Genomic DNA, 922,746 nt, shown 5'->3' on the forward strand with positions numbered 1-922,746 from the left:
GCTCGCCCGGCCCGCGCGTCGGGCCGGCGGGGGGCGGCGGTAGCTCGTACCATGGCGGCGTGCGTCGCGCCTCTCCGCCGCGCCTGTCCGCAGCACCGCGGCCCCGTCGCCCCGTCATCTCCGCCACCCTCGTCGCCGCCACCGTCCTGTTCGGCCTCTCCGCGGCCTCCTGTGAGTCCGACGAGCAGGTCGGGCTGGCCAGTGTGGAGCGGGCCGACGTCGCCGAACTGGTCGACGCGCCGGCCAGCGTCACCGCGCGGGCGGCGGCGACCCTGAGCGCCCCCGCCGACGGCACCCTGGCCGAGTTGCGGGTCAGACCCGGTGCCCAGGTCAGGGCCGGCCGGGTGCTCGCGGTCATCCACTCGCCCTCGGCCCGGGACCGGCTCGCCAAGGCCCGCCGGGCCCTCGACGCGGCCCGGAGCGCCGGGCGGGGCGTCGGCGGCGGGGCCGATTTGGCCCGGTTGCGTCGCGGCACCGACCGGGCGGCGGATCAGGCGTTCCGGGCGGCCCGGGACGCCGCCGACAAGCTCACCGACCCGGGCGCGCGGGCCGCGCTGCTCGCCCAGGTCCGGGTCGCGGAGCGGCAGTACGAGGCGGCGGCCGAGACGGCCAGCACGGCGGTACGCGCCGTCCAGCGCGGCGTCGCCGGGCTGAACTCGGCGGTACGGGCCCTCTCGGCCGCCCAGCGTCTCCAGGCCGAGCAGGCGTACGACCTGGCGAAGGCGACCGTCGACGCGCTGGTGCTGCGGGCGCCGATCGGCGGGGTGGTGCAGCTCGGCGGTGCGGCGTCGCCGGCTGCCCCGGGTTCGGCCGAGGCGCTCGCCGGGCTGCTGGGCGTGACCGGTGGGCTCGGTGCGCCCGCCGGGGTCGACCCGGCCGGTGCGCTCGGCGGTGGCGCCCCGGCCGCGCCGGTGGCCGGAGTCGACGGCACGGTGCCGGTCGGCGGCCGGGTGAGCGCGGGTACCCCGATCCTGACCGTGGTGGACCTGACCGACCTCGGCCTGGTCGCCGAGGTCGACGAGACCGACGTGCTGCTGGTCGGCCAGGGGGTGCCGGCGAGCGTGGAGCTGGACGCCGCGACCGGGGCGGAATATCCGGCCCGGGTCCGCTCGGTCGACGTACTGCCGACCGCGTCGGCCCGGGGTGGCGTCACGTACCGGGTACGGCTCTCGCTCGGCTCCGGGCGCTTCGCCGACGGGCGGGCCGCGCCGGCACCGCGCCCCGGTATGAGCGCCGTGGTCCGGCTCCGGGTCCGCGAGGCGGCCGGCGCGGTGACCGTACCGGCGGCGGCGCTCCACTCGGACCAGGGACGGGACGCGGTCTGGGTGGTCGAGGACGGGATCGCCGAGCAGGTACCGGTGACGGTCGGGGTGCAGGGCCAGGATCTGGTGCAGATCGTCAGCGGGGTGCAGCCGGGCCAGCAGGTGGTGGTCAGCGGCGGCGACCAGGTGCGCCCCGGCGAGCGGGTACGTTGACCGGCTCGCCGACGGGTGGCTCCGGCGCTCCGAGAGCCGGCGCTATGCCAGCCGGCGCCCCGTCAGCCGGTGATGCGCCAGCCGGCGGGGCGGCCCGGCGGTCCGGGGTGGCGGTCGAGGCGGTGGACCTGGTCCGGACGTACGAGCTGGGCGGGGTCTCGGTGGCCGCGCTGCGCGGCGTCTCGCTGACCATCGCGGCCGGTGACTACCTGGCGGTCGTCGGGCCGTCCGGGTCGGGCAAGTCGACCCTGATGCACCTGCTCGGCGGCCTGGACCGGCCCACCGCCGGCCGGCTGGTGATCGGCGGCCGGGACGTCGCCACGCTGGACGCCGGGGAACTCGCCACACTGCGCAACGAGACCATCGGCTTCGTCTTCCAGTCGTTCCACCTGCTGCCCCGGACCTCCGCGCTCGACAACGTGGCGCTGCCGCTGGTCTACCGGGGCATCGGCGGCCGGCGGCGGCGGGAGCTGGCGGCGGCGATGCTGGGCCGGGTCGGCCTCGGGCACCGGCTGGAGCACCGGCCCAACCAGCTCTCCGGCGGCGAGCAGCAGCGGGTGGCGATCGCCCGTGCCCTGGTCACCGACCCGGTACTGCTGCTCGCCGACGAGCCGACCGGCAACCTGGACAGCGCCACCGGCGAGTCCGTGCTGACCCTGCTGGAGGAGCTGAACGCCTCCGACGGGGTGGCGCTGGTGCTGGTCACCCACGACCGGGAGGTCGCCGAGCGGGCGCACCGGCAGATCACGATGCGCGACGGCCGGGTGCTGACGTCGGCGGGGGAGCCGGAACCGGCGACGCCCGTACCACCGGCGGCGGAGGCGGATACCCCGACGGCCGTGCCGGCGGCGCGGCGCGGGCCTGAGATAGTAGATCCCGCTCCCAGCGCGGAGCCCCGACGAGCGTCCGGAAGCGACTCGGGGCACCCGTTCGGTGGCTTCGGTGGCGCCACCGAAGCCACCGGACGCCGCGGTGCGGCGGACGCCCCGGCCGGGACCGGTGGGGCCACCGCCCCCGGATCGGGGAGCGGCTCGTGAGGATCGCCGAGGCGTGGCGGGTCGCGCTGGACGCCCTGCGGGCGAACCGGCTGCGCAGCATGCTCACCATGCTCGGGGTGGTGATCGGGGTGGCCGCCGTGGTGGTGCTGGTCGCCATCGGCACCGGCGCCAAGCGGGAGGTGGAGCAGCAGGTCGAGGGGCTCGGCTCCAACCTGCTGGTCGTGGTGCCCGGCCGGCTCGACTTCGGGGCGGCACCGGCGGTCTCCCGGCTCTCCCTCGCCGACGTCGAGGCGGTCAACCGGGTGGTCGGCGACCCGCGCCGGGTGGCGGTCACGGTCACCTCCGGCGAGACGGTACGCGCCGGCACCCGCTCGGCGTTCACCACCGTGCAGGGGGTACTCGAAACCACGCCGGAGGTCTTCGTCCGGGAACTCGACCGGGGCGGCTACCTCACGGCGTCCGATGTGGACACCAGTCGCCGGGTCGCGGTGCTCGGGTCCACGGTCGCCGGTACCCTCTTCGGCGACCGGGAGCCGGTCGGGCAGCAGGTCGCGATCGCCGGCGTACGGTTCCGGGTGATCGGGGTCTTCGCCCCGCTCGGCCAGAGCCTCGGGGTGGACCGGGACGACGAGGTGCACATCCCGGTCACCGCCGCGCACCGGCTCTACGGCACCCAGCGGATCGACGGGATCGCGATCAAGGCGCCGGACCGGGAGGAGATCGACGACCTCGGTGCCCGGGTGGTCGCCGAACTGACCCGACGGCATCCCGACACCGAGTTCAGCGCGGTGACCCAGGAGCAGATCCTCGGCGTACTCGGCGACATCCTCGGCGTGCTGACCGGGGTGCTGGCCGCGATCGCCGGCATCTCGCTGCTGGTCGGCGGCGTGGGGGTCTCCAACATCATGCTGGTCTCGGTACGCGAGCGGACCCGGGAGATCGGCCTGCGCAAGGCGGTCGGCGCCCGGCCCCGGGACATCGGGGTCCAGTTCCTGCTGGAGGCGGTACTGCTGACCGCGCTCGGCGGGGTGCTCGGGATGGCGCTCGGGGTGGGCGCCGCGCTGCTGGTGGCCGCCCTCTCCCCGGTACCGGCGGTGGTCACCTGGTGGTCGCTGGCGCTCTCGTTCGGCGTCTCGGCGGCGGTCGGGATCATCTTCGGGGTGGTACCGGCGCAGCGGGCCGGGCGGTTGGACCCGGTGATCGCCCTTCGCGCCGAATGAGCACGGATGACTCGTTCCCAGGCGTCGACCGGCGAGCCAGTGATGATCAATTGCCCGAAGGGATCGCGCCGGTCACAGCCGCCCCGTTACCGTACTGGTAACACGCGCGTAGCTGCCGCGCGGAAGCATCCCGTCGGGCGGCACGCGCCGGGGATTGGGATGGGTTGGTGAGCCATGGCAGGATCACCACAGCCGGACAGCCGAATGCCGGAGGTCAGGTTTCTGACCGTCGCCGAGGTGGCGACGCTGATGCGGGTCTCGAAGATGACGGTCTACCGGCTGGTGCACTCCGGCGAGCTGACCGCCGTGCGGGTCGGGCGGTCGTTCCGGGTGCCGGAGCACGCCGTGCACGACTACCTGCGCGGTGCCTTCCAGGAGACCGCCTGACGGCGCAGCCGTGATGTCGCGACGGTTCCGGAGCGTTCCGGGCGGTTCCGCACGGGGGTCGGGCGGTTCCCCGTGGGGGCGCTTTGGCCCGGCTGACGGCCGAGGGCTAGTCTGGACCGCGACCGTGGCCACGTGCCGATATGGGTGCGAGCCCGTAGTGCCGGCCCGGTCCGTTGTCCAGCTCGGTAACCGGCCGCACCTCCGGGTGGGGCCGGTCCGATCAGCACGTCGCATCAGAAGGGCTGTCGTATGGGCTCGGTGGTCAAGAAGCGCCGCAAGCGCATGGCCAAGAAGAAGCACCGCAAGCTGCTGCGCAAGACCCGCGTCCAGCGTCGCCGTCTCGGCAAGTGACCCCGGCCGGGCGCCTGCCCGGCCGGCGGTGAGCCGTCCAGACTGTCGACCTTCGGAGGCCCACGTGACGACGTCGCGGCGGTCCGGGTCCGGCCCGGGTCGTCCCGCGCGGAGCGCGAGGTGACCCCCGGTAGCACCCCCGGTGCGCCGGGGGTCGTCGTGGTGACCGGGGTCAGCAGGTTCCTCGGCGCCCACGTGGCGGCGCGGCTGGTCGCCGACGACCGGATCGCCCGGGTCGTCGGTCTCGACGTGCACGAGCCTGCGCCCGAGATCGCCGGGCTGCTCGACGGCGTCGAGCGGGTCCGCGCCGACGCCGGCGCGGTGAGCAGCATCGTCGAGGAGCTGGACGCCGACGCCGTCGTGCACCTGGCGCTGGTCACGGCCGCCGACCCACAGCAGGGCGGCCGGGCGGCGATGAAGGAGCAGAACGTCATCGGCACGATGCAGCTGCTCGCCGCCGCCCAGCGGGCGCCCCGGCTGCGCAAGCTGGTCGTCCGGTCGTCGACCGCCGCCTACGGGGCGTCGTTCCGGGACCCGGCGGTCTTCACCGAGGACACCGAGCCCCGGGCCGTGCCGCGCGGCGGCTTCGCCCGGGACATCCTCGACATCGAGGGGTACGTCCGCGGCTTCCGGCGGCGCCGCCCCGACGTGACCGCCACCGTGCTGCGCTTCGCGCCGTTCATCGGCTCGATGGCGAACACCACGCTGACCCGGTACTTCGCCCAGCCCGTGGTGCCGACCGTGCTCGGGCGGGACCCGAGGCTCCAGTTCGTGCACTTCGACGACGTACTGGAGGTGCTGCACCGGTCGGTGGTGGAGGAGCACCCGGGGACCTACAACGTCGCCGGGCCGGGAGTGCTGGCGCTCTCCCAGGCGATCCGCCGGGCCGGCCGGGTCGCCCTGCCGGTGGTGGAGCCGGGGCTCTCCGGCGCGGCCGGGCTCGCCCGGGTGCTCGGCTTCGCCCGCTACGGCCTGGACCAGGTCGACCTGTTCGTGCACGGCCGGGTGGTCGACACCACCAGGCTCAGCACGGAGTTCGGCTTCACCCCGAGGTCGACCGCCGCCGCCTTCGAGGAGTTCATCGCGAGCCACCGGGAGGGGACGGTGCTCGGGCCGGAGCAGCTCCGTCGGGCCGAGCAGGCGATCATTGACGGCATCCGGCAGACCCGGGCCACGGTCCGGGACCGGATCGCCCAGCTCGACGCGGCCGACGGTGCCGGACCGGCCGAGCGGGGCGGACGATGACCGGCGACGGCAGCGCGGACGACCGGCGTAACGGCACCGGAAACGGGGAGGCCGCAGGGGTGCAGCACGATCCGGAGAGCACGGCCGGCCGGCGGTACGGCGTACCCCCGGAGGCGGACGGCACGGAGCTGGACCGGCCGGCGCGGCGCAACGGGCACCGGCCCGGGCCGCCCGTACCGGACGAGTCCGGCGACGTCTGGGACCGGCGGGTCGCCGCCGGGCTGGCCTTCCTGCGCCGACGCCTCTCCGGGCAGTACGAGGTCGACGAGTTCGGCTTCGACCCCGAGCTGACCGACCAGGTCTTCTATCCGGTGCTGCGCCGGCTCTACCGCGACTGGTTCCGCACCGAGGTCTCCGGCGTGCACCACCTGCCGGTCGACGGCGCCGGACTGGTGGTCGGCAACCACTCCGGCACGGTCGCGATGGACGCGCTGGTGCTGGCCGCCGTGCTGCACGACCGGCACCCGAAGCACCGCTACCTGCGGCTGCTCGGCGCCGACCTGGTCTTCCGGATGCCGGTCGTCTCCGAGCTGGTCCGCAAGACCGGCGGCACCGTCGCCTGCAACTCGGACGCGGAGCGGCTGCTCGGCCGGGGTGAACTCGTCGGCGTCTTCCCCGAGGGCTTCAAGGGCGTCGGCAAGCTCTACGCGGACCGCTACAAGCTGCAACGGTTCGGCCGGGGCGGCTTCGTCTCCGCCGCCCTCCGCACCGGTACCCCGATCGTGCCGGTGGCGATCGTCGGGGCCGAGGAGACGTACCCGATGCTCGCCGACATCAAGCCGCTGGCCCGGCTGCTCAAGCTGCCGTACTTTCCGGTGACGCCGACCTTCCCGTGGCTCGGCCCGCTCGGCGCGGTGCCGCTGCCCAGCAAGTGGCTGATCCAGTTCTGCCCGCCGATCCCCACCGAGCACCTGGTCGACTCCGCCGACGATCCGCTGGTGGTCTTCAACCTCGCCGACCAGGTCCGCGAGACCATCCAGCAGACCCTGCACGAGTTGCTGGAGAAGCGTCCCGACCCGTTCGGACCCTGAGCCGCGCCCCGGACGCCGGGCCGGTCACCGGGCCAGCCGGCGACGCATCGCCAGCCCCGCCGTCACGGCGCCGGCCACCAGCCCGGCGGCGACGGTCGAGGGTACGGCGATCCGGGCCGCCTTCCGCCCGGTCCGGAAGTCGTGCACCGACCAACCGTGCTCGCGGGCGTGCCGCAGCAGCGTGCCGTCCGGGTTGATCGCCACCGCCCGACCGACGGCGGAGAGCATCGGCAGGTCGTTGGCGGAGTCGCTGTACGCGGCGCAGCGCGCCAGGTCCAGCCCCTCCACGGTGGCGAGCTGCACCACCGCGTCCGCCTTGGCCGGCCCGTGCATCAGGTCGCCGACCAGCCGCCCGGTGTAGGCGCCGTCGCGGATCTCGGCGACGGTGCCGATCGCGCCGGTCAGGCCGAGCCGGGCCGCGATGATCCGGCCGATCTCCACCGGTGCGGCGGTGACCAGCCAGACCCGCTGGCCGGCGTCGAGGTGCTGCTGGGCCAGGGCCCGGGTGCCGGCCCAGATCCGGGGCGCCATCAACTCGTCGAAGATCTCCGCGGTGAGCCGCTCGACGTCCTCGACCCGCCAGCCGGCCACGAAGGCCAGCGCCGCCTCCTTGACCCGGGACATGCTGCCGGCGTGCTCGACGGCGAGTACCCGGAACCGGAGCTGTTGCCAGGCGAACCGGGCCAGGTCGCCGGTGGTGAGGTAGTTCCGGGCCGCCAGGCCACGGGCGAACCAGTAGATGGAGGCGCCCTGCATCACCGTGTTGTCCACGTCGAAGAAGGCGGCGGCGTCGGGATCGGTCCGGGCCGGCTCCGCCGGTGGGGCGTCCGGTCCCGCCTCGGCCCAGCCGGCGGTGTGACCGTGGTCGTCGGTGCTGACCGTCACCTTGCGCGCCCGGGCCACGCGGGAACCTCCTCGCTACGCGTACACAGCGAGGGTAGCCGGATCGGCGGGGGCGCACCCGGAGTCCGGGGCAGCGGCCGACGTACGGGCCGGTGCGGGAGGGTCAGCCGCCGACTCGGTGTACGGGTTCGGTGGTGCTGCGGTCCCGTACCGCCGGTGGCTGCTCGGGGCTGGGCGTCGCGGCGGGTGGCCGGGGTGCCGTACTCCGGTCCGGGGCACGCGGCGCCTCCTCCTCCGGGGTACGGCTGCCGCCGTCGCCCTCGGCCGCCGAGGGGGGCGGCTCCACCGGGGTACCGATCGGGCCACGGCCGGACGGGCAGGTCCGGGGCAGTGGACCGATCGAGTCGGCCCGGCCGATCGCACCGACCCGGCAGATCAGCGCGGCCCGGAGGCTCTCGGAGCGGGTCTGTACGTCGTCGAGGAGTTTCAGCGAGTCGTTGGCCCGGCTGCGGGTGGCCCGGGTGGTGTCCTCGAAGAGGCGGGCGACCTGCGGTCGCTGCTCGCGCACGAAGGTGTCCACGGCGTCCAGCGCCGACGGGTCCTGGCGCTGCACCGCCGCGCTGGTCAGCAGCTTGACACCCTGTCGGGTGTCGGCGTCCATGTCCTCCAGGACGGCGGAGAAGCCGAAGTTCTGGCCGCCGACCGCGACCGCCTCGGCGAGCCGGGTACGCGCGAAGTCGAGGAAGAGCTGCCCGCGACTCAGGTCGGAGCTGGCCAGGGCGAGCTGGGCGCGTTCGGTGTGCCGCTTCATGCCGTAGAGCGCGTCACCGGGTACGGCGTTCTCGCTGGCGGCGGACATTCCGGAGACGGCGATCGCGCCGACGGCGACCCCGATGACGACGGCTCCCCGGGCCCGGGCCCGGGTGCGTGGGCCCCGGAACGCGGGCTGACCGGTCCGGCGGGTGGCGGGTTGACCACCGCCGTCGACGATGGCGTCGTCGGTGGCGGTCGCGCCGATTCCCTCCCGCTCGGCGGTGGCGACGAGCATGGCGCGCAGGCCGGCCCGGAAGTCGGGGTCGACCTCGACGGTGGACTGGACGTCGCGGAGTCGTTCGCCGATGGCCAGGGGCTGCGCCAGGTCGTCGTCGAGGCGGGACCGGACGTGGTGGCGACGGCCTCCGTTGGCCTCGTCGAGCAGCTGCGCGAAGCGCTCGGCGCGTTGGCGGTAGAAGGTCTTCCAACTCACCGCCGACACCTCCCTTCGCTGGTCGCGATGCTGCGGTCGGCGTCGTCTCGCCGTCCGGGTACGACGGTGGCTGACCTCAGGATCGGGCCACGGTGCCCGGGGTCCGATCCGTTCTCCGACCGACCGGTCGGCGGGATCTGAGGCCAACCACCGGTCGCACCCGGACAAACGGTCGGCGGGGGCGACCGGTTACGGCCCGGCGGCGGGAAATACTACGAAGAGTGAGCGGAGTCACGGAGCGTCGGCGCTGGCTCTGGGAGCGCTTCACGGACGGAATCCGTCCGGCAGCAACCGGGCCAGCGCCCGCACCGCGCGGTATTGAAGGGCCTTGATCGCGCCCTCGTTCTTCCCCATCGCCTGGGCGGTCTCCGCCACGGAGAAACCCTGTAGGAATCGCAGAACGATGCATTCCTGCTGCTCGGGGTTGAGTTGCTTGACGGCGGTCAGCAGGGCGACGTTGGTGATGTGCTCGACGACGGCCGCCTCCGGGCTCCCCTCCGGACCCCGATCCTCGCGGTCCGCATCCAGAACGTCACCCGTAGTAACTTCCAGGCGGTAGCGGCCGGACTTGAAATGGTCCGCGACCAGGTTCCGGGCGATCGTCACCAGCCAGGCACCCAGGTCACGGCCCTGCCAGGTGAAGCTGCCAATCCGTTTCAGCGCCCGTAGGAAGGTGTCCGAGGTGAGGTCCTCGGCGAGCTGCCGGTTGCCGACCCGGAAGTAGACGAACCGGAAGACCGTGTCGACGTACCGGTCGTAGATCAGGCCGAACGCCTCCGGCTCACCGGCCTGGGCCCGTTCCACCAGCGCCCAGACCTCCCGGGCCGGGTCCGACGGGTCCGGGCGGTCCGGATAACCGGTCGGCGTACCGCCGCCCGAACCGGTCGAGGTCTCGGTCGCCGGCACCACCGGCAGGATCGCCGTCTCGGTCTCCGGCGCCTCGGGGCGGGCGGGCGGTGCCGCCGTACCCGGCTGGGCGGGCATCGCCGGCCGGGCCGGACTGGCCACCCGGCCGCCGACCGGCCGCGCGTTGCCGCCCGGGTTGTTGTGCCGGGTCGGCGTCTCGTTCGGATGTGGACGGTTCCGGATCCGCTTCGAGCCCCCGTCGCCGCGTACCGCCAGGCTCAGCATGTCGTCCATGGACGCGCGGAGCCGGTCGAGGCCCTGGGTGAGGGCGAGGCGGGTGTTCCGTGGCCCGCCGCCGGATGCTCCGTCGACGTATCCGTATGTGCTCACTGGACCTCCCCGGCCGGCCGAGGCCGCGGGACCGGTCGCCGGAACCGGGCCGCGATGGGGGCCGTACCCGCGCCGGGGTCGGCGCGATCCGGCACGGCAGTTCCGGGGTGCGCCGTACGACGGCACACGCCCCACAGCTGCTGGTGCAGTGCTCTCACAGGCACGGCGGCCTCCTCGGGCTGAGGGGTGTCGACTCACGGCAAAAGGGGTGAGCCGACCCGAGTGATGATAGGGCCAACGTCACCCATGTGCGGCAAGTCCGTTACACAGAGCCAAAGTATTTCCGCCAAGCCACCCGAACGGGGCGCACAGCTTGTGCGTTGTCAGATGCCTGACAGTGCGGTATCAAGGGCCCTGAGCAGGGGAAACGTGCAGACACGCCAGTGCGCGACGGGCCTTGGGCGCGCCGTCGCGAACGTGTTAGAAGCTGTTCACCGCACGGGGGCGTCGATATCCGAAACCCGTTACGGCCTGCTGGAACTTACCTCGGGACCCGGGGCGAAGTCGAGAGAAGTTCCACGTCGAGGGAAAGTTCCACCGATCCGTGTCCACCGGGCGTACCGATCCGGGCGTACCGGTCCGGGATGGCCGGTTGTGCGACCGCTGGACGAGCCGGCGGTCGGAGCGCGCGTCGCGCCCGGCGCTGTGCCAGACTCAGCGACCGTGCAGGATGGACCGGACACCCCCGCCGAGCCAGCCGCGGCCACCCTGGCCGACCGGGTACGCCTGGCCGCCGCGAGCCGCCCCGACGAGCCCGCGCTGCTCTGGACCGACGCCGCGCTGAGCTGGGCCGAACTGGACAGTGCCGTCGACCGGGTCGCCGCTGCGCTCCGCCGCCGGGCCGGCGCGCCGACCGACGGGCACCCGGCCCGGGTCGCCATCGCCCTGGCCAACTCGCCCGACTTCGCGGTGGCGTTCTTCGGCACCCAGCGGGCCGGGCTGGTCGCGGTACCGGTGAACCCGGCGCTGACCGGCCCGGAGCTGCGACACATCCTGGCCGACTCGGCGGCGAGCATCCTGATCTGCACCGAGCAGGTCGGCGCGGCCGTCGACGGGGTCCGGGCCGAGTTGCCGGCACTGACCGAACTGCACACCGCACTGTCGAGCCTGACCGGGCCGGCGCCCGAGGAAAAGGTGGTGTCGGCGTCCGAAGGCGACCCGGCCGACCGGCCGATCCGGACGGACCCGGAGGCGGTGGCCGTACTCCTCTACACCTCCGGCACCACCGGCGAGCCGAAGGGCGCGATGCTGTCGCACCGGGCGCTGCTCGCCAACCACGAGCAGGTCGGCCGGATCTCCCCGCCGGTGGTCGGGCCGGACGACCGGGTGCTGCTGGCCCTGCCGCTCTTCCACGCGTACGGGCTGAACGCGGGGCTGGGCGCGGTGGCGTACCACGGGGCGTGCGGGGTGCTGGTCGATCGGTTCGACGCGGCCGCCGTACTGGAGGTGGTCGCCCGGCACCGGGTGAGCGTGCTGGTCGGCGTACCGTCGATGTTCCTCGGCTGGGCGATGCTGCCGGACGCCCCGGCGGCGGCCGGGGTGCCGGCCGGCTCGGCGCTGCGCACCGCGATGGCCTCGGTGCGGGTCGCGATCTGCGGTGCCGCCCCGCTGGCGGTCGGCGGCGCGACCCGGTTCGCCGAGGCGACCGGCCGGCGGATCCAGGTCGGCTACGGCCTCACCGAGACCGCTCCGGTGCTCACCACCACACTCTCCGGCCCGGAGGCGAAGCCGAACTCGATCGGTCGGCCGATCCCCGGCGTCGAGCTGAGGCTCGTCGCCGCCGACGGGGAGGAGCTGTGGCGGGACGGCTCCGCCGTCGAGCCGGCCGACGGCGGGGACGACCCGGACGAGCCCGACCTCGACCTCTCCTCGCCCGGCACCGATCCCGGCGAGATCGTGGTCCGGGGCGCCAACCTCTTCTCCGGCTACTGGCCGGACGGGCACGGCGGCCCGGACGCCGACGGCTGGTGGCGGACCGGCGACGTGGCGTACGCCGACGCGGGCGGTGACCTCTTCCTGGTGGACCGGCTCGGCGAACTGATCCTGGTCAACGGCTTCAACGTCTATCCGCAGGAGGTCGAACGGGTGCTCGGCGCGCATCCGGAGGTGGTCGAGTCGGTGGTGTTCGGCAGGCCGGACCCGCTGGCCGGGGAGGCGGTCACCGCGTACGTCGTGCGGGCACCGGAGAGCGAGGTCTCCGCCGCCGAGCTGGCCGCGCACTGCGCCGGTAGCCTGGCCCGGTTCAAGTGCCCGAGCAGGATAGAGTTCGTCGGGTCCCTGCCGCTCTCCGCGATCGGCCGGGTACGCAGATCGGTGATCCGGCACGAGGGGCGCGAGTGACGACGAGTGAGCCACGGCTGACCTTGATCACCCGGCCCGGCTGCCACCTCTGCGAGGTTGCCAGGGAGGCCGTCGACCGGGTGGTGGCGGTGACCGGAGACCGCTGGACCGAGCTGGACGTCACCGGTGACCTGGAGCTGGAGCGCGAGTACGGCGACCGGCTGCCGGTGGTGCTGCTCGACGGCCGCGAGCACGGCTACTGGCGGGTCGAGGAGGAGCGCCTGCTCCGCGACCTGACCGCACCGCGCGGCTGACCGAGGTGGCACCGGCCGAACCGTCGGCGGTGCCGCGTATCGTGCTCGGATGCGCGAGCACCTCGTCTGGGACTGGAACGGCACCCTGCTCGACGACCTGACCCTGGTCGTCGCCGCCACCAACGTGGCGCTGGTCGGAGCCGGCGGACCCGAGGTGACCGCCGAGGAGCACCGTACGCAGTTCCGGCGGCCGATCGCGGACTACTACGCCGAGGTGCTCGGCCGGGCCGTGGACGCCGAGGAGTTCAGCCGGCTGGACCAGCTCTTCCACGAGGCGTACCGGGTCGGGCTGGCCAGTTGCGAGCTGGCCGCCGACGCCACCACCGCGATCAAGACCTGGACCGGTACCCAGTCGCTGCTGTCGATGTGGTTCCACGACGAGCTGGTGCCGGCGGTCGACCGGTACGGGCTGACCGCCGTGTTCCGCCGGGTCGACGGGCTGCGCGGCACCGTCGGCGGTGACCGCAAGGCCCGGCACCTGGCCCGGCACCTGGCGGAGTCCGGTGTCGAGGGGAGTTCGGCGGTGCTGATCGGCGACTCGATCGACGACGCCGAGGCGGCCGACTCGGTGGGCGCCCGCTGTGTCCTCTACAGCGGCGGGTTCACCGATTCGGCCCGGCTGCGCGCCGCCGGCTGGCCGGTCGCCGACTCGCTCACCGAGGCCGTCGAACTCGCCGCCAGCCTGGACTGAATATCCGGGCCGCACGCCCCGGCCGCGCGGCCGGGCAGGCACCCGGGCGGGCCGGCCGCGCGACGGGCGGGCGGGTCAGCCGCGCAGGTAGGCGAGCACGGCGAGGACCCGGCGATGCTGCTCCTCGTCCGGCGGCAGTTGCAGCTTGGTGAAGATGTTCCGGACGTGCTTCTCCACCGCGCCGTCGCTGACCACCAGGGCCCGGGCGATGGCCGTGTTCGACCGCCCCTCCGCCATCAGTCCGAGCACCTCCCGCTCGCGCGGTGTCAGCTCCCGCAGCGGGTCGTCCCGACGGCGCCGGACGAGGAGCTGGCCGACCACCTCCGGGTCGAGCACCGTGCCGCCGCCGGCGACCCGGTTCACGGCGTCGAGGAACTCGTCGATCGCCGCCACCCGGTCCTTGAGCAGGTAGCCGATCCCACCGCCGCCGACGCCGCCGCTGGGCTTGACGGTGGCGAGCAGGTCGTCGGCGTACGACACCTCGACGTACTGGGAGAGGACCAGGATCGGGGTCCGCGGTACCCGCTGCCGGGCCTCCACCGCCGCCCGCAGTCCCTCGTCGGTGTGCGAGGGCGGCATCCGGACGTCCACGATCGAGACGTCGGGGCGGTGCGTGACGATGGCCTCGACCAGGGTCGTACCGTCGCCGACCGCGGCCACCACCTCGTGGCCGTGCTCGGTCAGCAGGCGTACCAGACCCTCCCGGAGGAGAACGGCGTCATCGGCGATCACTACGCGCATGATGTTGTTGTCTACCACTGCCGGCCCGTCGGACGGGTGTTCCCGTCCCATCCGGTCAACTTCCGGGGAGGTCGGTGCGGTGCCGGCCGGGGCGTCGGAGTGGCTCAGCACGGCAGCTCGGCCCGGATCTCGGTCGGCCCACCGGGCGGGCTGAGCACGGTCAGGGTGCCGTCGTTGGCACGTACCCGGTCGGCGAGCCCGGCCAGGCCGTGCCCCTTGGAGAGGTGCGCGCCGCCCTCGCCGTCGTCGATCACCACGATCCGCAGCGCCCGCTCCTCCCGGGTCACCGTCAACCAGCACTCGGTGGCCCGGCTGTGCTTGGCGACGTTGGTCAGCGCCTCGGCCACCACGAAGTACGCGGTCGACTCGATCGCCGGGCCGGGCCGGCCGTCCGGGGTGCCGAGCCGGGGGTCGACGGCGAGTTCGACCGGGATCAGCCCGCGCCCGGCGAGCGCCGCCAGGGCGCTGGGCAGGCCCCGGTCGACCAGGATCGGCGGGGCGATCCCCCGGGAGAGTGCCCGCAGTTCGGCGAGGGTGTCCCGGGTCTGCGCGAGCGCCTCGCCGAGGGTCTGCCGGGCCGCCTCCGGGTCCGAGTCGAGCTGCTGCTGGGCCCGGCTCAGGTCCATGGCCAGCCGGACCAGCCGCTGCTGCGGCCCGTCGTGGATGTCCCGCTCCAGCTTGCGCAGCGCGGTGGCCTCGGCCGAGACGGCAGCCCGCTTCTGCTCCTCCAGCACGGTGATCCGGTTGCGCATCTCCGCCACCCCGGTCAGCAGCGCGCGGCCGAGCCCGGCCTGCATCAGCGCACAGCCCCGGACCACCAGCGGCAGGGTGATCAGGAAGAAGACCCCGAGGGCGGTGTTCAGTCCGATCCGGGCGGCGGCGCTGTCGCCCAGCCCGAGCAGCTCGTGCAGGCCCTCGTCGTTCGGGCCCTGCGGGATCGCCCAGTCGTACGCCCAGTAGAGCGAGCCGCCGATCGCGCCGAGCCACCAGACCGCGGTGATCACGAAGGTGCCGAGCGCCACGATCAGCCGGACCCAGCCGTGCGCGAGGTCGAGCCAGGACTGGGCGTCGGCGATGGGTACGAAGATCCGTCGCCACATGCTGGCCCCGGGCTCGGCGGTGCGGTAGTTGGGGCGTACCCGGGGTTGCCGCAGCACCGCCGGCATCCGCAGCCGTTCGATGTCGGCGAAGCCCCGGGCAGCGTAGAGGGTGCCGGCCAGGATCGGCAGTCCGGTCACCGTCACCGCCAGTCCGGCACTGAGCGCGGTCCCGGCGACGAGCACGACGAAGCTCGCCAGCGCGAGGGGGAGGCCGAGGAACACGTAGCCGGAGTCGATGGCGAGTTGGCGGAGCACGCTGCGGCCGGCGCCGGGCTCGGCGCCGACGGCCACGCTGGTGGCGGTGGTCGTGGTCATGTTCTCGACGCTAGGCATCGCTGCGGTCGGTCCCCATCCCATCGGCTGGCCTCTTCACGGTAGGGCTGTCCCCACCTGACCGGGAAATCCGCGCGCGACCCGACCGGGAAATCCGCGCGCCACTGGGGCGGGAAACCCGCGCCACCCGGGCGGGAAATCCGCGCCCACCGGGTGGGCCGGGTCGGTCCGGCGGCGGTGCCGGTCCGGGAGGGTGCCGCGCCGCTCGCGGGCCGGTCCGGAAGGCCGGCAGCCGGGAATGCGCGGGGGCCGCGACGGTTTGGCGCCGAATGTAATGGTGGACGTCAGGAAATCCGCGGCGCATCGTGATTGCTGGATCGGCCGAAAGAGCCGGTCGATCGGCCGGCGTGGTAGTGGCGAGTTGGTCAGATAAGTCGGACTTAGGTAATAATCGCCGTGACGGCTCCGGTTGGGTCGCGAACTGATCTTGTAAGTGGAGGCCCAGGTGAGGCGTTATCGCGGTCTATCAAGATCGCGATTTGTGCGTGTCTTCACAAGCGCCTACTCTGTTACTCCGACGAGCCCTGCTAGCACAGCCGGTCACAGCGGTCGCCAGCGGGTGCCCCGGAACGACCCGCCGGTCCGGCTGGTCGAAGATCGCACGGCACGGAGTCGCATGAATCAGCACCGCCCCGTAGGCACGCCCGGCCGCGCCGGTGCGGTGCCGGCGCTTCCGGATCTCCCTGAGGCGACGGTCGCCCGGCTCCCCGAATACCTCCGTGCCCTGCACAATCTCGCCGAGTCCGGCAACGACACGGTCTCCAGCGAGGAGCTGGCGACGGCGGCCGGGGTCAACTCGGCGAAGCTGCGCAAGGACCTCTCACAGCTCGGGTCGTACGGCACCCGGGGCGTGGGCTACGACGTCGCCCTGTTGATCGACCAGATCGAGTTCGTGCTCGGGCTCACCCAGTGCCGGGCGGTGGCCCTGGTCGGTGTGGGTAATCTCGGTCACGCCCTCGCCGGCTACGCGGGCTTCGCCGGCCGTGGCTTCCGGATCGCGGCGCTCTTCGACGCCGACCCGGCCCGGCTCGGCGAGGTGATCAACGGGCTGGTCGTCCGGCACATCGACGAGCTGCCGCAGGTGGCCGCCGAGGAGAGCATCGCGATCGGTGTGATCGCCACCCCGGCCACCGCCGCGCAGAGCGTCGCCGACCAACTGGTCGCGGCCGGGGTGACCAGCATCCTCAACTTCGCCCCGTGCGTGCTGGCGGTGCCGGACGGCGTCGACGTCCGCAAGGTCGACCTCGCCATCGAGCTGCAGATCCTCTCCTTCCACGAGCACCGCAAGGCGGCGCTGACCGGGTTGCCGGCGAGCACCGGTCCGGCCGCAGCGCTCGGCACGGCGAACGGCACCACCCTGGGCGGCACCGCCACGACGGGGCTGACGGCCCTGCCCGGCGGGCTCGCCGCCACCGGCACCACCGAGGCAGCGCCCACCGGGACACTCCGGTCGACGAACGCGGAGGCGGTCGGCTCATGAACCTGCTCGTCGTCGGTGCATCGCACCGCACCGCGCCGGTCGCGATCCTGGAGCGGCTGGCCGTGGCCAACACCGAGCTGCCGGAGATCCTCGCCCGGCTGCTCGCCCAGCCGTACGTCGGCGAGGCGGTCGTCGTCTCGACCTGCAACCGGGTCGAGGTCTACGCCGCCGTCACCGGCTTCCACGGCGGGCTGGGGGACATCTGCACCGTACTGGCCGGGCACGCCGGCTCCGCCCCGGCCGAACTGGCCAACCACCTCTACGTGCACTACGACGGCGCGGCGGTGGAGCACGCCTTCCGGGTCGCCGCCGGGCTGGACTCGATGGTGGTCGGCGAGGCGCAGATCCTCGGCCAGCTCCGCGACGCCTACCATGCCGCGAGCGAGGCCGAGGCGCCCGGCCGGCTGCTGCACGAGCTGATGCAGCAGGCCCTCCGGGTGGGGAAGCGGGCGCACGCCGAGACCGACATCGACCGGGCCGGGCAGAGCGTGGTCAGCGCCGCGCTCGACCTGGCCGCCACCCACTTCGGCGGCAGCGTCGAGGGTCGCCCGGTGCTGGTGGTCGGGGCCGGCTCGATGGGCGCGCTGGCCGTGGCCACGCTCTCCCGGCTGGGCGCCGGCCCGGTGGGGATCAGCAACCGGGGCCACGACCGGGCGCTGCGGCTGGCCGAGGCGTACGGTGCCTCGGCGGTGCCGATCGCCGAACTCCCGACCGCCCTTTCCACAGTGGACATAGTAGTCGCCGCCACCGCGTCGATCGAGCCGGTCCTCACCCGCGAGACGGTGGCCAGGGCGCTGCGGGAACGCGCGGCCGACCGCCCCGATCCGCTGGTACTGCTCGACCTCGCCGTCCCCCGGGACATCGAGCCGGCGATCGCCGAGCTGCCCGGCACGGTGGTGATCGACATCGACGGGCTCGCCGCGGCCCAGCCGATCGGCCCGGCCGCCGCCGACACCGCCGCCGTCACCCAGATCGTCGGCTCCGAGGTCGAGGCGTTCCTCACCTGGCTGCGCGGTGCCGACGTCGCGCCGACCGTGGCCGCGCTGCGGGCCCGGGCCGACGAGGTGGTCACCGCCGAGCTGCGCCGGCTCGCCCAGCGCCGGCCGGACCTCACCGACGACCAGCGCGCCGACGTGAGCCACACGGTGCACCGGGTGGTGCAGCGGCTGCTGCACTCGCCGACGGTACGGGTCCGGCAACTCGCCGCCGAGCCCGGCGGCGACCAGTACGCCGCCCTGCTCCGGGAACTCTTCGACCTCGAGGTGCCGGTCACCTCACAGGCGGACACCGTGCCGGAACTGGCCGCCGCCGAGCTGGCCGGGGTACCGGCCGGCAACCGGTTGACCGGTCTCGCCGGCCTGCCCGGTCTCGGCGACCTGCCGGCCGTCGGCGGGCAGGCCGACCTGGACGCCGGCCCGGCCCTGCGTGCACCGGTGCCCCGACAGCAATCCGGAGGAGAACGATGACCGAGGTTCAGGCCGGCGCCGGCCGGACCGGTGACCCGGGGTGGGCCGACCTCGCCGAGCGGATCGAGGTGCCGGCATGACCGCGCTGCGGCTCGGTACCCGGGGGAGCGCCCTCGCCCTCGCCCAGTCCCGGACGGTGGCCGAGGCGGTGACGGCGGCGACCGGCCGGCAGGTGGAGCTGGTCGAGGTCGTCACGGCCGGCGACCGGTCCAACGCCCCGGTGCACCGGCTGGGCGTCGGGGTCTTCGTCTCGGCGCTGCGGGACGCGCTGCTCGCCGGAGAGATCGACTTCGCGGTCCACTCGTACAAGGACCTGCCGACCGCCGTCGAGACCGGGCTGCACATCGCGGCGGTACCGCCCCGGGAGGACCCGCGCGACGCGCTGGTCGCCAAGGACGGGCGTACCCTCGCCGAGCTGCCACCCGGCGCCACCGTCGGCACCGGCGCGCTGCGCCGGATCGCCCAGCTGCACGCGCTCGGGCTCCAGCTCACGGTGGTGCCGATCCGCGGCAACGTGGACACCCGGGTGGGCCGGGTGCGCGGCGCCGAGGCGGATCTCGACGCGGTGGTGCTGGCCCGGGCCGGACTGGCCCGGCTGGGCCGGGCCGAGGAGATCAGCGAAACCCTCGACCCGATGCTGATGCTGCCGGCCCCCGCCCAGGGTGCGCTGGCGGTCGAGTGCCGGGTCGACGACTCGGAACTGGTCGAGCTGCTCGGTGCGCTCGACCACGCCCCAACCCGGGCCGCGGTCACCGCGGAACGGGCATTTCTGGCCACCCTGGAGGCCGGGTGCAGTGCACCGGTCGCCGGGTACGCCGAAGTCGCCGAGGGCGACGACGGCGAGGAGATCTACCTGCGCGGGGCGGTGATCAGTCCGGACGGCACCCGTGACATCCGGCTGTCCCGCACCGGTACGCCCGCCGAGGCGACGGAGATCGGAAAGGCACTCGCCGCCGAACTCCTCGACCTCGGCGCCGACTCGATCCTCGGGGCGCCCAAGGAATCCGGCGCGAGGACCCAGCATTTTGGAGCTACAGAATGATCGGCACCCGTAAGCCCGCAGGCCGCATCGCGTTCGTCGGGGCCGGACCCGGCGACCCCGGCCTGCTGACCCGCCGGGCGCACGACGCCCTGGTCGACGCCGACCAGGTGGTATACGACCGCAGCGTGCCCGAGGCCCTGCTCACGGCCGTCAAGGCCGAGGCCAGGGAGGACGCCCAGTTCACCCCCGCCGAGGGGGCGCCGGGCGACGTGGCCAAGGTGCTGCTGTCGGCCGCCCGGTCCGGCCTCTCCGCCGTGCACCTGGTCGCCGGTGACCCGTTCGGGCACGACTCGGTGGTCAAGGAGGTGCAGGCGGTGGCGCGTACCGCCGTGCACTTCGAGGTGGTGCCGGGGGTCGGCCAGGCCGAGGGGGTGGCCACCTACGCCGGGGTACCGCTGCACGGGGTACGCACCGCCGCCGACGTCGACGACGTCACGGCGATGGACTTCGAGGCGCTCGCGGCGGCGGTCAACCGAGGCTCGCTCGCGCTGGCGGTGGACGCCGGTGACCTCGCCGCGGTCCGGGACGGGCTGCTCGCGGTCGGGGTGGACGGCTCCACCGCGGTCGCGGTGACCGGGGACGGCACCGGGGAGACGCAGTACACCACCACCTCGACGGTGGACAGCTTCGTCGCCGCCGCGCTCGGCTTCACCGGCCGGGTCGTGCTCACCCTGGGTGCCGGTGTGCCGCACCGGGACAAGCTGAGCTGGTGGGAGAACCGCCCGCTGTACGGCTGGAAGGTGCTCGTCCCGCGCACCAAGGAGCAGGCCGGGGTGATGAGCGCCCGACTGCGTGAGTACGGCGCCATCCCGTGCGAGGTGCCGACCATCGCGGTCGAGCCGCCGCGTACCCCGGCCCAGATGGAGCGGGCGGTCAAGGGCCTGGTCGACGGCAGGTACGCCTGGGTGATCTTCACCTCGGTGAACGCGGTCCGGGCGGTCTGGGAGAAGTTCGCCGAGCACGGTCTCGACGCCCGGCACTTCGGCGGCGTCAAGATCGCCTGCATCGGTGAGCCGACCGCCGAGGCGGTACGCGCGTTCGGCATCCAGCCGGAGCTGATCCCGTCCGGGGAGCAGTCCTCGGAGGGGCTGCTCGCCGAGTTCTCGCCGCACGACGAGATCCTCGACCCGGTCGGCCGGGTACTGCTGCCCCGTGCCGACATCGCCACCGAGACGCTGGCGGCCGGGCTGACCGAGCGCGGCTGGGAGGTCGACGACGTGACCGCGTACCGGACGGTGCGGGCGGCCCCGCCGCCGGCCGAGATCCGCGACGCGATCAAGTCGGGCGGCTTCGACGCGGTGCTCTTCACCTCTTCTTCCACCGTGCGCAACCTGGTCGGCATCGCCGGCAAGCCGCACGCCCGGACCGTGGTCGCGGTGATCGGCCCGAAGACGGCGGAGACCGCCACCGAGTTCGGCCTGCGGGTGGACGCCCAGCCGGCGCACGCCTCAGTGCCGGACCTGGTGGAGGCGCTGGCGTCGTACGCGGTGGAGCTGCGGGAGAAGCTGGCCGCGATGCCGGCCAAGCAGCGCCGGGGTTCCAAGGTCCAGGGCCCGACGGCGCTGCGGTTCCGGTAATCTCTGTCGGATTTCTGTAGCACCATCGGATGTGAAGCCCGCTAGGTCTTTCAGGCACCATCGGTCCTAGGGCCGTCGGCGGCCCGGGCGGCCCGGCAGACGCCGGGTCGAGTGTCGGCCGGTCGGTCGTGAGGAGTGGTCATGTCGTACCCAGAGATCCGTCCGCGCCGGTTGCGGCGGTCCCCGGCGATCCGCCGGCTGGTCGAGGAGACCCGGCTCGCCCCGGCGGAGCTGGTGCTGCCGATGTTCGTCAAGGAGGGGCTGGCCGAGCCGAGGCCGATCGCCTCGATGCCGGGCGTCGTGCAGCACTCCCGGGAGTCGCTGCGCAAGGCGGCGGCCGAGGCGGTGCACGCGGGCGTCGGCGGGATCATGCTCTTCGGGATCCCGGCGGAGAAGGACGAGACCGGTTCCGGCGGCATCGACCCGGACGGCATCCTCAACGTGGCGATCCGGGACGTGATCGCCGAGGTCGGCGACGCCACGGTGGTGATGAGCGACCTCTGCCTGGACGAGTTCACCTCGCACGGGCACTGCGGGCTGCTCGCCCCGGACGGCAGCGTCGACAACGACGCCACCCTGGCCGCGTACGCCGAGCTGGGGGTGGCGCAGGCCGAGGCCGGCGCGCACGTGGTCGGGCCGTCCGGGATGATGGACGGCCAGGTCGGGGTGATCCGGCGCGCGCTGGACGCCGCCGGACACACCGACACCAGCATCCTGGCGTACGCGGTGAAGTACTCCTCCTCGTTCTACGGCCCGTTCCGGGACGCGGTGGAGTCGTCGTTGCAGGGCGACCGCCGCACCTACCAGCAGGACCCGGCCAACCTGCGCGAGTCGCTCCGGGAGGTACGCCTCGACGTCGCCGAGGGCGCCGACCTGGTGATGGTGAAGCCGGCCCTGCCCTACCTCGACGTGCTCGCCGCGGTCCGGGCCGAGGTGGACGTGCCGGTCGCCGCCTACCAGATCTCCGGCGAGTACGCGATGGTCGAGGCCGCCGCGGCCAACGGCTGGATCGACCGGGACCGGGCGGTACTGGAGACGCTGACCTCGATCCGCCGGGCGGGTGCCCAGATCATCCTCACCTACTGGGCCGTCGAGGCGGCCCGGATGCTCCGCGACCGCTACTGACCGACCGGGGGTGCCGGGGCCGGCCGACCCCGGTCCGCCCCGCCGCGTTCCTCAGCTGCCGGCGTCCAGCCGGTGCACCAGCTCGGCCACGTCGACGCCGTACTCGTACCACTCCCGGTCGGCCTGGAAGCCGAGGTCGGCGTTGACGGCCCGCATCGCCTCGTTGGTCCGGGCGTTCCAGGTCTGCACCTCGGAGAGCTTCGGCTCGACCGAACGCAGCTCGAAGAGCATCCGGGCCTTCATCGCCCGGTCGATTCCGTAGCCCTGGTGTTCCTGGCCGACGATGGTGTCCCACTGGTCGGCCCGGGTCGGATGCTGGGCCGGCACCACGACCTCGGTGAGTCCGGCGACCAGGCCGGTCTTCTCCTCGATCGCGAGCACGATGTACGGCTTCATGCCGCGCCGGTGCAGACAGTTCAGGCTGTCCCGCAGGCGCTGCGGATCGTGCGAACTGGGGCGCAGATCCAGGTCACCGTCGTCAATGTCGCGCGTCTCGGCCTTCGCCATGGCGTACGCCTCGATCAACTCGTCCGGCGGCCCGCCGGGGCAGAACTCCAGACGGTATCCGGGACCGATTCCCTGGGCCATCTCGCCGAGCGCGACCCAGTCGACCGTGCCGAGCCGCAGCACGCTGCGGTCCTCCTCGTACTCCCGGACGAAACCGAGGGCCTCGTAGAACCCGACCGCGGGCGTGTCGCCGATGACCTCGACGCCCATCGACCGGAAGCCCTCCTGGTAGGTCCGCCGGGCGGCCGTGGCGATCAGCTTGCGCCCGAGCCCGCTGCGCCGGGCCGCCGGGTGCACCATCACCTCCAGCACGCCGATGTCACCCAACAGGAGTACGTGGGTGTGCCCGAGGATGCGGCCCGGCTGCCCGTCGGCCGAAGGCTCGTCCTGGGCGATCCAGGAGATGCGGCGTTCGCCGGGCATCACCTCGCAGAGGTACTCCCGGAGCATGCCGTTCTCCCACAGGGGGTCCTCCGGTAGGTCGGCCGCGAAAACCGCGTTGAGCGCGTCCAGGAAGGACTCGATCTCGGCGGCCGGGGCGGTCCGGGGATCCCACTCGCGCACCATCACCCGTCTAGCTTGCCGTCAACCGCAGCCTGGCGAAAGTGCCCAGTTCGTCAATGTGTCGAGGACATTACGCTAAGTCCTACTGTCTGTGCCGTACTTGTTGGCCATGTTGAACACCTCTTGGGCATATGGCCGCACGTCATTGTAGGAAAGGATGGCGCTCCACCAGTCCGAGGCGACCGACAGGTTGCGGCCTCCCTTGCACAGATAGTTACCGGCCGCCAGAGCCGCGTCGTCGATGCTGTGCGGGTTCTCCACCCCGTCGCCGTCGGCGTCGGCCCCGATCTCCTCCCAGGTGGTCGGGATGAACTGCATCGGTCCGACCGCGCGGTCGTAGGTGGCGTCCCGGTCGAGCCGGCCGTCCTCGGTGTCCATGATCCGCATCCGGCCGCCGTTGCCGTCCAGCGGCAGGCCGATGATCTCCGGCGCGGCGATCCCGTTCGCGCCGAGGACCGCCCCGTTCGCCCGCCCGTGTGCGGATTCCACCTGGCCGATCGCGGCCAGCGTGGTCCAGCGGAGCTGGCAGCCGGGCGTCGTCTGACCGACCCGCAGCTCGGCGTAGCCGTACGCCTGGAGCGCGGTCGTGGAGATCTGGACCCGGGGCCCGATCTGCCCGGCCCAGCCGGCGAGTACGTCGGAGGGGCGCCCGCCGGTCGCGTTCCAGGGCGGTGCCGGCACGCTCGGCGTGCCGAAAGCCGGTGGGCTCGGCAGCCCCGAGGGCAGCCCGCCGGGGTCGACGGGGAACCCGGGTACGGTCGGCGAGGGCGGCGGCAGGCTCGTGGCGGCACCCGCGTCGACCGGCCGGGCCTGCCGCGCGGTGGCCGGGATCAGGAACGCTCCCGCGGCGCCGGTCGTGGCCACCAGGGCGAAGAGCAGCAGCGCCGGCAGGGTGAGCCGGCCACTCGGCCGCTTCGACCAGGCGCGTACCGCCCCGGGGGACGGCCAGCGGGAGACCGCGTGCGCGAACCGGACCCGGATCCGCCGGTTCCGCCCGGCCGGCGCGGTCACGGGTACGTCGAGGTCGATGACCGTCTCGCCCGACTTGCCCGCCGGGATGGGCGGAGTGGCCGCCGCCGTGGTCGTGCCGGCGGTGCTCGCCGCCGTCGCGCTGGTCGCGGTGGCGTCGGGCTTCGCCTCGGCGGCGGGCTGCGGCTCGGCCTCGGCGGCCGGCTCCGGCTCGGTGGTCGCCTTCGGCTCCGTCTCGGCGGCCGGCTCGGCCTCGGCGGGCGGCGTCGGCTCGGTTTCGGCGGTCGGCTTCGGCTCCGGCTCGGCGGGCGGGACGGGTTCGGCCTCGGCGCGCGGGCGCGGCACGGCGACCGATGGTGGATCGAAGTCCTGATCCGGGGCGGCACCCGAACTGGCCAGCGGCCCGTCGAAGACCGGCGCCGCGGGTCGCAGTGGTCGAGTCGTAGAAGTCTCCTCGCGCTCCGCCACCCGTCGAGTATTACCCATCCAACGTCGAACGTCAGGTCTGGCCGTACGCTGTTGGTATGCCCCGGTACGAGTTCCGTTGCCGCGCCTGCGGTGACACCTTCGAGATGAACCGGCCGATGGCCGAGGCCTCGGCTCCGGCGTCCTGCCCTCGCGGGCACGACGACACGGTCAAGCTACTGTCGACGGTCGCCTTCACCGGTCGCGGCGCGGGCGGTTCCGCCCCGGCGCCGATGGCCCCCGGCGGCGGCGGCTGCTGCGGCGGGAGTTGCGGCTGCTGAGGCCGTAGCCCGGCTGTCCGGACCTGGCCCCCTCCCGTTCCGGACAGTGAGGACAGTTCGCGACCGTGATGTCGGTTTCGTGGCACAGTCCCCGGTTAGCACCTTGGTACGGGGTCGCGCCGTCCGTTTCTACGATGGGCCAACCCGTAAATATGCGGCAGCATGAACGCGACTTCCAGGGGGCGGGAGGTTCCAGGCATGTCAGCACGGATCCACCTGCCGAGCGGGTTGGTGACATTCATGTTCACCGACATCGAGGGCTCCACGCGGCTGGCCCAGATGCTCGGGCCGGGCTACCGGCCGGTGCTGAGCGAGCACCGGCGCCTGCTGCGCGCGACCCTGGCCGCCAGTGACGGGACCGAACTCTTCACCGAGGGCGACTCGTTCTTCGTCGCGTTCGCCGACGCCTCGTCCGCGCTCGACGCCTCGCTGGCCGCGCAGCGTGCGCTGAACAACCACGAGTGGCCGACGCCGGAGGCCACCCCACGGGTCCGGATGGGACTGCACACCGGGCACGCCGAGCCGCGCGACGGGGAGTACGCCAGTGCCGAGGTGCACCGGGCCGCCCGGATCGCCGCCGCCGCGCACGGCGGCCAGGTGCTCTGCTCCGGTGCGACCGCCAAGCACGCCGCACCGCTGCCGCCGGGTGCCTCCCTGCTCGACCTCGGTCTGCACCGGCTGCGCGGCTTCGACGACCGGGAGCGGCTCTTCCAGCTCGTCGCCCCCGGGCTGGAGCGCCAGTTCCCCCGTCCGCGTACGGCCGACGCGATCCCGCACAACCTGCCGACCCAGGTCACCTCGTTCGTCGGCCGGCAGGCCGAGCGGGAGGAGTTGGACCAGCTCATCGACTCGCACCGGCTGGTGACGGTGGTCGGCGCCGGTGGGGCCGGCAAGACCCGGCTGGCGGTCGAGCTGGCCGGCGGCGTGGTCGAGTCGTACCCGGACGGGGTCTGGTTCGTCGACATCGCCACCGTGACCGATCCCGGGCTGGTCGCTTTCGCGGTCGCCGCGGTCCTCGGGCTGCGGCCGGAGCCGGGCCGGCCGATGCTGGAGACGCTTGTCGAGTTCGCCGCGTCCCGGCGGATGCTGGTCGTGCTCGACACCTGCGACGCCCAGCCGGCCGCCTGCGCCGAGGTGATCTCGCGACTGCTCGCCGGCGGCAGCGGCGTACGCGTGCTCGCCACCAGCCGGGAGTCGCTGGGGCTGCCCGGCGAGGTGATCTGGCGCATCCCACCGCTCTCCGTCGACCCGGCACCGGGCGGCGGTCCGAGCGAGGCGGTGACCCTGCTGCTCGACCGGACGGCGGCGGCCCGGGGCGGGCGGCGGTCCGGGCCGGCCGAGTCGGCCGACCTGCAACGGGTGGTGACCCGGCTGGACGGGCTGCCGCTGGCGATCGAGCTGGCCGCCGCCCGGCTGCGGGTACTCTCCGCCAGCCAGCTCGCCGAGCGGCTGGACGACGTACTCGGTGCCCTGGACGCGGGCCGGGACGACGTGGAACCCACCCCGGCGGCGGCCCGGAGCTGGTCGGCGAACCAGCAGGACACCGTGGACCTGGCGGCGGCGGCCCGGGGGGTGGCGCCACCCGTCGGCGCCCGCGCGGTGCAGCGTTCGGCCACCCAGCGGCACGTGACCATGCAGGCCACGGTCACCTGGTCGTACCGGACGCTCGGTCCCCGGGCGGCCCGGCTGCTGCGCTGGCTGGCGGTCTTCTCCGGCCCGGTCGACCTGGCCACCGTCGAGTGGCTGCTCAACGACGATCCGCTCGACCCGCTCTCGGTGCTGGTGGACAAGTCGATGATCCAGGCCGAGCCGAACGTCTCCGGCAGCACCTACCGGATGCTCGACCCGATCCGGGCGTACGCGGCGCGTCGGCTGGTCGACGCGGGGGAGGAGCAGACCGCCCGGGACCGGCACGTGGCCTGGTCGCTGCACGCCTTGCAGCGGGCCTACCTGGGTCCGGACGACCGGCCGGTCACCCTCTCGCTCTACGCGCTCGACCCGCTCGCCGACGAGCTGCGGGCCGCACTGCGCTGGACGGTCACCGGCGGCAGCGCCCGGCAGGGGCTGCAACTCGCCAGCGGGTTGGACGAGTGGTGGCGGGAGCGGGGGCTGGCCCGGGAGGGGCGGCTCTGGCTGTTCCGGCTCTACGGCCGGATCGCCGAGACCGGCGAGCAGATTCCCGAGGCGGAGCTGGCGGCGGCGTACCACATGCACTCGCAGCATGCCGGCGCGGACGGTGAGTTCGCCGAGGAGCTGCGCTTCTCGCAGCGGGCCGAGTCGGCCGCCCGGCAGGCCGGCGACGCGGGCCTGCTGATCCGGGTACTCGCCGGCCGGGCCGCGCCGCTGATCGACATGGGACAGTTCGCCGAGGCCGAGCGGGTGTGCCGGGAGGTGATCGCCGAGGCCGAGACGGAGGGCGTGGCCGGTGAGGCGCTGCTCGCCGTCTACAGCCTGGCGGAGCTGCTCTGGCGTCGGGGTGCCCTGGACGAGGCGGCCGAGCTGCTCGGCGCGGCCCGGCCGGTGGAGGCGAGCCGGCCGACCGAGCGCGGCAAGCGCTCCGTCGACATGCTGCTCGGGATGGTGGCGCTGGCCCGGGGTGATCTCGTCGCCGCGCACGACCACCTGGTCGTCGCGCTGCGGTCCCGGATGAGCTACGGCTATCTGGCCAGGGCGTGCGACACGGTCAACGCGATCGCGGTGCGCTGTGCCGGTGGCGGGGACCCGAGGTCGGCGGCGCGGCTCTTCGGCGCGGCCCAGCTCACCCGCTCGGCGATGCGCTGCACCCCCGGCACCTTCGGGGCGTACTGGCTCCAGGAGCAGACCGCGCTGCGGAACGTGATGGGGGACGCGGCCTTCGACACCGCGTACGCGGCCGGGGCCGAACTGACCCTTGAGGAGGCGGCGGCGGTGGCCCTGGAGGTCGACCATCCCGACCTGGCGGCCGGCTCGATCCGGTTCTCCCACGTGGAGACCCCGGCGCAGCGGCCACGGCCCCGGGAGAGTGTCGACTCGCCCCGGGAGGCCGAGCGCTGAAGCGGGCGCACCGGCACCGCACCGGCCGGCCCTGCCGAGGTCGGGCAGCCGGGGGCGGGTGGCGAAGACGGCGATGCTCCCGTACCCGGGCGGGTGCGGGAGCATCGGAGCGGTGCTGCGGTCAGCGGGCCTTGGCGAGATCGACGAATATCCGCCAGGACTCGGGGCGGAACGCCAGGACCGGACCGGTCGGATCCTTGCTGTCCCGGACGGCGACCACCTCCGACAGATTGTCCGCCACCTCGACGCACGCACCACCGTTGCCACCGGACCGGGTCGACTTGTGCCACAGCGCCCGAGTTAGGTCCATATCTTTGACACTTCCTTGATCAATTCGAGTGACTGTTTGAGGGGAAGGGCATAGTTGCGCACGACTTCCCACATTCGCACGAGTCTAACAATTTCACCCGGTTGATCCACGATCTGTGCCTTGAGCTGATTGTCGGCGTATCCGACCCGGCTGTCGTCCGGCATCTCCGCGACGATGAACTGCCCGGCCAGTCCGAGATAGATCCCGGTGCTCGCCGGCACGACCTGCACCTGGACGTGGTCCAGTTCGGCGAGCGCGACGATCCGTTCGACCTGCTCGCGCATCAGCCCGGGGTGCCCGGGGGCCGGCCGGCGCAGTACCGCCTCGTCGATCACCGCGATGAGCTGCGGCGGGACGTCCCGGTTGAGGATCGCCTGCCGGGCCAGCCGGGAGGCGACGTGCCGGTCGATCTCCTCGGCGGTGAACCGGCCGCCGGCCAGGGTCGCCCGGGCGTACGCCTCGGTCTGCAACAACCCGGGCACGTACGCCGGCTCGAACCAGCGCAACAGTATCGCCTCCCGCTCGATCTCGATCCAGTCCCGCAGCCAGATCGGCGCGCTGTCGAAACTGGCGAGCCGGACCAGGAGCCGGGTGTACGCGCCCCCGGTCTGGAACGCCCGGTCCACCGCCGCCACGTACTCGCCGGTCGGTGGCCGGTGCCGCGTCTCCACCGAGCTGACGTGCGTCGGAGAGAACTTGACGGTACGTGCCCACTCCTCCTGGGTCATCGCCCGGGACGTCCGCGCCTCGATCAACTCCTCGACCAGCAGGTCCACCGCCGCGCCCATTACGCACCCTCCACTCGAAATGTGTCGGTATCTACGCGGCCCACTCAGCACTACGCGTTCGCCGCGGCCCAACTGCGCAAAGGTTCCGGATCGTCGTCCACAGTATTTGCCTCTACACCAGACTGTCACCGACGGGACCGCTCCGGGGTCGTTTCCTGGGGGGAGAGCGGTACCCGCGCGGGGACCGCTCGGAGCCGGCACCGCACGAGCGGTCCCCGCCTGCACAGCGAACGCGGAGGGGGTCGCGAGATGAGCTGGTTACGCAGTAAACCCGAACGACATCGCCGGGACTGGCGCCGACTCTGGCGGTACTGCCGGTGCGGCCACCGGTGGCGCTGTCCCGGCACGGTGGGCGCGGTGCGGTCCGCCGGGCCGCCGATGCCACCGGCCCGGCCGGCCGTGACCGCCGATCCGCCGCCACCACCGGCCCGGGCCAGGCCGACGAACCAGCGGCTCAGCTGGGCGCGGCCGGTCGGCAGCCTGGCCAACCGCGCCGGGCCGTCGGCGTCCGCCGGGGTCGCCGGTGCCCGGGCTTCCGAGCCGGGCACGCCGTCGGGGCAGTCCGACAACCTGCGCCGGACGGCCCAGTCGCCGGGCCGGGCGCGTCGACGACCGTTGGCCCGGCGCTCCATCTGAGCCGCTCCGCCGGACAACCTGGTCGGGACCGGCGCCGACGGCAACCGGCCCGGGACGGCATCGGGACCGGCGCCGACGGCAATCGGCGCCGGTCCCGACCGGCTCAGTGGGCCGAGCTGTGCGGCGGGGACGCGGAGGTCAGCGGGCCGCGGCCGCGGCCGCCCGGCGCTCGCCGTCGGCCTTGAGCTTCGCCGCCCTGTCCAGCTCGGACTGGCTGATGATCACGGAGCCGAACGCGCGTACGGCCTGGTAGTACGTCCAGGCCAGGCTGTAGCAGGCCGGGCGGACGAAGGCGTTGTACGTCGCGCAGACCCGACGCAGGTCCTCGTAGAACGCGCTGTCCAGCCGGGCCTTGTTCGGGTCGAACTGGCCGACGGCCTTGTGGTTGCGGTAGCCGAAGTCGTGCCGGTAGCAGGAGAGTTCGAAGTTGAACCCGAGCGGGTTGTCCGGGCTGGAGGAGCAGTAGTCGGTGCTCCAGTTGAAGGCGTACTCGGCCCAGGCGGCCTGGTTGGTGCGGGCCGAGTTCCAGGCGTTGTAGCTGCTGGCGCTGGTCTGGGTCCAGCTCGACAGCACGGCGAGCTTCTGTTCGGGGGTCACCGCGGCGGCGGCGGGCGAGGCGTACCCGAGCAGCGCCAGAACGGCGAACGCACCGGCGGCAAGGGTCGTGAGCAGGCGACGGGACAAGGCGCGTACCTCCGGATAGAAGGGCCCCCTCGTGGGAGACCCGGGCGGGGCGAAGCTGTCACCGGTAGGTGATCTATGTGGTGACAGTCTCGGGGCATCGTCGCCCGCCGATCTCTACCCGACCTTTATTTTCGTTGACAGGCGCCAGAACAGGCGAATGCTCCGAGGTGCCGTACCCCGGAGCATTCGCCTGTCAGTGCCGGCCCGATCCGCTCAGCGGAGTACGAACCACGGCGGGCTGGGCTGGCTCTCGTTGGCCAGCCGGTCCAGCGCGGTCACGTAGTAGCTGTACCGCCGTCCCGGCTCGGCGGTCTCGTCCAGCCAGGACTGCACGCCCGAGCCGTCGGCCCGGACGGTGCCGACCAGGTTGCCGGCGTCGGCGAAACCGCAGGAGCCGGGGAGGTCGATCCCGTCGAACCGGTAGATCGCGTACGAGGTGGCCCGGCCGAACGGGCCGAGCCCGTCCGCCGGCTGCCGCCAGCGCAGTTGCACGCCCCCCGCCTTCCGCGAGGCGCCGGTCAGCACCGGGAACATCAGCGGCTTGGCGGCCAGGTGCGGCATGGTCGGGATCAGCGCCGGCCGGGAGTAGTGCTCGGCCGCGTAGATGTCGGTGGCGCCGAGCCGGTTGGCCCGGACCTGCACCGCGCTGAAGTGGATGTTGCCGGCGACCTGCGGATGGTCGCGGTTGAAGGTGAGGTGCCTCGACATCTCGGCCGGGTCCTGCCAGGGCGCCGGCTGCGCCGGATCGGCGATCTTGTAGTCGGCCTGCCCGATGTAGAGCTGCACCCGGGTCCCGGCGACCACATCCGACCACCAGGGCACCAGCTTGGCGTAGTCGGCCACCGCGAAGCCGATGTTCCAGTAGACCTGCGGCACGATGTAGTCGATCCACTCCTCCTTGACCCACTTGCGGGTGTCGGCGAAGTTGGCGTCGTAGGACTGGGTGCCGTTGGTCTGCGAGCCGAGCGGGTCGGCCGAGGCGTTCCGCCAGATGCCGAACGGGCTGACCCCGAACTTCACCCACGGCTTGGTCGCCTTGATCCGCTGACCCATCTCCTGGACCAGCAGGTCGATGTTGTGCCGCCGCCAGTCCGCCTTGCTGGCGAAGCCGGCACCGTACTCCTCGAAGGTGGCCTGGTCGGCGAAGTCCTGCCCGGCCGCCGGGTAGGGGTAGAAGTAGTCGTCGAAGTGCACGCCGTCGATGTCGTACCGCTTGACCGCGTCGAGCATGGCGGTCTGGACGAACCGGCGTACCTCCGGGATGCCCGGGTTGTAGTAGAGCCGGGAGCCGGCCGCGTTGACCGGGTAGGCGACCGCCCAGTCCGGGTTCTCCCGGACCGGGTGGCCCGGGGCGAGCTTGTCGAGGTCGGCGCCGGCGCCGTCCGGCATCGAGATCCGGTACGGGTTGAACCAGGCGTGGAACTCCAGGTTCCGCTTGTGCGACTCGGCGACCAGGTACGCCAGCGGGTCCCAGCCGGGGTCCTGGCCGCGCACCCCGGTCAGGTACTCCGACCACGGCTCGTGCGGCGAGGGCCAGAACGCGTCGGCGGTCGGTCGGACCTGCACGACCACCGCGTTGTGGTTCAGCCGCTGGGCCAGGTCGAGCCAGCCGGTGTACTCGGCCTGCTGGGCGGCGATCCGGTCCGGCGCGGTGTACGACGCCCTGGTCGGCCAGTCGATGTTGACCACGCTCGCGATCCACATCGCCCGGAACTGGCGTTTCGGGGTGGCGGGATCGCTCGCGCAGCCGGCGCGGTCGGTGACGACGGTCGCGGGTGTGGCGTTCGTGGGTGTGGCGTTCGCGGGCGGGGCGGCGGCGAGCGAACCGAGCAGCGCTGCGGCCAGCCCGGCGGCCACGAGCCGATATGGCTTCATCCGGTGCGTCCCTTCGTTGGGCTCCCCCGGGGGAGGGGAGGGGCACGGCGGCACCCGTCGGCGGTTTATACCGACACACTCATGCCGCTGGAAGGTAATTTTCACACCGGCGGTGCCGGGCGCAAGCCGTCGATCGACCATGGACGCTCCGCCGTACGGTCCGTGCTCGGTTCAGCCGCGCTCTCCGAGGGCGGCGACCCTGACCAGCGCCTCGATCCGACCCTGCGCCCTGCCGTCGCGGTCGAGCCGCTCGCCGACGATCCAGACCCACTCGTCCTGGTAATAGTGTGAGATGTCGTGCCGGACCTGCTCGACCCGGAGCCGGAGCGGGTGGCCGCCGTACCGCCAGTCCTCCTGGCGAAGCTGGAGCACCGTCCCGGCGGCCAGGTCGGGAACTGCGGGCAGCGTGGTCACGGCACCTCCAGGCGACGGGGGGAGCGGCGGGGCGCGGGGGTTCGGTGGGCGAATGACCGCATCTGACGTCACAGCGTGCTAATTCGGAGGCACCCAGCGCAACGTATCTAACCAAAATTTCAGCTCGATGCATGGCGGGACGGCCGGCCACAACCCGGCTTGCCGGCCCCGATCCGGGCAGCCGGCCAGCCCGGTGCGATGATCCCGGCTATGTTGTGGGCGTGCGTGCGGGGGCGGCGATGAGGCGGGGTGGGCGATGATCCACTTTCCGGCCATCCGCCGGGGGCCACTGCGGGCGCTGGGCCAGCGGCTCGCCGCCGCGATCGGCCTCGTGCTGCTGATCGTCGCGGTGGTCTACGCGGACCGCGACGGTTACCGTGACGTCAACGAGGACGGGGTCACCCTCCTCGACTCCTTCTACTACGCGGTGGTCTCCCTCTCCACCACGGGATACGGCGACATCACGCCGGTGACCGAGGGCGCCCGGCTGATCAACGTCCTGGTGATCACCCCGGCCCGGGTGCTCTTCCTGATCATCCTGGTCGGCACCACCCTGGAAGTCCTGACCGAGCAGTACCGCACCAACCTCCGCTTGACGCGGTGGAGGAGACAAGTGAAGGACCACGTCATCATCTGCGGCTACGGCACCAAGGGCCGTAGCGCGATCTCCGCACTGCTCGAAACCGGCTTCGACAAGCAACGGATCCTCGTCGTCGAACGCAATCCGGCAGCCGTCCGGCAGGCCACCTCGGCCGGCCTGGTGGTGATCGAGGGCAACGCCACCCGGTCGGCGACGCTGAACGAGGCGCACGTACGACACGCGAAGTCCGTGATCATCGCGACCGACAGCGACGAGGTCTCCGTACTGGTCACGCTGACCGTACGGCAGCTCACCGCCGGCCAGGTCCGGATCATCGCCGCCGCCCGCGAGGCGGAGAACGCCCCGCTGCTGCGGCAGAGCGGGGCGCACCACGTCATCGTCTCGTCGGCGACCGCCGGCCGGCTGCTCGGCGTCTCCACCTCGGCCCCGCCGCTGATCGACGTCGTCGAGGACCTGCTCACCCCCGGCCAGGGCATGGCGCTGGCGATGCGCTCGGCCACCCGGGACGAGGTCGGTGTCTCGCCGCGCCGGCTGGAGGCGCTGGTCATCGCGCTGGTCCGGCGGGGCAAGGTGGTCTCGCTCTCCGACCAGGCCGCCACCGCCATCGAAACCGGCGACATGCTGGTGTACGTCCGCGACGACCGGTCCAGCAGCGGCAGCGCCCCCGTCGCCGACCAGAACCGCTGACGGCGGCTCAGACCCGCCCGTCGTCGGTTCTGACGACTCAGGCCCGCCGGCCGGTGCTCACCGGTCGACGGGCCGTGGACGTCGGACGAGTCAGAGGATCGTCCAGGTGTCGCCGCTGTTCAGCAGGCCGGCGAGCTGCTCCTCCGGGGTACCCGTGCTCTTCGCCCGGGCCGCTTCGAGCTGCCCCTGCACCACACCGTCGTAGCTCGGCCGGTCGACGTTGCGGAAGATCCCGATCGGGGTGTTGCGCAGGGCGAAGCCCGGCAGCCGGGAGAGCGCGAAGGCGTACGCCGGCTCGGTCACCGTGGCGTCGTGCACCACGATCTCGTCCGCCGGTACCGAGGCGGTCTCCCGGACCTCCAGGCCGAAGCCACCCGGCGGGTGGACGACGCAGAACTGACCCGCCGAGCCGAAGGTGATCGGCTGGCCGTGCTCCAGCCGGATCAGGTAGTCGTCCCGGGTGGCCGGCTCCTTCAGCTCGTCGAAGGCACCGTCGTTGAAGATGTTGCAGTTCTGGTAGATCTCCACGAACGCCGAGCCCTCGTGCTCGGCAGCGGCCCGCAGCACCGACTGGAGGTGCTTGCGGTCCGAGTCGATGGTCCGGGCCACGAAGGTCGCCTCGGCACCGAGGGCCAGCGAGAGCGGGTTGAACGGCGCGTCCGCCGAGCCGACCGGCGTCGACTTGGTGATCTTGCCGACCTCGGAGGTGGGCGAGTACTGCCCCTTGGTCAGCCCGTAGATCCGGTTGTTGAAGAGCAGGATCTTGAGGTTGACGTTCCGCCGCAGCGCGTGGATCAGGTGGTTGCCGCCGATCGACAGCGCGTCGCCGTCACCGGTGACCACCCAGACCGACAGGTCCGGCCGGGAGACCGAGAGCCCGGTGGCGATCGCCGGGGCCCGACCGTGGATCGAGTGCATCCCGTACGTGTTCATGTAGTACGGGAAGCGCGACGAGCAGCCGATGCCGGAGACGAAGACGATCCGCTCCCGGGGGATCTGCAACTCCGGCATGAACGACTGGACCGCGGCCAGGATCGCGTAGTCACCGCAGCCGGGGCACCAGCGCACCTCCTGGTCGGACTTGAAGTCCTTGGTGGTGAGCTTGAGGGCGACGGGCTCAGGCATTCTTAACGACCTCTTCCAGCATGGTCTCCAGCTCGGTGGCGGTGAACGGCAGCCCCCGGACCTGGTTGTATCCGATCGCGTCGACCAGGTAGCGGGCCCGGATCACGTGGGCGAGCTGGCCGAGGTTCATCTCCGGGATCACCACCCGCTCGTAGCGGGCCAGCACCTCGCCGAGGTTGGCCGGCAGCGGCGCCAGGTGCCGCAGGTGCGCCTGGGCCACCGGCAGGCCGCGTTGACGCAGGCCACGGCAGGCCGCGCCGATCGGGCCGTACGTCGAGCCCCAGCCGAGCACCAGCACCCGGGCGTCCGAGTCCACGCCGTTAGGTGACCCGGTCTCCACCTCGACGTCCGGCACCCTGATCGCCTCGATCCGGGCCGCCCTGGTCCGCACCATGAAGTCGTGGTTCGCCGGGTCGTACGAGATGTCACCGGTCTTGTCGGCCTTCTCCAGGCCGCCGATCCGGTGCTCCAGCCCCGGCGTGCCGGGGATCGCCCACGGCCGGGCCAGCGTGGCCGGGTCGCGCAGGTAGGGCAGGAAGCTCTTGCCGTCCTCGCCGTTCGGCTCGGTGGCGAACTCGACCCGCAGGTCCGGCAGCGACTCGACGTCCGGCAGCAGCCACGGCTCGGAGCCGTTCGCCACGTAGTTGTCCGAGAGCAGGATCACCGGCGTGCGGTGGGTCAGCGCGATCCGGGCCGCCTCCAGCGCGGCGAAGAAGCAGTCGGACGGCGAGCGCGGGGCGACCACCGCGACCGGCGCCTCGCCGTGCCGGCCGAAGAGCGCCATGTTCAGGTCGGCCTGCTCGGTCTTGGTCGGCATCCCGGTGGACGGGCCGGCCCGCTGCACGTCGACGATGACCAGCGGCAGCTCCAGGGCCACCGCCAGGGAGATCGTCTCGCCCTTCAGCGCGACACCCGGACCGGAGGTGGTGGTGACGCCGAGCGCACCGCCGTACGACGCGCCGAGCGCCGCCCCGATCGCCGCGATCTCGTCCTCGGCCTGCATCGTGGTCACGCCGAACCGCTTGTGCTTGCTCAGCTCGTGCAGGATGTCCGAGGCCGGGGTGATCGGGTACGCCCCGAGGAAGACCGGCAGCCCGGAGCGGACCCCGGCGGCGACCAGCCCCAGCGAGAGGGCCGCGTTGCCGGTGATGTTCCGGTAGGTCCCCGGGTTCATCTTCGCCGGCTTGACCTCGTAACGGACCGCGAAGTCCTCGGTCGTCTCGCCGAAGTTCCAGCCGGCCTTGAACGCCGCGGTGTTCGCCGCGACCAGCTCCGGCCGGGCCGCGAACTTCCGCTCCAGGAACCGGATCGTCGACTCGTACGGCCGGGAGTACATCCAGGAGAGCAGGCCGAGCGCGAACATGTTCTTGGCCCGCTCGGCGTCCTTCTTCGAGACGTCGTGCTCGGCCAGCGCGCCGACGGTCATCGAGGTCAGCGCCACCGGGTGCAGCACGTAGCCGTCCAGCGAGCCGTCGTCGAGCGGGCTCGCCTGGTAGCCCACCTTGGCCAGGTTGCGCCGGGTGAACTCGTCGGTGTTGACGATGATGTCGGCCCCGCGCGGCAGGTCGGCCAGGTTGGCCTTCAGCGCGGCCGGGTTCATCGCGACCAGGACGTTGGGGGCGTCGCCCGGGGTCAGGATGTCGTAGTCCGCGAAGTGCACCTGGAAGCTCGACACCCCGGGCAGGGTGCCGGCGGGGGCGCGGATCTCCGCCGGGAAGTTCGGTAACGTCGAGATGTCGTTGCCCAGTTGCGCGGTTTCCGAGGTGAATCGGTCGCCGGTGAGCTGCATGCCGTCGCCGGAGTCGCCCGCAAACCGGATGACCACCCGATCCAGTTGCTGGACCTGCTTGCTCACTGCTGCACCTCGCTTCGCTCGGCCCGGTCGGACGGGCCGAGCTCAGGGGTGACCTCGCCTTGCTCGGCCACATGTCCTCCTTGAGCGCCGGTGGCGGGTTGGCGGTGGTGAGGGCCGGGCCCGCTCCAGTCCTTCACTGCAGAGCCTACGTCGGTGGTTAGGTGATCCTTGCCCAAGGTCCGTCACATGGGACGCGGTAATGGTGGCATTGGCCTGGTTTCGCCCCACCCGGAAAGTGGTGTCGTTATCCAGATCACCGAAGTTCGGACGTCGAATTCCGCAGGGCAGAAACCCGACATCGGGCGGTAGGCTGCCGCACATGACCGGATACCTGGGGTCGTACGCGACGCTGGGACTGCTGCTGCTCGCCAGCGTACTGGTCTTCGTCGGCGCGTTCACCGCCAATCGGGTGCTCCGGCCGGCCCGCCCCGCCGACCCGCCCGGCAAGCGGACCAGCTACGAGTGCGGGCTCGATCCGGTCGGCAGCGACTGGGCACAGATGCAGATCCGCTACTACGTCTACGCCTACCTCTACGTGCTCTTCGCCGTCGAGGCGGTCTTCCTCTTCCCCTGGGCGGTGGTCTTCGACCGGCCCGGGTTCGGCCTCGTCACGGTGATCGAGATGGCGGTCTTCGTCGCCGTGCTCGCCCTCGGCATCCTCTACGCCTGGCGGAAGAACATCCTCCGCTGGACCCAGTGAGCCGGACGCCGGACCGGGTGGGCGGGGCCTGACGAGAGCCGGCCGCCAGCTCCGACCGGGACGGGGCTCAGGCCAGCCCGCGCCGGGAGACCGCCGGTGGGCGGTCGCCGCGGATCGAGGCGACCATGTCCAGCAGCCGCCGGGTCGGGCGTACCTGGTGGGCCCGGAACACCCGGGCGCCCAGCCAGGCCGAGACGGCGGTGGCCGCGAGGGTACCCTCCAGCCGCTGGTCCACCGGCAGGTCGAGGGTCTCCCCGACGAAGTCCTTGTTGGACAGGGCCACCAGCACCGGCCAGCCGGTTCCGGTGAGTTCGGCCAGCCGGCGGGTGATCTCCAGCGAGTGCCGGGTGTTCTTGCCGAAGTCGTGCGCCGGGTCGATCAGGATGCCGTCCCGGCGTACCCCGAGCCGGACCGCCCGCTCGGCGAGCCCGGTGACCGTGTCCAGCACGTCGGCCAGCAGGTCGGGGAAGGCCGCCCGGTGCGGCCGGGTACGCGGCGTCAACCCGCCCGCGTGCGAGCAGACCAGCCCCACCCCGGTCGCGGCGGCCACCTCGGCGAGCGCCGGGTCGGCACCGGACCAGGTGTCGTTGAGCAGGTCCGCCCCGGCGGCGACCGCCTCGACGGCCACCTCGGCCCGCCAGGTGTCGATCGAGATCACCACCTCCGGGAAGGCGGCCCGGACGGCGGCGATGGTGCCGACGGTACGACGGATCTCCTCGGCCACGTCCACCTCGGCACCGGGCCCGGCCTTCACCCCGCCGATGTCGACGATCTCGGCACCCTCGGTCACCGCCCGCTCCACCGCCCGCAGCGCGCTGTCCGCGGCGAAGGTGACGCCCCGGTCGAAGAACGAGTCCGGAGTCCGGTTCACGATCGCCATCACGGCGAGGTCTCCGGGCCCGAACGTGCGCCGCCCCAGTCGAAGCGCGTCCGCCATCCACTCCTCCTCCACCGTCTCGGCGCTGATCACGCTAGTCGGCGGCGGTTCGGGGTACCCGTGCGGGCGGCCGCGTCGGTCGGGGCCGGCAGCCGGGGGCGGCGGCACGTCGGAGACCGCTGTCCGGCCCACCGGGGGGCAGGGTTTCACGTGCGTCGAAGAATGACCGGGGTGGCGGGGTCGCCCGGCCCGGCTCGCCATGCCACCATCGGCGGATGGGTCAGGTTCTGCTCCTCTTGGTCGTGGCGCTGACCGTCGCGGCGGTGGTCTTCGGGGTGACGGTGCTGGTGACCGGCTCCGATCCGGGGCTGGGCGCCGCCGAGCCGGACGGACGGGCGGTGCCGCTACCGGGCAACCGGCCGCTGCTGGAGACCGACGTCGGGCAGGTCCGGTTCGACCTGGCACTGCGGGGCTACCGGATGGCCCAGGTCGACCAGGCACTGCGCCGCACCGCGTACGACATCGGCTACAAGGACGAGCTGATCGGGGTGCTCCAGGCGGAGGTCACCGCGCTGCGGGAGGGGCGGCTGGAGGACGCCGAGGTGCTCCGCCGGGCCCGGGAGGCGGCTCTCGTACCGGCCGGGTCGGCCCCGGCCGCGCCGGACGCCGGGTTGGACGGCTCCCCGGCCCGTACCCTGGCCTCGGCGACGACCGGCGGGAGCGCGGTCCGCTCGTCGCCGGTGCCGTCGGTCGGCGGCCCGGTCGAGAACGGCGGAACCGGTACGGGCAGCTCCGGCGGGCGGTCCGGCCCGGCCGAGAGCGCGCCGTCCGGGCCCCAGCAGGGTGACCTCGACGCTTCCACCAGCCGGCCCGAGCCCACCACGGCGGCAGCCGCGCCCGCGACCGAGGAGCGGGCGGACGACGCCGAGCCGGTGCCGACCCGGCCGGTCCGGGCGGGCGGCTCCGTGATCGAGGCCGAGGACGGCGACCTGACCGAGGCCACCACACCGACCCGACCGGCCGGTGACGCCGGACCGACCGAGCCGGGCAGCGGCGACGAGGCCGCTCTGGGCGGCAGGGACGGAGCCGTCCCGACCAGCAGGGACGAGGTCGTTCCGAGCAGCAGGGACGAGGTCGTTCCGAGCAGCAGGGACGGAGCCGCTCCCGGCAGCGGGGAGGCGGACGACGACCAGCGGACCCGGCCGGTTCGGGCCGACGCCGTCGAGGCCGACGGGGCGGCGGACGGGACGCCGACCAGCCGGATCGAGCGGCCGGTGCGGACGGAGGGGACGGCCGGGCCGGCGGAGCAGCCGGAGCGGGCGTGAGCACCGCCGATGCGGGCGCTGCCGATCCGGACGGCACCGAGGGGCTCCGGGCGGCGGCCGAACCCGGCTCCGGGGAGGTCACCGCGACGGTCATCGTGGCGGCCCCCGCGCCCCGGGTCTTCGCCGCGCTGACCGCCTGGGAACGACAGGGCGACTGGATCCCGTTCACCCGGGTCCGCCTGGTCGAGGGGGACGGCGGCGAGGGCAGCCTGGTGGAGGCGGTCACCACGGTCGGACCGGCGGTACTCCGGGACGAGATGCGGGTGGTCCGGCTGGACCCGCCGTACGAGGTACGGGTGGTGCACTGCGGGCGCCTGTTGCGCGGTCCCGGGGTGCTGCGCTGCACCCAGATGGCCGAGGACCGGACCCAGGTGGTCTGGCACGAGTGGTTCCACCTGCCCGGCGGCCCGACCGGCCGGATGGCCTGGCCGGTGCTCTGGCCCGGCTCCAAGTTCGGCCTCACCCAGGCGCTGAAGCGGTTCGCCCGGCTGGTCGAACGCGGTCAACTGCCCTGATCACCGCGGAACCGTCCCCGGCCCGCTCACCGGCAGGTTGTCGGGCGGTTGGCCTACCGTTGACGCCGTGACTGATCTGGTGATTGGCGCCGACGGACTGGCCCGCTGCGGCTGGGGCGCGGGCACCCCCGACTATGCCGTCTACCACGACGAGGAGTGGGGCCGGCCGCTGCACGGCGACGACGCGCTCTACGAGCGGCTGACGCTGGAGGCGTTCCAGTCCGGGCTCTCCTGGTTGACCATCCTGCGGAAGCGGCCGGCGTTCCGGCGCGCCTTCGACGGGTTCCACCTGGCGACCGTGGCCGGCTACGGCGACGCGGAGGTGGCCCGGTTGATGGCCGACGCCGGGATCGTCCGGAACCGGGCCAAGATCGACGCGGCGATCGCCAACGCGCGGGCCGCGCTCGACCTGCCGGACGGGCTGGCGGCCCTGCTCTGGTCGTTCGCCCCGGCCGCCCGGACGGGCCGACCCCGGTCGTTCGCCGAGGTGCCGGCGATCACCCCCGAGTCGACCGCGATGGCCAAGGCGCTCCGGAAGCGCGGTTTCCGGTTCGTCGGCCCCACCACGGCGTACGCGCTGATGCAGGCGACCGGCATGGTCGACGACCACCTCGACGGCTGCCACGTGAAGCCGCCGGCCGCCGCCGTGATGGGATAGCGGCATGAGTGCAGCGGGTTCGGCCGGGACGTGGGCAGTGGTCATCCCCGGCGAGCGCTACGAGGCCGAGCGGCTCTTCCACCACGACACCCTGGAGCTGACCGGGCTCAACGGTGGGCCCCGACCCGGCCCCGGCGACCCGGTGCTGGTGGTGCGCGACGAACAGCCGCCACTGGTGGTCGCACTCGGCCGGGTGACCGCCGTCGGCGGTGTCGGGGAGCGGGACCCCGACGATCCGCAGTCCGGACCGGGCGAGAGCGCGGCGCTCGCGGTGACGTACACCCGGCAGGTCTTCGACGCGCCGGTGCCGGCCGACCGGCTCTCCCTCGACGGCCCGGTGACCCCGGTCGACCCGGCGGTCTTCCAGGAGCTGGCCGGGCGGGTCGGCCCGGCGCCGGAGCGCCGGAACTACCTGGTCAGCCTCGACCTGCCGATCGAGGCGGGGTCACCGGCCGAGGCGGTCCGGCTGTTCTGGGCGTACGTCCAGGAGCTGGGCCCGCGCGAGCTGCCGGCGTTCGTCGCGCCGTCGGACGACGAGCTGGCGATGCAGGCGTTCGTGCTCGGCGTCGAGGCCAACCAGGACCCGGAAGAGGACGAGGACTGAGGCCGCCGGAGCGGCCCTGGGGACGGGCCGTGGCCGTCGCCCCCGCCGAGCCGGCACGCCGCTGTCGGACCCGGGTCGTCGGCCGCCGTCGGACCCGGGTCGTCGGCCGCCGTCAGGTGAGCACCCCGGTGAGTCGGCCCCGCCAGCCGGCCAGCACCTGCTCCGGCTCGGTGTCGAGGACCCGTTCCAGCAGGCTGGCGTAGACGTCCCGGAAGTCGGTGCTGAACCGCAGGTCGCCGTCGTCGAGCCGGGTCAGGTCCGGCGGTTCGCCGTGCAGGCCGCCGCGCACCCCGGCACCGAGCAGGAAGACGTCGGACGCGGTGCCGTGGTCGGTGCCGTCCGAGGCGTTGGCCCGGACCCGCCGGCCGAACTCCGAGTAGACCGCCACCACCACCTTGCGGCCGGCCTCGGTGCCGGCCATCCGGTCGACGAACGCGGTCAGCGCCTTGTCGACCTGGCCGAGCAGTACCGCCTGGAGTTGTTTCTCGTCGGCGTGGGTGTCGAAGCCGCCCAGCGAGACCGAGAAGACCCGGCTCGACACCCCGGCCTCGACGCACTGCGCCACCAGGTCGAGCTGGGTGGCGAGCGCACTGCGCGCCCCGCCGGTGGCGGTCGCCGCCGGCCGGTCGTCGTTCCCGCCGTCGTCGGCCTCCTCCGCCGTGGCCGCGTCACGTACCTCGGTGATCATCGCGTCGACGGCGCGCAGGTCGGCGAAGCAGGCGGCGGCCCGGGCCTGCCCGGCCGGCTCGCCGGGCTCGGCCACCGCCAGCTTGGCCAGCGTCGGGTCGCCGACCGGGCGCCGGGCCTTCCGCTCGGTGACCGGTACGGCGGCACCCGCGCTGCGGGCACCGGCGAGCAGCGGTGGCAGGGTGGGCTCGAACGAGACCGCGAGCCGGGGGTCGCCGCCCGCCCCGTCCAGCCAGCGGCCCAGCCAGCCGGTCTGCTCCGGCCGGTCGGGGCGGGCGGTCTGCCAGATGTCCATCGAGCGGAAGTGACTCCGGTCGGGTGTCGGATATCCGACACCGCGCACGATCGCGAGGCGGCCGTCGCCGTACAGCCGGTGCAGCCCGGTCAGTGCCGGGTTCAGCCCCACACTGTCGTCCAGCCGCTTCACCTCCTCGGCCGAGTACGCCAGCTCGGGGCGGGCGTCCTGATAGGCCGGGTCGGCGTACGGGACGACCGTGTTCAGGCCGTCGTTGCCGCCGTAGAGGGTGACCAGCACCAGGGTACGAGCCTGCGGGTCCCGGTCACCGGCCGTGTCGAACAGCTCCGACAGGCCGTACGCGCCCGCGCCGGCCGCGAGCGCGCCCGCCCCGGCCACGCCACTGGCGAGCAGGAACCTGCGTCGGGTGAGGATGTCCATCCGCTTTCTCTCCTCCTCGTCAACTGATGGTGTACTCGGGGCTGACCAGCCCGGCGACCAGCAGCCGGCCCGGGTCCTCGACCAGCGGGGCCAGGGCGGCCCGGCTGCGTGGCGTCCACCGGTCCACCACCAGCAGCCGGGCCAGCGCCTCCGGCCGCTCGTTCGAGGGCGTGCCGGCGAGCCGCCGGGTCACCTCGGGGGCCGCCGCCCCGGCCAGCAGCGCGGCCAGGCGCATCCGGGACTGCAACGACGAGGTGGTCAGCCAGGCGGGCCCGGCCGGCCAGCCGCCGACGCTCGGCGGTCGCAGCGGCACCTGGTCCATCCCGGCCAGCCGGTTGGACAGCTCCCGGCGCTGCTGGTCGGGGAGCTTGCCGGGCCGGATCCCGAGCTGGCGCATCGCCCCGACTGCCCACTCCACCGGCTGCTTCACCAGCCCGCCCCGGGCCTGCCCGAACTCCGGCGCGGCGAAGAGCGCCCGGAGCACGTCGGTGGTGGTTCCGGTCGTCCCGGCCAGCGCCGCCGGCAGCGGCAGGTCGGTGCCGGCGAACCGGGCCCAGAGCCGGGCCGCGACGAAGGCGCCGGCCTCGGGGCGGGCGGCCAGCAGCCGGGCGTACGAGTCGGCGTCGAACGCCTCCGTCCGGCCCAGGATCGTCTTCCCGGCCGGATCGTGCCGGCGCCGGACGAACCTCGCCTCGCCGGTACGGCGGTCGACCTGCCAACCGGTCAGCGACCGCGCCCCGGCCTTGACGTCCGCCTCCGTGTAGTGCCCGATGCCGAGGGTGAAGAGCTCCATCAGCTCCCGGGCCAGGTTCTCGTTCGGGGCGGTACGGGTGTTCTTCTGCCCGTCCAGCCAGAGGATCAGGGCCGGGTCCCGCACCATCGCCCGGACCAGCGCCTCGAACGGTCCCCGCCCGTACCGCCGGAAGGTGTCGAGCTGCCCGAGCATGAGCTGGGCGGATTTGACCTTGCGTACGCTGGTCGCCCAGTGCCCGTGCCAGAAGAAGACCAGCTTCTCGGTGAGCTGGTGCTCGGCGGCGACCATCCGGTCCAGCCACCAGTCGAGCAGTACCCGCACCTGCTCGGCCCGCTTCTTCTGGGCCTGCTGCCGCTGCTCCCGGCTGGACTCCTTGGTGATCCCGGCGTACGGGTCGGCGCCGAGGTCGGGTGGCGGGGTGGCCGCCGCCCCGGGGTCGGCGCCGACCGGGGCGAGCAACCGGTCCAGCGTGGCCGCCAGCCCCACGCGACCGGCCGCCTCCACCTCGGCGGCTGTCGGCCCGAAGGTGGCGCGGCGCAGCAGATGTACGACGGCGTCCCGATCGACCATGCGGCCGACCCTAGGCCGGTCGTGTACGAGCCCGGTAAGGCCGGCGATCGAGCCGGGTCTGCGTCGGCCTGCCGAGCTGGGCCGGGCCGGTCAGCGGCCGTCGAAGGTCGGCCGGCGCTTCTGCACGAAGGCGGCGGTGGCCGCCCGGTGGTCGGCGGTGGCGCCGCAGATCGCCTGGGCCTGTGCCTCGGCGGCCAGTGCCTCGGAGAGGGTGCCGGCGTCACCGACCGAGAGCTGCCGCTTGATCGCCCCGTACGCCACCGTCGGTCCGGCGGCCAGCCGGGCCGCCAGCTCCCGCGCGGTCTCCAACACCTGCTCGTCGTCGACCAGCCGGTTCAGCAGCCCCAGCCGGTACGCCTCGTCGGCCGGTACCGGCTCGGCGAGCATCAGCAGCTCGATCGCCTTGGCGTGCCCGACGAGCCGGGGCAGCGACCAGGAGGCGCCGGTGTCACCGGCCAGGCCGACCTTGGCGAAGGCCATCAGGAAGCTGGTGCCGGGGCCGCCGATCCGGAAGTCGGCGAGGAAGGCGAGGGAGGCTCCGGCGCCGGCCGCCATGCCGCGTACCGCCGCGACGACCGGCTTGGGCAGGCTGGCCAGCCGGGCGGCGATCGGGTTGTAGTGGGTCCGGACGGTGCCGAGCGGGTCGGTGCTGCCGTCGGCCAGCGTGGCGGCGTGTTCCCGCAGGTCCTGACCGGCGCAGAAGGCCGAACCGGCACCGGTGAGCACCACTGCCCGGCAGGAGCGGTCGTGCTCCAGCTCGGCGAGGGTGTCCCGCAGCGCCTCCTTCAGCGCCACGTCCAGGGCGTTCATCGCGGTCGGCCGGTTCAGGGTCAGCGTGACCACGGAGTCGGAGCGGTCGATGAGCAACGGCTCGGTCACAGGTGTTGACCCTTCTGTCGGGGAATCCGGTGGGAACCGTCGAGGCACTGCTCGACGAAACGGTCGGCGGCCGGGCGCAGCCGCGCGGCGTGCCGGTCGAAGAAGGCCGCCGCACTGGTCCCCGGCCAGCGTTCCGGCAGTAGCGCGGGAGGCAGCTGCGGGTCCCGGAAGAGGAAGGTACGCCATGCGTGCACCAGCCGGAACCGGGCGGCGTACGCGTCCTCGTCGCAGCTGCGTACGGTCACCGCGGCGAGCAGTGGCCGCTGCGCGGCGACGAACTCCTGGTACGCGTTGGCGATCTCGTCGAGGTCCCAGGCCCGCCGGACCACCCCCATCGCCCCGGGCGTGCCGGCGGCGTGTGCGGCGGTGAACCGCTCGTAGCGCACCCCGGCCTCGGTGAGCAGGCCGTCCACGTCCTCGCCCGGCCGGGTGGCGACCCAGGTCTGCTCGTCGAGCATGCCGTAGCCCAGGTAGCTCAGGTTGGCGGCGAGGCGTTGCCGGTCCCGCCGGTTCGTACCGGATTCAAGCACGATCAGGTCGAAACGGCCGTCCCATCCGATCTTGCCGGTCCGGTAGATCCGGGCGGCCGCCTCGTCGAGTCGTCGGGCCGCTCGCGGGGTGAGCAGATAGCCCGGTCCGGCTGCCAGTCGGAGCGGGTGCAGCCAGCCCTGCCGAACCATCCGGGAGACGGCGGTCCGGACCGCGGGTGCGGCGATGCCGAGTGGGGATAGTAGTTTGACCAGCGCGGACACCGGTGCGCGCCCACCCCGCGAGCGGAGGTAGTCGCCATACAGGTCGAAGAGTGCCGACCGTGCCTGCATGACCGCACATTGTGACACCCCTTCTCAAGATAAGCTAGATGCTGTTACATCAACGCCGGTTCGGTTTGGGTCCGGCGGTGTTCATCAGGGAAAATCGTTGGTCGGCACCGCGGCCTTGGGCGGTGATGCTGACCAAATGGATGTGGGGTAACCCACCGACCCTGATGAAGGTCTGAGGGGAGACAACATGGCGGCGATGAAGCCGCGGACGGGCGACGGTCCGCTGGAAGTCACCAAGGAGGGCCGGGGCATCGTCATGCGGGTTCCGCTGGAGGGTGGTGGCCGGCTCGTCGTCGAGATGACTCCCGACGAGGCCAACGCGCTCGGTGACGCGCTGAAGGCCGCCGCCGGCTAAGTGAACGCCGACTCCGCCGGGCGGCTCGTCCCGTCCGGCGGGGTTTCTCACCCTGGGCCACCGGCGACATGCCGGTGGCCCAGGGTCGTGATGTCGGGCGGGTCGCCTACTTCCCGCCCATCCGTGAACGTCTGGAGGTAACGTCGGCGTGCTGTCGATCCGTCTGGTAGTCGACCCGACCGGGTGCGAAACCCTGACCCTGCCGGTCGCGCCCCAGGAGGCGCCGGATCAGCCCGCCGACGGGCCCAGCGGCACGCTGCTGCCCACCCTCCCCGCCCTCCCCGCCGAGCTGACCGCCGAGGCGACCGCGCTGCTGCCCCACCTCGACCAGCCCGGCGGTGCGGGCGCGCTGCACCGGTCGATCCGGCCGCAGGGCGGGCCCACCCGGCTGCTGCTGGTTGGCGTGGGTGCCGGGGACGAGGCCGGCTGGCGCTCCGCCGGCGCGGCGGTAGCCCGGGCGACCACGCGTGAGAGTTCGATCACTATAGCGATCCCGGTCGATGTTGCCCCGGAGGCGGTACGCGGGCTCGCCGAGGGGATCTGGCTGGCGTCGTACCGGTTCCGGATGCCCGACGCCAACGGGGCCGCCGGCGACCCGCCCACGCTGACCGAGGTGCTGCTCGCGGTCGCCGACCCCGAGCCGTACCGGGCGGCCCTGGAGACCGCCCGGGTGGTCGCCGAAGCCACCCGGTTCGCCCGGGACCTGACCAACACCCCCTCCTCGGTGAAGAGCCCGGCCTGGTTCGCCGACCGGGTCGTCGAGGCCGCCGCCGGACGGGACGGGCTGACCGTCGAGGTTTGGGAACCGGACCGGCTCGCCGCCGAGGGGTTCGGCGGCATCCTCGCCGTCGGCGGCGGATCGGCGCAGCCTCCCCGACTGGTCGAGCTGAGCTGGCGGCCCGAGGGCGCGGACCGGCACGTGGTACTCGTCGGCAAGGGGATCACCTTCGACACCGGCGGCATCTCGATCAAGCCCCGGGACGGCATGAAGCTGATGCGCAAGGACATGGGCGGTGCCGCGGCGGTGCTCGCCGCCACCATCGGTGCCGCCGCGCTCGGGCTGCCGGTCCGAATCACCGCGCTCGCCCCGCTCGCCGAGAACATGGTCAGCGGCTCGGCGTACCGGCCGGGCGACATCGTGCGGCACTACAACGGGATGACCAGCGAGAGCACCAACACCGACGCCGAGGGCCGGCTGGTGCTGGCCGACGCGCTCGGCTACGCCGTGGCGCGGCTCGCGCCGGACCTGCTGGTCGACCTCGCCACCCTGACCGGGGCGAACGCGGTAGCCCTCGGCAAGCGGACCGCCGCCCTCTACAGCCACACCGACGAGCTGGCCGAGGCGGTGCGGTCGGCCGCCGAGGCGGCCGGCGAGCGGGCCTGGCGGATGCCACTGCCGGCCGACTACGCCGAATACCTCGGCAGCGACATCGCCGACCTCTACAGCGCACCGACCCAGGGCGCCGGCTCGGTGCTCGCCGCGCTCTACCTCCGCGAGTTCACCGGCGACCTGCGGGACCGCTGGGTGCACATGGACATGTCGGCGCCGGCCTGGTCCGACGGCAACGACGGCGAGCTGGTCAAGGGCGCCACCGGCTGGGGCGTACGCACCCTGCTGCGCTGGCTGGCGACCTGCCCGTAACCGGTGCGCGGCGGTCCGGCCGGCTGCACACCGGCGGATACCGGACCGGTGCCGGTCAGCGCTTGACCGCGACGAGCAGCCCCTCGCCGGTGGGCAGCAGCGCCGGGGTCCACTCCTCCGACTCCCGGACCGCCTTGGCCACCTCCCGGACGGTCACCGTCTCCACGTCCCGGGCGGCGGGGTCGCCGATCCGGCCGGCGGCCAGCGCGCCGTGCAGCGCGAGTACCCCGCCGGGGCGGAGCAGCCGCAGCGCGGCCTCGACGCAGGCGCTGTATTCGGCGACCTCCGAGTCGACGAAGATCAGGTCGTAGACGCCGTCGGCGAGCCGGGGCAGCACGTCCAGCGCCCGGCCGGTGATGATCCGGGTACGCCCCGAGGCGAAGCCCGCCTCCTGGAAGATCCGCCGGGCGATCCGCTGGTGCTCCGTCTCCACGTCGATCGTGGTGAGGATCCCGTCGGGGCGCATGCCGCGGAGCAGCCAGAGCCCGCTGACCCCGGTACCGGTGCCGATCTCCACGACGGCCCGGGCACTGCCGGCCGCCGCCAGCAGCCGGAGCGTGGCACCGGTCCCCGGCGTGACGGCGTCGAGGCCGACCTCCCTGGCGAGGCTGCGGGCGGTACGCAGGACCAGGTCCTCCGCGACGTACGCTTCGGCGAACTGGAGTGCTTGGGCGGTCGTCGTACTGACTGACCGGGCGACCGTGGCGATGGGGCACCTCCGGGCGGCGAGGGACTCGGCTGAGGGATGGAACTGGGTCGGCGGTGCGTCTTGGAGGGTGCGGGATTTCCGGCGGGCGGAGCTTGCGGACGGCGGGTTCGCGGGGCGACGGTGGAACGGCGGCGGTGGAACGGGCGGCGGTGCGGGCGGACCGGGGTGGGGTCGCGGGTATGAGCCTAAGGGTGGCGGTACGTGATCGGCAGGCGCCTACCTCGGACGGTCAGCCGGCCTCCGACCAACCGATGACCGGTATTCGGCCATCCGTGCGATCCTGGATGCGGAACCCGGACGCCGCGGCCGGAACCGGTCGCCCCGGCCCGCGCGGCGCCCGGCTTCAGGGACGGACTGGGAGGCAGCGAACGTGACGGACGGCTGGAACTGGCGCCAGCCCGATGGGACGGCGACGCCGGGGAACTCCCCGCCGCCGACGCCCCCGGCGGTTGGCACGCCGGCGGTCTCCGGGTCGGCCGGCGACCCGGGATCGTCCCCGTGGTGGTCCGACGCGTTGCACGACCCGTGGCGGAATCCGGCCACCCCGGCGGCCGTGGTGGTGCAGGCGGGGCCGGTCTCGGGCGCGGGCGCCGACCCCGAGCCGGTGACCGACCCGAACGCCGCCGGCCGGCGCGGGCTCGCCCCGGTCTTCCTGGTCTCGCTGATCACCGCGCTGCTGGCCGGTGCGCTCGGAGGTTCGCTCGGGTACGCCTTCGCGGTGCGCGGCGGTGCCACCGGTACGACCACGCTCGGCTCGACCGCCGCGGAACCGCCCGCCACCGCCCGACGCCCGCCGGACTCGCTGGCCGGTGTCGCGGAACGGCTGCTGCCCAGCGTCGTCACCGTACGGGTCAGCGGCAACGGCGGGATCGGCCTCGGCTCCGGATTCGTCGCCACCCAGGACGGTTACGTGATCACCAACGATCACGTGGTCGGGGTCGGCGCCGACACCGCGACGGTGGTCTTCAACGACGGCTCGACCGCGCCGGCCGAGGTGGTGGGGAAGGATCCCGAGGCGGACATCGCGGTGATCAAGGTGTCCCGGACCGGTCTCACACCGGTGGAGTTCGGCGACTCCGACGCCGTGGCGGTCGGCGACCCGGTGCTCGCCTTCGGTACGCCGCTGTCGCTGGCGAACACCGTCACCGCCGGCATCGTCAGCGCGCTGGACCGGACGTTCCGGCAGGGTGAGACGGGCGGCCAGGTGCGCTACTACGCCGCCATCCAGACCGACGCCGCGGTGAACCGCGGCAACTCCGGCGGGCCGCTGGTCGACGGCGGCGGGCGGGTGATCGGGGTGAACTCGGTGATCCAGACGCCGGCCGCCGACGAGGAGACCGCCGGCAACGTCGGCCTGGCCTTCGCGATCCCGATCAACCAGGCCAAGCGGCTGGCCCAGGAGATCATCGACACCGGCAAGGCGCGCCGGACCGTGATCGGCGCGACGGTCGGCGGCACCCGCTCCGGCGGGTCGGGCGGGGTGCGGGTCTCCTTCGTCGAGCCGACCGGACCGGCCGCCGCCGCCGGGCTGCGCGCCGGAGACGTGGTGCTCAAGCTCGACGGCAAGCCGCTGGAGGACCCGAGCGACCTGATCGCGCTGGTCCGCAAGTACGCCCCCGGCTCGGTGGTGAGCGTCGAGTACCGGCGCGGCTCGGAGCGGCAGGCCGCCTCGGTGACCCTGGCCGCCGACGCGAAGTGACGTCGGTCTGACCCGGAGACGACCCGGTCCTGAACGCGGGACCGTACCGGCCGGGTGGGGGCGCGACGGTGGCGGCGGGCCGGGAAGTAGCGGTCCGCTCCCCCTCCCACCGGCCACCATGACGTGCGTACTCTTGCCGTGGGCGGGGATGAGGAGGCAGGCGTGTTCGAGAACCTGAACTGGTGGGAGATCGGTGCGCTGCTGCTGGTCGCGCTGCTGATCTTCGGCGACCGGCTGCCCAACGTGATCAGCGACGGCCTCCGGATGCTGCGCAACCTGCGCAACATGGCCCGCAACGCCACCGGCGACCTCAGCCGGGAGTTGGGCACCGACATCCAGCTGGAGGACCTGCACCCGAAGGCGTTCATCCGCAAGCACCTGCTGAGCGAGGAAGACGAGCAGGCGATCCGGAAGCCGCTGGAGGGGACGTTCGAGAAGCTCCGCTCCGACCTGACCGACGTACGCCGCGAGGTCGACGACGTGGCTGCCTCGGCGGACTTCCGCTCGTCCGGCCGCTCGACGAACGGCGCGACCGCCCCGACGCCGGCCGGCGGCAGCGACGTGACGCCGGTCCAGCGCCGCGCCTTCGACGTCGACGCCACCTGATCGCTGACCGGAGCCGCACCCCCGACCTGAGCCCCACCTGACCTGAGCCCCGCCCGATCGGGGGCCGGCCGGCCTCCCTCGGGCGGCGCCGAGTCAGCGGCCGCCGGTGCGGCGCCGAGTCAGCGGCCGGCGGTGCGGGGCTGCGTCAGCGGCCGGCCGGGCGTAGCCCGAGGGGCTTGCCGAGCAGCGACTCGCGGCGGACGGCGAGCCGGTCCGCGACCGCGGCCAGCGCCTTGGCCGCCGGCGCCTCGGGCTCGGCGAGTACGACGGGGTCACCGGCGTCGCCGGCCTCGCGTACCCGGGTGTCCAGCGGGATCTGACCCAGCAGCGGCACCTGAGCGCCGATCACCCTGGTCAGCGACTCGGCGACCATCGCGCCACCGCCCGAGCCGAAGACCTCCATCCGGGAGCCGTCCGGCAGGTCCAGCCACGACATGTTCTCCACCACACCGACCAGCCGCTGGTGGGTCTGCAGGGCGATCCCGCCGGCCCGCTCGGCCACCTCGGCGGCGGCGGTCTGCGGCGTGGTCACCACCAGGATCTCCGCGTTCGGCAGCAACTGGGCCAGCGAGATGGCGACGTCGCCGGTGCCCGGCGGCAGGTCCAGCAGCAGGACGTCGAGGTCGCCCCAGTAGACGTCGGCGAGGAACTGCTGAAGGGCGCGGTGCAGCATCGGGCCTCGCCAGACCACCGCCGCGTTGCCGTCGGTGAACATGCCGATCGAGATCACCTTCACCCCGTGCGCCTGGGGCGGCATGATCATGTCCTCGACCCGGGTCGGCCGGCCGTCGACCCCGAGCATCCGGGGCACCGAGTGGCCGTAGATGTCCGCGTCGACGACGCCCACCGAGAGTCCCCGGGCGGCGAGCGCGGCGGCCAGGTTGACCGTGACACTCGACTTGCCGACCCCGCCCTTGCCGCTGGCCACGGCGTAGACCCGGGTCCGGGAGCCGGGCTGGGCGAACGGGATCACCGGCTCCTGGCTCTGCCCGCCGCCACGCAGCCGGGCCTGGAGGGCCTGCCGCTGCTCCGGGCTCATCACGCCGAAGTCGATGGTGACTCCGGTCACGCCCGGCACCGCGCCGACCGCTGCGGTGATGTCGGTACGCAGCTTGTCCCGCAGCGGGCAGCCGGCGACGGTGAGCAGCAGCTCCACCCGTACCGTGCCGTCGGCGGCGACCACGGCGGAGCGCACCATGCCGAGTTCGGTGATCGGCCGGCGGATCTCCGGGTCGTCGACGGTGGCCAGCGCGGCCTGCACCGCCTCCTCGACGGCGTTCGTGGGCCGGACTGCGGAGTCGGTGCCGGAGGCGACGGCCTCCTGGCCGGGAACGGCGGGAGCAGACATGCTCGCAATGCTACGTCGCCGACCGGCCCGCCCGGCCGGCCGTGCCAGGACGGACGGCAGCACAGCGGCACTCGAACAGCCGAGGGGGAATCAGCACGGCGTGGGCGGCAAGTCGGGCGTTCAGCCATGGGTGGGGAAATTGGCGATTTGACGGTAGACGCCGTACCCGTCGGGGTGCGACGATCGTTGAAGTTCGCCGCGCGCCTAGCCCCTTGAGGCGCGCGGCGTTTTCTGTCCCGTCGAGTTCTGTCCCGTCGAGCCGGCCCGGTGATGCCCGATTCCGCCCGGCGACGCCCTCTCCGACGGGGGCGGGCCGTGGCGTGGACCTCGCCGAACTCGGCAAGCTCGGCGAGCGACTGACCGGTGACGTGCCCGATGCTCCGGAACGGCCGACCCGGTCAGCGGCGTCGGACCCGGTGCAGCCGGAACGGTCGGCGGGTCGGCCGGACCGCGGTGGTCTCGCGCGGCGGTGCGGCGAGCGAGTCGTCCGGCAGGGTCTGCCCGGCGGCCAGCGGCGCCCCGGCCGGGGCCAGCCGGCTGAGCACACACTCGGTCCGCCAGCGCTCGGCGAGATCCACCGGGCTGCCGGAGGCGTTGAGCCGCTTGGCCGCGACCTGTGGGGCCAGGCTCGCCCACTCCTCGCCGTCCGGTGCGACCCGGGTCACCTCGGCCGGCCAGGTGACGATCTGCCCGCCGTGGTCGCCGCGCAGGGTGACGGCGGCAGTGTCCGTCTCGGCGAGCCCCGGCGCGGACTGCTCGCCGGGGCCGCTCACCACGAACAGCGCGCCGTCGAGTGGGACGCACCACAGTGCGACCGCTGGCCGGTGGCCGACCGAAACCCAGGCCACCGCGGCCTTCTTCACCGCCTCGGTGACCAGGGGCGAGACCTGGGCCTCCGCTTCGTCCGTCACACCCCGCATCCTGCCCCACCCGGGACCGGCACGGAACCCGCCGGCTCCGACCCGGGCCGGTTTCGGGGTACGTCGAGCAGCCCGGGAACCTCGCTCAGCGAGGCGAGTGCCGGGCCGCTCCAGCCCCGGTCCCGGTTGAAGACCAGGTGACCGTCGAGGTCGGCGGCGGCCAGCCGCACCGGGGTCATCCCGGCTCGGGCGGCGCCGGTGAGTTCCTGGCTGCCGCCGTCGCCGACATAGAGGCAGTCGCCGGGTGCGACGCCGAGCCGTTGGCAGGCGGCGAGATAGATCGCCGGATCGGGCTTGCAGCGGCCCACCTGCACCGAGAAGACCCGCGCGTCGAGCAGGGGTGCCACCGGCAGTTGCGGCCAGAAGGCGGGAAGTTCGTGGGTACAGTCGCTGATCAGGGCGGTACGGGCCCCACGACCCCGTACGGCGCGCAGCACCGTCACCGCCTCGGGACGGAGCCGGGTGTCGGCGCGTACCGCCTCGACCCGGGCCTCGACGGCGGCCCGCAGGTCGGCGGCGGAGGGTCGGGCGCCGGCCTGTTCGCAGATCCACCGCATGGTGTCGGTGGCGTCGCCGAGTGCCCCGGTGGCGCGCAGGTGGAAGGACCGGTCGAGCACCTCGAACAGCGCCTCCACGGCACAGCCGAGCAGGGCGGCGACCACGGCGTGCTGCTGGCCCCGCCCGCTGCCACAGGTGAGGGTGCCGAAGAAGTCGAAGATCACCGCCCGGTACGCGGGCGACCCCTGCCCGCCCCGCCCCGACCACTCGGAAACCGGGCGCGACTGCCCTGCGATCCGGGGTGACGGCTGGGGATCGTCGTGCGGCGGCTGGGGATCGTCGTGCGGCGGTTCGGGATCGTCGTGCGGTGGCTCGGAATCGTCGTGCGGTGGCTCGGAATCGTCGTGCGGTGGCTCGGGATCGTCCGCCGGTGGATCGGGGTCATCGTGCGGCGGGCGGTGGGGGTCGGCGGGGTGGGCTGGCTGGTCGTCGGGGACTTGGGAGTGGGCAAGCGGCGAGGGGAACCGGTGTGTGGGCATGGGGGAGCAGGCCTCCGGAACCGGATGGAGCCAGGTGCGATCGGACGATGGTAACGAGTTGTCGACCTGATGGTGGCCCGCAGTGACATGTGAGGATTTTTCCGTGCCTGTCGTCGTACCACCGGCCCGGACCTCGATCGACCCGCTGAGCATCGGCGCGGTCGCGGTCGCCATCGTGGCGGTCTCCTCGTCGGCACCGCTGATCGCCTTCGCCGCCGCACCCGCGCTGGCGATCGCCTTCTGGCGCAACTTCCTCGCCGTCGGGGTGCTCGGACCGGTCGCGCTGTTCCGGCGACGCGCCGAGTTCCGGGCGCTGGCCGGGCGCGCCGGTCGCCGGGACGCCGGCTACTGCGTACTCGCCGGTCTCGCCCTCGCGGTGCACTTCGGCACCTGGATGCCGAGCGCCCAACTGACCTCGGTGGCCACCGCCACCGCACTGGTGGTCACCCAGCCGGTCTGGCAGGGGCTGATCGCGCTCGGCCAGGGCCGACGGCTCTCCGTACTCGCCTGGGTCGGCATCGGGTTGGCGGTGGTCGGCGCGATCTGGGCGGTCGGCGCCGACTTCGGGGTCTCCGGCCGGGCTGTCGCCGGTGATCTGCTCGCGGTCGCCGGTGGCATGGCGGCGGCGGTCTACACCGCGCTCGGCGAACGGGTCCGGAGCACCGTCAGCACCGTCGGCTACACCACCATCTGCTACGGAGTCTGCGCGGCGGCGCTGCTGGTGGTCTGCCTGGCCGGCGGCGTACGGCTCGGCGGGTACGACCTGCACACCTGGCTCGCCGTACTCGGGCTGGTGGTCGGGGCCCAACTGCTCGGCCACTCGATGTTCAACTACGCGCTGCGCCGCATCTCGGCGACGACGATCAGCGTCCTCTTCCTGCTCGAAGCGCCCGGCGCCGCACTGCTCGCCTGGGCCTGGCTCGGCCAGGTACCCCGGACGGCCGCCCTGCCCGGGCTGGCCCTGCTGCTGGCCGGCGTCGCCGTCGTGCTGCACGGCGAGTCGTGTACCGCCCGGCGGTCCGGCACCGCCGCCCAGCCGGAGCCGCTACCCGCGCCACCGGAGGCGGGCCCGCTGCCGGAGACCGAGCCGCACATGCCGAATGCCGGGCCGCACTCGGCGGAGACCGGGCCGGCTCCGGCGGGAACCGGGCCGCATTCGCCGAATACCGGGCCGGGTGCGGGTGGGACGTACCGGACCGGCTGACCCCGCCTCCACTCGAATCGTGGGGCGGGGCCGGCGGTCCGACGGGCGGGTTCAGCCCGAGGTGCTCGCCGTGGTGGCGAAGAGCACCCCCATGAAGCCCAGGTAGGCGAGGAAGAAGAGCAGGCCCAGGGCGACCAGCCCGAGGGAGACCCAGCCGAGCACCAGGCCGGCGGTGGCGAAGCCGCTGCCCTCCTCGCCGCTCGCCTGGATCTCGGTACGCGCCTTCTTCGCCAGATAGATCGCGACCCCGCCGACCAGCTGGCAGCTGAACAGGGCGACGATCCCGGTCACCAGCGCCGCGATCGCCATCCCGTTCGTCGGCCGGCGCACCACGTACGGGTAGCCGGGGTAGCCCGGTGCCCAGCCCGGCGGCGGTGCGGCGCCGGCCTGGCCCGGGTACTGCCCGGCGTCGAGGGCGGGCTGCGTGACGACACCCGGGTCGCTGGTGGGCTCGGACGGGTTACCGGTGCTGCCTGGGTTCACGGCGCCCTCCTGCTGGTCCGGATGCTCAGTAGCCGGTGTCGTACGACGACGGTTGGTTGGCCAACCAGACGAAGAAGATCACGATGGCGATGGTGGCGAGGACCGCGATGGCGGTGGAGATCCAGCCGACGATGATGCCGGCCTTGGCGAATCCCGCGCCGCCCTCGCCGCGCTCGCGGATCTGCTTGCTGGCGACGTGGCCCATGATCGCTCCGACGGCACCGAGGTAGCCGCCCAGCCCGTAACCGCAGAGCCCGAGCGCGCCCACGATGGCGACCACCATCGCGGCGATCGACAGGCCGTTGGTCGACGGACCCGGGGTGACGACCGGATAGCCGGCCGGCGGATAGCCCGGAGCCATCACCGGCTGGCCGCTGATCGGATCCGTGCCGGCCGGGTACGCCTGGGTCGGATAGCCGGGATCGGCCGGGTATCCCGGCTGGTAGGGCTGGGCGGGGGCGGCTGCCTGCGCCGTCGGGTCCTGGTACATCGGCTGGTAGCCACCCGGATCCTGGTAGCCCCCGGGTTGGGCCGGTGGTTGCGCCTGCCAGGACGGATCGCTGGAGTAGCCGCTCTGCTGGGGGTCGGTCATTCGAGGTCTCTCACTTCGTCCGTTCGGATGCGTCGCCAGGGTAGTCGGCGTACGCCAGATCGGTGTCCCCGTATCCGCCCGGCCCGTCGCCGCCGACGGGCCGGCGGGGATCGGCCGAACGGGCCGGGTCGGCGCCGACCGGCGCCCGGTCGGCGCTGCCACGGCGGTGCGGCGTTGCCCGTATCGACTCGACCGGGCAGGATCGCGGGCATGGTATTCGACGCGCGCGCCGGGGACAGATCCGGTAATCGGCCTCGTCGGGACGCCACGCGCCCCGCGCTGGCCCGCCGGCCCCGTACCGGCTCGCAGGGCACCGTCTCGCAGAGCATCGACCCGGGCCGGCCGGTGGCACCGGCCGGCGACACCGAACCGGTGACGATGCGCCTGGACGGGCGGGTGGCGTTGGTCACCGGTGCCGGCAGTCCGGACGGAATCGGGTACGCGACGGCCCGCCGGCTCTGCGCGCTCGGTGCCCGGGTGGCGATCGTCTCGACCACCCGCCGCATCCACGATCGGGCCAGCGAGCTGGGCGCGACGGGCTTCGTCGCCGACCTGACCGACGAGGCCGAGGTCGGCGCGCTGGCGGACGCCATCGTCGAGCAGCTCGGCGAGGTCGAGGTACTGGTCAACAACGCCGGGCTGGCGAGCCGGGCCAGTCCGGAGGTGCTCCGGCCGGTCGCCCAGTTGAGCTACGACGAGTGGCACCGGGAGATCGAACGCAACCTGAGTACGGCGTTCCTGTGCAGCCGGGCGTTCAGCGGCGGCATGGCCGAGCGGGGCTGGGGTCGGATCGTCAACCTCGCCGCCACCGCCGGCCCGGTCAACGCGCTGCCCACCGAGGCGGCGTACGCGGCCGCGAAGGCCGGCGTCGTCGGGCTGACCCGGGCACTGGCGATGGAGATGATCGCCGACGGGGTGACCGTCAACGCGGTGGCGCCGGGGACGATCTACACGGCGGCGTCCACGATGGCCGAACTGAAGCAGGGGCTCGGTACCCCGGTCGGCCGCCCCGGCACCCCGGACGAGGTCGCCGCCGCGATCGCCTTCCTCTGCTCGCCGGCCGCCTCCTACATCACCGGCCAGATGCTGGTGGTGGACGGCGGCAACAGCGTGCGGGAGGCGGAGTACCGGTAGCCGGGTAGCCCCTCGGCACCGCCTCGGGCGTCCGGCGGTGCACCGTGCCGCCGGGACACCTCGCCCGACGGCTCAGTACGTGCCGCCGTTGCCCTCGGAGCCGGCCCAGCCCACCAGGGCGAGCCAGCCGCAGCAGGCGATCAGGTAGAGCGCGGTGAAGACGTAGCTGAGGATCAGTCCCCAGGTGGCCAACTGGCCGCCCTGTTCGCCGGTGCGCCGGATCTGGCGCCGGGCCAGGTGCCCGAGCACGATGCCGGCCGGCGCGAAGACGAAGGCGAAGACCAGGGAGAGGATCGCCAGCAGGTTGATCCCGGACTGCCCGCCCGGCTGACCGTAGTAGCCGGGCTCGCCCCTGGTACCGGGCTGCCCCGGCTGACCGTAGTAGCCGGGCTGCTCCTGGTAGCCGTACTGGCCGGGTTGGCCGTAGTAGCCGGGCTGGTCCGGTTGCCCGGGTTGGCCGTAGTAGCCGGGTTGGTCGGGTTGGCCCGGGTAGCCGTACTGGCCGGGCTGGTCGGGGCGGTCACCGAAGCCGGGCGGGGGCTGCGCCGGACGTCCGTGCGGATCCTGCGGCTCACCCGGCTCTGGGTTGCTCATCGCATTCCCCTCCTCACCCGGCAACGCTACCGGTCGAGGCGGCCTTTGCGGCGAATGCCCGGAATGATGCACCCGTGGGTGCGGAGACGCCCCGAGTTCCGGTGGCGGAGACGCGCCGAGTTCCGGCGGCGGAGACGCGCGGAGTTGCGGTGGTGGAGACGCGTCGAGTTCCGGCGGCGGAGACGCGCGGAGTTCCGGCGGCGGTCAGCTGCGCCGGGAGAGTCCGCCGGTGGCGCGTTCCACCGCCAGGCAGCGGTCCTCGACGTAGTCGATGCCGGCCTCCTCGGCGATCCGCCGGGCCTCGGCCGAGACGATGCCGAGTTGCAGCCAGACCGCCGGGGCGCCGATCGCGACCGCCTCGCGGACCACCTGCACGGCGTCCTCGGCCGGCCGGAACACGTCGACCAGGTCGACCGGGTGCGGGATCTCGGCCAGCGAGCGGTAGACCCGCTCGCCGAAGAGTTCGTCCGCCACCGGGTTGACCGGGATGATCCGCCAGCCGTACCGCTGCATCAGCGCCGGGACGCTGTGGGACGGCTTGCCGGGGTCGCGGGACGCCCCGACCACGGCGATCACCCCGGCCTCGGCCAGGATCTGCTGAGGGCTACGCACCCCGCGACTCTAGCTCGGCTCCGGTGTGGCCGGCTCGGCCCGAATCCACCATGCGCACCGTCAGAGCAGGGTGAGCTGCTCGACGGCGGGCGTCGGTGCGGGTGCCGGCACCTGGCGGGCCTCGCCCGGCTCGGAGCGGTGCAGGCCGTGGCGCCGGGCCGCCATCCGGACCCGGGCGGTCAGCTCGCGCTGGTATGCCTGAGGCAGGTAGGAGCCCCGGCCGTAGAGGCTCCGGTAGCGCGGCACCAGCTGCGGAAACTCCCGGCCGAGCCAGCTCGCGTACCACTCCCGGGCACCGGGGCGCAGGTGCAGCGGCAACGGGGTGACGCTCACCGCGCCGGCCGCCGCGATCGCCGCCACCGTCTCCTCGATGGACTCGTCGCTGTCGGTCAGCCCCGGCAGGATCGGGGCCATCAGCACCCCGACCGGAAAGCCGGCGTCGGTCAGCCGGCGTACCACGTCGAGCCGGCGTCGCGGGCTGGGTGTGCCCGACTCGACGGCACGCCACATCCGCTCGTCGACGAAGCCGACCGACATCGAGATGCCGACCCGGGTGACGGTGGCCGCCTCCTGGAGCAGCGGCAGGTCGCGCAGGATCAGGGTGCCCTTGGTCAGGATCGAGAACGGGTTGGCGAAGTCGCGCAGGGCCGTCAGGATCGGCGGCATCAGCCGGTAGCGCCCCTCGGCCCGCTGGTAGCAGTCGACGTTGGTGCCCATCGCGACGTGCTCGCCCGACCACTTCGGTGCCGCCAGCTCGCGGCGGACCAGCTCGCCCGCGTTGACCTTGACCACCACCTTGCTGTCGAAGTCGCGTCCCGGGTCCAGGTCGAGATAGGTGTGGGTGCCGCGGGCGAAGCAGTTGTGGCTGACCACGCCGTTGGCGACGAAGTCGCCGGTGCCGGTGGTGATGTCGTAGAGCTGGAGATCCTGGTTGAGCGGCTCGATGCGGCGGATCCGCAGCACCGCCCGGCCGCCGAGGATGGTCCCGTCGAGGCCGCCGGCCGGGAGGTCGGAGGGGCCCGGCGTGGCCCGACCGGTGCCGACCAGGCTGTCGGTGATCGCCAGATAGGGCCGGGGCGGCTCGCCGGGCGGTGCGCCGACCACGTGCTTCCAGCCGCGCGGGGTGAGGAAGCGGTGGTCGCCGCTGGCGGTCAGCTCGGTGCCGTCGGCCAGCACGATCCGGTATGCCGGCTTCACCGTCGACCAGTGCGCCAGCACCTCGGTCCGGACGTAGCGCCGGTGGTTGCCCTGGGCGACGGTGCCGTAGATCTGGTCGCCGATCCGCAGCTCGGAAAGGGGTCGGGTGCGCCCGTCGGCGAGCAGGATCGCGGTGTCGCCGGCCAGGCAGTAGGCGCAGGCGTGGCTGCACCCCCGGTAGGGGTTGATCGTCCACTGGAACGGCACCCGGGAGGCACCTGGCACCCGGTTGATGATCGACTTGGCGTGCACCTCGTAGAAGGTCATGCCGGCGAAGTCGGGGGTGTCGAAGGTGCGGACGGTCGCGCCGGGCAGCGCCAGCGGCAGGGGTGGAGCCGCTGGCGCTGCCCCCGGTGGGGGCCCGCTGTCGGGGGGAGCCGACCTCAGGTTTTCCCAGCGCATGGCCATTATTCGAACATACGTACGACGCCCGACGCAACTCGCCACGCGGCGGCGCCGACGACCCCGGCGCCGCCGGAGTCAGTCGACCGGGGACCTGCGGCTACCGGCCGTCGGGGGGCGGGGCACTGCTCTCCCGGCGGACCAGTTCCGCGGCGACGTGTTCGATCTGCGGGGTGTTCAGCGGCTCGGGCGGTTGCAGCGCGAGGGTCATCGCCCGGGCGCCCATGTCGGCCAGGGGCAGCCGGATCGTGGTGAGCGCGGGCGTCACGTCCCGGGCGATCGGCATGTCGTCGAAGCCCACCACGCTGATCCGGCCCGGTACGTCGATGCCCCGGGACCGCAGCAGCGCGAGGGCGCCGATCGCCATCGAGTCGTTCAGCGCGACGATCGCGGTGACCTCGGGATGGGTCTCCAGCAGTGTGGCGGTAGCGGTGGCGCCGCCCGAGCGGTCGAAGTCGGCGTAGACGATCTGCCGGGTGGTGAGCTTCTGGCCGTGCTCCCGGGCGGCCCGGCGCAGCCCGGCGAGCCGGTCGGTGGTGGTGGTGAGGTGTCGCGGCCCGGCGACGACGCCGATCCGGGTGTGTCCGAGGCCGTAGAGTTCGGCGCCGATCAGGTGCCCGCCGGCCTCGTTGGCCGGGATGACGGCGTGCCCGCTGTGCTCGTGCCGGCCGATCACCGCGACGTGCCCGCCGGTGGACTGGTAGACCCGCAGCTTGGCGTCGAGCGTGTTGGTGAACTGCTCGTCGTGGTAGCCCGAGCCGGCCAGGATGATCGCGGCGGCCTGGTTGGCCCGGAGCAGCTCGACGTACTCCAGTTCCTTGTCCGGGTCGCGGTAGGTGTTGCAGATGATGACCAGCCGGCCGTGCTCGGTGGCGACCCGTTGCAGCCCCCGGGTGATCTCCGCGAAGTACGGGTCGGAGACGTCGTGCACGATCACGCCGACCGCGCTGCGGTGGTTGCGGGCGAGCTGCTGGGCGTGCGCGTTGGGGACGTACTGCAACTCCTCGACCGCCGCGAGCACCCGCTCGCGGAGCGCGTCGGTCACCGGCTTCGGACTGCCGTTGATGATTCTCGACGCGGTGGCGGGTGACACGCCGGCCCGCCGCGCGACATCCGCCAGAGTGGCCATCGACCCGTTCCCTCCCCGACCGCCCGGTGGCGGGTTGCAGGTGAGGATATCGCGGCGGCGTCGCGGCCATTCACGGCCGTCGCGGGCCGGTGACCCCGGCGGCTGGAGATCACCGCCGGTGCCGGGAGGCTCTTGCCCGAATCGGAACGGAGTCGGTAGCGTAATCGGGAAAGCGCTTACCGACGTACGGCGTGCTCCACCGCGACCATCGCGCGCCAGGACGAACCCCCACCGCACCACACGTACCCCCGCGCGCTCGACGAGTGGCACCCGCGGATCAGCCAGCCTGAGGAGGCGACGTACATGGGCCGCACCACGATCGGCATCGTGCTCAACGGCGTGACCGGCCGGATGGGCTACCGGCAGCACCTGGTCCGATCACTGCTCGCCATCCGGGAGCAGGGCGGGCTGGCGCTGCCCGACGGCCGCCGGCTCTGGCCCGAACCGATCCTGGTCGGGCGCAGCGAGGCCAAGCTCCAGGAGATCGCCCAGCGGCACGGGCTGACCGAGTGGACCACCGACCTGCCCGCCGCGCTGGCCCGCCCGGACGTGCAGATCTACTTCGACTCCCAGGTCACCGCCCAGCGGGAGAAGGCGCTGAAGCTGGCGATCGAGGCCGGCAAGCACATCTACACCGAGAAGCCGACCGCCGAGGACCTCGCCGGGGCGATCGAGCTGGCCCGGCTGGCCGACGCCGCCGGCATCAAGCACGGCGTGGTGCAGGACAAGCTCTTCCTGCCCGGCCTGCGCAAGCTCGACCGGCTGGTGAAGGGCGGCTTCTTCGGCCGCATCCTCTCGGTACGCGGCGAGTTCGGCTACTGGGTCTTCGAGGGCGACTGGCAGGCGGCGCAGCGACCGTCCTGGAACTACCGGGCCGCCGACGGGGGCGGCATCACGGTCGACATGTTCCCGCACTGGCACTACGTGCTGGAGCAGATCTTCGGCCGGGTCGCCGCGGTGACGGCGCACGTCACCACGCACATCCCGCACCGCTGGGACGAGGCCGGCGAGCGCTACGACGCCACCGCCGACGACGCGGCCTACGGCATCTTCGAGATCGAGCGGCCGGGGCAGTCGGGCCGGATCGTGGCCCAGATCAACTCCTCCTGGTCGGTCCGGGTCTACCGGGACGAGCTGGTCGAGTTCCAGGTCGACGGCACGGAGGGCAGCGCGGTGGCCGGGCTGCGCAACTGCCGGATCCAGCACCGGGCGACCACGCCGAAGCCGGTGTGGAACCCGGACCTGCCGGCGACCGAGGACTTCCGGTCACAGTGGCAGGTCGTGCCGGACAACGAGGAGTTCGACAACGGCTTCAAGGCGCAGTGGGAGCTGTTCCTCCGGCACGTGGTCGTCGACGAACCGTACGGCTGGGACCTCTGGGCGGGCGCCCGGGGCGTACAGCTCGCCGAGCTGGGGCTCGCCTCCGCCCGGGACGGCCGGCGGATCGAGATCCCGGACCTCGACGGCGAGCCCGCCCGATGAGTACCGTGCGGGAACGGTTCTCGTTCAACCAGGCCACCGCCAAGTACTGGCCGATTCCCGAGCTGGTCGACGGCTGCCTGGCGACCGGGGTGACCCAGGTCGGGCTCTGGCGGGAGGAGACCCTCGCGCACGGCCTGGAGAAGACCGCCACGCTGATGCGCGACTCCGGGCTCGCGGTCACCTCGCTGTGCCGGGGTGGTTTCTTCCAGACCCCCGACTGGTACGACGAGAACCGCCGGGCGATCGACGAGGCCGCCACCCTCGGGGCGCCGGTGCTGGTGCTGGTCTCCGGCGGCCTGCCGGACGGCAGCCGGGACGTGGACGCGGCCCGGGCGCACGTCGGCGAGGCGATCGGCGAGCTGGTGCCGCACGCCCGCGCCGCCGGGGTACGGCTGGCGATCGAGCCGCTGCACCCGATGTACTGCTCGGACCGCTGCGTGGTGTCCAGCCTCGGTCAGGCGCTGGACCTGGCCGCGCCGCATCCGGCCGAGACGGTCGGTGTCGTGGTGGACACCTACCACATCTGGTGGGACGACCAGGTCTGGGCGCAGATCGACCGGGCCGGCCGGGAGGAGCGGATCGCCTGCTTCCAGGTCGCGGACTGGGCGACCCCGCTGCCCGAGGGGGTGCTGCTCGGTCGCGCCCTGCCCGGCGACGGCTGTGTGGAACTGCGCCGGTTCCGGGAGGCGGTGGAGGCCGCCGGCTACCGGGGGCCGATCGAGGTCGAGGTCTTCAACGCCGAGGTCTGGGCCCGGCCGGGCCAGGAGATCCTGGACCGCACCCTGTCGGGTTACCTCGCCCACGTGGATTAGCCGGCGCCGCCGTCGGCGGGGGAGACTGGTCCCATGGACCAGCCCACCTTCGTGTACGACGGCGACTGCGCCTTCTGCACCACCTGCGCCGAGTTCATCGGCCGGCGGATTCCGACCGGGGCCAGGGTGGTGCCCTGGCAGTTCGCCGACCTCGACGCGCTCGGGCTGACCGTCGACCAGTGCGAGGAGGCGGTCTGGTGGGTCGGCACCGACGGCGTACGCGCCGCCGGCCCGGACGCGATCGCCCGGCTGCTCGGCGCGAGCCGCCCCGGCTGGCGGCTGCTCGGCGCCGGCCTGCGGCTGCCTCCGGTGCGTCTGCTCGCCTGGCCGGCGTACCGCTGGGTGGCCCGCAACCGGCACCGCCTGCCGGGCGGTACGGCGGCCTGCTCGCTGCCGCAGGCGACCCGGGACCGGCTCTACGGTACGGCCGGCGACCGCGCAGCGGGCGGCTCCGCCGGGACCGCCTCGGCGTCCTGACCGCCTCGGCGGGTCAGCCGGCGCAGCCGTTCGACCGGGCGGAGCCGCTCCAGCGCCAGGAAGCTGGTCATCGCCACCAGGTGCGGGGCGAACGAGATGGTGATGGTGGCGATGGTGACCAGGTGGAACGAGTAGAAGAACGCCACCACGGCCTGTCGCCAGCGCGGTGACACCACGAAGACCAGCGGGCTGAGCAGCTCGAACGCGATGATCCCGAACTGTGCCGCGATCAGCAGGTACGGCACCTGGGCGATCAGGTCGGCCAGCTCGGTGCCGCGCCGGATGATGGCCCGGGCGAGTACCGAACCGGTCATCCACTCCAGTCCGCCGAACCGGAGCTTGGCCCAGGCGGCCAGGAAATAGGTGCAGACCACGGCGATCTGGGTGACCCGCAACGCCCAGCCGGCCGCCTCGCTGGCGGTGCGGTCCCCGTGCCGGGCCCGGCCCACTGTCGGCAGCACGGCCAGCGCCACCAGGAAGGCGAACCGGTCGTGGTCCACCTTCCCGTAGCTCATCGCGATGACCATCCACTCGAAATAGAGCACGAAGACGGCCCAGCCGAGTGCCCGGGGCGCCCGTCCGGTCGCGGCGGCGAGGGCGAGCAGCAGCAGCGCCCAGAAGACGAGGTTGACCAGCAGCGGGGTCGGGGTCGGCAGCGGGAGCAGCCGGCCGACGAAGAGCGGCTGGTAGAGCTCGCCGGGGATGCTGGCCTTGTCGCGGATCCAGGGCGTGAAGACCAGCAGGTCCGCGGCGACGAAAAGGTAGACCAGGGTACGGAAGGCGGCGACCCGGGCCCGGGGTACCGGTTCGGTCAGCCAGCCGGAGACGGCGGCGCCGATCCGTCTCGACGCGTTCACGACGCCTGCCACCGGACCACCGTCTCGTCGATCGTGTTCCCGGTCGGCCGGCCGTCCGTGATGCCGTGCCAGCGGATCACGATGCGCACCTCGACGATCGGCGGTGCGCCGGGATGCCGCTGCGCGTACGCGTCGGCGACCTGGCGCAGCAGGGTCGGGTCGGCCTCGTACCGGCTCTGCTGGCCCTCGATCTCGGCCCGCCGGATGCCGGTGTTCTGCTCGCCGAGCCCGACCACCGCGCCGGTGGCGTCGACCCCCTCGATCCGGGTGTCCGGGGCGGGGTCGTCCGGCGGGTTGGAGCCGGCGTACATCCGGAACGGACCGAACGGGAAGTGGTCGTCCTGGCCCCAGAGGGTGCCGGCGAGCAGCACCACGCCGGCCAGCAGGGTGAGGCCCACCCGGAGTCTCCGGCCCCGCCTCGGCAACGCGTCCATCGGTTCGAGACCTTACGCGGTGCCCGCAAGCCCCGGGGACCGTCGGTCCGGCCGTCCAGCCCGCCGACCCCGGCGAAGACGGCTCCGGCCGGACACCGGGGTACGGTGTCCGGCCGGAGCGCGGTCGTGTTACGTGGTCAGTTTGCCGTTCAGTGGCTGTGCTCGGCGAGCTGCTTGCGTACGTCGTCCATGTCCAGCGCCTGCACCTGCTCGATCAGCGACTCCAGCGCCGACTCCGGCAGGGCGCCCGGCTGGGCGAAGACGATCACGCCGTCGCGGATCGCCATGATCGTGGGGATGGACCGGATGTCGAACTTCGCGGCGATCTCCTGCTGCGCCTCGGTGTCGACCTTGCCGAAGACGATCTCCTGGTGCTTCTCCGAGGAGCGCTCGTACACCGGCGCGAACCGCTTGCACGGGCCACACCAGTCCGCCCAGAAGTCCACCAGCACGATGCCCGGCTGCTCGGTCACCTCGTCGAAGTTGGCTGTGGTCAGCTCAACGGTCGCCATTGATCACTCCGATCACCGCAATTGGCTTACGACTGGAAAACCCGCCCGGTCTCCTCGGAATTCCCTGGCACGGCGGGTTGAAACGGTCATCGTGTGCGGGCTCACGTTCCGGCGCCGGTATCGATGAGGGTCGGTGATCCGACCGGTCCGGATGTGAAACACCGGTGACATAGTTCGATGACAGACAGTTATGGGAGCGTTTCCAAGACTTCCGCTGGCCAGTCCGGGTGTGATCCGGAAACTTGCCGGTTGGCAAGCGGAAACAGGTGACATAACGGATGCCCGGGCGCGTACGACCGTTCACGTTCAGTAACATTACAAAAAGGTAACTGTGACCCCGATCTCGTGGTGGACTCTTCTGCCGACCGGGTCGGGTCGGGCAGAATCTTCCCCATCAGAGCGTGGGCGGCGGGTGCCGGGGAGGGCCCCGCCGCTCATTGCGTCCGGGGTCGGTTTCCTCCACCCGGCACACCTCATTAATCAGTGCCACGGACTCCTCGGTCCGGTCGGTGACGTCGGCAATGCCGCGTCCGGCCGCCGGGTCGACCGGCGACGACACCAGCACTACCGCTTTTCGGGCGGAACCGGGCCTTCCGCCTATTGTCGGCTTATGCTGACCCGGGAGGCGCCATGAGCCACACCGGATCTCCGGACTCGCCCGGTGCCACGCACGGTGCCTGGCGGGCCACCGTCACCGGCTACCCGCCCGACGACTGGCGACTGCTCGTCCGGCTGCCCGGCCGGGTGATCGTCGCGGCCTCGTCGGCCCGGCCGGAGAACCCGGTCCGGGCGGTCACCGAGGGCCTGGCCGGCCTGGACGGCATCGCCGCCGGGCGGTCGTTCGACAGCGAACTGGTCCGGGCCGTGGTCGCCGCCATCTACGCCGAGTCCGACGACGGGCACTCCGGGCCGGTCCGCGCCGGACACGTCGACGCCGGACTCGCCGAACTGCTCCGGTCCTGCCGGGCCGCCGTCGAGACGCTGGCCCGACACGCCGACCCGGCCGACTCGGCCGCCTACCGGCAGTGGGTGCAGTCGGTCGCGGCCCGGGTCTGCCGGGCCGCCGGTTCCGACGGCCGGCCCCGCCCGTTCGGCGATCCGGTGGATCCGGAGCAGCGCCGGGTGCTGGACCAGCTCGGCGAGGCGCTGGGCCTGCGCCCGGCCGGCTGACCGGCGTGCGTACCCTCGGCAACCGTGGACGCTGCCGAGGTCGAGCTTGAGGTCGGGGTCGGGCCGTGGCCGGGCGAGCCGCCGGCCGATCCCCGGTACGACCCCGAACTGCTCCGCCAGGGCGACCGGCGCAACGTCGTCGATCGGTACCGCTACTGGCGGCGGGAGGCGATCGTCGCCGACCTGGACCTGCGCCGGCACGACTTCCACGTGGCGATCGAGAACTGGCAGCACGACTTCAACATCGGCACCGTGGTCCGCAACGCCAACGCCTTCCTCGCCGCCGAGGTGCACGTGGTGGGGCGGCGGCGGTGGAACCGGCGGGGCGCCATGGTGACCGACCGCTACCAGCACGTCCGGCACCACGAGACGATCGAAGGGTTCCTGCGCTGGTGCCGCGCCGCCGACCTGCCGGTGATCGGCATCGACAACCTGCCCGGGTCGCGACCGCTGGAGAGCGCGGTGCTGCCGCGCCGCTGCGTACTGCTGTTCGGGCAGGAGGGGCCGGGGCTCTCCGAGCCGGCCCGGCTCGCCTGCTCGGCGGTCTTCTCCATCGCCCAGTACGGCTCGACCCGGTCGATCAACGCCGGGGTGGCCAGCGGGATCGCCATGCACGCCTGGATCCGCGCGTACGGCGGTGAGCCGCCCGGCGAGCCCGGCTGACCTGGCCCACGGCGTCCCGACCGTACGCAGAACGACCCGAAAAGGCCGGTTCGCCTTGACTCGGGGCCACTGGTACGGGGACTGTAGTTGTCGTGGGTGTCGCGGTGAGCTGTCCACGTTGCGGCGGTCCGGTCCGAGCACCGGACCTGATGCACACCGCCTGGCGGTGTCCGGACTGCGGTCCGGTCGCTCCGCTGCACGTCGCCGAGCACATCGGGCCGGAGATCGTGGCCAGCACCGTCGAGCGGATCGTCGAACAGCGCGATCCGGCCGACCGGGAGGCCCGGTTCCCGGGAGCCCGGTCCGGCGCGCCGATGCCGCTCTGGTGCCTCTGGCCGCTGCCGCAGGGCTGGACGATGACCGGGGTCGGCTGGGCCGGTGACGATCGCGGCGGCGTACGCGCCACCGCGGTGGCCTGCACCGGGCCGGACCCGCTCGGCGGTGGACCCGCCGACCTGGTGTTGGTCGCCGAGGAGCCGGGCGTCGGCCTGGGCACCCGGCTGGCCGGTACCACCGGGGTCGACCCGGGCCCGCAGCTCGCGGAGGCGCTGACCGATCCCGGCCCGGGTTCCGCCGAGCGGGTCGCGCACGCCAAGATCCGGGCCGGCGGCCATCCGACTCCACTATGGTCAGTCAAATCTCCGACAGACCGGAGCGCCTACGCCGGTGAAGCTCGGGGGATCTGGCTCTATGCGATAACCTGGCCGGCGAGTGCGGGTTACCTCCTCGCGGAAGACGTCGAACTCCACGACCTGACCGAGTGGACACCGCCCGAGCTCGTCTACGGTGCTCCGTCCCCCTACCTGCACGGGAGGGTCTGATATGGCCAGCCAGGCTGGGGCGGAGGGCGTATGTGGATTATTTCCCGCAGGACACCCGACTGATACTCTGGGTTTTGCCGGGGTTCGCAACCCGGTGCCGCACGGAGGGATGGCCCGCCATGGTTAAAAAGGTCCTCACCTGGGGCGGTATCGCCTTCCTGGTTTTCTTCATCGCCTACCAGCCCTCCTCCGCCGCCGACGTCTTCAAGTCGCTGGGCGGCAGCCTGCTGGACGTTGCCCAGGGCTTCGGCGACTTCTTCACCGACCTCGTCGCTTAGCCGCCCATGGGCAATCCGTCGGGTGAACCCCCTGAGCCCGAGGACGACGACGAACGTCGACGGCGCGAGCGGGACACCGAGCCGATCCCCCGGGTCCGACCCGACGAAGGGCCGGAGTTCGGTACCGGCCCGGACTACGCCGCCGGTCCCTCCTATTCGGACGGGCCCGCCTACTCCGACGGCATCGGCTACGGCGACCGCCGGGCCGGCACCCGGGGCTGGGTCCGTGACCCGGACCAGGGTCCGGAGATCTCCGAGGAGGAGCTCGCCGGCCTGCGGGTCGACGCCTCGGGGATGCCGCTCGGCCCGCGCCGGGTCCTGCCGCTGGAGGACGAGCCGACCTCGCTGGTGGCCCGCTATCTCTTCCCGACCGAGCGCTACCGGGGCGAGTGGAAGCGGCACAAGATCTACCTCGCCACCCCGCTGCTGATCGGCCTGCTCGCCACCTTCGTGCTCGGCTACCTCTCCGGCTTCCTCGCCGGCCAGGAGGTCGGCGCGCTGACCACCGTGGCGGTGCTGATCTGGCTCGGCATCATGGGCTGGGTCGCCTGGAAGGTCGCGGACTGGTATTTCGACCGGTTCATCCTGACCAACAAGCGGGTGATGGTGGTCAACGGGATCATCACCCGGCAGGTCGCGATGATGCCGCTGCTGCGGGTCACCGACATGAAATACGAGCAGTCGCCGCTCGGCCGCGCCCTCAACTACGGCACCTTCGTGCTGGAGTCGGCCGGTCAGGAGCAGGCGCTGCGGGAGATCAAGTATCTTCCCAACCCCAACGAGCTCTACCTGCGCGTGGTCGAGGAGATGTACGAGCCGCAGGCGGTCGAGGCGCGGCTGGGCAAGGAGGCCGAGGAGGCCAAGGCCGACGACGGCGCCTGACGGCCCACCCCGGCACGGCCGGGCGGCGGTGTGACGCTGCCGACGCGGTGGGCGACACCGGTGCGCAAAACGGCGGTTCCCTGCCCGAACATCGAACTGAATCGCACCTTTCCGCCGTAGACCTGCGGGTCGGGCTTGTGGCAGCCTTCGGATTGGCACAGGCGGGGGGAGGCGGGAGTGGCGCCGAAGCACTCGGTGGACGAGGAGTTCCGCGAATTCGTCGCGGCCCGATCGGCTGCCCTGCTGCGTACGGCCTACCTGCTCGCCGGGGACTGGGCCACCGCCGAGGACCTGTTGCAGACCGCGTTGACCAAGACGTACCTGGCCTGGAAGCGGCTCGGCGAGATCGAGGCGGTCGAGCCGTACGCCCGGCGGGTCCTGATCAACACGGCGACCAGCTGGTGGCGGCGGCGCTGGCACGGCGAGCGCCCCACCGAGGTGCTACCCGAGCGGCCCGCCCCGGACCAGATCGAGGAGCAGCTCGAACGCGACCGGCTGTGGCGGCACGTCCGCACCCTGCCGGTCCGGCAGCGGGCCGTCCTGGTGCTCCGGTTCTACGAGGATCTCTCCGAGGCGCAGACGGCCGCGCTGCTCGACATCTCACCGGGCACGGTGAAGAGCCAGACCTCCCGGGCCCTCTCCACACTCCGCCGCCGGCTCGGCGCCGAGGCCGACAGCCGGGTGCCGCAGGGCGAGGAGGCGCTGACCCCGGTACCCCTCCGAGCGGCCGACGGCGACGGCGGCCGGTTCGAGCCCGCGCAGCAGTCGTTCGGCCAACGTCCGGCCCTCCCGCCGGAGCTGCCGAGACCGCGTCAGGCCGGAGCCCGGCGGCCGGCCGCCCTCTCGGTGCCGGCCCCGCCCGTTCCGGCGGTCGGAGCGGAAGCGTGACGCCGATGCTGGAAGATTCGCTGCGCGACATGTTCGCCACCCGGGTCGACACACCGCCGGTGGCCGACGACCCGGCCGGCAGGGTGATCCAACGGGGTCGGCTCGCCCGCCGACGCCGCGCCGTCAGCTCGCTGGCGGCGGTGGCGGCCGCGCTGGTCCTGGTCACCGCCGGTGCCGCCTCGCTCGGCGGCGGATGGCTGCTCGAACGGCCGTCCAACGGACCCGCCGCCGGCTTCGAGGTGGACTCGCTGGCCGAGGTCACGGTCGGGCCGGTGCAGCCGCCGACCCCCGGCCGGGAAACCGGGGTAGGACTCGACATCCGCAGCGGCGACCAGCTCTGGACCACCGACGGCCGGCGGCTGAGCCTGGCCGGCGTCGGCGAGGTGACCCGGGTCTACCGGGTGCCGGGCGGCTGGGTGTACGCCGGGGCCCGGCAGGTCAGGTTCCTCCGGCCAGACGGCACCTCGGTGGCGCTCAGCGGCGAGGACGACCGGTGGGCGCTGAGCGCCGACGGCGACCGGCTGGCCTTCCAACTCGACACCACCCTGTACCTCGCCCGGGTCGGCCCGACCGGGCTGGCCCTGATGGACCACGTCGAGGTGCCCGCCGGCACCTGGCCGGTGGCGGTCACCGCCGACCGGGTGGTGGTCTCCGACGGCTCCCGGGGCTACGGCTTCCTCGACCTGGCCCACCCGGCCCGGCAACCGACCCGCAACGCGGACGTGACGGCGATCTACGGGGTACGCGCCGACGGTGTCGTCGGGCTGGTCCGGGAGGAGAGCGGGAACCGGCGCTGCCTGGCCAGGCTCGCCTCGACCGGCGGGAAACTGCAACCGGTGCGCAGTGGCGGTTGCGGGCTCGGCCTGCGCGCCGAGGCCCCCGACGGCGGCCTCGCCCCGGGCGGCCGATGGCTCGCCGAGCGGCGCGGTGCCGAGGTCGCGCTGATCGACATCGACCGGGTACTGAACGGCGGCGACACCGTCGTCGCCTGCCCGGCCGCCGGTGACGTGCCGCCGGTCTGGGCCGACGACCGGACGGTGGTGACCGGGGACGAGAGGCAGGTCGTACGCTGCCGCACCGACGGCACCGAGGAGATCGTGCCGCTGCCCGACGGAGTCTCGGAGAAGTGGCAGCTCGTGCCGAGGCTGACCGCCCCGGCCGACGGCCGGTAGCCTCGGCCCGGTGACGTCCCGCCAGTCCGAGGCGCCCGACCACGCAGGCCGGGTCCGGATCGACCTGCACGCCCACTCGACCGCCAGCGACGGCACCTGCACGCCCGAGGAACTCGTCCGGGCCGCCCGGGCGACCGGGCTCGACGTACTGGCCATCACCGACCACGACACCACCGGAGGCTGGGACCGGGCCGCCGCCGCCCGGCCGCCGGGACTCACCCTGGTCCGGGGCGCCGAACTCTCCTGCCGCTGGTACGGCACCGAGCCGTCGATCCCGCTGCACCTGCTCGGCTACCTCTTCGACCCGGAGTCGCCGGAGCTGGTGGCCGAGCTGACCCGGGTACGCGCCGCCCGCGAGGTACGCGGCGAACGCATCGTCGAACTGCTCCGGGCCGACGGCATCGACGTCGACTGGGCGGAGATCCGGGACGCCGCCGGGGGTGGCACGGTGGGCCGGCCGCACATCGCGCAGGCGCTGATCCGGGCCGGCCTGGTGGCGACCACCGCCGAGGCGTTCGCCCCGCACTGGCTCGGTGAGCGCTACCGGCTGCCCAAGGACGACATCGACGTGTTCCGGGCGGTCCGGCTGATCCGGCAGGCCGGCGGGGTGCCGGTGATGGCCCACCCGAGGGCGACCAGGCGGGGGCGGATCGTGCCCGACTCGTTGATCGTCGAGTTGGCCGCAGCCGGGCTGGCCGGGCTGGAGGCGGAGCACGAGGACCACTCGCCGGCCGAGCGGGACGCCGTACGGGCCCTCGCCGCTGAGCTGGGACTGCTGGTCACCGGCTCCTCCGACTTCCACGGTGCGCACAAGAGCGTCCGGCTCGGCGCGTACACCACCGAGGTCGAGGCGTACGAGCGGATCCTCGCGGCGAGCAGCGGGGTCGGGGTACTCGCCGACCCGGGCTGACCTCGGCGGATGCGGCTCGGCGTCCGGCTAACGTGATCACGTGAACATGAAGCTGCTCGGCGAGGTCCTGCTGACCCTGCTGGTGATCACGGACCCACCGGGCATGGTGCCGATCTTCCTCGCCCTGACCGGCCAGATGCCGGCCCGGGAACGGGTACGCGCCGCGTGGCAGGCGGTGGCGCTCGCCCTCGGGGTGATCGTCGTGTTCGCGGTAGCCGGGCAGACCCTGCTGGACTATCTGCACATCGACCTGCCGGCGTTGCAGGGCGCCGGTGGCCTGCTGCTGCTGTTGGTCGCGTTGGAACTGCTCACCGGCAAGGCCGACGACCCCGGCCAGCAGAACACCTCGAACATCGCGCTGGTGCCGCTCGGTACGCCCCTGCTGGCCGGTCCCGGCGCGATCGTCGCCACGATGCTCTTCGTACAGCGCGCCGAGGGCACGGCGGACTACCTGGCGATCGGGGTCGGCATCGTCGCGGTGATGGTGGCGGTCTGGCTGATCCTGCGCTTCTCCGGGATCGTGGTCAGGGTGCTCCGGCCGGCCGGGATCGAGGTGCTGACCCGGATCGCCGGCCTGCTGCTCGCCGCGATCGCGGTGCAGTTGATCGCCGACTCCGTCGCCGCCTTCGTCACCGCACACCTGCACGCCTCCTGAGCGTTCCGCTGACTCCGGTCGCCGCCCTCCCGTCCCGCCCTCGGCGGGCGTGCCTCTGCCGACACGTGTCGTCCGGGGGCGGGCGGGTGGCGGATCGACGGGGGTGTCGGACCGGCATGGCAGGATCGGGGCGTGCGAAGGCCATCGTCCGCCGGCAACCGGACCCCTCGACCACGTGGCGCCCAGCCCGAGCAGTTGGGGTTCGACGGGATGCCCGAGCGCCTCTTCGTCTGCACGCCGAGCAAGCTCGGCACGTACACGGACTGCCCGCGCCGCTACCGCTACTCCTATCTCGACCGGCCGGCGCCGCCCAAGGGGCCGCCGTGGGCGCACAACTCCCTCGGCGCGAGCGTGCACACCGCACTGCGTAACTGGTATGCGCTGCCGCCCGACCGCCGCCGCCCCGAGGCGCTGCCGACGCTGCTCAAGGGCACCTGGGTCCGGGAGGGCTACCGCGACGAGGAGCAGGAGCGGGCGATCTTCCGCAGGGCACTGGAGTGGCTCGAGTCCTACGTGGAGACGCTCGACCCCGCCGACGAGCCGTTGGGGGTGGAGCGGGTGGTGGCGGTCAAGACCGCCGTGCTGGCGTTCAACGGTCGCGCCGACCGGATCGACTCGCGCACCGGCCCGGACGGTACGGAGTTGGTGATCGTCGACTACAAGACCGGGCGTACCGGCCTGGACTCCGACGATGCCCGTGGCTCCCAGGCGCTCGCGCTCTACGCCTACGCGGCCGAGCGGGTCTTCCGCAAGCCGTGCCGGCGGGTGGAGCTGCACCACCTGCCGACCCGGACGGTGGCCGGGCACGACCACACCGAGGAATCGCTCGCCCGGCAACTCGCCCGGGCCGAGGACACCGCCCGGGACATCATCGCCGCCGAGCGGGCGGTCGCCGACGGCACGGACCCGGACGAGGCCTTTCCGGTCTCGCCCGGCATCCGGTGCGGCTGGTGCGACTACCGCCGCAGTTGCCCGGCCGGTGCGGACGCCCCCGAGCGCGAGCCCTGGTCGGCGGTGGAACGCGCCCTCGTGCCGGTCGAGCCGGGCGACGGCGGGCACGCCGAGACGGCGTGACGCGCCGACGGGTGCCTCGCCCGCGTTCCGGTGCCCTCCGGCCAGTGCCGCCCGTCCGACGGCGGCGGCGGGTGGCTCTGGGCGCGGCGCGGCCGGGTCGCTGGGCGCGGCCGTGATCAGTCGTCGGTGGCCCGGCGCGACTGGCAGCTCGGGCAGAGGCCCCAGTAGGTGACCTCGGCCTCGTCGACCTGGAAGCCGTACGCGGTCACCGGGTCGAGGCAGGGTGCGGAACCGACCGCGCAGTCCACGTCGGCGATCTCGCCACAGCCCCGGCAGACGACATGGTGGTGGTTGTCGCCGACCCGCGCCTCGTACCGGGCGGGTGACCCGGCCGGCTCGATCCGGCGGGAGAGACCGGCCCGGGAGAGCGCACCCAGTACGTCGTAGATCGCCTGCGTGGAGACCGAGTCGAGGCGTTGCCGGACCCGCTGGGTGATCTCCTCCACCTCCAGGTGCCCGCCGGCGGCCAGCACCTCGAGTACGGCGAGGCGCGGTCGGGTGACCCGAAGGCCCCTCGACCGGAGCAGTTCCTCGCCAGTCATCTCACTATCACAGCACGTCGATGGGGACCCAACAAGGCGGATGCGAGTCGATCGTGGCGCCCGCCACACGTACCCGGTGTCGCACCCGAGGTGGAACCCGGCTGAACCGCCCCGGCTCGATCCCCGTGTACCGGTATAGGTCGCGGATGACGTGATCGAATCTTCGTACCGTCCGTTGGCTCCCGTCGGGAGCGGTAGCAAGGAGGCGTCGGTGTTCAGGGAAGTCATGGGTCTCCCCGCACACGCGTTGCTGGTGCACGCGGCCGTCGTCTTCGTGCCGCTGCTCGCGCTGGTCTCCACCGGGTACGCCGTGCTGCCCCGGTTCCGCAACCGGCTCGACTGGGCGGCGGCGGTGTTGGCGGTGGCCGCGCCGGTCGCCGCCTTCTTCGCGGTGCAGTCCGGTGAGGAACTCCAGGAGGTACTGACCGCCAAGGGTTACGGCCCGGAGATCCTGCAGAAGGTGGTGGAGCACCAGGGGTACGGCGAACTGACCCTCTGGTGGAGTCTCGCCCTCGGCGTGGTGACGCTGGTGCTGCTGGTGGTGACCAGCCCCCGGTTCACCCGGGAGCGGTCCCTGCCGGTCTGGCTCAACCTGCTGCTCGGCGCGGTCGTGGTGGTGCTCGCCGCGCTCAACGTCTGGTACGTCTACCTCACCGGGGACACCGGCGCCGAGGCGGTCTGGCAGGGCGTCCTCTAGCGGGGCGTGCTGCGGTCCCGGCCGCCGGTCGTCAGAAGAGGGCCCGGGAGCAGAGCAGGCACATCAGCACCAGTACCACCGCGCCGCCGACCATGCCGACGCCGTAGGTCAGCGTCCGTGCGCTCCCCTCCTCGGCGTCCAGCGCGGCATGGTCCTGGCCCGGCAGTGGCCGTGGCGGCGCCGGCTGTACGTGCAGCGGTGGGCGCCAGCCCGGCGGCGGGGTGATGCTCGGCGGTGGGCCGGGATAGTGGATCTCGGGTACCGGTGGCGGCGCCGGGGACCCTGCCGCGGACTCCGGGGCGTCGGCGGGCGGTCCGGTGGGTCGACGCCAGAAGGCGTCATCGGCGGAGTTCCCGCTCTGCGTCGTCACGCTGTCCGACGCTACCAACCTGAGCCCTCCGCGGCCCCTCGCCGGCGGTCACCGACGGGGCTGGCGACCCGGCCTCCCGGGTACGCTTGCCGGGTGTCCGGGACGGAGCAGCAGCACAGCACGAGCGGCGGGCGGGACGACGAGCGGCCGGTCAGGTCGACCGGTGACCGTCGGATGCCGCCGGAGCAGTCGGTGGACGACACCGACCGGGGCTGGGGCGAGCGGCCGGACTCCAACGACGAGCGGCTACTCGCCGATCGGCCACCGCACTGGGGCTGACCGCCTGCCCCCTCCGGCACCCGTCGACGGGCTCCGGTCGCGACGCGGCTACGAGCGAACGATGATCGCGAAGCGGGTGGATTCCGGCATCCCGACCGCCCGGTGGGCCTGGTCGGGGCGGAGCGCCAGGTAGATGGCGCTGGCCGCGCCGTCGGTCTGGCCCGGCCCGAGTACGTCGAGTACCAGCACCCGGGTGGCCAGTACGGTCGGCTTCGGGGACCGGCCCGCCTGGTCGCCGCCGGGCGCCGCGAGGAGATCCACCCGGGCTCCCGGCCGGGCCACGGTCAGCGCCGCCGGTTCGGCGAGCCGGATCGGCACCCCCACGGTCCCCTCCGGCACCGGCACCCCGCTCGGCGCTGCCGGCGCACCCGGCGACCCGCCGGGTCGTGCCGCCGGCCCGCTCCCCGCCGGGCTCGCCCCGGCCGGCCCGTCGGACCCCGTGCCGACGACCGGCGCAGCGGACCGGGACGGACCGACCTCGCCCCCGGTGGGGCCGGCCGACGGCGCGGGACAGGTCGAGGTCGGCTCGCGCAGGTAGAGCGCACCGAGCGCGAGCGTCACCAGGGCGACCACCAGCAGCCAGCGCAGTATCGAGCCGGCGCCGGGGCGTGCCCAGCGGGCCGGGCTCAGCGTGCCGTCCCGACGGGTGGGCGTACGGTCGAGCGCCACGGCGAACCTCCCTCGCCCGGCGACGCCAGCGAGGTCGGCGCCGTCCGGTGCGCAGCAGGCTAGGCGAGGTCGGCCCGGGGAGGCGGCGGATAACTCACAGCCTGTGGATAACTCGGAGGGCTGTGGATAACTCGTCGGAGCGCGACGGCGACGTCGACCCCCGACGGGTCGGGCGAGGGCGGCAGGTCGGCGGCCGTCAGGTCGAGCTGGTCGAGGAGGAGGAGGCCGCCTTCGGCTTGCTGGCGGACCCGCTCGACGCGCCGTTGGCCGAGCCGGAGGCTCCGCCGCTGCCGGACGTGCCGGACGTGCCGCCGCCGGTCGAACCCGAGTCGCCGCCGGAGCCGGTCTTCGCGGAGTCGCTCTTCGACGAGTCGGACTTGCTCGCCGCGGCGCCGCCACCCTCCGAACCGTTGCTCCGGGAGTCGGTCCGATAGAAGCCGGAGCCCTTGAAGACGATGCCGACGGAGTTGAAGAGCTTGCGCAGGCGACCCTCGCACGCCGGGCACTCGGTCAACGGCTCGTCGGTGAAGGACTGCACCGCCTCGAGCTGGTGGCCGCACTCGGTGCAGGCGTACTGGTAGGTGGGCACGTTCCCCTCCGGATCTTGCAGCCTGTTGGCACTCGACGTATCCGAGTGCCAATGGTGCGGCATCGTACCCGTTTTCGTCCAGCCGAAGTGTCCAGGCCGACGCCGGGCGGGACTCCGACCGGCCGCCCGGCAACGCGAGCAGCGGGAGCCGTCAACCGGGCCCCACGTGCTGGAACCCGCCGGAAGGGGTGATCACGGCGCGTACCGGACGGTCATGATCCATCGCCGGCACCGAGTCGACCAGCTCGCCGTCGTGCAACAGCGCCACGGTGAGAGCGCCGGGCGCGACCCGGGCCAGGGCGCGGTCGTACGAGCCGCCGCCGCGACCGAGCCGGAGACCGCGCCGGTCGACCGCCACCGCCGGTACGACGACCAGCCCGGCGGAGCCGATCGCACCCGGACCGAGCCGGTCGGTACGGGGCTCCCGCAGCCCCCGACCGGCCGCGACCAGTGAACCCGGTCCGGCGTACGGCGCCCAGTCCAGGTCGAGGTCCGGGCGGAGTACCGGCAGCAGGAGTCGCCCGGCCGGTCCCAGCGCGGCGACCAACTCGTCCGGCAACCCGGCCCCGCCCGGCTCGCTCCCGACCGGCACGTAACCGGTGATCAGGCGTGGTCGTACCCGCTGGACCAGGGCGCGCAGCTCGGCCCGGAGGCGCTCGGCGGCGGCCAGCCGGGCCGGAGCCGACAGCGCCCGGCGCCGGGCCAGCACGGTGGTCCGGAGCGCGATCTTGCGCGGACCGACACCTTCATCCGAAAAATCCGGCACGTAACACTCCCGGGGCCAGGCCGGTTAACCAATGCGGTTGGGTCAGCATCGCAGCATCGGGTGCCGAGCTTCCGGGGGGATGAGTGACGCTGCGCGGACGGTTGACCACAGCTTTCCTCGCCGTCGTGCTCGGGCCGGTGCTGCTCGGCGCGCTCTCCGTCGCCGGTACGGTCGCCACGGCAAGCCGTCACCAGGCCGAACACCGGCTCAACCTCGCCGCCGAAGCCGTCCGTACGTCGGTCGGCGCGCTCTGTCGACAGTTGCACGCCACGGCCGGCGCGCTGGCCGTACTCGCCGATCCGACCAGCCGGACCGGCGCGGCTGGCGAGGTGGTGACCCGGGGGCTGGCGGACGCGGTCGTGATCCTCGGTTCGGCCGACACGGTCGAGTTCGTCACCCCGGCGGCACCCGCCCGCCCCTGGGCCTCCTGCGACGGCGCCGCCGGCACCGGCCCGGCACCCCGTGCCCTGGCGGCCCGGGTCGAACTCCGGGACGGCTCGGGAGCGGTGACCGGCGCGGTCTGGACCGCACAGGCCCTCGACGCGGCGTTCGTCCGCCGGCTCGCCAGCGCCAGCGGAACGGCGGTGACGCTGCTGCGCGAGGTGCCCGCGCCGGCCGTGACCTCCCCGGGGCCGTCGCCGTCGGGCCCGGTCCCCGAACCGGATCCCGTCCCCGAACCGGACCCCGTCCCCGAACCGGGGCTCGCGTTTCCGGTGCCCGGACCCGTCGGCAGTGCCGCGCCGCACACCGTCGCCTCGTCGGTCTCCTCGTCGGCCGGTTCCTCGGCCGGTTCGTCCGCCGGAACCGCGGTGCCCGGCGGCGCAGTTCCGGACGCCGGACCGCAGGGGGCCGAGTCACCGAGTACCGAGTCGACCGGTTCCCGGGCGGCCGTGCTCGCCGCCGCCCGGCGGATCTCCGGGGACAAGGTCGTCCAGGCGAACGGGGGCCGGTACGTCCGGCGGGTCGGTCCGGCACCCGGTCAGCCGCTGCCGCTGGTGCTGTCGGTACCCCGGGACCCGCCGATGACCCGGTACGGACCCCTGGCGATCGTCGTACTCCTCGCCGGGGTGTTCGCGGTGCTCGCCGCCGGCCGGCTGGCCCGGTCGACCACCCGGCCACTGGCCGAACTGGCCCGCGCCGCCGACCGGGTCGCCGAGGGTGACCTGGCGACCCGGGTACCGGTCCGGTCGCCGGACGAGGTCGGCCGGCTCGCCGACAGCTTCAACCGGATGACCCGGGAGGCGGAGTCCTACCTCCGGGCGCTGGTGGTCAGTCGGCACCAGCTGCGCGAGCAGCTCGCCGTGCTCGGCGACACCCTGGCCAGCTCGCACGACCTGCACCGGATCTTCGAGTTGCTGCTCCGGGCCGCGATGGCGGCGACCGGGGCCCGGGCCGGCGTGGTGCTGCTGCTCGACCCGAGGACGGGAGTCCTGGTCAGCCAGTGCACCGAGGGTCTCGACCGACGCGGTGTCGGGCTCGGCCCACCGGCATCGGCGGCCGGCTACGGGGTGGCGTCGTCCGGCAGCGGGGCGGCGTCGTCCGGCAGCGGGGCGGCGTCGTCCGGCACACCCGTCCCCGGGGGCCCGGCGGACGCCGGGACAGCCGGCCCGGCCGACGGCGGGACAGTCGGCGCCGGGGCCGGCGGGGCGGCGGTTCCGCCGGGCGGCGGGGCATCCGGTCCGGGGCCCAGTCGGGGGAGCGGGTCGGTGGGCGCGGACCGGGGCCGACCGGCCGACGAACGGCGGCGGCACGGCGATCCACCGGCGCTGCGGGTACCGCTCGGCAAGGGACTGCTCGGCACCGTCGTGGCCACCGGTGAGCCGCGCCGGGGCCGGCTGGACCGGGACGGTCCGCGTCTCTACGGCCGCGAGCCGCGCTGCCGGACCTACGTCGCGGTGCCGCTGCCGTCCTCCGGTACCGCCGGTCAGACGGGGTATCCGGGGGCGGAGCCGGGGACCGGTACCCCGCCGCTGCGCCCGGCGACCGCCGCCGGCTGGCCGGGTACCGGTGCCGAGCCGGGTACCGCCCGTCCGGGGCTGACGTTCGGGGTGGGACGGGTGCCGGTCGGCGGGCGTACCCCGGTCGGCGTACTGGCCCTCTACGACCGGCTCGGCGCGGACGAGTTCGACGACGTCGACCTGGTCACCCTGGGTACCTTCGCCGACCACGCGGCGGTGGCGGTGGAGAACATCCGGATGCACGAGGAGGCGCAGCGGCTCTCCCTGACCGACCCGCTGACCGGGCTCTGGAACTACCGCTACCTCAAGGAGTCGATCCGGCGGGAGATCGAACGGGCCAGCCGGTTCGGCCGGATGCTCAGCGTGCTCGCCCTCGACCTCGACCGGTTCAAGGAGGTCAACGACACCTACGGGCACGCCGCCGGGGACGCGGTGCTGGCCGAGTTCGCCCAGCGGATCCGGGGCGCGATGCGGGAGGTGGACCTCGCCTTCCGGCAGGGCGGCGAGGAGTTCGTGGTCCTGCTGCCGGAGACGGATGCCCGGGGCGCGGCGACGGTGGCGGAACGGCTCGGCGCGGCCGTCCGGGAGACCCCGATGGCGATCCGTCCCCGGCCCGGCGCGGTCGCCCCGGTCCGGGCCCTGGTCTCGGTCACCGTGTCGATCGGGGTCGCCGTCTATCCCGACCACGCCGCCACCGGCCCGCAACTGCTGGTCGCGGCCGACGAGGCGCTCTACGCGGCGAAGGCGGCGGGCCGCAACACGTACCAGATGGCCACGGCCAGCCACCCGGCCACGCCCGGCGGCCGACCGACCGTCGAGGAGATCCCGGTCCGGACCGGCGCGGCGACGCCGGACGACGGGCTGCCCTGGGCCGGCGGCCGGCCGATGCCCGGCGCGGGCGCCGGCTGGCCGACCCGGGCGGGGCGGTCGGCCGGGGACGGACCGGTCACCGCGGACGGCGGCCCGGACGGCGCGTTATCCGGGCCACAACCGCCGCGCCAGGGCCGTGGCCGATAGTCTCGCGACATGCCGGAGAACGCAGCCACCCCAGCCAACTCCTCGACGTCGACGGCCGGACGACGGGCGGTGAAGGCGGTCATCCCCGCCGCCGGCCTGGCGACCCGGTTCCTTCCCGCCACCAAGGTGGTGCCGAAGGAACTACTGCCGGTCGTCGACCGTCCGGTGTTGCAGTACATCGTCGAGGAGGCTGCCCAGGCCGGTATCGACGACGTGCTGCTGATCACCGGCCGGGGCAAGACCGCGATGGTGGACCACTTCGACCGCCGGCCCGACCTGGAGGCGCGGCTGGAGGAGAAGGGCGACCCGGAGCTGCTGGCGGCGGTGCGCCGGCCGGGGGAACTGGCGCAGATCTACACCTGCCGGCAGCCGGAACAGCTCGGCCTGGGCCACGCCGTCGGGTACGCCGAGACGCACGTCGGTGACCAGCCGTTCGCGGTCATGCTCGGCGACGAGTTCGTGAACCTCTCCGAGCCGCTGCTGCCGGCCATGCTGGACCTCCAGGCCCGGACCGGCGGCATCGTGCTCGCCTTCTTCGAGGTGCCGCCGGAGGAGACCAAGCGGTACGGCATCGCGTCGGTGGCGCCGGCCGACAGCAGCTTCGCCGACCTCGGCGAGGTGGTCGAGGTGACCGGGCTGGTGGAGAAGCCGAAGCCGGAGGACGCGCCGAGCAACCTGGCGGTGCTCGGCCGGTACGTGCTGCCCAGCGCGATCTTCGAGGCGATCGGGCGTACCGGAAAGGGCAGCGGCGGGGAGATCCAGCTCACCGACGCGATGGGTCTGCTGCTCAAGGAGGGCATGCCGGTGCACGCGATCGTCTACCGTGGCACCCGCTACGACACCGGCATGCCGCTGGGCTACCTCCAGACGGTGGTGCAACTGGCCTGCGAGCGCGAGGATCTGGGTGCGGAGTTCCGGCAGTGGCTGGGCGAGTTCGTCGCCTCCGACGCCGGCCGCCGCACATGACGGCCCCCGGTGAGGTGACGGTGTGACAGCGACGGCCGATGCCGAGGCGGCCGCCAACGAGCTGACGCCGCTCGCCGACTACCTGGGCAGCGTGCTGCGCAGGTTGCGGGCGCTTCCCCCGCTCGACCTCGACCTCACCCAGGCGTACGGCAACGTGCTCGCCGAGGACGTCGTGGCGCCGCACGCCTATCCGGCCTTCGACCAGGCGGCCATCGACGGGTACGCGGCGCGCTGGGAGGACATCTCCGGCGCGGGGCGTACCGGCGGGGTGGCCGGCGGTTACGGCCCGAGCCGGCTCGGCGACCCCCGCCCGGTACGGCTCAACGTCGTCGGCGACCTCGGCGCGGCGAGTTGGCGGCCGGTGCGGCTGACCCCGGGAGCCTGCTTCTCGGTGGCGGCCGGTTCGCCGCTGCCGATCGCCGCCGACGTGGTGGTGCCGGTGGAGTGGACCGACCAGGGCATGGCGGCGGTGGAGATCTTCCGGACCCCGAAGCGCGGCTACGGGCTGCGCCGGGCCGGGGAGGAGCTGCCGGCCGGTACCCTGCTGGCCCGCTCCGGCTCGTACATCTCGCCGGCCCTGGTCGCGGTCTTCGCGGCGACCGGCATCGGGCACGTGGTGGTCCGGCCGAGTCCCCGGGTGGTGGTCGTGGCGACCGGGGACGAGCTGGTCGACGTCGGTCGGGCCAGCCAGCCGGGGCAGGTGGTCGACATCAACTCGCACGCGCTGACGGCGGCGGCGGCCGAGGTGGGCGCGCTGGCGTACCGGGTGGGCATCTGCGACGACGACCCGGAAGGGCTGCGCGGGCTGCTGGAGGACCAGACCCTCCGGGCCGACCTGATCATCACGACCGGCGGCACCGGCGCCGGCCCGGGTGACATGATCCGCCGGGTACTGTCCCGCCGGGACGGTGGTCGGGCCAGCGCAGTGACCTTCATGGAGGTCGCCCTCTATCCCGGAAGCGCCCTCGGATTCGGTACGGTCGGAGCCGAGGAGGTGCCGGTGGTCTGTCTACCCGGTGAGCCCGGCGCGGCACTGATCGGCTTCGAGGTGCTGGCGAGGCCGGCGATCCAGTTGCTGGCCGGGGCCGAGCCGGTGTTCCGGCCCAGCGTCCGGGCACACCTGCTGGAGACGGTCTCCTCGCCGTCCGGGCTGCGGGAGTTCCGGCCGGCGCACGTGGCCGAGCGGCGCGGCGGGGGCTACACGGTGCAGCCGCTGCGCGGTGGGCCGTACACGCTCTCCGGGCTGGCCGAGGCGAACGGGCTGATGGTGCTCGGCGAGCGGGTGACCAGCGCGGCGGCCGGCTCCACCGTGGACGTGCTGCTGCTGGACCGGCGCCGGTGACGGGACTGCCGCGCTGGCCGACCGCTGCCGGAAGCGGTGCCGGGGCCGTTGCCGGAAGCGGTGTCGGGACCGTTGCCGGGAGCGGTGTCGGGACCGTTGCCGGGAGCGGTGCAACGACCGTTGCCGGGAGCGGTGCCCGGAGCGGTGTCGGAGGGTTGACGAGGGGGCGTGGGGTGCCGACGGGACGCCGGGCGTGAACCTGGCCGCGACCCCGGGCTGGCCGGCCGTACTCCGGGACGGTGCGGTGCTGCTGCGCCCGTACCGGCGCTCGGACGCGGCGGTCTGGTCCGAGGTGCGCTGCGCCAACCAGGCCTGGCTGGCACCCTGGGAGTCGTCCCCGCCCGGTCGGTGGGACGAGATGAACTCTCCGGCCGCGTTCCGCTGGGTGCACCGCGACCAGCGCAGGCAGGCGCGTCACGGCGAGAGCATGCCGTTCGCGGTCTGCCTGGTCGAGGAGGGCCGGGAGCGGCTGGTCGGGCACCTCAACCTGGGCAACATCGTGCGCCGAGCGTTCTGCTCGGCGTACGTCGGCTACTGGGTGGACCGTCGGGTGGCCGGGCGCGGCGTGATCCCGACCGCGATGGCGCTCGCCGTCGACCACGCGTTCGGGCCGGGCGGACTGCACCGGATCGAGGTCAACATCCGGCCGGAGAACGGCCCGTCCCGGCGGGTGGTGGAGAAGCTCGGCTTCCGCGAGGAGGCGTACCACCCCCGCTACATGCACATCGACGGCGCCTGGCGCGACCACATCGGGTACGCGATGACCAGCGAGGAGGTCATCCGGGAGGGCGGTCTGCTGGCCCGCTGGCACCGGCTGCGCACCGCCGCGTCCTGACCTCGCCGCGCCGCCCTGTTGATCTCCTTAGTCGCTGGTCGGCCGGCGCGCCGCACGATATTCCTGGTGTGTCCCCGTAACCTGAAGTAATCGGGACGTGCGGCAACGTCGGACGGACCCGCGGCTCCGGGAGCCCGTCCGCGCCTGCCGTGGACGCACCCGGCGGTGCGGGAGGTGCTCGTCCGGTCGGTTGCCCGAGGTGGGTGACGGGAGGGATGAGGGTGCCGGCCTCGGTGCTCCTCGCCGTCCTCGCCGCAGCCGGTCTGCTCGCCCTCGCGCCGGCACTGGTCCGCCGGTACGACGCCACGGAGCGGCTGGCCGCGGAGCGGGCGCAGTCGACGGCGCGGGTGCTCCAGCGCCATCGACGGCGCCGGAGTGTCCCGGGACGGCAGCCGGTCAACCCGCCGCGTACCCGAATCATTACCCTTCGTGCCGGCGTTCCGCCCGCCGACGGCTCCGCCGAACCCGTCTCGCCGGCCGCCGGCCCCGGCTCGCCGGTCTCCGCGCCGCCGGCCTCCGGCTCATCCGTCTCCGGCTCATCCGTCTCCGGCTCATCCGTCTCCGGGTCTCCGGTCTCCGGGCCGCCGGGGAACGGTCGGCGGAGCCGTCGGCTGCGTTCGGTGCCCCGGACCCCGGGACCGGCCCGACGCCGGCCACCGCCGGCCCGGCACACTCCGGCCGTCTACCGGCGGCGCCGGGTCTTCGCCGCACTGCTGCTGCTCAACTTCGTCGAGCTGGTCGGGGTGGTGCTGGTCAGCCCCGGCTTCTGGATCGGCTTCGCGACCACCGGCACGCTGCTGGCCGCCTACCTCGTACACCTGCGGAGCCGGGCCATCGCCGACCGTCGGCGGCGGCGCCTCCAGGCCCGCGAGGCGGCCTGGCTGGCCGCCCGGCAGGCGGAGGTCCGGCGCGCCCAGGCCCGCCGGGCGCAGGCCCGTCGGGAGGCGCAGCGTCGCCTCGCGGCCCAGCGAGAAGCGGTACGCCGGGCGGCGCTGGGGATGAACCGGATGGCCGACCTGCCGCCGGCGGCCAGTGGGGGTGGCCGGGCGGCGGGCACGGTCTCCTACCGCCGGGCCGGTGGCCTGCGCGGGCGGCCCTACGAGGCCGGCGGACGGTGACCGGCGTCGCGTGACGTGTCGGCGGGGGCTGGTTCGCGCCCGGGGCGGCCGACCTGTTAGCCTTGGCGCCGGCTCGCCGTTCTGGGCGGGTTGGTCAAGGGGCTGTGGCGCAGACCGGTAGCGCACCTCGTTCGCATCGAGGGGGTCAGGGGTTCAAATCCCCTCAGCTCCACCCCGGGTCAAAGGCCGTCTCCGCTCGTCGGATACGGCCTTTTTCGATCTCCGGACGGGCGGACGGCGGGGATCGGCAGGGCCTGACCCGGGCAACGGTGCCGCCGGGACGCGCCCTAGTCGGTCTTTCGCTCCACCGTCCGTACGACATCGCCCTCCTGGTCGTAGAGGATCTCCCGTAGCACGTGGCCGTCCTCGGAGTATTCGAAGAGCTTCCGGGTGTAGCCGTACGACAGGTCGGGTGCCCCCTCCAGCGTCACCACCCGTTCCTCCAGGACATTGTTGTGCCCGTCGTAGTCGAGGACCCGGTATGAACGGGCTCCGGTCTTCTCGACGAACTTCTTCACACGGCGGCCGGTCGCCGGATCATATTCGTACCGCCAGGTGTCGACGTACCGCCATCCGCCGGCACCATCCAACTCGTACATCATGTTTTGGACGACGCGACCGTGCTCGTCGAACGAAAACTGCTTGTAGTGGACGTTCGCGGCGTTGTAGTAGATGTCGGCCCGCGAAACGGTGCCCCGGGTCCAGGTGATGCAGATGCTCGGGCCGGTGGGTGCCACCTGCGTTATCTCGCCGATGCCGACGATTTCTCCGAACGGGGAGATTTCCAGCGCCTTGTACCAGCGCTGACCGGAGAAAAGGTCACTCTGTAGCTGGACCTTCCTGGCGAGCTTGCGCACGTTCTCGGCATAGAGTTTCTTGTTGGTGAAATCCAGGTAGGCCCGGCCTGCGAGGCGGGCCGGCAACGGTTCGTCGACGCGCTGGATGAGGATGGGCAGGATGAAGGACTCGCGCCGCTCGCGGACCATGCGCGCGAAAGCCGTCTCGAACTCGATCCCCCGCACGTAGTACGACCGCAACGATGCCGGAGACAGTGCCAGGCAGAAGTAACGGCTCTGCTCGATGCCCTGCTCGATTGTCAGGTGGATGAGGTCGCCGACCTCGATTTCGATCGTGTCGAGCCAGACGTCGACATGGTGCTCCCGCAAGTCGGCGGCCAGCCTGTCGATGAACCGTTTGTTCTTCCGTGAATATGACAGGAACAGGTCATGGGCCATTGGAGGCTGCTCCAATCCCGTAACGAGCCTGTGCTCAGGGGGAGTCGGTGCTCGGATTTTACCCGACTCCCCCAAGGCGACCGGATCCGGGCGATGCCGACGGACGGGGGCGGGAGGCCAAGATGGAAACGGTGGGCTGGGCGTTCCGGGGCGTATCGGGGATGTCGCGCTCGTAACATGAGGGCGTGGAGTGGGTCACCGTACGCTTCGCGGGCGGTCCGGCCGACGGCACCGCCCGGGAGTTGCCGGCCGCACCGGGCGGCGGGCCGCCGCGCCGCTGGGTACTCAGCAGCAGTCCGGACGGGCCTCCGGAGCAGCCCGGCGTGGACCACCTCTACGAGTTGCGCCCCCAACAGGAGGCGGACGGCTGCTGGACGATGTCCTTCGTCCGCTCCGACCCGGTGGGCATGACCGAGTAGCGCCGCCGGGGGCGGAGGGCCCGTACGGCCCAGGCCGCCGACGGCGTACCGGTCAGGACCTGCGGGCGGCGGCGGCCCGGAGGGCGGTCTCGACGATGCCGGCGTATCCGACGTGGCCGGCCCGGTTCGGGTGGTACGACTCCCCGATCGGGTTGGAGGTGCCGTTCAGCCACTCGACGTCGTCGCAGACCGCGTGCCCGGTGAACGGACCCCGGGCGTCGACGAAGGCGAACCCGTGCGCGGCGGCCCGGGCGGCGATGGTGGTGGCGAGCAGGTCCGCCGCGGCGTTGAGTTCGGCCTGCTCACCGGGGGAGATCCGGGCGATGATGTTGCACTCCTCGCCGTTGAAGAGGCGTGGGTAGCCGACCACCGCGACCCGGGCGTTCGGGGCCAGGCTGCGGATCCGGGAGTAGAGCTGGTCGAGCCGGCCCGGCAGGGTGTTCCGGATGGTGTTCTCCGCACTGTCGATCTGCGACCAGCAGGTGGTCGGCCAGGGCAGCGCGCACTGCACGATCACGGACGACCAGCCGATGTCGTTGCCGCCCGCCTGCACGGTGACGTAGCTGGTGGCCGAGTTCAGGGTGCCGAGCTGCCCGCTGAGCACGCTGGAGGTGGTGGCTCCGGCGCAGGCCGGGAAGCTGAGCGTGGCGCCGAGCCGGGCGGCGTCGAGCGCCGGGTAGGAGTGCCGGGAGCGCTGGCAGGAGCCGCTGTCCGGGTAGTACTCCCGGGTGCCGGTGCCGGAGGCGTACGAGTCGCCGAGCGCGGTGTAGGTGGTCGCCGCCGCCTGCGCGGGTACGGCGGCCAGCGCGACGGTGAGCGTGCTGACGAGTGGAAGGGTGACGGCGGCTAGCAGGGGGACCAGACGACGAGGCAGCGGCATGGCTGTTGGCCTCCTGACATAGGCGAATGTAGATGTCAGGTTGGCAGATACCTGCGTCGCGCGGAAGTGGCCGTGCAGGTTTCTTTCGGGTCAGCGGACCGCGATGGCGTGGAACGCGCCGGCCCGGGTGCCGACGTAGATCCGGCCACGCCAGACCGCCGGAGTCGACTCGATGCAGCCGCCGAGCCTGACCTTCCACAGTGGCTTCGGCGCGACCCTGGTGTCGGCGACGTCGTACGCGTGCAGCGTCCCGGCGCAGTCCCCGATCACCAGTACGTCGTCGACCACCACCGGCGACTGCCAGGTCGGGCCGGGCAGCTCGAACCGCCACCGTACGGACCCGGTCGCCCGGTCGACGCCGAGCACCTCGCCGCCCTGGGTGTCGAAGATGGCGAGATCCCGGTGCAGGGCCGGACTGCCCCAGATCCCGGCCGGCCGATCGGCGTGGTCGTCGACGTGCCACACGCTCGGGTCGCCCTTGCGCGACGGGTCGAGCTTCATCATCTGCCCGACCTGCTTGGAGCGCGCGGTGCCGCGCTCGTACTCCGCGCCGACGTAGAGCGCGCCGGTCTCGTCGACCGCGATCGAGGCGTCGGTGTCGTCACCGGTCCAGAACCGGAACACCCGTTCGGGCTTGCGCCCCTGCTTCAGACCGCTGATGTCCCAGCCCTGGACCAGCCCGCCGGAGTTGGCGAAATAGACCACGTTGCCGAAGACGGCGACCGAGTTCTCGATCGAGACCATCCGGTCGTCCACGTCGCGCAGGAGCTGGGCGTCCCAGCCGGGAGCGTTGAACACCAGCTTCGGCTTGACCGTGACCCTGCCGTCGGCGGCGTACCCCCGGTTGAGCTTGACGATGTGGAACTGGCTGTTCTCGCCACCGAGCAGGAGGTAGTCGTCGAGGATCAGGCCGGCACCGTCGAAGTCGTCGTTCCACATCGTCGGCGAGACCGCCCGGGCGGACAGTTTCCACAGCTCGGTCGGCCTGCCCCGGTCGATCGCGATGACCCGGTAGTAGTTGTCCCGCGATCCCGAGTAGACCAGCGGGAACCCGTCCGGGTCGACGGTGACGGAACCCTTGATGATGTCGCCGGTCGGAAAGTCCGGCAGGATCCGCTCACCGGTCTCGCCGTCCAGGAAATGGATCCTGTGGTCGTACGCCCCGAAGACCACCCAGGTCCGACCGTCCCGCTCGAAGACGGCGGGCTGGCCGGTCCAGCCCGTACCGCACCAGACCCGGGTGCCCTTCTCGTCGGTCGACTTCCCGCAGAGCCCACCGCTGCGCGGGAACTGCCAGCGCCGGGCCGGAGTGGTCCGGGGCATCGGCCCGGTGCCGTAGTACGTCCGGGTCGGGTTGCCCCGGAAGGTGAGCAGGCCGTCGACCTTGTCGCCGTACGGCTTGCCGACCAGGGCCGGATCGGACCAGCCGGTGAACGGGGTGGGTTTGGCCGCACCCAGGCCGCCCGGAGTGGGAGTGGCGCTGCCCGACCAGCTCGGTGCGGCCTCCGGAGCGTCGCCGCCCAGGTCGCAGGAGGTGAGGCCGAGTACGGCCACCAGGCCGACCACGACGAGCCGGGTCGGAACGGGGGTGAATCCTGAACGTAGCGGTCCGGTCACCGCAACAGTGTGCCTACCGAGAGCGACTATCGGCGGCAGCGCTATTCGGTCGTTTCGATGTCGGCTCGTTCCGTCGGGTTCGCCTGACGATCGGTGGAGTGGCCATCCGGTGAACGGGGGAGCCCGGGGCCGGCGGTCGGGGCCGCACGAGGCGGCGACGCAGCTGCCGGGCGGCCGGCTTCCGGTCGCCTCGGGCGCTCGGGAAACCGACCGTTCCGACGGGGCTGATGCCTGTCCGAGCGCTCTGCCCCATACGCCCGTTGTGCTCGGCGGTGCGTCGGTCGGAAATCTGACTTAACACCACCCGTTGTGCCGCTGATCCAGGGTGGTTAAGCTCCTTGGTGCGCGCCCCAATCGCCCGCTTCCCCCGTGGCAGGCGATCGGGGCGCGCACCTATGTCCGGCCCTATGTCCGGCCCCTGTCGTGGGCCGAGCAGCCTTCCCGAGCAGCCTTTCCGAGCTGCCGCACCGTCCCGCAGCTGTTCCGGTGGCCGTCCACGGTGGAACCAGGCGGGGCGGGCACCGGAGCGTACGCCGCCCGGCCGGTCCGCCTCGACCGTCGCGAAGCGTCAGATCCAGCGGTTGCCGAGCCACATCCGGGTCGACCACTCGGCGTAGGGCAGGATCTGCCCCACGAAGATCGGGTGGAAGTAGGCGAAGCAGATCGCCACCAGCAGGACGTAGGTGCCGGCGATGATCGCGCCGATCATCCGGCGGTCGCTGGTCCGGCCGCCGTGGCCGCCGTCGCCGTCCGACCCGGCGGGTGGATCGGCGCCGGCCGGAGGGCCCGCCGGTGCCGGGGAGCGGGCCGGGCCGGTGATCACGCCCAGCACGTAGGTGACGGCCAGGATCATGAACGGCACCACCGGCGCGACGTAGAAGAAGAACATCGTCCGGCCTTCGAACGCGAACCAGAACCACGGCAGCAGGCCGGCGGCGACCGGCAGCAGGATCGCCGGGGCCCGCCAGTCCCGCCGGGCCAGGCCCAGCCAGACGAGCGCGGCCATCGCCGGGAGGAACGACCACCACAGGATCGGGGTACCGAGCAGCAGGATCTCCGACGCGCAGCTCGGAGCCCCGCAGGCGCCCTGGTCGGACCAGTGGAACGCGACCGGCCGGCCGAGCAGCAGCCACTGCCACGGCCAGGACTGGTAGACGTGTTTGTCGTCCAGCCCGGAATGGAACCTGAGCGCCTCCTGGTGGTAGTGCCAGAGGTTCTGCAGGCTGCCGATGACCGGCAGGCTGGACTGGCCGGTGTCGGCCCGCCAGTTCCGGAAGTAGCCGTTGTCGCTGGCGAACCAGCCGGACCAGGTGGCGAGGTAGACGAGGCCGATCAGCACCCCGGCACCGAGCAGCCACAGCCCCTCGTCGACGAAGGTGTCCCGCCACGGCCGGCGTACCCCGGCGGAGCGTCGGGCGCCGACCTCCCAGAAGACGACCAGCAGGGCGAAGACCGGTACGAAGTACAGCGCGCTCCACTTCACCCCGAACGCGCAGCCGAGCATCACGGCGGCGAGCAGGCGCCACCACGGCACCCCGTCGGACCAGCGGAACGGCGGCCGGTTGCGCTGTCCCGGCTGGCTCGGGTCGAGGCCGGACTCGATCGCCCGCAGCCAGCGCTTGCGCCGGACGTCCCGGTCGACCACCAGGGCGCCGAACGCGGCGAGGACGAAGAACATCAGGAAGATGTCGAGCAGTGCGGTGCGGGAGAGCACCAGGTGGAAGCCGTCCAGCGCCATCAGCAGCCCGGCGGTGCAGCCGAGCACGGTCGACCGGAACATCCGGCGGGCGATCCTGATCAGCAGCAGGACGGAGAGCGTCCCGATCGCCGCGGCGGAGAACCGCCAGCCCAGCTCGTTGTAGCCCCAGATCTGCTCGCCGACCGCGATCATCCACTTGCCGAGCGGCGGGTGCACCACGTACGCGGCGGTGTTGTTCTTCTCGTCCCATTCGATGCCGCGCAGCAGCAGGTTGTGCGCGTCGGTGGCGTAGTAGATCTCGTCGAAGATCTTGCCCTTGGGATTGCTCAGCCCGACGAAGCGGAGAATGCCGGCGATCAGCACCACCACGGCGGTGGCCAGCCAGGACCACGGTTCGAGCCGGGCGTCGAACGGGGCCAGCCGGCGGCTGATGATCGCCGGTATGCCCCCGCCGGGACGCTCGGTGCGCTCGGTGGTGGCCGTCCCGCCCGGGGTGGCCGAGACCACCTCGACCACCGGGGCCGGCGGCGGCCCGGCGGTGCCCGGGCTCTCGGTCTGCGCTGTCGACGCCAGAGTCACCCCGTGATCGTAGGCTGCGATGGTGTGAAACGGGGCACGACGCTCGCTATCTGCGATGACAGTTATCGATGAAGGAGTCAGCTGGTGGGAAAATCGCCCGGTAACGGCCGGCTGATCCTGCTTGGCGCGCCGCTCGGCAACCCCGGCGACGCCTCGGCACGGCTGCGGGACGCCCTCGGCGAGGCCGACATCGTCGCCGCCGAGGACACCCGCCGGCTGACCCGGCTGGCCCGGGACCTGGGCGTGACCATCACCGGCAAGATCGTGTCGTACTTCGAGGGCAACGAGGAACGCCGTACCCCGGACCTGGTCGACGCCGCCGGAGACGGCGCCCTGGTGGCGCTGGTGACCGACGCCGGCATGCCGAGCGTCTCCGACCCCGGCTACCGGCTGGTCCGGGCCGCGCTCGACGCGGGGGTGCCGGTCACCGTGGCGCCCGGCCCGAGCGCGGTCACCACCGCGCTCGCGCTCTCCGGCCTGCCCACCGACCGCTTCTGCTTCGAGGGCTTCCTGCCCCGCACCGGCGGCCCGCGCCGGGCCCGGCTGCGGGCGCTCGCCGCCGAGGAGCGCACCCTGGTCTTCTTCGAGGCGCCGCACCGGGTGGCCGGTGCGCTCGCCGACCTGGCCGCCGCGTTCGGCCCGGAGCGGCCGGCGGCGCTCTGCCGCGAGCTGACCAAGACCTACGAGGAGGTGCTGCGCCGCCCGCTCGGCGAGCTGGCGACCTGGGCCGCCACCGGCGAGCCGCGCGGCGAGATCACCCTGGTCGTGGCGGGCGCCCCGGCGGTCGCCGCGCCGGTCCCGGCCGCCGCCGACCTGCGCGCCGCGGTCGCCGACCTGGAGGCCGAGGGTACGTCCCGACGCGACGCCATCGCCGCCGTCGCCACGGAGTACGGGTTGCGCAGGCGGGACGTCTACTCCGCCGTGCACCCCCCGACGTCGGGCTGATCCCTCGCCCGCCGGAAGGTCAGTAGGCGGCGACCAGGAAACCGGCGGTGAGCAGCAGTGGGCCGGCGACGCTGACCAGGGCGGCGGCGTGCCGGTTGCGCCGCTCCGGCAGCCGCAGCGCCCCGGTGGTCCAACCGGCTCCCGCGCAGCAGAGCAGTACCATCCCGAGGCCGAGTACCCAGCGCAGGCGCAGCAGGCCGGTGCCGACGCCGACGTACGCCTTTCCGCTCTCCGTACCGGTCATCCGGGCGGTGAGCCGGCTGCCGAACTCCCGGTGCGCCCCGTCGACCCCGACCAGCCGGACGTCGTGCACCCGCAGCAGCCCGCTGTCGGCGCGGAACTCGCCCCGGCAGTGCTGCCCGAGTCCCCGGCCGGTGCAGGTCTCCACCGTCGCCGTGCCCAGTTCGCCGTGACCGACGGCGAGCCAGAAGGGTTCGGCGCTGACCCAGGCGAAGAAGCTGGCGACCAGGGAGCAGAGGATCATGCCGGCGAGCCCCAGCGCCGGGTTCCGCTGCCGTTTCGGCGGTCGGGGTACCCGTTGCCGGGCGGCGGTCGCGGCCGGGTCCTTCGGCCGGCCGTACCAGGTCCGGGGGGTCGGCTGCACGGGTGTGCCGTCCCAGTGGACCTCCTCGATCGGCAGCCAGAAGTCGTCCTCGTCGACCGTCTCCTGGTCCGATCCGGGTGCGGCGGTCGGCAGCGCGCCGGTCGGCCCGTTCCAGGTCGGTACCGCCCGGGGCGCCCGCTGGGGCAGCATCGCGAGCGGTGCCCCGGTGGTCGGCTCGATCCCGGACGGGCCGGCGAGCGTGCCGGGGGCTCCGAGCCAGGCGGAGCCGAGCGCGGGGGTGGCACCCCGGAACGGTCCGGCCGGCGCCGGCTCGTGTTCCGGGGCGGGCCGCTGCCGTGGTTGCCCGTCGGCGGGTACGGGGGCGGTCTCGGCCGCCGCCGACGGCTGGGGCTCGGCCTCGGAAGGGCACGTTTCCGCTGCTTGCTGGCGACCCTCGTGGCCCGTCACCCGTCCATTGGACAACGCTGATCCGGCCCGCGACGGCAGCGCGACACGCGTGTCGAAGGAGAAAAAAGTCGGATATCAGTCTGAATATTGGCAGGTTAGGCGATCTTTCCGCAAAGCGACCGTCGATGCGGCCGGGGTACGGCGTTGGTTCGCGGTACTCCGAGCGTGGTCACTAGGCTTGCTTCCCATGAGTCACGTTCTCGCGGCGGTTGCCTGGCCGTACGCCAACGGCCCGCGCCACATCGGCCATGTCTCCGGCTTCGGGGTCCCCTCCGACGTGTTCAGCCGGTACATGCGGATGGCGGGGCACGACGTACTCATGATCAGCGGTACCGACGAGCACGGCACGCCGATCCAGGTGCAGGCGGACAAGGAGGGGGTCACCCCGCGCGAGCTGGCCGACCGCTACAACCGGGTTATCGTCGAGGACCTGCACGGGCTCGGTCTCTCCTACGACCTCTTCACCCGGACCACCACCCGCAACCACTACGCGGTGGTGCAGGAGCTGTTCGAGACGCTGCACCGCAACGGCTACATCGTCCCCAAGGTCACCATGGGGGCGATCTCGCCGTCGACCGGCCGTACCCTGCCGGACCGCTACATCGAGGGCACCTGCCCGATCTGCGGCTATCCGCACGCCCGGGGCGACCAGTGCGACAACTGCGGCAACCAGCTCGACCCGATCGACCTGGTCAACCCGCGCTCGAAGATCAACGGCGAGACGCCGCAGTTCGTCGAGACCGAGCACTTCTTCCTCGACCTGCCCGCCTTCGCGCAGGCGCTGGCGAAGTGGCTGGACGGCCGGGAGGGCTGGCGGCCGAACGTACTGCGCTTCTCCAAGAACCTGCTGGACGACCTCCAGCCCCGCGCGATCACCCGCGACCTGGAGTGGGGCGTACCGATCCCGCTGGAGGGCTGGCGCGACCGCAGCGACAAGCGGATCTACGTCTGGTTCGACGCGGTGATCGGCTACCTGTCGGCGTCGATCGAGTGGGCCCGGCGCTCCGGCGACCCGGAGGCGTGGCGGCGTTGGTGGGCGGCGGACGCCGAGGGGAAGGACGCCCGGGGCTACTACTTCATGGGCAAGGACAACATCGTCTTCCACTCGGTGATCTGGCCGGCGCTGCTGCTCGGCTACGACGGCGAGGGTGACCGGGGCGGCGAGCCGGGCGGCCTGGGCCGGCTCAACCTGCCGACCGAGGTGGTCTCCAGCGAGTTCCTGACCATGGAGGGGAAGAAGTTCTCCTCGTCCCGGCAGGTCGTGATCTACGTACGCGACTTCCTGGCCCGGTACGACGCCGACGCGCTGCGCTACTTCATCGCCGTCGCCGGCCCGGAGAGCCAGGACACCGACTTCACCTGGGCGGAGTTCCTGCGCCGCAACAACGACGAGCTGGTCGCCGGCTGGGGCAACCTGGTCAACCGCTCGATCTCGATGGCCGCGAAGAACTTCGGCGCGATCCCGCCGATCGACCCGGCCGGCCTGACCGAGGCCGACGAGGCGCTGCTCGCCACCGCGCGGGCCGGGTTCGGCACCGTCGGCGAGCTGATCGCCAAGCACCGGCAGAAGCAGGCGATCGGCGAGGCGATGCGGGTGGTCGCCGAGGCGAACAAGTACCTCTCCGAGCAGGCCCCGTGGAAGCTGAAGAGCGAGGCCGACAAGCCCCGGATGGGGACCGTCCTGCACGTCGCGCTCCAGGTGGTCAGCGACGCCAACACCCTGCTCACGCCCTTCCTGCCGCACTCGGCGCAGCGGGTGCACGAGCTGCTCGGCGGCACCGGCGTACACGCGCCGATGCCGTCGATCGTGGAGGTCGACGACCTCGACGGCGGGCCGTCGTACCCGGTGCTGACCGGGGACTACACGGTCGGGGCGAAGTGGGAGTCGGTGCCGGTCGAGGCGGGGCGGGCGCTCTCCGCGCCGAAGCCGGTCTTCCGCAAGCTCGACCCGTCGATCGTGGACGAGGAACTCGCCCGACTCGGTGATTGATCCATTCCTCCCGGTACGATTCCTCATCCCACTTCCCCCGAGTCGGAGACGGTGTCAACTGTGGAGCTGTTGTCGTGACCGCGCCCAATGACGGAAGCAAGCCGCAGATTCGGCAGGACGTGCCCACCCCGGCACGGATGTACGACTACTGCCTCGGCGGGAAGGACAACTTCCCGGTCGACCGGGCGGCCGTACTGGCCGTACACAAGCAGTTTCCGGAGGGTGTGACCGAGGCCCGGAACAACCGGCTCTTCCTCTACCGGTTGGTGCGCTTCCTGGCCCGCGACGCCGGGATCCGGCAGTTCCTGGACATGGGCAGCGGACTGCCGACCCAGGCCAACGTGCACCAGGTGGCCCAGGAGTTCCAGCCGGACGCCCACGTCGTCTACGTCGACAACGACCCGATCGTGCTGGCCCACGGGCGGGCGCTGCTCGCCGACGACCGCACCACCACCGTGATCGCGGCGGACATGACCGACTCGGAGCGGATCCTCGGTGACCCGGAGACGCGGAAACTGATCGACTTCTCCCAGCCGGCCGCGGCGCTGTTCCTCTCCATCGGCCACTCCATCGTCGACGACGCGTCGCTGCGAGACATGCTCGTCACCGTGTGGGGCGCGCTCGCCTCCGGCAGCTACCTGGCGTTTTCCCAGGTGTGCGGGGTGGACCAGGCCACGGTGGACGAGGGCAACGAGATGACCAAGCGACTCGGCCTGGCCTGGCGCAACCGCACCACCGACCAGGTCGTCGAGCTGATGAGTGGCCTGACCGGCGCGGAACCGGTGGAGCCGGGCCTGGTGAAGGTCGTCGACTGGCGTCCCGACCCCGACCAGCCGCTGCTGGCACACGTCGACGAGCCGCTACGTCCGTACCTGGAATCGCCGCCGGAGAACCAGCGCTCCATGGAGTGCGGCATCGTGTTCCGCAAGCCCTGAGCCGGCGGAGCAGCCACCACCTCTCTGGGCGAGGTGCCACAGAGTCACCAAGGTGACTCTGTGGCACCTCCGCGGATCGGTACATCGGTGCGCGGAGCTGCTACCGGGAGTTCCGGCGACGGCGGTTGTCGCGACCGCGGTCAGCGGCGGCCCCGCCGCTCGGGGACCGCCCGCCGGATGGCCGACCGGATCTGCGCGACGGTGTCCGACGGACCGAACTCGTGCCGCAGCTCCAGCAGATAGCCGGCGGGGTGGCCGGCGAGGACCTGCCTCCGCTGGTCGAAGGCGCTGCCCACCGCGCCGACGAGGCATCCCGCGACCACACCCGCGCTGGTCACGACCGGCGGCAGGTGGACGGCATTGGCCAGCACACCCAACGCCGCCGGCGGGGCGAGCGTCTGGAGACTGAGGACGGCCCGGACCGGCGCCAGGCCGAGCCGGCCGAGCGTACGTTCCATCTCCGCGAGCGGGTGGGCGATCCGGCTCTGCACGTGGTTACGCAGCTTGGCCGCACGCACCTCCGGATCCCGGACGGCACTGATCGCCACGAAGTCCGGGCTGAGCGAGTCGAGGAATTCGCGGTACTGCAGCAGCTGCGGCAGCAACCGCCGTCGCGCCTCGATGATCCGCTCGACCGGAATCTCCGCCAGGTCGCGCGGGAGGACCGTCTCCAGCGCCAGCACCGCGAACGCGTGGCTGTAGTCCGTCGGATCCTCGGACACCACCCCGATCTCCTCGTCGAGGAGGATCCGCGCCATCGCCTCGATCGTCCAGCCGGAGGTGGCCGCGGTGGCCAACGGCTGGTCGGTGATCGGCGTCATCCCGTTCTCCCGGGCGATGACGTCGGCGAGGATCGCCAGGTAGACCCCGGCCAGCCGGTGGTGCATCGCCAGGTCGTCGAGGGAGAGCACCCTGCCGTCCGAGGCGCGACGCCACTGGTAGCTGCGGGACACCAGCAACCCGTCGTCCGCCAACCGCTGCGTCAGCGCGTACGACATCTTGCCCGGATGGATCTCCTGGAGTCGGGGATCGAGCGGCAGGGGCTCGTCGTACACGTGCCAGGTACGCAGCGATTCGACGCCGAGTGCCTCGGCGCCGTACCGGGGCGTCAGCTCGTCCCGGTACCGGTCGAGGAAGTCGAAGAACAGCGCGTCGACCTGGTTCGCGGTGTCCACCGGCCGGTCCCGGGCCTCGTCGTAGAAACGGTCGACTCGTCGGAGCAGGTCGCTGTCCACCCAGGAACGGTCACGCCAGCCGGGCGGTACGTCGATGACGAAGTTCAACTCGTCCCGGAGCCGCTTCACCGTGTCGGAGTCGTGCAGGGCCTGGTAGTCGTCCGGGCGGATCCGGCCGAGCTGGGGCCAGTGCAGGGCGGCCGCCTTCACCCAGGCGTCCCCGGGAAGGTTGACGTACGGAAAATAGAGGGCGACGTCGCTCATGGGTACCAGAATGCCTGCTCTCAGATCTGGTACGGCACGTCCAGGAGCTGGTCGTCGGTGACCTCGACCGCCGGTGCCCAGGACTCGTAGACCCCGCGCTCGTAGCACTGCGCGCCGAGCGCCGCCACGTTGTCCGGGTCCGGCCGGCAGAGCCGTACCCGCAGCCAGCCGCCCTCCTCGCGCAGCACCAGGCAACGGGTGTCGCGCCAGTTGACGTACCGGGCCCGGCGGGTGAGCGTCTCCACCGGATAGCGGGCCGCCCGGGTCATCGCGAGTACCCGGAACTCACCGGGCGGGTCGGCGACCGCCTCGTGCTCCTGCCCCCGGTAACCGCCGATCAGCAGGGTGGACCGGATCGCGTCGCTGGTCGAGACGTACTCCTGGTCGGGTGAGACCCCGGGCACCGAGGCCAGCAGGTGCCGCCAGCGCGGCCCGGCCATCCGCAGCCAGCCGCGCTGTTCCGGCTGGTAGGTGTAGAGCACCACCTCGTCCCCGTCCGAGGTGTGCGCCAGCAGGGCGGCGTTCGCCGGCAGCGGCAGGTCGGCGAAGTCCCGGGTGACGAACTCCGGGATCAGGTGCCGCCCGCTCGGGGTGAACCCGGTGCCGAGCACCGGCGGCCCGATCCGGTCGTGCGGCGGCATCGTGATCAGACCCTGGTGTCCGGCGGCGAGTGGCGCGACGTAGTCGACCGGATCGGTGGCCCGCCAGCGCAGCAGGTACGCGACCTCGGGCACCGCCCGCCCCGCCTCCGAGTCGGTACGCAGCAGCATCTGGTCGGCCGGGGTACGCAGGTGCGCCACGTCGTACTCGCGGTAGCAGAAGCCGTACGGCAGCCAGCCGCGCAGCAGAAAGCCGGCGAACTGCGCGGCGGAGAGCGCCTTGACCATCTGACTGCCGCGCCGCACGGTCGCCGACTCGCGTACCGAGACCAGCACCGGGTCCTCGGCGGCGGTCGGGCTCTGGCTGAGGCCGTGGATGTCGGTCCAGCCCCAGACCCGGTGCAGTGGTGCGCTCAGCGGGCTGTCCGGCACGCCGAGACCGTTCGCCCGCGCACCGCCCGGACCGCCACCGCCACCAGCACCAGCACCAGCACCGCCGGCCGTCCGGGCGCTCGGCAGGAGCCCGACCTCGCTGGCGTGGGCGTACCGGTGGTAGGGGTAGCGGGCGTCGGGGCGACGGTCCCGCTCGAACCCGGGCGCCGGTTCGGTGCTGAACAGCTCGTACGCGGCACCCCGGGCGAGTTCCTCGGCCGGGTGCACGGCCTCGCCGTACCGGACCCGGAGTCCGGCCGGCGTCTCGGGCACCGCACCGACCGGTGGGGACACGCTCACCGCGCCGACGCTAAGACCGGTCGGCGCCCGTCCGGTGAACATCCGGTTACCGGCCGGGGTGGCCGGGGCGCTCCGGACGCGATCTGGCGATTCGGCTGGTCGCCGGCGCCGGTTCGGTCGGGTACCGGCCGCCGGTTCGGCCGACACCGGCCGATGTGTGATGCTGGCGGCGATGACAGAGCAGCAGCCGACCGAGAGCCGCCGGGCGCGGGCCGCCCGCCGGGCGGGGGAGTTTCCACCGGTACCGGAGCCACTGCCGATCCCGGTGATCGACAGCCACACCCACCTCGACATCACCCTCGCCGAGGCGGCCACCCCGCCGTGGAACGGCCGGTTGGACGACCCGGTGGCGGCGGCCGTGTCGGTGGCGGCCGGGGTCGGGGTGGACCGGCTGGTGCAGGTCGGCGTCGACGTGGCGTCGTCCCGGTGGGGTGCCGAGCTGGCCCGGCGGCAGCCGGCGGTGCTGGCCACGGTGGCGCTGCACCCGAACGAGGCGCCCCGGCTGACCGATCTCGACGAGGCGCTGCGCGAGATCGAGTCGCTCGCCGCCGAGGACCGGGTACGCGGGATCGGCGAGACCGGGATGGACTTCTTCCGTACCGGGGACGAGGGGCGGGCGGCCCAGGAGGCGAGCTTCCGGGCACACATCGCGATCGCCAAGCGGTACGCCAAGCCGCTGGTGATCCACGACCGGGACGCGCACGCCGACGTGCTGCGGATCCTCGACTCCGAGGGCGCCCCCGACACGGTGGTGCTGCACTGCTTTTCCGGGGACGTCGAGTTCGCCGCCGAGTGTGTCCGGCGCGGCTACCTGCTGAGTTTCGCCGGTACGGTCACCTTCGGCAACGCCGCCGGGCTGCGCGAGGCGGCCCGGGTCACCCCGCCGGACCAGATCCTGGTGGAGACCGACGCCCCCTACCTGACCCCGATGCCGCACCGGGGGCGGCCGAACGCGTCGTACCTGATTCCGCTGACCGTCCGGTCGCTGGCCGAGACGACCGGCGCCGACCTCGACGAACTCTGCGCGGCGATCTCCGCCACCGGCGACCGGGTCTTCGGCCCCTGGTGACCGCGCGGCTCAGCCCGACGGCCGGCGGCTCCGCGTGGCGCGGCCGTTGCCGGACGGTGTCCCGCCGCCCGGCCCGGCCGGTGCCGGGACGCCACCCATGCCCTCGGCGGCGAGTCGCCGGGCGGCCCACGGGGTGATCACGAAGCCGCGCTTGACGGTGAGCAGCTGCACCCCGGCCGTCCACGCCTGGATGCCGTCGATCCCGCCGAGGGTCTTGGTGGTGAACTCGAAGACGTCGGCGTGGGTCGGCAGGATCACCTCGCACATCAGCGACTCCTGGCCGAGTGTCGCGGCGACGTAGCGGACGCCGCGCAGCGCGGCCAGCTCCCGGGCCACCCCGTCGAGCCGGGACGGCGCCACCGAGAGCCAGAAGAAGATCTCCGCCTCGAAGCCGAGCGCCGTCGCCGGAACCAGCGTGATCACCTGTACGCAGCCGGCGTTGTACAGCGACTCGAACCGCCGCCGGACGGTGCTCTCGCTGACCCCGAGGCCGCCGGCCACGGCCTGGAAGCTGTTCCGGCCGTCCTCGCGGAGCGCCGCGATGATCAGCTCGTCGAGTTCGTCGAGGTGTGCCGGCGGGCAGTCGTGCACCGGCGGCGGGGCGACGAGCTGGGGCTCGGTGCCGAGCAGGTGCCGGGACCACTCGTGGGTCGACTTGTAGGTGTGCAGGTTCAGGTCGGCGACGCTGCCCTGCACGCCGGGGATCTTCTGCAAGCCGTTGAGCAGCACGCTGTGCAGGCTGGTCCCCTTCGGCACCAGTACCTCGGCCACCAGGTCGTAGACCCCGGTCACCAGGGCGACGAAGCGGATCTCCGGCATCGCGGCCAGCGCCTGCGCGGCGGCGAGCTGGCTCCCGGCCGCGCAGCGGATCCGCACGATGAGCAGGTCGGCCGGGCCGCCGCCGGGCTGCGGCGCGGCGGCGACCTTGACCAGCCCGTCGGCGAAGAGCTGCTGGGCTCGGCGGGCCACGGTGGTGACCGAGGTACCGGTGAGCTGGGCGATCTCCGTCCAGCTCGCCCGGCCGTTGACCTGGAGCGCGGCGACGATGCGCCGGTCGGTCGGATCGAGGTCGTAGGTCTCGCCCGGGATCATGCCTGGCGCGCCGGTATCCCGGCCAGGAACTCCCGGACGACCTGCTGGAACCGCTCCGCCTCCTCCAACTGCGGGGAGTGCCCGGAGTGCTCGAAGACCACCAGTTTCGCGTCCGGGATCAGTCGGGCGATGGTTTCGCTGCACTCCACCGGCGTGATCCAGTCATGTCGACCCACGGTGACCAGGGTCGGGCAGGAGATCCCCGGGAGCAATGACTTGATGTCGTAATTCGGCTGGTTGACGGCGAATGCGAAGTTGTGCGTGGCGTACCGGTACGGAGTGTTTTCCACCCGTTGCCGTACCTTGTCCCAATCCAGCTCGTGGTCGTAGAGCGGCAGGATCTCCGCCCAGCAGTCCCGCAGGTCCTCGTCGTCCCGAACCGTGCCGGACATGATCCGGTCCAACTTCACCCGGTCGATCTCCACCCGCGCCGAGTCGAGCGCGTTGCGCAGCGCCAACTCCTGGTTGGCGTTGTCGGCGGCGGTGTCCCGGAGCACCAGCGCGGCCACCCGCTCCGGATAGCGGATCGCGTACTCCATCGAGATGAAGCCGCCGTACGAGCCGCCGGCCATCACGATCCGCTCCGCGCCGATCCACTCCCGCAGCCCGTCCACGTCGGCCGCCCACTGCTCGTGGGTGAACGGCCCGTTCCCCTCGCTCGCCCCGGAACCCCGGGCGTCGAAGACCAGCACCCGGTACTCGTCGGCGAAGGCCGCGAACGACGCCCTCGGCTCGGCCATCGAACCCAACCCCGGCGCGCCGTGATGCACGATCATCACCGGCTTCTCCGGCGCGTCGCCCGGCGCGTCGTCGCCGAGCACCAGCACGTTGAGCCGGTTGCCATTGATCTCCACCATCGTCGGTTCGCTGGTCACGCTCATGCTCACGCTCATGCTCCGATCACGATCTCGGCTAGGTCCCGGGGATAGCTGGTGAGCCGGCGCGGCCCGTCGTCGGTCACCAGTACGGTGTCCGAGATCCGGTAGCCGGCGTGTCCGGGCACGTACACCCCGGGTTCGCTGGAGAGCACCATGCCGGGCGCCAGCACCGTGTCGTCGCCGTCGGCCACCCAGGGCGGCTCGTGGAAGCCGAGCCCGATCCCGTGCCCCTGCCGGTGTCGCAGGTATTCGCCGAGCCCGGCCCGACGGATCACGTCCAGGCAGGCCCGGTTGGCGTCCACGCAGCGGACCCCCGGGCGCAGCGCCTCGGTGCCGACCTGCTGCGCCTCCCGCACCACCTCGTAGTAGCGGCGCTGCTCGGCGGTCGGCTCGCCGAGCAGGAAGGTCCGCTCGCTCTCCACGAACCGGCCACCGACCGCACAGCCGAGCGAGAGCATGAACGGCTCGCCGTGCCGCAGCCGGTCCCCGCCGGGCAGCCGGTGCGGCTGGGCCGAGTTCGGGCCGCCGTACACCAGGCCGCCGGTCAGCATCGGCACCACCACGACGTCGTCGTGCTCGGCGTACATCTTCGCCGCGCCGTACCGGGTGACGTGCCCGGCCAACTCCGTCTCGGTCGGCAGCTCGCCGCCGCCGGCCAGCGCGTCGGCGACCAGGCGGACCCCCTCGGCGAGCATCGCGTCGGCGATCCGGGCCGCCTCGGCGTGCAGCGCGATCTCCTCCGGCGTCTTGCGCAGCCGCAGCGTCCCGACCAGGTCGGTCGGCTCCCAGGCGGTGCCGGGGAAGGCGCGGCCGAGCCCGGCGACCCGGGCGACCGAGGTGGACGGGGCGTAGCCGGCCCGGACCGGCGGCACCGGCACCGCGTCCCGGAGCACCGCCCACGGGCTCCGCTCGCCGGGGAACTCCGGATAGACCACCAGGTCGGCAGCGGCCCGCTGGTCGACCGCGTACTCCCGCTCCAGGTCCGGGACCAGCAACAGCACGGCGCCGTCCCGGGCCAGATAGGCGGCGACCGGGCGCTCGTTGGGAAAGTGCGAGAAACCCGTCAGGTACGCCACGTCGAGCGGATCGTCCAGCAGCAGCGCGTCCAGCCCGGCCCGGTCCAGTTCGGCCCGGACCCGTTCGTGCAGCGCGGAGTAGCAGGAAGCAGCCAGTCGCACCGGCTCGTCACCTCGTCCTCGGATTGCGGGCGTCGTTGTACGCCACGGCGAGCAGGGTGGTCGCCACCACCAGCAGCAGGATGGCCAGCGACGGAAAGAGCGTGGTCCACCAGGCGGTGGCCAGCGAGCCGGAGCGCTGCGCCTGGTGCAGGATCGTCCCCCAGGACCAGCTGTTCGGGTCGCCGAGCCCGAGGAACGAGAGCCCCGCCTCGGAGAGCACCGCCCGGGAGGTGGTCAGCACCACCGAGACCGCGACCACCGGCGCGACGCCGGGGAGTACGTGCCTGCGGATGATCCAGAGGTGCGAGCCGCCGATCACGTGCGCCGCCGAGACGTACGGCATCGGCACCACGGCCAGCCCCTGCGAGCGGACCACCCGGGCCACCTCGGGCCAGCTGAAGACCGCGATCACCACCACCAGGGTCGGCACGCTCGGCCCGGCCAGCGCGGCGACCAGGATCATCAGCGGCAGTACCGGCAGCGAGAGCGAGACGTCGACGATCACTCCGAGTACGAGGTCGGCCGGCCGGAAGTACGCCGCGGCGACCCCGACCAGTACCCCGATCACGATCGCCAGCAGGCTGGCCGCCAAACCGACCACGATGCTGACCCGGGTGCCCCAGACCACCTGGGCGAAGACGTCCCGCCCCAGGTCGTCGGTGCCGAACCAGTGCCCGGCACCGGGGCCGGCGAGCACCTCTTCGCCGTACCCGCTGGGGTAGTCGGCGATCAGCGGCGCGGCCAGCGCGACCAGGCCGAGCAGCAGCAGGATGCCGGCGCTGACCAGGCCGAGCGGGTTGCGCCGGAACGACTGCCAGGTCTGCCGGGCCACCGACTCGGACGGCGGCAACCCACCGGCGGTCGGGGTCGCGGTCGCGGCCGGCGGTGGCGCGTCACCCGGCGGCGGCATCAGGGCATCGGTCGCGGTCACGCCGTCCTCACCCTCGGGTCGAGCAGTCCGTAGGCGAGGTCGGTGAGCAGGTTCGCGGCGATCACCGCGAAGGCGAGCATCAGGAACGCGCCCTGCAACACCGGGAAGTCGAGCTGGCCGACCGCCTCGAAGATCGCCCGCCCCACACCCGGGTACGCGTAGATCGACTCGGTCAGCACCGCCCCACCGACGAGAAAGCCGAGTTGCAGCCCGACCAGCGTGGTGGTGGGCAGCAGCGCGTTGCGCAGCGCGTGCCGCCAGACCACCTTGCGGTTCGGCAGCCCCTTGGCCCGGGCCAGCGTGCAGTAGTCCTCGCCGAGCGCGTCGATCAGGGTGCTGCGCAGGGTCAGCACGTACGAGCCGAGCTGCACGAGCACGAGCGACAGGCAGGGCAGGATCAGGTGCAGCGCGATGCTGCCGTACGCGGCCAGCCCGTAGACGTCGTCGTCCATCGCGCCGCCGATCGGCAGGATGCCGAAGACCACCCCGAAGACGTAGAGCAGGAACACCCCGATGCTCGGGATGAAGAGCGACTGGCCGGTGATGCCGCCGACCTGGATCAGCCGGTCCAGGGTGCCCTTGGCCCGGGTGGCCGCGAGCACGCCGAGCGGGATGCCCAGCGCCACGGTCACCACCAGTGCGGAGCCGGCCAGCAGCAGGGTCCAGGGGAGCCGCTCCAGCAGGATGTCCAGCACCGGCTGGTTCTGCCGGAACGACACCCCGAGGTTGCCCTGGAGGAGCTGGGTCAGATATTCCCAGTACTGCACCGCCAGCGGCCGGTCCAGGCCGTAGTCGCGCAGCAGTTCGGCCCGCAGTTCCTCGGTCATCCCCGGGTCCGCCACCGCCAGGGCCGGGTCGCCGGGCAGCAGGCGGAGCAGGAAGAACGTCACGGTCACCGCGAACCACATGGTCAGTACGCCGCGCAGCAGGCGGCGGGTGACGAACCGGGCACCAGCGGGCATGGCCTCTCTCCTTTCCTGGCTTGGCGGATCAGGGCGGGGCCGCACCGGGCTGGTGCGCCGGGCCCGCCCTGACCGCGTCGTCGAACTGGTCAGCCCTTGGTGGCCTGGGCCACCGAGACGGGGTTGACGATGGAGAGCAGTTCACTCGGCTGGACCAGGAAGTTGGACCACTCGGCCGAGTGCGCGATGGTGAACTCCTCGACGTAGAGCACGTTGTCGTACACCTTGTCGGTGATGATCTTCGCCGCCTGCTGGATCGGGGCCTTCTGGGCGGCCTGGTCCAGCTGCGTCCGGGCCTGGTCGATCAGGGCGTCCAGCTCCGGGTCGCAGGCGTTGGCGTAGTTGATGAAGCCCTTGCACTTGAACGCGAGCGCCAGGTTGGCCGGCGGGTTCTCCATGATCGCCCACGAGCCGGCGTAGATGTCGTAGTCCCGGGCGGTGTACTTCTCCACGTACGTGTTCCGCTCCAAGCCCTCCAGCTTGATCTCGATCCCGGCCTCCTTGCTGGAGTCCCGGACCAGCTGCGCCCACTTGGAGATGTTCGGGTCGGCCTGGTCGTAGATCATCCGCAGGCTGAGCCCGTCGAAGAGCCCGTCACCGTTGCCGTCGGAGAAACCGGCACCGGTGAGCAGCGACTTCGCCTTCGCCGGGTCGTGCGCGTACTCCTTGGCGGACGGGTCCTGCCACTGCTTCAACGTCGGGGTCAGCACCGAGGAGTTCGACGAGACCGCCTTGCCCTGCAACGCCACCCGGCGGATCGCCTCGTAGTCGACGGCGGCGGCCAGCGCCTGGCGTACCTCCAGCCTGTCCAGCGGCTTCCGCGCGGTGTTGTACTGCATGTGCGCCCAGCCCAGCGACGGCACCTTGACCAGCTTCAGCTTGCTGTCGCCTTCGAGGGTCTTGGCCAGCGGCGGCGGCAGCGCGTTGGCGATCAGGTCGACGTCACCGTTGCGCAGCGCCAGCGCCTCGGTGTTGACGTCCGGGAAGACCCGGAAGACCACCTCCTTGGTTTTCGGTCCGCCCTCGACCAGCGGGAAGTTCTCCATCCGCTCCAGCACGTACCGCTGGCCCCGCTCCACGGTGGTCAACTTGTACGGCCCGGCCGAGACCCAGTCCTTGTCGTTGGCGAACTTCTGCACGCTGCCGACCTTGCTGAAGACGTGCTCGGGCACGACCGGCATCCAGAAGCCGACGTTCTCCAGGAAGGTGCCGTCCACCTGGGAGAGCTGGAACTCGATCTCCGTCGGGGAGATGACGGTGGACTTCTGGTACGACGAGATGAGCCCGGCGACGACGCCGATCTTCTCCTTGGCGACCGCGTCGATGGTGAACGCCACGTCGTCGGCGGTCACCTTCTCCCCGTCGCTCCAGGTGAAGTCGTCCCGCAGCGTCACCTTCGCCTTGCGCCCGCCGTCGAGGTACTCCCACTTGCTGGCCAGGTACGGCGACCGCACCCCGTCCATCCCCATGCTCATCAGCCGGGGGTACATCAGGTTCGTCACCCAGGTGTCGGTACGGCTGTTGCCGACCAGCGGGTTGTAGTTGAGTACGTCGGCGGTGGTGCCGATCGTGATCCGGTCCGCCGAGCCGCCGCTGCCGCCGCCGGCCTGGCTGTCCGGGTTGCTGGGCGAGCAGGCGGTCGCCGCCAGCCCTATCGAGAGCGTGCCCGCCGCCACGGCGAGGGCGCGCCGGAATGTTCGACGCATCAGTGCCAGACCTCCTCAAGGACGCGCATGATGTTGCCCCCCAGGACCTTGCCGATCTCGTCGTCCGAGTAGTCGTGACCGACCAGCCAGGAGACGATGTTCCAGTAGCACTCGGCCGGGTTCTCCAGCCCGTCCACGTACGGCACCCGGGGGTGTTCGACGTGGCCGTGCGCCTCGGCGATGGACAGGTGCGCGGCGAAGGTGTCGTGCAGTCCGACGTGGTCGCCGAAGAGGGTGTCCGGGCCGAACGCCACGTGGTCGATGCCGACCAGTTCGACGCAGTGCACGAAGTGGTCCATCACCGACTCGATGCTGTGCTCGGGGTGCGCCGGCGAGAGTGTGGTGTGCGGTGCGGCCTCCAGACCGAGCACCCCGCCGCGCTCGGCGCAGGCCCGGATCACCTCGTCCGGCTTCATCCGGTTGGTCGGCCAGACGGTACGCGATCCGGCGTGCGTGATGAAGATTGGCTTGGTGGAGGCGGCGATGACGTCGGCCGAGGTACGGTCGCCGGAGTGCGACACGTCGATCGCGATGCCGAGCTTGTTCATCCGGCGTACGGCCTTCTCGCCGAAGTAGGTCAGGCCGCCGTCGCCGCGCTCCTTGAGCCCGCTGCCGAGGGTGTTCGCCTCGCTGTAGGCGATGCCCATCTGCCGGACGCCGAAGCCGTAGAGCATGTCGATCCGGTCCAGCTCGTTCTCGATCATCGTGGCCGCCTCGGTGGCCAGCACCAGGCCCATCCGGCCGGTCTCGTGCGCGTGGTGGATGTCGGCCAGCCGCTCCACCCGGATCAGGTAGTCCTGGTGGGCCAGGTCGGAGAGCCGCATCCCGAGGTCGGCGATGACGTCGGTCCACTTCCAGCCCATCTGGCTGGTCACGCAGCAGGTGCCGTCCATCATGTTGTCGAAGACGGCGGTCATGCCGGAGCGGGCCAGTCCGGCGTACCCGGTGTGGTGCCGCGCGGTGCGGTTGTAGTCGACGGTCTGGCCGATCTCCTCCGGGAAGACCGACGGGTGGTCGTGCAACGAGATCACGACGTTGTCGGTGAGCAGCCGGCGGACCCGGTCTCGCTGACCGTCCGTCAGCGCGATGCCCTGGTACGCCGGCACCCGACCGAGTTCCGGAGCGAGCTTGAACTCGCGGTAGTCGGTACCTGCCTCCAGGTAGCTGTAGGACGTGTATCCGGTGTAGCGCGGGGCCGGGTCGAGCACGCCGCTCCCTCCTTCGGGTCGGTGCCAGAGCCGGGGCGCGCGGTGGATTTCGGCGCCGCGACCTGATCTGGGTGTGGATTGTCGGCGATGTGGGAGCAGAGATTGCCAGGATCAGGCGCAGCATGTCAACATGTTGGCCAACTCCGGCGCGGAACGGCGGCTGGGCGAGAGAAACCGGTACGGCGGGAACCAACACGGAGAAATCGGGAGGTGCAGTGACCAGCGGGGTAACGAGCACAGAGCGCTCACCCGAGACCGACCTGCCGGCCGCGCTGCGGGTCCGGGGACTCGACGTCACCTTCACCGGCCGGCGCGGCACCGTCCCGGCGGTACGCGGGGTCGACCTCGACATCGCCGCCGGCGAGGTACTGGTGCTGCTCGGCGAGTCCGGCTCCGGCAAGTCCGTCACCGCCCGCGCCGTGATGGGGCTGCTCGACACCGGCGGCGTGCGGGTCGGCTCCGAGCAGATCCGGGTCGCCGGCCACGACCTGACCACGGCCGACCCCGACCAGGTCCGGAAGCTGCGCGGCCAGACCATGGCGCTGGTCTTCCAGGACGCGCTCTCCGCGCTCAACCCGGTGCTCTCGATCGGCGACCAGCTCGGCGAGGTGTTCCGGATCCACCGCGGGCTCTCCCGCCGGGCCGCCCGGGCCGAGGCCGCCGAACTGCTCCGGCTGGTCGGCATCCCGGCCCCCGACCGCCGGGTACGCGACTACCCGCACCAGTTCTCCGGCGGCATGCGGCAGCGGATCCTGATCGCCATGGCGGTCGCGCTCGGCCCCCGGCTGCTGATCGCCGACGAGCCCACCACCGCGCTCGACGTGACCGTGCAGGCGCAGATCCTGCAACTCGTCGACCGGCTCCGCACCGAGCTCGGGATGGGCGTCCTGCTGATCACCCACGACCTCGGGGTGGCCGCCGAGATCGCCGACCGGGTCGCCGTGATGTACGCCGGCCGGATCGTCGAGACCGGCACCGTGGCCGAGGTACTCGACGGGCCCGCCCACCCGTACACGGCGGCGCTGCTGCGCTCCGTACCCGATCTGGCCCAGCCCGGCGACCGGCTCCGACCGATCCCGGGCAGCCCGCCGAACCTGCTGGCGCTGCCGAGCGGCTGCGCCTTCCACCCGCGCTGCGACCGGGCGACCGAGGAGTGCACGGTGACCCGCCCGCAGCGGCGGCCGCTCGCCGTACCCGGAAGGACGGCCGCCTGCCACCACGCCGAGGAGGCCGTCGATGCCCCCGTCTGACCACCCGGCCGGGCCCGGCCCAGCCTCCGCCGGCCCGGCCGGGTCCACCACCGCCGTCGGTACGCCGACCGTGCTCGCCACCTCCGCCGGCCCGAACACCGTCGGCCCGCTGACCGCCGACGGACCGGCGCACGGCGAGCCGCTGCTGGTCGCCACCGGGGTCCGCAAGAGCTACCGGGCCGGACGCGGCCTCGGCGGCGGATCGCGGGTGCACGCCGTCGACGGGGTGGACCTGACCGTGGCGGCCGGCGAAACCCTCGGCGTCGTCGGCGAATCCGGCTGCGGCAAGTCGACCCTGGCCCGGCTGCTGGTCGGGCTGGAACGCCCCGACGCCGGCCAGGTCCGCTACGCCGGCCTCGACGTCGGCTCCGCCCGGGGCAGCCGCCGCCGCGAACTGCGCCGGGCGGTGCAGATGGTCTTCCAGGACCCGGTCACCTCGCTGAACCCCCGGATGCCGATCCTGGACGTCGTCGCCGAGCCGCTCGACGTGCACAAACTGGCCCGGGGCGCCGCCGCCCGCCGGGACCGGGTCGCCGAACTGCTGGAGATGGTCGGGCTGGCCCCGGACATGATGCGCCGGTTCCCGCACGAGTTCTCCGGCGGGCAGCGGCAGCGGATCGGCATCGCCCGCGCCCTGGCCACCGAACCCCGGGTGGTGGTCTGCGACGAGCCGGTCTCCGCGCTCGACGTCTCGGTGCAGGCCCAGGTGGTCAACCTGCTCGCCGAGTTGCAGCAGCGGCTCGGCATCGCCCTGGTCTTCATCGCGCACGACCTCGGCGTGGTCCGGCATGTCTCGCACCGGGTCGCGGTGATGTACCTCGGACGGCTCGCCGAACTCGGCCCGGCCGGCACCGTCTACCAGCACCCGGCGCACCCCTACACCCGGGCGCTGCTCGGCTCGGTACCGGTACGGCACCCGCGCGAGCGGGGACGGGAGCGGATCGTGCTGGCCGGCGACCCGCCGAGCCCGGTCGACCCGCCGTCCGGCTGCCGCTTCCACACCCGCTGCCCGATCGCCGAGGAGATCTGTGCCCGGGAAACCCCGGCGCTGCTCGTCCCGGACGCCGACGCGCGAACCGTCGCCGGGGACGGGCGGACCGTCGCCGGGGGCGGGCCGATCGGCCGGGGTGGTGCGGAGCGGGTCGCCGCCTGCCACTTCGCCGGTACGCCCCTCCCGGCCGCGCCGACGCATGCCCCCGGCTAGATCTGCGCGATCCACCTGGACACCAGAGGCGTCAAGCGGCTCGGTTAACGCCTAGCTTGTCCAGGTCGAACGTCGCCAACCCACCCCGGCCAGGCGTCGACGGGCGGCGTCGACGGGCGGGCCGGGCGGGCGCCGACCGGCGTCGACGAGTGGGCCGGGCAGGCGGCGGTTCCCTGCCGGTGGCCCGTACCCTGTTGCAGATGGCCGCAGATCTGCTCGGCCCGGCGGAGATCCGGGAACTCGCCGCCCGGCTGGGCGTGCACCCGACCAAGAAGCTCGGCCAGAACTTCGTGCACGACCCGAACACGGTGCGCCGGATCGTCGCCGCCGCCGGACTCGGCCCGGACGACGTGGCCCTGGAGGTCGGGCCGGGGCTGGGCTCGCTCACCCTCGGCCTGCTGCCGGTGGCCGGGCACGTGCACGCGGTCGAACTCGATCCGACGCTGGCCGGGGCGCTGCCGGAGACGGTGGCCCGGCACGCCGGCCCGGCCGGTGCGGCCCGGCTGACCGTGCATTCCGCCGACGCCTTGCGGATCACCGCCGCCGAACTCGGTGACCCGGCCCCGACCGCGCTGGTGGCGAACCTGCCCTACAACGTCGCCGTGCCGGTGGTGCTGCACCTGCTCGCCGAACTGCCCGCCCTGCGGCACGGCCTGGTGATGGTGCAGAAGGAGGTGGCCGACCGGCTGGTCGCCGGCCCCGGCTCCCGCACCTACGGCGTCCCGTCGGTCAAACTCGCCTGGTACGCCGACGCCCGCAACGCCGGCCGGGTGCCACCGAACGTCTTCTGGCCGGTGCCGAACGTCGATTCCGGCCTGGTCGCCTTCACCCGACGCGAACCGCCCCGCGACGACGTACCCCGGAAACAGGTCTTCGCGGTGGTCGACGCGGCGTTCGCGCAGCGCCGCAAGACCCTGCGGGCGGCGCTGGCCGGCTGGGCCGGCGGCCCGGACCGGGCGGCGGCGGCGCTGGTCGCCGCCGGGGTGGATCCCGGCGCCCGGGGCGAGGCGCTGACGGTCGCCCAGTTCGCCGCGATCGCCGCGTCGGCTCCGGTGACCGTCCGGGCCGCCGAGTAGGCTGACGGCGTGTGTGGCAGGAGGTGGCCGACGTGACGGCCAGGCCGGTCGATCCCGCGTCCCGGCGACCGTGGGCACCCCATCCGGTCCGGTGGCGTCCCGCCCGGTCGCGGGTTCGGGGCACGGCTGCATGACCGAGGCATGGGGACCGGACGAGGACGACGAGCGGCCGCGCCGGAGGATGCCCGGCCCGGTCAGGGTCCGGGTGCCGGCGAAGGTCAACCTCCATCTCGGGGTCGGGCCGCTGCGCCCGGACGGCTACCACGAGCTGAACACCGTCTACCACGCGATCTCGATCCACGACGAGCTGACCGCCCGCCGGGGCGACACCCTCACCCTGACCATGGAGGGCGAGGGCGCCGGTGAGCTGGACCTGGACGAGTCCAACCTGGTGATCCGGGCCGCCAGGGCGCTGGCCGCGCACGCCGGGGTGCCGGCACACGCCCGGCTGCACCTGCGCAAGCAGATCCCGCTCGCCGGCGGCCTGGCCGGGGGGAGCGCCGACGCCGCCGCCACGCTGGTCGCCTGCGACGCGCTCTGGGGTACCGACCTGAGCCGCGACGAGCTGGCCGGGATCGCCGCCGGGCTCGGCTCCGACGTCCCCTTCCTGGTGTACGGCGGCACCGCCCTCGGCACCGGCCACGGCGAGACGATCAGCCCGATCCTGGCCCGCCCGGTCACCTGGCACTGGGTGGTGGCGATCGCCGACAGCGGCCTCTCCACCCCGGCCGCCTACCGCGAGCTCGACCGGCTGCGCGCCGAACACGCCGCCCCACCTCCGCTGCGCAACGCCGACGCGCTGCTCGCCGCGCTGCGCGGCCGGGATCCGGCCCGGCTCGGCCGGGCACTCGGCAACGACCTCCAGGCCGCCGCGCTCTCGCTGCGCCCGGCGCTGGCCGAGACGCTGAAGGCCGGCGAGGCGGCCGGGGCACTCGCCGGCATCGTCTCCGGCTCCGGGCCGACCTGCGTCTTCCTCGCCACCGACGGCGGTCACGCCGAGCGGGTCGCGGCCGAGCTGACCGCCTCCGGGCTGTGCCGGAAGGTCCGCACGGCGTACGGTCCGGTCCCCGGCGCCCGGGTCAGCTGACCGGGGCGACTACCGTCTGAGTACATGGCCAACATCGTCAATCTGGACCGGGTCTCCAAGGGGTACGGCGCGGCGGGGCAGCTCCTCACCGACGTCTCCCTGGGCCTTTCCGACTCGGACCGGATCGGCGTCGTCGGGCTGAACGGCACCGGCAAGTCCACCCTGCTGCGGCTGCTCACCAAGACCGAGGAGCCGGACAGCGGTCGGGTGACGCACCGCCGCGACCTGCGGGTCGCCTGGCTGCCGCAGACCCTCGTGCTCGACCCCGAGGCCCGGGTCCGGGACGTGGTGCTCGGCACCGCCTGGCTCGACGAGGGGTTCGGCGCCGAGCACGAGTGGGCCGGTGACGCGGGCGTACGCGCGATCCTCGACGGGCTCGGCATGCCGTACCTCGGGCTGGACCAGCCGGTCGGGCCGATGTCCGGCGGCGAGCGGCGGCGGGTGGCCCTGGCCGCCCTGCTGGTCCGCACCGCCGACCTGCTGGTGCTGGACGAGCCGACCAACCACCTCGACGTGGCCGGGGTGGACTGGCTGGCCCGGCACCTGATCGGCAAGCGCGGCGCGCTGGTGGTGGTCACCCACGACCGGTGGTTCCTGGACGCCGTCTGCACCGCCACCTGGGAGGTCGCCGACCGGGCGGTACGCGCCTACGAGGGCGGCTACGCCGCCTGGACGCTGGCCCGGGCCGAACGGGAACGGGTGGCCGCGGCCACCGAGGCACGGCGGCAGAACCTGCTGCGCAAGGAGATCGCCTGGCTGCGCCGCGGCCCGCCGGCCCGGACCTCCAAGCCGCGCTTCCGGATCGAGGCGGCGAACGCCCTGATCGCGGACGTACCGCCGCCGCGCGACACCGTGTCGCTGCAACGGCTCGCCACCGCCCGGCTCGGCAAGCAGGTGTACGACCTCACCGACGTCACCCTGCTGGCCGGGGAGAAGCTGATCCTGGACAACCAGACCTGGCAGGTCGGCCCCGGTGACCGGATCGCGATCGTCGGCGCGAACGGTGCCGGCAAGACGACGCTGCTCCGGCTGCTCGCCGGGGTACGCGGCCCGGACGGCGGGCAGCTGCGGACCGGCTCCACCGTCAAGCCGGCCTTCCTCTCCCAGGAGCTGGCCGAGCTGCCGGGCAACCTGCGGGTACTGGAGGCGGTCGAGGAGGTGGCCCGCCGGGTCGTACTCGGCGACCGGGAGATCAACGCCTCCCAGCTCGCCGAGATCTTCGGCTTCGACGACCGCCGGCTCTGGACCCCGGTCTCCGACCTCTCCGGCGGTGAGCGGCGCCGGCTGCAACTGCTGCGGCTGCTCGCCGCCGAGCCGAACGTGCTGCTCTTCGACGAGCCGACCAACGACCTGGACACCGATACCCTGGCCGCGCTGGAGGACCTGCTCGACTCCTGGCCCGGCACCCTGATCGTGGCCAGTCACGACCGCTACCTGGTCGAACGGGTCACCGACGTGGTGTACGGGATGTTCGGCGACGGCCGGCTGGTGCACCTGCCCGGCGGTGTCGAGGAATACCTCGCCCGCGCCGTCACGCCCGGCGGGCCGCCGCCCGAGCGGCGGAGCAACGGCGCGGTGCCGGCCGAGCGGGCCGAGCGGGCCGAGGGTGCCCTCTCCGGCGGGGAGCTGCGCTCGGCCCGCAAGGAGCTGAGCCGGCTGGAGCGGCAGATCGGCAAGCTGGAGCAGCGCGAGGCGGCACTGCACGACCAGATGGCCGAGCACGCCACCGACTACGCCCGGATCGCCGAGCTGGACGGCCAGCTCCGGGCTCTGCGGGCCGAGCGGGAACAGACCGAGGAGGCGTGGCTGGCCCTGGCCGAGCAGGTGCCGGAGGGCTGAGCGGCGGCGGTGCGACGACGAGGGCGCCGCTGACCGGCGGGGGTGTGCGGCGTCACCCGGACGGCATGCGGAAGAATCTAGCTCCGACCCCCACTGGCAACGGCGTTGGAGACTGCTGATCATGGCCCACAACCCCGTCAACCATCCCGCGCGGCCGGTCTACCGGGCCATCGGCGGGCTGATCGGCCTCTACCTGGTGGCCTTCGGTGTCCTCGGCTTCGTCGAGGCCGGCGGCGGCGAGTTCTTCGCCCAGGACGACACCCTGGTACTCGGCCAGGGGACCAACCTCGGCTACTCGGTGATCTCGACCGTGCTCGGCCTGGTCATCCTGCTCGCCACCCTGGTCGGCCGGAACGTCGACACGACGGTCGACAAGTTCCTCGGGTACGCCCTGATGGCGCTCGGCCTCGCCGAACTGGCGGTGCTGCGTACCGATGCGAACTATCTCAACTTCACCGTCGCCACCACCATCGTGACGATGATCCTCGGGCTGACCCTGCTGATGTGCGGCATGTACGGCAAGGTCGGCTCCGAGGAGGAGGCCAAGGCCTTCGAGGACGCCCGCCTGGTGCTCTGAGCCGTGCCGCACCGGCCGGCCGTCCCAGCGGTCCGGCCGGTGCCGATCCGGCGTTCGCCGGGCAATCCCCTCCGGCCCGGGTGACAATCCGGTAGGAAAGTCGCCAACCGGCAGCCAGGAGGGGACATGGCGCACATCCCGATCAACCACCCGGCTCGTCCGGTCTACCGGGTACTCGCCGGGCTGATCGGCCTCTACATCGTGATCTTCGGGGTCTTCGGACTCTTCGAGACCGCCGGGGAGGACTTCTTCAGCCGAGGCAGCCACTGGGTGCTGGGGCTGCGTACCAACATGGCGTTCGCGCTGGTCTCGGTGATCTTCGGGCTGGTGGTCCTCTTCGGCGCGGTGCACCGGGGCAACTTCGGGCACCTGATGAACCTCGCCATCGGGGTGGTCTTCCTGGTGGTCGCGATCGCGATGATGGCCGTGTTGCAGACCGAGGCGAACATCCTGAACTTCTCGATGTCCACGGTCATCGTGTCGATGCTCTTCGGACTCGTCCTGCTCGCCACCGGCCTCTACGACAAGGTCGGCCCGGCGGAGCACGCCGAGGAGGAACGCGAGATGGACACGAGTACGAGCGCCCGCCCCGGCCGCTGAGACCCACCCCGACGGCGACGCCGGGCCGGCCGGTTCAGCGGGTCCGGCGGGTGAGCAGGGTCGGCTTGGCCTCCAGGTGCGACAGCCCGTTCCAGGCCAGGTTGACCAGGTGCGCCGCCACCGTCTCCTTGCGCGGCTTGCGCACCTCGAGCCACCAGCGGCCACTGAGCGCCACCATGCCGACCAGGGACTGTGAATAGAGTTCGGCGAGCTTCGGGTCGTAGCCCCGGCTCTTGAACTCGGCACCCAGGATGTGCTCCACCTGGTGCGCCACGTCGTTCATCACGCTGCTGAAGTTGCCGGTCGCGGAGAGCACCGGCGACTCCCGGACCAGCACCCGGAAGCCGTCGGTCTCCTCCTCGATGTAGTCGAGCAGGGCCAGCGCCGCCTGCTCCAGCAACTCGCGGGGATGCCCGGCGGTCAGCGCGGTGGTGACCCGGTAGAGCAGGGCGCGTACCTCCCGGTCCACGACGACCGCGTAGAGGCCCTCCTTGCCACCGAAGTGCTCGTAGACCACCGGCTTGGAGACCTTGGCCCGGGCGGCGACATCCTCGATCGAGGTCGCGTCGAACCCGCGCTCGGCAAAGGCCTGCCGGCCGATCGCGATGAGCTGCTCGCGGCGCTGGGCCGCGGACATCCGTACCCGGGAACCGGGCTTGGGGGGTGGCGGCGGCGGTGGCGCCGGTGGCTTGACCTGCCGGCGCCCGAGGCTGCGATCGGTACCCGGACCGTCGCTCACCCCGCTATCCCGCTGCCGTTCCGCGATGCCACGCCGACTCGGATCGTCCCTGGTGGCGCCCTCGCTGCGCTCCGTCACCTGGCCATCCTGCCAGGCGAACGCTCGTGGCCGGGTGCCCGGGCGCGTCACGGGTCACTGCGACGGTGTTGATTTGAGTAGTTTTGCGGCAACCCGCTCGGGCTTCGGCCACCGCACGTCGTACGCGGCGCCGACCTTCTCGAAGAGCCAGATCACCCGGGCCGAGATGTCGACCTGACCCCGCAGTACGCCGTGCCGGGCGCAGGTCGGATCGGCGTGGTGCAGGTTGTGCCAGCTCTCCCCGAAGGAGAGGATCGCCAGCGGCCAGAAGTTCGTCGCCCGGTCGCCCTGGCGCACCTCGAACGGGCGCTCGCCGTAGACGTGGCAGACCGAGTTGATCGACCAGGTGATGTGGTGCAGCAGCGAGACCCGGACCAGGCCGGCCCAGAAGAACGCGGTCAGCGCGCCCTGCCAGGACCAGGTGACCAGGCCGCCGACCAGCGCCGGGGTGAGCAGGGAGAGGGCCACCAGCAGCGGGAAGAGCCGGTCGACCCGGTTGATGTCCTTGTCGGCGATCAGGTCCGGGGCGAACCGCTCGCGGTTGGAGAGTTCCCGCTTGAACAGCCAGCCGACGTGGGCGTGGAACAGGCCCTTGGTCAGGCCCCACACGCTGCTGCCGAAGCGCCACGGTGAGTGCGGGTCACCCTCCAGGTCGGAGAAGGCGTGGTGCCGGCGGTGGTCGGCGACCCACTGGGTGATGTTCCCCTGGACCGCGAACGAACCCGCGACGGCGAGGGCCACCCGCAGCCAGCGCTTGGCCTTGAACGACCCGTGCGTGAAGTACCGGTGGAAGCCGACGGTGATGCCGAGCCCGGCCACCACGTACCACACTCCGGCGATGGCGATGTCGGTCCAGCTCAGCCAGCCGCCCCAGGCCACCGGCACGGCGGCGAGCAGGGCGAGGAAGGGGATCGTGACGAAGGACCAGAGGGCGAAGAGGATGCCCTTGGACTGGACGCCGTCAGTGAGTGGCTTGGGGCCCTTCTTGGCGGTGGCGGCCGGTTGTTCGAGTAGTACGGAGGACATGGCACCTCGCTGAGCGTAGGGGGAAGAGCGGTAACTTACGCCTACGTCACCGTAACCTACGCTCTCGTAGTCTGCCATGGACGCGAACTGGGAATCGGCTGGCAGCCATCGACCGGTCTTGTCGTACACGGGCCCTAATCTCCTGGTCGTGATCGATCCGCTCGCCGCCGAGGCGCGTCGTCTGCGTACGGTCGAGCTGCTCTCCGCCGGGGAGATCCGGCAGCGGCTCGGCATCGGCAAGGACCGGTTGACGGCGTTGCTGCGGGATGTTCCCGCGCCGGAGTGGACGAAACGACCCAACGCCAAGGACGAGTTGCGGGCCAGGGCCGTCGAGCTGCGCGGGGCGGGCCGCTCGGTGCCGGAGATCGCCGTCGAGCTGGGAGTGGCGAAGTCGACCGCGTACCGGTGGGTCCAACACCTGCCGCTCGACCCTGACCCGACGGCCGAGGCGCGGCGCCGCGCCCACGCGCAGCGGATGTCGGAGGCGCGCTGGGCGCGACACCGCACCGCCCGGGACGCCGCCGAGGCGGACGCGCACGAGCGGGCCGCCGACGAGGTCGGGGCGGTGAACGCCCGCGACCTGCTGATCGTCGGCGCCACGCTCTACTGGTGCGAGGGCACCAAGTCGAAGCCGTGGCGTCGGGACGACCGGGTCACCCTGGTCAACAGCGACGTCCGGCTGCTCGACATCTTCCTGCGGTTCCTGGAGGGCTGCGGGATCGACCGGAGCGTCCCCCACTATCGGCTGAGCATCCACGAGTCGGCGGACGCCGAGGCGGCGGCCCGGTGGTGGCAGGCGGCGTTGTGCCTGCCCGCCGACCGGTTCCGGCGGCCCACCCTCAAACGCCACCGCCCGAAGACGACCCGCTACAACACCGGCGCGGGCTACCACGGCTGCCTGGTCGTCGACGTGCCGGGCAGCCGGGAACTCTACTGGCGGATCGAGGGCGTGGTGGCCGCTCTCGGCGGCGGGCCGAAGGGGGTGGGGTCGGCCGAGGGTGAGGCGCTAGGCTAAGGCCGCGACACCTTCGGCCGTGGTGTAATTGGCAACACCCAAGATTTTGGTTCTTGTGTTTCAGGTTCGAGTCCTGGCGGCCGAGCTCCTACTTCAGCCCGTCTGGGCGGTTTGTCCGGCCGAGAACGCCCGAACCGCTCCACGGAGTACGGCTAGCATGAGGCCGCAAACTGCCAGTCGTACGACGGGAGCATTCTCGTGTCCCAGCCCCGCCTCCGCACCGTCGTCGTCCTCGCCGCCGGTGAGGGCAAGCGGATGAAGTCGGCGCTACCCAAGGTGCTCCATCCGATCCTCGGCCGCAGCCTGCTCGGCCACGTACTCGTGGCCGCCGCCCCGGTGTCGGCGGACCGCACGCTGGTGGTGGTCGGCCACGGCGCCGACCAGGTCACCGCGCACCTGCGCGAGGTCGCCCCGTACGCCGAGCCGGTGCTGCAGGCCGAGCAGAACGGCACCGGGCACGCCGTCCGGATCGCCCTGGAGAGCGCGCCGGACGCCGGTGGCACCGTGGTGGTACTCAACGGAGACGTGCCGCTGCTGCGTCCGGAGACCGTCACCGAGCTGGTCGCCGCGCACGAGTCCGCCGGGGCGGCGGCGACCGTACTCGCCGCCGAGGTGGCCGACCCGACCGGCCTGGGCCGGATCGTCCGGGGCGCCGACGGCGGACTGGAGCGGATCGTGGAGGAGCGCGACGCCACACATGCCCAGCGGGCGATCCGGGAGATCAACGCCGGGATCTACGCCTTCGACGCCGCACTGCTGCGGGACGCGCTCGGCAAGCTCTCCACCGACAACGACCAGGGCGAGGAATACCTGACGGACGTCTTCGGCCAGTTCGCCGCGACCGGCGAAGCCGTGGCGGTGCACGTGGCGGCGGATGCCACCGAGACGCTCGGCTGCAACGACCGGGTCGAGTTGGCGGCGCTGCGCCGGCTGCTGCGGGATCGGGTCAACGAGGGCTGGATGCGTACCGGGGTGACGCTGCTCGACCCGGCGACGACCTGGATCGACGTCACGGTCACCCTCGGCCGGGACGCCGTGGTGGACCAGAACACCCAGCTCTGCGGGGCCACCACCGTCGGACCGGAGGCCGCCGTCGGCCCGGACACCACGCTGATCGACACCACCGTCGGTGCCGGGGCCACCGTGCTCCGGGCGCACGCGGTCGGCGCGGCGGTCGGTCCGGGGGCGAGCGTGGGACCGTACGCGTACCTGCGGCCGGAGGCGACGCTGCGGGAGAAGGCGAAGGTCGGCACCTTCGTCGAGGTGAAGAAGTCGGAGATCGGTGAGGGCGCCAAGGTGCCGCACCTGACGTACGTCGGGGACGCCACCATCGGGCCGCGGGCCAACATCGGCGCCGGGACGCTCTTCGTGAACTACGACGGGGTCAACAAGAGCCACACCGTGGTCGGTGAGGCGGCCTTCGTCGGCTGCGACACCAGCCTGGTCGCGCCGGTCGAGGTGGGCGCCGGGGCGTACGTGGCGGCGGGCAGCGCGGTGACCAACGACGTACCCCCGGGGGCGCTGGCGATCACCCGGGCCCAGCAGCGCAACATCGACGGCTGGGTGCTGCGCCGCCGGCCCGGTACGAAGTCCGCGGCGGCGGCGGAGCGTGCCGGACGGGAGGCGCCCGGCGCAAGCGAAGGTGAGCCACTGCACGGGGGCTCCGTAGCGGGTGAAGGTCGTCCGGCCTCGGGAGATACTGCAACCGAATAGTCTCTGGCCCAACGCCGGGTGACCCACCGACAAACGGGAGCAGACGAGCCGATGGGCAGCATCGTCGCCGAAAATCGCAAGAGCCTGATGCTCTTCTCCGGAAGGGGATTTCCGGAGCTGGCAACGGAGATCGGTGAGGTGCTCGGGGTGGCGCCGACACCGTCGGACGCCTACGAGTTCGCCAACGGTGAGATCTTCGTACGGTTCAAGGAGTCGGTGCGTGGTTCGGACGCCTTCGTGGTGCAGTCCGTCACGCACGGCGTGAACAAGTGGGTCATGGAGACCCTGATCATGGTCGACGCGTTGAAGCGCGGCTCGGCCAAGCGGATCACCGTGGTGTTGCCGTTCTATCCGTACTCCCGGCAGGACAAGAAGCACCGCGGCCGGGAGCCGATCTCGGCCCGGCTGGTGGCGGACCTGCTCAAGACGGCCGGCGCCAACCGGATCCTCACGGTGGACCTGCACACCGCGCAGATCCAGGGTTTCTTCGACGGCCCGGTCGACCACCTCTTCGCGATGGACATCCTGGCCGAGTACGTCCAGCGCAAGTACGCCGGCCGCCCGATGACGGTGGTGGCCCCGGACTCCGGCCGGGTACGCGTGGCGGAGCGCTGGACCGACCGGCTCGGCGGCTGCCCGCTGGCCTTCATCCACAAGACCCGGGACCCGTCCAAGCCGAACCAGGTGGTAGCGAACCGGGTGGTCGGGGACGTCGAGGGCCGGGTCTGCCTGATCGTCGACGACATGATCGACACGGGTGGCACCATCTGCAAGGCGGCCGAGATCCTGCACGAGGCGAAGGCCGCGGACGTGCTGGTGGCCTCGACCCACGCCCTGCTCTCCGACCCGGCGACGGAACGGTTGAAGAACAGCCGGATCAGCGAGGTGGTGGTGACCAACACCCTGCCGCTGCCGCCGGAGAAGCAGCTCGACAAGCTCACCGTGCTCTCCATCGCGCCGCTGCTGGCCCGGGCGATCCGCGAGGTCTTCGACGACGGCTCGGTGACCACCCTCTTCGGCGGGCTGAGCTGACCGTCGCCCGCTGCGGGCGGTCCGGCGCGTCCGTCGGAGGCGCTCCGGCGCGTCCCCTCGGAGCCGGTCCGGCGCGTCCCCTTGGAGGCGGCCCGGCAGGGTGATCCAGAGGTGGAATTGGCGGATCGCGAATGATGCCGGCTGGCTGGGCGGGGACCGCCGCGAACCCGCATCGGGGCTCGGGTAGACTGGTGCGGTTGCCACGGCGAGGGTGCCCTGCGGGCCGCTGAAGCAAGCGCCGCACGGACGCACCGTCATCGACGCGGTGCTCCGGGCAGTGGCCACACGCAAAGCCCCCAGCGCGCCCTTCGCCCTAGCACCGCAACCGCCAGCCGACGTAGCGCCGCAGAGTGACCGTATCAGGAGTCTTCCCGTGTCCGAGGTAAAGATCAGCGCCGAGCCCCGCACCGAGTTCGGCAAGGGTGGTGCCCGTCGTACCCGCCGGGCCGGTAAGGTGCCCGCCGTGCTGTACGGCCACGGCGAAAAGCCCAAGCACATCGCGCTGCCAGCGCGTGAGTTCGCCGCCGCCATCCGGCACGGTGGCGCCAACCAGTTGTTCGCGATCGAGATCAGTGACGGCACCCAGGCGCTCGCGCTGCCGAAGGCCATCCAGCGTGACCCGATCAAGGACACCTTCGAGCACATCGACCTGATCCTGGTCCGCCGGGGTGAGAAGGTCACCGTCGACGTGCCGGTGCACCTGACCGGCGAGCCGGCCAGGGACACCCTGGTCGTGCACGAGCAGAACACCCTGTCGGTGAGCGCCGACGCGACCCGGCTGCCGGAGAGCTTCGAGGTCTCGATCGAGGGGCTCGAGGTCGGTGCGCAGGTGACCGCGGCGGACGTACGGCTGCCGCAGGGTGTGGAGCTGGTCGCCGACCCGGAGCAGATCCTCGCCCTCGTCACCCAGGCGCCGACGGCCGAGCAGATGGCCGCCGAGGCCGGCGAGGAGCCGACCGAGGAGGCCGAGGAGGAAGCCGGTGCCGAGGGCCCCGGTGCCGAAGCCGCCGAGGCCGAGAGCGACAACCAGGGCGCACCCGCGCAGGCCGCCGCGGAGGCCTGAGCGAGAACCGTCTCCACAGGCGCCCCCGGACGTTCGGGGGCGCCTGTTCTCGTACTGTGACGCCCAGCGGGTTTGCACTGTGGCGGCCAGCGGATCGGGAAGCAGAGGAGAAAGAGCGGCGTGGCGGAGGAGCTTCATCCGTGGTTGCTGGTCGGGCTCGGCAACCCCGGCCGGGAGTACGCGCGGCACCGGCACAACGTCGGCTTCATGGTGGCCGATCTGCTCGCCGGGCGGATCGGCGCGAAGTTCGGCCGGCACCGCCGGGCGGTCGCCGAGGTGGCCGAGGGGCGGCTCGGGTTCGGCGGGCCGAAGCTGGTGCTGGCGAAGCCGTTGACCTACATGAACCTCTCGGGTGGCCCGGTGGCGGCGCTGGCCCAGTTCTACAAGGTGCCGGTCGACCAGGTGGTCGCCGTACACGACGAGTTGGACATCCCGTACGGGCAGATCCGACTGAAGCAGGGTGGCGGCGAGGGCGGGCACAACGGGCTGCGGTCGATGTCCAAGTCGTTGGGGACGAAGGACTATCTGCGGGTGCGGTTCGGGATCGGACGGCCGCCGGGACGGCAGGACCCGGCCGACTACGTACTCTCCGATTTTTCCGCCGTGGAGCGCAAGGAACTGGAGTTCCTGGTGGACCGCGCGGCGGACGCGGCGGAGGCGGTCGTCGGGCGTGGCCTGGAGTGGGCGCAGAACACGTACCACGGCAGCTGACCGGCGAAGGACGGACAGTGCCCGGTGTGGCGGGCCGGCGGTCCACCCCGCAGCCGCGCCTCGGCCGGTAGTCTTTGCGCCGCGGATGAGGAGGCTGACAACGATGATCTCGCGTCAAGCGGCCGGCGAGGCCGGCTCCCTGGAGATGCCCTGATGGCCGCGCCGCCGGTGATCGACGGGGAGTTCGCCCGCTGGCTGGCCGGTCGGGCCGGTCAGGCCCTGCTGGAGCTCCGGGCCGAGATGGGCTTCGCCGACCCGGGGGCGTTGAAGGCGGCCGGTGACAAGGTCTCGCACGAACTGCTCCGCACCGAGCTGGCCCGGTGGCGGCCCGCCGACGCGGTGCTGTCCGAGGAGGACGAGGGCGCCCGGCTCGCCTGGGCCGCCGGGATGGAGCCGGAGGTGGCGCCCCGGCTGGGCGCCGACCGGGTCTGGATCATCGATCCCCTGGACGGTACCCGGGAGTTCTCCGAGGAGGGCCGGACGGACTGGGCGGTGCACGTGGCGCTCTGGGCCCGGCGGGCCGGCACCGCGCACGGCATCGTCGGCGCCGCGGTCGGGCTTCCCGCCCAGCACCGGGTGCTCGGCACCGACCAGCCGCCGTCGTACCCGCCGATGACGCCGGCGGCGGGGACCGGGAGTACCGGATCGACCGGCTCGGACGGCACCGCCCGGCGGGTCCGGCTGGCGGCGAGCCGGAGCCGGCCGCCGGTCTTCCTCACCGACCTGGCCGCCGAACTCGGCGCCGAGCTGGTGCCGATGGGCTCGGCCGGCGCGAAGATCGCCGCCGTGATCAGTGGCGAGGTCGACGGGTACGTCCATGCCGGCGGCCAGTACGAGTGGGACTCGGCGGCTCCGGTCGCTGTGGCGACGGCCACCGGGCTTTTCGCTTCCCGTATCGACGGATCCGCGCTGAAATACAACCAGGCCGATCCCCGCCTGCCGGATCTGGTGGTGTGCCGTAAGGATCTCGCTCCTCGGCTGCTCGCAGCGTTGCAGCGTCACCTCCGGGTACCCTAGGCCGGGACATGGCGACTTAACCGACCGGGAGGGTCTGGAATCCCATGCGCGAGCAGCACGAACGAGGGCCGGCATGAGCGGGCGCGGCGAGCGGAGCGGCCGGCTCAGCACCGGGAGGCCGGACTCCGTCGGCGGGCGCGGCGAGGTGACGCTATGACCTCGCCAGCGGCCTACCGGGTGTCCCATCTCGACGCGCTGGAAGCCGAGAGCATCTTCGTCATCCGCGAGGTGGTCGCCGAACTGGAGCGGCCGGTGCTGCTCTTCTCCGGCGGCAAGGACTCGATCGTCATGCTCCGGCTGGCCGAGAAGGCGTTCGCGCCGGCCCGGATCCCGTTCCCGGTGATGCACGTCGACACCGGGCACAACTTCCCCGAGGTACTGGCCTACCGCGACCGGCGGGTCGCCGAGATGGGGCTGCAACTGGTGGTGGCCAGCGTGCCGGAGGCGCTGGAGTCCGGGCTGGTCCACGAGCCGGCCGACGGGGTACGCAACCGGATCCAGACGCCGGTGCTGCTGGAGGCGATCGAGAAGTACCGCTTCGACGCCCTCTTCGGCGGCGCCCGCCGGGACGAGGAGAAGGCCCGGGCCAAGGAGCGGGTGTTCAGCTTCCGCGACGACTTCGGCCAGTGGGATCCGAAGAACCAGCGTCCGGAGCTGTGGTCGCTCTACAACGGCCGGCACCATCCGGGCGAGTCGATCCGGGTGTTTCCGTTGTCGAACTGGACCGAGCTGGACGTCTGGCACTACATCGCCCGGGAGAAGATCGAGCTGCCGTCGATCTACTACGCCCACGAGCGCGAGGTCGTCGAGCGGGACGGCATGCTCTACGCCGTCAACGAGTTCATCTCGCCCCGGGCCGGCGAGACGCCCTTCGTCGAGCAGGTCCGCTACCGCACCGTCGGCGACGCCTCGTGCACCGCCGCCGTCCGGTCCACGGCCGACACCGTCGAGATGGTGATCGAGGAGGTGGCCGCGACCCGGATCACCGAACGCGGCGCCACCCGGGGCGACGACCGGGTCAGCGAGGCGGCGATGGAAGACCGCAAGCGGGAAGGGTACTTCTGATGACGGCGACCGTGGTCCCGATCGAGACCCGTGCGATGGACCTGCTCCGGTTCGCCACCGCCGGCAGCGTCGACGACGGCAAGTCCACCCTGATCGGCCGGCTGCTCTACGACACCAAGTCGCTCTTCACCGACCAGCTCGAAGCGGTCGAGGCGGTCAGCGCGGCCCGAGGCGACGAGTACACGAACCTGGCGTTGCTGACCGACGGGTTGCGGGCCGAGCGTGAGCAGGGCATCACGATCGACGTGGCGTACCGGTACTTCGCCACCCCTCGGCGGAAGTTCATCATCGCCGACACCCCCGGGCACATCCAGTACACCCGGAACATGGTCACCGGGGCGTCGACCGCGGACCTGGCGCTGATCCTGGTCGACGCGCGAAAGGGGCTGGTCGAGCAGTCCCGCCGGCACGCGTTCCTCTGCTCGCTGCTCCGGGTGCCGCACCTGGTGCTCTGCGTCAACAAGATGGACCTGGTCGACTGGTCACAGGAGGTCTTCGAGCGGATCGCGGACGAGTTCACCGCGTTCGCGGCGAAACTGGAGGTGCCGGATCTGACCGTGGTGCCGATCTCGGCGCTGCACGGCGACAACATCGTCGGCCGATCCGAGAACACCCCGTGGTACGAGGGCCCGTCGCTGCTGCACCACCTCGAACACGTACACATCGCCAGCGACCGCAACCTGGTCGACGTACGCTTCCCGGTGCAGTACGTGATCCGGCCGCAGTCGACGACGGTGACGGACTACCGGGGCTATGCCGGGCAGGTCGCCTCCGGTGTGCTCAAGCCGGGCGACGAGGTGATGGTGCTGCCGTCCGGGTTCACCAGCCGGATCGCGGCGATCGAGACCGCCGACGGCCCGGTCGAGCAGGCGTTCCCGCCGATGTCGGTGACGGTGCGGCTCACCGACGAGCTCGACATCTCCCGGGGCGACCTCATCTGCCGGCCGACCAACGCCCCGGCGGTGGCCCAGGACGTCGAGGCGATGATCTGCTGGATGGACGAGACCAAACCGCTGCGGGTCGGCGGCAAGTACGCCATCAAGCACACCACCCGGTCCGCCCGGGCGGTGATCCGCAATCTGCGGTACCGGCTCGACGTGAACTCGCTGCACCGGGACGAGACCGCCGCCGAGCTGCGGCTCAACGAGATCGGCCGGGTACGGCTGCGGACCACCGTGCCGCTGCTCGCCGACGAGTACCGGCGGAACCGGACGACGGGTGGCTTCATCGTGATCGACGAGTCGACGAACCGTACGGTCGGCGCCGGCATGATCGTCGAGGCGGGTTGACCGTCGGGATGGCGGTGCCGCCCCTGACGGTTCAGTGGACGGCCAGGGCGTCTACCTGTACCCGGAAGCTGGGACCGATGAGCCCGGCGACGTACAGAATGCTCAGGGTCGGCTTGTGACGGACGAGCCAGCGGGCGAGCTCAGCTCGTAGCCGCTCCATGTCGATGTCGCCGACAAGGTAGATGGTCAGCTTTACGACATCCTTGACCTGGAGGCCGGCGGCGAACAGGTTCCAACGGACGTTGTCGAGCGCGATCACCAGTTGTTCGATCGAGTCGTCCGGCACATGCCCGCCAGGTCGGATCCCGAACTGGTCGGAGAGCACCAACCAGCGCGGCGAGCTGACCTCGGCCTGGTGGTGGAAGCCGGCGATCGGCGGGTGCACCCGTTCCGGTGAGGGGTTGTGGAATCGTGTCATGACGGATCAGCTTGGTCCGGTCCGGGAGAGGTGGCATACCGCCTCCTTGGTGAACGCTTCGGCGAAGTCACGGAGAAAGGCGAGAACTTGATCGATTTCTGGGGTTGCTGCCCGGTTGTCGATGCGGGTGGTGACGCGCAGGTTGCCGTGGCGTAGCTCGTAAAGAACCTCTACCCCGGCGGCGTCAAGGTTCTTGGCACGCGGATACTGCTTCGGCTCGAGCGGAGCTACAGTCTGGAAGTAGACTCCTTCGTCCCACCAGCCGCTGACATCCTGTGTCGATATCTCCGGCTTCGATTCCGCGAACTTCCGCAGTGAAATCACCTCTGCCTGGTGGGCTTTCTCGGCATCCTCGTGGTTCGGGTACGTCCGAAGGCTGACGGTGCCGGCCGGATCAAATTCTCCGACCTCCGTACGAAATCGCGCGCTATCGTCGTAGGCCCTGATTTCGCAGCTCAGGGAAACGTTGCCACCTCGAGGATCGAACCGTATTGTCGGGTCGTAGGAGGAGCGGAGTTTCAGGCTGAAACGTGCAGCAAGCTCCGTCAGCTTCATCTGCTCGCACATGTCCGGGGCTGCCTGCCCGTACGTCACACGTGGCTCGGGGGTTTCGGTCGGTTCTGGGCTGGAGTCGCATCCGCCGATGACAAGCGCCACAGATGCGGCGCACACTGTCCAGAATCGAGCGATCGGATAACGGTCTCGACGGTGTATCTGCATGTCGACAGCTCCGTTCATCGGGCCCGAGGCAGATGGAAGTTACTGCTGTCGGTGCCGTCGACCAGCCGGGGCTGTCGAGGCACGAGTCGTCCATCCTCTCCATCCGGTGCCTCCCGCACGGCTTCCATCCGGGAGAGGACTCCCGAGACTTGATCATCAAGCTCTCGGTAGCCCTTGTCCGCGTTTTCATCGATAGCTTTGATAGCCCCGCTGAGTGCGAGCAGCAACTCCTCGGCGGTGCCTCCGGTCAGGGCATAATCGCCCATGGGCTGCTGTGCTGCGCCGCTTGTCATTGCGGAGGCGCCGGCGCTGGCCATGTCGAGGCTGTTGGCCCAGAGATCCCGGCCTTTTGCCATGGGGACGAACGCACTGACGATGATCATGGCGTGTTTGGTGGACTGCTCCTGCTGCTGCGCTGCCGCCTGGGCGGGCCGTCGGCGTAGCTGTTCCAGGAGCGCCTCGCGGGTGGCGTGCAGCACGTTCATCAAGCTCTGTTGGGTGAGGTCGACGGTGGTGTGCGCGGCCTCGAGTCCGGCGACGAGTGAGGCGAGCATCCGGTGGTGGCTTGCCAGGGTCTGCTGGAACGGGTCGTAGAAGTTGGTGGCGAAATCCTCGGCCGCCTCACCGGACCAGTTGCCGAGGCTGTACCGCAGCTTGCCGAAGTCGTGGGGCACGAAGTCCTCCAACCGGGCCAATGCGTCCCGTACCGGCTGGATGATGTCGTTGAGATAGACGGATCCGGTGGGATGAGCCAGTGGTCTGACCATCGCCCTGATCGAGTCCATGTTGTCCGACGCCCACCCTGCGGCCTTCGCCTTGTACTCCTCAACCTCCTTCTGAATTTCTTCCTCTATCGGATCCTGCCAGATCAGGCGTGGCGGGAACGGCGGCGGCACGCGCCACATACGGCTGAACGAGACAGTCCCGGTGAACTCCACCTTGACCCAGGAACCAGGGGCGCTCCCGAGGGCGGCTACCTCAAGGAAGACGTCCAACGAACTGGACTCGATATCGTCCATGTACGCGAATACCTGATCGATGTAGTGCAACTCGGCCAGGTACGTGCCGATCTCGTTGAGATACTGGTGCATCTGCCGGTAGTCGAAGGTGATCGAGTTGTCGACCATGGCGTCTCCCGTCTGGCCAGGTCAGTCGACGATGTTGCGAGGAATGCGAGGATCCGTCAGGGGTGGATCCCCAGCGGCCGGGGGATCGGGTGGGGCGAGGGCGGGACGCTGGTAGTCCGACGCGTTGTTGCCGAGGAGTCGGGCGAACTCTTCCGCCGCCGCCTCGTCCGTGGCGGCGTACCGGTCGGCGATCGTCACCAGCGCGGCGCCGACCTCCGACATCCGCAGCGAGGTCAGCCGCAGCACGTCCTGCACCTCGGCGCGCAACTCCAGCAGACGTTGCTGTGCCGGGCCGATCCCTCGGCCGGGCAGGTCGAACTGCCCTTCCATCGCTCCGGCCGTCTGGTGCACCAGCACGGTCACCTCGGCGTAGGTCCTGGCGATCCGGGGCAGCTCGTTGCGGCCGGCCCGGTAGAGGTAGTAGAGGTGGGCGCCGAGTTCTCTGCCCGAGCCGACGTTGCCGACGCTGGCGTCGCCGCCGCGATACTCCGGCCGCCACCCCGGCTCGGTTGTCTCCATGATCCCGTTACCCCCGATACAGGTGAAATTGCCTCGGAGGTTATAGCACGATGCGCAACTGTCTCGTCACCCTACAGTCGGGAACCTGTGGATAACCTCGACGCTCGTACCACCCGACTCCCCGATCAGGATCCGTCCTCTCTCGACGGTGTCCCAAGCCAGTTGCTCCCTACGGACCTCCTGCCGGTCCCGCCGTTCACGGCCACTACCGCGTCCTGGGCCAGCGCGGTGTAGGCGTCGGCGAGCTGCGGTGGACGCCTCCGCATGAACTCCAATGACGAGGTCATGGCTGAGTTGCGCCTCGACATGAGCGGCAGCGAGCCAAGAAAACTTCTCGCCAAAGGTATTAGTCGAACTTCTGAGCCTGCCTGCTGGCAGCCCAGCGGTAGCGTGGGCAGGCATGGGGGAAGAGGTGCGTGCCGATCCGGTCGAAATCGCCAGGGTCGCCCAGTCCTATCTGGACAGTTCCACCGAACTCGCGTCCGCGCTGCGTGCGGTGCGCGCCGACGCCGTGATTTCGCCGGCCGACTTCGGCCAGGTCAGCCCGGCCGGCCAGCTCAACGACGCCTACAACACCACGGCTGCCAGCGCCGGTACGGCCGTCGAGCGCGTCATCGGCGTGCTGGAGGTCGACAACGAGAGCCTGCTCCAGGTCGCCTTCGCCTACCGGCAGGCCGACGAGCGGGCGGCCGAGCGGCATCGCCGTGAACATCCCAACATCCCGATCTAGGAGAGGACGCGTCGATGGGCATCCCGCCGGAGGATCGGGAGATCCGGGTCGACGCCGCGCTCTGGGACCTTCAGGCCAACCCGGGCCGGATCGAGAGTGCCGCGTCGGCGTGGCGGCGCTTCGGCAAGGCGAGCGTCGCGGTCGGCGACGACCTGGACGCGGACAGCCGGAAGTTGCTGGGCTCGGAGTGGGCGGGGGCGGCTCGCGACTCGTTCGGTCAGCACCAGTCGAAGGTGTTCGGCAGCCTCGACGCGATGGGCGGCCAGGCCGACCGGCTCGCCTCGGCGCTGGAGGGGGTGGCGGAGCTGCTGCGGTGGTATCAGAACGCGCTCGACAGCGAGCGTGAGCAGATCATGGGCGCCGTGCCGAGCTGGCGTTCGGGGGGACAGATCGTCTTCCGGTGGAACCAGCCCGCGCAGGCCACCCAGGTCAGCGAGGCGACCAACCGGGCCAGCAACCTGCGCAAGGAGCTTGACGACGCCCTGAAGGGAAAGCTGAGCGGCTTCTCCACAGCGGAGTGGGACGCCATTTCGACGCAGTGGGACACCGTCTCCGCCGGTACGACCGACCCGTTCACGCTGCCGCCGGAGGCGACCGGCGTCTCGGTGCTGATGGTCGACGGGCGGGCCGTGGTGAACACCGGCCCCGGCGACGACAACGTCAAGGTGACCCGGGACCCGGACACCGGACAGGTGGTCGTCGAGGTCAACGGCGTCAAGTACCACTACCCCGAGGGGACGCCGGTGACGATTCGCGCCGGGGACGGCAATGACGTGGTCGAGGTGCCCAAGGGCGCCGATCTGAGCCTCACCCTGCTCGGCGGCGAGGGCAACGACACGCTGCGCGGTGGGGACGGCAACGAGCGGATCATCGGCCTGCACGGCGACGACAAGGTGTACGGCGGTGCCGGGAACGACTACGCCTCGGCCGGCTCCGGCCGCGACTACGCCGACGGCCAGGGCGGCGACGACCTGCTGGCCGGTGGGCGCGGCAACGACGTCGTCTACGGGCTCTCCGGCAACGACAACATCGCTGGCGGCGAGGGTGAGGACTACCTCGAAGGCGCGACCGGCGATGACACCGTGCACGGCGGCGCGGGTCGGGACGTCGTCTCCGGCGGCCGGGACAACGACCGGCTCGACGGCGGTTCCGGCGACGACAGGATCTACGCCGGGCACGGCCGCGACACGGTCACGGGTGGCGGCGGGGCCGACACCGCCTACCGGCAGGACGAGGACCAGGTGACCGGGGTACGCCAGGACGTGCGGGTCGAGGTGAGCGACGCGGCGGAGTACATCCAGATCCGGGGGTCGGACGAGTTCCAGGAGCGGGTCCGCGCCGACCTCGACATGATGCGGGCCTCGCCGATCGGGCAGCAGATGCTCGCCGAGCTGGACGACATCCGAAACGACTCGGCCGCGATCGCCGCCGACTGGCCGGTGCTCGGCGACATCGCGTACCAGGGGAATCCGCTCGTCATCGTCGAAGCCGAGTCCAACACCGCCTCGTACACCACGAACTGGCATCTGGGGGAGGATTACGAGGTCACCTACAACCCGAGCCGGCTCTCGTCGTCGGACGAGCGTCCGCCGGTCGCGGGGCTGTTCCACGAGTTCGCGCACGTCTACGACTACGGCAACAACACGTCCGCGCCGGGTACCCACGAGGGGCCGGGCGATGTCGGGGTCGAGAACGACGAACGGGAGGCCGTCGGCCTGCCGATCGACGAGGACGACGACCCGAACACGCCCGGCCAGATCGACCCCGACCACCCCTACAGTTACACCGAAAATGCTTTCCGGGACGAGATGGGCTGGCCGAGAAGGACGTCGTACTCTTGATCAAGAAGTTGCTTCTTGCCGGCGGTGCGGCGGCGCTCGGCGTCGTCGCGCTGGCCGGCTGCGGCGCGGACGCCTACGTGGATTTCGAGCCGGAGTGGAGCCCGAGCGGCGCCAAGCCGACGGCGAGCTTCGACGCCACGGTTACGCCTCGGGCGGAGGCCCTGGAGATCCGCTACACGCTGCGCAACCAGGGCGCGGAGCCGATCGTCGCCTATGTCGGGGTGGAAGGGGACGCCGCCTCGCACGCCTACGACGTCTATGTGACCGCCCGGGAGGACGGCACGGTGGAGCTGGCCAAGCGCACCTTCGCGATCCCGCCCGGGGTGAACGCCGACGCGGTCGGCACCATCGAGGGCACAGTCGTCCCGCCCGGCGAGGAGGTCAGCGAGGAGTTCTCCGTCCCGCTGCCACTGGAAGGTCGTCGCCCCTACGTCGCCACGGTCAAGCTGCCGGAGCCGGTCCGCGAGGTGGTCTTCTGCCTCGGCGCCGTACTCCAGAGCGAGGCCGCCGCGCCGAAACCCGCTGCCGACGGTCGCGGGAAGTACCCGCTGAACGGGCCACAGCATCTCTTCTGTTCGCCGCCCGCGACGCTGTGATCGGTGAAGGTCCGCTGGACCGGTTCGGGTCTGGCGGGGCTCCCGTACGAGCGGAGCCGCGCGACGCGTGAGGTGGCGCGTGTCGGGCGAGCCAGTCGATCCGTCATCACCTGAGCAGCCGAACCGTTGTTGTCGGTACCCCTGGCTAAGCTGACGCGGTGATCGGCTCCCTATCGACAGAAGTGAATCTCTGGCGGCCACCGGCGCTCGACGACGAGGTCGCCACCGCCTACCTGCGCCGGCTGGGGCTCGACCCGGCGGCCGAGCGGGCGGAGCGGCCGTCGGTGGCGCAGTTGCACCGGCTGCATGCCGCGCACGTCGAGCGGGTGCCGTACGAAACCGTCTGGATCGCGCTGGGGGAGCGGCGGGGGATGGACCCGGCCGAGGCGGCCGGTCACCTGGTGGCGGGGCGGGGCGGCTACTGCTACCAGCTCAACGGGGCCTTCTCCGCGCTGCTGACCACCCTCGGCTACCCGGTGACCTGGCACCGGGCCGGCGTGCAGGGCCAGCCCGGCGACCAGGCCGGGGACAGCGGCAACCATCTCGCGCTGACCACCGTCCTCGACGGCCAGGGCTGGTGGCTGGACACCGGACTGGGCGACGGCCCGCTCGACCCGGTGCCGCTGGTCGCCGGGGCGTTCGGCCCGGACGACCGGTTCCGGTTGCGGCCGTCGGACTCGGTGCCGGGCGGCTGGCGGTTCGACCACGAGCCCGGCGGCGCGTTCGTCGGGATGGATTTTCCGACCACCGCGACCGGGCCGACCGACCTGCTGGCCAAGCACGTCGAGATCTCCACCTCGCCGACGTCCGGGATGGTGCGGGTGGTGACGGTGCAGCACCGGACCCCGGCCGGTGTCCGGATCATCCGTGGCCGGATGCTCTCCGAACGGCCGGTGGCCGGCCCCGCGACGGTCCGGCAGCTTTCCGGGTACGCCGAATGGCGCGCCCTGCTGCGGGAGGTGTTCCACCTGCCGCTCGACGACGTACCGGAGGAGCGGTTGCGGGCGGTGTGGCAGCGGATCGAGGCGGACCATGCCGCCTGGGAACGTGACCGCCAAGCCTGAACCACCAAGGCGGGGGTCCGGCATCGTCAGTCGATCCGTTCGGCTCCGGCCCCCGGGGTGACGGTGAAGGTGGACGGGGCCCGGAAGCCACGCTCGGCGTACGCCTCGGCGACCCTCGACGCCACCGTCTCGGCGGCTGCCGCGTCGACCAGGGCGAGTACGCAGCCGCCGAACCCGCCCCCGGTCATCCGGGCCCCGTACGCCCCGGCGGTCAGGGCCGCCTCGACCGCGGTGTCCACCTCCGGCACGGTGATCTCGAAGTCGTTCCGCATCGAGGCGTGCGAGGCGGTCAGCAGCGGCCCGATCTCGGCGAGCCGGCCGGCGCGGAGCAACTCGACGGTCTCCAGTACCCGCTGGTTCTCGGTGACCACGTGCCGGACCCGGCGGCGTACCGTCTCGTCGTCCAGCCGGGCCAGCGCGGCGTCGAGCCGGTCGACGGTCACGTCCCGCAGCGCCGGCACGCCCAGCGCGGCGGCGGCGGACTCGCAGGCGGCGCGGCGGGCGGCGTACTCGCCGCCGACGTGCCGGTGCGGCGCGTTGCTGTCGACGACCAGGATGGCGAGCCCGGCGGCGTCGAGATCGAACGGTACCTGCTCGACGGCGAGTGTCCGGCAGTCCAGGAAGAGCGCGTGCCCCGGCCGGCAGCGCAGCGACGCGGACTGGTCCATGATCCCGCACGGCACCCCGGCGTAGTCGTTCTCGGCCCGCTGCGCCAGCGCCGGCCGGTCGGCCAGCGGCAGCTCCAGTTCGCCGAGGTCGGCCAGGGCGGTGAGTACGGCGGACTCCAGCGCCGCCGAGGAGGAGAGTCCGGCCCCGAGCGGTACGTCGGAGGCGATGGCGAGCCGGGCCACCGGTACGTCGTGTCCGGCCTCGCGCAGCGCCCAGACGACCCCGGCGACGTACGCCGCCCAGCCGGTGACCCGGCCCGGTTCGGCGGCGTCGGCCCGGCCGAACGAGATCCGTTCACCGGCCTGCTCGGACCAGACCGTCCAGCGTCGCCCCTGCTCGGGTGCTGCCGCGACGACGGTGCGCTGCGGCAGCGCGAACGGCAGCACGAAGCCGTCGTTGTAGTCGGTGTGTTCGCCGATCAGGTTGACCCGTCCGGGTGCGGCCCAGACTCCGGCGGGACGTTCGCCGCCGTACTCGGTGGAGAAGCCGGCGGTGGCGCGGTCGGCGACCGGCCCGACCGGCCGGTCCGGGTGGTTCGTCGCGGCCGGCCGGTGGCCGGTGTCGGAGCGGCCGGTCACGACGCCGCTCCGCCGAGGATCTGCTCCCGGTAGAACGTCCAGGCGTCGGCGACGATCTCCGGCAGAGCCGGCTTGGCCGGGGTCCAGCCGAGGTCGGCCCGGGCCCGTTCGGCGGAGGCGACCAGCGCGGCCGGGTCGCCGGGGCGGCGCGGTGCGGTCTCGACCGGTACCGGGTGCCCGGTCACCTCGCGGACCGCCTCCACCACCTGGCGGTTGGAGAAGCCGCAGCCGTTGCCGAGGTTGAAGACCTGGTGCGCGCCGGGCTTGGCGGCGTCGAGGGCGAGCAGGTGTGCCCGGGCCAGGTCCTCGACGTGGATGTAGTCCCGGACGCAGGTGCCGTCCTCGGTCGGGTAGTCGTCGCCGAAGAGTTGCAGCTTGTCGCGGCGGCCGGCGGCCACCTGGAGGGCGATCGGGATCAGGTGCGTCTCCGGCTCGTGCCGCTCGCCGAGCGCCACGCCGTCCCGCAGGTACGCCCCGGCGACGTTGAAGTAGCGCAGCGACACCGCCGCCAGCCCGTGCGCGGTGGCCATCGAGGTGAGCGCCAGGTCGACGGCGAGCTTGGTGGCGCCGTACGTGCTGGTCGGCAGCGGGGTGCTGGTCTCCTTGATCGGCGTCTCGGTCGGGTTGCCGTAGACGGCGGCGGTGGAGGAGAAGACGAACCGGGATACCCGCGCGAGCCGGGCGGCGTCGAGCAGCGCCAGTGAGCCGACGGTGTTGACCTTCCAGTACAGCTCCGGCTTGACCATCGACTCCCCGGCCGCGATCAGCGCGGCGAAGTGCAGTACCCCGTCGAAGCCTGCGTCGGGGGTGAGCACAGTGGCGACGTCGGCGATGTCGGCCCGGACGAAGGTGGCCTCCGGAGCCAGTGCCTCGGCGTGCCCGGTACGCAGGTCGTCGAGGACCACCACGTCGTGTCCGGCGTCCAGCAGCAGCCGGGTGACGACGCTGCCGACGTAACCGGCACCTCCGGTGACGAGCAGTTTCACGCCTGTGCCCTTTCTGCTTCGGTACGACGGATGCCGGGCCGACTCCGCAGACGGTTCCGGATCGGCCTCGTGTTCGGCGCCGAGGCGCGCGCCCTCAGCATTCCACCATGTTCTGCCAATTCTGCACAGAGTCGAACATCGACCGGTGGGATGACGCGGGCCCGGAGGTGCCCACATCGGGCACCTCCGGTGTCTACCATCCTTGGCATGCGGGACGGCGGCAGTACCGGGCCCCGGCGACGATCGCCGGGGCGTCCTAAACGGCAACCGGGTCCACTCGCGCGGGCCCTGGCCCGGATCATCGTACGGGCGGCGGACGGCTCGACCCGACTGGTCACCGCGCTGCTCGGGGCCAGCCCGACGGCGGGTCGGGAGCAGATCAGCGAGGCCGAACTCCGCGACCTGGTCGCCGCGAACACCCGGCTCGACCCGGTCGAACGGCGGATCATCGACGAGGTGCTCGTGGCCGGCGCCAGCCTGGTCCGGGAGGTGATGATGCCCCGGACCGAGGTGGTCTTCCTGGCCGCCGGACTGCCGCTGAAGGACGCGGCCCAACTCGTCCGGGTCGAGACCCACACCCGGTACCCGGTGGTCGACGGCACCTCCGACGACGTGGTCGGCTTCGTGCACCTGCGCGACGTGCTGCTCCGCCCGGACGACGACGTCTGCACCACGATCGGGGACCTGACCCGGGAGGTGAAGAAGATCCCGGGCAGCAAGCGGGTGCTGGCGGCGCTGACCGAGATGCGCCGCGAGCGGCACCACCTCGCGGTCGTGATCGACGAGTACGGCGGCACGGCCGGGATCGTCACCCTGGAGGACCTGATCGAGGAGCTGGTCGGCGAGATCCACGACGAGTACGACAGCGCGCCCGACCCGGTGCCGACCGGCGGGCCGACCGAGGTGGACGGCCGGCTCAACCTCGCCGACTTCGCCGAACGGGTCGGCTTCGCCCTGCCACCCGGCCCGTACGAGACGGTCGGCGGGTTCGTGATGGCCGCCCTCGGCCGGCTGCCGGTCTGCGGCGACGAGGTACCGGTGCCGGGCGTGGCCGAACCAGGCGGGTCCGGCAACGGGGGCGGTTTGGGCCGCTCGGCGGGCGGGCACCGCAACGGCGGTGACCCGGACGACGGCTCCGACCCGGACGGCTGGCTGCTGCGGGTGCTGGCGGTCGAGGGCCGCCGGGTGGCCCGGGTCGGCATCTCGGTGGCCCGGCTCCCGGAGCAGCAGCGGCCCAGCGTGCCGGCCGCGCGTACCGACGGACGCGGCGAGGTGCGCGGCGACGGACGCGGCGAGGTGCGCGGCGACGGCCGCGGCGACGGGCATGGCGACGGGCACAGCGAGGTGCGCGGCGAGGAGCACAGTGAGCGGGAGGCCGGAGAGGCTGCCGCGCCCTCGCCCGGCTCGGCCGACCTGCGCTGACGCGCGGCCCCGGTGATGCCCGGACCGGGGCCGGTCAGATGATCTGGAGTTTGCGCCAGGTGGCACCGTCGGCCGAGTAGGCCGCCCAGCCGGAACCGAAGAGGTCGTAGGCGACGTAGCCGGCGACGGTCCGCTCCAGCCTTGCGAGCGGCGGCAGGCTCCCGCCGGCCGGCTGGAAGGTCACCCCGTCGTCGGTGCTCAGATAGAGCTGCCGGTCGGTGCCGGTCACCAGCAGCCGGCCGTCCAGCAGCGGGACCAGCGCACCGGCGAGCCCGGCCGGCAGGCCCGACCCGCCGGCCCGGCTCCGGGTGAAGGTCTCGCCACCGTCGGCGGAGTGGTAGAGGGCCAGCAGGGCCCGGTCGGGGCCGAGCACCGCCGCGTACGCCTGGCTGCCCAGGCTGGCCACCTCGACGGTACCGGCCCCGGGGGTGGCGCCGGGCAGGTCGACGGTGCGCCAGTTGGCGCCCCGGTCCCGGGTCATCGCCACCGAGGCGCGGCCGTCCCGGAAGCCGCCCACCCACCAGGCCCCGTCGGCGCCGGCCGCCGGTGCCACCCAGCAGACGTCGAGACCGGGTGTGGTCGCCGGGACACCGGCCCGGGCCCGCTCCGGCCGCCACACCTCCACGTCGAGGTCGCACCGCCCGCCGCCCGGTCCGGCCCGGAGCAGGTCGCCCCGAACCGCCGGAACCTGGGCGGTCCCGTCCCCGGTGTCGACCTCCCGCCAGCTCCGGCCCTCGTCGGTGGAGGCGTACGCCCCGCCGGGGTGGCTGACCAGCAGCCGTCCGTCGGGGAAGGCGGCCAGCTCCAGGTCCCGCTCTCCGGCGCTGCTGGCCGGCAGTTCGCTGTACTGCCAGCTCGCGCCGCCGTCGCCGGTCCGGGCCAGGTTGGCCGGGCAGGGCTCGGCGGCCCCGCAGCGGGCCAAAAGGTACCCGTGGTCGGGGTCGACGAACTCGACGTCGCTGATCGTCCCCGGCACGTGCGCGACGGCGGAGGTGGTGAGCCCGTTGATCGTGATCCCGGCCCCGGTGTAGACCGGGCCGCCGGGCGGTACGTCCGCCACCGGCGGCGGGGTCGGAGGGGTGCCGTCGGCCGTCCACGGCTGGAGCGCCACGGTCGCCACGACCGCCAGGCCGAGCAGGGCGGCGCCACCGGCCGCGCCGGTGGCGTGCCGGCGACGACGCCGGGTCGCCGCGCGGTCCCGGATCCGGGCCAGGGGCGGCTGGTCGATGCTGTCCAGCAGCGCCGCCCGGCCGCGTGCCAGCCGGGTGTCGAGGTCCGGGCCGGAGAGGTCTCGGTCAGGCATCTCTCACCCCCGTCGCACCGCCGGCCGCACCCGGGCCGGTGGTTCCGTCCTGGCCGCCGTCGCATCCGGCCGACCGGCCGGCGGGTTCGCCGTGTCGGCGCGCCGGTCCGTGCTGTCGGCCGCCGGGTCCGGCCGGCCCTGCGCTCCCGATCCCGGCGCCGATCCCGATCCCGCCGCTGGTCCCGCTCCTGGTCCGCCGGTGCCCTGGTAGTCGCCGAGTCGGGCGGCGAGCGCCGTACGTCCCCGGGACAGCCGGGACTTCACCGTGCCGGTCGGCACCCCGAGCACGGACGAGATCTCCTCGACCGGCAGGTCGGCGAAGTAGTGCAGCACGATCACCTCCCGATAGCTGACCGGCAGGCCGGCCAGGGCCTCCCGCAGGTCGGTCCGCTCGGGGCCGGGAGCGGCCTCGACCAGTCGGGCCACCGGACGGTCCCGCAGCAGGATGGTGTCCAGCAGTTGGCGTCGCCGCCAGCGCCGCCGTACGACGTTGACCGCGACCGTACGCAGCCACGCCTCGGGGTTGTCGACGTCGGCCAGCCCCTGTGGCCGGGCGATCGCCCGGGCGAACGCCTCCTGCACCACGTCCTGCGCCTCGGTCAGGTCCGTGGTGAACGCGTAGACCTGCGCGACCAGTCGTCGGTAGCAGGCGTGGTACAGCTCGCCCATCGCCTCGTCCACCGCGCCCTGCCCGCCGCCGGAGGAGCGTCCGCCCCGATCCCGTGCCAAGCGCTGTCCCTCCCGGCCGGGCGGTACGCCGCACCCGGATGCGGCGGAGCCGCCGACCGACTCCGGTTTCAGGGTACGAGTCCGCACCGTCGCGGCCGGTTCCCGGCTTTCCGCCGGACAGCTCGGCGGCTGGCCGGTGTGACCGGGGCGGAATGGCACGGGGGCGTGCGGACACGCTCCCATGGTTGCTGTCAGAATTGCCGGCATGTCCGACGCTCCTGCCCGGCCCCGGGTGCTCTCCGGGATCCAGCCGACGGCCGACTCGTTCCACGTGGGCAACTACCTGGGTGCGGTACGCAACTGGGTGGCGATGCAGGAGACGCACGACACCTTCTACAGCGTGGTCGACCTGCACGCGATCACGGCCGGGCACGACCCGGTCGCGCTGCGGCACTCCACCCGGGTCGCGGCGGCCCAGCTCTTCGCGGTCGGGCTGGACCCGGAGCGGACCACCCTCTTCGTCCAGTCCCAGGTGCCGGAGCACGCCCAGCTCGCCTGGGTGATGAGCTGCATCACCGGGTTCGGCGAGGCGAGCCGGATGACCCAGTTCAAGGACAAGTCGGTCAAGCAGGGCGCCGACCGGTCCAGCGTCGGGCTCTTCACCTATCCGATCCTGCAGGCCGCCGACATCCTGCTCTACCAGGCCGACGCCGTACCGGTCGGCGAGGACCAGCGGCAGCACCTGGAGCTGACCCGCGATCTGGCACAGCGCTTCAACACCCGGTTCGGCCGGACGTTCACCGTGCCGGCGCCGTACATCGTCAAGGACACCGCGAAGATCACCGACCTGCAGGACCCGACGGCCAAGATGTCGAAGTCGTCCTCGTCGCCGGCCGGGATCATCATGCTGCTGGACGACCCGGCGAAGTCGGCCAAGAAGATCAGGTCGGCGGTGACCGACACCGGGCGGGACATCCTCTTCGACCCGGAGCGGAAGCCGGGGGTCTCCAACCTGCTGGTCATCTATTCCGCGCTGACCGACCGGAGCATCGACGAGCTGGTCGAGGCGTACGCGGGCAAGGGCTACGGGGATCTCAAGAAGGACCTGGCCGAGGTGGTGGCGGAGTTCGTCCGGCCGATCCAGCAGCGCACCCAGGGCTACCTGGACGACCCGGCGCAGCTCGACAAGCTGCTGGCGATCGGTGCCGAGAAGGCCCGCGCGGTCGCCTCGGCAACGCTGCGCGAGGCGTACGACCGGGTGGGGTTCCTGCCCGGTACGCGGAACGGCTGAGCCCGCCGGACGTCCCGGCGGGGACCTCAGACCGCCGGGGTACCGGGACGTGGTCGCCGGGCGGCGCGCTGCCGGCCGGCGGGTGAGTGGAGCGGAGTGTGGTTGTCACGGACGGATCGCAGGATCCGGGAACTCCGATGACCCGGATCGGGGTCGCCGTCGATGTGCCGGAGCCGTGGTGTGAGTTCCTCACCCGGCGGCGGGCGGAGGCCGGCGACCCGCAGGCCGCGTACGTGCCGGCGCATCTGACGCTGCTCGGGCCGACCGACGTACCCCTGGCGAGCCTGCCGGAGGTGGAGCGGCACCTGGCCGAGGTGGCGGCCAGGCACCGGCCGTACCTGCTGCACCTGCGCGGCACCGGCACCTTCCGGCCGATCACCGAGGTGGTCTTCGTGGTGGTGGCGGCCGGGATCAGCGAGTGCGAGCTGCTCGCGGCGGCGATCGGCCGGGCGCCCGAGCTGCGCCGGGAGAGCCGTTTTCCCTACCATCCGCACGTCACGGTCGCCCAGGACGTCGCGCCGGAGGCGCTGGACCGGGTCTACGAGGACCTGGCCGACTTCTCCGCACTGTTCAAGGTCGAGAAGTTCACCCTCTTCTCGCACAGCGGCGACGCCCGCTGGCAGCCGCGCCGGGACTTCCCGCTCGGCGGCTGAGCCCCGTCCGACGGCCGGAAGTCGGTTCGGGGCGTCGAGGTGCCGGCGTGGCGGGTCGAGCGGGCCCCGCGCCGGGTGGCGATGGAGAAGGATGGCGGCGTGAACGCGTTCGAGCGGGCGGTGCTGCGCATCGACGCCCGACTGACGGCGTACCGTCGACGGTCGCCGTGGTTCGACCACCTCGCCCGGGCGGTGGGCCGCTACACGGACGTGCTCGGCGCCCGGCTGGCGGCGGCGATCGCCTACTACGGCTTCTTCGCGGTCTTCGCCCTCGGCCTGGTGGCGTACGCGGTGCTGGGCGCGCTGCTCGGGGACAGCGCGGAGAGCGGCGAGGTGATCGTCGGCTTCCTCAACCGGAACCTGCCGTTCGTCGACCCCGAGCAGATCCGGCAGAGCAGCAGCCGCCCGGGGATCATCGGGTTGATCCTGCTGGCGGTCACCGGGATCGGCTGGGTGGAGTCGATCCGCTCCTCGCAGCGGTTGATCCACGGTCTCGCCCAGCATCCGGGTTACGTCGTGCTGCGCCAGCTCGTCGACCTCGCCGTACTGCTGGCGATCTTCGTCTTGCTCGGGTTCTCGATCGGTGCGGTGGACGCGCTGGAGTCGCTGCTGAGCTGGCTGCTCGGCGCGCGTTCGGTCGGGCTCACCATCTGTAGCTGGTTCCTGGCGTTCCTGGTCAACATGCTGCTCGCCTCGGCGCTGCTGCTCGCCGTACCACGGCTGCGGATGAGTTTCCGGCGCTGGCTGCCGCCGGTGCTGCTGGTCGCGCTGGGCGTGACGCTGCTGAACTCGGTCGGCCGGTACTACGTGGTGCGCTGGGAGCGCAATCCGGCGTACACGGTGGTGGCCGGCGCGGTCGGCCTGTTGATCTATCTCTATCTGCTCAACCAGTTGCTGCTCTTCGGCGCGGCGATCGCGGCGACGAGCCGGCAGGGGAGGGTGCAGGACCTGACCGGGGCGCCGGAGGTGCCCGATCCGGCCCGGCCGCATCCGCCGTCGACCAGTTGAGGACGGTGGTCGGTGCCGGCGGCAGCCGAGCGTGACCGGGCCCGGGGAAAGTGACCTGAGCTGTGATTCGGGCAAAAGCCACTAATCGTGCGCCGATCGCCGCGATGATGAGTCGCGTGGGCGCACTAGTGACGTTGGACCTGCCGGATGACTCGCCGATCCTCGCGCTGCCCTGGATCATCACCTTCGGGCCGCTGGACGACGACGCGGAGTGGGAGCCGGTGGTCTGCGGCCCGTACGAGCGGCCGCACGCGCTGGCGCTGGCCGAGTCGGTGGTGGCCGACGAGGAGCTGATGGCGGTGGTCGAGCCGCTGCTGCCCCGGGTCTCCGCCGAGGAGATCCGGGCCGAGATCGCCGCCGCGCAGATCGCGGTCGAGGCCGAGGACGAGGCGGCGGACCTCGACGACACCAGCATCTACGGCGACTACGAGGACCTCGGCGAGGAAGAGGTGATCGGCGAGGGTACCGGCGCTCCGGCGCAGCCCCGGCAACCTCCGGACCCCACCGAGGTGCGCGCGGGTATCGCCCGGATCGCCGCCCTGCTCACCCGCCCCGCCTCCTGACCGCCCGGCTCCGTCGGGCCTCCTGGGTCGGCGCCCGGCCAGTTCACCCGGCCCGAACGCACCGGTGCTCCGGGAACGCGCTCCCGGAGCACCGGCACCACCATCCCCTCCACCACAAAGGGGTCGCGGCCCCGGCCGCCCGTCGGCGCGGAGCGCGGCGGACGACCAGGTCGATAGTGGCTTACCCGGTTACCGGCCGGATGAACCACCCTGCCGTGTCGGTCGCCAACCGGGCCGGGTCGTCGGCCGGGCCCGGCGGCTGGCTGCGCAGGATCGGCGCGCCGTAACCGTCGACGGAGACCGGCTCGGCGCCGAAGTTGACCACACAGACCAGCTCCGCCGCACCGGCCGCCGGCCGGCTGAAGGCGAGCACCCCCGGCTCGCCCTCCAACCAGGTCACCCCGCCCGGCTCGGTCGCCCCGCCGGCCGGCGCGGTCTGCTCGCGCCGCAGCCGGAGCGCCGCCCGGTACAGCTCCAGGGTCGAGTCCGGGGCGCCGGTCTGGGCGGCGACCGAGAGGGCCCGCCAGGTGGGCGGGGCCGGCAGCCAGGCCGGAGCGCCGCCGACCGGGCCGAAGCCGTACGGCGGGACGTCGCCGCTCCACGGCAGCGGTACCCGGCAGCCGTCCCGGCTCTCGCCGGTGCGCCGGAACGCCGGATCCTGGCGCAGCTCGTCGGGGAGGTCGAGTACCTCCGGCAGGCCGAGTTCCTCACCCTGGTAGAGGTAGACGCTGCCGGGCAGCGCGAGCATCAGCAGGGCGGCCGCCCGGGCCCGGCGCAGCCCGAGCGCGCCGTCGCCGTACCGGGTGACGTGCCGCTGCTTGTCGTGGTTGGACAGTACCCAGGTGGTCGGGGCGCCGACGATCGCCGACTCGGCGAGTGCGGTGTCGACCACCTTGCGGAACGAGTCGGCCGACCAGGTGGCGTCGAGGAAGTCGAAGTTGAACGCCTGGTGCAGCTCGTCCGGGCCGACGTAGCGGGCCAGCCGCTGCGGGGTCTCGGCCCACGCCTCGGCGACCGCCATCCGGCCGCCCGGATAGCTGTCCAGGATCGGCCGCCAGGCCCGGTAGATGTCGTGCACCTCGTCCTGGTCGAAGTAGGGCAGCCGGGCCCGGCCGAGCAGTTCGACCTGGCGCTGGCCGGCCGGCACGCTGTCGCCGACGTCCGGCAGCCCGTCCGCCTTGATCATTCCGTGTGCCACGTCGATCCGGAAGCCGTCGACGCCACGGTCGAGCCAGAACCGGAGTACGTCCTCGAACTCGGCGCGTACCTCGGGGTGCCGCCAGTTCAGGTCGGGCTGGGCCGGGTCGAAGAGGTGCAGGTACCACTGGCCGTCCGGGACCCGGGTCCAGGCCGGGCCACCGAAGATCGACTCCCAGTCGTTCGGCGGGAGTTCACCGTCGGCTCCCCGGCCGTCCCGGAACAGGTAGCGGTCCCGCTCGGCGGAGCCGGGCGGGCTGGCCAGGGCGGCGACGAACCACGGGTGCGCGTCCGAGGTGTGGTTCGGCACGATGTCGACGATGATCCGCAGCCCCAGCGCGTGCGCGTCGGTGATCATGGTGTCGAAGTCGTCGAGGGTGCCGAAGATCGGATCGACGTCCCGGTAGTCGGCGACGTCGTAGCCGCCGTCGACCATCGGAGAGCGGTAGAACGGGGTGAGCCAGAGCGCGTCCACGCCGAGGTCGCGCAGGTACGGCAGCCGGCTCCGTACCCCGGCCAGGTCGCCGGTGCCGTCGCCGTCGGCGTCGGCGAAGCTGCGGACGTAGACCTGGTAGACCACCGCGGACTTCCACCAGTCCTCGGGCCGGCTCGGTGCGGGGGAGACGCTCATGCCGGCACTCCGCTTCGCTGCGTGCCGTCATGAGGCACATCCGCACTGAACTGGCTGATTCGCTCGCTGCGCTCACTCATGCGGGGGTTGTCCGTTCGTCAGGCACGGGGATGCCGGGCGGGTCAGCGCAGGATGTCGGGCCAGGATGCCGGTCCGGATCTGCAAGAGTCAAGCATTTCTTGCGCAAGAAGCTGCCGACGCTGCCCCGCCGGACCCGGCCGGATCAGACCGGCAGCGGCAGGTCGGCCGGCGGCCGGGGCTGGTCCGCCGGCTTGTCCAGCACCCCCGGCACCACCGCCGTCGAGCCGCGCACCACCAGCTCCGGCCGGAAGATGTACTCCGAGTGCGGCGCGGCGTGCCCGTGGATCTCGTCCACCAGCGCGCGTACCGCCGCCACCGCCATCGCGGTGACCGGCTGCCGCATCGTGGTCAGCGGCGGATCGGTGAAGGCCATCAGCGGCGAGTCGTCGTAGCCGACCACGGAGAGGTCGGCCGGCACCGACAGGCCGCGCTGCCGGGCCGCCCGGATCGCGCCCAGCGCCATCAGGTCGGAGCCGCAGACCAGCCCGGTCACGCCCCGGTCGAGCAGCCGGGCGGCGGCCACCTCGCCACCCTCCACACCGAACAGCGACAGCTCGGCCAACTCGTCCAGCTCGGCGTCGGCCAGGCCGACCAGCCGCTTCATCGCGGCCTTGAACCCGGCCACCTTGCGCTGCACCGGCACGAACCGGCCCGGCCCGGTGATCAGGCCGATCCGGCGGTGCCCGAGCGCGACCAGGTGGGCCACGGCCAGCTCGCCGGCCTCCCGGTCGTCGCAGGAGACGAAGGGCGCCGGCAGGCTGGGCTGGTAGCCGTTGACCAGCACGATCGGCAGCGGCCGGGCGATCAGCGTGCGGTAGCGGGCGGGATCGGCGGAGGTGTCGGCGTGCAGGCCGGAGACGAAGACGATTCCGGAGACCTGCCGGTCCAGCAGCATCTCGACGTACTCGTCCTCGGTCACTCCGCCCGGGGTCTGGGTGCAGAGCACCGAGGTGTAGCCGGCCTGCGCCAGCCCCGACTCGACGACCTGGGCGAAGGCGGGAAAGATCGGGTTCTCCAGCTCCGGCACCACCAGCCCGACCAGTCCGGCACTGCGCTTGCGCAGCCGGGCGGGGCGCTCGTAGCCGAGCACGTCGAGTGCGGTGAGTACGGCCTGCCGGGTCTCCGGCGCCACCCCGGGGCGGTCGTTGAGCACCCGCGACACCGTGGCCTCACTCACCTCGGCCTGCTGGGCGATGTCGGCCAGTCGTGCACGCATGGCGGAACTGTAGCCCACGAGTCGTTTCTTGCGTAGCCCACGGCAAGTACTTGCAAAGCTGGCCCGGGACCCGGCCGACCGATGCTGCTGGCGGTGGCGGTACCGGGGCGACGGTGCGGTGCCGGCCGCCCGGTAGGCGCTTCAAACAGGACGAACTGCCCGGGTCAGATGACGAGTGGGCGGCGGTTGTTGCAAGTGGGTTTGCAAGGGGTTTCGTAATCGGCAACTCCTTGCTACTGTCCCGCCGATACCCGGCCGGCAGACTAGGAGCGCTAGATGCGTCGCACAGCCAGAGGGATCGTCGTACTCGCCTGCACGACCCTTGCTCTGACGCTCGCCGCCTGCGGCGGCGAGGACGACAAGTCGGGGGAGTCGGGCCAGAAGACCGATCCCGCCGCCCTGAAAGCGGAACTGACCTGGTGGGACACCTCGGACCCGAAGAACGAGGGACCGGCCTTCCAGGAACTCGTCGCGAAGTTCAACCAGACGTACCCGAACGTCAAAATCAACTATCAGTCGGTGCCGTTCGGCGAGGCACAGAACAAGTTCAAGACCGCGGCCCAGGCCAAGACCGGTGCCCCGGACATCCTCCGGGCCGAGGTGGCCTGGGTGCCGGAGTTCGCCTCGCTCGGCTACCTCTACGCCCTCGACGGCTCGGAGCTGACCGCCGACGAGTCCGACTTCCTGCCCACCCCGCTCTCGGCGGACAAGTACGACGGCAAGACGTACGGCGTACCGCAGGTGACCGACTCGCTCGCCCTGCTCTACAACAAGGAGCTGCTGACCAGGGCCGGCATCAGCTCGCCCCCCGCCACCTGGGCCGACCTGAAGACCGCCGCGCTGGCGGTCAAGCAGAAGACCGGTGCCGACGGCGTCTACGTCAACCCGGCCGGCTACTTCATGCTGCCCTTCATGTACGGCGAGGGCGGTGACCTGGTCGACGCCGGAGCCAAGAAGATCGTCGTCAACTCCGCGCAGAACGTCGCCGGCCTGAACGTGGCCAAGGACCTGATCGCCAGCGGCGCCGCTCCGAAGCCGGCCGCCAACGACGCGTACGGGACGATGATGACCCTCTTCAAGGAGAAGAAGGTCGCGATGATCGTCAACGGGCCGTGGGAGGTCAACAACATCTCCACCGCGCCGACCTTCGGCGGCCTGGCGAACCTCGGCGTCGCCCCGGTCCCGGCCGGCTCGGCCAAGGCCGGCGCCCCGGTCGGCGGGCACAACTACGTGGTCTGGTCCGGCATGCCGCAGGAGAAGGTCGAGGCGGCGATCGCGTTCGTCAAGTTCATGAGTTCGGCGGAGTCGCAGGCCTTCCTCGCCGAGAAGCTGGGCCTGCTGCCGACCCGCAAGTCGGCGTACGACCTCGACGCGGTGAAGAACAACCCGGTCGTCTCGGCGTTCCGGCCGGTGGTCGAGTCGGCGGTGCCGAGGCCGTGGATCCCCGAGGGCGGGCAGTTCTTCGGCCCGCTGGACCAGATGGCCACCCAGGTCCTGGTGCAGAACAAGGACCCGAAGGCGGCGCTCGACGAGGTCGCCAACAAGTACAAGTCCGAGGTCGTACCGTCGTACGGCATGTGATCTGACCGTCGGCGCCGGCCCCGGCCGGCGCTCCCCTCCGGCACCCGGCGGGGCCGGCCGGCGCTGGCCGGCGGCCCTGCCGGGCTCCCTTCCTGGAGCATTGCTGATGACCACCGTGACCGCCGGCCCGGCGCCGGCGCCCGCGCCGCCCGGACGCCGCCCCGCCGGCCCGTCCCGGCTGCGCCGAAGCTGGGACAAGCACTGGTACGCCTGGGCGATGGTCCTCCCCGTCGTGCTGGTACTCGCGGTCCTGATCTTCTATCCGCTGGTCCGCGGCGTCTGGCTCTCGCTGACCGACCTGACCGAGGCCAACCAGCTGGCCGAGGTCTGCACCAGGTCGATCACCGGTGGGGAGGTCTGCAAGGAGAACCCCAACCGGTGGGAGTTCGTCGGGCTGGACAACTACGTTCGGGTGCTCACCGGGCAGGTCGGCGAGTTCTGGCAGTGGACCGGGGTCACGCTGATCTGGACCTCGGTCTGTGTGGTCTTCCACTACGGCCTCGGGCTGGGCCTGGCCACCATGCTCAACCGGCCGATGCGGCTGCGCGGGCTCTACCGGGTACTGCTGGTGCTGCCCTGGGCGGTGCCGGCCTTCGTCAGCGCCTTCGCCTGGAAGTTCATCTTCAACGAGCGGTTCGGCCTGGCGAACTCGCTGCTCACCGCCGTCGGGATCGACCCGGTCGACTGGTTCGCCAACCGGTGGACCTCGCTGTTCACCGCGGTCGTCACCAACATCTGGCTCGGGGTGCCGTTCATGATGGTGGCGCTGCTCGGCGGCATGCAGACCATCCCCGACGAGCTCTACGAGGCGGCCGAGATCGACGGCGCGAGCCCGTGGCAGCGCTTCGTCAACATCACCCTGCCCGGCCTGCGCCCGGTCAGCATGACGGTGCTGCTGCTCGGCACCATCTGGACCTTCAACATGTTCCCGATCATCTTCCTGGTCACCGAGGGCCAGCCGGCCGGCCAGACCGACATCCTGGTGACCGGCGCCTACCGGGCCGCCTTCGAGGGGATCCGGAACTACTCGCTCGCCTCGACCTACGGGGTGTTGATCCTCTCCATTCTGCTGGTCTTCTCGATCTTCTACCGGCGGGCGATGCGCAAGCAGGGCGAGGTGTGGTGAGGATGAGCCGATCCGTGCGTACCGGCCGGAGCCCGCTGCGGTCGGTGGGGCTGCACGCCACGCTGATCGTCGCCTCGCTGATCGCGGTCGGGCCGATCCTCTGGGTGCTGCTCTCCTCCTTCAAACCCGGGTACGCGGTGCAGAGCAGCGAGATCAGCCTGGTCGAGGACCCGACGCTGGCCAACTACGCGTACGTGCTGGGCGAGACCCGGTTCCTGCGCTGGTTCGGCAACTCGGTGCTGGTCGCCGCCTTCACCATGCTCTTCGGGATCTTCCTCGCCGCCACCACCGGCTACGCGGTCTCCCGGTTCAACTTCCCGGGCCGCCGGCCACTGATGACGGTCTTCCTGGTCACCCAGATGTTCCCGGTCGCCATCCTGATCGTGCCGATCTACATGATCATGGCGCGGTTCGGGCTGATCAACACGCCGGCCTCGCTGATCATCGCGAACCTGACCATCGCGGTGCCGTTCTGCGCCTGGATGCTCAAGGGCTACTTCGACTCCATCCCGACCGCCCTGGACGAGGCGGCGGCGATCGACGGCTGCGGGCCGTTCGGCATCTTCTGGCGGATCGTGCTCCCGCTGGCCCGGCCGGCACTGGCGGTCACCGGCTTCTACGCCTTCCTCACCGCCTGGGGCGAGGTGGCGTACGCCTCCGCCTTCATCCAGGAGGACCGGAACTTCACGCTGGCGTACGGGCTACAGCAGTTCGTACCCCAGTTCAACCCGCAGTGGGAGTACCTCACCTCGGCGGCGGTGCTGGTCACCATCCCGGCCGGGCTGGTCTTCCTCTACGCCCAGCGGCACCTGGTCTCCGGGCTGACCGGCGGCGGCACCAAGGGATGACCGGACCGATGACAGCCCCGGCAGGCCAGCCGCGACCACACCACGACGGCTCGGCGCTGCACGTGCCGGAGCAGGCCCCGGCGCTCGGCGACACCGTCGACGTCTTCCTCCGGGTCCCTGAAACGTCCCGGTTCGACCGGGTGTACCTGCGCAGCACCCCGGACGGCGAGCCGCACTTCACCGAGGCGACCGTCGACCGGCGCTCCGGCGGCGAGGTCTGGTGGCGGGCCGAGGTCGAGGTCCGCAACCCGGTGACCACCTACCGGTTCCTGCTCACCGGGGCGGCCGGGCGGCAGCGCTGGGTCAACGCGCTCGGCGACTTCGGCCACGACGTACCGGACAACACCGACTTCCGGCTGGTGGCGTACGACCCGCCGCCGGCCTGGGCCCGGGACGCCGTCGTCTACCAGATCTTCCCCGACCGGTTCGCCCGGTCGGCCGCCGCCGACGCCCGACCGGCGCCGGACTGGGCGATCCCGTGCGACTGGGACCGGACCCCGGTGATCGGCCGGGGGCCGGAGACGCCGTACCAGTTCTACGGCGGCGACCTGGACGGCGTCGCCGAGCGGCTGGACCACCTCGACCGGCTCGGGGTGAACACCGTCTACCTGACCCCGATCTTCCCGGCCCGCTCCAACCACCGGTACGACGCCGCCACCTTCGGGCACGTCGACCCGCTGCTCGGCGGGGACGCCGCGCTGGCCCGGCTCGCCGCCGAGGTGCACGCCCGGGGCTGGCGGCTGCTCGGCGACATCACCAGCAACCACACCGGGGACAGCCACGAGTGGTTCGTCGACGCCGTCTCCGACGTCGACTCCCCGGACCGGGGGCTGTACTACTTCGACGAGACCGGCGACTACGAGTCGTGGCTCGGCGTGAAGTCGCTGCCGAAGCTGAACTGGGGCAGCCCCGAACTGCGCCGACGCTTCCTCGCCGGGCCGGACTCGGTGCTGAACCGCTGGCTGCACCCGCCGTACGGGCTGGACGGCTGGCGGGTGGACGTGGCCAACATGACCGGGCGGCGCGGCCGGGACGCGTACACCCACGAGGTGGCGGCGGCGCTGCGCACGGCGGTCACCGCGACCAGGCCGGATGGGCTGGTGGTGGCCGAGCACGGGCACGACTTCACCGGTGACCTGGACGCGGACGGCTGGCAGGGCACCATGAACTACGCCGGGTTCTGCCGTCCGGTGTGGAGCTGGCTGCGGCACGACGGGCTGGACCTGCCCGACTTCCTCGGCGTACCGGGCGGGGTGCCCCGACGGGACGGGCCGGAGGTGCTGGCCACGATGCGGGCGTTCGGCGCGCTGGTCTCGTGGCGGGCGCTCACCCACTCGTGGCTGCTGCTCGGCTCGCACGACTCGGCCCGGATCCGCACCGTCGTCGGCGACGCCGACCGGCAGGAGGTCGCGGTCGGGCTGCTCTGCACGCTCCCCGGCACACCGATGATCTTCGCGGGGGACGAACTCGGGCTGACCGGGCGCAACGGCGAGGACTCGCGTACCCCGATGCCGTGGCGGCGACCGGAGAGCTGGGACGGGGCCACCTTCGAGCGGTACCGGGGACTGCTCGGGCTGCGCCGGTCGGTGTCGGCGCTGCGGCACGGCGGCCTGCGCTGGGCGTACGCCGACGCGGAGAGCCTGGTCTTCCTGCGCGAGTCGCCGACGGAGTCGGTGCTGGTACTGGCCCGGCGCGGCACCGCCGAGCCGGTCCGGCTGGCCGGGCCGCCCCTGGCCGGGCCGGAGGCGGTCAACCTCTACGGCGGTGCGGACGCGCTGCGCCCCGGCCCGGACGGCGCGCTGACGCTGCCCGGGGACGGCCCGACCTTCCAGGTGTGGCGGCTGCCCTCGGCCAGCTGAATCTCACTTCGACTTCGGGTCGAGCACCTCGCGCATCCGGTTGACCTCGACGGCCTGCTCGAAGGCGATGTTCCGGGCCAGCTCCCGGATCTGCCGGTCGACGCCGTTCACCAGTACCTCCTGGGCCATCGCGATGGCGCCCTGGTGGTGCGCGCTCATCATCTCGACGAACATCCGGTCGAAGTCCGTCCCGGTCGTCGCGGTGAGCGCGGCGATCGCCTCCGGGGTCTGCATGCCGTGCATGGTGGGGTGGTCGTGCCCGGTCCCGCCGAGCAGCGAGTCGAGGCCGCGGTCGCGCAGCCAGCCCCGCAGCACCTCGACCTCGGGCTGCTGGGCGGCCCGGATCCGGTCGGCGACCGCGATCACGCCGGTGCTGCCGGCCCGCTCCGGGACCAGCGCGGCCAGCTGGAGCGCCTGCTCGTGGTGCGGCACCATCATCGTGACGAACCGGATGTCGGCCGCGTTGTGCTGTGCCCCGGGCGGCGGGGTGAGCTGGTCCGGGCGGAGCACCTGGGCCGACTCGCCCGGCCGGCCGGGCCGGATCACCGGCGCGGTGCCGATGGCCGAGGTGGGCAGCGCCGACGGGGTCGGTGCCGGGGGTGTGCTGGCCGGGGCGGCGGCCGGAGCGGCCGGGCGACCGTCCCCGCTGGTCGCGACCCCGGCGATGCCGAGGGCGAGCAGCACCGCCGCCGACTCCACCAGCGCGAGAAACACGATCACCGGCCGGCGACTGCCGCCGGTCGCGCTCCTGGCCAACACCACAGCGTGACTCCCGTCCGCCCTGCCGGCCGGTCGCGGCGTAGCCGGGGCTCTGCGCCGGGGCCGGGTCGTCAACCCCGGGTCGGCCGATGGTAGCCCGGCCACCGGGACCGTGGAAGATCCAGTACGCCCTGACCTCGGCTGCCGCCCCGGGCCGGGCCCGTCCTGATCGGACGGCTTCCGTCACCTACTGTCGCACGCCGTGGCCGGCGAGGAGGGCACGTACGCCGTCGAGATAGGTCCTCGAATCCGGGCCGGCGGCAAGGATCCGTTGCAGGGCGAAGCCGGGGATCAGGCCGAACAGGGCGGCACCGACCGCCTCGACGTCGGCGTCGGCCGGCAGCTCGCCGGCCTGCTGGGCCCGGCGGGCCAGCTCGACGAAGCGGGAACGGAAGCGGCCGTACAGCCGGGCGACGAACTCGGCCAGCGCGGGATCGCGCAGCGACTCGGCCCAGACCTGGATGGCGAGCGGGAAGACGCCGTCCGGGCCGGTCTGGGACTCGACGAACGCGAGCGCCCGGTCCAGCGCCTCGATCAGCGGCAGTGGCGGCTCGGCCGAGGCGAGCGTCTCGAAGAGCTGGTCGGCACCGTCGAGTACCGACTCGGCGATCGCGGTGACCAGCTCGTGCTTGCTGCCGAAGTAGCGGTAGACGGCGCCGACCGAGAGGCCGGCCTCGGAGATCACGTCCTGCATGGAGGTGGCGTGGAAGCCGTTGCGCAGGAAGCAGCGCCGGGCGGCGTCGAGGATCTGCCGTCGCCGGGCCGCGAGGTGTTCCTCGGATACGCGTGGCACGGCACACAGTGTAAAACGAACGCTCGTTCCTTGACTCGGTCATCGGCTGGGAGGACGCTGGGAATAAGAGAACGAGCATTCGTTTTAGGAGGAGTCCCGGAGATGGCCCATCCATCGGAGACGACCCGCCCATCGGAAACGACCCGGCCATCGGCGCCGTCCGAGCCGTCCACCCCGACACACCTGCGCCGGCCGCTGCCGGTCGCCGTACTGCTGGCCGTGGCGGTGGTGCTGTTGCAGTCGCTGCTCGTACCCCTCTTCGCCGGGCCGGCGGCGAACCTGGAGCCGCGCGACCTGCCGGTGGTCGTCGCGGGCCCGGCGCCGGCCGCCGACCGGCTGGTCGGGCAGCTCGACGCCGCCGCACCGGGCGCCTTCGACGTGACCCGGCTGCCCGACGGCGCGGCCGCCGAGCGGGCGCTGCGCGACCGCGAGGCGTACGCCGCCTTCGTGCTCGGCCCGGACGGCGCCACCCTGCACACCGCGAGCGCGGCCAGCCCCACCGTGGCGGCCCTGCTCACCCAGGCGGCCGGGGAGTTCTCCGGCGGCCAGCCCGTGCGGGTGGTCGACGTCGTGCCGGCGGACCCGGACGACCCCCGGGGCGCCGGCTTCGCGGCCGGCTTCCTGCCGCTCGGGCTGACCGGCATGCTGTTCGGGGCGCTGCTGGTGCTGCTGGTGGGTGGCCGGCTGGCCCGGCTGGCCGGGCTGGTCGGCTTCGGGCTGCTGGTCGGCGTCGCCGGCCCGCTGGTGCTCCAGGGCTGGCTCGGCCTGCTGCCCGGCGACGCCGTGACCGTCGGGGCCACCCTCGGGCTCGTCGGGCTGGCGACCGCGGCCACCGTCGCCGGGCTCGGCGCGCTGCTGGGGCGGCCGGGCATCGGGCTCGGCGCGATACTCGTCTTCCTGGTCGGCAACCCGCTCTCGGCGGTCGGCGCCGCACCGGAACTGCTGCCCCAGCCCTGGGGCGAGGTCGGTCAGTGGCTGCCGATCGGTGCCGGCGGCACCCTGCTCCGCTCCGCCGCCTTCTTCGACGGTGCCGGCGCCACCACCCCGCTGCTGGTCCTCGCCGCCTACGCCGCCGCCGGCCTGCTGCTCGTCGCGCTCCGGCGCGGGGCGACTTCGGGCAGGTAGTGACCTCGTTCGACCCGGGATGCCGCCACTTCCCGGACGGAGCATGATCCCCCCGTCGTCCGGGGCGGGGGGACGTGCGGTGGCGGGATGGGGGAGGATGGCCGCCGTGGAACCTCTCCGGCTGATACTCCTCTACGCCCACCTGATCGGTTTCGCCCTGCTGCTGGGTGGTGCCGCCGCCCAGTACGTCACCGGACGGATCCGGATCAACCCGCTGATGCTCTGGGGCGCCACCATCCAGGTGCTGACCGGCATCGGACTCTCCGCGCCGCTGCGCGACGGCGACGAGCCGTCACCGGCGAAGCTCGCCACCAAGCTGGTGATCGGGCTGATGATCTTCGTGATGGTCTTCTTCTCCCGGAAGCGGGAGGCGGTCAACCGAGGTCACTTCCTGGCGATCATCGGGCTGACCCTGGTCAACGCCGCGGTCGCGGTCTTCTGGCGCTGACCCGGGGCCGCTGACCCGGCCGCTGAGCCGTCGACCCGGCGTCGGGCGAATCCGGCGCGGCGGTCGGCCGGGTCCGGCGGCGGTCGGCCGGGGCGGAAGGCCCGAAACGGGACGTCCCATAGGTCCAGGTCACGCATCGGGCGGGCCGGGAAGTGATGTCGCGCACCCTGAAGTTACGTAAGGGTAACGGGCGTTCAACAGTCAGGCACGATTGTCGGCCGGTGGACAGGCGCGGGCGTACGCTCCCGTCCGTAACGTGGGACAGCCGGCGGCAACGCGCAGGCCGGCTTAGGGCTGCCACCGCGGTGGGCGGTGTGCAATGGGAAGGAGACCGTCTTGCGCTCTGTGCGTGGGATGCGGATCGTCTCGGTATTCGCGGTGGGCGGGCTCGCGCTGGGCGCCGCCGCCGCGTGTGGTGAGGCACCGAGCGATAGCAACGCGGGCGGCGCCGCGGCCGACAAGTACACCGCGTGCATGGTGACGGACGTCGGAGGCATCGACGACAAGTCGTTCAACACCTCCGCCTGGGCGGGCCTGGAGGCGGCCAAGGCCGCTGACAGCAAGATCGATATCAAGTACGTGGCGTCCAAGGCCGAGGCCGACTACGAGCCGAACCTGACCCAGTACGTCAACCAGGACTGCGACTTCATCCTCGCCGTCGGTGGCCTGATGGGCGAGGCGACCTCCAAGATCGCCAAGGCGAACCCGGACCAGCAGTTCGGCATCGTCGACGCGAAGCTGCCGGAGAGCAACGTCTTCCCGATGCAGTTCGACACCGCGCAGGCCGGCTTCCTCGCCGGTTACCTGGCGGCCGGGATGACCAAGACCGGCAAGGTCGGCACCTACGGCGGCATGAAGATCGGCCCGGTGACCATCTTCATGGACGGCTACGCCGACGGGGTGGCCCACTACAACAAGACCAAGGGCAAGAACGTCCAGGTGCTGGGCTGGAACAAGCAGACCCAGAACGGGTCCTTCACCAACGACTTCGTCAAGCAGGACGAGGGCAAGAAGGTCTCCGACACCCTGGTCGCCCAGGGCGCGGACATCATCATGCCGGTGGCCGGCGGCGCCGGTCTGGGCACCACGGCGGCGGCGCAGGCCTCCGCCGGCAAGTACTCGGTGATCTGGGTCGACGTCGACGGCTGCCAGAGCACCCCGAACTGCCCGGCCCTGATGACCACCGTGGTCAAGAACATCACCGACGCGGTGAAGGACGCCGTGGTGACCGCGGCCAAGGGCGAGAAGCTGGCGCACGACCCCGGCTACCTCGGCACCCTGGCCAACAACGGCGTCTCGCTGGCGCCGTACCACGAGTTCGACAGCAAGGTGCCGGCGGAGCTGAAGGCCGAGGTCGACAAGATCAAGGCTGACATCAGCTCCGGTGCGATCAAGGTCACCTCGGCCAGCCAGCCGAAGTGACCCCCGGGTCGACCGTCCGACCTGGTCGGGCGGTCGACCGGTACGGCTCCGACGCCGAGGATCCGGTCGCTCCGACCGTCGTGGAGACATATCTCCGCGCCGATCGGGGCGGCCGGTTTTCACGCCGGCCGGAGCGAGCCGACAGACCGGCCCGGGCGGGCCGAACAGCCCGCGGCGATCGACGGATGAGGCCCTGTCGACCCGGTCCGAGCAGCAGCTAGGCTGCACCATCGCCCGCACTCCAGGAGGTTGCGCTGAGACTCGAACTGCGCGGCATCACCAAGCGGTTCGGTGAGTTGGTCGCCAACGACCACATCGACCTGACGGTGGAGCCAGGAGAGATCCACGCGCTGCTCGGCGAGAACGGCGCGGGCAAGTCCACTCTGATGAACGTGCTGTACGGCCTGCTCCAGCCCGACGAGGGCGAGGTCCTGGTCGACGGCAGGCCGCTGAAGGCCAAGGGCCCCGGCGACGCCATCGCGGCCGGCATCGGCATGGTGCACCAGCACTTCATGCTGGTCCCGGTCTTCACCGTGGCCGAGAACGTGATGCTCGGCGCCGAGCAGATCCGGGGCGGCATCGCCGGCTTCCTCGACCGGCGGCGGGCCCGCCGCCAGGTCACCGAGGTCTCCGGCCGCTACAACCTGCGGGTCGACCCGGACGCGGTGGTCGAGGACCTGCCGGTCGGCGTGCAGCAGCGGGTCGAGATCCTCAAGGCCCTGACCCGGGACGTCGACCTGCTCATCCTGGACGAGCCGACCGCCGTGCTGACCCCGCAGGAGACCGAGGAACTGCTCGGGATCATGCGGTCGCTCAAGGAGTCCGGCAAGTCGATCGTCTTCATCACGCACAAGCTCAAAGAGGTCAAGGCGATCGCCGACCGGATCACCGTGATCCGCCGGGGCCGGACCGTCGGCACCGCCAGCCCGAGCGCGAGCGAGGACGAGCTGGCCGCGCTGATGGTCGGGCGTACGGTCAACCTGACCGTGCAGAAGGCCGCCGCCGCGCCGGGTGAACCGGTACTGGAGGTCGAGGGCCTGGTCGTCGACGACGAGCGCTCGGTACGCGCCGTCGACGGCGTCGACCTGACCGTACGCGCCGGTGAGGTGCTCGGCATCGCCGGTGTGCAGGGCAACGGCCAGACCGAGCTGATCGAGGCGCTGATGGGGCTGCGCCCGGTGTTGCACGGCACGGTGAGCCTGGGCGGGCAGCGCATCGACGGCTGGCCGACCAAGCGGGTGCTGCGGGCCGGGGTCGGCTACGTCCCCGAGGACCGCAGCGTCGACGGGCTGGTCAAGGAGTTCAGCGTCGCCGAGAACCTGGTGCTGGACATCTACGACCGGCCGCCGTTCGGCTCCGGGCTGGTGCTCCGGCCGGACGCGATCACCGCCTCGGCGCGGGAGCGGATCCCCGAGTTCGACGTACGCACCTCGTCGGCGGAGGCGGCCGTCGGCACGCTCTCCGGCGGCAACCAGCAGAAGGTGATCATCGCTCGGGAGATGTCCCGGCCGCTCAAGCTCTTCGTGGCCGCCCAGCCGACCCGGGGCGTGGACGTCGGCTCGATCGAGTTCATCCACCGCCGGATCATCCACGAGCGGGACATCGGCACCGCCGTACTCCTGGTCTCCAGCGAGTTGGACGAGGTGATCGGGCTGGCCGACCGGATCGCGGTGATGTACCGGGGCCGGATCCTCGGCGTCGTCGGGCCGGACACCCCGCGCGAGGAGATCGGCCTGCTGATGGCCGGCATCACCGACGCCGCACCGGACGGCACCGCCGGCACCGCAGAGAACGCAACCCCCGACGGGCCGGTGACCCCGGCTCCCGACGTCGCTGGTAGCGAGGAAACCCGATGACCGACGTGAACGAGCCCGGCTCGCCGTCGCCGGAGAAGTCTCCGGCCGGGCAGCGGCCCGGTGCCGGGCCGGTGGGCACGGTCGGCACGGCCGATCCGTCCACCGCAGCCGGCGCGGCCGATTCCGGCGGTACGGCGCCGGCCGACTCCGGGGCTGCCCGGGGCGGGCCCGGGGACGCGTTGACCGACCGGGACGGCGGCGGCCGGCAACTGCTCCGGGCGTTCGTGCACAACCTCTGGGCGGCCAACACCGTCACGGTCACCGTGCTGGCGATCGTGCTGGCCACGCTGATCGGCGCGGTACTGATCATCGTCTCCGACCCGGACGTGCTCGCCACCTGGGGTTACTTCACCGCCCAGCCATCCGACGCGCTCAACTCCAGCTGGGCCGTTGTCAGCGACGCGTACGCGAACCTGTTCAAGGGGGCGGTCGTCGACCCGGCGGCCGTACAGGCCTGGGCGAACGGCACCGGCGGCTGGCAGCCGGTCTTCGCGCCGATCTCGGAGACGCTGACCTACACCGCCCCGCTGGTCTTCACCGGGCTGGCGGTCTCGCTCGCCTTCCGGGGCGGCCTGTTCAACATCGGTGCACAGGGGCAGGCCACCATCGGGGTGATCCTGGCCGCGCTGGCCGGTTTCCTGCTGCCGCTGCCGCCGGTGGTGCACCTGATCGTGGCGGTGCTGGCCGGCGCGCTGGGCGGGGCGATCTGGGGCTTCGTCCCCGGTTTCCTGAAGGCGCGTACCGGTGCGCACGAGGTGATCACCACGATCATGCTCAACTACGTCGCCATCTCCTTCCTGGCCTGGATCATCGTGCAGAACGGCGTACACGATCCGGACCGGACGGACGCGATCAGCCGGCCGGTGGACGGCTCCGCCCAACTGCCCCGGCTGCTCGGCAGCGACCTGCGGGTACACCTCGGCATCGTGCTGGCGGTCGCCGCCACCTGGGCGGTCGGCTGGCTACTCAACCGCTCCACCTTCGGCTTCGAGTTGCGCGCGGTCGGCGCCAACCCGGACGCGGCGCGGACCGCGGGGATCAGCGTCGGCCGGACGTACGTGCTGGTGATGGTGATCGCCGGGGCGCTCTCCGGGCTGGGCGGCGCGAACATGGTGCTCGGCACCACCGCCACCGCGCTCACCCCGCTGGTGGTCGCCCAGATCGGCTTCGACGGCATCCTGGTGGCACTGCTCGGCCGGGTGAAGCCGTGGGGGGTCGCGCTCGCCGCGCTGCTCTTCGGGGCGCTCCAGGCCGGCGGCAACCGGATGCAGTCGTACGCCAGCATCTCGCTGGAGCTGGTCACCGTGCTCCAGGCGCTGATCGTCATCTTCATCGCCGCGCCGGCACTGGTGAAGGCGATCTTCGCGCTCCGGGCCGCCCGGGCCGCCAGGTTGTCCACGAGCATGGCGAAGGGCTGGTAGCCCGGTGAGCGCGAGGAGTGAGCTTGCGAGCCCCGCAGTCGCGAACGGAAGGCAGCGCTGATGTCCACCATTGCTGTCGAGGAACTGGCCGTCACCGTGCGGCCGGGCTTCTGGACCCGGGACCGTAAGGTCGGCGCCGGTGCCGTCCTGCTCGGGCTGGTCGCGGCGGTCCTCTTCGGTGCGCTGGCCACCGGCGAGGATGCCCGGTTCACCCTCAGCGAGGATGCCGGCGGTGCGGCGCTGGCCATCGACGGCACCGTCGGGGCGATCCTGTTCGGGCTGGTCGCGGCGGCGGCCGGCGCGGCGCTGCTCTCCGGGCTGCCGAAGCGCTGGTTCGTGCCGCTGCTCGGTGTCGCGGTGGTCGGGGTGGTGCTCTCCTTCCTCTGCTGGCAGGTCTCGGCCGCGCCGGCCGGGCAGAACTTCATGCCGCTGGTCAACATCGTCCGGGGTACCTTCATCCTGGCCCTGCCGTTGATCTTCGGTGCCCTGGCCGGGGTGCTCTGTGAGCGCTCCGGCGTGGTGAACGTGGCGATCGAGGGTCAGCTGCTGATGGGCGCCTTCGCCGGTGCCCTGGTCGGCACGATCGCGGCGAGCGCCTGGATCGGGCTGATCGCGGCGGCGCTGGGCGGGGCGCTGATCTCGCTGCTGCTGGCGGTCTTCACCATCCGCTACCTGGTCGACCAGGTGGTGATGGGCATCGTGCTCAACCTCTTCGCGGTCGGCCTGACCGGCTTCCTCTACGAGCGGCTGATGCAGCCGGAGGCGGCGAAGTACAACCAGCCGCCGAGGTTCGAGGCGTGGCCGATCCCGGTGCTGTCGGACATCCCGGTGCTCGGGCCGGCGCTGTTCCGGGGCAACATCTTCCTCTACCTGGCGCTGATCCTGGTGGTGGTGATCCACGTCGCGCTGTTCCGTACCCGGTGGGGGCTGCGGACCCGCTCGGTGGGTGAGCACCCGACCGCCGCCGACACCCTCGGGGTGAAGGTACTGGCGCTGCGCTACCGCAACGTGCTGCTCGCCGGCATGGTCGCCGGGCTGGGCGGCGCCTCCTACACGCTGGCGCTCTACACCTTCAGCAAGAACATGATCGGCGGCAAGGGCTTCATCGCGCTGGCCGCGTTGATCTTCGGGCGGTGGAGTCCGACCGGTGCCCTGCTGGCGGCGCTCTTCTTCGGCTTCGCCGACCAGCTCGGCACCTATCTGGGCGCCATCGACAGCAGCATTCCGAGCGAGTTCCTGGCGATGCTGCCGTACCTCGCGACGCTGCTGGCCGTGGCCGGCCTGGTAGGCAAGGTGCGGGCGCCGGCCGCCGACGGCAAGCCCTACATCAAGGGCTGACCAGCGGCGGGGCAGGATGGGGGCGTGACGATGGAGATTGACTGGGCGAAGCTGCGGGCCGCCGCGACCGACGTGATGCGGCACGCGTACGCGCCGTACTCGAACTTTCCGGTCGGGGCGGCGGCGCTGGTCGACGACGGCCGGGTGGTGGTCGGCTGCAACGTCGAGAACGCCGGCTACGGGGTGACGCTCTGCGCCGAGTGCGGCGTGGTGTCGGCGCTGCACGCCTCGGGCGGGGGCCGGCTGGTCGCGCTGTCGTGCGTGGGGGCGACCGGCGAGCCGCTGATGCCGTGCGGGCGGTGCCGGCAGCTCCTCTGGGAGAACGGCGGGCCGGAGTGCCTGATCGAGGCGGATCCGGTGCCGCTGCGGATGGCGGAGCTGCTGCCGCACGCCTTCGGGGTGGAGGACCTGGAGGCGATCGCCGACTCGGTGAAGGTGCCGGCGGTACCGGAGGCGCTGGCCGCGTGGCGGGGCCGGGGGACCGTCTTCGTGCACCCGGACGTCTCGGGTGGGCGGCGGGTCTGGACCGGCTACTGGGAGCGGGCCGCCGGTGACGCCGAGGGGGCGCAGACCGGGGTACTCGAGGAGGCCCCGAGCTGGGACGACCCGGCCGAGGCGGTGAGCTGGGGGCAGGCGCGTACCCCCCGGGTGGTGGTGGTCGACGCCGACGGGGCGATGTTCTGGGCGGGTGAGGCGGAGCCGCCGGTCGAGATCCCGCAGCGGTGGGGCGGCTGAGCCCGGTCCGGGCTTCGACCCGAGTCCGATTCGGGGTTCGACCGGCAGTCCGGGTTTCGACAGGCAACTGGGAAGAGGAAGCAAGCTGTGGGTGGGTTAGCCGCGGTCGACGTGATCCGGGCGAAGCGGGACGGTGGGACGCTCTCCGACGAGCAGATCGACTGGGTGGTCGACGCGTACACCCGGGGGCGGGTCGCCGACGAGCAGATGTCGGCGCTGGCGATGGCGATCCTGCTCCGCGGCATGACGCCGGCCGAGATCGCCCGCTGGACCGCCGCGATGATCGCCAGCGGAGACCGGCTGGACCTCTCCGGGGTACGTCGGCCGACCGTGGACAAGCACTCCACGGGTGGGGTCGGCGACAAGATCACCCTGCCGCTCACGCCGCTGGTGGCGGCGTGTGGTGCCGCCGTACCGCAGCTCTCCGGGCGGGGGCTGGGGCACACCGGCGGGACGCTGGACAAGCTGGAGTCGATCCCGGGGTGGCGGGCCGCGCTCGGCAACGACGAGTTCATCGCCCAACTGGGTGAGGTCGGTGCGGTGATCTGCGCGGCCGGCGAGCGGCTGGCGCCGGCCGACCGCAAGCTCTACGCGCTGCGCGACGTCACCGGCACGGTGGAGGCGATCCCGCTGATCGCCAGCTCGATCATGAGCAAGAAGATCGCGGAGGGTACCGGGGCGCTGGTGCTGGACGTCAAGGTCGGCTCGGGCGCGTTCATGAAGTCGGAGGCGGATGCCCGGGAACTGGCCCGGACCATGGTGGAGCTGGGCGGCGCGCACGGGGTGCGCACGGTCGCCCTGTTGACCGACATGTCGACGCCGCTGGGGCTGGCCGTGGGCAACGCGGTCGAGGTGGCCGAGTCGGTCGAGGTACTCGCCGGTGGCGGGCCGGCCGACGTGGTGGAGCTGACCGTCGAGTTGGCCCGGGAGATGCTGGTGGCCGCCGGACTGCCGGACGTCGACCCGGAGCGGGCGCTGCGGGACGGCCGGGCCATGGACGTCTGGCGGGCGATGATCCGGGCCCAGGGCGGGGATCCGGACGCCCCGCTGCCGGTCGCCCCGGAGGTGGAGGTCGTCCGGGCGGACCGGGACGGCTACGTCGCCGCCGTCGACGCGTACGGGATCGGGATCGCGGCGTGGCGACTCGGCGCGGGACGGGCCCGCAAGGAGGACCCGGTCAGCGCCGGGGCCGGGGTGCTGCTGCACCGCAGGCCGGGAGATCCGGTACGCGCCGGTGAGCCGCTCTACGAGCTGCGGGCCGACGACCCCGGGCGGATCCCGGCGGCGCGCGCCGTCGCCGCCGAGGCGGTGTCGATCTCGGCCGAACCGCCGACCCTGCCGGCCCTGGTCATCGACCGGATCGGCTAGCCGTCCGCCGGGGCGCCGCCACCGACGACCAGCTCCACCGACCGGGCCGGGTCCGGGCGCGACCCGGGCTCGTCCCGGTCAGCTTCCACCCGTGTGGCTGCCACGCCGGGCGCCCATGGTGTACGGCCTGCCGACCGGCTATCCTCCGTCGCCGGGGGGTAGCACCGGGTGCGCGGTCGGCTCGACGACGGGCCACACCGCACGCGGTGCCGTGGGTGCCGTGCGCGCCCGAGGCGACTCCGACGTGACGGGAAACAGGCTGTGACCGTATCCGCTCCCGACCCCCAGGCGGTCCGGGCCGCCAACGTGACCGAGTTGCGGCGGTTGGGGCTGCCCGTGCCACCGGAGCAGTTTCCGTTGGTCTGGGAGCCGGGCGACGCGGTCGAGCTGCGACCCACCGCCGAGATCGAGGCCCGGACGGCGGTACTGCACCTGGTGCTGGCGCGCTGCTTCGGCATGCCGCCGGAGGCGGGGATGAGCTGGCTGCTCGGCTCGCACCTGGTGGAGGCGGTGACGCCGCCGGAGTGGCAGTTCGTGATGGGCAGCCGGGGCGACCACCGCTCCTTCGTACTGCACCACGACGCGGTCTTCGCGCTGGCCTGGGTACTCGGACTGAGCCGGCACCTGGACCCGACGGAGCCGAGCGACGAGCGGTTGATGGAGCGGCTGCCCAACCTGGCGGCGGGGGAGACCTTCGGCCAGTGGCGCTCCCGCACCCTGGCGGCGCCCCGGGACGCGGCCGAGGTCGCCGTCGTACTCGACTTCTACTACTGCCTGGACTGGGGTTACCTGGAGGCCGAGCAGGCGGGGCTGCAACTGCCCGGGATGATCGACAGCAACGCGATCGGCCAGCGGCGGTGGGCGCTGGAGTGGGCGGTGGTCTTCCACGGCCCGTTCCACGACCCGCCCGCCGGCTGGGAGGAGGTCGACCTCTCCACCTGACCCGCCACCTGACCCGCCGGCTCCGCCCGCCGGGTCGGCGGTCAGCGGGGGTGGTGGGCGGCCACCTGGACCGCCACGGTCACCGCGCTCGGTTCGGGGAGTTCGTCGATCCGCCGGCCGAGCCGGTCGGGGTCGGCGTGCCAGGCGCTCGGGCCCATCCCGACCAGGGTGCGGATCCCGGTCCGGTCGAGCCGGAGGGTGGCCCGGTGCACGGCCGTCGCGCCGGGCGTGAAGTGCTCGGCCAGGCTGCCGGCGACCCGGGCCTCCTTGGCCGGGTCGACCCGGAGCAGGCCGAGCCGGTCGACCAGTTCGCCGAGGTGCTCGGCGGTCGGCGTGACCACCAGCAGCGCGCCGTCGCCCCGGAGCACCCGGCGGAACTCCGCCCCGTTGCGCGGGGCGAAGACGTTCAACAGCAGCCCCGCGGTGCCGTCGGCGAGCGGCAGCCCGCGCCAGGTGTCGCAGAGCGCCGCACCGGCCCGGGGGTGCGCCCGGGCGGCCCGGCGCAGCGCCGGCTTGGAGACGTCCAGGGCCAACCCAACGGCGGCGGGGAGCGCGTCGAGCACCGCGCCGAGGTGCCGGCCGGTGCCGGCGCCGGCATCCACCACAAGTTCCGGGTACGTCTGCGGCGCCGGCCCGGCGACCGCCCTGGCGAGGTCGGCGAGTGCGGTCGAGATCAGGTCGTAGTGGCCGGCGGCGAGGAACTCCTCACGGGCGGCCACCATCGCCGGGCTGTCCCCGGAGTGCGTGGCCCGGCCGGCGCTCAGGTTGACGTACCCCTGCCGGGCCAGGTCGAAGCTGTGCCCCACCGGGCAGCGCAGCGCGACCGCCGCGGCGGGCGGTACGGCGGCCAGCGGCCGGGCGCAGACCGGGCAGCGGAGCCGCCGCAGGACCTCGGGTGGCACCCCGTCACGATAGTGCGCGACCTGGCCGGGGCCGGCGGTGGTGCCGCCGCTGGTCGCGGTGGCCGGGCCACTAGGGTCGGGGCATGGCGGCAATCGGCTACGAAGAGATCGTCCGGGTACCCAAGGCGCTGCTGCACGACCACCTGGACGGCGGGCTGCGCCCGGCGACGGTGGTCGAACTCGCCGAGGCGGTGGGGCATCCGCTGCCCACCACCGACCCGGAGGAACTCGGCCGGTGGTTCGTGGAGGCGGCCGACTCGGGCTCGCTGGAGCGCTACCTGCAAACCTTCGCGCACACCGTGGCGGTGATGCAGACGGCCGAGGGGCTGCGCCGGGTGGCCGCCGAGTGTGCCCTGGACCTGGCCGCCGACGGGGTGGTCTACGCGGAGGTACGGTTCGCGCCGGAGCAGCACCTGGAGCGGGGGCTCGACCTCGATGGCGTGGTGGAGGCGGTGCTGGCCGGCTTCGCCGAGGGTGCCGCCGAGGCGGCGGCGCACGGACACCCGATCCGGATCGGCACGCTGCTGACCGCGATGCGGCACGCCGCCCGCTCGCAGGAGATCGCCGAGCTGGCCGTCCGGCACCGGGACACCGGTGTGGTCGGCTTCGACATCGCCGGTGCGGAGGCGGGCTTCCCGCCCACCCGGCACCTGGACGCCTTCGAATACCTGCAACGGGAGAACTTCCACTTCACCATCCACGCCGGTGAGGCGTTCGGGCTGCCCTCGATCTGGCAGGCGATCCAGTGGTGCGGCGCCGACCGGCTGGGGCACGGGGTACGGATCGTCGACGACATCACCCCCGGGGACCACCGGCCGGTGCTGGGCCGGCTCGCCGCGTACGTGCGGGACAAGCGGATCCCGCTGGAACTCTGCCCGTCGTCCAACGTGCAGACCGGTGCCGCCCCGTCGATCGCGGAGCACCCGATCGGGCTCCTGCGCGACCTGCGGTTCCGGGTCACCGTCAACACCGACAACCGGCTGATGAGCGGTACCTCGATGTCCCGGGAGATGGCGCTGCTGGTCGAGGCGTTCGACTACGGCTACCCGGAGTTGCAGTGGTTCACCATCAACGCGATGAAGAGCGCCTTCATCCCGTTCGACGAGCGGCTCGCCATCATCAACGAGGTGATCAAGCCGGCGTACGCCAAGCTGTCGTCCTGACGGGTGGGCCGATCCGGCCAGGTGCGGATCGGCCACCGAGTCGGGGCGTTGTCGCACGATTTCCGGTCTGCTATCTCTTTTGGTCGGGAAAACTGCCGGGGCGGTCAGCCGGGCTGCCCAGGCGGCCATTCGGTGGTCCGCACGGAGCGCGTAATCCGGCACTTCGACCTTGCCGTGCCGGACCGGTCGGGCAATGGTTCTCTGCGCCTGCGAGCGCCGGCCTTCCGGTGACACCGGAGCCGAACGCAGCCACCGTACGCGAGGGCGTAGGGTTTCCCCGTGCCGGTAACGTTCGATACGTTGCGGTGCGGGTTCCGGGTCCGGGCCGAGCGGTGACCAGCCGGTTCTGGACGGTTGACGGCAGTAGAGCATGGACAGGATGCGTGACTACCCTGGGTGACACCAGAAAGACAGACTGCTGTCAAATCGCGGGGACATCCGGATGCGCTTCCAGTCGGTGACAACCTGGGCTTTCTTCTTGAGTTGCGGCGTGATGGAATCTCGGAGGTCCGACCCGCCCGGGTCGGTCGATCAGCGGTGCCCTGGGCCTTTGGCCGGGTACTGGATGGAAAGGCGGTGACGTGAGCAAGCGGCCGAAGACAGCAAGCCCGATCCTGTCGCGTCTCCGCTGGCCGGTCGCCGGCCGGCTGCGCGACATGCCGATCTGGTCGAAGCTGGGTCTGATCATGATCGCGCCGACCATCGCGGTCGTCGTGGTCGGTACGACCAGCATCGTCGACCACATGGAGACGTTGGACGACGCGAACCGGGCGCACACCCTGGCCACGCTCGCCCAGACCTCCGGCGAACTGGTGCACGACCTGCAGGACGAGCGGGCCGGCGCCGTACTGCTGCTCGGCGCGCAGAACGACACCACCCGGAAGACGGCCCGCGACGCCTACAACAAGGTGCATCCCGAGGTCGACAAGGCCAAGGGCCCCTACTCGGAGCGCCGGGCGCAGCTCGACGAGCTGCCGGGCAACTTCGACGCGCTGCTGGCCCAGATCGACCAGGGCCTGGCCGACCTGCCGGGGATCCGCAGCCAGGTCATCAACTCCAAGCTCAAGCTCACCGACGCGGCACAGTCGTACGAGGGTCTGATCAACGACCTGCTCAACATCCGGGACCTGGCCTCGCAGCTCGCCGGCAACGCCTCGCTGAGCGACCGGATGCGGGCCGCCGCCGCCAACGCGCGCGGCAAGGAGTTCCTGTCGATGCGGCGGGTCGTGGTGCACCGCGCGCTGATCGACGGTGAGCTGACCGCCGCGTTGCAGACCGACTACATCGCCACCGAGACCGGTCAGCAGCAGGCGTTGCAGACCTTCAAGGCGATCGCGACCGGCTCCGAGTCCGCCTTCTACGACGAGACGGTGACCGGCGCCGACGTGCGCGAGGTCGACAGCTACGGCGGCTGGATCCGGGGCCGGACGGACGCGAGCATGTCCGCCGCGCCGTTCGACGCCGACGACTGGGACTCGGCGATGGTCGGCAACGCCCAGCTGATCCGTACGGTCGAGGGCCGGCTCGACTCCGACGTACTCGCCGAGGCCAGCGCGCTCCGCGACGACGTGCAGCGCCAGGTCTTCCTGGAGACCGGCCTGCTGCTCAGCATGCTGCTGCTGGCCGTGCTCTTCGCCTACCTGGTCGCCCGCTCGATGGCCCGCTCGCTGCGCGAACTGCGGCACGGCGCGCTCTCCATCGCCCAGTACGGCCTGCCGCACGCGGTGTCCCGACTGCGCGACCCGCAGATGACCGCGCAGATGTCACCGGTACAGGTGGCCAACCAGATCGCCGAGCCACTACCGGTACGCAGCAAGGACGAGTTCGGCCAGGTGACCGAGGCGTTCAACGCCGTCCACCTGGAGGCCGTCCGGACCGCAGCCGAGCAGGCCGCACTGCGGGCCTCGGTCGCGACGATGTTCGTCAACCTCGCCCGCCGTTCGCAGATCCTGGTCGACCGGCTCATCGGTCACCTGGACCGGCTGGAGCGCGGCGAGGAGGACCCGGACCGGCTGGCCGAGCTCTTCCAGCTCGACCACCTGGCCACCCGGATGCGCCGCAACGACGAGAACCTGCTGGTGCTCGCGGGTGCCGACTCGACCCGGGTGCAGCGTGAGCCGGCGGCACTGATCGACGTGCTCCGGGCCGCGCAGTCCGAGGTCGAGCACTACACCCGGATCGAGTTCGGCATGGTCGACCGGGACATCGAGGTCCAGGCCGCGGCCGTCAACGACCTGGTGCACCTGGTCGCCGAGCTCTTCGACAACGCCACGGCCTTCTCCCCGCCGGACTCGCAGGTGATGGTCGAGGCCCGCCGGGTCGGTGACCGGGCGACGCTCTTCGTCGAGGACCGGGGCATCGGCATCACCGCCGAGCAGCTACAGGACCTCAACGAGCGGCTCGCCACGCCGCCCGCCGTCGACGTGACCGTCTCCCGGATGATGGGTCTGGTCGTGGTCGCCCGGCTGGCGTCCCGGCACGGCGTCAAGGTCGAGCTGCGACCCGGCCACGACCGGGGCACCGTCGCCGACGTCACGCTGCCCACCACGATGCTGATTCCCCGGGCGCTCTCCGGCCGGACGCAGCACCCGGGCGGCTTCCCGGGTACGCCGGAACCCTCCGCCCGCCCCGCGCTCGGCGCACCGCTCGCCCTGGAGAGCGGACCGGCCGCCCCGCCGGTGCCGGCCTTCGGTGGCGACCGTGGCCCGGGCTTCGGTGGCGACCGTGGCCCGGGCTTCGGTGGCGACCGTGGTCCCGGCTTCGGCGGCGACCGTGCTCCGGGCTTCGACCGCGACCGCGACGGCGCTCCGCACGGCCGCCCCTACGAGCCGGCGATGAACGGCGGCGGGCAGGGCAGCGCCCCGAGCCAGCCCCGGGAGATGCCGGCCTGGTCCGACCTGACCGGCGCCCGGGCGGGACGCAACGGAAACGACCCCTTCACGCCCCGGATCCCCAACGGACACGACATCGAGCCGCTACCGCAGCGGCGGGCCACCGAGCAGGATCCGGCCGGCCTCGCGTCGGAGACGACGATGTCCGGGTTCATCCCCAGGCAGCGCCCGGCCACGCCGGATCCGCAGCCGAACGGGCTGACCGCGCCACCGCCGGTCTCCGCACCGCCGGTCCCGCCGGTTTCGGCTCCGCCGGCCGGACAACCGCCGGTCTCCGCGCCGCCGTTCGGTCTGAACCCGTCGCCGGCCGTGCCGCCGCCAGCGCCGATCCCGGTGCCGCCGCCGGCCGCGCAGCCGCCGGTTCCGGGCGGCAACGCACCTCCGGCCTGGCCGCCGGTGAACACGCCGGACCGGGAGGCCAGCGCGCCGCCCGTCCCGGAGCGCCTGGCCGCGGCCCTGGACATGACCGCCGAGCTGCCCAGGATGGCTCGGCCCCCGGCGGCGGACGCCACGGCCAACGCGGAGGCGCGGCCGAAGTTCGCCGACGAGACCATGGAACTGCCGATCTTCCGCGAGTTGGAGTCGGCCTGGTTCCGCACCCGCCGGAAGCCGGAAGAGACCGGTGGGCAGCCGCAGGGAGCCGGTCCGGCCTCCCAGGCGACCGGCCAGGCCGTCGCGGTGGACACCGCTGTTCCCGACGCGGCCCAAGCCGGATCCGTACCGACGACAGGCAACGCGGCAACGGTGCACAGCCCGAGCTCCGGTGGCCAGCAGCCGGGGAGCGGGCCGGGCACCAACGGCACCGGTCGGCCAGGCGAGGGCGGCGGCTGGCGTACGGCTGCCGACGACGGTTGGCGGGCAGCCATGGCGGCTACGGCAGCTGCCACGACGTCGGGTGGCCAGACCACCCAGACCGGACTGCCCAAGCGGGTACCGATGGCACAGTTGGTGCCCGGAGCGGTGGAGAAGCCGACCACCTCGGTGCAGCGTCGTACGCCGGAGGCGGTTCGCGGGCTCTTGTCCGCGTACCACCGTGGGGTGCAGCGTGGCCGCACGCACCCGACGGACGACCAGTCGACCAACCCGGAGGCGACTCCGGCTGGGCAGCGATCCCCGCAGGCCGGGGTGGGCCCCGCGACCGCAAGCGGCCAGAAGGAGCATGAAGGATGACATCTACGCAGGATCTCGGTTGGCTCTTGGCCAACTTCGCCGATCGTGTGCCCGGCGTCGCCCACGCGATCGCCGTCTCCGCGGACGGCCTGCTCCTGGCGTCGTCACGGGACCTCCCGCGTGACCGGGCGGATCAGCTCGCCGCGATCGCATCCGGCCTGGTCAGCCTCACCCAGGGGGCGGCGCGCTGCTTCGAGGGTGGGGCGGTGCTGCAGACAGTGGTCGAGATGGACAATGGTTTCCTGTTCCTGATGTCCATCTCGGACGGCTCGTCGTTCGCGGTCCTCGCCGCCCGCAGCTGTGACGTCGGGCAGGTGGGATATGAGATGGCACTGCTCGTCGACCGGGTGGGTGACGCGTTGACGCCGCCGCCCCGGGCCGCTGCGGGGATGTTGAGCTAGGTGGTACCCGGCCGGTGTGGTTCGCCGGCCGGTGCGACGACAATGGAACAATGACGAACTCCAGGCTTTGAGTCTCGGGTACGACGAGAAGGGGGTGAACGGCGATGATGGCTGAACGCGACGAGCCGACGGGCGCGCTGGTGAGGCCATATGCCGTTACCCGTGGTCGTACTAGGCCGAGACTGGACATCGCCCTGGAGGCGCTCGTCGAGACGACGGTGCGCGGTCGGTCCGCCGGTAACGGCAATGGCGGCCAGGGCCGGGAGCATCAATACATCGCCGCGCTGTGTGATGGTCGGCTGCAGTCGCTCGCGGAGATCGCGGCGCGGATGCAGTTACCGCTCGGAGTGGCTCGGGTCCTGATCGCCGACATGGCCGCCGATGGCCTGGTGGCGGTGCACGAACCGACAATTCTGGACGACTCAAACGACGCGGTGGGCACTGAACTGCTGGAGAGGGTGCTGAGTGGACTTCGCAGGCTCTGACATGTCGCACCGCCCAACGGCCGGGCGCGTGACATCGGCGAAGATCGTCATCGCCGGTGGCTTTGGCGTCGGCAAGACAACACTGGTCGGTTCGGTCTCGGAAATCACGCCGCTGACCACCGAGGCGATCATGACGTCGGCTGGGGTGGGTGTCGACGACACCCGCCAGGTGCCAGGCAAGACGACCACCACGGTCGCGATGGACTTCGGTCGGATCTCGATCGACCGGGATCTCATCCTGTACCTGTTCGGCACGCCGGGCCAGACGCGGTTCTGGTTCATGTGGGACGAACTGGTGCGGGGCGCGATCGGTGCGGTCGTCCTGGTGGACACCCGCCGGCTGGCCGACTGCTTCGCGGCCATCGACTTCTTCGAGCACCGGCGGCTGCCGTACCTCGTGGCGATCAACTGCTTCGACGGGATGCAGTACCACGACCCGCAGGACGTGCGGGACGCGCTGGCGATCTCGAACGAGGTTCCGGTCGTCGCGTGTGACGCCCGGAACCGGGAGTCGACCAAGCACGTGCTGATCTCGCTGGTCGAGTACGTGCTCACCATGCGGCGCTCGCGCGCCGTCGCTCCGGCCTGACCGGCGAGCACACGTCGCCCGTCGGGAGCGGCCCGGCCCTGGGCCGGTACGCCCGACGTGGTTGCCCGGCCCGTGCCGGGTAGGCGGCTGCCCGCGTCCGCCCGCGTCCGCCCGTTGGCGACGGCGTCGACCGCGACCCGGGTGGAGGGGTCTCTGCGCCGGTGTGGCGAGGCGGAGCGGAGGGGCCGGGCTTCGGCGCCGGTGGCCCCGCCCGGCGACCCCGGCGACCGGCATCCGGATCGCCCGGTCGACCGGCATCCGGATCGGACGGTGCAGGCCGGACCGGTCGACCTCTGGAGGCGGCCCGGTCGGCTGTGAAGCGGTTCGCCGGACCTGCTCCACACCTGGCGGCCGGCCCCGTCGACCATGGAGGCGGCACGGTCGCATCGGGAGCGTCACCGTCGCCTTCGGATGGTGATGGCGGAAGTGATCCCGCGCCGTGCCGGCAGCGCCCCCGTCAGAGCCAGAGCGGCGGCCGGGGGTCCCGCGTCGCCCTGGAAAGCCACTCTGGAGAGCCGTCTCGGCGACGGTAGGCCGCGAGGGCGGCGGAGCCGCGGGGGCGGCAGAGCGCCGCGACGGGACGTCAGGAGACCCGGCTCCAGGAGCCGGAGACCACGGTGAAGACGCCGAGCGAGTCCGGCTCCATCCCGCCGTGCCGGATCGGGGCGAACGCGTACGCCCCGGCGATCCCCTCGGTGATCTGGTTACCCAGATAGGCGCGGAGCCGACCCCGGTCGACGCTCTTGCCGAGCCGGGCCGCGTTGACGATCAGTCGCAGCGCGTCCGCCCCGTACGGGGCGAAGCCGCTGAACGAGCCGTACAGGTGGATGTAGCGGTAGACGAAGTCCCGCCGGTCCAGCCCGGCGGTGGAGGTGTTCGTCAGCGACGAGCTGTTCAGCGAGGCGGGGTGCACGACGTACGCGCCCTCGACCGCCGGGGCGTTCGTCTCCGAGAGGGTGTCCTCGGCCACCGCACCGGCGTCGAAGAAGATCCGGCCCTCGTAGCCGGTCTGCCGCAGCGCCCGGGCCGCCGTACCGGAGAACGGCGCGGTGCCCCAGATGACCACCGCGTCGGGATCGGGGTCGGTCACCTTCCGGGCCGCCGGTCGGTAGTCGGCGTTCTCGGCCCGGGGCAGCCGGGTCACCTTGGCGAGGTCGACGTCGACCGCCTTGAGAGCCGCTGTGAGGGCCCGTACGCCCGAATCGCCGTGCGCGCCGGGTGCTGCCAGCAGACCGACCCGTTCGAAGCCCTGCGAGCGAATCAGCGGGGCCAGCGCCCTCGCCACGTCGCGGGCGTCCGGGGTGAGTTTGAAGATGTACGTCCGCTGCGCCAGCGGCACGGTGAGGTTGTCGGCCGCGGCGAAGGAGATGAACGGCACCTGTTGCTGCTGAGCGATCGGGATGATCGCCAGGGAGGTCTCGGCGAGGCAGCCGCCGATCAGCGCGTGCACGTTCTCCCGGGTGGCCAGTTCGGTGGCGTGCTGGGCGGCGAGCCGTGGTTCGCTGGCGTTGTCCCGGACCACCAGCCGGACGGTGCGGCGCAGGTTGCCGACGGGTACGCCCTGCTCGTTGAGCTTGTCGACGGTGATCTTCAGCGCCCGTTCCTGGAGTACGCCCAGTGCCTGGCCGGGGCCGGTGAGTTCGAGGCTGGCGCCGATGACGAGTTCGCGGGCGTCCGGTCCGGGCGGCCCGACCGGATCCTGGTCGTCACGGCCGCAGGCGGCGAGCAGGGTGGTGGCGGCTGCCGCCAGAAGGCCCCGCCGGCTCAGCGTCCACGCCTCGACTGCCGGTCCGGCCATCGTCGCCCTCCATCCGCTGGTCGCAGGTGTCGCCTACGGTCCCGGGGTATGGTCGCGGCACCTCCCACGGGTCGTCAACTCCGCACACTGTGGGAAGAAACACCAGGTCGACGTAGGTTGAACGCTGATTGACCAGTCAGCCGACGGGTCCTGACCGGACGGTCCGGGCGGCACTGTCGACCGGCCGGGCCCGGCAGAGCGGAGCGTGGCCGAGCGGGCACGCAGTGCCCTGCGCGGACGCGGAAAACCCACACCGGCCGAGTCGTCGACGTGCCGGTGTGGGTTTGCGGTGGAGCGGTTCGTCCGGTTCGGTCAGGAGCGGTAACCGGCGGAGCGGTATTCATAGTCAAGGTTGTCGGCCCGCTCGTCGGGGTCGCGGCTGAAGTCCCAGCCTCCGGCGGCCTCCCGGCCCGGCCGGCCACCCACGGCGTAGCCGCCGATCTCCTGGCCGCGCCGCCAGCCCCGGAAGTAGCCGGTGGTGTGCTCGGCGATCCGGGCAGCGTCACGGACGATCCGCAGCGGGCGCTCGTCCCGCAGCGGCGAACCGGGCACCAGGTTGGCCTGCGGCACCCGCTTGGGCAGGCCGGCATTGGTCGAGGCGCCGACCGAGGGCCGGGACGCCTGCTCGGCGGCCCGCCAACCGCTGTCGGCGGTCGACGACCACTCCACCTCGCTCTCCTCGGGGTGACCGGTGAACCAGGCGGACCTGGCCGCCGCGAAGATCAGCAGGTCGCCGTCACCCTCGTCGGAGACCGGGGGCGTGCTCGGCTCGGTATTGCGGCGGGGCAGGGCCGATCCGGCCCGGGCCGCCGGCTCCTCCCGGTCCACCAGGCGCAGCGGCGGGTTGTCGGCGGGCAGACCGTTGTGCAGGGGCCGGTCGGCCAGCGGCGACGGCTCGACGAGGCGCAGCGTCGGCGGCTCGGGGGGCAGGTCGTCCGCCTGCCACGGCGGGGTCACCCGCCCGTCGGCGGGCGCCGCGCTGACCGGGGCGTCCCGCTCGCCGGACTGCCCGCCCGGGTAGCCGGGGTATCCCGACCCGGCCGCCCGGTCGTCCTGCTCGTCGCCCGAGTTGACCAGCGGCCAGTTGGCCCGGGAACCGGGCGGTGCCGTCGGCTCGGGCCGGGCCGCCGGCACCGACACGGTCAGGCCGGCGGCGGAGATCGTGCCCGGACGCGTCGAGCTGTCCCCGTTGGTCTTCGGTCGGGGCGTGATCGGCGTCGGCCGCCGCTCGTTGCGGGCGCTGTTGATGGCGGCGGTGGTCAGGGTGGCCCGGAAGGGTTCGCCGGCCTCGGCGGGCGGGATCGACCCGCGCTGCGTCGGTGGGATCGGCGTCATCCCGGGCGGCGGAGGCGGCGGCGCGGAGACCGGCCGGTTCGCCATCGTGTCGGCCTGGTAGGCCGGCGGCGCGGAGGAGGGCGCCGCCGAGCGCGGTTCCCGGGGCGGTCCGGAGACCGGCACGACCGGCATCGAGAGCGTGGCGGCCGGCGACAGCGGCGGCGCGGAGGAGGGGGTGACCGGTGGCGGGGCCATCGGTGGCGGTGCGACCGGTGCCGGAGCGACCGGCGGCGGCCCCATCGGCTGCGGGCTGGCCGGCCCGGTGCCGGCCGCCGCCGGCTGGTGCCGGTTGCGCCGACCCGAGCTGGGCACCGGCTCCCGCACCGGCAGCCCGGTGCCGGCCGGCACCGGTGCGTCACCGACGCTGCGCCGCCCGGCCCGCCGGCTCGGAGCCGGCGTGCTGACGACCCGGGCGGTCAGGGTGGCGACCAGCGCGTCGCAGCCGGCGTCGCAGGCGCGTACGGCCGCCACGGCCTGTCGTACGGTCTCCGCCGCCGCAGAGGTGAGGGCCTTGTTGGCGGCGCCCCGTCGAGGGGTCTCCGCGATGGCGACCCGGAGCGCGGTGACCGCGTCGGTGATGACGTCGGCCTCGGCCACACCGTCGGCGGCGAGATGGGCGGCGATGGCGTCGGTGGCGACCGAGGTGTCCCGGCCACGTGCGGCGGTGCCGCCGAGCATGCCCGGCTCGGGCAGCGCGTCGAGTACGGCCAGCGAGACCGGCTCGGCCGGGTCCGGGTACGCCCGCAGCGCGGCCGGGTAGAGCTCGCGCAGCACCTCGCGCAGGGCCACGGCGGCGGCGTGCCGGCCGTTGGCGAGCGCGGCGTGCGCGGCGAGTACCGGCTTGAAGCTGACGAGTTCGCGCGGCGGCGGCAGGGTGGCCGCGGAGAGCGCGCCGGCCTGCAACGCCCGGGCCAGCCCGACGGCGCGCCGCTCGGCCGGGGCGGATTCCCGCTCCTCGGCCGACTCGTCGTCGGCGAAGCGTTCGGCGAAGTCGTCGACGGCGTCGTCGTCGGCGATGACCAGTGGACGCCCGGCCGCGCTCAGCAGCGAGGTGACCAGGTGGTCGTCGCTGTCCGCCGCGACGGCCACGCCACTCGGCCCGCTGCCCCGTTCGACGAGCACCGCGCCGAGCTGGGCGTAGCCAGCCGGGTCATCGGTGATCTCGCAGACGTGGAGCAGTCTGCCTGCGTCGTCGACCACTGCGGAGGTCAGCGTCGCGCCGGCCGGAGCCGGCCGACCCGTCGCGTCCGCAGAGGCCAGACCGCAGTACACCCGCACGAGCGCCACGGCGTCGTCCTCCTCCCGAGACACAAGTGGTGTGCCAAAGACTGATGCTCCCTGGTGAGGGGTCAGTCGCGCCAGTCCACGGCGGCAGAGATCTTGCCGATAATCGTGCGCCACCCGAGACTTGCGGTTTGTGCCCCGATTTTCTTGAGTCGCCGCCGACCCCGGAATCCGCCGAGGCCGCCGGCCACGGTGGCCCGGAGCGCCTCGTCGAGGTCGTCCAGGCTGGAGCCGGGTGACAGCATATCCAGTACGGCCGGCAGCCGGAGCGCGTAGGCCAGGTCGCGGGCCACCTCACCTGCCTCGATGAGCAGCGTCGAGTCCCAGACGTCGTGCCCGCCGCGGAGGTTCTCCACCACGAGGTCGAGCTCGTAGGAGTCCTCGTCCAGCGGGGCGACGTCGGCCGGCGTGATCCGCTCGACGAGCTGGTCCCAGGTGTCCAGGTCGGCCAGATCGTGCGGCGCGCCGGACCGGACGAATGTGACGAGAGCCTCAGGGCTCTTGAAGAGCAGCAGCTTCCCCCGGTACGTGAGGAAGGCCGGCACCTCCTCGCCCTCGTCCTCCTCCTCGGCCTCCGTCTCGGCCGCCTCGGCGTCGGGGTCGGCGGCCCCGGACTTGCCGTCCCGCTCCGCCTCCTCCTTCTCCGCCTCGGCGAACTGGTCGGCGACCTCCTCGTCGAGGATCACGACGGTCTCGTCGTCGTCCTCGTCCTCGTCGACCTCGGCCCGCCGGGACCGGCTGGCGAAGAGGTCGTCGTGCTCCCGGTCCTCGATGTCGGTCAGAGTCAGTTCGCTGGCCGGGCGGTACGCCCGCAGGGTGAAGCCGGAGCCCGAGGGGAGGGCGATCTCGACCGGGTCGATCCGGACCTCTTCCCACAGCGAACGGTCCGCCGTGCCGGACGTCGCCGGGGCGTCGCCGGTGCCGGCGGTGTCGTCGCTGCTTTCCGAGGAGCCGGCGTCGATCTGCCCGGGGTCGACAGCCCCGTCGCTTCCGACGGGCTCGTTTCCGGGCTCGTCGGTTTCGGGCCGGTGGGACGACTGGCGGGCCACGCTGACCTCCGTGTGCGCTCGATGTGGGCACCCGACCCGGCGAGGGTGCCGGCGGATCGGTGACTCTGCGCACACACCCTAGTAGGCCGGCGGCGGGCGTGGATGCCGGCACCCCGTTGGACTTCGCCGCATATATTAGTAGGCTTACTACCTATGAACGCCCAGGCGCTGCACGGCCATCTCGATGCGCTGCTGCTCGCGGTGCTTGAGCGGGGGGCGCTGCACGGCTACGCGATCATCGAGGCGCTCCGGGCCCGCAGCGGCGGCGTGCTCGATCTGCCAACCGGGACCATCTATCCGGCGCTGCGCCGGTTGGAGCGGGCCGGCTACGTCAGCAGCGCCTGGAGCACGGTCAACGGCCGCGAGCGCCGGACCTACGAGTTGACCGGTGCCGGGCAGCGTGCCCTGGCGGGTGAGCGGACGAGCTGGCAGGAGTTCAGTTCGACGGTGGGGCAGTTCCTCGGCGGAGCACCCACCCCCGGCGCACCCGCCTGAGGCGTCCGCGCCGGGCTCAGCCGCCGAGCGCCAGATAGTCCCGTTCCGCGCCGGTCTGGCGTAGCCACTGGTCGCGGTACCAGCCCGGTCGGTCGACGAGTTCGGCGTGGCTGCCCCGGTCGACGATCCGCCCCTGGTCGAGGACGACGACCTCGTCGTACCTGTCCACACCGGACAGTCGGTGCGTCACGAGTACCACGGTGCGGTCCGGGCCGGCGTACGCGGTCGCCGAGCCGAGCACCGCGTCGGCAGCCGTGGGGTCGAGACCCTCGGTCGGCTCGTCCAGCACCAGGATTCCGGCCGGGGCGGCGAGCAGGGCCCGGGCCAGCAGCAGCCGCTGACGTTGCCCGCCGGAGAGCTGACCGCCGTCCTCGCCCACCATCGTGTCCCAGCCGGCGGGCTGCTGGCGTACCCAGTCCAGCAGGCCCGCCGCCGAGGCCGCGCGGACCAGGTCCTCGTCGGTCCCGCCGGTCGGGTCGTCGCCGGTCCGGCCGAGCAGGAGGTTCTCCCGGACGGTGGCGTGGAAGACGTGTGCCTCGGCGAGGAGCCCGCCGACGATCCGGGGCAGCCGCTCGACGGGGAGGTCGGGCAGGTCGACGCCGTTCAGCAGAACCCGGCCGTGGTCCGGCCGGACCATCCCGGTCAGCACGGCGAGCAGGCTGCTCTTGCCGGCACCGCTCGGACCGACGACGGCGATCCGGCTCCCCGCCGGAAGGTCGAGGCTCACCCCGTCGAGCGCGGGCGGGCCCGGGCGACGGTACCGCAGGCTCACCCCCTCGACCCGGCAGTGCCAGCGTCGGGCCACCCGCGCCGTCCCGGAGCCGTCACCGGACCCGACGCCCGGGGTCGCCGCCGACTCCGCCGGGGCGTCCACCAGCAGGTCGGCCACCCGGGTCAGGCCGGCGCGCAGCCGGGTCCAGTGCCGGGCCGCGCCGACCAGCGCCAGGGCCGCCTCGACGGCGGCGAGCGTGCCGACCGCGAGGACCCCGACGAGTACCCCGGAGACGCCCGCCCGCAACGCCACGGTCAGTACGGCGGCGCTGGTCGCACCGGCCACCAGTACTCCGAGACCGTCGACGGCCCAGCCCAGCGCCGCCGTCCGGCGCTCCAGCCCGGCGAGTTCGCGGGCCCGGGCGTCCGCCCGGTCCAGCGCCGCTCCGGTCGCGCCGAACGCGGCCAGGTCGGCGGCGCCGGCGGTCAGGTCCACCGCGTCCCCGGCGAGCGCGCCGCGCAACGGCGCCACCCGGTGGGCGGTACGCCGGGTGAGCACCGCCGCCAGCGCCGGGAGCACGACTCCGGCCAGCAGCAGCCCGCCGGCCAGCGCCAGCCCGGCGAGCGGGGCGACGGCGGAGGCGCCGAGCACGGCGAGCAGGCCCACGAGGCTGGCCGCCGCCCCCGGGACCAGCACCCGGAGCAGCAGGTCCTGCACCGCCTCGACGTCCGAGACGAGCCGGCTGAGCAGGTCCGCGGAGCGCTGCGGGGCGGCGGTGCGCCGGGCCGCCAGCGCGGCGAAGACCCGGGCCCGAACCTCGGTGACGACCCGCAGCGCGGCGTCGTGCCCGGCCAGCCGCTCGGTGTAGCGCAGCACGCCCCGGCCGATCGCCAGGGCCCGTACCGCGACGATCGCCACGGTGAGGGTGTCCAGCGGGGGTCGGCCGGCGGCGCTGACCAGGAGCCAGGTCGCGGTCGCCAGCAGGGCCAGCCCGGCGAGTTCGGTACCGGCGGCGAGCAGGCCGGCGCCGAGCAGCCGACCGAGGTACGGGCGGGCCAGCCGCCAGACGGTCCGTTCGGGACGCAGTCTCACGCCACCACCTCCCGGGGCAGCGCCGCGACCGGCTCCTGCTCGGTCACCCGTCCGTCCTCGACCCGGAAGACCCGGTCCGCCTCGGCCAGCAGCGTCGGGCGGTGCGCCACCAGCAGGGCCGTACGGCCGGCGACCAGCCGTCGGGTGGCCGCGAGTACGGCCGCCTCGGAACCGGCGTCGAGCCGGGCGGTGGGCTCGTCGAGCAGCACGATCGGGGCGTCCCGGAGGAAGGCCCGGGCCAGCGCCACCCGCTGCCGCTGCCCGCTGGAGAGCCCGTGGCCGCGCTCGCCGAGCCGGGTGTCGAGACCGTCGGGGAGGTCGGCGACCACCTCGGTCAGGTCGGCGGCCCGGACCGCGTCCCGGACCGCCCCGATCGGCGCGTCCGGTGCGCCGAGCCGGATGTTGTCGGCCAGCGAGGTGCCGAACAGGTGGGCCCGCTGCGGTACCCAGGCCAGTTGCCGGCGCCACCCGGCCAGGTCCAGCGTCGCCAGGTCGGTACCGCCGACTGTGATCCGCCCGCTGCTGGGGGTGACGAATCCGAGCAGCAGGTTCAGCAGGGTGCTCTTGCCGGCGCCGCTCGGTCCGACGACCGCGATCCGTTCGCCGGGCCGGATGGTGAGGGTGACGTCCCGCAGCGCGATGCCGCGCTGGTATTCCACGGTCACGGACTCGAACCTGATCTCGCCGTGCCGGGCGTGCTCGCTCTGTCCGCCGTGCCCGCCGTGCCCGCCGGGCGTGGGTGGGTGTTCGCCGTCCCGGCCGCCCGGGTCGCCGGTGCGCACGGCGGCCGGCGCGGCCGGAGCCCGGGCGGCGGTGCTGCCGGCGGGCGGCTCGGGGCCGAGCAGGGTCAGCGCCTCGTCCAGCGCGGTCAGTCCCTCCTGGCTGGCGTGGAACTGGCTGCCGGCGGCGCGCAGCGGCAGGAACGCCTCGGGGGCGAGCAGCAGCACCAGCAGCGCGGTCTGCAGGGCGAGCCCGCCGCCGAGCAGCCGCAGGCCGACCGGCACCGCGACCAGGGCGACCGAGAGGGTGGCGACCAGTTCGAGTACCAGCGCGGAGAGGAAGGCGATCCGCAGCGTCCGCATCGTCGCGCGGCGGTGCCGGTCGGCCATCCGGCGTACCACGGCCACCTGGGCGGGGGCCCGGCCGAACAGGTGCAGGGTGGGCAGCCCGCGCAGCATGTCCAGGAAGTGGCCGCCGAGCAGTGCCAGCCGGCGCCACTGGCGTTCGGTGGCGGCCTGGGCCTGCCAGCCGAGCAGCGCTCCGAAGATCGGGACCAGCGGCAGGGTCGCCGCGATCACCAGGGCGGAACTCCAGTCGGCGAGGAACAGCCGGGCCAGTACGGCCAGCGGCACCGTGATGCTCAGCACGAGCTGCGGCAGGTAGCCGGTGAAGTACGCGTCCAGCGCGTCCAAACCGCGCCCGGCCAGGGTGGCGAGCTGACCGCCGCGCTGCCCGGAGAGCCAGGCGGGTCCGCGCCGGTCGACGGCGGCGAGCAGGTCGGCCCGGAGGCTGGCCTTGACCGTGGCGGCGGTCCGGGCCGCCAGGGTGCCCTGCGCCCAGAGCAGGGCCGCCCGGCCGGCCACACTGGCCAGGAAGCCGGCCAGCGCGGCCCGGTCGAGGTGCCCGCCGGCCGCCTCGGCCAGCACGATGGCGAGGGTGGTGGCCTGGGCGATGACGAGTCCGGCGGCGACGACGCCGAGCACGCCGAGCAGTCCGAGCTGACGCCGTGCGCCGGGCACCCGGCGCAGCAGGCGGGGATCGAACGGGCGGCGACTCACCGCCGCACCGGAAGGCCGGCGATCGGCCGCAGCGGGAGGCTGGCGATCGGCGGGGCCGGGAGGCTGGCGATCGGCCGCAGCGGGAGGCCGGCGATCGGCCGGGCCGGGTGGACCTGCGCGCCGCCCGGCACCGGCGTCCGCGGCGCTGCCGGCGGCGGGGGCGATGCCGGGGTGGGTGCCGGGACCGGCGACGGTGGGAACCGGGGCGATGCCGGCGGCATCACCCCGTCCGTCCGGCGTGGCCGGCGACCGTCGAAGACCCATTTCCCACGCATCTTTTCGGGCAGCTTCCGTGACAGGGCCAGTTTACTACGAGATGTAGTAGATGCCCGACGACTCAGTGCAGGAACAGCGACACCGGCAGGGTGACCAGGGCCGTCGCCAGCGCCAGCGCGGTCGCGCCGGGCAGCCGGCCCGGTCGGCGTACCTCCAGCAGGCGCTGCACCCGGGCGTCGAGTTCACCGTCGGCGACCCCGAGCGCACCGGCCGGGGTGACCCGGGCACCCGCGCTGGCGAACCGCAGCAGCGCGGCGGCGAGCGGGCCGTCGGCGTGCAGCCGCCGGGCCTTGTCGTCGGCCCGCATCTCCACCAGCAGGGCGACGGCGTCGTGTGCCGCGCGTACCCAGCCGACGCCGGGTAGTGCCCGGCAGAGCGCGGTGAAGGGAAGCAGCACCAGGTCGTGCCGCTCGTCGGCGTGCGCCCGCTCGTGGCTGAGTACGGCCGCGAGCTGCGCCCGGTCGAGCAGGCTCAGGGTGCCGGCGCTGACCACCACCTGCGGGCGTACCCCGGGCAGGCAGTACGCGGCCGCGCTGGGGTGGTCGAGCACGAGTGCGCCGGGGGCGGCCGGGTCGTCCCGGGCCACCAGGGTCAGCAGGTCCCGGTGCCGGCGCTGGGCGCGCAGCGCGCCGAGCAGGCTCCGCGCCGTCGAGCCGAGCAGCACCGCCGCCACCCCCAGCCCGATGCCGACCAGGCCGAGATGGGTCACCCCCAGGCCGGGCGGCAGGTCGCCACCGCCGAAGAGGTCACCGGCGAGCGAGCGCAGTGCGGAACCGGTGCCCTGGCCGTACGGGGCGAGCCCGAGCGAGATCGGCAGCCCGATCGCGGAGAGCCCCAGCGCCAGCCCGACGAACTGCCAGCAGACGATCGCGACCCGGGGACTGTGCCACGCCCACCCCGCGCCGAGCCGGCCGGAACGGGCCAGCACCTGGGCGGCGAGATAGCAGGCCAGCACGGCGAGCGCGAAGTGCGCGGCGTAGAGCATCGGCTCAGCCCTGCCGTTCCGCGGCCGGCGGCCGGTCGGACGCGGCCGGGAACTCGTCGGCCTCCTCGTCGAGCGCCGCGCGCAGCACCTCGGCCTCGGTCCCGGTCACCGAGCGGGCGAACCGGACCAGCGCGGCGTCCCGGCTGCCGGCCAGATCCAGCGCGTCGAGCATCAGCCGGGCGATGTGCGCCTCGCGGCTGGCGGCCGGCCGGTAGCGCCAGGCCCGCCCCTCCCGTTCCCGCTCGACCATGCCCTTGCCGGCGAGCCGGTCGAGCACCGTCATCACCGTGGTGTACGCCAGCTCACGGTCCCGCAACGCCTCGGCCACCTCGCGGACGGTCGCCCCGGCACCGGTACCCCGGTCCCAGAGCACGTCCATCACCGCACGTTCGAGATCACCGAGTCGCGTCACGCGGCAATTCTACTACCCGTTGTCGTATAGTCTCCGCCCCGGTGGCCGCCATGTGACGCGGCTCCGGCCCCCGGCTCAGACGCCCTTCGGGTGCCAGACGGTCTTCGTCTCCAGCAGCGCGGTCATCCGGCCGATGCCGGGATCGGCGGTCCAGTCGACCGGCCCGGCCGCCGGCCGGAGCACCCGCTTGAGGTTTCCGGCCGCCGCCCGCTCCAGCTCGGCGGCGAGCCCCGGATCGTCCACCCCGGTCAGGTCGAGCGCGTTCACGTCCATGTGCCCGGCCAGCCACGGCGCGGTCTCGGCCGGCCGGCCGGTGAGCAGGTTCACCACCCCGCCGGGCAGGTCGGAGGTGGCCAGCACCTCGGAGAGGGTGATCGCGGGCAGCGGGCTCGCCTCGGCGACCAGTACCACCACCGTGTTGCCGGTGACGATCGCCGGGGCCACCACGCTGACCAGCCCGAGCAGCGCCGGCTCGGCCGGGGCGAGCACCCCGACCACCCCGGTCGGCTCCGGCGCGGAGATGTTGAAGTACGGCCCGGCGACCGGGTTGGCGTTGCCGTACACCTGGGTCAGCTTGTCGGCCCAGCCGGCGTACCAGACCCAGCGGTCGATCGCCTCGTCGACCTCGTCGGCCGGCACACCGAGACCGACGAACTGGTCCCGCCGGCCCTCCAACATCTCGGCGACCCGGTAGAGGATCTGCCCCCGGTTGTACGCGGTCGCACCCGACCAGCCCTTGACCGCCGCCCGCGCCGCGAGCACGGCGTCCCGGACGTCCTTGCGGGAGGCGAGTGCCACGTTGGAGTTCTGCACCGGATACGACCGCCCCGACTCGCTGCGCGGGAACTTCCCGCCGATGAAGAGCTTGTACGTCTTGCGTACCGCCACCCGTTCAGACATCGAGGTACGCCTCCAGCCCCTGCCGGCCGCCCTCTCGGCCGTAGCCCGACTCCTTGTAGCCGCCGAACGGCGAGGTGGGGTCGAACTTGTTGAACGTGTTCGCCCAGACGACTCCGGCGCGCAGCCGGTCGGCCATCCAGAGGATCCGGGAACCCTTGTCGGTCCAGATCCCGGCCGAGAGCCCGTACGGCGTGTTGTTCGCCTTCTCCACCGCCTCGGCCGGGGTCCGGAAGGTCAGCACCGAGAGCACCGGCCCGAAGATCTCCTCCCGGGCGATCCGGTGTGCCTGGCTGACCCCGGTGAAGATGGTCGGGGCGAACCAGAAGCCCCGGTCCGGCAGCTCGCACGGCGGGGACCAGCGCTCGGCCCCCTCACTCGACCCGATCTCGCTGAGCGTCCGGATCCGGTCGAGCTGGGCCGCCGAGTTGATCGCGCCGATGTCGGTGTTCTTGTCCAGCGGGTCGCCGACCCGCAGCCGGGCCATCCGGCGCTTGAGCGAGGCGAGCACCTCGTCGTACACCGATTCCTGGACCAGCAGCCGGGAGCCGGCGCAGCAGACGTGGCCCTGGTTGAAGAAGATGCCGTTGACGATGCCCTCGACGGCCTGGTCGACCGGGGCGTCGTCGAAGACGATGTTCGCCGCCTTGCCGCCCAGCTCCAGGGTGAGCTTCTTGCGGGTGCCGGCGACCGAGCGGGCGATCTGCCGGCCGACCTCGGTGGAGCCGGTGAAGGCGACCTTGTCGATCCCGTCGTGCTCGACCAGCGCCCGGCCGGTCTCGCCGGCCCCGGTGACGATGTTGACCACCCCGGGCGGCAGGTCGGCCTGCTGGCAGATCTCGGCGAAGAGCAGGGCGCTCAGCGGGGTGGTCTCGGCCGGCTTGAGCACCACCGTGTTGCCGGCGGCCAGCGCCGGGGCGATCTTCCAGGCGAGCATCAGCAGCGGGAAGTTCCACGGGATGACCTGACCGGCGACGCCGAGTGGGCGCGGGTCCGGGCCGAAGCCGGCGTGGCCGAGCTTGTCGGCCCAGCCGGCGTAGTAGAAGAAGTGCGCGGCGACCAGCGGGACGTCGACGTCCCGGGACTCGCGGATCGGCTTGCCGTTGTCCAGCGACTCCAGCACGGCCAGCTCGCGGCCCCGCTCCTGGATGATCCGGGCGATCCGGAACAGGTACTTGGCCCGGTCCCGGCCCGGCATCGGCCCCCAGACCTCGTCGTACGCCCGGCGGGCCGCCCGGACCGCCCGGTCCACGTCGCCGGGGCCGGCCTCGGCGACCTCGGCGAGCACCTCTTCGGAGGCCGGGTTGATCGACTTGATCGTGCCGCCGTCACCCGGCTCGACGAACTCGCCGTCGACGAAGAGCCCGTACGACGGCTTCAGGTCCACGACGGCGCGCGACTCCGGCGCCGGGGCGTATTCGAACATCGTCAGTCCAGGGTGAAGTAGTCGGGGCCGGAGTAGACGCCGGTGGTCAACTTGGTGCGCTGCATCAGCAGGTCGTTGAGGAGGCTGGAGGCGCCGAACCGGAACTGGTCGGGGTGCAGCCAGTCCGGGCCGGCGGTCTCGTTCACCAGCACCAGGTATTTGATCGCGTCCTTGGTGGTCCGGATCCCGCCCGCCGGCTTGACCCCGACCTGCCGGCCGGTGGCGTCCCGGAAGTCCCGGACCGCCTCCAGCATCACCATGGTGACCGGCAGGGTCGCGGCCACCGGCACCTTGCCGGTCGAGGTCTTGATGAAGTCGGCGCCGGCCAGCATGGCCAGCCAGGAGGCCCGCCGGACGCTGTCGTAGGTGACCAGCTCGCCGGTCTCCAGGATGACCTTGAGGTGGGCGTCCCCGCAGGCCGCCTTCACCGCGACGATCTCGTCGTAGACCTCCTGGTAGCGGCCGGAGAGGAAGGCGCCCCGGTTGATCACCATGTCGATTTCGTCCGCCCCGGCGGCCACCGCCGCGCGGGTGTCCGCGAGCCGGACCTCCAGCGGCGCCTGCCCGGACGGGAAGGCCGTGGCCACGCTCGCCAGGTGCACCCGGCCCGCGTCGCCGGCCGGTCGGGCCGTCGGGCCCCAGAGCGCCTCGGCGGCCACCGGAACCATCGTCGGATAGACGCAGAGCGCGGCGACCGGCGGGCAGGACGGGTCGGCCGGGTCCGGGCGGAGCGCCTTGGCGGCGAGCGCGCGTACCTTGCCGGGGGTGTCGGCGCCCTCCAGCGTGGTCAGGTCGACCATCCGGATCGCCAGGTCGATCGCCCACGCCTTGGCGGTGGTCTTGATCGAGCGGGTGCCGAGCATCGCCGCCCGCTGTTCCGCGCCGACCTGGTCCACGCCGGGTAGGCCGTGCAGGAAGGCCCGTAGGGTCGCCTCGGAACGCCCCACCTCGGTCAGGTCGGAGCGCGCCGACGCCGCTGTCGCCGTCATGGCGGCAAGTCTACGCACCGGCCCGAGCGTGTGATCTTGGCCATAGCCGCCGGTCGGGCGCCGGCGCCACCGGCCCGGGGAGCGGGCGACCGGGACGAGGTCCCGCCAGAGGTTAGCGGTAGGTTGAGCGACCGTGGACGTACTCGTGGTTGACCACCCCGTAGCCCAGACGCGGCTGACCGTGATGCGCGACGCCCGGACCGACTCGGCGTCGTTCCGCGCCGCGCTGCACGAACTCACCACCATGCTGGTGTACGAGGCCGCGCGCTCGCTGCCGGTCGAACAGTTCCCGATCGACACGCCGGTGGCACCCACCCAGGGCACCCGGCTGGCCAACCCGCCCCTGCTGGTACCCGTGCTCCGCGCCGGGCTCGGCATGGCCGACTCGGCGCTCGGCCTGCTGCCCGAGTCGTCGATGGGTTTCGTCGGGCTGGCCCGGGACGAGCACACCTACGAGCCGCGTGCCTACATGGAGTCGCTGCCGACCGACCTGACCGGCCGGCCGGTGCTGGTACTCGACCCGATGGTCGCCACCGGCGGTTCGCTGGAGCACTGCTGCCGGCTGCTGGCCGACCGGGGCTGCACCGACATCACCGTGCTCTGCGTGCTAGCCGCGCCGGCCGGCATCGAGCGGCTGGACCGCTCCGGGCTGCCGCTGCGACTGGTCACCGCCGCGATCGACGAGCGGCTCAACGACCAGATGTTCATCGTCCCGGGGCTCGGTGACGCCGGTGACCGGCAGTTCGGCGGCATGCCCCGGTTCTGATTCCAGCCCGACCGGTTCCGGATTCCGGGCCGAGCGTCCACCGGTCCGGCCGGGACACATGCGCGGCTGGCGCGGAACGGCTACCGTTCCGGGCCATGACAGGTGTTGGGCTGGCCGAGGAGTTGCTGCTGCTCGGCTACGACGATAAGTCCGGCAAGGCGACCGGCTCCCGGATCGGGCTCGACCTCGGCATGGCCGCCGCCGTGCTGGTCGATCTCGCGCTCGCCGGCCGGGTCGCCTTCTCCGACGGTTCGATCGTGGCCACCGACCCCACGCCGACCGGCGACCCGATCGCCGACGACGTGCTCGCCCGGATCGCGGCGGACACCCCGCACACACCGGCCTCCTGGGTGCAGCGGCTCCGGCACGGGCTGCGCGACCGGATCCTGAGCGACCTCTGCACCCGGGGCGTGATCAGCGACGTCGACGAGACCGAACTCGGCTACATCCACGTGCACCGCTACCCGGTGCTCGACCCGTCGGTCGAGGCCGAGATCCGGGGCCGGCTGACGGCCGCGCTGACCGGCGAGGCCGTACCCGACGAGCGGACCGCCGCGCTCGCCGCCGTGATGGCGGCGATCCGGGTGCAGCCGAGCCTCGGACTGACCGGACCGGCCGCCGAGGACGCCCGGAAGCGGCTGACCGAGATCGCCCGGAGTGCGGGCTTCACCGACGGGGGGAGCCTGGAGGAGTCCACCATCCGCCCCTCGGTGGCGCTGGTGATCGCCGCGCTCTCCCGGGCCATCGACGCCGCGCTGGGCAGCCGGAGCTGACCGCCGGCCGCCCCCGCCCGACACCCGGCCGGCGGGCGGCCGGCTACCAGATGCCGAGGGCCGCGGCGGTCTCGGTGCGCAGCGCGCGGACCGAGGCGGCGGCCCGCTCCCGGGCCGCCGGCACGTCGCCGTCGACCACCGGCTCCACCACCTCCAGGTACGCCTTCAGCTTCGGCTCGGTCCCGGACGGCCGGACCACCACCCGGGCCGAGTCGGTACGCAGGATCAGTACGTCCGCCGCCGGAGTCAGGTCCTCGACCGAGGTCACCGGCTCGTCGAGCAGGGTCTTCGGGGTCTTCCCCCGGATGTAGGCCATCGTCTTGCCGATCTCGCCCAGGTCGTCGACCCGGACCGAGAGCTGGTCGGTCAGGTGCACCCCGAACTCGCCGGCCAACTCGTCGAGCCGGTCGGTCACGGTCCGCCCCTGCGCCTTGAGCGTCGCCGCCAGTTCGGCGAAGGTGAGCGCGGCGCTGATCCCGTCCTTGTCCCGCACCTGGTCGGGGGCGACGCAGTAGCCGAGGGCCTCCTCGTAGCCGTAGGCCAGCTCGGCGTCGCCGGCCTCGGCCCGGACGATCCACTTGAACCCGGTCAGCGTCTCCCCGTACGGCACGCCACGCGCCGCGCACAAGGTCCGGAGCAGGGAGGACGAGACGATCGTGCTGGCGTACAGGCCGGTGCGGCCCTGCCGGACCAGATGGTCGGCCAGCAGGATCCCCACCTCGTCGCCGTGCAGCATCCGCCAGCCGCGTACCGGGTCGGGGACCGCCACCGCGCACCGGTCGGCGTCCGGGTCGTTCGCCAGCGCGATGTCCGCGCCGATCTGCCGGGCGAGCGCGACCAGCTTGTCGGTCGCGCCCGGTTCCTCCGGGTTGGGGAATGAGACGGTGGGGAAGTTCGGATCCGGCTCGGCCTGCTCGGCGACGATCCCCGGCACGCCGAACCCGGCCCGGGCGAAGACCGAGGTCAGTACGGCGGCACCCACCCCGTGCAGCGGGGTGTACGCCACGGTCAGCCCGCGCGGCCCGTCCGGGTCGATCAGCCCGGCGGTGGCCCGGACGTACCCGGCGACCGTGTCGTCACCGAGCACCGTCCCGGCCCCGCCCAGCGGTACCGCCGCCAGCGGCCCGACCGCCCGGATCGCCGCCTCGATCTCGGCGTCCACCGGGGGCACGATCTGCGCCCCCGCGCCCCGGAGGCCGCCGGTCGAGGCGCCCAGATAGACCTTGTAGCCGTTGTCCTGCGGCGGGTTGTGGCTGGCGGTGACCATCACCCCGGCGACCGCACCGAGGGCCCGGACCGCGTACGCCAGCACCGGGGTGGGCAGCGGCCGGGGCAGCAGCAGGGCCGGCCGCCCCGCACCGGTGGCCACCCGGGCGGTCCGCTCGGCGAACTCCTTCGAGCCGTGCCGGGCGTCGTACCCGATCACCAGCGGACCGGACGCGTCCCGGCCGGCGAGCCAGCCGACCAGCCCGGCCGCGGCCGCGGTGACCACGGCCAGGTTCATCCCGTTCGGGCCGGCGCGCAGCGGACCCCGCAGCCCGGCGGTGCCGAAGGTGAGTGGCCCGGCGAACCGGTCGGCCAGCTCGGCGGCGGTCGCCGGCAGCCGGTCGATTACCCCGCGCAGCTCGTCCCGGGTCGCCGGATCGGGGTCGTCGTCGAGCCACGCCTGCGCCCGGGCCCGCAGCCCGGTCAGCTCGTCGGGGGACCCGTCCGGGGAGATGCCGTCGGGCTGCTTCGGTTTCGCCACCATCGGACTGTGATAGCACGCCGGCCACCCCCGGACGCAGTCCGGCCCCGCCCCGGCGTGGTGTACGCCGGAGGCGGGGCCGGGTGGGAAGGCGTCAGCCGGCGCTGCCGAGCCGGAACGACTTGACCATCTCGTCGAAGATCGGCTTGCTCTCCTCGAACCGGGCGTCGGGGGTTGTCAGGTAGAAGGAGTACACCTTGCCGCCCTGCACCAGTCCACGCCAGATGCCGTGCCGTTGCTCGTCGCCGTCACCGCAGGTGTATTCCAACTGCGCGGCGGGCTTGCCGCTCAGCTCCTCGTCGGTCAGCCCCACCTGCCGGTACGGCTTGGCGCAGCTCTTGCTCGACTTCAATCCGTTCGCCGCGATCTCCGCCCAGCGGCGTGAGCTGTCGCCCTTGAAGTCCTCGACCAGCACCCGGACCCGTCGTCCGCTGCCGTCCGGATCGGTGTAGTCGATGTAGACGGCCTTCTTCGGGGCCGCCTTCTTCCAGTCCTTCGGTACGTTGAGCGAGACTCCGCGTTCGTCGTGCGGCTGGGTGGCGAAGGACGCCGGTACCGGGGCCTGGCTGGTCGGTCCGGCCTGCGGCGGCGGCGTGTCGGCCGGGTCGTCGCCGCCGATGGAGAGCGCGACGATGCTGACCAGCAGTACCGCGGCGACCCCGCCGGCCACGGCGAGCTGCATCTTCCGGGGCCAACCCTGGACCGTCCGGACCACCGAGTCGCCGGCCTGCCGGGCGCCGGCCAGGCCGCGGCCCACGCCGCCACCCCTGGCGGTGTGCACCGTGCCGCCCCGGCCGCCGGTCCCGGGCATCGCACCGGTCGGCGTGTGGAGCGGCCCGCTGCGCCGGCCGGCCGAGCCCGGCATCGCCCCGGTCGGGGTGTCCAGCGGGTTGGCGCCGGCCGCCGGGGGCCGGTTGGAGCTGGCGGAGTCACGGGAACTGCGGGCGATCCGCTCGGTCAGGGACTCGCCCGGGGCGAGCATCGCCGAGCCGCCGATCTCGCCGTTGGCCGCCGGCCGGCCGGACCGGTCCGGCCGGGATCCGGCCGGCGCCGGTGACTGGGGAGCGCCCGCCGGCTGCTGCCACGGCGAACGCTGGCTCGGCACCACCGCGTACGGATCGGTGACCATGTGCCCGGCGGCATTGCTGGCCAGCGGGCCGGCCAGCAGTTCGCGGAGCATGGTGCGGGAGGCGGTCACGTCGAGCCGGCGGGCCGGATCCTTCTCCAGCAGCCCGAGCAGCACCCGGGTCAGCGCCCCGGACCGGACCGGCGGGGCCGGCGGGTCCTCCACCACCGCGTGCATGGTCTCGATCGGGTCGCCCTTGTCGAACGGCGGCCGCCCCTCGACCGCCGTGTAGAGGGTGACGCCGAGCGAGAAGAGGTCGCTGGGCGGGCCGAAGTCCTGGCCCATGGCCCGTTCCGGCGAGATGAAGTGCGGCGAGCCGAGCACCATGCCCGGGGTGGTGAGCTGGACGTCGGTCGGCATCCGGGCCACCCCGAAGTCGGTGAGCACGCAGCGACCGTCGGAGCAGATCAGCACGTTGGCCGGCTTGACGTCGCGGTGCAGCACCCCGATCGCGTGCGCCACCTCAAGGGCGCCGAGCAGGGCGATGCCGATCTTGGCGACGGCGCGCGGCGCCAGCGGTCCGTCCTCGATCACCATGTCGGCGAGGCTGCGCGCGTCGAGCAGCTCCATCACGATCCACGGCCGCCCGCCCTCGGTGACCACGTCGTAGACCTGCACCACCGCCGGATGTTGCAGGGCCGCCGCGGCCCGCGCCTCGCGGAGGGTGCGTTCGTACATCGCGTCGCGGTCGCTGGGGGCCAGCCCCGGCGGGAGTACGACCTCCTTCACCGCCACGTCGCGGCGCAGCAGGGTGTCGGCCGCGCGCCACACGGTGCCCATGCCGCCGTGGCCGACCGCCGCCCGCAACGAGTACCGACCGCCGATGGTGATGCCGGGTGCCGCACGTCCGTTGGTGGGATTGGCCGGTCCGCCACTCCACGTCGGGATCTGAGTCACAGAAAAGCCACCGAAGAGAATCGAGGGGGCACAGGACAGAACCCCCCTATATTGCGGGTTCCGACCGCAGAAGGGAAAGACAACCGCCGGAGTTCCCGAGAACTCGACCGTACGTGGTTGCCACCTCACCATGCGTTCGTGTTTGTCGACGGGGCGTACCGGCCCGCTCACCGGGGCGCCGACGTCGGGTCGAGTCCGCCCGGACGCCTCCGGTGCCCCCTGCGGCGCTGCCGATTCGGCCCAGCGGAGCCAGGTCAGCGGGTCGGGCCTACCATGCCGGTCATGAGTGAAGGTCGGTCGAGCGAGTCGGGTTTCCCGATCAAGGCGGTCTACGACGCCGCCGACGTACCGGCAGGTCTGGACGCCCGGCTCGGTGCGCCCGGCGAGTTCCCGTACGCCCGGGGCGTCTACCCGACGATGTACACCTCGCGGCCGTGGACGATGCGCCAGTACGCCGGCTTCGGCACCGCCACCGAGTCCAACGCGCGCTACCACCAGCTCCTCGCCGCCGGGACCATGGGCCTGTCGGTCGCCTTCGACCTGCCCACCCAGATGGGCTACGACTCCGACCACCCGATCGCGCACGGCGAGGTCGGCAAGGTCGGCGTGGCGATCGACTCGGTCGAGGACATGCGCACCCTCTTCGGCGGCATCCCGCTGGACAGGGTCTCCACCTCGATGACCATCAACGCCCCCGGCTCGGTGCTGTTGCTCCTCTACCAACTCGTGGCGGAGGAGTCCGGGGTGCCCGGCTCGGCGCTGAACGGCACGATCCAGAACGACATCCTGAAGGAGTACATCGCCCGGGGCACCTACATCTTCCCGCCCAAGCCGTCGCTGCGGCTGGTCGCCGACACCTTCGCCTACTGCCGCGAGGAGGTGCCGAGGTGGAACACCATCTCGATCTCCGGCTACCACATGGCGGAGGCCGGGGCGACCCCGGTGCAGGAGATCGCCTTCACCCTGGCCAACGGCCTGGAGTACGTCCGCGCGGCGCTCGCCGCCGGCCTGGCCGTGGACGACTTCGCACCCCGGCTGTCGTTCTTCTTCGTGGCCCGGACCACCCTGCTGGAGGAGGTGGCGAAGTTCCGGGCCGCCCGGCGGATCTGGGCCAACCTGATGCGGGACGAGTTCGGCGCGCAGAACCCGAAGTCGCTGATGCTGCGCTTCCACACCCAGACCGCCGGGGTGCAGCTCACCGCCCAGCAGCCGGAGGTGAACCTGGTCCGGGTCGCCGTGCAGGGCCTCGCGGCGGTGCTCGGCGGCACCCAGTCGCTGCACACCAACAGCTTCGACGAGGCGATCGCGCTGCCCACGGAGAAGGCGGCCCGGCTGGCGCTGCGTACCCAGCAGGTGCTGGCCTACGAGACCGACCTGACCGCCACCGTGGACCCGTTCGCCGGCTCGTACGTGGTGGAGTCGATGACCGACGAGATCGAGGCGGGGGTGCGGGAGCTGATGGCCCGGGTCGCCGAGTACGGCTCGGCGGTGGAGGCGATCGAGGCGGGCTTCCAGAAGCGCGAGATCGAGTCGTCGGCGTACCGGGTGGCGCAGGAGATCGAGTCCGGTGACCGGGTGGTGGTCGGGGTCAACCGGTTCACCGTCGACGAGGAGGAGCCGTACCAGCCGCTCCGGGTCGACCCGGCGATCGAGGCGGCCCAGCGGGAGCGGCTGGCCCGGCTGCGGGCCGACCGGGACGGCGGCGCCGTCGAGCGCGCCCTCGCCGACCTGCGCACGGCCGCCTCGGGTACCGGGAACGTGCTCTATCCGATGAAGGAGGCGCTGCGGGCCCGGGCCACCGTGGGTGAGGTTTGCGGCGTGCTGCGCGAGGTATGGGGGACGTACCGGCCCAGCGACCGGTTCTGACCGTCCGCGACCGCGGCGGAGATCTCCGGGCGGCTCGTCCGCGCGCTGGGCAGGTGCCCCTTTCGGGTGGATCGGCGGCCTCTGGAGTGCCGGCGCGGTTTTTCGGGTATCGGGAGGTGGTCGGGCCCGGCCGGTAGACGACGGACAGCCAGTGCGCGGCCCGTTTGACACCGACTGTCACCCTGGAGGACCCCCGCCACCCCACCCGGTGGTGTTCCACCCTCGTCTGCCCGAGGACCGTCGGACAACTCGACAAATCGGGCAGGTGGCGTTGCTGCCGAGCTAGATCGTGACCGGTGAAACCGTCACGCGTTGTAGGAGGTGTGGCACAGATGGCGGGGTCTGATGGCGGGATAGGTAGCCCTCCGTACGTTGCCGAGCGCTTCTACCAGGGCTTTCGTGACGCTGTGCTGTCTGATCACTACCAGAACGAGGTTGCGCAGCGTCACCGTCGGCGGTCTAGGCTGTCCGAGTCCCATCCCATCCACAGTGATCGAGAATTCGACGTGACGAGTGCGTTGCAACTGCCGACCGGCAGCCAGCCGGCGTCGTCGGAATCCGAGACGCCGCCCGGGGCCGAGCCCCTGCCCTTCGGGCTCGACCGGACGCTCGACGTCCGGCTGCCCGACCTGATCGCGACCCGCCGGTTCCTGCACGCCCACCCGGAACTCTCCGGTCGGGAGTTCGACACCGCCGCGCTGATCGCCCGGGAACTGGCACTCGCCGGCCTGGAGCCGCGCCTGCTGCCGAAGGGCAACGGGGTGATCTGCGACATCGACGGGCGGGCGTCCGGACCCGTGGTCGCACTCCGGGCCGATCTTGACGCACTGCCACTGACCGACGTGAAGGACGTACCCTACCGGTCCACGGTGGAGGGTGCCTGCCACGCCTGCGGACACGACGTGCACACCACGGTCGTGCTCGGGGTGGGTCTGCTGCTGGCCCAGCTCGCCCGGCGGGGTGAGCTGGACGGGCGGGTCCGGCTGATCTTCCAACCGGCCGAGGAGATCCTGCCCTGCGGCTCGCTGGAGGTCATCGAGGCCGGCGGGCTGACCGACGTGACCCAGATCTTCGCCCTGCACTGCGACCCCAACCTGCCGGTCGGGCAGGTCGGCCTCCGGGTCGGCCCGATCACGGCGGCGGCGGACAACATCACCGTCCGGCTGGCCGGGCCGGGCGGGCACACCGCCCGGCCGCACCTGACCGTGGACCTGGTCGACGCGCTGGGCCGGCTGGTCACCGAGGTGCCGGCGCTGGTCAACCGCCGGGTACCGGCGAACAGCGGACTGCTGCTGGTCTTCGGCCAGGCCTCGGCGGGTACCCAGTACAACGTCATCCCGAACGAGGCGATGGCGGCCGGCACGCTCCGGGTGCTCGACCGGGACACCTGGGACCAGGCGCCGAAGATCGTCGCCCAGGTGGTCCGGGACGTCATCGCCCCGACCGGCGCCACCGTGGACATCGAGTACCTGCGCGGGCGTCCGCCGGTGGTCAACGACGCCGGGGCGATCCGGGTGCTCACCGCCGCCACGGCGGCCACGGCCGGCCCGGCCGGGATCGCCGAGACCCCGCAGAGCATGGGCGGCGAAGACTTCTCCTGGTATCTGGAGCACGTACCGGGCGCGCTGGCCCGACTCGGCGTCGGGCGGGCGGCGGCCAACGTCGACCTGCATCGGGCGACGTTCGACGTGGACGAGCGGGCCATCGGGGTCGGCGTACGGCTGCTGGTGCAGACCGCGCTCAAGGCCCTGGCCGGCTAGTCCGGGGTACGCCGGGCACCGCGGCGGCGGCTCCCGGCGTACCCGGAGAAACGGCTCAGTCCGGCGGGGCCGACGCCTGGGCCGGGACCGTGGGCGCGGTCCGGGGTGGGGCCGACGGCGCCGGCCGGGAGCGCCGCCTGCGGAGCCGGCGGAGCAGCCAGACCACCCCGAGCACCGGCAGGCCCAGCCCGACGGCCCACGGCAGCAGCGCGCCGAGCACGGTGAGCAGGACCCGCAACGACACCACGAACGCCTTCCAGCCGCCCTCCAGCCCGGCGAGGAACCCGGTCGCCGGCTCGTCGTCCTCCGGCACCTGTGCGTTCGGCCCGAGCAGGATGGCGGTGACCGTGGAGAGCGCGGTCAGGTCGGCCAGCCGGCGCTTCTTCGCCTCCAGCGAGGCGAGATCCGCCTCCCGCTTGGCCAGCTCGCTCTCCAGCATCACCAGCTCGGAGAGGGACTTCGCCTGGGCCAGCAGCCGCCGGCCGCTCTCCACCCTCGCCTTCTGGGTGGCGATCCGGGCGTCCAGGTCGAGCGTCTCCTCGGTGACGTCGTCGCTCTTCACCTCCCGGCGCAACTGCTCGCCGAGCCGGGCGATCTCGTCCACCACCGCGCTGAACCGGTCGGCCGGGACCCGCAGTTGCAGGGTCGCCTCGGAACGCGACGCGTCACTGCTCCGGTCGTCGCCGCCGACGAAGCCACCGGCACCGCTCACGATGCCCACCGCCCGGGCAGCAGCCGCCGCCACGTCGTCCACCCGCACGGTGACCGAGCCGGTGTAGACGATCGCCCGCTGGCCCACCCCCAGATCGGTGGCGGGTTCCTTCGCCGGCTGGCCGGCCTGCGGCTCTCCGCCCCCGGCCAACGGCACCTCGGCCGCACCGGGCTGTGCCCCCTGCTCGGCACCGCCGGCCGGGGCGTCCGCCGCCGAGGTACCGGCGGCGTCGCCCCCGTCGGCGCCGCAACCGGTCAGCGCCAGGGCGGCGGCCAGCGCCACCGCGCCCAGCAGCCCGGCCAGCCGGCGCCGCCCCGACCCGGCCACGGCCCCGCCGCGTCCGGCCAGGATCCCGCCGCGTCCGGCCACCGTCCCACTTCGTCTGGTCATGTCCCCTCCGTTCGTCCGTCCCCCGTAGAGGCGTTCCGTCAGACGCGCCGCGAAGTCCACCCGGTTCCGGCAGACTGCGCTGGGGACACCACGATTCGGTGACCGAGGAGTCTCGATGCGACTGACCAGGTACGCGTCCACACTGGACGAGGAGGCCGGCGACACTCCCGCCGGCCCGGTGCCCGCAGCCCTCGGCGGCTGAATCCCGGAGAATCAGGACCATGCCCGGCCTCCCTCGTGACCTCGTGGAACGGCTCTACGCCGCCCCGCCGGACGGCTTCGTCGCGGCCCGCACCGAGGCGGTCGCCACGGCCCGGGCCGCCGGTGACCCGGCCACGGCCCGGGAGATCGCCAAGCTGCGCAAGCCGACCGTGGCGGCCTGGCTGGTGAACCTGCTGGCCCTGCGCCGCCCGGAGCTGATGGCCGAACTGGTCGAACTCTCCGCCGCGCTGCGCGGCGCCCAGCGCGAACTGCGCGGCGACCGGCTGCGGGAACTCTCCGCGCAGCGGCGGGGCGTGGTGGGCGCGCTGGTCGGCCAGGCCCGGACCCTCGCCGAGGAGACGGATCCCCGGCTGGCCGCCGGAAAGCTCCCACTGGCCGAGGTGGAGGCGACCCTGAACGCGGCGCTGGCCGACGTCGAGGTCGCCGAGCAGGCCCGGTCCGGCCGGCTGGTCCGGGCGACCAGCTACGCCGGCTTCGGCGAGGTACCCCGACCGCAGTTGCGACTGATCGTCGGCGGTCCGGACGCCGACGAGCCGACCGGCGGCGCCGTCGACGAGTCGGTCGGGGAGGCCGCCGGGGAGGCCGTTGAGGAGTCCACCGAGCCGGGCCGTCGCGCCCGGACCGGTACCGCGCGGGGCCGGCGTGCCGGAGGCGGGACGGCGCGACCGGAGGACGCCGGTGGGCGGGGCAGCTCGACCGCCGAGCGGGCGGCCGCCCGGGCCGCCCGGGCCGAGGAGTCCGCCCGGGCCGCCCGTCGCCGTACCCTGGACCGGGCGCTGGCCGAGGCGCGTACCCGGCAGGAGCGGGCCGAGGCGGAGTTGGCCGAGGCGGTGGCGGCCGAGCGGGACGCCGTGGCGGCGCTGGCCGCGATCGATTCCGAACTGGCCGAACTGGAACGACGCCGCACCGCCGCCGAACAGGAGTCCGGCCGGCGCAAACTGGCGCGGCGGGCCGCCGAGCGGGGCGCGGTCGCCGCCCGGCGCCGGGCCGGCGAGGTGCAGGCGGCCGTCGAGGCGGCCGCGGAGGACGGCGACGACACGCCCTGACCCGACACACCGTCACTACCACCACCGCCGCCGCTTCCGCCTCGGACCGTCCGGAGTGCCCCCGCCGGGGGCGCGGACCCGTCCGGCCGGAGCCGCCCGGCGAGTCGCTTCGGCGCGGCTGGCGGCCGGGGCTGCCCAAATGCCGATCCGCGAGGCAGACTCAACCGGGTGACGCGGGCGGAACCCGGAACTCAGACCGGAAGGCAGTGTCGTTGACCCCCGAGCAGGCCGCCGGTGCGGCCAGGCCGACCGTGCTGAAGCTGGGCAGCGCCTTCATCGAGTGCCCCCGCACGTTGCGCCGGGCCCGCCAGATGGGCATCTCCGGCTGGGCGTTCCTGGTGACCGGCCGAGGCGCGGTCCTCGGCGACGTACGCACCGAGACCGTCGCCGCCGCGATCGGCATCCTCTCGCCCGACGCGGTCGCCGACGGCTGGGAGACCGCCGTCCGGGTGGCCACCCCGAGCGCCGTGGCGGAGGTCAGCCGGGCCGAGTGCTGCCGCTGGGGGATCGACTACCTGGCCGGCTTCCCGCCGATCGCCCGGCTGATCGAGCTGGTCGAACCGGTCGTGGTGGCCGCCGACGCCACCGGGATGCCGCTCTTCGCGGCCTGGCGCGGCATGCCCGTACCGGCGGACGCCGCCCCGGCCGCGCGGGCGGCGGTACTGCTGCACCTGCTCTTCGAGTACTACTCCGGGGCCAGCCTGATGGCGGTACGCGCGGCCGGGATGACGGCGATGGAGATCATCCTCGCCGGCCCGGAGGGCGAGTCCGGCGCGGTGGCGTACGGCTGGTCGCCGCCGTACCCGCCGGTCGGGCCGCTGGTCCGGCGGCGGCTCTGGGCCGAGTCGGTGGCCGACCGGATCGTGGCGCAGGCGTACGGGGTGCTCGACCCGGCGGAACGGGTGGAACTGGTCAGCCTGCTCGGCGCGGCGCTGACCGGGGTCCGGATGTCACCGCCCAACCTGGACTGACCACACGCCGGGACTGACCACACCCCGGGCGCGCGACCGCCGTGGCCCCGCCGGACTGCGGCGGAACCACGGCGTCCCCGAGCGCCCGGCGACCGGGCCGGGCGGTCACGACCAGCGGAACAGCTTTGCGGCCAGGCCACCGAAGAGTGCGATGGAACCGACCAGCACCGCCAGGTGCAGCGGCTGCGGCCAGTCGCCGGCCCAGGTGTCCTGGAGTGCCTGGGAGGCGGCGCCGAGCGGGGTGAAGTCGGCGATCCGGCGTACCGCCTCGGGCATCAGCGGGCCCGGGGTCCAGACACCGGCCGCGAAGAGCATCGGGTAGTAGGCGACGCTGCCGATGCCCATCGCGGCCCGGCTGGTCGGGGTGAAGGCGGCCACCAGCAGGGCCAGCGCCACCATCGAGGCCGAACCGAGCACGAAGGCGGCGAGCATTCCGGGTACGTTCGGCCGGGCCTCGATCCCGAAGACCAGCCGAGCGGCGAGCAGCGCCAGCGCCGAGCCGACCAGCAGCGCGGCCACGTTGACCGTCAACTGCGCCACCAGCAGCCGGACCGGCGAAACCGGGGTGGTGGAGAGCCGGCGCAGGATGCCCTTCTCCCGGTTGCTGGCGAGCGTGCCCAGCAGGTTGACCAGGGCGACGGTGCCGATCGCCAGGGCCAGGGTGATCGGCAGGTACACCTCGATCGGCTTTCGGCCGCCGACGTCCGCGCTCGGTTCGTTGAAGCCCGGCATGGCACTGCCCAGGATCAGCAGCAGGGCGGCGGGGAAGATCACCGCGAAGAAGGAGCCCAGCGGGTCCCGGACGAAGAGCTTCGCCTCGGTGGCGATCAGCTTGCCGGTGCTCCGGCCGGCGGTACGGCGTCGGTCTGCCCGGCCGGTGGCGCCGGACGGAACGGACTCGGGCAGGGCGGTGGCGTTCATCAGAATTCCTCGATCCTTCGGGTTCGCTCGGGTGGGGGTCAGTTCGGGCTGCTGGCGGTCGTACCGGTCAGGGCGAGGACGGCGTCCTCCAGGGTGGGCCGCGCGACGCCGGGCACCTCGGCCCGGGCCACCAGCTCGGCCGGGGAGTCGATCGCGACCACCTCGCCGGACCGGATCACGGCCAGCCGGTCGCAGAGCCGCTCGGCCTCGTCCATGAAGTGGGTGACCAGGACCACCGTCACGCCCCGGTCCCGGACCTGGCGGACGAGCTGCCAGGTGTCCCGGCGCGCCTGCGGGTCGAGCCCGGTGGTCAACTCGTCGAGTACCGCGATCCGGGGGTTGCCGACCAGGGCGAGCGCGACCGAGAGCCGCTGCTTCTGCCCGCCGGAGAGCTTGCCGAAGACCGTGTTCCGCTTGGCGGTCAGCCCCAGCTCCTCCATCAGCGCCCGCCAGTCCGCCGGCTCCGGATAGAACGAGCTGTACAGGTCGAGCGCCTCCCAGACCTTCAGCCGGTCCGGCAGGTGGCTCTCCTGGAGCTGGATGCCGACCTGGCGGCGCAGTTCGGTGCGGTCCCGGGTCGGGTCGAGCCCGAAGACCCGGATCGTCCCGGCGTCGGCCCGGCGCAGCCCGGTCAGGCACTCCACCGTGGTGGTCTTGCCGGAGCCGTTGGGGCCGACGATCCCGAAGATCTCTCCGGCCCGTACCTCGAAGGAGACGTCGCGGACCGCGACCTGGTCGCCGTACCGCTTCTGTAGGTTGCTGACCTCGATGACTGTCATGCCAGAAACGCTAGGAACTCGCGGCGCCGGCCGTAATGCGTCCACCTGCCCGGCCGGGGTGCAGCTAACTACACCCCGGCCGGGCGTCTGGCAGCAGTCCGCCCGAGGCGCCCGGCGGCCAGACTGGAGGCATGTCGCGCCGGTACGCTCTCGCGTTCGTCCGCAACCTCGCCCAGACCGGGCTGGGGCTGCTCGGCCTGCTGATGTCCGTACTGCTGGTGGCGGCGGCCACCCTGGTCGTGCCGTACCTGCCGGCGGCCCGGGCCGCCAAGCGGCTGACGGACCTGGGTCGACGGCTGGCCGGACGCTGGGGAGGCGTCCCCGTGCCGGTCGAGCACCGCCCGGGACCCCCGGTGCCGCAGCGCCGGGCCGACGGCTGGTACGTGCACGAGAACGAGCTGTACCGCTCGCCCCGGCTCCCGGCGTACCTGATGGAACTCACCTGGCGTGGCGAGGACCCGGCGCTGCTCCGCGAGTGGACCTGGCTGCACCTGACGCCGTTCGCCGGCGGCCTGGCGACGCTGGCACCGCCGGTGCTGGCCGGTGCCGGGGTCGGGCTCGGCGTGCTCGGGCTGACCGGCGGCGCGGCCCCGGTCGTCGGCTCGCCGCCGCCGGCGCTGGCGCTGGCGGCCGGGCTGGCGCTGGTCGTGCTCGGCTTCGCGGTCGCGCCGCTGACGCTGCGGCTGCACGCCGGGTGGAGCCGGCTGCTGCTCCAGCCGTCGTCGCAGCGGTCCTGGTGGCACCGGTCCGGGCTGGCCCGGGTGCTGAGTCGGTCCTCGGCCGCCACCTGGCACGGCGCCGGTCTGGCCGGGCTCGGCTTCGCGGCGTTCGGCGGCTTCCTGCTGAACCTGCTGACCCTCCTGCTCACCTGGGGCGGGCTCTCGCCGCAGGTGTCGAGGCTGACCCGACCGCTGGTGAGCCGCTACCGCCGCTACGCCCGCGCCTGGGCCGGTGTGACGATCCCGGAGCCGTACCGGCCGTATCCGGCGCCGCCGAGCCGGGAGGGGGACGGCCGCTACCGGGTCGGCCGGACCCTCTACGACGACCGGGAGACGGCGATCCGGGCCCAGGCGTACGGGTGGACGCTCGGCGATCCGGCATTCTGGCGCGACCAGCTCTGGATGGTCACCAACCCGCTGCTCGGGATGCTCGGCCTGGTCCCGGCCGCCCTGGTCTCGGTGGGGCTCTACGGGCTGGTCGGGCAGCCACTGTGGTGGTGGCCGTGGGCGGTGCCGGTGGGGCTGTTCAGCGGCGAGTGGGTGACCCCCTGGTACATCTGGTACGGCGTCACCCACGTCGCGCCGGACCTCGCCGGGATTCCCGGCTGGACCAGCGCCCTGTTCGGCCTGGTGCTGGCCGCCCTCGGTGCGCTGCTCGCCCCGGCCCTGCTCCGGCTGCGCCTGCGGTACGACCGGCTGCTGCTCGCACCGACCCGGTCGGCCGAACTCGCGCTGCGGGTGCGGCAACTGACCGAGACCCGGGCCGACGCCGTCGACACCCAGGCGGCCGAGCTGCGCCGGATCGAACGGGACCTGCACGACGGGGCGCAGGCCCGGCTGATCGCGGTCGGGCTCAACCTGGCCGGGGTGGAACGGCTGATCGAGGAGGACCCGTCGGCCGCGCAGGCGTTGGTGGCCCAGGCCCGGCAGGCCTCGGCGACCGCGTTGACCGAGCTGCGCGACCTGGTCCGGGGCATCCATCCGCCGGTACTCGCCGAGCGGGGTCTGCCGGACGCGCTCCGGGCGGTGGCGCTGGACAGCCCGGTGCCGGTACGGGTCAGCGGGGAACTGCCCGGCCGGCTCGACGCGCCGGTGGAGTCGGCGGCGTACTTCTGCGCGCTGGAGGCGCTGGCCAACGCCAGCCGGCACGGCGGGGCGAGCACCGTGGAGATCGACATCACGCACACCGGTACGACACTGCGGGTCACCGTCGCCGACGACGGGCGGGGCGGCGCCGACCCGGCCCGGGGCACCGGGCTGCGCGGCGTGCGGCGCCGACTGGGCGCGTTCGACGGGGTACTCACGGTGCGCAGCCCGGTCGGCGGCCCGACGCTGGTGACCGTGGAGATCCCCTGCCCGCTCCCGGGATAGTGCGGGAGCCGGGCGCGGGCGGTCGGGTCAGGCCGAGGCGGTGCCGGTGGGCCGGGAGCGCAGTTCGGCCACGTAGTCGTCGGGCGCGCCGGCCTTCTCCGCCGCGTTGGCGATCTCCGACAGATACCACGCGGTGGGGAGCCCGCCCTCGTAGCCGGCGAAGACGTAGACCCAGGCGGTGATCTCGCCGTCCAGGGTGACGACCCGGACGTGCAGCTTCCGGTACGTGCCGGAGGCCACCCCCTCGACCTCGTCGAGTTGGGCGGCGTCCCAGGAGTGCACGTCGTAGAGTGCGACGAAGACCCGATCGCCGGGCGACTCGACGATGGTGGTGACGGCGCCCTCCCAGCCGATCACCCCCTCACCGGCGAAGGTGAGCCGCCAGCCTTCCAGCCAGCCGGTGCCCACCATGGGTGAGTGCGGGCAGTAGGCCCGCATCCGGGCGGGATCGAGGTTTGAGCCGTACGCGGCGTAATGACGCACGGCGATGACGATAGCCCGGTGGAGGGGTGGGGGAGAATACGACCGTGCGTGTCGGACGGGTTCTGAGCAAGATTGTCACTGGAAGCAGCGACGGAGGGCGAGCACTGTGAGCCGGATTGTGATCATCGGCGGAGGCCCGGCCGGCTACGAGGCGGCGCTGGTCGCCGCCCAGTTGGACGCCGACGTGACGGTGGTCGAGAGCGACGGCGCGGGCGGGGCGTGCGTGCTGCACGACTGCGTGCCGTCGAAGACCTTCATCGCCAGTTCCGAGGTGGTGACCGGATATCGGGACACAGAGGAGTTCGGGGTCCACTCGGACGGGCTGGACGCGATCACCGTCGACGCCCCGACCGTGCACGGCCGGGTCAAGCGGCTCGCGCTCGCCCAGTCCGCCGACATCCAGGCAAAGCTGATCAAGGCAGGTGTGACCTTCGTCTCCGGTCGGGCCCGGCTCGGCGAAGACACGCTCGGTCACACCCACCGGGTGCTGGTCACCCCGTCGGACGGTGACTCCACGTACTCGATGGACGCCTCGACCGTGCTGATCGCCACCGGCGCCAACCCGAGGGTGCTGCCCAGCGCGGTACCCGACGGCGAGCGGATCCTGACCTGGCGCCAGGTGTACGACCTGCCCGAGCTGCCGGAACGGCTGATCGTGATCGGTTCCGGCGTCACCGGCGCCGAGTTCGCCAGCGCCTACCTGGCGATGGGGGTGCAGGTGACGCTGGTCTCCAGCCGTGACCGGGTGATGCCGCACGAGGACCCCGACGCCGCGATGGCGATCGAGCAGGTCTTCCGGTCCCGGGGCATGGAGATCCTGAACAACAGCCGGGCGAACGCGGTCCGCCGCTCCGCCGACGGGGTCGAGGTGGAACTCGCCGACGGCCGGCTGGTGCACGGCTCGCACGCGCTGATGGCGGTCGGCTCGGTCCCGAACACCGCCGACCTCGGCCTGACCGAGTACGGCGTGACGGTGGCGCCGGGCGGCTACGTCAGCACCGACCGGGTCTCCCGGACCAACGTCCCCGGCATCTACGCCGCCGGTGACTGCACCGGCGTGCTGCCGCTGGCCAGCGTCGCCGCCATGCAGGGCCGGATCGCCATGTGGCACGCGCTCGGCGAGGCGGTCTCGCCGCTGCGGCTGCGTACCGTCGCCGCCAACGTCTTCACCGACCCCGAGCTGGCCACCGTCGGGGTGTCGCAGAACGAGGTGGACTCGGGGCGGGTCCCGGCCCGCCAGGTGATGCTGCCGCTGGCCGGTAACGCCCGGGCCAAGATGGCCGACGTGCGGGACGGCTTCGTCAAGCTCTTCTGCCGGCCGGCCAGCGGGCAGGTGGTCGGCGGGGTGGTGGTGGCGCCGAACGCCAGCGAGCTGATCCTGCCGATCACGATGGCGGTGGAGAACAACCTCACCGTCGACCAGTTGGCGATGACCTTCACCATCTATCCGTCGCTCTCCGGCTCGATCACCGAGGCGGCCCGGCAGTTGATGCTGCACGGCCTGGAGTAGCGGTCCGGGGAGTCTGCGGTGCCGGCCTCGGGCGGTGGTACGGATAGCTTTCGGGGCGGTGCCGACGCGGCTGTCGGCGTACCGTTGTCGGCGCGCGAGCCGTGTCCCGTCGGGTCCCCCGTTCCCGGTGGTCGAAGCGGTTCGCCACCGGGCCGCCGGCGGGTCCCGCGCCGGCGGCCCTCCCAACGGGCCCATCGCCTCCCCGGGGCAACCGCGCCGGCCGGCGACCCACAGCGGCGGCGGAAAATGCGCTGCGGCGGTGCGACCGGCGGGAGTACCGTGGCCGCCATGCGCAGCGTGATGAGCGAGACGACGACGCCGGGACACCCCGGCGTGCCGCGCTGACGCAGACCACACTCGTCGACTGGCCCCGGGGCGATCCGCTCCGGGGCCTCGTCGTGCTTCCCAGATCGGCGCCGGTCCCGGCGGAGTCGCCGCCGGGTCCGTACCGATCCGGGAGACAGAGATGCACGACCACCGCAGGCTCGGCCGCGAGCTGGAGCTTTTCCACGCCGATCCGCTTTCCGGGGCCGGGCTGCCGGTCTGGCTGCCGGCCGGTGCCGCCGCCCGGCACAGCGTCGAGGAGTACGTCCGGGAGCTGGAGCGCCGCGCCGGCTACCAGCACGTCTACTCACCCCCGCTGGGCAAGCGCGAACTCTTCGCACTCTCCGGGCACCTCGGCTACTTCGCCGACGACATGTTCCCGGTGCTGCGGCTCTCCGCCGACGACGAGTTCGTCCTCCGGCCGGCGCTCTGCCCGCACCACGCCCTGATCTACCGGGCCCGGGGCCGCTCCTACCGGGAACTGCCGCTGCGCATCGCCGAGCTGGGCGGGATGTACCGGCCGGAGCGGTCCGGGGTGCTCGGCGGGCTCAGCCGGGTACGGGCGATCTCGCTCAACGACGCGCACAACTTCTGCCCGCCGGAGCAGGTCGGCGCCGAGGTCGCCGAGGTGCTGGAGCTGATCCGGGTGGCGCACGCCGCGCTCGGGGTACGCCCGGCGGGGTTCCGGCTGTCGCTGCGCGGGCCGGCCGAGAAGTACGTCGGCGACGACGAGCAGTGGCGGCGCGCCGAGGAGCTGCTCCGGGCGGCGCTGGGCGGCCTGCCGTACGTCGAGGCACCGGGGGAGGCGGCGTTCTACGGACCGAAGATCGACATCCAGGTCCGGGACGCGGCGGGTCGGGAGTCGACCCTCGCCACCATCCAGCTCGACTTCGACAAGCCGGCCCGGTTCGACCTCTCCTACACCGACCGTCGGGGGCGGCGGGCCCGGCCGGTGATGGTGCACCGGAGCCTGGTCGGCAGCATGGAGCGGCTCTTCGCGTACCTGATCGAGGTGCACGCCGGAGCCTTCCCGGCCTGGTACGCCCCGGTCCAGGTGCACGTCCTCCCGGTCGGGCCGGAGCAGGTGGCGGCGGCGGAGGCGTTCCGCCGGGACTGCGTACTCGCCGGGCTGCGGGCCGAGCTGGCCGTCGACGGATCACTCGGTGCCCGGATCCGGGAGGCGGCCCGGCGCCGGGTGCCGTACGCGGCGGTGCTCGGCGCCCGGGAGGTGGCGGCCGGGCAGGTGGCGCTGCGGCTGCGGGACGGGCGGTCGGTGGAGCCGATGTCGGCGCCGGACGCGCTGCGGTTGGTCGGCGGGATCGTGGCCGACCGCTCGGCGGACCTGCTGCCCTGAACCACGCCCCTGTCGGCTCGGCCCCGGTCGGATCGCGGCTTCCGGTCGGGGCCGGGATCAGCCGGGGAGCAGGAGCACCAGCAGGGCGGCGCCGACGAAGAGCACCTGTTCCGCGGTACGGATGCCGAGCGGGGTGGCCGGTCGACCGGCCAGGGTCAGCCCGTGCCGGGCGGCGTGGACGTTGGCCGGGAACATCGCGACCATCAGCAGCGCCAACCCGGCAGCGGTCCAGCGGGCGCTGGCCGGGACGAGCAGTCCGACCGCTCCGGCCAGCTCCAGTACGCCGGTCGCGGTGACCAGCAGGGCGGCTCGGGGCAGTGCCGGCGGCACCATCGCGATCAGATCGCGGCGGTGGCTCGGCGCGAAGTGCGCGTAGCCGGTGAGCAGGAACATCAGGGCGAGCCCGATCCGGAGGGCGGGCTGCCAGCCGTCGAGCGCGTCGACGCCGAGGAGCCCGGCGAGTCGGGCGCCGAGCGAGCCGGCGAGAAGGGCGATCAGCGGCGCCATGACGGTGTCCATTCCGGTCGAGGGGAACTTGTCAGCATCAAGATTGGCTCGTGCGGAGGCATCTTGTCAACAGCAAGATATGCTGCCGGGTATGACCGAGGAGGATGCCGCCGGGCGGCCGTACCATCACGGGAACCTGCGGCGGGCGTTGCTCGCCGCCGCCGCGACCGCGATCGAGGAGTCCGGGCCGGCCGCGCTCAGCCTGCGCGACCTGGCCCGCCGGGCCGGCGTCTCGCACGCCGCCCCGGCGCACCACTTCGGCGACAAGGCCGGGCTGCTCACCGCCTTCGCCACCGAGGGCTACCAGATGCTCGCCGACACGCTGGCCCGGGTCCGCCGGGAGACCGACGGCAGCCTGCTCGAACTCGGCGTCGGCTACGTCATGTTCGCGGTGCGCCACCGGGCACACTTCGAGGTGATGTTTCGGCCGGAACTCTTCCACCGCGACGACGCCGGACTCGCCGCCGCCCAACAACGGGCCCGGGCGGCACTCCGGGCCGGGGTGGCCGGGCTACCGGCGGCGCCGGCCGGCGAGGAGGCGGCACAGACCGAACTGGCCGCCTGGTCGATCGTGCACGGCTTCGCCACCCTCTGGCTGGGCGGGGTGCTCCGGCCCGACCAGGTCGGCGACGACCCGGAGACCGCCGCCAGGCTGGTGATCAGCCGACTCTTCGCCAAGTCCGGCTGAGCCGCCGCACCGCCACCTCACCAGTTGGTGGGCAGCGGCATCCCCTCGGTGTAACCGGCGGCGCTCTGCACCCCGACCACGGCGTTGGCGTGGAACTCGGCGAGATCGGCCGCCCCGGCGTATGTGCACGCGCTGCGTACCCCGGCGACGATCTCGTCGATCAGGTCCTCGACGCCCGGCCGGTTCGGGTCGAGATACATCCGCGCACTGGAGATGCCCTCCTCGAAGACTCCCTTCCGGGCCTGGTCGTACGGGCTGTCCTCGGCCGTACGCGCGCTGACCGCCCGTGCCGACGCCATCCCGAAGCTCTCCTTGTAACGCCGGCCGTCGGCATCCGTGTAGAGGTCACCGGGCGACTCGTAGGTGCCGGCGAACCAGGTGCCGATCATCACGTTCGACGCCCCGGCGGCCAGGGCCAGGGCGACGTCGCGCGGGTGGCGTACCCCGCCGTCCGCCCAGACGTGCCGGCCCAGCTCGCGGGCGGCGGCGGCACAGTCGAGTACCGCCGAGAACTGCGGCCGGCCCACCCCGGTCATCATCCGGGTGGTGCACATCGCCCCCGGCCCCACGCCGACCTTGACGATGTCCGCACCCGCCTCGACCAGGTCCCGTACCCCCTCCGCGGTCACCACGTTGCCGGCGGCCACCGGGACCGGCGGGTCGAGGCTGCGTACCGCGCGCAGTGCCCGGAGCATCCGCTCCTGGTGGCCGTGCGCGGTATCCACCACCAGGGTGTCCACCCCGGCCTCGAAGAGCGCGGCGGCCCTGCCGGCGACGTCGCCGTTGATGCCGATCGCGGCGGCGATGCGCAACCGGCCCTTGCCGTCCAGCGCCGGCCGGTACAGCGTGGCTCGGAGCGCGCCCCGGCGGGTCAGCACTCCGACCAGCCGGCCCTCGACGTCGACCACCGGGGCGAGTCGTCGCCGGCCCCGGGACAGCCGGTCGAAGCCGGTCCGGGGATCGGCCTCGGCGGGCACGGTGTGCAGTTCGGTGGACATCACATGCCGCAACTGCGCGAACCGGTCCACCCCGACCGTGTCGGCCTCGGTCACCACGCCGACCGGCCGGCCGTCCGGGTCGACCACGATCACCGCGCCGTGCGACCGCTTCGGCAGCAGGTGGATGGCGTCTCCGACGGTGTCGGTCGGGCCGAGCGTGATCGCGGTGTCGTGCACCAGGTGCCGCCGCTTGACCCAGCCGATGACCTCGGCGACCACCTCGATCGGGATGTCCTGCGGCAGTACCGTCAGGGCTCCGCGCCGGGCCGCCGTCTCGGCCATCCGCCGGCCGGCCACCGCCGTCATGTTGGAGACCACGATCGGGATCGTGGTGCCGGTCCCGTCGCTGCTGGACAGGTCGACGTCGAGCCGGGACTCCACGGCCGACCGGACCGGAGCCAGGAAGACGTCGTTGTAGGTCAGGTCCTGGGTGGGCTTCCCGCCGGTGATGAACCGCACCTGGCCATCATGCCGGAGGACGATCCACCCGGCCCGACAGTCCCGCCGGTCCCGTGACCGGCCTCTCTGCTCGCTGACGTGGCACCGGTGGTCGCTCGGCCGGACCCGGGCCGTCCGCCGGCCGGACCCGGGGCCGTCCGCGTAGCGCCGGGCCGGGCGCCGGGCGGGTCAGCGGATGAGGCAGAGCCCGGGCCGTCCGCGTACCGCCGGGCCGGGCGCCGGGCGGGTCAGCGGATGAGGCAGATGGCGGCGCCCGCGGTGACGACAGCGCCGACCTCGGCGGCCAGTTCGCTCACCACGCCGGCCTTGTGCGCGTGCAGCGGCTGCTCCATCTTCATCGCCTCCATGACGACGATCAGGTCCCCCTCGGCGACAGTGTCACCGTCGGCAACCGCGATCTTGACGATGGTGCCCTGCATCGGGGAGGTCAGCGCGTCTCCACCGGCGGTGACCCCGCCCGCCGTACCGGAGCGACCGGCGCGCCGGGCCGGCCGCCGGGCACCGGCACCGGAGGTACCGGACGCGGCCGGGGCGGCGTCCGTGGCCGTACCCGTGGCATAGCCGGCGGGGAGGCTGACCTCCAGCCGCTTGCCGGCCACCTCGACCACGACGGTCTCCCGGGCGCCGGCCGGCTCGACTGCCGGCGCGGCCCCGGTGAACGCCGGCACCGTGTTGTCGAACTCGGTCTCGATCCACCTGGTGTGCACGGCGAACGGCGCGGAGGTGAACGCCGGGTCCCGGACGACGAGCCGGTGGAACGGCAGCGCGGTGGCCATCCCGTCCACCACCATCTCGTCGAGGGCCCGGCGGGCCCGCTCCAGCGCCTCGGTACGGGTCTCCCCGGTGACGATCACCTTGGCGAGCAGCGAGTCGAAGTTTCCGCCGATCACGTCACCGGCGGTGATGCCGGTGTCCACCCGTACGCCGGGTCCGGTGGGCAGCCGCAGCGCGGTCACCGTGCCGGGTGCCGGCAGGAAGTTCCGGCCCGGGTCCTCGCCGTTGATCCGGAACTCGATCGAGTGGCCGCGCGGCACCGGATCGGCGTCGAGCCGCAGCTTCTCGCCGGACGCGATCCGGAACTGCTCGCGGACCAGGTCGATGCCGGCGGTCTCCTCGGTCACCGGATGCTCGACCTGGAGCCGCGTGTTCACCTCCAGGAAGGAGATGGTGCCGTCCGCGCCGACCAGGTATTCCACGGTGCCGGCGCCGTGGTAGTCGGCCTCCCGGCAGATCGCCTTCGCGCTGGCGTGGATCTGCGCCCGCTGCTCGTCGGTGAGGAACGGCGCGGGCGCCTCCTCGACGAGCTTCTGGTGCCGGCGTTGCAGCGAGCAGTCCCGGGTACCGACCACCACGACGTTGCCGTGCTGGTCGGCGAGGACCTGCGCCTCGACGTGCCGGGGACGGTCCAGGTAACGCTCGACGAAGCACTCGCCCCGGCCGAACGCGGCCAGCGCCTCCCGGGTCGCCGACTCGAAGAGCGCCGGAATCTCCTCCGTCGTCCGGGCCACCTTGAGACCCCGGCCGCCGCCGCCGAACGCAGCCTTGATCGCCACCGGCAGGCCGTGCTCGGCCGCGAAGGCCAGCACCTCCTCCGGCCCGCTCACCGGCTCGGCCGTACCGGGCACCAGCGGAGCGCCGGCCCGCTGCGCGATGTGCCGGGCGGTGACCTTGTCACCGAGGTCGCGGATCGCCTGCGGCGTCGGCCCGATCCAGGTCAGGCCGGCGTCGATCACCGCCGCCGCGAAGTCGGCATTCTCGGAGAGAAACCCGTAACCCGGGTGTACGGCGTCAGCGCCGGACCGGGCGGCGACGTCGAGCAGTTTGTCGATCCGCAGGTACGTCTCGGTCGCGGTCTCGCCACCCAGCGCGTACGCCTCGTCGGCGAGGGTGACGTGCAGCGCGTCCCGGTCGGAGTCGGCGTAGACGGCGACGCTGGCCAGTCCGGCGTCCCGGCAGGCGCGGACGACCCGGACCGCGATCTCGCCCCGGTTGGCGATCAGTACCTTGCGCACGCGGCTGCTCCTCCTCGAATCGCTCCCACCGTCACCGGCTCGCCGGGGGTGGCTGCCAGGGACGTTGCCAGGAACATTGTCACGATCCCGGTCCCCCCACCGCCCGGTGGGGCGGTGCGGCTCCGCCGGCCCGACCCGTCCCTGTGCCGCTCCGGTGCCGCCCTGGCCCGTCCCTGTGCCGTCCCTGACCCGTCCCTGGCCCGTTCCTGTGCCGCCCTGTGCCGCCCTGTGCCGCCCTGTGCCGCGCTGTGCCGCGCTGTGCCGCCGTGGCCCGCCCCGGTCGCGCCCTCCGGGCTCGCGGCGGTCGGCGGTGGCTCGGTCAGCGACCCTGGCGGTACCCGCTCGGGCGGCAGCGGCCGGCACGCCAGCCGACGGCGTTGGTAGCTAGTCAATTTTGGCTATTACGCTTCTGGTGTGTCAGCTACCCGAATGATGATTCTCGGCCTGGTCCGGTGGATGCAACCGGTGCACGGCTATGACGTACGTCGCGAACTGCTGCGGTGGAGTGCGGACAAGTGGGCGAACGTCCAGCCCGGCTCGATCTACCACGCGCTGCGCAAGCTGACCGAGGAGGGACTGTTACGGGAGGTGGCCACCGAGCAGGTCGGCGCCCGTCCGGCCCGGGTCACCTACGGCATCACGCCGAAGGGCGAGGACGAGTTCCAGGGCCTGCTCAGGGGCAACTGGTGGAACCTCGGCGAGGTCGTCGACCCGTTCTTCGCGGCCTTCTCCTTCCTGCCCGCGCTGCCCCGGGAAGAGGCGTCCGCGGCGCTGCGTAACCGCGCCCGGCTGCTGCGCGCGGTCAACGACAGCCTGCGCGCGGCGATGGAGTCCGGCTGGATGAAGGAGGACAAGCCGGTCCACGTCGCCTGGATGTGGCAGTTGTCCATCGCCCGTGCGGAGGGGGAGATCAGTTGGTGTGAGCGGATCGCCGACCTGATCGACGCCGGGGTGCCGTACCTGCCGGAGGACTACGCGGAGAACATCGACTGGGCGCAGTACGCCCCGATGGCCAGCGAGGCGTCCTGGACCGGCGAGCGTAGGCCGTCGTCGGAGCCCCCATCGGAGCCGTTGTCGGAGGCATCGTCCGAGCCACCGTCCGGGCCGTCGTCGGCGGGGTCGTCGGCCGCGCCGGTCCGGCCGTCCGGGGACGGCGAGGGCCGGACCTCTGACACGTAATAATCAACGTTGACTAGATGCGCTATATCGCGTTAGCCTCCCGGAAGCGTTGCGGTGGGCGCCTTCTGGCGTGCCCCGGGGGATGGGGCCGGTGGGGATGCCGGTCCGGCTGACCAGGAGCAGGCATGATCGAGACGAAGGGGTTGCGGAAGTCGTTCCGCTCCCGACAGGGCAGAGAGAAGAAGTCGGTCGACGCGGTCCGCGGTGTCGACCTCGTGGTGGCCGAGGGGGAGATCTTCGGCTTTCTCGGCCCGAACGGCGCGGGCAAGACCACCACGCTGCGAATGCTCGCCACGCTGATCGAGCCGGACGGTGGTGAGGCCAACATCGCCGGTGTCGACCTGCGGACCAACCCCGGTGAGGTGCGGCGACGGATCGGCTACGTGGCCCAGGGCGGCAGCACCTGGGACGAGTCGACCGCCCGCGAGGAGCTGGTACTGCACGCCCGGATGTACGGGCTGAGCAAGGCCGAGGCGCAGCGACGCGCGGTACGCGCCCTGGAGGCGTTCCAGCTCACCGAGTACGCCGACCGCAAGTGCAAGACGTACTCCGGAGGCCAGCGTCGCCGGGTCGACATCGCGCTCGGCATCATCCACGAGCCGAAGATCGTCTTCCTGGACGAGCCGACGACCGGCCTCGATCCGCAGAGCCGGGCCCACATGTGGGACGAGATCCGTCGGCTGCGCGCCGAGGGCATGACCGTCTTCATCACCACGCACTACCTGGACGAGGCGGACGCGCTCTGCGACCGGATCGCCATCATGGATCATGGCGAGGTGGTCGCCGAGGGGACACCGGCGGAGCTGAAGCGGGAGATCTCCGGCGACGTGGTGCTGGTCGCCATCGAAGGCTCGGCCCAGGACGCCGGCAAGGTGCTGGAGACCGAGTCGTACGTCACCAGCCTGGAGACCTCCGACGACGGCACGCTCCGGCTCTACGTCAACGACGGGGCCCGGGACATGCCCCAGATCCTCCGCACGCTCGACGCCGCCGGGATCGCGCTCAGCTCGATCGAGCTGCACCGGCCCAGCCTCGACGACGTGTTCCTCACCAAGACCGGCCGCTCGCTGCGCGAGTCCTGACCGCTCGCCGCGCGAGTCCCGCGCCTACGCCGCGCACCGCCGAACAGGAGACATTGATGAAATTCGCCCGCGACACGTGGTTGATCTTCCAGCGGCAGTTCCTGCTGCTGGTCCGCCAGCCCGTCTGGCTCTTCGTCGGCATCTTCCAGCCGGTGATGTACCTGCTGCTCTTCGCCCCGTTACTCAAGCCCGCGTTGCAGGCGTCGAGCAACGCGGAGGCGTACCGGATCTTCGTGCCCGGCCTGCTGGTGCTGCTCGCCATCTTCGGCGGGCTGTTCCAGGGCTTCGGTCTGATCGCCGAACTTCGGGCCGGGGTGATCGAACGGTCCCGGGTCACCCCGGTCAGCCGGCTCGCCCTGCTGCTCGGCCGGTCACTGCGGGACGTGGTGTCGCTGATCGCCCAGGCGATCATCATCACCCTGCTGGCGCTGGCGTTCGGACTCTCGGTCTTCATCGGGGACCTGCTGCTCGCGTACCTGCTGCTGGCCCTGATCGCGCTGATGACGTCGGCGCTGTCGTACGGGATCGCGCTGGTGGTGAAGAGCGAGGACGCGTTGGCGCCGCTGATGAACACGATTGCCCAGCCGGTCCTGCTGCTCTCCGGGATCCTGCTGCCGTTGACCTTCGCGCCCGGCTGGTTGCAGGGGATCGCCGACTGGAACCCGTTCTCCTGGGCGGTCGACGGCGCCCGGGCGCTCTTCGCCGGTGATCTCGGCAACGACGCCGTCTGGCAGGGACTGTCGGTGATGGCGGTGATCACGACGCTCGCCGTGGTCTGGGCCGCCCGCGAGTTCGCCCGCAGCGTCCGCTAGGTGTAGGGACCAGCAGCGTTGTTGACGCGGCTGATGGGTGGTTGGCCTCCGAGTGCGGTGTGTCCGCGATGGTGGTTGTAGGTGTGGATCCAGGTGGGTAGGGCGTCTGCGCGGTGTTGGTTGCTGGTGTAGGGCTGTTGGTAGGCCCATTCGTCGAGGAGGGTGCGGTTGAAGCGTTCGGCTTTGCCGTTGGTTTGTGGTCGGTAGCGGCGGGTGAAGCGGGGTTGTGCGCCGACCGGCTGATGGCCGCCCGCCTCGCTGGCGAGGACATCGAGCCGCAGGGCCCGATCGAGACCGAAGCGGCTCGACGCCTCGACAACGAACTCAACCAGAAGTAGTCATCCAGTTACCCAACACTCTCTGAGACGTCGGCGCAACCGACGCCGAGCTGGCGGCGGGCGTCGTCGTCGAGCTTGCGGTGGTCGTCTCGTGTGTCGCGGCCTAGAGCGGATCACTTGATGTTGTCGGCGGGTCGGCAACCACAGGCGGCGACTCGGAGTCAGCCGAGGCTTCCACGGCCGGCCGCTTGCCATGCGGAGACGCCGGCTCGCGGGAGGCGGGCAGCGCCGGAGCAACTGGCGGTCGCACCGCCACCGTCGCCGGTGGGAAGGCCATCAACTGGACAACCACCACCACGCCAGGCAGCATGACCGACAGGAGAGCGGCGGCGATGAACACGCCTGGCGGGACCCCGTCCGCCCAGTAGCTCCGATCGACAGTGGTCAACAGACCGAAGATGACCGCACAGCTGAAAACGTAGGCAATCCCGAGGTAGGCCGCATGGGTCACCGCGCGATGCGCCCCGTAACGAAGTCGGGGAGCAACCGCGTGCCCGACAACGACCAGCGCGACCAGCACCGACCACGCCCGGACCAGCCAGTCGAGCCACGGGTACATGCCCTCGGGCCGAACATCCCTCAGATAGTCGTGCGCGGTCACCGTCAACTGCCCGACGGTCACCAGGGACAGACCGTACGCAGTCACCCGGATGAACCGGAGCGGGGACTCGAACTCGCTGCGCCCGGCGATCAGCCACGCTAATCCGGTGAACAGGGTGAGCGAACCAACCCCGAGCATTCCAGCCGCCACCGTCGTCTGCGTCCAGACCCGGGGACAGGTCCGTTCACCGGCGATGACGCCAAAGAAAAAGCTGTCCAGAGCGAAGGTGACCAGACCGGCGATGAACATCGTCAGGGCCTCGCCAGACGCGCGTCTCGACGTCCCTCTATCGATCAGCATGACTATGCCGGCGAAGACGAGACCGGCGACCAAGCCGGCTAGTTGGGAGTGTGCCCCGGCCGAGCCGAGCGGATTCCAATCTACCGACTCACACACTTCACCCACCGGCACCTCGCTCAGGTCCTTGACAGTCGGACCACGCCGTCGACGCTATCGGTACAAGTTCCACTGTAGAGGGCAAGGCCAAGGATCTCTGGCACACCGCCGCAGTCGACCACGAGCTCCTGGAACTGCGAGCTCCTGGAACACTGCGCGCACCTTGACGCCTGACGGCGTTGGTCACCACAACCCTCAGGTGAACTCAGGCAGAGGCCAGGTCGCCTTCGATGGCTAGCGCCCCGTTGATTTAGATGTGAAACTATCTATGTAACGAGGAGTGCACAGGAAGCCACATTGAGCGATGTTGGTGGTTCTGTTGGGACAACTTCCGTTGTGGGGACCCGGCGCGGACGAGGATCCGCCGTCGAAACCAGTGCTGACCCGCCCAGTGACACTCCGCCTCCTGATCACCGTGAAGGCGGCTCCCAATCCGTCCGCCCGCTACGGGGAGACAGTCTGCGTCGGCGCGCTCGGCCTGGAAACGCCCTGGACAGGCTGGATTCGGCTCTACCCGATCCACTTCCGCGATCTGGCCGACGACAGCAGATTCCGTAAGTACGACATCGTCCGCCTCGACGCGCTGCCGGCCAGGCAGGACCAGCGCCGCGAGAGCTGGAAGCCGATCGTGGACACCATCACCACCGAGCAGCACCTGACCAACCAGCAGTCACGTCGAAATCTCCTCGATCCACTCGTCGAAGACTCCATGTGCCGGCTCAACGAGCAGGCCCGCGACGACCCGAGCGCACGATCGATCGCATTGATTCGCGCCGCCGACATCTCGGCCCTACAGGTCAAGCGCCATCCTGGCTGGTCGGTGGAGGACCGCAAGAAGATCGCTCGCTACCTCAACCAGCTCGACCTACTGGAGCCATCCAAGCCCAGCCCGCTTCAGGCACCACGATTCACCGGTGCCTACCGCTACCGATGTGCGGACCGCCGTTGCCGTGGTCATCAGCAGACCCTCTGGGACTGGGAATTCGTCGCCCTCCAACGTCGTCTGACCCAGCTCACCGACGCGGAGGCTGCGGATCAACTCAGACACAAGTTCCTCGACCAACTCTGCGCCGCCGACCGCGACGTCGCCTTCTACGTGGGCAACCAAGCGGCAAGACCGCAGTCCTTCAGCATCGGCGGCGTCTACGCACCCAGACGACCCACCGCTCGATATCGACTACGCGTCAACCGATGATCTCGGCCAGCACATCAGCGTGGCAGGCATCCTCGACGTGACACCAACACGCCAACTGCTTTCCCGCGAGTTCCTGCCTCGCCCGCTCGACAAGCGCCGGCTGTCCCACAAGCCACTGCCGATACAGGCGCAACGCCTCAGCCCGATCATGGCTGCGGAGGCTGAACGGATTGGCCCAGGGAGAACGCCGCAACCCGAACCCCTGCCGCCCGACATAGACGGCACCGGACGGTACGACCGGGTGGTAGAGGTCCCCCTGAACTCGAACCCGTGACTGCGCCCCCACGCGGCCAGGGTAACTGTCCACCACGGGCTCGGCGGGGTGCTCGCGAGTGCATGGTGTGTCCCGACCATACCGCCCGGTCCAACGGCTCCCGAGCACTTGTCGAGCACCCCGGACACCCCGGCAGCAATGAAAAAGGCCCGGATCCAGGTGGGAACCCAGATCAAGGCCTTGATCGTTGGTGCGCCGCCAGGGACTCGAACCCCGAACCCGCGGATTAAGAGGTTGGTCTTTATCGAGTCGTTGCGTCCCACCGACGCCCTGAGAGTCCATTTATTCGCGACTATTGCCTGATTTCGTCGAAACGCCGTCCCGCTGGGTCCAGCCAACCTCGTGCCCGTCCAAGGCGGTCGAGCACCCGGCGAGCACCTGGTGCTACGCCATCTACACCGGCGAGGGAATCACGTCGCAGGGCGGACCTACTCGAAGACTCATCGCCCTCGCCCTTGTGGCCACCACCGGATAGCCTCGCCCACGTAAGTAGCCCACCGGCTCTAGATGCATCTAGGGGCACGAGAACAGAACCTTCCCACCGAGCCTGCATGCCGGAACCGAGTTCGACGTGGGACCGCACCGCCCCGTCCTGTGTTGACGACGCTTGGAGCGGCGGGCAACATCGTCCCTCAGCCAAGCAGGTTCCTGAAGTGCCGCTGTCGGGATGGCAGGCGCACGCAGCGTGCCGAGCGCTGCTGCTACCCATCACGATCGACGCCCGAATCTAATCGAGCAGCGGTCAGCACTTACCGAACTTGGTCCAGGCTTCCATAGGGTTGGTGACGAGCGCGGTTTCGGTGGGGGTAGGCAGAGGGCGGCTGCCCGCATAGCCGGCGATGCCGGTCAGGAGGTTGCGCCATAGCGCGGCTTGCCATCCGGCACGAGTTGGCGAGGCCAACACCAGCCGCCGGCGGCCGTCCCACCAGCCGTGCACATCGATGGCAGCACGCGCGACGATGTGGGTGTCTGGGAAGTCACACAGCCGGTCGAGCACGTTGATCACTGTGCGCCGCGGATCCTTCTGCGTCCGGACGATGACGGTGCCGTCGGCGATTCGTTCCACCGCGTCGACCACGTCGTCCAACCTGTCGAGCGCGTCATCGATCTCGTTGCGCTGAAGGATCCATACCAGGTCGGCGCGGATGTGCGGCGTGATGAACCGCGGTCCGAGCGTGTAGCCGGTCATCCCCTCGGCGTACTTCTCGATCGCCTCGTGGGTGGCATCCAGGACCCAGTCCTTGTGCTTACGCAGGTCGGCGAGGAGCAAGTCGATGCTGTTGGCACGATCGGGATCCGGTTTATGGGAGAGCGTCCCGTGGCGAAGTGCGATCAGTCCGACCGCGGTCAAGGCGGCATGTTCCGCGGCCAGCGTTTGCTCCTCCTCGGCGCACCAGAGGTTCACGAGGCCGTCTTGAACTATCCACGTCCAATCTTGTGGGTGCGGCCAAAGGCCACCGCCGACAGCGATCAGCACAATGCGGTACGCGGCCAGCTGCGCGGCCAGGGGCCACTGCGCTGACTGTTCGACGAGCCTCTGAAACTGCTCGCGGGCGTGCCGGCGCCGCCGCTCGTCAAGGGCCTGAATCGCCGCCGCCGTGCTGAGCGGGGGACCCTTCCGTTCGGCGGCGAGCTGTTCGCTGTCGCTGGACTCGGGAGCGTCGTCCCCTTTGAGTTCACCACCGCCGTTGCCTGGTGGCGTAGGCTTGCGGTCGCGGCCCAGTGCCAGATCCAGCAGTGCGGATCCGACGGCCCGGCGGATGTCCTCCTCCATTCGCGCGCGGCGGCGCCTCTTCGCGGTCGCCGAATCGTCCTCGTCCGGGCGCGGCGGCCGGACCTCTGCGAGCTTCCTCAGAGCGTCGAGCAGCGCCTGCATTTGCCTTTCGTCACCCAACAGGTCGGGCAGTGACCTGTCCTCGAGCGGGGACGGGTGCCTGGTTCGGGACAGGGCGCTGCGTACGTCGATGACCAGGCCGACTCCGATCGGACTGCCGTCGGCGCCGCGCACGGTGATGGTGCGTGCCGGATCGCCTGGGTCACCCTCGATTCGGTAAGTGTGGATCTGCTCATGCGTCTCGACGTGCGCGGCCGTGCGTGACTGGCCGGCGAGGTCGATTACTAGGTGGTCGGGCACCGGACCGGCGGTCACCAGGATCGTCACCTCGACCCGTTCGGGGTCGGTGAGGGCATGGACCGCCAATACGCGTCGACCAGGCACTGGCGGTTCCGAGCCAGCCTCCGGGGTACGCAACGGCAGTTCGTCGAGATCCGCGTCTTCCGCGTCGACGGCGTCGAGCATCGATTCGGTGATGTGCTGGAGGAGGGCGAGTTCGCAGTTACCTTTCTCGTCGGCCATCGACCGCAGCAGCGCGGCTCGGGTGCAGTTGGCGCTGCCGGTGACCAGGGTGCCGGTCAGACCGGACCACCATTCGAGGACCTTGCCGTGGTGGTAGCGGGAGGTGGTTGGCTTGGTGATGCGGACGGTACCGACCCGGTCCAGCACCCGCCGCAGTTGACCTGGGTCGAGCTGGGCGTCGCGGGTGAGCAGCACGTCGAGCTGCTCGGGTCGGAGCTTGTGGAGCAGCCGGGATAAGGCGTCGGCGGGTGGGTCAAAGAAGGGCGAAGCGACTCGCAGCCGATCTACAGGGTTCATCGGCAGCGGCAGCTGGTCCGCGAGCGGCTGCCGATCGTTGGTGAGCAGCAGAGGCTCGTCCGGTTCGGGCTGTGTCGGTCGCGTGGTGAGCAGGTCGGCGACACAGTGCAGCCGTTCCCGGCCAAGGGTGGTGATCCAGAGCTGGTCGGGCAGCCGGCGCAGCCAGGCGGCCAGGTCGTCGACGAGGGTGGGCACGGTGGGACCGTCGATGCGCAGGTGGGTCCACACCTCGGCGCTGTGATGCCAGCCCTGCGAGGTGGCGTTTCCCGAGCCGATCGAGATCAGTGCGTCGGTGGCCGATGCGATCACCACCAGTTTGGGATGGAACGCGCCGCCGGAGCGACACACCACCGGTACCGGTACGTAGTCCGCGAGCGGCCCGCGGCCGGAGGCGAAGCCGGGCTCGACGTGATCGGCGTCGTACACAATCGTCACCCGCGCGCCGCGGGCGCGCGCCCGCTCGACGCACACGTCCTCGATGAACGGCAGATCGCTGGTGTACGTCAGGACCAGGATCTCCTGCGGTTCCGCGATCGGCAGCTTGTGGAGGACGCGCGGTGGAGGCGCCCCGACCAGGTCATCACTCATGCGCCCACCTCGGCGCTGTAGGGACCTGGCCCCCAGAGGCTGCCGTCCCCGGAGCGCTCTAGAACACCCAACTGGTGCAGAACGCTGGCGAAGGTTTCCAGCCGTAATGAGGCGGCTGCGTCGCCTTCCCGTCCTTCCAGCCGCAGTCGGTCACCGACCACCCGCAGGCGAGTCGGCATCCGCAGCCCGGTGCGGGTCCACTGCATCTTGTCCCGGCTCACCTTTTCCGCCCGATTGAACAGGCCGAGGGTGAGTGATCGTGCCGCGTCCGGCAACGGCTGGTCGGTGTGTTCGTCAATCCAGCCACGGACCCAACCCGGTCCCATGCTCGACTCGTCGTAGCGGAGGAACGCATTCCGGCTCAGTCCGTCGAGCTCACCGGCTCGCCGCGCCCCGACGGCGAGCAGCTGCAGTAGTTGCAGCGCGGACCACTCGCCGCCATTCCGCCCGACCTGGTCGTTGAGAATGTGCTCGGCTGGCTTCAGCACGCCGCCGGCGTCCATTGTCGGAGGCAACTCGTCGCGCAGCGCCTGCCGCACCGCGATGTTGGGCAGGCCGGCGACGAACATGTCGGCCGCATCCTTGCGGGTGCCCGGCTTCTTCAGCGGCGCGACCAGCTTCGCCCAGATCATCCGCCATGCCCACACCGACCAGTTGCGCAGTAGCGCCCCGCGCCAGCGCAGCGCGTGCGCTTCATGGTCAGTGCTGGCGAGTACCCCGGCCAGGTCAGCGGTGTAGCAGCACAATCGGTCCATCAGCAGGTCGACGTTGTCGTCAACCTGCTGCCCCGCGAGGGCTGCGACCAGGACGGCGGCGCTGGCCCGGTGCACGGCGGCCAGTTCCGGATCTGGTCCGCGGGGATCGAAGTACGCGCGCCGCAGAGCGGTGCCGTCGGCCGCCCCGCTCACCGCGCACAGACAAAGGTCGGCGGTCCCGGCCAGGTCAGCCTCGGCCAGGGCGGCGGGTCCGTCCGCGAGGTCAACGATCCGGTCAAGGGCGCTTAGCGCCTCGGCGTCGGCGGCCTGCCCGGGCTCGGGGATCGTTCCTGGGTTGATCAGGCTCAGCGTGGCCTCGATGCCGCCGTAGGTGCCGTAGAAGCCTTCCGCAACGGTGCTGTAGTCCTGCGCCAACTGGTCGAGGTGTACGCCGCCGTGCTTGTCCAGCGCCTTGGCGATCGTGTTCACACCATGTGGGTTGCGCCAGCCCGCCCGGCGTTGATGCTGCTCCTGGTCCCTGTTCAAGTGGTGGAGGGAGGCGGCCGCCAACACGACCTCGCAGCGGCGCAGCAGCCGCCGAAAGTCCGGCCGATGGCTGCTGGACCATCCCCGTCGCTCCGCCTCGATGGCGACCCGCGCGTGCAGGGAGAGATACCGGGCGTGAGGCGTCGTGGTGATGACACCGGGTACGAGTTCGGACGCGTGGGCGGCGGTTACCGCTTCCACCGCGAGCGGCTGCCGTCCCGTGTCCTCTGGACTGTCGGCCTTGGCGGACCATGCCGCACCAGCCACCAACATGCCGGCCATTATTGACCTCTCACCGTTCACCTCCAATGACCACTCCGGCAGGCCTCCTTCCGCTCAGGCAAGCCGAGGTTCGGAGATCGAGTGGCGGAGCAGGTCCGAATGACCCACTCAGTCCGACGGCACCGTCACACGATGATGCCGGGTCGGCAGGGCAGCACGTGGCACTCATATCGCCCTGGCCGCTGGCCAAACAGGCACTTCCCACCGCAGCGGGTCGGCATCTGGTCGCGATGGCGGCAACGGCCCGAATCATCACCTGGTGTCGTGGTGTGTCGGCGGAGTAGACCGGGCACAGTTGCGCGACGGTTGGTGGTTGTGGACCCGGTGCCGACCGCACCATGGCCGCTTGGTCGTCGGCTGTAATGCCAGGATCGGTCCCTCACCGCGCCGGGGCAGGCGTGTTGAGGCCGGCGAGCATGTCTCGATAGGCTGCCGGGTGGACAATGGGGATGCCATACTGTCGGGCCTTCTTCGCTTTTCCTGACGCTGAGTCCGGGTCCGCCGCAACGAGCAGCCGGGTCTGCTTCGTGACGTTGTCTCCGACTCGCAGACCAGCGGCGACGGCCTCGGCCTGCCAGTGCTCTCTGGGTGGATGCATCAAGCCGGTGAAGACTAGGAGATCGCCGGGCTGCAGCCGCCATTCAGTCCGTCGCCGGGGCGCGTCCTGGTTCCCGCTCTCAGCTGCGGCCAGTGCTCTATCGACGTCGTTGTTCTGCAGACCGAGCAGCGACGCGACCTGATCGAGGTCGTCTCGTTCCGCGGCGGTTAGGACGCCGTCTTCGATTGCGGCGGTCGCCAACGCAAGGAGATACTCGTGGTGCAGGTGATCAACGTCGACGCGGGCAAGTCCGAAGGAGTCGGCCGTGGCCACGAGCGCGTCGGCCTCGCTGGCGGATATGTGGCGGTCGAGGAGAGCCTTGTCGAGCACGTCGAGGTATTCGTCGCCCTGCGGCTGATGGAGTCGTGGCAGCCGGTCGACAAGCCGAGTCAGGAAGTGCTCCTCACCGACCTTTGGCGATCGGCGCTGAACTGGCACGACCGGCTCGGCCGCCACAACGGGCCACTCCAGGGCGGCGGCCGCCGTGGCCATGGCCGTCCAAGGCGGAGGATGCCCGGTCGCCACCAGATAACGCCCAAGTAGCCGCGCCGCGGCGCGCGCGTCTTCCAAGGCCGAGTGCGGGCGATGCTTGGGCAGACCAGCGGCTCTGCAGCAGTCGCTCAGGCTACGACCAGCAGCGGGCAAAAGATGCGATGCCAGACGCATGGTGCAGAGCCCGGCGTCGGCGTCGATCGGCACATGAATGCCCATGCGACGGTACTCGGCGAGTAGGAACATGGCCTCGAAGCGGAGGTTGTGCGCAACCAGCACCCGCTTGCGCAGCAACCCGGCCAGATGGCCTGCGAGCTTGTCGAACTTGGGAGCCCGGCGAGCCTCCGCGGCGGAGATGCCGTGAATGAGCTGCGGACCCATGTCTCGATCGGGATTGACCAAGCTGCACCACTCGCTCGTGATCTGCCCCCACTCGTCGAGCTGGATGACAGCCGCCTCGACTACCCGGTCGTGCCAGCTCGTACGCAGACCCGTTGTCTCAAGGTCGATCACCGCGTACACATCAACCTCCGTTGCCTCGTGACAAGCTCAACACTGCTCGGTACACAAAGGCGGGGTCCTATCGTGACAGCGGATAACGATAGCTACGGATGACCGCTGCCGCGCCCGCCCGGTGCGTCTGATCGTGCACGCCGAGAGCCCTATCCACCCTGTGCGATATCGGCTTGGTCATCCTCAGTGACGCCGATGGGATCGCCTAATGGTTGTCGGCCAGGCGACATCAGTCGTGGCTTTTCAGTCAGGATTTGCTGGGCGGATCACGGTGGGAATACACCTTCGGTGTTCGGAACTGTCCATCATGGCCCTGTGCTGCGCCACAAGGTCGACTGAAGACTCGACCTCTCGGTCTGAACACTTTCGGACTGCGGTTCGAGACGCTATCCCAAGCCCCGGGCAGCGCGGGCCCTGAGCTACCGCTCAGCGCACGAGCGCCCGGATCGTCTCACCGTCGAGCAAAGGCTTTCCGTCCGGCCCCTTGATGTAGGGACCACGGTAGATAACCTTGTGCCGTTGTTCGCTGGGGTACCACTGGCGGACCTTGTGCATCTTGACGATCCATCGGTGCTGCCAGTTCCTACCCTTGGCTCCGCCGTGTGGCTGCTCGGCGCGTTGGCGCAGCCGGATCACCCGGACCTCAGGCGACATGCCTGTGCGCTCGGCGATCACCCGGGCGGCGTGGTTGGTCTCGATGTGCTGGACCTCGGCGATCCGCTGTTCGCACAGTCGCCAGAAGGCGTACAGGAAACGCAGTGTGAAGGTGTCGTCCGCGTCCTCGATTTGGCTGCCGGAGGCGTACTCGCCGATCACGCGGCTCTCATCCTGGCCCATGGCTTCGGCTGCGTCACGAACGGCGCCGTCGACAGCCTGGGCTGCACGCGCGAGCCGGGCCGGAGCCTGCGGGTCGGCCTCTGCGGCACGAAACGGCAGGCATCGGACTGCGTCAAGAATCAGCGGCGGCAGCGGCGTACCCGCCTGGCGGGCTTCGGCGGCGAGGTCCAGGAACGAGTCGGGACGTACCGGTCCGTGCGTATCGTGGTAGACCGACACCCGCACGGAGGGCTTCATCAGCATGGCGTCCCGGTTCGTAGGATCCGGGAGAGTGAAGTTGGCCGGAGTGTGCCAGCTGAATGCCCGATCGTCGCCGAGGTTGCCGCCGACGGTTCTGACCAGCACCGGGTACGGCAGCACCAAGAGGCCGGTCGGGCTGGGTAGGTCCTCCTCGTCGATCAGTTGCAGGTCCTCGACCCCGAGGCTTTGCGCTGCGGCAATGACTATGTCACACATTTGCGGCGTCACGACGTACAGTTCCGCCTCGGTGAGGTGGCGCGCCTCGTCACCAATCACCAGGTCTGCGGCCTCGTCCCAACCGGCCGGATACGGCGGCTGGTAGCCCAAACCGCCGAAAAGCATCAGCGTGGCTGCGTCACGGCTGCCAAAGTTGGCCCGGTGGATCTCGTACGCCCGCATCATCTTGACCTTGTGCCACCGGCGGGCGATCTCCGCAGTCCGCATGTGCGTGGCGGTACCTGTCCGCGCCTCCCGGGCGAACCGGGCGGCGCCGGCGAGTGACCACGTCTTGACTGTCACGGCTACCTCCCCAGGCCACCTACCACGGTGACGCTGGCAGCACGCTGCGTCAAGTCTGGAAGCGGGCAGCGGCCATGACCAGCGAGTCTGAGGCGACCGAGCGATGTCCACTCCGGGTGAACCTTGCGCCGCCCTGACGCCGCGAAGATCCTCGGCGAGACGAACGTCAGGAGGCAGCCTGCCCGAGAAGTGCCCGGAATCGACGGATAACACGACCACCTTCCCAAAAAAGGCAGTCGCGGTCGCTACCGTAGCCCCCAGCAGGGTGGAATCGACGTTACCCTCGGCTGGCAGTCGAGGTTACGCCCAGCGATCCCGCCATGCACCCCTCCATAGCCAGAGCCAGCGGATTTCACGCCTACAACCCCGCGAAGCCCATCCCCTCGCCAACAGCTCGACGCACACGATCCGCAGAGGGTGCCCAGGTCAGCCCCACTCCCAACACGTCCCGCTCAGTCCAGACAGTCCCGCAGATTAAGAGGCTGATCTTGATTGAGTCATTCAGGCCCAGCGGCACCCCTGAAGTCCACCTGTTCGCGATTATTGCCCTATTTCGTCGCGACAGCGTCCCCATGAGTCTAGCCAATCTCGGCCCGTCCACGGCAACCGAGCACCCGATGAGCGCCCATGCCCCTGGTTGCGCCGACGGGATGGCAATGAGGTTGCGAGTCACCCGTGCGGCTGCCGATGATTCGGCTTCGACCTCCGACGTGGGAGCAAAATGCGTAACTCGTTGATGGACCGTGCATCGGGCAATCAGATCGACGTAATCCTTACCCATCCGCGTCATCAGCAGGGCCTGCGGACCATGATCGAATTGATTGCTGACCTGCGTCGTTGTCGATTGGCTGCCGACCTGTACGAGTTCCAGGAGCGACTGTTCGGGTTAGTGCTGGAGATCGAGCAGCGCCGCAGCGAGATCAGCCGCGTCATGAAACGACTCAGGAAGCCAGGCGGCACCCTCCCTAGAGGCGCGCCCGACCTCGGCACCGACTTGGACCCGTCGGGCCTCGACTCGTGGATGCTGGAGGACGAGGTCTACGAACGGATCTGGCGGCAGCTGAAGTCGATCGGCGATGCCCTCGCGTGGCGATCGTTCGGGTACGACCGGCAGGTCATCATGGCCCTGTCCCGCAACGCCTCTCCAGGGATCATGCACGGCAAGGACGGTCTGACCAAAGAACGTGAGGTCATCGCGTCGGCCTGGCGCGACAACGGCGAGTTCGTGCTACACCACGACCTCACCGCCGCATTGCGGGTAGGCGACCTCAGCGTGTTCCGCGCCGACGGCAGCGTCCTACTGCACGAGGTCAAGATCAACAGCAAGCGCCGAATTAGGAAACAGGATCAGCTTCTGATCGACACCTCGACGGTTCTGGCCGATGAGGGGACACTGCCCAGCGGCATCACCCCCGTCCGCACCGAGATCCCACTTCTCACCAACCTGCGCGGGCTACGCGAGGTGCTTGGGCTGGCACACGAACGCAGCGGCATCCAGGCGGGTGTCGTGTCCCCCGGCCGGGCCGTCGTCGCCGCGAGCCAGTACACCGCCGCCCAGCACTACCGCGAGGACACCTTCGGTGCCCGTTTCTCAATCGACCTTGCTCGCTACCAACGCAGAATCGGCATACGGTCACCCGAACACACCCTCAAGATAACCAGTCTCGATTCGGCTGCGCGCTGGCCCGCTCGACCCCCGTGGGCGATCTACCCGCTTGCGCCAGACGTCGCCGCCAGCCTCATCGCCGACGCAATGTTCTTCTTCGTCTGCATGTCCCCAGACGCGATCATCCGTCAGCTCGCCGACGTCGGCGTACTCGCGGAGTGGATGCAGCCGCTCAACGGCACTGAGGATTGGACCAAGCCGCTGCTACGCGTCGCGGCCACCGCCAGGAACCGCCTGTGGTTCACATCGTTGAACCCAGAGGCCATCGCAAGCCTGATGCTGGAGTTCATCGACCTGCGCAGCTGGTCCCGCCAAGTAGCCCTGATGCTCAGCGGCGACGTACCGGCCGGTACCCGACCGTGGCCCTGCTTCTCCGACGAGTACAAGACATGGGTATGACCGGCCTTGGGCCACTGGCGCGGCCATTCGAGTCGAAGCTACAAGAGGACCTCACGACACAGCATCTGCGTGCTGCGGAAACTCACAATGTGGACGGAGCCACGCCCTGCCCTGGCTCAAAGCGGCGACTGACCTCATCGCTGGCTTCCTCGCCCAGACCGGCATGACTCTCAAGCCAAACCGCCATGATGATGCAGACGTCAGCCCTTCAACCTCTGTAGCTAGCTTGCGGCAGAATCGAGGCCATGCCAGGCAGCGTGTCCGGAGGGGCCAGCAGCGCAGTGGCGGCGTCCGCGCACGCCTCGTGCGCCCGATTCCGCGGGACAGACCCGCTGGTCACGGGCGTCACCCGCCGGAAGCTCGCTCAGGACATCGGCCACTCGAAGGGCCAGGAGAGCGCCATCCCGCTGCTGCGCTGGATGCGTGCGATGACGTTCGAAGGGCTTATTCAGGACAAACGATTCGCCTCCGAAGTTGTCACGATCGCCGTTGGCGGCCTCGGCCTAGCTCGCCCGACCGGCGTCGTCATCAGGGACGCCGGTGTCAACGTCATCAAGACCGCCGCCGTGCTCGACGCCGCTCACAAGGACGCTATCGTCCACGGCCGCGCCACTCTGATCTACCACCTCGCTGTCCCGTTCGTCGGGCTCGATGGCGTGGACGCCACCACCACCCGACCGGATTTCGCTGTCGTCGCCCCGCGCCACCCGAACGTCGATGGCGAGGTCGACTCTTCGTGGTTGATCGTCGGAGACGCGAAGGACTACCAGCGCGTGCGCGCAAAGATCGACGACGCGAAGCTTATGAAGGGATTCCTGCAGGTCGCCCTCGGCGCCGAATCCGCCGCCCAGTGGTCGCAGTTGCCGGCCGGTATGGAGGTCCACACCTCCGGCGTGCTCGCGGTGCCACGCAACACGTCCCTGAATCCGACCGCCGTCATCGAAGACCTCACCGACTACCGCGACGAAGTCCGTATGCGCGTCGTCGAACGGCAGAACGAGGTAGCGCGGTTCCCAGACCCGACGACGATTGACCCGCTCGAGCACCTCGCCCACCTCACGGCTCACTTCGACCCTGCCTCGTGCGCCGGATGTGACCTCTTCATCTTCTGCCGAAAGGAACTCCAGTCGTCGAAAGACCCCGCCGACCTGCTCATCGAACTTGGCGTGAAGCCGGAAATGCGTCAGCAGGCGATAGGCTTGATCGACAAGAGCACCCCTCTCGGCCCGATCTCGTCCTCCGCCCGGTCGATGATCGAGGCCACGCTTTCCGGCGTCGGCGTGAAGTCGCGGCAGCGGCGCCTCGACCCGATCGGGCAGTCCGGCACCGTCAACGTCGTTATGGCAAAGTCGGACGGTGCGACGCTCGGTGTGTACGGCATTGCTTTACAGTGCATCACCGCCCAGGGCGCCGGGGCGTGGGACGTCACCGTCTTCGACAACCCCGACTCCGATGCCACTCGCCGCCAGATCATGAAGCTGCTTGGCAAGCAGCTTTTCGACGCCCTGTCTGGTGCCATGAAAGCGAATACGACCAGCCCCGAACCGATCCACGTCGTCGTCCCCGACTCCGGCACCGCCGACCTGCTCGTCGGCATCGCGGACTCCATCGCCGGCTCCGAACTGTCCCGGCTGCGCTGGCAGCGCGACAAAGACCAAGACCGTCCGGCGCTGACCTTCGGCGGCGAGCCCGCCGTCATCCCGCCGCGGCTGCCGGAGAAAGATCGGACGGCCGTGTCGTTCCTGCTCGAACAGGACCGGGCCCGGACGATGAAGTGCCGAATCCCGATCGTCGACCTGCGCGCCACGCTGGCTGCCCTCGTCACCGCCGGCGGACCGTCCGTGAACTCGCTGCGTGTCGACTACCTGTACCCGTGGGCGACCTCCGGAAGAGCGCCGATCGACTTCCGCGCCCACAGCTCCCTGATCGAGAAGTCTCCGCACACCGTCGGCGCCCAACTGACCACCCCCCAGTCGAACGCGATCCACGAGGCGTTCACCGGCGACAAGCCCGGTCTGCCCCGCCCGGCCAACCCCGCCGCTTACGACTCACTCGTGCGCGACGAACTGGCGTACAAGACGGACGTGTTCGACAAGTGCGTGGCCACGCTCGAGTCGGAGTTTGCTGCATCCAAGCTGCGGTCCGCCGTCCGCCAGGTTGAGGGCGACTCGCAGATCGTGTGGCGCCGCCGTCTCGACCTGCACGCGTTCGACCTCGTACGGTTCTCTCGCACGTCGCGCTTCTGGCGCAACGACAACGTCCCGGTCCTAGAGGCGGACAAGCTGTTCGTCGACCAGCTCACGATCCTCACCAGCCCGCTCACTGCCCACGACGCCGCGGTCGACGCCGGTAACCAACGCGTCGCCATCGCCCGCGTGGTCGGCACCGCCCCGTACGTCCTCGAAGTTGACTCGCGGCGCATCGGGGACCAGTCGCGAGTCGTCGCGCTGCACGTCAACGGCGAACCGTGCGTGGAAGAGCCTGCCGTCACCGTGAAGATCCAGAAGGGCTCATTCAAGATCTCAAACATGGCGATCGGTCCGCTCGCCGAAGTCTCGGCCGACCCACGTCAGTTCCAGTGGGACCCGCACCACGACCCGGGCGTAGCCGTCGGCGACGAACTCATCGTCGCCGACTTCGCATGGTTCTCCACGAACACCGGCGACGCATTCCTGAACGTCCCACGGCCGAGCGTCGACCAGCGCTCCGCCCCGAAGCCGGACTGCACCCCCGATTCGTACGGCGACGACCCAGCGAGCCACCAGTACTGCTGCAAGCCGCACGAAGTCTCGGAAGCCGAGTGGTCAGACGAACTCGCCGCCCGACGAGCGTCCGGTCGGCTCAATCCACAAACCTGGCCGCCGATCGTCGACCCGGACGCCTTTGACGTCGCCGTCGTCGGCGACAACTTGCCCGACCCCGCAGCCGAACCGGCCGTCGCACCGCCGGAAGACCTCTCGATGGACGACGTGGAGTAGCCGTGACCATCGTCTTCACCCCGCCAAACGCTGTCGCCACGAGCGCTTACCACCACTCACGGGCCGCCGCCGAGAACGAAGCCGCCGCCAAGATCGCCAAAGGCCAGCTGCTCGACGCGCTCAACGGCTCGTCCGACATCACGACGATCCTGCTCAAGGCGGCCGCCGGGGCCGGCAAGTCGTACGTCCTCAAGCAACTCGTTCAGGACGCAACCGTCCAGCCGCAGTGCCTGCGGGTCGCCGTCACGGCGTTCCAGAACCGCCAGTTGTGGCCGCTCGCCGAGTCGCTCGGCACCGCCATCGGCAAAGACAAGGTCTACCTCTGGTCGTCGAAGGGCCGCTTCAACGACGTTCCCGACTCGGTGAAGGCGGCCGCCACCGTCGTCGACTCCGGCAACGCCATCCCGACCGACGCTCCCGTCGTGATCGCCACGTCGCACATGTTCGGCGAGATCGGGCCGCGCAAGATCGTCAGAGACCACTTCACCCCGTCGTTTCACGGCGACTACCGGTTCGACGTCCTATTCGTCGACGAAGCCTGGCAGCTGGCCAGCCATCGGTTCGACAAGCTGAACTACGTCGCCCCGATCCGCGTCGGCGTCGGCGACGTCGGGCAGCTGCCCCCGATCGAGATCGGCGAGAACCCCTGGCGAGGCGACTCCGGGTACAACCCGTACCGCGCATGGCCGAACAACCACTCTTCTGACGAGCACGCGTGGGCCACCGAACTGCCCGCCGTATGGCGCCCGACGGGAGAGCAGCTCGGGCTGTGGCGCGCCTTCTACCCCGAGTGGCGCTCCCTCAACTGCGTCGCCGCGCCCGGCGACCGGTCGATCAAGCTCGGCAAACTGACCGGCGTCGCGAAGGACGTGTGGGAGAGCGTCGCCTCTGGCGTCCCGACGCTGTTGGAAGTCGACGGGCTGCCGCCCGCCGAAGCACCGGACGTCGACTTCCCCCTCGTCCAGTTCGTCGAGCAACTTCTCGACGAACTGTTCTCCGCCCGATTCTCCCTCGCCGCCGCCGAGTACAACGGCGACGGCACACCGAGCGGGAAGACGATCACTACCGAACCCGGGGACGAGCCAGCCGATCCGCTCGTCGCCGTGCTCGCCACCCGCAACGCCACGGTGGACGACGCCGCCGACGCTGTCGAGCGGCTGCGCAAACGGCACGGTCTCACCGAAGCTGACCTGCTCACCTCCACCGTCGACTCGTGGCAAGGGCAGACCAATGGCATCACGGTCGCGGTCCATCCCCTCACCGGGGCCTCGAAACTCGACGAGTTCAACTCGTCGTTCGGTCGTCTGGCCGTCACGTGCACCCGCGCCACCCACGGGCTACTGATCGTCTCGCGTGTCGGGCTGGACCGTATGCTGCAGGAGGCGCCGGCCATGCCTGGCACTCCGTTCGGAGAGCCGGGCAACCGCACGCTGCCGCGGCAAACCCACCAACGTATCCTCGCCACGTTTGCCCGGGGCACCTACACCCTCTGATCCCTGACCTGAAAGCCTCGACTGACATGTCTCGCCTCTCCGAACTCCTGCGCCAAGTCGCGCTGAGGGACACGCGTCTCGCCGCAGACCTCAAGCGCGAGACGGATGCCCTCGCCGAACGGCGCTCCTTCGGCCTGAACTTCGAGCGGCATGTCCCCGAGGCCGTTGAACTGCCCGGTAGGCCGGTGCGCAAGAACGACAAGGTGCGGATTCTCCCGCCCCGCGGCGAGATGCCCACGGCCAAGAACGAGATCCTGTGGCGTGTCGCCGTCCTAGACCGGAAAGCCGGTACAGCGTCGCTCACCCGATCGGTGGTTAAAGGGGGCGAAGCCCGTCTCGAAGGCACTGAGGCCGCGATCGATGATCTCGTCGTCGTCGCCGAGTTCCGCGACCCGATCTACCCGGGTCTCGTGTCCACCGGCAAGGTCGGACGCGGCGGGCCGGACAAGCCTTACCACGCGGTGATCAACGCCGAGAACTACCACGCCCTCCAAGCGCTGCTGTTCACCCACCGCGGCAAGGTCGACGCCATCTACATCGACCCGCCGTACAACACCGGAGACAAGGACTGGAAGTACAACAACGACTACGTAGAGGGAGACGACCTCTATCGGCACTCGAAGTGGCTGGCGTTCATGGAACGGCGGCTGCTCCTGGCGCGCGAGTTGCTGAATCCTGATGACTCCGTGCTGATCGTCACGATTGACGAGAAAGAGTACTTGCGGTTGGGGCTGCTGCTAGCGCAGGTGTTTCCTGAAGGGGATATCCAGATGGTGAGCGCCGTCACAAACCGGGCCGGGACGCCGCGGGCGGGGCGATTCTCTAGGGTTGACGAATACCTCTTCTACGTGTTCATCGGCAGCGGGCGCGTGGTGCCGTGGACAGCGACGATGCTAGGCGATAACGAGATTTCTACTACCATGCCAACCGTCTGGTTTACCGCGATTAGGCGGGGCAGTGGCTCCGCCAGGGAGGACAAGAAGGCGGGTAAGGCGAGTTTCTATCCGGTCGTCATTGACGCAGTCACGGGTACGTTCATCCGCGTTGGTGACCCCCTTCCGCTTGGCATGCCTCGGTCCGACTTTCCCCTAGCCCCAGGCGAGACTGCTATCTGGCCACTGGCTAGCGATGGTCGCGAGAACCGGTGGCGGTTTTCGGCCGAGCAGATGCGGCGCCGCTTCGCGGAGGGCACGGTGCGCCTCGGACGCCGCGACCCTGTATCCGGCTTGCGCCCAGTCACCTACCTGCAGCCCGGGACGATCGCGAATATCGAGAATGGAACCTTCGTCGTTACCGGCAAGACGCCTGAGGGTGCGCTCGAACTTGCCTTGGGCGACGTAGCCAAACGGGTTGTGCCAAGGACCGTTTGGAGCAGATCCGGCCATTTCGCGCGTGATCATGGTTCTCACATGATCTCGGCCCTCCTTCCGGGTCGTCGCTTCCCATTTCCAAAGGCGCTCTACGCAGTTGAGGACGCCCTACGTTTCGTAGTGGCTGACAAGCGAGACGCTGTTGTCGTCGACTTCTTCGCCGGGTCCGGCACGACGGCTCACGCCGTCATGCGGCTCAACAAGCAAGACGGCGGGCGCCGGCACACCATCAGCGTCACCAATAACGAGGTGAGCGCGGAGGAGCAGAAGGAACTACAGGCCAAAGCCCTTCGACCTGGTGATGCCGAGTGGGAGAGGTCGGGTATCTGCGAATACGTGACGAAGCCACGCATCCGTTCTGCCATCACGGGGATCACGCCGGAGGGAAGGCCAATCAAGGGCGAGTACAAGATTACGGACGAGTTCCCGATGGCCGACGGCTTCGCCGAGAGCGTCGAGTTCTTTACGTTGACGTACGAGGCGCCCCTGCGGGTGTCCACGAACCGCGAGTTCGGGAAGATTGCTCCCTTCCTGTGGCTGAGGGCAGGCTCACGAGGGAGGCGGATCGACGAAATCTCGACTGGATGGGACGTGGCGGAGGCGTACGGCGTGATCGCTGACCTTGATCAGTCGGAGCAGTTCCTGAAGGCGATGGACGAAGCACCGAGCGTCGGCCACGCATTCATCGTCACCGACGAGGACCGGCTCTTTGAAGCGATGGTGCGCCGGCTTCCCGAGCACGTCGAGCCGGTTCGCTTGTACGAGGCGTACTTGCGCAATTTCGAGATCGAAGCGGGGCGGGCCGCGCGATGAAATTCACCCTCAAGCCGTACCAAGCCGACGCCGTCGCGGCGATGCTCAGCTCGCTGGAGCGGGCGAAGAACGTGTACGAGCGCGAGAACGTTCCGACGTCCGTGTCCCTGTCCGCGACGACCGGTGCTGGCAAAACCGTGATGGCCGCCGCGGTGATCGAAGCTCTGTTCTATGGCAACGAGACGTTCGATTTCGAGGCCGACCCGGGCGCCGTCGTCATCTGGTTCTCCTACAGCCCGGACCTGAACGAGCAGTCGCGGTTCCGGTTGATGGAGGCGTCCGACAAGATCGAGTCGTCCGATCTCGTCGTCATCGAACCGCCGTTCGCCAAGCCGCGGCTCGACCCGGGCAAGGTGTACTTCCTCAACACCGGCAAGCTGACGAAGAACTCGCTGCTCACCCGCGGTCACGTCGAGGTGGAGGAGGGTGAAGTTCTTCCCGGTCTGCATGACGCAGCCCAGCCGGACATGCAGGGGTGGACGATCTGGGAGACGATCGCCAACACGATCAGCGACCCGGACATGACCGTGTACATGATCCTTGACGAGGCGCACCGTGGGTTCCGCGCCGACCGCAGTGCGTCCGACAAACCGACCACCGTACGCAAGCTCGTCAACGGCCACTCCGGCTACCCACCGATCCCGATCGTCTGGGGCATCTCGGCGACGATCGAGCAATTCCGTAACGCGATGACTGAAGCGGACTCGTCCGACGCGCGCCGGGCGCTGCCGCCGATCGAGGTGGACGGGTTCCAAGTGCAGGAGTCCGGCCTCGTCAAAGACACGGTCGTCTTGGAGATCCCCGCCGAGGCTCAAGCGATCGACCTCGTCCTCGTGCGCCGAGCGGCGAAGAAGTTCCGCGAGGCGAGCGAGCGGTGGGAGAGGTACTGCACCGACCAGGGTCTGCCGGACATAGTTCGGCCGCTGCTGGTCCTGCAAGCGCCGGCCACGCCGGACCACGACAAGATCGGCGAGGCGATCGACGTCATCTTCGACGAGTTCCCGACACTGCCAGCCGGGTGTATCCGGCACGTGTTCGGCGAGCACACTCCCCAGCGGTTCGGTGCGCACGACGTCGACTGGGTCGAGCCCCAGACGGTCGAGGACAAGACGCATATTCGGATCCTGATCGCCAAGGACGCCATCTCGACCGGGTGGGACTGCCCGCGGGCCGAGGTGCTCGTGTCCTTCCGCCCGGCGCGCGAGCACACGCACATCACACAGTTGCTCGGCCGGATGGTACGCAACCCGCTCGCCCGCCGCGTGCCCGGCGATGAGGTGCTCAACTCGGTCGACTGCATCCTGCCGTTCTTCGACCGGACGATGGCCGGCAACGTCGTGAAGTACCTGACCGGCAAGATCGACGGAGTCCCGGACGGATCGGGCCGAAAGGCGATCATCGAAGAGTGCAAGCTGCTGCCGAACGCTTCGGTGGACTTCGTCTGGCCCGTGTGGGATTCGATCCCTACGATGACCGTCCCGCAGCGGGGTGCTGCCCCGGTGAAGCGGCTCGCCTCGCTCGCCCACGCGCTGGCCACCGACGGTGTGCGTCCCGGGGCGGTGAAGGAAGTCGCCGGGCTAATCCACGCGGCGCTCGATGGGGCGAACGTCGAGTTTGCGTCCAAGGTGAAGGCATCGATGGCGGAGGTGCTCGCTGTTCGGCTGCAGCAAATTTCCGGCCGACTCGGTAAAGGCAACATCGCGTACGCGGACATCTTCGAACAGGCCGACGAGCGGGCGATCCGAGCCGCGTTCCAGGACGCCCGCAAGGCGTTCGGCTCGGACATCGCGTCGATGTATGTGGACCACCTGGTGGGCGAAGACGGCGAGGACGACGACCTGCGCGACGCGTTCATCCGAGCCGCAGCGCTGGCGACCGTCCCGGAGATCCGCGAACGGATCGACGCGCGGGCGAACGAGATCGCGAACACGTTGTTCGCCGAGCACCGCGTGGACATCAAGAGCCTGCGTGACGACCGGCAATCCGAGTACGAGGACATCCGGGCGCTGGCGGTCGAGCCGCAAGTGACGTCGCTCGGGCGGCCGAAGACACGGATCGAGGACTACGTCGAGGTGGACGAAAAGACCGGGCAGTTGGCGCGGGCGCCGTTGGCGCCCAAGCACCTGATGTCCGACGAGCACGGGCAGGTGCCGATAACGAAGCTGAACGACTGGGAGCGCGAAGTGGTCTTCGCCGAGCTGAAGCGATCTGTCGCGTGGTACCGCAACCCGCCGCGTCAGGCGACGGACTCGCTTGGGATCGCGTACCGAGACGGCAGCGGCGACTGGCATTCGATGCACCCGGACTTCATCTTCTTCAGCGAAGTGAACGGCAAGGTCGTCCCGTCGATCGTCGACCCGCACGGTCACCACCTGGGCGACTCGACGGAGAAGCTGCAAGGGCTCGCGAAGTTCGCCGAGGACCACGGTGCGTCGTTCCACCGGATCGAAGCGCTGAGCAGAGTCAGCGGCAACATGCGCGTGCTCGACCTGACGAAGCCCGCCGTTCGCGAGGCGATCTACGCCGGAGGCAAGACGCCGATCGATTTCTACGAGTCCCCCATCGCCGACGACTACGACGGACCGGGCTTGTGACGGCGAGTTGACCTGGGAGGAAGCCGGCGTGCCCAAGCCCGGCCTTGCACGACTTGACGGCGCGGCCCTGGCCGGCGCGTCGTGGCAGCGCTGCCGGACCGGCGACCTGCACAACCTGGCTGACGAAGATGCCCAAGTCGGCGTAGTTGAGGATCGTCACCGTGGTACGCACGAGCGCGCCGCACACTGTGACGCCGCCCTTCGAGAGAGCCTGGAGAATCTGGATGATGAGCACATGCACGGGTCGTACCGGTCTACGCCGGCCTTGTCGTCGAGCCACCCCGTCGCGGGACGACTGACGCCGTTGCTTCAGCGGCGGCGTGAGATAGCTCGGGTAGGACATCGCCGTAAAACTTGGCGGTGAAGTGTGGGCTGGAGTGGCGGAGCCGGTTGGAGATGATCTTCATCTGGACGCCTGCGGCGAGGCCCATGATAGCGGCGCCGTGGCGGAGGTCGTGGAGCCGGATGGGTGGTAGCCCGGCCCGAGTGGCAAGGTGGTGGAAGTGGTCGGTGACGTCGGCCGGGTGGAGTCGATTACCGCTGGGCGTGGTGAACACGAGACCGGTAGCGGTCCAGGCGGCACCGGCGGCGAGGCGTTCGCGGTGCTGCCGGGCACGGTGGGCGCGTAGGACGGCGACGGTTTCGGTGTCGAGGGCGACGGCGGCTTCGCTGTCGGTGGTTTTGGGTGTGTCGATGGCGGTGGCCCAGCCGTGTTGGACGAGTTGCCAACGGACGGTGAGGGTGGCTGCGTCGAGGTCGAGGTCGTCCCAGTGCAGTCCGCAGGCTTCGCCTCGGCGTAGGCCGGTGAAGGTGATGAGGTGGTAGAGGGCGTAGAGCCGGTCGTTGGCGTCGTGGGTGTGGTCGAGGAATCGTCCGGTTTGTTCGGGAGTCAAGATCATGACGGGGCTGGGAATTTTGCCAGTGTCGCGCCAGGTCTTGACGCGCTGGTCGGTCCAGATGGTCGGCCTCGGTGGGCGGGCCGGGGGTAGTTCGACCATGAGGGCGGCGTTGGTGTCGATGAGCCGGTGGCGGCGCATCGCGTCGTTGAGGGCCTTGCGCAGCGTGGCGTGGATGCGGTGCTGAGTCGCCGGGCCGACGAGGCGCTGACCCTTGACCTGGTCTCGCTTGGCCTGGTCTCGACTGGCGCGAAGAGTGCCGATGGTGATGTTGCGTTCGCCGATGGCGTCGTACAGGGCGTCGATGTGGCCGGGGCGCAACCGGTCGATGCGCAGGTGCCCGAGGTACGGGATCAGGTACAGCCGAACATGGCCTTCGTAGGAACGCAGGGTGCCCTTCTTGATGTTCTTGCGTCCGGCAAGCCAGTCGGCCAGGTACTCCCCCACGGTGGGCAGTTCGGTCGGGGTGATGTCCAGGTGCAGCGCCCGGCGGATCTGGTCCGGCGTGGGTATGGGTGCGCCGGTCTTGGCGGCGGTTTCGATGAGGTCGCCGGTCTTGACGGTGGCGTGTGGGTCGGTGGGGTCGGGGACGGCGAGCGCGGCGCGGATGTGGTCCAGGACCGCGTCGGCGTCTACCTGGGTCGGGTACGGGCCGTGACGCAGCGGCCGACGGCTCCCGTCAGCCCGGGCGGGGACCTCGATCTGCCAGTGCCACTGGCCGTGGCTGCGGGACCAGCCACCGCCGGGCCGGCGAAGCTGGGGGCAGGAACGCCCCAGTCGCCGGCCCGACGTGGTGTCGCGGCAACCGCAGCGTTTGAAGGTGGATCCCTTCACTCATCGTCTCCTTGGTGCTCGACGCGGTGCCGCCAGCGGTGGCGGGCGGAGTCCGCTGGTGGCCTGGTCGTTGCATCCACGCTCGCCTCGCCGACGGGATCAAGTCGCCGATCGTCGGCGGCCAGGGCGGGGCTTTCGAGCAGCAGGAGCTGGAGCAGGCCGGCGACCGGGACGATGATGCGGGTGCCGGCCCGGATCAGTGGTATGGGGAAGGTGTCAGTGGCGGCGAGCCGGTACGCCTGGGATCGACTGATCCCAAGTACGGAGGCGGCGGTCGCGAGAGTGGTGGTCACGCCCAGGGCACGGAGGCGTTCCTCGGTCCACACCTCCGCAGCAGTAGACGCGGGTCCGGCGGCGGGGATGGTGGACGTGGCGGTGTTTGCCGTGGCGCGGTAAGGCTGCTCAGTTGGGTTTACGCGGGTGCTCATGATCGAGATGCTCCTGATCGTCTTGGGATGTTTCGGCCTCGCCGGATCGATGGCTGTCGTCCGTTTCGGGTAGATCGGTGGTGCCGGTCGCACGGTCGAGTGGGCTGGTGCCCGCCGACCACTGATCGGCTTTCCGCAGCGTCCCTGCCGGTAAAGTTCGGCTGCGCTTGGACCCAGTCGCTGGCAGGGACGACTCGGCTTTGAGGGTCTTGAGGAGATCGGAAGCCCGGGTGTTGGAGACGGTGTGCCCGCCGGACCGGAGAGCATCGGCGAGCGCTGCCCGGGTGAGCGGCTCCCCGTCCGCGGCGAGCCGGTCCCGGACGTGTCGTGCTGCAGGCAGCAGTCCGTCCGCGTCCGGTGAACGATGCGTGGACCACTCGCGATGTTTTGTGTTGCGGCGGCGGGTCCGTCCGTCCCGTCGATGGCTGGCGCCGGACGAGCGGACGGTCCGAGCGGTGGACCGCTCCCCCACCGGTCTGGCGGGCGGGGCTGTGTCGATCGGTCCGCAGGACGGCTCAACTTCTGAGGTCCGGTCCGGCTGGTGTGGTGCGGACGGGGTTGTGTTGGTCTGGGTCGCCGTGCCGGCGTAGCCGAGGGCGACCTTGACCATGACGAGGAACCCAAGCGCCGGCACAGCCGCGGCGATCCAGCCGATCGGCGAGGGCTCAGCCTCGACGACCTGCGCCGCGAGCGACAGTGTGACCGCACAGCCCAGTACGACCGCTGGGAATCTGGTCGAGACACGGGCGCGTTTGCGGCGGCGCAGTTCGAGTCCGGCTGCGATGGACATCAGTTCCAGGACGATGGCGTCCGCCCAGGCGAGCCATCCTGGTTGACCGTGTGCTGCGGCGACGTTGTGGACGTGGGTGAAGCTCGCCGCACCGGCGGCCCCGCCGATCGCGAGCATGATCAGAACCTGGACGGCTCCCTCAGCCCGGTCCGTCCGCCGGGGACCGTCCGCATCTTTCTGCGGCGTAGTCGTAGCGAATCACCTCCTCCGTCCGGGCCGCAGCGGCGTCGGCACCAAGGGGTGCCGAGATGGTCCGCATTGGGACGGGGATCATTTCCATACCTCTCAATCTGGTGATCACCGGGACGGTCGCGCATAGACGCGGGTACCGCCCGGGCGAAGACGCGGGACGATAACTCGGGAAGGGTGGTGTTGGAAGGGATCCGGATCTGTCACGGGACTGTCCGCGCTGGCAAGTCTCGCCGTGACAGCCGGGTGACAGATCCCCTCTCTTGCTGTCAGCGGAGCCCGCAAGGTATAGGCCGCCTCTTGGTAATCGGCCGGCACTGCTCATGCCGCCTCCGACAATTCGTGTCGCAGGTCGACGACGTACACGGCGAGGTCAACCAGCCGGTACCGCTGGCCGTCTCCGTGCGCGATGGCCCAGACTGCGTCAGCCGGAGAAAGCCCGGCCGAGGCGGCGTGATCGCGGGCGCCGGTGGCGATCGGCAGCGGCGGCGCCTCGGCGAGCAGACGTCGCAGGTTGCGTTCCCGGGCGGCGGAGTGCAACCAGCACAGCACCGGCCATGCCCGCCTGATCGTGGCGAACAGTTTCTGGTACCCGATCAGCTTGCCGAGCAGGACCGACAGCTGCTCACCGCCCGAGTCGTACTCGACGAAGATCGGCACCTCGGTGCCGTCCTCGGCCCACAGGCCGTATCCGTCCGGTCGTATTCGGGGTTGGTAGGCGCGCATCAGCCCTGGATCCTCGGGGCTGGTGAAGGCTCCGGCTCGGTCGCACGCCGACTCCGGCAACCAGCGGTGCAGCTCCGCTCCCGGATGGGTACGGGCGTAACCGGCCAGGTCAGTGAAGAAGCCGTTGATCCCGAGCCGGTGAGCCAGGCTGCGGCTGGAGGTCCAGCGCCGCCGCTCGACACGGGCGTGATCGCGCCGTGGTGGCCGCTCGTCGCGGGCTGCGGCGACAACCTCGGCGCCGAGCTGGTCGATGACGTAGTGGTACGGGTACGAGCCGCCGTCGGCGCGTTGGGGCCGGAACCGGGCTACGAGCCGTAGCCGGTGCAGCGTGCGCAGCCGGCGTTGGCAGAAGTCCAACGAGGGGAACAGGGCGTGGGCGATCTGGAACGAGGTCAGCACTCCGTGGTCGTACAACCAGCTCAGCAGCACCTGGTCGCGGTTGGTTAGCTGGGACTGGACGCGAAGGACGGGGTCATCCACCGGATCTCACCTCCGCGTCGGTCCTCATGAAGCGGGTCCCTGGGGAGAGACCCGAGACCATGCAGGGTCTCTCGCAGGACAAGCAGCAGGCGCTGACAGACGCCGTGACCTGCGGTGTGAGCGATAGTCGGGGGTCAGTTCGGGGGTCCGGCTGAAGACTGACCCCAACCCGGACGTCAACACGGACGCCCGGACCGAGGTCAAGCCGGAATCTGTCACCGCCATCGGCCGTAGGCCGAAGCGGCGGAATGAAGAAGTGGGAGAACAACGCAACTCCTTGGTTGAAGGTCTGGACGGCGCCGACAGCCACGACGTCGTCGTGAGATCGCCGGCCGTACTTCCCGCACGGCCTGATCGAGGCGTGCGGCAGGTAGCCGGCACCCTGCCGGGTCACGCCCGGCAGGGCGGGCCGCGCTATCGGCGGCCGAGAAGTGTCACTGTGGAGGTGTCAACGAACAGGTAGGCCGGGATACCGGCCAGCATGAAGCGGATAAGGGCAGCAGCGGTCAGCACGACCGCGAGCAGCACAGTCGCGCAGACGAAGATGGACAGCAATGGACAGGGCGGTTGACGGTCGCACCGGTGCCCGAATTCGTCACAGCCCGTGACAGGAGACTCCTACAGCCGCGCAACATCGCGGCGGCAGGGTAGGGCTTCGGTTCAACCCGCCGGGAGAAGATCCTTCATCTCAGCCCTCCTGTAGCTCGCTCGACACCCGTCGCCGACCTGCTCGCACGGACTCAGCACGAAAGCAAGCGCTCCCACGGAGCGCCCACCCATCGACCTCTGAAGCCCGGCGATCAAGGCCGTCGCACGGGGAACGTCCATCCAGTACCTCTCGGCCGAGCTTCCTTGTCAAGGCCATTCAGCTGCTGCGATACAGCTCACGAGCCTCGTCGGCAACGTTGATCGTGCAGGGCCGCATCGATCCGTCCGGGCGAGTACGCGATGGTCCGACGGCGGTGCCCAGAATCCGGGGAAACCAGATGTGCCAACTATTCCGCGATGCTCCGTCCGCTTGTCCTTCCGTCGTCGCGGGACGCCCGGCCATCTCGTCTGCGAACCGGTAACCTTCGCGCACCCCAGACCCCCGTAGATCACTCTGCGTGTCCAGGGGCACAATCGAGATGTGATCGCGAGCGTGTTCTTCGATGTGGGCGAGACGATCGTCGACGAGTCCCGGGAGTACGGGACCTGGGCGGACTGGCTCGGTGTACCGCGCCACACCTTCTCCGCTGTCTTCGGGGCGGTGATCGCTCGGGGCCTCGACTACCGGGAGACGTTCCAGGTGTTCCGGCCAGGGTTCGACCTGGCCGTGGAGCGGGAGCGCCGCACGGCGGCGGGACAGCCGGAGTCGTTCACCGAGGAGGACCTGTACCCGGATGCCCGACCCTGCCTCGCCGCGCTGGGCGAGTCGGGGCTGCGCGTCGGCCTGGCCGGCAACCAGACCGCACGAGCGGAGACGATCCTGCGTGCCCTGGGCCTGCCGGTCGACGTCATCGGCACCTCGGACGGGTGGGGTGTGGAGAAGCCGTCCGCTGCGTTCTTCGAACGGGTGGTGGCCGAGGCGGGCTGCCCGGCGGGTCAGGTGCTCTACGTCGGCGACCGGTTGGACAACGACATCCGACCGGCGCAGGAGGCGGGGATCGCGACCGCCCTGGTCCGTCGCGGCCCGTGGGGGTACATCCTCGACGACAGGGCGGTCAGCGACCGCTGCCTGTTCCAGCTCGACTCGCTGGCCGAGCTGCCCGACCTCGTTCGCAAGCACAATGAGTCGGCCGGCTAACTACCCGGAAGAGCCGCTCGACCGACGGTGAGAGCGGCGATGCGTTCGTCAAGCTGAGCACCGTGTCGGCTGTCGCCGAGTAGTGGCCGGACGGCGCGGACCCGGTCGAGCCCGGTGCCGTACCAGTCGATGTGCAGGGCGTCGACAGCCTGGTTGAGGTAGTCGGCGGCCCGGTCGCCATCACTGCCGTTAGCGGTGGCGAGGTCGGCAAGGACGACGCTGCGCTGCTTCGCGCTGGTGCCGGTGAGCCCGACGAGCGCCTGGTCGAGTTGGCCGGCGGCTTCGCGGTGGTCGCCGCTGGCGAGAGCGGCGTAGCCGGCGAAGGAGTGCAGGCGGCCGTTGTCGTAGAAGTCGAGCCATTCGGGCGGGGTGGAGTCGCCGTCGATCGCCCCTGCCGCCAGATCGATGTGACGACGGCTCGCGGCTGCCGCTCCGACCCGCGCCTCCACCTCCGAGGCGACGCAGTGCAGCCAGGAGCGGACCATGGGGCTGACACCGTGCCAGGTGTGTTGAATGGCTGCGTCGATCAGCGGGCGAGCGCTGGCTGGGTCGTGACCGAAGGCGGGAATGAAGGCGGTGTGGCCGAGAACAGCCACAGCCAGGGCGTGGTCGCCGGCCTCGCGGGTGGCGGCGAGGGCGACGTCGTAGCAGCGTTCGGCGATGGCGGGTTGGCTCAGATCGAAGAAGGCGAGCCGGGCGGTGAGCAGAGCGGATTCCGCGAGGGCGCTGGCGAGGCTGGCGCGGCTGGTGCCGGTGGCGGCGCGTAGGAGCCCGATGCCGAGCTGGGTGTGGGCGTAGGCGGCCTCGTAGAGCGGCCGGGCCGGGCTGGTCCAGTACAGCTCCCGCTGGCAGCGCACGATCTGCCGGTACGCGTCCGGGTCGACAGTCTTGCCGTCGGCGTGCGCGGCGTCGGGGTCGAGGGACAGCAGTGGCGCGACCAGGGGCAGCATGCTGGCGCCGACGAGCGCGCGTAGTACGGACGCGCGATCCCAACCGTTGCCGTTGTCGTCTCCGGTGAGCATGTCCCACAACCTCCTGAACTCGTGCAGTGTTTCCGCCTCCGGGCGTACGGCCAGCTCGTCGGGAGTGAGCAGGCCGAGGTCGCTCGCTGGCTTGCCGAGGATCGCGACGAGGTGTTTGCGGTAGCGCGGGTCCGGCCACCGCTCGCCGATCTCCCAGCGTCGGACAGTGTTGGCGTTCAGCCCAGTATCGGTCTCGCCGGCGCGGCTCATCTCACTACGGATTCGTTCAGTGATCTCCTCGTACGACCACCCGCGTTGGAGTCTCTCCCACGCGAGCCGCCGGTTCGGGGGATAGCGCCGCTCCGCCATCGGACACCTCCGGGCATCGCCAATCGACGTAGATCACGCTAGCCAGTCCGGCTACGGGTCGTCACTACCTGGTTGCGATTGGACGGGCAGTGGACGGTACCGGCCATTGGCCCAAGACGGTTCGCTATTGCCGAGCCTCGAACGGTGCCGCCCGACGGCGGCTACGCGGCCAGCCCGAATCGCCTACAGCTCAGGGGGTAGATCGTGGACACGTTGATCAACCTCGACAAGACGATCTCGGGCCCGCGCCTGGTTGCGGCGGTGATTCGTGGCTCCAATGTCGTGAGGCTGTCTCCTCGCCTGCGTACTGCCATGAGGGCTGCGCGGGCGGGTGACCGGCGGGTTGCTCCCACCCGCAGCCTTGCGGTGGCGGACCCGCTGTCCCCCCGGCGGGTCCGCCACATCGGCCGCGAGCGGATCGCCTCCGGCACGCACCGCCGGCACACCCCCTACCACCGAGCCGGCATGCAGGCGGCACGGCGATGACCGTCTACCTCTCCCGCAACGCCGCCATGACGGCTGCCAACGGCGCCGACGGACAGGAACGCAGGAGCCGCCGGACCGCGATCGGTCGGGCATGCGCTCCGACGGTCGACCCTCCCCTGCTCACCCACGCCTGGCGGCTGATCTTCGAACGCAGCACACGAAAGGAGGCGTGAGGATCCATGTTCCGAGTCCTGGTGACCGGGGCGGCTGGGTTCATCGGCTCGCATCTGGTCGACGCGCTACTAGCCCGAGGCTTGACGGTGATCGGCCTGGACCGTCGCCGGCTCGGCGAGCACGCCCTCGCGGACGAGAACCTCGCCGCCGCAATCTCCAACCCGTCGTTCACGCCATGCCACCTGGACCTGGCCACCGATCAACTCGATGACGTGGTGAAGGGCTGTGACACCGTCTTCCACCTCGCCGCCCGGCCCGGCGTCCGTCAATCCTGGGGCAGCGACTTCCTCGACTACGCCCAGACCAACGTCCTCGGCACCCATCGACTCCTCGACACGTGCGTCCGGCAGGGCGTACGACGGCTGGTCTTCGCATCGTCGTCCAGCGTCTACGGCCCGACGAACCGGCCGAGTCGGGAGGGCGACCCGACCTGTCCGATATCCCCGTACGGCGTGAGCAAGCTCGCCGCCGAACACCTCTGCCTGGCCTACGCCCGCCGTCCCGACAGCCAACTCAGCGTCGTCGCACTCCGCTACTTCACCGTGTACGGGCCTCGGCAGCGACCCGACATGGTGATCGGTCGGATTTTGTTCTCCGCATACACCGGTTTTCCGATGACCCTATTCGGCGACGGCAGTCAGCACCGTGAGTTCACCTATATCAGCGACGTCGTCACCGCGACCATCGCCGCGGCTCATCTCGACGTCCGGGCCGCCGTCGTCAACGTCGGCGGCGGCGCGAGCGTGTCCATGCGGGGCGTCATCGACGAAGCGTCAGCGGTCACCGGCCGGCAGGTACCGATCAAGGTGGTACCCGCGCAGCCGGGCGATGTTCCGGCGACCGCAGCCGACCTGACCCGCGCCGGCCGGCTGCTCGGCTACTGGCCCACCGTCGGCCTGCACGAGGGACTCGCCCGGCAGGCCGCCTGGCTGGTCGACCTGTCCCGCGACCGGCTCGCCACCTTCACCTCCTGAACCCCGCAACGGAGCCATTCATGATCGTTCTTACCGCCGACTCGGCCAGCGAACTCTTCACCGCCGCCTGCCAGGCCGTACTACTCAACGGTCGCGCCGCATCCCCACGCGACCACGCCACCACCGAGGTCATCGGCGCCCACCTCTGCCTGACGAATCCCCGACGACGCATCGTCCACGTACCACCAGCCCGCGTGATCAACCCGGCCTTCACCGTTGCCGAGGCGCTGTGGATCCTCTCCGGCTCCGACGACCCATGGATCTTCGACTACAACGACAACCTCCGCCAGTACGCAGACGACGGCGTGCTCCGCGGCGCCTACGGCCCACGACTGCGCCGGTGGGGCGGCCGGATCGACCAGCTCGACGCCACGATCGACCAACTCGACGCCGTACGACGCCAACTGCACGCCGACCGGAACTCCCGGCGAGCGGTCATCCAGCTCTACGACCCGTCCCGCGACCACCGGGGATACCGCGACGTGCCCTGCACCCTCGGCTACCGCTTCTTCATCCGCCAGGGCCGGCTCGCAATGCACACCAGCATGCGCAGCCAGGACCTGTGGCTCGGCTTCCCCTACGACATCTTCACCACGACCTTGATTCACGAGTTGATGGCCGGCTGGCTCGGCGTCGACCTGGGCGAATACCACCACCACGTCGACTCCCTGCACCTCTATGCCAACAACACCGAAGCGGCCGCCGCATGCCTGCACGGTCTGCCCGGCGACGCCGAACTGCCGCCGGTCACCGTGTCGTGGCCGGACCTGGACACCCTTCTCCAACGCGTGATCTCCGGCGCCACCGCCTCAACCGACGGGCCGACCTGGGACGCCTTCGGCCGGACCCTCAGCAGCTACCGATCCTGGAAGGCAGGCGACCGGGACCAGGCGCGGAAGCTGGCCGCCGCCACCCCCGACCCACTCGGCCACGCGCTCTCAAGCTGGTACGACCGCCTCGCCCCGACCGTCGCCACAGCCACGCAGGACGCACGAGGATGAGGGCGCGACCGGACAGCCGCCACGCCGACGTCGTGCTGGGCCTGTGCGCGTACACGCACGACTCGGCCGCCGCGCTCCTGGTCAACGGACACTTGATCGGCTTCGCCGAAGAGGAGCGACTCGACGGGGTCAAGCACAGCAAGGCATACCCAGCCAACGCCGTCGCCTGGCTTCTGGCCGAGGCTGGGCTGACCGCGGACCAGGTGACGACAGTCGCGTACAACTTCGACGGCCGCCGCTACCTGCCCGCTCTCGGTCAACTGCCCGCACATCTGGCCGCCTCCGTGACTCGCGCCCGGGCGGTGCCCCGTGCTCGCAGCTTCCTCACCGTCCGCCGCCGCTACCAGGCCAGGATGCGGGACCTGTCCCGACGGTTCCCGCACGCCCGGCTCCGCCCGATACAGCACCACCGCGCGCACGCCCTCTACGCCTTCCTCTCCGCCGGGGTGGACGACGCGGCCGTTCTGATCGTGGACAGCCTCGGCGAACTCCAGACCACCACCAGCTGGCACGCCGCACAGCACGACGCCCGACCCTTCCGACTCGCCCTGCACGATGCGGTCGACGACCCCGCATCGCTCGGCTACGCCTACGGCGCCGTCACCGAGCACCTGGGCTGGCGTCGGGGTGACGAGGAAGGCACAGTGATGGCACTGGCCGCGCTCGGCAACCCGGAACGCTTCCACGACCTGATGAGCCGAGCGATCCGCCTCACCGAGAACGCCTTCACCCTCGACCCGACCCTGCTGCCGCTGCGGGTGCTCTCCAGCCGGTACGGCCGGATCACACCGGCGTTTGCCGCCGCCACCTGCCCGCCCCGCCTGCCGGGCGCACCGGTCGAACTCGTGCACGCCGACCTGGCCGCCGCACTCCAGGAACGGACCGAGCAGGTGATGCTGCACCTGGCCCAGCGAGCCGCCCGGCTGACCGGGTCCGGCCTGCTCTGCCTCGGTGGCGGCGTGGCGATGAACTGCGTCGCCGCCGGACTCATCGCCCAGGCCGGCATCGTCGACGAGGTGCACGTACCGCCCGCGCCCGGAGACTCCGGCACCGCCATCGGCGCGGCAGCAGCCGCCTGGCTCGACACCACCGGCCGGCCACCCACCGGCGTCGAACAGCGCTGCTACCTCGGCCCGGCGTACCCGAAGCTGACCCTGCACACCGAACCGCGCCCCGGCCTGGCCGCCGAACGCCTGGACGATCCGGTCCACCACCTTGCCCAGCGGCTCGCCAGTGGGGCGATCGTCGGGCTCTTCGCCGGCCCGCTGGAGGCCGGGCCACGCGCGCTGGGCAACCGGTCCATCCTCGCCTCACCCCTCTCACCCGGCGTCGTGGACCGGCTCAACGCCACCGTGAAGTTCCGCGAACCGTTCCGGCCGTTCGCCCCGGTCATCCTCGCTGACAAGGCGGCCGACTACGTCCAGCTGCGTCAACCCTCGCCGTACATGTCCATCGCAGCCCCCGTCACCGACCTGACCCGCACCTACCTACCCGCGATCGTCCACGCCAACGGCACCGCCCGGGCGCAGACCGTCACCCACGCACAGCATCCGTTCCTCGCCGACGTCCTGACCGCGTTCGGCCAGATCACCGGACACCCCGTCCTGATCAACACGTCGCTGAACGTCAAGGGCAAACCAATCTGCGGTACTCCGGACATGGCGCTCGCCTGCCTCACCGCAACCGGCCTGGACGCTCTGCTCATCGAAGGCTGGTGGGTGACCAAGTGCTGATCGGCTACAGCTGCTGGGGATTCCTCGGCCCCGGCATCCTCGACACCCCCGACGGCGGACGCAGCCACCGCCGCACACTCATCGACGGCCTACGCCACACCGGCCACGAGATCCTGTTCCTCCAGCGCAACCGCGACCTGGACGAAGCCAGGAACGACCTCACCGAGCACTATCGGTGGAACATCGACCTGCCCGACATCGACGTCCTGTTCCTCGAATGGCGCTGGCCCATCCCCGGCCGCAACACCACCCCCTGCGGTCGGCCCGGCCACACCTGCGACCTACACCGGCAAGCCGAACTCCTCACCCACTACACCCACAAACTCGGCATCCCGACGATCATCTGGGACAAGGACCGACAGCTCGACCCGCACGACCCACTCCGCCAGCTCAACCACGTCACGGTCTGCGAGCCCGCGCTGCACCCGAGCCCAGGGGCGGTGCCGCTGCTCTTCCCCGTCGCCGACGCTGCCATCGACACCGCCAGTCCCGCCGCACTCGCAGCCCACCCCCGGCCGACCTCACTCGTATACGTCGGCAACCAGTACGACCGCGACGACGCCTTCGACACCTTCTTCGCGCCCGCCGCCGCGCAGCTACCCCACCTGATCGCCGGCAAGTGGCCCGAGACCAACCGCTGGCCCGGCCTCAACTTCATCGACCGGGTCCCGTTCCCGCAGGTCACCGAGATCCACACCAACGCCCTCGCCACCGTGCTGCTACTACCCGACCGCTACGCCCGTGTCGGCCAGATCACCCAACGAATCTTCGAAGCGATCCTCGCCGGCTGCGCCACACTCCTGCCCACCACCATCCGAAGCGCCGCCGGACTCGTACCGGCGAGCCTGCACGTCACCGACGCCACCGACGTACGGGACCGGGTCGGCTGGCTCGCCGAGATCGCCGGCACCAGCAACCACGCCGACCTGATCGCCGACTGCCTGCGCCGTCTCGCCCCGTTCCGGCTCTCCGCCCAACTCGACGTACTCAATCGTCTTCTGCACCGATCGGACCGGGTGCCGTCATGACCCGCCGTGTCCACCCGACCTCACCCCGTCCCGCCCCTACTCTGGAGGACCATGGACAGGATCGCCATCATCGGCTGCGGCGGCAGCGGCAAATCCACCGTCGCCCGGCAATTGGCCCACATCCTCGACGCGCCGCTGACCCACCTCGACTCGATCTACTACGACGAGCAGTGGAACCCGCTGCCCCAGGACGAGTTCGCTGCCCAGCAGGAGAAACTCGTGGCCAGCGAGCGGTGGGTCATCGAGGGCAACTACGCCGGCACCCTACCCATCCGGCTGGCCGCCGCCGACACCGTGATCTTCCTCGACCTACCCGCCCTGACCTGCCTCTGGGGCATCGCCCAACGACACTGGCGCTACCGAGGCGGCCAGCACCAGGCCGACGGCGTATACGACCGAATCACCTGGAACTTCGTCCGCTACATCCTCGGCTACCGACGCACCATGCGGCCCCGGGTCGAGACCCTCATCTGGGAACACGGGCCGCACGTCCGACTGATCTCACTGCGCAACCGCCGGCAAGCCAACCGACTGCTCGACCGGCTACGACAACAGGCCCAGCCGATGACGTAACCGGGCCGGGACGGGAGGCGACCGATGTCGGCTAACCCGTTCCTCGACCCCGCGCTGGTCCACGGCGACCTGTACTGCACCGACGACCGGCTCGCAGAACGCACCCGCGCGCTACGCCAAGCCAAGATCGCTGGGCGAAACGTCGCCCAAGTCGTCGTCGACCTACTCGCCCAGCGGACCTCGCCCGGTGCGGTCGTGCTCGACATCGGCTGCGGGCGAGGCACCACCACGCTCCGGATCGCTGCCAGTCTCCGCCCTCGACGGCTTATCGCGGTCGACGCCTCGGCCGCACTGCTGGACACCGTCCGTACCCGGCTGGCCCAGGCCGACGAGGTCGGCTCGGCGGTCTGCGCCGACTTCCACCACCTACCGTTGCCCGATTCGATGGCCGACGCGGCGGTAGCCGCGTTCTGTCTCTATCACTCGACCACGCCGGCCGCCGGAGTCGCGGAGATCGCCCGCTGCCTCCGTCCCGGGGGTGTCGCCGTCCTGGTGACCAAGTCGCTGGACAGTTACGCCGAGCTCGATCATCTCGTCCAAGCAGCGAACCTCGACCCCGACGCTGTCAGCCAGCCGAGCCTCTACGAGAGCTTCCACAGCGGCAACCTGGTCAACATCGCCGCCACTCATCTCGCCGTGCTCGATGTCCTGCACGAGCAGCACGTCTTCGAGTTCGCGGACGCCACGCACCTCGCCCGATACCTCGCCACGACCCCGAAATACCGAATCCACCCTGTGGGCGGGCCAGCCGACCTGGCCGCGATCCTCCGGAAACGGCTGCCCGTACCGCCGTATCCGACCCGGTCCACCGTCAGCTACGCCCTGGCGGCACGGCCATGACCAGCAACCTCTTCCTCAAGCGGTATGACGACCCACAACGTTGCTCGGCAGCGGCGGCCCATTACGCCTGGCTCACGTCGTTGGAGTCCGGGGTCCGCCTCCCGCACCTGGTCACACGGACGAGTCGTCACCTGGCCTTCGAGCGACTGCCGGGCCGGACACCCGAGGTGCCCGACCTGCCTCGCGTGGCGTCCGCGCTCGGTCGGCTGCACGACGGCGCGTACCGGAGAGAGCTGCACTCCGCACGCCTCGATCAACCGCACGCCACGCCGACCGGGCTGGTGCTTTCCGACTTCACCGGGCCGCGTCGGGAGGCGCTGCATCGGGCCGCCCGTGTCACCGGCGTAGACCTAGCCGCGCTGGACGCTCTTCTCGACCGGACTGGCCGGCCTGCGGCCTTCTACAAGGACCCGAACGTTCGCAACTACCTCGTTGAGGGAGAGAGCGTCGCCGTCGTCGACTTCGACGATCTCACCCTCGCCCCCTTCGGCTACGACCTGGCCGGCCTGCTAGTTACCGCCTCGATGACATTCGGCCGACTCCGCCAGCAGACCATCATGAACTGCGTCGATGCCTACCGAGCCGCAATCACGCCGAACGTCTGCGACCTTGACGAATTGCGGCAGTACGCCGAACTGCACCACCTCTTGACCCTCCGTTACCTCGGCACCAACGGATACCGGCACCCGTGGCCCACCGTCCGCCCGTGGCCCGATGCCTTCACGCCGACCTGACCGCCCTGAAGGAGCCCGGCCGATGGCCCCAACCACCGAACTCGTCATCGCCCGCCACGGCGAAGCCGCCTGCAACGTCGCCGGAATCGTCGGCGGCGAACGCGGCTGCACCGGACTGACCGACCGGGGGCGCCACCAGGTCACACGGCTCGCTGCCCGGCTGGCTGCCGAGCACGCAACCCGCCCGTATGCGGTCTTCTACTCCACCCCCCGACTCCGGGTAGTCCAGACCGCCGAGATCATCACGAAGGCTCTCCACCTACCGCCCACCGTTGAGGCGAAACTTCGCGGGCCTCACCACGGCGACGCCGATGGCCGCCCGTGGGCGGACGTCAAGACCACCTTTCAGGGCCCGCCCCAACACGCCCCCGACGCCCCATACGCCGACGGGTCCGAAACGTGGAACCAATACCTCGACCGGTCAACCAAAGCCCTACAGGAGATCCTCGCCCGGCACGAGGGCCAGCGAATCCTCATCGCCGCCCACGGCGAGACCATCGAGGCCGCCAACAACCTACTCTTCACACTCCCCCAGGACGCCTGCCTGCGGCTCGGCTTCGTCACCGACCACGCCTCGGTCACCCGGTGGCAGCGACCGACCAACCGGTTCGGCCGCACCATTTGGCAACTCGTCGCCCACAACGACACCCGCCACCTCGAACCCGGGCGATGAGCAGCACCGACCTCCTCCAACTCTGCCGGCGTCTTCTCGACACCGACGCGGTGCCCGTGACGTGGCACCCGGGCCATGCAGGTACTCAGTTGCTCCGCGCCTCGACCGCCGAGCACGGGGAGGTGATAGTCAAACCACACCGCAGCCAAGAACGGCACACGCAGGAGGTACATGCCTACCGGGCCTGGGTTCTGGCCCTCGGTGACCAAGCCCCCCGCCTACTCGCGACAGCCGACGATCCGCCCGCGATCATCATCACGGTCGTGCCAGGTGTACCGCTGAACCAGCGAAGACTTTGCCCCGAGGCCGAGCAGGATGCATACCGCCAAGCCGGGCGGCTACTCAAGACGCTTCACGCCGCCGGACCGCCGAGGCTGGAGCCGGATTGGACAGCCTGGCTCGCCGATCGATCCGAGTATTGGATTCACCGAGCCGGAGACCGGATAACGCCTAGCGACCGGGCCGAGGTACGCGCCCACATGCGAGCCCTCCAAGACCTCGCCCCGCTACCGGCCCTGCCGTGCCACCTCGACTTCATGCCCCGCAACATGATCTACGGTAACGACGGCATTGTTCGCCTGATCGACTTCGAGCACAGCCGGTACGACCTGCCCGCCCGCAACCTCGTACGCCTCGCCACCCGCGCCTGGCCCCTCCGCCCCGACCTACGCGACACCTTCCTCGACGAGTACGGCCACCTCACCGCAACGGACCACGAGGTGCTGGAACACTGTGCCTACCTCGACGCTATAACCTGCACTAGATAGAGTATCGCCGATAGGGCATCCGGCTCCACTTCGCCAAACCCTAGCGAAGTGAGCAGCACTCAACTCGCGGCAGCCGCGCCCTCGGCTCTTTCGGTCTGCCGATAGGCACAGCTGTTCTGCAACGCCAGGCCTCTGGTTAGCCTGCGTTTTCCGGGTCAGTGATGAAGGTTAAAAACTCGGTACCGAGCGGCGTGGTCGCTACTCCCCACAACCCCCCTTGGGTCATAATTCCCGACAGCGATTGACCGACTAGACCGGCGTTGGTTAGTGCTGCCGCGTACCGGTCTATCAAGTCCTGACGACCACCGAGCTCGGGCATGCCTGCCTCAATGATCGCCTTCTTCGACCCCATGGTGATGTTCGGTCGTGCGACTTGGTGGCGGTCGAACCAGCCTGGCGGATCAGAGAGCAGCTTCAACAGCCGCACATGCGTCGGGGTGAACTGATCGATCATGCCGAAGAAAAGCTGTTGAGTGTCGCCATCCGGAGCATCGGGAAGCACCGCGTTAACAACCGCGTTACGGAGTAGTGCCAGTTTCTCGGTTCGCGAGGTCCGGTCGGCGATCTGTGAGGCTGTAGTTAGCGCATCCATAAATGCATCGTTGCTCATGAGTTGTTCGAAGTCGCCCAACTTGTCGCCGAGACGGTGCACCTTCTCGGCGAGACCATTGAGCCACCGGCTACGCCGATCCGCGAGGCGCCGGCCGGCGGCTTCAGTGAATGCGATCTGCAGAGGCCCGCCGACGCCCGGCACGGCCGATATTGCCATCTCGGTGACTCTCGTCAGCCCCTGTCGACGGTCTGTGTCCTCAGGATACGGCTCCACGCACAGCATCATGCCTTACGGATAACAACTACGGCCTCCTGCGTTTGGACCAGTCCATATGTCATTTGGTCCGCTCCCGCTACTTGTACGACCACATGTTCGGCGCGGGGAGGTGAAGCCCCTGGTCGCAGAGGGCGACATCCGGGCCAACCGCAAATGCCTCGGACTGCTCTACACAGCAGCCAGGAGGGTCCACGTGTTCGCCCTGGGGCGTCCACTGGGAGCAATGAAGCCGCACCTGTGGCCGTCGCCGGAACTTCTTGGCCCGAGGCAGCCGGTCACGCTGCTCTCCGCTCGAGAAGATCATGCGCTCCCGGCCCTGCTCCACGCCGTCGCGCACGATGCCTACCAGCTTGCCGGTCGCTTCACGTATGACGGCTTTCTCGCCCAGGAGGTCGTTACTGAGAGCAATGACGCGGTGTGGACTAACCGGCCAGATAACGTATGGAGTGGCGACGAGGCTTGGGCGCAAGTTGTGTCGGTACGGGACCACCACCGGAGCATCACATGTCATGAACCGGCCCTTGACGTCGTGCCACACCTCGATCTGCCGAGTCGTAAGCACATCGGCGGCGTCCCACATTGCCGAGAACAACAACTCGGTGTGGATACCTGCTGCCGAGTACGGATTCTCGGGATCGTTCATCTCCTTGAACTCGTGCGGATTCTGCGCGACGAGCCATGCGTTATGCTGTTGACGAAGTCTTCGCTGTTGAGGCGTGCGCATGCGCTGGATAGCCATCGAGACTCCGAGCGCGATTAGATCATCGAACTCCAGCTCGTCCGGGTCTTGGAGCTGGCTGAACAAGGTCTGCACCCGTCGTAGCTCGGCGTCCGCGACGCCAAAAAGCAGCTCCACCCGATTGTGGGCAGCACCGTCGGGGCCGACGACGCGGTAGAAGTTCTCCTCGACGCAAATGTCAGCAAGACCGAGTGACCTCACCACACCTGTGACTGTATCGAGAGCCCGCACCCGTTTGCCATCAAATGACCACTCTCGAAGGTACGCCCTCGGGACGTAGTGGTGTCGGCGGCTGACTGGGTCCTCCGCCGTCTGCAGGCGCAGCAACTTGTCCATGTAGTCACGTGCACGTCCGCGCAGGGACCGGCCCCCCGCGGTGAGGGGCACCTGCCCCCAGGGGTTCCGAACTTGCTTGACGATTGCCCAATCGCCGAGGCCGGGAGGAGCCGAGTCAATTGCCACGTCGCCAGGGTAATCAGTTGCACCGACAGGTCGGTCGACCCATGGCGTGGATGAAACCGTAGCTATCAATGGATCAACGGGGGTGGGCACGCCGCAGCGGGATATGCAGTCTGTCGCTCTCAGTCGCCATCTGCACATCTACCTGCGATGACACGGCGCCAATGCCCGCCCCCCGACCCTCCCCCAGCCCAGGAGATGTCCACTGGCATAGCACCTGTCCCTGCAGACGCGGAGCGGTCCGACCGCTCCCGATCACCCGCCGAGCACCCATCCACCGACACGAACATGAAGAAGGCCCCGATCCGGCGTGAAGTGCCAGGTCAGGGCCTTGATCGTTGGTGCGCCGCCAGGGACTCGAACCCCGAACCCGCGGATTAAGAGTCCGCTGCTCTGCCAGTTGAGCTAGCGGCGCTCGCTGACAACGGGAGAAACCCTAACACGGCTGCGGGAGGAGCTTCCAACCAGTTCCCCTTCCTGCGACGAGGAGCCGGCCCGAGCCGGCAAAACGGGCATTCCTCCCATAGGTTTGGCGTCCGGGGTCAAAACTGTGGCCCCGATAGTGCACGATGTCTCCCGGGATTCGAGTGGACCGAGGTGGGGATGGGCAGGAGCACGCGCACCTGGGCGATGATCATCGCTCTGGTGGTCGGCGCGCCGCTGGGTTTGGCGGCGTGTGGCGGCGACGGAGACGAGAAGCCGCAGTTCGTGAGCGGTGACGGCGGGGCGGCCGGAGCGTCTGCGACCCCGACACCACCCGCCGAGCCGCTCGAGTTCGCGATCACCCCGGCCAGCGGCGCCAAGAAGCAGCCGGTGAGCATCGAGATCGGCACCAGCGTCAAGGGCGGGAAGATCAGCAACGTCAGCCTGACCCTCGCCGGAGGCGGCGCGGTCCGGGGCGCGATGCGGCCGGACGGCTCGTCCTGGGTGCCGGCGGCGCCGCTGAAGTACGCCAAGACCTACACCGCGCAGGTCACCGCGACCTCTCCCTCCGGCCAGACGGAGACCAAGACCACCTCGTTCACCACCATGGCCAAGCCGAGGTCGGTGATCGGCTCCGGCCTCTACCTCTTCGACGACAAGACCTACGGCGTCGCCATGCCGGTGGTGGTGGAGTTCTCCCCCGGCATCGCCAAGAAGGACCGGGCCAAGGTGCAGCAGCGGATGTTCGTCGACTCCGACCCGCCGCAGCCCGGCGCCTGGCACTGGGTCTCCAACGGGACCCAGGCCTACTACCGCGCGCCGGAGTACTGGCAGCCGGGGACGACGCTGAGCGTACGGATCGGGCTGGAGGGCATCCCGCTAAGCAACGGCCGGTACGGCAACGTCGACCGCAAGGCGACCGCCAAGATCGGCAACAGGTTCGAGATGAAGGTCGACAACAAGACCAAGAAGATGACCGTCATCGAGGACGGCAAGGTGGTCCGGACCATCCCGGTGAGCCTCGGGAAGAAGAGCACCCCGTCGTCGAGCGGCACCATGGTGGTGATGGAGAAGAAGGAGTCCACGGTCTTCGACACCCGCGACGACCCGGACCCGGCGAACCGGTACGTGACGGACATCGACTTCGCCCAGCGACTGACCTGGGGCGGGGAGTACATCCACGCCGCTCCGTGGTCGGTCGGCGACCAGGGGCGACGCAACGTCTCGCACGGCTGCGTCAACGTCTCCACCGCGAACGCCCGCTGGCTCTTCGAGAAGACCAAGACCGGCGACCCGGTGACGATCACCGGTACCGAGCGGAAGCTGGTCTCCGGGAACGGCTGGACCGCCTGGAACCTGCCCTGGCAGGAGTACGTCAAGGGCAGCGCCCTGCCGGTCCCCGCCGACCTGGGCGCCTGACCTGGGCCAGCACGGCGACGGACCGACGACCGACCGACGACCGACCGACGACCGACCGGCGACGGATCGAGGACGGATCGAGGACGACTTCGGTCGACATTGAGGTACCAACCGGTTGAATCGACCTGATCCGATGGTGTTCTACGGCACGGGAGGAAACGAAAACTTGCTCACGGACGTCTTTGGGAGAGGATGACCGTGGGGACCGAGTGGGTACAGCTGTGGAAAACAGCAGTGTGAGGGGATCATGCGACCAGGCCGGAATCAGATGACCCGTGGTACCTCCGACCGGGGTCCGGCGACGCGGGTACGACGACCCGCGCCGCTGCGTGCCCTCGCCTCGGTCCTGATCGCCGGGGCCCTGGCGGTCACCGCGACCGCCTGCACCGGCGACGGCGACAAGGGCGCCGGGCCCTCGTTCCAGGGCGGCAGCGAGGCCGAGCAGCAGCCGAAGGCCTCCGCGACGATCACCGCGCCGGCGGCCGACGCCAAGGACGTACCCGCCTCGGCGGAGATCGCCTTCAGCAGCAAGGACGCCGTCGAGACGACCGTCGAGGTCAAGAACGCGGCCGGTGAGGCCGTCAAGGGTGCGCTCACCGCCACCGGGACGTGGCTGCCGGAGAAGGCGCTCGAATACGGTACGACGTACACCGCGACCGTGACCGCGACCGGCGACGACGGCAAGCCGGCGACGACGACCAGCACCTTCACCACCATGGCCAAGCCCGGCAAGCAGATCCGGGTGACCAGTTTCCTCGGCGACGGCCAGACGGTCGGGGTCGGCATGCCGTTGATCGTCAAGTTCAGCCGGGCCGTACCGGAGGACTACCGGGACGACGTGCAGCGTCGGATGACCGTGCAGGCCACTCCGGCCCAGGAGGGGATCTGGCACTGGGTCAGCCCGACCGAGGTGCGCTACCGCCCGAAGACGTACTGGAAGGCCAACACCAAGATCTTTTACAAGATCCAGGCCGGCGGGCTGCCGATGGGCGACGGCTGGTACGGCCGGTCCGACCTCACCGTCGACATCAAGACCGGGCCTGCGGTGGTGATGACCGTCGACAACAAGACCAAGAAGATGACGGTCAAGAAGGACGGGAAGGTCATCAAGACCATCCCGGTCAGCCTCGGCAAGAAGAGCACCCCCTCCTCGAGCGGCACGATGGTGGTCATCGAGAAGCTGAAGAAGACCGTCTTCAACACCATGGACGATCCGAACCCGGCCAACCGCTACATCACCGACATCGAGTACGCCCAGCGGCTCACCTGGGGTGGCGAGTTCATCCACGCGGCGCCCTGGTCCGTCGCCTCGCAGGGGCGTACGAACGTGTCGCACGGCTGCGTCAACATGTCCACCGCCAACGCGAGCTGGCTGTTCAACCAGACCCGGGTCGGCGACCCGATCGTGGTGAAGGGCACCGAGCGCAAGCTGCAGAACGGCAACGGCTGGACCGACTGGAACATGAGCTGGGACGAGTACGTCAAGGGCAGCGCGATCCCGGTCGGCGAGACGGCGACCGCGCCGACCACCGAGCCGACCACCGGCACCGTCACGGGCTGAACCGGCGACAAGCCCGCCCCCACCGCCCACCGCCCACCGAAGACGCCCTAGCCCTCCCGGAACCGTCCGGAGCGGGCGAGGGCGTCTCGCGGAAGCAGGAGCGGGAGCGGGAGCGGGCCTCGGATCGATCGCGGTTACCTGCCCCAGAACGATCAAGACCCCCTCGGAGGAGGGGGTCTTGTCTCGACCTGCCGATCGCGAGATCCGGCATGAGGGTGACTGATGGGATTTGAACCCACGACACCCGGGACCACAACCCGGTGCTCTGCCAACTGAGCTACAGCCACCATGTTCAGTTTGATCAGGAACATCCGCCACAACCGGATCAGCGGATCCGGCAGGGCGACGACCAATGATAGCCACACCCCTCCCCCCGCCGTCGACCGGGTTGCACCCTGTCCGAGACGACGGCGGGAACGCCGGGCCGAGGCCCTCAGAGCTCGGCGGCGATGGCCTTGGCGGCGTCGACGTCCGGGCCGGGCAGCGGTACGAAGATCGTCCGGCGGTAGTACTCGAGCTCCCGGATGCTCTCCCGGACGTCGGCCAGGGCCCGGTGGGCCAGCCCCTTGGCCGGCTGCCCGAAGTAGACCCGGGGGTACCAGCGACGGCACAACTCCTTGATCGACGAGACGTCGATCATGCGGTAGTGCAGGTGCGCGTCGAGTCGCGGCATGTCGCGGGCCAGGAAGCCACGGTCGGTGGCGATCGAGTTGCCGCAGAGCGGTGCCGTACGCGGGTCCTTGACCAACGAGGTGACGTACTCCAGCACCAGGTCCTCGGCCTCGCGCAGGCTCACCGTCGAGCGGCGGGCCTCCTCGGTCAGGCCGGAGCGTTCGTGCATCGCCTGCACGATCTCCGGCATGCCGGCCAGCGCCTGCTCGTCGGCGTGGATCACCACGTCCACACCCTCACCGAGCACGTTGAGGTCACGGTCCGTGACCAGCGCGGCAACCTCGATCAAGGCATCCTTGCCGAGGTCGAGCCCGGTCATCTCACAGTCGACCCAGACGAGAAGATCAGCCACGACGATCAGACTACGCGTAGCCTCGGCAACCGCGCCTCAACGCTGTGGACAGAACGGACCGCTAGGGTTTTCCCGTGCCAGCCGATCCCCCCGTGCCATCCGCCACCGACGAGGACGATCCCGGCGGCCGCACCGCACGCCAGATCATCGTCGTGGTGCTGGTCGCCGCGGCGGTGCCGCTGCTCTATCTGCTCAGCACCCCGCACAACTTCTACGATCTCAAGATCTATATGAGCGCGATGCGGTGGTGGGCGGACGGGAACCCGCTGTACGACTACGTGCAGGCAGACGATCTGCAGGGCCAGCTGTACTTCACCTACCCGCCCTTCACGGCCCTGCTGCTGCGTCCCTTCGCCGGGCTGCGGATCGGGGCCACCGCCGCCATCTTCACCGTGTTGACCGTACTGGCCCTGCTGGTGACCACCTGGTGGCTCGTCTCGGCGGTCGCCGATCGGCGCGGGGTGTCCCGGTGGTTCGCGGCCGGACTCGCCGTACCACTCGCCTTCGCCGTGGAGAGCACCCGGGAGACCATCATCTTCGGGCAGATCAACATGCTGCTCGTGGTGCTGGTCCTGGCCGACCTGCTCTTCGCCGTACCCCGGAACTCGCGCTGGGCCGGCGTCGGGATCGGGCTGGCGACGGCGCTCAAGCTCTATCCGGGAATCTTCATCGTCTATCTGCTGGTCACCCGGCGGTGGCGGGCGGCGCTGGTCTCGTCCGCGACGGCGGCCGTCGCGACGCTGCTGGCGGCGGCCATCGCCCCGAGCGACTCCTGGCGGTTCTGGACCCACGAGCTCTGGCTGACCGACCGGGTGGGCCGGCCCGACTACACCGGCAACCAGTCGCTCTTCGGGCTGCTCAGCCGCTTCACCACGCCCGGAGAACCCAACCAGGTGCTCTGGCTGGTGCTGGTGGTCGCCGTCGCGGCGTACGGGCTGTGGCGGGCCGCCCGGGCTGCCCGGGCCGGTGACGAACTCGCCGGGTTGACCCTGACCGGTCTGGTCGCCGTCCTGGTGAGCCCGATCACCTGGACCCATCACGCGTACTGGTTCATTCCCGCCGTGGTGGTGCTGGTCGACGCCGGACTACGGTCCAGCGGAGCACAGCCGCCCGATCCGCCCGACGGCCGGGCCGGCCGCCGCCGCAGGTTCGCGCTGCTGGCGCTCGCCGCGCTGCTCACCGCCGCGATCGTGTACGGCGTGGTCTCGTACTACGACTGGGGACGCGCCTTCGACCGGACGGACGCGCCCGGCGAGTTCCTGCTGCGCAACCTCTACGTGCTCTTCGCGCTGCTGCTGCTCTTCGTGCTGCCGATCCGCCGGGCGTCACCGGGTACGGGCACGGAAGCCGACACCCCGAAACATGAACCAAGTAGCCGGCAGTAGCAGAAGTTGCGCCAAATGGACAGATCTATCTAGTACGCCTCGATGCGGTTAATCTAGGGACACATCTGAAACGTCCCTTCGGTACACCGATCCCCCGGTGAAGGTGGCCCCCCGTGTCGGCAGCGCGGGGGGCCACCCGCCGTTCGTTCCCTCGCGTCCCCTCGCGTTCCCTCGACAGGGTCACCCGGTCGGAGACACGCCAGCGGCGAAACCCACCTCGCGGTCGGCACAGCCCAACCCCCAGCCGACCCGCGATCAGTGAAGCCGACTCGCGACCAGCGTCCTCGGCCCTCAGCCCTCAGCCCTCGGCCCTCAGCCCTCGGCTCGCGACGAGCACCCGCAGCTCGCGATCGGCGCCCTCGGGATCGTGGGCAGCGCGCTCGGTCAGCCCGGCCCAGGCCCGCACAAGGTGGAACAGGGCCGCGGACTTGGGGTCAGCGGGGCGCCGGATTCGGACTGGACCGCCTGATGTCGTGCCCCAGGCCGGCCGGCTCGTTCTCCCGGACCGGATCCTGCGGGTAGGCCGGGGCGGCGTTGCCACCGTTCCGCCCTGTCGGGGCGTCCATCGCGGCCGATCTGGTCGCCGGCTCGTAGCCCCTCGGCCGGTTCAGCCCGGTACGCCCCGTACGCGGCTGGTCGGCATCGTAGGCTGCCGCTCCCGGGGTCGCCGGACGCAGCGCGACCCGCCGGACACGCTCCTCCTCGCCGGAGAGCAGCCCGGACAGGTCCTCAGCCTCCGGTACGGGCTGCACCGGAACCGGCCGGTCGTCCCGCGATCCCGCACGTACCGTGGTCGGCGCGCCGGCCTGTCTCGGGGCGACGCTGGCCGCTGGGACGGGGGCCGGCCTGGGCGGTGCCGGCATCGGCGGCGCCGGGGCCGGCAACGGCGGCGTCGGCGAGGGTGCCGGCACCGGTGCGGGCGGTGGCGTGGGTACCGGCGCGGGGGCCGGTGCCGGTGCTGGCGCGCGGGCGGACTGCGCCGCCACCACCGAGCCTGGCGACCCAACCGGCCCAGACGACCCAGCAGAATCCGAACACCCAGCCAGGCCCGACGACCGCACAGGTTCCGACAACTCCACACGGGCCGACGACTCCACACGGGCCGACGACTCCACAGAATCCGACGACCGCACAGGATCCGACGACGCCACACGGGCCGACGACGCCACACGGGCCGACGACGCCACAGGGGCCGACGACGCCACAGAATCCGACGACCGCACAGGGTCCGGCGGGTTCATCGGCGGCCAGACCAGGCGCGACGAGGCCCCTGGACCCGGCCACGCCACCGTGACGCCGCCGGCCGGCGTCACCACGTCCGCCAGCGTCGCGGGTCGCCTCGACGGCACCGGACGGCTCCGCGCCTCTTCCGGCCCACTGCCGACCTGGGCCGGCACTTCCGCTGGACGCTCCACTCTCCTCCGCTCGCTGCGGTGTCCGATCTCGTTAAGGGCGGCGATGCCGAGCCGGGCGGTGAGCGCCGGTATCTGGCTCGGTTCGACGACGAAGACCACCTCGCGGGGACGGATCGGCCGGGCCAGCAGGGCGATCCCGAAGAGCACCAGCAGGCCGCCGACGGCCAGGGAACTCCAGGCGACCGGGTCGAGCCAGCCGGGGCGTACCTCGGCGCGCAGGTCGGCGACGACGCCGGCTCCCGCGTCCGGGCGCATGACGACGAGGCTGAGCCGGGGTGCGCGTACGTCGTCGACGGTCAGGTCCAGTGTGCCCAGGCCGCTGCGGAGCCAGAGTCCCTGCTCGCCGGGGAGAGCGGGGGCGGCTGCCGTAGCCGGCTCGTCGGCCGGACCGACGCGTACCGGCAGGCTGCCCCGGGTCACGCTGACCCGGTCGAGCCGGGCGTACGGCGACTTGGCGAGGTAGGTGGCGACCTCGGCGGTGGGCGCGAGGCCGAGGAAGGCCGGCTCCGCCCCGGTACGCGCCACGACCCGCAGCCCCGTCCGGCCGGCGCGTACGAAGGGTGCGTCCCGGCGCAGCATCGCGGCCAGGTCGGGTACGACGACGGCGTGCCCGCCGGTCTCGATCCGGTCCAGGGTGCCGGCGAAGGCCCCGTCGCCGCCCCGCTGTTCAGAGAGTGTCCACAGTGCACCGCCGACGAGGAGCACCGGCAGTCCGATCGTGAGCAGGAGTATCCCGGCGATCAGCCGCACGAAGCGCATACCGTCTCGTTCCCTCCGGTCGCGGTACCGCCGATGACGTCGCACGACCGGCGGCAGGGGTCGCAGTACCCGACGACCATACCGAGCGAAATCGCTTCAACCCGGATTATTGACTTAAAACGCCGCTGGCCCGTCGGCAGTTCTGCCGACGGGCCAGCGAGGACACCGGTGGGTGCGGAGGTGCCGTGCGATCAGGCGGCGGGCGGCGTGGCCTCCCGTCGGGTACGCACGAATGCCAGCCCGCCCAGCGCCAGGCCGGCGAGGCCGGCGACCAGGCCCGCGATCGCCAGGCCCAGGGCGGCCCCGTCTCCGTCGTCCTCGTTCGACGATGCCGGCTGCTGCTGCACCACGGCCGGGCCGGCGCTCGCCGGAGTGCCGTTCCCGGCCGCCGGAAGCAGCTTCAGAACCGGGGCGGGGTCGTTCTCCGGCTCCGTACCGTCGGCGGCCGGCGGCTCGATCCAGCGCGCCGTGTTGCCGTCCGAGTAGTGCTGGACGACCCGGAACACGAGCTGCTTGACCTCGGGCAGCGGCCCCATCGAGACCGGGAACTCGTGGAACTCTCCCGGCTTGATCCCGGCGTTCGCCGCCGCCGTCCAGGTGATCTTCGAGACCACCTCGCTGACCTGGCTGCCGTGCACCTCCACCGGCGGGTCCACCTTGCGCTTCTCGACCGCCACGGTCCAGCCGGGCACCGGCATGGTGGAGACCGAGGCGAGCGGCGCGTCCTCGGGGAACGTCACCTCCAGCTTGACGGTCGACGCGGTGTCGCTCTCGGTCGGTACCCGGAACGCCACGCGACCGTAACCGCCCTGGGTCGCCTCTCTCGGGTTCACCGTGACGTGCGCGGAGGCCGACGAGGCCACCCCGAACACGCCGATCACGGCTGCTCCGAGGACGAGGGCGGCGGCGCGCGCGGCCCGACGGTGACGGATCATGATGTACCTCTCTAGGTGATGGGCACGGTGCTGGTCACCGTGGCCTGGTCGATGTCCGAAAGCCGGACCGTGAAGCTGAGCTGCCAGTTGCCCGCCGTCGGCAGGCTGATCTCGCCGGTGGCGTGGTTGTCGGTGAGCGGCAGCAGTGGGATCTCGATGGGTTCCACGCCCTGCTCCGGCAGTGCGGCCGTCGCCCTCCACTCGACCACCGGCAGCGGCTTGTTGTCCGGCGTGTACGCGTAGAGGTGCACCGAGTTGCTGCCGACCCCGGCCGGGTCCACCTCGACCTGCAACGAGTAGAGCGAACTGGTCAGCGTGGTGGTGTAGTAGCCGGGGCCACCGGCGTCGCCGTACTCGCCCGCGGTCCTGGCCGGCGGAGTCTGCACCAGTACGGCGGAGAGGGCCAGCACCACCGCGGTGATCGCGAGTTCGACCCAGACCGCCCGACGGATCCGTCTGGCCGACGCGGCGGGCCGGGGTGGGTCGGCGACGACCGTTCTGGCGGCGGTCGCCAGGAGGGCGCCCCGGGTCGCCCGCTCTGCGGCGGCCGATTCCTCGCCGCCGTCCGGGCCGGCCGGCTCGTCCCGGCCGTGGCCCGGGCCCTCCGGTGCGGAGTCCTCCGACGACCCCTGGCCGTCCCGCCCGGCCCCGTCCTCCCGCTCGGCGTCCCACTGGTCCGTCCCGCCGTCGGTCCGCCGATCCGGCGCGACGGCGTCGTCCACCTCGTCCACCTCGTCGGACGGGTCGGACGGGTCGGCTGGATAGGCCGGTCCGGTCGCTTCGGTCGGGTCGTCGGCCAGCAGGCGGCGCCGGACGAGTTGCCGCGAGTACGCGGCCACCGCGATCACCGCCGCGAAGAGCACCACCTTGGCGATGATCAGTCGGCCGTACGTGGTGGAGACGAGCGCGGACGGCGTACCCACCTCGATCAGGGCCTGGACGATCCCGGCGAGCAGCAGCGCGGAGACGGCGACGGTCGCCCAGCGGGACCAGACCGGCAGGATCGCGTCGAGTTCCCGGTCGTTCGCGCGGCGGAGCAGGAACCCGCCGAGCATGACCAGTCCACCGAGCCAGACCGCCATGCCGGCCAGGTGGACCGCGTCGACCACGACCGAGACCGCCGGCACCGGCGAGGCCGCCGCGTGCCCGGCGATCGGCCAGGTACCCAGACCTGCCACGCCGAGCACGGTGAGCAGGATGTGGTCGCCCCGGCCGGCCCGACCGCTGATCAACGGACGGAGCAGGATCGCCGCCGCGGCCAGGATGCCGAGCCTCACCAGGTGGGCCGCCCCGAAGGTGCTGCCGAGTACGTCGCCGAGCGCGGTGCCGTCGACCGCGAACGGCCCGCCACCGGTGGTGTACGGCACCTGGAGCCAGAGCCCGGCGAGGGTGGAGAGCACGATCAGCCCGATGCCGGTCCAGATCAGCCGGGCCGGGCCGCGCCGGTCGAGCCGACGGGGCCAGAGCAGGCTGAGCACCATCACCGGACCGATCAGCAGCAGCAGGCCGACGTAGCCGACGGCCTTGAAGATTCGTACCGCCGCGCCCACCGCCGGGTGGATGTCGTCGGCGTCGCTGTCGGACGGCGGCGTCGACGGGGCGCCGACGGAATAGGTGTACGCACCGGCCACCGGGTGGTTGTCCGCCGAGATCACCCGGTAGCTGACCAGGTAGCTGCCCTGGGCCCCGGACGCGTCGACCGGGACGGTGATCACGGCACCGTTGAAGGTCGGGTCGCCCCGGTCCACCCGGCTACCGTCCGGGCCGAGCACCCGGATCTTGTCCGGTACCTCGCGGACGCTCTCGCTGAAGGTGAGCACCACCTCGGCGGGCGAGTTGGAGAGCACCGCGTCGGCGGCCGGACTGCTGCTCACCAGTACCGCGTGCGCGCTGGCCGGGACGGCCGGACCCAGCAGCAGGGCGAGGGCGGCCAGCAGCAGGCCGAGACTGGCGCCGGCGCGGGCCAACCATCGACGATTCGCAGCAATCATGCCCGATATCGTGACCGACCACCCCGGCTGCGCGCGACCTCGGGTCACGCCGGGTCCGCCTCGATCACACCGTCCGACGACGGACGATCACCGACCGCCGGCCCCGGACCGCGACCGACCGCCGCCGGGTTCGACCCACGACCACCCGCCGCCGGCTCCGACCCACGACCACCCGCCGCCGGCTCCGACCCACGACCGACTGCGGCCGGCTCCGACCCACGCCCGACCGCCGCCGGGTCGCGCAGGGCCGCCCCATCCAGGAGAGCGGCCACGCCGAGCCGACGGTCATCGGCGGACGGCCGGCGACCGGCGGACGGCCGGCGACCGGCGCGCGGAACGGCGCACAGGTTTTCGGCTGCCCGGCGCGCGAGCCCGGTCCCGTCAGGTATCACGACCGATAGTCGGCGGCGGACCCGAAAAAGTTCCCGAACCCGCGACATCGGTCCCAGATTTGTGCAGCGGCCGGGATCGATCAGGGGCGGAGACCCCGCGAATCGGCTCGACCAACGAGCCAGAGCCGGGTGCCGGTCGGACGACGTTCTGCCCGGTAATGCCCACCTCTCACCGTAATGCCCCCTACCGTTGGTGAGCGTGATCTCACCCGGTACGGCGGCTCGGATGACCGACGCCACACCGGGGCCGGAAACCCGCACACCGACCAAGACGACTAATGACTGTGACTGAGCGGACCACAGCAAGCGCCCCGGCGCCCGGCCACCGCCGCTGGCGGGCCGCCCGGCCGTGGCTCGGCACGGCCGCCCGGCTAGGCCTCGCCGCCGTGTGGCTGGCCGCCGGCGCTACCAAGGTCGGTGACCTCGCCGGCTCCGGCCGGGCGGTCAGCGCATACAAGATCTTCCCGTACGACCTGGCGGTGGTGATCGGGGCGGCCCTGCCCTTCGTGGAGTTGGCCCTCGGGCTGATCCTGCTGGTCGGGCTCGCCACCCGGCTCGCGGCCGGGATCTCGGCGGCACTCCTGGTGATCTTCATCGCCGGGATCGCCTCGGCCTGGACCCGTGGCCTCTCCATCGACTGCGGATGTTTCGGCAGCGGCGGCGACCTCGCCGCCGGCCAGGACCCGACGTACGGGACGGAGGTCCTGCGCGACGTGGGCTTCCTGGTGCTCGCCGGCTTCCTGCTGGTCTGGCCGCGTACCCGGTTCTCGGTGGACGCGGCGCTGGGTCGGGACACCCGCGACGAGGAGAGCGACGATGAGTGACCGGAACCGCAAGGGGCAACGCCGACCCGCCCGGGTCGTACGCGAGCAGATGGCCCGGGAACGACGTCGCAAGCGCACCCTGTGGACCTCGGTCGGCGTGGTCGTCGTGCTGGTCATCGCCGGATTGATCGGCTGGGGCGTCTCGGCAAGCCAGGACTCGGGCGACTTCACCCCGCCGGGCGGGGCCAACCCGGAGGGCACCGGCATCGTGCTCGGCTCCGGACCGGTCAACGTCGACGTCTACGAGGACTTCATCTGCCCGATCTGCCGCACCTTCGAGCAGCAGGCCGGCGGCACGATCGACCAGCTCGTCGCCGAGGGCAAGATCCGGGTCACCTACCACCCGGTGGCCTTCCTCAACCGCTTCTCCAGCACCGAATATTCGACCCGGTCGTCCGCCGCCTCCGGATGCGCGGCGCAGAGCGGCAAGTTCCGGGAGTACGCGAGGGCGCTCTTCGACCGTCAGCCACCCGAGGGCGGCGCCGGACTCAGTGACGAACAACTCGTCGAGGTCGCCACCAGCATCGGGCTGGCCGGGGACAGTTTCCGCAACTGCGTCCGGGAGAATACCTTCGAGAAGTGGACCGAGCACGTGACCGACGAGGCTGCCCGGGCCGGAGTGACCGGCACCCCGACCGTGCTCGTCAACGGCAAGCAGGTGCAGGCCAGCGCCGAGGCGATCAGCGCGGCGGTGGCGGCGGCCGGCAGGTGACCCGCCCCGGACCCGGCTGCCGTCGCCTCGGCGGGCTGGCCCGCGCCGGGATCGCCCTGGCGGTGGGTCTGGTCGGCGTGTTCGGGTCCGCGACGCCGGCCGCCGCGCACGCCGCCGACACCCCGGACGGCACCGACTACCGGGCCGAGGTGACCTCGGTCACTCCGGCGCTGCCGGGGCTGCGGGTCCGGGTGGTGGAGGGCGGCGCCCGGCTCGAACTGGAGAACCGGACCGGTCGCACGGTCGAGGTGCTGGGCTACGCCGGGGAGCCGTACCTGGAGATCCGCCCCGACGGCGTCTACGAGAACACCGCCTCCCCGGCGACGTACCTGAACCGGACCCTCGCCGGGGACACGCCGCTGCCGGCCGGGACCGACCCCACCCGGCCGCCGTCCTGGCGACGGGTCGGCACCGAGCCCGTAGTCCGCTGGCACGACCAGCGCAGCCGCTGGTTGGAGGAGTCGCCGCCGCCCCAGGTCACCGCCGCCCCGGACCGGCCGCACCGGGTCCGCGACTGGGTGGTGCCGCTGCGCGACGGACTGCACCCCATCGAGGTACGCGGCACGCTCGACTGGCTGCCGCCACCCGACCCGCTCCCCTGGTGGAGCATGGGCCTGCTCGGTGCGCTGGCGATCGGGGCACTCGGGGTGCTGCCCCGCAACTCCCGACCCGGCCGCCGGGTCACCACCGCGCTGGCCGTACTCGCGGTCGTCGGTGGGGTGGCGGCGCTGGGCTTCGCGCTGGCCCGGGGCGCCGACGCCGGGTTCGGCGGGATACTGCTCGGACTCGTCACGGGGCAGCTCTGGCCCACCCTGACCGGCGCGGGCGCGCTGGCCGCCGGGGCGTACGCGCTGACCCGTCGACCGTCCGGCGACTTCGCGCTGGCGCTGGCCGGTACCTGTCTGGCGCTCTTCACCGGGGTGACGAACGCGGCCGTCCTCGTCCGCTCGGTGGTGCCGGTGCCGTGGCCGGCGGTGTGGGCCCGGGTCCTGATCGCGACGGTGATCGCGGTCGGCGGCGGGCTGGCCGTGGCCGGGACACTGCGGCTGCGCGCCACCGGCCGCTCGTCCGGCGTCGGTCCGGCCGGCCCGGGCGCCCCTCGACGGCCGACCCGCCGCTGGTCGGTGGCCCTGCCGGCAGAGGAACCCGACCCGACCGCCGCCGGCGACGGCAACGGCAACGGCAACGGCAACGGCAACGGCAACGGCAACGGCAACGGCAACGGCGGACGGTACGCCGACGAACCGGCGGTCAGCGGTTAGCCGTTGGCGGCGAGTTGCCGGGCGGCCACCGCCGGGTCGAAGCCGTACGGCAGTTCCAGGCGGTGCCGGGCGAGCAGCTCGGCGTCGGCGAGGATCTCGGCGGTCGGCCCGTCCGCGACGATCCGGCCGGTGTCCAGGATCACCGACCGGTCACAGAGTTCCAGCGCGTACGGCAGGTCGTGGGTGACCATCAGCAGCGTCACCGGCAGCCGGCGCAGGATGCCGGCCAGTTCGCGACGGGCGGCCGGGTCGAGGTTGGAGGAGGGCTCGTCCAGGACGAGGATCTCCGGGCGCATCGCCAGTACGGTCGCGACCGCCACCCGACGGCGCTGCCCGAAGGAGAGGTGCTGGGGCGCCCGGTCCCGGTGCTCGGCCATCCCGACCGCGTCCAGCGCCTCGGTCACCCGCTCGGCCAGCTCGGCGCCGCGCAGGCCGAGGTTGGCCGGGCCGAACGCCACGTCCTCGGCGACGGTGGGCAGGAAGAGCTGGTCGTCGGGGTCCTGGAAGACGATGCCGACCCGGCGGCGGATCTCGGCCAGGGTGGCCCGGTCCCGGTCCACGGTCAGCCCGCCGACGGTGACCGTGCCGGCACCGCCGCCGAGGATCCCGTTCAGGTGCAGCACCAGGGTGGTCTTGCCGGCGCCGTTCGGGCCGAGCAGGGCGATCCGTTCGCCGCGCGGGACGGTCAGGTCGACGCCGCGCAGCGCGACCTGACCGTCGGGATAGCTGAACCGCACGCCGCGGACGTCCAGGGACGGCGGGTCGGCGGCGGGAGTGCTGTGCACGTACCCGATCATCGCAGCACGACCGCGGCGGCGGCGATGCCGGTCGCGGCGAGCGGCACCGTCGCCGCGACCAGCCAGTGCCGGGTGCTGGCCGCACCCGTGCCGAGCCAGGCGGCCGGCATCCGCCCCTGGTAGCCCCGGGAGACCATCGCCAGATAGACCCGCTCGCCCCGCTCGAAGGCGCGCAGGAAGAGTGCGCCCACCCCCGCGCCGAAGCCGCGCAACTGCCAGAGGAACCGGGGGTCGTCACCCCGGGAGATCCGGGCGACCCGCATCCGCCGCGCCTCGCCGACCAGTACGTCCAGGTAGCGCAGCATGAAGGTGGCGATCTGGGTGAGGATCTGCGGGCAGTGCAGCCGGTCCAGCCCGAGGATCAGGTCCCGCATCGTGGTGGTGCCGGCGAGCAGCAGCGAGGCGAGCACCCCGAGGGTGCCCTTGGCCAGGATGTTCCAGCCGCCGTAGAGCCCGTCGACGGAGAGCTCCAGCCCCAGCCAGTTCACCCGCTCCCCGGTGCCGAGGAACGGCAGCGCGAACGCGAACACCACGAACGGCAGCTCGATCAGCGACCGGCTGGCCAGCCAGCGCAGCCCGACCCGGGACACTCCGGCGACCAGCAGTACGAGCGCGAGATAGCCGCCGAACGCCCAGAACGCCTCCCGGGGAGTCGCGACGACGGCGAGGGTGAAGACCACCATCGCCACGATCTTGACCTCGGGTGGCAGCCGGTGCACGGCCGACGTCCGCTCCCGGTAGAGCACGTGCGCGTGCCCGGCTCCCATCTGTGGCGCTCCTACTCGGTGCCGTCGGTACCGGTCCGACCGGCGGCGGGAGTCACGGTCGACCCGTCGCCGCCGCGCGGTGCCGGGGTACCCGTGCCGCGCGGTGCCGGCGTACCGCTCCCGGTGCCCGCTCCGGCGGCGGTGGCTGCCGCCGGGGCGGCGGTCGGGCGGCGCCGGGTCAGCCAGAACAGGCCACCGCCGACGGCGAAGGTGATCAGCACCCCGAGCACCCCGGAGAGCCCGGTGGAGAGGAACGTGTTGTCGATGCCCCGGACCCCGTAGTCGGCCAGCGGCGAGTCGGCCAGCTCGTGCTCCTCGGCCTCCTGGGCGGGACAACTGCCGCCGGTGATGTTGTCGTCCGCGTCGAAGGTGCAGCCCTCGCGCAGCGACGAGTCGAGCCCGTCCGGGTGGGCCGAGGCGAAGTTGCTGACCACCCCGGCGAGGAGGAGCGCGACCAGCAGGCCGCCGAGGATGAACGCGCCGGAGCGCTTCGAGATCCGGGTGCCTCCGGTCGTCATCGGGTACCTCCGGTCAGCGGCAGGTGGTCGGCGGTCGGGAGCGGACGCAGCGAGCGCAGCGCGTAGACCAGGTCGGGCCGGACCTTCGCCACGGTGACCACTGTGGTCGCGGTGATCAGACCCTCGCCGACGCCGATCAGCAGGTGCACCCCGGCCATCGTGCCGGCCAGCCCGCCGAGGCTGCTGCCGACGTCGGTGGTGCCGCCGAGCCAGTACTGGAGGACGAAGCCCTGCGAGGCGACCAGCACGCTCAGCACCGAGGCGACGAACGCGGTCACGCCCAGTCCGGTCACGGTACGGGGGAGGATCCGCAGCAGGAGCGCGATCAGCAGGTACGCGACCGCGACACCGATCAGCGCCATGTTGGTGATGTTGAGGCCGAGCATCGCCACCCCGCCGTCGCCGAAGATCAGCGACTGGACGATCAGCACCACCGCCACGCAGAGCGCCCCGACCCAGGGTCCGACCAGGACGGCGGCGAGTGCCCCGCCGAGCAGGTGGCCGCTGACCGCGCCGGTGAAGATCGGAAAGTTGAGCATCTGGACGGCGAAGATGAACGCGGCGACCAGCCCGGCCATCGGGGCGAGCCGGTCGTCGAGGTCCTGCCGACCGCGGAGCACGCACAGCGCGAGCGCCGCCAGGGCCAGCGCCCCGAACGCCGCCGCCACGGGACCGTTGATGATTCCGTTCGAGATGTGCATTGCCAGGCTGTCCACGCCACCTCCCAGGTGCCGGTGCGGGATCCGTCCCGCCGGCCGGCTCAGCCTAGGACTCGGCCGTCGCTATTGCCAAGATTTTGCAAGAGCTGTACACCAACCGCAATCTCCGGTCCACCTGGCGATAGAGTCGTGGCCATGACCTCGCCGATCCGCCTCGCCCCCGGGGACGCCGCGCCCGACTTCGCGCTGCCCACCGACACCGGAGAGACGCTCTCGCTCAAGGAACTGCGTGGCCGCAAGGTGGTGCTCTACGCCTACCCGAGGGCGATGACCCCGGGCTGCACCACGCAGGCCTGCGACTTCCGGGACTCGCTCGCCTCCCTCCAGGCCGCCGGCTACGAGGTGGTGGGCATCTCACCGGACACCCCCGCCGAGCTGGCGAAGTTCCGGGAGCGGGACGCCATCACCTTCCCGCTGGTCTCCGACCGGGACAGGGAGGTGCTCGTCGCGTACGGGGCGTACGGCGAGAAGCAGTCGTACGGGCGGACGATCACCGGCGTGATCCGGTCGACCTTCGTCATCGACGAGGAGGGCCGGATCGAGCGGGCGCTCTACAACGTCAAGGCCACCGGGCACGTCGCCAAACTCCGCCGGGACCTCGGCCTGGACTGAGCCCGCCAGCGGTCTAGACTTTGAGCGCGAGCGGGAGTGGTGTAATGGCAGCCACGCAGGATTTAGGTTCCTGTGCCTTCGGGCGTAGGGGTTCGACTCCCCTCTCCCGCACTTGTTAGCACCGTCACGCCCGGCGCGCGGGCCGGCGGGGCCTCCCGACGGGCCGGCGAGGATGACCCGGGTGGGCATCCGTTTCGTACTCGATCCGCCGCCGACCCCCGACCTGCGCGACGAGATAGTCCGACTCTGGACGGCGGTGACCAACGCCGGCGGGGCGGTCGGCTTCGTCGGCCCGGTCTCCGAGGACGACGTCCGGCCGTTCGCGCTGGCCACCCTCGGGGCGGCGGCCGAGGGGCCGGACCAGCTGCTCGTCGGCTACCGGGGCGACGAGTTGGTCGCGCTGCTCTTCCTCACCGACAACCGGTTCCACCTCAAGGCGCACTGGTGCGTGCTGAAGCGGGTGATGGTGCACCCCGACCACCAGGGGTACGGCTACGGCCAGGCCCTGCTGCGCGAGGCCGAGCAGGTGGCCCGGAACGCGGGCTGGGAGGCGCTGCACCTGACCGTCCGGGACGGCCGGGGCGTGGAGGAGTTCTACCGGCGGCTCGGCTACCGGGAGGTCGGCCGGCTGCCCGGGGCGCTCCGGGTCGGGCCGGGCGACGACCGCGACGAGATCCAGATGTGGCTGCCGCTGGACTGACCGTCCGGCGCCTTCCCGTCGGCGACGGGGAGAGGCCGGGGGCGGTTCTCCTGGCCGACCGCACGGTGGGGCTGAGGTGTCGGGTCAGCCGCAGGCGACCGGTGCCGGACCGCCGGCAGCGCCGGCCACCGCCTGTCCGGCCGGGTCGGCACCGGTCGGCGTACCCGGGGCGGGCGTCGGCGACGCGGTCGGGGCGGGGCTGGCGGGGGCGGGCGGGGCCGACGGGCTCGCCGAGCCGGCAGCGGCCGGGGTGGCCGGGTACATCCGTACCGTGCTGCGCTGCACCTGTCGGGGTGCCAGCCGGATTCCGGTGCCGACCGCCTCGTGGCCGTAGACGTCGACCACCCGGATCGAGTACGGCCCCGGGCCCATTCCGCCGTCGATCACCCAGTAGTTGTCGGAGCCGCGCTTCGCCGCCCGCCAACTCGACCCGGCGCGCTGCACCGCGACCGACTTCACCGGGTTCCCGTGGTTGCCCACCTGCACGGCGAACCAGTATCGCGACACGCCGCTCTTGAGCCGGAAGGTGAGCGGGCCGGGCAGCGGCGGGTCGACCACCGCCCGGTAACGCACCGGGACGATGCCTGCGGAGAGGTCGGCGATCTTCGCGAACGCCTGCCTGGACAGGTCGATCTTGTTGTTGGTGCAGCCCGCGCAGCGGTCCAGCACCATCACCCGGACGGTGCCCTTCGGGCCGGTGACGTCGAGGAAGCTGCCGCAGGCGGCCGAGCCGGCGTACTGGCTGGAGCCGAGCGCCGCGTAGAGCCGGTTGGCCGGCGGGCCGGGCAGCGAGCAGTTGCCGCCCGAGCTGCCCCCGTCGTAGTGCGACGCCTTTCCCTTGTAGACCGTCGCGCCGGACGGCGGCGCCGCACGGTCCAGCGGCGGCGCGGCCAGCGCGGCGGCACAGGCGGCCGAGTCGGAGAACTGCCAGACGAGCACCAGCCCGAGGACGGCGGCGAGCAGCGCGGCGGACCAGCCGGCCAGCCAGCGCCGGGACATCCTCCGCCGGACCGGCCGAGCGGGCGGAGCGGGATCGCCGCCGGGCGGCACGGCGGCTCCGGCGATTCCGGCGGGGCCGGTGGCGGTCCGGTCCGTACCGTTCGGATTGTCGGGAAGCTCCGGCTCGATCATCCGGGGCATGTTGCCCTAGCCGCCGCGCCTTTCGCAAGGCCCGGACCAGGGCGTTCGACCGATGCCGATGGCTACCGGAGTCAGCTCGCCAGTTCCACCGGGTCGCCGACGGTCAGCGTGCCGACCAACCCGTCCGGGCCGGGTGCCGAGACCGGGACCAGGTTCTGGCCGAAGACCAACTGCCGGTTGATCCGGCGGTACTTCGCCAGGGTGCGCAACGGTTCCCGGCCGCGTACCCCGGTCTCCTGGTCGGTGGTGGTGACCAGGCAGCGGCCGCAGGGCTTGGCCACCAGGAACGTCACCGGGCCGATCCGCAGCCGGCGGCCGGTCCAGCCGTCCTCGGCCCACGGGTCGGTGCCGCCGACCACCACGTTGGGGCGGAACCGGTTCATCGGCAGCGGCGCCTCGGCGTTGCCGGATTCGAGCAGGGACTCGTTGAGTGCGTCCAGCGAGGCGCGGTTGGCCAGCAGCAGCGGGTAGCCGTCGGCGAAGCTGACCCGGTCGGCCGGATCGACCAGGTCGGCGTCCGGGATCGGGCGTACCGTCGGATCGCCGAGCCAGACCAGCCGGACCTTGCGGTCGAGCAGCCGGGAGAGCCAGTCGTCGGCCGCCGACTCCGCCCGCCGGGCCGGCACGACCGGCATGTTCGAGAAGACGCGTACGGCGATCGGCTCGCCGTCGGTCGGCTCGGCGACCTCCAGGGCGGGCCGGCCGGCGGCGCGCAGCAGCAGGCCGCCGGGGCGGAGTTCCGGGCGGATGGCGACCAGCCCGGTCACCTGGCGCTGGGTGACCGCGGTGCCGTCGTCGCCCACGATCATCCAGCGTCGGTCGCCGGCCAGGCCCCACGGCTCGACCCGGGCCGCGTCGTGGTCGCGCCGGTAACAGCCCTTGACCGGGTACGTGTGCACGGAGACCAGCCGCATGGCGTTCACCCTGCCACAGCGCTCCCGGCGGCCGGTGTCTCGGGCCGTCGCGCCCGGAGTGCGAGCCCGCCGGCTACCAGGCGATGCCGATCCCGTCGCCCGGGTACCAGTGCTGGGCCGGGGTCTCCCGGTAGGCGAGGAACCGGCGGCCGGTCTTCTCGGCGTGTTCGGCGAGCACGTTGGTGACCGTGACGTTGTCGGTGAGCAGCCGGGCCCCGGGGGCCAGCTTCGCGGAGACGGCCTGGAACTCCCGGCGTTCGTGCCCGGTGCTGTGGTTGCTGTCGTGCAGGAAGAGGTCGACCGGGCGGTCCAGGGCCCTGATCGAGGCGAGCGAGTCGCCGATCACCAGGTCGACCACGCTGGCCCACGGCTCGGCCCTGGCCAGGTAACCGGCCTCCGGGTTGATGTCCAGCGAGGTGACCCGGCCGGGCTCGCCGTCGGCGGCGTTGCGCAGCAGGGCCGAGGCGAGCACGCAGGTGCCGAGCCCCTTGTCGACCCCGGTCTCGACGATGTGCCTCGGTCGGGTGGCCCGGACGATCGCGTACCAGCCGATCCGGCGGGCGTACCGGACGCGCCGGTCGGCCAGGCCGCGCCGGTCCGCGGCGGCGGTGGCCCGCTGGATGTGCTGCCGCAGCGGCTCGTCCTGTTCGATCTCGGTGAGGTACGTCCGCACCTGCTTGACCGGCACGTCACAGGTCACGCTGACGAACCAGGCGAGGTGTTCCCGGCTGAGCTTGGTCAGGTCGTAGGTGTAGTTGTGGTGCTCGCGGGAGGTGAGCAGCCACCTGGCCGAGACGCTGATCACCCGGGCGTCGTGCCTGGCCACCCGCATGAGCCGCTTGGGGAACGCCGCAACGGGCGCGAGGCGGGTGCGGGCGATCGCACGCCGGAAATTCGTACCGTCCACCCGGCGGGTTTCCCCACTTCGGGGTCTCCCATTGCCCTCTGAATTGTTTTATGCATAGAGTCTTCCTGTGAATGACAGTGCTGTCATCGGGGCGTCGCCGACGGACCGCGTGCTCGACCTCTTCCAGGGCATCCGGCTCACCCCGACGCAGCGCCGGATCGCGCACAGCCTGGTCCAGCACGCCGCCTCCGCCGCCTATCTCTCCGCAGCCGAGGTCGCCGAGCTGGCCAAGGTCAGCCAGCCCTCGGTGACCCGGTTCGCCATGGCGCTGGGCTACGACGGCTATCCGGCGCTGCGCCGCCGGCTCCGGGAGATCGCCGCCGTCGGCACCGGCCGGCTCGATCCCGGAGTCCCGGCCGGCAACGAGGCGCAGCGGGCGATCCGCGCCGAGGCCGACAACCTGGACCGGCTCGCCGAACAGCTCGCCGACCGGGACGCGGTGACCGCCGCCGGTACGCTGCTGGCCGGCAGCCGCCCGCTGGTCGTACTCGGGCTGCGCGCCGCCGCCCCGCTCGCCGGCTACTTCGCGTACTTCGCGGCGAAGGTGCATCCGGACGTACGGGTCCTCGACTCCGGCGGGACGCTGCTCACCGACCGGCTGGAGCAGGCGCGGGCGGCCGGGGCGGGGGCACTGCTCGGCATCGTGCTGCCCCGCTACCCCCGGGAGTCGCTGGAGGCGCTCCGGGAGGCCCGCGCGGCCGGGATGTCGGTGGTGGTGATCACCGACTCGGCGGTCAGCCCGGCCGCCGAGTACGCCGACATCGTGCTGCCGGCCGCGGTCGGCGCCCAGCTCGTCTTCGACCTGCACACCGCCCCGATGGCGCTGTCGATGGTGTTGCTCCAGGCGATCTGCGACGCCGCACCCGCCGACGCGCAGCGCCGGCTGGAGGAGTTCGAGCAGTCCGCCGCCCGCCGCCAGTTGTTCGTCGGATAGCCACCGACAGTTCACCGATCCGACCCCACCGCCCCGCACCGCAGAGCAGCATCGAACCGTTCCCACCGCAGGAGGAGTTGCCATGCCCGAGCCGATCCGCGCCGCCCGCGGCACCACCCGGACCGCCGTCGGGTGGCCGCAGGAGGCGGCGCTGCGGATGCTGATGAACAACCTCGACCCGGAGGTGGCCGAACGCCCCGACGACCTGGTCGTCTACGGCGGGACCGGCCGGGCGGCCCGGGACTGGCCGTCGTACCACGCGCTGGTCCGGACGCTCGGCTCGCTCGCCGACGACGAGACCATGCTGGTGCAGTCGGGCCGGCCGGTCGGGGTGCTCCGGACCCACGAGTGGGCGCCCCGGGTGCTGATCGCCAACTCGAACCTGGTCGGCGACTGGGCGAACTGGCCCGAGTTCCGCCGCCTCGAAGAGCTCGGCCTGACCATGTACGGCCAGATGACCGCCGGCTCCTGGATCTACATCGGCACCCAGGGCATCCTCCAGGGCACCTACGAGACCTTCGCCGCCGTGGCGACCAAGCGGTTCGGGGGCTCGCTGGCCGGCACCCTGACCCTGACCGCCGGCTGTGGCGGGATGGGCGGCGCGCAGCCGCTCGCGGTCACCATGAACGGCGGTGCCTGCCTGGTCGTCGACGTCGACCCGGAGCGGCTGGCCCGCCGGGTCGCCACCCGCTATCTCGACACGGTGGCCGGCTCGCTCGACGAGGCGGTCGACCAGGTGCTCGCCGCCAAGCGGGAGCGGCGGGCGCTCTCGGTCGGGGTGGTCGGCAACGCCGCGACCGTCTTCCCCGAGCTGCTCCGCCGGGGCGTCGAGATCGACGTCGTCACCGACCAGACCAGCGCGCACGACCCGCTCTCGTACGTCCCGGACGGGGTGGAGCTGGCCGACGCCGCCGAACTGGCCCGGACGAAGCCGGCCGAGTACACCGAGCGGGCCCGGGCCGCCATGGTCAAACACGTCGCCGCGATGGTCGGCTTCCTCGACGGCGGTGCCGAGGTCTTCGACTACGGCAACTCGATCCGGGGCGAGGCACAGCTCGGCGGGTACGACCGGGCGTTCGCGTTCCCCGGCTTCGTGCCGGCGTACATCCGGCCGCTCTTCAGCGAGGGCAGGGGGCCGTTCCGCTGGGCGGCGCTCAGCGGCGACCCGGCCGACATCGCCGCCACCGACCGGGCGGTGCTCGACCTCTTCCCCGAGAACGAGTCGCTGGCCCGGTGGATCCGGCTGGCCGGCGAGCGGGTCGCCTTCCAGGGCCTGCCGGCCCGGATCTGCTGGCTCGGCCACGGCGAGCGGGACCGGGCCGGGGTCCGGTTCAACGAGATGGTCGCCAGCGGCGAGCTGACCGCCCCGGTGGTGATCGGCCGGGACCACCTGGACGCCGGCTCGGTCGCCTCCCCCTACCGGGAGACCGAGGCGATGGCCGACGGCTCCGACGCGATCGCCGACTGGCCGCTGCTGAACGCGCTGGTCAACACCGCCAGCGGGGCCTCCTGGGTGAGCATCCACCACGGCGGCGGGGTCGGCATCGGCCGATCCATCCACGCCGGGCAGGTCTGCGTCGCCGACGGCAGCCCGCTGGCCGGGCAGAAGATCGAGCGGGTGTTGCGCAACGACCCGGCGATGGGCGTACTCCGGCACGTCGACGCCGGCTATCCGGAGGCGGCTGCGGCCGCCGCCCGGGGCGATCTGCGCATCCCGATGGCCGAAGGGTAGGCGGCGTTGACGTCGAACCCGTTCCCCGTGCACACCTGGTTTCCCCGGCTCTGGGCGGAGATCGCCCCGATCGGCCGCGACCCGGGCACCGGCGGCTACCTCCGGTACGGCTTCACCGAGCCGGTACGCGAGCTGGAGCGGTGGTTCCGCGGCGTCGCCGAGGCCGACGGGGCGCACGCGGTCGAGCCGGACGGCAACGGCAACCTGATCGCCTGGTACGGGCCGCCGCCCGAGCGGGGCGACGCCGTCCTGCTCGGCAGCCACTTCGACTCCGTCCCGTACGGCGGTGGCTACGACGGCCCGCTCGGCATCGTCAGCGCCCTGCTGGCGGTCCGGGCACTCCGACACGAGGGCCGGGAGTTCCGCCGGCCGGTCGGGGTGGTGGCGTTCGCCGAGGAGGAGGGGTCGCGGTTCGGCGTACCCTGTCTCGGCTCCCGGCTGCTCACCGGGGCGCTCGACCCGGCGCGGGCGGCGGCGCTGACCGACTCCGCCGGGGTCAGCCTGGCCGAGGCGATGGGCGGCCGGCCGGCGGGGGCCCGGCCGGAGCTGCTGGGCCGGATCGGCGCCTTCGTCGAGCTGCACGTCGAGCAGGGCCGGGCGCTGGTCGACCTCGGCGCGCCGGTCGGGGTGGCCAGCGGGATCTGGCCGCACGGCCGCTGGCGGCTCGACTTCGACGGCGAGGCCAACCACGCCGGCACCACCCGGATGGCGGACCGGCGCGACCCGATGCTCACCTACGCCTTCGCGGTGCTGGCCGCCAACAAGGAGGCCCGGCTGCGCGGCGCGCACGCCACGATCGGCCGGGTCGAGGTGGAGCCGAACGCCACCAACGCGATCCCGGCCCGGGTCCGCGGCTGGCTGGACGCCCGGGCCGCCGACGCCGGCACCCTGGAGGCACTGGTCGAGGGGGTACGCGCCAAGGCCGCCGACCGGGCCAGCCGGGACGGTACGAGCCTGACGGTCACCCGGGAGTCGCTCAGCCCGCCGGTCGAGTTCGACGGCGGACTGGTCAAGGCGTTCCGGCTCGCCGAGGGCGTACCGGTGCTGCCGACCGCCGCCGGGCACGACGCCGGAATCCTGGCCGAGCACGTGCCGACCGCGATGCTCTTCGTGCGGAACCCGACCGGGGTGTCGCACTCCCCCGCCGAGGCGGCCGAGGACGACGACTGCGCCGAGGGCGTACGCCGGCTGGCCGACCTGCTCGCCCAGCTGGCCGCCGGATGACCGGCACCGATCCGGCGCGCTACCACGCCGAGTACGCCTGGTTGCCGGACCGCCCCGAGCCCGACGCCGACGTGCTGATCGAGGTGCTCGACGGCCGGTTCGGCGCGGTCACGCCCGGGGTGCCGGTGCCGCCGCCGGACGCCCGCCGGCTGCCCGGGCTGACCCTGCCGGGGCTGGCCAACGCGCACTCGCACGCCTTCCACCGGGCGCTGCGCGGGCGCGGCCACGGCGGCCGGGGCGACTTCTGGACCTGGCGGGACACCATGTACGCGGTCGCCGACCGGCTCGACCCGGAGCGCTACCTCGCACTGGCCCGGGCCACGTACGCCGAGATGGCGCTCGCCGGGATCACCTGCGTCGGCGAGTTCCACTACCTGCACCACGCCCCGGGCGGCGTCCCGTACGCCGACCCGAACGTGCTGGGCGCGGCGCTGGTCGAGGCCGCCGCCCAGGCGGGGGTCCGGCTCACCCTGCTGGACACCTGCTATCTGACCGCCACTGTGGACGGTCAGCCGCTGGCCGGGCCGCAACGGCGGTTCGGCGACGGCGACGCGGCGCGCTGGGCCGGGCGGGTCGCCGAGTTCACCCCGGCCGGCGGGCACGCCCGGCTCGGTGCGGCGATCCACTCGGTCCGGGCGGTCCCGGCCGACCAGCTCGCCGAGGTGGCCGGCTGGGCCCGGGACCGGGCCGCCCCGCTGCACCTGCACCTCTCGGAGCAGCCGGCCGAGAACGAGGCGTGCCTGGCGTACCACGGGAAGAGCCCGACCGCGCTGCTGGCCGAGGCCGGCGTGCTCGGCCCGGCCACCACGGCGGTGCACGCCACCCACCTGTCCGAACCGGACGTCGGGGTGCTCGGGTCCAGCGGTACCGGGGTCTGCGCCTGCCCGACCACCGAGCGGGAGCTGGCCGACGGGGTGGGACCGTTCCGGAGGCTGGCCGACGAGGGCGTCGCGATCAGCCTCGGCAGCGACAGCCACGCCGTGCTGGATCTCTTCGAGGAGGCCCGGGCGGTGGAGCTGAACCTGCGGCTGGCCACCCTGACCCGGGGCCACTTCACCCCGGCCGAGCTGCTGCGCGCCGCGACCGAGACCGGGCACGCCGCGCTGGGCTGGCCGGACGCCGGCACCCTGGCGACCGGCGACCGGGCCGACCTGGTCACCGTCCGGCTGGACAGTGCCCGGACCGCCGGGGTGCCGCCGGTCGGGGTCTTCTTCGCGGCCGGCACGGCCGACGTGACCGACGTGCTGACCGACGGCCGGCCGGTGGTGCGGGAGGGCCGGCACGTCCGGCTCGACGTGCCGGCCGAACTGTCGGCGGCGATCGCGGCGGTGACGCCGTGAACCTGCTGATCGACAACATCGGGGAACTGGTCACCAACACCGGGATCGGCGAGGGTGGGCCGCTCGGCATCCGCCGCAAGGCGGCGCTGCTGGTCGAGGAGGGCGAGGTGGCCTGGATCGGCCCGGCCCGCTACGCCCCGGCCGCCGACCGGCGGATCGACGCCGACGGCCGCGCGGTGCTGCCGGGATTCGTGGACAGCCACGCCCACCTGGTCTTCGCCGGGGACCGGGCCACCGAGTTCGCCGCCCGGATGGCCGGCGAGCCGTACACCGGGGGCGGGATCCGGACCACCGTCGCCGCCACCCGCGCCGCCGACGACGACCGGCTCCGGGAGACCGTCGGGCGGCTGCGCGCCGAGGCGGTCCGGCAGGGCACCACCACGATCGAGATCAAGAGCGGGTACGGCCTCACCGTCGCCGACGAGGCCCGCTCGCTGCGGATCGCCGCCGAGTTCACCGCCGAGACGACATTCCTCGGTGCGCACGTGGTGCCGCCGGAGTACGCCGACCGCCCGGACGACTACGTCGGACTGGTCTGTGGGCCGATGCTCCGGGCCGCGCTGCCGTACGCGAAGTGGATCGACGTCTTCTGCGAGCGGGGTGCCTTCGACGCCGACCACGCGCGGGCGATCCTCACCGTCGGGCAGGCCGCCGGGCTGGGTGTGCGGGTGCACGCCAACCAGCTCGGTCCCGGGCCGGGGGTGCAGCTCGGGGTGGAGCTGGGCGCGGCCAGCGTCGACCACTGCACCCATCTCTCCGATGTGGACGTGGAGATGCTGGCGATGTCGGAGACGGTGGCGACCCTGCTGCCCGGCGCCGAGTTCTCCACCCGGTCGCCGTACCCGGACGCGCGGCGGCTGCTCGACGCGGGGGTGACCGTGGCGCTGGCGACGGACTGCAACCCGGGGTCGTCGTACACCTCGTCGATGCCGTTCTGCGTGGCGCTCGCGGTCCGGGAGATGGGCATGACCCCGGCGGAGGCGGTCTGGGCGGCCACCGCCGGTGGCGCGCGGGCCCTGCGCCGCGCGGACGCCGGGGTGCTCCGGCCGGGGGTACCGGCCGACCTGAGCATCCTCGACGCGCCCTCCTGTCTGCACCTGGCCTACCGGCCCGGTGTTCCACTGATCAGCCAGGTCCTGCACAACGGAGTACCGCAATGTCAACAGTGACCCGACCCGTCGTCACCGTCCAGCCCACCGGGATATCCCCGGCCGACGTGCTGGCGGTGGCCCGCGGGACCGCCACGGTCGTCCTCGATCCCTCCACACTGGACGCCATGGCGGCCAGCCGGGCGATCGTGGACCGGATCGAGCAGACCGGCCGCCCGGTCTACGGCGTCTCGACCGGGTTCGGGGCGCTCGCCAACACCTTCGTCACGCCGGATCGGCGGGCCGAGTTGCAGCACGCGCTGATCCGCTCGCACGCCGCCGGGGTGGGCGCCCCGATGCCCCGCGAGGTGGTCCGGGCGATGATGCTGCTCCGGATCCGCTCGCTCGCGCTCGGCCACTCCGGGGTACGCCCCGAGCTGGCGCAGGCGCTCGCGGACCTGCTCAACGCCGACATCACCCCGTGGGTGCCGGAACACGGCTCGCTCGGCGCCTCCGGCGACCTCGCCCCGCTGGCGCACTGCGCGCTGGTGCTGCTCGGCGAGGGCTGGGTGGTCGGCCCGGACGGCAGCCGGCAGGACGCGGCGGCGGCGCTGCGTGCCGCCGGGCTGCGCCCGGTGACGCTCGCCGCCAAGGAGGGGTTGGCGCTGGTCAACGGCACCGACGGAATGCTCGGGATGCTGCTGCTGGCGGTCGCCGACGCCGGTCACCTCTTCACCATGGCGGACGTGACGGCGGCACTCGCCATCGAGGCGATGCTCGGCTCGGAGCGCCCGTTCCTGCCGGAGCTGCACGCGATCCGCCCGCATCCGGGGCAGGCGCTCTCGGCGGCCAACATCCACCGGCTGCTCCAGGGATCGTCCATCATGGACTCGCACCGGGACGACCTGTCGCACGCCGTGCAGGACGCGTACTCGATGCGCTGTGCCCCGCAGGTCGCCGGGGCGGCCCGGGACACCCTCGCCTTCGTCGACCAGGTCGCCGGCCGGGAACTGCGCTCGGTGGTGGACAACCCGGTGGTACTGCCGGACGGCCGGGTCGAGTCGACCGGCAACTTCCACGGCGCCCCGCTCGGCTTCGCCGCCGACTTCCTGGCCATCGCCGCCGCCGAGGTCGGTGCGATCGCCGAACGCCGGGTCGACCGGCTGCTCGACGTCACCCGGTCCCGGGAACTGCCGGCGTTCCTCTCCCCCGACGCCGGGGTCAACTCCGGGCTGATGATCGCCCAGTACACCGCCGCCGGCATCGTCGCGGAGAACCGGCGGCTCGCCGCGCCCGCCTCGGTCGACTCGCTGCCGACCAGCGGCATGCAGGAGGACCACGTCTCGATGGGCTGGGCGGCGGCCAAGAAGCTGCGTACGGTGCTGGAGAACCTGACCAGCCTGCTCGCGGTGGAGCTGATCGCCGGGGTACGCGGATTGCAGTTGCGGGCCCCGCTCACCCCGTCCCCGGCCGGCCGGGCCGCGCTGGCGGCGTTGCGGGACGCCGTCGGCGAGCCGGGACCGGACATCTTCCTCGCCCCGGCGATGGAGGCGGCCCGTGCGGTGGTCGCCGGCCCCGAACTGCGGGCGGCGATCGAGGCGGAGGTCGGACCCCTGGGGTAGAAGACCGGCATCCGCCCACCGCCGGGCGTTATCGATCGCACCGTCCTGGGTAAGTCCGGTGTGGACATCCACATCGAGGAGGAGAGATGGCAGCGCAAACCACGGGCGGGGCGGCCGAGCAGGCCGGCGGGGCGGTTCGCGGCACCAATGTGATGGCGATCCTCTCCCTGGTCTTCGCCTTCATCTTCGCACCACTGGGCATCGTCTTCGGCGTCGTCGCGAAGCGGCAGATCCAGCAGACCGGCGAGCAGGGCAGCGGACTCGCGAAGGCGGGCTTCTGGCTCGGCATCGTCTTCACCGCACTCACCGTGCTCTGGTTCGTCCTCATCGTCGTCGTCGCGGGAGCCTCGAACGGAAGTTGAGCACAGCGCGGAGAACGCGGGGTGGTTCGTCCGGTCCGGTCGCGGGTCGGAGGACCACCCCGCTCCTTCGGCCCACCACGAAGGTACGGCCGGCTGCCCGGGTCGCCAGCGCCGACGGTCGTGCCGTCCCGGGCAGCAGGCGCCACATCCCGCAGTGGCACGACTGGTAGCTCACGATCCCGTCACTGGTCCGGTGACGTGACCGGGTCTGCCAGTGGTGCCCGTTCTCGTCGCTCATGGTCCGAGCCTGCTGTAATGGCGTTGTGCATCTCAACCCTTACGGACAGGACGCGGTACGACTCGCCGCCGACCTGGCCAACCAGCGCCCCCACTCCCTGCCCGACCTGGTACGCCGGTGCGCCGCCGCCGGGCTGGTGCTCGACATGCCGGTCGGGGAAGCGGACCTGTCCGTGGCGCTGGAACTGGTCGACCAGTGGACCGAGATCGTCGACGCCACCGATCCGACGCAGCGGGCCGCCCTGGTCAACCGGCTGCTGGCGGCCGCTTCGGCGTACCCCCGACTCACGGACCACGGCGGCACCGGATGGCACCTGCACTACCGCGACGACGGCGTACCGCTCGGCACGGTGCTGCGGGCCCTGGTCAGCGTCGGTACCGCCCTGCACCTCGCCGGGCGCGGCATGTCCCGGCTCGGCCGCTGCGCCGCCGACGACTGCCGGACCATCTACGTCGACACCTCCCGGGGTGGCCGGCAGCGCTACTGCTCGCCCCGCTGCGCCAACCGGGACGCCGTCCGCCGGCACCGGAGCAGCCGATAGGTCGGGCCGCTCGGGAAGCACCGGCTCGACGCCGTCCGGGACCGCACGCTTGCGCTGGCGCTGCCGGGCGTCAGAGGAACGTCGAGAGCAGCCAGCACAGCCCGACATTGAGTGCGACCACCGCGAGCAGAAACCGCCAGCCGGACCTCGGGAACGAGTCCTCCGCCGCGTCGGTGCCGGCGGCATCCGCTGCCTCGGTCCGTAGCACGCCGGAGGCGGTGGCGTCGGCCGGGGCTTCGTACTCCACGACCGTCTCGATGCCGTCGAGTACGGTCACCGTCGCGGTGACCCCGCCGATCACGGCGCCGTCCGGGAGCAGAGCGGACACCGCCACCCGGTGCTGTCCCGGCGCGACCGGAAAGCGGTGGGTGGACCAGTTGAGGACGTCGAGGTCGGTGCCGTCGACCGACAGCCTCGGTCGGCTCTGTTCGTAGACCGGTGCGAGCGGATCCGGGTACCGGAAACGGATCAGCAGCGAACCGGTTCCCGGGGCCATCCTGGCCAACGGCTCGTACGGCGAGTCGGCGGGTGACGGTTCAGGCGGCGGCGACTGCGGAGTCTGCGACTGCGGAGTCCGCTCCACGCTGGGTGACCGCCTGCCGAACCAGCGCACGGCACGGGTCGGGCCGAGCAGACCGATCAACAGGGCGGTGCCGCCGACAAACGCGGTGATCGCCAGCACCGCCAGCGACAGCAGTGTGGCGGCCCAGGCGAGAAGGCCGAGGAGCAGGTTACGGCCCTGCTGGGTGAACGAGCAGTCGTCCGGCTCCGTCCGGGAGCAGTAACCGACCAGGGTGGGGGGCCGGTCCCGGTCCTCGGGGGTGACGATCGACGGGCCGACGACCGACGACACGGTACGCCCGTCCGGCAGGGTGACGGTGACCTCGCAGTTCCACCAGTAGCCGAGTCCAGCGGTGCTGACCGGACCGACCCGGTCGCACGCGCCGACCTGGGCGGTGCCGGTCACCCGCTCGCCGGAGACACGGGGAGGCTCCCCGGCGTACAGGTTTCGTACGCCGAGGAGCATCCCGCAGACGACCAGACCGACGACGTAGACGACGATCGCGGCGAGGAGCGCCTGCCCGCGTGTCCGCACCGGACCGACGCTACCCTCGGGCGTTTCCGAGGAACCCGTTCAGCCCGTTCCACGGATTGAACTCGCCCAACTTTCCGAAGTCGTCGGCGTTCCCGGGCAGATAGCCACCGACCACACCACCGACGACCATGGAGTTCGGATCCGACGAGAGCACGTTCCTGGTGAACCCGGGAGACTTCCTGGTCGGAGCGAGCTTCGCCGATAGTTTGTTCAGGTCCCTCCGCATGGTGACAGCACGCTTCAGCTCGGACGGAGTGAACTGTTGCTTGACCTCCTTGAGCATCGCCCTCCCGGAAGGCAGGACCTTTCCTCGGCCGGCCTTCTCCCAACTACCGCTGACGACGCGTGACGCCCCGAGTTTGCCTGCCGTCTTGGCGACGCCCGCCTTCACGATTCCGCCTACCAGGCTGGTGGCTCCCGCACCGACCGCGCCCATGATGGCCCCGACACCCGTGTTCAACAGAACCTTTCCGAGGCTGTCGCCCTTGAGATAGGAGGACAGGCCCGAGCCGACCGCACCCGCGGCGGCGCCGCAGGCCAGCGTCGCCGTTCCGAGCGTCACCGCCGTGCAGGTCAGGCCGACGGCGACACCGGCGATGACCCCGACGAGGTCCGGGTGCTTCTTGGCCCAGCGGACGCTTGCGTCCCAGCCGCCCTTGGCCTTGCAGAGAAGGTTGCACTTCTTCTTCTTCGGCGGCGAGCCCTTGTCGTCGCCACCGCCACCACCGCTCCGCTTCGGCGGGCGAGGCGGAGCCTTCCAACCGTTGGCGGCGTTGTTGGTGGCGTTCTTGGTGGCGGTCGGCGACCTGTCGATGTTCTTCGGACCGCAGTTGTACTTCGCACACGGCGTCTGGCTGTCGTACGCGTTGGTGCCGCCGGGATCGGACCGGTTCACCGGATCGTCGCCCGCGTACGTGTATCCGCCGATCTGGTTCGGGTCCTCCGTGTTCAACAGCGGGTCGACGCTGACGAACCGCCCCGCCGCCGGATCGTAGTGCCGGGCGCCGAGCACGGTCAGCCCGGTCGTCGAGTCGGTCGGCTTGCCGAGGAAGCCCCGGCTGTTCGGCCAACTGGTCGGGGCCGTCCCGCGCGGTGCGCCGTACGGGGTGAACGCCCGCCACCTCGGGTTGGTGCCGTTGTTGTCCAGGGTCAGCGTGGCGGTACCCAGCCGGTCGTTGATCAGATAGCTGTACGCCCCGGCGGTCGTGCCGCTGCGGACGCAGGTGGTGCCGTCCGCTCCGGAGTAGTAGCGCCGGCCGCTGACCGTGCCGTTGGCCGTGTTGAGCGTCAGCTCCTGGCCGGGCAGGTAGAGGACGGCGTTCTTCTCCTTCAGGTTGCGCTGGATCAGCAGTTCGCCGTCGGCGTCGTAGACGTAGCTGGCATCGACGGTGCTCCCGGTGCGGACCTGGGCGAGCCGGCCGTCGATGCTCCAGTCGAGGGTCTGCGTGCCTCGCTCCGGAGTGGTCCGGCCGATGGTGTTGCCGAGGACGTCGTACTGGAAGGTCCGGGTGGTGGTGCCGGCCGGTCCGGTGGTCTGCTCGGAGCGGACGGCGTGCGGCTGGCTGCCGCCGGCCGCCGGGTAGCTGTACGTCGTGGTGGTGTCGCCACCGCCACCGGCCAGCCCGTGCTGGACCTGACCGGTCCGGTCACCGACGTCGTTGTACGTCCAGCTCGTCCAGTACGGGTTGATCCCGCCGACGGTGGCGTTGCTGCCGCCGCCGGAGAGGTCGACCGCGCAGGCGTCGGTCGCCGTCCACGCGGTGCTGAGCCGGCCGAGCAGGTCGTAGCGGAAGCACTGGGTCTCCTGCTGTGCCCCGGAGTTGCGGGCGTCGGTGACCCGGGTGACCTTGCCGGCCGCGTTGTGCTTGTAGACGACGTCGTTCATCCGCGAGTTGCCGGTGCCGTTGCGGTCGACGTACGTGTTGACCAGGCGCTTGCTGTGCTCGTCGTAGACGTAGGTCGTCCAGGCGGTGTTGGTGGTGCCGAAGCCGAACTTGCTCTGCGACACCTGCCCGAACGCGTTGTACCTGGTGGAGTCGACGTAGTTGCCGAGCGAGCTGCCGACTCCCGAGGGCAGGTCGAGGGCGGTGTAGGTGTGGTTCACCGTCTCCGCCGGCAGGCCACCACCGGTCGGGAAGATCGACTTCTTCAGCAGCCCGTTGGTCGGGCTGTACTCCCGGCCGAAGCTGTAGGTGCCGGCCAGGGTGCCGTTGGCCGGGTCGGCCGGGATGGTGACGTTGACCCCGACCTCCTCGCCCCAGACGTTGTAGCCGGTCGGCGCGGTGACGTACGCCTTTCCGTTGTCGTAGCTGGTCGAGCTGGCCACCTCGCCGATGCCGTTGGTGATGGTGGTCGAGTCGTAGGTCCAGGTCGCTATGGGTGGGGCCGTCGCGCTGGTGCCGTCGTACTCGCCGGTCTGCCGGTCCAGCGCGTCGTAGGTGGTGGTGACGGTCCGGCCGAGCGGGTTCTTCGCCGAGGTGACGTTGCCGTTCGCGTCGTAGCCCAGCTCACTGGTGCCGGAGTCCGGGTCCGTCTTCCGTACCGCCCGGCCCCGCAGGTCGAAGGTCGTGGTCCAGGAGTTGCCGTCGTCGTCGGTTACCCGGTCCTGGTTGCCCCGGCGGTCGTACCGGTAGCTGATCCTCACCGGGTTGCCGCCGCTGACCACCGAGCCGCTGACGGTGGGAACCGCCCGGTAGCTCAACCGCTCGACGGTGCGACCACGGCCGTCCGCCACCTCGGTCGTCGGGGTGCCACCCTCGGGCGGGATGGTGGTGATCCGGTCGCCGCCGTAGATCGACCGGGTCTGCCACTTCGTCTGGCCCTTCGACCTCGACACGATCAGCGTCTTGCGGCCCACCCCGTCGTAGCTGATCAGATCCTGGTTCGGGATCTGCTGGTCCTTGCCGACCATGTTCAGCATGGTGGTGTTCGGCGTGCTGGCGCTGTCGTGGTACTCGTTGTTCGCCATCCGCAGCCAGCCACGCGAGTCGTAGAACGAGTCGGTGACCAGCCGACCCCCGACCGGGGTCGAGGTCTGCTTCTGCCTCGGCCGGGCCATCGCGTCGAAGAACTCCACCTCGACCCGGTAGGACCCGTCGTCGTTCAGCGCCGAGGTGGTGACGGTCGACGGAACCGAGTTCGAGACCGCGTACGCGTACTTCTCGTTCGCGCCCTCGCTGAGGCTGCGACCGGGCAGCCACACCCCGACCAGCCGGCCCAGCGCGTCGTACCGCTGGGTCGTCTTCCGCTCGTTCTCGTCGACCTCCTCGACCTCCAGGCCACGGGTCGGTTCGAGGGTGGTCCGGGTGACGTGCCCCATCGGCCTGGTGGCCTTCACCCCCGTGGTCAGGCCGTTGGTCATCGTGTACTCGGTGATGGTCTTGTTGCCGTTCGCGTCGAACGACTCCACCGACCGGCCGTAGTCGTCGTTCTTCGTCCGGGCGGCGACGACGTAGCCGCCCTCGGTGTAGTGCTGGACGACGTTGACGGTTCCGACGGTCGGCGCCGGCTGCGGCCAGGTGGTGGCGTAGGTCGGGGTGTCGAAGAACGCCCGGGTGCTGGAGATGACGTCCGCCGGACGGCTCACCGAGGCGGGCGCGGTCTGCCCGTTGATCCCGGACCCGCCGCAGGGCAGCGCGAACGTCTCGGTCTGGGCGACCTTGTCGACGATGTGCGCCGTCGTGTTCGTCGGCGCGTAGGTGGTCACCGCGCAGGTGGCCTGGCTCGGCTGGCTGATGTCCCCGTGGTCGTACGTCACGGTCGGCAGGCCGGTCGAGGTGTGGTAGGTGGTGTCGACCCGGGTGGTCCGCCAGGTGGTGGGGCTGGTCGAGGTGATCGCCGTGGTGGTCCTCGTCGACGCGGTACGCACCATCTGCGCGGTCAGGTCGCCGACCGACCGCTTCCGGGTCGCGGTCGCCGGGCTGACCCAGTGGTCGGTGACCGTGCTGTCGTGCACCGCGCCACCGTCACCGTCGTACCGGACGACCTGCCGGACCGAACCGGCCAGGTGCCTGTTGTCCGGCACCTCGACCGCCGCTCCCGGCACGGTCACCGCGGTGGAGAGCTTCACCTTCGCACTGCGGCGGCCGTTGTTCGGCAGCCGGTCGCCGTCCATGCCCCGGTAGTAGATCTCCTCGGTCAGCGTCTTCTGGTCGACGCCGGCACCGGTCCGGGTCTGCACCCGGCCGAAGCCCCGCCACTGCCCGTAGCTGCGGTGCTTGTCCTTGACCACCTCGCTGTCGTCGTACGCCCACGCGCCGCCGTCGAGGTAGTCGTACCTCGTGTACACGGGTGTGCCGCCGCCGGTGGTGTCCTGGTCGGTGACCTCGGCGACCACGTACTTGTGGAACCAGTCGCGGGTCGGGTTCTCCTCGCCCTCCTTGGTCCAGTAGACCGGGTAGCAGAGCTTGGTGTTGCTCTCCGGCGCCAGGGTGACCGGTGCGGCGCACTCGGTGCGGTAGCCGATCCCGACCACCTCGCCGGTCTCGGTGGTGATGGTCGAGATGCGGTTGTGGTTCATCGCCGGGGCGCCGTCGAGTCCGTCGGCCCGGTTCGGCAGCTTGGTCGGCTCGAAGGTGACCGGGGGCAGGGCGACCGCGCTCGCGCCGGTGCCGCCGGTGTGCTGGATCGACGAGAGCCAGAGAGCCGGGGTGGTGCCGTCGCCCGGCGCCGGGAAGGTGTGGGTCAGCGTGTGGCTGTCCACTGTGGTGTAGCCGGTGCCGTTGTTGACCTGGGTGACGATGCCGGTGAGGCGCAGCCGGGTCCAGAAGGTGACGGAGTGCATGTAGCAGTCACCGGTGGGCTTGCAGTTCAGGTCGTACGGGGTGTCCGGCCACTTGCTCTTGTTCTTGTCGATGTTGGCCGGGGCGCAGACCGTCGCCGACTCCACGCACCGCTCGGAGTAGCTGAAGTCGACCCGGGCCGGGGCACGGCCGGTGTACGGGTTCGGGTCACGCAGCCCGTAGTCGATGTGGTCGAGGTATCCGCCCCGGATGTACTTGACCGGCGTGAAGCCCTTGTTCGGCCCGTAGTAGCCGGTCTCGGTGCCGTAGTAGTACGCGATCGCGTTCCTGTCCGGGTCGACGACGTAGTCGAGGTTCCACTTCCAGGCCATCTCGCAGTGCGAGTTGGCGAAGCCGGTCGACTTGTAGCACGGGTCGCCGGAGCGCGGGTGGTAGACCCGCTGCGTCCAGGTCGAGTTCGTGACGGGGTTGTTGCCGCTGTGCCCGGGGAGCTTGTTCTTCCCGAAGAAGTACTGGGTACCGTCCTGGGTGGTGATCTTCCAGTGCTCGCCGCCGTGGCTGCCGTTGTCGGCACCGGGCAGCAGCTCGACCCGGGCGCCGTTGTCGCTGGAGAGCCGCCACTTGGTCGGCACCGTCGCGTCGTAGACCAGGTCGCCGGAGCCGGCGCCGAAGGAGACGCTGACGATCGGGCCGGCCCAGCACGAGTCGTTGGTCTTCGGCGCCGCCGAGTCCTCGGAACATGTCCGGTAGGTCCGTTCCACCGCCCCCGGTGAATAGTCCCACCCGTCGCCGATCGCCGAGGACTGGTTGTTGGTGGAGACCTGCTGCCCGTCGACCGACTGGGACGAGTAGCCCAGCTCCACCGACGGCGCCAGGTCACCCGGCACCGGCGGCAGGTCGACCGGATAGCTGTAGCCGAAGTCGCCCGAGCTGCCGCCGGCCGTCCACGAGCCGGACGGCTTGAGCGGGGTAGCGCCGTAGTCGCCGGTGTCCCCGGCCGCTCCGGCCGCCACCGCGAAGACGGCGGTCGAGGCGGTCGGCGAGGTCCGGTCGGCACGCTGACCGGCCGGCAGCGCCAGCACCGCGCTGAGCTGGCCGTCCTCCCAGTGGGTGGACAGCGGGGTGCGCACCCGGCAGGCCGGCTCGGCCGGGGTGCTCGCCGCACACGCCGGCAACGAGACCAGGCGCAGCCGGCGGGCCCAGTCACCGCCGTACGCCCCGGCGATGCTCGACGGATCGACCCAGACCCGCACCTGGCCGGGCTTGCCGGCGCTCCCGCTGGGAGTGGCCTGGAGCAGCAGGCCGTCGATGCCGGCGCGCTGGGCGGTCGCCCGGTCCGCCAGGGTCAGCCGCAGCGCCGACGGGCCGTCCGGGGTCGCCCTCGCCACGCGTACCGGCAAGGTGCCGGCGGCCACCGCGGCGTCCGGGCCGGCGGATCGGCCGGCGGTCCCGGGGGCGTCATCCAGCTCGACCGTCGCGGTGCCACCTGCCGGCCAACCGACCTGTGGCGGCACCCAGCGCTCGCCGAAGTTCGGCGTCCGCTTCGGCGCCGGTGGCATCGGGGTGCCCCGGACGCTGGACCAACGCTGTTCGGCCGGCGGGGCGGCCGCGGCGGGGCCCGGGGGCAGTACCGCCAGGCCCAGCGTGGTCAGCAGCACCAGGCCGACGCCGGAGCCGACGTACCGCCGCTGCGATCCGTGCGGACGTCTGGCGGCCGGAAACCCGCTGCGTCCGGCTCTGCTGTGTCGATAGTGGACGGTTGACAAGAATCGATCGACTGGGCGCTGGACTGCTTTCGTCATCCTGACGACCCCCGTGGTCTGCGATGCGGTGGCCGGACTCTACCGCTCACAAATCCAAATACGTAACTCTCGACTTTTCCGCGACGGAGTCATATTGTGCGGCCCGCAGGGTCCACATCGTCCTGTCACATTTGTTGCCCTATTCGGACAGACGGCCGTAATCGATTTATGTCGGCACGCAACGGGGGATCGAATGGCTCACCATGCCTTCAAACGACGACTTCTTCGACCAGGAACCGTAGCGGCGCTGGCTCTGCTGCTGGCCGCCTCCGGGACGGTGGCGCTCGTACCGGCCGCCGCGCGGGCGGAGCCCGCACCGGCCCGCCCGGCGAACCGGATCGACCGGCTCGGCGACTCGGACCGCGCCGCCGCCGAGGCGAGACTGACCGGCCGGTCGGTCGAGGTCAGCTCGGCGACCACGGCCAGCTCCCGGACCGTCGCCAACCCGGACGGCACGTTCACCATGGACGTGAGCCCGCGACCCACCCGGGTCAAGCGGGACGGTGGCTGGGTGGCGCTCGACCCGACCCTGCGCCGCAACCCGGACGGCAGCTACAGCCCGGCCGCCGCCCCGTACGACCTGGTGCTCTCCGGCGGCGGCACCGACCCGTTCGCGCTGGTCAGCAATGGTGACAGCAAGCTGGGCCTACGGTTCCCGTCCCGGCTGCCGGCGCCGACGGTCTCCGGCGCGACCGCGACCTACCCGGCCGTGCTGCCCGGGGTCGACCTGGTGGTCACCGCCAACGAGCAGGGCGGCTTCGCGCACGCGCTGGTGATCAAGAACGCGGCGGCCGCCGCCGACCCGGCGGTACGGAACCTCACCCTCCCGCTCGTCACCCGCAACGCCACGGTCCGCACCATGCCGGACGGCGGCCTGGCCGCCGAGGACCAGTACGGCCGGACCGTGTTCAGCGCCCCGACCCCGGAGATCTGGGACTCCAGCCTCCCGACCGGCGAACAGGCGGCCGCGACCGGCAGCCCGCAGCGCTCCACCCCCACCGAGGCCAGCCCGGCGGCGAAACGCGCCACGGTCACCACCCGGGTCACCGGTGACGCGCTCACGCTCTCGCCGGACCCGGCCCTGCTCGGCGATCCGGACGTGCGCTACCCGCTCTATCTCGATCCGGCGTGGAACGCGAACTCGACCGCACCGGCCCGCAACGCCTGGACGTACGTCGACAGTGCCCGCAAGGACAACTCGTACTGGAACAACTCGGGGCGGGCCCGGTCCGGTTACAACGGCTGGGAGTCGCCGTACTACGTCGGCCGGTCGTACTTCCAGTTCCCGATGTCGAGCGCGCTCTGGGGCGCCAACATCATCAGCGCGACGCTACAGACCAAGTCGGTCTGGTCGGCCAACAACAGCAACGACTTCACCTTCAAGATCTTCCGGGTGGGTGTGATCAACAGCTCGACCACCTGGAACAAGCAACCCACCCGGTACGAGCAGATCGACTCCCAGAAGCTCGCCGGCAACTGGCGCAGCGACGGCAGCGAGAACCCGAAGCAGCACGACTTCAACGTGCTCGCGCTGATCCGCAGCGCCGCCGCCGGCAAGTGGCCCACCGCCACCCTCGGCCTGATCAACAACCACGAGGGCGACAAGTACGCCTGGCGCAAGTTCCAGAACAACCCGACCATCGCCATCACGTTCAACTCGATCCCGCGCACCCCGGACCGGTACGCCACCAGCCCCTCGGTGCCGTGCAACAGCAACCCGGTCGGGCAGATCGGCAACACCTCGGTGACCTTCTCGGCCAACCTCTCCGACCCGGACGGCACCCAGACGCAGCTCGAGGGCCAGTTCAGCGTCGTCAACGAGACCACCGGCGCCACGGTCGCGTCACCCAAGGTCACGGTCAGCAACAACAAGGTCGCCTCGGTCACCCTGCCCGCCAGCCAGTTCAGCAACGGGCAGCGGTACGCCTGGAACGTCCGGGCGTACGACGGCAAGGACACCAGCCCGGCGACGCCGACCTGCCGGTTCGTCTTCAACAGCGCGCAGCCGGCGCCGCCGACGGTGACCTCCACGACGTACCCGGACGGGACCACCGGAGCACCGGTCGGCACCCCCGGCACCTTCACCCTGACCCCGCCCGCCGGCAGCGACGCGCCGATCAGCTACGTCTACAGCCTGAACACCCCACCGCCGGCGACCGTGCCACAGTCCTACGGCCCGTTCCGGGGCGGCACCCTGCTGCCGGCCCAACCGGCGAACGCACCCACCAGCGTCACCATCACCCCCCGCCGGTTCGGCCCGAACATCCTGTACGTCTACGCCATCAACGGCGCGGGCAACCCCGGCCCGGTCAGCAGCTACCGGTTCAGCACCGACGCACCGAGCACGCCCGCCCCGCCGGGTGACTTCACCGGGGACGGCCGCCCCGACCACATCGCGATCGGCACCGTCTACCGCCCCGGCGCCTGGCTGTACGCCGCCACGGACGGCACCGGAAAGCTGGCCGCCGCGGTCCAGGTCGGCCTGGACGGCCCCGGCGGCGCCGGCAGCACCGGCGCGCTCACCGACTGGACCGGCGCCAAGGCCAGCCCGCTGGACCTCAACGGCGACGGCGCACAGGACCTGCTGGTACGGCTGCCGCGCAGTGACGCCGACGGCAACGTGCACGTGTTGCCCGGCAACGGAGACGGCAGCTCCTTCGACCCGGTCGACCGGATCCGGATCCAGCTCCCCCGGATCGACGGCGAGGCCGGCAACCAGACCGTCGACCAGATCGTCGCCTCGCCCTGGCCCAGCATCACCGGCTCGCCGCTGCCGGACCTGTACGTGATCGTCGGGGACGTCCTCTACCTCTACCCACCGGGCTTCCCGCCCGGGGCGTACGACGCGCCGATCCTGCTCAGCACCGGCTGGACCGGCCGGACCATCACCGCCGCCGCCGCCGGGGCCGACCCGGCGCTCTTCGCCCGGACCAACGGCACCGGCCGGCTGGAGCTGCTCACCGGGAACACCGCCACCGGCACCCCGGCCGGGGTCACCGGCGGCCCGGTCACCGTCTACGCCACCAGCGGCTTCGACTCGGCGTCCACCCCGGCGATCGACGGCACCGACGTCAACCGTGACGGCCGGCCGGACCTCTGGACCAACCGGGGCAACAGCTCCATCGACGGCCGGCTGAACACCGGCAGCAACACCCTGGCCGCGGCGGTGGCCAACCCGACCGGCGGCAAGGGCCTGCTCCGCTCGGCGGTCGCCGGCAGCTTCTGCCTGGACAACAAGAACGGCGGCACGGCCGACCGCAACATCATCTGGGCGTACGCGTGCAACGCCGGACCCCCGGCGCAGATCTGGCAGGTCGTCGACGACGGCAGCATCCGGATCGCCGGCAAGTGCCTGGACGTGACCGGCAACGGCACCGCGAACAAGACCCTGGTGCAGCTCTACACCTGTGCCGGCACCAGCGGACAGCGCTGGCAGCCCGGCGCGAACGGGTCGCTGGTGAACCCCTCCTCCGGCCGCTGCCTGGACGCGCCGACGCCGGTCGGCAACGGCGCGCAGATGTACATCCACGACTGCCACGGCGGACAGAACCAGGACTGGCGGCTCGACGAGAGTGGGGTCGGCCTGATCCGGTCGGCGTTCGCCGGCAAGTGCCTGGACAACGACCGGGGCGTCCTGGCGAACACCAACAAGGTGCAGATCTACGACTGCAACAGCGGCTCGTCGCAGATCTGGGCGATCCTCGGCGACGGCCGGGTCCGGATCGGCGGGACGTACTGCCTCGACGTCGCCAGCTATGCCACCGCCAACAACTCGCCCGTGCACCTCTACGCCTGCCAGGCGGGGGCGGCCACCAACCAGGAATGGCGGATCGGACCCAACTTCAGCCTGGTCAACCCGGTCTCGGGGCGGTGCCTCGACGTACCGGGATCCAACACCACCAACGGGACGGCGTTGCAGATCCACGACTGCAACGGCTCCAACGCCCAGCGCTGGATGCCGTCCTGACGCTGAGGCCAGGCCGACACCGGTCGGGCAGGTCCGGGGCGTACCCGGGCCGGCCCGGCCGGTCGGCAGCGTGCCGGTCGGCTCGCGCCGGCTAGTACCGCTCCGCGTAGCGGGTCGGCGGCTCGCCGAACATCTTCCGGAAGTCGCGGGCGAAGTGCGGCTGGTCGGCGTACCCGAGTTCGGCGGCGAGCGCGGCCCAGTCGACCGGCTCACCCCGGCCGAGCCGCTCGGTCACCTCGCGCAGCCGGTAGCGCCGGATCACCCACTTCGGCCCGACGCCGACGTACTCGGCGAAGAGCCGCTGCAACCCGCGCACGCTCATCCCGAGGTCGTCGGCGAGTACGTCCACCCGGTCGATCCCCGGATCGGCGGTGATCCGCGCGACGATCTCCGCCACCTCCTCCGCCCGGGGGTCGGGCTCGGGCGGCCGGCGGCGCAGGTACTCCTCCACCGTCGACACGTCGAGCGGATCGGGCAGGTCACCCGGAAAGACCTCTCCGGCCTCGATCGACCGGTCCGTGATCGTCGAGACCGGCGCGCCCAGGAAGGGCCGGAAGCAGCCCGGCCGGAACGCCACCCCGAAGACCCGGTCGACGCCGGCCAGCACCCTGACCTGGTGTGCGCTGCTGACCCCGGTCACGATCCCCCGGCCGTCGCGGAACGTCAGGTGCACGTTCGGGTACGGCACGATCAACTGCCGGTACGGCTCGGCGTAGTCCCAGGAGACGATCCAGTAGCGCTCGACGTACCGGGCGAGGTCGGCCGAGGGGGTCGCGAAGGCGTGCCGCTGGTGTCTCGCCCACGCCCCGCCGAGTTCGCGTACGTCCCTCGCCACGTCCGCCAGGCTATGTCGCGTTCGTTCAAGACGACCGCCGGACCTCGTGGTTTGCTTGCCGGCATGCCTGACGCACCATTCGTGGCCCGGGCGGCCGCACCGCTGACCGAGATCATCCGCCTCGTCAAGCCCGACCAGCTCGACAACGCCACCCCGTGCGCCGAGTACGACGTCCGGAGGCTGGTCAACCACCTCCTCTTCTGGGGTCCGTCGCTGGAGGGCGCCGGGCGGAAGGAGACCGTACCGCCGCCGGCCGGCAGCGAGACGGAGCTGGACCTGACCACGGGCGACTGGGCGGCCGAGCTGACGGCACAGCTGGAGCGGATCGCGGCCACCTGGGCCGAGCCGGCCGCCTGGGACGGCACCACCCACATGGGCGGCCCGACCGAGCTGCCGGCGGCGCTGGTCGGCGGGATGATCGTGACCGAGCTGGCGGTGCACGCCTGGGACCTGGCGCGGGCGACCGGGCAGCACCCGGGCTGGGACGACGACCTGCTCGGGTACGTGCACGACGAGGTGGTGAAGACCGCCGAGCAGGGCCGGCAGATGGGGGTCTACGGCCCCGAGGTGGCGGTCCCGGCCACCGCGCCGACCCTGGACCGGATCCTCGGAATCGTCGGCCGGGACCCCGACTGGAACGGCTGAGTCCGCAACCTGCCTGAACCTCCTCGACCTGCCCGACCGACCGTTTCCGACCGGTCTGTCGCGGCGTCGGCGACCCTGCCGGCCGCGGCAGACCCGGAAATCCGTTGCGGGGCCGGGCCGGCCGCGGATATGTTCGGGGTGATGTGAGCCGCTGACACCTTCCCGCGCCCGCGCCCGAGGCACCGCCCGGCGGGCGAAAGGCTCGATCCTTCTCGGTGGTGTCGCGATGTCCCAGTCAGCCCTGCTCGCCAACGACCTCGTCCGTACCCTCGGTAGCCGACGGGTGCTCGACGGTGTCTCCCTCACCGCCGCACCCGGGCACCGGATCGGTTTGATCGGTGAGAACGGTGCCGGCAAGTCGACCCTGCTCCGGCTGCTCGCCGGGGCGGACGAGCCGGACGGCGGCAGCGTCGTCCGCCCGCCCGACCTCGGCTTCCTGCACCAGGAGATGCCGTTCGAGCCGACGTCGACGATCACCGACGTACTCGACGACGCCCTGCGGGAGGCCCGCGAGGACCTCGCCGAACTCGACCGGCTCAGCCAGGCACTGGCGGACACCGCGGAGGACGCTCCCGGCTATCCGGAGCTGCTCACCGAGTACGGGGAACGGCTCGACCGCGCCGAGCAGCACGCGGCCTGGGACGCCGACCGGCGCGCCGGGATCGTTCTCGCCGGGCTCGGCCTCGGCGAGCTGCCGCACGACCGCACCCTCGCCTCGCTCTCCGGCGGGCAGCGCGGCCGGCTCGCCCTGGCGGCGCTGCTGGTCCGGCGCCCCGCCGCGCTGCTGCTCGACGAGCCCACCAACCACCTCGACGACACCGCCGCCACCTTCCTGGAGGAGCAGCTCCGCGAGCTGCCCGGAGTCGTGGTGCTGGCCAGTCACGACCGGGCGTTCCTGGACGCGGTCTGCACCGACCTGATCGACCTCGACCCGGCCGTCGAGGGCCCGACCCGGTACGGCGGCAACTACACCGCCTACCAGGCGGAGAAGCGGGCCGAGCGGGAACGCTGGCAGCGGCGCTTCGAGGAGGAGCAGGAGGAACTCGCCGAACTGCGGCACTCGGTCTCGGTGACCGCACACCAGGTCGCACCCGGCCGGGCGAAGCGGGACAGCGAGAAGATGGGCTACGGCCACACCACCGGGCGGGTGCAGCAGCAGATCTCCCGACGGGTACGCAACGCCACCCGTCGCCTGGACGAACTGGAACGCGACCAGGTCCGCAAGCCGCCGGAACCGCTGCGGTTCCGGGCCACCGGGCTGGCCAGCAAGTCCCCGGACGGGATCCTGCTGTCGCTGCGGGACGTCCGGGTGCCCGGCCGGCTCGCCCTCGACCGCCTCGACGTGCAGGCCAGCGACCGGCTGCTGGTCACCGGGCCGAACGGTGCCGGCAAGTCCACCCTGCTCGCGGTGCTGGCCGGCCGGCTGGAGGCCGAGGGCGAGGTGAACCGGCGCAGCGGGCTGACCGTGGGACTGCTGACCCAGGACACGGTCTTCGACCGGCCGGACCGTACCGTCCGGGACACCTACCAGCAGCTGCTCGGACCCCGGCGGGCCGAGGCCGTACCGCTGCGTTCGCTCGGCCTGCTCGCCCCGCGCGACCTGGCGCGGCCGGTCGGGGAACTCTCGGTCGGCCAGCGCCGCCGGCTCGCGCTGGCGTTGCTGGTGGCCGACCCGCCCGAGTTGCTGCTGCTCGACGAGCCGACCAACCACCTCTCGCCCCGGCTCGCCGACGAACTGGAGGAGGCGATGGGTGGTGGTCCGGGCGCGATCGTGGTGGCCAGCCACGACCGGTGGCTGCGCTCCCGCTGGCCGGGCCGGGAACTCCGGCTCTGACCGGCCCGGACCCGCGCCGTCGGGACGGGATCCCCCGCTACGGGCGGTTCGGTTCCGCCGGCAGCACCTTGGCGACCACCTTCGCCAACGCCCGCAACGCCTTGCCCCGGTGGCTGATCGCGTCCTTCTCCGCCGGGGAGAGTTCGGCGTTCGTCCGGTCCTGGCCGTCGGCGAGGAAGATCGGGTCGTAGCCGAACCCGCCCTCGCCCCGGGGCGCGCGCAGCAGCCGGCCGGTCTGCCTGCCGTCGACCAGGTGCTCCTTGCCGCCCGGCAGCACCAGGGCCGCCGCGCAGACGAAGGCGGCACCGCGGTGCTCGTCCGGTACGTCCGCGACCTGCGCGAGTACCAGTTCCAGGTTGGCCCGGTCGTCGCCGTGCCGGCCGGACCAGCGGGCGCTGAAGACGCCCGGCATGCCGTTCAGGGCGTCCACCGCCAGCCCGGAGTCGTCGGCGATCGTCGGCAGGTTGCTCCACTTGACGCCCTCACGCGCCTTGAGCAGCGCGTTCTCCCCGAACGTCAACCCGGTCTCCGGGACCTCCTGGTACTGCGCCACGTCGGCCAGCCCGACGAGCTGGACCCGCTGCGAACCGAGGGCGTGGTCGAGGATCCGCTGGAGTTCGGTCAGCTTCTTGGCGTTGCGGGTCGCCAGCAGCACCCGGGTCATTCGGCCAGCGCCTTCCGCTGGGCGTCGGTCAACTCGGCACAGCCGAGCACCCCCAGGTCGAGCAGCGCGTCGAGCTGCTCGCGGGCGAAGACGCCGGCCTCACCGGTCCCCTGCACCTCGACGAAGTCCCCGGTGCCGGTGCATACCACGTTCATGTCCACCTCGGCCGCCACGTCCTCAAGGTAGTTCAGGTCCAGCCTCGGCTCCCCCTCCACCACACCGACGCTGACCGCCGCCACCGACCGGTGCATCACCTTCGCCGGCTTGCCGGCCAACGCCTTCCGCTCGGCCAGCCAGTTCACCGCGTCGTGCAGCGCGACGTACGCGCCGGTGATCGCGGCGGTCCGGGTGCCGCCGTCGGCCTGCAAGACGTCACAGTCCAGCACGATCGAGTTCTCGCCGAGCGCCTTCAGGTCGATGCAGGCCCGCAGGCTCCGGCCGACCAGTCGGGAGATCTCGTGGGTACGGCCGCCGATCTTGCCTCGGACGCTCTCCCGGTCCGAGCGGGTGGTGGTGGAGCGGGGCAGCATCGAGTATTCGGCGGTGACCCAGCCCAGGCCGGAACCCTTGCGCCAGCGTGGCACCCCCTCGGTGACACTCGCCGTGCAGAGCACCCGGGTGTCACCGAACTCGACGAGGACGGATCCCTCCGGATGGATGCTCCAGCGTCGGGTCAGGCTCACCGGTCGAAGTTGGTCGGGCCGCCGCCCGTCAGGTCGCGCCATCCCCGCAGCCTATGTGCTCGCCCGATCGCCCCGCCCGAGGGTGCCCCGGGCGTCCGCGTTGCGGCCCGCCGGGGCGTACCCGCCGGCTCAGTCGGCCGAGGCCGTGGTGCGGAGCAGCCATTCCCGGTCACCGGCGTCCTGCCCGTCGGCACCCTTCCAGAACGCGTCCACGTCGACGCGCCAGCCGTTGCCCCGCCAGGTGAAGCGGCACAGCTCGGGGTCGGGCGCGGCCGCCCAACCCAGGCATGATTTGACGTGGTTCCGGTCGGCCGGGGCGTCGTTGTCGTGCAGCCACTCGTAGATCGCGCCCGCCGGGTCGAGCGGACAGACCGAGTCCCTACAGATGAGGTAGTACTCGGTGAAGGCGTTGGTGGTGCCGGCGTGCTCCCGGATCCGGGTGTCCTGAAAGCCCCTCGGGCCGCCGATCTCCTCGAGCAGGCGCTTGTGCCCGGCCAACTCCTGGCGCGGCTGCCACCAGCCCCCGTAGAGGGCACCGCCGCAGCAGAGCAGCGCCACCAGGGAGAGCAGGACCACCGCGACGAGGAAACCCCGGCGCTTCTTCGGCGGCGCCGCGCCGGGATGACCGGGCCAGGCCGGGCCGGGATAGCCGGGCGGTCCCGCCGGATAGGGACCGGGAGCGGCCGGGTAGGCAGCGGGAGGCGGGCCGGCGGGGGGCGGCGGGTAGGGGCCGGCGGGCGGGACCGGTGGAAATCCGCCGGGCGGGGTCGGCTGCCCTGGGAAACCGGACGGGGGTTGACCGGAGGGAGGGTGGACCATCCGAGGAATGCTAGGCGTCCGGCGCGCCGTCCGGGGGGCGGTGCGGCCCGAGGCTAGAGGTCGTAACGGGCGCCGGGGCGGACGACCTCGACCGGGCCGGCGAAGGCGCCCAGCGCCGCCTCGTGGGTCACCGCCTCGCTTCCCCAGGCGGCGACCAGATGGGTGAGCAGCAGCTTGCCCACCTCCGCCTTGGCGGCGATCTCGCCCGCCTCCCGCCCGGTCAGGTGCAGGTCGGGCGGGTTCTCCACCCCGTCCAGGTAACTCGCCTCGCAGAGGAACAGGTCGGCGCGGTGGGCCAGCCGGAGCAGGGACTCGCAGGGCGCGGTGTCCGAGGAGTAGCAGAGGGATCGGCCACCGTGCTCCAGCCGCACCCCGTAGGTCTCCACCGGATGGTTGACCCGGTCGACGGTCACCGCGAACGGGCCGATCGGGAACGTACCGGGTTGCAGGCCGTAGAAGGTGTAGACGTCGTCGAGCAGCCCCTCGTCCAGGCTGTACGCGTTGGCGAGCCGGTCCGGCGCGCCGCTCGGGGCGTAGACCGGCAGCGCCGGATAGGGGCCGTCCGGTGCGTACCGTCGCACCACGATGTACGGGACCGCGTCGAGGATGTGGTCCCCGTGCAGGTGGGTCAGCAGGATCGCGTCGACCGCCTTCAGCCCGGCATAGCGTTGCAGCGCGGAGAGCGAGCCCGAGCCGAAGTCGAGCAGCAACCGGAAGCCGTCGGCCTCGACCAGATAGGCCGAACAGGCCGCTTCGGGGCCCGGGAAACTCCCCGCGCAGCCGAGAATGGTCAATCGCATCAGGTCGCCCCGCCATTACTGATGGTCACGGACAGCCCGCCGACCAACGCGTGAACGATCAATGCCGGAAGGTCTGTCACGGTGCGCAGCCTACGCCGCGACACCTGGGCGCAAGAAAGATCTGGGTGCAGTTGTCGCCAACGTGACAACCGGTCTGGGCGACCCGGCCCGGTACGGGTTAGACGCCGCAAACGGCCCGACCGTTACGTTCCGTCACCTTAGGTGGGCATGTCGGTATCCCGTTCCCGCCGCCCCGGAACCACCCTCGGTGACCGCCGATCAGCGGAGCACCAGCGGTGGAGACGGTCGCCGGCAGCCCGCGCCGACCATCGGGGTACGCCAGCGGGCCGGGATCCCGCCGGCCGGGTCGGGTCGGTGCCCGTGCCCGGCCGGACGGGACTGCCGGTCAGGCCCAGAGCTGGCCGTCCAGGGCTTCCTCGGCGTCGGCCAGAGTGCCGCCGTAGGCACCCGTCGACAGGTATTTCCAGCCGCCGTCGGCGACCACGAACGCGACGTCTGCGCGGCGGCCGGCCTTGACCGCCTCGTGCGCCACGGCGAGCGCGGCGTGCAGGATCGCTCCGGTGGAGAAGCCGGCGAAGATTCCCTCCACCTCGACGAGCTGCCGGGTACGCAGCACCGCGTCCCGGGTACCGACCGAGAAGCGCCGGGTCAGCACGCTGGGGTCGTAGAGCTCCGGGACGTAGCCCTCGTCGATGTTGCGCAGCCCGTAGACCAGTTCGCCGTACCGGGGCTCGGCGGCGACGATCTCGATCTCGTCGACCTTCTCCCGCAGGTAGCGCCCGGTCCCCATCAGGGTCCCGGTGGTGCCCAGCCCGGCCACGAAGTGCGTGATGGTGGGCAGGTCGTGCAGCAGCTCCGGACCGGTGGTCTCGTAGTGCGCCTGCGCGTTGCCGGCGTTGCCGTACTGGTAGAGCATCACCCAGTCCGGGTGCTCGGCGGCGATCTGCTTGGCGGTCGCCACCGCCTGGTTGGAGCCGCCGGCGGCCGGCGAGAAGATGATCTCGGCACCGTACATCCGGAGCAGTTGGATCCGCTCCGCCGAGACGTTCTCCGGCATCACGCAGACCAGCCGGTAACCGCGCAGCTTCGCCACCATGGCCAGCGAGATGCCGGTGTTCCCACTGGTCGGTTCGAGGATGGTGTCACCGGGCCGGAGCCGGCCGGCCCGCTCGGCCTCGCGGACCATGAACATCGCCGGCCGGTCCTTGACGCTGCCGGTCGGGTTCCGGTCCTCCAGCTTCGCCCAGAGCCGCACCGGCGGTGCCCCGTCGGGCACCGTCGGCGACAGGCGGGGCAGCCCCACCAGCGGAGTACCGCCGCACGCGTCGAGCAGGCTCTCGTACCGCGTCATGGCGGCCGCCTCAGCGCGCGGCGGACGCGGCCGGCACCGACGTGCCGTGCCCGATGATCGCGGCGGTCGCCGCGCCGTGCCTGATGGTCGCGGCTGTCGCGGCGCTGTGTCCGATGATCGCGGCGGCCGCCGCGAAGCCGAACGCGCCGCCGGCCACGGCCGGCAGGATGGTGACGGTGTCCCCGTCGGAGAGCTTGGCGTCCAGCGCGCCGAGGAACCGGACGTCCTCGTCGTTGACGTAGACGTTGACGAAGCGGTGCAGGGCGCCCTGCTCGGTGACCAGCCGGCCGCGCAGGCCGGAGTACTTGCCGTCCAGGTCGGACAGGAGGTCGTTGAGCGAGTCGCCGGACCCCTCGACGACCTTGGCGCCGCCGGTGTAGCTGCGCAGGATGGTGGGAATGCGAACCTCGATGGCCATGACTGATGTGCTCCTTGAAACGACGGAGTTGGGGAACGGACTACGAAACGGCTGCTGAGCTGCGGAAGTCAGCGGCCGGAACACTCGTAGTCGACCGTCGCCGGGCTCTGCCCGAACATGTACGACTGCACGGCGTTCGGGTCCACCGTGGCGTCGACGACCCGGATCGGCTCCTCGGTCACCACCCCGTCCACGATCCGGAACGAACGGATCTCCTCGGTCTCCGGGTCACGGGTGGAGACCAGCAGATAGTGCGCCCCCGGCTCTCCGGCGAAGGAGATGTCGGTGCGGGACGGATAGGCCTCGGTCGCGGTGTGCGAGTGGTAGATCACCACCGGCTCCTCGTCGCGATCGTCCATCTCCCGCCAGACCCGCAACTGCTCCATCGAGTCGAACTCGTAGAACGTCATGGACCGTGCGGCGTTCACCATCGGGATGTGCCGGATCGGGGTGTCGGCGCCGGCCGGGCCGGCGACCACGCCGCACGCCTCGTCGGGGTGGTCCCGGCGGGCGTGCGCGACGATCGCCTCGACTATCGACCGGTCGATGCTCAGCACAGGGCCAGCCTACCGCCTGTCGGGCCGGCCGGGAGCGGTCGATCTCGGCCGGCGGGAGTGGCCGACCTCACGTGACCCCGCCGGGCGGGCGGTGCCAGCCTGTGACAGAAAGAGTGGATCGGAGATCCGGGCGCCGGGCGGCACGGACACCCGGCGGTGGGAAACGTCCCGGCGCCGGGCCGCCGGCCGGGTGCCCGAGTGGAGGAGACAGTGCGATGAACTCACGACGTATCGGCAACACCGAGGTGAGCGCCATCGGTCTGGGCGGCATGCCGATGTCGATCGAGGGACGGCCGGACGAGGAGCGCTCGATCCGGACCATCCACGCCGCGCTGGACGCCGGCGTGACCCTGATCGACACCGCCGACGCCTACCACCTGCACGCCGACGAGGTGGGGCACAACGAGTCGCTGATCGCCCGGGCGCTGGCCAGCTACGGCGGGGACACCTCCGGGGTACTGGTCGCCACCAAGGGTGGGCACCTGCGTCCCGGTGATGGAAGCTGGACCGTCAACAGCTCGCCGGAATACCTCAGGAGCGCCTGCGAGGCGTCGTGCAAGCGGCTCGGGGTGGAGGCGATCGGGCTCTACCAGCACCACCGCCCCGACCCCCGGGTGCCGTACGCCGACTCGATCGGCGCGATCCGGGACCTGGTCGACGCCGGCAAGGTACGGATGGCCGGCATCTCCAACGCCAACCCCGAGCAGATCCGGCAGGCCCGGGAGATCCTCGGCGACCGGCTGGTGTCGGTGCAGAACCAGTACTCCCCGGCGTTCCGCAGCTCGGAGCCGGAGTTGGCGCTCTGCGACGAGCTGGGACTGGCCTTCCTGCCCTGGTCCCCGCTGGGCGGGATCTCCCGGGCCGGCGAGCTGGGCAGCCGGTTCGCGCCGTTCGCCGAGGTCGCCGCCGCCCGGGGCGTCAGCCCGCAGCAGGTCTGCCTGGCCTGGCTGCTGGCCAGGTCGCCGCGGGTGATCCCGATCCCCGGATCGAGCCGGCCGGAGACGATCCGGGACTCGGTGGCCGCCACCGAACTCCAGCTCGACGAGGACGAACTGGCGGTTCTCGACCGGGCCTGACCGCCCAGGCCGGGCCGTCCGGCGCGCCGGACGGCCCGGACCGCAGCGGGCCGGTCCGCGGTCGACGCGGGGGTCCCGCCGCCGGGCGGGGCCCCGCACCCGGTCGGGCGGTCAGTCGGCGAGCCTGCCGTCGACGAGCGCCGTGAGCAGCGACTCCTGGAGATAACCCAGGTAGGCGTAGATGGAGAGCTGGAAGACCCGGGTCGAGGTCGGGTCGTGCAGCACCGCGTCGTCCAGCTCGTCGCCGAGGTCGGTGTCGGCGGAGATGCCCAGGCGTACCCCCATTGCCAGCCGGGCGTCGTTGAGGGCCCGCAGCCACGCCTCGGCCGCCTCCGCGTCGAGGCGTACCTCGCCGCCGCTGGGCGGGGGGAGCGCCGCGAGTACCGCACCCGCCTGGTCGATCTTGCCGGTCTTCAGATCGCCCTCGGTGTACTGCCGGAACTCGGCCGAGTCACCCGGGTTCTCCGGATAGGTGTCGGGGAACAGCCGCCCGACGACCGGGTCGGAGTGGTCGAAGCCGTCGGTGAGCAGGCCGACCACCTCGGAGGCGACCTTGCGGAGCACCCGGACCTCGTCGGCGGCGAACGTGGCGACGCAGTGCTCGCCCTGGCGGCGAAACGTACTCACGCCCGGTCCACCGTCGCCCACAGCCCGTACGCGTGCAGCTGGGACGCGTCGTGCTCCATCCGCTCGCGGGCGCCGCTGGACACCACCGCCTTGCCCTTGTTGTGCACGTCGAGCATCAGCTTCTCGGCCTTCTCGTGGCTGTAGCCGAAGAGTTTCTGGAACACCCAGGTCACGTATGACATCAGGTTGACCGGGTCGTCCCAGACGATCGTCACCCATGCCCCGTCGGCGACCGGCACCTCTTCGGTGTCCGGCGCGTGGACCGGTGCAACCTGTGGAGCCGCCATGCCCCCCATCGTGCCACCGTCGGCGGCGAACCGAGGAACCGGAACGCCGCCGGCCGCGAACCGGCCCGGTTCAGGCGAGCAGACGACCGTGCCGGACCGCCTCGGTCAGCACCTCGGTGAGCGAGTCGGCGACCGCCTCGAACCGCCGGGACACCTCGCGGCACAGCTCCACCTCGGTCTCCCGCAGCGCCCGCCCGAGCCAGGACCGGGCGAGGATCGGATCCACCCGGCAGGGGTTGCGCCAGTACTGGTAGCAGCCGCCGGAGAGGCCGACGCCGAGCGGCGGCAGGATGGCTCCGGCCGTACCGCCGGGATAGCCGGCGAGCGCGTTGACCGCGCCCAGCCCGTACACCGTCTCGACCTCGCCGCTCTCCCGGATCAGGAGTACCCGGTCGAAGTCCCGGGCGGCCCGCTCGGCGGCGAGCCCCCAGCCGACCGCGGCGGCGGCGCGCAGCCGTACGCCCTCGTCCGGCACCTCGCCGAAGACCCGGGCGAGCGACTCGTCGAGCATCTTGTCGACGCCCGCGTCGCAGGCCGCCACCACCTCCAGGGACAGCGCCTCGACCTCCCGGTCGAGCAGGGCGGGCAGCCCCGGCACGCCGGTACCGCCGACCACCTCGCGTACGCAGCGCAGGTGGATGGCGGCGATCTCCAGCGCGATGTCCCGGCGGAGCTGGTACGCGAGTTCCCGGGAGCGCCGCTCCAACCGGTCGGCCCAGTCCGAGGTCCGGGCGGTCGGCGCGACCGGAACCGTCCGGGTGGCCCCGGGCACGACCGGCGGGCTGAGGCTGGCCCGGCGCAGCCCCTCGGCGCTGGCCCAGTCGACCAGGGCCCGGCGCAGGTAGGCGGTGTCGGCGGCGACCGGGTCGAGGTCGATCCAGTCGACTCCGGCGAGCGCGGGCACCGCCGCGACCAGCGTGGCCCGGCGGGCGGTGAGCCAGCTCTCCGCCGACTCGTCGTCCTCGGCCGCCGGTTCCGCGTCGTCGACCGGAGCGCTGGCGACTTCCGACGGGACAGCGGTGGAGGTTTCCGGGCCGGCGGGCCAGCCGGGGTCGGCGCCCGGGGTGCCGACCAGGAAGACGGCGGCCTCCTCCGCCACCTCGGCGAGCAGGTCCAGTTCGGCGGCGGCGACCGGTTGGTCCTCCGGGAGTACGTAGAGCAGCGCGCCGCCCCGGCGCACGGCGTCGCGGACCACCCGGACGCCGGCCACACCGAGCGTGCCGGTGTCCGGCGCGTCGACCAGGGTGAAGTGCCGCAGCAGCGGGTCGGGCACGGTCAGCTCGACCCGGCGCGGCGGGCGGGCCAGGGCCGGACCCGCGCCGACCGGCGCCGGCCGGTACTCCCGGGAGGAGCGGAGCCCGGGCACGTAGGCGGCGCCGCCGACGGACGGCCCGTGGTCGACCACCAGGAAGCTGCCCGCCGGCACCCGCAGCGGCGGCGCGGCGGCGCCGAGCAGTCCGGCGAGGACGGCCCGGCGGTCCTCGGCGGACGGCCCGATCGTGATCACCGCGAGCGGTTCGTCGGGCGGGGCCTCGACCAGCGCCGGTTCGTCGCCCGCGCCTCGGCGGGGTGGCCGGGCGCCGGGCGGGCCCGGCGGTCCGGAGACGGGGAGCGACCGGAACTCCATCGCCGTCTGCACCTCCCAGCCGGCCGGAACGTTCCGGCCGGGCACCGCTGCCGTCGGCCTGCCCGGACCGGTGGTACCGGCCGAGGTCCGCCGAATATCGGAACGCTACGTGTCGATGCCCGTACGCTACGAGCACCAACGATACTCATGGATGCCCGGTCGGCTACTCAAATTCATTCAGTCACCAGGCGCGCGCGGATGGCACCCGGTCTATATGCTGCCCCGATGGGGCGGTGGAGCTTCGTTGGTCGTACGGATGAACTCAACCGGTTGGTGAGCGCCGCCACCAGCCCGGGCAGCCGAGGCATCTTCTTCAGCGGCATCGCCGGGGTCGGCAAGAGCCGCCTGCTCAGCGAGGGTCTGGCCGAACTGCCCGGACACGGCTGCGCCGTCTGGTCCGCCTCCGCCAACATCGCCACCGCCGGGATCCCGTTCGGCGGGCTCGCCCAGGTGCTCCCGGCCGACCAGCCCGCCGGCCTCTCCCCGGCCGGCATCATGCGCTGGGCCGTCGACGCGCTGCACCAGCAGGCGGCGGGGCGGCGGATCGTGATCGGCATCGACGACGCGCACCTGCTCGACGCCTCCTCGGCCGCCCTGGTCTATCTGATCGCCCGCTCCGACAACGCGACGGTGCTCGGCACGCTGCGCAGCGGCGAGCCGGTGCCGCTGCCGATCCGGGCGCTCTGGACCGACGACCTGGTCGACCATGCCGAGCTGGCGCCGCTGGACCCGGGCGACAGCAAGGAGCTGCTCACCGCGATGCTCGGCGATCCGGTGGACGGGCCGTCGGCGGACCGGCTCTACCGGCTCTCCGCCGGCAACGCCCTGATGCTCCGGGAGCTGATCATCGCGGCGCACGCCAGCGACGAACTGACCCGGACCTACGGCGTCTGGCAGTGGACCGGCCGCAGCCAGCTCTCGCCCAGCCTCGACGAGCTGATCGACGCCCGGATCGGCCAGCTCGACCCGGGCGTACGCGCGGTGGTCGAACTGGTCGCGATGGGCGAGCCGATCGGGCTGGCCCTGCTGCACCGGGCGACCGACAGCTCCAGCGTGGAGACTGCCGAGGAGCGCGGCCTGATCCGGGTCGACGTGCACGACCGCCGCTCGAACGTCCGGCTGGCCCACCCGCTCTACGGCGAGGTGGTCCGGCGGCGCTGCCCGGTCACCCGGGCCCGCCGGCTCAACGCCCACCTCGCCGAGCTGGTCGAGCGGGCCGGCAACCGGCGCCGCGACGACCTGCTCCGGGTGGCGGTCTGGCGGCTCGACTCCGGCACCGCGCAGGATCCGGCCCTGCTGCTGCGGGCCGGCGGGCAGGCGTTCAGCCAGTTCGACGTACCGCTCGCCGCCAGGCTGGCCCGGGCCGCGTTGGAGGCCGGCGGTGGCTACCAGGCCGCCGAACTGCTGGCCACCATCCTGATGTTCGGCGACCAGGCGGAGGAGGCGATCCGGGTACTCGACTCGGTCGCCGACCAGATCTCCTCCGACGAGCGGCGCAGCCGGTGGCTGACCGTACGCGGGATGGTCTCGTACTGGGGGCTCAACCGGGAGTCCACGGTGGCCGAGATCGCGGCTGACGCCCAGCGGCTGACCGACCCGGCCGACCGGGCCCGGGTGGTGGCCTTCGAGGCGATCATGCGGCTGCACCGGCTGGAGTGTGCCGAGGCGCTACGGCTGAGCCGCTCCGTACTGGACCGCCCGGCCGCCTCGGTGGCGGCCCGCGGCCTGGCCCGGTGCACGATCGCGCACCTACAGGCCGCCCGGGGCGAGTTGACGCTCAGCGGCCGGGCCGTCGACGGGGTGGCCGCCGAGGCGGCGCAGTGGCGCACCGAGATGCCCTACCTGCAACTCGCGCTGGAGCTGGCCCGGGGCACCCGGCTGGCGCTCGCCGGTGACCTGGCCGGGATCGACGCGATCGTCGCCGCCGAGTTCGCCGACCTGGCCGACGCGGGCGACTTCCGGCTCGGCTCCGGCTACCTCTCCATCCTGCGCGCCCAGGCGGCCCGGCTGCGCGGCCAGACCGGCGAGGCGTTGCGGACCAGCCTCGGCGCCTGTGCCGTCCTCGCCACCAGCCGGGTCTTCGCCGGGCTGGCGCACGCGGAACGGGCCCAGGCGGCGGCGATGCGCGGCGACGTCGACTCGGCCGTCGAGGCGATGGCCGAGTCCGACCGGTCGCAGACCTCCGGGATGGCCGTGCTCTACCCCTGGCTCGAACAGGCCCGGGCCACCGTGCAGGCCGCCACCGGCGACCTCGCCAGCGCGGTCGGCACGCTCCGCGAGCTGGTCAACCGGCTCCAGGCGGACGGTTTCGCCGGGCACGAGGTGCTGGCCCTGCACGATCTGGTCCGGTTCGGTCGGGCCGACATCGAGGTCGGTGAGCCGACCGTCACCGGCCGGCGGCGTACGGTGGCCCAGCGGCTGACCGAGCTGAGCGAGGCGGTGGACGGCCCGCTGCCGGCGCTGATGGCCCGACACGCCCGGGCCGAGTACGGCCACTCCGGCGACCAGCTGCTCGCCGTCGCGGAGGGCTTCGCCGAACTCGACCTCAACGTCTTCGCCGCCGAGGCGACCAGCCGGGCGGTGACCCGGCTGCGGGCGGCCCGGTCGAACCGGTCGCACGAGGCGAACCTGCGGCTCGCCGGGCTGCTCCGCCGCTGCGACGTACTCCGCACCCCCGCGCTGTCGGTGCGCCAGCCGGCGCTGACCGACCGGGAACGGCAGATCGCCCGGCTGGCCGCCCGGGGCCTGGCCAGCCGGAACATCGCCGAGCAGCTCTACATCTCGACCCGGACCGTGGAGAACCATCTCCAGCGGGTCTACAACAAGCTCGGCGTGGCCGGTCGGGGCGAGCTGTGGCCCGCGTTGAAGGCGATCCCGGAGCAGGAGGGCGAGCCGGACCGTTGACCGGCGACGGGCGGCGACCCGACACGCTTAGGCTGGCGTGGTGCACAGTTCCCGCCCCGCGCTGCTCACCGACCACTACGAGCTGACCATGGTCAGCGCCGCCCTCCGGGACGGCACCGCCGACCGGCACTGCGTCTTCGAGGTCTTCACCCGCCGGCTGCCGACCGGCCGCCGCTACGGGGTGGTCGCCGGCACCGCCCGGCTGGTCGACCTGCTGGCGGACTTCCGGTTCGACGAGGCGGACGTCGCCTTCCTCCGGGACACCGGGGTGGTCGACGACCCGACCGCGCGGTGGCTGTCGAGTTACCGGTTCAGCGGTGACATCGACGGCTACGCCGAGGGCGAACTCTATTTCCCCGGCTCGCCGATCCTGACCGTCTCCGGCACCTTCGCCGAGTGCGTACTGCTGGAGACGCTGACGCTCTCGGTGCTCAACCACGACTCGGCGATCGCGGCGGCGGCGGCCCGGATGGTGACCGCGGCGCGCGGCCGTACGCTGATCGAGATGGGTGCCCGGCGGGCCAACGAGGAGGCGGCGGTGGCCGCGGCCCGGGCCAGCTACCTGGCCGGGTTCGGCTACACCTCCAACCTGGCCGCCGGGCAGCGCTACCGGATACCGACCGCCGGCACCGCCGCGCACGCCTTCACGCTGCTGCACGACGACGAGCCGACCGCGTTCGCCTCGCAGGTCGCGGCGCAGGGCAAGAGCACCACGCTGCTGGTCGACACCTACGACATCGCCCAGGGCATCCGGAACGCGATCGCGGTCGCCGGGCCGGACCTGCGGGCGGTACGGATCGACTCCGGCGACCTCGCGGTGCTGGCCCAGCACTCGCGGGAACTCCTCGACTCGCTCGGCGCCACCGAGACGAAGATCATCGTTTCCGGTGACCTCGACGAGTACGCCATCGCCGCGCTCGCCGCCGAACCGGTCGACATGTACGGCGCCGGCACCGCCGTGGTGACCGGCTCCGGCGCACCCACCGCCGGGCTGGTCTACAAGCTGGTCGAGGTGGAGGGCCGCTCGGTGGTGAAGCGCTCCGAGCACAAGGCGACCGTCGGCGGGCGCAAGGTGGCCGTCCGGCGGCACAAGCCCAGCGGTACGGCGACCGAGGAGGTCGTCGTCTCGCAGGGCGTACCCGAGCCGCGGCCCGGCGACCGGGCGTTGCAGCGGCGGTACGTCACCGGCGGCGAGCCGCAGCCGCTGCCGAGCCTCACCGAGTCGCGGGAGCACCTGCGGCAGTGCCTGATCTCCATCCCCTGGGAGGGACTCAAGCTCTCGGCGGGCGACCCGACCATCCCGGTCACCGTCGTCCCCGCCGACCAGCCGGAAGGGTAGCCATGAGCCGAGCACTGATCATCGTCGACGTACAGAACGACTTCTGCGAGGGCGGGTCCCTCGCGGTGGCCGGCGGCGCCTCGGTGGCGGCCGGGATCTCCCGGCTGCTCGCCGCCGAGCCGGACCGCTGGGAGCACGTGGTGGCGACCAAGGACTACCACGTGGATCCGGGCGCGCACTTCGCCGACGTCCCCGACTACGCCGACTCCTGGCCCCGGCACTGCGTGGTCGGCACCGAAGGCGCCCAGTTCCATCCGGAGCTGGCCACCGACCGGGTCGAGGCGGTGTTCCACAAGGGCGAGTTCGCGGCGGCGTACTCCGGCTTCGAGGGGACGACCGAGGGGTCCGAGGGGCTGGCCGACTGGCTCCGGCAGCGGTCGGTCGACCGGGTCGAGGTGGTCGGGATCGCCACCGACCACTGTGTCCGGGCCACCGCGCTGGACGCCGCCCGGGAGGGCTTCGCCACCACCGTACTGCTCGACCTGACCGCCGGGGTCGACGCGGGGACCACCGACGCGGCGCTGGCCATGCTCCGGGATGCCGGCGTGGCCCTGCGCGGCACGCCGGTGGTGAAGTGAGCCGGAGAGCCTGAGGCAGGCGCCGCAGCCCGCGCTGCGGCGCCTGCGGCCCGGCCCCGAGCGGCGCGCCCGGTCTCTCCGACCGGGGAAACGTTCGCGGCCGGTACCCGGAGGAGTTCCCCCCGGGTACCGGCCGCGAGATCGAAAGCCGGCTGGACTACTTCTGGTCGATGTTGCTGGCGGTGTCCTCGGTGTAACTGGCGCCGTGGTCGGACTCGCTGGTCAGCGGCTTGGCGCCACCCTCGGGTGGGCCGGCCAGCGACTGCCCACCGGCGGCCAGTTCCGGGAACTTCGCGTCGAAGGCGGGCCGCTCGGAGCGGATCCGGGGCATCCGGTCGAAGTTGCGCAGCGGCGGCGGCGAGCTGGTGGCCCACTCCAGGGAGTTGCCGTGACCCCACGGGTCGTCGACCTCCACCACCGGACCGGCCTTGTACGACTTCCAGACGTTGTAGAGGAACGGCAGCGTCGAGATGCCGGTGATGAACGACCCGATCGTGGAGATCATGTTCAGCGTGGTGAAGCCGTCCAGCGGCTGGTAGTCGGCGTACCGCCGGGGCATGCCCTCGTTGCCGAGCCAGTGCTGCACGAGGAACGTGGTGTGGAAGCCGATGAAGGTCAGCCAGAAGTGCACCTTGCCGAGGCGCTCGTCCAGCATCCGGCCGAACATCTTCGGGAACCAGAAGTAGATGCCGGCGTAGACCGCGAAGACGATGGTGCCGAAGAGCACGTAGTGGAAGTGCGCCACCACGAAGTAGGAGTCCGAGACGTGGAAGTCGAGCGGCGGGCTGGCCAGCAGTACGCCGGTGAGGCCACCGAAGAGGAAGGTGACCATGAAGCCGATCGACCAGAGCATCGGGGTCTCGAAGCTGATCTGGCCCCGCCACATCGTGCCGATCCAGTTGAAGAACTTCATGCCGGTCGGCACCGCGATCAGGAAGCTCAGGAACGAGAAGAACGGCAGCAGCACCTGGCCGGTGGCGAACATGTGGTGCGCCCACACGCTCATCGAGAGCGCGGCGATCGCGATGGTGGCGCCGACCAGGCCCTTGTAGCCGAAGATCGGCTTGCGGGAGAAGACCGGGATGACCTCGCTGACGATGCCGAAGAACGGCAGCGCGACGATGTAGACCTCGGGGTGCCCGAAGAACCAGAAGAGGTGCTGCCAGAGCATCGGGCCGCCGGTGGCGGCGTCGAAGACGTGCGCGCCGATGATCCGGTCCGCGGCGAGTGCGAAGAGGGCCGCGGCGAGCAGCGGGAAGACCATGATCACCAGCAGGCTGGTGACCAGGATGTTCCAGGTGAAGATCGGCATCCGGAACATCGTCATGCCGGGCGCCCGCAGCGTCAGGATCGTGGTGATCATGTTGACGCCACCGAGGATCGTGCCCAGGCCCGAGATGGCCAGACCCATGATCCACATGTTCGCGCCGACCCCGGGCGAGTGCTCGACGTTGCTCAGCGGGGTGTACGCGAACCAGCCGAAGTCGGCCGCGCCGCCGGGGGTGAGGAAGCCACCCATCGCCAGCGTGCCGCCGAAGAGATAGAGCCAGTACGCGAAGCTGTTCAGCCGGGGGAACGACACGTCCGGCGCGCCGATCTGGATCGGCACCACGAAGTTCGCGAACGCGAAGACGATCGGCGTCGCGAAGAAGAGCAGCATGATCGTGCCGTGCATGGTGAAGAGCTGGTTGTACTGCTCCGGCGACAGGAACTGGAGTCCCGGCCGGGCCAGCTCGGCGCGCATCAGCAGCGCCATCAGGCCACCGATCATGAAGAACGCGAACGCGGTGACCATATACATGATCCCGATCTGCTTCGCGTCCGTCGTACGCAGCAGCCGCGTGAGTGCCGAGCCCTTGACCGGCTGGCGGACCGGCCACGGCCGGGTCACGATCGGCTTGGGTGCGACGGTGGTCACGAGTGGCCTCCGGTTCTCGTTAGTCCCACTCGGCACGCGCTGTTGATCTGCGAGCCGTACCTCGCAGGCAGAATAGTCCCCGCCAGCGGCGGGTCCCTCCTCGGGTACGCCCCGACCCGCCGACACCGTCCCACCAGGCCGCTCGTCGTCGGTCGCTGCGCCGCCCTCCGTACCCCTGGGTCGGGGGACCGTCACGCGGGGTCGACGAGGAGCCGATAGTGCTCCTGGAAGATCCGGTTGCCCCGCACCCGCAACAGCGGGTCGCGCAGCGGCGGGGGTACGTTCCGGGTCCGGTCCCGGTCGCGGGTCCGGTCCAGCACCCACTTGATCCGGGGGCGGCGCCGGTTCTCGTAGCCGTACAGCGCCTCGGGCACGCTCGCCGACCGGCGCAGCGACCGGGCCAGCACCAACGCGTCCTCGCACGCCATCGCCGCGCCCTGGCCCAGCGTCGGCGCGGTGGCGTGTGCGGCGTCACCGACCAGCACCACCCGGCCCCGGGACCACGCGCCCAACTCCACCTCGTCGGTCCGGGCCGCCCGCACCTGGTCCATCGCCTCCAGGATCGCCGGCACCGGGCCGCCGTAGCCGCCGAAGAGTTCCCGTACCCGGGCCAGCGGATCGGCCGGCGGAGCGCTGCCCACCTCGTCGGCGTAGCAGTGCAGCCGGCCGCCGCCCATCGGCACGGCCACGAACCCGGCCCGCTCGCCGAGCAGCCCGGTCCACTCGGTCAACGGCGGCCCGCCGCTGACCACGGCGGAATAGCCGACATGCCCAGTCGGACGGGCCGGGCCGCCGAGCGCGGCCAGCGCGCGGACCGTCGAGCGCCGCCCGTCGGCACCGACCACCAGGTCGTACTCCGCCCGGCTGCCGTCGCCGAAGGTGACCGTGACGGCCTCCCGGTGCAGCTCCAGAGCCTGGATCTCGGTGTCGTACCTCACCTCGCCGCCGGCCCCGCTCAGCAGTACCCGGTGCAGGTCGGACCCGGGCAGCGCCCGGCTCTCGCCCACGCCCGACCAGAGTTTGTCGAGGTCGACCTCGCAGAGTTCCCGGCCGTCGGCGTCCAGGAACCGCTGGCAGCGGATGACCTGGCCGAGCGGTCGCACCGGATCGTCCAGACCCATCTCCCGCAGCGCCCGTTCGGCGTTGCCGGGCAGGTAGAGACCGACCTCGGGGGCGCCCGTCCCGGACGTCCGCTCGGTCACCTCCGGCCGGAATCCGGCGAGCCGGAGGGTACGCGCGACCGCGAGGCCGGCGATCCCCGCGCCGACGACGAGAACGCGCAGGTGGGATGCGGCCATCTGGTGACGCCTCCGGAGGGATCGGCACGCGTTGAAGGCAAGACACTACTCCGCGCTATCACCCCAACGGAAGATCCGATCGGATGTCCCCAGGTCACGGCCGGGTCACCGGGATCGGCCGCAGGATCGGCGGCATCCACCCGATGACCAGGCGATCCCGCCGTCGGACGATGCCGGGTCACCGGCCGAGCCAGCCGCCCCGGACTCCGGGGCGGTCACCGCCTCACCGCTGTACCCGGGCACCCGCCCCCCGGACGAGCGCCTCGACCTCCTTCAGGCTGGCCATCGAGGTGTCGCCGGGGGTGGTCATCGCCAGCGCGCCGTGCGCCGCGCCGTACTCCACCGCGCTGGCCAGGTCGCCGCCGGTCAGCAGCCGGTAGATCAGCCCGGAGGCAAAACTGTCGCCGCCGCCGACCCGGTCGAGGATCTCCAGGTTCGCCCGGTGGGTCGCCTGCACGAAACCGCTGCCGGCGGACCAGGCGATCGCGCCCCAGTCGTTGACGGTCGCGCTGCGTACCGTGCGCAGCGTCGTCGCCACCACCTGGAAGTTGTCGTACTCCTTGGTGACCGCCTCGATCATCCGCTGGAAGTTCGCCACCTCCAGCTCGGTGAGGGACTCGTCGGTGTCCGGCACCTCGAAGCCGAGCGAGGCGGTGAAGTCCTCCTCGTTGCCGATCATCACGTCGACGTACCGGGCGAGCCGCCGGTTCACCTCCTGCGCCCGGGCCTGGCCGCCGACCGCCTTCCAGAGGCTGGGCCGGTAGTTCAGGTCGTACGAGATCAGCGTGCCGTTGCGGCGGGCGGCGGTCATCGCGGCCTCGATGGTCTCCGGGGCGATCTCGGAGAGCGCAGCGTAGATGCCTCCGGTGTGCAGCCAGCGCACGCCGAGGGTGCCGAAGAGGTGGTCCCAGTCGACGTCGTCCGGGCGGAGCTGGCTGGCCGCGGTGTGGCCCCGGTCCGAGGTGCCGACGGCGCCGCGCACCCCGAAGCCCCGCTCGGTGAAGTTGAGCCCGTTGCGGACGCTGCGGCCGATGCCGTCGTAGGGCACCCACTTGACGAACGAGGTGTCCACCCCGCCGGTGAGGATCAGGTCCTCCAGCAGCCGTCCCACCTCGTTGTCGGCGAACGCGCTGACCAGGGCGGTACGCAGCCCGAAGCAGCGGCGCAGCCCGCGCGCCACGTTGTACTCGCCGCCGCCCTCGAAGGCCCGGAACGTCCGCGCGGTGCGTACCCGGCCCTCACCCGGGTCGAGCCGGAGCATCACCTCGCCGAGCGAGACCAGGTCGAAGCGGCAGTCGTCGGCGGGACGGAGCGTCAGCATGGGCGGACCTTTCGGGCGGGCCGGGCGGCGCGGGAACGGCGGTGTCGGACGGGTGCGGGAAGGGGGTGTCAGCCGGCGGGGCGGCTGGCCGCGACGGCGGCGGCGGTCAGCCGGGTGACCTCGTCCCAGCGACCCTCGGCGAGCAGGGCGGGGGCGACCATCCAGGTGCCGCCGACCGCGAGCACGGCGGGCAGCGCGAGATAGTCGGCGAGGTTGCCGGTGTTGACCCCGCCGGTCGGGACGAACCGGACCGACCGGAACGGGGCGGCCAGCGCCTTGACCATGCCGACCCCGCCGAGCTGCTCGGCCGGGAAGAACTTGACCGTGTCGAGGCCGGCGTCCAGCGCCATCTGGATCTCGGTGGCGGTGGCGGCGCCGGGAAAGACCGGCAGGCCACGCTCCTGGCAGTGCCGGACCACCGACGGCGAGAAGCCGGGGCTGACCACGAACCGGGCGCCCGCGTCGGCGGCCTGGTCGACCTGGGCCGGCGTGAGCACGGTACCGGCGCCCACCAGCAGGTCGGGTCGCTCCGCCATCAGCCGGATGGCCTCGGCGGCGGCCGCCGTCCGGAAGGTCACCTCGATGGCCCGCAGGCCGCCCTCGGTGAGCGCGGCGGCCAGCGCCGGCGCCGAGGCCGCGTCCTCCAGGACCACGACCGGCAGGATCCGGGTCGCGGCGATCGTTTCGGTTACACCGGCAGTCTGTTCATCATCTTGAACGCTGGTCACGTATGCGACCCTACTGCGCTCCCCGGCACTGTCAAGCCGGCTAGAGTGGCCGCCATGACGACGGGTACGACCAGCGGCGCCGGGCTGGCGGCGGTCGAGGCGTTCCAGCCGGTGAAGTCGGCCGGCCGCACCCTCGACGTGCTGGAGGCGCTGGCCGAGGCGCCGCAGCGCCGCTCGCTGGTCGAGCTGGCCCGGGCACTGGGCATTCCGAAGAGCAGCCTGCACGGCCTGCTGCGCACGATGATCCAGCGTGGCTGGGTGGAGGCGGACGCCACCGGCACCCGGTTCGGGCTGGGCGTACGCGCCCTCCAGGTCGGTGCCGCCTACCTGGAGGCGGACGACGCCACCGGCCTGCTGGCCGGGGTACTCGACGACCTCGCCGGCCAGTTCGGCGAGACCGTGCACCTGGGCCGGCTGGACGGTCCGCACGTGGTCTACCTGGCCAAGCGCGAGTCGGTGCACCGGCTGCGGCTCTACAGCGCGATCGGCCGGCACCTGCCGGCGCACGCGACCGCGCTCGGCAAGGTGCTGCTCGCGCAGCGCACCGACGAGGCGGTGGACCGGCTGCTGAGCTGGCCGCTGCCGGCGCTGACCCGGCACACCGTCACCGACCCGGAGCTGCTGCACGCGGAGCTGGCCAGGGTGCGGGACCGGGGCTACGCGGTGGACCGCGAGGAGAACACCGAGGGCATCGTCTGCTTCGCGATGGCGGTGCCGCTGCACTCCCCGGCCATGGACGCGATCAGCCTCTCCGTGCCGGCGACCAGGCTGGACGCGCAGAGCGAGGAACGGATCGTCGCCGCGCTGCACGCCGCGGTCCGACAGGTGCGGGCGGCCCGCAGCCTGCTGGCCGGCGCCTGACCTTTCCCGGTACGCCGTTCAGCCCGGCGACGCAACCGCCATAACCGGCTCATCGGCATGAACAACCCCGGCCGACGCTCCCCCGGTTGCTTTCCGATTTCAAGCATGTAAATGTGTCCCTAGCTGCCATGGGAGCGCTCCCCCCGCACCACCCTGCCGCACGCCCGGTACCACGCGGCACCGCACCACTCCACGGACACCCCACCCCCAAGGAGCATCATGAGACGTTCCGTCCCCGTCTTCGCGGCCGTCGCCGGCCTGCTGGCCAGCGCCGCCATCGCCGTACTCAGCGCCGCCGGCCCGGCACAGGCCGACGTCCAGATCTGCGAGCAGTACGGCTCGACCACCATCCAGGGCAGGTACGTGGTCCAGAACAACCGCTGGGGCACCACCGCCCAGCAGTGCATCAACGTCACCGACACCGGGTTCTCCATCACCCGGCAGGACGGCCAGGGCAGCACCAGCGGCGCGCCGGTGTCGTACCCGTCGGTCTTCCTCGGCTGCCACTACACCAACTGCTCGCCCGGGACCAACCTGCCGATGCAGGTGAGCCAGATCAGCAGCGCGAGCAGCAGCATCAACTACAACTTCGTCAGCGGCGCCACCTACAACGCCTCGTACGACATCTGGTTGGACCCGACCCCGAAGCGGGACGGCGTCAACCAGATGGAGATCATGATCTGGTTCAACCGGCAGGGCTCGATCCAGCCGATCGGTTCCTCGGTCGGCACCGCCACCGTCGGCGGGCGCACCTGGGACGTGTGGCGCGGCAACAACGGCGGCAACAACGTCATCTCGTACCTCGCGCCGTCCCCGATCACCAGCTGGAACTTCAGCGTGCTGGACTTCATCAACGACGTCCGCAACCGGGGTGCCATCACCAACTCGTGGTACCTGACCAGCATCCAGGCCGGCTTCGAGCCGTGGATCGGCGGCACCGGCCTCGCGGTGAACTCGTTCTCCGCGTCGGTGAACGGCGGCGGCAACCCGCAGCCGACCGGCCAGCCGACCGGCCAGCCGAGCAACCCGCCGACCAACCCGCCGGGCGGCAGCTCCTGCCGGGTCGCCTACACGGCGAACACCTGGAACAACGGGTACAGCGCGTCGGTCACCATCACCAACACCGGCTCCAGCGCCATCAACAACTGGTCGCTGACCTACAACCTGCCCTCCGGGCAGCAGGTCGGCAACGCCTGGAACGCCACCGTCACGCAGAGCGGATCGGCGGTGACCGCCCGGAACATCAGTTGGAACGGCAACATCCCGCCGGGCGGCACGGCCTCCTTCGGCTACCAGGGCTCGTACAGCGGCACGTACTCGTCGCCGACCTCGTTCAGCCTGAACGGCTCTCCGTGTAGCCGGGCCTGACCCGTCCCTGACGCACTCCCATCCGGCTCCGGCCGGGCCGGCACAGCTCCGATCGGCGCTCCCGCCACCCGCGAACAGGGGTGGCGGGAGTGTCCGGTCCGGCGCCCGGTCGACGGCTCAGCGGGCGGCGAGCCCCGGGCCGAGTTCGAGGCGTTGCCCGGGAAGCTGCCGCTGCACCGTGCGGGCGTCGGCGAAGACCACCCGGCTCAGGTCGTGCCCGCCGGGGTCGCCGGCCAGCACCCCCGGCACCGCCGAGAGCATCGCCGAGCCGGCCGGCGGCACCGTCGGCAGCGCCACCGGCTGCCCCGGGGGCAACACCGGCGCCAGGGCGCGGAACACCCCGCGTACCCGGTCGGCGCGGTAGTCGGCCGGATCGTCCGTCGCCCGGAGCAGCGCGCCGCCGTGCCGCAGCGGCCGTACCTCGGCGAAGGCGCCGGTCGCCCGGAGCCGCTCCGCCCCGCCAAGCTCGGCGACCAGCTCCCGAGGGCAGACCGTCACCCACTCGTAGCCGCGCAGGTGGGTACGGCTCTGCTCGGCCGAGGACTCCGCCGAGCGGCCGAGCGCCGCGTCCAGCATCGTCGCCGGGGAGAGCAGCCCGGCGTTGACCACGATCTCGCCGTACGCCGGATCCGTCGCGTCGCCGACCAGCCGGGCCAGCTCGACCAGGGCCGGCAGCACCAACGGCAGTCCACCGGACCGCCCCTCGAAGCCGATCGAGATCTGTAGCCGGACGTGCCGCCGGCCCGCGAACCGGGCCAGGAAGACGTCCAGCTCGGAGGCGATCGCGGTCGGCGCGACGTCGAACCACCGGGCCGAGAGCTGGGCGCAGTCGGCGGTGATCCCGTCCACCCAGCGCGCCGGCCGGCGGCGCCGCCCGCGCCCGGTGGCGTCCTGCTCGAACGCGGTCAGCGAGGTGGCCGGCGCGGCGGCGCCGGCCGGCTGGACGAACGGCAGCAGCAACCGGCACACCTCGTCGTGCCACCAGCGGGCCAGCGATCCCAACCAGTTCGGGTCCTCGGCCCGGTCGAGATAGAGCAGCCAGGTGACGAAGTCCGGCTCCGGCCCGTTCTCCTCCGGCCCGGGGTGACCGAGGCCGCCGCCGAGCAGTTGGTCGTACATCCCGCGCACCTTCCCCTCGCACCGCCACGGCCAGGTCGACGGCCCCGTGGGCCGGACGGCGCGGTACGCGCGGTGCCCCGGCTGGCGGTTGCCGGCCAGGGTAGCCGCTCGGCGACCCGACGGCGCGACGGCCAGCGCCTCGGCGGGACGCGACGGCTCGGCGGTCTGCCGGACGCGACGGCCTGCCGGACGCGACGGCTCAGCGGCCCATCGCGTCCAGCTGGCGCAGCTCGCTCTCGTCCAGCGCGAAGCCGAAGAGGTCGAAGTTCTCCCGGATCCGGGCCGGGGTACCGGACTTCGGGATCACCACCACGCCGTGGTCGATGTGCCAGCGCAGCACCACCTGCCCCGGGGTGACACCGTGCGACCGGGCGATCTCTGCGAGTACCGGGTCGTCCAGGTCGGTCGTCTTCAACGGGCTGTACCCCTCCAGCACCACGCCCCGCTCCCGGTGCTCGTCGAGCCGGCGCGGGTCGTGCAGCGCCGGACCCCAGCGGATCTGGTTCACCGCCGGAGCCTCCTCGGTCGCCTCGATCAGCATGTCGAGCTGGCCGGTGCTGTAGTTGCTCACCCCGACCGTACGGACCAGTCCCTCGTCCCGGACCGCCAGCAGCTCCCGCCAGCTCGCGATGCTGGCCCGGTCCTGCGAGGGCGGCCAGTGGATCAGCCACAGGTCGACGTACCCGGTGTCCAGGGCGGCGAGGCTGGCCGCGATGGTCTCCCGCTCCCGACCCGCCTGCTCCGGCGGAAGCTTGGTGGTGACGAAGATGTCCTCCCGGGGCACTCCGCTGTCCCGGATCGCCCGGCCCACCTCGTCCTCGTTGCCGTACATGGTGGCGGTGTCGAGGTGCCGGTAGCCGACGTCCAGCGCCTCCCGGACGGCGTCGTACGCGCGGCGACCGTGCAACTGCCAGGTGCCGAAGCCGAGCATCGGCATCCGGACCTCGCTCGGCAACAGGACGGTGGGCTGGTCGATCGCAGACGTCATGGTGGTTTTTCTACCCGGGTACGCCCTCGGCATGCATCCCGGGCGTCCGGGGCCGGATCGGCGGAGAATGGCCGGCATGGGTGACCGGCTGGACGAGTACCGGCGCAGGCGCGACCGGGCGCGCACCCCGGAACCGGTGCCGGAGCCGGAGCCGGACGCGGAGCCGACCGTCGTGCGGGCCGGGAACCGGTTCGTCATCCAGCAGCACCACGCCCGGGCGCTGCACTGGGACCTGCGGCTGGAGCGGGACGGGGTGCTCGCCTCCTGGGCGGTACCGCGCGGGCTGCCGCGCGAGCCCGGACGCAGCCACCTCGCGGTGCACACCGAGGACCACCCGCTGGAGTACCTCGAATTCTCCGGCGAGATCCCGGCCGGCGAGTACGGCGGCGGCCGGATGACCGTCTTCGACCGGGGCGACTACACCTGCGAGAAGTGGCGCGACGACGAGGTGCTGGTGGTGCTGCGCGGCGGGCGGGTCTCCGGCCGCTACGTGCTGTTCCGGGCGGCCCGGGGCGGCGGGTCGGACCGGGCCGGCGCCCGGGGCGGCACCGGGCGCGGCGAGCGGGACTGGATGGTCCGCCGGCTCGACCCGGCGCCGCCGGGCTGGCAGTCGATGCCGGAACGGGTCCGCCCGATGCTCGCCGCGACCGCGGCGAAGCTGCCCGCCGACGACGCGGACTGGGGTTACGAGATGCGCTGGGACGGCCTGCGGGCCATCGGGTACGTCTCCGGCGGCCGGCTCCGGCTCCGCTCCGCCGACGACGACGACCTCGGCTCGGCGTACCCGCAGTTGCGGGAGCTGGCCGAGCGGCTGGCTCCCACCGAGGCGGTACTCGACGGCGAGCTGGTCGACTTCGACCGGGCCGGCCGGGTACGCCGGGCGGCGCCCCGCCCCGGCGGCCAGCGCAGCCCGGGGCGGGACGGCAGCCAGTACCTGATCTTCGATCTGCTCTGGCTGGAGGGGACGAGCTGCCTCGACCTGCCGTACGCCCAGCGCCGGGAACTCCTCGACGGGCTGGCTCTCGCCGGCCCGCACTGGCAGACGCCGCCGTACTTCCCCGGCGGTGGCCGGTACGCCCTCGACGCCAGCCGCGAGCAGGGGCTGGCCGGCGTGCTGGCCAAGCGGCTGGACGCCGGCTACCTGCCGGGGCGGCGCGGCCGGCAGTGGCTCGCCGTCGACAACTGATCACGCGGCCGTTACCACCCGGGCCGGCGGCCCGGGAGGGATCATGGAACGACCGAGCTACCGGAGGCCGCCGTGTACCTGACGCACCTGCACTGCCCGCGCTGCGACGCCGAGCACGCCGCGGACCGCCCGCAGAACCTCTGCTCGTGCGGCTCACCGCTGCTGGCCCGGTACGACCTCGCCGAGGTACGCAGCGCGGTCGACCCGGCCGCGCTGGCGAGGCGTCCGGCCGACCTGTGGCGCTACCGGGAACTGCTGCCGGTCGCCGAGGACCGGCACGTCACCACCTTCGGCGAGGGCTGGACCCCGCTGCTGCCGGCGCCCCGCTACGGCGAGTCGGTCGGCGTACCGGAGCTGCTGGTCAAGGACGAGGGGCTGGTGCCGACCGGCTCGTTCAAGGCCCGTGGTGCGGCGGTCGGGGTGTCCCGGGCGCGTGAGCTGGGCATCCGGCACGTGGCGATGCCGACCAACGGGAACGCGGGTGCCGCCTGGGCCACCTACGCCGCCCGGGCCGGGCTGCGGGCCACCATCGCCATGCCGCTCGGCGCCCCCACCATCACCCGCCGGGAGTGCGTGGCCGCCGGTGCCGAGCTGCACCTGATCGACGGCCTGATCAGCGACGCCGGCCGGTACGTCGCAGCGTTGATCGCCGAGGCGGCCGGCTCACCGGACGGCGGGATCTTCGACGTGAGCACCCTCAAGGAGCCGTACCGGCTGGAGGGGAAGAAGACCATGGGGTACGAGATCGTCGAGCAGCTCGGCTGGCAGGTACCGGACGTCATCGTCTATCCGACCGGCGGCGGGGTGGGGCTGATCGGCATCCACAAGGCACTGCACGAGATGCGGGAACTCGGCTGGATCGGCGAGACCCTGCCCCGGCTGGTCGCCGTACAGTCCACCGGCTGCGCCCCGATCGTGCGCGCCTTCGGCGCCGGTGCGAACCGGGCCGAGCCGTGGGCCGACGCCTGGACGATCGCCTTCGGCATCAACGTGCCGGCGCCGCTCGGCGACGAACTCATCCTCGACGCGCTCCGGGACACCTCCGGCACGGCGGTCGCCGTCGACGACGAGGCGATCCTCGCCGACCTGCACGACTTCGGCGCCCGGGAGGGGCTGCTGCTCTGTCCGGAGGGCGCCGCCTGCCTCACCGCCGTCCGGCAACTGCGGGCCGGCGGCTGGCTCCGCGCCGACGAGCGGGTGGTGGTGCTGAACACCGGCGCGGGACTGAAATATCCGGAGACCGTCGACGTGGACAGCCTGCCGGTGGTGGGCTGAGGTCGACGCGGTGCACCGGACGCCTGGATCGGCGGCGGCGGGGTGGACCGAAATTTGACAACGACGGCGTACCGGTACCAGGCGTTGAGTGGTTATGTCCCACGCCGCGAAGCATGTCCGGGCCACCGGACCGAGCGAACCAGTTGACGTACCGGAGCATCTCGACGCGGCCGACGCGGAGACCTGGCGGGGCGCGGCGGCGATCCTGGCCGCCAACTGGACCGGCACCCACACGGTGCCGTCCCGGACCCTCTATCCGCACCAGTGGAGCTGGGACGCCGGGTTCATCAGCATCGGGCTGGCCCACGTGGCGCCGGACCGGGCCTGGCGCGACCTGCGCAGCCTCTTCGCCGCGCAGTGGCCGGACGGGCGGGTGCCGCACATCGTCTTCGACCCGGGGGTCACCGAGCGCGACTACTTCCCCGGTCCGAGTTTCTGGAGCGGCGGCCCGCCCGGTCCCGACGGCGGCCCGGGACACGGCGGCGGCGCCACGGGGAACGGCGTCGAGCCGGCCAGGCCGACCAGCGGGATTGTCCAGCCACCGGTACACGCGCTCGGCGCCTGGCAGGTCTACCGGCACGCGCCGGACGAGCGGGCCGTCGCGGAACTGCGCTGGCTCTATCCCCGACTCGTCGCCCAGCAGGACTACCTGGCCACCGCCCGGGACGTCGGCGGTGCCGGGCTCGCCGCCATCGTGCACCCGTGGGAGTCCGGGCTCGACAACAGCCCGGCCTGGGACGAGGCGCTCGCCGCCGTACCGGTGGCGGTGGAGGTGCTGCGCCGGTACGCCCGGCGGGACAACCAGGTGGTCTCCTCCGACCACCGCCCCACCGACGACGACTACGCCCGCTACCTGAGCGTCGCGCTGTCGTACCGGGAGGGCGGTTACCAGGACGCGGCCCTGGCGGCACGGCATCCCTTCCTGGTCGAGTGCCCCGGCTTCAACGCGCTGCACGGCGCGGCCGAACTGGCGCTGGCCCGGATCGCCGAGCTGGTCGGCGCCGACCCGGCACCGCACCGGGACCGGGGCGCCGCGATCACCAGGCGCCTGGTGGAGCGGCTCTTCGTCCCGGAGACCGGGATGTTCCACGCCCTGGACGTCCGGACCGGACGGCACAGTCCGGCCCGCTGCGTCAACGGACTTCTGCCGCTGGTCCTGCCGGAGTTGCCGGCCGGCCAGGTGGCGAGCCTGGTGGCCGAGCTGGAGTCGGCCCGGTTCGGGGTCGATCCCCGGATGCCGGCACCCAGCTACGACCGCTCCGCCGTCGACTTCGACCCGTTCCGGTACTGGCGCGGCCCGGTCTGGTTCAACATCAACTGGCTGCTCCGGGCCGGGCTGCGTACGCACCGCCGGGACGATCTCGCCGACACGCTGCGCCGGGGCCTGCTCGACCTGGCCCGGCGCTCCGGCTACTACGAGTACTTCCACCCGGACAGCGGTGCCGGGATCGGCTCTCCGGCGTTCAGCTGGACGGCCGCGCTCACCCTGGACCTTCTCGCGGATCCGGTCGGGTGAGGCGGCCGTACCCCGGTCAGCTCGTCGGCGGCTCGTCCTTGCCGGCCTCCTCCATCGCGTCGGCCTCCTCCTTGGTGTGGTGCACCGCCTGGTCGGCGTGCTCCGGCGGGCCGTAGATGGTGTAGAGCACCAGCGGGTTCGGGCCGGTGTTGACGAAGTTGTGCTTACGTCCGGCCGGTACGACCACCAGGTCGCCCTGGGTCACCTTGCGGGTCTGGCCGCTGACCCGGGCCTCTCCGGTACCGCTGACGAACGTGAGGATCTGGTCGATGTCCTCGTGCACCTCTTCGCCGATCTCGCCGCCCGGCGGGATCGTCATGATGACCAACTGGGTGTGCTTGCCGGTCCACAACACCCGGCGGAAGTCCGGGCTCTCCTCGGCGACGGTAGCGATAGTGAAGTGCTCCATGGCCCCTTCCTTACCCAGGAAGCGGGGCGTTGATTCCGGGCTTTCTGGGACTGTTGTGGCCGCTGGGGCCGTCCCTGACCCGCCCGGGTGACTCCTACCAGTTCCGCCGGGGCGCCGGGTTTGCTTCCGGCGAGGGTGGGAAACCCCACATGTAGCCGGAACGCCCCCGAACGAGGCGGACCGGTCGAGCCAGGTCCTCGCCGGCGTACCGCCGTTGGGCTGCGCGGGCGGGAGACGGCCAGAGCGCGGCGACGCCACGTGCCACCGGCGGCGCCGCGCGCTCGTGGTCGGCGCCGTTTCGACCGCGCCCCACACTCGACCGCCGGACCGGATCCTGTTCCGGCGGCATCGTGCGCCGCAGGGCGGGCCGGTCCCCGCAGCGCCGGGCCGCGCCGCGGGGACCGGGGGCCAGGCGCTTCCGCCTGGCCCGGGACGCCCGGCCGGTGGCGCGCCGGCCGGGCATCCGTGTGTGGCGGTTCAGGAGGATGTGCGGTTCAGGAGGAGACGTGCAGGTGGAAGGCGCGGTCGGCGGGCACGCCGGAGCTGTTCCAGGTCTGCACGAAGACCCCGGCCGGGATGCCGGCCCGACCGACCACGGCGATCTCGCCGGGCGGTGACGCGCCGACGCTGCCGGTCAGCCCGATGGTGGCGGTGAAGGCCGAGGAGGCCACGTTCTGGATGAAGACCACCTGGTACTGGCCGACCGCGAGCCGGGTCGACGAGACGGCACCGAAGCCCCGGGCGAGGGTGCCGTTGGCGTTCACCACGGCGAAGTGGCCCTGGGCGGTGGCCGGCAGTCCGGCGAGGGTGGCGGGTACGGCCGCGACGCCGATCCCGTCCTCCTCGATGCCCTCGGCGGGTGGTTGTTCGTCGATGGCGACGGCGGGCTGTTCGTCGGTCGCGGCGTGCTTGGCCTCGCTGCTTTCGGACATGGTGGTACTCCTTGCTGGTCGGACCGTTCCCGGCCCGTCGACGAGGGATCGCGGGCGTGGCCACGGCGAGTGGTGACCCCGGCCCCAGGGCGGTACCTGCCCGCACCTGAGATTACTCTCCGTAAACATATGACCACACTTAGTACGCCTGTCCGATCGAGGACAGCGGCCCTGGACAGGCGGCGAGTCGACATAGTTTGATGGATGTCGATCCCCTGTCGGCGCTGGGAGCGGCCGTACCCGCAGAGAGGCTCTCGTCATGCCCGGACGCAAGCTGCCCGCCCTGCTGCACGCCGCCCTGCTCGCCCTGGCCCTCGCCCTGGCCCTGCTGGCCCTGCCCGCCGCCCCCGCCCGGGCCGACCCGCTGATCCCGCTGCCGCCGCCCGGCCAACCGGTGGCCACCGACGTCACCCCGACCGGCGCGACACTGACCTGGACGCGGTCCGCCGGCCCGGTCTTCCGCTATTCGATGCAGCGGCTGGTGGACGGCGAGTGGCAGGGCTTCTCCTCGATGCCGTTCAACACCGTCACCTTCGTCGCGCTGACCCCGGACACCGAGTACACCGTGGCGGTCCGGGCCGCCGCGCTGGTCGGCTCGGGTTACACGATGAGTCCGCTCTCGGAGCCGCTCACCTTCCGTACTCCGCCGGCCGAGCCCCCACCCGGCGGACACCGCACCAGCGACCCCGGCATCGGCGACGCCGTCCTGCGGTGACCCGCCTCACCGTCGCCGGTCCGCACGTCCGGGGCACCCGTTAGCCGCGGCGGCACGGTCGAGGCAGCATGGAGGGGTGCAGAACCGCAGCGCCGAACGCTACGCCGCACTGGCGCGACTCCTGGCCGGCGGCGACGTCGTGGTGCTCAGCGGCGCCGGCCTGTCGACCGACTCCGGCATCCCGGACTACCGGGGGCCGAGCGGGGCGCTGCGCCGGCACACCCCGATGACGTACCAGACCTTCGTCGGCGACCCGCTGGCCCGGCGCCGGTACTGGGCGCGCAGCCACCTCGGCTGGCGGACGATCGCCCGGGCCGCGCCGAACGCCGGGCACCGGGCGGTCGCCGAACTCGACCGGCGCGGGCTGCTGGCCGGCATCCTCACCCAGAACGTCGACGGCCTGCACCAGGCGGGCGGGGCCCGCTCCGTGGTCGAACTGCACGGCAGCCTGGCCCGGGTGACCTGCCTGGGCTGTGGCGAGAACACCGACCGCGAGACGCTGGACCAGCGGCTGCGGGCCGCCAACCCCCGCTTCGCGGCCCGCGCCGACACCGTCAACCCGGACGGTGACGTCGAGCTGCCGGACGAACTGGTCGAGGACTTCCGGACCGTCGACTGCCAGGCGTGCCCCGGCGGCATGCTCAAGCCGGACGTGGTCTTCTTCGGCGAGTCCGTGCCACCGGACCGGGTCCGGACCTGCTTCGACCTGGTCGAGCGGGCCCGGCTGCTGCTGGTGCTCGGCTCCTCCCTGACGGTGATGTCCGGGCGCCGGTTCGTGATCCGGGCGGCGAAGCGCGACATCCCGGTGGTGATCGTCAACCAGGGACCGACCCGGGGCGACGACTACGCCGAGCTGACCGTCGACGCGCCGCTCGGTGAGGTGCTGCCGGAGTTGGTCCGGCTGGCCGGCCCGGCCCGCGTCACCGCTGCGGCGGGCGCGACCCCGCACCGCACCGGTCAGCCGCGTCCCGGCACGGTCCCGGGCGGGGAGGAGCCGGGTCGCACCGGGTCGGCCCCGCTCAGCGGTGCCGGCACCGTCAGCCGGTAACCCCGCATCCGGTACGGCCCGATGCGCGGATCGTCCGGCCGGCGGCAGCCGTCGTCCAGCCAGCCGTTGCGGGCGTAGAAGCGGCGGGCCCGCTCGTTGAAGTCCCACACGAAGAGCCGGGCCGAGACGACCCCGGCCGCCCGCCACCGGTCGACGCAGCGGCCGAGCAGCCGCCCGGCGATCCCCCGACCCCACAGCTCGGGATCGACGTGGATCTTGTAGAGCTCGTCGGTCGTACCGGGGGACGGGTCCGGATGCGAGACCGGACCGGCGAGGGTGAAGCCGACCACCCGATCGCCGCGCACCGCGCAGCAGCCGTCGACCTCCGGCGCGGCGAGCATCGCGGCGTAGTAGCTGTCCCGGCGACCCCGCAGCACCGCCGCCGACGCGGCCAGCTCCGTCTCGGGGCGGACCGCCCGCTGGTACGCGGCACGGCTGCGCAGGTGCAGCTCCAGCACCGCGTCGGTGTCGGCCGGTGTGGCGGGGCGAAGCTCGATCGGCGGCTCGGTCATCCGGCGTCCCCCTCCCCCGTCCCCTGCCCGGCGAGATCCCGGAGCGGGGACGGGGGCGGTGGACGTCCGGTCCGCGACTCTACGCCGCCGCGACCGGTGACCGGGCGGCCAGCACCACGGCCGTGCCGAGCAGCGCCGCGCCGAGCAGCCCGGCCGGGCCGAGCCGGTCCCCGAGCAGCAGCGCGGCGAGCAGCGCACCGACCAGCGGTTCCAGCAGTGCCAACAGGGCCGCGGTGCCGGGCCGGACGGTACGCAGCCCCCGGAAGTAGAGCAGGTACGCCACCGCGGTCGGCCCGGTGCCCAGCGCGATCAGCAGTCCGAGGGCGGCGGGACCGGGCTGGAAGCCGAGCCCCACCGTGCCGGCGGCCAGTGGTGCCACCAGCAGCCCGCCGAGGGTGAAGCCGTACCCGGTGCCGGCGAGTTCGTCGAGTCCCGGCACCGGCCTGGCGCCGACCAGGGTGATCGCGGCGAACCCGGCGGCGGAGACCAGCGCGAGCAGCGCGCTGGAGAGGACCGCGAGTGCCCCGAAGCCACCGGCCGGCAACCCGACCAGCAGCACCAGCCCGGCCACCGCCAGCCCGCAGGTGGCGGCGGTCTCCCGGTCGACCCGCCGCCGGCCGGTGACCGCCTCGGCGGCGAGCACCAGCAGCGGTGCGGCGCCGATGGTGACCAGGGTGGCGAGGCTGACCGAGGTGAGCGACACCGCGCCGAAGTAACAGACCTGGTAGAGCGCGGCCAGTACCCCGAAGACGGCGATCCGGGTCCAGGCCGCCCGGCCGCGCGGCGGGCGACGTCCGGTGAGGGTGAGGAAGGCGACGATCAGGGTCCCGCCGACGGCGAGCCGGTATCCGGCGACCGCGACCGGGGAGAGCCCGGTGTGCTGACCCAGCAGGCTGCCGGTGATGCCACCGGTGCCCCAGAGCGTGCCGGAGATGACCAGAAACCACAGGCCGGTACGGGACCGGCGGCGCACGGCGACGAGCGGTGCGGAAGAGGTGTGCATGAGGGTTCGCGCTCCTGCGACGAGAGGGAAAGTGGTCGCGGAAGCGGGGCGAGCCCAGGATCACCCGAGAACGGACAGCGCATCGGCCGGTTCGGCACGATGCGCTGGGGTTGTCGCCCCGCTCAGGAGCGCGGGGGCGGGGTGATGGGGAAGCAACGATGCACGGATGGACTGTACTGGACCGGGACCGGGCCTCCCACCGTCGATCCCAGCCGGCGGGAGGCCCGACCCGTGGGTCGCGGTGCCGACGTCAGGTCGTCGGACCCTGCTCCGCGAAGCCGAACTGCACCGCGCCCTGCGCGTCGACGGCGGCGTCCAGGGCCTTGTCGTCGAGGATCTGCGCGGCCTGCGGGTCGAGGAAGACCCGGGCTCCGTCGCTGTCCACCACCTGGTCGCCCTGGGCGGGGCTCTCCGCCAGGGTGAGGTTGAGCGAGCCGGCGGAGAGGTCGCTGGCGATGCGCAGGCCGGCGCCCTCCGGCACCTCCTGCTGCGCGGTCAGGTCGCGGATCACGAGTACGGCGTTCTCGGTCATGGTGAGCATGCGGACTCCTCGTGGATTTCGTGAGCTCGGCCCGTGCACCCGTCCGGCGGGCGTGCCCCGGGCACCCGCGTGCGGCCAACTGGGCCTTGCGACGCGGCGGCCATCGGTCATGTAGCCAGCCCGTTCGTCTGGTCCACACCCTGCGGCGGACCGGGCTGACGCCTGGGTACGGCCGGTGCACGTCGCGCCGAGCCCCAGCCCGGGGCGACAGGCCGTACTTGCCCTACGTTGCCGCTTCCAACCCGATTCGTCAAATGCGGTGAGCCGTCCGGCGGGGCGTGTTAGGGGGTCCCCGGCACCGGCCAGGCGGGACGTTTCAGCAGGTCAGCGCGGTGTTCCGGCGGGCGTCGACGCGCGGTCGAGCAGTTGCCGGATCTCCCGTACGGCGCTGCGGCCGGCCCGGTTCGCCCCGATGGTGCTCGCCGACGGTCCGTACCCGATCAGGTGCACCCGGTCGTCGGCGACCACCCGCGTCCCGTCCATCACGATTCCGCCGCCCGGCCCGCGCAGTTTCAGCGGGGCGAGATGGTCGAGTACGGCCCGGAAGCCGGTGCACCAGAGGATGACGTCGGCGGCGAAGCTGCTGCCGTCGGGCCAGACGACGCCGTCCGGGGTGATCCGGGCGAACATCGGCAGCCGGTGCAGCAGACCCCGCGCCCGCATCCGGCGCAGTTGCTCGGTCCACACCAGACCGGTGGCCGCGACGACGCTGGCCGGCGGCAGCCCGGCGCGGACCCGGGCGTCGACCCGGGCCACGGCGGCGCGGCCCCATTCCGGGGTGTACTCGCCGTCGAGGATCACCGGCGGCCGGCGGGTGACCCAGCGGGTCTCGGCGGCGACCGTGGCGACCTCGTCGAGCAGTTGGAGGGCGGAGGTGCCGCCGCCGACCACCACCACCCGGCGGCCGGCGAACTCGGCCGGTCCCCGGTAGTCGGCGGTGTGCAACTGCCGGCCGGCGAAGGATTCCTGGCCGGGGTAGTACGGCCAGAACGGGCGCCGCCAGGTGCCGGTCGCGTTGACCAGTGCCCGGGTGCGCCACCGCCCGGCGTCGGTGTGCACGTCGAGCCGGCCGTCGTCCCGGTCGTGCACCGCGGTCACGTTCACCGGGCGGTGCACCGGAAGGCCGAACTCCCGCTCGTACGCGGCGAAGTAGCCGGCGACCACCTCGGCGGCCGGCCGGTCCGGGTCGACGTCGCCGAGCGGTCGGCCGGGCAGGTCGTGCACGCCGTGTACGGCGGACATCCGCAGCGTCGGCCAGCGGTCCCGCCAGGCGCCGCCCGGTCCGGCGCCGCCGTCGAGCAGCACGTAACCGGTCTCCGGCGCGAATCCGCTCCGGCCGAGGAAGTAGCCGGCGGAGAGTCCGGCCTGCCCGGCCCCGATCACCACCACGTCCACGTCGCGCCCGTTCATCTTCGGCACAACGGTGCCGGGCAACCGATCCGTACCGGGAACGGAGGTTCCGTCGGTCACAATCTGGTGCAATCATCTAGCCATGCGGATACGTAAATTTTCGCCACGGTTGGCGGCTCGGTCGGCACTCGTCTTCATCGTCGCCGCCGGCACGCTCCCGGTGCTGGGCGCCGGACCGGCCAGCGCCGCCGAGCCGGACCCGACGATGAACGACGCCGTCTTCAACCGGCCGACCGGCTCGGCCGCCCAGCAGAACGCGATCTTCATGCAGCTCGCCCGGATCATCGACCGGGTACCGGCCGGCGGCGAGATCCAGATGTCCTGGTTCGGCTTCGGCGTCACCGACGTCACCGACTCGGAGACCACCCCCGACCTGCCCGGACGCCTGCTGAACGCGCACCGGCGCGGGGTCCGGGTCAAAATCATCCTCGACCACGAGCAGGTGAGCCAGCGGCCGTACCAGCGGCTGCTGCCGGTGCTCGGCAGCAACGACACCGCCGGGTCGTACATCGTGCACTGCGCCGACAAGTTCCCGAGCGCCGACCGGGGCTGCATCGGCACCCGGCGGATCGACTACACCGACTCGTCGGTCACCGCCTACAACCACAACAAGTTCCTGACCGCGTCGAGCATCGTGCTCAACAACGGTTCCACGGTGTCCAACGTGGTCTTCCAGGGCTCGGCGAACCTCGGCTGGTGGGACGCGAACGAGGCGTACAACAACGGGCTCACCTTCAGCGACGCCACGACGTACCAGGCGTACCGGCAGTACTTCGCGGACCTGCGGTCGTACCGCTACAACTCGGCCGGGAACAACAACTACTACTGGGGCACCCCGACCGGCACCACGTACCGGGCGTACTTCTTCCCCCGGCGGGAGCGCTCCGGGCAGCCGGTCAGCGACCCGGCCACCGACACCGTCGTCAGCGTCCTCGACTCGGTCGCCTCCTGCTCCTACGACGACAACGGCACCCGCCGGCAGACCGACGTACGGGTCAACATGTTCTCGTTCAACCGACCCGAGGTGGCCAAGAAGCTCACCGCGCTGCGCAACGCCGGCTGCTGGGTCGACGTCGTCTACAGCGAGGCGAACGCCGGGGTGCTGAACGCGCTCGGCAGCAACGTCCAGCTCACCCAGTGCAACTACAACGTCGGGCCGGGCCGGGACATCCGGACGCACAACAAATACATGATCATCGACGGTGCGTACGACGACGACATCGTGCCCCGGGTCTTCACCGGCAGCCACAACTACAACGTCTCCGCGCTGCGCCAGGCCGACGAGGCGATGCTGCGGGTGATGGGCCGGGGCATCCACGACGACTACCTCAGCGACTTCTGGCACGTCCGGGACACCTGCCGGGCCAACGGCGGCGCGATCCGCTGAGCCGGTACGCCGCCGCGATCCCCGTGATCCGGCAGCGGTCGGGCCGGGCCGGAACGCCCGGAGCGCCGTAGGCTGATCACGGGGATCACCTAGGAGGAGGACAGCGATGAAGCTGCCGCAGGGCGTCCAGGTCACCGGACCGATGAACGACCGCTACCAGGAGATACTCACTGGCGAGGCGCTCGACTTCGTCGCCCGGCTGCACCGGTCGTTCGACGGCCGCCGCCGGGAACTGCTGGCCCGCCGCGACGAGCGGGCGGCGGCGCTGGCGGCGGGCGGCACCCTCGACTTCCTGCCCGAGACCGCGGAGATCCGGGCCGGCGACTGGCGGGTCGCCGAACCGGCACCCGGGCTGGTCGACCGGCGGGTCGAGATCACCGGGCCGACCGACGCCAAGATGACCATCAACGCCCTCAACTCCGGGGCGAAGGTCTGGCTCGCCGACCACGAGGACGCCAACACCCCGCTCTGGCAGAACGTGATCGAGGGGCAGCTCAACCTCCGGGACGCGATCGCCCGCAAGCTGGAACTGCACACCCCGGAGGGGAAGCACTACCGGCTGCGCGACGGCGAGCTGGCCACCATCGTGGTCCGGCCGCGCGGCTGGCACCTGCCGGAGAAGCACATCCTGGTCGACGGCGAGCGCACCTCCGGCAGCCTGGTCGACTTCGGCCTCTACTTCTTCCACTGCGCCCGGCCGCAGCTCGACGCCGGCAGCGGCCCCTACTTCTACCTGCCCAAACTGGAGAGCCACCTGGAGGCGCGGCTCTGGAACGACGTCTTCGCCGCCGCCCAGGAGTGGCTCGGCATCCCGCACGGCACGATCCGGGCCACCGTGCTGATCGAGACCTTCCCGGCCGCCTTCGAGATGGACGAGATCCTCTACGAGCTGCGCGAGCACTCCGCCGGGCTGAACGCCGGCCGCTGGGACTACATGTTCAGCGTGATCAAGAAGTTCCGTACCCGGGGCGCCGACTTCCTGTTGCCGGACCGGAACGCGGTGACGATGACCGCGCCGTTCATGCGGGCGTACACCGAACTGCTGGTCCGGACCTGTCACCGGCGCGGCGCGCACGCCATCGGCGGGATGGCCGCCTTCATCCCCAGCCGGCGCGACCCGCAGGTCAACGAGACCGCGCTGGCCAAGGTCCGCGACGACAAGACCCGGGAGGCGAACGACGGCTTCGACGGCTCCTGGGTCGCCCACCCCGACCTGGTGCCGGTCTGCCGCGAGGTCTTCGACCGGGTGCTCGGCGACCGGCCGCACCAGCTCGACCGCACCCGCGAGGAGGTACGGGTCAGCGCCGCCGACCTGCTCGACGTGGCGGCCACCCCCGGCGCGCCGACCGAGGCGGGACTGCGCAACGACATCAGCGTCGGCATCCAATATTTGGCGAGCTGGCTGGCCGGCTCGGGAGCGGTCGCCATCTTCAACCTGATGGAGGACGCGGCGACCGCCGAGATCTCCCGCTCCCAGGTCTGGCAGTGGCTGCACAACGACGTCACGCTGGAGGGCGGTGCCCGGGTCACCCGGGAGCTGGTCGAACGGATCGCCGACGAGGAGATCGCCAAGCTCGGCGACGACCCCGGCCGGTACGCCGAGGCACGTGCCCTGTTCATGGAGGTCGCCGTGGCGGACGAGTTCGTGGACTTCCTCACCCTGCCCGCGTACGAACGGATGCCGTGACCGGAAACGAACCGATGCCCTGACCGGGGCGGAGACCGGAGGTCGACGGATGGCCCGAGCCGAGATCGAGAGGGTGGCCGTCGAACTGCGCGCCGTCCTCGGTGAGCAGCAGGTGATCGACGACCGGGCCCGGCTGCGGACCTACGAGTGCGACGGGCTCGCCCAGTATCGCGTGGTGCCGGCGCTGGTGGTGCTGCCCCGGACCGCCCAGGAATGCGCCCAGGTGGTCCGGGCCTGCGTGGCCGCGCGGGTGCCGTTCGTGGCCCGGGGTTCCGGCACCGGCCTCTCCGGCGGCGCCCTGCCGCACGCCGACGGGGTGCTGATCGTCACCTCCCAACTGCGCGCCATCCGGGAGGTGTCGCCGGCCGACGAACGGGCCGTGGTCGAGCCGGGCGTGATCAACCTGGCGGTCACCCGGGCCGCCACCCCGTACGGCTACTACTACGCCCCCGACCCGTCCAGCCAGCAGATCTGCTCGATCGGCGGGAACGTGGCGGAGAACTCCGGCGGGGCACACTGCCTGAAGTACGGCTTCACCACGAACCACGTACTCGGACTACAGGTGGTCACCCCGGACGGCGACCTCGTCCGGCTCGGCGGGGCGGCACCGGACAGCCCCGGTTACGACCTCGTCGGCGCCTTCGTCGGCTCGGAGGGCACCCTCGGGATCGCCACCGAGGTCACCGTACGGCTGGTCCGGCTGCCGGAGTCGGTGCGTACCCTGCTCGCCGCCTTCGCCACCACCGACGCCGCCGGGGCGGCGACCTCGGCGATCATCGCCGCCGGGGTGGTGCCGGCGGCGGTGGAGATGATGGACGCGCTCGCCATCGAGGCGGCCGAGGCGGCCGTGCACTGCGGCTACCCGGCCGGTGCGGGCGCGGTGCTGATCGTCGAGCTGGACGGCCCGGCCGCCGAGGTCGAGGCGCAGTTCGCCGAAGTGACGCGGCTCTGCCGGGCCAACGCCGCGTTCGAGATCCGGATCGCCGCCGACGACGCCGAGCGGGCGCTCTTCTGGAAGGGTCGCAAGTCGGCCTTCGCCGCCGTCGGCCGGATCAGCCCGGACTACATCGTGCAGGACGGGGTGATCCCGCGTACCGCCCTGCCGGAGGTGCTGCGTCGGATCGGTGAACTCGCCGCCGAACGCGGCATCCGGGTGGCGAACGTCTTCCACGCCGGGGACGGCAACCTGCATCCGCTGGTCCTCTTCGACGATTCCGTCGACGGGCAGGCCGAACGGGCCGAGGAACTCTCCGGCGCCATCCTCGACCTCTGCGTCGCGTACGGCGGGTCGATCACCGGGGAGCACGGCGTCGGGATGGACAAGGCGAAGTACCTGCCCCGGATGTACACCGACGACGACCTGGACACCATGCAGTTGCTGCGCTGCGCCTTCGACCCGCGCTCGCTGGCCAACCCCGGCAAGATCTTCCCCACTCCCCGGCTCTGCGGCGAGGTGCCCGGCCGGCGCAGGGGGGCGCACCCGCTCCAGGAGGCCGGTCTCGCGGAGGTGTTCTGACCCATGCCCCAGCAGCTCGACACCACGGCCAGCGAGATGGACACGCTCCGGGCCGCGATCGCCGAAGCCGTCGACGACGAGCCGGTTGCCGACGGCGCGGACATCGAGGTGGTCCGGCCGGCCGGGCCGGCGGACGCGGTCGGCGGGGTACCCGCGCGGATCGTCGCGGCGCCCGGCTCGACCGCGCAGGCGGCGGCGCTGCTGCGGGCCGCCGCCGGCCTCGGGCTCAGCGTGGTCTTCCGGGGCGCCGGCAGCAGGTCCGACTGGGGCAACCCGCCGCGCAGCCTCGACCTGCTGGTGCAGACCCGTCGACTCACCGGCGTGGTCGAGCACGCCGCCGGTGACCTGATCGTGGCGGTCCGGGCCGGCACCCCGCTGACCGAACTCCGCGACGCGCTCGCCCCGGCCGGTCAGCAGCTCGGGCTCGACGACCCGACCGGCGGCGCCAGCGTCGGCGGGATGGTCGCGGTGAACGGCAGCGGGCCGCGCCGGATGCTCTACGGCACCGTCCGGGACCTGCTGATCGGGGTCACCCTGGTCCGCGCCGACGGGGTGGTGGCGCACGCCGGGGGCAAGGTGGTGAAGAACGTCGCCGGCTACGACCTGGGCAAGCTCGTCACCGGGGCGTACGGCACCCTCGGCCTGGTCACCGAGTGCGTGTTCCGGCTGCACCCGGTGCCGGCCGCCCGGGCGTACCTCCGCTGCCGCACGCCCGGCGTCGGGGCACCCGCCGTCGAGCGGATCCGCCGGCTGCTCGGCACCGTGCTCGGGGCCCAACTGGTGCCGAGCGCCCTGGAGGTCGACGCGCCACCCGACGGCGGTTACGAGACGGTGCTGCTGTTGGAGGGAACCCCCGCCGGGGTGGCCGGCCGAGCCGAGGCCGCCGCCCGGCTGCTCGGCGCCGAAGCGGTACCCGAGACGGAGCCGCCGCCCTGGTGGTCGCGGTATCCGTGGCGGCCCGGCGACACCGGGCTCAAGCTCACGGCGGTGCTCTCCGGGGTACCCGATCTGCTGGCCGCGGCTCGGGCGACGGCCGACCGGCACGACGTGCCGATCGGGGTACGCGGCTCGGCCGGCACCGGGGTGCTCTACGCCGGACTGCCGGCGGGGGCCCGACCGGAGCGGGTGGCCCGGGTCGTCGAGGAGCTGCGCGGCGCGGCCACCGAGGCCGGCGGACACGCCGTGGTGCTGACCGCGCCGGACCCGGTCCGGGCCCGGGTCGACCTCTGGGGCCCGGTGGAGGGACTGGAGCTGATGCGCCGGGTCAAGCAGCGGTTCGATCCCGACGCGCGGCTCGCGCCCGGACGCTTCGTGGGAGGAATCTGATGCCGTCACCCGACCCGCTCCCGCCCGGCCCGCCGTCGCCCGGCGGTACCCGGCCGGCCAGCGCGCCCCGGGACGTCCTCGGGCTGCTCGGGCCGACCTCCGGCGAGCCGGCCTTCGACGCGCACCGGCCACCCCCGGCCGACCTCGTCGCCGACTGTGTGCACTGTGGATTCTGCCTGCCCACCTGCCCCACGTACGTGTTGTGGGGCGAGGAGATGGACTCGCCCCGGGGGCGGATCCACCTGATGCGGCAGGGCCTGGAGGGCGAACCGCTGGGCGAGGCGATGGTGGGGCACTTCGACGCCTGCCTCGGCTGCATGGCCTGCGTCACGGCCTGCCCCTCGGGGGTACGCTACGACACCCTGATCGAGCGCACCCGGCAGCAGGTGGAGCGCCGGCACCGCCGGCCGGTCCGGGAACGGGCACTCCGGGCGGCGGTCTTCGCGCTCTTCCCGTACCCGAAGCGGTTGCGGTTGCTGCGCGGGCCGCTGCGGGCGTACCAGGCCAGCGGGTTGCGCGCCCTGGTGGCCGGGAGCGGGCTGCTGCCCCGGCTGGCGCCGACGCTGGCCGCCCTGGAGTCGCTGGCTCCCCGGCTGACCCGGGCACCCAAGCCCCCGGACCGGGTGCCCGCGTACGGGCGACGCCGGGCGGTGGTGGGAATGCTGACCGGGTGCGTGCAGAGCGCCTTCTTCCCCGGCGTGAACGCGGCCACCGCCCGGGTGCTGGCCGCCGAGGGCTGCGAGGTGGTGCTCAATCCCGGCCGGCAGGGCTGCTGCGGCGCGTTGAGTGTGCACAATGGGCGCGAGGAGGAGGCGCGCCGGTTCGCCCGGGACCTGATCGACGCCTTCGCCGACACCGGCATCGACTACTTCGTGGTCAACGCCGCCGGCTGCGGCTCGTCGCTGAAGGAGTACGGCGACCTGCTCGCCGACGACCCGGCGTACGCGCGGCGGGCCGCCGAGTTCGCCGCCCGGGTACGCGACCTCTCCGAACTCCTCGTCGAACTCGGCCCGGTCGCCCGCCGGCACCCGTTGCCGGTCAGCGTCGCCTATCACGACGCCTGCCATCTCGGGCACGCCCAGGGGATCCGCAGTCAGCCCCGGGAGCTGCTCCGGGCGATCCCCGAGCTGGAGTTGCGGGAGATCGCCGACCCGGAGCTGTGCTGCGGCTCGGCCGGGGTGTGGAACATCCTCAACCCGGAGCCGGCGGCCCGGCTCGGCGAGCGCAAGGCCCGGGACGTACTCGACACCGGGGCGCGGCTGCTGGTGACCGCCAACCCGGGCTGCCTGATGCAGATCACCGCCGCGCTCCCCCGGGTGGGCGGCGCGACCTCAGCCCGATCCGGCGGAGGCGGCGGGATCGCCCTGGCGCACACGGCGCAGGTGCTGGACGCCTCCATCCGGCGGCTACCGGTCGAGCGGCTGCTGAACTGAGCTGACCCCGGCCGCACCGGCCCAGGTCGGACGGCGCGGCCCCCCAGGCCACCGTGCGGTTACGGCTCGCCAGGCCACCGTGCGGTTACGGCTTCCGGGCCGCCGTGCGGTTACGGCGGGGCGGCGTGCGGTTACGGCTCGCCAGGCCACCGTGCGATTACGGCTTCCGGGCCGCCGTGCGGTTACGGCGGGGTGGCGTGCCGATGCGTCCTCCTCGGCCCGGCGGATCTGCCGGCCCCGCCGGACGGAGCTGCGCGTCGGTCAGCTCGACCGGGGCGGTACCGGGTCGACGACCCGGGCGACCCGGCGCAGTCCCCGGGCCGCGAAGCGCCGCCCCCGGGCCGCTGTCCCGGCGAGGATCCGGGACGGGGCGGACTGTGGAGGCACCGGCGACCGCAGTACCCGGTCGGCGCTCTGCTCGCCGTTCACCTCGGCGAGATAGTCCGCGAAGACGGCCCGCCAGAGCACCCGGTGCATCAGCCGCTCGTCACCCGGCCCGCCCCGCCCGGCGACCAGCCGGTGCCAGGCGGCGGCGACGGCGGCCGGTCGGTGCGCGTCGGCCCAGGACTCCTGTTCGGCCACCACCGCGGTGATGAGGTCACGGTCCGGGGCGGTGCCGAGCCGTGGTGCGTAGACCGGCGGCACCAGGCCGGGCGGGCGGGCATAATACGGCTCGCCCCGCCACTGTGGAATGAGCCGCTCGGTGACCGCCCGGTGCAACGCGTTGTCGCGCCGCTGCGCCGGGGTGATGCCGAAGGCCGCCCGGACGAACTCGGGAACCAGCAACGGGATGATCGTGCCGGTCCGGTCGGCGGCGGTCCCCCACCGGCGGACCCGCTCCGACACGAGGAAGTAGTCGAGGACCTTGGCGTCGCTCAGCCCGGCGGTGAACGCCGCCGCCAGGGTGCGGTGCAGCTGTGCCGTCGAGGTGGCCCGGGCCGCGGCCGAGAGCCCCGACTTGCGGACGACCTGGGCCGCCAGCCGGTCGGTGAAGGCGTCGAGCCGGTCCGGGTACGCCAGCCGGGAGATCTCGACGTGGTCCGGTGGGTAGTAGTGGCCGTGTGCGATCCCTCCGGCGGCGCCGCTGACGGTCAGATAGCTCGCCGGAACGAACCGGCTCGGTGCGGCCGACGGCAGGTAGCTCTCCGGCCGGAGTCCCTCCTGCACCCGGTGCCAGGCCAGCACGTTCGGCAGTACCGGGGCGGTCATCGCCAGGCCGTGGGTCTGGGCCGGGCCGCCCGGCTTCGGACGGTCGATCCGGTGGCTGACCCGCCTGGCCAGCTCGCCCGGCAGTACCGCGACGAGCCGTTCCGCGACGTCGGCCTCGCCCGGCTCGGCGGCGTTGGTGTGGAACTGCACCTCCAGGCCGGCGGTGAGCGCCGCCGCCGCGCACAGCCGGGAGTCGCGGCCGCCGCTGAGTCCGATGTTCACCTTGCCCGACCAGAGCGGGTCGAGCGCGAGCATCGCACCGCGCAACGCCTCCGCCACCTCGTCGACCCGGTCGGCCGAGAGCGCGTCGCCCCCGCCGTCCGCCGCCCAGGTCGCGAGCGCGTCGATCCGGCTCCGGACCGGGGCCGACCCGGTCGCGTCGTAGTCGATGGTCGTCCCGCCCGGTACGGCGAAGACATTGCTGAACGGCGTCCGGTCGCCCTGGAACCAGCCGGTGGCCGCGAAGGTGCGCCAGCCGTCCCGGTCCGGCTCGGCGCGTATCCCGGCGAACCGGCACGCGGCGGCCGGCCGGTTGGACCAGACCCAGCCGCCGGGGAAGCGGAGTTGGTAGAGCCGGCCGAGCCCGACCGCGTCGGTGTGCAGCCGCAGCCGGCCCTGTCCGGGGGCCAGTGACGCCAGCACGAACGGTGCGGTCAGCTCCAGCACGGAGCGCGGACGGTCGGCCAGCGCCCTGGCCAGCGGCACCGCCGCCCGTTCCGCCGGGACGCCGCCGACCACCCGTCGGTAGTCGACCGGCAGGTAGAGCGTGGCGACCGCCAGGTCCGGCTCCTGCTGCCAGGCGGGCCAGCGCCACGGTGACGGCGCCACGTCCCAGATGTGCAGCCCGAGCCGACCGACGTCCATGCCGCAGCGGCGCGTTCCCTCGGGCCAGATCGTCGCGTAGTGGCCGGTCATCCGGTCGATTCTGGACGGCAGATCGGACGTCGCCTCGTCGCGATCGAATGCGTAGGCCAGGAGTAGCTGCACGAAGAGGCTCCCACAAGACGAGATCGCCGCGACTCGAAACAGCGCGGTGATGGCCCGCCATCATTACACGCGGCGACCACTGTGGAGGGGCCGTCCGGACATTCATCCCAATTTCAGGATCCGAACCGCGAGATCAATTATCGTTCGCCCACTCGGACGGAATGGGAAAAGCGCGGAAAATTGCTCCGGGCCGCCGGGGTGGGATCTTCCGGTACGCTTACCGGGACCGATCGTTCGCCGGAGGTACGGGTCAGCCCTGGTAGAGCTGGCGGGCGTACTCGGGGCCGAAGTAGCGCTCCAGTTCCTCCAGCGACTGCTCGGTCCGCTGGACCCGCTTGATGATCTGCGGCTGGGGCGGCAGCGCCTCCGGGCGCCAGCTCTCCGGATGCCACAGTAACGACCGCATGAACGCCCTGGCACAGTGGAAGAAGATCTGTTCGATCTCGACCACCAGCGCCAGGATCGGACGGTGCCCCTTGACGATCATCTGGTCGAAGAACGGCGCCTCCCGGACCAGCCGGGCCCGGCCGTTGATCCGCAGCGTCTCGCCCCGGCCGGGAATCAGATAGACCAGTCCGACGTGCGGGTTCGCCAGGATGTTGCGGAAACCGTCCGCGCGCCGGTTTCCCGGGCGTTCCGGAATGGCGATCGTGGTGTCGTCGAGCACCACGGTGAAGCCGGGCGGGTCGCCCTTGGGCGAGACGTCGCAGTTGCCGGCGGGGTCGGCCGTGGCCACCAGGCAGAACGGCGAGGCGGCGAGCCACTCGCGGTCGATCTCGTGCAGTCGTACCCGCTCCTTGGTCACCGCCAGGGGTTTCGGCTCGCCGAGCAGCTCGCGCAGCTCCGCCTCGGACGTGATCTCGACCAGACCGGCCGGTGCGACCATCTCGACCTCCCCGTCAGACGCCGCCCTCCAAGCTACGCGCATGTCACCTCGGCGGTAAACGGGTTTCGGGGAGGGCACGTCCGCCGAACGCGGCCGGTCCCTCCCCGACGGTCAGCTCCGCCGACGGCTCAGAACGTGATCAGCGGGTCACCGACGAAGTCGGCGATGAAGTTGACGAAGAAGAAGCCGAAGAACAGTACGTTCAGCACCAGCAGTACGTAGTGCCACGGGCGCGGCCGGGCCGGTCGGGGCAGCCGGCTGTTCAGATAGATCAGCAGGAACGGATAGAGCAGCGCGCCGAGGTTGGACATGTTCGCCGACCACTGCACCAGGTTGACCGGCACCGCCAGGTGCAGCACCACCGAGATGACCACGAGCAGCAGCAGCATGAACGGGTAGTAGAACTTGCGCGGGTCGCCCTCCAGCAGCCGGCGCAGCCGGGGACTGGTCGCGTGCGCGGCGTCGGTGCTGACCCGCACCATTCCCTCGAAGATGCCGAGCTGGGTGCTGAACAGCACCAGTACGCCGATCAGCAGCATGCCGTAGAACATCAGCGGCCCGTAGTCGGGTTCCAGGGCGGTGGCCACGAAGGTCGGTACGTTCGACGCGGTCGGCGCCTCTCCGGAGAGCTGCACCGCCTGCGCCATCAGGATGGTGGGGAGCAGCATGCCGAGCATCGCGCCGACGAAGAAGATCCCCCACATGTCGATCAGCAGCAGCCGGTACCAGCGCCGCCACCGGGCCGCGTTCGTCGGGTCGTCCGGGAAGGTGACCCCGTTGGCCAGCAGTTCCCGGCGGTCGCCGCGCAGCCCCGAGATGTAGCCGGTGCGGAAGCCCATCCCGTAGCCCTTGTCCCGGTAGTGGCCCATCACATACCAGTTGAGCCCGGAGACGAGTGCGGTGAAGCCGGCCAGCCCGCCGAGCTGGGTGGCGGTGATCCCCTCCGGCGGCGCGGCCGGGGTGACGAACCCACGGATCCCCTCCCACCAGATGTCCCAGGGCACCACGAAGAGCGCCACCAGCAACAGGGCCAGCAGGACGACGCTGACCATCACCCAGTTGGCGAGTTCGAGGGCCCGGCTGATCCGCTTCGCCCCGGCGGCGATCAGGAAGACCAGCACCAGCAGCGCGATCGCCCAGAGTCGGGGCTCCTCCGCCCCGGCCGGCGGGGCCTCGCCGTGCACCAACGCGTACATGCCCTGGCCGGCCGAGGCCGCCCACCCCCCGGCGATGAACGCGAAGATCACCAGGAACACCGACACCGGTACCCAGAGCAGGTAACCGGGCGGCACCCGCCCCCAGCCGACCACCGGAGCCTCGCCGGTGGCCATCACGTACCGGGAGCACTCGATGTTGTAGAAGGTCTGCAACACCGCCGAGATCAGGATGACCCAGCCGACGCCGACGAAGCCGAACTGGCCGACCGCCTGCGGGCCGAGCAGCCACTCGCCGCTGCCGATCGAGATGCCCAGCGCGATCAGGCTGGGGCCGAGGGCGTACTTGACCAGCTCGCGGGGGCCGAGCCTGCGGACCTTGAAGACCTCTTCGGGCTCGGGCAGGTCGGCCACCGCGAGCGGGGGACGGCTGGCGCCGAGTGGATAGGAGTGGACATCCGGGACCTCTGTTGCTTCCGCCATGAGATGCCTCCTTGGGAAGATCCCCCCGGGCATCAATCGTCATCCATCGGAAACCAGTACGCAATGATTGATCTCCATCAGCGCCCGGCCGGCGGCGGACCCACGGCCCGGCACCGGGATCCCGGTTGCACCCGATCGGGTCGGCGACGGTGCCGTGTCGGGGAACCGACCGGAACCGTTGACCAGACCGGAGCACGGTTGAGGTGTCAGGTTCCGTTCCCGTTCCGGGTGCCCCGAGGTTCGCCGGCCAGGCCGGCGAGCGGGCGCACCACCTGCCGCGGACCCTAGAAACCCAGGTGGTACGCCATGCCGCTGCAGCGCTACGACACGTCCCCGATCCCGCGTCCGTCCGGGCTCGTCCCGCCGGCCGCCGACCTGACGGGGATCACCGAACTCCGGTTGCACGGGGTGGGCGGGACCACGCCGGAAGACCTGCTCGCCGACGCGGCGCCGCAGCACGTCTCCGGCGACCGGATCGCCGGCTTCTACCGCACCGCCGACCTGCCCGGCCGGCACGTCGAGGCGTACTCCTGGGGTGGGATGACCTCGCGCAGCGGTGCCCGGGTGCTCTGGCTGCTGCTCTTCCCGTTCGCGCTGGCGAACGTGGCCGGCTGGATGTGCAGCCCGCAGACCCACCGCCGGCCGGCGCTGTTCCGGCTGCACCGGGCCGCGGTCCGCTGGGCGGCCCTCGGCCTGACCCTCAACCTGCTGCTCGTCGCCGCGATGACCGGGATGGAACTGCTCGGCTACCAGTGCGGCGGGCAGTCCGGCTGCGCCGACGACGCCTGGCCGGTACGCCTGCTGCACGACCCGCTGCTCGCCGGTCACCCGGCCCGGCGGATCCTGGCCGGCGCCCTGGTGCCGCTCGCCATGGTGGTCCTGCTGGCGGTTCTCGCGTTACGCACGATCAGCCGCTACGAGGCGGCCAGCCCCGGTGCGCCCGCCACCGGCCCGGCCAGCAGCGAGGGGGCGACGGCCGGACCGTCGACCGCCGAACCGGGGCCGAAGGTCCGGGGTGCGGCGCGCTGCGGGATCGGGCTGGGCGATCCGGGCTTCTGGGACGGCCGGCGCGGCGCACTGGAACAGGGCTACCTGCACATCGCCGCCGGGCTCGCCTTCGTCGCGCTGGTGCTCGGGCACACCGTACGGGAGACGGCGCGGCTGGCCGGGGCGCCGGTACACGCCCCGGTGCTGGCCCGGGTGGCGCTGGCACTCGCCGTACTCGTCCTGGTCGGTGCGCTGGTCTTCGTGGCCGCGCAACGCTGCCCGGCACCCGTCGCGGCGGTACTGCTCGGTGCGGCCGGTTCGGCGGTCTGCTGCGCCGGCTGGTTCGCCGCCGTGCAGCCGGCGTACCCGCAGTCGTTCGGCTACCTGCCCGGCATGCGCGCGGTGGCCGGACTGACCCTCGGCGGGGTACTCGGCACCCTGCTGCTGGTGCTCGCGGCGGTGCTGCCCGGCGGCTGGCGCCGGGGCACCTTCGTGATCTTCGGCCCGTTCGTCGCGCTCACCCTCAGCGTCTTCGCGCTCAACGTGGTGCTGATCAGCCTGATGACCCGGATCGCCGCCGTCACCGCCGAGGTGTCGACCCGGGTGCACCTGCCGGACGCGCCGCCCGAGCGGGTCGAGTTGTATCTCTATCCGGTCCTCGGCCGGCTGGTCCACTACCTGACCCTCTTCCCGCTGGCGCTGATCCTGCTCTTCGCCGCCTACGAGCTGGTCAGCTACTGGCGGGCCGGGGCGGACCGGGCCGAGCGGGAACGGATCCGGGCGTGGTACCGGGAGCACTCGCCCCGGCCGCGGACCGAGCCGCGCTGGCAGCGCAGCTCCCTCACCGACGAGGCCCGCCGGCGGCAGCGCACCGTCCGGCTCTGGCAGGCGATGCTCGGCCGGGGCTGGGAGGCGCGGATCGCCCGGGCCCGCCGGTTCGCCCGGATGCCGCACGACGTCGACAAGCTGCTCACCGCCATCGCGGCGATCGGCACGGTCCTGCTGGTCGTGCTCCAGGTGCGGTACTGGGTCTTCGGCAAGCTGCCCTGGGGGACACAGTGGACGTTCACCCTCGGCAGCTACCTGGCGGCCGGCATCCCCGTCCTGATCATCCTGGTACTCCGCCGGGGCTGGCGGGACCTGCACAGCCGGCGCCGGATCGGGGTGCTCTGGGACGTGCTCACCTTCTGGCCGCGCGCCTACCACCCGCTGGCGCCGCCGTCGTACGCCGAGCGGGCCGTTCCGGAGTTGCAGCAGCGGCTGTGGCGGATCCACGACAGCGGCGGGCGGGTGGTGCTGGCCGCGCACAGCCAGGGCACCGTACTGGCCGCCGCCGCACTGCTACAGCGGGACAACCGGCCGGACGACGACGTGGTCGCCCTGGTCACCTTCGGCTCGCCACTGTCCACACTCTACGGCTGGGCCTTCCCCGCCTATTTCGGCGAACGGGTGCTGGGCCGGCTCGCCCCGACCGGCGGCGCTCCCGGGGTGGCCCTGCACGCCTGGCGGAACTTCTACTACCGGACCGACTACATCGGCGGCCGGATCTTCACCGCCGGACGGCCACCGGCCGAGGTCGACGTGGAGCTGCCCGACCCGGTCAGCAACTGGTACGTGCACGGGCAGCCGGCCCCGGCGGCGGCCCGGCACTCCGGGTACTGGGTCGACCCCGCCGTCTGGCGGGCCGTGGACGACCTCGCCGAGGCGGTCGGCGCGGTACGCAGGGTGCCCCGGCAGGGCCGGTCCGCGCTGCACGAGGAGGCCTAACCAGCAGGAGGCACAGCCACGAGGCACAGCCCCGGATCAGGGGGCGATGCGGAGCCGCCGGATCGCCGTGTCGTCGTACTCCTCGAAGCGGAAGCGGAGCCCGGCGAAGGGGCTGCCCGGGAAGTCGCCGGTGATGGTGGCGGTCACCACCGTCCCGGCCGGCGTCTGCGCGACGTCGGTGATCTCGTAGCTGACCAGCGGCACCGCAGCGCGCCAGCGGCGGATCTCGGCGACGCCGTGGTAGGTCTGCCCCTCGTCCTCGACCACGGCGTCCTCCGCGAACAGCCCGAGGTACGCCTCGGTGTCCGGTCGTGAGGCGTACTCGAAGTATCGCCGGATGATCTCGGGTGTGGGGTTTCCGCTGGTCATGCTGCCCCTCCTGACGCGGACGGCCGGCGGATGCCGGACATCGCCGATCCTGCACCACGGCTACGACAGCCACCGTCGGTATCCGCGGATCCACGGTCGGTCGGCCGTCACCGTCGGGTCTGCCGCGAGTACGCCAGCGCCGCCACCGTCAGCCCCAGCCCCCAGAGCAGGTACGCCGGCATCGAGACCCAGAAGAACCAGAGCGGGTACGTCCCGACGCCCGGATCCCAGCTCCCGGTCACGGTCTCCACCGCCAACTGTCCGGTGCCGACGCCGAAGTAGACGACCAGCAGCAGGCCGAGCCCGAAGCCCGGGCCGAGCAGCAGCCAGCGGGGCACCGGCCGCCCGCCCCGCAGCGGCACCCAGCGCGGGAAGACCCGCCCCCAGGAGTGCGCCAGAGCCAGCGGCAGCAGTACTCCGGCGAGCAGGAACCCGACCTCGAAGGCGAGTACGGCCGGCCCGTCGGCGAACGGGATCTCCGCCGTCCCGGCGGCGTACTGCGCGGCGAGCCGGGCCAGGCACCCGGCCACCGCCAGATACGCCGCCGCGAAGGCCCACCGGGGCGTACCGGCGATGCGGCCGCCGAAGAGCGGGCGGTCGCCCCGGACCCGTCGCCGGTACCCGTTGGTGGCGACCGCCAGCAGCACCCCGCCGGTCAGGCAGCCGAGCCGGCCGGCGATCCCGGCCGGGTCGACGGTGAGACCCAGCCCGGGGATGAGCACGGCGACGACGTCCAGCAGGAGCAGCGGGCAGAGCGTCACCAGCGCCGCGCTCACCCCCCAGCCCGCCCCGGCCAGCGGCCACCGCCAGCGGTCCGCCCGATGGAGCGCGACCGCCAGCGGTGCCGCCGCGCCGACCAGGGCGACCGCGCCCCAGCCGGCGACCGGGAAGAGATCGGTGCCCAGCGGCGGGAACTCCGGCGCGTCACCCGACGCCCAGTGGACCCGCAACCCCCCGTACCCGATCGCCCAGAGCAGCACCGCGCACGGTGCCCAGGCCGGCGCGGTCCGGCCCGGCCAGCCCCGCCGTCGCCGTGCCCGTACGTCGATTCCGTGCCGCTCCCCGGTCATGTCCCCAGCCTCGCCGCCGCCGGTCCCGGCCGGATCCCCCACCCGACGGGCCGGCCTCCCCCGTCGGAGGGACGCCGGGTCGGCGACGGAACCACTGGTACGGCAGGGACGGCAGCACCCCAACGAGGCAGGCGAGAACGGGCATTCCGGGCCGCAGCCGTTACCACGATCTCTAGCCTGGAGGTGCGGATTCGTCACGAAAGGGGACCGAACCGAGAACCATCGGTGGCCGAGATGCCTCATCGAGCAAAAAGAACGTCGCACGGTATCCAGCGGTCCGAGCAGTGGGAGCAGCCAGCGCCCCGGCGGATCGGCAGAGAATCCCGGGCCGCGCCCGCCGCGCTGCCGATGCCCCGGCCCGGGCGGGCCCTCGGCTGGCAACTCCTCAGCACCGGAGCCCTGCTCGCCGCGCTGGTCTGGATCGGCCGGACGCACCTGCGGGCCGGTCGCCCCGACACCTGGCTACTCAGCCCGCTCGACGGTCTCGCGATCACCATCGGCGGCGACGGGCCGCACCCGATGCGGCACCGGCTCGGACTGCTCGTGCTGGCCGTGGTCTGCTTCGCCGCCTGGCGGCACCGCCGCCGGGTCCGGCTCGCCTACCGGCCCGGACCGGTCGACGTGCACGAGTTCACCGACGCCACCCCGGACCGCAGCGCCCCGGTCGACGACCTGAAGAGCCAGTTCTGCCAGCGGCTCTCCGAGACGCACATCTATCCGCCGTACGCCGGACCCGCCGACCCGCCGCCGGAGACCTTCCTCGACGTGGCCAGCGGGGTCGACCCGCGCAGCGGCAACCCGCTGGTCATGCTGCTCCAGATGCTGCCCCGGCTCTGGCCGAAGATCGGCTACCGGGTGACCGGGGTGTTGCAGGTACGCGCCCAGGAGCCCTGCTACGGCGTCTGCGCCACCGTCACCTCGTTCCTCGGCGGCGGCCGCAGCGCGATGACCACCCAGTGGGGCGGCACCTGGGAGGAGGCGACCCGGCGGACCGCGTACTGGGTGCTGGCCACGATCCTGCCGGTGACCCGGCTCGGCCGGGCCGCCCCGTGGCGCAACTGGTGCGGTCGGGAACTGCCGGCGGCGCTCTTCGCCGCCTACAACAAGGGCAAGGAGTTGCAGGACCGGCGGCAGTTCGACGAGGCGCTCCGCTACTACGGCGTGGCGCTCGGGCTCGACCCGTTCAACGCCGACCTGCGGGTGATGGTGGCCAGCGTGCAGGAGGAGATGGGACTCTTCCTGGACGCGCTCGACACGTACCAGTCGGCACTGGTGCTGCGCGAGCAGGGCGGCTGGTACGACGACCACATCTGGACCACCCGCGCCGACCGGCTCCGCGACCTGCCCCGGCACCTGCTCGGTACGCTGCGCCACCTGCGCCGCCGCCCGGATTCGATCAAGCTGCGCTACCAGTACGCCTGCACCCTCGCCTACACCGAGCGGACCGTGCACCAGTGGTTCAAGCAGGACGGGATCGGCGACCGGGAGAAGGTACGCCGGCAGATGCGACAACGCCTGGAGAAGGCGTTCGTCGACCGGTACTGGCCGGTGGTGGTGACCTTCGCCGACGCGCCCGGAGAGCCGGCCGCCAAGGAGTGGCTGCGCCGGGTGCTGCGGGAGTTTCCCGAGGCGACCCGGGTGGTGTTCCAGATCGCCGCCGCCCAGGAGCTGTACCGGCTGCGCGAGGACACCGTGCTCGCCTGGTTCGTCCGGGCCAGCCGCTCCGAGGTGACCCACTCGGCGCTGCTGCTGCTCCGGGACGTCTGGGCGCCGCTGCGGCTGGCCCGGGCGTGGCACGACTGGGCCGCCACCGGCTGGCAGCCGGTGCACCGGCCCGGCACGTCCGGGATCGACGGGCCGGCGCACCAACCCGCCGCGCCCGGAATCGACGGGCCGTCCGCCGACGGCGGGGAGCCGCCCGAACCGGTCGGACCCTTCGACGACGGGGGCTGCCTCGCCGGCTGGTGGCGGCGCGGCCCGCGCACCCGGGCCCGGGCGCTGAGCCGGGAGTGGCCGTGCGGCGGGGTACTGCTGGACCGGGCCATCCGGCGGGCCCAGCGCCGCCGGTGGCCGAGGCGCCCGCTGCGGTCGTTCGACTTCTACAACGCGGCCTGCACCTACGCCTTCGCGCTCAAGGGGTACTTCCCGGAGTTGGAGCGGTCCGCCCCGGCGTACCTCTCGGCGGCCGGCCGGGCGCTGTGGCGGGGCCGCCGGCTGATCGCCGACGCGCTGCCGCTGGCGTACCCGCCCCGCTGGCACCGCCGGCCGGCCACCCCGCCGCTCGCTCCGGCCGGTCCGGCGGCCCCGGAGCCGACCCCGACCCCGCACCCGCTGCCGCCACCGGTGGCGCCGCTGGTGGCGAAGGCCGTGGAGCAGCTCCGGGCCGCGCTGGCCTGCGCCGAGAGCGGGGTCGCCGCCGACCGGCTGCGGCGGTGGATCCTGAGCAGCGAGCCCGATCTCGCGCCGCTGCGCCGGTTGCAGGACTTCGGGTACTTCGAGGAGGAGGTGTACCCGAGCCTCAAGGTGGTGCTGCCGCGCCCGGACAAGGTGATCAACTCCCGGATGTCGGCGTACGCCAAGGAGTTGCTCCGGCAGGGTGCCGTACTCCTCGAACAGACCTGGCACGACCGGGCCCTGCCACCCCGGACCGCCGACCCGCACCAGCTGATCCGCTGGCTCGACCTGGACGCGGAGACCTGGGACACGCTCTGCCGGATCGCCCTGGACCACGCCCGGTACTGGCGGGACCGGGCCGAGTTCATCCGGCTGCTGCGCGAGGCGGTCGACCCGATCCGGCTCGCCGAGGCCCGGTTCCCGCCGGCGATTCCGCGCTACGACGACCTCTGCCTGGCCGGGGCCGACCGGCTGGTCGGGGACGGCAGCCGGACCGAGGAGAACATCGAGCGGCTGGCCCGGCACAACATCGCGCTGGTGGACCGCCGGCTCAACGCCATCTACCAGACCGTCGCCGAGCACGCCGGGGACGGCAGCCTGCGCGCCCGGCGCCGGCTGGCCGAGCTGGACTACCGGGGCGAGCCGCTGCGCGGTGACGAGGCGCAGAGCATCTGCACCCGCCAGGCGGGGCGGTGGCACCAGGTCGCCGAGCGGATGCGCGAGACCGGCCCGGTGGTCGACACCAGCGGCCTGGAGCCGCTGCGCCCACGGGACCGCTGACCCGTCGCCCGCACAGTCAGACCAGCTCGGCGTCGTGCACGAGCAGGGCCACCTGGACCCGGTTGGTCAACTCCAGCTTGGTCAGCAGCCGGGAGACGTACGCCTTCACGGTCGCGACGCTCATGAAGAGCGCGGCGGAGATCTCGGCGTTGGACCAGCCCCGGCCGATCGCGACCGCGACCTCCCGCTCCCGGGCGCTGAGCGCGTCGAGCAGCCGTACCGCGCGCTCCCGCCGCAGGTCTGCGTCGCGCCGGGCGGTCGTACCCGCGCCGGTCACGTGTGCGATCAGCTTTCGGGTGACCGTCGGGGAGAGCGTCGCCTCGCCGGCCGCGACCCGGCCGATCGCCGCGACGATCTCGGCCGGCGGGGTGTCCTTGAGCAGGAAGCCGCTGGCCCCGGCCCGCAGCGCCCGCAGCACGTACTCGTCGACGTCGAAGGTGGTCAGCACCAGCACCTCCGGCGGCTGCGGCAGCCGGCGCAGCGCCTCGGTGGCGGCCAGCCCGTCCATCCGGGGCATCCGGATGTCCATCAGCACCACGTCGGGGCGGTGTGCGGCGACCGCCGCCAGCACCCCGCTGCCGTCGGCCACCTCGCCGACCACCCGCAGCTCCGGCACCCCGCCGAGGATCATCGACAGCCCGGCCCGGACCAGCGCGTCGTCGTCGACGATCAGCACCCGTACCGGCCCGGCAACCTCCTGCCCGCTCACGCCGGCCACGGTAGCCAGGCCGCCAGCCGGAAGTCACCCGAGTCGGTACGCCCGTGCTCCAGCCACCCGCCGAGCAGCGCGGTACGTTCGCCGAGTCCGACCAGCCCGGTGCCGGTACCCGGGATCAGCGGCAGGGCCGACTGGCCGACCGGCCACGGATTGCGTACCTCGACGCTGAGCCCCAGCCCCGGCCGTCCCCGCGCGGTCACCAGCACACTCGCCCCCGGGGCGTGCTTGCGGGCGTTGGTCAGCCCCTCCTGCACGATCCGGTACGCCCCCCGCCCGACCCCGGCCGGCGCGGTCTCCGTCGAGGTCAACTCGGTACGCAGGTCCACCCGCATCCCCGCCTCCCGGGACTCGGCCACCAGCGCCGGCAGGTCGTCCAGGGTCGGCTGCGGCCGCTCGGGTGCCCGGTCCGGCCCGACCGGCGGCGGCCCCGACCGCCCGGTCACCGGCACCGGCGGGTACGGCGGATCCGGTGGGTACGCCTTCGGTCCGGACCCCCAGCCGCCGGAGATCGGCGCCGGCTCGACCGCCCGCTCCCGCTCTCCCCCGACCACCTGCTCCGCCCCGAGCACCTGCTCAGCTCCGCCCACCTGCTCCGCCCCGCCCACCTGCTCCGTCCCGCCCTCCGGCGGGTCCTCCCGGAGCACACTGATCACCTCGCGCAGGTCCTGCAACGCCTGGTGCGCACTGGTCCGGATCACCCCGGCCGCCCGGGCGATCTCCTCCGGCGGCGCGTCGGGGCGGAACTCCAGCGCCCCGGCGTGCAGGCTGAGCAGCGAGATCCGGTGCGCGAGTACGTCGTGCATCTCGCCCGCGATCCGGGTCCGCTCCAGCCGCCGGGCCGCCTCGACCCGCAACCGCTGTTCCGCCTCGGCCCGGTACGCCCGGTCCCGCCAGGAGAGCACGAGCTGCCGCCGGGCCCGGATGAACATCCCCCAGGCCAGCACCGAGGCGGTCAGGACCACGCTGAGCACCATCCCCACCCACGGCCCGTCGGACGGGTCGGGATTGCGGTACTCGTAGAGCACCGCGGCCCCGAGGTGTGCCACCAGCAGCGGGCCGGCCACCGAGAGCGGCCGGTGCACCACCAGGGTCAGCAGGATGATCAGGATGGCGATCCCGGACGGGGTGGAGAAGAGCGCCACCGGCAGGGCGGCGGCGGCCAGCGCGACCGGCCAGCGGCGGCGTACCCAGAGCGCCAGGCAGAGCGCGATGGTCAGTACCGCGTCGATCGCGACCGCGAGCCGCGAGTCGGCCCGGTCCGCCACCAGGGCCGGCTGCGGTCGCATCACGTCCCAGAAGGCGGCGAACGCGTAGCCGGAGGCGATCAGGAAGCAGAGCGTGTCGACGACCCAGTCCCGGGTCGACCGGCGCGGGCGGCGCCGGCCGGTGGCCGGGTCGGCGGTCAGGGTGGCCGGCAGCAGCCAGGGATGCTCGGGCCGAGCCGCCACACCAGTCATCAGCCAACTGTACGAACCGGCGCCGGGACCGGACACCAACCAAAGTCGACGTCCGGAAGTAGCCGAAGGTCGCCGGGGATGGACTCCGGGCCGCAGCGCCCGGCCGGCCGGACCCGGCAGGCTCGACCGCATGATCAGTGTCGAACACCTGACGAAACGGTACGGCCGGCACACCGTCGTCGACGACGTCTCGTTCCGGTGCGAACCGGGCACGGTGACCGGGTTCCTCGGCCCGAACGGTGCCGGCAAGTCCACCACGATGCGGATGATCTGCGGTTTCACCCCGCCGAGTGCCGGCACCGCCACCGTCGAGTCGGTCGACTACCGCCGGCTGCCGAACCCGGGGCGCCGGGTCGGGCTGTTGCTCGACGCCGGTGCCCAGCACCCGGGCCGGACCGGGCTGGAGACGCTGATCCTCTCGGCCCGCACCATCGGGGTCTCCCGGCGCCGGGTCGACGAGTGCCTCGACCAGGTCGGGTTGAACGCGGTCGCCGCCCGGCGGCGGGTCCGGGCGTACTCGTTGGGGATGCGTCAGCGGCTCGGCCTGGCGCAGGCGCTGCTCGGCGACCCCCGGGTGCTGATCCTGGACGAGCCGGCGAACGGCCTCGACCCGGAGGGGATCTTCTGGATGCGCGGCCTGCTGCGCGACTTCGCCGACCGGGGCGGAACCGTGCTGCTCTCCTCGCACCTGCTCCGCGAGGTCGAGGCGGTGGCCGACCGGCTGGTGGTGATCGGCGGCGGCCGGGTCGTGGCGCAGGGCAGCAAGGACGAACTGCTGGCCGACGCGGGCGCGCTGGTCCGGGCCCGAGACCCGGAGGCGCTGCGCGCCGCCCTGGACCGGGCCGGGCTGCCGGTGCGGTCCGGCACCGACGGCGGGCTGCTGGTCGGGGCCGACCCCGGCGCCGTCGGGCAGGCCGCCGCCGACTCCGGCGTGGCGCTGCTGGAACTCCGGCCGGCCGAGAGCGCCGGCCTGGAGCAGATCTTCCTGACCCTGACCGCTGGCGACTCCGTCCGGGAGGCCGTGAAATGACCACCGACACCACTGGGCGCACCGACACCAGGTCCGCCGGCCCGGCGGACCGACCCGGCGGGTACGACAGCGTCGGCCGGCCGACGCTGCTCCGGTTGACCCTGGTCGAGCTGCGCAAACTCGCCGACACCCGGGCCGGCTACTGGCTGCTGATCACCATCGGCCTGATCGCGGCGATCATCGTGGCCGTGCTGCTCTTCACCGCTCCCGACCCCGACCAGCGGTTCGAGTACTTCTTCGCGCTCTCCCAGATCCCGGTCGGCGTCCTGCTGCCGATCCTCGGCATCCTGCTGGTGACCACCGAGTTCTCCCAGCGCACCGTGCTGACCACCTTCGCGCTGGTGCCGCAGCGGCACCGGGTGGTCGTCGCCAAGCTCGGCGCCGGGGTGGTCGCGGCGCTGATCTCCGTACTGGCCAGCCTGGCGACGGCGGCCCTCGGTACCGTGATCGCCGGGCTGACCGGCGACGGCGGCTCCTGGTCCACCGACCTGTCGGCGTTCGTCGGCGCGGCGGTCTTCCAGACGGTCAACGTGCTGCTCGGCATCGCGTTCGGCCTGCTGCTCCAGAGCACTCCGCTGGCGATCGTGCTCTCCCTGGTGCTCCCGATCGCCTGGTCCATGCTCGGCGGGATGATCGAGCGGCTGCGCTCCGCCGCCGAGTGGCTGGACACCGGGCTCACCACGGCCGCCCTGGTCGAGCCGCCGGACCCCGGACACCTGGACGGCGGGCAGTGGGCCCGGCTCGGCGTCTCGGTCGCGGTCTGGGTGCTGCTGCCGCTGCTCGCCGGGCTGGTCCGGACGGTACGCCGGGAGGTGTCCTGAGGTGACCGCCGAGGCGACCCCGCCGGACCGTACCCGGGCGTCCCTGCCCGGCGAGCCGATCGTGGTGGCCGAGCCGGCCAGCCTGGTGGCGCTGGTCTGGATCCTCTTCCCGCCGCTCGGCGCCGCCCTGCTCTGGCTGGTACAGGCGTCGGCGGGCTGGGTGGCGTCGCTGCGCTGGATGCCGATGCGCGGCCCGTTCATGCTGATCGACGCGGTCGACGAGCCCTGGGCCACCGGCGGCGCGCTGCTCCTCGGCACCCTGGGCGGACTGCTGGTGGCCGGGATCGCCGCCGCCGAGCGGCTGACCGTCACCGTCGCCCGGGACGGGGTGACGCTGGTCCGGGGCACCGCCACCCGGCGGGTCGGCCGGGCCGAGATCACCGGGGCGTTCCGGGAGGGGAAGCGGCTCGTCCTGCTCGGGCCCGCCGCCGAGGAACTCGCCCGGGAGTCGTCGGACCTCTCGGCCGACCGGCTCCGGGCCGCCTTCGAGGCGCACGGCTACCGCTGGTACCCCGACGGCGACCCGTACCGGGCGGAGTTCCGGCGCTGGGCCGATGCCGACCCGGAGCTTCCTGCCGGAGCGAACTCGCTGCTCAAGGCGCGGCAGCGGGCGTTGGACAGCGGCGACAAGGCGGATGTGGCCGAGTTGCGGGTCGAGCTGACCCGGCTCGGCGTGGTGGTCCGGGACGAGGGCAAGCGGCAGTACTGGCGCCGGACGCGGCCGCCCGGAGCGCACCCGGACGGGTCGGCCGGTCGGCCGGTGGGGCCCGGCTGACCCGGTGGCCGGACGTACCGGCCCGGGTGCGGGGGTGTGCCGGGACCGACGGCCGACGGTCGTTGCCGCCCTTTCCGGGGCGGCAGTATGGTTCGGCGAATGAGCCTCCAGCGCAGCGTCGACCCTGACCAGGTCGGCTTCGACCCGACGAGGCTGGCCCGAGTCGACGAGCACTTCGCCCGGTACGTCGACGCGGGGCAGTTGGCCGGCTGGCAGATCGTGGTGACCCGGCGGGGCGAGATCGCGCACTCTTCGACCTACGGGATGCGGGACCGCGAGGCGGGGCTGCCGGTCGAGTCCGACACCCTCTGGCGGATCTACTCGATGACCAAGCCGGTCACCTCGGTCGCCGCGATGATCCTCTGGGAGGAGGGCCGGCTCCAGCTCACCGACGAGATCAGCCGCTGGCTGCCGGAGTTCGCCGACGTCCGGGTCTACGACCGGGGGTCCGCGCTGAAGCCCTACACGGTGCCGGCGGTCGAGCCGATCCGGGTCTGGCACCTGCTCACCCACACCGCCGGGCTGACCTACGGCTTCCTACAGACCTCGGTGGTCGACGGGCTCTACCGGGCCGCCGGATTCGACCTCTATCCCCCGCCGGGCTTCGACCTGGCCAGCGCCACCGAGGGCCTGGCCCGGCTGCCGCTGCTCTTCCAGCCCGGCACGGCCTGGGGCTACTCGGTCGGCACCGACGTGCTCGGCCGGCTGGTCGAGGTGGTCTCCGGCCAGTCGCTGGACGCCTTCTTCACCGACCGCATCCTCGGCCCGCTGGGCATGACCGACACCGGCTGGTGGGCCGAGGGCGCCGACGCGGACCGGCTGGCCGCCTGCTACGCCGCGCACCCCGGCACCGGCCAGGCGATCCGGTACGACCAGGTCGGCGCGCTGGCGCTCAAGAAGCCACCGCTGCTCTCCGGCGGTGGTGGGCTGCTCTCCACGGCGGCCGACTACCACCGGTTCACCCAGTTCCTGCTGCGCGGCGGCGAGCTGGACGGGGTACGCCTGCTCGCGCCGCGTACGGTCCGGTTCATGACCCGCAACCACCTGCCGGAGGGGCAGGACCTGGGGCGGCTCTCCACCGGCGGCTTCGCCGAGACGTCCTTCGACGGGATCGGCTTCGGGCTCGGCTTCGCGGTGGTACTCGATCCGGTGCCGAGCCGCACCCCGAGCAACGCGGGCGAGTACTACTGGGGCGGCATGGCGAGTACGGCGTTCTGGGTCGACCCGGTCGACGAGGTCACCGCGCTGCTCTTCACCCAGCTCGTCCCCTCCAGCACCTATCCGCTCCGGGCCGAACTGCGTCAGCTCGTCTACGCGGCCCTGGTCGACTGACCCGGGCCGCCGGCCGGTTCGGTGCGTCGCCGCCCGGCCGGCGGGGCTGGCGCGGCAGGGGTAGCGTGTTGATCGCATCCGGGGGAGGTTCGCCATGGCGATGAGGGCGAAGCGGGTGAGTCTGCTCGACATCGGACTCGACTCGTCGTTCGACGCGGCGATGACGTTCGTGCAGTCCACCTTGCAGAACATCAACGCCGAGCACCAGCAGCCGATCGTCGACATCGACTTCGTCCGCTCCCGCGACCCGGACACGGTGCTGACCGCCTTCACCGCCTCCTGCGACGTACTGCACGTGATGGCGCACGGCGACCACAGCAGTACCCCGACCTTTGCCAGCAGCGACGGCCGGACGAAGATCTCGCTGGAGGCGCTGGGCGAGGAGGCGGCCGCCCGGGGGCGGGGCATCTCGGCGCACGCGATCCTCGCCGACGGCTGCCGCACCGGCACCGGCGCCTGGCAGAAGGCGGTCCGGGACTGCCTCCAGGACGAGGTCACCTACATCGGCACCTCGGCACAGATCGGCTGGCACGAGAGCGGCGTCTTCTGCTCCGCCTTCTACGGCGCGCTGTTCCGCAACCGGGGCCGGGGGATGACCCCGGCCGAGCAGGCGCAGGACGCGGCCGAGCGGGCGATCGAGGCGTACACGCTGCTCACCGACCGGCACTGCCCGTTCCGGGTGCTCACGCTGAGCCCGAGCCGCTGGGCCCGGATGGCGCTGGCCTGACTCCGGACGCCCGGCGCCACCGAATGTCCAGACGGTCCACCGTCGGGGAGATTTCCGCAGGTCAGGCCGCTGATCGGGGGGTCGTCGCCCGGGAGAACCGGGTCGACCCGCCGGGCCGGCGCCCTGCCGGTGCGGGCAGTCGGGAGGTGCTCGGCGGTGCGATCGCCTGCTGCCAGTGGTTCAACATCGGCAGCAGGTCCCAGCCCACCTCGCGCCGCCGGGACGCGGCGGCGACACAGCGGGCCCGCCAGCTCCACTCGTTGAGCTGATTGGCCGGCCCGGTCAGCTCGGCGCGCAGGTCGAGCAGGACGTCGACGGAGTGCCGGAAGGCGGTACGGCTCCGCTCGCCGTCCGGCCTGTCCAGCAGCCAGCCCAGGCCCCGGCCGGCACAGGTGGCGCAGTCGCAGTGCCACATCCCGTTGTCGGGGTGGCGGCGCATGGTGGCCTCGATCTCCGGCAGCGGCGCGTACGACAGGCACTGCCGGACCACCGCCGACGGCCGGGGCACCCCGGTGGGTGGGCCGGAGCCGGCGGGCCGGCGCGGATCGAGCCGGCGCAGCGCGGGTTCGGTGCCGATCGCCACCGCGGTCGCCCCGGAGCAGAGCACCCCGAGCACCGGCAGGTCGGCCCGGAGCACCAGCACCGGCACCCCGCAGCCGAGCAACTGGAGCAGCCCGCGCACCGTACTGGCCGGGGTGAACGGGTTCGCCGACTCCTCCACCACGACCGCCACCGGTACGCCGACCGCCGCCACGTAGCGGAGCAGGGTCTGCCGGGCGATCCGGTCGGCGAGCCAGGACGGGTGCATCGGCAGCAGCGCGATGGCGTCACCGAGCCGGGCGGCCCGTTCGAGGATCCCGGCCAGGCCGGCGCTGTCGTCCCGGTCCAGGTAACCGGAGTCGGTGAGTACCGGAAGCCCGAGTTCCCGCTGGCAGTCGATCCAGCGCGGGTCGAAGGGCGCGGCGGCGGGCAACCGGCCGTCGCCGGCGTACCGGGCCGCGTCGAGCAGCACGGGACGGCGGTAGTGGTCGACCTCCCGCAGGTGCCGTGCCCGGCCCAGGCAACCGCGCAGGTTGCCCCGGTCGGCGGTGACGACCAGGCCGCCGCCACTCCGGTCGGCCACCTCGGCCGCCAGGGTGACCTGGCTGGTCCGGCAGTGCAGCAGCAGGCTGCGGTCGAGATCCCCGATCCGCCGCCCTGTGCCACCCGATCGCCCGTCAAGGTCCCGCGCCACGAACCCTCACCCCGCTGATCGTCGTCAAGACATTGATCACCATGAGTGCTTAAATGGTAACTCGACGCAACCGAGTGGGGTAACGGGGTGCGATTCCTTTGGCAGATCGCGGAAAGTGGCTTGGCCACCGCGACCGGTTCCGGTAACGGAACCTCACGCCGGCCGGCCGGACACGCAACTCCACGTCGACAGGTGACTCTCACCCGTCGACGTGGGCCCACCTCTCGAATCTGGGAAGATATCGAGCCGCGAGACGCTCTGCGCGACCAGCCGGACGGCGGTCGGCTCAGAGCACCATCTCTCGCCAGCCCGGGCGCCCACCTAGCCAGGCGTCCGCGAGGATGCGCGCGGACGCCTCACCGGGGCACTGCTGCACCTTCGAGCGCCCTTGGGCGCCCCCGACCTGGGCCTCGACTTCCCATCGCTGCCCATCCGTACGAATGTAGACGTCGCGCCGTGCGCGCGGACCCCGATCGCCGTTCCACCAGTGCCGCTCGACTCTCACCCAATCACGGTATAGCACGGACGGACCTGCTGGATATCCTCAATAACCAAACCTTGACCTCCCGGTTATCGTCCGCGCTCCGCGAACGCCCGGCAGCCCCGGTCCGATCCGGTTGCCGAACCGTCGGACCGGGCACCCGGACATCGACCGGAACGGGGATGTCCGATTCGGCGGGCGGGGTGCCGGGGCGTCACCCGGGAAGGCGGCTACCGGGCGCGGATCTCGATCGAAGGTCCGGGCCGGCCGGTGCCGTGCTCGGCGTACCCGGCGGAGAACCGCAGGTGGCGGAGGGATCGGCACCGGGGCGGGCTGGGCCGGCCGTCAACTACGGGGGAAGGTGACGGTCGGGCTGCGGGCACCCGCCCCGGGGCCTGTCCGGGGTCGGCCGACGACGTCACGCCGGTGGCCGACCCTCCACCGGTCCGCCGCCACGTCGGCGGAGGGCGGCCCGCCGGCGTCGGGTCGCGCGGCGGACCGACCAGGGAAGCATGTCGTCGTCCCGGACCCCGATGTCGGACAATCCGTCCGCTCAGCCCGAAACCGCCGACGGCCCCGACCCGGCACCGCGCCCGGACGTCTCCCGGAGCCGGTCCCGCACCCGGGCGGCCCGGGCGTCCAGCACCTGCCGGGCGTCGAGGTCCAGGCTCTCGATGGCGACCAGGGCGCTGAGCGCGACGTCGGCCAGCTCGGCGGCCACGTCGTCGAGGCTGTGCGTGACGCCCTTGCGCGGATTCTGGCCGGTCAGCCCGATCCAGGCCCCGGCCGCCTCGCCGGCCTCCTCGGTGACCTTGAGGATCCGGCAGGTCAGCTCGGCCCGGTCGGTTCCGTTCGCCCGGTCCAGCCAGGCACGGGCGGCGCGGACCGTCGCCCAGGTGGGGTCGCTCACCGCCCCACGGTAGCGGTGCCGCCCGGCCGGACCCGGGCACCGCCGCCCGGCCCGCCGGCTCGACCGTGTCGGGGACCGTCCGGGCGGCGCCGTCATCCGTCGGTCGTGCGGAGGATCTCGGTACGCCCCACCGGCGCCGGCCAGACCTGCAACAGATAGTCCTCCGGCCGGTCGGCGACGGGCCGGCCCAGGCAGGGGTGCCGTCCCCGGGCGTGCACCCGGACCCGATAGCTGCCCGCCCCCCGGAAGCTGATCCGGGGGAAGTCGGTACCGCCGCCGCGCGCCGACCGGACGTGCGACTGGCCGACCGCCGTCCGGTACGAGATTTCGACCGCGTCGTCCCAGCCGGCCGTCTCCGCCGCCGGCCGTTCGACGTGCAGCTCGACGGTGAGGTTGGCCCAGCCGCCACCGCAGCCGGTACGCACCAGCAGCGCCCCCTCGGTCACCCCGACCAGGCCGTTGTCCCGGGTGTTCGCCTGCCAGTGCCAGCGTGGCGGCGGGTCGGGATCGGTCAGGCAGAAGAAGGACCGGGCGACGCGTACGACCCCGGCGCAGACCCACGTCGCGTCGGTCACCCGGTATTCGAGCAGCGACCCCGCCCCGAGCGGTATCAAGGTCGCTCACCCGTTCCACGTCGGGCGGTGATGGGCAACACCGCGCTTCTCCCCGCGTCAGCGCATCGGACAGTTGTGTTCGTGAATGTCCTCCCTTGCACTCTGACACAGCGCCTCGATGCCGTCCACTCGCATCCGGCGATGACCTGGGAAGCGCACGTGCATTTGCGGTTTGCAGACGCCACGTGCAGTCACACTCCGTTTTGGTCACTGTGCGCAGTGGCGCGGTGCGTAGAACGACCCCCCATGCCGCGCAACATCGGTCGTATCGCCCTGTTCCATCGCGGACGGGTCAACAGTAAGTTAGCTGCACAGACAAATACCTGTCTCGCGAGATGCAACTTGCACCAAGGCATGCCACTCTCCCCGGAGGAGCAACTCGCGCGTCAGACCGGCCGCCGCCCACCTCGCCGTTCAGCGGTGACGGCACTACGGGCAGTGACGTTCACACCAAGAATGGAGGCGCTGTCAGTGGCGAACCACCAGCCGATCAGGCCGCTGAGCTCCCGCGCGGGCAAGGAATCCGTCCGTCCTGCTGCTCCGGCCTGCCCCCAGGTTGACCTCGCATCCGTGTGCCACCCGCGACCGGCCGAGGAGCGGTGATGACCGTGACGCAGTTCCAGGACGCCAGAGGGGACCTGTTCGACAGCCCGCTGCCCCGGCGTTCTCCAGGGGCCCAACTGGACAGTGGCGGCGAGGAAGACCTCCCCGAGGGCGCTCTCGACCAACTGGGTGCCGGCACCGCCGGCCGGCACCGTCCCGGCCAGTCGGCCCTGCACGCCGAGTTGGGTGTGCTCCGGGACCGGGTGCCCGGGGTACGCGGCGCCGTCCTCGCGGGCATCGACGGGCGACTGCTCGGACACGACCTCACCGCCGGCCCCGAGCCGCTCGACCTCGCCGCGCTCGCGGCGACCACGTTCGGGCTCGGTCGGCAGTGCGGCATGACACTCCAACAGGGTCCGCTGCGCGAACTGACGGTCCACAGCCACCAGGGCTACTTCACGGTGTACGGGGTGAGCGACCACGTCCTGCTCGCCGTCCTCGGCGACGACCGGTTGAACGTGTCGTGGCTGCACCTGGAGGCCGGACCGGTCGCCGAACGGATCGCTGACCTGCTGCACGTCGGCGGCACCACGTAGCAGCATGGGCTGGGGCCGGCGTCGGGTTCGCCCGACGCCGGCCACCCGCCAACCCCGCCAACTCCACTCCACCCGCCGGAGTCCGCTCCGTCCCCTCGGACAGCCCGGCGGGTCAGCCGATCATCAGGTAGCGGGTCACCACCCCGGCGGCGGCGGTGACCGCCTGGCGTAGCGTCGCGGCGGCGTCCACGATGCCGGCGTCCAGCGCGGTGACGTACGAGCCGCCGACCACGTCGAAGGTGACCCCCGGGCCACGGCGGCGCAGGTCGGCCGGCCCGGCGGCCGGGTTCCGCCCGGCGTTGCGCATCAACTCCTCGTACGGCGCGGCCAGCGCCTCGACCACCACCGCGTAGCCGAGCGCCTCGTCGCCGCCGCGCGGCACCCGGGGACCGATCCGCCCGGCGACGGTCAGCAGCGCCGCCCCGCCACCGGGTACGAGTCCCCACTCGACGGCCGCCTTCGCGTTGCGTACCGCGTCGTCGATCTGCCGTTTGCGCTTCTTGAGCTGCCCCTCGGTGGACTCGCCGACCCGGATCACCGCCACCCCGCCGCCCAGCCGGGCCAGCCGCTCCCGCAGCAGCTCCCGATCGTGCCCGTCCGGGCGCCGGGCCAGCTCCGCCCGCAGCCCCCGCACCCGGCGCCGGGCCAGGTCCGGGTCGCCGGCCCCGTCCACCAGGGTGGTGTCCCGGCGGGTGGTGATCACCTTGCGGGCGCCGCCCAGCACCTGACCGGTGGCGGCGGCGAGCCCACCCTCGGCGTCGCCGACCACCTGCGCCCCGGTGAGCAGCGCCAGGTCCGCCATCATGGTGCACCGCTCCTCGTCCGGCCAGGGCAGCCGCACCGCCACCGCGTCGAGGGTGTGCCGCATCTTCCCGACGATCAGCGCGGTGAGGGCGGCGTCCCGGATGTCCCGGGCGAAGACCGCCAGCGGCCGGCCGGAGCGGCCGACCTCGTCCAGCAGCGGCTGCAACTCCGGTACCCCGGAGAGCCGCTGGTCGACGATGAGGATCGACGGGTCGTCGAGTACCGCCTCCGCCTCCTCCGGATCGGTCACGAAGTACGGCGAGACGTGCCCGGCCGGCACCCGGATGCCCCGGGTGAGTTCGAGTTCGAGGCCGAAGAGGTTGCTCTCCTCGACGATCACCACGCCGTCCTTGCCGACCCGCTCCATCGCGGTGGCCAGCAGGTCGCCGACCACCTCGTCGCCGGAGGCGATCGTGGAGACCATCTGGAGCTGTTCCTTCGTCTCCACCGGCACGGCCAGGTCGCCCAGTTCGGCGAGGACCGCCAGCGCGGCGGACTCGATCCCCCGGCACAGCGCCACCGGGTTGGCGCCGGCCCGCAGCGCCACCGAGGCACCGTCCAGCATGGCCTGGGCGAGTACCACAGTGGTGGTGGCGCCGTCGCCGACCCGGTGCCGTACCCCCTCGACCAGTTCCCGGACGTAGCTGGCGCCGATCGCGTCCCGGCTGTCGTACGCGGTGAAGAGCCGCACCACGCTCGCCGCGTCGGCCAGTTCGTGGTACGCCCCGGAGGCGTCCTCGACCAGCACCCGCCGGCCGAGCGGCCCGAAGGTGCGCCGCACCAGGTCGGCGCCGGCCCGGAAGCCCCGGGCGACGATCGCCTGGTGCCGGTTGTAGTTGCTAGGCCGGGGCACCGCCGCGGCGCTCGCCTCGACCACCCCGCCCGGCCGGTTCTCGCCGCTCCCCGGCGGGTCGGCCGTCGGCGGGACGGTGGCGAGATAGATGTGCGGCTCGGCGTTGTAGGCGCTCCACTTCGGCTTCTGGTCCGGCCGGCGGCGGACCACCCCGTCGTGGACATACCGGAACAGCTCGTCGACGCCGACCCGCCCGTCGCCGTCCAGGTCGGCACCGCCGGTGGCCAGCCCCTCCAGCAGTACGTCGGTGAAGATCGAGCCACGGGGCGCGGACTCCACCAGCCCGTCGGACTCGAAGGCGTACTCGTAGCTGTCGCAGGCACTGATCACCACGTACCCCCGGCCGACCTGGCCGTCCAGCGCACCCTGCGGCGCCGCCTTGAAGCCCTCGGCGAACGCACCGGCGAAACAGCAGTCCAGCACCAGGACCTTGGCGGCGGCCCGGCACGCCTCCAGTTGCTCGTTGACGAAGGAGCGGGAGATGGCGGTGCTGGCCGGTCGGGTCCGTACGGTGTTGGCGGCCGCGAAGTAGAGCCGGTGGAACGGGTCGACGATGCCGTGGCAGGAAAAGTAGAGCAGTACGAGGTCGTCGTTGACCCGGTCGGTGAGCAGGTCCTCGATCTCCCGGCGTACCTCCTGTTCGGCGGCGTCCTGCAAGGTACGGACGGTGAAGTTGCCGACCGACGGGTCCTCCAGCACCGCCGCCAGCCGTTCCACGTCCTGCTCGGGGGCGCGGAGCTGGTCCAGCGACGGGTCGTCGTACTCGCCGACCGCGACCAGCAGCGCGTAACGGCCGGTCGGCGGGTTAATCGGCACCGGAGGAGCCGGTACCGCTCTGTGTCGGTGGCACGCCGAGCCACTCGACCACCATCTGCTCGGTGTCCTCGCCGGGGGCGCTGATCGTCAGGGTGCGTCGTCCGTCCCGCAGGACGATCCGGCGGGCGGCGCCGCGCTCCAGGAAGGCGACGGCGACCTGGGCCAGCGCCGCGACGGTGGTGGCCGAGAAGAGGCCGGTGACCACGAGTTCGGCGAGTGATCCGGCGGCGCCGCCCTTGCGGACGGCCGGGCCGGTGCCGCCGTGGCCGCCGCCGGGCAGGTCGCCGAGGTCGGGCGGGGAGTCCGGTTCCTGCGGCGAGGGGTCGGGCGGGACCGGCGGATCGTCGACACCGGGCCGGACGACGTGCAGGATCGTCCGGGTGTGCAGCTCCCGAGCCAGCGCGGAGGCGGATTCGGCGTCGCCGCGCGTGCTACCGGGGACCGGCCCGGAAACCAGCAGAGTGAGCACACCACCATTCATAGAGTAATGGTGTCGTAACAATAAGTAACCACGTGTCGGGTTGCCGACACTCTCCCGTCAGCCTGCCGACACCGGCGCCCCGGCTCGGTCGGCGAGTGGGGTGGCGGGCGCGGCGGGCGCGTCCGGCCCGGCGGTTCCGGCGGGACGGCGGCGCAGCAGCATCGAGAAGACCGCGGCGGCGGCACAGAGCGCCCCGGCGACGTACCAGGCCAGGGTGTAGCTGCCGAGCTGGTCCCGGATCAGCCCCGCGCCGGTCGCCGCGACCGCCGCGCCGACCTGGTGGGCGGCGAAGACCCAGCCGAACACCACGGCACCGGCGGCCCCGAAGTACTCCCGGCAGAGCGCGACCGTCGGCGGCACGGTGGCCACCCAGTCCAGCCCGTAGAAGATCACGAAGACCAGCATGCTCGGCCGGGCCGAGTCGCCGAAGAGGCTCGGCAGCACCAGCAGCGACAGCCCGCGCAGCGCGTAGTAGCCGGCGAGGAGTACCCGGCTGTCGAACCGGTCGGTGAGCCAGCCCGACGCGATGGTGCCGGCGATGTCGAAGAGCCCGACCAGGGCGAGCAGGCCGGCGGCGGCGGTCTCGGTCATCCCGTGGTCGTGCGCGGCCGGGATGAAGTGCGTGCCGACCAGCCCGTTCGTCGAGGCGCCGCAGATCGCGAAGCCGCCGGCGAGCAGCCAGAACGCCGGGGTCCGGGCGGCGGTGCGCAGCGCACGGATCGCCCGGGACGCCGCCCCGCCGGTCCGGGCCGGCGGGGGCACGACCTCGGTCGCACCGTAGGGCGGCAGGCCCAGATCCGCCGGGTGGTCGCGCAGCAGCCACCCCACCAGGGGTACGACGGCCAGCGCCGACCCGGCCACCACCAGCGCCGCCGCCCGCCACCCGTACGCCGCGACCAGGTTCGCCAGCAGCGGCAGGAAGACGAGCTGTCCGGCGGCCCCTCCGGCGGTGAGTACCCCGGTGACCAGTCCCCGGCGCCGGACGAACCACCGCCCGGTCACGGTGGCCACGAAGGCGAGCGCCATCGACCCGGTACCCAGCCCGACGAGTACGCCCCAGCAGAGGATCAGTTCGGCGCTGGTCCGCATGAAGACGGTCAGCCCGCTGCCGGCGGCGACCAGGGTCAGCGCGGCGGCGACCACCCGCCGGATGCCGAACCGGTCCATCAGGGCGGCGGCGAACGGTGCGGTCAGCCCGAAGAGCAGCAGGTTGACCGAGACCGCGGCCGAGATGGTCGCCAGTGGCCAGCCGAACTCCTGGTGCAGCGGGTGCAGCAGGACAGACGGCGTGGCCCGGAACCCGGCGGCGCCGACCAGCGCGACGAAGGCGACGGCGGCGACCACCCAGGCGGGGTGCAGGCGGCGGGAACTCACCCGACGAGTCTGCGGGCCGGCGGGGACCCGGACGAGTGGCTGGACAGCCAGGATGCGCAAGAATTGGGCCAACACGACGGAGAGCGGAGCAGCGGTGACCACCAGCACGCCAGCGGGTACCCCGGTGGAGAGCGCCCCGAGCCCGGACGGGCCCGGTCCGGGCCGGCCCGGCCAACCACGGAGGCCGACGCCGCACCGGGTGGTGGTGCTCGCCCTGGACGGGGTGGTCGGGCTCGACCTCGGCACCCCGGCCCAGGTCTTCGGCACCGCCCGGGACGCCGACGGCGAGCCGCTCTACACCGTCACCACCTGCACCGCCGGCGGCCGGCCGGTGCGCAGCACCGCCGGGTTCCGGGTGCTGCCCGACCACGGGCTGGAGATCCTGGCCGACGCCGACACCGTCGTGCTGCCCGGCATCCACGACGGCCCGCCGCTGGTCGACGGGACCGTCGACCCGGAGATCCGGGCGGCGCTGCGCGAGGCGCACGACCGGGGCGTACGGATCATGTCCATCTGCACCGGCGCCTTCGTACTCGCCGCCGCCGGGCTGCTGGACGACCGGCCGGCCACCACGCACTGGGCGTACGCCAACCGGTTCCGCCGGTTCCACCCGAGGGTACGGCTCGATCCCGAGGTGCTCTTCGTCGACGACGGTGACCTGCTCAGCTCGGCCGGGGTGGCGGCCGGCATCGACCTGTGCCTGCACGTGATCCGGACCGACCACGGCAGTCGGGTCGCCAACCGGTCGGCCCGGCGCTGCGTGGTGCCGTCGTGGCGGGACGGCGGGCAGGCCCAGTACATCGAACGGCCGCTGCCGGAGGTGGCGGCGGCCGGCACCGGGCGGACCAGGGAGTGGATCCAGCACCGGCTGCACGAACCGCTGACCCTGCCGCGGATGGCCGCGCACGCCAGCATGAGCGTCCGGACCTTCACCCGGCGGTTCCGCGAGGAGACCGGACTCAGCCCGGCACAGTGGCTGCTGCGGCAGCGCACCGAGCATGCCCGGCTGCTGCTGGAGACCACCGACCTCGGCGTCGACCAGGTGGCCCGGCGGTCCGGCTTCGGCACCGCCGCCGCGCTGCGGCAGCAGTTGCACCAGCGGATCGGGGTACCGCCGACCGCCTACCGGCGTACCTTCCGAGCACCCAGCGGGTGAGGAAGGGACCCCCGCAGATCGTGCTCCGTCGTAGCGGGGGCCCTTCCGCACACACCTCAGGCGCAGGTGTTGCCGTTCAGGGTGAAGGCGGTCGGCGCCGGGTTCGGGCCGGTGTTCGAGGCGAGGAAGCTGAACTGGACCGTGCCGCCCGGCGGGATGTTCGCGTTCCAGTTGGCGTTCTGCGCGGTCACCACCGCGCCGGACTGGCTGCCCCGGGCGTTGTAGAACGAGCCGGCGCGCTGCGCGCCGGGCCAGGTCCAGCTCACCGTCCAGCCGCTGACCGGCTGGGTGCCGGTGTTGGTGACGGTCACGGTGGCGTTGAAGCCGGTCCCCCACTGCTGGTCGACCCGGTAGGCGATCCGGCAGGCGGCCGGCGGGGCGGTGGTGCCGAACTCGATCCTGTGCAGTTGGCCCGGCAGGTCGTTGACCAGATACAGCTCGCCGTCGGCGTCCTGGCCGAGGCTGGTCGGCTGGATGGTCAGCTCGGTGAGCGCCCGGGTGGCGTACGCCCCGCCGGGGGCGGCCGGGGGCCGGACCACGAACGCCGTACCGGAGCAGTAGTCGGTGGCCAGGTAGGTGCCGGCGGCGATGTCGGCGTACTCCTCGCCCCGGTAGACGTACCCGCCGATCACGGCGCAGCCGTCGGTCGAGGTGCGGTACGAGTAGATCGGCTCGACGTACTGCGCGCCGGCCTGGCAGCGGTCGGGGTCGAAGACCTGCGGTCCCTCCCGGCAGGACCAGCCGAGGTTGGCGCCGGCCTGGTTCGCCCGCAGGTGGTCGATCTCCTCGAAGGTGCCCTGCCCGACGTCGGCGATCCAGAGCGAGCCGTCCCCGCCGAGGTCGTGCGAGAACTTCCACGGGTTGCGCAGCCCGTACGTCCAGATTTCCGGCCGGGCGTTGGCGGTGCCGACGAACGGGTTGTCCGCCGGTACGCAGTACGGCCGCCCGTCGCAGGAGCGGCTCACGTCCAGCCGGAGGATCTTGCCGAGCAGCGTGTTGAGGTTCTGCCCCGAGTTGAGTACGTCGTCGGAGCCGCCGCCGTCGCCGATGCTCCAGTAGAGGTGGCCGTCCGGGCCGAAGGCGACGTGCCCGCCGTTGTGGTTGGAGTATTCGGCGTGTGGCTGGGTCAGGATCACCTGCTCGCCGGCCGGCGGGATCGGCGTCTGGCCGGCGGTGGCGAGGGTGAATCGGGAGAGCGTGACGGTGCCCTCCGGCAGTGCGGTGTAGCTGACGTAGAGGGTCCGGCTCTGGCTGAAGTTCGGCGTGGTGACCAGGCCGAGCAGCCCGCGCTCGTTGCCGGAGGTGTCGACCCGGTCCCGGATGTCGAGCAGCGGGTCGGCGGCCAGCCCGGTCTCCGGGTGGTAGACCCGGATCGTCCCCTGCTTCTCGGCGATCAGCAGCCGGCCGCTGCCGTCGTCGGGGGCGAAGATCGCGGTCGGCCGCTGGAGTCCGAAGGCGACCTGGGTGGTGCTGACGGTGAGCTGGTCCAGGGGTGGCACCGCGGCCGCCGCCGCGTGCTCCGGGGCGGGCTGGCCGGAGGCGGGCGGCGCGCCGAAGGCGACGAGCGGGGCGATCAGGGCGGTCACGCCGACCAGGCAGAGCCGCCCGACGGATTGACGTCGCAGCATATTCACTCCCATCGGTTAACAGGAAGGTAATGCTGCGGACGATGCCTAGATCACCACGTCCCGGATGATGGGAACGCTCCCATGCGCGACTACCGCAGATCCGTACGCATGGCGCGCAACTGTTCGAGGTGCGCCGGCAGGTGGAGCCGGCCGTGGATGTCGAGCATCCGTCCCCACGGCAGCGACTCCTCGATGTGCAGCTCGAAGCCCTCCCGCAGGTGCGAGTCGACCGGCGTCTCCGCCTCCGGCCCCAGCCGGTCCACCAGGGCGCAGAGCCGCTCGCTGGTGGACCGCAGCCGCTCGGCCAGCTCGGGCAGCCCGCCGTCGCGCGGCACCATCGCGTCCACCTGCGGGCGCAGCGTCGACTGCCCGTCGTAGTACGCCCACGGCGAGCCGGCCAGCACCGCCTCGGTCGCCTCGATCAGCAACTCGTCGTTGGCGGCGAGGTGCACCAGCACCTCCTCCACGGCCAACTCCCCCGGCGGCGGTGGCCCGAAGGAGCCCCCGTCGACCTCGGCGAGCAGGTCCGCGTACGCCCGGCGCAGCTCGGCCGTCTCCACCCGACCGAGTCTAGGAAGAGTTCGCCCGACCTGCCCGGTTATCGCCCGACCGCCCCGACCCGGGCCGCCCGGGAACCGGGCCACCGGTGCTCAGCGACCGCGCCGGCCACGCCGCGCCCGCAGGTAGTCGGAGACGACGTACTCCCCCAGGTCGTCCAGTTCCGGGGTGAAGACCCGGCCGCCGCAGCGCCGCGCCACCGCGTCCACGAACCGGCGCAGCCCGGGGTCCTCGCCGAGCATGAAGAGGTTCATCGTGGCGCCGTACCGGGTCAGCTTGTCCACCTCGGCGACCGTCAACTGGATCGTCTCCGGCAGCGACGGCCAGTTGAAGACCCCGCCGCCAAGCTCCGGATCGAGGTGCGCGGTCGGCTCGCCGTCGGTGACCACCAGCACCACCGGCTCGGAGCCGGGGTGCCGGCGCAGGTGCCGGCCGGCCAGCATCAGCGCGTGTTGCAGGTTGGTGCCCTGCACCATCTCCGGCTCCACCCCGGCCAGCTCCTGCTGGGTCAGCGGCATCGCCTCCCGGCCGAAACCGATGATCTGCAACGCGTCCTGCGGGAAGCGGGTGGCGACCAGGTGCGACAGCGCCAGCGCGGTCTGCTTCATCGGCCCCCAGCGCCCCTCCGAGATCATCGAGAAGGAGAGGTCGACACAGAGCGCCACCGCCGCCGAGGCACGCCGCTCGGTCTCCACCACCTCGAAGTCCTCGACCGCCAGCGCCACCGGCACCCCGGCACCGCCGCGCCGGACCGCCCGGGCGAGCGTACGGACCACGTCGAGCGGCTGCTCGTCGCCGTACTCCCAGGGGCGGGAGGCACCGGTCACCTCACCGGCGGCACCGGCCGAGCGCAGGTCGTGCTGCCCCCGCCGGCCGCCGGAGAGTTCGGCGAAGATCCGGCGCAGCGCCGTACCGCCGAGCCGGCGAAGTGCCTTCGGGCTCAGGGTCAGCCCGTCGGCGCCCCGGGTCACCCAGCCCTGCCGGCGCAGCTCCCGCTCCAGTTCACGCAGCCGGCGTACGTCGTCGGCGGCGTCCCGGCCCAGGTTGCGCTGCACCGACTCCACGTCGATGTCGTCCAGGGTCGCCCCCGGATGCTCCTGGCCGAGCTGGTCCAGCAGGTCGTCCAGGTCGGCGATCTCGCCGAGCGCCCCGGCCGCCTCGCCGTAGCCGAGCGGCTGGTCGCCGCGGACCCGCTCCCGGCGGTCCCAGGCCAGGTCGGGGCGGAGCGAGCGCAGGTTGGCGTCGAGTGCGGAGAGCTGCCCGGCCAGTTCCGGGCCGAGCGAGGACTCCATCAGCCGGGACAGCTCCTCCCGCTGGGCCGGGGAGAGCGAGCGCATCAGCCGTTCCCCGGCGGCGGCCCGCCGGGCCAGCGCGTCGACCAGCTCCTCGACCGTCTCCGGGTTCTCCGGGAAGAACTCGCCGTGCCGCCGCATGAACTCGGCGAACGCGTCGGTGGTCTCCTCGCCCCGGTCGTGCCGGGCCAGCAGGTCGTTGAGGTCGCGCAGCATCTCGGCGAGCTGGCGCTGCGCGGCCGGGTTCGCGGCACCCTGCATCGCGTCCCGCAGCCCGCTGAACCGCTGCTCCAGCACGTCCCGGCGCAGCCCGTCCAGAATCTGCTGGTAGGCGGCCCGGGCCTCGTCACTGGCCCACTCGTAGCCGGAGAGTTCCTCGACCGCCCGCGCCGTCGAGGAGGGCAGGTTGTCCAACACCGCCTCGGCGAACCGGGCGTCGTCGTCGTTCCGGCCGCGCAGCTCGTCGCGCTCGGCGGCGAGCGCCTGGTCGAGCAGGGCCCGGGCCCGGGTCACCGCGCCGTCCAGGTCACCCCGGCGCAGCGCCTCGCGGCGCATCCGCCGGGCCCGGGCGACCAGGTCCTCCAGGCCGCCCCGGCCCTGCGGGCCGCGCCGGAGCAGGTTGCGCAGCGCCTCGCGCAGGCTGCCGCCGGCCAGCACCTCGGCGCCGACCGAGTCGACCGCCGCCCGCACGTCGTAGGGCGGGGCGAGCGGGTCGGGGCCGCCGCGCCAGGAGCCGTACCGGTAGCGGTTTCCGCCGGCCACGATCAGGCCCAGTCGTCGTCGCGGGCCGACCGCTCGCCGGGGCCCCGGCCGCCGTCGGGGCTGCGCCCGCCATATCGGGTACGGCCCTCGTCGGTGACGTCCTTGGCGAGCCGCCGGGTCAGGTGCAGCCCTTCGAGTACGAACTCGATCCCGGCCGCCGCCTCGGCCGGGGTGGGTGCGTCGCCGAGCCCGAGCCGGTCCAGCGCCTTGGCCAGCCCCGGTACGGTGCCGACCTGCCGGAGCAGCTCGGTCGGGCCGACCAGCTCGCCGGTCTCGATGATCGCGCCGTCGGCGACCAGCGCGGTGAAGCCGGAGACGTCCAGCCCGGCCAGCCGGGCCCGGAACGTGTCGGCGGTGGCGGTCCGGAGCAGGTGACCGAGGATCTCGATCTCCCGGCCCTCCTCGCCGCTCTCGAACTCGACCTTGCCGCGCAGGGTGCTGGTCACCGAGACCGCGTCACCGACCCGGGCCACCGGTTCGGTGTCGGCCGGTGCGGCGGGCTGCCCGTCCGGGCCGCCGGCGCCGAGCAGGCCGGCCCGGCGCAGCGCGGCGGCCGAGACGGTCTCGGCGGCGGCGATGGCGAACCGGGCCGAGACACCGGAGCGCGGGTCGACGGCCGGGGACTCCCGCACCGCCCGGGCGAACCGGGCCAGCACCTCCAGCACGTGCTCCGGTACGGCGGCGACCAGCGCCGCCTCCTGCCGGATCAGCGCCAGCTCCAGTTCGAGGTCGAGCGGGTAGTGGGTACGGATCTCGGCGCCGAACCGGTCCTTGAGCGGGGTGATGATCCGCCCCCGGTTGGTGTAGTCCTCGGGGTTGGCGCTCGCCACCAGCAGCAGGTCCAGCGGCAGCCGGAGCTGGTAGCCGCGTACCTGGATGTCCCGCTCCTCCAGCACGTTGAGCAGGGCCACCTGGATCCGCTCGGCCAGGTCGGGCAGCTCGTTGACGGCGAAGATGCCCCGGTTGGTCCGGGGTACCAGCCCGAAGTGGATCGTCTCCGGGTCGCCGAGGGTACGCCCCTGGGCCACTCGGATCGGGTCCACGTCGCCGATCAGGTCGCCGACGCTGGTGTCCGGGGTGGCGAGCTTCTCGCCGTACCGCATCGACCGGTGCAGCCAGCCGATCGGCAGCTCGTCGCCGGCCTCCTCGACGGCCCGGCGGGAGGCCGGGGTCAGCGGGTGCAGCGGGTGCTCGTTCAGCTCGGAGCCACGGATCACCGGGGTCCACTCGTCGAGGAGCTGGCCCAGGGCGCGGATCAGTCGGGTCTTGCCCTGGCCGCGCTCGCCGAGCAGCACCATGTCGTGCCCGGCCAGCAGGGCCCGCTCGACCTCGGGGAGCACGGTCTCGTCGTAGCCGACGATGCCGGGGAAGCGGGGTTCGCCGGACCGGAGCCGGGCCAGCAGGTTGTCCCGGAGTTCCTGCTTGACCGTCCGGTACCGGTGCCCGGCGGCGCGCAGTGCGCCGAGGGTGCCGGGAAGCTCGGCCGGCGGGGTCGGTGGGACCTGGGAAATTTCCGTCACGCACCTACGCTAGCTCTCGATCGTGGCGATCGCGGTGCGCGAAGGGACCAGTCAAGATCCAGCCGGTACCGTCAAGATCCAAGCGGTACCGGCGGATCCGCGAGAACGGGGAGGATGAATGAGTACACCGAGTGAAACCGGGACGAAGCTCGGCATTGCGATCGGCCTGGGGGTCTCCTTCGGCGTGCTCCTCGGCCTCCTGATCGACAACATCGGGCTGGGGATCGCGTTCGGCGTGCTCGGCGGTGTGATCGTCGGCACGTTCCGCTCCCGCCCGAAGGACTGACCCGGAGCACTGACCCGAACCACTGATCGGTCAGCAGCGGGCGCAGCCGCCCCGGCGGCGCAGGTGGTAGGCGAGGGTGGCGGCGCCGAGCGCGACACCCCAGACCGGCCAGAGCAGCATCGGGACGACCATCAGGGTGCTGTCGCGCAACTCGTCGAGGAGTTCCGGCTGCCCGTAGAGGGCCAGGCCGGCGGCGGTGATCGCGACCGCGACCCCGGTGGCGGGGACGACGGCGAGCGTGATCGGCACCCGCCTGCCGGCCAACCCGATCATCCAGCGCGGGAACCGCTCGCCCCACCGCTGCACCAGGCCGAGGGTGAGCACCGCACCGACCAGCCCGAACGCGGCCAGCCCGGCGCCGGCCCAGACCAGACCGGTCCGGTGCAGCTCGCGCAGGAACTCGTCGGTGATGCCGAGCGGGATGCCGACCGCCCAGGCGAGCCGGACGACCGCGTACAGCACCGGGATCACCGCCGCCACCCCGACCGCCCGGCGCCCCCAGCGGGCCGCCGACTCCGCCGAGGTCCACCCCTCGGCGCCCGGCCGGCGCCCGCACCGGCCACAGGCTCCGGCGGTACGGAACTGCCAGGACAGTATCGTCCGGGCCAGCAGCAGCCCGGCGGCGACCGAGAACACCTTGTAGCCGAGCGCGAGGGTGAAGAGTTCGGAATACTCCACCGGTGGCCAGCCGAACGGCAGCCCGCCGATCAGCATCGGCGCGTACCCGAGATAGGTGAGCACCTGCACGTCCGGCACGACCAGCAGCAGTCCGGTCACCACCAGCCAGCCGTAGCCGAGCAGCACGAGCCGGGCCGCGCCGCGCAGGCGTACCGCGTGCGGACCGGTCATGGCGAGCGCGGTGACCGCCGCGCCGAGCAGCAGCACCGCGAAGACCGGCGCCCCGACTTCGGCCGGTACCCGCCAGAGCAGGCTGCCGGAGCCGTCCGGGTCGGCGGCGCCGAACGGGTAGCCGCGACCGGTGACGCTCCACACCAGCGCCAGCAGGCCGAACAGCGCGGTCGCGCCGACGGCCAGCCAACCGACCCGGTGCCGGTGCTGGTACGGCTCCGGCGCGGTCCGGGTGGCCGTCCGGTCGATCGGTTCGGTACGGGGCATCGTCGTTGCCTCCTCGACGTGTCGGGCCGGCGAACCTGCCGCGCCCGCTTCCCCACACCATCCGCGCTCGCGGCGGCGCAGACCTCACGTCCCGGGGTGAGCCGGTTCCCCTGGCAGAGGGAGGCTTGACCTCAACCAACAGGGCGTACCTCTCCGGGCAGCCCGGCACGGGCGCCGGCGCGTACGGCGCCCGGTTCGACGCGGCTTCAGCCCACTGAACCGGCCCATTTCTGCCGGCGCACGGCGCAGCTACTGCTCGTCGAACACGTCATCAAGAACCAGCCTCGCCCGGCCCGGAACCTCTTCCTCGGGAAAAATCTCCCCGCATAGCCTGAGTACCTGCTCGGCGCTGGTCAGCCCGAGGCGCTCGACCAGGAATCGAATGTCTTCGGCGTCCCGACGCCGCGCCGCAAGCACTTTCATCGCCAGAAGATGCTCGGGAGACGCCGCCGCAACCCGCAGCCCAGGGTGATCGAAGACACGAGGAGCCGTCGCATCGCCGCCGGGCGCTACATAAGCACTCGCCTGCTCGTTGAGCCACCAGTGCGGAAGGCCCAGTTCGTCGGCGACCGCTCGGGCCTCGTCGAGCACTATGCCATGCGGCTGGAACACGGCGTCGATGTCACGGGTCGCCCGACGGGCATCGTAGGCCAGGGCCATGGCCGCGCCACCGAAAACGTAAAGATCTGCGATCACCCCACGCCGGGCCAGCCGATCTCCCAGCCGGCGAAAGGCATCCTCGATCGCGGCGCGGTCCAACAGCGGGTCGGCGGCGCTCACGCGACGTTCAGCTCGTGGGCGGCAACATAGACACCGCGACGTCGGAACGCGGCTGGTGCGTGCACCATCGCATCGACCCGAGCCGCACGGGTATTGAAGGGGAACCAGAACCGCCGCAACGAACGGGACTCAACCCACTGCGGCGCACCACGTCCGTCTTTCGCCGACAGATGCTCCGCCAGAGCCGCGAGAAACACGTCCCAGTGTTCGTCGCCGGTGGGAACCGGTTCCGCACTCAACAGATCTATCCGCGAGTCAACGGGTTCCCAGCGATACTCCTCCAGGAACTCCGCCACGAGCCGCCACCGTCGCGCCTCGTCGGCCCCCGCAAGCAGTGCCCCGAGGCGCTCCAGCGTCAGGGGCTCGTACGGCGAAACACGATCTGTCACAGCTCTGACGCTAATACAAGGCCGGCGAGAACGGCGCCCAGCTCTGGCGGTCAATCGAAGCCTGGTTCCGACCCTGCTCTCGGTCGCTGAGTCAGTCGACAAGATCCTTCGTCGGTGCCGGCTTGGTGGCCTCGAAGAGGGCGACGCAGCCGCGTACGGTGAGCTGGATGTCGGTGAAGCGCTGGTCGAGTTGCCAGCGCAGCCCGGCCAGGTCGTCGTCGGTGTTGTGGAAGATCCCCCGCGCGTTGTAGAGCCTCATCAGCCGCCGTGCGGTCGCGTTGACCGGCACCCCCGAGGCGAGGATCGTGCTGCCGAAGATCCGGCCGCCGGGGCGGAGCGCCGCAGCCGCGTTGTCGAAGACGGCGGCCTTCTCCGACCAGGAGCCGGGCAGACAGTGCAGCAGGAAGTTCGCCCCGACCGAGTCGTGGTGGCCGCTGCGGAGCTTGCCGTCGTCGAAGGGAATCGGCTGGAGCACGTCGGCCTGCACCACCGCCGGACGGTAGCGGGCCACCCGGGCCGCGCTGACCCGCAGCACGGTCGGGTTGAGGTCGACCAGGGTCAGTTCGGGGGCCACGGTCGGGAAGCGGCACCGGTCCAGGAAGTACGCGGTGCCGGCGCCGAACTCCACGTGCCGAGCGCCGATGTTGCGCTGGTAGTTGTCCAGCATGTGCCGCTTGGCGCACCGCCAGACGAGTCGGCAGGAGAAGCCGAGCACGAACGTGTCGTAGCCGGCGAGCACCAGCCGGTTGTAGACGGCCTGGCCGGCGATGACCTCCTCGGGCGGCGGTGGCACGGCGGCGTTCCTCCCACGTATTGCCTGGTTACTGCCTCGCACCCCCAGCTAACCGGCTCGCGGACGGCCTGACCAGCCCGAAGTCGCGGTTGTTCACCCACTGCCGAACCGGATTCGCGGGCGTCCTACCTGCTCATGGTGTAGCTTCGTCCCCCGAGATGATCGATCTGTCGTCCGCCGTCGTCGTGCTGACCGGGGCCATGGCCGCCGGCAAGTCCACGGTGGCACAACGCCTCGCCGAGCGGCTGCCCCGGGCGGCGCACGTCCGGGGCGACCTCTTCCGCCGCATGATCGTGTCGGGTCGCCGCGGCTTCACACCCGAGGAGACGGACGAGGCGGCGGCGCAACTCCGGCTGCGGTACCAGCTCGCGGCGGCGACCGCCGACGGCTACGCCCGGGCCGGCTTCACCGCCGTACTCCAGGATGTCGTCCTCGGCCCCGTCTGGGCCGACTACCTGGACCTGGTCGCCACCCGCCCGCGCTACGCGGTCGTGCTCGTGCCGCGCCCGGAGGTGATCCATCGGCGTGAGCGGGGCCGGGCCAAGCGGGGCTACGGCGAGTGGACGGTCGAGTCGCTCGACTCGGCGGTACGCGACGACACTCCCCGGTTGGGCCTCTGGCTGGACAACTCCGACCAGACGCCGGACGAGACAGTCGACGAGATCCTGGCCAAGCTGTCCCTCGCCCGACTGCCCGACTGACCGGAACGCCCGGGCCGGCTCGGCCGCCGGTCCGGGCGGCGGGTCCGGCGGGCACACGGACCGGCAGCGCTACCTCATTCGCGGGACTTCGGAGACCTCCCGGTTCACGACCGGCCCGCACCTCGGCGACCCCGGGCCAACGACCAGCCGGCCGGGACGCAGACACAGACGCAGAGCAGCACGACCACGAGCCGGACCACGCGCTCGGCGGTACCGTCGACGCCGGTCAGCAGCGGTACTCCCACCGCGACGGCGATGAAGAACGGCAGCAGGGTGGCGAGCCAGAGGTTCGCCGTACGCATGTCGAGTTTCTTGGGTTGCATGGCAACTCCAGGGAACGGGCCGCCACAGGGGCGGCAAGGGGTTGACGTGCCGTTCCCAATTACGGCCGAGCCCTAACCTGCGTCAGATCCTCGGTGGACACCTGCGGGTCGAAACGAACCGTCGGCTCCGGCCGCTCGGCGCGGACCGGCTCGGTCACCGTCGAACCCGCGTCGGCACGTTCAGGTCACGCAGGTAGCCACCACGGTTCGCCGGGCGTACCCGGCCGCGCACCGACGGTCTCGGCGAGGGCGGCTGCGGCATCGGCGGCTCCGCCGTCGGCACGGTCGGCGGAAGGGTGCCGAGACAACCCCACGGGTGCCCGCACCGGCAGTACCGCCAGAGCCGTCGCCAGTCCCGGCGGTGGATTCTCGGCGTACGTCGAAACCAGCTCACAGCTACCTCCTCGGCTTGGATGCGGGGGCCGCCTCGGGCGGGGAAGGGAGACCGACGGCCCCCGCGCGGTTCCGCCCGTCCTTTCCGAGGCCATGGCTCCGAGCGGTTCCGCTAGTGACACTCTGCTGTGGATGGCACTACGCTGAGGAGCTTCTCGATCGGTACGACCCGTGCGTATCCGCGTTTATCCCGCCTGTACGCCCTTCGTCATGGAGGAGTCATATGGAACGGTCTCCGATGCTCGAACACTTCGCCGAGGAGCTGCGGCTCGCCCGGTCCGCCGCGAGCATGTCCCAGACGGCGCTGGCCGAGGCGATCAACTACTCCCAGCCGATGGTCGCCAAGGTGGAGAGCTGCGAACGCCGGCCCAGTCTCGACTTCGCCCGGCGCTGCGACACGGTCTTCAACACCGACGGCCGCTTCGTACGCATCCAGAAGCGGATCAGCCGGGAGATCGTCGTGCAGTACTTCCGGGAGTGGGCCGGCGTCGAACAGGAAGCGAAAGCGCTGCGGTCATTCGAGCCGGCCTACGTGCCGGGGCTGTTGCAGACCGAGGCATATTCCCGGGCGGTCTTCTCCGGGCCAGGGCTGCTCTCAGGCGAGGAAATCGAGGAGCAGGTGACCACCCGGTTGGACCGGCAGGAAATCCTGGCTCGGCCGAAGCCGCCCCTGCTCACCTTCGTCCTGGACGAGTTCGTGCTCCGCCGGGAGATCGGTGACCGGACAGTGATGCGGGAACAACTGCTGCACCTGGTCAAAGTTGGCACCACCGTGCCACAGGTAAGGATCCACGTGGTGCCGGCCTCGGTCGGGTCATACGCCGGGCTGGACGGCCCGTTCGTGCTCGCCACCCCGCCGGCTGGCGAACCGGCCGTCTACTTCGAGGGGCACTGGCACGGCCACATGGACGACCGGTCGGACTTCGTGCGTCATATGATCGATATTTGGGAGACCATCCGCAGCGTGGCGCTGCCGCAGCAGCAGTCGCTCGACCTGATCGCAGAGGTGGCCGAGACATGGACCTGACCGGAGCCCGCTGGCGCAGAAGCAGCCGAAGCAACAGCAGCGGCGGCAACTGTGTGGAGGTCGCCGACACCCTGGCCGGCGTCGTCGCGGTGCGGGACAGCAAGGACCCGGGTGGACCGGCGCTGACCTTCGGGCCGGACGCCTGGCGGGCCTTCCTCGGAGACCTGTCCCGGCGATAGCTCAGGTGCGGTGGCGTACCCAGACGTTGGGTTCGACGTAGACGGCGTAGTCGTGGGCGAGGGCGCAGCGTACCGGCACCAGCCCGCCGGGGATCTCGATGTCGCCGTCGCGGTCGAAGGGCAGCCCGGTCCACTCCCGCCACTGGGCCAATGACCCGGCGACCGTCATCGACGCCGGGGCGACCTTCTCGATCGTGCCGCCGGCCCGGACGTGCACCCGCAGCCACGGGTCGGTCGGCAGGCCGTCGTCGCGCCGCTGACGGATGTAGTCGCTCATCGGCAGCTGCGGTTGCAGGTGCTTGGCGGTCGGGCGGACCGGGGCGAGCAGCACCTCGTGGCCCTGCCGGCCGGCCGCGTCGCGCAGCGCGGCGACCATGCGATGCGAGAGGCCACGGCCGAGGTAGTCGACGTCGATCGTGATCTCCAACGCGCTGGCGATGGTCGGTACGTTGCCCCGGCGCAGGTCGTTGAACGCCCACACCAGTACCACGTCCCAGCCCTGCGCCGGCATCTCCTCCCGGCCCCGCAGGGTGGCGTTGAACGGGACGGCGAACCCTCGCGCGACGACCCGGTCGCCGTCGGTGGCCACCACGCAGTACTCCGGGAACTCCCCGGGCACCCGCAGGTGCAGTGCGCTCGCGATCAGGTCCTCGCTGCTGAAGACCGGCCAGGTGTCGGTGATCTCGTAGATCCGGCCCGTCAGCTCGGGCCGCTGCGCGAGCGTGGTGATCTGGATGGCGTCGAGGTCTGTCACGACCGGGCATACTGCCATGACCAGGCAATTCGGGCCAGGAATTTGGCCGGCACGCCGACCTCCGACGAGTCCCCGCCGGACGACCCGGGTGGTGATCGACCCCGATCGGTAGGCTGACCCGGTGAGCCAGCCCCCCGCCGAACCCCCGCCGTCCGGGCAACCACCGTACGGGCCGCCACCACAAGGACCGTACGGGCAAGCGCCGCAGCCACCGTACGGGCCGCCGCCCGGCGCGATGCCCCCGGGTGCCGTCCCGCCCGGTGCGCCGTACCAGACGCAGGCGCAACCGGCACGCGGCCGGCGCCCGCTGGTGATCGGCTTGGTCGCCGCGGCCGTTGCGATCGTGCTCTGCCTCGGCGTCGGCTGCGCCGGCCTGGTGGTCTACTACGTGCGGCCCGGCAACGACAGCGGCTCGGAGGCGGGCGGCGACGGCCCGGGGGCCACGCCGAGCCCGGGGACGCGCACCGCGTCGGCGCAGTGCGCGGGCAGCATCACCCCGGCGCACGCCCAGACCAGGGCGGTCGGGCTGCCCGACTTCGACGCGGCACCCCGGACCGGCACCGCCACGATGCGGCTGAGCACCAACCTCGGCGAGATCGCGATCAGCATGGACCGGTCCCGCACCCCGTGCACGGTGGCGAGCTTCCAGCACCTCGCCGGGCAGAAGTTCTTCGACGGCAGCCGGTGCCACCGGCTCGTCACCGAGGGGATCTTCGTGCTCCAGTGCGGCGACCCGAGCGGCACCGGGATGGGCGGGCCGGACTACAGGTTCGCCGACGAGAACCTGGGCGGCGCGCAGTACGGCCGGGGTGTGGTGGCGATGGCGAACACCGGCGAGCCGGGCACCAACGGCAGCCAGTTCTTCATCATCTTCCAGGACAGTACGAGCGGGCTCCAGCCCCTCTACACCCCGTTCGGCACCGTCACCACCGGTCTCGACGTGGTGGACCGGGTGGCCGCCGGTGGCCACGACAACTCCATCCCCGCCGGTGGCGGGGCGCCGAAGGTCGGGATCACCATCCAGACCCTCGCCGTGAACTGACTGACCCGACCCAACGCCGCACCCCCGCCCCCGCTTTCCGGAACAGCCGGGGCGGGGACGGGGGTGCGGTGTGCTCAGCGCCGGTTCAGCGGTACCCAGGTCCAGCCGTCGGCCGAGCCGTAGCTGACGTCACCGTCGCCCCGGGCGTAGAGCCAGCCGTCCCGGGCCCGCAGCACCGGGCTGAACATCCGGGGCAGCCCCGGCAGTTCGACCTGCTGATAGCCCTCCCCGCCCCGCCGGGCGGCCCAGAACCGGTACGTGCTGATCGAGTCGCCCCGACCCTCGGTCGCCTGGTAGACGACGTGGCTGCCGTCCGGGGTGACGAACGACCCCGGATCGGCCGGCTCGAACGGGATCTGGTCGGCGCCGGGTCGCCGCTGCCAGCCCCCGGCCGAGGTGTGCCGGTAGACGGCCCGGCGCTGCGCGTCGGTGACGACGGCGTAGTCGACCCCGTCCGGGCCGACCGAGATCTGCACCAGTGGACAACTCTCGGCCCCGCAGGCCGACATCTCCGCGAAGGTGTGACTGGACCAGCTCCGCCCGCCGTCGGTACTCGTCGCGACCGCCGGCCGGGCCGACTCCCGGTCGAAGCCCGGCGCCCAGAGCCGACCGTTCGACTCCGCGATCACCTGCCGGTCGACCAGGATCTGCGCAGGCTGTTCAGCCAGCGGCGAGACCCGGTTCGCGACCGGGTCGAAGGCGTGCACCCGGCACGGCTCCGAGCCGGGGGTCGCCGTACCGCCGGGTTCGGCGTCCGGGTCGGGCCGGCAGACGGCGAAGCTGCCGGGTGCCACCGCCGGCACCGTCGGACCGGTACCGGTGGGCTGCCAGCTCCGCCCGCCGTCCCGGCTGGCCTCCAGCGTCCACCGCCCGCCCCCCGGCGGGGCCGGCGGCCGGTCGACGAGCAGCAGGTCGGGACCGAGCACCAGCGCCTCGGCGAACTGGGCCGGCGCACCGCGCTCGGTCCAGGTCCGCCCGCCGTCGTCCGAGCCGACGAGCTGCCAGACGGTCTTGCAGGGCCCGCCCGAGCAGGTCGACAGCGCCAGGTAGAGATGCTGCGAGTCGGCGGCCCGCATCCACTGGATCCGCCCCGGATGCGGCAACACCCCGGGCGTACCGGTCGCCGCCGCGCCCGCCATCCGGTCGTCGACCGGCGCCGGGCCCGCACCGCTGCCGGGCAGCGCCACCACCGAGGCGGCGGCGACCGCGCAGGCGGTCACGGCGAGCGCCGCGCCGGCCATCGCGGTACGACGTCGCCGCAGTCGACGCCGGCCGGCCGCGAACACCTCGTCGGCGAGCAACCGGGTGGGCGGTGGTGCCTGCGCCGCGTCCTCGAAGAGTTCGCGCAGGTCGGTCATCTCGTCGTCTCCTCTTCTCCACTCGGTCACGTCTCTGACTCCGTCACCGAGACCAGCCTCCGCGTGGGTACGGCGTCGCCGAGCACCCGGCGCAGCGTGGCGAGGCCCCGGGCGGTCTGGCTCTTCACCGTCCCCTCCGAGCAACCCAGCACCGCCGCCGTCTCGGCGACGTCGAGCTGGTGGTAGTAACGGCAGATCAGCGTCACCCGCTGCCGGGGCGGCACCTCCCGGAGTGCCCGGGCGAAGACCACCCGCCGGGTGACGCTCTCGGCGTCGTCGTCCGGCCCGGCCCACTCGGGCGGCTCGGCGACCGCCCGTTCCCGGCGCCGCCACACCCGGCGGGTCTCCGCCAGGTACGACCGGACCAGGCAGGTACGCACGAACGCGTCCAGCGCCTGCTGGTCGCGTACCCGGTGCCACGCCGACGCGAGCCGGATGAACGCGGCCTGGGCCAGGTCGTCGGCCCAGTGCCAGTCCCCGCACATCAGGTACGCCGACCGCCGGACCACGTCCCGCCGCGCCGCGAAGTACTCGCTGAACTGGCGTCGATCCTCGTCGCGTCGATCCTCGTCGTCGCTTCGCATCCCGCTCCTCTCACCGGATAGGTGCGCACCGGATCCGGGGCGGGTTGCGCATGGGAGCGGAGAATTTTCAGCCGTTCGACGACGGCACCACGAAACCCGCCTCGTACGCGGCGATCACCGCCTGGGTGCGGTCCCGGGCGCCGAGCTTGGCCAGTACGTTGCCGACGTGCGTCTTGACGGTCTCGACGCCGAGTACCAGTTCGGTGGCGATCTCCGAATTGGAGAGCCCGGTCGCCATCAGCCGCAGCACCTCGCCCTCCCGCTCGGTCAGCCGGGCCCGATCGAGCCGGTCGCCGGCCGGGTTGCCGGGGGCGTACGCCGCGACGAGTCGGCGCAGCGCCGCCGGGAAGAGCAGCGACTCGCCCTTGGCGACCACCCTGATCGCGTCCACCACCTCGGCCGGGCGGGCCCGCTTGAGCAGGAAGCCGTGCGCGCCGGCCCGGAGCGCCTGGTAGACGTACTCGTCGTTCTCGAACGTGGTGACCACCAGGATCCGGGGCGGTTCGGCCGAGGTGGCGAGCAGGTGCCGGGTGGCCTGGATGCCGTCGATGGCCGGCATCCGGACGTCCATCAGCACCACGTCGGGCCGCAGCTTGCCGACCAGCGGCGGCACCTCGGCCCCGTCGGCGGCCTCGCCGACGACGGTCAGGTCCGGCTGTGCGTCGACGATGGCCCGCAGGCCGACCCGGATCAGCTCCTCGTCGTCGACGATCAGCACCCTGATGGTCATGTCCGCTCCGTTCCGCTGGTCATGTCCGCTCCGTTCCCGGGCCGCCCGTCCGTCGTGGTCGGCAGCCAGACCGCGATCCGCCAGTCGCCGTCTTCCGGACCGGCGCTGACCCGGCCGCCGAGCAGGACCACCCGCTCCCGGATGCCGGCCAGCCCGCGCCCCCGCCGCTGTCCCGGCGGGCGTCCCGGGCCAAGCCGGCTCCGGGCCGCCCCGGCCGGCTCGTCGAGCGCGTTGACCAGCTCGATCTCCAGGGCGTCGTCCCGGGCCGCGACGCGCAGGGTCACCGGTCGCCGGCCGGCGTGCCGGGCCGCGTTCGTCAGTCCCTCCTGGACGATCCGGTAGCCCTCCCGGGCCACCACCGCCGGCACCGCGCCGAGGTCGCCGGCCAGCTCGACGGTGACCGCGAGCCCGGTCGCCCGGGTGTCGGCGACGAGCCGGTCCAGCTCGTCGAGGGTACGCTGCGGCGCCCGGCCGCCGTCCCCCGCCGGGCCGTCGTCTTCCATCGGTCCGGCGCCGCCGGACCGTTCGGCGTCGCCCTCGCGGAGCAGTCCGAGTACGTGGTCCAGGTCGGCCATCGCCGCCCGGCCGGTCTCCTCGATCGCCCGCAGCGCCCGCCGGACGAACTCGCGGTCGGTCTCCAGCACCTCTCCGGCGGCCGCCGCCTGGAGGGTGGCGACGGTGAGCGCGTGACCGACCGAGTCGTGCAGTTCCCGGGCCAACCGGTTCCGCTCGGCGAGCCGGCTGGCCTGCCGCTCCAGCCCGGCGATCCGCTCGGTCTGGGAGGGGCCGAGCAGCACCGGGGCCATCAGCCTGGCCAGGGCGCCGAGTCCGGCGACGGCGTAGCCGAGCAGCACCAGCAGGCCGACGCCGACGAGGCTGAGGAAGCCCCGGTGCCAGTCGCCGAGCGGACCGATCTGCAACCCGTCGATCGCCTCGGTGCCGATGCCGAGCTGCACGAAGAGGAAGAGCAGCGCCATCGGCAGGGCCGCGATCAGCGCGAACCCGACCAGCCCGCCGGAGACCAGGTGGACAGCGATCCAGAGGGCGCAGCGCAGCCGGGTCTCCCGGTCGATCCCGCCGTCGGCGGCCGGCTCGGGAAGCTCGACGTCGAGCAGGGTACGCGCGGCGGCGATCTCCAGCGCCCGGGTACCGCGCAGGAAGAGGGGTACGGCGGCGATCGCCGCCGCCACCGCGACCAGCAGCAGTACGGCCGCCCGGGGTACCTCGTCGGTACGCAGCATCTCGACGAAGACCGTGACGAGCAGCAGGTACGGCAACAGCAGTACCCCGCCGAGCAGCAGGAAGACCCCTCGGCGGTAGGTGGCGCCGCTGGTCAGCGGTGCCAGGGCGGCCCGGATCGTCACCCGGCCCATTCTGCCCGGCGAAGGCTCGCAGGGTCGTACCGGGCCAGTCCGATAAGCACGGAAACTCCGATTTTGCGGACTACTAGCAAAAGTATCGTCATAAAGGACAGAATTCCCCGCATGGCTGTTGGAGAGTTCCAGACGCAGGTCGTCCGGCGTGCCCGGGGGATCAGCGCCGCCCTCAGCACACCGCCGTACGTGAAACCCGGGCACTTCTACTCGCCGGCCACCTCGCTGGCCGACCGGGCCACCGCGATCGGCTGGCGTGAACTGACCCCGGTCGGCGTCGACCTGCGAGAACGGGACCAGCTCGGACTGGCCGCCGAACTCGGCCCGCTGATGCGCGAACTCCCCAGCGACCGCTGGCACGACCACAACGGGATGTACGGCCGCGCCGACGCCGCCGTACTGCACGCGATGCTCCGGCATCACCGGCCGGCCCGGCTGATCGAGGTCGGCTCCGGGTACTCCACCGCGGTCGCCCTCGACGTCGCCGAGCGGTACCTGCCGGACCTGCGGATCACCTGCGTCGAACCGCATCCGGAGCGGCTGCGCTCCCGGCTGCGTCCCGGTGACCGGGTCGACCTGATCCAGCGCCGGGTCCAGGACGTCGAACGGTCCAGTTTCGCCCGGCTCGACTCCGGCGACATCCTCCTGATCGACTCGACACACGTGGCCAAGGCCGGCTCGGACGTCGTCTGGCTGCTGCTGCACGTCCTGCCGACGCTGCGTCCCGGGGTGATCGTGCACGTCCACGACATCCACTGGCCGTTCGAATATCCGGAGCGGTGGCTCCGGGAGGGCCGGGACTGGACCGAGGTCTATCTGCTGCGGGCCTTCCTCACCGACAACGCGGCGTGGCGGGTACTCCTCTTCACCTCGTGGCTCTGGTCCCGCCACCCGGAGGCGCTACCGGCGGAATTCCGCGGGTTGCCGACCGGCGCGTTCTGGATGCGCCGGGCCGAGCAACCGACCGGCACCGCCTGACGGCTCCTCGTCACCAGACGAGGTCGGCGTCCCGTTCCGCTCGGTCGACCGGCAGGATCGGCCGGGGGCCGCGCGGCGGTCGCGGCCGGCGCTGCCACTCCCGGGGATAGCCGAGCGACACCTCGTCGAAGCGGACCCCGTCGAACCAGTTCGCCCTCGGGATGTGCAGGTGCCCGTAGACCACGGCGGCGGCCCGGTAGCGCCGGTGCCAGTCGGCGGTGTGCACGGTGCCGCACCACTGCGCGAAGACCGGATAGCGCAGGATGTCGGTGACCTCCCGGACCAGCGGGAAGTGGTTAACCAGCACCGTCCGGGTCTCCGGCGCCAACTCGGCCAGCCGGCCCTCGGTGAGCGCGAGCCGGGCCGCACACCACTCCTCCCGGCTCGGGTGCGGGTCGGGGTGCAGGAAGAACTCGTCGGTGCAGACCACCCCGGCCTCGTGCGCCAGCGCCAGACCGTCCTCCTTGGTCTGCGCGCCCGCCGGCCGGAAGGTGTAGTCGTAGAGCAGGAAGAGCGGCACCACGGTGACCGGCCCGTCCGGCCCCTCCCACACCGGGTACGGATCCTCCGGGGTGATCACCCCGATCCGCCGGCACATCTCGACCAGCAGCTCGTAGCGGGCGACGCCGCGCAACTGCACCGTGTCCTGCCGGGGCGTCCACAGCTCGTGGTTGCCGGGCACCCAGACCACGGTGGAGAAGCGCTCCTTCAGCAGCCGCAGCGCCCAGTAGATCTCCTCGACCCGGTCGGCGACGTCGCCGGCCACCAGCAGCCAGTCGTCGTCCGAGTCCGGCCGGAAACCCTCGACCAGCTTGCGGTTCTCCGGATAACCGACGTGCAGGTCGCTGACGGCCAGCAGGGCACCGGTACGCGAGGGGGCCACCGCGCGATCCTATCGGGCCGAGGTGCGGGACCGATCGACCGCGCTCAGGACTCGACCCAGCCGTGCGACCGGGCCAAGCCCACCAGGTGCTGCCGGATCGCGCCGATCTGGGCCCCGGTCAGCGACGGTACCTTCTCGATCAACAGCTCGGTGATCTCACCGCTGAACTCGGCTCCGGAGAGTACGTCGCACAGCTCGTCGTCGCCGGCCGCCCGGCTCGGGCGCGGCTTGACCACCGGCCGGTCGGTGATCCGGATGGCGGCCGCCTTCAGCCCCCGCTCCCCCTGCTCGACCTCGTATTCCAGCCGCATCCCCGGCTGGATCAGGTGCTTGTCCTCGCCGAAGTCGTTGGCGTGCACGAAGACGTCCTCACCTCCGCTGTCGGGGGCGATGAACCCGTAACCACGCACCTCGTCGAACCTGAGCAACTTCCCGGACGCCACGACAACCACCGCCACCCTCGCCTGACCGACCACCGAGCACACGGGGTCGCCCCGGCTCGGCACCACCCGCCGGACCGGCTGGGCCACCCCTGGCGACACACTAGCGAGCGGGCGGCCGGCGAGCAGCCCCGCGCCCGCGCCGCCCGCACCCGCTCCGGTCACGACGTGATCGCCCGCGCCCACGGTACGACGAGCCGCTCGACCGCCACGACCAGATAGAACAGCAGCGCACCCATCAGCGCCAGCAGGGTCAGCGCGGCGAACGCGAGCGGGGTGTCGGCGGAGTTCCCGGAGCTGACGATGACCGCGCCGAGCCCCCGGTCGGGGTTGACCACCTCGCCGATGATCGCGCCGATGATCGCCAACGAGATCGCCACCTTCAGCCCGACGAAGATCTGCGGCAGCGCCCAGGAGAGTCGTACCTTGACGAAGGTCTGCCACCACGAGGCGGAGAGCGAGTGCACCAGTTCCCGCAGGTCGCTCGGGGTCGAGGTCAGCCCCGACATGGTGGCGACCACGATCGGGAAGAAGCAGACCAGGATCACCATGACGATCTTGGGTTCCGGTCCGAAGCCCATCCAGACCAGCAGCAGCGGCGCGAGCGCCACCTTCGGTACGGCGTTGACCGCCGCCATCAGCGGCATGGTCATCCGCTCGACCACCCGCGAGGCCGCCAGCAGCAACGCGACCAGCAGCCCGGCGCTGGCGGCGATGCCGAACCCGACCACCGTCTCCAGCAGGGTCACCCAGGTCTCCGCGAGGAGATAGCCGGGCAGCCGGAGGAACGCGTCGACCACGTCCGGCGGTGCCGGCAGGAAGAACGTCGAGATGTCGAAGAGTACGGTGGCCAGCCACCAGAGGCCGATCGCCAGCGCGCCACCCAGCGCGGGCAGCCCGGCGTCGGTCCAGAGTCGGGTCAGGCGGGTCTTCGTCGGTGAACTGGTCATCACGGCCTCCGGGTGGGGTGACGCGGCGACGGCAGGGTGGCCGGCGGCGCCCGCTCGGCGCGCGCGGCCCGGCGACGGTGCGGACGATACCGGGACGACGGTCGATGCGACCGCCGTCCCGGTCCGGGTCCGCTACCCGGCCGACCTCTCGGATCTGCGGATCGTCAGGGCTTCGGTACGAACCCGAAGTCGACGACCTTCTCCGGGGTGAGCCCGGCGGGGATCAGACCGGCGCCCTGCATCACCGCGATGGTCCGCATCACCCGCTGCTCGTCCATGAAGCCGATCGGCGCACCACCGACCGGTGCCACGTACGGCGTCATCGCCTTGATCTCGCCGACCCCGGACGGCACCGCGTAGCTCGGCTCCGCCTTGTTGAGGATCTGCGCCGCCTCCTCGGGGTGGTCGATCGAGTACTGCAAGCCCTTCAGCAGCGCGCCCGTGAACCGGCGGACCAGCTCCGGGTTCTTCTCGATCAGGCCGGGGGTGGTGATGATGGCGTTGCCGAACAGGTCCCGCAGGTAGTCGCTGTACGGCAGCACCACCACGTCCTTCTTGGCGGCGTTGCCGAGCGCGGTGCGGCTGAGCAGGAAGGTACCGAGCGCGTCGACCTGCCGGGACGCCATCAGCCCGTTCAGCGCGGTGGCCTGCGCCGGCTGGATCTTCACCTTCCCCGAGTCGATGCCGGCCAGCCGGGCGTACGCCGGGAAGAGCAGTTCGGTGACCGAGCCCTTGCCGGTCGCCATGGTCTTGCCTTCCAGGTCCTTCGGGGTGCTGATGTTGGTGTCCTTCGTGGTCATCACCGCGACCAGCGTCTGCTGGTGTACGGCGGCGACGGCCCGCCAGTCGGTGAACTCGCCCTTCCCGGCCTGGATCACCGCACCGGTGAAGTCGAGCGCGGCGAACTGCACCTTGCCGGACTTCAGCGCCGTCAGGTTCGGGACGTTGCCCGCGCCCTTCTGGATGTCCACCTCGATGCCGGCCTCGGCGAAGTAGCCCTTCTCCTTGGCCACCCAGGCGAACGCGTCCCGGCCGACCGCCCCGAAGGCGGTGATGTACCCGACCTTGTCGGGGTCCTTCTTGGACGCTTCGGCCTCCGACCCGGAGTCGCCGCCGCACCCGCTCGTGACCGCCAGCGCCGCCGCCAGTAACGCCGCGGCGAGCAGGCGAGAACGTCTGATCATGTGTGCCTCCCGCTTGTGGAATGGACCCGAGGGCGGGCAATCGACGCCTCCCGCGCGAACAGCACGCCGCGACCCCTCGGCACGTGTCCGGCCTGCCGGCCCTCGTTCGGTCGAGAATCGTAAATGAGTAGTGTCCGAAATGTCATCGACAAGATCCGGTCAAGATTCAGGCAAGCTGCGGAGTGGACGTTTCCCGCACCTCGGATAACGGCAGGTCAGGATCATTGACATCCGGCATCGACAGCAGACAACCTGTCGGCAATATTGTTGATAATTCTGGAGACAACGTTGCGGTCAGCCGTACTGAGCTGGGAGTTGGCGGGGCGTCCGCGCCCGACCGACCGGCGCGACGCCGGCCGCGCCGAGCCGGCGTACCGCCCGGTGTGCGGGCGCACTCCGGCTAAGGTCCGACGCGTGCATATCCCCGTCGACACGGTGGACCCCGCGGACCCGACGTACCAGTCTCACCGGCCCGATCGATTCCGTCGCGACCGCCGCCGAAATCGCCCGAATGTTGACCGACGTTGGACGTCGGACAGATTTCCGCCCGGGTCGACCCGACACGGATCGTTCCGGTGACCAGATCATGACCGAATCCGCACAGCGACCACCGACCGCCGAACCAACGTCCTCGGCTGCCGAACCAACGTCCTCGGCCGCCGAGCCCACGTCCTCGGCCGGCGGACCGCAGTCGTCGGCGAGCGGCCGGCGGGCTCCGGCCCGGTCCGCCGAGGAGGCGTACGACCAGCTCCGGCAGGAGATCTACCGGGGCGAGCTGATGCCCAACGAGCGACTGATCGAGATCGAACTTGCGACCCGGCTACAGGTCAGCCGCGCGGTGGTCCGGACCGTACTGGTCCGGCTCGGTCAGGACGGGCTGGTCGTGCTCACCCCGAACCGGGGCGCACACGTCCGGCTGGTCAGCGAGGAGGAGGCGGTGGAGATCCTCCAGGTGCGTGCCGTACTCGAGGCACTCACCGCCCGGCAGGCGGCGCAGCACGCCACCGCCCGGGAGATCGCCGCGATCCGCCGGCTGCTCGGCCGGATGGCCCGGAAACTGGACGCCGACGACCTGCTCGGCTACTCCGAGGGGAACGCCAAGCTGCACGCCGCGATCATCGCGGCGGCCCGGCACGAGACCGCGGCCCGGCTCATCACCGGGCTGCGAGCCCAACTCGTCCGCTTCCAGTACCGCACCATCCTGGTGCCCGGCCGGCCGGCCAAGTCCTTCGAGGAGCACACCGCGATCGTCGACGCGATCGCCGCCCGGGACCCGGACGCCGCCGAGGCGGCGATGCGCCGGCACCTCGGGTACGTCGAATCCACCCTGGCCAGGACCGCGACGGCGATCCGCCGCCGGGGCGGCCGACCCGACCCCACCCGTCCGGGCTGACCGGCGTACGGTCCGCCCCACCCCTGAGGAGCGTCATGTCCGAGCACCCCGTCCCGTCCGCCCGCGCCCGTGCCCTGGTCGCCGGGGCGTACGACACGCACGTGCACGTCGCCCCCGACGTGATGGAACGGCGGATCGACGACCTCGACCTGGCCGACCGGTTCGCCGAGGTCGGGCTCGCCGGCTTCGTACTCAAGTCGCACTACGTGGCGACCGCCGAGCGGGCGATGGTGGTCCGCAGGGTACGCCCCGAGGTCGACGTGCTCGGCGCGGTCACCCTGAACGGTGCGATGGGCGGAATGAACCCGGCGGCGGTCGAGATCGCCGGCCGGCAGCGGGCCCGGGTGGTCTGGATGCCCACCGTCGACTCCGGAAACCAGCGCCGGAGCAGCGCCACCGACCTGCCCGGGGCGAAGCCGGCGATGTGGGGGGCGCTCCAGGCGGACCTGCACGCCCAGGGCATCGTCCCGGACGTCGTCGAGGTGGTCGACGCCGACGGGCAGGTGCTGGAGCGGGTCCGCCAGGTGCTCCGGGTGATCGCCCGCTACGACATGGTGCTCGCCACCGGGCACCTCTCCGGCCCGGAGATCCTGGCCGTGGTCCGGGCGGCCGGGGCGGAGGGGGTACGCCGGATCGTCGTCACCCACCCCGAGTTCACCTCGCAGCGGCTGCCCGTCGCCCAGCAGCGGGAACTCGCCGAGGCGGGCGCGCTGCTGGAACGCTGCTTCACCACGCCGTACACCGGAAAGGTCTCCTGGCCGGACCTGTTCGGCAACATCCGGGCGGTCGGGGTCGCGCACTCGGTGCTCTCCAGCGACCTCGGGCAGCCGTTCAACCCGCCGGTCGAGGACGGGCTCGCGCTCTTCGCCGACCGGCTGCTGGAGGCCGGCTTCACCGAGCGGGAGATCCGGACGATGGCGGTGGAGAACTCCCGCCGGCTCGCCGTGACCTCCGGCGACCGGGTCCCGGCCTGACCCCGGCACCCCGGCTCAGGCGCCGGTCGCGACCTCGACGACGGGCTCGTGGCGTACCGGGAAGTTGACCGAACTGGCGATGAAGCAGAGCTTGTGCGCCTGCTCGTGCAGTTCGGTCGCCCGGTCCACCATCTCCGGCGCGGCCACGGTCACCCGGGGCCGGAGTACGACCTCGGTGAAGGCGCCGCCACCGTCCCCGCTCTCGACCATCGTCCCGACGGCGTCGTCGACGTACCCGGTGACCACCACCCGGCCCCGGGCGCAGAGGCTGAGGTACGAGAGCATGTGACACTGGGCCAGCGCGGCGACCAGCAGTTGTTCCGGGTTCCACCGTGCCGGGTCGCCCCGGAAGGTCGGGTCGGCGGAGCCGAGCAGCGGTGCCGGGCCGTCGGCGGTGACCCGGTGGTCCCGGCCGTAGTCGCGGTAGTTGACCGTGCCGGCCTCGCCGGCGCCGGTCCAGGTGACGGTCAACTGGTAGTCGTGGGTCCTCGGCACTGGTCTCCTCCTCGGCTCGCTGCCGCGAGTATCGACCAGCGGGGCGGTGGTCCGTTACTAGCTCGGCCGGGTCAGTAACGGATCACACAGTCGCGCCGGCGCCCGGCCGACCGTCGATGTCGGTCCGGCGGCGGGGCGACCGGGTACTGGTGACCGCCGCCCGCCGGTCCCGCCGACGGGCGCTCTCCCGGTCGGGCCGGGTCGGATCGACGGCTAGCGGCTGGGCCGGCTCTCCGGATCCATCGGGTCGAACTCCTCGTCCTCCTCGATCGCCCGGACGATCTCGTCCCGGTGTTCCGCGACCATCCGGTCGAGATGCCCGCGCAGCAACTCGGCGTTGGACGACTCGCCGGAGTAGATCCGGTCCCAGTCGTCCTCGCCGGCCTCCACCAGCCGGGCCAGGGTACGCATATCGTCGCCGAGGTCACCGCGCAGCGCCGCCTCGTGGAGGGCCCGGCGTTCCTCCTCGGTCGGCCTGTTGTTCCGCTGGAACCGGAGCATCTCCTGCAACGCGGACTCCATCGCCGCGTTCAGCTCGGCCGTGGCGGCCCGCATCTGCTGCTCGATGTAGGCGAAGTCGGGGGAAGTCATACCGCGCCCATCGCCGGGACCGGGCCGGTCACCGGGGCGGGCGGCAGCTTCGCGACGCTGAAGTAGTCGACGCATAGCTCGATGGTGCTGATCAGCATGGTCAGCGCGTTCAGGAAGACCTGGACGACCTTGATGGCCTTCCAGACCATCGTGATCCCCTCCTTGACCGTCTGGATCAGCTTCCACTGCCCGTAGGCGGGGATCGCGGCGTTCGACAGCGCCGCGCTGACGAGGCTGACCAGGGTCCTGATGATGTCGACCACCACCTGGGCCATCTTCACCGCATGGTCGATCATGTCCCAGAGGTGGTCGCCCATCTTCCGCATCGCACCCGCCTGCTCGGTCAGGCTGGCAGTCCACCGGTCCACGTGGGCGGTCGCCGCGTTGGCCGCGTCCCCGCTCCAGGTCCTGGTGATCGCCTGCCGTCCCGAGGCGAGGTTGGCCTGCGCCAGATCGAGGCAGTGGGCCACCGCCCGCCACGCCTCGACGTGTCGGGCGGCCTTGTCGATATCACCGGCGAGCCAGCGGGTTACCTTCTCGCGCGGGTCCGGACCGCCGACCCAGACGACGAGGTCGCAGACCTTGTCGAAGACGAAGCCGAAGGAGACCTCCGGCAGGTCCGGCATGCCGGCGCCACCGCCCCCCGGTGCGACCAGAGCACCGGCCGGCGAACCGGGATCGCTGAACCCGTTGGCCTCGCCGTCGTCGGTGACGAGGCCGGTCTGCCCACCGGCCAGCCTGGTCAGCCGGCCACTCGACCGTTCGTCGGCCTCCCGGTACGCGGTGGCGGAGGAGTCGAGCCCGTCCCGGGTCTTGCCGAGCCGGAGGCCGTCCTCGGCGAGTACGTTGTGGAACTTCGGGATCATGCCGGCGTACGGGCCGGTGATGAGTTCGAGGATCCGGCCGAAGTCGGCGTCGGCGATCTGCCCGGCGGCGTAGTCCCGGGCCGAGCCCATGTCCGTGGAGACCCGCCCCACCTGCTGGGCCCAGCCTCGCAGGTCGGAAAGTTCAACTGAGACAGCCGTCACGACAGACCCCCCGATCTTCACGTATCCGCCCCGGGTACCACCCGCCCCGCGATCGGCCATCGTGGATTGTGCCACCGGGTCCGCAGCGCTACAACCCGTCGCCGGACCTCGTTGGCAGGCGCGTCAGTGGGTCCGCCAGAACGTCACGATGAGGACGATCTGGACGGCGACGACGCTCAGCAGGACAAGCCACTGGCGACCGAACGACCAGTGCCGGGCGATCGACCAGAACACCAGCCCGACACCGGCGACCCCGGAAGCGATCATCGGAACCATCCAGGCGACGTCCCCGCCGGTCGCTCCGAACACGGCGGCCAGCAGAGAGAAGAGGACCGCACCCCAGACGAAGGTCTCCCGGAGAAATCCCTCGGCCAGCGCGACCGCGGCGGCCCGGAGAAAGCCGCCCCACCCCCGCCGGCGCCCGGCGGAGTCCGACGCGTCGTCGATCTCACCCGCCCGCTCGTACGCCGCCCGGAACAGCGGGCCGTCCGCCTCGGTCGGCTCACGCCTCTGCTCGGACACACCGACACAGTAGTCGACCCGGGCGACCGTCAGAAGTCGTCCGGAGTGCGGATCCGGTCCCGGATCCAGAGCCCCGCCTCCTTCAGCCGGGCGGTGCCGCCGAAGGCGCCGGCCGCGCAGGTGCCTTCGGTGAAGACCGCACCGGAGCGGAAGTCGTCGGAGAAGTTCCAGTTCACCCAACTGATCTTCCGGCTGGCGAAGAGGTCCAGGTAGCGCTGGGCCATCACGAAGTCGTTCGGGCCGTCGCCGGAGTAGTCCTGGGTGCCGAACTCGGTGACGAAGAGCGGCAGCAGCTCCGCCGCCCGGCTCACCGTGTCCAGGTAGTAGTCGTCGTGCGAGGCGGCGTAGAAGTGGAAGACGTACATGACGTTGCCGGCGCTGACCGGGTTGGCGGCGATGACGTCCGCGCCGCCGCCGCTGCCGGAGGCGCCCAGCGACGACCAGTCGGGGGTGCCGACCAGCACCACCGCGTCGGCGTCCCGGGTACGGATCACCGGGATGATCTGGTCGGCGTAGCCCTTGATGGTGCTCCAGGTCACCCCGGCCCCGTTCGGCTCGTTCGCGATCTCGTAGATCACGTTGTTCTTCGCCCGGTGCCGGTCGGCGATCTCGGCGAAGAAGGTACGCGCCCGTTCAAGGTTGTGGTTCGGGTCGCCGGGGGTGAGCATGTGCCAGTCCACGATGGCGTACATGCCCCGGGCGGTGGCCAGCTCGATGTAGTCGTGCACCATGTCGGTGAAGCGACGCGGGTCGGTCTCGTAGCCACCCTCCTGGATGTACATCGAGATCCGCAGTACGTCGGCCTGCCACTCCCGGGCGAGTACGTCCAGCGAGGCCGGGGTGGCGCAGTTGGCGTACCACTGGATGCCGTGCGTGCTCATCCCGCGCAACTGGATCGCCTTGCCGGCGGCGTTGCAGAGCTGCCGCCCGCAGACCCGGAGCTGCCCGTTCGCCGCCACCGGGGTGCGCCCGCCCGGCGGAACCGTCGGCGGGACGCCGGTCGGGGTCGCCGTCGGGGTCGGGGTGGGCCCGGTGCCGCCGCCGCAGGGCTGGCCGTTGAGCTGGCAGCCGTTGGGGGCGCCGGGGCCCGCGCCGATGAAGCCGAAGGTCACCGAGGCGCCGGGGGCGATCCGGCCGTTCCAGGAGAGGTTGCCGAAGGTGTGCCGCTGGCCGCTGCTGCTCAGCGTGGCGTTCCAGTGCGAGCCGACCGTCGTCCCGGCCGGCAGGTCGAACTGCACCCGCCACGAGGTGAGCGCCGTGCCGCCGCCGTTGGTGATGGTGTAGCGGCCCTCCCAGCCCGAGCCCCAGTCGGAGACCTTGGCGAACGAGGCGGTCGGGGTGGCGGCGGCCGGGGCCACCGCCGCCTGGGCGACCACCGTCGCGGGTACGGCCGCGACCGCCGCGACGAGCCCGGCCAGCAGCAGCAGTCTGCGGGTACGCCTCACGATTCCTCCGGCATTCGACGGCGGGCGGCCCGACCGGCACACGTCGAGCCATCAACTTCTGTCGAACTATAAGGAGAACTAACTATCCCCGCAACAGGACCCGGCAGCGACGCCCTGCCGGTCCAGGGCCGCCGGATCGCCCCGGTGCGGCCGACCCGGCCACCAGAACCGCTCCCCGAAGAGCGTCGCGATCGCCGGAACGAGCAGGGTACGCACCAGCAGCGTGTCCAGCAGTACGCCGACCCCGACGATGATGCCGATCTCGGTGAGGGTGACCAGGGGCAGCACGCCCAGCACCGCGAAGACCGCGGCGAGCAGGATCCCGGCGCTGGTGATCACCCCGCCGGTGGCCGCGAGCGCGGTCAGCACACCCCGGCGGGTCCCCTGGTCCACCGCCTCCTCCCGGGCCCGGGTGGAGAGGAAGATGTTGTAGTCCACCCCGAGGGCGACCAGGAAGAGGAAGGAGAGCAGCGGGACCTCGGTGTCCAGCGCCGCGTAGTCGAGCACGTGCACGAAGAGCAGGTTGCCGACGCCCAGCGCCGCGAAGTACGTCGCCACGACCGTGCCGACCAGCACGAGCGGCGCGACGAGGGCCCGCAGCAGCAGTACCAGGATCACCGAGACCACGCCGATGACGAGCGGTACGACCGTGCGCAGCCCGTCGATCGACGCCGTACGGGTGTCCAGGTTCGCCGCGACCGCCCCGCCGACCAGCGCGTCGGCGCCCGGTACGGCGTGCACCGCCGTACGCAGCGCCTCGATCGTGTCGTAGCTCGCCCGGCTGTCCGGCTCGGCGGCGAGTACGACGTCGATCGCGGCCAGTCCGTCCCCCTGTTCGGACGGGCGGGCCTGGGCCACCCCCGGGGTACCGGTGACGGCGGCGAGCACCTCCGCCTGCCGGTCGGCCCGGGCGACCACCACGGTCGGGTCGGCGGCACCGGCCGGGAAGTGCCGGCTCAGGGTCTCCAGCGCCTCGATCGACTCGGCCTGCACCCGGAACTGTTCGGACCGGCTGAGCCCGAGCCGCGCGTCCGCGATCCCGGCCGCCAGGACGGCGAGGAAGACCAGCGAGAGGGCGGTGATCGTCCGGGGCCGACGGGCGACCAGGGAGCCGGCGCGGGCCCAGATCCCCTGGTGCTTGACCGGTTGCCCGGGGCGCGGCACGAACGGCCAGAAGAGCCCGCGGCCGCAGACGACCAGGGCGGCGGGGAGCACGACGAGCCCGAAGAGGGCGGCGATGGAGATGCCGATCGCGCCGGCCACCCCGAGGCTGCGGTTGGTGGTCAGCGGCGCGGCGAGCAGGCAGAGCAGGCTCAGCACCACCGTCGTCGCGCTGGCGGCGATGGCCGGCCCGGCCGAGCGCAGACTCCGGCGCATCGCCTCGCGCCGGTCGTCGTGCCGGCGCAGCTCCTCCCGGTAACGGGCGATGAGCAGCAGCGCGTAGTTGGTGCCGGCGCCGAAGACGAGGACGTCGACGATGCCGATCGTGGACGGGTCCAGCCGCAGTCCGGCTTCGCGGCTGAGCAGTGCGAGTACGGAGTTGGTCACCAGGTCGGCCAGCCCGACGACGCCGAGCGGGACGAGCCAGAGCCACGGGCTGCGGTACGTGACGAGCAGCAGCGCGGCCACCACCAGCACGGTGATCGCCAGCAGTGTGACGTTCGCCCCGGAGAAGGAGGAGGCGATGTCGGCCTGGAACCCGGCTCCGCCGGTGACCTGTGCGGTGAGCCCGGCGGGCAGCCCGTCGGCGGCGATGCTCCGTACCTCGGTGACTCGGTCGATGGTCTCCTCCACCGGCCGTTCGGCGGCCAGCGGTACGGCGACCAGCGCCGCCCGCCCGTCCGGGGCCGTCACCGGCGGTCCCACCCGGCCGCCCTCGGCGAGGGCCGCGAACCGGGTCGACTGGGTCGCGATCGCCTGCCGGTCCGCCTCGGTCAGCGCGGCGTCGTCCCGGGCGTAGACGACGAGGGCGGGGTTGAGCTGTCCGCTGGGCAGCCGCTCCCGCAGCGCCTCGACCCGTGCGGACTCGGCGTCGGCGGGCAACCCGCCGGCCGGATCGTCGTCGGTGCTGGCGCTGCCGCCGAGGCCGATCAGCACGGCCGAGGCGAGCACCGCCACGGACAGCACCAGCCAGGCACCGAGCCGGCCGGTGATGGTCCTCAGGATCGTGCTGGTCAACCGCGCTGCGCCGCCCACGAGGCCCCTCCCGACCGATAATCTCGCCAGGAAAGCATCTTGCCATAGGATTATCTCGGCTGCCGAGATACTCGGTGAGGGAGCTGATCGTCCGGCGGTATAGTGTCGACGGCCGGAGAGGGGGCAGGTGTTGGCGGACAGCGTCTTCCGGCGACCCGACGAGCCCCGTGCCCGGCTGATCAGCTCGATCGTGAGCCAACTGCGCCTCTACGTCGCGCACGCCCAGCACATCGGCGAATCCTTCGCCGCCCGCAACGCGCTGGGCCACGCCGACCTGCACGCCCTGCTGGTGGTCATGGAGGCCGAACTCGCCGGCCGGCCGCTCACCCCCAGCGACCTGCGCGCCGAACTCAACTTCTCCTCCGGCTCGGTGACCGGGGTCGTCGACCGCCTCGAAGCCGCCGGCCACGTCTACCGGGACCGCGACACCGCCGACCGCCGCAAGATCTTCCTCCGGTACGCCGAGCCGGGTGTCGCCGTCGCCCGGGAGTTCTTCGCCCCGCTCGCCCGGCGTACCGCCCAGGTGATGCGGGGCTTCGACGACGCGGAGCTGGAGATCGTGCAGCGCTTCCTGACCGCCATGGTGGAGAGCGCCCGGGAGCACCGGGACGAGTTGCGGGCCGAAGCGTCGACGGCACAGCGCAGCCGCGTACGTCGCCCGAAGGATGCCTCGGGGACCGGTTCGGGGCAAACGTGAACCCGTCGACACGGGGTATCCAGCTACCCGGCGATGTCCGCGAGGATGCTCGGCCCGGCTTGCCGGTGACCGAGCACACGGTGCGTCCGACGATCGGGAGGGGTGCAATCAGGTGTGTGAGCAAACGGTTCGGCGAGTGACGTCGTGATCTGCCTGCTGCCAACCCGTGCCCAGGATCTCGTCGCCGGCGACGCCGTGCCGTTGCCGGACGCGTCGCCCGGGGTCCCGGCGGCGGCCTACCGGCAGCGGTGGGCGGTCCGGACGATGGGAGTGCTCCCGCACGACCGCCTGTTGGAGATCGGCTGCGGTCGCGGCGTCGCCGTCTCCCTCGTCGCCAGCCGGCTCCGTGGTGGGCGGATCGTCGCGATCGACCGGATGGCGTCGATGGCCCGGCTCGCGGCCGAACGCAACGCGAGCCACGTCGACTCCGGCACGGCGGAGATCCGGCGTGCCGACTTCGGCTCGGTCGACCTCCCGACCCGATACTTCAGCAAGATCTTCGCCGTGAACGTCAACCTCTTCTGGCTCGGCGCCGCGACGCAGCAGATCGATCGGGTCCGGGACCTGCTCGCTCCGGGAGGGCGGCTCTACGTCTTCGGCGAGCGGCCCACGTCCGTGCACGCCACGGCGAACCTCGTCTCGACCGAGCGGCTGCTCCGGGCACACGGCTTCGCCACCACCAGGTCGATCGAGGTCCGCAGGCAGGGCCGGGTGCTCACCTGCGTCACCGCCCGGCCGACGCCCTGAGCCCGGAAGGTCGTGCGTCACTTGGCTGCGCGGGGCGACACGTCGATGGCCACCGCCGCTGACCGGGATCGTGGCCGCCGAACCCGCCCTGGCATGGTTTGCAGGCTGAACAGTGTCGCGTTCTCGCCCAGCCCCGGCAGGTACTTCTGGATCAGCGCGGTCATGGTTGTCAGGCGGTCCAGGGAGGCGCGCTTGTAGCGCGCCACGACCTCGACGGAGACGTTGTGTTCCAGGACGCTGCCCTGTGCGCCGAAGGGGTCGCACAGCACCACCCGGTCGGAGAGTGAGCGGCTGAGGATCTCAGCCACCGCTGCCGCCCGCTCGGCCATGGGCAGCTTCTCGTCGATGCCGGCGGCCAACTCGCCGGCCAGTTCGGTCAGCCACTCCCGCAGGAAGTGGTCCAGCAGCTCCAGCAGCACCGCCTCGCGAGACTCGAAGTAGCGCAGCACGTTCGGCTTCGCCAGCCCCACCCGGCGGCTGAGTTCGTTCAGGGTGACCGCCGCCACGGGCATCTCGTCGAGCATCGCCGACGCCGCGTCGAGGATCGCCCGTCGGCGGATCTCCCGCTGCTCTTCGGTCCGCGCCCGCTGGTACGACACACCGAGACCGTGCAGGTGACCACCCGGCCGGGTACAGCGAACGTAGCACCGGCGGCGGTTTCGTCATCTCGGGCTCGCCCAGTACCCGGAACGTGCTCGCCAACCTGTATCTGGACGAGGATTCGGTCGACCCGGAGGACCTCGGCCACGTCGGCGTCGTGCTCAACTACGTGATGGCGAACGAGGACCTGAAGGCGCGGCGCTTCGACCGTGCCTGGATCGTCTCCGACTTCAACGGCTGATGCCTCGGCAGGGTCTGGCCCAGGTGTTCTGATGGATTGATCGGGGCTGTCGTCTCGGTGGCGCTGCGTTTCACGGCCTGGCCGTGACAACGACGTCAGGGGTAGAGGTAGGTACACCTCTCCGGGTAGGAAACCTCATTCCGGCCGCCGCTGGTCGGATGACACCTTGAGCACATGCGAATCCTGACGACAATCGCGACCGTCGTCGCGCTGCTGGCCCTGCCGGCGCCCACGCCCGCGCCGGCGGCCGCCGGGCCCGGCAATGTGCGCACCGATGCGGGCTGGATAGCCGGTACGGTGCGTCATGATCATCGGCTCTTCCAGGGCATTCCCTACGCCGCCGCACCCGTCGGCGAGCTGCGCTGGCGCTCGCCGCAACCCGTCGAGCGGTGGGCCGGCGTCCGTGCTGCGACACGGCCTGGCAACCGGTGCGCCCAGACGGCTGACAGTTGGGGCCTGCCGGCCAGCGACAGCGAGGATTGTCTCTATCTCAACGTGACCGCTCCGCGCGGCGCCTCATCCCACCGCCGCAAGCCGGTGCTGGTCTGGCTGCATGGCGGCAGTCTGACGAAGGGTGCCGGCAGCGACTACGACGCCACCCGCCTCGCCACGCGCGGCGACGTCGTCGTGGTTACCCTCAACTACCGGCTCGGGATCTTCGGCTTCTTCGGTCACCCGGGGCTGTCCAACGGCGGCGCGTTCGGCCTGGAGGACCAGCAGGCGGCGCTGCGGTGGGTACGGCGCAACGTGTCCGCGTTCGGCGGTGATCCGAACAACGTCACGCTCGCTGGCGAGTCAGCGGGCGCGCACTCGGTATGCGCCCAGCTCACCTCCCCGGCCTCGGCCGGCCTGTTCCACCGCGCGATCACGCAGAGTACCCCGTGTTGGAGCCAGGGCGACCTGCCGCCGGTCCTGAACGTGCCACTCTGGGTCCCTACCTCGGCGCACGAGGGGTACGGGCAGATGATCGCCGACCAGGTCTCCTGCCCTGATGTCTCCTGCCTCAGGGGTAAGTCGGTTCTGGAACTCCTCGCCCAGCCCTCACTTCCGCTCCCCGGATACGGCAACACCGTGCTACCAGAAGACCCGGCAACAGTCTTCGCCGAGGGACGCTTCCACCGGGTGCCGATCCTGTCCGGCATCACCCGGGACGAGGGCACCATGTTCGCGTCGATGATGTTTCCGAACCTCACCGCCGCGCAGTACGTCGATGGCATCACCCAGATCTTCGGGGAACGGGCACCGGCCGTCCTGGCCGCCTACCCGCCCGGCGACGTACCCACCCAGAGCGCTGCCGCCGTGATGAGCGACCTCGACTGGGCGAGGCAGGCGCGGGACACCGACCGACTGCTGGCCCGGCACGTACCGGTCTACTCCTACGAGTTCCTCGACCGGACCGCGCCGCAACTGTTCCCGTACCCCGACGACCAGGTGGAGCCGATGGCTTCACACGGCTCAGAGCTGCCGTTCCTCTTCGACCCGTCGTGGGAGTCCGCCCCGCTCACCAAGAAGCAGCGTCGACTCGGCGACCGAATGATCGGCTACTGGGCACGGTTTGCCGCCACGGGTAACCCGAACGCCCACGGACTACCGGCATGGCGGCTTCACCCGTACGTCCAGGGCCTGGACCTCGACCGGGTAGGCCGGTTCGACCGGACCGCCGCGCACCGGTTGACCTTCTGGGATGGGCTCTGACCCGCATCAGCGGCCGTACGGATACCGCCCTGCGCCCCGCCGCCGCGCTGTCAGCGTCGTACGCGCCGACAGCGCGGCTGGCGGGCCGACCCAGATTGTGAACGGCCGGCGGCTGCCGGTCGCCGGATTTCAGGGCACGAGCAGGCGTTCAAGACGCTCGACCGCGCGCAGTGCCTCGCCCCGGTGCTTGGCCTGTTTGAGCCAGCCGGGCAGTCGGGACACCACCGAGGCGTTGGCCGTGCCGTGCCGTTCTCGGAGGCCGGCCCGCAGAAACTCCTTCAGGTAAGCGAGGTGGCGCGGATTGAAGGCCCACAACGTGTGACCGGCGCACGGGGTCTGTAGCCACAGTGGTAGACCGAAGCAGTTGTCCACCAGGGCTGCGGGCACCATCACCGGACGCAGCCCATAGCTCGCGTTGGTCGCCGTACCGCAGCCGTCGCAGTGCAGAGTGACGAAGCGGTGCTGCGGCGCCGCTTTCGCCCGGCGTTCGACGTACATCCGGCGGCCGCAATGGCCGCACCGCTGCCGCACGCTGATGACCACCGGCCCCGCCCAACTGTGGGGGAGGTGACGTCGGCAACGGCCACATTCACAGCCGGCCGACCTGTGCTGTCGGCGGGAGAACCCACAGGTCACGCAGGCAACTGTCGCCGGCCTCCAGGTCCGTCCGACACCGTCCCATTCCCGCGAGACCTTCGCCGCCGCGCCGCACCGGGCGCATCGCACGACGAACTCACCGGAGAAACCGGCCAACCACCGTCCGTCGTCAACGAAGCGCCCCTTCATCACCGGCTGAGTGTAGGCAGCAGAATCTGGCAGAGCCTCGGGAATTTCCTCGCGAGGGTTCGTATCCAGCCGAACAGTGCCGGCGTCCTGGCGCCCGCACCCTCTGATGACGTGACGGTCGGCTGTAGTTGTCACTCCTCAGCGCAGCAGTGGGCCATCTCATCCTCAGCGCGCTCGGCGGACTGCTCGCCAACGCCACCAGCCCGCGCAGGGCCATCACGGTCGCGGGACCGCTCATCCTCACTAGCCCGCTGCCGCTACCCCGCCGCCCGGGTCCCGGGGTTGACCAGGACGACGAAGTCCCGCTGCACGCAGTCGGCTTCGTCCTCGGGAAACCACGTGAACGCCAGCCGGCCCGGCGACATCGCTTTGGGCCGTTGCGCCGTCGCCCGGTACCGACCGCCGGTAGCTGCGAGCACCGCCTCGTTCGTGGTCACGATCGAGGTATTCAGGTACTGGACGAGAGGCCCGACGGTGTCGCCGTCACGGCCGAGCAGCCGCAGGAACGCCTGCGTGCGGTTGTGCCGCAGCGCAGCCGGCAACGAGTCGTGCAGCCTGACGGTCCGGGCTCGCTGGTCGTGGGTCTCCCATCGCCCGAGGTCGGCGATCGCGGATGCCAGCGAGCACGGATGCTTCTCGATCGCGGGCGCCGAGCGGCGGGAGTCTGGGAACGTTTACGGCAGGGTGTCGGATCTGCCGCAGGACGTTCGTAGAACAGGTGGGCGCAGTCGGTGTGGCCTCCCGGGACAGGGGAGTCATGAGACGGCCCGAAACTTGATCTGGTTCGATCGACCATCGAGAGGTAACGGCATGGGCAAGCTCATCTACGTGACGAACGTGTCGCTTGACGGCTACATCGAGGACGAGCGGGGTGTGTTCGCCTGGTTCCCCCTCGACGAGGAGGTGTTCGCGTTCACCACCGACCTCCTGCGGTCTGTGGGCACGTTCCTCTACGGCCGGCGCCTGTACGAGGCGATGGCCGTCTGGGAGACCGACGCCACTCTGGCCGCGCAGTCCGACCTCATGGCCGACTTCGCGAGCGCCTGGCAGGCGGCGAGCAAAGTCGTGTACTCCACGACTCTCACCACGGTGTCAACGGCCGACACCCGACTCGAACGCCGTTTCGACCCCGCCGCAGTACACGAACTGAAGGCCACGGCCAGCAGCGACCTCACCGTAGGAGGCGCCAACCTCGCGACGCAGGCTTTCCAGGCCGGGCTGGTCGACGAATGCCAGCTGTTCGTCCTGCCGATTGTCGTCGGCGGGGGTAAGCCAGGGCTGCCGACCGGCATGCGCGCAGACCTCGAACTCCTCGATGAGCGCCGATTCCGCAACGGCGTCGTACACCTCCGCTACCGCGTGCTCGGACGGCGACCGACAACCCCGTCCGACGCGCCGGCGCTTGGCTGACCCGGGCAGCGCTGACGACTGACTCGGCCGGACGAGCCCGCCCATCACGAACTCGGGTTGCGTCAAGGTCGCACTATGCGCGGGCGTCAACGGCCGGGTGCGGACGACGGTGGCGACAGCGACCCTCCGTCCGGGGAAGGCCCCGCTGCGGATCAGGGCTGGGACGCCACGGTGAGCTTTGCCAGGTCGGGGGCATAGACGGTCATCCAGTGCGGATGCAACCGGTAGTAGACCACTTCGTTGTCCCAGTCGAAGAGGTCGTCGCCGTAGAAGTCCTTCAAGTAGGCGAGCACGTCCGGCCAGTCCGTGGCCCGATCGCCGTTCTGGGGGTTGAGGATCTCCACCTTGCCGTGCGTGAAGACGCCGAGGTCCTCACCGCGCATATGCGCGGCGCTGACGGCGGGCCGCGCCGCGAGGTGGCGCGCCTTGGCCGCGTCGCGCGCCGTGCCGAAGTACCACTTGCCGCGCAGGAAGTGCCCGTCCACACCACTGATCCGCGGCTCGCCCTTCGCCGTCACGGTGGACAGAGCGAGGGTGCACATGCCGGTGAGGACCTGGGTGAGCTGTTCCGCGTTCAGCGTGCGCGCGGTGTTGATGATCGAGCGGAGGTGGGAGGTGGAGCGGGCGAGGGAGGCGTCAAGGAGGGCTTGGAGCTCTTCGAGATCTTCCGGGGTTTCGCGCATGGAGGTCCTTGTCTTTCCGTATCTATCCGTGCCGCTGCCCGCGCCTGTCACCGGCGCCGACCGATGAACCTATGCTCCACCCAAAACCTGACACCTTGCGTCATATTTCTTCAACTGGCTTGCGGATGCCAGCGGGCCGCCGAGCCGCCGGTGTGAGAGGCCGGCGGTGCGACGTGACGGCTCCCGGCCGGGCGACGCGCACGAGTGGCGGCACGAGAGCGTGTCCCGTGCGATGACGGCTTATGGCTAGACCGTCGGCCACCCTGCCGGGTTGCTGACTGACTCCCGTGTGATGCCCGAGCCGGTCTCCGGCCAGACGCCGAACCGTTTCTCGTGCAGATGCGCGAAGAGGTAGCACAGTCCCTCGCAGTCGGCGTCGAGCACGGCCATCGCCGGGTTCGCCTGGACCGCCTCGTAGAACTCCCGCCCCATCGCTACGATGAAGCCACGGGCGTATAGAAAGCCGTCGTCGGAGCCATCCGTGACCTCGTGAATGTCAGCGCGGTCGATGTCGTACAGCTTTCGCTCGACGACCCGGTCGAGGGCAACCAACTCGGGGCCCGTGAGCCCGGCGCAAATTTCGCGCAGCGCGGCGAGGAACGGGTCGAGCCACGCGTCGATCGCATACAGGTCGTCGTCCCCGTCGCTGCCCGGATCCCGTTGGAGCAGGGCGCGGCGCAGCGCCGCCGGCTCCGGACCCAGCTGAGCCCACGCCTGTTCCACCAGCAGCCAGAAACGGGCTTCCTCCTCGGCCAAGGGCAACAAGGAGGAAGCAGCAAGCTCGGTGCCGGTCATGGGCGGACGCTAGCCGAACCCACCGACAATCGGAGGACCCGCTGGGGAGGCGGATGTCGAATCCTCACCGATTGTCTGACGGTGCTGGTATGTTCGCCCCGCTCATCGCCGGACGAGGGTTGGGGGTACTTGGTGGCTGACGTGGCACTGCGGCCGATCGAAGACTCCGACCTCGATGCCCTGTTCGAACAGATGCGGGATCCCGAGTCGGTCCGGATGGCCGCCTTCGTTGCCGAAGATCCCGATGACCGCACCGCATTCGATGTCCACATGGCAAAGGTCCGGACGTCGCCTGAGGTGACCACTCGTGCGGTCACCGTCGATGGACGGCTCGTCGGCAGCATCGCCAGCTTCGTCGTTAATGGCGATACCGAGGTCACATACTGGATCGACAGGTCCTTCTGGGGGCAGGGCATCGCCGGCCGAGCGCTCGCTCTGCTCCTGGAGTCGGTTCGCGCGCGGCCCCTGTTCGCCCGCGCCGCGAGCGACAATGTGAAGTCGATCAAGGTGCTGCGGAGAGCTGGGTTCGAGGTCATAGGCACGGAAATCTCGTTCGCCAACGGGCGGAAAGCGAAGATCGAGGAAACGATCCTGCGCCTCGACGAGCCCGCTGATCTTGGTCTGTGACCACCAATGTGACCACGCTCAGTGCGGGAGGCTTCGTGCCACCCCGTCCGGCCGCCACTGCCCGCACCAGATCGATTAACCCCCAGGGATGCAGTTGGGAAACAGATTGTCTTCGCGATGCTCGAACCAGCGAAGCTGTTCACTACGCCCGGAGGCCCCAGACCCGAGCCACCGGAGAATTGAGAGAGGGCGGCCTTGGGCAGGTTAGGCCGAGCTGTCACTGTTCCCCTGGACGTATTCAACCCGTTGCCCCTGACCGACTCCGGTGTTCGTGACTCCGGGAACAACCGAGCGCCGTGAAGTGAGATCGATCGTCGTATGCGAGGCGACGATGCCGGTGGGGATGTCGTTGTCGGCGACGATGATCTGAATCCTCCTGCCGTAGATTTCTGCAAGTGTTACTAGTCGGGCGTATAGGCGCCGGCCAAGTGCCACGTCTGGTTCCCGGTTTCCGATTGCCTTACGTGGCGGATCGATGATCAGAAGGTCAGGTAGAAGGACGCCGGGGTGGGTCGATGGCTGTCGCGAATAGGGTCAGGTGGTAGGCGACGTTCAGGGCGGTACTGGCTCCGCCTGCGCCCGAGGCAGCTGCGCACACCGTTCGAGCGACGCGTCACCGGCCGGAGCTGTCACGTCGAGGGAAGGCGGTCAACCGCGCGCACGAAAGAATCCGAGCCCGCGGCGAACCGCCATCGCCACGCCCAAACCTGGAAGATCCTGACCAAGCTGCGCTGCTGCCCGCGCCGCGCCACCGCGATCCTGCAGGCCATCCTCGTCCTACACTAGGTCGAAGCGAACCATTAAGCAGGATGAAAGGCTCAGTCACCGATGAAGACGAAACGTCGCTGCGGCTTTGCGCGACCAACCCTACATAGTCGAACGAGTTCCACAAGGAAGTCGCTAGAGACACCCGCCGCCTCAATACCGACGCGCATTGGATTAAACCTCTGATCGGCAACCACCTGTTCCACGACTTCTCCATCCTCTTCCAGGACCCTAAGCAAGAAGCCCAACGACGCCTCCCTCCATGACATTCCGAGCACACTTATAGATGCCGAGCCCTACGGAGCTCCAGGGTGCATCGTTACCAGATAACCCAGTTCAAGAAAATCATTCTCGCAGAATTCGCGACCACTAGAAGCGCGGCGAGGCCTGGCGGCGGGGGCGGCCAGCCCGACCACGCTCGACCCGGACGGCACGCCGGACGTCGCCGTACCTAACCGCCAGACGGATCCCGGTGGCCGCTCGCGATCGGGACGGGAGACCAGGCCGCCGGACAAAACCCCGCCACGCCCCGACCCGGCCGGCTTCCCCATCATTTTGTGCGGCCCTGCCAGTGGTCGAGGGCGAGGAGCCCTGCGCCGAGACAGCCTGCTTCGTCACCGAATGACGCGCGCAGGATCTGCGGTTCGCGGTACGAGGTCAGCCGGTCGAGGACTTCGGCCCGTACCGGTCCGAGCAGGGCGTCACCCGCTTGGGAAAGTCCGCCGCCCAGGACGATGACCTCCGGATCCAGCAGCGCCTGGGCGGTCAGCAATCCGTCGGCGAGGGCGCGGACGGCATCGCGCCAGATATCGGCTGCGGCAGGATCTCCGGCGACCGCCCGAGCCACGACCTCGGGTGCCGGCATCCCGGCCCGACGTGCGATCGCGGCGGCGGACGCGACCGCCTCCAGACAGCCGCGACCGCCACAAGCGCATCGTGGGCCATCGGGTCGGATGACCACATGCCCGAGTTCACCGGCCGCGCCGGCACCGGTCAGCACCGCGCCACCCGTCAGGTAGGCGGCGGCGATGCCGGTGCCGATCGGTACGAAGAGCATGTGCGTCGTGTGCTGCCCGGCGCCGAGGCGGGCCTCGGCGAGACCGCCGGCACGCACGTCGTGGCCGAGCACGGTGGGCAGCTCAACGTGTTCGGCGACCAGCTTCCGCAGGGGTACGTCGCGCAGCGGCAGGTTGGCGGCATGCTGCGCGACCCCTTCGACCTCGTCCACCACCCCGGGTACCGCGACACCGACCGCCTGGGGCACCAGTCCCTGCGCGCGGGCGCGGTCGGCAAGCGTGCGCACGATGTCGAGGATCGTGGCGACGACGGCTTCCGGTCCCCGCTCGGCACCGGTCGGATGCCGCTCGCGGTGCCGCCGGTCGCCCCGGGTGTCGACGAGCGCGCACTTGACGTGGGTGCCACCGACGTCCACAGCCACGACCACGTCCCCGCTACCGGTCACCGCAGTACCACCGAGCGGGTCAGGTTGCGTGGCACGTCGGGGTCGAGGCCGTGGTGAGCGGCGGCCTCGACCGCGAAACGCTGCGCCACCACCAGGTCGGCGAACGGGTCGCGTCCGGTGTTCACGAACGTGGCGCCGGTCCGGCCGATCTGCTCGGCGAGGCCGGCGGGCGGATCCCCGAACATCCACACCGCCCGGCGGGGTGCGGCGATCGCGATCGGTCCGTGCCGGTACTCCATCGCGGGGTAGGACTCGGTCCACAACCCGGCCGCTTCCCGGCATTTGAGGGCCGCCTCGTGTGCCAGTCCCACCGTCCAGCCGGCACCCAGGAACGTGACCTGCTCCACGGCGGACGGATCGAGCGGGAGCGGCGCGGCCACCACCTTCTCCGTCGCCGCCGGGTCGGGTGGTGCGCCGACATGCGTGCTGAGCAGCGCGAGCGCGGTGGTCGCGAAGCGGGTCTGCACGACCGACCGCTCGTCGGCCCACGGGAGCGCGATCACGCCCACCGCCAGGTGGGCAGCCGGAGTGTGCGGATCGGCGAGGATCACCGTGGCCGCACGGCCCCGGATGGCGTCCAGCACCTCGGTGGTCGTACCCGAGCGGGTGATCGCGACGACGGCGTCGTAGCCGCGCTCGGCGGGGAACTCCGACGCGGTGAACGCGTCCGTCTCGCCGTGCCCGGCGGCTTCCCGCAGTCGGGCGTACGCCTGGGCGACGAACCAGGACGTGCCGCAACCGATGACGGCGCTCCGCTGGCCCGGTTCCGGGAGCAGGTGGCCGACCTCGGCGACGAGCCCGATGGCCCGCCGCCAACAATCGGGCTGGCTGGCGATCTCCCGCGTGACGTGACTCATCGGACAACCACCGAGTGCAGCAGGTCGTTGTAGCCGGTGCTGGGCTCCCACACGTTGGTGTTGGCCAGCCGGATGGCGTACTCGGGCCGGGTGGCGAGCCCCGGACGCGGGTCGGGGAGGCTGAGCAGCAGCCGGTAACTGCCCGACGGCACGCCCGCCAGCGAGACGGACTGGTTGACCGTGGTGGACGTGCCCGCGGCCCAGCGGCGCGGATCGGCACTGAGCGCCCTCGAGTGGACGGCACCCGTCGCGGTGTTGCGCAGCACGAGGGTGAGACCGCGCGGGTTGAACGGCGCGGCCCAGCCCGCGTTCTGCACGGTGAACTGGACTGCCAGGCTGCCGCCGGCCGTCGCGGTGGCCGGGTACGTGCCCTGGGTGAGGGTGAACCGGTGGCCGAGGTTACGGCGCACGCTGGTCATGCAGCCACCGCTGGTCCAGCCGTTGAGCACCTCCGCGCGATAGTCGGCGTTGAGGTAGTTCCAGTGGAACTGGCCGAGTTCCTGTAGCGCGGTCGGGCACTGTGAGCGCGGCGGGTTGGGCTGACAGGTCTCGCCGCCCATCGGCACGAACTGGGTCTCGGCCGCCAGGTACGGGTACTCGACCGCAATGTTCTCGTAGGTGCCGAGGTCGTCGGGGCTGGCGAGGAAGCAGTCGTTGTGGTGACCGAGGCGGGCGAGCGCGGTGCCGTTGTACGCCTGGCCGGGCGTCAGTGCGCCGGTGCCGTACATCGTGCGCTTGAACTTGGGGGTGCGCAGTTGGACCATGCGGTTCGCCGGCAGCACACTGAGGAGCTTGTCCACCACGGCCTTGCGGTTGGCCCAGTCGGCCTGGGTCACGTTGCCTTCGTTGCCGAAGTTCTGCGTGTACCACCACTCGCCCCACGCGCCGATGAAGCCGGCCTGCATGACGTGGATGACGTCGCTGTTGGCGCTGAGGTACGGCGCGAGCTGGTCGAGGTGTGACAGCACGCGGCTGAGCGGGGCGTCGTCGCCGCTGGTGGAGGTGGTGTACGCGAACCGCAGGATCATCTTCAGCCCGGCGGCGCGCACGGTGTCGGCCTGCTGCTGGAACTGGGCGAGTGCCGCCGCGCTGATCGGCGCGTTCTTGAACGCGGCGAGGTAGAACACGCACATCACGAGCGTGGTCTGCTGGCTGGTGCGGTAGCCCTGCAAGGTGGCGAGGTTGAAGTCGTTGACGTCGCAGTCGCCGGTGTGGTGGTAGAAGCCGCGCTCCGGGTTGGCGATGTCGGCGGTGTCCGGCTGGTACGTCACCGTGCCGCCGCCGTTGCCTGAGCCGCTGTAGACGTGGGTGTACCGGGCCGAGGTGTCCAGCGGCGCCTCGGTCTGGAAGACCAGGTCGGCGTCGTTGGGTGTCGCGGTCTCGCCGAGGTCGGCGCGGTTGACGGTCCAGCTCGCGGTGCCGCCGCCGTTGGTGTGGGTGACGGCGGTGACCACGGCCCAGTTCCAGCCGCTGCCGGCGTGCCGGTACAGGGTGCCGTTCTCCAGCAGGTAGTCCGCTCCGATGCCGGCGGTGGCGAACCCGGTGGCCGCGTTGCGGTCGGTGTCCACGTAGACGCGGCGCCACGCGGGTGCGCCGGTGTACTGGTATCGGTAGGTGACGGTGGTGGCGGTGTTGGATGCCGTCTGGCCGCTGATCGTGGCGTGTGCCGGCGCCACGTTGAGGGTGACCGTGGCCAGCACGCCCACGAGGGCGGCGGCGATCATTCGGTTACGGGACATAGCTCTCTCTCTGACCGTGACGAGGGGCAGGGGTTCGGCTCGGCCGGGAGCCGTTCGTCGGTGGAGTTGTCCTTCAGGTGGCCGGCACGTTCGTCGCCTGACCGTTGCCGACGACCGGCGACGGGATGGGCGCAGCGCCGGGCACGGAGAACCGCACGGCCTGGCCACCGAAGTTGGCGACCCGGAACCACGTCCAGATCTCCCGGCCCGCCGTCGAGGGCGGGAAGATGTAACCGCGGTCGAATTCCAGCTCGGCGCGGGTGCCGGACTGCACGACCCGCACCGGCCAGCCCCGGTTGCCGGGCGCGCTGGGGCTGCTGAACCGGAACACGTCGGCCTGACCGGCCACGTGTGGCAGCAGGTACGCCTGGTTGAGGTTTTCCAGGTAGACCCGGGCGTCGGGTGAGGTCGGCCAGAAGGGCTGCCAGCCGGAGGGGCCGTCCCGGTCGTAGTCGAAGTAGATCATCTCCTGGGCCAGGCTGATCGTCTGCTTCGCCTCGATCATCATGAAGAACCGGTCCCCGACGAACCGGGCGTACACCTTGGTGATGCCCTTGGCGTTGGCGCCGGCAGGATCGTGGTAGATCGGTGTCTGGGACGTCCACTCCCCGGTGTCGCCGTCGGCGACGAACCCGCCGAACAGGTTGGTCGGGTGGGCGCCGGCCTGGCTGGGTGCGGCGCGTCCGTTGGCGTCGAGCCAGTTCTTCGCGTCGTCGTAGATCGCCGAGTTGAAGTGGTTGGCGCCGGAGACCGAGTAGCCGAGGTAGCCGGAGTTGACCACCACCTCGTTCATCCACTTCTGGGTGCCGCTGGCTGGCACCCGGAAGTCGATGATCGCGATGTTGAAGCCGTCGGCCCGGTTGGCCTGGGCGTTCATGTAGGACTTCCAGAAGCCGCCGAAGTTGTCGCGGTGGCGGTAGCCGGCCGAGGCGGGATCGGTGTTCCAGTTGCTCTCGTAACCGGGGCTGCTGTCGTAGAAGCCGGGGATGTAGGTGTTGTAGTACCAGGATTCGGTGACGAATACGTTGATGGCGCGGCGATAGCGGTCAGCGAACCGCGAGGTGCCCTCGTCCGGGTTGAAGTACCAGTAGCCGCGGTTGGCGGCGACGACCTTGCTCGGGTCGACGGCCTTGATCTTCTCGACGAGGTCGATCATGCCGCCGGCGGTGAAGCCGAAGTTGCCGCGTGGGCCCCACGAGACACCCGGTCCGGCCCCTCCGACCGGGTCGGGCGTGTCGACGGTGTCGAGGAAGACGCCGTCGTAGTCACCGTCGTGGACGATCTTGTCGACCTGGTACGTGACGAACCGCTGCCAGGCCGGGTCACCGGCGTTGATGTAGCCGCCGCCGTAGTTGCGGTTGACGTCGACGGTGCCGTCCCCGTCCCGCCAGTAGCCGCCGTAGAGGTACCGGCTGTCGCTGACCCAGGTGCCCTGCTGGTCGAGGTACCAGGGCATGACGCCGCGGTTGCGCCAGGTGAGCCGGTTGCCCCAGGAGGAGTAGCCGGCGGCGATGTTCAGACCGGTGTAGCCGGCATAGCCGTCGTCGTACGTGCCGTCCGGGGTCGCGCCACCCTCCACGTTCAGGTAGCCGCCCGCGGCGTTGTAGTTCCACGGGTTGGGTCCGTGCAGCGGACCCGACGGTCCGGTATAGCCGGCCGGAAGGAGGCCGAGTTCGATGCCCTTCTGGGTGGTCATGTGCCCGCTGTGCCCGGGAATGATGGTGGGCAGCATCTCCCCGACCGAGAGGTAGCCCAACACGATGACGTCGTCGGCGCTGCCGAGCACACCGTCCAGCCCGCGCTTGATCTCCTGCACCTGTGCGCTGGTGACGGACTCGAAGTAGAAGTGGTCGGCGGTCAGGTTGAGCACCCGCAGGGTGGGTTCGAGCACGACCAGGTCGTACGCCTTGAGCTGGTTGGTCTTGGCCTGGTCGAGTTGCCCGTACCAGAACGCGGTGCGGCTGTTCTGGTTGAGCGTGGGCACCTTGCCGTAGAAGGGGGTGCGGCCGATCTCGAACGCGGCCGCGTTCGCGGGCTGCGCGTGGGGCAGGACGATGGCGGCGGCGGTCAGGACGACCACGCCGCAGAGCAGGCGGATGGCTTTACCGAACACGGCTTCTCCCCTTCAGTCAGGTGACCGTGGTGGTGTACTCGGGTGCACTGCCTGCGCCGGGTAGCACCACCCGGGTGTGGTGCCGGCGCGAGCGACCGCTGCCAGGTCGGTCAGACCGGTCGCTCCGTTTCTCGCCCGCGGCTGTGGGCTGTCAGCCCTTGTTGCCGGTGAGGGCGATGCCTTCGATGAAGTGCCGCTGCATCACGACGAAGACCGCGATGACCGGCAGGGAGGCGAGTAGCGATCCGGCCATGAGCACCGGGTAGTCGGTCTGGAACTGGCCCTGCAGGGAGGCCAGCCCTGCGGACAGGGTCATCTTGTCCGGGTCGGTGTTGACCACCAGCGGCCAGAAGAGGTCGTTCCAGGACCAGAGCAACGCCAGGATGGCGAGCGCCAGCAGACCCGGCTTGGCCAGTGGGAGCATCACGGACCAGTAGATGCGCAGCGGTGAGGCGCCGTCCAGCCGCGCCGCCTCGTCGAGTTCCTTGGGCAGGCCGAGGAAGAACTGCCGCAGCAGGAACACCCCGAATGCGCTGAACAGGCCGGGCACGATCAGCGCCTGGAGCGAGTTGAGCCAGCCGAGCTTCGCCATGATCTCGTACTGGGGGATGACGAACAGCGGTGGCGGCACCATGAGCACGGACAGGAAGACGCCGAAGAGCAGGTTCCGGCCGGGAAACCGCAGTCGGGCGAAGGCGTACGCCGCCATCGAGCAGAACAGCAGCTGCCCGGCGGTACGCCCCACCGCCACGAGCGCGGTGTTGAGGAACTGGTCGCCGAAGGGCAGCAGTTCGAAGACCCGCCTGTAGTTGGACCAGTGCCAATCCGGCTGGATCGTCGGTGGTACCCGGGTCGCACTGGAGAGCGACTTCAGCGAAGTGAGGAACTGCCAGGCGAACGGGACGACCATCAACATCGTGCCGACGGCGAGGGCCGCGTGGGTCCCGAGGTGCCCGCGGCGTGTCGTGATCCTAGCCATAGTGGACCCACCTCCGTTGGAGCCGGAACTGCACGGCCGTCAGCGCGACGATCAACAGGAGCAGGGCCATCACGATCGCCGCCGCGTAGCCGCGGTCGTTGCTGGAAAACGCCTTCTCGTAGAAGAGCGCCACCACCGTCTGGATGCGCGGGTACGCCGGGTTGTTGCGCGCGGACTGGCCACTGCCGCCGATCACGTACACCAGGTCGAACAGTTGCAGCGAGCCGATGACCGACAGCACCGAGACGAAGAAGATGGACGGCGACAGCAGCGGCAGGGTAATCCTGCGGAACTGGACGAGCGGCCCCGCACCGTCGATCGAAGCGGCCTCGTACAGCTCCCTCGGGATCGCCTGCATACCGGCCAGGAAGATCACCAGGTTGTAGCCGAGGGTGGTCCAGATGCCGACGGCAGCCAGGGCGTAGAGAGCGGTGGCCGGATCGGCGATCCAATGCGGACCGTCGATTCCCACGCGCGACAGGACGTGGTTGATCAGCCCGTACTCGCCGTTGTAGAGCCACCGCCACACCATCGCGACCGCGACCGGCATCGTCACCATCGGCAGGAAGAACAGCATCCGGTAGACGGACACCGCCCGCAGTTGGCGCCGGTTGAGCAGTGCGGCGAAGACGATGGCCACCGGAATACCCGCCAGACCCAGCACCGTGTACAGCGTCGTGTTGCCCAGCGCCCGCAGCGCCTCCGCGTCGCCGACGAGAGTCCGGTAGTTGTCCAGGCCGATCCACTCGTGCCCGCCGAACGGCCCCCACTCGCTGAACGAGAAGTACGCCGTCTGTAGCACCGGCCAGAGGTAGAAGACGGCCAGGCCCAGCCCCGTAGGGGCGATGAGCAGGTACGCCCAGAGCGCCTCGCTGCGCTGGTGCCGCCAGGACCGGCGGCGCCGGGTCGGACCGGGGGGTACGGGCGGGACGACCGATTCGGCCCGCACGACGCCCGACTCGGTGACCACCATGGCCGGCTACTCCTTCGCCAGCAGGGCGTTCATGTCCTTGGCGAGCGCCGTGGCCGCGGTCTCCACATCGACCTCACCGCTGTACGCCCGGCTCAGGTGCTTGGCCTCGGCCTCGTTCCACGCGGCGGTGTTGCGGGAGACCGGGTACGGCACCGCGTACGTCACCGCGTCGAGGAAGTACTGCACCTTGAACCGGGCGTTGGCGCTCGCCCATCCCGTCTGCGTTCCCGTGTACGCCGGGATCGGTCCGCTGCGACCGAGGATCTCGGCTGCCGGCCGGGAGCCGAGGAACCGTACGAACTCCCAGGCCTGCTCCGGGTGGCTGGTCTTCGAGGAGACCACGTTGGCGACACCGTGGATGATCGTGGCCTTCCTGACACCGGTCGGCAGCGGGCCCACGTCGACCCGCGTCCTCGTGTACTCGTTCTTGGAGAACTCCGACACGTTCCACGATCCGCCCCAGTACATGGCGAGCTTGCCGGACTCGAAGAGTTGCAGCGGCTGGGTGTCGGTCATCGTCTTCAGGTCAGGCGACTGCCCGGCCTTGATCAGGTCGGTCCAGAAGCGCAGACCCTCGATGGTGGCCGGCTGGTCGTAGCCGGAGGTCTTGCCGTCGGCCGAGATGACCTGGCCGCCGGCCTGGTAGATGGTGTTGTAGAAGTACTCCTGCCCGGAGGAGACGCTGGCACCGATCGCGTACACGCCCTTGGCGGGATTGGTGAGCTTCGCGGCCGCCGCCTTGAAATCGGCCCAGGTCCAGCCGTCGGTGGGGTAGGCGACCTTGGCCGCGTCGAAGAGTTCCTTGTTGTACCAGACACCCACGGTGTCGAAGTCCTTGGGCAGGCCGTAGACCTTGCCCTCGAAGGTGTAGAGGTCGACGAGGGCCTTGGGGTAGACACCCAGGTCGATCCCGGCGTCGCTGATCCTGTCCGACAGCGGCACGATGACCTTGTTGTCGGCGTAGAGCTGGATGTTCGGACCGTTCATCCAGAACACGTCCGGGGCCGCTCCCCCGCTCACCGCGGCTCGCAGCTTGGTCCAGTAGTCGGTCCAGGGGGTCATCTGCACGTCGACCGTGACGGTGGGGTGCTCCTTGGTGAACGCCGCGGCGAGTTCCTTCATCACCGGCACCTGATTGGTGTCCCACACCATGTAGGAGAGCGTCACCGGGCCGTCCGCAGGATGTTCGTCGCTGCCGCAGGCCGCGGCGGAGAAGGTGAGCGCGGCAGCCAGCATCGCTGCCAGTCCTAACCGCAGGGGTCTCAACATGGGCGTCCCTTCAGACAGGAGACTCAGGTCACAGCACGCCCACTATTAATACTGTCCCTCATAAGTCTGTCAAGACTGGCGCAACAATGTGAAGACATGGCACGGAAGCCGGGGGTGTCGGTGCGGTCAGCGCTTCGGGGCGGCTGGCGCGGCCAGGCCGCTGCCCGGGTCGAAGATGTGCCGCTCCAGGTGGTCGAGGGCGTGCCGGACCGCACCGAGCGCGACGGCATCGTCGGCGAGGGCCGACTGGAGCACCTCCGGGGTCCGGATGCACCGCTTGTCGAACTCCCGGCGGAGCGATTCCAGCAGCACATCCGCCGAGCGGGAGAAGCCGCCGCCGAGGACCACCATCTGCGGGTCGAGGGCGAGGACCAGCGCCGAGGCGCCAAGCGCCAGGTCCTTCACGTACCGCCGGACCATGGTGAGCGCCCGGCGGTCACCCTCCCGCGCGGCGGCGAAGACGAGCGCGGCCACGTCTTCCGGGTCGGTCCCGGCCGGCGCGTCGGGCCAGGTGCGCAGGTGTTCCTGGGCTCGGATCCAGCCCATCTCCGGCAGCGCCCCGATCTCCCCCGCCGCACCCGCGAACCCCTGGTGCAGCTGGCCGTTGATGATCAGGCCGGTGCCCGTGCGCAGGCCGGCGAGGAGGTAGACGACGTTCTGCGCGTACCGGGCTACACCCCGCCAGGTCTCCGCCAGGGCGGCGAGGCGGCTGTCGTTCTCCACCATCACCGGTCCCGAGACCAGGCGGCTGAGGTGCTCGGCCAGGTGCACACCGGTCCACTCGGGCAGCGCGACCGAGAGCACCACCCGGCCCGCCGCATCGGTCAGACCGCTCGTGGCGACCGTCGTCGCCCACATCTCCGCCCCGGTTCGTCCGGAGCCGGCCAGGCATTCGGCGACCACCTTGTCCACCACCGCCAGCCGTTCGGCCCGCCCGGCGGCGGGTGAGACCGGTTGGCGCAACGCGTACCGGATCTCGCCGTCGAGGTCGGCGACCATCGCCCGGACCGTGTGTCCGCCGACGTCGACGCCGAGCACCCAGCCGGCATCCGCGCGGAACCGGTACCGCCGGGCCGGCCGCCCCATCGTGCCCGCGGCCGGGTCGACCTGCTCGACCCACCCCTGCGCTTCGAGTTCGCGGAGGACCTCCTCGCTGGCCGCGCGGGACAGACCGGCAGCCCGCGACACCTCCCGCAAGGTACGCGGGGCCTGCTGGCGCAGCGCGTGCACCACCGTGAGGGTGTTGAGCTGCCGCAACCTCGACAGGTCTCCGCCGGCGAGTTGTCCGGTCACGCGCCCACCCCTTGACGTCCGCCACTGAGGCACCTACTAATGATGGAGAGTCTAATAAGTAGCTCCAGGGAAGGCACCTACATGACTGTAAACCCGGTACGACTGGTCGTGGCGGGCGCCGGGCTGCGAGGACTCGGGTACGCCCGGCACGCGGCCGCGTCCGGACGGGCTCGGGTGACGGCCGTGGCCGAACCGGACCCGAGCCGCCGCGCCCGGTTCGCCGCCGAGTTCGGCGTGCCGCCGGAGCACGTCTACGCGGACTGGCGCGACCTCGCCGCGGCCGGCCGGGTGGGTGACGCGGTCGTGGTCGCCACCCAGGACCAGATGCACACCGAACCGACCATCGCCTTCGCCGAACTCGGATACCACATCCTGCTGGAAAAGCCGATGGCAACCACCGAGGCGGACGCCGTACGCATCGCCGCCGCGGTACAGAAGGCCGATGTCATCTTCGCGGTCTGCCACGTCATGCGGTACACGCCCTACTCCAAGGCGCTCAAGGAAGTGCTCGACGACGGGGTGATCGGCCGGCTCGTCAGTGTGCAGCACCTCGAGCCGATCGGCTGGTGGCACTACGCGCACTCCTTCGTCCGCGGCAACTGGCGCAACAGCCACACCTCCGGCCCGCTGCTGCTCACCAAGTCCTGCCACGACATCGACTGGCTGCTTCACCTCTTCGGATCCGCACCGACCCAGGTCAGCTCGTTCGGCGGACTCAGCCACTTCCGTCCCGACCAACGACCCGAGGGCGCCACGAACACCTGCCTCAGCTGCCCGGTCGAGCCGTCCTGCCCGTACTCCGCCCCCCGGCTCTACCTCGCCTGCCTCGGCGACCCGGAGCGCGAGTTCTGGCCGCTGTCCGCAGTCACCACCGACCACACCCCGGCCGGCGTCGAGGCGGCACTGCGGACCGGCCCGTACGGCCGCTGTGTCTACGCCAGCGCCAACGACGTCGTCGACCACCAGGTGGTCACCATGTCCTTCGCGGACGGCGCGACCTGCTCGTTCACCCTCACCGCCTTCACCCCGATGAGCGGTCGCCGCACCCGCCTGTTCGGCACCCACGGCTCCATCGAAGGCGACAACAGCACGCTGCACATCACCGACTTCCGCACCGACCGTCGGTGGACCCTCGAGACCGGGGCCGGCGCCGGCAGCACTGCCGCCGAGGGCCACCACGGTGGCGACGCCGCCATGACGGACACTTTCCTGGCGGCCGTCGCCGAGGGCAACCCCTCCCTCATCCCCTCCGACGCAGCCTCCAGCCTGCTCAGCCACCGTGTCGTCTGGGCCGCCGAACACGCCCGTAACACCGGCACCGTGGTCCACCTACCGGGGTAGCCGAGGTACGCACGGGTGTCGGTCCGACGTGCGCCGAGCGACAGCCGAGATGGAAGACGGTACGCAGATCGATGACGACCCGAAGTCGGAGGCGGGTAAGATGATCTACCAGCACGCGACTCGTGACCGCGATCACACCATCGCAGCGGCGCTGGACGCTTTGATCGAGGAGCGAGAGGCACGATCGCCGCCTGATCTGGCACAGATCTGGCACGTAGCAGAATTCGACGCCCTAAGACAGTGATAGCCCTGGTTCCCCGGGATCACTCCCGACCAGGGCTATCGCCATCTCTCACGCAAGGGTGGAGCCGAGGGGACTCGAACCCCTGACCCCCACACTGCCAGTGTGGTGCGCTACCAGCTGCGCCACGGCCCCTTGCTTTACTGCCTGCCCGGTCTCCCGGGCACCCGCGCAATAGTACACACCCTCACGGCCCGGGTCATCCGAGGGGCCACCGTGCCGTCCAGGGTCAGTTGAGCAGTACGTCCGGCGGGAAGTGCGCGACCGCCGCCATGATCCCGCCCTGCCGACGGAGCACCATCGGCCAGAGATCGTCGGGGCGCTCCATGAACGCGTCGCCGGGCAGGGCGTCCAGGACGAACCAGGAGCCCCGGGCGACCTCCTCCTCGACCTGTCCCGGGGACCAGCCCGAGTAGCCGGCGAAGACGCGGATCCCGGTGACGGCGTCCCGGAGCCGGTCCGGGTCGACCGAGAGATCCACCGTGCCGACCGCCCCGGTGACCTGGTGGATGCCCTTCACCCGCTGGGTCGGGGTACGCATCCGGGCCAGGCAGATCGCCGACTCCGGCTGTACCGGACCGCCCTCGAAGAGCACGGCCGGGTCCCGGGCCAGCCCGCCCCAGGCGCCGAGCACCTCGGAGACCGGCACCTCGGTCGCCCGGTTGAGCACCACCCCGAGTGCGCCGCCCGCCTCGTGCGCGACCAACAGCACCACGGTCCGGTCGAAGTTCGGGTCCTTCAGCGCAGGGGTCGCGACCAGCAACTGCCCGGTCATCGACTCCATTGACCGTCCCCCGATCGCCTGCCCCTCGCCGTACACGCCAGCCACCGTTACTCGGCCGGCCCGAGGACCAGGAACCACTCCCCGGGCCCCCGCCGCGTCTTGTCATCGGTCATTACGGCCCGGCCCTTCACCGGCCTCGCCGGATCGACAGGATCGATGGTGATCCTGCGCGCAGTAAACGCCATGCCACGCACCATAGCTTGCGGCACTGGCCCTGGTTAAGGTCTGTAGGGCTAGTCCACAGAGCGCTTTGACGACAATCGGCAGCCCGGACGAGCGTTGAGCAGGAGAGGCGGGGGCATGGGTCCGCAGGCGGAACTCGCGGTGATCGGCGGATCCGGGCTCTACGCCCTACTGGAGGACGCCACCGAGCACCGGGTCGAGACGCCGTACGGGCCGCCCTCCGATCCGATCACCGTGGCGCAGGTGGCGGGTCGGGCGGTCGCCTTCCTGCCCCGGCACGGGCGCGATCACCGGTTCCCGCCGCACCTGATCCCGTACCGGGCGAACCTGTGGGCGTTGCGCTCGCTCGGGGTACGCCAGGTTCTCGCCCCCTGCGCCGTCGGCGGGCTGCGCCCGGAACTCGGCCCGGGAACGTTCGTGGTTCCGGACCAGCTCGTCGACCGGACGAGTGGCCGGGCACAGACCTACTACGACCGGGGCGCGGTGCACGTCTCCTTCGCCGACCCGTACTGCCCCCGGGGCCGCGGCACCGTACTGGCCGCCACGGCCGCACACGGGATCGAGGCGCAGGACGGCGGCACGATGGTGGTGGTGGAGGGGCCGAGGTTCTCCACCCGGGCCGAGTCCCGCTGGTACTCCGCGATGGGTGGCGCGATCATCAACATGACCGGGCACCCGGAGGCGGTACTCGCCCGCGAACTCGCACTCTGCTACACCGCCGTGGCGCTGGTCACCGATCTCGACGCCGGTGTGGAGGGTGGCCACGCGGTGACCCAGGAGGAGGTGTTCCGGGTCTTCGGCGAGAACACCGCGCGGCTGCGGGAGGTGTTGCTCGACGCGGTCGGGCGGCTCTCCACCGACCGCGACTGCCCGTGCCCGCACAGCCTCGACGGCATCAGGCTGCCGATCGACCTGCCCTGAGCACGGGCGGCGCCGGCCCGGACGGATCGGTTCAGGTCTCCCCGCCGATGTCCGTCTGGTACGCCTCGTAGACCAGGTCGGCGCCGCGCTGCCGGTGCCGGGAGAGTTCCCGGAGCAGGTCGGTGGCCCAGGTCCGGAGTTCGGTGACGCCGATCTCCGGCAGGTCGACCCGGCGTTGCAGGGCGGCCATCGTGTCGATCACCGCCGCGTGTTCCCGGATCAGCACGTGTACGCCCCGAGCCAGTCGCGGCGCGTGGTCCAGCAGTTCGGCGTAGAGGCCGTCCGGTCCCTCGGTGCTCACCATGTGCTCGGCGAAGGCGCAGCGCAGCCCGCCGAGGCTGGTCCGGACCCGGGGTCGCCAGCCGGGATCCCGGGCCGGCGCGGCGATCGCCTGCTCCAGGGAGTGGATCTCGCCGAGCAGTGCGGCCCGGCGGCGGCGAACCATCCGCAACGTGGCCGACCCGGTCGACGTCCCCGGTACGGGTGACGCGGACGGCACGGAGATCGACAGTCGGTGCTGGTGCGAATCGGTCGGCATGACCACCTCCCGCGGAGCGGCACTACCGGATGTAACCCCGATGGTGCGGCTCGGCGCGTACCGCTGTCGACCCTTGCGACCCGGCTCATCTGTCCCGTACGTCCCATCCGTCCCAGCCACCCCAGCAGCCCCGGCGACCCCTGCTCGGTCCTCGGGGCGGACAGACGCGGATACGGCTGCGCCCCGGTCCCTGTGGACCGGGGCGCAGCCGTTGTCGTGGAGGTGCCGGGAATCGAACCCGGGTCCTTCGTCGCCTTGCCAGGGCTTCTCCGAGCGCAGCTCGCTGTGCCTCTACTCGGCCCCTCCGATCACGCGAGCGAGTCGGTGTGACGGGCCCAGTCGCTGATTAATCTCGCCGCACGGACCCCGCGACCGGGTCCGATTGGCCAGCCTCCTAGCTGATGCCGGCTAGCTGGGTCGAAGGCACTCCCAGGCCGACAGACTTGCTACTCGCCTCAGGCGGCGAGAGCGAAGTCAGCGCGATTCTGCTTGGCGCTTATTGGTTTCCGACGAACGATTCTCGAGACGACGTCGGCTTCCTCGGCTCGCTTCCCCTGCCGCAACGTACGAAGTCGAAACCAGTCACCCCCTGTGTCCTACCGGCCCGGGCGGGCCGATGGAGTTTTCCGCACCGCCTCTCGGCGGCCACCCCAAGCCTAACGCCTCGCCCCGCCGACTTCATTCCAGATACCGGCCCGGCACACCGCCGAACCGGACAAGGCGACCGTAACCTCCGTCACAGCCGTCCCAGCGCTCCCAAACGGCAGACCCCGGACACGGGGCCGGACGACTCGGGTCAGGCCATGCCCTTGCCGCGCCTGCCGGCAACCTTGGCGATCTCCCGGTCGGCGTCCCGCTTGGCCAGATCCTGCCGCTTGTCGTACGACTTCTTGCCCTTGGCCAGGCCGATCTCGACCTTGGCCCAGCCGTCCGAGAAGTAGACCGAGAGCGGCACCAGGGTCAGCCCGCTCTCCTTCAGCTTGCCGATCAGCCGGCTGATCTCCTGGCGGTTCAGCAGCAGCTTGCGGGTACGCCGAGGTTCGTGGTTGGTCCAGGTCCCCTGGGCGTACTCCGGGATGTGCATGCCGTGCAGGTAGATCTCGCCGTCCCGCTCCTGGGCGAAGGCGTCGACCAGGGACGCCCGGCCGGCCCGCAGCGACTTGACCTCGGTGCCGGTCAGTGCCATGCCCGCCTCGTAGGTGTCGAGGATGGCGTAGTCGTGCCGCGCCTTGCGGTTGGAGGCGACGACCTTCCGCCCCTTCTCCCGTGGCATCGGCGCCACACCCCTTCCTCGTCGTGCTCGTGCGTGTTCCTCGTCGTACCCGTGAACAACCGCGCAATGCTACCTCGCGGCGCAGGGCCCCTGGCTCGCGCTTTTCGCGCCGTGCCAGAGGCCCTGCGGTTGATCGACGCCGCCGCGGCGGCGGAGGGCTAGACCCTCAGGTAGAACCGGAGCGTCACCCAGGCGGTGACGGCACTGACCAGACCACCGACCCCGGCCATGAACGGGAACATCAGCAGCACCGTGCTCCACTCGATCGGTGTGAGCAGGTCGGTCAGGTCCCGCAGCGACCCGTCGAGCAGGAAGATCTTGCCCAGTACGAGTGCGCCGAACCCGATGATCGCGCCGAGCAGGCCGGCCACCACGGCCTCCAGCACGAACGGCGCCTGGATGAACCAGTTCGAGGCACCGACCAGCTTCATCACCGCGACCTCACGGCGCTTGCTGTAGGCGGCCACCTGGATCGTGTTCGCGACCAGCAGCAGCGCGGCGATCGCCATCACCGAGGCGGAGACCAGTGCCATGTTCTGGATCGCGTTGAGGATGTTGAAGATCTGTTCGAGCAGCCGACGCTGGTCGATGATGTCGTCGATCCCCTCGCGGTCCTTGTAGTTGTCGAGGATCTGCTCGTACTGCTCAGGGTTGACCAGGTTGACCCGGAACGACTCGGGAAGCTTCTCCGCCTGCACCGCCTCGACCAGGTCGGGCGAGTCCGCGAAGAGCTTCCTGAACCGCTCGTAGGCCTCCTGCTTGGACTCGTACTTGACCTCCCGGACGAGCGGGTCGCCCTCCAGGGCGGTCTGCAACTCGGTACGCTGCGCCTCGGTCACCCCGGCATCGAGGAAGATCGACACCTCGATGTCCTTGTAGTACGCGTCTTTCATGGCGTCGACCTGGAGGTACATCAGGCCGCTGGCGCCGAGCATGGTGAGTGAGACCGCCATCGTGATGATCATCGCGATGGTCATGGTCACGTTGCGCCACAGCCCGACCAACACCTCGGACAGGACGTATTTCAAGCGCATCGGGGGTTCCTTCCGGATCTCCGCAGGGGTCGTTCATCGTCGATTCAGGGCCGGTGCCGGGCGGGACGGGGGGCTGGTCCGCCCGGGCGGCGGGGCACGGTCAGCCGTAGACGCCCCGGGCCTGGTCACGCACGATGCGACCACTCTCGATCTCGATGACGCGACGACGCATCTGGTTGACGATGTTGGAGTCGTGGGTGACCATCACGACCGTGGTACCGGTGCGGTTGATCCGGTCCAGCAGGCGCATGATCTCGATCGAGGTGTCCGGGTCGAGGTTTCCGGTGGGCTCGTCGGCCAGCAGGATCAGCGGCCGGTTGACGAAGGCCCGCGCCACCGCGACACGCTGCTGCTCACCGCCGGAGAGCTCGTGCGGGTACCGGTGCTCCTTGCCACCGAGCCCGACCAGTTCCAGCACCTCGGGCACGACCCGGCGGGCGACCGCCTTGGTCTTGCCGATGACCTCCAGGGCGAACGCGACGTTCTCGTACGCCGTGCGGTTGGGCAGCAGCCGGAAGTCCTGGAAGACGCAGCCGATCGAGCGCCGGAAGTTCGGGATCTTCCAGGAGCGCATCGAGGTGACGTCCTTGTTGTTGACCATCACCCGACCCTTGTTCGGGGTCACCTCGTGCAGCAGCAGCTTGATGATTGTCGACTTGCCGGAACCGGAGGGACCGATGAAGAAGACGAACTCACCCTTCTCGATCGAGACCGACACGCTGTCGAGCGACGGCCGGGACGCCTTCGGGTACGTCTTCGTCACTTGCTCAAGCTGAATCACGGGTGGTGAGTCTACGCGTCGTAACGAAAAGGCCAAGCCCGGAGCCCGGCCTGTCCGGGCGACATTTATCGTGAAACTGCACTGCGTCCGGCGTTCCTCACGCCCTGCACATGGAAACGATCACCGATGTCGACGCACCGCAGCGACGCGGACGCGAGCCGTGTTCACGCGGCGTCACCGGCGAGCTGCCGCTGCTTGCGCCAACGGATGCCTGCCTCGATAAATCCGTCCAAATCACCGTCGAACACCGATGCCGGGTTGCCCGTCTCCTGCTCGGTACGCAGATCCTTCACCATCTGATACGGGTGCAGGACGTACGAGCGCATCTGGTCGCCCCACGACCCGGCGGCGTCGGTCTTCAGGCCCTCCAGTTTGGCCTGCTCCTCCTGGCGCTTGCGCTCCAGCAGCCGGGCCTGGAGCACGCGCAGCGCGGACGCCTTGTTCTGGAGTTGGGACTTCTCGTTCTGGCAGGTGACGACGATCCCGGTCGGGATGTGTGTGATCCGCACCGCCGAGTCGGTGGTGTTCACGCTCTGCCCACCCGGCCCCGACGAACGGTAGACGTCGACCCGCAGCTCGTTTTCCGGAATGTCGATATGGTCGGTCTGTTCGGTGACCGGCAGCACCTCGACCCCGGCGAAGCTGGTCTGCCGGCGTCCCTGGTTGTCGAAGGGACTGATCCGGACCAGCCGGTGCGTGCCGGCCTCGACACTGAGCGTGCCGTACGCGTAGGGGACCTTGACCGCGAAGGTGGCCGACTTCAGGCCCGCCTCCTCGGCGTACGACGTCTCGTAGACCTCGGTCGGATAGCCGTGCCGCTCGGCCCAGCGCAGGTACATCCGGAGCAGCATCTCCGCGAAGTCGGCCGCGTCCACCCCGCCCGCGCCCGCCCGGATCGCGACCAGCGCCTCCCGGGAGTCGTACTCCCCGGACAGCAGGGTACGGACCTCCATCTCCTGGATGGCCTTGGTCAGCCCGCCGATCTCCGTCTCGACCTCGCCGAGCACGCCCGCGTCGGCCTCCGCCTCGGCGAGTTCCAGCAGCACCCGGGCATCGTCGAGCCGGGCACGCAGGCTCTCCAGCTTGGCGATCTCCCCGTTGACGTACGAAAGCCTGGAGGTCACCTCCTGGGCGCGGGCCTGGTCGTCCCACAGGTCCGGCGCGGAGGCCGCCTCCTCCAGCTCCGCCTTGGCCTGACGCAGGCGGTCGACATCGAGGACGGCCTCGATGTTGCGGAGAGTAGCGTCAAGATCCTTGAGTTGGTCGGCGTACTCGGCAGCGGTCACGACAGTCAAGAGTACTGGTCGTCCGCGGGACCGGGTCGCCGCCGGCAGCGAAGCGCTCCGGCGCGTCCGTCGGGCGTCGCCCGGACCGGCCCGCCGGGCCGGTGCCGACTCAGACCGGTGCGCTCTTCAGCCAGGACAGCGCCGCCTTGTGGTACGCGACCGCGAACTCCAGGGCGGCGGCACCGTACGAGTCACCGGCCTTCTTGGCGTCCCGGGCCTGCTCCCGGGCCGCCGCGAGCGCCTCGGTGTGGTACTCGTTGGCGCTGCTCATCAGGTTGCGCAGCTGGGTGGCCGAGTGCTGGGGGCCGAAGGCGACCCGGAGCGCGGTCGGGTTACGCACCGTGTCCCGCCCCGGCGTCTCGGTGAGCCAGCGGGAGAAGGTCCGCTTCCCGGCCGCCGTGATCGCGTACGGCTGACTGGACCGGGGGCCGGGCTTGCCGAGCCGGACGAGTCCCTGCTCGGCCAGGGCCGGCAACTCCCGGTAGACCTGGCTCCGGGTCATCGACCAGTACGGCGCGAGGCGCCGCTCGGCGGCGGCCATCAACTGGCCGCCTGTCATCGGTCCTTCGTGGAGCAGCCCGAGCAGGGCCGCCGCGGTGGGATTGATTGCAACATCCGCCATGGCCTCCACGCTGCCACTTTGCCGGCGCCGCGTCCAGGATTTGGCACTATCCGCTGGTCGTCGTCTCCACTGTGCACTGTTCTGGGACGACAGTCGGATGAGGACGATCGATGGATCGGGGGTCGCCGGGCACGGCGGAGCCGACGACCCGACGCGGGGCGCCGGCCCGCCGGACGCTTCCGCGCACCCCTCCGCGAGCCGCACCGCGCCACCCGCCGGAGCCGCCCGCCGGAGCCACCCGACCGAACGGTACCGAGCCGTCCGGCGGACCGCCTCGCACGGTCCCGGCGGCGCGTACATCCGGTCACGGGCAAGTGTCAATTGGGGAGGTTAGTCAACTTTCATCGCTTATGTAGGCTTTTGCCGGAAGGCCCTCGCCGGACGTCGGGCTCTGCCGACGGCACACCCCGGGCGGTACGGGTCGGCCCGGCGGCACCGGGGCTCGGCGGCGGGCTGCCGACGGGTGCCCCGGAACCCTCCGGCGCCGAGCCGGCGAGACTCGGTACGACGGGTACCCCGCCCCGGTGCCGATCGTGTGCCGTTCCGGCATCCGTCAGTACGGTGGCCAGCAGCGTCGCGGCGACGAGCGCACCGGCGCCCACCAGCGCGGCCGCCTCGGGAGGCCGGCTGCGGCGGCCACCGGTCCGCGGCACCACCGGCGGGTCGGGCCGCGGTTCGGCGCCGGCCGGGCCGGACGAGCCCTGCCCGGCGGTTCCGGAGCGGCCCGGACCGGACCCGGGCCGGCCCCGTCCGGCGGGGGCGGACCCACCCGGACCGGCAGGTGACGGGTACCCGATCCACCCGGCGGTTCCGGAGCCACCCGGACCGCTGCCCGGCACGATCGTCGGCCGGTCCGGCCGGCGGTCGACCGGTGCCCTCCCGGCCACCGGGCCGGCGCTCCGGGGCCACCAGGTGACCTGGTCGGGGGCGGGCCTGGGCAGCGCGGTCAGTCCGTCCAGCGCCGGCTCCATGCCCCGCAGCCGGGCGGCGGCCCGCACCGCGTCGGGTCGCTCGCTCGGGTCAGCCGCCAGGCAGTCCTCGATGAACTGCCAGACCACCGGAGGCAGTCCGGGCGGCGGCACCGGGCGACAGGTGCGGTGCCGGTGGAGTACCTCGGCTGGCGGCCCGCCCCGGTACGGGCTGCGCCCGCTGACCAGTTCGAAGAGCACGACGCCGAGGGCGTAGACGTCGCTGGCCGGGGTGGGCGGGCCGCCGCCGACCACCTCCGGCGCGACGTACTCGGGAGTGGCCTGGGTGTTCGGCCAGGCCGGTCCGGCACCCACCCGGCGAGCCGCGCCGAAGTCGACCAGCCGGACCAGGCCGCCGTCCGCCGGCACCACCAGGTTGCCCGGCTTCACGTCGCCGTGCACGATCCGCCGAGCGTGCAGGTAGGCCAGCGCACCGGCGAGTTGTGCCGACACCTCGGCCGCGATCGCCGGTGGGACCGGCCCGGCGCGGTGCAGCCGCCGCCGCAGGTCCTCCCCCTCGACCAGTTCCATCACCAGCGCCCGCTCCGGCCCCTGCCCGAGTACGTCGCGCGGCCGTACCAGGCAGGGGTGGTCGAGGCCGGCGACCAGCTCCGTCTCGGCGACGAACGCGGCCACCAGGTCCGGCCGGCCGGCGGCGCGCGGCCGCAGCGTCTTGACCGCCACCGGTTCGCCGCCGCGCAGGTCCACGGCCCGCCAGACCACCCCGGTCGCGCCCGAGGCGACCTCCCGGATGATTCGGTAGCGGCCGCCAAGCACGTGATCGATCACGTGTCCTCCCCTGACCCGGGTCGCCGTCCGCTCCACCGGCACCGGCCGGCGGAGCGGACGATCACCTTCCGCTGTCTGGGAGTGACGCTAGGTCGATCGGATCGGGCGGCGGGCCGGGCGCGGCCGGGCTGGCACGAACCGGGGAGGCCGGACGGGCGTCAGCCCATGTGCGGGTAACGGTGGTCGGTCGGCGGGGCGAAGGACTCCTTCACGGTGCGCGGCGACATCCACCGGGCCAGGTTGTGCCAGGAGCCGGCCTTGTCGTTGGTACCGCTCGCCCGGGCACCGCCGAAGGGCTGCTGCCCGACCACCGCACCGGTCGGCTTGTCGTTGATGTAGAAGTTGCCGGCCGCGTACCGCAGGGTCTCGGTGGCCCAGTCGACCACCCGACGGTCGGTGGCGAAGATCGAGCCGGTCAGGGCGTACGGGGCGACGGACTCGGCCTGCCGCACGGTCTCGGAGAAGCGGGCGTCCTCGTAGACGTGTACGCCGAGGATCGGCCCGAAGTATTCGGTGGTGAACGACTTGTGCCCCGGGTCGTCACACTCGAAGAGGGTCGGCCGGACGAACCAGCCGACCGAGTCGTCGGCGGTGCCGCCGGCCACGACCCGGCAGGCGGAGTCGCTGCCGATCATGTCGAGCGCGGCGGTGTGCCGGGCGAACGCCTTGGCGTCGATCACCGCACCGCCGAAGTTGGTGAAGTCGGCGACGTCGCCGTACGCCAGCCCGTCGGCGGTGGCGGCCAGCCGGTCCCGCAGCCCGCCCTCCCAGAGCGAGCGGGGCACGTACGCCCGGGACGCGGCCGAGCACTTCTGCCCCTGGTACTCGTACGCCCCGCGGATCAGCGCGGTGTGCAGCGCGTCCACGTCGGCGCTCGGGTGCGCGACCACGAAGTCCTTGCCACCGGTCTCGCCGACCAGCCGGGGGTAGCCGCGGTAGTTCGCGATGTTCTCCCCGACGCCCTGCCACAGCTTCTGGAAGACCTTGGTCGACCCGGTGAAGTGGATGCCGGCCAGGTCGGGGTCGGCGAGGGTCACCTCGGAGACCGCGATGCCGTCCCCGGTGACCATGTTGATCACGCCGGGCGGCAGGCCGGCCGCCTCGAAGAGCCGCATCGTGTAGTGCGCGGCGAGCTGCTGGGTCGGTGCCGGCTTCCAGACCACCGTGTTGCCGACCAGCGCGGGCGCGGCGGGCAGGTTGGCGGCGATCGCGGTGAAGTTGAACGGCGTGACGGCGTAGACGAAGCCCTCCAGCGGCCGGTGGTCGAACCGGTTCCACACCCCGCTCGACGAGAGCGGCTGCTCGGCGAGGAGCTTGCGGGCGAAGGCGACGTTGAACCGCAGGAAGTCGATCAGCTCACAGGCAGAGTCGATCTCGGCCTGGATCGCCGTCTTGGACTGGCCGAGCATCGTCGCCGCGTTCAGGGTGTCCCGCCAGGGTCCGGCGAGCATGTCGGCGGCCCGGAGGAAAACGGCGGCCCGGTCTGCAAAGGACAAATCACGCCACATCGGGGCGGCTTGCTTCGCGGCCGTCACCGCCGCCTGCGCATCCGCGTTGGTTGCGTTGTGGGTGACCCCCAGCACATGCTGGTGCCGGTGCGGCGCTACGACGTCGATCGCGGCACCCGCGCCCATCCGTTGCGCACCGCCGATGGTCATCGGCAGTTCGAGCCGTTCGGCGGCCATCTCGGCGAGCCGGCGTTGCAGGCTGGCCCGCTCGGCACTGCCGGGCGCGTAGTCGCGGACCGGCTCGTTGCGCGGCTCGGGTACGGAGAGAACGGCGTCCATGGGATTCTCCTGGGCGATCTCGACAGCGACGGCGAAACCGGACCCGCTGGTGCCGACCGGTGGGCCGGGCACCTCGACCCCGTGCCCCGGGAGATGCCGGGAGTACGGGGGCGGGACCTGCGCCAATCCTTGCATGGTTGCCGCTGCCGGCCGGCTCGGCGGGGCACGCCCGTGGAGGCGGCCGCGGTCGATCGCCACCCGTCGGGTACTTCCCGGTCACCGGGGCGGCCAGCACCGGCCGGCCGGTCGACGCCACCCGTCGCAGAGATGCGGTGCGGTCCGTCCGTACCGGCACCGGGCCAGCGCCCCGAGCGGCCCGCGTACGCTGAGGAATCGGCGGCCGGGCCGGACCACCGCAGCCTCCCGTCGCCGCCGCGCCACCGCGCCGGCCATCCGCTGAAGGGGAGATGATGACGAAAGAGTCCGGCACGACCGCGACCCCGGCCCCCGACCAACCGGTCGAGCCGGAGGCGCCGGTGACGGCCGCCCCGCCCCCGGTGCCGGCGCCCGGCGCGCTCGTCCTCGCGGTACTGGCACTGGGCTGGCTGGCCGCGATGCTCTGGTCGGCCAGGGCCGAGATCTCCTCGGCCGGGCTCAGCTCGATGGCGACCGTCCAGACGGCGTACGCACTGCCCGGACTGGTCTCGGCAAGCCTGCTCGGCGGGGCCGCGGTAAGCCTCGTCCTGGGCAACCTGATGACCCGGCTCGGAATCTGGCGCAGCACCCCCCGGTTCGCCGTGTCGCTGGCCATCGGCGTCTCCGTCGGGTTCCTCGCCGCGCTGGTGGTCACCCTCAGCTACGGCGACGGTTCGGCGATCATGGTCCTCGCCGGCACCGTCGCGGCGGCCGCCACGGTGGGCGCCATCGTCGGCGGGCTGCGCAACACGCTGGTGGTGGCCGCCATCGTCGCCGCCGGGCTGGCCGTCTTCGCGGTCGGCTACGCACTGAACTACGTCAAGGACCCGTTGCTCGACCTCTACGGTTTCGGCGACACCGAGGTGTCGCAGCTCACCGCGTACCGCTGGTTCAACCGGACCGTCTCGCTGGCCAGCGGCCTGGCCGCCGGTCTGCTGGTGTTCGGCTACCTCCGGACGGCCGGACGACGGGCCGTCGAGCGGGTCACCGGCACCGGGCCGCAGCTGCGCTGGCCGGCGTACCTGATCACGGGTGCCGGGCCGGGTCTGCTGCTGCTCACCACGGAGATCCTCATCCGGACCGCCGGGGCGGAGGTGATCCGGCTGGCCGGCGCGATCAGCGACGCCGACCAGATCGTGCAGGCCGACCTCGGCCGCTCCCGGATCAACCACCTGCTGCTGGTGCTCTTCGTCGGCGCACTCACCGCGCTGATCGCCTTCGGCCGGACGCTCCGGCCGGCCGAGGAGTCGGCCGGGACGCCGTCCGGCCCCGACGACTCCGACCGGGGCGGTGCCGAGGGCGCCGGGCCGACGGAGATGGTCGACGACCCGGCCGAGGACCCGACCGCCGAAGATCTCGCCGCCGAGGATCAGACCGCCGAGGCCGCCGAGCCGTCCGCCGAGGGCGAGGAGAGCCCGCGCAGCGACGGGGACGACGACCACCAGCCGGCGGAGCGCCCCGAACCGGTCGCCAAGGCCGGTCGCTGAGCGCAGCCCGCATCCCGGTACGCGCCGCATTCCGGTACACGCCGCACGCCGACCGCCCTCGCGCCGACCGCCCTCGCGCCGGGCGGCCGGGGCCACCGGTCCGAAGCGGCGGGACATAGACTGGCATCATGGTCAACATCCTCAGAACGGCCGCCGCCACCCTCGTCGCGGCAGGGCTCGCGCTCGCCCTGGCCGGCTGTGCGGACGACGCCCCCGACCGGGACGACGTGGTGGCGAAGGTCCGCACCGACCCGCGGATGGCGGGTACCTCCGAAAAGGCGATCAACTGCCTGGCCGACTGGTACATGGAGAACGCGACGGTGGAGCAGCGCGAGGCGTACGTGGCGGGCGAGAAGAGTACGAACCCGGACGAGATCGCGGCGGTCGACGGCGCCGTGCTCAACTGCCTCAGGATGGCGGCCGGAACGCCCTGAACCGCCGTACCCGGGCCACGGACTCCGGGTCGCAGGTCCTGGCTGGGTCAGCCGATCGCGCCGGAGAGCGCGTCCAACTCGGAGGGGTCGTACCACTCCAGTTCGTGGTCCTCGGCGCCGTCCACGGTGAACTGCGCGTCCGGGTCGCCGGCCAGGGCCTGTTCGACCACCTCGACCGCCGCCTGCACGTCGTCCGTCGCCTCGGCACCGTCCAGATGGATGGCGGCGACCGAGCCGATGCCGATCCGCCCGCCCAGCCGTACGGTGCTGGAGCCGAGTTCGGGATCGGGCCGGGTGACGGTCCCCGGGGGCAGATCGACGGCGACGACGACCCGGCGCCGGGGCGCCTGCGGATCGGCCTTGAGCAGCCGCAACGCCTCCTGCGCGGCTCGGGTGAAGGCGACGTACTCCAGCTCCTCCTCGTCGCCCTCGGCGTACCACTCGCGCAGTTCGGGGGTGACGGCGTGCCCCTGGGCCGCCATGATCCAGCCCTCCTGGCGCAGTTCGGCGAGGATCGGCAGGGTGGCCGGGACGTACACCCGGACGAGCTGCTCTGTCACCGTAGGTCTCCCCCGCTCGACGCCGACCCGCGACGGTGCCCGGTCCGGGCCACGGCGTCGCGCCACTCACCCGCGACGGTAGTACACCGGGGGCGGGCCGAGCGGCAGCGGACCCGGGACCACGCGGCGGTCGCACCGCCGCCGACGGCACCCGAGCGGTCAGCGGGGCACCGCCGCCGGCCGCACCGGGGCGGTCAGCGGGTCGACGGCCCGGGTCACCAGGTCGGCCTCGGCGACCCGGATCGGGAAGCCCTCCCGGATCCAGTACTCGATGCCGCCGATCATCTCCTTCACCCGGTAGCCCCGGCTGGCCAGCGCGAGCGCCGCCTTCGTCGCGCCGTCGCAGCCGGGCCCCCAGCAGTAGGTGACCACCGGGACGTCCGGGTCGAGCAGCCGGGCGGCGCGCATCGGGATCATCCGGGTGGGCAGGTGGATCGCGCCGGGGATGTGCCCCTGCCGCCAGGCAGCCAGGTCCCGGGTGTCGACCAGGGCGAAGCCGGGGTCGCCGGTGTCGAGCGCGGCGTGCACGTCGGAGACGTCCGTCTGCACCGCGAGCTTGCCGGCGAACCAGGCGGCGGCTCGGTCGGGCGCGGCCGGCGGCACCGCCAGCACCGGGTTCGAGGTCGTGGTCATGCCGAAACGGTACGGCCGCAGCCTCCCCGCCAGAAGGCAGATTCCCCGGCGCCGGGCTGGAATCGCCACCAAAACGACGGTATCGTGCGCTCGTGACCGGCGATTCCCCGAGACTCGACGCGACCGACTGGCGAATCCTCGCGGAACTCCAACGGGACGGCCGGGCCAGCTTCGCCGAGCTCGCCCGGCTGGTGTCGATGTCGCCGAGCGCGGTCACCGAACGGGTACGCCGACTCGAAGAGGCCGGGGTGGTCGCCGGCTACCGCGCCGTGCTGGTGCCGGAGCGGATCGGCCTGCACATCCTCGCCTTCGTCCGGCTCCGCTATCCGACCGGCAACTACCGCCCCTTCCACGCGCTGCTCGACAGCACCCCGGAGATCGTGGAGGCGCACCACGTGACCGGGGAGGACTGCTTCGTACTCAAGGTCGTCGCCCGGTCGATGGGCCACCTGGAGCAGGTGGCGGGCCGGATCGCCGGGCTCGGTGCGGTGACCACCAGCGTGGTCTATTCCAGCCCGCTACCCGGGCGGGACCTGACGGTGGAGGCGACGAGGCCGCAGTCGATGGCAAACTAAGGCAGCCACCGACTACCGGGAGTTCTCTGTGGAACCCAGGTTCCTGCTCTTGTCCGACGTCGCCGCCGAGCTGAACGTCTCGGACTCGCAGGTCTACCACATGGTGCGCAGCGGCGAACTGCCGGCGATCAAGATCGGCGGCCGGGGGCAGTGGCGGGTGGAGCGGGCCCGCCTGGAGGAGTACATCGCACGCAAGTACGCCGAGACCGCCGAGTGGGTGGCCGGCAACCCGCTGGTGGAGCGCCTGCCCGAGTAGGCCCCGGGACACCTCCCGGGCGGTGTCGGACCGTCCGGGTACCGTCCACTCCGGCTCGGCCAGCGTCTCCTTCCACCTCACCCCCGTGCCCCGGCGGCGTACCGCGAACCCGAGGGCACGGGTCTGGCGGAGCTCTGTCCCGAGGACGGGCGGGCCGCCGTCTCCGGGGCCGGGTCAAGGAGCTACCCGACGACGCGCCGATCGGATTCGAGTCATTGACGGCGGCGAGTGGATCGGTTAGAAATTAGCCCGTCGGAGGCAAACGAAAGCAAACGCAAGATTAAGGAAGGAGTGAAATGCCCGTCGCCCGCACCCGGCCGCCTCGCCGGCCCACCGTGCGCCTGCGCCCCGTACCGCCCCTTGATCCGCCCTTCGACGACGAACGTGTCCCGGAGACCTGGGTCGACCTGACACCACCGCCCCGAGCCGTCCCGCCCGCGGTCGAACGGTTCCGGCCGGCGGCGACCGAGAGTCGGCGCCCGGGCCGGATCGGCCACCCGCTCGCCGTGCCGACGACCTCGTCCCGACCCACCGCCCCGGTGAGCACGCCCGTTCCGCACCCTCACCCGGCCGGCCTGCGGGCGGCCGCTCCGACGCACCAGGGCAGGGTCGGCAGGGCTCGCCCGGCCCCGGACCCCGCCCGGGCAGCCGCCTCCGACGGTCCAGGTGCCGCCGGGACGACCACCCCACCACCGGTCCCGGAGGCGGTGGCCGGCGCGACCCCCGAGGCGAAGCGGGCGGCGAAGCGGTTCCTGGACACCTGCCTGGAGATCGTCAACGGCTACCGACCGGCCGGGCACGTGCGCGCGCTGGCCAGCCCCACCGACGCGGCCGGCATGGTCGCGCAACTCGCCTCCGCCACGGGCCGGGTCTCCGGCCGGCGCCGGCCCGGACAACCGGTCCGCACCGTGCGGCTGCGCCGGCTGAGGGTCTGTGAACCCCGGCCCGGAGTCGTCGAGGCGGCCGCCGCGGTCGGGGTCGCCGGGCGTACCTGGGCGATGGCGTTCCGGATCGAGCGGCGCCGGGGAAGCTGGGTCGGTACCTCGGTGGCCCTGCTCTGACCGGCCGCGGCCGCCGCGCTCGGTCGGGCCCGGCCGGCGCACCTCCCGCCGGACCGTCCAAGCCACCGGTGCCGTGCCTGACACAGCGGTGCCCCCGACCGCCGAGCGACGGTCGGGGGCATCGGACGATCAGGCGCGTGGGCGATCAGGCGCCGCCGGGCGCTCCATGGCAGCGCTTGTACTTCCGGCCCGACCCACAGGGGCAGGGCGCGTTCCGGGACGGGGCGTTGGCGCCGACCGTCTGGCCCTGAGCGGGCCGGCGGGACGCCGCGGGCGGGGGCGGGCCGCCCACACCGAGCGCCGGTGCCTGCGGACGCTCGACCGCCACCCCGCCGGTCGCCGGAGCCTCGCCGTCGATGGTCGGTGCGGAGTACTGGAGACCCTGGGTCCGGGGTGCCCGGCCCAGGCCCTTGGCCCGGATCTCCACGGGCGAGTCCGTCGGCACCTGCATCGGGGCCGGCCCGGCGTCGGCCTCGGCCGGAGCCGGCTTCGCCTCCTCGACCTGGACCTCCAGGTTGTAGAGGAAGCCGACCGTCTCCTCCTTGATCCCGTCCATCATCGTGGCGAACATGTCGAAGCCCTCGCGCTGGTATTCCACCACCGGGTCACGCTGGGCGTAGGCCCGCAGGCTGATGCCCTCCTGGAGGTAGTCCATCTCGTAGAGGTGCTCGCGCCACTTGCGGTCGATGACCTGGAGCAGCACCATCCGCTCCAACTGCCGCATCGCCTCGCTGCCGAGTTCCTCCTCGCGCCGCTGGTACGCCGCGAAGGCGTCCTGCTTGAGCTGCTCGAGCAGGAAGTCGGCGTCCAGGCTGGTCCGCTCGCCGCCGGACTCCTCGACGATGTCGTCGATGGTGACACCGATCGGGTAGAGCTGCTTGAGGCTGGCCCAGAGCTGGTCGAGATCCCAGTCCTCGGCGTAGCCGTCCGAGGTCGCGCCGGTGACGTACGCGGTGACCACGTCGTCGATCATGTGCCTGATCTGGTCGTTCAGGTCCTCGCCGTCGAGCACCCGCTTGCGCTCGGCGTAGACCACCTGGCGCTGCTTGTTCATCACCTCGTCGTACTTGAGGACGTTCTTGCGGATCTCGGCGTTCTGGCCCTCGATCTGGGCCTGGGCGCTCTTGATCTGCCGGGTCACCATCTTGGACTCGATGGGGACGTCCTCCGGGATGTTGAACCGCTCCATCACGGCCTCGACCGCGCCGGCCCGGAACCGCTTCATCAGCTCGTCCTGGAGCGAGAGGTAGAACCGGGACTCGCCGGGGTCACCCTGCCGGCCGGACCGACCGCGTAGCTGGTTGTCGATCCGCCGCGACTCGTGCCGTTCGGTGCCGAGGACGTAGAGGCCGCCGACCGAGGAGACCTCCTCGGCCTCGGCGTCGCAGGCCTCCTTCCAGCGCGGAAGGATCTCTTCGAGCGCCTTGGCGTAGTCGTCGCCGTGCTCGACCGGGTCCAGGCCGCGCTGCCGCAGCTCGGTGTTGGCCAGGTATTCCGGGTTGCCGCCGAGCAGGATGTCGGTACCCCGGCCGGCCATGTTGGTGGCCACCGTGACTCCGCCCTTGCGCCCGGCCTGGGCGATGATCTCCGCCTCCTTGGCGTGGAACTTCGCGTTCAGGACGGCGTGCGGGATGCCCCGGCGGCGCAGGAGCTGGGAGAGCACCTCGGAGTTCTCCACCGAGACCGTGCCGACCAGCACCGGCTGGCCGAGGGCGTGCCGCTCGGCGATGTCCTCGACGACCGCGTTGAACTTGGCCCGCTCGGTCTTGTAGATCACGTCGGGCCGGTCGATCCGGACCATCGGGCGGTGCGTCGGGATGGTGACCACGCCGACCTTGTAGACCTTGTTGAACTCGCCCGCCTCGGTCTGGGCGGTACCGGTCATGCCGGAGAGCTTGTTGTAGAGCCGGAAGTAGTTCTGCAGGGTGATCGTGGCAAGAGTCTGGTTCTCCTGCTTGATCTCCACGCCTTCCTTGGCCTCGATCGCCTGGTGCATGCCCTCGTTGTAGCGGCGGCCGTGCAGGATCCGGCCGGTGAACTCGTCGACGATCAGGACCTCGCCCTCGTTGACGATGTAGTCCTTGTCGCGCTTGTAGAGCTCCTTGGCCTTGATCGCGTTGTTCAGGTAGCCGACCAGCGGGGTGTTCACCGACTCGTAGAGGTTGTCGATGCCGAGCCGGTCCTCCACCTTGGCGACGCCGCGCTCGGTCACCGCGATGGTCCGCTTGGCGTAGTCGACCTCGTAGTCGCCCTCGCCGTCCTTGCCGGGCTGGAGCCGGGCCACCACCCCGGCGAACTCCGAGTACCACCGGGCGGAGTGCTCGGCCGGGCCGGAGATGATCAGCGGGGTCCGGGCCTCGTCGATCAGGATCGAGTCGACCTCGTCGACGATCGCGAAGTTGTGCCCGCGCTGGACCAGGTCCTCCTTGCTCCAGGCCATGTTGTCCCGGAGGTAGTCGAACCCGAACTCGTTGTTGGTGCCGTAGGTGATGTCGGCCTCGTACGCGGCCCGGTGCTCGGCGGCCGGCCGGTTCGGCAGGATCACCCCGACGGTCAGGCCGAGGAACTCGTGCACCCGGCCCATCCAGGCCGCGTCCCGCTCGGCGAGGTAGTCGTTCACCGTGACGATGTGCACGCCCTTGCCGGAGAGCGCGTTGAGGTAGGCCGGCAGCACCGAGGTCAGGGTCTTGCCCTCACCGGTCTTCATCTCGGCGATGTTGCCGAAGTGCAGGGCCGCGCCGCCCATGATCTGCACGTCGTAGTGCCGCTGGCCGAGCACCCGCGACGCCGCCTCGCGCACCGTGGCGAACGCCTCGGGCAGCAGGTCGTCGAGGGTCTCGCCGTCGGCCAGCCGCTCCCGGAACTGGTCGGTGAGCGCCCGCAGCTCCTCGTCGGTGAGGTTGACGTAGTCGTCCTCGATCGAGTTGACGGCGTTGGCGATCGCCTTGAGGCGGCGCACCATGCGCCCCTCGCCCGCGCGTAGGACCTTTTCCAGAATCGACACGGATCAACGCTCCCCTAGACAGTCTGCCGAACCATCGTAGGCGCATCACCGGCCCGATCGTCAGTCGCGCCGCCCCTCCCGTTCAGCGAACCGGACATTCTGTCCGATAGTAGCCTTGAGGGCCGGTAAATCCGGTTACGCCCAGGGCGAACCCTCCGGCACGATGGCCCGATGAACCAGAACAGCAGGCCGGACGGGGTCGAGATCGTCGAGGCGGGGCTGCTGCTCCGGCCCTGGCGGGCCGAGGACGTCGAGGACGTACACCGGGCGTGCCAGGATCCGGCCATCCAGCGCTGGACCGCCGTGCCGAGCCCGTACCGGCTGGAGGACGCGATCGACTTCGTCACCAAGCGGGCTCCGCGGGCCTGGTCGACGGGGTCCGGAGCGCCCTTCGTCGTCCGCGACGCGGCCACCGGCGAGTTGCTCGGTTCCTGTGGGCTGATCAGCATCGACCCGGTGCTCCGCTCCGGAGAGGTCGGCTACTGGACCGCCCCCTGGGCCCGGGGCCGGGCGGTGGCGGTCCGGGCCACCCGGGCGGTGTGCCGGTGGGCCTTCGCGGAGTTGGGGCTGCGCCGGATCGTCTGGCAGGCCGAGGTCGGCAACCACGCCTCCCGGCTGGTCGCGCTCCGGGCCGGCTTCCAGGTCGACGGGCGGCTCCGGCTCGCCGACCCGCACCCGCACGGCGTCCGGGACGGCTGGGTCGGCTCGCTGCTGCCGGACGACCTGGCCGCCGCCGACCCGGACGGCACGGGACCGACCGACGGCCCGGCCGGCAAGGGCTCGCTCGAGGCCCGCCGGACCGCCGTCTTCGCCGCGCCGCAACCGGTGCTCTTCGCCCGGCCCGCCGACGGTACGGAGCTGCGGCTCCGCCCCCTGCACGAGCCCGACCTGGACGCGATCGTGCGGACCTGCCGGGACCCCGAGAGCATCCGCTGGACCACCGTGCCCGACCCGTACCAGCGCTCGGACGCGGAGTTCTTCGTGCACGAGCACGGCCCGACGGTGTGGCGACGGGGTACCGGCGCGGTCTTCGCCATCGTCGACGAGTCCGACCGGTACGCCGGGGTGGTGGAGCTGCGGATCTCCCCGAGCGATCCGCTCGTCGCCGACCTGGGTTTCGTCGTCTCGCCGTGGGCACGCGGCCGGGGCTACTGCCCGGCGGCGGTCGCGGCCGTCTGCGTCTGGGGCTTCACCGCCCTGAACCTGGCCCGGATCGAGTGGCGGGCCAACACGGGCAACACCGCCTCGCGCCGGGTAGCGGAGAAGGCCGGCTTCACCTTCGAGGGCACCGCGCGGCACGCCCTCAACCACCGGGGCAACCGGGTCGACGCCTGGGTCGGCGCGCTGCTTCCCGGCGATCTCGGGCTGCCGGCGGACCCCGGCCGGACCGGAGCCGACGACTGACCGCCGCGCGCCGGTCCCCTGCGGTGAACGCCGGCACCGGCGGTCGTGGGTGCGGCACCGGCCCCGGGCGCCTGCCCGGGGCCGGTGGAACATCGTGGAATCAGGTGGTGGCCAGGGCGATGATGCCGTAGTCGTAGCCCTTGCGCCGGTAGACGACGCTGGGGCGGCCGGACTCCTTGTCCAGGAACAGGTAGAAGTCGTGGCCGACGAGTTCCATCTGGAACAGCGCGTCGTCGACCGTCATCGGCTCGGCCGGGTGCAGCTTCTCCCGGGCGATGTGCCAGGGCTGCGCGTCGTCGTACTCGTCGAACTCCGGCTCGGCGGTCGCACGGCCGTTGCCGTTCGACTTCGCCGGTGCGGGGGCGGTGAGGGTGGCCAGCGCCGAGTCGCTGGCATCGACGACCGGCAGCCGGGCGGTGGCGGCGGCGACGGAGACCGGGGCGTGCCGGCCACGGTGTACGCGGCGGCGGTCGGCGGCCCGACGCAGTCTCGTGTCAAGTTTCGAGATCGCCGCGTCGAGGGCACTGTAGAAGTCCTTCGCGCACGCCTCCGCACGGACCACGGGTCCGCGGGAGATGCAGGTAATCTCTATTCGCTGGCAGTGATCGGACTGTCGCGGATTGCGTTCGTGAAAGAGTTCCACGTCGATCCGAATAAGCTTGTGGTCGTAGCGCTCGATCTTGGCGAGCTTCTCGGCTACGTGCACTCGGTAATGATCCGGCACCTCGACGTTTCGACCCTTGACCACGAGATCCATGCGTGACCTCCCTGCGCCATCGGAGAGTCTGCGGAAACAAAAATCCCGGTCAGCCCGCCCCTGGAGTTTCCATTCGGCTTGACCGGATCGGGAACAACGGCGATGCCTCCCTCCAGGTGCGTCCGCGGGGCGTTGAACACCCGTCATACCCCCGGTAAATAAGACGCTAACCCCAATCGACCCGCCAGTCACCCCGGACGGCAAGACCAATTCGAGAAGATTTGCAGGAACCGCACGACAGGGTGAATCTGGCAACACGTAGAGTGAGTATTTCTCATCTCGACCGGCGCGAGAGATGCGGCCGGCGCACACCCTCCGGTCAGCCACGCCCGCGCCGGACGGTCGCCGCCAGCACCGCCGCCGCGTACACCGGAATGCCGGCGTTCTCCAGCCGCCGGGCCACCGCCGCCAGGGTGACCCCGGTGGTCACGACGTCGTCCAGCAGCACCACCACCCGGCCGGCGGCGAGCCGGCGGACCGCGCCCGACCGCCCCTCGCGGAGCCGGAACGCGTCCCGCGCCGCCGCCGCCCGGCCGGCGCTGTCCAGCGTGGCCGAGTCGGGCCGGGGCACCGCGCGCAGCGGATGGGCCACCGCCACCGGCCAGCCGGCGGCCCGCAACCGGTCCGCGGAGTGCCGGGCCAGCCGGCGCAGATGGTCGCCGTGCCGGGCCCGTACCGCCCGCGCGGTCGCCGGCACCGGCACCAGCAGCACCGGGCGCCGCCCACCCACCGCCTCCGCCACCACCTCCGCGAGCAACCTGCCCAGCGGCCGGGCCAGGCCGTGCCGACCCCGTTCCTTGTACGACAGCAGCGACTCCCGCAACGCGCCCCGGTAGCTGCCCAGCGCCACGCAGTCCGGCAGGCCCGGCGGTGCCGGGGTGGGGCGTACCGGGGCCGGGCGCAGCGCCGCCAGGCCGGCGGAACAGGTCGCGCAGACGCCCTGGCGCAGCGGCAGCCGCTCGGCCCGGCAGCCCGCGCACTCGGCCGGCAGCACCAGGTCGGTCAGCTCGGCCCAGACCCCCGCCAGCACCACGCCCCCGGTCAGTAGAGGTAGAAGGAGGCGGTCGCCGAACTCACGTCGGGTGGCGGCGCGCCCCAACCGGGCGCGATCTGGCCCGGGGTGATGACGGTGGACTCGGAGACGAAGGCGACCTCGTTCGCCTCGTACGTCAACGGCAGCGGCTGCGTCGCCAGGAAGGTGGGGTCCGCGGCGAGCGCCTCGACGGGAGCCCGGCTGACGTACCTGATCTCCTGCCGCTCCAGCGAGCCGTCGACGTTGATCCGGTTGATCACCTTGGCGTTCTCGCCGTCCACGCCCGCGACCACGAGCGAGTTCTCGCTGAACCAGTCCACCGCGCTCAGCGAGTGCAGCGAGATGGCCAACTGACGGGGCGACTCGACGTTCAGCCCACCGTCGTCCGGGCGCACCCCGGCGACGTAGAGCCGGCCGCCGGAGACGAAGGCGATCCGGTTGCCGTCCATCGACGCCGCCACCGCCGTCACGCCGGGGGACGCTCCGGGGAAGGAGACCAGGGTCAGCTCGGGGTTCCCGGCGGTGAAGGTCCAGAGCTTGCCCTCGGCCACCACCAGCCCGACCGGCCCGCCGAGCCCCGCCTCCTTCAACCAGACCGGCCGGCTCATGTCGGGGTAGGGCCGCTGGCCGGTGAGCAGCGTGCTCGCCGCCCCCGGGCCGGTACCGGTACGCAGCCGGAACGACTGGCCGTCCCGAACGACCAGCGCCACCGCGACGTCGTCGCCGTTGCGGCTCACCCCGGCGGTGACGATGTCGTGGTTGTCGTTGGCGGGGATGGGCACCGGCTTCGGTTCGCCCGGCTTGGTCAACGGATAGATCCGGCCGGCGAACACGCCGTACCGGGCCGCGCCACCGTTGAGCTGGTAGAGCGGGTGGTCCCGCCGGTAGTCGTCGGCGACCTCGATCATCCTGGACTGGTTCTGGATCTTCAGTTCCAGCTCGTTGTCGAGCAACTGGTTGCTCCGCAGCGACCAGACGATCTGGGTGAAGAGCCGTTCCAGGTCGAGCTTGGTCTCGAAGGCACCAGCCCGGGCCGCGAGGTTGATCTCAAGCCGGCCACCCTGCTCCGGCGCCGGCACGTTACCCACCGGGGTGGTGCCCTCCGGCAGCGCGACGGCCGACTTGAGCCATTCCGCCGGGCCACCGGTCAGCCAGTCGAGCACCGCGGTGGCGTGCTGCGGCACCGGCACGGTACGCGGCAGGTAGCGCAGGTCCGGCACCAGCGAGGTGCCGTTGGCGTTCCAGAAGTAGATGGTCTGTTCCTCGTAGTAGTCCCGCAGGGCGTCGTCGGTCATCAGCAGCACCGACGGGTGCTTGAGCACCCACAGCCCGCCGCCCGTCCCCGGGTCACGCGGCGCGGCGCCGACGACGAAGTCGTAGACCGTCTCCTGGCGTACCGGCTCGCCGATCGAGCCGTTGGCCCGGAGTACCCCGATCTGCTGGACCGTGACGATCACCTTGCTGGTGCCGTCCTTGTTCTGGGTGACCTCGATCCCGCCGCCGTCGAGGTCGACCCGGACGACGTTGATGTCGCCCTTGTCGTCCGCCTTCGGCTTGAACCGCTCGCTGTCTTCGATGTACTCGTTGAACCGCTTGTACGCCTCACCCGCCTCACCGGCCGCGGCGGTGAGGAAGTTCCTGGCGAACGCCTCCGGGTCGCTGCCGCTCGCGGTACGGTCGGGCGGCCGGGCAGCCGGACGGTCCGCCGGAGCGGCGTTCGCCACCGGCCCCCGCCCGTCGACCCGCACGTCGCTCTCACCCGGGATGCCACAGCCGACCAGCCCGGAGAGCAGCACCGCCACGGCCCCGAGCGCGATGCCGCGCCGGCTCATCTGGTCACCTCGCTCCGCTCGGCGTCGGCCGGGGTCCTCGGGCCGGCCAACCCACCTGGTACGGGGTCCACGCTCTCGTCCGGGGCAGCCGTCCCGGCCGGCCCGTCGGCGGAGCCCGTCACCCCGTCGGTCGGCGCGCCCGGACCGTCCGCCCCGGCCGCACCGCCGACGGGCGAGACCCGGCCACTGACGGACGAGACCTCGTCACCGGCGGGCGGGACCTCGTGGCCGACGGCCGGGACCGCGCCACCCGCGCCACCGCCACCGGGCTGCGATTCCGTGGCCCCAGCGCCAAGTTGCGATTCCGTGGTCGCAGCGCCGAACTGCGATTCCGTGGTTCCACCGCCGACGGGGGTCGGTATGGTCCAGCCGAGGTCGTCCGTGACCGCCAGCGGCGCGTCGGCCGGCACCAGCCGCAACGGTGACGAGGTGAGCCGGTCACCGGCCCGGGCCGGCAGGGTCAGCCGGAACTGGGCGCCCTCGCCCGGTGCGCCCCACGCCTCCAGCCAGCCGCCGTGCAGCCGGGCGTCCTCCAGGCTGATGGAGAGGCCGAGCCCGGTGCCACCGGTCTGCCGGGCCCGGGACGGGTCGGCCCGCCAGAACCGGTTGAAGACCAGCTTCTCCTCGCCGGGCTTCAGCCCCACGCCGTGGTCCCGGACCGTGATCGCCACCGCCGTCTCGTCCGCGGCCAGCACCACCGCCACCGGTTTGCCGGCGCCGTGCTCCACCGCGTTGCCGACCAGGTTGCGCAGGATCCGCTCCACCCGGCGCGGGTCGACCTCGGCGATCACCGGGGTCTCCGGCACCGTCACCCGCAGCGGGGTGCCGCAGCGGGTGGCGAGCGACTCCAGCCGGTCGGCCACCCGGTGCACCACCGGCACCAGGTCGGTGGGCTCGGCGTCCAGCATGGCGAAGCCGGCGTCGAACCGGCTGATCTCCAGCAGGTCGGTGAGCAGGTCCTCGAACCGGTCCAGCTCGGCGTGCAGCAACTCGGCGGTACGGGTGACGGCGGGGTCGAACTCGTCGCGCTCCGCGTAGATCAGGTCGGCCGCCATCCGTACGGTGGTGAGCGGGGTACGCAGCTCGTGCGAGACGTCCGAGGTGAACCTCCGTTGCAGCCGGGACATCTCCTCCAGCCGGACGATCTGGCGTTGCAGGTTCGTCGCCATCTGGTTGAACGACGAGGCGAGCATCGCCAGGTCGTCCTCGCCGTTGACCACCATCCGCTGGTCGAGCAGCCCCGCCGAGAGCCGCTGGGCGGTGCGGGCGGCGACCCGTACCGGATTGACCACCAGCCGGGTGACCAGCCCGGAGAGCAGCCCGAGCAGGACGACCAGGGCGAACCCGGTGGCCAGTACGGTGGCCCGGGAGCCGTCGGCGATCTGGTCCCACCGGGTCAGCGGGACGAAGTAGTACAGCTCGACCTGACCGAGCCGGGTCGGCACCGGCGAGCCGTAGACCAGGTATTTCGTCGGCCCCTTGTCGAAGAGGTCGCCGGTGCGGAACTGGTGCGCGATGTCGCCGCCCTTGACCGCGTTCTCCAGCCCCGGGGTCAGGATGCCGCTGACGTCCACCTGGGGGGAGGTGGCCGGCGCGACGCCGGTGACCCGCAACGTCACCACCACACCGCCGAGCTGGGCCGGGTCTCCGCCGGCCAGGTAGTTGACGGTGTTCTCCAGGGTGGTACGCAGCCGCTGCTCCGCGACCGTCGTGTGGTTGCTGAGCTGCTCGGAGGCGTACTCCTGACCGTCCTGGAGCCGGCTCTTGACGTCGCTGGTCGCGTTGTCCAGGACGATCTCGGTGATGTTGTCGGCGACCAGATAGGCGAACCCGCCGACCAGCAGGCTCGACGCCACCAGGGTGATCGTGACGACCCGCACCTGGAGCGAGCGCCGCCAGGTGCGGTGCAGGCCGGTGGCCGCCCTCGCCAGCCGGACCGAACTGACGCGCCGCAACCGCCGCCCGGTCGCGGCGGCGCGGCCGAGCAGGGCGGACGACGAGGTCAAAGTACGGGCCACAGTGCGCCCCAGGCTATCCGGTGCCCGCCTTGTAGCCGACTCCCCGCACCGTCAGGATCACCTCGGGTCGCTCCGGATCCGGCTCGATCTTGGCGCGGAGCCGCTGGACGTGCACGTTGACCAGGCGGGTGTCGGCGGCGTGCCGATAGCCCCAGACCTGCTCCAGCAGGACCTCCCGGGTGAAGACCTGACGCGGCTTGCGGGCCAGCGCCACCAGCAGGTCGAACTCCAGCGGGGTCAGCTTGACCTCCTCGCCGTCCCGGCTGACCGTGTGCGCCGGCACATCGATGTTGATCTGGTTGCCGGGCGGACCGATGGTCAGCAGCTCCGGCGCGGCGTCCTCGCCCCGGCGCAGCCGGGCCCGCATCCGGGCGACCAGCTCCTTGGGCTTGAACGGCTTGACCACGTAGTCGTCCGCACCCGACTCCAGCCCGAGCACCACGTCCACGGTGTCGCTCTTGGCCGTCAACATCACGATCGGGATGCCCGACTCGGACCGGATCGCCCGAGCCACGTCGATGCCGCTCATCCCCGGCAGCATCAGGTCGAGCAGCACGATGTCGGGCCGGTTCTCCCGGAACGCGGCCAGCGCCCGCTCCCCGTCGGCGACGAACGAGGGCAGGAAACCCTCGCTGCGCAGCACGATGCCGAGCATTTCGGCCAGCGCGGGGTCATCGTCGACGACCAGTACCCGGGCTCTCATGACACTAATATTCCACCCTCTTTTCCACGGCGTGGTCCCGGCACCTCCCGGCGCGGCGCACCGCCTGGCCATCCCTGGGCGCGAGGCGCAGTAGCTTACCCTGGTCAACCACCCCGCACCAGGGATGATCACCACCGATCAGCGGTCGCGCGACGCACACCGAACCGTGACTCGGGAACCGGCCGAGCGGCTCCGGCCGGGATGAGCCGGCGTGACACCATGACTGCTGCGGCGCGTACCCCGCCACCCCCGATGCCCGCCAGGAGTTCGTTTGCCCGACGCCGGCCCGACCGCCGTACTGCCGCTGCGTCCGCTCACCGTCGGTGAGCTGATCGACTCGGCGGTGCTGCTGCTCCGCGACCACGCCCGGGTGCTGGTACCGGTCGCACTGGTGCTGGCCGCGCTGGAACAACTCCTGCTGCATCCGCTGCGGCTGGTCGCCGAGGTCACCCCGCCGGCCTACCTGCCGAGGATCGACGAGCTGCCGGCGTACTGGTTCCTGCTGGCCGTCGGCGCCGCCTGCGAGGCGGTGATCGTCGCGCTGCTCGGCAACCTGACCGGCCGGGCGGCCGGTACGGTCCTGCTCGATCCCGGTACCCGGGTCCGCCGGCTGCTCCACCCGGGCGGCGCCCGGCTGCCGGCGACGCTCCTGGTCGCCCTGCTGGCCGGTGCCGTGATGTTCGTGGCGTCCCTGGTCATGCCGCTCTGGGTGGTCGGGTTCGCGCTGCTCGGCTCGGTGGCGCCGGCGATCGTGCTGGACCGGCTGGGACCGTTCCGGGCGCTGTGGCGCTCCGCCGCCCTCGCCCTGCGCACCGGCGGCCGGGCGGCGGCGGTACGGGTGCTCGGCTACCTCGTCTGGTGGCTGTTGCGGATCGGCCTCGCCGTCGGTGCCGTCACCGGCCTGAACTCGCTCGGACTGCTCGCGGAGGAGTGGCAACTGCCGGTCGGGCTGGCGGTCTGGGCCCTGGTCAACAGCGTCGCCTATCCGGCGCTCGCCTGCCTCGACGCGGTGGTCTACCTGGAGGGGCGGATCCGCACCGAGGGGCTGGACATCGTCATCGACCGGGCCCGGCGGACCGGATCGCCGATCCTCACCCCGCTGGCGGGCCGACGGTGAGCTTCAGCCGCTGGTGGACGGAGACGACGGCCGCGCTCGGCGACCGGATTCCGCTCTCCCTCGTCGCCCTGCTGCTGGTGCTCGCCGCCGTGCTGGTCGCGCTCGGCTGGTTCCACTACCCCGCCTGGGTGCCCCGCCGGCTGCCGCGCTGGCGGCTGTCCCGGTGGCGGCGACGGCGCAAACCCCGCCCGACACCGGCCCCCGAGCCCGAGGCGGCGGCGGAGCAGGATCCGGAGCTGCCGGACGTACCGGCGGAGCGGCTGGTCGCCCTCGCCGACCGGTTGGCCGCCGAGGGCCGGTACGCCGAGGCGGTCCGCGAGCGGTTCCGGGGAATGGTCCGGGAGCTGGTCGACCGTGGAGTGTTCGAGCACCGGCCGGGGCTCACCGTCACCGAACTCGCTGCGGCGGCCGCCCGGAACCGGCCCGAGGTGGAGCCCGCGCTCTCCGAGGCCGGTCGGCTCTTCTCCGACCTCTGGTACGCCCAGCGTCCGGCCCGGCGCGAGCACGACGACCGGATGCGCACCCTCGCCACCGACCTGGACCGGATCCTCGACGGCCCGCCCGGCACCGCCGACGGGGTGGCCCCCGTGGCGAGCCGGGAGACGACCCAGCACGGGATGGCCCGGAGATGACCTCTGCCCCGGAGACGCCCGCCCCGACCGGTGACCGGCGCGACGGCACCGCCCCCGCCCAACCGGACCGGTCGGCGGCGCCGGCAGCGGCGGGACGCCGACGGCGCCGCTGGCACCGGATCGCGATCCCGCTCGGCGCGGTCGCCGTACTGCTGGCGGTCACCGGGATCACCCGGGCGATCGACCAGCCCGACCCCGGCTCCGCCGGCTTCCTCTCCCCGGTCAACACCGGCGACGAGGGCGGGAGCCGGCTCGCCGACCGGCTGCGGGCCGAGGGCGTCACCGTCGAGCGGTTCACCAGTACCCGCCGGGCGCTGATCGAGGCGACCAGCCGGGGATTCACCCTCTTCGTCCCCTCGCCGGGGCTGGTCCACCCGCTCTATCTGCCGTACCTCGCCGAGCCGGCCGTCCGCGCCCGGGTGGTGCTGGTCGACCCGCCGCAGCGGGTACTGGACGGCACCGAACTGCCGCTGGCCGTCGCCGGCCGGCGCTGGGCCGCCGGTGTGGTCGAGGCCGACGCCGGCGGCCGCCCCTGCCCGCTGCCCGAGGCGACGAGAGCCGGCCGGGCCGCCGCACTGCTACAGCGGTACGCCAGCCCGCCCGGCCTGGGCGACGGTACCGACCACTGCTACGCGGGCGGGCTGGCCCGGACGGAGCGGCGGGGCAGCGAGGTCGTCGTGATCGGCGCCAGCGACCCGTTCCGGAACGACCGGATAGCCGAGCAGGGAAACGCCGTACTCGCCACCGGGCTGCTCGGTACCCGCGACCGGGTCGTCTGGCTCGACCTCGCCGGACCGGAGCCACCGCCGCCGTACCACCGCGACGGCGAACTGGAGCCGTGGACGTCGATGCCGGACGGCTCCGACGGCGAATCCGACGGCGAATCCGAGGAGGGCGACGGCAACGGGGAGTACGAGGGCCGGCCCCAGCCGCAACCCGGGCAGGACGACCAGGGCGCCCCGCCGGAGCGGCGCAATCCGCTCTGGGACGCCTTCCCGCCCTGGTTCTGGGCCCTGCTGGCGCAGCTCGCCCTGGCCCTGCTCCTGGTGGTGCTCTGGCGGGCCCGCCGGCTCGGGCCACCGGTCGCCGAGCCGCTGCCGGTGACCGTCCCGTCCGCCGAGACGGTGCTCGGTCGCGGCCGGCTCTACCAGCGGGCCCGGGCGTACGGGCCGGCGGCGGAGACGCTGCGGGCGGCCGCCCTGCACCGGCTGACGCAGTCCCGGGCCGTACCGCCCGACGCCGGCCCGGACGAGCTGGCCGCCGCCGTCGCGGCGCGTACCGGCCGGAGCGCCGCCGAGGTGCACGACCTGCTGCACGGTCCGGCCCCGGAGACCGACCAGGAGCTGCTGGAGCTGGCCCGGGCGCTCGACGACCTGGCCGCCTCCCCCGGCACCGCCCCGTCCGACCAGCCCCGGCACGACCGCCCCATCGAAGGAGAAGCCCGGTGACCCGACCCGCCGGAACGACCGACCCGCGCTACGCCGCCGCGCCGTACCCGGTTCCGGCCCAGGCCGGCGCCCCGGCGGAGGCCGACGAGGCCCGCGCCGCCCTGCACCGGCTGCGGGCCGAGGTCGCCAAGGCGGTCGTCGGGCAGGACGCCGTCGTCACCGGGATGGTGATCGCGCTGCTCTGCCGGGGGCACGTGCTGCTGGAGGGCGTACCGGGGGTGGCCAAGACGCTGCTGGTGCGGACCGTCGCCGCCGCCCTGGACCTGGAGTCGAAGCGGCTCCAGTTCACCCCGGACCTGATGCCCGGCGACGTCACCGGGTCGCTGATCTTCGACCCGCGCACCGCCGCCTTCACCTTCCGGGAGGGGCCGGTCTTCACCAACCTGCTGCTCGCCGACGAGATCAACCGGACGCCGCCGAAGACCCAGGCGGCGCTGCTGGAGGTGATGGAGGAGCGGCAGGTCTCGGTGGAGGGGAACCGCCGGCCGCTGCCGGACCCGTTCATCGTGGCCGCCACCCAGAACCCGGTGGAGTACGAGGGCACCTACCCGCTGCCCGAGGCCCAGCTCGACCGGTTCCTGCTGCACCTGACGATGCCGCTGCCGAACCGGGACGAGGAGCTGGGCGTACTCCGGGCGCACCACGCCGGCTTCGACCCGCGCGAGCTGACCGCCGCCGGGGTACGCCCGGTGGCCACCCCCGCCGACCTGGCGCTGGCCCGGGCCGCGGTCAGCCGGGTCGCCGTGGTGGAGAGCGTGCTCGGCTACATCGTGGACCTGTGCCGGGCCACCCGGGCCGCGCCCGCGCTGGAACTCGGCGCCTCGCCCCGGGGCGCGATCGCGCTGCTGGTCACCGCGAAGGCGTGGGCCTGGCTGGCCGGGCGCGACCACGTCACCCCGGACGACGTCAAGGCGATCGCCCGGCCGACGCTGCGGCACCGGCTGCGGCTGCGGCCGGAGGCCGAACTGGAGGGCGTCACCACCCGGTCGGTGCTGGACGCGGTGCTCGGCACCGTGCCGACGCCACGATGACGGGACGGGCGGCGGTCCTGCTCGGCGCGGGCGCGCTGACCCTGCCGCTCTGGCCGGCCCCGTGGCTCGGCGTGCTGGTGATGACCGGGCTGGTGCTGGCGCTGACCGTGTTGGACTGGCGGCTGGCCGCCCCGCTCGGCGCGATCGAGGCGAGCCGGGACGGCGACCGGGCGGTCCGGCTCGGCGACACCGCCACGGTCTCGGTGCGGCTGCACAACACCTCCGACCGGCCGCTGCGCGGAGTGGTCCGGGACGCCTGGGTGCCGTCCGCCGGGGCACGGTTCGACTTCCCCGGCGCCCCGACGGTACGCGTCGAGCCCGGTGCCCGGGTGGAGCTGCCCAGCCGGCTGACCCCGACCCGGCGCGGGGACCGGCCGGCGCTGCGGCTGACACTGCGCTCGTACGGGCCGCTGGGGTTGGCGTTCCGACAGCGGGCGGAGCGGCCGGCGACACCGCCGTGGACCCTGCGGGTGCTGCCCCGGTTCGAGTCCCGCCGGCACCTGCCGGAGAAGCTGGCCCGGCTGCGGATCATCGACGGCACCGAGGTGGCCCGGGGGCGGGGCCAGGGCACCGAGTTCGACACCCTGCGCGAGTACGTGGTCGGCGACGACGTGCGCTCGGTCGACTGGCGGGCCAGCGCCCGTCGGGCCGACGTACTGGTCCGGACCTGGCGGCCGGAGCGTGACCGGCGGGTGGTCTGCGTACTCGACACCGGGCGTACCTCGGCGGTGCGGGTCGGCGACGAGCCCCGGCTCGACGCCGCCATGGACGCCACCCTGCTGCTGGCGGCGCTGGCCGGCCGGGCCGGTGACCGGGTCGACCTGCTGGCCGTGGACGCGGCCGTCCGGCTGGCGCTGACCGGGGGCGCCCAGTCGACGCTGCTGGCCCGGATGGTCGACGCGCTCGCCCCGCTCCAGCCGGCGCTGGTGGAGACCGACTTCGAACTGGTCGCCGGGGAGATCCTCCGGCAGCAGCGCCGACGCTCCCTGGTGGTGCTCTTCACCGCCCTCGAACCGGGTGCGCTCGGCGAGGGGCTGCTGCCGGTACTCCCCCGGCTGGCGACCCGGCACCGGGTGATCGTGGCGTCGGTGCACGATCCGGTGCTGACCGACCTGACCACCCGCCCGCCGGAGACGGTGCAGGACGCGTACGCGTCGGCCGCGGCCTGGCGGGCGCTCGGCGACCGGGACAGGGTACGCGCGGCGCTGGCCCGGCACGGGGTGACGGTGGTGGACGCCCCGGCCGACCGGCTGGCGCCGATGGTCACCGACACCTACCTGCGGCTCAAGGCCCTCGGTCAGCTCTGATCCGACCGGAGCACTCCGGCCCGGACCCGGACCCGGACCGGCGAGCGGCTGGCCGAGGACCTGGCCGGCCGCGAACGATCTCGATGTCGGATACTTGCTGATCACGCGCGCCGTCGTCGCCGCCGGGCGGTACGGTGCGTCCGACCGAGGGACCTGGGAATCATCGTGCGTAAGCTCGTGTACTACGTCGCCGCCACCATCGACGGTTTCATCGCCGGCCCGGACGGTGCCGATCCCACCGGCCCGGGCGGCTTCTGGCAGATCCCGGAGGACTACCTCCGCCATCTCGTCTCCGAGTACCCGGAGACGCTGCCGCAGGCGGCCCGTACCGCGCTGTCCGTCACCGCCGAGGGCACGCATTTCGACACCGTCCTGGAGGGACGGCTCAGCTACGAGATCGGCCTGCGGGTCGGCGTCACCGACGCCTTTCCGCACCTGCGCCACCTGGTGTTCTCCCGGACGCTGTCCGAGAGCCCGGACCCGGCCGTCGAGGTGGTGAGCGGTGACCCGGTCGCGAAGGTGCGGGAACTGAAGCGCGAGGCGGGTAAGGACATCTGGCTCATCGGCGGCGGTGAGCTGGCCGGTGCGCTCTACCCGGAGATCGACCAACTGATCGTCAAGCTGGCCCCGTTGACGATCGGTACCGGAATTCCGCTGTTCGGTCGCCGGGCCGAGTTCGACCCGCGCAACTGGCAACTCACCGACCACGTCGTGCTGGGCAGCGGAGCGGCCTACCTCACCTACACCCGCGCGCCCACCGAGTAGCCACCGCGGTTCACGATCAGGCACTCGATTCGGTGGCGGATTCCTCGGCTACGGCCGCGCGGTGGCCGAACCAGCAGACGTAGCCGAGGAAGCCGAGCCAGCCGAGTACGCCGATCCCGACCCGGATCCCGGTGGGTACCGCCGCCGGGGTGACGAAGGCCTCGATGAGCCCGGCGACCGCGAAGAGCCCCACCAGGCCGACCGCGACCAGGACGCCGGAGCGGCCGGCCCGGGCCACCGCCTGGCCCCGGGTCAGGTCGCGCGGCGGCGCGATCCAGGCCCAGCCGATCCGCAGGCCGACACCGGCCGCCACGAAGATCCCGGTCAGCTCCAGCAGGCCGTGCGGCGTGATCATGCTGAAGAAGACGTCGGTACGGTCGTAGGCGGCCAGTACCCCGCCGGTCACGCCGATGTTGAGGGCGTTGTGCCAGAGCAGGTAGAAGACCGGCAGGATCAGGATGCCGGAGGCGAGGCAGCGGGCGGCGACCCAGGCGTTGTGGGTCCACAGCTGGAACGCGAAGCTCGGTGCCGAGTATTCGCTGTAGTAGCCGACGAACCGGGCCTCGAACGCCTCGGCCGCCGCGTCCTCGCCGATCAGTGCCACGGCGTTCTCCGGATGCTCGGCGATCCAGTACATCAGGAAGCCCGCGACCAGGACGAACCCGACGCCGACGGCGCTCCACCACGGCCAGGCCCGGTAGACGGCCAGCGGGAAGCCGGTGGAGAAGAACCGGCGGACGGTCGCCCAGGAGAAGCCGGACCGGCCGGCGAGCCGGCCCCGGGCGGCCAGCACCAGCTGGGAGAGCTGGGCGACGAGTACCGGATCGGGCGACCGGCTGCGTACCACCGACAGGTGCGTGGCCACCCGCTGGTAGAGCGCGACCAGCTCGTCGGCCTCGTCCGCGCCGAGCCGTCGCCGCCCGGTCAGCTCGGCCAGCCGTCGCCATTCCCGGTCGTGCTCGGCCGTGTACGCGTCGAGATCCAACTCAGCTCCCCAGGGTTCGCGACCATAGTGTTCACTGTGCTGGTGACAGCGCAACCACCGAGGTCCGCTCCGGCCCGGCCGGCGCCTCCCGCCGGGTACGGTGCGGACGCCGGACTGGTCAGCGGCGAGGCGGTCGAGTTGGATGTCCGGGCCGCCCGGCTCGGCTCCCGGGTGCTGGCGCTGCTGATCGACATCCTGACGCAGCTCACCCTGGCGGTGGTGCTGCTGATGTGCGCGGGGATCCTGCTCACCTCGCTGGTCGGCCCCGGCGCCTTCGACGGGGCGACCCTGCGCGGCCTACAGACCGTCGGCGTGGTGCTGGTCCTGGTCGGCTACCCGGTGGCCTGCGAGACCCTCAACTCCGGCCGTACGGTCGGCAAGCTCGCCGTCGGGCTGCGGGTGGTACGCGCCGACGGTGGCCGGGTCGGCTTCCGGCAGGCGCTGACCCGCAGCCTGGTCGGCGTGGCGGTGGAGTGGCCGGGTCTGGTGCTGCCGCTGCTGACCTGGGCGGTGGGGGTGACCGTGATGCTCACCGATCCCCGGGGGCGGCGACTCGGCGACCTGGCCGCCGGCACGCTGGTGATCCACGACCGGAGTCCGGCCGGCACCGGCTACGTCCCGACCATGGTTCCGCCGCTGGCCGGCTGGGCGGCCACCCTGGACCTGACCCGGCTGGACGACGGCCTGGCGCTGGCCGTACGCCAACTGCTGAGCCGGACCTCGACGTTGACCCGGGAGGCGCGGCGCGGGCTGACCCGGTCACTCTGGGCGGAGGTGGCGGCGGTGACCTCGCCACCGCCCCCGCCGGGCCTGCCCGAGTGGGCGTACCTGGCCGCCGTACTGGCCGAGCGGCACATGCGGGCCCGGCAGCGGCTGGCGGCCACCCGGTCGGTGACCTCGACGCTCTGGCCGGAACTCGCCCCGCCGGTCGCCGAGCCCGCCGGGGCGGCACCGCTCCGGCCGGCGGTGCCGGCGCCCACGGAGCCGGCGGTGCCGCAGCCCGGGATGGTCCGCCCCGTGGTGGCCGGTTCCGGCACGCCGAACGGGTCGGCCCGGTGAAGGCGTTCCTGCCCTGGCTGCTGGTCCTGGCGGTGGTGATCGCCCTGAACGCGCTGCGGCTGCGGCCGCTCGCCACCGCGGTCGCGGTCGCCTGGCTCGGCTACTGCCTCTGGACCTGGTTCCGGCCCCGACCCCGATGACTTGACCGGCGCCAGACGGGCGAGCCCGGAACGGCAGGGCTGCCGTTCCGGGCTCGTCGGTCGATGCTCAGCTCGTCGGTCGAGCGCTCAGCTCGTCGGTCGATGCTCAGTAGCGGTAGTGCTCGGGCTTGTACGGCCCCTCGACCGGGATGCCGAGGTAGCTGGCCTGCTCCTTGGTCAGCTCGGTCAGCTTGGCGCCGAGCGCGTCCAGGTGCAGCCGGGCGACCTTCTCGTCCAGGTGCTTCGGCAGGGTGTAGACGCCGACCGGGTACTCCGCACGCTTGGTGAAGAGTTCGATCTGCGCGATCGTCTGGTTGGCGAACGAGTTCGACATCACGAAGCTCGGGTGGCCGGTGGCGTTGCCCAGGTTGAGCAGCCGCCCCTCGGAGAGCACGATGATCGAGTGGCCGTCGTCGAACTGCCAGACGTCCACCTGCGGCTTGATGTTGATCCGCTGCACGTCGGAGCGCTTGGCCAGCCCGGCCATGTCGATCTCGTTGTCGAAGTGGCCGATGTTGCCGACGATCGCCTGGTGCTTCATCCGGGCCATGTGCTCGTTGCGGATGACGTCGAAGCAGCCGGTCGCGGTGATGAAGATGTCGGCGGTCTCCACCACGTCGTCCAGGGTGGCGACCTGGTAGCCGTCCATCGCCGCCTGGAGCGCGCAGATCGGGTCGACCTCGGTGACGATGACCCGGGCGCCCTGGCCGCGCAGCGACTCGGCGCAGCCCTTGCCGACGTCGCCGTAGCCGAGCACGACAGCGGTCTTGCCGCCGATCAGCACGTCGGTGGCCCGGTTGATGCCGTCGATCAGCGAGTGGCGGCAACCGTACTTGTTGTCGAACTTGCTCTTCGTCACCGAGTCGTTGACGTTGATCGCCGGGAAGAGCAGCGTGCCGTTCTGCTGCATCTCGTAGAGCCGGTGCACACCGGTGGTGGTCTCCTCGGTCACGCCCTTGATGCCGGCGGCGACCCGGGTCCAGCGCTGGCCGTCCACGGCGAGCGAGCGGTGCAGCAGGCCGAGGATGACCGCGTACTCCTCGGAGTCGGCGCTCTCCACCGGCGGTACCGCGCCGGCCTTCTCGAACTGGGCACCCCGGTGCACCAGCAGGGTGGCGTCGCCACCGTCGTCGAGGATCATGTTCGGCCCCTGGCCGTCCGGCCAGAGCAGCACCTGCTCGGTGCACCACCAGTACTCTTCGAGCGTCTCGCCCTTCCAGGCGTAGACCGGGACCCCGGACGGGGCGTCGGGGGTGCCGTCCGGCCCGACCACGATGGCGGCGGCGGCGTGGTCCTGGGTGGAGAAGATGTTGCACGAGGCCCAGCGGACCTGGGCGCCGAGCGCCACGAGGGTCTCGATGAGCACCGCGGTCTGGATCGTCATGTGCAGCGAGCCGGTGATCCGGGCACCGCGCAGCGGCTGCTCGGCGGCGTATTCGCGACGGATCGACATCAGGCCGGGCATCTCGTGCTCGGCGAGTCGGATCTCCTTGCGCCCGAACTCGGCGAGGGAGAGGTCCGCCACCTTGTAGTCGCCCTCGGCGACGGTGCCGGGCCGGGGCGCGGCGGACGAACCACCCGTGGGTGCCGGGAGAGTGCTGGTCATGAAGGCTCCTGTCGTACGGGTCTGCGGCGCGACCCTCCACGTTACGCCCCGGGCCTACCGCGACGGATTCCGGCCGGGTCGCAATCCGGACAGTACGGGTCGGGTCGGGGGCTGCCCGAACCGGGCGGGACGTCGCCGGACCGACGGCCGGACAGCGCGCGGGGCGGTCGGTCCCGAACGGTTTCCCGCCCAGTCTCCGGCCGCCCCGCGCATCCCCCCGGTTTGGTTCCCCGCGCGTGTCTCGGACCTGCGTCGCGATAACGCTGCGTACCCATAGCGTCACACTGAGCAAAGGAGGTGTCAAGCCGATCCGCAAATTTCCGTTTCGTGCCGACTCGCGTTTGGCCGTGCATCGTGCCGGAACAGGGGGTGCACCGTGCCGGAACGCGGGGTGAAGCGTGCCGGAACGCGGGACGGACGGCTCAGGAGAGTCCGACCGAGGCGACGTAGAGTTCGCCGTCGCCGCTGACCGTCAACGGCCCGCCGTCGGCCCGGCCGATCGCCGCCGCACCGGGGCCGAGCAGCGCCGACCCGGCGCCGTCCGCCACGGTGACCTCACCGGCCAGGCAGAGCGCGATCCGGGGCCCCCGCAGCTCCAGCCGGGCCGATCCGACCCGCCCGTCGAGGCGTACGCCGTGCAGGGCGAAGTCGTCCACCGGCACCGGCCAGGTGACCACCCCGGGACTCACCGGCACCGGGCTGACCACCGGATCGGCCAGCACCTCGAACCGGAGCACCCGGAGCAGCTCGCGCACGTCCACGTGCTTCGGAGTCAACCCGCCCCGCAGCACGTTGTCGCTGGCCGCCAGGATCTCCACCCCGGCGCCGTAGAGATAGGCGTGCAGGTTGCCGGCCGGCATCCAGATCGCCTCGCCCGGCGCCAGGTTGACGTGGTTGAGCAGCAGCGCCACCAGTACGCCCGGATCCGCCGGATAGCGTCCGGCCAGCTCGCGGGCCAACACGGCCGAGGCGGCGAACTGCTCGCCGACCTCCGCCGCCACCACCGCCGCGACCAGCTCGGCACGCTCCGCCGACGGCCAGGTGAGCAGGGTACGCACCGCGTCCGGCAGCCCGTCGGTGCCGGCCCGCAGCGCGGCGACCACCGGATCGAGCACGGCCAGCCCGAACGCGTCGAGCAGATCCGCCGAGTGCTTCGGATCGCGGAACCCGCAGAGCGCCCGGAACGGCGAGACCGCGACCAGCATCTCCGGCTTGTGGTACGGGTCGACGTAGTTGCGGTGGGTCAGCTCCGGGTCGGTGGTCTCCGCCGCGTACCCGGCCCGGGCCTGCTCGGCGTCCGGATGCGCCTGCAACGACAGCGGCGCCTCCGGCGCCAACACCTTGAGCAGGAACGGCAGCCGCTGGCCGAACCGGTCGATCACGTCGGCACCGAGCCAGCGCCCCGGATCCTCGGCGAAGGCGTCGACCAGGCTCAGCGGCGCCCCACCCCGGTGCAGCATGCTCGGGTCACCGGGATGGGCGCCCAGCCACAGCTCCGCCTCCGGGCCGTCGCTCGGCACGGGACGGCCCTGCAACTGCGCGAGGACGGTCCGCGACCCCCATGCGTAGTCGCGGATCCGGCCGTGCAGCGGTTCCACCGCTCAGGCCCCCTTCAGTTCCGGTACCCCGTCCGCGGGCTGCTCCACCTGGCGGTAGATGTCCGGCTCCAGATAGATCACCCGGGCGATCGGTACGGAGTTGCGGATCCGCGCCTCCACCGAGTTGATCCCCTCGGCCAGCTCGGCCGCCGTCTCGTACGGCCGCACCGCGACCTTCGCCGCGACCAGCAGCTCCTCCGGCCCCAGGTGCAGGGTCTTCATGTGGATGATCCGCTCGACCTCGGAACCCGAGGTGATCGCCTCCTCGATCTGTCGGACGTCCTCCGGAGTGGCCGACTCGCCGAGCAGCAGGCTCTTGGTCTCCAGCGCCAGGATCACCGCGATGGCCACCAGCAGGATGCCGATCGCCGCGGTGCCGGCCGCGTCCCAGTAACCGTTGTCGGTGATCAGGGTCATCGAGACGCCGATCAGGGCGAAGACCAGACCGAGCAGCGCGCCCAGGTCCTCCAGCAGCACCACCGGCAGCTCCGGCGCCTTGGCCCGGCGGACGAACTCCTTCCAGGAGGCCTTGCCCCGGATCGCGTTCGACTCGACGATCGCGGTCCGGAACGAGAACGACTCCAGGATGATCGCGACCACCAGCACGACGATCGGCAGCCACTGCCAGCTCTCGATCCCGCCCGGGTGCACCTGCTGCTCGTGCCACTTGTGGTACGCCTCGTAGAGCGCGAAGAGGCCACCGAGGCTGAACAGCACGATGGAGACGATGAAGGCGAAGATGTAGCGCTCGCGGCCGTACCCGAAGGGGTGTTGCGGGGTCGCCCGGCGCCGCGCCCGACGCCCGCCGAGCAGCAGCAGCGCCTGGTTGCCGGAGTCGGCCACCGAGTGGATCGACTCGGCGAGCATCGACGACGACCCGCTCAGCGCGAACGCGACGAACTTGGTGACCGCGATGCCCAGGTTGGCCAGCAGGGCCGCGACGATCGCCCTGGTACCGCCACCCGCGCTCACGACCGGCCCTCCGCCGCGTCGGCCGGGGTCCGGGCCACGGCGGACCCGCCCCGGGTGATCTGCTCGGTCACTGGTTGGACAGCTCCTTCATCTCGGTGATCGCCGGTACGGCCATCGGGTCGAGTCCGTGCGCCAGCGCCAGGTAGATCGAGGCGAAGTCGGGCACCGCGGTCAGCGAGGCGAGCCGTTCCAGCGCCGATCCGCCCTCGGCGGTCACCACGTCGCAGCGCACCCCGCGCCGCTCGGCGAGGGTCTGCACGGCGTCGGCCCGGCGCTCCTCCACCACCAGCGGCTCGTCGGTGTCGTCCTCGGCGTTCAGGCCGCCGTCCCGGAGCAGCACCAGCCGCAGCCGGGTGCCGGTCGCCTCGTCCTCGGGGTCGGCGAAGATGTCCCGGCTCGACTCGCCGAGGCCGCCGAAGACGCCGTCGAGCAGGCCGACCCGGCCCCGCCCCGCCTCGCCGAGGGCACCGGCCACCACCGGGTAGCGGGCGTTCGCCGAGAGGGTGTCGCCGAACCGCCGGGCCGCCACGGTGGCCAGCGGCGACGAGCCCCAGACGATCGGCACCGAGCCGGCCAGGCCCAGCGCCAGCGACTTGGCCGGGTTGACGAAGGACTCGGCGGACGGGCGGCACCGGTCGGCCTCCGCGTCCAGCCGGGCCGCCGTCTCGGCCAGGTCCGCCTCGTTCACCTTGACCAGGCCGAGCGCGCGGGCGGCGAGCAGCACCGGCACGGTGAGCGCCCAGAGGCTGGCCCGGGCCGGCGCCCGGCGGGGCACCGGGACGAACGGCGCCCGGACCCCCTCGGCCACCGACTGGAGCTGCGAGTCCGGCGCACCGACCGCGACCAGCCGGGCGCCGCGCCGGGCGGCGGCCTCGGCCGCGCCGAGCGCCTCGGGGCTGCGCCCGGAGGCGCTGACCGCGATGACCACGTCCGCCGCGCCCACCCAGCCGGGCACCCCGGCGCTGCGGTGCTGGATCACGGGTACGGGGCAGCGCGGGCCGGCGACGGTGGCCAGCACCTCACCGGTACGCGCGGCGGTGCCGATGCCGGCGATCACGACCGCCCGGGGGCGGCCCTCGTCGGCCAGCACCCCGAGGTTGGCCTCGGCGGCCAGCGCGGCCGTCTCCCGGACCTGCGCACCGGCCGCGGCGGTGTGCCGGAGCATCCCGCCCGGATCGTTCTCGTTCATCGCGGCGACGTCGTCGAGCATCCCCTCGTCGGGGACCGGGCGGCCGCGCAGACCGGCCGTACCGTCCATCATCGCTGGTCCGCGCTGCCGCCGGGGGTCGCACCCGGACCGGCCGCCGGGCCGCCGCGCGCCTCGTCCAGCAGCAGGACCGGTACGTCGTCGCGCACCTCGAAGATCCGCGCGCACTCGGTGCAGGTCAGGGTCTGCGCCGCCGGGTCGTAGTCCAGCGGTGCGTGATGGGTGTCCGGGCAGGCCAGGATCTCCAGCAACTGCGGGTCGAGGGCCACGGTGCGGCTCCTTCCACTCCTCGTGCGGTAGGTCGGGTACGGCGGGTCTCCGACCAGCGCGATGGATCTTATCGGCGAACCAGTCCGAGCACCTCGTCGCGGAGTGCCACCATCCGTTCCGGGGTGGGCGCCTCGACGTTGAGCCGGAGCAGCGGCTCGGTGTTGGACGGGCGCAGGTTGACCCAGGCGCCGTCCGGGAAGCGCAGGGTCAGCCCGTCCAGCTCGTCGGTCTCGGCGTCCGGGTAGGCGGCCCGGACCTCGGCGAGCTTGGCCCGCTGGTCCGGTACGGTCGAGTTGATCTCGCCGGAGGAGGCGTACCGCTCGTACGCCCGGCCGAGTTCCGACAGCGGGCCGTCCTGCTCGCCGAGCGCCGCCAGCAGGTGCATCGCGGCGAGCATCCCGGTGTCGGCGAACCAGAAGTCCCGGAAGTAGTAGTGCGCCGAGTGCTCGCCGCCGAAGGCCGCGTTGGTGCGGGCCATCTCGGCCTTGATGAAGGAGTGGCCGACCCGGCTGCGCACCGGCTCGCCGCCGTGCTCACGGACGATCTCCGGCACGGCGCTCGACGTGATCAGGTTGTGGATGATCGCCGCGCCGGGGTGCTTGGCCAGCTCGCGTACGGCCACCAGGGCGGTGATCGCCGACGGGGAGACCGGTTCGCCCCGCTCGTCGACCACGAAGCAGCGGTCGGCGTCGCCGTCGAAGGCGAGCCCGAGGTCGGCCCGGTGCTCGCGTACGGCCGCCTGGAGGTCGACCAGGTTCGCCGGGTCCAGCGGGTTCGCCTCGTGGTTGGGGAACGAGCCGTCGAGTTCGAAATAGAGCGGCACGATCTCCAGCGGCAGTGACGGCAGGGCGGCGTCGCCGAGCACGGCCGGTACGGTGTGCCCGCCCATGCCGTTGCCCGCGTCGATCACCACCTTGAGCGGGCGGATCCCGGTCAGGTCGACCAGGGTGCGCAGGTGGGCCGCGTACGCGGGCAGCAGGTCCCGGTGTTCCAGCGGCGGCAGCGGCTCGTCCAGCGGCCGGGTCTCGCCCTTGTCCAGCAGCGCCTGCGCCCGGTCACGCAGCTCGGTCAGCCCGGTGTCCTGGCCGATCGGCCGGGCCCCGCCGCGACACATCTTGATCCCGTTGTAGGCGGCCGGGTTGTGGCTGGCGGTGAACATCGCACCGGGCAGGTCGAGGCTGCCGGAGGCGTAGTAGAGCAGGTCGGTGCTGCCGAGGCCGAGGTGGAGCACGCCGAGCCCCTCGGAGCGGACCCCGGCGGTGAAGGCGGCGGCGAGGCCGGGTGACGACTCCCGCATGTCGTGGGCGACGGCTACGGTCCCGGCCGGCTCCCCGGAGGTACGGAGAAGCTGGGCGAAGGCCGCGCCCAACGCCTCGGCGGCCCGCTCGTCCCACTGCTCGGGAACGGTACCCCGGACGTCGTACGCCTTGACGATAGCGGACAAATCAGACAAGATCTCGCCCCTCAGCCGGACATTCGGTCAACGGCCTGAGCGTATCGGAGCCGGACGCCACGCCCCGCCCCAAGGCGATCCACCGGCGGCGAACAGCCGCTGTCAGCCCTGTTCGGCGGGGGCGGGCCGACCCCGACACGCCCGGCTGGCAGCGGCATCGGCGGACTACCGCTGGGGACGCTGGGACGGCGGCAGGATCAGGGTCGCGTCGGGTCCGCCGGCCGGGGGCTGCTCCGGCGGTACGGATCCCTCCGGCCGGGGCGGCACACCCTCCGGTCGGGCCGGCGCAGTCTCCGGTCGGGCCGGCACCTCGCCGGGGGTCGCCGAACCGGTTCCGGCCGGCGGCACCACCTGGGCCGGGAGCGTTCCCGGCTGCCGGGGCGGCGTCGAGGTGGCCGGTCGCGGCAGAACCGCGCCGGAGGCGGGCAGGATCAGGGTCTGGTCACCGACCGCCGACACGCCACCCGGCGCCGCACCGACCCCGCCGACCGGCCCCACCCCGTCGACCGGCTGCGTGCCGGGCAGGGGTCCGGCGGCGCCGACCGGACCGGCACCGTCACCCGGGGCACGGCCGGCACCGGCGGCACTGCGGAAGACCGGGCCCACCGGCGCGTTCCGGGCCGTCGGGTCCGCCGGGGGAATCCGGGTGGTCCGCTCCGCGCCGAGCACGATGATCCGGGCGGTCTTCTCCGCATCGTCCCCGGACGCCACGGCCACCCGGCCACGCTCCGCCCGGCTCCGCCGGATCAGGAGCACCATCAGGGCGATCCCGATCCCGACCATCACGATGCCGACCACCATCACCATGCCGCCCAGCCCGAGCGACCCGCCGGACTCGTCCTCGGCGGCGACCGGCTGCGCCGGCAGGGCCGCCGCGACCTCCTCGGTGGCCGGTGCGGCCGGCTCCTCGGTGGCCTGCGGCGTCGCCGACGGGATCACCAGCTCGGGAGTACGCTGCGTCGCCGGGGCGTCTCCGGTCCGGCCGGTCAGCCGGGCCGAGTCGGTGTCCCGGCCGAGCAGCCGGCCACCCGCCCCGTACGCCTCGGCGAGCAGGGTCACCCGGCCGGCGGGCGCGCCCTCGGCCAGACTCACCCGGTACCGGCTGGAGACGCTCTTCCGGGCGCAGAGTTCGGGCTTGTCCGGTGCGGTGCGCTCCCCGACGACCAGCCCGTTCGCGCCCTCCGAGACCGGCACCCGGCGCCAGTCACCGTCGGCGGCGACCCGCACCTCGACCCGGTCGGCGGTCAACCCCGGCAGGTGCACCCCGAGCACGGTACGGACGTTCACACAGCCGCCGCCGCGCATCGAGACGTTCACCGTCACCGAGGCCGGCGAGCCGCCCGCGCTGATCGAACTCGGCGCGCGGACGCGTACCGATTCGCCCTCGGCCACGGCCGGGGCGGCGGCGAGTGACACCGTCGTACCGACCAGCAGACCGACGGTTCCCAGCCAGGTCGCGCCACGCCGTACCGACATGATCACCTCGCTCGTCGCAGTGCAGATCCGGGCACAGGCTACCGGTGCAGCGGCAACCGTCCTCTCTCATGCCCGGCCGGCGCCGCGCCGAATCCTCCGGCTGCCGGAGCCGACGCCATCGGCACAGGAAGCGGGCGGACGGCTCCCGCCGTCACACCCCGGCGAACCTGCGCAGTTCGGCCCGGCAGAGCCGGTCCGCCTGCCGGGTGGTCTCCGGCAACCGGTAGGCCGGGGTGAGCCGGAGCACCTGGGCGCAGGCGTTGTCCAGGTCCATCCGGTGCCCCACCGAGACGAAGACCGGCCGCACGTCGTCCCGGGTCCGCAACACCCGGCCGACCTGCTCGGCACCGTCGACCAGCGGCGCCCAGGACCCGCGCCGCCGGTCCGGCCCGCTCCACGTCCCGACCAGCGGCGTCTTGCCGACGCCGATCGCCGGCCGGTCGGTGAGCACGCCCAGGTGACAGGCGAGCCCGAACCGGCGCGGGTGGGCGAGCCCGTGCCCGTCGCAGACCAGCAGCTCCGGCTCGACGGTCAGCCGGGCGAGCGCGGTCAGCAGGGCGGGCAGCTCCCGAAAGGCGAAGAGCCCGGGTACGTAGTCGAAGGCGGCCCGCCCGGTGGCCACCGCCGTGTCCAGCACCTCCAGGGTGGCCGGGTCCAGCACGGTCACCGCGGCGGCGAGCCGGTCGCCGTCCTCGGCGTACGCCACGTCGAGCCCGGCCACCGTGCGGGGTGCGGCCGGCCCCGGCCCGGTCAGGTCGACCAGCGGGCGCAGCCGGTCCTGCACCGCCTCCGCCTCGGCGACCGTGCCCGGGATCTCGATCGCGGCGACGGTGGAGAACTCCGGCGGCCGCGCTACCACTCGATCCCGCTCAGCACCATCACCCGGGACTCGGTGTAGTCCTCCATCGCGCTGCGTACCCCCTCCCGGCCGACGCCGCTGCCCTTCACCCCGCCGTACGGCATCTGGTCGGCCCGGTACGACGGCACGTCGCCGACGATCACGCCACCGACCCGCAACGTCCGGTACGCCGCGAACGCGGTCCGCAGGTCGTGCGTGAAGACCCCGGCCTGCAACCCGTACGCCGAGTCGTTGACCGCGGCGAACGCGGCCGCGTCGTCCGGCACCGGCGCCACCACCAGGACCGGCCCGAAGACCTCCTCGGTGTTGACCCGGCACTCCGGTCGTACCCCGGTCAACACCGTCGGCGTGTAGTGCGGGCCGTCCCGGCGGCCGCCCAGCTCGACGGTGGCACCGGCCGCCACCGCCTCGTCCACCCAGCTCTCGACGCGCCGGGCCGCGGCCTCGTCGATCAGCGGCCCGACCTCGGTCGCCTCGTCGGCCGGATCCCCGGTGTGCAATGCGGCGACCGCCGCGACCAGCCGGGGCAGGAAGCCGTCGAGCAGCCACTCGTGCACGAAGACCCGCTGTACCGCGATGCAGCTCTGCCCCGCCTGGTAGTTGCCGAAGGTGGCGATCCGGCGCGCGGCGTGGTCGAGGTCGTCGGTGCCGGCCCAGTCCGCGCAGACCACTGCGGCGGCGTTGCCGCCCAGCTCCAGGGTGACGTGCTTCTCCGGCACCGACCGCCGGATCGCCGCACCGACCGGTCCGGAGCCGGTGAACGACACCACCGGCAGCCGGGGATCCCGGACCAGTTCACCGGCCCGGTCGTTCGGCAGCGGCAACACCGAGCACATCCCGGCCGGCAGGCCGCTGCCCGGACCGTCCGGCTCGGTCACCTCGGCCAGCAGCTCGCCGAGGAGCAGCGCGGTCAGCGGGGTCGCCGGGGCCGGCTTGACCACGATCGGCGCCCCGACCGCGAGCGCGGGGGCGACCTTGTGCGCGACGAGGTTCAGCGGAAAGTTGAACGGCGTGATGCCGAGCACCGGCCCCCGGGGCAGCCGGCGGACCAGCGCGACCCGCCCCTCCCCGGCCGGCTCGGTGTCCAACCGCTGCATCTCGCCGGACCAGCGCCGGGCCTCCTCGGCGCCCCACCGGAAGGTGGCGACCGCGCGGGCCACCTCGACCCGCGCCCACCTGACCGGCTTGCCGCTCTCGGCGGTGATCAGCCGGGCGATCTCCTCGGCCCGCTCGGCGAGCCGGCGCGACACGTGCGCCAGGGCGTCGGCCCGGACGTGCGCCGGCAGGGCGGCTGCCCGCTCCGCCACCTCGGCGGCGGCGGCCACCGCCGCCTCGACCTGCTCCGGGTCGGCGTGGCTGGTCCGGCCGACCTCGCGACCGTCGGGATGCCGGACCACGAGCGGATCGCCGCCCCGGGCCGGCCGGCCGGCGAGGAGGAACGGCACGGATTCCACGTCCGGCAGCCTAACCCTCCGGTACCGGCCGACGGATCGCCGCTCGCCTCCTCTTACCCGGGCACGCTGCTCAGGTGGCTGGCTCGTCACTCTCGCCGGGTGCGATGCCCAGATAGTCGTGCAGTCGGCTCGACCCCTCCAGCATCGCGGTGGCCCGTTCGGTCAGCTCCAGCCGGCGGCGCTGCACCGCGGCCCGCAGCGCCGCCGTACTCCCGGTGCGGCGCAGACCGTCGAGGATCGGCCGGATCTGCGGCAGCAGGTAGCGGCTCCGCCGGAGCATGCTGATCATCTGGGCGTCCCGGATCTCGGCCGGGCCGAACCGGCGGTACCCGGTACCCGGTTCCCGTTCCGGTACGAGCAGGCCGGCGGCCTCCCAGACCCGCAGCGCCGACGTACGCACACCCAGTCGGGCCGCCAGCTCGCCGATCCGCAGCGTCAGCCGGGAGACCGTCGCCGGCTCGGTCTGCTGCCCGGCGACCGCCTCCAGCGCGGTGGCGGCCTCGGCGAGCGCACGGCGCTCCTCGTGCAGCCCGGCATGACTGGCGTCGACCAGGGCGAGCGCGGACGGCAGATCCCCGGCGTGCACCGCGTGCATGATCGACCGAGCGGTCTCCCAGCCGTACCCCCGGGCCAGCGCCCGGTACGTCAGCAGCGCCCGGCGGTGCCGCTCGTCGAACTGGCGGTATCCCGAGGCGCTCCGGGGTGCCGGGGGCAGCACCCCGGCGTCGAGATAGTTGCGGACCTGCTGGGTGGAGATGCCGGCCAGCCGGGCGAGATCGACGGGTCGGAGCCTCCGTTCCGGCCGGCTCACCGGGCCGGGACCGCCGAGTTGAGGGTTGTCAGGCGCATCCGCCCAGGATAAGCCCGGAGGTGGCCACAACCCTCAAGGCGTTTCGGAGCAGCGCTGAAAGGCGGGCCGGCTGCTCGCCGGCCGTACCGTCGAGCGGTTCGCCGGCGATGCGGACCTGCCGGCGAGGTTGTCCGGCAACAGAGCCCGGGTTCAGCCGGCGGCCTGGAACGCCCGGCCCACGGCCGTCGGCTGGTCGCCGCCGCGGAACAGCCCGGTGCGGTCCCGGTCGGTGGCGGGCAGCCCGAACCAGGCGTACCGGTGCAGGTAGGAGAGCCCGCCGAGCATCCTGGTGGCGGCGGTCAGGAACGCGGCCTGCTGCTGCTCGCCGGGGAACCGGGTACCGCCGTTGGAGAAGTCGATCAGGGCGAACTCGGTGAGCCAGATCGGCAACCGGTAACGCTGGTACACCGCCTGGAGATACTGCCTGAGCTGGTTCACCGCGTTCGCGGTGACGAAGTCTCCCCCGTACCAGTGCAGGGCGATGAAGTCGACCCGGTAGCCGCGCGACCTGGCGCCGGAGATGAACCGGTCGAGCCAGCCGCCGGGGGTGGCCCCGCCGAAGGCGACCGCCGGGCTGCCCAGGGTGGCACCGGTCGCCTGCAACCTGGGCCAGAGCCGCAGCGCCTCGTCCACGCTCATGTCCGCCTGGCCGGCCATGTCCGGCTCGTTGAACCCCAGCAGGTACGGCCCGGCCGCCTTCGCCTGGGCGAGGGTGCCGCTGTCGACGTTGTCCCGACCCCAGATCATCGGTACGAACTCCGCGCCCCGGGGCGTCTCGACCCCCTGGTGGTGACTGGCCCAGGTGTAGTACCAGCTCGCCTTCGAGTTCGCCAGCGCCGGGCTGACGCCGGGGAAGTTCCAGACCGCCACCCCCTTCTTGTCGGAGGTGCGCGCCGGACCCGCCGGTACGGCCGGCCGGATCGACGTACGCGGCTTCGGCGTCGGCGTGCCCCGGCGCGGCGTCGGGGTGACCCCGGTGACCGTGGGCGTGGCGGTGGCGGTGATGGCGACGACAGGTGCTCCGGCGAGGTCGGCGGTGGCGACGTCCGGAGTGGACGGTTCGGCCTGTTCGGTCAGCCGCACCGCCACCAGGACCGCCGCCACCAGTACGGCGAGCGCCGCCGCGACCGCGACCGGCCCGACCAACCGGCGTGCTCCGGCCGCCGGGGACCGGCCCGACGGGCGGGCGGGAACGGCCGCCGGACGGTTCGAGCCGGCGCCCGGATCGACACCGGGAACGGCACCCGGATCGGCACCCGGAACGGCGGCGCGGCCCGGGCCGAGGTCACCGGTGTCGGCTCCACTGTGGCCGGTTCCGGACATGCTGGCTTCCTCCCATCGGTCGGCGTACCCGTGCCGGGGCACCGGGGACGCCAGTCGCCCGCTCAGCAGACCGGGCCACTGCCAGCGGATTACGGATTTTTCCCGCCGTCGGTTCACCGGCGTTGACGGCGACGACCGAGGACTTCTATGGTTCTTCGGTAAAGTAAAGAACCCAAGAAGCAGGTTGACATGTTCGACGACCGGAGCCCGATCTACCGCCAGATCGCCAGCCGGATCAAGGCCGACGTGCTCAGCGGCACGCTGAAGGCCGACGACCAGGTCATGTCGACCAACCAGTACGCCGCCTTCTATCGGATCAACCCCGCGACCGCCGCCAAGGCCTTCCAACAACTGGTCGAGGAGGGCGTCCTCTACAAGAAGCGAGGTATCGGCATGTTCGTCAGCCCCGACGCCCGGGACACGCTCCGGGCCCAGCGCCGCGAAGGGTTCTTCGCAGACGTGGTCGAACCGATGATCGCCGAGGCCAGGGCGATCGGCATCCCGCTGCGCGACGTGATCCGCCGCATCGAGGAGCGGGACGGGCGATGAGGATCGACGTCGAGGAGCTGGTGCTGCGCTACGGCGACACCACCGCGCTGGACGGTCTCACCTTCAGCCTGGCCGGCGGGAAGATCTACGGGCTGCTCGGCCGCAGCGGCTCGGGCAAGACGAGTCTGCTCTCCGTGCTGGCCGCCTTCCGCCGGGAGTCCGCCGGCCGGGTCCGGATCGACGGCCGGCCCGTCTTCGAGAACGCCGCCGTCACCCGGCAGATCGTCATGATCCGGGACGGCGGTGAGACGACCCGGATCGGCACCGTGGCGGACGCGATCTATTTCGCCGAGTGGCTCCGCCCCACCTGGGACGGCGAGTACGCCCGCAGCCTGCTCGACCGGTTCGCACTGAAGCCGAAGGCGCGGGTCGGCGAGATGTCCAGGGGGCAGCGCTCGGCACTGGGCGTCGTCGTCGGGCTGGCCAGCCGGGCTCCGCTGACCATCTTCGACGAGTCGTACCTCGGCATGGACGTCCCATCCCGGTACGCCTTCTACGAGGCGCTGCTCGCCGACTACATGCGGCATCCGCGCACCATCGTCCTCTCCGCGCACCTGATCGAGGAGGTCGCCCCGCTCCTGGAGGAGGTCGTCATCATCGACCGGGGCCGGCTGGTGGTGCACGAGGAGACCGAGAGCCTGCTCGCCCGGGGCAGCGCCGTCACCGGACCCGCCGGGCAGGTCGACACCTTCACCGCCGGACTGACCGTGCTCGGCAGCCGGGAACTCGGGCCGACCAAGTCGGCGATGGTCTACGGCGAACTGGACGAGACCCAACGCCGCGCCGCCGCCGAAGCCGGGCTGGAACTCGAACCCATCGCCATGCAGGACCTGTTCGTGCACCTGACCGGAGGGCCCCGATGAGATTCCCCAGCCGCCTGCTGGCCAGCACCATGGTGCACGCCTCGATGCTCTGGGCAGGCTTCCTCGCCGTGGTCGCGGTGATCGTGCTGGGCATCGCCGTCTTCGGCCGGGTGACCGCAAGTGCCTGGGAGAAGGCCGCGGTGTTGCCGCGCTGGTACGTGCTCTTCGTCGGCATCGCGCTCATCCGCGAGTTCCTGCCGCTGTACGTGGCGCACGGGCAGACCCGACGCCGGTTCGGCGTACACGCGGCCGTCACGGTGACCCTGCTGGCCCCGTTCCTCTCCGCCCTGCTGGTGGTCGGCTACCTGATCGAGACCGGGGTCTACTCGCTCGCCGGCTGGGAGCAGGCGCTGGACCGGACCCACCTGTTCGGCGAGCCGACCCAACTGCACCTGGTCTTCCTGGAGTACGCCCTGGAGTTCCTGGTCTGGCTGGCCGGCGGGGCGTTCATCGGTGCCGCCTACTACCGGTGGGAGGCCGGCGGCCTGCTGATCGGCATCCCGGTGGGTGCCGGGCTGATCCTGCTCACCCAGGCCATGATCGGCGCCGACTTCGGGCTGCCGGTGGTCGGCCGGATCCTGGAGTCGAACCCACCCGGGTCGCTGGCGCTGGCGGTCGCCGTCGGGCTGGCCTCCTTCGTCACCTGCCTGGCGCTGACCTGGTCGACGATCCGCGACATCCCGCTGCGCAACAACATCGGCTGACCGGGCCACGACGGCGACGGGCGACGGGCCCCGGGTCGGTGGCCCGGATATCGGGTACGCCCACGGCGCCGATCCGGTTAGCCTGGATCCGTGGCCAGTTCCGCCGGTAGCGCGTACCCCGACCTTCCCGGTCGGGTGGTGCCCGCGTCCGGGTCCGCCCCGACCGTGGGCCGACGGCGTCCGGTGGCTCGTTCCCGAGCCCGCCGAGGCCGCCTGAGCTGACCACCTGATCACTGCCGGCGGACCGATCCGCCGGTATCCCCGTACGCCGATCAGTCCGCTCCGTCCCGTCCGCCACGCGGACCGGAGCCAGAGAGGCGTACCTGGATGAATCTCGAAAGGCTGCTCACCGACCGGCTGGCGCCGTCGTTCGCGGCGCTGGCCGGCGGCCCGGTGGACCCGGCGGTCCGGCGTTCCCGGCACGCCGACTTCCAGGCGGAGGCGGCGCTGCCGCTGGCCCGCCGGCTCGGCCGGCCGCCCCGGGAGATCGCCGCCGAGGTGGTCGAGCACGCCGCACTCGTCGGCCTGTGCTCGTCGGTGACGGTCTCCGGTCCCGGATTCGTCAACCTCACGGTCGCGGACGACCTGCTCGGCGCGCTGCTGTCGAGGATGGCCGCCGACCCCCGGCTCGGCGTGCCGACCGTGACCACCCCGGAGACGGTGGTGGTGGACTACTCGGCGCCGAACGTGGCCAAGGAGATGCACGTCGGGCACCTCCGGTCGACCATCATCGGTGACGCCGTCGTCCGGCTGCTGGAGTGGCTCGGGCACCGGGTCGTCCGGGCCAACCACCTCGGCGACTGGGGTACCCCGTTCGGGATGCTGATCGAGCACCTGCTCGACCTCGGCGAGTCCACCGCCGTCGCCGAGTTGTCGATCGGCGACCTGGACTCGTTCTACAAGGGAGCGCGGGTCAAGTTCGACGCCGACGAGGCGTTCCGGCGGCGGGCCCGCGAGCGGGTGGTGGCGCTACAGGGCGGGGACGAGGCGACGCTGCGGCTGTGGCGGCTGCTGGTCGAGGAGTCGGAGTCGTACTTCCTGGGCGTCTACGACCGGCTCGACGTGCTGCTGACCCGGGCGGACTTCGTCGGCGAGAGCCACTACAACCCGATGCTCGGCCCGGTCACCGACGAACTGGACCGGCTCGGCCTACTCGTCGACAGCGGCGACGCGGCCTGCGCCTTCCCGCCCGGCTTCCCCGGCCGGGACGGCGAGCCGGTGCCGCTCATCGTGCGCAAGCGGGACGGCGGGTACGGCTACGCCGCCACCGACCTCGCCGCGCTCCGGTACCGGACCCGGGAACTCGGCGCCACCCGGCTGCTCTACGTCGTCGGGCTGCCGCAGCGGCAGCACTTCGAGATGGTCTACGCGGTCGCCCGGCAGGCGGGCTGGCTGCGGCCACCGGCCCGGGCCGAACACGTCGGCTTCGGGCTGGTCCTCGGTCAGGACGGCCGGAAGCTGGCCAGCCGGGCCGGCGACTCGGTGAAGCTGGTCGAACTGCTCGACGAGGCCGTCGACCGGGCGGCGGCGCTGGTCCGGCAGAAGAACCCCGACCTGACTCCGGACGCGGTGCTCGAACTGGCCCGGGCGATCGGCATCGGCGCGGTGAAGTACGCCGACCTGGCCAGCGACCGGACCCGGGACTACGTCTTCGACTGGGACCGGATGCTCGGGCTCTCCGGCAACACCGCCCCCTACCTCCAGTACGCGCACGCGCGGATCCGCTCCATCTTCCGGCGGGCCGGCCGGGCGGCACCGGAGGGCGTACCGGTCAGGGTGGTCGAGCCGGCCGAGCGGGCGCTCGCGCTCGAACTGCTGGACTTCGGCGCGGTCGTCGACGCCGTGGACCGGACCCTGGAGTTCCACCGCCTCGCCGGTCACCTCCACGCGGTCGCGGTCGCGTTCAGCGGCTTCTTCGAGCACTGCCCGATACTCCGCGCCGAGCCGGCCGTCCGGGAGAGCCGGCTGGTCCTCTGCGACCTGACCGCCCGGGTACTCCGGCAGGGCCTGCACCTGCTCGGCATCGCCACCCCGGACCGGATGTGACCGCATTCCGGTCGTAGGCGGTGTGGCCCGCCCCGGTTCGCCGCCCAAGGGAAGGTGGCGAACCGGGAGCGGGCCGGTCGGGTCACGGAGCGGAGCGGTCAGCGACGGCGCGGGACCCAGTAGAGGATCTGGCCGGTGACCAGCGCCGGATGCGTGTCGGGCAGCGCTTCCAGCGCCCGGACGAGGTGCGCGGCCAGGTACATCAGCAGTCCCACCCGGTCACCCCGGAAACCGATCAGCAGCGCCAACCGGGCCGGCGCACACGGCCACGGGTCGGCACAGGTCCGGCAGCGGTACGCCGGCGCCGGCAGGTGCCGGCCGGTCGGGTACCGCCGCCGCATCCGTCGTGCAGCCCGGTACCAGCGTTCCTGCGGCCCGATCACCTGTCACACCCGCGTACCGTGCCGGGCACGCGTGACTCGTCCCGGCTCCAGCACGCCCGTGCGCCCGTTGCGCGGATGTAAGCGGCTCGGCGCGTCCCGGGCCGGGCGGCGGTTGTCCCCCCGGTAACGGATCGGCGGGGCCGGCACGTCTTGGGACGACGGCCCCCGGGCCTCGGCACGACGAGCGGCCCGGTAGGTCGCGCCGGTCAACGGCGGCACCACCGGCGCGTACGGCATCGGCACCAGGTCGACCGAGTCCGGACACCGCCAGCGGAGGCCACACCGGCAGTACCGCCAGAGCCGACGCCAGTTCCGGCGGTGATACGGCTTCGTCCCGCGACCGATTCTCATGCTGCCCTGCCTTCCGAAGAGAAATCCGACGGTGGAATGTGCCGGAGCCGACGTGCTGGTTGGCCATTCCGCCACCACCACATCGGTCGGACTTTTCACGTCACCGCGACAGCCCGAGGACCGCGCGGAAATGTTCGGTTCCACCCTGGACGCATAGCCCCTACGCTGGGAAGATGGCGTGCGTCTATGGATAGCGCTGGCCAATCTCTCAGACGCCTGAATGCCATTGAATAGCCGTGAATAATTGATCTACATCCTGGGGAATTCTGATGATCGAAGTACCGGAACCACTGGCCGCCTTCATCGTTGTCGAGATCCGCCAGGGCAGGCAGGCGGCCAAGATGACCCAGGAGGCGTTCGGCCGGTTGGCGAACTTCTCCGCATCCCACGTCAGTGCCGTCGAGAACCGGACCCGCGCCCTGACGATGGACTCGATCGCCGGTGCCGACCGTGCCCTGAAGACCGGCGGGGTCTACGAACGCCTCGTCGCCAAACTCGGCGCGCCGACCTGGCTGCGCGAGTGGATCGACCACGAGCGCGAAGCAGTCGCCCTGCGCTCCTTCGAAAACGCCGTGCTACCCGGCCTGTTCCAAACCAAGGCGTACGCACACGCGCTGCTCAGCGGCGCGTTGTTCACCGCCGAACAGGTGCAGCAGAAGGTTACTGAGCGACTCGACCGGCAATCCATCCTCAACCGCGACGATCCACCCCAGGTCATTGCGATCATCGACGAGTCTGTGCTCCGCCGGGTCATCGGCGGACGCGAGGTGATGCGCGAGCAGTTGGCCCACCTACTCAAGCTGGGGACTACTCCCCTGGTGCAGATCCAGGTAGTACCTGCCAACGTCGGGTCGTACCCTGGACTCGGTGGGCCGTTCGTGGTGGCGACCCTCCCGACCAACGCCGACGTGGGCTACCTGGACAACCAGTTGCACGGGCAGGTGGTCGAGCGGGCCGCCGACGTGTTGCAGTTACGCCGCGCCTGGGATGCGATCCGAGGCGGTGCACTAGCGGTCCCGCAGTCGACCGAGTTGATCACGGAAGTGATGGAACAGCTATGAACCTGACTAGCGCCCAATGGCGCAAGAGCACGCGCAGCAGCACTAACGGCGGGAACTGCGTCGAGGTCGCCCGCAACCTCCCCGGCATCGTCGCCGTACGCGACAGCAAGGACACCACCGGCCCCGTACTCGCCTTCGCACCGACCGCATGGCGGACCTTCGTCAACGAGATCGCACACCGCCCGTAGCCAGGGATGGGACGGCAATGAACCTGACCGCAGCCGAGTGGCGCAAGAGCACGCGCAGCAGTCCCAACGGCGGAGACTGTGTCGAGGTCGCCCGCAACCTCCCCGGCATCGTCGCCGTACGCGACAGCAAGGACACCACCGGCCCCGTACTCGCCTTCGCACCAGCCGCATGGCGGACCTTCGTCAACGAGGTCACACACCGCCCGTAGGCAAGGATGGAACAGTTATGAACCTGACCGGCCCCGAGTGGCGGAAAAGCACGCGCAGCAGCACTAACGGCGGAGACTGCGTCGAGGTCGCCCGCAACCTCCCCGGCATCGTCGCCGTACGCGACAGCAAGGACACCACCGGCCCCGTACTCGCCTTCGCACCGACCGCATGGCGGGCCTTCGTCACCGAGGTCACACACCGTCCGTAGCCAGGGATGGGACGGCAAATGAACCTGACCGGCGCCCAATGGCGCAAGAGCACGCGCAGCAGCCCCAACGGCGGGAACTGCATCGAGGTCGCCCGCAACCTGCCCGGCATCGTCGCCGTACGCGACAGCAAGGACACCACCGGCCCCGTACTCGCCTTCGCACCAGCCGCATGGCGGGCCTTCGTCACCGAGGTCACCCAGGGTTCTTAGCGTCGAACGACGGAAGTCCCGTGGAGAAATTTTCTGGCAGGGCGTCGGTTTCGGGACGGGTCGTTCGTAGCACAGGTGACGGTGGCCGGAGGAGGCCGCCGGAACAAGGGAGTTCTGGGATGACCCGATACCTGATCTCGTTCGACGACGGCGCGATGGACCACATCCCCGCCGGGGAGATGCCCGACGTGGGCAAGGCCGCGCACGCGGTGATGCAGGAGGCCGTGAACGCCGGCGTGTTCGTGTTCGGCGGCGGACTGGAGCGGCAGCCGGCGAGCATCGTGGCCACGGACGGGACGGTCACCAACGGGCCTTACCCGGAGACCAAGGCGGTCGTCGGCGGGTTCGTGGTCGTCGACGTGGCCGCACACGAAGAGGCGCTGACCTGGGCTGCCAAGATCGCCGCCGCCTGCCGCTGTGCCCAAGAGGTCCGGGAGATCATGCCCGACCCCGAGACCGACGCGATGCTCCGCCAGGCTGACAGGCGATGACGAACCCGTAGCGGATGATCCCGGGGGTCGGGCGTGCGACGACGCGCGGTCTCCGGGCACTGGCCGGAGGTCAGGAGATCTCGGCGAGCATCCCCTCGCAGCTGCGTACCACGACCCGGGCGGCGCGCCGCTGGTCGACGCCGCGCAGCGGGTCCTCGGCCAGCTCCTGCCAGCGGCGTACCGCCGCCGAGCCGCGCGCCCACAGCTCGTCTCCGGTGACGTCGTGTTCGACGCCGAGCCGGGCCGCCAGGCTCGCCCCGTCCCCGCCGATCAGCCGGTTGGCCTCGGCGGCCAGCTCCGGGTCGAACCGGAGCTGCCCGCCGAGCAGCGCGGCCGAGAGCCGCAGCTCGCGGAACTCGTGCGCGCCGGCCAGTACCTGTTCCAGCCGGGCCAGCAGCTCGGCGGCGCCCGGCCGGGGTTCGGCCCGGAGCAGCGACTCCAGCGCCATCAGCACCGCCCGGGCCTTCAGCACCGGGGCGCGGTCGACGAAGTACCGGGCCATCGACTCGCGCAGCTCGGTCAGGCCGCTGCGCCGGACCAGCTCGGCGGCGAGCCGGGCCCGGCTGTCCGAGCCGGTCCGGACCAGCGTGGTCGACAGGCGTACCCCGAAGATGCCGAGCCGGTCGAGCAGCCGGCGCCGGATCTCCACGTCGAGCGGGATCGGGAATTCGGCGGCCAGGAAGCGGTCGGTGGAGAGCAGCAGCCGGTCCGTCTCCGCCCGGGGCAGCCCGGCCAGCGCGGCCAGCGCGGCGTACTCGGACTCGCTCAGCATCCGGCCGGCGAGCGCGACGAGCCCGCCGAGCGCGACCACGCTGAGGCAGTGGGCGTTGACCCTCGGGTCGCGGCGGTGCCGGCGGGCGAGCTGCCGGGCGGTGAGCAGCGCGTCGACCCGGCCGCCGCCGAGTTCGTCCACCCTGGACAGCACCAGGAGTACGTTCACCGGCGCGGCCCGGGCCACCGAGCCCGGCTGCGCCGCCTGGAACGGCCGCAGGTCGTCCCCGCTGCCGTCCCGGCTCAGATAGAGCACCGCGTCGGCCTCGTGCACGATCCGCTGCACGGTGGCCGCGCCGCCACCGGCACCGCCGACCAGTTCGGCGTCCCCACCGGCGGTCGGCCCCGCCGCGAGCGCCAGCCGCCCCCGCCCGCCCCCGGCATCCTCGCCGGCCGTCCGATCGTCGGGCCGGTGGCTGACCGCCGGAGTGTCGATCAGTACGGCGTGCCGCAGCGCCCGGGTCGGCCACTGCACCACGATGTCGTCGACCTGGTCCCACCGCCCGCCGCCGAGGTCGACCCGCATCCCGCTGGCGGTACGGGTCACCGCGAGGTCCCGGGGCGCGCCCCCGGCCGGGTACGCGGTGACCCGGGGTTCCGGCCCGTCCTCGTACCAGGTGAAGACCTGGCGGCCGTCGGCCACCTCGACCGGTGCGACCGCCTCACCCATCACGGCGTTGACCAGCGTCGACTTGCCGGACCGCCAGGGCCCGGCGACGGCGATCCGCAGCGGCTCCTCGAACCGGGCGAACTGCCGGTGCAACTGCTCCACCGCCCGGGGGTCGTTGCCGTAGACCTCCAGCGCCTCGTGCACCAACCCCCAGGCCGCCTCGTCCAGCCGACCCACCCGGCTCACCCGAGCCCACCCCCGTTCGGGCTGACGGACCCGGACTCCAGGTTGGTGCGCGCGGCGCCGAGGGACTGCGCGCCGGCCAGCGCCTGCGCCTTCTCGTAGAGGTCGGCGAGGCGTTTCATCTCCAGCGCGATCCGGCGCTGCCGCTGGTCACGCTCGGCCGCGTCGGCCTCGGCCGCCTGCTTCGCGGTCCGGAACGACCGCACGATGCCCTCCTGCAACTCCTCGGTCAGCGCGGTGAAGTGGTCCCGGAGCATCCGCTGCACCTGTCGGGCGGTGTCCTTGCAGTCCTTGCTCAGCCGGAGGAAGAAGTCGTCGACGTGCCGCTGGGTCGCCGTCTTGACCGCCGCCTGCCGGCGTTTGAGCAGCGACTTTCCCTCGTCGCGGACGCTCTTGCCGCCGAAGAGCGCGCCGGCGCCGAGCGAGATCGGGTTGATCAGCGGCATCCCGGCCAGCGTGGTGGCCAGGCCGAACATCAACACACCGCCGTACGAGCCGCGCAGGCCGGTGACGAGCTTCTGGGTCCGGGTGAACTTCTCCACCGTCGGCTGCTCCATGATCTGGATCCGGTCGCTGAGGTTCTCCGGTACCCGTACCGACCAGCTCGGCAGTGCGTCGAAGCCGTACCGGTCGAACTGGCTGGCGACCCGGTTGGCGATCCAGCCGCAGCGCTCGGCCAGCCAGGCGTAGTTCGCCTCCGCCGCGTCGGTGAGGTTCTCGGTCAGCCACTCCTGGAAGGTGTCCCAGCCGGTCAGCGGGTCGGCCTTGTCGAACGCCTCGTCCACCTTGCGCAGGATCTGCCGGGTACGGTCGCGCAGGTCGTACTCGACGTCGGAGATCAGGTCCGCCATCTCGTCGTTCAGGGTGTTCTGCCAGCGCACCGAGCAGCGGCGCAACTCGTCCACCTCGCGCTGGGCCGCGTGCAGCTTCGTGATCGGGCCGGACCGCTCGACGTCGATTTCCTTCGCGACCGCGAGTTCGGCGCGGAGCGGCGCCGCGAGCTGTTCGAGTACGGTCCGGGCGCTGTGCGCCACCGCCGCCCGGGCCAGCGCGTCGGCCTTGCCGGCCTGGTCGCGCTTGATCCGGTTGAGCAGTTCCGGGAAGTGGGACTCGGCGTTGAGCTGCTTGTCGTTGCTCCGGGCCGCCTGTAGGCGCAGCGTCGCGGAGACCGGGATCAGCGCCGCCGGTACGCCCGCGTCGGCCAGGTGCTGCCGGTTGCGCTCGACCACCGTACGCCAGTGCGGCACCAGGTCGATCTTGCTCTGCACCACGGCCAGGTTGGCGTGCGACTGCGCGATGTGCAGCAGCAGGTTCAGCTCGGCGACCGAGAGTTCCCGGGTCACGTCCGAGACCAGCAGCACCAGGTCGGCCTGGTTCGGGGTGGCGGCCGGACTGATCGCCCGACCCGGGTCCGTGCCGTCCACCCCCGGCGTGTCGACGAGGACGAGCCCGGAGGCGAGCAGCGCCCGGGGAATGCCGATCTCGGCGTGCTCCAGCCCACCGCCCGGGCGTCGCCGCAGCGTCCCGCCGCCGCCGACAGTACGCCCACCGCCGTCCGCCGAGCCGGCCGGTACGTCGCCGATCCCGCCGCTGCGGCCGCTGATCCGCGCCACGATCTGCTCGATCGGTACGGCGATCCGCTGCGCCGGGCCGGGCACCGCCGTGCCGGGGCGCGCACCCGGCAGGGGCTGGCCGGCCGGACCGGTCCGCTCCGGTGGCCCCGGTGGGGCGTCTCGTCGCCGGCCGGCGGGGTGCTGCGGATCGGAGCCGTCCACCGGCCGCCCCAGCTGCTCCGGTGCCTGCGGGGGGCTCCAGACCAGCGCGGCGGTCGGCGCCTCGGCGTGCCCGACCACGGTCGGGATGGTGGTGCTGATCCCGTCTCCGACCGGGCAGACCGAGGCGTTGAGCAGGGCGTTGACGAGCTGGCTCTTGCCCTGCTTGGGTTCGCCCACGATCAGCACCCGCAGCCTCGGGTCCAGCAACTGGGCTCGTCGACGCCGAAGCCAGGAGATCAGGTCGCCCCGACCGTGCGCGCCGGAAACCCGCACGATCTCGTCGAGTACGTCAAGCCAACTGGGCGCCATCACCGCACCAAGTGTGCCGGTTGCGCCGGAATTATCAAGAGGACCGAAGGCCGGACCGTGGGACCACGGTCCGGCCTTCGGTGGGCCTCACGGACTTCCCGCGCTCAGAGAAGGTCGTCCGTGATTCCCAGGAGGCCGCCGGAGGTGGAGGCGTCTACTTCTCCGGCGGTGCCGCTGTCACCAATGACACCGGAGGTGGTGTCACTGAGCGTGTTGCCGAGGCTGCCGGTCAGGTCGGACACCGTCGAGGTGGTGTCGTCGAGCACCGGCGTGCCGGTGGAGCCGAGTGGTTCGAGGTCGAGTGCGTCGCCGACCCCGGTGACGGTGTCGGTCACGCCGCCGACGGTGTCCGTCACCCCGCCAACCGTGCCGGTGACGCCGAGCGAGTCGACGAGCCCGGTGACGTCGTCCAGCGTGCCCCGCACGGTGTCACCGGCGAAGTCGACCAGGCCGATCTGGCCGCCGTCCACGGCGTTTCCGGGCAGGCCCTCGGGGGTGCCGACCACGCCGGTGGTGTCGGTGAGCACCGGCTCCACCACCTCGGAGTCGAGGGTGTCGGCGACGTCCTCACCGGTCGGCACCAGCGGGTCGACCAGACCCAGCGGGTCGGAGAGCTGGTCGGTGCCGAGCCCCGGCAGGACACCGCCGAGCGCACCCGGCGCGACGCTGATCGCACCCAGCGTCGCCGCGCTGACGTCCGAACCCGACGAGTGCGTGGAGACACCGAGCTGCGTGGCCACGCTCTGGAGTTGGCCGATGACACCGCCCGGGTCGAGCTGGAACTGACCGAGGCCCACGTCCTCGCCGACCGGCGCCAACGAGGTGAGGCCCTGCACCGGCGCGTAGTCCACCACCAGCGGCACCACGTCCTGGACGTCCGCGACGCTGATGTCCGCCAGTCCGGCGTCGCGCAGCGTCCCCTCCGGGTCGATCTCGAAGGCCGACCGGGCGTCCGGGTTGGTCAGCAGGTTCAGCACGAAGTCGTGCAGTGTCTGGGGCGAGCCCATGTGCCGGTCTCCTCGGTGCGGTCGCCGCCCGGCGCGGGTCCGGAGCGGTGTCGTGGCGGCGACGGATCCGCGTCCGGTGGGAGCGGACCCGTCTGAGGTGGCGCAGGTGGTGCGGGGGTGTGGCACAGGTGGTGCGGGGGTGGAGCCTCCGGCGGCGGCGCGCTGCGTTGCACCGCCGCCGGATGTCTGAAGCAGACGCTAGACGGAATCGGCCGCGCCGGACATCGGGGACGACGCCGGGGTTGCCCGGCCGGTTCGCTAGGGCCGCGCCTTAGATCTGCGTTAGGGGCATAGGGGATGCGTTCCGGCAGAGTTAGGGTCCCGATGGCGGATAGATCTCTGGTACGAAAAGATGACTCCCTAACGGCCCACCGGGCGATCCCAGCCGCCCGGGGTCGTCCCCGGTGAGGCCACGAAACGGTACGCGCCGTCCCGGGGTCATGACTCGCGGTGAAGGAATGGTCGGATGCCCTACGTCCTCGGAATCGATATCGGCAGCACCGCCACGGCTGCCGCTGTCGCCCGGCTCCGGGGCAGCAACTGGGATCCCCCCGAACCCGTCCGGCTCGGGCCGGCCGGGCACACCGTGCCGTCCGTCCTGCTGATGTCGACCAACCGGTCGATCACCGTCGCCGACCCCGACGAGTACGACGGTCCCGTCGACAGCGGCTGGGTCGCCCGCGACTTCGGCAACCGGATCGGCGACGGCGTACCGCTGCTGGTCGGCGGCGAGGCGTGCTCGGCGCAGGCGCTCACCGCCATGCTCGCGATGTGGGTGGTCGAGCGGGTCGTCGACCAGGAGCGCGAGCGTCCGGAGTGGATCGTGCTCAGCCACCCGGCCGGCTGGGGCGACTACCGACGACACCTGCTCGGCGAGGCGCTCTGGGACGTCGGTCTCGCCGACGTCTCCCTGCTGCCCGCACCGGTCCTCGCCGCCGCCAGCCACGCCGCACACGGCTTCTCCGGCCGTACCCTCGCCGTCTACACCCTCGGCGGGCAGACCTACTCCACCGCCGTCGTCGACCGGGCCCAGCCGCTCGGCTTCGACCTGCGCGGCGGGGTGGCCGACGCCGAACCGCCCGCCGGAGCCGACTTCGACGAGGCGCTGGTCGAGCACGTCCGCACCAGCCTCGCCAAGGAACTCGCCGACCCGACCGACCCGCTGGTCCGGCACGCCCTGCTCGGCCTGCGCCGGGAGTGCCGCCGGGCCAAGGCCGAACTGACCGTCGCCGACACCGCCGACGTGCTGGTCCGGCTCCCCGACCGGCAGACCCGGGTGCCGGTGAGCCGGACCGAGTTCGAAGACCTGATCCGGCCCGCCGTCACGCTGACCGTGGACGAGCTGACCCGCACGGTCCGGTCCTGCGGCCTGGCACCGCACCAGCTCGACGGGGTCCTGCTGGCCGGCGGCTCGGCCCGGATCCCGCTGGTGCGGGAACTGCTCGCGGCCCGGTTTCCGGTACCCGTCGAGGTCGAGGCCGACCCGCAGCTCACCGTCGCGGCCGGTGCGGCGGTGGCCGGCTGCCAGCTCCTGGACCGGCAGCGGGGCAACCGGCCGCCGCCGCGCCCGCCGGTGATGCGCCCGCCCCGACCCGGCGCCCGGCGCGGCGAACCACCGGCCCGCCGGCAACGCGGCCGCTCCGGCGACGGCCGCGAACCCGCCCGGTACGACGAGGAACGGCCCCCGCTGCCGCCCCGGCCACCGATCCGGATCACCCCGCTGGAACTGCCGATGCGAACACTGTCCGGACGGGTGGGCTCGGTGAGGACGACGTGATGCTGCGCACCGACACCGAAACCCCACTCGTACTCGACGAGCAGACCACCGCCTTCCTCAACCGGGTCGACGCCGACCCGCAGGCCCCGCTCTGCACCGCCGTACAGGCGGCCGGCGGGCACGGCAAGACGGCCGTACTCGCCCGGCTGCGTCGCGGTTACCGGCAGGCCGGCGTACCCGTGCTGGACTCCTGGCGGGAGCTGGCCGGTGCCGGCGACCCCGACTGCGTCGTACTCGTCGACGACGCCCACCTGCTCGACGCCGCCGCCCTGGCCGAGCTGCGCCGGCTGGCCGAGACCGGCCGGGCCCGGCTGGCGGTCGCGTTCCGGCCCTGGCCCCGCCCCGCCGGCCTGACCGAGCTGGCCGAGGTACTGCACCGGGGCGGTCCGCCGGTGCTGCCCGGCCCGTTCACCGAGGCGCGCACCGCGGCCTACCTCGGCACCACGTACGGGTCGACGGTGCCGCCGGGGGTCGCCCGGCTGGTGCAGGAGCAGACCGGTGGCGTACCCCGGTTCGTCGAGTGGCTGGCCCGGGCGCTGCGCCCGGCCGACCGCCGGCCCACCCGCGCGGAGCGGCCGCCCACCGGTGCCGAGCGCCCGACGCCGACCCTGGAGGTGCCCCGCTCGGTGCTGCTCCAGTTCGCGCCCGAGCTGGAGAGCCTCGACATCGAGGTACGCCGGCTGCTGCTCGCGATGGCGGCCGGCCCGGCACTCCCCACCGACCTGCTCGGCGCGCTGCTCTCCCGGCAGCCCGACGAGCTGGACGAGTTGCTGGCGGCGGCCCGCGCCGCCGGGCTGCTCGGGCCGGACGACCGGCTCGCCCCGATCGTCCGGCGCGCCATCGCCGCGCTCAGCCCGGCGAGCCAGCGGGCGGCGGTCTGGCAGCGCCTGGCCGAGTTGCAGCTACAGCGCGGCGGGCGGGTGCTCCCGCTGGTCCGGTCGATGCTCGACGGCGGTTTCGGCGGCAGTTGCCCGCCCGGCGTCGCGGAGGCCGCCGGTGACGAGGCGCTCGGCGACGACCCGGCGCTGGCGGCCCGGCTCTTCGCGGTCGCCGGAGCCGCCGGGCGGCCCGTCGCGGCCCGCCGGGCGATGGCGGCGGCGCTCTCCGCCGACCTCGACTCCGCGCTGCGGCTCGCCGACCGGCTGATCGCCACCCCGGACTCGCCGGACCGGGCCGACGGGGCGGCGGTCGCCGCGACCGCGCTGGTGCACCGGGGGCACACCGACCGCGCGGTCGAGCTGTACCGCTGGTCCGGCACCCCGTCGTCGCTGGCGTTCGCGGCTCTCGGCGCGGCCGGCACCGGCCGGGTCGACCAGCTCGACCGGATCCTCGCCGATCCGCCCGCCGACGGTCCGCCGACGCTGCTCGCCAGCGCGGCACTGCTGATGGCCCGGGGGTTGAAGGAGACCCTCTCCGGCCCGCCGACCGCCGCGCTCTCCACCCTGGTGCAGGCGTCCGCGCTGCTCGAACCGGCCGGCCGGTCGGTCCTGCTGCCGGAGACCCCGGCGGCGCTGGCCGCCCTGGTGGCGCTGCACTGCGGTGAGCTGGACATCGGCGAGCGCGCCCTGGACCGGGCCGTCGCCGCCGGGCTCGGCGCGACGTTGACCGCCCGCCGGCACCGGCTGCTCCAGGCCTGGCTGCTGATGGTCCGGGGCCGAGCCACCGAGGCCGCCGCGCAGTTGGCGACGGTCGCCACCGGCCCGGTACCGCTGGAGTCCCGCGACCTGATCTTCGCCGCCGCGCTGGAACTCGGCACCGCCCGCCGCAACAGCGACCTGCCGGCCCTGCAACGCGGCTGGGAACGCGCCCGGGAGGCGGTGGTACGCCACCCGGTGGACCTGTTCACCCTGCTGCCTCTCGGCGAGTTCGCCATCGCCGCCGCCCGGCTCGGCGAACTCGACCGGCTCGCCCCCTATCTCGGCGAGGCCCGGGACCTGCTCGCCCGGCTCGGCAACCCAGCACTGTGGACGACTCCGCTGCACTGGAGCTGCCTGCACGCCGCGATCCTGGCCGACCGGCCGGCGGTGGCGGACGAGCACGTCGCCGCGCTGGCCGCCGCCACCGGCCACACCCGGTACGCCTCCGTGGTGGCCGCCGCCGGGCAGAGCTGGGTCGAGGTGCTGCGCGGCGTCGTCGACCCGGTCCGGGTGGAGGCCGCCGCCCGGGGCCTGCACGGCATCGGCCTCTGCTGGGACGGCGCCCGGCTCGCCGGTCAGGCCGCCATCCGCACCTCCGACCGGAAGGCGATGACCACCCTGCTGGACTGTGCGCGGATGCTCCAGGGCCGACCGGCCGGGGCGAAGGGCGGGACCCGGCCCACGGGTACCGGAGCCGCCCAGGTGGCGGACGCGATCGCCGTACCGGTGGAGAACCGGCTCAGCGAGCGCGAGCGGGAGGTCGCCGAGCTGGTACTCAGCGGCCTGACGTACAAGCAGATCGGCGACCGTTTGTTCATCTCGGCGAAGACCGTCGAACATCACGTGGCCCGGATGCGTCAGCGGCTGAACTGCGCCAACCGTGGCGAGCTGCTGGCCAGGCTGCGCACCATCGTCGAGGAGCGCTCCGGCGGTCGACCGGCCGGCTCGCCCTGGCCACAGCGGACGGCACGGTGAAGGGGGCGGCGCGCCGGGTAGCGGCGCTCGGCTCCGGGCTCCGGCGAGGGGGCGCGCTCCCTACCCCCGCCGACGCCGCGCCGGTGAACGGTCCGGTCGACCGGTCGGGTCCGGCGGACCAGCCGGCCGACCGGCCACGGCCGGCAGAACAGCACCCCGACCGGCCGCGCCCCACCGAGCATCCGAGCGGCAGGCCACGACCACCGGAACAACCGGGCAGCAGGCCACGACCAGCAGAACAGCCAGCCGGCAGGCCACGGCCAGCAGAACAGCCGAGCGGCAGGCCACGACCACCGGAACAACCGGGCAGCAGGCCACGACCAGCAGAACAGCCGGGCAACAGGCCACGACCACCGGAACAGCCGGGCAGCGGGTCGCGGCCGCCGGAACAGCGCGGCAAGCGGCCCCCACCGGTGGCACGACCGGCAGACCCGAATCGGCCGGGAGAACAGCCGGGCAACAGGGTACGGCCGGTGGAGCACCCGGGTAACCGGCCTCGGCCGGCGGAGCGGCAGGTACCCGACGGCAAGCCCGACCCCGGACCGGGGCCTGCGCGCGGCGAGGCTGGGACGGTCGGACGCGGCGGGGCCGGGGCGCCCGAGCCACCATCCGTAGCGCCGCCAACGCCAACGCCAGCGCCGCCAGCGCCGACGCCGAGTCGGATCATGGTCAAGGCCGCCGCCCTGCTGGTCGTGCTGACCGTGCTCTGGGGTTACGCCACCTTCCTGACCGCCCGGGACGCGATGGACCTGCTCGCGGTCCGTACCCTCGGCAGCCAGCTCGGCCAGCCGACCGACGCGCTCATCCTGGCCCTCCAGGCGGAACGCCGGCTCAGCATGGTCGAGCTGGCGGCACCGGGGCGGCACCGGGCCGCCCTGCTCGAACAGCGCAGCCGCACCGACGCGGCGGTCGGGGCGCTGCGGCGGTTCACCGGGGGAACGGATCTCCGGCTGATCACTGTTGGCGGGGTCCGGGAGCGGGCGGCGGAACTGGTCCGGCGGCTGGACGACCTCCGGCCGCTCCGCGACGACGTCGACGGCGGCCGGGTGGACCGGGCCAGCGCCGCCGCGTCGTACGGCAGCATCATCGACGCCGGCTTCGCCGTGTACGGCTCGCAGTGGGCCAGCCGGCGCAGCGACCTGATCGAGGAGACCCGTACCCTCCTCGCGCTCTCCCGCGCCGCCGAGCTGCTCTCCCGGGAGGACGCTCTGGTGGCCGGGGCGCTCGCCTCGCCCCGGCTGACCGAGGCGGAGCACGCCCGACTGGTCGACCTCGTCGCGGTGGCCCGGTTCGTCCGGGCCGAGGCGGGGGCCGGACTGCCCGAGGCGGGGCGGGCCGGCTACGAGCGACTGGTCACCGGTCCGGTCTTCGCGACCCTGCACGCCGCCGAGACGGAACTGCTGGAGGCCGACTGGGACGGCGGTAGCCCGCCGGTCCAGCCCGCCCGCTGGCAGGCGGCGACCGAACCGGCCCTGTCCGAGCTGCGGACCCTGGTCACCGTCGGGGTCCGGGACAGCGTCGACCGGGCAACCCGGGGCGCGGCCGGGGTGGCCGCCCGGGCCGGCCTGGTCGGCGGTCTCGGTCTGGTGGTACTCGTCGCCGCCGCCGTACTGACCCTGCGCGGCACCCGGCGGGTCGTCGCCCGGCTCGACGAGCTGGGCAGCGAGAACGCCGCGCTGGCCGGTGCCCGGGACGACCTGGCGACGGAACTGGCCGCCCAGCGGGACCGGGCCGCCAAGCTGACCGACCGGGCCGCCAAGCTGACCGACCGGGCGGCCGAGCTGGCCGCCCAACGCAAGCGGCTCGCCAGCCAGCGGGAACAGCTGGTGGCGCAGACCGGACGTCGGCAGGCGGAGACCGAGCGGGTGGCCGAACGGGCCGCGCAGATCTCGGCCCGGCTCGCCGCACACCAGCGGGCCAGGGAGGTCAACGTCTGGTTGACCCGGGAGAACCAGAGCCTGCTGCACCGGCAGATCGGTCTGCTCGACGCGATGGAGCGGCGGGAGACCGACACCGAGGAGCTGGCCGAGCTGTTCCGGCTCGACCACCTCGCCACCCGGATCCGGCGCAACGTGGAACAGTTGATCAGCCTCTCCGGCGGTACGCCCGGCCGGCGCTGGCGGCGACCGGTGCCGCTGGTCGACGTCGTCCGGGGCGCGGTGGCGGAGGTGTCGGACTATCCACGGGTACTCGTGGCGCCGAACTGGTCCGGTTCGGTCGCCGGGCGGGCCCTGCCCGACCTGATCCACCTGCTCGCCGAGGTCATCGAGGCCGCGCTCTCCGGATCGGCCCCGACCACCACGGTCCGGATCGCCGGTGAGGTACGCGACGACGGTCGGGCGATCATCGTCAGCGACGACGGCGTGGGCCGGGGGCCGGCCGAGCTGGACGCCGTCAACGAGTTGATCAGGGACACGCCCAACACCGGGCCGCTCAACGGTGCCGTCGGGATGTACGTGGTCGGCCGGCTCGCCCGCCGGCACGGCGTCACCGTCGAATTGACGGCCGGGCCCCGGGGCGGTACGGCCGCGATCGTGCTGGTGCCGGCTACTCTGCTGGTCGAGACATCCGAGCCCGAACCGACTCCTGCCCCGGGCACCACCACCGCCTCGGGGCGGCCGACCGACAGCGGCGTCGTCGTCGGACAGTCGACTGGTGCGCCCCGACCCGGGGCGGCCCCGGCTCTGCCGGTTCGGGTACGCCGTCCGGACCCGGACACCCCGGTCGGCACCCCGAGTCGGGCCGCCGGCCCCGCTCCGAACGGCGCGCCCGTCCGGCGTGCCGCAACCGACTGGTCGGCGACGATGGAGCTGCCGGTAGCGCTCCCGGCACCCGGCGCCGACCAACCCGAAAGCAGCGAGAGGACGACAGGTGACTCACGCAGTGGTCACGACGGATAACCTGGTCCGGATACTCGACGAATTCGTGGACCGGGTCTCGGCGGCCGAGCATGCCGTGGCACTCTCCCCCGACGGGCTGCTGCTCGGGGTCTCGCAGGGGGTCGGTGGCGAACTCGCCGACCAGCTCTCCAGTGTGGTCGCCGGTTTGCAGGCGCTGGCCCAGGCCGCCGCCCGGTATTCCGGCCCCGGTGGGGTGCGGCAGGTCATCGTGCAGATGCACCGCGCGTTCCTCTTCGTGGCCGCGACCCGGGGCGGCGCGATCCTGGCCGTGCGGTTCGCCGGGGACGCCGACGTCGACGAGATGGCGTACGAGGTGGCGTTGGCGGCCGGCCGGGCGGACTCGCACCTGCCCACCTTTCCGGTACCGGCCGATGACCTGACCGGGGGGTGACACGCGGTGCGCACCGGTGCAGGAGGTCGGCACGACGACGCCTGGTACGACCAGGACGCCGGGCCGGTGGTCCGCCCGTACGCGATGACGCGGGGCAGGACGCAGCCGATCCGGGGACAGTTCGATCTGATCTCTCTGGTGGTGGCCCGCTGGCCGGTGCCGCAGCGCGCCGAGCTGACGCCGGAACAGTCGGAGATCCTCACCAGTTGCCGCCGGCCGCTCTCGGTCGCGGAGATCGCCGCCGCGCTCGACCTGCCGGTCGGCACCGTACGGGTGCTACTCGGCGATCTGCTGGACGCGGGTCTGATCGACACCCACGAGCCACCTGTGCTGGACGCGCCCTCGGAGGATCTGCTGGAGGCTGTGCTCGCCGGGCTGCGGGCGCTCTGACCCGCTCGGCCCAGGTCTGACGGGCGGGGGCGGCACGGCGTCGCCACCCGTGCAGCGAAAGGGAAGTCACGTGCGCAAAGTTCGACAACGTCCGGCGCGTACCCTGCCGGTCGCCGTCCTCGACGTGCTGCTCGCCGGGGTGGCGGCGCTGCGCGCCCTGGTCCGCCGGATGGCCCGGCTGCTGCCGGTGGGCCGGGGCGACCGGGTGACGGTGAGCCTGATCGTCGCCGCGGCGCTGGTCGCGGTCATCGGCACCGGGTTCTTCGTCGTCGCGCTGCTCCGGACGCCGGACCGGTTCGCGCCGCTGGGTGTGGCGCCGCCGCCGTCGGCCGAGATCGAGGTGGACCCGGACGGGACGGACGGCGCCAGCGGCAGCGCGACCCCGCCCGCGTCCTCGCCGCTGCCGCCCGCACCGACTCCGCCCCGGGCCGAGCCCCGGAGCAGGCCGGAGCGGTCCGCCTCCCCTTCTCCGACGCCCCCGCCGGTGCTGGCCGCCCGCTACGCCACCGAGGACGTCACGCTGCTCAACTACACCGCCTCGGTGACCATCACCAATCCCGGTCCCGGTCCGGCCAGCGGCTGGCGGCTGGTCATCACCCTGCCCCGGGCGACCCAGTCCGTCGGCGCGGTGGACGGCGCCGAGGCCAGCCGCGAGGGCGCGACCTGGACCTTCGTCCCGGACCGGGCGACGAATCGGGTACCGGCACGCGGCTCGGTGCAGGTGCGCTTCCGGGTCGACGGTGCGCTGATCGACGGCGAGCCGACGGCCTGCACGATCAACAACCGCCCCTGCCAGGCGTAGTACCGCCACCCGACGCCCCGGCCACCCGGATGCGGCGGTCCGCCCCGGTGGCCACAATCCGGGGATGGATCAGACTTCGATCGAGATCGGGCCGGTCTTCTTCGCCGTCCTGGCGGCGCTCGCACTGCTCGGCGCCGGGGTCGTCGGCTGGGCCCGGCTCGGTCCGGGCCGGTCGGTACTGACCGCCTCCGGTCGGGCCGCGATCCAGCTCGCGGCGGTCTCCGCGATCATCGTGCTGGTCCTGCGCTTCTGGTGGTCGACGCTGCTCTTCGTCCTCGTGATGTACGTGGTCGCGGCCGGCACCTCCGCCCGCCGGGTCACCGGTGGACGCACCGGCTGGCTCACCCTGCTCCCCATCGGGCTCGGCGTCGCCCCGGCGTTGACCCTGCTCGTCGGCACCGGTGCCGTCCCGCCGACCCCGCTGGCCGTACTGCCGACGGCCGGGATCCTGATCGGGGGCGCGATGACCGCGACCAGTCTGGCCGGCCGGCGCGCCCTGGACGAGTTGCGCACCCGGCACGGCGAGTACGAGGCGGGGCTCGCCCTCGGCTTCACCGACCGGGACGCCGCGCTGGAGGTCTGCCGTACCTCGGCCGGCCAGGCCCTGGTGCCGGCCCTCGACCAGACCCGTACGGTCGGACTCGTCACGCTCCCCGGCGCGTTCGTCGGGGTACTGCTCGGCGGTGCCGGCCCGGTGCAGGCGGGTGCCACCCAACTGCTCATCCTGGTCGCGCTGCTCGCCGTGGAGGCAGTCGCCATCGCCGGGACCGTCGAACTGGTGGCCCGGCACCTGCTGACCGCCGCACCGCAGGCGGGCGGCTCCGACCCGACCCGCTCCTGACTGCCGTCGGCCGCTCTCCGATGCCGCTGCATGGATCGGCGGAAGCGCCGCCCGGCCGGACGCTATCCGATCGTCCAGTCGAGCCGGCCCTCGGCGTCGACGGTCGGGCGGTAGCGCCCGGCGTACGGCTCACCGGTCTCCAGTGATCTCGCCACGCCGGCCAGCAGTTCGGTGACCGACGCCGGCCAGCGGTCGAAGCCGGTGCCGTCCTCGGGATAGAACTCGCCGACCCGGCCGTGCCCGCCCGGCCGCTGGTCGACCAGCAGGCTCCCGCCGTCGCCGGCCGACGCGAACGGTACGAAGGACGGGTGCCACCAGTCGTCGTCCATCGACATGTCGCTGCGGACCTTGCAGTTCACCGCCCAGTCGGCGGCGATCTGGTCGAGCGAGAGCGGTCGGTAGAAGGGTGGCAGGTCGAAGTCGTTCGCCCCGTCGTGCCGGCGCAGCGAGGCGACCAGGTCGGCGGGGAACGGGACCGACATCCGGGTCTGGAGCGCGGAGATCCGGGCCGGCGCGGCGGGCGGGCGCAGGCTCGCCCGGCTGCGCGGGGCGTGCCGGGCCAGCCAGCGTTCGATGCGGAGCCAGGCGGCGTCGACCCGGGCCGTGGTCGCCGCGTCCGGCACGGTCGCGGCCACCGGGCTGGTGTTGTGCGAGCAGACGCCGATGGACGGCGACCGGGTCGGGGTCGGAATCGAGGTCTGCACCGGCATCCGGAGCCGGGCGCTCGGCACCGGGTCGTCCGGCACGTCCCGCCGCTCGGTGATCCGGTATTCGCTGACGACCGCCGGACCGGTCGGTGCGATCAGGGTCAGGCCGCAGAGCAGCAGGAGCGAGGCCAGGAAGGTCAGGAGCAGGGCGATCAGCACCCGCTTGCCGCTGAAGGTCCGGCGGGCGGGCACCCGGACCGCCCCGTGACCCGCCGGTCCCGCCACGACGGGGTTCGGCCTCCCCCGCTCGTCCCCCGGAACGGCCGCGCCTCCCGCATCGGTGACGGCCGCCCCGTCACCCGCCGACTCCGCTGCCCCGCCACCCGCCGACTCCGGCGAGCTGTCGACCGCCGACTCCGCCGCCACGCCATCCGCCGACTTCGACGAGCCGTCGACCGCCGACTCTCCAGCCACGCCACCCGCCGACTTCGACGAGCCGTCGACCGCCGACTCTCCAGCCCCGGCACCCGCCGGCTCCGGCGGGTCGCCGGCCGGCGCGGGGACCGGTGCGGCCTGCGGTGCCGGCGGGGCGGTGGTCCGGACCGGGCGACGGGTGGCGTGCAGCAGCGGGTCGAGCCAGCCCGGGGCCGCCGTCCGGAACGCCTCCGGCCGGTCGGCCGCGTCCGCCGGGATCCGGCCGGCCAGCCCGATCGGCAGCCCGGCGAGTTGGTCACCGTCGCCGACCGCGACGACCGTACCGGTGAGGTCGCGTCCGGCGAGCACGTCGAGGGCCAGCGTGGCGTGGTTGACCGCACCGGGTAACTGGTCGACGACGAGCACCACCGGAGCGCCGAGCGCCCAGGCCAGGTCCGCGAGAGTCCAGCCGGCACGACCCAGCGGTACGGCGAGACCGGGTGCCCCGGTCACCAGGACCAGCCCGTGGGTACGGGAGAGCGCCCGGACGACCCCGACGAGGTCGTCCACCCCGATCGGGTCGGCGGCACCGGCGCGCACTTCCAGACAACTGGCGAGGCTGTCGGGCAACGGTATGGGCGGGGCACCGGAGGCGTCGGAACCGTCGTGGACGATCCGCAGTACCGCCGGTCGTGCCGTCGACGCCGCGCAGAGGGCGGCCGTGACCACGGCCCAACTCGGGCTCGACGAGGTCGTGGCGACCACCCAGGGTCCACCGTCCGGCCAGGACATCGACGCCTCCCCAGGTCGCCCGCAGCCTATCGAAACCGCCCGGTACGCGGAGACCCCGCGCGTCGGCCGGAAGCCCGTCTGGCCGGAAGCGCGTCGGGCCGGAAGCGCGTCGGGCCGGAAGCCCGTCCGGGCCGGAAGCGCGTCGGGCCGGAAACTGCTCGCCGCGCCGCCGTGCCCTGTTTCGGCCGGGACACCGCCGGGCATTTATAGGCCGGCGAGGTGCGGAGAGCAGCTCGGCGAGAAACTGGAGGACACGATGGGCATGGGAGACAAGATCCGGCACAAGATCGAGGAAGTCGCCGGAGCGGCCAAGGAGAAGACCGGCGAGGCGACCGACAACGACCGGCTGCGTGCCGAGGGCGCCACCGAGCAGACCGAGGCGAACGTCAAGCAGGCCGGTGACCACGTGGTCGACGCCGCGCGGGACACCCGGGACGCGTTCCGGCCCTGATTTCCACCCGGACCCGGGTGGTGGGTGCCCAGGATCGAGGCACCCGCCACCCGGGTCCGTCATGCTGCCGGCAGCCCCGCTGAGCTGCTGGTTAGGCGTGGCTTATCTTACTTAGGTGCCCCTAACCCTCCGCGTCCCGGCAGCACCGGGCGAGGCGCCACCGCGACCAGCCCGGAGTACGGCCGGTCGGCGTACCGGGTTGGTGCTGGTGCTGCTCGCCGTGGTTGCGCTGACCTGCCTGGCGAGCGTGCTGATCGGTTCCAAGCACGTACCGCCGGGCGAGGCGTTGCGGGCGCTGACCGGCGACCGGAGCGGGGACGCGCTGCTCGTCGCGGAACTGCGCTTCCCGCGTACGCTGCTCGGCCTGCTGGTCGGGATCGCGCTCGGGGTGGCCGGCACGCTGGCCCAGGAACTCACCCGCAATCCGCTCGGCGATCCCGGGCTGCTCGGCATCTCGGCCGGGGCCGCGCTGGCGGTGGCGACCAGCATCGGCGTCTTCGGCCTGACCTCGCCCTACCAGTACGTCTGGTTCGCCTTCCTCGGTGCCGCCCTGGCCGGCGCCCTCGTCTACGCCATCGGCGGTGCGGCCCGGGCGTCGGCGAGCCGGGGCGGCACCTCCCCGGTCAAGCTCGCCCTCGCCGGCGCGGCGGTCACCGCGCTGCTGATGAGCCTCACCAACGCGCTGGTGCTGCTGGACGTGCGCACGCTGGACCAGTACCGGTTCTGGGCGGTCGGTTCGCTCGCCGGCCGGGACGGCGGCCTGGCCGGCCAACTGAGCCCGTTCGTCCTGGCCGGGTTGCTGCTGGTGGCGTTCATCACGCCGAGGCTGAACGCGCTCGCCCTCGGCGACGACCTCGCCGGTTCGCTCGGGGTGCGGGTCGGCACCACCCGGCTGCTCGGCGCGGTCGGGGTGATCCTGTTGACCGGCGCGGCGGTGGCCGCCGCCGGCCCGGTCACCTTCGTCGGGCTGGTCGTGCCGCACCTCGTGCGCACCTTCACCGGTCCGGACCTGCGCTGGCTGCTGCCCGGATCGGCGCTGGCCGGCGCGGCGCTGCTGCTCGGCGCCGACACCCTCGGCCGGCTCCTGGACCATCCCGGTGAGGTGCAGGCCGGGGTGGTGACCGCGATGATCGGCGCCCCCTTCCTGATCATGCTGGTGAAGCGCGGCAGGTTCCGGGAGCAGACCCGATGAGCCTCCGCAGCCTCCGCCTCCCCCGGCGGGGCCGGGTCGGCTGGGAGCTGGCCGGGCTCGGCGGGATCGTCCGTCCCCGGGTGCTCGGGGTGCTGCTGGTGGTGCTGGCGCTCGCCGCCGCCGGGCTGGTCGCCTCGGTCTCGGTCGGCGAGTTCCCGATCCCGGTCGGTGACGTCGTCGCCGCCCTCACCGGCACCGGCGGCGCGGACGCGATGCTGATCGTGCGCGAGCTTCGGCTGCCCCGGGCGCTGACCGCGCTGCTGGTCGGCTGCGCGTTCGGGCTGGCCGGCGCGCTGATGCAGGCGGTCACCCGCAACCCGCTGGCCAGCCCGGACCTGATCGGCGTGACCGCGGGGGCGAGCACCGGCGGGGTGGCGGCGGTGCTGATCGGCGGGGTGACCTCGGCCGGCGCCGGCTCGTACGTCAGTGTCCCGTTCGGCGCGCTGCTCGGTGCGCTGGTCGCGGCGAGCATCAGCTACGGGATGGCGTTCCGGGACGGGACCATCACCGGGTTCCGGTTCGTACTGGTCGGCCTCGGCGTGCAGGGGGCGCTCACCGCGCTGACGAGCTGGCTGCTGGCCCGGGCCGACATCGACGAGGCGTCCCGGGCGATGGTGTGGTTGACCGGCTCGCTGAACGGGCGCGGCTTCGAGCACGCCTGGTGGATCGGGCTGGCCCTGCTCGCGGTCGTGCCGGTGGTGCTGGGACTGGTCCGGCCGTACCAGTTGCTCCAGTACGGCGACGACACGGCGCGGGCGCTGGGCCTGCCGGTGGACCGGGCCCGGATCGTACTGCTGCTCGCCTCGGTGGTGCTGGCGGCGGTGGCGACGGCGGCGGCCGGCCCGATCGGTTTCGTCGCGCTCGCCTCGCCGCAGATCGCCCGGCGGCTCACCGGCACCGCGAACCTGCCGCTGCTGGCCAGCGGCTGCGTCGGCGCCGCCCTGCTGCTCCTCGCCGACCTGGCGGCCCGGCTGGTACTCGCGCCGATCGAGCTGCCGGTCGGCGTCGTCACCGGTGCGGTCGGGGCGCCGTACCTGATGTGGTTGCTGGCCCGGGCGAACCGGGTCGGCCGGGCCGGTTGAGTGTCCGGCGGGGACGCCCCGGCCGGCGGCGGCGACCGGCGAGGCTCGACGATCATGTGGAGGACGAGATGACCGCGCTGCTCGGCAGCGACCTTCGGCTGGGGTACGGCGACCGGATCGTGGCCGAGAGCCTCGACATCGAGCTGCCGGCCGGCAAGGTCAGCGCGCTGGTCGGGCCGAACGCCTGCGGCAAGTCGACGGCGCTGCGGGCGCTCTCCCGGCTGCTGGCACCGGCCGCCGGGGTGGTCTATCTCGACGGTGACCCGATCGCCAGCCTGTCGAACCGGGACCTCGCCCAGCGGTTGGCGCTGCTGCCGCAGTCGCCGATCGCCCCGGACGGGATCACCGTGCGGGACCTGGTGGCCCGGGGGCGTACCCCGCACCAGCACTGGTGGCGGCAGTGGTCCCGGGCCGACGAGCAGGTCGTCGACGCGGCGCTGGCCGCCACCGGTACCGCCGAGCTGGCCGAGCGGAGCGTGGACGAACTCTCCGGCGGCCAGCGGCAGCGGGTCTGGATCGCGCTGGCGCTGGCCCAGGACACCCCGGTACTGCTGCTGGACGAGCCGACCACCTATCTGGATCTGGCCTACCAGGTGGAGGTGCTGGAGCTGGTCGCCGAGTTGAACCAGCGGGACGGCACCACGGTGGTGATGGTGCTGCACGACCTGAACCAGGCGTGCCGGTACGCCGACCACCTGGTCGCGATGCGGGCCGGCCGGGTCGTCGCGGCCGGCCCGCCGACCGAGGTGGTGACGCCGGAACTGGTCCGGGAGGTGTTCGGCCTCGACTGCCGCATCATCTCCTGCCCGGTGGCCGGTACGCCGATCGTCGTACCGGAGGGTCGTGCACGCCGGGTCACCGGCGTGGGAGGCACCGGGCAGCACGGTGACCAGGGGCGACCCGGGACGGCGTGACCGGCCTCGCAGTTTCCCTTCGGCGGTGAGCAAGGCTAACCTAACTGCGAAGTAGGCGAGCCTTACCTTAGTAAAGAGCTTCAGCTACACGCTTTAGTAACAGGAAGAAGGAACACTCCATGCGTCGATTCGCGCGCGGTCGCGGTGCAGCCCTCCGGCTCACCGCCGGTCTGACCGGGCTGACCCTGGCCGTCGGGCTGTCGGCCTGCGGCACCTCGGAGCCGGCGGGCGGGTCCGACACCGGTCAGGGGGCTGCCGCCGCCGACGCCGGATTCCCCCGGACCGTCACCCACGACAAGGGCAGCACCGAACTCAAGGCCAAGCCGCAGCGGATCGTGGCCCTGGACAACAGCCTGGTGGAGGCGGTCGTCCTGCTCGACCGGCCGCTGGTCGGCGGGATCGCCAGCTACCGCAACCAGAAGACCTTCCCGGACTACCTCGGCGACGCGGTCAAGGACACCAAGGACATCGGCCCGCTGGACAACCCCAACCTCGAACTGATCGCCTCGCTCCGGCCGGACCTGATCGTGTCGGCGACCGTCCGGCACGAGGCGCTCTACGACAAGCTCTCCGCGATCGCGCCCACCGTCTTCGTCAAGACCACCGGTCCGATCTGGAAGGACAACATCACCCTGCTCGGCAAGGCGCTCGGTGAGGAGGCCAAGGCCGCGCAGGAGCTGGCCGCGTACGAGGCGCGGGCCAAGAAGATCGGCGACGAGGTCAACACCAAGGCGAACAATCCCTCCGTCTCGGTCGTCCGGTTCGTGGACGGCCCGACCCGGCTGATGGCCAAGGCGTCGTTCATCGGCATCATCCTGGCCGACGCCGGGTTGAAGCGCCCCGCCTCGCAGAACGAGGAGACCTTCGCCACCGAGATCAGCGAGGAGCAGATCGAGCTGGCCGACGCGGACCACATCTTCGTCACCACCTACAGCGGCGGCGAGAGCTATCGGGACAGGTTCCAGGCCAACCCGCTGTGGAACCGGCTCGCCGGGGTGCAGGCCAAGCACGTGTACGAGGTCAAGGACGAACTCTGGATGACCTCGGTCTCGGTCCAGGGCGCCCACTTCGTCCTCGACGACATCGCGCAGACCTTCCAGGTCGACCCCGCGAAGTAACGCCGTGCGGCTCTACCTGACCGCGCTCAACCCGACCGACTCGGTACTCGACGGCTTCCTGCCGGCGGCCGCCCGGCTCGGGCTGCCGGTGACGGTCCTGACCGACCAGCCCGCCGCCTGGCCGACGAGTACCGAGCGGCGGTCCGGGGCGGAGGTGGTCGGCGCGGACGTCCGCGACGTGCGGGGCGTACTCGACGCGGTGCACCGGGGCGAGCCGCCGGTCGCGCTGCTCTCCAACAGCGACCACCTACAGACCCCCACCGCGCTCGCCGCCGCATACCTCGGACTGCCCGGCAAGGACTGGCGGGCGACGTTGCGGAGCAAGGACAAGCGGCTGACCCGGCGTACCGTCGCCGACGCGCGCCTGGACCGGGTGGCCGCGGTGGCGCTCGGCCCGCAGGACGCTGCGGAGCAGGCCGCCACCGTGCCCTTCCCGGCGGTGGTGAAGCCCCGGGAGGGTGTGGCCAGCGAGGACGTCTACCTGGTCGACGGTCTGCCCGAGCTGCGCCGCCGGGTCGCCGAGATCCGCGCCCGCCGCCCCGGCCAGGACCTGCTGGTCGAGGAGTACCTGACCGGCGACCTGTACACCCTGGAGACCCTCGGCGACGGCACCCGCACCGCCGTGCTCGGCGGCTGGCGGACCAGCCTCGGGCCGCCGCCGACCTTCACCGAGGAGGCCGTCGACTGGGCCCCGGACCTGCCGGCGCCGGTACTGGCCCAGGTGCTCGCCCAGCTCGACGCGCTCGGCGTCGGCTTCGGCGCCTGCCACACCGAGTTCGTCGTCGCCGACGGCCGGGCCCGGCTCGTCGAGGTCAACTACCGGCTGATCGGCGACCGGGTCGACCTGGTGATGGCGGAACTGCTCGACCTGCCGCTCTTCGCGTACGTCATCCAGCTGCACGCCGGTGACCCGCTGCCGGCGCTGCCCGACCCGGTGACGCTGGACCGGTACGCCCGGGTGGAGTGGGTCTGCGCCGACCGCTCCGGGCGCCTGGTCGCCGCGCCGGGCCCGGTGGACGCGACCGGGCCGGCCGGGGTCCTGCTCGGCTGCCGTCCACTCCGGACTGTCGGGACGACCGCGCCGCTGACCGGCACGAACCGGGACTACCTGGCCGCGCTGCACGCGATCGGCCCCGATCCGGAGTCGGTGCGCGAGGCGCTGCGTGACTTCCGGGCGGCCCACCGTTGGAAGATCGAAGCATGACCACGCGACGGCGATCGGAACAACGGGCCGCACCCGGCGGCGGCGCCCACCGGCTCTCCCGGGCGGTGCGGTGACCGGGGCCGGCGCCGACGCCGCCGAGCGGCAGCTCTTCCAGCGGGTACTGGACGCGCTGCTCCGGGAGGACCACCTCGGCCTGACCGGCAACGGGTACCGCAGCGGGCACTGGTGGCTGACCCGGATCCCCGGCGCCCGGCTGCGGCTCCCGGTCCGGCCCGACGGCTTCCAGCACGACCTGCGCACCGCCCGCCCCGAACTCGTGGCACTCCCCGACGCCGAGCCGACGGGGGTCGCGGCGCTGCCCGACGGCGAGCCGCCGGAGACCGTGGCGCTGCCGGACGCCGAGCCGCCGCAGACCGTGGCGCTGCCGGACGGTGAGCCGGCCACGGGGCGGGTGGTGCGGCGCCTCGACGAGTTGCTGGATCTTCTCGCCCCGGTGGACGATCCGGACGCCGAGGCGGGCTGGGAGGCGTTCCGGGCCGAATGCCGGGACGATCTCGTCGCCCGCCGGCTCGCCGCCGAGACCCGCTCCCGGGTGCACGCCGATCTGCTCGCCGCCCGCGCCGTGACCCCGGACGGGATGGCCGGGGCGCTGCTCGACGACGTACTGGCGGCCCGGACCGATCATCCCGTCTATCCGACCAGCCGGGCCCGGATCGGCCTGGACCGCGGCGCCCTGCTCGGGTACGCCCCGGAGCACGCCCCGACCTTCGCGCTGCGCTGGCTGCCGGTGACCCGCGCCGAGCTGACCCTCAGCGGCACGCTGCCGCACTGGTGGCCGCCGTCCGGTGAGCCGGAGACCGTACTGCTGCCGGTGCATCCGGTCACCGCCGACCGGCTCCAGTTGCCGGTCCGCGCCGACGTGCCCGAGGTGCTCGTCCGGCCGACCCTGTCGACCCGGACGGTGGCGCTGCTCGCCGACCCGTACACGCATCTGAAGCTGCCGCTGGCCACGGCGACGCTCGGGGCCCGGAACATCCGTACCATCGCACCGGGCACCCTGGTCGACGGCGCGGAACTGCACCGGCTGCTGGCCCGGATCGCCGCCGCCGAGCCGGCGTTCGCCGGGCGGATCCTGCACGCCGACGAGGGCTGCTACGGCCATGCCGGCGACCCGGTCCGGTCCTTCCTGGTCCGCCGCTTCCCGACCGCCGAGCTGGCCGGGCGGGTCGTGGTACCGGCCGCCGCGCTGGCCGCCGAGGACCCGGCCGGCGGTACGGTCGCGCAGCGGGTGGGTGGGCCGGACCCGCGCCCGCTGCTGGAGTCCTATCTGGACCTGCTGGTCGACTGGCACGTCTTCCTGTGGCTGCGGCACGGCATCGCGCTGGAGGCGCACCAGCAGAACATCCACCTCGTCCTCGACCCGCCCGGTGCCGCCGTCCAGGGCAGCCCCGGCCTCCGGCTGCTCTACAAGGACAACGACGGCGCCCGGCTGGCCCGGCGCGCCGGGCCCGGGCTGCGGGACGAGCGGATGTGGGTGGCGGATCCCGGCGAGCTGGCCGACGTCTTCACCACGATCACCCTGCACCTGGCCGCGACCGCGCCGCTGCGCTCCCTGGCCGAGCGGGGCGTGCCGGTGCCGGCTCCCGGCCCGGCGCTGCGGCACCGGCTGCGCGCCGCCCGGGACCGCTGGACCGCCGCCCGGGACCGCTGGACCGCCGCCCCGGCCCGCACGCCCCCGGACGGCCCGGCCGGCTGGGACACCGCCGCCGCCGGACGGCTGCTCACCGAGCGCGTCCTGACCGCCGACCGGCTGCCGGTCAAGGCGATGCTCACCGCCGGAACGCTGCTGCCGAAGCAGCGCACCGGCTGTGCCGACATCAACAAGTACTACCTGCGTACCGGCCCCAACTACCTGCGGTCCGATCGGTGACCGCGGTCGGGCGCGGGCCGCGTCGCGACGAGGAGCTGTCGATGACCGCCGCTGTGTCCCGGCGTACCGCCGACGTCGCCAGCACGCACACGCTGCTCGGCTGCGTCGCCCGGGAGGTCGCCGGCCCGGAACGGCAGACGACGCTGGCCGACGGGCACGCCGTGGTACGGCTGCCGCGCAGCGCCGTACTGCTGCGCTGTGCGGTGGCCCGGGTCTCCGAGGTGGGGGCGCACCGCTACGAGGGTCCGGTGCAGCGGTTCTCCGCCGGTGCCTGGTCACCGGTTGACGCGGCCGGGCTCGCCGCCCTGGTCGCCGACGAGCTGACCCTGCGCACGGGGGTACGCAACGACGAGTTCACCGGGCAGGTGGTGGCGAGCCGGGACGCGCTGGACCGGGTACTCCGGCTGCGCCCGCCCACCGACCCGGACCCGACCGGCGACCCGGTCGTCGACTCCTATGTGGACTCTGAGCAGTCACTTGTGCACGGTCATCCCCGGCACCCGGCCCCGAAGTGGCGCAGCGGCGACGTCGAGGCGTGGAACGCGTACGCCCCCGAACTGCGCACCAGCCTGCGGCTGCGCTGGATCGCCGTACCGGAGGCACTGCTCGGCTCGGAGGGACCCTTCGACGAGCTGATCGGGGCACTCGATCCGCCGGTACCGCCGGCCGGGCACGCCGTACTGCCGGTGCACCCCTGGCAGTACGAGCTCTCCGGGCCGCTCGACCCCCGGCTGCGCGACCTCGGCACCGCCGGTGCGGTACTCCGCCCGACCGCCAGCGTCCGGACCCTCTACGCGCCCCGGGCCGACCTCTTCGTCAAGACCAGCCTGCACATCCGGATCACCAACTGCGTACGCAAGAACGCCCGCTACGAGTTGACCGGTGCGGTGGCGCTGACCCGGCTCCTCGCCGAGCTGCCCCTGCCGGCCGGGGTGGCGCTGCTGCCCGAGCCGGCGTACCGGACGGTGGAGCTGCCGGGGCTGGACGAGACGTACGGGGTGATCCTGCGCGGCGGGTTGCGCCCGCACCTGGCCGAGGGCGAGACCCCGCTGATCGCCGCCGCCCTGGCCGCCGCCCCGCTGGCGGTGCCCGATCCGGTCGGCTGGTGGGACGCGTACGTCCGGCTGCTCGTCCCGGCCGTGCTCGAACTCTGGTGGCGGCACGGGGTGGTGCACGAGGCCCACCTGCAGAATGTGGTGGTGGTGCTGGACGCCGACCGGTGGCCGGTGCGGATGCTGTTGCGCGACCTGGAGGGCGTCAAGCTCGACACCGAACGCCGGGCCGACTGGCTCGCACACCTGCCGGCCCCGATCGGATACGACCCCGAGCAGGCGTTCAACCGGGTCAGCTACTGCCTCTTCGTCAACCACCTGGTGGAGCTGGCCGGTGCGCTGGCCGACGCGCACCCCGGGGTCGAGGCGCGGCTCTGGGCGGCGCTGCGCGAGGTGGTCCGGGAGACCTCCAGCCGGCTCGGCGACCCGCCCCGGCTGCGTGCCCTGCTGTCCGGGGTTCCGCTGCCGGTCAAGGCCAACCTGCTGGTGCGCTGGCAGCGCGCCGCCGACCGGAACGCCGGCTACCTGCCGTTCCCCAACCCCATCGGAGAGCGCTGGTGAGCGCGAACGAAAGGCAGGCCCGTGAGCGCGAGGAGTGAGCCGGGGTTGCGAGCCCCACAGCGCGAACGAAAGGCAGGCCCGTGAGCGCGAGGAGTGAGCCGGGGTTGCGAGCCCCACAGCGCGAGCGAAAGGCATCGTGGTGACCGAGCACGTCAAGCCGAGTTACTGGTACGACCTGGCCGGGCTGGACGGTTCGGCGGCGGCGATCCGGGCTGCGCTGCCGCCCGGGCTCGAACTTCTCTACGCGATGAAGGCGAACCCCGATCCGGGAATCCTGCGCACCCTGGCGCCGCACGTCGACGGTTTCGAGGCGGCCAGCGGCGGCGAGCTGCGGCACCTGGCCGAGGTCTTCCCGGGCACTCCCCCGGCGGCGTTCGGCGGACCGGGCAAGACCGATGCGGAACTGATGGCCGGGCTGGCCGCCGGGGTACGCCGGTTCCACGTCGAGTCCCCGACCGAGCTGCGTCGGCTCGCTCGGCTGGCCGTGGACCGGGGTACGGTCGCCGACGTCCTGCTCCGGGTCAACCTGCCGGTACCGGTCGGCGAGGCGGTACTCGTGATGGGCGGTCGGCCCAGCCCGTTCGGGATGTCGCCGGAAGATGCCCGGGCCTGTGCCCGGCTCGACCTGCCGGGAATCCGGATCCGGGGCGTGCACGCCCACCTCGGCAGCGGGCTCGGCGCACCCGGCGCCGCCGCCGTGGCCCGGACGGTGGTCGAGTGGGCGGTGGCCGAACTCGACGCCCGCGAGGTGAACGTCGGTGGCGGCATGGCGGTCGACTACACCGATCCGGCGGCTCGGTTCGACTGGTCGGCGTACGGCGCCGGGCTGGCCCGGCTGCTCGCCGAGTATCCGGGCCGGACACTGCGGATCGAGCCGGGCCGGGCGATGACCGTCTACTGTGGTCGTTATCGGGTCGAGGTGCTGGACGTGAAACGCTCCGGTGCCGAGTGGTTCGTGGTGGTGACCGGCGGCACGCACCAGCTCCGTACCCCGGCCGCGAAGTCGCACTCCCAGCCGTTCTCGGTGCTGCCCCGCCCCGAGTGGGGGTACCCGTTTCCCCGGCCGGTTACCGGGAGCGGGCCGGTGACGATCGTCGGGCAGCTCTGCACCCCGAAGGACGTACTGGCGCGGGTGGCCGACGCGGCCGAACTGCCGCCGCCGGGCCGGATCGCGGCCGGCGACACGATCGTCTTCGACATGGCCGGCGCGTACGCCTGGAACATCAGTCACCGGGACTTCCTGATGCACGACCCGCCAGAGTTCCGGACCGGAGTCCCGGAGGCTTGACCGCCGCGAGACCTCCACCTACAGGGTGTCTCCAAGATTCTTGGAGAAGTGTGGTTCGTCGGGAACCATAGATCGCCAAGAATCTTGCTGGCCATTCCACACCGTGGGCGGTGCGGGGCCGTCCCGGCCGGCCGCCGCCGACGTCGCAGCGGCCGGCACTGCGCTTCTCCACCTGTCGTCGCGGCGCCGCCGCAGGACTGACCGCCGAAAGATCTCTGACTATAGTCAGAGGAATGACCGGGATTTCTGCCCAGGGGACCATGCTCGACCAGGCGCGGTCGGTCCGCGACTTCAACCGCTACTACTCGCAGCGGATCGGGCTGCTCACCGACCGCTACCTCGGGCAGGATCGACCACTCAGCGAGGCCCGGCTGCTCTACGAGATCGGCACCGGCGCCACCGTCCGCGACCTGCGCAGCCGGCTCGGCTGGGACTCCGGCTACCTCAGCCGGTCGCTCCGCTCCCTCGAAGGGCAGGGCCTGGTCCAGCTTCGGGCACACGAGACGGACGGCCGGGTCCGGGTGGCCGAACCGACCGACGCCGGCAGCGCCGAACTCGCCGAACTGGAGCGCCGCTCGACCGCCGCCGCCGGCCAACTGCTGGCCCCGCTCACCGCAGCCCAACGGGCGGAACTGATCACCGCCCAGCAGCGGGTCCGCCGGCTGCTCCGGCTGGCCGCCGTCACCGTCGAGCCGACCGACGCCGGCTCGGCCACCGCCCGGGAGTGCCTGACCGGGTACGCCGCCGAACTGTCCACCAGGTTTCCCGAGGGGTACGACAGCCGGGCGCTGGCAGACCCGGCCGAACTCGGCGGGACCGGCGGCGCCTTCCTGGTCGCGTACGAGCAGGGGCACCCGATCGGCTGCGGCGGAATCCGTACCCTCGCCCCGGGCGTCGCGGAACTCTGCCATCTCTGGGTGCACGGCGACGCCCGTGGCCTGGGGCTCGGCCGCCGACTCCTCGCCGAGTTGGAAGGAGAGGCGGCGGCCCGTGGCCTGCACACCGTGCGGCTGGGCACCCACCGATCGCTGCCCGAGGCGGCGGCGCTCTACCGCTCGGCCGGCTACCGGCAGATCCCGGTGTACGGCGACAGCCCGTACAACCAGCTCTGCTTCGAGCGGAGGCTCGCCGGCGACGTACCCGAAGGTCCGCTGCCGTCGCTCGACGGCCGGCGGTTCCGCGCGGTGGCCGAGGTCGACGGCGGCGAGGTCGGGGCCGCGACCGTCTTCGACTACCGCGAGCGCGGCGGGGAGATCTCGGCGGTGTACTCCGGCGGCAGCATCCGGAGCGGCCACCTGGTCGGCACCCGGGACGGCGACAGCCTCGACTTCCGCTACGTGCAGCTGAACACCGCCGGTCACACCTCCACCGGTCACTGCCGCAGCCGGATCTCGCTGCTGCCCGACGGCCGCCTACGCCTACACGAAACCTGGACCTGGGAATCCCGCGAAGGCTCCGGCACCAGCACCGTCGAGGAAATCCCCTACCGGTGACCCACTTCAGACAGCCCGCACATGTCACACCCCCGACGGGTACGTCTCCAGCTCGCCCGGGGCGGTGGGGGCGGGGAGCGGGTGCAGGGCGGTGGTGTGGTCGCACCAGATGAAGGCGTCGTACCGGTCGCCGAGCCGGGTCGGCACGTAGTTGCCCCACGCCTCGAAGGACGGGTCGTAGACCACCCCGATCGCCCGGTGGTCGGCCTCCTCGTCCAGCCAGTCCGGCCGGTCGCCAGAGTCGAAGACCAGCAGCGCGCGCTCGGGCAGCAGGTGGTGCAGCCGCTCCTCGATCGACCCGGCCCGGGCCACCGGCACCGTCATCACCTCGGCCGGCGCGCCCCACCGGTTGGCGGCGACCACACTGCCCTGATAGCTGCCGAAGCCGACCAGCACCACGTCGTCGGTGCCGTGCCGCTCGCGGGCGAGCTGGCCGATGTTGACCATCCCACCGGCGGCCATGTCGGTGGCCCGGGCATCCCCGACGTGCGTGTTGTGCGCCCAGACCACCGCCCGGGCCTGCGGGCCGTACCGGTCCAGCAGCCGGTCGAGGGTGTCGACCATGTGCCTGTCCCGGACGTTCCAGGACTGCGGACCACCGCCGACCATCGCCCGGTAGTACTTCTCCGCGCCGGCCACCACCTCCGCGTTCTGCCAGGCGGAGAAGGCGTCGGCACCGTCGGCGGCGGCCCGTTCCCGGGTACGCGCCAGCAGCCGTACCACCTCTTCCTCACAGCGGGCCGAGACGAACCGGCTCGCCAGCCCGTACTCCTCGATCCGGGTGCCGTACGGCTCGAAGCACCGGTACGCCTCCTGGGCGGTCTCCAGCGACGCCGGATCCTCCTCGCCCAGGTAGTCCAGGATCGCCTGCATCGAGTCCCACAGGCTGTAGACGTCGAGCCCGTGGAAGCCGGCCCGCTGCCCGTCCGGCCGGTCCAGGTTCCAGGCCCGCAGCCAGCGGCAGAACCGGGACACCTCGGCGTTCGCCCACATCCAGGTCGGCCACCGCTCGAACCGTTCCAGCGCGCGCTGCGGGTCGTCGTCCCCGCCCGGGGCGCCGGTCACGGAGCGGTGCGCCAGGTCGCAGTCCGGCCAGTCGCCCTCGACGGCGACGAACGAGAAGCCGCACTCGGCGATCAGCCGCCGGGTCAACTGCTCGCGCAGCCGGTAGTAGTCGTACGTGCCGTGGCTCGCCTCGCCGAGCATCACCACCCGGGCCGAGCCGATACGCTCCAACAGCGGGTCGAAGTCGTCCGGGGCCCCGAGCCGGTGAACCTGCATGGGCGGCGGCTACCCGGCGGACCGGCCGGGTAAACGCCGGGTGTGGCGGGGCCGGGATCGGGTATTCGACCAGCATGCGAGCTAACGCGATGCAGTTGCAGGAGTCGCTCGCCGGTCTGGACTACCCGGTGTCGAAGGAGGACCTGGTGCGCTGGGCCCAGGAGACCGGCGTCGACACCCAGACCCTGAAGTTGCTCCAGTCGCTGCCGGCCGAGCAGTTCCAGACCCCGGCCGACATCGGCGACGCGATCATCGAACTCTCCTGACGGGACCGGCTTCAGCCGCCGGCAGCGCCGTTCAGGTACGCCAGCACGGCGAGTACCCGACGGTTGTCGTCGTCCGACTGCGCCAGGTCGAGCTTGCCGAAGATGCTGGCGGTGTGCTTGCCGACCGCGCTCTCGCTGAGAAAGAGCCGCTGCCCGATCGCGCTGTTGGAGCGTCCCTCCGCCATCAGCTCCAGCACCTCCCGCTCCCGGGGCGTCAACCGGGCCATCGGGGCGTCCCGGCTGCTCCGGGCGACCAGCTTGGCGATCACGTCCGGGTCCATCGCCATGCCGCCGCCGGCCACCCGGCGTACCGCGTCGACGAACTGCTCCGCGTTGAAGACCCGGTCCTTGAGCAGGTAGCCGACCCCGCCGGTGCCGTCGGCGAGCAGTTCCCGGGCGTAGAGCTGCTCGACGTGCTGGGAGAGGACCAGCACCGGCAGTCCGGGCACCTCCCGACGGGCCGCCAACGCCGCCTGGAGACCCTCGTCGGTCTGGGTCGGCGGCAGGCGTACGTCCACCACGGCGACGTCGGGGCGCAGCTCCAGCAGCGCCGCCAGCAGCTCCGGACCGGTCTCCACCGCCGCCACCACGTCGAAGCCGTGCGCGGTCAGCATCCGGGCCAGGCCGTCCCTCAGGAGATAGAGGTCCTCGGCGAGGACAACGCGCACGGCACCTCCAGTTTCACCGCCGTCGGGCCGCCCGGCGGACTGCTCAGGTCGACGACGCCGTCGAATGTACCGAGCCGGCGGGCGATGCCGCGCAGCCCACTACCCCGCGCCTCGTCCGCGCCGCCCCGCCCGTCGTCGGCGACCACGACCCGCAGCCGGCCGTCGGCGTACCCGAGATCGACGGTGATCCGGGCGGCGCGGGCGTGCTTCACCGCGTTGGTGAGCAGTTCGCTCACCGCGAAGTAGACCGCCGACTCGATCGGCGGCTCCGGCCGGCCGGGCAGCTCGACGGTGACCTCGGTCCGGACCGGGGTGTCCAGGGCGAGCGCCCGGACGGCGTCGACGAGCCCGCGCTCGGCGAGTACCGGCGGATGGATCCCCCGGACCAGGTCGCGCAGCTCGATGAGCGCCTTGGCCGACGCCTGCCGCGTCTCGGCCAGCAGCGCCCGGGCGGCCTGCAGATCCTTGTCCAGCAGGTATTCGACGTTGCCGAGGTTGATGCCCATCGCCACCAGCCGGGCCTGGGCGCCGTCGTGCAGGTCGCGTTCGATCCGGCGCAGCTCGGCCGCCTGGGTCTCGGTGGCGTCGGCCCGGGTCTCGGTGAGCCGCTGCACCCGCAGCGCCAGCCGGGCCTTGGCGGTCGGGGCGAGCAGCAGCGCGGCCCACCGGCCGTTGACCCGGAGCATCGCCGGGGCGGCCAGCAGGCCGAGCGCGGCCAGGGCCAGCCCGACCGGGATCGCCGCCGCATCGGAGCCGGCGACCGAGGCGTACCAGTCGGTGCCGCCGTCGGCCCGCAGCCCGACCAGCGTCCAGAGCCTCGGCATGGCCAGCCCGAAGATCCCGTAGCCGATCGCGGCCAGCGGGGCGGCCAGGGAGAGCCCGCCGACGATCGGGTCGAGCAGCAGCCAGCCGAAGTCCCGCCAGCTCGCCGGGTCCCGGGTGAGCCAGCGCAGCCGCAGGCCGTACGCCGCCCACCGCTCGGTCTGGTAGAGGTTGTTGCCGACCTGGTAGCGGCCGTCCGGGCGAGGGTCCGGCACCGCCGGCCGGGGCAGGTACGGCGACTCCACGGCCACCCCGCTCCACTGCCCGGCCAGCCGTCGGCGCAGTTCCGGCAGCGGGCGGATGTTCTCGATCACGGGTGGCAGCACCGGCACGACGCCGAGGCCGTAGGTCAGCACCAGGGCGACGACGGAGATCGCGGCCAGCGGCAGGGCGAGCAGGCTCAGCCCGAGCAGGGAGAGGAGCCGGAGCAGCAGCAGGAGTTGTCGGCCGTACCAGACCCGGAGGCGGCCGGGCTGCCGCTGCGTCGGCGCCAGCCACCAGCGGGTCCACGCCAGGTGCAGGGTACGCAGCCACGGGGCCAACGCCAGCCCGGCGGCGGCGAGGGCGAGTCCGGCCGGTACCGCCCACCAGTGCCGGTCGGCGGCGGTCACCGCGTACCAGCCACCGGCGCCGACCAGCGCGACCGGCAGGCCGCCGAGCAGTAGCCCGGCCGCCGGGGTGAGGGCCATCCAGGCCAGGTCCCGATAGGTGGCCGGGTCGCCGAGGAGCCAGTCCAGCAGGCGGAGGAACGCCGGGACCCAGGGCCGCCGGTAGAGCCGGTTCTCGTGCGGATAGCGCCCGTCCGCCTCCGGCTGCGGCGGCGCCGGTCGGGGCCGGTACGGCGAGCCGACCGGCTCGGAGCCGGCGCCGGCCAGCCGCCGGACCAGGTTGGTCAGGTGCCGCCCGGCCAGGATCGGCAGCGGCAGCAGGAAGAGCAGGCCGAGCCCGAATCCCGGCACGAAGAAGACCAGGTGCACCAGGAGCGCCACCGCCCCGGCCAGGCCCAGCCCGGCCAGCGCCGCCCCGTGCAGCAGGGCGAGCCCGGCGGCGCGTACCGCTCCGGTTTTCATGCGGTCAAGTCTGGCCGGTCCGGGCCGGCGGCGGCAGTGCGGTAACGCGCCGGCCGGGGGTGGGGTTAGCTACACCTCCGCCCGGCGTCCGGCCCCATTCCGGCGACCACCGGATATTCCTAGCGTTCCTGGCAGGAACAACCCGGCGTAGCGGGCGGACGGAGCTGCTCCGGCCCGAGCACCGTCCCCTCCCGGTGGCTCGCCCGTCCCGCCGCGCCGACCCCCGGGGTCGGGCCGTCACGGGGCGGCCCGACCCCGGCGGACGGGTCGTGCTCGCCGGCTCGGGCCGGCCGGCGGCGGACAGCGTCGGCGCCGGGATCAGGACGGCAGGGTGACGGTGCGGCGCTGCTCGCGGGCGGTCTGCGCGGCGGCGAGCACCGACACCACGTCCCGGCCGAACCGCACGTCGCACTGCTGGTCGCGGGTGCCGCTGTCGACCTCGGTGCAGAGTTGCTCGATCGCCAGCCGGAGCGCGTCCACCGGCGTGCTGTCCCGCTCCGGCAGCACCGCGATGCCGTCGTCGCCGTAGAAGGCGAACTCGACGGTGGTCGAGGCGGGTGGGGCGTCCAGGGCCAGCGACAGGGTGCTGGTCGCGCTCTCGCCGTGCGCCAGCGTCAGGTGCACGCTGTTGCGGGGGCCGCTCATCGCGGCGACCTCGGTCACCTCGCCGAGGACCGGCAGGACCAGCGAGAGCGCGTGCGGGCCGACGTCCCAGAGCGCGCCCTCGGTGCGCCGCCAGGCCGATCCGCCGTACGGGTTGCCGGGCTGGAAGATCGACGCGTAGTGCACGCCCCGGGCGCTCTGCCAGCCTCCGGTCGCCGCCGCGCTGGCCAGGAAGGTGGAGATGGCCGGCTGGAAGCGGTTGGTGAAGAAGACCACCGAGGCGACTCCGCTCTGTGCGGCGGCCGCCACCACCCGGTCGGCGTCCGGCAGGCTCAGCGCCAGCGGCTTGTCCAGCAGCAGGTGCCGGCCGGCGGTGGCGGCCCGTACCGCCAGATCGGCCTGCACGTCCGGCGGCAGCGCCACCGAGACCGCCTGCACGTCCTCGATCAGCGCGTCGGCGTCGGCGTAGGCCGGCACGCCGTAGCGGTCGGCCAGCGCCTCGGCCTTGGCCGGGTCCCGGCCCCAGACTCCGGCGAGGCGGGCCCGGGGATGCCCGGCGAGCGCGGCCGCGTGCACCTCCGCCGCCCAGTGACCGGTGCCGAACAGTCCGAACGTGAGCACGGGTATCCCCTCTTCGCGCCGCTTTGAGCAGGGAATTCTTCCTAACACACCGGACCGGGGCGCAGCCGGCCGACCTAGCCGGCCCGCCGTCGGCGCCGCCGTCGGGTCCGGCCGCGCCGCTGCTCGAACCGCTGGACGGTGTGGTACGCCTCCCGCGCCTCGGCGACCGACCGGTTCGCCTCGGAGAGCAGTTCCCAGGCGGCCGCCTCGGCGCTGCTGACCTCCTGCTCGGCGCGCCGGGCCAGCGCGGCGGTCCGGTCGTACGCCCGGCGCGCCTCGGCCAGCCGCATCCGGGCGAGGTCGAGCAGCCGCTCCCGCTCCTCCTGCGCCGGGTCCCAGTTTCCGGTACGCCGGAACACCTCACGAAGTTGCGGCAGTGAGAGATCCCCGCGCCGGTACGCCGCCAGCGCCGCCCGGCCCACCGCCCGGTCCCGTTCCGGATCGGATCCGGTGTCGGCGGCCGGTGCCCTGCTCGCCTCCTCCCGACCGGCGAGTACCGCCTGCCAGGCCCGGTCGTACTCCCGCTCGGCCGTCTCCTGGTAGGCCCACGCCTCGTCCCGGTGCCGTTCCGCCTCGGCCAGCGCCACCCGGGCGGCGGCGGCGATCGCGGCGGCCCGGCCGGCGTCGGTCTGGGTCGCCACCGCGTACGCCTCCAGCTCCTCGGCGGCGGCGCGCAGCCGCTCCGGGTCGGGTCGCGGTGTCCTCGGCCGGTCCGCCACCACGGCGAGGACGAGGAGGGAGAACAGCACCACACCACCGGCGATCAGCAGCGCGGAGAGCGCGTCGATGCCGGACAGGTCCACGCGGAGGGGCTCCCGGTGAGGTGGCGGTCGGGGTGCCGCCAATCATAGAAGGTGCTGATAATCCGGTCATGATCGCCCGGTCCCCCGGTACGCCCCGAACCGGTCGACGTCACTCCCGCAGGGCCTCGGGCAGCGGCTTGCGGTGCAGCACCACCAGGCCGGCGACGGCCCGGGTCAGCACGACGTAGAGCCGGTTGAGACCGCGCGGTTCGGCGGCCACGATGTCGGCCGGCTCGACCACGACCACGTGGTCGTACTCCAGCCCCTTGCAGAGGCTCGCCGGCACGACGGCGACACCGGGGGCGTCGACGAGCCCGGCGAGTTCGTCGGCCGTCTCGTCGGCGGCGATGACCGCGACCGTCGTGTCGGGCGGGGCCTGCCCGGCCGCCGCCCGGACCGCCGCGTGGAGATCGTCGACCTGCCGCACCGACAGCGTCCCGCCGGGCCGGTACGAACGGGTCGGCGCGATGCCGGGGGCGAGGACCCGGGCCGCGTACTCCGCGACGACCTGCGGTACCCGGTATCCGGTGTTCAGCTCCAGCGTCCGTACCTCGCGCTTGGCGAGCCGGGCGAGCAGTGCGGGCCAGGAGTCGACCGCCAGCGGGTGGGTCGCCTGCCCGAGATCGCCGACGACCGTCATCGAGGCGTACTCGGCCCGGCGGGCGATCATCCGGCACTCCATCGGTGACAGGTCCTGCGCCTCGTCGAGGATCACGTGCAGGTAGGGGTCGCCGATCGACGACTCGTCCTCGGGCTCCGGCACCGGCAGCGGTTCGGCGAGCACCGGCACGTAGCCCTCCTCGCCGTGCGGGTCGTACCCGTCGGTCCAGCCGACCACCCGGTGCCCCTCCCGGAGGATGACGGCCTCGGCCCAGCGCTGGGCGGCGCCGACCGCGTCGTTGTCGATCCCCGGTCCGGCGAGGGCGATCGGGGTCGGGTGCCCCGGCGCGTACAGCTCCCAGCCGTCGCGCAGGCCGGTGCCGAGCACGAAGGTGTGCACGACCCGGGTACCGGTGCTCAGCTCGCGCAGCCGCCACTCCGGCTCCGGTGCCCTCGGCGCGGCGGGCGGCTCGCCGAGCAGTTGGGTCAGCTCGTCGAGGAGCGGCACGTCGTCCACGGACCAGTCGCCGGGCCGGCCCCGGTAGGAGTCGGCGAGCAGTTCAGCGGCCCGGTCGTCCAGGCCGACCACCCGGGCGGGGTCGGCGAGCCAGCCGAGTACGGCCGTCGGGGTCAGCACCGGCCACCAGGCCTGGAGGAACCGGCGGAACTCGCCCCGGTCGCCGACCTCCTCGGTGAAGAGTCGCCGGTCGAGGTGCTCGCCGTCGACCCTGCTCCAGAGGACATCCAGCAGAACCGCGGCGGCGGCCTGGCGGGCGGCGTTCGGCAACGTGCCGGTCGTCTCGCACCGCTCCCGTACCCGACGGCGGGCCGCCGGCAGGTCGTCGCCGTCCACCGTGAGCACCTGCCCGGCGTAGACGAGGCGCAGCCGGTCCGGCGCCGTCGGCGGCGTCTGCCAGATCAGCTCGGTGAGCACGTCCCGGATCCGCTCGCTGCCCTTGATCCGGGCGACCTCCGCCCGGTCCCGGCGGGTGGCGGCCACCCCGTCGACGAGTTCGCCGAGGGCACGCAGGTGCACGCTCTCCTCGCCGAGCGAGGGCAGCACCCGGCCGATGTAGTTGGTGAAGACCGTCGAGGGGCCGACCACCAGGATGCGACCGTCGGTGAACCGGCCCCGGTCGGTGTAGAGCAGGTACGCCGCCCGGTGCAGGGCCACCTGCGTCTTGCCGGTCCCCGGCCCGCCGGTGATCAGCGTGACGCCCCGGGCCGGCGCCCGGATGGCCTCGTCCTGTTCCCGCTGGATCGTGGTGACGATGTCGCGCATGTGCGGGCCACGGGAGCGGCGCAGCGCGGCCAGCAGCGCACCCTCGCCGAGTACCCGCAGGTTGCCGGCGTCGTCCGGGGACAGCACGTCGTCGTCGAGGTCGACGACCTGCGGACCCCGGCAGATGATCACCCGGCGGCGTACCACGCCGAGCGGCTCTCCCGGGGTGGCCCGGTAGAACGGCGCGGCGGCGGGTGCCCGCCAGTCGATCAGGAGCGGTTCGGTGCCCTCTCGTACGCCCAGCCGCCCGATCCGGTAGGTCTCGCCGTCGTCGAAGTCGAGCCGGCCGAAGACCAGGCCCTCCGCTTCGGCGTCGAGCGCCCGCAGCCGGGTGGCGGCCCGGTGCGCCATGGCGTCGCGCTCCACCAACCCGGTGAGCGGGCCGGCGGCCGCCCGCTGCCTACCCTCGTCGGCGAGGGCGGTCGCCTGCTTCCGCAGCACGTCGAGCCGCGCGTAGACCCGGTCGACGACCTGTTGTTCGGCGGCGATCTCCTGAGTTCGGGCGTCGGACACAGTGCTCCCCCGGTGAGTCCAAGCGTGGCTTCCGGCGAGCATATGTACGGTTCAGGGCTGAGAAATCATCATTCGCGCCGACGCGAACCAGCTTGCCAGGCCGATATCATGAGAGTGGCCCGAGGAGATCGGATAGGCGGTCGACCTGTGCCTCCGCCCCGGTCACCGGCGCTACTACGCCGGTTAGTAGACTGCGGCGGTGAGCCGAGACCGGTCCCGCGCCGCCGCGCCGCCCTCGCGCACCGGCGTACACCCCGGGGCCGGCCGATGAACGACTTCCTGGTCGCGTCCTCGATCGTGCTCTCGCTCGTACTCGCCGGCTGGAGCCTGGTCACGACCATGCGCAACCGGCCGCCGGACGTCTCCCACCTCGCCGGCCTGGCCGTGCTGGAGCTGGTGCTGCTGGCGCTCGCCGCCGCGGCGGTGGTCGCCTGGATCGGCGGCGAGCAGCCCGCCGAGGCCGGCACCTTCGCCGGCTACCTGGTCACCCTGGTCTGCCTGCCGCCGCTGGCCGGCGTGCTGGCTCGGATGGAACCGACCCGTTGGGGCTCGGTGATCGTCACCGTCGTCTGCCTGGTGATCCCGGTGGTCGTGGTACGCCTGCAACAGACCTGGCAGCTCCCCGGTGGCTGAGCCGGTGACCACCGAGCCGGCGACCTCCGGCACACCGCCCAGACGGGTCAACAGCGGTCCGGGGCGGGCGCTGGTCGCCGTCTACATCCTCTTCGCCATCGCCGCGAGCTGCCGGGCCGGGGTGCAGATCATCACCAAGTTCGACGAGGCGCCGGTCGCGTACCTGCTCTCCGCGCTCGCCGCGGCGATCTACATCGTCGCGACCGTCGGGCTGGCCCGGGGCGACCGGGTCGGGCGCCGCACCGCGCTGGTCTGCTGCACCGTGGAACTCGCCGGGGTGCTCAGCGTCGGGGCGTTGAGCCTGCTCGACCCGGCGCTCTTCCCGGACGACACCGTCTGGTCGGACTTCGGCGGCGGCTACGGCTACATCCCGCTGGTGCTCCCGGTGCTCGGCCTGCTCTGGCTGCGCCGCAGCCGGCCCGCCCGACCCGCCTGAGCCGCCGCCCGCCGGGACCGGGTCACTCGACCAGGTCGGAGCGGTACAGCCGGATCCAGCGGTAGCCGTACCCGGCCAGTTCCAGCGCGTCGAGCTTGCCCACCGGCGGGTACTCCCGGTCGGCGAGTACGTCGATCGGCATGTCCGCCTCCGGCAGCAGCGCGCCCAGGTTGACCACGGCCGGCCGGGTACCGAGGTTGTGCAGGAAGAGCATGCAGCCGGTCGGGCCGTCGGCGCGGTGCGCGAGCACCCCGTGCGGCATCTCCTGGTCGACGTGCGTGCACGAGCCGGAGCCGACCTCGGGCGCCTCCCGCAGGGTACGGATCATCCGCTCGAACCAGGCCAGCAGGGACTTCGGGTCGTGCCGCTGCGCGGTGACGTTGACCCGCTCGTAGCCGAACTCGCCGCTGTCGATCACCGGCCGGACCAGCTTGTCGGCCGGGGCGCTGGAGAAGCCGGCGTTGGGCTTCCCGGACCACTGCATCGGGGTACGGATCGACTCCCGACCCGGCAGCGACAGGTCCTCCCCCATCCCGATCTCCTCGCCGTAGCGGAGCACCGGCGTGCCGCGCAGCGAGAACTGGAGGGCGTACGCCATCTCGATCCGACGCCGGTCGTTGCCGAGCATCGACGCGAGCCGGCGCCGGATGCCCCGGTCGTAGATCCGCATGTTCTCGTCCGGGCCGAACTCCGCGTAGACCTGGGCCCGCTGCTCGGCGGTGAGCCGGGAGAGGTCGATCTCGTCGTGGTTGCGCAGGAAGGTGGCCCACTGGGCACCGGGCGGCAGCGCCGGGGTGTCCCGCAGCGCGTCGACGATCGGCTCCGGGTCCTGCCGGGCCAGCGCGAGCATCAGCCGGCCGTTCAGCATGAAGTCGAAGAGCATGTGCAGCCGGTTCGCGGAGCCGCCGCTGTCGCCGAAGTAGTCGACGAGCTGCGCCGGCTGCACGTTCGCCTCGGCCAGCAGCAGCGCGTCGGCCCGCCGCCACTGGACGTGCTGGCGCAGCTCGGTCAGGAACTCGAAATCCTTCGGCGAGTCCGGGTTGCCGGGCTCGGTCAGCTCGATGATGAACGGCGCCGCGTCGATCCGGAATCCGGCCACCCCGAGCTGGAGCCAGAACGACATGATCTTCTTGACCTCGGCCCGTACCGCCGGGTTGCCGAAGTTGAGGTCCGGCTGGAAGCGGTAGAAGCGGTGGTAGAACCACGCCTTCGCGGTCCGGTCGTAGCTCCAGGTCTCGTCCTGCTCGCCGGGGAAGACCATGCCCTGACGCCGGTCCGGTGGCGCCTCGTCGGACCAGACGTACCAGTCCCGGTACGGCGAGTCGGGCGAGGAGCGGGCGGAGACGAACCACGGGTGCTGGTCCGAGGTGTGGTTGACGACGAGGTCGATGATGACCTTGATGCCCCGGTTGGCGGCCTGGTGCAGCAGCTCCGCGAAGTCGCCCAGGGTGCCGAGCCGGGGGTCGACGCCGTAGAAGTCGGTGGCGTCGTAGCCGTCGTCGCGCTGGGTCGAGGGATGGATCGGGTGCAACCAGAGACAGGTCACCCCGAGCCGGGCCAGGTAGTCGAGGCGGCCGATCAGGCCCCTGATGTCGCCGATCCCGTCGCCGTCCGAGTCGGCGTACGTGTCGATGTCGAGGCAGTAGACGACCGCCTCCGCGTACCACCGGTCCGTCATGACGGAAGCTCATTTCCGATCGGCCGGCTCGGCAAACCGGATCGGTGTGCCGGACCGTCGCGGCGGCGGGTGTAACCGGGGCGATCTCGGGGTACGCAGACCTCTTCTCCCGGGCTTTCCCTGAGCCGACCTACGAGCCTACGAAGGAGTGGGTGCGCCGTGGCCCTCGCCCAGGACGTGGACCCGACGCAACTCGGCGGACTGACCGGCTGGATAGCCGGGGTGATCGACGCGATGGGCGTACCCGGAGTGGGTCTGCTGGTCGCGCTGGAGAACATCATCCCGCCGGTGCCGAGCGAACTGGTGCTGGCGATGGCCGGCTACCTGGCCGGCGAGGGCCGGATGAACGTGGTCCTGGTGGCGCTCTCCGCCACCGCCGGATCGGTGCTCGGTGCGCTGCTGCTCTACTGGCTCGGCGCGGCGCTCGGCGAGGACCGGCTCAAGCGCTGGCTGGACCGGATTCCGCTGGTCGACACCGACGACCTGGACCGGGCCGACCGCTGGTTCGAGCGGTACGGCTCGTGGGCGGTCTTCTTCGGCCGGATGATCCCGGTGTTCCGCAGCCTGGTCTCGATCCCGGCCGGCGCCGACCGGATGCCGCTGGGCCGGTTCCTGGTGCTGACCACGCTGGGCAGCGGTCTCTGGAACGCGATCTTCGTCGGCCTCGGCTACGGCCTCGGGTCCCGATGGCAGCAGATCGACAAGTACGCCAGCTACTTCGACTACGGGCTGCTGGCCATCTTCGCGGTCATGATCGGGCTGTGGGTGGTGAAGAAGCTGCGCCGGCGCTCGCACCGACGCCAGGCCGCCAGCACCCGCTGACGACCCGGCACCGGTGCACCGCCGGTGCATCGGCGGTGCACCGCCGGTGCGTCACCGGTCAGGGCAGCGTGTTCAGGTGCGGCCGGACGGTCCGGGCGAAGCTGTTGCCGTTGGCGACGTCCCAGTTGATCGACCAGGTCATCGCGCCCCGGATCCCGGGATAGGTGCGCGGCGGGCGGAAGCTGCCGCAGCTCGTCCCCCTGGCCAGGCAGTCCAGCGCCTGGTTGACCAGGCTCGGTGCGACGATGCCGCCGCCGGCCGCCCCGGGACCGGCGGGCAGCCCGAGCGCCACCTGGTCGGGGCGGAGTCCGGCTTCGAGTTGCAGGCAGGCCAGCGCCGTCATGAAGTTCACCGTGCCCTGGGAGTACGCGAACGACTGGTCGCAGCCGAGCATCGAGCCGGAGTTGTAGAACTGGGTGTGCACGACGGTGAGGATGTCGCGGATGTCCAGGGCCAGCTTGAAGTACGACACCGACGGCGACTGCATGTCGATGGTCTGCGGTGCCATGGTGATGATCAGGCCGGACCCGACCCGGCTGCGCAGTGACCGCAGCGCCTGCGCCATGTACGTCGGGTTGAGCCCGTTCTCCAGGTCGATGTCGACGCCGTCGAAGCCGTACTGCTGGATCAGGCTGTAGACGCTGTTGCTGAAGTTGGTCGCCGAGGCCGCGTCGTTGACGGCGACCCGGCCGGTCTCGCCGCCGACCGAGAGGATCACCTTCTTGCCCCGCGCCTTGACGGTCCGGACGTCGGCGGTGAAGTCGGCGTTGGTGTAGCCGCCGACCGAGGCCGACAGCCCCGGGTCGATGCCGAAGGTGACCGCGCCGGGCGTGCTGGTGGCCTCGGCGAAGGCGACGGCGATCAGGTCGTACTCGGCGGGCACGTCCCGCAGTCGCAGCTCGACCGCCGGGTTGTCGAAGTTGTGCCAGTAGCCGGTCAGGAAGTGCTTGGGCAGCCCGGTCGCGGGCGGGTTGGTCGGCGGGGTGGTCGGTGTCCCGGTGCTGGGTGGCGTCGTCGGCGGGCGGGTGGTCGGCGGGGTGGTCGGCGTGCTGCCGCCGCCGCAGGCCGCGCCGTTGAGGGTGCAGTTGGCCGGGCTGCCGGAGCCGGTGGCGAGGAAGCCGAACGACACCGAGGCGCCGGGCGCGATGCTGCCGTTCCAGGACCGGTTGGTGAAGGTGTGCCGCTGGCCCGAGGAGGTCAGCAGCGCGTCCCAGTAGCTGCCCATCGTGGTGCCGGCGGGCAGGTCGAAGGCGACCGACCAGCCGTTGATGGCGCTGGTGCCGCCGTTGGTGATGGTGTACTTCCCCTCCCAGCCGGAGCCCCAGTCGGAGGTCTTGACGAAGGTCGCGGTCGGCCCGGCGGCGTACGCGGGCAGCGCTCCCCAGGCGACGCCGACCGCCGCCACGAGGCCGGCGACTACGGACAGGACAAGGCTTCTGCGGCGTCTCATGTGGTCCTCCACCGAGCGGTCGGGCATCCACAGCCATCGACTGTCCGCCAATTATTAGGAAGGTTAACTGTTTTTCGCAAGAGGGTGGGCTGCGGCCTCCGCACGGGCCGGAAGACGGTTGCGCACGGAATGGGGACGATGGCGCACGGGTTGGCAGACGGTCGCGCACGCCCGAGGCCGGCGTCTCCGGTGGGCCGAGAAGCCGGAGACGCCGGCCGGACCCGGTCCTGACCGCTCGCGCGGGTCAGCGACGGGACCCTCCCTGGCTCAGCGCCGGAAGGTGAACCAGTTGAGGTTGACGAAGTCCGCCGACTGGCCGCTGCTGAAGGTCAGGTAGACCGTGCGTACCCCGGTCACCGCCGAGACGTTGCCGGGAATCGACTGCCAGCTCTGCCAGCCGCCGGTGTTGCCGACGGCGAAGCTGCCCAGCACCGGACCGGTCGGGCTGTCCACCCGGACCTGCACCAGGCCGCTCACCCCGCCACCGGCACCCGAGGCGACCCGGGCCACGAAGTCCCGGGGCGGCGTCGAACCGAAGTCCACCCGGTCGTAGCGGGCCCAGTCGCCGTTGGCCAGCCAGGCGATGTTCTGGCCGCCCTCGCTGCACGCCTCGACGCCGACACCCTGCTGCCCGTTGTGCGCCTCGGCCTGGATCGTCGAGTACGCGCTCACCGTGCCGCCGGGCGGCGGCGTGGTCGGCGGCGGCGTCGTCGGCGGGTTGGTCGGGTTGGTGCCACCGCCCCGGCTGTACACCGCGACGTAGTCGACCAGCATCGGCCGGCCGGAGACGGTCGCGGAGGTCGGGGTGGTGCCGCCGGCCACGCCGTTCGGGAACGAGCCGCCCATCGCGACGTTGAGCAGCAGGAAGTAGCCGGCGTGGTCGGTCATCTGCGACCAGTACGAGCCGACCTGGGACTGGGTGACGGTGTGGTAGTGCTGGCCGTCGACGTACCAGCGCAGTTGCTGGGGGCTGACCGAGGCGTCCCACTCGAACCGGTAGGTGTGGAACGCCGCCTGGCAGGTCGAGCCGGGGCAGGCCCGCTGGGCGCCGATGCCGTTGAACTCGTTGCACGGCCCGCCGGGCGCGACGCCGCAGTGCAGTACGCCCCAGACCGAGTTGATCCCGTTGACGTTCTCCATCACGTCGAACTCGCCGATCCCCGGCCAGTTCTGGTAGTTCCCCCGGTACGGCGCGCCGAGCGCCCAGAACGCCGGCCAGTAGCCGGCCGCCGCCGCGCCGGTCACGTTCGGCATCTGGATCCGGCCCTCGATCGCCAGCACCCCGCCGGACGGCGGCTTGAAGTTGCTGCGGACCGTCTCGATCCGGGACGAGGTCCACTGGCCGGAGGCGCTGCGGATGGGGGTGATCCGCAGGTTGCCGCTGCCGTCGTGGCTGACGTTGGCGGTGCTGTTGGTGTAGGTCTGGATCTCGCCGGTGCCCCAGTTCGGCGGGCCGCCGGGATAGCTGGTGCCGGTGTCGATGATCCAGTTCGCCGACGAGGGCAGGGTGTTGGCGGCGCCGGTGAAGTCGTCGCCCCAGACCAGGCTCCAGCCGGAGGCCGGGGGCGGGATGGCGGCCCGGGCGGTCACGGTCACGGTGGCGAAGACCGTGGCGAAGAGGGTGGTCACGGCCACCAGCAGCGCGAGGCGCCTTCTGGTGCTCCGGCCGGCGGGTTGGGCGATCCGGGTGGTGGACATGTGCGGGGCCTCTCTACAGGGGACGGGGAGCCCCACGCCGGGACGGGGAGCCCGGCGTGGAGACGGAGCCGAGAGAGCGCTCTCTCAGGAGTTGTACGTCCCCCGTCCCCACCTGTCAACACCCGTCGATGCCTCGCCCCCGGTACGTCCACCGCGACCGTCCCGGCCGCCGGCCCACCGGACAGAAGCACGGGAACAGAAGCACGGGAACAGCCGGATGCCGCGATTGGTCTCCCGGGGAGTTTCCCGGCATCGACACTGAGGGTAATGAACAACCGGTCGCGCCAGCGACGCTGTTCGGATCGAACGACGGGCGGTGATGGTGATGGTGATGCTCGACGGGCTGACCGCACCGGTGCAACCTCTGCCGAACGATGGACCGGAATCGCTGACGGTCGGGGTCGAGGAGGAGTTCCTGCTCGTCGACCCGGTGACCGGCGCGGCGGCACCCGCGGTCGAGGCGGTACTGGCCGAGGTGCCGGACGAACTGCGCGGGCAGGTGCAGCGCGAGTTCCAGACCAGCCAGATCGAGATCGGCACCCCGCCCGGGCTGGAGTTGACCGCGCTGCGGCACTCGCTCGGGCTGCTGCGTACCGGGCTGGCCGACGCCGCCGAGGCGGCCGGCGTACGCCTGGTCGCGGTCGGCACCGGCCCGGTCGACGGCCCGATGCCGCCGCTGGTGGAGAACCCCCGGTTCGACCAGATGATCGAACGGTTCGGACTGCTGGTCCCGTCGCCCGGGGTCAACGGCATGCACGTGCACGTCGGCGTGCCCGAACCGGAGACCGCCGTGCAGGTGCTCAACCACCTCCGCCCGGCGCTGCCGATCCTGCACGCCGCCACCGCGAACTCGCCGTTCTACCAGGGTCGGGACACCGGCTACGCGAGCTGGCGCTCGGTGCTCTGGGAGCGCTGGCCGTCGGTGGCGCCGACCCCCTTCCTGGAGTCGCACGAGCACTACGAGAGCCTGGTCGAGGACCTGATCGGCACCGGGATGATGCTCGACGAGGGGATGCTCTACTGGTACGCCCGGCTGTCGTCGAAGTATCCGACGGTGGAGGTGCGGATCGGCGACGTCTGCCCCGGCCTGGACGACACGATCCTGGTCGCCGCACTGGTCCGGGCCCTGGTCGACACCGCCCTGGCCGACATCGCGGCCGGGGTGCCGGCGCCCCGGGTGTCGCACCACATGCTGGTCGGCGCGCACTGGCGGGCGGCGCACGACGGGCTCGAAGGGCTCGGCGTGGACCCGGTCGACGGCAGCGTACGGCCCGCCTGGCAGCTCATGCGCCGCCTCCTCGACCGGCTCCGGCCGGCCCTCGAACGCCACGGCGACCTGCCGCTGGTCACCGAGCTGCTGAGCCGGTTGCAGGCGCACGGCACCGGCGCCGCCCGGCAGCGGGCCGCCTACGCGCGGCGGCACGAGATCTCCGACGTACTGGACGACCTGGTCCGGCGTACCCGGGGCAGCGCCGGACATGGCTGAGAAGCTGGTGGTGGTCGGCGGCGACGCGGCGGGGATGTCCGCCGCGTCGCAGGCCCGGCGCCGCCGCGACCGGTCCGCGCTGGAGATCGTCGCGTTCGAACGCGGCCACTTCACCTCCTACTCGGCCTGCGGCATCCCGTACTGGGTGGGTGGGCTGGTCGACGACGCGGACCAACTGGTCAGCCGGGACCCGGCGACGTTCCGGGAGGAATTCCAGGTCGACGTCCGGCTCCGGCACGAGGTGGTCGGCATCGACCTGGACCGGCGCGAGGTGGTGGCCCGGGATCTGGAACACGGCGGGCGCGAGGTCCGGGAGGGCTTCGACCAGCTCGTGTACGCCGCCGGCGCCGTACCCGTCACCCCGCCCTGGGCCCGCACCGACGCGGCCGGGGTGTTCGGGGTGCAGACCCTGGACGACGGCGCGGCGCTGATCGACTGGCTGGACGGCGATCCGGCACCGCGCCGGGCGGTGGTGGTCGGCGGCGGCTACATCGGCGTCGAGATGGCCGAGGCGATGATCCAGCGCGGTCTCTCGGTCAGCCTGGTGGAGCGGAGCCCCGAGCCGATGTCGACCGTCGACCCGGACATGGGCGCCCTGGTCCGCAAGGCGCTGGGCGGGCTGGGCGTGGACGTGCGCAGCGGGGTCACCGTGACCGGGCTGGAGACCAGGCAGGGCCGGGTCGCCGCCGTGGTCACCGAGGACGGCACGCTGCCGGCCGACATCGTGGTGCTGGGTCTCGGGGTACGCCCGAACGCCGCCCTCGCGGCCGAGGCCGGGTTGCCGATCGGTCCGACCGGCGGAATCCGGGTCGACCTGCGGATGCGGGTGGTGGACACCCCCGGGGTCTGGGCGGCCGGTGACTGCGTCGAGTCGGTGCACCGGGTCTCCGGGCAGCCCGTCTACGTGCCGCTCGGCACCCACGCCAACAAGCAGGGCCGGGTCGCCGGGATCAACATCGGCGGCGGGTACGCCACCTTCGCCGGGGTGGTCGGCACCGCCGTGACCCGGGTCTGCGACCTGGAGGTGGGGCGTACCGGGCTGCTCGAGAAGGAGGCGACGGCGGCCGGCTTCGAGTTCGTCGCCGTACGGGTCGAGTCGACGAGCCGGGCCGGCTACTACCCCGGGGCGAAGCCGATGACGGTGAAGCTGATCGTCGAGCGGCGCAGCGGGCGGCTGCTCGGTGCGCAGATCGTCGGCCGTTCCGAGGCGGCGAAGCGGATCGACGTGCTGGCGGTGGCGCTCTGGAACCGGATGACCGTGGACGAGATGTCCGGCCTCGATCTCGGCTACGCGCCGCCGTACGCCCCGGTCTGGGATCCGGTACTGGTCGCCGCCCGCAAGGCGGTCGACGCCATCCGCTGAGCGGGCGCCAACGGGTACCCGATGGCCGATAGGCTGTGCCGCCATGGAGCGGGAACCGCAGGACGACGCCGACCGGATCCGGGTCTCCGACCGGGAGCGCGAGCAGGTCGTCGAGTTGCTCGGTACGGCTGCCGCCGAGGGCCGGCTGACCCTGGACGAGTACGCCGACCGGGCCACCGCCGCGCACGCCGCCAAGACCCGGGGTGAACTGGCCCGGCTCACCGACGACCTGCCGACCGGCTCGCCGGCCGCCGCGGTGCCGGCCCGCCGGTCGGAGTCCGCTCTCGCCGGGTCGGCTCCGGAACGGCTGGTCGCGATCTTCGGCAACGAGTCCCGCAAGGGGCGCTGGCCGGTGCCGGCCCGGCTGGAGGCGCGTGCGGTCTTCGGGGACTGTCACATCGAGTTGCAGGACACCACGCTGCCGCATCCGGTGGTCACGATCGAGGCGACCGCGATCTTCGGCTCGGTGACGATCTTCGTGCCGGAGGGGGTGGAGGTCCGGCTCACCGGTACGGCGGTCTTCGGCAGCAAGGAGTCCAAGCTGCGCGGGGATGCCCCGCCCGGCGGTCCGGTGCTGGAGGTGCACTCCAAAGTCATCTTCGGCTCGGTGACCGTACGCCCGCCGAAGCGCCGCTGGTTCTGATCCCGCCGTTCCCTCAGGCGGACTGGGTCAGGTGTAGCGCCGCCCAGAGCGCGACCACCCCGGCGACGAGTCCGGCGGGCGTGCTGAGCACGCCGAGCCGCAGGAAGGTGCCGGTGGCCGGCGGGTCGTCCCGCAGGTGCAGGATGCGCCGCCAGAGCAGGGTGGCCAGCGAGCCGACGTAGTAGAGGTTCGGTCCGACGTTGACCCCGATCAGCACGGCCAGTACCAGGCCCGGCGAGTGAGCGACCGTCGGCACCAGGACCAGGGTCGCCGGCAGGTTGTTGACCAGGTTGGCCAGCAGCGCGGCCAGCCCGGCGACCGCGAGCAGGCCGAGCAGGTCGGCCCGGTGCGGGGCGAGCCGGCCGACCAGGTCGTCGAGGCCGTTGCGGCGTACCGCCAGCACGACGACGCCGAGGGCGAGGACGAAGACGCAGAACAGCGGCTGCGCCTCGGCCACGATCCGGCCGGCGGTACGCAGCCGTTCGGCGCGGCGGGCCCGGACCACCAGCGGTACGCCCAGCAGCACCGCACCGCCCCCGGCCACCCAGCCCGGGTGCAGGTGCAGCGGCTCGGCCGCGACGAAACCGGCCAGCGTCGCGCCGAGTACCCCGAGCGCGTACCGGGGTGGCGGCACCGGTTCGACCGCGCCGGGCCGGGCCGGGGCGGCCAGGTCGGCCCGGAAGAACCGCCGGAACACCAGGTACTCGACGGCGATCACCGCCAGCCAGGACAGCGCCATCGTGGCGGCGAAGCCGGCGAAGGTCAGCCCGCTGGCGGCGAACGCGAGCAGGTTGGTGAGGTTCGACACCGGCAGCAGCAGTGACGCCGAGTTGGCCAGGTGGGCGCAGGCGTAGACGTGCGGGCGGGCGCGTACCCCGCTGGCGGTGGCGGTGGCCAGCACGACCGGGGTGAGCAGGACCACCGTGGCGTCGAGGCTGAGCACCGCGGTCACCGTCGCCGCGATGCCGAAGACCACGGCGAGCAGTCGGGTGGCCGGACGCCGGCCGGAGCCGCCCCGGGCCACCCGTGCGGCGACCGCGCCGGCGTAGCCGAAGACGCCCCAGGCGTCGGCGAGGTGCGCCAGCACGAGGATCGCGGCCAGGAACCCGACCGTCGGCGCCAGCATCGCCAGCTCCGCCCGGGCGGCGGGCCACGGCACCAGGCCGACCGCGACCACCAGGAGCGCCGCCGGCAGTGCGACGGCGGCCTCCGGCAGCCGGCGGGGGCGCAGCACGGCGAATCCGAGTACCGCCGCCAGCAGCATCGCGGCGGTGAGGGTGGGCATCAGGTCGGCAGCCTATGGCCACGGCTCGGCGGCGGACCTGGCCGGAACCGGCGATGTGGCCGGGGCAACCCCGCTGGTCGGCTCTCCGACCTTGACAGCGAGCCGGGTTGGTTGGATGGTTAATTACATGAGTAACGAACCCACGAGGCCGAACCCGGCCGGTCCGCCCGGGCCCCGCCGGCCGGCGGGCGGGTCCGGCTGATGGAGGACGGGCGACCGATCTTTCTCCAGATCGCCGAGCTGATCGAAAACTCGATCATCGACGGCACGCTCGCCGAGGAGACCCAGGTCCCCTCCACGAACGAGCTGGCGGCATTCCACCGGATCAACCCGGCGACCGCGGGCAAGGGCGTCAACCAGTTGGTGGACGACGGGATTCTCTACAAGAAACGAGGTATCGGCATGTTCGTCGCCACCGGCGCCCGCGCGAGACTGCGGGACCGCCGTCGCGAGGAGTTCGCCCAGCAGTTCCTGCACCCGCTGCTCGCCGAGGCAGGCAAGCTCGGCATCGACGCCGACGAACTCAAGCGCATGATCGACCGATGGGAGCAGGACCGATGACCACGGTGGTCCGCGCCGAACACGTCAGCAAGCGGTTCCGCGACGTCACCGCCCTGGACGACGTCAGCTTCACCCTTCAGCAGAACCGGATCCACGGCCTGCTCGGCCGGAACGGGGCCGGCAAGACCACCCTGATGCAGATCATGACCGGGCAGCTCCTGGCCAGCTCGGGCGGGCTGACCATCGACGGGACGCCGCCGTACGAGAACGAGTCGGTGATGTCCCGGGTCTGCTTCATCAAGGAGAGCCAGACCTACCCGCAGTACTTCAAGGTGCGGCACGCGCTGGCGTCGGCCCGGCTGCTCTTCCCCGGCTGGGACGAGGACTTCGCGCAGACGCTGCTGGCGGACTTCCGGCTGCCGCTGGGCCGGCAGGTCCGGAAACTGTCCCGGGGCATGCACTCGATGCTCGGCATCATCATCGGGCTCGCCTCCCGGGCCCCGCTGACCCTCTTCGACGAGCCGTACCTCGGTCTCGACGCCGTCGCCCGGCACCTCTTCTACGACCACCTGCTCACCGACTACGCCGAGCACCCCCGGACCGTGGTGCTCTCCACCCACCTCATCGACGAGGTCGGCGAGCTGCTCGAACACGTCCTCCTGCTCGACCAGGGCCGGGTGCTGCTGGACACCACCGCCGAGGCGCTGCGCGGCCAGGTGGTCACGGTCGCCGGACCGGCCACCGCCGTCGACGAGTTGGCCGCCCGGAACGAGGAGCTGCACCGCGAGACCCTCGGCCGGTACGCCCGGGCGACCCTGCGCGGCAGTTTCGGCACCGCCGAACGCGCCCAGGCGAAGGCGCTCGGGCTGGACCTGGAGGCGGTCTCGCTACAGGAGATCGTCATCCGGCTCACCACCGCACAGGCCCGGTCCGGCGGCGACGCCACCGGTACCCGGAAGGAGACCACCCGATGAACCGCGTGCTGACCGTGACCCGGGTCCAACTGGTCGGCTGGCAGAACACCGTGGCCTGGCCCTGGCTGCTGCTCCTGATGGTCTTCACCGTCAACTACGCCGTCTTCCTGGTGATCGGCGACCGGGACGTGAACCCGACGACCGGCGCGATCGTCTCGATCTACATCGTCGTCTTCGTCACCAGCATCAACTGGATCACCCAGTTGCTGCCCTTCAGCATGGCGCTGAGCGTGATCCGGCGGACCTTCTACCTGGCCTCCGCGCTCTTCCTGACGGTCCAGTCCATCCTCTTCGGGGTACTGCTCTTCTGCTGCCAACTGGTCGAGGACGCCACGGACGGCTGGGGCATCCGGCTGCGCTTCTTCGGGCTGAACTTCATCGACGACCTGAACCCGCTGCTCCAGATCGCGATCTACACGGTGCCGTTCGTCCTGCTCGGCTTCCTCGGCATCTTCGTCGCGGTCTTCTACAAGCGGTTCGGGCTGACCGGGATGTGGCTGCTGAGCACCGGCACCCTGCTCGTGCTGGCCGGCGTCGCCGTACTGCTCACCTGGCTGGACCTCTGGTCCGGCATCGGCGGCTGGTTCGCCGACCAGCCGGTGGCGGCCTGGATCGTGGGCTGGCCGGCGCTGCTGGCCGCCCTGCTGGCCGGGGTCGGCTACCTGACCATCCGCCGCGTCACGCCCTGACGGTCGCCGAGTCCGCCGAGCCGGGCCCGCTCACCGTCCGGCCCGGGATCGGCGCGGCGCCCGCTGGCAGCGCGGGCACCAGTACGAGTTGCGGCCGGCCTGGTCCGCCCGGAGGACCGCCGTACCGCAGAGGTGGCAGGGCAGTCCGGCACGGCGGTAGACGTACACCTCGCCGCCGTGCCGGTCGACCCGGGGCGGCCGGCCCATCGCCTCGGGCAGATGCCGGGGGTGCACGGTGTCGATCCGCCCCGTCGCGACGGCCGTCGTCATCAGCTCCACCAGGTCGGCCCAGATCCTCCCCCACGCCTGCGGGGTGAGGTCCCGGCCCGGAGCGGTGGGCGGCAGGCCCGCTCGGAACAACGCCTCGGTGACGAAGATCAGGCCGGTGCCGGCGACGATCGACTGGTCGAGCAGGAGCGCGAAGAGCGGCGTCGGGCTGCGCCGGATCCGGGCGTACGGGGCGTCCGGGTCGGCGTCGGCGCGCAGCGGGTCGGCACCGAGCCGGTCCCGCAGGGCGTCGACCTCGGGCGGGGAGAGCAGCTCGCAGGCGGTCGGGCCGCGCAGGTCCAGCCAGTGCAGGTCACTACGCAGCCGCAGCCGGACCTGGCCGACCGGCGCCGGCGGCTCACCGTCGCCGTCGGTGAACCTCCCGTAGAGCCCGAGGTGTACGTGCAGCGTCTGCCCGCCGCCGTAGTGGTGCAGCAGGTGCTTGCCGTACGCCTCGGTCTGCTCGAGTACGGCTCCGGAGAGCAGCGCGGCTCCCTCGGCGAACCGCCCCTGCGGGCTGCTGGCCAGCACCTTCTCCCCACCGAACAGCTCCCGGTGCCGGGCGGCCAGCCGGTGGATGGTGTGACCCTCGGGCATGGTCGCCAAGCATAGACTTCCGGGCCCGTCCGGCCTCAGCCGCGCGGCGGCGAGATGTTGACCATCCAGGGGGTGCCGAACCGGTCGGCGCAGGCGCCGAACTCGTCGCCCCACATCTGCCGCTCCAGCGGTACCGAGACGATGCCGCCCTCGGAGAGCGCGTTCCAGTAGCCGCGCAGCTCGTCGCTGTCGTCCCCGCTCAGGCTCACCGTGATCGCGTTGCCCGGGGCGTGCTCCATCCCGGGCGGCACGTCGGAACCCATCAGGGTGAACCCGCTGTCCGTTTCGAGCATGGCGTGCATGACCTGGTCGGCCTGGTCGCCCTCGGTGCCGAACTCCCCGAAGGTGCTCAGCACCAGGTTGCCGCCGAAGACGCGCTGGTAGAACTCCATCGCTTCCCGGGCGTTCCCGTCGAAGCTGAGGTATGGGTTGAGGCGGGTCGGCACCGGATGCTCCTTGGTCGCGGAAGAGGCCGTCATCGGGGACCAACGACGCAACGTCGGCTCGGGTTCGAGTCACGGGGAACCTCTGGCGCCGGGTCGAGGCGTCGATGTCCCTCGCCAAGGCGGCCTGACGTCAGGGCAGCTTGACGTCAAGGTGACTTGACGGCAGAGTGGCGTACATGAGTACTCCCGAAGAGCTGGAACAGCGCTTCACCCTGCTGACCGCCGCCGCCCGCTACGACCACCTCCGGCTCCGGGACGCGCTCGCCCCGCCGACCGACGACCCGGACGACGAGACCGAGCCCGATCCGGACGCCCGGCCGCTGAGTCGGGAGGAGGCGTTGGAACTGCTCGCCCTGGGCGAGGTGATCATGCGCAAGGCCAGCTACGGCCGGCAGTTGACGGTCCGGACCGCCCGGGCCACCGGCGCCTCCTGGACGCAGATCGGCGCCGCCCTGGCCACCAGCAAGCAGTCGGCCTGGGAGACGCACAGCCGCTGGCTCGGCGAGCAGGAGACCGCCACCGGCACGCGGCTACACTCCGACGGGGAAGGCTCCTGACCGGTCACGGCACCAGGAGCGTCTTCGGGGCACTCGGCGCAGGGGGTCAGCCGTGCCAGGAGCGCCAGAGGGCGGCGTACGCGCCGTCGGCCCGGAGCAGCTCGTCGTGGCTGCCCAGCTCGGTGATCCGGCCGTCCGCCATCACCGCCACCCGGTCCGCGTCGTGCGCGGTGTTCAGCCGGTGCGCGATCGCGATCACCGTACGCCCGGCGAGCACCGCGGCAAGCGCCCGCTCGGTACGCCGGGCCGTGGTCGGGTCGAGGGCCGCGGTCGCCTCGTCGAGGATCAGCGCGTGCGGGTCGGCGAGGACCAGCCGGGCCAGTGCGAGCTGCTGCGCCTCGGCGGGACTCAGCTCCCGGGCCCCGTCGCCGAGTTCGGTGTCGAGGTCGTCGGGAAGGTCGGCGTACCAGTCGGCACCGACCGCGACCAGCGCGGACCGCATCTGCGCGTCGGTGGCGTCCGGGGCGGCGAAGGCGAGGTTGTCCCGCAGCGAGCCGATGAAGACGTGGTGCTCCTGGGTGACCAGGGCGATCCGGCGCCGCCGCTGCGCCGGGTCGAGGTCGGTGACCGGGCAGCCGCCGAGGCTCACCTCGCCGTGCCGGGGGCGGTCGATTCCGGCCAGCAGCCGGGCCAGCGTCGACTTGCCGGCCCCGGACGGGCCGACGATGGCCAGCCGCTCGCCGGGCCGGACCGTCAGGTCGATCCCGTGCAGCACGTCGGGGCCGTCGGCGTAACCGAAGCGGACACCCCGGACCTCGATCTGCTTCCCGGCCGGCGAGGCGCCCCGCCCGCGCGGCTCCGGCGGCACCTGGCCGACCCCCAGCACCCGGGCGAAGGAGGCGAGGCCACGCTGTGCCTGCTCCATCCACTGGAGGATCTGGTCCAGCGGACCGATCGCCTGTTGCAGGTAGAGCGCGGCGGCGACCACCTCGCCGAGGGTGACCAGCCCGTTGTCGAGACAGAGGCCGCCGACCAGCAGTACCGCCGCGATCGGCAGCGGATAGCTCGACTCCACCACCGGATAGAAGACCGAACGCAGCCGCAGGGTACGCCGCCGGGACGTCCAGACCCGCCCGATCCGGGCCCGGCCGTGCGCGACCCGTTCGCCGCTGAGCCGGAGCGCCTCGACGGTCCGGGCGCCCTCGGCGGTGGTGGTCAGCGCCTCGGTCAGCTCCGCCGACGCGGCGCCCTCGGCGAGGTACGCCGTGGAGGCCCGCCGCAGATACCAGCGGGTCACCGCGACGATCGACGGCAGCCCGGCCAGCGCGGCGACACCGAGCACCGGATGCAGCACGAAGATCACTCCGAAGAGCAGGGTCAGTTGTGCCGAGGCGATGACCACCACCGGCACCACCTGGCGGACCGTGACCCCGACCGTGGCGACGTCGACCGAGCTGCGGGTGGCGAGGTCTCCGGTGCCGGCCCGCTCGACGACCGAGACCGGCAGCGCCAGCGTCCGGCGTACGAACTCCTCGCGGAGCCGGGCGACGGCGCGCTCCCCGAAGCGGTGGCCGGCGTACTGGGCGTACCGGGAGAGCACGGTCTGCACCACCACGCAGCCGACGATGGCCAACGCCAGCCGGTCCACCGTGCCGGTGCCGGCGCCGGCCACCACCTCGTCGACGATGACTCCGAGCAGCCAGGGCGCGGCCAGCCCGGCGAGAGTCGCCGCCACGTGCAGTACCAGGATGACGGCGACCGCCCGCCGGTCCCGGGCGATCAGGTCCCACCCCGCCCGGCGTACCGTGCCCAGGTCCGCCACCGGCAGCCCGGTCACCGCAGCGCCCCCTCGCCGTCGACGGCCCCGCCGGCCGCCGCCAGCGGCTCGCCGTCCCGGGAGACCAGCGCCCGGTAGCCCGGGTCGCGGTCGAGCAGCTCGGCATGGGTGCCGGTGTCGACGATCCGCCCGTCGCGCAGGTGCGCCACCTGCTCGGCGTGCCCGAGCAGCAGCGGCGAGGTGGCGAGCAGGATCGTGGTGCGACCGGCCCGGGCGTCCCGGAGCCGCTGCGCGATCCGCGCCTCGGTGTGCGCGTCCACCGCCGAGGTCGGGTCGACCAGGATCAGCACCTCGGGTTCGACCAGCAGCGCCCGGGCCAGGCGTACCCGCTGCCGCTGGCCGCCCGAGAGCCGGCGGGCCCGGGTGTCGATCGGGGTGTCCAGCTCCTCCGGCAGGGCCTCCACGACGTCCTCGGCGGAGGCGACCCGCAGGCCGGCCCGCAGCTCGGCGTCGGTGTGCTGCCGTCCACTGTGCAGGATCTCCCGCAGCGTCCCGGCGAAGAGGTAGGAGTCGTGGTCGGCGACCAGGATCCGGGCCCGCACCTCGGGCAGCGCGATCGCGGTCAGCGGCACCCCGCCCCAGGTCGCCTCGCTGGGTCGGTAACGGCCGAGCCGATCGGCCAGGGCGGTCGCCTCGGCCGGGTCGGCGGCGGCGACCCCGATCAGCCGCCCGACCGGCACGGTCAGCCCGGTGACCGGATCGTGCAGTTCGGCGGGACCGGCCGGGGCAGGCCGGAGCGCCCCGGCACCGGCGCCGTCCCGCCCCGCGCCACCCGCGCCGTCCCGCTCTCCGCCACCGGCGCCGTCCCGCCCCGCGCCACCGGCGCCGTCCCGCTCTGTGCCACCGGTTTCTCCCCGCCTCGCGCCAGCCGCGTCGTCCGGCTCCGGGCCGGTGACCTCGTCCGGGGTCAGCCGGAGCAGGGCGATGATCCGGCGGGCCGCGACCCGACCCCGGATCACCTGGTAGCTGCCCTGCATCAGGAACCACACCGGGACGATCAGCACCGCGACGTACCCGTAGACGGCGACGAGTTGCCCGATGGTGATCTCGCCGTGCACGGCCATCCGGGCGGCCAGCCAGATCACGGCGGCGAGGAAACCCGCCGGGATCGCGGTGGTCAGCGCCTCGATCCAACTGCTGACCGCGCCGACCCGGTAGCCCTCGGCCCGCAGTTCCTGCGAGCGGACGGCGTACCGGCGGGCGAAGAGGTCCCGGCCGCCGACCCCGGCGAGGACCCGCAGCCCGGCGACGATGTCCCCGGCCCGGGTGGTGAGCACGCCCTGCCGCTGCCGGTAGACGGACTCGGCCCGGTCCAGCCGGCGCAGCAGCGGCCCGATGAGGATCGCGACCGCCGGCACGCCGAGCAGCACACAGAGGGCGAGCCGTGGCGAGATCGACCAGAGGATGACCGCGACGACCGTGTACGCCAGTACGGCGCCGACGCCCGGCCCGGTCAGCGTCAGCACGTGCGAGGTGTTGGTGATGTCCGAGCCGCCGACCGTGGCCACCTCACCGGCGGCGAGCTTGCGCGGCAGTACCGCGCCGATCCGGGAGAGCTGCCGCAGGAGTACGGCGGCGGAGCGGGCGCTGGCGTCCTCCCGGATGAAGGTCATCGTCCGGTGCCGCTGAATCCCGAGCTGGGCCAGCCCGAGGCCGGCGACGACGATCGTGGCGGCCCAGAAGAGTAAGGCACGGGTGTTCCCGGTGCGCAGCCCGTCGTCGATCGCCCGGGAGACGAGGTACGGCCGCAGCGAGAGCCCGACCATCCAGGCCGTGCCGAGCAGGCTGCCCCGTAGCACGCGTACGGGTTGGCTGCGCACCAGCCACCAGATGTAGCGCAGTGGTCCCCGGGTGTCCGGCACCCCCGGCTCGGGGTGCGGGAGCTGCGGGGACACCGCCACAGGCTACCGAGGCGGGAATGGCCGACCCAGCCATTTCAGCCGTGGGCGCAGGGATCGGCGGCTCCGGCGGTCGACTGCTAGCGTCGCCGGATGCCGGTGTTGCGCAGCCCGCAGGTCATCCTGTTCAGCGAGAACGTCGAACGGGCGGTGCGGTTCTATCTGGATCTGGGCTTCGCGGAGACCTTCCGGGTGCCGGCCGAGGGTGACCCGATTCACGTCGACCTGGTGCTCGACGGTTACCGGATCGGCATCGCCTCGGCGGCCTCCACCCGGGACGACCACGGCCTCGACCCGATCGCCGAGGGTCAGCGGGTGGCCGTGGTGCTCTGGACCGACGACGTCCCGGCCGCGTACGCCGCGCTCACCGCGAGCGGGGCCCCGGCGTTGGCCGCACCGCACGAGTGGCTCGGCCGGCTGCTGATCGCCTGGACCGCCGACCCGGACGGCAACCCGGTGCAGCTCGTGCAGAACCGCTGACCGCCGGCCCGGCCAGCGGCACCGCCGGTCAGCAGCGGCGTCAGGCAGCAGCGGCGCCGGTCAGCAACCCGTCGGTCAGCAACCCCGTCGGTCAACAGCGCCGCCGATCGGCAGCGGCACCGCTGTCAGCAGCGGCGCCGGCAGACAGCGGCGCGGGTCAGCAGCGCAGGCCGAGGTAGGTGAGCGGGCCCGGGTCGGCGACGTCGACGACGTGGAAACCGAGCCGGTCGTAGAAGGCCCGGGCCGACCGGTTGTCGGTGATCATCCCGACGTGCAGCCCGGGTACGCCGGCCCGGCGCAGCGCCCCGACGAAGGTGTCGACCAGGGCCCGGCCGTGGCCGGCGCGCTGATAGCCGGGGAGCAGGTCGATGTGCAGGTGCGCGGGATAATCCTTCAGGTCCGGCAGGATCATCCGCTCCGGGGTGTGCAGCAGGTGCGCCATGACCTCGTCCGGGGTGGCCGGCTCACCGGCCGGTGCCGGATAGCGGTCCGCCACCCGGGGCAGCCACTCGTCCCGGAACCGCCGGACGAAGGCGGCGGTGTCGGCGGTGCCGAGGACATAGCCGACGGCCTGCCCGCCGTCGTCCAGCACGAAGGCGAGTTCCGGCTCCAGTTCGGCGTACGGGTGGGCGAAGATGTGCGGCAGGATGCCCGGGTCGGCGTACGAGCCGGAGGCGTCCTGCCCCGCGTCGGCGGTATGGATGCAGATGTCGTGCACGGCGGCCCGGTCGCCGGACCGGTACGGGCGGATCTCCATCCCGGCAACATATCTACTGGTACCGCTCTCACACCTCCCCTCGACGGGGGCCGGGCCAACCCGGGGCAAGACCGTCCCGACCGCCGCAAGTGCCGCACGATACGCGACAAACAGGCGCTTGAATGTGGACAGTTTTCTGCAATAACATGACGGCCCCCAGAGAAACGAGTTCCCGATGTCACGGAGCATTCTCGGAGTTCCGTCGCACTGGTCCGGCCGACCGTCCCGCTGGCTCGCGGCAACCGCCGTGCTGGGAATCGGCCTCTCGACCATCACCCCCGCGCCCGCCCCCGCCGCCGCCGAGCCGACCGGCCTCGCCGTCGCCAAGCCGACCAACCTCGCCACCGGCAAGCCGAGCGGTCACGGCGCCGCCAAGCCGAGCGGTCACGGCGGATCCGCTCCGGTCGTCACCCGGGCCGGGCTCGACCCCGCGCTCGTCGCCGGCCGGGGCGCCGCCGTCGACTTCCTCGAACAGGAGGCGGAGCACGCCCGCACCACCGGTACCGTCATCGGCCCGGACCGGACCGCCTACACGCTGCCGGCGGAGGCGTCCGGCCGGTCGGCGGTGCGGCTGCACCCGGGGCAGTACGTCGAGTTCACCCTGCCCAGGGCGGCCAACGCGATCACGGTCCGCTACAGCATCCCGGACTCGCCGGACGGCGGCGGGATCACCGCACCGCTGCACGTCACGGTGAACGGCAAGGGCCGGCAGACCATGACGCTGACCTCGGAGTACTCCTGGCTCTACAACCAGTACCCGTTCAGCAACGACCCCGACGCCGACCTGCTGCACCCGGACTGGTGGATCACCGAGTGCGGCTGCGTACCGGCGGCCACCACACCGTTTCCGACGATCGCCAAGCCGTTCCGGCCGATGCACTTCTACGACGAGCAGCGGCTCCGGCTCGACCGCACCTACCGGGCCGGCGACCGGATCCGGCTGACCGCCCCGACCGGCAGCGACGCCGCCTGGACCGTGATCGACCTGCTCGACTCGGAACTCGTCGGCCCGCCGAGGGTGCGACTCCTCGCCGCGAACGTGCTCGCCTTCGGCGCCGACCCGACCGGCCGGCGGGACTCCGCCGACGCGATCGACCGGGCGATCGCCTTCGCGAAGCGGACCCGGCTGACGGTCTACCTGCCGCCGGGGACCTACCAGGTCAACCGGCACATCATCGTCGACGACGTGACGATCGAGGGCGCCGGCAACTGGTACACGGTCGTCAAGGGCCGTCAGGTAGCCCTCGACCCGCCCGCGCCGGACGGCTCGGTGCACACCGGGGTCGGCTTCTACGGCAGGGACGCGGCCGACGGCGGCAGCCGCAACGTCCACCTCTCCGGCTTCGCCATCTCCGGCGACGTACGCGAGCGGATCGACACCGACCAGGTGAACGGCATCGGCGGCGCGATGAGCGACTCGACCATCGACGGGCTGCACATCCAGCACACCAAGGTCGGCATCTGGTTCGACGGCCCGATGCGGAACGTCCGGGTCACCAACAACATCGTCGTCGACCAGATCGCCGACGCGCTGAACTTCCACACCGGAGTCACCGACTCGACCGTCCGGAACAACTTCATCCGGAACACCGGCGACGACGCCCTGGCGATGTGGTCGGACCGGGTGGCGGACGCCCGCAACACCTTCGACCGGAACACCATCCAGACCCCGACGCTGGCCAACGGGATCGCCCTCTACGGCGGCACCGACAACACGGTCTCGAACAACCTGATCGCCGACCCGGTCCGGGAGGGCAGCGGCATCCAGCTCGGCTCCCGGTTCGGCGCGGAGCCGTTCGCCGGCACCACCCGGATCACCGACAACACGGTGGTGCGGGCCGGGACGTACGAGCTGAACTGGAACATCGGGCTCGGCGCCATCTGGATCTACGCGCTGGAGCGGGACATCGACGCGGACATCCGGGTGACCGGCGACCACTACCTAGACAGCACGTACAACGCGATCATGCTGGTCAGCGAGTGGTCGGTGAAGGACCTGTACTCGATCGACGGGGTGAGCTTCGCCGACATCCGGGTCGACGGCACCGGCACCTCGGTGCTCAGCGCGCGGGCGGCCGGCGGCGCGTCGTTCGCCAACGTCGACGCCCGCAACGTCGGCGCGGTCGGGGTGAACAACTGCGGCTCGTTCAACTTCCCGCCGACCGGCTCCGAGTTCCGGCTGACCGACCTCGGCGGCAACGACGGTGGCGGCACCACCGGCCCGTGGCTGGCGCCCTGGCTGCTGCCGAACACCATCACCTGCGACGACCGCCCGCCGGTCGTCCCGCCACCACCGCCGTCGCGCTGGTAGCACCGCGATCGCGCTGGTAGCACCGCCGTCGCTCCGCCTGCACCGCTGTCGCGCCGCCGGCAGCGCCGGGGCGGGCGTCCGGGACATCGACGTCCGGGCGCCCGCCCCGGATCGGCGGCCCGTCACGCGTACCGTGGGGTCGTTCCCACCGGCCCGCGACCCGGGCCCCGACCTCGCGGAAGGCGGAGGCGATGCACATCCCCGCCCGGTTCAACGGGCCGCCCGGCTCCGGCAACGGCGGCTACTCCGCCGGCCTCTTCGCGCACGGCAAGACCTGCGAGGTCACCCTCCGGATGCCGCCGCCGCTGGACACCCCGCTGTCGGTGCTCGACTGCCAGGTCCGCACCGCCGACGGCGCCGTCGTGGCCGAGGTCGCGTCGGACGCCGAGATCGACACCGTGGTCCCACCGATCGGGTACGCGGACGCGGTCGAGGCCGCACAGGGGTACCCGGGATTCGCCGACCATCCGTTCCCGACCTGCTACGTCTGCGGCCCGGACCGCACCGACGGGTTGGGCATCTTCCCCGGGCGGCTCGCCGACGGCAGTACCGCCGCACCGTGGACCGTCCCGGACGACGTCTCGGACCCGACCGTCTGGGCCGCGTTGGACTGCCCCGGCGGCTGGTCGGTGATCGGCGCCGGCCGCCCGTACGTGCTGGGCCGGATCGCCGTACGCCTGGACCGGCTGCCCGCCCCCGGCGAGCAGTGCGTGGTCCGGGGCGCCCTCGCCGCGACCGAAGGCCGCAAGGCCCTGGTGTACACCACCCTGTACGCCCCGGACGGTGCCGAGTTGGCCCGCGCCCGGGCCACCTGGGTCGCCCTCCCGGCGCGATGACCGGCGCACCCGAGCCCGCGGACGAGGTGGTCCTGACCGCGGAGGAGTACGACGGGGTGTATGCCGCCGTCGCCGCCGGCGCCGGTCCCCGCCCCGTCGGGCAGCGCCCCACCCTCAACTCGCTGCTCGAAGGCTGGGACCTGATCGTCGACGAGGTGGCCGAGGGCTACTCCTGGAGCGATGCGGAGTTCCGCAACGACATCGCCTGCCGGGGCATCCTGGCCCGGGTCTGGCCGCTGCTGCCGCCCCGGGTCCGGGCGATCCGGCAGCCGGAACTGGACGCCATCGACGACCGGTTCCGGGCGGTCACCGTGCCCTGGCCCGGCCGCCCGCCCGGGGAGGCGTGGTGGGAGTGGCGGATTCCCCGACTCCTCGATTTCGGTACCGGTGGGTTGACCGCCCACGGCTGGCCGCCGGACTGGAACCTGCCCTTCCCCCGGCCGGACACCGTACGCCTCGCCGAGTGACGGCGGGGATGACCCTGCTCACCTGGACAACAGAGGCGTTTACCGCCTCGGGTAACGCCTCTCTTGTCCAGGTCCAGCACAACGCCGGCTGCGGGCGCGGGCGTGACGGGGTGCTGTGGGTGCCTGGCTGTCAGCGGGCGCGGAAGCTGCTGAAGCGTCCGGCCTCGTAGGTGCGCAGGGTGCCGGTGCTGGTCGCCTGACCGGTGCAGTCGGCGGTCCGGTAGAGGACGACGTCGGTGAAGCCGCTCCAGCCGACGTGGCCGCGCGCGGTCGCCGGCAGCGGCGCGCACTCGCCGGTCGGGGCGGCGACGTGCGCCACCTCGACGCTGAACGGCGTGCTATAGAAGGTGAGGCCGCTGGGCTCTGCCGAGGCGGGCGACGCCGCGACGCCGAGTCCGGCGGCCAGGCCGATCGCCGCGAAGAAACCGGCCCCGACCCTCGCGTGTGCTCGCCGCATCAGTGACCTCCAAGGCATCGATGACGATGTCTTGATCGTGGTCTACTTTTGTTGCGTACGCAAGCATTCCGGTCGGAGCGGGAAGGTCAGCGGTCGGGGGTCGGTGCGGCGCCGCCGGCCACGGCAGCCACGAACGCCGCCCAGGCGCGAGGCGGGAACGCCAGTACCGGCCCGGTCACGTCCTTGCTGTCCCGCACCCCGACAACCCCCACCAGGTTGTCCGCCACCTCGACACAGTTGCCGCCCCCACTTCGGCTGCTCTTCCGCCAGTCGGCCCGGCACAGATCGATCATCATGCTGGATGCTCCTCCGCGATCGACTCGATCAGCTCTCGTGATTTTGCTTCCGTCAAGCTATCTTCCTCGATATCTCGCCAGACGGCGAGATGGGCTTCCACCTCGTGCGGCCTCTCCAGGTACAGCGCGCCCGTCAACCCCTCGCTGTAGACGATCGGCGGTTCGGTCCGGCGGCCGATGCCGTCCTTGGGAAACTCAAGGATCGCGAAACCGCCATTAGCGCGCTCCGCCCGGTAGAGCCCGACCGAGAACGGCAGCACCCGCACCGACACATTCGACTGCCGACTGGCAAGGGCCAGGTGCCGCAACTGTTCAGCCATTATTGATCCGGCACCGGGCGCGCGGCGCAGCACCGCCTCGTCGAGGATCACGTCGAGCTGCGGGGCCGACGGGTGGCGACGGCCCAGGATCGCCTGCCGGCCGAGCCGGACCTTGACCGCCCGGTCCCGCTCGACCGGCCCGAGTTCGGGACTGCCGATCCGAAAGACCTCGCTGGCGTATGCCGAGGTCTGTAGGAGTCCCGGCACGAAGTGCGGCTCGTACATCCGCAGGTGGGAGGCGGCGGCTTCGAGGCCGACGTACAGCTCGAACCACTCGGGGATGGCATCGCCGTAACAGTGCCACCAGCCGCGGGCCTTGGTCTCCCTGGCCAGCCCGGTCAGCGCCTCGGTCATTTCCGGGGACGCGCCGTAGATCCGGCACATCGCCTCGACGTCCGGCGACCGCATGCTGGTCGCCCCGGTCTCGATGCGCCAGATCTTCGGAGTCGACCACCGCAGGGTCGTGGAAACGACCTTGATGGTGAGTCGGGCCTCCTCGCGGAGTTGACGCAAGTGACGCCCGAGTTGCCTGCGCGGAACGGTGGAGTCGACCTCTGCCCGCACCGTCATCCCCTTTCCGGAATTATCGCCGCACCAATCTTTCAGTCGATCTGTAATACCGACCTCAAGACCGATGACGGATCGCCAGCAATAGAAGAGATCAATAAGAACCGTTCGGGCCAAGAGGTAATATTGCATTACTTCCCGCGCTGGTAAAGCACCAATTCGGTCCCACCCGCCGGGGCGGGCCGAGGCGGCGGCGGGCGGGACGCGCACCGGAAACCGCGTTTCCCGGCCCGGTGGCCCGGCCGTACGCTACGCCGGTGTCTGAGGTGTCGGGGGACTTCGAGATCCACGTGACGGTGCACGCGCAGCATGCCGAGAAGCTGGCGGCGTTCGCGGCCGAGCACGGGGTGAAGTTCCTGCACATCGTGCTCGACCGTGGCACGTTCGCCTCCCAGCCCATGCTCACCCTGACCGGCCGGGGCACCCTGCGGGAGCAGCACGCCGTGGTGGAGCATTGGCGGCAGCGGCTGCGCCGGGCCGGCATCCCGGAGTGCCGCTCCAAGATCGAGGCAGCGCCGTGGTGCACCGGCCTGCCGCAGTCCGACGAGGAGGCGGCGACCGAGCCCGCGGGGCGGTATTTCGAGCATCACGTCAAACTGCTGCTCCCCGACGCGTCGGTGCCGACCCTGCTGGCGGTCACCGACGTGATCACCCCGCACCACGCCCGGCTCTCCCGGAACGCCCGCCGGAAACGGAGCGGCGGCGCCGAGGAACGGTTCGTCACCCAGCGCTGCCACGGCGTCGGGCTCGGCACGGCCAGGCAGCGGCTCGACGCGCTCGTCGAGGCGCTCCGGTCGGCCGGGCACGAGATCGTGACCCTCGAGCAGGAGTACGTGGTGTCCGACAGTCACCTGTCGCACGACGAGGGCTGGCTCAGCGACGCCCCGATCTGGGCCGCCAGAGACTGGGCGCACAGCCGGGAGGACGAGATTCGGACCGCACCGGCCGGCAGCCCGCACTATCCGCCGACGTACCGGCCGCTGCCCGCCGACCCGACCGTCCGGCAGCGGGCGGCGTTCGACCCCGCGCTGAAGCAGTACCCGAACGCCTACCGCGCCGGCGAGCCCAGCTTCCTGGTCGCGGAGACCGGCCGGCGATGGGCCGGCGCCCGGCACACCGCGATGAACCGGATCCTCGCGGCGGTCGCCGCGACCCGCTGGGGAAGCGAGCACCTGGTGCTGCGCGGCAGCGTCACGATGGCGGCCTGGGTCGGCGACGCGGCCCGGGAACCGGGCGACCTCGACTTCGTCGTCACCCCGCACACCATCCGGAGCGACAGCGCGGACGCCCGTGCACTGCTCCACGACGTCAGGGCCGCCGTCCGGCGCATCCCGGGCGACGTCGGCCTGCGGGCGGACCAGATCTCCGAGTCGGCCATCTGGACCTACGAACGCGCCGACGGGCGGCGGCTGGTCGTCCCGTTCGACACGCCGGAGGCGCCGGAGGGGTACGTGCAGCTCGACATCGTCTTCGGCGAGCGGCTGCCCCTCGCACCGGAGGCGCTGGTGCTGCCCGGCGTGGACGTGCCGGTGCTGGCCGCGCCCGCCGGGCTCTCGCTGGCCTGGAAGCTGCTCTGGCTGGCCACCGACGCCTACCCGCAGGGCAAGGACCTCTACGACGCCGTGCTCCTCGCCGAACACACCACTGTGGACCGGGACCTCGTCCGCACGCTCATGCGAGCCGAACTCGGTGCCGAGGCCGACGACTTCACCGCCGAGACCGTGCTCGGCTGGGACGTCGACTGGCACAACTTCCTCGACGAGTACCCCGGTGTCGCCGGCACCGCGCGGCAGTGGGCGCGGCGGCTGGCGCTGGCACTCGACCGTGCCTGGGGCTGAGACCGCGCACGCCCGCGGGACCGCACGCCAGGTGGTGCGGTGCCGCATCGGCGGAGTCGGTGTCCCGTCGGGTACGGACGCGGAGGTGGAGGCGGTCGTCCGCACTCCACCCCCACCGGCCCGGTCCCGGGCAACGGCGGGTCACCGAACCTCGCCCGACGGCTCGGCCCGACATTCCGACCGCTCGTCCCGCCCGTCGCCGCTGTCTCCCCACATCGGCGACGTACGGCAGGCTGCCGGTTCTTTCTCCCCCTCCCCGTGATGCTGCTGACCCCGGCTGTCACGGCCGGGTCGTGCTCGACGGCGTCACCCGCCGTACTCCTCCGCCACGGTCGTGATCAGTTTTCGGGACAGCTCCTCGGTGAGGCTGATCTCCTCGAAGTCACGCCAGACGGCGGCGTGGCTGTCCACCTCGTGCGGCTTCTCCAGATAGAGCGCGCCGGTCAGACCGCCGCTGTAGACGATCGGAGGCTCGGTGCGGCGCCCGAGGCCGTCCTTCGGGAATTCGAGGATGGCGAAGCCGCCGTTGGCGCGCTCGGCCCGGTAGAGCCCGGCCGAGAACGGCAGCACCCGGACCGAGATGTTCGGCTGCTGGCTGACGGCCACCAGATGCCGCAACTGCTCGCCCATCATCTGCCCGCTGCCGGCGACCCGACGCAGCACCGCCTCGTCGAGTACGACGTCGAGCTGTGGAGCCGGCCCGCGCCGCCCGTCGAGGATCTCCTGCCGGGCCAGTTCGACCCTGACCGCCCGCTCGCGTTCGGCGGGTGCGAGTTCGGGACTGACCACCCGGCAGACCTCCGCGGCGTACGCCGGCGTTTGCAGTAGTCCCGGAACGAACTGCGGCTCGTACATCCGCAGATGGCTTGCCGCGGCCTCCAACCCCACGTACGGCTCGAACCAGCCGGGAATGGCCTCGCCGTAGCAGTGCCACCACCCCCGGGCCCTGGTTTCCTTCGCCAGCCCGGTGAGGGCCTCGGTCATTTGCGGTGACGCACCGTATATCCGGCACATCGCCTCCACGTCCAGCGACCGCATGCTGGTCGCCCCGCTCTCGATGCGCCAGATCTTCGGCATCGACCACTCCAACGCCTCGGACACCACCTTGATGGTGAGCCGGGCCTCCTCGCGGAGCTGGCGTAGGTGCCGCCCGAGCTCTCTGCGAGGAACGGTGGAGTCCACCCCTGCCTGCACTTCACTCCCCCTCTCCAGTATTACCTTTCGAGTGAACCTTTCATTTGATTTGTAATGTCCACTGAGTACTCTCCGTGATTCAGGTAATTACAGATCGTTAGAGGGAAATCGTTCAGCCAAGACGTAATATTGCATTGTTTCGCGCTCTAGTAAAGCATCGATTGCATGGCAGCCGAACCTCTGACGACCCAAGCGGGGGGAACGGAAATGTGGGACCACGATCCCGCCGCTCCGCTGTGGACCTGCACCGGATGCGGCGACGACTGGCCCTGTGCGGTCCGAAGACGACAGCTACGGGCCGAGTTCGCGGGCAGCATCGTCTCACTCAGGTACTACCTGGCCCACCATCTCGTCAACGCCGCCGAGGATCTACGACATGTTCCCGCCGGCTGGTTACACAATCGTTTCATCGCCTGGACGGACCGGGCCGCCGATCCACCGCCGTACACGTCGGCCGACATCCTGGTCAACAGCTATCTGCTGGCCGACTCGCACAGCCCCGATCGGTTCGGCAGGTGCCCCGTCTGCGGCGATGCCGCCAACTGCTGGGTACGACTCGATCCCAACGGACCCGGCTTTCTCATCCCGGTCCCATGATGCAGGAACCACCCCGCCCCGGAATGGTGGTGCAGGTCGGGGCGGCGGCGAGCGTACAGTTCGGCGGTCGGCGGGCCATGCTGTTCCGGGTGACCCGGGTGAGCGAAAAGCCCACCTATCACGGCTGGTGCTGGCTCACCGGCTACAGTCTGGACGAGTACGGCAACGCCGTTCGACGTCGGGAAATCTACGTCCAGTTGGCCGGCTTGCAACCGGTGCACTGGCGCCCCGCGCAGCGGGCCCGGGTGGCCACCCCGCCGCGCCGAAGGTCGCAACCGGTACGCCGAGCCAACCCGAAGCCGAGGCGTCTGCCGGCCGCGCTGATCTGAAGTCGGAATGAGGCCCCGCCGCCGCGCCCGATCCGCAAGGACCACATCGACCGGAAATGCCGGCAGAAGAAGACCTCTACTCGGCTTCCCCTCGTTCCACTCGACTTATCGACACCCACTACGCATGTTCTACGCCGTTTTCTGGTGATCGGTAGCCCGGCAATCGCCGGTTCCGTATCACGACGGCGGCCGGTCTCCGCGCGGCAGCGGTACCGGCGGCCGAGGCGGCGGCGCCCGCACAGGATCCCGGTCGGCAAAACCATGGGAGGGGGCGACCGGGCTCAGGGACGGGCGCCGCCGCCCGGCTGGATCCGGCTGATCAGGTCGGGCATCGGCTTCCTGCCAACCGCCGACCATGATTCCGGTGACGATGCCGTCGACCCAGACCGGCAGCCCCGTCCATTCCGGCCCGGCAATCGCGTGCAGCGGATGGAAACCGCCGGCGGTGGAGGCGAGCGCCGCGACCACGTCATCCTCACCCGGTCCGACGACGACTGAGGGCGGCCCCACCCACCTCGCCCGATGTGTGGCGGATCGCACATCGGGGTACACCGATCCCAACGCTGCGTAGGCGCCATCAATGAGGCTCCACGCATGGATCAGGAGGTGTGTTGTGGTCAGGATTCCATCACTGATGCGCCAATCGGAGCCGGCGCCGACGCGGGACGAGAACCGCGACGGACACGTCGACAGCCGCGACGAGCACGTCGACGGCCGCGAGGACCGCGTCGACGGCCGGGACGAGCGGTCGACCGGCACCGCCACGGCGGCTGACGCCGCGCGCACCCGTACCGGAGCGACCGACCGGACCGAGGAGCGGGGCGACACCACCCGGACCGACGACCCGGCGAAGCACCGGGCCGGGAGCACGGTCACCGAGCCCGACACCGCGCCCCGGACGGCTCCCCCGGTCACCGCGACCGCACCGGCGGCGACCCGGACCGAGACCCGGCGCGACACCGACCGCACGAGCGAACCGGAGCGCGGGCTCGGCGAGCGTACGCCGGACGCCGACCGTACGCCGGAGAGCGAACCGGTCGTGGTGGACCGCGGTCCGCGTCCCCGGGCCAGCATGCTCGCCACGCTGAGCCTGGTGTTCGGGGTGGCCGCCGCCGCGTTCGTGCTGTCCGGCGCGCTCGCCGGCTACGGCATCGTGCTCGGCACCATCGCCCTGCTGCTCGGCGTCAGCGGCGTCTCCGCGACCGCCCGCCGGCACGTCGCCGGCAAGACCGACGCGCTGATCGGGATCGTCCTCGGGGTCGGTGCCGTCGTCGTCGCGGTGCTGGCGATGACCGGCCAGTTCGACTGGCCGACCACCGACGGCGACACCGTGGTCCGGTTCCGCGAGTGGCTTGATTCACAGTTTGTGGACCGGTTCTGATCGGGTAAGGACCTGCGCGGAGCGGTGGTGCACCGCTCTGGCCCCGCCAGCCGGTGGTGGTTCACCACCTGAGCGCACATGTTCGGGGGCGGCGACGACGCCGCCCCCGAAGTGCGTCCTCGCCCCGCCTGACTCCCTTCGGCGGTCCCGGCTCCCTCCCTGACGTAGCAGCTTCCGGCGTCGGGAGACCACTACTTACCCGAGGCGGCTTGTTACCCGAGGCCGCTTGTTATCCGAGGCGGCTTCGCGCCGCCGGGCGGCGCGTCGGTCGGGGCGCAACGGATCGCTGGTGAGGGCGCCCGGAGACGCAACGATCGGCCGGGGCAAGCAAAGCTCAGACGTGGTTTTCGCCGGTGGGGGCCGCATAGCGTTGGGTCGGCGCCAGCTCGTGAGCCGTACGGAGGCCGGGCGCGCCCGACCCCAGGAGCAGGACCATGACGTTGGACGCCATCGCCACCAGCGGGCGTACCCCGGCCGGCCCGGCGCAGACGCGGCACTACCTGATGTGCCGGCCGACGTACTTCACCGTCGAGTACGCGATCAACCCCTGGATGGACCCGGCCGCCCCGGTCGACACCGCCCTCGCGCTGCGGCAGTGGGAGACGCTGCGCCGGACGTACCTCGACCTCGGACACACCGTCGACGAGATCGAGCCGCTGCCCGGGCTCCCCGACATGGTCTTCGCGGCGAACGGCGCGACCGTGCTCGACGGCCGGGCGCTGGCGGTGCAGTTCCGCGACCCGGAGCGCGCCGACGAGGCACCGGCGTACGCCGGCTGGCTGGACCGGGCCGGTTTCGAGGTGCACGAGGCGAAGCAGGTCAACGAGGGCGAGGGCGACATCCTGCCGGTCGGCGGGCTGCTGCTGGCCGGTACCGGGTTCCGCACCTCGCACGCCGCACACGCCCACCTCCAGGAGGTCTTCGGGCGGCCGGTGATCACCCTGCAACTCGTCGACCCGCGCTTCTACCACCTGGACACCGCGCTCTGCGTGCTCGACGACGAGACCGTGGCGTACCTGCCGGAGGCGTTCTCGCCGGGCAGCCGGGCGGTGCTGCGCCGGCTCTTCCCGGACGCGGTGCTGGCGACGATGGCCGACGCCGAGGTGCTGGGCCTGAACGCGGTCAGCGACGGCCGGCACGTCGTACTTCCGGCGCAGGCCACCGGGCTGTCGGCGGCACTCCGCGACCGTGGGTACGACACAATTGGTGTTGATTTGTCCGAGCTGCGAAAGGCCGGCGGCGGACCGAAGTGCTGCACCCTGGTGCTGCGGGAACGAGAGGCGACCAAGTGATCGTGGACGACGTGCTGCGCCCCCAGGAGGCGGACGACATGCCGGGCACCCCGGCGGCGGACGAGATGTCGCGCACCCCGGCGGCGGTGCGCGACGCGGAGCGCTGGACCGCGCACAACTACCACCCGCTGCCGGTGGTGATCTCCTCGGCCGAGGGCGCCTGGGTGACCGACGTCGACGGCCGGCGCTACCTGGACTGCCTCGCCGGCTACTCGGCACTGAACTTCGGGCACCGGCACCCGACGCTGATCGCCGCCGCGCACGCCCAGCTCGACCGGCTCACCCTGACCAGCCGGGCGTTCGTGCACGACCAGTTCGCCGACTTCTGCCGCGAGCTGGCCCAGCTCTGCGGCAAGGACCTGGTGCTGCCGATGAACACCGGCGCCGAGGCGGTGGAGACCGCGATCAAGGTCTCCCGCAAGTGGGGCTACCGGGTCAAGGGCGTACCGGACGGGCAGGCCACGATCGTGGTCGCGGACGGCAACTTCCACGGCCGTACCACCACGATCGTCAGCTTCTCCACCGACCGGGAGGCCCGGGACGACTTCGGGCCGTACACCCCGGGGTTCCGGATCGTCCCCTACGGCGACCTCGCCGCGCTGGCCGAGGCGGTCGACGAGACCACCGTCGCCGTGTTGCTGGAGCCGATCCAGGGCGAGCAGGGTGTCGTGGTGCCGCCGGCCGGCTACCTGCCCGGGGTACGCCGGCTCTGCACGGAACGGAACGTGCTCTTCGTCGCCGACGAGATCCAGTCCGGACTGGGCCGCACCGGCGAGACGTTCGCCTGCGACCACGAGGGCGTCAGACCCGACATGTACGTCCTCGGCAAGGCGCTCGGCGGCGGCATCGTGCCGGTCTCGGCGGTCGCGGCCGACGCCGACGTGCTCGGCGTGCTACGGCCCGGCGAGCACGGCTCGACGTTCGGCGGCAACCCGCTGGCCTGCGCGGTCGCCACCGAGGTGGTCCGGCTGCTCGCCACCGGCGAGTTCCAGCGCCGCTCGGCGGAGCTGGGCGCGCGGCTGCACGCCGGGCTGCGCGGGCTGGTCGGCGAGGGGCTGGTCGCGGTGCGCGGCCGGGGGCTCTGGGCCGGCATCGACATCGACCCGGCGCTGATGACCGGGCGGCAGGCGTGCGAGCGGCTGGCCGAGCGCGGCGTACTGGCCAAGGACACCCACGGCTCGACGATCCGGCTCGCGCCGCCGCTCGTGGTCGAGGCGCACGAACTCGACCACGTGCTGGAGCAGCTCGCCGCCGTACTGCGCTGAGCCGGCCGGGCCGGTCCGTCCCACCGGGGACGGGCCGGTCCGCCCGTTCGTCAGCCCCGGCCGGGCAGCCGGATCGCCATCGTCGGCGCCTCGGCCATCACCGAGGTCGGGTTCGTCATGCCGCCGGAGTTCCAGGTGCTCGACCGCCCCACCTGTACGCCGGGATAGAGCTCCACGATGTCGCCGCCGCGCATCACCCGGGACTGCTGGTGGGCCAGCGCGACCCGCTCCGCCTCGTCCATCGACCCGCCCGGCCGTACGCCGGAGCCGTTGGTGCTGACGTCCTGCGCGACCAGGTCGCCGCCGCGCAGCTCGAACCGGACGTGGCTGCGGCTGATCCAGCGCCGCGCCTCGTCGTTGAGCCACTGGCCGAGCCGGATCCCGCCGGAGTCGTCCGGTGCCCGGCCGACCACCACCGGCCGCTCGGCGGTCACCACGAACCGGCGCCGCACCATGCCGCCGATCCGGACCGACAGCACCTCCTCGTTCGGCCTCGGGCCGGCGTCGCTGAGCCGCTGGTCGTGCCGGGGACAGGTCGGCATCCCGGTGCGCAGCGTCGGTGGCGGCTGGCCGCTCGGCTTGCGGTCGATCTCGGCGAGGTCGGCGAAGGCGCCACCGCCACCACCGCCGCCGAAGAGCACGCAGCCGGGTTCCTTGCACCGCCAGGTGCGGGCGAGCAGCTTCCGGCCGGTCGGCGACGGCCCGGTGGCCGCCACGTTCCCCTTCACCCGCTGCGCCAGCACCGGGCCGCCGGCACCCGGCAGCGGGGCGAGCAGCCGGCCCGGTGCGCTGGTCACCCACGGGAAGCGCCCGGACATGCCGTCGAAGCGCCCCCGGCTCAGCACCGGCAGGCCGAGCAGGTCGGCCACCTCCAGCACCCGGTCGCCGGGGTTGACGAGCACCTCGACCAGGCCGTTGTCGGCCCAGCGCCGGAGCACCATCCGCTCGTTGGAGGTGAGGTCGGCGTCGCTGAGCAGCGCGCGGTGCACCACCGCGTACACCGGGACGTTGTCCTCCTCCAGGTGCCGCCCGAGCGCGTCGATCACCATGCCCAGTCGCATGGTGCTGGCCGGCCGGCCGCCGTCGAGGTCCTGGTAGCGGACCACCTCGGCCAGGTCCAGCACCGCGCGTACCAGCGACGGGTCGGTGCTGACCCGGTCCTCGATCGCGTCGAGGACCTTGCTTATCTCGAATCTCACGCCGCTCCCCGGGCTATCTCGTCGATCCGCCGCGCCAGCTCGACGTCACGTCGGGTCACCCCACCTACCGAATGGGTCGCGCAACGGAAGGTCACCGTGCGCCACCGGATGTCGATGTCGGGATGATGGTCGAGTTCCTCGGCGACCACCGCCACCCGGTCCACCACATCGATCGCGTCACGGAAGGCGGGCAGTTCGACGGTACGGGCGATGCCGGCCGGATCGCCGGACCAGCCCTCCAGCTCGGCCAGCTCGGTCCGCACCGCCTCCGCGTCCAGCACCTCTGCCATGGCCAGACCTTACCGCCGAGGCCGGTGGCCGTGGGATACAACCGGGCGCCCCGGCTGCGGGTGGAGCGCGGCGGCGGCCGACCACGGCGACGGTCCGGCGCACCGGGGTACGCCGCGCGGCGTCGCGCCGCAGGCCGGGTACGCCACCGGCGGAAATCGGTGCGCCGCCGCTGGTGGCCGCCCGCTACGCTGTCCGGCGTCCGGCCACGGCAGGTGACTGCGCGTGGCCTTTGTCACGGGGAGGAAACACCAGATGAAGACTCGACGGCTGGCGATCGCCGGCCTGGCCCTCGTCACCGCGTTCGGTGTCGGCGTCGCGGGCTGTGCGCTGCCCGGCACCGAGCGGCGTGGCGACGGGAACGGCGCGGCGGCCGCGCCGGAGACGAGTGCCGCCGACGCCCTGGCCGCGTCGGTGCGGAAGCTGAACGAGGACACCTTCACGGTGAGCCTCAAGATGTCGGTGATGTCGGCGCAGGGCGCGATGGACCCGAAGGGCAAGAAGGCCAACCTGGCCATGAAGCTCGACGCCCCGGGGCAGTCGATGGACTTCAAGATCATCCTGCTCGACGCCGACCTCTTCGTGAAGTACGCCGGCCTGCCGGGGCTGCCCAAGGAGTGGATGCGGGTCGACGCCGCGAAGATCAAGGACGGCAGCACCCTGGACATCATGCCCGAGGACGACCCGATGGGCGTGAACAACCTGATGAAGGGCATCGTCAGCGTCGACCGGGTCGGCGAGCGCGAGTTCAAGGGCACCCTCGACCTGGCCAAGTCGCCGACCGCCGACCCGGAGTCGTTGAAGGTCTTCGGCGACAAGGTGCACGCGGTCCCGTTCACCGCCACCGTCGACGCCCAGGGCCGGCTGGTCGAGATCGTGGCCGACACCATGACCGTCTCGCCGCTGATCGGCGACATGAAGGTCAGCTACGACAACTTCGGCAAGCCGGTCGAGATCACCCCGCCGAAGTCCTCCGAGGTCGTCGAGATGCCGGCGGAGATGCTCGGCCTGATGGACGCCTGAGGCGCCGCTCTCCGGATCGCCCGCGTGGGGCGGCCCCGCACAGGGCCGCCCCACGATCCCCCCGGCCACCGTGGCCTATCCGGCGCTGCTCCGCGCCGCCGCGGCCTCCGCCCGCAGCGGGGCGCCGACCGAGTGCAGATGCCGCAGCGCCTGCCGGTACGAGTCGAAGAGCCCGGTCTCCTCGTACGGGATGCCCTGCTCCGCGCAGTACCGCGCGACGATCGGCTGGGCCCGGCGAAGGTTCACCCTCGGCATGCTCGGAAACAGGTGGTGCTCGATCTGGTAGTTGAGGCCGCCCAGCGCGAAGTCGACCAGTACCCCGCCCCGGACGTTGCGCGAGGTCAGCACCTGCTTGCGCAGGAAGTCGAGGTCGTCTTCGGCGGTCATCACCGGCATGCCCTTGTGGTTGGGCGCGAACGAGCAGCCCATGTAGAGCCCCCACAGCCCCTGGTGGACGGCGAGGAAGACCAGCGCCTTACCCGGGGAGAGGACGGTGAAGAGCGCACCCAGATAGCCGACCGCGTGCAGAGCCAGCAGCACCGCCTCGGCCCGACGTCGCCGGATCGGCGTACCGTCGGTCAGCGCCCGGACGCTGGAGACGTGCAGCGCCAGCCCCTCCAGCAGCAGCATCGGGAAGAACAGGTACGCCTGCCGCCGTGCCAGCCACCGGCCGAAGCCCCGGGTGGCCAGCGCCTGCTCGTCGGTCCAGACCAGCGCGCCCGCCCCGACGTCCGGGTCGTCGTCCTCGTGGTTCGGGTTGGCGTGGTGCCGGTTGTGCTTGTCGATCCACCAGCCGTAGCTGAGCCCGACGGCCAGGTTGCCGGCGAGCAGCCCGGCCACCTCGCTGGCCCGCCGCTGCCGGAACATCTGCCGGTGTCCGGCGTCGTGCCCGAGGAAGGCGACCTGGGTGGTGGCACCGGCCAGGAAGACGGCCACCAGGATCTGCCACCACGAGTCGCCGACGACGGCGAAGGCGACCCAACCGGCGACGAAGAGCCCGACGGTGAGCGCGATCCGGGCCACGTACCAGCCGGTCCGGCGTTCCATCAGACCCGCCGCGCTGATCCGCCGAGATAACCGTGAGTAATCACTTCCTCGACGGGTCTCCGGTTCGGCCACGGCAGCGAGGACCGCCATCTGTAAGCTCCCAACGTCGCTTTTCGCCACGCCGGTCGGCGGAGCGCTGATCTCCAGTCTCCTGCGCAGGGTTGCGCACAGTAACCCCGGAAACCCCCGTATCGGGGGTAGTGCTAGCACCACCGTTCCGTTCCGCCGACGGCTCAGCTCATCCGGTTGACCGCCGCGCGGAGCCGGCGCAGGTCGCGACGCCGCCGCTCGTACGTCATGCCCAGGCCGATCAGGGCGAAACCGCCGACGGCCAGGAAGACCCACCGGGGCAGCCGGTCCCAGACGTCGACCGTCTCCCGCAGCGCCAGTACGGCGAGGACGGTACCGCCGAGAAGCACCGGCGCCTGCCGTCGCCACCGGGCACCGGCCAGCACCGCCAGCAGTGCACCGGCACCGAGCAGCAGCCGCCGCCACGGCTGGTCACCGGCGACGAGGACCGAGACCAGGCTCGGCAGCAGCGCGGCACCGAGCCCCGGACCGTACGCCACCCAGCTGGTCAGGGCCGGCCAGGTGCGCAGCGCCAGCCAGCCGGCCAGCAACCCGAGCACCGCCGCCGGCAGGGTGTACGCCTCGACCAGCGCCACCCGGGCGGAGCCGAGCAGCAGCCAGGCGGCGACCAGTTCGGCGCCACCCGCCGCTGCCGCCCGGGCCCAGCGGTGCGGCAGCGGCTCGGCCGGACGCAGGGCACGCAGGCCCAGCGCCACGCCCCAGAGCGTGCAGACCGCCGCCGCGTACCGGATCTCGCCGACGGTCAGCAGCAGCGCGATCGCGGCGGTCGCGTGGCTGGCCGCCTCGACGGCGACCGCCTCGGTCCGGCGGCCCGGCACCGCCGGACGCGGCCGGTCCCCGGACGCCCCCTCCGCGGGCAGCCCGCTGCCGGCCGGGAGCCCGCTGCCGGCCAGGAGCGTGCCACCGGCCAGCAGCGTGCTGCCGGCCAGGGCCAGCGCGGCGACGCCCAGCACCGCCAGCGCGGTGATCCGCAACGGCAGGTCGGCCGCGACCGTGGCGGTGGCGGCCAGCGCCCCCGCGCCGCCGACACCGGTCAGCCAGCCCGCCACCCGGGCCGCCGAGCTGCGCCCGAACGCACCGGCGGCCAGCCCGGCCGCGCCGACCAGCGCCAGCCCGGCGAGCGTGCTCGGCCTGGTCGCCAGCAGCCCGGCCAGGCCCGCCGCCCCGAACGCGACAGCTACCGGCACCAGCCAGACCCGACGGCCGACGTCGCGCCGCAGCGCCACCACGAGCGCGCCGGCCACCCCGGCGAGCAGGCTCGACGCGGGTACGGCCGGCCAGGGTGCCCCGGCGGCGACCAGCCCGACCAGCGCGGTACCGACCGCGAGCGGCGCCACCACCAGCGCGGTGCCGGACACGCTCCGCCACCGGACCCAGCCGACCACCGCCGCCGCCCCGGTGAGCAGCAGCAGGGTCAGCGTGCCGGCGCCGTCGAGCCGCCAACCGGCCGGGTCGACGCCGATCCAGGCCGGATACAGCCCGACCCCGGCCGGCGGGCCCGACCAGATCCGGCCCAGCCAGCCGTACGGGGCGACGAGCACGGCCAGCACCGCCGGTACCGCCACCACGGCCGCCCGGAGCAGCAGGATCGCCCCGGAGACCAGGGCCGGTACGGCGGCCGGGGCCGGCACCGCTCCCGCCGGCCGTTCGACCGTCTCCCCGACGTCCTCCCGGTTGATGGCACCGGTCGGTCCCGCCGGTCGGCCCCGCCCCGACAGCCACCCGACGATGTTGAGCAGCAGCGCCCCGGCGGCGTACGGGCCGGCGGGTTCGCCGACGCCGGGCAGCCCGGGTGCCAGGCCGACCGCCAGCGCGACGGTCGCCAGCGCCGCGTTGGCGTACGGCTGGTAGTGCGGAACCGCCCGGCGCACCGGTACCAGCCCGACGGCGAGCAGCACGGCGGTGCCCAGTACGGCCCGCGCCTGCCACCCCGGCGACACCCCGGCGGCGAAGAGGGCGAGCAGGACGGTCGCCGGAGCGGCGAGTACCGCCGTCGCGAGCCCACTGCCGCCCAGCACCCGCCGCAACGGCGAGACCGCTGCCGTGGCAGTACCCTCCGGTCCCGGCTCGGCGACGGCGACGGGCCGGAGTGCGGTCAGCGCGACCGCCACGCCGAGCAGTACCAGCGCGCCGCAGACGGCGGCGGCACCGGCCGGCCGGGCCAGCCCGACGAGTACCGCGTGCCCGGCCAGCGGTACGGCGGCGAGCGCCATCGGCACCGCCGAGCGCGGCGGCCGGCCCGGCCAGCCGGCGGCCAGCGCGAGCGCGCCCGCCGGCACCAGGTCCAGGACCGCGACGAGCCACCAGGGCAGGGCGAGCGCGGCCGGCGTCGCCAGCACCGTGAGGACCGCACCGGCCAGCAGCACCAGCGACCGGTCCCGCCGCCGGCCGAGCAGCACGATCGCCACGGCGGCCAGCGCCAGCGCCAGCGGAAGCTGCCAGTCGAACGGCCCCGCCCGGGCGGCCAGGTCCGCCCGCCAGGCCGGCTGCGAACGCAGCGCCACGGCCAGCGCGACCACCAGCGCCATCGAGCCGGTCAGCACCGCCAGGGCGCCGGCCACGACCAGCCCACCGGCCCGGGGCCCGACCCGGAGTCCGGCCGGCAGCAGCCGGGCGGTGCCGACGATCGCGGCCGCCAGCAGCACGACGATCCCGGCGGCCGAACCGAGCAGCGGCCACGACGTCTCGGCTACGGCCCGGACCAGCGCCACCGCGAGCACCACGATGAAGACGACGGACGCAGCGACCCCGGCGGCGGTGCTGCGCAGCCGGAGGGCACCGGCGATCGGCAGCAGGGCGGCCACCAGCAGCGGCCCGCCGGCGAGTACGGCCAGCGGACCGTCGGTGGTGACCACCGCCAGCGTCCCGCAGAGCGCCGAGGCGAGCCCGGCCAGCCCGTACCCGACCCAGGCGACGGACCGGCGGACCCCACTGCTCGGGTCCACCGGTCCGTCGCCACCCCGCCCCCCGGTCATGGTGAGGTTGAACGCCGCCAGCCCGGCGAGCGCCAGCGTCCAGCCGGCGGCACCGAACCCCGCGTCGTAGCCGAGCAGCGGAATCACCGGCTGGGCCAGCAGCAGGCCGGCGAACGCGGGTGCGGCGAGCCGGGTCAGTCGGTGGTAACCCCCCGCCACCACCGCGCCGACCCCGAACACCAGTGCCGCGTACCGGGCCGCCGGCCAGCCCGCCACGCCGAACAGGTCCACGCTCCACCCGGCGTAGCCGTCGAGTACCACCAGGAGCAGGCCGATCGCCGCGAACGTCTCGGCGGTGGCGGTCAGCCCGCGCCGCTTCGCCAGCACCGGCGCGGCCAGGGCCAGCCCGGTCAGCGCGCCGAGGATCAGCGCCCGGCCGCCGACCCCGACCGTGGCCCAGGCCCACACCGTGAAGACGATCGCCGCCGTGCCGACGAGCAGCCCGCCGAGGACCAGGAGGACGTTCTGCACGGTCCGGGTCGAGGTCTCCGGTCGTACCGGAGCGGGAGCCTGCGGCGCCGGCCCCCCGGAGCCGGCGACGGCGGCCGGTGCGCCGGTGGCGACGACCGCCGGGGCCCGGACGGACGCGGCCGCCGCCGCCCGGACCTGCTCGGCCAGCGCGTCGCGGCGCCGCCGGAGCTGCCACAGGGCGGCGTCGAGACCGAGGTACGCCTGCCGCGCCCGCTCGACCCGCCCGCCGAGCGCGACGATCTCCGCGCCGAGCCGGGTCACCTCGGCGGCGGTCGGATCCGGTGCCCGGCCACAGCCGGGACATCCGGTCGCCAGGTTGGCACCGGCTCCACAGACCGGGCACGGGTACGCGTTCGCGGAAGCGTTCACGCTGTCATGGTCGGCCGCCGCCGACCCGGTTCACAGAGTGCGCGTACCTATCCCGACCCGGGTATCCCGACCGGGTCGGCCGGTCCGCTGCTCAGGGGCGGGTCTGCTCGTGCAGCCAGGCCGAGTAGTCCGGGTTGCCGCCCTCCACCCAGGTCACCAGCACCTCCGGCACCTCGTACGGGTGCGCCGCCCGTACCTGGTCGATCAGGGCCTCCGCCCGGTCCGGGGCGGTCTTGAAGACCACCGTCCACTCCCGGGTGGTCTCCATCCGCGACTCCCACCAGTAGGTGCTCTCCACCGGCCCGGTCACCTGGGCGCACGCCGCCAGCCGGCCGGCGACCGCGGCGGCGGCGAGCACGTCGGCGACCGCTCGCGCGTCCACCACGGTCGTCACGATGCAGATCTGGTCCACGCCGGGCACCCTACGCCGGATCGCTGTCGCCCCGATGCGCATCGACCCACTCGTCGATCCGGGCCCACCAGTCGAAGAGCCAGTCGATCCGCTCCTGGCGCTCCTTCGGCACCTCCTCCGGCGGTACGGACCAGAACCGCATCACGATCCGCTTGTCCATCGGCAGTTCCCGCCACACGTCGGCCACGGTGAGCATCCGGTCCAGCCCGGTGTGCGCGACGAAGATGACCCCGGCGTCGGGGGCGGCGTCCAGCGCGGCCAGCATCCCGCCGGGCTGCGGCGCCAGGACGTGCCGCATCGCCTCGGCCCGCTCCGCCATGTCGTCGAGGCCACGGGCCCGGAGCAGGTCGATGGCGCGGCGCCGCCGCCGGGGCGTGAAGTTGCCGCCCTCGGGAAAGATCACGAAGGCGTCGTTCTCGTCGAGGTTGCGGGCGAGGTAGCCGATCTGCTCGACCAGGCTCTCCCTCGGCGGGCCGACCTGCTCGGCCGGGCCGACCCGGGTCTCCCGGCGGTGCCGGGGCGCGATGAACCGGTTGGGCAGCCGGTTGAGCAGTACGTCGACCGCCGGATCCCACTGGAGGGTGTCCTTCAGCACAATCCTCGGTTCCCGCTTGAACCAGTTGACCAGCGCGTGGATCAGGATGAAGGAATCACCCGGCCCGGCGTGCCGGCAGAGCACCAGCTCGGGGCGGCCCGGCAGCGCCGTGTCCGGGTCGGTGCCGACGACGTCGATGCGCAGCCGCAGCGTCCACCGGGCCTGCCAGAACAGCACGGTGAGAAACCAGCCGGCGAGTACGTAGTGTGCCCGCTGGAACCCCGGGGACCGCTTGTGCCAGCCGAAACCGGAGCCGACCCAGAGCCCGAACATCGCGACCAGTGCGGTGGCGTCCCAGACCAGGTAGACGATCCCCACCCAGAGCACCCGGAGCGGGCGCAGGTAGCCGGGGACCAGTGGCGAGGCCGCCGCAGCGATGATCAGCCAGATCGGCAGGGTCGTCACCACCAGTACGGCGAGCAGCACCGTACCGGGAGCGAGCAGGACCCGCCGGACCCACCTCGGTGGCAGCGGCATCAGCCGTGGCTCACGTGTTCGCTGAGATAGCGCCGGGACGCCGTGTACGCCCGACTGATCCGTCGGCCCACCGCCGCCATGTCCCGGTACGCCCACGGGGTGTCGTCCCGGGGCCCCAGCCCGCCGGTCGGCAGCACGTGCACGTCCACGTCGTCCGGCAGCGCCGCCATCTCCCGGGCGAACCGGTGCCGGCGGGCTATCTCGAAGGCGACCTGGGCGATCTCCCACGGCCGTCGGGGCGGGGTCAACGGCCGCTCGATCCGGCCGACCTGGAGCACGAAGATCTGCTTGGCGCCCGCCTGCACCGCCTCGCCGATCGGGATCGAGTTGACGATCCCGCCGTCGACGTAGTGCTCGCCGTCGATCCGGGCCGGCGGCAGCAGCCCGGGTACGGACGCCGAGGCGAGTACGGCCGGCACCAGCGGGCCGCTCCGGAACCAGTGCTCGGCGGCCCGCTCGATGCTCGCCGCGCAGCACCGGAACGGCACCTTGAGATCCGCGAAGGTGGTGCGCTCGCCGAGTTCGGCCTCCAGCAGCCGGCGCAGCGGGCGCGGCGAGTGCAGATGCGTCCGGGCGGCGAAGCGGCGCAGTTGCCGGGCGATCGAGTCGCCGTAGACCTCGCTCGCCTCGGGTGAGGCCCAGAGCCGGACCAGCCGGTCGGTGACCGCCTCGGAGGGGTCGGCCGCGACAAGTGCGCCGTTGACCGCCCCGATCGAGGTGCCGAGCACCAGATCCGGGTGGATGCCGGCCCGGAACAGCGCCCGCAGCATGCCGACCTCGACGGCGCCGAGCACCCCACCACCGCCGAGCACGAACGCCACCGGACCGCTGACCATGACCTTCATCCTGACACGGGCCGCCCACCCCGACCCGCCGGGCGGCCCGGGAGCCACCGGCATCGATGACCGTTCGGCGCACCGGAGGTACCGCCCGTCGATACCTGCCACCGGTCGCCGGTGAAAACGGCCACCGCTGGCGTTCCGCGGGTGGCTCGACAACCTGGCCGCGTCCGGCTGCTGGTCCGTCGTTGACAGGAGGTAGCCAGTCACGGAGCCTGATACGACCCCCCACACAGCCTGATGCGACCCCGACTTTCCAGGCAGGTGCGACCAACAATGGCAGCGTTGCAGGCGGGCGGCCTGCTCGCCCGGAGGTATCGACTCATCGACCGGATCGGTGCCGGCGGTATGTCGGTGATCTGGCGTGCTCGCGACGAGGTGCTCGACCGGGTGGTGGCGGTGAAGGTGCTCGCCGCGTCACTCGCCGCCGACGCCAAGTTCCGGGAGATGGTGCGTGAGGAGGCTCGGGCCGCCGCGCAGCTCGTACACCCACACGTCACCGCCGTGCACGACTACGGCGAGACCCTCGGGCCGGACGGCGGGATCACCGCCTTCGTGGTGATGGAACTGCTGACCGGCGAGGAGCTGAAGGCCGAACTCACCGCCGGCCCGCTTCCCTGGCCGACGGCGGTGGAGATCTGTGCCCAGGTGGCCGAGGCACTGGCCGCCGCGCACCGGCTCGGCATCGTGCACCGGGACATCACCCCGGCCAACATCATGATGACCGCGACCGGGGCGAAGGTGCTCGACTTCGGCATCGCCACCCAGGTCGGCGCCCCGGACGAGGACGAGGACGGCGAGACGTTCGGCACCCCGGCGTACGTCGCGCCGGAGCGGCTGGACGGACTTCCGGCCCAGCCGGCGACCGACACGTACTCGCTCGGCGTGCTGTTGCACGAGACGCTGACCGGCCGGGTGCCGTTTCCGGCCGAGACCTGGGAGGAGCTGACCCGGGCGCTGGAGGCGGGGACGGAGCCGACGCTGGCCGGCGTACCCGATCTGCCGCCGGCGGTGGCGGACGTCTGCCTGCGCTGTCTGGCCCGCGATCCGGTGCAGCGGCCGACGGCCGCGCAGGTCGGCGAGTTGCTGCGCCACCAACTGCTGGCCACCGATCCTCGCCGTGCCGTGCTGAGCCACCTCCGGCCCGGTGCGGTACCGGTCGCGATGTCTTCGTCGGCAGCCACGGGTGCGCTGCGCACTCCTGCGGCGGTGCAGCCGACGCCGGTGGATCCGGCGCGGATCCAGTCGACGCCGGTAGATGCTACGGCGGCGCAGCCGACGGCGGTGGATGCGACGGGCGCGCAGCCGACGCCGGTCGATGCGGTGGGGGTGCAGTTGACGCCGGTGGATGCGGCGGGGGTGCGGTTGACGCCGGTGGATGCGGCGGTAAGGGTGGGCCCGGCGCCGGTTAACCCGGCACCGCCGGGGGTGGCAGCGCCCCCCATGTCGGTGGGCGCGACGGCGCCTCCGACGACCGGACAGCCGAGTCCGGCGAGCCCGCGCGACGAGGCGGCAGCCCGGCCAGGCGGCGCGCCGCCGCAGCGGCAGGGAGTTCCCGGGGCCCGGCCGGACGCTCCGGCGGCCGTGCCGGGGCCGCGTCCGCCGGCCGAGCCGGCCGGGCCACGGGTGGCGCCCAGGGATCGACCCGCGACGGATCCGGAGCGGCCGTTGTCGCCGCCCGACCGGACGGGGACGGCCGGCGAACCGCCCCGGCCCGGCCGGGTCCTGCTGGTCGCCGCGGCCGTGCTGGTCGCGCTCACTGCCACCGTCGTGATCATCTCCGCGCTCGGCGACGAGCCGGGGTCGCGGCCGACGACCGGGGCGACGACCGCCGGGCCGGCCGGGATCGGGCCACCGACTCCGGCCGGTACCCCGGCGCCCGGGGCGTCCACGGCCGGGCCACCGTCCACACCGGCCTCCGGCGGGCAACCGGACGCGGAAGACAACCCCAACATCCCGCCGCCGCCGATCAGCGAGGTCATGGCACAGCTCTACCGGATCGTCGACGACGGGGTGGCGGCGAACGAGATCCGCGATCACGCCGGAGTGGACCTGCGCAACCAGCTCCGCAACCTCCGTGCCGACGCGGGAGGTGCGACGGCCGACCTGTCCGGGCAGGTGACGCTGCTGCGCGACAAGGTCACGGTCCGTCGTGACGAGGGCTCGATCTCGCCCGAGTACGCGGAACTGCTCGACGACGCCCTGGTCCGGCTGGCCCGCGCGGTGTGAACCCGCCCTGGCCGGAGCCGCCTCCGGCCAGGGTTCCCGACCCGGAGCGGTGGCGCGGGCTCAACCTGCTCGGGTTCGCGCTGATGCGGGCGCGGCACGAACTCGCGGGCGCGGCCGGGCCGACGCCGCCGGGCTGAACGGCTCGGGCTGGCCCGGCCTGAGCGGCCGAGGCCGACTGTGGATGGCCGGTGCGGCCCGTCAACCGAGCCGGATCCGCGCCCCGGAGCCGTCGAAGAGCAGCAGTTGGTCCAGGTCGACCGCGAGCGTGATCGCTTCTCCGACCCGGGGCAGCACCGGCATCGGCACCCGGACCACCACCTCACCGGCCTCGGCCGGATCGTCGCGCAGCTCCGGGTCGTACACCGGATAGAAGCCGTACTCGGTGCGGGCCGTCGCGGGCGGCTGTTCCGGTCGGGGGTGCGGGATCATCCGGGCCAGCCGGTCCCGCACCGGGTGCCCGGTCGGCAGGTCGTCGGCGAGCAGTTCGGACAGGTGGGCTCCGCTGGTCGGCTGCTCCAGGCTGGCCTGCCCCGACGGGGTCGGCACCGTATCCGTCCGCACGTGCACCAGCGCCTCGTGGCCGAGGTTCTCCACCAGCCGGACCACCCCGCGCAGCACCGGCGCCGCACCCGACGGCTCCGGCACCGGGCTCAGCGCGTCGGCCCGCAGGGCGCAGGTGACCCGCTCGGTGTGTCGTTCGCGCAGCGGACGTACCCGGGGGTCGTCGGGCGGCAGCTCGATGAGTTGCGAGCCGAGGTCGAGCAGTACGCCGCCGTCCGGCGCGTAGATGGCGGCCTGGAGCAGGTTCGCCCGGGGCGTACCGAGGAAGGCCGCCACGAAGAGGGTGTGCGGATCCCGGTAGACCTCGCCCGGCGGCCCGATTTGCTGGAGCCTCCCCCGGCGCAGCACCGCCACCCGGTCGGCCATGGTCATCGCCTCGACCTGGTCGTGCGTCACGTAGAGGGTGGTCATCTCCAGTCGCCGGGCGAGGGCGGCCAGCTCGGTACGCAGCTCCGCGCGGAGCCCCGCGTCCACGTTGGAGAGTGGCTCGTCGAGCAGGAAGGCCCGGGACTCCCCGGCCATCGCCCTGGCCATCGCCACCCGCTGCCGCTGCCCGCCGGAGAGCTGCCCGGGCCTCCGGTCGAGCAGGCCGGTGATGCCGAGCTGGTCGGCGATCTCGGTGACCCGGGCGGACGCGTCGGCCACGGCCTCCGGGTTGAGGCTCAGCGGGAAGCGGATGTTCTCGGCGACCGTCAGATGTGGATAGAGCGCGTAGTCCTGGAAGACCATCGACAGCTGCCGGTTGGGGCCCGGTCCGGCGGTGACCGGCTCGCCGTCGATCAGCACCTGGCCGCTGGTCGGTTCCTCCAGCCCGGCGACGAGTCGCAGGATCGTCGACTTTCCGCAGCCCGTCGGACCGAGCAGGGTGACGAACTCCCCCGAGCCGACCTCGATGCTCACGCCGTCGACCGCGACGGTGCCGTCGGGAAAGACCTTCGTCAGCCGGTCGGTGGTGATGCTGACCACGGCGACCACCTCCTGTCGCCATCGTCCGGGGCCGGCGGGACATCCGCCAGTCCCGTTGCGCCGGACGGGCACGCGCGGTGCGCCGGACGGCCGGACCGGTTGCGCCGGACGGCCTCTGCGCGCTGCGCCGGACGGCATAATGCCACGCCGCCGCAAGGCGTGCTGTCCCGGCACCCGGAGCGGGTCGGTGGCCGGCAGCCGCAGGGGTGGGCGTCGCGGCGGAGGGTCAGTACGTGTTGTCGGTGGGTGGCGGTTCGGCGCGTACCGTACGGTCCATCCAGCCGTCGCCGTCGTCGTCGTACATCCGCTTCTCGAAGAAGCCGTCGCGGTTCCGGTCGTACTCGCTGATCTCGACCAGCCCGTCGGCGTCCAGGTCGTGCCCGACGAAGTCGGTACGGCCGTCCCGGTCGAGGTCGACCAGGATGTCCACCCCACCGTCGGCCCGGCCCAGCAGGGTGTGCCGATCCCAGTCCCCGTCGCCGTCGACGTCGACCCGGGTCCGGTAGCCCTCCGGTACGGCCGGCTCGGTCCGGGTCTCCGGAGCCGGTCCGGCCGGTCCGAGGCCCACCTCGGCCGGCGGCCCCGACCCGGGGGCGGGACCGAACCCGGCCTCCGGCGCCGGCCCGAACCCGGCCTCCGCCGGCCCGAACCCGACTCCGGGCGCCGGCCCGAACCCGGTCTCGGCGCCGGCCAGCGCGGCGGCGAGCCCGTCGTTCGGGTCGGCGAGTGCGCCGGCCAGCCCGCCCAACGGCTGCGCCAGCGCCCCGTCGGTGGCCGCCCCGATCTCCCGGCCGATCTCGTCGCCGAGCCCGGTCAGCCCACCCACCGGCATGCCGGCGCTTCCCGACCCGGCCGGGGCGGCGCAGCCCGGCGCCTCGGCGAGCGGTGGCACCGCCGCGCCGGGGTCGGCCGCCGCCCCGAAGCCGTGGGCGAGAGCCGAACCGGCGGTACCGGAGCTTCCGGTCGGTCCGAGGCCGGTGGTGCCGATCTCGCCGACGCCGGGCAACGCACCGGCCAGCCCGGTGAGCGGGGTGAACATGCCGAACACGCTGGACTGGTTGGCCCGGGTCTCGACGCCGTGCTGCCCGTCGGTGCCGCCACCGATCTGGAGCTGGAGCAGCGCCAGCTCGTCGGCGTCGAGCCGGTAGCCGGCCAACGCGTCGACCGGATTCGCGGCGAGCGAGGCGGCGAACGCCGGATCGGTGACCAGCCGTTCCAGTACGTCGTCGAAGTCACTCACGGTCGCCTCCTCAGCACGCCGGGCGTTCTCAGGCTAGCCGCGTACCGCCACCTGCCGGCATCACCCGGCCGGCCGGGGACGACCGGTCAGTCCAGCTCGGGCATGGGCACCGGCTGCGGCCGGGGCCGGCAGGTGCCGCACTGGAGGGCGTCCTCCACCACCAGTGCCTCGGCCCGGCCCCGCGCCTCGGAGCGGTGCACCTGCAACAGGTACGGGCCGAACCGGGCATGGTCCTCGCAGACACCACGCCCGCAGAACCGGCACCCGCCCCGCGCCGCCTTGGGACAGAACCAACAGAGCACTGGCACTCCTCACCTGATGGTCACCTGGGTGCAGCCGGCCACGGTGATCGGGCTGCCCTGCACGGTGGACTCCGCCTTCTGACTGTCCGACGCGGTGACCCAGACGCTGAGGGTGCCGCCCCGGTTGTCCTGCCCCGGATACGGCACCGGACCGATGGTGCCGTGGTAGGCGCCGTCCGGGGACATCCGGGTCGACCCGCTGGTGAAACCGCTCCAGTGCACGGTGACCACCAGGGACTCGCCGGAGTCCCGGTCGTCCGAGACGTCGACCACGGCCGCGGTCGTGGTCGGATGATCGGTGCACCCGCCGCTCGCCGTCTGCTGGCTCAGCGTCCCGCCCGGGTCGCGCTGCCAACGGATCACCGGTGGCCTGTTGGTGGGCGTCGTCGGCGGGGCGGTGGTGGGTGGCGGGGTGGTGCGGGGTGGGGTGCTCGGTGGACCGGTGGTGGTCGGGACGGTCCCCGGCGTACCGGCGGTCGGGGTCGGAGGGCTACCGGGAGAGCTCGGGGTCGGCCCCGGCGTGCCGGGCGACGCGGTCGGGGACGGCGTCGGCGAGGGAGTCGGTAGCAGCGGGCCGGGGGTCGTCGACGCCGGGTCGTCCGGGGTACCGGTCGGGGCCGGGCTGCCCTCCGGCGTCGTACCGGCACCGCAGGCCAGCGGCCGACCCTGCTCCGGCTGGCGTATCCCGGTGACCCGTACCTCGCCGGTGGAGACCTCGATGCCTCTGGTCCAGGCCGCGTACCGGGCCGCACCACGGTTGCCGATCCCGCCACCGGCCCGGTCCACCAGCAGCGACAGCGGCGCGAAGGCGCTGCTCGGGCTCTCGGTGTCGGCGAGCATCCGGCCGGTGTCCAGGGTCAGCCGGCCGTGCGGGGTGACCTCGCGCACCCCGTCGCTCCACAGTGGTCCGAGCACCGCCCGGGAGCCGGCGCAGAACACCGTGGTGGCGCCGCCCCGGAAGGTCAGCAGGGCGCGGGACCGGGCGGAGACCCGGATCTGGTCACCCTCCGAGACGTAGAGCCGGTCGCCCTCGGCCAGCCGTACGCTCCGGCCGTCCACGGTCGCGTCCACCCGACCGGACTCGGCGGCGAGCAGCGCCCGGTCGCTCGGCATCTCCGCCCAGGCCGGGCCGGGGATCAGGTTGCTCGCCGTGCTGAGCAGGGCGAGCAGCAGCAGGAGCAGGACCAGCCACCAGAGCTTCCGCTCGAACCGGCGGTCCACGTCGGGATCCGCGTCCGGCGGTGGCGGTCCGGGTGGCGCGGCCAGCGGCGGATAGCCGCCGTCGGGATGTACGCCGGCCCGGGGCGCGCTGCCCGGTGCGCCGGGATCGGCCGGTGGGGGCGGGGCGCCCGGGGTGCCGAAGAGCAGCGGCAGGCCGGTGACCGCCGGCAGCGCCCAGACCCGGACCGGGGTACGGGCGGTCGCCACCGTACCCGGCTCGCCCTCCCCGGCAGGGCCGATCATCGTCCCCCGGCGGAGCTGGGTACCGTCCGGCAACTCGATCACCCCGGACTCCACCACCACCGCGTCGCTCGGCCCGGCGAGGACGATCGGGTCACCGGCGGCGACCGCCGACACCCGGGCACCGGAGACCAGACCGAGCCGGTCCTCGGGGCTCAGCCCGCGCAGTGCCGGCGCCTCGGCGAAGAGCGCCTCGGCCTCGGCCCGGTCCGCCGGTGGTGGCCCGGGCAGCGGCCCGACCCCGGTGACCACCGCCGAGGTCGGCAGCCCCAGCAGGAGCGTCCCGGCGGTGTGCCAGTCGAGGGTCGCCGGAGCCCCGGTGAGCGCGCTCGCCAGCCCGATCACCCCGCCCGGGCCGAGCCGCTGCCGGACCAGGCCGCCCGGGTCGCCGGGCCGCCGGCCCTCCATCGCACCGTCGACCACCAGGAAGACGGTCGACTGCGCGGCCCCGGCGAAGACCAGTTGCGTTCCGGTACGCGGCCGCACCCAGCGGGCCCGCCCGGCCAACTCGGCCAGGGTCGTCTCGGGCAGTCGGCCTAGCGGCGAGTTCCGCAGCGCGTCGAGTCGACGGGGCAGGTCGAGCCGGTGCCGCCGCTGCACCCAGTGGGCGCGTACCCGCCGGACCCGCCGGGCGAGCCAGCCGGCCACCAGGTAGACCAGCGGGGCGGCCAGGCCGGCGATCACGGCCACCAGCAGCAGCCGGGCCGGCCAGCCGGAGCGCCAGAGTCCGAGTATCAGTCCGGCGACCCGGTCGGTCCAGATCCGCCAGCCGATGTTCACCGCGACGACCACCCAGAGCACGGCCAGGGTGCCGTACAGGGCGACGATCCGGCCCTCCCGGTCGAGCTGCGCCCAGCTCGGCGGGCGGCGGCGCAGCCGGGCCAGCACGTAGGCCAGTCCCCGGGCGCGCAGGTTGGGGATCTCCAACCAGTCCATCAGCAGGTAGTAGCCGTCCAGCGCCAGGAACGGGTTGAGGTTGAACAGCGCGTTCAGATACCAGGCGAAGGCGAGCTTGAACGTCCACGGCGCCGCCTCCGGCACCAGCAGCCCGACGAGCTGGGCGAGCCCGGCCAGGATCAGCCCGGCCGCCGGGCCCGCCGCCGTGCTGAGCATCCGGGCCCGGCGACCGGCCATCCAGACGTCGGTGGTGTCGACGAAGACCGACGGGATGCCGAAGTAGACCAGGAAACCGGCGGCCGGCACCCGCCGCCCGGCGTGCTTGGTGGCGAGCGCGTGCCCCAGCTCGTGGCAGGCCAGCGCGAGTACGTTCAACCCGAGCAGTACCGCCGCGCCGGCCGCGTACGAGCCGTCGGTGAGGAAGAGCGACTGGTCGCCGGCCCACCACGTCCAGCCGAACAGCAGCAGCCCGGCCACCGCCACCGCACCGAGCAGCCCGGCGGCGACCCGGGTGAAGAGCAACCGGCCACCCGCCCGGTAGGCGAGGTCGACCAACCAGTCCACGTCGGCCACCACCGTGCGCTGGCCTTTCGCGGCGGCGAGCAGCCCCCGGCCGAGCCGCAGCGGCCAGGGCCGGCGGTGCACCCGGTCCAGCGGCCGGAACGCGTCGACCGGCAACTCGGCCAGCATCCGGTTGCCGGCCAGGTCGGCGACGACCCGGGTGACCTGGTCCGGGGCGAGCCGGCCGGCGATCCGGGCGAACTCGGCGACCAGCCGGGCGACGGTACGGGACCCGTCCATCAGCTCGGCCAGCCGCCACTCCTCGGGGGAGAGCCGCAGATAGCAGGCGTCGCCCCGGGAATCCGGCGAGCGGAGCATCACATAGGAGACCCCGCGCACCGAGACGAGTTCGGCGCGCTCGATGCCGGGGCGCAGCACCGGGCGGGCCCGCGCCGGGTTCAACCGCTCGACGACGGCTGTCCACAGGCCCGAGTCGGCCGGTCCCAGTGGCCTGCCCGGAGCACGGCCGGCCAGAGCCTCCCAGACGCTCACCCGGCTCTCGACGACGGCCACCGACCCCTGCCCTCCGCGTCCCGCTGCGGCATGCAGAGTAAGGCGTCGATGCCACCCTGACGCGCTCGCGTCCACTATCCGACGCAGAGCGTGGCTGACCTCGTACCCGAAATCAAGCGGCGGCCGGTGTCACCAGGCGCCGGTCGGCGCCGTCGCCGGCCGGACCGGCGATTCGAGACCCGGCTCGACGAGGGCCAGATAGACCCGCTCGTAGTCGTCGGCCATCCGCTCGGCCGAGAACTCGCGGCGGACGTGCGCCACGCAGGCGGCCGGGTCCAACCGGGACACCTCCCGCAGCGCCGGCCCCAGCTCGGCCGGGTCCTCGCAGATCAGCCCGGTCTCGCCGTGCCGGACCAGCTCCGGCACGGCACCCCGGTCGAGCGCCACCACCGGCGTGCCGGTGCCCATCGCCTCCACCATCACCATGCCGAACGGCTCCTCCCAGCGGATCGGCATGATCAGGCAGCGGGCGGCGAGCATCAGCCGCACGGTCGCGTCCCGGTCCGGGTTGCGCAGCACCGTCACGTCCGGCCCGAGCATCGGCTCGATGACCTGTTCGAGATAGCGCAGCTCCGACCGCTCGTCGCACTTGCCGGCCAGCACCAGCGGCAGGCCGGCGGCCCGGCACGCCTCGATGGCCAGGTCCGGGCCCTTGTCGGCGCTGAACCGGGCGAGCCAGAGCACCGGACCCATTCCCGGCACCGACTTGGTCAACAGGTTGCCGGTCGAGATCCCGTTGTGCACGGTGGCGACCCAGGGCAGTTCCGGCGCCAGCCGGCGCTGGGTGTGCGAGATGGCCACCAGCCCGACCTTCGGGTCGACGTCGGCGAGCACCTCCCGCAGCTCGCCGGTCGGCTTGCCGTGCACCGTGGAGACGGTCGGCACGGCGCGGTCGGCGGCGTACGGGCCGACGGTGGTGTGGTCGTGCACGATGTCGAACGACTCCGGCGAGATCATCCGGTTGACCCGGGCCAGATGCGCCAGCTCCGGCAGGGCCTGGCCGAGCCGGTGGTGCTGCAACTCCGGTACGGTCCCGACGAAGTGCGCGGCGGTGCCCGTACCGGTCCCCGCGCCGAAGAGGGTCACCTCGTGCCCCTTGGCCGCCAGCCCGTCGACCAGGGCCGAGCAGACCTGTTCCAGCCCGCCGTAACCGGGCGGCGGCAGCTCGTACCAGGGTGGAACGATCATCGCGATGCGCAGCCGGCGTTCCGGTTGCGCCCGCTCGGACGGGTTCGTGGTCACGGAGGGGTCCTCCCCTCGGGGCCGGCCGGTCGGGTGGTCGTCACCGACTCCGCCGTCCGGCGTCCCGGATCGACGTGGAACCTTGCTTCTGCCATCGATCGGGCTGGGCCGACCCCGCTCGGGTCGGGAGCCGGCCGACCCGGCTCGGGTCGCGAGGAGGCCGCCACGGGTCAGGTCGCGAGGCGGAGCCGCATCTCGACCTCGCCCACCCCGGGCGCGGCCCAGGCCACCCGTTCCGCCTCCTCCCGCTCCAGCCACGAGCGCACCTCGCCGGTGAGCACCACGGTCCCCTCGTCGACATCGATCTCGATCAGGTCGGCGTCGATGTCGATCCGGCGGGCGAGGGCGGTCCGGATGTCCCGCTTGACGTCCTGCTCGCTGAGGTCGCCGGTCGGCTGTACGGCGATCAGGTTCGTCACCCCGCGTACCCCGGTCAGCCGGCGTACGGCCCGTTCGGCGGCGCGCTTCTGGTAGCCCCGCTCGACCTCGCCGCGCAGCGTCAGCCAACCGTTGGCGGCGGTCACCTGGATCCGGCCGACCGGCACGAAGGCGTCCCACTCCAGGGCCCGGCTCGCCGCGGTCGCGATGTCGGTGTCGGTGCGTTCGGCCGTGCCCGACAGACGTACCTCGATGTCGTTGGCGACGGCCCGGTTGCCCCGGATCCGGTGCGCGATCCGCTCCGCGGCCCACTTCTTCGCGTAGCTGTCCACCCAACCGGTCAGGGTCACGATGCCGCTGGAGACCGAGACTCCCACCTCGCTGGCCCGGACCCGGGCGTCCCAGGCCAGCTCGGCCAGCACGTCACGCTGGATGTCGGTGTCGCTGCGCGCCATGGTCGCGGTGCTCATCGCCGCCCCTCCCCCGGTCGTCCGGGTCGTCGACGTCGAGACCCGAGGTGCCTGCCAGACCAACCCCGATATTCGCCCTGGTCCGGGTGAGCCGGGCTCACCCCGACCAGGTGAAGCGGGAAAAGGGCGGTGACGGGAAGGAGGTGCGGGGCTCCTGGAGAAAGGGGAGCGGCGGGCGACCTGACCAACCCCCTTGGTCACGTCGCCCGCCGCTCTGGGGAGAAGGCTTTACTCCCGTGCGAAAGGTCTATCCCGAAGCGTACGTCGCTCTCTTCCTACGACGTTTCGGCGAGCGTCACGGTTGCGGTCTTTTCGACTCCGTTTCGGGTGTACGTCACCTGCACCTGGTCACCCACCTTGCCGGCCTGTACCGCACCGACCAGATCGTCGGCGTCGCCGATCTTCCGGTCGCCGAACTGGGTCACCACGTCACCCTGCTGGAGGCCGGCCTTGGCCGCCGGGCTGTTCGGCACGACACCGCTGACCAGCGCCCCGCCGTTCTCCGCCGGGGTGACCTGGACGCCGAGGGACGGGTGGCTGACCTTCTCGCCGCGCTGGAGCGCCTCGGCGACCGCCTTGGCCTTGTTGCTCGGGATGGCGAAGCCGACGCCGATGTTGCCGCTGCCCTGGCCGGCGGTGAGGATCGCGGTGTTGATGCCGATCACCTCCGCCTTGGTGTTGACCAGCGCGCCGCCGGAGTTGCCCGGGTTGATCGGGGCGTCGGTCTGGAGCAGGCCGGAGATCGAGCTGACCGCGCCCTGCTGCGGCTGCTCGAACGGGTTCTGCTGCTCGCCCTCGCCACCCGCCCGGATGGTCCGGTCCCGGGCGCTGATGATGCCGGCGGTCACCGAGCCCTGTAGGCCGAGCGGGCTGCCCAGCGCCAGGACCTGGTCGCCGACCTGCATCGCGTCGCTGTCGCCGAGCTTCGCGACGGCCAGTCCGGAGACACCCTCGGCCTTCACCACGGCCAGGTCGGTCTTCGGGTCGGTGCCGATCACGTCCGCGTCGGCGGTCTTACCGTCGGCGAAGAACACCTTGACCGTGCCGCCGCCGCTGGCGCTGGCCACCACGTGGTTGTTGGTCAGCACGAAGCCGTCGGCGCTGATCACCACGCCGGAGCCCTCAGTGCTGCCCGTGCTGATCGACACCACGCTGTCCTGCACCTGGGCGGCGATCTTCGGCAGGTCGGCAGCGTTGATCACGGGGGCCGCCGAGTAGGTCCGGTTGGTCACCGTCGGCCCGTCGTCCAGGGCCGTCGCGATGGCCCCACCGGCGAGACCGGAGCCGACCATCAGGGCCAGCGCGGCCACGCCGACCGCCACGGCCCGGCCGATCCGGCCGGGACCGGAGCGGCCCGGTGCCGGAGTGCCCGGGGTGGCCCAGGGCGGCACCGGGCCGCCGTGCTGCGGCGGCTGCGGCGCACCGGGGTGCCCCGGTGCCCAGGGCGAGTGGTGCTGGCCGCCGGTCGGCGCCTGCCACGGGCTGGCACCGGCCTGCGCCGGAGCATCACCGGGGCGCCCGGTGGGCGGGAGACTGTACGGCTGGCCGGAGGCGGGCGCCGTGCCGTAGGAGCCGGCGCCGTACGGCTGGCCGGAGGCGGGCGCGGCGGCGTAGGGGTTGCCGCCGTAGGAGTGTCCGGAGGCGGGCGCGCCGCCGTACGGCTGGCCCGGGGCCGGCGCACCCGCGTACGGCTGGCCGGAGGCGGGCACCCCGCTGTACGGCTGCTCGGCGGTCTGCCCCGTCGCCGGGTACCCCCCGGCGTTGTACCGCTCGACGCTCGGCGCTGCGGCGGTCGACGGCTCGGCGCGCTCGCCGGTCGGGGAGCCGTCCGAGGTACCGGTGGCGGCGAAGCTGGCGGTCGGGTCGCCGGAGCCGGCGGGGGTTGCGGCCGGGGCGGCCGGGTCGGCGGTCGAGGCGCCGGCGTCGGACTGCCCGCGGTCGTCGCGCGGCAGCTCGGCGGTGGGATGCGAGTGCTCGCGGTCGGCGGTCACCGGCCGCCGCTGCGGGTCGGTCTCGAAGTCGCTCATGGCTTTACCTTGCCCCCTCGCTCTGCGACGTACCTTGAACCTGCCTGAATATTGGCTGGGAATTACTCTACGTCGATTGATTCGGAGATCTCCGGCTCCTCGGAGGTCTCCGGCGCACGCGGCAGCCGGACCCGGAAGGTCGCACCGCCACCCGGGGTGTCAACCACCTCGACGCTGCCGTTATGCCCCGCCACCAGGGCCGCGACGATGGCCAGCCCGAGCCCGGTGCTGACCCCGCCACCCGCCGCACGGGTCCGCGCGGCGTCCGCCCGGTAGAAGCGCTCGAAGACCCGCTCGGCCTGCTCCGCCGAGAGCCCCGGCCCGGTGTCGGCGACCTCGATCACCGCGTCGTCCCGTTCGGCCCGCAGCCGCAGCGTCACCGCCGCCTCCGGCGGGGTGTGGGTGAGCGCGTTGGTCATCAGGTTCCCGAGCACCTGCCGCAGCCGGGCGTCGTCGCCGAGCACCACCAGCGAGCCGGCCCCGGGCTCGATCTCCAGGCTGATCGGGCGGTCCGGTGCGACCACCTTGGCGGCCTGCACCGCGTCGCTGGCCAGCACCGGCAGCTCCACCGGGGCCAGGGTGAACGGCCGTTCCCGGTCGAGCCGGGCCAGCAGCAGCAGATCCTCGACGAGCAGGCCCATCCGGGCCGCCTCGTCCTCGATCCGGCGGATCAGCCGGGCGGTGTCCTCCGGCGAGCCGGTGACACCCTGCCGGTACAACTCGGCGAAGCCCCTGATGGTGGTCAGCGGGGTACGCAGTTCGTGCGAGGCGTCCGCGATGAACTGCCGCATCCGCTCCTCCGAGCGCAGCGCCCGGGACTCCGACGCCTGGGCGGCGAGGGCGGCGTTGCGGGCCGCGGTCGCCGCGCTGCGGGCGTTCACCTCGGCCGCCCGGGCCGCCGACTCCGACGCGGCCCGGGCGGTGAAGGCCACCTCGATCTGGCTGAGCATCGTGTTCAGCGCCCGGGACAGCCGGCCGAGTTCGGTTTTCGCCTCCGCCTCGCCCGGCTCCGGATCGGGTACCCGTCTGGAGAGGTCTCCGCCGGCGATGGCCGCCGTGGTCCGCTCGATCTCCACGAGCGGTTTCAGACTGGTACGCACGATCGCCGCCCCGGCCGCGGCGAGCGTGATCAACACCGAGCCGCCGACGAGTACGTCGATCCAGATGAGTTCCTTGACCGCCAGGTCGACGTCGGTCAGGTGCTGCCCGACCGCCAGGAAGGTGCCGTTCGGCCACTGCACGACCAGCATCCGCCAGCGGAACCTGTGGTCGGTCGAGGAGACGGTGAAGAAGTCCTTGCCGGCGTGCCGCTCGTACCAGTCGGGGTCGCTGAGCGCGCCGGGCAGGTTGGTCGGGTCGAGCGTCCGGTCGTAGAGCGGCTGGAAGAAGCCGGCCTCCCGGTCGGCGCGGACGATCAGATAGTCGGTCGGCAGGGCGCTGCGGCCGGCCGCTATCGCCTCGTAGAGCTGCTCGACCTGCGCCGCGTTCGCGTCGCGGGCGAAGCTCGCCAGTTCCTTGTCGATCCGGCCGACCAGATAGCTGCGCAGGAAGAAGGCGGTCATCACGCTGATCACCACCAGCGCGGCGGCGACCAGGACGAGTACGGCGGCGACGAGCTTGACCCGCAGCGGGGTGGCGCGGAGCCGCCCCTTCAGCGGCAGGGCGACATTCACGCCGCCGGCTTGCGGAGCACGTATCCCACCCCACGCAGCGTGTGGATCAGTCGGGGCTGGGTGGTGTCGATCTTGCGCCGCAGGTAGGAGATGTAGGACTCCACGATGTTGTCGTCGCCCCGGAAGTCGTAGTTCCAGACGTGGTCCAGGATCTGCGCCTTGGAGAGCACCCGGTTGGCGTTGAGCATCAGGTAGCGCAGCAGCTTGAACTCGGTCGGCGAGAGCTGCACCCGCCTGCCGGCCCGGTGCACCTCGTGGGTCTCCTCGTCCAGCTCCAGGTCGGCGAAGGTGAGCCGGGACGGCGCGTGTTCGCCGGTGGCCGTACGCCGCAGCACCGCGCGGATCCGGGCGGTCAGCTCCTCCAGGCTGAACGGCTTGGTGACGTAGTCGTCGCCGCCCAGGGTCAGCCCACGGATCTTGTCGTCGGTCGCGTCCCGGGCGGTGAGGAAGACCACCGGGGTACGGGTGCCACCCTCGCGGAGCAGCCGGATCACCTCGAAGCCGTCGAGATCGGGCAGCATGACGTCGAGCACGACCAGGTCGGGTCGCCGCTCCTTCGCCGCGCTGACCGCCGCGCTCCCACTGGTGGCGGTGGCCACGTCGAAGCCGGCGAATCGCAGGCTGGCGGAGAGCAGCTCGAGAATGTTCGGGTCGTCCTCGACGACCAGTAGCCGTGCCTCGCTCTGCGTTGTCGCTGCCATCTCGCCATCATCCGCGCCTCCCCTGCGGCTCGGCTGAGCATCCCCTGAAAACTTTCTGAGAGCCGGCCCAGAGATCATCGAGCGGCCTCGGGAGGTCAGCGGAGCAGCCGGCGCAGGCCGTCCAGCGCACCGTGCAGCAGCCGGGCCGCCGTACGCAACTGGGGCTCGGTGAACCGGCCGCTGCGGGCCAGCGCCCGCACCTCGGTGACGAAGAGCAGCAGCTGCCGGTCGAACTCGGCGGCCGGGTCGTCCCCCTGCGCCGCCGACCAGCCCTGCTCCGCCCGCTCACCGGCACGCGGCCCGGCCGACCAGCCGGGACCACCCGAGCCGGAACCCGCCGCCGGGCCGGAAAACCCCGCACCCGGGTACGCCGGGCCGGGCGGGGAGCCCCGGCGGGACTCCCGGGCCGCGGCTCGCAACTCCTGTTTCAGGTCACGCACCGAGCCGCGTACCTCAGAACGGATCTCACCGGCCAGTTTCGCCAGGTCGGAGACGGAGGCGCGGATCTCCGACTCCAGGCTCGCCACCTCGTCGGCCCGCTGCCGCAGCTCGGCCCGGCCCGCCTCGGTGATCCGGTAGACCTTCCGGCCGCCGACGGCGTCGTGCGTGACCAGCCCCTCCGCCTCCAGCCGGGCCAGCCGGGGATAGATCGTGCCGGCGCTCGGCGCGTACAGGCCGAGGAAGCGCTCCTCCAGCAGCCGGATGAGTTCGTAGCCGTGTCTCGGCCCGTCGTCCAGGAGCTTGAGCAGATAGAGCCGGAGCCGGCCGTGGCCGAACACCGTCGTCATCTCGTCCTCACTCCGCCGACCGCCGGGCCAGCAGCACGATGCTTCCGGACATGGTGGTGGCGCGGAGACTACCTCCCCCGGCGCCGAGCGTTCCCCGGCGGTCGCTCGACCAGCTCGGCGCGGGGCCCGCCGCGAGCTGCGGGAAGTCCGTGGTGATCTGGCCCGAGGTGGTGTGCAGGTGCACGTCGAGGTCGCTCTCCTCGGGCACCCGTACGGTCACGCTGCCCGAGGTCGCGCCGAGCTGGATCTCGCTCCCGCCCGGGTCGCCGAGGTCACAGGTGATCGCCCCGGAGACCGTACTGGCCCGGACCCGTTCGGCGGTCCCGTCGGCCAGGATCAGCTCGCCGGAGACCGTCTCCATGGTCAGGTCACCGGCGACGCCGAGCGCCTCCACCGGCCCGGAGACCAGCCGCGCCTTGGTCCGACCGGCGAGCCCCATCAGGGTCACCTGGCCGGCGGTCACCTCCACCTCGGTCGCCTCGACCAGTCCGGACGCGACCACCGCGCCCTCGTACAGCCGCAGGTCCACCCGCACCCGGGCCGGTACCCCGATCGAGATCTCGGGTCCGCCGCCCAGCCCGAACCAGCGCAGCAGCAGTGTCCAGCTCCCGAACGTCCGGTGCCGGACGGTCAACCGGCCGTCGCGGTGCTCGACGACCAGCGGACGCCGGTCGGTCCGGGTGACCTCGATCCGGGCCGGGCCGTCGGTGCCGACCACGTTGACCCGGCCGGAGTTGAGCCGGACGACGAGCTGGTCGACCGGCTCGGTGAGGGTCAGCCGGCGCGGCCCGTCCACGGTCCAGCTCGGCATGGCGACTCCCCTGGTGCTGGGGCCGGTCCGGCCGGCGGGCGCGGCACGAACGGCGGGCGGGCGTGCTGCCACGATAACGCGATACATCGCGTTTCCGGAACGCCCCTCCGACCGGTCGGCGATGCCGTCAGGCAGCCAGCTCCAGCGCCGCCCCGCCGGCCGGACCCCGCACCGGGGCGGGTGCACCGGCCGCCCGTACCGCCGCCTCGGCGGCCGTGGCGAGCCGGCGACGGTCCGCCGGACGGTCCAGGCCGGGCTGGTCGACCACGGTCAGGGTCACCACCAGACCGCGCAGCGCCAGCACCCGGCGTACCGAGGTGTAGAGGCTCTCCTCGGCCAGGAAGGCCGCGGCGGTGGTGTCGGCGGCCCGGACCGCACCGGTCGTCGGGTCGGTGAACTCGACGCGGTAGCCGAGGTGCACCGGCACCACCGGGGCCGCCGCGTCGACGGCGGCCTGGAACATCGCCGGACGGAACCGGACCGCCCAGCCACAGTCGCCGGCCGCCGGGGGCAGGCCGCACCAGGTCGTACCCTCCGGAAAGACCGCCACCACCCCGCCGGCCCGGAGCACCTCCGCCACCTCGGCCACGGTTCCGGGCAGGGTGCGCGGCCGGGTCCGGTCGATGAAGACGGTGCCGCCGAGCGCCGCCAGCGGCCCGATCAGCGGCCAGCTCCGCACCTCGTGCTTGGCCAGCAGCCGGGCCGGGGTCACCGCGAGGACGGTGACGACGTCCAGCCAGGAGACGTGGTTGGCCACCAGCAGGGCCCGGCGCAGCGGCGGTCGACCCCGCACGACGAGCCGGATCCCGGCGGCCCGCAACACGCCGCGCGCCCAGGCTCGCCCGGCGACCTGGCGGCCGGCGCGGGAGAGCACCGGCAGCAGCGGCAGCAGCAGTCCGCCGAAGAGCAGGGCGCCGACCAGCGCCACCAGTCGACCCAGTTGGCGGGCCGCGGAGACCCCCGGCGTCCGGCCGGGGTCGGGCAGGCAGGCCGGCCCGCAGTCCGAGTGCGGCCGCCAGAGCGACCCGCCGGGTCGCGCCGAACCGGCCGGGACCGGGCGGCTCCGGGTCTTCACCGGTCCGGGCCGAGGAAGTGCCGGCGGTACCGGTCGGGCATCCGGTCCATCGAGAGCAGGACGTAGAAGTCCGCCACGTCGAACTCCGGGTCGTACGCCGGTTCTCCGCAGACCCAGGCGCCAAGCCGCAGGTAGCCGCGGAGCAGCGGCGGCATCGCCACCCGGCCACCGGCGGCGGCCGGCGCCCCGGTCGGCACCGGTGGCTGCCCGGCCGCCAGCGCCGCCGCGCCGGCCGGTTCGGCCAGCCAGGGCCGGTGTGGCCGGACCCGCATCGGCGGCGGCGAGAGGTGCCGGCGCCGCACCTCCGACCAGACCCCGGCGGCTGTCGCCCCGGCGTCGTCCAGCGGGACCGAGGTGCAGCCGGCGAGCCAGCGCAGGCCGCGCAGGTGCAGATAGCGGGCGATACCCGCCCACATGAGGTTGATCACGGCGCCGTTCCGGTGCGCCGGGTCGACGCAGGACCGGCCGATCTCGACCACCTCGTCGCGGAGCGGCGCGAGCGGGGAGAGATCGAACTCACCCTCGGCGTACCGTCGGCCGGCCCGGGCGGCGCGGTCCGGCGGCAACATCCGGTAGGTGCCGACCACCGCCCCCGACTCGTCCTCGCGGACGACGAGGTGCTCGCAGTACGGGTCGAACTCGTCGACGTCGAGTCCGGCCACCGGTGAGTGGAGCGTGGCGCCGAACTCTTCGACGAAGACGGCGTGCCGCAGGCGCTGTGCGGCGGCTACCTGCGCCGCGCCCTCGGCGAGCAGCAGGGTGTATCCGCTGGTCCCGGTCTGTGCCGGGGCGGTGAGCAGAACGGCCATGCCTCCTGTGTAGGCCCCCGGGCTGCCCTGGACGTGTCGACCGACGGCCGATGGTGTGTCGATCCGGTGAACGGGATGTGGTATGACCCGGGCAGTCTCGCGCGCCGCCCCCCGGCAGCTCGTCCGAGCTGGTAAATTTCGCCCCTCCTCCCCAGATGCCGCGCGGCTCGTGCTGTAGGAGGACGGGCTCCTGCCCAGGTATGACGACCGGTTACGCAATCATCCCGATTGACCGCGCGGCCCACAATGTCGACGCTGGGTGACGGCGCGGCCGGTACGGCTGCGCTCACGGAGGGGAGAGAGATGTCCGACGGGCGACAGAGCCCAACGGCCGGAGGTGGCCAGATAGTGGTCTCCGGTCTTACGAAGGTCTATCGCAATGTCCGGGCGGTCGACAACCTGTCGTTCACCGTCGAGCCTGGCCGGGTGACCGGCTTCCTGGGGCCGAACGGTGCCGGCAAGACGACGACGCTGCGGATGCTGCTCAACCTTGTCGCGCCGACGGCGGGCACCGCGACGATCGGCGGTACCCGCTACGCCGACCTGTCGCAGCCGATCCGGCACGTCGGCGCGGTGCTGGAGGCGTCCAGCGCGCACAAGGGCCGTACCGGGATCAACCACCTGCGGGTGACCTGTGCGGCTGCCGGGCTGCCGAAGCAGCGGGCCGACGAGGCGCTGGCGCTGGTGGGGCTCACCCCGGCGGCCAAGCGGAAGTTCAAGGGTTACTCGCTCGGCATGAAGCAGCGGCTCGGCATCGCCGCCGCGATGCTCGGCGACCCCCGGGTGCTGATCCTCGACGAGCCGGCCAACGGGCTCGACCCGGAGGGCATCCGGTGGATGCGCGGCTTCCTCAAGGCGCTCGCCGCCGAGGGGCGTACGGTGCTGGTCTCCAGCCACCTGCTCTCCGAGATGCAGCTGCTCGCCGACGACGTGGTGATCATCGCGGCCGGCAAGCTGGTCCGGCAGGGCCGGGTCGACGAGGTGGTCGGCTCGATGGCGCAGACCGGCAGGGTCCGGGTGCGGACCCCGCAGGGTGACGAGCTGACCGCGGCGCTGGCCGCCGACGGTGTCCGGGTGACCCGGGGCGAGGACGGCGCGCTGCTGGTCGAGGGGGCGGACGCTCCGGCGGTGGGCCGGGCCGCGCTGGCGGCAAAGGTCGAGCTGCACGAGCTGACCACCGAGCGCCCCGACCTCGAAGGGGTCTTCCTGGAGCTGACGGCCGGAAAGGCGGGGATCCGATGAACCTGGTCCGGTCCGAGCTGCTGAAGATCCGTACGACGAACACCTGGTGGGTCTTCGGGCTCATCACGCTGCCCCTCTGGGCGCTGACCTTGATGATCAACTACTTCCAGTCGCAGGCGCTGCTCGATCCGGCCGGCGTCGGGGTGCCGGAGGCCGACGCGCAGAACGCGCAGTTCCAGGCGGCCGGCGAGCACGTCAACGTCGCGGCGAACCTCTACACCAACGGCCAGTTCTTCGGCGTGCTGATCGTGATGCTGCTCGGCGTGATGGTGGTGACGAACGAGTTCTTCCACCAGACCGCCACGACCACCTTCCTGACCACGCCGCACCGTACCGCCGTGGTGGTGGCGAAGCTGGTCGCCGCCGGCATCCTCGGGTTGATCTTCTGGGTGGTCACCACCGGGCTCAACCTGATCTTCACTCCGCTGATCCTGAACAGCCTGGACGTGTCGAGCCAGCTCGGCAAGGGCGCGATCTGGCAGGCGATCGGCCTGAACGGGCTGGCGTACCTGCTCTGGGCCGTCTTCGGGATCGGGTTCGGGGTGCTGATCCGCAGCCAGATCGGTGCCACCGTCACGGCGCTGCTGGTCTACCTCGCCGGCTACATCGGGGCGATCATCGTGCTGTCGATCCTGGCCGACCGGTTCGGCGACTGGATCAACAACCTTCAGTTGATCGTCCCGTCGCTCGCCTCCCAGTTGATGGCGACCGGCACCGACCTGCCGGGCAGCCCGCCACGGTGGGCCGGGGCGGCGGTCATGATCGCGTACGCGGTGGTGACCGGCACGATCGGCACGCTGATCATGCGCAAGCGGGACGTCTCCTGACCCTGGGACAGGAGTCATCGGGTCGTCGGAGCCCGGTCGGGGTCAGTGCCCCGGCCGGGCTCCGGCGTTACTCCGACGGCCGACAACTCGCAAAACCTGTGAAACGCGACACGGGCCCGATGCGACAATGCTGTCGGTTACCGCACGGCGTAGCCTTGGACCCGTCTTTCGACGCAGCCCCCCGGACCGGTGGGCAGGAGACCGCGTGACACACAACCCGCGTGAAAGAGGCGATTACCGGCCGTGTCGACCCAGCAGACTTCGCAGGAAAATCCACTGGCGGGGTTCGGCCCCAATGAGTGGATCGTCGAGGAAATGTACCAGCGCTACCTCGCCGACCCCGCCAGCGTCGATCCAGCCTGGCACGACTTCTTCGCCGACTACCGACCCGCCGCCGCGCAGTCCGGCGCGGACGGCGACACCGACGACGCCAAGGTGAGCGGCGGGAAGGGCGGCTCCGGCACGGCCGTCGAGAAGCCTCCCGCGACCGCACGCACCTCCGCCAGGACCGAGGCCGCGCCGGCCACCCCGGCCAGCAGCCCGGCGCCGGCCAAGCGCGCCACCCCGGCACCGGACGGCAAGGCCGCCGCCGCGCCGAAGCCGGCCGCGAGCGCGCCGAAGGCCGCCGCACCGAGCAGCGCCGGCAAGGCCGCCGCACCGGGTACCGCCGGCAAGGCCGCCGCGACCAAGCCCACCGGCAGCCAGACCACCCCGCTGCGCGGTGTGGCCGCCCGGATCGTGCAGAACATGGACGCCTCGCTGTCGGTGCCGACCGCGACCAGCGTCCGCGCGGTACCGGCGAAGCTGCTGGTCGACAACCGCATCGTGATCAACAACCACCTGGCCCGGGGCCGGGGCGGCAAGGTCAGTTTCACCCACCTGATCGGGTGGGCGCTGATCAAGGCGCTCGCCGAGCACCCGGAGATGAACAACTCCTTCACCGAGGTCGACGGCAAGCCGGCGCTGGTCAAGCCGGAGCACGTCAACCTGGGCATCGCGATCGACCTGGCCAGGCCGGACGGCTCGCGCACCCTGGTGGTGCCGTCGATCAAGGCCGGCGAGCAGATGGACTTCCGGCAGTTCTGGCAGGCGTACGAGGACATCGTCCGGCGGGCCCGGCGCAACGAGCTGACCATGGAGGACCACGGCGGTACGACGATCTCGCTGACCAACCCGGGCGGGATCGGCACCGTGCACTCCCAGCCGAGGCTGATGGCCGGCCAGGGCACCATCATCGGGGTCGGCGCGATGGAGTACCCGGCGCCGTACCAGGGGATGTCCGAGGAGACCCTCGCCGAGCTGGCGGTCAGCAAGATCATCACGCTGACCAGCACCTACGACCACCGGATCATCCAGGGCGCGCAGTCCGGCGAGTTCCTCAAGACGATCCACGAGCTGGTCCTCGGCGAGCACGGCTTCTACGACGAGATCTTCACCTCGCTGCGCATCCCCTACGAGCCGGTGCGCTGGATGCGGGACGTGGCGGTCAGCTCCGAGGGGCAGATCGACAAGACCGCCCGGGTGATCGAGATCATCCACGCCTACCGGGTCCGTGGACACCTGATGGCGGACACCGATCCGCTGGAGTTCAAGATCCGTAAGCACCCGGACCTCGACGTACTCCAGCACGGCCTGACCCTGTGGGACCTGGACCGCACCTTCCCGGTCGGCGGCTTCGCCGGCAAGCAGAAGATGAAGCTGCGCGAGGTCCTCGGGGTGCTCCGGGACTCGTACTGCCGCCGCGTCGGCGTGGAGTACATGCACATCCAGGACCCGGAGGAGCGGCGCTGGATCCAGGAGCGGATAGAGCGCAAGTACACCAAGCCGGCGCCGGACGAGCAGAAGCACGTACTCAACCGGCTCAACGCGGCCGAGGCGTTCGAGACCTTCCTCCAGACCAAGTACGTCGGCCAGAAGCGCTTCTCGCTGGAGGGCGGCGAGTCGCTGATCCCGCTGCTCGGCGAGGTGCTGGAGTCGGCCGCCGAGAACGACCTGGACGAGGTCGTGATCGGGATGGCCCACCGGGGCCGGCTGAACGTGCTGGCCAACATCGTCGGCAAGCCGTACGAGAAGATCTTCTCGGAGTTCGAGGGGCACCTCGACCCGCGTTCGACGCAGGGCTCCGGCGACGTGAAATACCACCTGGGTCAGGCCGGCAAGTTCACCACGCCGGACGGCGAGCACTCGATCAAGGTGTCGGTGACCGCCAACCCGTCGCACCTGGAGGCGGTCGACCCGGTGCTGGAGGGGATCGTCCGGGCCAAGCAGGACCGGATCGACCTCAAGCTGGAGGGCTACACCGTGCTGCCGGTGGCGGTGCACGGCGATGCCGCCTTCGCCGGCCAGGGCGTGGTGGCCGAGACGCTCAACCTGTCGCAACTGCGCGGCTACCGCACCGGCGGCACCGTGCACGTGGTGGTGAACAACCAGGTCGGCTTCACCACCGCCCCGGAATACTCGCGCTCCAGCCTCTACAGCACCGACGTGGCCCGGATGATCCAGGCGCCGATCTTCCACGTGAACGGCGACGACCCGGAGGCCGTGGTCCGGGTGGCCCGGCTGGCCTTCGAATACCGGCAGGCGTTCAACAAGGACGTCGTGATCGACATGGTCTGCTACCGGCGGCGCGGGCACAACGAGGGCGACGACCCGGCGATGTCCAACCCGCTGATGTACAAGATCATTGACTCGAAGCGGTCGGTCCGGAAGCTCTACACCGAGGAGCTGATCGGGCGCGGCGACATCACCGTGGAGGACGCGGAGGAACTGCTGCGCGACTTCCAGGCCCAGTTGGAGCGGGTCTTCAAGGCCACCCGGGACGCCGCCTCGTCGGCCCGGCAGGCCGCCCGGCCGCGCCGGCAGCCGGAGCCCGAGCCGCAGGTGGAGACCGCCACCACCGTCGCCGCGCTCCGCGCGGTCGGCACGGCGCACACCTCGCTGCCCGACGGCTTCACCCCGCACAAGCGGATCCAGCAGTTGCTGGACCGGCGGGCCAAGATGACCGAGGCCGGCAACATCGACTGGGGCCTCGGCGAGATCATCGCCTTCGGCACGCTGCTCCAGGACGGCGTCACGGTCCGGCTCGCCGGCCAGGACTCCCGGCGCGGCACCTTCGTGCAGCGGCACGCCGTGATCGTCGACTCCCGGACCGGGGCCGAGCACACCCCGCTGGCCACCCTGGCCGGCGACCGGGCCCGGTTCTTCGTGCACGACTCGCTGCTCAGCGAGTACGCGGCGATGGGCTTCGAGTACGGCTACTCGGTGGAGAACACCGAGGCGCTGGTGCTCTGGGAGGCGCAGTTCGGCGACTTCGCCAACGGCGCGCAGACCGTGGTCGACGAGTTCATCTCGTCCGGCGAGGTGAAGTGGGCCCAGCAGTCGGCGGTGACCCTGCTGCTGCCGCACGGGCACGAGGGGCAGGGCCCGGACCACACCTCCGGCCGGCCGGAGCGGTTCCTCCAGCTCTGCGCCGAGGACAACATGCGGATCGCCATCCCGAGCACCCCGGCGAACTACTTCCACCTGCTTCGCCGGCAGGCGCTCTCGCCGAAGCGCAAGCCGCTGGTGGTCTTCACCCCGAAGTCCCTGCTCCGGCACAAGCTCTGCGTCTCCAGTGTCGAGGACTTCACCACCGGCACCTTCCAGCCGGTGCTGACCGACAGCTCGGGCGTGGCGCCGGAGGCGGTCAAGCGGGTGCTGCTCTGCTCCGGCAAGGTCTACTACGACCTGCTCCAGGCCCGTACCGACCGGGGCATCACCGACACCGCGATCGTCCGGATGGAGCAGCTCTATCCGCTGCCGATCGAGGAGGTCCGGGCCGCGCTGGCGCAGTACCCGAACGCCGAGGACTTCGCCTGGGTCCAGGAGGAGCCGGCCAACCAGGGCGCCTGGTCGTTCGTCGCGCTCAACCTGCTGGAGCACCTGGAGGGGGTACGCCTGCGCCGGATCTCCCGGCCGGCGGCGGCCGCCCCGGCGGTCGGCTCGGCGAAGATGCACGACGCCGAGCAGTCGGCGCTGATCGAGGCGGCACTGCCCCGCCCCTGAGGTAGGTGAGGAGGGGCCCCTTCATACGGAAAGCGATATGAGGGGGCTCCTCCCTCCAGCACCGTCGAGAGAGGACGTCGTGTACTTCACCGACCGAGGCATCGAGGAGCTCGTCGAGCGCCGGGGTACCGAGACGGTCACCCTGGAGTGGCTGGGCGCGCGGCTGCGCGACTTCGTCGACCTGAACCCGGAGTTCGAGACGCCGGTCGAGCGGTTTGCCACCTGGCTGGCCCGACTCGACGACGAAGACGACCTCTGACGGCCCCTACGATGCTCCCACCGGGCGGTGGCAGCCCCAGCGGGCAGCTCGGCAGCGGGCGGCTCAGCCGAGCGCGAGCCAGCCGACCAGCGCGGCCACCACTACGACCGCGACCGCGATCCCGGCGATCAACGGCAGCCTGGACGGCGGTTCGGCGGTCGCCGATTCGGGAGAGTGCACGAAGGCCCGGAACGCCTCGGTGTTGCCGCTGGGGTCGGGGTGCTGATCAGCCATGCCGAGCACGATAGCGAACCGGGGCACGGTCGGGCTTGCCCTACCCTCGCCGCCCGGCCGCCCCTACCCCGGACCAGGGTGCTCGCCGGATCGAGCCTGACCGTTCCGGCTCATAGCGTCGGGTCATGACCACGTCGACGCTTCTGCCGCCGCCGGACACCGGCTCCGACGCCGGCCCCGCGGCCTCCCGCAACCGCAACCTGGCCGCGAGAATCGCCGGCTGGAGCGCCCGGCACCGGGGCATCGCCGTCCTCGGTTGGCTACTCTTCGTCGTCGCGGCGACCGCGCTCAGCGCCGTCGTCGGCACGGTCGAGGCCAGGAACAGCGAGTCCGGGCACGGCGACTCCCGCCGGGCGGACGAGATCATCGCCGCCGCCGGCTTCCCCGACCGGGCCGCCGAGATGGTACTGGTCGAGAGCGACGACCTGGTCGCGGAGGATCCCGCCTTCCGGGCGGCCGTCACCGACACGGTGGCGGCCGTCGAGCGTACCGGCCAGGTGCTGGACGTCCGGTCCGACGCGGTTTCCGGCGACCGGCACGCCGTACTCGTCACCTTCGCCCTGACCGGGCCGGCCGAGGGCGCCGCCGACCGGGTCGGACCGGTACGCGACGCGGTCGCCGCCGTGCAACGCGACCATCCCGAGCTGTACGTGGCGCAGACCGGCGGAGCCAGCATCGGCGAGGCGATCGGCAGGACCCTGGACGCGGACATGCACCGGCTGTCGATGCTCTCCATCCCGGTGACGCTGGGCATCCTGATCGTGGCGTTCGGGGCACTGCTCGCCGCCGTACTGCCGATGGGGCTGGCCCTGACCGCGTTCCTGGGCTCGCTCGGGCTGCTCGCCGCGGCCAGCCGGCTCGCTCCGGCGGTCGACACCACCATGCACCTGATGCTGCTGATGGGGCTCGCGGTCGGGGTGGACTACTGCCTGTTCTACCTGCGCCGGGAGCGGGAGGAGCGGGCCCGGGGCGCCACTGCCGAACGGGCGCTGGAGATCGCCGCCGCCACCTCCGGCCGGTCGGTGCTGATCTCGGCGCTGACCGTGATCATCGCGATGTCCGGGATGTTCCTGACCCAGGACACCACCTTCATCAGCCTGGCCACCGGCACGATCCTGGTGGTCGCCACCGCCGCCGTCGGGGCGCTCACCGTGTTGCCGGCGGTGCTGAGCAAGCTCGGCGACCGGATCGACCTGGGCCGGGTGCCGGGGCTCTACCGCCGCCGGTCGAGCGGCCGGTTCTGGCGCACCACGATGAACCTGGTGCTGCGCCGGCCCGGCATCTCCGCCGCGCTGGCCGCCGTCGCCCTGCTGACCCTGGCCGTGCCGCTGCTCGGGATGCGGACCGCCGAGGAGGACGTCACCGCGCTGAAGAACCCGGCCCCGGCGCTGAGCGCCTTCCTGCGGGTCAAGGCCGCCTTCCCCGGCGGGGCCGAGCCGGCGGTCGTGGCGATCCGGGCGGACGACGTGACCACGCCGGCCCTGACCGCCGCGATCGACGACCTGAAGAGCCGGGCGCTGGCCACCGGCCAACTGCACGAGCCGGTCACCGTCGAGGTCAACCCGGACCGGACCGTCGCGGTGGTCAAGGTGGGACTCTCCGGCTCCGGCGTCGACGCCGCCTCCGAGCAGGCGGTACGCACCCTGCGCGAACAGGTCGTCCCACGCACCGTGCAAGGGGTGGACGGTGCCGAGGTACTCGTGACCGGGCTGGCCGCCGACTCGGTCGACTTCAACGCGGCGCTGGGCCGCAGCGTGCCGCTGGTCTTCGGTTTCGTGCTGGGGCTGGCGTTCCTGCTGATGCTGGTGTCGTTCCGGTCGCTGGTGGTGGCGGTGACCGCGATCGTGCTCAACCTGCTCTCGGTGGCCGCCGCGTACGGGCTGCTGGTGGTGGTCTTCCAGCACGGCTGGGGCGAGGCGCTGCTCGGCTTCGAGTCGGTCGGCTCGATCACCAACTGGGTACCGCTGTTCCTCTTCGTGATCCTGTTCGGGTTGTCGATGGACTACCACGTCTTCGTACTCAGCCGGATCCGCGAGGGGCACGACCGGGGCTGGCCGAACAAGCTGGCGATCTCCCGGGGCATCCGGGGTACCGCCGGGGTGATCACCAGCGCCGCCGTGGTGATGGTCGCGGTCTTCGCCCTCTTCACCACCGGCACGGTGGTGTCGATGAAGGAACTCGGCTTCGGGCTGGCGATCGCGGTGCTGATCGACGCGACCATCGTCCGGGCGGTACTGCTGCCCTCGGTGATGGTGCTGCTCGGGGAGCGGAACTGGTATCTGCCCCGGTGGCTGGGCTGGCTGCCCCGGCTCGCGCCCGACGAGGTGCCGTCGGGCGGGCTGCCGCAGGGCGTGCCCACCGGGGCCGGGGCGTCGGTGCGCTGAGCCGACCGGGCCGGGGGACGGTTGCCGGGCAACGGCGGATCGGGGGCGGACGGCGGGACAAACCGTCCGGGTGGCCGCCGTACGAGGACCGGAAAGCTGGCCTCGTACGGCGTTCCGCCGTCTAGCGTCGATGCTGTGCGCGTGAACCCCAGGGTCTCGGGGCTCTTCGTCCTGTTACTGCCCATCGCGCTCACCGCCAGCGGGTGGGTGGTCGCCGCTCCGGCTCCCGCGGCCTCGCCCGGTTCAGCCCCGGATCGGACGTACGCGGTCGGCGTGCGTACGCTCGATCTCGGTCGCGGCACCGCCCGCCCGCTCCGGGTCACCATCTGGTATCCGGCCCGGGACGACCGGCCGCAGCGCCCCGCCGCCGGGCCGGGCACGCCCCGCCGGGACGCCCCGGTCGCGGCCGGCCGGTTCCCGATCGTGCTCTTCAGCCACGGCCTGCACAGCCTGCCGGAGCTGCACGCCCCGCTGACCACCCGGTGGGCCTCGGCCGGTTTCGTGGTCGCCGCGCCGGCCTATCCGCACACGAAGCGGGCGGCGCGGCGCTTCGACCGTGGCGACATCCGCCGCCAGCCCGGTGACGCCTGGCGGGTGATCCAGCACCTGAGCCGGCTGGACCAGGGCTCCGACGACAGCTTCGCCGGGCATCTGGCGGTGACCCGGATCGGCGCGGTGGGGCACTCCGCCGGTGGCTACACCACCGCCGGGCTCTTCGCGCCGGGGCATTCGGCGTGGCTGCGCGGCGGGATCGTGATCGGTGGCGCCGGAATGCCCGGAGCGACCTTCGGCGGGCCGCCGGCGCCGCTGCTCTTCGTGCACGGTGACGCGGACCGGGTCGTACCGCTGGCCCGTGCTCGGGACGCCTTCCGCCGGGTGCCCTGGCCGAAGGCTTTCCTGACGGTACGCGGCCAGGGGCACGGCGAGTACCTCATCCCGGGCCGGCGCGGCTTCGCCCAGGTCCTGGCCGCGACGACCGAGTTCCTGCGCTGGACGCTCTACGGCGACGCCCGGGCCCGGCGCGACCTTCCGGCCGGTGCCGCCGATCCCGGCAGCACCGTCTTCGCCGACGGCCTCGACTGAGGGTTTCCCGACCCGCTGATCGACGGCACCGGTGGTCGACGGCACCCGGTGGTCGACGGCCCGTGCCGGCGTCGGCCGAGGCCGGGCCGGTCGCCCGGTGAGCGGGGCAGAATCGATGTCATGCCCCGACATCCCCTGCGTGCCACGCTCGCCGTCGTCGCGACCGTCACCACGGCGCTGGCGGTGACCCTGACCGGTTGCTCCCGGTCCGGCCGGCCGGTCGCCGAGCCGTCCGCCCCGGCGGCCTCCCCGACTCCGGGCGTCACCGCGTCCGCCGGTCCGCCCCCGGCCGGGGTGGCACCGAGCCGCCGGTTCGCGGTCGGCGTCCGGGAGTTGGGCTATCGGCGGGGCGCCGACCGCCGGCTGCCGGTCACCGTCTGGTATCCGGCCGAGGGGGCGTCGGGCGGCTCTCCGGACCGGAACGCCCGGGTCGCCGACGGACGCTTTCCGGTGGTGCTGTTCAGCCACGGCCTGACCGGTCGGCCGTCGGACTACCGGACGCTGCTGGTGCGCTGGGCGGCGGCGGGCTTCGTGGTGGTGGCGCCGACCTACCCGTACACGAGCCGGGGTGCCACCGAACTCCAGGTGCTCGACGTGGTCAACCAGCCGGCCGACGCGTCGTACGTGCTGACCCGGGTGCTGGCGCTGGACGGCGAGACCGGCGACCCGCTGCGCGGCCATCTCGCCGTCGACCGGGTGGCGGCGGCCGGGCACTCGGCGGGCGGGGTCACCACGATCGGGCTCTTCACGGCCGGACGGGACGATCGGCTCGACGCCGGCATCGTGCTCGCCGGTACCGCCCTCGGGGTCGGCACCGCGTTCAGCGGGGCGGCCGCACCGCAGCTCTTCGTGCACGGCGAGCGCGACGACGTGGTGTCGTACCGGGCCGGCCGGGCGGCGTACGACCGGGTCCCCTGGCCCAGGGCGATGCTGACGCTGCCGGACGGCGACCACGTCGGCGCGCTGCTCGGCAGCGACGAGCCGGCCCTCGACGTGGTCGCCGGCACGACCGTGGAGTTCCTCCGCTGGACCCTCTACGGCGACGCCCGGGCGCTGCGCCGGCTGCCGGCCGAGGCGACCCGGGGCGGGCTGGCCACCCTCGACAACCGGCTCTGAGGCCGCTCCCCCGGCATGCCCCGGGCGGTCGGGCGGAGACGGCCGGGCGCGGCCGGTCCTGGCCCGACCGGCCGCGCCCGCGAGGGGTGGACTAACCCACCACCGGCTTCCGGTTGTCCGCGTAGAGGTTGGTCGCCCGGTCCCAACTGATGCCGCGCTGGTCAGGTCGGGCTATCACGCCATATCTGTGGTTTCGCCCGAAGACATTGCCGGTGAGCCGGATGTTGGCCGCATTCAGATCGGTGCGCACCCCGATTGAATAGTTGCCGCCGTTGCAGTAATTGCCCTCGAAGACCAGATTCGAGACGATCGGCCCGGTGGTCGATCCGATCATGAGACAGGCGTTGAACGGATCTCTGGTCACCGGGTTGTACGCATCCAGCGTGTTGCCCCGGACCACGATATTCGAGGCGCCGGTGGTCTGTAGCGTGTCGTTGTGCGAGCCCGGCCCCCGGGTCAGATGGTGGATCCAGGAATCCTCGACCACCACGTCACTGCCGAGTCGGGGCCCGTCGATGACGTTGCTGATGTCGACCCGGCGCAGCGTGTATTCGCCGCAGCAGACCGCCGCCGAGTTCTTTCCCTTCCCGTTGATCTCGACATCCTCCACCAGCAGGTTCACGGCGTCGATGGTACGAATCGAATAGATGCCGTCGCAGGTGATCCGGGACTTGCGGATCACGACGTTCTTGGCGGTGACGGTGACGCAGCCGGTGATGTTCAGCCCGCTGAGCACCTGGCCGTCCTGAGTCACCTTGATCGATCCGGAGGCCCGCAGCGTCGTACCGGCCGGCACGCCGGTGTTGTCGGGGCCGGGGAAGGAGGAGGGTGCCCGGCTGGCCGGCGCCCTGGTCACGGTCGCCGAGGCAGCTCCGTCCGACCCGTCCGGAGAGTCCTCGGGAGCCGGCGTGCCGGGCTCGGCGGTCGGCTCCGGCGTGGCGGGGGAGGGGAGGTCACCGGCGGCCACCGGCTTGCCGTTCCAGGTCGACATGATGATCGTCGCGGGGGCCTCCGGCGAGTGCATGAAACCGTTCCTGCATCCGGAGACGCGCACCTTGCGGGCCGTGTAGTTGCCGAAGACGAGACCATTCGTGTCGGGGTCGGTGCACTGGATCCTGGTGTTCTCGATCAGCGCTCCGGAGAAGCCTTCGAAAATCCGTACGGCGTGCGCTCCGCCGTACTTGATCGTGCTGTTCCTGATCGTGACGTCGTCCGCCTTGATGTGCACGTACCCATCGATCTTGCGGCCGTCGAGCACCGTCCCGTTCCGGGTAATGGTCATCGAACCGTCGCCACTGCTGGCGACGGCCACGCCGATCCCGGCGAGAATGATCCCGAGCGTCGCCGAACCCACCACCAGGGATCGGGGCGTACGCCAGCCGCGCCCCAGGGCACGACGAGATGGGGGTCGTTGCCGATTATGCTGACCCGCCACAGAGAAACTCATCAAGATCCGACTCCTTCGCCGTACAGATTCGTCCGCGATCAGAGGGGCGGAACGGGACGACTGTACCCGCCGACCCCAAGCCGACGGAGACGCGAAGGAAATGGCGAAAACCCAACCTTTATTTTTCCTAAAGTCAGCCTTTACTCCGACTTTCCGGTGCATTGCGACCGACTTATCCTGCCCGGCTGTCCGTTTTGGTGCCAGGCAAAACGTCCGGATTTTCAAATGCTGGCACCGCGCGTGTTCGGGGCGTGAGCGCCCCTGCACCCGGTCCTGACCGGCCCGGAGAACAGCTCCGGCTACCCGCCGTGCTCCACTACCACCTTGCCGAAGGCGTCCCCGGAGAGCAGCCGGGCGAAGGCCGTACGCACCTCCGAGAACGGGTACGTCCCGTCGACCACCGGCCGGATCCCCCGCTGCACCAGCAGGCCGAGCAGTTCGGCCATCTCGGCCGGGGTACCCATGGTCGAGCCGAGGATCTCCAACTGCATCGCGAAGACCCGGCGAAGGTTCACCGGCGGCTCGTGGCCGGCGGTGGCACCGGAGACGACGATCCGGGCGCCCGGGGCGGCCGACTTCAGCGAGTGGTCGAAGGTGGCGGCGCCGACCGTCTCGATCACCACGTCGACCCGCTCCGGCAACCGGGCCCCGGGCTCCACCGCCGTCGCGCCCAGCGCGGCGATCCGCTCCCGCTTGCCCGGGTCGCGGCTGGTCGCGTACACCCGCTTGCCGAGCGCCACCGCGAGCATCACGGCGGCGGTCGCGACGCCGCCGCCGGCCCCCTGCACCAGCACCGACTCCCCGGCGTCCACCCGGCCCCGGGTGGTGAGCATCCGGTACGCGGTCAGCCAGGCCGTCGGCAGGCAGGCCGCCTCGGCGAAGGAGAGCCCGGACGGCTTGGGTACCAGGTTGGCGCGGGGCACCGCGACCCGGTCGGCGAGCGTGCCGGGATGCCGCTCGGAGAGCAGCGAGAGTCCACGGGGATCGCCCGGATCGGGGATCACCGGATACAGCACGACCTCGTTGCCGTCCGGGTCGACACCCGAGGCGTCACAGCCGAGGATCATCGGCAGCCGGTCGCCGGCCAGTCCGACCCCGCGCAGCGACCAGATGTCGTGATGGTTCAGCGAGCTGGCCCGGACCTGCACCGTCACCCAGTCCGGCTCCGGATGGGCCGGCTCCGGCCGATCCCCGATGACCAACGCGGCGAGCGGATCGTCGGCGTCGAACTTCGAGGCGTAGGCGGCACGCATGATCGACACGTTACACCCGCCCGGAAACGCCCGCCCTCCGCCGACCGCCGGCCACCGCCCGGCCGCCAGCCCACCGCCAATCGCCCCGGCCGCCGGTCACACCGCGCCTGACCACCGGCCCTCCGCCAACCGCCCAGGCCGGCCCGGCCGCCGGTCACGACGGCAGGCGGCTGTCGGACCCGTGCCGCGAACGGCGGCTCGCGGATCGGACCGTCAGGCGCGGGCCACGCCGTCGCGGCGGGCCGCCTCGGCCACCGCGTCGGCCACCGCCGGGGCGACCCGGGGGTCGAGCGGCGACGGCATGATGGCGTCGACCCGGAGCTGCCCGGCCTCGGTACCGCTCTGCTGCGCGCCGTCCGACCAGGCCGCCTCGACCGCCACCGCCGCGATCGCGTCCGCCGCCGCCACCTTCATGCTCTCGGTGATCCGGGTGGCCCGGGCCGCCAGCGCGCCCCGGAAGATGCCCGGGAAGGCGAGCACGTTGTTGATCTGGTTGGGGTAGTCGCTGCGGCCGGTCGCCACCACGGCGGCGTACCGGGCGGCCACCTCGGGATGCACCTCGGGCGTCGGGTTGGCCAGGGCGAAGACCGCGCCGCCGGGCGCCATCCGGGCCACCGCCTCCTCGGGGATCTGTCCACCCGAGACCCCGATCAGCACGTCGGCGTCGCGCAGCGCCTCGGTGATCCCGCCGACCCGGCCGGCGGCGTTGGTCAGCTCGGCCAGCTCGGTCTTCGAGGCGGTCAGGTCCGGCCGGTCGCCGTGCAGGATGCCCCGGGAGTCGCAGACCACCACCTCGGCCGGGTTCACCCCGCCGGCCGCCAGCATCTTGGTCACCGCGACACCGGCCGCACCGGCGCCGCTGACCACCACCCGCAGGTCGCCGAGCTTGCGGTTGAGCAGCGTCGCGGCGTTGCGCAGCGCGGCGAGCACCACGATGGCGGTGCCGTGCTGGTCGTCGTGGAAGACCGGGATCGGCAGCGCCTCGTCGAGCCGGCGCTCGATCTCGAAGCAGCGGGGCGCGCTGATGTCCTCCAGGTTGATGCCGCCGAACGACGGCGCCAGCGCGGTCACCACCGAGATGATCTCGTCGACGTCCTGGGTGTCCAGACAGATCGGCACGGCGTCCACCCCGCCGAACTGCTTGAAGAGCACCGCCTTGCCCTCCATCACCGGCATCGCCGCGCGCGGGCCGATGTTGCCCAGCCCCAGCACGGCCGAGCCGTCGGTGACCACCGCGACGGTGCGCGAGACCCAGGTGTAGTCGTCGACGAGGGCCGGATCGGCCGCGATCGCCTCACAGACCCGGGCCACCCCCGGGGTGTACGCGAGGGAGAGGTCCTCCCGCGTGGCCAGCGGCACGGTCGAGGCGACCGCCAGCTTGCCACCCCGATGCAGCTCGAAGGCGGGATCGGACGGGTCCACGGCGGCGGATGACATGGTGACTCCAAAGGATCGCGACGATGCATTCCATTCGAGAGGCGGCCGGCTGGACGCGAGATCGGCGATCACCGGCAGCGGTGCGGGGGTCACCCGGGTATGGACTACAGAGCATAGTGGCGTAAGGGGACGCGGTTGCCCCGCAGGGTCATACCGACCGGTAACGGAACCACCTCGGGTGGGGCCAGTAGCGGGCCACCACCCGGCCGAGGACGTCGGCCACGCCGTAGACCCGGGAGTCGTCGGTCACCAGCGGGTTGTCGCCGTGCAGCTCCCAGCCGCCGTCGTAGCAGGGGCGTACCGCGCGCTTGACCACCAGCAGGTCCGGCCGGGCACGGAAGACACCGACCACCACGTCACCGGCGCGGACGGCCCGACCGCCGCGCCGGACCAGCAGCGCGTCGCCGTGCCGCAGCGTCGGCACCATCGACGGCCCGACCACGAGTACGGCGAAGACCCGCGCACCGGGTCGGCCACCCGCCGCGGACGGGCCGGTGGAGGGGCCCGTGGACACGCAGTTTCACCTCCGCCCCATCGGGGACATATCGCAGGAGTACTGTCATCCTGGATCATCACAGACGTGCCTTGGAGGGTCCCATGCGACTTCCACGCATCCTTACACCACAAACTGTCGCGTACGCCCACTGCGACCTGCCCTGCGGCGTATACGACCCGGCGCAGGCCCGGATCGAGGCCGAGTCGATCAAGGCGATCGACGAGAAGTACGCGGCGAACACCGACCCCGAGTTCCGCACCCGGGCGCTGATCATCAAGGAGCAGCGCTCCGAGCTGGTCAAGCACCACCTCTGGGTGCTCTGGACCGACTACTTCAAGCCCCCGCACTTCGAGAAGTACCCGCAGCTGCACCAGCTGTTCAACGAGGCCACCAAGCTCGCCGGTGGCGGCGGGGGCACCAAGGCCACGACCGACGCGTCAAAGGCCGACGAGCTGCTCCAGAAGATCGACGAGATCGCGAAGATCTTCTGGGAGACCAAGCAGGCGTAATCCGCCACCTCGCCGGTCACCGACCGGCGGGGACGCCGTCGACGACGTGCCGGCCGGGTCGTGCATCCGGTCGGCACGTCGGTGCGACGGGCCGGTAGAGTCCGAGACGGGGGGACAGGCCTGGTGACTTCGCTGAGCACACCGCCGACGACCGGCGACGACGTCGTCCTACTCACCGTGCCCGCCGACGGTGGCTTCCTCGGCGTGCTGCGGACCGCGACCGCCGGCCTCGCCGCACGCCTGCACTTCGCCCTCGACGAGATCGAGGACCTGCGCATCGCCGTCGACGAGGCGTGCGCCATGCTGCTGGCCGTCGCGACCCGGGACGCGGAGTTGGACTGCCGCTTCGCGGTCACCGACGACGCGCTCACCGTCGAGGTCTCGGTGCCGACCGCCCGGGGGGCGCGGCTGCCGGCGGAGTCGTCGTTCGCCTGGAAGGTGCTGACGGCGCTGACCACCTCCGCCACGGCGACCGCGACCGGTGACCGGGCCACCATCACGCTGCTGACCCGACGGGCCGCCGAGGTCTGAGCCCCGGGACGTCCTGATCAGGCCCGTTCGGTGTCGAAGCCGAGCGCCCGGTTGGTGCCGGTGCTGATCAGCAGGCCCACGACCAGCAGACCGAGGGCGATCAGCGGCCCACCCAGCCAGGCCAGCCCGGCCATGATCATGAAGTAGCCGACCGGCAGCAGCATGAGCTGCAACACGATCGCCGGAGCCCGGGCGGCCGGCCGACGCCGGTCGAGTGCGGTGCCGATCACCCAGAGCAGCACCGCACCGCCGGCCGCGAAGAGCGTGACCAGGAGTGCGGAGAGCAGGTCGGCCGCGGTGGCGGTGAACAGCTCGTAGACCAGGAAGAGCGTCAGCAGGGCCAGCCCGATCCCCTCGGCGCGCAGCAGCCACACCGCCCAGCGCAGCGGGCCGGGTACCGGTTCGGGGTCGCTCGTCACGGCCGCCACGATACCCCGGCCGATCGCGGTACAGTGCCGCCCATGCGGGCCATCCTGGTGGTCAATCCCAAGGCCACCACCACGACGGGCCGGGGCCGCGACGTTCTCGTCCGCGCGCTCCGCAGCGAGGTGGACCTCACCGTCGAGTACACGAGGCGGCGCGGCCACGCGGTCACGCTGGCCAGGGAGGCCGCCCGGCAGGGTGTCGACCTGGTGGTGACGCTCGGCGGTGACGGCACCGTCAACGAGGTGGTCAACGGCCTGATGACCGCCGGACCCTCGGGTACCGCCGACGACCGGCCACCGGCCGGGCGACTGCCCGCGCTCGCGGCCGTACCGGGTGGTTCGACCAACGTCTTCGCCCGGGCGCTGGGACTGCCCCGGGAGTGGCCGGAGGCGACCAGCATGATCCTGGAGGCGCTGCGGGTGGGGCGGGTCCGCACCATCGGGCTCGGCCTCGCGGACGACCGGTACTTCACCTTCTGCGCCGGCCTGGGCATGGACGCGGCGGTGATCCACCGGGTGGAGCGGGCCCGTCGGCGGGGTCGGGTCTCCACCCCGAGCCTGTACCTGCGCTCGATCGTCAGCCAGTACCTGGTCGGTGCGGAGCGGCGGCACCCGACGATCCGGCTGGAGCGGCCCGGTGAGATCACCGAGGGTGACCTCGCGACGGTGGTCATCCAGAACACCGCTCCGTGGACGTACATCGGGGACCGCGAGGTCAATCCGAACCCGGACGCCTCGTTCGACCTGGGCCTGGACATCCTGGCGCTGCGTCGACTGCGGGTACCGAGCACCACACGGATGGTGACGCAGAGCCTGTCACGACGGCCGGATCCGCGTGGCCGGCAGATTCTGCGGCTGCACGACCTGGAGGAGTTCACCCTGGTCGCGGAGCAGTCCCAGGCGTTCCAACTGGACGGCGACTACCTCGGCGAGCGAAACAAAGTCCGATTCACGTCCGTCCCGGCCGCACTGCGAGTAATCTGCTGACCCTGGGGTACAGCGACCGGTAGCGAACCTCTGAAGCCTGCAACGAGGGCGGTGCCGGAAATGCCAGCAATGTCGGGCGGACTGTACTATATTGATTCTCGGCTGTGGCGCACCGGGTGCCGACGAGGGTGGGAATCCGGACAAATGGGCCGTGACCTGTCTCACCTGCCTAGAGTTTTTCCGGGCGCTACCCTTGACATCGCGAGCGTTCGTGAAAGTATTCACAAGCGAACTTGAGTTACCGGGACATTGCGCGGGCGCGTTCGACCCGACGGCCGCCGCCCCGCACGTCCCGCAACACAAAGCCTGCTCTCGCGCTGCCGAACCGACGGGCTCCACAACGTCGTGATCGGCATTGCGGACGCATATAGAAAAGATCCACGAAGCACTGCCGCCCACCCAGATTGAGGAGTGTTGCCGCCATGGACTGGCGCCACCATGCTGCCTGCCGCGACGAAGACCCGGAGCTGTTCTTTCCGATCGGAACGTCCGGCCCGGCCGTCCTGCAGGTCGAGCAGGCCAAGGCCGTCTGCCGGCGTTGCTCCGTGACCGACGAGTGCCTGAAGTGGGCGCTCGAATCCGGTCAGGACGCCGGAGTCTGGGGCGGAATGAGCGAGGAAGAACGGCGCGCCGTCAAGCGCCGTGGCGGCCTTCGGGTCCTGCGCGCTCACTCCGCCTGACCGACCGCACAACGCACCGGACGCCCTGGGGCTCGTTCCCCGGGGCGTTCTGCTGTTCCCGGCTAACACGTTCCGTTGTTTCGAGAACGCGTTCTGCTGTTGTCGTGACGATGGATAGTGGATCGACGACATTCCGCTGATCAATTCGCCGACGCCGAACCCGAAGAAGATTCCACCCGCCGGCCGAGGATTCCGACCGCGATTAGCCGGGCCGGGGAGCGCCGGCCGCGACACCGCCGAACCCTCCGACACGAGCATCGGAGGTCGCGGCGACCCGGCACTACGGTATGTAGCGACCGCCGACCACGCTGAGTCACCGTTCTACGGTGTGTCACCATCCCACGCGTTCCCCGCCGCGCACCGGAATGCCTACCGTCCGTCACCGGTCGGCGCCGCGTCCACCCGTCCGAGCACGAGCTGGACCAGCTCCGGAGCGTCGCCCAGCGGGGCGGAGAGGGCCACCGCGCCGGCCTCCCGGGCCGACTCCAGGGCCGTGTCGCAGAGCCGCCCCGGAGCCAGGAAGTACGTCGCCACCGCCACCCGCCGGGCACCCGCCTCCCGCAGCGCGCTGACCGCCGTACCGGCCGTCGGCGGGGCCGCCGAGGCGTATCCGACCCGGGTCGGCAGGCTCGTTTCGAGGCCGAGCGCCTCGGCCACCTGCTCGACGGTCTCCCGGGCGGCGGCGTCCCGGGTACCGGCGGCGGCCAACACCACGCCGTCGACACCGCCGAGCCGGCGCGCGAGCGGGTCGTCGAGGTCGCCGGACCGGCCCGGCAGGGCATCGCCTCCACCGGGTTGGCGACCGGCCGCGCCAGCGGCGCCATCCTCGGGCACCGGGTCGAGCGCCTCGGTCAGCCGGCGCAGCAGCCCGGACAGGAGCCGTGGGTCGACCCCCTGCGCCGTCGGGCCGAGCACCTCGGTGGTACGTACCGGAATCCGCAGCCCCGCCTCCCGGGCCGCCTCGACGGTACGGGGAATGTCGACCCGCCCGTGGTACGCAGCCGTGAGCAGCAGCGGCACGAGTACGGCCCGCCGGTGACCGGCCGCCTCCAAATCGGCGAGTACCGCACCGGGCCGGGGCGGGCCGTGGTCGAGATAGCTGGCCCGGACCGACAGCCCGGGCCGGGCCGCCGCCACCGCCCGGGCCAGCGCCTCGGTCACCCGGGCCGCCCGGGGATCACCACTGCCGTGCGCCACCAGCACGACCGGGGCCGGCTCCGGGCCGGCCACCGCCGCTCCGGCGGCTCCGCCGGCTCCGGCAGCACCGGCAGCACCGGCGGCTCCGGCGGCTCCGGCGACGGTCACACGTGCAGGCCGCACTCGGTCTTCTCGAACATGGCCCAGCGGCCGGCCCGGGGGTCCTCACCGGCCTTGGTGCGCCGGGTGCAGGGCCAGCAGCCGATCGAGGTGTAGCCCTGCCGGAACAGCTCGTTCACCGGCACGTTCCACCGGGAGATGTAGGCGTCGACGTCAGCCTGCGACCAGGCGGCGATCGGGTTCACCTTGACCTTGCCGCGCCGCGGGTCGAAGCCGACCACCGGGGTGTTGGCCCGGGTCGGCGACTCGTCCCGGCGCAGCCCGGCGGCCCAGGCGTCGTAGTCGGCCAGGGCCCGCTCCAGCGGCTCCACCTTGCGCAGCGCGCAGCACTCGTCGGGCGCCCGGGAGAAGAGCCGGGGACCGTACTCGCCGTCCTGCTGGCCGACCGTCTGCCGGGGCCGGATGGAGCGTACGTTGACCGGCATGGTGCGGGCCACGGTGTCGCGTACCCGCAGCGTCTCCGGGAAGTGCAGGCCGGTGTCCAGGAAGACCACGTCCACCCCGGGCACCACCCGGGAGACCACGTGCGCGAGTACGGCGTCGGCCATCGAGCTGGTGACGCAGAACCGGTCCCCGAACTCGCCGGCCGCCCAGCGGACGATCTCCTGGGCCGGTGCCCCGTCCAGCTCGCGGTTCGCCTCCTCGGCCAGCGCCCGCAACTGCGCCGGATCCCGCCGGGACGGGCTGGCCGGCACCTGCGGACCGAGCCTGACCAACCCGAGGTTGGCCGCGACAACCGGGCTCATGAGGGCTCTCCTTCGTTCGCGACCGAGGTGGCCAGCAGGCCGGTGAACCTCACGGTGAAAACCCGGGCGCAGGCCCGGCACTCCCAGGCACCGTGCGACGCCTCGTTGGGCCGCAGGTCCTCCTCGCCGCAGTACGGGCAGTACAGAGGTGCGGCTCGGGTCTCCCCACTCATCGCAGTTCCTCCTCGTCGACTCGCACGACCCAGTTCGCGAAGCTCTCGCCCTCGGTACGGCCGTCCAGGTAGCGGCGGGTGAGCCGCTCGACGTACTCGGGAAGCTCCGCCGCAGTGGTCTTGAGGCCGCGCAGCTTGCGGCCGAAGCCGGCGGACTGGCCCTGTGCCATCCCGAGGGCGCCGCCGAGGTGCACCTGGAAGCCCTCGACCTGGCGCCCGTCCGGACCGACCACGAGCTGGCCCTTGAGGCCGATGTCGGCGGTCTGGGTCCGGGCGCAGGCGTTCGGGCAGCCGTTGAGGTGGATGCTCAGCCCCTCGCCGAGGTCGGCCCCGGCGAGCCGCTCCTCCAGCCGGGCCACCAGTTCCTGGCCTCGGGCCTTGGTCTCGACGATGGCGAGCTTGCAGTATTCGAGGCCGGTGCAGGCCATCGTGTCGCGCCGCCAGACCGACGGGAACGCCTCCAGGCCGATCCGGCGCAGTGCCGCGACCAGCGAGTCGGTCCGCTCGGCCGGCACGTCGAGGACCAGCAGTTTCTGGTACGGGGTGAGGCTGACCCGGCCGCTGCCGTGCTCGGCGGCGACGTCGGCCAGCTCGGCGAGCTGGGTGCCGGAGGTGCGCCCGACCACCGGGGCGGCGCCGACGTAGTAGCGCCCGTCCCGCTGCCGGTGCACTCCGATGTGGTCGATCGGCTTCTCCGGCAGCTCCGGTGCCGGCCCGTCGAGCATGCTGCGGCCCAGGTATTCCTTCTCCAGCACCTCACGGAACTTGGCCACGCCCCAGTCGGCGACCAGGAACTTGAGCCGGGCCCGGTGCCGCAGCCGGCGGTAGCCGTAGTCGCGGAAGATCCCGACCACCCCGGCCCAGACCTCCGGCACCTCGTCGAGCGGCACCCAGACGCCGAGCCGCTGCGCCAGCATCGGGTTGGTGCTCAGGCCGCCGCCGACCCAGAGGTCGAAGCCGGGGCCGTGCTCGGGGTGCTCGACGCCGAGGAAGGCGACGTCGTTGACCTCGTACGGGGTGTCGGCCAGCCAGGAGATCGACGTCTTGAACTTGCGCGGCAGGTTGGAGTACGCCGGGTCGCCGACGTAGCGGCGGACGATCTCGTCCAGCGCCGGGGTCGGGTCGAGCACCTCGGCCTCGGCGATCCCGGCGACCGGGCTGCCGAGCACCACCCGGGGGCAGTCGCCGCACGCCTCGGTGGTCTGCAACCCGACCGCCTCCAGCCGGCGCCAGATCTCCGGCATGTCCTCGATCCGGACCCAGTGCAGCTGGATGTTCTGCCGGTCGGTGATGTCGGCGGTGTCCCGGGCGTACGTCTGGGAGACGTCGGCGATCGTCCGGAGCTGCTCCAGGTTGAGCTGGCCGCCGTCGATCCGGACCCGGAGCATGAAGTACTCGTCTTCGAGCTCGTGCGGCTCCAGCACGGCCGTCCGCCCGCCGTCGATGCCTGCCTTGCGCTGGGTGTAGAGCCCCCACCAGCGGAACCGCCCGCGCAGGTCCTGTGGGTCGATCGAGGCGAAGCCCCCGCGCGCGTAGATGTTCTCGATCCGGGCTCGTACGTTCAGCGGGTTGTCGTCCTTCTTGGTCCGCTCGTTGGGGTTGAGCGGCTCACGGTGCCCGAGCGCCCACTGCCCCTCGCCTCGCGGACGGCGGGCCGGTCGGGCCGCACGTGCGCTGCTGCCCGCCGGTGCGCTGGTGGCGTCGGGCCGAGCCGGGGTGTCGCTGACCGCCATCGCGGCGTCCTCCGTTGTTCGGTGTGACTCGGTGGACGCGCAGAGCGACGGCCTCGGCCCGGAGCGGGCCGGAGACGACCGGTGTCAGAAACGACGGAGTCGGAGAGCCGGCGCACTGCACGCCCGGGACGGAACAGGTCCGGGCGGCGTCAGTGGGCCGGACAGATCGCGCTGCGAACGCGGCCGTAGTCCACGTGGCGGCGGGAGGTGAATCCCGGCCTCGCGAAGCGGCGCACGGCGGCGGTCATACCCGCCATGCTGCCATATCCGTTTCGGCCGGACCACCGCCGCGAGCGCCGATCCCGCCTGGCGGACCCGCTGTGGTGAGCTTCACGCTACGATTTTGAATATTGGAACGAATGCGACAGACCGCACCTCATCGTCCATAGATCGCCGTTCCGGTCGACCCCGGCGCCGGATCGTCCTGCCGGGCTGGTTCCGCCGGGCGAGCTGGCTCTGGCCGGGCCTGGCCACCCTGCTCGTCACCGCCGTCCAGCTCGACCGCGCGCCGCTCTGGCGCGACGAGCTGGCCACCTGGAGCGCCGCCTCCCGCCCGCTGCCCGACCTGCTCCGGCTGGTCGGCACGATCGACGCGGTCAACGGCCCGTACTACCTGCTGATGCATGGCTGGCTGGCGGTCGCCGGCGACTCCGTCCTCGCCCTGCGGCTCCCCTCCGCGCTCGCCATGGCCGGGGCCGCCGCGCTGACCAGCGTGCTCGGCGCGCGCCTCTTCGGCCGCCGGGCCGGGCTGCTCGGCGGGCTGCTCTTCGCGATCCTGCCGAGCACCTCCCGGTACGGCCAGGAGGCCCGCCCGTACGCCCTGGTCACCCTGCTCGCGGTGCTGGCCACCCTGCTGCTGTGCCGGGCCCTTTCCCGGCCGGGGCCGCCGCGCTGGGCCGGCTACGCGGCGGCGGTCGCCGGGCTGGGCCTGGCCAACCTCTTCGCGGTCAGCCTGGTCGTCGGGCACGCACTCGCCGTCCTGCCCGTGCGCCGCGATCGGGTACGGCTGCCGTGGCTGGTCGCCGTGGCCGTGGCCGGACTGCTGCTGGTGCCGCTGGCCCTGCTCGGCCACGGCCAGCAGGGCCGGCAACTCGACTGGGTCGGCCGACCCGGTGTCGGGGACCTGCTGGGGCTGCCCGGCAGCGTGGTCCAGGCCAGTGTCGTCGGCGGGCTGCTGTTCGGGCTGGCCGCCCTCGGCGTCGCCACCCGGGGCCGCTCGGGTGTGGTACTCGGCCTGACCGTACTCCTGCCGGCGCTGCTGCTCTTCGGCGCCGGGCAGTTCACCCCGCTCTTCGTACCCCGTTATCTGGTCTTCGTGCTGCCGTTCGGCTGCCTGCTGGCCGCCGCGACGCTCGCCCCGCTCCGGCTGCCCGCCGCGCTCGCGATCGTGCTCGCCGCCGGCCTGCTCGGCGCACCGGAGCAGGCCGCCCTGCGCCGCACCCACGAGTCTCCGCGCAGCGCCCCGGTCGACTACCCGGCGGCGTTGCGCGTCATCGCCGCACACCAGCGACCGGGCGACGGCATCGTCTACGCGCCCCGGGACGGCTGGGCGTTCCTCGACCTGGCGACCGCGTACCACCTGGGTGCCGACCGCCCCCGGGACGTGCTGCTGGTGGCGGACCAGACCCGCCGGGCCGACTTCTGGGCCACCGAGTGCCCCGAACCGGAGCGCTGCCTCGGCACCGTCGATCGCCTCTGGCTGCTGGCCTGGGGCACCCACCCCGACCCGCTGGCCCAGCTCCCCGAGAGCCGCGCTGGCCCGCTACGCGCCCGCTTCCACCCCACCCGGACCTGGACCGTCCCCGGCCTCACCGTGACCCTGCTGCGGGCGCCCGCCGCTGGTTGAGGGGCTTCCCGGAAGTAGCTACCGGGACAGCGGTACCACGAGCAGCGCCTCGGTGCCGGTGTCGGGGCGGTTGCGGAGTTCGATGGTGCCGCGTAGTTCGCCGGTGGCGAGGGCGCGGACGATCTGGAGGCCGAGCCGGCTGCCCTGGTCGGCGTCGAAGTCCTCCGGCAGGCCCTGGCCGTTGTCGGCGACCGTGACGTGCAGTTGCTTGCGGAACCGGTGCGCCGAGACGACCACCTCGGCCGGTTCGGCCGGCTCGACCGCCGCAGCCGGTTCGGCGGCCGTTTCCGTCGGTTCGGCCGGCGGCGGCACCGCCGCGCTCTCGCCCGGCTCGGGGAAGGCGTGCTCGACCGCGTTGAGCAGCAGCTCGTTCAGCACGATCACCAGCGAGGTGGCGATCTCCGCCGGCAGTACCCCGAAACTGCCCTGCCGGCGCATCCGCACCGGTACCTCGGTCGCGGCCACCTCGGCGGCGGCCGCCGCCACCCGGTCCACGATGCCGTCGAACTCGACCGCCTCGTCGCTGGACATCGAGAGGGTCTCGTGCACCAGGGCGATCGAGGCGACCCGGCGTACCGACTCCTCCAGCGCGGCCCGGGCGGCCGGGATGCCGACCCGGCGGGCCTGGAGCCGGAGCAGCGCGGCGACGGTCTGGAGGTTGTTCTTCACCCGGTGGTGGATCTCCCGGATGGTGGCGTCCTTGGTGATCAGGGCTCGGTCCCGGCGGCGTACCTCGGTCATGTCCCGGACCAGCACCAGCGCGCCGATCGGCACCCCGGCGGGCATCAGCGGCAGCGCCCGGGTCAGCACGGTCGCGCCACGCGCCTCGATCTCCCGCCGGGGCGGCGCCTCGCCGCGCAGCGCGGCCAGCACCCGGTTGGCCGCCTCGGTCCCCTCCAGCGGGTCGGCGGCGAGCCGGCCGTTCAGCGCCGCCAGATCCTCCCCGACCAGGTGCGAGGCGAAGCCGAGCCGCCGGTACGCGGACTGCGCGTTCGGGCTCGCATAGGTGACCTTGCCGTTGGCGTCCAGCCGGACCAGTCCGTCGCCGACCCGGGGTGCCGTGGTGGTCTCGCCGGGGTGGCGTACCGGCGGGAACGTCCCGTCGGAGAGCATCTGGGCCAGGTCGTCGGCGGTGGTCAGGTAGTTCAGTTCGAGCTGGCTCGGGGTGCGCGCGGTGGAGAGGTTGGTGTCCCGGCCCACCACGGCGATCACCTCGCCCGCCTCGCCGTCGCCGGAGCGCAGCCGGACCGGGATCGCCTCGTGCCGGGCCGGGGTGTCGCCGTACCAGACCGGGTCGCCCTCGCGCCAGATCCGGCCCTGGCTGTACGCGATCGCCAGGTGCGCCACCTCGGGACCGCCGACGATCCGGCCGACCTGGTCGTCCTGGTACGCGGTCGGCGCGGTCGTCGGGCGCACCTGGGCGACGCAGACGAAGCCGTCGGTGTCGCTGACCGGTACCCAGAGCAGCAGGTCCGCGAAGGACAGGTCGGAGAGGAGTTGCCAGTCACCGGCCACCCGGTGCAGGTGGTCGATGTCGACCGGACGCAGGCCGGTGTGCTCCTCGGCGAGATCGCGCAGCGTTGACACGGGGCAAGCCTGCCACGACCAGGCCCGTTGTGAGGTGTAAGGCGGGGGCCGTTCTCGGTGGCATCCGGTCGCGGAAGGGCCCTCGCTACCTCCGGGGTCAGAGTGTCGAGGTGACCTTGTGCAGGCCGCGCGGGGCGTCCGGGTCCTCTCCCCTGGCCAGCGCGAGGGCGAGGGCGAGCCGCTGCACCGGCAGGATGTCCAGCAGCGGGGCGTACCGCTCGTCGACCTCGGGCACGGGCAGCCGGGCGGCGGCCCCGTCGACCTCGGCCGGCCCGACGACGACCAGGTCCGCGCCGCGCTCGCCGACCTTGGCGAGTACCTCGCGCATGGCGGTGCCGCCCGCGCCGGCACCGACGACGGCCAGCACGGGTACGTCCGGGTCGGTCATCGCCAGCGGGCCGTGCAGCAGGTCGGCGCCGGAGAAGGCGAGCGCCGGCAGGTAGGAGGTCTCCATCAGCTTCAGCGCCGCCTCCCGGGCGGTCGGGTAGGCGTACCCCCGGCCGGTGGTGACCATCCGGTCCGCGAAGCGGTAGCGGGCGGCCAGTTGCCCCGGCGTCGGGTCGGCGAGGGTACGCGCGGCCAGCTCCGGCAGCGCCTCCAGCCCGGCCCGCTCCTCGGCGGGGATCGCGCCGTCCCCGGCCCGGATCCCCTCGACCAGCAGCAGCAGGGCGAGCAGTTCGGCGGTGTACGTCTTGGTCGCGGCGACCGCCCGCTCGTGTCCGGCCGCCACGTCGATGGCGAGTTCGGCGGCGCCGGTCAGCGGCGAGTCGGGCGCGTTGGTCACCGCCAGGGTCAGCGCGCCGGCCTCCCGGGCCACCCGGAGCACCTCGGTCAGGTCGGGTGAGCCGCCGCTCTGGCTCACCCCGACGACCAGCGCCTCGGAGAGGTCGGGTCGGGCCCCGAAGAGGGTGATGGTGCTCGGCGAGGCGAGCCCGGCGGGGAGGCCGAGCCGGATCTCGGTCAGGTACGCCGCGTAGAGGGCGGCGTGGTCCGAGGTGCCGCGTGCGGTGAAGACCACGTGCTTCGGCCGGCGCTCCGCGATCACCGCCGCCACCTGCGCGATCGCGGCCGTCGAGGCCGGTTCCAGCAGACGTGCGAAGCCCTCCGGCTGCTCGGCGATGTCCGCCGCCATGCCGGCTCCCGGTTGCGCCACGATGACCTCCTCATGCGCGATTCCCGCGCGTTCCATGCTCAACTCTGCACGATTTGACGCGTCAGAGCAATTCAGCGAGCAGCTTTGCGCAGTAGATCACCAACCGCCGTCGCCATGCCCTAGGCTCCCCAACCCAGGGAAAATTCCACGTACGAAGGGTCGACTCGGTGCCCGAGGGAACAGACGATCCCCGGCTCTCGGCCGAGGGAGAACTCGCGCTGGCCCGGCTGGCGCTGGACGAGGGCGATCTCCGGCACGCCGCCGGTCACCTGGCCGGAGCGATCGCGTACGCGCCGACCATGCCCGAGGTGCACGAGGTGCTCGCCCAGCTCGCCGCCCGGTCCGGCGGCGGGGTCGACCTCTTCCCGCTCGACCAGCACCCGTTCATCGGTACCGTGGTGGCCCGCGCGCACCTGCTCGCCGCCGCCGGCCGCCCCGGCGACGGGCTGGAACTGCTCGCCGCCGCGACCGGGCACGTCCCGTCGGCCGACTGGGCCGGCGTGCCCTGGGTGAGCGCCCCCGAACTCCCCGGCCTGCTCGACCCGGACCGGATCGCCCGGGTGCTGATGCAGGTCTGCGCCGGCATCTCCGACCCGGTGCCGGAGACCGCCCGCGAGCCGCTCTGGCCCTACCTGCGGCTGGCCCGGCACGCCGTGGCCGCGCATCCCCGGCACGGGCTGCTGCTCGGCGCGGCGTCCGCGCTGGCCCGCCGGGTCGGTGCGGTCGGCCAGGCCGTCGAGTGGGCCGGCCAGGGCGCCCGGGAACTGCCGTCGAAGCTCTCCGAGGTGTGGCTCGGCTACGCCTACCGCAGCGCCGGGCGGACCGCCGAGGCGCTCGCCGCGCTGCGCCGGGCCGTCGACCACGACCCCGACGACCTCTCCGTGTACGCCGACATCGCCGGCACCCTCGCCGACCACGGCCGGCTCGACGAGGCACTGGACTGGATCGACCGGGCGCTGGCCCGGGACCCGTCCTTCGACTGCGCGGTGCACACCGGTCACCGGCTGCGCTTCCGCCGCGACGGCGCCCTCGCCCACCTGGTGGCGCTGGCCGACTTCCAGCGGGACCATCCGGACGACTCGCACGAGCACAGCGACCTCGCCGAGTGCTGCCAGAACCAGCCGTGGCTGGGCCGGGTCCCGCCGGGCACCGAGGCGGTGGCGGTGGCGCTGCGGCAGCGGCTGGCCACCGGCGATCCGGCCGACGGCGCCCGGCTGCCGCTGGGTGGACTGGAGCCGCCGAGCGCGATGCGGGCCCTGCACGGGGCGGCTCCGGCCCTGGTCGTCACGGTCGCCACCACCCCGGAGCCGGACCTGCGCGAGCCGCGCCGGCCGGTCGAACACCAGCTCTGGCGGTACGCCGGCATCACCGCCGTACCGGCCGTGCCGGAGCCGCCCGACGCGGCGGTACGCCGGATCCAGCAGTTGGCCCACCCCGCCTGGCCGCATCCGCCGGCCGCCTACGACGCGGCGGTCGGGCTCGCCACGCTCGAACTCGACGACCTGCTCGGCCTGCTGGCCCATCCGCCGGCCCCGCCGGAGACCGAACTCGGCCGCACGCTGAGCCGGCACGACCCGACGCTCTGGGTGCGCTGTGTCCAGGTCTGGGTCTGCCTCGGGCTGCTGCACCACCGTACGGACGAGCCGTGGCCGGACTCGACCCGACGGCGGGTACTGCTCGACCTGGTCTGGGGTGTCGAGGACTGGGTCACCGAGGCGGCCCTCTTCGCCCTGGTCACCGCCGCCTGGGTGGACCCGTCGGTGCGTACCGAGGTGGCCCGGGTGACCGCCGAACGGCTCGGCGACGCGGTCGAGGTGGCCCAGCGGCGGCCGGTCACCGTACTGCGTTCCCTGGCCCACCTGGTGCTGGCGACCCCGGCCGCCGAGCCGGCCGCGGTCGACACCGCCCGCCTGCTGCTCGCCCGGGACGGTTCTCCGGTCGCGCCCCGGCAGCGCCGGTTCGGCCGGCTGCTGGACCGGTTGTGGCGGCGCCTCACCCGACACGGCTGAGCCACACCGAACGGAGACCCGGCCGAACCCGCACGGGCGGAACGCGGAGGGGTCCGCTGGTGACCTGTACGCCAGAGGCGCTGTCGCCCCGGTATTACGCCTCTGGCGTACAGGTCGGCGGGCCGGGCCCGACGCCGGTGGTCAGCGCACGGGTGGGCTGGCCAGGGCGATCTCCGCCTGCTCCTCGGGAGTGTCGGTCTCGGCGGTGGGGCCACCGCGCAGCGGGATCTCCTTGATGAACCAGGCCAGCACCGCTACGACCAGCGCGAACGGTACCGCCCAGACGAAGACCGCGCCGATCGCGTCGGCGAGCCCGCCGAGTACGGCGTGCTGCTGCTCGGGCGGCAGCGACCGCAACGCGGCCGGGTCGACCCCGGCGCCCTCGCCGCCGCCGGCCATCATCGGCCCGGCGGCCGAGTCGGCGAGCCGGTTGGCGAAGACCGCGCCGAAGAGCGAGATCCCGAAGGAACCGCCGATCGACCGGAAGAAGGTGGCCGCGCCGCTCGCCGCGCCGAGGTCCTTCTGCTCGACGCTGTTCTGCGCGATCAGCATCGAGGTCTGCATCAGGAAGCCCATCCCGACGCCGAGCACGATCATGTAGAGCGAGGACTCCAGCTTGCCGGTGTCGACGTCGAGCATGGCCAGCAGCGCCATGCCGGCGGTCATCACGATCCCGCCGACGATCGGGAAGGCCCGGTAGCGGCCGGTCTTGGTGATCGCCCGACCGACCACGATCGACACCACCAGCATGCCGAACATCAGCGGCAGCAGCAGCAGTCCGCTGTTGGTGGCCGAGGCGCCCTGCACGGTCTGCTGGAACAGCGGCAGGAAGTTCATCGAGCCGAACATCGCGAAGCCGAGCAGGAAGCCGATCACCGAGATCACCGCGAAGTTGCGGTTGGCGAAGAGGCTAAGCGGCAGGATCGGCTCCGGCACCCGCCGCTCGACCAGGGCGAAGGCGACCAGCGAGGCCACGGCGAGGGCGGCCAGGCCGAGGATCGGGCCGGAGACCCAGTCGTACTCGTTGCCGCCCCAGGTGGTGACCAGCACGATCGCGGTGATGCCGACCGAGAGCAGCGCGGCGCCGACCCAGTCGATCCGGTGCTCGGTGCGGTACTTCGGCAGGTGCATCCGGGTGGCCAGCAGGATCAGTGCCACCCCGCCGAGCGGCAGGTTGACATAGAACGCCCACCGCCAGGAGAGGTGGTCGGTGATGAAGCCGCCGACCAGCGGACCGGCCACCATGGCGATGGCCATGATGCCGGCGATCATGCCCTGGTAGCGGCCCCGCTCCCGGGGTGGCACCAGGTCGCCGATGATCGCCATCACGCCGACCATCAGGCCGCCCGCGCCGAGGCCCTGCACCGCGCGGAAGGCGATCAGCTCCATCATCCCGTCGCCGGGGCCGCCGAGCAGCTCCGATCCGGCCATGCCGCAGAGGGCCGAGCCGAGCAGGAACAGCACGATCGAGCTGAGGAAGACGGTCTTACGGCCGTACAGGTCGCCGAGCTTGCCCCAGATCGGGGTCGAGACGGTGGAACCGAGCACGTACGCGGTGACCACCCAGGTGAAGTGGTTGAGTCCGCCGAACTCGCCCACGATCCGGGGCAGGGCGGTGCTGACGATCATGTTGTCGAGCATCGCGAGCATCATCGCGATCATCAGGCCGCCGAGTACGACCCTGATGTTGACTGGTCTTTCCGGCGCTTCCGCCATCGTGGTCATCGGTAGGCTCTCCCCCTGAGTGTGACCCGCTTACTTGCCGACCGGCTAGTGATTCTACTTGCCGCACGGTAAGTTGGGTGCCGGATGCCCGTCAAGTGATTAGGAGAGGTGGTCCGGGTGACCGGCAGCACAGGCGACACGCGGTCCCGAATCCAGGCCGTCGCCCTCGAACTCTTCACCGAGCAGGGCTACGAGAAGACCTCGCTACGGGAGATCGCCGAGCGGCTCGGCGTCACCAAGGCCGCCCTCTACTACCACTTCAGGAGCAAGGACGACATCGTCCACAGCTTCGTCTCCGACCGGATCGAGCGGCTGGACCGGCTGATCGAGTGGGCCTCGGAACAGCCGGCCGACGCCGCCGGCCGCCGGGCGACGCTGCGCCGCTACTGCGAGGAGTTCTTCGGCGACGACGGTCGCAACGTGATGCGGTTCTTCGAGCAGAACCAGACCGTGATCAAGCAGCTCTCCTCGGGCCTGATGATGCGCGAGCGGATGCTGCGGCTCGCGGAGCTGCTCTCCCGGGCCGATCCCTCGCCGGCCGGGCAGCTCCGGGCGACGCTGGCGCTCTTCGCCGTACACGGCAGCCTCTTCGCGCTGCGCGGCGAGATCAGCACCAGGGAACGCCGGGAACTCGCCCTGGGGCTCGCCAACGAGTTGCTCGACCGGATCGGCGAGGATCCCGCCGGACGCGACGAGCGGGAGTCCGAGGCGGACGGCGCCCCGACCGCCAGGGCCGGCTGACCCGCCGCGCTCAACCCCGGCTCGGCTCCGGCAGCACCGTCGGCGCGGCGCTCAGGTCGAGGCGCAGCGCGAGCAGGTCGACGCCGGGCGCCGGCGACCAGTCCCGCTCCGGGGTACGGACGAAACCGAACCCCGCGTAGAGCCGGTGCGCGGGCGCGGAGAAGCTCCGGGTGCAGATCACCACCCGGGAACACCCGAGCGACCTCGCCCGGTCCAGGCAGGCCCGGACCAGCGCCTTGCCGACGCCCCGGCCCTGCGCGTCCGGGTCCACCGCCAACATCCGGAACTCCGCCTCACCCGGGCGGGAGAGTTCGGCGTACGCCGAACCGGGGAGTACGAAGAGCACCGCACCGAGCAGTTCGCCGGTCGCCTCGTCGGCGGCGACCAGCAGCTCGCCGGCACCGACCCGGGCCGGTACGTCGGCGAGCAGCTGTTCGTACCCGTGCTCGCCGTCGAGCTGCCCGTCCGCCCGGTACGCCGCCACGGTGAGCCGGGCGATCGCGTCGAAGTCGGCCGGCTCGGCGGCCCGGACCAGCAGGCCGGTCATTCGATGACGGCGATCAGGTCGCCGTCCTGCACGACGTCGCCCTCGTTGACGGCGAGTTCCCGGAGCACCCCGTCCGACTCGGCCACCACCGGGATCTCCATCTTCATCGACTCCAGGATCACCAGCGTGTCACCCTCGGACACCGAGTCGCCGGCCGTGGCCACGACCTTCCAGACGTTCGCCACCATCTCGGCGCGGATCTCCTCGGCCATCGGCTTCCCCTCGTCGTCACTTCTGCCCTGCGACGGTATCCAATCATGCGACGGGCGCCGTGGCGGGCAGGGCGGCGATCGTCGTCGGCTGCTCGCGGCCCCGGACTGCCGGATGGACCGCCTCGGCGGGGCCGACCGGCGACCATGGGAGGATTGCCCGGCGCGAGCAGAGACGGGCGGTCGACGACGGTGGTCGGCGCCGCCCACGGCAGACAGACGGAGGTCAGCATGGCGAAGAAGGCACGGAAGAAGAAGGCGCGGAAGAAGAGCTCCGCCAACCACGGCAAGCGCCCCAACTCCTGAGCTCGGCGCCGAGCCTGGGCGGCCGGGCGGGGCACGGGATCCGTCGGCGATCGCGGCAGAGCGCTCGCCACAACCCGGCCCGCCCGGCGATCCGCCGCCACCACCGGGGCGTCACCCCGGCGAGCGACGGTCCGGCGGGGGCTCAGTCGGCGAGGTACTCCCGGGAGTCGGTCTCGAAGACCAGCTCCGCCAGGCGGACCCGCAGCCGCTCCCGAAGCTCGACCGGCGCGGTCTCGTTGCCGCAGCAGCGGGCGACCAGCGCCTTGACCTCCTGCTCGATGCCGTACTCGCGCAGGCAGGGCGAGCACTCGTCGAGATGGTCCCGGATCAGGTTGCGCCGCTCGTCCGGGCACTCCAGGTCGAGGTAGAGGTATACCTCGGTGAGGACCTCACGGCAGTCCGTCTCGTGCGGTTCACCGCAACTCATTCGCTCACACCTCCCGGCCAGCCGCAGCGGACCTGGTCGACGGGGCGGACGAGAAGCCCCGCTCGGCAGCGTAACGCTCGAGCAGCTTTCGTAGGTTCCGCCGGCCACGGTGCAACCGGGACATCACGGTGCCGATCGGCGTTCCCATGATGTCGGCGACCTCCTTGTAGGAAAACCCCTCGACGTCGGTGAGGTAGACGGCGAGCCGGAACTCCTCCGGGAGCTGCTGCAACGCCTCTTTGACGTCGGTGTCCGGGAGTCGGTCCAGCGCCTCGGTCTCGGCCGAGCGCAGCCCGCTGGAGGTGTGCGACTCCGCCTCGGCGAGCTGCCAGTCGGTGATCTCCTCGGTGGGCGCCTGCACGGGCTGCCGCTGCCGGCGACGGTAGGAGTTGATGTAGGTGTTGGTCAGGATCCGGTAGAGCCACGCCTTGAGGTTCGTACCCTCTTCGAACTGGTGGAACGCGGCGAACGCCTTCAGGAAGGTCTCCTGGACCAGGTCCTCCGCGTCGGCGGGGTTGCGGGTCATCCGCAGGCCGGCGGCGTACAACTGGTCGACGAAGGGCAGCGCGTCACGTTCGAACCGGGCCCTGCGCTCGTCCGTCTTCTCCGCTGTCAACCGGCCGTCTCCCTCACCTCGGTACCGAACCGGCGCGGTGACCTTCTTCCCCACCACCGCAGCGTTATTCGGCTGTCCCGCCGAGGATACGCGGAAAGCGCGGCCCGGCGACTCCGTTCGGGTCGGGCCGGTACCCGCCGCCGGGCGGTCGCCGGACGACCGGGACGGCGGAGCGTTCCGCCTCCGGTCGGGCCACCGCGCCTCGCGGTCGTGCTCCAGGCTCCGTGTCTCGGTCGACACCGGGCAAACCCCCTCGTGGCTCCTTTGGCTTCCGGGAGTTGTAACCGCCGTACCGGGCGAGGCATTCCGTTCACCGCCCATCCCTGGCCCCGGCCGTGACCAATCCGATCGGATCCGCCACGGCTGGGACCAGGAAGGGCCTGGGAGGATGAGACCGGGCGCCACGTCCGATTCGCGGAATCGCAGGCGGCGTCCGGCATCAGTTGGAGCAACGATCACCCCGGCAGGACAGAAACGGCCGGCCCGGACCTCAGCCCGCCCAGCCCCGCTCGCGCAGCCAGCCGAGCACCAGCCCGGCGGTTCCCGCCGGGTCGAGCCGCAGGTCGTGCCGTTCGCCCGGCCGCACCTCGACCCGGATGCCCGGCTCCTCGGCCGGTACGCCGAACGGGTCCCGATCGCCGCCCACCACCAGGGTCGGCAGTCCGGTACGCAGTTCCGCCGCCCGGGACCGCTCCGGTCGGCCGGGCGGATGGAGCGGAAAGGCGAGCGCGACGACCCCGGAGGCGCCCAGGACACCAGCGGTACGGCAGGCGACCCGGGCGCCACTGGACCGGCCGCCGACCACCAGGGTGGGGGTCGGGGCGTACCGGCCCAGCAGTGCGGTGACGACCGCCACCCACGCCTCGTCCAGGTGACCGGCGGGGGCCGGTGCCCGCCGGCCGGCCACCCGGTACGGCTGGGTCACCCTGGCCACCGCGATCCCGGCCCCGACCGCCGCGTCCCGGAGCGCCACCAGGTCCGGCGAGTCCACGCTGCCGCCCGCACCGTGCCCGAGCACCAGCAGGGTCGCCGGCCGGGGACGCGGCAGGTCGACGTCCACCCGGGCGGGACCCCGTGGAGTGTCGATCTCGTCACCGTGCCGCACGGCGCCACTGTATGGCACCGTCCACCGGGTGACCTGGCGGTCGGCGGTGGTCGGGTGGGCCGGCGGCTGGAACGTGGCCGGGTCAGCGGCGGCTGGAACTGAGCGGGACGAGGGTCAGCAGGCGGTCCCGGACCGGTGGTCCGGCGTCGCCGGCCGCGTCCGGATCACGCTCCACCTGATCCCGCCAGGCGACCAGCATCGCCCGGCGTTCACGCGGCGTGGTCGCTCCCCATACGCCGTGGCAGTCACCCACCTCAAGCGCCCAGGCGAGGCAGGGTCCCTGTACGTCACAGGTCCGGCACAGCGCGACGGCCGAGTCGGCCGGCTCGCTGGGTGCCGGGAAAAATGTCTCCGGGTCCACGCTCTGGCACACCCCCCGGGTACGCCAGGCATCGTCCAGGCGCCGCTCACTGAGTGCCCGAAGCAGCCTCGGGTCTCGTCGTGCCGCGGCAACCTCGTGCGGGCGTGGCATCCGCGCCCGTGTCATTCACCCACCTCCCCCGTGGGACCGACGAAGATCGGTGAGTGCCGCTCGCCCGGTGCGAGCCGACACCCACTGCCGGCGCTGTGTTCTATCGCACCACCACGATGCGTGACAAGTGCTCTCGGCAAAGGTGTGGAAAACTGCGGGCGACGATCCACCTCGAAGGGTGGCAAATCGGTGCAGGCAAATACGCGGTTGCGTGCTCAGAACAGCGTCGACGCGATCGGTTCTTCTGGTAACGCGCGCAGCGGCGGGGCGGTGACCCGGGCCAGGAGTTCCGGACCGTCGTTTCGGACGTCTCCGACGCCCCTGCCGACCGGCCGGATCTCGATCTCGGCCAGCGACTTCTCGTCCGGCGGCGCGAGCAGCAGGGCCGGGTCGTCGTCGCCGTCGAGCCAGTCGGACCAGCGCTGCCGGGGCAGCAGCAGCGGCATCCGGTCGTGCACCAGGGCCAGTTCGCCGAGCGCCGCCGTGGTGACCACGCTGGTGGTGAGCAGCGGGTCGCCGGCACCGTGCCAGACCGACCAGAGTCCGGCGAAGGCGAGCACCCCGCCGTCGCGCGGAGTCATGAAGTACGGCTGCTTGCCGCCGTCCCGGCGGACCCACTCGTACCAGCCGTCGGCCGGGACGAGACAGCGGCGCCGGGCGAACGACTGCGCGTACGCCCGGGTGGTGGCGACCGTCTCGGCGCGGGCGTTGATCATGCGGGCGGCACCCCGGGTGTCCTTGGCCCAGTGCGGCAGCAGCCCCCAACGGGCCACGGAGAGCACCGAACCGCCCGAGTCGGGACAGACCCGTACGACCGGCACCGGATCGGTCGGCGCGACGTTGTAGTCGGCGGCGAGCCGCCCACCGGTCTCGTCGTACGCCTCGAAGAGCGCGCTCAGATCGGCCGCGCTACGGGTGGTCGCGTACCTGCCGCACATGCCCGCCACGCTAGCGCCTCCGGCGCCGGCTGGCCGTCCCGTCAGGCGGGAGGGGCCGATGCTCCGATCCGGCTCCCCGGCCGTCGGGGCAGAATGTACCGGTGCCGAACCTCACGGCGGTCCGTCCGCTCGAGCCCTGGACCGCGCCGACCGCGACCGACCCGGTCGCCTCGACGCTGCGGCTGCCCGGCTCCAAGTCGTTGACGGCCCGGGCGCTGGTGCTCAGCGCGGTGGCCGACGGCCCCTCCACGCTGCGTCACCCGCTCCGCGCCCGGGACACCGAGCTGATGGCCGCCGGGCTGCGCGGGATGGGCGCACACGTTTCCATTGTGGACGACGAGCGGTGGCTGGTCCGGCCCCGTCCGCTCCAGGGCCCGGCGCACGTCGACGTCGGGCTCTCCGGCACCGTCATGCGGTTCCTGCCGCCGGTCGCCGGGCTCGCCGAGGGGCCGGTCACCTTCGACGGCGACCCGCACGCCCGGCTCCGCCCGCTCGGCCCGCTGGTCGGCGCGCTCCGCGCCATCGGGGTTCGCATCGACACCACCGAGGGTGCCAGCCTGCCGCTGACCGTGCAGGGCGCCGGCCGGGTGCTCGGCGGCGAGGTCGTGATCGACGCCTCCGCCTCCAGCCAGTTCGTCTCCGGGCTGCTGCTCGGCGGGGCCCGGTTCGAACGCGGGATCGTGGTCCGGCACGTCGGCCCGCCGGTCCCGTCCGCCCCACACCTGCGGATGACCGTGCAGATGCTCCGGGCCGCCGGTGCCGCGGTCGACGACGCCAGCCCGGACGTCTGGGTGGTGGAGCCGGGTCGGCTCTCCGGACGGGGCTGGGACATCGAGCCGGACCTCTCCGGCGCGGTGCCGTTCTTCGCCGCCGCGCTGGTCACCGGCGGCACGGTGACCCTGCTCGGCTGGCCGCGCAGCAGCCTGCAACCGGTCGACACGCTGCGGGAGCTGCTCTCCCGGATGGGCGGCGAGGTGACCCTCGGCACCGACGGTCTCACCGTGAGCGGCACCGGCGGGATCCGCGGGGTCGACGCCGACCTCTCCGACGTCAGCGAGTTCACCCCGGTGCTGGCCGCCCTCGCCGTACTGGCCGACTCGCCGTCCCGGCTGCGCGGGGTGGGGCACATCCGGGGCCACGAGACCGACCGGCTCGCCGCGCTGGCCCGGGAGCTGACCGGCCTCGGCGCCGACGTCGCCGACACCGCCGACGGGCTGGAGATCCGGCCCCGGCAGCTGCGCGGCGGGACGTTCCGGACCTACGCCGACCACCGGATGGCGCACGCGGCGGCGGTGATCGGGCTCGCCGTGCCCGGCATCGAATTGGACGACGTGGCGTGTACCTCCAAGACCATGCCCGAGTTCCCGGCACTATGGTCGACGATGGTGACCGGCGGCGACGGGCGCCGATAGCCGGGATCGTTCGGTCCCCTCGCTGGTCGCCGTCGCCGGAAGACGAGACGGGGAGCGGAGCTGGCGGGCAAGCGGGAGTACGACGAGGACGACGTACGGGTACGACCCGGGCGGTCGTCGCGCCCGCGTACCCGGACCAGGCCACAGCACTCCGACGCCGTCGACGGCTTCGTGATCGCCGTCGACCGGGGCCGCTACACCTGCGTGGTCGGCGACGACCCGGCGGCCGGGCGGGGTGACCGGGCCGACGGCGGGACGGTCACCGCGATGCGCGCCCGCGAGCTGGGCCGCAAGTCGGTGGTGGTGGGTGACCGGGTCGCCCTGGTCGGCGACACCTCCGGGACGGCCGGGGCGCTGGCCCGGATCGTCCGGATCGCCGAGCGCCGCTCGGTGCTGCGGCGTACCGCCGACGACGACGAGACCACTGCCGAGGGGCGGCTCGAACGGGTGGTGGTGGCCAACGCCGACCAGCTCGTGATCGTCAGCTCGCTGGCCGACCCGCCGCCCCGGACCGGGTTCATCGACCGGTGCCTGGTGGCGGCGTACGACGCCGACATCGAGCCGCTGCTCTGCCTGACCAAGGCGGATCTCGCCCAACCCGACGGGGTGCTCGGCTACTACGCGGAACTCGACCTGCCGCACGTACTCGTCGGCCCCGGCTCCGACCTCGACGAGCTGCGCGGACTCCTCGCCGAGCAGGTCTCGGTCATGGTCGGGCACTCCGGGGTGGGCAAGTCGACGCTGGTGAACCGGCTGGTACCGGAGGCGGACCGGGCGGTCGGCACGGTCAGCGCGATCGGCCGGGGCCGGCACACCTCGACCAGCGCGGTCGCGCTGCGCCTGCCGTCGCTGCCCGGCAACCGGCGCACCCATCCCGGCTGGATCATCGACACGCCCGGGATCCGCAGCTTCGGCCTGGCGCACGTCTCCGCCGAAAGCCTGCTGCACGGCTTCCCCGACCTGGTCGAGGGGACCGTCGAGTGCCCGCCGAACTGCGAACACACCCCGGACGAGGCCGACTGCGCGCTCGACGCCTGGGTGGCGGCCGGCAACGCCGACCCGCGCCGGCTGGCGTCGTACCGCCGGCTGCTGGCCTCCCGGGCCGGCGAGGTCGAGTAGCCCCGGGTCGTTACCCGGGCAGGCCGTCGGGGTCGCTCGCGGCCGGGCCGGGGTCCAGGTCGACCGGGCCGCCGCTGCGCCAGTAGACGCCGTCCCGGCGGGTCAGCAGCACCTCGTCGACGAGGTAGCGGCGCAGCGCGGCGTAGTCGTCGTACCAGGCCCGGAGCAGGGCGTTCACCTCCCGCTCGGAGTAGCGCACCCCCGGCTCGAAGGTGGTCACGACGTGTTCGAGCAGCAGCCGGCGCCTGCCCTGCGCGGCCGGCATCTGAACGATCCGACCGTCCCGGACGAAGGCCCGGAGCACCGCCGCGACGGCCCGGTCCGGGTCCAGCTCCGCGTCCGGCTCGGCGGGGGCGGGCGGACGGGCGCGTACCGCCTCCTTGAACGCCCCGACCAGGGCGACCGCCCGGCCGTCGACCGTCTCGACCAGACCGCCGGACTCCAGCCGGCGCAGCGCGGCGGACACCGTCCGGGCGGGCAGCCCGGTCCGCTCCGCCACCTCGGCCACCTCGCCCGCGCCGAGCACCACGGCGGCGAAGGCGGCCAGCCGGTCCGGCTCGGCCAGCAGGCCGATCAGCATTTCGGGGGACGCGTCGGAAATCGGTTCGGTGGCCACGGCGCGGGATGCTAACGCACCGGGGCGGACCGGATCGAGTAGGTTTCCGCCATGGCCCGGTACGCGGACGACCTGTCCCTGGCGCACATGCTCGCCGACACCGCCGACTCGATCTCGATGGCCCGGTTCCGGGCCCTGGACCTGCACGTGGAGGCGAAGCCGGACCTGACGCCGGTCAGCGACGCGGACACCGCCGTCGAACGTGCCGTCCGGGCCACCCTGGCCCGCACCCGCCCCCGGGACGGCGTGCTCGGCGAGGAGTACGGCGCCTCCGCCGCACCCGCCGGGGCCGGCTCCCGGCAGTGGGTGGTCGACCCGATCGACGGCACCAAGAACTTCGTCCGGGGGGTGCCGATCTGGGCCACCCTGATCTCGCTGATGGACGGCGACACCCCGGTCGTCGGGCTGGTCTCCGCGCCGGCCCTGGGCCGCCGCTGGTGGGCGGCGACCGGACTCGGGGCGTACGCGGGCCGGCACCAGGCCGCCGCCACCCCGATCCGGGTCTCCGGGGTCGGCCGGCTCGCCGACGCCAGCTTCTGCTACTCCTCGCTGCACGGCTGGGAGGAGACCGGCCGGCTCGACCCGGTGCTCGACATCCTCCGCTCGGTGTGGCGGAGCCGGGCGTACGGCGACTTCTACGGCTACATGCTGCTCGCCGAGGGGGCGGTCGACGCGATGGTCGAGCCGGAGCTGTCGCTCTGGGACGTGGCCGCCCTGATCCCGATCGTGACCGAGGCCGGCGGCACCTTCACCGACCTTCACGGACGCCCCGGCCCCGGCGGTGGCAGCGCGATCGCCAGCAACGGCAAACTGCACCAGGATCTGCTCGACCGGCTCGGCTAGCCGGCCGAGCGAAGCGGCACAGCAGCCTCTATCCTCGCCAGGTGTCCACCGGTTGGTGCTTCCTCGCGGCCATGATCGCCGCCTACGGCGTGGCCAACCTGCTCCAGTCGATGGCCGCGACCCGGACCACCCTGCACCACACCTTCGACCCGGGGCTGCTGCTGCGGCTGGTCGGGCACCGCAGCTATCTGGTCGGGCTCACCTGCCAGGTGCTCGGCTTCGTCCTCGCCTTCCTGGCCCGGCGCGACCTGCCGCTCTTCCTGGTCCAGGCGAGCGTGGCGGCCGGGCTCGGCGTCACCGCCCTGCTCGGGGTGCTGGTGCTCAAGTGGCGGCTGCCGGCCGCCGAGGTGCTGCTGCTGGTACTCCTGCTGGTCGGGATCACCGCCCTGGTGCTGGCCGCGAAACCGGCGCCGTCCCGGCAGCTCGGGACCGCCGGGGTGGTCGCCCTGGTCGTCGCGCTCGGCGTGATCGGCGCGCTCGGTTTTCCCGCCGTACGCCTGCACGGCGTGCCGGGTTCGGTGGCGCTCGGCGCGCTGGCCGGGCTGGCCTTCTCGGCCGCCGCGGTGGCCGCCCGCCCGCTCGCCTCGGTGCACTCGTTCGACGCCTTCCTCCGAGACCCCCTGCTCTACCTGCTGATCGTGCACTCGATCGTCGGGCAGTTGCTGCTCGGCCTGGCGATGCAGCGCGGCTCGACGACGGCGGCGGTGGCCGCGATGGACGCCGCCGGTGCGGTACCGGCGGCGATCGTCGGGCTGCTGCTGCTCGGTGACCGGATCTGGCCGGGCCGGGAGTGGTTGGCCGGGGTCGGCTTCCTGGTCACCCTGGTCGCGGTGCTCGGCCTGACCCGATACGCCGAGCCGCAGCACCAGCACGGTCCGCTGCCCGACCAGCGCGGCCGGAAGCTGCCGGTACGCTCCCCGGCGGCGCCACCGGCCCGGACCGGTCCCCGACTGCCCGGGTCGACGGCGGTACCCGACCGGCGCCGCTCCGCCCCGATCGCACCGGTCCCCCGCCGCTGACCGCCGGTCGGCAGGGGCGCCCCGGCGGGGCAGAGGCGTACCGGCGGGTTCGTCAGCTCGGGGCGGGCTGGCGGCGGAGTACCACCCGCTCGTAGAGGCGCTCCAGCGCGCCGGCCGTACGGTCCCAGGTGTAGCTGCACCGCACCCGGTCCACCGCCGCGTGCCCGTACGCGAACCGCTCCGCGTCGGCGGCGAGCAGCCGGCGCAGCGTCACGCCCAGCCCGCGTACGTCGCCGGGCGGGACGAGCCGGCCGGTGACCTCGTCGACCACGGTGTCCACGATGCCGCCCATCGAGTAGCCGACCACCGGTACGCCGCAGGCCATCGCCTCCAGCGGCACCCGGCCGGCGGAGGCGTACCGGGGGGTGCAGGCCACCACGTCGGCGGAGCGGTACCAGGCGGACATCTGGTCGTGCGGCACCGAGCCGACCAGCTTGATCTGGTCGGCGACCCCGCTGGACTCGGCGACCTCGCGCAGCCGGCGGGCCTCGGCGTGGTTGTTCAGGTGTTCGGCGGGCGGGCCGCCGGCGATGACCAGCTCGACGTCCCCGACCAGCCGCAACGCCCGGATCAGGTCCTCCTGTCCGTGTCCCGGCTCCAGGCCGCCGGCGGCCAGGATGCGCGGTCGCCGGTCCCGGGTCGCCGCCTCGCCCTCCGGGGCGAAGAGTTCGGTGTCCACGCCCGCCGGCACCACCACCACGGAGGCGCGCTGCAACCCCATCCGGGTCAGCTCGTCGACCTCGTCGGTGCACTGCGCCACCGCCATGTCCACGGCCCGGGTCAGCGCCCGCTCCAGCGGAATCCGCTGCCCCGGCCCCCGGTACGCCTCGCCGAGGTGGCGCAGTTGCTCGACGCCGAGGGAGTGGAAGGTCTGCACGACCGGGATGACGGTGTCCCGGACGGCGCTCGCCGCCGCCAGGCCGCCGATCCAGAAGTGTCCGTGCACCACCTCGGGGGTCCACTCCCCGGCCCAGCGTTCGGTCAGCCAGCGGCCGAGTTCCGGCACGTACGGCACAAGTTCTCCGGTGCCGGTGGCGCGGGGCGGACCCACCGGTACCCGCTCCACCCGGTAGCCGCCGATCTCGCTGACCGGCGGCGCGCCGGGATCGTCGAGCCGCTCGTAGACCCGTACGTCGTGGCCCCGCCCGGTCAGCTCGGCGGCCACCCGGGCCACGTGCTGGTGCGTGCCGGCGAAGTGGCCGCGACGCTCGTGCGGCGGGCCGGCGTGTGCGCAGACGAGGCCAACGCGCATGGGTCACCTCCAGCGACGGCAAGGGCGGGCTAGGGCCGCTCGATCAGAGGCTCCCATTAACCACGGCGGGCCGAGCGGAAACCTGGCAAACCGGTCCGCCCACCCCGCCGGCCCGGCCATTCGTCGCCGACGGCCGGCGTCGCGGGAGCCGGTCACCGACCGCGCCGTCGCCGTCCTTCCCGTTTCGTCCCTGGCTAACCGCACCGGGACGGCGGGGTCCGCCGGGTGGCGGCGGTCGGCGTGGCGCCCGGTCGCCTTCGCCCGGTTACGGGTACCCGGCGAGCGGGTAGTGATCTGTCATGCGCGATGACGAGTTTCCGACGCCCGTGTCCGACCCGGAGGCGGAGGGCCTGCCTGGCACCGCCGACGACGACTCGACGGCCGGTGACGACGTCGCGACCGGTCGGGAGGCGGACGGCTGGGATCCCGCCGCACTTCCCACCGACCGGCCGCTGGCGGTGGACCGGTACGGCACCACCGCCGAGGAGCAGGCCGACGGCGAGTCGCTGGACTACCGGCTCTCCCAGGAGCGACCCGACGTACCGGTCGAGGACCCGTACGCCGGCACCGTCGACCAGGCGCTCTCGGACGAGGCGGACAGTGACGAGGCCGCCGCCGAGGCACAGCTCGACGCCGACGTGATGGATCCGGGTCCCACCTCCGACCCGAACTCCCCGGTCTCGATCTACGACCACGGCAACCTCGGCGACGCGCCGGGCGGCGGCCCGGTCGGCCGGCTGGTGGAGCCGGACGAGGGCGCCCGGTACGACGACGAGACCGACTCCGTCGCCATCGACCGTGGTGCGGCGGGCGGCGGCGCGAGTGCCGAGGAGCTGGCGGTCAACGAGACCCAGCCCCCGCCGTGACCCGGCCGGCCCGGCCGGCCCGGTGGGTCAGTCGGGTCAGTCGCCGTCGAGGCCCTGTTCGATGGCGTAGCGGGTGAGTTCGACCCGGTTGTGCAGTTGCAGCTTGCCGAGGGTGTTCTGCACGTGGTTCTGCACCGTACGGTGCGACAGCCCGAGCCGGGTGGCGATCTGCTTGTAGGACATCCCCTTGGCGACCAGCCGGAGCACCTCGGTCTCCCGTTCGGTCAGCCGGGGCAGGTCGTCTCCGGGGGGTGCCGGCGCGGCGGCGATCCGCCGGTACTCCCCGAGCACCAGACCGGCCAGCCCGGGCGTGAAGACCGCATCCCCGGCGGCGGTACGCCGGACCGCGTCCAGGAACTCCGCCGGCCCGGCGGACTTGAGCAGGTAGCCGGTGGCGCCGGCCTTCACCGCGTCGAGTACGTCCTGCTCCTCGCCGCTGGCCGAGAGCATCAGCACCCGGACCCCGGGCAGCTCGGCCAGCAGTGCCCGGAGCACCTCGACGCCGGAGATGTCCGGCAGTTGCAGGTCGAGTACGACCACGTCGGGGCGGGTGGCCGGGGCGACCCGGACCGCCTGCCGCCCCTCACCGGTGGTGGCGACGACGTGGTAGCCGGCCTCGGTGAGGTCGCGGGCCACCCCTTCCCTCCACATCGGATGGTCGTCGACCACCATCACCCGGACAGCCGGTACGCCCTCGTCGGTCACACCGGCGAGCCTAGACGAGCCGGTACCGTCCACACGATCACGTGCGTTGCCCGGGGATCGTGCGGTCCCGGGGGATCCGCAGCTCGACCTCGGTGCCCTCGCCGGGGGCGGAGCTGATCCGGACCGTGCCACCGAGGTCGGCGATCCGTCCCTCGATCGACTGGACCACGCCGAGCCGCCCCTGACCGGCTGCCTCGGCGAGCCGTCCCGCCGGGATTCCCGGCCCGTCGTCCCGGACCGAGACGGTGACCGCCGCCGCGTCGTCCTCGACCAGTACCCAGCCCCGCCCGCCGCCGTGCCGGGCCACGTTGTCCAGCGCCGCGCCGACCGCCGCCGCGACCTCACCGGCGGTACCGGCGGGCAGCGGCACCGGCGTGGCCGGGGCGGCGATCGAGACGGTGGCCGAGGCGTACCGGCCGAGCAGCGAACGCAGGTCGACCTCCTGGCGGTCCAGCCCGGTCGGTGCCCGGCTGGCGATCAGCGCCCGCAGCGCGGCCTCCTGTTCACCGGCGAGTCTGGCCAGTTCGGCGGCCTCGCCGTCGAGGTGTGCGCCCCGGCGCTGGACCAGGGCCAGCACCTGGAGGACGGAGTCGTGGATCCCCCGGGCCAGCCGCTCCCGCTCCCGGGTCGCCGCCTCCAACTCGACGGCCCGCTGCAACCGCTCCTCGGCGATCACCGCCAGCCGGACGACGTGCCCGACGGCGATCCCGGCGAGCAGCATCAGCGCGGCGCCGGTCAGCGACGCCTGGGCGAACCGTTCCCGGGCCACCAGGTCGGTGCCGCCGATCACCAGGGCCGCCACCACGCCGCGTCGCCGCCCGCCGGAGACCGCCCAGGCGAGTACCGGCCCGGCGAGCCAGGCGACGCTCGGTGGGGGTACCCCGTCGTTGAGCACCTCCCGGCCGACCACCCGGGGGGCGGCGACCACCACCGCCAGCACCACGGCCAGGTCGGCCAGGAGCAGCGGCCAGCGCCGCCAGGCCGGATCGGCGTACGCGTAGCCGGCGAAGACCGTCCAGCCGGTCATGGCCAGCAGGAGTACCGCACCGGACACCGGATGCGTGTAGTCGCCCAGGTTGCGTACCGCCAGTACCGCGACGTAGGCCAGGGCGGCGAACCGGTAGACGGCGATGGACCGCCACAGCGGCGCCTGGAGGCTGCCCGGCGGGTCGCGGCGGCGGCCGCCCGGCGCGTCGCTCGTCGGATCGGGCACGCAGAGACCATCGCACAGCTTCGCCGAGCGGGCGGACCCGCACGCCCGGCCAGGTCGACCGGCCGGCTCGGATGCGCAGCTACATACCCTGACGTAGGGTGGGAAAGCCACGAAAGGACTCGACGACCAGCGGTGGGACGGCCATGAGCGACATTGATCCCCTCGCGCGCACTGCTGTCGCGCCCGACGGGACACCTCCACTGCTCGCCGAGACCTTCGACGCCGACCGGGTGACCGAGATCCGGCACGCGGTCGCGGCGCGCTCCGAGGCGACCGGTCTCCAGGGTGCGCGCCTGGACGACTTCGTGCTGGCCGTCAACGAGCTGATGACCAACGCGGTACGGCACGGCGGCGGGCAGGGCTGGCTGCGGCTGTGGAGTACCGGAGGGACCCTCTACTGCCTCGTCTCAGACACCGGTGCCGGGATCGGGACCGAGCGGCTCGACGACCGGCGGCGCCCCCTGCCGGAGATCGCCGGTGGTTGGGGACTCTGGCTGGCCCGGCAGCTCAGCGACGAGATGCTGGTCGACAGCGGTCCGGCGGGCACGACCGTGCGGATCAGCGCCCACCTGGATGCCGCCGGGTCCGAGCGGCCGACGGGATGACTTCCGGCTCCCGGGCCGGATGACGACGGCGCGGGCGCCGGGTACGGTGCTGCGCATGACCGGTCAGTTCGTCGCCGCGATCGATCAGGGCACCACCTCGTCCCGCTGCATCGTCTTCGACGCCGAGGGCCGCATCGTGTCGATGGCCCAGCGGGAGCACCGGCAGATCTTCCCCCGACCAGGCTGGGTCGAACACGACGCCGAGGAGATCTGGACCGCCGTCTGCCAGGTGGTGCCGGAGGCGCTGGCCGAGGCGGGGATCGGCGCCGACCGGCTCGCCGCGATCGGCATCACCAACCAGCGGGAGACCACGGTGGTCTGGGACCGGGCCACCGGCCAGCCGGTGCACCACGCCATCGTCTGGCAGGACACCCGTACCGCGCCGCTGCTGCGCCGGCTTGACAACGAGTACGGCGAGCAGCGCTTCCGGGAACGCACCGGGCTGCCGCTGGCCACCTACTTCTCCGGGCCGAAGCTGCGCTGGCTGCTCGACAACGTCGACGGCCTGCGGGACCGGGCCGACCGGGGCGAGGTGCTCTTCGGCACCATGGACAGTTGGCTGATCTGGAAGCTGACCGGGCGGCACGTCACCGACGTGACCAACGCCAGCCGGACGCTGCTGATGAACCTGCGGACCCTCGACTGGGACCCGGAACTCCTCGACGTGCTCGGCGTCCCGGCCCGGATGCTGCCGGAGATCCGCTCGTCGGCGGAGGTCTACGGCACCGCGGACGGCCTCCCCGGAAGCGGGAGCGGGAGCGTCGGGCCGCTGGCCGGGGTACCGGTGGCGAGCGCGCTCGGCGACCAGCAGGCGGCACTCTTCGGGCAGACCTGCTTCCACCCCGGCGAGGCGAAGTGCACCTACGGCACCGGCAGTTTCCTGCTGCTCAACACCGGCCAGAGCCCGGTGGCCTCCCGGCACGGGCTGCTCAGTACGGTCGGCTACCGGATCGGTGACCAGCCGGCGACGTACGCCCTGGAGGGGGCGATCGCGGTTACCGGGTCGCTGGTGCAGTGGCTGCGGGACAACCTCGGGCTGATCTCCAGCGCTCCGGAGGTCGAGGAGCTGGCCCGGACCGTCGAGGACAACGGCGGCTGCTACGTCGTACCGGCCTTCTCCGGGCTGTTCGCCCCGCACTGGCGCAGCGACGCCCGGGGCGTCATCGCCGGCCTGACCGGCTACGTCACCAAGGGACACCTGGCCCGGGCCGTGCTGGAGGCGAGCGCCTGGCAGACCCGCGAGGTGGTCGACGCGATGAACGCCGACTCGGACGTGGCGCTGCGCCGGCTCCGGGTGGACGGCGGGATGACCGCCAACGAGCTGCTGATGCAGTTCCTCGCCGACGTACTCGACGTACCGGTGGTCCGCCCCGAGGTCAGCGAGACCACCTGCCTCGGCGCCGCGTACGCCGCCGGCCTCGCGGTCGGCTTCTGGCCGGACCTGGCGACGCTGCGCGCGCAGTGGCGCCAGGACGCCGACTGGGCACCGGCGATGGAGCCGGCGCACCGGGACCGCGAGCTGCGCAACTGGCGCAAGGCGGTGGCCCGCACCCTGGACTGGGTCGAGGACGAGTGACGGCGCCGACGGACCGGGGCGAGCCCGGGTGACCGGCTCGCGGACCAGCGACGAACTGCACACGGTCGCCGAGGCGCTGGGCAGCAGGGTGCTGGAGACCCGGCGGCTGGCCGGCGGCTTCTCCCACGAAACCTGCCTGGTCACCCTCGCCGACGGCGAGGTGGTCGTCCGGCTCGGCGGACCCGACCCGGCGATCGAGGCCGCGGTCATGGCGACCGCCCGCCGGCACGTCCCGGTGCCCGAGGTGCTGCTCGTGCTGCCGGCCGCCGAGGGGGACCCGGACGCCCGCCCGGCCACCGCGATCGAGTACGTCTCGGGCACCCCGTTGGAGCAGGTGCTCGCCGCCGACGGGTCGGGGCTGTCCGACCTCGGTGTCGAGGTGGGCCGGGTGGTCGCCGGCATCGGCACGGTGACGTACGACCGGCCGGGCTTCTTCGCCGACGAGCAGCTCACCGTGCGTACGGAGCCCCCGTGGTCGGCGCAGTTGCCCGAGGTCGTGGCGGGCTGCATGGCCGCGACCGAGCGGCTCGACCGGCCCACCCGGGACAACTGGACGGCCCTGTGCGGCAGCCACGCGCCGACGCTGGCCCGGGTGGACGACCACGCCCGACTGGTGCACGCCGACGTCAACCCGAAGAACATCCTGGTCAGCCGGGACGGCGGGAGCTGGCGGGTGGCCGCCGTACTGGACTGGGAGTTCAGCTATTCCGGCTGCCCGTACGCCGATGCCGCCAACATGCTGCGGTTCGGCGCCGACTATCCGGCCGAGTTCGTCAGCGGCTTCCGCGCCGGGTACGCCGCCCACCAGCCCGCCGACCTGCCGCTGCCGCCGGACTGGGCCCACCTGGGTCGGGTGTTGGACATGTTCGCGCTCAGCGACCTGGTCACCCGGCCCGCCGGAAATCCCGTCGCCGACCAGGCGGCCCAGGTGATCCGCCGCTGGGTCGAGGCGGGCCTACCGGACTGAATCGCCGGCCGGGGAAAGGCGACGTCAGCGGCCCGGCCCTCGGTCGTCGAGCCGGGCGACCCGGCGTGGCCCGGCGGTACGCCGGTAGCTGGCATCCAGCAGCTCACCGATCTCGTCCCAGTCGGTCTGGTCGGTGAGGTCCACCCCGATCCACCCGTACGCGCCGAGGTACATCGGCAGGTAGCAGTGCTCCTCGGCCAGCAGCGCCGCACGTTCGTCGGGGTCGACCAGGACGATCACCGACTGCTCGTGCTGCCGGTAGCCGCCGTCGACCTTCACCGATCCGCCGTAGTAGGCGAAGACCTTGGTGGTGTAGAAGGTGGGACGTCCGTGCGAGACCTTCTCGGCCGCGTCCGGAAAGGCCAGCGCGAGCGACCGTACCCGGTGCAGCAGCGGATCCGACTCGTCGAACATGATCGGGTGTCCCATACCGGAAGCCAAGCACACGGCGAGGGCCGGGGGCGCGCGTGGGGGCCGCCCCGGCCAACTGTTCGGTCCAGTCGATGGTCCGCGTCGTGAGCGCTGCGCCGATCGGGCGCTTCGGTTGCTACGCTTATTGCGGATATTGCGGCTGACCTCAGGAGATGATCATGAACCTGGCCGTGAACCCGGTGACCCCGGACCCGCAATCGGTCGAAGTGGCTGCCGAAGCGCTCACCCGAGTGCAGGCGTACCTCCGTACGCATCAGGACGACTCCGCCACCGTTCGACTGGTCGACGACAACGAGGCCGAACAGCTTGTCGTACCCCGGGGAGCGATCGAACTGCTCGCCCGCGTTCTCGCACACATGGCGAATGGCCACAGCGTCTCGGTCGTTCCCGCTCACGCGGAGCTGACGACCCAGCAGGCGGCCCAGCTGCTCAACGTGTCGAGGCCCTACCTGATCGGCCTACTGGAGGCCGGCGAGATCGAGTACCGCAAGGTGGGGACGCACCGCCGCGTCCTCGCCGGTTCGCTTCTTGCGTACAAGCACCGAGATGACGTTCGACGCCGGAAGGCCGCCGACGAGCTGACCCAACTGGCGCAAGAGATGGATCTGACCTGAGCCATGACCTTCGTCGCCGTCTACGACGCCGGCGTGCTGTATCCGAGTACCCTGCGCGATCTACTGATTCGGATTGCCCAGTCGGGTCTCGTCGATGCCAAGTGGACCGAGCAGATCCTCGACGAGATGTTCCTCGCTCTGGGCAGGCAGCGACCAGAGCTTGACCAGACCAGACTGGCCAGAACCCGGACCCTCATGGGAAGGGCCGTCCGAGACTGGAAGATCACTGGCTACGAGCCTCTCGTCGACGCTCTCAAACTGCCCGACCCCGACGATCGCCACGTACTCGCCGCCGCCATCCGGGCGCGTGCCCAGATCATCGTCACCGCCAACCTCCGACACTTCCCCGCCGAGGAGCTCCGCGCCTGGGACATAGATCCCAAGTCACCCGACGAATTCGTCCGAGACCAGATAAGCCTGGACCGGAGCACGGTCTACGCGGCTGTGCAACAGATTGCCGATTCGTGGCGCAATCCCCCGGGTAGCTTCGATGACGTGCTGGACCGCCTCGAACGATCCGGCCTCGGGGTCAGCGTCGCCGAACTGCGGGCGGGAGGATAACGCCAGTTGCCGGTGATCCCGGTCGACGTGAAGTCGCCGAACTCGGCACTGCGGGCCGGATTCCCCAGATGACGACCCGGGCGCACAGACGAGGCAGCTCGACAGTCGACCGACGGCGGGTGCCGCCCCTGGCAGGGACGGCACCCGACTGTGTGCGAACGCGTCGGTGACTCAGGTGTGGCAGAGGATGCCCAGGTCGTCGACCCAGGTCCCCAACTGCACGCCGTTGACGCCGATCAGCGAGACCCGGACCAGGATGTCCGTCGGGCCGTGGTTCCACGAGGTGGAGACGAAGGTGTACGGCGCCGCGCCGCTGAGCACCACCGTCTTCAGCGCCACGTACGTGAAGCTGTTCGGCTCGATGATCTCGAAGTTGATCTGCTGGGTGGCGAGTACCGGGTTCACCCAGATGCCCGCCGTGCAGCTCGTGGTCGGCGGCAGGAAGACCCGCCGGCCGACCGAGGAGAAGCCGGCGCTGCGCATCGAGATGAACCCGTCCTTGACCCCGTTGTGGGTCTGCAACGAGCTGATCCCGCCGGTGCCGTCACCGACGTGACTGAAGCTCCAGTTCGCCGCCTGGTTGCCCTCGAAGCCGTCCTGGACGGTGATGATCGCGGCGCTGGCCGGGGACGCGGTCCCGGCGAGCAAGGCCACGGTCAGTCCGAGCAGCAGCGTCGCCACCCCGAAGCGCCGGGAGAAGATGGACCGCATTACTGATCACCTCGTGATCTGCCTGGTGGGGCGCCTGTCGCACCCCGCTGAGGAGATGTCTAGTCGCCGACTCGTTGTCCGGCTTCGGGCCGCAGACCCGGACAATCAACTCCGGACAGTCGACCGACGAGCTACCACGAGTGAGGAAGACAGTGCCGCGACCAGAGGCCGCACTCGGGCCCGGTACCCCGCAGGTGCGGGAGTTCGCCGCCGGGCTGCGCCTGCTGCGGGAGAAGGCCGGCATGCCCGGCTACCGGGAACTGTCCCGGCGGGCGCACTTCTCCGCCACCACCCTCTCCGAGGCGGCCGGCGGGCGGCGGCTGCCGACCCTCGCCGTCACCCTGGCGTACGTCACCGCGTGCGGCGGTGACCCGGCCGACTGGGAGGCCCGGTGGCGCCGGATCGCCCGGGACGAGTTGCCGGCCCCGACCCCGCCCCACCCGGACGACGCTCCCTACCAGGGACTGCTGGCGTACGGGCCGGAGCGGGCGGAGTGGTTCTTCGGTCGCGAGGACGTCGTCGACGACCTGCGGCAGCGGCTGGCCGGCCGCCGGTTCGTGGCACTCTTCGGCGCCTCCGGCAGCGGCAAGTCCTCGGTACTCCGGGCCGGCCTGGTGCCCACCGTCACGAGCCGGCCGGAACAACCGCCGCTACTCGTGCTGACCCCCGGCCCGGATCCGCTCGGCGAGCTGGCGGTACAGCTCGCCCGGCTGCTCCGGATCCCGGCCGGCGCCCTCCGCGCGGACCTGGCCGCCGACCCGGCGCGGCTGCACCTGGCGGTCCGGCAACTGCTGGCCGACGCCCCCGCCGAGGCCGACCTGTGGCTGGTGGTCGACCAGTTCGAGGAGGTCTTCACGCTCTGCCGGGACGCGGACGGCCGGGCCGGGTTCGTGGCCGCGCTGCTGGCCGCCGTCGCCGCGCCGGACAGCCGGCTGCGGGTGGTGCTCGGGGTACGCGCCGACTTCTACGGCCACTGCGCCGAGCTGCCCGAGCTGGTGGCGGCGCTGGCCGACGCCCAGGTCCTGGTCGGGCCGATGACCGCCGCCCAGGTCCGGGACGCGGTGGTACGCCCCGCCGAGCGGGCCGGTGCGATGGTCGAGGGCGCCCTCGTCTCCACCATCGTGGCCCAGGTCGCCGGCCGGGCCGGTGCGCTGCCGGTCGCCTCGCACGTGCTGCTGGAGGCGTGGCGCCGCCGCCGGGGCAGCGCGGTGACGCTGGCCGGCTACCAGGCGGCCGGCGGGATCGACGGCGCGGTGGCGCAGACCGCCGAACGGGTCTGGCAGGAGTTCGACCCCGGGCAGCGACGGGCGGCCCGGCACGTACTGCTGCGGATGGTGGAGATCGGCACCGGGGACGAGTCGGCGGCACCACTGGACCGGCCCGACCTGCCGACCGCCCGCCGGGTGGACCGGGCCGAACTCGCCGAGACGGACGCGCTGACCTCGGGCGTACTGGAGCGGCTGGCCGCCGCCCGACTGGTCACCCTGGACGACCGCTCGGTACGGCTGGCCCACGAGGCGCTGCTCGACGCCTGGCCCCGACTGCACCGCTGGCTCGCCGAGGACCTCGACGGCGTACGCGTGCACCGGCAGCTCACCCAGGCGGCGGCGGGGTGGCGGTCGCTCGGCCAGGACCCGGGCGGGCTGTACCGGGGGTTGGCGCTGTCCCGGGCCCAGGCGTGGGCGCAGGCGCACCCGGAGAGCCTGACCAGTGCGGAACGGGAGTACCTGGACGCCAGCCGGCGGGCCGAGGACCGCCGGGCGACCGGTCGGCGCCGCCGCCGACGGCTGCTCGGTGCCGCGCTGGCGGTCGTCGTCTCGGTGGTGACGGTGCTCGCCTCGCTGGCGGTGGTGCAGGCCCGGCAGGCGCGGGCGCAGCGGGATCTCGCCGTACACCGGCAACTGGTCGCCGGGGCGCGGGCCCAGATGTCCCGCGATCCGCAGCTCGCGTTCCTGCTGGCCCGGCGCGCCTTCGAGGTGCGGCCGGACGCCGAGGCCGAGACGGTGCTGCGGCAGGCGACGCTGAGCTGGCGCGGGATCGAGGGGCGGCAGGTCTTCGCCGCGCCGGTCAAGCAGGCGGCGCTGACCCCGGACGGCCGGTTCGCCGTCGCCGCCGGGGAGCGAAGGTCGATCCAGCTCTGGCAGCCGGCCGCGCCCGACCGGCCGCCGGTGACGCTGGCCCAGCCGGGCTCGGAGCTGCTGACCGCCCTGGCGATCAGCCCGGACGGTCGACGGGTCGCCAGTGCCGGCGAGTCCGCCTCGGTGCGGCTCTGGGACACCGCCGACCCCGGCCGGGCCCCGCTGCTGCTCGCCGGCCATCGCGGGCCGGTCCGCGACGTCGCGTTCAGTCCGGACGGCCGGCGGCTGGCCACCGGCGACGCGGCCGGCGTGGTCCGGATCTGGGAGCTGACCGGCACCCCACAGGCCCGCGCACTGCCGGCGGCCCGCGGCTTCGTCTTCTCGCTGGCCTGGTCGCCGGATGGCCGGCGGCTCGCCGTGGCCAGCACCGGCGACCCGACCCGGATCTGGTGGCCGGCCGAGCCGGGCCGGGCGCCGACGCTGCTCGCCGACTCCACCGGTACCGCCGACGGTCTGCTGTTCAGCCCGGACGGCGGGCGGATCGTCGGCGTCGACAACGCCACCACCGAGGACGGCGGCGTACTGCGGATCTGGCCGACCGACGGCGGCCAGCCGACGGTACTCGGCCGGCTGCGCAGCGCGTTTCCGGCCGCGTTCAGCCCGGACGGGCGCCGGCTGGTCAGCAAGAACGCGTACGGTGTGATCACGATCTGGGATCCGACCGGTGCCTTCGATCCGCTGCCGCTGCGCGGGCACGCCGGTACGGTCTGCGCGGTCGCGTTGACCCCGGACGGCCGGCTGGTCAGCGTGGGGCAGGACGGCACCGTCCGGCACTCGGACGTCGGGGGCCCGTTCGACCCGAGGATCGCGCAGCCGCACGACGGCCTGGTGCACGCCGCCCGGTTCAGCCCGGACGGCAGCCACCTGGCCAGCGCGGGCATCTTCGACGGTACGGTCCGGATCTGGCCGGTACCGGCCGACCGGGCCGGCCCGACCCGCGCCGCCGGTTCCGCCGCCCCGGTCGTACTCTCCGGGCACGCCGGGATGACCATGGACGTCGCGTTCGCGCCGGACGGGCGGCGGCTGGCCAGTCTCGACGCGGCCGGCACGGTCCGGCTCTGGGACTGGCCGAGCGGGCGGCAACTGGTCGCGTTCGAGGCGGGCCGGGCGACCCGGGTGGTGTTCGGCCCCGACGGCCGCCGGCTGTTGACCAGTGGTGGCGGCGGCATCCGGCTCTGGGACCGGCTCGACGGCCGGCCGGTCGCGGTGGACCTGGCGCCGACCGGTTCGGGTGCGGCGTTCAGCCCGGACGGCACCCGGCTGGCGACCGGCACCGAGGACGGCGGCGTACGGGTCCGGGCCGTCACCGGGGACGGTGTCGTCACCCTGCACGGCGGCGCCGATCCGGTCAGTTCGGTGTCGTTCAGTCCCGACGGCGCTTCGGTGGCCGGGCTGAGCCGGGACAGCACCATCCGGATCTGGCCGGCGACCGGGGGTGCCGCCCGGGTGGTGCTCCCCTCCGCCGGCCAGGGGGCCGCCACCACCCGGCTCGGCTACACCCCGGACGGGCGGCACCTGGCGATCCTCGGCGGTGGCGAGGAGCTGACCGGGATCCAGCTCTGGGCCGCCGGTGGTGCGGCCGAACCGGTGACCCTGCGTACCCTCGGCCCCGGACCGCTCGGCTTCGCGTTCGCCCCCGGCGGTGAACGGGTCGCCACCGTGCACTCCGACGGCTCGGTACGGATCTGGCGCTGTGACGTCTGCGGTCCGGTCGACCGGCTGCTCGGCACCGCGGCCACCCGGGCCACCCGGCCGTTCACCCCGGACGAGCGGCGGACGTTCCTGTTGGACGGCGAGCGGCCGGGTGGGCCGGACGCGTGATCCGACCCACCCGGCGGCGGGTCAGCGCGACAGCCGGTGGGCGAGTCCGGTCGTCGCCTCACCGTGCTGGTACGAGACGAGTACCGACGACCCGGCCGGCGGCACGGCGTCGACCGGCAGCACCAGGGTGTGCCTGCCGGAGCTGAGGTCCCGGCTGGTGCTGGCGAGGACCTTCGCGCCGTCCCAGACGAAGACCCGGACGGTGCCGGGCTGCCTGGTACGCAGGTCCACGCTGACGGATCCGCGCCTGGTCTTCACCTGCTCGACCCGTACCGTGTTCTCCGGCAGGGCCCGCCAGCCGCCGGGGGCGACCCCGTCCCTGCTGGACTGTGCGATGGTCTGCGGCGAGTCCACGCTCAGCGCCGCCGTCGCCGGGAAGATCGGCTCCTTCGGCGCCGGGTCCCGGCTCGGGTACCCGTCGAGGCGGGCGATCCCCCACCGCCACGGGTCGGCCCGGACACCGGTCCAGGTCGACCAGCCGACCCGGGTCTGCCCGGACAGGTCCTGGGTGTCGGAGTCGTTGACCAGGATCTCCAGGCCCATCCGGTTCGGGTCGACGGTGTCCGGCAGGACGTCGAACGGAATCTTCGCCTCGATCCGGTAACCGTCGTACGGGTCGGAGACGACCGACGCGACCTGCATGCCGGGCGCGGTCTCGGGGCCGGGACCCTGGTGGTTGTCCCGCTCCCGGGCGTAGCACGGCGGGTTGCCGTGCTCCGGGTCGTTCGTGGTCGGGAAGAGCGCGACGTTGAAGACCGTCGAGGTGTTTCCGGAGTTGCCCCGGGGGTCGATGCCGAACTCCACGTTGTCGTTGCGCCGGGGACGCTTGCAGTCCTCCGGTGGCAGGACCGAGCCGAGGACGTCGTCGGTGACGTTCAGCAGCACGTAGACGGCGTCGTCGGTGTAGGTCAGCTGCGCGGTGCCGGAGATGTCCGAGGCGGGTGCCGCCGGTCCCTCCCAGCGGGTCGAGATGTCGATGGTCTCCCCGGTGTACTCCCCCGGCCCGGCGGTACCGTCGACCGTCGGCGCGGTCGCCGCCTTCGGGATCGTGGTGACCGGGACGAGGTTCAGCGCCCCGTTCTCGACGGCGTCGCCGCCGTTGAAGCTGGTCTCGATCCCGACCGGGTAGGCGCCGTCGTTCGGTGCCCGGTTGGCGGTCGGCAGCGTCGGGTCCGTGTTGGTGACCGTGAAGGTGACCGCCGTACGCGCCCCCGGCCGCAGCCCCTGGTAGGTCTGCTGCGCCTCCGCCACGGAGAAGCCGGCCGGGAGGGTCAGCCGGACGGAGCCGGACTGCACCTGGTCGCTGTAGTTGGTCAGGTCGACCCGGATCGGCCGGGTGCCGCCGCTCGGCAGGCTTAGCAGCGAAGGGATCAGCGCGTCCAGCGCCTTGACGTCGTGCTTCTCGGTCCACTGCCGGAAGTCGGCGATCTCGGGCAGCGGTTCGAGGGTGCCGCGTACCGGTGCGGTGGCCCGGACGACCGCGCTGTTGCTGCCGCTGCCGTCCTTCTTGCTGGTCATGGTGGCCTTGAGCGAGAACCGGTCACCGGCGACGAGCCCCTGCGGCGGGGTGACGGTGAACGTCGCCACCTTCGTCTTGCGGGTGGGGACGGTGCCGATGTCGCCGTTGCCCCTGACGGTCCAGCCGGCCGGGGCCGACAGGCTCACCCTGGCACCGGGGATCGCCCGGTCGGCGCCCCGGACGACCGCGTCGACCGTGAACGGACGTCCGGAGAGGACCTCCCAGCGTTCCGGTTGGACGTCCACTTCGGTACCGAGCGGAAGCCCGCCCCTGGCCTTGATGGTGGCGCCCTGTAGGGCCGCCGTGCCACCGGCCGTCGGGTCCGGGTACGGCGTACGGCTGTCGATCAGCGTGATCCGGTTGCAGCCGATCCTGGCCGGGTCGGTCTCGGCGTCGGCGCTGTTGCCCCAGCCCTGGCTGACGTACTCGCGTCGGGCCAGGACGTTGAGCTGGTTCCAGCGCATGTCGTCGTGCCGGGCCGACTGGTAGCCCTGCCAGGTGCCGAAGACGACGTTGGTCGGGTCGGACGGGGTGAACGGGGCGGTCTCGCAGGCCTGGCCGGTGGCGCCCGTGCCGGCGCCGCCGCTCTGGAAGATCCGCGCGGCCCGCCAGGGCTTGAGACCCTCCTGCCTGATCTGCTCCGGAAACGCGTTCGGGTCGGCCGCGGCGTAGAACGCCTCGACGGCGAGCATCGCGGCCTTCTGGTGGTTGCCGTGGTTGCCCTGGGTGGCCGAGGGGTTCATCGTGATGATGACCTCCGGCCGGGTCGTCCGGAGTACCCGCACGATCCGCGACAGCGCGCTCTGGTAGCCCCAGATCTGCTCGGAGAGCGGGGCGCTGGCGGTGTAGTAGAAGTCGACGGCGTCGAGGTTGTAGATGTGGTCGATGCCCGCCCAGCCGGTCGCGCGGCGCTCCTCGGCCTCGCGGAGGATCCCGAGCGGCGGGCCCTCCTCCAGGCCGACGGCGTTGCCGCCGCCCTCGCCGCGGGTCATGGTGATGACCCCGGCCTCGATGTCGTGGTATTCGTTCCAGTATCCGAGCATGCCGAGTTGGCCTGCTTCGTCGTCCGGGTGCGCCCCGATGAACATGACGTCCAGGTCGACGGCGTCGTCGGACTTGGCCGCGGCCGGAGCCGCGCCAAGCAGGCTGAGTGATACCAGACCGCAAACCGCTGTTGCGATCTTGGCGCGCCATCTCATGTGCATACCTCCTCTTGAGGACTCTGTGCAGGTCGGCGCAGGCGTACCGGTGTCGCTGCCGACGCGCGCCACGCGGACGGCGGAACCCCGACGCGGTACGTCGGTTCGCGGATTCACACGTGGGTCAACCGGGTGTCCGCCACGGATTCCGGTGGCGGCGTCGGATGCTCAGACACCAGCGGCGCTGGACGTCTGCGGTGGGTGAACGATCGGCGTTGGGGGCAGCGGGACGGTCGTCCGTACCCGCTGGAAGGCCTTCGCTGGGTAACGCTAAAGATCGTCTTGGGGCGAGTCAATCCTCTGGGCGCTCCTTTCTTTCTTCCGGGAAGAAATCAAGTGAACGTCCGAGCGCGATCCGCCATCCGCCGGTCGAACTCCTTGCCGGAGCCGCTAAGTACGACTTGTTCCGGCCGGCGATCGGGGCGGAAGACAGATACCAATGACACCGGAATAACGGACATAATTAATTTGCCCGAGGAACGAAGGTATCCATCCGCGCAACTACGGCCACCCGTCGGGAAGGGGCCCGCCGCCGCTTTCCGGATCGGCGGGTCCCTTCCCGACACACCTGGGCCGCTGGCGGAGGATCAGCCCCGATCCGGGGTGGAGACCAGCTCGGCCGCCATCGTCACCGCGCCGAGCAACGCCGCGTCGTCCGGGAACCCGGAGAGCACGAGTTCCGGGCGGTACGGCAGAGCCTCCGTGAGACGCTCGGCGAGCAGTTCGCGGACCAGCGGGTTACCCGCCACCCCGCCGACCAGCACCACCCGGCGCGGGTCGATCAACAGGCAGCAGGTCACCAGGTGGCGGGCGAACTCGTCGAGCCGGGCCCGCAGCGCGTCCCGGGCCGGACCGGGCCGGGCCGCCTCGGCACAGAGTGCCGCCGCGCCGCCGCTCAGACCGAACGTCGCCGCCAACCGGTCCAGCGCACCGCCGGAGAAGACCTGCTCCAGGATGGACTCCGGACCGGACCAGCCGGTCACGGCGTACCCGATCTCGCCGGCCGCCCCGCGCCGGCCGGACAGCACGGTGCCCTGCGTCGTGACCGCGGCCGCGACACCGGTGCCGAGCCCGACCACCAGCCCGGGATCCGCGTCCCGCAGCAGGCCGAGGCGCAGCTCGGCCAGGGCCGCCGCGTTCAGGTCGTTCGCCACCGCCACCTGCGCGACGCCGAGCCGCTCCCGCACCGCGTCGGCCAACCGCAGCCCCTCCCAGCCGGGTACGTTCGGCGCCAGGTCGATGCCGTCGGACCGGATCACCCCCGGCGAGGCGATCCCGGCGGCGGTGAGTTCGCCACCGGCCCGGGCGAGCAGTTCCGCCGCCAGCTCCAGCGCCCGGTCCAGCGCCTGCCGGGCACCGAGTTCCGCCTGTGTGGCGACCCGCTTCGCGACCAGCAACCTGCCGCCGTGGTCGGCCACCCCGACGGCCATCTTCGTACCGCCGAAGTCGATGCCGAGCAGCCGCCCCGACGCCGCCACGGCGTCCGGTGCCGCCCCCGACATCCGGCGTACGCCGTCGAGGTCGACGACGCCGGGTTGGGTCGGCGCCGCAGCGTGCCGGGAATGGGGGCCGCCGCCGTCGGAGGTCTCGGGACCGGGAAGCCGTTGTTCGGACGAGGTCGGGTGGGACCGTACAGTCACTGCCCGAGCCGCCCGTCCACGGCCTCGTGCAGGGCCCGCTCGGCGGCGGCGAGCCGGCCCCGCAGGCCCGTCACCCGGGCACCGACCGCGTCGAAGCTGCCTCGCAGGATCCGGACCTGTGCCCGTACCGCCGCCGTGCCGGGACCGTCCGCCTGGGCGCGGTCCATGGTCAGCTCCGGGCGGACGGCGGCGGCGATGAGATCCGCCACCGCCGCGTCGTCGAGCGGGCCGGCGAGGCCCACCGTGCCGGCCGCGGCCCGGACCTGCTCGGCCGTCCAGGTGTCCGGGGTACCGGCCCGCACCAGGGTGCCGACCACCGAGTGTGCGGCCCGGAACGGCACGCCGTGCCGGGTCAGCGCGTCGGCGGCGGCCGTGGTGGTCGCCCCCGACGCGACGATCTCGGCCGGTGTCGGCGGCTGCTCCGGTACGAGTTCGCCGAGGAACCCGCCGAGCAGCGCGAAGAACCGGTCGCCCCGGTCGCAGCTCTCCCAGAGCCGGACCTGTACGTCGGTGGTCGCGTTGTTGGAGTCCTCCCACCACGCCGCGCCCACGTTGTTCAGCACCGAGGCGGCGTCACCGGCCGCCGCGCCCGCCATCGAGACCAGGTGCTCCAGCACCACCGGGTTGCGCTTCTGCGGCATGATGCTGCTGCCCTGGGTGAAGTCCACCGGCGTGGCCACCCAGCGCCAGCTGAGCCAGTCCATCAGGGTGCGGGCCAGCCGGGCACCGGTGGCCAGCGCCTGGGCGTTGAGGGTGGCCACCCGGACCAGGTGGTCGGCGCCGGCCACCGCCTCGTACGAGTTGGTGATCAGACCGTCGAAGCCGAGCAGTTCGGCCAACCGGGCCGGGGAGATGTCCAGATCGGTACCGGCGAACGCGCACGAGCCCAGCGGCGAGCGGTTGAGCTGGTCCAGCAGGTCGGCGTAGGCGGTCGCCTCGTCGGCCAGCGCCTCGGCGTACCCGGCCAGGACGTGCCCGATCGTGGTCGGCTGGGCCGGCCGGCGGTGGGTGTAGCCGGTGATCAGCACGTCGGCGTACCGGTCGGCGCGGTCCAGCGCGGTGAGCCCGGTGGCCAGCAGCCGGTCCAGTACGCCGAGCAGCTGCCCCCGCAGCACCATCCGGAACACGCCCGCGTCCAGGTCGTTGCGGCTGCGGGCGAGCTGGACGTCGAGTTCGGAGGTGGGTATCCCGCACACCTCGGCGAGACGCTTCTCCACCTGGAAGTAGGTGTCCTCCACACTGCCGTCGAACGGCGGCGGCGCGGCGGTGTCGGCCGCCAGCTCGCGCAGGCCGCGGAGCAGCCGGACCCCCCGTTCGGCCGGGATCAGGCCCTGCTCGACGAGCATCACCACGTGGGCCTGGCTGGCCTGCACCATCGGCCCGAACAGGTAGGGCGCGTGGTGGTCGTAGGTCGGCCGCAGGTGGTGCTGCTGGTAGGTGGTCAGCGACGGTCTGCTCGTCATGGTGTCCCTCGTGTCCGTTCGTTTCGCCGGAGGCCGTGCGTGGCGCTCCGGCAGGCGCGGCCCGACGCCGCTCAGCCGGTCAGGCCGAGCAGCCGTTCCGCGTTGCCGGCGAAGATCGCCCGCAGGTCAGCGTCCGGCATCCCCATCTCCCGGCAGATCCGCAACTGGTCGTCCAGGTACCGGCTGACGTAGCCGCGCGGGAACCAGGACGAGTCGCTGCCGAAGACGATGCGGTCCGGCCCGATCGTCTCGTAGCAGCGCTGGAAGAGGTCCTCCAGCGTCAGCTTGTACGGCATCCAGCGCACCCACTGGTTCGACCCGGAGGTGTCGACGTGGATGTTGGCGCAGCCCCAGGCGGCGAAGAGCAGCTCCTGCACGTGCTGCACCCCGAAGTGCGGCACCACGAAGGCCAGCTCGGGAAAGCGCCGGGCCACCCGGGCCAGGTGGTTCGGGCTGTCGTACGGGCTGGCCGACATGCCACCCGCGCTGCCGTAGTGCCCGACGTGCACCAGCACCGGCACCCCGAGCCGCTGCGCCGTCGCCCAGCCGGGATCGAGCGCCGGGTCGTCCAGCGGCCCGCGCAGCAGCGGGGCGAAGATCTTCCAGCCGCGCAGCCCGCGTTCGGTGACCGCCCGCTCCAGCTCGGCCGCGGCTCCGGGCCCGAACGGGTCGTGGTGGGCGAACCCGAGGAACCGGTCGGGATGCCGGTCGACCAGGTCGGCCACCGCGTCGTTGCCGCCCCCGGTGACGAAGACCGCCCGGCGGATGCCGTGTTCGCGCAGCTCGGTCGCCCACCGGTCGGCCTCGTCCGGCCAGTGTTCGGCGGGCGGCTCCGGCTCCGGGAACGACCACGCCCGGCGCCACCGGGCCGCGTACGGGGCGGCGCCGGCCGCGCGTACCGCCGCCTCCCGCTCGCCGCCGGGGTGCATGCCGACGGCGCGTTCGGCGGCCCGTACGGTCTGGTCGGCGCCGATCCGGAAGTGCAGGTGGAAGTCGACGATGTCGAGCCCCCGGTCGATCGTCACGAATCCTCCTCGAAGGCCCCGGGCGGTCCGGGCGGTGAGGCGGCCAGCCAGGAGTCGACCACCTCACGCAGCCGGGTACCGGCCAACTCGCGGACCTGCCGGCCGATCGGCTCGGTCGCCATCGACACGTGCCCGGACCAGCCCGCCCAGGGATCCGGCCGGGACTCGACCAGCACGTACGGGTGCCCGGTCGACAGCTTGGGCCGGGGCGGCAGGTCGTCGACGGCGTCCAGGCGTACCGAGGCCGGGTCGAAGCCGAGCACCCCGGACGTCTCGTACGCGCCGCCGTGCCCCCGGGCCGGCCGGTCGCCGTACAGCTCGGTGGTCTCGGCGGGGGTGACCAGCTGGAACCAGTTGACCAGCAGCAGGCTGGCCCGGCGCCGGCCGGAGACCCACTCCATCGCCGCCCGCACCGTGGACATGTTGGCGTCGTGCCCGTTGACCACCAGCAGCCGGGGGAAGCCGGCGGCGACGATCCCCTCCAGCACGTCGCAGAGGTAGCCGACGGCCACCTCCGGGCGGATGGCGACGGTGCCCGGCCAGGGTCGGGTCTGGCCCGGGCAGGCGGTGTAGGGGACGGCCGGGAAGAGCACCCCCCGGCGGGTGCCGCCGGCCAGCTCGGCGGCGAAGCCCTCGGCCAGGATCAGGTCGGTGCCCAGTGGCAGGTGCGGGCCGTGCCACTCGACGGCACCGACCGGGAGTACGGCGAAGTCGGCCGCCGCCGTGACGGCCGGCAGCCGACTGCCGGAGACCCGGCCGATCGGGATCAGTCCGGCACCGTCTGGCCAGTCGGCACCGGGCGCGTCCGGCGCGTCGCCTCCGGGGGTCAGTTCGTCCACCGTGCCGCCTCCCGGGCCGCCCGACCGCCGCCCTCCAGCCGACCGGAGACCACCATCACCACGAAGATCAGCGCCACCTGGAGCATCCCGTACGCCGCCGCCGTGCCGATCTCGAACGAGTACATCCGGTTGTTGATCGCCACCGAGATCGGTGCGGTACTGGCGGTGTAGATCAGCACCGAGGCCACGAACTCCCCGACCCCGTGCACGAAGGCGAGCAGCGCGCCGGCCAGTACGCCGGGGAGCATCAGCCGGAGCGTGATCGACCCGAACGCCCGGGGCCAGGAGGCGCCGAGGTTGCGGGCCGCCTCCTCCAGCGACGGGTCGAGCTGGGCCAGTGCCGCCGAACTCGACCGGAACACCAGCGGCAGGAAGCGCACGAAGTACGCCAGCGGCATGATCCAGAACGTGCCGACCAGTACCTGCCCGAGGCTGAACGCGTTGCCGGTGCTGAACGCCGCGATCAGGTTGATCGCCACGACCGTGCCGGGCAGCGCCCAGGCGAGCATCACCGCCACGTCGAGCAGGCCGCGTCCGACGAAGCGGAGCCGGCGCACCGCGTACGCGATCAGCACGCCGACCACGACGCAGCCGGCGGTGGCCAGCAGGCTCATCTGCAACGAGTTGACGATCGGCTGGAACGCCTGCGGCTCGGTGAAGATGTCGACGAAGTTCTCCATGGTGTAGTCGCTGGGCAGCACCTGGGTGGTCCACGAGCCGTCGACCGAGAACGCCACCACCGCGATCGTGGCGACCGGGGCCAGCAGCACCACCGTGGCGAGCAGCGAGCCGACCAGCGCGAGCCAGCGGCCGACCGGGTTGCGGATCTCCCGGCGGTACGCGGAGACGCCCTTGGACTGCGACCGGTAGCTGCGCCGCCCCTCGTACCAGCGCATGCCGAGCAGGAAGAGCACCGAGACGACGCCGAGCACGGAGGCGTAGGTGGAGGCCATCGGCAGGTCGCCGTTGGTCCGGTTGATGTAGATCTGCATCGTCATCGTGCGGTCGACGCCGAAGAGCAACGGCGCGGTGTACGAGGCGAGCGAGGTCATGAAGACCAGCAGCGAGGCGGAGACCAGCGCCGGGGTGAGCATCGGCAGCAGCACGGTGCGCCAGACCCTCACCCGCCCGGCGCCCAGGTTGTAGGCGGCCTCCTCCACCGAGGGGTCCATCCCGGCCAGCGCGGCGGAGGCAGCCAGGTAGAAGAACGGGTACATGGTGAAGGTGTGCACCACCAGCACCCCGGCGATGCCGTCGAACGGCAGCACCGGATTCTCCGTACCGAAGAGCTGTTGCAGGCCGCGCGGCAGGATCCCGGTCTCGCTGTAGAGCAGTTGGAACGAGATCGCGCCGATCAGCGGCGGGAGTGCCGCCGGGACCAGGATGATCGCCTCGATCAGCCGGCGGCCGGGGAAGGCGAAGCGCTTGAGCAGGAAGGCCATCGCGACCCCGACCACCCCGCAGAGCAGCACGCTGCCGGCCGAGATGCCCAGCGAGGTGAGCAGCGAGCTGCGGGCGACGCCGGCACCGGAGAGGAAAGCGGTGTAGTTGTCGACCCCGTCGCCGTCGGCGCTCTGTGCGAAGGTGGCCAGCATCGGCTGTACCACGTAGCCCCAGAGCACCAGCACCAGCGGCAACACCAGCAGGTACGGGAACCAGCCGCCGCCCGCGCCGCCGAACAGCCGGTCGGCGAGCCGGGAACGACGGCCGGCCGGCGCCGGACCGGCCGACCGGGACGGGCCGGTCCGGGGTGGCTGCGGGGCGGTGGTCGTCGGAACGCTCACGGGTGGACCACCCACATCCGGGCGGCCGGCACCTTCAGCCCGATCCGGTCGCCGACGGCCAGCCCGTCGGGTACCTCCACCGCGGCGACGGTCAACTCCTGACCCGAGGCGTCCACGGTCAGGTTGGTCGCCATGCCGGTGAACTCCAGGTCGGTGATCCGCCCGGCCAGCGCCGCCGGCTCCTCCGGCCCGCAGAGTCCGATGTGCTCCGGCCGGATCGAGACCAGCGCGGTGCCGGACTCGGCCAGCCCGTGCTCCGGGGGTGCGGCGACGGTACGGGTCGTGCCGTCGGGCAGCCGTACCTCGACGGTCTGCCCGGCGGCGGCCAGTACCGGCAGCGACAGTACGTTGCTGCGGCCGATGAACCGGGCGACGAAGGTGGTGGCCGGGCGGTGGTAGATCTCCTGCGGCGTGCCGACCTGCCGGACCCGGCCCGATTCCATCACGGCGATCCGGTCCGACATCGCCATCGCCTCGGCCTGGTCGTGGGTGACGTAGATCGAGGTGAGACCGGCGTCCCGCTGGATGCGGCGGATCTCCGTCCGGGTCTCCTCGCGCAGCTTGGCGTCCAGGTTGGACAGTGGCTCGTCCAGCAGCAGGGTACGCGGCCGGATCACCAGGGCGCGGGCCAGCGCCACCCGCTGCTGCTGGCCGCCGGAGAGCTGGTCGATCCGGCGGTCGCCGTACCCGGTCAGGTGCACCTGGTCGAGCGCCTCGGCGATCCGGGCGCGGGCGTCCGCCCCGCGGACCTTACGGATCTTGAGTCCGTAACCCACGTTCTGCGCGACCGACAGGTGTGGGAAGAGCGCGTAGTTCTGGAACACCATGCCGGTGTCCCGCTTGTTCGGAGGTTTGCGGGTGACGTCCTCGGTGCCGAACCGGATCCGGCCGGCGGTGGGAAAGTAGAAGCCGGCGATCATCCGCAGCGTGGTGGTCTTTCCGCAGCCACTCGGTCCGAGCAGCGTGAAGAACTCCCCGGCGTCGACGCTGAGATCGACATCGTCGACCGCTGCGGCGTCGCCGGCACCCGCGAAGCGTTTGCTGACCGACTCCAGCGTGACACCGATCATGAGTTCCCTTCCCCGCGCCCGGTCCGGGACGCGTCGTCTTCTGGTCGACCCGGCTGCCGCCGGTTGGTGCGATGCCGGCGGCAGCCGGGCCGCGGGGCCGGCGCGCCGGTCCGGTTCGACCCCCGCCACCGGCGCGCCAGCCTGGTGGTACCGGCCCGGATAGGTGGGCCGGGCCGGTACCGGAACGGTCAGCCCTTGTTTTTGATCTCGGCGTTCCAGTGGTTGATCCACTCGGTCTCGTGCTTCGCGATCACGTCCCAGTCCACGTCCATCGGCTTCAGGCCCAGCTCGGCCAGCCACTGCGGCTTCTCGGCGATCTCCACCGCCGGGATCTGGAAGTAGTCGCGGGCCAGTTCGGCGCGGAGCGCGTCGTCGTAGAGGAACTCGATGAACTTCTGCGCACCGGTGGTGTTGCCGCCCTTGATCGCGCCCAGGCCGTCGACCAGGACCGGCGCGCCGGAGGCCGGCATCACGAAGCCGAACGGCATGTTCGACTGGTTGGCCTGCAACAGCACGTCCTGGAGGTTCCAGAGGCTGACCACGCCCTGCCCCCGGGACATCTTCAGGTAGAGGTCCGCCGGGTTGGCGGCGTACTCGGTGGTGTTGGCGTCCAGCTTGCGCAGCCAGTCGTAGCCGGGCTGCGGGTTGCTGCCGTCCGGGGAGAGCTTCTGGATCATCGAGGCGTAGATCGAGCGCATCGTGCCGGAGGCGGCCACGTCGCGGATGATGATCTTGTCTTTCCAGGCCGGCGTGATCAGGTCGTCCCAGTCCTTCGGCGCCTGGTCGGCCGGGACCGCCTTGTTGTTGTACATGATGACCTCGGGCAGCAGGATCTCACCGAACCAGCGGCCCTCCGCGTCCTTGTACTGGGCGTCCATCTTCGACGCGAAGGTCGGCTGCCAGCCGGCCAGCAGGTCCTCGGTGGCCCCGGTCGCCAGCGCCTGCTGGGTGCCACCCCACCAGACGTCGCCCTGCGGGTTGGCCTTCTCCGCCCGTACCCGCTCCAGGATCTCCTGGGCGCCGAGGGTGAGCACCTCGACCTTGCCCTGGTACTCCGGGAACTTCGCGGTGAACTTCCCGACCACGAAGTCCGCGACCTTCTTGTCCCGGGCGGTGTAGACGACGATCTTCTCGGCGGCGGTACCGCCGTCCGCGGCGTCGTCGTCGCCGCCACCGCAGGCGGCCAGGCTGGTCATCATCGTTATCGCGAGCGCTCCGACGAGCACCGATCGGCGTCTCATGGGGTTACCTCCGGGGTGGGGAATTCATGCGGGTCAGAAAGATCCACTGGTGGCGGCCGGAGCCGCCGCAGCGGTGAGCGCGTAACTCACCGCGCCGTGCAGTACCGCCCGGTCGCCGAGGACGGCGCGACGGACCTCGGTCGCGGCCGGGGCGGCCAGCGAGACGAGAGACTGGAGCAGGTTGAGGGCGGCGTCGTCCAGGTCGGCGGCCGCACCGCTGAGCAGCACCCGGCCGGGGTCCACCACGCAGACGCAGGAGACGATCAGCCGGGCCCAGGCGCCGAGTACCTCGCGCAGATAGTCGTCCGCCTCGGCGTCGGTACGGCTCAACTCGACCAGTTCGCGGACCGGTGCCTGCGGTCGCCGGCCGGGACGCAGTGCGACGACCCGCTCGGCGATCGCGTTCTCCGACCACCGCGCCTCGAACGGGCCCACCCCGTCGTGGCCCTGGTCGCCCCGTTCCAGCGGCAGGAACCCGACCTCGCCGGCCGCGCCCGCGGCACCCCGGCGGACCCGGCCGTCCAGGATCAGGCCGGCGCCGATGCCGTCGGCCACGTGCAGCAGCAGCAGGTCGGTGACGTCGCTGCCGGCACCCGCGGCGTGTTCGCCGGCGGCCATCAGGTTGACGTCGTTGTCCACCACCACCGGCACGCCGAGCATCGCCTGGACGGAGTCGCCGATCGGCTGGCCCTCGATCACGCCGACCGACGGCGCCAACCGCACGGCACCGCCGGTGGAGACACCGGGCACCGCGATCGCCACCCCGCGCAGCGCCGGCATCCCGTCGCCGACCAGCTCCGGCACGAACCGGCAGATCGTCGTGACGATGTCGGTGTGCAGTCGGGCGTTGCGGTGCGCTATCACCGTCCCGTCGCTGTCGGCGATCTCGCAACTGATCCGGGACGGCTCCAGCGAGACCGCCGCGACCAGTTCGGCGCCGGGATTGAACTCCAACATGGCGCGCGGCCGGCCGGTACGCGAGGCACCCGGCCCCCGCTCGATGAGGTAGCCCTCGGCGATCAGGGCGCGCACCAGCGGCGTCAGCGTGGCAGGGCTGAGCCCGGTCAGCTCGGTCAGCTCGGCCCGGGACAGCACCCTGGCCTGTCGGGCCGCGGAGATCACCGAAAGGCGCTTGATCTCCTTGGACCGCTCCCGGCTCACGGGGCTGGTTGGCGGGTTGACCACGTCAGTCACTCTTCTTTCCTACGGCGAACGAACTATCTCCGTCAAGTAACGAATGGATCTCGCCCATCCCCGATCACCCCGCCGACCAGGACCTTCGCCTCCGAAGGGGTACGAGACGGGCAGCCCTCCCGGACACACCGCCGGTGGGTAGCGACCGGAGCGGCTCGACGGGCACGCCCGCCGGACGCGCCGCCGGCAACTACCCTCGTCGACATGTCCTCCGCGCACCCCGGCTCCACTTCGGACCGCGAACCGGCCGCTCCCGACTCGGACCGCGAACCGGCCGCCTCCGGCGTGGAACCCTGGTCGCCCCCGATCGGCACCCGGCTCGCCGGGCTGGCCGGCCTGGCCGTCGCGGTGACCGCCTGGGCCTACACGCTGACCATCCTCACCCCCCGGATGCCGATCGTGGCGGACCGGGCACCGATGCCCGGCGGGGACGGCGAACTCTTCCTCTGGGTCGCCGAACTACGCTGGGCGGCCATCCTGCTGGCGGCACTCAGCCTGCTCACCGCGCTCGCACACCGGCGCGGCGCGCTGCTGCTGGCCGCCGGCACCGGCACCCTGCTGCTCGGGGTCGACGGGGCGGTGGAGCGCGCCGGCCTCGCCGGCAGCGTCGGCCTCGCGGTCACCCTGGGGCTGGGCGCCGCCGTACTGGCGCTGACCGGTCGACTCGCCCGGTGGCGGGCACCCGGCATCCCGGCACACGTCGTCCGGCGCCGGCTCGCCATCGTCGCGGTCGCCGCCGCCTGCTGCGCCCCGCTGCCGCTCGCCCAGGGCACCCCCGGGGTCAACCACCCCTTCCTCCCCGCCGGGCTGCCGCTGGTCACCGCCGTACTCCCGGTCTTCCTCGTCGTACTGGCCGCCTTCGCGGTCGGCGCGGCCCGGCACCGCCCGCCGCGTCCGCTCGCGCCGCTGGCCGGCGCACTCCTGCCGGCGGCGGTACTCGGCGGATTCGGTACGGCCACCGGCGCCGGGGTCGAACCGGGGACCACCAGCATCGGGGTGCTGCTCGCCGTACCCCTGGGGGTGGTCGTGGTGGCCCTGCTCCGGCTGCACCGGCCCGACCGCCGCACCGTGGCCCTCTGGACCGGACTCACCCTCGCCGGCCTGCCCGGCACCGTGCCGCTGGTCATCGTCTCCGTGGTCGTCTCGATATTCGTCTCGGCCCCGCTCTTCGCGCTGGCCGGCACGAGCTATCCGGCGGACGGCGTCGCCGTGCTGCCCGCCGCCGCCCTGCTGGCCCTGGTCGCCGGTGGGCTGATCGCCCCGCTCACCGTCCCGCACAGCGGCCAGCCGTCGCCCGCCGCCGCACCACCGTCCACCGCCGCGCCACTCCCGGCCGCTGCGCCACTCCCCGCTGGCGCACCACTCCCCGCCGTCGTGCCGGCCGCCGGCCAGCCGTGAACCGCCGCACCGACCCCGAGGGGGCGCGCCCGTCCGCGCCGCCGGCCGCCGGCTCCACGCTTCGTCGCTGACAGTTCGCCGGCAGGTCATTATGGCGTGACCTGTTCGGCGGGGACCTGCACGACGGTGAGCCCATGCGGATCGCGATCGTCACGGAGTCCTTTCCGCCCGACGTCAACGGGGTGGCGCACTCGGTCGTACGCGTCGCCGAACACCTGGTACGGCGCGGCCACCGGCCACTGGTGATCGCGCCGCAACCGGCGGCCGGCGCCCCGGACGGTACCGGCGCGCTGCCCTATCCGGTGGTACGGCTGCCGTCGGTGCCGATGCCCGGCTACCCGCAGTTCCGGCTCGGCCTGCCGGGGCGGGAACTGGCGGCGGCAGTGCGCGGACACGGCACCGAGGTGGTGCACCTGGCCAGCCCGTTCGTGCTCGGCGCCCGGGGCGTCACGGTGGCCCGGGCGATGGGACTGCCCTCGGTGGCGGTCTACCAGACCGACGTCGCCGCCTACGCCCGGGCGTACCGGGTCGGGCTGACCGAGGCGGCGGCCTGGCGCTGGCTGCGTCGGGTGCACAACTGCGCGAACCGCACCCTGGCCCCGTCCAGTGCCACCGCGAACGCCCTGGCCGGGCACGGCATCCAGCGGATCTGGCTCTGGCAGCGGGGTGTGGACAGCGAACGGTTCCGGCCGGAGCACCGCAGCGCCGCACTGCGCCGCGCGCTCGCCCCCGGCGGCGAGGTGCTGGTCGGCTACGTGGGCCGGCTGGCGGTGGAGAAGCGGGTCGACCTGCTGGCCGGGGCGAGCACGCTGCCCGGGGTCCGGGTGGTGGTGGTCGGCGACGGTCCGGCCGGGCCGGCGCTGCGCCGGGCGGTGCCGCACGCGCTCTTCGTCGGCCCCCGGCACGGCCGGCAACTGGCCCGGATCTACGCCAGCCTCGACGTCTTCGCGCACACCGGGCCGTACGAGACCTTCGGCCAGACGGTCCAGGAGGCGATGGCCAGCGGCCTGCCGGTGGTGGCGCCGGCCGCCGGTGGACCGCTGGACCTGGTACGGGACGGCCGGACCGGTCACCTGGTCACGCCGGACGACCCGGACGCCTTCACCGCCGCGATCGCCGGGCTGGTCGCCGACCCGCGACGCCGGGCGGAGTACGGCCGGGCGGGGCGGGCCGCGGTGCGCGGGCGCACCTGGGCGGCGATCGGCGACGAGCTGATCGGGCACTACACGGCGGTACTCGCCGAGGCGCCGGCGGTCGGCACTCCGCGGCCGGGCCGGCTGTTCCGGCTGCGGCAGGCGGCCGCGTGACCGGGCGGCAGCATCCTCCCCACCCGGCACGGAACCCGCACCGCCGGCCGGTGGGCCGAGGAGGCGGCATGCGGATCGTGCGACTGGCCAACTTCATCACCGAGAGTTCGGGTGGGCTGCGCACCGCGCTGCGCCAGCTCGGCGCCGGGTACGCCGCCGCCGGGCACGAGCCGGTGCTGGTGATGCCCGGCCGGTACGACACCGACGAGCAGACCGGCCAGGGGCGGGTGATCACACTGGCCAGCCCGCCGGTACCCGGAATGGGCGGCTACCGGGTGCTCGTCGACCGGGTCCGGCTGGCCCGGCTGCTCGGCGAGTTGCGCCCGGACCGGCTGGAGATCTCCGACCGTACGACGTTGCGCTGGACCGGCGCCTGGGCCCGCCGGCACGGCGTACCCAGCATGATGGTGTCGCACGAGAGCCTCGACGGGCTGCTCCGGCTGCTCCCCGGTGGGCAGCTCCGCCGGGTGGCCGACCGGCTCAACCGACGTACCGCCGCCGGGCACGACCAGATCGTCTGCACCACCTCGTGGGCGGCGGCGGAGTTCCGGCGGATCGGCGCCGGCAACCTCCGTCAGGTACCGCTCGGCGTCGACCTCGACCACTTCCGGCCGGACCGGTACGACCCACGGCTGCGCGCCGGTCACGCCGAACCCGGCGAGCTGCTCCTGCTGCACTGCGGTCGGCTGTCGCCGGAGAAGCGCCCCGAGCGTTCGCTCGCCGCGCTGGCCGGGTTGCGGGACCGGGGCGTACCCGCGGTGCTGGTGGTGGTCGGCGACGGCCCGCGCCGGGAGCGGCTGCGGGCCGGCGCGGCCCGGGCGGATCTGCCGGTCCGCTTCCTGCGGCACGTCGCCGACCGCGACCTGCTGGCCCGGCTGCTCGCCACCGCCGACGTGGTGCTGGCGCCGGGGCCGGTGGAGACGTTCGGCCTGGCCGCCCTGGAGGCGCTGGCCAGCGGTACCCCGGTGGTGGCGAGCGCGCAGAGCGCGCTGCCGGAGGTGCTCGGTCCGGCCGGGCTGGCCGCGCCCGGCGACGGGCCGGGGTACGCCGACGCGGTGCTGGAGCTGACGGGCCGGCCGGATCCGGAGCGCCGGGCCGCCGCCCGCCGGCAGGCCGAACGTTTTCCGTGGTCGGCCGCGGTGGCGGGCTTCCTGGCCGCGCACGACCTGCCGGTACCGGAGCTGCCGGCCGAACTGACCGCTACCAGCGGCGGCCGGTGAGCCGTTCGTACACCTCGACGTAGCGGGCCCGGGCGGCCTCGACGAACTCCGGCGGCATCTCCGGGGCCGGCCCGGTCTTGTCCCAGCCGGTGCCGACCGCCCAGTCCCGGACGAACTGCTTGCTCAGCGAAAGTTGCTCCCGGCCGGGCTGGTAGGAGTCGGCCGGCCAGAACCGGGACGAGTCGGAGGTGAGCAGCTCGTCGCCGAGCGTCATCGTGCCGTCCGCCGCCCAGCCGAGTTCGAGTTTGGTGTCGGCGACCAGGATGCCCCGGTCGGCGGCCAGCTCGGCGCCGCGCCGGTAGACGGCGAGGGTGATCTCGCGGAGCCGCTCGGCGGTCTCGGACCCGACCTTGGCCACCACGTCGTCGAAGGTGATCGCCTCGTCGTGCTCGCCCTGCGGTGCCTTGGTGGTCGGCGTGAAGATCGGCTCCGGCAGGATCGACGCCTCCACCAGCCCGGGTGGCAGCGGTACCCCGCAGACGGAACCGGTCCGCTCGTACTCCTTGATGCCGGAACCGGTCAGGTAGCCCCGGGCGATGCACTCGACCGGGATCATCTCCAGCCGGCGGACCCGGATCGCCCGCCCGGCCCACTCCGCCGGTACGTCGGTGGCGGAGACGACGTGGTTCGGCACCAGGTCGGCGAGCTGGTCGAACCACCAGAGCGAGAGCGCGGTGAGCAGTTTGCCCTTGTCCGGGATCGGGGTCGGCAGCGCCACGTCGTAGACCGACACCCGGTCGGAGGCGACCAGGATCAGGTCGTCGCCGTCGGCGTAGACGTCCCTGACCTTGCCCGAATGCAGCAGTTCCACGTGCCCAAGTACATCACGGGCGCCGGGGGCGGGTCCGGTGCGGCCCGCGCCGGCCGGGTCGCCGGGCCGAGCCCGACATCCGGCCCGTCCCGGGCGGCGGTTGGGCGGATCCTGCCCGTACGGGCGTTGACACCCGCCGAGGCCGGCTGTGTAAATGATCCGGTTGCCGTCACAGCTGACCCGGTGTCGTCGTCAGGAGTTGTCGTGCCTCTTCCCCTCCCCTCCCCCGTGCCGAGCAGACCGCCGGCCGGCCGACTCGGCCGGCGCCTGGGTGCCGTGCTGCTCGTCGTCGTCATCGCGCTCGCCTCCGGCTGCACCGCCGAGGACGCCGCGCCGCGGGACGACAAGGTCGAACTCTCCGTCTTCTGGTGGGGCGGCGACCGCCGGGCCGAGTTGACCAAGCAGGCGCTGGAGGTCTACACCAAGCGCTACCCGGACGTCACCTTCAAGTTCACCTTCCAGGGCAACGCCGGCTACTTCGACCGGCTCTCCACCGAGGCCGCCGCCGGGAACGCCCCGGACATCTTCCAGATCGACGACAACTACCTCACCGAGTACGCGCAGCGGGAGATCCTGCTGGACCTGACCGACTACGTCCGGACCGACGTACTCGACCTGCGCAAGCTCCCCGCCGGCCTGGCGCAGTCCAGCCAGGTGACCGGCCGTACGGTCGCCGCCGCGGCGGCGGAGAACACCCCCGGCCTGATCTACAACAAAAGCCTGCTCGACCGGTACGACCTGCCCGAGCCGCAGATCGGAATGTCCTACCAGGACTACCTGGAGTGGGCCGAGCAGGTCACCGAGCGCACCGACGGCGAGGTCTTCGGCACCATGGACCCGTCCGCCGACTACAAGGCGCTCTGGCTCTGGCTGCGCTCGCAGGACAAGGAGCTCTACCGGGGCCGGCAGATGGGCTTCACCGAGAGCGACCTGACCCGCTGGTTCGAGCTGTGGGCGGACGCCCGGGAGCGCGGGGCGGCCCCGCCGCCGCAGGTGATCCAGCCCGCGAACAGCGGTGACGTGACCAAGCAGCTGGTGGCCAGCGGCCAGGCGGCGACCTCGTTCGTCTGGTCCAACCAGCTACCGGAGTTGCAGAAGCTGACCAAGGACAAGCTCAAGGTGGTCAGCTATCCCGGCAACCCGGCCGCGCACTGGGCCCGGGCCTCGCTCTACTGGGCCGCCTTCCGGGGTACCCGCCATCCGGACACCGTCGTGCACGTCATCGACTTCCTGGTCAACGACGCGGTGGCCGGCGAGATCCTCGGTACCGAGCGGGGGCTCAGCGCCAACCTGGACGTACGGCGGACGGTGGAGGCGTCGCTGACCGACGAGAGCATGAAGCAGTCGGTAGCCTTCGAGACCACCATGACGGAGAAGTTCGGTCCGGCGCCGGTACCGCCGCCGAAGGGCCACGCCACGATCAAGCAACTGTTGATCCAGGCGGCGGAGAGCGTCCAGTTCGGCAAGGCTTCCCCGCGTACGGCCGCGGCGTCCTTCATCAGCCAGGCGAACGCCGCGCTGACGAGCTGACCGCCGGGAAGGGACCCGTCCACCGTTCTCCCCTTCGGCGGAGGGGTCCCCTTCCGGACACCCCGGAGACCGGGCCCGTCCGGCCCACCGCACGGGGCGGGCGGCTGCCTGCCGGGCGGAGTCACCCGGCGGGGCTGTTCAGCGCTTTCCCCCCGACCGGCGGTTGCGCATGATGAGGACCAGGACGGCGACGATCACGCCGACCACGATCAGGCAGCAGACCAGTCCCCAGATCCCGAAGCTGCCCCGGGCCCGGCGCCCCCGGGCCGCCTCCAGCACCAACTCGCCGGGCCCGCTCGACGCCCAGGCGACGGCCGGTACGAACACTGTCAACGCCGCCGTACCGAGTACTGCGGTCAGGCGGACCCACCAGTTCCGGAAAATCTCCATGGCTACATCCTCGGGGCTACCCGCAAGTCCCGCCGGCAACGCGGCCGATCACCGGACGGGAACCCGCTCAGCCCCGCTGGCCGGAGCTGACGAGCGCGACGAGCAGAGATCCGAACGCCGTGCAGCTGAGTACGACCCGGACCAGGTTCCACGCCCGCCACCTCGGCTCGTCGAAGGCCCGGCGTACCCCGGCGAGGTCGGCGATCCGGTCCGGCTCCCCGGCCGCCTTGATCGCGTCGTTGCGCGGCACGTTCACCGCCAGGGTTATCACGATCACCACCAGGTTCAGCACGAACGCCGCGACGGTCCACGGCAGCCCGTCGTGCCGGGGCGCCGGCAGGTGCAGGGCGGCGGCGACACCGGTGAGGACCAGTGACCCGAAGAAGCAGGACATGAACCACGGGTTGATGATCGACCGGTCGATGGCCTGGAAGGCGCCCACGAAGGTACGGTCGTCGGTCCGGCCCAGTCCGGGCATGATCGTGTGTGCGTACAGGACGAAGACGCCGGCCACCAGTCCGGTGGTCATCGCGGCGGCACCGAGTACGGCCCCGGTCAACACTCGCCCGCCCTCCCGTCGGTCCGCGCCGGCAGATCCGGCAGTGGCAGTATCACCGAACTGCCCGGGCCGCCCAAGCCCGGCCGCGAGAGCGGGCCGGCCCCCCAGACGATCTCTGGAGGGCCGGCGAGGACGTACGGTCCGAACGGTGGCGACTCAGCCGGCGGTGGCCGGCAGCGGTTCGGCCCCGACCGTCGCGGTGAGCCGACGGCGCCGGGACGGCAGCAGGATCGTCGGGTGGGCGACGCTCCAGGCGGCACCCGCGCAGACGAACTCCTTGTACCGCGCCGCCGTCCTGCCGGTCAGGGCGGAGGGCTTGGCCCGGTCGTCGGTGGTCACGAACTGGATGATGCCGTCGTGCCGGCCGAGGCTGACGCACTGCTGGACGTACCCGATCGTGTTGTCGGGCATCCTGCGGCCGGTCAGCCGCGCCGCGATGGCGTCGGCGGCCTTCCAGGCCATCGGGATGCCGGAGGCGCAGGACATCCGCAGTGGCCTGCCGCCCGCCCCCTCCGCCAGCCCGGCGTCGCCGACGGCGTACACGTCGGGGTGCGAGATCGAGCGCATGGTCTCGTCGACGACGATCTGCCCGGTGTCGGCGAGCGCCAGGGTGCTGGCGGCGGCGATCGGGTCGGCGGCGAAGCCGGTGGTCCAGACGGTCACCTGGGCCGGGATCCGCTCGGCGGTGCCGGTGAGCACGCCGGTCTGGTCGACGCGTACGACGTCGGTGTGCTCGTGGGCGGTGATGCCGAGCCGGTCGAAGACTCCGCGCAGGTGTCGCCGGGCCTTGTCGCTCAGCCAGTCGCCGAGGCCGCCACGGGTGGCGATCGCGACGTCGAGGTCCGGCCTGGCCTCGGCGATCTCGGTGACCGCTTCGATGCCGGTGAGGCCGCCACCGACGACCAGTACGGTCGCACCCGAGGCGAGGTCGTGCAGCCGCTCGCGCAGCCGCAGCGCGCCCTGCCGGCTGGCGACGTGCTGGGCGTGCTCGGCGACGCCGGGTACCCCGTGCTCGGCGACGGTGCTGCCGAGGGCGTAGACGAGGGTGTCGTAGCCGATCTGGTCGGCGCCGCCGTGCCCGTCCACCAGGTCGACGGTCCTGCGGTCGGCGTCGACGGCGGTGACCCGGGCCGGTCGTACCCGGACGCCCGTGCCGGCGAAGATGTCGCGCAACGGGCGGGGCCGCAGATCCTGCCCGACCGCGAGCTGGTGCAGCCGGACCCGCTCGACGAAATCAGGGTCGGCGTTGACCAGGGTGATCTCGATGTCGTCGGCGTGGAGGCGACGGGCGAGGCGCCCGGCGGCGTGGGCCCCGGCGTAACCGGCCCCGAGGACGACGATGCGGTGCTTCATGGTTCCGCTCCTGTCTGCTGTGGCCTGCTCGCCTCCTGAACCGGATAGCGGCACGATCCCTGACAGGATTCGCTGTAAGCTGCGTCACCGGCCGGGGCCGGGCAGCTTCGCCAGATCAGCCGGGGCCGGACGGCTCTCCGCGATCGGAGGCGGCCCACTGCCGCGTCACGCGTTCCAGCTTCTCGGGGTTGGCCTGCACGTGGATCGCGGCCACACCGTCGGGGGTGACGTCGAGCGACATGACGCCGACCACCCGCTCCCCGACCGTGACCAGCACGCCGGGGCCGTCGTTGACGACGACGGCGTGCATGGTGAAACTCCCGCCGACCAGGGCCTCGAAGGTGGCCCGCTTGGCGTCGTTCGGCGCGAAGACGCCCCGCAGGAACCGCGCGATGCCGAGCGCGCCGACGACCGGGGTGCTGCGGGCCGGGACCCGGCCGCCACCGTCGGACATGCTCACCGCGTCGTCGGTCAGCAGCCTGACCAGCGGCTCGGTGTCCCCGCTGACGGCGGCGGCGAGGAACTCCTCGGCGATCTTCTTCGCGGCGGAGGCGTCGATCTCGATCCGGGTCCGGTCGGTGCTGACATGCTGCCTGGCCCGCCGGTAGATCTGCTGGCAGTTCGCCTCGGTGATGTCGAGGATCCGGGCGATCTCGCCGTGCGGGTAGCCGAATGCCTCGCGCAGCACGTAGACCACGCGCTCGTTCGGCGACAGCCGCTCCATCAGGGTGAGCACCGCCATCGAGACCAGCTCGCGCTGTTCGGCGGTTTCGGCCGGGCCGAGCATCCGGTCCCCGGCGAGGAGCGGCTCCGGCAGCCAACTGCCCACGTACTTCTCGCGCCTGGCCCGCGCCGAGCTGAGCTGGTTGAGGCAGACGTTGCTGAGTACCTTCGTCAGCCAGGCCTCGGGCGTCTCGATGTGTTCCCGGTCGGCCGCCTGCCACCGCAGAAACGTGTCCTGGACCGCGTCCTCGGCGTCGGTCGCCGAGCCCAGCAGGCGGTAGGCGATCGCCTCCAGGCGGCCCCTGGAGCTCTCGAACAGATCGACCTCGTGCGAGCTGAGCATCGCCACCAGTTAAGCACGCCGGCACGAGGCGGCAACGCCGGGCGAGTCTCCTCGCCGGCATCCGCGCCGATGTCCCGGCCGGTCGGCAGGTGACGTGGAAACGGCCCCTCGGAGAAGATCCGAGGGGCCGTTTCTCGTTGGTAGCGGGGACAGGATTTGAACCTGCGACCTCTGGGTTATGAGCCCAGCGAGCTACCGAGCTGCTCCACCCCGCGTCGCCGGATGAAACCCTAGCCGAACCGGGCCGGAAGTCCAACTCAATAGAAACACCGGCAACGCAGAGAACACCGGCAGCGTCAGAAACACCGGCAACGTCAAGAAGACCGGCGGTGCGAGGAACACCGGCGCGGTGCAAGGAACGCCGGAAAAGCAAGAACCCGGCCCCATGGTGTGGGAACCGGGTTCTATCTGATGGTTCTGTGGTAGCGGGGACAGGATTTGAACCTGCGACCTCTGGGTTATGAGCCCAGCGAGCTACCGAGCTGCTCCACCCCGCGTCGGCTCGTTAACCCTAGCGCACACCGTCCACGGCCCGCAAAACAGGGCCGGAACTGCCCGGCGACGGCCGTGTCACCGCCGCCGGGCAGCCGGGTACGACCTGGTCAGCCGCTCGGCGAGGCCGGCGCGCTGGGTGTACCGCCACTCGCCGCCGGTGAGCCGGCCGGGGCCGGAGACGAACCCGGAGCCGGTGCCCGGTTACCGCTCGCCCGCTGGGCGTTCTGGAACTCGGTCATCGCCTCGTCGAGCGCCTTGAGCGCGCGGCCGTACCGCTCGAAGTCGCCGGCGGTCTGGGCCGACCTGACCTCGGCGATCGCGGCCTGCACCTTGCCAGCGGCGGCGGCCAGCTCCGGAGTGAGCTGCGGGTTGGTGTCCGCCGGTGGCACCGTCGGAGTCGGCGTCGGCGTCGGGTTCGTGCCGCCGTCGGTCGGTGGCGGTGGCGTCGTCGGTGTGGTCGGGGCGGCCTTCTTGCCCTGCTCGACGAGCTGTTTGATGCCCTCTTCGAGGCTGTTCGCCAACACGACGTACTGACCACCGTCGCCGTACGAGATCAGCACCCGTTGCAGCAGCGGATAGGCGTTCGTCTGGTTGCTCTTCACGTAGACCGGTTCGACGTAGAGCATCCCGTCGCCGAATGGCAGCGAGAGCAGGTTGCCGTACTGCACCTGGGCCTGGTTCGAGGAGAGCAGGTTGAGTTCCTGCCGGATGTTGGCGTTGTTGGTCATCTTCTGGTGCACCTGGACCGGCCCGGAGACCGCCGTCTGGTCGGGCAGTTCCAGCACCTCCAGCCGGGGCTGGCCGTTCAGGTACGAGCCGCTGATCAGCGCGGCGAGGTTCTGCCGGCCGGCCGGGGTGACCGCCGAGGTGAGCTGGAAGCGTGGCGACTCCTGCCCCGGCAACTGGGTGTAGAGGTAGTACGGCGGCTGCCGCTCACCGGAGTCCGGCGCGTCCGGCGCGTTCGGCACCTCCCAGAAGTCCTGCCCGGAGAAGAACTCGGACGGGTCCGTGACGTGGAACTTCGCCAGCAGGTTGCGCTGCACCTTGAACAGGTCGGCCGGGTAGCGGAAGTGTGCCGCCAGGGCGGCCGGGATCTCCGACTTCGGCTTCACCAGGTTTCCGCCGAAGGCCTTGTTCCAGGCCTTCAGCACCGGGTCGGCCTCGTCGAACTGGTAGAGCGTGACGGTGCCGTCGTACGCGTCGACGGTCGCCTTCACCGAGTTCCGGATGTAGTTGACGTTCTCCCGGGCGAGTTCGAAGGTGCCCAGCCCGGTCAGCTCGTCGGCGGTCTCCTGCTGGAGGTTCACCTGCTCGGCGTAGGGGTAGGTGGCCGCCGTGGTGTAGCCGTCGACGATCCACTGGATCCGCCCGTCGACCACCGCCGGGTACGGGTCGCCGTCCAGGGTGAGGAAGGGCGCGACCTTCTCCACCCGGTCCCGGGGGTTACGCACGTAGAGCAGCTTGGAGGCGTCGTTGATCGCCCCGGAGAGGACGAAGTTCGGCTCCTGCTCCTTGATCGCGTAGAGCAGCTGGCGACCGAAGGAACCGATCTCGACCCCGCCCTTGCCGGTGTAGGTGTAGTACTGCTCGCCACCGTCCCGGCCGGTCGGCCGGTCGAACTCGACCGGGTTGTTCCCCTCGGTCTGCCCGACGATCGCGTAGTCGCTGCCGTCCATCTGCTCGCCGTAGTAGATCCGCGGCTGGGTGGCCGGGATCGTCTCGGTCGCCGACGAGCACGCCTCCTCGGCCCGCTCGCCGAGGAAGCCGGAGACGAAGTACGGCTGCCCGCCGCAGACCACCTGGTTGGCGGGGGCGCCGACCAGGCCGTACCCGTGGGTGAAGACGGTGTGTCGGTTGATCCAGTTGCTCTGCTGGTCGGTCAGCTCCAGATAGTTGATCTCCCGCATCCCGACGACGTAGTCCTGGGTCTCGCCGTTGACCTGGTAGCGGTCGATGTCGAGCTTCGGGCCGAAGTCGTAGAAGCCCCGCACCTGCTGGAGCTGGGTGTAGGTCTCGGAGACCAGTTGCGGGTCCAGCAGCCGGATGTTCGGCACCACCGAGGTGTCGGTGGCCAGCGACTCCGGCGGCTTCAGGTTCGCCGCGCTGTACGGCGCCATCACCGTGGTGGCGAGCCCGAAGGAGTCCCGGGTGGCGTTGATGCTGCGCTCGATGTACGCGGCTTCCTTGTCCTTGACGCTCGGCTTGACCTCGAAGGTCTGCACCGCCCACGGGTAGATGCCGCCGATCGCCACCGCCGAGATGCCGAGCAGGGCGAGCGAGATGCCGGGCCAGACGAGGTTCCGGATGAAGGCGTTGGAGAAGAGGATGATCGCCAGCGCGACCACCACCGAGATGTACGCCAGGATCTCCTTCGCCGGCAGCAGCGCGTTGATGTCGGCGTAGCCGGCGCCGTAGAGGTCGACGCCCTCGTTGAACTCCAGCAGCATCGCCCGCCGGTCGAGGACGTACGCCAGCGCCTTGAGCAGCACGAAGACCGCGACCAGCGTGGTCAGGTGGGCCCGGGCGGCGCCGGTCATCCGGTCACCGACACCCTGTAGCCGGACGCCGCCGAAGATGTAGTGCATCGCCAGCGAGCCGATCATGGCGAGCACCACGGCGGTGAAGCCGACGCCGAGCAGATAACGCAGGAACGGGAACTGGAAGACGTAGAACCCAATATCGATCTTGAATTCCGGGTCCTCGATGCCGAAGCTCTGCGAGTTGCGGAACAGCATCCACTGACCCCAGCGGGTCTGCGCGGAGAGGCCGGCGAAGAGCCCGACGACCACCCCGATCGCGGCCAGCCAGGTGCCGATCCGGGGCGCCAGCACCGAGCGGTAGCGTTCCAGGGTCACCTGCTCCGGCGAGTTCGGCCGGAGCACCGGCCGCAGCCGGTAGGCCAGCCACATGTTGCCGCCGACCAGCAGCGCCATGGCCAGGCCGATCACCACGAAGAGCAGGATCCGGGTGACCAGCACCCCGCTGAAGACCCGGGTGTAGGCGACCTCGTCGAACCAGAGCCAGTCGGTCCAGGCCTGGACGCCCCAGCCCAGCAGGGTGAGGAGCAGGAACACCCCGAGGAGTACGCCGACCGTGACGCGACCGCGTCGACTCATTCTTGGCAGGGGGCTGCTACGCATGACCACTGTTGGCTCCGCACCTTCGGCAATGACCGGCTCTGATCAGAGCACCTAGACTACGGGGTGTTCCTGAGTCCGACCGGTCCCCCTTCGGGCCTGCGGTGGTTCAGCACTTCGGCGGCTGGCCTCCGGCCCGAATCGTGTCCAGTGCGCTCAGCGCCTCGTCGAGGGTTCCGACCCGGGCCATCGGCAGCCCCGACTGGGCGTTGCGGACGGCCTCCTCGCAATTTCCGGCCGGTACCAGGAAATACTTCGCGCCCGCGTTCTTCGCGCCGACCAGCTTCTGCGGGATGCCGCCGATCGGGCCGACCTCACCCAGGTCGTTGATGGTGCCGGTACCAGCGATGACCTTTCCGCCGGTCAGGTCCTCGGTCCGGATCTTGTCGATGATGCCGAGCGCGAACATCAGCCCGGCACTGGGCCCGCCGATGTCCCCGAGGTCGATCTTCAGCTCGAACGGGTGCGGTTGCCGCTGCTCGATCTCCACCCCGATCCGGGGCGGGTTGTTGTCCGTGGTCGCGCTGACGATGGTCGCGGTGGCCGGTTTACCGTCCCGGGTGTAGCCGATCTTCAGCCGGGAGCCGGCCGGCCGCGACCGGATCAGGTCGGTCAGGCTGCTCGCCACCACCACCGGCTTGTCGTCGACCGAGGTGAAGACGTCGCCGGCCTTGAGGATCCCCTCCGACGGGCCACCCGCGGTGACGCTCTTGACCACCACCTGCACCGGATAGCCGAGTTCGCGCAGCGCCGCCGTCTCGGCACTGGTCTGCGAGGCGGCGAAGTCCTCCGCGTTGCGCTCCTCCACCTGCTGCTGGGTCTGACCCGGCGGGTAGATCAACTCGTACGGCACCACGGCCTCGTCCGGGGAGAACCAGCCGGCGATCGCGGAGAGCAGCTTGACGTCGGGCTGCACGCCGACCGTGGTCAGCCGGAGTTGTCCGGCCGAGGTCGAGGTCTCCCGGCCGGACACCTGGATCACCTCTTTGTCGTCCTGCCGGCCCAGCGTGTCCACCGTCGGCCCCGGGCCGAGCACGACGTACGGGATCGGGGCGGCGAGTACGCCGATGCTGAGCAGGGCGGTGAGCACCGCGCCGAGCAGAACAGTGACACCGCGACGTCTCATGGCCGCCAAGCCTACCCAGCCGACACCTCCGGGCCGGCCCGCGAACCCGAGGTTCGCCCTCGGCGTGACACCTGGGCAGGCGGCGCACCCCCCGGCGCGCGTACCGTGGACGGGTGCCTGATATTCCGTTCGGCTTCGCCCTGCCGGGTGGCCAGCCGCCCGACCCCAACGACCCGCAGCAGATGCAGCAGTTCATGGCGCAGCTGCAACAGCTGCTCGCCGCGCCGGGCAGCGGCCCGGTCAACTGGGACCTGGCCCGCCAGGTCGCGGCCAGCCAGCTCTCCTCGGCCGGCGACCCGGCCGTCACGCCGTACGAGCGCAACGCCGTCGAGGAGGCGCTCCGGCTGGCCGACCTCTGGCTCGACCCGACCTCGGCACACCCCTCCGGCATCCGCACCTCGGTGGCGTGGAACCGGAACGAGTGGATCTACAAGACGCTGGACGTCTGGAAGAAGCTCTGCGACCCGGTGGCCGGGCGGATGGTCGCCGCGATGGGCGACCTGGTGCCGCCGGAGGCCCGGGCGCAGCTCGGCCCGATGCAGTCCATGCTGACCACGCTGGGCGGGGCGCTCTTCGGCGGCCAGCTCGGCCAGGCCCTCGGCTCGCTCGCCGCCGAGGTGCTCTCGGCCGGCGACATCGGCCTGCCGCTCGGCCCGGCCGGCACGGCCGCGCTGCTGCCGGCGAACATCCGGGCGTACGGCGAGGGCCTCGAACTCCCCGAGGACGAGGTACGCCTCTACGTCGCCCTGCGCGAGGCCGCGCACCAGCGACTCTTCCAGCACGTACCGTGGCTGCGCGGGCACGTCCTGACCACCGTCGAGATGTACGCCACCGGCATCACCGTGAACCGGGAGGCGATCGAGGAGGCGATGGGCCGGCTCGACCCGATGAATCCGGAGTCGGTGCAGGCGCTCTCGGTCGAGGGCATCTTCACCCCGGAGGACACCCCGGCGCAGAAGGCCTCGCTGGCCCGGTTGGAGACCGCGCTGGCCCTGGTCGAGGGCTGGGTGTGCCACGTCGTCGACACCGCCGCCGCCGAACGGCTGCCGAACGTGAACCGGCTCTCCGAGGCGTTCCGGCGGCGCCGGGCCGCCGGTGGTCCGGCCGAGCAGACCTTCGCGGCGCTGGTCGGGCTGGAGCTGCGCCCCCGGCGGCTGCGCGAGGCCGCCGCGCTCTGGGCGGCGCTCACCGAGCACCGGGGCATCGCCGGTCGGGACGCGCTCTGGGGACACCCGGACCTGCTCCCGGCCGAGGAGGACTTCGCCGACCCGGACGCCTTCGCCCGGTCCCAACTCGACCTCGGCGACCTGGAGGACTTCGACTTCGGCAAGCCCGCGGCCGAGGACGACTCCGGCGAGCCGGGCTCGGAGCGACGCGACCCGGAGTGACCCGGCACCCCGGGGCTCGACAGCGGCGTGTCCCGGAGCCCCGGGCAGGCATGGACGGTGCTGTCCCGGCCCCCCGGGCAGGCGTGGACGGTGCGGGTGACGGTCCGTCGGGGCCCGGGTGGTGGGCGGCGGGCGTCCCGGCGTCAGCCGCCGAGCAGTACCCGGGTGGTGTCCCAGCCCTCGACTGCCGGATCGAGCGTCGCGAGGTCGGCGGGGCCGCGGAGCCGCCGCCAGCCCGGCGTCACCGCGACCTCGGCCGGTCGCGGTGCGGCACCGCGCACCAGCTCCGCCCCGGCGGTGTCGAGGTCGAGGTCCGGCAGCCAGTCCGGTGCGGGTAGCCGGGTCGCCAGCCCGAGCAGTCCGGCGCCGGGGTTCGTCGCGGGGGCGACCGCGACGGGGCGGCTGGTCAGCGGGCGGAGCAGCTTGCCGAGGATCAGGCCGGGCACGTCGGGTGCGTCGGCGACGAGCACGGCGGCCTGGTCGTAGCCGTCCCGGGTCGCGGCGTCGAGCGCGGCACCGACCCGGTGGGTCGGCAGGTCGTAGACCGGCATGCCGGGCCAGGCGACCGCGTCGGCCAGCGCGCGGTCGGCGGCGGTGGCGGCGATCGCCGGCTCCACCTGGGCCAGCGTGGCGACCAGGTCGACGGCGTCTTCGGCGAGTGCCGAGCGCCAGCGGGCCGGGTCGGTCCCGGGCGGCGCCCAGGCGACGGGTCCGAGCATCACCACGATCACACGGCGGGTCACCCGCCGACCTTACCGAGCTTCCGGGCCGGCCACCCGGCCCGGCCGTACCGCCCGTCCGGGGCCGACCGGGCGCACCGGTACGGGCTCAGTCCGGCAGGACGATCCCGGTGGTCGCGGCGACGCCCTCCAGATAGCCCCGGGCCCGTTCCGTCTTCGGATAGCGCCCGACCAGTTCCCAGAACCGTGCGTTGTGACTGGGCACGACGAGGTGGGCCAACTCGTGCAGCAGCACGTAGTCGATCACCCACTCCGGCATCTCCTGGATCCGGTGCGAGATCCGGATGGTCCGGTCGGCCGGGGTGCAGGAGCCCCACCGCCCGTTCTGGTTCGTCACCCACCGTACGCTGGCCGGCACCGCCGCCCTGCCGTGCTCACTCAGATAGCGGTCGATCAACCGGCGGGACCGGAGCAGCAGCTCCTCGTCGGAGCGCCCGAGCCGCTCCTCCCGGGCGGCGAGCCGGGCGAGCATCCGATCCACCCACTCGGTCTCCTCGGCGCGGGAGAACTGGTCGGGGATGAGGACGACGACGCGCTCGCCGTCCCGGTAGGCGGACACCGTCCGACGCCGACGCTGACTGCGCCGTACCTCGACGACCGGCTTCCGCAACCCCGCCATTAGCGGCCCGCGCAGCCCCGGGTTTCGTTCACGATGGAAAACTAATGCTTACTGACCAGGTCACCGCAAGAGTCAACCCATAGATAGCCGCCGGAAAAATACCGGTTAGCGGCGAGCCGTCCGGAAAAAATTCATTGCGGTGATCGCCCGCACGTCCATGATCGGCCCCGCTCGCTCCTCGCGGCGGCGTACGGGGCGAGCGTCGGAGGCAACGGTAAACGATCATCCGCCGACCTCGCCAGGCCCCCCTGATCAGCGATCTGACGTGGTTCATCCGGCGTGTCCCTGCGAAACTGACTTATCCGACCTATTCCGGCATGCACACTCTGGTCGTCGGCTTCCTCACAGTGTCGACAGATTGCTGACATGGAACTGCCCAGACCTGGGTAGGGTCCGCGGACCGGCGGTCACAGCGGTGACCGCGGAGAAACCCCAGCGCTGGCGCCTACGTGGCCGCCCGCCGCCGGGCGCACGTCAGGCTCGCGAGAGCCGGCGGATGAGACGAGGAGGGCACCGTGGCCGAGAAGGCCCAGACCTACAACGGGTACTGCGTGAAGTGCAAGGAAAAGCGTGACTTCGAGGGCAACGTCGAGGTTTCCAAGACGGGCATGAACATGGCCAAGGGCAAGTGCCCGGTCTGCGGCACGACCGTCAACCGGATCCTCGGCAAGGCCAAGGTCTGATCATCGAGAACCACGCGGAACTGCGGGAAGGGGTGGCCGAGCGCCACCCCTTCCCGCTTTCACTGTCGCGCTACGGACACCCGGCGTGATGTCCGCGCGACGACAAAAGTTACCGATCGGTTGTGGATAACACCCCAGATCCTGTGGATAGAGCAGTGCACAGCCCCCAACCGCTGTGGACAACCGCTGCCCGCCCGCACCCGCGCGGTGACAGCGTGTCGCTCCATGACCCGAAGCGTGCTGCCCCGCCCGACCCTGCTGCCCGGACTCGCCCGACTCTGGCGTGACCGACACACCCTGCAACTCGGCCTGGACCCCCGGCGCGCCGTCCTGGTCGAGGTCGCCGACCCGTCCGCCGCCCGGCTGCTCGACCTGCTCGACGGCAGCCGCAGCGAGCGGGCCGTCCTCGACCACGCGGAAACGATCAACGTGTCCCGCGACGACGCCCGTACCCTGATCGACACCCTGCGCGCCGCCGGCCTGGTGGTCGCCGCGCAGACCCTGCTCCCCACCGACCTGCCCGAGCCGGCCCGGCAGCGGCTCTCCGCCGAGGCGGCGGCGCTCGCGCTGCACGGCCGGGACTCGCCGGGCACCCCGGCCCAACTCCTCCGGCGCCGGGCGGCGGCCCGGGTCGTGGTGACCGGTCAGGGTCGGCTCGCCGCCCCGGTGGCGGTGACCCTGGCCCAGGCCGGCGTCGGCCAGGTGCACCCGGACCTGCGCGGCCGGGTCCGGCCGGCGGACACCGTCGGGACCGGACTACTGGCCACCGACGTACGCCGGCCCAGCGCCGCCGCCGTCGTGGACGCGATCGCCCGGTCCGTGCCCGGCACCATCACCCGAGCCGTCCGACGCGGTACCGCCGACCTGGTGGTCCAGGTCGGGGCCGACCGCCCCGCCGGACTCCTCGCCGCCGGCTACGCCCAGCACCGGCAGGCACACCTGCTGCTGACCATGCGCGACGGCGTCCCGGTGGTCGGCCCACTGGTCCGGGCCGCCGGGTCGCCCTGCCTGAACTGCGTCGACCTGCACCGCCGGGACCGCGATCCGGGCTGGCCCGGCCTCGCCGCCCAGCTGGCCGCCGGTGACGGCCAGGAACCCTGCCTGACCGCGACCCTGGTCACGGCGGTCGGGTACGCGGTCGGCGAGGTCCTCACCTTCCTCGACGGCGGTACCCCGGAGACGGTGGGCGGGGCGGTCGAGGTGACCGGTACCGGACGACTGCGCCGCCGTACCTGGCCGCCGCATCCGGCATGTGGCTGCACCCGACGGCGGCGCGGTACGCCGTCTCGCCCGGCGCCGCGCCTACCGGAAGCCCCGCACCCACCCGAAGCGCCGCGTCCACCCGAGGCGCCGCACCCACCGGAAGGGCCGGCCGGGTGCCCGGGCCCCGGCTGAGAGCGTGCGGCGGACGTGCCCGGCGCCCTCCACGTCGGCCCCGGTCCGGGGCCGGCGCCGGAACCGGCGGAACCGGCCGAGCGGGACAGAAGTGGACCGTCTCCCACGGAGCGGACCAGCGCGACGGGCCCGCCCAGTCGGGCACGGCGCGGGACGCGAGGGCGGATTCCGGCGCCCGGATCAGGGCCCGGCCAGTCGACGGCGGCGAGGACGTGGCCTGAGCCACCCGCCGACGGCGGACCGGATCTCGTCGAGTCGGTAACAATGATCTGGTGACCGACATCCCGCGCCGCGCCGTCTCCCGGACCGCCAAGCTCGCCGCACTGCCACTCGGCTTCGCTGGCCGGACCGTCCTCGGCGTCGGCAAGCGGGTCACCGGCCTCGCCTCCGAGGTGATCTCCAACGAGATCCAGCAGCGCACCGCCGAGCAGCTCTTCAGCGTGCTGGGCCAGCTCAAGGGCGGGGCGATGAAGTTCGGGCAGGCGCTGTCGGTCTTCGAGGCGGCGCTGCCCGAGGAGGTCGCGGCGCCGTACCGGCAGGCGCTGACCAAGCTCCAGGAGTCGGCTCCGCCGCTGCCGGCGGCCAGCGTGCACAAGGTGCTCGCCGAGCAGCTCGGGCCGGACTGGCGGTCGCTGTTCGTCGAGTTCGACGACAAGCCGGCCGCCGCGGCCAGCATCGGCCAGGTGCACCGGGCGATCTGGAAGGTCGAGAGCGGCAGCACCCCGGCCGTCCGGCGACGCGGTGCGAAGGCGGCGGCCAAGACGGGTACCCCGACCCCGGCGGGTCGGCCGGTCGCGGTCAAGGTGCAGTACCCGGGCGCCGGACCGGCGCTCCTCTCCGACCTGAAGCAACTCTCCCGGCTCGGTGGCATGTTCCGGGCGATCCAGCCGGGCCTGGACATCAAGCCGCTGCTCAACGAGTTGCGGGAACGGATCAGCGAGGAGCTGGACTACGAACTCGAGGCGGAGTCGCAGCGGGTCTTCGCCGCCGCGTACGCCGACGATCCGGAGATCTTCGTACCGGGCGTGGTCGCCGCCTCGCCCCGGGTACTGGTCACCGACTGGGTCGAGGGCACCCCGATGTCGGCGATCATCGACTCGGGCTCCGAGAGCGAGCGGGACCAGGCCGGCCGGCTGATGGCCACCCTGCACTTCTCCGCCCCGATGCGCGCCGGACTGCTGCACGCCGACCCGCACCCCGGCAACTTCCGGCTGCTGCCGGACGGGCGACTCGGCGTGATCGACTTCGGTGCGGTGGCCCGGCTCCCCGGCGGGCACCCGGAACCGATCGGTCGGCTGGTCCGGCTCGCCCTGGCCGGCGACGCCGAGGCGGTGGTGGCCGGCCTGCGCGAGGAGGGGTTCATCCGCCCCGACACCCCGATCGACGCCCAGGCGGTACTCGACTTCCTGATGCCGATCCTGCAACCGCTCTCGGTCGAGGAGTTCCGGTTCACCCGGGCGTGGCTGCGGGTCGAGGCGGCCCGGCTGGCCAACCCGCGCTCCCCGGCGTACCAGCTCTCGCGGCAGCTCAACCTGCCGCCGTCGTACCTGCTGATCCACCGGGTGACCCTCGGCTCGATCGGGGTGCTCTGCCAGTTGGAGGCGAAGGCGCCGTACCGGGGCATCGTGGAGCGCTGGCTGCCCGGATTCGCCCCGGTGGCCTGAACCGACCCGGGTACGTCACGGCGCCGGGCCGGCCACGACGGGATTCCTCCCGCCGCGACCGGCCCGGCTGTTAGGTGTCAGGTTCGGACACGTACCGACGGCGTGGGCCGACGGTTCAGAAGCTGCCCAGCTCGCGGGCGGCCCGGCGACGGGCCTCCAGCGCGATCGTGCGGGCGGATCGGGTTGCCTCAGTGCTCGTGGTGCTGCGACCGGCCTGAGGCAGGCGCATTCGAGCCCGTGACAACGCTTCGTGGATGAGATGCATCTTGGTGGCTCCGTCTCGGATGGGCATGGCAGTGATGGTTTTCGACACCGCGGCCATCGCGGTGTTCGGCGCCGATACCAGACCGGCGTTCGTACGGATCGGGTTCATGTCAGGCCGCCAACCGGACCGCGCTGCGCGACTCGGCAAGGCCACTGGCCGCCAGCCGCGCCTGGGCCTCGACCCGCAGCGCCGCGTCCCGGGCGACGTCCTCCTTGCGCGGGCGACCACGGGGCCGCTTGCGCGGAACGACCGCGCCACGCTCGAAGATCTCGCCGCCCCAGACGCCCCACGGCTCCTCCCGCTCCACCGCACCGGCGAGGCACTCGACGCGCAGCGGGCAGTCCCCGCAGAGCGACTTGGCCAGCTCCAGCTCGGCAGGCGAGTCGGCGAACCACAGGTCGGGGTCGAACTTCCGGCAGGGCAGGTTCGCCTCCAGCTCGACGTTCGCGTCGAGGGGGGCCAACGCCAGACTCATCGCCCGGTCACCTCTCTCTCGTTTCGATCTCGTAGATCGCTGTTCCGACTTACTTCGGCAGTGCGGAAATGACTAAGGCCGCGGATCCCGGTGTACGGGGTCCGCGGCCTCGAGGTGAGCCGGCTGGTCTGTGTTAGACCGGTCTCCCTCGAGGTGGAACCCCGCTGACATCCATCCGCTTGACGCCGACACGGATGCCATTGCCCGTGAATCCATTGGTCCCCTGGTGCTCAGCGGACGCGGGTGCCTGAACCAGCTCGGCCTGGGTCAGGACCTGGTGCGCCTGCGAGCGCTGGAGGAGTTCAGTGATCAGCATGCAGCCGACCTCTGACACCTGAGCGGGGGCAGCAGGCAGCGCCCACGGTCGCTGGGTGACATAGGTCGTCCCCATTGGGGCCACCTCCTGACTCTCACTCGTCGCCAACATCGGACTCGTCCCCCTCTTGAACAGCCTGAAAGCCGCCGCTCGCGAGGTGTGCCATGAGGCTATTCCTCCTCCCGGCGCGAGGGCAAACGAATTACGGCGAGAGTTCGGAACTTTCTTCCGCCACCCGTCGACGCCCCCTCGGCTCAGCCCGGCGCCGGCTCGGTCGGCTCCTCCGTCAAGAGCACGTCCTGCACGCCGACACCGCTGATCAGGGCGAGCACCGCGTCGCCGTAGAGGGCGACCTTGCGCGGGCCGATCCCGGCGATGGCCAGCAGCTCCGCCGGCCGGCCGGGACGGCGTTCGGCGAGCGCGAGCAGGGTGGCGTCGGTGAAGACGACGTACGCGGGGACCTTCTGCGCCCCGGCGACCCGGGCCCGCCAGTCGCGCAGCCGGTCGAGCAACTCCTCGTCCAGGTCGGACGGGCAGGTGGCGCAGCGGCCGAGTTTCCGGTCCGCGCCGGCCAGCAGGGTCGCCCCGCAGACCCGGCAGGAGACGACCTGGGTACGCCGACGGTCGGGTTTCCGACTCCCGCCGGACGCCTCGACGGTGCGACCACCACCGCCGGAACGCTCGAACTGCGGCAGGAACCGGCACGGCCGCCTGGCCCGACCACCGGGCGAACGCGCCGAGGCGTACGACAGCCAGAGCCAGTGGCGGGCCCGGGTCACCCCGACGTAGAGCAGCCGGCGCTCCTCCTCCAGCTGTTCGGCCGTCTTCGCGTAGCTGGTCGGCAGCGTGCCGTCGGAGAGCCCGACCAGGAACACCGCGTCCCACTCCAGCCCCTTCGCCGAGTGCAGGGACGCCAGCGTCACGCCCTCGACCGTCGGCACGTGCTGTGCGGCGGCCCGCCGGCCCAGCTCGGCACAGAAGTCCGCCAGCGACACCGGCCGCTCGACCGAGGCAGCCTCGCCGAGCGGCAGTACCACCGGGGTCGCCGCGTACTCCTCGGCGAGCTGGACCAGGGCGGCCAGCGCCTCCCAGCTCTCCCGGGCGGTGCCACCGGGCGGGGGCCGGTCGGGCGCCCAACCGACCGCCGACAGTGCCTCCACCACGGCCGGGACCAGCGGCGTCCCCCCCGGCGTCGAGCGGGTCGCGGAGCGGAGCGCGACCAGCGCCTGCCGGACCTCGGGCCGCTCGAAGAAGCGCTCGGCGCCCTGGACCTGGTACGGCACCTCCGCCTCGGCGAGCGCCTTCTCGTACGCCTCGGACTGCGCGTTGGTCCGGAACAGCACGGCGATCTCCCGGGCCGGCGTGCCGGCGGCGATCAGGTCGCGACAGCGCACCGCCACGGCGGCGGCCTCGGCCGGCTCGTCCGGGAAGATCCGCAGATCAGGCTCGGGGCCCGGCGGCCGCTGCCCGTGAAGTTCCAGCCGCAGCCGTGCCTCGGCACCCCGAGCCTGCCGGATCACCGCGTTGGCGAGCCCGACCACCTGCGGCGTCGAGCGGTAGTCCCGGACCAGCCGGACCACCACCGCGTCCCGGTGCTGGCGGGGAAAGTCGATCAGGTACGCCGAGGTGGCACCGGTGAACGAATAGATCGTCTGGCTGGCGTCGCCGACCACGGTCAGGTCGTCCCGGCCGCCCAGCCAGGCGTCCAGCAGCCGCTGCTGGAGCGGGTTGACGTCCTGGTACTCGTCGACCACGAAGTGTCGGTACTGTGCCCGGATCTGCTCGGCGACGTCCGGGTGCTCCTCGATCCCCCACACCGCGGCCCGGAGCATGTCCTCGAAGTCGATCACGCCGTTGGCCCGCTTGACCTTCTCGTAGCCGGCGTAGACCTCGGCCACCCTGGCCGGGTCGTGCGGCGTCTCGCGCAGCGCCTTGGCCGCCGCGACGACGTACTCCCCCGGCTCGATCAGGGACGACTTGGCCCACTCGATCTCGCCGGCCAGGTCCCGCGCGGCGGCCCGGTCGGTGCGCAGCCCGGCCCGGGCGGCGGCCAGGGTGACCAGCCGGACCTTGCTGTCCAGCAGCTCGGGCATCTCCCGGCCGGCGAGCAGTCGGGAGGCGAAGTAGCGGACCTGGCGCAGCGCGGCACCGTGGAAGGTCCGGGCCTGCACCCCCGGTACGCCGAGCGCGCCGAGCCGGGCCCGCAGCTCGGCGGCGGCCCGGGCGGTGAAGGTGACCGCGAGCACGTGCCGGGCGGCGACCTCGCCGGCCGTCACCCGGTACGCGATCCGGTGCGTGATCGCCCGGGTCTTCCCGGTGCCGGCGCCGGCCAGGATGCAGACCGGCCCGGCCGGAGCGGTCACGGCGGTGCGCTGCTCCGGGTCGAGTCCGGCCAGGATCCGTTCCACGCGCGAGTCAGCCACCACAGGTAGGAATCATGGCAGCCCCTCCCGACGTTGCACCTTTAGCCTGTGCGATCGGCAACCCGTCCGATCCGACGCCCGACCGGGCCGAACCGGTCTGGCCAGGCCGGGAAACGACTGAGCACCGCGGAGGTCTCGACGATGTTGACGATGTATTCCACGTCCTGGTGCGGCTACTGCCACCGGCTCAGGTCACAGCTTGACCGGGAGGGCATCGGCTACACGGTGGTGGACATCGAGCAGGATCTGGCCGCCGCGGAGTACGTGATGAGCGTCAACGGCGGCAACCAGACGGTGCCGACGGTGCGGTTCGACGACGGCTCGGCCCTGACCAACCCGTCGATCGTCGACGTCAAGAAGCACCTGGCCGCGCTCGCCGGAAGCTGACCGGGTCGGCGGTGGGCCCGGCGCGGGCCCACCGCCGCACGGTCCGTTCGACGGGGCGCTCAGCGCGGCCGGGATCCCGAGGTCGGCGACGCCTCCGCCGAGGGCGACGCCTCCGCCGAGCCGGCGACCGGCGGTACGTCGGGCAGGATCACGTCCGGCGCCGGTACGTTCGGCGCGACGTCGGAGCGGGTCGCCGTACCCGGGGCGGGTGGTGCGGAGAGGGCCCGCCCGGCCCAGAGGTACCCGGCCGCCATCGTCATCACCACCGCGATCACCACGAAGAGCAGTCGGTAGTCGACGAAGCCGACCAGCAGCGCGCCGGTGCCGATCGAGATCGCCTGCGGGCCGCTGATCAGCGCCTCGGAGGCGGCGGCGACCCGGCCGAGCAGCGGGCCCGGGGTGCGGCGCTGGATCAGCGTGTTCAGCCCGACGAAGGCGATCGGCAGGCCGAAGCCGAGCAGCACCAGGGCGACGAAGGCCAGCCAGATCGTCGGGTACGCCAGCAGCAGCGCACCGGGCGCGAAGAGCGCCACCCCGACGGCCAGCGCGGCCAGCTCGCCGAACCGGCGTACCACGGCCGGCGAGGAGAGCCCGCCGAGCACCCCGCCGATGCCCTGCACCGTGACCAGCACTCCCACGAAGCCCGGCTCCCGGCCCAGCCCCCGGTCCACGTACGCGAAGATCAGCGACTCGCTGAACCCCATCACCAGGACGGCCAGCGCGGCGCCGACGACCGCCCGGCGCAGCGCCGGCTCGCCGACCATGTGCCGCAGCCCCGCCCCGACCTCGGTCACCCAGCGGAGCTGGGCCGGGCCGGGCGTCCGCTCGGCGATCCGCAGCGCGGAGACCGCACAGGCGGCGGCGACGAACCCGATCATGCCGACCGTCGGCAGCGTCCAGCCGCCCGCCCCGGTGTAGAGGGCCGCCCCGGCCAGTGGTCCGACCAGCCGGAGGCCCTGCTTGACGGTCTGCAACGCGCCGTTCGCCTGGGCCATCAGCTCCTCGGGGACGATCTGTTTGATCAGCCCGTTCAGGGTCGCGCCGAGGGCGACGTAGGAGAGCCCGTACAGGGCACCGACGACGTAGATGATCCAGACGTCGGTACGGTCCCGGACCAGGAACAGCGGGGTGAGCATCACCGCCGTGACCAGGTTGGCGGCGAGGAAGAAGGGGCGGCGGCGGAACCGGTCGACCGCCCAGCCCACGATCGGGGCCAGCCCCATCGGCGCGACCATGGCGAAGATGGTGGCGCCGGCCATGCCGTCCGAGCCGGTCAGGTCCTTCACCCAGACGGCGAGCGCCAACAGCATGATCGACTCTGCCGTCATGCTGAACACCAGTCCGGCGAAGAGCAGCCGGAAGTCGGGGCGACGCAGGATGGTTCGCATGCGAGGGGTCCCTTTCGAGGTGGCGGCGAGCCGCTCGGGGACCGCGGACACCCGGGTTCGACGTGCTCACCGCCGACGGATGGGGTCGCCGGCGCCGGGTCGCCCGCGGCGGCTGTTCGCCGTACTGGTTGGGGCGCGTTCTCTGCTGGCGTACGGCGGGGGGTCGTGGTTGTGAGAATTCGTCGCAGTCGATGGTGGCGGGGCGGCTGGTAGCGCTCGGAACTCGATCGGCTATCCGACGACAGGGGGGTGGAAGCGTCCCGGAAAGCCCCCTCCATTTAGACACGCCGTTACCATTCGACGGCACGCCGTGAAGTACGAGCGGCATACTGGACCGCCGGGAGCGCGACCTGGACGGTCCGCACCTGCCCGGCGACGGGCTCGACGGAAACGAGAGCGAGGATCCAGTGCCTCCTGCTCAACCCAGCCCGATCCTGCGGCGGCGCAGGCTCGGCACGGAACTGCGCAAGCTGCGGGAGTCCGCCAAGCTCACCGGCGACCAGGTCATCGAGGCGGTGGGCTGGGCGTCGGCCTCCAAACTGTCCCGGCTGGAGAACGGCCGCAGCCGGCCCGACCTGCGCGACGTCCTCGACCTGCTGGACCTCTACAAGGTCACCGGGGCGCTGCGCGACGAACTGACCGCGATCACCAACGAGGCCGGCGACATCCGGGGCTGGCTGCGCTCGTACGCGACGATGACGCCCCGGCAGCGCGGTTACGCCGAGCTGGAGGCGGGCTGTGCGGAGATCCGCGAGTACAGCCCGGTGATCGTGCCCGGCCTGTTGCAGAGCAAGGGCTACGTCAACCTGCGCATCCTCTCCTCCCGGCAGCTCGTGGACGACCCCGACAGCGACGACACCGAGGATGCCGAGACCGAGGTGGCGGCCCGGATGGCCCGGCAGTCGCTGCTCACCCGCGAGGTCGAGCCGCCCCGCTACCACGCGGTGATCGAGGAGGCGGCGCTCGGCGGCCGGGCCGGGCCGCGCGAGGTGCTGCGGGCCCAGCTGATCCAGCTGCGCAAGCTCGCCGGACTGCCCAACGTGACGCTCCAGGTCCTCCCCACCGAGCAGACCATCGCGGACTGGTACCTGCCGCACACCGGGTTCTCGCTCTACCGCTTCGCCGAGCCGCAGGACCCGGAGACGCTCGCGATCGAGGGGCTGGCCACCAACCTGATGGTGACCGATCCCAAGGAGATCGCCACCTACTCGATGGTCTTCGAGTGGCTCCAGGACGCGGCGCTGAGTCCGGAGGAGACGATCACCTGGTTCGCCGAGACGGCGGCACAGCGCTCGTCGGCTCCCCGGAAGCCGGCCAGCCGCGACCCGGGAATGCCGCCCACCCAGCGCAGTCGCCGCTCCGGACGGCTGACCGAGCAGTAGTTCGCCCCCCGATCCGACCCCGGGGCGCCGCCGTGTTCGACGGCGACTCCGGGTTCGGTGTCACGGCCGATCCTGGCGCTTCCGCCGGTGCCGTACGGATCCGGGTTCCGAGCCGCCGGCTCCCGACGTGGGAGCCGGCGGCTTCGTCGTACGTCGCGGCGGAGCTGACCCTGCGTGTCGGCCGGCGGCGCCCTGACCTCCCGGCCGCCCAAGGGATGTTGACCCTGTGTCACCTGATCGGACGAGCAACTACTCCAATCGGCGCGTTTCACTTGCCCACCGGCCAGGAATGGGTGAACATAACCCGAGGGGACGTGGAAGTTCCACGTAATGACTTCGTTAGGTAATCGCAGGATCATCGTCCGTCACCGGCCTTCGGAGACACCCATGCGGTTTCTAATCGTTCGCACGGATATCCGTGCCGCCGCTGATGACGAGTTGGCCGCTGCCTGGGCGCAGGGGGAGCGCCTCCGCGACGAACAGACCTCTCCGGAACAGCGCCGTCAGATCGTCCGCGCCGAGGACCGGGACGCCGCCCTGCTGCTCGCCCGGGCACTGTCCAGTGTGGGCGCGGTGCGGTCCGGGCGCCAGCGGGTCAAGGTGGTGCCGGTGGGTGAGCCCGACCGGCGGCACCGCAACCAGCCGTTCCGGGACCGGACCGCCGACCGGGTCCTGCCCGTGGACGCACCCGGACCGGGCCCGGTCGAGTTCGGCCCGCCGACAGTCGACCCGCAACCCAGGAACCTCGGCCCACAGTCGAGGTTCGGCTAGACGACCGTCGTCGACCGGGGTGGCGTCCCCCGCCACGCACCATGCCTGACCCGGCAACGACGGCCTATGATCTTGGCCCGTGATCGTCGCGGCAACGACGCTCGCGGGCCAAGATTTGTGCGGAACGCTCCCGGGCTACCGGGCATCCTCCAGCCAGCTCCGGATCAGGAACAACGCGATCGACGACGGCGGTGGCAGCGCCAACCGCAGCCCGTCACCGACCTCGACCGCCTCCCCGGCCAGCACCGTGGCGATCTCCCGCCGGCTGAACCAACCCGCGTGCGCGATCTCCGCCGGGTCCAGCCGGATCGGCCGGTCCGGGTCGGCGAGAGCGAAGAAACCCAGCATCAGCGAGGCCGGAAACGGCCAGGACTGGCTGGCGACGTACCCGATGTGATGCGGGACGAGGCCGACCTCCTCGGTGACCTCCCGGACCACCGCGTCCTCGGCCGACTCCCCCGGCTCGACGTAGCCGGCCAGGCAGGAATACCGGCGCAGCCCCCGCTCCGAGCGCCAGGCCGCGTTGTTGCCGAGCAGGCACCGCCCGCCGGGACCGGAGACCCCGTCGTGCACCAGCACGATCATCGCCGGATCGGTACGCGGCCAGAGCTGGTTGCCCGCCTCGTCCCGCCGGGACCAGCCGGCGTCCCCGACCACGGTGGACAGACCCGTCAGTGACGAGTACAGGTGCCGGGCGTGCCAGTTGGCCAGCGCCACCGCCGTGGTGAAGAGGCCGGCGTCCCGGTCGCTGAGCAGGTGCCCGACCTCGCGCAGGTTCGCCGGCCGGGTGCCGGCCAGCTCCGGCAGCGGCGCGTCGACCGCGAAGACCGGTACCCCGTCCGGCTCGACGCCGAGGAAGAGCCGGGCGGCCGGCGCGCTCTCCGCGGCCGCGTCCGGACCGAGCAGAACCAGCTCCGGCCTGCCACCGGCCGAACCGACCAGGCTCCGGCCGCCGTTCGCCACGTCCACCACCAACACCCGGGCCCGCTGCCACGCCTCGGCCAACCAGCCCGGGTCGGTACGCCGGTGCGCGGCCCGGTCGAGCGTGGACCGGGCCAGCGGCGGATGACCCGCCGGCAGGTCCGTCGGCGGTGGACCGGAGGTCACGATCCCGCGGCCTCGGTCCGGACCGGTCCCAGCACACCCAGCGGACCCTCCACCTGGCCGGCGTCGCCGAGCACCACCGTGGCCGCCCGGGCCGGAGCCAGATATTTCGCCGCCGCCGTCGCCACGTCGTCCCGGGTCACCTTCGCCAACCGGGCCGCGTGCTCGGCCAGGAACTCCAGGCGCAGTCCGGAACCGGCGTACGAGCTGGCCACCGCCGCCAGCCCGGCCTGGGTCGAGATGCCGAGTTGGAGGGTACCGAGCGCGTACTGCCGGGCCTGCTCCAGCTCGTCCTCCTTCGGCGGCAGCGAGGCCAGCCGGCCCAGCTCGTAGACCGTCTCCAGCAGTGCCGGCCCGGTCACCTCGGTCGCCACCTCGGCGGAGACCATCAGCGTGGAACCGGCGACGGCGTGCTCGATCGACGAGTGCGGCCCGTACGTGTAGCCCTTGTCCTCCCGGATGTTCTCCACCCAGCGGGACGAGAAGTAGCCGCCGAAGACCAGGTTGGCCAGTTGCAGCGCGGCATGGTCGGGATGGGTGCGCGGCACCGCCGGCAGCGCCAGCCGGACCGACGACTGCACCGAACCGGGCCGGTCCACCAGCAGCAGCGGCCCCGGCTCCAGCGCCGGGATCGGCGGCAGCTCACCCGGCGCGCCGTCCCCGGTCCAGCCGCCGAGGGCCCGCTCCGCCGCGTCCAGCACCTTTGCCGGCTGTACGTCGCCGACCAGCAGCAGGATCGCCCCGGTCGGGCGTACCCGGGCGGCGTGCAGGCTGCGCAGCGCCGCCGGCCGGACCGCCTCGATCTGCTCCGGTTCCGGAGTCTGCACCGAGTACGGGTGCTTGCCGTAGATCCGCTTCAGCAGCGCCCTCCGGACCAGGTACGCCGGCAGGCTCTGCGCCATCCGGATCCCGTTGACCATCCGGGCCCGCTCGGTGGCGACCTCGTCGCCCGGGTAGGTGGCGCCGGTCAGCACCTCGGCGAGCAGCTCCAACAGCCGGTCCAGGCCGGTGACCAGGCCGGTGCCCGAGACCAGCAACCGGTCGGAGTCGAGCGCGGTGGAGAGCCCGCCGCCCACCTTCTGCAACTCGGCGGCGATCTCCACGGAGGACATCGTGGCGGTGCCGGAGAGCAGGGTCTGCGACATCATCAGGCCCCGGGCCAGGTGCGCCCGGCCGAACGGCAGCCAGAGCCGCACCTCGACCAGCGGTACGGCCGGCCGGCGCAGGGCGATCACGGTCAGCCCGTTGGGCAGGGTGCGCTCCACCTCGCGGGGCAGCTTGAGCTTGCGGGTCGGCCCGAGCGCGGGCAGCGTACGGACACTCATCGGGCACCTCCACCGGGTACGACCTCGATGGCGGCCCGACGCTCCGGACGCAGCGTGGCGGCGGCCGCCCGTACCTGCTCCTCGGTCACCTCGCCGACCAGCCGGGGCAGTTCGCCGAGCAGCCCCGGATCACCCCGTTGCTGTTCGAGCACGGCCATCTTCAGCGTCCGGCCGAGCGCCGCGTCGGTCTCCCGGAGCAGGTGGGTGGCCATCCGGGCCTGGGTCCGGCCCAGCTCGTCCGGTGCCAGCCCGTCGGTGGCCAGCCGGTCGATCTCCTCGTCGATGGTGCGCAGCACCTTGTCGACCTCGCTGTCGGCCGGCAGATGGGCCTCGATCAACAGTGCGGTCGGGTCCCGGACGTCGTACGGGTCGCCCATCAGCCCGAGGTAGCCGCCGACGCTGACCACCGAGCGGTCCCGCAGTACCAGCCGCTCCACCAGCCGGGACGCGTCGCCGTCGGTGAGCACCTCGGCCAGCACCACGTACGGCAGGTAGCCGGCGAAGTCGCCGATCGGGTCCGGCACCCGCCAGGCCGCCGCCACCGCCGGCAGCGGCGCCAGCCGGTCGGTGTAGGACTCCCGCCGCTCCCCGGTCAGGTCCGGCTCGGCGAAGTCGGGGCGGGTCGGCGCCGGCCGGGCAGGTACGTCGCCGAAGTGCCGCTCGATCAGCGCCGTCACCTCCGCCACGTCCAGGTCCCCGCCGACGGCCAGTACGGCGTTGCCACAGGCGTAGTACCGGTCGAAGAAGTCGGTCGCGTCGGCGATGCTGGCGCTGGCCAGGTCGTCGAAGGAGCCGTACCCGTCGTGCGCGTTGGCGAACGTGTCGAACATGACCGGCGGCAGCCGCAGCCAGGGGAACCCGCCGTACGGCCGGTTCAGCACGTTGACCCGGATCTCCTCCTTCACCACGTCGACCTGGTTGCGGAGGTTCTCCTCGGTCAGCCTCGGCCCGCGCATCCGGTCCGCCTCCAGGAAGAGGGCCCGCTCCAGCGCGTTGCTCGGCAACGTCTCCCAGTAGTCGGTGTAGTCCAGGTGGGTGGAGCCGTTGAAGGTCCCGCCGGCACCCTGGATGTGCCGGAAGTGCGCCAGCTTCTCCAGGTTCTCCGAGCCCTGGAACATCAGGTGCTCGAAGAGGTGCGCGAAACCCGTCCGGCCCTCCGGCTCCGACCGGATGCCGACGTCGTAGACGACCGCCACGCCGACCACCGGAGCGCTGCGGTCCGGGGCCAGCACCACCCGGAGGCCGTTGTCGAGGGTGAACCGCTCGACCGAATGCTTCGTCGTTGGAATTCTCGATCTTCCCGCCGCCACGCACCGACCCTAGCGCGTCCCGCCACCACCGGTGGTCGGCCTCGGCGTACCTGACCACACCTCCGGCGTGCCGGGCTCGCCTCAGACGGGGCGGACCGAGGCGAGAGCGTGCTCGACCACCCAGTCGAACTCCCGGTGGGTCCCGGGTATCGAGACGTAGAGGACGGCGACGGTCGACCGGCCCACGTCGATGCAGGCGACGGCGGCCAACTCGTCGGTGGCCCGCAGCCGTGGCCGGGTGAAGTGCAGCCGGAACACCGAGACCCAGGCCGGCCGCCCGCCCAGCGAGGTCCGCCCGTCCCGGATCGACTCCATCCGGTTCGGCTGCGGGTAGTACTCCGCCCGGACGTCGCCCGCCACCTGCCGGCCGACGCACTCCAGGTCGAAGGTGAGGGCGTCGTTCTCCGCCGCCGGCACCGCCGCCGACAGGATCGAGGCGTGGTAGTCGCTGAACCCGTCGTACTCCCGCTCGGTGACGAAGTGCTGCCCGACCTTGTACGGCACCTCCAGCGTCCCGGCACTCCACACCGTCCGCCACGGCTGCCACGGCGGGCCGTAGGTGGCGTAGGAGATTCCGGCCTCCGGGTCGACGGTCCGCTCCCCGCCGCGCGGCTGCCCCGGCCCGGCCGGCGGGACGACCGGGTCCGGCTCCGGGGCGGTCGGCCCCGGCGACCCGGGTACGTTCGGCGACGGCGCACCGGGCGCGTCCGGCGCCGACGAGCCGGGGAGCGGACACTTCCGGGCCAGCGGCGGCCGTACGTCCGTCGGCGCCGCCGGCCGGCTCCAGAGCGGGTCGACGCCGCCGGACATGGTCAGCCCCAGCACGACGACCAGGCCGATCACGAGTACGCCGCCGGCCGTACCGGCGAACCACCACAGCCGACGGTCCGGACCCGCCGGGCCGGGGGCCGGTTCGGGTGGTTCCGGCGGCGGTGCGGGCAGGCCGATCCGGGTTACGGCACCGGCGGCCCAGGCGGCGCCGGGTCGGCCCTCGGCGCCGTCGGTCCCCCTCGGGACGTTGTCCGGCATCTCCCTAGTGAACACCACCGACCGCCGGGCGAGCCGACCCGCCGACCGCTCGACAACCGGCGGGCAGCCGTACGCCCGACAACCGCCAGGCCACGGCACCCGGCGACCGGCAGGGTCGGTGGACGCCCCGACGACCGGGTAGGGCCGTCGGCGCTCGACAGCCCGGTAGGGCTGGCGACGGAGGCGGTCAGCCGTCTCCGGCGACCGTCATCTCGATCCCGTCGCCGGAGGTGGCCGGCGAGTGCATCTCGACCACCTCGACCTCGGGCGCCCCGGCGGCCAGGCCGTACCACGGGGTGAACACGACGACGGTGGCGAGGAGCAGACCGCTGACCGCGAGCAGGAGCACCACCAGGATCTCCCGCGTCGAGCCCTGACCGACACGCACGGTCATCGCAACCTCCCCCATCGCGACCCACCCCCGTGGCCGCTGGTTCCCCAGGACAGGATGGCCCGTCGATGGTTACTCCGCAGTCGCCCATCGGACCCGATCAGGTGTATTCGCGGGCATAGTTGTGCTGACCGATCGGAGCATCGACCGTCTCGCCCTTCGGGACGGGCGTTCGAGGGTCAGCGCGCACTCACCCCCCGTCACCGAACGCGGGAGCGAGAGCGCGGAAAGGACGGGAGCCAGGAAGGGCGACGCCGGGAGGGCGGTCGAGCGGTCAGGCGACCCGGCGAAGCCGGCGCGAGCGGGATGCCCGGCGACTTCCACCGTTCTCGGACCGCGGCTTCGGCACCGCCGCCGAAACCGTCGTCGCGGTCGTGGCGATCGTCGGCCGGCCGGCCGGCGCCGACACCGGAACCCCGGACGGGACCCGCGCTCCGGTCAGCTTCATCAGGGCCGGGTCACCGGGGCGGACCGCCAGCGTCTCGGGCCGGATGCCGGCGTCGCTGAGCAGGCGGGCCACCTCCCGACGCTGCTCGGGCAGGGCCAGGGTGACCACCCGGCCGGACTCGCCCGCCCGGGCCGTACGGCCGCCCCGGTGCAGGTAGTCCTTCGAGTCGGTCGGCGGGTCGACGTTCACCACCAGGTCGAGCCCGTCCACGTGGATGCCCCGGGCCGCCACGTCGGTCGCCACCAGGGCGGTCACCTGACCGGACTTGAACTGCTCCAGGGTACGGGTCCGCTGCGGCTGCGACTTGCCGCCGTGCAGGGCGGCCGCCCGTACGCCCCTGGTCATCAGCTGTTTGGCCAGCCGGTCGGCGCGGTGCTTGGTACCGACGAAGAGCATCACCCGGCCCTCCCGGGCCGCGATCTGCGCCGTCGCCGTCGTCTTGTCCACCGCCTCCACCTGGAGGACGTGATGGGTCATCGCGGTGACGGTGGCGGTCGTCGGGTCGACGGAGTGCGAGACCGGGTCGGTGAGGAAGCGGCGGACCAGCCGGTCGACGCCGCGGTCCAGAGTGGCCGAGAAGAGCATCCGCTGCCCGCCCGGCGCCACCTGGCGCAGCAGGTCGGTCACCTGGGGGAGGAAACCCATGTCGGCCATCTGGTCGGCCTCGTCGAGCACCGTGACGGTGACCTCGTCGAGCCGGCAGTCTCCCCGGTCGATCAGGTCGGCCAGCCGTCCCGGTGTGGCGATCACCACCTCCGCGCCGGCCCGCAGCGCCGTGGCCTGCCGGCTCAGCGAGAGTCCGCCGACCACGGTGGCGCAGCGCAGCCCGAGCGTGCGGGCGTACGGGGCGAGGGCGGTGGTCACCTGCTGGGCGAGTTCGCGGGTCGGGACCAGGACCAGCCCGAGCGGGCGGCCCGGCCGGGCCCGACGGCCGGCGGTGCGGGAGAGCAGGGGCAGGCCGAACGCGAGGGTCTTGCCGGAGCCGGTACGGCCCCGGCCGAGCACGTCCCGACCGGCGAGCGAGTCGGGCAGCGTGGCGGCCTGGATCGGGAACGGCGTGAGGATGCCGTTCTCGGTCAACGCGGCGTGCAGGCCGGCGGCCAGCGGCGCGTCGGCGAAAGTCTGGATGGTGCGGGTCATTACGGGCGGACCTTCCTCGAAGCGGTACGTGTCGAGGAAGGTCACCGGCGCCCGCCGCCGAGGCTCGGCCACCGGCGGCGGTGCGCCCGGTGACCGCAGCCACGGACCGGGAAATACGCGGGAGCCAGCCCGTGCCGTCGGGCGCGGGCTGGCCGCGTCACCACGCCGGTCTGGGCGCGGTGGTCGAACCTCTGCGTCGGGCTAGCGCCGCGCAGGAATGCTCGGTCAGATCGGGCGGATGTTCTCCGCCTGCGGGCCCTTCTGGCCCTGGGTGACCTCGAACTCCACCCGCTGGTTCTCGTCCAGGCTCCGGTAGCCGGAGCTCTGGATCGCGGAGAAGTGGGCAAAGACGTCGGCGCCGCCGCCGTCCGGGGTGATGAAGCCGAAGCCCTTGTCGGCGTTGAACCACTTCACGGTGCCAATTGCCATGTGTTTCGTCTCCTGACGGAACGTTCGGTCCGCACCTGTTGCGGACCGAGTAGTTGCCCACCGAACCGGTGGACGGCTGTCGCTCTGGTCGCCCCGCCCGGAGAACTCCGGACATAACAAAGAGCGCCTACGGTCACAATCCCGCAGGCGCACACAGAGTCTCTGGGAACCAAAACTGCAACGCCGCAACGTTAGCACACGATCGGCCCGACCGAGCGGATTCTGGCGATCAAATCCGACGAGCCGGCCCCCGGCGGGGCTCAACCGCCCGCCGCCGCCTCCGGCACCTGCGCCACCAGCGCGGCCAGGCCGTCGGCGTCGAGCAGGTCCGCCGGACGTACGGTCACGTTCTCCCGTACGTAGTGGAAGGCCGCCCGGACCCGGTCGACCGGCACACCCGCCAGTTCCGCCCAGGCCAGCCGGTACGCCGCCAACTGCACCGCGGCGGCCTCCGCCTCGACCCCGGTCGGCTGCCGCCCCGTCTTCCAGTCGACGACGTCGTACCGGCCGCCGGGGAGGGTGAAGACGGCGTCCATCCGGCCCCGGACCAGCAGCCCGCCGATCGACGTGGCGAACGGCACCTCCACCTCCACCGGAGTGCGCTCGGCCCACTCGCTGGCCAGGAAGCGCTCCTGCAACTCGGCCAGCGCCTCGTCCGGGGCGGCGTCCGAGTCGGCCGCCCCGGGCAGCTCGTCGACGTCGAGCAGCCGGCTGATCCCGTACCGCTGCTCCAGCCAGGAGTGGAACGCGGTGCCGCGCCGGGCGTACGGCTCGGGGCGCCGGGGCATCGGCCGGCGCAACGCGCGGGCCAGCGCCGCCGGGTCCCGGCGCAGCGTCACGAGCTGCGAGACCGACAGGTGACGGGGGAGCGCCACCTCGACCGGTCCGGAGCGGTCCGCCAGCATGTCCCGCTCGGCGAGCAGCAGTTCGGCCTCGCGCCGCCAGGCCGCCGCGACGGCCGCCGCCTCCGGGTCGACCGGCGGCAACTCCCCACCACCGGCGCCGTCCGCCGGGTCCTCACCACCGGCGCCGTCCGCCCGGTCGGTGCCGTCCGCCCGTGCGGGGTCGCCGGTCGCCTGGGTCGGCTCCGCCTCGGGTGGTTCTTCCGACATCAGGCGGCGGACCAGGGCGGCGGCCTCGGCGAGTACCGGCCGACGGGCACCGAGCGGGTCGGCCGGCCACTCGGCCCGGAGCACCACCTCGGTGGTCGGGTTGCTGGCGTCGGCCGCCGGCTCCGGCGCCCAGGCGTCGACCACGAAGCCGCTCTCGCCGGCCTCGGGCGTGGTCAGGCACCACTCGTACACCTCGGAGAGGAAGGTCGACGGGCCGCGTGGCCGTTTCGTCCCCTCGCCCCACCAGTAGCCGGAGCAGAGCAGCAGCCGGCGCGGCCGGGTGACCGCGACGTACGCCAGCCGGCGTTCCTCCCGCTCGTCGTGCGCCCGCCAGTCGTCGGTGAAGGTGGCCAGCGCCCGGGCCACCGCCTTCTGGTCGTCGGCGTCGTGCAGCGCCAGCTCGGGCAGCCCGTCCGCGTCGCCGCGCAGCGGGAACGGCAGCACCCCGAGGCCGAGCAGATAGTGGTCGGAGCCCCGGGCCGTACCCGGCCAGACGCCCCGGCTCAGCCCGGCCACCGAGACCACATCCCACTCCAGGCCCTTGGCGGCGTGCGCGGTGAGGATCTGCACCGCACCCTCCACCACCTCGACCTCGCCCGGGGAGAGTCCCCGCTCCTCGTCCTCGGCGGCGGCGAGGAAGGCCAGGAAGGCGTGCAGCGGCGCACCGGCCGAGTCACCGGCGAACCGGGCCGCCACGTCGCCGAGCGCGTCCAGGTGCCCCCGGGCCAGTCCGGCGTCGCCGCCCCGGCCGTCGCTGCCGGCGCGGACCGCCACCTCGACGTCGAGGCCGATGGTCCGTTCGACGTCCGCGAGCAGGTCCGGCAGCGGCTGGTCCAGGCGGTGCCGGAGCAGGCCGAGTTCCTTGGCGTACGCCCGCAGCCGGGCGTAACCCTCCGCCGAGTACGCCTGCGCCGGCCCGAGGTCGGCCAGCGCCTCGACCAGGGTCGCCTCGTCGAGGCGGTCGGTGACGATCTCCGGCTCGTCGTCGTCGCCGTCGGAGCGGGGCAGTTCCCGGCGGGCCCCGGCGATCGCGGTGGCCCGGCGGTGCAGGGCGACCAGGTCACGCGGGCCGATCCGCCAGCGGGCTCCGGTCAGCAGCCGGAGCAGCGCGGCACCGTCGGTCGGGTCGGAGAGCACCCGCAGGGTGCAGACCACGTCCCGCACCTCGGGGGTGTCCAGCAGCCCGCCGAGGCCGACCACCTCGACCGGCAGTCCCCGGTCCCGCAGCGCCGCCTCGATCGCCGGGATCTGGCTGCGCAGCCGGACCAGCACCGCCGTCGTCGGCCGGGCCACCACCGGAATCTGCTCCGGCAGCGCGTCCGGCATCCGGGCCGCGCCCCGCCAGGCGGCGAGGATGCTGTCGGCGATCCAGTCGGCCTCGTCGGCGTACGTGTCGAGCAGCGCGCAGTGCACCGTGCCGCCGGCGTACCCCCGGCCGGTGCGGCCGGGGATCTCCTCGTCGACCCGGAACGCGGCGGCCAGCTCGGCGACCTGCGCCCCGGCGGCCCGCAGCGGCGCGGCGAGCCCGTTGGCGACGTCCAGGATCTGCGGCCGGTTCCGCCAGCTCGTGGTGAGGGTGCGCACCTGGGCCGGCGTGCCGTCCGGCTGGGCGAACTCGGTCGGGAACCGGTCCAGGGTGCCGGCGCTGGCACCCCGCCAGCCGTAGATCGACTGGCACGGGTCGCCGACGGCGGTGACCGGGTGCCCGCCGCCGTAGAGCGAACGGAGCAGCACCACCTGGGCGTGACTGGTGTCCTGGTATTCGTCGAGCAGCACCACCCGGTAGCGCCCGCGCTCGATCGCGCCCACCTCCGGGTGGTCCCGGGCCACCCGCGCCGCCCGGGCAAGCTGGTCGCCGAAGTCCATCGCCTCGAAGTCGTCCTTGCGCTGGGCGTACGCCCGGACCAGCGGCAGCAGCCGCAGCCGGAGCTGCTGGACGTGCAGCGCCTTGCGTACGTCGGCGTAGACCCGGCCGGGCCGGGACTGCACCTCGGCGAAGAACCGTCCCGTCCAGGCGGCCAGCTCGTCCGGGGTGACCAGGTGCTCGGCCAGGTCTGCGGCGAGCGCCAGTACGGCGTCGGTGACGGTGCTCGGCTGCCGCTCCACCTCGGACATGTCGCCGTCGTGGTTGCGGACGATCGAGTCGACGATCTGCCAGCGGGACGCCTCGGTGAGCAGCCGGGTCGACGGCTCGTACCCGCCACGCAGGCCGTGCTCGGTGACGATCCGGGCCGCGTACGAGTGGTACGTCGCCACCGTCGGCTCGCCGCCGAACGGGTCGTCGTCGCTGTTGCGGCTGTTGCGGCCGAGCCGACGGACGAGTTGACCGAGCCGGGTCCGGATCCGGGTGCCGAGTTCTCCGGCCGCCTTCCGGGTGAAGGTGAGGCCGAGGACGTGCCCGGGTTCGACGTACCCGTTGGCGACCAGCCAGACCACCCGGGCGGCCATCGTCTCGGTCTTGCCGGAACCGGCCCCGGCGACCACCAGCAGCGGCTCGACCGGCGCCGAGATGATCGCGGCCTGCTCCAGGGTGGGTGCCGGCAGCCGGAGCAGCTTGGCCAGCTCGACCGGGGTGTAGCGCGGCCCGGCGTCGGCGACCCGCTGGGTCGGCGCCGGGCTGAACAGCGAGGGCTGGGTCATCGGGCGCCCCCGCCGCCGCGCTGGCCGGGCGGTTTCGGCGGGCTGTCCGGGCGGCGCCGGGTGGGCGGCTCGACGACCTGCCGGCCCTGCCCGGAGATCGGGCAGCTGCTGCGTACCGGGCAGACCCGGCACTTCGAGTTGGCAACGGCGGAGAAGGTGGCCGCGGCCATCGTGTCGGCGGTACGCCGGACCATCGCCCGCGCCCAGCCACCCGCGTCCTCGGCCGCGCCGGCCGGCGGCTGGACCTGCTCCCGGGCGTCCTGGGTCGAGGTGCCGAGCTGCACCAGCGCCGCCCCGCCGGACTCCGACCCGGCGCCGAGGTCGGCGAACGCGCCCGCCTCCACCGCCGCCTGGTAGGCACCGAGCTGCGGATGCTCGGCCAGCTCCGACGCGGTCACCGCCGTCGACTTGCCGGTCTTGAGGTCGATCACCACGAGCCGGCCCTCGGCGTCCACCTCCAGCCGGTCGACCCGGCCGGTCAGCTCGATCGGCCGCTTCGGGTCGTCGAGGCGTACCGCGAACTCGTGTTCGATGGCGAGCAGCCGGCGCGGGTTGCCGGCCAGCCAGCGCAGCAGCTTGTCGACCATCACCTCGGCGCGGGCCCGTTCGGTGCCGGCCATCCAGCGGGCGGCGAGTTCGATCACGTCGAACCGCGCCGTCACGTACTCCAGCAGTTTGCCCCGGTCGGCGCTGGCGTCCTCGGCGAGCATCGCGGCGGCGTGCACCAGGTTGCCGACCCCCTGCGCGGAGCTGGCCGGCGCCTTGCCGCCGTGCCGTTCCAGCAGCCAGCGCAGGCTGCACCGCAGCGCGCTCTCCATCCCGGACGGGGTGACCCGGACCGGTTCGCCCTCGTCGACCAGGGGCCGGTCGTCGGAGAGCGGCCGCAGCCCCCACCAGTCGTCGGGATGCGCCCCCGGCACCCCGGCGACGGCCAGCCGGGCCAGCTCCTCCGCCGCCGCGCGCCGCCGGGCCGGCGACGCCTCCGGGTCGGTGACGGCGGTACGCAGCTCGGCGACCAGCGCCGACAGCGTCAGCGCCCGGGGCGGCCGGGCGACGGGCAGCGTCGGTACGTCGTCGGCCATGCCGTCGGCCTCCTCGGCCGGCACCCCGTCCGGGTCCGGGGTCGCCCCGCCCCCGCCGCCGGGCCTACCGCCGCTCTCCGGTCCGCCCTGGCCGGTGCGGCCGTCGCCGTCGTCCGGGCGTTCGACGGTGGGGCCGAGTTCGTAGAGGAAGCGGCTCGGCTGCTCCTCGTGGTCGGCGACACCGACCGCCGCCGAGGCGACCGCGCTGACCAGCAGCCTGCGCCGGGCCCGGGTGGCGGCGACGTAGAAGAGCCGGCGTTCCTCGTCCAGCATCGCCGAACTCTGCCCGACCAGGGTGGCCGCGACACCGGCGCCCTCGCCCCGGCCGGCGAGCAGGTCGACCAGCCGCTCCGAGCCGAGCAGGCTGCCGCGCAGCCGCAGGTCCGGCCAAATCCCCTCCTGTACGCCGGCCAGCGCGACCAGGTCCCACTCCAGCCCCTTGGCCGCGTGCGCGGTGAGCAGGCGTACCGCCTCGCCCCGGTCGGCGCTCGGCGCGAGGGTGTCGGCCGGCAACTGCTGCCCGAGCACGTGGTCGAGGAAGACCTCGGTACGCGCCCCTGGCAACCGGTCGACGAACCGGGCCGCCGCGTCGAAGAGTACGACGATCGCGTCCAGGTCCCGGTCCGCGGCGGCGGCCCGCCAGCGCAGCCCGCTGTCCTGCGCCCCGGCGGCGGTACGGGCCCGGGCCAGTGCGCCGGACCAGCGCTCGGCGAGCCCGCTGGCCCGCCACACCGCCCAGAGCACGTCCTCGGCGGTGGCGGCGGGCACCGCGGCCGCCTCCCTGGCGGCGGCCAGCAGGTTCGCGACCGCCTGGGCCGGTGCCGCCCAGCGGCGCTCGATGGTGAGCAGGTCGCGCGGGTCCCGCAACGCCTCCACCAGCAGGTCCCCGGAGGGGCGCCGGTCGCCGCCGGCCAGCGCCAGCGCGCGCAGCCCCTGCCGCAGCCGCCGCTCGGCCAGCGGGTCGGCGCCGCCCAGCGGCGAGTGCAGCAGCGTCACCGCCGCCTCCTCGTCGAGCCGGTCCGGTTCGAGCGCGCAGCGCAGCAGCAGCAGGAACGGCGCCACCGCCGGTTGCAGGTGCAGCGGCAGGTCCTCGGCGTGCACCACGGTCGGCACCCCGACGGTGTGCAGGGCGCGCTGCAACGGCGGCAGTTGCAGCGTGGTGGAGCGGAGCAGCACCGCCATCCGCGACCAGGGCACCCCGTCGAGCAGGTGTGCCGAGCGCAGCGCGTGCGCCAGATAGGCAGCCTCGCTGGTGCCGGAACGGAAGGTGCGGATCTCCACCGTCCCCGGCTCGGCGTCCGGCACCGGGCGCAGGTCGCGGTGGGCCACCGGCCCGCGCAGCCGCCGCGCCAGCCGCCGGGTCGCGTCCAGCAGCCCCGGCCCGGCCCGGTACGACGTGTGCAGCACCAGCGTCCGGGCCACCGCCCCGGAGACGGTACGGAACCGGTGCGCGAAGTGGTGCACGATCTCCGGGTCGGCGCCCCGGAAGGCGTACGTGGACGAGTCCGGGTCGGCGAACGCGACCAGTGACTTGCCACCGCCGGTCACCAGGTGCAGCAGGTCCACCTGGGCCGGGTCGGTGTCGGCCAGCTCGTCGACGTAGACGTGCGCGAGCCGGGCCCGCTCGGCGTCGAGCAGGTCGGGGTCGTCGGTGAGCAGCCCGGAGGCGGCCCGGACGAGTTCGGCGGGGTCGTAGGCGACCGAGCCCCGGGTGGTGACGTCGCGCAGGGCGAGCACGGCGACGTACTGCCGGAGGAAGCGGGCCGCCGCCGGCCAGTCGGCCCGGCCGAGCTTCTCGCCGAGCCGGGCCAGCTCCACCGGCCCGATCCCGCGCTCGGCGGCCCGCATCAGCAGGTCGCGGAGCTGTTCGGCGAAGGCCCGGGTACGCAGCGCCGGCCGCAACTCCGCCGGCCAGCCGACCGGGTCGTCGATCTCGTCCCCGTCACCGGGTTCGGTCTCCTCGACCCCGACCACGCCGAGCAGTTCCCGGATGATCAGATCCTGCTCGGGGCCGGTGAGCAGTCGGGGGGACGGCTCGCCGCGTTCCGCCGCCGACCTGCGCAGCAGCCCGAAGGCGTACGCCGGGAAGGTGCGGACCAGCGGCTCGTGCAGTACCCGGTTGGTGGCCTCGGCGATCCGGGCCTCGATCCGGTGCCGCAGCGCGGTGGCGGAGCGGCGGCTGAACGCGAGCACCAGGATGCGTTCCGGGTCGACACCCTCGGCCACCCGGGCGACCACCGCCTCGACCAGGGTGCTGGTCTTGCCGGTACCCGGTCCACCCAGGACCAGCAGCGGGCCGTCGGTGTGTCCGACCACCTCCCGCTGCACGGGGTCGTCGTGTCGCGCCGGTCCGGCCTCGGCCGGCCGACGGACCAGCCGGTACGCCTGCACGCCGCCCATCACACCACGCCGCCCCGACGAGGCACCCTCAGGTACGCCCCGCGCCACGCTCCCGTCGCACTCCCGGTGCACCCACCGGCTCCGACGGGTCGCCTGAGAGAGTGTTGGGTAACTGGATGACTACTTCTGGTTGAGTTCGTTGTCGAGGCGTCGAGCCGCTTCGGTCTCGATCGGGCCCTGCGGCTCGATGTCCTCGCCAGCGAGGCGGGCGGCCATCAGCCGGAGCCGGGCGTTACGGTGGGCCATAGAGACCTCCGGTAGGTATGGGCGTCAGCACCTCACACCTCGCCGGAGGTCTCTCCATCGATCAAGCCGACACGCCGTCAACAACGCTCATGGTCACTACAGCTAGCCGTGCACCGGACCGGGGCCGTCGGGCAGCCTGCTGGTTACCGCCCGACGGCCCCGGCGGGGACCGGCCAAGGGACGGATCAGCCGGTCGCGCAGGCCACGCCGTTGAGCGTGAACGACGTTGGCCGGGGGTTGCTGCCGGTGTGTGTCCCGTTGAATCCGAAACTGGTCGACGCACCCGGGGCGAGCGTGCCGTTGTAGCCGACGTTGGTGACGGTGACCGCCGTACCGGACTGGGTCACGGTCGCCGACCAGGCCTGGGTGATCCGCTGGCCGGCGGCGAAGGCGAAGGCGAGGCTCCAGCCGTCGACCGTGCTCGTCCCGGTGTTCGTGATCGTGATGGTGCCGCTGAATCCGGTGCTCCAGTCGTTGCCGGTCCAGCCGATCCGGCAGCCGCCGGCCGGTGCGCCCGGGGTGTTCACCGAGACCGGCGCCGACGCCGCCGAGACGTTGCCGGCCGCGTCCACCGCGACCACGTAGAACTGGTACGTGCTGCCGGCGGTCAGCCCGCTGACCGGGAACGTCGGCGTGCTCGGCGAGCCGAGCAGGGCGTCGGTGGCGCCGGCCTCCCGGTAGACCCGGTAACCGGTGACGCCCACGTTGTCGGTCGGTGCGGTCCAGGTCAGCGTGGCTCCGGTCGCCGTCACCGCCGAGGCGGTCGGGGTGCCGGGCGTACCCGGTGGGGTGGTGTCGCCGGTCCCGGCCGGACTGGTGGTCACCGAGACCGGCGCGGACGCCGTGGAGCGGTTGCCGGCGGCGTCCCTGGCCACCACGTAGAACTGGTACGTCGTCTCGGCGACCAACCCGGTCACCGCGAAGGTCGGCGTGGCCGCCGAACCGAGCAGGAGGTCGCTGGCGCCGTTCTCCCGGTAGACGTCGTAGCCGGCGATTCCGACGTCGTCGGTGGCGGCGCTCCAGCTCAGGGCGGCTCCGGTGGCGGTCACCGCGCTAACGGTGGGGGTGCCCGGCCGGCTCGGCGCGGTGTTGTCCGGTGCGGACGGTGCCGGTTCGGCGCCCCAGATCAGCGAGCCGTCCTCGTAGAGCGTCACCTTCGGGTTCGGCCCGGCGGCGGCCTGGTACGACGGGTCGTTGCTCGGATCCCAGGTGCCGCCCTCGGGTACGCCGATCTTGAACTGCACCTCCATCCGGTGCGCCGACTGCCCGGCCGGGGCGATGGTGTAGCCGGAGCAGTCCACCTCGACGTACCAGATGTCGCCGGAGAGTTGCCGGGCGGCGGTCGGCGCCGGGCAGCCCTGGGTGTAGCCGCTGGTCACCTGGATCGCGCTGCTCCCCTCCGGCCGGAAGTAGTACCGGAACGAGGATTCGGTGAGCGCCCGGGCCGGGAAGGCGGACTTGTTGTAGACGATCGCCTTGATCCCGGTGGCCCTCGGCTCGGCCTGCATCACCGTGGTCTCCACGGTGATCTCGTCGATGTCCGGCCGCTCGGTCGGCGGGAAGCTCGCCAGCGGCGAGCCGCCGTACTCGGAGACGAGCCGGGCCAGCGCGGAGGTGAGCCCGGCGTTGTAGTCGGTGGCGACCTCGTTCATCACGTAGTCGCTCCGGTTGTCCGTGTAGGCGTCGTTCGGCGAGGACGGGCCGCCGACCAGGGCACCGTAGAGGGTGTGCCGGGTCGCCTCCGGCACCTGCATGCTGTCCCACCAGGAGCCGTGCGCGGTGCGGTGGTGCGGGTTCTTCGGCGGGTTGGCACCGAAGCCGATCATGTAACTGGAGTTGCGTGGGTTGTCGCCGAGGGCGTAGTTGATCTGCCGGACCGCGAAGTCGTGGTAGCGGCTCTTCCGGGTCGTGTCGGTGGTCCGGTCGCTGTAGACGAGTGCCGCGAAGGCGGTGTTGGCGGCGTACCGCAGCGCGCCCCAGGTGTCCAGCACCGCCATCCCGCCCGGCGAGGTACGCACCTTCTCCCCGTTCACCCCGACGGTCCAGTAGTCGAGCCAGCGGTTGGCGTCGTCGACGTACTTCTGCTTGCCGGTCAGGTTGGCCAGCAGCACGTACGCGCCGAACTGCTTGTTGTCCCAGGCCACCGTCCACTTGTAGAGCCGGTTGCTCTGCTGCGGCTCGGTGCCGAGCCGGTCGTACTCGCTCTCGGCCTTGGTCAGGTAGCTGGCGTCCCCGGTGGCCCGGTAGAGCCAGATCGCGCCCCAGACGAGTTCGTCCTGGTAGCCGCTCCAGGAGCGGTAGAAGTTCGTGACGTCGGTGATGCACTCGTGGTAGGCCCGGCGCACGGTGTCGGCGAAGGTGTAGAGCTGGCGGGCGTGCGTGACCAGCCGGTCCGCGTAGGCCGGGTCGGTGGGCCGGAACACCATCGAGGAGGCGGCCATCGCCGCCGCCGTCTCGCCGGCCAGGTCCGCGCCGCCACAGCTTGCGTCGATCTTGTACGCCGGCCGCGCCATCGGCAGCACCTCGGCCGGCCCCCACCACTTGTGGTCGTCGTCGCCCTTGCCGACCTGCCCGTAGAGGACGTTGGCCGAGGGGTGCGCCCGGATGAAGTAGTCGTTGACGAAGCGCAGGTTGTTGAGCAGGTGCGGGAGCTGGCCGGACGCCTGGTAGCCGCTGCGGTACTCGACGGCGCCCCAGGCCAGCATGGTGGCGCTGAACGCCATCGGGAAGCCGAACTTGACGTGGTCACCGGCGTCGTACCAGCCGCCGGTGAGGTCGAGCCGGACGTCGGAGCCGTCGGTCAGCGCCGAGTCGCCGCGCCAGGAGACCCGGTTCCAGTCGGGCAGCGGGCCGGACTGCTGGGCCTCGTAGAAGTAGAGCGACTTCTGTAGCGCCTCGGCGTAGTTGAGGGCCGGGGCGGCGGTCGGCGCCGATCCGGCCCCGGCCGTCGTACCCGGGCCGGCTGTCGCCGGGGCGACCCCGGTCAGCACCAGCGCGGCGGCGGCGGCCAGCGCGGTGCTGCCGGCGGTCACCGCCCGGAGGTACCAGCGGCCCGGCCGCTGGCCGCGGTCGGGCCGCTGCCGGCCGTCTGGTCGCTGCCGACCGTCGAGGCGTTGCCGGGCGCCTGGCTTGGGCCGGGGACCGGGCCGGGGACGTTGCCCGTTCGGCCGGGCCGGGGCAATGCGGTCGCGCACTAGAATTGCTCCTGTCCGTGGAGCCGCGCGCGGCGACGCGTAGCGGAGGACACGAGGGGCGGATGTGGGCGCATCCGCCCCTCTCCCTGCGCGGTGCACGACGCGGGTGCTGGGCCGGGGAAAACCGTGCTGCGGTGGTGCCGGTGCGAGGGGGTGGATCTCGGTCCATCGGAGTCCCGGGAGCGCTCCCATGGATAGCCAACAATGTAACCGCGCCATTGCCGGTTTGTGAAGGACCCAAACCGGCGACACCTGCGGCGGCACACCGAGCATCCGGCCGCCGGAAAGTCCAGAGGAAAGCCCTTTCCTGCGCCGTTGACGATACTCACACCATCCAGCCGCCTCGATAGGAACGCGACGTCCGCCCAGCTCAGAGCGGTGAGTGCCGACTCAGCCGGCCGAAGATCGGGGCCAACTGGCGGAACCCGCGTCCTGGGATACGAGCGTACGGTTGCCGCCGCCGCGCGGCCCGGGAGAGGGTACGGCCAGATCAGGGAGACAAAACCCCAGATCAGCGGTGCCATCGACGCCGCCGCACGCTGATCGTTCCGGCCTCTGGCGAGCCTGGACAACGACGGGTCAGCCGGCCGACAAACTCCGAGGAGACAGCGATGGCACTACGCCTTGCCGACCGCACCGCCTGGCCGGAGACCCTGGCCCGGGCGGTGCGGGCGACCCCCGAAGCGTTCACCCTGCACACCGACCGGTCCGGCGGCGCGGTCACCCTGCGCAACCTGGTCGAAGGCGCCTGGCAGTCCGTCGGTACGCCGAGCCCGGTGCGTACCCCGGTGGACAACACCGTACTGGTCAACCTCGCCCGGCTGGCCGCGGAGTCGGCCCGGGCCGCCGTCGCGTTCGCCGCCGACGAGCACCGCGACTGGGCCGCCACCCCGCTGGCCGACCGCAAGGCCCGGGTCGTCGAGGCACTCGACGCGCTGACCGAGCACCGGGACCTGCTGGCCCTGCTGCTCGTCTGGGAGATCGGCAAGCCGTGGCGACTCGCCTGCGCCGACGTGGACCGGGCCCTGACCGGCGTGCGGTGGTACGTCGGGGAGATCGACCGGATGCTGGCCGACGGCCGCGAACCGCTGGCCGGTCCGGTCAGCAACATCGCGAGCTGGAACTACCCGATGAGCGTGCTGGTGCACGCCGAACTCGTGCAGTTGCTCGCCGGCAACGCGGTGATCGCCAAGACGCCGTCCCAGGGCGGGGCGGTCTGCCTCACCGTGGCGCACGCGCTGATGCGCCGGGCCGGGCTGCCCGCCACCCTGCTCAGCGGCGGCGGCGAGGAGCTCTCCGAGGTGCTGGTCCGGGCGCCCGAGATCGGCGCGGTGGCCTTCGTCGGCGGCCGCTCCAACGGCGGCAAGGTCGCCGCCGCGCTGCTCGACACCGACAAGCGGCACATGATCGAACAGGAGGGGCTGAACGCCTGGGGCATCTGGGAGTTCTCCGACTGGGACAACCTCGCCAAGCACCTGAAGAAGGGCTTCGAGTACGGCAAGCAGCGCTGCACCGCGTACCCGCGCTTCGTGGTGCAGCGGGAACTGGTCGACCAGTTCCTCGACATGTACCTGCCGGTGGTCCGCTCGGTCCGGTTCGGACACCCGCTGGCGGTCGACCAGGACTGGGCCGAGGGCGACCCGCTGCCCGAGCTCGACTTCGGCCCGCTGATCAGCGCCGCCAAGGCCGACGAGCTGCGCCGCAAGGTGGACGAGGCGGTACGGGGCGGAGCCGTGCCGCTGCACCGGGGGCGGCTGGACGGGGCGCCGTTCCTGGCCGGCCAGGACACCTCGGCGTACGTGGCCCCGTCGGTGCTGCTGGCTCCGCCCGGCCGGTCCCGGCTGATGCACACCGAGCCGTTCGGCCCGGTCGACACCATCGTGGTGGTGGACACCCCCGACGAACTGCTGGCCGCGATGAACGCCAGCAACGGCGCCCTGGTGGCCAGCCTCGCCTGCGACGACGAGGAGACCGCGGCGAAGCTCGCGGTCGACCTCCAGGCGTTCAAGGTCGGCATCAACCGGCCCCGGTCCCGGGGCGACCGGGACGAGCCGTTCGGCGGCCGGGGCGCCTCCTGGAAGGGCGCCTTCGTCGGCGGCGACCTGCTGGTGCAGGCCGTCACCGTCAGCTCCTCCGCCCAGCGGCTGTACGGCAACTTCCCGGACTACGCCAGCTACCCGGCCACCTGAGCGCCCGGGCCGGGCGGCCGGCCCGGAAAGGGGGCCCCTCCGGCCGTCCTACCGGAGGGGCCCCCTTCCATCTCGCCCCAGTCAGGCGGTTCCGCCGGTCCGGTCCTGCACCAGGACCGGACCGCCGGGTCTGTTCCGTGCCGCTACGCCTCGGCGGCGGCCGGAGTCTCGGCGTCGGGCACCGGCACGGCCGGCTCGCGTGGGAGCGGCACGGCCGGCTCGCGTGGGAGCGGCACGGCCGGCTGGCGGTTCGACGCCCCGGCCGGCCGATCGTGCAGCGCTCCGGCGGGCTGGTCGCGCCGTGACCCGGCACGCCGGTCGTACAGCGGCCCGGCGGGCTGATCGTGCTGTGGCGCGACGGATCGGTCGTGCGGTGGCCCGGCGGGCTGATCGTGCAACAGCGCGGCGGGTCGCTCGTGCGGTGGCACTGCGGGTCGGTCGTGCAGTGGCACGGTGACCGTCAGCAGCTCGCCGTCGCGGTCGACGGTCTCCGGCCGGTGCAGCCGGTCCAGGAGGCGCAGCATCGGCACGTTCTCGGCCGAGGTGTGCGCGAGCAGCGCGGCGCAGCCGGCCCGGGTGCCGTACCCGACCAGGCGGCGCAACAGGGCACCGCCGAGGCCACGGCGCTGCCAGTCGTCCTCGACCAGCAGGGCGAGTTCGGCGAGCATCCCCTCGGCGGCCAGGTTCGCCATCGCCACCACCCGCTCCGGCCGGCCGTCCCCGCCACCGGCCCAGGCCAGCAGGGTGACCCCGCGCGCCGGGGAGAGCAGCCGGGCCAGCCGCTGCGCTGGCACCGAGCCGCGCGCCGGATAGCGCTGACCCAGGCTCCGCGCCGAGCAGCGCCTGTGCATCTCCAGCACCGCCGGCAGGTCGTCTCCGACGGCCGGACGTACGGCCAGCTCGGCGCCGTCCGGCAGCACCAGGGTCACCCGGTCGGCGGCCTGCCGGGCCACCGCGGCGGCCAGGTCCACCAGTGCCTGGGCGCGGGCGTACTCGGCCGGGGTGAAGCTCGGCGCCGTCCGCAGCACCTCGAAGGAGCCGCCGTACGGGTCGGGCAGCCGCATCGTCTCGGCGCCGTGCCCCGGACCCGCCGGACCGGAGAGCACCGGCCGCCAGGTGACCGAGTCGGCGCTGAGCAGGCTGCGCAGCGACTCGCCGAGCGCGTCCGGATCCCGGACCAGCCGGCTGGCCAGCCCGAGCGCCCGGGTCGGCTGGTCGGCCAACCCCCGCGCCTCGCTGCGGGCCACCCAGCAGTTCCGGCCGCGCCCGCGCTCCACCGCCGCCACCAGGTCGTCCGCGGTCAACCCGGGCGGCGCGTCGACCAGGAAGTCGTCGACCGCCCCCGCCTCGGTGGTGTGCACCTGCACGGCGAGGATGTTCACCCCGCGCAGCGCGAGACTCGCGGTGAGGACGGAGAGGAATCCCGGCCGGTCGACCACGGTCGCCCTGATCCGCCACAGTGTCATCTGCACTCCCTTCCCGGCTCCAGCCTGCCCGCCCGCTGTTACCCGCCGGTTGCTCAGCCGTGACGGGTCATCACCGCCGGCAGCGGGCCGGGTTCCGCCGGTGGGGCGCTGACCAGGTCGAGCCGGTCGCCGAGGATCGTCGCGGCGGCCCGCACCAGCTGGGCGATCCGGTCGACCTCGGTGACGTGGAAACCGGCCGCCGTCAGCCCGTCGCCGTCCACCCGGGCCAGCATCAGCACCAGCCCCGCCCGGCCGAAGGGGGCGACCGCGTAGTGGGTGCCCGCCGGACCGTTCAGCGAGCGGGCCCGCAGCGGGGTCACCTCGGGCAGCTCCAGCGGTGCCGGTGCCCGCCAGCTCGCGTACGCCACCGCGGGCGAGCCGCCGCCCCGGACCGTCCCGGCACCCGCACCGGCGCGTGCCGCCCAGTCCGCCGGTACCACGGCCGCCGCCGCCCAGTCCGCGGCGAGCAGCCCGGGTACCGCGTCGACGAGGGTGGCCAGCCCGTCGGCCGGGTTCGCGGCGATCTGGGTGAGCAGTTCGGCGTCCTGCCCGCCGCCGTTCGGCGCGCCGATCGCCCGCCACATGCCGTTGACCCGTACCCCGGGGATGGCGGCGAGCCCGGCGCAGAGCCGGTCGACCCGGGACGCACCCGGCCAGACCACGGTGAAGTCGTCCACGGCCCGGCCGCCCAGCCGCTCCAAGACCACCACCTGCACGATGTCGGCACCGGCGACGCCCAGCGTACGAGCGACCTGACCGAGCGTTCCGGGTCGATCCGGCAGGGTCACCCGAACCCTCAGCAACATGTCCGTCCCCTCCGTCGGCGGACCGGCGCGCGTTCCGCCGGCGAGCTGTCAACCAGGCTGCCCGATGACCATTTCGCCCCTGTTGCCGTGGCATGTCCCGGCAGCAAAACCCCGAAGCGGCGCCAACCCGGGCCCGCTTCCCGTCGACCGGCCCGACCCCGGGGGCCGAGGGCCGGCCCGGGCTTGACTGGACGGCCCAGATGCCATCAACTGTCTCGATGACCGATCCGCCGGCCAACGCCGTCCGGCCGGAGCCACCCGCCGGGTCGCCGTCCGGGCTCGACCTGGACCGGCTGACCGGGCACCTGGCGGCGCACCGCCCCGACCTGCTGACCGGCCCGCTCCGGGCGGAACTCGTCCTCGGCGGCCGCTCGAACCTCACCTATCTGGTCCGGGCCGGCGCGCACGAGTTCGTACTCCGCCGCCCGCCGCTCGGGCACGTGCTGGCCACCGCGCACGACATGGTCCGGGAGTTCCGGGTGATCTCGGCGCTCGCCCCGACCGGGGTACCGGTGCCGGCCGCCCTGCTGCTCTGCTCCGACGAGGCGGTGCTCGGCGCGCCGTTCTACCTGATGGAGCGGGTGCCGGGGGTGGTCTACCGCAGCCGGGACCAGACCGACCCGTTGACGCCGGCCCAGCGCCGTGAGCTGGCGTTGGTCATGATGGACGTGCTGGCGACGCTGCACACCGTCGACCCGGCCGCCGTCGGGCTGGCCGACTTCGGCCGGCCGGAGGGCTTCCTGGCCCGGCAGGTGCGCCGCTGGGGCGGGCAGCTCGACCGGTCCCGCAGCCGGCCGTTGCCCGGCATCGACGAGCTACGCCGACGGCTGGCCGCGACCGCGCCGGACGGCCTGAACGCCGGGCGGATCGTGCACGGCGACTACCGGCTCGACAACCTGATCGCCGACTGCGGTCCCGCACCGGGCGAGACCGCGAGGAGTCCGGCGGTGACGATCCGGGCGGTACTCGACTGGGAGATGGCCACCCTCGGCGACCCGCTCGCCGACCTGGGCCTGCTGCTGACCTACTGGGATGTGCTCGGCGACTCCGACGCCGCCGCCGGAAACCCGGTCGCCGACGGGCTCGGCCCGCGCGCCGGGTTCCCGTCCGGTGCCGAGCTGATCGACCGGTACGCGGCCCGCAGCGACGTCGACGTCGGCCCGCTGGACTGGCACGTGGCGCTGGGCTGCTTCAAGCTCGCCGTCATCTGCGAGGGCATCCACTACCGGCACACCCTGGGGCAGACCGTCGGCGAGGGCTTCGACCGGATCGGCGCCCTCGTCGACCCGCTGGTCGGGTACGGCCTGGCCGCCCTCGGCCGGAACTGACCCGGCGCGCCGCGCCGCAGCGGCGCGTCCACCGCTCCCGGGGCGGCATCACCCGGGCAGGCACCCCGCAAACCCCGCCGAGCGCTACCGCCGAGGAGTATCGATGGACTTCGGATTCGACGCGCGCACCGCCGAGCTGCACGAGGCGCTGCACGACTTCCTGACCGACCGGATCCTGCCGGCCGAACCGGTCTACGCCGAGCAGGTCGCCGCCGCCGCCGACCCGGCGACCGGTGCCGGACCGTGGAGCCGGCCGCCGATCATGGCCGAACTCAAGGCCGAGGCCCGCCGCCGGGGCCTGTGGAACCTCTTCCTGCCACATCCCGAGTACGGTGCCGGGCTCAGCAACCTCCAGTACGCCCCGCTCGCCGAGCTGACCGGCCGCAGCCCGCAGCTGGCCCCGGAGGCGCTCAACTGTGCCGCCCCGGACACCGGCAACATGGAGCTGCTGGCCGACTTCGGCACCCCGGCGCAGCGGGAGCGCTGGCTGCGCCCGCTGCTCGACGGCGAGCTGCGCTCGGCGTTCTGCATGACGGAGCCGGAGGTGGCCTCCTCGGACGCGACCAACATCGAGACGGGCATCGTCCGGGACGGCGACGACTACGTGGTCACCGGGCGGAAGTGGTGGTCGACCGGGGCGATGGACCCGCGCTGCGGGATCTTCGTCGTGCTGGGCAAGACCGATCCGGCGGCGCCCCGGCACCGGCAGCACTCCATGGTGCTGGTGCCCCGGGACGCCCCGGGCGTGACGGTGCGGCGCGGCCTGACCGTCTTCGGCTACTCCGACGGCGCGCACGGCGGGCACGCCGAGGTGAGCTTCGACGGCGTACGCGTGCCGGCGGACCAGCTGATCGGCGGGCCCGGCGACGGTTTCGCGATCGCGCAGGCGCGGCTCGGTCCGGGCCGGATCCACCACTGCATGCGCCTGGTCGGGATGGCCGAACGTGCCCTGGAACTCCTCTGCCGGCGGGCCGCCGGGCGGGTCGCGTTCGGCCGGCCGCTGGCCGAGCAGGGTGTGGTGCAGGAGTGGATCGCGGAGTCCCGGGTCCGGATCGAGCAGGCCCGGCTGCTGGTGCTCAAGACCGCCTGGCTGATGGACACGGTCGGCAACAAGGGTGCGCACACCGAGATCCAGGCGATCAAGATCGTGACACCGGCGATGGCCGAGTGGGTGATCGACAAGGCCATCCAGGCGCACGGCGGGGCCGGGGTCAGCCAGGACACCCCGCTGGCCGCGCTCTGGGCCGGTGCCCGTACCCTCCGGCTCGCCGACGGCCCGGACGAGGTGCACCGGGCCGCGCTGGCCCGCCGCGAGCTGCGGCGCTGGACGGCCGACTGAGGCGTGAGCCGCGGCGCCGGTGTACCCCGGCTCAGGCGGACTGGCGGTGCACCAGGTGGGTGTCGAGCAGCACGTACGGCACCTCGCGCTCCTCCCGGCGGATCCGCGAGACGAGCAGCCGGGCCATCTGCCGCCCCATCTCCTCCATCGGCTGGAAGACGGTGGTCAGCGGCGGCTCGGTCTGCCGGGCGATCGGGGCGTCCTCGAAGCCGACCACCGCCACGTCCTCCGGCACCCGCCGGCCGGACTCGCGCAGCGCCCGCAGCGCCCCGCAGGCCATCAGGTCGGAGGCGACGAAGACCGCGTCGAGATCGGGGCAGCTGTCCAGCAGCCGGCGCATCGCCGCCGCGCCGCTGGTCTCGCTGAAGTCGCCGTACGCGATCATGGCGTCGCTGACCAGCCCGCCGCTCTCCCGTACCGCGTCCTGGTAGCCGGCCAGCCGGGCCACGCCGACGCCCATGTCCTGCGGGCCGGCGATGGTCGCCACCCGCTTGCGGCCCTGCCCGACCAGGTGTTCGACCGCCTGCCGGGCGCCTCCGGCGTTGTCCACGTCGACGAAGTACGCCCCGGACGGGTCGCCGAGCATCCGGGCCGGCCGGCCGCCGAGCACGGTCGGCAGCCCGCGCTGCTCCAGCAGGGTCGGCAGCGGGTCGGCGTCGTGCAGCGAGAGCAGGAGCACCCCGTCCACGTGCTGGTTGGTCAGGTGGTGCTCGACCCGCTCCCGCTCGGCCGGTGACTGGGCCATCGCCAGCCAGAGCTGCATCGGGGTCTCCAGCAGTGCGGAGCTGATCCCCCGCACGATGCCGGCGAAGAACGGCTCGCCGAAGACCCGCTCCTCCGACTCGGAGACCACCAGGGCCACCGAGTCGGTCCGCTGGGTGACCAGGGCCCGGGCCGCCCGGTTCGGCACGTAGCCCAACTCGGCGATGGCCCGCTGCACCGCCGCCCGGGCCTCGGGGCTCACCTGGGGTGATCCGTTGACGACGCGGGACACGGTGCCCCGCCCCACTCCGGCGCGGGCGGCGACCGCGTCCAGGGTGGGCCGCCCGAGCGAGCGGGTGCGCTGGGTTGTCATCGTCTGTCCCTCCGACGTCGGATGTCCGGCACCGACCCTCCGCGGGTCGGTGCCGGGCACCCCCAATACTGGCTGACCACGCCTATTGAACCCTGTTCAACCTGGACAGCGCGGTGCCGGCACCCCAACGCTCACCTAGGGGCACGACGGACCGCACGGAGAGGTCGAACAAGGTTCATTGTGCGGCCAAACCGTTACGTCGGATCACCTCGGCGTACCACCTGGCGCTCGACTTCGGTATCCGGCGCTGGCTCTCGTAGTCGACGTAGACCATGCCGAAGCGCTTGGTGTAGCCCCACGCCCACTCGTAGTTGTCAAGCAGTGACCAGGCGAAGTAGCCCCGCAGCGGCACCCCGGCGGAGATCGCGGAGTGGCAGGCCCGCAGGTGCGCGTCGAAGTAGCCGAGCCGGTCGGTGTCGTCGATCCGGCCGTCCACCACCTCGTCGACGAAGGCGGAGCCGTTCTCGGTGATGTAGAGCGGCAGTTCCGGGTATTCCCGGTGCACCCGCTCCAGGGTCTCGACCAGCCCCGGGGCGTCGATCTCCCAGTTCATGTCGGTCACCGGCACGCCCCGGGTGACGAACCGGACCTGTTCGCTGCCGGGCCAGCAGGACTGGGCCCGCCAGTACGGCTCCGGCTCGACGCCCTCGACCGGGGCGGCGACCACGTGCCGGCTGTAGTAGTTGATGCCGAGGAACGACATCGGGGTGGAGATGGTCTCCAGGTCGCCGTCCTGGACGTGCCCGAAGTCGCTCACCGCCGCCAGGTCGGCGACCACGTCCGCCGGGTAGCTGCCGCGCAGCACCGGGTCCAGGAAGATCCGGTTGGCCAGCCCGTCGATCCGGCGGGCCGCGTCGGCGTCGTCGTCGGAGGAGGTCTGCGGGGAGACGGCGTAGAGGTTGAGAGTCACCCCGATCTCGACGTCCGGCCGGGCCGCCCGGATGGCCTGGGTGGCCAGGCCGTGCCCGAGCATCAGGTGGTGCGCCGCCCGGACCGCCTCGCCCGGGTTGGTACGCCCCGGCGCGTGCACCCCGGAGCCGTAGCCCAGGAACGCCGAGCACCACGGCTCGTTCAGGGTGATCCAGTGCCGGACCCGGTCACCGAGGGCCGCGACGGTCAGCTCGGCGTACTCGGCGAACCGGGCGGCGGTGTCCCGGTTCGGCCAGCCGCCGGCGTCCTCGATCGCCTGCGGCAGGTCCCAGTGGTAGAGGGTGATCCACGGCTCGATGCCGTGTTCGAGCAGCTCGTCGGCGAGCCGCCGGTAGAAGTCCAGCCCGGCCTGGTTGCCCGGGCCGTGCCCGTCCGGCTGGATCCGGGGCCAGGCCACCGAGAGCCGGTACGCCTTCAGCCCCAGCTCGGCCATCAGCGCCACGTCGTCGCGGTACCGGTGGTAGTGGTCGCAGGCGACGTCGCCGGTGTGCCCCTGGAGGACCCGCCCGGGGGTGTGGCTGAAGGTGTCCCAGATCGATGCGCTTCGACCGCCCTCGTGCACCGCCCCCTCGATCTGGTACGCCGCGGTCGCCGCGCCCCAGACGAAGCCGGGGGGAAAGGTCGCGCCTTGGCCCTCCTCGAGCAGTTGCGTGGACAGTGGGCTCGTGGAGTTGCTCACGACTTGACGGCGCCTTCCATGATGCCGCCGATGATCTGGCGGCCGAAGATGATGAACACGATCAGCAGCGGCAGGGTCGCCAGCGCGGTGCCGGCGAACAGAGCTACATAATCCGTCTGGTAGAGGCCGGACGAAAGGATCTTCAACGAGTACTGCACCGTCGGCGTGTCGGGGGTGAGCACGACGAACGGCCAGAGGAACTCGTTCCAGGTCTGCATGAAGGTCAGCAGGCCGAGTACGGCCGCCGCCGGGCGCAGTGCCGGCAGCACCACGTTCCAGTAGACCCGCCAGGTGGAGCAGCCGTCGAGCCGGGCGGCCTCGATCAGCTCGTCGCTGACCGCCGACATCGCGTACTGGCGCATCATGAAGACCCCGAAGCCCTGGACCAGGAACGGCACGATGACCGCCTGGAGGGTGCCGGTCCAGCCCAGCTCCACCATCATCAGGTAGAGCGGGATGATGCCGAGCTGGGTCGGGACCATCATGGTCAGGATGATCACCAGCAGCAGCGCGTTGCTGCCCCGGAACTTGAGCTTGGCGAAGGCGAAGCCGGCCAGGGTGGAGAAGAAGATCACCGAGATGGTCACCACGGAGGAGACCACGGCCGAGTTGACCAGGCCGTAGAGGAACGCGGCGTCCTCGTTGGCCAGCATCCGTTCGATGTTGCTGAAGAGCTTGCCGCCCGGGGTCGGCGGCATCTCGTAGACCGCGCTGTTGTCCCGGGAGGTGATGATGAACGACCAGACGATCGGAAAGACCGAGAGCACCGAGCCGATCACCAGCGCGAGGTAGGTCAGCGGGCTGGCCTGCCAGAGCCGGGCCCCGGGCGCGCCCCGGCCGCGGCGTCGGCGGGACGGCTGCGGCGTCGGGCTGACGGTACGGGGCAGAGTCTGGATGGTGGTCACTTCTGCTCCCCCTTGACCGAGCGGCGGACCATCGCAAAGTTGATCAACGCGAAGATGACGATCATCAGAAAGAGCAGCCAGGACATCGCGGCGCCGGACCCGTACTCGAAGTTGCCGGTGAAGGTCCGTTCGTAGATGTACATCGCCAGCGTCTGGAACTCGTTCGAGGCGCCGCCGCGGATCAGCCCGAAGCCGTACATCAGGGGCTCGGTGAAGATCTGCAGACCGCCGATGGTGGAGATGATGATCGTGAAGAGGATGGTCGGCCGGATCAGCGGGACGGTGATCTTCCAGAACTGCCGCCAGGTGGAGGCCCCGTCCAGCGACGCCGACTCGTAGAGGTCCTTGGGGATGGCCTGCATCGCGCCGAGGTAGATCAGCGCGTTGTAGCCGGTCCACCGCCAGTCGACCATGAAGGCGATCGCGAACCAGGAGGCGTAGCGGTTGTCCCGCCAGGCGATCGGGTCGATTCCGACGGTGCCGAGCAGCCAGTTCACCAGGCCGTACCGGTCGGCGAAGATCAGCGCGAAGATGATGCCGACCGCGGCCACCGAGGTGATGTTGGGGATCAGGATCCCCATCCGGAACAGGGTGCGGCCGCGCATCTGCCGGTTTAGCAGGTTGGCGATCATCAGCGCCACCACGAGCTGCGGCACGGTGCTGAGCACGAACATGCCGAAGGTGTTGTAGGCGGCGTTCCAGAACTGCGAGTCGTCCAGCAGGACCCGGTAGTTCTCCAGCCCGACGAACTCCTTGGTGCCGCTGAGCAGGTCGTACTCGAAGAGCGAGACGTAGACCGTGTAGAGGACCGGGAAGAGGCCGAAGACCCCGAAGAGGAGGAAGAACGGGGCGACGTAGAGGTACGGCGAGTACTTGATGTCCCAGCGCCCCAGGCGGTACGACCGCCGGCGGTGCGTCGGTTCCGGGGTGGGTGGCGTGGCAGCGTGCCGTGGTGGTGCCGCGCCGACGACAGAGCTCATTGCGGGGTCCTTCCGGGGAGGTGGACCGGCCGGTGACCTCGCGGCGGTGCCCACACCCTCGCGGGGGGTGTGGGCACCGCCGCCGGCCCACGGGCACTGCTCACCCGTGGGCGCGGCAGGTCACCGGTCGACCTAGCTGGTCAGCTTCTTGGCCTCGTCCATCGCCTTCTTCCAGGCGGCGTCCGAGCTGAGCTGGCCGCGCTCGGCCGCCTGCATCTGCGGCTCGACCACCGTCTCCCAGATCTGCTGGTGCTTGGCGCCGAGGAAGACCGGCTTCATGTTCTTGACGCTCTCACCGAAGATCTCGCCGGTCGGGGCGCCGCTGAAGTACTCGCTCTTCTTGTCCTTGAACGCCGGGTCCTCGATGCCGGCGATGTCGGACGGCATGGCACCGGCCTCCTTGAACGCCGCCAGGTGGCCCTCCTTGCTGGTCAGGTACTTGGCCAGCAGGTACGCCTCCTTCGGGTGCTTGGTCTGCGCCGGCACCGCGAGGTAGGAGCCGCCCCAGTTACCGCCACCGCCGGGGATCTTGGCGATGTCCCACTTGCCGGCGTTCGCCGGGCCGGACTTCGGCGCGATGACGCCCTCGGTCATCCAGGCCGGGCACGGGATGGTGGCGAACGCCGAGTTCTTGAAGGCGGCGTCCCAGTCGGCGCTCCAGCGCTGCGCCTTGGCGGTCAGTCCGTCGGCTGCCATCTGCAGGCCCATGTCCCAGGTCTGCTTGACGACCGGGTTGGTGTCGCCGATGAACTTGTTGTCCTTGTCGAAGAAGAACGTCTCGGAGTTCTGCATGACGTGCGGCTGCATCAGGCTGGTCGCGCTGTCCAGCCAGGCGGCCTTGGCCTTGCCGCTGGCCTTGAACTCCTTGCCCAGCGCGATGTAGTCCTGCCAGGTGCTGATCCGCTGCGACACCTCTTCGCGGTCGGTCGGCAGGCCGGCCTGCTGGAAGAGGTCCTTGCGGTAGCACATCGCCAGGCCGCCGACGTCGGTGCCGAGCCCGATCAGCTTCTTGCCGTCCGGGGTCATGGCGTTGTTCCACTTCCACTCGGGGAAGTTGGACTTCAGCTCGTCGGCACCGAGCTCCAGCAGGTTGGCGAACTTGTCGTGGTTCTGCACGTACCCCAGCAGCACGCCCTCTTCGAGCCCGACCACGTCGCCGGCACCGCTGCCCGCGGCGAGCCACTGCACCAGCTTCGGCTGGAAGTCGCGCAGCTCGCCCATCTTCTGGTGCTCGACCTTGATGTTGGGGTTGGCGGCCTCGAAGTCCTTGATCGCCTGGTCGTAACCGAAGTTCTGGAAGGTCTGCAGGACCAGCTTGACCTGTCCCCCTTCGCCGGTGGACCCATCGTTGTCGCTCTTGCTGCACGCCGTGCTGCCGAGAGCCACGCCCGCGGCGAGCGCGGCGACCGCGACGGTGCGGAGCCGGCGCCTGATGACGCTCATCCCTGACCCCTCTCAGGTGGGTAACTCGTGTTGTGGTGGTGTCGGAGATTCATCTGTGTCGACCGTGCTGCTGATGCCGGTGTCCCGGGTCGTTCGGTGGCGCGAAGGTGCGTGTGTCCGACCGCCGACCGGCGCCGGGCGGGTCGCCCGGCGCCGTGCCATGGGATTCGGTTTGACGCCACCTCAACGGTTCTGTGGCTTGGGCCACAAACCGCCGGGAGCGCTCCCATGAGATTGCCGGCGCGTTTCGGGGGTGTCAATGGGCATCTGGGAGCGTTCCCATTTCGTTACCGTCGGCGCCGGGTCACTCACCCGCAAAGCGGGCGTTATCCCCGAGGTAACGCGTGCGCCGACCTCCGGCCCGACGCCGGTCGATCAGGCGGTGCCGCTCCGCCGGTCAGCGCTGCACAGTGGCCGGTGCCGGCCGCCGCCCGGCGACCCCTCCCGGCGTACCCGGATCAGCTCAGCCAGCGGGCCAGGGTGCTCGCCCGGCCGGCGTCGAAGGTCGACGGATCAAAGGGTCGCCCCAGCCAGTCGCGCAGCGACTCGTGCTCCGGATGGTCCGGGTCGGCCATCGCGGCGAGGAACCGGCGGTAGCCGTACGGGCCACCGACGTCCTCCGGCGGGCAGGCCCCCGCACCGGCGGTGCAGACCGGGTACCGCTCGTCGGGATCGGCGCCGAAGACGTCCTCGACGATCACGTCGTGTTCCCACCAGTCGCCGAAGTCGTAGGTGTAGAGGAACCGGCCACCCTTGGTCGCCACCGCGTCCAGCCGGGTGTCCAGCTCGTCGCGGAGCGTCAGCTCACCCTCCGGATCCGGTACGCCGTACTGCACCCCGTCGATCTCGAACGAGTGCAGGTGGCAGTTCTGCCAGCCCAGTACGGACTGGAACAGCCGGTGCACCCGGTCCAGGGTGTAGCCGCCCGGCACCAGCACCCGCCGCCAGACCGGCGGTGTGACGTCGGCGAGCGACACCTTGAGCTGGAAGATCTGACGGCGCATCGTCTCCCACCCTCTCGGCATAGGCTTACCGGCATGATCTGCCGAGCCTGCCGGGACGACAGGCACGACGACTGCCGGGGCCGCAACTGGTGCGACTGCCAGCACCGTACCCCCGCACCCGTACCTCCGGTCACCGGTCCGGCCAGCGAATGACCGGTAATGTCGGAATAACCCGGCTGTGGCCCGACCCCACGCCGGCTGCCCTGGACGAGTCGGCGCTGATCGCGCTCTATCCCCGCCCCGACCGGCCCCACCTCCGGATGAACTTCGTCGCCAGCGTCGACGGTGCGGTCGAGCTGGACGGCCACTCCGCCGGGCTCTCCTCCGCGCCGGACAAGCGGGTCTTCGGGCTGCTCCGGATGGTCTGCGACGTGCTGCTGGTCGGCGCGGGCACGCTGCGGCACGAGGCGTACCGGGCGCTCCGGCTCGACGAGCGGCGCCGGGCCTGGCGCCGGGAGCACGGGCTGGCCGAGTACCCGACCCTGGTCGTGGTCTCCCGGGCGCTGAACCTCGACCCGGAGTCGGCGGCCTTCGCGGACGCCCCGGTCCGGCCGGTGGTGCTCACCGCCGAGCGGGCCGAGGCGCCGGCCGGGCTCGACGGCGTCGCCGAGCTGCTGCGCCGCGGCGAGGAGCGGGTCGACCTGGCCGCCGGCCTCGCCGAGCTGCACCGCCGTGGGCACGGCCAGGTGCTCTGCGAGGGCGGGCCGCACCTCTTCGGCTCGCTGACCGCCGCCGGCCTGGTCGACGAGGTCTGCCTGACGGTGGCGCCGATGCTGACCGGTCCGGGCGCCGGGCGGATCACCGCCGGGCCGACCACCACGCCGCAGGGGATGTCGCTGCGGCACGTCCTCGCCGCCGGGGACGAGCTGCTGCTCCGGTACGTCCGCGGCTGAGCCGGCCCGGCGGTGCCCCGGAGGCAGTGGTACGCCGACTCCGGCCGGCGCCGCGCCCGACCGGTGCCGGCGTGTTGCCCCGGCCGACGGGTGGATTGAGGGTCATCATGGCGCAGGAGGCTAGTCGGGCACCGGGAGCGGACCGCCAAGATCTGGTTAATGCGTCGCAAAGCAGCCGTGTACGACCGAGCGCGGGACGAACCCGACGACCACCCGGCCGCACCGCCGCGCCGCGTTGGCACGGTGTCGTACTAGTGAGGCAGGATGCGACTCGTGTGTCTTGACCAGATTCTCACCCTGACCGACGCGACACCGACCGGGGCGACACCCAGCGGAGTGGCACGGTGACCGACAGCCCACCCGAGGCTCCGGGAGCGGAGGTCGGCCGGGTGCTGGGCACCGCCGACGCCACCCCGTTGCAGTTCTGGACGGCCGTCACCCCGGGCAGCTACCTCCAGCTCGACGACGTGGTGGTGACCCGCCGCGAGCTGCCGGACCGGGAGCCGGTCACCATCGCCGGGGTGGTCACCCAGGTCCGGGCCCGGCACGAGGGGGCGCAGTTCGACTCCGACGTCTTCGCCATCGCCGACGGCACCCTGCCGGCGATGGTGCAGGAGGCGGCCGAGATCACCACCACCCGGGTCGACCCGGAGTTCTACGTCCCGCCCTCCCCCGGCGCGGTCGTCTACCGGGCCGAGGGCGAGGCCCGGTCGGCGGCGCTGCACTTCGACCGGATGGAGCGCCGGGTGCCGATGGGGATCGGCCGGGACGGCGTGCCGGTCTTCCTCAACGCCGACTTCCTGGACGGCAGCCGGGGCGCGCACGTCTCGATCTCCGGCATCTCCGGGGTGGCCACCAAGACCAGCTTCGCCACCTTCCTGCTCTACTCGGTCTTCCGCTCCGGGGTGCTCGGCGGCGACGCGGTGAACGCCAAGGCACTGATCTTCAACGTCAAGGGCGAGGACCTGCTCTTCCTCGACCACCCGAACAGCCGGCTGGACGCGGCCACCACCGAGACGTACGCGAAGCTGGGGCTGGACGCCGGAGCCTTCCCGGACGTCCGGGTCTACGCCCCGCCCCGGGCCGGCGACTCCTCCGGCACCCCCGACGTGAGCAGCCGGCTCTCCGGGGTCGACAGCTTCTACTGGACGCTGACCGAGTTCTGCGCCGACCGTCTCCTGCCCTACGTCTTCGCCGACGCCGACGACGAGCGCCAGCAATACACCATGGTGGTGCACTCGGTCGCCGCCCACCTGGCCAGGTATGCCCAGCCCGCCGACGGCGGGGTCAGCGTCGACGGGGTACGGATCAACTCCTACCCCGACCTGGTCGACCACATCGTCGAGCAGCTCACCGACGACGAGACCCGCTCGGAGTGGGCCGGCAGCGCGGTCAACATGGGCACCGTCAACGCCTTCGCCCGGCGGCTGATCGGCAGCAAGAAGGATCTGGCCCGGCTGATCCGGGGCGACCTCGCCACCCGCCGTCCGCACAGCGTGAACACCGCCGAGAGCGCCCAGGTGACCGTGGTCGACCTGCACAACCTGCCGGACCGGGCGCAGCGGTTCGTGGTCGGGGTGACCCTGAAGACCGAGTTCGAGCGCAAGGAGAAGGCCGGCACCGCCAAGCCGCTGCTCTTCGTCGTCCTCGACGAGCTGAACAAGTACGCCCCCCGGGAGGGCTCCTCGCCGATCAAGGAGGTGCTGCTCGACATCGCCGAGCGGGGCCGCTCGCTCGGGGTGATCCTGATCGGGGCGCAGCAGACCGCCAGCGAGGTGGAGCGGCGCATCGTCACCAACTCGGCGATCCGGGTGGTCGGCCGGCTCGACCCGGCCGAGGCGTCCCGCCCGGAGTACGGCTTCCTCCCCGCCGCGCAGCGGCAGCGGGCGCTGCTGGCCAAGCCGGGCACGATGTTCGTCAACCAGCCGGACATCCCGGTGCCGCTCTGCCTGGACTTCCCCTTCCCGGCCTGGGCGACCCGGGTCTCCGAGGCCGGTGCCGCGCCGACCGGGACGCTCCGGTCGATCACCCAGGCCGCCGACCCGTTCGCGGTGGTCGGCTCCCGGGCCGGAACCCTCACCGACGACGACATCCCCTTCTAGCAGTGGGTGGGCGACCGTGAAGATCCTGCACACCTCCGACTGGCACGTCGGCAAGGTCCTCAAGGGACAGTCCCGGGTCGGCGAACACCGCGACGCCCTCGCCCAGGTGGTCGAGGTCGCCCAGGCCGAGTCCCCCGACCTGGTGATCGTCGCCGGTGACCTCTACGACACCGCCGCGCCGACCCCCGAGTCGACCCGGCTGGTCACCCGGGCGCTCTCCGCGTTGCGCCGCACCGGCGCCCAGGTCGTCGCGATCGGCGGCAACCACGACAACGGCCCGGCCCTGGACGCGCTCCGGCCGTGGGCCGAGGCCGCCGGGGTGGCGCTGCGGGGCAGCGTCCGGGACAACCCGGCCGAGCACGTCGTCGACGGGACCACCGCCGACGGCGAGGCGTGGCGGCTGGTCGCGCTTCCGTTCCTCTCCCAGCGGTACGCGGTCCGCGCCGTCGAGATGTACGAGCTGACCGCCGCCGAGGCGGTGCAGACCTATGCCGACCACGTCGGGCGGGTGCTCGGCCGGCTGACCGAGAGCTTCGACTCCCCCGACCGGGTGCACCTGGTCACCGGGCACCTGACCGTGGTCGGCGCCCGCACCGGCGGCGGCGAGCGGGAGGCGCACACCGTGCTCAACTACGCCGTACCGGCCTCGGTCTTCCCGAGCAACGCGCACTACGTGGCGCTCGGTCACCTGCACCGGGCACAGCAGGTGCTCGGCCCCTGCCACATCCGCTACAGCGGCAGCCCGCTGCCGATCGACTTCGGCGAGGAGGAGAACCGCCCCTCGGTCAGCATCGTCGAGGTGAGCACCCGGACCGCCGCCCGGGTCCGGGAGGTGCCGATCACGGCGGCGGCGCCGCTGCGCACCGTACGCGGCACCCTGGCCGAACTCGCCAAGGTCGACGACGGCACGTCCTGGCTGCGGGTCTACGTCCGGGAGGCGCCGAGAGCCGGGCTGCGCGAGGAGGTGCAGGAGCTGCTCCCCCGGGCCCTGGAGGTGCGGATCGACCCCGAGATGTTGCCGGCCGCCGGTGCGGGCCGGGCCGCCCAGCGGGCCGGGCGCTCCCCCCGGGAACTCTTCGCCGACTATCTGACCAGCCGGGGCCAGGCCGACGACGGGGTGCGCGAACTGTTCGACGAACTCTACGAGGAGGCGACCAAATAGTGCGTCCGCTCCGGCTCGACCTGGCCGGCTTCACCGCCTTCCGGGACGCGACCACCGTCGACTTCACCGACGCGGACTTCTTCGCCCTGGTCGGGCCGACCGGTTCGGGCAAGTCCAGCGTGCTCGACGCGATCTGCTTCGCCCTCTACGGCACGGTGCCGCGCTGGGGCGGCGCCCGGGGCATCGCCAACGCGCTGGCCCCGTCGGCGGCCGAGGCCCGGGTCCGGCTGGTCTTCGAGTCCGCCGGCGCACGCTACGTGGCGACCCGGGTGGTCCGGCGGGACAGCCGGGGCAACGTCAAGACCGGCAACGCCGGGCTGCAACTGATGCCGCCCGGCTTCGACGTGACGAAGCTGGACACCGGGCTCAGCCCGGAGGACCTCGGCGAGGTGGTCGCCGGTACCCCGGCCGAGATGGACGACGCGGTGCTGGAGGCGGTCGGGCTGCCGTACGAGCAGTTCACCAGTTGCGTACTGCTGCCGCAGGGGCAGTTCGCCGACTTCCTGCACGCCAAGCCGGCGACCCGGCAGCAGATCCTGGTCAACCTGCTCGGCCTCGGCGTCTACGAGGAGGTGCAGAAGCGGGCGACCGCGCGGGCGGCCCGGGCCGACGCCGCGCTGGAGGCCGTCGACCGGATGCTGGACGGGCTCACCGGGATCGACGACGAGACGCTGGCGGTCGCGGCCGGGCGGGTGGACGCGATGCGGCAACTGGCCGACGGGGTCGACGCGGCCGTACCCGAGCTGCGGGCCGCCCGTACCGCCGCCACCGAGGCGGAGCGCGGGCTCGCCGCCCTCGACGCCGAACTCGCCGAGCTGGCCCGGGTCCGGCCGCCCCGGGACCTCGCGGTGGTCGCCGACGCGGTCGCGGCCGCCCGGGAGGCGGCGACCGAGGCGTCGGCGGCGGTGACCGTGGCCGAGGAACGCGAGGAGAAGCTCCGGGGCGAGCTGGCCGGTGCCGGCGACCCGGCGGCGCTGCGGCTGCTGCAACAGGCGCACACCGAACGCAGGCAGGTGGCCGGCGAGGCGGCGACGCTGGCCGGCGCGCTGGAGGCGGCCGGTGCCGACCACGACGCGGCGGTGGCCGCCCTCGACGCGGCCCGGGCCGCCGCCGCGCGGGCCGGCGCGGAGTTGGAGGCGGCCAGGACCGCCTACCAGGAGGCGCAGACCGCCGACCGGGCGGCGGCGCTCCGGGCCCACCTGCACGCCGGGGCGCCCTGCCCGGTCTGCACCCAGCCGGTGACGGAGGTGCCGCCGCTGCCGGAGGGCTCGGCGGTGGCCGCCGCGAAGCAGGCCGGTGAGGCCGCCCGGGCCGCCGCCGACGCCGCCGACCGGCTGGTCGCCGAGCGGGACCGGGCCGCCCGGGAGCTGGAACGCACCCTCGACCAGGCCCGGGTCCGGCACGAGCAGCTGACCGCCCGGCTCGCCGACCTCGACGCCCGGCTCGCCGACTCCCCCGGCCCGGCCGCACTGCGCGAACGGCTCGACCTGCTCGCCGGGCTCCGGCGGGACCTGGAGGCGGCCGGCGGGGCGGTACGGGCGGCCCGGGAGACGGCCCGGCGGACCCGGGCCGGCGTGCAGGCGGCCGAGGAGCGGCTGCGGGGCGCCTGGCACGCCTTCGACACGGTGCGGGACGGGGTGGCCCGGTTCGGTCCACCGGCCGCCGACCGGGCGGACGTGACCGCCGCCTGGGCCGGGCTGGCCGACTGGGCGGCCCGGGCCGGCGAGGAGCGGCGGGCGAGCCGGGCCGGCGCCGCCTCGGCGGTGACCGAGGCGCACGGCACCGTCGACGCGGTCGCGGAACGGATCGCCGCGCTCTTCACCGCCGTCGGGCTCGACCGGCCGGCCGACGACGCCGACCCGGTCCGGCTGGCGGTGGTCGCCGTCGAGCGGGCCGAGGCCGAGCACCGCCGGCTGGTCGAGCGCCGGGAGCAGGCCCGGGAGCTGACCGAGCGGCGGACCGGGCACGAGCGGGAGTCCCGGGTCGCCAAGGCCCTCGCTGGGCACCTGCGGGCCAACAACTTCGAGCGCTGGCTGCTGGCCGAGGCGCTCGACATGCTGGTCGACGGCGCCTCCCGGATCCTGCGCGAACTCACCGACGGGCAGTACGACCTGGCGCACGACAAGGGCGAGTTCTTCGTGGTCGACCACCACGACGCCGGGCTGCGCCGGGCGGTCCGGACCCTGTCGGGCGGGGAGACCTTCCAGGCCTCGCTGGCGCTGGCGCTGGCCCTCTCCGAGCAGCTCGCCGGCCTCTCCACCACCACCGCCAGCCTGGAGTCGATCGTGCTCGACGAGGGCTTCGGCACGCTCGACGCGGCGACCCTGGAGACCGTCGCCGCCACCCTGGAGAACCTCGCCGCCCGGGGCGACCGGATGGTCGGGGTGGTCACCCACGTACCGGCGCTGGCGGAACGGATCCCGGTCCGGTTCGAGGTACGCAAGGACGCCCGCAGCTCCCGGGTGGAACGGACCGGCCGGTGAGCACCCGGCTCTTCGTCGACGCCTGGGACCCGGCCTACGGTGCCTCGTTCGAGGCGGCCGGCGGCCCGGCGGCACCGAGCAGCGCCCAGGTGCAGACCGACGTCGAGCTGCCCGCCGACGAGTGGCGCCCGCTCGCCGCCCCGGACGGCATCGAGCCGCCGGACGTGGTGCTGCTGGTCGACGGGGTACGCCGGATCGACGCCAGCGTCTGGACCGAGGAGCCGGACGGCACCTCCTTCCCCGGGCTGGCCGCCTCGTACGCCGCCGGAGTGGTCCGGTGCGACCTGCGCCGGGGCGCCGCCGAACTGGCCGGTGCCGAGGTGGAGCGGGGACTATTCACCGCCAGCCCGTCGGCGCAGGACGTGGTCGCCGGGCAGATCCGGTACGCCGTACACCGGCTCAGCGGGACCGGCGAGTTGAGCAAGCTGCCGGCGGCGGTCCAGGGGCCGCTGACCGCGCTGGAGGTGAAGGTCTCCGGCGCGGTCCGGGACGACGGCGACCTGCTGGTGGTGGACGGCCCGCTGCGCAGCCGGCGGCAACTGCCGCGCACCCTCGGCTACATCAAGACGCAGCACAGCCAATATCTGGAGGCCCGGCACACGGCGCTGGTCACCGGGCTGGCCGCCCGGGAACGCTCCCCGGTCTTCCGGCTCGGTACGGCCTGGGGCGGCTACTCCTGGTATCTGCGGCTGCCCGGCTCCGGGCGCGGCCCGTGGGCCGGGATCGTCCGGGTCGAGTGCTCGGCCGAGCTGGCCGAGCAGCAGGCGATCGAGTTGGCGAACCTCTCCCTGGTCACGCTGCCGAAGTTCGCCTCCACCCCCTACAAGGACCCCCGGGCCCCGCAGAACCTGATCCCGATCGCCGGGCTGGAACGCCGGCTGCGGGCCCGGCTCGGCGACGGCCGGCTGCTGCACCGCGCCCTGACCCTGGCCACCACCCGGGCCGCCCCGCCGGCCTACACCGGTTGACGCCAGGTGTAGCAACGGCTCGTTCCCGCCGGCCGCCGCCCGGGTCGGGAGGCCCGGCGGCGATACTTCACCGGTGGGGCGGAAACGGCGGGCCGACGCGCTCGCGGTGAAGGTGGCGAGCGGTCTGGCGGAGCTGCGCCCGGACCCGGACCGGCCGGGCTCCTACACCCTGCTGGTCGACGGGGCGCCGCAGTCGCACGTCGACCTCACCGACCCGACACACCTGGAATTCGAGTACGTCCGCCGGATCGCCATCGTGCTCGACCTCGTCGCGCCGGCCGGTCAGCCGCTCCGGGTGCTGCACCTGGGCGGTGGGGCGATGACGCTGCCCCGCTATCTCTCGACCACCCGACCCGGCTCGACGCAGCGGGTCGTCGAGGTCGACGCGGCCCTGGTCGACCTGGTCCGGGAGAAACTGCCCTGGCCGACCGACCCCCGGCTGCGGGTCCGGGTCGGCGACGCCCGGGAGGTGCTCGGCACGATCCGGGACGGCGACTACGACGTGGTGGTGGCCGACGTCTTCGCCGGCGCCCGCACCCCGGCACATCTGGCCTCGGTGGAGTTCGCGGCCGAGGCGGCCCGGGTGTTGCGCCCCGGCGGCGTACACGTGGTCAACGTCGCGGACGGCCCGCCGCTGCGGTACGCCCGCGCCCAGGTCGCCACCCTCCGGGCCGTACTCCCCGAGGTCTGCCTGGTCGCCGATTCGGCGGTGCTGCGCGGCCGCCGGTACGGCAACCTGGTGCTGGCCGCCAGCCGGGCCGAACTGCCGGTGCCGGAGCTGGTCCGGCGTACCGCCGGAGACTGGTTCCCCGGCCGGGTGCTGGCCGGTGCCGACCTGGACCGCTTCGCCGACGGTGCCCGGGTGGTCGTCGACAGCGCCGCCCGACCCTCCGCACCGCCCCCGCCGGGGAGCTTCGACATCGCCCGCTAGCCGGACACATCGGACGTCCCGGTTGCCGAGGTGCAGCTCCGGCACAACTTCTCCGAGCCGCGTTGATCCGGCCCGGCCCGGGATCCGTACTTCTCGGCGGCGGGATCGACCGGACCCCAGGCGGGGGGCCGGCTCACGCGCCTTCGACGCGGAGGTATGGGTGGGATGCAGGCGGTAGCCGGCGGATGGTATGGCGACACGGTCATGCCGGGGCGAATGTGCGCTGCCTCGCAACGCCGGTCAATTCGGTACCGGAAAAGTCTCGACGCGCGGCCGGCCGGACGGAATGATGGGCCGGTGACACCGCGACCGGCTGCCGGCCGCCACAATTCGACCCCCGCCGAGACGAGGCACTCCGACGAGCTCGTTCGCGTGCTCTACGAGGAACATGCCAAACCTCTGCTGATGTTCGTCCTGCGGCTGACCGGCGGCGACCGCCAGCGCGCCGAGGACGTGGTGCAGGAGACGCTGTTACGCGCCTGGCGCAACGCACACCGGCTCGGCACCCACGGCCAGTCGTCGTTGCGTCCCTGGCTCGTCACCGTCGCCCGGCGGATCGTGATCGACGACCACCGCAGCGAGCAGGCCCGACCCGCCGAGACGTACGACCGCGATCTGGAGGGCTTCTCCGAGTCCGACGACACGGACCGGGTGCTGCGGATGATGACCATCACCGACGCCCTGCGCACGCTGAGCCAGCCGCACCGGGAGGTGCTGGTGGCGACGTACTTCCGGGGGCGCACGGTGCCGGAGGCCGCCGAGGAGTTGGGGCTGCCGCTCGGCACCGCGAAGTCCCGGGTCTACTACGCGCTCCGGGCTCTCCGGGCGGCGCTGGTGGAGCGGGGGGTGACCGAGTGAGCGCCGAGATCCACTGGGACGTCGCGTCGTACGCGCTCGGCGTCCTGGACGAGCGCGACACCCTGCGCTTCGAGGAGCACCTGGCGAGCTGCCCGCAGTGCGGGCTGGAGCTGGAGTCGCTGCTGCCGGTGGTGGACATGCTGGGCGAGGTCGACGGCCGGGACCTGATGGCGGCCGACCGCGTCGAGTCCGACGGCGCACTCTTCGAGCGGGTCGTTTCGGCGGTCGGCGCGGACCGGCGGCGGGCCCGCAGCCGGCGGCTCTACAGCCTCGCGGCGGGTGTGGTGCTGGTGGCGATGCTGACCGGCCTGGCGCTCTTCGCCGGGACCCGGATCGCCGACCCGGGCACGACGACCGCGCAGCCGCCGGTCGGCACGGTCACCGCCAGCCCGGGGGCCACCGGCCGGCCGGCACCGACCGGCGACCGGTTCACCGCCACCGACCCGGAGAGCGGGGTGCGCATGGAGCTGATCCTCGGCTCGACGCCCTGGGGCACCCGGGTCTCCTACGCGCTGAGCGGGTTGTCCGGCCCGAAGGTGTGCCGGCTGGTGGCGATCCACAAGAACGGCAGGACCGAGGCGCTCTCCAGCTGGAGGGTGCCACCCGGCGGCTACGGCACGAAGACCCAGCCCAACCCGCTGATGCTGGAGACCGCCACCTCCAGCGGCCTGGACGACATCGTCGGGTTCCAGGTGCAGGTGATCGACGACGACGGGTCGGTGGACCCGCTGGTGACCGTGCCGGCCTGACGGGCACGGCCCGGGTCGTGCGTCGGGCGCGCGATCCCGGAATTTCGGACCGGGCCGAGCCGGCCCACCCGGATGTGGTCCCGGCGACGCCACGGCTCGGTTAATTGCGCGCCCGAATCACGCCGTACCGCACCGCGGGGGCTTTGCCGGGCGGCGGGAAGCACGTGGTCACGACGGCTTCTGATTTGTACGTACCGCACGCGGCAGCAGTTCAACGTTTTCGCTGTGAAATTGTCCACGACGAATTGCCTCAACCGGGCGGCCGAGGTGGCCGTACTTCCCGGCAACCTGTCCAGCAGAGGAGGGGACGTGGCACCGACGAAGCGTACCGGCGTCGTTCTGGCCGGCGCGGCGCTGGCCGCGTTGACGGCCTGCGCACCAGCCGGAACCACCCCGAACACCAGTGCCGCCGACAACGCGAAGCCGGCGGCGAACGCTGCCGCCGAGCCGACCGCCGAACCCACCGCCGAGCCGACCCCGCAGCCCGTCGAGGTGGCCGATGTGGACGTCACCGCCGGCCTGGTCGGCAAGCGGGTCCCCCGGATGGGTCAGGTGGTGACCGACGACAAGGGCTGGGTGCTCTACCGCTTCGACCGGGACTCGGCGAAGCCGCCGAAGACGACCTGCGTTGGTGAGTGTGCCCGGGTGTGGCCGGCGGCGCTGACCAACAGCACGCCGGATCTCAAGGGCGTCGCCGCCGACAAGGTCGGCACGGTCCTCCGGCCCGACGGCACCCGGCAGATCACCATCGGCGGCTGGCCGGTGTACCGCTACATCGGTGACAAGAAGCCCGGACAGTGGAAGGGCCAGGGCGTCGGCGGTACCTGGTTCGTGGTGACCCCGACCGGGACCAAGAACCTGAGCTGCCTGCCGACCGGTACGCCGAAGCCGGTCGCCCCGCCGCCCGCCGAGGGCGAGGCACAGAGCGGGCCCAGCTACTGACCGTCGATCCACGGGTGCTGCCCCACAGACCCGGCGGCCGGCCGTTGCCAGGGTAGGCGCGGTCGGTCGCCGCCGTGGTCCCGGACGCGACGCGCGGCAACCGTCGCTGTCCGGCTGCGACGCCGGCCCGGTCCGGGGCCGGCGTCGCGGCCTGTCCGGGCAGGCCCGACCGGCCACTGAGGAGGGTCACGCCGGCCACCGGCGCCCGGTTCCGGCGACCGGTCCGGCGGCGCCGCCGATGGTTAGCTCTCCGAAACATAATTTCCTTTTAAGTGGACCTCAAGAGATCCCTATCTTCTCTACCACGGTTTGACTCTCAGCCAACGCATTCCGTACGGTTTTTTTCGCACCGTTACCGGCTGAATATTCGGAAAGGCGGGAAGATGGAGACGATATACGCGTTGCCACGCGGCGACTACGATCGTCCCTCCGCTTCGCCGATCTCCGTGGCCGGCGCCGCGCCCGGTGACCCCCGCCGGGTCGACAGCGCGCCGATCGCCGGCATCCGGGCCCGCCTCGTCGCCGGCCCGCCCAGCATCCCGCACCCGCCGAGGACCCTCCGGTCGTCGGCACCACCAGCCTGGTCCCGCTGAAATCCGACCTCGCTGACCAATCCTCTAAGGAAGAGGTGGCACCACGTGAAGAACACCCCCGTCCGCTCCTCACGGCGGCGCTCGAACCGACCACCACGCAACAAGCGCCTGATCGCCGTGCTGGCCACGCTGGGCGTGTTCGGCGCGATCGTCACGGTCACCCAGGTCTCGAACGCCGGCACCTGGGGCCGCAACCGGCCCTCCGCGGCCAAGCCCTGCCCGACCGCACCGGCGCCGGCGACCAGCGCGCCGTCGACCAGCGCGCCGAGCGGCGCCCCGGGCACGGCGAACCCGTCCTCCTCGGCCGCCGCCGAGGGCCCGGGCACGGCGGCGAAGCCGCAGACCCGGTCGTACCACGACCACGGTGCCGTGCAGCACCCCGGTGACGGGCAGGAGCCGGGCACCCTGGCCCAGCGCGGCCGGCCGGGCGGTGGCGGCGCCAACTGCACCCCGAGCCCGGGCACCAGCAGCAGCTCCGCGCCGGGCAACCCGGCCGCGCTGGAGCCGCTCGGCGCGGACTGCTCGGACAGCGATCTCCAGACGCACGACGGTTTCCAGAACGGTCCCCGCTGCGTCGGCACCGCGTTCGGTGAGGTCGGCGCCCCGGAGCAGAACCCGTCTCTGCTGATCACCCAGGCGCCGAACTCGGTCCGGGTCAACCAGCAGTTCACGCTCCAGGTCAGCACCCGCAACCTGGTCCGGGACCGGTTCCTGCCGGCCGGGCAGGGTGGCTACTACAAGGAGAGCTCCTTCCTCACCGAGGAGGGCCTGGTCCGCGGCCACTTCCACTCCGCCTGCCGGATGCTGGGCAGCAGCCGCTCCGCGCCGGACCCGGCGCCGGTCCCGGCGTTCTTCGTGGCCACCGAGGACGGCCGGGGCGGTGCCCGGCCGGACACCGTCACGGTGACCGTGCCCGGGCTCACCCAGCGGGGTACCGCGCAGTGCGCCGTGTGGGCCGGTGACGGCTCGCACCGGATCCCGATGATGACCCGCGCCAACCAGGTGCCGGCCTTCGACGTAGTGCGGATCACCGTCAGGTGATCCCGGCCGGCTCGGGCCGGCCGGCGGCCGAAGCGGTGAAACGCTCCCGCCACATCCCGCACCACCGGCGGCAACTGGTCCCCAACCCCCGCCGCCAGCAGGGAAGTCCGACGACGAGAGACCGAGAGGAGGAGGACCGGCTCGGACCCACCTGACACCGCTTGAGGCCGGACGGCACCGGAACGCGCACGGGCGTTCCGGTGCCGTCCCGTCGTGGGCCCGGTCCGCGCCCACTCCCCGGGCCCGGCACCCCCACCGGCCCGCCGTTGCGGGCTGCCCGGTCCCGCGTGGCAGAGTGTCCGGGTGACCGCCACCGGGCCGACCGCGAGCCGGCTGCTGCGCCCGCCGCAGCACTACCACCTGGAAGGCTCGGTCGGGTCGCTGGCGATGGGGGTGCACGACCCCTGCGCCCGGTTCGTCGACGGCACCTTCTGGTGGGCCAGCCGTACCCCGGACGGGCCGGGGACGCTGGCGCTGCGCCGGGTCGGCGGTGACCTGGTCGCCGACGGCTACGGGCCGGGCGGTGGCTGGGTGGTGGACCGGGCCGACGCCGTGGCCGGGTTCCGCGACGACCTGACCGGCTTCGACCGGCTCGCCGCCGGGCACCCGCTGGTGGGGCGGCTCGCCAGCACCCACCGGGGGCTGCGGCTACCGGCCACCGGGCAGATCTTCCCCCGGCTGCTGCGGGCGATCCTGGAGCAGAAGGTCACCGGCAAGGAGGCGTTCCGGGCGTACTCGGCGACGGTGCGCCGGTTCGGCGTACCGGCCCCCGGGCCGCTGCCCCGGCTCTGGGTCCCGCCCGAGCCGGCGGTGATCGCCGGTCAGCCGTACTGGGTGTTCCACCCGTTCGGGGTGGAGCAGCGGCGGGCGGAGACGCTGCGCCGGGCGGCGGCCGAGGCGGACCGGCTGGAGCGGTGCGCCGACCCGGTCGAGGCGACCCGCCGGCTCACCGCCATCGTCGGGATCGGCCCGTGGACGGCCGCCGAGGTGGTCCGGATCGCCTTCGGGGACCCGGACGCGGTGAGCGTCGGCGACTACCACATCCCGAACATGGTCGCCTGGGCGCTGGCCGGCGAGGTACGCGGCGACGACGCCCGGATGCTGGCCCTGCTGGAGCCGTTCCGGGGCCACCGTGGGCGGGTCTGCCGGCTGCTGGAGGCCGGTGGCCACCACGCGCCCCGGTTCGGTCCACGGATGCCGCTCCGCTCCTTCGCCCGGTTCTGACCGCCGCACCGAGAGGTTCACCGGAGCGGACCCCCGCTGGCCCGCCGACCGCCGTTGCGGTCAGCGGGCGGCCAGCCGGCGGAGCACCGAGGCGCAGCGCCAGGCGTACCCGCGCTGGAAGAGCGGCAACAGCGGACCGGCGGCGAGGGCGAGCGGACCGGCCGGCCGGCTGAAGGCGGTGACGGTGAACCGGACCCCGCCGTCGTCGAGGCGCTCCACCAGGAACGCCTCCTCGCCCCGTACCGGGTGTCCCGGCAGGGTGCCGTAGCCGAAGCCGGCCCGGTGGTCGTCGCGTACCGCCCAGACCACCTCGCAGGGCGCGGACAGCCGCAGCCGGCCCAGCCCGAGCCCGGCGGTGACCGTGCAGCCCGGCTCGGCCCGGGGCGCGCTGGCGTCGATCCGCACTCCCATCGCCCGGTGCATCCGCCAGGTGAGCACCGCCTCGCCGGCCGACTCGAACGCGCCCGCCGGCAGGGCGGCGCGGTAGCGCAGGTGCCGGTACCCGGGCGGCAGCCGGCCGGTGCCGGTGGCGCCGACCTCCGGATAGGTCAGTCCGGGCATCGCCTGGCCCTCCTCCCCGGGGGACCCCGCCGGGCGCCACGGATACGGCGTCGGTCCGTTCGGCAGCCTAACCGGTGGGACGCCCGCCGGCCGGGGTGGTCGGGCCCGGGGCGGAGCTGGTTGCCTGCGGGGATGTCCTCGCCGCAGCATCCCCTGCCGGAGACCACCGCCACGCCCGGCCCGATCGTCGTGCGACGGGCGACGGTGGCCGACGCCGGCGAGATCCTCACCGTGCAGCGGGCCGCCTATCTGAGCGAGGCGCAGCGCTACGCCGATCCGTCGCTGCCGCCGCTCACCGAGACGCTGGCCGAGATCCGGGCCGTACTCGCGCGGCCGCCCGGGACCGGCGTGGTGCTGGTCGCCCGGCTCGGTACCCGGCTCGTCGGTGCCGTCCGGGCCCGGTTCCAGGACCGGACCGGGCTGATCGGCCGGCTCGCCGTCGCCCCCGACCTCCAGGGCCGGGGAATCGGCGGCCGGTTGCTGCACGCGGTCGAGGCCGCCTGCCCGGACCGGGTACACCGGTTCGAGCTGTTCACCGGCGCCGACAGCGAGGAGAACCTGCGGCTGTACCGCCGGCACGGGTACCTCGACTACGCGCACCGGCCGCTGGACACCGGCCCCGGACTGGTCTATCTGGAGAAGTACCGCCGCCCCGCCGACGGTTCAGCCGGCCACCGAGAGCAGCGCCTCGGCGACGGTGGTACGGCTGTTCAGCACGGTCCGGCCGGTCCGGTGCGTGGCCACCAGCCCGGCGGCCCGGAGCACGGCGAGGTGCTGCGAGACGCCCCCGGCCGAGAGCCCGGTACGCCGGGCCAGTTCGGTGGTGGAGACCGGTGAGCGCATCTCGGCGAGTACCCGGGCCCGGCCCCGGCCGAGTACCGCCACCAGGCTGTCGGGTGCCTGTCGGGGCGTCTCCCAGAGCGTGGCGATGCCCCGGGCCGGGTACGCGAGCTGCGGCGCCGGGCCGGCCGCGACGCTGGCCACCGAGGGCCAGACGAAGACGGACGGGATCAGCACCAGCCCGTTGCCGTCCGGCACGTCGGCGGCGGTGCAGTGCTGCTGGGCGATGGCCAGCGTCTCCCCCTCCCAGCGGACCTGCCGGTGCAGGTCGTTGAGGAGTCCGGCGGCGCCGTCGGCGGCGAGCCGCCGGGCCCGGTGGTGCACCTCGGCGTCGAGCAGCAGGCGGATCCGGGCCCAGTCCGGTGCGAGCGCGATCCGCCAGTACCGGACGATCTCGTCGGCGAGCCGGCGCAGCCCGTCGGCCGGGTCGGCGTGCAGGTGGCGTACTGCCGGGGCGTCCCGGCCGGGGTAGCCGTCGAGGTCCGCCCGGACCACCTCGGCCGGGGTGGCGAGCAGCGTGGCGAGTTCGGTGTCGAGGTCCGGGGTGAGTCCCTCGGGTGCCGGGGTGAGGAAGTCGGGCAGGTAGTGCGGCCGGGCCGGGATCAACTGCCAGAGCAGCCCACCGGCTGTCCCGGCACCACCCGGCCCGAGCGGCCCGGTCAGGGCAGGGATCAGGCCGGCGTCGACGAGCCGGGGACGTACCCGGGTCGCCCAGGGCAGGTGCACGGCGTGGTCGCCGGCGTCGCGCAGCACCCGGACGCTTGTCGCGACCTCCCAGAGGCAGGAGACCGCGAAGCGGATCCGGGCGACGGCACCGCCCGGCAGACCGATGGAGACCACGTCGACCTCTCGTTTTAGGCAGAACTGAAAGAATACGGCGACCGGTGCGGGCGGCGGAGACTACCGACCATGAGTGATCAACGTCTTCGCGCCGAACTGTTCCGTTCCCTGCACGTCCCCGCCGACCCGGTGGTCCTGGTCAACGCGTGGGACGCGGCGAGCGCCCGGATCGTGGCGGCGGCCGGTGCGCGGGCCGTCGCGACGACCAGCGCCGGGGTGGCGTGGAGCCTCGGCACCCCGGACGGCGACGTCCTCGGCCGGGAGCCGGCGACCGAACTCGTCCGGCGGGTCGCCTCGGCGGTCCCGGTGCCGGTCACCGCCGACATCGAGTCCGGTTTCGGGGCCACTGCGGAGCAGGTCGCCGAGACCGTCCGTGGGGTGCTGGCCGCCGGCGCGGTCGGGGTGAACCTGGAGGACGCGGCGCCGGGCGGCGGGCCGGGGCTGCGCGAGGTCGCCGACCAGTCGGCCCGGCTGGCCGCCGCCCGGGCCGTCGCGGACGAGGTCGGGATTCCGCTGTACGTCAACGCCCGGATCGACACCTTCCTGCGGGGTACCGGCGGGGTGCCGGAGACCCTCGACCGGGCGGCCCACTATCTGCGGGCCGGTGCCGACGGGATCTTCGTGCCCGGGGTGGTCGACCCGGAGACGGTGGCGGCACTGGTCGCCGGCATTCCGGCACCGCTGAACATCCTCGCCGGTCCCGGCGCGCCGGCCGTACCCGAGCTGGCCCGGCTCGGGGTGGCCCGGGTCAGCCTCGGCTCGGCGGTGGCCGAGGCGGCGTACGCGGTGGTCCGGCGGGCCGCCGAGGAGGCGTACGGGTCGGGCGGCTACGACGCCCTCGCCGGTGCCCTGGACTACGGGGCGGTCAACGAGCTGATGCGCCGCTGACCCCCGCAGCGATCCCGTGCCGGCGGGGTCGGGCGCGGGTTCGCCGAGGTTCGGCGGTGGATCCGGGGAGAGTTTGGGGAACGATGGTGGAATGTCGAACACCGCAGAGGGCAGCAGGGCGAGCGGCGGCGGCAACGCCACCGACGGCAGCTACGTCAACCCGGGTGGGGAGTTCACCCGGGACCAGCGCTACATCGCGACCCGGATCACCGCCGACGGGCGGGACGGCTATCCGGTGGAGCCGGGCCGGTACCGGCTGGTGGTGAGCCGGGCCTGTCCGTGGGCCAACCGGGTGATCATCGTCCGTCGGCTGCTCGGGCTGGAGGACGTGCTGTCGATGGGGATCGCCGGGCCGACCCACGACGCCCGGAGCTGGACGTTCGACCTCAATCCGGGCGGCCGGGACCCGGTGCTCGGCATCGAGCGGCTCCAGGAGGCGTTCTTCGCCCGGTTCCCCGGTTACGAGCGCGGGATCACGGTGCCGGCGATCGTGGACGTGCCGACCGGGCAGGTGGTGACGAACGACTTCGCCCAGATGACCCTCGACCTGTCGACGCAGTGGCGGGCGTACCACCGGTCCGGTGCGCCCGACCTCTATCCGGAGGCGCTGCGCGAGGAGATCGACGAGGTGAACGGCGTCGTCTTCGCCGACGTCAACAACGGGGTCTACCGGTGTGGTTTCGCCGGCAGCCAGCAGGCGTACGAGAAGGCGTACCGGCGGCTCTTCGACCGGCTGGACTGGCTCTCCGCCCGGCTGGAGGGGCAGCGCTACCTGGTCGGGGAGACGATCACCGAGGCGGACGTGAGGCTCTTCACCACGCTGGTCCGGTTCGACGCGGTCTACCACGGGCACTTCAAGTGCAACCGGCAGAAGCTCTCCGAGCAGCCGGTGCTCTGGGCGTACGCCCGGGATCTGTTCAGCACGCCCGGCTTCGGTGACACCATCGACTTCGACCACATCAAGCGGCACTACTACGAGGTGCACCGGGACATCAACCCGACCGGGATCGTGCCGGCCGGGCCGGACCTGCGGAACTGGTTGGAGCCGCACGGCCGGGAGGCGCTCGGTGGCCGCCCGTTCGGGGACGGTACCCCGCCGCCACCGCCGCCGGCCGACGAGACCGTACCGGCCGGGCACACCCCGCTGGCCGGCTGAATCGTCAGGAAGGGCCCCCGCCTGTGCCGTAAGCGACAGGCGGGGGCCCTTCCTTGCCGGCGAACCGACTCCGGTGGCCTGGGTGAAATGAGAGGATTGTCGGTGGTTGCCGGTCGAGCGGTCGGTACCGGCCGGAGCGGCGAACGGGGGCGGCATGGCGAGCAAGGAAGCGGTGCTGCGCCTGGTCGGCCTGGGCCGGAGCTACCAGGAGATCGGCGCCGAGCTGGGCATCCCGGCCGGACAGGCGTACCTGGTCGGCACCGGGCTCCCGGCCGACGGCGGCGGCACGGTGACGAGGGCGCAACGGCAGCGCCCCGGAGTCCTGCCGTCCCGCACCCAGACGCTGGTCAACCCGCGCGAGTTCAACCCGACGTCGTCCCGGCAGGTGCACGACTGGATGCGGGACCGGGCCCGGGCCGACGGGCTGGGTCGACCCGACCGGTAGCGAACGGGTCCCGCCGCAGCGGCTCGGTGGCGGCCATCGACGACAGGAGGCGCAGGTGCGCGGTCTACCGATCGGCTCGTGGCCGGTCTGGCGGCAGCTCACCGGTCCGGACCGGACCGGGCGGGCGGCCGCGGCGAAGTCGCGGCACAGTGCCGAGCTGCGTGCCCGGACCGCCGACGCCGACCGGGTGGTGAAGTCGGTCTGCCCGTACTGCGGGGTCGGCTGCGCGCAGAACGTCTACGTCCGCGACGAACGGGTGGTGCAGATCGAGGGGGACCCGGACTCGCCGGTGAGCCGGGGACGGCTCTGCCCGAAGGGCGCCGCCTCGCTGCAACTGACCACCGACTCGGGCCGGCTGGACAGGGTGCGCTACCGCCCGCCGTACGCCACGGACTGGCAGGACCTCGACCTCGACACCGCGATGGAGATGATCGCCGAGCGGGTCATCCGGACCCGGCGGGAGACCTGGCAGGAGGAGCAGGACGGCACCCGGGTGGCCCGGACGATGGGGATCGCCAGCCTCGGCGGCGCCACCCTGGACAACGAGGAGAACTATCTGATCAAGAAGCTCCTCACCGCGCTCGGGGTGATCCAGGTGGAGAACCAGGCCCGGGTCTGCCACAGCTCCACCGTGATCGGCCTCGGCACGTCGTTCGGGCGCGGCGGTGCCACCACCTTCATGCAGGACCTCCAGCACGCCGACTGCATCGTGATCGAGGGATCCAACTTCGCCGAGGCGCACCCGGTCGGCTTCCAGTGGGTGCTGGCGGCGAAGGCCCGCGGCGCGACGGTGATCCACGTCGATCCCCGGTTCACCCGGACCAGCGCGCTGGCCGACCTGTACGTGCCGATCCGGGCCGGCACCGACATCGCGTTCCTCGGCGGGATCATCAACCACGTACTGACCGAGGAGAAGGACTTCCGGGAGTACGTGCTGGCGTACACGAACGCCTCGACCATCGTGCACGAGCGGTTCCGGGACACCGACGACCTGGACGGGCTCTTCTCCGGCTTCGACCCGGACAGCCACACCTACCGGGAGGAGAGCTGGCAGTACGAGGGCGTGCAGCTGGTCTCGGCGACCGGCGAGCGGGACAGCCAGTTCGAGGCCCGGGTCGCGGCCGGGCAGAGCCTGCGGGACGACCCGAAGCGGTCGGCGGAGTACGACGGGCACGGCGCCGGCCGGGGCGAGAAGTTCGGCTCCGGCAGCGCCGCCCTGGACGGGCAGCCCCGCCGCGATCCGACCCTCTCCGACCCGCACTGCGTCTACCAGATCCTCAAGCGGCACTTCGCCCGCTACACCCCGGAGATGGTCGAACGGGTCTGCGGCATCCCGCCGGAGGTCTTCGGGCAGGTGTGCCGGCACCTGGTCGACAACTCCGGCCCGGAGCGGACCAGCGAGTTCGTCTACGCGGTCGGCTGGACCCAGCACTCCGACGGCTCGCAGGTCATCCGCGCGGCCAGCATCCTGCAACTGCTGCTCGGCAACATCGGCCGGCCCGGCGGCGGCATCCAGGCACTGCGCGGGCACGCCAGCATCCAGGGCTCGACCGACATCCCGACGCTGTTCAACCTGCTGCCCGGCTACATCCCGATGCCGCACGCGCACAAGACCCAGACCCTGGCCGACTTCATCGTCGCCGACGCCGCCCGCAAGGGGTTCTGGGCGAACATGCGGGCCTACACGGTCAGCCTGCTCAAGGCGTGGTGGGGGGCGGCGGCCCGGCCGGAGAACGACTTCTGCTTCGACTACCTGCCCCGGCTGACCGGCAGCCACTCGCACTACGACACCGTGCTGGAGCAGCTCGGTGGCGCCTGCAAGGGCTACTTCCTGCTCGGCGAGAACCCGGCGGTCGGCTCGGCGAACGCCCGGATGCAGCGGCTCGGGATGGCCAAACTGGACTGGCTGGTCGTCCGGGACCTCACCATGATCGAGAGCGCCACCTGGTGGAAGGACGGGCCGGAGATCGCCTCCGGCGAACTCGTCACCGAAGAGATCGGCACCGAGGTCTTCGTACTCCCGGCCGCGGCGCACACCGAGAAGGACGGCAGCTTCACCAACACCAACCGGCTGGTCCAGTGGCGCCACCAGGCGGTCGAGCCGGCCGGCGACCGGCGCAGCGACCTCTGGTTCATGTACCACCTGGGCCGGATCATCCGGCAGAAGCTGGCCGGCTCGACGGATCCGAAGGACCGGCCGATCCTCGACCTGACCTGGGACTACCCGACCATCGGCCGGACCGCCGAGCCGGACGGCGAGGCGGTGCTCGCCGAGATCAACGGCTGGGACGCCGACGGCCGGCCGCTGTCGACGTACACCGAACTCGCCGACGACGGGTCGACGGCCTGCGGCTGCTGGATCTACTGCGGGGTGTACAAGGACGGGATCAACCAGGCCGCCCGGCGCAAGCCGGCCGAGGAGCAGAGCTGGGTCTCCCCGGAGTGGGCCTGGGCCTGGCCGGCGAACCGGCGGATGCTCTACAACCGGGCCTCGGCCCGGCCGGACGGACGGCCGTGGAGCGAGCGGAAGAAGTACGTCTGGTGGGACGCCGACGCCGGCCGGTGGACCGGGTACGACATACCCGACTTCGAGCCGACCAAGCCGCCGGACTACCAGCCGCCGGACGGCGCCCGGGGGATCGCCGCGCTGCGCGGCACCGACGCGTTCATCATGCAGGCCGACGGGCTCGGCTGGCTCTTCGCACCGACCGGGATCTCCGACGGCCCGCTGCCCGCGCACTACGAGCCACAGGACTCCCCCGTGGACAATCCGCTCTACGGCCAGCAGCGCAACCCGGCCCGGCTGCTGCGGCCACACGAGCAGAACAAGTACCACCCGAACGGCTCGCAGAGCGGCGCGCAGGTCTTCCCGTACGTGGTGACCACCTACCGGCTCACCGAGCACTTCACGGCGGGCGGGATGAGCCGGAACACCCCGTACCTGGCCGAGTTGCAGCCGGAGTTCTTCTGCGAGGTCTCCCCCGAGCTGGCCGCCGAACGCGGACTGGTGCACTGCGGCTGGGCCACCATCGTCACCGCCCGCAACGCCGTCGAGGCCCGGGTGCTGGTGACCGAGCGGATCGCGCCGCTGCACGTCGACGGCCGGGTGGTGCACCAGATCGGGCTGCCGTTCCACTGGGGACCGAACGGGCACAGCCGGGGCGACGCGGCCAACGAACTCAGCTCGATCTCGCTCGACCCGAACTCGCACATCCAGGAGAGCAAGGTCTTCTCCGCCGACATCCGCCCCGGGCGGCGGCCACGCGGGCCGGAGCGGGTGGCGCTGGTCCGGGACTACCAGCGCCGGGCCGGGATCACCCTCGCGACCGGTACGGAGGTGTGAGCGGATGTCTGCCGACCTGCGCGAGGCGACCGGGGAGCAACACGATCCGGCCACCGCCGGCGGTTACGCCGAGCCGCCGGAACGGGTCGGCTTCTTCACCGACACCAGCGTCTGCATCGGCTGCAAGGCGTGCGAGGTGGCCTGCAAGGAGTGGAACGCGATCCCCGAGGACGGGCTGACCTTCACCGGCATGTCGTACGACAACACCGGCCAGCTCGACGCGAACAGCTGGCGGCACGTCGCCTTCGTCGAGCAGCCCCGCCGGCTCGGCCGGCAGGAGGCCCAGCTCGCCCCGGCCGAGGTCCCCGCCGCGCTGCGCCGGGCGGCCGGCGGCCGGACCGCCGTCTCGCTCGGCATGCCCGGGTCGGCACCGCCGGACGGGCACGTCGACGCCGTACCCGGGATGGACTTCCGCTGGCTGATGTCCTCCGACGTGTGCAAGCACTGCACCCACGCCGCCTGCCTGGACGTCTGCCCGACCGGCTCGCTCTTCCGCACCGAGTTCGGCACCGTGGTGGTGCAGCAGGACATCTGCAACGGCTGCGGCTACTGCGTGCCGGCCTGCCCGTTCGGGGTCATCGACGTGCGCAAGGACGACGGCCGGGCCTGGAAGTGCACCCTCTGCTACGACCGGCTCTCGGTCGGCCAGGAACCGGCCTGCGCCAAGAGCTGCCCCACCGACTCGATCCAGTTCGGTGAACTCTCCGAGCTGCGCGCCCGGGCCACCGCCCGGGTCTCGGACCTGCACGACGCCGGGGTGAGCAGCGCCCGGCTCTACGGCGCCGACCCGTACGACGGGGTCGGCGGGGCGGGCGCGTTCTTCCTGCTGCTCGACGAGCCCGAGGTGTACGGGCTGCCACCCGACCCGGTCGTCACCACCCGGGACCTGCCGGCGATGTGGCGCCGTACCGGACTGGTCGCCGCCGGGCTGCTCGCCGCCCTGGTCGCCGTGTCACTTCCCGGAGCCCGCCGATGACCCACACCGACGTACGCCTCGACACCGCACCCGACCTGCCGGTGGAGCGGGACGCGCTGATCGGCTCCGCCGGCCGCCCGGGGCGGCGCCAGCGCGGTGAGCGGCTGATGGTGCCGAGGGCCGAGTTCCGGTCGTACTACGGCCGGCCGGTGCTCAAGCCGCCGACCTGGCAGGCGGCGGACATCGGCGGCTACCTCTTCCTCGGCGGGCTGGCCGGCGCCTCGTCGACCCTGGCCGCCGCGGCCGACTTCACCGGCCGGCCGGGGCTGGCCCGGGGCCTCAAGGCGGGTGCGGCGGTCGCGCTGGGCGGCTCGCTCTACTCCCTGGTGCACGACCTCGGCCGCCCGGAGCGGTTCCTGCACATGCTCCGGGTGGTCAAGGTGACCTCGCCGATGAGCGTCGGCTCCTGGCTGCTCGCCGGGTACGGCCCGTTGACGCTGCTCGCCGCCGGCAGCGCGGTCACCGGTCGGCTGCCCCGGCTCGGCCGGCTCGGCACGCTCGGCGCCGCCGTGCTCGGGCCGGCGGTCGCCTCGTACACCGCGACGCTCTTCGCGGACACCGCCGTGCCGGTCTGGCACGACGGGTACCGGGAGTTGCCGGTGCTCTTCGCGGGCTCGGCGGCGGCCTCGGCGGGGGCGCTGGGCGTGCTCGCCGCTCCGGCGACGGAGGCGGGACCGGCCCGCCGGGCGGCGGTCCTCGGCACCGCCGCCGAACTCGTGGCGGCGTACCGGATGGAGCGCCGGCTCGGCATGGTCGGCGAACCGCTGCGGCAGGGCCTGGCCGGCGGGTTGCTGCGGGCCGGCAAGCTGCTCTGCACGGCGGGTGCGGTCACGGTGGCGGCCGGCGGCGGTGGGCGTGGCCGGGCGGTGACGGCGGCCGGCGCGGCGGCGCTGCTGGCCGGCTCGATCTGCCTCCGGTTCGGGATCTTCCAGGCCGGGATGGCCTCGGCCCGGGATCCGAGGTACACGGTGGAGCCGCAGCGGGAGCGGCTGGCGGCCCGCACCGGCAGGCGGGGGCGCCGGTCGTGAAAGCCGTGGCCAGACTCCTACCGTTCGCCGGCATCGTTTTCGGCACCTGCGCGGCGGCGATCCTCGCCGGGCGGCGGACCGTCCCGGCGCGCCGGCCCAGCCGCCGTCGCTGACCCGGCGCCGGACCGGCCGTCGGGCTCGGTGTTCCGGTCAGGCGCTGCCGGTGGCCGGAGATTGGATCTCCGGGGGGCCGGCGGCCATCGCGAAAAGTACGGTCCGGACGGCCTGGTGGAGGTCCTGCCGGCTCTGCTCGCTCCCCGGTGCCGGTGCGGTCAGCGAACCGGCGCCGACGAGGCGGTCGAAGAGCAGCCCGTCCACGCAGGCGACGAGGTGGTTGCCGCTCCGCTCCGGGTCTGCGGCGCCGGCCTGGCGCAGCAGCGCGCGGGCCTGGGTCCGGGAGGCGGTGCCGTACGACAGGATCTCCCGTAGCTCGGGGTGGTGGGTGGCCTCCAGCAGGCAGGCGTACCGGGCCAGCGTCCGGGTACGCCCGTCGGTCAGCCAGCGGTCGAGCAGGCCGGCTATCCGGCCGGCGAGCTGGTCGAGTTCCCGGGGTCCGAGCGGTCCGGTGGCCGGCTCGGCGGGTAGCTCGGTGGCGGATAGTTCCCCGGCGGGTAGCTCGGTGGCTTCGAGGTCGGCGCGGTCGAGGTCGGCGAGGCGGCGTACGACGGCCTCGATCAGCGTCTTGCGGGTCCGGAAATAGGCCGAGGTGGAGCCGAGCGGGAGTCCGGCCCGGGCATCCACCGCCCGGTGGGTCAGCCCCCGCATGCCCAGCTCCGCCACGAGTTCGATCGCGGCGTCGGTGATGACGGCGAACCGGTCCCGCCGTGCGGTCACCCGCTGCTCCCTCCCACCCGGGTCTTCTACGCCTGTAGTATGCCTTTCTACAGGTGTAGAAGCGCGGATTCCCGGAGGTGGGCGCGATGGTGGATCGCACGGCAGTGGTGGTCGGCGCGGGGATCGGCGGGCTCTGCGCCGCGCTGGCGCTGCGCCGGCAGGGCTGGCAGGTGACCATCCTGGAGCGGGCGCCCGAGTTCGGGGCGGTCGGCGCCGGCATCACCCTGATGTCCAACGCGCTGACCGGGCTGGCGGCGCTCGGCGTCGACGAGCAGATCCGGGCGGCCGGTCGGGTGGAGGCGTCGGGCGGCAGCCGTACCGCCGACGGCCGGTGGCTGTCCCGGATCGAGGCCGCCGACCTGGTCGACCAGCTCGGCACCGAGTCGCTGGGCATCCACCGGGCGACGCTGCACGAGATCCTCCGCGCCGCGCTGCCGGCGGGCACGTCCCTGCTCACCGGTGCCGAGGTGGTCGAGGTGGTCGCCGGACCGCCGGCCGAGGTCACGTACCTCTCCGGGGGCGTCCGCACGACACTCCGGGCCGAGCTGCTGATCGGCGCGGACGGGCTGCGCAGCGTCGTACGCCGACGGTTGTGGCCGGACGTGCCGCCGCCGGTCTACGTCGGCACCACCGCCTGGCGGGGCGTGACGGACGAGCCCTGGACCGGCGAACTGCTGGTGGCGATCACCTGGGCGCCGGGCGCCGAGTTCGGGATGGTGCCGCTCGGCGACGGCCGGGTCTACTGGTTCGGCGCGGTGAACGCCCCGGAGAAGTGGCCCGTCGCCGACGAGTTCGGGACGGTCCGGGAGCGCTTCGGGGCGTGGCACGCGCCCATCCCGGAGCTGATGGACGCGACCAGCCCGCAGGGGGTGCTCCGCAACGACCTCTACCATCTCGGCACCCCGCTGGGCAGCTACGTGACGGGGGCCGTCGCGCTGCTCGGCGATGCCGCGCACGCGATGACGCCGAACCTGGGCCAGGGTGCCGCCCAGGCGATCGAGGACGCGGTGGTGCTCGGGTTGAGCCTGCCCGGCGGGACCGAGGTGCCGGCCGGGCTGGCCCGGTACGACGCCGAGCGCCGCCCCCGCAGCCAGCAGGTGGCCCGAGCGTCGTACCTGATCGGGCGGTTCGGTCAGCAGCTGCGCAATCCGCTGGCGGTGGGACTACGCAACGTGATGATGCGGCTGACCCCGCCCCGGGTGGCGCTCCGCTCGATGGCCCGGTACGCCGACTGGCGACCCCCGACCGAGACCCCCTCTTGAGCTGCGCCGTCCCGGCCGCAATAGCAGAAAAAGCCCCGCATCCGGCGCGAGATGAATCGGCCATTCACCTACATTCACGCCACCACGTTGCTGTGATCCGTGCCCGAACGTCCCGATTAGCCGCATAATGCAACACAGACCGCCGGGGCATCCGTCCCAAAGCGGCTTAAAAGGAGCGAAAGGCCCGATCGTGAAGCTCACTTTCATTCGTAAGACCGCACAGTCCCAGGTCAACAACTGCCCGTCGCTGTACCGCACGGACCGTGACACCTTCATCGTGCAGGGCTGGCGCGTCTCCGACCCGGAGGCGCTGGCCCAGCTCGACATCCCGGCGCACGAGACCGCGGTGGAGGTGCCGGCCGACGTACTGGCCGAGATCGCGAAGGCGCTCTAGCACCCGCGACGACCCCGACACCGCAGCATCGGTTCACGAGGCCCGGCCGACCGGACGTTCGACGAGGTCGGCCAGGGTCACCGGGGTACGGGCCAGCAGCAGCCGTTCCAGCGCCGCGATCGTGCCCACCTCCCCGACCACGTCCACCCCGCCCACCTCCGCGCGATAGCGGTACGCCAGCCGGTAGAGGTATCTCCCGGCGATCCGCTCGACACTCACCTGCCACCGGCCGCAGCAGACACACACCCAGCCCCGCATCCGGCGAAGATAGCTCTGACCTGCGAAAACACCTCACGCGCGGTGGTCGGCCCGAAACTCCTGCGCCGGATGGGGCGGATGGGACCACCGGTACCGGCGCGGGGCACCCCGGTACGCCGGCCATCTGGTTGACTTGGCCGGGTGGAGCTGCCGATCAACCCGCCGGTCGAGCCGATGCTGGCCAAGAGCGTTCCGAAGATCCCCACCGGTCCGGGGATGAGCTACGAGCCGAAGTGGGACGGCTTCCGGTGCATCGTCTTCCGGGACGGTGACGAGGTCGAGCTGGCCAGCCGGGGCGGCAAGACGATGACCCGCTACTTCCCGGAGGTCGTCGCGCAGGCCCGGGCGCAGCTACCGACCCGCTGCGCGGTCGACGGCGAGCTGATCGTGATCCGCCGGGACGGCCCGGACGGCGGGCCCCGGCTCGACTTCGACCTGCTCAGCCAGCGCATCCACCCGGCCGCGTCCCGGGTCAACATGCTGGCCGAGACCACTCCGGCCGACCTGGTCGCCTTCGACCTGCTCGCCATCGGCGACGAGCTGCTGATCGACCAGCCCTACGAGCGGCGCCGGACCCGCCTCGTCGAGGCACTGCGCGGGGTCGTACCCCCGGTGCACGTCACCCAGACCACCACCGACCCGGAGACGGCGGCCCGGTGGTTCGAGATCTTCGAGGGCGCCGGGCTGGACGGGCTGGTCGCCAAGCCCGCCGACATCCCCTACGAGCCCGGCAAGCGGCTGATGTTCAAGGTCAAGCACACCCGGACCGCCGACGTGGTGGTCGCCGGGTTCCGCTGGCACAAGTCCGGCCCGGTGGTCGGTTCGCTGCTGCTCGGCCTGCACGACGAGGCGGGCACGCTGCACCACGTCGGCGTCTCGGCGTCGTTCAGCGCCGCCCGCCGGGCCGAGCTGCTCGACGAGCTGGCCCCCTACCGCGAGGGCGTCAAGGAGCACCCGTGGGTGCACGGCGACCACACCAGCGGGCAGCGTATCCCGGGTGGGCCGAGCCGGTGGTCCGGCACCAAGAGCCTGGAGTGGGAGCCGCTCCGCCCGGAACTGGTGGCCGAGGTCGGCTACGACGCGATGGAGGGCGACAGGTTCCGGCACACCGCGCAGTTCGTCCGCTGGCGGCCCGACCGGGAGCCGGCCTCCTGCGGGTACGACCAACTCGACCGCCCGATCCGGTTCGACGTCGACCAGGTGCTCCGCGGCGACCCGCTCGCCCCCGGCGCGTAGCCTGACGGTCGATACGATCACGGAGGATCTCTCTTGGCCCGCTCGCACCTTCGCCGACTGCCCCTGGCCGCTCTCCTGGCCGTCGTGATGCTCGTCGCCGGCTGCACCATCCCGATCTTCCGGCCCGACGACGGCAGCGAGCGCGGTGGCCCGGCGGCCTCGTCGAACGGCGCGGGCGCCGCCGACTGGAAGCCCTGTCCGGAGGTACCCCGCAAGCTCGTCGGCCGGGGCGCGGCCAACATGCGGTACGACTGCGCGACCATTCCGGTACCCGCGGACTGGAGCGCGGCCGGCGGTGCCGGTGCGGGCGGCGACAAGCTGGAGATCTCGCTGCTGCGGATCCGGTCGGCGAAGCAGCAGGACCGGATCGGCTCGCTGCTGGTCAACCCGGGCGGGCCCGGCGGCTCCGGCATCGACTCGGCGGTCTACCTGTCGTTCGGGGCCAGCTTCGGCGGGCTGCCCGACGAGGTGACCCGGCGGTTCGACATCATCGGCTTCGACCCCCGGGGCGTGGGCCGCTCCTCCCCGGTCAAGTGCGTCTCCGACACCGACCTGGACAGCACCTTCGGCTTCGAGCCGGATCCGGCGAGCCAGGCGGAGTTCGACGAACTGGTGGCGCTGAACCGGAGGATCGGTGACACCTGCGGCGGCAAGTACGGCGAGCGGCTGCGGCTCTACTCCACCGAGCAGGCCGCGCACGACATGGACGCGATCCGGACCGCCGTCGGCGACGAGAAGCTGAGTTACCTCGGATACTCCTACGGCACCCTGCTCGGCGCGACGTACGCCCAGCTCTTTCCGCGCAACGTCCGGGCGCTGGTGCTCGACGGCGCGGTCGACCCGAAGCAGGACATGGTGGCCGGCTCGGAGAGCCAGGCCAAGGGCTTCGAGCGGGCCTTCACCAACTTCACCAACTGGTGCCGGGAGAACCCGGGCCGGTGTCCGATCGCCTCGGACGCCCGGGGTGCGGTGACGGACGCGATGGAGAAGGCCCGGGTCTCCCCGGTACGCGGCGAGGGCGGCCGGGAGGCGACCGCCGGCTGGATCTTCTACGCGGTGATCTCCTCGCTCTACACCGAGTCCGGCTGGCAGAAGCTCGCCGCCGCGATCGACTCGCTCGCCGACGGGGACCCGAAGGAGGTCTTCGAACTCGCCGACTCGTACGCCGAGCGGGCCGAGGACGGCAGCTACACCAACCTCTTCGACGCCAACCTCTCGGTGAACTGCGCCGACGAGGAGCGCAAGGTCGGCGTCGACCGGATCCGGTCGTTGCAGTCGGAGTGGCGCCGGAAGTACCCGCTCTTCGGCGCCCCGCTCGCGGTGGGCATGCTGAGCTGCGAATTCTGGCCCGGCCAGCGCGACCCGTACCCGACCGGCCCGGCGACCGGCGCCCCGCCGATCGTCGTCGTCGGCACCACCGGCGACCCGGCCACGCCCTACGAGCAGACGCCGAAGCTGGCCGAGATGCTCGACGTCGGCGTGGTGCTGACCTGGCAGGGCGAGGGGCACACGGCCTATCCGCAGACCCGCTGCATCAACGACGCCGTCGACGACTACCTGATCGACCTCAAGCCGCCGAGCGCCGGCACCACCTGCCCGGCCCGGTGACCCTGGCGGAGGCACGCGTCGCGCGGCGCCCGCCGCACACCGCCTGCCGCGCGTCGCCCGCGCCGGGCGGCGCGGGAGCGCGGGTTCGGTGCGCGGCACCCTGACGGGCACCACCTTCGTGCGCAGACTGTCGAGCTGGGTGCACAGACGGGGCGGGTCTTCGGGGGATGCCGGGGGTGGCCATCGCGGGCGCACAAGCGGGGCAGCTCTACAGTCCGTTCGACGGACACCCTCCGCCCGGCGAGCTGCGGCAGTCCGGCCACGCCACTCCCGCCCCGCCCCGCCGGGCCGGGCCGGCAGTCGAGGGTCGATGTGCCAGGCTGGGCGCATGAGTGAGCTGATCTTCCGGATCGCCCGCCGGGACGACGTACCGGCGATCGTCGCGATGCTGCTGGACGACGAGGTGACCGCGAGCCGGCAACCGGCGGAGCCGATCGGCGAGGAGGTCGACGCCGCCTACTGGGCCGGCTTCGAGGCGGTCGACGCGGACCCGCGCAACGAGCTGATCGTCGCCGAACTCGACGGCGAACCGGTCGGCACGATGCAGCTCACCTTCATCCCCGGGCTGAGCCGGCGCGGCGCCCAACGGATGCAGATCGAGGCGGTCCGGGTTCGCACCGATCTGCGGGGCAAGGGAGTCGGCCGCCGGATGATGCACTGGGCGGTGGACCAGGCCCGGGAACGCGGCTGCCGGCTGGTCCAGTTGACCACCGACAAGCGGCGTACCGAGGCGCACCGCTTCTATGCCTCACTGGGCTTCGAGGCCAGTCACGAGGGCATGAAACTGGCACTCTGACGTCATCCGGGGCGGGGTGCTGCGCGGTCGCCCCGTGACCACCGGAGCGGGCCACGGGGCGACCGACAGCGTCAGCGGACGGGACGCTCCGAGTTCACCCGAGCGATCCGGTCCCGTACCTGCTCGCGCAGCTCGGGCAGGCTCTCGGCCGACAGCCGCGCCGACGAGTCGAGCTTGCGGTTGTCCCGCTTCACCGGGCCGGCGACCGGATAGACCTCGCTCTCACCCGGCAGCGGCACTCCCGGGCAGGTCGCGTCGGACGGGCGCGAGTTGCGCAGCAGGAAGACGTTGACCATCCCGTCGACGCACGGGTTGCCGTCGAGCGCGTACTGCCCGTGGAAGGTGGCGTCGTCGATCGAGACCATGCTGACCCCGGGAGCCGCCCGGACCGCCGCCCGCGCCTGCTCGTAGCCGGTCTGCGGGTCGAACTCGGCCTGCACGACCAGAATCTTCGAGGCGACCGACGCGGGGAGGTTCGGCAGGGTCTGCCGGGGCGCGTCCGACCAGAAGGCGCACGGTTCGGAGAGCCCGTACGCCCAGCCGAAGAGCGGGTAGCGGGGACCCTGCCGGTCGCTGAGCTTCCGGTACCAGGTGGCGGAGCGGGTGGGCTGGTCGCCGCAGGCGACGGAAACCCGGGTACCGGGGAACGTCACGTAGTCCTCGGGGACCTCGGTCGCGATCCGCCGTACCGTCAGCTCGGCCAGCGGCACGCCGTACTCCGTCCGGGCCAGCGCGTCCAGCTCGGTACGCAGCGCCTCCGACAGCCCGGTCTCGGGGGTCTCGCCGTTCATCTCCTGCGCCGCGACCGTGAAGACCAGGGTGGCGAGGAGCCATTGCAGCTGGCCGCCCATGCCGACGAAGAGGGCGTCGTAGTTGTCACCGGAGATGCCGAGCGTCTTGGCGTACTCCCGGGCAGCCTCCCAGGTCCGGGCCGCCTCGGCCGGAGTCTCACCGACGATCTCGGGGAACTGCCGCGCCGTCCAGGGCAGGTAGACGTCGTCGAGCTGCCGCTGCCCGATCATCGGGAACGCCTCGAAGGCCGCCTGGAGCCGGCCCTGCCAGTTGACGCTGGAGTCGAGCACCATCTTGCCGGCGCTGGCCGGGAAGAGCGAGGCGTACTTCGCACCCAGCCAGGTGCCGTAGGAGTAGCCGAGGTAGTTGAGAGTGGAGTCGCCCAGCAGTTGCCGGATGAGCTCCATGTCGTACGCGGTCTGCCAGGTGGTGATGAACGGCGTCAGCGCCTTGCTCTGGCAGGCCTCGGCGATGGCCCGGGGCGCCTTCTGGTGTTCGGCGATGCTCTCCGGCGACCGGTCCCGGGCGTCCAGGTCGGTCCGGGTCGAGAGCCGGCCGGTCGGGATCTCGCAGACCAGTCCGAGCTGCTCAGGGGCGGTGCCACCCTCGTGGCCGGTGCCACGCGGGTCCATGCCGATGAAGTCGTACCGCTCGTTCACGGCCGGTTGGAGCGCGGCCAGGGCGCCGGCCAGGGAGCTGCCCTGGCCCCCGGGGCCGCCCGGGTTGAGCAGGATGGCACCCAGGCGCTCACCGGTCGCCTTCGTCCGGCTGATCGAGACCGACAGGTCGACGCCGGCATCGGGGTCCGCCCAGTCGCGGGGGACGGTGACCAGGGCACATTCCATCGGGCGGGCCTGCTCCGGTGGCGTGAACAGGCAGGCACCCCAGCTGAGTTCCTGGTCGAGATAGCGGTCGAACGGGCTGGCGGCCTGGGCCACTACCGGGGTCGCGACCAGCGCGAGGACCAGGGTCGCCGGTGTCACCACACTTCTGACGATGCGGCGCACGGTACTCCCTCCAGTAGGAATCGGATGAAGGGAGCGTAGCTGGTGGTTTCCGGGCTGGTGACCACCATTGGGGTGAACTCCCGCCTGTCGGCCTCATCCCTGCGGCGGACCCCGCAAGGCGGAGCGCCCCCTATCCAGTGGTTGCGACGGATGCAATACCGTCGCTTCGCTCGATTAGGGTCGGCAGTCCAACTAGGACGCGGCAGGCTGGGACCTCTTCCGCCGACACCCGCCGCTCGGTGACCGCGATGTAGTCGACCAGGGCGTCCCGGGACCGGGCGAGCGTGTCGATGCGTTCGTCCAGCCCGTGCAGGCGGGCGCGCAGCATCTCCAGGAGTTCGGGGCAGGGCTCCAGGTCGGGGGCCGAACCGGTGGCGCAGGGCAGCAGGAATCGGATCTCCTCTGTGGAGAGTCCGGCTTCGAGCAGTCTCCTGATCTGGGTCACGGTGACCACGTCGTCGGCGCCGTACTCGCGGTAGCCGCCGCTCCGCCGCGCCGGTTCGAGCAGTCCCTGTGCCTCGTAGTAGCGCAGCTGGTGGGTGTTGACCCCGGTCTGCCGGCTCAGTTCCCCGATCAGCATGTGGCCCATGCCTCCTTGACCTTCATACCGGTGTGAAGGTTGACGATTCTGCCATGACTACCGACACCACCCCGGTGACCGTCGTCGGACTGGGGCTGATGGGCCACGCCCTGGCCGCGACGTTCCTGCGCAACGGACACCCGACGACCGTGTGGAACCGGACGACGGCCAAGGCCGGGCAACTCGTCGCCGCTGGCGCCCGGCTCGCCGACTCCCCCGCCGACGCGGTCGCGGCCAGCCCGCTCGTGATCGTCTGCGTCTCGAACTACGACGCCGTACACGAACTCCTCGACCCGCTCGGCGACGCCCTCGACGGTCGGGTCCTGGTGAACCTGACCTCGGGTACCTCGGCGGCGGCCCGGGAGACCGCCGAGCGGGTGGCCCGGTGGGGCGGCAGCTACCTCGACGGCGCGATCATGGCCGTGCCGCCGGCCATCGGTACGGCGGAGGCCAGCCTCCTCTACAGCGGATCCCGGTCGACCTTCGACCGGCACGAGTCGACCCTGCGACTGCTCGGTGCCGGGACGACCTACCTCGGTGCCGACCACGGCCTCTCCGCGCTCTACGACGTGGCGCTGCTCGGTGTGATGTGGAGCGTGCTGAACGGCTTCCTCCAGGGTGCCGCCCTGGTCGGTACGGCGGGGGTGGACGCCTCGACCTTCGCCGGGATCGCCGGCCCGCTGGCCGGGACGGTACGGGACTGGCTGCCCGACCTGGCGCGGCAGATCGACGGCGGCGACTACCGGGCCCGGGACTCGACCATCGACACCCACCTCGGCGCGATGGAGCACCTGGTGCACGAGAGCGAGTCCCTCGGCGTCAACGCCGACGTCCCGAGGCTCGTCAAGGCGCTGGCCGACCGGGCCGTCGCCGACGGGCACGGCGGCAGCGACTACGCGGCGATGGTGGAGCAGTTCCGCAAGCCCTCCGAGGTCCGGCCGTAACCGCCATCCCGGCCCCGGCAACCGGTCACTCCTTGCGGTCGCGGTCCCGGGACGGCTGGACCCGCTTCGGCTCCCCCGGCATCTTCGGGTGGTCCGGCGGATAGGGCAGGTCGCCGGAGCCGTCCCGGTCGTCCCGGTCTGCCCACTCCAGCAGCGGGCTGATGTCCCACGGGGCGTCGTCGATGCCGGCGTGCGGGTCGCCGATCTTCGCCACCCGCTCCGGCACGGTCTTCAGGTCGAAGTCGTCCGGTTCGACGTCCGGCAGCTCGTCCCAGGTGACCGGGGTGGAGACGGTGGCCCGGGCGTTGGCCCGCAGCGAGTAGGCGCAGGCGATCGTCCGGTCCCGGGCCATCTGGTTGTAGTCGATGAAGACCTTCTCGCCGCGCTGCTCCTTCCACCAGGAGGTGGTGACCAGGTCGGGGCGGCGCCGCTCCACCTCCCGGGCGAACGCGATCACCGCCCGGCGTACCTCGGTGAAGGTCCAGCGGGGCTCGATCCGCAGATAGACGTGCACGCCCCGGCCGCCGGAGGTCTTCGGCCAGCCGGTCGCGCCCAGCTCGTCCAGGAGTCCACGCACCTCGCCGGCCGCCTCGACCGCGTCGGCGAAGTCGGTGCCCGGCTGCGGGTCGAGGTCGATGCGCAGCTCGTCGGGGCGGTCGACGTCGACGCCCCGGACCGGCCACGGGTGGAAGACCACGGTGCCCATCTGGGCCGCCCAGGCCACGTGGGCCAGGTCGGCCGGGCAGAGTTCGTCGGCGCTCCGGCCGCTCGGAAACTGGATCTTCGCGGTCTGGATCCAGGACGGTACGCCCCGGGCCGGCACCCGCTTCTGATAGAACATCTCCCCCTCGATGCCCTCGGGGAAGCGCTGCAACGCCGTCGGCCGGTTGCCCAGCGCCCGCATGATCCCGTCGCCGACCGCGAGGTAGTAGTCGAACATGTCCTTCTTGGTGAACCCGCGACGGGGGAAGTAGACCCGGTCCGGGCTGCTCAGCCGTACCGTGTGCCCGGCCACCTCGACCTCGACGGGCTTCGCCTTCGCGCTGCCACCAGCCATGCGCCGACCCTATGCCACCGGTCCGACGAAGGTGACCCGACACGGAGACGCCGACGGCCGGCACGGCCGGTCAGGGCAGGAGGCCGCTCAGCACAGGGTCAGCACAGCGGTCAGCACAGCGGTCGCGCCTCCGGCTCCCGGCTGCCGTGCCGGTGCGCCTCCCAGACCTGGCAGATCAGCACGAGCTTCTGCTCGAACCGGGGATCCCGGTCCAGCGGGCCACCGTCGTACGGGGCGTGCAGCCGCAGCGGCGCGGCGCCGTCCAGGTAGACCGCGACGACGGTACGGCCCCGGCGGCGCTCCGCCCGGACGTCGACGACCCGCTGCCAGGCCACGAACGCGTACGCCCCGTACGCCCGGCCCCGCAGGCCCGCCTCGTCCAGCCGGCTCCGGGCCCGGAGCCGGTCGACGCCGCCGCAGAGCATCCCGAGCGGCAGCGGGGCCAGCACGGCGACCCAGGCCAGTTCGGAGAGCTGGCGGTGCCCGGGCAGCGCCCCGGCGATCACGATCACCGCACCGCTGCCGAGGCCACCCCAGCGCAGCCCCCGGATCACCGCCTGCCGCCAGGTCAGCCGGAACTCGGCCAGCACCGGCCGGTGCTCGCGTCGCCGTCTCCGCCCGCCCGGCCTGGTGGCCGCCCGCATGTCCTGTCAACGACTCGGCCGCCGGGCGGTGATTAACCAGTTGTTTCCCGCTGTTTTCCGACGGTTCCGCCGGCCTTAGCCGCCGGAGGATCTCCGCCGTACCGTAGGGGTATGGCTGACAACAGTGTCCGGGACGACCGGGAAAACAGGCTGCCGAGCACCGAGGAGGAGTGGCGGGTCCGGCTCAGCCCGGAGGAGTTCCGGGTACTCCGCCAGGCGGGCACGGAGCGCCCCTGGACCGGCGAGTACGTGGAAACCAAGACCGCCGGCACCTACCACTGCCGGGCCTGCGGGGCGGAACTCTTCTCCAGCGACACCAAGTTCGACTCGCACTGCGGCTGGCCGAGCTTCGACCGGGCGCTGCCCGGCGCCATCCGTTACCTGGAGGACCGCTCGCTCGGCATGGTCCGGATCGAGGTGCGCTGCGCCAACTGCGACTCGCATCTCGGGCACCGCTTCGACGGCGAGGGCTTCACCCCGACGAACGCCCGGTACTGCATCAACTCGATCTCGATGCGCCTCGACCCGTCGATCACGTAGTATCACCGCAGATGTGGTGAAACGGGGGAATCAGACATGGCGACGACCTGCGAGGTCTGTGGCAACGACTACTGGCTGGCGTTCGAGGTCCGCACGATGAGCGGGGACGTGCACACCTTCGACTCGTTCGAGTGCGCGGCACACAAGCTCGCTCCGGTCTGCGAGCACTGCGGCATCCGGATCATGGGACACGGCGTCGAGGTCTCCGGCCGGTTCTTCTGCTGCGGGCACTGCGCCCGGGTCGTCGAGGGCGAGCGCGGCGCGGAGATCCGGGACGCCGTCGGCGCCCGCCCGGCCTGAATCCCACCCGGAATCGCCCCGACGGCAGCCCGTACCGGCGCCCGCCTACGATCGCGGCATGCCGCAATCGCAGACGCCACCGATCCAGGCGAACTCCGCCGACCGGGTCGAGCTTCGGGTCGCCTCCTTCGCCGACCTCGACGCCCGGACCCTGCACGACCTGCTGAAGCTGCGGGCCGACGTCTTCGTGGTCGAGCAGGAGTGCGCCTATCCCGACCTCGACGGCCGGGACGTCGAGCCGGGCACCCGGCACCTGTGGCTGGCCCGGGGCGGCGCGCCGATCGCGTACCTGCGACTGCTCGCCGATCCGGGTGGGGTGGAACGGATCAGCCGGGTGGTGGTGGCCCCGCAGGCCCGGGGCGGCGGGTACGCCGGACGGCTGATCGGCGAGGCGCTGGCGATCGTCGGCTCCCGGCCGTGCGTACTCGACGCCCAGGCGCACCTGGTCGACCTCTACGCCCGCTACGGCTTCACCCGCACCGGGCCGGAGTACATCGAGGACGGCATCCCGCACGTGCCGATGCGCCGGGAGCCGGCCTGACCCCCGGCGCCGTGCCGTCCACTGTGGTCGACCGGCCGACGGCCGCTACGGCAGCGCGTTGACCAGTTCGCCGATGCTCCGGCGTCGGCCGGTGTAGAACGGCACCTCCTCGCGGACGTGCCGGCGGGCCCGGGAGGCACGCAGGTCACGCATCAGGTCGACGATCCGGTGCAGTTCGTCGGCCTCGAAGGCGAGCAGCCACTCGTAGTCGCCGAGCGCGAACGAGGCGACCGTGTTGGCCCGGACGTCCGGATAGCCTCGGGCCATCTTGCCGTGCTCGGCCAGCATCTCCCGGCGCTCGGCGTCCGGCAGCAGGTACCACTCGTAGGAGCGGACGAACGGGTAGACGCAGATGTAGCCCCGGGCCGGCTCACCGGCCAGGAACGCCGGTACGTGGCTCTTGTTGAACTCCGCCGGCCGGTGCAGCGCCATCTGCGACCAGACCGGCACCAACTGCCGGCCGAGCGCGGTACGCCGCAGCCGCCCGTACGCGTCCTGGAGCGCGTCGCTGGACGAGGAGTGCCACCAGACGAGCAGGTCCGCGTCGGCGCGCAGCCCGGAGACGTCGTAGCTGCCCCGCACCACCACGTCCTTGCCGGCCAGCTCCTCGAAGAGCGACTCGACCTCGGCCGCGATGCCGTCCCGGGCCTCGGGCAGCGGGCCGCTCGCCCGGAACACCGACCACATGGTGTAGCGAATGCTCTCGTTCAGCTCGCGCAGCCGCGCCGCGTTGGTCTGCTCCAGACCCTGCTGTTCCGCAGTCATGCCCTCGATACTCCCAGCACCTTGATGATCTCCTCGGCCGCGGTCTCGCCGGAGCGTACGCAGACCGGAATCCCCACCCCGTCGTAGCCGGCGCCGGCCAGCGCCAGGGTCGGGTGCGCGGTCCGCAGCGCCGCCCGGGCCGCGGCCACCCGGTCCAGATGGCCGGGGGCGTACTGGGGCAGCGCGCCGCCCCACCGTTGCACGTGACTGTCCACCGGCTCCGGCAGTTCGGTGCCGAGCAGCCCGGACAGCTCCCGGTGCACCGCCGAGACGAGTTCGTCGTCGGCGCGTTGCAGCAGGTGCTCCTCGCCGTGCCGGCCGACCGAGGCGCGCAGCAGCAGCGTCCCGTCCGGCCGGCGCAGGTGCGCCCACTTGCTGCTGAAGAAGGTCGCCGCCTTGACCAGGGTGCCCTCGGTCGCCGGCACCAGGAACCCGGACAGCTCCGCCGGCAGCACCGCCGCACCGGCTGCCGGCGGCGCGTCACCGCCTGCTGCCCCCTCGCCGGGCGGGCCGGGCAGGGCGAGGGTGACCAGCGCCACGCTGGCGTAGTCGAGCCGGCCGACCAGCGCGCCGACCGCCACGTCGACCCCGCCGAGCAGCCGGGCGGCGGGCCGGGCCGGCAGGGCCAGCACCACCGCGTCGACCTCGACCAGTTCCGGGTCGCGGGTCGGGCCGATCACCAGCCGCCAGCCGCCGGGGACGGGGAGCAGTTCCCGGACGGCCGCGTTCAGCCTGATCCCGGCCCGGGCCGCCTCGGCGGTGGCGGCCACCAGCCGGCTCACCCCGCCGGTGACCGTGCTGAAGACCGGGCTGCCGGCCGGCCGGGGCGCTGCGGCCAGCGCCGCCCGGACCGCCCCGGTCAGGGTCGGCTCGGTGCGGGCCGCCCGGGCCAGCCCCGGCATCGTGGCGGTCAGCGACAGTTCGTCGGCGCGGCCGGCGTACACCCCGCCGAGCATCGGGTCGACGAGCCGGTCCACCACCTCGTCGCCGAGCCGCCGCCGGACCAGCTCGCCGACCGTCGGGTCGGAGTCCGGGCCGAGCAGCGGACGGCCGCCGTCGGTGTCCCGCTCCGCCGCCGGCCGGGCCACCGGGGCCACCGCGGCGAGATCACCGGGTACCCCGACCAGGGTGCCCGGAGGCATCGGCCGCAGCTCGCCACCGATCGCCAGCGCGGCCCGCCCGATCGCCGGGTGCACCAGCGCGTCGGTCAGCCCCACCCGGCGGGCCAGGGCGACCGCCGCCGAGTCCCCGCCGGCCGGGTCGCGGGTCAGGAACGCCTCGGCGCCGAACTCGACCGCCGATCCGGCCAGCGAGCCGGTACGCAGCTTGCCGCCGAGCGCGCCGGACTGCTCGTACACGGTGATCTCGGTGTCGGCGGGGAGTCGGTCCCGCAGCCGGAGCGCGGCGGCCAGCCCGGTGATCCCGCCGCCGACCACGGCGATCCGCGGCCCGCCGGACCGTGTCGTGTCGTTCACCGTGCCCGCCTCCCGGTCAGCTCGCGGACGCCTCGTGGACCAGGGCGACGACCCGGGTCAGTACGTCGGGGTCGGTCTCCGGCAGCACGCCGTGCCCGAGGTTGAAGACGTGCCCGGCGGTGGCGGCGCCCTCGCCGAGCACCCGGCGCACCTCCGCCTCCACCACCGGCCAGGGCGCGAAGAGCACGGCCGGGTCCAGGTTGCCCTGCACCGCCTTCTCCGGCCCGATCCGCACCGTCGCCGCGTCCAGCGGGGTACGCCAGTCGACCCCGACCACGTCCGCGCCGGCCTCGCCCATCGCACCGAGGAGTTCGGCGGTGCCGACCCCGAAGTGGATGCGCGGCACGCCCGCGTCGGCGAGCCCGCGCAGCACCGTCGTCGAGTGCGGCAGCACGAACCGGCGGTAGTCGGCCTCGGAGAGCGCCCCGGCCCAGGAGTCGAAGAGCTGCACCGCCGAGACACCGGCGCCGATCTGCACCCTCAGGAAGGCGAGGGTGATCTCGGCCAGCCGGCCCAGCAGCGCGTGCCAGACGTCCGGGGCGCCGTGCATCAGCGCCTTGGTGCGTACGTGGTTGCGCGACGGCCCGCCCTCGACGAGATAGCTGGCCAGGGTGAAGGGGGCACCGGCGAAGCCGATCAGCGGGGTGTCGCCGAGTTCGGCGACGAGCAGCCGGACCGCCTCGTCCACAAAGGACACGTCGGAGGGGTCGATGACCCGGATCCGGTCGACGTCGGCGAGGGTGCGTACCGGCTCGGCCACCACCGGGCCGGTGCCCGGCACGATGTCCAGGTCCACCCCGGCGGCGGCGACCGGTACGACGATGTCGCTGAACAGGATCGCCGCGTCCACGCCGTGCCGGCGTACCGGCTGGAGGGTGATCTCGGTGACCAGTTCCGGCCGGCGGCACGACTCCAGCATCGGGATCCCGGCCCGCACCTCGCGGTATTCCGGCAGCGAACGCCCGGCCTGCCGCATGAACCAGACCGGGGTGTGCGGCACCGGCTCCCGTCGACAGGCCCGGACGAACGGCGAATCGGCCGGGCCACCGGGGGCCGGCTGGTCGTCTCGGGCCGCGTTGCCCGCAGTCGTGGTGCTCATCGGCGCAATCGTGCCACGGGCCCCGATCCCACCGACGGGCACCGCCGGGTTTTGTGGCCTGCCAGACGTACCCCGTCATGCCGGGCGCCGGGCCGACCGGCCGGACTGACCGGCGCGGCGCCCCACCACGGCGCCGACGATCGGCTTAGGCTGCGGATATGGCCTCCCCGATCGTCCAGCCCGAGACCTTCGCCCGTGCGGTGGCCGGGCTGCGGTCGGCGGCGCCGCGCGCGGAGATCGTACTGGAGGAGGTGGGCGCCCCCCAGCGGCTCGCCCCGTACGCCTTCGCGCTGGCCGCCACCGTGCGGCGCGACGGCGAGGAGGTGGCCACCGGCCGACTCATCCTGCTGCACGACCCGGCCGGACACGAGGGCTGGGAGGGGACGCTGCGCCTGGTCACCTACGTCACCGCCGACCTGGAGATCGACCTCGCCGCCGATCCGCTGCTCCCCGGCGTCGGCTGGACCTGGCTCACCGACGCGCTGGAGGCGCGGGACGCGGCCTACCGGGCGCTCGGCGGCACGGTGACCCAGACCATGTCGACCCGGTTCGGCGAGCTGGCCGGCCCGCCGGCTGCCGGTGACATCGAGATCCGCGCCTCCTGGACCCCGGTCGACGACGACCTGCGGGCGCATCTGCTCGCCTGGTGCACGCTGCTGGCCTCCACCGCCGGGCTGCCGCCGCCCGGTGTCACCGCGCTGCCGCACTCCCGGCCGGCCGGCGCCGCCTGAACAGTCGCAACTTCCGCCGAACCTCGTACGCCCCAACCGCTTCGGCAGTACCAGCAGTCCCAGACCCGACTCGCCGGACCGGCTGCGCGACGGCGAATCTCGGCGAAGACTAGGGTTGTCAGGTGACCGACGAACCACCCCTGCGCCGTCGGGCCGCGCAACGCCGAGCAGGGGACGAGCCGCACAGCCTTCCGGCGTCCGCGCCGGATCCCGAGACAGTGGGGCCCGACCCAACGCCCGGCGGGCCCGTACCGCTTCTCACCCCTCGCGACGGCACCCCGGCCCCGGTCGAGACAGCCGACGGCCTGGCCGACGTGGTGTCCCGATTCGCGGCCGGCACCGGCCCGGTCGCCGTCGACGCCGAGCGCGCCTCCGGCTACCGCTACAGCCAACGCGCCTACCTCGTCCAGCTCCGGCGGGCGGGGGCCGGCACCGCGCTGATCGATCCACTGCCCCTCGGCGACCTGCGCACCCTCGACGAGGCGATCGCGGACGCCGAGTGGGTGCTGCACGCGGCCAGCCAGGATCTCGCCTGCCTCGCCGACCTCGGGCTGCGGCCGAGACGCCTCTTCGACACCGAGCTGGCCGCCCGGCTCGCCGGCTTCGAACGGGTCGGCCTGGCCGCGCTGACCGAGCAACTGCTCGGCTTCACCCTGGAGAAGCACCACTCGGCGGCCGACTGGTCCAGCCGGCCGCTGCCGGAGTCCTGGCTCACCTACGCCGCGCTGGACGTGGAGATGCTCACCGAGCTGCGGGACAAGCTCGCGGCCGAGCTGGAGCGGCAGGGCAAGGCGCAGTGGGCGGCCGAGGAGTTCGCCGCGCTGGTGGCCTGGGGCGCCCAGCCGGCCCGGCAGCGACCTGACCCGTGGCGGCGGACCTCCGGCATCCACCGGGTGCGGGGGGCGCGGGCGCAGGCCCGGGTGCGGTCGCTCTGGTACGCCCGGGACGAGATCGCCGCCCGCCGCGACTCGGCGCCCGGCCGGGTGCTGCCGGATGCCGCGATCATCGCGGCCGCCGAGATGGACCCGAAGGACGAGCGGACCCTGCTGATGCTGCCCGGCTTCGGCGGCCGCTCGGTACGCCGGCTCGTCCGGACCTGGCTGGACGCGCTCGCCGACGCCCGGCAACTGCCCGACGACGCGCTGCCGGTGAGCCCGACGGTCGACGGGCCGCCCCCGCCGCATCGCTGGGCCGAACGGGACCCGGTGGCGGCGGCCCGGTTGGCCCGCTGCCGTGAGGTGGTGACCCGGATCGCCGCGGCGCACACCCTGCCGCCGGAGAACCTGATCACCCCGGACTCGGTACGCCGGCTGGCCTGGATCCCGCCGGAGGAGATCACCGCCGACACGGTCGCCGAGACGCTGCGCGGTTACGGCGCCCGGGGCTGGCAGGTCGGCCTGATCGCCGAGGAGCTGGCGGCGGCGCTGGTCGAGCCGAAGACCTGACCCAACCCGCTCCGGCCCGTCGGCGGCACAGCCTCCGGCGGGCCGGGCGGCGATCAGCGCCCGAGACGGTGAACCGGGCGACGGTCGGCGGCCGGCAGAGTCAGCCGGGGGCGCCGGTCAGCGGCCGAGACGGCGAGCCGGGGCGGCGGTCAGCGGCCGCCGGAGGAGTGCAGGTGCAGGGCCGGCCGGCGGATGCCGAGCAGTTCGTCCCGGATCCGGCACCACTGCACCGCGTGCCGGATGCCGTCGGCGACGGAATACTCCGGCTTCCAGTCGAGCAGCAGCCGGGAGCGGGTGCTCCGGGTGAACGAGCCGGCCGCGTCGCCGGGGCGGGGCGGTGCCTCGCGGGTGCGTACCGGCCCGACCGCCTCGGTGAAGGCGGCGACGAGTTCCCGGACGGTGGTGCCGTCCCCGGTGCCGAGGTTGACCGCCTCCACCGACCGGTCGCCGCCGGGCGGCAGGATCTCGTCGAACCGGCGCAGCGCGCAGACGTGCGCCCGGGCCAGGTCCCAGACGTGGATGTAGTCGCGGATTCCCGAGCCGTCCCGGGTGGGCCACTCGGTACCGGTGATCAGGAACTCCCCGCCGTCGGTCCAGGCGTCGATCAGTTTGCCCAGCGCGTGCGTCGGCCGGGGCAACTGGAGGCCGGTACGCAGCCGTGGGTCGGCGCCGATCGGGTTGAAGTAGCGCAGCGAGAGCGCCCGCAGCCCGGTGGCCTCGGCGGTGTCCGCGAGCACCGTCTCCATCATCGCCTTGGTCCGGGCGTACGGGCTGGCGGGCGCGAGCGGTGAACTCTCGTCGACCGAGAGGTCGGCGCCGGTCCGGTAGATCGCCGCCGAGGAGCTGAAGACGAAGCGGGTGATCCCGTTGCGGATCACGTGGTCGAGGAAGTCGAGCGACTTGGCGACGTTTTCCCGGTAGTAGCGCAGTGGCTCGCTGACCGACTCCGGCACCACGATCAGCGCCGCCGCGTGCACCACCGCGCCGATCTCCGGGTGCTCGGCGAAGATCCGGTCCAGCAGCCCGCCGTCGGAGATGTCGCCCCGGTAGAAGGTCCGTCCCCGGGTGAACTCGACCCGTCCGGTGCAGAGGCTGTCCAGGATCACCGGCTCGATGCCCTCGTCGAGGCAGGCCGAGGCGATGGTGCTGCCGATGAAGCCGGCACCACCGGCGACCAGCACCTTCACCCGTACTCCTGGCTGATTCGGAAGTTTTTTCGCTATTGCTCGGCGTTTAGCCGTCAATAGCGGGATTACGGAGCATCCAGCCGGACGATATGTGGTCCGAGCCACACGGGGGGCGCAAACGACAGTAGTTACTGGCTAGTAGCATCCGAGGTACCGCCCACCCGGGCCCCTGCGGCAAGGAGGCTCCAGTGCCCCGTGAAGTTCGGGATGTCGTCTTCGTCGACGGCGTCCGCACCCCGTTCGGCAAGGCGGGTGGGATGTACGCCCACACCCGCGCCGACGACCTGGTGATCCGCTGCATCCGCGAACTGCTGCGGCGCAACCCGCAACTCCCGCCGGAGCGGGTCGACGAGGTGGCCATCGCCGCCACCACCCAGATCGGCGACCAGGGCCTCACCATCGGCCGTACCGCCGCGCTGCTCGCCGGGCTGCCCAAGACGGTGCCCGGCTACGCCATCGACCGGATGTGCGCCGGGGCGATGACCGCGGTCACCACCGTGGCCGGCGGGATCGCGATGGGCGCCTACGACGTGGCCATCGCCGGTGGCGTCGAGCACATGGGCCGGCACCCGATGGGCGAGGGCGTGGACCCCAACCCGCGGATCCTGGCCGAGAAGCTGGTCGACCCCTCCGCGCTGGTGATGGGCTCCACCGCCGAGAACCTGCACGACCGGCTCCCACACATCAGCAAGGAGCGCGCCGACGCGTACGCGCTCGCCTCCCAGGTCAAGACCGCCAAGGCGTACGCCAACGGCAAGCTCCAGCCCGACCTGGTGCCGGTGGCGACCCGCGACCCGGAGAGCGGCTGGGGACTCGCCACCGCCGACGAGGCGCCCCGGGAGACCTCGCTGGAGAAGCTCGGCACCCTGAAGACGCCGTTCCGCCCGCACGGCAAGGTCACCGCCGGCAACGCGGCCGGACTCAACGACGGGGCCACCGCCAGCCTGCTCGCCGCCGAGGACGTCGCCCGGGAACTCGGGCTGCCGGTGTCGATGCGCCTGGTGTCGTACGGCTTCGTCGGGGTCGAGCCGGAGGTGATGGGCTACGGCCCGATCCCGTCGACCGAGAAAGCGCTGCGGATCGCCGGGCTCTCCATCGACGACATCGGCCTCTTCGAGCTGAACGAGGCGTTCGCGGTGCAGGTGCTCGCCTTCCTCGACCACTTCGGCATCGCCGACGACGACCCCCGGGTCAACCCGTGGGGCGGGGCGATCGCCATCGGCCACCCGCTCGCCTCCTCCGGGGTACGGCTGATGACCCAGCTCGCCCGGCAGTTCGCCGAGCACCCCGAGGTCCGGTACGGCATCACCGCGATGTGCATCGGCATCGGCATGGGCGGCACGGTCATCTGGGAGAACCCGAACTGGGAAGGCGGCGACGACAAGTGAGCGCGAGGAGTGAGCCGGTTTTGCGAGCCCCGCAGTCCGATCGGAAGGTGGCGCAGTGACGGTTCCGCGTAACCCGAACGAGGTGGTCACCCGTTCGCTGCTCCGGCTGGTGAACCTGCCGGGGCTGGACCGGCCCGCCGCGCTGATCACCCTGGACAACGGGTTCGACCACACCAAGCCGAACACCTTCGGCCCGGCCGGACTGTCCAGTCTGGACAACGCGATCACCGAGGCGCTCGCCGCCGAGCCGGCGTTCGTGGCGGTGACCGGCAAGCCGTACATTTTCTGCGTCGGCGCCGACGTCACCGGCATGCCGCTGCTCGCGGACCGCGACCAGGCCCGCGAGATCGGCCGGCTCGGCCACCGGGTCTTCGGCCGGCTGCGCACGAGCGCGGTGCCGACCTTCGCCTTCGTCAACGGCGCCGCGATGGGCGGCGGGCTGGAACTGGCGCTGCACTGCCACTACCGGACGCTCTCCGGCGGCGCCGCCGCGCTGGCCCTGCCCGAGGTCTCCCTCGGCCTGGTCCCCGGCTGGGGCGGCACCCAACTGCTGCCCAACCTGATCGGCATCGCCGGTGCGGCCCAGGTGGTCATCCAGAACCCGCTGATGCAGAACCGGATGCTCAAGCCGAAGCAGGCCGCCGAGCTGGGCATCGCGGACGTGCTCTTCGAGCCGGCCGACTTCCTGGAGCGCTCGCTGGAGTGGGCCGCGCAGGTGGTGCGCGGCGAGGTCCAGGTGACCCGGCCGGAGGTCGACCGGGAGATGTGGGACGGCGTGCTCTACTTCGCCCGGCAGACGCTCGACGAGCGGCTGCACGGCGCGGTCCCGGCCGCGAACCGGGCGCTGGAGCTGCTGGAGCTGGCCCGCGAGGCGCCGGACGCGCCCGCCGAGGGCGACCCGGACGGGCTGCCCAGGGGGATGGCCGCCGAGGTGGAGGCGCTGGCCGAGCTGGTCTTCAGCGAGGAACTGCGCAGCGGGCTCTACTCCTTCGACCTGGTGCAGCGCCGGGCCAAGCGACCGGTCGGGGCGCCGGACAAGGGCCTGGCCCGGCCGGTGACCAAGGTCGGCATCGTCGGCGCCGGCCTGATGGCGTCGCAGCTCGCGCTCCTCTTCGCCCGCCGGCTCCAGGTCCCGGTGGTGCTCACCGACCTCGACCAGTCCAGGGTGGACAAGGGCGTCGGCTACGTGCACGCCGAGATCGACAAGCTGGTCGGCAAGGGCCGGCTTCCCGAGGGTACGGCCGCCAAGCTGCGCGGCCTGGTCAGCGGCTCGGTCGACAAGGGCGTCTTCGCCGACGCCGACTTCGTGATCGAGGCGGTCTTCGAGGACCTGGCGGTGAAGAAGCAGGTCTGGGCGGAGCTGGAGAAGATCGTCTCCCCGGAGGCGGTACTCGCCACCAACACCTCCTCGCTCTCGGTCAGCGCGATGGCCGCCGACCTGGAGCACCCGGAGCGGGTGGTCGGGTTCCACTTCTTCAACCCCGTCGCGGTACTGCCGCTGCTGGAGATCGTCCGGGGCGAGCGGACCGACGACGCCACCCTGGCCACCGCGTTCGCGGTCGGCAAGGAGCTGCGCAAGTCCTGCGTACTGGTCGCCGACGCCCCGGCGTTCGTGGTCAACCGGGTGCTGACCCGGTTCCTCGGCGAGATCTTCGCGGCCGTGGACGCCGGCACCCCGCCCGAGGTCGCGGATGCCGCACTCGACCCGCTCGGCCTGCCGATGCGCCCGCTGGCGCTGCTCCAGCTCGTCGGGCCGGCGGTGGCGTACCACGTCGGCGGAACGCTGCACGCCGCCTTCCCGGACCGGTTCGGGGTCAGCGAGAACCTGCGGCGGATCGCCGAGTCCGGTAAGCCGCTGGTGGTCGACGGCGACGTCAACCCGGAGGTGGCCGGGCTGCTGGAGGTCGGTTCCGCACCGTTGACCGCCGAGCAGGTACGCCAGCGGGCACTCGACGCGCTGGCCGAGGAGATCCGGCTGATGCTGGACGAGGGTGTGGTCGCCGAGCCGCAGGACATCGACCTCTGCATGATCCTCGGCGCCGGCTGGCCGTTCCACCTCGGTGGCGTCACGCCGTACCTGGACCGGACCGGCACCTCCGAGCGGGTCACCGGCCGCCGGTTCCTGCCCCCGGGCGTCGCGAGCCTGCCCGGCTGAGCCGACCCGGCCACGATCGCAGGTGATCAGGGACCTGTCCCGGCGAGTCGCACGGCGCGCTGTGCGACCTGGTCCCTGATCACCGCGATCTGCCCGGACACCGCTGGTGTCCGGCGGTGGCCTGCCCGACCGGGCGGGGGCGCCGGCCGGGCAGGGCTCAAGATTCGCTTACCGGACTGAACTGCCACTGGACGTGGACTGGATTCGTCCCGTCGGGAGGACCCCGGAGGACTCCGGAGGACCCCGGAGGCCCACGGAAGCCCACGGAAGCCCCGACGGAGGCATCCTTCACGGAGTCTCCACGTCCGGAACACAGTCGCCCCGCACCGGTTGCCTAGCGTCGCAGGCATGCGCGTCAAGCTGATCCTGCCGGCCCTGACCGAGGCGACCAGCCCGTTCTTCCGACCGATCAAGTACTCGCTGTTCCCGCCGCTGGGCCTGGCCACCCTCGCCGGCTATCTGCCGGAGGACACCCAGGTGAGCCTGCACGACGAGCACGTCGAGCGGCTGGACCTGACCGACGATCCCGTCCCGGACCTGGTGGTGATCCAGGTCTACATCACCTCGGCCCGCCGCTCGTACGAGATCGCCGACCACTACCGGGCCCTCGGCGCGTACGTCGTCCTCGGCGGCCTGCACGTCACCGCGCTGCCGGACGAGGCGGCGGCCCACGCCGACACGATCTTCCTCGGTCCGGGCGAGGACACCTGGCCGCAGTTCCTCGCCGACCTGCGCCGGCGCGAGCCCAAGCCCCGGTACGTCTCCACCACCCGGACCCTCGCCGGCCTACCCCCGGTACGCCGGGACCTGATCGCCCGGCACCGCTACCTGGTACCGAACTCGATCGTGGTCTCCCGGGGCTGCCCGCACCACTGCGACTTCTGCTACAAGGACGCCTTCTTCGAGGGCGGGAAGTCGTTCTACACCCAGGCGGTCGACGACGCGCTGGCCGAGATCGAGCGGCTCCCCGGCCGGCACCTCTACTTCCTCGACGACCATCTGTTCGGCAACCGCCGGTTCGCCCGGGCCCTCTTCGACGGGATGGCCGGGATGGGCCGGCTCTGGCAGGCCGCCGGCACCGTCGACGCGGTACTCGCACCGGACCTGCTCGAACGCGCCGTCGACGCCGGGCTGCGCAGCCTCTTCGTCGGCTTCGAGACGGTCAACGACGGCAACCTGGCGGCGACCCGCAAGCGGCAGAACGTCGGCCGGGACTACTCGGCGGTGGTACGGCGGCTGCACGAGCACGGCGTGATGGTCAACGGCAGCTTCGTCTTCGGGCTGGACGACGACGGGCCGGACGTCTTCGACCGTACGGTGGGCTGGGCGGTCGAGCAGGGGGTGGAGACGGCAACCTTCCACATCCTCACCCCGTACCCCGGCACCGCGCTCTACGACCGGATGGTCGCGCAGGACCGGATCCTGCACCGGGACTGGGACCGGTACGACACCCGGCAGGTGGTCTACCGGCCGAAGGGGCTCACCCCGAGCCAGCTCACCGACGGCTACCACCGGGCCTACCGGGACTTCTACCGCTGGCCGGCGATCTGGCGCGGAGCCTCCACGAAGGAGAGTCTGCGCGGCCGGCTGCGGCACGTGGCGTACGCGGGCGGCTGGAAGAAGTTCGAGCCGGCCTGGCACACGCTGATCCGGGCCGGCCAGGTGCTGCACGCGCTGCCGCTGCTGGAGGCGGTGCTCGGCGGCTTCGGCGAGCGGGCGTCGGGCCGGGGCACCGGCCGAGGCACCGGCCGGGCGGACACTGACGCCGTCGGTCCGGGCGTGGGTGCGGGCGTCGGTCCGGCCGGCGGGGGCGGGGCGAATCCGGTTGCGCCGCCGCTGGTACCCGTCGAGATTCAACGGCATGGATCGTGAGACGACGAGCCGGAACCGGGTCGCCTGGGAGACCGCCTCCGGCAAGCACGTCCGGGAATACCAGGACCTGCTCCGGCAGGCCCGCGACGGCTCGTCGCTCTTTCCGGCCGAGGTCGCGCTGCTCGGGCCGCTGCTGCGGTCGGCGCCGAGCGTCGTACACCTACAGAGCGGGCACGGCCTCGACGACGTCGCCCTGGTCCGGGCCGGGGCGCGCGCCGTCTGCGGCGTCGACTTCAGTTCGGTCGCGGCCACCGCCGCCGCCCGCCGGGCCGCCGAACTGGCGCTCCCCTGCCGGTACGTCGTCGGCCGGCTGCCCGGCGCCCCGCTGCGGGACGGCTGCGCCGACCTGGTCTACACCGGCAAGGGGGCGCTGATCTGGATGCCCGACCTGACCGCCTGGGCCCGGGACGTCGCCCGGCTGCTCCGCCCCGGCGGCCACCTCTTCGTCTACGAGGGGCATCCGGCGGTACCGCTCTGGAGTTGGGACCCCGACGAGCCCCGGATCCGACCCGACCGCAGCTACTTCGGCCGGTCGCACGTCAACGACACCTTCCCGGCGAACGGCGCCGTGGAATGGCAGTCGACGCTGGGCGAGGTGGTCAACGCGGTACTCGGGGCCGGCCTCGAACTGCGCCACCTCGCCGAGTTCCCCGAACCGTTCTGGCGGCCGGACGGGGTCTCGGCGGCCGCCTGGCAGGGTCGGCTGCCGAACACGTACGCCCTGCTGGCCCGGCTGCCCGGCTAGTGCCCTGACCGGAAGCGTCGATGGTGTCGGTCAGGGCACTACGCTCCCCTGATGCGTCCGGAAGCCGTACTCGAACAGACCAACTGGCGGGCACTGGCACACAGCCACGGGCCAGCCTGGCCGGAGACGCCGCGACTCCTGGCGGGGTTACTGACCGGTGACCGTGACGACGCGCGGCGGGCTCTTTCCCACCTGTGGGAGGAGTTGTTCCACCAGGGCACCATCTACGAGGCGACACCCGCGGCGGCCCGGTTCGTCGCCGTGGCGCTGGCCGATCCGCGGGTCCGGGCCCAGCCCGGCCCCAGCCGCGAATATGGCGACGGACCGCTGCGGGCCGCACTGCTGCTCTGGCTGTCCCAGCTCGGATACGCGATGGGTGTCCAGTGGCGGGAATGGTTCGGCGATGACGCCGCCGGCGGCGAGAACATCGGCGGCCCGCTCCGCCCGATGCGGCAGCGACTCTTCGCCGTGGTCACCGCCTGCCTCGACGATCCCGACGGGAACGTACGCGACGCCGCCCTCATCGCCGCCGTGAACCTGGCCTCCGCACCCGAACTCACCCCGCACCGCGCCGCCCTGTCCGCCCGCGTCGGAGCCGCTGTCGCCGCCGACCCGCACTGGCGTCACACCGAAACCGCAATGCTCAACCTGCGTTACTGGGGTGGGCACGACCTTCGTCGGACGGAGCCCGCGCTACCGGCCTACGAGCCGCCGCAGGGCGCCTACGATGACGCCCCTTTCTAGTGCTCTGAGCAGGAACGCTGCCGGCGCGGAGCGGCCCGGGCGACCGCTCCGCGCCGGTGCGCCGTGGCTCAGCCGGCGCGCTCGGCGGCGCTCCGCTCGACGCAGAACTCGTTGCCCTCCGGGTCGGCGAGCACCGCCCAACCGGTGCCGTCCGGCCGGCGGTGGTCGGCGACCAGGGTGGCACCGAGCCCGAAGAGCCGGTCGACCTCCTCGTCCCGGGTCCGGTCGGCCGGTTGCAGGCAGACGTGCAGCCGGTTCTTGCCCGACCTGCCCTCCGGTACCCGCTGGAAGAAGACCTGCGGGCTGACGCCGTCCGGCGACAGCAGGGTGATCTCGTCGTCGCCCGGCTGGTCCTCCGGTCGCAGGGACCGGTCCAGCACCTGGGCCCAGAAGCTGGCGAGCCGGTACGTGTCGGCGCAGTCGAAGCTGACGTTGTGGATGATGGAACTCACGGATCCTCCATGCGGGAGTGTGCGCCCCGCGGAGGAACGCGGGTCGGTCAGCGGTGGCCGAAGCGAGGCGCGGGACAGGACAGCGCAACCATCTACCGCACCTCCTCCCATGATCCGGGCTGACGGCGGCAAGCCTCGCACGAAAGATCAAGATCGGCAACCGGGATTTCCACCGTGGGTCGGGCCGGGCTCCGCCGACCGGCCGGGCGGGACGGCGCGACGACAACGCCAAGCACACGGACGGCCACCGGGCGGTGAGCGACACGCCGGAAATTCGGCCGGTACACCGGCCGGACCGGTTCGGCCGTAAGGATGAGCGGTCAGGCCGGCTGGTCCGCTGGGCCGAGAGGAAGCACGACGACAGGCAAGGAGCGATCGGTGCCCCTCCCACAGCTTCGCCGGGTCCGCTGGGCCGTGCGCGCCACCCTCGCGCTCGGGGTCGCCGCCTCGGTGGTCGCCAACATCCTGCACGCCAGGGACAACCCGATCAGCCAGGCCATCGCCGCCTGGCCGCCGCTGGCGCTGCTGCTCACCGTCGAGTTGATCTCACGGGTACCGGTGCACCGCCGCTCCCTCGCGTTCGCCCGGATGGCGGCCACCGCCACCATCGCCGGGATCGCCGCCTGGGTGTCGTACTGGCACATGGTCGGGGTGGCCGCCCGGTACGGCGAGACCGGCGCGTCGCCGTACCTGCTGCCGCTCTCCGTCGACGGTCTGATCGTGGTGGCCAGCATCTGCCTGGTCGAGTTGGGCGGCCGGATCGCCACCGCCCAGGCCGCGACGACCGCCGGAGCCGCCCAGGCCGCCCCGGCACCCGGCGACGGGCCGCTCGGCGCGGCCGAACCGGTCGGCGCCATCCAACGGGTCGGCGCGGTCGAACCGGTCGGCGCCGTCGAACGGGTCGGCACGGTCGAAGCGGCCGGCACGGTCGAACGGGTCGGTGCGGTCGGCGCGACCGGACGGGTCGGCCGGGTGAACGGCGAGATGCTCGCCGTGTCGACCGGTGGGGCTGGGACGGCTAACGGGACGGGAACGGGCACGGCAAACGGGGCGAGCACGGCTCCGCCCGGCCGGGCCGAGACGGGCGTGAGCGGCGGTGCGGGCGCGGGGATGTCGGCCGGCCCCGCCACCAGGCCCCGCAAGGCGGCGACCGGAACGGCCCGGAAGGGAGCCCCGACCGGTCGCGCGGCCAGGTCGGGCGCTGCGGCCCGGCCGCGCCGGCCGATCACCGAGACCGCCGCACTGGCGGCGGCGATCCAGGCCGAACGCCCCGAGGCCAGTGACGCCGACGTGGCACAGGAACTCGGCATCACCACCGCCCGCCTGCGGGCGATCCGCCGCGAGGTACGCGAACTCGACCTCGTCGCGTAAGCCGGGAGCCGGGAGCCGGGAGCCGGAGGCCGGGAACCGCCGACGGAGCGGCCGGTCAGCCCGGTGCCGGGTCGGTCTCCGCCAGGTCGCTCGGGGTGCCGGGGGTCGGCTGCGGCGACGTACCCGGAACCGGCGCGTTGGCCGGGACCGCCCGGCTGGACGCCGAGCCCAGCGGAACGGTGCTGGCGGTGCTGGCGGTGCTGGCGGCGACGCTCGCGGGTACCGGCCGGGCCGGCACGGGGCCCGGGCCGCCGCCGACCACCGCCGAGGCGGCCACCACCGGAGTGGTCTCGGCGGCCGGCAGCGTCACCGTCACCTCCAGCCCGCCACCGTCCTGGGCGATCGCTCTGATCGTGCCGCCGTGCGCGTCGCAGACCGCCCGGACGATCGACAGCCCCAGCCCGGAGCCCCGGGCGCCGGTCCGCTCCCGACCGCCCCGCCGGAACGCCTCGAAGAGCCCCGGCACGTCCGCCTGCTCCACCTCGAAACCGGTGTTGCCGACCACCAGCCAGGCCTGCTCGGGATCCGAACCGGTCCGCACCCACATCCGTCCGTGCAGGTGGTTGTAGCGCACCGCGTTCTCGATCAGGTTGCCGGCCAGCCGCTCCAGCAGGCCGGGATCGCCGACCACCGGTGCCGGCGACAACGCCGTCTCGACCTGGAGCTTGAGCCGGGTGGTCTCGTTCCGGACCGCCGAGAGCGCCGCACTGGCCCCGGTGGCCAGGTCGGTCGGCGCCTTGCGGGCCAGCCGGCGACCGGACTGCGCCTCGCTGCGGGCCAGCACCAGCAGCGCGTCGACCAGGTTGTTGGCCCGCTCGGACGCGTCCCGGACCACCGTGGCCATCCGCCGGTACTCGGCGACGTCCGCCTCGTCGTCCGCCATCGTGACGTCGATCTCGGTACGCATCACCGCCAGCGGCGTACGCAGCTCGTGCGAGGCGTTGGCGACGAAGCGTTTCTGCGCCTCGAAGGCGTCCGCGATCCGGTCCAGCATCGCGTCGAAGGTGCCGGCCAGCTCGGCCACCTCGTCGTCCGCACCCGAGTAGCGGATCCGCTGGTCGAGGGTGGCCTCGCCGAGCCGTCGGGCGGTCGAGGTGACCTGGTGCAGCGGGCGCAGCGCCCGGCCGGCCACCGCGTACGCCCCGAGCACCCCGACGACACTGATCACCAGCAGCGCCAGCAGCCCCTTGACCAGCAGTTCCCGGGTCGCCGCCTGCGCCATCTCCCGCTGCCACTCGATCGCGCCGACCGTCCGGCCGTCGGAGAGTTCGAGCGTCGGATTCGACCGCAGCCGGATGTCCGGGGTCAGCGCGTCCCCCACCAGCAGCCAGGCGAGCACCACCAGGATCGCCCCGGCGCCGATCAACAGGACGCCGTTGAGCAGGGTCAGCCGCAGGCGCAGGGTGGGCCGCACCCGGGGCCGGCGACGGGTCAGATAGACGGTCACGCGCTCACCTGCCCTGGCACGTACGGGTCGGGTATCCGGTAGCCGGCGCCGACCACCGTCTCGATCAGCGGGGGGTCGCCGAGTTTCTTCCGCAACGTCATCACGGTCACCCGGACGGTGGTGGTGAACGGGTCGGTGTTGGCGTCCCAGACCCGTTCCAGGAGTTCCTCGCTGGAGACCACCGCCCCGCGAGCCTTGAGCAGCTCCTCCAGCACGCCGAACTCCTTACGGGTCAGGTCGACCGCCGCGCCGCCCCGGGTCGCCACCCGCCGGGCCGGGTCGACCACCAGGTCGGCCACGGTCAGCACCGGTGGGGTGACCGGGGTCGCCCGGCGGCCGAGGGCCTGCACCCGGGCGACCAGCTCGTCGAAGGCGAACGGCTTCGGCAGGTAGTCGTCGGCGCCGAGCTGGAGCCCCTCGACCCGGTCGGCGACCGTACCGCTGGCGGTCAGCATCAGCACCCGGGTCAGCGCCTCCGAGGTGACCAGGTCGGCACAGATCTGGTCGCCGTGCACGCCCGGCAGGTCCCGATCGAGCACCACCACGTCGTACCGGGTGACGAAGGCCATCTCGTGCCCGGTCGAGCCGTCGTACGCGACGTCGACCGCCATGCCCCGCCGGCGCAGCCCCCGGACGATCGCGTCGGCCAGGTTGCGCTCGTCCTCCACCACCAGTACCCGCACCACGACCTCCCCGGCTGCCTGTAGGGGACAACCTATCCGTGCCCGACAAGTGACAGCCGGCAGGCGCGACCCGGCCGGTCAACCGGGCAGGCGCCACACCCCGATCGAGGCGTCCGGCCGGCGGCAGTGCAGCACCGTGGCGGACAGCCCGCAGTCACCCGACACCCCGGGGAGCACCGCCAGCAGCCGGCTCCGCCAGGTCGCCGGATCGAACTCCACCACCCAGGCCCGCTGGTCCGCGCCGTACCGGAGGCCGACGAACCGCGATCCGCGCGGCGCGAGGAAGGCCCAGGAGCCGAGGTCGGCGAGTACCCGCCCGGTGGCCGGATCGAGGATCGAGAGCGACTCGGTCCCGCCGCCGTCACCGGACCGCGCGCCGAAGAGCGTGTCACCGACGCTCCAGATGCCGGTCCAGCGCTCGTCCGACCAGCGGATCGCGCCGGTCCGCCCGTCCCGGAGGCTGACCCCGTGCTGGGGGCGCAGACTGCACAGGTCGACTCCGCAGCGGACCGGCCCGTACTCGACGACGGGCTGGAACGGGACCGACCAGCGCCGGTCCAGCCGGGGCAGACCGTACGCGGTCACCGTGCTCTCGTCGTACACGAAGAAGAGCCCGGCGGCGACGTCGCCCCGCCAGTTGCTCCGCGACCCGGCACCCGGCGGTGGCAGCCGGACGGCCCGCAGCACCGCGCCGCTGCCGAGGTCGCGGACCTCGACCCGACCGGACGGCAGGGTGAGGACCAGGGTCGAGGCGCGGACCGGTGCCGTCCAGTCGCCGGCCGACAGGTCGAACGACGGCACGGCACCGGCCGGCACCGGCAGTGACCACCGCACCGCACCGGAGGCCGGATCGACCGCCTCCAGCGTGCCGGGCCCGCTCTCCCCGTCCGGCCGCCACTCCTCGCCGGACGCCCGGAGCACCAGGTCGCCGCGGGTGCTGACCGCCATCAGGCTCGCCTCGCGGGTCCAGGCCACGGCACCGGCCGGCACGTCCAGCACGGTCAACCGGGCCTTCCGGCCCGTCGGTCCCGAATAGGTCAGCAGCAGCAGGTGGTCGCCGAGCGACTGGAGGCTGTCGACGTCGTCGGTCGGCAACGCCACCCGCCAGCCCGGCTCCGCCTCCGGCAGCCGGTACGCGGCCAGCTCCGCACCGCCCTCACCGGGCCGCCCGGGTTCGGCGACGAACATCCACTCCCGGTCGGCGAGGACGGTGGCGCCGAGCCGGGCCGGTACGGTCTCCTCCGGCCAGCCCTGCGGGACCGGGCCGCCGGCCGCCACCGTGCCGAGCAGCCCGGCCAGCACCGCCGCGAGCAACCCCGACCGGGGCGTGCGGCGCCGGCCCGTCCGCCGCCGCACGGTCCGGTCCGGCCCGGACAGCTCCGCGCCGGCCCCGGCGGTCAATTCACCAAGCTCGATGGTCGGCATTCCCCTCCCTCCCCGACTCCCCCGGCCCGGCCCGGCGGGACGCCGTCCGGATGGTCCGGTATGGGCCGGCAGGCTGGTCCGGCACACTCCGGTCACACCGGAGCGGGTAGCGGCAATTCGGACGCGAACCCACCTGTACGATGGCGCCTCGTGGCAATTCCGGTGGTGGACAACTCTTCGGACGCCGAAGCCGGCTCGACCGAGGTCGGTCGATCTCGACAGTGGCGGGTCTTCCGAGCGCCCGCACGGGTCGACGTACTGGCCATCGGAGCGTACGTCCTGCTCGGCGTCTTCGTGTGCGCCAACTACTGGGTCGACGTCAACCACCGGGTCTCCTCACACCTGCCGACCGACCACAGTTGGTTCGAGTGGCTCTTCGCGCACGGCGCGTACTCGGTGCAGCACCTGGAGAACCCGCTCTTCTCCGCCCGGCAGAACGCCCCGGACGGGGTGAACATGATGGCCAACACCTCGCTGTTGGGCGTCACCCTGCCGCTGGCCCCGCTCACCTGGCTCTTCGGCCCGCAGGTCACGTACGCGCTCTATCTCGGCGGTGCGCTCGCGGCGACGGCCGCCACCTCGTACTGGATGCTCTCCCGGTATCTGGTCTCCTCGCGGGGCGCGGCCTTCGTCGGCGGGGCCTTCCTCGGCTTCGCGCCGGGCATCATCCACCACGCCAACGGCCAGCCGAACTTCGTCTCCAACTTCCTGCTCCCGCTGATCGTGGTCCGGGTGTTCCGGCTCGGCGAGCCGGGGCGGTGGCTGCGCAACGGGCTGGTGCTGGGGCTGCTGGTGGCGTACCAGATCTTCATCAACGAGGAGATGCTGCTGCTCACCGCGCTGGCCTGCGCGGTGGCGGTACCGCTCTACGCCGCCTTCCGCTGGTCGGTGCTGCGGCACCGGGTCTGGAACCTGCTGCGCGGCCTCGGCGTCGGCGGCGCGCTGGCGCTGCTGCTGGCCGGCTACCCGATCTGGTACCAGTTCAACGGCCCGCAGTCCTACCGGGGGCTACAGGGCGGCGTCTTCCACAACTGGGGCGAGGACCTGCGGGCCTTCGTCACCTACTCCCGGGACACCATCGCCGGCTCGCCGGAGGTGGAGAAGACCATCGGGGTGACCGAGCAGAACACCTGGCTGGGCTGGCCGCTCGTCGGGCTGGTCGTGCTGGTCGCGGTACTGCTCTGGCGGACCTCCGTGGTCGCCCGGATCGCCGCGCTGCTCGGTGCCGGTTTCGCGCTCGCCTCGCTGGGCCGGCAGATCCGCTACGACGGCCGGCTCACCGAGCACGAGGGTCCGTGGCACCTGCTGCCGGAGGACCTGCCGCTGATCGAGATGATGATGCCGACCCGGCTGAGTCTGGTCACGGTCGCCGCCGTCGGGATCCTGGTCGCGCTCGCCTGGAACGACGTCGCCCGGAGCGGGCGCCGGCCGGCCGCGGCGAACGGTGCCGCCCCGAACGGTGCCGCGTCGAACGGTGCCGCGTCGTCCGGCGGTGCGGGCGGCGACGGCGTCACGTCGTCGGTCGGCGCCTCGGCCAACGGGGGCCCGGCGTCCGGCGGCGCTTCGCTCGACCTCGCCGGGGCGGTCGAGCCGGCCCGGCCACGACTGCGGATCTTCGCGTACGCCGCGATCGTGCTCGCGCTGCTGCCGATCGTCCCGCGCCCGCTGCCGGCCATGCACATCGACCCGCCGCCGCACTTCATCAGCTCCGGGGCCTGGCGACCCTACGTGCCGGCCGGCCGGACCCTGGTGCCGGTACCCATCCCGAGCAACGTGCACGGCCTCTCCACGCTGCGCTGGAGCGCGCTGACCGGGCAGGAGTTCCCGATCCCGGCCGGCTACTTCATCGGCCCGGACGCGCAGGGTTTCGGGGTCTTCGGCGCACCGTCCCGGCCGACCAGCCTGCTGATCTACGGGACGATGGACCGGGGCGCGGCACCCCTGGTCACCGAGGAGAACCGTCGCCAGGCGATCGAGGACCTGCGGTTCTGGAAGGCCTCGGTGGTGGTGCTCGGCGACCACCCGGCCGCGCCCGCCCTGCACGTCCTGCTGGCCGGGCTGCTCGGCCCCGCACAGCGGGTCGACGACGTCTGGCTCTGGGACGTCCGGTCGCTGGTCGGCTGAGCCGCTGAGGTCGACCGACCCGCTGAGATCGACCGACCCGCTGAGATCGACTGACCCGCTGAGCGGGGTCGGGACCTCCGGGCCGGGACCTCCGGGCCGGGACCTCCGGGGCGGGCGACGGGATCAGTCGACGAGGGCGCGGACGTCCCAGACCCAGGCGCCGGAGATGTCCCGGCCCGGCCCGAGCAGTTGGTCGAGAGTCTCCCTGACCGGCACGCCCCGGTGCAGGCCGCCCTGCACCACGATCGCGGCCCGCCAGTGCCGCAGGTCCTCGATCGCCTGCCGCCGTTCGGCCTCGCCGATCGGCGGCACCTCACCGGTGGCGGCGACCCGGTCCAGCAGCACCGCCGTCGGGCGGTCCGGCGCACCCCAGCGCGCCTGCGGATCGTCCGGCCCGGCGGGTCCGATGAAGTAGCCGCCCGGCGCGGTGAAGGCCAGCCCGGTCCGGGCCGACCAGTACATGCCGGCGGTCGCCTCGGAGCCCCTGGTCGGCGGCACGGCCACGAGGGTACGCCCCGGCGGCACGTACGACCGCCACTCGCCGCTGGCGACGAACTCCGGTACCGGCCAGACCGGCCTGGTCTCCAGCGGCGTCGGCACCAGCGGCAGCAGTACGGCGACCACCGCCCCGGTCCAGAGCAGCCGGACCGGCACCCGCCCGCCGCCCGTTGTCACGCCGCCCGTTGTCCCGTCCTCCGTCGTGCCGCCGCCCGGCGTACGCCGGAAGACCTCGTCGAAGGCCAGCGCCAGCAGGATCGCCAGGGCGGGTACGCAGATCAGCGGGAACCGGGCCGGCACCGCCAGGTCGATCAGCGGCAGCCCGGAGACCAGCCGGTACGGGCCGGGCAGCTCCAGCACCTCCCCGCCCAGCCGCACGTCCTCGCCGAGCGAGAGCGCGGCGAAGACGAGTGTGCAGAGCACCAGCGCCCGCACCAACGGCCGCCGCCACTGCCAGATCGCCACCACCGCGCAGAGCACGATCAGCCCCAGCCCGAAGAAGGAGTTCTCCTCGGTCAGGTTCGGCGAGAGCATCCCCGGCACCGAGTCGTGACCGGTGATCGACTGTCGGGACGCGGCGGTGAACGACGCCAGGTCCAGCGGGTACGCCTTCGGGTCGAACGGTAGCCCGCGGTAGTGCCCCGGCCCGAAGAACTGGAACCACAGCGGGTACGCCAGCAGCACCACCCCGACCCCGGTACCGACGCCGAGCCGGCCGAGGAACGCCGGGGCCAGCCGCCGGGCGGTACGCGGGGCCGAGAGCGCGTAGCCGACGGTGAAGAGCCCGCAGGCGAGCACCAGGAAGGCCAGCACCTCCTCGCCGAGGAAGACCTGATAGCTGACCAGCACGCCGAGCAGTACGCCGCGCCGGAGCACCCGGTCGGTGCGCGGGTCGAAGACGACCGCGAGGATGGCCGGCACCAGGAACTGGGCGATCATGTGCAGGTGCCCGGTGGCCTGGGAGATCATCCCGGGCGCGAACCCGCAGAAGAGGCCGGCGACGGCCGCGCCGAGCCGGGAGTCGACGATCCGGCGGGACAGGAAGAGATACCAGGCGGTGGCCGTACCGGCCAGCGCGAGCACGACCGCGAGCAGATAGCTGGCCTGCGAGCCTGCCAGCAGGGTCACCGGGGTCAGCGGCACGCCGAGGCCGAGCACCGAGGTGTTCGCCATCAGGTTGATCCCGTCCGGCGCGTTCAACGCGGTGCTGTAGAACGGGTTCTCCAGGTGGGTCACCGCCCGGGCGGCCCGGGCCAGCATCCACTCGAAGAGCATCATGTCGTTGCTGGCGTAGGTCATCCGGTCCCGATGCAGCCAGAGCCCGGAGGTGACGTGGCCGGCGGCCGCCAGGTAGAGCAGCACGACCGCCGCGTCGACGAGCGGAGCCCGCCGCCGCGCCGACCAGGCCCGCAGCGCGCCGAGCCGGTCGGCGGCGACGCGCCGCAGCGCCGCCCGGCGACCGGCGGCGGTCGACGACACGGCCGCCGGGACCGCGACGTCCGGCGCGGTCTCGGCGGGTCGACCCGGCCCGCTCACCCAGCCGTGCGGTCGGTCAGGGCGCGCACGTCCCACACCCACACGTCGGCGGTACGCCGGGCCGGGCCGGCGAGCTGGTCGACGGTGCTGCGCAGCGCCTCGACGTTGTCCTGCCGGACCGGGAGCACCAGGATCGCGGCCCGCCAGTGCCGCAGCTCGTCCAGGGCGCGCCGGCGCTGCCGGTCGGTCAGGGTCGCCGGCTGGCCGCTGGTGGCGACCCGGTCGAGGACCGCGCTGAGCCCGCTGGGCCGGCCGCCGAACCGGCCGGGGTCGCCGGTGTTGCCGTTGCGGGGCGCCAGGAAGTAGCCGCCCGGGATCTTGAAGTCGAGGTTGACGGCGGCGGCCCAGCGCATCCCGTTGGTGTGCCCCATCGCCGGGATCGGCACCGGCACCAGCGTCTGGTCGGCGCCGACGTACGGTCGCCACTGGCCGGAGGTGATGAAGTGCGGCACCGGCGGCCGGCTCACCTCGCGCAGCGGCAGCGGCAGGATCGGCACCAGCGCGATCGCCAGCGCGGCCACCACCACGGTTCGCAGCGCCTTGCGGTCGGCGATCTCCAGCTTCCAGGCCCGGTCGGTGGCGAGTGCGAGCAGCAGCCCGATCACCACGGTGGTGATCAGGCCGAACCGGGTCGGCACCACCGCGTCGAGCAGCGGGGCCCGGACCAGGACGTCCCACGGCCCCCAGAAGGCGCCCCGGTTCCACCAGGAGATCCGCTCGCCGAGCGAGAGGATCGCGAAGAGCAGGCCGGTCACCGCGAGCGCCCGGATCACCACCTCGCGGCGGAGCCAGACCACGATCGCCACGGTCAACAGCGCCAGGCTCCAGCCGAAGAAGGCGTTCTCCTCCGAGTAGTTCGGGGCGAGGTCGAGGTTGGCCCGCTGGTTGCCGCCGAGCGTGGTGGAGCCGGGTACGAAGAACGCCGCCAGGTCGTTGCCGTAGTCCCGTACCGCGTCGCTGAGCCCGTGGTACGCCTGCCGCCCCGCGAACTGCACGATCAGCGGGTACGCCAGCAGCGCCCCGGCGAGCACCGTGCAGACCGCGAGCCCGGCGCCGAGCGGCCGCCACGCCGCCCTCCACCGGGACGGCTCCTGCACGAGTACGGCGAGCAGGAAGACCCCGCAGGCCATCGCGGTGAAGAGCAGGATCTCCTCGTTGATGAACGCCTGGTAGGTGACCAGCAGGGCGAGGATCACGCCGTCCCGGACCGGCCGGGTGGAGCGGGTCAGCACCAGTACCCGCCAGACGATGAACGGCAGCAGGAACTGCGAGATGATGTTGGGGTGCCAGTTGGCATGCGAGAGCAGCGCCGGGGAGAAGCCGCAGAACCAGCCGCCGACGATCGCTGCGATCGGCGCGCTGACCAGGTGCCGGGAGATCACGTAGTACCAGGCGGAGGCGGTGCCGGCCAGGCCGATCGTCACCAGCACCACGAAGGAAACCGCCGGCCCGAACAGCAGCGTCACCGGCACCATCGGGATGCCCAGGCCCAGGATCGCCGTGTTGGCCATCAGGTTGACGCCGTCGGGATAGTTCAGCCGGTCGGTGAAGAACGGGAACTCGCCGTGCAGCACCACCCGGACGGAGTGTGCCAGGAAGTACTGCACCTGGGCGGGGTCGCTGCTGTAGAGCGAGGCGACCCGGCCGGCCGGGTCGAGCCAGATCTGGCTGGTCACCCAGAAGCCGGCGACCAGGAAGGCTGCGTAGACGGCGAGGTCGCGTCGCCAGGTGGGCCAGCGGGCCGGCCGGGTGGCCGGGTGGCCGGTGTTCCGGTCCGGGGTACCCGAGCCCTCGCCCGCGCCGCCGGAACGCGGCGCCGGCTCCCGGTCGGCGGCGGGTGCCGTCGACGCGGTCTCCGAGCCGGTCTCGGGACCGGTGCCCGAATCCGCCGGCTCCGCCGCGCCCCCGTCGGTTCCGGTCGCCGTTCGGCTTCCCGACTCGGGGCCCTCCGGGTCCGGGGTGCTGTGCAGGCGTGGCTGGGCAAGCGTCACAGTCGGCGGAGTCTACAGGAGTACCCCATTGGTCCCAGTTGCCTGGGCGGCGGGTTTCCGCAGGGCGAGTCGCGTCACCGCACCGGCCGTCCCCGATCGGTCGGGCTTTTCCGGGTCACGCCCGAGCCGCGTCCGAGATCTCGTAGGATGTGGCTTCTGTTGACGACTGAGGCGGATCGGGAGCACAGCGGTGGGTTCACTCCCTCGTAGCGGGATCGTCGGCGCGGCCCTCACCCTGGCCCTCCTCACCGGCGGCTGCGGCACGGTTCCCAAGGAGCCCCCGGTCGCGCTCCGGGTCGGCTACGACACACTGGACGGCACGCTCCAGGTCTGGCCCTCACGGGGCAGCCTGGCCGGTGATCCACAAGCGACCTCGGCGGTGGCCCGGGCCGTCGACGAGTGGCGCTCCCCGGTCGAGGACCGGGTGCACCTGCCCTCCTCCGGCATCCTCTGGCTCGGCGAGGTCGACGGCAACCGGCTCGCCCTGGTCGCCGCCGACGTGCCCGGCGAGGCGGGCTCCTGGCTGTTGCAGCTGACCGGCGACGGAGCCGACTTCCGCGTCGACCGGGCGGTGGAGTACACCGATCCCGGCTACCTGGTCTACTCCGACGTACTGCCGGTGCAGCTGCCCACCGGCCGGCGCTACCTCGTCTCCGCCCGGGTGGACCGGCTCCTCGGGCCGGACCGCCGGCCGCTGGCCGTCAACGACGGCCTGACCGGCCCGGTCGCGCTGCCGGCCTGCGCCGCCCGCACCGTCACCGCCCGGCTGCGCCCCAGCGAGTCGCTGCCGAGCGGCAAGGCCGCCGACCGGCTCATCGACCTCGGCACCGGCATCGAGGGGCCGCGCTATCCGCTGGTCGGCGACGACACCGGCTCCGGCGCGAAGGTGCTGGACGGCCTCGACACCTGCGCCCTGGCCAGCAAGACCGGGCCGTTCGGCAGCATCCCGCACCGGGTGCACGGCGAGGTCCACCCCGGATCGGTGCCGGTCTCCTGGCCGATCGACCGGCTGTCGACGAAGGAGTTGGCCGAGGTCGAGCTGGTCGGTGCCGGGGATCAGCCGGCCAGGCTCGAACAGCTGAGCTGGCGTACCGACGAGGGGATGATGACGGCGGCCCTGCTCCGGCCCGCCGAGGGCCCGCCGGTGGTCTCGGCCGCCGACCGGCTCGAACCGCTCCAGGCGTACGTCCTGCCGCTCTCCAGCCCCGTCGTGGTGCTGGCCTGGCAGCCGAACCCGGAGACCAGCCTCGCGGTGCCGCCGAACACCACCCGCCTGGTCGACCGCCCCGGCCTCGTCGTGGTGCCGAAGCCGACCACCCGGGAAACCTTCAGCCTGACCACCCCGGACAAGACCACCGACCGCTCGGCCGGCGGCAACTGAGCCGCGCTCGCGATCGGGCTGTTCCGGTGATGTGGTGGCCTCGCCGTCGGACGAAGCCACCACATCAGCGAAGCAGCGGGATCAGGCGACGCCCCGGCCGTTGCGGCCCTTCGTGGCCCGGTCGCCGTTGGGGGCGGTGACGCGGACCGGGGCGATGGGTTCGTCGTCGAGCTGGGAGACCCAGCCGGTGACGTCCCGGGCCACGTCCTGTGCGGTCAGTCCCAGGTCGGCGAGGATCTGCGCCCGGGTGCCGTGCGGCTGCCAGACCGACGGCACGCCGAGGTCGCGTACCGGCACCCGCAGGTCGGCGTCGCGCATCGCCTTGGCCAGCGCGTCACCGACCCCGCCGGCACGTACGCCGTCCTCGACCGTGACCACCAGCCGGTGGCTGCCGGCCAGCGTGACCAGCTCCGGCGGGATCGGCCGCACCCAGCGCGGGTCGACCACCGTCACGCCGTACCCCTGCTCGGCGACCCGGGCGGCCACCTCGACGCCGAGCTGCCCGAAGGCGCCGACCGCGACCAGCAGCACGTCGGTGCGGGCGGACTCGGCGAGTACGTCCACGCCGCCGGAGACCGAGTCGGCGGCGGTGATCCGGCGTACCGCCGGCAGGTCGGCGACGACGGAGCCGGTCGGGAAGCGCAGGATCGTCGGCCCGTCCTCGACCGCGACCGCCTCGCGCAGCTCCGCCCGCAGGGTGGCGGCGTCCCGGGGCGCGGCAATCCGCAGCCCGGGCACCACCCCGAAGACGGACATGTCCCAGATGCCGTAGTGGCTCGGCCCGTCCGGGCCGGTGATCCCGGCCCGGTCCAGCACGAACGTCACCGGCAGCCGGTGCATGGCGACGTCGAGCAGCACCTGGTCGAAGGCGCGGTTGAGGAAGGTCGCGTAGACGGCCACCACCGGGTGCAGGCCGCCCATGGCGAGGCCGGCGGCCGAGGTGGCGGCGTGCTGCTCGGCGATGCCGACGTCGTAGACCCGGTTCGGGTACTTGCGGGCCAGCGGCGCGATGCCGGTCGGCTCGGCCATCGCGGCGGTGATGCCGACCACGTCCGGCCGCTCGTCGGCGATCGCGACCAGCTCCTCGGCGAAGACGTGCGTCCACTTCACCGAGGGCGCGGCCAGCAGCTTGCCGGTCTCCACGTCGAAGGCGCTGCTCGGGCCGTGCAGGCAGTCGGCGTCGTCCTCCTCGGCCGGGCGGTAGCCCAGACCCTTGCGGGTCACCGCGTGCACTATCACCGGCCCGCCGAAGCCCTTGGCCCGGCGCAGCGCCGACTCCATCGCCGCCACGTCGTGCCCGTCGACCGGGCCGAGGTACTTGATGCCGAGGTCCTCGAACATCGCCTGCGGCGCGACCGCGTCCTTGATGCCCTTCTTGACCGCGTGCAGCACCTCGTACATCGGCCTGCCGACCAGCGGGGTGGAGCCGAGCGCCTCCTTGACGGCGTCCAGCACCTTCTCGTAGCCGGGGTTGAGCCGCAGCGTGGCCAGGTGGTCGGCCAGGCCGCCGATCGTCGGCGCGTACGACCGGCCGTTGTCGTTGACCACGATGACCAGCGGGTTGCGGGCGGTGGCGATGTTGTTCAGCGCCTCCCAGCACATGCCGCCGGTCAGCGCCCCGTCACCGACCACCGCCACCACGTTGCGCGACTCGCCGCGCAGCGCGTACGCCTTGGCCAGCCCGTCCGCATAGGAGAGCGCGGTCGAGGCGTGCGAGTTCTCGATCAGGTCGTGCTCGCTCTCCGCCTGGCTCGGATAGCCGGAGAGGCCACCGCGCTGGCGGAGCTGGTCGAAGCCCTCCTGCCGCCCGGTGAGCATCTTGTGCACGTACGCCTGGTGCCCGGTGTCGAAGAGGAAGCGGTCCCGCGGCGAGTCGAAGACCCGGTGCATGGCCAGGGTCAGCTCGACCACCCCGAGGTTCGGGCCGAGGTGCCCGCCGGTCCGGGAGACCTTCGCGACCAGGAAGTCCCGGATCTCGGCGGCGAGCAACGCCAGTTGCTCGGCGGACATCCGCTTGACGTCCCGCGGCCCACGGACCGTGCCCAACAGCCGTCCGGCGGACGTCTCCGACTCCTCCACGGTCATGCCGTCACCTCGCCGCGCTCGGCAGGGGTATCGGGCCGCACGGCACTGGGCTGGCTGATTCGCTCCCTACACAGGCTCATAGCCGCAGAGTCTATCGGGGCCGGGCCGGCCCGCAGCCGGGCCGCCGAAGCAGTGCCCCGGATCGCGCTGCCAGAGCCGGTCGCCGGGGTTCGACGCTGGACCGGCGGGCAGGGTAGCCGATCGGGAGCCCCCCCGGCTGCCGAACCGCCTCGCCGGCCGGTTGCGGGCGGTCGGCGATCAGCAGAGTCCCGTTGACCGGACGGTGCGGCGGTCGCGGACAGTCGACGACCAGGCACCGCGAGTGGTGGGTCGGGGTTCCGCCGAACGAACGAAAAATCGGGCAGATGCCGTCAAGGGCCGTAGCATGGCCGGTAATCCCACCCTCCCCTAAGGTCTCGACATGTCGCCTGCTGGCTCCCGCCCCGACCGGTCCCCCGGTCGCGCCCGAACCACCCCGACATCCGGCCGGTACGCCGCCGGTCAGCTCCTCGCGGTCGGCATCGTGTTGCTGGTCGCCCTGCCGCTGCTGCCGCTGATTCTGCTGATCGTCGCCTGGATCCGGCTCCGGGACCGGGCCGCCGCCCGGGCCGCCCGCCGGGATACGGAGGCGGTCCCCACCGCGCCCCGGTCCGCCCTGCACGCCACCCCCTGACCCGCCTCGCCCCCCCGCCCGCTCCCGCCCGCGATTCGACGCCGCCACGCCGGTCGGTTCGCCGGTCGCTACGCCGGTCGGTTCGCCGGAAACCGCCTTGCCCGTCCGATCGGTGATCCCGCAGAGTTGCCGACGGAGCTGGAGAAGACCCACCGGTTCCTCGCCGAGCGCCTGCCGGCCACGACGGTGGCCCTGGACGGTACGCCGGGCCGGGCCGAGGGCATCGTGCTGCGGTCGGAGGACGGGTCGGCGATCGCCAAGGCGCGCTTCCAGGACTACGAGCGGACCCTGATGCGGCGCCGTACCGGCCGCTGAGGCGGCGGCGGAGGTCGGGCCCGGCCGGGTGTCGGCCTCCGCCGCCGGCCGGGCTCAGCTCTCGGCGGGGAGCAGCAGCGCGACCAGCTCCACGTGCTGGGTCATCGGGAAGAGGTCGTAGCCGCGCAGCGCGGCGAGCCGCCAGCCCGCCTCCCGGAACGTCCGGGCGTCCCGGGCGAAGGCGGCCGGGTCGCAGGCCACGTAGGCCACCGCCCGGGTGGTGGCCGCGGCGACCGCCCGGACGACTTCGGCACCGGCACCGGCGCGCGGCGGGTCCAGCACCACCAGGTCGACCGGCCCGACGATCCGGCGCCGCCGCAGCGCCGGTCCGACCGACGCCCGGACCACCTCGATCTGCGGGAGGTCGGCGAGGTTGTCCCGGGCGGCCCCGACCGCCGGCTCGGCCGACTCGACCAGGGTGATCCGGCCGGTCGGACCGACCCGGTCGGCCAGCGCCGCCGCGAAGAGCCCGGCGCCGCCGTAGAGGTCCCAGGCGGACTCGCCGGCCCGGGGCGCCAGCAGGTCGAGTACGGCCGCCGCCAGGGTTTCCGCCGCCGCCGGATGTACCTGCCAGAACGCCTCCGGCGGCAGCCGCCACGTCCGGCCGACCGCCACCTCCCGGACCCGCTCCCCCGCCCCGTCCGGCGCGGCCGCGTCGGTCGGGCCGCCGTCGGCATCCGTCGGGCCGCCGTCGGCATCCGTCGGGCCGCCGGCACCGTGCGTCGGGTCGACGGCGCCATTCGTCCGGCCGGCGCCGCCATCGGTCGGTCCGCCGAGGGGCGGGACGGCGGCCTCGCCGAGGTCGCCGCCGCCGAGCACCCCGGTGGTGCGCCGCCCGTGCACGGTCACGTCGCCGCCCGAGGAGGCGACCACCTCCACCAGGTCGGCGTCGGGCCAGAGTCGACCGCTGGGGGTCAGCACCGGCAGCTCCTGGATCGCCGGGCGGGCGATCCGGCACCAGTCGATCGGGACGACCTCGTGCGACCGGTGCTTGAGCAGTCCGGCCCGACCGGCGGCGTCGACGGCGTACCGGACCCGGGAGCGCCAGCCGAGCGGGCCGCCGGGCAGCTCCTCGACCCGGACGTCCAGCTCGGCGACCTGCTCCGGGGTCAGGCCGGCCAGCCGACGCAGCTGCTCGCGTACCACCTCGGTCTTCCAGCGTCGCTGCGCCGCCGGTGCGACGTGCTGGAGGTCGCAGCCGCCGCACCGGTCCGGCCCCGCCCACGGGCACGGCGGGACGACCCGGTCCGGCGAGGCGTCGAGTACGGTCACCGCGTCCGCCCGGAGGAAGTCCCGGCGTACCTCGGTGATCTGGGCGATCACCCGCTCCCCCGGTAGCGCGTGCCGGACGAAGACCACCTGCCCGTCCAGTCGGGCCACGCAGTGCCCGCCGTGCGCCACCGGCCCGACGGTCAGCTCGACCCGCTCGGCCTCGCCCGGGCCCGTCGAGGCGACCCGGGACCGCTCACCGGCGCTCATCGGGGACCCGCGCTGTCCCGCCCGGGGGCGGGCGGTGGCTCGTCGAGGTCGGTACCCGCCAGCGGGGGCGGCGGTGGTGCCGTGGCGGCGGTGTTCGACGGCGGGGGCGGCCCGAGCAGGCCGCCGACCGGGGCGCCGCCGCGCGGTCCGCGGGCCGGTCCACGGCTGAGGGTGGCGTCGAACCGGTCCAGGTTCTTCCGGGCGGTGGAGGCGAGCTGCCAGGGCACGCTGGTCACCATCACCCCGGGCTCGAAGAGCAGCCGGCCCTTGATCCGCAGCGCGCTCTGGTTGTGCAGCAGGTTCTCCCACCAGTGCCCGACGACGTACTCGGGGATGAAGACCGTGACCACGTCGCGGGGTGACTCCCGGCGGGCCGACGCGACGAAGTCGAGGATCGGCCGGGTGATCTCCCGGTACGGCGAGTCGATCACGGTCAGCGGCACCGTCACCCCGTGCCGTTCCCACTCCGCCTGCACCGCCCGGGTGTCCGCCTCGTCGACGTTGACGGTCAGCGCGGTCAGGGTGTCCGGCCGGGTCGCCTGGGCATAGGCGATCGCCCGCAGGGTCGGCTGGTGGACCTTGCTGACCAGCACGATCGCGTGGTTGCGGGCCGGCAGCACCGGGCGTCCCTCGGGTGGGGTCAGCTCGGTGGCGATCCGGTCGTAGTGCCGGCGGATGCCGAGCATCATGGCGTAGATCACCGCCATCGCGGCGATGGCGATCCAGGCGCCGAGCAGGAACTTGGTGAGCAGCACGACCACGAGTACCGCCCCGGTCAGCCCCATCCCGAAGGCGTTGATGGCCCGGGACCGGACCATCCTGCGCCGCACCACCGGATCCCGCTCGGTACGCAGCATCCGGTTCCAGTGCCGGATCATGCCCGCCTGGGAGAGCGTGAACGAGACGAAGACGCCGACGATGTAGAGCTGGATCAGCCGGGTCACCTCGGCCTGGAAGGCGACGATCAGCAGGATCGCGGTCAGGGCGAGGAAGACGATGCCGTTGGAGAAGGCCAGCCGGTCGCCCCGGGTGTGCAACTGCCGGGGCAGGTAGCGGTCCTGGGCCAGGATCGAGCCGAGCACCGGGAAGCCGTTGAACGCGGTGTTGGCGGCCAGGAAGAGGATCAGCGCGGTCGCGCCGGCCACGACGAAGAGCAGCACCCCGTTGCCGAAGATCGCCTGGCCGAGCTGGACGGTCACGGTCTTCTGCACGTAGTCGAGCGGGCCGTGTTCGAGCTGCCGGGCCGGGTTCTCCATGAACTGGAGGCCGGTCAGCCGGGACAGCCAGATGATGCCCATGATCATGACGATCGCCACCGAGCCGAGCATCAGCAGCGTGGTGGCGGCGTTTTTGCTCTTCGGTGGCTTGAAGGCCGGTACGCCGTTGGAGATCGCCTCCACCCCGGTCAGCGCGGCACAGCCGGAGGAGAAGGCACGGAGCAGCAGGAAGGCCATCGCGAAGGCGGTCAGGTTGGCGTGTTCGGCACTGACCACCAGGTCGGCGCTGGGCGCCCGCAGGTCGTGGCCGAGGACGAAGATCCGAACCAGTCCGGTGAGGATCATCCCGATGATGACGATCATGAAGCCGTAGGTCGGGATCGCGAACGCGGTGCCGGACTCACGCAGCCCGCGCAGGTTGATCGCGCTCAGTACGACCACCGCGGTCACCGCCACCCCGACCCGGTGCTCGGAGACGAACGGCAGCACCGAGCCGAGGTTGGCCACCCCGGAGGAGACCGACACGGCGACGGTCAGCACGTAGTCGACCAGCAGCGCGCTGGCCACCCCGACGCCGAACTTCGGTCCGAGGTTGACGGTGGCCACCTCGTAGTCGCCACCGCCGGAGGGGTACGCGTGCACGTTCTGCCGGTAGCTCGCCACCACGGTGAGCATCACCACCACGACGGCCAGGGCGACCCACGGCGAGAAGAGGTACGCCGAGGTGCCGGCGATCGAGAGCGTCAGCAGGATCTCGTCCGGTGCGTACGCCACGCTGGAGAGCGCGTCGGAGGCGAAGACCGGCAGCGCGATGCGCTTCGGCAGCAAGGTGTGCTGCAACTTGTCGGACCGAAAGGGTCGGCCCAGCAGCAGGCGCTTGACTAGCGAGGTGGGACTGGCCACAACCGCTAAGGGTACGGCTGCCGGATTCGCCCGGTCGGCCGGTGCGGCCGATCTTCCCGGTGATCCGGCTAACCGGCGCCGGGCGGTGCGACCGACCGCACCAGCGGAGCGGAAGTCCGGGGCCGGTTCGTGGCGGACGGTGCCGCGGCCGTCACCGGCGCTGCGGCCGCCACCCGGGCCGGGACGCGGCCGGAGATCCGCGACGCGGGAGGTCGGGCGCCACGGGCCGGGAGCCGGATGGCTACGCTCATGGTGACATCACCCCACCGGACGGGTCGGTCCCGCGGTGATCCGGGAGGACTTGCCTTGCACGTCGTGATCATGGGCTGTGGCCGGGTCGGTTCGACCCTCGCGCACAACCTGGAGTCGCGCGGCCACTCGGTGGCCGTCATCGACCAGGACGCGGACGCGTTCCGCCGGCTCGGCCCGGACTTCGGCGGGATCACCGTCACCGGCGCCGGCTTCGACGCGGAGGTGCTCCGCCAGGCCGGCATCGAGCGGGCCGACGGCTTCGCCGCCGTCTCCAGCGGCGACAACTCCAACATCATCTCCGCCCGGCTGGCCCGCGAGACGTACGGCGTCTCCCGGGTCGTCGCCCGGATCTACGACTCGAAGCGGGCCCAGGTCTACGAGCGGCTCGGCATCCCGACCGTGGCCACCGTCCGGTGGACCGCCGACCGGATCGTCCGGCACCTGGTGCCGGAGGGACACGTGGAGATCTTCCGCGACCCGACCAGCACCGTCTCGATCATCGAGGTACCGGTGCACGACGACTGGATCGGCCGTCCGGTACGCGGGCTGGAGGAGGCCACCGGTGCCCGGGTCGGCTATCTGACCCGGTTCGGCATCGCCGCCCTGCCGACCGCGTCCAGCGTGCTCCAGGAGGGCGACCAGGTCTCCATGCTGGTCACCGACGACATCGCCGACCAGGTGACCACGGTGGCGGGCTCGCCGCCGGAAGGAGGGCGCTGACATGCGGATCGCCATCGCCGGCGCCGGCAACGTGGGCCGCTCGATCGCGCAGGAGCTGATCGAGAACGGGCACCAGGTGATGCTGATCGAGCGGAAGCCGAAGATGCTCCGCCCGGAGCGGGTACCGGCCGCCGAGTGGATCCTCGCCGACGCCTGCGAGCTGGCCAGCCTCGAGGAGGCCGACCTGGCCAGCTGCGACGTGGTGGTGGCGGCCACCGGCGACGACAAGGTCAACCTGGTGGTCTCGCTGCTGGCCAAGACGGAGTTCGCCGTTCCCCGGGTGGTCGCCCGGATCAACCGGGCCGAGAACGAGTGGCTCTTCACCGACCAGTGGGGGGTCGACGTGGCGGTCAGCAAGCCACGGGTGATGGCGGCCCTGGTCGAGGAGGCGGTGACCGTCGGCGACCTGGTCCGGCTGATGACGTTCCGGCAGGGCGAGGCGAACCTGGTCGAGATCACCCTGCCGCCGACCGCACCGTACGTCGGCCACCCGATCCACTCGGTGCCGCTGCCCCGGGACTCGGCGCTCACCGCCATCCTGCGCGGCAAGCGGGTGCTGGTGCCGAGCCCCGACGACCCGTTGGAGGCCGGCGACGAGCTGATCTTCGTCTGCACGGCCGAGGTCGAGGACGAGGTCCGCAAGGTGATCCTCGGTCCGGACAGCGTCGAGCGGACCCGCAGCAGCAGCTGAGCGGTCCGGGACCGGTCGGGGTGCTGCCCGGCGGCGGTCAGCCGCCGAGCGGTGCCGGTACGGCCGGCGTCCGGTTCACCCGGCGGACCGTCCAGATGGTGATCACCAGCAGCAGCGCGTACGGCGGATAGCCGAGCAGCAGCCGGGCGATGCCGAGCGCGGTGTCCATGTCGGCCAGGTAGAGCCCGGCCTGCACGCCCACCTTGGCCAGCCAGACGACGCCCCAGAGCACGGTGAGCCGGTTGAAGGTGCGGACCAGCCGCGGATCCTGCCGCCACTCCGACCGGCCACCGGCCGCGATGATGGACCAGATCCAGCCGACCAGCGGCTGGCGGATCACCGCCGAGCCGAGCAGCACCAGCCCGTAGACGATGCCGTAGAGGATGCCGGGCAGATAGAAGTCCCGCTCGTCACCGGTACGCCAGGCGATCATGGCGCCGATGCCGATCCCGACCAGGCCGTTGACGGCGTGTCGGACCGGTCGCCGCTGGAAGAGTCGGACGACCGCGATCAGCACCGCGACCGCCACCGAGGCGATCACCGCCGGACGCAGCTCGGTGATGATGTTGACCGCGACGAAGACGACCACCGGGACGCTGGACTCGACCATCCCCCGCCAGCCGCCGAGCTGCTCCGCCATCTGCTCGGTCAGGCTGGGGAGCTGTTCCTCGTCCTCGGTCCGGCTGGCCGTCGGGTCGCTGCCCGGGCTGTCGGTGCGGGGCTGTCCAGCGGTCATCTGTGTGTCTTCCGGTCGCGGCCGGGGGCGCCGGTCTCCGTGCTCACCGTGGCGACTCCAGCTCGTAGTACGGGTTGTAGATGACTTTACGGTCATCCCGTACCGCCATGCGACCGCGCGCGGTCAATTGCCGGCCCGGCTCGATCCCGGCGATGTGCCGGCGCCCCAGCCAGACCAGGGTCACGATGTCGCTGCCGTCGTAGAGGTCCGCCTCCAGGGTCGGCAGGTTCGTCCGGGGGGTGTAGACCACGGTACGGAGCCGGCCCGAGACCGACACCACCTGCCCCCGGCTGCACTGCCCGGCCGGGGTGCTGCCGCACTCGGCGCTCTCCCGGAGCAGCTCCTCCGCCTCGATCTCGGCCTCGCTCGCGGTCAGCCGTTGCAGGAAGCCCCGCCACGAGAGTCGGCCCTGGTCGGTCGCCATGACCCGGTGTCACCCTCCTCCACGCGCCGCCCCGGCGCGTGCTCGACACGGCTGGCGTGCAGCCGTCCCGCAAGCGTACGCCGATCCGGCACCCGTGCACGGGTCGCCCGCTGCCGGGTTGCCGACCCACCGCCACCGGCGCCGAACCGACCCGGCGGCGGCCCCCGACGGCGGCCCGGCCGGCGGCCCGGAGCGAGCCGGATCGGGGTAGCCCGCCCGGCCATCCCCGCTCAGTCCCCCGGCCGGACCGCCCTGGGAGGAGGCGCTCGCCGCCGTCGCGGCGGGCAGCGGTCAGGAACCGTCGCGGCGGCGGGGCCGGGGTTCGGAGCGCGGCGGGTGCTGCTGGCCCGAGACGACGCCGTTGACCGGCCCACCGGGCTGGTGGCCGTCCGGCTGCGCTTCGGCACCGGCGGCGGCCGCCTCGCGCGGCAACCGCAGCGGCAGCGGCTCGCGGACCGGCTTGGCCTCCTGACCCCGGTCGACCACCAGCCCGTTCAGGCACTCCGTGAGCGGTCCGGCGGCGGCCGGGTCGCTGGCGGCACGCCCCTGGAAGACGCCCTGGATCATCCAGCGCGGCCCGTCGACGCCGACGAAGCGCAGGTCGGCGATGCCGCCGTCCGGGGTACGGACCCGGGCCCGCAGCTCGGTGCCGTGCTCGCCCTCCACCTCCTCGGCCACCACCCCGTCGGCCGCCAGCGAGGTGCGGATCTCCTCCCGCCACTCCGGCCAGATCTCCTCGGTACGCGGTGCCGCGAAGACCCCCAGCTGGAGGGCGCTCTCCCCGTGCACCAGGACGACCTGCTGGATCACCCCGTCGGGGTTGGCCTGGACGCGTACCTCCACGTCCTGCACGGCCGGGATGCGCAGGCTGCCCAGGTCGAGCCGCTGCACGTCCGGCGGCTCGTCGCCGATGTCGTACGGTCCGTGCCCGGGCCCCTCGGGCTCGGTCGCGGCGGCGAGGTCCTGGGTGTCGGCCGACTGCCGACCGGAGCGCTCGTCGCGGGAGTGGCGCCCGCCGCGTCCTCGGGAGAAGATCATGTTGCTTACCTGCTACCTTCCGTTTCCGGCTGCCGGATGGGCGGATCTCACTCGCATTGTCGGGCACGGCGTACGGCGACGGCCGACCCGGGCACCTCTTTCCGGCCGACTCACCGGCCGCCCGCCCCCTCGACCCGCTCCTCCCGGAGATCGGCGGCGACCAGCCCGGCGTGCCCGCCGGTCGAGCCGTGCCCGCCCGCACCCCGCACGGAGTCGGGCAACTCGTCGACGGGCAGGAACTCGGCCCGCTCCACCCGCTGCACCACGAGCTGCGCGATCCGGTCGCCCCGGGAAATCTTCGCCGGGGTGACCCGGTCGTGGTTGATCAGGTTGACCAGGATCTCGCCCCGGTAACCGGCGTCGACCGTACCGGGCGCGTTGAGCACGGTCACACCGAGCCTGGCCGCCAGCCCGGACCGTGGATGGACGAGCCCGACGTACCCGACCGGCAGGGCCAGCGCGACGCCGGTGCGGACCAGCCGCCACCGGCCGGGCGGGATCTCGACCTCCTCGGCGGCGACCAGGTCGGCTCCGGCGTCGCCGGGATGGGCGTACGCCGGCAGCGGCAGGTCCGGGTCGATGCGCCGGACGGGTACGGGCAGCACGTGCGTCACGCTCTCACTCTCCTGGCAGGTTCGCGGATCCACCGGTGCTGCCCCCATCCTGCCGGGTCGACCGGCCGCATCGGGCCGTACCCTTCCAGCGTGGCCCCGACAAGTTCCGACCCCGCGGTCGTCCCGGCCCGTGCCGGGTACGCCGAGCGGCTGACCCTGCCCTGGTGGCTCTGGCTGGCCGGGATCGCCGTCGCCGGGCTGCTGGCCGCCGAGATCTGGCTCGGCTCCACCGGCATGCGCGCCTGGTTGCCCTTCGTGGTCCTGTTGCCGTTGGCCGCCGTGGGGCTCGGCTGGCTCGGCCGGATCCGGATCGCCGTACGCGACGGCGAACTCCTGGTCGACGACGCCCGGCTGCCGGTGCGGTTCGTCGCCGACGCCATCCCGCTGGACGCCGAGGGCCGGCGCGAGGTGCTCGGGGTCGGTGCCGACCCGCTGGCGTTCGTGGTGCAGCGCCCGTGGGTGTCGGGGGCGGTGCAGGTGGTCCTCGACGATCCGGCCGACCCGACGCCCTACTGGGTGGTCAGCTCCCGCCATCCGGTACGCCTGGCCGAGGCGATCCTCGCGGCCCGCGACCCGGACTGAGCACCGAACCGGCGCCGGAAACCGGCCTCCCGGGCCGCCCGAGCCGGTCGGTCAGCCGCCGAGCGCCCTCGGCCCCTGGCGGAGGTCCTCCCGGACCCGGTCGCCGAGTGCCCGGGTGGCCCGGCCGTTGAGGAAACCGGCCACCGCCGCGCCGGTCAGGAACGGCCCGAGGGTGGTCAGGTTGCGGCCGAACCGCCGCAGCAGCCGGTCCCGCAGCTCCTTGCGGGCGGCGGTACCGAGTACCGCGCCGACACCGACCCCGGGCAGCAGCGGATTCACCCCGCGCTGGGCCGCCCAGGAGCGGATCAGCGTGACCGCGCGCTGGCTGGTGCCGCCCGGCAGCCGCACCCCGTACGCCTCGTGCAGTTCGCCGATCAGCTTCAGTTCGATGGCGACCACGGCGACGGTTTCGGCGGCCAGCAGTACCGGTGCCGAGAGCAGGGTCGGGGTGGCCACCCACTCCACGGCCGCGACCCCGCCACCGGCGGCGCCCACCCCGGCGGTGGAGCGTACGGCGTTGCGGATCAGCCGATCCGCCAGCGCGTCGGAGTCGAGGCCGTCGAAGTGCCGGAGCAGGGTCTCCCGGTCGCGTACCGGGATGTGCGGCGCGATCTCGGTCACCGTGTCGGTGAGCCAGCGGACCGCCGCCTTCGGCTTGAACAGGTTGCCGGGTCGGCTGGCCCGGACCTGGCCGACCAACCGGCCGAGCAGTCGTCGCCGACGGGACCGGTTCAGTTCGTCGGCGGTGAGCGCGGCGACGGTGGAACTCAGCTCGTCGTCCCGGGACGCCGGCCCCCGCTGGCCGTCACCGGGCACGAGTTCCCCAGCCGTGGTCGCGCCGCCCGCCGGTCCCCGGTCGACGGGCGTGGTCGAGGTCGTGTCGTCGCCCGGCACGGCGACCGGCCCGACCCGGTCGGCCGACCCGGGCGAGGCGTCGGTCGTCCCCGGCGAGGACGCGTCGGTACGCCGTTCCGGCGAGGACGCGTCGGTCCGTCCCGGCGAGGACGCGTCGGATGCCCGGTCGGAGCGGCTCATCATGACCTCCAGCGCGTGTCGTCGGTTGGGCTTGCCACCACGCGCATCGAGTCAAGCAGTTACCCACCAACCCCGCATGTCGAATCACGCGCGGCGACCCCCAGCGGTGGAGGTCGCCGCTTCCCCCGTCCCGGAAGACTCACCCCGTGCCCGCCGGACGGGCTCCCCTGCCCGGGAAGACCGCTCCGGCCTCGGAAGTCAGGCGCACTCGCGGCAGATCAGATCACCGTTGCGCTCCACCGCGAGCTGGCTGCGGTGGTGCACGAGGAAGCAGCGCGCGCAGCGGAACTCGTCCGACTGCATCGGCAGCACCTTCACGGTGAGCTCCTCGTCGGCCAGGTCGGCACCGGGCAGCTCGAAGCTCTCGGCGACCTCGGCCTCGTCGACGTCCACGGCGGCCGACTGTGAGTCGACCCGCCGAGCCTTGAGCTCTTCCAGGCTGTCCTCGCCGAGGTCGACCTCGTCGCGACGCGGGGCGTCGTAGTCGGTGGCCATCGGTCTCACTCTCCCATATCGATATAGTCGCTTCCGGTTGTAACGCCGGAGGACGCTGTTTCGGTTCCCGCTGGCCGGCCTTACTTCCGGTCGCCCGACCCGGCGCACGTTCCGGGTCGCGGCCGCCGGGCGGAACTCCCCCGGCGAGCGGGGTACCTTACCCCCCTTCGGGCGAGGCATGTATACCGTCCCTGCGGCATGCATGTACGTCCGAGCGCGCGGAGTTGTTCCCAATGTGACTCAGGCGACACGAAGATAGGGGTAGTGGTCGGCCAATCGTCGTCGCCGCGCCGACAAATCTGGCGGATTCAGCACCCGGTCGGACAACGGCTGGCCTCACCGGCATACTCGATAGCCACGGCGGCCCGTGCGGTCGGCTGTTCCACACACCACCTTCGCAGGAGCCAAGCAGATGAGTTTCGCGCGCGTCCGAGCCCTCCTCGTCGTCGGCGTGCTCGCGGTGACCGCCATAGTGTTCGTCGTCGTCACCCTCGTCCGCGACACCCAGGCCGGCCGAGAGGTCGCCAGTGACTGCCAGGAAGGTGACAAGCTCGCCGACACCCGGTTGCGGCTGCCGAAGGACATCAAGATCAACGTCTACAACGCGACCGACACCATCGGCCTGGCCAACACGGTGAAGACCGACTTCCAGAACCGGCAGTTCCAGGTCCTCAAGGCCGGCGACGAGCCGAACAGGAAGGGCATCGACGACGAGGTCGCGGTGCTGCGGTACGGACCGAAGGGCGTCGGCTCCTACCACGTGCTCAAGGCGTACTTCCTCAACGAGGCGGAGCCGGAGTTCCAGCTCGACCGCGACAACGACGTGGTCGACGTGGTGATCGGCGGCGAGTTCAAGCAGCTGGCGACCATCACCGAGGTCAACCAGGCGCTGACCCAGCGGGACAGCGAGAGCACCCAGCTGCCGCCGCGCACCTGCGCCGACCCCAACCTGAGCTGACCGGCAGGCTCTCCGGCCGCCGACCCTCAGGGGCCGCCGGCCGCGTCGAGCCGGGCCAGGTGGTCGTGCAGCGGGCCGAAGAGCGCGGGCGGGGCGGCGATCAGCAGGTCCGGCCCCGGGTCGGCACCGGCCAGCCCGTCGACCCGGAGCCCGGCCTCGGTGGCGACCAGCCCGCCGGCCGCGTGGTCCCAGAGGTTCAGCCCCTTCTCGTAGTAGCCGTCGACCAGGCCCTCGGCGGCCAGGCACAGGTCGATCGAGGCGACCCCGAACCGGCGGATGTCCCGGACGTATGGGATGAGCCGGTGCAGCACCCCGGCCTGGTGCGCCCGGCGCGCCGGGTCGTAGCCGAACCCGGTGGCCACCAGCGCCTGTCCGAGATCGGTCTCCACCGAGCCGCTCAGCCGCCGGCCGGCCCGGTAGGCGCCCCGACCCCGGATCGCCGTCCACTCGTCCCCGGTGGCCGCGTTCCGGACCACTCCGGCGACCACCTCGCCGTCGACCTCGACGGCGAGCGAGACGGCGTAGTGCGGCAGCCCGTAGAGGTAGTTCACGGTGCCGTCGATCGGGTCGAGGATCCACCGTACGCCGCTGCCGGCGGCCGGGCCGGCACCCTCGGCGTCGCCGTACTCCTCGCCCAGTACGGCGTCGCCGGGCCGGGCCGCCCGCAGGGTCGCCACCGCCTGCCGCTCCACCGCCCGGTCCGCGGCGGTGACCACGTCGGTCACCGTGCTCTTGGTGGCAACCGCGGCGACTCCCTCGGCGCGCATCCGGTACGCGGTCTCCGCCGCCTCCCGGGCCACCTCGACCGCGATATCGAGCAGCTCCTCCGGAGCCGGTGTCGTACCGTCCATGGCGTCCCCTTCCCGCACGCCTGTGACGTCCTGCCTCCGGCGCGAGTATCATCCTTACAAAGTCAACACGCGTATCGAGTCGGTGGCCCCGGACCACGTCTCCGGCGTGCGGCGCGGGATGATCGCCGCAGACGGCGCTACAATTCACGCCTGCCCACGCGCCACGGACCGCCGAGCCCGGCCGGCCCGGGACACGGGGGTCCCTCAACCACATCGGCCCGACACAACGCATAGCGCTGCGCCGGCCGATCCCGGCCGTGCTCGCTCATCGCCTCCGGAAGGTCATTCGTGACAGAACCCCGCCACATCGGCGCCGACGTACGCTCGCTCACCGACACGCTGATCGCCCACGCGCAGAACGCCGGCGGCCAGCTCACGTCGGCGGAGTTGGCGCGTACGGTCGAGTCTGCTGAGGTGACTCCGGCCCAGGCCAAGAAGATCCTGCGTGCGCTCTCGGACGCGGGTGTCACCGTCGTGGTCGACGGCTCGGCGAGTACCCGTCGCCGGGTCGCCGCCGCCCGGTCCGCCACCCCCGCGTCGCGGGCGACCACCGCCAAGGCGACCAAGAAGTCGGCGCCGCCGGCCCCGAAGCAGGCGCCCGCCGCCGACGAGGCGGGCGCGGCCCGCAAGCCGGCGGCCCGCAAGCCGACGCTCGCGGCCGACGGCGCGTCGCCGGCCGGTGCCGCCAAGCCGGCCGCCAAGCCCGCTGAGACGGCCGCCAAGGCTCCGGCGAAGGCCGGCCGTACGGCGGCGAAGGCCGCCGGCACCGGTCCGGCCAAGGCCGCCAAGGGCGCCGCCCCGGCCAAGGGCGGCGAGCCGGACGGTCCCGCCGACGACATCGATCCGGAGGTGCTCGCCGCCGAGATCGAGGACGTGGTGGTCGAGGAGCCGGCCGAGCTGGCCAAGGCCGCCGAGGCGGACGCCGCCGACGCCGCGACCGACAACGACTTCGAGTGGGACGACGAGGAGTCCGAGGCGCTGAAGCAGGCGCGCCGGGACGCCGAGCTGACCGCCTCGGCGGACTCGGTCCGGGCCTACCTCAAGCAGATCGGCAAGGTCCCGCTGCTCAACGCGGAGCAGGAGGTCGAGCTCGCCAAGCGGATCGAGGCCGGGCTCTACGCCGCCGAGCGGCTGCGCGCCGCCGAGGAGGGCGAGGAGAAGCTCGTCCGGGAGATGCAGCGCGACCTGATGTGGATCTCCCGGGACGGGGAGCGGGCCAAGAACCACCTGCTGGAGGCGAACCTGCGGCTGGTGGTCTCGCTGGCCAAGCGCTACACGGGGCGGGGCATGGCGTTCCTGGACCTGATCCAGGAGGGCAACCTCGGACTGATCCGCGCCGTCGAGAAGTTCGACTACACCAAGGGCTACAAGTTCTCCACCTACGCCACCTGGTGGATCCGGCAGGCCATCACCCGGGCCATGGCCGACCAGGCCCGCACCATCCGCATCCCGGTGCACATGGTCGAAGTGATCAACAAGCTGGGCCGGATCCAGCGCGAGCTGCTCCAGGACCTGGGCCGCGAGCCCACCCCGGAGGAACTGGCGAAGGAGATGGACATCACACCGGAGAAGGTGCTGGAGATCCAGCAGTACGCCCGGGAGCCGATCTCGCTCGACCAGACCATCGGCGACGAGGGGGACAGCCAGCTCGGTGACTTCATCGAGGACTCCGAGGCGGTGGTCGCGGTCGACGCGGTCTCCTTCTCGCTGTTGCAGGACCAGCTCCAGCAGGTGCTCCAGACGCTCTCCGAGCGGGAGGCCGGCGTGGTGCGGCTGCGTTTCGGGCTGACCGACGGACAGCCGCGTACCCTGGACGAGATCGGTCAGGTGTACGGCGTGACCCGCGAGCGGATCAGGCAGATCGAGTCCAAGACGATGTCGAAGCTGCGGCACCCGTCCCGTTCGCAGGTACTGCGCGATTATCTTGACTGACCCCAAAAGTCAACCAGTCGTGTCCATCTGATCACCACGCGTACATCGGGCGCGCGGTGATCGGATGGTTCCCCACTTGTGATCGTTGACGTGGCACCCTGGTGGCACGGCACACTGTCTCTACCACGTGTGACATCGGTCCCCCGGGGGCACACTGGGAAGGCCACACCCCACAAGGGTGTTGCACGATAGGTGAGCAATGAACGACGAGAGTGTTCATCGGTGACGACCGCAGGAGGAAGGCGATGACCCCGACCCTCACGCCGCCGCCCGAGACGGTGGCTCCCCCAGCCGCCGATGAACGGTGCGACCGCTGTAACGCCGCCGGCAAGCTTCGGATCACCCTCGCGGGTGGGAGCGAGCTGGTGTTCTGTGGGCATCACGCGAACAAGTACGCCGAGGATCTCGTGAAGATCACGGTCCGGTACGCGGTTGACCCGGAGTTCAGCTGGCGTGGCGCCGATTTGATGGCGAACTAACCTAACCAGGACATAGCTGACCGGAGGTGCCCCGAGCGGGCGCCTCCGGTCGTCTATTCCCCGACAGTGCCGATTGCCGACACTCTCGGCGATCGGCCACGATGACGCCCGGAGCGGCCGTCCCGTGTCGTCACCGGCCGCACCGCAACGTGCGGTGCGGTCACAGCGTCTGGACGGTGGCGATCCGCTCCTCGAGCTGCTCGATGGTGGCCTGCGCGCTGGGCGGACCGCCGCAGCGGCGACGCAGCTCGGCATGGATCTTGCCGTGTGGCAGCCCGGTCCGATGGTGGTGCGCCGCGACCAGCGCGTTGAGCTGACGGCGCAGGTTGACCCGCCGTTCCGCCGCGCTGAGCGGCCGGCTCTCCGGCCGGGGCGCCGGCACCGGCTCGGCGGTCTTGCGGCGGCGCTGCGCGGCCAACTGCTCGGCCTGGCGCTTGCTCAGCAGCACCGCCACCTGGTCGGCGGTGAGCAGGCCGGGCAGGCCGAGATATTCCTCCTCCTCCGGCGTACCCGCCTGGGCGCCGGTGCCGAAGGAGGCCCCGTCGAAGATGACCTGGTCGAGTTCGGCGGTGGCGGAGAGCGCCTCGAACCGCTTCTCCAGTTCCCCGCTGGCCTGCTCGTTGCGCTGGGCCCGCTCCAGCAGGTCGTCGTCGAGCCCGTCACCGCGCTTCGGCCCGCCCAGCACGTGGTCCCGCTCGACCTCCATCTCGCTGGCCAGCCCGAGCAGGTGCGGCACGCTGGGCAGGAAGACCGACGCGGTCTCGCCGGGCCGGCGGGCCCGGACGAACCGGCCGATCGCCTGGGCGAAGAAGAGCGGCGTGGAGGCGCTGGTGGCGTAGACGCCGACGGCCAGCCGGGGAATGTCGACCCCCTCGGAGACCATCCGCACCGCGACCATCCAGCGCTGCTCCGAGGCGGCGAAGGCGGCGATCCGGGCCGAGGCGCCCTGGTCGTCGGAGAGCACCACCACCGCCCGCTCCCCGGTGATCCGTTCGATCAGCCGGGCGTACGACCGGGCGGAGTTCTGGTCGGTGGCGATCACCAGGCCGGCGGCGTCGGAGACCCCGCCCGCCCGGAGCACCTGTAGCCGGGCGTCGGCGGCCCGGAGCACCTGCGGCATCCAGTCCCCGGCCGGGTCCAGCGCCGTACGCCACGCCTGGGCGATCAGGTCCTGGGTCATCGGCTCACCCAGCCGGGCGGCCAGCTCGTCACCGGCACTGGTCCGCCACCGGGTCTCCCCGGAGTACGCCAGGAAGATCACCGGGCGGACCACGCCGTCGGCGAGCGCGTCGGAGTAGCCGTACACGGAGTCGGCCCGGGAGCGTTGCAGGCCGTCGGCGCCCCGCTCGTAGCTGACGAAGGGGATCGGGTTCTCGTCCGACCGGAACGGCGTACCGGTCAGCATCAGCCGGCGTACGGCGGGCTCGAAGGCCGCCTTGACCCCGTCGCCCCAGGACCGGGAGTCGCCGGCGTGGTGGATCTCGTCGAGGATCACCAGCGTCCGGCGGGTCATCGTGCGGCGGCGGTGCACCTGCGGGGCGATGCCGACCTGGGCGTAGGTGACCACCGCACCGTGGAAGTCCGCCGAGGAGTGCAGGTCGGCGTTGCGGAACGCGGCGTCGAGCTGGATGCCGACCCGGGCCGCCGCGACCGCCCACTGGGTCTTCAGGTGCTCGGTCGGCGCGACCACGGTGACCGCCTCGACGGTGCCGTCGGCGAGCAGCTCGGCGGCGATCCGCAGCGCGAAGGTGGTCTTGCCGGCACCGGGCGTGGCGACGGCCAGGAAGTCCTCCGAGCGGCGCCGCAGGTATTCGACCAGCGCCTTACGCTGCCATGCCCGCAGCGCCGGGAACGACTCGAGAACCGGCAGTGGGGCTCCCACCCAGAACACTCCCCTCCGACGGCCAGGTATCCGACCACACGAAAACGCCCCCGCGACCGGATCGAGCGCGAAGGCCGTACCAGCATAACCAGCCGGACCCATCCGACCCAGGCGACACCGACGCCACAGGGGCCACACCCGGGCACCGCCGGGTCAGGGCCTTCGACGTGCCGGGCCGCCCGGGCCCGCCGGGTCAGCGGCCCCGGTCGGCGGGGCGTCCGCCGTCGGCCGGCCGGTCCGCCGGGCCGTCGTCGACCGCCCGGTACGCGGGGCTGGAGCCGTCGTCGGGTCGCCTGGCGGCCGGCACCGGAGCCGACCAGCGTCGGCGCAGGGCCACCAGCCGGAGGGCGAAGACGAAGAGGGCTGCCGCCATCAACGGCCCGGGGCCGGCCAGGCCGGCCCGGTCCAGGGCGACCACCGCGACCGCGCCGGCCAGCGCCGCCACCGCGTAGATCTCCCGGCGCAGCACCACCGGGATCTCCCCGGTGAGCAGGTCCCGACCGAGGCCGCCGCCGATCCCGGCCATCATGCCGATCATGCCGGCGCCGAGTGGCGGCACGCCGGCGTCGAGCGCGATGAGGGTACCGGTGACGGTGAAGAGGCCGAGCCCGGCCGCGTCGAGGACCAGGACGGTGGTACGCAGCCGCGCCAACTGTGGGTGCAGCCAGAAGACCGCCGCGGCGGTGACCATCGCGGTGACCGCGTACCGCCAGTCGGCGAAGGCCAGCGGTGGCCCGTCGCCGATCACGACGTCCCGGAAGAGGCCGCCGCCGAGCGCGGCGACGAAGCCGACGAAGACGACCCCGAAGAGGTCGAGGCGCTTCACGACCGCGGCTGACGCACCGGAGGCGGCGAAGATCGCCACCCCGGTGAGGTCGGCGAGGAGGAGGGCGGTTGCGGCGGTCACCGCAGGATGTTACGCGCCGGACGGCCGCCTCGGCCCGGCTCAGTCCCGCATGGAGTCGTAGATCTCCTTGCACTTCGGGCAGACCGGCGAGCCGGGCTTGGCGGCCTTGGTGACCGGGAACGTCTCACCGCAGAGCGCGATCACGAAGGTCCCCATGACCGCACTCTCGGCGATCTTTTCTTTCCGGACGTAGTGGAACATCTCCGGCCCGGTGTCCGCGTCCTTCAGCTCCGGACGCTCGAGAACCTCTGTGCTCACGGCAGTGATTCCTCCCTAAGTGACCCCGCCAACGCTCAAGTTTGGCAGGTCACTGCCGAGCGGTCCACCGGAACACCCGCCGGCCCCGGCCCGTACGGTGGTCAGCCGTGAACGATTTCCAGATCCGGTACGGCGCCGAGGTGGCCGAGGCACTGCACGCCGGGCGGCCCGTCGTCGCCCTTGAGAGCACCATCGTCTCGCACGGCCTGCCCCGGCCGGACAACCTGCGGGTGGCCCGCGAGATCGAGGCGACGGTACGCGCCGAGGGCGCCGTACCGGCCACCATCGGGATGGTCGAGGGCGAACTCGTGGTGGGCCTCGACGACGCCCGGTTGACCCGGCTCGCCTCCTCGGACGGGGTGGCCAAGCTCTCCGTACGCGACCTGGCGGTGGCCGCGGCGACCGGGGCGGACGGTGCCACCACGGTGGCCGCCACCAGCGCCGTCGCGGCGGCGGCCGGGATCCGGGTCTTCGCCACCGGCGGGCTCGGCGGGGTGCACCGGGAGGCGGCGCAGACCTTCGACGAGTCGGCCGACCTGACCACGCTCTCCCGGACCCCGATCGCGGTGGTCTGCGCCGGGGTGAAGTCGATCCTCGACGTCGGCGCGACGCTGGAGCGGCTGGAGACGCTCGGCGTGGCGGTGGCCGGTTACCGCAGCCGCCGGTTCCCCGGCTTCTTCGTCACCGACGGCGGCTTCGACCTGGACTGGTCGGTCGACTCACCGGAGCAGGTCGCCGCGGTGCTGGCGGCCCGGGCCGCCCACGGGGTGCAGCCGGGTGCGCTGATCGTGGCCAACCCGCTCCCCACCGACGAGCAGCTCGATCCGGCCCTGCACGACCGGACCCTGGCCGACGGGTTGGCCCGGCTCGCCGCCGGCGGGGTGACCGGCAAGGCGGTGACCCCGTTCCTGCTGGCCCACTTCCACTCCGCCACCGAGGGCGCGAGCCTGGCGGTGAACGTCCGGATCATCCTGCGCAACGCGGCCCTCGCGGCCCGGATCGCCGTGGCCGCCGCCGACCGGTGATGGCCAGCACGGGACCCGGGACGGGACGCAGGATCCTCGTCGTCGGCGACATCGTCACCGACGTGCTGGCGGTGCTGGCCGGGCCGGTGGCGCCCGGCTCGGACACCTCGGCCGAGATCCGGGTCACCGGGGGCGGCCAGGCCGCCAACACCGCCGCCTGGCTGGCCTGGCGGGGCTGCCCGGTCACCCTGGTCGGCGAGGTCGGCGCCGACGAGGCCGGCGCCGCGCGGCTCGCCGAGCTGACCGCACTGGGCGTGCGGTGCGTGGTGCGGCGGCATCCGGACGTGCCGACCGGCACCGTCATCGTGCTGGCCGGGAACGGGGAGCGGACCATGGTGACCCAGCGCGGCGCGAACCTCCGGCTGAGCCCGGGGCACGTGGACGCCGCGCTGGGCGCGAGCGTGGACGCCGGGCATCTGCACCTGTCGGCGTACACCCTGTTGGACGCCGGGTCGCGGGAGGCCGGGCGGCGCGCGCTGGCCGCCGCGCGCGGGCGCGGCCTCACCACCAGCGTCGACGCGGCCTCCGCCGAACCGCTGCGCCGGGTCGGTGCGGCGGCGTTCCTGTCCTGGGTACGCGACGCGGACCTGCTGCTGGCCAACGCGGACGAGGCGGCGGTACTCGCCGGCCCGGGCTCACCGGCCGATCGGGCACGTGCCCTGACCGAGGTGGCCCGGCACGTGGTGCTGAAGGATGGCGCCGCCGGTGCGGTCTGGGCCGAACGCGGCGGTGCGGTGGTCTCCGCGCCGGCCCGCCGGGTTCCGGTGCGGGACGTGACCGGGGCCGGGGACGCCTTCGCGGCCGGCCTGCTGGCGGCCTGGGTCGGCGGGGCGGGCGCGGCCGAGGCGCTGGACCGCGCGGCCGAACTCGGCGCGGCGGCGGTCGGCATCCTCGGCGCCCGGCCGGGGCCCCGGCCGACGACCGACGGCTCCGCCGAGGTCACCGGCTGACCACCGCCCTCCTGACCGCTCGCGTGCCGGGCGGGGGCGGCCGGTACGGATCAGGGCTCGGCGTCGATCACCCGGTGCGGCCGCTCCTCGGCGGGCAGCGCCCGGGGCGGGGTCTCGTCGAGGTGGCTTCGACGCAGCTTGGCGCCGAGCCGGTGCTGCTCCTTCGGCGGGCGGTCGTTGGCGAGGAGCACCGCCAGCCACGGGATCAGCACCATGCCGACGGCGCAGAGCGGCAGCCAGAGCCAGAGCAGCGGGGCCTTGGCGCCGACCAGGATCGCGCCGACGACGACGCAGATCGCCCGGATGGACATCATCACGATGTACCGGCGCTGGCGGGTACGGAGCTGGTCGTCCTGACTGCGCGAGGCGTCGGTGATCAGGATCGGCTGGTACGCCTGACGCTTCACCACGGCCTCCGGAAGGGATGCGGTCGGTCCACCCCGGAACTCTCCCGTCCCGGGATGCCACCCCCATCCTCGCACCTTCTCCTGGGAAGCGGCGCCGGGCCGAGCCTCTGCCGACACCTCCTCGGCGTGTTACGCACGTGGTACGCTCCCTCGGGTGGGCAGCCGGTTCAGCTTCAGCGACGAGGCACTGGGCAACCTGCGGGTCCACGACGTCACCCCCGGCGAGGTGTGGGAGGCGCTGCACAGCGCCCGACGAGTGATCCGCCACCTCGGCGACGACGTGATGGTCGTCTACGCCGTCGCACGGCGCGGGCGTCGACTGGCCATCCTGCTGGCCGAGGCCGACCGGAACGACAACGACTGGGACATCCTCTCCGCGCGCGACCTGACCGACATCGAGTCCAAGCGCTACGAGGAGGCGATCCAGGGGCGCCGAGGGTGAGTTCCGCCGGCCTCACTCGGGCGGGCCGGAGATGGCCCACCGGGAGGCCGGACCGCCCACCGGGAGACCAGGATCGAGCAGAAAATCGAGCACGGAGACGAGGAGGAGGCGGTGACGATGCACCGAGACGATGCCATCAAGCGGTTCGACGCCGGAGACGACCAGATCGCGGACCTGATCAACGAGGCGCAGCCGGTCGAGCTGCCCACCCCGGACACCGACGTGCCGATGGTCAGCCGCTCCGTACGCCTGCCGCTGGACACCTACGAACGGGTCCGCTCGGCCGCCGAGGCGCGGGGCATCGGGGTGACCACCCTGATGCGGCAGTGGATCGAGGCCGGGCTGGCGGACCTGGACGACTCGGCGACGGTGTCGCTGGCCGACGTACGCCGGGCCCTGGCCGCGCTCGCTCACCCGACCGCGGCCTGAGCCCGACCGCCGGCGGTCGTCGCCGCCCTGGGGACGACCGCCCGGTCAGATCGGCGGGGCCGGCTGCTCGGGCGCCTGGCCCCGCGAGCGGCGCAGGTCGGAGAGGGCCACCCCGAGCAGCACCCCGGCGGCGGTACCGGCGACCGCCAGCAGCGGCAACCGGACCATCGCCGGTACCACCGCTCCGAGCAGGACCAGGCCGGCCACCCGGGGCCGGGAGACCCGCCCGAACACCTGGAACTCGAAGCCGGCCCGTCCGGCCAGGAACAGGGCGGGACCGCCGAGGATGGTGATCAGCCAGCTGGGTACGACGTGCCCGAACGGGTGCGTGATGGTCAGCTCGTAGCCGACCCCGGTGAGCACGATCCCGGCAATCATGATCAGGTGCGTGTACGCGATCGAGAGGCCGAGCCGGGTCGGATTCCGGGCCCGGATGATCGCGATCGGGAGCACGTGCCCGGCCCGATAGAAGTAGATCCGCCAGAGCAGCACGGTGGTCAGCAGCGCCAGCCCCAGCGCGCTGGTCCGGTCGGGCGTGAAGGCACCACCACCGCCGCTGAAGGTGACCCCGGTGACGAGGATCAACTCGCCGAGCGCGATCAACAGGAACTGCTGGTAGCGCTCGGCCAGGTGCTCCCCGGCGAACGGCTGCTCGCCGTACTGCGAGCGGCCGAGCCGGGGAGTCGGCCAGCCCAGCGCGAACCCGAGATAGTCCACGGTGATCGCGACGGTCCAGAGCACCCCCCGGAGGACACTCTCGTCGACGATTCCCCCGACCAGCCACGGCACGGCGGTCAACGCGGACCAGAAGAGCACCCGTCGGGGCGCCGCCGGATCGGCGGTGGCGGTGCGGCCACGCGTGGCGAACAGGAAGAACCCGATCCGGCCGAACTGGACCGCGAGATAGGCGACGGCGAAGACGAGAGCCCGCTCGCCGAATCCCCTCGGCAACGCGACCGCGACCACCATGCTGCAGACCACCGTGATCACCACGACGCCCTGCACGGGGAACGCCTCGGGCTCCAGGGCGCTGGTGACCCAGGCCGTCGACGCCCAGATCAGCCAGAGCGCCAGAAAGAGCACCAGGGTCTGGCCGGCCTCGGAGAGCAGGATGCGCTGATCCGTGGTGAAGTCCTCGACCAGTCGCTGGGAGACCCGGGTGAGCGCGAAGACGAAGACCAGATCCAGGAACAGTTCCAGGAACGTGGCCCGCTGCGAACTGGACTCGGCGCGCAGCAGCGGGTCCGCTGGTGTGTCAGCCATCCGGCATCAGCCGGGTGGGTCGGGTCGGCGGCCCGAGGCGTACCCGGGTCCGAGCCGTCGCAACCACCACCTCGCCCCCCGAGCGTCGACGATCTCAACACTCAACGAGCCAGCATGGCGCGGGGGCGCTGCGGCCGTCCGAATCGGCCCGCCGGTCGCCGAACCGGCCCCGTCACCCCCGGCTCCGGCCACCGTCCGTATCCGCCTGGCGGCCGGCGGTCCCCGGTACGTTAGCCCGCCTGGCGGCCGGTGGTCCGTGGCCGGGGCGGGTGCCGGGTCAGTCTGCCGCCGCGGCCCTGGCGGCGGCCTTCATCTGCTGCTTGTGCTGGCGTACCTTGGCCAGCGACGTCTCGTCCACCACGTCGGCGACCGAGTAGTAGGCACCGTCGACGCCGTAGTCGCCGGCCGCCTCGCGCCAGCCGGGCGGCTGCACACCGAAGCGCTTGCCGAGCAGAGCCAGGAAGATCTGCCCCTTCTGCCTGCCGAACCCGGGCAGCCCGGTGATCCGCTTCAGCAGCTCGCGGCCGTCCTCGGCCTCCGACCAGAGCCGGCTCGGGTCGCCGTCGTACCGCTCGACGAGGGTCCGGCACACCTCCTGCACCCGGCCCGCCATCGCCTTGGGAAACCGGTGCAGGGCGGGGCGCTCGGCGAAGATCGCGGTCAGCGCGTCCGGGTCGAAGTTGGCCAGCTCGGCCGCGTCCGGCGGGTGGCCGAGCCGCCTGACCAACTCGTACGGGCCGGCGAAGGCCTTCTCCATGCTGACCTGCTGGTCCAGCACCATGCCGATCAGCAGGGCGAGCGGGTCACGCCGGAGCAGTTCGTTGGCTTCGGCGTCGATGGGCAGCGAGAGCGTCATGCGGCTATCTTGCCTGCTCACCTCGGCACCGGGGGAACGCCCCGGCCGGGTCCGGCCCGCAGACAGGTGCCGCCGCCCTGGGCGGCCCGGACATCCGCACGGCGCTGGGTCGTTCCGCCGGAATCGACGGTAATCTAACCAGACGGGCCGATCGGTCTCGGAGACTCTCCTGCACCTGCCGGATCGGCCCGTCGATCCGGATCTTCCCGAGTGCCTCGGAGGGGTCTCATGGCGCTGATCCTGGTGACGACGTTGGCTGCGCTCGCCGCCGTACTGGCGGTCGGGGTGTTGGTCCTGCTCGGCAGAGGAGGCGACGGAGCGCCGCTGCTCCGCTGGTCAGGGCTGCTGATCACCGCACTGGTGGCGGTCGTCCTCGCCCCGTTCACCGTCGAGGACTCCGGCGCGGCGGCGATCGTCCTGCTCGGCGTACCGGTGCTCGCGGCCGCCCTTCCCGCACTGGCCCAGCGGTTCGTTCCGCGCGGCGCCGGGTACCTCGATCTCCTCGCGGCGGTCGTGATCGGCGGCTGGGGACTGCTGCTGGCCCTCGGCGGCCTCGGTGTCGCGTTCCTCCCCTCGGCGCTGCTGTTCCTGGCCGGCGCGGCCCGGAGCCTGGCCCTCGACCACCGCTCGCCTCCGGGTCCCGCGCCGAGCCGCTGAGCACCCAGTGCCGAGCTGCGCCGCCCCGGGCCGGACGCGACGCCTCGGTCACCACCTCTGCACGGCGGGCATCCGACCTCAGCCGGGTACCTTGTCCAGGAAGCCGTAGACCGCCCGGATCCGCCCCTGGCCGGTCACTCCGGCGACGTCGAAGCCGACCGCGACCGGTTCACCGCCGGACGCCGGTACGAGTTGCCAGCCGAACCGGACGATGTCGTGATGCCCGTCCACGACCCCGGTCTGCTCGAAGCGCAGCCCGGGAAACATCTCCCGGGCGGCACCGATCACCGCACCGATCCCGTCGTGTCCGCCGACGTCGGCGAGCGGGTCGGTGTAGGTGGCGTCCTCGGCGAAGAGGTCGGCGATGCCGGCCGAGCGGGTGGCGGGATCCGGCTCGTTCCACAGGTCGAGGTACCGGCCGACGAGTCCCTTGAAGTCGGTCACGCTGGAGTCCTTCCGAACGACGGTGCGGGTGGGGCCGGCGGCAGGAAGTTGATCAGTGCCGCCGGCGCCACCAAACCTGCCACCGGGCCCGGATGCTGTCGATTACCTCGGAGGTCAGGTGACGTGCCGCACCACGCTCGGCAACTGGGGAGCAGCCGGCGTCAGCAGTACCGGTAGACGTGGGTGGCCCAGTTCCGGTACGGCGCGACGTCGCCGAGGGCCCGCGCGGCGGCGCCGACCGAGAAGAGGCGACTGCCGCTGTAGAGGAACGCCACCGAGCCACTGGTCAGGTTGTAGTGCGCGGACTCGACGCGGTACTGCCAGCCCCAGGTGGCCAGGTCCTGCCGACCGCAGTCGGACAACCGGCCCCGGGGGTAGCCGTAGCTGGTGCGGTCGTAGAAGCAGAACCAGCCCTGCGGGCAGTCGGCGACCGCGGCCCGGGTGTGTCCGGGGCGGGTCAGGGTGACGACGAACCGTCCCCCGTCGTAACTGATTTCGTTGTCGTTGAGGACCACCCCACCGGGATGCGTGGCGAGATAATCCGAGATCACTTTCGGGACATCGTCCGGCCGGGGCACGGAACTGGCAGCCGGCGTCGCGGGAAATGCGACGACGGCAACACCGACGAGGCTGAGCAGGATGGCGGAGCAGCGTCTGACAACTGGCGTCATGGATGACCTCACGGGGGTGAATGCGCATGACAGGAGCAACGCCGGCGAGACGGTCACCCGGAGGATGTCGACGATGGACGATCACGTATCCATGCCAACACTCTCCGCAGTCACCGCTGCTCCCAGAGTAGGAACGAGGCGCGCGTGATCGCCACTCGTAGCCAGCAAGTGACGTGAGTGAATAGCTGTCGGAAATTGGAAGGTGGCGAGACGGCTCTAGACTGTCCGCCGACGGGCGATCTCCACCGGCCCGTCACGGCTGTTCGTGGCTATATCGCCGTCGATCGGGTACGCGAATGTCCCGTGAATCAGCGGCCCGACAGTCATCCGTGACGCGAATTTGACAGCGTTTCGCGAATTCGGTGCCTTACGGACGACTCAGCCGAGACGATCGGTACGCGACCGTTCGAGATAGAGCGTGTAGCCGCTCGTGGCACCGTCGGCCGGGTCGGCGCCGCCGGGACCGGGCAGCCGGCTCGTCTCCTGGCTCAGCAACTCCCCGGTGGCCGTACTGAAGATCAGGGTGACCCGTTCGCCGAACGGGGCGCTCCCGGCGACGTCGGCGCTGACCGCGATGCCGCCGCGACGGAGGCGATCCTGCACCACGCCCCGATAGGTCAGTCCCGCGGTCCCGGCGAGCACCGTAAGGACGGCGGCCCGCTGCTGCCGGTCGAGGGGGTGGAACATGTTGACGCTGGCCACGGCGCGCAGTCGGCCCACCGGACCGAGGTGGGGCGGCTGCTCCCGGTCGAGTTGCCCGACCAGGATCGCCGGGTCCGCCGAGGGAGACCTGACGACGATCGTCAGTCCGCCGGGTGGAAACGGGTGCGAGGTGGGCACCTGGTCATTCCGGTCGGTCCGGGTCACCACCCGTAGCCCGGAGAGGTCCTCGGCCCACCACAGCTGTTCCTCCTCGACGGTGACGCCCCCGTCCCGCCCGGCCGGCGTCGTCTCCCGGGACCAGAGTCGCGCCCGGGTGTACGCGTACCGCCCGGTCGCCGGGGCCTCCGTGCCCTGCCGGACCAGGTCGGCAAGGTGATAGAGCCAGGTGCTCGCGGCGGCGGGCGCGTCCGGGAGCACGGGTCCGGCCGACCCGACCGGCGGGCTCGACGGTGCGGTGGGCGTCGCCACGGGCTCCGGGTCGCCCCGGTCCGCCACCAGCACTCCGGCGGTACCCGCCAGGGCCATCCCGGTGGCCCCTGCCACCGCCGCGGTCAACACGCTGCGCCGGGTCCAGGTGACGCCCAACCACCGGGCCGGAACCGGCAGCACCGGCCTCGGGGAAGGCGGGACCTGGGCCGGCGGGGCCTGGGACGGCTCGGCCGGCGGGGTCTCCGGCCACCGGGGCACGGGCTCGGGCGACCTGGGCCCGGGGACGACCGGTGGCGTCGCGCCCGGGGTGAGGCGTGCCGGGGGCAGGCTCGCCCGTCGCGCGGAGCCGATCTCGTCGAGCACGTCCTCCTGGCGGCGCAGTGCCTGGATCCGGTGCAGGTGCTTCCGCCAGTACCGGACGTCGCCGTCGAGCCCTCCGCAGGCGAAGACCACGTGGTCGAGTACCAACTCGGTGGGTGGGCGGCTCCGGTCGACGAACTCCGCGACGATCTCCGACTCGGGCACCGCCCGGACCGTCCACTTGCTCCGGCCCTGCTTGTCCTGGCCAAGTACGCTCCCGGCGGCCTCGGCCAGCCGCCGGGCCAGCTCGGCGGTGTCCAGCCGCCCGTGTACCACCAGGCCCTGCCGGGCAGCGAGCGCGACCAGGGCGTCGACCAGGGCGTCGTCGGTCTCGCAGCTCGCCGGTCCCGACCGGAACGCCTCGGCGGCCACGGCCGTCTCCGCCCAGAGCCGCAGCACGCTGTCGTAGGTGTCCCCGCCCGTGATGCCACAGCCCCGGAGGAACGCCTCCAGGCACTCCCGGGTCGGCAGCACCAGACCGTTCTTCGCCCGGGAGAGGTTGGCGGCGCTGCTGCTGGGGCCGAGTCTCATCCGTTCCAGCGGCGGCTCGCCGGCGTCCGCGTGGACGTCGCGGAGCACCTGCGCGAGCCGGGCCACCGGCCCGAACCCCAGCAGCGGGTTGCCGGGCCGTCCGGTCCGCGTCCCGTCGGTACGGGGTCGGGGGACCCTGGCCCTCCCGGTCGCCGGCCGCCCCGCCTGCCCTATCTGCCCCGCCCGCCCTGTCTGCCCTGTCTGCCCTGCCCGCGCGGATGGTGGGGCGGGTCGGCCCGGCTGCCCGGGCGGTCCGGGCCGGCTGGACTCCCGGGCTGCGCCGGAGCGTCCGAGCGGTTCCGGCTCGACACGGGGATCGGTCGGCTGCTGGCGACGATGCCAGTCACTGTCTTGCACGTTACGCGGCCTTTCGAGGGGCGGGTAACGCCTCGCGGTCGCGACGCGTCACCCGCCGGGTCCAGCGGTTCCAGACCATCGTTGGAGATCATTTCCCGCCCGGACCGGTTGCAGCCGGTCCGATGATCTCGAACGACATTCCGGATCATCTCACCACCGCCCGGCGGGGGGCTAGTCCAGAAAAAACAAAACTTCGGAGCCGATCCAGCAATGAATCGGTCAATGGCTATGTGTCACGGCAACATTCGCGCCATCAAGAACTTCGAGCGGCAACCCGAAAATGCTTCACCTGCTTTCGTCGCCACACAAGCGGGGCCAGCGACCGAACCGAAGCGGAGAGCGAAGTGGAGAGCGAAGTGGACTGTCGCCTACCGGCTACCTACGGTAAAGTTCCCCACTAAGCGTGATCGGGCGATCACAGCACCCCGATTCGGCCTTCCATGGGTCCAGCGGAGTCGGGTGGGGGTCTTCCGTTGCAGCGGAAGACCCCCTTTCAACCGTCGACCCCCGAAGCCGGCCCGGCCCGGAGGCGCACCTCACTGACCTGGACCGGAACCCCCCGTACCGATCATGATCAGTGCCTTCAGCAGCCGGCCGAACCAGCCGTCGCGGCCCTTACCGTCCGCCGGTGCCGTGACCCGGCGGACCACCCCGACGGCGACTCCGCAGAGCACGACCAGGACGGCCAGTGCGGGCCAGAGCGGTACCCCGATGTGCAGCAACAGGACCATGCAGCCCATCAACATGGCGAGCACCGGGACGAGCAGTCCGCCGGCAATCGCCACGCCGGAAACGAGACGAACCCGTTCCGACACTCTCCCCCCGGACCCGGAATCCGGGTCCCCTTTCCTCGCAGGCATCTCGGCCTTCCTCGCTTGCGCCGGACGGCGACACCGTGATCGTGCACACCGACCGGAGGTCCGATAGTCACGACGAGAACAGGATTGCCCGGACGGTCTGCAGCCCGCCCGCTGATCTCGTTGATTGGAGGGATCATGTGCAAGCGAACGGGATTCGTCAAGAAGCGAAATGAGTCCGTTCTTGTTCCGATTCGACGAAGGGAGATTTTCCGTTTCGGAAGGGAGAATCCAGAACCGGCATCGGAGCGGGCAGGCAGCACGGAAAAAGGCCGTACGCTGCGGGTTCGTGCGGCGGGAAAAGTTCCGCCGGGGACGGAAGAACTCCCCGCCGGTCCGGGTCGATGACAGGCAGCCGGATTTGCCGTGGATGGCCACGGTCAGCCGCGGGCGGTCCGGGGCGCCCGCTCCGGGCATCGGCGGAAAAACGGCTCCGCCTGTCCCGGTCGAAGCGCAGCACCGGAGCCGGCCGGCCTTGCCTTGCCGTACCGGCACCACCCCGGGGCGGGTACCGGCGACCGCCGCGCAATCTCCGTCGTTGCCGGCCGAGCGGGATCGAGCGGGGCGACGGGCGGAGCCGGATGCTCCGCTGAGCATCGTCGATATTGCCGGGGCGGGGCGGGGCGTGCTGGAATGGCTCATATCGCCGCAGTGCGGGGGCAACCGCACTGGGAACGGCCAGCACGGGAGCACCGCAGTGTCGGCAGCGCGCGCCGCGACGCCAGATCCGCACTGCATTCGCCGGGCCAGCTTCCGCCAACGACGGACACCCACCCAGCACGGGTCGGCGCGTCCGACGAGATCTGCCAACGCACCAGACCGGCGACGAGATGAGAAACGATCATGAATACCCGGAACAGTTTCGCGGGGTGGTACCGCAACCGCTTCGTGTGGGTGGCGGTCATCCTGCTGGCGGTGTCGGCCGGCACGGTCGTACTGATCAACACGGCCGGCTCGGAGGCCAGGCCACCGGATCTGCAGGGGCAGATCATGACCCGGTTGCGGACCACACTGGAGTCGGCCGACCCGGCGCAGCACCAGCACGCGGGCCACAACGTGCAGCAGGCGACCGCCGAGAAGGACGGCAAGAAGCCGGCGATCATCTGCGGGGTCCGCGTCTACGGCTTCGAGCCGAGCGAGGTCACCGCGCTCGCCGACGTGCAGACCGTCTACGGCTTCCACCTCTGCGGGGTCGCCGAGCAGAACCGGCCCTGGGACTGGGCGGTCAAGCTGGCCGGCCCGGTGATCGTGGACATGTCCACCGAACCGCCCGCCATCCAGGTGGTCGAGGCGACCGCCGACGTCCGGTTCATCGACCGGCTCCGGGAACTGTTCCCGGACAAGTACGAGAAGCTGGCCGAGAAGGAGGCACTGGACGAGTCCGAGATGGCCGACCTGCGCCGCCGGTACGACGAGGCGGCCGGGCTCTGACCGCCCGGGGCGGCCGGCGGCGAGGTCGTACCCGATCCCGTCCGGCCGCCGGGGCGTACCCCGCTCGGTAGACTTCCGGTTCGTCGGGTTTCGGGGCGGACCCGGCGTACCCGAGTGGAGGTCGACCCGTGACGACACCGCACCGACCCCCGCTGGCCGAGCGGCTCGACCTGGCCCCGCACCCGGAGGGCGGCTGGTTCCGCGAGACCTGGCGCTCGACGCACGCCTTCACCCCCGAGGGGTACGCCGGGCCGCGTGCCGCCGCGACCGCGATCTACTTCCTGCTGCAACCCGGGGAGCGGTCCCGCTGGCACGTCGTCCGCTCCGACGAGCTGTGGCTCTGGCACCGGGGCGGCCCGCTGCGGCTGCGGCTCGGTGGCGTGGCCGAGGTGCCGGCGGAGGTGCCGACCGAGGCCCGACTCGGCCCGGACGTGGCCGCCGGTGAGCAGCCACAGTTGCTGATCCCCGGCGGTGTCTGGCAGTCGGCCGAGCCGGCGGGCGACCAGCCGGTCCTGGTGAGCTGCGTGGTGGCGCCCGGCTTCGACTTCGCCGACTTCCAGTTGGCCTGAGCCGACCTCCACTCCCCCTGCCCCGCGCTGCCGACAGCGGTCGGGTCGGGTGGACATGCGGGACCATTCCGTCGGGCACGTATCGATAGACACCTATTGATTGAGCCGGCCATCCATGCTGCAATGGTTCATATCGCCGCAGTACGGGGGCAACCGTGCTGCGTGTGTGGGATCCGGGCCTGATGTGCCAGTAGCCGGTGACCGGGCGACGGACGCCACCACCACGCCCGCACGCCCCGCCGGAAAACACCCGACCGCGCCGCCCGCCGACACCCCTGGGCAGCGGGTCGAACAGAAGGGATCAACTCGTGAAACTCATGCGCAGACTGACGGTCGTCGGTGTCTCCGCCGTACTGACCGCCGGCCTCCTGACGGTGATCTCGCCGACCCCGGCCAACGCACACGGCGCGCTGATGATTCCGGCGAGCCGGACGTACGCCTGCTACCGGGACGGCCTGACCCCGCAGGGCAACATCGTGAACAAGAACCCGGGCTGTGTCGCCGCGGCCAACATCAGCGGCGTCTCCCCGCTCTACAACTGGTTCAGCGTGCTCCGCTCGGACGGCGCCGGCCGGACCCGGGGCTTCATCCCGGACGGCCAGCTGTGCAGCGGCGGCAACTCCACCTTCCGGGGTTGGGACCTGGCTCGGAACGACTTCCCGAAGGCCCAGGTCAGCTCGGGCGCGAGCATCGAGTTCCGGTACAGCAACTGGGCCGCGCACCCCGGCCGGTTCGACCTGTACGTCACCCGCAACGGTTGGAGCCCCACCCGCGCGCTGGCCTGGAGCGACCTGGAGTCGACGCCGTTCTCCTCGGTCACCAACCCGCCGCAGCGGGGCAACGTGGGCAGCAACGACGGCCACTACTACTGGACCGGTCGACTGCCGTCCGGCAAGAGCGGCCACCACATCATCTACTCGGTGTGGACCCGCTCCGACAGCACCGAGACCTTCTACGGCTGCTCGGACGTGACGTTCTGACCCGCTGAGCCCGTCGGCCCCCGCACCGCGAGCACGTCGCCCGGCCCGCCCCCGCGCGGCGAACCGTGACGCTCTCGACGGGATGCCACCGCCCCATCCGGCGGCGCATCCCGTCGAGAACGTCTTTTCCCGGCCCGTCGGTTGTTTCCGGCCGGTCCGGCTCGTCGTGCCGGGTCGACCATCCCGGGTCCGCACCGGGTCGGGCAGTCCCGCCGATGTCTCACTGGCACCGACCGGGCACCCTTGGCACATGACGACCGCACCCGCGCCGGGCACCGCCTACCACCGGCTGGCTCGTACCGACCGGCACCGCTGGTGGCGCCCGCTGCTCGGGACCCTGCTGATCCTCGGCGGCACCTTCGTGCTGCTCTGCCTGCTGGTCGGCATCGGCACCGCGATCGCCGCCGTCAGCGGGCGTCCGACCGGCCCGGACGGCCTGCCGGCGCTGGGCGCGCTGGGTGATCTCGTACTCTTGCTGGCCGCCATCGCCGCCGCGCTGCCGTTCGTCCTGCTCGCGGCGCGCTGGGTGCAGGCCCGTCCGGCCGGTACGGTCTCCTCGGTACTCGGCCGGCTGCGCTGGCGCTGGCTCGGCTGGTGCGCGCTGGTTGCCGTACCGGCGGTGTTGTTCCTGCTCGGTGGCAGCTTCGGCCTGCTCGCCCTGACCGGCAGCGCCGACGGCGACGAGGCGGTCGGCACCGGCTGGCCGGGCTGGGCGGGCTTCCTCGGCGCACTGGTCCTGCTGCTCCTGCTGGTGCCGTTCCAGGCCGCGGCCGAGGAGTACGTCTTCCGGGGCTGGCTGTTACAGCTCGTCGGGGTGTTCCTCCGGACGCCGTGGCCGGCGATCGCCCTCCAGGCCGTGCTCTTCGCGTTCGCGCACGGCTGGGGCACCGGGTGGGGCTTCGCCGACCTGATGGTCATGGGTGGCGTACTCGGCTGGTTGACCGTCCGTACCGGCGGCCTGGAGGCCGCGATCGCGCTGCACGTGGTGAACAACCTGGTCTCGTTCGTCGGCGCGGCGGCGCTGGGACAGCTCGGCATCGACGAGACCGCCGCCGACGCTCCCTGGGAGATGTTCGCGGTCAGCCTGCTGGTGAACGCCGGCTACGCCGTCGCGGTGCTCCGGCTGGCCCGCCGCCGCCGGCTGCCGACCGTCTCGCCCGAGCGACCGGCCCCGCCGCCCGGTTACCCGGCCGCCGTCCCCGGACACCCGTTCCCCGCCCCCGCCCACCCGGCCGCCGTCCCCGGACACCCGTTCCCCGTACCCGCCCACCCGGGCGCCGGGTCGGGGCAGCCGCTCCCCGGACCGGGGCAACCGCTCCCCGGGGCCGGGCCGCCCTTGCCCGCGACCGACCGGTACGGCCGGCAGAACGGGGCCGAACAGCACGGCCGGCAGAACGAGGCCGACCAGCACGGCCGGCAGAACGGTCAGCGCGACAGCGGTGAACGGCACGGGCATCAGCCGCCGGCCGCCCCGGCACAGGGGCCGCGAGCTGGTCAAACGCCGACCGGACCGACCGACTGACCGGCGCCGTGCCGACGCGTTACACCCGACGGGTGGTTCCGGGCCGCCAACTGCGGGGGTTGCGGGTCGGCCCGGTCGGGGCGGCGGGCAGGATGGACGCCGTGGACGGGAACGAGATGCTGCTGTCCCCGGCTGGGGTCGACCAGCTCCGGACGGCACTGACCAGCGCGGGCTACACCTCGAGCGGCATCGCCGACCGGCTCGGCCCGGCCGCGACGAGCGGACTGACCCGCAACGACTACCGGGCGGCACTGCGCGCCACCGAGGACCGCGACCCGCTCGCCACCCTGATCCGGCTCTTCGTCTGCGCCCAGACCGAGCCGGAGGCGGCCGTACGGGCGGCCCTCGCCCCGCTGCCGCTTGCCGAGGCGCTCGCCGGAGGGCTGCTCGAACGGGTCGGCGACGGGCTCCGCCAGGGCGTCGACCTGGAGCCGTACGGAGACACCTGGTGGGTCCTCTCCGACGTACCGGCCAGCGCCCGGCCCGGCCAGCCGCTCGCCGCCGACCACGTACTCGGGATCGGCGGCGCGACCACCACGCTGGTCGGGGCGACCATCCGGCGCCCGGTCGGCAGCGCCCTCGACCTCGGCACCGGAAGCGGCGTGCAGGCCCTGCACCTGGCCGAGCACGCCCGCTCGGTGACCGCCACCGACGTCTCCGAGCGGTCGCTGCGGTTCGCCGCGACCACCGCCGCACTGAACGGACACCGCTGGGAGCTGCTCAGGGGCGACCTGGTCGGCCCGGTGGCCGGTCGCCGCTTCGACCTGGTGGTGAGCAACCCGCCGTTCGTGGTCGGCCCCGGCACCACCACGCACAGCTACCGCGACTCGGGCCGGGTCGGTGACGGGATCGCCGCCGAACTGGCCGCCGCCGCGCCGAGCCTGCTCACCAAGGGCGGCACCATGCAGTACCTGGCCAACTGGCTGCACGTGGCCGGCGAGGACTGGGGTGAGCGGGTGGCCGGCTGGTTCGCCGGTACCGGCCTGGACGCCTGGGTGATCCAGCGCGAGGTCGCCGACCCGATGAACTACGTCGACCTGTGGCTCTCCGACGCCGGCGAGGCGGCCGACCCGCACCGGGTGGCCGCCTGGCTCGACTGGTTCGACGCGCAGAAGGTCGAGGCGATCGGCTTCGGCGTGGTGAACCTGCGCCGGGGTGGCCACACCGATCCGGTGGTACGGGTCGAGGACCTGCGGCAGGCGGTACAGCCACCGATGGGCGAGCAGGTCGCGGCCTGGTTCGACCGGCAGGACTGGCTGCGCGGCCGGGACGACGAGGCGCTGCTGACGACCAGGTTCCGGGCGGTCGACGGGCTGAAGCTGCGCCAGGAGGCGTCGATGGGCGACGACGGCTGGGTGGTGGACCGGCAGGTGCTCGTCCAGTCGCACGGGCTGCGCTGGACCGAGGAGGTGGACCCGCTGGTGCTGGCCCTGGTCGGCGGGGCCAACGGCCAGGTGCCGCTGCGCGAGCAGCTCGCGGTGCTGGCGCTGGCGCACGACGTACCCGCGACGGACCTTGCCGAGGCGGCCGCGCCGATCATCGCGCACCTGGTGGAACGCGGCGTCCTGGCGCCCGTGGCAGACTGACCGTCGTGCGTGCGGTGGTGCAGACGGTCAGCCGGGCCAGTGTGACGGTGGACGGCGAGGTGGTCGGGGCGATCTCCGACGGGCTGCTGGTGCTGCTCGGGGTGACCCACGCCGACACCCGGGCCACCGCCGAGACGATGGCCCGGAAGGTGCACGAGCTGCGGATCCTGGACGACGAGCGGTCGGCCGCCGACGTCGGGGCGCCGCTGCTGGTGGTCAGCCAGTTCACCCTCTACGGCGACGCCCGCAAGGGCCGCCGGCCCAGTTGGGGCGCGGCGGCCCCGGCCGAGGTGGCCGAACCGCTGGTCACCGCGTTCGTCGAGGCGCTGCGGCTGCGTGGCGCCAAGGTCTCCACCGGCCGCTTCCGGGCGCACATGCTGGTCGAGAGCGTCAACGTCGGCCCGCACACGGTGCTGCTGGAGCTGTAGCGCCGACCCGCGCCGCCCGTCGGGCGGACCGCAGGACGGCTCAGAAGAAGAGGCCGCGCTTCTGCATCGACTGGCGCAGCCAGCCGTCGAGCTGCCGGACCCAGTCCGTCCGGTCCACTGAGGCGTGGTCGACGGTGAACCGGCCGAACGCGTCCCGGCCCTCGGTGAAGAGACCGCCCCGCTTGTCGATCTCCAGCACGATCTGCAACTGCTGCGGCGTGGCCACGAAGGTCAGTTCGAGCTGGTTGATCGCCCGGGCGTACTGCGGACCGGGATAGAACTCGATCTCCTGGTAGAACGGCAGGCTCTGGCGTACGCCGTAGATGTGGCCGCGCTCGACGTCCGCCCGGCTGAACCGGAAGCCGAGCTGGACCAGGGCGTCGATGACCCGCTCCTGTGCCGGCAGCGGATGCACCGCGACCGGGTCGAGGTCACCCTTGTCCACCGCGCGGGCCACCTCCAGCTCGGTACGCAACCCCATGGTCATCCCGTGCAGGTGGCGACCGCCGATCTCGGTCAGCGGCGTCTCCCACGGCACCTCGAAGCGGAACGGGATGTCGTGGCGCTGCCCGCTCTCCAGCCGGAACGGGCCGGTCACCCGCTGCCGCTGGAACTCCTGGGTGGTGTTGTACTCACTGTCACCACTCTCCACCTCGACCCGGGTCACCAGGCCGAGCGCGACGTACTCGACGTCCACCGGATGGTCGCCGCCCGCGACGTGGACCTGGCCCTCCAGATAACCGCCTGGCCGGCAGTTCGGGTTGGTCAGCACCGTCTCGACCGACGGACCGCCCACACCCATCGCCTGCATCAACCGCTTGAAGACCACCACGTCCTCCATCCGTCGTCGATCTCTGTCCCGTCTCGCACGGTAACCGTCACTGGCAAGTACCGCCCGGGCAACGGGCCGGAGCGGTCCGGTACCGGAGGACGACGATCAATGGGATCAAGGTCGAGAAACCGGGACGAATCAGCCCCCGGCGGTCTCCCGGTTTCATGCCAACCCGACGTTCTCCTCACCTCGGCTTCACGCCCTACCGGCCAAGCTATGTGTCACCAGCGCGGTTGTCCGCTGGTACGCGCCACATTGTCGAAGCGGGGAGGCGACAGATGATGGTCCTGAACGAGAGCCACACTCACCCGGCCAGCGCGGCCGGGGTCCACACCGAGCCGACCGGGGACGGCGGGCAGGTCATGGTCGACCTCGACGCCACCGACGAGCGCGGTGCCTCGGCCGACCTGGTCCGGGCCTACCTCAACGGCATCGGCCGGACCAAGCTGCTCACCGCCGTCCAGGAGGTGGAGCTGGCCCGGCGGATCGAGGCGGGGCTCTACGCCGAGGAGAAGCTGAGCGCCGACACGCGGGGGGCGTTGTCGGCGGAGCTGCGGGCCGACCTGGAGATCATCGCTGTCCAGGGGCGGGCCGCGAAGAACCACCTGCTGGAGGCGAACCTGCGGCTGGTGGTCAGCATCGCGAAGCGGTACACGGGGCGGGGCATGGCGTTCCTGGACCTGATCCAGGAGGGCAACCTCGGACTGATCCGCGCCGTCGAGAAGTTCGACTACACCAAGGGCTACAAGTTCTCCACCTACGCCACCTGGTGGATCCGGCAGGCCATCACCCGGGCCATGGCCGACCAGGCCCGCACCATCCGCATCCCGGTGCACATGGTCGAGCAGGTCAACCGGATGGTCCGGACCCGCCGGGACCTGGCCACCCAGCTCGGCCGGGAGCCCACCGTGGCCGAGGTCGCCGCCGCGCTGGGCGTACCGGAGTTCCAGGTCATCGAACTCATCTCGTACGACCGGGAGCCGGTCAGCCTCGACCAGGCCGTCGGCGAGGACGGTGAGAGCGCCCTCGGTGACTTCGTCGCCGCCGTCGACCCCCGCGAGGAGCCCGGTGACGCCGTCTCGGCGGGCCAGCTCCGCAACGAGGTGGAGATCGTCCTCGCCACCCTCTCGCACCGCGAGCAGGCCGTGATCCGGCTGCGCTTCGGCCTGGACGACGGACGGCAGCGCACCCTCGACGAGGTGGGCCGGGAGTTCGGCCTCTCCCGGGAGCGGATCCGCCAGATCGAGAAGGTCACCCTGCTGAAGCTGCGCCACCCGTCCCGGGCCGACCGCCTGGAGGCGTACGCGAGCTGAGCCGTACCCTCCGGAGCCCCCGCCACCTGCCCGGTGGCGGGGGCTCCGCGCTGTGTCCGTGCTCCCGGGTTCGGGCCCGTCCGGTTCAGCCGATCGCCAGGTCCCGACGGCGGAACGTGGCCAGGCCGAGCCCGGTCAGCGCCACCGCGACGGCGAGCAGCACCACCAGGGGGGTGGCGCTCGGGTCGGCGGCCGGCACCGCCGGCAGGTGGGTGAAGGGCGACAGGTTCAGCACCGGCTGCGGCAGCTCCAGCAGCGCGCCGAGCTGTCCCAGCAGGACGCAGAGCAGGAAGGCCGTCCAGGACAGCGCCACCGACAGCCGGGGCAGCAGCCCGAACAGCACCACCACCAGACCGGCGAGGACCAGCGCCGCCGGCGCCTGGACCAGTCCGGCGACGGTGAGCCGGGCCACCTCGCCGGGTACGTCGCCGCTGACCAGGCCGTAGCCCAGCCCGGTGCTCGCGCCGGCCAGCGCCAGCAGGACGACCGCGCCGAGGGCGGCCCAGAGCAGGTGGCTGAGCAGCCAGCGGGGCCGGCTGACGGCGGTGGCGAGTATCCCCTCCAGGGTGCCGGCCGCCTCCTCGGTCCGCAGCCGCAGCACCGCCTGGACCACGAAGCCGGCCACCGCGAGCGCGAACATCGCCATCATGGTGCCGAGGAAGGCGTCGATCAGCTTCTCGGTGCCGCCGAGCTGGGCGATCAGCTCGGTGGCCGCCTCGTTCTCGCCGACGAAGCTGTCGACCTCCTCGCCGACCGAACCCATCGACATCCCCATCACCACGACGCCGACGGCCCAGCCCAGCACCACACCCCGCTGCAACCTCCAGGACAGGCCGGCGGGGCTGAGCAGACCCCGGGCCGCCACCGCCGGGCCACGGCGGACGGCCAGCAGCCCGGCGCCAAGGTCGCGGTGGGCGGTCAGCAGGAACGCCGTACCGACGGCGAGCAGCGCGAAGCCGACCGTCAGGGCGAGTACCGGCCAGCGGTTGCGGTCGAACGCCTGGACCTGGCTGGCCCAGCCGAGCGGGGAGAGCCAGGACGGCCAGGCGCTGACCACCCGCATCCCGTCGGCGGAGACGGTCCCCCAGGCGTCTCCGGCGGCTCGGAGCAGGAAGGCGACGCCGACGACGGCCGCGGCCATGCCGTTCGCGCCGCGCGCCGTACCGGAGATCTGGGCGGTCACCGCGGCGACCGCCGCGAACGAGACCCCGATCCCGGCGATCGCCGCGCCGAGCGCGAACGAGCCGGCCACCGGCAGGTCCCCGGCCACCAGAACCAGGGCCAGCAGTACCCCGCTGAGCACGTTGGCGGCGAGCGTGGTGAGCAGGGCCGCGGTGAGCGGGGCGTGCCGGCCGACCACCGCCGAGCCGAGCAGCTCCGCCCGGCCGGTCTCCTCGTTCTGCCGGGTGTGCCGGACCACCGCGAAGGTGCTGAGCAACGCGGCGAGCAGGGCCAGCATCGTGTACGCCTCGGCGGTGACCACCGACCCGAGGCTCGGCCCGGAGACCGGGCCGTTGAACGCCCGGGCGACCACACTGGCGGCGCTGGTGGTGGCGTAGCCGATCCGGTCGGACTCGGTGCCGTAGATGCCGGCGACGCTCTGCGCGACCGCGGCGGCGACCCCGGGCACGGCCAGCACCCAGACCAGGAGCTTCACCCGGTCCCGGCGCACCGCGAGCCGGGTCAGCCGGGCGGTGCCGGTCAGCGCGGTCACCGGGCACCCGCCGGCACAGGACGCTCGGCGGCGCCGGTCTCGGAACCGTCGCCGTAGTGCCGCATGAACAGCTCCTCCAGGGTCGGCGGCGTACTGGTCAGGGCCCGTACCCCGAACCGGGCGAGGTGGGCCAGCACCGGGTCGAGGGTGCCGGACTCGACCTCGAACCGGGTGGTGGAGCCGGAGACGGTCACCGCGTGCACCCCGGCCAGGTCGGCGAGCCCCTCCACCGGGCGCTCCGTCTCGACCGTCATCGGGGTCCGGGTCAGGTGGCGCAGCTCGGCCAGGGTGCCGGACTCGACGGTACGGCCGGCCCGGATGATGCTGACCCGGTCGCAGAGCGCCTCCACCTCGGACATCACGTGGCTGGAGAGCAGCACGGTCTTGCCCGCGTCGCGCAGCGCGGTGACGTACTCCCGGAAGACCGCCTCCATCAGCGGGTCCAGCCCGGAGGTCGGCTCGTCGAGCACCAGCAGTTCCACGTCGGAGGCGAACGCGGCGACGATCGCCACCTTCTGCCGGTTGCCCTTGGAGTAGGTGCGGCACTTCTTGGTCGGGTCGAGGTCGAAGCGTTGCAACAACTCGTCCCGGCGGGCCCGGTCCAGCCCGCCGCGCAGCGCGCCGAAGAGGTCGATCGCCTCCCCGCCGGAGAGGTTGGGCCAGAGGTTCACGTCGCCGGGCACGTACGCCAGCCGGCGGTGCAGCGACACGGCGTCCCGCCAGGGATCGCCACCGAGTACGCCCACCTCGCCCGCGTCCTTGCGGAGCAGGCCGAGCAGGATCCGGATGGTGGTGGACTTGCCCGCCCCGTTCGGTCCGAGGAACCCGTGCACCTCGCCGGACCGGACGGTCAGGTCCAGTTCGTCCAGCGCGCGGGTGGCCCCGAAGGTCTTCACCAGGCCGGCCACCGAGATCGCGGTCATGACGCTCCCTTGCTAGTTGCCGATTCCGCTTACTAGTTGCCGATTCCGCTTGCCAGTTGCCGATTCCGCGTCGTCCGGGAACCGTCCGGGAACCAGGACGACGTGTCGAGCCGGATCGTGACAGTGTCTCGATGCCAGTGTACTGACCGATGGTAGGACGACGGTCACAAATTCCTGATCGTCGGTCAGGGGGCGGTACCCTGGGCGGATGGATCGACCTCCCGCTCTCGACACCCGGAGCCGGATCCTGCGTACCGCCCTGGACCTGTTCGGCGCGCAGGGCTACCAGCGCACCTCGCTGCGGCAGATCGCCGACCGGCTGGGGCTGACCAAGGCGGGCATCCTCTACCACTTCCCCAGCAAGGAACACCTGCTGGTGGCGCTGGCCGAGCCGCTCGTCTCCGACCTGGAGGCGGCGCTGGAGCGGGCGGCCCAGCTGCCCTGGCCGGCGGCCCGCTGGGCGGCGCTGGAGGGCTGGCTCGACACCCTGCTGCGGCACCGGCGACCACTGGGGACGCTCTACCACGACATGACGCTGCTCGCCCGGGGCAGCACGTACGCCCGGATCATGCGGCTCGCCACCAGGGCGTACGACCTGGTCGCCGGCCCGGGCGCGACCCGGCTGGAGCGGATCCGGGCCATCCAGGCCACCGGGATGCTCGGCGACCCGATCGTCTTCTACGCCGACGTGCCGGACGACGAGTTGCGGGCGGCGCTACTCGACGGCGCGGTCCGGCTGCTCAGCGAGCCGGCGCCGCGAGCCGGCACCGACCGGACCGGAGAACGGGCCGCAGAACCGGGCGGAGAACGGGCCGCAGAACGCGGCGGAGAACGACAGTCCGGTCCGGAGCGGGTTCGGCCGAGCCGTCGGCGCCGGGCGGGGCGACCGCCCGGGCTCAGTGCCGAACAGGTGCGTACGGCCCGGGCGATGCACGGCGCCGGGCTGCACACCGTGGACCAGATCGCCGCCAGCCTCGGCGTCTCCCGGGCCACCCTCTACCGGCACCTCCGGGTCGCCGACCCGGCCCAACCCGAGCGATAACGAGACAGGTTCCGACACTAATTCGAGATGATTTTGAGACACCCCGGGCGGCGGCGAACACGGCGGCCGGCCCGCGCGTCGAGCCGCCGCCGAACCGAGCCACGGCTCAGAGCGACGGATCCTGCGGGTCGAGGCCGTGCAGCGGAAAGACCGCCTTGCGGGTCGCCATGATCGCCCGGTCCACCGCGTCCGGCTCGCCGGTCGGCTGCCACGGCTCGTACGAGCCGTCCGCCTCGTCGGTCATCCGCAGCGGCACCTCCCGCTCCGGACGGCGGGCCTTGGCCAGCTCCCGCCAGGCCGGCGGGGTCAGCGCGGCCGGGTCGACCGGTTCGCCGGTGGCGACCGCGAGCAGGTGCGTCCAGGCCCGGGGCACCACCTCGACCAGCGCGTAACCGCCGCCGCCGGTGGCCACCCAACGCCCCTCACAGAGTTCGTCGGCGAGCGCCCGCAGCGCCAGATAGCTCGCCCGCTGCCCGTCCACGCTCAGCCGCAGGTCGGCCAGCGGATCGAGCCGGTGACTGTCGGCACCGCACTGGGTGACCAGGATCTGCGGCCGGAACGCGCGCAGCAGCGCCGGAACGGTGGCGTGGAAACCACGCAGCCAACCCGCGTCGCCGGTCCCGGGCGGCAGCGGCAGGTTGACCGCGCTCCCCTCGGCCCCCGGACCACCGATCTCGTCGGAGAACCCCGTACCCGGAAAGAGTGCCAACGGCGTCTCGTGCAGGCTGACCGTCAGCACCCGGGGATCGCCGTAGAAGATTTCCTGCACCCCGTCGCCGTGGTGCACGTCGACGTCCACGTAGGCCACCCGCTCGGCGCCGAGGTCGAGCAGCCGGGCGATCGCCACCGCCGGGTCGTTGTAGACGCAGAACCCGGCCGCCCGACTCGGCATCGCGTGGTGCAGGCCACCGGCCACGTTGACCGCGCGCCGGGCCTCGCCCCGCCAGACCGCCTCGGCCGCCGCCAGGCTCGCCCCGGCCACCAGGGCGCTCGACTCGTGCATCCCGTCGAAGATCGGATTGTCCGGGGTGCCGAGGCCGTACCCGGAGAAGAGCGGGTCGCTCGGCGCCGCCCGGACCGCGTCGAGGTAGTCCGGCCGGTGCACCCGGGCCAGTGCCGCGTCGTCGGCCGGGGTGGGGGCCACCAGGCGTACGCCGGGGCGGTCCAACACGCCGAGTTCCCGAGCCAGGGCCACGGTCAGTTCCACCCGTACCGGGTCGAGCGGATGGTCACCCAGGTCGTACGTCAGCAGACTCTCGTCCCAGACCACCACCGTGTCGTCCGACATGGTGTTCATCGTCGCACGGGGAACGGCGGCCGGCCGCGACCGCCTACCCGGAGCGCCGCGCGCCGCCACCGCGACGGTACGCCGGCTCGGTCGCCCGCCGCGACGGGTTGCCGGCCGAGTCGCCCGCCGCGACGGGTTGCGGGTTCAGTCGGCGGCCGGTGCGGGGTCGCCCGGCTCGGGACCGAGCGCGACCGGCCGTTCCGGGTCGGTGATCCAGTGGCTCCACGACCCGACGTAGAGCGCTGCCCCGGGGTGTCCGGCCCGGTGCAGGGCGAGCACCGCCTGCGCGGCGGTCACCCCGGAGCCGCAGTACGCGCCGACCCGCGCCCCGGGCCGGACGCCCGCCTCGGCGAACCGGGCGCGCAGCGCCTCGGCGGCCGGAAACCGGCCGTCCGTCCCGACGTACTCGGTGGCCGGCATGTTCACCGCGCCGGGAATGTGCCCGGCCACCGGGTCGACGGGCTCGGTCTCGCCCCGGTAGCGCACCGCCGCCCGGACGTCGACCAGCACCCCGTGCGCCGCCATCTCCGCGGCCGAGCCGGCGTCGAGCACCGGCATCCCGCCCGGGCGTACGGTCATGTCTCCCGGCGTCAGCGCCGGTGGCTCGGTGGTCACCGGCAGCCCGGCCCCGGCCCAGGCCGGGAAGCCGCCGTCGAGCACCCGGACCTGCGCATGTCCCGCCCAGCGCAGCGTCCACCAGGCGCGGGCCGCCGCCATCCCGTCGCCGCCGTCGTAGACCACCACCGGGCCTCCGGCGCGGACGCCGGCCGTGCGGAGCACCCGCTGCAAGGCCGCCGGGTCGGGCAGCGGATGCCGGCCGTGCACGCCGGGCGGCCCGGACAGCTCGGTGTCCAGGTCGACGAAGACCGCGCCCGGCAGGTGCCCGGCCAGGTAGTCCCGGCGGCCCGGCGGCCCGACGAGCCGCCAGCGGACATCGAGTACGACCGGTGGCTCGGCGGACGCCAGTTCGGCGGCGAGCCGGGTCACGTCGACGAGGAGGTCATCCGGTCCGGACACGGCGTCCAGTCAACACCATCCGGAACGGAACCGCCCGGCTCGGCGGCACTGAATATCGGTACCCCGAGGTACCATCGTGACCGGGAGGACCACTGACGTGAACGACCTAGTCGACACCACCGAGATGTACCTGCGCACCATCCTCGAACTGGAAGAGGAGGGGGTGCCGCCGCTGCGTGCCCGGATCGCCGAGCGGCTGCGCCAGAGTGGTCCGACCGTCAGCCAGACCGTTGCCCGGATGGAGCGCGACGGCCTGCTGACCGTCGAGGACGACCGCCACCTCCAGCTCACCGCGCTCGGCCGCACCCAGGCGATCTCGGTGATGCGTAAGCACCGGCTGGCCGAGCTGCTGCTCGTCAACGTGATCGGGATGCCCTACGAGGAGGCCCACGACGAGGCCTGCCGCTGGGAGCACGTGATGAGCGACTCGGTGGAGAAGAAGGTCTACGAGCTGCTCGACCGCCCGACCCGGTCGCCGTACGGCAACCCGATCCCGGGGCTGGAGGCGTTCAGTCCCAATCCGGACGTCCTGGTCGAAACGGTCACCGAGGGTGAGCGAAACCTCGCCTTCCCCGGCCTGAGCGGCCCGGTGGTGGTCCGACGGATCTGCGAGAGCGTCCAGAAGGACGGCGACGTGCTGCGCCAGTTGCACGCGGCCGGCGTCGACCCGGGCGCGATGGTCACCGTCGCGCAGGAGCGGGACGGGGTCACCATCGACCGCTCCGGCGACAAGGTGCGGCTCCCCCGCGAGGTCGCCTCCCGGGTCTTCGTCGCCGCACACTGACCGGTCGCCGCACACCGACCGGTCGCCGCACACCGACCGCCACCGCAAGGCCGCCACACCCCCGCCCGGCACCGGGCCGGCACCACCACGCCCGGACCGACGGGGCCGGTTCACCGCCGGCTCCGGTCCGGCGACGGTCAGGGGCTGGTCAGAGACTGCTGGTGTCGATTTTCTTCGCCAGGTTGATCAGCTTGGGCGCCAGGGCGTCGGCCTCGGCCCGGTCCTCGCCGGTGGGGAAGGTGAAGCGGAGGCTGACCAGCCGGCCGTTCCCGGTGAGCCAGCCCACCTCGACCGTGCTGCCGGTGCTCTTCGCCGGGGCCGTGGTGGCCCGATAGGCGGCCTTGCCCAGCCCCTTGACGCTCTTGCCGCCGCTCGGCACCACCTCGTCGGCGAAGATCGACGCGTCGGCCGTGGTCGGGGTCACCGAGAGCGCGAGTTCGGGCCGGGCCTCGGCCTCGCCGCGCAGCACGCAGGTGTCGGTCTTGCCGTGCCGGCTCGCCGCCGCCACCTCGAACCGGGCGCCGATGGCCTGCTCGACCGCCGGATACTCCAGGAGCTGACAGGCACCGCCGGCAGCCGACGCCGGCAGCCGGACCACCTTCGGCGCCGGCCCGGCCGACTGCGGCGCCGCCTCCTCGGCACAGCCGGCAAGCAGCAGCAAACCGGCGCCAATCAGGCAGAGTCGTCCGCGCATCTCGCACCTCCCACCCGTCCGGCCCGAGCGCCGGGGAATCCGTCGGACACCGTACGGGTTCGGCCCGCGCGGCGAAACCCCGCGCCCCCGGCGAGCGGAACGGCCCGGTTCGGTCCGGCCCGCACGGCGAACACCGCGGCCCCCGCACGGTCACCGCCGAGCGGAACGGCCGGGCTCAGTCGGCCGGCGCTACCGGGTCGTCCAGGTAAGGGCAGTGCCGGCAGCCACGCCCACAGCAGGTGCCACGCCGGGCCAGGAAGCCGGCGGTGAGCACGAAGAGCCCGGTGCCCGGGTCGGGATAGCCCGCCTCACCGGCCGCGAGCGCGGCGGCGTGGGCGGCGAGAATCCGCTCCCGGTCCGGGTGCGTCGGCGGAAGGCGGGACGGATGCGGCTGGTCCAGCGGTCGGGGTGCCAACGGCAGGCGCCGCCCGCCGGCCCGTTCCTCCGTACCGTCCATCCCGCCGACCCTACGACAACCCGCCGACCCCTCCGGTCACCGGTCGGCAGCGCCGGCCGGGCCGGTGCCGGGGCAGCCGCTATCCGAACCAGACCATCGACTGTCCGTGCCCCCGGGTCCAGGCGAGCGGCCTGCCGTCCAGCGCGAGTACGTTGTGGAACGCCTCGCTCGGCTGCTCCGGCAACCCGTCGTAGGGCAGTACCTCCGGAGCCTCGTTCGCGATCCAGTGGCCGGGCAGGCCGCGTACCAGATCGGCGAAGGCCTGCCGGCGCGGCGCCGGCACCTGGTAGAGCACGGAGGTGTGGAAGACCACCAGGGTCGCCCCGGACGGCGCCTGCGCGGCCAGCGCGGCAAGGTCGTCCACCAGGTCGCCGCGGCGCAGCAGCGGCGGCCCGGCGGCGGCGACGGCCGCCGCCGACCGCAGCCGGGCCCGCCGGTGCGCGTGCTCCGGCCAGATGGTGGCGTCCAGCCAGGCCAGGTCGGCGGGATCGGTCACGTCCAGCGGGTTCAGGTCCAGGCCGGCCCGCCACACCACCTCGGGCAGCCGGGTCGGCGGCGTCACCCCGGTGACGGCGCAGTCCAGCACCGGCTCGCCGGTGCCGAGCAGGTGGTCGCCGTAGCGGTAGGCGTAGCGGTCCGGATAGAGGCAGAGCCCGGCGGAGGCGCCGACCTCCAGCAGCGCGAGCGGCTGCGGCAGGGCGGTGAGCACCGGCAGCAGCAGCGCGCACCGACCGGCCTCGTTGGTCTGGGTGGCCCGGGTACGCACCTGCGCCGCGATCGTCGGCCAGTTCGCCACCGCATAGTCGTGGAACGCGGCCGGGTCCTCGACCGGACCGCCGAGCAGGCGTACGACCCCGAAGAGCAGGTTCGGCTGCTGCTTGGCCGGCGGCAGCGTACCGATCAGGGAGAGCAGTTCGTCGTCGCGGGAGACGGCCAGGGCGAGCCGCTCGTAGGCGGGCGACACGCCCCGCGTCTCCCGGGTACCGAACTCGACGTAGCGGGCGGCGATCGTCATCTGCCGATGATCCCAGCGGAGCCGTCCACCGGCTCCACGCAGCGCCGCTACCTCCGGGTGTCCCCGATCACCCCGCTCCCGGACGCGGCGACCGCCCGACCCCGGTCGGGGTCGGGCGGTCGCTTCGCTCAGCCGAGGTCAGCCGGGTTCAGCTGCACCCGGAGGTGGAACCGCAGCCCTCGCAGACGTAGCAACTGCCGGCGGGGCGCATCTTGGTGCCGCAGGTGAAGCAGAGCGGGGCGTCCGCCGCCGTGCCGAGCACCGCCTCCAGCAGTTCGGTGGAGGAGCCGACCTTAGGCGCCGGCCGTTCCGCCGCCACCTCGACCTGCTGCTCCGCCGCCGGCTCCGGCTTCGCCGTCTCCACCGGTGCCGACGCGGCCATCGCGGCGAGATCCACCGCGCTCTCCGCCTCGGCCTCGGCCCGCAGCTGCGCGGCCCGCTCCTTGGCGGTGAAGATGCCCAGCTCGGCCCGGCGCTCGTAGGGCAGGAAGTCCAGCGCCAGCCGGCGGAAGATGTAATCCATCACCGAGGCCGCCATCCGGATGTCCGGGTCGTCGGTCATCCCGGCCGGCTCGAACCGCATGTTGGTGAACTTGCTGACGTACGTCTCCAGCGGCACTCCATATTGCAGACCGATCGAGATGGCCACCGAGAAGGCGTCCATCACCCCGGCCAGCGTCGAGCCCTGCTTCGACATCTTGAGGAAGACCTCGCCGAGGCCGTCGTCCGGGTACGACGAGGCGGTGAGGTAGCCCTCGGCCCCGCCGACCGAGAACGAGACCGTCTCGGAGGGACGCTTCTTCGGCAGCCGCTTGCGCACCGGCCGGTACTCGACGACCTTCTCGACCGCCTTCTCCGCCGTCTTCTCGACCGCAGCCGGCTCGACCGCCTTCTCCTTCTCGTTCTTGGCGGCGGAGAGCGGCTGGCCGACCTTGCAGTTGTCCCGGTAGATCGCCAGGGCCTTGAGGCCGAGCTTCCAGCCCTCGAAGTAGATCTCCTCGACCTCCTCGACGGTCGCCGACTCCGGCATGTTGACCGTCTTGGAGATCGCGCCGGAGATGAACGGCTGCACGGCGGCCATCATCCGGACGTGCCCCATCGGGGCGATCGAGCGCTGGCCCATCGCGCAGTCGAAGACGGCGTAGTGCTCCGGCTTCAACCCGGGCGCGTCGACGACGTGACCGTGCTCGGAGATGTGCTCGACGATCGCCTCGACCTGCTCCTCGGGGTAGCCGAGGCTGCGCAGGGCGCGCGGCACGGTCTGGTTGACGATCTGCATCGAGCCGCCGCCGACCAGCTTCTTGAACTTCACCAGCGCGAGGTCCGGCTCGACCCCGGTGGTGTCACAGTCCATCATCAGCCCGATGGTGCCGGTCGGGGCGAGCACCGACGCCTGGGCGTTGCGCCAGCCGGACTTGTCACCGATCTTGTTGCCCTGGGTCCACTGCTTGGTGGCCTCCCGGACGATCTCGGTGGCGACCGTGCCGGTCGGCTTGATCGCGTCGTTCGCGGCGGCGTGCTTGCGCATCACCCGCTTGTGCGGCTCGGCGTTGCGGGCGTACCCGTCGTAGGCGCCGACCACGCCGGCCAGCTCGGCGGAACGGCGGTAGGCGGTGCCGGTCATCAGCGAGGTGATCGCGGCGGCCACCGACCGGCCGCTCTCCGAGTCGTACGGGTGGCCGGTCGCCATCAGCAGCGCGCCGAGGTTGGCGTAGCCGATGCCGAGCTGCCGGTACGCCCGGGTGGTCTCGCCGATCTTCTCGGTCGGGAAGTCGGCGAAGCAGATCGAGATGTCCATCGCGGTGATGACCAGCTCGACCGACCTGACGAACCTGGCCACCTCGAAGCCGCCGTCGGCGCGGAGGAACTTCATCAGGTTGAGCGAGGCCAGGTTGCACGAGGAGTTGTCCAGGTGCAGGTACTCCGAGCACGGGTTGGAGGCGGTGATCCGCCCGGTCTCCGGGCAGGTGTGCCAGTCGTTGATCGTGTCGTCGTACTGCAGGCCGGGGTCGGCGCACTCCCAGGCGGCCTGGGAGATGGTCCGGAACAGCCCCTTGGCGTCGATGGTCTCGATCACCGCGCCGTCCAGCCGGCCGCGCAGGTCGAAGCTGCCGCCGTCCTGCACCGCCCGCATGAACTCGTCGGAGACCCGGACCGAGTTGTTGGCGTTCTGGTACTGCACGCTGACGATGTCGGAGCCGCCGAGGTCCATGTCGAAGCCGGCGTCCCGCAGTGCGCGGATCTTGTGCTCCTCGCGCGCCTTGGTGAGGACGAACTCCTCGACGTCGGGGTGGTCGACGTCCAGGATGACCATCTTGGCCGCCCGCCGGGTGGCCCCGCCGGACTTGATGGTGCCGGCGCTGGCGTCCGCGCCCCGCATGAAGCTGACCGGGCCGGAGGCGGTGCCGCCGCTGGAGAGCAGCTCCTTGGAGGAGCGGATCCGGGAGAGGTTGACCCCGGAGCCGGAGCCGCCCTTGAAGATCAGCCCCTCCTCCTTGTACCAGTCGAGGATCGAGTCCATCGAGTCGTCGACGGCGAGGATGAAGCACGCGCTCACCTGCTGCGGCGAGGCGGTGCCGACGTTGAACCAGACCGGGGAGTTGAAGCTGAACACCTGGTGCAGCAGCATCCAGGTCAGCTCGTGCTCGAAGACCTCGGCGTCGGCCGGGCTGGCGAAGTAGCCGTGCTGCTCCCCCGCCGCCCGGTACGTCTTCACCACCCGGTCGATGAGCTGCTTGAGCGACCACTCCCGCTCCGGGGTGCCGACGGCGCCCCGGAAGTACTTCGTGGTGACGATGTTGGCCGCGTTGACGCTCCACGAGTCCGGGAACTCGACGCCCCGCTGCTCGAAGTTGATCGAGCCGTCCCGCCAGTTCGTCATGACGACGTCCCGGCGCTCCCAGGTCACCTCGTCGTACGGGTGCACCCCCTCGGTGGTCCAGACGCGCTCGACCTTCAGGCCGGCCGTCGTCGCCGCCCGGGTCCGTGACCTACTTGCTGTCACACCTTCCCCCGACATCTCATCCGCCCCCTTACGCACGCACGACTCTTCCCGTCGTACGGCTTCGCTGATCTGTTACCAGAACGAACTAACTGGCCGGCTCGCCCGCCGGCTGGACGGCCCCGACGCCGTCCGCCGCCGGACGGCTCCGCGCCACCGCCGCCGCCCGCAGCGTTTCGATCTCGCGCTCGAAGTCGTCCAGCGACTCGAACGACCGGTAGACGCTGGCGAAGCGCAGGTAGGCCACCTCGTCCAGCTCGCGCAGCGGACCCAGGATGGCCAGCCCCACGTCGTGACTGGGGATCTCGGCCGCACCCCTGGCCCGGACCGTCTCCTCGACCCGCTGGGCCAGCAGGGCGATCGCGTCGTCGTCCACCGGCCGCCCCTGACACGCCTTCCGCACCCCGCCGATGATCTTCGTCCGGCTGAACGGCTCGGTGACGCCGCTGCGCTTGACGACCGCGAGCACCGGCTCCTCGACCGTGGTGAACCGTTTGCCGCATTCCGGGCAGGCCCGCCGGCGCCGGATCAACTGGCCGTCGTCGGCCTCCCGCGAGTCGACCACCCGGGAGTCGGCGTGCCGGCAGTACGGACACCGCATCGCCGACCTCCTTCGCACCGCCGGGACCACCGCGCCTGCGGCCCGCCGGAAAAAGCGGACCCGCCCACAGGCAGCCGACACCGGCGGTCAGCCACCTTCCGGCGGCTCCCGCAGTGTTGTGCGTACCCGAGAGCTGCGGGTAACGGAACCCCAACTTCTAGGCTACTTACACCCTTGTCACTACTACATCTAGGGGTCGACCGTATGTCGCCGAACAGCCGAGGTCAAGTTGAACAGGGCGTGGCGCGGCCCGCAAATCTTCCAACCGAGGGACGGACGGAGCGGTTACCGCTTCGCCGGCAGGATCAGGCGCTGACCGGCGTGCACCGTGTAGCCGTCGAGGTCGTTGAGCCGGCGGATCTCGTCGATCACCGCGAACGGGCGTCCGCTGGGCCGGTGCCGCTCGGCCACCGACCAGAGGGTGTCGCCGGGCCGGACCACCGCCGTCTCCGCCGACCGGGGCGGGTCGGCGGCCCGGGAGGCGGGCGAGAGGATCGCCGCCAGCCCCGCCACGAGGAGCAGCAGGAGCACCGTCACGACCAGCCGGCCGCGCCGGGTGAGCCGCAGCCGGCCACCGCCCCGGGAAGTCCTCGGGTATCCCGTCGCACCCATCGTGACCTCCAAGATCGAACAGGAGTTCGAACGAACGGACGTACGATGGTTTATCAGAACAGGCGTTCGATGTCGAGCCGACGGAGGCGACACGCCGCAGGGAATGTCGTACAGATGTTTGAAACTATGTGATCTCACCTATACGGTTTTGAACACCGACACCGGGACCGTGCCACCTGCGGGACCGGGCCGGGCCACGACGCACCACGAGCCGCCAAGGCACCCCACCGCCACCAGGAGGACGACGTGTCGACCGACGACCGGACGAGCCGGCAGAAGCCCCAGAAGAGCGGCGCACCGGGCAGCCGGGCCGCCCGACGCACGGCCGGGCCGCGCGCCCGGGAGGGTGCCCCCGCACTGCGCGCGGTCACTCCGGTGGTCAGCACCTTCCCCGACCTGGTCTCCGCGGACCTCACCGCCCGGCAGCGCCGCATCCTGGAGTTCATCCGGGACTGGGTGGAGCGCTACGGCTACCCGCCGAGCGTCCGGGAGATCGGCGAGGCGGTCGGCCTGGTCTCCCCGTCGAGCGTGGCCTACCAGCTCAAGGAGCTGGAGCGGAAGGGTTTCCTCCGGCGCGACCCGAACCGCCCCCGTGCCGTCGACGTGCGTCCGCCGAGCGAGATGATCGACGACGAGACGGCCCGGGCCCAGCGTCCCACCCCGGCCTACGTGCCGCTGCTCGGTCAGATCGCCGCCGGTGGCCCGATCCTCGCCGAACAGGCCGTCGAGGACATCTTCCCGCTCCCCCGCGAACTGGTCGGCGAGGGCGAGGTCTTCATGCTCCAGGTCAAGGGTGACTCGATGCTCGACGCGGCGATCTGCGACGGCGACTGGGTGGTCGTCCGCCAGCAGCCGACCGCGAACTCGGGAGAGATCGTCGCGGCGATGCTGGACGGCGAGGCGACGGTCAAGACCTACCGCCGCCGGGACGGGCACGTCTGGCTGATGCCGGCCAACTCCGCCTTCGACCCGATCGCCGGTGACAGCGCCACCATCATGGGCCGAGTGGTGGCGGTGCTCCGCCGGATCTGACGCGTACCCGGTCGAGTCGTCCGCAGGGGTATCCGTGCCCGGCCCTCGGCAGGGATACCCGCCCGGCCGGCCGGGTCAGCGGTAGTCGTAGTCGTCGGGCTGGCCGCCGGAGCGCTGCCGGGGCTGGCCGCCGTACTGCCCACCCCGAGGAGCACCACCACGGGGCCCGGCACCCTGGCCGGTCCGGGGCCCGCCACGCTGGTCGACCCACTGGTCGTCCGGTCCCGGCCGACCACCCCGCCCGTTGCCGTTGCCGCCGGACGGCTGGCCGCCGTACACGCCGCCGCCACCGGCCCGGGGCCGGCCGGCCGGAGCGCCGCCGCCGGCCGGCTGGCCGCCGTACACACCGCCGCCACCGGGTGGGCGACCGCCACCGCCCTGGGGACGACCACCGCCACCCTGGGGACGTCCGGCGCCGCCCTGCGGGCGCCCTCCGCCAGCGCCGCCACCCTGCGGGCGTCCAGCACCAGCACCGCCACCCTGGGGGCGTCCGCCGCCGCCGGCCTGGGGACGTCCGCCGCCGGCCTGGGGACGGCCGCCGTACACGCCTCCGCCGCCGGACGGCTTCGCGCCGTAGACACCACCGCCGTCGGCCGGCTTTCCGCCGTACACACCGCCGCCCGCCGGCCTGCCCCGACCGGCCGGCTCGTAGTCGTCGGCCGGACGGTCGGAACGGTAGCCGTCGTCGTACCCGCCGGAGCGGGCCGGACCCCAGTTCGACCCGTCGTCGTAGTCGCCTCGCCGGCCCCCGGAGCGATCCCGGTCACCGCCCGGCATCCCCTCCCGGCCGGCCCTCGGATCGACGTCGTCACCGTCCGGCCCGACGGCGCCGAGGCCGTCCTCCCGGGGCCGGCGGCGGGCCCGCACGATCCCGAAGATGCCGAGCCCGACCAGCAGGGCGCCGAGCACCCCCACGGCCGCGATGAGATAGGTGATGTCGTCCAGGGTGAGCGAATCCGTCCAGGACTTCGCGGACTTCTTCGCTTCGGCCCCGGATTCGCCGGCCGCCGCCGCCACCTCCTTGGCCGGGGTGTAGCTGAGCACCGTCACGTCCAGTTCCTCGTCGAGCGAGGCGACGTCGGAGACGGTGAGGAAGCTCTTGCCGTCCGGGGTGTAGGCGATCGCCTCGCCGAACGGGTCGGCCAGGGCCGTCATCCGAGGCTTCCCGCTGGTCAGGGTCTTGACCAGGTCGTCGCCCTGCACGTCCCACTCGAAGGCGTCCGCGTACGTGCGCAGGACGACCCGGGCACCGTCCGGCGACCGGGCCGCACCGGTGATCGTCACCCGGCCCGCCCCGCCGAACGGGTTGGCGGTGGAGGACTTCGGCAGGGTGATCTCGCCGGCCTTCGCCAGCGGCACACCCTCCTCGTTGTTCTTCTCCAGCGCCGCGCTCGGGCGGTAGATCTCCGCCTTGCCGGTCGACTTGGTGATGATCAGCGGCACGTTGTCGGCGCCGATCAGCAGCGCCTCGGCGTCGTGCCGCTTGTTGCCCGGAAAGGTCAACCGGTGCAGCACCGGCTTGGTGGCGCCGCTGACCGGCATGCTCCAGAGCACGACGCTGGTCCGTCGCTCGGTGTCGTTGTCACCGGTGTCGGCGATCCAGACGGTCTTGCCGTCGGCGGAGAGGGCGAGGTCCTCCGGGTCGCGCGGGCTGGTCGGGTACTGGACGGCCTTCTTCAGCTTGCACTTGGTGTCCAGCAGGAAGACGCGCTCCCGGCTCTCGTCCTCGCTCCCGTCGTTGATCATGACGTAACCACTGGACGTGGCGATCATGCCGGAGAGTTCCGTCATCCGTTCGTCGGTGACGGTGCAGACCTTCTTGCCGGCAGCGGCGGAGGCCGCGACAGCTCCGAAACCGAGGCTGGCCCCGAGCAGGCCCAGGGTCAACCCGAGCACGCCGGAGGCAACCAGCACCATGGAGAGGACTCGCCGCATCCGCCCAGTGTCGCATGCTGATGCCGCCAACCGGGGAAGCGGCGTGATCAACGCTCCGTCACCGGTCAACGGCGCGGCCGGTCATGCCACTACCTCCCGGTACGGCGCCAGCTCCGCGGCAAGCGCCTCGTCCACCCGTACGTGGAGTTTCGTCCCCTCCGGCAGGTGCGCCGTGCCGAGCACCTCGCCCCGGCGGTGCACCCGGGCAACCAGGTCGCCCCGGTCGTACGGGAGCACGGCCCGGACCTCGACCGCCGGCCGGGGCAGCCGGGCCTCGATCGCCGCCCGGACGTCATCGACACCGCCACCGGTACGCGCGGAGACGAAGACCGCGTCCGGCCACTCCCGCTTCAGCCGGAGCAGGGTCTCCTCGTCGGCCGCGTCGGTCTTGTTGACCACCAGCAGCTCGGGGAGCTTGTCCGCGCCGACCTCGGCCAGCACCTCGCGTACCGCCCGGACCTGCTCCTCGGGGTCGGCGTGCGCGCCGTCGACCACGTGCACGACGAGGTCGGCGTCGGCCACCTCCTCGAGGGTGGAGCGGAACGCCTCGACGATCTGGTGCGGCAGGTGCCGGACGAAACCGACGGTGTCGGCCAGCGTGTAGACCCGGCCGTCGGCGGCGTACGCCCGGCGGGTCGTCGGGTCCAGCGTGGCGAAGAGGGCGTCCTCGACCAGTACTCCGGCGTTGGTCAACCGGTTGAGCAGGCTGGACTTGCCCGCGTTGGTGTAGCCGGCGATGGCCACCGCCGGCACGTTGTTGCGGGCCCGCCGGGCCCGCTTGGTGATCCGGGCCGTCCGCATGTTCTTGATCTCCCGACGGAGCCGGGAGATCCGGATCCGGATCCGGCGCCGGTCGGTCTCCAGCTTGGTCTCACCGGGACCACGCAGCCCCACGCCGCCACCGGCGCCGCCACCGCGACCGCTACCACCGGCCTGCCGGGAGAGGCTCTCACCCCAACCACGCAGCCGGGGCAGCAGGTATTCGAGCTGGGCCAGCTCGACCTGGGCCTTACCTTCCCGGCTCTTGGCATGCTGGGCGAAGATGTCGAGGATCAGCGCGGTCCGGTCGACCACCTTGACCTTGGTGCGCTGCTCCAGGTTGCGCAGTTGGGACGGGGAGAGCTCACCGTCACAGATCACCGTGTCGGCGCCGGAGGCCAACACCACCGAGCCGAGGTCGTCCACCTTGCCCCGACCGATGTAGGTGGCCGGGTCGGGGCGGCTGCGCCGCTGGATCAGGCCCTCGAGCACCTGCGAACCGGCCGTCTCGGCGAGCGCGGCAAGCTCCGCGAGGGAGTTCTCCGCGTCCGTCACCGTGCCGTCCGTCCAGACGCCGACCAGGACCACCCGCTCCAGCCGAAGCTGCCGGTATTCGACCTCGGTGACGTCGGCCAGCTCGGTGGAGAGGCCCGCGACCCGACGGAGCGCCTGGCGGTCCTCCAGCTCCAGCTCGCCCGTGGTGACGTCGCCATCGATGACGATGGCGTCAAGGTCCTCGTCCGCCAGCCGAACGAAGCTTTCCTGGTCTCGCAAGCCGATCCTCCTGATCTGGTCTCTTCGCCGTCCCCGCCGGAGCGCGGTGCCTGTCCGCCCGGCCGGTCGGGACTTCCGACGCCCCTGCGTCATCTGCGCGCTCTGCGGCTTGTCGTCGCATTGGTTACGCTCTGCGCGCTGGTGGCAATCAATCGTGACACGTGCGCCGGTCGGACGCACCCGCTATATACCCGTCGGACGGACGGCCTACGTCTCGGCGGGCGCACTCTCTGCGCCCCGCGCCGGGCCAGGGCTCCGGTCACGGCGGGCCGGGCGGTCGCGTCATCCGGAATGGTCAACGTCCCCTGGCGGCGGGAAATTCCGGTACGCACGGCCCGTGGCGACGCGGGTGGCGCCGCCCGTGGGCTGCTGTCGACCCGGTGCTGCCGGCCGAGCCGGCTCGTCCCGTCGGCACGTCGTGTCGATCCCGTTCGTCGTCGCGGCGAACTGGCGGGAGGCGATGGCGAACTGGCGGAAGGTGAGGGGCGAGCTGGTGGAAGGCGACGTCGCGGCGAACTGGTGGAAGGCGAGGGGTGAGCTGGTGGAAGTGAGTCGGTGACGCAATCGGGCGGGCTGGCGTCGGCGGCGTTGTCGAGTCCGCCTAGTGTGGTGCGGGTCGCCGGGCGGCGACCGAGGGCAGGCCCGGCCGACGGCGGGTCGGGTCCGGCAGGCGAGAATGCTGACGGCGGCAGTGAGGCCGCGGGAAGACGACGGAGGACCACGTGGCGATCACCCGACTGCCGAGTGCCGGATTCTCGATCACGATCCGGATCAGCGTAACGGCGGACGCCTCGGCCATCGGCCGGCTGACCACCTGCGTCGGTGAGGCCGGTGCCATCGTCACCGCCCTCGACGTGGTCGACTCCGACCCCACCACGGTGGTCGTCGACCTGACCTGCGACACCGCCGACGCGACCCACGCCGACCAGGTGGTGCAGGCGCTGACCGCACTGGACGGAGTGGACGTCCGCAAGGTCTCCGACCGGACCTTCCTGCTGCACCTGGGCGGCAAGATCGAGGTCTCGCCGAAGGTGGCGCTGCGCAACCGGGACGAGCTTTCCCGGGCGTACACCCCGGGGGTTGCCCGGGTCTGCCTCGCGATCGCGGAGAACCCCGCCGACGCGCGACGGCTGACCATCAAGCGGAACACCGTCGCGGTGGTGACGGACGGCTCGGCCGTACTCGGACTCGGCAACATCGGTCCGGCGGCGGCGCTGCCGGTGATGGAGGGCAAGGCCGCGCTCTTCAAGCGCTTCGGCGGGGTGGACGCCTGGCCGGTGGTACTGGACACCCAGGACCCGGACGAGATCGTCTCGATCGTCCGGGCGATCGCCCCGCAGTACGGCGGGATCAACCTGGAGGACATCGCCGCGCCGCGCTGCTTCGAGATCGAGAACCGGCTGCGTGAACTGCTCGACATCCCGGTCTTCCACGACGACCAGCACGGCACCGCGATCGTGGTGCTCGCCGCGCTGACCAACGCACTGCGGGTGGTCGGCAAGAAGCTCGCGGACGTCCGGGTGGTCGTCTCCGGCGCCGGTGCCGCCGGTACGGCGATCATGAAGCTGCTGCTCCGGCAGGGCGTCGGCGACATCGTCGCGTACGACCGTCAGGGCCCGCTGCACCGCGGCCTGGAAGGGCTGAACCCGGCCTGGCAGTGGTTGGCCGAGAACACGAACCGGGACAACTTCTCCGGTGACCTCAAGACGGCCCTGCACGGCGCCGACGTCTTCATCGGGGTGAGCGCCCCCAACCTGCTCACCGGGGACGACATCGCGATGATGGCTCCCGACGCGATCGTCTTCGCGCTGGCCAACCCCGACCCCGAGGTGGACCCCCGGGAGGCGCGCCGGCACGCGGCGGTGGTCGCCACCGGCCGGTCCGACCAGCCCAACCAGATCAACAACGTACTCGCCTTCCCGGGCGTGTTCCGGGGGATGCTCGACGCGCACGCCGAGGAGTTCACCGAGGAGATGGCGATCGCGGCCGCCCGGGCCATCGCCGACGTGGTGGGCGCAGAGAAGATCAACCCGACGGTCATCGTGCCGAGCGTCTTCGACTCCCGGGTGGCACCGGCGGTGGCGGCCGCCGTCCGGGCCGCCGCGCAGCACCCCGCTCCCCCGCCGGCCGCTGACCCCGGGCCGGCCGACCTGCCCGAGATCGCCGCCGAGGCCGCCGCCCCGGCCAGCCCGCTGTCCAGCTGACCCCACCGCCCGCCCCAACGCGTCCCCGGCCGCCCACGGGGCTGCCCGAGAGACCGCAGAGCCGGCGACGCTGCGCGACAGACCGGGAGCGAACAGGGCTGGGCGACAGGCCGCAGAGCCGGCGGGAGTGCGCGACAGACGGGACAGGACGGCCTCGGTGAACGGGACGCTCAGGCGGTGAGGGCGGCCAGGTCCAGCTCGCCGTGTGCGACCAGGACCGCCGGGCCGGCGAGCCAGCAGCTCTCGTCGTCCAGGGTCACCGTCAGCCGGCCGCCGGGCACGTCCACCGCAACCGCCCCACTGGTACGCCCGGCGTCCCGCAACGCCACCGCCGCCACCGCGCAGGCGCCGGAGCCGCAGGAGAGGGTCTCCGCCGAGCCGCGCTCGTAGACCCGCATCCGCACATGCAGGTCGGCACCGTCGACCGGCTCCCCGGGAGCGACGAACTCGACGTTCACGCCGGTCGGAAAGACCGCCGGGTCGAAGTCGGGTGAGCGGGTGAGGTCGAGTCCGGCCAGCTCGATGCTGGTCGGCAGTACGCAGACCAGGTGCGGGTTGCCGCAGTCAACGGCGGTACCGGCAAGGGTCAGTCCGCCGAGTGCGGCCACCGAGCCTCCGGTGATCCGGGGCGGCCCGAGGTCGACCGCGATCTCCCCGGAGTTCACCTCGGCGCGGACCACTCCGGCGCGGGTGGCGATCGGCAGGCCGCCGTCGACCGGCTCGGCCAGCCCGTTGGAGATCAGGTACCGGGTGAAGACCCGCACCCCGTTGCCGCACATCTCGGCGACGGAGCCGTCGGAGTTCCAGTAGTCCATGAACCACTCGGCGGCGTCGGCGTAGCCGACCGCGTCCGGGTGCTTGGCCGCCCGGACGACCCGCAAGAGCCCGTCGGCGCCGATCCCGCGCCGACGGTCGCAGAGCGCCGCCACGATCGACGGGGTCAGGTCGAGCTGGCCATCTGGGTCGGGCAGGAGCACGAAGTCGTTACCGGTGCCGTGGCCCTTGGTGAACCGCACCCCTCCATCATCCCCGAGCGCCCGACGCCCCCGCCGGGCACCCTCACCGGGACCCGGCACCATCCACCCCGGCACACCTCAGCGACACCGACCCGCCCGGCGACCGCAGCAGGCTCCGCCGCCTCGGCAACCACAGCAGGCGCCCGTCGCCCCGGCAACCACAGCAGGCGCCCGTCGCCCCGGAAACCACGGGAGGCTCGCGGGGATAGGTCAGCCCGGGTGGCGGGCCGGGTCGGCCGAGCCGGCGGGCACGGCGGGCGGCGGGTCGGCGACCAGGGCGAGGGCCGTCTCGACCAGGTCGTCGCGGGCACCGTCCAACCAGTGGATCCGGGGATCCCGGCGGAACCAGGAGCGTTGCCGCCGGACGAAGCGTCGGGTCGCCTGAATGGTGTCGGCCCGCGCCTCCGGCTCGGATATCTCGCCGTCGAGCAGCCGGAGCACCTGCTGGTAGCCGAGCGCGCGACTCGCGGTCCGGCCCTCCCGCAGGCCCTGCTCCGCCAGCGCCCGGGTCTCGTCGACCAGGCCGTCCGCCCACATCTTGTCCACCCGTACGGCGATCCGCTCGTCCAGCGCCGCCGTCTCCCGGTCGACCCCGATCTGTACGGCGTCGTAGTACGGTGTCGGCCGGGGCAGCGAGGCGGTGAACGGCGCTCCGGTCAGCTCGATCACCTCCAGTGCCCGTACGATCCGTCGCCCGTTGCTGGGCAGGATGTGCTGCGCGGCCACCGGGTCGGCGGCGCGTAGCCGGGCGTACAGCGGGGCCGGTCCCGACTCGGCGAGTTCCGCCTCCAGCCGGGCTCGGACCAGCGGGTCCGTACCGGGGAACTCGAACTCGTCGACCACCGCCCGGACGTAGAGCCCGGAGCCGCCGACCAGCAGCGGTACCCGGCCCCGGGCCAGGATGTCGTCGACCGCCGCCCGGGCCAGCGCCTGGTACGCCGCCACGCTCGCCGGTTCGGTGACCGGCCAGATATCCAGCAGGTGGTGCGGTACGCCGGCCCGCTCGGCCGGGGTCAGCTTGGCGGTGCCGACGTCCATCCCGCGATAGAGCTGCATCGAGTCGGCGTTGACCACCTCGCCGCCGAGCGCCTGGGCGAGTTCGATGCTCAGCCCCGACTTGCCGGTGGCGGTGGGTCCGACGACGGTGACGACCCGGGCACGCGGGCTCATGCCGGCCCTCCGCCCGGCGCGCCGGAGACCGGCGACCGCTCCGGCTCACCGGGCCCGGGCGGCCCGTCCGGCTTGTCGGCCGACCAGAAAGCCACAGCGCCCGGCGTGGCGGTGGCCAGGGCGCCCGGCGTGGGGGTGGCCACGGTGCCGGGCGTCCAGGTGGCCACGAAGTAGCTGACGCCGTAGGGCGCCGCGTAGTAGCCGAGGTCGCCTTGCCAGGGTGCCCCGCTGTGGGCCGCCGCCGTGGCGAGCACCTGCCACGGTGCCCGGCCGGCGACCAGCAGCCGGGTCGACAGTTCCGGCTCCAGTCCGAGCAGGGCCGGACCGTCGGCGTCGCGGAGGGCCGCAGCGACCCGGTCGTCGTAGGGGCGGGCGCGCGGATCGTCGTACCCGGGGGAGCGCTCGCCCCGGCACGCAGACCCGTCCCCCAACACCAGCAGCGCGATCCGCTCGGCCGGATCCTCGACCAGTTCGGTACCGATCCGCCGGCACTCGCCCACCGGGGCGTCGGTGGCCACGCTCTGCCCTCGCCGGGGTCCGGTGGCACCGGCCCGATCCAGCAGCCAGGCGCCGAGCAGCAGGCTGAGCGGCAACTCGCCCCGGCCGGTGCCCGTACCGTCCGGACCCAGCCGCAGCACCCGATCCAGCCCGTACGGTCGGAGGCTGCCCGAGTCGCCCGGCCCGTACCGTACGGTCTGGGCACCGGCCCCGACCAGGACCAGGACGTCCGGCTCACTCGCCAGCAGCCGACGGACCGCGTCGACGCAGGCGAGACGGAGGTCATCCAGCTCACCGGCTGCAGCGGCGGCCAGTTCGGGAACGATCATCGGGGGATGCGGGCAGACCGCGGCGGCGACCAGTGGCACGCCACCACCGTAGCGGGCAGCGAACCTTACACCCGTTGGCCAGACGATCCGGGTGCGGTCAAGGACACCGTATGGTCACGGTCGACGATAGGCGCTCGACGCGGACGGGGTTGGACCTGTGACAATGCCGGGAGAAACTTCGCTGCGCCGTGGCGGCGACCGCCGGGGACCCCCATCCCCGGCAGCGCCGGGAGAACGAGGATGGGCTCATGAGTGACTGGACTGCCTTTGGACGGGTGGATGCGGACGGCAACGTCTACGTCAAGACGGCCGAGGGTGAGCGGGTGGTCGGTTCCTGGCAGGCCGGTGCGCCGGAGGAAGGTCTGGCCCACTTCGCCCGCCGCTTCGCCGACCTGGTCACCGAGGTCGACCTGACCGAGGCCCGTCTCAATTCGGGGGCGGCGGACCCGTCGGGTTCGCTCGCCACGATCCGGCGGTTGCGGGCGTCGCTCGCCGACGCGCACGTGGTCGGTGACCTCGACGCGCTCGCCGCCCGGCTGGACCGGCTGGCCACGCTCGCCGAAGGCAAGGCCGGCGAGGCGCGGGCGGCCCGGGAGACGGCCCGGGCCGAGGCGGTGACCCGGAAGACGGCGCTGGTCGAGGAGGCCGAGAAGCTGGCCGCGGAATCCACCGGGTGGAAGACCGCCGGCGACCGGCTCAAGGAGATCCTCGACGAGTGGAAGACCATCCGGGGCGTCGACAAGAAGACCGACGGCGAGCTGTGGAAGCGGTTCGCGGCCGCCCGGGACGGCTTCACCCGGCGCCGCGGGGCGCATTTCGCCACCCTGGACGCCCAGCGCAAGCAGGCTCAGGCGGCCAAGGAGGAGCTGGTCGTCGAGGCCGAGTCGCTGGCCGACTCGACGGACTGGGCCGCGACCGCGAACCGGCTGCGGGAGCTGATGGCACAGTGGAAGGCCGCGCCGCGCGCCTCGAAGGAGGCCGAGGAGCGGCTCTGGGAACGGTTCCGGGGCGCCCAGGACAGCTTCTTCTCCCGGCGTAGCGAGGTCTTCTCGGCTCGGGACGCGGAGCAGCGCGGCAACCTGGAGCGCAAGCAGGCCCTGCTCGCCGAGGCCGAGGCGCTCGACGTCGACGGCGACCCGCGCGGCGCGCAGGCGAAGCTGCGGGAGATCCAGGGGCAGTGGCACGAGGCGGGCCGGGTTCCCCGGGACGCGGCGGCCAACCTGGACCGCCGGCTGCGTGCGGTGGACGAGCGGGTCCGCCAGGCGATGGATTCGGCGTGGCGGCGGACCGAGCCGTCGGCCAATCCGCTGCTCGCGCAGATGCGTGACCAGGTCGCCGAGGCCGAGCAGCGGCTGGCCCGGGCCCAGGCGGCCGGCGACGCGAAGCGGATCCGCGAGGCCGAGCAGGCCCTCGCCGCCAAGCGCCGCTTCCTCGAACTGGCCGAACAGGCGAGCTGAACCGGCTCCGGGCTGCCGTGCCGGGGGCGCCGGCAGCGGTCGCGTGGCGGCACCGGGCACCGGTCGGGCCGGTCTCCGTGCGGAGACCGGCCGGGTAGAGGACAGCTCAGCGGTCGCAGGCCGCCGCGGACGCGGGCAGCGGCGGCGGCACGCCGACCGTGGGCAGCCCGAGCGAAACCCCGGGGGTACGCGGTGTCCGGCCCGCCTCGGCGGCGTCACCGGCCCGGGTACGCCGGTGGGCCAGCGGCTCCCCGTCGGCGTTCAGGTGGTGTGGCGCGGCGTAGCTGACCGTGGTGTGCACGATGTCGCCGGGCCGGATCTTGCCCTCGTACGAGCCGGCGGCGAAGTGCACCAGCCGGCCGTCCCGGGCCCGTCCGGAGAGCCGTCCGGTGCGCTCGTCCTTGCGCCCCTCGCCGACCGCGACCAGCACCTCGACCGGGGTACCGACGAGCTTCCGGTTCTCCGCCCAGGTGATCTCCTCGACCGCCGCGATCAGCCGCTCGTAGCGCTCCTGCACCACCTGCTTCGGCAGTTGGTCGGGCATGGTCGCGGCGGGCGTGCCGGGGCGCTTGGAGTACTGGAAGGTGAACGCGGAGGCGAACCGGGCCTCCCGGACCACCTCCAGGGTGCGGGCGAAGTCGGCCTCGGTCTCGCCGGGGAAGCCGACGATGATGTCGGTGGTGATCGCCGCGTCCGGCATCGCCGCCCGAACCTTCTCGATGATCCCGAGGTAGCGCTCGGCCCGGTACGACCGGCGCATCGCCCGGAGCACGTCGTCGGAGCCGGACTGCAACGGCATGTGCAGCGAGTGGCAGACGTTCGGGGTCTCGGCCATCGCGGCGATCACGTCGTCGGTGAAGTCCTTCGGGTGCGGGCTGGTGAACCGGACCCGCTCCAGCCCCTCGATCCCGCCGGTCGCCCGGAGCAGCTTGCCGAAGGCGAGCCGGTCACCGAACTCGACGCCGTACGAGTTCACGTTCTGGCCGAGCAGGGTGACCTCGAGCACACCCTCGGCGACCAGGGCACGTACCTCGGCCAGGACGTCGCCGGGCCGGCGGTCCTTCTCCCTGCCGCGCAGCGCCGGCACGATGCAGAACGTGCAGGTGTTGTTGCAGCCCACCGAGATCGACACCCAGCCGGCGTACGTCGACTCGCGCCGGGTCGGCAGCGTGGAGGGGAAGACCTCCAGCGACTCCAGGATCTCCACCTCGGCGGCGGTGTTGTGCCGGGCCCGCTCCAGCAGCACCGGCAGCGCGCCGATGTTGTGGGTGCCGAAGACCACGTCGACCCAGGGTGCCCGGCGGACGATCTCGCCCCGGTCCTTCTGGGCCAGGCAGCCGCCGACCGCGATCTGCATGTCGGGGTGCTTGTCCTTGACCGGGCGCAGGTGGCCGAGGTTGCCGTAGAGCCGGTTGTCGGCGTTCTCGCGTACCGCACAGGTGTTGAAGACCACCACGTCCGGGTCGTCGGAGTCGGCCGCGCGCACGTAACCGGCCTGCTCCAGCAGTCCGGAGATCCGCTCGGAGTCGTGCACGTTCATCTGACAGCCGTAGGTGCGCACCTGATAGGTACGCGGGCTGCCGGGGGCTGCGGTAGTCATGACAGTGACAGAGTATCCGCAGGACTCGGGAAGCCCGTTCCCCCGGGACGTCGTCCACTCCCCTTCACCGGAAGGTAGCGCCATGTGCCGGAGCATCAAGACCCTTCGCCAGCCGTACGCCGAGGTCGTCACCGAGACGGACATCGAGGCGGCGGCGTTGCAGTACGTCCGCAAGATCTCCGGGTTTCGCGCCCCGGCCGCGCACAACGCGGCGGCGTTCGACGCCGCGGTGGCCGCCGTGGCCGAGGCGACCCGGACCCTGCTCGACCAGCTCGTGGTGAAGGGCTCCGGCGCCGGCCAGCCGGCGAAGGACGGCCAGCCGGCCGGCTAGCGGCCCGGAGCAGCCCGGCTGGCGAGTCGGCGGTCAGGCGGCGGCGAGCGCCGGGATGACCGAGTCGGGGACCCAGCGCGAGCGCTGGCACGGCGACCAGCCCCGGCAGCGCGGGCTGAGCAGCGTGCAGAGCCGCTGTTCGGAGAGGATCTCGCCGTCCTCGGTGTCCCGCACGTCGTGGTGCACGGGCCGGATGGTGCCGTCGGCCGCGACCAGCAGGTGCCGGCCGGCGTCGAGGGTGTCGTCCGCCAGCAGGCAGGCCCGGCCCAGCCGGCGGGCGAACGCCGCGACGGCGCTCACCTCCGGCAGCCCGGCCGGCACCCCGTAGCAGTCGACGGAGGTCGGGAAGTCGCCGGGGCGGTGCCAGACGTCGACCAGCAGCGCGCCGGACGGCACCCGGACCGGGTCGACCCCGCCGAGCGGCAGCACCGGTACGTCGAGCGCGTCGGCAAGCGCGAGGCGGATCTCCGAGGCGGCGACGCGCCCCTCCGTCCTCCAGTTCCACAGCTCGATCATTGCCGCCTCCTCGCCGTAATCGTTCGTGGCTGGATGCCGGGTCTCGGTCGGGCATCCCCCGTCGGGCCGGGCACCCCGGTGCCTGGGTGTGACGGCCTCACCCACGATGGTGCCGGGCACACCCGGTCGAGAGCGGCTAAGTTACCGGTCTGTGACCATATCCGCCGAAATAGACGGCCGTTGACTACCTATTGTAGTCGGAGGAAGCCACTGCTCCGGCGCAGCGCGCCGGGGATGCTCACCCAGCGTGTTCTGTTCGGCTCGGCCCGGTCGGGCACCGGACACTTCGGGCTGCCGCCGGTGACCCGACCGCAGGCGCCGCCGGGTGCGACGACCGCGAATACCTTTCCACTGATCGAGGTGTTCACCGGCCGGGCGACCGGCACGGACCCCGCCGAGTCAGCCGCCGCCCGGCGCCTTCGCAGCCGGTGCCTGGTCGGCGATCTTTTCTGGACCACCCTCGACCGGCGTCGGCGACCGGCCGTCCCGGTGAACCGCCCGAATGGCGCACACCCTACGATCAGGGGCGGAAGGATGCCGCTGGCTGAGGAGGCGGGCAGGCGCCTGGTGGTCCTCCCGGTCTTCAAAACCGGTGCGACCGAGTAGCTCGGTCGGGCGGGTTCGATTCCCGTACGCCTCCGCCAGCAATTTCCGCGACTTTCCCGCGACGACCCCGTTGCCCGGTTTCCGATGCCCCTCCGTGCCGGGTCCGGAAGCGGGCAACTGTCGCCAGCTACCCAACGTCATTCCTTCTTTACGGTATGTGACGCACGTCGTCGGCGGTGTTATCGCCCCGTGATGAACTCGATTGCATTCCAGCACGTCAGGTCCCCTAGAGTTGCGTCACCGATTCAGCGGAATCCGGTGCGACAGATCGTGGACGAGACAGGTAGGGGGACATGACCGAGCGGAGCGAGCGCGTCAGCCAGCTCAGTCACCCGGGTCATGGCGCCGACGAGCGCAGCGAGGAGACGACGTGACCGGTACGACCGACCAGCCGCTCATCAGGCTTGACGGGGTCAACAAGTGGTTCGGCCCGTTGCACGTGTTGCAGGACGTCAACCTCTCCGTAGAGCGGGGCGAGGTCGTCGTGGTCATCGGTCCGTCCGGCTCCGGAAAGTCGACGCTGTGTCGGGCGATCAACCGGTTGGAGCCGATCAACTCCGGGACGATCACCTTCGACGGTCGACCGCTACCGGCCGAGGGCCGGGCACTGGCCCGGCTGCGCAGCGAGGTCGGCATGGTCTTCCAGTCGTTCAATCTCTTCGCCCACAAAAGCATTCTGGACAACGTGACCCTCGGCCCCATAAAGGTCCGCAAGGAGAAGCCGACCGTCGCCCGGGAGCGTGCCATGCAGTTGCTGGAGCGGGTCGGCATCGCGAGCCAGGCGGAGAAGTACCCTGCTCAGCTCTCCGGCGGGCAGCAGCAACGGGCCGCCATCGCCAGGGCCCTGGCGATGCAGCCGAAGGCGATGCTCTTCGACGAGCCCACCAGCGCGCTGGACCCGGAAATGGTCGGCGAGGTGCTGGACGTGATGACCTCGCTGGCCAGCGAGGGCATGACGATGGTGGTGGTCACCCACGAGATGGGCTTCGCCCGGCACGCCGCCAAGCGGGTCATCTTCATGGCCGACGGCCAGCTCGTCGAGGACGCGCCGCCGGACGAGTTCTTCGGCAACCCGCGCAGCGAGCGGGCCAAGGACTTCCTGTCGAAGATCCTGACCCACTAGTTGTCCAGTATGTGGAGCGTCGCTGCGGGCGCCGCTCCACCAAGAGGAGGAGAAAGATAATGCGTATCGCACGCATGGCGGCGCTGACCGCTATGGCGGCGCTCGCCCTGTCGGCCGCGGCCTGCGGCGAAGAGGGTGCGCCGACGCCGAGCGGAGCCGGCAACGGCTCCGACGCCCCGGGCGGCGACACCTGCCAGACGTCCGGCACGACCTTCACCCCGGCCTCCAACGTCGCCATCACCGGCAGCCCGACCTACGACAAGATCAAGGCGGCCGGCAAGGTCAGCGTCGGCGTCAAGTTCGACCAGCCCTTCCTCGGCTACAAGGACGCCCAGGGCACCCGGTGCGGCTTCGACATCGAGATCGCCCAGTACGTCGCGAGCAAGCTCGGGATCGACCCGACGAAGATCGAATACAAGGAGATCCCGTCGGCGAACCGGGAGACCGCGATCAAGGGTGGTGAGGTCGACTACTACGTCGGCACCTACTCGATCACGGACAAGCGGAAGAACGACATCTCCTTCGCCGGGCCGTACTACGTCGCCGGACAGGCCCTGCTGGTCCGCAAGGACGAGACGGCGATCACCGGCAAGGACACCCTCAAGGGCAAGAAGGTCTGCTCCGCGACCGGTTCGACGCCGATCCAGAAGGTCCGGGACGAGGGCCTGACCGAGCCGGAGAACATCGTCGAGTTCAAGACGTACTCCGAGTGCGTGTCGCAGCTGCTCGACGGCAAGGTGGACGCGCTCACCACCGACGACGCCATCCTGAAGGGCTACGCGGCGCAGGCGGCCGGCGAGCTCAAGGTCGTCGGCGAGCCGTTCAGCACCGAGAAGTACGGCATCGGCCTGCCCAAGGACGACAAGGCGCTGCGGGACTACGTCAACGACCAGATCCAGGCGGCCTTCACCGACGGCACCTGGCAGAAGATCTACGACGGCACGCTGGGCAAGTCCGGCTCCTCGGCGACCCCGCCGACGCTGGAACGGTACTGACAGCCGCTGACGGCGATCTGATCTGCTAACGACGCCGGGCGGGGAGTCCGCTCCCCGCCCGGCCTGGCGACGACTGAGAGCGAGGCATGGGCGAGTTCTTCCGCGTACTGGCGGACAACCAGGACCTGTTCGTCGACGGGTTCACCAACACCGTCAAACTCTTCCTGATCTCCGCCGTCTTCACCCTCGTCCTCGGCACCCTGCTCGGTGCGATGCGGGTCTCCCCGGTTCCCGCGCTGCGCGCGTTCGGGGCGGCGTACGTCAACGTGCTGCGCAACACCCCGCTGACCCTGGTCTTCGCCTTCCTCGTCTTCGCGGTGCCGAAGCTCGACGTCAACATCGACTACTTTCCGGCCGCCTGCATCGCGCTCACGCTCTACACCTCGGCATTCGTCTGCGAGGTGGTCCGCTCCGGCGTGAACACCGTGGCGGCCGGGCAGGCCGAGGCGGCCCGCGCCCTGGGCATGACCTTCGACCAGGTACTCGGGTTGATCGTCCTGCCGCAGGCGCTCCGCTCGATGGTGCCGCCGATGATGAGCGTCATGATCGCGATGCTCAAGAACACCACGATCGCCGCCGGCTTCTCCGTACTGGAGGCCGGTGCCATCCCGGCGTACATGGCCGAGCGGGGTGAGCCGCAGTTCGCCGTGCTGCTCTGGATCACGATCGGCTTCCTCATCCTCATTCTTCCGCTGGTCTTCCTACAGCGGTTCCTCGAGCGCAAGTGGACGGTGGCACGGTGAGTCAGGCGACGGTTCTCTACGACCTTCCGGGGCCGAAGGCACGCCGCCGCAACGGTCTGATCGGGATCCTCACCATCGCCGGGATCGTCGCTCTGCTCGCCTTCGTGGGCTACCGGCTCTGGGAGACCGGCCAGTTCGAGGCACGCAAGTGGGAGCAGTTCAGGTTCGAGGCGGTGCAGGTCGAGCTGCTCAACGGGCTCTGGGCCACCCTGAAGGCGGCCGGCATCGCCGCCGTACTCGCCATGCTCTTCGGCGCCGTCTTCGCCAGCGCCCGGCTCAGCGACCGGTGGATCCTGCGCGCGCCGGCCACCTTCGTCGTCGAACTCTTCCGGGCCATCCCGCTGCTGATCCTGATCTTCTTCGGCTACTACGTGCCGTTGCAGTACGGCTGGCCGATCGACAAGATCTGGGCGCTGGTCATCGGGCTGACCCTCTACAACGGCTCGGTACTGGCCGAGATCTTCCGGGCCGGCCTCAACGCCGTACCCCGGGGCCAGTCCGAGGGCGGGTACGCGATCGGCCTGCGCAAGAACCAGGTGCTCCGGCTGATCCTGCTGCCCCAGGCGGTGCGCTCGATGCTGCCGGCGATCGTCAGCCAGCTCGTGGTGCTGCTCAAGGACACCGCGCTCGGGTTCATCATCACCTACCCGGAGCTGCTCTACGTCGGCAAGACGATCGGCGGCCGGCTGTCGTTCGGGCTGCCGTACGTGCCGACGTACCTGATCGTCGCCGCCATCTACATCTCCATCTGCGGGCTGCTCTCGCTGCTGGCCTGGTGGTTGCAGAAGCGGATGATGCGGATGCCGAAGACGGCCGCACCGGTGATGCAGACCAAGGAGGCGGGCGGCGCCGCCAGCACCCTCTGAGGCAGCCACCTCGGATCGCTCAGCGGAACTTTCCGGGGCGAGGTTCCGGCGGCAGGTGCGCGCCGGTCAGCGGGCGATCTCGGTGACCCGGGACTCGCGTACCACGGTCACCCGGATCTGCCCCGGATAGGTCAGCTCCTCCTCGATCTGCTTCGCCACGTCCCGGGCCAGCACCGCCGCGCCGATCTCGTCGACGTCGTCCGGCTTGACCATCACCCGGATCTCCCGGCCCGCCTGCATCGCGAAGACCTTCTCCACGCCCGACTTGCCGGCGGCGATCTCCTCGATCCGCTCCAGCCGCTTGACGTACGCCTCCAGGCTCTCCCGGCGGGCGCCCGGCCGACCGCCGGAGCAGGCGTCGGAGGCCTGGGTGAGTACCGCCTCGATCGTCTGCGGCTGCACCTCGTTGTGATGCGCCTCGATCGCGTGTACGACCTCCTCGGCCTCGCCGTACTTGCGGGCCAGGTCGGCGCCGATCAGCGCGTGGCTCCCCTCCACCTCGTGGGTGAGCGCCTTGCCGATGTCGTGCAGGAACGCGGACCGCTTGATCAGCGGCACGTCGAGCCGCAGCTCGGCGGCCATGATCCCGGCGATGTGCGCGGTCTCGACCAGGTGCTTGAGCACGTTCTGCCCGTACGACGTCCGGTAGCGCAGCCGGCCGAGCAGGCTGACCATCTCCGGATGGATCTCGGTGATCCCGACCTCGACCAGGGCGTCCTCGGCGGCCCGTTGGCAGAGCCGCTCCACCTCGTGCTTGGCGGTCTCGAAGACCTCCTCGATGCGGTGCGGGTGGATCCGGCCGTCGAGTACCAGCTTCTCCAGGGTGAGCCGGCCGATCTCCCGGCGTACCGGGTCGAAGCAGGAGAGCAGGACCGCTTCCGGGGTGTCGTCGATGATCAGGTTGACTCCGGTGACCGACTCGAAGGCCCGGATGTTGCGCCCCTCGCGGCCGATGATCCGGCCCTTCATCTCGTCACCGGGCAGGTGCAGCACGCTGACCACGCTCTCCGCGGTCTGCTCGCTGGCCACCCGCTGGATCGCGTCGACCACGATGTGCCGGGCCCGCTGCTCGGCGGTGTTCCGGGCGTCGGCCTCGATGTCCCGGACCAGGATCGCCGCCTCCCGCTTCGCCTGGCCCTCGATCGCCTCCACCAGCTCGGCCCGGGCCGCGTCGGCGGTCAACCCGGCGATCCGCTCCAGCTCCCGCTTCTGCCGCTCCTCCGCCTCGGCCAGTGCGGTCTCCCGGGCCACCAGCGCCGCCTTCCGGGCCGCCAACTCGGCGGTCGCGGCGCTGAGCTGACGCTCCCGCTCGGCGAGCCGCTCCACCTCCTCGGTGTGCAGCCGCTCCCGCTCGTCCATCCGCTGGGCCCGACGTTCCACCTCGGCCGCCTGCTCCCGGGTGGTGGAGGCGAGCAGCGAGATCTCCCGCTCGCCGCTGCGCCGGGCCGCCGCGCGTACCTGCTCGGCGTCCGCCTCGGCCTGCCGGTGCGCCCGGTCCAGTACCGTGTCGGCCTCGGCCCGGGCGGCGTCCAGCACCCGCTGCGCCTCGGCGCGGGCGGCGCTCGCCTCGGCCTTCGCGGCGGCGGCGTCGGCCCGGGCCGCGGCGGCGGCCGACTTTGCCGTGTCGACGCTCGACGACGCCTCGTCGGCGGCGGTACGCAGCGCCGCCAGCGACTGTTCCTGCCGGTCCTTCTCGGCGACGAAGGCCGGATCGTCCGGTGGCGGCGTGGCGGCCACGGTCCCGATCCGGCGCAGCGCCCGGGTGCCCAGGCTGATCGCGACGAGCACCAGCGCGGCCAGCCCGACGATGGCGGCCAGCAGCACCCATTCCAGGCCGCTCATGCCGGCACTCCGCTACGCCGGGTGCCGGCGTGCGGCACATCCGCACTGAACTGGCTGATTCGCTCGCGTCGCTCGGTCATGCCGGAGCCCCGGCGTGACTGAACCCGCTACCGATGCTGGCCCGCTCGGTCATGGCCGCCTCCCCTGTGCCGTCAAGCGCCGGAGGGACCACGCCCGTGGGTGGGGCGTGCCCTACGGCTGTCACGACGCCCGACCGAGGCGGCTGGCCGAGGGTACGGCCACCGGGCAGTGCCCCCCGGGGACACCGCCGACGACCGGGTGCTGGTGCTGCGCGGTCACCCGACCGGCCCGTCCGGTAACCGAATAATCTGGCCGATGAACTGGCCTGAAGTGATGCCGTACTGTTACGCGATCTATGTTGTGCGCTTAGCCTGCGATGGTCGGGAAAACTCGTCTAAGGCGAGGCTAGGTCGCGATGGGGCATTCGGTCAAGAAACTCATGATCCGGCCAGGTGACTGACGTAGGGCGACGGCACGCTCACGGGAAGCTGATTTCAGGGCGGGCATAAGGGGGCGAGTCCGGAATCCGACTCGACCTGCGGCCACGACGACACCGGTCCGGATATCGGACCGGAAGCGCTCCCAGCTCGGAGCACGGGCACCCGCCCGACGCCCCGGAGGGCCCTCGGCGACTCAGCCCGCGCCCAGCGTCACCGCCGCCGCCACCAACTCGGGATTGCCGGGCGCGGGCGAGCCGTCCGGCAGCGTCCGGATGTCCTCCAGCCCGATCCGGGTGCCGAGCCCGCGCCGGACCGCCTCGACGAGTACCGCCCAGCTCGCCGGCCCTTCGCCGTGCAGCAGTATCGGTGGGCCGTCGGCCGGGAGCGCGGCGAGCATCGCGGCGGCGTCGGCCAGCGCCTCGGCCGGCTCCGGCCGCATGCACTCGACCAGCACCCGTACGCAGGGCACCCGCCACCGCTGGTACGCCGCCACCGCCTCGACCGTCCAGAGGCCGGCCTCGACCCCGACACCGCGCTCGTGCAGCGCCCCGGCCACCAGCTCGGCACCCGGCTCGTGCGCGTTGACCGAGGCGAAGTCCGGCAGCACCGTCCAGCCGCGTACCGCCGCCAGCCGGGCGGCCGGGTCGGGCTGGATCCAGGCACCGGTGCTGACCCCGACCGGCAGGCCGGGACAGGCTCGGCGGATCGCGGTGACCGCCGCCGCGATGTCGGGCGCGGCCAGCGACTCCCGCCCGTCCCGGTCCCTGGGGTGGACGTGCACCGCCACGGCACCGGCGAGCCGGCACCGGGCCGCGTCGGCGGCCAACTCGGCGGGGTCGACCGGCACGGCGGGATGCTCGTCGCGGCGTACCCCGCCGTTGAGACATGCCTTCAGCACGTTGACGGCTCCGCAGTCCAGCTCAGGCGCCCCTAGAGGGCGTCGCGATCGGGTTCGGCACCGGCTTCGGCCAGCGCGTCCGCGTCGATCTGGTCGGCGAACTCGGCCGCCTCGGCGTCCCGCTCGGCCAGCGCGTCCCGGACCGCCCGGATCGCCACCCCGGGCGGGTAGCCCTTGCGGGCCAGCATCCCGACCAGCCGCCGGAAGACCGCCTCGGGAGAGCCGGTGGCGGTACGCAGTTTCCGGTCGACCAGTTGCCGGGCCGTCTCGGCCTCGGTCGTCTCGTCCAGCTCGCCGAGCGCCTCGGTCGCGATGTCGGCGTCCACGCCCCGCTGGCGCAGCTCGTTGGCGAGGGCGCGCCGGGCCAGTCCCCGGCCCTGGTGGCGGCTGCTCACCCAGGCCCGGGCGAACGCGGCGTCGTCGATGATGCCGACCTCGTCGTAGCGGTCGAGCACCTCGGCGGCCACCTCTTCGGAGATGCCCCGCCGGGCGAGTGCGGTGGCCAGCTCGGCCCGGGTGCGCGGACGCACGGCGAGCTGACGCAGGCAGATCTCCCGGGCCTGCTCCGCCTCGTCACGCGGAGCACTCGGCGTCGGCGACCCGTCCGGATCCGCGTCACCCGGTCCTCCCGCCCCTGCGGGCCACCGCCCGGACGGGCTGGCCGGGCCACCTGACCGGCCCCGGCGCGCACGGCCGGTGCCACTGCCGCCCGTACGGGCCGACGGGGCGGCATCCCACCCCCGGCCCGTACGGGCACCACGTCGTCCTGCCACGTCGATGTGGACCCGGTCGACCGTCAGAAGTCCACCGGCGGAAGCTCCGGCCCGCCGGCCGCGTCCGTCCCGGCGGCCATCCCGACGCCGAGCTTCTCGAGGATCTTCTTCTCGATCTCGGCCGCCACGTCCGGGTTCTCCCGGAGGAACTCGCGGGCCTTCTCCTTGCCCTGGCCGAGCTGGTCACCGTCGTAGGTGTACCAGGCGCCGGACTTGCGGATGATCGACTGCTCCACGCCGACGTCGATCAGCGAGCCCTCCCGGGAGATGCCCTTGCCGTACATGATGTCGAACTCGGCCTGCTTGAACGGGGCCGCGACCTTGTTCTTCACCACCTTGACCCGGGTCCGGTTGCCGACCACGTCGGTGCCGTCCTTGAGGCTCTCGATCCGGCGCACGTCGAGCCGGACCGAGGCGTAGAACTTCAGCGCCCGGCCACCGGTGGTCGTCTCGGGGCTGTTGTGCACCATCACACCATCGACGAAGTAGTTGTGGTTACCCTCGACCTCGATGTCGAACCGGTTCATCGAGCGGGTCTTCGGCTTGACCCGCACGTCGATGATCCGCGCCGGCACCGGCGTCATCTCCGCCGGCACGAACTCCGGCTGGACGACACACCGGCCGTGGAAGCGCGGAAGCAGCTTGGACTCCATCGCCACGGGCACATACGGCGCGACGATCTCCTGGAACCTCGCCGAGGCCGCGGTGGTGAACTGGATGAACGACATCTGTCGCGCACCCCGGCTCACCAACTTCACGTCCAACTCGTACGCGTCCCGCAGGTGCTCGACCAGGCGTTCGCGCGTGCCCTCGGCCATCGCCTCGACGCAGATCTCGATCCGTCCCGAGCCGCCCTCGGTCCGCTGCTGGAGCCCCTTGGAGCGCAGCGTGAAGCCACCGTCGTCCATGTACCACACCGCGAGTGCCAGCGGCGTCAGCGCCTTGAGGTAGTCCCAGCTCAGATGCTTCTTCCCGTCGCCGAGGTAGACCGCCCGACGCAACTCGTCCAGCTCGGGCAGCGGCGTGAAGTCCGCGAAGACTGCCCCTCGGGCGTCGGTCCGGCGCGAGTTCGGGATGTTTCCGAGCAGCGACACCTTCCAGTCGAGGTAGCCGGCCTGCTCGGCACCGTGGCCGAGCCGGAACCGCACCCCGGACCGGTCACGCCGGTTGGGCGAGAGGTTGCCGTCACCCATCAGCGAGCCGAGCACCACCTGCCACTGCTGCTCGCTGAGCCGGCGTTGCTCGGCCAGCATCACCCGGTCACCGGCGATCAACTCGCCAGCCTCGCGCCAGCCGCCCGGGGTCCGGACAAGGTGGTTGGCGGTGGCGGCGAACTGCGCGCGCCCGTTGCCGCCGGACTTGGCGACCGTGAACTGGAGGAACTCCTCGGCCGGACCGTTGTTGAACCAGTTGACGATCCGCTTGGGCTCGACCCGGTCGGTCTCCGGGTCGTACGAGAGCACCTCGACGTCCATCCGCTGGTTGACGATCTTGCCGATCTTCTCCTGCGTGCCGTCCGCGAGGGTGACCCTCGTCGAGTACGACATGCAGCCGAACATCACACCGATCTTTTCGCGGAGCTGGTTGATGAAGATCGCCGTGGTGCCGGTGTGACTCAGCACACCGGTGATCTTCCGCAGCGCCTGGCTCATCAGCCGGGCCTGGAGGCCGACGTGGCTGTCGCCCATCTCGCCCTCGATCTCGGCACGCGGCACCAGCGCGGCGACCGAGTCGATCACGATGATGTCGAGCGCGCCGGACCGGATCAGCATGTCGGCGATCTCCAGCGCCTGCTCACCGGTGTCCGGCTGGGAGACCAGCATCGCGTCGGTGTCCACGCCCAGCGCCTTCGCGTATTCCGGGTCGAGGGCGTGCTCCGCGTCGATGAACGCGGCGATGCCGCCGGCCTTCTGTGCGTTGGCCACCGCGTGCAGCGCGACGGTCGTCTTACCGCTGCTCTCCGGGCCGTAGATCTCGACGACCCGGCCGCGCGGCAGACCCCCCACGCCGAGCGCCACGTCGAGCGCGATGGAACTGGTCGGAATCACGGCGGTCTGGATGACCGGCCGCTCCCCCAGCCGCATCACCGAGCCCTTGCCGAACTGCTTGTCGATCTGAGCGAGAGCAAGGTCGAGTGCCTTCTCCCGGTCAGGTCCTGCCGCCATCGTCGCCACCCCTGCCTTCGCCGGCATCTTCGCTGAGCTTTTCGTCACGCGCACACGCTAGGCGCTCGGTCCGACAGAAAACAGCCGGCTGGCCGCGACCTGTGGATGGGCGCCCCGCTGTGGACAATAGCCGAACAGGTGTACGACTCGGCACACGACACGCCAAACTACTATAAGTGCCTAATCGATCACTTTGAGACGCGTGTCGATCGATGGTCAGCGTAGCCGAGCCGGCACCCGGTCCGGGTACGCCGCGCAGACCGCCCGCCACACCACCACGGTCTCCTCGCCGGCCTCCAGCGCCTGCCGGATGGTCCGGCCGCCCAGCTGCGGCAACACCTGGTCGGCGGCGATGCTGCCGGCGTACGCCGGACCGAACGTCTGCTCCAACCGCGCCCAGAAGTCTGTCAGCCGCACCGAACCAATCCCCTTCCCCGACGGACACCCGCCCGGTCCTCAGGCACCGCCCCGCACCCCCGGCGACGCCGTCCGCAACGCTAGCGCCAGCAGCGGCACCACGGCGACCGCGGCCAGTAGGTTGAGCACCGGATAGCCGGCAACCTGGATGACAAACCCGCTCAGCGCCCCGGCCAGCGCCCCGGCCAGCCCCATGGTCAGGTCGGAGAGCCCCTGCACCGCCGGGCGCACCGACGCCGGCACCGACTCCGACAGCAGGGTCGAGCCGGCCACCATCGTGCCGGACCAGCCGAGCCCGAGCAGGGTGAGCCCGATCGAGATCCGGACCGTGTCGTGCCCGGCGGTCCCGGCGACCGCGCAGGCGGCGAGGAGCACGCCGAGTCCGCCGAGGATCACCGCACGCCGGCCGAGCCGGTCGGTGAGCCAGCCGACCAGCGGGGAGAGCGCGAACATCCCGGCGATGTGCAGGCTGAGCACGATGCCGACCACCCGGAGCAGGTGGGCGTCGGAGTGCCACTCGCCGAGGCGTACCGGGGTCATCACCATCACCCCGACCATCACCAGGTGCCCCATCGCGACGGCGGAGATGCCGAGCCGGGCCGCCGGCAGCTCGCGGACCACCCGGAGGGCGCCGCGCAGGCCGTCGTCCCGGCCGGGCCGGGTGCCGGGGGTGGCGGCCACCGGCGGGGCGTCGGCGGCCGCGAGCCGGCGGGCGGTCAGCAGCGGGTCGGGCCGGAGGAACACCAGGAGTACGCCGGCAGCCAGCGCGAAGGCGAACACGCTGAAGACGAAGGGGCCGGCCAGCACGGGTACCCCGGTCCAGGCCAGCGCCCGGTCGGCCGGCGCGGCGAGGTTCGGGGCGGCCACCGCGCCGATGGTGGTGGCCCAGACGGCGATCGACAGGTGTCGGCCCCGGCGGGCCGGATCGGCCAGGTCGACGGCGGCGTACCGGGCCTGGAGCCCGGCGGTCGTCCCGCCACCGAAGAGGAGCGCGCCGACGAAGAGCAGCGGTACCCAGTCCGTGACCGCCGCCACGATGATCAGGACACCGCCCACCGCGCCGACCAGGTACGCGGTGATCAGCCCCGGCCGCCGGCCACCGGTACGCATGATCCGGCTGACCGGTACGGCGAGCAGCGCCCCGCCGACCACCGAGGCGCTCTGCACCAGGCCGGAGATCGCGGTGCCGCCGAGCCGCGCCGCGAGCAGCACGCCGACGGTCATCCCGATGGTCATTCCGGTGCCGCCGATGATCTGGGTGAGGCAGAGCAGCAGCAACGTGCGCCGCTGGACCCGGGCGACGCCGACCGGCGCCGCCCCGGCGGGGCGGCCCCCGACTCCGGTGGTGAGTTCCGCCGTCATGTCAGCCGCTCCCGTCCCCGTTTCGGACCCGCCGCCTCCGGCGGGGCGGCCCGCGTCGGGCACCGCAAGGAGCGGTGGGCCGGGGCCATCCTTACCCGCGGATCGAAGCACGCCTCCCGGCCCGGTTCAACCCCGATTCGCCGCCGGCGTAGCCGCGAGCCGCCGGCCGGTCAGAGCCCCAGGTCGCGGCCGATGATCTCCTTCATGATCTCGGTGGTGCCGCCGTAGATGGTCTGCACCCGACCGTCCAGCCAGGCCCGGGCGACCGGGTACTCCAGCATGTAGCCGTAGCCGCCGTGCAGTTGGACGCAGCGGTCGGCGACCCGGTTCTGCAACTCGGTGGTCCACCACTTGACCTTCGCCGCGTCCACCGCGGAGAGCCGGCCCGCGTTGAACTCGGCGACACAGTGGTCGAGGAAGGTACGGGCGATCGTGACCTCGGTGTCCAGCTCGGCGAGGAGGAAGCGGTTGTGCTGGAACGCGCCGATCGGCCGGCCGAACGCCTGGCGGGACCGGGCGTGCTCCAGGGTGACCGCGAGCAGCCGCTCGGCGGCGGCGACCGCGGCGACCGCGATGCCGAGCCGTTCCCGGGGCAGGTTCGCCATCAGGTGGTAGAAGCCGCTGTTCTCCGTACCGAGCAGGTTCGCCGCCGGCACCCGGCACTCGTCGAAGAAGAGTTCGGCGGTGTCGTTGGCCTTCAGCCCGACCTTGGCCAGCCGGCGTCCCCGGGTGAAGCCGGGGGTGCCGCGCTCGACCACCAGCAGGCTCACGCCGTGCGCGCCCCGCTCCGGCGCGGTCTTCGCCACCACCACGACCAGGTCGGCCAGCTCGCCGTTGGTGATGAACGTCTTCTGTCCGGTCAGGACGTAGTCGTCGCCGTCCCGGGTGGCGGTGGTGCGGATCCCGGCCAGGTCGGAACCGGCGCCCGGCTCGCTCATCGCGATCGCGGTGACGATCTCGCCCGCGCAGAAGCCGGGCAGCCAGCGCGCCCGCTGCTCGTCGCTGGCCAGCTCGCTCAGGTACTGCGCGACCACGTCGTTGTGCAGCCCGAACCCGAGCCCGGAACAGCCGCTGGCGACGATCTCCTCGACGAGTACGGCGTTGAACCGGAAGTCCCGCTGTCCGCCGCCGCCGTACTCCTCGGGGACGTCCGTTCCGAGCAGCCCGGCCGCACCGGCCCGGCGCCAGACCTCCCGGTCGACGATGCCGTCCGCCTCCCACCGGTCGTGGTGCGGCACCGCCTCGCGGGCCAGGAACGCCCGGCAGAGCTGGCGGAACTCGTCGTGCACGGGCTCGTAGAGGTGCTGTTCCATGCCGGCCAGTCTGCCCCGGCGACCCGGACGGGCACATCCCCGGCCAGCGCTCAGACCTCGGCGAGTCGCTGGTGCCGGTGTGCCGCCATCCGTACCGGCGCGTTGGCGTCGCCGAAGCCGTCGTAACCGGCCCGGCGTTGCAACACCTCGAAGAAGATCCGGCCACCGTAGACCGGGGTGTAGAGGTGCAGCAGCTCGCCGCCGTGCGGGTCGCGGTCGTAGAGGATGCCGTACCGGCGGAGCCGTTGCGCGGTCTCCTCGTCGAGACCGAACCGGGCGACCAGGTCGGCGTAGTAGTTGTCGGAGATTCGCAGTGTGGCGGCGCCGAGCCGGTCGAGCGCGGCGGCGGTACCGAAGATGTCGTCGGTGCCGAAGGCGACGTGCTGCGGATCGGCCACGGACGGCGCCCAGTCACCGCGCCGGAGCACGGCGACGGTGAGGGCGAGCCGGACCGCGCGCCCCGGGTCGGTGAAACCCCGGGAGCGCATCAGCCCGAACGGTGCGGCGTACTCCTCGGTACCGAGCCGGGCGAGCCCGAGCACCGAGCGGTAGAAGAGGCCCGCCTCGTCGAAGTGGTCGAAGGGCTGGGTCAGCCCGAGGTGGTCGGTGGCGACGAGTCCGACGCCCTCGGCGACCTCGTTTCCGGTCGGCAGGAAGTCGGCCCGCCAGCCGTCGTCGGGTTCGGCGAGGAAGACCGAGGTACCGTCCGGGGCGGCGATCGCCGCCAACTCGGCCTCGGCCGGGCCACGGCGCCGGGGCAGTACCGGCGCGTGCAGCGCCGCGGCCCGGTCGACGCCGCGGTGCGGATCCGTGGTGGTCAGCGCGAACGCGCTGATCGCGGCGGTGCCGGACGCCTGTGGGCGGGTCACCGCGCTGTTCAGCACCACCCGGCAGCCGCCCTGTTCCCAGAGCTGGACCGGCTTGGAACGGTGCTGCCCGGTGTGCGTGAAGCCGAGCCCCCGGAGCACGTCCTGAAGGAGCGGGCCGGACCGGCCGTCGACGGCGAACTCGGTGAAGGCGTGCCCGGTCAGCCCGGGTGCCACCGGTAGTCGGCGTGGCTGCCGGTTCGACCGCCCGGTCGGGTGCAGGCCGTCCTCCAGGTAGACCAGGGAGCGCATCGCGTCGACGGCGGTACGGGCAGGGTCGGACTGCCGGAAGACGTCGTTGAAGACCTCCAGGGAGAGCGGTCCGGCGTACCCGGCGGAGAGCACGAGCCGGACGAAGCCCGCCAGGTCGAACGCGCCCTGTCCGGGGAAGAGCCGGTGGTGCCGGCTCCACTGCAACACGTCCATCCGCAGCTGCGGCGCGTCGGCCAGTTGCAGGAAGAAGATCTTGCCCGGGGTGATCCCGGCGATGCCGGCCGGGTCGACCTCCCGGGACAGCACGTGGAACGAGTCCAGGCAGAGGCCGAGCGCCGGATGGTCTGCCCGGTCGACGATCCGCCAGGCGTGGTCCCAGGTGGAGACGTGCCGCCCCCAGGCCAGGGCCTCGTAGGCGATCCGGATCCCCCGGGCGGCGGCCCGGTCGGCCAGCAGCCGGAGTTGCTCGGCGGCCAGCCCGTCGTCGTCGACCGCCGCCGGCGCCACCGACGAGCAGACCAGCAGGGTGTCGGCACCGAGGTCGGTCATCACGTCGAACTTGTGCTCGGCCCGGGTCAGATTGGCCCGCAGCAGGTCGGCCGGCACCGCCTCGAAGTCCCGGAACGGCTGGTACAGCTCGATGGTGAGCCCCAGGTCGGCGCAGCGGGCGCGTACCTCGGCCGGCGACCACGCCGAGACCACCAGGTCGTTCTCGAAGAGTTCGATGCCGTCGAAGCCGGCCGCCGCGGCGGCGGCGATCTTGTCTTCGAGGGTGCCGGAGAGGCAGACCGTCGCGACGGCCCGGCGCAGGGTACGGCCCGGGCCGGTGCCGGCCGGCGGAGTCGGGGCGGAACTGCGGCTGCTGGTCATGGCGTACCTCTCCCGGGGGTGTGCGGTCGGCGGCGACGCTCCGGGGCGCGGTGGTCAGCGGCGGCGGAGGTAGCCGGTGACCATCTCGGCGAGCATGGTCCGGTAGTGCTGGCGGCTGGTGGCGGCGAGCAGGTCCCGGTCGAACAGCGCGGCGAAGGTGTGCCGGTTGGCGACCCGGAAGAAACAGAAGGCGCTGATCATCATGTGTACGTCGAGAGCGTCCACGTCGGAGCGGAACGTCCCGGCCCGCTGCCCGCGCTCCAGTACGCCGCGCAGCAGGTCGACCGCGGAGCTGTTCAGGTCGACCAGCCGGGCGACGTGGGTCATGTGCTCGGCCTGCTGGGCGTTCTCCACCCCGACCAGCTTGATGAAGGCCGGATGCGCCTCGTGGTGGTCGAAGGTGACCTCGGCGAGGCGCCGGATCGCGGCCACCGGCTCCAGGTGGTCGACGTCGACGCTCCGCTCGGCGGCCCGGATCTCGCCGTACGCGCGCTCCAGGACGGCGAGATAGAGCTGCTCCTTGCCGCCGAAGTAGTAGTAGATCATTCGTTTGGTGGTGCGGGTGCGGGCGGCGATCTCGTCGACCCGGGCGCCGCTGTAGCCCCGGTTGGCGAACTCGTCGGTGGCGACGTCGATGATGTCGGTCCGAGTGCGTTCCGCGTCGCGCCGCCGCTCGGCGGCCGGGGTCGCGCCCCGGTCGGGCCCCGCCTCGGCGGCCGGTGCCGCCCGCAGAGTCATCGCCTCGTCCCTCCGGATGTCCGTCATCGGACCAGTGTGCCGTGCCCCCGGTGTGCCCTTGACAGGCCCGACGCCGAGGCGGATAACTAACGTACCAGTTCGTACATTAGCTGACGCCGGTCCCGGCCGACGGCACCTGCCGGTCCGGACCGCGCCGGAACAGGACGGGAGCACCATGCGGACCTGCCGCTACGGGTTGGTCGGAGCGGGCATCGACGCGTCGCTGTCGCCGGCACTGCACGAGACCGAGGGCCGGCACCACGGCCTCGACCTGTCGTACTCGCTGCTCGACGTCGACCGGCCGGAGACCCCGGCCGAGCTGCGCCGGCTGCTGGACGACGCCGAGGCGGCCGGGTTCGCCGGGCTGAACATCACCCATCCGTTCAAGCAACAGGTGATCGAGCTGCTCGACCGGCTCGCCCCACCGGCCGACGACATCGGCGCGGTCAACACGGTCGTCTTCCGGGACGGACGGCGGATCGGCTACAACACCGACGCCTACGGGTTCACCGAGTCGTTCCGGCTCGGACTGCCCGGTGCCGCCACCGGCCGGGTCGTGCAGCTCGGGGCCGGCGGTGCCGGCGCCGCCTGCGCGTACGCCCAGCTGGCGGCCGGGGTCGGGCAGCTCACCGTGGTCGACCCCGACCCGGACCGGCGCGGTCTGCTCGCGGAGACCCTGAGCATGCGGTTCGACACCGAGCGGATCGCGGTGGCCGACCCGGCGGAGCTGCCGGCCGCCGTCGGCGCCGCCGACGGGCTGGTCAACACCAGCCCGGTCGGCATGCGGACGCATCCGGGGGTACCGCTGCCGGTCGAGCTGCTGCACCCCGGCCTGTGGGTGCTGGACGTCATCTACATGCCGGTGCAGACCGAACTGCTCGCCGCCGCCCGGGCGGCCGGCCTGCGGGCGGTGGGTGGCACCGGGATGTGCGTCTTCCAGGCCGCCGCCGCGTTTCAACTGTTCACCGGTCGGACGCCGGACACCGGCCGGATGCTGCGACACCTCGACAGGCTGCTCGCCGGGCGAGCCCGGCACGCCGCCTGAACCGGTGCCGCGCGGTCACCCCCGCGCGGCGCCTCCGCACCACCGGCCGTCCGACCGGGACGGTCCACACCCCCCACACCCCACACCACCCCCGGAGTATCCGATGAGCCGACAGGCGACCACCCCCGACAGCGCCGTACCCCCCGACGACCCGGTCACCCGCGAGCTGCCCGAACCGATGCCCCTGCGCCGGATGGTCGGCCCCGGCGTGGTGGCGGTCGGCATCGGGATGGCCGCCGGGGAACTCATCCTCTGGCCGTACCTCACCGCACTCGGCGGGCTCGGCCTGCTCTGGCTGGCCATCGCCACCCTCGCCGTCCAGTTCGTCATCAACATGGAGATCGAGCGGTACACCCTGGCCAGCGGCCAGACCGTCGTCGCCGGGTTCTCCCGCTGGTGGAAGGGCTGGGGCATCCTCATCTGCCTCGCCGGAGCCTTCCAGTACGTCTGGCCCGGCTGGGCCACCAGCGGCTCCGCCGTCTTCACCTATCTGGTCGGCGGCGGAGACGCGGTCTGGATCACCGTCGGCGTGCTCGTCGCCATCGGCGTACTGCTCTCGGTCTCCAAGGTGGTCTACCGGACCGTCGAGCGGGTCGAGATGGTCAAGGTCGCCCTCACGCTCTTCTTCCTGGCCGTGGTGGTGGTCTTCGTGATCTCCCTGAGTACCTGGGGCGAGGGCGCGAAGGAGACGGTCGTCGGCTTCGGGCAGATCCCGGCCGGGATCACCTTCACCATGCTGCTCAGCGCGATCGGCGCCGCCGGGGCCGGTGGCGTGCACAACCTGGTGCTGAGCAACTGGATCCGCGACAAGCGGTACGGGATGGGCGCGCACGTACCCCGGCTCATCTCGCCGATCACCGGCCAGGAGGAGGCCGCCGGCTCGGACCGGTACGCCTTCCCGCAGGACGAGGGGAGCCTGGCCCGCTGGGCGACCTGGTGGAAGCGGGCCAACATCGAGCACTTCTTCACCTTCGCGCTGGTCTGCTTCGTGACCATCACGATCATGTGCCTGCTCGCCTACCAGACCCTCTTCGGCCGGGAGGATCTGACGAACGACCCGTCGTTCCTGCGGATCGAGGGGGACGTACTGGCGTCCGAGGTCGGCGCCTGGCTCAAGCCGCTCTTCTTCGCGATCGCCGTGGTGTCGCTCTGGGCCGCCGCGATGGGGCTGCTGGACGTGATCGGCCGGGTGGCCAGCGACTTCCTTCGGCGCAACTACCTCACCGCCTCGACCCGGTGGACCGAGGCCCGGCTCTATCTCGCGGTGGTCTGGGCCGAGATCGTCCTCGGCTCGATCATCCTGCTCGCCGGCTTCAGCCAACCGCTCGGCCTGCTGATCATCTCCACCTGCGCGGCCTCGGTGGTCACCCTGCTCTACTCGATCCTGCTGGTCCGGCTCAACATCCGGGACCTGCCGACGGCCATCCGCCTGCGCGGCTGGCGGCTCGGCGGCATGCTGGCGGCGATCGGCTTCTACGGCTTCTTCGCCGTCGCGATGGTGGTCACCCAACTCCAGCGGCTCTGACGCGGCCCGGTGCTGCCGGCCCTCGCCGGGTCGGCATCACCGGTCACGTGCGCAGCGTCCAGGTGCTGGGCCAGGTCGCCGGGGCTCAGCCGAGCGCCCCGGCCACCACCTTCAGGTCGTCGACCAGGCCGGCGTAGGCGGCGTCCCGGTCGTCGGCGCGGAGCACCGCCGAGGGGTGGATGGTGGCGACCAGCCGGGTCGGCGCGACCGTCTCCCGCTCGCCGGTCGGCCCGACCGGTACCTTGGCGAAGTCCTGCGGCCGCTGCGCCGACTCCGGCCAGGGCAGGAGTACGCCCCGGGACTGGGTGACCCGGAACGAGGGGCCGAGCAGCGCCTTGGCCGCCGTCGCGCCGAGCACGACCACCACCTCGGGGTGCAGCCGGGCGAACTCGGCGACCAGCCAGGGCCGGCAGGCGACGATGTGCACCCGGTCCGGCGTCTTGTGCAGCCGGCGCTTGCCGCGCATCTCGAAGCGGAAGTGCTTGACCGCGTTGGTGATGTAGAGCTGCGCCGGGTCGATGCCGGCCTCGTCCACCGCCCGCCGCAGCAGGTGCCCGGCCGGCCCGACGAACGGCAGTCCCTTCTGGTCCTCCATGTCGCCGGGCTGCTCGCCGACGAAGACCACCCGGGCCTGCTCGTCACCCCGGCCGAAGACCGTCTGGGTGGCGTCCCGGTACAGCTCGCAGCCCCGGCAGCCGCCGGCCGCGTCGCGCAGCTCGGCCAGGCTGCCGGCGTCGGGCGGGATGAACTCCTGCGCTCCGGGCGCGGTCTCCGTCTCAGGCATAGCGCATGTTCTACCCCGTATCCCCGGGGTCACGCACTCAGGGTGGCCGGCGTGGCGGGCGCGGCGGCCCGGGCCAGGGCGTCGGCCAGCGGCGCGATGTCGGCCTCGGCGAGCGGGCTGACCGTGATCCGGATTCCCGGCCCGCTGGCCAACCGGAACAGCGAGCCGGGCGCCACCACGTAGCCGGCGTCGCGGAGCACCGCGACCGCCCGGGTCTCGTCGGGTACCGGCAGCCAGACGTTGATCCCGGTACGGCCGTACCCGCTCAGCCCGCGCTCGGCGAGGGCGGCGTGCAGCGCGGCGACCCGTCCGGCGTAGCTGTCCCGGGCCACCGCGATCCGCTCGGCGACCGCCGGGTCCCGCCACAGCGCCAGGGTGAGCCGTTGCAGCAGCGTGGAGACCCAGCCGGAGCAGACCCGGAGCCGGCCCGCCACCCGGGCGACGGTCACCTCGTCCCCGGCGAGCACGGCGAGCCGCAGGTCCGGCCCGTACGGCTTGCTGGCCGAGCGGACGAAGGCCCAGTTCCGGGTGGCGCCGGCCAGGGTGTGCAGCGGCTCGACGGCCAGTTCGGCGGCGTGGTCGTCCTCGATCAGCAGCACGTCGGGGTGGTCGGCCAGCACCGTCCGCAGCTCCGCCGCCCGCTGCGCGCTGACCGCCGCCCCGGTCGGGTTCTGTGCCCGGCTGGTCACCAGCACCGCCCGGGCTCCGGCGGCCAGCGCGGCGCGCAGCCCGGCCGGGGTGGGGCCGGCCTCGTCGACCGGCATCGGCACCGCCCGCATCCCGAGCGTGGCGACCAGGTCGATGGTGTTGGCCCAGCCGGGATCCTCGATCGCGACCGCGTCACCCGCGCTCAGGTTGCCGACCAGCAGCCGCTCGATGCCGTCCGACGCGCCGCCGGTGACCGTGACCGCCTCCGCCGGCACCCCGTCGGCGACCAGCCGCCTGCGGGCCGCGTCGACGAGTTCCGGGAGCACGCCGCCGTCCCGGTAGTTGACCGCCGCGGCGGTGGTCTCGGCCAGCGCGGCCAGGTGCGGCCCGATCGGCGGGAGCAGCCCGGGATCGGGTTCGCCGACCGAGAGGTCGAGCGCGCCGGGCGGCGCGGGCAGCCGCAGTGCGGCGCGGCGGCCGCCGACCGGCGGCTTCGGCCGGATCCGGGTGCCGTTGCGGCCGGCGGTCTCCACCACCCCGCGCTGGCGCAGTCCCTGGTACGCCTTGGCGACCGTCGCCGGGCTGACCCCGAGCCGCTGGGCGAGGGCCCGGACGGCGGGCAGCGCGGCTCCGGCCGGCAGCTCCCCGGTCCGGACGCCCGTCTCCACGCTGGCCGATATCGCGGCTGCCGTCGTACCGGCGACCTGATAATGTGCTGTCACAGTTCTGTGATTGTACTATAACAAAAGGGTGGACGCCAGATGGCCGATCAGACGCATCCGAACGGCGCCGCAGAGACCTACCGGCAGACCCCACGGAGCACCGCCAGCCGCGACCGGTCGAGGATGGACTACCGGCGCGACTCCGCACACGAACTGCTCGACGAGGCGTACCACTGCCACCTCGGGTTCACGGTGGACGGTGAGCCCCGGGTCCTGCCCACCCTGCACGTCCGGCTCGGCGAGACGCTCTATCTGCACGGCTCCACCGGCAGCCGGCCACTGCTCGCCGCCCGCTCCGACGCCGGACTGCCGGTCTGCGTCGCGGTGACCCAGCTCGACGGGCTGGTCTACGGCCGCTCCCAGTTCCACCACAGCGCCAACTACCGCTCGCTGGTCGCACACGGCACCGCACACCTGGTCGCCGACGAGACGGAGAAGCGGCGCGTGCTGACCGCGCTGGTCGAGAAGGTCGGCCGGGGCCGCAGCGCCGACAGCCGGCCACCGAGCCGCCGGGAGCTGGCCGAGACCGCCCTGCTGGCCCTCCCGCTGCGGGAGGTCTCGGTGCGCACCCGCACCGGCGGCGTACGCGACGATCCCGGCGACCACGACCTGCCGCACTGGGCCGGCGTGCTCCCACTGCGTACCGTCGCCGGGCGACCCGAGCCGGACGCCGGGGTGACCGCCGCGCTCCCGGCGTACCTGCGCCCGGACCGCTCGCGCTGGCACACCCCGGCACCGATGGCCGGCGCGCACGTCCGGCTCGTCCCGCTGGCCGAGTCGCACGTCGACGCCCTCTTCGCGGCGACCCGCGACCCGGAGGTCTGGACCCACCTGAGCGCCGCCCAGCCGCACGACCCGGCCGGGATGGCCGAGATCGTCCGGACCGCCCTGGACGCGCACTGGCGGGCCGAGCGGGTGCCGTGGGCGCAGCTCGACGCGACCACCGGCGAGGTGGTCGGGACCACCTCCTACTACGAGATCGACCCCGGGCACCGGTCGGTGGCGATCGGACACACCTGGCTGGGTCGGCGCTGGTGGCGTACCGGGCTGAACACCGAGGCGAAGCTGCTGCTGCTGGGCCGGGCCTTCGACGAGCTCGGCGCGGAGCGGGTGGTCTGGCACACCGACATCTGCAACGAGCGGTCACAGCGCGCGATCGAGCGGCTCGGCGCCACCCGGGAGGCGGTGCTCCGGCGGCACCGGATCCGGCCGGACGGCTCGTGGCGGGACACGGTGCAGTACGCGATGCTCGCCGACGAGTGGCCGAAAGCACAGGTCAGGCTCCGGGAAAGGCTTCAGCGGGCCGCCCCGGCGGGGCGATGATGACCGGCGTGCTGGGGATCACCGACATCTGGACCTACGTGCTGGGCACGGTCGCCATCATCCTGCTGCCCGGACCGAACTCGCTCTACGTGCTCACCACCGCCGCCAAGACCGGGGTACGCGCCGGCTACCGGGCCGCCGCCGGGGTCTTCCTCGGCGACGCGGTGCTGATGGTCCTCTCCGCCGCCGGGGTGGCCTCGCTGCTCAAGGCGTACCCGCCGATCTTCATGGTGATCAAATATGGCGGCGCGGCCTATCTGGGTTACGTCGGGCTGATGATGCTGCGCGGCGCGTGGCGGCGCTGGCGTACCCGGAACGACCCGGCGGTGGCGCCGCTGGTCGACACCCGGCCGGCGGCGGCCGACCGGCCGTTCCGGCGGGCGGCGGTGATCAGCCTGCTGAACCCGAAGGCGATCCTCTTCTTCATCTCCTTCTTCATCCAGTTCGTCGACCCGGCCTACCCCTACCCGGCGCTGTCGTTCCTGCTGCTCGGTGCGATCGCCCAGGTCACCAGCGCGCTCTACCTGACCATGCTGATCTTCACCGGTACCTTCCTCGCGGCACAGTTCCGCCGCCGCCGTCGGCTGGCCGCCGGGGTGACCACCGGGATCGGGGCGCTCTTCCTCGGCTTCGGCATCAAGCTGGCGACCGCCAGCGCCGGCTGAGTCCCCGGCTCGACGGCCCGGCCCCGACCCGCCCGGCCCCTCAGGTTCCGCCGCCGCCACCGCCGGCACCTCCGCCCGAACCGCCGCCGATCCCGCCCTCGCCACCGCCGATCGGCCGCAACCCCCGGTCCGGATCGTGGCCGGCGGCCGGCGCGGCACCCCGGGGCTCCTCCCCCGCCGGCTCGCTGTCCGGGGTGTCGGTGCCGGACGGGCCGGGGTGCGACCGGTCGGGGTCGGTCGGGCGGGGCGCCGGCGGCGGACCGGGTGCCGTACGCACCTGGTAGCCGGCGGCGGTCGCCGAGTGCCGCTGTACGGCGTACCGGAGCCAACTGTCCACCACCGTGATCCAGTCGAGTTCCGCCGCACCCTGGTGCGCCACCCGGAACCGGCTGAAGCTGAGGTGCCCGGCACCGGCCAGCGCCACCCGGCGGTCCAGGGCGAAGAGCACCTCCACCCGGTACTGGTCGGTGAAGAACGAGACCTCCAGCTCGCTGAACGGGCCGCCGTAGAGCGGTGCCGCCCAGTACGCGATCTTCTGGTGGAACGGCAGCCGCTGGTCGATCCCCGGCAGCCGCTCGGCGAGCAGCCCCACCTGGCGCAGTGCGAAGCCCAGCTCGGCCAGGGCGGAGAGCACGCCGGCCTGGGCGGGGAGCGGGTGCACGTACACCGGACGCAGGTCGCCCCGGTCGAGCAGCGCGCTGACCGCGACCTCGGCCCGCAGCCCCATCCGCAGGTTGAGCAGGCAGTGCCCGCCGACCACCGTCACCGGGGTCTCCCAGGGCACCGGCACGGCGAAGTCGAGGACCCGGCGCTCCCCCTCGGCCAGCACGAACGCCCCGGCGGCGGCCACCCGGTGGAACTCCACCGGCTGGTACTCCAGCTCCCCGCCGGCCGGCTCCACCCGGGTGACCAGGCCGAGCGTCACGCCGTCGACCGTCACCGGCGACCGGCCGGCGGTGAGGATGACCCGGCCGGGCAGCGACAGGCCCGGCCGGGTACTCGGATTGGCCAGCGTGGTCCGCACGGTCAGACCCGAACCCGGCAGGAGTCCCCCGAAGCCCACCGTCGCCCCCTCCCGTGCCCGCCCCGGCCGGGCCCCCACCCGGCCGCTCCGCCACGCCCGCCCCGCAATTGGCTCGGGGCGGGCACGGCGGACGTTCAGCGCAGCCGGCGGCCCCGCGGGATCGGGTCGGTCTCGTCGTCGAACTCCCCGATGACCTCTTCCAGCAGGTCCTCCAGCGCCACGAAACCGACCGGCCGACCGGCACCGGCCCCGTTGCTGACCATGGCCAACTGCGCCTGCTCGGCCCGCATCGCCGCCACCGCCTCGGTGACCGTCGCGGTCGCCTCCAGGGTGAACGGGCTCGTCATCAGCTCCCGGGCCGTCGCCGGCCGCCCGGCGGTGGTGGCCCGGACCGCCTCCCGGACGTGCACCAGCCCGGCCACCTCACCCGGCGCGTCGAAGACGGCCAGCCGGGACCGGCCGCTGGACCGGCACACCTCCTCGATCCGCTCCGCGGAGTCGTCGGGGCGTACCGAGACGATCGTCTCGACCGGCTCCATCACCTGGGCGACGGTGGTGCCCTGGAGTTCGAGCATGCTGGTCAGCATCTCGTGCTGGTCGGCGGCGAGCAGGCCGTGCTCGCGGGACTGCTGCAACAGCATCCGCAGCTCCTCCGGCCCGTGCGCCACCGCCAACTGCTCCTCCGGGCGTACCTTGACCAGCCGCAGCGTCACGTTGGCCAGCCCGTTCAGTGCGGAGAGCACCGGCCGGGCCACCCGGGCGAACGCCCGGAACGGCAGCGCGAGCAGCAGGGCCGACCGCTCCGGGTCGGTGATCGCCCACGACTTCGGGGCCATCTCGCCGACCACCAGGTGCAGGAAGGTGACCAGGGCGAGCGCGAAGACCAGCGCGATCACGTGGCTGGCCGTGTCGGGCAGGCCGACCGTGTGCAGCAGGGGGCTGAGCAGGGACTCGATCGCCGGTTCGGCGAGCGCGCCCAGCCCCAGGGTGCAGACGGTGATGCCGAACTGCGCACCGGCCAGCATCAGGGTCAGCTCGCGTACCCCGTCCAGCGCCGCCCGGGCGGCCCGGCCACCGGAGGCGGCGGCCTGCTCCAGCCGGTAGCGCTTCGCCGCCAGCAGGGCGAACTCGGCGGCCACGAAGAAGGCGTTCAGCGCGAGCAGCAGCAGCGAGACCAGCAACGCCCATGTCGTACTCATGAAGCGCGCTCCGCCCCGCTCTGCGGCACCAGTACCCGGAGCCGGACCGAGTCGGCGACGTGCCGGTCGACCGCGAGCACCTCGACGTGGGCCCGGGGCCGCATCGCCTCCGGCTCGGGTTCGCCCTCGGCGGAGAGCCTGATCTCCAGCCGGTCACCGACCTCGGGTATCCGGCCCAGCTCCCGCATCACCAGCCCGGAGAGGGTGTCGTATTCGGGTGCCTCGGGCAGGGTGATCCCGGTGCTGTCGGCGACCTCGTCGATCCGCCAGCGGGCCGGCACCACCCAGGAGCCGTCGGCCTGCCGGACCGGGGCCCGCTCGGGCGGGTCGTCCTCGTCCCGGATCGGCCCGACCAGCTCCTCGGCGATGTCCTCCAGGGTGATCACCCCGGCGAACCCGCCGTACTCGTCGACCACGCAGGCGAGTTGGCGGTGCCCGGCCCGGAGCCGGTCCAGCACCGTCGGCAGCGGCAGCGTCGCCGGCACCAGCAACGGGGGTACGGCGACCGCCTCGACCGGGGTACTGGCGCGCTTCGCCGGCGGCACCCCGAGTACGTCGGCGATGCCGACCACCCCGACGACGTCGTCCACGCCCTCGGAGCCGCGGACCGGGAAGCGCGAGTGCCCGGTGTCGAGCAGCTCGACCAGCCGGCTGAGCGGCTCGTCGGGCCGTACGGTGTAGACGTCGACCCGGGGCACCATCGCCTCGGCGGCGGTGAGCTGCCGGAAGTCGAGTCCCCGGTCGAGCAGGGTGGACATCTCGGCGTCGAGGTGCCCCTCCTCGCGCGACTCGGCGATGATCTGTTCCAGGTCCTCCGGCGTCGCCCCGCTGGGCAGTTCCTCCACCGGTTCGATGCCGACCCGACGCAGCAGCCGGGTGGCGGCGGCGTCGAAGAGCCGGATCACCGGCCCGGCGACGGCCAGGTAGATCAGGGTGGAGCGGCTGAGGGCCCGGGCCAGCCCCTCCGCCCGGACGATGGCGAGGTTCTTCGGGGCGAGTTCGCCGAAGACCATCTGGATGACGGTGGCGATCACCAGGGAGAGCGCGACCGCGAGCGGCGTGCTGACCGCCGCCGAGACGCCGGCCACACCGAGCAGGTCGGCCAGGCCGTCGCCGAGGTACGGCTCGGCGACGTAACCGACGAGCAGGGCGGTGACGGTGATCCCGAGCTGGGCTCCGGAGAGCATGAAGGAGAGTCGTCCGGTGACCGTCAGGGCGCGTTGCGCGGCGACGTCGCCGTCCTCGGCGAGCTGGCGCAGTTTGCCCCGGTCTACGGCGACATAACCGAATTCCTGGGCGACGAAGTATCCCGTCGCCACAGTGAGCAGGATGATCAGGAGGAGACCGATCGCGATCAACACAGGGTGCTCAGCGCTCCCTGTCGTCGCGGCTGGTGCGGGAGATGCCGGGTCCGACCCGGCTGGCTACAGCTGCCCTCCTGGACAGTTGAGTCGATCACCAGGCCATCCTACCGAGCCCCGCTGAGCACTGCCTGGACAACCACCACCGGTCCCGACCAGCCGTTTCCCGGACCGTCGACCGGGTAGAGACGCCTGTCCCGATCCGTCCCGCCCGGTACCGGACCGTGCGGTTGGCGCCCCGGGCGGACACCCCGGAGGGAGGTCGCGGTGGGACGGGAGTGGCGGAACTGGTCGGGAAGCCTCCGGTTCACCCCGCGCGAGTACGCCAGGCCGGACGGCGAGGACGCCGTACGGGCCCTGGTCGAACGGGCCCGGCAGACCTCGACCACGCTCCGGCCGGTCGGCTCCGGCCACTCGTCCAGTCCGCTGGTCCGCACCGACGACGTACTCGTCAGCCTGGCCGGGCTACCCCGGGCCGTGCGCCGGCACGACGACCCGCACCTGGCGACCGTCGGCGCCGGGGTGCCGCTGGGTGAGCTGGGCGAGGCGCTCTACGAGGCCGGGCTCGCCATGGACAACCTCGGTGACGTCGACGTGCAGTCGATCGCCGGCGCCACCGCCACCGGCACGCACGGCACCGGCCTCGAATTCGGCAACCTCTCCACCCAGGTCGCCGGGGTCCGGCTGGTGACCGGCACCGGCGAGGTGCTGGAGATCTCCGCGGAGCACAACGGCGACCTGCTGCCGGCGGCGCGACTCTCCCTCGGCGTGCTCGGCGTGGTGACCACGCTGACGCTGCGGCTCACCCCCACCTACCACCTGCGGCGGCGCAACTGGTGCTCGTCGATCGCCTGGACCCTCGACCACCTGCACCAGTTGCAGCGGCAGAACCGGAACATGGACTTCTACTGGTATCCGCGCACCGACACCACCCAGATCCGCACCCTCAACCGGCGCGGCGAGGAGCCGGAACTCGGCCCGGTCGGCGAGCCCCGGATCACCGAGTCCGGTCCGAGCCACCGGACCATCCCCCGGCACCGCGAGCTGCGGTTCGAGGAGATCGAGTACGCCATACCGTCGGAGGCCTTCCACGCCTGCTTCACCGAGATCCGGCGCCGGATCCTCGACCGGCACCGGACCGGGGTGGCCTGGCGGGTGCTGGTGCGTACCGTCGCCGCCGACGACATCTGGCTCAGCCCCGCGTACGGCCGGGCCACCACGACCATCGCCTGCCTACAGAACAACTCCCTGCCGCACGACGAGTACTTCGCCGACGTCGAGGCGGTGTTCCGGCAGCACGACGGCCGCCCGCACTGGGGCAAGAAGCACTCGCTGGCCGCCCCGCACCTGCGCGCCGTCTATCCACAGTGGGACAGGTTCCAGGACCTGCGCCGCCGGCTCGACCCGGACGAGGTGTTCCTCACCCCGGACCTCGCCCGGCTGTTGAGGGACGGCTGATGGCCGGGCTCGGCGGGCGGGTCTGGGTGGTCCCCGGCGGCCGGATCCCGTTCCCCAGCAACGGCGAGGAACCGGAGTTCACCAGCTTCGACCAGCTCTCGGTGCTGAACACCGGTGACGAGCCGGCCGATCTGGAGATCACCGTCTACTACGAGGACCGGGAGCCGGTCGGGCCGTACCCGGTCGAGGTCGGCGCCCGCCGGATCCGGCACGTACGCCTCAACGACCTGATCGACCCCGAGGCGATCGTGCTGGGCCGGCGGTTCGGCTGCGTCGTCCGGTCACCGGTCCCGGTCGTGGTGCAGTTCCTCCGCCAGGACACCCGGCTGCCCGGCACCGTCGGGTTGACCGGCACGATGGCGTTCCCCGCCGACTCCTGACCGCATGCTTGCCGGAGACGTGTCGACGGTCGCAGTCCGGCCCGGCAACGGCAGGCTCCGGCGGTCAACGCCGGGTACGGGTCCGATCCGGTCCCCGGGGCGGCAACGGCCGTACGTCCGCACCCACGCCATGATCCAGCGATCCCGGGCGGCCCGCCCGGCGCTGGTGCACCAGCCGGGTCAGGTAGAGCAACGCGCCGGCCAGGATGCCCATGTCGTCGAGGTAGATCGGATCGGGCAGCAGGTCGACCGGCAGCACCGTGTAGATCAACGCGCCGTAGAACGCCACCTTGCCGCCGGCACCCAACTCGCCGAGCAGCTTGCGGGTGCGCAGCACCCGGAGCGCGAGCACGACGGCTCCGGCCAGTGTGGCGACGGCGACGATGCCACCCAGCACGAGGATCACGGTCCACGTCTCCCGGGACATGCCGCAACGGTAACCCGGCAGGCCCGGACCCGCCCGGTGACGCCGCGCCACGCCACGCCGGGAGCCGCACGCGGCGTGGCGTCCGTCGACGATCGGCGACCAGCCACCGGCGACTGGCGGGGCGGCCGGCGGCCGACGGTGTCGAGAGTCGCCCGGCGGCTCCGTCCCAGGAGTCGATGCGGCCGGCGTGGCCGTACCCGCCCAGAAGGAGACCCCGGCATGACGATCCACCGGATGGACAACGTCCTCATCGTTGTCGACGACCTCGACGCCGTCATCTCGTTCTTCGTCGAACTCGGCATGGAACTGGAGGGCAGGGGGCCGATCGAGGGCCGCTGGGTGGAGCGGGTGATCGGGATCGACGACGTCCGGCAGGACGTCGCGATGCTGCGCGTCCCAAACGGGCACGGCCGGGTCGAACTGGCGAGGTTCCACACGCCGAGGGCGATCCGCACCGAGCCGACGGACGCCCCGGCGAACACCCTGGGAATTCGCCGGATCATGTTCGCCGTCGACGACGTCGAGGACGTCGTCGCCCGGCTGCGTGCGCACGGTGCCGAACTCGTCGGCGAGCTGGCGCAGTACGAGCAGAGCTACCGGCTCTGCTACGTCCGCGGCCCCGAGGGCATCGTCGTCGGCCTCGCCCAACAGCTCGACTGAGACCCGCCGAGGAAGCCGTGCGGCCGACCGGGCCGGCGCGCCGGTCGTCGAGGGTCGACGGTCGGTCCCTCGCCGGGGTCGCTCAGTCGGCACGGCCGGAGCCGACGCCGTCCTGGTCGGCGAGTTCGTCGACGTCAAGGGACTCCCGGTGGACCCGCCCGGTGCGGTACGCCGCCCGGCCGATCATCTGCGCCGCGAGCGGGGCGGTGGTGAGCTGGAAACCGCCGATCAGCACCAGCGTGGCCAGGTCGGCGCCGTTGCGCAGGCTGACCGCCTGCGCCAGCAGGATCAGCAGTACGCCGAGCACCTGCGGCTTGGTCGCCGAGTGCATCCGGCTGAGCACGTCCGGGAAGCGGATCAGCCCGATCCCGGCGACCAGGCTCAGCAGTCCCCCGGCGACCAGGAAGATCCCGACCAGGACGTCGAGGACGACCTCGCCACTCACGCCTCCTCCCCGGCGGCGAACCGCACCAGGGCCACCGAGCCGACGAAGCCCAGCATGCTCAGCGCGATCAGGATCGGCAGCGTGGTGGCGTGCCGGTTGACGGCCGCCTCGGCGCCGAGCGCACCGATGATGATCGAGATCAGTACCTCGGCGGCGACCACCCGGTCCAGCAGCGCCGGGCCGCGTACGACGCGGACCAGGGCCAGCCCGGCCGCGGTCGAGAGCAGGACGGCGACGACAACGACTGCGACGATCACGGTGGTCCTCCCGGTTCGGCGTTTCCGCTGCTCGACGAGAGCAGTCGCAGCTCCGTTCCGGAGCCGACGGCGCGGACGAGGCGGGCCTCCAGGCCCAGGATGCGTTCCCGGCTCCGGGCCAGGTCCTCGGCACCGCGTACGTCCAGTACGTGCACGTAGAGCGTCCCGGTCTCCCGGTCGGCCTCCACGATCAGCGTGCCGGGGACCAGCGACAGCACCTCGGCGGTCAGCGCCAGGTTCAAATCGGTACGCACCCGCAGCCGGATGGCGATGATGGCGTTCCGGGGCCGTCCGGGGCGCAGCGCGACCCAGCCGACCTGCACGCTGGCGACCACGAGTTCGACGACGAAGCGCCCGACGAACTCAGCCAGCGCCAGCGGCCGGAGCCGCCCCCCGAAGGTCACCCGGGGCAGCGGCAGGAAGACCAGGATCACCACAGCCGCCAGCACCCCGCTGAGCAGGTTGCCGACGCTGAACTCGCCCCAGAGCAGGCTCCAGACCGTGACCAGCCAACCGACCGTGATCAGGTGGTCCCGCCAGCGCCGCCGGTCCGGAAGCCGGCGCCGCAGCGCCCGCCAGCGGTCCGGGTACCCGAGTCGGCGCCGCAGCCCCGACCAGCCCGGCACGACCCGACGGGCCGGGACCGGGCCGGACGGCCGGGCGTCGCCGGTCACGGCGGGCCGCCGGGGAAGACCGCGCGCACGTACGGGACACGTTCCCGCAGGTCGTCGGCGGCCTCGGCGCTGACCTCGAAGAGCGGGCCGGCGGCCACGGTCAGCCCCACCCCGAGCAGCACCAGGACGGTGGTGGCGCCCACCATCAGCCGGGGCAGCCGGGTCGGCTCCTCGGGATCGGCCAGCCGGGGCGCCCGCCAGAACGCCAGGCTCCACACCTTCGTCGTCGCGTAGAGGGTGAGCAGGCTGGTCAGGGTGCCGGCGGCCACCAGCAGCCAGGGCAGCACCCCGCCGGCCGACACCCCGGCCTGGAAGAGCCCCAGCTTGCCGAGGAACCCGGAGAACGGCGGGATGCCGGCGAGGTTCAGCGCCGGCAGCAGGAACAGCCCGCCGAGCAGCGGCGCGACCCGGGCCAGCCCGCCGATCCGGTCCAGGTTGGTGCTGCCGGCCCGCCGCTCGACGAGCCCGGCCGCCAGGAAGAGCGTGGTCTGCACGGTGATGTGGTGCACCACGTAGAAGATCGCGGCGGCCAGCCCGGGCCCCGAGGTGAGCGCCACCCCGAAGAGCAGGTATCCGATGTGGCTGACCAGGGTGAACGACAGCAGCCGCTTGATGTCGGACTGCGCGACCGCGCCCAGGATGCCGACCAGCATGGTCAGCAGGGCCAGCACCAGCAGCAGGTCGGCGGCGCGGCCGTCGGGGAAGAGCAGCGTCTCGGTCCGGATGATCGCGTAGATGCCGACCTTGGTGAGCAGGCCGGCGAAGACGGCGGTGACCGGGGCCGGTGCGGTCGGGTAGCTGTCCGGCAGCCAGGCCGCCAGCGGGAAGACCGCCGCCTTGATGGCGAAGGCGAGCAGCAGTACGCCGTGCAGCGCCAGCCGCAGGTCGGCCGAGAGCGCGTCGAGCCGGCCCACCAGCTGGGCGAGGTTCAGGGTGCCGGTGGAGGCGTACACCAGGCCGATCGCGGTGAGGAAGATCAGCGACGACACCAGGCCGACCACCACGTAGGTGGCGCCGGCCCGGATGCGTTCCTCGGTGCCGCCGAGGGTGAGCAGCACGTAGCTGGCCGACAGCAGGATCTCGAAGCCGACGAAGAGGCTGAACAGGTCGCCGGCGAGGAAGGCGTTCGTCACCCCGGCCGTCATCACCAGATAGGTGGGGTGGTAGATGACCACCGGGGCGTGCGCGCCGGGATCCGCCCGGCCCTCCCCGATCGAGTAGAGCAGCACGCAGAGCGTCACCGCCGCCGACACCACCAGCATCAGCGCGGCCAACTGGTCGGCGACCAAGACGATGCCGAGCGGGGCGGACCAGCCGCCGATGTGCACCACCAGCGGGCCGTGCCAGTGCGCACGCCAGAGCAGCAGGACCGCGACCGCCAGGGTGATCACCAGGGTGGTGACGCTGATCGCCCGCTGCGCGATCGGCCGGCGGGCCAGCACCAGGGTCAGCGCGGCGCCGAGCAGCGGTACGACCACCGGCAGCGGTACCAGGTGGGTCATGCCCGGTCCGCCCCGTCGTCGAGCCGGCGCGGCGGCGGCTCGGGATCGACCTGCTCCGGATCGGTACCCGTCGTCCCGCCGGCCGGGTGCCACGGTCCCTCGCCGACGTTGTCGTCCGGGCCGGCGAGTTCGCCTCGCTCGGCACGGCGCACGATCCGGCGGTCCTCCGGGTCGTCGCGTACCTCGTCGTGCCCGGTCAACTGCCAGCTCCGGTACGCCATCGCCATCAGGAACGCGGTCAGGCCCAGCGTGATCACGATGGCGGTCAGCACCATCGCCTGGGCCAGCGGGTCGCTCATCTCCGCCTCCGGCGTGACCCCCAGGATCGGCGCCTCACCGGACCGGCCGCCGAGCAGGAGCAGCAGGTTGGTGCCGTTGGTGAGCAGGATGGCGCCGATCAGCACCTGGCTGAGGCTCCGCTCCAGGAGCAGGATGACCCCGCTGCCGAAGAGCACCCCGACGACCAGCGCCAGTACCAGGTTCGAGGTCATCGCGGGCCGTCCGTACCCGTCGCCCGCCGCCCCGCGCCCGCCGGCCGGTCCGTACCCGCCGGCCGGTCCGGTCCCGCCGGCCGGTCCGTACGCAGTCCGGTGCCCGACTCGTCCTCCACCTCGATCTGCCGGTCCACCTCGGCGCCGAGGCTGCGCAGGATGTCCAGCACCAGGCCGACCACGACCAGGTAGACGCCGATGTCGAAGAAGATCGAGGTGACCAGGTGCAGGTCGCCGACGAGCGGCAACTCCGGTTCCAGCAGCGTGCTGCGCAGCACCTCCCCACCCGTGGTCATCGCGAGCAGGCCCGTGCCGACCGAGACGAAGAGGCCGACCCCGAGGACGACTCCGGCGTCGACCGGGGCCGCCTGGTCGAGCTCGTGCCGGCCCCCGGCGAGGTAGCGGACCGCGAGAGCCAGCCCGGCCACCAGGCCACCGGCGAAGCCGCCGCCGGGGGCGTTGTGGCCGGAGAAGAGGAGGAAGAGCGAGAAGAGCACCACCGTGTGGAAGATCAGCCGGACGACCACCTCGAAGACGATCGAGCGGCGCCGGGTCCGCAGCGTCGGCCCGGCCCGCAGCCAGACCCGCTCGGCTCCGGACGGCGGCGCGATGTCGTCCCGCCGGGGCCGGTCCGGGCCGCGTCGCCGCTGGAAGATCAGGCTCGCCACCCCGGTCGCCGCCACCACGAGTACGGCGATCTCGCCCATGGTGTCCCAGGCGCGGATGTCGACCAGGGTCACGTTGACGACGTTGCGGCCGTACCCGAAGGAGAGGGCCGGCCCGGGATACTCGGCGGCGATCGGCGGCGCCCGCCGTGCCCCGGTCGCGGCCACCGCCATCGCGGTGACCACGGCCCCGACCGCCGCCCCGAGGGCGAGCCGGGTCCACCGGCTGCGGCGCAGCGGTCGCACCGAGAACCGGGCCGGCAGCCGGCGCAGCACCAACACGAAGATCACGATGGTGACGGTCTCCGCCAGGAACTGCGCCAGCCCCAGGTCGGGGGCACCGTGCAGCACGAAGAGCATCGCGGTGCAGTAACCGGTGACGCCGGACAGGATCACCGCGGTGAGCCGGCGGCGGGCCCGGACGGTGAGCACCGCGACGACCCCGAGCACCACCCCGACGACGGCCTGGAGCGGGTTGGCCGAGGCCCCGATCCGGTCCGGCCACGGACGGCGCAGCAGCGCGCCGCCCAGCACGATGACCAGGGCGAGCAGGATCACCCCGAGGTACTGCGGCAGCGAACCCCGCTGCGTCGCACCGGTGAGCAGCACGGCGAACCGGTCGAGGCCCCGGCTCAGCACCTGGTAGGCGGTGTCCCCGTCGAACGGGGACCGCAGCCGGGCCTGCACCGCGCCCACCCGGGCACCCAGCGCGAAGAGCAGCACGCCGCTGACCAGCACCAGCAGCGACAGGCCCATGGCGAGCCCCGGCGGCGGTACGAAGGTGAGCGGATGCTTGATCGACCCGAACAGCCGGGGATAACCGGCGAGCATCTCGCCGACCGGCCCGGCCAGCAGCCCCAGCACCAGCCCGGCGACCGCGAGCAGCGCCGCCGGGGCGAGCATGACGGTCTCGACCGGTCGGGTCGGCGTCGACTCCCCGGCGGAGCGGCCGGCGAACGCCCCCCAGACGAACCGGGCGCTGTACGCGGTGGTCAGGACGCTGCCGAGCATCAGCGCGGCGAGCGGTACCGGGTCGCCGGTGAACGCCACCAGCACCGTCTCCTTGGCGACGAACCCCATCAGCGGCGGTATCCCGGCCATCGAGGCGGCACCGAGTACGGCGGTCGCGCAGACCAGCGGCATCCGCCGCCACAGCCCGGAGAGCACGGTCAGGTCCCGGGTTCCGGCCCGCCGGTCGACGATCCCGACCACCAGGAACAGGGCCGCCTTGAACAGGGCGTGCCCGAGCAGCATCGCGACGGCGGCGAGCGCGGCGTCCGGGGTGCCGGCACCGGCGAGTACGACCATCAGCCCGAGCTGGCTGACCGTGCCGTACGCCAGCAGCAGTTTCAGGTCCACCTGCCGCAGCGCGGCCCAGCCGCCGGCCAGCATGGTGACGATCCCGGCCACGTAGATCACCGGACGCCACGGGCCGACCTGCGCGTACGCGGGGGCGAGCAGCGCCACCAGGTAGACGCCGGCCTTCACCATCGCGGCGGCGTGCAGGTAGGCGCTGACCGGGGTCGGTGCGGCCATCGCGGCCGGCAGCCAGAAGCTGGCCGGGAAGATCGCCGACTTGCTCAGCGCACCGACCAGGATCAGCACCACCGCGATCCCGAGGTACCCGCCGGGCGGCGGCGGCCGGGCGGCGATCTCCGACCACCGGTACGTCCCGGCGTGCTGGCCGAGCATCACGAAGCCGACCAGCATGACCAGGCCGCCCAGGGTGGTCACCAGCAGCGCCTGGTTCGCCGCCCGCCGGCTGGCCTGCTGCTCGGGGTGGTGCGCGATCAGCAGGTAGGAGAAGACGCTGGTCAGTTCCCAGCAGACGTAGAGCAGCAGCAGGTCGTCGGCGACCACCACCCCGAGCATGGCTCCGGCGAAGCCGACGAAGACGGCGGCGAACCGGCCGAGCCCGGGCTCGTCGGCGTCGAAGTAGCGGACGCAGTAGACCAGTACCAGCGCGCCGATCCCGCCGACCAGCAGCATCAGCAGCCAAGACAGGGTGGTGACCCGCAGCGCCAGCTGGAGACCGAGTTCCGGCACCCACGGGTACGCCTCGACGACGGCCCCGCCGTCCCGGACCGTGTCGGCGTACCCGAGCGCCCAGCCGAACGCGCTGGCCGGGGCGATCGCCAGCGGCAGGAAGGCCCACCGCCCCCACCGGCGTACCAACGCGGGCGCCAGCGCCGCAGCCACCAGGTGCAGCGCCAGCAGCATCAGCATGCGTACTCCAGGTGGGTGTCGGCACGGTCCGGCGGCGAGGACGCGGACTCAGACAGATCACACGCCAGAGTCCGGCTCGACGCGCGGAATTGCCCGAAACCACCCGAGTGAGGCGGGGTTCGGCGATCATGCGAGGCGGCCGGCCGACGCGGTGGTCGGAACGGGCGGGCGGGGCTGCCGGGCGGGCGGCGGGGCCGGGCGAGTCGCGGCTACCGCTGCGTTGCCCTTACCGGGCGGGTGGGGTCGGTGGGATCCGGGGTGTCAGCCGACGGTGCACGGCGAGTCGACGCCCTTCGCCGGGGCCGGATCGAGCAGGGTCGGTCCGGTGTTCCGGGCGAGCAGGGCGCGGGCGGCGGTCTCGTCCGGCGCGTCCGGTGTGGAGGGCACCACCAGGTCGGGCCGGCCGAGTTGCCGGACCACCTGGTTGATCACCTGCTGGGCGGCGGCGAGGGAGCGCCGGGGCAGCACCCGGCCGTGTGCCTCGCGGCGCAGCACCAGGGCGTGCACCGCGGCCCGGACCCGGGCCCGGTCCGCCGCGCTGGCGGTGGCGGTGGCGGCGACCAACTGGCGCAGACAGTCCACCAGCCGCTCGGCGAGTTCGAGGTCGGCGCCGCGCAGACCGGCCCGCGCCACGGTCAGGTAGGTCTCGACCCGGCGGGTCAACACGTCCGTGGCGGCGGGGACGTCGCGCGGATCGCCGGTCATCCGTACCCCCTTGGCGCCGAGCTTGGGTTTCGGAGAAGTTACTGTAGGTCGCACATCATTCGCAAGCAGTTAAGTGAGACTTAGCCCTCATCTCAGGCGAAAACAACGATCAACCGGGCATGCGGACAACCGTTCCGGTGAACCTGTCGGACCGACCGGGCACGATGGGTCGGTGAGCGATGTGCTGGCGACCTTCGGCGCGGCGACCCGGGAGTGGTTCGACGCCGCCTTCGCCGCACCCACCGACGCCCAGGCCGGGGCGTGGCGGGCGGTCGGCGCCGGCCACAACGCCCTGGTGGTCGCCCCCACCGGCTCCGGCAAGACCCTGGCCGCGTTCCTCTGGTCGCTGGACCGGCTGACCCGCGAGCCGGCTCCGGACGATCCCCGACAGCGCTGCCGGGTGCTCTACGTCAGCCCGCTCAAGGCGCTCGCCGTCGACGTCGAACGCAACCTGCGCACCCCGCTCACCGGCATCCGGCAGGCGGCGGCCCGGCTGGGCCTGCCGCCACCCGAGATCACCGTCGGGATGCGGACCGGCGACACCCCGGCCGACGAGCGGCGGGCTTTCGCGCGTACCCCGCCGGACATCCTGATCACCACGCCGGAGTCGCTCTTCCTGCTGCTCACCTCCGCCGCCCGGGACTCGCTGCGCGGCGTGCAGACCGTGATCGTGGACGAGGTGCACGCCGTCGCCGGCACCAAGCGCGGTGCCCACCTGGCGCTCTCCCTGGAGCGGCTCGACGCGCTGCTGCCCGCCCCCGCGCAGCGGATCGGGCTCTCCGCGACCGTACGCCCGATCGACGCCACCGCGCGGTTCCTCGGCGGCGCCCGGCCGGTCACCGTGGTGCAGCCGGAGACCGCCAAGACCATCGAGGTCAGCGTGCAGGTGCCGGTCGAGGACATGACCCGGCTGGACGAGCAGGAGGCGCCGGAGGACGAGTTCGGCACCCCGCGCCGGGCGTCGATCTGGCCGGCGGTCGAGGAACGGGTCTACGACCTGGTCCGGTCGCACCGGTCGACCATCGTCTTCACCAACTCGCGGCGCGGCGCCGAGCGGCTCTGCGCCCGCCTCAACGAACTCGCCGCCGACGAGGCCGAACTGGCCGCCGACGGAGCCAAGCTCACCGCGGACGGAGCCGGGTCGGCCGTCGATCGGGCCGGGCGGTCCGGTGCCGACCGGCCGGGGACGCCGCCCCGGCTGCCGGCCGAGATCATGGCCCAGTCCGGTGCGGCGACCGGGGCGGCGCCGGTGATCGCCCGGGCACACCACGGCAGCGTCTCCCGGGAGGAGCGCCGGCACATCGAGGAGGCGCTCAAGTCCGGCCAGTTGCCGGCGGTGGTCGCCACCTCCAGCCTGGAACTCGGCATCGACATGGGCGCCGTCGACCTGGTGGTGCAGATCGAGGCCCCGCCGAGCGTCGCCGCCGGCCTGCAACGGGTCGGCCGGGCCGGGCACCAGGTCGGCGCGGTCTCCCGGGGCGTGGTCTTCCCCAAGCACCGGGGCGACCTGCTCTCCTGCGCGGTGGTGGCGGAACGGATGACCGACGGCGCCATCGAGGAGCTGCACTATCCGCGCAACCCGCTGGACGTGCTCGCCCAGCAGATCGTCGCGATGGTCGCCCTCGACGAGTGGCGGGTCGCCGACCTCACCGCCCTGATCCGTCGCGCCGCACCCTTCGCCGAGCTGCCCGACTCGGCCCTGCACGCCGTACTCGACATGCTCTCCGGGCGCTATCCGTCCACCGCCTTCGCCGAACTGCGCCCCCGGCTGGTCTGGGACCGCGCCGCCGACCTGCTCAGCGGCCGTCCCGGGGCGCAGCGGCTCGCGGTGACCAGCGGCGGCACCATCCCCGACCGGGGGCTCTTCGGCGTCTTCCTGGCCGGCGCCGAGCGGGCCGCCCGGGTGGGTGAGCTGGACGAGGAGATGGTCTACGAGTCCCGGGTCGGCGACGTCTTCCTGCTCGGCTCGTCGTCCTGGCGGATCGAGGACATCACCCCGGACCGGGTGCTGGTCTCGCCCGCCCCCGGGCAGGCGGCCCGGATGCCGTTCTGGAAGGGCGACCAGCTCGGCCGCCCGGTCGAGCTGGGCCGGGCGCTCGGCAACCGGCTGCGCGGCCTGGTCCGGGCCGACGACGAGGCGGCCCGGACCGCGCTGCGCTCCGGCGGGCTGGACGACTGGGCCGCCGGCAACCTGGTGGCGTACCTGCGCGAGCAGCAGGCCGCGACCCGTTCCGTACCGGACGACCGGACGGTTCTCGTGGAGCGCTTCCGCGACGAGCTGGGCGACTGGCGGCTGGCCGTGCACTGTGTGCTCGGCGCCCGGGTCAACGGCCCGTGGGCGCTGGCCATCGCCCGCCGGCTCACCGAACGCTACGGCGTCGACGCCCAGGTGGTTCCCTCCGACGACGGGATCGTCGTCCGGCTGCCCGACACCGCCGACGACCCGCCCGGTGCCGAGCTGGTCGCCTTCGACCCGGACGAGATCGCCGCCCTGGTGGAGGAGTCGGTCGGCGGGTCCGCCCTCTTCGCCGCCCGGTTCCGGGAGTGTGCCGCCCGCGCCCTGCTGCTGCCCCGCCGCGATCCGCGCCGCCGCCAGCCGCTCTGGCAGCAGCGCCAGCGCGCCGCCCAACTGCTCGACGTCGCCCGGGAGTACGCCGACTTCCCGATCACCCTGGAGGCGGCCCGGGAGTGCCTCCAGGACGTCTTCGACCTGCCCGGTTTGGTGGCGCTGATGCGGGAGGTGGCCACCCGCAAGGTACGGCTGGTCGAGGTGGAGACGCCCCGGCCGTCGCCGTTCGCCCGCTCGCTGCTCTTCGGCTATGTCGGCGCCTTCCTCTACGAGGGCGACGCCCCGCTGGCCGAACGGCGGGCCGCCGCGCTGGCGCTCGACTCGGCGCTGCTCGGCGAACTGCTCGGCCGGGTCGACCTGCGGGAGCTGCTCGACCCGACGGTGGTGGCCGAGACCGAACGGCAGTTGCGCTGGCTGACCGAGCAGCGCCGCCCCCGGGACGCCGAGGACGCGGTCGAGCTGCTCCGGCTGCTCGGTGACCTCTCCGACGCCGAGCTGGCCGAGCGCGGGGTCGCGCCGGAGTGGCTGACCGGGTTGGCGCAGGCGCGGCGGATCCTCCGGGTCCGGGTCGCCGGGCAGGAGCGCTGGATCGGCGTCGAGGACGCCGGTCGCTACCGGGACGCGCTCGGGGTTGCGCTGCCGGTCGGGGTGGCGCAGGCGTACCTCGAACCGGTGGCCGACCCGCTCGGCGATCTCGTCGCGCGCTACGCCCGGACGCACGGACCCTTCGCCGCGGGCACCTGCGCGGCCCGGTTCGGGCTCGGGGTCTTCGTGGTGGAGCAGACGCTGCGCCGGCTCGGTGCCGACGGGCGGGTCGTCTCCGGCGAGTTCTCGCCGACCGGCGCCGGGCCGGAGTGGTGCGACGCCGAGGTGCTGCGCCTGCTGCGCCGTCGTTCCCTGGCCGCGTTGCGCCGGGAGATCGAGCCGGTGCCGGCCCGGACGCTGGCCACCTTTCTGCCGCGCTGGCAGCAGGTCGGCGCGGCGGCCCGGGGTGTCGAGGCGGTCGCCGCCGTGGTGGAACAGTTGCAGGGGACGGCCGTGCCGGCGTCCGCGCTGGAGAGCCTGGTCCTGCCCGCCCGGGTCGCCGACTACGCCCCCGCCTATCTCGACGAGCTCTGCGCCAGCGGCGAGGTGCTCTGGGCCGGCTCCGGAGCGATCGGCCGGGGCGACGGCTGGGTGACCCTGGCGTACGCGGACAGCGCCGCCCTGCTGCTGCCACCGCCGGACGAGGCGCTGGCGCTGACCCCGCTGCACGAGGCGGTGCTGAGCGCGCTCGGCGAGGGGCAGGCGCTGTTCTTCCGCTCGCTGGCCGAGCGGGTCGCCGTCGACGAGCGGGTCGCCGGGTCCGCTGCCGGGCCGGTCGACGACGCGACGCTGGTCGGGGTGGTGTGGGAGCTGGTCTGGGCCGGCTGGCTGACCAACGACACCCTCGCACCGCTGCGCGCCGTACTCGGTGGCGGGGGTGCGCACCGGCCGCGTACCGGTGCGCCCCGGACCCGCTACCGGCGGCCGGGCCGCCCGGCGCTGCCGGCCCGGGGTGGGCCGCCGACGGTCGCCGGGCGCTGGTCCCGGCTCCCGGGGCGGGACGTCGACCCGACCCGTCGCGCCGCCGCCCTCGCCGACGTGCTGCTGGAGCGGCACGGGGTGGTGACCCGGGGAGCGGTGGTCGCCGAGGGGGTGGCCGGCGGCTTCGCCGCGGTCTATCCGGTGCTCGCCGCGCTGGAGGAGCGCGGGGCGGCCCGCCGTGGCTACTTCGTCGAGGGGCTGGGTGCGGCACAGTTCGCGGTCCCCGGTGCGGTGGACCGGCTGCGGGCGCTCGCCGAGCCGGAGGAGTTGCGCCGTCGGACCGGCGGGGCCCGGGTGCTGGCCGCTACCGACCCGGCGAACCCGTACGGGGCGGCGCTGCCCTGGCCGGCCCGGGTGGTCGACTCCGGCGACGGCACGGTCGAACCCGACCGCGGTTCCGGAGGCCCGGCGAGCGGCGGTTCGGCGACCGGCGGCCCGCCAGGCGGCGGTTCGCCGACCGGGCATCGGGCCGGGCGTAAGGCGGGTGCCCTGGTGGTGCTGGTCGACGGCGCGCTGGTGCTCTACGTCGAGCGCGGCGGCCGGACGCTGCTCTCGTTCAGCGACGACTCCGAGGCACTGGCCGCCGCCGCCCAGGCGCTCGGCGCGGCGGTCGGCTCCGGCGCGCTCGGCGCCCTGGCGGTGGAACGCGCGGACGGCGCCTCGGTGCACGCCTCGCCACTGCGTGACGCGCTCACCGCCGCCGGCTTCCGGACCACACCGCGCGGGCTGCGGCTGCGCGGCTGACCAGCAGTTGCCGACCCGAACGTAGTCGCCCCACCCGCTGACAATCTCCGGAGGTTAGGCTAACCTAACGGCACGCCGCTCGCCGTACCTGTCGGCGTCGTGTACCGAGAGGTTGGCCAGATGACCGAGCTTTCCACCGCCCCGTCGCTCGTCGCCCCGTGGCGGCTCTTTCCGGCCGAGGTCGTCCGGCTGCACCGGCTGAGCCCGTCCTTCCTCCGGGTGACCTTCACCGGCGACGACTTCGACACCTTCGCCGACCCCGGCTACGACCAGCGGATCAAACTCGTCTTCCCGGTACCCGAGCACGGCTTCCGCCACCTGCCGCAGGGCACCGACTGGTACCAGCGCTGGCGGGCCCTCCCCACCGAACTGCGCAACCCGTTCCGCACCTACACCACCCGGGCCGTACGCCGGGAGGCCCGCGAGGTCGACGTCGACATCGTGCTGCACCCCGACGGCGGCCCGTACGGCGCACACGGGCCGGCGGCCCGCTGGGCGTTCGACGCCGCGCCGGGCGACCGGATCGTCATCATGGGGCCGGACCACGGCTATCTCGGCGACCACGGCGGTCGGGAGTTCCAGCCCGCGCTCGCCTCCCGCACCCTGCTGCTGGTCGGGGACGAGACGGCGGTACCGGCGATCGCCGCGATCGTCGAACGGCTGCCCGCGCACAGCCGGGGCGAGGTACTGCTGGAGGTGCCGGAGCCGGCGGACGTGCTCGACCTGCCGGCCCCGCCGCTGGTGACGGTGAGCTGGCTGCCCCGCTCGGGCGCGGCGCACGGCAGCCTGCTGGTCCCGGCGGTCCGGGCCGCCGCCGAACGGCTCCTCCCGACGGACCGGCCGGCCCCGCGCGACGCGTCGGACGAGGCCGTCGACGACGAACTCTGGGAGGTACCGGTCGGCCTGTCGGACGGCGGGCACTACGCCTGGCTGGCCGGCGAGTCGGGGGTGATCCGGACGCTGCGCCGGTACCTCGTCTCGGAGCGCGGTCTCGACCGCGAGTCGGTGGCCTTCATGGGCTACTGGCGACTCGGCAAGGCCGACGACGCCGCCTGACCACGGTCCCTGGCTCCCCGGCCCGGCGCCGGGCGCCGGCTCAGAGCCGGGGCGCCACCTCGGCGGCGATCAGGTCGAGGTGGTCCAGGTCGGCGATGTCGAGCACCTGGAGGAAGATCCGGCTGGCGCCGTGCTCGGCGTACGCCCGGATCTGCTCGACGACCTGCTCCGGTGTGCCGGCGACGCCGTACGAGGTGCGCATCTCGTCCGGGTCGCGGCCGATCGCCTCGGCCCGGCGGCGCACCTCGGCGTCCGACCGGCCACAGAGCACGGCGAGCGCGGCGGAGAGCACCAGCGGGGCCCGCCCGGACTCCGTCCGGCCGGTCCGCTCGGCGGCCTCGGCCACCGCCGCGTAGCTGCGGGCCACCTCGTCGGCCGAGCTGAACGGCACGTTGAACTCGTCGGCGAACCGGGCGGCCAGCATCGGGGTACGCCGCAGCCCCTTGCCACCGACGATCACCGGTACCCCCGGCGACTGCACCGGCTTCGGCAGCGCGGGCGAGCCCACCAGCCGGTAGTACTTCCCGGAGTAGTCGAAGGTGTCGCCGACCGGGGTGCCCCAGAGCCCGGTGACCACCTCCAGTTGCTCGGTGAGCCGGTCGAACCGCTCGGCGGGCGAGGGGAACGGGATGCCGTACGCCTGGTGTTCCTCCTCGAACCAGCCGGTGCCGAGACCCAGCTCGACCCGGCCACCGCTCATCTCGTCCACCTGCGCGACGCCGATCGCCAGCGGCCCCGGCAGCCGGAACGTCGCCGAGGTGACCAGCGTGCCGAGCCGGATCCGCGAGGTCTGCACCGCCAGGGCGGCCAGGGTCAGCCAGGCGTCGGTCGGCCCGGGCAGCCCGCTGCCGCCCATCGTCACGTAGTGGTCGGAGCGGAAGAAGCCGTCGAATCCACACTCCTCGGTGTGCCGGGCGATCCGGAGCAGATCCCGGTATTTCGCCCCCTGCTGGGGTTCGGTGAAGATACAGAGGCGCATACGGTCACCTTGCCAGGTGCCCGGGGAGGAGCGGACAGGTGTCGCAACTGCGGGTACGCCCAGCCGGGCCGGCCGACCGGGCCACCATCGACGCGCTGCACGACCGGGAGTGGGGCGGGCCGTACGTGATCGGCCACGACGTCCGCTACGACCTGCGCGAGCTGCCCACCCTGGTCGCGGTCGACGGCGCGGGCGGGGTCTGCGGGGCCCTGGCCTGGCACCTGGACGACGCCGGGCTGGAGGTGGTCAGCGTCGTGGCCGACAAGCCCGGCAGCGGGGTCGGCACCGCGCTGCTGGCTGGGGCGGCGGAGACCGCCCGGGCGCAGGGGGCGGACCGGCTCTGGCTGATCACCAGCAACGACAACCTCCGGGCGCTCCGCTTCTATCAGCGGCGCGGCCTGCGGATCGTCGCCGTCGACCCGGGCGCGGTCGACCGGGCCCGGCTGCGCAAGCCGAGCATCCCGACGATCGGCGCCGACGGCATCCCGCTGCACGACGAGCTGCGCCTCGAACTCCGGCTGCTCCCGGCCGGATCCGACGCACCGGCCTGAGTTCCGCCTCGGCCGTCGGGGCCGGCCGGGCTAGTCTTCCGGCTGTGCCCGGTTACGCATGGCTCAGCCTGACCACCGACTACGGCCTCTCCGACGGGTTCGTGGCGGCCTGTCACGGGGTGGTCGCCCGGATCGCGCCGACCGTCCGGGTGATCGACGTCAGCCATCTGATCCCGGCCGGCGACGTCGCCCGCGGCGCCACCGTACTGGCCCAGACCGTGGGGCACCTGCCGCCGGCCGTACACGTGGCGGTGGTCGATCCGGGCGTCGGGACCGCGCGGCGCGGCGTCGCACTGGGTACCCCCGGCGGTCTGCTGGTCGGCCCGGACAACGGGCTGCTCCCCCGGGCCGCGGCCGTGCTCGGCGGGATCACCGAGGCGGTGGAGCTGACCAGCGCGGAGTGGTTCCCCGACCCGTCCCGCACCTTCCACGGCCGGGACATCTTCGCCCCGGCCGCCGCCCGGTTCGCGCTCGGCGCACCGCTGACCGACGCCGGCCCCGCCGTCGACCCGGCGACCCTGGTGCGGTTGGCCGAACCGGTGCTGGTGGAGGGGGACGGCTGGCTGGAGGCCGAGGTGCTCGCCGTCGACCACTTCGGCAACGTCCAGCTCGCCGCCCCCGGCTCGGCACTGCGCCGGTTCGGTCCGGTTGTCCGGATCGGCGCGCGGCGGGCGGTCCGGGGTGCCACCTTCGGCGACGCCCCGGCCGGCGAACCCGTCGTCTATCCGGACTCGGCCGGCCACCTCGCGGTCGCGGTCAACGGCGGCCGCGCCGACGACCTCCTCGGCGTCGCCCCGGGTGACGTGCTGCGGCTCGGCTGAAGGGGCGCGCGGACCGGCGTACCGGGCTCCGATCCGCGCCGGGACGGACCCGTGGCGTCGGCAAAACTGTCTACTGTGCCCGTGCCGGGCGGCTGTGAAATGCTTACCCGTGTGGGGAAACACACGATCGATGTCGCCGCCTGCCCATGCTGCGCGCACCGGACCGGCGGCGGCACCTGCCCGGTCTGCTTCTGGACCGACGACGGTTCCACCGACCAGAATGCCGGCACCGCCCGGGGCGGCCCCAACGGTGACCTGAGCCTGTCAGACGCCCGGCTCAACTACGCCATCTACGGCGCGAGCCACCCGCGTTACCAGGACGCGGTCCGCCAGCCCCGCCCCGAGGAGTTGCCCTGACCCCGGGTGGGCGGCGGTAGCACCCGGGCCACGCCCGCGCCGCCGTCCACCCGAGGGCGATCCGCGACCATCGGCCCCGCAGAGCCACCCCCAGCGCAGGCGCCGCCGCCCAGCCTCGGCGGTCCCGGACGACCCCGCGACGGCACGACCGGCGGCGACCCGGGCGTGACCGACCAGCCCACACCCGGCGGCGGCTCGGCCGGTACGCGTCCGCGCAGGTCACGACCGCCTGCCCGATCGGCGCCCACCCGACGGCGGCCGTACGGCTGAGGGAGGATGGAGGGGTGCCCGAAGGCGACACCGTGTGGAACACCGCCCGTGCGCTGCACCGTGCCCTGGCCGGCGACCGGCTGACCGCCACCGACTTCCGGGTGCCCCGACTGGCCACCACCGACCTGACCGGCGCGACCGTGCTGGAGTCCGCCGCCCGGGGCAAGCACCTGCTGCTGCGCCTGCGTACCCCGGACGACGAGGCGCAGCTCACCCTCCACTCGCACCTGCGGATGGACGGAGCCTGGCGGACGTACGCCCCGGGGGAGCGCTGGGCGGCCCGCCCCGCGCACACCATCCGGGTGGTGCTGCGTACCGCCGCCTCGGTGGCGGTCGGCTACCACCTGCACGATCTCGCCCTGGTTCCCACCGCCGAGGAGCGGTCGCTGGTCGGGCACCTCGGGCCCGACCTGCTCGGCCCGGACTGGGACCCGGCCGAGGCGGTACGCCGGCTCGCCGCCCAGCCCGGCCGGAGCATCGCCGAGGCGCTGCTCGACCAGACCAACCTGGCCGGGATCGGCAACCTCTACAAGTCCGAGCTGCTCTTTCTGCGCGGCGTGTCGCCGTGGACGCCGGTCCGGGAGGTTCCGGACCTGCCCGGCATGGTGGCCCTGGCGCACCGGCTGCTGATGGCGAACCGGGGACGGTGGACGCAGAGCACGACCGGGTCGCTGCACCGGGGCCGGACCAGTTACGTCTACGGCCGCCGGGCCGAACCGTGCCGCCGCTGCGGCTCGACGATCCGGAAGCGGGAGCAGGACGACCGGGTCACCTACTGGTGCCCGGCCTGCCAACCGGAGCCGGGGCGCCGCCCCGGGCGCCCCGCGCACTGAGGACCGCCGGCACACCGGCCACCGCAGCCGACCACGGCAACCGGGCGCCGCAGGAGGAGCCTGTCGCCCGGCCCGCCGACCGGCGGCTCGACCGCCCGCCACGTACCGAGGGTCACCCCAGAACCCGGCGCGGTCGGATGTGCCAATCCGAAGTCGAGACGCTTTCACCAGCCTGGCGACCGTATCCAACACTGGCGGTAAGCGGTTGACTGCTTACGGATCGTCAGCAGCTCACCGGGCGGGTCAGCGCGGACCGGCGCCGGATCTTCGGGCACTGACGGACGGAGCGGTCCTGAGCTGATCTTCCCGGGGAAGGGGTGCGGTCATGTTCAAGAGGTTCGCGGCAAGCCGGGCGGCCCGGGCGGAGCAGGCCAGGCGACAGGGCGGGGAGAGCGGAGCGGCCGGCACCGGCCGGGCGGCGGGTACGGTGGTGCCGGCCGCCCGGACCAGCACCGATCCGCTGCCGGCGGTCACCCCGGACCCGACCGCCGCGCCGGACTACTTCGGCTTCGTACCCAACTTCGCGTACAGTCCGCTGCCGGTCTGCGACCCCGGCGGGCGGGTGGTCCCCGGCACCGGGATCCGGAAGTTCGTCGCCGCGCTGCCCCGGACCGGCGACACCCCCAACGAACTGGGCAACCTGATCCCGGTCGCGGTGCCGGACACCACCACCTACCCGGGCTGCGACTACTACGAGATCGGTGTGCAGGAGTTCCACCAGCGGCTGCATCCCGACCTGCCGCCGACCCGGCTGCGCGGGTACCGGCAGCTCAACAACGGGACCGACGCCACCGGGCACAACACGGTCAGCCCGCCGGTCCGGCCGTACCATCTCGGCCCGCTGATCCTGGCCCAGCGGGACCGTCCGGTCCGGGTCAAGTACGTCAACCGGCTGCCGGTCGGCGAGGCCGGCGCGCTCTTCCTGCCGGTGGACCCGACCCTGCCCGGCGCCGGTACGGGTCCGCTCGGCGGCACCGAGCACTACCCGCAGAACCGCTCCGCCGTCCACCTGCACGGCGGGCGTACCCCGTGGATCAGCAACGGCGGCCCGACCCAGTGGACGACCCCGGCCGGCGAGCCGACCTCCTACCCGCACGGCGCCGGCCACGCCAGCGTGCCGGACATGCCCGCCCCGGGCGCCGGGGCGAGCACCGCCTACTACCCCAACCAGCAGAGCGGCCGGCTGCTCTGGTTCCACGACCAGGCGGAGGGGATCGCCCGGCTCACCGTCTATTCCGGACAGCTCGGCCTCTACCGGCTGGACGATCCGGTGCAGCGGCAACTCGTCGACGACGGCGCGCTGCCGGCCGAGGAGATCGTGCTGGTGCTCCAGGACAAGACCTTCGTACCGGACGAGGCGCAGCTCGCCGCCCAGGACCCGACCTGGGACGTGGCCCGCTGGGGCGGCGCCGGCAGCCTCTGGTTCCCGCACGTCTACATGCCGAGCCAGAACCCCTACAACGAGTCGGGGACGAACCCGATGGGGCGGTGGGACTACGGGCCCTGGTTCTGGCCGCCGTTCACCGGCATCACGCACGGGGCGGCGCCGAACCCGTACCACGACCCGGTCGCCCGGCCGTGGGAGCCGCCGGTCCAGCCGGGCACCCCGACACCGTCGGCGGTGCCGGACGCCTTTCTGGACACCCCGCTGGTCAACGGCGCCGCCTACCCGTACCTGCGGCTGCGCCCGGCCGCGTACCGGTTCCGGATCCTCAACGCCTGCAACGACCGCAGCCTCAACCTCCAGCTCTACTACGCGGCCTCGGACGCGCCGATGTGGCATCCGGACGGCACCCTGGCCGACGGCGACGCCGGGGAGGTACCGATGGTGGCGGCCCGGCCGAACCCGGACTTTCCGCCCGGCTGGCCGACCGACGGCCGGTGCGGCGGGGTCCCGGACCCGAACGCGGCCGGGCCGGACTGGATCCAGGTCGGCTCCGAGGGCGGGCTGCTGCCGGCGGTGGCGATGCTGCCGAACCAGCCGATCGACTACCAGTACAACCGGCGGGACGTGACGGTGCTCAACGTCACCGGGCACGCCCTGCTGCTCGCCCCCGGCGAGCGCGCCGACGTGGTCGTCGACTTCTCGTCGGTGCCGCCCGGGTCGAACCTGATCCTCTACAACGACGCTCCGGCGCCGATGCCGGGCTTCGACCCGCGCAACGACCACTACACCGGCGCCCCGGACCGGACCTCGTCGGGCGGGCCGCCGACCACCCGCCCCGGTTACGGCCCGAACACCCGGACGCTGATGCAGATCCAGGTGGTCGGCACCCCGGCTCCGCCGTTCGACACCGACCGGCTCCGGGTCGCGCTCCCCGGGGCGTACGGGCGGAGCCAGCCGCCGCCGATCGTGCCGCAGCAGGCGTACGACGCGGCGTTCGGCACCGCCACGCCCCGGAACACGTACGCCCCGATCGAGGACACCTCGCTCACCTTCACCCCGTACGGCGGCGACTCGCCGGTGACCCTGCCGCTGCGGCCGAAGGCGATCGTGGCCGAGTTCGACCCCGAGTACGGCCGGCTCAGCTACCTGCTCGGCACCGAGCTGCCGAAGACCAGTTCGCTGATCCAGACCACCATCCCGCTGACCCGGATCGACCCGCCGACCGAGGTGCTGCTCCCCTCCGACCCGTCCGCCCCGGTCGGCTCGCCCGGCGACAACACCCAGCTCTGGAAGATCACCCACAACGGGATGGACACCCAGTCCATCCACTTCCACCACGTCAACGTCCAGCTCGTCAACCGGGTCGGCCGGGACGGGGCGATCAAGCCGCCCGAGCCGAACGAGGTCGGCTGGAAGGAAACCCTCCGGATGAACCCGTTCGAGGCGACGGTCGTGGCGGTCCGGCCGACACTGCCCGAACCGCTGCCGTTCACCGTCCCGGACAGCGTCCGGCTGCACGACCCGACCCGACCGGCCGGTACGACCGAGGGCTACACCCAGGTCGACCCGGAGACCGGCGAGCCGGCGGCGGTGACCAACCGGCCGCAGAACTTCGGCTGGGAGTACGTCTGGCACTGCCAACTGCTCGGCCACGCCGACGCGCAGATGACCCGGCCGATGGTGTTGCGGTTCTCGCCGGCCGCGCCGACCGGGCTCGCCGCCCGGCCGGAACCCGGCTCGGCGACCGTGCTCCCGGCGATCGTGCTGGCCTGGACGGACAACTCCCGGGGTACGGGTACGCCGGGACCGCTGGCGACCGGCTGCCTGGTGCAGCGGGCCACCGACGCCGGTTTCACCCGGGATCCGCGCAGCTTCACCGTCCCGACCGGCGACAACCGGTACGTCGACTCGACCGTCACCCCCGGACTCACCTACTACTACCGGGTCCGGGCCGAGAACGGCGTCGCCCACTCGGCGTACTCGAACACCGCCAGCGCGCTCGTCCAGTTGCGGCCACCGACCGGGCTGGTCGCCACGGTGGCGAGCGGGCCGCCGCTGCGGGTCAACCGGGGCTGGGTGAACCGTTCCTTCGCCACCACGGTGGACCTGCAACGGGCCACCAACCCGACCTTCACCAGCGGGCTGGTCACCGTCACCGTCCCGGTCACCGGGAGCTGTCCGGACCCTCGGGTCGCCCCGGACACCACCTACTACTACCGGGTGCGGACCGGCTATCTGGGCGCCTCGTCGCCGTGGTCGAACGTCTCCACAGTGGTCACCCCGGCGGTGCCGGCGACCCCGACCGAGCTGGCGGCGAGACTCGACGGCGTGCCCGGACCCGACGCTGCCACGGTGGTGCTGACCTGGGCGGTCCCGCTGACCAGCGTGGTCGGCGGCTTCAGGCTGCACCGGGCCACCAGCCCCGGCTTCACCACCGGGGTGACGACGCTCCGCGTGCCGGGCAGCGCCCGCTCGTTCACCGACACCGGGCTGGCCCGGGACACCGTCTACCACTACCGGATCCAGGCCGGCAACGCCGCCGGCACCTCCGTGGTCAGCCGCGCGGTCTCGATCCGTACGCCGGCCTGACGGCGGGCTAGGACATCGCCTGGGGGGTCGGGCCGGTACGGGAGCGCAGGTCGGCCAGGCCACCCGCCACGCCCCGGAGCAGGTCGGTCGCCTCGGTGAGCCGGATGACCGAGGAGTTGTCGTCGTACTCCCGACCCTCCTCGGCCACGAAGCCCGCCGCCGCCGCGACCAGCCGCTCGTACGCGCCGACGCCGTCGTCGAGCTGTGCCGCCAGGTGCCGCCGGGCGGCATCGAGTTCCGGACGGGTGTCGGCGGGCGCCACCCGTACCGCCCGGTCCACACTGGCCAGTCGCTCGGCGAGATCCCGAAGGGACTGCTCCGCCACCGCCGCCTCCAGCGCCGCCGGGCCGGCGGGACCGGTCAACCGGCCGGCGAGCCCGGCCATCGTGGTGGCGGCCCGGTCCAGCCGGGCCCACGGCTCGGCCGCCAGCGAGCCGCGCAACGCGATCCGGGCGCGCTGTCGGCGTACCTCGGTGAGGGCCTGACGCCCGGCGGGCAGCCGCTCGACCGCGGCGACCAGCCGGGCACGGACCTGGTCGGTGTTCACCGGCTCGGGCGCCGGTGGCACCGGCTGCGCGGCCAGCTCGCGGAGGTCCGCCCAGCGCCAGACCGCGAGCATGACCGAACCGCCGGCCGCCGCCGCCCAGGCCGCGTCCGGCAGCCCCAGCCCCTGATAGGGGGTGAGCACCGCCGCCGCGCCACCGAGGCCGCCGGCCAGCACGCTCCACCGCCGCACCGACCGACGCAGGCTGCGCAGCCGGCGCAGGTGACGGGTTCGCAGATCCGCCATCTCGACCTCACTCCCCGACGGCCGCCGGTCCGACCGGCGGCTCCGCTCCCCCTATGGTCGCCGGCCTGAGCCGGCGGCACCCCGCGTTCGCCGGATCACGCCGGCTCAGCCGGCGGCGCTGCCGCCGCCGGTCTGCTTGTCCCGACCCAGGCTCGCCCGGATCTCGTCCAGCCGGGCCACCCCGGCCGGGTCGGCGGCCGGAGCCGCCGGCTCGACCGCCGGCTTGGCCGCCCCACCGGCCAGCTGCTCGCCGGCCATGCTGGACCGGATCTGCTCCAGCCGGGACGCGCCGGCCAGGTCGAGGGTGGACTTCTGGATCTCCAGCATCCGGCCCTCGACCGAGTTGCCGGCCAGCTCGGCCCGGCCCATCGCGTTGGCGTAGCGCCGCTCGATCCGGTCCCGCACCTCGTCCAGCGAGGGGGTGTTGCCCGGGGCGGCGAGCGCGGACATCGACTCCAGCGACCTGGCCACGCTCTCCTGCATCTTGGCCTGTTCGAGCTGGCTGAGCAGCTTGGCCCGCTCGGCCAGCTTCTGCTGGAGGATCATCGAGTTGTTCTCGACCGCCCGACGCGCCTGGGCGGCGGCACCGATCGCCTGGTCGTGCAGGGACTTGAGATCCTCGGTCGACTGCTCGGCGGCGACGAGTTGGGTGGCGACCGTCTGCGCGCTCTGCTCGTATTTCGTCGCCTCGGTCTCGTCACCGGCGGCCCTGGCGCGGTCGGCGAGCACCAGGGCCTGGCGGGCCATCCCCTGCAACCGCTCGACCTCGGACATCTGCCGGGACAGCCGCATCTCGAGCTGACGCTGGTTGCCGATCACCGCGGCGGCCTGCTGGACGAGCGCCTGGTGCTGGCGCTGCGCCTCCTCGATGGCCTGCTGGATCTGCACCTTGGGATCGGCATGCTCATCGATCTTCGCGCCGAACAGCGCCATCATGTAGCGCCAGCCCTTGACGAACGGGTTCGCCATCTCCCGGTATCCCCTCAGTGTCATCAGTCCGGTGGCCGTGTCGGCCGGCCCAGGAAAGGCGCCCGCGCGACAGGATCTCCATCGTCCCAGGATCGCGCCACCCCGGCGTACGACCTCAGGGGGATATCCACCGGATATGCCGCCAGGGGCCCACCGTAACGCGGTAAACCCCGGCGAGCCACACCTTCACCGGCGCCGGGATCCGGACAGCCCGGTCAGCCGGGACGACGACAGCCCGCAGGGCGCCGCCGGAGGGGGCGGAATCAGCCGACGCAGACGACGTCGCGCTCGGAACCCGCGCTCGGACGGATCCGGCGGGTGGTCCGCAGGGTCGCCTTGAGCGGCGATTCCTGCCGTACCGTCACCGAAACGGTGCCATCGGTCGCGATCTGCCGTACCGGCTCGGCACCGAGCTGGTGCACGCCGCCCTCGGCGAGGCTCCGCAGCGCCCGGTCGGCCAGCCCCGGCCCGACCAGGGACGCCTCGACCAGCGCCGACTGCGCGGCGGGCTCGGTACGGGCCGGCTCGGCCGCGGCGGCCTGCCGGGCCGGCTCGGCGGTGCCGGACTGCCGTACGGGCTCGGCGCCGACCGGCTGGCGGGCCGGCTCGGCCGCGCCGGGCTGCCGAACCGGTTCCGGGTACGTCGGAGCGGCCCGGCCGGCCTCCTCGGCCGGTCCCCCGGACTCCGGACGCCTGGCCCCGTCCCGCCCGGAGACCGGGCTCTCCTGGACCGGCACCAGCACCGCGGGCACCCCCTCGGCCACCTCGACGGTGTCGCTGACGTCGCGGAGCAGTTCGGAGAGGCGGGCGCCGAGCGCGTCGCAGATGGCGGCCAGCAGTTCGCTCGACGCCTCCTTCTGGCCGCGCTCTATCTCGGAGAGGTAGCCGAGGCTGACGTTGGCGGCGGAGGAGACCTCGCGCAGGGTTCGGTGCTGCCCCTGCCGACGGGCCCGTAGGGCGTCACCGATCACCCGGCGTAGCAGGACCATCGCACCTCCCGTGTCGCGGGCCGAACCCTCCCGGACGTCGGACCGGCGCCGTCATCCCGCACCTCGCCGCGATGCGGCGACACCGACCCCGCCGTGTCGCGGCGGTGTCGATCCGGCCGCGATGCGGTGGAACCGGTCCTGCCGCGATGGTGGAACCGATCTGCCGCGAGGTGGCGGTTGACCGCGACGTCGACTGCCGAGCCTTCCCGCAACCGTACCCGGTACGGCCGCCGACGACATCCCGCCCCGCCAGTGCGATCTTCCCGCCGTGCGTGGCTCCGCCGTCGGAGAGGTCAGGCCGTGCCGTCGCCGGTGCCCCCCTCGGCCTCGGCGTGCAGCCGCTCGGCGAGCAGGTGCAGGGCACCGCTGACCGCGGCGATCCGGATCCGCAGCCGGTTGCCGTCGAGGTCGAGTCGGCGTACGTCGGTGCCGGTGGGGCCGGCCGCCGCCACGTAGACGAGGCCGACCGGTTTGCCGTCCTGCGGCTCGGGGCCGGCGACCCCGGTGGTGGCGAGGCACCAGTCCGCCTCGCACCGCTCCCGGCCTCCCTCGGCGAGCGCCACCGCCACGTCCGGGTCGACCGGGCCCCGCTCGTCCAGCAGCTTGGCCGGTACGCCCACCAGCGAGGATTTCAACTCGGTCGCGTACGCCACCAGGCCGCCCCGGAACACGCTGCTGACCCCGGCGATGTCGACGATCGTCGCGGCCAGCAGGCCACCGGTGAGCGACTCCACCACCGCCAGGGTGGCGCCCCGGTCGACGAGCGCGTGTACGACCGCCGCGGCCCCGTTGTCCGCCGCCCGTGCGGGGTCGTCCATCCCGATCCTCCTCCGGTTTCCGGCGGGGCGCTCCGTGTCGCCCGCCGATCTGTTGCTGCCCCGACCGCCGCTCAGGGTGCCGGGCGGCGCAGTCGCAGCGCCCGGACCACGTAGTCGAGCCCCGTCACCACGGTCACCACCACGGCGACGCCGAGGATCCACGGCCCGACCCAGGTCACGCTCTCCGGCACCGGCCAGAGATACCAGACGATGGCCAAGATCTGGACGGCGGTCTTGACCTTGCCTCCCCGGCTGGCCGCGATGACGCCGTACCTGATCACCCAGAACCGCATCAGCGTGATGCCGAACTCGCGGACCAGGATGAGTACGGTGATCCACCAGGGGATTCGCTCATACCAGGACAATAAGACCAGAGCGGTGCCGGTCAGCGCCTTGTCGGCGATCGGATCGGCCACCTTGCCGAACGAGGTGACCAGCGCCCAGCGCCGGGCGATCCACCCGTCGACGAGGTCCGTTGCCGAGGCGACCACGAAGGTCAGGCAGGCCGCCACCCGCCAGCCGGAATGCAGCATCTCGGAGCTGATCACCAGCCCGACGAAGACCGGTACCAGCGCCAGCCGGAGCGCGGTGAGTCCGTTCGCCGCGTTGACCACCGGAACCGGACCGACCCGCCCCGGGAGCACCGGCTCGACCGCCGCCGCGGCCCGGCCCGGCTCGGCACCCGCGCCCACCCCGGATCCGACCGCGCCGGCCGGCACCGCCGAGCCCGCCGCGGCCGGTACCGAATCCGCCGCCTCGGTCACGACGGGATCCCGCCGCCGAGGTCGGCGCAGCGCCGGTACGCCCCCGGCGTGACCGTCGTCGCCACCCCGGTCACCCCGCCCCACGCGGCGCCGCCGAGACCATCTCCTCCGGTACGGCCATCAGGTCCACGCCCTCGGTCCCGGTGACCCTGGCCCGGACCAGGTCACCGGGGCGTAACGCGGCCAGGTCGACCCCGCCGCCGACCGGGGCGACCAGGGTGGTCGAGCCGTCCACCTCCGGCGCCTGGTGGGCCGCCCGGCCCTCCACCACGCCGTCGTCCACCGAGTCGACCAGCACCTCGACGACCGCGCCGAGCCGCTCCTCCGCACGCTGTGAGCAGAGTTCGTCGGCGAGCGCGGAGAGCCGGTCGTACCGCCGCTTCACCGTGGCCGGCGAGACCTTGCCGGACAGGCCGGCGGCCTCGGTGCCGTCCTCGTCGCTGTAGTCGAAGACGCCGATCGCGTCCAGCCGGGCGGCGGTGAGGAAGCGCTCCAGCTCCGCCACGTCCGCCCGGGTCTCGCCGGGGAAGCCGACGATCACGTTGCTCCGGGCACCGGCCTCGGGGGCGAACCGGCGCACCGACGCGAGCAGTTCGAGGAACCGGTCGGTCGAGCCGAACCGGCGCATCCGGCGCAACACCGCCTCGCTGGAGTGCTGGAACGAGAGGTCGAAGTAGGGTGCCACCCCCGGCGTGGTGGCGATCACCTCGACCAGCCCGGGGCGGGTCTCGGCCGGCTGGAGGTAGCTGGCCCGGACCCGGACGATGCCGTCCACCGCGGCGAGCTGCGGCAGCAGCTTCTCCAGCAGCCGGGGGTCGCCGAGATCCTTGCCGTACGAGGTGGAGTTCTCGCTGACCAGCACCAGCTCCCGGACGCCCGAACGGGCCAGCCACTCCGCCTCGGCGAGCAGCTCGTCCGGGGTACGCGAGACGAAGGCGCCCCGGAAGGTCGGGATGGCGCAGAACGCACAGCGCCGGTCGCAGCCGCTGGCCAGCTTCAGCGAGGCGACCGGGCCGGAGTCGAGCCGGTGCCGCAGCACCGGGCGCAGGTGCGCGGGAGTGTGCGCGTCGGCCACCAGGGTGCCGCCGGCCGGGCGGGTGCCGGTCTCGCCGTGTCCGGGCAGCGAGACCGCGCCGCCGTGCCGGGCGACCGGGGTCAGCGGCAGCAGCTCCCGTCGGTCCCGGGGGGTGTGCGCGGGCAACTGCTTGCCGGCCAGCACCTCGTCGAGTCGGGCCGAGATGTCGGGATAGTCGTCGAAGCTGAGCACCGCACCGGCCTCGGGCATGCCGTCGGCCAGCTCCCGACCGTAGCGCTCGGCCATGCAGCCCGCCGCCACGACCTTGGCCCCGGTGTCGGCGGCGGCCAGCAGCGTCTGGATCGAGTCCTGCTTGGCCTTCTCCACGAAGCCGCAGGTGTTGACCAGCACCACGTCGGCGCCCTCGCCGTCGGTGGTCACCTGCCAGCCGTCGGCGTGCAGCCGGGCGGCCAACTCCTCCGAGTCGACCTCGTTACGGGCACAGCCGAGGGTGAGCAGCGCGACCCGGCGGCCGGCGGTCGAGGAGGAAGAGGAAGCGGCAGACACCATCCGAGCCTACCGGGAGGGCCGGACCGCTCCGGCACGGCGGCTGCCCGCCGCCGGGCGCGTCACCCCGGCCCGGCACCCCGACCCGGCCGCGCCGGACCGGCCGGCTCGGCCTCCGGCCGGGTCAGCCGGTCGAGCAGGAACGCCTCGCTGCCGGCCAGACCGACCGAGCAGAAGACCGTCACCTGGTCCGGCGTGGTCCGGCCAGGCTGCTCGCCGGCCAGCACCGCGCCCAGCGCCCGCAACCGCCCGGCGTACGCGCCGACGGTGCCGAGCATCGGCGGGTCGTACGCCCCGGCCTGGGCCAGCGAGTCGGTGACCAGCAGATCCGCCCGGTCCAGCAGGTCGGGGCCGAACTCCGACCGGCCCAGCTGCTTGTGGCCGATGGTGTTGAGGTGACTGCCGGGGCTCAGGTCGGCGGCCGAGATCACCGGAGTGGGGCTGGTGGTGGCGAGCACCACGACGTCACGGTCGCGTACCGCCGCCGCTGCGGTGTCGACCGCCCGGGCCGGGATGCCGAGTTCGGCCCGGACCCGGGCGGCGAACTTCTCCCGCCCGGCCGGGGTACGGCAGTGGACCGTCACCTCGCGCAGCCGGCGTACCGCCGCGACGGCCCAGACCTGCGCCCACGCCTGGCCACCGGCGCCGACCACCCCGAGCGTGGCCGCGTCCGGCCGGGCGAGCGCCCGCACCGCCACCCCGCCGAGCGCCCCGGTGCGCCGGGACCCGATCTCCGCGCCGACCGCGACCGCCCGGAGCCGCCCGTTCGCGGCGTCGTGCAGGGCCACCACCTGCTCGCCCTCGGCATGCCCGAAGGTGTCGTAGGAGCCGAATCCGTACCACTCGTCGACGAGCTGCCCGGCGGTGAGGACCAGCCGGCCACCGGCCAGCGGTGCGGCCACCCGGGGCGGGGCGACGAGCCGACCCCGGTACGCCGCCAGCAGCGCGTCCCGGATCGCCTCTACCGCCGTCGCGGCGTCCAGCCGCGCCGCCACCTCGGCGTCGGTGATGAAGTGGGTCATCAGCCGATTCTGATACTTCAACCATGGTTCAGGTCAACCGCCGGTGCCCGGCGGGTGGCCCGGACCGGGAGCCGGGATACCGGCGCCGGAGCCCGGTCACTCGTCCGGGCGGAGCGCCGCCAGCGCCTCCTCCAACTCGTCCGGCTTGACCAGCACGTCCCGGGCCTTCGAGCCCTCCGACGGGCCGACGATGCCCCTGGTCTCCATCAGGTCCATCAGCCGGCCCGCCTTGGCGAAGCCGACCCGCAACTTGCGCTGGAGCATCGAGGTCGAGCCGAACTGCGAGGTGACCACCAGCTCGATCGCCTGCACCAGCAGGTCGAGGTCGTCGCCGATGTCCTCGTCGACCTTCTTCTTGGTCTCCTGCGCCGGGGTGAGCACGTCCGGCCGGAACTCCGGCTCCCGCTGGTCCTTGCAGAACTTGACGATGTCGTTGATCTCGTTTTCGGTGACCCAGGCGCCCTGGATGCGTACCGGCTTGGAGGCGCCCATCGGCAGGAAGAGGCCGTCGCCCCGGCCGATCAGCTTCTCCGCACCCGGCTGGTCGAGGATGACCCGCGAGTCGGCCAGCGACGAGGTGGCAAAGGCGAGCCGGGACGGCACATTCGCCTTGATCAGGCCGGTCACCACGTCGACCGAGGGGCGCTGGGTGGCCAGCACGAGGTGGATGCCGGCGGCCCGGGCGAGCTGGGTGATCCGGACGACCGAATCCTCCACGTCGCGCGGCGCCACCATCATCAGGTCGGCCAACTCGTCCACGATCACCAACAGGTACGGGTACGGCCGGATCTCCCGCTCGCTGCCCGGCGGCGGCTTGATCTGACCGGCCCGTACCTTGCGGTTGTAGTCGTCGATGTGGCGTACCCCGGCGGCGGCCAGGTCGTCGTAGCGCATGTCCATCTCGCGGACCACCCAGTCCAGCGAGTCCGCCGCCTTCTTCGGGTTGGTCACGATCGGGGTGACCAGGTGCGGGATTCCCTCGTAGTTCGTCATCTCGACCCGCTTCGGGTCGATCAGCAGCAGCCGCACCTCGTCCGGAGTCGCCCGGGTCAAAATGGAGACGAGCAGGCTGTTCAGGCAGCTCGACTTGCCAGCGCCGGTGGCACCGGCGATCAGGATGTGCGGCATCTTGGCGAGGTTGGCCACCACGAAGCCGCCCTCGATGTCCTTGCCGAGCGCCACCAGCATCGGGTGGTGGTCGCTGGCCGCCGCCCGGGACCGGAGTACGTCGCCGAGCGCCACGTCCTCCCGGTCGCTGTTCGGGATCTCCACCCCGACCGCGCTCTTGCCCGGGATCGGGCTGAGGATCCGCACGTCCGGGGACTTGACCGCGTACGCGATGTTGCGGGAGAGCTGGGTGATCCGCTCGACCTTCACGCCGTGCCCGAGTTCGACCTCGTACCGGGTGACGGTCGGCCCCCGGGTGAAGCCGGTCACCGCCGCGTCCACGTCGAACTGGTCGAAGACGCCGGTCAGCGCGGCTATCACCTCGTCGTTGGCCCGGCTGCGGGTCTTCGGGGCACCGCCGGGACGCAGCAGGTTGGCCGGCGGCAGCGTGTAGTCGCCGGCCAGCCCGGTGATCGCCAACTGCTCCGCCCGGGTCGGTGCCGGCGAGTGCTCGGGCGGCTCCGGCGCCTTCCGGGCGGCCGGTACCTTGCCCTTCGCCTTGCGCGGCAGCGGCACGTTCTCGTGCACCGGGGTGTCGATCTCGTAGCCGGGCTCGTCCTCGTCGACCGGCTCGGGCAGCGGCGACGGGCGGCGGCGCGGCCGGCGGCCCTCGGTGTCGCGCGCCGATCCGGCCTCGGCCTCCTCGTCGGACTCCGGCCGGCCCAGCACCGCCCCGGCCAGCAGCCCGAGCCGCTCCGGCACCTTGTTGATCGGTGTCGCCGTCACCACCAGCAGGCCGAAGAGGAGCAGCAGCACCAGCAGCGGTACGGCGACCCAGGCGCTGACCGCGCTCTCCAGCGGCCCGCCGACCCCGGCCCCGATCAGGCCACCGGCGTAGTCGCGCTCCCTGTTGTCCGCCGGACGCTGTCCGATGTGCAGCAGCGCCGCGGTGCCGACGATCAGCGCGGTCCAGCCGACCAGCCCCCGGCCGCGGTGCTCCGGCTCGGCCGGCTCCCGCATCAGCCGGACCGACCCGATCAGCAGCAGGACCGGCAGCACGATCGAGATCGCGCCGAAGAAGAGCCGGATGGTGTCGGCGAGTCGACCGCCCAGCGGCCCGGCCGAGGAGAACCAGACCGCCACGGCGCTGAGGATCGCCAGGCCGAGCAGGAGCAGGCCGGCGCCGTCCCGGCGGTGCTCCGGGTCCAGGTCGCGGGCGGTCGCCGCCTGCCGGCCCGCCGCCCGCATGGCCCAGCCGACGCCGTGCGCCAGCCCCATCCAGGTCGCGCCGATCGCCCGGCCGACGTACACCGCCGGACTGGTCCGGGTCGGCCGGCGTGCCGCCGCCGCCCGGCCCCGGGCCGGCTGCCGGGCCCGGCTGTTGCCCGCGCGACTACCGCCGGAACGGGTCGTCGACCCACTCCGGCGCCGGTTCGCCTGAGAGGAGGCACGGCCCGCCATAAGTTCACACGTTAGCCGCGCGCGCTGAGGATTCCCCGCTTTTGCGTGTCGTGTCTGACCAGCTACCTCGCGGATCACACCCGGCCCGCACCGCCCGCCCCCGCCGCCGCCGGCCCGGCTGTCCCGGTACCGGTGGCCGTGGTCCTACCATCACGGGCGGAGCCGGAGCCGTCCAGGAGGGAGCGCGGATGCCCGTACCGGACTTCGTCGACGCCTCGGCCCGACCCGGCGGCGGCCGGCCGGAGCGGCTGCGACCGCTGACCGACGAGCTTCTCGGCAGCGTGCTCGGCGGCCGGGGCTACACCTGCTACACCGATCCGGACGGTGACCTGGTCGGCAGTTGGGACGGCAACCTGGTCTACTTCCTCCGGCTCGGCGAGGCCGGCGAGATACTCCAGATCCGCACGATGGCCGCGAGCCGGTTCTCCGTCGACGACGTGCCGACGCTCTACGCGTTCTGCAACGCCTGGAACCGCGACCGGCTCTGGCCGAAGGCGTTCGTGCAGGTCAACGACGACGGCAGCGTCCGGGTCTGCGGCGAGGTGGTCACCGACCTGGAGCGCGGCGTCACGGTACGCCAGCTCGACCAGTTACTCGGGTGCGGCATCTCGACCGGCCGCCAGATGTGCGCAGCCGTAGCGGAGCTGCGACGCTGAGTAAACTCACCGACGGCCGACACAGATTCCCGGACAGCCGGTTGGAACCCCTGGAAAGTGAGACCCCGCCGATGAACGCGCAATCGCCCCGCCCCCGCGCGGCGGCCGGGTGACCCGCGACGAGTTGCTCGCCGCCCTGGCCGACGCCCGGGACCGGCCGGACGACGCCGCCAAGGTCGCCGAACTGGACCGGATCGTCGCGTACGCCGACGCCGGCGGGGACGAACGGCTCGGCTTCGCGGCCCGGTTCGCGCTGGTCGAGGCGTACCAGCGGATCGAACCGTGGCGGATGCTCTCGCCGGTACGGTGGTGTCTCGGCGTCGTCGACCGCGCGCCGGAGACCGTCGACGCCACCGACAGCGCGCGGCTGCCCGACTACCACCGGCAGGCGGTGGCCGCCTTCTGCGGTACCTCCCGGGCCGGGCTGGCCCGGGTCGGGGCCGCCCTCGACGACCTGGAGCGCCGGCTCGACGCGGCCGGGCGGAGCCGGCGGCCGGCGTACGCGCTGCGCTGCCGGATCGCCGACCACGTCGGTGCCGAGTCGACGGCGCGACGGTGGCTGCTGCGGTGGCGGGCGGCGCCGCAGGACGAGTGGAGCGGCTGCGCCGCCTGCGAGCCGGCCGACCAGGCGCGGCTGCTGGCCGGCTGGGGGCGGTGGACCGAGGCGGTCGAACTGGTCGAGCCGGTGCTCGCCGGCACGCTGCGCTGCCCCGACCAGCCGGAGCGGGCGCTCGGCGCGATCCAGTTGGCGTACCTGCGGCTCGGCCGCTACGACGAGGCCGCCGAGGCGCACGTACGCGCCTACCGGCGGCACCGGCGGGAGCGGGCCGGGTTTCCGCTGCTCGCCGACCACCTGCGGTTCTGTGCGCTGGCCGGTCGGCACGAGCGCGGCCTGGAGATCCTCGCCCGGCACCTGTCCGGGCTGGACCGCCCCTACGACGAGGCGTCCGCGCTGGAGTTCGCCGCCGCCGGGGCGCTGCTCTGCCGGCTGGCCGGGCGGGCCGGGTTCGCCCGCCACCCGGTCCACCGTCCCGGGTACGCCGGGCGGCACGCCGCCGAGTTGACCGTCGCCGCGCTCGGCACCGAACTCACGGCCACCGCCGAGGACCTGGCGGGCCGGTTCGACGCCCGCAACGGGACCAGTCACCAGTCCGGCCGGGTCGCCTCCTGGCTGGCCGAACGCCCGCTGCCCGACCCGGTCCCCCTACCGGCGGAGTCGACGGCCGAGCCGGAGCGGTCGGTCGAGCAGGTGCGGACGGGGTGCGGGGACCGGGCGGACGGGCTCGTGTTGGTCGGGCCGCTGACGGTGGCGGCGATCGTCGACGTACTCCGGGACCGGGCGGAGCAGTTCGTGCCCGGTCCGGCGGGCCGGGTCGGTGGGCGGTGCGGCGATGCGCTGATCGAGTTCGAGCGGTTGGGTGAGCGGGGCGAGATCCTGCACGCCCGGGTGACCGCCGAGCGCCGGCTGCCGGCGGACCGCCTCGGGCAGGCGTACGAGTTCTGCAACGCCTGGAACCAGGACCGGCTGCTGCCCAAGGCGTACGTGCAGGATCCCGGCGCGGGGGAGCTGGTGCTGGCCGGCGACGTCAGTACCGACCTGGAGCACGGCGTCGCCGCCGGTCAGCTCGCCGTACTGGTCGACGCGGCCCTGGTCAGCGGAGCCGCCTTCGCGGCCGCGGTGAGCGCGCTGCCCTGACCCGCCCCCCGAAGAGACCGAGCCGCCCGAAGAGACCGAACCGACCGAAGACGCCGAGTCGCCCGAGCAGGCCGAGCCAGGAGGCCAGGATCAGCACCGCGACCAGCGCCTGGGCGAGCAGGGCGTACCGCTCGGGATAGAAGACACCCTCGACGTAGCGGTCGATGAAGCCCCGCCCGACGTCCGACTCGCCGGCCCGGCGCCGGGCCCAGTGTTCGAGGTAGGTCAGCGGGCAGACCAGTTGGGCGGCGGTCACCAGCACGCCCCAGGCGGCGGCGCCGAAATGCAGCCAGATCGTCCTCGGCCAGCGCCAGGCGAGGAACCCGCCGAGCACCAGATAGCCCAGGAAGCCGAAGTGCAGCGCCAGGACCAAAACGATCAATAACCGGTAACCCATTGCCGCCTCCCGGGCAAAGGCTACCCAACCGGGCGGCCGGCGGACCGGGTACGGATACTCAGCCCGCCGGCCGGCGCTCTCGACTCGTCGCAGCGCCCGGCTACCTCAGTGCAGATCGACCATTCGTCCCCTAACGCACCGAAAAGCCGAGGGTGTAGTCGCCGGAGCCGCGCCGGGACTCCACCCGGTAGCGGTAGAAGCCGGCGCTGCCGCTGTAGGTGATCTGCTCGTCCGCGGTCGGCCCGGCGGAGACGGCGACGGTACGCCAGCCGCCCCGGCTCCACTTCTGGAGTACCAGGTCGAAGTTGGCCCCGGAGGGTCCGTCCAGGCAGCCGACCTGCCGGCCGTGCCCGGCCCGGAAGTAGCGGCCGGCGGGCTGCACCTGGCGGCGCCCGGCGCCCAGGGTGGCGGCCTTGCGCGCCTTGTGCCCGGTGCACTCCGCACCCGGCGGCGGGCTCGGCGGCTCGGTGGCGGCCGGCGGTTCGGTCGCGGCGGGCGGCGGCTCGGTCGCGGCGGGCGGCTCCGTGGCGGCCGGCGGCTCCGTCGCGGCGGGCGGGTCGGCCGGGGGCGCGGACGGGCCGTTCGCGGTGGTGACCAGGGTGAGCTGGTTCACCTCCAGGATCTCGGTCAGCGGCTGGAAGAACGTGATGCCGCCCACCGTGCAGTCGCCGGAGCCACCCGAGGTGACCCCCTGGGCCTGGTCGCCGGACATCCAGGAGCCGCCGGAGTCACCGGGCTCGGCACAGACGTCCGTCCGGGTCAGCCCGGTGACCGTGCCCTCCGGGTAGACGACCGTGGCGTTCAGCGCCTCGACGACCCCGCACCGGGCGCCCGTGGTGGCCCCGAAGCGGCAGATCGAGCTGCCCACCGGCGCCTCCTGGCCACCCGCCACGGCGATCGTGCCGCCGTCGAAGTCGTTGACCACCGGCTGCGGGACCCAGTCGTCGTTCGTCTCCACCACGCCCCAGTCGTCGCCGGGGAACGAGGAGGCCGACACGACGCCCTGGGCGACCCCGTCCGGGCTGCTGGTGGTGGCGCCCGGCGCTCCACAGTGCCCGGCGGTGACGAATCCGCCGACGACGGAGAAGCCGATCGAGCAGCGCGCCCGGTCGTCGATCACGTACGGGTCACCGCCGCGTACGTCGATCAGCGGCACCGGCGCCTCCGCCGAGGCGACCACCTCGACCGCGCCCGCCGGGGCGCCACTGCCCTGGACGAACCGCCGCACGGCGGACTCCGTACCGGGCTGGGCGCGTACCACGACGCGGTTGTTCGACACGTCGACGTACCAGCCGGCGACGTCCGGGGTGGCCTGGTCGGCGATCCGGTCGAGACCCGCCTTGACCGTGTCGAGCTGCCGGGCGTTCCGGGTGACCAGCTTCGGTTCGGCTCCGGCGGCGCGGGCCCGGGCGGCAGCCGCCTCGTCGGTCACCGCCACCATCAGCCGGTTGCCGTCGGCGGCCAGCCAGGTGCCGCCGTACCCGGTGCCGAGTTCGGTACGCAGCCGCTGCGTGGTGCCGCGGGCCCACCGCTCCCGGTCCAGCCGGGCGCGCGCCTGTGCCTCGGTCAGCGACAGGTCCCGGCGCAGCGCGTCGACGATCTGGCGGGCCGGACCGGCGGGTGCCGGTTCCGAGCGCGGCGGGTCCTCTCCGGCCAGCGCCGGCCAGGTCACCGCCGCCAGACCGGCGACGGTGGCCACCGTCACGCCGATCGCGATTCCCCGCCGCTGTGCCGTACTCCGCCGACTGACCGTGCCTCGCCGGCTCCGCGTCGCGCGTCCGCGATCCATCGATCGCCTCCTTCACCATCGGGCAGCCCGCGGGAAGGTACGGCCGACGACCGGCCGGCGATGAACGGATCGGCGATGGGCAATCTCACAGCCGATCGGCTGAACCGGACGCGGCTGGCGTCCGTATCACCCCGAACGGCGGCGACTGCGCGGAAGGGCCCTTCCGCACGTTTCCGCACGGAAGGGCCCGGCACGACGTCGGCGCTACCGCCTCGAACGGGTCAGACCTCGACCACGGTGGGGACGATCATCGGGCGGCGCCGGTACGCGTCGTTCACCCAGCGGCCGACCGTACGCCGGACGATCTGCTGCAACTGGTGCGGATCGGTGATCCCCTCGGTGGCCGCCCGGCCGAGCGCCTCGGTGATCAACGGAATGACCGGGTTGAACGCGTCCGGGTCGTCCGAGAAGCCCTTGGCGGAGACGGTGGGACCGCCGACCACCTTGCCGGTGACCGAGTCGACCACCACGGTCGCCGAGATGAACCCGCCGTCGCCGAGGATCCGCCGTTCGGTGAGGAGCGACTCGCCGACGTCACCGACGGCGAGACCGTCGACGTAGACGTACCGGCTCTTGACGTGCCCGACCACCCGGGCGTGCCCCTCGACCAGGTCCACGACGTCGCCGTCCTCGCAGAGCACCACCCGGTCGGCGGCGACCCCGGACTCGATGCCGAGCCGGGCGTGCGCGCGCAGGTGCCGCCACTCGCCGTGCACCGGCATCAGGTTGCTCGGCCGGACCACGTTGAGCAGGTAGAGCAGTTCGCCGGCCGGGGCGTGCCCGGAGACGTGCACCTTCGCCACGTCCTTGTGGATCACGGTGGCACCGGCCCGGCAGAGCCGGTTGATCACCCGGTAGACCGAGGTCTCGTTCCCCGGCACCAGCGAGCTGGCCAGCACCACCGTGTCGCCGGGAGCGACCGTGATGTGCCGGTGGTCGCCGGTGGCCATCCGGCCCAGCGCGCTCATCGGCTCGCCCTGCGACCCGGTCGACATCAGCACGATCTGGTCCGGCGGCAGCGCGGCCGCCTCGTCCAGCCCGACGACCAGGCCGGGCTCGATGCGCAGCAGCCCGAGATCGCGGGCGATGCCCATGTTGCGGACCATCGACCGGCCGATGAAGGCGACCTTGCGGCCGTGCTCGGCGGCGGAGTCCAGCACCTGCTGCACCCGGTGCACGTGCGAGGCGAACGAGGCCACGATGATCCGGCCGCGCGCCTTGGCGAAGATCGAGTCGAGTACCGGGCCGATCTCCCGCTCCGAGCTGACGAAGCCGGGGATCTCGGCGTTGGTCGAGTCGGAGAGGAGCAGGTCGACGCCTTCCGCACCGAGCCGGGCGAAGCCGGCCAGGTCGGTGATCCGGCCGTCCAGCGGGAGCTGGTCCATCTTGAAGTCGCCGGTGTGCAGCACCAGGCCGGCCGGGGTCCGGATCGCCACCGCGAGGGCGTCCGGGATCGAGTGGTTGACCGCGAAGAACTCGCACTCGAACGGGCCGAGCCGCTCCCGACCCCCCTCCCGCACCGTCAGCGTGTACGGCTCGATCCGCCGCTCGGCCAGCTTCGCCTCGACCAGCGCGAGGGTGAACTGCGAACCGACCAGCGGGATGTCCGGCTTGTGCGCGAGCAGGTAGGGCACGGCGCCGATGTGGTCCTCGTGCCCGTGCGTGAGCACGATCGCCTGTACGTCGGCGAGCCGGTCCAGGATCGGCGCGAAGTCCGGCAGGATCAGGTCGACACCGGGCTGCTCGACGTCGGGGAAGAGCACCCCGCAGTCGACGATCAGCAGCTTGCCGTCGTACTCGAAGACGGTCATGTTCCGCCCGATGGCGCCGAGGCCGCCCAGCGGCACGATCCGCAGCCCGCCCTCGGGCAGCGGCGGCGGCAGTTCCAGCTCAATCCCCGGCTGGCTCATGCCCGCACTCCGCATCCCCGTCCGTCGCCCCGAACCCGCTTCCCACCGCTGTTCCCGACTCCCGTCATGGCAGCTCCAGCCCGGCCGCCGCGCAGTCCGCCCGCAACTGTGCCATCTCGTCGGAGGTGACCTCGACCAGCGGTGGACGTACCGGCCCGGCGGGCAGGCCCCGGGCGGCCAGCGCCGCCTTGACCAGGATGGTGCCCTGGGTGCGGAAGATCCCGGTGAACAGCGGCAGCAGCCGCCGGTGCAGGGCCAGCGCCTCCGCGGTGTCCCCCCGGTCGTACGCCTCGATCATCTGCTTGGCGAGCGCCCCGGTCAGGTGGGTCGAGGTGCCGACCAGGCCGACCGCGCCGGCCGCCAGGGCGGGCAGCGTCAACGCGTCCTCGCCGGAGTAGTAGGCCAGATCGGTCCGGGCGGTCACCGCCGAGCTGGCGACCAGGTCGCCCTTGGCGTCCTTCACCGCGACGATCCGCTCGTGCTCGGCGAGTCGCAGCAGGGTCTCGGTGGCGATCGCCACTCCGCTGCGGTGCGGGATGTCGTAGAGCATCACCGGCAGCGTGGCGGCGTCGGCCACCTCGGTGAAGTGCCGGACCAGCCCGGCCTGCGGCGGCTTGTTGTAGTAGGGAGTGACCACCAGCAACCCGTGCGCCCCGGCCTTCTCGGCGGCACCGGCCAGCTCGATGGTGTGCCTGGTGTCGTTGGTGCCGACCCCGGCGACGACCTGTGCCCGGTCGCCCACCGCCTCGACCACCGCGCGGACCAGCCGCTCCTTCTCCGCGTCCGTGGTGGTCGGCGACTCACCCGTGGTCCCGTTCACGACCAGCGCGTCGTTGCCCTGCTCGTCCACCAGGTAGGCCGCGAGTCGGGCCGCACCGTCGAGATCCAGCGAACCGTCCGCGGTGAACGGGCTCACCATCGCGGTGAGCAGGCGCCCGAACGGGCGGGGTGCCGCCCGTTCGGCGTTGGCAGGGTGGTGGTGGGTCATGCGAACAACCTATCGGAATGCCGCCGCCCGGTCGGCGGGGAAGGGTTCAGGACAGCTGGGCGTACGGGCTGGTGGCGATCTCGGTGCCGTCCGGCAGCGCGGTGATGGTGAAGTCGCCGAAGACGTTCGGCGCGACGCGCTGGAGCTGCCGCAGGCATTCGACCGCCAGCTCACGGATCTCGACGTCGGCGCCCTCGGTGGCCCGCATCGCCACGAAGTGCCGCCAGGCGCGGTAGTTGCCGGTGACCACGATCCGGGTCTCGGTGGCGTTCGGCAGGATCGCCCGGGCGGCCTGTCGGGCCTGCTTGCGGCGCAGGGTGGGGTTCTCCACGTCGGCGAAGCGCCGCTCCAACCCCTCCAGCAGGTCGTTGTAGGCGCGCAGGCTCGCCTCGCTCGCCTCCACGAACCGCTTGTGCAGCTCCGCGTCCTCGGCGATCACCGAGGGCTCCACCATCGCGGCCTCGCGCTCGGGCACGTACCGCTGGGAGAGCTGGGAGTAGGAGAAGTGCCGGTGCCGCACCAGCTCGTGGGTGAAGGAGCGGGAGACGCCGGTGAAGTAGAAGGTGACGGTGCCGTGCTCGAGCACCGAGAGGTGCTGGCTCTCCAGGATGTGCGCCAGGTAGCCCGCGTTGGTCGCGGTGGCCGGGTTGGGCTTGCGCCACGACTGGTAGCAGGCCCGGCCGGCGAACTCGGCCAGTGCCTGGCCGCCGTCCGCGTCGGTCGACCACGGTACGTCCTCCGGTGGCTCGAAATGCGTCCACGCGATGACCTTGACCTGGGGGACCACCATCTCCGGCATTCCTCGGACTCTAGTCGCCTCCGGCGTGGTCCCGACGACCCCCCGCCCGGCTCGATGTCCGCGCCGGGTTGCCGGTCCGGCAGCCCCCGGACCTCGTCTCGGAAACCCGGCGCTCCCGGTGGCGGGCTCACCGCCGACGGCACCCCGGTCGGCAAGATGACGTCACAGTGCCACTTGAATGTGACGTCAGATGATGTCATAGTGACGTCATGGATCTGGCTCCCTATCTGGCGGCGCTCCGCCGCGATCTCACCGCCGCCGCCGCGCCCGGCGGCCCCGAGATCAGCCGGGCGGCCGAGCTGCTCGCCGGCTCGCTCGACATCTCGGCCCGGCTCTGCCTGCTGGAGGTGCTCGCCGACGCGACCGCCGAGATCACCGCCAAGCTCGACGGACCGACGGTCGAGGTGCGGCTGCGCGCCCGGGAGGCGGATCTGGTGGTGCACCGGGAGGCACCGGAGCAGCAGCCGGTGACCGCCCCGCCCGGCCCCCCTCCCCCGCCGACCGAAGCCCCCGGTGACGTCAGCCGGATCACGCTCCGGCTGCCGGAGACCCTGAAGGACGCCGTGGAACGGGCGGCCACCGCCGAGGGCATCTCGGTGAACGCCTGGCTGGTGCGGGCGGTCACCGCCGCCGTACCGGGAGCCGCCCCGCCCCCGACCGGCCGGACCGGTCGGGCGTCCAGCCGCCGGATCACCGGCTGGGCCCAGGCCTGACCACGCCCCGACCAGTACCGGCGCTGCCCGCCTCGCCGACCGCCAACCCGGCCCGGATCAGCCACCCGAGACCCACCCTGGAGGAGTCATGCCCGAGTTTCCCCGTACCGCACCGGTCACCGTCGTCGTCGACCTGCCGGCCGGCGCCTTCGAGATGGTCGCCGAGGAGCGCGAGTCGGCCGTCGTCGAGGTACACCCGTACGACGGCAGCGCCGAATCCCGCGAACAGGCTGCGCGCACCCAGGTCGGGCTGGACGGCGACGTGCTGTCGGTGGTCGTACCCGACCGGGCCGGCGGGTTGTTCCGGCTCCGCGCCGGCAGCGTACGTGCGCTGGTCCGGGTACCGCTGGACAGCTCCGGGCGGATCAAGGTCGCCTCCGCCGACGTACGCTGCCGGGGCCGTTACGCCGACCTGAGCGTCGGCTCGGCCTCCGGTGACGTCGAGATCGAGCACGTCACCGGCGACGCCGACGTCGACACGGCGAGCGGCGACATCGAGGTGTCCCGGGTGGACGGCCGGCTGGAGGTCAAGGGAGCCTCCGGGGCGCTCGTCGCCCGACAGGTCGGCGGAGCGCTGCGGGCCCGGCTCGCCTCCGGAGACGTCGACGTCGCCGAGGCCGGTGACGCCGTCGAGATCAAGACCGCCTCCGGCGCCGTACGCGTCGGAGCGACCCGGCAGGGACGGATCCGGATCGGGACCGCCTCCGGTGACGTGGGTGTCGGGGTACGTTCCGGCACCGGGGTCTGGCTCGACCTCAGCACCGTCTCCGGCACCACCCGCAACCGGCTCGACCCGGGCACCGCGCCCACCTCGGCGGGCGGCCCCGGCCTGAGCCTGGAGGTCCGGACGGTGAGCGGCGACATCGAGGTACGCCGGGCGGCCTGACCGGCCAGCCGCAGCACCTCCGGCCCGGCGACCGGCTCACCGGTCACCGGGCCGAGGCACGCCGAGCCTGGGCACGCCGGGCCTTGGCACGAGCCGGGGCACGCCGAGCCGAGGCACGCCGAGCCGAGGGACGCCGAGCCGAGGGACGCCGAGCCGAGGGACGGGCTGGGGAACGCCTGGCCGGGGCACGCGGGGCCGGCGGCGGTGTCGGGGCAGTGGCCGGCCGGACCGCCCGCGCCGGGTCGGACCGCCCGGTCGGGATGGTTCGCCGGCTCGCGGACGGCGTCGGCGGAGCCAGGCCCGGGCGGTCGCGGTCAGCAGGGCGGTGCCGAGGACCAGCAACCCGGTCCCCCACAGTCGGGCTCGATGAGGCATTCTGTCATCGACCTTCCACGAGCAGTGATCTTCCTGACTGGTGGTCCTCCGCACCGAACCGGGCTTGCCGACCGGCCGGTACGGAGGACCACGGCCCACCCGCCAGCCGGGCTGGCCGGCGAGGAACCGCAGGTACTCTCGCCGGCCCGTCGACTGTCGGAAAAGAGCACCGCCGCCCTACCCCCGTGTTTCCGACAGGCACCGCCGCTGTCGGGTAACGCCCATCCGGCAAGGACGACCGACATGCCCCCCGGACCTCCCGGCATCCACGACGACACGATCCGCGCCCGCTGCGCCAGTCCCGAGGCGGCGGCGTACACGCTCTACGTCCGGCACCTGGTCGGCGGGGCGGGGCTGGCCGGCGGGCAGGCGGAAGTCCTGCGTACCGCCGCCGCCCGTGGATTCCTGCCGGTCGGTTTCGGCAGGCAGACGCTCTCCGAGCACCTCTCCGGCCGGTACCGGCACGGGCCACCGTGGAGCACCACCGAGATGATCATCCGGTGCCTGCCGGAGCACGCGCCCCGGGACCGCATCCGGGCCGAGGCCGCCACCCTGCACCGGGCCGCCGCCAGAGCGGCCACCGTCCGACAGGCTGCTGTCCGACAGGCCGCCCGCCGGTCTGTTCCGGATCCGAGCCACTCCGACAACCCGAGTCCGGACAGCCGCACCGGTCCGGACAACTCCGCCGACCGTCGCCCGGTCCGCGATCCGGCGGGCCCTCGGCCGGTACGTCGACCGAACGCCCCGGGACCCGTTCGACGCAACACACCCCGGCCCGGGCGTACCCCGAACAGCGCACCGATCGCCGAGGTCCGGCCGGACGGCAACCAGCCCCGGGGGCAGTACGGGCGCGGTGCCGGCCGGGGCTGGCCCGGGCCGGACGTCGCGGTCGACATCGCGGACCTGCGGGCCGACTGTGCCCGGCTGACGGTGCAGGTGCTGCTGCTCGGGGAGCACGGCTCTCATCCGGAATGGACCGTCGACCTGTCGGCGGCCCTGGAACGGCGGCAACGCAGCCCGCTGGGGCAGCTTTCCCGGCACATCGATCCGAACGCGGCACTGGCGCACCGCGCGCTCGCCGGATATCTCTGCGCGTACGCCGAACTCGGTCGCACCGGCGTCACCGAGTTGGCCATCCGGACCGGGCTGACCGCCGCCGTCGTCGCCGAGATCCTCACCGCCCGGCGGATGCCCACCGAGGCCGAGTTGCGCACCCTGGGTGCCGTGCTCGGCGTGGACGGCGTCGTCCTGCGGCAACTCGCCGCGCACGCCCGGGGCCTGCACGGTGCGGTACCGGAGAACCGCTGAACCACTGCCGTTCTCAGCCGCTGTCGTCCTCAGCGGCTGCCGTTCTCGGCCGGCATCGTCGGACGGCTGGGTCCGCCGCCGGAGGGGGTTGACCGCTGCCCGGTGCGCGCGAGCACGGCCACGGCACCCGCGAGCGCGACGAACGCGCCGAGCAACAGACCGCGCCGGTAACCCGCCACCAGCGCCGGGGCGCCCGCCGGTTCCGGTTCACCGGCGGTCACCGCGACGGCCACGGCGACCAGCACGGCCACCCCGACCGCCAGCCCGACCTGCTGCGAGGTGTTGACCAACCCGGCGACGAGTCCCCGGTCCGCCGCCGGCACACCGGTGGTGGCCAGCACCGTCGCCGCGACGAACGCGCTGCCCAGCCCCAGTCCGAAGAGGAGCAGTCCGGCGAACAGGTCCCGCAGGTAGGAGCCGTCGACCGGAATCCGGGACAGCGACACCTGCCCGGCCGCCACCAGCGCCAGCCCGGCGGCCGCCAGTACGCGGGGCGGCCACCGCCCGGCCAGCCGGGCGGCCAGGGCGCTGCCGACGAACGCGGCCAGCGCCGCCGGGGCCATCGCCAGCCCGGTCCGGACCGGGTCGTGCCCGAGTACCCGTTGCAGATAGAGCACCAGGAAGAACCCCTGGCTGCCGACCACCGCCATCAGGCAGAGGATCGCCACGTTCGCGGCGGCGACCGGGCCGCCCCGGAGGAACCGCGGTGGCACCAGCGGCGCGGCGGCCCGGCGCTCGACCAGTGGGAAAGCGCTGAGCAGCGCCACCGCGCCGGCCAGGGTGCCGAGCGTGCCCGGCGCGCCGAAGCCGGAGCGCTGGCCGAGTGTCACGCCGTGGATCAGCAGTCCCAGGCCGACCGTCACCGCGACGGCCCCGGGCAGGTCGAGCCCGGCCGACCGGCCCCGGCGGTTCGTCGCCGGCTCCGCCGAGCGGCCCCGGCGGTTCGTCGCCGGCTCGGACGAGGAACCGGCGGTTTCCGGATCCCGGTCGCGACGCACACCCGGGCGGTCGTCGGGCAGCAGCCGGCCGGCCAGCGGCAGCGCCAGGGCGCAGACCGGCACGTTGACCAGGAAGACCAGTTGCCAACCGGCCAGTTCGGTCAGCACGCCGCCGAGGACCAGCCCGACGGCGGCGCCGGACGCGCCGAGGGCGCTCCAGACCCCGAGCGCCCGGTTCCGGGCGGGACCGTCCGGGAAGAGTCCGAGCAGCAGCGCGAAGCCGGTCGCGGAGACCAGGGCCGCCCCGACCCCCTGCACCGCCCGCGCGCCGAGCAGCGGCGCCGCCGACCCGGCCAGCCCGCAGGCCAGCGAGGCGAGTCCGAACAGGCCGGTGCCGGCGACGAAAACCCGTCGCCGGCCGAGCCGGTCACCGGTACGCCCGCCGAGCACGAGCAGCCCGCCGAAGGTGACCGCGTAGAGCGAGACGACGTACTGGAGGGTGCTCTCGGTGAGCACCAGGTCCAGCCGGATCGCGTCGAGCGCGACGGTGGTGACGGTGCTGTCCAGCACGACCATGAACTGCACCGCGCAGAGCAGCCCGAGCGCGCCCCCGTGCCGCGCCGAACCGCCCACCGGCACACCGCCGACCGCCGACACACCACCGCCGACCGCCGGCACACCGCCGCCGCTCGGCACACCGCCGCCGCTCGGCACGCCGCCGCCGGTCGTCATGCCGTGAGTCCGCCGTCGAGCGCGATGGTCACCCCGTTGAGATAGTCGGCGCCGGGACCGGCCAGGAAGAGCGTCGCCGCCGCCACGTCGGCCGCGGTGCCGAGCCGCCGGGCCGGGATCGTCGGCAGGATGTGCGCCTCGACGTCCACCGCCGCCTACACCGGAAACGACATCGGGCCGTCCCGCACGATCCCCGGGTTGACGCCGTTGACCCGCAGTCCCTGCGGGCCGTACTCGATCGCCCAGGTGCGGGTGAGGTTGTCCAGGGCCGCCTTCGAGGAGTTGTAGATCGAGGAACCGGCCCAGCTCCTCGTCGTACCGATGGAACTGATGTTGACGATCCGGCCGCCCCCTCCGCGCAGCAGGTGCGGCAGCGCGGCCTGGGTCAGGAAGTACGTCGACCTGTAGTTGAGCCCGACCACCCGGTCGAACTCCTCCTCGGTGCTCTCGTGGGTCGGGCCGGCCGTGTACGCGGCGGCGTTGTTCACCAGGATGTCCAACCCGCCGAACCGTTCGACGGTGGCCCGGAGCACCTCGCCGTGGCTCTGCCGTCGACTCAGGTCGGCCGGTACGAAGAGTCCGTCGTCCAGTTCCGCCGCCACCGCCGTACCCAGGTCGGTGCGGCGGCCGACCACCGTGACGGCGGCACCCGCTCCGGCGAGTACCCGGGCGATGGCCGCACCGATCCCGCCGGTGCCGCCGGTCACCAGCGCCACCCTGCCGCTCAGTTCGCGATCACTCATGCCTCGACGCTAGGAGCCGCCCTTCATAACGGTCAAAGACTCGGTTCGCATGAGTTGATAACGTCAGTGCATGAACTTCGAGCTGCGCCAGTTGGCGGCGTTCGTCGCGGTCGCCGAGGAGCTGCACTTCGGCCGGGCCGCCGCCCGGCTGCACATCGCGCAGCCCGCGCTCTCCCAGCAGATCCTCCGGCTGGAGGCCGCGCTCGGGGCGGACCTGCTGGTCCGGCAGCGCCGCCGGACGACACTGAGCGAGGCCGGCCGGCTCTTCCTGGTCGAGGCCCGCCGGACCCTGCACCAGGCCCGGGTGGCGCAGACGGTGGCCGAGCGCGCCCAGCGCGGCGAGTTGGGCCGGCTGCGGATCGGCTACACCCCCACCGCCTCGTCCCAGCAGTTCCTCCGGATCCTCGGCGGTTTCCAGCGGGACGCCCCCGAGGTCGACCTGAGCCTCACCGAGCTGCCGATCGGCTCGATCGCCGAGCCGCTGCGCGAGGACGTCGTCGACGTCGCCTTCGTGGTGACCCTCGGCGAGTTCGACTGCGCCTGGCTGGGCGAGGACATCACGCTGCGGCAGCTCTCCCGGGAGGCGTTCCTGGCGGCGGTACCGGCCGACCACCGGCTGGCCGGCAAGCCGGAGATCGATCTCACCGACCTGGCGGCGGAGTCCTTCGCCTTCCTGGCCCGCGACCTCTGTCCGCACTGGTACGACATGGTGCTGGAGGTCTGCCGGCAGGGCGGCTTCACGCCCCGGCCGGTGCACGAGGCCGGTGGCGTCGGCACCCAGTTGACCCTGGTGGCCGCCGGAGTCGGCGTCGCCCTGGTGCAGGAGTCCGCCCGGCTGCTGCGTGACGACGGGATCGCCTACCTGCCGATCCGCCAGACGGTGCCGCAGGTCAGCTCCGGAGTCGCCTGGCGGGCCGACGACCCGTCTCCGGTGCTCCGCCGGTTCCGCACGGCGCTCGCCGCCGACTGACCACCCGCCCCGGCGCGCCGGTGGTTACCCGGGCGGCGACGGCCGATCCGTCCACCCTGGACGGTGCTGTTCGCCCGGCGGGCATCTCAATCTATGGACGTCTATGTTGCCGCCTCTCCGGTGATGTGCTTCGGTCGGTGTACAGGAGTGCCGGTATGACCGGTATCCAGGGGAGGCGCACCATGAATACAGTTAAAAGGCTTACGTGGGGAGTAACGGGTCTCGCCCTGCTGCTCACGTTCGCCGTACCGGGACCGCCGGCGGGGACGGCTGCCGCGATGGCGGGCCCGCCGGGCCTCGCCGGATATGCCGTACCGGCCGAATCGTCCACCCCGCCCGGTGCGCCCGGGCCCGACCCGGCGGCGGGTACCGGTGCCCGGACGGTCAGCCTGGTCACCGGGGACCAGGTCACCGTCACCACCGACTTCAAGGCGAGCGTCGAGCCGGGACCGGGCCGGATCGGCATCGAGTTCCTGACCCGCAGGGTCGCCGACCGGCTGCACGTGATTCCGACCGACGCCCTCGCCCTGGTCCGCAGCGGCCGGCTGGACGAACGGCTCTTCGACGTCACCGCCCTGCTGGAGTTCGGCTACGACCGTCGCGGAGACCTCCCGCTGCTGGTGACGTACGCCGGAGCCGACGCCCGGGTGCAGGGACAGCGGGCGCTGATCGGGGCCGGCGCGCGACTGGTCCGCGACCTGCCGCCGGTCGCCGGACAGGCCGTCGCGGTCGACCGGGCCGGGCTGGCCCGCTTCTGGACCGACCTGACCGGGGCGGACCCGACCCGGCGCAGCATCGCCGCGACCGTGCGCACCGTCTGGCTCGACGGCCTGCGCCGACCGGCCCTCGCCGAGAGCGTCCCGCAGGTCGGCGCGCCGGCCGCCTGGGCCGCGGGCTTCGACGGCAGCGGGGTGACCGTCGCGGTGCTCGACACCGGGATCGACGAGACCCACCCGGACCTGGCCGGACAGGTGACCGGGCAGCGCAACTTCACCGACGGCGCCGAGGACGACCGGGACGTCGCCGGACACGGCACGCACGTCGCCTCCACCGTGGCCGGTACCGGTGCGGCCCGGTTCAAGGGCGTCGCGCCCGGCGCCCAACTGCTGGACGGCAAGGTCTGCGCGCTCGGCGGCTGCCCCGAGTCGGCGATCATCGCCGGGATGGAGTGGGCGGCCGAGTCGGGCGCCCGGGTGGTCAACATGAGCCTGACCGGCATGGACAGCCCGGTGGTGGACCCGATCGAGCAGGCCCTCGGTGAGTTGACCGAGGAACACGACACCCTCTTCGTCGTCGCGGCCGGCAACATCCCGGGTACCAGTACCATCGGCTCGCCGGCCACCGCCGACGCGGCGCTGGCGGTCGGCGCGGTCAGCAAGTCCGACGAGCTGGCCGGTTTCTCCAGTCAGGGCCCCCGGCTCGGCGACGGCGCGATCAAGCCCGACCTGACCGCGCCCGGCCTGGACATCGTCGCCGCCCGCAGCCGCGACTCGGCGCCGGACGTGCCCGAGGGGAGCGGGATCAGCATGTCCGGCACCTCGATGGCGGCCCCGCACGTCGCCGGCGCCGCCGCGATCCTGGTGCAGCGCCAGCCGAACCTGCCGGCCGGCAACCTGAAGGCCGCGCTGATGGCCACCGCCCGACCCAACCCCGAACTCAGCGTCTTCGCCCAGGGCGCCGGCCGGCTGGACGTCGCCCGGGCGCTCGACCAGCGGGTCACCGCCGACCCGCCGAGCCTGAGCTTCGGCCGGCAGGCCTGGCCGCACGACGACGACACCCCGGTCCGGCGTACGGTCAGCTACCACAACGCGGGCACCGCGGCGGTGACGCTGCAACTCGGGGTACGGGCGGTCGCGCCGGACGGCACCGCCGTGCCGACCGGGATGTTCGCGGTGGCCCCGACCAGCGTCACCGTGCCGGCCGGCGGCACCGCCCAGGCGACCGTCACCGCCGACACGTCCGGCAGCGGCGGGCCACTCGGGCAGCTCACCGGCCACCTCACCGCGACCGTGAGCGGCGGCGGGAGCGTACCCACCCCGCTGGCGGTCGACCGCGAGGTGGAGAGCTACGAGGTCAAGGTCTCGCACCTCGGCCAGGCCGGCGAACCGACCACCGGCTACCTGACCATGCTGGCCGGGCTGGACAACGCCCACGCGATCTCGGTACCGGCCACCGACGACGGCACCGCCACCCTCCGGGTGCCGAAGGGGCGCTACTCGACGCTCAGCGCGATCACCAGCCCGCTCGACGGCGTCTATCTGACCAGCGTCCTCGGCCAGCCCGAACTGGTCGTCGACGGCGACCGGAGCATCGTGCTGGACGCCCGGCTCGGTCGACCGCTCTCGGTCACCGTGCCGAACACGGGCGCCCGGCAGGTCTTCGCCGAACTGGCCACCAGCGTGCTGGCCGCCGGACGCACCGTCGAGGTCGGCACCCTCGGCGCCACCTTCGAACGGCTGCGCAGCGGCCGGGTCGGGCCGGACCAGGCGGTCGACGGCTTCGTCTCCCGGACCACCGCCACCTTCGCCCCGGCGGACGCGGCGGACCACTCGTACGCGTACCTGCTCTGCTGGCTCGACGAGGGGCGGATGGGCAGCGGCTTCACCCGACAGGTGACCGCCGCCGACCTGGCCACCGTCCGGGCCGACCACGGGCACGAGTCCTCGGACAGCAGCGGCCGGAAACTGGCCTGGGCGGTGCTGCCGGAGTCGGTGATGGGCGGGTTCGCGCACGCGATGACGTTCCCGCTGCCGTCGACCCGGATCGAGTACTACAACACCGACGGGCGGACCCAGTGGTTCCGGTCGGTCGACGAGACGACCGGCTCCGGGCCGGAGCAGGCGTACCTGACCAGCCTGGTGGCGCCGCCGATGAGCTACCGGGCCGGGCAGTCGTACCAGGAACAGTGGAGTCGCGGTGTCTTCGGGCCGACGGTGGCGGCACCGCCGTACGAGCACCAGTGGGTGACCCGGCTCGGCGACACCCTCACCGTGCAGGCCCCGCTCTACGGCGACGGCGTCGGCCGGGCCGGCTTCTCCTCGATCGCCACCGGCCGGATCACACTGGAGCGCGACGGCAAGGTACTGGCCGGGTTCGACGGTCTGAACGGGACGCTCGAACTGCCGCCCGAGACCGGCGACTACCGGCTGACGATGACGGCGGAACGGGGCGGGCCGGCGACCCTCTCGACCCGGGTCAGCGTCACCTGGACCTTCCGCTCCGGACACGTCGACGGGGAGACGCCGGCCCGGCTGCCGATCTCCACGGTGCGCTTCTCGCCCCGGGTCGACAACGACAACAGCACGCCGGCCGGGCAGACCGGCACCATCCCGGTGACCGTGACCGCTCAGCCCGAGTCGGGAGCCGGCGCCAACGAGAGCCTGACCGTGGAGGTGTCGTACGACGACGGGGTCAGCTGGACTCCGGCGGAGGTGACGGCGGGGCAGGCGGTGCTGCGGCACCCGGCCGAGCCGGGGTACGTCTCGCTGCGGGCCAGCGCCACCGACACCGCGGGGAACACGGTGACCCAGACGGTGATCCGGGCGTACAAGATCGGCTAGCCGGCGTACGGGTGCGGTGACCGGCGGGAGCCTGCCGGTCAGCGGAGATGTCAGCCGGGCGCGGTACGGTCCGAGACGTCACACCTGTCCGCGCGGCACGGACAGCGAGGCGACGACGTGGAGGATCGGATGGCCGAGGAAGTCACGTTCGACCGGGTCGCCCCGGTGCTGCCGGTACGCGACCTGGACACCGCGCTGGACCGCTACCGACGGCTGGGCTTCGCCGTGCGGGCGTACGACGGCGCTGAGCGGTACGGCTTCGTCGAGCGCGGGCCCGTCTCGCTGCACCTCACGGAGTGGGCCGAGCACGACCCGGCCCGGACGGCGTCGACCGTCTACCTCTACGTCTCCGACGCCGACGCGCTGCGGGCGAGCTGGGCCGGGTCGGGGGTCGAGGGGCGGCTGGGCGAGGTGCGGGAGACCCCCTACGGCCTGCGTGAGTTCGCCTTCGTCGACCCGGACGGCACGCTGCACCGGGTCGGCTCCCCGAGCCGGGTCCGTGTCCCGCAGGCGTAGCCGGCCGGCGCCTCAGACATAGAAGATCCGGCGCCTCAGACATAGAAGATGTCGAAGGGTGCCCACGGCAGGTTGCGCAGCACCGAGAAGACTCCCCAGGCGGCGAGGAAGATGCCGATCATCTTCGGGGTGACCTCCAACTGCGGCAGTCGCCAGCCGAAGATCTGCCGCCCGGCCCAGGCGACGTAGAGGTAGAGCAGGAACGGCAGGGCGAAGACGAAGAGCAGGTGGTGCCGGGCCGCCGCCGGCAGGTCGCCGTGCAGGACGTACCAGAGGGCGCGGGTGCCGCCGCAGCCCGGGCAGTCCAGCCCGGTGATGAGCTTGGAGATGCAGGACGGTGCGGCGTCGGGGGCGCTGCGGGTCGGGTCGGTGATCAGCGTGTAGCCGACCGCGCCGGCCAGGCAGCCGAGCGCCGCCACCGGGGCGAGCCAGCGGGGCGCCCGCGCCTGGATCCGGTTGACGAACCGGGTCAGCCGGTCGGGCTCGGGAGCAAGGTAGGGCGGCGCCGGATAACCCGGGTAGCCCGAGTAGTCCGGGTAGCCGGTCGGGGCGTCGGCCGGGTTCGGGCCGGACCCGCCGGACCGGTTCTCGTCAACGCTCGTCATTCCGTCCTACCCGTCGCCGATCGCGTCCGCCAGGGCGTCGCGTCGCCCGCCAGCACGCACGGCGCGTCGCCCGGCCGGTCCGGCGGTCGCCGGCCGGCTCGTCTCACCGTACCGCGAGCATGCCGGCGAGGGCGGCGCGCAGCGGCCCGGCGAGGTCTCCCCCGGCGGGGGCCGCCACCGCGCCCAGGCCGAGCCAGCCGGCCAGCCGGTGCAGCTCGACGGCGAGCGCCCCGGCGGTCTCGACCGGATCGGTGCCGGGCTCGGCCCAGGCCGCCGGCACCAGCAGCGTGCCGGCCCTGCGGTCGGCCTTCAGGTCGACCCGGGCGACGAACCGGTCGCCGAGCAGGAACGGCAGCACGTAGTAGCCGTGCACCCGCTGCGCCGCGGGGACGTAGATCTCGATCCGGTAGCTGAACCCGAAGAGGCGCTCGGTGCGGGACCGTTCCCAGATCAGCGGGTCGAAGGGGCTGACCAGGGTGCTGGCCCGGATCCACCGGGGCAGCCGGGCCTCCCGGTGCAGATAGGCGGGGAGCCGCCAGCCCTGCACCGTGACCGGCCGCAGCTCGCCCGCCTCGACCAGCTCGGCGAGGGCGGTGCGGGCGCCCGCGACCGGCAGCCGGAAATAGTCCCGCAGCTCCGGCTCGGCCGCCACCCCGAGCGCCCGGGCGGCGACCCCGACCAGCCGGCGGTGCGCCTCCGCCGGCTCCGGGGTCGGCGCGGCCAGCACCTCCGGCGGCAGCACCCGTTCGGGTACGTCGTAGACCCGGGCGAAGGAGCTGTTCCGGGAGGCGGCGGTCAGCTCACCGGCCCAGAACAGGAACTCGCAGGCCCGCTTGACCGCCGACCAGTTCCAGCCCCAGTTGCCGGTCTCCCGGGGCGCGTCGTGCTCGATCTCGGCGGCGGTCATCGGGCCGCCGGCCCGCACCTCGTCGAGGACCCGGGCGACCAGCGCCGGCTGCTCGACGGCGATCCGGCGCATCCCGCCCCAGGCGTCGGTGTGCGCGGCGGCCATCCGCCAGCGCAGCGCCGGTTGCAGGTCGACCCGGACCAGCGACGCCTCGTGGCCCCAGTATTCGAAGAGGTCCCGGGGGCGCCGGTAGGCGGACCGGTCGAGCAGCTCGGTCGGATAGGGCCCGAGCCGGCTGTAGAGCGGCAGGTAGTGCGCCCGTTGCAGGACGTTGACCGAGTCCATCTGGAGCAGGCCGAGCCGGTCGAGCACCCGGCGCAGGTGCCGACGGGTCGGCACGGCTCCGGGCGCGGGGTCGGCGAAACCCTGGGCGGCCAGCGCGATCCGCCGGGCCTGGGCGAGCGACAACGATTCAGGTACGGCCATCGCACCGGACCCTAGCCGACCGGTCCGACACGACGCGCCGGACCTGGACCTGGCCCGCAAAACGGGATAAAACAGTGCTGATGCTAGCCGTCAGCCCCGAGTGCCCCGAGGACGCCCCGGCCATCGCCGAGGTGCACGTCCGGAGCTGGCAGACGGGGTACGCCGAGATCATGCCGCCCGAGGTGCTGGCCCGGCTGAACGTCGCCGCCTGGGCCCAGCGCCGCCGCGACCTCGGTACCGCCGAACCCGACCACCCGTTCCGGACCCTGGTGGCCCGGGCCGACGACGAGACCGTACTCGGCTTCGCCACCGTCGGGCCGTACCGCACCGACCAGGACCCGGACCGCCTCGACCACCGGTACGCCGAGATTCTCGGCCTCTACGTCCGGCCCGGGTACTGGGGCACCGGGGTGGGCCGGCGACTGCTCGCCGCCTCGGTCGGCGAGCTGACCGCACTCGGCTGGACCGAGCTGCGGCTCTGGATCCTCGCCGACAACCGGCGGGCCCGCCGCTTCTACGAGCGGGCCGGGCTAGTCGCGGATGGTGAGCGGGCGACCTACGAACTGCAACGGTCGGGGGGACGGCCGCCGCTTGGGCTGGTCGAACTCCGCTACGCCGCCCGTCTCGGCGAGCTGGCTGGGCCCCCGGACCGGTAGCGCGAAGAGCAGCGCGACGCTGATCCAGACATAGAAGTTGCTGCCCAGGAAGCCGAGCAGGCCGTCGAAGCGGCGCTCCCAGATCCAGACCAGCCGGCTGATCAGCACCAGGTACGCGAAGACCGCGAACCGCAGCAGCCAGCGTCGGCGGGTACTGCCGGCCGGCGCGGCGTACGCGTTGTCGACCAGCAGGATCAGCGCCGGGATCAGCCAGACCAGGTGGTGCACCCAGGTGACCGGGCTGACCAGGCTCTGCACCACACCGGTCAGGGCGAGCCCGGTCGCCTCGTCGCCGACCGCCGCCGAGGTCCGGACCCGCCAGACCCAGACCCCCACGGTCGCCGCGACCAGCACCAGCCAGAGCAGCGTGTTCGGATGGTCCGGGTCGAGCCGGGCGACCACGCCCTGCCACGACTGGTTCGAGATGAACGACAGCGAACCGACCCGGTCGGTGTCCCAGAGCGCCGTGGTCCAGAACTCCCGGGACGCGTCCGGGGCCACCCCGGCGGCGACGAGGGTGACCGCGGCGGCGGTGCCGCTGGCCACCAGCGCCGCCCGCCACCTCCCGGTGACCAGCAGATAGACGATGAAGATGCCCGGGGTCAGCTTGATCGCGGTGGCCAGCCCGACCCCCACCCCGGCGAAGCGGCGGTAGCGCTGCGGCAGCCGGCGCCCGAACGGGGTCACCGGGGCGACCAGCCAGAGCAGGTCGGCGCCGACCAGGAAGAGCAGCAGCATGTTCACCTGGCCGAAGTTGACCGTCTCGCGCATCGGCTCGAAGGCCGCCGCCAGGCAGAGCGCCACGGCCAGGGTGAACCACCGGGTCCAGCCCGTCCGGCGGGCGATCGGGTCGACCAGCCACCAGATCAGCAGCGCGCTGGCCAGCACGGTCAGGGTGACGCTGATCACCATCGCCGCCGGCCAGCTCAGGTACGCCAGCGGCAGCATCACCAGCGCGGCGAAGGGCGGGTAGGTGAAGCCGTACTTGCTGTCCGGCTTGAGCCAGTCGTAGATCTCGCCGTCGGCGCGTACCCAGTGGTGCAGCGCGCCGTAGTACACCCGCAGGTCGAAGAAACCGTGTCGGGCCGCCGCCACCGAGAGGAACCCGGCGACCAGCACCGCCAACGCGATCACGAATAGCACCTGGTACCGGGTACGCCAACCGGCACCCTGCGCCATTACCGCCCCCCTTGCCCTGCGTAGGCTTCCCACTCATGGCTCTCGGGTACGTCCGCCCGGCGCGTCCGTCAGACGCCGGCGAGATCGCACGCATCCAACTCGCGACCTGGCGGGTCGCCTACCGGAGGATGCTGCCCAAGCACGTGCTCGACAACCTGGACGAGGAGTGGCTCGGTCGCCGGTGGAGTGCGGCGGTCGAGGCGCCACCCTCCGAACGGCACCGCGTCCTGGTCGCCGTCGAGCAGGCCGAACAATCGTATCTGGTCGGATTTGCCGCATCCGGGCCCCCCGACGAGCAGGCGCTGGCCCCGGAGGAACCGGCCGAGGCGCTCGGTCCCGGCGTCGTCGCCGTGACGGACCTGCTGGTCGAGCCGAGGTGGGGCCGGCGCGGGCACGGCAGCCGGCTGCTCGCCGCCAGCGTCGACCTGTGGCGCACCGACGGCTTCGACACGGCGGTGGCCTGGGCCTTCGACGGGGACGCCGCGACCCGGAAGTTCCTCGGCGCCGCCGGCTGGGAGCCGGACGGGGCGGCCCGGGCGCTGGACGTCGACGACCTGCTCGTGCCACAGCTCCGGCTGCACGTCTCGCTCGCCGCCGAGCCGACCGACTGAAACCGGCCCGAGCCGCTCCGTCGCCCGACAGCGGCCCTGTTGCCGCACCATGCCGGTCGTCCGGCGGCCCGGTAGCGGTGTGCGTGCGCCCCGGGCCACCGGACGGGTGGCGATGGTGCCGGTCAGACCTCCGTGCCGGTCAGACCTCCGTGCCGGTCAGACCTCCGTGGCGGTCAGACGTGTCCGTGGCGGTCAGACGTCCGTGACGGTCAGACGTCCGTGCCGAACAGGCCGGAGTAGCGGTTCAGGTAGAGCGGCCATCCCCCGTCGCCGGCGACGCCGTCTCGGACGGATTGCCAGCCGGGGCCATGCCGGTCGAGGTGGCGGTGCTCCAATTCCACCCGCGTGCGCTGCGGCGTCTCGGCGATGAACCGGACCTCGACCTCGCTGGTGTTGTCGGGCTCGGTCTCGACCCGCCACTGCGGGCTGATGTCCCAGCTGAACACCACCCGGACCGGTGGGTCGTAGACGAGCACCCGCGCCCAGCGGCACTCGGTATCGTCGACACCGCGATCGTAGATGTGTCCGCCGACCTTCGGCTCGAACACGGTCTCGGCGATCGCCACCCCGAGCAGGTTGTGCTCCCTCGGCTTGAAGTCTCCGAAGCGCTCGGTGAACACGGTGAACGACCGCTCCAGCGACGCGTTCACGACGACCTGCCGGCGTACCACCACCTCGGGCCCCTGGGTCATGAGTTCTCCTCGGTCGGTTGTTCGACGATGTCCTGGTAGCCCTCCAGTGCACGGTCCCAGAACGTGTCCAATTGATCCCGCAGCGCGGCGACGCCCGCGGGGTTGAGCCGGTAGACCCGACGGGTGCCGGCCGTGCGGTCGGTCACCAGCCCGGCGTCCTTGAGCACCTTCAGGTGCTGCGACACGGCGGGTCGGCTGATCGGCAGCTCTTGAGCGAGTTCGCCGACCGCCCTCGGCCGCACCGCCAGGCAGGCGACGATGGCGCGTCGGGTGGGATCACCCAACGCGTCCCAGCCGTCAGCGGTTTGGTAAGTAGCCACGAACGGTAAGTTAGCACTTACCGTTAAACGGATCAAGGCTCCCCGGCAACCCGGAGTCCCGACCGGATTTCAGTCCAGCAGCGCGTCGATGCCGACGGTCAGCCCCGGGCGGTGCGGCACCGCGCGCACCGCCAGCAGCACGCCGGGCATGAACGAAGCCCGGTCGTACGAGTCGTGCCGGATCGTCAGCGTCTCGCCAGCGGTACCGAACAGCACCTCCTGGTGCGCAACCAGCCCGGTGGCCCGGACCGCGTGCACGCGTACCCCGTCGACGTCGGCACCGCGCGCACCCGGCAGCTCGTCCTTGGTGGCGTCCGGTACGGCGCCGAGACCCGCCTGCGCCCGGGCCTGTGCGATCAGCCGTGCGGTGTGCGTGGCGGTGCCGCTGGGCGCGTCGAGCTTTTTCGGATGGTGCTGCTCGATGATCTCCACCGACTCGAAGTAGCGGGCCGCCCGCGCCGCGAACTGCATCATCAGCACCGCGCCGATGCCGAAGTTCGGCGCGATCAGCACGCCCACCCCGGGCCTGTCGGCCAACCAGCCACGCACCTGCTCGAGCCGCTGCCCGGTGAAGCCGCTGGTGCCGACGACCGCGTGAATTCCCTGCTCGACGCACCACCGTAGGTTGTCCATCACCACGCCGGGGTTGGTGAAGTCGACCACCACCTCGGCACCCGCCTCGGAGGCGGTGGAGAGCCTGTCGTCCTCGTCGACCGTCGCCACCAGTTCGAGGCCATCGGCGGCCTCCACCGCCCGGCACACCTCCAGGCCCATCCGGCCGCGGGCGCCGAGTACGCCGACCCGCAGCGGCCCGGTCGACGCGTTCTTCCCTGGTTCACGCTCGTCGCTCACGGGCCACAACCTATCCCAATGCGGGCAACCGCATGTGGCCACCGCCAGACCACTCGGCCGGCCGGCGACCCGCCCCAGCCCGATCCGGCATCCCCGTCAGATCCCGGACGTCAGGCATCCGCCGCCGCGCCGGGCGGACCTCCGGCCCGGCGCAGAAAACGCAGACCTCGACGCAGATAGGTACGCGGATTGGTGTCGAGGTGGCGGGCCCAATCGGGTGCGGTCTCGCCGCGCAGCCAGGCGTACCGGGCGAGCGCATAGCCGTACATCGGCTCGGTCAGGTATCCCAGCCGGCTCGCCGACCAACCGGTGTGCCGGCCGGCGAACTCCAGAGCGGCGTTGGCGGTGAAGATCCCGAACCCGAGATAGACCGTGAGCAGGTCAGTGAGGGGTTCCTGATCCCGCCGCTGCGGATCGACCCGCCCCTCGCCGAGCAGCCGTTCGTGGGCCAACTCGTGTGCGACCGTAGCGACCAGGGCCAACGGCCGGCTACCGAGCGACTCCTCCAGCGAGACGACCGCCCTGCCCGCCACCACCCGATAATGCCCGGCCGCCCCGGACCAGCTGGCATACCCGCCAACCAGTTCCGGCAACTCCCGCCCACCCGCCCGATCGGCATGCAGCTCCACCCGGATCCGGTCGGGGTCCACCGAAAGGTAGTCGCAGAGCTGGTGCACGACCTGGAGCATGTCCTCCTCGGATCCGGAGTATCCGCCCGGAAAGAAGTCGTCGGTGGGAAGCACCACTGGCGAGCGCAGCCAGGAGTCGCCGAACTCGCGGACGAGCCACGCCAGGTTCTCCTCGATCCACCGCCGCTCTTCCGGCACCACCGGGCAGCGAGGCGTGAACCAACCCATCGAGCTACCTCCCTACTGGCATGGTAGAGAGACGATGTTCAGCGGGGGCCCCGCGCAGGTGCGATCCCGACATCCTGCGGATCTCCGGGTCAGAGTGCGCCGCGGTCGACCAGGCTGAAGGTCGAGCTGGGGGTGGCGTCGCCGACCTGTTCGACGATCACCGTCCTGCGGGAGGTGCTCCACTGTACGAAGCCGTGCGTGTCGTTGTAGATGTAGTAGGTTGGCCGGTTCTTGTCGTCCCTGTCGCCGGTGCGGTCGAGCGAGAAGATCGTCGCCTGCGTCGGCTGGCACGCGGCGGCGACAAGTGTCGACGGCCCCTCCAACAAGATCTTGACCCCGAGGCAGGTCTCCTGGTCGTCGGCGCGACCGTCGCCCCGCAGCGACCTGATCAGATAGTCCACCCCCATCGGCACCAGGACGAACTGCGACTTCGCCCCGGTACCGTCGGACGCCTCGACCTGGAAGTCGTGCAGGTCAAGCGCCAGATCGCGGTCGATCTCCGCGATGTGGATCAGCGTGCGCCGGGTCCCCTGGAGGATCGCGGTGTCCGGGTCCGAGGCCACCGGGGTGGTCGTCCGGGCGTTCGTCGGGCTCGGGCTGGTCGGCGCGGACGTCACCGGAGAACCGCCGGCCTCCCGGCCGCTGGGGTCGAGCGCGTTGAGCGTGACGAGGCCCGCACCGAGCAGCACGACGAGGGTCACGACGGCGGCCCCGACGGACAGGAGGCGGCTACGGCGCCTGTTCTCGGGCCGGGCCGCGCCCTGCGCCGCCCCGGGACCGCCGGTCGCCACCTGGCCACCGTCGCGGGCGGTCAGCGCCGCCGGGGTGATCACGGCGGTGGTCCCGGCCGGCGGGGTGCTGCCGTCGAGCAGCGCGTCGAGCAGCGCACGCGCCGTCGGGCGCTCGTCGGGATCCTTGGCCAGGGCCCACTCCACGAGCTCACGGAGCGGCCCGGTCAGTCCGGACAGGTCGGGCGGCTGGGTCAGGATGCGCATGGCGGTGCCGGGCGCGGAGTCGGCGGCAAACGGGGTACGCCCGGTCGCCGCGTACGCCACGACCACGCCCCAGGCGAAGATGTCCGCGGCGGAGGTCACCTGCCGGCCGTTGCCCGGCTCGAAGCGTTCCGGTGCCATGTAGCCGACCGTGCCGACTATCTGGTCGGTACGGGTGTGCTGGCTGGTCGCCTCGAAGGCGCGAGCGATACCAAAGTCGATCACTTTGATGCCGCCCATCGCGAACAGTACGTTGGCCGGCTTGAGATCGCGGTGGATCACCCCGGCTCCGTGGATGGCGGAGAGCGCGGTGGCGATGCCGACGGCCACGCCGTGCAGCGCGGACGGGGACAACGGCCCCTGCTCCCTGACCACGGCGGCGAGGTTGGGTCCGTCGACGTACTCGACGACGAGGTAGGGCGGGTCGTGGTCCGGGTCGGCGTCGAGGACCTCGGCGGTGGAGAAGGGCGGCACCTGGCGGGCCCGGTTGACCTCGCTGCGGAACCGGCCACGGAACTCGGCGTCGTACGAGAACTCGGGCCGAACCATCTTGATGGCCACCTTGCGGCCGTCCCGGTCCCGTCCGAGGTAGACGGTGCCCATCCCGCCCTCGCCCAGACGTCCCAGCAGCTCATACCTGCCGAGCCGGGTCCGCTCCCCCGGCAGCAGCGGCATGCTCATATCGATCTCCCCCTCGCTGCGGCCCCGCCTCCGGTCGCCAGACCCTAGCCGGACGAGCTCGGCGGGACGAACCCCCCGGTGGGTCCTACTGCGGATCGATGGAGAAATCGTCGGCGTCGAACGGGCCCACCACGGCCAGCGACATCGGCCGGGCCAGCAGGTCGGCGGCGAGCGCGTTCACCTCGTCCGCGCTGACCGCGTCGACCCGGGCCAGCAGCTCGTCGACCGGCAGCAGGTCGCCGAAGAGCAGCTCGCCCTTTGCCAGCCGGCTCATCCGGGACCCGGTGTCCTCCAGGTTGAGCACGTAGGAGCCCTTCGCCATGCCCTTGCCCCGGGCCAGCTCGGCCTCGGTGACGCCGTGCGCGGCGACCTCGGCCAACTCGGCCCGGACCAGCTCCAGCACCTCGTCGACCTTGCCCGGCGCACAGCCGGCGTAGACGGCGAAGAGGCCGGTGTCGGCGTACTGGCTGGAGTAGGAGTAGACCGAGTAGGCCAGGCCACGCCGTTCGCGGATCTCCTGGAAGAGCCGGCTGGACATGCCGCCGCCGAGCACGTTGTTGAGTACCCCGAGCGCGAACCGCCGGTCGTCGAGCCGGCCGATGCCGGGACAGCCGAGTACGACGTGCGCCTGCTCGGTCTCCTTGTGCTCGACCACGCTGCCCGGCCGGCTGGTGCGTACCCGGGTCTCGGCCGGACGCAGCGGGGCCGGCGGGGCCGGCTCGCCGTCCAGTACGGTGCCGTCCAGCGCCTGCCGGACCAGCTTGACCACCTCGGCGTGTTCGAGGTTGCCGGCGGCGGCGATCACGATCGACGGCGCGGTGTAGCGGCGCCGGTAGAAGCTCTGGATCTGCCGCCGCGACATCGGGGAGATGG

802 protein-coding genes, 9 tRNA genes, 1 other RNA gene and 21 pseudogenes (1 of these 833 cut by a window edge) are annotated in these 922,746 nt (G+C 72.6%); 395 read left to right on the forward strand and 438 right to left on the reverse strand.

Features of this window, described 5'->3' with window-relative positions:
* The first annotated feature begins 59 nt into the window (after positions 1-59).
* The 7 genes from C6361_RS11710 to C6361_RS11740 all read left to right on the forward strand — a co-directional run bounded on the left by C6361_RS11710 (position 60) and on the right by C6361_RS11740 (position 6,707).
* On the forward strand, positions 60-1,475 hold the full coding sequence (locus tag C6361_RS11710; RefSeq protein WP_107267762.1) for an efflux RND transporter periplasmic adaptor subunit: 1,416 nt from the start codon (positions 60-62) through the stop codon (positions 1,473-1,475).
* A 107-nt stretch (positions 1,476-1,582) separates the two neighbouring features.
* On the forward strand, positions 1,583-2,512 hold the full coding sequence (locus tag C6361_RS11715; protein WP_107257647.1) for an ABC transporter ATP-binding protein: 930 nt from the start codon (positions 1,583-1,585) through the stop codon (positions 2,510-2,512).
* On the forward strand, positions 2,509-3,693 hold the full coding sequence (locus tag C6361_RS11720) for an ABC transporter permease (RefSeq protein WP_107257648.1): 1,185 nt from the start codon (positions 2,509-2,511) through the stop codon (positions 3,691-3,693). The genes C6361_RS11715 and C6361_RS11720 overlap by 4 nt, the downstream gene beginning before the upstream one ends.
* A 174-nt stretch (positions 3,694-3,867) precedes the next feature.
* Positions 3,868-4,080, forward strand: a complete 213-nt coding sequence (locus C6361_RS11725; protein WP_101369425.1) for a helix-turn-helix domain-containing protein — start codon at positions 3,868-3,870, stop codon at positions 4,078-4,080.
* Positions 4,081-4,329: 249 nt separating this feature from the next.
* The gene (locus C6361_RS11730) at positions 4,330-4,431 is read left to right on the forward strand and encodes a 30S ribosomal protein bS22 (protein ID WP_007465623.1); all 102 of its coding nucleotides are present in this window, start codon (positions 4,330-4,332) and stop codon (positions 4,429-4,431) included.
* Positions 4,432-4,551: 120 nt separating this feature from the next.
* A complete protein-coding gene (locus C6361_RS11735; protein ID WP_107267764.1) occupies positions 4,552-5,676 on the forward strand; it encodes an NAD-dependent epimerase/dehydratase family protein in 1,125 nt (374 codons plus the stop codon).
* Positions 5,673-6,707 carry a lysophospholipid acyltransferase family protein gene (locus tag C6361_RS11740; protein WP_107257650.1) on the forward strand — a complete coding sequence of 345 codons (1,035 nt, stop codon included), beginning with the start codon at positions 5,673-5,675 and terminating at the stop codon, positions 6,705-6,707. Before C6361_RS11735 ends, C6361_RS11740 begins: the two co-directional genes overlap by 4 nt.
* Positions 6,708-6,731: 24 nt before the next feature.
* Here the strand turns inward: C6361_RS11740 and C6361_RS11745 are convergent, their stop codons facing one another.
* The 3 genes and pseudogenes from C6361_RS11745 to C6361_RS11755 form a co-directional block, all read right to left on the reverse strand.
* Complete coding sequence (locus tag C6361_RS11745) at positions 6,732-7,610, reverse strand: HAD family phosphatase (protein WP_107257651.1); 879 nt, start codon at positions 7,608-7,610, stop codon at positions 6,732-6,734.
* Between the two features lie 304 nt (positions 7,611-7,914).
* Positions 7,915-8,805, reverse strand: a pseudogene (locus tag C6361_RS11750) (DUF5667 domain-containing protein); the annotation flags it as partial.
* A gap of 255 nt (positions 8,806-9,060) precedes the next feature.
* Positions 9,061-9,927, reverse strand: a complete 867-nt coding sequence (locus C6361_RS11755) for an ECF subfamily RNA polymerase sigma factor, BldN family (protein WP_199853470.1) — start codon at positions 9,925-9,927, stop codon at positions 9,061-9,063.
* 768 nt (positions 9,928-10,695) lie between these two features.
* On the opposite strand from C6361_RS11755, the gene C6361_RS11760 reads away from it, so the two are divergent.
* Genes C6361_RS11760 through C6361_RS11770 form a run of 3 tightly spaced genes read left to right on the forward strand, consistent with a single transcriptional unit; the run spans position 10,696 to position 13,317 of the window.
* Complete coding sequence (locus C6361_RS11760) at positions 10,696-12,372, forward strand: AMP-binding protein (protein ID WP_234359456.1); 1,677 nt, start codon at positions 10,696-10,698, stop codon at positions 12,370-12,372.
* A complete protein-coding gene (locus C6361_RS11765; protein WP_107257654.1) occupies positions 12,369-12,626 on the forward strand; it encodes a glutaredoxin family protein in 258 nt (85 codons plus the stop codon). Before C6361_RS11760 ends, C6361_RS11765 begins: the two co-directional genes overlap by 4 nt.
* 49 nt (positions 12,627-12,675) lie before the next feature.
* On the forward strand, positions 12,676-13,317 hold the full coding sequence (locus C6361_RS11770) for an HAD family hydrolase (RefSeq protein WP_107267767.1): 642 nt from the start codon (positions 12,676-12,678) through the stop codon (positions 13,315-13,317).
* Between the two features lie 75 nt (positions 13,318-13,392).
* On the opposite strand, the gene C6361_RS11775 is transcribed toward C6361_RS11770, so the two are convergent.
* Together C6361_RS11775 and C6361_RS11780 are read right to left on the reverse strand one after the other, a co-directional pair.
* Entirely contained in the window at positions 13,393-14,058 is a 666-nt protein-coding gene (locus tag C6361_RS11775) for a response regulator transcription factor (RefSeq protein WP_107263776.1), read from the reverse strand.
* Between the two features lie 104 nt (positions 14,059-14,162).
* Complete coding sequence (locus C6361_RS11780; RefSeq protein ID WP_234359457.1) at positions 14,163-15,473, reverse strand: sensor histidine kinase; 1,311 nt, start codon at positions 15,471-15,473, stop codon at positions 14,163-14,165.
* Between the two features lie 634 nt (positions 15,474-16,107).
* Between C6361_RS11780 and C6361_RS11785 the strand changes: the two genes are divergently transcribed.
* The 5 genes and pseudogenes from C6361_RS11785 to hemB all read left to right on the forward strand — a co-directional run bounded on the left by C6361_RS11785 (position 16,108) and on the right by hemB (position 22,181).
* Complete coding sequence (locus C6361_RS11785; RefSeq protein ID WP_107257657.1) at positions 16,108-16,971, forward strand: redox-sensing transcriptional repressor Rex; 864 nt, start codon at positions 16,108-16,110, stop codon at positions 16,969-16,971.
* A pseudogene (locus tag C6361_RS11790) lies at positions 16,968-18,287 on the forward strand (glutamyl-tRNA reductase); the annotation flags it as partial. The gene C6361_RS11785 and the pseudogene C6361_RS11790, both read left to right, overlap by 4 nt.
* A gap of 226 nt (positions 18,288-18,513) precedes the next feature.
* Positions 18,514-19,479 carry a hydroxymethylbilane synthase gene (gene hemC, locus C6361_RS11795; RefSeq protein ID WP_107257659.1) on the forward strand — a complete coding sequence of 322 codons (966 nt, stop codon included), beginning with the start codon at positions 18,514-18,516 and terminating at the stop codon, positions 19,477-19,479.
* Positions 19,476-21,056 carry a uroporphyrinogen-III synthase gene (locus C6361_RS11800; RefSeq protein ID WP_107257660.1) on the forward strand — a complete coding sequence of 527 codons (1,581 nt, stop codon included), beginning with the start codon at positions 19,476-19,478 and terminating at the stop codon, positions 21,054-21,056. Before hemC ends, C6361_RS11800 begins: the two co-directional genes overlap by 4 nt.
* 141 nt (positions 21,057-21,197) lie before the next feature.
* Entirely contained in the window at positions 21,198-22,181 is a 984-nt protein-coding gene (gene hemB / locus C6361_RS11805) for a porphobilinogen synthase (protein WP_107267768.1), read from the forward strand.
* Positions 22,182-22,232: 51 nt separating this feature from the next.
* Here hemB and C6361_RS11810 read toward each other — a convergent pair whose 3' ends face one another.
* Entirely contained in the window at positions 22,233-23,255 is a 1,023-nt protein-coding gene (locus C6361_RS11810; RefSeq protein WP_107267769.1) for a GNAT family N-acetyltransferase, read from the reverse strand.
* Between the two features lie 72 nt (positions 23,256-23,327).
* Positions 23,328-24,689 carry a lytic transglycosylase domain-containing protein gene (locus C6361_RS11815; protein WP_107267770.1) on the reverse strand — a complete coding sequence of 454 codons (1,362 nt, stop codon included), beginning with the start codon at positions 24,687-24,689 and terminating at the stop codon, positions 23,328-23,330.
* Positions 24,690-24,745: 56 nt separating this feature from the next.
* On the opposite strand from C6361_RS11815, the gene C6361_RS11820 reads away from it, so the two are divergent.
* Both C6361_RS11820 and C6361_RS11825 read left to right on the forward strand, forming a co-directional pair.
* The gene (locus C6361_RS11820) at positions 24,746-24,967 is read left to right on the forward strand and encodes a zinc ribbon domain-containing protein (RefSeq protein ID WP_107267771.1); all 222 of its coding nucleotides are present in this window, start codon (positions 24,746-24,748) and stop codon (positions 24,965-24,967) included.
* A 198-nt stretch (positions 24,968-25,165) separates the two neighbouring features.
* A complete protein-coding gene (locus C6361_RS11825; RefSeq protein ID WP_107267772.1) occupies positions 25,166-28,000 on the forward strand; it encodes an adenylate/guanylate cyclase domain-containing protein in 2,835 nt (944 codons plus the stop codon).
* Between the two features lie 121 nt (positions 28,001-28,121).
* Here C6361_RS11825 and C6361_RS11830 read toward each other — a convergent pair whose 3' ends face one another.
* Positions 28,122-28,310 carry a DUF397 domain-containing protein gene (locus C6361_RS11830; RefSeq protein ID WP_107257666.1) on the reverse strand — a complete coding sequence of 63 codons (189 nt, stop codon included), beginning with the start codon at positions 28,308-28,310 and terminating at the stop codon, positions 28,122-28,124.
* Positions 28,301-29,098 carry a helix-turn-helix transcriptional regulator gene (locus C6361_RS11835; protein WP_107267773.1) on the reverse strand — a complete coding sequence of 266 codons (798 nt, stop codon included), beginning with the start codon at positions 29,096-29,098 and terminating at the stop codon, positions 28,301-28,303. Before C6361_RS11835 ends, C6361_RS11830 begins: the two co-directional genes overlap by 10 nt.
* Before the next feature lie 357 nt (positions 29,099-29,455).
* Here C6361_RS11835 and C6361_RS11840 point away from each other — a divergent pair, with 357 nt between their 5' ends.
* On the forward strand, positions 29,456-29,734 hold the full coding sequence (locus C6361_RS11840) for a hypothetical protein (protein WP_159079299.1): 279 nt from the start codon (positions 29,456-29,458) through the stop codon (positions 29,732-29,734).
* Positions 29,735-29,872: 138 nt separating this feature from the next.
* On the opposite strand, the gene C6361_RS11845 is transcribed toward C6361_RS11840, so the two are convergent.
* The 3 genes from C6361_RS11845 to C6361_RS11855 all read right to left on the reverse strand — a co-directional run bounded on the left by C6361_RS11845 (position 29,873) and on the right by C6361_RS11855 (position 32,707).
* A complete protein-coding gene (locus tag C6361_RS11845; protein ID WP_107267775.1) occupies positions 29,873-30,418 on the reverse strand; it encodes a phospholipase in 546 nt (181 codons plus the stop codon).
* Between the two features lie 213 nt (positions 30,419-30,631).
* Positions 30,632-32,293 carry a glycoside hydrolase family 10 protein gene (locus C6361_RS11850; RefSeq protein WP_107267776.1) on the reverse strand — a complete coding sequence of 554 codons (1,662 nt, stop codon included), beginning with the start codon at positions 32,291-32,293 and terminating at the stop codon, positions 30,632-30,634.
* Between the two features lie 171 nt (positions 32,294-32,464).
* Positions 32,465-32,707: a hypothetical protein gene (locus tag C6361_RS11855; protein WP_107257671.1), complete on the reverse strand. Its 243-nt coding sequence runs from the start codon at positions 32,705-32,707 to the stop codon at positions 32,465-32,467.
* A gap of 256 nt (positions 32,708-32,963) precedes the next feature.
* On the opposite strand from C6361_RS11855, the gene C6361_RS11860 reads away from it, so the two are divergent.
* Positions 32,964-33,995 (forward strand): TrkA family potassium uptake protein, encoded by a 1,032-nt coding sequence (locus C6361_RS11860; RefSeq protein ID WP_107267777.1) that lies wholly within the window; start codon positions 32,964-32,966, stop codon positions 33,993-33,995.
* A gap of 90 nt (positions 33,996-34,085) precedes the next feature.
* Here the strand turns inward: C6361_RS11860 and C6361_RS11865 are convergent, their stop codons facing one another.
* Entirely contained in the window at positions 34,086-35,120 is a 1,035-nt protein-coding gene (locus C6361_RS11865; RefSeq protein ID WP_107257673.1) for a 2-oxoacid:ferredoxin oxidoreductase subunit beta, read from the reverse strand.
* Complete coding sequence (locus C6361_RS11870) at positions 35,113-36,909, reverse strand: 2-oxoacid:acceptor oxidoreductase subunit alpha (RefSeq protein WP_369931421.1); 1,797 nt, start codon at positions 36,907-36,909, stop codon at positions 35,113-35,115. The genes C6361_RS11865 and C6361_RS11870 overlap by 8 nt, the downstream gene beginning before the upstream one ends.
* A 385-nt stretch (positions 36,910-37,294) precedes the next feature.
* Between C6361_RS11870 and ndhC the strand changes: the two genes are divergently transcribed.
* The gene (gene ndhC, locus C6361_RS11875; protein WP_107257675.1) at positions 37,295-37,675 is read left to right on the forward strand and encodes an NADH-quinone oxidoreductase subunit A; all 381 of its coding nucleotides are present in this window, start codon (positions 37,295-37,297) and stop codon (positions 37,673-37,675) included.
* 67 nt (positions 37,676-37,742) lie between these two features.
* On the opposite strand, the gene folP is transcribed toward ndhC, so the two are convergent.
* Entirely contained in the window at positions 37,743-38,612 is an 870-nt protein-coding gene (gene folP / locus C6361_RS11880) for a dihydropteroate synthase (RefSeq protein WP_107270898.1), read from the reverse strand.
* A 215-nt stretch (positions 38,613-38,827) separates the two neighbouring features.
* On the opposite strand from folP, the pseudogene C6361_RS11885 reads away from it, so the two are divergent.
* The 4 genes and pseudogenes from C6361_RS11885 to C6361_RS11900 all read left to right on the forward strand — a co-directional run.
* Positions 38,828-39,229 (forward strand): annotated as a pseudogene (locus C6361_RS11885) (DivIVA domain-containing protein); the annotation flags it as partial.
* Positions 39,230-39,873: 644 nt separating this feature from the next.
* Positions 39,874-40,392, forward strand: a complete 519-nt coding sequence (locus C6361_RS11890; RefSeq protein ID WP_107267779.1) for an SRPBCC family protein — start codon at positions 39,874-39,876, stop codon at positions 40,390-40,392.
* A 67-nt stretch (positions 40,393-40,459) separates the two neighbouring features.
* On the forward strand, positions 40,460-41,050 hold the full coding sequence (locus C6361_RS11895; RefSeq protein ID WP_107257677.1) for a DNA-3-methyladenine glycosylase I: 591 nt from the start codon (positions 40,460-40,462) through the stop codon (positions 41,048-41,050).
* 4 nt (positions 41,051-41,054) lie between these two features.
* The gene (locus C6361_RS11900; protein WP_107257678.1) at positions 41,055-41,654 is read left to right on the forward strand and encodes a hypothetical protein; all 600 of its coding nucleotides are present in this window, start codon (positions 41,055-41,057) and stop codon (positions 41,652-41,654) included.
* Positions 41,655-41,766: 112 nt separating this feature from the next.
* Here C6361_RS11900 and C6361_RS11905 read toward each other — a convergent pair whose 3' ends face one another.
* The 4 genes from C6361_RS11905 to C6361_RS11920 form a co-directional block, all read right to left on the reverse strand.
* A complete protein-coding gene (locus tag C6361_RS11905; RefSeq protein WP_107267780.1) occupies positions 41,767-43,017 on the reverse strand; it encodes a DUF1501 domain-containing protein in 1,251 nt (416 codons plus the stop codon).
* A gap of 19 nt (positions 43,018-43,036) precedes the next feature.
* A complete protein-coding gene (locus C6361_RS11910; protein WP_107267781.1) occupies positions 43,037-44,341 on the reverse strand; it encodes a DUF1800 family protein in 1,305 nt (434 codons plus the stop codon).
* Positions 44,342-44,431: 90 nt separating this feature from the next.
* A complete protein-coding gene (locus C6361_RS11915) occupies positions 44,432-45,220 on the reverse strand; it encodes an enoyl-CoA hydratase-related protein (protein WP_107257681.1) in 789 nt (262 codons plus the stop codon).
* On the reverse strand, positions 45,217-46,041 hold the full coding sequence (locus C6361_RS11920; protein WP_107257682.1) for a PaaX family transcriptional regulator C-terminal domain-containing protein: 825 nt from the start codon (positions 46,039-46,041) through the stop codon (positions 45,217-45,219). The genes C6361_RS11915 and C6361_RS11920 overlap by 4 nt, the downstream gene beginning before the upstream one ends.
* A gap of 187 nt (positions 46,042-46,228) precedes the next feature.
* On the opposite strand from C6361_RS11920, the gene C6361_RS11925 reads away from it, so the two are divergent.
* Both C6361_RS11925 and C6361_RS11930 read left to right on the forward strand, forming a co-directional pair.
* On the forward strand, positions 46,229-46,396 hold the full coding sequence (locus tag C6361_RS11925; protein WP_007455245.1) for a DUF3117 domain-containing protein: 168 nt from the start codon (positions 46,229-46,231) through the stop codon (positions 46,394-46,396).
* A gap of 148 nt (positions 46,397-46,544) precedes the next feature.
* Positions 46,545-48,038, forward strand: a complete 1,494-nt coding sequence (locus C6361_RS11930; RefSeq protein ID WP_107267782.1) for a leucyl aminopeptidase — start codon at positions 46,545-46,547, stop codon at positions 48,036-48,038.
* 55 nt (positions 48,039-48,093) lie between these two features.
* Here C6361_RS11930 and C6361_RS11935 read toward each other — a convergent pair whose 3' ends face one another.
* Entirely contained in the window at positions 48,094-48,669 is a 576-nt protein-coding gene (locus C6361_RS11935; protein ID WP_101371792.1) for an O-methyltransferase, read from the reverse strand.
* Positions 48,670-49,117: 448 nt separating this feature from the next.
* On the opposite strand from C6361_RS11935, the gene C6361_RS11940 reads away from it, so the two are divergent.
* Together C6361_RS11940 and C6361_RS11945 are read left to right on the forward strand one after the other, a co-directional pair.
* Positions 49,118-50,446, forward strand: coding sequence for a S1C family serine protease (locus C6361_RS11940; protein WP_107257684.1), 1,329 nt, complete (start codon positions 49,118-49,120; stop codon positions 50,444-50,446).
* A 162-nt stretch (positions 50,447-50,608) separates the two neighbouring features.
* Entirely contained in the window at positions 50,609-51,052 is a 444-nt protein-coding gene (locus tag C6361_RS11945; protein WP_107257685.1) for a preprotein translocase subunit TatB, read from the forward strand.
* A gap of 145 nt (positions 51,053-51,197) precedes the next feature.
* Here C6361_RS11945 and C6361_RS11950 read toward each other — a convergent pair whose 3' ends face one another.
* From C6361_RS11950 to C6361_RS11960, 3 genes are all read right to left on the reverse strand, one after another.
* A complete protein-coding gene (locus C6361_RS11950) occupies positions 51,198-52,400 on the reverse strand; it encodes an Mrp/NBP35 family ATP-binding protein (RefSeq protein WP_107257686.1) in 1,203 nt (400 codons plus the stop codon).
* Positions 52,401-52,798: 398 nt separating this feature from the next.
* Entirely contained in the window at positions 52,799-53,320 is a 522-nt protein-coding gene (locus tag C6361_RS11955; protein WP_107267783.1) for a hypothetical protein, read from the reverse strand.
* Positions 53,308-54,042 (reverse strand): HAD family hydrolase, encoded by a 735-nt coding sequence (locus tag C6361_RS11960; RefSeq protein ID WP_107267784.1) that lies wholly within the window; start codon positions 54,040-54,042, stop codon positions 53,308-53,310. The genes C6361_RS11955 and C6361_RS11960 overlap by 13 nt, the downstream gene beginning before the upstream one ends.
* Before the next feature lie 418 nt (positions 54,043-54,460).
* Here C6361_RS11960 and C6361_RS11970 point away from each other — a divergent pair, with 418 nt between their 5' ends.
* The gene (locus C6361_RS11970; RefSeq protein ID WP_107267785.1) at positions 54,461-55,561 is read left to right on the forward strand and encodes a DMT family transporter; all 1,101 of its coding nucleotides are present in this window, start codon (positions 54,461-54,463) and stop codon (positions 55,559-55,561) included.
* A 51-nt stretch (positions 55,562-55,612) separates the two neighbouring features.
* Here C6361_RS11970 and C6361_RS11975 read toward each other — a convergent pair whose 3' ends face one another.
* Both C6361_RS11975 and C6361_RS11980 read right to left on the reverse strand, forming a co-directional pair.
* Entirely contained in the window at positions 55,613-56,044 is a 432-nt protein-coding gene (locus C6361_RS11975) for a DUF4190 domain-containing protein (protein WP_107257690.1), read from the reverse strand.
* A gap of 25 nt (positions 56,045-56,069) precedes the next feature.
* Complete coding sequence (locus C6361_RS11980; RefSeq protein WP_107267786.1) at positions 56,070-56,636, reverse strand: DUF4190 domain-containing protein; 567 nt, start codon at positions 56,634-56,636, stop codon at positions 56,070-56,072.
* A gap of 279 nt (positions 56,637-56,915) precedes the next feature.
* On the opposite strand from C6361_RS11980, the gene C6361_RS11985 reads away from it, so the two are divergent.
* Positions 56,916-57,770, forward strand: coding sequence for an SDR family NAD(P)-dependent oxidoreductase (locus C6361_RS11985; RefSeq protein WP_369931422.1), 855 nt, complete (start codon positions 56,916-56,918; stop codon positions 57,768-57,770).
* A 72-nt stretch (positions 57,771-57,842) separates the two neighbouring features.
* Here C6361_RS11985 and C6361_RS37570 read toward each other — a convergent pair whose 3' ends face one another.
* The 4 genes from C6361_RS37570 to C6361_RS12010 all read right to left on the reverse strand — a co-directional run bounded on the left by C6361_RS37570 (position 57,843) and on the right by C6361_RS12010 (position 61,704).
* Complete coding sequence (locus C6361_RS37570; protein ID WP_199853328.1) at positions 57,843-58,364, reverse strand: DUF4190 domain-containing protein; 522 nt, start codon at positions 58,362-58,364, stop codon at positions 57,843-57,845.
* Between the two features lie 204 nt (positions 58,365-58,568).
* Positions 58,569-58,976 (reverse strand): CoA-binding protein, encoded by a 408-nt coding sequence (locus C6361_RS12000; RefSeq protein WP_107257694.1) that lies wholly within the window; start codon positions 58,974-58,976, stop codon positions 58,569-58,571.
* Positions 58,977-59,036: 60 nt separating this feature from the next.
* On the reverse strand, positions 59,037-60,581 hold the full coding sequence (locus C6361_RS12005; RefSeq protein ID WP_369931378.1) for an Rv2578c family radical SAM protein: 1,545 nt from the start codon (positions 60,579-60,581) through the stop codon (positions 59,037-59,039).
* A gap of 94 nt (positions 60,582-60,675) precedes the next feature.
* Positions 60,676-61,704 carry a LacI family DNA-binding transcriptional regulator gene (locus C6361_RS12010; RefSeq protein WP_107267787.1) on the reverse strand — a complete coding sequence of 343 codons (1,029 nt, stop codon included), beginning with the start codon at positions 61,702-61,704 and terminating at the stop codon, positions 60,676-60,678.
* 303 nt (positions 61,705-62,007) lie between these two features.
* Between C6361_RS12010 and C6361_RS12015 the strand changes: the two genes are divergently transcribed.
* The 3 genes from C6361_RS12015 to C6361_RS12025 are packed head-to-tail and all read left to right on the forward strand — an operon-like array spanning position 62,008 to position 64,475.
* Positions 62,008-63,186 carry a Gfo/Idh/MocA family protein gene (locus C6361_RS12015; RefSeq protein WP_107257696.1) on the forward strand — a complete coding sequence of 393 codons (1,179 nt, stop codon included), beginning with the start codon at positions 62,008-62,010 and terminating at the stop codon, positions 63,184-63,186.
* Positions 63,183-63,998 carry a sugar phosphate isomerase/epimerase gene (locus C6361_RS12020; protein ID WP_107267788.1) on the forward strand — a complete coding sequence of 272 codons (816 nt, stop codon included), beginning with the start codon at positions 63,183-63,185 and terminating at the stop codon, positions 63,996-63,998. Before C6361_RS12015 ends, C6361_RS12020 begins: the two co-directional genes overlap by 4 nt.
* Positions 63,999-64,031: 33 nt before the next feature.
* A complete protein-coding gene (locus C6361_RS12025) occupies positions 64,032-64,475 on the forward strand; it encodes a thiol-disulfide oxidoreductase DCC family protein (RefSeq protein WP_107267789.1) in 444 nt (147 codons plus the stop codon).
* On the opposite strand, the gene C6361_RS12030 is transcribed toward C6361_RS12025, so the two are convergent.
* From C6361_RS12030 to trxA, 3 genes are all read right to left on the reverse strand, one after another.
* The gene (locus tag C6361_RS12030) at positions 64,415-65,344 is read right to left on the reverse strand and encodes an MFS transporter permease (RefSeq protein ID WP_234359458.1); all 930 of its coding nucleotides are present in this window, start codon (positions 65,342-65,344) and stop codon (positions 64,415-64,417) included. The genes C6361_RS12025 and C6361_RS12030 overlap by 61 nt on opposite strands.
* A complete protein-coding gene (locus C6361_RS12035) occupies positions 65,329-65,730 on the reverse strand; it encodes a hypothetical protein (RefSeq protein WP_369931379.1) in 402 nt (133 codons plus the stop codon). The genes C6361_RS12030 and C6361_RS12035 overlap by 16 nt, the downstream gene beginning before the upstream one ends.
* A gap of 185 nt (positions 65,731-65,915) precedes the next feature.
* A complete protein-coding gene (gene trxA / locus C6361_RS12040) occupies positions 65,916-66,278 on the reverse strand; it encodes a thioredoxin (RefSeq protein WP_107257700.1) in 363 nt (120 codons plus the stop codon).
* Between the two features lie 630 nt (positions 66,279-66,908).
* Here trxA and C6361_RS12045 point away from each other — a divergent pair.
* From C6361_RS12045 to C6361_RS12085, 10 genes are all read left to right on the forward strand, one after another.
* On the forward strand, positions 66,909-67,448 hold the full coding sequence (locus C6361_RS12045) for a hypothetical protein (protein ID WP_234359459.1): 540 nt from the start codon (positions 66,909-66,911) through the stop codon (positions 67,446-67,448).
* Between the two features lie 24 nt (positions 67,449-67,472).
* Positions 67,473-68,111 (forward strand): RNA methyltransferase, encoded by a 639-nt coding sequence (locus C6361_RS12050; protein ID WP_107267791.1) that lies wholly within the window; start codon positions 67,473-67,475, stop codon positions 68,109-68,111.
* A gap of 104 nt (positions 68,112-68,215) precedes the next feature.
* Complete coding sequence (locus C6361_RS12055) at positions 68,216-68,932, forward strand: DUF6758 family protein (protein ID WP_369931380.1); 717 nt, start codon at positions 68,216-68,218, stop codon at positions 68,930-68,932.
* Between the two features lie 119 nt (positions 68,933-69,051).
* The gene (locus tag C6361_RS37575; protein WP_165436875.1) at positions 69,052-69,210 is read left to right on the forward strand and encodes a hypothetical protein; all 159 of its coding nucleotides are present in this window, start codon (positions 69,052-69,054) and stop codon (positions 69,208-69,210) included.
* Positions 69,211-69,216: 6 nt separating this feature from the next.
* The gene (locus tag C6361_RS12060; RefSeq protein WP_107257703.1) at positions 69,217-70,092 is read left to right on the forward strand and encodes a PH domain-containing protein; all 876 of its coding nucleotides are present in this window, start codon (positions 69,217-69,219) and stop codon (positions 70,090-70,092) included.
* Between the two features lie 177 nt (positions 70,093-70,269).
* A complete protein-coding gene (locus tag C6361_RS12065; RefSeq protein ID WP_107267793.1) occupies positions 70,270-70,980 on the forward strand; it encodes a SigE family RNA polymerase sigma factor in 711 nt (236 codons plus the stop codon).
* A 5-nt stretch (positions 70,981-70,985) separates the two neighbouring features.
* On the forward strand, positions 70,986-72,152 hold the full coding sequence (locus C6361_RS12070; protein ID WP_159079300.1) for a hypothetical protein: 1,167 nt from the start codon (positions 70,986-70,988) through the stop codon (positions 72,150-72,152).
* 10 nt (positions 72,153-72,162) lie between these two features.
* Positions 72,163-73,062 carry a PHP domain-containing protein gene (locus C6361_RS12075; RefSeq protein WP_107267795.1) on the forward strand — a complete coding sequence of 300 codons (900 nt, stop codon included), beginning with the start codon at positions 72,163-72,165 and terminating at the stop codon, positions 73,060-73,062.
* Positions 73,063-73,102: 40 nt separating this feature from the next.
* Positions 73,103-73,717, forward strand: coding sequence for a MarC family protein (locus C6361_RS12080; RefSeq protein ID WP_107257707.1), 615 nt, complete (start codon positions 73,103-73,105; stop codon positions 73,715-73,717).
* Between the two features lie 132 nt (positions 73,718-73,849).
* Positions 73,850-74,791, forward strand: coding sequence for a RecB family exonuclease (locus C6361_RS12085; RefSeq protein WP_369931381.1), 942 nt, complete (start codon positions 73,850-73,852; stop codon positions 74,789-74,791).
* A 116-nt stretch (positions 74,792-74,907) separates the two neighbouring features.
* On the opposite strand, the gene C6361_RS12090 is transcribed toward C6361_RS12085, so the two are convergent.
* Positions 74,908-75,333, reverse strand: a complete 426-nt coding sequence (locus C6361_RS12090) for a Fur family transcriptional regulator (protein ID WP_107257708.1) — start codon at positions 75,331-75,333, stop codon at positions 74,908-74,910.
* 211 nt (positions 75,334-75,544) lie between these two features.
* Here C6361_RS12090 and C6361_RS12095 point away from each other — a divergent pair, with 211 nt between their 5' ends.
* Entirely contained in the window at positions 75,545-76,030 is a 486-nt protein-coding gene (locus tag C6361_RS12095) for a DUF2231 domain-containing protein (protein ID WP_107270903.1), read from the forward strand.
* A gap of 31 nt (positions 76,031-76,061) precedes the next feature.
* Here C6361_RS12095 and C6361_RS12100 read toward each other — a convergent pair whose 3' ends face one another.
* Entirely contained in the window at positions 76,062-76,400 is a 339-nt protein-coding gene (locus C6361_RS12100) for a hypothetical protein (protein WP_107267796.1), read from the reverse strand.
* 93 nt (positions 76,401-76,493) lie between these two features.
* Here C6361_RS12100 and C6361_RS12105 point away from each other — a divergent pair, with 93 nt between their 5' ends.
* Complete coding sequence (locus tag C6361_RS12105) at positions 76,494-76,679, forward strand: hypothetical protein (protein ID WP_107267797.1); 186 nt, start codon at positions 76,494-76,496, stop codon at positions 76,677-76,679.
* Positions 76,680-76,727: 48 nt separating this feature from the next.
* Here the strand turns inward: C6361_RS12105 and C6361_RS37580 are convergent, their stop codons facing one another.
* The 3 genes from C6361_RS37580 to C6361_RS12120 all read right to left on the reverse strand — a co-directional run bounded on the left by C6361_RS37580 (position 76,728) and on the right by C6361_RS12120 (position 78,703).
* The gene (locus tag C6361_RS37580; RefSeq protein ID WP_199853329.1) at positions 76,728-77,348 is read right to left on the reverse strand and encodes a flagellar biosynthesis protein FlgA; all 621 of its coding nucleotides are present in this window, start codon (positions 77,346-77,348) and stop codon (positions 76,728-76,730) included.
* 196 nt (positions 77,349-77,544) lie between these two features.
* Positions 77,545-77,937 carry an FmdB family zinc ribbon protein gene (locus C6361_RS12115; RefSeq protein ID WP_107267798.1) on the reverse strand — a complete coding sequence of 131 codons (393 nt, stop codon included), beginning with the start codon at positions 77,935-77,937 and terminating at the stop codon, positions 77,545-77,547.
* A 151-nt stretch (positions 77,938-78,088) separates the two neighbouring features.
* Positions 78,089-78,703 (reverse strand): 5-formyltetrahydrofolate cyclo-ligase, encoded by a 615-nt coding sequence (locus C6361_RS12120; protein WP_107267799.1) that lies wholly within the window; start codon positions 78,701-78,703, stop codon positions 78,089-78,091.
* Positions 78,704-78,786: 83 nt separating this feature from the next.
* On the opposite strand from C6361_RS12120, the gene C6361_RS38140 reads away from it, so the two are divergent.
* The 6 genes from C6361_RS38140 (at position 78,787) to C6361_RS12155 (ending at position 86,111) form a co-directional block, all read left to right on the forward strand.
* Positions 78,787-81,678 carry a diguanylate cyclase gene (locus C6361_RS38140; RefSeq protein ID WP_369931382.1) on the forward strand — a complete coding sequence of 964 codons (2,892 nt, stop codon included), beginning with the start codon at positions 78,787-78,789 and terminating at the stop codon, positions 81,676-81,678.
* A 9-nt stretch (positions 81,679-81,687) separates the two neighbouring features.
* Positions 81,688-82,644 (forward strand): UTP--glucose-1-phosphate uridylyltransferase, encoded by a 957-nt coding sequence (locus C6361_RS12135; protein WP_107257713.1) that lies wholly within the window; start codon positions 81,688-81,690, stop codon positions 82,642-82,644.
* A gap of 22 nt (positions 82,645-82,666) precedes the next feature.
* Positions 82,667-83,986: a gephyrin-like molybdotransferase Glp gene (glp, locus tag C6361_RS12140; protein ID WP_107257714.1), complete on the forward strand. Its 1,320-nt coding sequence runs from the start codon at positions 82,667-82,669 to the stop codon at positions 83,984-83,986.
* A 193-nt stretch (positions 83,987-84,179) separates the two neighbouring features.
* Complete coding sequence (locus C6361_RS12145) at positions 84,180-84,821, forward strand: GNAT family N-acetyltransferase (protein ID WP_107257715.1); 642 nt, start codon at positions 84,180-84,182, stop codon at positions 84,819-84,821.
* 215 nt (positions 84,822-85,036) lie between these two features.
* On the forward strand, positions 85,037-85,939 hold the full coding sequence (locus C6361_RS12150; protein WP_199853330.1) for a hypothetical protein: 903 nt from the start codon (positions 85,037-85,039) through the stop codon (positions 85,937-85,939).
* A gap of 98 nt (positions 85,940-86,037) precedes the next feature.
* Positions 86,038-86,111, forward strand: a tRNA-Ala gene (locus tag C6361_RS12155).
* Between the two features lie 115 nt (positions 86,112-86,226).
* On the opposite strand, the gene C6361_RS12160 is transcribed toward C6361_RS12155, so the two are convergent.
* Positions 86,227-87,174: a toll/interleukin-1 receptor domain-containing protein gene (locus C6361_RS12160; RefSeq protein ID WP_107267800.1), complete on the reverse strand. Its 948-nt coding sequence runs from the start codon at positions 87,172-87,174 to the stop codon at positions 86,227-86,229.
* 185 nt (positions 87,175-87,359) lie between these two features.
* Here C6361_RS12160 and C6361_RS12165 point away from each other — a divergent pair, with 185 nt between their 5' ends.
* Positions 87,360-87,593, forward strand: coding sequence for a hypothetical protein (locus C6361_RS12165; RefSeq protein WP_107267801.1), 234 nt, complete (start codon positions 87,360-87,362; stop codon positions 87,591-87,593).
* 52 nt (positions 87,594-87,645) lie between these two features.
* Here C6361_RS12165 and C6361_RS12170 read toward each other — a convergent pair whose 3' ends face one another.
* From C6361_RS12170 to C6361_RS12180, 3 genes are all read right to left on the reverse strand, one after another.
* The gene (locus C6361_RS12170; RefSeq protein ID WP_107267802.1) at positions 87,646-88,473 is read right to left on the reverse strand and encodes an SGNH/GDSL hydrolase family protein; all 828 of its coding nucleotides are present in this window, start codon (positions 88,471-88,473) and stop codon (positions 87,646-87,648) included.
* A 90-nt stretch (positions 88,474-88,563) separates the two neighbouring features.
* Positions 88,564-90,090 carry a PQQ-binding-like beta-propeller repeat protein gene (locus C6361_RS12175; RefSeq protein ID WP_159079301.1) on the reverse strand — a complete coding sequence of 509 codons (1,527 nt, stop codon included), beginning with the start codon at positions 90,088-90,090 and terminating at the stop codon, positions 88,564-88,566.
* 568 nt (positions 90,091-90,658) lie between these two features.
* Positions 90,659-92,305 carry a dolichyl-phosphate-mannose--protein mannosyltransferase gene (locus C6361_RS12180; RefSeq protein ID WP_107270906.1) on the reverse strand — a complete coding sequence of 549 codons (1,647 nt, stop codon included), beginning with the start codon at positions 92,303-92,305 and terminating at the stop codon, positions 90,659-90,661.
* A 147-nt stretch (positions 92,306-92,452) separates the two neighbouring features.
* On the opposite strand from C6361_RS12180, the gene rsmI reads away from it, so the two are divergent.
* Complete coding sequence (gene rsmI, locus C6361_RS12185) at positions 92,453-93,313, forward strand: 16S rRNA (cytidine(1402)-2'-O)-methyltransferase (RefSeq protein ID WP_107267804.1); 861 nt, start codon at positions 92,453-92,455, stop codon at positions 93,311-93,313.
* A gap of 19 nt (positions 93,314-93,332) precedes the next feature.
* Here rsmI and C6361_RS12190 read toward each other — a convergent pair whose 3' ends face one another.
* Positions 93,333-94,325, reverse strand: a complete 993-nt coding sequence (locus C6361_RS12190; RefSeq protein WP_234359460.1) for a hypothetical protein — start codon at positions 94,323-94,325, stop codon at positions 93,333-93,335.
* Positions 94,326-94,512: 187 nt separating this feature from the next.
* Between C6361_RS12190 and metG the strand changes: the two genes are divergently transcribed.
* Positions 94,513-96,315 carry a methionine--tRNA ligase gene (gene metG, locus C6361_RS12195; RefSeq protein ID WP_107267805.1) on the forward strand — a complete coding sequence of 601 codons (1,803 nt, stop codon included), beginning with the start codon at positions 94,513-94,515 and terminating at the stop codon, positions 96,313-96,315.
* Between the two features lie 74 nt (positions 96,316-96,389).
* Positions 96,390-97,250 carry an SAM-dependent methyltransferase gene (locus C6361_RS12200; RefSeq protein WP_107267806.1) on the forward strand — a complete coding sequence of 287 codons (861 nt, stop codon included), beginning with the start codon at positions 96,390-96,392 and terminating at the stop codon, positions 97,248-97,250.
* Between the two features lie 140 nt (positions 97,251-97,390).
* On the opposite strand, the gene C6361_RS12205 is transcribed toward C6361_RS12200, so the two are convergent.
* Positions 97,391-98,689, reverse strand: coding sequence for a DUF6236 family protein (locus C6361_RS12205; RefSeq protein WP_107267807.1), 1,299 nt, complete (start codon positions 98,687-98,689; stop codon positions 97,391-97,393).
* A 20-nt stretch (positions 98,690-98,709) separates the two neighbouring features.
* Positions 98,710-100,020, reverse strand: coding sequence for a hypothetical protein (locus tag C6361_RS12210; protein WP_107270908.1), 1,311 nt, complete (start codon positions 100,018-100,020; stop codon positions 98,710-98,712).
* Positions 100,021-100,180: 160 nt separating this feature from the next.
* On the opposite strand from C6361_RS12210, the gene C6361_RS12215 reads away from it, so the two are divergent.
* Entirely contained in the window at positions 100,181-101,089 is a 909-nt protein-coding gene (locus C6361_RS12215; protein ID WP_107270909.1) for a TatD family hydrolase, read from the forward strand.
* Between the two features lie 9 nt (positions 101,090-101,098).
* Here the strand turns inward: C6361_RS12215 and C6361_RS12220 are convergent, their stop codons facing one another.
* The 7 genes from C6361_RS12220 to C6361_RS12250 form a co-directional block, all read right to left on the reverse strand.
* A complete protein-coding gene (locus tag C6361_RS12220; protein WP_107267808.1) occupies positions 101,099-102,181 on the reverse strand; it encodes an Lrp/AsnC family transcriptional regulator in 1,083 nt (360 codons plus the stop codon).
* A complete protein-coding gene (locus C6361_RS12225; protein ID WP_107267809.1) occupies positions 102,178-103,074 on the reverse strand; it encodes an alpha/beta fold hydrolase in 897 nt (298 codons plus the stop codon). Before C6361_RS12225 ends, C6361_RS12220 begins: the two co-directional genes overlap by 4 nt.
* Entirely contained in the window at positions 103,071-104,237 is a 1,167-nt protein-coding gene (locus C6361_RS12230) for a Xaa-Pro peptidase family protein (protein WP_107267810.1), read from the reverse strand. Before C6361_RS12230 ends, C6361_RS12225 begins: the two co-directional genes overlap by 4 nt.
* 7 nt (positions 104,238-104,244) lie before the next feature.
* Positions 104,245-105,168 (reverse strand): ABC transporter permease, encoded by a 924-nt coding sequence (locus tag C6361_RS12235; protein WP_234359461.1) that lies wholly within the window; start codon positions 105,166-105,168, stop codon positions 104,245-104,247.
* The gene (locus tag C6361_RS12240) at positions 105,165-106,130 is read right to left on the reverse strand and encodes an ABC transporter permease (RefSeq protein ID WP_107257728.1); all 966 of its coding nucleotides are present in this window, start codon (positions 106,128-106,130) and stop codon (positions 105,165-105,167) included. Before C6361_RS12240 ends, C6361_RS12235 begins: the two co-directional genes overlap by 4 nt.
* Positions 106,131-106,219: 89 nt before the next feature.
* Complete coding sequence (locus tag C6361_RS12245; RefSeq protein ID WP_107267811.1) at positions 106,220-107,836, reverse strand: ABC transporter substrate-binding protein; 1,617 nt, start codon at positions 107,834-107,836, stop codon at positions 106,220-106,222.
* Positions 107,836-109,044, reverse strand: coding sequence for a dipeptidase (locus C6361_RS12250; RefSeq protein WP_107257730.1), 1,209 nt, complete (start codon positions 109,042-109,044; stop codon positions 107,836-107,838). Before C6361_RS12250 ends, C6361_RS12245 begins: the two co-directional genes overlap by 1 nt.
* A gap of 215 nt (positions 109,045-109,259) precedes the next feature.
* On the opposite strand from C6361_RS12250, the gene C6361_RS12255 reads away from it, so the two are divergent.
* The 8 genes and pseudogenes from C6361_RS12255 to C6361_RS12285 all read left to right on the forward strand — a co-directional run bounded on the left by C6361_RS12255 (position 109,260) and on the right by C6361_RS12285 (position 116,677).
* Positions 109,260-110,294: an ABC transporter ATP-binding protein gene (locus C6361_RS12255; protein WP_234359462.1), complete on the forward strand. Its 1,035-nt coding sequence runs from the start codon at positions 109,260-109,262 to the stop codon at positions 110,292-110,294.
* Positions 110,281-111,498 (forward strand): ABC transporter ATP-binding protein, encoded by a 1,218-nt coding sequence (locus C6361_RS12260; RefSeq protein ID WP_107267813.1) that lies wholly within the window; start codon positions 110,281-110,283, stop codon positions 111,496-111,498. Before C6361_RS12255 ends, C6361_RS12260 begins: the two co-directional genes overlap by 14 nt.
* Before the next feature lie 200 nt (positions 111,499-111,698).
* Complete coding sequence (gene rsmA / locus C6361_RS12265) at positions 111,699-112,574, forward strand: 16S rRNA (adenine(1518)-N(6)/adenine(1519)-N(6))-dimethyltransferase RsmA (RefSeq protein ID WP_107270911.1); 876 nt, start codon at positions 111,699-111,701, stop codon at positions 112,572-112,574.
* Between the two features lie 130 nt (positions 112,575-112,704).
* Positions 112,705-113,661 carry a 4-(cytidine 5'-diphospho)-2-C-methyl-D-erythritol kinase gene (locus C6361_RS12270; RefSeq protein ID WP_107263791.1) on the forward strand — a complete coding sequence of 319 codons (957 nt, stop codon included), beginning with the start codon at positions 112,705-112,707 and terminating at the stop codon, positions 113,659-113,661.
* Between the two features lie 24 nt (positions 113,662-113,685).
* Positions 113,686-115,195: pseudogene (locus tag C6361_RS12275) on the forward strand (ABC-F family ATP-binding cassette domain-containing protein); the annotation flags it as partial.
* Positions 115,196-115,290: 95 nt separating this feature from the next.
* Positions 115,291-115,500: pseudogene (locus C6361_RS39190) on the forward strand (ABC transporter C-terminal domain-containing protein); the annotation flags it as partial.
* 121 nt (positions 115,501-115,621) lie between these two features.
* Positions 115,622-116,077 (forward strand): DUF4383 domain-containing protein, encoded by a 456-nt coding sequence (locus C6361_RS12280; protein ID WP_107267815.1) that lies wholly within the window; start codon positions 115,622-115,624, stop codon positions 116,075-116,077.
* A gap of 126 nt (positions 116,078-116,203) precedes the next feature.
* Positions 116,204-116,677 carry a DUF4383 domain-containing protein gene (locus tag C6361_RS12285; RefSeq protein WP_107257735.1) on the forward strand — a complete coding sequence of 158 codons (474 nt, stop codon included), beginning with the start codon at positions 116,204-116,206 and terminating at the stop codon, positions 116,675-116,677.
* 34 nt (positions 116,678-116,711) lie between these two features.
* Here the strand turns inward: C6361_RS12285 and C6361_RS12290 are convergent, their stop codons facing one another.
* Both C6361_RS12290 and C6361_RS12295 read right to left on the reverse strand, forming a co-directional pair.
* Positions 116,712-117,416, reverse strand: a complete 705-nt coding sequence (locus C6361_RS12290) for a TetR/AcrR family transcriptional regulator (RefSeq protein WP_159079661.1) — start codon at positions 117,414-117,416, stop codon at positions 116,712-116,714.
* 132 nt (positions 117,417-117,548) lie between these two features.
* A complete protein-coding gene (locus C6361_RS12295) occupies positions 117,549-118,520 on the reverse strand; it encodes an acyl-CoA desaturase (protein WP_107257737.1) in 972 nt (323 codons plus the stop codon).
* Between the two features lie 148 nt (positions 118,521-118,668).
* Here C6361_RS12295 and C6361_RS12300 point away from each other — a divergent pair, with 148 nt between their 5' ends.
* The 9 genes from C6361_RS12300 to C6361_RS12340 all read left to right on the forward strand — a co-directional run bounded on the left by C6361_RS12300 (position 118,669) and on the right by C6361_RS12340 (position 127,425).
* Positions 118,669-119,535, forward strand: a complete 867-nt coding sequence (locus tag C6361_RS12300) for a helix-turn-helix domain-containing protein (RefSeq protein ID WP_107267817.1) — start codon at positions 118,669-118,671, stop codon at positions 119,533-119,535.
* Positions 119,536-119,548: 13 nt separating this feature from the next.
* Positions 119,549-119,620, forward strand: a tRNA-Gln gene (locus tag C6361_RS12305).
* Positions 119,621-119,733: 113 nt separating this feature from the next.
* Positions 119,734-121,248, forward strand: coding sequence for a bifunctional UDP-N-acetylglucosamine diphosphorylase/glucosamine-1-phosphate N-acetyltransferase GlmU (glmU, locus tag C6361_RS12310; RefSeq protein WP_107267818.1), 1,515 nt, complete (start codon positions 119,734-119,736; stop codon positions 121,246-121,248).
* Positions 121,249-121,299: 51 nt separating this feature from the next.
* On the forward strand, positions 121,300-122,280 hold the full coding sequence (locus tag C6361_RS12315; protein WP_107257740.1) for a ribose-phosphate diphosphokinase: 981 nt from the start codon (positions 121,300-121,302) through the stop codon (positions 122,278-122,280).
* 373 nt (positions 122,281-122,653) lie between these two features.
* Complete coding sequence (locus C6361_RS12320) at positions 122,654-123,343, forward strand: 50S ribosomal protein L25/general stress protein Ctc (RefSeq protein ID WP_107267819.1); 690 nt, start codon at positions 122,654-122,656, stop codon at positions 123,341-123,343.
* A 120-nt stretch (positions 123,344-123,463) separates the two neighbouring features.
* Positions 123,464-124,054: an aminoacyl-tRNA hydrolase gene (gene pth / locus C6361_RS12325; protein WP_107267820.1), complete on the forward strand. Its 591-nt coding sequence runs from the start codon at positions 123,464-123,466 to the stop codon at positions 124,052-124,054.
* A gap of 153 nt (positions 124,055-124,207) precedes the next feature.
* Complete coding sequence (locus C6361_RS12330) at positions 124,208-125,071, forward strand: inositol monophosphatase family protein (RefSeq protein ID WP_107267821.1); 864 nt, start codon at positions 124,208-124,210, stop codon at positions 125,069-125,071.
* 153 nt (positions 125,072-125,224) lie between these two features.
* Entirely contained in the window at positions 125,225-126,136 is a 912-nt protein-coding gene (gene cysD, locus C6361_RS12335) for a sulfate adenylyltransferase subunit CysD (protein ID WP_107267822.1), read from the forward strand.
* Positions 126,136-127,425: a sulfate adenylyltransferase subunit 1 gene (locus C6361_RS12340; protein WP_107257745.1), complete on the forward strand. Its 1,290-nt coding sequence runs from the start codon at positions 126,136-126,138 to the stop codon at positions 127,423-127,425. Before cysD ends, C6361_RS12340 begins: the two co-directional genes overlap by 1 nt.
* A 31-nt stretch (positions 127,426-127,456) precedes the next feature.
* Here the strand turns inward: C6361_RS12340 and C6361_RS12345 are convergent, their stop codons facing one another.
* The 4 genes from C6361_RS12345 to C6361_RS12360 form a co-directional block, all read right to left on the reverse strand.
* Complete coding sequence (locus tag C6361_RS12345; RefSeq protein WP_107267823.1) at positions 127,457-127,843, reverse strand: RidA family protein; 387 nt, start codon at positions 127,841-127,843, stop codon at positions 127,457-127,459.
* A gap of 6 nt (positions 127,844-127,849) precedes the next feature.
* Entirely contained in the window at positions 127,850-128,398 is a 549-nt protein-coding gene (locus C6361_RS12350; RefSeq protein ID WP_159079302.1) for a hypothetical protein, read from the reverse strand.
* A gap of 179 nt (positions 128,399-128,577) precedes the next feature.
* Positions 128,578-129,690 carry a hypothetical protein gene (locus C6361_RS12355; RefSeq protein WP_107267825.1) on the reverse strand — a complete coding sequence of 371 codons (1,113 nt, stop codon included), beginning with the start codon at positions 129,688-129,690 and terminating at the stop codon, positions 128,578-128,580.
* A gap of 21 nt (positions 129,691-129,711) precedes the next feature.
* Positions 129,712-130,209: a hypothetical protein gene (locus C6361_RS12360; RefSeq protein ID WP_107267826.1), complete on the reverse strand. Its 498-nt coding sequence runs from the start codon at positions 130,207-130,209 to the stop codon at positions 129,712-129,714.
* A 400-nt stretch (positions 130,210-130,609) separates the two neighbouring features.
* Here C6361_RS12360 and C6361_RS12365 point away from each other — a divergent pair, with 400 nt between their 5' ends.
* The 4 genes from C6361_RS12365 (at position 130,610) to C6361_RS12380 (ending at position 134,440) form a co-directional block, all read left to right on the forward strand.
* Positions 130,610-130,939 (forward strand): hypothetical protein, encoded by a 330-nt coding sequence (locus tag C6361_RS12365; protein WP_107267827.1) that lies wholly within the window; start codon positions 130,610-130,612, stop codon positions 130,937-130,939.
* A 14-nt stretch (positions 130,940-130,953) separates the two neighbouring features.
* Positions 130,954-132,780, forward strand: coding sequence for a M91 family zinc metallopeptidase (locus tag C6361_RS12370; protein WP_107267828.1), 1,827 nt, complete (start codon positions 130,954-130,956; stop codon positions 132,778-132,780).
* Entirely contained in the window at positions 132,777-133,376 is a 600-nt protein-coding gene (locus C6361_RS12375; RefSeq protein ID WP_107267829.1) for a hypothetical protein, read from the forward strand. Before C6361_RS12370 ends, C6361_RS12375 begins: the two co-directional genes overlap by 4 nt.
* 158 nt (positions 133,377-133,534) lie before the next feature.
* Positions 133,535-134,440, forward strand: coding sequence for an arylamine N-acetyltransferase (locus C6361_RS12380; protein ID WP_199853331.1), 906 nt, complete (start codon positions 133,535-133,537; stop codon positions 134,438-134,440).
* Between the two features lie 26 nt (positions 134,441-134,466).
* Here the strand turns inward: C6361_RS12380 and galK are convergent, their stop codons facing one another.
* Positions 134,467-135,687, reverse strand: a complete 1,221-nt coding sequence (gene galK, locus C6361_RS12385; protein WP_107267831.1) for a galactokinase — start codon at positions 135,685-135,687, stop codon at positions 134,467-134,469.
* Positions 135,684-136,673 carry a UDP-glucose 4-epimerase GalE gene (galE, locus tag C6361_RS12390; RefSeq protein ID WP_107267832.1) on the reverse strand — a complete coding sequence of 330 codons (990 nt, stop codon included), beginning with the start codon at positions 136,671-136,673 and terminating at the stop codon, positions 135,684-135,686. The genes galK and galE (C6361_RS12390) overlap by 4 nt, the downstream gene beginning before the upstream one ends.
* 207 nt (positions 136,674-136,880) lie before the next feature.
* Here galE (C6361_RS12390) and C6361_RS12395 point away from each other — a divergent pair.
* Positions 136,881-137,906: pseudogene (locus C6361_RS12395) on the forward strand (hemolysin family protein); the annotation flags it as partial.
* Between the two features lie 223 nt (positions 137,907-138,129).
* On the opposite strand, the gene C6361_RS12400 reads toward C6361_RS12395, so the two are convergent.
* Positions 138,130-139,398: a sialidase family protein gene (locus tag C6361_RS12400; protein WP_107267834.1), complete on the reverse strand. Its 1,269-nt coding sequence runs from the start codon at positions 139,396-139,398 to the stop codon at positions 138,130-138,132.
* A gap of 3 nt (positions 139,399-139,401) precedes the next feature.
* Positions 139,402-140,127, reverse strand: a complete 726-nt coding sequence (locus tag C6361_RS12405) for an RNA polymerase sigma factor (RefSeq protein ID WP_234359463.1) — start codon at positions 140,125-140,127, stop codon at positions 139,402-139,404.
* A gap of 205 nt (positions 140,128-140,332) precedes the next feature.
* On the opposite strand from C6361_RS12405, the gene trpS reads away from it, so the two are divergent.
* The 4 genes from trpS to C6361_RS12425 all read left to right on the forward strand — a co-directional run bounded on the left by trpS (position 140,333) and on the right by C6361_RS12425 (position 143,582).
* Entirely contained in the window at positions 140,333-141,358 is a 1,026-nt protein-coding gene (gene trpS, locus C6361_RS12410; protein WP_107257758.1) for a tryptophan--tRNA ligase, read from the forward strand.
* Between the two features lie 137 nt (positions 141,359-141,495).
* Positions 141,496-142,011: a 2'-5' RNA ligase family protein gene (locus tag C6361_RS12415; protein ID WP_107267835.1), complete on the forward strand. Its 516-nt coding sequence runs from the start codon at positions 141,496-141,498 to the stop codon at positions 142,009-142,011.
* 99 nt (positions 142,012-142,110) lie between these two features.
* Positions 142,111-143,019: a YihY/virulence factor BrkB family protein gene (locus C6361_RS12420; RefSeq protein WP_304598534.1), complete on the forward strand. Its 909-nt coding sequence runs from the start codon at positions 142,111-142,113 to the stop codon at positions 143,017-143,019.
* A 116-nt stretch (positions 143,020-143,135) separates the two neighbouring features.
* A complete protein-coding gene (locus tag C6361_RS12425; RefSeq protein WP_107267836.1) occupies positions 143,136-143,582 on the forward strand; it encodes a hypothetical protein in 447 nt (148 codons plus the stop codon).
* 181 nt (positions 143,583-143,763) lie between these two features.
* Here the strand turns inward: C6361_RS12425 and C6361_RS12430 are convergent, their stop codons facing one another.
* Together C6361_RS12430 and C6361_RS12435 are read right to left on the reverse strand one after the other, a co-directional pair.
* Positions 143,764-145,410, reverse strand: a complete 1,647-nt coding sequence (locus C6361_RS12430; RefSeq protein ID WP_107267837.1) for a glycoside hydrolase family 13 protein — start codon at positions 145,408-145,410, stop codon at positions 143,764-143,766.
* A gap of 223 nt (positions 145,411-145,633) precedes the next feature.
* Entirely contained in the window at positions 145,634-146,707 is a 1,074-nt protein-coding gene (locus C6361_RS12435) for a LacI family DNA-binding transcriptional regulator (protein WP_199853333.1), read from the reverse strand.
* A 276-nt stretch (positions 146,708-146,983) separates the two neighbouring features.
* Between C6361_RS12435 and C6361_RS12440 the strand changes: the two genes are divergently transcribed.
* The 4 genes from C6361_RS12440 to C6361_RS12455 all read left to right on the forward strand — a co-directional run bounded on the left by C6361_RS12440 (position 146,984) and on the right by C6361_RS12455 (position 152,121).
* Positions 146,984-148,288 carry an extracellular solute-binding protein gene (locus C6361_RS12440; RefSeq protein ID WP_107257763.1) on the forward strand — a complete coding sequence of 435 codons (1,305 nt, stop codon included), beginning with the start codon at positions 146,984-146,986 and terminating at the stop codon, positions 148,286-148,288.
* Between the two features lie 106 nt (positions 148,289-148,394).
* Positions 148,395-149,414, forward strand: coding sequence for a carbohydrate ABC transporter permease (locus C6361_RS12445; protein ID WP_107267838.1), 1,020 nt, complete (start codon positions 148,395-148,397; stop codon positions 149,412-149,414).
* A gap of 2 nt (positions 149,415-149,416) precedes the next feature.
* Positions 149,417-150,262, forward strand: a complete 846-nt coding sequence (locus C6361_RS12450; protein ID WP_107257765.1) for a sugar ABC transporter permease — start codon at positions 149,417-149,419, stop codon at positions 150,260-150,262.
* Between the two features lie 8 nt (positions 150,263-150,270).
* Positions 150,271-152,121 (forward strand): glycoside hydrolase family 13 protein, encoded by a 1,851-nt coding sequence (locus C6361_RS12455; RefSeq protein WP_107270914.1) that lies wholly within the window; start codon positions 150,271-150,273, stop codon positions 152,119-152,121.
* A 3-nt stretch (positions 152,122-152,124) separates the two neighbouring features.
* On the opposite strand, the gene C6361_RS12460 is transcribed toward C6361_RS12455, so the two are convergent.
* Entirely contained in the window at positions 152,125-152,877 is a 753-nt protein-coding gene (locus C6361_RS12460) for a DUF305 domain-containing protein (protein WP_234359464.1), read from the reverse strand.
* 190 nt (positions 152,878-153,067) lie between these two features.
* Positions 153,068-153,673 (reverse strand): TetR/AcrR family transcriptional regulator, encoded by a 606-nt coding sequence (locus C6361_RS12465; protein WP_199853334.1) that lies wholly within the window; start codon positions 153,671-153,673, stop codon positions 153,068-153,070.
* A gap of 102 nt (positions 153,674-153,775) precedes the next feature.
* Here C6361_RS12465 and C6361_RS12470 point away from each other — a divergent pair, with 102 nt between their 5' ends.
* From C6361_RS12470 to C6361_RS12510, 9 genes are all read left to right on the forward strand, one after another.
* Positions 153,776-154,798 (forward strand): hypothetical protein, encoded by a 1,023-nt coding sequence (locus C6361_RS12470; RefSeq protein ID WP_234359465.1) that lies wholly within the window; start codon positions 153,776-153,778, stop codon positions 154,796-154,798.
* A gap of 106 nt (positions 154,799-154,904) precedes the next feature.
* Positions 154,905-155,246 carry a hypothetical protein gene (locus C6361_RS12475; RefSeq protein WP_107263797.1) on the forward strand — a complete coding sequence of 114 codons (342 nt, stop codon included), beginning with the start codon at positions 154,905-154,907 and terminating at the stop codon, positions 155,244-155,246.
* A gap of 354 nt (positions 155,247-155,600) precedes the next feature.
* Positions 155,601-156,668 (forward strand): BMP family protein, encoded by a 1,068-nt coding sequence (locus C6361_RS12480; RefSeq protein ID WP_107267839.1) that lies wholly within the window; start codon positions 155,601-155,603, stop codon positions 156,666-156,668.
* Positions 156,669-156,964: 296 nt separating this feature from the next.
* Positions 156,965-158,524 (forward strand): ABC transporter ATP-binding protein, encoded by a 1,560-nt coding sequence (locus C6361_RS12485; protein WP_369931383.1) that lies wholly within the window; start codon positions 156,965-156,967, stop codon positions 158,522-158,524.
* Positions 158,521-159,945, forward strand: coding sequence for an ABC transporter permease (locus tag C6361_RS12490; protein ID WP_107267841.1), 1,425 nt, complete (start codon positions 158,521-158,523; stop codon positions 159,943-159,945). Before C6361_RS12485 ends, C6361_RS12490 begins: the two co-directional genes overlap by 4 nt.
* Before the next feature lie 60 nt (positions 159,946-160,005).
* Positions 160,006-161,283 (forward strand): ABC transporter permease, encoded by a 1,278-nt coding sequence (locus C6361_RS12495; RefSeq protein WP_107267842.1) that lies wholly within the window; start codon positions 160,006-160,008, stop codon positions 161,281-161,283.
* A 30-nt stretch (positions 161,284-161,313) separates the two neighbouring features.
* On the forward strand, positions 161,314-162,018 hold the full coding sequence (locus C6361_RS12500) for a cytidine deaminase (protein WP_107263798.1): 705 nt from the start codon (positions 161,314-161,316) through the stop codon (positions 162,016-162,018).
* 87 nt (positions 162,019-162,105) lie between these two features.
* On the forward strand, positions 162,106-163,386 hold the full coding sequence (locus C6361_RS12505; protein ID WP_107267843.1) for a thymidine phosphorylase: 1,281 nt from the start codon (positions 162,106-162,108) through the stop codon (positions 163,384-163,386).
* A gap of 261 nt (positions 163,387-163,647) precedes the next feature.
* Positions 163,648-164,328, forward strand: a complete 681-nt coding sequence (locus C6361_RS12510; protein WP_107257772.1) for a DUF4272 domain-containing protein — start codon at positions 163,648-163,650, stop codon at positions 164,326-164,328.
* A 41-nt stretch (positions 164,329-164,369) separates the two neighbouring features.
* Here the strand turns inward: C6361_RS12510 and C6361_RS12515 are convergent, their stop codons facing one another.
* A complete protein-coding gene (locus C6361_RS12515; RefSeq protein WP_107257773.1) occupies positions 164,370-165,230 on the reverse strand; it encodes a putative RNA methyltransferase in 861 nt (286 codons plus the stop codon).
* An 83-nt stretch (positions 165,231-165,313) separates the two neighbouring features.
* Between C6361_RS12515 and C6361_RS12520 the strand changes: the two genes are divergently transcribed.
* The 5 genes from C6361_RS12520 to C6361_RS12540 all read left to right on the forward strand — a co-directional run bounded on the left by C6361_RS12520 (position 165,314) and on the right by C6361_RS12540 (position 171,929).
* A complete protein-coding gene (locus tag C6361_RS12520; protein ID WP_107257774.1) occupies positions 165,314-166,393 on the forward strand; it encodes an adenosine deaminase in 1,080 nt (359 codons plus the stop codon).
* A 581-nt stretch (positions 166,394-166,974) separates the two neighbouring features.
* Positions 166,975-170,454 (forward strand): sensor histidine kinase, encoded by a 3,480-nt coding sequence (locus tag C6361_RS12525; protein ID WP_107267844.1) that lies wholly within the window; start codon positions 166,975-166,977, stop codon positions 170,452-170,454.
* Positions 170,451-170,855 (forward strand): roadblock/LC7 domain-containing protein, encoded by a 405-nt coding sequence (locus C6361_RS12530; protein ID WP_107257776.1) that lies wholly within the window; start codon positions 170,451-170,453, stop codon positions 170,853-170,855. The genes C6361_RS12525 and C6361_RS12530 overlap by 4 nt, the downstream gene beginning before the upstream one ends.
* Positions 170,856-170,962: 107 nt before the next feature.
* Complete coding sequence (locus tag C6361_RS12535) at positions 170,963-171,340, forward strand: DUF742 domain-containing protein (protein WP_101371820.1); 378 nt, start codon at positions 170,963-170,965, stop codon at positions 171,338-171,340.
* 1 nt (position 171,341) lies between these two features.
* A complete protein-coding gene (locus C6361_RS12540) occupies positions 171,342-171,929 on the forward strand; it encodes an ATP/GTP-binding protein (RefSeq protein WP_101369592.1) in 588 nt (195 codons plus the stop codon).
* A 583-nt stretch (positions 171,930-172,512) separates the two neighbouring features.
* On the opposite strand, the gene C6361_RS12545 is transcribed toward C6361_RS12540, so the two are convergent.
* The 3 genes from C6361_RS12545 to C6361_RS12555 form a co-directional block, all read right to left on the reverse strand.
* Entirely contained in the window at positions 172,513-173,727 is a 1,215-nt protein-coding gene (locus C6361_RS12545; RefSeq protein WP_107267845.1) for an ABC transporter substrate-binding protein, read from the reverse strand.
* A gap of 312 nt (positions 173,728-174,039) precedes the next feature.
* Positions 174,040-176,373, reverse strand: a complete 2,334-nt coding sequence (locus tag C6361_RS12550) for a transposase (protein ID WP_107267846.1) — start codon at positions 176,371-176,373, stop codon at positions 174,040-174,042.
* Positions 176,374-176,411: 38 nt separating this feature from the next.
* Complete coding sequence (locus tag C6361_RS12555) at positions 176,412-177,395, reverse strand: DNA primase (protein ID WP_107257779.1); 984 nt, start codon at positions 177,393-177,395, stop codon at positions 176,412-176,414.
* Positions 177,396-177,548: 153 nt separating this feature from the next.
* Here C6361_RS12555 and C6361_RS12560 point away from each other — a divergent pair, with 153 nt between their 5' ends.
* Positions 177,549-177,890, forward strand: a complete 342-nt coding sequence (locus tag C6361_RS12560; RefSeq protein ID WP_107257780.1) for a PadR family transcriptional regulator — start codon at positions 177,549-177,551, stop codon at positions 177,888-177,890.
* Between the two features lie 16 nt (positions 177,891-177,906).
* Here the strand turns inward: C6361_RS12560 and cydC are convergent, their stop codons facing one another.
* The 7 genes from cydC to deoC form a co-directional block, all read right to left on the reverse strand.
* Complete coding sequence (gene cydC / locus C6361_RS12565) at positions 177,907-179,694, reverse strand: thiol reductant ABC exporter subunit CydC (protein ID WP_107267847.1); 1,788 nt, start codon at positions 179,692-179,694, stop codon at positions 177,907-177,909.
* On the reverse strand, positions 179,691-181,472 hold the full coding sequence (gene cydD / locus C6361_RS12570; RefSeq protein WP_107267848.1) for a thiol reductant ABC exporter subunit CydD: 1,782 nt from the start codon (positions 181,470-181,472) through the stop codon (positions 179,691-179,693). The genes cydC and cydD overlap by 4 nt, the downstream gene beginning before the upstream one ends.
* A 337-nt stretch (positions 181,473-181,809) precedes the next feature.
* On the reverse strand, positions 181,810-182,733 hold the full coding sequence (locus C6361_RS12580; RefSeq protein ID WP_107257783.1) for a M56 family metallopeptidase: 924 nt from the start codon (positions 182,731-182,733) through the stop codon (positions 181,810-181,812).
* Between the two features lie 4 nt (positions 182,734-182,737).
* Positions 182,738-183,145: a BlaI/MecI/CopY family transcriptional regulator gene (locus C6361_RS12585; protein WP_107257784.1), complete on the reverse strand. Its 408-nt coding sequence runs from the start codon at positions 183,143-183,145 to the stop codon at positions 182,738-182,740.
* A 75-nt stretch (positions 183,146-183,220) separates the two neighbouring features.
* On the reverse strand, positions 183,221-184,045 hold the full coding sequence (locus C6361_RS12590; RefSeq protein ID WP_107257785.1) for an aldehyde dehydrogenase family protein: 825 nt from the start codon (positions 184,043-184,045) through the stop codon (positions 183,221-183,223).
* Complete coding sequence (locus C6361_RS12595) at positions 184,038-185,468, reverse strand: aldehyde dehydrogenase family protein (protein WP_107267850.1); 1,431 nt, start codon at positions 185,466-185,468, stop codon at positions 184,038-184,040. Before C6361_RS12595 ends, C6361_RS12590 begins: the two co-directional genes overlap by 8 nt.
* 2 nt (positions 185,469-185,470) lie before the next feature.
* On the reverse strand, positions 185,471-186,457 hold the full coding sequence (deoC, locus tag C6361_RS12600; protein ID WP_107257787.1) for a deoxyribose-phosphate aldolase: 987 nt from the start codon (positions 186,455-186,457) through the stop codon (positions 185,471-185,473).
* A gap of 133 nt (positions 186,458-186,590) precedes the next feature.
* Here deoC and upp point away from each other — a divergent pair, with 133 nt between their 5' ends.
* Both upp and C6361_RS12610 read left to right on the forward strand, forming a co-directional pair.
* Entirely contained in the window at positions 186,591-187,223 is a 633-nt protein-coding gene (gene upp / locus C6361_RS12605) for a uracil phosphoribosyltransferase (protein WP_107267851.1), read from the forward strand.
* Between the two features lie 95 nt (positions 187,224-187,318).
* Positions 187,319-187,996 (forward strand): GPP34 family phosphoprotein, encoded by a 678-nt coding sequence (locus tag C6361_RS12610; RefSeq protein WP_107257789.1) that lies wholly within the window; start codon positions 187,319-187,321, stop codon positions 187,994-187,996.
* Positions 187,997-188,039: 43 nt separating this feature from the next.
* Here the strand turns inward: C6361_RS12610 and C6361_RS12615 are convergent, their stop codons facing one another.
* Positions 188,040-189,746, reverse strand: coding sequence for a phospho-sugar mutase (locus tag C6361_RS12615; protein ID WP_107267852.1), 1,707 nt, complete (start codon positions 189,744-189,746; stop codon positions 188,040-188,042).
* Positions 189,747-189,837: 91 nt separating this feature from the next.
* The gene (locus tag C6361_RS12620; RefSeq protein ID WP_107267853.1) at positions 189,838-191,766 is read right to left on the reverse strand and encodes a serine/threonine-protein kinase; all 1,929 of its coding nucleotides are present in this window, start codon (positions 191,764-191,766) and stop codon (positions 189,838-189,840) included.
* A 282-nt stretch (positions 191,767-192,048) separates the two neighbouring features.
* Between C6361_RS12620 and C6361_RS12625 the strand changes: the two genes are divergently transcribed.
* Positions 192,049-193,632 (forward strand): methylmalonyl-CoA mutase, encoded by a 1,584-nt coding sequence (locus C6361_RS12625; protein WP_107270917.1) that lies wholly within the window; start codon positions 192,049-192,051, stop codon positions 193,630-193,632.
* A gap of 506 nt (positions 193,633-194,138) precedes the next feature.
* Positions 194,139-195,392, forward strand: coding sequence for an amidohydrolase (locus tag C6361_RS12630; protein WP_107257792.1), 1,254 nt, complete (start codon positions 194,139-194,141; stop codon positions 195,390-195,392).
* Positions 195,393-195,447: 55 nt separating this feature from the next.
* On the opposite strand, the gene C6361_RS12635 is transcribed toward C6361_RS12630, so the two are convergent.
* Entirely contained in the window at positions 195,448-196,452 is a 1,005-nt protein-coding gene (locus tag C6361_RS12635; RefSeq protein WP_369931423.1) for a DUF4349 domain-containing protein, read from the reverse strand.
* A 263-nt stretch (positions 196,453-196,715) separates the two neighbouring features.
* On the opposite strand from C6361_RS12635, the gene C6361_RS12640 reads away from it, so the two are divergent.
* Together C6361_RS12640 and C6361_RS12645 are read left to right on the forward strand one after the other, a co-directional pair.
* Positions 196,716-197,762, forward strand: a complete 1,047-nt coding sequence (locus C6361_RS12640; RefSeq protein WP_107267854.1) for a hypothetical protein — start codon at positions 196,716-196,718, stop codon at positions 197,760-197,762.
* A gap of 212 nt (positions 197,763-197,974) precedes the next feature.
* Positions 197,975-198,733 (forward strand): hypothetical protein, encoded by a 759-nt coding sequence (locus C6361_RS12645; RefSeq protein ID WP_107263801.1) that lies wholly within the window; start codon positions 197,975-197,977, stop codon positions 198,731-198,733.
* Between the two features lie 105 nt (positions 198,734-198,838).
* On the opposite strand, the gene C6361_RS12650 is transcribed toward C6361_RS12645, so the two are convergent.
* Together C6361_RS12650 and C6361_RS12655 are read right to left on the reverse strand one after the other, a co-directional pair.
* Entirely contained in the window at positions 198,839-199,654 is an 816-nt protein-coding gene (locus C6361_RS12650) for an ABC transporter permease (RefSeq protein ID WP_107267855.1), read from the reverse strand.
* Positions 199,655-199,776: 122 nt separating this feature from the next.
* Positions 199,777-200,433, reverse strand: a pseudogene (locus C6361_RS12655) (ABC transporter ATP-binding protein); the annotation flags it as partial.
* 131 nt (positions 200,434-200,564) lie between these two features.
* Between C6361_RS12655 and C6361_RS12660 the strand changes: the two are divergent.
* On the forward strand, positions 200,565-202,523 hold the full coding sequence (locus C6361_RS12660) for a sensor histidine kinase (protein WP_107267857.1): 1,959 nt from the start codon (positions 200,565-200,567) through the stop codon (positions 202,521-202,523).
* 27 nt (positions 202,524-202,550) lie between these two features.
* Here C6361_RS12660 and C6361_RS12665 read toward each other — a convergent pair whose 3' ends face one another.
* Positions 202,551-203,006, reverse strand: a complete 456-nt coding sequence (locus C6361_RS12665; protein ID WP_101369614.1) for a gamma-glutamylcyclotransferase — start codon at positions 203,004-203,006, stop codon at positions 202,551-202,553.
* Positions 203,007-203,112: 106 nt separating this feature from the next.
* Here C6361_RS12665 and C6361_RS12670 point away from each other — a divergent pair, with 106 nt between their 5' ends.
* A complete protein-coding gene (locus tag C6361_RS12670) occupies positions 203,113-204,516 on the forward strand; it encodes an NAD(P)H-quinone dehydrogenase (RefSeq protein ID WP_107257797.1) in 1,404 nt (467 codons plus the stop codon).
* A 451-nt stretch (positions 204,517-204,967) separates the two neighbouring features.
* Positions 204,968-206,194: a threonine--tRNA ligase gene (gene thrS, locus C6361_RS12675; protein ID WP_369931424.1), complete on the forward strand. Its 1,227-nt coding sequence runs from the start codon at positions 204,968-204,970 to the stop codon at positions 206,192-206,194.
* Positions 206,195-206,251: 57 nt separating this feature from the next.
* Here thrS and C6361_RS12680 read toward each other — a convergent pair whose 3' ends face one another.
* Positions 206,252-206,701 (reverse strand): DoxX family membrane protein, encoded by a 450-nt coding sequence (locus C6361_RS12680; protein ID WP_107270919.1) that lies wholly within the window; start codon positions 206,699-206,701, stop codon positions 206,252-206,254.
* 91 nt (positions 206,702-206,792) lie between these two features.
* Here C6361_RS12680 and C6361_RS12685 point away from each other — a divergent pair, with 91 nt between their 5' ends.
* The gene (locus C6361_RS12685) at positions 206,793-207,389 is read left to right on the forward strand and encodes a TetR/AcrR family transcriptional regulator (protein WP_107270920.1); all 597 of its coding nucleotides are present in this window, start codon (positions 206,793-206,795) and stop codon (positions 207,387-207,389) included.
* Positions 207,390-207,406: 17 nt separating this feature from the next.
* Here C6361_RS12685 and C6361_RS12690 read toward each other — a convergent pair whose 3' ends face one another.
* Together C6361_RS12690 and C6361_RS12695 are read right to left on the reverse strand one after the other, a co-directional pair.
* Positions 207,407-208,846, reverse strand: coding sequence for a GuaB1 family IMP dehydrogenase-related protein (locus C6361_RS12690; protein ID WP_107267859.1), 1,440 nt, complete (start codon positions 208,844-208,846; stop codon positions 207,407-207,409).
* 227 nt (positions 208,847-209,073) lie between these two features.
* Positions 209,074-210,858: a biotin carboxylase N-terminal domain-containing protein gene (locus C6361_RS12695; protein WP_107267860.1), complete on the reverse strand. Its 1,785-nt coding sequence runs from the start codon at positions 210,856-210,858 to the stop codon at positions 209,074-209,076.
* Between the two features lie 414 nt (positions 210,859-211,272).
* Between C6361_RS12695 and C6361_RS12700 the strand changes: the two genes are divergently transcribed.
* The 3 genes from C6361_RS12700 (at position 211,273) to C6361_RS12710 (ending at position 213,931) form a co-directional block, all read left to right on the forward strand.
* Positions 211,273-212,037 carry a PadR family transcriptional regulator gene (locus C6361_RS12700; protein ID WP_234359466.1) on the forward strand — a complete coding sequence of 255 codons (765 nt, stop codon included), beginning with the start codon at positions 211,273-211,275 and terminating at the stop codon, positions 212,035-212,037.
* A gap of 125 nt (positions 212,038-212,162) precedes the next feature.
* Positions 212,163-213,119 (forward strand): ATP-binding cassette domain-containing protein, encoded by a 957-nt coding sequence (locus C6361_RS12705; RefSeq protein WP_107267861.1) that lies wholly within the window; start codon positions 212,163-212,165, stop codon positions 213,117-213,119.
* 56 nt (positions 213,120-213,175) lie between these two features.
* Positions 213,176-213,931 (forward strand): ABC transporter permease, encoded by a 756-nt coding sequence (locus tag C6361_RS12710; RefSeq protein WP_107257802.1) that lies wholly within the window; start codon positions 213,176-213,178, stop codon positions 213,929-213,931.
* Here the strand turns inward: C6361_RS12710 and C6361_RS12715 are convergent.
* Positions 213,928-214,152: pseudogene (locus C6361_RS12715) on the reverse strand (integrase core domain-containing protein); the annotation flags it as partial. The gene C6361_RS12710 and the pseudogene C6361_RS12715 sit on opposite strands and share 4 nt — an antisense overlap.
* Between C6361_RS12715 and C6361_RS39195 the strand changes: the two are divergent.
* Positions 214,045-214,269: a hypothetical protein gene (locus C6361_RS39195; protein WP_199853335.1), complete on the forward strand. Its 225-nt coding sequence runs from the start codon at positions 214,045-214,047 to the stop codon at positions 214,267-214,269. The pseudogene C6361_RS12715 and the gene C6361_RS39195 overlap by 108 nt on opposite strands.
* Before the next feature lie 103 nt (positions 214,270-214,372).
* Here the strand turns inward: C6361_RS39195 and C6361_RS12725 are convergent, their stop codons facing one another.
* Positions 214,373-215,203, reverse strand: a complete 831-nt coding sequence (locus tag C6361_RS12725; protein ID WP_107267862.1) for a hypothetical protein — start codon at positions 215,201-215,203, stop codon at positions 214,373-214,375.
* Between the two features lie 367 nt (positions 215,204-215,570).
* On the opposite strand from C6361_RS12725, the gene C6361_RS12730 reads away from it, so the two are divergent.
* A complete protein-coding gene (locus C6361_RS12730; protein ID WP_107267863.1) occupies positions 215,571-216,461 on the forward strand; it encodes a hypothetical protein in 891 nt (296 codons plus the stop codon).
* Here C6361_RS12730 and C6361_RS12735 read toward each other — a convergent pair.
* The 5 genes from C6361_RS12735 to C6361_RS12755 form a co-directional block, all read right to left on the reverse strand.
* A complete protein-coding gene (locus C6361_RS12735; protein ID WP_234359467.1) occupies positions 216,451-217,017 on the reverse strand; it encodes a DUF4326 domain-containing protein in 567 nt (188 codons plus the stop codon). The two genes, C6361_RS12730 and C6361_RS12735, sit on opposite strands and share 11 nt — an antisense overlap.
* Positions 217,018-217,477: 460 nt before the next feature.
* Complete coding sequence (locus tag C6361_RS12740; protein WP_107267865.1) at positions 217,478-219,976, reverse strand: hypothetical protein; 2,499 nt, start codon at positions 219,974-219,976, stop codon at positions 217,478-217,480.
* Positions 219,973-221,499 carry a hypothetical protein gene (locus tag C6361_RS12745; protein ID WP_107267866.1) on the reverse strand — a complete coding sequence of 509 codons (1,527 nt, stop codon included), beginning with the start codon at positions 221,497-221,499 and terminating at the stop codon, positions 219,973-219,975. Before C6361_RS12745 ends, C6361_RS12740 begins: the two co-directional genes overlap by 4 nt.
* 379 nt (positions 221,500-221,878) lie before the next feature.
* The gene (locus C6361_RS12750; protein ID WP_107267867.1) at positions 221,879-223,111 is read right to left on the reverse strand and encodes an exonuclease domain-containing protein; all 1,233 of its coding nucleotides are present in this window, start codon (positions 223,109-223,111) and stop codon (positions 221,879-221,881) included.
* A gap of 417 nt (positions 223,112-223,528) precedes the next feature.
* On the reverse strand, positions 223,529-224,698 hold the full coding sequence (locus C6361_RS12755; RefSeq protein ID WP_107267868.1) for a hypothetical protein: 1,170 nt from the start codon (positions 224,696-224,698) through the stop codon (positions 223,529-223,531).
* A gap of 721 nt (positions 224,699-225,419) precedes the next feature.
* On the opposite strand from C6361_RS12755, the gene C6361_RS12760 reads away from it, so the two are divergent.
* The 5 genes from C6361_RS12760 to C6361_RS12780 all read left to right on the forward strand — a co-directional run bounded on the left by C6361_RS12760 (position 225,420) and on the right by C6361_RS12780 (position 236,011).
* The gene (locus C6361_RS12760; RefSeq protein ID WP_159079305.1) at positions 225,420-226,763 is read left to right on the forward strand and encodes a hypothetical protein; all 1,344 of its coding nucleotides are present in this window, start codon (positions 225,420-225,422) and stop codon (positions 226,761-226,763) included.
* Positions 226,764-227,008: 245 nt separating this feature from the next.
* Complete coding sequence (locus C6361_RS12765) at positions 227,009-229,741, forward strand: hypothetical protein (RefSeq protein WP_199853336.1); 2,733 nt, start codon at positions 227,009-227,011, stop codon at positions 229,739-229,741.
* Positions 229,742-229,743: 2 nt separating this feature from the next.
* Positions 229,744-231,234, forward strand: a complete 1,491-nt coding sequence (locus C6361_RS12770; protein ID WP_107267870.1) for an AAA family ATPase — start codon at positions 229,744-229,746, stop codon at positions 231,232-231,234.
* A 26-nt stretch (positions 231,235-231,260) separates the two neighbouring features.
* The gene (locus C6361_RS12775; RefSeq protein WP_107267871.1) at positions 231,261-233,417 is read left to right on the forward strand and encodes a site-specific DNA-methyltransferase; all 2,157 of its coding nucleotides are present in this window, start codon (positions 231,261-231,263) and stop codon (positions 233,415-233,417) included.
* Entirely contained in the window at positions 233,414-236,011 is a 2,598-nt protein-coding gene (locus C6361_RS12780) for a DEAD/DEAH box helicase (protein WP_107267872.1), read from the forward strand. The genes C6361_RS12775 and C6361_RS12780 overlap by 4 nt, the downstream gene beginning before the upstream one ends.
* A gap of 254 nt (positions 236,012-236,265) precedes the next feature.
* On the opposite strand, the gene C6361_RS12785 is transcribed toward C6361_RS12780, so the two are convergent.
* The 4 genes from C6361_RS12785 to C6361_RS12800 form a co-directional block, all read right to left on the reverse strand.
* The gene (locus C6361_RS12785; protein WP_107267873.1) at positions 236,266-237,741 is read right to left on the reverse strand and encodes a tyrosine-type recombinase/integrase; all 1,476 of its coding nucleotides are present in this window, start codon (positions 237,739-237,741) and stop codon (positions 236,266-236,268) included.
* Positions 237,738-238,169, reverse strand: a complete 432-nt coding sequence (locus C6361_RS12790; protein WP_107267874.1) for a hypothetical protein — start codon at positions 238,167-238,169, stop codon at positions 237,738-237,740. Before C6361_RS12790 ends, C6361_RS12785 begins: the two co-directional genes overlap by 4 nt.
* A complete protein-coding gene (locus tag C6361_RS12795) occupies positions 238,144-239,076 on the reverse strand; it encodes a DUF2637 domain-containing protein (RefSeq protein WP_107267875.1) in 933 nt (310 codons plus the stop codon). The genes C6361_RS12790 and C6361_RS12795 overlap by 26 nt, the downstream gene beginning before the upstream one ends.
* A 393-nt stretch (positions 239,077-239,469) precedes the next feature.
* Positions 239,470-240,354, reverse strand: a complete 885-nt coding sequence (locus C6361_RS12800) for a replication-relaxation family protein (protein ID WP_107267876.1) — start codon at positions 240,352-240,354, stop codon at positions 239,470-239,472.
* A 1,129-nt stretch (positions 240,355-241,483) separates the two neighbouring features.
* Here C6361_RS12800 and C6361_RS12805 point away from each other — a divergent pair.
* The gene (locus tag C6361_RS12805; protein ID WP_107267877.1) at positions 241,484-242,140 is read left to right on the forward strand and encodes an HAD family hydrolase; all 657 of its coding nucleotides are present in this window, start codon (positions 241,484-241,486) and stop codon (positions 242,138-242,140) included.
* Here the strand turns inward: C6361_RS12805 and C6361_RS12810 are convergent.
* The gene (locus C6361_RS12810; protein ID WP_107267878.1) at positions 242,137-243,471 is read right to left on the reverse strand and encodes an XRE family transcriptional regulator; all 1,335 of its coding nucleotides are present in this window, start codon (positions 243,469-243,471) and stop codon (positions 242,137-242,139) included. The two genes, C6361_RS12805 and C6361_RS12810, sit on opposite strands and share 4 nt — an antisense overlap.
* Positions 243,472-243,675: 204 nt before the next feature.
* On the opposite strand from C6361_RS12810, the gene C6361_RS36975 reads away from it, so the two are divergent.
* From C6361_RS36975 to C6361_RS12855, 11 genes are read left to right on the forward strand one after another with little or no spacing between them, the layout of a single operon-like run.
* Complete coding sequence (locus C6361_RS36975; RefSeq protein ID WP_159079306.1) at positions 243,676-243,957, forward strand: hypothetical protein; 282 nt, start codon at positions 243,676-243,678, stop codon at positions 243,955-243,957.
* Positions 243,954-244,130 carry a multiple cyclophane-containing RiPP AmcA gene (gene amcA / locus C6361_RS37595; protein ID WP_199853337.1) on the forward strand — a complete coding sequence of 59 codons (177 nt, stop codon included), beginning with the start codon at positions 243,954-243,956 and terminating at the stop codon, positions 244,128-244,130. The genes C6361_RS36975 and amcA overlap by 4 nt, the downstream gene beginning before the upstream one ends.
* 6 nt (positions 244,131-244,136) lie before the next feature.
* Complete coding sequence (locus C6361_RS12815) at positions 244,137-245,105, forward strand: NAD(P)-dependent oxidoreductase (protein WP_107267879.1); 969 nt, start codon at positions 244,137-244,139, stop codon at positions 245,103-245,105.
* A gap of 20 nt (positions 245,106-245,125) precedes the next feature.
* Positions 245,126-246,106: a thymidylate synthase gene (locus tag C6361_RS12820; RefSeq protein ID WP_107267880.1), complete on the forward strand. Its 981-nt coding sequence runs from the start codon at positions 245,126-245,128 to the stop codon at positions 246,104-246,106.
* Entirely contained in the window at positions 246,103-247,839 is a 1,737-nt protein-coding gene (locus tag C6361_RS12825; protein ID WP_107267881.1) for a carbamoyltransferase C-terminal domain-containing protein, read from the forward strand. Before C6361_RS12820 ends, C6361_RS12825 begins: the two co-directional genes overlap by 4 nt.
* Complete coding sequence (locus C6361_RS12830) at positions 247,821-248,867, forward strand: hypothetical protein (RefSeq protein WP_107267882.1); 1,047 nt, start codon at positions 247,821-247,823, stop codon at positions 248,865-248,867. The genes C6361_RS12825 and C6361_RS12830 overlap by 19 nt, the downstream gene beginning before the upstream one ends.
* A 51-nt stretch (positions 248,868-248,918) precedes the next feature.
* A complete protein-coding gene (locus C6361_RS12835; RefSeq protein WP_107267883.1) occupies positions 248,919-249,440 on the forward strand; it encodes a topology modulation protein in 522 nt (173 codons plus the stop codon).
* 24 nt (positions 249,441-249,464) lie between these two features.
* A complete protein-coding gene (locus tag C6361_RS12840) occupies positions 249,465-250,280 on the forward strand; it encodes a class I SAM-dependent methyltransferase (RefSeq protein WP_107267884.1) in 816 nt (271 codons plus the stop codon).
* Complete coding sequence (locus C6361_RS12845) at positions 250,277-251,014, forward strand: phosphotransferase (RefSeq protein WP_107267885.1); 738 nt, start codon at positions 250,277-250,279, stop codon at positions 251,012-251,014. The genes C6361_RS12840 and C6361_RS12845 overlap by 4 nt, the downstream gene beginning before the upstream one ends.
* 22 nt (positions 251,015-251,036) lie before the next feature.
* A complete protein-coding gene (locus C6361_RS12850) occupies positions 251,037-251,687 on the forward strand; it encodes a histidine phosphatase family protein (RefSeq protein ID WP_107267886.1) in 651 nt (216 codons plus the stop codon).
* Positions 251,684-252,454 (forward strand): phosphotransferase enzyme family protein, encoded by a 771-nt coding sequence (locus tag C6361_RS12855; RefSeq protein ID WP_107267887.1) that lies wholly within the window; start codon positions 251,684-251,686, stop codon positions 252,452-252,454. Before C6361_RS12850 ends, C6361_RS12855 begins: the two co-directional genes overlap by 4 nt.
* 136 nt (positions 252,455-252,590) lie before the next feature.
* Here C6361_RS12855 and C6361_RS12860 read toward each other — a convergent pair whose 3' ends face one another.
* The 3 genes from C6361_RS12860 to C6361_RS12870 all read right to left on the reverse strand — a co-directional run bounded on the left by C6361_RS12860 (position 252,591) and on the right by C6361_RS12870 (position 254,896).
* On the reverse strand, positions 252,591-253,292 hold the full coding sequence (locus tag C6361_RS12860; protein WP_107267888.1) for a hypothetical protein: 702 nt from the start codon (positions 253,290-253,292) through the stop codon (positions 252,591-252,593).
* A 67-nt stretch (positions 253,293-253,359) separates the two neighbouring features.
* Positions 253,360-254,358 (reverse strand): DUF4238 domain-containing protein, encoded by a 999-nt coding sequence (locus C6361_RS12865; RefSeq protein ID WP_159079307.1) that lies wholly within the window; start codon positions 254,356-254,358, stop codon positions 253,360-253,362.
* 462 nt (positions 254,359-254,820) lie between these two features.
* Positions 254,821-254,896: transfer RNA gene (locus tag C6361_RS12870), tRNA-Lys, on the reverse strand.
* Between the two features lie 188 nt (positions 254,897-255,084).
* Here C6361_RS12870 and C6361_RS12875 point away from each other — a divergent pair.
* Together C6361_RS12875 and C6361_RS12880 are read left to right on the forward strand one after the other, a co-directional pair.
* On the forward strand, positions 255,085-256,323 hold the full coding sequence (locus tag C6361_RS12875) for an Ig-like domain-containing protein (protein ID WP_107267890.1): 1,239 nt from the start codon (positions 255,085-255,087) through the stop codon (positions 256,321-256,323).
* Between the two features lie 268 nt (positions 256,324-256,591).
* Positions 256,592-257,884 (forward strand): Ig-like domain-containing protein, encoded by a 1,293-nt coding sequence (locus tag C6361_RS12880; protein ID WP_369931384.1) that lies wholly within the window; start codon positions 256,592-256,594, stop codon positions 257,882-257,884.
* 214 nt (positions 257,885-258,098) lie between these two features.
* Here the strand turns inward: C6361_RS12880 and C6361_RS12885 are convergent.
* Together C6361_RS12885 and orn are read right to left on the reverse strand one after the other, a co-directional pair.
* A tRNA-His gene (locus C6361_RS12885) sits at positions 258,099-258,171 on the reverse strand.
* 146 nt (positions 258,172-258,317) lie between these two features.
* The gene (gene orn, locus C6361_RS12890) at positions 258,318-258,914 is read right to left on the reverse strand and encodes an oligoribonuclease (RefSeq protein ID WP_107267892.1); all 597 of its coding nucleotides are present in this window, start codon (positions 258,912-258,914) and stop codon (positions 258,318-258,320) included.
* 68 nt (positions 258,915-258,982) lie between these two features.
* Here orn and C6361_RS12895 point away from each other — a divergent pair, with 68 nt between their 5' ends.
* Positions 258,983-260,293 carry a glycosyltransferase family 87 protein gene (locus C6361_RS12895; protein ID WP_107267893.1) on the forward strand — a complete coding sequence of 437 codons (1,311 nt, stop codon included), beginning with the start codon at positions 258,983-258,985 and terminating at the stop codon, positions 260,291-260,293.
* A 434-nt stretch (positions 260,294-260,727) separates the two neighbouring features.
* On the opposite strand, the gene C6361_RS37600 is transcribed toward C6361_RS12895, so the two are convergent.
* The 3 genes from C6361_RS37600 to C6361_RS38145 all read right to left on the reverse strand — a co-directional run bounded on the left by C6361_RS37600 (position 260,728) and on the right by C6361_RS38145 (position 265,402).
* Positions 260,728-262,467, reverse strand: a complete 1,740-nt coding sequence (locus tag C6361_RS37600) for a hypothetical protein (protein ID WP_199853338.1) — start codon at positions 262,465-262,467, stop codon at positions 260,728-260,730.
* Positions 262,468-262,658: 191 nt separating this feature from the next.
* Positions 262,659-263,402, reverse strand: a complete 744-nt coding sequence (locus tag C6361_RS12905) for a YcnI family protein (RefSeq protein ID WP_107267894.1) — start codon at positions 263,400-263,402, stop codon at positions 262,659-262,661.
* A gap of 11 nt (positions 263,403-263,413) precedes the next feature.
* Entirely contained in the window at positions 263,414-265,402 is a 1,989-nt protein-coding gene (locus tag C6361_RS38145; RefSeq protein ID WP_234359599.1) for a copper resistance protein CopC, read from the reverse strand.
* A 661-nt stretch (positions 265,403-266,063) separates the two neighbouring features.
* Between C6361_RS38145 and C6361_RS12925 the strand changes: the two genes are divergently transcribed.
* Genes C6361_RS12925 through C6361_RS12935 form a run of 3 tightly spaced genes read left to right on the forward strand, consistent with a single transcriptional unit; the run spans position 266,064 to position 268,583 of the window.
* Positions 266,064-266,609, forward strand: a complete 546-nt coding sequence (locus C6361_RS12925) for a DoxX family protein (RefSeq protein ID WP_107267896.1) — start codon at positions 266,064-266,066, stop codon at positions 266,607-266,609.
* A complete protein-coding gene (locus C6361_RS12930) occupies positions 266,602-267,321 on the forward strand; it encodes a thioredoxin domain-containing protein (RefSeq protein WP_107258211.1) in 720 nt (239 codons plus the stop codon). The genes C6361_RS12925 and C6361_RS12930 overlap by 8 nt, the downstream gene beginning before the upstream one ends.
* Positions 267,318-268,583, forward strand: coding sequence for a hypothetical protein (locus C6361_RS12935; protein ID WP_199853339.1), 1,266 nt, complete (start codon positions 267,318-267,320; stop codon positions 268,581-268,583). Before C6361_RS12930 ends, C6361_RS12935 begins: the two co-directional genes overlap by 4 nt.
* Here the strand turns inward: C6361_RS12935 and C6361_RS12940 are convergent.
* Genes C6361_RS12940 through C6361_RS12955 form a run of 4 tightly spaced genes read right to left on the reverse strand, consistent with a single transcriptional unit; the run spans position 268,580 to position 271,381 of the window.
* A complete protein-coding gene (locus C6361_RS12940; protein WP_107258210.1) occupies positions 268,580-269,380 on the reverse strand; it encodes an energy-coupling factor ABC transporter ATP-binding protein in 801 nt (266 codons plus the stop codon). The genes C6361_RS12935 and C6361_RS12940 overlap by 4 nt on opposite strands.
* On the reverse strand, positions 269,377-270,147 hold the full coding sequence (gene cbiQ / locus C6361_RS12945) for a cobalt ECF transporter T component CbiQ (RefSeq protein WP_107267897.1): 771 nt from the start codon (positions 270,145-270,147) through the stop codon (positions 269,377-269,379). The genes C6361_RS12940 and cbiQ overlap by 4 nt, the downstream gene beginning before the upstream one ends.
* 11 nt (positions 270,148-270,158) lie before the next feature.
* A complete protein-coding gene (locus C6361_RS12950) occupies positions 270,159-270,665 on the reverse strand; it encodes a PDGLE domain-containing protein (protein WP_369931385.1) in 507 nt (168 codons plus the stop codon).
* Positions 270,662-271,381, reverse strand: a complete 720-nt coding sequence (locus tag C6361_RS12955; protein WP_199853340.1) for an energy-coupling factor ABC transporter permease — start codon at positions 271,379-271,381, stop codon at positions 270,662-270,664. Before C6361_RS12955 ends, C6361_RS12950 begins: the two co-directional genes overlap by 4 nt.
* A gap of 138 nt (positions 271,382-271,519) precedes the next feature.
* Here C6361_RS12955 and bcp point away from each other — a divergent pair, with 138 nt between their 5' ends.
* The 3 genes from bcp to C6361_RS12970 all read left to right on the forward strand — a co-directional run bounded on the left by bcp (position 271,520) and on the right by C6361_RS12970 (position 272,696).
* A complete protein-coding gene (gene bcp, locus C6361_RS12960) occupies positions 271,520-271,996 on the forward strand; it encodes a thioredoxin-dependent thiol peroxidase (protein ID WP_107258207.1) in 477 nt (158 codons plus the stop codon).
* Positions 271,997-272,026: 30 nt separating this feature from the next.
* Positions 272,027-272,107 (forward strand) — tRNA-Leu (locus C6361_RS12965).
* Between the two features lie 70 nt (positions 272,108-272,177).
* A complete protein-coding gene (locus C6361_RS12970) occupies positions 272,178-272,696 on the forward strand; it encodes a GNAT family N-acetyltransferase (RefSeq protein WP_107263892.1) in 519 nt (172 codons plus the stop codon).
* 84 nt (positions 272,697-272,780) lie between these two features.
* Here C6361_RS12970 and C6361_RS12975 read toward each other — a convergent pair whose 3' ends face one another.
* The 3 genes from C6361_RS12975 to C6361_RS12985 all read right to left on the reverse strand — a co-directional run bounded on the left by C6361_RS12975 (position 272,781) and on the right by C6361_RS12985 (position 275,582).
* Positions 272,781-273,827: an expansin EXLX1 family cellulose-binding protein gene (locus C6361_RS12975; protein ID WP_107270923.1), complete on the reverse strand. Its 1,047-nt coding sequence runs from the start codon at positions 273,825-273,827 to the stop codon at positions 272,781-272,783.
* 80 nt (positions 273,828-273,907) lie between these two features.
* Positions 273,908-274,750 (reverse strand): MOSC domain-containing protein, encoded by an 843-nt coding sequence (locus C6361_RS12980; RefSeq protein WP_107270924.1) that lies wholly within the window; start codon positions 274,748-274,750, stop codon positions 273,908-273,910.
* Positions 274,751-274,823: 73 nt separating this feature from the next.
* The gene (locus C6361_RS12985) at positions 274,824-275,582 is read right to left on the reverse strand and encodes a class I SAM-dependent methyltransferase (RefSeq protein ID WP_234359600.1); all 759 of its coding nucleotides are present in this window, start codon (positions 275,580-275,582) and stop codon (positions 274,824-274,826) included.
* Between the two features lie 142 nt (positions 275,583-275,724).
* Between C6361_RS12985 and C6361_RS12990 the strand changes: the two genes are divergently transcribed.
* The 8 genes from C6361_RS12990 (at position 275,725) to C6361_RS13030 (ending at position 284,738) form a co-directional block, all read left to right on the forward strand.
* Positions 275,725-276,591 (forward strand): MurR/RpiR family transcriptional regulator, encoded by an 867-nt coding sequence (locus tag C6361_RS12990; RefSeq protein WP_107258204.1) that lies wholly within the window; start codon positions 275,725-275,727, stop codon positions 276,589-276,591.
* Positions 276,592-276,673: 82 nt separating this feature from the next.
* The gene (hutU, locus tag C6361_RS12995) at positions 276,674-278,323 is read left to right on the forward strand and encodes a urocanate hydratase (protein WP_107267899.1); all 1,650 of its coding nucleotides are present in this window, start codon (positions 276,674-276,676) and stop codon (positions 278,321-278,323) included.
* Between the two features lie 6 nt (positions 278,324-278,329).
* Positions 278,330-279,547, forward strand: coding sequence for an allantoate amidohydrolase (locus tag C6361_RS13000; protein ID WP_234359468.1), 1,218 nt, complete (start codon positions 278,330-278,332; stop codon positions 279,545-279,547).
* Positions 279,544-280,887: a formimidoylglutamate deiminase gene (locus tag C6361_RS13005; protein WP_107267901.1), complete on the forward strand. Its 1,344-nt coding sequence runs from the start codon at positions 279,544-279,546 to the stop codon at positions 280,885-280,887. Before C6361_RS13000 ends, C6361_RS13005 begins: the two co-directional genes overlap by 4 nt.
* Positions 280,884-282,056, forward strand: a complete 1,173-nt coding sequence (gene hutI, locus C6361_RS13010; protein WP_107267902.1) for an imidazolonepropionase — start codon at positions 280,884-280,886, stop codon at positions 282,054-282,056. Before C6361_RS13005 ends, hutI begins: the two co-directional genes overlap by 4 nt.
* Entirely contained in the window at positions 282,044-283,597 is a 1,554-nt protein-coding gene (gene hutH / locus C6361_RS13015) for a histidine ammonia-lyase (protein WP_107267903.1), read from the forward strand. The genes hutI and hutH overlap by 13 nt, the downstream gene beginning before the upstream one ends.
* Positions 283,598-283,683: 86 nt before the next feature.
* The gene (locus C6361_RS13020) at positions 283,684-283,959 is read left to right on the forward strand and encodes a DUF4190 domain-containing protein (RefSeq protein ID WP_107267904.1); all 276 of its coding nucleotides are present in this window, start codon (positions 283,684-283,686) and stop codon (positions 283,957-283,959) included.
* A 263-nt stretch (positions 283,960-284,222) separates the two neighbouring features.
* Positions 284,223-284,738, forward strand: a complete 516-nt coding sequence (locus C6361_RS13030) for a CGNR zinc finger domain-containing protein (RefSeq protein ID WP_107267906.1) — start codon at positions 284,223-284,225, stop codon at positions 284,736-284,738.
* A gap of 70 nt (positions 284,739-284,808) precedes the next feature.
* Here the strand turns inward: C6361_RS13030 and C6361_RS13035 are convergent, their stop codons facing one another.
* The gene (locus tag C6361_RS13035) at positions 284,809-285,834 is read right to left on the reverse strand and encodes a DUF6346 domain-containing protein (protein ID WP_107267907.1); all 1,026 of its coding nucleotides are present in this window, start codon (positions 285,832-285,834) and stop codon (positions 284,809-284,811) included.
* A 10-nt stretch (positions 285,835-285,844) separates the two neighbouring features.
* Positions 285,845-292,234, reverse strand: a complete 6,390-nt coding sequence (locus tag C6361_RS13040; protein WP_107267908.1) for an RHS repeat-associated core domain-containing protein — start codon at positions 292,232-292,234, stop codon at positions 285,845-285,847.
* Between the two features lie 337 nt (positions 292,235-292,571).
* Here C6361_RS13040 and C6361_RS13045 point away from each other — a divergent pair, with 337 nt between their 5' ends.
* A complete protein-coding gene (locus C6361_RS13045) occupies positions 292,572-296,345 on the forward strand; it encodes a ricin-type beta-trefoil lectin domain protein (protein ID WP_159079308.1) in 3,774 nt (1,257 codons plus the stop codon).
* A 91-nt stretch (positions 296,346-296,436) separates the two neighbouring features.
* Here the strand turns inward: C6361_RS13045 and C6361_RS13050 are convergent, their stop codons facing one another.
* Positions 296,437-297,180, reverse strand: a complete 744-nt coding sequence (locus C6361_RS13050; RefSeq protein ID WP_107267910.1) for a helix-turn-helix domain-containing protein — start codon at positions 297,178-297,180, stop codon at positions 296,437-296,439.
* A gap of 63 nt (positions 297,181-297,243) precedes the next feature.
* Here C6361_RS13050 and C6361_RS13055 point away from each other — a divergent pair, with 63 nt between their 5' ends.
* On the forward strand, positions 297,244-297,825 hold the full coding sequence (locus tag C6361_RS13055) for a TIGR03086 family metal-binding protein (protein WP_107267911.1): 582 nt from the start codon (positions 297,244-297,246) through the stop codon (positions 297,823-297,825).
* Positions 297,826-298,051: 226 nt separating this feature from the next.
* Positions 298,052-299,659 carry an ABC-F family ATP-binding cassette domain-containing protein gene (locus C6361_RS13060; RefSeq protein WP_107258189.1) on the forward strand — a complete coding sequence of 536 codons (1,608 nt, stop codon included), beginning with the start codon at positions 298,052-298,054 and terminating at the stop codon, positions 299,657-299,659.
* A gap of 37 nt (positions 299,660-299,696) precedes the next feature.
* Here the strand turns inward: C6361_RS13060 and rdgB are convergent, their stop codons facing one another.
* The 7 genes from rdgB to C6361_RS13095 form a co-directional block, all read right to left on the reverse strand.
* On the reverse strand, positions 299,697-300,323 hold the full coding sequence (gene rdgB, locus C6361_RS13065; RefSeq protein WP_107267912.1) for an RdgB/HAM1 family non-canonical purine NTP pyrophosphatase: 627 nt from the start codon (positions 300,321-300,323) through the stop codon (positions 299,697-299,699).
* Positions 300,320-301,048, reverse strand: a complete 729-nt coding sequence (gene rph / locus C6361_RS13070) for a ribonuclease PH (protein ID WP_107258187.1) — start codon at positions 301,046-301,048, stop codon at positions 300,320-300,322. The genes rdgB and rph overlap by 4 nt, the downstream gene beginning before the upstream one ends.
* Before the next feature lie 87 nt (positions 301,049-301,135).
* Positions 301,136-301,582: a hypothetical protein gene (locus tag C6361_RS13075; protein WP_107267913.1), complete on the reverse strand. Its 447-nt coding sequence runs from the start codon at positions 301,580-301,582 to the stop codon at positions 301,136-301,138.
* 296 nt (positions 301,583-301,878) lie between these two features.
* Positions 301,879-302,625 (reverse strand): MBL fold metallo-hydrolase, encoded by a 747-nt coding sequence (locus tag C6361_RS13080; protein ID WP_107258185.1) that lies wholly within the window; start codon positions 302,623-302,625, stop codon positions 301,879-301,881.
* Positions 302,626-303,031: 406 nt separating this feature from the next.
* Positions 303,032-303,997, reverse strand: a complete 966-nt coding sequence (locus C6361_RS13085) for a PLP-dependent cysteine synthase family protein (RefSeq protein ID WP_107258184.1) — start codon at positions 303,995-303,997, stop codon at positions 303,032-303,034.
* A gap of 10 nt (positions 303,998-304,007) precedes the next feature.
* Positions 304,008-304,415 (reverse strand): MoaD/ThiS family protein, encoded by a 408-nt coding sequence (locus tag C6361_RS13090; protein ID WP_107267914.1) that lies wholly within the window; start codon positions 304,413-304,415, stop codon positions 304,008-304,010.
* A gap of 68 nt (positions 304,416-304,483) precedes the next feature.
* A complete protein-coding gene (locus C6361_RS13095; RefSeq protein ID WP_107267915.1) occupies positions 304,484-304,972 on the reverse strand; it encodes a Mov34/MPN/PAD-1 family protein in 489 nt (162 codons plus the stop codon).
* A 215-nt stretch (positions 304,973-305,187) separates the two neighbouring features.
* Between C6361_RS13095 and C6361_RS13100 the strand changes: the two genes are divergently transcribed.
* A complete protein-coding gene (locus tag C6361_RS13100) occupies positions 305,188-306,048 on the forward strand; it encodes an aldo/keto reductase (RefSeq protein WP_107267916.1) in 861 nt (286 codons plus the stop codon).
* 111 nt (positions 306,049-306,159) lie between these two features.
* Here C6361_RS13100 and C6361_RS13105 read toward each other — a convergent pair whose 3' ends face one another.
* From C6361_RS13105 to C6361_RS13115, 3 genes are all read right to left on the reverse strand, one after another.
* On the reverse strand, positions 306,160-306,696 hold the full coding sequence (locus C6361_RS13105) for a DUF2017 domain-containing protein (protein ID WP_199853341.1): 537 nt from the start codon (positions 306,694-306,696) through the stop codon (positions 306,160-306,162).
* Entirely contained in the window at positions 306,672-306,962 is a 291-nt protein-coding gene (gene clpS / locus C6361_RS13110; protein WP_107258180.1) for an ATP-dependent Clp protease adapter ClpS, read from the reverse strand. Before clpS ends, C6361_RS13105 begins: the two co-directional genes overlap by 25 nt.
* Before the next feature lie 70 nt (positions 306,963-307,032).
* Positions 307,033-308,589, reverse strand: coding sequence for a hypothetical protein (locus C6361_RS13115; protein WP_159079309.1), 1,557 nt, complete (start codon positions 308,587-308,589; stop codon positions 307,033-307,035).
* Between the two features lie 225 nt (positions 308,590-308,814).
* On the opposite strand from C6361_RS13115, the gene C6361_RS13120 reads away from it, so the two are divergent.
* The 3 genes from C6361_RS13120 to C6361_RS13130 are packed head-to-tail and all read left to right on the forward strand — an operon-like array spanning position 308,815 to position 313,410.
* Entirely contained in the window at positions 308,815-311,493 is a 2,679-nt protein-coding gene (locus C6361_RS13120; RefSeq protein WP_107267918.1) for a LuxR C-terminal-related transcriptional regulator, read from the forward strand.
* Between the two features lie 40 nt (positions 311,494-311,533).
* Positions 311,534-312,832, forward strand: coding sequence for a nicotinate phosphoribosyltransferase (locus C6361_RS13125; protein WP_107263889.1), 1,299 nt, complete (start codon positions 311,534-311,536; stop codon positions 312,830-312,832).
* Between the two features lie 2 nt (positions 312,833-312,834).
* The gene (locus C6361_RS13130) at positions 312,835-313,410 is read left to right on the forward strand and encodes an isochorismatase family protein (protein WP_107267919.1); all 576 of its coding nucleotides are present in this window, start codon (positions 312,835-312,837) and stop codon (positions 313,408-313,410) included.
* Between the two features lie 157 nt (positions 313,411-313,567).
* On the opposite strand, the gene ctaD is transcribed toward C6361_RS13130, so the two are convergent.
* The 4 genes from ctaD to eda all read right to left on the reverse strand — a co-directional run bounded on the left by ctaD (position 313,568) and on the right by eda (position 318,675).
* Positions 313,568-315,328, reverse strand: a complete 1,761-nt coding sequence (ctaD, locus tag C6361_RS13135; protein WP_107267920.1) for a cytochrome c oxidase subunit I — start codon at positions 315,326-315,328, stop codon at positions 313,568-313,570.
* A 191-nt stretch (positions 315,329-315,519) separates the two neighbouring features.
* Positions 315,520-316,626, reverse strand: coding sequence for an FAD-dependent monooxygenase (locus C6361_RS13140; protein WP_107267921.1), 1,107 nt, complete (start codon positions 316,624-316,626; stop codon positions 315,520-315,522).
* A gap of 223 nt (positions 316,627-316,849) precedes the next feature.
* Entirely contained in the window at positions 316,850-317,947 is a 1,098-nt protein-coding gene (locus tag C6361_RS13145; protein WP_107267922.1) for a sugar kinase, read from the reverse strand.
* A gap of 68 nt (positions 317,948-318,015) precedes the next feature.
* Positions 318,016-318,675 (reverse strand): bifunctional 4-hydroxy-2-oxoglutarate aldolase/2-dehydro-3-deoxy-phosphogluconate aldolase, encoded by a 660-nt coding sequence (gene eda, locus C6361_RS13150; RefSeq protein WP_107258173.1) that lies wholly within the window; start codon positions 318,673-318,675, stop codon positions 318,016-318,018.
* Between the two features lie 54 nt (positions 318,676-318,729).
* Here eda and C6361_RS13155 point away from each other — a divergent pair, with 54 nt between their 5' ends.
* A complete protein-coding gene (locus C6361_RS13155; RefSeq protein ID WP_107258172.1) occupies positions 318,730-319,536 on the forward strand; it encodes an IclR family transcriptional regulator in 807 nt (268 codons plus the stop codon).
* A gap of 219 nt (positions 319,537-319,755) precedes the next feature.
* Positions 319,756-320,904, forward strand: coding sequence for a cellulose binding domain-containing protein (locus C6361_RS13160; RefSeq protein WP_107258171.1), 1,149 nt, complete (start codon positions 319,756-319,758; stop codon positions 320,902-320,904).
* Between the two features lie 117 nt (positions 320,905-321,021).
* Here C6361_RS13160 and C6361_RS13165 read toward each other — a convergent pair whose 3' ends face one another.
* Positions 321,022-322,023 (reverse strand): hypothetical protein, encoded by a 1,002-nt coding sequence (locus C6361_RS13165; protein ID WP_107267923.1) that lies wholly within the window; start codon positions 322,021-322,023, stop codon positions 321,022-321,024.
* A 199-nt stretch (positions 322,024-322,222) separates the two neighbouring features.
* Positions 322,223-323,011, reverse strand: a complete 789-nt coding sequence (locus C6361_RS13170; RefSeq protein WP_107258169.1) for an aldo/keto reductase — start codon at positions 323,009-323,011, stop codon at positions 322,223-322,225.
* A 76-nt stretch (positions 323,012-323,087) separates the two neighbouring features.
* On the opposite strand from C6361_RS13170, the gene C6361_RS13175 reads away from it, so the two are divergent.
* The 3 genes from C6361_RS13175 to C6361_RS13185 all read left to right on the forward strand — a co-directional run bounded on the left by C6361_RS13175 (position 323,088) and on the right by C6361_RS13185 (position 326,988).
* Positions 323,088-324,197: a DNA polymerase ligase N-terminal domain-containing protein gene (locus C6361_RS13175; protein ID WP_107267924.1), complete on the forward strand. Its 1,110-nt coding sequence runs from the start codon at positions 323,088-323,090 to the stop codon at positions 324,195-324,197.
* A 72-nt stretch (positions 324,198-324,269) separates the two neighbouring features.
* The gene (locus tag C6361_RS13180; RefSeq protein ID WP_107267925.1) at positions 324,270-325,472 is read left to right on the forward strand and encodes a threonine synthase; all 1,203 of its coding nucleotides are present in this window, start codon (positions 324,270-324,272) and stop codon (positions 325,470-325,472) included.
* A 94-nt stretch (positions 325,473-325,566) separates the two neighbouring features.
* Positions 325,567-326,988 carry a hypothetical protein gene (locus C6361_RS13185; RefSeq protein ID WP_369931425.1) on the forward strand — a complete coding sequence of 474 codons (1,422 nt, stop codon included), beginning with the start codon at positions 325,567-325,569 and terminating at the stop codon, positions 326,986-326,988.
* A gap of 16 nt (positions 326,989-327,004) precedes the next feature.
* Here the strand turns inward: C6361_RS13185 and C6361_RS13190 are convergent, their stop codons facing one another.
* Both C6361_RS13190 and C6361_RS13195 read right to left on the reverse strand, forming a co-directional pair.
* A complete protein-coding gene (locus C6361_RS13190) occupies positions 327,005-327,397 on the reverse strand; it encodes a cupin domain-containing protein (RefSeq protein WP_107267926.1) in 393 nt (130 codons plus the stop codon).
* Positions 327,398-327,891: 494 nt separating this feature from the next.
* Positions 327,892-328,329 carry a hypothetical protein gene (locus tag C6361_RS13195; RefSeq protein ID WP_107258166.1) on the reverse strand — a complete coding sequence of 146 codons (438 nt, stop codon included), beginning with the start codon at positions 328,327-328,329 and terminating at the stop codon, positions 327,892-327,894.
* A 259-nt stretch (positions 328,330-328,588) separates the two neighbouring features.
* On the opposite strand from C6361_RS13195, the gene C6361_RS13200 reads away from it, so the two are divergent.
* Positions 328,589-329,044: a fibronectin type III domain-containing protein gene (locus tag C6361_RS13200; protein WP_107267927.1), complete on the forward strand. Its 456-nt coding sequence runs from the start codon at positions 328,589-328,591 to the stop codon at positions 329,042-329,044.
* A gap of 76 nt (positions 329,045-329,120) precedes the next feature.
* Positions 329,121-330,092 (forward strand): NAD-dependent protein deacetylase, encoded by a 972-nt coding sequence (locus C6361_RS13205; RefSeq protein WP_107267928.1) that lies wholly within the window; start codon positions 329,121-329,123, stop codon positions 330,090-330,092.
* Here C6361_RS13205 and C6361_RS13210 read toward each other — a convergent pair.
* The 4 genes from C6361_RS13210 to C6361_RS13225 form a co-directional block, all read right to left on the reverse strand.
* Positions 330,002-330,604 carry a GNAT family N-acetyltransferase gene (locus C6361_RS13210; RefSeq protein ID WP_107258163.1) on the reverse strand — a complete coding sequence of 201 codons (603 nt, stop codon included), beginning with the start codon at positions 330,602-330,604 and terminating at the stop codon, positions 330,002-330,004. The genes C6361_RS13205 and C6361_RS13210 overlap by 91 nt on opposite strands.
* Positions 330,605-330,683: 79 nt before the next feature.
* A complete protein-coding gene (locus C6361_RS13215; RefSeq protein WP_107267929.1) occupies positions 330,684-331,607 on the reverse strand; it encodes a DMT family transporter in 924 nt (307 codons plus the stop codon).
* A 250-nt stretch (positions 331,608-331,857) separates the two neighbouring features.
* Positions 331,858-332,148, reverse strand: coding sequence for an iron-sulfur cluster assembly accessory protein (locus tag C6361_RS13220; RefSeq protein WP_101370005.1), 291 nt, complete (start codon positions 332,146-332,148; stop codon positions 331,858-331,860).
* Positions 332,149-332,472: 324 nt separating this feature from the next.
* The gene (locus C6361_RS13225) at positions 332,473-333,558 is read right to left on the reverse strand and encodes an NAD(P)-binding domain-containing protein (RefSeq protein WP_107270926.1); all 1,086 of its coding nucleotides are present in this window, start codon (positions 333,556-333,558) and stop codon (positions 332,473-332,475) included.
* 82 nt (positions 333,559-333,640) lie between these two features.
* Here C6361_RS13225 and C6361_RS13230 point away from each other — a divergent pair, with 82 nt between their 5' ends.
* From C6361_RS13230 to C6361_RS13250, 5 genes are all read left to right on the forward strand, one after another.
* A complete protein-coding gene (locus tag C6361_RS13230; RefSeq protein ID WP_234359470.1) occupies positions 333,641-334,945 on the forward strand; it encodes a phosphatidylserine/phosphatidylglycerophosphate/cardiolipin synthase family protein in 1,305 nt (434 codons plus the stop codon).
* 106 nt (positions 334,946-335,051) lie between these two features.
* Positions 335,052-336,632 (forward strand): malate synthase A, encoded by a 1,581-nt coding sequence (gene aceB / locus C6361_RS13235; protein WP_107267930.1) that lies wholly within the window; start codon positions 335,052-335,054, stop codon positions 336,630-336,632.
* Positions 336,633-336,681: 49 nt separating this feature from the next.
* Complete coding sequence (locus C6361_RS13240) at positions 336,682-338,148, forward strand: FAD-linked oxidase C-terminal domain-containing protein (RefSeq protein ID WP_107267931.1); 1,467 nt, start codon at positions 336,682-336,684, stop codon at positions 338,146-338,148.
* A gap of 3 nt (positions 338,149-338,151) precedes the next feature.
* A complete protein-coding gene (locus C6361_RS13245; protein WP_234359471.1) occupies positions 338,152-339,474 on the forward strand; it encodes an FAD-binding oxidoreductase in 1,323 nt (440 codons plus the stop codon).
* Positions 339,474-340,907 carry a (Fe-S)-binding protein gene (locus tag C6361_RS13250; protein ID WP_107267932.1) on the forward strand — a complete coding sequence of 478 codons (1,434 nt, stop codon included), beginning with the start codon at positions 339,474-339,476 and terminating at the stop codon, positions 340,905-340,907. The genes C6361_RS13245 and C6361_RS13250 overlap by 1 nt, the downstream gene beginning before the upstream one ends.
* Positions 340,908-341,168: 261 nt before the next feature.
* Here C6361_RS13250 and C6361_RS13255 read toward each other — a convergent pair whose 3' ends face one another.
* The 3 genes from C6361_RS13255 to C6361_RS13265 form a co-directional block, all read right to left on the reverse strand.
* Entirely contained in the window at positions 341,169-343,031 is a 1,863-nt protein-coding gene (locus tag C6361_RS13255; protein ID WP_159079310.1) for a hypothetical protein, read from the reverse strand.
* A gap of 322 nt (positions 343,032-343,353) precedes the next feature.
* The gene (locus C6361_RS13260) at positions 343,354-343,989 is read right to left on the reverse strand and encodes a pyridoxamine 5'-phosphate oxidase family protein (RefSeq protein ID WP_107267934.1); all 636 of its coding nucleotides are present in this window, start codon (positions 343,987-343,989) and stop codon (positions 343,354-343,356) included.
* Positions 343,990-344,117: 128 nt separating this feature from the next.
* Entirely contained in the window at positions 344,118-345,626 is a 1,509-nt protein-coding gene (locus C6361_RS13265; RefSeq protein ID WP_107267935.1) for an Nramp family divalent metal transporter, read from the reverse strand.
* Positions 345,627-345,932: 306 nt separating this feature from the next.
* Here C6361_RS13265 and C6361_RS13270 point away from each other — a divergent pair, with 306 nt between their 5' ends.
* Positions 345,933-348,380, forward strand: a complete 2,448-nt coding sequence (locus tag C6361_RS13270) for a hypothetical protein (protein ID WP_107267936.1) — start codon at positions 345,933-345,935, stop codon at positions 348,378-348,380.
* Positions 348,381-348,416: 36 nt separating this feature from the next.
* Here C6361_RS13270 and C6361_RS13275 read toward each other — a convergent pair whose 3' ends face one another.
* Positions 348,417-348,749, reverse strand: coding sequence for a nuclear transport factor 2 family protein (locus C6361_RS13275; RefSeq protein ID WP_107267937.1), 333 nt, complete (start codon positions 348,747-348,749; stop codon positions 348,417-348,419).
* 107 nt (positions 348,750-348,856) lie between these two features.
* Positions 348,857-349,819, reverse strand: coding sequence for a hypothetical protein (locus C6361_RS13280; protein ID WP_159079311.1), 963 nt, complete (start codon positions 349,817-349,819; stop codon positions 348,857-348,859).
* Positions 349,820-350,167: 348 nt separating this feature from the next.
* On the opposite strand from C6361_RS13280, the gene C6361_RS13285 reads away from it, so the two are divergent.
* Entirely contained in the window at positions 350,168-352,993 is a 2,826-nt protein-coding gene (locus C6361_RS13285) for a tetratricopeptide repeat protein (protein WP_107267939.1), read from the forward strand.
* 16 nt (positions 352,994-353,009) lie between these two features.
* Here the strand turns inward: C6361_RS13285 and C6361_RS13290 are convergent, their stop codons facing one another.
* Together C6361_RS13290 and C6361_RS38150 are read right to left on the reverse strand one after the other, a co-directional pair.
* Positions 353,010-353,720: a response regulator gene (locus C6361_RS13290; protein ID WP_369931426.1), complete on the reverse strand. Its 711-nt coding sequence runs from the start codon at positions 353,718-353,720 to the stop codon at positions 353,010-353,012.
* Entirely contained in the window at positions 353,699-355,168 is a 1,470-nt protein-coding gene (locus C6361_RS38150) for a sensor histidine kinase (protein ID WP_234359472.1), read from the reverse strand. The genes C6361_RS13290 and C6361_RS38150 overlap by 22 nt, the downstream gene beginning before the upstream one ends.
* 130 nt (positions 355,169-355,298) lie before the next feature.
* Between C6361_RS38150 and C6361_RS13300 the strand changes: the two genes are divergently transcribed.
* The 5 genes from C6361_RS13300 (at position 355,299) to C6361_RS13320 (ending at position 359,853) form a co-directional block, all read left to right on the forward strand.
* Positions 355,299-356,198 (forward strand): ABC transporter ATP-binding protein, encoded by a 900-nt coding sequence (locus C6361_RS13300; protein WP_107258152.1) that lies wholly within the window; start codon positions 355,299-355,301, stop codon positions 356,196-356,198.
* Positions 356,195-357,019, forward strand: coding sequence for an ABC transporter permease (locus C6361_RS13305; RefSeq protein ID WP_107267940.1), 825 nt, complete (start codon positions 356,195-356,197; stop codon positions 357,017-357,019). The genes C6361_RS13300 and C6361_RS13305 overlap by 4 nt, the downstream gene beginning before the upstream one ends.
* A 1-nt stretch (position 357,020) precedes the next feature.
* Complete coding sequence (locus C6361_RS13310) at positions 357,021-357,794, forward strand: hypothetical protein (protein WP_234359473.1); 774 nt, start codon at positions 357,021-357,023, stop codon at positions 357,792-357,794.
* Positions 357,795-357,893: 99 nt separating this feature from the next.
* A complete protein-coding gene (locus C6361_RS13315; RefSeq protein ID WP_107267941.1) occupies positions 357,894-359,126 on the forward strand; it encodes a serine hydrolase in 1,233 nt (410 codons plus the stop codon).
* 94 nt (positions 359,127-359,220) lie between these two features.
* Positions 359,221-359,853: a hypothetical protein gene (locus C6361_RS13320; protein WP_234359474.1), complete on the forward strand. Its 633-nt coding sequence runs from the start codon at positions 359,221-359,223 to the stop codon at positions 359,851-359,853.
* Between the two features lie 61 nt (positions 359,854-359,914).
* Here the strand turns inward: C6361_RS13320 and C6361_RS13325 are convergent, their stop codons facing one another.
* The 3 genes from C6361_RS13325 to C6361_RS13340 all read right to left on the reverse strand — a co-directional run bounded on the left by C6361_RS13325 (position 359,915) and on the right by C6361_RS13340 (position 363,053).
* The gene (locus tag C6361_RS13325; protein WP_107267942.1) at positions 359,915-361,087 is read right to left on the reverse strand and encodes a hypothetical protein; all 1,173 of its coding nucleotides are present in this window, start codon (positions 361,085-361,087) and stop codon (positions 359,915-359,917) included.
* Positions 361,088-362,121: 1,034 nt separating this feature from the next.
* Positions 362,122-362,478: a MazG-like family protein gene (locus C6361_RS13335; RefSeq protein WP_107258147.1), complete on the reverse strand. Its 357-nt coding sequence runs from the start codon at positions 362,476-362,478 to the stop codon at positions 362,122-362,124.
* 92 nt (positions 362,479-362,570) lie between these two features.
* A complete protein-coding gene (locus C6361_RS13340; protein ID WP_159079312.1) occupies positions 362,571-363,053 on the reverse strand; it encodes a hypothetical protein in 483 nt (160 codons plus the stop codon).
* Positions 363,054-363,694: 641 nt separating this feature from the next.
* On the opposite strand from C6361_RS13340, the gene C6361_RS13345 reads away from it, so the two are divergent.
* Complete coding sequence (locus C6361_RS13345; protein ID WP_107258145.1) at positions 363,695-364,231, forward strand: roadblock/LC7 domain-containing protein; 537 nt, start codon at positions 363,695-363,697, stop codon at positions 364,229-364,231.
* A gap of 112 nt (positions 364,232-364,343) precedes the next feature.
* Here C6361_RS13345 and groEL read toward each other — a convergent pair whose 3' ends face one another.
* From groEL to C6361_RS13360, 3 genes are all read right to left on the reverse strand, one after another.
* Positions 364,344-366,704 (reverse strand): chaperonin GroEL, encoded by a 2,361-nt coding sequence (gene groEL, locus C6361_RS13350; RefSeq protein ID WP_107267943.1) that lies wholly within the window; start codon positions 366,702-366,704, stop codon positions 364,344-364,346.
* Positions 366,694-367,173 (reverse strand): hypothetical protein, encoded by a 480-nt coding sequence (locus C6361_RS13355; protein WP_107267944.1) that lies wholly within the window; start codon positions 367,171-367,173, stop codon positions 366,694-366,696. The genes groEL and C6361_RS13355 overlap by 11 nt, the downstream gene beginning before the upstream one ends.
* A 69-nt stretch (positions 367,174-367,242) precedes the next feature.
* Positions 367,243-368,559, reverse strand: coding sequence for an MFS transporter (locus tag C6361_RS13360; RefSeq protein WP_107267945.1), 1,317 nt, complete (start codon positions 368,557-368,559; stop codon positions 367,243-367,245).
* A 199-nt stretch (positions 368,560-368,758) separates the two neighbouring features.
* On the opposite strand from C6361_RS13360, the gene C6361_RS13365 reads away from it, so the two are divergent.
* Positions 368,759-369,715 (forward strand): GlxA family transcriptional regulator, encoded by a 957-nt coding sequence (locus C6361_RS13365; protein ID WP_234359602.1) that lies wholly within the window; start codon positions 368,759-368,761, stop codon positions 369,713-369,715.
* Between the two features lie 56 nt (positions 369,716-369,771).
* On the opposite strand, the gene C6361_RS13370 is transcribed toward C6361_RS13365, so the two are convergent.
* From C6361_RS13370 to C6361_RS13385, 4 genes are all read right to left on the reverse strand, one after another.
* Positions 369,772-371,343, reverse strand: a complete 1,572-nt coding sequence (locus C6361_RS13370) for a PQQ-dependent sugar dehydrogenase (protein ID WP_107267947.1) — start codon at positions 371,341-371,343, stop codon at positions 369,772-369,774.
* Positions 371,344-371,432: 89 nt separating this feature from the next.
* Complete coding sequence (locus C6361_RS13375) at positions 371,433-371,903, reverse strand: hypothetical protein (protein ID WP_107258140.1); 471 nt, start codon at positions 371,901-371,903, stop codon at positions 371,433-371,435.
* Positions 371,904-371,993: 90 nt separating this feature from the next.
* Positions 371,994-373,955 (reverse strand): VWA domain-containing protein, encoded by a 1,962-nt coding sequence (locus C6361_RS13380; RefSeq protein WP_107267948.1) that lies wholly within the window; start codon positions 373,953-373,955, stop codon positions 371,994-371,996.
* 2 nt (positions 373,956-373,957) lie between these two features.
* Positions 373,958-375,475, reverse strand: a complete 1,518-nt coding sequence (locus C6361_RS13385) for a sigma 54-interacting transcriptional regulator (protein WP_107267949.1) — start codon at positions 375,473-375,475, stop codon at positions 373,958-373,960.
* Between the two features lie 118 nt (positions 375,476-375,593).
* On the opposite strand from C6361_RS13385, the gene C6361_RS37605 reads away from it, so the two are divergent.
* A complete protein-coding gene (locus tag C6361_RS37605) occupies positions 375,594-375,761 on the forward strand; it encodes a hypothetical protein (RefSeq protein ID WP_199853342.1) in 168 nt (55 codons plus the stop codon).
* A 30-nt stretch (positions 375,762-375,791) separates the two neighbouring features.
* On the opposite strand, the gene C6361_RS13390 is transcribed toward C6361_RS37605, so the two are convergent.
* From C6361_RS13390 to C6361_RS13405, 4 genes are all read right to left on the reverse strand, one after another.
* Positions 375,792-376,877, reverse strand: a complete 1,086-nt coding sequence (locus tag C6361_RS13390) for a hypothetical protein (protein ID WP_107267950.1) — start codon at positions 376,875-376,877, stop codon at positions 375,792-375,794.
* Between the two features lie 249 nt (positions 376,878-377,126).
* On the reverse strand, positions 377,127-377,657 hold the full coding sequence (locus C6361_RS13395) for a DUF6036 family nucleotidyltransferase (protein WP_107267951.1): 531 nt from the start codon (positions 377,655-377,657) through the stop codon (positions 377,127-377,129).
* Positions 377,654-378,046: a hypothetical protein gene (locus C6361_RS13400; protein WP_107267952.1), complete on the reverse strand. Its 393-nt coding sequence runs from the start codon at positions 378,044-378,046 to the stop codon at positions 377,654-377,656. Before C6361_RS13400 ends, C6361_RS13395 begins: the two co-directional genes overlap by 4 nt.
* A 91-nt stretch (positions 378,047-378,137) precedes the next feature.
* A complete protein-coding gene (locus tag C6361_RS13405) occupies positions 378,138-378,839 on the reverse strand; it encodes a class I SAM-dependent methyltransferase (protein ID WP_107267953.1) in 702 nt (233 codons plus the stop codon).
* Between the two features lie 158 nt (positions 378,840-378,997).
* Between C6361_RS13405 and C6361_RS13410 the strand changes: the two genes are divergently transcribed.
* Complete coding sequence (locus C6361_RS13410; RefSeq protein WP_107258133.1) at positions 378,998-379,540, forward strand: AAA family ATPase; 543 nt, start codon at positions 378,998-379,000, stop codon at positions 379,538-379,540.
* A 104-nt stretch (positions 379,541-379,644) separates the two neighbouring features.
* Here the strand turns inward: C6361_RS13410 and C6361_RS13415 are convergent, their stop codons facing one another.
* Both C6361_RS13415 and C6361_RS36985 read right to left on the reverse strand, forming a co-directional pair.
* On the reverse strand, positions 379,645-379,863 hold the full coding sequence (locus tag C6361_RS13415; RefSeq protein WP_159079314.1) for a hypothetical protein: 219 nt from the start codon (positions 379,861-379,863) through the stop codon (positions 379,645-379,647).
* Between the two features lie 154 nt (positions 379,864-380,017).
* Positions 380,018-380,257: a hypothetical protein gene (locus C6361_RS36985; protein WP_159079315.1), complete on the reverse strand. Its 240-nt coding sequence runs from the start codon at positions 380,255-380,257 to the stop codon at positions 380,018-380,020.
* Between the two features lie 222 nt (positions 380,258-380,479).
* Between C6361_RS36985 and C6361_RS13420 the strand changes: the two genes are divergently transcribed.
* On the forward strand, positions 380,480-381,283 hold the full coding sequence (locus C6361_RS13420) for a helix-turn-helix transcriptional regulator (protein WP_107258131.1): 804 nt from the start codon (positions 380,480-380,482) through the stop codon (positions 381,281-381,283).
* Entirely contained in the window at positions 381,274-381,462 is a 189-nt protein-coding gene (locus C6361_RS13425) for a DUF397 domain-containing protein (protein ID WP_107267955.1), read from the forward strand. Before C6361_RS13420 ends, C6361_RS13425 begins: the two co-directional genes overlap by 10 nt.
* Before the next feature lies 1 nt (position 381,463).
* On the opposite strand, the gene C6361_RS13430 is transcribed toward C6361_RS13425, so the two are convergent.
* Positions 381,464-382,216: an N-acetyltransferase gene (locus C6361_RS13430; protein WP_199853343.1), complete on the reverse strand. Its 753-nt coding sequence runs from the start codon at positions 382,214-382,216 to the stop codon at positions 381,464-381,466.
* A gap of 310 nt (positions 382,217-382,526) precedes the next feature.
* On the opposite strand from C6361_RS13430, the gene C6361_RS37610 reads away from it, so the two are divergent.
* Positions 382,527-383,258 (forward strand): peptidylprolyl isomerase, encoded by a 732-nt coding sequence (locus C6361_RS37610; protein ID WP_234359475.1) that lies wholly within the window; start codon positions 382,527-382,529, stop codon positions 383,256-383,258.
* 74 nt (positions 383,259-383,332) lie between these two features.
* Here the strand turns inward: C6361_RS37610 and C6361_RS13440 are convergent, their stop codons facing one another.
* From C6361_RS13440 to C6361_RS13455, 4 genes are all read right to left on the reverse strand, one after another.
* The gene (locus tag C6361_RS13440) at positions 383,333-384,616 is read right to left on the reverse strand and encodes an exo-alpha-sialidase (protein ID WP_107267957.1); all 1,284 of its coding nucleotides are present in this window, start codon (positions 384,614-384,616) and stop codon (positions 383,333-383,335) included.
* A gap of 26 nt (positions 384,617-384,642) precedes the next feature.
* Positions 384,643-385,200, reverse strand: a complete 558-nt coding sequence (locus C6361_RS13445; protein WP_107267958.1) for a SigE family RNA polymerase sigma factor — start codon at positions 385,198-385,200, stop codon at positions 384,643-384,645.
* 67 nt (positions 385,201-385,267) lie between these two features.
* On the reverse strand, positions 385,268-385,930 hold the full coding sequence (locus tag C6361_RS13450) for a response regulator transcription factor (RefSeq protein WP_107258126.1): 663 nt from the start codon (positions 385,928-385,930) through the stop codon (positions 385,268-385,270).
* On the reverse strand, positions 385,927-387,294 hold the full coding sequence (locus tag C6361_RS13455; RefSeq protein WP_107270930.1) for a sensor histidine kinase: 1,368 nt from the start codon (positions 387,292-387,294) through the stop codon (positions 385,927-385,929). The genes C6361_RS13450 and C6361_RS13455 overlap by 4 nt, the downstream gene beginning before the upstream one ends.
* A gap of 120 nt (positions 387,295-387,414) precedes the next feature.
* Here C6361_RS13455 and C6361_RS13460 point away from each other — a divergent pair, with 120 nt between their 5' ends.
* Positions 387,415-388,281, forward strand: coding sequence for a class I SAM-dependent methyltransferase (locus C6361_RS13460; protein WP_107258125.1), 867 nt, complete (start codon positions 387,415-387,417; stop codon positions 388,279-388,281).
* Between the two features lie 10 nt (positions 388,282-388,291).
* On the opposite strand, the gene C6361_RS13465 is transcribed toward C6361_RS13460, so the two are convergent.
* From C6361_RS13465 to C6361_RS13480, 4 genes are all read right to left on the reverse strand, one after another.
* A complete protein-coding gene (locus C6361_RS13465) occupies positions 388,292-389,164 on the reverse strand; it encodes a metallophosphoesterase (protein ID WP_107267959.1) in 873 nt (290 codons plus the stop codon).
* 44 nt (positions 389,165-389,208) lie between these two features.
* A complete protein-coding gene (locus C6361_RS13470) occupies positions 389,209-389,607 on the reverse strand; it encodes a cold-shock protein (protein WP_107270931.1) in 399 nt (132 codons plus the stop codon).
* Positions 389,608-389,765: 158 nt separating this feature from the next.
* Positions 389,766-390,554 (reverse strand): ABC transporter permease, encoded by a 789-nt coding sequence (locus tag C6361_RS13475; RefSeq protein ID WP_107258123.1) that lies wholly within the window; start codon positions 390,552-390,554, stop codon positions 389,766-389,768.
* Positions 390,555-390,718: 164 nt separating this feature from the next.
* Positions 390,719-391,738, reverse strand: a complete 1,020-nt coding sequence (locus tag C6361_RS13480; protein ID WP_107258122.1) for an ABC transporter substrate-binding protein — start codon at positions 391,736-391,738, stop codon at positions 390,719-390,721.
* Between the two features lie 586 nt (positions 391,739-392,324).
* Between C6361_RS13480 and C6361_RS13485 the strand changes: the two genes are divergently transcribed.
* Positions 392,325-393,131, forward strand: coding sequence for a GntR family transcriptional regulator (locus tag C6361_RS13485; RefSeq protein WP_107267960.1), 807 nt, complete (start codon positions 392,325-392,327; stop codon positions 393,129-393,131).
* A gap of 35 nt (positions 393,132-393,166) precedes the next feature.
* Positions 393,167-394,105 carry a DUF6282 family protein gene (locus tag C6361_RS13490; RefSeq protein ID WP_107258120.1) on the forward strand — a complete coding sequence of 313 codons (939 nt, stop codon included), beginning with the start codon at positions 393,167-393,169 and terminating at the stop codon, positions 394,103-394,105.
* Between the two features lie 15 nt (positions 394,106-394,120).
* On the opposite strand, the gene C6361_RS13495 is transcribed toward C6361_RS13490, so the two are convergent.
* From C6361_RS13495 to C6361_RS13520, 6 genes are all read right to left on the reverse strand, one after another.
* Positions 394,121-394,600, reverse strand: a complete 480-nt coding sequence (locus tag C6361_RS13495; RefSeq protein ID WP_107267961.1) for an OsmC family protein — start codon at positions 394,598-394,600, stop codon at positions 394,121-394,123.
* 213 nt (positions 394,601-394,813) lie between these two features.
* A complete protein-coding gene (locus C6361_RS13500; protein WP_107267962.1) occupies positions 394,814-395,191 on the reverse strand; it encodes a hypothetical protein in 378 nt (125 codons plus the stop codon).
* Complete coding sequence (locus tag C6361_RS13505; RefSeq protein WP_159079316.1) at positions 395,188-396,219, reverse strand: WXG100 family type VII secretion target; 1,032 nt, start codon at positions 396,217-396,219, stop codon at positions 395,188-395,190. Before C6361_RS13505 ends, C6361_RS13500 begins: the two co-directional genes overlap by 4 nt.
* A gap of 123 nt (positions 396,220-396,342) precedes the next feature.
* Positions 396,343-396,741 (reverse strand): hypothetical protein, encoded by a 399-nt coding sequence (locus C6361_RS13510; RefSeq protein WP_107267964.1) that lies wholly within the window; start codon positions 396,739-396,741, stop codon positions 396,343-396,345.
* 29 nt (positions 396,742-396,770) lie between these two features.
* Positions 396,771-398,165, reverse strand: a complete 1,395-nt coding sequence (locus tag C6361_RS13515; RefSeq protein WP_199853478.1) for a cellulase family glycosylhydrolase — start codon at positions 398,163-398,165, stop codon at positions 396,771-396,773.
* A 99-nt stretch (positions 398,166-398,264) separates the two neighbouring features.
* Positions 398,265-400,382, reverse strand: coding sequence for an MMPL family transporter (locus C6361_RS13520; RefSeq protein WP_234359476.1), 2,118 nt, complete (start codon positions 400,380-400,382; stop codon positions 398,265-398,267).
* Between the two features lie 127 nt (positions 400,383-400,509).
* On the opposite strand from C6361_RS13520, the gene C6361_RS13525 reads away from it, so the two are divergent.
* The gene (locus C6361_RS13525) at positions 400,510-401,079 is read left to right on the forward strand and encodes a MarR family winged helix-turn-helix transcriptional regulator (protein WP_107258117.1); all 570 of its coding nucleotides are present in this window, start codon (positions 400,510-400,512) and stop codon (positions 401,077-401,079) included.
* Positions 401,080-401,223: 144 nt separating this feature from the next.
* Positions 401,224-401,826 (forward strand): cyclopropane-fatty-acyl-phospholipid synthase family protein, encoded by a 603-nt coding sequence (locus C6361_RS13530; RefSeq protein WP_107267966.1) that lies wholly within the window; start codon positions 401,224-401,226, stop codon positions 401,824-401,826.
* Between the two features lie 17 nt (positions 401,827-401,843).
* Here C6361_RS13530 and C6361_RS13535 read toward each other — a convergent pair whose 3' ends face one another.
* Positions 401,844-402,425 (reverse strand): TetR family transcriptional regulator, encoded by a 582-nt coding sequence (locus C6361_RS13535; protein ID WP_107267967.1) that lies wholly within the window; start codon positions 402,423-402,425, stop codon positions 401,844-401,846.
* A gap of 92 nt (positions 402,426-402,517) precedes the next feature.
* On the opposite strand from C6361_RS13535, the gene C6361_RS36990 reads away from it, so the two are divergent.
* Entirely contained in the window at positions 402,518-402,667 is a 150-nt protein-coding gene (locus tag C6361_RS36990; RefSeq protein ID WP_159079317.1) for a hypothetical protein, read from the forward strand.
* A gap of 174 nt (positions 402,668-402,841) precedes the next feature.
* Complete coding sequence (locus C6361_RS13540; protein ID WP_107267968.1) at positions 402,842-404,362, forward strand: carboxylesterase/lipase family protein; 1,521 nt, start codon at positions 402,842-402,844, stop codon at positions 404,360-404,362.
* A 129-nt stretch (positions 404,363-404,491) separates the two neighbouring features.
* On the opposite strand, the gene C6361_RS13545 is transcribed toward C6361_RS13540, so the two are convergent.
* Entirely contained in the window at positions 404,492-404,905 is a 414-nt protein-coding gene (locus tag C6361_RS13545) for a hypothetical protein (protein WP_107267969.1), read from the reverse strand.
* A gap of 500 nt (positions 404,906-405,405) precedes the next feature.
* Positions 405,406-405,690 carry a hypothetical protein gene (locus C6361_RS13550; RefSeq protein WP_107267970.1) on the reverse strand — a complete coding sequence of 95 codons (285 nt, stop codon included), beginning with the start codon at positions 405,688-405,690 and terminating at the stop codon, positions 405,406-405,408.
* 268 nt (positions 405,691-405,958) lie between these two features.
* On the opposite strand from C6361_RS13550, the gene C6361_RS13555 reads away from it, so the two are divergent.
* Positions 405,959-406,558 (forward strand): dihydrofolate reductase family protein, encoded by a 600-nt coding sequence (locus C6361_RS13555; protein ID WP_107267971.1) that lies wholly within the window; start codon positions 405,959-405,961, stop codon positions 406,556-406,558.
* A 152-nt stretch (positions 406,559-406,710) separates the two neighbouring features.
* Here the strand turns inward: C6361_RS13555 and C6361_RS13560 are convergent, their stop codons facing one another.
* Positions 406,711-407,241, reverse strand: coding sequence for a pyridoxamine 5'-phosphate oxidase family protein (locus C6361_RS13560; protein WP_107267972.1), 531 nt, complete (start codon positions 407,239-407,241; stop codon positions 406,711-406,713).
* Between the two features lie 246 nt (positions 407,242-407,487).
* The gene (locus C6361_RS13565) at positions 407,488-408,036 is read right to left on the reverse strand and encodes a DUF4240 domain-containing protein (RefSeq protein ID WP_107267973.1); all 549 of its coding nucleotides are present in this window, start codon (positions 408,034-408,036) and stop codon (positions 407,488-407,490) included.
* A gap of 132 nt (positions 408,037-408,168) precedes the next feature.
* Here C6361_RS13565 and C6361_RS13570 point away from each other — a divergent pair, with 132 nt between their 5' ends.
* Complete coding sequence (locus C6361_RS13570; protein ID WP_107267974.1) at positions 408,169-408,663, forward strand: GNAT family N-acetyltransferase; 495 nt, start codon at positions 408,169-408,171, stop codon at positions 408,661-408,663.
* Positions 408,664-409,251: 588 nt separating this feature from the next.
* Positions 409,252-409,449, forward strand: a pseudogene (locus tag C6361_RS13575) (IS5/IS1182 family transposase); the annotation flags it as partial.
* Positions 409,450-409,978: 529 nt separating this feature from the next.
* On the opposite strand, the gene C6361_RS13580 reads toward C6361_RS13575, so the two are convergent.
* The 8 genes from C6361_RS13580 to C6361_RS13610 form a co-directional block, all read right to left on the reverse strand.
* Positions 409,979-410,890 (reverse strand): ROK family protein, encoded by a 912-nt coding sequence (locus C6361_RS13580; protein WP_234359477.1) that lies wholly within the window; start codon positions 410,888-410,890, stop codon positions 409,979-409,981.
* The gene (locus C6361_RS38155; protein ID WP_234359478.1) at positions 410,887-411,747 is read right to left on the reverse strand and encodes an SIS domain-containing protein; all 861 of its coding nucleotides are present in this window, start codon (positions 411,745-411,747) and stop codon (positions 410,887-410,889) included. Before C6361_RS38155 ends, C6361_RS13580 begins: the two co-directional genes overlap by 4 nt.
* A complete protein-coding gene (locus C6361_RS13585) occupies positions 411,744-413,486 on the reverse strand; it encodes a DUF4832 domain-containing protein (protein ID WP_107267976.1) in 1,743 nt (580 codons plus the stop codon). Before C6361_RS13585 ends, C6361_RS38155 begins: the two co-directional genes overlap by 4 nt.
* A gap of 73 nt (positions 413,487-413,559) precedes the next feature.
* Entirely contained in the window at positions 413,560-415,599 is a 2,040-nt protein-coding gene (locus C6361_RS13590; RefSeq protein WP_159079318.1) for a hypothetical protein, read from the reverse strand.
* Positions 415,600-415,750: 151 nt separating this feature from the next.
* Entirely contained in the window at positions 415,751-416,578 is an 828-nt protein-coding gene (locus C6361_RS13595) for a carbohydrate ABC transporter permease (RefSeq protein ID WP_107267978.1), read from the reverse strand.
* On the reverse strand, positions 416,571-417,551 hold the full coding sequence (locus tag C6361_RS13600; RefSeq protein WP_107267979.1) for a carbohydrate ABC transporter permease: 981 nt from the start codon (positions 417,549-417,551) through the stop codon (positions 416,571-416,573). The genes C6361_RS13595 and C6361_RS13600 overlap by 8 nt, the downstream gene beginning before the upstream one ends.
* A 6-nt stretch (positions 417,552-417,557) precedes the next feature.
* Positions 417,558-418,820, reverse strand: a complete 1,263-nt coding sequence (locus C6361_RS13605) for a sugar ABC transporter substrate-binding protein (protein ID WP_107267980.1) — start codon at positions 418,818-418,820, stop codon at positions 417,558-417,560.
* A gap of 126 nt (positions 418,821-418,946) precedes the next feature.
* Positions 418,947-420,113 carry an ROK family transcriptional regulator gene (locus tag C6361_RS13610; RefSeq protein ID WP_107267981.1) on the reverse strand — a complete coding sequence of 389 codons (1,167 nt, stop codon included), beginning with the start codon at positions 420,111-420,113 and terminating at the stop codon, positions 418,947-418,949.
* 81 nt (positions 420,114-420,194) lie between these two features.
* On the opposite strand from C6361_RS13610, the gene C6361_RS13615 reads away from it, so the two are divergent.
* Together C6361_RS13615 and C6361_RS38160 are read left to right on the forward strand one after the other, a co-directional pair.
* On the forward strand, positions 420,195-421,454 hold the full coding sequence (locus tag C6361_RS13615; protein ID WP_107258095.1) for a Gfo/Idh/MocA family protein: 1,260 nt from the start codon (positions 420,195-420,197) through the stop codon (positions 421,452-421,454).
* Between the two features lie 49 nt (positions 421,455-421,503).
* Positions 421,504-421,698 carry a hypothetical protein gene (locus C6361_RS38160; RefSeq protein WP_234359479.1) on the forward strand — a complete coding sequence of 65 codons (195 nt, stop codon included), beginning with the start codon at positions 421,504-421,506 and terminating at the stop codon, positions 421,696-421,698.
* Between the two features lie 59 nt (positions 421,699-421,757).
* On the opposite strand, the gene C6361_RS13625 is transcribed toward C6361_RS38160, so the two are convergent.
* Both C6361_RS13625 and C6361_RS13630 read right to left on the reverse strand, forming a co-directional pair.
* Positions 421,758-421,830, reverse strand: a tRNA-Ala gene (locus tag C6361_RS13625).
* A 94-nt stretch (positions 421,831-421,924) separates the two neighbouring features.
* Positions 421,925-422,515: a YqgE/AlgH family protein gene (locus C6361_RS13630; RefSeq protein WP_234359603.1), complete on the reverse strand. Its 591-nt coding sequence runs from the start codon at positions 422,513-422,515 to the stop codon at positions 421,925-421,927.
* 264 nt (positions 422,516-422,779) lie between these two features.
* Here C6361_RS13630 and C6361_RS13635 point away from each other — a divergent pair, with 264 nt between their 5' ends.
* On the forward strand, positions 422,780-423,583 hold the full coding sequence (locus C6361_RS13635; protein ID WP_107267982.1) for an S-methyl-5'-thioadenosine phosphorylase: 804 nt from the start codon (positions 422,780-422,782) through the stop codon (positions 423,581-423,583).
* A 31-nt stretch (positions 423,584-423,614) separates the two neighbouring features.
* Here the strand turns inward: C6361_RS13635 and C6361_RS13640 are convergent, their stop codons facing one another.
* The 9 genes from C6361_RS13640 to pruA form a co-directional block, all read right to left on the reverse strand.
* Entirely contained in the window at positions 423,615-424,121 is a 507-nt protein-coding gene (locus C6361_RS13640) for a hypothetical protein (protein ID WP_234359480.1), read from the reverse strand.
* A 214-nt stretch (positions 424,122-424,335) separates the two neighbouring features.
* Positions 424,336-424,711, reverse strand: a transfer-messenger RNA (tmRNA) gene (gene ssrA / locus C6361_RS13645).
* 206 nt (positions 424,712-424,917) lie between these two features.
* A complete protein-coding gene (smpB, locus tag C6361_RS13650) occupies positions 424,918-425,394 on the reverse strand; it encodes an SsrA-binding protein SmpB (protein ID WP_107263864.1) in 477 nt (158 codons plus the stop codon).
* Positions 425,395-425,552: 158 nt separating this feature from the next.
* Complete coding sequence (ftsX, locus tag C6361_RS13655; RefSeq protein WP_107258057.1) at positions 425,553-426,428, reverse strand: permease-like cell division protein FtsX; 876 nt, start codon at positions 426,426-426,428, stop codon at positions 425,553-425,555.
* A gap of 100 nt (positions 426,429-426,528) precedes the next feature.
* Positions 426,529-427,209, reverse strand: a complete 681-nt coding sequence (ftsE, locus tag C6361_RS13660) for a cell division ATP-binding protein FtsE (RefSeq protein ID WP_101369892.1) — start codon at positions 427,207-427,209, stop codon at positions 426,529-426,531.
* Between the two features lie 164 nt (positions 427,210-427,373).
* Complete coding sequence (gene prfB, locus C6361_RS13665; protein ID WP_107258056.1) at positions 427,374-428,495, reverse strand: peptide chain release factor 2; 1,122 nt, start codon at positions 428,493-428,495, stop codon at positions 427,374-427,376.
* Positions 428,496-428,604: 109 nt separating this feature from the next.
* A complete protein-coding gene (locus C6361_RS13670) occupies positions 428,605-429,117 on the reverse strand; it encodes a PadR family transcriptional regulator (RefSeq protein WP_107258055.1) in 513 nt (170 codons plus the stop codon).
* Positions 429,118-429,458: 341 nt separating this feature from the next.
* Complete coding sequence (locus C6361_RS13675) at positions 429,459-430,874, reverse strand: serine/threonine-protein kinase (protein ID WP_159079319.1); 1,416 nt, start codon at positions 430,872-430,874, stop codon at positions 429,459-429,461.
* Between the two features lie 158 nt (positions 430,875-431,032).
* A complete protein-coding gene (gene pruA, locus C6361_RS13680) occupies positions 431,033-432,661 on the reverse strand; it encodes an L-glutamate gamma-semialdehyde dehydrogenase (protein WP_107270934.1) in 1,629 nt (542 codons plus the stop codon).
* Positions 432,662-433,068: 407 nt separating this feature from the next.
* On the opposite strand from pruA, the gene C6361_RS13685 reads away from it, so the two are divergent.
* The gene (locus C6361_RS13685) at positions 433,069-434,283 is read left to right on the forward strand and encodes a hypothetical protein (RefSeq protein WP_199853344.1); all 1,215 of its coding nucleotides are present in this window, start codon (positions 433,069-433,071) and stop codon (positions 434,281-434,283) included.
* A gap of 128 nt (positions 434,284-434,411) precedes the next feature.
* Positions 434,412-434,717 (forward strand): hypothetical protein, encoded by a 306-nt coding sequence (locus C6361_RS13690; protein ID WP_107258053.1) that lies wholly within the window; start codon positions 434,412-434,414, stop codon positions 434,715-434,717.
* A 47-nt stretch (positions 434,718-434,764) separates the two neighbouring features.
* On the opposite strand, the gene C6361_RS13695 is transcribed toward C6361_RS13690, so the two are convergent.
* Together C6361_RS13695 and C6361_RS13700 are read right to left on the reverse strand one after the other, a co-directional pair.
* The gene (locus C6361_RS13695) at positions 434,765-435,277 is read right to left on the reverse strand and encodes a hypothetical protein (RefSeq protein WP_107267984.1); all 513 of its coding nucleotides are present in this window, start codon (positions 435,275-435,277) and stop codon (positions 434,765-434,767) included.
* Between the two features lie 159 nt (positions 435,278-435,436).
* Positions 435,437-435,910, reverse strand: a complete 474-nt coding sequence (locus C6361_RS13700; protein ID WP_107267985.1) for a rhodanese-like domain-containing protein — start codon at positions 435,908-435,910, stop codon at positions 435,437-435,439.
* A 92-nt stretch (positions 435,911-436,002) separates the two neighbouring features.
* Between C6361_RS13700 and C6361_RS13705 the strand changes: the two genes are divergently transcribed.
* The 3 genes from C6361_RS13705 to C6361_RS39200 all read left to right on the forward strand — a co-directional run bounded on the left by C6361_RS13705 (position 436,003) and on the right by C6361_RS39200 (position 437,802).
* Complete coding sequence (locus tag C6361_RS13705) at positions 436,003-436,485, forward strand: Lrp/AsnC family transcriptional regulator (protein ID WP_107267986.1); 483 nt, start codon at positions 436,003-436,005, stop codon at positions 436,483-436,485.
* Positions 436,486-436,513: 28 nt separating this feature from the next.
* Positions 436,514-436,741 (forward strand): AlpA family transcriptional regulator, encoded by a 228-nt coding sequence (locus C6361_RS13710; protein ID WP_107267987.1) that lies wholly within the window; start codon positions 436,514-436,516, stop codon positions 436,739-436,741.
* A 707-nt stretch (positions 436,742-437,448) separates the two neighbouring features.
* On the forward strand, positions 437,449-437,802 hold the full coding sequence (locus C6361_RS39200; RefSeq protein ID WP_369931386.1) for an Rv3235 family protein: 354 nt from the start codon (positions 437,449-437,451) through the stop codon (positions 437,800-437,802).
* Between the two features lie 145 nt (positions 437,803-437,947).
* Here the strand turns inward: C6361_RS39200 and secA are convergent, their stop codons facing one another.
* Entirely contained in the window at positions 437,948-440,806 is a 2,859-nt protein-coding gene (secA, locus tag C6361_RS13720) for a preprotein translocase subunit SecA (RefSeq protein ID WP_107258048.1), read from the reverse strand.
* A gap of 171 nt (positions 440,807-440,977) precedes the next feature.
* Here secA and C6361_RS13725 point away from each other — a divergent pair, with 171 nt between their 5' ends.
* Complete coding sequence (locus tag C6361_RS13725) at positions 440,978-442,210, forward strand: GNAT family N-acetyltransferase (protein ID WP_107267988.1); 1,233 nt, start codon at positions 440,978-440,980, stop codon at positions 442,208-442,210.
* Between the two features lie 100 nt (positions 442,211-442,310).
* On the opposite strand, the gene hpf is transcribed toward C6361_RS13725, so the two are convergent.
* From hpf to mtrA, 5 genes are all read right to left on the reverse strand, one after another.
* Positions 442,311-442,967 carry a ribosome hibernation-promoting factor, HPF/YfiA family gene (gene hpf / locus C6361_RS13730; RefSeq protein ID WP_107258046.1) on the reverse strand — a complete coding sequence of 219 codons (657 nt, stop codon included), beginning with the start codon at positions 442,965-442,967 and terminating at the stop codon, positions 442,311-442,313.
* A 319-nt stretch (positions 442,968-443,286) separates the two neighbouring features.
* Positions 443,287-443,997, reverse strand: a complete 711-nt coding sequence (locus C6361_RS13735; RefSeq protein ID WP_199853480.1) for a ComF family protein — start codon at positions 443,995-443,997, stop codon at positions 443,287-443,289.
* Positions 443,998-444,008: 11 nt separating this feature from the next.
* A complete protein-coding gene (locus C6361_RS13740) occupies positions 444,009-445,832 on the reverse strand; it encodes an LpqB family beta-propeller domain-containing protein (RefSeq protein ID WP_107258044.1) in 1,824 nt (607 codons plus the stop codon).
* Positions 445,829-447,850, reverse strand: coding sequence for an MtrAB system histidine kinase MtrB (gene mtrB, locus C6361_RS13745; RefSeq protein WP_369931387.1), 2,022 nt, complete (start codon positions 447,848-447,850; stop codon positions 445,829-445,831). The genes C6361_RS13740 and mtrB overlap by 4 nt, the downstream gene beginning before the upstream one ends.
* A 13-nt stretch (positions 447,851-447,863) precedes the next feature.
* Complete coding sequence (mtrA, locus tag C6361_RS13750) at positions 447,864-448,553, reverse strand: MtrAB system response regulator MtrA (RefSeq protein WP_101369873.1); 690 nt, start codon at positions 448,551-448,553, stop codon at positions 447,864-447,866.
* A 271-nt stretch (positions 448,554-448,824) separates the two neighbouring features.
* On the opposite strand from mtrA, the gene C6361_RS13755 reads away from it, so the two are divergent.
* The 6 genes from C6361_RS13755 to C6361_RS13780 all read left to right on the forward strand — a co-directional run bounded on the left by C6361_RS13755 (position 448,825) and on the right by C6361_RS13780 (position 454,853).
* On the forward strand, positions 448,825-449,670 hold the full coding sequence (locus C6361_RS13755) for a hypothetical protein (protein ID WP_107267990.1): 846 nt from the start codon (positions 448,825-448,827) through the stop codon (positions 449,668-449,670).
* Positions 449,667-450,302, forward strand: a complete 636-nt coding sequence (locus tag C6361_RS13760; protein ID WP_107267991.1) for a DUF4129 domain-containing protein — start codon at positions 449,667-449,669, stop codon at positions 450,300-450,302. Before C6361_RS13755 ends, C6361_RS13760 begins: the two co-directional genes overlap by 4 nt.
* Positions 450,299-451,750, forward strand: a complete 1,452-nt coding sequence (locus C6361_RS13765) for a DUF4350 domain-containing protein (RefSeq protein ID WP_199853345.1) — start codon at positions 450,299-450,301, stop codon at positions 451,748-451,750. The genes C6361_RS13760 and C6361_RS13765 overlap by 4 nt, the downstream gene beginning before the upstream one ends.
* Before the next feature lie 101 nt (positions 451,751-451,851).
* Positions 451,852-452,781 (forward strand): MoxR family ATPase, encoded by a 930-nt coding sequence (locus C6361_RS13770; protein WP_234359605.1) that lies wholly within the window; start codon positions 451,852-451,854, stop codon positions 452,779-452,781.
* Positions 452,778-454,088, forward strand: a complete 1,311-nt coding sequence (locus C6361_RS13775; protein ID WP_107267993.1) for a DUF58 domain-containing protein — start codon at positions 452,778-452,780, stop codon at positions 454,086-454,088. The genes C6361_RS13770 and C6361_RS13775 overlap by 4 nt, the downstream gene beginning before the upstream one ends.
* A gap of 165 nt (positions 454,089-454,253) precedes the next feature.
* On the forward strand, positions 454,254-454,853 hold the full coding sequence (locus C6361_RS13780) for a dihydrofolate reductase family protein (RefSeq protein WP_107267994.1): 600 nt from the start codon (positions 454,254-454,256) through the stop codon (positions 454,851-454,853).
* 16 nt (positions 454,854-454,869) lie between these two features.
* Here C6361_RS13780 and C6361_RS13785 read toward each other — a convergent pair whose 3' ends face one another.
* Positions 454,870-455,838: a stage II sporulation protein M gene (locus C6361_RS13785; protein ID WP_107267995.1), complete on the reverse strand. Its 969-nt coding sequence runs from the start codon at positions 455,836-455,838 to the stop codon at positions 454,870-454,872.
* Positions 455,839-455,880: 42 nt separating this feature from the next.
* Between C6361_RS13785 and C6361_RS13790 the strand changes: the two genes are divergently transcribed.
* Both C6361_RS13790 and C6361_RS36995 read left to right on the forward strand, forming a co-directional pair.
* On the forward strand, positions 455,881-456,897 hold the full coding sequence (locus C6361_RS13790) for an RDD family protein (protein WP_234359482.1): 1,017 nt from the start codon (positions 455,881-455,883) through the stop codon (positions 456,895-456,897).
* A complete protein-coding gene (locus tag C6361_RS36995; protein ID WP_159079320.1) occupies positions 456,894-457,037 on the forward strand; it encodes a hypothetical protein in 144 nt (47 codons plus the stop codon). Before C6361_RS13790 ends, C6361_RS36995 begins: the two co-directional genes overlap by 4 nt.
* Before the next feature lie 106 nt (positions 457,038-457,143).
* On the opposite strand, the gene ahcY is transcribed toward C6361_RS36995, so the two are convergent.
* The 11 genes from ahcY to C6361_RS13845 form a co-directional block, all read right to left on the reverse strand.
* The gene (ahcY, locus tag C6361_RS13795; RefSeq protein WP_107267996.1) at positions 457,144-458,643 is read right to left on the reverse strand and encodes an adenosylhomocysteinase; all 1,500 of its coding nucleotides are present in this window, start codon (positions 458,641-458,643) and stop codon (positions 457,144-457,146) included.
* 422 nt (positions 458,644-459,065) lie between these two features.
* Positions 459,066-460,241 (reverse strand): mannose-6-phosphate isomerase, class I, encoded by a 1,176-nt coding sequence (manA, locus tag C6361_RS13800; RefSeq protein ID WP_107267997.1) that lies wholly within the window; start codon positions 460,239-460,241, stop codon positions 459,066-459,068.
* Between the two features lie 3 nt (positions 460,242-460,244).
* Entirely contained in the window at positions 460,245-461,213 is a 969-nt protein-coding gene (locus tag C6361_RS13805) for a cation diffusion facilitator family transporter (RefSeq protein WP_107258036.1), read from the reverse strand.
* Between the two features lie 67 nt (positions 461,214-461,280).
* Positions 461,281-462,474 carry an SIS domain-containing protein gene (locus C6361_RS13810; protein WP_107258035.1) on the reverse strand — a complete coding sequence of 398 codons (1,194 nt, stop codon included), beginning with the start codon at positions 462,472-462,474 and terminating at the stop codon, positions 461,281-461,283.
* The gene (locus C6361_RS13815) at positions 462,471-462,689 is read right to left on the reverse strand and encodes a Trm112 family protein (protein WP_107258034.1); all 219 of its coding nucleotides are present in this window, start codon (positions 462,687-462,689) and stop codon (positions 462,471-462,473) included. The genes C6361_RS13810 and C6361_RS13815 overlap by 4 nt, the downstream gene beginning before the upstream one ends.
* A 68-nt stretch (positions 462,690-462,757) precedes the next feature.
* Positions 462,758-464,143 (reverse strand): phosphomannomutase/phosphoglucomutase, encoded by a 1,386-nt coding sequence (locus C6361_RS13820; protein WP_107267998.1) that lies wholly within the window; start codon positions 464,141-464,143, stop codon positions 462,758-462,760.
* A 165-nt stretch (positions 464,144-464,308) separates the two neighbouring features.
* Complete coding sequence (locus tag C6361_RS13825; protein ID WP_159079321.1) at positions 464,309-465,619, reverse strand: hypothetical protein; 1,311 nt, start codon at positions 465,617-465,619, stop codon at positions 464,309-464,311.
* 151 nt (positions 465,620-465,770) lie between these two features.
* Positions 465,771-466,433: a deoxyribonuclease V gene (gene nfi / locus C6361_RS13830; RefSeq protein ID WP_199853482.1), complete on the reverse strand. Its 663-nt coding sequence runs from the start codon at positions 466,431-466,433 to the stop codon at positions 465,771-465,773.
* Between the two features lie 38 nt (positions 466,434-466,471).
* Positions 466,472-467,932 (reverse strand): aldehyde dehydrogenase family protein, encoded by a 1,461-nt coding sequence (locus C6361_RS13835; protein WP_107268000.1) that lies wholly within the window; start codon positions 467,930-467,932, stop codon positions 466,472-466,474.
* 70 nt (positions 467,933-468,002) lie between these two features.
* Positions 468,003-468,743 (reverse strand): MerR family transcriptional regulator, encoded by a 741-nt coding sequence (locus C6361_RS13840; protein WP_107268001.1) that lies wholly within the window; start codon positions 468,741-468,743, stop codon positions 468,003-468,005.
* A gap of 189 nt (positions 468,744-468,932) precedes the next feature.
* A complete protein-coding gene (locus C6361_RS13845) occupies positions 468,933-470,105 on the reverse strand; it encodes a glycoside hydrolase family protein (protein ID WP_107268002.1) in 1,173 nt (390 codons plus the stop codon).
* 189 nt (positions 470,106-470,294) lie between these two features.
* On the opposite strand from C6361_RS13845, the gene C6361_RS13850 reads away from it, so the two are divergent.
* The 4 genes from C6361_RS13850 (at position 470,295) to argS (ending at position 474,267) form a co-directional block, all read left to right on the forward strand.
* Positions 470,295-470,654 (forward strand): GntR family transcriptional regulator, encoded by a 360-nt coding sequence (locus C6361_RS13850; protein WP_107258028.1) that lies wholly within the window; start codon positions 470,295-470,297, stop codon positions 470,652-470,654.
* Entirely contained in the window at positions 470,651-471,517 is an 867-nt protein-coding gene (locus C6361_RS13855) for an ATP-binding cassette domain-containing protein (protein ID WP_107268003.1), read from the forward strand. Before C6361_RS13850 ends, C6361_RS13855 begins: the two co-directional genes overlap by 4 nt.
* Entirely contained in the window at positions 471,514-472,221 is a 708-nt protein-coding gene (locus C6361_RS13860) for a hypothetical protein (RefSeq protein ID WP_107258026.1), read from the forward strand. The genes C6361_RS13855 and C6361_RS13860 overlap by 4 nt, the downstream gene beginning before the upstream one ends.
* A gap of 327 nt (positions 472,222-472,548) precedes the next feature.
* Complete coding sequence (argS, locus tag C6361_RS13865; protein ID WP_107268004.1) at positions 472,549-474,267, forward strand: arginine--tRNA ligase; 1,719 nt, start codon at positions 472,549-472,551, stop codon at positions 474,265-474,267.
* A 98-nt stretch (positions 474,268-474,365) separates the two neighbouring features.
* On the opposite strand, the gene C6361_RS13870 is transcribed toward argS, so the two are convergent.
* Positions 474,366-474,608 carry a flavin reductase gene (locus C6361_RS13870; protein WP_107258024.1) on the reverse strand — a complete coding sequence of 81 codons (243 nt, stop codon included), beginning with the start codon at positions 474,606-474,608 and terminating at the stop codon, positions 474,366-474,368.
* A gap of 662 nt (positions 474,609-475,270) precedes the next feature.
* Here C6361_RS13870 and C6361_RS13880 point away from each other — a divergent pair.
* The 6 genes from C6361_RS13880 (at position 475,271) to C6361_RS13905 (ending at position 477,369) form a co-directional block, all read left to right on the forward strand.
* Entirely contained in the window at positions 475,271-476,062 is a 792-nt protein-coding gene (locus tag C6361_RS13880) for a helix-turn-helix transcriptional regulator (RefSeq protein WP_107268006.1), read from the forward strand.
* A complete protein-coding gene (locus C6361_RS13885) occupies positions 476,059-476,250 on the forward strand; it encodes a DUF397 domain-containing protein (RefSeq protein ID WP_107268007.1) in 192 nt (63 codons plus the stop codon). Before C6361_RS13880 ends, C6361_RS13885 begins: the two co-directional genes overlap by 4 nt.
* Positions 476,251-476,267: 17 nt before the next feature.
* On the forward strand, positions 476,268-476,459 hold the full coding sequence (locus C6361_RS13890; protein ID WP_107268008.1) for a DUF397 domain-containing protein: 192 nt from the start codon (positions 476,268-476,270) through the stop codon (positions 476,457-476,459).
* 17 nt (positions 476,460-476,476) lie between these two features.
* The gene (locus C6361_RS13895; RefSeq protein WP_107258019.1) at positions 476,477-476,668 is read left to right on the forward strand and encodes a DUF397 domain-containing protein; all 192 of its coding nucleotides are present in this window, start codon (positions 476,477-476,479) and stop codon (positions 476,666-476,668) included.
* An 18-nt stretch (positions 476,669-476,686) separates the two neighbouring features.
* A complete protein-coding gene (locus tag C6361_RS13900) occupies positions 476,687-476,878 on the forward strand; it encodes a DUF397 domain-containing protein (protein ID WP_107268009.1) in 192 nt (63 codons plus the stop codon).
* A gap of 119 nt (positions 476,879-476,997) precedes the next feature.
* Entirely contained in the window at positions 476,998-477,369 is a 372-nt protein-coding gene (locus C6361_RS13905; protein WP_107268010.1) for a YciI family protein, read from the forward strand.
* A gap of 70 nt (positions 477,370-477,439) precedes the next feature.
* Here the strand turns inward: C6361_RS13905 and C6361_RS13910 are convergent, their stop codons facing one another.
* The 3 genes from C6361_RS13910 to C6361_RS13920 form a co-directional block, all read right to left on the reverse strand.
* Positions 477,440-478,996 (reverse strand): hypothetical protein, encoded by a 1,557-nt coding sequence (locus tag C6361_RS13910; protein ID WP_107268011.1) that lies wholly within the window; start codon positions 478,994-478,996, stop codon positions 477,440-477,442.
* Positions 478,993-481,077, reverse strand: a complete 2,085-nt coding sequence (locus C6361_RS13915) for a GTPase (protein WP_107268012.1) — start codon at positions 481,075-481,077, stop codon at positions 478,993-478,995. The genes C6361_RS13910 and C6361_RS13915 overlap by 4 nt, the downstream gene beginning before the upstream one ends.
* 104 nt (positions 481,078-481,181) lie before the next feature.
* Positions 481,182-482,084, reverse strand: a complete 903-nt coding sequence (locus C6361_RS13920) for an IniB N-terminal domain-containing protein (protein ID WP_107268013.1) — start codon at positions 482,082-482,084, stop codon at positions 481,182-481,184.
* Between the two features lie 466 nt (positions 482,085-482,550).
* Here C6361_RS13920 and C6361_RS13925 point away from each other — a divergent pair, with 466 nt between their 5' ends.
* From C6361_RS13925 to C6361_RS13955, 7 genes are all read left to right on the forward strand, one after another.
* Positions 482,551-483,861, forward strand: coding sequence for an Hsp70 family protein (locus C6361_RS13925; protein WP_107268014.1), 1,311 nt, complete (start codon positions 482,551-482,553; stop codon positions 483,859-483,861).
* A complete protein-coding gene (locus C6361_RS13930; RefSeq protein ID WP_107270937.1) occupies positions 483,861-486,473 on the forward strand; it encodes a helix-turn-helix transcriptional regulator in 2,613 nt (870 codons plus the stop codon). Before C6361_RS13925 ends, C6361_RS13930 begins: the two co-directional genes overlap by 1 nt.
* A gap of 665 nt (positions 486,474-487,138) precedes the next feature.
* The gene (locus C6361_RS13935; RefSeq protein WP_107268015.1) at positions 487,139-489,373 is read left to right on the forward strand and encodes a nitrate- and nitrite sensing domain-containing protein; all 2,235 of its coding nucleotides are present in this window, start codon (positions 487,139-487,141) and stop codon (positions 489,371-489,373) included.
* The gene (locus tag C6361_RS13940) at positions 489,357-489,764 is read left to right on the forward strand and encodes a roadblock/LC7 domain-containing protein (protein ID WP_234359483.1); all 408 of its coding nucleotides are present in this window, start codon (positions 489,357-489,359) and stop codon (positions 489,762-489,764) included. Before C6361_RS13935 ends, C6361_RS13940 begins: the two co-directional genes overlap by 17 nt.
* Before the next feature lie 6 nt (positions 489,765-489,770).
* Positions 489,771-490,154: a DUF742 domain-containing protein gene (locus tag C6361_RS13945; RefSeq protein ID WP_304598537.1), complete on the forward strand. Its 384-nt coding sequence runs from the start codon at positions 489,771-489,773 to the stop codon at positions 490,152-490,154.
* A gap of 70 nt (positions 490,155-490,224) precedes the next feature.
* Positions 490,225-490,956 carry a cellulose binding domain-containing protein gene (locus C6361_RS13950; RefSeq protein ID WP_159079323.1) on the forward strand — a complete coding sequence of 244 codons (732 nt, stop codon included), beginning with the start codon at positions 490,225-490,227 and terminating at the stop codon, positions 490,954-490,956.
* A gap of 64 nt (positions 490,957-491,020) precedes the next feature.
* The gene (locus C6361_RS13955; protein WP_107268016.1) at positions 491,021-491,797 is read left to right on the forward strand and encodes an ABC transporter permease; all 777 of its coding nucleotides are present in this window, start codon (positions 491,021-491,023) and stop codon (positions 491,795-491,797) included.
* Between the two features lie 62 nt (positions 491,798-491,859).
* On the opposite strand, the gene C6361_RS13960 is transcribed toward C6361_RS13955, so the two are convergent.
* Positions 491,860-493,650: an SMI1/KNR4 family protein gene (locus tag C6361_RS13960; RefSeq protein ID WP_107268017.1), complete on the reverse strand. Its 1,791-nt coding sequence runs from the start codon at positions 493,648-493,650 to the stop codon at positions 491,860-491,862.
* 256 nt (positions 493,651-493,906) lie between these two features.
* On the opposite strand from C6361_RS13960, the gene C6361_RS13965 reads away from it, so the two are divergent.
* The 10 genes from C6361_RS13965 (at position 493,907) to C6361_RS14010 (ending at position 505,896) form a co-directional block, all read left to right on the forward strand.
* Positions 493,907-494,101 carry a CsbD family protein gene (locus C6361_RS13965; protein ID WP_107258006.1) on the forward strand — a complete coding sequence of 65 codons (195 nt, stop codon included), beginning with the start codon at positions 493,907-493,909 and terminating at the stop codon, positions 494,099-494,101.
* Between the two features lie 115 nt (positions 494,102-494,216).
* Positions 494,217-495,293: an iron ABC transporter permease gene (locus C6361_RS13970; protein ID WP_234359484.1), complete on the forward strand. Its 1,077-nt coding sequence runs from the start codon at positions 494,217-494,219 to the stop codon at positions 495,291-495,293.
* Positions 495,290-496,375 (forward strand): iron chelate uptake ABC transporter family permease subunit, encoded by a 1,086-nt coding sequence (locus C6361_RS13975; protein ID WP_107258005.1) that lies wholly within the window; start codon positions 495,290-495,292, stop codon positions 496,373-496,375. Before C6361_RS13970 ends, C6361_RS13975 begins: the two co-directional genes overlap by 4 nt.
* Before the next feature lie 68 nt (positions 496,376-496,443).
* Complete coding sequence (locus C6361_RS13980) at positions 496,444-497,289, forward strand: ABC transporter ATP-binding protein (protein ID WP_107270939.1); 846 nt, start codon at positions 496,444-496,446, stop codon at positions 497,287-497,289.
* Positions 497,290-497,408: 119 nt separating this feature from the next.
* Positions 497,409-498,407, forward strand: coding sequence for an ABC transporter substrate-binding protein (locus tag C6361_RS13985; protein ID WP_107268018.1), 999 nt, complete (start codon positions 497,409-497,411; stop codon positions 498,405-498,407).
* 4 nt (positions 498,408-498,411) lie between these two features.
* Entirely contained in the window at positions 498,412-499,611 is a 1,200-nt protein-coding gene (locus C6361_RS13990) for an acetyl-CoA carboxylase biotin carboxylase subunit family protein (protein WP_107268019.1), read from the forward strand.
* 70 nt (positions 499,612-499,681) lie between these two features.
* Positions 499,682-501,502 carry an IucA/IucC family protein gene (locus C6361_RS38990; protein WP_199853346.1) on the forward strand — a complete coding sequence of 607 codons (1,821 nt, stop codon included), beginning with the start codon at positions 499,682-499,684 and terminating at the stop codon, positions 501,500-501,502.
* Between the two features lie 41 nt (positions 501,503-501,543).
* Positions 501,544-503,115 carry an IucA/IucC family siderophore biosynthesis protein gene (locus C6361_RS14000; RefSeq protein WP_107270941.1) on the forward strand — a complete coding sequence of 524 codons (1,572 nt, stop codon included), beginning with the start codon at positions 501,544-501,546 and terminating at the stop codon, positions 503,113-503,115.
* Between the two features lie 139 nt (positions 503,116-503,254).
* Complete coding sequence (locus C6361_RS14005; protein WP_107268020.1) at positions 503,255-504,403, forward strand: type III PLP-dependent enzyme; 1,149 nt, start codon at positions 503,255-503,257, stop codon at positions 504,401-504,403.
* A 233-nt stretch (positions 504,404-504,636) separates the two neighbouring features.
* Entirely contained in the window at positions 504,637-505,896 is a 1,260-nt protein-coding gene (locus C6361_RS14010) for a bifunctional helix-turn-helix transcriptional regulator/GNAT family N-acetyltransferase (protein ID WP_234359485.1), read from the forward strand.
* Between the two features lie 24 nt (positions 505,897-505,920).
* Here C6361_RS14010 and C6361_RS14015 read toward each other — a convergent pair whose 3' ends face one another.
* Positions 505,921-507,177: an erythromycin esterase family protein gene (locus tag C6361_RS14015; protein ID WP_107268022.1), complete on the reverse strand. Its 1,257-nt coding sequence runs from the start codon at positions 507,175-507,177 to the stop codon at positions 505,921-505,923.
* 74 nt (positions 507,178-507,251) lie between these two features.
* On the opposite strand from C6361_RS14015, the gene C6361_RS14020 reads away from it, so the two are divergent.
* Complete coding sequence (locus C6361_RS14020) at positions 507,252-507,443, forward strand: DUF2795 domain-containing protein (protein WP_107257999.1); 192 nt, start codon at positions 507,252-507,254, stop codon at positions 507,441-507,443.
* A gap of 11 nt (positions 507,444-507,454) precedes the next feature.
* On the opposite strand, the gene C6361_RS14025 is transcribed toward C6361_RS14020, so the two are convergent.
* The 5 genes from C6361_RS14025 to C6361_RS14045 form a co-directional block, all read right to left on the reverse strand.
* A complete protein-coding gene (locus C6361_RS14025) occupies positions 507,455-508,111 on the reverse strand; it encodes a response regulator transcription factor (RefSeq protein WP_107257998.1) in 657 nt (218 codons plus the stop codon).
* On the reverse strand, positions 508,075-510,003 hold the full coding sequence (locus C6361_RS14030) for a sensor histidine kinase (RefSeq protein WP_107268023.1): 1,929 nt from the start codon (positions 510,001-510,003) through the stop codon (positions 508,075-508,077). The genes C6361_RS14025 and C6361_RS14030 overlap by 37 nt, the downstream gene beginning before the upstream one ends.
* Positions 510,004-510,321: 318 nt before the next feature.
* Positions 510,322-511,227, reverse strand: a complete 906-nt coding sequence (locus C6361_RS14035; RefSeq protein WP_107257997.1) for a Gfo/Idh/MocA family protein — start codon at positions 511,225-511,227, stop codon at positions 510,322-510,324.
* Between the two features lie 74 nt (positions 511,228-511,301).
* Positions 511,302-512,030, reverse strand: coding sequence for a hypothetical protein (locus C6361_RS14040; protein WP_107268024.1), 729 nt, complete (start codon positions 512,028-512,030; stop codon positions 511,302-511,304).
* A 109-nt stretch (positions 512,031-512,139) separates the two neighbouring features.
* Positions 512,140-514,425 carry a UvrD-helicase domain-containing protein gene (locus C6361_RS14045; RefSeq protein WP_107268025.1) on the reverse strand — a complete coding sequence of 762 codons (2,286 nt, stop codon included), beginning with the start codon at positions 514,423-514,425 and terminating at the stop codon, positions 512,140-512,142.
* Positions 514,426-514,692: 267 nt separating this feature from the next.
* On the opposite strand from C6361_RS14045, the gene C6361_RS14050 reads away from it, so the two are divergent.
* Positions 514,693-515,058, forward strand: coding sequence for a hypothetical protein (locus C6361_RS14050; RefSeq protein WP_107257994.1), 366 nt, complete (start codon positions 514,693-514,695; stop codon positions 515,056-515,058).
* Positions 515,051-515,494: a hypothetical protein gene (locus C6361_RS14055; RefSeq protein ID WP_369931388.1), complete on the forward strand. Its 444-nt coding sequence runs from the start codon at positions 515,051-515,053 to the stop codon at positions 515,492-515,494. Before C6361_RS14050 ends, C6361_RS14055 begins: the two co-directional genes overlap by 8 nt.
* A gap of 22 nt (positions 515,495-515,516) precedes the next feature.
* On the opposite strand, the gene C6361_RS14060 is transcribed toward C6361_RS14055, so the two are convergent.
* Positions 515,517-517,172: an alpha-amylase family protein gene (locus C6361_RS14060; protein WP_107268026.1), complete on the reverse strand. Its 1,656-nt coding sequence runs from the start codon at positions 517,170-517,172 to the stop codon at positions 515,517-515,519.
* Positions 517,173-517,331: 159 nt separating this feature from the next.
* Here C6361_RS14060 and C6361_RS14065 point away from each other — a divergent pair, with 159 nt between their 5' ends.
* Positions 517,332-517,994, forward strand: coding sequence for a DedA family protein (locus C6361_RS14065; protein ID WP_107268027.1), 663 nt, complete (start codon positions 517,332-517,334; stop codon positions 517,992-517,994).
* Positions 517,995-518,052: 58 nt separating this feature from the next.
* Here C6361_RS14065 and C6361_RS14070 read toward each other — a convergent pair whose 3' ends face one another.
* Both C6361_RS14070 and C6361_RS14075 read right to left on the reverse strand, forming a co-directional pair.
* Positions 518,053-519,444, reverse strand: coding sequence for a chitinase (locus C6361_RS14070; RefSeq protein WP_107270943.1), 1,392 nt, complete (start codon positions 519,442-519,444; stop codon positions 518,053-518,055).
* Between the two features lie 267 nt (positions 519,445-519,711).
* Positions 519,712-521,142, reverse strand: coding sequence for a carbohydrate-binding protein (locus C6361_RS14075; RefSeq protein WP_107257991.1), 1,431 nt, complete (start codon positions 521,140-521,142; stop codon positions 519,712-519,714).
* A gap of 325 nt (positions 521,143-521,467) precedes the next feature.
* Between C6361_RS14075 and C6361_RS14080 the strand changes: the two genes are divergently transcribed.
* Genes C6361_RS14080 through C6361_RS14090 form a run of 3 tightly spaced genes read left to right on the forward strand, consistent with a single transcriptional unit; the run spans position 521,468 to position 524,634 of the window.
* Complete coding sequence (locus C6361_RS14080) at positions 521,468-522,628, forward strand: glutamate--cysteine ligase (protein WP_107270944.1); 1,161 nt, start codon at positions 521,468-521,470, stop codon at positions 522,626-522,628.
* Complete coding sequence (locus C6361_RS14085) at positions 522,621-523,991, forward strand: FAD-dependent oxidoreductase (protein WP_107268028.1); 1,371 nt, start codon at positions 522,621-522,623, stop codon at positions 523,989-523,991. The genes C6361_RS14080 and C6361_RS14085 overlap by 8 nt, the downstream gene beginning before the upstream one ends.
* Before the next feature lie 43 nt (positions 523,992-524,034).
* Entirely contained in the window at positions 524,035-524,634 is a 600-nt protein-coding gene (locus C6361_RS14090; protein ID WP_107257989.1) for a DUF1707 domain-containing protein, read from the forward strand.
* 13 nt (positions 524,635-524,647) lie between these two features.
* Here C6361_RS14090 and C6361_RS14095 read toward each other — a convergent pair whose 3' ends face one another.
* Complete coding sequence (locus C6361_RS14095) at positions 524,648-525,919, reverse strand: ArsB/NhaD family transporter (protein WP_107268029.1); 1,272 nt, start codon at positions 525,917-525,919, stop codon at positions 524,648-524,650.
* Positions 525,920-526,120: 201 nt separating this feature from the next.
* Here C6361_RS14095 and C6361_RS14100 point away from each other — a divergent pair, with 201 nt between their 5' ends.
* The 3 genes from C6361_RS14100 to C6361_RS14110 are packed head-to-tail and all read left to right on the forward strand — an operon-like array spanning position 526,121 to position 528,083.
* Positions 526,121-526,480, forward strand: a complete 360-nt coding sequence (locus tag C6361_RS14100; RefSeq protein WP_107257987.1) for a GntR family transcriptional regulator — start codon at positions 526,121-526,123, stop codon at positions 526,478-526,480.
* Entirely contained in the window at positions 526,462-527,394 is a 933-nt protein-coding gene (locus tag C6361_RS14105; protein ID WP_234359486.1) for an ABC transporter ATP-binding protein, read from the forward strand. The genes C6361_RS14100 and C6361_RS14105 overlap by 19 nt, the downstream gene beginning before the upstream one ends.
* The gene (locus C6361_RS14110; protein WP_107268031.1) at positions 527,391-528,083 is read left to right on the forward strand and encodes a hypothetical protein; all 693 of its coding nucleotides are present in this window, start codon (positions 527,391-527,393) and stop codon (positions 528,081-528,083) included. Before C6361_RS14105 ends, C6361_RS14110 begins: the two co-directional genes overlap by 4 nt.
* A 30-nt stretch (positions 528,084-528,113) precedes the next feature.
* Here the strand turns inward: C6361_RS14110 and C6361_RS14115 are convergent, their stop codons facing one another.
* Both C6361_RS14115 and C6361_RS14120 read right to left on the reverse strand, forming a co-directional pair.
* Positions 528,114-528,947 (reverse strand): Fpg/Nei family DNA glycosylase, encoded by an 834-nt coding sequence (locus C6361_RS14115; RefSeq protein ID WP_107268032.1) that lies wholly within the window; start codon positions 528,945-528,947, stop codon positions 528,114-528,116.
* Between the two features lie 35 nt (positions 528,948-528,982).
* Positions 528,983-529,393, reverse strand: coding sequence for a VOC family protein (locus tag C6361_RS14120; protein WP_107270945.1), 411 nt, complete (start codon positions 529,391-529,393; stop codon positions 528,983-528,985).
* Positions 529,394-529,569: 176 nt separating this feature from the next.
* Between C6361_RS14120 and C6361_RS14125 the strand changes: the two genes are divergently transcribed.
* Positions 529,570-529,950, forward strand: a complete 381-nt coding sequence (locus tag C6361_RS14125) for a hypothetical protein (RefSeq protein WP_107268033.1) — start codon at positions 529,570-529,572, stop codon at positions 529,948-529,950.
* 46 nt (positions 529,951-529,996) lie between these two features.
* Here C6361_RS14125 and C6361_RS14130 read toward each other — a convergent pair whose 3' ends face one another.
* Together C6361_RS14130 and C6361_RS38170 are read right to left on the reverse strand one after the other, a co-directional pair.
* Positions 529,997-531,727 carry an ABC transporter ATP-binding protein gene (locus tag C6361_RS14130; RefSeq protein WP_107268034.1) on the reverse strand — a complete coding sequence of 577 codons (1,731 nt, stop codon included), beginning with the start codon at positions 531,725-531,727 and terminating at the stop codon, positions 529,997-529,999.
* A complete protein-coding gene (locus tag C6361_RS38170) occupies positions 531,724-533,622 on the reverse strand; it encodes an ABC transporter ATP-binding protein (protein ID WP_234359487.1) in 1,899 nt (632 codons plus the stop codon). The genes C6361_RS14130 and C6361_RS38170 overlap by 4 nt, the downstream gene beginning before the upstream one ends.
* Positions 533,623-533,718: 96 nt before the next feature.
* Between C6361_RS38170 and C6361_RS14145 the strand changes: the two genes are divergently transcribed.
* Entirely contained in the window at positions 533,719-534,105 is a 387-nt protein-coding gene (locus C6361_RS14145; protein WP_107268035.1) for a VOC family protein, read from the forward strand.
* Between the two features lie 157 nt (positions 534,106-534,262).
* Here the strand turns inward: C6361_RS14145 and C6361_RS14150 are convergent, their stop codons facing one another.
* The gene (locus C6361_RS14150) at positions 534,263-534,862 is read right to left on the reverse strand and encodes a GNAT family N-acetyltransferase (protein ID WP_107268036.1); all 600 of its coding nucleotides are present in this window, start codon (positions 534,860-534,862) and stop codon (positions 534,263-534,265) included.
* Between the two features lie 175 nt (positions 534,863-535,037).
* Here C6361_RS14150 and C6361_RS14155 point away from each other — a divergent pair, with 175 nt between their 5' ends.
* From C6361_RS14155 to C6361_RS14165, 3 genes are all read left to right on the forward strand, one after another.
* A complete protein-coding gene (locus C6361_RS14155; RefSeq protein WP_234359488.1) occupies positions 535,038-537,173 on the forward strand; it encodes a glycosyl hydrolase family 28-related protein in 2,136 nt (711 codons plus the stop codon).
* A 191-nt stretch (positions 537,174-537,364) separates the two neighbouring features.
* On the forward strand, positions 537,365-538,009 hold the full coding sequence (locus C6361_RS14160; RefSeq protein WP_107268037.1) for a hypothetical protein: 645 nt from the start codon (positions 537,365-537,367) through the stop codon (positions 538,007-538,009).
* Positions 538,006-538,476 carry a hypothetical protein gene (locus C6361_RS14165; protein WP_107268038.1) on the forward strand — a complete coding sequence of 157 codons (471 nt, stop codon included), beginning with the start codon at positions 538,006-538,008 and terminating at the stop codon, positions 538,474-538,476. The genes C6361_RS14160 and C6361_RS14165 overlap by 4 nt, the downstream gene beginning before the upstream one ends.
* Positions 538,477-538,606: 130 nt before the next feature.
* On the opposite strand, the gene C6361_RS14170 is transcribed toward C6361_RS14165, so the two are convergent.
* The 3 genes from C6361_RS14170 to C6361_RS14180 all read right to left on the reverse strand — a co-directional run bounded on the left by C6361_RS14170 (position 538,607) and on the right by C6361_RS14180 (position 540,119).
* A complete protein-coding gene (locus C6361_RS14170) occupies positions 538,607-538,933 on the reverse strand; it encodes a hypothetical protein (protein WP_107268039.1) in 327 nt (108 codons plus the stop codon).
* A gap of 86 nt (positions 538,934-539,019) precedes the next feature.
* Entirely contained in the window at positions 539,020-539,226 is a 207-nt protein-coding gene (locus C6361_RS14175) for a DUF397 domain-containing protein (RefSeq protein ID WP_107270948.1), read from the reverse strand.
* Positions 539,226-540,119 carry a helix-turn-helix transcriptional regulator gene (locus C6361_RS14180; protein ID WP_107268040.1) on the reverse strand — a complete coding sequence of 298 codons (894 nt, stop codon included), beginning with the start codon at positions 540,117-540,119 and terminating at the stop codon, positions 539,226-539,228. The genes C6361_RS14175 and C6361_RS14180 overlap by 1 nt, the downstream gene beginning before the upstream one ends.
* 254 nt (positions 540,120-540,373) lie before the next feature.
* Here C6361_RS14180 and C6361_RS14185 point away from each other — a divergent pair, with 254 nt between their 5' ends.
* On the forward strand, positions 540,374-541,954 hold the full coding sequence (locus C6361_RS14185; protein ID WP_107270949.1) for a nucleotidyl transferase AbiEii/AbiGii toxin family protein: 1,581 nt from the start codon (positions 540,374-540,376) through the stop codon (positions 541,952-541,954).
* Positions 541,955-542,260: 306 nt separating this feature from the next.
* Here C6361_RS14185 and C6361_RS14190 read toward each other — a convergent pair whose 3' ends face one another.
* Positions 542,261-543,148: a helix-turn-helix transcriptional regulator gene (locus C6361_RS14190; protein ID WP_107268041.1), complete on the reverse strand. Its 888-nt coding sequence runs from the start codon at positions 543,146-543,148 to the stop codon at positions 542,261-542,263.
* Positions 543,149-543,355: 207 nt separating this feature from the next.
* Between C6361_RS14190 and C6361_RS39205 the strand changes: the two genes are divergently transcribed.
* Both C6361_RS39205 and C6361_RS14200 read left to right on the forward strand, forming a co-directional pair.
* Positions 543,356-543,745 (forward strand): hypothetical protein, encoded by a 390-nt coding sequence (locus C6361_RS39205; RefSeq protein WP_369931389.1) that lies wholly within the window; start codon positions 543,356-543,358, stop codon positions 543,743-543,745.
* Positions 543,742-544,074, forward strand: a complete 333-nt coding sequence (locus C6361_RS14200; RefSeq protein WP_107257974.1) for a hypothetical protein — start codon at positions 543,742-543,744, stop codon at positions 544,072-544,074. Before C6361_RS39205 ends, C6361_RS14200 begins: the two co-directional genes overlap by 4 nt.
* Positions 544,075-544,251: 177 nt before the next feature.
* Here the strand turns inward: C6361_RS14200 and C6361_RS37000 are convergent, their stop codons facing one another.
* Entirely contained in the window at positions 544,252-544,542 is a 291-nt protein-coding gene (locus C6361_RS37000; protein WP_159079324.1) for a hypothetical protein, read from the reverse strand.
* A 166-nt stretch (positions 544,543-544,708) separates the two neighbouring features.
* On the opposite strand from C6361_RS37000, the gene C6361_RS14205 reads away from it, so the two are divergent.
* From C6361_RS14205 to rocD, 3 genes are all read left to right on the forward strand, one after another.
* Complete coding sequence (locus C6361_RS14205) at positions 544,709-545,455, forward strand: DUF4190 domain-containing protein (protein ID WP_234359489.1); 747 nt, start codon at positions 544,709-544,711, stop codon at positions 545,453-545,455.
* Between the two features lie 434 nt (positions 545,456-545,889).
* The gene (gene ddaH / locus C6361_RS14210; RefSeq protein WP_107257972.1) at positions 545,890-546,747 is read left to right on the forward strand and encodes a dimethylargininase; all 858 of its coding nucleotides are present in this window, start codon (positions 545,890-545,892) and stop codon (positions 546,745-546,747) included.
* 38 nt (positions 546,748-546,785) lie between these two features.
* On the forward strand, positions 546,786-548,012 hold the full coding sequence (gene rocD / locus C6361_RS14215) for an ornithine--oxo-acid transaminase (RefSeq protein WP_304598549.1): 1,227 nt from the start codon (positions 546,786-546,788) through the stop codon (positions 548,010-548,012).
* A 50-nt stretch (positions 548,013-548,062) separates the two neighbouring features.
* Here the strand turns inward: rocD and C6361_RS14220 are convergent, their stop codons facing one another.
* Positions 548,063-549,211, reverse strand: a complete 1,149-nt coding sequence (locus C6361_RS14220; RefSeq protein ID WP_107257971.1) for an FHA domain-containing protein — start codon at positions 549,209-549,211, stop codon at positions 548,063-548,065.
* Positions 549,208-549,501, reverse strand: a complete 294-nt coding sequence (locus tag C6361_RS14225; protein ID WP_107257970.1) for a 4a-hydroxytetrahydrobiopterin dehydratase — start codon at positions 549,499-549,501, stop codon at positions 549,208-549,210. Before C6361_RS14225 ends, C6361_RS14220 begins: the two co-directional genes overlap by 4 nt.
* 253 nt (positions 549,502-549,754) lie before the next feature.
* Here C6361_RS14225 and C6361_RS14230 point away from each other — a divergent pair, with 253 nt between their 5' ends.
* Positions 549,755-550,522 carry a hypothetical protein gene (locus C6361_RS14230; protein WP_107257969.1) on the forward strand — a complete coding sequence of 256 codons (768 nt, stop codon included), beginning with the start codon at positions 549,755-549,757 and terminating at the stop codon, positions 550,520-550,522.
* 75 nt (positions 550,523-550,597) lie between these two features.
* Here C6361_RS14230 and C6361_RS14235 read toward each other — a convergent pair whose 3' ends face one another.
* From C6361_RS14235 to C6361_RS14255, 5 genes are all read right to left on the reverse strand, one after another.
* Positions 550,598-551,659, reverse strand: a complete 1,062-nt coding sequence (locus C6361_RS14235) for an acyl-CoA desaturase (RefSeq protein WP_107268042.1) — start codon at positions 551,657-551,659, stop codon at positions 550,598-550,600.
* Positions 551,660-551,802: 143 nt separating this feature from the next.
* The gene (locus C6361_RS14240; RefSeq protein ID WP_107268043.1) at positions 551,803-555,474 is read right to left on the reverse strand and encodes an SCO7613 C-terminal domain-containing membrane protein; all 3,672 of its coding nucleotides are present in this window, start codon (positions 555,472-555,474) and stop codon (positions 551,803-551,805) included.
* Between the two features lie 91 nt (positions 555,475-555,565).
* Entirely contained in the window at positions 555,566-555,886 is a 321-nt protein-coding gene (gene cutA, locus C6361_RS14245) for a divalent-cation tolerance protein CutA (protein ID WP_107263842.1), read from the reverse strand.
* A 10-nt stretch (positions 555,887-555,896) separates the two neighbouring features.
* The gene (locus C6361_RS14250) at positions 555,897-556,958 is read right to left on the reverse strand and encodes a 1-acyl-sn-glycerol-3-phosphate acyltransferase (RefSeq protein WP_107268044.1); all 1,062 of its coding nucleotides are present in this window, start codon (positions 556,956-556,958) and stop codon (positions 555,897-555,899) included.
* A complete protein-coding gene (locus tag C6361_RS14255) occupies positions 556,958-557,794 on the reverse strand; it encodes a patatin-like phospholipase family protein (protein ID WP_107263841.1) in 837 nt (278 codons plus the stop codon). The genes C6361_RS14250 and C6361_RS14255 overlap by 1 nt, the downstream gene beginning before the upstream one ends.
* 279 nt (positions 557,795-558,073) lie before the next feature.
* Between C6361_RS14255 and C6361_RS14260 the strand changes: the two genes are divergently transcribed.
* Both C6361_RS14260 and C6361_RS14265 read left to right on the forward strand, forming a co-directional pair.
* On the forward strand, positions 558,074-560,026 hold the full coding sequence (locus tag C6361_RS14260; protein WP_159079325.1) for a serine/threonine-protein kinase: 1,953 nt from the start codon (positions 558,074-558,076) through the stop codon (positions 560,024-560,026).
* Positions 560,023-560,163 carry a hypothetical protein gene (locus C6361_RS14265; RefSeq protein ID WP_199853347.1) on the forward strand — a complete coding sequence of 47 codons (141 nt, stop codon included), beginning with the start codon at positions 560,023-560,025 and terminating at the stop codon, positions 560,161-560,163. The genes C6361_RS14260 and C6361_RS14265 overlap by 4 nt, the downstream gene beginning before the upstream one ends.
* A gap of 61 nt (positions 560,164-560,224) precedes the next feature.
* On the opposite strand, the gene C6361_RS14270 is transcribed toward C6361_RS14265, so the two are convergent.
* The 13 genes from C6361_RS14270 to C6361_RS14330 form a co-directional block, all read right to left on the reverse strand.
* Positions 560,225-561,553 (reverse strand): ABC transporter ATP-binding protein, encoded by a 1,329-nt coding sequence (locus C6361_RS14270; RefSeq protein ID WP_234359490.1) that lies wholly within the window; start codon positions 561,551-561,553, stop codon positions 560,225-560,227.
* A 226-nt stretch (positions 561,554-561,779) separates the two neighbouring features.
* Positions 561,780-562,793 carry a hypothetical protein gene (locus C6361_RS14275; protein ID WP_107268045.1) on the reverse strand — a complete coding sequence of 338 codons (1,014 nt, stop codon included), beginning with the start codon at positions 562,791-562,793 and terminating at the stop codon, positions 561,780-561,782.
* Between the two features lie 86 nt (positions 562,794-562,879).
* Positions 562,880-563,095 carry a hypothetical protein gene (locus C6361_RS14280; RefSeq protein WP_107257963.1) on the reverse strand — a complete coding sequence of 72 codons (216 nt, stop codon included), beginning with the start codon at positions 563,093-563,095 and terminating at the stop codon, positions 562,880-562,882.
* A gap of 9 nt (positions 563,096-563,104) precedes the next feature.
* Positions 563,105-566,527 carry a cyclic nucleotide-binding protein gene (locus C6361_RS14285; RefSeq protein ID WP_107268046.1) on the reverse strand — a complete coding sequence of 1,141 codons (3,423 nt, stop codon included), beginning with the start codon at positions 566,525-566,527 and terminating at the stop codon, positions 563,105-563,107.
* Positions 566,528-566,656: 129 nt separating this feature from the next.
* The gene (locus tag C6361_RS14290) at positions 566,657-567,769 is read right to left on the reverse strand and encodes a glycosyltransferase family 4 protein (RefSeq protein ID WP_369931390.1); all 1,113 of its coding nucleotides are present in this window, start codon (positions 567,767-567,769) and stop codon (positions 566,657-566,659) included.
* A 170-nt stretch (positions 567,770-567,939) separates the two neighbouring features.
* Complete coding sequence (locus tag C6361_RS14295; RefSeq protein ID WP_107268047.1) at positions 567,940-568,617, reverse strand: BON domain-containing protein; 678 nt, start codon at positions 568,615-568,617, stop codon at positions 567,940-567,942.
* Between the two features lie 275 nt (positions 568,618-568,892).
* Positions 568,893-570,644 carry a S1C family serine protease gene (locus C6361_RS14300; RefSeq protein WP_107268048.1) on the reverse strand — a complete coding sequence of 584 codons (1,752 nt, stop codon included), beginning with the start codon at positions 570,642-570,644 and terminating at the stop codon, positions 568,893-568,895.
* A 62-nt stretch (positions 570,645-570,706) separates the two neighbouring features.
* Positions 570,707-572,317: a cell wall metabolism sensor histidine kinase WalK gene (locus C6361_RS14305; protein WP_234359491.1), complete on the reverse strand. Its 1,611-nt coding sequence runs from the start codon at positions 572,315-572,317 to the stop codon at positions 570,707-570,709.
* Positions 572,314-573,018, reverse strand: coding sequence for a response regulator transcription factor (locus C6361_RS14310; protein WP_107257959.1), 705 nt, complete (start codon positions 573,016-573,018; stop codon positions 572,314-572,316). Before C6361_RS14310 ends, C6361_RS14305 begins: the two co-directional genes overlap by 4 nt.
* A gap of 95 nt (positions 573,019-573,113) precedes the next feature.
* Complete coding sequence (locus C6361_RS14315; RefSeq protein WP_107268049.1) at positions 573,114-573,806, reverse strand: PadR family transcriptional regulator; 693 nt, start codon at positions 573,804-573,806, stop codon at positions 573,114-573,116.
* Positions 573,807-573,813: 7 nt separating this feature from the next.
* Complete coding sequence (locus C6361_RS14320; RefSeq protein ID WP_107268050.1) at positions 573,814-574,617, reverse strand: DUF4097 family beta strand repeat-containing protein; 804 nt, start codon at positions 574,615-574,617, stop codon at positions 573,814-573,816.
* 127 nt (positions 574,618-574,744) lie between these two features.
* Positions 574,745-575,692, reverse strand: coding sequence for a 1-acyl-sn-glycerol-3-phosphate acyltransferase (locus C6361_RS14325; protein WP_107268051.1), 948 nt, complete (start codon positions 575,690-575,692; stop codon positions 574,745-574,747).
* Positions 575,689-576,501, reverse strand: coding sequence for a GNAT family N-acetyltransferase (locus C6361_RS14330; protein ID WP_107268052.1), 813 nt, complete (start codon positions 576,499-576,501; stop codon positions 575,689-575,691). The genes C6361_RS14325 and C6361_RS14330 overlap by 4 nt, the downstream gene beginning before the upstream one ends.
* Before the next feature lie 303 nt (positions 576,502-576,804).
* Between C6361_RS14330 and C6361_RS14335 the strand changes: the two genes are divergently transcribed.
* From C6361_RS14335 to C6361_RS14350, 4 genes are all read left to right on the forward strand, one after another.
* The gene (locus tag C6361_RS14335; protein WP_107268053.1) at positions 576,805-577,743 is read left to right on the forward strand and encodes an ATP-binding cassette domain-containing protein; all 939 of its coding nucleotides are present in this window, start codon (positions 576,805-576,807) and stop codon (positions 577,741-577,743) included.
* Positions 577,740-578,570: an ABC transporter permease subunit gene (locus C6361_RS14340; RefSeq protein WP_107257953.1), complete on the forward strand. Its 831-nt coding sequence runs from the start codon at positions 577,740-577,742 to the stop codon at positions 578,568-578,570. Before C6361_RS14335 ends, C6361_RS14340 begins: the two co-directional genes overlap by 4 nt.
* 243 nt (positions 578,571-578,813) lie before the next feature.
* A complete protein-coding gene (locus C6361_RS14345) occupies positions 578,814-582,614 on the forward strand; it encodes a multifunctional oxoglutarate decarboxylase/oxoglutarate dehydrogenase thiamine pyrophosphate-binding subunit/dihydrolipoyllysine-residue succinyltransferase subunit (protein ID WP_107268054.1) in 3,801 nt (1,266 codons plus the stop codon).
* A gap of 79 nt (positions 582,615-582,693) precedes the next feature.
* Positions 582,694-582,873 (forward strand): DUF6104 family protein, encoded by a 180-nt coding sequence (locus C6361_RS14350; protein ID WP_107257951.1) that lies wholly within the window; start codon positions 582,694-582,696, stop codon positions 582,871-582,873.
* A 63-nt stretch (positions 582,874-582,936) separates the two neighbouring features.
* Here C6361_RS14350 and C6361_RS37620 read toward each other — a convergent pair whose 3' ends face one another.
* On the reverse strand, positions 582,937-583,107 hold the full coding sequence (locus tag C6361_RS37620; protein ID WP_199853349.1) for a hypothetical protein: 171 nt from the start codon (positions 583,105-583,107) through the stop codon (positions 582,937-582,939).
* A gap of 125 nt (positions 583,108-583,232) precedes the next feature.
* On the opposite strand from C6361_RS37620, the gene C6361_RS14360 reads away from it, so the two are divergent.
* The 3 genes from C6361_RS14360 (at position 583,233) to C6361_RS14370 (ending at position 587,690) form a co-directional block, all read left to right on the forward strand.
* Complete coding sequence (locus tag C6361_RS14360) at positions 583,233-585,491, forward strand: MMPL family transporter (protein ID WP_107268056.1); 2,259 nt, start codon at positions 583,233-583,235, stop codon at positions 585,489-585,491.
* Positions 585,492-585,764: 273 nt separating this feature from the next.
* Positions 585,765-586,574 carry an alpha/beta hydrolase gene (locus tag C6361_RS14365; RefSeq protein WP_234359492.1) on the forward strand — a complete coding sequence of 270 codons (810 nt, stop codon included), beginning with the start codon at positions 585,765-585,767 and terminating at the stop codon, positions 586,572-586,574.
* 120 nt (positions 586,575-586,694) lie between these two features.
* Complete coding sequence (locus C6361_RS14370; protein ID WP_107268058.1) at positions 586,695-587,690, forward strand: chlorophyllase; 996 nt, start codon at positions 586,695-586,697, stop codon at positions 587,688-587,690.
* A 91-nt stretch (positions 587,691-587,781) separates the two neighbouring features.
* On the opposite strand, the gene C6361_RS14375 is transcribed toward C6361_RS14370, so the two are convergent.
* From C6361_RS14375 to C6361_RS14390, 4 genes are all read right to left on the reverse strand, one after another.
* Entirely contained in the window at positions 587,782-589,137 is a 1,356-nt protein-coding gene (locus C6361_RS14375) for a hypothetical protein (RefSeq protein WP_159079326.1), read from the reverse strand.
* A gap of 299 nt (positions 589,138-589,436) precedes the next feature.
* Positions 589,437-590,399, reverse strand: a complete 963-nt coding sequence (locus C6361_RS14380) for a zinc-binding dehydrogenase (protein WP_199853350.1) — start codon at positions 590,397-590,399, stop codon at positions 589,437-589,439.
* A gap of 204 nt (positions 590,400-590,603) precedes the next feature.
* The gene (locus C6361_RS14385) at positions 590,604-591,827 is read right to left on the reverse strand and encodes an NADP-dependent malic enzyme (protein WP_107268060.1); all 1,224 of its coding nucleotides are present in this window, start codon (positions 591,825-591,827) and stop codon (positions 590,604-590,606) included.
* A 148-nt stretch (positions 591,828-591,975) separates the two neighbouring features.
* Positions 591,976-592,341 (reverse strand): S24/S26 family peptidase, encoded by a 366-nt coding sequence (locus tag C6361_RS14390; protein WP_304598538.1) that lies wholly within the window; start codon positions 592,339-592,341, stop codon positions 591,976-591,978.
* A gap of 83 nt (positions 592,342-592,424) precedes the next feature.
* Here C6361_RS14390 and sodN point away from each other — a divergent pair, with 83 nt between their 5' ends.
* Positions 592,425-592,832, forward strand: coding sequence for a superoxide dismutase, Ni (gene sodN / locus C6361_RS14395; RefSeq protein WP_107268061.1), 408 nt, complete (start codon positions 592,425-592,427; stop codon positions 592,830-592,832).
* 123 nt (positions 592,833-592,955) lie between these two features.
* Positions 592,956-593,363, forward strand: coding sequence for an anti-sigma regulatory factor (locus C6361_RS14400; protein WP_107257943.1), 408 nt, complete (start codon positions 592,956-592,958; stop codon positions 593,361-593,363).
* A gap of 17 nt (positions 593,364-593,380) precedes the next feature.
* Here the strand turns inward: C6361_RS14400 and C6361_RS14405 are convergent, their stop codons facing one another.
* Positions 593,381-593,782: a hypothetical protein gene (locus tag C6361_RS14405; protein ID WP_107263837.1), complete on the reverse strand. Its 402-nt coding sequence runs from the start codon at positions 593,780-593,782 to the stop codon at positions 593,381-593,383.
* Between the two features lie 42 nt (positions 593,783-593,824).
* Between C6361_RS14405 and C6361_RS14410 the strand changes: the two genes are divergently transcribed.
* Together C6361_RS14410 and C6361_RS14415 are read left to right on the forward strand one after the other, a co-directional pair.
* Entirely contained in the window at positions 593,825-594,775 is a 951-nt protein-coding gene (locus C6361_RS14410; protein ID WP_107257942.1) for a diacylglycerol kinase family protein, read from the forward strand.
* A 422-nt stretch (positions 594,776-595,197) separates the two neighbouring features.
* Positions 595,198-595,455: a WhiB family transcriptional regulator gene (locus C6361_RS14415; RefSeq protein ID WP_101371857.1), complete on the forward strand. Its 258-nt coding sequence runs from the start codon at positions 595,198-595,200 to the stop codon at positions 595,453-595,455.
* A gap of 369 nt (positions 595,456-595,824) precedes the next feature.
* On the opposite strand, the gene C6361_RS14420 is transcribed toward C6361_RS14415, so the two are convergent.
* The 4 genes from C6361_RS14420 to C6361_RS14430 form a co-directional block, all read right to left on the reverse strand.
* On the reverse strand, positions 595,825-596,685 hold the full coding sequence (locus C6361_RS14420; RefSeq protein WP_234359607.1) for a sirohydrochlorin chelatase: 861 nt from the start codon (positions 596,683-596,685) through the stop codon (positions 595,825-595,827).
* 71 nt (positions 596,686-596,756) lie between these two features.
* Positions 596,757-597,518, reverse strand: coding sequence for a phosphoadenylyl-sulfate reductase (locus C6361_RS14425; protein ID WP_107257940.1), 762 nt, complete (start codon positions 597,516-597,518; stop codon positions 596,757-596,759).
* Positions 597,515-597,691, reverse strand: a complete 177-nt coding sequence (locus C6361_RS37625; RefSeq protein ID WP_199853351.1) for a hypothetical protein — start codon at positions 597,689-597,691, stop codon at positions 597,515-597,517. Before C6361_RS37625 ends, C6361_RS14425 begins: the two co-directional genes overlap by 4 nt.
* Positions 597,688-599,424 carry a nitrite/sulfite reductase gene (locus C6361_RS14430; RefSeq protein ID WP_107257939.1) on the reverse strand — a complete coding sequence of 579 codons (1,737 nt, stop codon included), beginning with the start codon at positions 599,422-599,424 and terminating at the stop codon, positions 597,688-597,690. Before C6361_RS14430 ends, C6361_RS37625 begins: the two co-directional genes overlap by 4 nt.
* A gap of 418 nt (positions 599,425-599,842) precedes the next feature.
* Here C6361_RS14430 and C6361_RS14435 point away from each other — a divergent pair, with 418 nt between their 5' ends.
* Complete coding sequence (locus C6361_RS14435; protein ID WP_107270955.1) at positions 599,843-601,270, forward strand: glycosyltransferase family 39 protein; 1,428 nt, start codon at positions 599,843-599,845, stop codon at positions 601,268-601,270.
* Positions 601,271-601,288: 18 nt separating this feature from the next.
* Here C6361_RS14435 and C6361_RS14440 read toward each other — a convergent pair whose 3' ends face one another.
* Both C6361_RS14440 and C6361_RS14445 read right to left on the reverse strand, forming a co-directional pair.
* Positions 601,289-602,857 carry a PAS domain-containing sensor histidine kinase gene (locus tag C6361_RS14440; protein WP_107268063.1) on the reverse strand — a complete coding sequence of 523 codons (1,569 nt, stop codon included), beginning with the start codon at positions 602,855-602,857 and terminating at the stop codon, positions 601,289-601,291.
* A 97-nt stretch (positions 602,858-602,954) separates the two neighbouring features.
* The gene (locus tag C6361_RS14445; RefSeq protein ID WP_107257937.1) at positions 602,955-603,989 is read right to left on the reverse strand and encodes an SIS domain-containing protein; all 1,035 of its coding nucleotides are present in this window, start codon (positions 603,987-603,989) and stop codon (positions 602,955-602,957) included.
* A gap of 188 nt (positions 603,990-604,177) precedes the next feature.
* Here C6361_RS14445 and C6361_RS14450 point away from each other — a divergent pair, with 188 nt between their 5' ends.
* Complete coding sequence (locus C6361_RS14450) at positions 604,178-606,019, forward strand: tetratricopeptide repeat protein (RefSeq protein ID WP_234359493.1); 1,842 nt, start codon at positions 604,178-604,180, stop codon at positions 606,017-606,019.
* A 141-nt stretch (positions 606,020-606,160) separates the two neighbouring features.
* On the opposite strand, the gene C6361_RS14455 is transcribed toward C6361_RS14450, so the two are convergent.
* Positions 606,161-607,744: an MDR family MFS transporter gene (locus tag C6361_RS14455; RefSeq protein WP_369931391.1), complete on the reverse strand. Its 1,584-nt coding sequence runs from the start codon at positions 607,742-607,744 to the stop codon at positions 606,161-606,163.
* 117 nt (positions 607,745-607,861) lie between these two features.
* Between C6361_RS14455 and C6361_RS14460 the strand changes: the two genes are divergently transcribed.
* Entirely contained in the window at positions 607,862-608,485 is a 624-nt protein-coding gene (locus C6361_RS14460; RefSeq protein WP_107270956.1) for a TetR/AcrR family transcriptional regulator, read from the forward strand.
* Between the two features lie 10 nt (positions 608,486-608,495).
* On the opposite strand, the gene C6361_RS14465 is transcribed toward C6361_RS14460, so the two are convergent.
* Both C6361_RS14465 and C6361_RS14470 read right to left on the reverse strand, forming a co-directional pair.
* On the reverse strand, positions 608,496-609,032 hold the full coding sequence (locus C6361_RS14465; RefSeq protein WP_107257935.1) for a GNAT family N-acetyltransferase: 537 nt from the start codon (positions 609,030-609,032) through the stop codon (positions 608,496-608,498).
* Positions 609,029-609,244 carry a biotin/lipoyl-binding carrier protein gene (locus C6361_RS14470; RefSeq protein WP_101369757.1) on the reverse strand — a complete coding sequence of 72 codons (216 nt, stop codon included), beginning with the start codon at positions 609,242-609,244 and terminating at the stop codon, positions 609,029-609,031. The genes C6361_RS14465 and C6361_RS14470 overlap by 4 nt, the downstream gene beginning before the upstream one ends.
* A 228-nt stretch (positions 609,245-609,472) precedes the next feature.
* Between C6361_RS14470 and C6361_RS39210 the strand changes: the two genes are divergently transcribed.
* On the forward strand, positions 609,473-609,547 hold the full coding sequence (locus C6361_RS39210) for a 50S ribosomal protein bL37 (RefSeq protein ID WP_369752275.1): 75 nt from the start codon (positions 609,473-609,475) through the stop codon (positions 609,545-609,547).
* A 142-nt stretch (positions 609,548-609,689) separates the two neighbouring features.
* Here C6361_RS39210 and rsrA read toward each other — a convergent pair whose 3' ends face one another.
* The 5 genes from rsrA to C6361_RS14495 form a co-directional block, all read right to left on the reverse strand.
* Complete coding sequence (gene rsrA, locus C6361_RS14475) at positions 609,690-609,974, reverse strand: mycothiol system anti-sigma-R factor (protein ID WP_107257934.1); 285 nt, start codon at positions 609,972-609,974, stop codon at positions 609,690-609,692.
* Positions 609,975-609,978: 4 nt separating this feature from the next.
* A complete protein-coding gene (locus C6361_RS14480) occupies positions 609,979-610,830 on the reverse strand; it encodes a sigma-70 family RNA polymerase sigma factor (protein WP_304598414.1) in 852 nt (283 codons plus the stop codon).
* 250 nt (positions 610,831-611,080) lie between these two features.
* Positions 611,081-611,695, reverse strand: coding sequence for an alpha/beta family hydrolase (locus C6361_RS14485; RefSeq protein WP_107257933.1), 615 nt, complete (start codon positions 611,693-611,695; stop codon positions 611,081-611,083).
* A gap of 82 nt (positions 611,696-611,777) precedes the next feature.
* Positions 611,778-612,182, reverse strand: coding sequence for a WhiB family transcriptional regulator (locus C6361_RS14490; RefSeq protein ID WP_107257932.1), 405 nt, complete (start codon positions 612,180-612,182; stop codon positions 611,778-611,780).
* A 200-nt stretch (positions 612,183-612,382) separates the two neighbouring features.
* Positions 612,383-613,105: an SOS response-associated peptidase gene (locus C6361_RS14495; RefSeq protein ID WP_107268065.1), complete on the reverse strand. Its 723-nt coding sequence runs from the start codon at positions 613,103-613,105 to the stop codon at positions 612,383-612,385.
* A 101-nt stretch (positions 613,106-613,206) separates the two neighbouring features.
* On the opposite strand from C6361_RS14495, the gene aroA reads away from it, so the two are divergent.
* Positions 613,207-614,517 carry a 3-phosphoshikimate 1-carboxyvinyltransferase gene (aroA, locus tag C6361_RS14500; RefSeq protein WP_107257930.1) on the forward strand — a complete coding sequence of 437 codons (1,311 nt, stop codon included), beginning with the start codon at positions 613,207-613,209 and terminating at the stop codon, positions 614,515-614,517.
* 171 nt (positions 614,518-614,688) lie between these two features.
* Positions 614,689-615,636, forward strand: a complete 948-nt coding sequence (gene rsgA / locus C6361_RS14505; RefSeq protein ID WP_234359494.1) for a ribosome small subunit-dependent GTPase A — start codon at positions 614,689-614,691, stop codon at positions 615,634-615,636.
* 10 nt (positions 615,637-615,646) lie between these two features.
* On the opposite strand, the gene C6361_RS14510 is transcribed toward rsgA, so the two are convergent.
* Positions 615,647-616,252 (reverse strand): DUF2087 domain-containing protein, encoded by a 606-nt coding sequence (locus C6361_RS14510; protein ID WP_234359495.1) that lies wholly within the window; start codon positions 616,250-616,252, stop codon positions 615,647-615,649.
* A 51-nt stretch (positions 616,253-616,303) separates the two neighbouring features.
* On the opposite strand from C6361_RS14510, the gene hisN reads away from it, so the two are divergent.
* Together hisN and C6361_RS14520 are read left to right on the forward strand one after the other, a co-directional pair.
* Positions 616,304-617,095, forward strand: coding sequence for a histidinol-phosphatase (gene hisN / locus C6361_RS14515; protein ID WP_107268066.1), 792 nt, complete (start codon positions 616,304-616,306; stop codon positions 617,093-617,095).
* Between the two features lie 71 nt (positions 617,096-617,166).
* Complete coding sequence (locus C6361_RS14520; protein WP_234359609.1) at positions 617,167-618,114, forward strand: hypothetical protein; 948 nt, start codon at positions 617,167-617,169, stop codon at positions 618,112-618,114.
* Positions 618,115-618,166: 52 nt separating this feature from the next.
* Here the strand turns inward: C6361_RS14520 and C6361_RS14525 are convergent, their stop codons facing one another.
* Positions 618,167-619,366: a glycosyltransferase gene (locus C6361_RS14525; RefSeq protein WP_107268067.1), complete on the reverse strand. Its 1,200-nt coding sequence runs from the start codon at positions 619,364-619,366 to the stop codon at positions 618,167-618,169.
* 299 nt (positions 619,367-619,665) lie between these two features.
* On the opposite strand from C6361_RS14525, the gene C6361_RS14530 reads away from it, so the two are divergent.
* Entirely contained in the window at positions 619,666-620,232 is a 567-nt protein-coding gene (locus C6361_RS14530; RefSeq protein WP_107257925.1) for a DUF5709 domain-containing protein, read from the forward strand.
* A gap of 36 nt (positions 620,233-620,268) precedes the next feature.
* On the opposite strand, the gene C6361_RS14535 is transcribed toward C6361_RS14530, so the two are convergent.
* Positions 620,269-620,904, reverse strand: a complete 636-nt coding sequence (locus tag C6361_RS14535) for a response regulator transcription factor (RefSeq protein ID WP_107263832.1) — start codon at positions 620,902-620,904, stop codon at positions 620,269-620,271.
* Between the two features lie 70 nt (positions 620,905-620,974).
* Complete coding sequence (gene macS, locus C6361_RS14540; RefSeq protein ID WP_107257924.1) at positions 620,975-622,150, reverse strand: MacS family sensor histidine kinase; 1,176 nt, start codon at positions 622,148-622,150, stop codon at positions 620,975-620,977.
* Between the two features lie 143 nt (positions 622,151-622,293).
* On the opposite strand from macS, the gene C6361_RS14545 reads away from it, so the two are divergent.
* From C6361_RS14545 to C6361_RS14555, 3 genes are read left to right on the forward strand one after another with little or no spacing between them, the layout of a single operon-like run.
* Positions 622,294-622,755, forward strand: coding sequence for an ATP-binding protein (locus tag C6361_RS14545; RefSeq protein ID WP_107268068.1), 462 nt, complete (start codon positions 622,294-622,296; stop codon positions 622,753-622,755).
* A gap of 55 nt (positions 622,756-622,810) precedes the next feature.
* Positions 622,811-624,331 carry a glycerol kinase GlpK gene (gene glpK, locus C6361_RS14550; protein WP_107270958.1) on the forward strand — a complete coding sequence of 507 codons (1,521 nt, stop codon included), beginning with the start codon at positions 622,811-622,813 and terminating at the stop codon, positions 624,329-624,331.
* Positions 624,332-624,359: 28 nt separating this feature from the next.
* Positions 624,360-625,298, forward strand: a complete 939-nt coding sequence (locus tag C6361_RS14555; protein WP_107268069.1) for a phosphotransferase family protein — start codon at positions 624,360-624,362, stop codon at positions 625,296-625,298.
* 24 nt (positions 625,299-625,322) lie between these two features.
* Here C6361_RS14555 and C6361_RS14560 read toward each other — a convergent pair whose 3' ends face one another.
* Entirely contained in the window at positions 625,323-625,727 is a 405-nt protein-coding gene (locus C6361_RS14560; protein WP_107257921.1) for an MmcQ/YjbR family DNA-binding protein, read from the reverse strand.
* Positions 625,728-625,888: 161 nt separating this feature from the next.
* On the opposite strand from C6361_RS14560, the gene C6361_RS14565 reads away from it, so the two are divergent.
* Positions 625,889-626,344 (forward strand): helix-turn-helix domain-containing protein, encoded by a 456-nt coding sequence (locus tag C6361_RS14565; RefSeq protein WP_234359496.1) that lies wholly within the window; start codon positions 625,889-625,891, stop codon positions 626,342-626,344.
* Positions 626,345-626,347: 3 nt separating this feature from the next.
* A complete protein-coding gene (locus C6361_RS14570; protein WP_107268071.1) occupies positions 626,348-626,905 on the forward strand; it encodes a PIN domain-containing protein in 558 nt (185 codons plus the stop codon).
* 171 nt (positions 626,906-627,076) lie between these two features.
* On the opposite strand, the gene C6361_RS14575 is transcribed toward C6361_RS14570, so the two are convergent.
* Positions 627,077-627,616, reverse strand: coding sequence for a hypothetical protein (locus tag C6361_RS14575; protein ID WP_107257920.1), 540 nt, complete (start codon positions 627,614-627,616; stop codon positions 627,077-627,079).
* Positions 627,617-627,768: 152 nt separating this feature from the next.
* Between C6361_RS14575 and C6361_RS14580 the strand changes: the two genes are divergently transcribed.
* Positions 627,769-631,575, forward strand: coding sequence for a PD40 domain-containing protein (locus C6361_RS14580; RefSeq protein WP_107268072.1), 3,807 nt, complete (start codon positions 627,769-627,771; stop codon positions 631,573-631,575).
* A gap of 21 nt (positions 631,576-631,596) precedes the next feature.
* On the opposite strand, the gene C6361_RS14585 is transcribed toward C6361_RS14580, so the two are convergent.
* The 9 genes from C6361_RS14585 to C6361_RS14625 form a co-directional block, all read right to left on the reverse strand.
* Positions 631,597-634,293, reverse strand: a complete 2,697-nt coding sequence (locus C6361_RS14585) for a sugar-binding protein (protein ID WP_107268073.1) — start codon at positions 634,291-634,293, stop codon at positions 631,597-631,599.
* Positions 634,294-634,880: 587 nt separating this feature from the next.
* Positions 634,881-635,933 (reverse strand): ROK family protein, encoded by a 1,053-nt coding sequence (locus C6361_RS14590; protein WP_234359497.1) that lies wholly within the window; start codon positions 635,931-635,933, stop codon positions 634,881-634,883.
* A complete protein-coding gene (locus C6361_RS14595) occupies positions 635,930-637,396 on the reverse strand; it encodes an argininosuccinate lyase (protein WP_107268075.1) in 1,467 nt (488 codons plus the stop codon). The genes C6361_RS14590 and C6361_RS14595 overlap by 4 nt, the downstream gene beginning before the upstream one ends.
* A 71-nt stretch (positions 637,397-637,467) precedes the next feature.
* Positions 637,468-638,421, reverse strand: coding sequence for an amidohydrolase family protein (locus C6361_RS14600; RefSeq protein ID WP_199853353.1), 954 nt, complete (start codon positions 638,419-638,421; stop codon positions 637,468-637,470).
* Positions 638,418-639,260 carry a creatininase family protein gene (locus C6361_RS14605; RefSeq protein WP_234359498.1) on the reverse strand — a complete coding sequence of 281 codons (843 nt, stop codon included), beginning with the start codon at positions 639,258-639,260 and terminating at the stop codon, positions 638,418-638,420. The genes C6361_RS14600 and C6361_RS14605 overlap by 4 nt, the downstream gene beginning before the upstream one ends.
* On the reverse strand, positions 639,248-641,044 hold the full coding sequence (locus C6361_RS14610) for an iron ABC transporter permease (RefSeq protein ID WP_107268076.1): 1,797 nt from the start codon (positions 641,042-641,044) through the stop codon (positions 639,248-639,250). The genes C6361_RS14605 and C6361_RS14610 overlap by 13 nt, the downstream gene beginning before the upstream one ends.
* Positions 641,041-642,114 (reverse strand): ABC transporter ATP-binding protein, encoded by a 1,074-nt coding sequence (locus tag C6361_RS14615; protein WP_107268077.1) that lies wholly within the window; start codon positions 642,112-642,114, stop codon positions 641,041-641,043. The genes C6361_RS14610 and C6361_RS14615 overlap by 4 nt, the downstream gene beginning before the upstream one ends.
* Before the next feature lie 188 nt (positions 642,115-642,302).
* Positions 642,303-643,355 (reverse strand): extracellular solute-binding protein, encoded by a 1,053-nt coding sequence (locus C6361_RS14620; protein WP_107257913.1) that lies wholly within the window; start codon positions 643,353-643,355, stop codon positions 642,303-642,305.
* Between the two features lie 33 nt (positions 643,356-643,388).
* Entirely contained in the window at positions 643,389-644,549 is a 1,161-nt protein-coding gene (locus C6361_RS14625; protein ID WP_107257912.1) for an ROK family protein, read from the reverse strand.
* A 204-nt stretch (positions 644,550-644,753) separates the two neighbouring features.
* Between C6361_RS14625 and C6361_RS14630 the strand changes: the two genes are divergently transcribed.
* The 3 genes from C6361_RS14630 (at position 644,754) to C6361_RS14640 (ending at position 648,474) form a co-directional block, all read left to right on the forward strand.
* A complete protein-coding gene (locus C6361_RS14630) occupies positions 644,754-645,947 on the forward strand; it encodes a hypothetical protein (RefSeq protein WP_107268078.1) in 1,194 nt (397 codons plus the stop codon).
* A gap of 134 nt (positions 645,948-646,081) precedes the next feature.
* Positions 646,082-647,254: a glycosyltransferase family 1 protein gene (locus C6361_RS14635; RefSeq protein WP_107268079.1), complete on the forward strand. Its 1,173-nt coding sequence runs from the start codon at positions 646,082-646,084 to the stop codon at positions 647,252-647,254.
* Between the two features lie 68 nt (positions 647,255-647,322).
* A complete protein-coding gene (locus tag C6361_RS14640) occupies positions 647,323-648,474 on the forward strand; it encodes a glycosyltransferase (RefSeq protein ID WP_107268080.1) in 1,152 nt (383 codons plus the stop codon).
* On the opposite strand, the gene C6361_RS14645 is transcribed toward C6361_RS14640, so the two are convergent.
* Positions 648,455-649,285, reverse strand: coding sequence for a phosphoribosylaminoimidazolesuccinocarboxamide synthase (locus C6361_RS14645; RefSeq protein ID WP_107268081.1), 831 nt, complete (start codon positions 649,283-649,285; stop codon positions 648,455-648,457). The two genes, C6361_RS14640 and C6361_RS14645, sit on opposite strands and share 20 nt — an antisense overlap.
* A gap of 228 nt (positions 649,286-649,513) precedes the next feature.
* Here C6361_RS14645 and C6361_RS14650 point away from each other — a divergent pair, with 228 nt between their 5' ends.
* A complete protein-coding gene (locus tag C6361_RS14650; RefSeq protein WP_234359499.1) occupies positions 649,514-650,815 on the forward strand; it encodes an ABC transporter substrate-binding protein in 1,302 nt (433 codons plus the stop codon).
* 138 nt (positions 650,816-650,953) lie between these two features.
* On the opposite strand, the gene C6361_RS14655 is transcribed toward C6361_RS14650, so the two are convergent.
* From C6361_RS14655 to C6361_RS14690, 8 genes are all read right to left on the reverse strand, one after another.
* Positions 650,954-651,205 carry a hypothetical protein gene (locus C6361_RS14655; RefSeq protein ID WP_107257907.1) on the reverse strand — a complete coding sequence of 84 codons (252 nt, stop codon included), beginning with the start codon at positions 651,203-651,205 and terminating at the stop codon, positions 650,954-650,956.
* A 67-nt stretch (positions 651,206-651,272) separates the two neighbouring features.
* Complete coding sequence (locus C6361_RS14660) at positions 651,273-651,767, reverse strand: DUF1772 domain-containing protein (RefSeq protein ID WP_234359500.1); 495 nt, start codon at positions 651,765-651,767, stop codon at positions 651,273-651,275.
* A gap of 153 nt (positions 651,768-651,920) precedes the next feature.
* Positions 651,921-653,117: an NAD(P)/FAD-dependent oxidoreductase gene (locus C6361_RS14665; protein ID WP_107268083.1), complete on the reverse strand. Its 1,197-nt coding sequence runs from the start codon at positions 653,115-653,117 to the stop codon at positions 651,921-651,923.
* Between the two features lie 115 nt (positions 653,118-653,232).
* Positions 653,233-654,183, reverse strand: coding sequence for an RNA polymerase sigma factor SigJ (gene sigJ / locus C6361_RS14670; RefSeq protein WP_107263826.1), 951 nt, complete (start codon positions 654,181-654,183; stop codon positions 653,233-653,235).
* 138 nt (positions 654,184-654,321) lie between these two features.
* A tRNA-Met gene (locus tag C6361_RS14675) sits at positions 654,322-654,398 on the reverse strand.
* A gap of 205 nt (positions 654,399-654,603) precedes the next feature.
* Positions 654,604-654,680, reverse strand: a tRNA-Met gene (locus C6361_RS14680).
* A 105-nt stretch (positions 654,681-654,785) separates the two neighbouring features.
* Positions 654,786-657,818 carry a UPF0182 family protein gene (locus C6361_RS14685; RefSeq protein WP_199853354.1) on the reverse strand — a complete coding sequence of 1,011 codons (3,033 nt, stop codon included), beginning with the start codon at positions 657,816-657,818 and terminating at the stop codon, positions 654,786-654,788.
* A 106-nt stretch (positions 657,819-657,924) separates the two neighbouring features.
* Positions 657,925-658,941 carry a PDZ domain-containing protein gene (locus C6361_RS14690; RefSeq protein WP_107257904.1) on the reverse strand — a complete coding sequence of 339 codons (1,017 nt, stop codon included), beginning with the start codon at positions 658,939-658,941 and terminating at the stop codon, positions 657,925-657,927.
* Positions 658,942-659,123: 182 nt separating this feature from the next.
* On the opposite strand from C6361_RS14690, the gene C6361_RS14695 reads away from it, so the two are divergent.
* Entirely contained in the window at positions 659,124-660,329 is a 1,206-nt protein-coding gene (locus C6361_RS14695) for a zinc-dependent metalloprotease (protein WP_199853488.1), read from the forward strand.
* Positions 660,330-660,472: 143 nt separating this feature from the next.
* Here C6361_RS14695 and C6361_RS14700 read toward each other — a convergent pair whose 3' ends face one another.
* Both C6361_RS14700 and C6361_RS14705 read right to left on the reverse strand, forming a co-directional pair.
* Positions 660,473-661,072 carry a hypothetical protein gene (locus tag C6361_RS14700; protein WP_107268084.1) on the reverse strand — a complete coding sequence of 200 codons (600 nt, stop codon included), beginning with the start codon at positions 661,070-661,072 and terminating at the stop codon, positions 660,473-660,475.
* Between the two features lie 85 nt (positions 661,073-661,157).
* Positions 661,158-661,688, reverse strand: a complete 531-nt coding sequence (locus C6361_RS14705; protein WP_107257901.1) for a M48 family metallopeptidase — start codon at positions 661,686-661,688, stop codon at positions 661,158-661,160.
* Positions 661,689-662,203: 515 nt separating this feature from the next.
* Here C6361_RS14705 and C6361_RS37630 point away from each other — a divergent pair.
* The 3 genes from C6361_RS37630 (at position 662,204) to C6361_RS14715 (ending at position 665,430) form a co-directional block, all read left to right on the forward strand.
* On the forward strand, positions 662,204-662,371 hold the full coding sequence (locus tag C6361_RS37630; RefSeq protein WP_165436864.1) for a DUF5679 domain-containing protein: 168 nt from the start codon (positions 662,204-662,206) through the stop codon (positions 662,369-662,371).
* A gap of 225 nt (positions 662,372-662,596) precedes the next feature.
* The gene (locus C6361_RS14710; protein ID WP_159079328.1) at positions 662,597-663,766 is read left to right on the forward strand and encodes a hypothetical protein; all 1,170 of its coding nucleotides are present in this window, start codon (positions 662,597-662,599) and stop codon (positions 663,764-663,766) included.
* Between the two features lie 272 nt (positions 663,767-664,038).
* Positions 664,039-665,430, forward strand: coding sequence for an AarF/ABC1/UbiB kinase family protein (locus C6361_RS14715; protein WP_107257900.1), 1,392 nt, complete (start codon positions 664,039-664,041; stop codon positions 665,428-665,430).
* 115 nt (positions 665,431-665,545) lie between these two features.
* On the opposite strand, the gene C6361_RS14720 is transcribed toward C6361_RS14715, so the two are convergent.
* The 3 genes from C6361_RS14720 to C6361_RS14735 all read right to left on the reverse strand — a co-directional run bounded on the left by C6361_RS14720 (position 665,546) and on the right by C6361_RS14735 (position 668,909).
* Complete coding sequence (locus C6361_RS14720; RefSeq protein ID WP_234359501.1) at positions 665,546-665,803, reverse strand: hypothetical protein; 258 nt, start codon at positions 665,801-665,803, stop codon at positions 665,546-665,548.
* A 1-nt stretch (position 665,804) separates the two neighbouring features.
* Positions 665,805-666,170: a WhiB family transcriptional regulator gene (locus C6361_RS14725; protein WP_101369728.1), complete on the reverse strand. Its 366-nt coding sequence runs from the start codon at positions 666,168-666,170 to the stop codon at positions 665,805-665,807.
* 570 nt (positions 666,171-666,740) lie between these two features.
* Positions 666,741-668,909, reverse strand: coding sequence for an ATP-dependent DNA helicase UvrD2 (locus tag C6361_RS14735; protein ID WP_369931392.1), 2,169 nt, complete (start codon positions 668,907-668,909; stop codon positions 666,741-666,743).
* Between the two features lie 141 nt (positions 668,910-669,050).
* On the opposite strand from C6361_RS14735, the gene C6361_RS14740 reads away from it, so the two are divergent.
* Positions 669,051-669,296, forward strand: coding sequence for a mycoredoxin (locus C6361_RS14740; RefSeq protein ID WP_107257897.1), 246 nt, complete (start codon positions 669,051-669,053; stop codon positions 669,294-669,296).
* Between the two features lie 59 nt (positions 669,297-669,355).
* Here C6361_RS14740 and C6361_RS14745 read toward each other — a convergent pair whose 3' ends face one another.
* The gene (locus C6361_RS14745; protein ID WP_107257896.1) at positions 669,356-670,684 is read right to left on the reverse strand and encodes an MFS transporter; all 1,329 of its coding nucleotides are present in this window, start codon (positions 670,682-670,684) and stop codon (positions 669,356-669,358) included.
* Between the two features lie 407 nt (positions 670,685-671,091).
* Here C6361_RS14745 and C6361_RS14750 point away from each other — a divergent pair, with 407 nt between their 5' ends.
* On the forward strand, positions 671,092-672,066 hold the full coding sequence (locus C6361_RS14750; protein ID WP_107257895.1) for a helix-turn-helix transcriptional regulator: 975 nt from the start codon (positions 671,092-671,094) through the stop codon (positions 672,064-672,066).
* Positions 672,067-672,453: 387 nt separating this feature from the next.
* Positions 672,454-672,687, forward strand: a pseudogene (locus C6361_RS14755) (hypothetical protein); the annotation flags it as partial.
* A gap of 285 nt (positions 672,688-672,972) precedes the next feature.
* Here the strand turns inward: C6361_RS14755 and nudC are convergent.
* The 11 genes and pseudogenes from nudC to C6361_RS14810 form a co-directional block, all read right to left on the reverse strand.
* The gene (gene nudC, locus C6361_RS14760) at positions 672,973-673,944 is read right to left on the reverse strand and encodes an NAD(+) diphosphatase (protein WP_199853355.1); all 972 of its coding nucleotides are present in this window, start codon (positions 673,942-673,944) and stop codon (positions 672,973-672,975) included.
* Positions 673,941-675,266 carry a pitrilysin family protein gene (locus C6361_RS14765; RefSeq protein ID WP_107257894.1) on the reverse strand — a complete coding sequence of 442 codons (1,326 nt, stop codon included), beginning with the start codon at positions 675,264-675,266 and terminating at the stop codon, positions 673,941-673,943. The genes nudC and C6361_RS14765 overlap by 4 nt, the downstream gene beginning before the upstream one ends.
* The gene (locus C6361_RS14770) at positions 675,263-676,576 is read right to left on the reverse strand and encodes a pitrilysin family protein (protein ID WP_107268086.1); all 1,314 of its coding nucleotides are present in this window, start codon (positions 676,574-676,576) and stop codon (positions 675,263-675,265) included. Before C6361_RS14770 ends, C6361_RS14765 begins: the two co-directional genes overlap by 4 nt.
* Positions 676,577-676,657: 81 nt before the next feature.
* Entirely contained in the window at positions 676,658-677,605 is a 948-nt protein-coding gene (locus tag C6361_RS14775; RefSeq protein WP_107268087.1) for a hypothetical protein, read from the reverse strand.
* A gap of 187 nt (positions 677,606-677,792) precedes the next feature.
* Positions 677,793-677,999: a hypothetical protein gene (locus C6361_RS14780; protein ID WP_107257891.1), complete on the reverse strand. Its 207-nt coding sequence runs from the start codon at positions 677,997-677,999 to the stop codon at positions 677,793-677,795.
* 69 nt (positions 678,000-678,068) lie between these two features.
* Positions 678,069-679,584: pseudogene (locus C6361_RS14785) on the reverse strand (DEAD/DEAH box helicase).
* A gap of 225 nt (positions 679,585-679,809) precedes the next feature.
* On the reverse strand, positions 679,810-680,013 hold the full coding sequence (locus tag C6361_RS14790) for a cold-shock protein (protein ID WP_101369720.1): 204 nt from the start codon (positions 680,011-680,013) through the stop codon (positions 679,810-679,812).
* A gap of 260 nt (positions 680,014-680,273) precedes the next feature.
* On the reverse strand, positions 680,274-683,765 hold the full coding sequence (locus C6361_RS14795; RefSeq protein WP_107270962.1) for an ATP-dependent DNA helicase: 3,492 nt from the start codon (positions 683,763-683,765) through the stop codon (positions 680,274-680,276).
* Positions 683,762-687,238, reverse strand: a complete 3,477-nt coding sequence (locus C6361_RS14800) for an ATP-dependent helicase (RefSeq protein ID WP_369931427.1) — start codon at positions 687,236-687,238, stop codon at positions 683,762-683,764. Before C6361_RS14800 ends, C6361_RS14795 begins: the two co-directional genes overlap by 4 nt.
* Before the next feature lie 129 nt (positions 687,239-687,367).
* On the reverse strand, positions 687,368-687,493 hold the full coding sequence (locus tag C6361_RS38835) for a hypothetical protein (protein WP_255416221.1): 126 nt from the start codon (positions 687,491-687,493) through the stop codon (positions 687,368-687,370).
* A gap of 185 nt (positions 687,494-687,678) precedes the next feature.
* Positions 687,679-690,525 carry a glycoside hydrolase family 9 protein gene (locus C6361_RS14810; RefSeq protein ID WP_234359503.1) on the reverse strand — a complete coding sequence of 949 codons (2,847 nt, stop codon included), beginning with the start codon at positions 690,523-690,525 and terminating at the stop codon, positions 687,679-687,681.
* Between the two features lie 773 nt (positions 690,526-691,298).
* Between C6361_RS14810 and C6361_RS14815 the strand changes: the two genes are divergently transcribed.
* Positions 691,299-692,876, forward strand: coding sequence for an aldehyde dehydrogenase family protein (locus C6361_RS14815; protein ID WP_107268090.1), 1,578 nt, complete (start codon positions 691,299-691,301; stop codon positions 692,874-692,876).
* 143 nt (positions 692,877-693,019) lie between these two features.
* Here the strand turns inward: C6361_RS14815 and C6361_RS14820 are convergent, their stop codons facing one another.
* Positions 693,020-694,342, reverse strand: coding sequence for a GNAT family N-acetyltransferase (locus C6361_RS14820; protein WP_107268091.1), 1,323 nt, complete (start codon positions 694,340-694,342; stop codon positions 693,020-693,022).
* A 53-nt stretch (positions 694,343-694,395) separates the two neighbouring features.
* Complete coding sequence (locus C6361_RS14825) at positions 694,396-695,148, reverse strand: amino acid-binding protein (protein ID WP_107268092.1); 753 nt, start codon at positions 695,146-695,148, stop codon at positions 694,396-694,398.
* A gap of 218 nt (positions 695,149-695,366) precedes the next feature.
* On the opposite strand from C6361_RS14825, the gene C6361_RS14830 reads away from it, so the two are divergent.
* Positions 695,367-696,476 carry a phosphotransferase family protein gene (locus C6361_RS14830; protein ID WP_107268093.1) on the forward strand — a complete coding sequence of 370 codons (1,110 nt, stop codon included), beginning with the start codon at positions 695,367-695,369 and terminating at the stop codon, positions 696,474-696,476.
* 103 nt (positions 696,477-696,579) lie between these two features.
* The gene (locus tag C6361_RS14835; protein WP_107268094.1) at positions 696,580-697,815 is read left to right on the forward strand and encodes an acyl-CoA dehydrogenase family protein; all 1,236 of its coding nucleotides are present in this window, start codon (positions 696,580-696,582) and stop codon (positions 697,813-697,815) included.
* 31 nt (positions 697,816-697,846) lie between these two features.
* On the opposite strand, the gene C6361_RS14840 is transcribed toward C6361_RS14835, so the two are convergent.
* The 6 genes from C6361_RS14840 to C6361_RS14865 all read right to left on the reverse strand — a co-directional run bounded on the left by C6361_RS14840 (position 697,847) and on the right by C6361_RS14865 (position 704,831).
* Positions 697,847-698,890: a LacI family DNA-binding transcriptional regulator gene (locus tag C6361_RS14840; protein ID WP_107258698.1), complete on the reverse strand. Its 1,044-nt coding sequence runs from the start codon at positions 698,888-698,890 to the stop codon at positions 697,847-697,849.
* A 175-nt stretch (positions 698,891-699,065) separates the two neighbouring features.
* Positions 699,066-700,499, reverse strand: a complete 1,434-nt coding sequence (locus C6361_RS14845; RefSeq protein WP_107268095.1) for a GH1 family beta-glucosidase — start codon at positions 700,497-700,499, stop codon at positions 699,066-699,068.
* A complete protein-coding gene (locus tag C6361_RS14850; protein ID WP_234359610.1) occupies positions 700,496-701,296 on the reverse strand; it encodes a carbohydrate ABC transporter permease in 801 nt (266 codons plus the stop codon). Before C6361_RS14850 ends, C6361_RS14845 begins: the two co-directional genes overlap by 4 nt.
* A gap of 104 nt (positions 701,297-701,400) precedes the next feature.
* The gene (locus C6361_RS14855; RefSeq protein WP_107258696.1) at positions 701,401-702,384 is read right to left on the reverse strand and encodes a carbohydrate ABC transporter permease; all 984 of its coding nucleotides are present in this window, start codon (positions 702,382-702,384) and stop codon (positions 701,401-701,403) included.
* Between the two features lie 132 nt (positions 702,385-702,516).
* Positions 702,517-703,827: an extracellular solute-binding protein gene (locus C6361_RS14860; protein ID WP_107258695.1), complete on the reverse strand. Its 1,311-nt coding sequence runs from the start codon at positions 703,825-703,827 to the stop codon at positions 702,517-702,519.
* A gap of 458 nt (positions 703,828-704,285) precedes the next feature.
* Complete coding sequence (locus C6361_RS14865; protein ID WP_107258694.1) at positions 704,286-704,831, reverse strand: plasmid pRiA4b ORF-3 family protein; 546 nt, start codon at positions 704,829-704,831, stop codon at positions 704,286-704,288.
* Between the two features lie 149 nt (positions 704,832-704,980).
* On the opposite strand from C6361_RS14865, the gene C6361_RS14870 reads away from it, so the two are divergent.
* The 12 genes from C6361_RS14870 to C6361_RS14920 all read left to right on the forward strand — a co-directional run bounded on the left by C6361_RS14870 (position 704,981) and on the right by C6361_RS14920 (position 718,777).
* A complete protein-coding gene (locus C6361_RS14870) occupies positions 704,981-705,724 on the forward strand; it encodes a pyrimidine reductase family protein (RefSeq protein WP_107268096.1) in 744 nt (247 codons plus the stop codon).
* 344 nt (positions 705,725-706,068) lie between these two features.
* Positions 706,069-707,826 carry an ATP-binding protein gene (locus C6361_RS14875; protein WP_107268097.1) on the forward strand — a complete coding sequence of 586 codons (1,758 nt, stop codon included), beginning with the start codon at positions 706,069-706,071 and terminating at the stop codon, positions 707,824-707,826.
* Positions 707,827-707,842: 16 nt separating this feature from the next.
* Positions 707,843-708,988 (forward strand): exonuclease SbcCD subunit D, encoded by a 1,146-nt coding sequence (locus C6361_RS14880; RefSeq protein WP_107268098.1) that lies wholly within the window; start codon positions 707,843-707,845, stop codon positions 708,986-708,988.
* A complete protein-coding gene (locus C6361_RS14885) occupies positions 708,988-711,471 on the forward strand; it encodes an AAA family ATPase (RefSeq protein ID WP_107268099.1) in 2,484 nt (827 codons plus the stop codon). Before C6361_RS14880 ends, C6361_RS14885 begins: the two co-directional genes overlap by 1 nt.
* Positions 711,468-712,439, forward strand: a complete 972-nt coding sequence (locus C6361_RS14890) for a hypothetical protein (protein ID WP_107258689.1) — start codon at positions 711,468-711,470, stop codon at positions 712,437-712,439. The genes C6361_RS14885 and C6361_RS14890 overlap by 4 nt, the downstream gene beginning before the upstream one ends.
* 73 nt (positions 712,440-712,512) lie before the next feature.
* Complete coding sequence (locus tag C6361_RS14895) at positions 712,513-713,370, forward strand: spermidine synthase (protein ID WP_107268100.1); 858 nt, start codon at positions 712,513-712,515, stop codon at positions 713,368-713,370.
* A gap of 165 nt (positions 713,371-713,535) precedes the next feature.
* On the forward strand, positions 713,536-714,228 hold the full coding sequence (locus C6361_RS14900; protein ID WP_107258687.1) for a sigma-70 family RNA polymerase sigma factor: 693 nt from the start codon (positions 713,536-713,538) through the stop codon (positions 714,226-714,228).
* Positions 714,225-714,977 (forward strand): zf-HC2 domain-containing protein, encoded by a 753-nt coding sequence (locus tag C6361_RS14905; protein WP_107268101.1) that lies wholly within the window; start codon positions 714,225-714,227, stop codon positions 714,975-714,977. The genes C6361_RS14900 and C6361_RS14905 overlap by 4 nt, the downstream gene beginning before the upstream one ends.
* 309 nt (positions 714,978-715,286) lie before the next feature.
* Positions 715,287-715,919 carry a hypothetical protein gene (locus tag C6361_RS14910; RefSeq protein WP_107258685.1) on the forward strand — a complete coding sequence of 211 codons (633 nt, stop codon included), beginning with the start codon at positions 715,287-715,289 and terminating at the stop codon, positions 715,917-715,919.
* Positions 715,920-716,302: 383 nt separating this feature from the next.
* Positions 716,303-716,512, forward strand: coding sequence for a hypothetical protein (locus C6361_RS37015; RefSeq protein WP_159079329.1), 210 nt, complete (start codon positions 716,303-716,305; stop codon positions 716,510-716,512).
* Between the two features lie 45 nt (positions 716,513-716,557).
* Positions 716,558-717,553, forward strand: a complete 996-nt coding sequence (locus C6361_RS14915) for a Pecanex-like protein 1 (protein WP_234359504.1) — start codon at positions 716,558-716,560, stop codon at positions 717,551-717,553.
* A 303-nt stretch (positions 717,554-717,856) separates the two neighbouring features.
* Positions 717,857-718,777 (forward strand): DNA-3-methyladenine glycosylase, encoded by a 921-nt coding sequence (locus C6361_RS14920; RefSeq protein WP_107268102.1) that lies wholly within the window; start codon positions 717,857-717,859, stop codon positions 718,775-718,777.
* Positions 718,778-718,837: 60 nt separating this feature from the next.
* Here C6361_RS14920 and C6361_RS14925 read toward each other — a convergent pair whose 3' ends face one another.
* Complete coding sequence (locus tag C6361_RS14925) at positions 718,838-719,338, reverse strand: DUF1990 family protein (protein WP_107268103.1); 501 nt, start codon at positions 719,336-719,338, stop codon at positions 718,838-718,840.
* 132 nt (positions 719,339-719,470) lie between these two features.
* Here C6361_RS14925 and C6361_RS14930 point away from each other — a divergent pair.
* Positions 719,471-719,980 (forward strand): annotated as a pseudogene (locus C6361_RS14930) (GNAT family N-acetyltransferase); the annotation flags it as partial.
* A 21-nt stretch (positions 719,981-720,001) separates the two neighbouring features.
* Here the strand turns inward: C6361_RS14930 and C6361_RS14935 are convergent.
* Complete coding sequence (locus C6361_RS14935; protein WP_107268104.1) at positions 720,002-721,018, reverse strand: helix-turn-helix transcriptional regulator; 1,017 nt, start codon at positions 721,016-721,018, stop codon at positions 720,002-720,004.
* A 69-nt stretch (positions 721,019-721,087) separates the two neighbouring features.
* Here C6361_RS14935 and C6361_RS14940 point away from each other — a divergent pair, with 69 nt between their 5' ends.
* The 6 genes from C6361_RS14940 to nrfD all read left to right on the forward strand — a co-directional run bounded on the left by C6361_RS14940 (position 721,088) and on the right by nrfD (position 728,854).
* Positions 721,088-721,906, forward strand: a complete 819-nt coding sequence (locus C6361_RS14940; RefSeq protein WP_107268105.1) for an isocitrate lyase/phosphoenolpyruvate mutase family protein — start codon at positions 721,088-721,090, stop codon at positions 721,904-721,906.
* 91 nt (positions 721,907-721,997) lie between these two features.
* Complete coding sequence (locus C6361_RS14945; RefSeq protein WP_107268106.1) at positions 721,998-723,062, forward strand: glutathione S-transferase family protein; 1,065 nt, start codon at positions 721,998-722,000, stop codon at positions 723,060-723,062.
* A gap of 154 nt (positions 723,063-723,216) precedes the next feature.
* A complete protein-coding gene (locus C6361_RS14950) occupies positions 723,217-723,507 on the forward strand; it encodes a hypothetical protein (RefSeq protein WP_159079330.1) in 291 nt (96 codons plus the stop codon).
* A 55-nt stretch (positions 723,508-723,562) separates the two neighbouring features.
* Positions 723,563-726,850 carry a formate dehydrogenase gene (fdh, locus tag C6361_RS14955; protein ID WP_107268107.1) on the forward strand — a complete coding sequence of 1,096 codons (3,288 nt, stop codon included), beginning with the start codon at positions 723,563-723,565 and terminating at the stop codon, positions 726,848-726,850.
* A gap of 4 nt (positions 726,851-726,854) precedes the next feature.
* Entirely contained in the window at positions 726,855-727,826 is a 972-nt protein-coding gene (locus C6361_RS14960) for a 4Fe-4S dicluster domain-containing protein (protein ID WP_107258676.1), read from the forward strand.
* Positions 727,823-728,854: an NrfD/PsrC family molybdoenzyme membrane anchor subunit gene (gene nrfD / locus C6361_RS14965; RefSeq protein ID WP_107268108.1), complete on the forward strand. Its 1,032-nt coding sequence runs from the start codon at positions 727,823-727,825 to the stop codon at positions 728,852-728,854. The genes C6361_RS14960 and nrfD overlap by 4 nt, the downstream gene beginning before the upstream one ends.
* A gap of 150 nt (positions 728,855-729,004) precedes the next feature.
* Here nrfD and C6361_RS14970 read toward each other — a convergent pair whose 3' ends face one another.
* Positions 729,005-729,688: a TetR/AcrR family transcriptional regulator gene (locus tag C6361_RS14970; protein ID WP_107268109.1), complete on the reverse strand. Its 684-nt coding sequence runs from the start codon at positions 729,686-729,688 to the stop codon at positions 729,005-729,007.
* An 86-nt stretch (positions 729,689-729,774) separates the two neighbouring features.
* Between C6361_RS14970 and C6361_RS14975 the strand changes: the two genes are divergently transcribed.
* Both C6361_RS14975 and C6361_RS14980 read left to right on the forward strand, forming a co-directional pair.
* Positions 729,775-730,950, forward strand: a complete 1,176-nt coding sequence (locus C6361_RS14975) for an FAD-dependent oxidoreductase (RefSeq protein ID WP_199853356.1) — start codon at positions 729,775-729,777, stop codon at positions 730,948-730,950.
* A 190-nt stretch (positions 730,951-731,140) separates the two neighbouring features.
* Complete coding sequence (locus C6361_RS14980) at positions 731,141-731,344, forward strand: hypothetical protein (protein WP_101370542.1); 204 nt, start codon at positions 731,141-731,143, stop codon at positions 731,342-731,344.
* 33 nt (positions 731,345-731,377) lie between these two features.
* On the opposite strand, the gene C6361_RS14985 is transcribed toward C6361_RS14980, so the two are convergent.
* Positions 731,378-731,602 carry a hypothetical protein gene (locus C6361_RS14985; protein ID WP_107258673.1) on the reverse strand — a complete coding sequence of 75 codons (225 nt, stop codon included), beginning with the start codon at positions 731,600-731,602 and terminating at the stop codon, positions 731,378-731,380.
* A 141-nt stretch (positions 731,603-731,743) separates the two neighbouring features.
* Here C6361_RS14985 and C6361_RS14990 point away from each other — a divergent pair, with 141 nt between their 5' ends.
* From C6361_RS14990 to C6361_RS15000, 3 genes are all read left to right on the forward strand, one after another.
* Positions 731,744-732,838 (forward strand): ATP-dependent DNA ligase, encoded by a 1,095-nt coding sequence (locus C6361_RS14990; RefSeq protein WP_107258672.1) that lies wholly within the window; start codon positions 731,744-731,746, stop codon positions 732,836-732,838.
* A 33-nt stretch (positions 732,839-732,871) separates the two neighbouring features.
* A complete protein-coding gene (locus C6361_RS14995) occupies positions 732,872-734,446 on the forward strand; it encodes an alpha/beta hydrolase (RefSeq protein WP_369931393.1) in 1,575 nt (524 codons plus the stop codon).
* A gap of 328 nt (positions 734,447-734,774) precedes the next feature.
* Positions 734,775-735,242 carry a GNAT family N-acetyltransferase gene (locus tag C6361_RS15000; RefSeq protein ID WP_107258670.1) on the forward strand — a complete coding sequence of 156 codons (468 nt, stop codon included), beginning with the start codon at positions 734,775-734,777 and terminating at the stop codon, positions 735,240-735,242.
* A 71-nt stretch (positions 735,243-735,313) separates the two neighbouring features.
* Here C6361_RS15000 and C6361_RS15005 read toward each other — a convergent pair whose 3' ends face one another.
* Both C6361_RS15005 and C6361_RS15010 read right to left on the reverse strand, forming a co-directional pair.
* Positions 735,314-737,020 (reverse strand): alpha/beta hydrolase, encoded by a 1,707-nt coding sequence (locus C6361_RS15005; protein ID WP_199853357.1) that lies wholly within the window; start codon positions 737,018-737,020, stop codon positions 735,314-735,316.
* Positions 737,021-737,171: 151 nt separating this feature from the next.
* Positions 737,172-737,630, reverse strand: a complete 459-nt coding sequence (locus tag C6361_RS15010; RefSeq protein WP_234359505.1) for a MerR family transcriptional regulator — start codon at positions 737,628-737,630, stop codon at positions 737,172-737,174.
* A 44-nt stretch (positions 737,631-737,674) separates the two neighbouring features.
* On the opposite strand from C6361_RS15010, the gene C6361_RS15015 reads away from it, so the two are divergent.
* Positions 737,675-738,565, forward strand: a complete 891-nt coding sequence (locus tag C6361_RS15015) for an NAD(P)-dependent oxidoreductase (protein WP_107268111.1) — start codon at positions 737,675-737,677, stop codon at positions 738,563-738,565.
* 25 nt (positions 738,566-738,590) lie between these two features.
* On the opposite strand, the gene ligD is transcribed toward C6361_RS15015, so the two are convergent.
* Positions 738,591-739,622, reverse strand: a complete 1,032-nt coding sequence (ligD, locus tag C6361_RS15020; RefSeq protein WP_107268112.1) for a non-homologous end-joining DNA ligase — start codon at positions 739,620-739,622, stop codon at positions 738,591-738,593.
* 110 nt (positions 739,623-739,732) lie between these two features.
* Positions 739,733-740,212 (reverse strand): hypothetical protein, encoded by a 480-nt coding sequence (locus C6361_RS15025; protein ID WP_107258667.1) that lies wholly within the window; start codon positions 740,210-740,212, stop codon positions 739,733-739,735.
* Positions 740,213-740,377: 165 nt separating this feature from the next.
* On the opposite strand from C6361_RS15025, the gene msrB reads away from it, so the two are divergent.
* The 3 genes from msrB to C6361_RS15040 are packed head-to-tail and all read left to right on the forward strand — an operon-like array spanning position 740,378 to position 741,647.
* Positions 740,378-740,806: a peptide-methionine (R)-S-oxide reductase MsrB gene (gene msrB / locus C6361_RS15030; protein WP_107268113.1), complete on the forward strand. Its 429-nt coding sequence runs from the start codon at positions 740,378-740,380 to the stop codon at positions 740,804-740,806.
* A gap of 36 nt (positions 740,807-740,842) precedes the next feature.
* The gene (locus C6361_RS15035) at positions 740,843-741,106 is read left to right on the forward strand and encodes a Prokaryotic metallothionein (RefSeq protein ID WP_107258665.1); all 264 of its coding nucleotides are present in this window, start codon (positions 740,843-740,845) and stop codon (positions 741,104-741,106) included.
* A 58-nt stretch (positions 741,107-741,164) separates the two neighbouring features.
* A complete protein-coding gene (locus C6361_RS15040; RefSeq protein ID WP_107268114.1) occupies positions 741,165-741,647 on the forward strand; it encodes a GNAT family N-acetyltransferase in 483 nt (160 codons plus the stop codon).
* Positions 741,648-741,692: 45 nt separating this feature from the next.
* Here the strand turns inward: C6361_RS15040 and hemQ are convergent, their stop codons facing one another.
* From hemQ to hemE, 3 genes are read right to left on the reverse strand one after another with little or no spacing between them, the layout of a single operon-like run.
* Positions 741,693-742,412: a hydrogen peroxide-dependent heme synthase gene (hemQ, locus tag C6361_RS15045; protein ID WP_107268115.1), complete on the reverse strand. Its 720-nt coding sequence runs from the start codon at positions 742,410-742,412 to the stop codon at positions 741,693-741,695.
* Positions 742,409-743,887, reverse strand: coding sequence for a protoporphyrinogen oxidase (gene hemG, locus C6361_RS15050; RefSeq protein WP_234359506.1), 1,479 nt, complete (start codon positions 743,885-743,887; stop codon positions 742,409-742,411). The genes hemQ and hemG overlap by 4 nt, the downstream gene beginning before the upstream one ends.
* 16 nt (positions 743,888-743,903) lie before the next feature.
* Positions 743,904-744,986, reverse strand: a complete 1,083-nt coding sequence (gene hemE / locus C6361_RS15055; RefSeq protein WP_107268116.1) for a uroporphyrinogen decarboxylase — start codon at positions 744,984-744,986, stop codon at positions 743,904-743,906.
* A 158-nt stretch (positions 744,987-745,144) separates the two neighbouring features.
* Between hemE and C6361_RS15060 the strand changes: the two genes are divergently transcribed.
* A complete protein-coding gene (locus C6361_RS15060; protein WP_107258661.1) occupies positions 745,145-745,717 on the forward strand; it encodes a DUF3000 domain-containing protein in 573 nt (190 codons plus the stop codon).
* A 122-nt stretch (positions 745,718-745,839) separates the two neighbouring features.
* Entirely contained in the window at positions 745,840-747,162 is a 1,323-nt protein-coding gene (locus C6361_RS15065; RefSeq protein ID WP_107268117.1) for a ribonuclease D, read from the forward strand.
* A gap of 149 nt (positions 747,163-747,311) precedes the next feature.
* On the opposite strand, the gene galE (C6361_RS15070) is transcribed toward C6361_RS15065, so the two are convergent.
* The gene (gene galE, locus C6361_RS15070; RefSeq protein WP_107268118.1) at positions 747,312-748,349 is read right to left on the reverse strand and encodes a UDP-glucose 4-epimerase GalE; all 1,038 of its coding nucleotides are present in this window, start codon (positions 748,347-748,349) and stop codon (positions 747,312-747,314) included.
* Positions 748,350-748,537: 188 nt separating this feature from the next.
* Between galE (C6361_RS15070) and C6361_RS15075 the strand changes: the two genes are divergently transcribed.
* The 5 genes from C6361_RS15075 (at position 748,538) to C6361_RS15095 (ending at position 755,253) form a co-directional block, all read left to right on the forward strand.
* Positions 748,538-749,737: an acetyl-CoA C-acyltransferase gene (locus C6361_RS15075; protein WP_107258658.1), complete on the forward strand. Its 1,200-nt coding sequence runs from the start codon at positions 748,538-748,540 to the stop codon at positions 749,735-749,737.
* Between the two features lie 55 nt (positions 749,738-749,792).
* Positions 749,793-751,892, forward strand: coding sequence for a 3-hydroxyacyl-CoA dehydrogenase NAD-binding domain-containing protein (locus C6361_RS15080; RefSeq protein ID WP_107258657.1), 2,100 nt, complete (start codon positions 749,793-749,795; stop codon positions 751,890-751,892).
* A gap of 348 nt (positions 751,893-752,240) precedes the next feature.
* Complete coding sequence (locus C6361_RS15085; RefSeq protein WP_107268119.1) at positions 752,241-753,764, forward strand: radical SAM protein; 1,524 nt, start codon at positions 752,241-752,243, stop codon at positions 753,762-753,764.
* Positions 753,754-754,509, forward strand: a complete 756-nt coding sequence (locus C6361_RS15090) for a bifunctional 2-polyprenyl-6-hydroxyphenol methylase/3-demethylubiquinol 3-O-methyltransferase UbiG (protein ID WP_107268120.1) — start codon at positions 753,754-753,756, stop codon at positions 754,507-754,509. Before C6361_RS15085 ends, C6361_RS15090 begins: the two co-directional genes overlap by 11 nt.
* A gap of 51 nt (positions 754,510-754,560) precedes the next feature.
* A complete protein-coding gene (locus tag C6361_RS15095; protein ID WP_107268121.1) occupies positions 754,561-755,253 on the forward strand; it encodes a hypothetical protein in 693 nt (230 codons plus the stop codon).
* A 68-nt stretch (positions 755,254-755,321) separates the two neighbouring features.
* On the opposite strand, the gene C6361_RS37020 is transcribed toward C6361_RS15095, so the two are convergent.
* Complete coding sequence (locus C6361_RS37020) at positions 755,322-755,705, reverse strand: VOC family protein (RefSeq protein WP_159079331.1); 384 nt, start codon at positions 755,703-755,705, stop codon at positions 755,322-755,324.
* 378 nt (positions 755,706-756,083) lie between these two features.
* Here C6361_RS37020 and C6361_RS38180 point away from each other — a divergent pair, with 378 nt between their 5' ends.
* On the forward strand, positions 756,084-757,076 hold the full coding sequence (locus C6361_RS38180) for a DUF2637 domain-containing protein (protein ID WP_234359507.1): 993 nt from the start codon (positions 756,084-756,086) through the stop codon (positions 757,074-757,076).
* Between the two features lie 226 nt (positions 757,077-757,302).
* Here C6361_RS38180 and C6361_RS15110 read toward each other — a convergent pair.
* The 3 genes and pseudogenes from C6361_RS15110 to C6361_RS15120 form a co-directional block, all read right to left on the reverse strand.
* Positions 757,303-758,511: pseudogene (locus tag C6361_RS15110) on the reverse strand (sensor histidine kinase); the annotation flags it as partial.
* Between the two features lie 8 nt (positions 758,512-758,519).
* Positions 758,520-759,206 (reverse strand): response regulator transcription factor, encoded by a 687-nt coding sequence (locus C6361_RS15115; RefSeq protein WP_107263962.1) that lies wholly within the window; start codon positions 759,204-759,206, stop codon positions 758,520-758,522.
* Positions 759,207-759,284: 78 nt separating this feature from the next.
* Positions 759,285-760,631, reverse strand: a complete 1,347-nt coding sequence (locus C6361_RS15120; RefSeq protein ID WP_159079332.1) for a PQQ-binding-like beta-propeller repeat protein — start codon at positions 760,629-760,631, stop codon at positions 759,285-759,287.
* A 162-nt stretch (positions 760,632-760,793) separates the two neighbouring features.
* Between C6361_RS15120 and C6361_RS15125 the strand changes: the two genes are divergently transcribed.
* A complete protein-coding gene (locus C6361_RS15125) occupies positions 760,794-762,755 on the forward strand; it encodes a hypothetical protein (protein ID WP_107268124.1) in 1,962 nt (653 codons plus the stop codon).
* 123 nt (positions 762,756-762,878) lie between these two features.
* Here the strand turns inward: C6361_RS15125 and C6361_RS15130 are convergent, their stop codons facing one another.
* Both C6361_RS15130 and C6361_RS15135 read right to left on the reverse strand, forming a co-directional pair.
* Entirely contained in the window at positions 762,879-764,789 is a 1,911-nt protein-coding gene (locus C6361_RS15130) for a hypothetical protein (RefSeq protein ID WP_234359508.1), read from the reverse strand.
* Positions 764,786-766,780 (reverse strand): hypothetical protein, encoded by a 1,995-nt coding sequence (locus tag C6361_RS15135; protein WP_234359509.1) that lies wholly within the window; start codon positions 766,778-766,780, stop codon positions 764,786-764,788. The genes C6361_RS15130 and C6361_RS15135 overlap by 4 nt, the downstream gene beginning before the upstream one ends.
* Positions 766,781-766,970: 190 nt before the next feature.
* Here C6361_RS15135 and C6361_RS15140 point away from each other — a divergent pair, with 190 nt between their 5' ends.
* Positions 766,971-768,161, forward strand: coding sequence for a hypothetical protein (locus tag C6361_RS15140; RefSeq protein ID WP_107268125.1), 1,191 nt, complete (start codon positions 766,971-766,973; stop codon positions 768,159-768,161).
* A gap of 81 nt (positions 768,162-768,242) precedes the next feature.
* Here the strand turns inward: C6361_RS15140 and dxs are convergent, their stop codons facing one another.
* Complete coding sequence (dxs, locus tag C6361_RS15145) at positions 768,243-770,246, reverse strand: 1-deoxy-D-xylulose-5-phosphate synthase (protein ID WP_199853358.1); 2,004 nt, start codon at positions 770,244-770,246, stop codon at positions 768,243-768,245.
* Between the two features lie 421 nt (positions 770,247-770,667).
* Between dxs and C6361_RS37025 the strand changes: the two genes are divergently transcribed.
* Positions 770,668-770,919 (forward strand): hypothetical protein, encoded by a 252-nt coding sequence (locus tag C6361_RS37025; RefSeq protein WP_159079333.1) that lies wholly within the window; start codon positions 770,668-770,670, stop codon positions 770,917-770,919.
* A 126-nt stretch (positions 770,920-771,045) separates the two neighbouring features.
* Positions 771,046-771,234 carry a hypothetical protein gene (locus C6361_RS15150; RefSeq protein ID WP_107268126.1) on the forward strand — a complete coding sequence of 63 codons (189 nt, stop codon included), beginning with the start codon at positions 771,046-771,048 and terminating at the stop codon, positions 771,232-771,234.
* 54 nt (positions 771,235-771,288) lie between these two features.
* On the opposite strand, the gene C6361_RS38185 is transcribed toward C6361_RS15150, so the two are convergent.
* Positions 771,289-772,713 carry a class I SAM-dependent RNA methyltransferase gene (locus C6361_RS38185; RefSeq protein WP_234359510.1) on the reverse strand — a complete coding sequence of 475 codons (1,425 nt, stop codon included), beginning with the start codon at positions 772,711-772,713 and terminating at the stop codon, positions 771,289-771,291.
* A complete protein-coding gene (locus C6361_RS15160) occupies positions 772,710-774,833 on the reverse strand; it encodes an APC family permease (RefSeq protein WP_107258645.1) in 2,124 nt (707 codons plus the stop codon). Before C6361_RS15160 ends, C6361_RS38185 begins: the two co-directional genes overlap by 4 nt.
* Positions 774,834-775,139: 306 nt before the next feature.
* On the opposite strand from C6361_RS15160, the gene C6361_RS15165 reads away from it, so the two are divergent.
* Positions 775,140-775,805 carry a TrkA family potassium uptake protein gene (locus C6361_RS15165; protein WP_107258644.1) on the forward strand — a complete coding sequence of 222 codons (666 nt, stop codon included), beginning with the start codon at positions 775,140-775,142 and terminating at the stop codon, positions 775,803-775,805.
* Between the two features lies 1 nt (position 775,806).
* A complete protein-coding gene (locus C6361_RS15170; RefSeq protein ID WP_107258643.1) occupies positions 775,807-776,496 on the forward strand; it encodes a TrkA family potassium uptake protein in 690 nt (229 codons plus the stop codon).
* Positions 776,497-776,533: 37 nt separating this feature from the next.
* Here C6361_RS15170 and C6361_RS15175 read toward each other — a convergent pair whose 3' ends face one another.
* From C6361_RS15175 to dut, 4 genes are all read right to left on the reverse strand, one after another.
* The gene (locus C6361_RS15175; protein WP_107268127.1) at positions 776,534-777,232 is read right to left on the reverse strand and encodes a DUF3159 domain-containing protein; all 699 of its coding nucleotides are present in this window, start codon (positions 777,230-777,232) and stop codon (positions 776,534-776,536) included.
* A gap of 43 nt (positions 777,233-777,275) precedes the next feature.
* A complete protein-coding gene (locus C6361_RS15180; RefSeq protein WP_107268128.1) occupies positions 777,276-777,656 on the reverse strand; it encodes an OB-fold nucleic acid binding domain-containing protein in 381 nt (126 codons plus the stop codon).
* 291 nt (positions 777,657-777,947) lie between these two features.
* Positions 777,948-778,694, reverse strand: coding sequence for a DUF3710 domain-containing protein (locus tag C6361_RS15185; RefSeq protein ID WP_107268129.1), 747 nt, complete (start codon positions 778,692-778,694; stop codon positions 777,948-777,950).
* A gap of 110 nt (positions 778,695-778,804) precedes the next feature.
* Complete coding sequence (gene dut, locus C6361_RS15190; protein WP_107268130.1) at positions 778,805-779,356, reverse strand: dUTP diphosphatase; 552 nt, start codon at positions 779,354-779,356, stop codon at positions 778,805-778,807.
* A gap of 42 nt (positions 779,357-779,398) precedes the next feature.
* Between dut and C6361_RS15195 the strand changes: the two genes are divergently transcribed.
* Positions 779,399-779,890, forward strand: coding sequence for a DUF3093 domain-containing protein (locus C6361_RS15195; RefSeq protein WP_107258638.1), 492 nt, complete (start codon positions 779,399-779,401; stop codon positions 779,888-779,890).
* 51 nt (positions 779,891-779,941) lie between these two features.
* Here the strand turns inward: C6361_RS15195 and C6361_RS15200 are convergent, their stop codons facing one another.
* Positions 779,942-780,706, reverse strand: a complete 765-nt coding sequence (locus C6361_RS15200; protein ID WP_107270971.1) for a hypothetical protein — start codon at positions 780,704-780,706, stop codon at positions 779,942-779,944.
* 417 nt (positions 780,707-781,123) lie between these two features.
* Positions 781,124-781,420 carry a DUF4193 domain-containing protein gene (locus tag C6361_RS15205; RefSeq protein ID WP_101370510.1) on the reverse strand — a complete coding sequence of 99 codons (297 nt, stop codon included), beginning with the start codon at positions 781,418-781,420 and terminating at the stop codon, positions 781,124-781,126.
* A 412-nt stretch (positions 781,421-781,832) separates the two neighbouring features.
* Here C6361_RS15205 and C6361_RS15210 point away from each other — a divergent pair, with 412 nt between their 5' ends.
* The gene (locus C6361_RS15210; protein ID WP_107258637.1) at positions 781,833-782,378 is read left to right on the forward strand and encodes a LytR C-terminal domain-containing protein; all 546 of its coding nucleotides are present in this window, start codon (positions 781,833-781,835) and stop codon (positions 782,376-782,378) included.
* Between the two features lie 26 nt (positions 782,379-782,404).
* Here the strand turns inward: C6361_RS15210 and C6361_RS15215 are convergent, their stop codons facing one another.
* On the reverse strand, positions 782,405-783,229 hold the full coding sequence (locus tag C6361_RS15215; RefSeq protein WP_107258636.1) for an inositol monophosphatase family protein: 825 nt from the start codon (positions 783,227-783,229) through the stop codon (positions 782,405-782,407).
* Positions 783,230-783,517: 288 nt separating this feature from the next.
* On the opposite strand from C6361_RS15215, the gene C6361_RS15220 reads away from it, so the two are divergent.
* Both C6361_RS15220 and C6361_RS15225 read left to right on the forward strand, forming a co-directional pair.
* Positions 783,518-785,161, forward strand: a complete 1,644-nt coding sequence (locus C6361_RS15220) for an RNA polymerase sigma factor (protein WP_107268131.1) — start codon at positions 783,518-783,520, stop codon at positions 785,159-785,161.
* A 245-nt stretch (positions 785,162-785,406) separates the two neighbouring features.
* Positions 785,407-785,640, forward strand: a complete 234-nt coding sequence (locus C6361_RS15225) for a hypothetical protein (protein WP_101371992.1) — start codon at positions 785,407-785,409, stop codon at positions 785,638-785,640.
* A gap of 160 nt (positions 785,641-785,800) precedes the next feature.
* On the opposite strand, the gene C6361_RS15230 is transcribed toward C6361_RS15225, so the two are convergent.
* The 3 genes from C6361_RS15230 to C6361_RS15240 form a co-directional block, all read right to left on the reverse strand.
* Positions 785,801-787,522, reverse strand: coding sequence for a DEAD/DEAH box helicase (locus C6361_RS15230; protein ID WP_234359511.1), 1,722 nt, complete (start codon positions 787,520-787,522; stop codon positions 785,801-785,803).
* Positions 787,523-787,715: 193 nt separating this feature from the next.
* The gene (locus C6361_RS15235; RefSeq protein WP_107268133.1) at positions 787,716-788,429 is read right to left on the reverse strand and encodes a trimeric intracellular cation channel family protein; all 714 of its coding nucleotides are present in this window, start codon (positions 788,427-788,429) and stop codon (positions 787,716-787,718) included.
* A gap of 39 nt (positions 788,430-788,468) precedes the next feature.
* Positions 788,469-788,687 carry a DUF3039 domain-containing protein gene (locus tag C6361_RS15240; protein WP_101370506.1) on the reverse strand — a complete coding sequence of 73 codons (219 nt, stop codon included), beginning with the start codon at positions 788,685-788,687 and terminating at the stop codon, positions 788,469-788,471.
* Between the two features lie 107 nt (positions 788,688-788,794).
* Here C6361_RS15240 and C6361_RS15245 point away from each other — a divergent pair, with 107 nt between their 5' ends.
* Both C6361_RS15245 and C6361_RS15250 read left to right on the forward strand, forming a co-directional pair.
* On the forward strand, positions 788,795-789,712 hold the full coding sequence (locus tag C6361_RS15245) for a pseudouridine-5'-phosphate glycosidase (protein WP_107258632.1): 918 nt from the start codon (positions 788,795-788,797) through the stop codon (positions 789,710-789,712).
* Positions 789,712-790,662, forward strand: a complete 951-nt coding sequence (locus C6361_RS15250; RefSeq protein ID WP_107268134.1) for a carbohydrate kinase family protein — start codon at positions 789,712-789,714, stop codon at positions 790,660-790,662. The genes C6361_RS15245 and C6361_RS15250 overlap by 1 nt, the downstream gene beginning before the upstream one ends.
* Positions 790,663-790,712: 50 nt before the next feature.
* Here the strand turns inward: C6361_RS15250 and C6361_RS15255 are convergent, their stop codons facing one another.
* Positions 790,713-791,069: a DUF3099 domain-containing protein gene (locus C6361_RS15255; RefSeq protein WP_107263960.1), complete on the reverse strand. Its 357-nt coding sequence runs from the start codon at positions 791,067-791,069 to the stop codon at positions 790,713-790,715.
* 154 nt (positions 791,070-791,223) lie between these two features.
* Here C6361_RS15255 and C6361_RS15260 point away from each other — a divergent pair, with 154 nt between their 5' ends.
* Complete coding sequence (locus tag C6361_RS15260; RefSeq protein ID WP_107268135.1) at positions 791,224-791,511, forward strand: hypothetical protein; 288 nt, start codon at positions 791,224-791,226, stop codon at positions 791,509-791,511.
* A gap of 117 nt (positions 791,512-791,628) precedes the next feature.
* A complete protein-coding gene (locus tag C6361_RS15265; protein WP_107263959.1) occupies positions 791,629-791,940 on the forward strand; it encodes a hypothetical protein in 312 nt (103 codons plus the stop codon).
* Positions 791,941-791,985: 45 nt separating this feature from the next.
* Here the strand turns inward: C6361_RS15265 and C6361_RS15270 are convergent, their stop codons facing one another.
* Both C6361_RS15270 and C6361_RS15275 read right to left on the reverse strand, forming a co-directional pair.
* Positions 791,986-793,203 (reverse strand): low temperature requirement protein A, encoded by a 1,218-nt coding sequence (locus C6361_RS15270; protein ID WP_107268136.1) that lies wholly within the window; start codon positions 793,201-793,203, stop codon positions 791,986-791,988.
* A gap of 277 nt (positions 793,204-793,480) precedes the next feature.
* Positions 793,481-794,059, reverse strand: coding sequence for an HhH-GPD-type base excision DNA repair protein (locus C6361_RS15275; RefSeq protein ID WP_107268137.1), 579 nt, complete (start codon positions 794,057-794,059; stop codon positions 793,481-793,483).
* Positions 794,060-794,287: 228 nt separating this feature from the next.
* Between C6361_RS15275 and C6361_RS15280 the strand changes: the two genes are divergently transcribed.
* A complete protein-coding gene (locus C6361_RS15280) occupies positions 794,288-794,716 on the forward strand; it encodes a hypothetical protein (protein WP_107268138.1) in 429 nt (142 codons plus the stop codon).
* A 78-nt stretch (positions 794,717-794,794) separates the two neighbouring features.
* Here the strand turns inward: C6361_RS15280 and C6361_RS15285 are convergent, their stop codons facing one another.
* The 4 genes from C6361_RS15285 to C6361_RS15300 all read right to left on the reverse strand — a co-directional run bounded on the left by C6361_RS15285 (position 794,795) and on the right by C6361_RS15300 (position 798,956).
* Complete coding sequence (locus C6361_RS15285; RefSeq protein ID WP_107268139.1) at positions 794,795-795,160, reverse strand: nuclear transport factor 2 family protein; 366 nt, start codon at positions 795,158-795,160, stop codon at positions 794,795-794,797.
* Positions 795,161-795,321: 161 nt separating this feature from the next.
* Positions 795,322-795,711 (reverse strand): peptidase inhibitor family I36 protein, encoded by a 390-nt coding sequence (locus C6361_RS15290; RefSeq protein ID WP_159079334.1) that lies wholly within the window; start codon positions 795,709-795,711, stop codon positions 795,322-795,324.
* Positions 795,712-796,209: 498 nt separating this feature from the next.
* Complete coding sequence (locus C6361_RS15295) at positions 796,210-797,880, reverse strand: hypothetical protein (RefSeq protein ID WP_107268141.1); 1,671 nt, start codon at positions 797,878-797,880, stop codon at positions 796,210-796,212.
* Positions 797,881-798,707: 827 nt separating this feature from the next.
* Positions 798,708-798,956: a hypothetical protein gene (locus C6361_RS15300; protein ID WP_107258623.1), complete on the reverse strand. Its 249-nt coding sequence runs from the start codon at positions 798,954-798,956 to the stop codon at positions 798,708-798,710.
* A gap of 915 nt (positions 798,957-799,871) precedes the next feature.
* Between C6361_RS15300 and C6361_RS15305 the strand changes: the two genes are divergently transcribed.
* The 6 genes and pseudogenes from C6361_RS15305 to dtd all read left to right on the forward strand — a co-directional run bounded on the left by C6361_RS15305 (position 799,872) and on the right by dtd (position 805,544).
* Complete coding sequence (locus C6361_RS15305; RefSeq protein WP_107268142.1) at positions 799,872-800,459, forward strand: hypothetical protein; 588 nt, start codon at positions 799,872-799,874, stop codon at positions 800,457-800,459.
* A 128-nt stretch (positions 800,460-800,587) separates the two neighbouring features.
* Positions 800,588-801,028, forward strand: coding sequence for a cupin domain-containing protein (locus C6361_RS15310; RefSeq protein ID WP_107268143.1), 441 nt, complete (start codon positions 800,588-800,590; stop codon positions 801,026-801,028).
* 317 nt (positions 801,029-801,345) lie between these two features.
* A pseudogene (locus C6361_RS15315) lies at positions 801,346-802,005 on the forward strand (lytic polysaccharide monooxygenase); the annotation flags it as partial.
* A 253-nt stretch (positions 802,006-802,258) separates the two neighbouring features.
* A complete protein-coding gene (locus C6361_RS38995; RefSeq protein WP_159079335.1) occupies positions 802,259-803,530 on the forward strand; it encodes a CPBP family intramembrane glutamic endopeptidase in 1,272 nt (423 codons plus the stop codon).
* A gap of 101 nt (positions 803,531-803,631) precedes the next feature.
* Positions 803,632-805,116: a methyltransferase gene (locus C6361_RS15325; protein WP_199853360.1), complete on the forward strand. Its 1,485-nt coding sequence runs from the start codon at positions 803,632-803,634 to the stop codon at positions 805,114-805,116.
* 5 nt (positions 805,117-805,121) lie between these two features.
* Complete coding sequence (dtd, locus tag C6361_RS15330) at positions 805,122-805,544, forward strand: D-aminoacyl-tRNA deacylase (RefSeq protein ID WP_107268144.1); 423 nt, start codon at positions 805,122-805,124, stop codon at positions 805,542-805,544.
* Between the two features lie 40 nt (positions 805,545-805,584).
* On the opposite strand, the gene C6361_RS15335 is transcribed toward dtd, so the two are convergent.
* On the reverse strand, positions 805,585-806,373 hold the full coding sequence (locus C6361_RS15335; RefSeq protein WP_107270974.1) for a sporulation protein: 789 nt from the start codon (positions 806,371-806,373) through the stop codon (positions 805,585-805,587).
* Positions 806,374-806,738: 365 nt separating this feature from the next.
* Here C6361_RS15335 and sigB point away from each other — a divergent pair, with 365 nt between their 5' ends.
* On the forward strand, positions 806,739-807,689 hold the full coding sequence (sigB, locus tag C6361_RS15340; RefSeq protein WP_107263955.1) for an RNA polymerase sigma factor SigB: 951 nt from the start codon (positions 806,739-806,741) through the stop codon (positions 807,687-807,689).
* A gap of 85 nt (positions 807,690-807,774) precedes the next feature.
* Here the strand turns inward: sigB and C6361_RS15345 are convergent, their stop codons facing one another.
* Positions 807,775-809,403 carry an ABC transporter permease gene (locus C6361_RS15345; RefSeq protein WP_107268145.1) on the reverse strand — a complete coding sequence of 543 codons (1,629 nt, stop codon included), beginning with the start codon at positions 809,401-809,403 and terminating at the stop codon, positions 807,775-807,777.
* Positions 809,400-810,326, reverse strand: coding sequence for an ABC transporter ATP-binding protein (locus C6361_RS15350; protein WP_107268146.1), 927 nt, complete (start codon positions 810,324-810,326; stop codon positions 809,400-809,402). The genes C6361_RS15345 and C6361_RS15350 overlap by 4 nt, the downstream gene beginning before the upstream one ends.
* 208 nt (positions 810,327-810,534) lie before the next feature.
* Between C6361_RS15350 and C6361_RS15355 the strand changes: the two genes are divergently transcribed.
* Positions 810,535-811,368, forward strand: coding sequence for a TetR family transcriptional regulator (locus tag C6361_RS15355; RefSeq protein WP_107268147.1), 834 nt, complete (start codon positions 810,535-810,537; stop codon positions 811,366-811,368).
* A gap of 106 nt (positions 811,369-811,474) precedes the next feature.
* Here the strand turns inward: C6361_RS15355 and C6361_RS15360 are convergent, their stop codons facing one another.
* Together C6361_RS15360 and C6361_RS15365 are read right to left on the reverse strand one after the other, a co-directional pair.
* Positions 811,475-812,656, reverse strand: a complete 1,182-nt coding sequence (locus tag C6361_RS15360; RefSeq protein WP_107270975.1) for an acetoin utilization protein AcuC — start codon at positions 812,654-812,656, stop codon at positions 811,475-811,477.
* Between the two features lie 144 nt (positions 812,657-812,800).
* Entirely contained in the window at positions 812,801-813,673 is an 873-nt protein-coding gene (locus C6361_RS15365; RefSeq protein ID WP_107268148.1) for a sulfurtransferase, read from the reverse strand.
* 97 nt (positions 813,674-813,770) lie between these two features.
* Here C6361_RS15365 and C6361_RS15370 point away from each other — a divergent pair, with 97 nt between their 5' ends.
* Positions 813,771-814,457, forward strand: coding sequence for a metal-dependent transcriptional regulator (locus C6361_RS15370; RefSeq protein ID WP_107258613.1), 687 nt, complete (start codon positions 813,771-813,773; stop codon positions 814,455-814,457).
* A gap of 148 nt (positions 814,458-814,605) precedes the next feature.
* Here the strand turns inward: C6361_RS15370 and C6361_RS15375 are convergent, their stop codons facing one another.
* The 6 genes from C6361_RS15375 to C6361_RS15400 all read right to left on the reverse strand — a co-directional run bounded on the left by C6361_RS15375 (position 814,606) and on the right by C6361_RS15400 (position 820,837).
* Entirely contained in the window at positions 814,606-815,151 is a 546-nt protein-coding gene (locus C6361_RS15375; protein WP_159079336.1) for a hypothetical protein, read from the reverse strand.
* Between the two features lie 175 nt (positions 815,152-815,326).
* Positions 815,327-815,608, reverse strand: a complete 282-nt coding sequence (locus tag C6361_RS15380; RefSeq protein ID WP_107258611.1) for a DUF5522 domain-containing protein — start codon at positions 815,606-815,608, stop codon at positions 815,327-815,329.
* A gap of 79 nt (positions 815,609-815,687) precedes the next feature.
* Positions 815,688-816,623 (reverse strand): DUF2332 domain-containing protein, encoded by a 936-nt coding sequence (locus C6361_RS15385; RefSeq protein WP_107268149.1) that lies wholly within the window; start codon positions 816,621-816,623, stop codon positions 815,688-815,690.
* A gap of 148 nt (positions 816,624-816,771) precedes the next feature.
* Positions 816,772-819,642: a vitamin B12-dependent ribonucleotide reductase gene (locus tag C6361_RS15390; RefSeq protein ID WP_107268150.1), complete on the reverse strand. Its 2,871-nt coding sequence runs from the start codon at positions 819,640-819,642 to the stop codon at positions 816,772-816,774.
* A 70-nt stretch (positions 819,643-819,712) separates the two neighbouring features.
* A complete protein-coding gene (gene nrdR, locus C6361_RS15395) occupies positions 819,713-820,225 on the reverse strand; it encodes a transcriptional regulator NrdR (RefSeq protein ID WP_107258608.1) in 513 nt (170 codons plus the stop codon).
* 285 nt (positions 820,226-820,510) lie between these two features.
* Positions 820,511-820,837: a LysM peptidoglycan-binding domain-containing protein gene (locus tag C6361_RS15400; protein WP_107268151.1), complete on the reverse strand. Its 327-nt coding sequence runs from the start codon at positions 820,835-820,837 to the stop codon at positions 820,511-820,513.
* A 246-nt stretch (positions 820,838-821,083) separates the two neighbouring features.
* Here C6361_RS15400 and lexA point away from each other — a divergent pair, with 246 nt between their 5' ends.
* Positions 821,084-821,869 carry a transcriptional repressor LexA gene (gene lexA / locus C6361_RS15405; protein WP_107258606.1) on the forward strand — a complete coding sequence of 262 codons (786 nt, stop codon included), beginning with the start codon at positions 821,084-821,086 and terminating at the stop codon, positions 821,867-821,869.
* A gap of 75 nt (positions 821,870-821,944) precedes the next feature.
* Here lexA and C6361_RS37030 read toward each other — a convergent pair whose 3' ends face one another.
* Both C6361_RS37030 and hflX read right to left on the reverse strand, forming a co-directional pair.
* Positions 821,945-823,804: a hypothetical protein gene (locus C6361_RS37030; protein ID WP_159079337.1), complete on the reverse strand. Its 1,860-nt coding sequence runs from the start codon at positions 823,802-823,804 to the stop codon at positions 821,945-821,947.
* A gap of 81 nt (positions 823,805-823,885) precedes the next feature.
* Entirely contained in the window at positions 823,886-825,337 is a 1,452-nt protein-coding gene (gene hflX / locus C6361_RS15415) for a GTPase HflX (protein WP_107268152.1), read from the reverse strand.
* Between the two features lie 418 nt (positions 825,338-825,755).
* On the opposite strand from hflX, the gene C6361_RS37035 reads away from it, so the two are divergent.
* Both C6361_RS37035 and C6361_RS15420 read left to right on the forward strand, forming a co-directional pair.
* Positions 825,756-825,896, forward strand: coding sequence for a hypothetical protein (locus C6361_RS37035; RefSeq protein WP_159079338.1), 141 nt, complete (start codon positions 825,756-825,758; stop codon positions 825,894-825,896).
* Between the two features lie 163 nt (positions 825,897-826,059).
* Positions 826,060-827,541: an NAD-dependent malic enzyme gene (locus C6361_RS15420; RefSeq protein WP_107258604.1), complete on the forward strand. Its 1,482-nt coding sequence runs from the start codon at positions 826,060-826,062 to the stop codon at positions 827,539-827,541.
* A 170-nt stretch (positions 827,542-827,711) separates the two neighbouring features.
* Here the strand turns inward: C6361_RS15420 and dapF are convergent, their stop codons facing one another.
* The 3 genes and pseudogenes from dapF to C6361_RS15435 all read right to left on the reverse strand — a co-directional run.
* Positions 827,712-828,557 (reverse strand): diaminopimelate epimerase, encoded by an 846-nt coding sequence (gene dapF, locus C6361_RS15425; RefSeq protein WP_107268153.1) that lies wholly within the window; start codon positions 828,555-828,557, stop codon positions 827,712-827,714.
* A 210-nt stretch (positions 828,558-828,767) separates the two neighbouring features.
* The gene (gene miaA / locus C6361_RS15430; protein ID WP_107268154.1) at positions 828,768-829,727 is read right to left on the reverse strand and encodes a tRNA (adenosine(37)-N6)-dimethylallyltransferase MiaA; all 960 of its coding nucleotides are present in this window, start codon (positions 829,725-829,727) and stop codon (positions 828,768-828,770) included.
* A gap of 134 nt (positions 829,728-829,861) precedes the next feature.
* Positions 829,862-830,554: pseudogene (locus C6361_RS15435) on the reverse strand (hypothetical protein); the annotation flags it as partial.
* A gap of 248 nt (positions 830,555-830,802) precedes the next feature.
* Between C6361_RS15435 and C6361_RS15440 the strand changes: the two are divergent.
* Entirely contained in the window at positions 830,803-832,011 is a 1,209-nt protein-coding gene (locus tag C6361_RS15440) for a DUF349 domain-containing protein (protein WP_107263953.1), read from the forward strand.
* 106 nt (positions 832,012-832,117) lie between these two features.
* Here the strand turns inward: C6361_RS15440 and miaB are convergent, their stop codons facing one another.
* On the reverse strand, positions 832,118-833,611 hold the full coding sequence (miaB, locus tag C6361_RS15445) for a tRNA (N6-isopentenyl adenosine(37)-C2)-methylthiotransferase MiaB (RefSeq protein WP_107268155.1): 1,494 nt from the start codon (positions 833,609-833,611) through the stop codon (positions 832,118-832,120).
* Between the two features lie 82 nt (positions 833,612-833,693).
* On the opposite strand from miaB, the gene C6361_RS15450 reads away from it, so the two are divergent.
* The gene (locus C6361_RS15450) at positions 833,694-833,942 is read left to right on the forward strand and encodes a DUF2277 family protein (RefSeq protein WP_107258600.1); all 249 of its coding nucleotides are present in this window, start codon (positions 833,694-833,696) and stop codon (positions 833,940-833,942) included.
* Positions 833,943-833,975: 33 nt separating this feature from the next.
* Here C6361_RS15450 and C6361_RS15455 read toward each other — a convergent pair whose 3' ends face one another.
* Entirely contained in the window at positions 833,976-834,458 is a 483-nt protein-coding gene (locus C6361_RS15455; protein WP_107258599.1) for a hypothetical protein, read from the reverse strand.
* Positions 834,459-835,006: 548 nt separating this feature from the next.
* On the opposite strand from C6361_RS15455, the gene C6361_RS15460 reads away from it, so the two are divergent.
* From C6361_RS15460 to C6361_RS15480, 5 genes are all read left to right on the forward strand, one after another.
* Positions 835,007-835,102 (forward strand) — tRNA-Sec (locus tag C6361_RS15460).
* Positions 835,103-835,434: 332 nt separating this feature from the next.
* Positions 835,435-836,187, forward strand: coding sequence for an amino acid ABC transporter ATP-binding protein (locus tag C6361_RS15465; RefSeq protein WP_107258597.1), 753 nt, complete (start codon positions 835,435-835,437; stop codon positions 836,185-836,187).
* A gap of 59 nt (positions 836,188-836,246) precedes the next feature.
* Complete coding sequence (locus C6361_RS15470; RefSeq protein ID WP_107268156.1) at positions 836,247-837,182, forward strand: glutamate ABC transporter substrate-binding protein; 936 nt, start codon at positions 836,247-836,249, stop codon at positions 837,180-837,182.
* A gap of 86 nt (positions 837,183-837,268) precedes the next feature.
* Positions 837,269-837,925, forward strand: a complete 657-nt coding sequence (locus tag C6361_RS15475; protein ID WP_107258595.1) for an amino acid ABC transporter permease — start codon at positions 837,269-837,271, stop codon at positions 837,923-837,925.
* Positions 837,922-838,791 carry an amino acid ABC transporter permease gene (locus C6361_RS15480; protein WP_107263952.1) on the forward strand — a complete coding sequence of 290 codons (870 nt, stop codon included), beginning with the start codon at positions 837,922-837,924 and terminating at the stop codon, positions 838,789-838,791. Before C6361_RS15475 ends, C6361_RS15480 begins: the two co-directional genes overlap by 4 nt.
* Before the next feature lie 66 nt (positions 838,792-838,857).
* Here the strand turns inward: C6361_RS15480 and rny are convergent, their stop codons facing one another.
* The 11 genes and pseudogenes from rny to C6361_RS15525 all read right to left on the reverse strand — a co-directional run bounded on the left by rny (position 838,858) and on the right by C6361_RS15525 (position 850,736).
* Entirely contained in the window at positions 838,858-840,633 is a 1,776-nt protein-coding gene (rny, locus tag C6361_RS15485; protein ID WP_107258594.1) for a ribonuclease Y, read from the reverse strand.
* 654 nt (positions 840,634-841,287) lie between these two features.
* A complete protein-coding gene (locus C6361_RS15490; protein WP_107268157.1) occupies positions 841,288-841,992 on the reverse strand; it encodes a 3-keto-5-aminohexanoate cleavage protein in 705 nt (234 codons plus the stop codon).
* Positions 841,993-842,024: 32 nt separating this feature from the next.
* Complete coding sequence (locus C6361_RS15495; protein ID WP_107258592.1) at positions 842,025-842,765, reverse strand: regulatory protein RecX; 741 nt, start codon at positions 842,763-842,765, stop codon at positions 842,025-842,027.
* A gap of 23 nt (positions 842,766-842,788) precedes the next feature.
* Complete coding sequence (locus C6361_RS39000) at positions 842,789-843,292, reverse strand: hypothetical protein (protein ID WP_369931429.1); 504 nt, start codon at positions 843,290-843,292, stop codon at positions 842,789-842,791.
* Between the two features lie 171 nt (positions 843,293-843,463).
* Positions 843,464-844,018, reverse strand: a pseudogene (locus C6361_RS39005) (LAGLIDADG endonuclease); the annotation flags it as partial.
* A gap of 60 nt (positions 844,019-844,078) precedes the next feature.
* Positions 844,079-844,930, reverse strand: a pseudogene (gene recA, locus C6361_RS39010) (recombinase RecA); the annotation flags it as partial.
* Between the two features lie 216 nt (positions 844,931-845,146).
* Complete coding sequence (locus C6361_RS15505; RefSeq protein ID WP_107258591.1) at positions 845,147-845,347, reverse strand: DUF3046 domain-containing protein; 201 nt, start codon at positions 845,345-845,347, stop codon at positions 845,147-845,149.
* Positions 845,348-845,386: 39 nt separating this feature from the next.
* Positions 845,387-846,709, reverse strand: coding sequence for an MFS transporter (locus C6361_RS15510; protein ID WP_107268158.1), 1,323 nt, complete (start codon positions 846,707-846,709; stop codon positions 845,387-845,389).
* Positions 846,710-846,879: 170 nt separating this feature from the next.
* The gene (locus C6361_RS15515; RefSeq protein ID WP_107268159.1) at positions 846,880-848,022 is read right to left on the reverse strand and encodes an acyl-CoA dehydrogenase family protein; all 1,143 of its coding nucleotides are present in this window, start codon (positions 848,020-848,022) and stop codon (positions 846,880-846,882) included.
* A 50-nt stretch (positions 848,023-848,072) separates the two neighbouring features.
* Positions 848,073-849,971 carry a bifunctional sugar phosphate isomerase/epimerase/4-hydroxyphenylpyruvate dioxygenase family protein gene (locus tag C6361_RS15520; RefSeq protein WP_107268160.1) on the reverse strand — a complete coding sequence of 633 codons (1,899 nt, stop codon included), beginning with the start codon at positions 849,969-849,971 and terminating at the stop codon, positions 848,073-848,075.
* A gap of 54 nt (positions 849,972-850,025) precedes the next feature.
* Positions 850,026-850,736, reverse strand: coding sequence for a TetR/AcrR family transcriptional regulator (locus C6361_RS15525; RefSeq protein ID WP_234359512.1), 711 nt, complete (start codon positions 850,734-850,736; stop codon positions 850,026-850,028).
* A 148-nt stretch (positions 850,737-850,884) separates the two neighbouring features.
* On the opposite strand from C6361_RS15525, the gene C6361_RS15530 reads away from it, so the two are divergent.
* Together C6361_RS15530 and C6361_RS15535 are read left to right on the forward strand one after the other, a co-directional pair.
* The gene (locus tag C6361_RS15530) at positions 850,885-851,754 is read left to right on the forward strand and encodes a shikimate dehydrogenase (protein ID WP_107268161.1); all 870 of its coding nucleotides are present in this window, start codon (positions 850,885-850,887) and stop codon (positions 851,752-851,754) included.
* A 103-nt stretch (positions 851,755-851,857) separates the two neighbouring features.
* The gene (locus tag C6361_RS15535) at positions 851,858-853,279 is read left to right on the forward strand and encodes an Nramp family divalent metal transporter (RefSeq protein ID WP_107268162.1); all 1,422 of its coding nucleotides are present in this window, start codon (positions 851,858-851,860) and stop codon (positions 853,277-853,279) included.
* 85 nt (positions 853,280-853,364) lie between these two features.
* Here C6361_RS15535 and C6361_RS15540 read toward each other — a convergent pair whose 3' ends face one another.
* Together C6361_RS15540 and C6361_RS15545 are read right to left on the reverse strand one after the other, a co-directional pair.
* On the reverse strand, positions 853,365-854,063 hold the full coding sequence (locus tag C6361_RS15540) for a UdgX family uracil-DNA binding protein (protein WP_107268163.1): 699 nt from the start codon (positions 854,061-854,063) through the stop codon (positions 853,365-853,367).
* A gap of 29 nt (positions 854,064-854,092) precedes the next feature.
* Entirely contained in the window at positions 854,093-855,433 is a 1,341-nt protein-coding gene (locus tag C6361_RS15545; protein ID WP_107268164.1) for an aminotransferase class I/II-fold pyridoxal phosphate-dependent enzyme, read from the reverse strand.
* A gap of 39 nt (positions 855,434-855,472) precedes the next feature.
* On the opposite strand from C6361_RS15545, the gene C6361_RS15550 reads away from it, so the two are divergent.
* Together C6361_RS15550 and leuE are read left to right on the forward strand one after the other, a co-directional pair.
* A complete protein-coding gene (locus C6361_RS15550) occupies positions 855,473-856,756 on the forward strand; it encodes a bifunctional pyridoxamine 5'-phosphate oxidase family protein/GNAT family N-acetyltransferase (protein ID WP_107268165.1) in 1,284 nt (427 codons plus the stop codon).
* Positions 856,753-857,421 carry a leucine efflux protein LeuE gene (gene leuE / locus C6361_RS15555; protein ID WP_107268166.1) on the forward strand — a complete coding sequence of 223 codons (669 nt, stop codon included), beginning with the start codon at positions 856,753-856,755 and terminating at the stop codon, positions 857,419-857,421. Before C6361_RS15550 ends, leuE begins: the two co-directional genes overlap by 4 nt.
* Positions 857,422-857,461: 40 nt before the next feature.
* Here leuE and C6361_RS15560 read toward each other — a convergent pair whose 3' ends face one another.
* The 3 genes from C6361_RS15560 to C6361_RS15570 all read right to left on the reverse strand — a co-directional run bounded on the left by C6361_RS15560 (position 857,462) and on the right by C6361_RS15570 (position 861,005).
* Entirely contained in the window at positions 857,462-858,484 is a 1,023-nt protein-coding gene (locus tag C6361_RS15560; protein ID WP_107268167.1) for a sporulation protein, read from the reverse strand.
* Between the two features lie 95 nt (positions 858,485-858,579).
* Complete coding sequence (locus C6361_RS15565) at positions 858,580-859,644, reverse strand: hemolysin family protein (protein ID WP_107268168.1); 1,065 nt, start codon at positions 859,642-859,644, stop codon at positions 858,580-858,582.
* Positions 859,641-861,005, reverse strand: a complete 1,365-nt coding sequence (locus tag C6361_RS15570) for a hemolysin family protein (protein ID WP_107268169.1) — start codon at positions 861,003-861,005, stop codon at positions 859,641-859,643. Before C6361_RS15570 ends, C6361_RS15565 begins: the two co-directional genes overlap by 4 nt.
* A 267-nt stretch (positions 861,006-861,272) precedes the next feature.
* Here C6361_RS15570 and C6361_RS15575 point away from each other — a divergent pair, with 267 nt between their 5' ends.
* Positions 861,273-862,463, forward strand: coding sequence for a D-arabinono-1,4-lactone oxidase (locus C6361_RS15575; protein ID WP_107268170.1), 1,191 nt, complete (start codon positions 861,273-861,275; stop codon positions 862,461-862,463).
* The gene (locus tag C6361_RS15580) at positions 862,463-862,843 is read left to right on the forward strand and encodes a sensory rhodopsin transducer (protein ID WP_199853362.1); all 381 of its coding nucleotides are present in this window, start codon (positions 862,463-862,465) and stop codon (positions 862,841-862,843) included. The genes C6361_RS15575 and C6361_RS15580 overlap by 1 nt, the downstream gene beginning before the upstream one ends.
* A 64-nt stretch (positions 862,844-862,907) precedes the next feature.
* Here C6361_RS15580 and C6361_RS15585 read toward each other — a convergent pair whose 3' ends face one another.
* Positions 862,908-863,270, reverse strand: coding sequence for a YkvA family protein (locus tag C6361_RS15585; protein WP_234359514.1), 363 nt, complete (start codon positions 863,268-863,270; stop codon positions 862,908-862,910).
* 219 nt (positions 863,271-863,489) lie between these two features.
* Here C6361_RS15585 and C6361_RS15590 point away from each other — a divergent pair, with 219 nt between their 5' ends.
* Complete coding sequence (locus C6361_RS15590) at positions 863,490-863,930, forward strand: VOC family protein (protein ID WP_107268171.1); 441 nt, start codon at positions 863,490-863,492, stop codon at positions 863,928-863,930.
* 82 nt (positions 863,931-864,012) lie between these two features.
* Here C6361_RS15590 and mnhG read toward each other — a convergent pair whose 3' ends face one another.
* From mnhG to C6361_RS15625, 7 genes and pseudogenes are all read right to left on the reverse strand, one after another.
* Positions 864,013-864,375, reverse strand: a complete 363-nt coding sequence (gene mnhG / locus C6361_RS15595; RefSeq protein WP_107258579.1) for a monovalent cation/H(+) antiporter subunit G — start codon at positions 864,373-864,375, stop codon at positions 864,013-864,015.
* Entirely contained in the window at positions 864,372-864,632 is a 261-nt protein-coding gene (locus tag C6361_RS15600; protein WP_107258578.1) for a monovalent cation/H+ antiporter complex subunit F, read from the reverse strand. Before C6361_RS15600 ends, mnhG begins: the two co-directional genes overlap by 4 nt.
* Positions 864,629-865,306 carry a Na+/H+ antiporter subunit E gene (locus tag C6361_RS15605; RefSeq protein WP_369931394.1) on the reverse strand — a complete coding sequence of 226 codons (678 nt, stop codon included), beginning with the start codon at positions 865,304-865,306 and terminating at the stop codon, positions 864,629-864,631. The genes C6361_RS15600 and C6361_RS15605 overlap by 4 nt, the downstream gene beginning before the upstream one ends.
* Positions 865,303-866,808: a Na+/H+ antiporter subunit D gene (locus C6361_RS15610; RefSeq protein WP_107268172.1), complete on the reverse strand. Its 1,506-nt coding sequence runs from the start codon at positions 866,806-866,808 to the stop codon at positions 865,303-865,305. Before C6361_RS15610 ends, C6361_RS15605 begins: the two co-directional genes overlap by 4 nt.
* The gene (locus C6361_RS15615; RefSeq protein WP_107268173.1) at positions 866,805-867,299 is read right to left on the reverse strand and encodes a Na(+)/H(+) antiporter subunit C; all 495 of its coding nucleotides are present in this window, start codon (positions 867,297-867,299) and stop codon (positions 866,805-866,807) included. The genes C6361_RS15610 and C6361_RS15615 overlap by 4 nt, the downstream gene beginning before the upstream one ends.
* Complete coding sequence (locus tag C6361_RS15620; protein ID WP_107268174.1) at positions 867,296-870,190, reverse strand: Na+/H+ antiporter subunit A; 2,895 nt, start codon at positions 870,188-870,190, stop codon at positions 867,296-867,298. The genes C6361_RS15615 and C6361_RS15620 overlap by 4 nt, the downstream gene beginning before the upstream one ends.
* Positions 870,191-870,559: 369 nt before the next feature.
* Positions 870,560-870,895, reverse strand: a pseudogene (locus tag C6361_RS15625) (hypothetical protein); the annotation flags it as partial.
* 172 nt (positions 870,896-871,067) lie between these two features.
* On the opposite strand from C6361_RS15625, the gene C6361_RS15630 reads away from it, so the two are divergent.
* Positions 871,068-875,774, forward strand: a complete 4,707-nt coding sequence (locus C6361_RS15630) for an ATP-dependent helicase (protein WP_369931395.1) — start codon at positions 871,068-871,070, stop codon at positions 875,772-875,774.
* A gap of 120 nt (positions 875,775-875,894) precedes the next feature.
* Positions 875,895-876,830: a siderophore-interacting protein gene (locus C6361_RS15635; protein ID WP_107268176.1), complete on the forward strand. Its 936-nt coding sequence runs from the start codon at positions 875,895-875,897 to the stop codon at positions 876,828-876,830.
* A gap of 40 nt (positions 876,831-876,870) precedes the next feature.
* Here the strand turns inward: C6361_RS15635 and C6361_RS15640 are convergent, their stop codons facing one another.
* Positions 876,871-877,809: an LLM class F420-dependent oxidoreductase gene (locus C6361_RS15640; RefSeq protein ID WP_107268177.1), complete on the reverse strand. Its 939-nt coding sequence runs from the start codon at positions 877,807-877,809 to the stop codon at positions 876,871-876,873.
* 38 nt (positions 877,810-877,847) lie between these two features.
* On the opposite strand from C6361_RS15640, the gene C6361_RS15645 reads away from it, so the two are divergent.
* The 5 genes from C6361_RS15645 to C6361_RS15665 all read left to right on the forward strand — a co-directional run bounded on the left by C6361_RS15645 (position 877,848) and on the right by C6361_RS15665 (position 884,617).
* A complete protein-coding gene (locus tag C6361_RS15645) occupies positions 877,848-878,360 on the forward strand; it encodes an N-acetyltransferase (RefSeq protein WP_107258571.1) in 513 nt (170 codons plus the stop codon).
* 44 nt (positions 878,361-878,404) lie between these two features.
* Entirely contained in the window at positions 878,405-879,181 is a 777-nt protein-coding gene (locus tag C6361_RS15650) for an S-adenosyl-l-methionine hydroxide adenosyltransferase family protein (protein WP_107258570.1), read from the forward strand.
* Positions 879,182-879,292: 111 nt separating this feature from the next.
* Entirely contained in the window at positions 879,293-879,538 is a 246-nt protein-coding gene (locus tag C6361_RS15655) for a CPCC family cysteine-rich protein (protein WP_234359515.1), read from the forward strand.
* A 284-nt stretch (positions 879,539-879,822) separates the two neighbouring features.
* Complete coding sequence (locus C6361_RS15660; protein ID WP_107268178.1) at positions 879,823-880,641, forward strand: DNA-formamidopyrimidine glycosylase family protein; 819 nt, start codon at positions 879,823-879,825, stop codon at positions 880,639-880,641.
* A gap of 325 nt (positions 880,642-880,966) precedes the next feature.
* Positions 880,967-884,617, forward strand: coding sequence for a hypothetical protein (locus C6361_RS15665; RefSeq protein WP_107268179.1), 3,651 nt, complete (start codon positions 880,967-880,969; stop codon positions 884,615-884,617).
* A gap of 7 nt (positions 884,618-884,624) precedes the next feature.
* Here C6361_RS15665 and C6361_RS15670 read toward each other — a convergent pair whose 3' ends face one another.
* The 8 genes and pseudogenes from C6361_RS15670 to C6361_RS15710 all read right to left on the reverse strand — a co-directional run bounded on the left by C6361_RS15670 (position 884,625) and on the right by C6361_RS15710 (position 894,119).
* Positions 884,625-885,407, reverse strand: a complete 783-nt coding sequence (locus C6361_RS15670) for a hypothetical protein (protein ID WP_107258566.1) — start codon at positions 885,405-885,407, stop codon at positions 884,625-884,627.
* Between the two features lie 105 nt (positions 885,408-885,512).
* Positions 885,513-886,376, reverse strand: a complete 864-nt coding sequence (locus C6361_RS15675; protein WP_107258565.1) for a PspA/IM30 family protein — start codon at positions 886,374-886,376, stop codon at positions 885,513-885,515.
* Between the two features lie 722 nt (positions 886,377-887,098).
* A pseudogene (locus C6361_RS15685) lies at positions 887,099-887,365 on the reverse strand (helix-turn-helix domain-containing protein); the annotation flags it as partial.
* Between the two features lie 293 nt (positions 887,366-887,658).
* Positions 887,659-888,189 carry a CinA family protein gene (locus C6361_RS15690; protein WP_369931430.1) on the reverse strand — a complete coding sequence of 177 codons (531 nt, stop codon included), beginning with the start codon at positions 888,187-888,189 and terminating at the stop codon, positions 887,659-887,661.
* A gap of 65 nt (positions 888,190-888,254) precedes the next feature.
* Positions 888,255-888,827, reverse strand: a complete 573-nt coding sequence (gene pgsA / locus C6361_RS15695; RefSeq protein ID WP_234359613.1) for a CDP-diacylglycerol--glycerol-3-phosphate 3-phosphatidyltransferase — start codon at positions 888,825-888,827, stop codon at positions 888,255-888,257.
* A 190-nt stretch (positions 888,828-889,017) separates the two neighbouring features.
* On the reverse strand, positions 889,018-890,532 hold the full coding sequence (gene rimO, locus C6361_RS15700; protein ID WP_107258563.1) for a 30S ribosomal protein S12 methylthiotransferase RimO: 1,515 nt from the start codon (positions 890,530-890,532) through the stop codon (positions 889,018-889,020).
* Positions 890,533-890,591: 59 nt separating this feature from the next.
* Complete coding sequence (locus C6361_RS15705) at positions 890,592-891,551, reverse strand: ornithine cyclodeaminase family protein (protein ID WP_107258562.1); 960 nt, start codon at positions 891,549-891,551, stop codon at positions 890,592-890,594.
* Between the two features lie 96 nt (positions 891,552-891,647).
* Positions 891,648-894,119: a DNA translocase FtsK gene (locus C6361_RS15710; protein ID WP_107268180.1), complete on the reverse strand. Its 2,472-nt coding sequence runs from the start codon at positions 894,117-894,119 to the stop codon at positions 891,648-891,650.
* Positions 894,120-894,307: 188 nt separating this feature from the next.
* Between C6361_RS15710 and C6361_RS15715 the strand changes: the two genes are divergently transcribed.
* Both C6361_RS15715 and C6361_RS15720 read left to right on the forward strand, forming a co-directional pair.
* A complete protein-coding gene (locus C6361_RS15715) occupies positions 894,308-894,775 on the forward strand; it encodes a YbjN domain-containing protein (protein ID WP_107258560.1) in 468 nt (155 codons plus the stop codon).
* 109 nt (positions 894,776-894,884) lie between these two features.
* Positions 894,885-896,471 (forward strand): YbjN domain-containing protein, encoded by a 1,587-nt coding sequence (locus C6361_RS15720; protein WP_107268181.1) that lies wholly within the window; start codon positions 894,885-894,887, stop codon positions 896,469-896,471.
* Here the strand turns inward: C6361_RS15720 and C6361_RS15725 are convergent.
* The 5 genes from C6361_RS15725 to thyX all read right to left on the reverse strand — a co-directional run bounded on the left by C6361_RS15725 (position 896,428) and on the right by thyX (position 902,345).
* Positions 896,428-896,853, reverse strand: coding sequence for a DUF2784 domain-containing protein (locus C6361_RS15725; protein ID WP_234359516.1), 426 nt, complete (start codon positions 896,851-896,853; stop codon positions 896,428-896,430). The two genes, C6361_RS15720 and C6361_RS15725, sit on opposite strands and share 44 nt — an antisense overlap.
* Before the next feature lie 145 nt (positions 896,854-896,998).
* On the reverse strand, positions 896,999-898,657 hold the full coding sequence (locus C6361_RS15730; RefSeq protein WP_107268183.1) for a S1 family peptidase: 1,659 nt from the start codon (positions 898,655-898,657) through the stop codon (positions 896,999-897,001).
* Between the two features lie 221 nt (positions 898,658-898,878).
* Positions 898,879-900,567 (reverse strand): ribonuclease J, encoded by a 1,689-nt coding sequence (locus tag C6361_RS15735; RefSeq protein WP_107258557.1) that lies wholly within the window; start codon positions 900,565-900,567, stop codon positions 898,879-898,881.
* A gap of 64 nt (positions 900,568-900,631) precedes the next feature.
* Positions 900,632-901,555 (reverse strand): 4-hydroxy-tetrahydrodipicolinate synthase, encoded by a 924-nt coding sequence (dapA, locus tag C6361_RS15740; RefSeq protein ID WP_107268184.1) that lies wholly within the window; start codon positions 901,553-901,555, stop codon positions 900,632-900,634.
* Positions 901,556-901,601: 46 nt separating this feature from the next.
* Positions 901,602-902,345 carry an FAD-dependent thymidylate synthase gene (gene thyX, locus C6361_RS15745; protein WP_107263947.1) on the reverse strand — a complete coding sequence of 248 codons (744 nt, stop codon included), beginning with the start codon at positions 902,343-902,345 and terminating at the stop codon, positions 901,602-901,604.
* 218 nt (positions 902,346-902,563) lie between these two features.
* On the opposite strand from thyX, the gene C6361_RS15750 reads away from it, so the two are divergent.
* The 3 genes from C6361_RS15750 (at position 902,564) to C6361_RS15760 (ending at position 905,636) form a co-directional block, all read left to right on the forward strand.
* Complete coding sequence (locus C6361_RS15750; protein ID WP_107268185.1) at positions 902,564-903,067, forward strand: toxin-antitoxin system HicB family antitoxin; 504 nt, start codon at positions 902,564-902,566, stop codon at positions 903,065-903,067.
* A gap of 88 nt (positions 903,068-903,155) precedes the next feature.
* Complete coding sequence (locus C6361_RS15755; protein WP_107268186.1) at positions 903,156-903,953, forward strand: DUF4097 family beta strand repeat-containing protein; 798 nt, start codon at positions 903,156-903,158, stop codon at positions 903,951-903,953.
* 618 nt (positions 903,954-904,571) lie between these two features.
* Positions 904,572-905,636, forward strand: coding sequence for a hypothetical protein (locus C6361_RS15760; RefSeq protein WP_107268187.1), 1,065 nt, complete (start codon positions 904,572-904,574; stop codon positions 905,634-905,636).
* 29 nt (positions 905,637-905,665) lie between these two features.
* Here the strand turns inward: C6361_RS15760 and C6361_RS15765 are convergent, their stop codons facing one another.
* Both C6361_RS15765 and C6361_RS15775 read right to left on the reverse strand, forming a co-directional pair.
* Positions 905,666-907,306 carry an MFS transporter gene (locus C6361_RS15765; RefSeq protein WP_107268188.1) on the reverse strand — a complete coding sequence of 547 codons (1,641 nt, stop codon included), beginning with the start codon at positions 907,304-907,306 and terminating at the stop codon, positions 905,666-905,668.
* A pseudogene (locus C6361_RS15775) lies at positions 907,303-908,049 on the reverse strand (SDR family NAD(P)-dependent oxidoreductase). Before C6361_RS15775 ends, C6361_RS15765 begins: the two are co-directional and overlap by 4 nt.
* Positions 908,050-908,119: 70 nt before the next feature.
* On the opposite strand from C6361_RS15775, the gene C6361_RS15780 reads away from it, so the two are divergent.
* The 3 genes from C6361_RS15780 (at position 908,120) to C6361_RS15790 (ending at position 913,095) form a co-directional block, all read left to right on the forward strand.
* On the forward strand, positions 908,120-909,019 hold the full coding sequence (locus tag C6361_RS15780; RefSeq protein ID WP_107268191.1) for a LysR substrate-binding domain-containing protein: 900 nt from the start codon (positions 908,120-908,122) through the stop codon (positions 909,017-909,019).
* Positions 909,020-909,297: 278 nt separating this feature from the next.
* On the forward strand, positions 909,298-912,579 hold the full coding sequence (locus C6361_RS15785; protein WP_159079339.1) for a S8 family serine peptidase: 3,282 nt from the start codon (positions 909,298-909,300) through the stop codon (positions 912,577-912,579).
* 129 nt (positions 912,580-912,708) lie between these two features.
* Positions 912,709-913,095 carry a VOC family protein gene (locus tag C6361_RS15790; RefSeq protein WP_107263946.1) on the forward strand — a complete coding sequence of 129 codons (387 nt, stop codon included), beginning with the start codon at positions 912,709-912,711 and terminating at the stop codon, positions 913,093-913,095.
* 35 nt (positions 913,096-913,130) lie between these two features.
* Here the strand turns inward: C6361_RS15790 and C6361_RS15795 are convergent, their stop codons facing one another.
* Positions 913,131-913,700, reverse strand: coding sequence for a DUF2752 domain-containing protein (locus C6361_RS15795; RefSeq protein ID WP_107268193.1), 570 nt, complete (start codon positions 913,698-913,700; stop codon positions 913,131-913,133).
* Positions 913,701-913,803: 103 nt separating this feature from the next.
* Positions 913,804-915,033 carry a winged helix-turn-helix domain-containing protein gene (locus C6361_RS15800; RefSeq protein ID WP_107268194.1) on the reverse strand — a complete coding sequence of 410 codons (1,230 nt, stop codon included), beginning with the start codon at positions 915,031-915,033 and terminating at the stop codon, positions 913,804-913,806.
* Positions 915,034-915,113: 80 nt separating this feature from the next.
* On the opposite strand from C6361_RS15800, the pseudogene C6361_RS15805 reads away from it, so the two are divergent.
* A pseudogene (locus C6361_RS15805) lies at positions 915,114-915,554 on the forward strand (N-acetyltransferase family protein); the annotation flags it as partial.
* Between the two features lie 9 nt (positions 915,555-915,563).
* Here C6361_RS15805 and C6361_RS15810 read toward each other — a convergent pair.
* Complete coding sequence (locus tag C6361_RS15810) at positions 915,564-916,868, reverse strand: glycosyltransferase 87 family protein (RefSeq protein ID WP_234359517.1); 1,305 nt, start codon at positions 916,866-916,868, stop codon at positions 915,564-915,566.
* Between the two features lie 35 nt (positions 916,869-916,903).
* Here C6361_RS15810 and C6361_RS15815 point away from each other — a divergent pair, with 35 nt between their 5' ends.
* Positions 916,904-917,479, forward strand: a complete 576-nt coding sequence (locus tag C6361_RS15815) for a GNAT family N-acetyltransferase (RefSeq protein WP_107268195.1) — start codon at positions 916,904-916,906, stop codon at positions 917,477-917,479.
* 209 nt (positions 917,480-917,688) lie between these two features.
* Here C6361_RS15815 and C6361_RS15820 read toward each other — a convergent pair whose 3' ends face one another.
* From C6361_RS15820 to C6361_RS15845, 6 genes are all read right to left on the reverse strand, one after another.
* Positions 917,689-918,171 carry an SRPBCC family protein gene (locus C6361_RS15820; protein ID WP_107268196.1) on the reverse strand — a complete coding sequence of 161 codons (483 nt, stop codon included), beginning with the start codon at positions 918,169-918,171 and terminating at the stop codon, positions 917,689-917,691.
* Complete coding sequence (locus tag C6361_RS15825) at positions 918,168-918,491, reverse strand: helix-turn-helix transcriptional regulator (RefSeq protein ID WP_199853363.1); 324 nt, start codon at positions 918,489-918,491, stop codon at positions 918,168-918,170. The genes C6361_RS15820 and C6361_RS15825 overlap by 4 nt, the downstream gene beginning before the upstream one ends.
* A 69-nt stretch (positions 918,492-918,560) precedes the next feature.
* Positions 918,561-919,352 (reverse strand): 4-hydroxy-tetrahydrodipicolinate reductase, encoded by a 792-nt coding sequence (gene dapB, locus C6361_RS15830; protein ID WP_369931396.1) that lies wholly within the window; start codon positions 919,350-919,352, stop codon positions 918,561-918,563.
* Between the two features lie 101 nt (positions 919,353-919,453).
* A complete protein-coding gene (locus C6361_RS15835; RefSeq protein ID WP_159079340.1) occupies positions 919,454-920,200 on the reverse strand; it encodes a hypothetical protein in 747 nt (248 codons plus the stop codon).
* A gap of 89 nt (positions 920,201-920,289) precedes the next feature.
* Positions 920,290-921,873 (reverse strand): serine/threonine-protein kinase, encoded by a 1,584-nt coding sequence (locus C6361_RS15840; protein ID WP_199853364.1) that lies wholly within the window; start codon positions 921,871-921,873, stop codon positions 920,290-920,292.
* An 85-nt stretch (positions 921,874-921,958) separates the two neighbouring features.
* Positions 921,959-922,746 carry the 3' portion of a pitrilysin family protein gene (locus tag C6361_RS15845; RefSeq protein ID WP_107263944.1) on the reverse strand. The gene runs 589 nt beyond the window's last position, so 788 of the gene's 1,377 nt are visible here — the last part of the coding sequence; its start codon lies off the right edge, out of view; its stop codon occupies positions 921,959-921,961.

The sequence above is a fragment of the Plantactinospora sp. BC1 genome, assembly GCF_003030345.1.
In the GTDB taxonomy this organism is placed as follows: Bacteria; Actinomycetota; Actinomycetes; order Mycobacteriales; family Micromonosporaceae; genus Plantactinospora.

Coding starts and splice junctions, on each gene's coding strand:
- C6361_RS11725 (WP_101369425.1), top strand. CDS start 3,868: ATGGCAGGATCACCACAGCCGGACAGCCGAATGCCGGAGGTCAGGTTT.
- C6361_RS11730 (WP_007465623.1), top strand. CDS start 4,330: ATGGGCTCGGTGGTCAAGAAGCGCCGCAAGCGCATGGCCAAGAAGAAG.
- C6361_RS11740 (WP_107257650.1), top strand. CDS start 5,673: ATGACCGGCGACGGCAGCGCGGACGACCGGCGTAACGGCACCGGAAAC.
- C6361_RS11755 (WP_199853470.1), bottom strand. CDS start 9,927: ATGCTGAGCCTGGCGGTACGCGGCGACGGGGGCTCGAAGCGGATCCGG.
- C6361_RS11770 (WP_107267767.1), top strand. CDS start 12,676: ATGCGCGAGCACCTCGTCTGGGACTGGAACGGCACCCTGCTCGACGAC.
- C6361_RS11775 (WP_107263776.1), bottom strand. CDS start 14,058: ATGCGCGTAGTGATCGCCGATGACGCCGTTCTCCTCCGGGAGGGTCTG.
- C6361_RS11780 (WP_234359457.1), bottom strand. CDS start 15,473: ATGACCACGACCACCGCCACCAGCGTGGCCGTCGGCGCCGAGCCCGGC.
- C6361_RS11785 (WP_107257657.1), top strand. CDS start 16,108: ATGAATCAGCACCGCCCCGTAGGCACGCCCGGCCGCGCCGGTGCGGTG.
- hemC (WP_107257659.1), top strand. CDS start 18,514: ATGACCGCGCTGCGGCTCGGTACCCGGGGGAGCGCCCTCGCCCTCGCC.
- C6361_RS11800 (WP_107257660.1), top strand. CDS start 19,476: ATGATCGGCACCCGTAAGCCCGCAGGCCGCATCGCGTTCGTCGGGGCC.
- hemB (WP_107267768.1), top strand. CDS start 21,198: ATGTCGTACCCAGAGATCCGTCCGCGCCGGTTGCGGCGGTCCCCGGCG.
- C6361_RS11810 (WP_107267769.1), bottom strand. CDS start 23,255: ATGGTGCGCGAGTGGGATCCCCGGACCGCCCCGGCCGCCGAGATCGAG.
- C6361_RS11820 (WP_107267771.1), top strand. CDS start 24,746: ATGCCCCGGTACGAGTTCCGTTGCCGCGCCTGCGGTGACACCTTCGAG.
- C6361_RS11825 (WP_107267772.1), top strand. CDS start 25,166: ATGTCAGCACGGATCCACCTGCCGAGCGGGTTGGTGACATTCATGTTC.
- C6361_RS11830 (WP_107257666.1), bottom strand. CDS start 28,310: ATGGACCTAACTCGGGCGCTGTGGCACAAGTCGACCCGGTCCGGTGGC.
- C6361_RS11835 (WP_107267773.1), bottom strand. CDS start 29,098: ATGGGCGCGGCGGTGGACCTGCTGGTCGAGGAGTTGATCGAGGCGCGG.
- C6361_RS11850 (WP_107267776.1), bottom strand. CDS start 32,293: ATGAAGCCATATCGGCTCGTGGCCGCCGGGCTGGCCGCAGCGCTGCTC.
- C6361_RS11860 (WP_107267777.1), top strand. CDS start 32,964: ATGATCCACTTTCCGGCCATCCGCCGGGGGCCACTGCGGGCGCTGGGC.
- C6361_RS11865 (WP_107257673.1), bottom strand. CDS start 35,120: ATGCCTGAGCCCGTCGCCCTCAAGCTCACCACCAAGGACTTCAAGTCC.
- C6361_RS11870 (WP_369931421.1), bottom strand. CDS start 36,909: ATGCAGCTCACCGGCGACCGATTCACCTCGGAAACCGCGCAACTGGGC.
- ndhC (WP_107257675.1), top strand. CDS start 37,295: ATGACCGGATACCTGGGGTCGTACGCGACGCTGGGACTGCTGCTGCTC.
- folP (WP_107270898.1), bottom strand. CDS start 38,612: ATGGCGGACGCGCTTCGACTGGGGCGGCGCACGTTCGGGCCCGGAGAC.
- C6361_RS11900 (WP_107257678.1), top strand. CDS start 41,055: ATGAGTGCAGCGGGTTCGGCCGGGACGTGGGCAGTGGTCATCCCCGGC.
- C6361_RS11905 (WP_107267780.1), bottom strand. CDS start 43,017: ATGGACATCCTCACCCGACGCAGGTTCCTGCTCGCCAGTGGCGTGGCC.
- C6361_RS11910 (WP_107267781.1), bottom strand. CDS start 44,341: ATGGTCGATCGGGACGCCGTCGTACATCTGCTGCGCCGCGCCACCTTC.
- C6361_RS11920 (WP_107257682.1), bottom strand. CDS start 46,041: ATGCAGGCACGGTCGGCACTCTTCGACCTGTATGGCGACTACCTCCGC.
- C6361_RS11925 (WP_007455245.1), top strand. CDS start 46,229: ATGGCGGCGATGAAGCCGCGGACGGGCGACGGTCCGCTGGAAGTCACC.
- C6361_RS11950 (WP_107257686.1), bottom strand. CDS start 52,400: ATGTCTGCTCCCGCCGTTCCCGGCCAGGAGGCCGTCGCCTCCGGCACC.
- C6361_RS11955 (WP_107267783.1), bottom strand. CDS start 53,320: ATGCGGGGTGTGACGGACGAAGCGGAGGCCCAGGTCTCGCCCCTGGTC.
- C6361_RS11980 (WP_107267786.1), bottom strand. CDS start 56,636: ATGACCGACCCCCAGCAGAGCGGCTACTCCAGCGATCCGTCCTGGCAG.
- C6361_RS37570 (WP_199853328.1), bottom strand. CDS start 58,364: ATGAGCAACCCAGAGCCGGGTGAGCCGCAGGATCCGCACGGACGTCCG.
- C6361_RS12005 (WP_369931378.1), bottom strand. CDS start 60,581: ATGGCCATGCGCTGGGAAAACCTGAGGTCGGCTCCCCCCGACAGCGGG.
- C6361_RS12010 (WP_107267787.1), bottom strand. CDS start 61,704: ATGGCCACTCTGGCGGATGTCGCGCGGCGGGCCGGCGTGTCACCCGCC.
- C6361_RS12015 (WP_107257696.1), top strand. CDS start 62,008: ATGGGCCGCACCACGATCGGCATCGTGCTCAACGGCGTGACCGGCCGG.
- C6361_RS12020 (WP_107267788.1), top strand. CDS start 63,183: ATGAGTACCGTGCGGGAACGGTTCTCGTTCAACCAGGCCACCGCCAAG.
- C6361_RS12025 (WP_107267789.1), top strand. CDS start 64,032: ATGGACCAGCCCACCTTCGTGTACGACGGCGACTGCGCCTTCTGCACC.
- trxA (WP_107257700.1), bottom strand. CDS start 66,278: ATGGCGACCGTTGAGCTGACCACAGCCAACTTCGACGAGGTGACCGAG.
- C6361_RS12045 (WP_234359459.1), top strand. CDS start 66,909: ATGAGCCACACCGGATCTCCGGACTCGCCCGGTGCCACGCACGGTGCC.
- C6361_RS37575 (WP_165436875.1), top strand. CDS start 69,052: ATGGTTAAAAAGGTCCTCACCTGGGGCGGTATCGCCTTCCTGGTTTTC.
- C6361_RS12060 (WP_107257703.1), top strand. CDS start 69,217: ATGGGCAATCCGTCGGGTGAACCCCCTGAGCCCGAGGACGACGACGAA.
- C6361_RS12070 (WP_159079300.1), top strand. CDS start 70,986: ATGCTGGAAGATTCGCTGCGCGACATGTTCGCCACCCGGGTCGACACA.
- C6361_RS12090 (WP_107257708.1), bottom strand. CDS start 75,333: ATGACTGGCGAGGAACTGCTCCGGTCGAGGGGCCTTCGGGTCACCCGA.
- C6361_RS12135 (WP_107257713.1), top strand. CDS start 81,688: ATGCCGGAGAACGCAGCCACCCCAGCCAACTCCTCGACGTCGACGGCC.
- C6361_RS12150 (WP_199853330.1), top strand. CDS start 85,037: ATGAGGGTGCCGGCCTCGGTGCTCCTCGCCGTCCTCGCCGCAGCCGGT.
- C6361_RS12160 (WP_107267800.1), bottom strand. CDS start 87,174: ATGGCCCATGACCTGTTCCTGTCATATTCACGGAAGAACAAACGGTTC.
- C6361_RS12170 (WP_107267802.1), bottom strand. CDS start 88,473: ATGCCGCTGCCTCGTCGTCTGGTCCCCCTGCTAGCCGCCGTCACCCTT.
- metG (WP_107267805.1), top strand. CDS start 94,513: ATGAGTCACGTTCTCGCGGCGGTTGCCTGGCCGTACGCCAACGGCCCG.
- C6361_RS12205 (WP_107267807.1), bottom strand. CDS start 98,689: ATGAGCGACGTCGCCCTCTATTTTCCGTACGTCAACCTTCCCGGGGAC.
- C6361_RS12215 (WP_107270909.1), top strand. CDS start 100,181: ATGCTGGCGGCGATGACAGAGCAGCAGCCGACCGAGAGCCGCCGGGCG.
- C6361_RS12220 (WP_107267808.1), bottom strand. CDS start 102,181: ATGATCCCGGGCGAGACCTACGACCTCGATCCGACCGACCGGCGCATC.
- C6361_RS12225 (WP_107267809.1), bottom strand. CDS start 103,074: ATGAGCGTGAGCATGAGCGTGACCAGCGAACCGACGATGGTGGAGATC.
- C6361_RS12240 (WP_107257728.1), bottom strand. CDS start 106,130: ATGCCCGCTGGTGCCCGGTTCGTCACCCGCCGCCTGCTGCGCGGCGTA.
- C6361_RS12245 (WP_107267811.1), bottom strand. CDS start 107,836: ATGCGTCGAACATTCCGGCGCGCCCTCGCCGTGGCGGCGGGCACGCTC.
- C6361_RS12260 (WP_107267813.1), top strand. CDS start 110,281: ATGCCCCCGTCTGACCACCCGGCCGGGCCCGGCCCAGCCTCCGCCGGC.
- rsmA (WP_107270911.1), top strand. CDS start 111,699: ATGGCCGCAGATCTGCTCGGCCCGGCGGAGATCCGGGAACTCGCCGCC.
- C6361_RS12270 (WP_107263791.1), top strand. CDS start 112,705: ATGACCGAGGCATGGGGACCGGACGAGGACGACGAGCGGCCGCGCCGG.
- C6361_RS12280 (WP_107267815.1), top strand. CDS start 115,622: ATGGCCCACAACCCCGTCAACCATCCCGCGCGGCCGGTCTACCGGGCC.
- C6361_RS12285 (WP_107257735.1), top strand. CDS start 116,204: ATGGCGCACATCCCGATCAACCACCCGGCTCGTCCGGTCTACCGGGTA.
- C6361_RS12295 (WP_107257737.1), bottom strand. CDS start 118,520: ATGTCCTCCGTACTACTCGAACAACCGGCCGCCACCGCCAAGAAGGGC.
- C6361_RS12315 (WP_107257740.1), top strand. CDS start 121,300: ATGGGCAGCATCGTCGCCGAAAATCGCAAGAGCCTGATGCTCTTCTCC.
- C6361_RS12330 (WP_107267821.1), top strand. CDS start 124,208: ATGGCCGCGCCGCCGGTGATCGACGGGGAGTTCGCCCGCTGGCTGGCC.
- cysD (WP_107267822.1), top strand. CDS start 125,225: ATGACCTCGCCAGCGGCCTACCGGGTGTCCCATCTCGACGCGCTGGAA.
- C6361_RS12340 (WP_107257745.1), top strand. CDS start 126,136: ATGACGGCGACCGTGGTCCCGATCGAGACCCGTGCGATGGACCTGCTC.
- C6361_RS12345 (WP_107267823.1), bottom strand. CDS start 127,843: ATGACACGATTCCACAACCCCTCACCGGAACGGGTGCACCCGCCGATC.
- C6361_RS12350 (WP_159079302.1), bottom strand. CDS start 128,398: ATGAAGCTGACGGAGCTTGCTGCACGTTTCAGCCTGAAACTCCGCTCC.
- C6361_RS12355 (WP_107267825.1), bottom strand. CDS start 129,690: ATGGTCGACAACTCGATCACCTTCGACTACCGGCAGATGCACCAGTAT.
- C6361_RS12360 (WP_107267826.1), bottom strand. CDS start 130,209: ATGGAGACAACCGAGCCGGGGTGGCGGCCGGAGTATCGCGGCGGCGAC.
- C6361_RS12365 (WP_107267827.1), top strand. CDS start 130,610: ATGGGGGAAGAGGTGCGTGCCGATCCGGTCGAAATCGCCAGGGTCGCC.
- C6361_RS12370 (WP_107267828.1), top strand. CDS start 130,954: ATGGGCATCCCGCCGGAGGATCGGGAGATCCGGGTCGACGCCGCGCTC.
- C6361_RS12400 (WP_107267834.1), bottom strand. CDS start 139,398: ATGCCTGACCGAGACCTCTCCGGCCCGGACCTCGACACCCGGCTGGCA.
- trpS (WP_107257758.1), top strand. CDS start 140,333: ATGTCCGACGCTCCTGCCCGGCCCCGGGTGCTCTCCGGGATCCAGCCG.
- C6361_RS12415 (WP_107267835.1), top strand. CDS start 141,496: ATGACCCGGATCGGGGTCGCCGTCGATGTGCCGGAGCCGTGGTGTGAG.
- C6361_RS12430 (WP_107267837.1), bottom strand. CDS start 145,410: ATGAGCGTCTCCCCCGCACCGAGCCGGCCCGAGGACTGGTGGAAGTCC.
- C6361_RS12435 (WP_199853333.1), bottom strand. CDS start 146,707: ATGCGTGCACGACTGGCCGACATCGCCCAGCAGGCCGAGGTGAGTGAG.
- C6361_RS12440 (WP_107257763.1), top strand. CDS start 146,984: ATGCGTCGCACAGCCAGAGGGATCGTCGTACTCGCCTGCACGACCCTT.
- C6361_RS12445 (WP_107267838.1), top strand. CDS start 148,395: ATGACCACCGTGACCGCCGGCCCGGCGCCGGCGCCCGCGCCGCCCGGA.
- C6361_RS12450 (WP_107257765.1), top strand. CDS start 149,417: ATGAGCCGATCCGTGCGTACCGGCCGGAGCCCGCTGCGGTCGGTGGGG.
- C6361_RS12455 (WP_107270914.1), top strand. CDS start 150,271: ATGACAGCCCCGGCAGGCCAGCCGCGACCACACCACGACGGCTCGGCG.
- C6361_RS12470 (WP_234359465.1), top strand. CDS start 153,776: ATGGCCCATCCATCGGAGACGACCCGCCCATCGGAAACGACCCGGCCA.
- C6361_RS12480 (WP_107267839.1), top strand. CDS start 155,601: ATGCGGATCGTCTCGGTATTCGCGGTGGGCGGGCTCGCGCTGGGCGCC.
- C6361_RS12490 (WP_107267841.1), top strand. CDS start 158,521: ATGACCGACGTGAACGAGCCCGGCTCGCCGTCGCCGGAGAAGTCTCCG.
- C6361_RS12495 (WP_107267842.1), top strand. CDS start 160,006: ATGTCCACCATTGCTGTCGAGGAACTGGCCGTCACCGTGCGGCCGGGC.
- C6361_RS12500 (WP_107263798.1), top strand. CDS start 161,314: ATGGAGATTGACTGGGCGAAGCTGCGGGCCGCCGCGACCGACGTGATG.
- C6361_RS12520 (WP_107257774.1), top strand. CDS start 165,314: ATGGCGGCAATCGGCTACGAAGAGATCGTCCGGGTACCCAAGGCGCTG.
- C6361_RS12530 (WP_107257776.1), top strand. CDS start 170,451: ATGACATCTACGCAGGATCTCGGTTGGCTCTTGGCCAACTTCGCCGAT.
- C6361_RS12535 (WP_101371820.1), top strand. CDS start 170,963: ATGGCTGAACGCGACGAGCCGACGGGCGCGCTGGTGAGGCCATATGCC.
- C6361_RS12540 (WP_101369592.1), top strand. CDS start 171,342: ATGTCGCACCGCCCAACGGCCGGGCGCGTGACATCGGCGAAGATCGTC.
- C6361_RS12545 (WP_107267845.1), bottom strand. CDS start 173,727: ATGGCCGGACCGGCAGTCGAGGCGTGGACGCTGAGCCGGCGGGGCCTT.
- C6361_RS12560 (WP_107257780.1), top strand. CDS start 177,549: ATGAACGCCCAGGCGCTGCACGGCCATCTCGATGCGCTGCTGCTCGCG.
- C6361_RS12580 (WP_107257783.1), bottom strand. CDS start 182,733: ATGCTCTACGCCGCGCACTTCGCGCTCGCCGTGCTGGCCTGCTATCTC.
- C6361_RS12590 (WP_107257785.1), bottom strand. CDS start 184,045: ATGTCTGAACGGGTGGCGGTACGCAAGACGTACAAGCTCTTCATCGGC.
- C6361_RS12595 (WP_107267850.1), bottom strand. CDS start 185,468: ATGTTCGAATACGCCCCGGCGCCGGAGTCGCGCGCCGTCGTGGACCTG.
- deoC (WP_107257787.1), bottom strand. CDS start 186,457: ATGACGGCGACAGCGGCGTCGGCGCGCTCCGACCTGACCGAGGTGGGG.
- C6361_RS12610 (WP_107257789.1), top strand. CDS start 187,319: ATGACAGGTGTTGGGCTGGCCGAGGAGTTGCTGCTGCTCGGCTACGAC.
- C6361_RS12615 (WP_107267852.1), bottom strand. CDS start 189,746: ATGGTGGCGAAACCGAAGCAGCCCGACGGCATCTCCCCGGACGGGTCC.
- C6361_RS12625 (WP_107270917.1), top strand. CDS start 192,049: ATGAGTGAAGGTCGGTCGAGCGAGTCGGGTTTCCCGATCAAGGCGGTC.
- C6361_RS12640 (WP_107267854.1), top strand. CDS start 196,716: ATGCCCGGCCTCCCTCGTGACCTCGTGGAACGGCTCTACGCCGCCCCG.
- C6361_RS12650 (WP_107267855.1), bottom strand. CDS start 199,654: ATGAACGCCACCGCCCTGCCCGAGTCCGTTCCGTCCGGCGCCACCGGC.
- C6361_RS12660 (WP_107267857.1), top strand. CDS start 200,565: ATGTCGCGCCGGTACGCTCTCGCGTTCGTCCGCAACCTCGCCCAGACC.
- C6361_RS12680 (WP_107270919.1), bottom strand. CDS start 206,701: ATGGCGCCGCTGATCGCCCTTCTCGCCGGCTCGCTCGGCGCCCGACTC.
- C6361_RS12685 (WP_107270920.1), top strand. CDS start 206,793: ATGACCGAGGAGGATGCCGCCGGGCGGCCGTACCATCACGGGAACCTG.
- C6361_RS12705 (WP_107267861.1), top strand. CDS start 212,163: ATGATCGAGACGAAGGGGTTGCGGAAGTCGTTCCGCTCCCGACAGGGC.
- C6361_RS12710 (WP_107257802.1), top strand. CDS start 213,176: ATGAAATTCGCCCGCGACACGTGGTTGATCTTCCAGCGGCAGTTCCTG.
- C6361_RS12730 (WP_107267863.1), top strand. CDS start 215,571: ATGTTGGTGGTTCTGTTGGGACAACTTCCGTTGTGGGGACCCGGCGCG.
- C6361_RS12735 (WP_234359467.1), bottom strand. CDS start 217,017: ATGGACTCTCAGGGCGTCGGTGGGACGCAACGACTCGATAAAGACCAA.
- C6361_RS12740 (WP_107267865.1), bottom strand. CDS start 219,976: ATGAGTGATGACCTGGTCGGGGCGCCTCCACCGCGCGTCCTCCACAAG.
- C6361_RS12745 (WP_107267866.1), bottom strand. CDS start 221,499: ATGGCCGGCATGTTGGTGGCTGGTGCGGCATGGTCCGCCAAGGCCGAC.
- C6361_RS12760 (WP_159079305.1), top strand. CDS start 225,420: ATGCGTAACTCGTTGATGGACCGTGCATCGGGCAATCAGATCGACGTA.
- C6361_RS12765 (WP_199853336.1), top strand. CDS start 227,009: ATGCCAGGCAGCGTGTCCGGAGGGGCCAGCAGCGCAGTGGCGGCGTCC.
- C6361_RS12775 (WP_107267871.1), top strand. CDS start 231,261: ATGTCTCGCCTCTCCGAACTCCTGCGCCAAGTCGCGCTGAGGGACACG.
- C6361_RS12780 (WP_107267872.1), top strand. CDS start 233,414: ATGAAATTCACCCTCAAGCCGTACCAAGCCGACGCCGTCGCGGCGATG.
- C6361_RS12790 (WP_107267874.1), bottom strand. CDS start 238,169: ATGAGCACCCGCGTAAACCCAACTGAGCAGCCTTACCGCGCCACGGCA.
- C6361_RS12795 (WP_107267875.1), bottom strand. CDS start 239,076: ATGCTCGCGATCGGCGGGGCCGCCGGTGCGGCGAGCTTCACCCACGTC.
- C6361_RS12810 (WP_107267878.1), bottom strand. CDS start 243,471: ATGGCGGAGCGGCGCTATCCCCCGAACCGGCGGCTCGCGTGGGAGAGA.
- amcA (WP_199853337.1), top strand. CDS start 243,954: ATGACCGTCTACCTCTCCCGCAACGCCGCCATGACGGCTGCCAACGGC.
- C6361_RS12815 (WP_107267879.1), top strand. CDS start 244,137: ATGTTCCGAGTCCTGGTGACCGGGGCGGCTGGGTTCATCGGCTCGCAT.
- C6361_RS12820 (WP_107267880.1), top strand. CDS start 245,126: ATGATCGTTCTTACCGCCGACTCGGCCAGCGAACTCTTCACCGCCGCC.
- C6361_RS12825 (WP_107267881.1), top strand. CDS start 246,103: ATGAGGGCGCGACCGGACAGCCGCCACGCCGACGTCGTGCTGGGCCTG.
- C6361_RS12835 (WP_107267883.1), top strand. CDS start 248,919: ATGGACAGGATCGCCATCATCGGCTGCGGCGGCAGCGGCAAATCCACC.
- C6361_RS12840 (WP_107267884.1), top strand. CDS start 249,465: ATGTCGGCTAACCCGTTCCTCGACCCCGCGCTGGTCCACGGCGACCTG.
- C6361_RS12845 (WP_107267885.1), top strand. CDS start 250,277: ATGACCAGCAACCTCTTCCTCAAGCGGTATGACGACCCACAACGTTGC.
- C6361_RS12850 (WP_107267886.1), top strand. CDS start 251,037: ATGGCCCCAACCACCGAACTCGTCATCGCCCGCCACGGCGAAGCCGCC.
- C6361_RS12855 (WP_107267887.1), top strand. CDS start 251,684: ATGAGCAGCACCGACCTCCTCCAACTCTGCCGGCGTCTTCTCGACACC.
- C6361_RS12860 (WP_107267888.1), bottom strand. CDS start 253,292: ATGATGCTGTGCGTGGAGCCGTATCCTGAGGACACAGACCGTCGACAG.
- C6361_RS12865 (WP_159079307.1), bottom strand. CDS start 254,358: ATGGACAAGTTGCTGCGCCTGCAGACGGCGGAGGACCCAGTCAGCCGC.
- C6361_RS12875 (WP_107267890.1), top strand. CDS start 255,085: ATGGGCAGGAGCACGCGCACCTGGGCGATGATCATCGCTCTGGTGGTC.
- C6361_RS12880 (WP_369931384.1), top strand. CDS start 256,592: ATGACCCGTGGTACCTCCGACCGGGGTCCGGCGACGCGGGTACGACGA.
- C6361_RS37600 (WP_199853338.1), bottom strand. CDS start 262,467: ATGCGCTTCGTGCGGCTGATCGCCGGGATACTCCTGCTCACGATCGGA.
- C6361_RS12905 (WP_107267894.1), bottom strand. CDS start 263,402: ATGATCCGTCACCGTCGGGCCGCGCGCGCCGCCGCCCTCGTCCTCGGA.
- C6361_RS12925 (WP_107267896.1), top strand. CDS start 266,064: ATGACTGTGACTGAGCGGACCACAGCAAGCGCCCCGGCGCCCGGCCAC.
- C6361_RS12930 (WP_107258211.1), top strand. CDS start 266,602: ATGAGTGACCGGAACCGCAAGGGGCAACGCCGACCCGCCCGGGTCGTA.
- C6361_RS12940 (WP_107258210.1), bottom strand. CDS start 269,380: ATGATCGGGTACGTGCACAGCACTCCCGCCGCCGACCCGCCGTCCCTG.
- cbiQ (WP_107267897.1), bottom strand. CDS start 270,147: ATGGGAGCCGGGCACGCGCACGTGCTCTACCGGGAGCGGACGTCGGCC.
- C6361_RS12950 (WP_369931385.1), bottom strand. CDS start 270,665: ATGACGACCGGAGGCACCCGGATCTCGAAGCGCTCCGGCGCGTTCATC.
- bcp (WP_107258207.1), top strand. CDS start 271,520: ATGACCTCGCCGATCCGCCTCGCCCCCGGGGACGCCGCGCCCGACTTC.
- C6361_RS12975 (WP_107270923.1), bottom strand. CDS start 273,827: ATGATCGAGCCGGAGCTTCCCGACAATCCGAACGGTACGGACCGGACC.
- C6361_RS12980 (WP_107270924.1), bottom strand. CDS start 274,750: ATGCGGCTGGTCTCCGTGCACACGTACCCGGTCAAGGGCTGTTACCGG.
- C6361_RS12985 (WP_234359600.1), bottom strand. CDS start 275,582: ATGCGGGTGGCCAGGCACGACGCCCGGGTGATCAGCGTCTCGGCCAGG.
- hutU (WP_107267899.1), top strand. CDS start 276,674: ATGCCCGAGCCGATCCGCGCCGCCCGCGGCACCACCCGGACCGCCGTC.
- C6361_RS13005 (WP_107267901.1), top strand. CDS start 279,544: ATGACCGGCACCGATCCGGCGCGCTACCACGCCGAGTACGCCTGGTTG.
- hutH (WP_107267903.1), top strand. CDS start 282,044: ATGTCAACAGTGACCCGACCCGTCGTCACCGTCCAGCCCACCGGGATA.
- C6361_RS13020 (WP_107267904.1), top strand. CDS start 283,684: ATGGCAGCGCAAACCACGGGCGGGGCGGCCGAGCAGGCCGGCGGGGCG.
- C6361_RS13045 (WP_159079308.1), top strand. CDS start 292,572: ATGGCTCACCATGCCTTCAAACGACGACTTCTTCGACCAGGAACCGTA.
- C6361_RS13055 (WP_107267911.1), top strand. CDS start 297,244: ATGCCTGACGCACCATTCGTGGCCCGGGCGGCCGCACCGCTGACCGAG.
- C6361_RS13060 (WP_107258189.1), top strand. CDS start 298,052: ATGTCCCAGTCAGCCCTGCTCGCCAACGACCTCGTCCGTACCCTCGGT.
- rdgB (WP_107267912.1), bottom strand. CDS start 300,323: ATGACCCGGGTGCTGCTGGCGACCCGCAACGCCAAGAAGCTGACCGAA.
- rph (WP_107258187.1), bottom strand. CDS start 301,048: ATGGCGCGACCTGACGGGCGGCGGCCCGACCAACTTCGACCGGTGAGC.
- C6361_RS13080 (WP_107258185.1), bottom strand. CDS start 302,625: ATGCGATTGACCATTCTCGGCTGCGCGGGGAGTTTCCCGGGCCCCGAA.
- C6361_RS13085 (WP_107258184.1), bottom strand. CDS start 303,997: ATGACGCGGTACGAGAGCCTGCTCGACGCGTGCGGCGGTACTCCGCTG.
- C6361_RS13090 (WP_107267914.1), bottom strand. CDS start 304,415: ATGGCCATCGAGGTTCGCATTCCCACCATCCTGCGCAGCTACACCGGC.
- C6361_RS13100 (WP_107267916.1), top strand. CDS start 305,188: ATGAACTCACGACGTATCGGCAACACCGAGGTGAGCGCCATCGGTCTG.
- clpS (WP_107258180.1), bottom strand. CDS start 306,962: ATGGCGGCTCCACAGGTTGCACCGGTCCACGCGCCGGACACCGAAGAG.
- C6361_RS13115 (WP_159079309.1), bottom strand. CDS start 308,589: ATGGAGTTCCGGTCGCTCCCCGTCTCCGGACCGCCGGGCCCGCCCGGC.
- C6361_RS13120 (WP_107267918.1), top strand. CDS start 308,815: ATGGGGCGGTGGAGCTTCGTTGGTCGTACGGATGAACTCAACCGGTTG.
- C6361_RS13130 (WP_107267919.1), top strand. CDS start 312,835: ATGAGCCGAGCACTGATCATCGTCGACGTACAGAACGACTTCTGCGAG.
- C6361_RS13140 (WP_107267921.1), bottom strand. CDS start 316,626: ATGGCCGCATCCCACCTGCGCGTTCTCGTCGTCGGCGCGGGGATCGCC.
- C6361_RS13145 (WP_107267922.1), bottom strand. CDS start 317,947: ATGCTGACGCTCCGTCCCGCCGACGACTGCCGCTTCGACCTGGTCTCG.
- C6361_RS13155 (WP_107258172.1), top strand. CDS start 318,730: ATGACGACGGGTACGACCAGCGGCGCCGGGCTGGCGGCGGTCGAGGCG.
- C6361_RS13160 (WP_107258171.1), top strand. CDS start 319,756: ATGAGACGTTCCGTCCCCGTCTTCGCGGCCGTCGCCGGCCTGCTGGCC.
- C6361_RS13165 (WP_107267923.1), bottom strand. CDS start 322,023: ATGTACGACCAACTGCTCGGCGGCGGCCTCGGTCACCCCGGGCCGGAG.
- C6361_RS13170 (WP_107258169.1), bottom strand. CDS start 323,011: ATGACGTCTGCGATCGACCAGCCCACCGTCCTGTTGCCGAGCGAGGTC.
- C6361_RS13175 (WP_107267924.1), top strand. CDS start 323,088: ATGGGTGACCGGCTGGACGAGTACCGGCGCAGGCGCGACCGGGCGCGC.
- C6361_RS13185 (WP_369931425.1), top strand. CDS start 325,567: ATGTCCCACGCCGCGAAGCATGTCCGGGCCACCGGACCGAGCGAACCA.
- C6361_RS13190 (WP_107267926.1), bottom strand. CDS start 327,397: ATGGAGCACTTCACTATCGCTACCGTCGCCGAGGAGAGCCCGGACTTC.
- C6361_RS13195 (WP_107258166.1), bottom strand. CDS start 328,329: ATGTCCGAAAGCAGCGAGGCCAAGCACGCCGCGACCGACGAACAGCCC.
- C6361_RS13200 (WP_107267927.1), top strand. CDS start 328,589: ATGCCCGGACGCAAGCTGCCCGCCCTGCTGCACGCCGCCCTGCTCGCC.
- C6361_RS13210 (WP_107258163.1), bottom strand. CDS start 330,604: ATGACCGAGCCGCCGATCGAGCTTCGCCCCGCCACACCGGCCGACACC.
- C6361_RS13215 (WP_107267929.1), bottom strand. CDS start 331,607: ATGCACACCTCTTCCGCACCGCTCGTCGCCGTGCGCCGCCGGTCCCGT.
- C6361_RS13220 (WP_101370005.1), bottom strand. CDS start 332,148: ATGCTCACCATGACCGAGAACGCCGTACTCGTGATCCGCGACCTGACC.
- C6361_RS13225 (WP_107270926.1), bottom strand. CDS start 333,558: ATGAACGGGCGCGACGTGGACGTGGTGGTGATCGGGGCCGGGCAGGCC.
- C6361_RS13230 (WP_234359470.1), top strand. CDS start 333,641: ATGCGGATACGTAAATTTTCGCCACGGTTGGCGGCTCGGTCGGCACTC.
- aceB (WP_107267930.1), top strand. CDS start 335,052: ATGAAGCTGCCGCAGGGCGTCCAGGTCACCGGACCGATGAACGACCGC.
- C6361_RS13240 (WP_107267931.1), top strand. CDS start 336,682: ATGGCCCGAGCCGAGATCGAGAGGGTGGCCGTCGAACTGCGCGCCGTC.
- C6361_RS13245 (WP_234359471.1), top strand. CDS start 338,152: ATGCCCCAGCAGCTCGACACCACGGCCAGCGAGATGGACACGCTCCGG.
- C6361_RS13250 (WP_107267932.1), top strand. CDS start 339,474: ATGCCGTCACCCGACCCGCTCCCGCCCGGCCCGCCGTCGCCCGGCGGT.
- C6361_RS13255 (WP_159079310.1), bottom strand. CDS start 343,031: ATGACCGGCCACTACGCGACGATCTGGCCCGAGGGAACGCGCCGCTGC.
- C6361_RS13260 (WP_107267934.1), bottom strand. CDS start 343,989: ATGGTCGCACCGGCCGGTCTGGTCGAGATCACGTCCGAGGCGGAGCTG.
- C6361_RS13265 (WP_107267935.1), bottom strand. CDS start 345,626: ATGGCGGAAGCAACAGAGGTCCCGGATGTCCACTCCTATCCACTCGGC.
- C6361_RS13270 (WP_107267936.1), top strand. CDS start 345,933: ATGCCGCTGCAGCGCTACGACACGTCCCCGATCCCGCGTCCGTCCGGG.
- C6361_RS13275 (WP_107267937.1), bottom strand. CDS start 348,749: ATGACCAGCGGAAACCCCACACCCGAGATCATCCGGCGATACTTCGAG.
- C6361_RS13280 (WP_159079311.1), bottom strand. CDS start 349,819: ATGACCGGGGAGCGGCACGGAATCGACGTACGGGCACGGCGACGGCGG.
- C6361_RS13285 (WP_107267939.1), top strand. CDS start 350,168: ATGCCCCGGCCCGGGCGGGCCCTCGGCTGGCAACTCCTCAGCACCGGA.
- C6361_RS38150 (WP_234359472.1), bottom strand. CDS start 355,168: ATGACTGGTGTGGCGGCTCGGCCCGAGCATCCCTGGCTGCTGCCGGCC.
- C6361_RS13300 (WP_107258152.1), top strand. CDS start 355,299: ATGATCAGTGTCGAACACCTGACGAAACGGTACGGCCGGCACACCGTC.
- C6361_RS13305 (WP_107267940.1), top strand. CDS start 356,195: ATGACCACCGACACCACTGGGCGCACCGACACCAGGTCCGCCGGCCCG.
- C6361_RS13315 (WP_107267941.1), top strand. CDS start 357,894: ATGAGCCTCCAGCGCAGCGTCGACCCTGACCAGGTCGGCTTCGACCCG.
- C6361_RS13320 (WP_234359474.1), top strand. CDS start 359,221: ATGGCGATGAGGGCGAAGCGGGTGAGTCTGCTCGACATCGGACTCGAC.
- C6361_RS13345 (WP_107258145.1), top strand. CDS start 363,695: ATGACCGTGACGCAGTTCCAGGACGCCAGAGGGGACCTGTTCGACAGC.
- C6361_RS13370 (WP_107267947.1), bottom strand. CDS start 371,343: ATGCTGCGACGTCAATCCGTCGGGCGGCTCTGCCTGGTCGGCGTGACC.
- C6361_RS37605 (WP_199853342.1), top strand. CDS start 375,594: ATGAGTACACCGAGTGAAACCGGGACGAAGCTCGGCATTGCGATCGGC.
- C6361_RS13390 (WP_107267950.1), bottom strand. CDS start 376,877: ATGCCCCGTACCGAACCGATCGACCGGACGGCCACCCGGACCGCGCCG.
- C6361_RS13410 (WP_107258133.1), top strand. CDS start 378,998: ATGATCGATCTGTCGTCCGCCGTCGTCGTGCTGACCGGGGCCATGGCC.
- C6361_RS13415 (WP_159079314.1), bottom strand. CDS start 379,863: ATGCAACCCAAGAAACTCGACATGCGTACGGCGAACCTCTGGCTCGCC.
- C6361_RS13420 (WP_107258131.1), top strand. CDS start 380,480: ATGGAACGGTCTCCGATGCTCGAACACTTCGCCGAGGAGCTGCGGCTC.
- C6361_RS13425 (WP_107267955.1), top strand. CDS start 381,274: ATGGACCTGACCGGAGCCCGCTGGCGCAGAAGCAGCCGAAGCAACAGC.
- C6361_RS13440 (WP_107267957.1), bottom strand. CDS start 384,616: ATGACCGACCTGCGCGAACTCTTCGAGGACGCGGCGCAGGCACCACCG.
- C6361_RS13445 (WP_107267958.1), bottom strand. CDS start 385,200: ATGCGAAGCGACGACGAGGATCGACGCGACGAGGATCGACGCCAGTTC.
- C6361_RS13450 (WP_107258126.1), bottom strand. CDS start 385,930: ATGACCATCAGGGTGCTGATCGTCGACGACGAGGAGCTGATCCGGGTC.
- C6361_RS13460 (WP_107258125.1), top strand. CDS start 387,415: ATGGCTGTTGGAGAGTTCCAGACGCAGGTCGTCCGGCGTGCCCGGGGG.
- C6361_RS13475 (WP_107258123.1), bottom strand. CDS start 390,554: ATGACCAGTTCACCGACGAAGACCCGCCTGACCCGACTCTGGACCGAC.
- C6361_RS13480 (WP_107258122.1), bottom strand. CDS start 391,738: ATGATCAGACGTTCTCGCCTGCTCGCCGCGGCGTTACTGGCGGCGGCG.
- C6361_RS13485 (WP_107267960.1), top strand. CDS start 392,325: ATGACCGAATCCGCACAGCGACCACCGACCGCCGAACCAACGTCCTCG.
- C6361_RS13490 (WP_107258120.1), top strand. CDS start 393,167: ATGTCCGAGCACCCCGTCCCGTCCGCCCGCGCCCGTGCCCTGGTCGCC.
- C6361_RS13500 (WP_107267962.1), bottom strand. CDS start 395,191: ATGACTTCCCCCGACTTCGCCTACATCGAGCAGCAGATGCGGGCCGCC.
- C6361_RS13540 (WP_107267968.1), top strand. CDS start 402,842: ATGCGAATCCTGACGACAATCGCGACCGTCGTCGCGCTGCTGGCCCTG.
- C6361_RS13555 (WP_107267971.1), top strand. CDS start 405,959: ATGGGCAAGCTCATCTACGTGACGAACGTGTCGCTTGACGGCTACATC.
- C6361_RS13560 (WP_107267972.1), bottom strand. CDS start 407,241: ATGCGCGAAACCCCGGAAGATCTCGAAGAGCTCCAAGCCCTCCTTGAC.
- C6361_RS13565 (WP_107267973.1), bottom strand. CDS start 408,036: ATGACCGGCACCGAGCTTGCTGCTTCCTCCTTGTTGCCCTTGGCCGAG.
- C6361_RS38155 (WP_234359478.1), bottom strand. CDS start 411,747: ATGAGTCACGTCACGCGGGAGATCGCCAGCCAGCCCGATTGTTGGCGG.
- C6361_RS13585 (WP_107267976.1), bottom strand. CDS start 413,486: ATGTCCCGTAACCGAATGATCGCCGCCGCCCTCGTGGGCGTGCTGGCC.
- C6361_RS13595 (WP_107267978.1), bottom strand. CDS start 416,578: ATGGCTAGGATCACGACACGCCGCGGGCACCTCGGGACCCACGCGGCC.
- C6361_RS13600 (WP_107267979.1), bottom strand. CDS start 417,551: ATGGTGGTCACCGAGTCGGGCGTCGTGCGGGCCGAATCGGTCGTCCCG.
- C6361_RS13605 (WP_107267980.1), bottom strand. CDS start 418,820: ATGTTGAGACCCCTGCGGTTAGGACTGGCAGCGATGCTGGCTGCCGCG.
- C6361_RS13615 (WP_107258095.1), top strand. CDS start 420,195: ATGACTGTAAACCCGGTACGACTGGTCGTGGCGGGCGCCGGGCTGCGA.
- C6361_RS38160 (WP_234359479.1), top strand. CDS start 421,504: ATGGAAGACGGTACGCAGATCGATGACGACCCGAAGTCGGAGGCGGGT.
- C6361_RS13635 (WP_107267982.1), top strand. CDS start 422,780: ATGGGTCCGCAGGCGGAACTCGCGGTGATCGGCGGATCCGGGCTCTAC.
- C6361_RS13640 (WP_234359480.1), bottom strand. CDS start 424,121: ATGCCGACCGATTCGCACCAGCACCGACTGTCGATCTCCGTGCCGTCC.
- smpB (WP_107263864.1), bottom strand. CDS start 425,394: ATGCCACGGGAGAAGGGGCGGAAGGTCGTCGCCTCCAACCGCAAGGCG.
- ftsX (WP_107258057.1), bottom strand. CDS start 426,428: ATGCGCTTGAAATACGTCCTGTCCGAGGTGTTGGTCGGGCTGTGGCGC.
- C6361_RS13670 (WP_107258055.1), bottom strand. CDS start 429,117: ATGGCGGATGTTGCAATCAATCCCACCGCGGCGGCCCTGCTCGGGCTG.
- pruA (WP_107270934.1), bottom strand. CDS start 432,661: ATGGACGCCGTTCTCTCCGTACCCGAGCCGCGCAACGAGCCGGTCCGC.
- C6361_RS13685 (WP_199853344.1), top strand. CDS start 433,069: ATGATGACGAAAGAGTCCGGCACGACCGCGACCCCGGCCCCCGACCAA.
- C6361_RS13690 (WP_107258053.1), top strand. CDS start 434,412: ATGGTCAACATCCTCAGAACGGCCGCCGCCACCCTCGTCGCGGCAGGG.
- C6361_RS13700 (WP_107267985.1), bottom strand. CDS start 435,910: ATGACCACGACCTCGAACCCGGTGCTGGCGGTGCCGCCGGCCGCGCCC.
- C6361_RS13725 (WP_107267988.1), top strand. CDS start 440,978: ATGAACCAGAACAGCAGGCCGGACGGGGTCGAGATCGTCGAGGCGGGG.
- hpf (WP_107258046.1), bottom strand. CDS start 442,967: ATGGATCTCGTGGTCAAGGGTCGAAACGTCGAGGTGCCGGATCATTAC.
- C6361_RS13740 (WP_107258044.1), bottom strand. CDS start 445,832: ATGAGCCGGCGCGGCATCGCGCTCGGGGCCGTGGCGGTGCTGCTCTCC.
- mtrA (WP_101369873.1), bottom strand. CDS start 448,553: ATGAGAGCCCGGGTACTGGTCGTCGACGATGACCCCGCGCTGGCCGAA.
- C6361_RS13765 (WP_199853345.1), top strand. CDS start 450,299: ATGACCTCTGCCCCGGAGACGCCCGCCCCGACCGGTGACCGGCGCGAC.
- C6361_RS13775 (WP_107267993.1), top strand. CDS start 452,778: ATGACGGGACGGGCGGCGGTCCTGCTCGGCGCGGGCGCGCTGACCCTG.
- ahcY (WP_107267996.1), bottom strand. CDS start 458,643: ATGACCAGCACTCTCCCGGCACCCACGGGTGGTTCGTCCGCCGCGCCC.
- C6361_RS13810 (WP_107258035.1), bottom strand. CDS start 462,474: ATGATGGACGGTACGGCCGGTCTGCGCGGCCGCCCGGTCCCCGACGAG.
- C6361_RS13825 (WP_159079321.1), bottom strand. CDS start 465,619: ATGTCGGTACGGCGTGGCGCGACCTGGCTGGGAACCGTCGGTCTGCTG.
- C6361_RS13845 (WP_107268002.1), bottom strand. CDS start 470,105: ATGTCCGGAACCGGCCACAGTGGAGCCGACACCGGTGACCTCGGCCCG.
- C6361_RS13850 (WP_107258028.1), top strand. CDS start 470,295: ATGTTCGACGACCGGAGCCCGATCTACCGCCAGATCGCCAGCCGGATC.
- C6361_RS13855 (WP_107268003.1), top strand. CDS start 470,651: ATGAGGATCGACGTCGAGGAGCTGGTGCTGCGCTACGGCGACACCACC.
- C6361_RS13860 (WP_107258026.1), top strand. CDS start 471,514: ATGAGATTCCCCAGCCGCCTGCTGGCCAGCACCATGGTGCACGCCTCG.
- argS (WP_107268004.1), top strand. CDS start 472,549: ATGAATCTCGAAAGGCTGCTCACCGACCGGCTGGCGCCGTCGTTCGCG.
- C6361_RS13870 (WP_107258024.1), bottom strand. CDS start 474,608: ATGCGGCGGCGGTACCCGACCGGCCGGCACCTGCCGGCGCCGGCGTAC.
- C6361_RS13880 (WP_107268006.1), top strand. CDS start 475,271: ATGATCGAAGTACCGGAACCACTGGCCGCCTTCATCGTTGTCGAGATC.
- C6361_RS13885 (WP_107268007.1), top strand. CDS start 476,059: ATGAACCTGACTAGCGCCCAATGGCGCAAGAGCACGCGCAGCAGCACT.
- C6361_RS13890 (WP_107268008.1), top strand. CDS start 476,268: ATGAACCTGACCGCAGCCGAGTGGCGCAAGAGCACGCGCAGCAGTCCC.
- C6361_RS13895 (WP_107258019.1), top strand. CDS start 476,477: ATGAACCTGACCGGCCCCGAGTGGCGGAAAAGCACGCGCAGCAGCACT.
- C6361_RS13900 (WP_107268009.1), top strand. CDS start 476,687: ATGAACCTGACCGGCGCCCAATGGCGCAAGAGCACGCGCAGCAGCCCC.
- C6361_RS13905 (WP_107268010.1), top strand. CDS start 476,998: ATGACCCGATACCTGATCTCGTTCGACGACGGCGCGATGGACCACATC.
- C6361_RS13915 (WP_107268012.1), bottom strand. CDS start 481,077: ATGGCGCCCAGTTGGCTTGACGTACTCGACGAGATCGTGCGGGTTTCC.
- C6361_RS13920 (WP_107268013.1), bottom strand. CDS start 482,084: ATGGGCTCGCCCCAGACACTGCACGACTTCGTGCTGAACCTGCTGACC.
- C6361_RS13925 (WP_107268014.1), top strand. CDS start 482,551: ATGCCCTACGTCCTCGGAATCGATATCGGCAGCACCGCCACGGCTGCC.
- C6361_RS13930 (WP_107270937.1), top strand. CDS start 483,861: ATGCTGCGCACCGACACCGAAACCCCACTCGTACTCGACGAGCAGACC.
- C6361_RS13935 (WP_107268015.1), top strand. CDS start 487,139: ATGGTCAAGGCCGCCGCCCTGCTGGTCGTGCTGACCGTGCTCTGGGGT.
- C6361_RS13955 (WP_107268016.1), top strand. CDS start 491,021: ATGGATCAGACTTCGATCGAGATCGGGCCGGTCTTCTTCGCCGTCCTG.
- C6361_RS13960 (WP_107268017.1), bottom strand. CDS start 493,650: ATGTCCTGGCCGGACGGTGGACCCTGGGTGGTCGCCACGACCTCGTCG.
- C6361_RS13965 (WP_107258006.1), top strand. CDS start 493,907: ATGGGCATGGGAGACAAGATCCGGCACAAGATCGAGGAAGTCGCCGGA.
- C6361_RS13975 (WP_107258005.1), top strand. CDS start 495,290: ATGAGCCTCCGCAGCCTCCGCCTCCCCCGGCGGGGCCGGGTCGGCTGG.
- C6361_RS13980 (WP_107270939.1), top strand. CDS start 496,444: ATGACCGCGCTGCTCGGCAGCGACCTTCGGCTGGGGTACGGCGACCGG.
- C6361_RS13985 (WP_107268018.1), top strand. CDS start 497,409: ATGCGTCGATTCGCGCGCGGTCGCGGTGCAGCCCTCCGGCTCACCGCC.
- C6361_RS14000 (WP_107270941.1), top strand. CDS start 501,544: ATGACCGCCGCTGTGTCCCGGCGTACCGCCGACGTCGCCAGCACGCAC.
- C6361_RS14010 (WP_234359485.1), top strand. CDS start 504,637: ATGACCGGGATTTCTGCCCAGGGGACCATGCTCGACCAGGCGCGGTCG.
- C6361_RS14015 (WP_107268022.1), bottom strand. CDS start 507,177: ATGCAGGTTCACCGGCTCGGGGCCCCGGACGACTTCGACCCGCTGTTG.
- C6361_RS14020 (WP_107257999.1), top strand. CDS start 507,252: ATGCGAGCTAACGCGATGCAGTTGCAGGAGTCGCTCGCCGGTCTGGAC.
- C6361_RS14030 (WP_107268023.1), bottom strand. CDS start 510,003: ATGAAAACCGGAGCGGTACGCGCCGCCGGGCTCGCCCTGCTGCACGGG.
- C6361_RS14050 (WP_107257994.1), top strand. CDS start 514,693: ATGAACGACTTCCTGGTCGCGTCCTCGATCGTGCTCTCGCTCGTACTC.
- C6361_RS14060 (WP_107268026.1), bottom strand. CDS start 517,172: ATGACGGACCGGTGGTACGCGGAGGCGGTCGTCTACTGCCTCGACATC.
- C6361_RS14070 (WP_107270943.1), bottom strand. CDS start 519,444: ATGAGACGCCGCAGAAGCCTTGTCCTGTCCGTAGTCGCCGGCCTCGTG.
- C6361_RS14075 (WP_107257991.1), bottom strand. CDS start 521,142: ATGTCCACCACCCGGATCGCCCAACCCGCCGGCCGGAGCACCAGAAGG.
- C6361_RS14080 (WP_107270944.1), top strand. CDS start 521,468: ATGGTGATGCTCGACGGGCTGACCGCACCGGTGCAACCTCTGCCGAAC.
- C6361_RS14085 (WP_107268028.1), top strand. CDS start 522,621: ATGGCTGAGAAGCTGGTGGTGGTCGGCGGCGACGCGGCGGGGATGTCC.
- C6361_RS14090 (WP_107257989.1), top strand. CDS start 524,035: ATGGAGCGGGAACCGCAGGACGACGCCGACCGGATCCGGGTCTCCGAC.
- C6361_RS14095 (WP_107268029.1), bottom strand. CDS start 525,919: ATGCCCACCCTCACCGCCGCGATGCTGCTGGCGGCGGTACTCGGATTC.
- C6361_RS14100 (WP_107257987.1), top strand. CDS start 526,121: ATGGAGGACGGGCGACCGATCTTTCTCCAGATCGCCGAGCTGATCGAA.
- C6361_RS14105 (WP_234359486.1), top strand. CDS start 526,462: ATGGGAGCAGGACCGATGACCACGGTGGTCCGCGCCGAACACGTCAGC.
- C6361_RS14110 (WP_107268031.1), top strand. CDS start 527,391: ATGAACCGCGTGCTGACCGTGACCCGGGTCCAACTGGTCGGCTGGCAG.
- C6361_RS14115 (WP_107268032.1), bottom strand. CDS start 528,947: ATGCCCGAGGGTCACACCATCCACCGGCTGGCCGCCCGGCACCGGGAG.
- C6361_RS14125 (WP_107268033.1), top strand. CDS start 529,570: ATGAGTACTCCCGAAGAGCTGGAACAGCGCTTCACCCTGCTGACCGCC.
- C6361_RS14145 (WP_107268035.1), top strand. CDS start 533,719: ATGCCGGTGTTGCGCAGCCCGCAGGTCATCCTGTTCAGCGAGAACGTC.
- C6361_RS14150 (WP_107268036.1), bottom strand. CDS start 534,862: ATGGAGATCCGCCCGTACCGGTCCGGCGACCGGGCCGCCGTGCACGAC.
- C6361_RS14155 (WP_234359488.1), top strand. CDS start 535,038: ATGTCACGGAGCATTCTCGGAGTTCCGTCGCACTGGTCCGGCCGACCG.
- C6361_RS14160 (WP_107268037.1), top strand. CDS start 537,365: ATGCACATCCCCGCCCGGTTCAACGGGCCGCCCGGCTCCGGCAACGGC.
- C6361_RS14165 (WP_107268038.1), top strand. CDS start 538,006: ATGACCGGCGCACCCGAGCCCGCGGACGAGGTGGTCCTGACCGCGGAG.
- C6361_RS14170 (WP_107268039.1), bottom strand. CDS start 538,933: ATGCGGCGAGCACACGCGAGGGTCGGGGCCGGTTTCTTCGCGGCGATC.
- C6361_RS14175 (WP_107270948.1), bottom strand. CDS start 539,226: ATGATCGATCTGTGCCGGGCCGACTGGCGGAAGAGCAGCCGAAGTGGG.
- C6361_RS14180 (WP_107268040.1), bottom strand. CDS start 540,119: ATGACGGTGCGGGCAGAGGTCGACTCCACCGTTCCGCGCAGGCAACTC.
- C6361_RS39205 (WP_369931389.1), top strand. CDS start 543,356: ATGTGGGACCACGATCCCGCCGCTCCGCTGTGGACCTGCACCGGATGC.
- C6361_RS14200 (WP_107257974.1), top strand. CDS start 543,742: ATGATGCAGGAACCACCCCGCCCCGGAATGGTGGTGCAGGTCGGGGCG.
- C6361_RS14205 (WP_234359489.1), top strand. CDS start 544,709: ATGCGCCAATCGGAGCCGGCGCCGACGCGGGACGAGAACCGCGACGGA.
- ddaH (WP_107257972.1), top strand. CDS start 545,890: ATGACGTTGGACGCCATCGCCACCAGCGGGCGTACCCCGGCCGGCCCG.
- rocD (WP_304598549.1), top strand. CDS start 546,786: ATGCCGGGCACCCCGGCGGCGGACGAGATGTCGCGCACCCCGGCGGCG.
- C6361_RS14225 (WP_107257970.1), bottom strand. CDS start 549,501: ATGGCAGAGGTGCTGGACGCGGAGGCGGTGCGGACCGAGCTGGCCGAG.
- C6361_RS14230 (WP_107257969.1), top strand. CDS start 549,755: ATGAAGACTCGACGGCTGGCGATCGCCGGCCTGGCCCTCGTCACCGCG.
- C6361_RS14235 (WP_107268042.1), bottom strand. CDS start 551,659: ATGGCGGTCCTCGCTGCCGTGGCCGAACCGGAGACCCGTCGAGGAAGT.
- C6361_RS14250 (WP_107268044.1), bottom strand. CDS start 556,958: ATGCCGCTGCCACCGAGGTGGGTCCGGCGGGTCCTGCTCGCTCCCGGT.
- C6361_RS14255 (WP_107263841.1), bottom strand. CDS start 557,794: ATGGTCAGCGGTCCGGTGGCGTTCGTGCTCGGCGGTGGTGGGGTGCTC.
- C6361_RS14260 (WP_159079325.1), top strand. CDS start 558,074: ATGGCAGCGTTGCAGGCGGGCGGCCTGCTCGCCCGGAGGTATCGACTC.
- C6361_RS14295 (WP_107268047.1), bottom strand. CDS start 568,617: ATGAGCACCGCGACCATGGCGCGCAGCGACACCGACATCCAGCGTGAC.
- C6361_RS14300 (WP_107268048.1), bottom strand. CDS start 570,644: ATGAGCGACTTCGAGACCGACCCGCAGCGGCGGCCGGTGACCGCCGAC.
- C6361_RS14310 (WP_107257959.1), bottom strand. CDS start 573,018: ATGGCAGCGACAACGCAGAGCGAGGCACGGCTACTGGTCGTCGAGGAC.
- C6361_RS14315 (WP_107268049.1), bottom strand. CDS start 573,806: ATGACGACGGTGTTCGGCCACGGCCGGCTCCGGCTCTATCTGCTCAAG.
- C6361_RS14320 (WP_107268050.1), bottom strand. CDS start 574,617: ATGCCGAGCTGGACCGTGGACGGGCCGCGCCGGCTGACCCTCACCGAG.
- C6361_RS14330 (WP_107268052.1), bottom strand. CDS start 576,501: ATGGCCGTTCTGCTCACCGCCCCGGCACAGACCGGGACCAGCGGATAC.
- C6361_RS14335 (WP_107268053.1), top strand. CDS start 576,805: ATGTCCGACGGGCGACAGAGCCCAACGGCCGGAGGTGGCCAGATAGTG.
- C6361_RS14340 (WP_107257953.1), top strand. CDS start 577,740: ATGAACCTGGTCCGGTCCGAGCTGCTGAAGATCCGTACGACGAACACC.
- C6361_RS37620 (WP_199853349.1), bottom strand. CDS start 583,107: ATGGCTGATCAGCACCCCGACCCCAGCGGCAACACCGAGGCGTTCCGG.
- C6361_RS14360 (WP_107268056.1), top strand. CDS start 583,233: ATGACCACGTCGACGCTTCTGCCGCCGCCGGACACCGGCTCCGACGCC.
- C6361_RS14370 (WP_107268058.1), top strand. CDS start 586,695: ATGCCCCGACATCCCCTGCGTGCCACGCTCGCCGTCGTCGCGACCGTC.
- C6361_RS14375 (WP_159079326.1), bottom strand. CDS start 589,137: ATGAGTTTCTCTGTGGCGGGTCAGCATAATCGGCAACGACCCCCATCT.
- C6361_RS14385 (WP_107268060.1), bottom strand. CDS start 591,827: ATGTCATCCGCCGCCGTGGACCCGTCCGATCCCGCCTTCGAGCTGCAT.
- sodN (WP_107268061.1), top strand. CDS start 592,425: ATGCGACTTCCACGCATCCTTACACCACAAACTGTCGCGTACGCCCAC.
- C6361_RS14410 (WP_107257942.1), top strand. CDS start 593,825: ATGCGGGCCATCCTGGTGGTCAATCCCAAGGCCACCACCACGACGGGC.
- C6361_RS14415 (WP_101371857.1), top strand. CDS start 595,198: ATGGACTGGCGCCACCATGCTGCCTGCCGCGACGAAGACCCGGAGCTG.
- C6361_RS14425 (WP_107257940.1), bottom strand. CDS start 597,518: ATGAGCCCGGTTGTCGCGGCCAACCTCGGGTTGGTCAGGCTCGGTCCG.
- C6361_RS37625 (WP_199853351.1), bottom strand. CDS start 597,691: ATGAGTGGGGAGACCCGAGCCGCACCTCTGTACTGCCCGTACTGCGGC.
- C6361_RS14430 (WP_107257939.1), bottom strand. CDS start 599,424: ATGGCGGTCAGCGACACCCCGGCTCGGCCCGACGCCACCAGCGCACCG.
- C6361_RS14445 (WP_107257937.1), bottom strand. CDS start 603,989: ATGGCGGCGGACATCGCCGAGCAGCCGGAGGGCTTCGCACGTCTGCTG.
- C6361_RS14455 (WP_369931391.1), bottom strand. CDS start 607,744: ATGACCACGATGGCGGAAGCGCCGGAAAGACCAGTCAACATCAGGGTC.
- C6361_RS14465 (WP_107257935.1), bottom strand. CDS start 609,032: ATGACCGGCCTGCTGGTCCGGGCCGCCGAGCCGGCCGACTTCGACGCG.
- C6361_RS14470 (WP_101369757.1), bottom strand. CDS start 609,244: ATGGCCGAGGAGATCCGCGCCGAGATGGTGGCGAACGTCTGGAAGGTC.
- rsrA (WP_107257934.1), bottom strand. CDS start 609,974: ATGAGTTGCGGTGAACCGCACGAGACGGACTGCCGTGAGGTCCTCACC.
- C6361_RS14490 (WP_107257932.1), bottom strand. CDS start 612,182: ATGACACGGGCGCGGATGCCACGCCCGCACGAGGTTGCCGCGGCACGA.
- C6361_RS14495 (WP_107268065.1), bottom strand. CDS start 613,105: ATGTGCGGCAGGTACGCGACCACCCGTAGCGCGGCCGATCTGAGCGCG.
- hisN (WP_107268066.1), top strand. CDS start 616,304: ATGGCCCGGTACGCGGACGACCTGTCCCTGGCGCACATGCTCGCCGAC.
- C6361_RS14520 (WP_234359609.1), top strand. CDS start 617,167: ATGATCGCCGCCTACGGCGTGGCCAACCTGCTCCAGTCGATGGCCGCG.
- C6361_RS14525 (WP_107268067.1), bottom strand. CDS start 619,366: ATGCGCGTTGGCCTCGTCTGCGCACACGCCGGCCCGCCGCACGAGCGT.
- C6361_RS14530 (WP_107257925.1), top strand. CDS start 619,666: ATGCGCGATGACGAGTTTCCGACGCCCGTGTCCGACCCGGAGGCGGAG.
- C6361_RS14535 (WP_107263832.1), bottom strand. CDS start 620,904: ATGGTGGTCGACGACCATCCGATGTGGAGGGAAGGGGTGGCCCGCGAC.
- C6361_RS14545 (WP_107268068.1), top strand. CDS start 622,294: ATGAGCGACATTGATCCCCTCGCGCGCACTGCTGTCGCGCCCGACGGG.
- glpK (WP_107270958.1), top strand. CDS start 622,811: ATGACCGGTCAGTTCGTCGCCGCGATCGATCAGGGCACCACCTCGTCC.
- C6361_RS14560 (WP_107257921.1), bottom strand. CDS start 625,727: ATGGGACACCCGATCATGTTCGACGAGTCGGATCCGCTGCTGCACCGG.
- C6361_RS14565 (WP_234359496.1), top strand. CDS start 625,889: ATGAACCTGGCCGTGAACCCGGTGACCCCGGACCCGCAATCGGTCGAA.
- C6361_RS14570 (WP_107268071.1), top strand. CDS start 626,348: ATGACCTTCGTCGCCGTCTACGACGCCGGCGTGCTGTATCCGAGTACC.
- C6361_RS14575 (WP_107257920.1), bottom strand. CDS start 627,616: ATGCGGTCCATCTTCTCCCGGCGCTTCGGGGTGGCGACGCTGCTGCTC.
- C6361_RS14585 (WP_107268073.1), bottom strand. CDS start 634,293: ATGAGATGGCGCGCCAAGATCGCAACAGCGGTTTGCGGTCTGGTATCA.
- C6361_RS14595 (WP_107268075.1), bottom strand. CDS start 637,396: ATGACGAGCAGACCGTCGCTGACCACCTACCAGCAGCACCACCTGCGG.
- C6361_RS14615 (WP_107268077.1), bottom strand. CDS start 642,114: ATGATCGGTGTCACGCTGGAGTCGGTCAGCAAACGCTTCGCGGGTGCC.
- C6361_RS14620 (WP_107257913.1), bottom strand. CDS start 643,355: ATGAGACGCCGATCGGTGCTCGTCGGAGCGCTCGCGATAACGATGATG.
- C6361_RS14630 (WP_107268078.1), top strand. CDS start 644,754: ATGTCCTCCGCGCACCCCGGCTCCACTTCGGACCGCGAACCGGCCGCT.
- C6361_RS14635 (WP_107268079.1), top strand. CDS start 646,082: ATGCGGATCGCGATCGTCACGGAGTCCTTTCCGCCCGACGTCAACGGG.
- C6361_RS14640 (WP_107268080.1), top strand. CDS start 647,323: ATGCGGATCGTGCGACTGGCCAACTTCATCACCGAGAGTTCGGGTGGG.
- C6361_RS14655 (WP_107257907.1), bottom strand. CDS start 651,205: ATGGAGATTTTCCGGAACTGGTGGGTCCGCCTGACCGCAGTACTCGGT.
- C6361_RS14665 (WP_107268083.1), bottom strand. CDS start 653,117: ATGAAGCACCGCATCGTCGTCCTCGGGGCCGGTTACGCCGGGGCCCAC.
- sigJ (WP_107263826.1), bottom strand. CDS start 654,183: ATGCTCAGCTCGCACGAGGTCGATCTGTTCGAGAGCTCCAGGGGCCGC.
- C6361_RS14685 (WP_199853354.1), bottom strand. CDS start 657,818: ATGCGTAGCAGCCCCCTGCCAAGAATGAGTCGACGCGGTCGCGTCACG.
- C6361_RS14690 (WP_107257904.1), bottom strand. CDS start 658,941: ATGAGACGTCGCGGTGTCACTGTTCTGCTCGGCGCGGTGCTCACCGCC.
- C6361_RS14695 (WP_199853488.1), top strand. CDS start 659,124: ATGCAGCAGTTCATGGCGCAGCTGCAACAGCTGCTCGCCGCGCCGGGC.
- C6361_RS14705 (WP_107257901.1), bottom strand. CDS start 661,688: ATGGCGGGGTTGCGGAAGCCGGTCGTCGAGGTACGGCGCAGTCAGCGT.
- C6361_RS14710 (WP_159079328.1), top strand. CDS start 662,597: ATGACCCGAAGCGTGCTGCCCCGCCCGACCCTGCTGCCCGGACTCGCC.
- C6361_RS14720 (WP_234359501.1), bottom strand. CDS start 665,803: ATGAACCCGATCCGTACGAACGCCGGTCTGGTATCGGCGCCGAACACC.
- C6361_RS14725 (WP_101369728.1), bottom strand. CDS start 666,170: ATGAGTCTGGCGTTGGCCCCCCTCGACGCGAACGTCGAGCTGGAGGCG.
- C6361_RS14740 (WP_107257897.1), top strand. CDS start 669,051: ATGTTGACGATGTATTCCACGTCCTGGTGCGGCTACTGCCACCGGCTC.
- C6361_RS14745 (WP_107257896.1), bottom strand. CDS start 670,684: ATGCGAACCATCCTGCGTCGCCCCGACTTCCGGCTGCTCTTCGCCGGA.
- C6361_RS14765 (WP_107257894.1), bottom strand. CDS start 675,266: ATGAGTGTCCGTACGCTGCCCGCGCTCGGGCCGACCCGCAAGCTCAAG.
- C6361_RS14775 (WP_107268087.1), bottom strand. CDS start 677,605: ATGCCGGACAACGTCCCGAGGGGGACCGACGGCGCCGAGGGCCGACCC.
- C6361_RS14780 (WP_107257891.1), bottom strand. CDS start 677,999: ATGACCGTGCGTGTCGGTCAGGGCTCGACGCGGGAGATCCTGGTGGTG.
- C6361_RS14790 (WP_101369720.1), bottom strand. CDS start 680,013: ATGGCAATTGGCACCGTGAAGTGGTTCAACGCCGACAAGGGCTTCGGC.
- C6361_RS14795 (WP_107270962.1), bottom strand. CDS start 683,765: ATGACCCAGCCCTCGCTGTTCAGCCCGGCGCCGACCCAGCGGGTCGCC.
- C6361_RS38835 (WP_255416221.1), bottom strand. CDS start 687,493: ATGGCCCACCGTAACGCCCGGCTCCGGCTGATGGCCGCCCGCCTCGCT.
- C6361_RS14815 (WP_107268090.1), top strand. CDS start 691,299: ATGGCACTACGCCTTGCCGACCGCACCGCCTGGCCGGAGACCCTGGCC.
- C6361_RS14820 (WP_107268091.1), bottom strand. CDS start 694,342: ATGACACTGTGGCGGATCAGGGCGACCGTGGTCGACCGGCCGGGATTC.
- C6361_RS14825 (WP_107268092.1), bottom strand. CDS start 695,148: ATGTTGCTGAGGGTTCGGGTGACCCTGCCGGATCGACCCGGAACGCTC.
- C6361_RS14830 (WP_107268093.1), top strand. CDS start 695,367: ATGACCGATCCGCCGGCCAACGCCGTCCGGCCGGAGCCACCCGCCGGG.
- C6361_RS14835 (WP_107268094.1), top strand. CDS start 696,580: ATGGACTTCGGATTCGACGCGCGCACCGCCGAGCTGCACGAGGCGCTG.
- C6361_RS14840 (WP_107258698.1), bottom strand. CDS start 698,890: ATGACAACCCAGCGCACCCGCTCGCTCGGGCGGCCCACCCTGGACGCG.
- C6361_RS14855 (WP_107258696.1), bottom strand. CDS start 702,384: ATGAGCTCTGTCGTCGGCGCGGCACCACCACGGCACGCTGCCACGCCA.
- C6361_RS14860 (WP_107258695.1), bottom strand. CDS start 703,827: ATGAGCGTCATCAGGCGCCGGCTCCGCACCGTCGCGGTCGCCGCGCTC.
- C6361_RS14865 (WP_107258694.1), bottom strand. CDS start 704,831: ATGCGCCGTCAGATCTTCCAGCTCAAGGTGTCGCTCGCCGACGTCACA.
- C6361_RS14870 (WP_107268096.1), top strand. CDS start 704,981: ATGACCGGTAATGTCGGAATAACCCGGCTGTGGCCCGACCCCACGCCG.
- C6361_RS14900 (WP_107258687.1), top strand. CDS start 713,536: ATGCAGGCGGTAGCCGGCGGATGGTATGGCGACACGGTCATGCCGGGG.
- C6361_RS37015 (WP_159079329.1), top strand. CDS start 716,303: ATGGAGACGATATACGCGTTGCCACGCGGCGACTACGATCGTCCCTCC.
- C6361_RS14925 (WP_107268103.1), bottom strand. CDS start 719,338: ATGCCCGGACTGACCTATCCGGAGGTCGGCGCCACCGGCACCGGCCGG.
- C6361_RS14940 (WP_107268105.1), top strand. CDS start 721,088: ATGAGTGATCAACGTCTTCGCGCCGAACTGTTCCGTTCCCTGCACGTC.
- C6361_RS14945 (WP_107268106.1), top strand. CDS start 721,998: ATGTCGAACACCGCAGAGGGCAGCAGGGCGAGCGGCGGCGGCAACGCC.
- C6361_RS14950 (WP_159079330.1), top strand. CDS start 723,217: ATGGCGAGCAAGGAAGCGGTGCTGCGCCTGGTCGGCCTGGGCCGGAGC.
- C6361_RS14960 (WP_107258676.1), top strand. CDS start 726,855: ATGTCTGCCGACCTGCGCGAGGCGACCGGGGAGCAACACGATCCGGCC.
- nrfD (WP_107268108.1), top strand. CDS start 727,823: ATGACCCACACCGACGTACGCCTCGACACCGCACCCGACCTGCCGGTG.
- C6361_RS14975 (WP_199853356.1), top strand. CDS start 729,775: ATGGTGGATCGCACGGCAGTGGTGGTCGGCGCGGGGATCGGCGGGCTC.
- C6361_RS14985 (WP_107258673.1), bottom strand. CDS start 731,602: ATGCGGGGCTGGGTGTGTGTCTGCTGCGGCCGGTGGCAGGTGAGTGTC.
- C6361_RS15000 (WP_107258670.1), top strand. CDS start 734,775: ATGAGTGAGCTGATCTTCCGGATCGCCCGCCGGGACGACGTACCGGCG.
- C6361_RS15010 (WP_234359505.1), bottom strand. CDS start 737,630: ATGGGCCACATGCTGATCGGGGAACTGAGCCGGCAGACCGGGGTCAAC.
- C6361_RS15015 (WP_107268111.1), top strand. CDS start 737,675: ATGACTACCGACACCACCCCGGTGACCGTCGTCGGACTGGGGCTGATG.
- ligD (WP_107268112.1), bottom strand. CDS start 739,622: ATGGCTGGTGGCAGCGCGAAGGCGAAGCCCGTCGAGGTCGAGGTGGCC.
- msrB (WP_107268113.1), top strand. CDS start 740,378: ATGGCTGACAACAGTGTCCGGGACGACCGGGAAAACAGGCTGCCGAGC.
- C6361_RS15035 (WP_107258665.1), top strand. CDS start 740,843: ATGGCGACGACCTGCGAGGTCTGTGGCAACGACTACTGGCTGGCGTTC.
- C6361_RS15040 (WP_107268114.1), top strand. CDS start 741,165: ATGCCGCAATCGCAGACGCCACCGATCCAGGCGAACTCCGCCGACCGG.
- hemQ (WP_107268115.1), bottom strand. CDS start 742,412: ATGACTGCGGAACAGCAGGGTCTGGAGCAGACCAACGCGGCGCGGCTG.
- hemE (WP_107268116.1), bottom strand. CDS start 744,986: ATGAGCACCACGACTGCGGGCAACGCGGCCCGAGACGACCAGCCGGCC.
- C6361_RS15060 (WP_107258661.1), top strand. CDS start 745,145: ATGGCCTCCCCGATCGTCCAGCCCGAGACCTTCGCCCGTGCGGTGGCC.
- C6361_RS15085 (WP_107268119.1), top strand. CDS start 752,241: ATGCGCGTCAAGCTGATCCTGCCGGCCCTGACCGAGGCGACCAGCCCG.
- C6361_RS15090 (WP_107268120.1), top strand. CDS start 753,754: ATGGATCGTGAGACGACGAGCCGGAACCGGGTCGCCTGGGAGACCGCC.
- C6361_RS15095 (WP_107268121.1), top strand. CDS start 754,561: ATGCGTCCGGAAGCCGTACTCGAACAGACCAACTGGCGGGCACTGGCA.
- C6361_RS15120 (WP_159079332.1), bottom strand. CDS start 760,631: ATGCCGACCATCGAGCTTGGTGAATTGACCGCCGGGGCCGGCGCGGAG.
- dxs (WP_199853358.1), bottom strand. CDS start 770,246: ATGACCGTGGAGGAGTCGGAGACGTCCGCCGGACGGCTGTTGGGCACG.
- C6361_RS37025 (WP_159079333.1), top strand. CDS start 770,668: ATGTCGCCTGCTGGCTCCCGCCCCGACCGGTCCCCCGGTCGCGCCCGA.
- C6361_RS38185 (WP_234359510.1), bottom strand. CDS start 772,713: ATGAGCGCCGGTGAGCGGTCCCGGGTCGCCTCGACGGGCCCGGGCGAG.
- C6361_RS15170 (WP_107258643.1), top strand. CDS start 775,807: ATGCGGATCGCCATCGCCGGCGCCGGCAACGTGGGCCGCTCGATCGCG.
- C6361_RS15175 (WP_107268127.1), bottom strand. CDS start 777,232: ATGACCGCTGGACAGCCCCGCACCGACAGCCCGGGCAGCGACCCGACG.
- C6361_RS15180 (WP_107268128.1), bottom strand. CDS start 777,656: ATGGCGACCGACCAGGGCCGACTCTCGTGGCGGGGCTTCCTGCAACGG.
- C6361_RS15185 (WP_107268129.1), bottom strand. CDS start 778,694: ATGATCTTCTCCCGAGGACGCGGCGGGCGCCACTCCCGCGACGAGCGC.
- dut (WP_107268130.1), bottom strand. CDS start 779,356: ATGGGGGCAGCACCGGTGGATCCGCGAACCTGCCAGGAGAGTGAGAGC.
- C6361_RS15205 (WP_101370510.1), bottom strand. CDS start 781,420: ATGGCCACCGACTACGACGCCCCGCGTCGCGACGAGGTCGACCTCGGC.
- C6361_RS15210 (WP_107258637.1), top strand. CDS start 781,833: ATGAGTTTCGCGCGCGTCCGAGCCCTCCTCGTCGTCGGCGTGCTCGCG.
- C6361_RS15215 (WP_107258636.1), bottom strand. CDS start 783,229: ATGGACGGTACGACACCGGCTCCGGAGGAGCTGCTCGATATCGCGGTC.
- C6361_RS15225 (WP_101371992.1), top strand. CDS start 785,407: ATGACCCCGACCCTCACGCCGCCGCCCGAGACGGTGGCTCCCCCAGCC.
- C6361_RS15250 (WP_107268134.1), top strand. CDS start 789,712: ATGGCCAGCACGGGACCCGGGACGGGACGCAGGATCCTCGTCGTCGGC.
- C6361_RS15265 (WP_107263959.1), top strand. CDS start 791,629: ATGCACCGAGACGATGCCATCAAGCGGTTCGACGCCGGAGACGACCAG.
- C6361_RS15270 (WP_107268136.1), bottom strand. CDS start 793,203: ATGGCTGACACACCAGCGGACCCGCTGCTGCGCGCCGAGTCCAGTTCG.
- C6361_RS15275 (WP_107268137.1), bottom strand. CDS start 794,059: ATGACGCTCTCGCTGCCCATCGACGCCGAAGCCAACGAACTGCTCCGG.
- C6361_RS15280 (WP_107268138.1), top strand. CDS start 794,288: ATGGCGCTGATCCTGGTGACGACGTTGGCTGCGCTCGCCGCCGTACTG.
- C6361_RS15305 (WP_107268142.1), top strand. CDS start 799,872: ATGAATACCCGGAACAGTTTCGCGGGGTGGTACCGCAACCGCTTCGTG.
- C6361_RS38995 (WP_159079335.1), top strand. CDS start 802,259: ATGACGACCGCACCCGCGCCGGGCACCGCCTACCACCGGCTGGCTCGT.
- sigB (WP_107263955.1), top strand. CDS start 806,739: ATGGTCGACCTCGACGCCACCGACGAGCGCGGTGCCTCGGCCGACCTG.
- C6361_RS15350 (WP_107268146.1), bottom strand. CDS start 810,326: ATGACCGCGATCTCGGTGGCCGGCCTGGTGAAGACCTTCGGGGCCACC.
- C6361_RS15355 (WP_107268147.1), top strand. CDS start 810,535: ATGGATCGACCTCCCGCTCTCGACACCCGGAGCCGGATCCTGCGTACC.
- C6361_RS15360 (WP_107270975.1), bottom strand. CDS start 812,656: ATGTCGGACGACACGGTGGTGGTCTGGGACGAGAGTCTGCTGACGTAC.
- C6361_RS15375 (WP_159079336.1), bottom strand. CDS start 815,151: ATGCGCGGACGACTCTGCCTGATTGGCGCCGGTTTGCTGCTGCTTGCC.
- C6361_RS15380 (WP_107258611.1), bottom strand. CDS start 815,608: ATGGACGGTACGGAGGAACGGGCCGGCGGGCGGCGCCTGCCGTTGGCA.
- C6361_RS15385 (WP_107268149.1), bottom strand. CDS start 816,623: ATGACGATCGCCGCCCGCTACGTCGAGTTCGGTACCCGGGAGACGCGG.
- C6361_RS15390 (WP_107268150.1), bottom strand. CDS start 819,642: ATGTCGGGGGAAGGTGTGACAGCAAGTAGGTCACGGACCCGGGCGGCG.
- nrdR (WP_107258608.1), bottom strand. CDS start 820,225: ATGCGGTGTCCGTACTGCCGGCACGCCGACTCCCGGGTGGTCGACTCG.
- C6361_RS15400 (WP_107268151.1), bottom strand. CDS start 820,837: ATGGGTGCGACGGGATACCCGAGGACTTCCCGGGGCGGTGGCCGGCTG.
- C6361_RS37030 (WP_159079337.1), bottom strand. CDS start 823,804: ATGCGGCGAGTCCTCTCCATGGTGCTGGTTGCCTCCGGCGTGCTCGGG.
- miaA (WP_107268154.1), bottom strand. CDS start 829,727: ATGAGCCCGCGTGCCCGGGTCGTCACCGTCGTCGGACCCACCGCCACC.
- C6361_RS15440 (WP_107263953.1), top strand. CDS start 830,803: ATGAGTGACTGGACTGCCTTTGGACGGGTGGATGCGGACGGCAACGTC.
- miaB (WP_107268155.1), bottom strand. CDS start 833,611: ATGACTACCGCAGCCCCCGGCAGCCCGCGTACCTATCAGGTGCGCACC.
- C6361_RS15450 (WP_107258600.1), top strand. CDS start 833,694: ATGTGCCGGAGCATCAAGACCCTTCGCCAGCCGTACGCCGAGGTCGTC.
- C6361_RS15455 (WP_107258599.1), bottom strand. CDS start 834,458: ATGATCGAGCTGTGGAACTGGAGGACGGAGGGGCGCGTCGCCGCCTCG.
- C6361_RS15470 (WP_107268156.1), top strand. CDS start 836,247: ATGCGTATCGCACGCATGGCGGCGCTGACCGCTATGGCGGCGCTCGCC.
- C6361_RS15475 (WP_107258595.1), top strand. CDS start 837,269: ATGGGCGAGTTCTTCCGCGTACTGGCGGACAACCAGGACCTGTTCGTC.
- rny (WP_107258594.1), bottom strand. CDS start 840,633: ATGAGCGGCCTGGAATGGGTGCTGCTGGCCGCCATCGTCGGGCTGGCC.
- C6361_RS39000 (WP_369931429.1), bottom strand. CDS start 843,292: ATGAACCGGTTCGACATCGAGGTCGAGGGTAACCACAACTACTTCGTC.
- C6361_RS15510 (WP_107268158.1), bottom strand. CDS start 846,709: ATGACGGCGGAACTCACCACCGGAGTCGGGGGCCGCCCCGCCGGGGCG.
- C6361_RS15515 (WP_107268159.1), bottom strand. CDS start 848,022: ATGGAACAGCACCTCTACGAGCCCGTGCACGACGAGTTCCGCCAGCTC.
- C6361_RS15520 (WP_107268160.1), bottom strand. CDS start 849,971: ATGACCAGCAGCCGCAGTTCCGCCCCGACTCCGCCGGCCGGCACCGGC.
- C6361_RS15525 (WP_234359512.1), bottom strand. CDS start 850,736: ATGACGGACATCCGGAGGGACGAGGCGATGACTCTGCGGGCGGCACCG.
- C6361_RS15530 (WP_107268161.1), top strand. CDS start 850,885: ATGCGGACCTGCCGCTACGGGTTGGTCGGAGCGGGCATCGACGCGTCG.
- C6361_RS15535 (WP_107268162.1), top strand. CDS start 851,858: ATGAGCCGACAGGCGACCACCCCCGACAGCGCCGTACCCCCCGACGAC.
- C6361_RS15540 (WP_107268163.1), bottom strand. CDS start 854,063: ATGCCTGAGACGGAGACCGCGCCCGGAGCGCAGGAGTTCATCCCGCCC.
- C6361_RS15550 (WP_107268165.1), top strand. CDS start 855,473: ATGGCCGATCAGACGCATCCGAACGGCGCCGCAGAGACCTACCGGCAG.
- leuE (WP_107268166.1), top strand. CDS start 856,753: ATGATGACCGGCGTGCTGGGGATCACCGACATCTGGACCTACGTGCTG.
- C6361_RS15565 (WP_107268168.1), bottom strand. CDS start 859,644: ATGAGTACGACATGGGCGTTGCTGGTCTCGCTGCTGCTGCTCGCGCTG.
- C6361_RS15580 (WP_199853362.1), top strand. CDS start 862,463: ATGGCCGGGCTCGGCGGGCGGGTCTGGGTGGTCCCCGGCGGCCGGATC.
- C6361_RS15585 (WP_234359514.1), bottom strand. CDS start 863,270: ATGTCCCGGGAGACGTGGACCGTGATCCTCGTGCTGGGTGGCATCGTC.
- C6361_RS15590 (WP_107268171.1), top strand. CDS start 863,490: ATGACGATCCACCGGATGGACAACGTCCTCATCGTTGTCGACGACCTC.
- C6361_RS15610 (WP_107268172.1), bottom strand. CDS start 866,808: ATGACCCACCTGGTACCGCTGCCGGTGGTCGTACCGCTGCTCGGCGCC.
- C6361_RS15615 (WP_107268173.1), bottom strand. CDS start 867,299: ATGACCTCGAACCTGGTACTGGCGCTGGTCGTCGGGGTGCTCTTCGGC.
- C6361_RS15620 (WP_107268174.1), bottom strand. CDS start 870,190: ATGCTGATGCTGCTGGCGCTGCACCTGGTGGCTGCGGCGCTGGCGCCC.
- C6361_RS15635 (WP_107268176.1), top strand. CDS start 875,895: ATGACCGAGCTTTCCACCGCCCCGTCGCTCGTCGCCCCGTGGCGGCTC.
- C6361_RS15640 (WP_107268177.1), bottom strand. CDS start 877,809: ATGCGCCTCTGTATCTTCACCGAACCCCAGCAGGGGGCGAAATACCGG.
- C6361_RS15665 (WP_107268179.1), top strand. CDS start 880,967: ATGTTCAAGAGGTTCGCGGCAAGCCGGGCGGCCCGGGCGGAGCAGGCC.
- C6361_RS15670 (WP_107258566.1), bottom strand. CDS start 885,407: ATGGCGGATCTGCGAACCCGTCACCTGCGCCGGCTGCGCAGCCTGCGT.
- C6361_RS15675 (WP_107258565.1), bottom strand. CDS start 886,376: ATGGCGAACCCGTTCGTCAAGGGCTGGCGCTACATGATGGCGCTGTTC.
- rimO (WP_107258563.1), bottom strand. CDS start 890,532: ATGGTGTCTGCCGCTTCCTCTTCCTCCTCGACCGCCGGCCGCCGGGTC.
- C6361_RS15705 (WP_107258562.1), bottom strand. CDS start 891,551: ATGACCCACTTCATCACCGACGCCGAGGTGGCGGCGCGGCTGGACGCC.
- C6361_RS15710 (WP_107268180.1), bottom strand. CDS start 894,119: ATGGCGGGCCGTGCCTCCTCTCAGGCGAACCGGCGCCGGAGTGGGTCG.
- C6361_RS15715 (WP_107258560.1), top strand. CDS start 894,308: ATGCCCGTACCGGACTTCGTCGACGCCTCGGCCCGACCCGGCGGCGGC.
- C6361_RS15730 (WP_107268183.1), bottom strand. CDS start 898,657: ATGGATCGCGGACGCGCGACGCGGAGCCGGCGAGGCACGGTCAGTCGG.
- C6361_RS15735 (WP_107258557.1), bottom strand. CDS start 900,567: ATGAGCCAGCCGGGGATTGAGCTGGAACTGCCGCCGCCGCTGCCCGAG.
- dapA (WP_107268184.1), bottom strand. CDS start 901,555: ATGACCCACCACCACCCTGCCAACGCCGAACGGGCGGCACCCCGCCCG.
- thyX (WP_107263947.1), bottom strand. CDS start 902,345: ATGGTGGTCCCCCAGGTCAAGGTCATCGCGTGGACGCATTTCGAGCCA.
- C6361_RS15750 (WP_107268185.1), top strand. CDS start 902,564: ATGGATCTGGCTCCCTATCTGGCGGCGCTCCGCCGCGATCTCACCGCC.
- C6361_RS15755 (WP_107268186.1), top strand. CDS start 903,156: ATGCCCGAGTTTCCCCGTACCGCACCGGTCACCGTCGTCGTCGACCTG.
- C6361_RS15760 (WP_107268187.1), top strand. CDS start 904,572: ATGCCCCCCGGACCTCCCGGCATCCACGACGACACGATCCGCGCCCGC.
- C6361_RS15765 (WP_107268188.1), bottom strand. CDS start 907,306: ATGACGACCGGCGGCGGCGTGCCGAGCGGCGGCGGTGTGCCGAGCGGC.
- C6361_RS15780 (WP_107268191.1), top strand. CDS start 908,120: ATGAACTTCGAGCTGCGCCAGTTGGCGGCGTTCGTCGCGGTCGCCGAG.
- C6361_RS15785 (WP_159079339.1), top strand. CDS start 909,298: ATGGCGGGCCCGCCGGGCCTCGCCGGATATGCCGTACCGGCCGAATCG.
- C6361_RS15790 (WP_107263946.1), top strand. CDS start 912,709: ATGGCCGAGGAAGTCACGTTCGACCGGGTCGCCCCGGTGCTGCCGGTA.
- C6361_RS15795 (WP_107268193.1), bottom strand. CDS start 913,700: ATGACGAGCGTTGACGAGAACCGGTCCGGCGGGTCCGGCCCGAACCCG.
- C6361_RS15800 (WP_107268194.1), bottom strand. CDS start 915,033: ATGGCCGTACCTGAATCGTTGTCGCTCGCCCAGGCCCGGCGGATCGCG.
- C6361_RS15810 (WP_234359517.1), bottom strand. CDS start 916,868: ATGGCGCAGGGTGCCGGTTGGCGTACCCGGTACCAGGTGCTATTCGTG.
- C6361_RS15815 (WP_107268195.1), top strand. CDS start 916,904: ATGGCTCTCGGGTACGTCCGCCCGGCGCGTCCGTCAGACGCCGGCGAG.
- C6361_RS15820 (WP_107268196.1), bottom strand. CDS start 918,171: ATGACCCAGGGGCCCGAGGTGGTGGTACGCCGGCAGGTCGTCGTGAAC.
- C6361_RS15835 (WP_159079340.1), bottom strand. CDS start 920,200: ATGGGTTGGTTCACGCCTCGCTGCCCGGTGGTGCCGGAAGAGCGGCGG.
- C6361_RS15840 (WP_199853364.1), bottom strand. CDS start 921,873: ATGAGCATGCCGCTGCTGCCGGGGGAGCGGACCCGGCTCGGCAGGTAT.